Genomic DNA, 922,746 nt, shown 5'->3' on the forward strand with positions numbered 1-922,746 from the left:
GATACGAACGATCCGGACTATGATACCGAGTGGAACGGGGATATGCAGCAATGGAAAGCCGCAGGTCATTCGGTGGTGCACTATCGTACACTGAAGGCTCGCGAAATCTGGCATACCATTATTGAATCAGCCTGGAAATCGGCAGAGCCTGGTGTGGTATTCATGGAGTACTATAACCAGATGTCCAACAGCTGGTACTTCAATCCGATCATCTGTACTAATCCGTGCGGGGAACAAGGTTTGCCTGGCTGGGGTGTATGTAATCTGTCTGCGATCAATCTGTCCAAATTCTACGATGAAACAAATCATGATGTGGCATGGGATGAACTGGCAGAAACCACTCGTATCTCGGCTAGATTTTTGGACAATGTCATCGATGCAACACCATATCATTTTGAGGAAAATAGACTGAATCAGCAGCGTGAACGCCGGGTTGGGCTTGGCACGATGGGATTGGCAGAGCTGATGATTAAGCTGCGTATACGATATGGCAGTCCTGAATCCCTTGAATTTCTGGATAAACTGTATGGATTCATGGCAAAGGAGGCCTACCTGGCATCGGCAGAGATTGCAGCAGAGAAGGGAGCTTTCCCAGCTTTCGAAGCTGAACCGTACTTACAGAGTGGATTCATGAAAAACATGGTTGCGACGTACCCTGAAGTGGGAGAGGCCATTCGTAAACAGGGCATTCGAAATGTCACACTGATCACACAGGCGCCAACGGGAAGTACAGGTACGATGGTGGGCACATCAACAGGTATTGAGCCGTATTTCGCCTTCAAGTATTTCCGTCAAAGCCGTCTAGGTTATGATGAACAGTTCGTACCGATCGCACAAGATTGGCTGGATGAACATCCGGGTGAAGCTTTACCAGACTATTATGTGACGGCGATGGATTTGTCGGCTGAGAATCACATCCGAGTGCAGGCTGCGATTCAGCAATGGGTGGATAGTTCAATCTCGAAGACGGCCAACTGTCCGGCTGATTTTACAGTGGAGGATACGGCTGAGCTGTACGAACTGGCCTTCGACCTTGGCTGCAAGGGAGTAACGATATACCGCGACGGCAGCAGGGATGTGCAGGTGTTGTCCACGTTGAAGAAGGAAGAGACCAAGGCTGGAGATCAGAACACGGCGGAAGCTGAAGAGAAGACAGTCGTTTCTGCAATAGAAAACCCGAATAATGCGGAAGGGCAGGCAAGTGATGGAACTTCCAATAGCCAGGTTGGTGTTAGAACGCATTCTTCCGATCAAGTCCCTTCCTCTTCTACAGTGCTGGATAAACAATATAGAAGCCGTCCTCAGGTACTGCGTGGTGCGACATACAAAATCAATACGCCATTCGGGATGGCTTACATTACGATCAATGATCTGGAGGGAACGCCGGGTGAGATCTTCCTGAACGTGGGCAAAGCGGGATCGGACGTGTTTGCCATGGCTGAGGCACTCGGTCGAGTATGCTCTCTGTTCCTTCGATACGGAGATCATGGGCACAAGGTGGAACTGTTGATCAAACATCTCAAGGGAATCGGTGGTTCGGGAGCGATTGGCTTCGGAGCCAATAGGGTTGAATCGATTGCTGATGCAGTCGCCAAAGCATTGGAAAGTCATGTAGAGAGCAATGTGCAGGAGAATGAAACTGGAGCTTTACAAGAACAGAACCAAGATAAGAGCGCATATCCACAAGTGGAGGATCAGAAAACCTTTACCGAATCGAGAGATTTATGTCCTTCATGCGGCTCGGCATCCCTGATGAATGTGGAAGGATGCAAAACATGCAGCAGCTGTGGGTACAGTAAATGCAATTAAATATCTCTTGAAAAAAAGAGAAAAAGAAAGGCACTCCTGACTCCATTACGAAGTCAGGAATGCCTTTTTGTCATTTAGATAACTAACACCAATCTTGGCATCGATCTGCAAGTGATTGCAATTCATTAAATACAGCACCAGCATGGTAGCCGTCGCACACGGCGTGATGTAACTGAACGGATAAGGGAAGATAAACTTGATCATTTTGTTGAACATATTTTCCCATCGTGAAAATGGGCAATAAGTAAGTTCCCTCATTATAAATGTTCAGATTAAATCCCGTAAAGTTCACCCAGGGAATGCTGGAAACGGGAAATGTATTTGGTGGTTCATTGGGTTTGGCAACAAATTGTTTGTGATCTTTGTAATTCTTCATATCTTCCAGATAACGAATGTGGAATGTCTCGAAATCTTCATGGAATGCTGTCCAGATCGTTGAGAAACTTTTGTTGTCCTCATGAAAAATTGTATAACTCGGAGACATTTCGTCCCAGTAGCCCAATCTCCCCTCGGCATCAAAACAAGTTCGAAATTCCCTGTGTGCATTGACGACAGTAGAGATCATATGAATAAGAGCCGGATAGAACTTCAATCCTCTAAGCTTGAGTTTAGCAATCAATAGCGTGATATCCAGATTAGCAGTTATGCTGTAGGTACATCTGACCTGATTCAAGTAGTGGTCAAAGTATGGCTTTCGATCCCACTGATCTAACACGATTGAATTAAACATAAGTTATAACCTCCTAAATTTGAATAATGCCTTCATTTAGGAGGTATATTTGACTGATTTGACCATATCCTATCACATTCCCAGTATCGTATTTTAGAAATTGACCATCTCAGTATAACATGATACTGAATATGTCGCTTATAGCGAAATCCTCTGCAAAACGCTTTTTCAACCTGCTTCTTTACTTTATAATTAAAATTGTCTTTATAACGAAGAAGAGAGGGGATTAGATGCGTCAGCCGATAGAAGAACCCATATTTTATTCTTATCCTGGAATGGTAGCGGTGGTGACTTCACGTCATGAGGGAGTCCAGAATGTGATGGCGTCCGGATGGCATACATACATCGGATCATCACCAGGCGTATATGGCATCTCCCTTCGTAAGGAAACATACTCCTATGAACTCATCGAGAAGAGCGGCGTATTCGGTGTTCATTTCCTGCCAGGTCATCGATCGGAGTGGATTCAAGCTGCAGGAACGTTCAGTGGAAGAGATACGGATAAATTCTCAAGATTCGGCATTCCATATGAGGAAGGAATCAAGGTAAGTGTACCCATTTTGACAGACGCTTATTTTGCTTATGAATGCAAGGTTATGGACATTACGACATATGGTGACCATGAATGGATTGCAGGCGAAGTGTTGCAGCGATATCAGGATCAGAAGTACTTTCTGGAGAATGGAATGGTTGATCTGGAGAAGTTGCAAATCCCGATGTACACAGGGCGTTCAGCATACCGGATCATGGATGCGAGGACAGAAGAAAAGATTCACCCGTTCCACCTCTAGGGTCCTAGGCAAGAAGAAGCAATTATGAGCAAAACTTTCAATCCGGTCTGACATAGGTTTATAATGGATATTGGCTGCTGAGCAAGTCGGCAGCCTTTTGTTATGAATTCAATTGTTTCAATCGATGTGTGCGTGGGTATGCTGGTTTGCGCAAGTGGGACAGGTAATTTTAGCCACTCGATGAAAAGTACTATATTTAACGACAAAATTAGAGTATGATTTTACAGCTATATGAGCTGGCAGGAAAGGTTACATCGGTTTAATCGTTTGTAACTATTGCTGTAAAGTATGAGGCTTATTTCGGGCGTATAATGCTAAACGTGAACTCACGAATGAATATAAAGAATATTTTAATAATTAAACTTAATGGACAGGCAACTCGTCTTCTTTAAGATGATAGAATTCACACAGAATGTAGCATCATCGGATAGTGCTTCGAACAGAAGCTGTTCTTATGTTGTAAATGAAAGATGGAAGGTGCAATACGTATGTTAATGACAACCAGAACGATCAGGAGTTCCTTTATGCCCCCAACACCGATGTTGTTGACTCACAGTAACAAGGAGGGGCATGCATGTCACAATCGTTAAATCGTAAGAGACATATGAACGGACTTGACGGCTTGCGAGCCATCGCTGTACTTGCGGTAATCGCGTATCATCTGAATTTGGATTTTATTCCGGGCGGACTGCTCGGTGTAGGTATATTCTTTGTTCTCTCGGGATATTTAATTACCGATATTCTCGTGTCACAGTGGCAGGAACATGGACGCATTTCACTCGGTGATTTCTGGGTAAGACGGGTAAGGCGTTTGCTTCCAGGCATGCTGACCATGACAGCTGTGGTGATGATCTGGTTGGCCTGTACAGATCCATCCCGGCTTGCTGCGCTTCGTGGTGATATCGTTTCGGGTGTATTATACATAAGCAATTGGTGGTATATCTTTCACAACGTTTCCTATTTCGAAAGTTTTGGCCCTCCATCACCGTTTGGACATTTCTGGTCGCTGGCTGTGGAAGAGCAATTTTATCTTATATGGCCTCTTCTACTGATCGCAGCAATCATAGTGTTCAAAAGAAAGGGATGGCTGGTCGTTTTCATTGTTGTCGCAGCTGAATTGTCTGCTGGTGCAATGGCCATCATGTATAATCCAGATTTGGACCCGAGCCGTGTATATTATGGAACAGACACGCGGGCATTTGCACTGCTTGCTGGTGCTGCTCTTGCCGTGGTATGGCCTAGTCGTAAGCTGTCGAGCTCTCTGCCTGGAATGAATCGGCTTGTGCTCGATGTGTCGGGACTTGCTGCGCTTGCTTTATTAATCTACATGATGCTGAATAGCAGTGAATATGATCCGTTTCTGTATCAAGGGGGCATGGTGCTTCAGGCTATTGCAACAACGTTGCTGGTAGCGGTGTTGGCTCACCCATCGTCTTTCCTAGGACGTATCATTGGAGCGAAGCCACTACGCTGGATCGGAGAGCGATCCTACGGATTATATCTGTGGCATTATCCTGTCATTATTTTAACCAATCCCGCGGTGGATACGGGAGGAGCACATCCTGTACGAATCATTTTACAGGTTGCTGCAACGGTTGTACTGGCCTCATTGTCCCTTAAATATATTGAAAATCCGATTCGGTACAATGGATTCCGTGATTCTTGGTCCCGATTATGGGGAAGAGGGCGGTCATCAATCGGTATACGTAACGTATGGTGGAAGCGAGCAGGTCTGTTGATGACGATTCTGCTGTTGTCCTATACGGTATCTCAGATGATGGTCTCACATGCAGCGAACTCCGATTCCCATTCGGTATCGATGTCGAACACATTGAATGGAGAGAATTCCGTAGCGGAGGAACAGGGACAGGATGTGTTGCCAGCTATTACAGGAACGTCAGGCTCTGGCCAAAAGAACGATGCTCATACACATAAACCGGAAGCAGGAACGAAAGATGATCCGGGGAAAAATGAGAAGCCAACAGGAGAGTCTGCTCCAGACTCAAAACCTGACGACCAAGGCAATTCAGTGAATCCTGGCAAGGACGTTCAGTCTGAAGATAAGCCGGCTAATGACTCCGTGAATAACGAGAATGATGCACCAGATGACGCTGGAGCGAATCAATCCGATAATACAGATCATACGGATGATACACCTGATTCATCTCAGGACAATGAAGAAACGGCTCCTCCTGCCCATGATGGCAAGGTTCATTATACCGTCATTGGAGATTCGGTGATTCTGGATGCAAAACCGTATCTGGAGCAAAGTATATCGGGAGTGTATGTGGACGGACATGTTGGTCGTCAGATGTGGCAGGCAGGCGATGTATTGGAAGGTCTGAAGCAAAACAACCAAATGGGCAGCAAAGTGGTGCTGGAGCTCGGGACGAATGGTTCCTTTAACTCCAAAAACTTGAATGCTGTGCTTGATTATCTGAAAGATGAGGATCGGGTATATCTGGTTACTGTGCGCGTACCTCGTCCGTGGGAACGAACGGTGAACAGGGCGTTGAATGAGGCAGCATCCAAGTACAGCAATGTCTCGTTGATTGACTGGAACAGTGCAAGTGAGGGACATGACGAATATTTTGAAAAAGATGGTGTACATCTCACTACGCAAGGGTCCGAAGCTTTTGCAGAACTGGTGAAAAACAGTATCCAATAATACGCAATCCATGTTTAATACGATTTAGCACTTATTCATTATATATAGCCTGGGGTGAAGCTACCAACGGCTGCAACAAGAAAGAGCTCTCATTGTGAGGGCTCTTTTTTATATGTTATGAACAATAAGTCAGCAAAGTAAGTTCCAAACAGGGGAACCGATATTTTTCACCCCTGCATCCGTGGATCGTCACCTTACGGTATGATAGCGTTACCATTTACAATAAGTGTATTCAAATCGCCGAGGGGGAATATAGAGATGTTGAAAAAATGGCTTTCGGGTTTCCTGGCAATAACATTGTTCTCCATTATTCTGGCTGGCTGTGCTGGCGGGGACACTTCAGAAGGAGGCAGCGGCAATGACAAAGTAACCGTCACACTCTGGCACAACTGGACCGGACAGGATGCAAAGGCGGTTGCGATGCGCAAAATTATTGAAGATTTCCGCGCGGCGCATCCAGATATTGAAGTTGTGGATGAAGGCTTGCCAACAGATGGTCTCAAAACCCGGCTTCGTACGGTGGCAGCTGCCAACGAGATGCCAGACCTGTTCGTGATGTGGCCGGATGCCATGACTAAGGAATTTGTAAAAGGGGATCTGTTACAACCCATTAATACAGAGCTGGACGCAAAGCCGGAGTGGAAAGATAACTTTATCCCCAATGCATTGGACGGATACACCGTAGACGGGAATATCTACTCCGTGCCCATGAATCTGGCGCCGAGTTCCTTCATTTATTACAATGAAGCTTTGTTCAAACAGTACAACGTAAAAGTGCCTGAGACCTGGGCGGAACTGGAACAAGCGATTGCTACTTTTAATCAAAATAAAGTCATTCCCATGGCACTTGGCAACAAGGCCAACTGGGTAGCTCAATCAACGATATTCAGTACACTGGCTGATCGGATTACCGGCACAGACTGGTTCCTGAAAGCGACAGCACAAGAGGGTGCAAGCTTTACCGATCCACAATTTATTGAAGCCTTGAACAAGATGCAGGAGCTTGGCAACACCAAGGCATTCCAAGATGGATTCAATAGTATCGATGAGACACAAATGATGCAACTTTATTTCCAAGGTAAGGCAGCGATGGTCATGAACGGCGGATGGGCCTTGGCAAATCTGGTGAACAATGCACCTGAAGAGGTGCTGAACAACACACATATTACGATTCTTCCTCCAGTGGACGGAGGTCAGGGTGAACCAAGAACAACATCCGGTGTAGTAGGAACCGGGTTGGGTGTAAGTAAAAAGCTGAGCGGTGCACAAAAAGAGGCAGCGATGGAGCTGTTCTACGCGCTGGCAGGACCTGATGGTCAGAAGGCCACATTGGATAGCAGCACATTGGTGAGTTACAAGATTGATCTGGACAAAACCAAAGCACATCCATTGTTCGTAGAATTATATGATCTGATGCAGGAAGTGAAGATCACGCCAGTATACGATTCCAAGCTGGGGTCGGCAACGGTTGAGGTTATTAATAATGCATTGCAAGAGTTGCTTATGGGTGGCAAGGCCGAAGACATTGCGGCTAAAATTCAGGCGGCTCAAGCCAATGCAGTTAGTCAGTAAGCATTCGTTAAAACCCCTTCCCGGCAGGGGAGGGGTCTTAAGTATGAATGGGATAGTCAGTTGCAAGTTGGTAAAGGAATTTATCGAAGGGAAGTGAACAGATGAACGCACTGCGCAGTCGGCGTTTTATTATGCTGGGGTTGGCCCCGGCAGTCATCATTTATGCATTGTTTGTATTTGTACCGGTCGTGTGGTCGGCATACTACGGTTTCTTCAACTGGTCCGGCATCGGCGCATCCAAATATATTGGTGTGGATAATTACGTGGAGATCTGGCATGATCCTGTATTTTGGCGGGCGCTGAAAAATAACGTTATTTTTGTGTTGGCGTCGGTATTTGGACAGATTCCGTTAGCGCTTATGCTGGCGGTCATCTTACACAAAAGCAATCCATTACAGCGGTTTCTGCGCTCAGCCGTATTTCTGCCGATGGTGTTATCCACTGTAGTTATCGGTATGATCTGGCAGTATATCTATCATCCGCAGATCGGGATATTAAACTTTCTGCTGGACGCACTGGGGCTTGAAAGTTGGAAGCTGCAATGGCTTTCCGATGACAAGATTGCCATTTTCTCATTGGTACCGCCGCTGCTCTGGAGCTTTGTCGGGTTGTATCTAATTATCTTCATCTCGGCGTTGCAGAATATTCCCGGCGAGATTCATGATGCTGCCAAAATAGACGGGGCTTCAGGAATCCGGAAGCTGGTATCCGTCTCTCTGCCCATGATCTGGGGTACGGTTCAGGTAGCGATCATTCTATGTATTTCGGGTAGTCTGAAATCATTCGATCTGGTCTACATCATGACCAAGGGTGGTCCGGCACATGCGACGGAACTGCTTGCAACGTATATGTACAATTCCACCTTTACAACATACCGATATGGTTTTGGTAGTGCGATCTCAACAACCATCGTACTGATCTCCCTGCTGCTGATCGGAACAAGCCAGTGGTTAACCAGTCGCAAACGAAAAGAGAATCAATAGAGAGGAGGAGTTATTATGCGTGTGACACCTGTATCCATGCCATCACCACGAAGCAGCTCGGGCCATCCGATTCGCCGCCTACGTAGCGGAATTGTTTGGACGCTGCTAACGGTCTATGGTATTTTAACATTGTATCCGTTCTACTGGCTCGTGATTAGTGCATTCAAAACAAATGAAGATTTCTATAGCAGGCCCTTTGGACTGCCGGAAAACTGGAATGTTGCCAATTTCAGCAATGCATGGGAAAGCTCCAGGCTGGGGACCGCTTTTGGCAATTCACTAATCGTATCGGTGGGGTCACTTATTCTAACGCTGTTTATTGCAGCGCTGGCTTCATTCATCCTGGCCCGTTTCCAGTTTCGCTGGAAAGGCTTAATCATGACTTTCTTTGTTGTGGGCATGCTCATTCCGATCCATAGTACACTTGTGCCCTTATTTATTTTAATGAAACAGATGTCCTTGCTGAATACGTACTGGGCATTAATATTACCTTATACGGCTTTTGCATTGCCTACAGCTATTTTTGTGCTTACTGCTTATCTGACAAGTGTTCCACGTGATATTGAAGAGGCAGCTTTCATTGATGGAACAGGACTTTGGGGGCTGTTTACCCGGATCATGTTACCGATGTCCGTACCTGCGTTGTCTACGGTTACGATCCTAAGTTTCTTGCATGCGTGGAATGACTTTTCATTTGCGCTTGTATTCATCAACAAAACCGGATTGAAAACGTTACCGCTGGCCATTGCGAACTTTGCGGATGGGTATCAAACCGATTACGGCTTAACGCTAGCTGCCATGACACTGTCGGTCATTCCAACCATTATCTTGTATCTCGTATTCCAGGAACAAGTTATGAAAGGTATGACAGCAGGAGCTGTCAAAGGATAAGCGAAAGCGCATCCAGAGGAGGAGAAACGTTTGGCACGCTGGCTCACATCTTCGTTACAAAGGAAGCTATCGGTCGTCGTGACGGCTTCAATGATTGTGCCATTGCTGGCCTTGGGTCTGTTCGCCTTTCTGATCTCTTCCCGCATTACAGAGCAAAAAACAAAACTGTCCGGCATGGATACGCTGAAACAGGTGGAAGCGAATCTTCGTTATATGCTGCAAGATGCCGAGAACCTATCGATTTTCCTGATTGGAGAACGGGACATCCAGCAGTATCTTAGCCACAATGAAGATCATGAGCTGGACCGAGTGGATATCCTGGGCAGAATGACCAATCTGGCGGCTTCCAAGAAATATATCGCTAACATCGCTATATATCCGGGACGTTTTGATGCCACATTGTCAACCGCTACCTGGTATGAATCCAATGAATCCAACCTTTCGTATCCCTCTGTTCCAAGCGGTGAAGCAGTCAAACAATGGACGGGGGTATACCCGGTGCAGAATTACGCGGGTATTCAAAATGTGATCACATTGGTTCGGCCAATCCGCAGTATCCATGATTATCGACCCATCGGCTGGTTAGCCATTAGTCTGGATGAGAAGGCCATATCCAAGGGATGGGCCGCTCTGGGATTAGGCAGAGGGCAAGGCAGACTGGAGCTCATCGGCAGTTCTGGAGAGATTCTGTCTTCAATGGACAAATCCCGGCTTGGACTTAAGCTGGAGCAGGCCGAACCAGGAGTCACAACGTTAATTCAGGATGGCGGTAGCGGAACAACCACATATGGCAGTGGTGACGATAAACGGACATTGCTCTATTATCCGGAAGAACTGACCGGTTGGACGTTGGTTGGAACGGTTCCTTATGACCAGTACAAGTCCGAGAATCGGTACATTCTTATTCTGACCGGTTGCGCCGTTGCGATGTCTGCTGCGATCAGTGCTGGCTTGGTCTGGTTTACGGTTCGTCGTGTGACGAGGCCGCTTCGTGTACTTACCCGACATCTGTCCCGAATTGATCCGGAACGCCCGCTTCCTTTGTTTCGGTCTGAAAGTGATGACGAGATCGGTAGGCTTGGGGAGAGTTACAATCTGCTCGGTGCACATATTCAGTTATTGAAGGAAGAGGTTATTCGGGGTGAAGCTCGTAAAAAAGAAGCGGATCTTCGAGTGCTTCAGGCGCAGATTAACCCGCACTTTCTCTATAACACGCTCTCTTCAATTCATTGGATTGCCTTGATGTCTGAAGAGAAGCGGATCGCGGATATGGTTGAGGGCCTGAGTGATTTTCTACGTATCAGCTTGAATAATGGTCAGGATTACTGCCCTGTGGAACAAGAGATTGCTCATATTCGCCATTATGTGCGTGTGCAGTCAATTCGTTTCCCTGATCAATTCGTGTTGCATTATATCGTAGATCCAGCGCTTGAGAAGCGAATGATGCTGAAGCTGTTGCTGCAACCGCTCGTTGAGAATGCCATGATTCATGGCATTCAGCCCAAAACAGGCGTGGGCACCATCACCATAATGATTCGCAAGGACCCGGATAATGAACAGATGAATGTGCTGGTGCTGGATGATGGTGTCGGCATGGAGCCGGACAGGCTGGAACAATTAAGGATAAGCATTAGGGAATGGAAGGGAAAACAGCCGGAAAAACAGCTAAACCAAGGCGGTTATGGGCTCTGCAATGTGAATGAGAGACTGCTGCTCCATTATGGAGCGGATGCACAGCTTGAAGTAGACAGCAGGATTGGGGGAGGTACCCGGATTTCGTTTTCCATTCCAATCTTGGAGGGTTCGTCATGAGACTATTAATTGTTGATGATGAAGTGATTATCCGTACAGGGCTTGCCAGCGTTATCGCTTGGCATGAACTCGGAATTGAACTTCTTCAACCTGCTGCCTCGGCAGAGGAGGCGTTAACACGTTTGGCTGAGGAACGTCCACATATCCTGATGACCGATATTCGGATGACAGGCAGATCAGGGCTGGAACTGGCAGAAGAGGGCCTGCGATTGTTACCTGAGCTGGAGGTCATTATTTTGTCCGGATACGATGACTTTTCTTATGCCCAACAGGCGATTCGCCAAGGTGTTACAGATTATCTGCTCAAAACAAGTAAGCCGGAAGAGATCATCAAAACCGTATTACAGGCCAAACAGCGAATCTCGGAACGTTGGGCAGAGAAGTCCAGAGAGGGACAGCTTATGCGGGAGAATCGAGAGCGGTTATTTGCCGGGTGGATCATTGATGGTGACACCGCTTCGGGCCATTTTCCTTCATTCTTGCGATCTGATGTTGGAAAAGAGGCAGGGCTTGGTGGCCTTGATGATGAACAGATTCTCAGACAAGTCATTATTCTTCGAGCAGAGGGTTGGGATCGATCCTCGGATGCGCTATTACGATTTGCGGTGCAGAATACCCTGGAGGATATGTTACCTGGTGCCATTGCTCATGTAGAGAAACAGCAAATTATTTGTGTAGTTTCATGGCCGCCTGTGGAACATGAAACTACGTTCAGGCTGGAGAGTGCATTACGTCGGGTGGAGCAATTACTGAAGTGCACCCTGCGCGCAGCGGTAGGTCTGCCTGTGCGTGGATATGCAGATCTGCACGAAAGCTACAGTACTGCGTCAGCTGCATTCCGATATCGGGGTTTGGTGGATTATAAAGTATGGCATTATGAGCACGTTCAGGATCGCCAAGGTGGTAAAACTGTACTTATGCACGAAGAGGAGACCACACTTGGTACATTATTGCTGGATAATGATTCAGTCACGTTAACGACATGGACGCGGGAACTTGTGGCTAATTTGATTACAGAGCCGGAGGTCACACCAGAATCGTTCAATGCTTGTCTGCACTCAGCCGTCATTGTAGGTCATCGCTGGCTGACTCGCACAATGCGAGCCACAGGGCGTGAAGAACCCGCAAGGCTCGAGCCATGGTTGCCGGAACCGGATGCTGAAGCTGGTGACCTCGGGGATATGCTGTTCCATCATCTGTATGGTCTGATGCATATCTATCATAGCCGAATGGGTCAGGGACAGGCTGCTCATGTGCAGAAGGCTATCGGTTATATTGAATCTTCATTGGCGCAGGATATTAATCTGCAGCAGGTAGCTGGACATGTTCATTTGCATCCGGGTCACCTCAGTGAGCTGTTTAAAAAAGAAATGGGTGTGACCTTCGGTGATTTTGTCACCGATATGCGTATACGAAGAGCGATGGATATGCTGGCGGTGTCTCCAGCGAAGGTCAGTGAAGTCGCTGCCATCAGCGGCTACGAGGACGTGAAATATTTTAGCAGACTGTTCAAAAAACATACCGGCAAGACCCCGAGTGAATATCGAGAAGAGGCGTTGTCGTTCAAGCCTTCTGGAAGTTAGAAATGAGCAGATTAGGAAACATGTCTTGCCTTTCTGCAAACGTTTTCGATGTGGTATTACTCAGGGTTATTGGAGAGTGAGGGCGTACTGATGAAGACTTATAGTTCAAGTCAGGATTTATCGGGACAATGGAAGATACAGCATTTTGAAGTTGGAGAGAAGCGGGCAATGGATGTGGCAGCAGCTGCGCTGGATGACCGTTTCTGGATTGGGGCTGAAGTGCCTGGCGATGTACATGCTGCATTGGTTGAGCGCAGTATCATTGATCCGCCATATTACGGACATAATGATGCCAAAAGTCGCTGGATTGAGCAAAAGGAATGGTGGTACCGCTCCACATTCAATCTGGTGAGAGATGCAGAGACCGAGGAGCACTTTGAATTGGTGTTTGAAGGATTGGATACGTTTGCAACGGTATATGTGAATGGCCATGAAGTTGGAAAAACGGCAAATATGCTTATGTCACATACTTTTAACGTCACGTCTCTAGTACGCAGCGGCTGGAATGCGATTGCTGTCAAGTTTGATCCGCTTCATCTGCATCACCGGGACAAAGAAACCTTTGACTGGTCTTCGTACACGAAGGAACGGCCATGGTTGCGTAAAGCAGCGATGAACTTTGGCTGGGACTGGGGTCCACGTATGGTTACGGTGGGGATCTGGGGTGGGGTAAGACTGGAAAAACGAACAATCGCCAAGCTGGAAAGTGTGTATGCTCGAACGGAATCAGTCAGTACAGAGCTGGCTGTCTTACATGTCACGGCAGATGTGAAGTCGGTCTTGTCTTACCGTAGCAGACAGAAACGTGAGCAGGCTGTGGTTGCGACCTGTAATGTTCGTCTGTTGGATCGCAGCGGTATTGAGGTGGCAGGTGTCACTGAACTACCCGTAGAGGGTGGCAAAGCGGATACCACATTAAACGTTACGTCACCGCAGTTATGGTGGACTCATGATCTGGGTGAGCCGTATCTGTATACACTGGAGGTTACATTATACGCAGATGGCGTTGAGGTGGATCGTTATAGCGAGCCTTATGGGTTACGAACGATTGAGCTGGCTCTTCACAATGAACGGGGTGAAGATGCATTTGCTTTTATCCTGAACGGAGTCAAGATCTACGCCAAGGGAGCCAACTGGATTCCGGCTGATCATCTGATTGGCGCCATCCCGAACTCTCGATATCGTGAGCTTGTCGAGCTGTCGGTGGAAGGACATATGAACATGCTGCGTGTCTGGGCTGGTGGTATATATGAGAAGGATGTCTTCTACGATGAGTGTGATCGGCAAGGGGTGTTGGTGTGGCAGGATTTTGCATTTGCGAATGCATTGTTCCCGGATTTCAATCGTGATTTCATGGATAATGTACGGCAAGAGGTAGAAAACAATGTCCTGCGTCTGCGTAACCGTGCCTCGCTTGCCATCTGGTGTGGCAATAATGAAATAGACTGGCTCTATGATATGAAGTCTGCAAGTGGGGATATTACCAGTCCGTTCTATGGCGAACTTATCTATCATGAGCTGATCCCTGAAGTGTTAGATCGCTTGGATCTGTCCCGTCCGTACTGGCCTTCTTCGCCGTTTGGGGACAGCAACGGTCAGGACGCCAATGATCCCGATGTTGGGGATCGTCACAACTGGCAGGTATGGCATGGTTCGGTCTATCCAAGGAAGCATGGAGAGCCACCACTGCTGGACTACAGCATTGAAGGTGTAACGTTCAAAAATTATAAAAAGGATCATGCGTTGTTCAGCAGTGAATTTGGTATGCACGCCTCGGCCAATCGTTACACGTTGGAGAAAAATATGCCCTCAGGGCAGTTTTACTGGGGCAGTCCGGAGATGGCCTATCGCAACAAGGATACCAATCACCAGAAAGGCATTCTGTTGATGGAGGGTTACACAGGGATTCCGCAAAATATAGAAGAGTACATGAACTATTCCATGTTGACTCAAGCAGAAGGGTTGCGTTATGGGATAGAACATTTCCGGCGCATCAATCACCGTAACAGCGGTGCGCTTGTGTGGCAATTGAATGACAGTTGGCCAGGAACAAGCTGGTCCATGATTGATTATGAACTGCTGCCGAAGGCATCCTTTTATTACGGGAAAATATTCTTTCATCCTGTCCTGTTATCACTGGAGCATGAGCCCGGGGAGCCGCTTGCGTTGTGGGTCGTAAACGATACACGTGACGTCTTGAAAGGGGAGCTTCGACTCAATGTCTATGCATTAAATGGAGAGAAGATCTACTCCAGCTCACATGCTGTTGAAGTAACATCTCAAACCTCACTGTGTATTGCTGAATTAACTGAAGCAGAGGTGTTACAGGGCAGACGTGCGGAGGAAGTAATGGTTGAGCTGGTATCCGAAGGGTTCGCGGCGCCGAGCAATCGATACTTCTTGCGTGATCCTAAGGATGTGACGTTGCCAGAGTCGCAATTGAGCGTACATGTGAACGAAGAGGAACAGTCTGTAACGGTTACGGCCAGTGGAGCGATTGCACGATTGGTGAAGCTGGAGCTTCCCCTTGGGCGTGTCCGATTCAGTGACAATTATTTCGATCTGCTCCCCGGTGAAAGCCGAACAGTGAGACTACGTCACCCAGAGCAAACGTCTCTGCCACTGACAGAACTTCGGGTTAGTGCCATGAACGGCAGAGAAGGATAAAATAATAATAATAGACTTCAAATATTATTCGAGGTTCAAGGTGGTAATCCTGATCAGGGATGCCACCTTTTTTTGCTTTTGCAGCAGGTGAGTTCATGTCGTTGTGTCAGGTTACCCTGTCCTTAGTCCACAAGCGAAACTTCCAATCGGGTTCACATGTTGGCATATTAAGGTTAGAATGATGGAAAGCAATCGTTTTCAAAAGGAGGTAATTTTATGTCATTTGTCTTTTATCCGGAGATGGTTATATTCATTCTGATGTTGATCCTGCTGATTATTGGTATTGTATATATCGTTCGTAAAAGCAAACAAGTATTGCGCCGCTTAAACAATCTGGAGAAAGCAGTATATGAAAAAGATAACATTTCATCCTATCCGAAGGCCGTTGATACTGTACAAGAAGCACCCAGAGAAGACACGTTTGCTCCACGCAAACGAAAATGAAGAAGGATACGGAATTACATAATAAAGATAAACCAACAAGCCAAACAGCCGATTCTTCTCTATGATGAAGTGATAGGCTGTTTGGGCATATAGGCATTTTATCTGTATTAACTGGGTTTAGAGAAAGGATTCATAACGCTGTTGGAAAGAGGATTCCATCTCAACTTGTCGAGCAAGTTGCTGCTGCACCTTAGCACCGCGAATCGTCTGAAGTTCCTGAAGTTGTGCAGTGGAACTGAATTGATCTGCAGCCATTTGGACAAGTAATTCGGAGAGCACATCCGCATCTTCGAGCGCGGCATTAAGTCCAAACGCACCGGTTGGGGTCATGGTATGAGCGGCATCACCGATGAGTACAACATTGTCCTGTGCCCACGACTGGCAATAGCTGCTTTCAACAGATAACAGAACAAAATCACTCCAGCTCTGAATGTTGGCAGCTACAGAATCAGACAGGCAAGGAAAAGCAGATACAAGTTTATCTACAAAAGGAGCAATCGGCTGCTCTCGCAGCTTGGAGTAAGCTCCCTCGGGAATGTTCCATCCAATCTGAACATAACCGCCGAACTGTGAGAACAGTGCGAGCTGTTGACCATCCATGCTGGCCATCCGAACAGCGGGTTCCCAACCTACGGGTGCTGGAATGCGTGCCCAGAGCAGATCATACCCGTGCTTGCGAATCTCGGGGGTCAAACCGGAATGTTTGCGTACAGCAGAATATCTGCCATCAGCACCAACAATAACAGATGCTTGAATGGAGGCAGGAACGCCGTTCTGCCGAATGTTAATACCCACGACCTGGCCGTTTTTGTCTCGTAGCAAGCCAGTCATGATGGTATTAAACAGTACTTGTTCATTGGAGTTGTGCTGCTCAGCGTGCGACACGATGGCTTCCAGGAGATGATCTTGAGGTACATGAATACCAACATGAGATTCTCCATTGCCTGGTGATACCGTATGAATAATCTGCCCATTTTCCCAATACTGAATCTGTTCCAAGAGCAGCGCTCCGCGTTCCTGAATGAGGGAATAGAGGCCGTGTTTATTCAAAATGGCTTCGCCGTCCACATTGAGCAGCTCCCCGCGAAACGACTTGTGCAGGTGGGGCTGCCGCTCAATGAGCATCGTGGAGATTCCTTTTTGATTCAGTAAATAAGAAAGCAAAGCACCGCCAGGTCCAGCGCCGATGATACAAACATCTGTTTTGAGTTGAGATTGTATATTCTGATTCATGTGCATAAGTCCCTTACATTATAATGGTGACGCTTTATTTACTTTATAACAACAGATTTATTAAAATCATTAAGTAACTAAAAGTAACTTTAAAGATATAGGTTATTATAAACAAACCCGTTGCCATAATGCAATAGGTGAAACCGGAAATAAAACAAGAGTCTTGCAGTCAACGATAGGGTGTCGGATACAAGCGCATTTTTCACAAACATCATAGTGTAAATATGTTACAATATAAGGTAGGTTATGATGAAAGGCAGGAGGAACGTTTATGAGCCCGGATACGGAGCGAAACTCTCAATTGGCAAATGTAGATCAATTGTTGGAGGCCTTCTTCAGATATAAAAACAAAGTATTGGATCAGCAGCAGAAGACCGAAACCAACTGTAAACTGAATCCGACAAAAAGTCATATATTGGGCATGATTTTACGTGAAAAAAAATGTATGGCGGTTGATGTGGCCAGACAACTTAGTTTGTCTTCCGGCGCAACCACCATTGTACTGAATCAACTGGAGACGGAAGGGTTGATCCAGCGGGTGCGCAGTGAAGAAGATCGGAGGATTGTGTGGCTGTCCTTAACGGATGAAGGCGCGCAGCTAGCCAAGACACTTAATGCGAATCGCGGCCGAATGACGTGGGAATTGTTGCAAGCACTTTCCGAAGAGGAGCAACAGCAGATGTTTGGCATGCTGAAGAAAATTGAACTGAAACTGCTGGAGAACATGAAGTCATTTGAGCAGATCCACCGGTAGTCCATATATGACTTGATTCCTTGAAGACGTCAGTCCTCATGAGTTCGTCCCTAATTGCGGGGGGATGAACCTTGAAGACTGGCGTTTTTGAGCTGATCTACAAATGAAAGCGAACCACATGATCCGTTAAGCCTTCCTGGATCAAAACTTCTTTTTGTTTGCTGCCCATCAGGTCAAAGTGGGGAAATGGCTGCCGCCGATGAATGTATCGCGGGTCCAGCCCATGATCGTTGCACCAACGCTCGAGACGTTCCAGATCTGCGCAGCCCACTTTGGTGACACTGGTGATACCGGGGAATCGGTTGTCAATCCAGAAATGAGTGAGGTACGCAATCTCACCCCGAGCCACATGTTCCTTCCAAGCAGCAAGCTCTTGTCGTTTAATTCCAAATGCCATAGATGCAAGTTCCTTTCCAAACGGGTATTGTCCTGAGCATATTGTAACATCTTATATACAGAATCCATCAGAATTCTTTCATTCAGACTGGTCTGAGACGAGTTGAATGGGTATATGAATATGACAACATTTTTATAACAAAGCCTGGATTATGTTAAAATAAACCTATACAACAAAGGTTTCACCACTTCTATAGCGGAAAGGGATTGTCATCATGGAAATATTTATTGCCGTACTTGTGTTACTGGTCCTGATCGGTTTATCCAATATTTTAAACCGGTTTGTACCCTTTATTCCCATTCCGCTCATTCAAATCGTGCTTGGTGTAGCTATAGCTTTGCTTCCCGCAGGTGTTCACCTGCCGTTGAATCCGGAATTGTTCTTTGTACTGTTCATCGCACCTTTGTTATACAACGATGGTAAGCGAACACCAAGGAATGAATTATGGAATCTGCGTGCACCGATACTTCTGCTTGCGTTGGGACTTGTGTTCGTCACGGTGGTTGTGGCGGGATATGCCATTCACTGGCTGATTCCTTCGATTCCGTTACCTGCTGCTTTTGCTCTTGCAGCCATATTGTCCCCGACAGATGCAGTGGCCGTTGGCGCCATGGCTGGGCGGGTACATTTGCCCAAAGGTATACATAGGCTTCTTGAAGGTGAAGCATTAATGAATGATGCATCCGGCTTGGTCGCCTTCAAATTCGCCATTGCAGCCACGGTTACAGGTGTATTTTCCCTGGCGCAGGCAACCTTTAGTTTTATTCTGATTGCAATTGGCGGACTTCTCGTCGGGGCATTGTTATCTTTTCTGCTAATCAGGCTCGGGATGTGGATTCGCAGGCTGGGCATGGAAGATGTAACCATTCACATGCTGCTGCAAATCCTGACGCCATTTATCATCTATCTGGTGAGTGAAGAAATTGGGGTATCCGGTATTCTTGCGGTAGTGGCAGGTGGTATTATCCACGCCATTGAGCGTGACCGCGCTGAATCGGTTCAGTTAAAAATGCAGGTGGTATCTGCGAGCACATGGTCAGTCATTTTATTTATACTAAATGGTCTGGTGTTTGTTATTCTGGGTGTACAGGTCCCGGATGTGTTGAGTACCATTTTTGAAAATGTTTCGTTTAATAATCTGCAGGTGTTGGGATACGTGGGCTTGATCTCGGTGCTATTGCTGGTTCTGCGCTTTCTCTGGATCTATCTGTTCTGGCAAGGGAATGAATTGCTGCGTACCAAATCCTCAATTGGCCGACCCAGATTCAAGGATATTACGATCATTTCCCTCTCTGGGGTACGGGGGGCTGTAACATTGGCGGGTGCGTTCTCAATCCCTTATGTGCTTCAGGATGGATCACCTTTCCCTGAACGGGATCTGATTATTTTCCTGGCGGCAGGGGTTATCCTATTCTCCCTGATTGCGGCGAGCGTGTTTCTTCCGGTTCTGGCCAAGGACGATGGGAAATCCACAGAAGAAACACCGCAGAAGTCAGAACGAAAAGCACATGACATTATGCTCAATGCGGCAATACGAGCTGTCAAATCCGAAATGAACGATGAGAATAAAGCTGCTGCACTCGCAGTTGTCTCCGACTTGTCCAAGTACATCAGACAGGCCGCAGGTCAGCTTACCGCCGGTAAACGCAAAGATATTCAGAAACAAGAAACGGCGATTAACCTAATTGCCACCCGCGCGGAGCGTAAAGAAGTCGAAGTAATGCTGGACGAAAATGCAATTGCTTCTGATGCGGCCTTCAAATGTGACAGCTGGCTGGATCGCAAGGAAATGATGCTGGCGAATCGCGCAAACACTCAGTTCATGACCTCGATCAGCGAGATCGGGCGTGTGTTAGGGCATCTGTTCACCAACCGGTCCCAGAAGCCGAATCAACCATTCATGCTTGAAAATGCAGAACTGTTTCGTCAGGTAAAGCTGCGCACCTCTGAAGCGGCAATTAAGGCCATTCGTGCCCATATGAATGATGGGAATCGAGTTGTCGCACTGTCGATCATTGCTAAGTATGAGCGTGTAATTGCCAAATTGCGCACCTGGAACCAGGGTAAAACGGAAGATCCGTTTAATCAGGAGAAATTGGAGTTGCAGATGGTGGCGATTCAGGAACAGCGTAATACAGTGCAACAACTGTATGAAAACGGTGAAATCACCCGTGATGTGGCTGCGAAACTGCGCCGGTTTATTAACGACGTGGAAGCAACTGCGCTGAAAAACACCTAATCCGATGAATCCGATATTTTAAATATGCTAAACGGTTTGATATAATATGGGACAAGAAAGACGTTACAAGTAAATTGTACTTATTCGATCAGTGAAGGAGAGATGAGACATGGCAGAACAACAAATTCGGTTGGGCAAGACGGATCTGATCGTGAATCCCATTGGACTGGGTGCGAATGCAGTAGGCGGACATAATATCTATCCGGACATGCTGAATGATGAGACGGGTAAGGAAGTGGTTCGTACAGCTTTGAAACAAGGTATTAACTTTGTGGATACGGCGTACATCTATGGACCGGAGCATTCCGAACGACTGATTGGTGAAGTACTGAAGGAAACTGGTCAGCGGCAGAATACCATCATTGCAACCAAGGCAGCTCATAAATTTGTGGATGGCAAGATTGTCATAGATAACTCACCTGCTTTTCTGAAAACAGCCGTGGATGAGGCGTTGAAACGTCTGCAAACCGATTACATTGATCTGTTCTACATCCACTTTCCGGATGAACATACGCCTAAGGATGAAGCGGTAGATACGTTAAAACAATTAAAAGACGCTGGCAAAATTCGTGCCATTGGCGTATCTAATTTCTCCATTGATCAGTTGCGTGAAGCCAACAAGGACGGGCATGTAGACGTACTGCAATCTGAATATAATCTGTTCAAAAGAGATGCGGAGAAAGAGCTGTTGCCGTATACGGCTGAGCATAACATTTCTTTTGTTCCTTACTTCCCTCTGGCAGCGGGACTGCTGGGCGGGAAATATAATCGTGATACAACCTTTCAGGATGGACGGGCAAAGAACCCGCTGTTTACAGGTGAAGCTTTCATTGAAAATCTCGATAAAGTTGAGCAACTGCGCAGCATAGCACAATCCAAAGATGTTGAGGTTGCTCATCTGGTTTTGGCCTGGTACCTGACTCAGCCTTCGATTGATGCATTGATTCCGGGTGCCAAGCGACCGGAGCAGGTCATTAACAATCTGCAAACATTAAATGTGGAATTAACTGCTGAGGAAATTGCAGTCGTGGATCAGATCTTTCGTTAATGAGTTCGGGTGAATCGGGAAATGCTAACAGGGAGTTTACGTATGAAGACAAAGTGAGGACACCACATGAACCTGAAGGCAGCCCGAGTCATCGGAATGTTCACGCTAATTATTTTTCTGGGTAGCAGTTCTGCCTATGCGAAGCCTGTACAGAAGAACCGTCAGTATTATGAGGAACGAGGAGAGATTGTGTGGGAAGTTCCCACACAGGATAAACTCATCGCCCTTACCTTTGATGATGGACCAGATCCGATTCAGACTCCGCAGATCCTGGCTTTGTTACAGCAGTATCATGCTAAAGGAACTTTTTTTGTACTTGGCAAATGGGTAGATAAATTTCCTGAACTGATTAAGCAGGAACAGCTCGAAGGGCATGAAATAGCCAATCATACCTATGCGCACACGTATGCAGTTCGATCTACTAGTGCGGACAAGTACATGAAGGATATGAACGAAGCAGAAAGTTCAATCATTGAAGCAGGTGCGGAGCGTCCCCTGTTGTTCAGGCCACCGGGCGGTTATTACAATGACATGGTCATCCAGGCTGCCAAACAAAAAGGGTATACCATTGTACTCTGGTCTTGGCATCAGGATACACGGGACTGGGCTTCTCCGGGTGTATCGGCTATCGTTAAAAAAGTACTGAATAACGCACGAAATGGGGATATTGTACTCTTTCACGATAAGGTGGAAGGCAAGTCCCATACGGTAGCTGCACTCAAAACGATCCTGCCGAAGTTACAGCAGCAGGGGTACCAATTCGTTACGGTGTCTGAGCTACTTGCTGTAAAGGCACGGGAAGCTGCGAAGGATGGAACTTCGCCTTCGTCTATTTTGAAGCATGTGCAGCCCTAAACATGGCCAATCCAATTAGGAACCGTAGGTCTCAGATGAAGAGACCTGCGGTTTCTTTATCTTGGTCTTCATATCAAAACCATGGAATCAGGCGTAGGGGTTCTTGCCGTGTCCCTTTTGTTTTGAAACCAAAACGTCTACAATAGATGGAGCTTTGTGTTTAAGGGTTATATAGTATACAAGATATGAATTACGACATAGAGGAGAGTGAACATAATGAATGGACAACAACGTATAAATATTAAGCCAGGTCTGGAAGTGGACATTGTGCTGAAGCAGGATCAAGCTACAGGTAAGCTGACACGTGGCATTGTGAAGGATCTGTTAACCAAGTCACCTACGCATCCACACGGAATCAAAGTACGACTGACGAGTGGTCAAGTGGGACGAGTGAAACAGGTCATTACAGGAGGCTCAAACTAACTGTGGCCCAAGGTGGGGAGATGAGTACTACCGCAGAAGTGATGGCACATCTGGCTTCGGGTAATACACGTCAGCAGGACGCATATCTTGTGTTACAGAGCAGTGGATTGCTCGAGATATTAGCTGACTATCACCCATATCCAGCAGGAACGGTGCCAATTGATATTGATATTCCGGGCAGTGATCTGGATCTGCTGTGTTATGCAGAGGATCTGGATGTGTTTGAAGCCGAGATATACAATCGAATCGGAGCCATTGCTGAATTTCAATGTGTACGTGGTGGGGATCTTCCAGACCAACGGCCTTATGTGACTTGTAATTTGCAAGTGGGACATTGGCCTGTGGAGATTTTTGCCCAATCCGTGCCAGTTTACAGGCAGAATGCATACTTACATATGATCGTAGAGTGGAGATTGTTGCAACTGTGGGGAGACGCGGGACACCGTGAGATCCGCAGACTGAAACAGGCAGGGTGGAAGACGGAGCCTGCTTTTGCTTCTGTACTTGGATTACAGGGAGATCCATATGTGGACATGCTGCATCTGGCAGAGATGAAACGTGAAGATCTCTGGAACTGGGCCCGTTCACGCACGTCTTTTTAAAATGTCTATTTGAGATGAACTAATCATTTACACGATAACGGAGAGGACAGAAAAAACCTGAAAAAGCGAAGCGGTCGCCTAAGGCTTTCTGAAAGAAAGCTGCATCGGAAGCATACGCTATTACCGGATTTCCCCTTGGGAAAGGGGATCAAAAAAATCTGGGAATAACAGCGATTGGAAGGTGCTTCTGTCATCGTAGTGTCAGTGTAAATAACCTTTGGTCAGATCAGAAAGATGGCTACAATTGTTGTTACCGTGAGTCCCAGCAGTACAGGCTTCAGGTTGCGTCTTGCAAGTTCAAAAGGGCTGACTCCGCAGATTGCAGCAGCAGGAATCAATGCCCATGGAATCAAGGTTCCGCCACCTACCCATATGGCTGCAACCTGACCGAGTGCTGTCAGTACAGGTGCGGAATCTGCCGATCCTGCAAACATGGACGCAATCGAGCCAACCAGGGAAATCCCCGAGAACCCCGAACCATCCATTCCGGTCACTGCTCCGGTCACCGTCATTGTAATGGCGCCCACCGTATCATTCAATGGCACCAGTCCAGCAAGCGCAACCCCGAGATCATTCACGATTCCGTGTGAACCTTCAGGAAGAGGATTGTTGAACAACTCCGTAATCGCAGCATCCCCCAGATAAAAAAATGCGGCTATAGGAATAACCGGTCCAAACACCTTGAAACCAAACTGAAATCCTTCTATTAAATAATTGGTCGTTTCCTCTGGTCCGGCATGACGATGTGCGGCAAGGGTGACAGCGATCAATATGACCACAGCGGTACCACCAATCAGAGCTGTTGCGTCGCCGCCTTGCAACTTCAATACAAACATCAGAATCACATCAACTGCGAATAACAGAGGGATAAGCAGAGCGAACACCTTTTGCAGGCGGGGTGACATGGCTTGACGTTCAACAGGCAGATTGCCAGGTAGAGAAGTAGACACAGCCTCTGATGAGGAAGAATGTTCCATGCGCATGGTGCCTGATATATCGTTTGGGGAATGAGCAGGTGAGCCTGATTTCATCTCTTTGCGCAGCATCCAGAAGGCTGTAAGTGTAGATACGGTTCCCATGACAATAACCAAAGGAATGCTGGCCGTCATGACGTAAGGAACGGGTAGACCGGCTGCATCAGCCGTAAGTTTGGGAGCCCCCTGAATAATGTAATCTCCCGACAGTGCAATCCCATGTCCGAACAGGTTCATGGCAATAGCAGCTCCAATCGGAGGAAGACCTACACGCACGGCTACAGGAAGCAGTACTGCACCGACGAGTGCTACGGCCGGGGATGGCCAGAAAAATAGCGATACGACCAACATGATCAATCCGATACCCCAATATGCGACCTGAGGAGAACGGATAAACCGGGTGACAGGTGTTACCATGACCTCATTAATGCCGGTTCTGATCAGAACACGGCTCATCGCCACAATAATCGAGATGATGAAGATTGTACTTAACAATTCTTTTGTTGCATAGATAAAACTGCTGAAGATCCCAGCAACTGATCCGCTCAAGGTTTCGGTTGCCAGAAGTCCAATGGTCATAATACCCGCGACACAGATGATGGTGGTGTCCCTGCGCCGGATCATAACTGCGATGATCAAGACGATAAATGCAAGGTAGACATAGTGTAACGCAGTGAGTTGAATATTCATCGAACAGGCCTCCCTACATCCTGGTGACTAACCCGAGGAGTGATATATCGTATGCATGTCAAGATCGGGCGTTCGTGGAGTCCGGGGTTTGCCGCAGCATTTATTTTTAGGGAGAAGCATCTGAGCTATAAATGAAGGATTTATTTTACAACTGGAGAATTTATTACAACATGAAGCTTGTTACTCTTAAAATAGGAGCGGATGAAAGTCACCAGAATTGATATGTGAAGGTCACGGGACCCCATAGACAATGGCAAGCAGGGGTGATTACAATAAACATGCCATCATAAGGAAGAAAATAGAAAAATATGTTGAACTAAAAAGTGTGTGTTCAAAAAGTCTGGTTTTCAGTACCGAGAAGATGGAATGAAGTTAGAAATGGAGTAGCGGAGCGTAGGGAAACTACGTGAGCAACGGACATTTCGGCTGAATTTCATATTCGAAGCTGATGATGCCGCTAGGCATAATTCGTAATCAAAAGCGGACTTTTTAAACTACCTCTAAAAGGGCGGGAATCCATAATCCATGAATTTGATCCGTTCACTTCGTTTTAAATTTATAGTGGGTCTTACATTGATCATGCTGCCATTATTCATGCTGCTTTATTACAACAACGTCTACGCCATGAAAGTTGTACGTGACAAAGTATCCCTCACCAATATGAATCATCTCGCTAAGAGTGTGGAGCAGAATGAACGTGTATTACAGGAGACAAATCGGTATTTGTATAGTCTGGGCGAGCGGGACCCGGATATTATCTCTCTATTTTTTCTGAAATACGGCAGCGGTGATTATATCATTGCAAAGCAACGGATTATGAACAAATTCATGACAGATATCGGTTTTTATAATCTAATCGATTCTTTTTTTCTATATGATGCCGTGAATGATGATCTGCTGCTCGCCACTTCAGGCAATTATGATGTCAAAAAGTCGGTTGTGCAGGAGAGTATGCCAGTCCAGATGCAGCAATTGGAAGGGGATATCCAGAAGCCGGAATGGAGCATTGTGCGAGGCGGGACGTGGAATGCGCTGGTGAAAACAGTGCGAATCAACCAGCAGTTCTATGCAGGTGCACTTGTTGATATGAATGCACTGAATCATACACAACAATTCACTGAATCCGGAGATCGGGGAGGCGCAGTCATTGTTGGAACAGACGGTGGGGCACTATCGGATTCCACATTAAATACTGCACAGATTCAGCTGGCTGCAGCGCATCTTCCCGGCCTGAAGAATCCGTATCAGGTTATCTCTGAAGTTGTGAACAAGGGAGAAGCACGTCAATATTTGATGTTGGGTATTGCCTCGGCCATGTCCGAGATGAATTATATCGTGCTGCTGCCTGAGGAAGACATGATGCGTAACCTCCCGTTTTTCCAGCAGATCATTCGTCTGCTTCCCATTGGTGCGGCAGTAATTCTGGTTACTGCACTGATCTTTTTGCGACATCTGTTATTCCGCCCGATGAATGCGTTAATCCGAGGCATGAGAAGGGTGAGCCGTGGAGATCTCGATGTGAAGCTGGACCCGCCATCTTCTTCGGAGCTTGAATTTATGACACGAAGTTTCAATCAAATGACCAGTGAGATCAGGCATCTGAAGATTGATGTGTATGAGGAACAACTGCGGACGCGGGAGGCAGAGTTCAAACAACTGCAGATGCAGATCAATCCTCACTTTTACCTGAATTCACTCAATATTATTCATAGTCTGGCTTCCTTGCAAAAACATGAGTTGGTGCAGCAGATGGCTGGTCATCTGGCCGATTATTTTCGATTCAGTCTGCGTGCAGGCAAACGTGTTATTCGTCTGGATGAAGAGCTCGAGCACATTCGTCATTACTTGGAAATTCAAAAGCTGAGGTTTCCAAGCAGATTCGATTTTGAACTGGATGTTGAACCGAATTTGGGACATTATGTGATTCCGCCATTAACCATTCAGCCTTTTGTGGAGAATGCCATTATTCATGGATTTCAGCGCCGGACACAAGCCTTTGTCATTCGGATCGTGGCGCGCCTCGGTGAGAAGTCGTCCGGTCAGGACGATGGGACGGTGCTTCAACTGATGATTGTGGACAATGGTGTCGGATTTGAAGAGGAATTGTTGGGGCGGCTGCAACATGGACAATACGCTGAAGACCCGAGTGGACAGCATATCGGTATATGGAACGTGGCTCATCGGCTTTTAGTGAAATATGGTGATCAAGCCAGTTTGCAGTTTGGCAATGAGGTGGATCATGGCGCCAAAGTCATCATTGATTTACCCGCTCAGACCGAAGAGGAAGAAGGGGGAGCCTATGCGGAACCTGTTGATCGTGGATGATGAAGTGTATGCATTACAAGCAATGGTGGAAGGCGTCGATTGGCAAGCAGCAGGCATTGACCAGGTATACAGTGCTGGTGATGCCGAAGAGGCAAGAAAGATTTTAAAGGCTAATGCTATTGATATCATGATCTGTGATATCGAGATGCCTGGTGAAACAGGGCTTGACCTGCAAAGTTGGGTGTTAAAACATGATCCAGGCATACTGACCATTTTCCTGACAGGGCATGCTTTATTCGATTATGCTCAGACAGCCATTAAGCTAAGCAGCTTTGATTATGTGTTGAAGCCGGCTCCAGCGGATCAATTGATTAAGGTAGTAACTCAGGCAGTGGAGAAGATCAAGGATGGAGAGCAGCGTACCCGTACCAACGAAGTTTATGAGACCGTATACAAACGCTGGAAAACCCATAAACCGCTACTGACGGAACGCTTCTGGAAGGATGCCATCTCTCAGCGTATCACGTTAACCGAACAACGGTTGCAAGAGCTCGCAGAACTGTATGGTGCCGAGATTGATCCGCAGGCTCGTGTGTTACCCATTGTGATCTCGGTGGAGGAATGGGTGCGTGATTTTGATTTGCGTGACGAAGAGGTATTGGAATATGCTCTTCGTAATGCAGCCAAAGAGATGCTGCTAGGCGACAAGCCCGGTGAGGTGTTCCAGGATCAAAGTGGATTAAATATTGTGCTTGCTTACGAGCAAGATGGCATCATTCCGAGTGCGAGCGAAGTGGCACAACGTTGTCAGGGGTATATCCAGGAATGTGGTACGTATTTCTACTGTCGGTTGTCCTGTTATGTTGGTGCCCCGGTTGCTGTAACTGAGTTGCAAGGCATGTTAAATGAACTGATGGATATGGAACGGCGCAATATTAAGGAGCTTGAAGAAGTTTTTGTCTATGATGAGCGGGGAAGAGATCAGGAAGATCGCTTTTTGCCTATTCCATGGTTTTCGGAATTATCCATTCTTTTTGAGACGGGTAAAGTGGGGGATTTGCGAGAACGTGTGGATGAGATTTTTGAGTTGCTTGCTGCACAGGAGGGTTTGTCTCCTGAAATGCTTCATCTCTACTATCATGCCATGCTGCATGTGGTCTATCCGTTGCTTCATCAGAAAAACGTATCAATACGCAGTCTTTATCCGGGTGAACGGGAGCCGGAAGAGGGTATGGTGACAAGGTCGTTGCCGCAGTTGAAGCAGTGGACGTCTGATCTGATTGATCGTGTTATCCCAGTATTATATCCGGACGATCATAGCCCCATGACCATTGTGGATCAGTTGTGCGTTTATATTGAAACTCATATTGGTGAAGAACTTATGCGAGAGGAGCTTGCAGCTTTTGCCGGATTCAATCCCGCTTATCTATCACGTCTGTTTCGGAAAGAGAAGGGGATGTCCCTATCTGAGTTTATCCTGCAGGGCAGAGTAGCCAAAGCGAAGACATTGTTGTCCCAGTCCACCGTTAAAGTGACGGATATCGCTGGCAAGGTGGGGTACTACAATTACTCGCATTTCACCAAAATGTTCAAAAAGTGCACGGGTATAACGCCACAGGAGTTCCGAAAACAGTCACGTACCGTATAGTTCAGGGCGCAGCATGCTGCGCCTTTTGTTTTGTTTAATTTGGCACTAAAGTCATAATTTGATAAGTCAACAGGTCACCACAGCAGATAGAGGTCTTACTCGCCCCGCCGTATACTTGAACCACAGGAGCCGCAACGGAGCTTCATCCTGAGGAAGAATTCAAGAGGAGTGAGGGAGAACAAGTTATGAAGACACAACCCCAGGCGGGTAAGGGAGTACGGATATCGGATATACCGGGAGAAACAGTCCGAAAGCGCAAGTCTGTGTGGCACAATCTTGGCAAATTCAAGGTGCTGTATCTCATGTTCTTGCCAGGTGTCCTGTTTCTGCTGGTGAACAACTACATGCCGATGTTCGGCGTTCTGATCGCATTCAAAAATGTAAACTATGCTGATGGTATTTGGGGTAGCCCATGGAGTGGATGGGACAATTTTAAATATTTGTTCTCAACCAGTGATGCATGGGAAATTACCCGAAATACACTCGCGTATAACACGGTGTTCATTGCACTGAATCTCTTTGTAGGTGTCGGGCTTGCTATTCTGCTCAATGAAGTGAAGAACAAGGCGATGTCCAAGTTATATCAATCACTTATGTTATTACCGTATTTCCTGTCCATGATTGTGGTCAGTTATCTGGTACTGGCTTTCCTGGGCAAGGATTCAGGCTTCATGAACTCAACGATTCTGCAGATGTTCGGCGGTCAGCCGATCGACTGGTATTCAGAGCCGAAGTATTGGCCGTATATTTTGCCACTGGTGAACACATGGAAAAATATTGGATATTATGCCGTCATTTATCTGGCAGCTGTCGTGGGTATCGATGAAGAATATTATGAAGCAGCTGTGCTCGATGGAGCAACCAAGTGGCATCAGATACGCTTCATTACCATTCCGTTTCTCGTCCCATTAATCGTCATTATGACGTTATTGCAAATTGGCCGTATATTCTATGCAGACTTCAGTCTGTTCTATCAGGTTCCATTGGAATCGGGAGCGCTGTTCCCTGTAACGAATGTACTGGATACCTACGTATATCGTACGTTCCTTATCGGTGGAGATATCGGGATGTCATCAGCAGCCGGTCTATACCAAGCAATCGTTGGATTTGTGCTGGTTCTTGTATCCAATACCATCGTAAGGCGAATAGATAAAGATAATGCATTATTTTGAGAGGAGGCAAGTCAGCTGTGAAATCACGTGATCCACTAGCCGTATCAAAGCGTTCCGCATCCGTTATTCATGCGATGTTTCTATTCTATGCCATTGCCTGTATCGTGCCGATCCTGCTTGTCTTCGCCATCTCATTTTCGGACGAGACAACAGTCATTGCCAATGGATATAAGCTTATTCCAGAGAAGTTCAGCCTGACGGCTTATGAGTTTCTGTTCAGAGATATGGATCAGATCATTCACTCGTATGGTATATCCTTTATTGTTACTGTTGTAGGTACCATTACAAGTGTTGCGCTGACCGCATTGTACGCGTATCCGCTCTCACGGAGAGATTTGCCTTACCGGGGCTGGTTCGCCTTTTTCATCTTCTTCACAATGTTGTTCAATGGGGGTCTGGTACCTTGGTACCTGGTCTATGTCAACGTATTGGATCTGAAAAACTCCATACTGGCACTCATTATGCCGCTATTGCTATCTCCATTCTTTGTACTGGTCATGCGTACATTCTTCGCGAACTCCATTCCGGTGTCCATTCTGGAATCGGCTCGGATTGATGGTGCGGGAGAATTGAGAACGTTTGCACGTATCGTGCTTCCGCTCTCTCTTCCCGTAATGGCAACCGTCGCTTTGTTCAGTACACTGAATTACTGGAATGACTGGTACCTTAGCATGATTTTTATATCAGATAACCGGACGATCAGCCTTCAGTACCTTATGTACCGGACGCTGCTCGATATTCAATATTTAACAACCAACTCCAACGTCTCTTCACAGATTTCGTCGCAGGGTGGATTGCTGAATCTGCCTAACAAAACTCTGCAAATGGCGATGGCTGTAGTCGGTATTGGTCCAATTGTACTGGCATATCCGTTCTTCCAGCGTTATTTCATCAAAGGTCTTACGGTTGGCGCTGTGAAGGGATAACTCTGAACCGGTTAGCAGAGTGGGCAAGGTAAATGAAGATGGACTGAAAGGGCATATACAGAAGTAGTTATCGGTTTATTTGTGAATTGGGGAATTCGGTTGTATGGTTCAACACATGACAGGAGGGGTTCAATTGGTTAGATCATTAAAGGTATGGTCTCGCATGATGGCAACGGTTATGACGCTGAGCCTGGTGCTGGCAGCTTGCTCATCAGACAAGGGTGGAACGACAACACCTGCCGCAGAAGGCGGAGGAGCAAGTGAAGGTGGGGGCAAACCCTATGAAGTGACACTGTTCTACCCAGGGACACCACAGAAGGATGTCGCTCTGGTGGAAGCCGAGATTAACAAAAAGATGGAACCAAAGATCGGAGCCACGCTTAAGATCAATGCAATTGACTGGGGACAGTGGGATAACAAGCTGAATCTCATGATTTCTTCAGGTGAAAAATCAGACATTATCTTCACAGCAGCTTGGCAGAACTACACGGTGAATGTAGCTAAAGGCGCATTCTTGCCCTTGAATGATCTGCTTGATGCACATGGTCAGGATATTAAGAAAAACCTGGATCCTGCCTTTCTGGAAGGTTCCCAGGTGGACGGCGTGAATTACGGGGTTCCTACGAATAAGGAACTCGCTGCCACACGTGGTGTGTTGGTACGTAAAGATCTGGCTGACAAGTATAAGCTGGACCTGACAGCCGTAAAAACTTGGGCTGATCTGGAGCCTCTGCTCAAAACAATCAAGGAAAACGAGCCAGCCATCACACCATTCTATATGTCCAATACCAACGGTAACGGGCTGTTGGAGAATCTGGATTGGGATTATCTCGGTGATGCTTCCGTACCTGGAGTCATCTCCAAAACAGCAGGCGGAACAACGGTGCTGAATGAAGTGGAGACCCCTGAATTCAAAGAAGCGGCTGAACTCGCTCGCAAGTGGTATCAAGCGGGATATATCAACAGTGATGCTGCTACTTCCAATGTGTTCCCGAAAGACCAGGCGAAGGCTGGAAAAGCGTTTCTCTGGACAGATGGCATGAAGCCAGGCAAGGATAAAGAAGAAGAAGGGTATGTGGGTTTCCCACTCACTCAGATTGAGATGACACAGCCGACAATCACGACGGGTGATGCGTCTGGAGCGATGCTTGCAATCTCCCGTTCCTCCGAGCAACCGGAGAAAGCGATGCAGGTCATTAACCTGCTGCATTCCGACAAAGAAATTAACAACTTGCTGAACTTCGGAATTGAAGGTACTCATTATGTGAAAAAAGACGGACAGGATAATATCATTACTCTCCCTGAAGGCGTTGATGCCAACAGTCGTACCTATAACCCAGGTGCCCAATGGCAGCTTGGTAACCAGTTCCTGAACTTCCTATGGGATAATGAAGATCCGCAGAAGTGGGAAAAGTTCAAAGAATTTAACGCCAAAGGTGTGAAGTCTCCAGCACTGGGCTTTACATTCAACAGTCAATCTGTCAAAAATGAAATTGCTGCGGTCAACAACGTGAACAAACAGTTCAAGCCGGGTATGACATCGGGCGCCGTTGATCCAAATGAGATGATTCCGAAATATCTCGAGAAATTGAAAGCAGCAGGAATTGATAAAATTATTGCAGCCAAACAGGAACAACTTGATGCATTCCTTGCCCAGAAGTAAATGATTATCAGCTATGATAGAGAGACTTGTGTTCTACAAGCTCTTATCGGTGGCAAATAGGGAGGACGTTTTCGGTGAACAACCGAAGGCGTTCTTTTTATTGTTGTTTTTTTGATTTGGATTGTTAATCATAAATAGGAAAAATATGATATAATAAGGTGGTTGATTAGGGGGTGTTCGTGTGTCGAGAACCAGACTTGTGTTCTCAGGGGCTTTATTGCTATTTGCTATCATCTTTACATTTAACCATCACCTTGGTTTTTCTGTTGGAGATACCATGCTGTCAGCAATAGGTATATCACCGTATACTACGTCTTATTTAAGTGGTGTACATATCACACTTTTCCTGGGGATGGGAATCTTTGCTTGCGGCTTCTACCTTACACGCAAAGAAATCGGGAAATCGTTCCCCGGTCTTGCAAAAGGGTTATGGATCGTAGTTATCGCTATCGTTCTCAGTTATTCGTACATGACGGATAAATTCATGTATGTAGCCAAGTGGGGAGCTTCAGGCATTAATGCGGTATCCTATGTACAGAATGCAAGCTCTTGTACCTTTAACGTGCTGAAAACGGGTGAGACCCGAGCAACATGTGACCTGACACTCAAAAATTACGGCAGAGATTCCGTATCCGCCGTGTTATTGCCTGATCTCGCACGTAGTTATAAGTTTAAGGACGATCCACTATTGGAAGCCTTGCAGTCTGTCCAATTAAGGCCCGTACATGTTGAGATTGAACGCCATGGAACGTTTACAGGCAAGTTGGAGTTTTACGGGAAAGCGGAATCCCCTCTGTTCGTCAATGGGAAACTTATGGATATTGTACTGGATGTAGGCGTGGATGGAGCGAATACGGTATTTGATTATGATATTCCATAGTTGATATTTTCATAGAAAAAAAGAATAATTACATAAACAGAAGTGGAATAAGGTCTGAGTTGAATAGAACGATTTAAGATATATAATGAAATTAGATAGAGAGCTGGCTAATCGCCGGCTCTTTTTGTGCGTGGAAGTTGCATTTAGTGCAGAAATATTGGTTTTGTCTCCTTCCCCCTTGAATTGGTAACGCTTACGCTAGATAATGAATCGGTTTGTCTAAAAAAATAGTTTGTCTTTAGCGCTTACATCATTACAATTAATGTCACGACAAATTAAGACAAGGTGAGATGAAAAGATGTCATATCGGACAAACCTGTTTTCCAAAATGGTCATTCTTATTCTGATTATGCTGATTCCTGTAGTACTTCTGTACTGGTACTCCAATCACAAAACAACAGCTGTTCTCAGAGATGAGTTGAATCGATCGAATAGTAACCAGCTTGAATTTTTCCAAAATCAAGTGAACACACACATTGAACTGTTATCCTCATGGCCGAATCTGCTCATACATGATCCTGATATTGCCAGCTTTAAGAGAATCTATGCGGACAGTAACTACTTTGATCTGGATGCGATCAACCTGGTCAAACGTATTCAGAATAAGCTAAGTATTCAGGAAAGCTCATCCAATTGGGCCACAAAGTTATATCTGTACTCTCCTTCGCTGGGAAGGGTGGTTTCCGAAAGGGACGCACGTTCTTACGATAAACAAGCGCTAAGGCAGAATATCAGTTCCGGCTGGGATGTACGCAAAATTCAGGATGGGGAAGATGATCGGTTCATGTTTAGCTGGATTACGGTATCTCCGTACGGCATTAAAGACCCGGCTAATAATGCGGAAACGATTATTAAACTGGAATTTGATAGTGATAACATTCGGGATATGCTCGACAAATTCAAGGACGATGGCAGGCATGATCCCTTCTATTTCCGAGAAGAGTCGGGGGTTATCTATAACCGGACTTCAGATCGTTCATTAACGAATCAGTTGATGGAAGAACTGTCCGTCCATAAACTTCAGGACGTTGATAATCGTACAGTAGTGATCGGGAACGAGCCTTACATGGTCAATACCGTGAAATCCAGTACAACAGGCTGGTATTTGGTGGACTACATGCCCCTGTCAGATATTCTGAAGCCCATTCATCAATCCAATATGCTGTTTTATTCTTCCATGATTTGTTTGTTGTTAATGAGTTTTGGTGTGGCGTATTTGTTCTATGTACAGGTGCAGGTACCAGTAAAACAACTCATTCGCGGATTCCAGCGGTTGAAGCAGGAAGATTATTCCGTGAGGATTAAGCCAAAGGGCCGCAATGAATTCAGTTTCCTGTCTGAACGGTTCAACTTGATGGTGGAGCAGATCCAGCAGTTATTTGAACACGTTTATCTGGAACAGATTCATGTGCGTGAAGCCCGGTTGAAGCAGCTACAATCGCAGATTAACCCGCACTTTTTCTATAATTGTTTCTCCTTCATTACAAGTATGGCGAAGCTGAAGCGTATGGACGCGGTTGTAGCGATGTCGCATAACCTATCACGATATTATCGGTATACGACAAGACAGGAGCGGGACGTGGTACCGTTGACGGAAGAGATTGAATTTGTCAGCTGTTATCTGGAGATCCAACGGATGCGTATGGATCGGATTCATTACAAGATTGATCTGTCTGATGAGATGTTAAGACAGGAGGTACCGCCACTTATCGTGCAACCACTAGTGGAGAATGCGGTGATTCATGGTATCGAAGCGGACGCGGAAGCCGGAGAAATAAGAGTATCCGGGGAAAAACAGGGCGGTGTCATGGTTCTTGTGGTTGAAGATGATGGGCAAGGCATGACACAGGAGGCGCGTGAGACGCTTCTGAATAAGCTTAGGGGAACGATGGATCAGGAGATGGGCTGTGGCCTGTGGAATGTGAATCAGAGACTCCAGCTTCGATATGGGGAGCAGGCAGGGCTTGATATAACGGAATCGGAACTTGGTGGATTACGCGTTACGCTGTCGTGGCCTGCCGAGCAGCAGTTTCTTCTGGAGAATGAAGGATAAGCACTTGGAACGTGTAGCGCATGATGAACGATGGAATCCATTTGCAGAATGAACGAAATAGGGAGTGAATCACTTGATTGATATATTACTGGTAGATGATGAGACATACGTAACAGAAAGTCTGGAACTTACAATCCCCTGGGGAGAGCTTGGAGTAACCACTGTGCTTCGTGCCGCTTCGGGTAAAGAAGCGCTGGAAATTATGGAGGAAAATGCAGTGGATATCGTGGTGACCGATATTCGCATGCCTGGCATGTCCGGACTGGATCTGATTGCAGAGGTAAGCAAACGTTGGTCCCACATTCGCTGTATCTTGCTGACGGGTCACAGTGATTTTACTTATGCGAAGAAAGCGATTCAATTGCAGGCAGCGGATTATATCCTGAAACCTGTAAACGATGATGAATTTATGAGTTCCGTGTCGGCAGCCATCACATCTCTTCGCGATGAGTGGGATGAATTCGATAAATATCACCGGCTCTTATACAGTCGGAAGTCTGATTATAAAATTTTACGGGAAAATCTTATGCATGATCTGCTGTTGGGGCGTGAGATCACGGCGCGGGCACTTCGGGAACAACTGCAACAATATGAGATTCATATTGAGCCGGAACAATCGGCTGTGATGATGCTGATTCGCCTTACAGGACGCTTCTCATCAATGGACCAGCAGTCTTTGGATCTGATGGATTTTGCGGTAGGTAATATTGCAGAGGAAGTACTTGGAGAGCAATTTAACGTGTGGTTTGGCCGCGGACCCCATGAGTGTCTGGTAATGTTTTTGCAGAATCAAGAACAGATCGAAGCTCCGCAGATGAACTTGGAGACGTTGAGAATCTCAGCTGAAACTTTCCGTGAACATGTTATTCGATATTTGCAGGGAGACCTGTCCATGGTAGTTACACCGTCATTTCCCTTTAATGAATTGACAGTAGCTTATCGAAAAAGTTTGGGTTCGCTTGTCCTTTCAGGACCAGAAGAACACAAGATTATATATATGGACATGGATCAGGCACTCGGCAAAAGACCGGAGAATGATGCAACGCAGGCGCTCGAAGAGCTGTACAAACCACCTGTACTTCCACAATTGCTTGAGACCAAGCAATGGGAAGCGGCGGCGCGTAAGCTGAACACGGTTTTTGACGAGGCAGAACAGGTGCGATTGTCCAGAGAACACGTGTATGAGATGTATCTGTCGGTAACCAATGCATTTATGTATATCGCCCATAAACAGGGGCATCTGGTGCATGAGATTGATCATGCGGGATTTGATCTGCTCCTTGCGCATCAGTTGATTCAATCCCCCGAGAAGCTGCGGCGCTGGGCAACCGAGATGCTGGCGAAGCTTCAGGAAGAGTTGTCCGATCAGGAAGGTGTGCAGAGTCGCAGACATGTGATCAAGCAGGTTCAGGAGCTGGTGACAAGAGATACAGGACAGGATCTGTCGGTGAAGATGATTGCGGACAAGGTATATCTACACCCCGTATATCTATCAAAAATTTACAAGGCAGAGACAGGGGAAGGTCTTGGGGACTACATGATTCGTATGCGCATGGAACGTGCTCTGTATCTGCTTAAGAATAGCAACAAAAAAATATACGAGATTACAAGTGAGCTTGGCTATCAAAATCCGCAATATTTCAGCAAAATGTTCAAAAAACATTATGGTATGACACCAAATGAATTTCGGGATCAGGCATAATTACAACAACATTCCAGAATATAGGTTGGCAAAGGTGCAGAAATCTTGATTTCGTATCATAGGCTCAAAGGCCTGGTCAGCCTATAATGAAAGGGTAACCAAAACGATTTAAGGGGGAACAACATGAGAGCGCAATCAACGAAAAAGAGATTCTTGTCGCTTCTCGCTACAACGCTGTGTCTGACTGTCGTTCTTGCAGGATGTTCAGGCGGCAGTGGAGGCGGAGATAATGCAGCTTCAAACACAACAGGAACTGAAAACGAATACAAAGAGAAATACGATCCGCCAGTTACGATTACAACAGCCTGGGGAATTGATCCAGAGCTGAAATTCAAAAATGGCGAATCCATGGAAAATAACGTGGCAACCAAGTGGGCCAAAGATCAATTCGGTATTGAAATCAAATCGTTGTGGTCAGTAACAGACACAAATGGAGCATTTGCAACCAAGCTTCGTCTTGCCATGTCATCAGGACAGGAAATGCCTGATATTGTAAACGTGGGTGATAATCTGCTTGCTCAGGATCTGATTGATTCTGGGATGTATCAAGAAGTAGGTCCACTGTTCGATAAGTATGCTTCGGACACATGGAAAAAAGCAATTGAACAAGATCCAAACGTATGGAACCAATATAGCCGTGATGGCAAAAGAATGGGTATCCCTGTTTTGGACTACGCATACAACAATGATTACTTGCTCTGGATTCGCCAGGACTGGCTGGACAAGTTGAATCTGAAAGCACCAAAAACAATCGATGAGCTGGAAACCGTTATGGAAGCATTCAAAAACAATAACCCTGACGGATTGGCTCCTGATAAAGTCACTCCGCTCAGCATTGGATTCAAAACTTCCATGAATACATGGATGGGAGACCCATCTTGGATCTTCGGAGCATATGGAACATTGCCGTTCCAATGGAATCTGGGGGAAGATGGCAAGCTGGAGTATGGCTCCATCAATCCGGGTATGAAGCAAGGTCTGACCAAATTGAGCGAATGGCTCAAAAAAGGATATATCCCGCAGGAAGCAGCTCTATGGGATGAGAACAAAACAGCAGAACCAGCAGTTGCAGGAACTGCCGGCATTATTCCAGGACCTTACTGGATGAGTGGATGGCCACTTCTGGATACAGTGAAAAATGTACCGAGTGCCGTATGGAAACCGATTGAAATTCCGTCTGGTCCTGAAGGCAAAGCGATGCGTCACGGAACTCAGTTCGTTAATGGTGTTACGTTGATCAAAAAAGATATGGCACACCCAGAAGCATTCTTTACGTACCAGAACTACCTGTTTGACAATTATGCAGACCCAGCACCAGGTAGCCCTTATGATAACGGTCTGTTTGCAGGTTATGACTATCAATTGGATGCAAATGGAAAACAAATGCCGATTGACGAAATCGAAGGCGGATACGTGAACGTTGTACGTTATTTGCTTGTTCGTGACGGTGCTCGTATTCCAGATGCACAGATGAAAGCTCTGATGAACTTGGCCAATGGTAAAGAGCCTGAAACCAAGCTTGAAAAAGATGTTGCTGTCAACTACGGTAAAGAGACTCCAGCAGCAGCGAAAGTGTTGCTAAGCCAAGAAGAAATTTCCTTCAAGAACATGTTCACAGGTCCGACAACAAAGACGATGAAATCCAAGTTGGACTATCTGAACAAAATCGAGAATCAGGCATTTAACGAAATTATCTATGGCAAAAATCCGGTTGATGCGTTTGATACCTTTGTACAAACGTGGAAATCGGGTGGCGGTGACCAAATCACGCAAGAGGTTAACGAATGGTATGACAGTGTGAAAAAGTAGTTTTAAGCAGCGCTCAGACGACTAACGTCTGAGCGCTTTTTTTTGTTTATTCAAGCTAAGGCAAAGTGGTTGAATTTGTGCCATTTATATTGCTTTTATGTGCTGTTTGGACCCCGTAAAAGGTTGATATAATCGCATTATAAGCCACTCAGGGAGTACTTGAGTAGGAAGAAATACAGGGGGAGCAATCATGAGAACTTTGAAACGCACTTGGCCATTCCACGTTATGCTGTTGCCAGCCATTATCTTTCTGATTATCTTCAGTTATGTGCCTATGGGCGGGATCATTATGGCATTCCAGAACTACAAGCCATGGCTTGGGATTAGCGGTTCTGAATGGGTTGGGCTGGACAACTTTAGATATTTGTTTGAACGTGAAGACAGCTTACAGGTCATCTGGAACACATTGATTATTGCTGTACTTAAACTGATTTTTAATTTATTTGTGCCATTTGTTTTTGCCATTCTTTTGAATGAGGTTCGCAAGATGGCTATACAGCGAACGATTCAGACACTTGTCTATTTACCTCACTTCTTGTCCTGGGTCATTCTGGGCGGGATTTTGATAGATCTGTTGTCAACAGGCGGCTTGGTTAACCGGGTTCTGGGAACCTTCGGACTCGGGCCATATTTCTTCCTTGGAGACAACAGTTGGTTCCGATCTACGGTCATTCTGACAGATGTGTGGAAAGAATTTGGCTATAACATGATTGTCTTTCTGGCTGCCCTTGCCGGAATTAATCCAGCATTGTACGAAGCAGCGGAAATTGACGGAGCAGGACGCTGGAAACAGACACTGCACATTACAATCCCTTCGCTTGTGCCGATGCTGATGGTTGTAGGAACACTGGCGCTTGGTAACGTACTGAATGCCGGATTTGACCAGATATTCAACTTGTATAACCCGCTTGTATATCAAACGGGAGACATCATTGATACATTCGTATATCGTTCCGCAATGCAAAATGGTGAGATGGGCTTTGCAACCGCGATCGGATTATTCAAATCGGTCATTAGTATGATCTTGATTCTTGTATCGTACAGCTTAGCCAAAAAATACGCTGGATATCGCATATTCTAAACGAATGAACAGAGAAAGAAGGGACCACGATGTATCATAAATCATTGCCTTATCGCGTGTTTAATATAGTCAATACCTGCTTTCTGATTTTGGTCGCCATTATGTGTATCGTACCGATGATTCATGTACTGGCAGTATCCTTTAGTACAAAGGCTGCTGCCGACGCCAATCTGGTCAATCTCTGGCCCGTAGGTTTTTCACTTGAGGCATACAAAAAAACGATGAACAATCCAATTTTCTTGAATTCGCTCTGGATTTCACTTCTACGTACAGTGATTGGTACAGCCATTACGTTGCTGATTACTTTCCTGGCGGCGTACCCGTTGTCCAAAGAGAATAGTGAGTTCAAAGGCAGAACGATCTACTCCTGGATTTTTGTGTTCAGTATGATTTTCAACGGGGGACTGGTGCCATTCTACATGGTTATCCAGAAGATCGGGTTGATGGATTCCTTCTGGGTACTGGTACTCCCTGGGGCAGTTAACACATTCCTTGTCATTCTGATGCTGAACTTCTTCCGCGGTATTCCAAAAGAGCTGGAGGAAGCGGCACTGATGGATGGAGCTAACCATTTCAGAACATTGTTCAGTATCTTCCTTCCCATCTCGATGCCGTCCATTGCAACAATTGCATTGTTCAGTATGGTGTTCCACTGGAATTCCTGGTTTGATGGATTGCTCTACATGAATAACGCCAAGGATTACCCACTTGCTACATTTATGCAAACGGTAATTATTGGACGTGATATGAGTAGCATGAGCATGAATCCAAAAGAAATGGAAGCTCTCTCTCAAACGACAGTAAGGGCTGCTCAGATCTTCATCGGAAGTGCACCGATCTTGATTGTGTATCCGTTCCTGCAACGTTTCTTTGTCAAAGGTATGACGTTGGGCTCAGTTAAAGGCTGAGCCTGTACCCCAAATTAATGGAGGTTGATACAGTGAGCAACTTGACGGAAAAGACATTCATTCTGGGAATGGATGTGTCTTTTATGGATGAAATCGAACAGCATGGCGGGAGTTATAGTGATGTGGATGGCAAGGAACAAGACTTGCTGTCCATCCTGAAGATTAATGACGCTAACGCGATACGACTTCGAATCTGGAATGATCCTGTTGGTGGATTCTGCAATCTGGAGCGGACGGTGGAGGTAGCCAAACGGATCAAGGAACAGGGCTTGAAATTTTTGCTTGATTTCCATTATTCTGATCGCTGGGCTGACCCAGCCAATCAATGGAAGCCGAAAGCATGGGAGAATCTGACCTATGAAGAGCTTCAACGTGCGGTATGCATGTATACGGCTGACGTTCTGAGAACGTTGAAGGAACACGATGCGCTTCCAGACATGGTGCAGGTGGGCAACGAGATTACACCAGGCATGTTATGGAATGAGGGACGTGTCGGTGGAGAAGAGCATGATACGGATGAACAATGGGAGCGTTTTGCAGGCCTTGTGAAGTACGGAATTGCTGCGGTCAAATCCGTTGACGCGGATATTCAGATTATGATACATATTGACCGTGGTGGAGATAACGCCGAGAGCCGCAAGTTTTACGATCGCTTTGAAGCACTGGGTGTGGAGTTTGATATCATTGGTCTCTCGTATTATCCTTGGTGGCATGGCACACTTGATGCGTTACGTGATAATCTTCATGATCTGGCTGAGCGTTATGGCAAACCGATCAATGTAGTTGAAACCGCTTATCCATGGACGCTTGAGCAGCCGGAAGGCATTGAATGGATTTTGAATCAGGAAGATATGTTGTTACCAGGATACCCTGCAAGTGTAGAGGGACAGACCAAATATCTGAAGGATCTATTGCAGATTATCCGCGAAGTTCCTGGTGGTTTGGGGCATGGATTCTATTATTGGGAACCTGCCTGGATACCAAGTAAAGAAGAATGGTCCGTCGGTCATCCGAATAACTGGGGCAACCTCACCATGTTTGATTTTAAAGGTCGCAAGTTGGAATCGTTTACAGCACTTGCTGCTGTTGAAGAATCAGATGTCGTGACATACGTGTAATCTAGCGTAATACGTATCGTTCTGTAAAGTCGTTGTTATCGTATATAAACTAAAAAACAGTAATTAATTAATGCAAGGGAGTTGTCCTTATGACATACAAATTTCCACCTGTAAGTTCCAAAGCCCCGCACATGTTGCATGGTGCAGACTATAACCCGGAGCAATGGCTCCGCTATCCTGAAGTTCTGGAAGAAGATATTCGCTTGATGAAGCTTGCCAAGTGTAACGTGATGTCCATCGGTATCTTCTCATGGGTATCCCTTGAGCCGGAAGAGGGCGTATACACGTTTGAATGGCTGGATCAGGTGTTGGATCGTTTTGCAGCAAACGGCATCTATGCATTCCTCGCTACACCAAGTGGTGCCAGACCTGCCTGGATGTCCGCGAAGTACCCGGAAGTGCTCCGCGTATCCGAGAAGCGTGTCCGCAATCTGCATGGTTTCCGTCACAACCATTGTTATACTTCCCCGGTATACCGTGAGAAGGTTACTGCGATCAACACAAAACTGGCAGAACGTTATTCGGATCATCCGGCTGTAATCGGCTGGCATATCTCGAACGAGTTCGGCGGAGACTGTCATTGTGATTATTGTCAGGAAGCGTTCCGTGGTTGGGTTCAGAAGAAGTATAAAACACTCGATGAATTGAATCATTCGTGGTGGACGACATTCTGGAGCCATACGGTTACAGACTGGAGTCAAGTGGAATCTCCGGCTCCACACGGTGAGACACAGGTACACGCGATGAATCTGGACTGGCGCCGTTTCGTTACGGATCAGACAGCTGATTTTATCGTGCATGAAACAAAACCGTTGAAAGCTAAGAATCCCGATCTGCCAGTCACAACAAACCTGATGGAATTCTATGGCGGTCTGAACTATTGGAAGTTCGCTGATATTCTGGATTTCCTCTCTTGGGACAGTTATCCGACTTGGCATGATGCAGATGACGACGCGAAACAGGCATCCCGGATCGCCATGATGCATGATATCGTTCGTTCTATCAAAGGCGGTCAGCCGTTCTTGCTGATGGAGAGTACTCCAAGTTCGACGAATTGGCAAGATGTCAGCAAGCTGAAAAAACCGGGCATGCATCTGCTCTCTTCTCTTCAGGCTGTGGCACACGGTTCCGATAGTGTTCAGTACTTCCAGTGGAGAAAAAGCCGGGGGTCCAGTGAGAAACTTCATGGTGCGGTGGTAGACCACGTAGGAACGGAACACACTCGAGTGTTCCAAGATGTCACCGACGTAGGAACGGCTCTTGAAGGCATGGAAGCTATTGTAGGAACAGCGGTTCCGGCAGAAGTTGCAATCATTTTTGATTGGGAAAACCGCTGGGCCGTTAATGATTCCCAGGGTCCGCGTAATATCGGTGTGAAGTATGAGCAGACCGTGGAAGAGCATTACGAAGCGTTTTGGAAAAAGGGAGTCGCTGTAGACGTTATTGATATGGATGCAGATCTGTCCAAGTATAAGTTGCTGATTGCGCCAATGCTCTATCTGGTACGTGAAGGTGTTGGGGAACGTATTGAGAAGTTTGTAGAACAAGGTGGTACGTTTGTAGCAACTTACTGGTCTGGTATTGTTAACGAAAACGATCTGTGTTTCCTGGGTGGATTCCCAGGCCCGCTGCGTAAGACACTTGGCATCTGGTCCGAGGAAATTGACGGATTGCATGATCGTGATCTGAACGGAATCATTCCGGAGAAGGGCAATGAGCTTCAGCTCAATACAGCGTATGATGCAATTGAACTGTGTGATCTGATTCATCTGGAAGGCGCGAAGTCCCTAGCTACGTACCGTTCTGACTTCTATGCCGGACGCCCTGCATTGACGGTTAACCAGTTGGGTTCAGGGAAAGCATATTATGTAGCGACACGTCTGAAAGCACCATTCTATGATGATTTCTATGCGAAACTAATCGCTGACCTGAACATTGAGCGTGGACTTGAAACCGAGTTGCCTGCCGGAACAACGGCACATACGCGTACAGATGGTACAGCAGATTATGTGTTTGTACAGAACTACACGCCAGATGAGAAGCTGGTTGAACTAGATGGACAGTCCTATACCGATCTGCTCAGTGGTGATGCTGTGGAAGCAAGTCTCAGCTTGAAGCCATATGACATTTGTGTTCTGCGCAGACCGGCTGCCCGGAAATAATGTAGATTCTATATGTTACTAAATAAATGAAGTTAGTAATTAGAAGAGAGTGCCCTGAACGCCTGCATTGGTGTTCAGGGCATCTTTTTTATTTTATGCATTTGGGCTGTTGAACCACTTTTTCTGGACAAGATAAAGGATAAACGTGTCCGCGCAGCGAAGACAAACACGTAACATGTAACTCAAGACTTTCAGTCTGGGAGGAATGGAAATGAATCAAAGAAATTTGGATGGTAACAGCATTATTATTCGACTGGAAATGACAACTAAGGATATCAAGTTTGGCGAAGTGGCTTCGGCCATCTCGGAAGCTGGGGGAGACATCATTGCCATCGACGTGATTTCCACCAATCAGGATGTAAGCGTGCGCGACTTGACGGTCGCAGTTACGGATGCACAAGATAACAGTAAAATTATAGAAGGGGTGCGCCAGCTTAAAGGTGTGTCCATTATTAACGTATCGGATCGGACGTTCCTGCTTCATCTGGGCGGTAAGATCGAAGTAACACCAAAGACCCCGATTCAAAACCGGGAAGATCTGTCACGTGTGTACACTCCGGATGTGGCACGTGTATGTTCAGCCATTTCAGAAGAACCCGGCAAAGCCTTCTCATTGACAATTAAACGGAATACAGTGGCCGTCATATCTGATGGCAGTGCAGTACTTGGACTTGGTAACATTGGGCCTCGTGCAGCGATGCCTGTCATGGAAGGTAAAGCGATGTTATTCAAACAATTTGCAGGTGTGGATGCTTTCCCAATCTGCCTGGACACACAGGATACCGAGGAAATCATACGTACTGTGAAAGCGATATCACCTGGTTTTGGCGGCATTAATCTGGAGGATATCTCGTCACCGCGTTGTTTTGAAATTGAACGTCGTCTGAATGAGGAATTGGACATTCCTGTATTTCATGATGACCAGCATGGCACAGCCGTTGTGTTATATGCCGGTCTGATCAATGCGCTCAAACTGGTGGGCAAGTCCATTGAAGATGTGAAGATTGTGGTCTGTGGTATCGGTGCAGCAGGTGTAGCATGCAGTAACATATTATTGTCTGCGGGAGCCAGCCGGCTTATAGGTGTCGATCGTGAGGGTGCAATTGTGCGGACACAAACCTATGAGAATGAAGTCTGGAGTGATTATGCAGCGCGTACTAATCCCGAACTGGAGACTGGCTCGCTGCGTGATGTTATTCGTGGAGCCGATGTGTTCATTGGCCTGTCCCGCGGGAATCTGTTAACTCGCGAAGATGTGCAGACCATGGCAGAAGATCCAATCGTGTTTGCAATGGCAAACCCGGTACCTGAGATTATGCCTGCATTGGTGGAAGACATTGTAGCGGTAATGGCAACAGGACGATCCGATTATCCGAATCAGATCAACAACGTGTTATGTTTCCCGGGCATCTTCCGGGCAGTTCTGGATTGCCGAGCCACCGAAATTAATGAAGAAATGAAGCTGGCAGCCGCTCAAGCGATTGCTTCGGCCATTACGGACGAAGAGCGTACACGTTATTACATTATTCCGAGTGTGTTCAATGATAAAGTGGTCAAATCGATGCGCAGTCGCGTGATTGAAGCAGCTATTAAGACGGGTGTAGCTCGGCGTATTCCGCGTGAACAGGCACGTGAAGGCGGGGAATCGTAAGATGTCAGAGAACCCTCTTCAACCTGGCGGGAATCAGCAAGAATTAGGGCACATGCATAACATAGATGGAATAACGGCAGGAGAGGCTATTCTGCGCGCCGCCCGATCCTTTGTTCAAGGGGACTCATCCAAGCATAGTGATGGTCATGACTGGCCGCACATTGAACGGGTAACCGCACTTTCAGTTGAACTCGCTCACCGCATGGGTGCAGATCCATTTGTCTGCGAACTGGCCGCATTATTACATGATGTACCGGATGAGAAGCTGAATGAGAGCTTGGAAGACGGGATGGCCAAACTGAATGACTGGCTGGATACCCAGCCTCTTGACCCGGATATACGTAACAAGGTTGTGGGTATTATTAGTACCATCTCATATGCGGGAGGACAGCGTCCTGCGGTCCGTTCGCTTGAAGCACAGGTTGTTCAGGATGCGGATCGACTGGATGCACTGGGTGCGATTGGGATCGCGCGAACCTTTGCCTTTTCAGGCGCCAGAGGGCGCGAGATGTACGATCCGTCCCTTCCCCCACGGGAGCAGATGACCCGTGAGGAATATCGCAATGGGCGCAGCACAACGATAAATCACTTTTACGAGAAGTTGTTCAAGCTCAAGGATCTGATGAATACCTCCTATGGCAAGGAGCTGGCGGAACAGCGTCATGATTATATGGTGCAGTTTGTGGACCAGTTCAAAAGGGAGTGGGAGGGCACGGACCGTTAGAAAGGCATAATAAGCATGAGCATTCCACAGAGGTATCATAAGTAACAGAGGCGAATCTTTGAAGTGGCGAAAATCCATTTTGAAGATTTGCTTCTTTTTGGGTTAATAATGTGTATTAACATACATAAAGAAATCAATTTCATAATACCTCTGACTTATGACATGGCAACGGAAGACCTTACATGGTACAATAAATCGTTCTCCTGAATGAATTCAGGCAAAAAAAGAAATATGGGGTAATAATGAAAATGATCATCAAATGTAAAATTTCAGGTTCGGTAAAGAGGAGGGGTCACCACCATGTCGTTTGGTGCACGTGTACTTAAGACGGGGATCGCGGTCACGCTTGCCTTGTACCTAAGCAGCCTGTTCTTGAACCCGCAATCTCCCGTGCCTGCCGCAATCGCGGCTATATTCGCCATGCAGCCTTCCATCTATCGTTCCTGGAAATACTTCCTGGATCAATTGCAAACGACCACGCTGGGAGCTATTGTCGCTCTGGTGGGGGGCATGGTGTTGTCCAATGAGCCAATCGCCGTTGGATTAATTATTGTACTTGTCATCATGATTTGTCTTAAATTGAATATGGGTGAGACGGTTGGCCTTACACTTGTCACGGTTGTATCCATTATGGAAGCATCGGGTGATTGGCATTTTGCACTCAATCGTTTTCTGTTGACACTGGTTGGTATTGTATCGGCGTTTCTCATCAACATTACGGTATTTCCTCCTAAACCGAAGGTTCAGTTCGTGAAGCAGATCCATAGTGTATTCAGTGGTATGTCGTTGCTTCTGCGAACTTCGATCTCGGATGAGATCAAGGAAGTTGTATTCCGGGAGGAGAAAAGCAACCTGGGCGGTTCCATTAAGTCTCTGTCCGACAAGTATAACTTGTTCGAAGAGGAACAGAAAAAGATGAAACGTTCGAAATTCAGCGAAACTCGGCAGATGGTGGTCTACAAACAAATGCTGCTGAGTTTGCAAAAAGGGTATGAGGTGCTGGATTCGGTGGAACGCCACTATTTCCAGGCACCGCGGACAACGGCCATGGATCAGTTTTTTGACTCACATCTTGAACTGGTTATCAAATTCCATGAGCATGCACTGCTCAAGTTCGAGGATAAGCTGAAACCTAATGGGGAAGAGGCCGCACAGTTTGTATTGGATAATGACCATTTCATGGAGCAGACGATCACCCAGTTTGATATCGACAAGGAAGGGATGTTACGATTGTCGATCGTGGCTGCTGCGATTTATGATTACGGATATCAGTTGGAACGTCTAAATCGACTTGCCGAACATGTGCATAGCGCCAGTGAAGACAAAGAATCACAGGACAAAATTTTGAATTGGCTTAAGTGGCCTTAGGCATGATTCGTAATCAAAAGTAGACTTTTTGAACAACCTCTAAGTGCGAATTGCATACACGCTTCGCGATCATATACAATGGAACTACAACATTGCCCGGACCGTCGCGTCCGGGTTGTTTTGTCATACATACGGCTGAAGGGCATGAATGAATATTAACGAACCGAGGGATAGAGACATGATTATTAAGGAATTAGACGCTGAACTAATGGAATGGTTGAGTGGGACAAATCTGGAGCATAAACAGCATGAAGCCATGCAACTGCTAACCGTATCTGAGGATCAATGGCCGCATCAGGCGATGATCAGTATGGGGGAAGTGATTGCGATCAATCCGCATCAGCTTAGACTTGCTTTATGGCAAGGTACACAGACCAGTATGAACATGAGCAAAACAGGCAAGGCTACCTTGATTGCGGTTCAAGGACAGCGTTTGTTGCATATCCGTATAGAAGTAGAACGGCTGCCTGAGATTAAGGGGGCTGTTCATCCTAGGGATCGCTTTGAAGCACAAGTGCTCCATGTACGAGTGGATCACGCGCCATATGCGGAGATCACTTCAGGAATAACCTTTCAATTAAAAGATGAACTTGGAGCAATTACACGCTGGAAAGAGACGATTGAAGAATTACGAAAGTAGGCAGGAGTAGCTAGGTCAGTTGAGGACCCGGTAATTGGGTAATAATGAAGAAGAAAACAACAAAAAACGCCTCCGCTTGCATCGGGACGTTGTCACTGGTACAATAAAAAATGGTTTTCAGAAAATTAGAACTAATTAACATATAATTAAAATGTTTACTTTCTAATAATTATACCATTGCCTTTTCGGGCTTGTCAAATGGGATTTTGAGGACACAATCCGGGGAAAGAGGGGCTATTAACATATGAGTACTGAGCAGCAATGGAGTGAAGAACAACAACGGGTCAACATGGTGACCGATCAGATTGAACGCAAGATCACAACGTTAGAAGATGAAGTAGGTTCCTTCCGTGACGAAGTGGTAGGGATGAGAAAAGATTTCTGGGACGAAGTCACGATGAACTTCAGTGAAGCGGATGATGTCGGGGAGACTTCAACCAGCATGCGGCAGCAGTCACAGGTATTGTCCGATCGGGAGCGCAGCCATCTCAATACAGCAGCTGCGTTGGATAAAATGAAACGACTGCATCATTCACCGTATTTTGGGCGCATTGATTTTAAGGAAGACGGATATCCAAATGCAGAACGAATTTATCTCGGCATTGCATCGTTGCTGGATGAGAAGGAAGAATCTTTTCTGGTCTACGACTGGCGTGCGCCAATCTCCAACCTGTATTATGACGGAGCACCGGGTCCAATCACGTATCATACACCCAGTGGGGAGATCAGCGGTGATATAGAGATGAAGCGACAGTTTGTCATTCGGGACGGTCGTATCCGGTTTATGTTTGACACAGGGGTTACGATTGGTGATGAGTTGTTGCAGGCCGTGCTCAGTCGAACTTCGGATGCACAGATGAAGAGTATTGTAGCGACCATTCAGAAGGAGCAAAACCGGATTATCCGTAATGACCGGACACGTATGCTCATTGTGCAAGGCGCAGCCGGCAGTGGCAAAACATCCGCGGCGCTCCAGCGTGTGGCATATCTTCTCTATAAATACCGCGAGCATCTGCAAGCGGATCAGATGGTTCTTTTTTCACCGAATCCAATGTTCAACAGTTATGTCTCTACGGTACTGCCTGAGCTTGGGGAGGAAAACATGTTGCAAACGACCTTCCAGGAGTATCTGGAGCGCCGTTTGGGTCGTGAATATCAACTGGAAGATCCGTTTATTCAGCTCGAATATGTACTTACGGGGACGGAAGATCCTGATTACGATGTGCGCATGTCCAGCATTCGGTTCAAGTCATCCGAATCTTTCCTGAAAGTCATTACGCGTTACAAGGAAAGCATGTTGTCAGGTGGCATGAAATTCAAGCCAGTTCGCTTCCAGGGCCGAGCGATTGTCACGTCAGAGGCTATGGCTGAGAAATTCTACAGCTTCGAGTCATCCGTTAAGCTGGTGAGTCGACTGGAGATGTTACGGGACTGGATGCTGAAAGAACTGTCTGCCTTTGGTAAAGGTGAACTGGATGCGCCTTGGGTTGATCAGCAGCTTGATCTGATGGAGCCGGAGGATCTGCAACGTGCGTATCAACGGTTGAAGCGCAAGCAAAAAGGAAAGACCCATACGTTTAATGACTTTGAGCAGGAAAGAGAAATTCTGGCACGTATGGTGGTCAGTGACCGACTCAAACCGTTGCGGAAATGGATCAAGTCATTACGATTCGTTGATATAAGACAATTGTATGCACATCTGTTCAGCGATCAGGCTCAGATGGAGCGATTGCTGGGTGACGAAGCGCTCCCTGCTCAGTGGGATGAAATCTGTAAGATGACTTTACGCAGATTGAAGCTTCAGGAGTTGGCATATGAAGATATTACGCCATACTTGTACTTGCGTGAGCTTATGCTTGGATTCCATATTAACTCCAATATCCGCCATGTCATCATTGATGAAGCCCAAGATTATTCTGCGTTTCAGTTGGCATTCATGAAGAGATTGTTCCCACGGGCGAAAATAACAGCCCTTGGTGACTTTAATCAGGCCATCTATGCCCACTCTTCAGTGCTTAGTGGAACAGGACCTCTGACTAATCTGTACGGTCCAGACAATACAGAGGTCATTGAGCTGACGAGAAGTTATCGATCTACTCGGGAGATCGTGGAGTTTACCCGTGGCATGGTGCCTGGTGGGGAAGAGATTATTCCATTTAACCGTAGCGGTGAGAAGCCTAAAGTGATCGTTTCTTCTGATGCCGAGCGTCATATGAACGTCATCACGACAGACCTGCAGCACTTGATTAAGGAAGGATATGAATCAGTTGCAGTTATCTGCAAGACCGCCGAAGAGAGCAGAGACGTACATGCTGCATTGAGCAAGGCACTGCCCACAGCACCGAAGTTAATCAAAAAAACGACGCTGGCTTTTGAGCAGGGTGTTCATGTTATCCCGGCGTATCTGGCCAAAGGTGTGGAATTCGATGCTGTCCTGATCTATGACGGCTCTGTGGAGCAGTATGCCCAGGAGCATGAACGCAAATTGTTCTACACGGCCTGTACACGAGCGATGCATCTGTTGCATGTCTATTGTGTGGGCACACCGAGTCCGTTCATTACCGCCCAGTCGGAAGAATGGTATGATCTTGGCAAGGTGTCTGCTGCGCAAGTGGACTGACATAACACGTTCATGTGCTTGAAGAAGGCTTCCGTTCAATGGAACGGGAGTCTTTCTGTATATGATACATATATCGGGAAGAAGCTAGCTTAGCGAGGGAAGTATACATGATGAGGTTCCGGCCATATAGGTGATCGTATTAAATAAAAACGTATTGAATGAAAATACCTAACGTGAATTCGTAAGGATTGGGTCCCGTGGATAAATATGACTTGATAATTTGTATTCAAGCACAATGGATGTGATTTTTCTTTACACATGAGTTCCGGACTCATATAATCGTAACAATATATTTTTTTGGGATCGTTTATTAAAGGAGGCAACAATATGAACAAATCATCTTTTGAACGGCCACTGATGGCCGATTGTGTACCTGATCTGGTCGCTACAGCGCGGGGAGATTTGCCGGCGACTTTGGTCATTCGGGGAGGTACGCTGGTCAACGTGATATCGGGTGAGATTTTGCCGGAGATGTCCATAGCTGTACAGGGAGCACGAATCGCTTATGTTGGTAAAGATGTAAGCCACACCATTGGAGAACATACCCGGATTATTGAAGCAAACGGTAAGTATATTGCTCCTGGTTTGCTGGATGGACACTGCCATATTGAAAGTACACAGATGAAAGTAACCGAGTTTGCGAGAGCGGTCTTGCCTTCAGGCACAACCGGAGGTTTCTTTGACCCGCATGAGATCTCTAACGTGCTTGGTCTCAAAGGTCTGAGACTGATGCTGGATGAAGCGCGGACCACACCGATGGCTGCTTATATGCAGGTGGCTTCCTGTGTGCCTTCCACCCATCCAGGACTGGAGACAACAGGTGCTTATATCGGGCCTGAAGAGGTGGCAGAGGCTCTTTCCTGGGGTCCGGACATGATTGGTCTTGGTGAAGTGATGAACTTCCCTGGGGTAGTCTATGGGGACGAGACGATGATTGGTGAGATACAGGCGACCCTCCGAGCAGGTAAAGTGGCAGATGGTCATTTCACCTGGGCAGCAGATGACTGGCGTCTGCCAGCGTATGCAGCGAGTGGGGTTACAGGGGATCATGAATGTGTGACCAAGGAAGATGTGGTCGAACGTCTGCGACTCGGGATGTACGCGAAGATGCGCCAAGGTTCGGCATGGCATGATGTGGCTGAGACAATCAAAGCTTGTACTGAGCTTGGACTGGATACACGCCGGATGATGCTGGTGACCGATGACCGAAGCTCTGAATCCTTGCTTAAAGAAGGACATATGGATTTTGTTGTTCGTCTCGCAATCTCCCAAGGTGTGAAGCCGGTCACGGCTTTCCAGATGGCCACCATTAATACGGCTGAGCGTTTTGGTGTTGCGCGTGATATTGGTGCGGTTATTCCGGGCAATATAGCCGATATTATTCTACTGGACGGCCGATTGGCGGATGTACGCGTGGGCATGACAATTGCTGCCGGGCAAGTTGTAGCCGAGAATGGGAAAATGACGGCGGTCTGGGACAGCTTCACGTACCCGGAAGAAGCGCTGAACACGGTGAAGTTAGAAGCTAATATTCGGCCAGAAGATATGGAACTTGCTGCACCCATTACAGAGGGTATGATTGGTGCCAAAATTATTCATGTGACAGAGAACCATGTAGATACAAAGGAGAAACACCTGCCTGTCACGGTAGAGAATGGCAAGGTTGTGGTTTCAACTTCAGGGGAAGTATGCAAAATAGCGGTATTGGAGCGTCACAAACAAACCGGGAATCGGGCGGTAGCGCTAGTTGGAGGCATCGGCTTCACATCACCTGCAGCGATTGCGATGACGGTTGCGCATGATAGTCACAACCTGTTGATTATAGGCAATGATGATGCGCTGATGGCTGAAGCCGGTAACCGTGTCATTCGCATGCAAGGTGGGGTAGCCGTAGTAACGGCAGCAGGTGTAACCGAATTCCCGCTGCGGATTGCAGGTTTGATGTCAACTGAATCTTTTGAAGTCGTTGCAGCCCAATCGGCAGCAGTCAGTGAAGCTTTACAGTCCGCAGGATGTACATTGAATAATGCATTTATGACGCTTTCGTTGCTCGCGCTGGTTGTAATTCCAGAACTACGTTTGTCTGACAAGGGACTTGTGCGGATCTCGGCAGAAGGTATTGAACTGGTGTCCCTTTTCGATGAAGTGGTTGACAATACACCTGTAGCTCCATCGGGTAATGAATGAACTGAAACTTCGACTAGACATCATTAAATGGGTTTCAAATAAAGCCGCCTTAGGGCGGTTTTTTTGTACGTTGTGGGAGAAAACGCTTTCTAGGTCTTCTGGATCTTGGTGTACATATGGCAATAATGACTGAAGTCATGCTGAAATAAGGACTAATTTAGAAAATAGTGAATAATTGTGACTTTTGAACTATACATACAGAACTACGAATTCCCGAAATATAGTTATATGATTCTTTCGTCGTAAGTCTTAAAGATGATATTGCATATAGAAGCAATCCGAATTCGTCGTACCTAATAAATATCCATTAAATGAATATGAAACGACAGAATTTCATCCAGATTTGCACGTCAGAGCTGATAACTTCAGAGGGAGTGTACAAATATGAAAAGCAAAATGGGTTACCGTTTTATCGTATTACTGAGTTGTTTGATCCTGTGTGCGAGTACAGCCTGTTCTTCCAAAGCCATTGCGGATGGTTCAGTTGACAGTTATGCAACGATTCATGGAAAACTTGATGCACCGGTGAGAGCGACATGGGTGTGGGATACCACCCAGATCCGAAGTAATCCTCAAGAGGTGTTAAATTACGCTACAGCGAACAAGATCAATACGATCTATCTGCAGATGAACCGGGATATAAAAATTCCTGAATATAAAAGTTTTATTCGCCAAGCGAGAGCCAAAAACATTGCGGTTGACGTCATGGATGGAAGATCAGCGTGGGGATTGACGGAAAGCCGGGAGCAGATTGCATCTTTCCTGGACTGGATCGAGGCCTATCAGGCGCAGGCGTTGCCTAATGAGAAGTTTGCTGGTATCCATCTGGATATTGAGCCCCATGTGCATCCGCAGTGGAAAATCAATCAGGCCAGTGTAATTACCCAGTGGCAAGGAAATGTGGAGTACATTGTTGAGCGAGCATCACGGATGAAGATGCCGGTAGCGGCTGATCTGCCTTTCTGGCTCGATAACTACAAAATTCCGGGTTCCACGATGGCCGTAAGCAGTTGGATGATTCGCAAGTTTGATTCCATCACCATTATGGCTTACCGCGATACAGCTGCTGCAATCTATAGTGTAGCGAAGGATGAACTTGCAGAAGCAGCTCTGCTCGGCAAGACGATCTCGATCGCCGTGGAAACAAAGCAAAGCAAGGAAGGCGACTTCATTACTTTTTATGAAGAGGGATCTGCTTATATGGAAGCACAGTTGAAGTTGGTCGAAAAAATGGCTTCAGTACATGCATCCTTTAACGGTTTCTCCGTACATGAGTACACTTCATGGAAGACGCTGAAAAAGTGAGACACCAATAACTCCTTAGCGGAATGCTTGAAGTAGCAAATGAAATGAGTTCAAACGGAGAAAACGTGCCTCAGAACCGTATCTTGTTAGTTCTTGGGAATTGGAAGTGGATAAAGAAGGTGTTTGCAGCTGAGTAGCTGTGAGCACCTTCTTCTTTTACACCTGAACCAGGGCAGACTCCATTCCTACGTTCTCATAGAACATTTTGCGATACTGTGAAGGTGTGGTGGATTTATGTTTTTTAAATGTAGTGATGAAGTAGCTTAGATGCTCAAAACCCACATCCATGGCGATATCAACAATCTTGTGGTCCGTATTCTCAAGCTGAACACAGGCCTGTTGAACGCGGTAATAGTTAATGTAATCAACCGGGGTTTTCTGCACCATCTGTTTGAAGAAACGGCAGAAGTGCCCTTCACTCATATTGGCCTCATCGGCCAGTTCTTTCAGCTTTAATGGTTCAGGATACCGTTTGTGAATATAACTGAGCACGGATTTCAGGCGCTCTACCTTGTCATGACTCCCTGTAGCCACAGTGCCTTTGAGCGGAGCAGGTCTCATATGTTCGAACATTCGGGCAAATATGAGGTACAGGTGCGCTTTTGTTGACATTTCACACGTTTCGGTTCGGGTAGCGTGGTCCGCAAATATACGTTTCAGGAGATCCAGAATTTCTTGTCCCCAATCCTCATCTGCCTTGATATGACTGGGGGGAATCACCGTTTTGCGTACCAGTGGACCGATGAATTTCTCTTGGACCGTATCGAAGGTGCGGCTGCCGAGCAGCTCGGGATTAAATACAATGGAAGAGAATACGCAGGGAACATCGCCCTTCAGATACCCCGCATGAATCTCACCTCGGTTGATGAAAATGGCTTCTCCAGCTTGAACCTCAACAGTGTTCATATCGATCTGAAAGACGGCGCAGCCCTTGGTCACCATGGTGAACTCCATCTCATCATGCCAGTGGCAATCGAGAATGCTATCTCCGTTTAGTTGTTGAATATCCGGGTACACACTGACGGGATACATGGCATTGCCGTGAATCCGGTCTTCCCGTAATCGTTCACGTTCCATATCAGATTCTCCTTTTGTTACATTATTAATGTAATCGTTTCCATAGATTGGTGATGATGTTCAAGAATCGGATGTTTATTATCAAAATCGTGATATATTTGGTCAAAATAAGAGAAGAAATTCGTTATTAATATCAATATTATTATAATATAACCAAAGGGGGAAAGAAAACATGAAATTTACTGATGGATTCTGGATGACTCGTGAAGGGTACCAGATTCAAAACCCGACTGACATTCGTGATATTGTGCAAAAAGAGAATTCTGTGACCGTATATGCGGCAACTAAATATATTCGTACCAAAGGCGACACGTTGAACGGAACATTGCTGAAAGCAACGTACAGCTCACCAATGCCTAACGTTATTCGTGTAACCTTGAATCACCATAAGGGCGGCGTGAAAAAAGGGCCTGAATTTGAGCTTAACACACAAGAAGCCAACGTTGAGATCTCAAAAAATGAACAAGGGGCTGTTTTGAAAAGCGGCAATCTGGAAGTTCAAATCGACAAAACAAACGGTTGGGACATTAGCTTCCTGTATGGAGGAAAACGGATTACAGGTAGCGGTCAAAGAGCTGCTGGTTATATTACAGGTCCAAGCAAGGAAGCGTACTTCCGCGAGCAGCTGGATCTCGGTATTGGTGAATACGTTTACGGACTCGGTGAGCGCTTCACACCGTTTGTTAAGAATGGCCAAATTGTAGATACCTGGAATGAGGACGGGGGTACAAGCAGTGAGCAGTCCTATAAGAACATTCCGTTTTATTTGTCCAATAAAGGATATGGCGTATTTGTAAACCATCCTGAACGCGTATCATATGAGATTGCATCCGAGAATGTATCTAAAGTTCAGTTCAGCGTAGAAGGCGAGACGTTGGAGTACTTCATTATCGGCGGTGACAATCCGAAAGATGTACTTGATAATTATACGAAATTAACAGGAAAACCAGCGCTTCCACCGGCATGGACTTTTGGTTTGTGGCTGACAACTTCATTCACAACGGATTATGATGAAGCAACGGTTAACCATTTTGTAGATGGTATGGCTGAACGTGATCTTCCGCTGTCTGTATTCCATTTTGACTGCTTCTGGATGAAGGAATACCAATGGTCTGATTTCGTATGGGATGAAGCAATGTTCCCGGATCCGGAAGGCATGCTTGCACGTCTGAAAGAAAAGGGTCTTAAAATCTGTGCTTGGATCAATCCATATATTGCAGAAAAATCCTACTTGTTCGATGAAGGTATGGAGAACGGTTATCTGGTCAAAACAGCCGATGGCAGCGTATGGCAATGGGATATGTGGCAAGCAGGCATGGCTCTGGTGGATTTCACGAATCCGGATGCTGTGAATTGGTATAAGAGCAAGCTGGAAGTCCTGCTGGATCAAGGTGTAGATTCCTTCAAGACCGACTTCGGTGAAAGAATTCCAACGGATGTTGTATACTTTGATGGTTCTGATCCGGTTAAAATGCACAACTATTATACACAGCTCTATAACAAAGCTGTATTTGAATTGCTCGAAGAGAAGATTGGCAAAAACGAAGCTGCCCTGTTTGCACGCTCTGCAACAGCAGGTGGTCAACAGTTCCCGGTTCACTGGGGCGGTGACTGTTCTTCCACGTATGAATCCATGGCTGAATCGCTTCGCGGTGGTCTCTCACTGGGGCTTTCCGGTTTCGGATTCTGGAGCCATGATATCAGTGGTTTTGAAAGCACAGCGAGCCCTGACGTATACAAACGCTGGGTACAATTCGGACTGTTATCTTCACACAGCCGCTTGCACGGAAGCACTTCGTATCGTGTGCCTTGGTTGTTTGACGAGGAGTCCGTGGACGTTGTTCGTGACTTTACCAAACTCAAAATCAGCCTGATGCCGTACCTGTACAATTCTGCGGTAGAGTCAACGGTAAAAGGTATTCCGATGATGCGTGCTATGCTGCTGGACTTCCCAGAGGACCCAACAACATACAGCCTGGATACTCAATACATGTTTGGTGACTCGATTCTGGTGGCTCCAATCTTCAACAAGGAAGGTGATGTGCGTTATTACCTGCCTGAAGGAACTTGGACGAACTATCTGACAGGAGCGAAAGTACAAGGTGGACGCTGGATCAGTGAAAACCATGACTTCAAAACACTGCCAATGATGGTTAAACCAAATAGCTTGATCGCTGTGGGTGCGGTGGATAACAAACCGGATTACGACTTTGCGAATGATGTGTCCTTGCACTTGTTCGAACTGGCTGATGGTCAAACGGCTCAAGCTGTCGTTGTGAACCAAGCGGCAGAGCAGGAGCTGACAGTTAACGTTACACGTAATGGATCAGTGCTGGATGTTCGTGCTGAAGGTGCAGGTAAACCTTGGAACATCGTACTTCGCGGCATTGAAAGTGTATCCAGCGTTGAAGGTGGTTCCCAAGTGTCTGGTGCAAATGGTGTTGTCGTTACGGCAGCAACAGGCGCAAGCGCGCTTACAATCCAACTGTAAAATGATATAGTAAAAGAAAAGGACGGTGCCGAAAGGTGCCGTCTGTTTGTCTACGATGATAGGAGATTGAATGACATGAGTACCATGAATTCCGGTTTGCACTGCACGATATCAACAGAGGTGCTGCATCATCTGGTAGAACTTAATTTTGGAAGCGATACCAAAGTAAAGGCGTTTGGTCTCCTGCAAGGTGGACTTTTTAATACAACCTATCGGATTCACCTTGAACATACATCCTATACGGATGTGATTTTACGTTTGGCTCCAGAGCGGGGTGAGATGGCGGCTGGTTCTGCGAGTGATCCCCTATTTTCGTTTGAACGCACCATGATGGCGGCTGAACCGATTGTGTATGAATATTACCGTAAAGCAGGCATTCCTGCTCCAAACATTATCGCCTGTGATGATAGCGGATCCATCATTCCAAGAACGTACATGTTTATGGAGTTTATTCCGAGTAAGCAGCTGGATCACGCATCGATTTCAGACAGAGAAAAAGAGCGATTGTATCATCAGCTTGGCGCGTATACCGCCATCATGCATCAGATCCAGGGTGCATCGTTTGGCTGGCCGCAAGGAGATGGGACGATTAAAGGCTCGGATCAATGGTCCGAGGTGCTGCACTCTTTTGCAGAAGAAACGGCACTTAAAGCGGCACAAGCCGATTACATGTCAGGTGTGGGAGAAGAGATCGCTGCTATTTTCATCCAAAATAAAGACTTATTTGATCAAGTGACCCGTCCGGTACTCGTTCATAATGACCTGTGGGAAGCAAATGTACTTGTTCATGAGGAAAATGGTGAGCTGAACATTGCAGCCATCATTGACGGAGATCGTTCCATGTTTGCCGACAGGGAGTTTGAAGTCATATTGTCGTCAGAATCGGTGGCTTTTCATGAAGGATATAATCGTCCACTGGACTCATCCGCTGAAGGACAGGCACGCAGGCTTGCCTATCGAATACTGTCTTCATATTTTAATGCCTACGTTCATGAACATCAGGTCAATCAACCTGAAGATGGTCAGAAGTATCACCAGCGCACGCTGGATTTACTGGAGCATTGGAAGCAACTTGGACTTAACTAATTCGCAGGGGGAATGAAGGATGAAGGAGTATCATCAATACCCGATGTGGGATGCGTCACTTTCACTTGAGGAAAGGTTGGATGACCTGATTGCACGATTGACAACGGAGGAGAAGATCAGACTAATTCCTACACGCGAAGCAGCTGTGCCGAGACTGGGCATTCCAGCCTACAACGTTGGAGGCGAAGCTGCCCACGGGGTTGCATGGAAAGGGGAGGCAACCGTATTTCCGCAACCTCTTGGTCTATCAAGTACCTGGAATACGAGGCTTATGCGGGAGATTGGTTCCGTCATTGGTGATGAAGCGAGGGCATATCATCACCGTAATCCTGAGGTTCATGGGTTAACCTTGTGGGCACCAACGGTTGATCTGGAACGTGACCCACGCTGGGGCAGAACGGAAGAGGGGTATGGCGAGGACCCGGTCCTCACGGGAGAAATGTCGGCAGCTCTCGTCAAGGGGATGCAGGGCAATGATCCTTTTTATCTGAAAATGGTCGCTACATTAAAGCACTTTTTTGCCAATAATAATGAGAAAGATCGGCTGAATTGTTCATCCAGCATCGATCCGCGCAATCTGCGGGAATATTATTTAAAAGCATTTGAGACACCATTTGTGGAAGGCGGAGCCTTGTCCATGATGACAGCTTACAATTCCATTAATGGTACACCTGCCATTGAGAGTCCGTATGTGAATGATGTGGTTAAGGGCGAGTGGGCGATGCCAGGTTTTATTGTATGTGATGGAGGAGATCTGTCTCAGACGGTAGACTATCACGGTTATCATACCAGCCATGCTGAATCAGCAGCAGGTGCGTTGAAGGCAGGAGTGGATTGTCTTACGGATGAAGTTGATCTTGTCGTATCTGCTCTGGAGGCTGCTCTCGATCAGAATCTGTTGGAGATAGCTGATTTGGACCGAGCGATTCGTAACATCTTTGGTGTGCGGATGCGACTTGGACAACTAGATCGGTCTGGACTCAACCCCTATGCGTCTATTTCCGAGTCGGTATTATGTGCACCCGAGCACGCTAAACTCAGTTATCGTGCAGCTGCCGAATCCATTGTTTTACTCCAAAATGATGGATTGCTTCCGTTGCAGCCAGAGGCATCACAGAAGATCAGTGTCATTGGACCACTTGCCGATGTTGTCTATACCGATTGGTACAGTGGCACACTGCCTTATCGTGTATCCGTCCTTGATGGACTGCGTAATCGACTACCCCAAACAGACGTAACGTATACAGATGGGAATGACCGTATTCAGTTGAAGACAACAAACGGTCAGGTTATAACCTTGGGTGCGGAAGGTGCACTCGTCGCTGTACCAGAGGGCAATGCACCTACGGCCACCGAATTTATACATCAGGATTGGGGTTGGGGAAGTCATACGCTGAGAAGTGTGAACAATAACTGTTACGTTAGCTTAACCGAGCAAGGCATCTATCAGGCAAACGCACCGGAGATTGGTGGCTGGTTCGTGAAGGAAGTTGTTCGTATAGATCCTCTAACGGATGGAAGTAACACCTTGCGAACGTGGAACGGTACCCCTGTTGGACTGAGCGAATATCAGGGACAGTCTGCTGTATCACCACTCCGGCCACAAGGAGAACAAACTACAGCTACAGATACAAACCCGAATGATATTGGTGACTCTGGACACGCAAGTCAATCACCAGGCAATACACAGATACCTTCTGCATTCAATATTGATATTGTGACCAGCGGAATACAACAAGCCGTAGAAGCTGCACGTAGCAGTCAGGCATCTGTCGTTGTTGTTGGCAACAGCCCATATATCAACGGCAAAGAAGAAATTGACCGCCCAAGTCTGCTGCTTCCGCCGAGTCAGGTCGAGCTTGTCAAAGCTGTGTGTGAAGCCAATCCCAATACGGCGGTTGTGATTATGGGCAGTTATCCATTTGCTTTGCAGGAGTTGAAAGGTATTGCCCGCGCAATCGTGTATATGACACATGCAGGTCAGGAATTGGGGAACGCTCTTGCAGATGTGCTGTTAGGTCATTATGCCCCGGCAGGCAGATTAAACATGACATGGTATGAAGATGAATCACAGCTTCCTGACATGATGGATTATGACATTATTCAGAGTGGCATGACCTATATGTATCATGAAGGACCTGTTCAATATGCATTTGGTCATGGCCTGACGTATTCCGAATTCGAATACGAAGCGATTCGTGTAAGTCGCAGTGCTCCGGCGGAAGCCACCACCACAGATCAATTGAAGATTGAAGTGGAGGTACACAATACAGGTGAACGTGACAGTGATGAAGTTGTACAGATCTATGGATCTTCACATACCTCGCGTGTGAAACGCGCTCAGAAGCAACTGCTTGCTTTTCGTCGTATCCATCTGAAAGCAGGGACGCGTGTTACGATACGTTTCGAGATTCCTGTTCAGAAGCTGGCGCTATGGGATGTTACCCGAGATCGATACTGCCTGGAGACAGCGACCTGGGCCATTCTGGCAGGGCGTTCTTCCGCAGATATCCGCCAGTCGGCTGATATTGAGATTGAAGGTGAGACGATTCAGGACCGTCCTCTGCACTTACTTACCTTTGCCGAGAATTACGATGCTTGTGCAGGTGTTCTGTTGGATGAATGTCTGGAAGGACGTTCGGCAGTTCGGGCAATCACTCAGAAAGAACCCTTATATCGAGATGGTCAGTCATCCTGGATCGCTTTTCACCATAATGCTGTTCAGGAAGTAAAAGGATTTGAAGCCAGAGTGGCAGCTTTTGGGGAAGAGGGCAGACTGGAGATTCGTTCTGGAGGACTGGAGGGCGAACTGCTCGGTGTGTGTGAAGTATCTGGACCTGGAGGGAGTGTGAACGGGAAAGATATCAAGTGGACAACGGTCCAGTGTTCGCTTGAGGCGTCACATAAGGTGAATGAGCTATATATTATTTTCAAAGGTGGAGCAGCGTTACGGCACTTTAGATTGTTGTAGTTGTAGCATGTCCTGCATAATCAACCTCCGAAACAAGCACAATAATGCTGTTGTGTGTAGAATCTGTAAAGGTGGTTGTGGTATGAACGATAAAAAGTGGGACCTCGTCGCACTTGCTTCCATCCCTTTAATTATGACCTTGGGTAATTCCATGCTTATACCGATCCTGCCACAGATTGAACGTGAGTTGAAGGTATCTGCATTTAAGGTCAGTATGCTCATTACAGTCTACGCTGTAGTTGCCATCCTGCTTATTCCTCTTGCAGGGTACTTGTCGGATCGTTTTGGCAGAAAAGCAGTTATCATTCCCAGCCTCGTTATTGCAGCCGTCGGAGGTGCTGTCGCTGGTGTGGCAGCATGGATGCTGAACGGAAACATAGCCTACTGGACCATTCTGGGTGGCAGGTTATTGCAGGGAATAGGTGCTGCCGGCGCATTTCCTATCGTTATCCCGTTGGTTGGGGACATGTTCAATGATGAAAACGAAGTTAGCAAAAGCCTGGGTATCATTGAGACCTCAAATACGTTCGGTAAAGTCATAAGTCCGATTCTGGGTGCAGCGCTGGCGGTCTGGTTGTGGTATGCGCCATTCATGGCTATTCCTATACTTTGTGTGCTTTCGCTGGTTCTTGTTATTTTTCTGGTGAAGACTCCCCGGAAAAAAGAAAAGCCTCCCACCTTTCCTGAATTTGTGGCATCGATTCGTGACGTATTGAAAGAAAAGGGACGCTGGTTGTATGCGTTGTTTGCAATCGGCGGTATTTGCATGTTTGTCATCTTTGGTGTGTTATATTATCTATCCGAGACGCTGGAGAGCGAATTCGCCCTGAAAGGTGTTCTTAAAGGACTTGTCCTTGCGATTCCGCTGGCAGCGTTATGTCTGTCTTCTTTCCTGGCAGGGAAGTGGATTGGCAAGAACAAAACGCGGATGAAATGGCTTGGCTTCACAGGACTTGCGCTTCTGACGGTATCCCTTGGCGTTATAGGTTTATTCGATAATATCTATGTTGTAGTAGGTCTTTTCACATTGGGAAGTGCCGGAATAGGTGCCACGTTACCATGTCTGGATGCCTTGATTACAGAAGGCGTGGACAAAAAACAGCGGGGCACAATCACGGCTCTGTTCAGCAGCATGCGATTCATTGGGGTATCTCTCGGTCCACCTGTCGTTTCTTTGCTGATCGGTTCTCATCATTTTTTGCTTTTTGGTGTGCTCGCTGCGTCTGGCGCAGTGGGCGGATTGCTCACATTATTCGCAGTTAAGCCGGATAAGGGAGACCAACCTACTTCAGGAAGCAAGCAGAAACAGGATGAAACATCTATGGATGTGATCGAGACGAGTAGAGGGTATGCTTCCATAGGTCGCAAGAGAAGTCCATTTTAGATAGATGGTGCTGTATGCTACATTCATTTCCATGGTGTCTTCACTTTAACATTCAGATCTGTTCCAATAAAAAAACGCGTTTACGCCTAAGAAAGCGGATGAATTTGCTTTCTCGGTGTAAACGCGTTTTTATGTTCGGAATGACGTTAACCAATCATTCGTGTTTGCTTATATTCGACTGGCTAGTTTCGGTGTTGCCTGCTCCAGATTCTGAATTCTTGGATTGATCTTGAGGTGGTTCCGTTGCAGTGATATGAGTATGAGCGAGCAGAGCATGAGGTTCAATGGAGAAGCTGCCGCTTCGTTTTCCCTGAATCAGATATATAAGCAAGAACAGAATCATAAACATTACGGAATATCGATACATATCGGTGTAACTGGTTATGGCCGCAATGGCGCCAAGAAGAAGGGCGCCGGTTGCAATACCCAGATCCAGCGAGTTCAAAAACATACCGTTAGCCATACCCCGCTGAGTAGGAGATACAACTTGAATCATCCAGGTCTGCAGAGACGACTGCATGGAACCATAACCGATCCCGTAGATAAAGGCAGCAATGAACAGGACAGACATGGAGGTTGCATACGAGAGCAGAATGAGGCCGACAGCAACGAATATTGCCCCTGGAATGAGCAGTGCTTTTGGACCTTTATTGTCATAGATCCGCCCTGCAAATGGTCTAACCAATAACACGGCGAGTGCATTGAACAAAAAGAACAGCGCAGGATTGGCCAGATTGGCTTCCTTACCATACAAAACGATGAATCCGACAAGCCCACCATAGGTGATGGATAACAGGCAGTTCAGTACACTTGGCAGAATCAGCTTACGATTGAAAGGTGTCTTCTGTTTTGGATTGGACTCTGAAGCAATTGTTGTAGCTTGTGGCATGATATTTTCACTGTTATCGGTTCTGACTGCTTTTTTGCGTGTCAGCGAATAACTCAGTGGATAGATCACAGCGAGTACACCCGCAGTACATAACATCAAGGTTACAAATCCAGCACCCTGTAGCAGAGTGACCCCAATGATTGGCCCCATAGACATAGCCAGGCTAGTCGATAGACCAAAGTAACCCATACCTTCGCCCATTCGTTTGACGGGCACAATGTCCGAGGCCATCGTTGGAAAAGCGGTACTGCTCATACCAAACCCGATACCAAACAACATTCTCAGCAACAAGAGCACAGCTATACCGGCAGCAAAATAATAGCCGAGCGTTGCCAGCAGGGCTACGGACAGGCCGATATAGATCATGGCGTTACGAAGGCCCTTCTCCAGTGCTTTCGCGGAATAGAGACGGGCTGCAATGGCACTTAGTGCAAACAGACAGGTGAATAAACTTACTTCAAATGCATTGGCGTGAAATCGCTCCTGAACGTAGGACGGAAGCGGAGAGACGATCATGTGCAGTTGCAAGAACAACAAGAAGTTGCACAGCATCAGCAGTATAAAATCGGTGGTCCATAGTCTAACTTGTCGTGTAGATTGTTCTTTCATGATGATGTATTCCCCCTGAGTTGTGATTCATTACAAGTTGCGGTTAATGAGGGAAAGAGTATGTTTAAATGCTTCCATCTGGTCTTCAGATATACCTTCAGCAAGTTCTTTATTCATTTCTCTTTCAATCGGAACGAGGATATCAATTAACGCTTTGCCTTCCATGGTGAGATATAACAGGTAGGCTCTGCGATCCTGTTCGCTGGTCCGGCGTTCTACCCAACCTTTTTTCTCAAGCAGATCAATAATCCGCGCAGTGGTGGGTTGGTCTTTGAAGACACGTGCAGCGAGCTCCTTCTGATTCACACCTTCACCGCGGTCAACATTAAAGAGAACAGAAAATTGCTCTGTCGTAATATCATAAGGTTTGAATCGCGTCGCAAGTAAAGCTACAGCTTTACGATGTGTGAAACCCAGCATGAATCCAACAGATTGTTCCAGTGTATAGTCCATGTGATTGCTAGACCTCGCTTCCATAATAAAATGTCCCAATTAATTAGTTGTTATAACAACTATATGTCAAACAAGTATTTTTGTCAAAATGAAATATTCTCATATCGAACGTACGTGTGCGCTGTGCAATGATCTAAAAATACTGTTAGAATGGTAATGAAATCGCTTTTATAGAATCAATGTCTAGCGTGCTTGAAGAATGGAGAAAACCAAACCAATTTGCTCTAACTGATGTTGGAGATGAACAAGGAGAGCTGTGTATGCTAAAGAATATACCCGCAATAATACCTCCAGAGTTACTCAAAATCATGTCCGAAATGGGTCATGGAGACGAGTTGGTTCTGGCGGATGGCAATTTCCCCGCAGCCAGTCATGCCAAGCGACTGGTACGCTGTGATGCACTGGGAGTCGTTGAACTGCTGGATGCCATCCTGCAATTATATCCACTGGATACCTATGCTGAGCGTCCCGCTGCTGTCATGCAGGTTGTGAAAGGGGATCAGGTGATCCCGATCATATGGGAAGACTACCGCCGGTTGATTGAAGAATATGAAGGCATCACGGATGCTTTTGATCATGAAGAGCGATTTGATTTTTATAAACGTGCTTCGAATGCCTATGTGATTGTTGCAACTGGTGAGCGCGCGCAATATGCCAATCTGATTTTGAAAAAAGGCGTCATTTTCCCCGATGCTGATCCTGGTCAGGAACAGCAGAATGCTGAATCAAACTGAATAATTACGGCGACGGAGCAGTGGATGCTTTGGTCGCCTTTTTATTTTTACCAATACGAAGTCAATATAACAAAACGTACAGAATTGGTATGGACTTAATAGCAAGAAGCATACTGGAAGCGCTCATGAACGAATGTCAGCTCACTGCTCAAGATACTACAAATTTTGATGCAGATGATGAATGGGGAAATGGAAAGGACTGTTATACAATTGAAAGAAATACAAACGAAGAGACGATGGTCTCCATTCCAGAGGAGTTGAGTGAAATGCAGCACCCAATCAGACAAGCGGATCTTCCTGATTGTAACGAAGTGGGACTTTTGTTTAATGAGTACAGGATGTTCTACAACCAAAATGCTGACATTGAGGCAGCACGTCAGTATATTAGAGAACGAATGGAACGCCATGAATCGGTGATTTTGGTAGCAAAAAAGCCAATCTCGAATGACTTAATTTGCACCGGATTCGTTCAGCTGTATCCCAGTTTCAGTTCAGTATCGATGGGGCCTGTCTGGGTGCTAAATGATCTATATGTGCATCCGGATTATCGTCAGCAAGGCATTGCCAGGAAGCTCTTGCAAGCAGCCAAGCAATTGGCATCTGAGCGAGGGGTTCTTCGTATATCACTCTCAACTGAGTTAAGTAACAAACAAGCGCAAGCTTTATATGAATCCGAAGGATATGCACAGGATACCAAATTCATGTATTATGAACTTAATGTATAAGAGGTTGCTCAAAAAGACGCACTATATGAATGAATGGCACACTCGTGTCGTCGGCAACAAGGGAGGGGAGTCGCAACATGATGCAGTGGATTGCCATGATCACGATGTTAATTGATCATATAGGGGCTGTCTTTTTTCCACATATTATAGAACTGAGGATCATAGGTCGTATCGCTTTTCCAATCTATGCTTTTGCAGTGTATATCGGTTATAAACATACACGAGACGTACAAAAATACATATGGCGGCTGTTCTGGATCGCGATCATATCACAGGTGCCGTTCATGGCTGCGTTTAATCATTATTCTCTGAACGTGGTATGGACATTGTGGTCAGCCCTGTTGGTATTATTCGTTGTTGATAAATTGCCATCCAAACTACTGGGGATTCCGATTGTAATTGGAGCAGGTTGGTTCATGGAAATTAGCCATATGGATTACGGGATGTACGGATTGTTATTGGTTCTGTTATTCCGTTATTTCCAGGGTCCTGTACTTGTCGTGGCACATGTATTGTTAAATGCACTATATCTTCTGCTGCATAACAGCTCTGTGCAAATGTATAGTGTGCTCGCAACCGCCGGCATTGCTATTGCTCAGTATTACCAAGCGGGATTCCGTATGAAGGGGCCACGTTGGGTCTGGCGTTATTTCTATCCAGCGCATCTTGCCATCATTGCAATTATCCGATGGGTCTAAAAGAATGATCCAAAAATGCAAAGAAAAGAAGCCATCTTATCGTCAGTGAATGACGATAGATGGCTTCTTTTCGTGTGACCTTATTTATTAATAAATGCTGAGGATAGAGTGAACTTACTCCATTGCTGTAGAAGTGCCCTTATGGTCCCGAATTGCGGCGGGGAAGTACCCAATATGAACAGCGTAGTCTAACATGGCGGAGATGAAGCGATCATCTGTTCTCGCACATGAGATACCGGCTGGTTCCACATAAGCCGTTGTGACAGGGCAGGCATAGACATAAGCTGAATCCTTCGCACCGTCGCCTTCAAGCTGTGCAATAGCCAACTGAAGAGCCTCAGGCTCCTTGCTAATGCTCGCATCGAACAACCAACGTGTGTAATCCGCAAAAGGTAGCGTTTCGACTTCATAACCAACCCGATTCACAGAACGGATCAGCTCATCATAACGGATGGGCTCCGGATTACAGATGTGGAATACACGACCGGCTGTATCCTGACGTAAGGCCAGATGAACGATAGCTTCACTTGCATAGTTAATCGGTGTAAAATCAACCATCCAGTCAGCCGCAGGAGCCTTGCCGAGCAATAACATCGCTTTGATCATACGATAAAAGGCGTTGCTATCAATATTGGACTGAAAACGTCCAGTTTCGGAGTGGCAAGTGAGATTACCTGCACGATAGATGCTGACAGGTACCCCTTCCTCTGCCGCAATCATGAGCACTTTCTCGGCTTCAAGCTTGCTGTCCGAATACAGGTTGTCCACATGCAAGTCAGCCGGGAACCGATCATATTGCAGGGAAGATTCCCATTGTCCGCTGAGTGCCAGGTCTTCCGGAATACCCATCGTGGATACATGGTGGAAGGAAGCACCTGGTTTGCTGCGAATCAAGTCTAGCAATGCGACCGTTCCTTCCACGTTTGTTTTGGCGAACTGATCGGCATCGCCAAAATGACGTACGTCTGCAGCGCAGTGGATGACACGGTCAATTCGATCCTGAACATAAGCCGTTTGTTCAGTGGACAGACCGAGATTAGGTTGTTCGAGATCCCCTTCAATAATCTCCACGCGAGTGGAGAGTTGGTCAGTCAGTTGTTTGCCGAAATAACCTTCCAGCACGTTAGTCAAACGTTCCATTGCAGTTATTCCATTGGATGGTCGACGAACAAGGGCGTAGATTCGTGTACTGGAATTCAGAATTAACTGTTGCAGCACATGAGAGCCCAGATAACCAGTTGCTCCGGTCAGTAACACATGCTCAGGTTCACGAATGAGCGGGTACCCCAACTGGGATGTTAGCTCCACAGGATGTTCGGATAATTGTGTAATCATACCGTCGGTCACCACTGAATCCGTAACTTCTGCAGCACTGAGAGACAATACTTCCACACGACGAGCGAGAGCGCGGACTGTTTTCTCGGCAAAGAAGTCGGCAATTTTCAGCTGTGGATAATGTGGCTTCAGAATAACAAGTACATGAATGACCCGGAGTGAATCACCACCGATATTGAAGAAACTGTCTTCGACACCAAAGTCATCGTGCTGAAGGATTTCTTTCCATGCATCCAGGATAAGGGATTCCGTCTCCGTCTCAGGCATGACCCGATCAGGACGATCTTCATGTCGTTCAACATGAGGCAGGGATACCATCGCTTTGCGATTGATTTTTCCAGTCGGTGCAATCGGCATTTCATCCAGCTGACAGATCCACTTTGGTACAAAATAAGAAGGAAGTTTCTCCGTCAGTTCTGCCTTGATGTCCGAAACAGAGAGGGTACTGCCATCTTTCGATGTAAAGTAACCAACCAGCATATTTTGTCCATCGGATTCTTTCTTCGGAATGACAGCAACGTTCTGGATCTGATCAAGCCGTGCAAAGTGATCTTCAATCTCCCCAATCTCAATTCGGTGACCACGAATTTTTAGCTGAGAGTCACTGCGACCGACATATTCCAGCAACCCGGTATCCAGCAATTTGGCAATATCGCCAGACTTGTAGATTTTCTCACCCATCGCAAACGGGTTCTCAATGAATGCTTGCTCAGTACGTTCTGGCTGATTCAGATAACCTTTGGCCAGTGCAGGGGTAGCAATATATACCTCACCAGGTACACCTGCCGGACAGAGTTGTTGTTCTTCATTCACAATGTATACTTTGTAGTTATGAATCGGTTTACCGATAGGGATGTTCACCACATGTTCCGGAACCTGCTCACTGATGCGGTGAGTAGCTGTGGCTACTGTACATTCGGTAGGTCCGTACACATTAACAATATCAATCTGGTTTCCAAATTTGCGCTGGAAGGCACGAACCTGTTCTCCATATAACGCTTCTCCGGCTACAGTAATGATTCGGACTTTGGCCAGCTTGTGGAAACCTTCATCGGATAAGTAGGAAGCAAGCTGATTGAAGAAAATCGTAGGCAGTATCGTAATGATGTTTGTTCCTGTTCGTTCAATTGCACTTGCGAATTCTTCAACGGATACACGTTCTTCCGCAGACAACAGATATAATTCTGCTCCATAGAACAAGGCGCCAATGGTATCCCACACGGATGCATCAAAGCTGTATGTAGCAAACTGGGTTAATACATCACCTGGTTGAATGTCACAATCACGCTGAACCACACTGCCAAGATTGGTTACACCTCGGTGGGCAATCAGTGCACCTTTGGGCTTACCGGTCGACCCTGACGTGTAGATAATATACGCAAGATCGTCTGGCTGAATATCCAGATTGGGGTTACTTGCTGCAAATCCAGCTAAACGACCATCCACAGCGAGAATCTGACGGACCGTAGCTATACTGGAGAACAAGCTGGAAGCTTGGGCATAAGAAGCCTCCGTTGTCAGCACGAATGAGGACGCCGTATCTTCCACGATATAACTGTTACGTTCTTGTGGATGCTCAGGGTCGATCGGAACATATGCACCACCTGCCTTCAGAATACCAAGCAGGGAGATGATGGTCTCCAGACTTCGATCCATAAAGATACTGACGAATTCACCTTTCTGCAATCCATTGGATAACAGAACACGTGCAACCTGATTAGCTCGTTCATTCAATTCCCTGTACGTATAACTTTTGGATGGCGATGTTATCGCCGGTGAATCCGGATATGCCGCTGCCGTTGCTTCGAACCAGCCATGAACCGTCTGATTCTCTGGTTCGAGAACAGAAGTATCATTCATTTCACGGTAAAGCAATCGATCTGAGGCAGAAAGAATATCTACCGTACCGATTGCTTTCTCACCGTCACGCACAAGGGCGAGTAGAAGAGTCTGATAATATTCTGCATATCTCAGCACGGTAGACTCTTTCAACAGTGAACTATCATAGAACAGATCGAGGATGAGCATGTTCTGATCATCTCGAACGTTCCAGTTTAATATTTGAGGAGCTTGAGGCAACTGTACACTATTCAGCATAAAAAACGATTCAGGGTATCCACCGTTTTGCAACGTGTATTCAATCTTGAGCTGCTCTGACACCTGATGACATAGTTGGCTGAAGGTCAATTTTCCCTGAATCTGTAATGAAAGATAGGAAGCTGCCTGATCGGGGGAAAGTATACCTATGGCAAGTTCCTGTTCAGCTGACAATCGGAATAACAAGGCTGCATAAGCTGAGAGGAGTACCGGGTACACCATCTGTTCTCCATACTTCTGTTTAAGTTCACGGCTCAGAGAAGCATGTAATGTGATTTGAGCAGACTGATAAGAGAATGATTGTTGACGTCGCCCAAAATCCAGTGGAATCTGTAGAACTGGCAAGCTAGATTCCATGGAATGGGAAGAAGATGGTTGGTTTTCAATCACTTCAGTTATTCCTCCTTGGTTCAAACCGAATGTTTGTGGATTTGAATTATTGTTTGCTTACATTGAAATGAGAGATCAGTTCTTGGAGTTCCTCAGACATGCTGTTAAGGCGTGTGGAGGAGTCTACCAGTGTTATCAAAGATGCTTTTTGCTCATCAACAGATGAGGAAATTTGTTCACTGCTGTTTGCTGTCTTACTTACGCTTGAAGACAAGTCATCTGCTGTAGCGGTCATTTCCTCCGTACCCGCAGAGATTTCCTCCGTCGCGCTTGATACTTCCTGAATCTGATTAGATACTTTTTTCGCTGCTTCTAAAATATCTTCGAACAGTTGTCCTGTTTGATCGGCTACGCTGAGCCCTGTATCTACTTCTGACGTACCTTGTTCCATAGCACGTACAGCTTGTTTAATTCCAGCTTGAATCTCTTGGATCAATACGCCAACCTGGCTGGTTGCTTGTTCAGACTGCTCGGCAAGTTTGCGTACTTCACCTGCAACAACTGCAAATCCTCTTCCTTCTTCACCAACACGAGCTGCTTCAATGGATGCATTAAGAGCAAGCAAGTTGGTCTGGCTGGAGATTCCCGAGATGATATTGAGAATATCGCCGATTTCCTGTGAACGACTCTCCAGAACCTCAATGGCAGAAGCGGTATTCTTAACCGATTCCGTAATCAGATTCATCTGTTCAGATACCTGACGGACAACGCTGTTACCTTGTTGCGAACGACGTTCCATCTCATAGGCTTCATCCGCTACACTTGCCGAGCTGCTGGCAATCGTCTGGATTACGGTAGCCATCTCGGACATGGCACGCGCACTATCCCGGGTTGCCTGTTCCTGTGAACGAATGTTGGAAGTGATTTGAGTCACATTATTATTGATAGAATCTGCATTCTCACTGTTGCGCTCGGAAACTTCATATAGTTCTTTGGCAGACTGATTTACTTCTTGTGATGTGATTTGCACTTTAACGATAGTATCGTTAATTTTGCGAACCATGGTGTTGAACTTCTCGTTAACGAGTCCCAGATCGTCTTTGCCTGTCGGAATGTTGACATTCAAATTACCCCGACTGACGTCATCAATTCCTTTGATCAAGTGACGGATAGGGGAAAGTGTATTTTTAACTACAAGGTATTGGATAATCAGGAATAACAGCAAGAAGGCCACAAGGATGATAATTCCGTTTTTGAGCAAGGAGTTTAGTCCTGCGGGTACGGCTGATGCATCTGCATCAATGGCAAAATATGAGAAAATCTTACCGTTGCTGTCTTTGATTGGATATGCAATGGTTGTCCATGTTCCGAAATCATCGGAATAAAATGTTGTGAATGTTGGGCGATCCGTATTAAGCATTTCTTTCAGTGCATTGGCTACAACGACCGGTTGCTCATACATGTCACCAATATTTACGTTCTCACTTTGAAAAGCCTCTCTTAGGTTGGTCGGCATCGCTACAAGGGAAGTTAATCTCTTGTTATCGCCACCGAGCTCAACACCGAAGATGTAGGCTTGTGCAATGTTAGGATAATATTCTTGCATCTCATCGAAATACGCTCGTAATTTCGTTTGTGTTGCTCCATCATAACTACCTTCCGCAATAGCAGCTTGTACCTCGGCAGGATTGATATCTTCAGCCCACTTTTTGGTAATTTGTTCCACTTGTCCGTGCAGTTGATCAACAAGAACTGTTTTTTGAAAATAGTAACTGCTTGCGATAAGTGCTACCCCGATGATAATGATATTAGTAAATGAGAGTAACAAATTTTTGGAGAAAAACGACATGCTTTTCCAACTTAATGATTTCACTAAATTCCACTCCTGATCTTCTTTAAATTAAGAAACTTTAGGGTTGCTTTGGTACAGTGAACTTAGATCATTCCGTGATCCCCTCCAAAGGAAATTTATGCGACCATGGTCTTGGTTTATCAGTCGCTTTCGTAGAGACTTATGTACCGTATGAACCATAGGTGTCTAATTATTAAAACACATCTATAATTAATATGTCGTATAAAATGTCGTTAAATTGAATAGTATCGTTAAATTTTTTTTAATATTTTACGTATTTATGGACATATCAGATGTATTATAGGTATTTAGAACTGTTTATTTTAAAATTTCCCATTTTTTAGCTTCATTCTGTATTCTATAACATGGTGGGTAAAAATACATCCTTCAACTAAACAAAAATATGATGGAAAAGATGCAACAGAAGGCACGGATATACATCGGAAGCGGTTTTATCTATAATAACTACATATGCATTTCTCAAATTATGAGCAGCGGGGGTTTATAGATGAATCTTAAACAGATAGCAGCAGAGCGTGCGGCAGAATATGTTGAAGATGGAATGAAGGTTGGATTGGGTACAGGTTCAACAGCTTATTATGCCATCTGCCGGATCGGTGAGCGGGTACGTGATGGATTGAACATTCAAGCAGTTGCCACTTCAGAGGCTTCGGACAAGCTTGCCCGTGAATGGGGGATTCCCATCGTCCCATTTGACCAGATTGGACGTCTGGATCTGACCATTGATGGCGCTGATGAAGTAGATCCCGAATTTAACCTGATTAAAGGGGGCGGCGGGGCTCTTTTGCGTGAGAAAATCGTGGCAGCCAATAGTGACAAATTGATTATTGTAGCGGATGGCAGCAAAGCCGTGCAAAAGTTGGGGAAATTCCCGCTTCCAGTTGAGGTTGTTCCATTTGCTTCTGAGTGGACCTTCCAGGCGCTCGAAAAATTGGGGTGTCAACCGCAATGGCGGATGGATGGACAGCAACGTTATCTGACAGACAACGGAAACCTGATAGCAGATTGCCACTTGGAGGCGATTGATCACGCTGCGGACCTTAATGTTCAATTGAACATGTTACCAGGTGTTGTTGATAACGGACTATTTGTGGATATGGCTAGTACAGTCATTCTTGCCAATGCGGACGGAAGTATTGAAGAGCTTCATCGTTCTTAATATGGAAGAGGGTGCTTTTCATCGTATGAAAGAACTGCCAATCGTTGATGGTGAACTTGTACTCAGGTGTGTGGAGAAACAGGATCTGAAAGAACTCTATGAATTGATCTACAGTGATGACGTACCTGAATGGAAGCAATGGGATGCACCCTATTACCCACTTAAACACGAAAGTTATGAAAGTTTTGAACAAGGTATGCTCAAACCTATGGACGTAGATCCAGGCGATTCCAAACCCGTATCAATCCGTATTATTGAATCCGACAGACAAATTGTGGGTACAATCAGCTATTACATAGAAGATGAGTTATCCATGTGGCTGGAAATGGGGATTGTAATATACAGATCTGTCCAGTGGGGACGCGGGGTTGGCACACGCTCACTTGTTATGTGGTCAAGTCATTTGTTCGAACAGATGCCTTTGGTTCGGGTTGGATTGACTACTTGGTCTGGTAATGAACGTATGATGCGTGCGGCTGTGAAAGCCGGATTACAGGTGGAGGGACGAATGCGGAAGTGTCGTATCGTTCGCGGGCAGTACTATGATTCAATTCGTATGGGGATGCTCCGTGAGGAGTGGGAGCAGAAGCTGGCCCCTCATACGAGCCGAAATGTAAACAACTGATGGAGGATTATTGAAATGCTGAACACGGAGGACAACCGGGAACTGTCTTTACAATTATTCGTAGTTCTTGTTCGGGCCTACAATTCTGTGACCTCACGTTCCAATCGGGACATCCAGAGTCACGGACTGAATACGACAGAATTTGGTGTGCTTGATTTGTTATATCATAAGGGACCGCAGGCATTGCAAAAGATTGGTGAAAAGGTGTTAATGTCCAGTGGTAATATTACGTACGTTGTAGATAAGTTGCAAAATAAAAATCTGCTGTTTCGTCGACCATCCAAAGAAGATCGGCGTGTCATTTACGCTGAGTTAACCGAGGAAGGAAGAGAATTGTTCACACAGATATTTCCTCAACACCATCAGGTCATCATTGATGCTTTGGAAGGACTTGACCCTTCCGAGAAAGTGGATGCGATTAAGATGTTGAAGAAGCTGGGATTGGCGGCAGAAGGGAAAACTGACTTGCGTTCATAACGCAGGTCAGTTTTTTTTGTAGATCTCGAAAAGTACAGGCTTATACTGGCTGACTGACTTGCAAGGACCTACATAATATAGGAAGATTGTTCTATACATTCATCGTGTGTAAAACATGATCATCGAAAGTTCATGTATAATAGAACAGAACGATTAAGAGCGGAATGGATGGATTGGATCAAGTAGAAGAACCTATCCCGATTGCAAGTTAGCTAACATCGATCTCATTCTGGATTAGTCACGAATGATGATGGAGATGTGATGCGGGTAGAGGAGAGGTGCATCTATGAGTCATCAAGAAGCAGGAGAACGATTGCTCCAAGAATCTGCGAACTTAGCTGATAAAATAACGGAGAAACAGTATCTCAGACAGCCCGATTTACTTGAGCGATTTGGCGAGAATGGAAAAATGCGAACCAAACAGGATTCGGAGTATAGCTTGAACTATTTGGCAGAAAGTGCGCTCGTACAGAGTCCAGGCCTGTTTACTCATTATATTGCCTGGCTGAAAGTTCTACTTGAGGGTTATAAGGTATCACCAGAAGACCTGGAAATTAATCTCAATCTGATCAAAGAGACATTGGAAGAAGAATTTGACCATCCGTCAAAGGCACTTTTGCTCGAGTATCTGGAGATGGGAATATATAGAACAACACACATGGAGTCACAGGCGGGTTATATCAACGAATCCATGCCATATGGAGATGCCGCGCAATCGTACTTGCAGTGTTTGCTTGAGAATAAACGGAAAGAAGCCTTCGAGATCATTGAAGCCCAGTTAGAAGCTGGGGTGACGATTCGTGATATTTATCGATATATCTTTCAGCCCACCCAATATGAAATTGGACGATTGTGGCAATGCCATCGTATCAGTGTGGGGCAAGAACACTTTTGTACGGCAGCGACCCAGTCATTCATATCACGTCTCTATTCTCGCTGGTTGATTCATACAGGTCAGAATAAAAAACTAGTGGCTACCTGTGTAGGCAGTGAACAACATGAGATCGGACTGCGTATGCTCACAGATGTGTTTGAGATGGAAGGTTGGGATACGCACTATCTGGGAGCCAATGTTCCCAATGGAAGTGTAATAGAGGCTATAGAGCGGCATCAGGGCGATGTTGTTGCGATTTCAGTTACGATGACGTATCACCTTCATCTGGCCAAAGAGTTGATTCATCTGATCCGTCATCATCCGGCAACGGCACGTGTGAAGATTATGGTTGGGGGATATCCCTTTAATATTGATCAGGAGTTGTGGAAAACGATAGGAGCTGACGGTTATGCTCCAGGAGCCGATGAAGCGGTAGCGGTTGCAGAACAATTACTGGCTCAGCCAGCTACATGTAATCAGCTTGATATGGTTAGGGATTAAGAGAGGGATGATGTGATGTCTAATGAGAGTGGAGAGATACAGAGGCTACGCAGAACGATTAAGCAGTTATCGGATCAGATGATCCGGAGTAAAGAGCAAGAGGAACGGACACTTACGGAATTCTCGGATATGAATAATGAACTGGTGACACTCCAGCGTATGCTTGCAAAGAACAATAACAGTCTTGAAGCTGCACGTCAGCAAGCAGTAGATGCAGGTGATTCAAAAATCGCATTTATTGCAGGCATCAGTCATGATTTTCGTACACCATTAAATGGCATATTGGGGATGGCTGAGATGCTTAAGTTGTCTCCCTTGTCTGAAGAACAGGAGAATTCCGTTTCCGTTATACAAGATGCTGCCAAACTGCTGCTTAAGCTGATTCAGGATCTTCTGGATCTGTCCAAACTTGAGGCGGGTCAGATGCGACTTGAACTGGGAGAAGTGGATCTGCAAGAGACGATAAACTATATTGTTCGTTTGCTCGAACCCCAAGTCAGAAAGAACGGAAATCAGTTATCCATAGACTGTGACCCCAGAATCTCTACTCCTCTTGAAGGGGATCCAACGAGGATTACACAGATACTGATCAATCTAATTCAGAATGCGAACAAATTCACATCAGAAGGTACGGTGCGGATACGAGTTACCCTTATGGAAGATGATGAGAGCAAACAAATGATCCGATTTGAAGTCGAAGACACGGGGATTGGTATCTCGGAAGAAGATCAGAACCAGTTATTTCAACCCTACATGCAGACTGAACGAGGACGCTCAAGTGAGTATGGAGGAACGGGCCTTGGATTATCGATCTGCAGGTCGCTCGTTACACTGATGGAAGGTCAGATTGGAGTAGACAGTCAGGAGGGTGAAGGATCAACATTCTGGTTCGAACTTACACTTGGTAAGAAAGACGGTAACCAGTCCGCTAACCAGTCTGTTGCTTCCGCTCAAGAGCATCAGGGGCAGGACATGGATGATAAAGCTTCTTCTGTATCTGTATTGCTGGCTGATGATAATGTCATCAACCGACAGCTTGTTATGTTACAGCTCAAAAAACTGGGAATAACCCAAGTGGATGCTGTAGTGAATGGGGAAGAGGCGATAGCTGCTTTTCTCAGCAAAAAATACAGTTTGATTCTCATGGACTATATGATGCCATTGATGGACGGTTTGGAGGCAACACGCAAAATCCGCTCGATAGAAATGGATGAAATGCGCCATACCACACCCATTATTGCAATGACAGGTAATGTCATGCAGGGAGAGAAAGACAAGTGTATGGAAGCCGGGATGAATGACTTTATTGGCAAACCCTTCACGCTGGAAATTCTGAGTAAGATGATCGAGAAGTGGCAGCAATCCTCCGAACCGACAGAGGTACTAAATATGAACATCGTGCATGAGATTGCGGAATTAAACACCGATGGCGATCGTACCCTCCTCGGTATGTTGTTGGACATGTATCGTACCGAGACACCCGGCAAGATTGAGGTGCTGCGCAGACATATTGTGTCCGGCGACCATGTTGCTGCAACCGAGGTAGCCCATGATCTGAAATCAGGGAGTCTGAGTCTGGGGATTCGTTATTTATCAACTTTGTTTGCCCAGATAGAGCAGTTTGCGAAGGAAGGTCAATCACGGAAAGCAGAACCTTTGCTGGATGCTTTGTTACCTGCCTATCAAGCAGCATGTGAGTCACTTCAACGAGTAAGTAAAGATTGAACATATCTTAATAAGGAAAGAGGGTAGAACTCGTTCATGTTATTTTACGTACTTGCAGTACTGGTACTGATCGTTCTTGCTCTTTTGTGGGCAGGTGGGCTTTATTTTTTCAAAACGGCCATTCGCCGTACACCAAAAACGTTTTTGGTGGATAACCCAAATCTGATGCCTGAACCGGACAATGAAATCATCAGCAGTGCTTCCGATCTGAAGTGGCTTGATGGTCAGCCTACAGAAGAGATATCTCTTCAATCACATGATGGATTAAAACTGCACGGTACATGGCTCAGTTCCAATAAAGGGTCGGATCAGACGGTTATTCTGGCACATGGTTATTCGGGGAGAGGCAGAGAAATGGCTGGTTTTGCCCGATTCTATGCTGAAAAGCATGGGTATAACGTGTTAATGCCGGATGATCGAGGTCATGGACAGAGTGAAGGTGATATCATCGGTTTTGGCTGGTTAGATCGGAAGGATTATGTCCAGTGGACCAACTGGGTGCTTGAAAAAGTGGGTACACAAGGGGAAATCGTATTGCACGGCATATCCATGGGAGGAGCAACCGTACTGATGACAGGTGGTGAAGCTCTGCCGACTCAGGTTAAAGCGATTGTGTCTGATTGTGCGTATACATCCGTGGAAGAAGAACTGACGTTCCAGTTAAAGCAATTATACAAGCTACCTGCATTTCCGTTTATACCTGTCACAAGTCTGATCTCCCGGTGGAAAGCAGGGTATTCCTTCAGAGAGGCTTCGGCTCTCAAGCAACTTGCCAAAGTCAACGTTCCTGTGCTGTTCATCCACGGTGAGGCTGATACGTTTGTACCAACGGAAATGGTGTACAGGTTGTATGAAGCTTGCCCAACCAAAAAGGAATTGCTGACCGTCCCTCGTGCGGGTCATGGCACAGCGTTTCAAGTTGACCGCACCGGATATGAGGCGGCACTGGAATCCTTTATGAAAAAGAATCTGTCGCCTGCGTTTAATTGATTTTTTTGTGACAATCTGGGTATTAAGTAGAAGATGCAAATCATTTTCTAAACGATGGGGGTGCTTTGATGGGAAATGAACAATTTGAGGCTGCACGAAAAGCAGAGGCAGGTTATCACTCCAACTTCTATCAGAACAATGAATTATTCGCCTCTGGTACCTGGATGTCGAGGCCCATGCCTATGGTGATGGATATGCTGGAACGTTTACTTGCTCATAAGGAGGACTTGCGTGTCCTCGATCTGGGATGTGGAGTGGGAAGGCATACGATACCGATTGCACAGCGTCTTGCAAAAACGAACAGTGAAGTCATCGGTGTGGATTTGCTTGACGAGGCTATAGATGGACTTCGCAAGTATGCGAAAGAATATCAGGTTGATCATCTCGTGCAGGCAGTGAAAGCAGATGTTGAACATTATGCTGTTGAGAAGGATTATTTTGATTATATTGCTGCTTGCTCATGTCTGGAACATGTATCGAATAAGCAAGCTTTCATGGAAGCGCTAGAGCGATTACAAGCGGGAACTCGAACAGGGGGCATTCATTGTATTACGATGAGTACCAATGTGGAGGAAAAAGAAATAAATACAGGCCGTGAGATTGAGCCGTTAATTGAGCTGAACCTGCCCACAGCCGAGGCGATTGCTATACTGGAGAAGGCTTACAAAGGCTGGAATATTCTGCTTCAGGAACATGTCACACAGACGATTGAAGAGGAAAAGTATGATGAGCCAACACAATTCCGATGTGAACTGCTTCGTTTTGCTGTACAAAAGCAATAAACTCTCTGCCGGGACCTGACAATGGACCCGGCACTCTTAATGTGTGGTCTGAAGGGAGATCGTTAAGGATGAATACATATGTAATAGGGATGGATGGAGGAGGGAGCCACACGCGTGTGGCTGTCGCAGATCAGAACGGGAAGATTTTATCCTATGTGCAAAAGAGTGGTTGCAACCGTTATCACGATACCAATGCCGAGCAAAATGTGCTGGAAGCTATCGCCGAAGCGATAACTCAGGCTGGACTCCAATCAGATCAGATCGCCTCCATCCAGGCAGGAATGGCAGGTCTGAATCAGCCTGAAGATACGATTTGGGCGGAGGCATTACTCGCTCGTACGAGGATTACAGGCAGGATCAGTGCGGTAAACGATACGCACATCGCACATACAGCGGCCTTCGATGGTGAGCCAGGTATTGTCGCTATTGGAGGAACAGGATCTCTGATCCTTGGCAGAACCGAACAGGGAGCTTGGCTCCGCAACGATCAGTTCGGTCATTATGCGCCGACAGCAGCACGTTTTTTAGCTTACGACACGGTTCATTCCATCCTCGCAGGACGTTATGGGCCGCAGGACCAAGCTTGGATTGAGCAGGTGTTGAAATATTGGGATGTTGCCTCAATTCGAGAACTCGCTGCGCTGGGGATAGCCGGTTTTGCCGAAAATAAACAGGCGACCAACCGGAAATTTGGTCAGATGGCGTCTATGGTGACTGAAGCTGCTGATCGGAATATTCCCCTCGCAGTTAGGGTTTGCGGCTCGGCAGCCGATACGGCTGTTGTGGGCATCCTGATGCTGGCATCCTGTTTCGATCAGCCCACAGTGTCCATTACGCTTACCGGAAGTTGTCTGAGTTCACCATATATGGTGGAGGCTGTTCAGAAAGGACTGGATGCTGCCAATATGCGCGAAGGGAAAAAAATTCAATACATATCCAGTAACTTGCCGGCAGTTGGGGGCGCACTGCTGGATGCCTATCATTTGGCGCAGATCAACGTATCGGATAACATCTCAACTATGCTTCAATCGGAGCTGAATCGGCCACACGACTTGAACTTTTAGAGGCTAACGACTACAATACGATAACGGAAACAAGCAAGGTATAGGAGGAATCAAGGTGTTAATTAATCTGAAATCACGCATACAGGAGCCGGAAGTACAGGAACTATTGTCCTACTCGGTCTTTCCTGATCCGGATCACTTGAACCGTGCGTTGCAACAATATGTAGAGAAAGACGAATTGCAAATGGGCGGTTACGAAGATGAGGGACAATTGATCGGTCTGATTGGATATGAGAAGACAGGAACAAGTGAGGTTACCATTCATCATATCTCGGTTTTGCCTGAAAACCGCTTTAAAAATTATGGACGTGGTATGATCTCACAACTGTTAGCAACATACAATCCTGATAGACTGATTGCTGAGACCGAGCTGGAAGCCGTCGAGTTTTATCGGAATACGGGGTTTGTGGTATATAGTCTGGGTGAATTATACCCAGGTGTGGAGCGATTCCGTTGTGTGCTTGAAAAAGAGGAAGATACAGACGAAGAGTAGCACAAAGGCTTTTTATTACTTTAAGAAATATATGAATTATAATCATTACAGGATGTTGGATTTGGCAATGAGCTGAGTCGGACGTCCTGTTTTTTTGTCGTTTTCATCAAAAAAACAGGAAAAAAGTATTGCTTTATAAGATTGTTTCATTATAGAATAGTTTCACAGAAGAATAGTTCGTTAAGTGAACTATATTGCGAAAGGAGAATGATGAATGAGCACACCGGATGCTAAAAGTCTTATTAATCGCTATTTGGATGCATCTTTCCTGATGACTAAACGATTTGATACCAGAATACGTGAACGTGTAGGGCAGATTTTGACGATGGATCAGTTCTGTTCACTTCGACTCATTAATGAGAAGCAGTCTTGTACACCCTCTGATCTTGCAGAACTTCTGTGCATAGGCAAGAGCAGTATTACTGCTCTGGTCAACAAGCTGGTGGATCGGGATCTGGTCCATCGAGCCGGAGATGAACGTGACCGCCGGGTCGTATATTTGACGCTGACAGAGACCGGAAGTCAGGTGTACAGGGAGACAGAACAGGAAATACAGCAGATTCTGGAGCCGTATCTGGTTCATTTTACACCGGAAGAGGTTCGTAATTTCATTGAATCTTTTGAGAAGCTTGCAGCTTTGTTATCGCATGAAGGAGGACGGGAGAACGAATGAGAACGATATTGAAAGCACGATGGTGGTTGATGGGGTTATGGGTAGTTGTAGCTGCCGTATTGATGTTTACTGCCCCTAACATGAGTGAACTGATTCGGGAGAAAGGACAGATTTCGGTTCCTGAAGGATACTCGTCGACCAAGGCATCAGCGATTTTGGATGAAGTTGCAGCACAAAGAGGAGAACAGCAGGGCAGCCAGATTGCCCTTGTATTTTATAATCCCGATGGTCTGGGTACCACGGGAAAACAAGAGGCAGAGAAGGCTGTTAAGCAATTGGAGGCCGAAAAAGAGAAGCTCGGCATTCTGTCCATTCTGGAACCTTTCTCTCAGCCTGAATTGTCCGAGAAGATGATCTCGGCTGATGGCAAAACGATTCTAACGTCGCTATCCATTGATCAGGGAGATCGTACGGTCAAGGAAATGCGGGAAGACCTGAATGAAGCATTGAAGACCGTCAATGTGGAGCACTACATAACCGGTAAAGGTCTGATTGACGAGGATACCATTGAAAGTTCCCAAGAGGGGCTTAAGAAATCGGAATATATTACCGTTGTCTTTATTTTACTCATTCTGTTCCTGGTGTTCCGTTCGTTTGTAGCTCCGTTTGTACCGCTGCTGACGGTGGGCATCAGTTACATTGTATCGCAACAGATTGTTGCATTCCTGGTGGATGGTTTGGACTTCCCGATATCCACGTTTACACAGATCTTTATGGTCGCCGTCATGTTCGGGATTGGTACGGATTACTGCATCCTGCTGATTAGTCGGTTCAAGGAAGAACTGGCTCATCATGAGAATACGTGGGATGCCATCATTGCTACCTATCGTACTGCTGGTAAAACGGTACTCTTCTCAGCACTTGCCGTGCTGGTTGGATTCATTGCGATCGGCTTTGCCCAGTTTATCTTATACCGTTCTGCGGTTGCTGTAGCTGTTGGTATTGCAGTTATGATGCTTGCACTGGGAACTATTGTACCGTTCTTTATGGCAGTGCTTGGCAAAAAGATGTTCTGGCCATCCAAAGGTTCACTGGAACATGCCGAGAGCAAGATCTATGGTGCAGCTGGTCGCTTCTCGCTGAAACGTCCATGGGCTGCGTTGCTCATCATTGCAGCAGTATGTGTTCCTCTTCTGGCAACCTATGATGGCAAACTGTCGTTCAACAGTCTAGATGAGATTGGTGAGAAGTATGATTCAGTAAAAGCGTTCAACATTATCTCCGACAGCTTCGGTCCGGGCGAATCACTTCCAAGTCAGATCGTCATTCAGAACGATGAAGCGATGGATAATGCGAAGTATATGGCCGTAGCTGAGAAAATCAGCCGGGAAGTTGAGAAAGTACCCGGGATCTCCGGTGTCCGTAGTATGACACGACCTACGGGTGATGAGATCAAAGATTTTGAAGTTACACAGCAAGTGGGAACATTATCGGATGGACTGGGTGAAGGCAAGACGGGTCTCGACAAAATCCGTGATGGTCTGAGTGAAGCCAGCAGTCAGCTAAGTAAAAATGAACCACAATTAAAAGAAGCTGCCGCTGGAGCAGGGGAACTTACCAAAGGGACCTCCCAGTTGCAATCAGGTATCACGCAACTCAGCGAGGGACTTGGGCAGATTGAAAAAGGGATTCGAGATGGTTCTGCAGGTGCGGGTGATCTGAAAGCCGGACTTCAGCAAGCCAAAACGAGTGCAGATCAACTTGCACAAGCGAACAATCAGTTACTTGAAGCCTATCGTCAGGCGGGAGCTGGTGTCGCTGCACTCGGGGAAGGAACTCGTGAACTGGAGCAACAGCTGAGCGGGGTTTCAACGGCTTTGACCAGTCTCACGGAATCCTTCACAGCACTTGAAGAACGTTATCCTGAATTACAGCAAGATGCTGACTACCAGCGTATCAAAGGTACGATTGGTGAAACAGGTTCTGGTACAGCGCAGCTCGCCCAAGGTTTGGGGCAGATTCAGACCAAGCTGGGAGAAGCCGCTGCTGGAATTAATCAGGCCAATGAAGGTTTTGCCTCCGCAGCAGCCGGACAGAAGGCTCTTGCCGATGGTCTGAGCCAAATTGTGACGGGAATCGGTCAGTTGCAGTCCGGTCTCAACCAGGCTGCTGATGGTCAGGGTAAAGTGATCAGCGAAATCCCTTCCATCCAGGATGGTCTTGGTCAGCTTCAGGGTGGACAGGAGAAAATTCAGCAAGGTTTCTCAGATCTGAGTGGTCAGCTGACACAACTGACAGATGGACTGAACCAGAGTGTCGATGGCATCAAGCAAGTTTCGGGAGGATTGGATTCGGCACAAGATTATCTGACCGAGCTGCAGAATTCACCTGATTCGGATCTGGCAGGCTGGTACGTTCCTGAAGAAGCATTGAACAACAAAGACTTCAAACAGGTATTTGATACGTATCTGTCCAAAGATCGTAAAACGATGACGATTGACGTTATTTTCGCCGAGAATCCATACGGAACAGAAGCCATTGATCGTGTTCCTGACATTGAGGCGGCAGTACATCGTGCGGTACAAGGCAGTGCGCTTGAAAAAGCAGACATAGCTGTAGGTGGCGTTACGAGTACGTTTGCAGATTTGCAGGAAATCTCGAATAACGACTATACACGTACTGTAATACTGATGCTGGCGGGTACATTTATTATTCTGGTTGTGCTGCTTCGCTCGGTCATTATGCCACTGTATCTGATCGTTTCCTTATTACTGGCTTATTTCACATCGATGGCGGTAACTGAAGTAGTCTTTGTTAATATCCTTGGGTTCGCAGGCATCAGCTGGGTTACTCCATTCTTCGGATTTGTCATGCTGATTGCACTTGGTGTGGATTATAGCATCTTCCTGATGGACCGTTTCAATGAGAACAAAGGCATGAAAGTACAGGATGCCATGTTGTACGCGATGAAGAACATGGGAACTGTTATTTTATCTGCCGCGGTCATTCTGAGCGGTACATTTGCTGCCATGTATCCATCCGGTGTTCTCTCGATGATGCAGATTGCCACAGTAGTCCTTAGCGGACTGATCTTGTACTCTCTGCTGTTCCTGCCATTCTTCGTTCCAGTGATGGTGAAGATGTTTGGCCGGGCCAACTGGTGGCCATTCCCGAACAAGGAACAATCAGATTCCGTTGATTCGGATCGGACCATAGGCATGTAATGCATTGCAATAAATCAGGCTCTGCCGCGTTATGCGGCAGGGCTTTTTTCTTTTTTTACCTCTACAGAGAAGAAATATAGTTTTATGCAAAAGAAAGGTGCATGCCTAAGGACACCATCCCGCGCCTTGTCTTGCCACTCATCATAAGATATAGAGCAGTTCATTATGGTTCAGAGAAATCACAGCAGAGAGGGGCGACGGGATGGTATATCGATATGTGGCTATAGGCGATTCATTAACGGTAGGTACAGGAGCGTTGCTGGGCACCGGCTTTGTTCCTTTATATCGGCGAATGGCAGAAATGAATGTTCGTACGTTTGTATCCATGGAAAATATGGGCGTGAATGGACTGACGTCGGGGGAAATGTTGCAGATGATCTCTTCGCATCCCCGAGTGCGGCAATCACTCCGTGAAGCGAATATCATTACCATATCCATTGGCGGGAATGATCTGATTCGTACGTTTAAAGCAAGTAACGGCATTCCAAATGCCAGCAAAATGACACAGGTGCTCGGAGAAACCCGCAGTAATGTATCCCAGATCATGCGGCACATTCGGCAGTTAAAGGGAAACAGTGAGTATATGGTCCGATCCATCGGATTGTACAACCCGTATCCACAAGCGACGGAAGCTGCGTACTGGGTGCGCCAATATAATTCTTTTCTGAATGGAGCGGGATCAGGCAACTATGCGTGTGCTCAGGTCTATGACAGGTTCGAAGGTCGTGAGCGTGAACTGTTGTTCTGGGACAGAGTGCATCCCAATGCAAGAGGGTATCGTGTCATTGCGGAGCAGCTTAATCGAACGGGATATTATCCGTTCTCTTGATCACTTTGGAACAGAACTAGACCAAGCAATGGACTTCATTTAAGATAAATAGAAGACAGTTCCATTTTGTGAGATAAAGGGGTTAATTTTTGGTGCAAAACATCGATTCCGGTTCCCTCCATCCTTCAGAGCAGCAGCGTATATCCGAAGTGTTGGCCTTATACGGTTTCACATCGGATTGGAAAGGCGAGCGTGGAAAGGGTGGGATGAATAATTCTACTTACATGCTCCATGTAGACGGGACTAATTACGTCATGAGACAATATGAAACACATAATGATCCGATGAAAATCGCCTTTGAACACGAGGTGCTGGCAGCCCTCCAACGTTCGAACTTTAAGCTTGATACACCTTCACCTGTAAGGCGGTTATCTGGTGAGGGAGGTACATTCCTTCCTGTAAAAGATACCCTCACAGGTCATACCAAAATCGTGACTCTGTTTCATTATAGGGAAGGTGTCAATCCTATCTGGCATATACCAGATCAATTAATAGGGCTCGGTAAAGCGGCGGGGGCCCTGTCTTCTGTTATGGCTACGGTGGATATAACAATTGAACCTGTATACCCACCGTACTATCAAATTCAGGATGCGTATCCGCTCTGTTCACCAGAACGATTATTACAGTTATGCACATCGCCGCCGGAGCAATTGGCCGCATGTGCGAATGAGTTGAAGCAACTGAGAGATGCGCTGCCAGATCTGTTTGAAGCTCTGCGGGGAATGGAACATCTGCCTCATCAATTGGTTCATGGGGACATGAATGCCTCGAATGTATTGGCAGATCAGCAGGATGGTGAAATCTGTGCCATTTTGGATTTTGAATTTGCGACATGGGATTTGCGGGTAATGGAGCTGGCTGTTCCGATGTCTGACCTTCTTACCATGGACAAGAGTGAAGAATGGATGTGGCAGGCACAAGAGGGACTGATTAGGGGATTTCGGGAACATGTCAGCCTGGAGCGGGAAGAGTTGTTAGCCATACCTCAATTGATTCTGCTGCGTAGTCTGGATGTGGTCATGCATTTCATCAGCCGGATGTTTGAGGGTACAGATGAGCCGGAAGTGGCTGTGGATCAGATTGTGAAGCTCAAACAGCGGATTGACTGGATGCGTCTTCATGAAGAACAACTGCGTGAGATATTGGTATATTAATATCGCTGTGATGAATAAAGTGCACTGTTTCTGCTCATACGAGGGCAGAGATCAGTGCACTTTTATTGGTTAGAAAAGTGATATATGAAGATTACAGCGTATAGCGGATGACATTACTTACAAGCCACGTTTGCGGAACCAACTGCGGACAGCCCAGCGGCGCTCCTGACGTTTTTTGTATTTGGGTAACGAACGATAAACGTTCAACGATTGCTCGTATGCCTGCTTCGCGTCTGCATTACGTCCGAGGGAACGGTGAACCGAGCCGAGCAGATAATAAGCTTCACTGGAAGAGGAATGAATCTCCTGAAACTGATGCACATAATCCAGCGCTTTGTCCTCATGCTTATCTTTGAAGGCTCCAGCAAGGGTTAGGTACGGGCGTCCGTACTTGACTCTGGGGTTGATCTCAAGGGCTTGCAAAATATGACGTTCGCCTTTTTCGATGTTGCCCAAATGAAGCTCAGTTGTCCCCAATGCCTCCCAGTACTCAGCCGATTGTTCGTATGGGCGCTCCAGTTCAAGCAATAAGGCATGTGCCTCACTGTAACGCTTGCGCTCAATTAACAGGCGAGCCAGTTCCAGCTTGGAAGAAACTTCATTGGGACTCATGGCAAGCTGTTGCCGAAGCCGGGAGATGTTACGCATACGCTTGAGAGGTTTCGTGAAGCTTGGGAACACCCCAACGTAACGACGATCCAGAAAATACAGTATAACGAGTAAAATAAGGATGGCAATGAACGGATTACCTACAATCCGCCATAGAAGGCCAAAGATAAGAAATTTAATAAGCACAGGTTCAACTCCATTTATGATGTAATCGCGTTTCGTACACTTAAAATATATTTCGACTGATCCAGCGGGTCAACTCCTCTGCGTTTGCGAGCATGATTCACATCCGCAGGACAATCTTGGTATCCGGCAAACGAAGTCGTAAGCACCCCGCGGCCGCTTGTCTCGGAACGCAGTTTCACCGGATAATCCATTGAGGTGGCAAGAGGCATAACTCCTTCAATAATACAACGTCCGCTACCAATGACGGGGGCTTCGAAGGTTGCCCGCATATGTACCAGATCGCTAAGGGCCTTACCGCCGTATTCTTCCGGGACCGTCAGCCGGAACTGAAGAAGGGGTTCCAGCAACGTGGTACCTGTTCTCGACAATCCATCCATGATTCCCATAGGCGTGGCTACGACAAAATCCAGCGGATGTGTATGCCAGACATGATGTTCCCCTTCAACCAGCGTGATACGCAGATCAGTTACTTCCCAACCGAGCATACCTTGAGACAAGGCTTCCGGAATTCGTCGTTCAACTTCATTCTGATAACGTAGCAACAGATCATCTGTCCTTACGGTTGAGGTATAGACCAGACCGCTTCCGCGAGGCAAAGGTTCAATCTTGAAGCGGAGGATGGCCCAGCAGGGCTTAGGCATCGTATAGGCGATGTAACCTTCTCCGGCTGTACGGGGTGTCTCCTTATAGATGACGGATGGCGGATCAAACACGACATCCAATCCGAAACGACTCAGCAACAGGCTGGATAAAATCTCAAGCTGAATGGTTCCCATGACCTTGAGATGCAGTTCTCGTTCCTCCGGTAACCATTGCAGGTCGAGTAAGGGGTCTTCATCCGTCAATTCTTGCAATGCTGCGACAAGGTCGGGGTAACGTGCCGGGTCTTTGCCATGTACTTGTACGGTCAGCAAAGGTACAGCCATCTGTGGAAGAGGAGGTACACCCTCAGGATTGCCGATAATGTCACCCACATGTGTGTCACTCAGTCCGTACAGCACAGCAATCTGCCCCGCGTGAACGGCACCGGTATCCGCCCATTTCCTTCCATCCATGCGGCGAATCTGCGTCACTTTCTCTTCAAGCTCCCGCGTCGAATTATGGATGGTATCCCGATTGTGTAAGCTGCCACCATACATACGGACGTAAGCCGTGCGTCCCATCGTGCGATCACGTTCAATTTTGAACACAACACCGGATACGGGAGAGTCCACTGGTTGTGCAGGTGCAGGCAGAAATGCAAGGACCGCGTCCAGCAATGCCGTGACGCCAATTCCTTTGCCGGAAGCGCCATAACACACAGGGAACATCTTACCCTGATGCACATACCGCAGGAATGCTTCATTCAGATCCTTTTGCGATAACGGAGTCTCCTGAATGTAGGCTTCCATGACCTCTTCGTCCAGCTCGGCAAGTATCTCGACCAGACCTGGAATGGAAGGTGTGCCATCTGACAGAGAATCTTGATTCGGGTTCCAGAGGGAGTCGATGCCATGAAATGAATCTTCATGGATATGGCATGTTTGGATTTCGCATGCGAAAGGGGACAGGGTGGAACGAATCTGCTCCATTACCGCTGGGGCAGATGCGCCAATCCGATCCATTTTATTAATATAGATTATGGTTGGGATGCGAAGTGAACGAAGGGCATGCCAGATGGCTTCACTCTGGGACTGAATTCCTTCTACTGCCGACAGAATGAGAATAGCGCCATCCATTACCCGTAGCGTTTGCTCTACTTCGGAGCTAAAATCAATGTGACCAGGTGTATCAATGAGGTCAATGATGGTGTTCTTCCAGATCAGAGAGGTCATGGCCGCTTGAACGGATATGCCACGTTCTTTCTCAATGTCCAGGGAGTCTGTGGCTGTTGTTCCGTCATCTACACGTCCCGGACTGCGGACGACACCACTCTCAAATAACATATGCTCGGTTGTGGTTGTTTTCCCCGCATCCACATGGGCGAAGATGCCAATATTCCTGCGATTCAATTCGTTTAACATGGAATGCTAAGCTCCTCTGACAACGGAATGAAATGTTTCCGACAAGTAATAATCCAGATTATCATACCACATCTTCCATATGGAAGAATATGTGGATATATATGATTAGACCCAGGAACCTACGTCCAGTCTGGTTCTATTTTAACGAGAACTGTTCATGGTTCTGCGATAAGCTGCGGGCGTTGTGCCGGTTAATTTTTTGAATTGACGGTAAAAGTGGGGCAGGCTGTCGAACCCGCAAGCATCGGCAACGGCTGCCATCGTCTCATCACCTTGTACCAGATGCTCTTTCGCCATAATGACCCTTCGCGCTAATGCATAATCCGTTAGAGTCATACCCGTGTATCGTTTAAATGCACGACTGAAATGGGCAGGGGATACAGAGGCGTACTGTGCCAGTTCAGGGAGGGACAGGCCATTCCGAAGGTTATCGTCAATATGAGAGATCGTAGAAGAGAGCCATGAGGGACCCGGAGCGGATTTACCCGGATTCGCAGGTCCTGCAGCTTCCAGACGTTCCAGAAAAATAAGCAACAGTTGCAGCCTTAACAGGGCTGCATGTGCGCTTAGATGATGATCGAGCTGGAATTCGGTCTGAATATCATCAATAAGGGCGGCCACCTGTGATTGCTCCTCTGTGTTCAGATGCCTCTTATACACGCGTTGTTTACGACAACGTTCAAACAGGCTTAGCAAAGAAGAAGCAGCACCTCCGGCGGTGGATGCCAGCAATCCCGGGCTGAAGAACAATGCGGAAGATGTGACAGGATTGGCTGCATCCGGCAAGGCTCTATGAACCGTGCTGCCAGGAATGATGAACAGATCTCCTTCTTGCATATTCTCAAGTCCAGTATCAATAAAGATGCTTCCCTGTCCTCGATATACATAGATAATTTCATGCCAGTCGTGAAGGTGATCTGGCAATTCGTTCTGAGGGGATTTGGTGTCGCTGTACACCAGGCGGAACGGAATACCGGATTCTGCCTGAATAGTCGTACGAACAGGTGAACGTTCCATAGAGACTCCTTTCCAGACGATCGTCTTCAACGAGTTGTTAAGCCTGGTCATTAGAGAGTATATTTACCGCAATAAAAGCAATTTAATTTCCTTTTATTGATGATACAATGAATTTAAAGCGTTTACAATAAAAGGATGCAGAGCCTATGAGCTGCATTCCGACAGTACAAATAATCGATGAGGTGAGTGTCCATGTCGGCAAGCACAAAACGGCCAAGGTTGAAGCTGAATTTACTGGGGAGCGATGGTCAGCGCAAGTGCAAGGAGATTATGGAGCGTCCCGTGAAGGTTTTGCAGATTGGAGAAGGTAATTTCTTGCGGGGATTTGCAGACTGGATGCTTCATGAGAGTGCCAGACAAGGCAAATTCCATGGAAGTGTAGCTGTTACGCAACCACGACCGGGAGGCAAGGCCAAGCTGGAGCAGATTCGTGATCAGGACGGGTTATACACGATGATTACGCGAGGGCTGTCTCAAGGAAAGCCGGTTGAGCGGACAGAGTTGATCTCCATTTTCTCACAGTGTATCAATCCGTATGAGGAATGGGATGCCTTTCTGAACTTGGCGGAACTGCCATCACTTGAGTTCGTTATTTCCAATACAACCGAATCAGGATTGAAATATACGTATGCGGACTATATCGAGGGTGAACCCGTACAATCATTTCCGGGGAAATTAACGGTTTTTCTGCATCAGCGATATTTGAAATTTGATGGTGATCCATCCAGAGGTTTGATTCATCTGCCATGTGAGCTGCTTGAAGGCAATGGGGATGTGCTGCGCAGTTGTGTCCTCCGTCATAGTGAGGATTATGGGTATTCGGATGGCTTCCGTTCATGGATCGAGAACCATAATCACTTCTTGAACAATCTGGTAGACCGAATTGTCACAGGTGCGCCGACCCAGGAGGAAGCCGATTCCCTGACGAATCGTTGGGGTTATGAGGACCAGTTGATTAATACGGCAGAGCCATATCATTTCTGGGCCATTCAGGGTGATGAATCATTGGACAAAAAACTTCCTCTCAAGCAGGCAGGTCTCAATGTACATTGGGTGAAAGATCTGAAGCCTTTTCAGGTACGCAAGGTTCGTATTTTGAATGGGGCGCATACCTTAATGTCATCCCTCGGCATTCTGCAAGGCAAGCAGCATGTGAGAGAAACGATGGAAGATCCGTATTTTGACTCATGGATCAGGGAAGCTGTGCATCAGGAGATCGTCCCTGCTCTGGATATGCCCGATCATCAGCTGGACCAGTATGCAGAAGAAGTATTCGAACGGTTCATTAACCCGTATATTAATCACAAATTGCAAGATATTGCTTTGAATACGATCAGGAAATTCAAGGTTCGTGTGCTGCCGACACTTTTGTCTTATGAGCAAAATCAGGGAAGTTGGCCAGAACGTTTAATTCAAGGGTTTGCTGGATTATTGTGTCTCTACCGTCCGGTAAATACGCCAGAAGGTTACAAGGCACAACGACTGAATGGGGACGACATTCTGTTGCGGGATGACCCGGATGTCCTGGCTGCTTTGGCTGCACACTGGGAAGGTTATGACACGCTTAACAGGAATCAGAAGCAACTGGATAACCGGGTAGCGGCTGTGTTGTCGGATACCCTGATCTGGGGCGAAAATCTGGATGCAAGAGAAGGGCTGCGTGCAGCACTTGTTCGTGAAATCGGATTGTTGGAAGGTGAAGGGAAATGAACACAACAAGTACAATCAATGACTGGATTGCCATTCAACCGCAGGATGATGTTATTATAGCGCTTCGGGATTATGCCAAAGGAGAATGCATTACCCTGTCAGACGGTGTTTCCTTTACACTGCTCGATGACGTGCCGAAGGGGCATAAGATTGCTGTGCATACGCTGGCCCCAGGTGATGATGTGATGAAGTATGGTTTCTCCATCGGGATTGCCCAAGAGCAGATTGAGCAGGGAAGCTGGATTCATAGTCACAACCTGAAGACGGGGCTGCACGGATTGCTTGAATATGAATACCAACCGGGGGCCCAGGTTCAGACGGACATTCCACCGGAACATCTGCGCTCATTCGATGGATATTTACGTCCCAATGGTGAAGCAGGTATCCGTAATGAGATCTGGATTGTGAATACGGTTGGATGTATCAATAAAGTGTGTGAAGCATTGGCACGTATGGGTCAGTCCCAATTTGGAAGCCGGGTAGATGGTGTATTTCACTTTCCACATCCATTCGGGTGTTCACAGCTTGGCGATGATCTGAAGTATACACAACAGTTGCTGGCCTCCTTGGTGGAGCATCCGAACGCAGGAGGTGTGCTTGTCATCGGTCTGGGCTGTGAGAACAATCAGGTCGATGAATTCCGTGAGTGTATTGCTCCGGAATACCGCGGAAAAGTACGGTTTCTCAAAGCACAGGAAACGGATGACGAGCTTGAGGAAGGGCTTCGACTGATGGAAGAACTTGTGGAGATCGCTGAACATGAACAACGGCAGCCGCTTCCGCTCAGCAAACTCAAAATTGGTTTGAAGTGTGGCGGTTCCGATGGTTTATCTGGCATTACAGCCAATCCGCTGGTCGGTGCAGTTGCTGATATGCTGGTTGCTGCCGGGGGTACGGCTATTCTGACGGAAGTTCCGGAGATGTTTGGTGCGGAGACAATCTTAATGAACCGGGCTGCCAATGAGCAGGTATTTCATGATTTGGTGGACCTCGTGAACGGCTTCAAGCAATATTTTGTGAACCATGGCCAGAACATCTATGAGAATCCTTCCCCTGGTAATAAGGCTGGTGGCATCACAACGCTGGAGGAAAAGTCACTTGGATGTACGCAAAAGGGAGGACGTTCTTCCGTAGTTGACGTTCTACGCTATGGCAAACGTGTAACTCAAACCGGTCTGAACATTGTAGAAGCACCGGGGAATGACCTGGTATCTGTAACGGCACTGTCTGCAGCGGGTGCACATATTGTGCTCTTCACAACAGGGCGGGGGACTCCCTTCGGAGGTCCGGTACCTACCGTCAAGATTGCGACCCAATCCGATCTGGCTAATCGCAAAAAACACTGGATTGACTTCAACGCAGGCCAGTTGTTGGAGGGGCAGACGATGGATGAGGTCAAAGTACAGCTGTTCGGCCAGCTGATTGACATTGCTTCAGGACGGTCACATACACTCAGTGAGCAGCATGGATTCCGGGAGATTGCCATATTCAAGGATGGCGTGATTCTCTAAATTCATTCTGGCTGGATGTTGTTTATCGTCTACGATGCATTATAGGGTGAACCACAGCCAATTCCGGTTGAAATTTGCACTACAACCGGGATTGGCTTTATTTAGATTGCACGGATGCCAAGTGCTTTGAAGATGCTTGATAATGCGGCGGGTGAAGCATGTTGCTGTAGTTGCGCAGCCAACAGTTCACGCGCCTCTTCTACGCTGCCTTCGAATGGCTTAATGCCATGACGCTGCATCCAGTGATCTGCGGTCTCATATGCGGAGCTGTTCCATGCGACTTTGCCTTCGGCGAGTCCCTCTTTTTCTTTGGTTCCACTGATCACAATGGCTGCACAGCCCTGAAGGTCCAGAAGTCCACGGTCAAATGTTTTTTTGTCCTCTTTTGCCCCGAAATCAGCTTGTGATCGCAAGGCACGTCCATCGATGCCTTCCTGTTCTGCAACTAAGGCATGGAGTTTGAACGCTTCACGGGAGAGCAGACCCGCTTCATACTGTTCCTTGATGGTTTTGGAGTCGGCAAGCAGTCGGTGTACCCAAGGGAAGTACTCAGATGAGACAAGAAGCGCTTTCTTTTTAACAAATTTTCCATATGCAGCAATGCCCTCTTCAGCCAGGCGTGAACGCCATAACCAGGGATCGAGTTCATCATCCTTGTGCCAATGTTCTTTGGGGGTTAGCGATGACAGCGAAGGATAATCGGCAAATAGTGGTGCCAGAGGCAGCAGCCCTATAGACTGGATACGCTGTACTGCTTGTTCGTACGTTATAACGGCTTCATAAGTCATGATATCAGTAGGCTCCTTTTGTGTTTAGTCAAGCTACGACTTGGTTGAAGCAAGGTATCTCCGGCTCACTTCCTCGGCATGCTGACGAATCTCACTGCGAAGTTGGAGGGGTTCAATCACTTCAGCTTCACGTCCCAATCGGTAAAAGAATCGTACGGCCCAGTCCCATTCCCCTGGTGGACAAAGGAATGATAATTCCCAGAGGTCCGGGGCAATTTCAATCATCTTTTCACCAATATGCTCGTCCTGTTCAGCTTCAATCATTCCCCGGTAACTCAGTTGTGCCTTAACTAGTGTTGGCGGCTGTTCTGGAGGGATCGGCTTGCTCTGCTGTTGCTCCGCCTGTTCGTGAAACACCAGTGCATCCTGTGGTTCGATCGCCTTGACTTCGATAATTCGGTCAACCCGGAACAGACGTTGTTCACCATGTTCGATCGAATATGCTTCACAGTACCAGAAGCCGGAGGAAGCATATACCCGTGAGGGACAGATATGCAACCACCGCTGACGTGTTGCGGAGCGATATAACACACTAAGCCACCCGTGTTCGGGTATGCATGCCAGCAGTGCGTCCAGATGAGGAAGAATGTAATTGCGGTCTGGAATATGATGATGCAGCTGTTTGAGCATGGGATCAATTCGCGACATGATATCATCCGGAATGATGGCCTTAACTTTGTTCATCAGGGTCCAGCGTTTCTCATGAAAGGGTGTATCCGCGTAGCGACTTAGACCTTCAAGAGCGAATATGAGCGTCGCTGCTTCTACCGGGTCCAGCTGTAATGGGGGTAATACGTAACCCTCCATAAGTCTGAAACCGCCTCCCGGACCGGAAATGGCAATAATGGGCACATTCATCTCGGAGAGGGACTGAATATCCCGAAGAATCGTGCGACGGGAAACCTCAAATTTCTCGCCTAATGAGTGTGCCGTTTCGTGACCATGCTGTAATGCCATTACGATGGCAGCAAGCCGATTTGTTCTGTTCATGTCAGCCACTCCGTTTCGATCTGCGCCGCCGGAAAGTGATGTCGTAGTAATATTTCTATTGTAACAACGAATAAGTGACATCATGAGTGTCACCAATATTTCAACTGTTCATTATTTTATAATGGATCAGCATCAGGATTCACAAGCATGTTCCGGCAGGCTTTGTTAAAATGTGTTTCTCGTCCAATTCGCTTTGCATACTGATATTTCCTTCTATCAAAAAGACCACAGATCATGCCAAAAACCCGCATCCGGTGTAAACGGATACGGGAAGTAGCAGCTTTTGGCTTACAGAAGACGATAAAGGTCTGAAATCTATACCAATATGCTCGCTGAAGACAATAACAAGTATAAAAGGAATGAATATGTGACACTTTGTATCACGGGTATTTCCATCACATTGTTTCATTCCGAATGATTCCAATTAAGCGAAATCCCTTATTTCATTTCGAGCAATTGCACCCCACGGGCTTCAATCTCAACACTTCCCGAAAGCTCACGATTGGTGAGCAGATCATGTGCCTTAGCTGTTCCCAGATCATAGGATTGCGTGGTTGCGTTATGGTTCATGACAAACAGGTAGGGTTTGCCGTCTTTGGTTCGTGCGCTTACTTCAACACCTTCTGGTGTCTCGAGCAAGGACTCTACGTTCTTGGCTGCTGCAAGCTGTCCCAGCAAACCATCCAGGAAGCGCTCATCCGGGTCGGATGCAACGTACCAGGCGTCACCTTGACCAAAGGTATTACGTGTCACAACAGGCATGCCTTTATAAAAGTCGTCTCCATACTCCGCGATGACTTCGGCTCCTTCACTGTGCAGCAGGTCACACAACATGCCGCAGCCATACTCTCCTTCAAGATCTCCGTAGGCTTCTTTGAGGACTATGCTGTTCTTTTGCTCAGGCAGCAGGGCATCAATTTCTTCCACCCAGATTCCGAGCAGCTTACGTAACTCTCCCGGATATCCACCTGTAGTCACGAGATCGTTCTCGTTGACAATGCCGCTGAAGAAGGTTGTCAGGAATGTTCCGCCTGCTTCAACATACTTCTCCAGTTTGGCGGCAAACCCTGGTTTAACCATGTAAAGGACAGGCGCGAGAACGATGTCGTATTTGCTAATATCCGTATCCACACTGACGATATCTACCTGTATGTTGCGACGGAAGAAGGCTGCGTAGTATTTATGGATCTGATCCACATAGTTCAGGGCAACCGTAGGTCCGCTTGATTTTTCGATGGCCCACCAGTTATCCCAGTCGAACACAATCGCTACTTTGGATTCAACAGATGCATCCAGTGTGGTATCTCCAAGGATCTGCAATTCCTTGCCCAGCTCAGCGACTTCGCGGAATACACGTGTATTCTCGTGTCCAGCATGCTCAATAACTGCACCATGATACTTCTCACAGGCACCAATGGAGCGGCGAAGCTGGAAGAACATAATGGTATCGGCCCCGTGCGCAACAGATTGATAACTCCACAGACGCATGACACCTGGACGTTTCAGTGAGTTATATGGCTGCCAGTTCTGCTGACTTGGTGTTTGCTCCATAAGCATGAACGGTTGACCATCTTTCAGTCCGCGCATAAGGTCATGAGCCATTGCCGTGAAGCTGACGGGTGTTGCGAGACCGGGATAGCTGTCCCAGGATACAATATCCAAATATTTTGCCCATTTGAAATAATCCAATTGCTTGAAAAATCCCATCAGATTGGTAGTCACAACGGAGTCCGGAATGTGTTTTTTGATCGCATCGTACTCAAACCGATAACAGTCCAGCATGCTGTCTGAGTTGAAGCGGGAGTAGTCCAGCGAGATTCCTTGGAACGTTGAATTGTTGTTACCCCAATGTTCACTCAGGTTGCTCGGCAGTACAATCTCGTCCCAATCGTAGAAGGTATGCCCCCAGAAATTTGTGTTCCATGCTTTGTTGACCTGTTCCAGAGTCTGATAGCGTTCTTTCAGATATACGCGGAATGCTTTCTCACAGTTCTCACAGTAACACTCACCGCCATATTCATTGGAGATGTGCCATACGAGAACAGCGGGGTGATCCTTGTATCGTTCAGCCAGTTTATCTGCAATCTTCTCGGAATATTTGCGATAGGTCGGGCTGTTGGGACAGGAATTATGGCGCCCACCGAATTTGCGTTTGCGTCCATCGGCATCTACACGAAGCACGTCTGGATATTTCTTTGCCATCCAAGCCGGATGGGCAGCAGTGCTTGTTGCAAGGCATATATAGACACCATTTTCATATAAACGATTAATGAGTTGGTCGAGTTCTTCAAAACGGTAAGTAACTTCATCAGGCTGAATTAGTGCCCATGAAAATACGTTAATTGTGGCAATATCAATCCCTGCCAATTGGAACATGCGCAGGTCTTCAATGTGGGTTTCGTGGTCCCACTGTTCCGGGTTATAATCGCCGCCGTAGAACATTTTGGGTAGTTTGCTGCTAATCAATGTGTTCACCTCTTGTATAAGAATAATCCTATACTATATGATACATATGACTTTTAAAATATAATAAAAGTAATGACTGATATAAGAATACGGAAGTTTATTTCAGCTTATACCCAAGGAGGCATCCCATGTTTATCTCACCCCGACATCAACGATATTTCATGACATCACGTGATCAGCCGCTGCCCCTTTATATTGAGAGCCTAGGTTATAATGGCAATCAGGAGAAGGTGTCCAGACCTGTGGGGTATCCATGTTACCATTGGCTTCAGACAGTAAAGGGAGCCGGAGAATTCAAGTTTGCCGGGTCCACGGTCGTTCTAGGGGAAGCATCAGGTATTTTGTTACCGCCGAATGAACCGCATGAATATGTGCGCGCCCAAGGAGAGTGGGAGACACTTTACATTACATTTGGCGGTTCCCAGTGTCCGGCAATATTGGAGTCACTTAGTCTGGGTGAAGCGGCGTTCTATCAGTGGGAGCAGTGCAGCCCGTTCAACGATTACGGCCAGGAAGTGCTGGATTCGATAAGCAGTGATCAGGATTTGTCAGGACTCGAAGCGTCAGCGGATATATACCGATTTCTGATTTTGCTCAAAAAACATGGCATGACAGGCAATCGGTCTTCGATCTCACATGCCGTGGAGAGACTCGCTCCGCTCATTGCATTCATGGAACAGCAATATGCGAATCCCGAAATTGGGCTCGAACATATGGCTGTCGTAACGGGGATCTCATCCAGACATTTGAACACCTTGTTCAAGCAGTCCTTTGGCATGACGGCCTATAGTTATTTCATTCTGCTGCGTATTCGCAAAGCCAAGGAAATCATGACCGCAGACCATAGACCCACGATTAGGGAAACGGCAATTCGGGTTGGCTTTCGGGATTCAAGCCATTTTGTTGCTACCTTTCGCCGGATTGAGGGGGTCACCCCTGAACAGTTTCGTAATTTGTACTAACATGTACCCAAATGAACAAAAAGTGATGCCAGGAAGGTATTGATGCCTTAGGGGCATTACCGTTATGATGGTATCGATTCCTGAGATTCGAAAACGTTTAAACGGACCCATGGTTCCGTTCTACTTGGAGAGGATGAATGAAGATGACAACAACGATACCTTTATGGGATCATGCTGCACCTTATGCAGCCCAGGGCCATGAAGACGAAATGCCACATTTGATTCCATTTATTCAGCCCGGTTCCGAGAGCGCTGTCATTGTGTGTCCAGGAGGCGGCTATGGATTTTTGGCTGATCACGAAGGTGCTCCAATAGCCGAATTGTTGAACCGTGCAGGCATTAGTGCGTTTGTCCTGAAATATCGGGTGGCGCCTCACCAGCATCCTGCACCGATAACAGATGGTCAGCGTGCCATACGTTATGTTCGTGCTCATGCTGAGCGGTATGGCATCAACCCTGCCAAGATTGCAGTACTTGGTTTCTCCGCAGGCGGACATCTTACTGCAACACTGGGAACGCTGTATGACGAGGGACAACCGGATCATGAGGATCCGATTGAACGTCAAAGTTCACGCCCGGACCGAGTCATTCTCTGTTATCCGGTCATTACGATGGAGTCCTATGGACATGCCGGTTCCCGTGAGAATTTGCTTGGATCTGACGCGACTGCCGAGCAGATTAAGGCTTTTAGCGCGGAGCAGCAGGTGAGAGCGGATGCTCCTGAAGCGTTCATCTGGCACACCAGCGCTGACCAGGCAGTGCCTGTAGAGAATAGCTTGCGTTACGCACTTGCATTGGGCGAGCATGGCATTCCCTATGATTTGCACGTTTTTGAGAAAGGTTCACATGGTCTTGGATTGGCTGAGGACAACCATGCGATTCGGGTATGGTCGGATCTGTGTCTCACATGGCTCAAGAATCAAGGCTGGTAATCACTGAATGATAACAAGTTAACGGTCCTGACTAATCAATTATTCTTATATTAGCGCTTTAGAGCGAAGGAGAAAATGAAGATGAAATTGCAGAAAAATGACAAGCTTCTGTTTATCGGCGATTCGATTACGGATTGTGGTCGGCAGCATCCTGTAGGCGAAGGCAGTTCAGGTCTGGGCCATGGTTACGTAGCGCAAGTCTATGCGCTCTTGCGCTCCATCTACCCGGAATTGATGTTGCGTGTTCAGAATGTGGGTAATGGTGGAAATACGATTCGTGATCTGAAACAGCGCTGGGATCGTGATGTGCTGGACCTTAAACCGGACTGGTTGACGATCATGATCGGCATTAACGATGTATGGCGTCAGTTCGACAACCCATTGTCAACAGAATCACATGTGTTTCTTGAAGAATACGAATCGACATTGCGTGAACTGGTGGCTTCGGTTAGTCCCAACCTGAAAGGTCTGGTACTGATGACTCCTTATTATCTTGAGGCCAATCCGGAAGACCCGATGCGGGCAACGATGGATATCTACGGAGAAGCGGTACGCAGGGTAGCCAGTGAGTATGATGCAGTGTATGTGGATACACAGGCCGCATTTGCTCCATTTTGGGATCATTTCTATACGTCTGTGCTGACTTATGACCGGGTACATCCGGATGCAACGGGCCATATGGTACTGTCCAAAGCATTCTTGGATGCCATCGGATTCGATTGGTCAGGCGGCGTCAAATCTGAATAAGGACGTGATGGCATGAGCGACGTAACTGTAGCAGTACAAACCCCGGCATTACTGGGGGAAGGTCCAAGCTGGGATGCGGAGAACAATCGATTATTGTGGGTAGATATTGAAAGTTTTAAGGTGCATGTGTATGATCCGGCTACAGGGCAGGATCAGGCTTATGATGTCGGTGAACATGTCGGTGCTGTTGTTCCCTATCGTGGTGACGAAGTTTTGGTTGCTTTACGCAGTGGATTCTACACTTATAACTTGCTTACGGGTGCGCGTCATGCCATTGAGGACCCCGAACAAGATAAGGATACCAATCGTTTTAATGATGGCAAGTGTGATGCGCAGGGCCGCTTCTGGGCAGGTACGATGAGCATGAATAATGAGAGCAAAGCCGGATCACTGTATTGTTTGGAGCAAGGACACCCCGTTCGCACAATGGTACAAGGTGTATCTACATCCAACGGCTTGGGCTGGAGTCCGGATCGGCAGACCATGTATTACATTGATACCCCGACACGTTCTATTGACCGGTTTGATTTTGATCTGACGGCAGGTACGATACAAAATCGGACAAGTGTCATTCACATACCGGAGGAATTTGGTTTTCCGGATGGGATGACGGTTGATGCTGAGGGCATGCTGTGGGTTGCGCACTGGGGCGGAGGAAGAGTCACTCGCTGGAACCCGCATACATCAGAACTGTTGCAACAGATCGAGGTGCCAGCAGATCAGGTAACATCCTGCTGTTTTGGTGGACCGGATCTCGAAGAGTTATACATTACAACAGCACGCATTGGGATTAAGGAAGAACGTCTGAAAGAGACACCGGATGCGGGCTCACTTTTTGTCATCAAACCGGGAGTTAAAGGCCAGGAGACTCATCCCTATGGTAGCCAGCAATAAACAGGTGCCAATCATGTAGTTAACCTTTATCTGGTTTGCCAGGTAAGAAACGATTCCATTTTTTATTCATATATAAAATGTCGAAAGATGCTGTTCTAACAGCATCTTTTTTTGTTGTTTAAACGATTTTGAACACTGAAAATATTTTACAAAAAACGGAATTTCGACAGAGGGGTTTGGGGGTTGCCAGCGAATGTTATTTATTGAAAGTATTATCCAGATAACCGCGAATCAAGAACAATTATGTAAGCGCTTAACAAATGATTGGAAGGAGGTGAGGCTTCTTGTAACAAGAGATGCATTGATTCGTCTGGCACGCCATCATCAGCACGATGAGACAGCGGGGATAGACCGAAATGCAGTAACGAAGTAGAAGAGGAGGATAAGTTGATATGAGAACGTTTATGGGGAAATTGCGAATGATGAGCCTGACGGTTGCCGTAGTAACCGCTTCGCTGGGAGGACTTGCTGGAACGACAGCGGCGGCACCAAGTGAAGCCTATGAGTGGAAAAATGTAGTGACTGGTGCAGGTGGCGGATTTGTGCCGGGCATTATTTTCAACGAGTCGGAAAAGGATCTGATCTATGCCCGTACGGATATCGGGGGAGCCTATCGCTGGAATGCGGCCAACGAGAGTTGGATACCTCTAACGGATTTTGTCGGCTGGGATGACTGGAACAAGAATGGTGTGGACGCACTGGCTACGGACCCGGTTGATCCCGATCGGGTGTATATGGCCGTTGGGACGTATACGAATTCGTGGGACCAAAATAATGGTTCCATCTTGCGCTCTACGGACCGGGGAGATACATGGCAGACCACAACACTTCCGTTCAAAGTGGGCGGCAACATGCCGGGACGTTCAATGGGAGAACGCCTGACCGTGGACCCGAATGATAACAGTATTCTGTATTTCGGTGCACGAAGTGGTCATGGGTTATGGAAAAGTACCGATTACGGTGTGACCTGGAACGAAGTCACAAGTTTCCCGAACCCGGGAAATTATGTGCAAGATCCTTCGAATGAGTATACCAGTGACATCGTAGGTCTGGCATGGGTTACGTTTGACAAAACAACAGGTTCGGCAGGGCAGGCAACCCAGACAATCTATGTGGGTGTTGCGGATAAAGATCAAAGTGTATATCGCAGCACAAATGGTGGCCTGACTTGGTCAGCTGTTGCTGGTCAACCTACAGGTTATATCCCGCATCATGGTGTGCTCGATTCAGACGGAAGCCTCTATATTACGTACAGCGATGGTGTTGGACCCTATGATGGGGAAAAAGGTGATGTGTGGAAACTGAATACGTCGACAGGTGTCTGGACCAACATCAGCCCTGTTCCAAGCAGCAGCACGGATAATTATTTTGGATATGGCGGATTGGCTGTTGATGCACAGAATCCCGGTACATTGATGGTTGCGACATTGAATTCCTGGTGGCCGGATGCCACCTTGTTCCGCAGTACAGATGGCGGAGCGACGTGGACACGCATATGGGAATTTGAAGGATATCCGAACCGCAAGTTACGTTATACACAGGATATTTCGGCAGCGCCATGGCTCACATTTGGCACCAATCCTGCCCCACCCGAAACAACCCCAAAACTGGGCTGGATGATCGGTGATCTGGAGATTGATCCGTTTGATTCCGATCGCATGATGTATGGAACGGGTGCTACGATCTATGGAACGAAGAACCTGACAGACTGGGATGATGATAAGAAAATCAATATTTCAGTGATGGCAAAAGGGGTTGAGGAGATTGCCGTACTGGATCTGATCAGCCCGCCAAGTGGTGCACATTTGATAAGCGGAGTGGGAGATGTCTCGGGATTCCGTCATAACAATCTGGATCAGGCGCCAGCGACCATATTTACGAGCCCGAACTATTCTTCCACAGAAAGTCTGGATTTTGCAGAGTTGAGTCCAAATACGATGGTTCGCGTAGGTAAAGCAGATTATGCTGCTGATCCAAATGCAAAATCCATTGGTTTGTCCAGTGACGGAGGCACTACGTGGTATAAGGCCAATGCAGAACCTGCTGGCACAACTGGAGGGGGTACCGTAGCCATCTCTGCGAATGGTAACCGACTCGTATGGAGCACATCAGATAAAGGTGTACATTATTCGACTGGCGGCAATTCATGGACGGCAAGTACGGGCATACCTGCACAGGCAAAAGTGATTTCGGATCGTGTCAATCCAAACAAATTCTATGGATTTGCAGCGGGTAAAATCTATGTGAGTGTGAATGGTGGTGCTTCCTTCACGGCATCACCTGCGACCGGACTTCCGATGGAAGGAAATTCTGATCTGGATGCCGTTCCAGGTGTTGAAGGGGAACTCTGGTTTGCTGGTGGTAGTGAGGACGAAGGTCCTTACGGATTATGGCATTCCACGGATTCAGGAGCGACATTCACAAAGCTTGCCAATGTAGAGGAAGCAGACAGTATCGGATTTGGTAAAGCGGCTCCTGGTCAGAGCGTTGTGGCGTTATACACGGTTGCACAGATCGATGGAACACGTGGATTCTTTCGCTCCGATGACGGTGGTGCCAATTGGGTTCGTATCAACGATGATCAGCATCAGTATGCTCGTGTAACTACAATTACGGGTGATCCTCGTTTGTATGGAAGAGTATATCTCGGAACCAATGGCCGGGGAATTTTGTATGCTGACCGTGTTGGAGGTAACAATGGCGGAGGAGACGGCGGGGGTACTCCAGTGACCAACTCTGCGATTACACCGGTTACAGCCGAATTTGATCGCAAAGCAGGCAATCAGGTGAATATTCCAGTCACGTTAACACTTAACGGCAATACACTTACATCCATTCGCAACGGGAATGCAACGCTGGATTCAGGTACAGATTACACGTTGACAGGCAATGAGGTTGTATTAAGTAAAAACTACCTGGCTTCACTGCCAAATGGCACAGCGACGCTAACCTTTCAATTCAGCGCAGGCGCTCCTGCGACCTTGAATCTGCTCATTAAAGACACGACAGCTGCACCTGTTGGAACCATACGCATTGAGATGTTTAACAGCAACACTTCAGCGACGGGCAGCTCGATTAGTCCCAAATTCAAACTGACAAACACAGGTACTACAGCCTTGAATCTGTCTGATGTAAAGATCAGATACTACTACACGATAAACGGTGAACAGCCTCAGAACTTCTTCGCTGACTGGGCAACAGCTGGCAGTTCGAATGTAACAGGCACGTTCAGTGCGCTCAATCCAGTTCGGACTGGTGCTGACCACGTGCTTGAGATTGGATTCTCAGCTTCCGCTGGAACTCTGAATGCGGGACAAAGCACGGAAATCCACACTCGCATCTCCAAGAACAATTGGACCAACTATACGCAAACGGATGATTATTCTTTTGCAGGTAGTCAGACTTCCTATGCGGACTGGACCAAAGTTACCGGTTATGTCGCGGGAAGTCTCCAATGGGGAATTGAACCATAAGTGAGTGATTTAACGAAATAAAGGATTGAAATAGGGGTCCTGATTCGCCAAATGATCGAATGGCGAGTCGGGGCTTCTTATTTTGTCGAAATATAGTGTAAAATATAGATAGTTACCATTGCTTAAAGGATCGTTTTAGGATATAAAAAGATGTACAATCAATTTTAAATTAATGTAACCGCTAACACTGGAAAGTGTTTATAACCGATATATAATAGTTGGTATAGCCTGTACAGATATAGAGGAAAGATTAGACAAGGGGGTCGCGATCATGAACCGGTTGTGCAAGGTGCTGATTGTTGACGATGAGTTTCTGGTAAGGCAGGGCATAAAGCACCATATGAACTGGGAAGCGGAAGGATTTATCATTGTGGGAGAAGCTTCCAACGGTGAAGAAGGATTACAGCAAGTGAATCTGTTAAAACCGGATATTGTGATTACCGACATTGTCATGCCTGTCATGGATGGCGAAACGTTTGTCCGTACACTAAAAGCCAGTAATCCGCAGATTGAAGTTATTGTACTTAGCAGCTTCAGTGAATTCGAGTATGTACGTTCAACGCTTCAGCACGGGGCAGCCGATTATATACTGAAACCCAAGCTGGATACGAATGAATTATTGCAAGTCCTTCAACGCACAGCGGGTAAAATTCCCGAGCTACAGTTCGAACCTTCGCACGATGGCTGGAGGCTTGGGCAACTGATGGAGAAGATGCTGTCCGGATTTACACTGGATGAAGATAGCGAAATGCCGATGATTCGAGATACCTTTCCGTATGAATCCTTTCGCTTGCTGGTGTATAAACCCGTGGGTGCTGGAGGGAATCCACTGAAGATGGATCAGGAACAGATTGAATCCAAGCTCCGCAGTGATCTGCCTGAAGTAGAATGTGCAATGGTTCCCGCAGAGGGTACATTACCTGTGATGCTTCTTAATGTCGATCCTGCGAGAGATCAATGGATGCTTGAACGGATCAGACAGTTGGCCAGTGAAAATGCAGCAGGAGAAGGCAGTCCTGGTTGGGTGCTTAGTGAAAGCTTTACTTCATTTGAACAGATGGGTGTTGTTTACCGGGAACGCCTGGTTAAGCTGATTGAATATCGCTTCTATTATAAGGATCGACCAATCCTGGTGTATGGCGAACTGCCTCCAATGCATCCCGCAGGTTACCAGTTTAATGTGAATATGTTTTTGCAGCATGTGAAGCGTAACAGGGTCGAAGCGGCAAGGGACTATTTACAGGATCATGCGGCAACACTTGGACGGGATTATATTGCCGATGTGTTTGAGATCAAATCATTTCTCGGTAACTTGATCTTTAACGTGACCATTACCCTCGCGGATATGGATGTCCAATCTGCCGGGCTGGAAGAGAGCAAATATACGTATTTTAAAAATGTGGACGGGGCTTCGAGTCTGGACGAAGTTATGACTGTGCTTGACCAATTCATGACCGAAGTTCAGGAGTGCACCGTTGGTGCGGGTGGAAAACGAAGTGATCCCAACATGAAGATGCTGCTGGATTACATGCATGAGCACTTTGATCAGCCGCTCGGGCTTGCTGAAGTAGCCAAGCATTTTCATTTTAATCCATCGTATTTATCCAGTTATTTCTCATCGCACAAAAAAGAAGGATTTAATGAATACTTGAATAAAATTCGGATTGAAAAAGCCGAGGAACTGCTCCGATCCGATGATGTAACGATCTCTGAGATTAGCAGTATGGTAGGCTATTCCGATCATAGTTACTTTTGCAAAGTGTTCAAAAAATTCACCGGATTATCACCAAGCCGATACCGGCGCAAATTCTGGGCATAAAGTCAGAAGGATAAGATCATGAAGAAATGGATGAACCAATTATCTCGTCTCGGATTGTTTCCCAAGTTGTTTCTGGTTATGGTGGTCAGTATTGTCCTCGTTGCTGTACTCATTTTATGGACGACCATTCACATGTCAACCAATCTGTTTACTGAGACGTTCAGTATCACAAACTCCAAGGTGCTTAATCAGATCAAAACAAATTTTGAATCCTTTAATGAGGCCATTGCTGCCGTATCGAATAATGTGACGCAGAGTGGATCGATCCGAGGATTCCTGTCCGAAGGAGATGCCGATTCCCTCACGATGGCCAAATCCTTCTATAATATGAGGGAAACGATGGATCGAATTCAATCCATCACAGAATCCTACGAAGTAGGGATAACAATTATCGGGATTAATGGACGGAGCTATTCCACGAATCGTGCTCACCTTCAGTTGTCCGTGGATGAATTGAAGCAGGAGCCAATTACGATGGAAGCAGCTGAGACGCCGAGTCGTCTTATCTTTGATGTTTACCAAAACGAGGCGACGCTCGGGAGTCAGCAGATGATCTCTGCGACGAAGGCGTTGACGGACCGAACACGCAGCCGGATATACGGTACGCTCTATGTCACGATGAGAGAAGACCTATTCCGGCAATTTTACAGCAGCTTTACAAGTCGTGGCAATGATGTGGTCATTATGAATGAAAAAGGTGAGATTGTATCATCGAATCGTGAAGACTGGATCGGAACAACTCAGCTGGATTTGCTATCGTATGCCCGAGAAATGAACAACAACTCTCCGAGAAGTATTAATGCTCGTGTGATGGATCAGGATAGCGTTGTGTTATCCGAGTATCTACCGTTCTATCGGTTTTATATTGTCAATGTAGTGGATAAGGATCTGGCGATGGGTCAACTTATCGACATGAAGACGGTTGTCCTGATCTGTGCAGCTATCGTTGTGGGGGCACTCATCCTCGTGTTTCTCATCACCAGCCAGATTACCAAGTCACTGCGCAGACTTGTGAGGCAGATGTCCAACATTACAAAAAGTGATCTGGACAACTACATTCCGGTGAGTGGGAGCTACGAGAGCAGGCAGCTTGGCCATGCTTACAATTACATGCTTGATGAACTGCATGATTATGTGGATCAGTTAGTACAGACACAGCATGAACAACGTAACGCAGAGCTTGCGGCATTACAGAGTCAGATTAATCCTCACTTCTTGTACAATACACTTGCATCTGTCAAAGTTCTGGTGCAACAAGGCAACAAAGACAGGGCTGCGGAGACCATTAACGCATTAATTGGATTGCTGCAAAATACGATCAGTGATGTGAGTCAGACGGTTACAGTGGAGCAAGAAGTCGAGAACCTGAAAAATTATGTCTTCATTAATCACGTCAGATATGGTGGCCGGATTAAAGCTGCTTTCTACGTTGCTCCGGATTGTACACACTATCATGTACCCAAACTGGTGATCCAGCCGTTTATCGAGAATGCGTTTTTCCATGGATTTATCAAAAAAGAAACGGGTACGATTCATGTCATGGTTTCCAGAGCGGGAGAATCACTCATCTGTGAGATTATGGACAATGGTGATGGAATTGAAGGGCTTGTCATGGGAGAAACATTGCCCAATCCAAAAAACAATCGTCAACTATTCAGTGGTATCGGTATTCGCAATGTACATGACCGTATTGAGTTATTATATGGTTCACCTTACGGTGTCACGATTATGAGCAATGTCGGTGAAGGGACGAGAGTAACGGTTACATTGCCTTTAATCACGAGTTGAATCGAAACCCGATTCGATTGAATACACTTAAAATCGAGATCCCTCGCTTCTGTTTTCTACAGAGGCGGGGGATTTTCACGTGTCAGAGGTAAAGTGGGTGAAATCATTTTGTACTATTTCAAGATCAAGAAATTACAAAATCAAAAGAAATTACAAAAAACCAAATTTAATGCAAACGGTTTCTGTAAAGGTTTTCATTGTGGCAATAAGATGACAAATCCGTACAAAATTATTACTAACGAATGGAGATATGGGAATGATAAGATGAATACATCGAAAGCAACCGCTTTCAGAAAACGCAAACAAATTACACACAAAGAGGTCGAAGGGGAGTTGAATATTTTGAAAAAAATGTGGGTATTGATGCTCGTTACAGTACTGCTGTTGTCCGCATGTTCATCCGGTGGCGGAGGTAATTCCGCTAGTGGTGGTGACGAAAAAACAAACGAAATTACGGTCTGGGCTTGGGACAAAGCTTTTAACGTAGCTGCAATGGAAACAGCAAAAGAAGCATATCAAAAAGCAAATCCTGATGTGAAAATTAACATCATTGAATATGCTCAAGCTGATATCATTCAGAAACTGAACACAGGTCTTAACTCCGGAACTGCCAGCGGTCTTCCAAACGTAGTTCTGATTGAAGACTATCGTTCACAAAGCTTCCTGAATGCATATCCTGATGCGTTCAAAGATCTGTCTTCCAGTATCACGGCTTCCGATTTTGCAGATTACAAACTCGGACCAACAGCGTTTGATGGCAAACAATATGGAGTACCATTTGACTCCGGCGTTGCTGGTTTGTACTACAGAACAGATCTGCTGGAGCAAGCTGGCTACAAAGCAGCTGACCTGCAAGACATCACTTGGGATGACTACATCCAAATTGGTAAAGACGTAAAAGCTAAAACAGGTAAAGAGCTTCTTTCTCTTGACCCGAATGACCTTGGTTTGATTCGTATGATGATCCAAACTGCAGGTAAATGGTATTCCGCAGAAGATGGTAAAACACCTGACATTGCTAATAATGCTGCTCTGAAAGAAGCGTTTATTACTTACAAAGCAATGATGGATGCCAACATTGTTAAATTGCACTCTGACTGGAGTCAATTCGTTGCCAACGCCAATAACGGTAGCGTAGCAACAATTCCTACAGGTAACTGGTTCTCACCATCTGTACGTCAAGAAGCTTCCCAATCCGGTAAATGGGCTATAGCTCCAATGCCGAAAATGGCTGGTCAACCAAACTCTGTTCACGCATCCAACTTGGGTGGTAGCTCTTGGTATGTTATGAACAACGTTCCTGGTGCAGATCAAGCAGCTGATTTTGTAGCAAAAACATTTGGTTCTGACAAACAATTGTATCAAGATCTGTTGAACAACATCGGCGCAATTGGTACGTACAAACCAGCAGTTGATGGTGATGCGTATGCCAAAGCAGACGAGTACTTCGGCGGACAAAAAATCTTCACAGACTTTGCGAATTGGACGAAAGAAATTCCAAGCGTAAACTATGGTATCAACACATATGCCATTGAAGATATTCTGGTAGTAGAAATGCAAGCATTCCTGAACGGTAAATCAATCGATGACGTTCTGGCTGATGCACAAAAACAAGCTGAAGCACAATTAAACTAAGATACCCAAGGTAACTTATAGAACCCTAGGAAACATCGGAGCCGTCTCCCATGTCCGGCGCAAGTCGAACCGGATATGGCGAGAGGCTCCGTGGGTTCTACCCATGTTCCATGGAGAGAGAGGAGCCATACTGTGAAAGCCATGAATACAGGAGACAGTCTCCAAAAGAAAAATAATTTGACTGGATGGGCTTTTGTTTTGCTGGCTGTTGTCGGGATTGTTGCATTTTACTTCTACCCGATGATCCAAGCGCTGCTCTTATCGTTCAAGTCTGGTGTAGGAGCCAATCTTGAATTTTCGGGCCTTTCTAACTACAAAAGATTGTTAGTTGATACAACGTTCCGTACAGCATTATCGAATACATTTATCTACTTGATCATTCAAGTGCCTGTAATGATTATTCTCGGTTTGTTTATTTCCGTATTGCTGAATGACAGCACACTACGCTTCCGGAGCTTCTTCCGTACAGCGATTTTCTTGCCTTGTGTAACTTCATTGGTAGCGTACTCTGTTGTATTCAAATATTTGTTCGCACCAGATGGAATGGTGAATCAATTCCTTATGGGCTTGCACATTATTGGCGATCCAATTCAATGGATCACAGACCCGTTCTGGGCTAAAATTACGATCATAATCGCCGTTACTTGGCGTTGGACCGGATATAACATGATTTTCTATCTGTCATCCCTGCAAAACATCGATCAATCGATCTATGAAGCTGCAAGAATTGACGGAGCGAATGCTTTTACACAATTCTTCAAAATCACAGTACCTTTGCTCAAACCGATTATCCTCTTTACGTCAATCACATCAACGATTGGTACATTGCAAATCTTCGATGAGATCATGAATATTACCAAAGGTGGTCCAGGTAATGCGACCATGTCGATTTCACAATACATCTACAACCTTTCGTTCAAATATTCACCGGACTTCGGTTATGCAGCAACAGTATCGTATTCCATCGTAATCTTGATTATTGTATTGTCCATCATCCAGTTTAAAGTGGCAGGTGATAATAAAAATGGCTAAAGCTAAAGCAAAACGGATTTTCACGTATGTGTTCCTATCCATCGTCGCCTTTGTATCCATTTTCCCTTTCTTCTGGATGCTGGTCAGTTCAACAAATGCATCAGTCGATGTCACCAAGGGTAGACTGCTGCCGGGTTCAGCTTTCATTGATAACTTCAACAAACTGATTGATTCGACAAATCTGGTACAGGCTCTCGGAAACTCGGCGATTATCTCTGTAATCTCCACTGTCTTGGCACTGTTTATTGGTTCCATGGCAGGTTATGGCTTCGAGGTATATCGCACGAAGTCCCGTGATGTCGTGTTTAATATCCTGTTGTTGTCCATGATGATCCCGTTTGCAGCGATTATGGTACCATTGTATCGTATGTTCGCAACAATCTCGGGAGTTGCACCGGTTATCGGAATCAACACGATGGCAGCAGTGATCCTGCCAACCATCGCAACAGCGTTCCTGATCTTTTTCTTCCGTCAGAACACCAAAATGTTCCCGAAAGACTTGCTGGAAGCTGGACGTATTGATGGTTTGAGTGAACTCGGCATCTTCTTGAAGATCTATATGCCAACCATGAAAACAACATATGCAGCGGCAGCAATCATTACATTCATGAGTAGCTGGAACAACTATCTGTGGCCACTCATTGTATTGCAAACACCTGACCAACAAACGATTCCACTGTTGATCTCAAATTTGGGTGCTGGTTATTCTCCGGATTACGGAGTAATCATGACAGCAATCGTGATTGCAACACTGCCTACAGCAATCGTTTTCTTCATCATGCAGAAACATTTTGTTGCAGGTATGGTAGGTTCCGTGAAGTAATGAAAACAGCATAATCCGTGTAAATGACGGGTGCAGGAAAGAAGAGAGGGCGCTGTTATGGCGTACCTCTGTCTTTTTTGTTTATGTAAAGCAAAAGGAAACCCAGAGTAAACCTTGAATAAGTCAAACTATAACGTTTTAAAGGGAGAGAGAGCCGATGAAAGCAACAAAGGCAGATATCAACTGGTTGGGGGACGTAAGTGTATTTGAGGTGAACCGTCTTCATGCCTATTCCGATCACCGTTATTACCAAACAATGGACGAGGCTGTAGGTTCAGGCGCGATGTCCATGCGTTATGATCTGAATGGTACGTGGAAATTCAACTATGCAATTCGTCCGGACAGCCGTTCTGAGTTTTTCTATACATCCGATTTTTCCAGTGAAGGCTGGGATGATATTGAAGTTCCGGGGCATATCCAACTACAAGGATACGGACAGATTCAATATGTAAATACACAATATCCTTGGGATGGCCTCAACGAAATTCGTCCGCCGGCATTGCCGCAGGATAAAAATCCGGTTGGAAGTTACATTCGCACATTCCACCTGCCGACAGGTTGGGAGTCGAATCCGGTATATATTTCTTTCCAAGGTGTAGAGTCTGCATTCTATGTATGGCTTAATGGACAATTCGTAGGATACGGGGAAGACAGCTTTACGCCATCTGATTTTGACCTGACGCCATTCCTTCAGGATGGAGAAAACAAACTCGCTGTTGAGGTGTATCAACGCAGCACAGGCAGCTGGCTGGAAGACCAGGATTTCTGGCGTTTCTCTGGTATTTTCAGAGATGTGTATCTGTATACGGTCCCAACTGCACACGTTCGTGATGTTCATGTGCGCACAGATCTGGACAAGTCCTATACGAACGGTACACTTCAACTAGATTTGAAACTGGAAGGAAAAGCGGTTGCTGGAGCACGTGTAGAGGCTGAACTTCGTGATCGTGAAGGTAATACCGTTAAAACGTTTGAATCCAAGGTTAACGATGGACAAGTAAGTCTTCGTGAAGATATTGGTACAGTGAATCTGTGGAGCGCAGAGATTCCATACTTGTACCGTCTATATATTCGTGTATATGATGCTGCGGGTACACTGGTTGAGGTTGTTCCTCAAGCCGTTGGTTTCCGTACTTTTGAAATGATCGATAAAGTGATGCACATCAACGGTAAACGTATCGTATTCAAAGGTGTGAATCGCCATGAGTTCAACCCGCGTCGTGGACGTGCAGTTACGAAGGAAGATATGCTGTGGGATGTTCGTACGATCAAACAGAATAATATGAATGCTGTACGTACGTCACACTATCCAAACCAAAGTCTGTGGTATGAGCTGTGTGATGAATATGGATTGTATGTTATTGATGAGATGAACCTGGAGACACACGGATCTTGGCAGAAACTTGGTGCCGTTGAGCCTTCATGGGTTATTCCGGGTGACAAACCGGAATGGCATGATATCGTTATGGACCGCGCTGTATCCATGGTGGAGCGTGACAAAAACCATCCGTCCATTCTGATCTGGTCTTGTGGTAATGAATCACATGGTGGTGAAGTCATCTACAAAGTATCCCAATACTTCAAATCAGCTGATCCAACACGTCTGGTACATTACGAAGGTGTATTCCATGATCGCCGTTTCGATGAAACAAGTGATATGGAGACTCGCATGTATGCCAAACCGGCGGACATTGAGGAATTCCTGAATGCAAACCCGACGAAACCTTATATCAGCTGTGAGTACATGCATGCCATGGGTAACTCTATTGGCGGTATGCACAAGTATACGGAGTTGGAAGACAAATATCCGATGTATCAAGGTGGTTTCATCTGGGATTACATCGACCAATCCATTTATAAAAAAGATCGTTACGGCAAAGAGTTCCTCGCTTATGGCGGAGATTTCGGTGATCGTCCATCAGACTATTCGTTCTGTGGCAACGGTATTGTCCATGCTGACCGTAAAGTAACTGCAAAAATGCAGGAGGTCAAGTTCCTGTATCAGAACATCAAGCTGTTCCCGGATCGTGAAGGCGTCAAAATCGTGAATGGTAACCTGTTCGCAGATACGTCTGCGCTGGAACTGGTATACAGCCTGGAGCGCGAGGGACATGAAGTGCTGCGTGGAACATTGGAAGTGAACGTGGATGCGCAAAGCGAGACGGTAGTGAAACTTCCGCTGGGTGCAGAAGCTCTGGCGGGCGGCGAGTACGCTGTGAACACTGCATTTGTGTTAAAAGAAGCTACATTGTGGGCTGATAAAGGCGAAGAAGTGGCATTTGGACAGTTTATTTTCACACAGGATCAGGTAAATGATGCAGCCGAGACGGACCTGAACCTTGTAAGTGATGTACAAGTTATCGAAGGTGACGTTAACATCGGTGTTCGTGCTGGCAAGACACATGCGCTGTTCTCCAAACAGTTTGGGACACTGGTTTCCCTGAAATTGTCCGGTCGTGAGACGATTGCTGTACCACCTGCACCGCTCTTCTGGCGTGCAATGACGGATAATGACAAAGGTATGGCGATGGGCTTCGAACTGGGTGCCTGGTATGCAGCGAGCCTGATGCCACGTTCTGTAGAGTGGAAAGCGGAACAGAAACCGGATCAATACCGGATCGAGTTCACGTACAAGCTCAACATTTCGGAGGATGTACAAGTGAAAGTGGTATATACCGTTCATGCAGATGGAAGCGTACGTGTGCATAATACGTACAAAGGTACAGCCGGATTGCCAAACCTGCCAATCCATGCATTGTCCTTCAGAACATCACCTGACTTCGAAAACGTGGAATGGCTGGCGATGGGACCCGAAGAAAATTATGCAGACCGCGCATTTGGCGCACGTCTCGGTATCCACGGCAGCAAGGTAGCTGATACCATGGCTCCATATCTGGTACCACAGGAATCAGGCAACCGTACGGGCGTACGTTGGGCCAAATTGACAGACAACGCGGGACGTGGCTTCAAAATTGAAGCATCCGGAACTCCAGTCGAGCTGAATGTCTCACCATATACAGCATTTGAGCTGGAGAACGCACAACATGCGTACGAATTGCCCCCTGTGCACTATACTGTCGTGACTGTAGCAGGTAAACAAATGGGTGTTGGCGGTGATGATAGCTGGGGTGCTCCGGTTCATCCGGAATACCTGATCCCTTCGGACGGCGAACTAACATTTGAATTTGTCATTCGTGCACTGTAATTAAAAGACGTACAGAATAAAGAATGTATCCTATAAAGAACAGAGGTCTTCGCTCATCGAAGGCCTCTGTTTTGTTATGTCAACGAACAGCTTGAGAGGCTTTGTATGAAACCGTTCTCTCTCCAACCTCGTAATGTACGAGACAGGAAACATAAGAGGGGGGTTCAAGATGAGTAAAAAAGCAAAGACAGGTATATGGGTGACGGTGTTGGTCTTCTTGGGTATCATTGTTGGATGTTTCATATGGTATTTCAATACCGCTTCAGGTGAACGTGCACTCAAAACGATGAGATCCAATAACTCGGGTGGCCTGGAGAGGATTGTTAAAGTGTACAGCAATAATGGTGAATTGATTCAGACCTATGATGGCAAAATTGACGTGGAAGATACGGAATACGGCAATAAAGTATTATTTGATCTCAATGGGAAACGTGTTGTGATCTATAATGCAACGATTGTTGTTGAAGAGAAGTAAAGCAAAATTAAGGAAATGATATAAGGGTCGGGTGAGATTTTTTATGGTGGATATGTACCTCATAATCCTTGTTGCTATCTTGGGAATGATCCTGTTTTATAGTTTGATCGCTTATTTCTTAATTCGTTTCATTTCAAAAAAAGCGTTCAAGCTGACGTTAACCAAATATGAAATGATGGAGATTATGACTTGGCTCGCCTTGCTGTTTATTACCTTCATGATGATTAAGACAAGTTCAATAAATCTTCTCTTGCCGGTTGTTTTACTCCTCATTCCGTTGATCAATCTGCGACTTTCCAATCGGAAACATAGAGAGATGAACTAGTATAGCTTGCTAAGTTGGGGAAATACACAAGAAGGATAAACATTAGGAAAGGTTGACGAGTTTACATCACAAGTCAGCCTTTTTTAGTTTCATTACGAATGTTGAAAATGAACAAGGAGGAGTTTAGTGATGATTTTGGGCCGATCAACTGACACTTCAGCTTTAACGCAAGTTGCCAATCTTTCGGATGAGTTGCAGTCTGTTTTTGATCAAGCAGAAAGCAAATATCAAATAGTTAATATTGAACTATTCTTTGTTTTCAGGTGTCTCCCTGAAGAATACGATAGAAGATCCACCGTTAGGCATGTGAAGAAGGAAAATGTCATCTATTTTGATCTGGTGTTCAATGAGGATCGGTATAAGACATTAAGCAAAAGCAAACAACGGTATGCATTAAGCCATGAGTTTTATGCGTTTTTGAGTGAAAAGATCCAGAAATACAAGATTGAACATCTAAAAGTGAATGAGTTTATCGCAGATATGGGCATGTGGCTGAGGGAGATTGGATGGTTGCAGACCGAAGAGCAAGCCGAAATAAGTGAATTTGAAGAAAAGTATAACTAACAAAATAAAGTGATATAAACAACAAAAGTAGGCCCTCTTTCGAGGGCCTACTTTTCATGGGAGAGGAGAAACCGGACGAAGAGCTTATGGGGAAACGTAAGTCTTCTCCGCGGTTGTCTACGACACTTGTGATGTCGATAATTATAGAATCGCCCGATTGTTTCCTTTTTATACATATGCGTCAACAATTCGTCAACAATTTTCCAAGGGAAATGAAGACCGCACATTTTTCAAACTGAACCCGAGTGTGGTACGATAGTCGTATCAATAAACTTACATAGAGAAAAGGTGACTCGTCAAGTGAGAGTGGTATCTGGGAGTGCAAAAGGCAGGCCGCTGAAGGCTGTTCCTGGCACGGGTACGCGGCCAACCACCGACAAGGTGAAGGAAGCGTTATTTAGCATGGTTGGTCCTTATTTTGAGGGCGGCACAGCATTGGATCTGTTTGCAGGCAGTGGAGGTCTCGGTATTGAGGCGCTGAGCCGCGGCATGGACAAGGCTGTTTTTGTTGATTTGGAATCAAAAAGTATTGAAGTCATCCGCATGAATCTGAAGGCAACCAAGCTGGAAGACCAGGCGGCCGTATATCGTAATGATGCAGGTCGGGCATTGAAGGCACTCGCCAAGCGAGGCACAACGTTTGATCTGGTATTTCTCGACCCGCCATATCGCATGAAGAACGGGCACGAGTTGATGCTGACCATGCACGAATTGGAACTTCTGGAACCCGAAGCAACCATCGTGCTTGAATATGAATCCAAACATGATTACCCTGAGCAATTCGGCCCGTTTGAACAAACGCGCAAGGCTTTGTATGGGGAGACGGCAGTATCCATCTATTATTATGCGCCAGAAGCAGTTGAAGATGGAGAATCCATTACACCGGAAGAGGAGGCTCCTCATGACTGAAATGATACACCGACAGGAACGGATCGCCGTATATCCTGGAAGTTTTGATCCCGTAACGATGGGGCATCTGGATATTATCGCTAGAGCGTCGAAGCAATTTGATCGCGTCATTGTGGCTGTGTTGAACAATATGAGCAAAAATCCGCTGTTTACGGTGGAGGAACGCAAAGAACTCATTACAGAAGTAACCCGCCATCTACCGAATGTCGAAGTGGACAGTTTCCGCGATCTGACAGCCAATTATGTCCGGCAAAAGGAAGCTCAGGTCATCGTTCGTGGTATACGCTCGGTAACTGATTTTGAATACGAGTTGCAATTGGCATCGACCAACAGCAAGTTGAATCCGGATGCGGAAACGATATTTATGATGACAAATCCCAAGTATTCCTATTTAAGTTCCAGCATCGTCAAAGAAATCGCTCATTATCATGGAGATGTTACAGATCTTGTCTCACCTGAAGTGGAAGTTGCGCTCCGTCAGAAAATCAGCGAGAAAACCGGCGGTTAAACCAGAAGGTAAGACCCGATAGACTAACCATGACTGCAAGAAGTAACGCAAGACCCATGCATGCAGCAGGGAAGACGCTCCAAACGGTGTTGATCGTGTATGTGTTACCAGGACTATGTATGAGTAGCCAACCAAATGGTGTTGAGAGGTCCTGCTCTGCATTCGTCTGTAATGTGGTCCAGACTTCTGTGCTATAACGGCTGAACGGCATCCATAGGAACAGACTGATGAAAAAGGCAATTAATCCATGAGCCAGACGAACTCCGGCAAAATACAACATCGATTTGCTGCTTGGACCCGTTGTTTTCAGGACAGCAGAGACTTGCAGATGGGAGCATAAACCACCCCATCCCAGAACGGCTGCAAGTAGAGACATGAGCAGCGCGGGTGTAAGTGAGGTCTGGCTCAAATGATAGGTGCCCAGGTGAAGCTCAAAGAAGGCTGGCCACAGTGCAGCAGAGGACCCGGGAGTCAGATATAGGGAGACCAACCGGATAAATACGGCAAAACCGATCATGTATCCACCAGTCATCATCAAGGTCTGTACAGCTTGGGATACGGTGTCACCGAGCAGTTTGCCAAATCCTCTTCCATCACGACGATGGGCTTCTCTGGCTGCGATTATCATATCAGACCATACACTGCGTCGTTTGAACGTTGCGTGGTGGGGTGCAGATGAGCGACTTGTGGAACTTGCAGGACTTGCAGGCTGAGAATCAAGAGAGCTCTTATCTGCTTGTACGGCGGTCGAGCCAACCCTGTCTTTCTGGTTACCCGGTGCAGGCAGGAGACGCGTGGCAAGAATGGCAGCAATCCAGCCGCTGATCCAGTGGACCATGAGTAGAAAATATCCGGCCGCTGGCTGGTGGAGAAAAGCAGCACCAACGACCAGTATGATCATCATTGGATTGGCAAAATGAGATGCCGCCGCAAGGACAACCGCCTGCTTGGCGGTAATTTGTCTATCCTGAAATAAACGGGATACTGCATCTGCTCCTGCGGGGAATCCGCCGCACATGCCAACGGCAATCGCCAGACCTGCGTTGCCTGGAAGCCTAAACCAGCGTTGCATTAACGGTCCGAGCAAGGCGCCGATCGCGTGGGTGAATCCAAACGCAGTGAGCATTTGGGATAACATGAGGAACGGGAGCATGGCAGGGAAGATGATTTTCCACCATATATCCAGACCTTGAATAGAGGCATCAAACGCTTCTTTGGGGGAAGCAACTACTGCAATGACCAACATTAAAGCGCCGGTACTTAGGATTATCGTTCGTAACGGGCTGGAATCTCTAACCTCGCTCTGTAATGTCATCGTTTCACCTCATATCAGATAACGCCGATTTGGCATCTGAATCGTTATGGACGGCCGAATGACGCCCAAAGGGCGGTTCGGCCTTGACCGGACAGGCTATTGTATACAGCGGCCTATCCGGCCTGTACCATTGTATGCACAAGGACCAGAGTGTTAGACTTGAAAAAAATGATTAAACAAGATGAGCTGAGTATCTGCATGACAAAGAGCGTGAATTTAACCGACGAATGGAAGTGTTCACAAGGTGGAATTACGATTGCTGATTAGTGTAGAGTTCAGCTTATATAGAGATACAAAGAACGGAGGCTCATGCGATGAATCGGATTCGGAAATCTGGCGGATTCAGAGCTTCGATCTTTGTGATCGTGGTGGCTCTGGTCGTCTATGTTGCCGTGTACATGCCAACGCCGTATATCATATATATGCCTGGCAGTGCAGATGAAGTAAAACCAATGGTAACCGTTAAGGGTGGAGACCAGGAAGAACGCGGTGTGTTCATGATGACAACCGTGTCGGCAACATATGCCAATGTGTTTTTGCTAGGAACCTCTCTGTTCAATAAAAATGCTCAAGTGGATAAAAAGGAAGACCGATTGCGTGGCAAAAGCGAAGCGGAATACTCTGCCGAACAGGTGTGGTTCATGAGCGACTCACAATCCTCCGCAATGGAGGCTGCATATGAGCAGGCTGGTGTGACTTACTCTATTGTACCTGAACATATCTTTGTATTTGGACTGTCCGAAGATCCAAAACCGGAAGGAGATATTGCTCCGGGAGATATCATTCTGGGAGTGGACGGAACAGCTACGCCGGATAACACGGTGCTTTCTGCCCAGTTAAAAGATAAAAAGGTCGGAGATACAGTCGAAATGCAACTGGAGCGTGGTGGAGAGACCATTAGCCGGGACGTGAAGCTGATTCAGGTAAAAGACAGTAAAACGGGTGAAACTCGCCCGGGACTCGGCGTTATGATCGGTGCGGTTCAGAAGGTGAAAGCTGAAGATCCGGACAAACAGATCTCCTTTACCGATACCCAGGTTGGTGGTCCGTCTGCCGGATTGATGTTTACTTTGGAGATCTATAACCAGTTAACACCTGGAGATCTGACCAAAGGTCATCGAATTGCGGGTACAGGTACCATTACCAAGGACGGTGTGGTGGGTGCCATTGGTGGTGTAGTGCACAAGATTGTAGCTGCTGACCGGAAAGAAGCGGAGATCTTCTTTGTGCCGAAGGATAACTATAAGGAAGCAGCAGCCAAGGCTGAACAGATCGGCACCAAAATGAAACTTGTGCCTGTGAGAACGGTGGATGATGCGCTGGCTTATCTGAAAACCTTATCCGTGAAATCATAGATTATAATCGGGCGGGAAGAGATCGAGCCAACGTTGAAACGGATGGATAAGTACGGATGATATCGGAATAATTGATTACAGTGGAATGAAGTGTGATCAAGAGATTTGAGAAGATCAACAGACTCACTAGGCCCACAAGACTCAAAGGGATTAAAATAACTAAAAGAATTAAGAGAGCAAGAGAAGTTAATAAGGAAATCCCCTTGTTGCGAGGTGCCTGAGCGGCGCGCAGCAAGGGGATTTTTTAATTGTATAGTTGAGTAACGAATAGTGGACATCAATGATCTGTTTGATGATGGAATAAAAAGCTCCATAGAGATGAAGCCTTATGGTCAAAAGCGGATTACAGTCTCACCGGAGACTCATAATAATCACTGAACATCTTGCGTGTGTCCCTATGCTCGCAAGCGAGCCCATACGCAACCTGAGCTTGTATATCCAATTCCAGCTGGTTGTGTGTGAACGTCGACGGTTTCAGCACAACAGGCAGTGACGCGGTTTTCTTCATTTGTTTAAGCAGGCTCTGCCCTTGAGCATTAAATCCGAGGACTCGGAGATATCCGGGTCCGGCAGCCAATTGCTCTGGTGAACACTCGGCTTTGGTGTGATTCAGGAGCAGGTGGGCGAGCATACGCTGGAGTTTGGTGCGTGTGTATCGTTTGGTCTTCAGTGCATTCAGGAGTGCTTCGACTGAAGGCTCCGGGAGCTGAGCGAGTGCGCGGCTCAGCCGGTGTTCCAGGCCTTCCGTGACTTCGGCGATGCGTTCCAGCTCGGAGGCACGGCGGGTGGCCGCAAGGTGCAACAGCGGCTGCGCAAAGCGCTCCCAGTGTATGGGAGCGCGCCCTTCTTGCCATTCGCGATGCAGAATGGCAAGGGTCGCCGCCGGCACGTATGGCGCGGCGGCGTTGGGCCCGTCCGCCATCAGGAGGCGGCGGACGGCTGTGGCACTGGCGATCGCCCCCGGCCCGGGCGTCGCCTCATGATACGCGGCACCGGTACGCGCCGCCGTAAAGGGCTGGATCGCGCTGCCAAGTCGTTGCAGCGCGATCAGGTAGTGCAGCCCAAGCGAATTGTTGGGCTGCTCCAGCAGTGCAGCGGCGTCGTGAGCATCGACGCCGCCGGGCGCCAGCGCTGCCGCCGCGCCTGCGTACGCGGCGGGGTAGCTGGCGCCTTCCCGCAGGCGGCGCGCGATGTCCTCGCGCATCCCTGCGGGCTCTACAGCCAGCACGCGCGCAATGCGCTGCAGGCTGTCCAGGTCGCCGGACTCGCTGCCAAAGCACAGCGAGTCCACAATGCCGGTGCGGTGCAGCAGCGATACCGCACCGAAGGCAAACCATTCCGCCGGTTGTACCGCGTACGCAACCGGCAGTTCAAGCACGAGATCGGCGCCTGCGTGCAGCGCCATCTCGGTGCGTGCCCTTTTACCCACGATGGCGGGTTCGCCACGCTGGAGAAAAGGGCCGCTCATGACTGCAACAACGGCGTCTGCGCCGCTTAGCCGCCGAGCTTCTTGCAAATGATAAACATGCCCATTGTGCAAGGGGTTATATTCAACAATGACGCCTACGGCTTTCATGATTAGACGTACTCCTTTCAATTGGATAACCGAGTATGTATAACATCCATTCCATCATAGGGGATGTCATGTATTAGATCAAATCATGCACCAATTCAGACAAGAAAAAGGCACAAATCCAACATCAACGGATGTCAGACTGTGCCTGCAAATCTATTGTATATTACAACATTTTCGATAATTGGAGAACAACTTCTTCATCTTTAATAAGTCATCTTAATAAATCATCATAATAGGACGCTTCTCCATACACTTATATACATTAGGAAGAAGTTAGGCTAATCACATTTCGCAATCTCAGAACACCTAGACACTTTCCGGCGCGGGAGATAGACTTGCTTTCGGCCCAAAAAATTCATAATGAATGTTGTCCGCTGCCACACCAAGCGCCAAAAGCTCTGTATACACTACCCGCATGAACGAAACGGGTCCGCACAGATAATAGGTGGCATCCAGTTCATCAATCACTTGGCGAAGCCAGACCGCATCCATATAACCCTCCTTATGAAAATACTCATTTTCACGATCAGAATGCTCAGGTTGAGTATAACAATAATAAGCTTTAACGCCCTGATTACGTTTGGCCAGACTGTTCACATGATCACGGAACGCGTGCGATTGACCATTGGGAGTTGCATGCAAAAATGTAATGGTACGATTCTCATTCAAGTTAACCAGCGTATTTAACATGCTGATCATGGGCGTCAGACCGACACCGCCACTCAGGAGAACAACAGGTCGTTTATCGTCTGCATTCAGTGTGAAGTCGCCAGCAGGAGCGGATAGCTCCACCAGGCTGCCTTCTTCAATGTGATCGTGGAGATACGTGGATATAACTCCGTCAGGGCGCTCTAATACACCTCGCTCACGCTTAACGGAAATGCGATAGTAAGGTTTACCTGGGGTATCTGAAAGGCTATACTGACGAATCTGGGTAAATGACTGTGCCTCTGGCTGGATTTTGATACTGATGTATTGTCCCGGTTCATAGGTGGCGATAGGCTGACCATCGTCTGGAACGAGGTAAAAGGACGTGATGACTTCACTTTCCTGCACTTTCTTGGCAACCTTGAAGGTACGAAATCCTTCCCAGCCACCCCTCTGGTTTTCCGCTTCCCCATACATGTCCTGTTCGATCCCGATAAAGGCGCCTGCAATGACATTGTAGGCTTCGCCCCATGCCGTGATAATCTCATCCGTTGCCGCGTCTCCGAGTACATCTTTGATGGCTCGAAGCAGATAGGTGCCGAGAATCGCATATTGCTCGGGAACGATACCCAGGCTGCGATGTTTATGTGCAACTTGCCGGACGGCAGGCAAGATGGAGGACAAATTATCGATATGCAGGGCAGCGGTGTATACCATATTGGCGAGGGCAGCTTGCTGTCGTCCCTGTTTCTGATTTGCGTGATTAAAAATATTTAGCAGTTCCGGATGAGCTGCGAACATCGTTTCATAGAAATGGCGTGTGATCGCTTCGCCGTGGACTTCAAGTACGGGGACTGTAGACTTAATGACTCTAATGGTGTTCTCACTTAACATACATTTTCCCTCCCGATATGATATGAAATAGTTGGATAATAAACGGTTATGGAGCAGATCGTGCTTTGGTTTATAGCAAGTATAGGTAGGGGGCAAAAGGGTCTGTGTGATATAGATCACACTAAACGTTAACGAAATGTGACCGCAGTTTGCAAGGAACTGCAACTAAAATGACGACTTGTGATTTATCTTGAAGTGAGTCTATAATAGACCAGATGGAGTAAACGGTTCTGAGCCATTGGTTTTAAAAAGGGTGTAAAGTTAAAAGTGTTGACAAACGTCTTGAAAAATCGGTATAATGATTTTTGTTTGTTAAGTCAATTTCATAATACTTTTAACGGTGAATCGTCAGAATACATACAGTCAGGATATATTGCTTTACAAAAGCAGGCTTGACCTGTATAACTGTCGTGATACGTTTGACATTAATTATGAAATTGGTTTCGTTTGGAGTGATGGAAATGTTAATGCCATTTCGCAAAGTGGCTACCAGTGATGGTCCCCTGAAGTTTAACGAACAGTGGGATATCAAGGAACTGGTTTCTAACCGACAAGATATCACAGCCGTTACCCCGCTGACTGCGGACTTATCTGCAGAATTCAGAGAAGGTGACGTTGTGGATGTTCATGGCAAGCTGACAGTAGGAATGGACATGTTGTGCTCCCGTTGTCTTAAGCCGATCAATGAACATTTTCATATTGATTTTCATGAGCAATTCAAGCAGGGAAAACAGCCAGAGGAATTACACGAAGACGACGATACGCTCTATGTGGATGGGGATAGCGTTGATCTGAAAGGTTATGCCGAGGAAGCTTTTCTGCTGGATCTTCCGTTTATACCGCTATGTAGCGATACATGCAAAGGGTTATGCCCCAAGTGTGGCCATGAGCTGAACGAAGGTGACTGCGGTTGTGATAACCAGGTTATCGATCCGCGGCTTGCAGGGCTCAAGGATTTTTTTAAATGAGCATGATTGAAAATCGAACATTTTAAGACTACCTGCAAAGGTTGATTTTGATAAGGAGGTGGGAATAATGGCAGTACCTCAACGGAGAACGTCCAAGACGCGTCGCGACAAACGTCGCACTCACTTTAAATTGGCTGTACCGGGCATGGTGAAATGTGAACAATGTGGCGAACTTAAACTTAGTCACCACGTGTGCAAAGTGTGCGGAACGTACAAAGCAAGAGAGATCATCTCTCAATAATAGTTGGACATTAAGTAGCACTTCATTTCGATGAGGTGCTACTTTTTTTGGATTAGAGAGTGTAGGTAGAGTGAGCTAACTAGCATGAAATCCTTGCTCCACAAGGGTGAATTGTTTTTGTTAGGCTAGTCTTTCTTTTTGACACGGGATGAGATATACTATAGTTTAGTACCAGGTTCTAAGATTTGACGTTACATATAGATGAACCATAATCCGTTTGAGAACGACCCTGGTGACCAGGGATGCAACTATAGAAGCAACACGAAAGAATGGTTGAACTGGCCGGACGGGACGGTTCCGTAAACGATACAGCGGGGGGTGTCAGGCATCGAACGTGTACCGAAGAGACAGAGGCAACAGCAGTTAACCAAAATGATAGAAGAGAACCCGTTTGTGACGGATCAGGAACTTACACGCCAATTGAAGGTGAGTATTCAGACGATTCGTCTTGACAGGCTGGAACTTGGAATACCCGAACTTCGGGAGCGGATGAAACTGATGGCAGAGCTCTCGTATGATCAGGTGCGCTCGTTGCCCTTGCATGAGATAATCGGTGATATTGTGGATCTGCAACTGGATAAAAGCGGGATTTCCCTGTTTGAGATTAAGGAAGAACACGTGTTTTCCAGAACAGGCATTGCACGTGGACACTATGTCTTTGCGCAGGCTAACTCCTTGGCTGTAGCGATTATTAATGACGAGATCGCGTTGACTGCATCAGCAGACATTCGCTTTGTCCGTTCGGTTCATTTGGGAGAGAAATGTATTGCAAAGGCTTATGTGAGATCGATTCCGGGTCAAAAGGGCAAAGCCAAAGTGGAAGTATTCACTTATGTAGGTGAAGAAATGGTGTTTCAAGGCAACTTTGTAATCTACCATTCAGGTGGAGAAGACAGCGGAGAAGGAGGTCATTTGGAATGAAAATCGTCATTGATGCCATGGGAGGCGACAATGCACCTGCATCAACGGTAGAAGGTGCGATTGCCGCAGCCACGGAATGGGCGGATACACAGATCGTCCTGATCGGCGATGAAGCCAAGCTGGAGCCTCTTTTGAGTCAGTCAGGTGTGAGACCTGCCAATCTTACGGTCCGGCATGCTTCCGAAGTTATTGGTTCGGATGATGAACCCGTCAAAGCAGTGCGTCGCAAGAAGGATGCCTCCATGGTGGTCGCTGGCCGCATGCTGAAAGAGGGCGAAGCGGACGCGATGATCTCGGCGGGAAATACTGGAGCGTTGATGACAGCGGGTTTGCTTGTTGTAGGTCGCATGGAAGGCATCGAACGTCCGGCGCTAGCGCCTATGATTCCAACGATTGATGATGTAGGTGTGCTTGCGCTGGATCTTGGAGCGAATATGGATGCCAAACCGGAGCACCTTGCACAGTATGGCCTGATGGGCAGTTTGTATCGGCAAAAAGTACAGGGCATTGAGTCCCCGCGAGTGGGCTTGCTCAATGTAGGAACAGAGCCAGGCAAGGGAAATGAGTTAACCAAACATGCATACCCTTTATTGGAACAACTCCCAATTCGGTTTGTCGGTAATGTTGAGGCACGTGATGTGCTGACTGGTGCTTGTGATGTGCTTGTATGTGACGGTTTTGCAGGAAATATCCTGCTGAAGTCGCTGGAAGGCACAGCAGGTGCCATTTTCGCCTTGCTTAAGGAACAATTTTCATCTTCTCTCAAAAGTAAACTGGCTGCAGCTGTACTGATGCCTGAGCTGCGTGGGTTGAAACGAAAGCTGGATTATACGGAGCATGGCGGAGCGCCGCTCCTCGGTTTGAGCAGACTGGTTGTGAAAAGTCATGGATCTGCTGATGGCAATGCCATCAAAAATGCTGTGCGCCAAGCTCGGATTGCAGTGCAGAATCAGCTGGTAGAGAGCATATCTAAGGAAATTAGCGGGAAGTGAGTGACGATATGAATAATTTGCGCCCAGTAGGGGTTATTGGTACAGGGAAATATGTGCCTGAGAAAATTTTGACAAATAGCGATCTGGAGAAAATGGTCGATACCAATGACGAGTGGATCGTCAGTCGTACAGGAATCAAAGAGCGTCACATCGCTGCACCCGATCAGGCAACTTCTGACCTGGCATATGAAGCGGCTATCAAAGCCCTTGAATCTGCAGGCATGACAGGCAGTGATCTTGATCTGATCATTGTTGCAACCATTACTCCGGATTCTTCGTTCCCATCGACAGCCTGCATCTTGCAGGACAAATTGGGTGCAAAAGGTGCCGCGGCATTTGATCTGTCAGCTGCTTGTTCCGGATTTGTATACGGTTTGGCTAGTGCTACGAGCTTCATCCAAAGTGGTATGTACAACAATGCTCTTGTGATTGGTGCGGACTGCTTGTCTCGTATTACGGATTATACAGACCGTAACACTTGTGTCCTCTTTGGTGATGGAGCAGGGGCGGTAGTCGTTGGTGAAGTTCCGGAAGGTCGCGGATTCAAAGCGTTCGATCTCGGTGCCGAAGGTGCTGGCGGTAGTCTTCTTCAGATGGAAGGCGGCGGTTCCCGTCTGCCTGCTACTGCAGAGACCGTTGAAAATAAAAAACATTACATCAACATGAACGGTCGTGAAGTGTTTAAGTTTGCGGTACGTGTCATGGGGACGGCTACCATTGAGGTATTACGCAAGGCTGGTATGGAGCGTACGGATGTGGATCTGTTTGTTCCTCACCAAGCGAATATTCGGATTATCCAATCTGCGATGCAACGACTTGAACTTCCTGAAGAAAAGGTTGTAGTCAACGTGGATAAGTATGCAAACACATCTGCTGCTTCCATCCCGCTTGCTCTGGTAGAAGCAGCAGAGGAAGGTCGCATGAAAGCTGGAGATACCGTTCTGATGGTTGGATTCGGTGGCGGTTTGACATGGGGTGCATCGGTACTCGTTTGGTAAAATAGACATCTGGGAGATGAATGAGATGGGTAAAATAGCATTTGTATTTCCCGGACAGGGATCACAGGCTGTAGGCATGGCCAAGGACGCGTATGAGTCCGTGCCTGCGGCAACCGAGATTTTTCGCACAGCAGATGAAACATTGGGTTTCTCGCTGAGCAACCTTGTATTTGAAGGACCGGAGACCGAGTTGAAACAGACATCAAATACACAACCGGCTCTGTTGACAGCAAGTATTGCCTTGCTTGAAGCTTTCAAAGAAAAAGGAATTCAGCCTGACTATACGGCTGGACACAGTCTGGGAGAATACAGTGCACTGGTGGCAGCGGGCGTTCTTTCGTTTGCTGACGCAGTGAGCACTGTGCGGGCGCGTGGCCAGTATATGGAGCAGGCAGTACCGGGTGGACAAGGAGCGATGGCTGCTGTGCTCGGTGCGGATCGGGAAGCGCTGGGGGTGCTTTGCCGTGACGTATCTGAAAGTGGTCATGCGGTTGAACTTGCCAACATGAATTGTCCGGGACAAATCGTCATTTCTGGTGTAAAGGAAGGCGTAGCTGCAGTTGCGGAGCGAGTGAAAGAAGCAGGCGGTAAACGCGCTATTACACTTGAAGTAAGCGGTCCGTTCCACTCTTCATTGATGAAGGGTGCAGCTGAGAAGCTGGCAGAGAAACTGAAAACCGTTACGTTCTCACCGGCAGCGGTCCCTGTAGTCGCTAATGTGACTGCAAGACCTGCAGAGGATGGACAGGTTCAGGATTTGTTGACAGCTCAGGTCTATTCTCCTGTATTATGGGAAGACAGTGTGACATGGCTTATTGAGCAAGGCGTGGATACGTTCATCGAGATTGGATCTGGCAGTGTATTGACCGGTTTGATTAAAAAAACAGATAAAACCGTAAAACTGTACAATGTGAACAGTCTTGAAACGCTCGAAGCAACGGCAAGTGAATTAGAAGGAATTATATGAGTTAAACTAAACTTTTTACACGAGAACGGAGAGGACAGAAAAAACCTGAAGAAGCGGAGTGTTCGCCTAAAAGCTTTCTGAAAGAAAGCTACATCGGAAGCATACGCTATCACCGGATTTTCCCTTTAGAAAAGGGAATCAAAAAAAACTGGGGATAACAGCGATCGGAAGGTTATTCTGTCATCGGAGTGGCAAGTGTAAACATTCTTTGGTTGAACTGATATAGATTTGGGGAAAGGAGGAATGATTATGTCTAAACCATTAGAAGGTAAAAATGCACTCGTTACCGGGGCATCCCGGGGCATTGGGCGCAGTATTGCACTGGCACTTGCAGAAGCTGGAGCGAACGTAGCCGTGAATTATGCGGGTAGCCAAGCGGCAGCTGAGGAAGTTGCGGAAGCGATTCGTGCCAAAGGAGTCAAGGCGATTACACTTCAAGCCAATGTTGGTCTGATGGATGAAGCTGAACAAATGGTCAAAGCTACTCTCGAAGCATGGGGCAACGTTGATATTCTGGTGAACAATGCCGGTATTACCCGTGATAATCTGATCATGCGTATGAAAGAGGAAGAATTCGATCAGGTTATTGAAACCAATCTCAAAGGTGTGTTTAACTGCCTTAAGGCGGTTACACGTCCAATGATGAAACAACGGTCGGGAAGAATTATCAATATCTCCTCGGTTGTAGGTGTGCTCGGTAATGCTGGACAAGCGAACTATGTTGCTGCCAAAGCAGGAGTCATTGGCCTGACAAAGGCATCTGCTCGTGAACTGGCTTCTCGTGGAATCACAGTTAACTGTGTTGCACCAGGTTTCATTGAGACAGATATGACAAAAGAGTTGTCCCAGGAGCTGGTGGACGGTATGCTAAGTGGTATTCCGTTGTCCCGTTTGGGTCAGCCGGATGAAATCGCCGGTGTAGTCACGTTCCTGGCTTCACAGGCTTCATCTTATATGACAGGGCAGACGCTGCATGTTGATGGTGGCATGTACATGTAATTCTTCCCGGACTTGAACAATAGTCGGGGAACAGGCGCTGGACGATCCGAAATGCCGGAAAAAGGCCGGGTTCCCCGGCCGGGAGCCGCATATGTCTTCTATGGCATTTTGCCTGCGATTCTCGTATAATACCAAAGAAGGAGGTGAACCGGATGTCCGATGTATTGGAGCGTGTAAAACGCATCGTCGTCGACCGCTTGGGCGCAGACGAAGCTGAAGTTACACTTGAAGCATCTTTCAAAGAAGATTTGGGTGCTGATTCTTTGGATGTAGTGGAATTGGTCATGGAATTGGAAGATGAATTTGATTTGGAAATCTCTGATGAAGATGCAGAAAAAATCACGACCGTAGGTGAAGTTGTAAACTACATACAATCTCATACCTAAAGTCATTTTTAGTCCCGCACATGTTTTCGAACAGGCGGGACTTCTCATCATTCATTGGTTTTTCTCATTCCGCAAGCAGCTCTACTCAAGCAGGCCTATCTTGGTTGAATAGATGTCTGTTTGCGGATATTCCCACAAAATACTTGCGTAATGCAGTCGATATAGAGGTGACTCGGTTTGAAACAAAGAGTAGTAATTACCGGAATGGGCGTAATGACATCGCTCGGAAAAGATTTGGAAACGTTCTGGGGCAGTTTAATGGCAGGAAAGTCCGGAATTTCTCAGATTGAGGCGTTTGATGTTAGTGAGTACACGACACAGATAGCAGCCGAGATCAAGGATTTCAACCCGGAAGAATATATGGATCGCAAGGATGCTCGCAAAATGGACCGTTTTGTACAGTTCGCTGTGGCAGCCGGTTTCAAAGCCGTTGAAGACAGTGGTCTGAAAATTAACGAGAATATTGATGCAGAGCGTTTCGGTGTATCCATCGGATCAGGTATTGGTGGATTGGGTACGTGGGAGGACCAACATAATGCATTGTTGCAAAAAGGTCCAAAACGGGTAAGCCCATTCTTTATTCCCATGATGATCTCCAACATGGCTTCAGGCCAAATGTCCATTTCACTTGGCGCCAAAGGGCCTAACATTAACGTTGTTACCGCTTGTGCAACAGGTACACACTCTATTGGAGATTCCTTCAAGCTGATTGCCAATGGTGATGCAGATGCCATGATCTGTGGTGGTGCGGAAGCAACAATCAGACCAACGGGTCTTGCAGGGTTCTGTGCGATGCGCGCAATGTCTACACGTAATGATGATCCTGCGAAGTCAAGCCGTCCTTTTGATACAGAACGTGATGGTTTTGTTATGGGCGAAGGCGCTGGTGTTCTGATTCTGGAATCCCTGGAGCATGCTCAAAAACGTGGTGCACGCATTTATGGTGAAGTGATTGGTTACGGTCTGACAGGTGATGCACATCACATGACAGAACCAGATCCGGATGGAGCAGCACGTTGCATGAAGATGGCACTTCGTAATGCGGGTATTGAGCCTGAAGAAGTGGACTACATTAATGCACACGGAACTTCGACGCCTGTAGGAGACAGATCCGAAACGCTTGCGATCAAAAAGGCGTTTGGTGATCATGCGTACAAGCTCGCCGTGAGTTCCACTAAATCCATGACGGGCCACATGCTTGGCGCTGCTGGTGGTGTAGAAGCGGTCATCTGCGGATTGTCACTGACACATCAGACACTGGCTCCAACGATCAACCTGGAAAATCAGGACCCGGAATGTGATCTGGATTATGTACCAAATGTTCCACGTCAAACCAAAGTTAATATTGCCATGTCCAATTCATTTGGATTCGGCGGTCACAATGCCACCATTATTCTCAAAAAATTTGAAGCATAAGGGGCTAGTTCGTTTGAGTGAAGATCTGAAGCAGTTACAACATAAACTTCAAATCAAATTTGACAACAGGCAGCTTTTAAAACAAGCGTTTACCCATGCTTCTTATGTAAACGAACACCGGTTCAGTCAGCATCAGGACAACGAGCGTCTGGAGTTTCTGGGCGATGCGGTACTGGAACTGACTGTATCGGAATACTTGTATCATTTGTTTCCTAACCGTCCGGAAGGCGAATTAACTAAGCTGCGGGCATCCATTGTCTGTGAGCCTTCCCTCGTCAAATTTGCTGAAGCGTTGGGTTTTGGGCAGTATGTACTTCTTGGTAAAGGTGAGGAACTAACTGGAGGACGGACACGGCCGGCTCTGTTGGCGGATGTGTTTGAATCTTTCATTGGTGCATTGTATCTGGATCAGGGGCTTGCGCCTGTCCGGGCATTTCTCGACCAGCATGTCTTCCCATTAATTGTATTGGGCAGCAAGCTGCAAATGAGTGATTACAAAACGGAACTGCAGGAACTTACTCAGCATCACAATATGGGAGCTTTGGAATACCGTATCGTTGAGGAACGGGGACCTGCCCATGAACGTGAGTTTGTCTCGGAGGTCCATATGGGTCAAGAAAGGCTCGGCAGAGGTACAGGACGTTCCAAAAAGGAAGCGGAACAACAGGCTGCATCTGCAGCACTTGATCGACTGAAGCTTCCGGAAGCCGGAGCTTAACCGATAGCGCATAGACAAACGAAGAGCAAAGAGCAGCCCGCGGGTCCGCCCCGGCGGAAGTAATCGGCCGGACTGCTTTTTGCTCTTTTTTTTGTAAAGAGGTTCAGGAGAAGGTTACCTGATCGTTAACTAAATAAGTGAACTTTATTTTAGTTCAATTTATTTAGGCGCTTGAATGCAATACTTGAAATTTGCAAGAGGAGGTGACGAGAAACCCTATGTTTTTAAAACGGATCGAATTGGGTGGATTCAAGTCATTCGCCGACAAAACGGAGATGGAGTTCGTTCGTGGCATTACGGCTGTTGTAGGTCCGAACGGAAGTGGCAAGAGTAATATATCGGACGGAATTCGCTGGGTTCTGGGGGAACAAAGTGCCAAGTCGTTGCGTGGTGGCAAGATGGAAGATATCATCTTTGCAGGCAGTGACGCACGGAAAGCTGTTAATTTCGGTGAGGTGTCGCTAACGCTTGATAACGAGGATCACGCACTTGCATTGGATTTCGGTGAGGTGACGGTGACTCGTCGTGTACATCGCAGCGGAGATAGTGAATATTTTATCAACAAGCAATCTTGTCGTTTGAAGGATATCACGGAGTTGTTTATGGATACCGGCATTGGTAAGGAAGCCTACTCGATTATTGGACAGGGGCGAATCGAAGAGATTCTGAGTACCCGTTCAGAGGATCGCAGAGGTATCTTTGAAGAAGCTTCAGGTATCGTTAAATATAAATCCCGCAAGCGGGATGCGACGCGCAAACTGGATGAGACAGAGCAGAATTTGCTGCGTATTCATGATCTGGTGACTGAACTGGAAGATCAGATTGGACCGCTAAAAGAACAATCAGAAAAAGCGATCCACTATAAGGAACTTCGTTCTCAGCTCAAATCACAGGAAATTTCCATGTATGTGTACCAGATCGAACAGATTCATGCGTCCTGGAGTAAGGCGAATGAGCGCCTGCAATCGCTAAAACAGGAAGAGGTTGGACTCGCAGCGATTGTCTCTACCCATGATGCCAAGCTGGAAAATGATCGGAATGCGCTGCGTATCCTGGAAACAGAGACAGAGCAACTGCAAGCCGCTTTATTACAATTCAGTGAAGCGACAGAGAAAAGTGAAGGGCTTGGAGAATTGCTCAAGGAGCGCTCCCACCATCTGCAAACAAATCAGGAGCAGCTCAAAGTAACACTTGCTGCCAGTGAAGAGAGACATTCCGAACGGGAAACCGAGCTGCTTGCACTACGTGAGAAGTTTGGCAAGCTTGAGCATGAACTGAATGATGTGAGAAATCAGTTGTCCCAGGAAGAAGCCAAACTCATCGGTGTTACAGGTGGCATTAGTCAGCAGCAAGAGGAAAGCCTCAAAGGCAACTTGCTGGAACTGATGAATCAGATGGCCCAGACAAGAAATGAAATTCGTTACGTGGACCAGCAGAAAGAAACGCTGGAGCGCAGAATGAATCGCGCCGCTGAGGAATCAGGCAAATGGGAAGAGCAGAAAGAGACACTGGAAAGTCGTAAAGCGGACATTGAGAAAAAAGTTGTTCGCTTGGGCAAAGAAATCAGTGATCTACGTGGTGGTTACATTACGGAAAGTGAACGACTCCAGTCGCTGCAGAAGCTGCTCGAAGAAAGTCGGGGCACAGTTCGTAAATGGGAACAGAAGCGTGAAGCTCAGGTCTCCCGCCGCGATACGATGAAAGAGATGCAGGATGATTTTGACGGATTCATGCTGGGTGTCAAGGAAGTCCTCAAGGCTTCGCGTAAAGGTACGCTGAGCGGTGTTCATGGAGCTGTGGCTGAACTCGTCAAAGTTCCCGAGAAGATTGAACTTGCGGTAGAGACAGCGATGGGAGCATCCTTGCAACATGTGGTCATGGAAAATGAATCAGTTTCCAGACAGGCAATTGCTTTCCTGAAGCAACGCCAGTTGGGGCGTGCAACGTTCCTTCCTCTGGATGTCATTCGTCCTCGTGCCATTGGAGCGGCTGAACGTTCCATGATCGAAGGTATGGAAGGCTTTGTGGGGATCGGTGCTGATCTTGTACAATTCGAATCCAAGTACGCTTCAATCATTGGCAGTCTGTTAGGTAATGTTATTATTGCCGAAACGTTGGAGGTCGCCAATAAAATTGCGGCTCGCTGCCAGTATCGTTTCCGGGTAGTGACGCTTGAAGGTGACGTGGTTAATGCGGGGGGGTCCATGACAGGTGGTAGCCAGCACAAGAAAAATGTGAGTCTGCTTAGCCGGAAACGGCAGCTGGACCAGCTCGACCAGGATATTTTGGATACCGAAAATCAGATCGTGAAACTGCATCGCAGTGTGGATGATGTAAAAGTTCAACTGGAGCAGTGTCAGGACAAACTGGATGAACTTCGTCAGTCCGGTGACGACACCCGAAATGCAGAACAGCAGGCTTCGATGGAAATGAAGCAGGTAGAGCATGAGCTTCGCCACGTGCTTGAACAGGTTGCTGTTGCCGGTCAGGAGAAGAGCGGGTTCACCGAAGAGATCAAAGAGCTGGATACGGCTCGCATCGTTGCTGTGAAGAAGCTGGAGCAGCTTGAAGAGGAAGAAAAAGCGACTCATCGTGCCATTCATGCAGCTGAGTTTGCCCGGAAAGCCAATGAATCCGCGAAGGAAGAATTGCAGAGCCAACTGACCGAATTGAAAGTACGCGAAGGTAAGCTTGATCAGGAGCGATTCTCCAATGGGGAACAATTGCGGCGTTTGGAGCGGGAAGTAGAGTCGCTGGTCAAAGATCTGCGTCAGAATCGCACGTTGTTAGCTTCGATGGAAGCAGATCTCAAGAAAACCCAGACCGAGAGTGTCAAGCAGATTGAAGATCTGAACCAGTACAAGCTGAAAAAAGCGGAAGCTTCCCAGGAGCTGGACTTCAAACGTGCTGCCCGAAGTGAGTTGTCGAAAAAGCTTGAGCTTGCCGAGAGCGAAACGAAGGAACAGCGTACGCAGTTGAAAGCAGTGGAAGAGCAAATGCGACAGACGGAAATTTCCGTGAACCGGTTGGATGTTGAGCTGGAAAATATACTGCGGAAGCTGACGGATGAATACGAACTGGGCTATGAACTGGCCAAAGAGCGTTATCCTGTGCCGGAAGATGTGGAGCATACACAGGCAGAGGTACAGAAGCTGAAGCGCAGCATATCCGCCCTGGGTGATGTTAACCTGGGAGCGATTGAGGAGTTTCAGCGGGTCAATGAGCGATACGAGTTCCTGAGTGAACAGAAGAATGACCTGGTGGAAGCCAAAACAACGTTGTATCAGGTTATTCGGGAAATGGAAGACGAGATGGCGAAGCGATTCAAGATCACGTTTGATGCCATCCGCCGTGAGTTCGGTACCGTGTTTACCAAGCTGTTTGGCGGGGGACGAGCTGATCTTGTTCTGATGGACCCGGAGCGTTTGCTAGAAACGGGAATAGATATTGTGGCTCAGCCACCAGGCAAGAAACTGCAAAACCTGCAACTGTTATCTGGTGGGGAGCGGGCTTTGACGGCAATGGCTTTGTTATTTGCCATTCTGCATGTCAAACCTGTACCATTCTGCGTGCTGGATGAAGTTGAGGCAGCACTGGACGAAGCTAACGTGGTACGTTTTGCCCAGTACTTGCGTGAATTCTCCGAACAGACACAGTTCATCGTTGTTACCCATCGTAAAGGTACGATGGAAGAGGCTGATGTGCTGTATGGTGTTACGATGGAAGAGGGCGGAGTATCCAAGCTCGTTTCGGTTAAACTGGAAGATGAGGAAGCAGTAATTGCCTGATCTGATCCAGACCTGCGAGATAAATGAACTCATTGTAATTATTGAAAATCATTCAGATTGAGCATTTTTGCAAAGCGCTTAGATTATGTACACGATGGAGGGGCTTTATGAGTTTTTTTAAAAAGCTTAGAGACAGCATTGCAAGCAAAACGGAGTCGGTCACCAAACAGTTCAAGGATGGATTGGAAAAGACACGTAAAGGGTTAGTGGAAAAAGTGTCGGATCTCGTAATCCGCCGCAAAAAAATCGATGAAGAGTTCTATGAAGAACTGGAAGAGATTTTGATCGGAGCAGACGTTGGCGTGAATACAGTCATGAATCTGATCGAAGACCTGCGCGTTGAGGTGAAAAAACGCAAAATTGAGGACGCGGCTGAGTTGCAGCCTGTATTGTCCGAGAAACTGACGGATCTTCTTCGTGGTGAACAGAATAACGAACTGAAAATGAATCCGGATGGCATTACCGTTATTTTGTTCGTTGGTGTTAACGGTGTTGGTAAAACAACAACGATTGGCAAGCTGGCGCATCGATTTAAACAGCAAGGTAAAAAAGTCATCATGGCAGCTGGAGATACGTTCCGTGCCGGAGCCATCGAACAGCTGGAAGTATGGGGACAACGTGCCGGTGTCGATGTTATCAAACAGCAATCCGGTTCTGATCCAGCAGCGGTTATGTATGATGCGGTACAGGCAGCGAAACAACGGGGGGCGGATGTTCTCCTCTGTGATACAGCAGGTCGTCTGCAAAACAAATCGAACCTGATGGACGAGCTTAACAAGATATATCGTGTCATTCAGCGTGAAATTCCGGATGCTCCGCATGAAGTACTGATGGTACTGGATGCAACAACTGGTCAAAATGCTTTGAACCAAGCCAAACTTTTTGGTGAGAAAAGCGGCGTAACTGGACTCGTACTGACAAAACTGGATGGAACAGCCAAAGGGGGGATCGTTGTTGCGATCCGTCAGGAGCTGGACTTGCCAGTGAAACTCGTGGGACTGGGTGAGAAAATTGATGATCTACAGCCGTTTGATTCGGAGCAATTTGTGCATGCTTTGTTCGCCGGATTGATCCAGGAACAGCCAGCTGAGAGTGCTGAAGAAGAGGAAGCTAATTCCTAGAAGCATTAATTAATAGGTTGAATTTAATAGCGTTAACCGTAATTGCCAGTGATATACGTGATAAGTGTCACGTGTAATGTCACTGGCAATACGTGTATAATGAGAATAAAGCAGGCAATGCTAAAGGGTTAGAAAGGACGGTTGAAAATGGCCAATACTCATACCTATTCTCGCCGTGAAGAAGTCGCCAATGCGGTGACACATGGAATCGGCGCTGCACTCAGTGTAGCTGCACTGGTGATATTGATTGTATTTTCAAGTATGAAAGGCACAGCTTGGCATGTGGTCAGTTTCACGATCTACGGGATCACCATGCTGCTGCTCTATACGAGTTCTACACTCGTGCATGCATGGAAAGATGGAAAAGTGAAAGATTTATTTGAGATTTTCGACCATTCTTCCATTTATTTGTTTATTGCGGGATCGTACACTCCGCTTTTGTTTATTGCTGTTCGGGGTACACTTGGATGGACCCTGTTCGGTATAATCTGGGCAGTCGCATTATTCGGCGTGATCTTTAAGGCGTTTTTCACGAAAAAGTTTTTATTCATGTCGACGATTTTCTATATTGCGATGGGCTGGCTCATCGTTATTGCCTGGCAACCGCTTATGGATGCCATTCCTACAGGTGGAATTGTGTTGCTGGTTGCTGGAGGCCTGATGTATACACTGGGTACGCTTTTTTATATGTGGCGTGGATTTCCTTACCACCATGCGATTTGGCATCTCTTTGTGCTAGCAGGCAGTATTCTTCATTTCTTTATGGTACTGCTGTACCTGACACCACTTCGCTAGAACACCGTAAACGAATGCATCTCCACGAACTGAGAAGCATTCGTTTTTCTTCTACATAGAGGTGGATCGTAGAGATACAGACAGGATTCGCTTGTAATGAAAAAGAGTATAAACCACCCGTTAAACATCGAAATAACATATCATCAGAGCTGTTTTTATTGTGACAAGTATTTTTGCTTGACAACCTGATTTGTTTTAGGTATTATTAGGAACGTTGCAAGAGTGTAAAGTGTTTTTCCTTGACGAAGGGAGTGCCCCGATGTGAGTCAAGAAAATCGGCTTGAGAAGACAAACCGGATTAACTTGCTGTTTGCTTTTTATGAATTGTTACTTACCGAGAAACAGCAGACTTTTCTAAAGTATTACTTTCATGACGATTTCTCACTTGGTGAAATTGCAGCCGAGTTTGAGATCAGCCGCCAGGCGGTATACGAGCATATCAAGCGTGCCGAACAAGTGCTGGAAAATTACGAAAGCAAGCTGGGCTTGCTGGAAAAGCATGAACGGCGTAATCGCAATCTTGAAGATTTGCAAAATGCATTGGAACGCGCAGGCGTCTCCATTGATAACAACAAACAAATACACGATATCGTTGCTCAGCTTAGTGAATGAAAAATTGGCTGAGCGGAACGTGTCGGTCTTGAAAACAGTATTAAAGCTTAAGGAGGTGGGATCATGGCATTTGAAGGATTAACGACCCGATTACAGAATGTGTTCAGCAAGCTGCGCGGCAAAGGCAAGGTGTCTGATGAAGATGTAGCCGAGGCTATGCGCGAGGTACGTCTGGCATTGCTCGAAGCGGATGTAAACTTCAAAGTGGTCAAGGAATTCATCGCCAAGGTGAAAGAGAAGGCTGTTGGCAAAGAAGTGATGGAGAGCTTCACGCCAGGAATGGTCATCATCGACATCGTTAACAAGGAACTAACGGATTTGATGGGTGGAAGCCAGGCCAAACTGGCTAAAGCAAACAAACCGCCTACGGTGCTGATGATGGTTGGTTTGCAGGGTGCTGGTAAAACAACCACATCGGGTAAACTGGCTAAAATGCTGCAAAAGCAAAACAGCAGACCATTGCTTGTTGCAGGAGATATTTATCGTCCGGCAGCGATCAAACAGTTGCAAGTACTTGGCGAGCAGATCAAAGCGCCGGTATTCACACTGGGAGATCAGACAAGCCCTGTTGAGATCGCACGTCAAGGTCTTCAACACGCCAAAGATAACGGTAATGACTATGTTATTATCGATACAGCTGGACGTCTGCATGTTGATGAAGAGCTGATGGAAGAACTTCGCCAGATTCACAGCGTAGTGAATCCGGATGAAGTACTGCTTGTCGTAGACAGTATGACAGGTCAGGATGCGGTTAACGTAGCAGAACACTTTAACCAGCAGCTTAATCTGACCGGTGTTGTCCTGACAAAGCTGGATGGCGATACTCGTGGTGGTGCTGCGCTTTCCGTCAAAGCAGTTACGGGTTGTCCAATCAAGTTTGCTTCCCTTGGAGAGAAACTTGACGCTTTGGAGCCGTTCCACCCGGAACGTATGGCTTCACGGATCCTCGGTATGGGTGATATGTTATCTCTGATTGAGAAAGCACAATTAAACATTGATACCGATAAAGCCAAGGAAATGGAACGGAAGATGCGTAATGCAGAATTCACGTTTGAAGATTTCCTGGAGCAGATGGATCAGGTGAAAAAGCTGGGACCAATCGATCAGATCATGGATATGATCCCCGGCATGGGCAAGATGAAACAAGCCAAGGACCTGAAGGTTGATGATAAACAGATGGGCCGGATCGAAGCGATCGTTTACTCAATGACGACCGAAGAGAAACGCAACCCGGACATGATCAACCATAGCCGTCGGAAGCGTATTGCTACCGGAAGCGGAACATCTCTGGCTGAAGTAAATCGTCTGATCAAGCAATTTGATGAGATGCGCCGCATGATGAAACAGTTCTCGGATATGATGGGACCTAAAGGCGGTAAAAACAAAGCGATGAAGCAGCTTAAAGGTATGGGCAAAGGAATGAAGTTTCCTTTCCGTTGATTTAAGCGAAGCTGGATCATATACAGATTTCATTGAAGGAGGTGAATTTTCAAATGGCAGTTCGTATTCGTCTGAAACGTATGGGTGCTCACAAAGCTCCTTTCTACCGCGTAGTGGTATCGGATTCCCGTTCCCCACGTGACGGTCGTTTTATCGAGGAGATCGGTTACTACAACCCGGTTGAACAACCGGCTGTTGTTAAGATCGATGAAGATAAAGCATTGGCATGGCTTCAAAACGGTGCACAAGCATCTGACACTGTCCGCAACTTGCTTAGCAAAGCGGGCGTGATGAAGAAGTTCCACGAGTCTAAATTATCTAAATAAAGTGCTGATTCGGAGGGTCATCTATGGAAGAATTAGTAAGCATAATTGCTAAGGCTTTAGTCGATCATCCGGAAGATGTGGCGGTTCGGACGGTTGAGAAAGACCGGCTTGTCGTTTATGAGTTAACCGTTCATCCTGACGATGTCGGGAAGGTAATTGGTAAACAGGGACGAATCGCGAAATCACTTCGTACGGTCGTCACATCAGCAGCAGTTAAGATGGATAAACGGGTTACCGTTGATATCATATCTTAAAGATATACGAAAGGGGGTTAGGATGCATGTCCTAGCCCCTTTTCGTGCATGCTGAAACTTAAATAATATGATTGAAATAGCTCGTCAAGTATGATTATTTGCGGAAGTAGTGAAGGGTACGGAATCGATTCTGAAGAAGCGTCAGCGCTCGCCTTTATCACCGGATTTTCACCTTTAAAAATAATTAAAAAAATTAGGGGATAACAGCGATCCGAAGAACGATCCGTAACCGGAACGGTCGCATGGAGATCATCAAATATGAGTACCATATGAATGGATTTTAGGAGGAAATATGGCAGAGTTTATGAATGTAGGTAAAATCGTTAATACGCATGGAATTCGCGGTGAGGTGAGAATCATGCCTTTAACCGATTTCCCAGAAGTGCGTTTCGCGAAAAATGCAGAGTTGTTTTTCTTTACACCAGATAATCATCCAGTCATGGTTAACGTGGAATCTTCACGTTTGCATAAAAATATGTATATTCTTCGTCTGAAAGAGTACGGCAATATTAATGAAGTAGAGAAGTTTAAAGGCGGCATGGCCAAAGTGTTAAAAGAGAACCTGGCTGAGCTGGACGAAGGTGAATACTACTTCCATCAAATCGTTGGGTGTTCGGTCATCACCGAAGAGGGTGAAACGCTTGGAACCATCTCTGAAATTTTGACGCCGGGTGCCAATGATGTGTGGGTTGTCAAAACGCCAGCTGGTAAAGAAGTGCTGATTCCCGTTATTGATGATGTAGTACTTGATGTGGACATCGAACAGAAGCAAGTGAAGATTCACCTGATGGAAGGGCTGCTATAACATGAAAGTGGATGTATTAACACTATTCCCGGAGATGTTTGACGGTGTATTCGGAGCAAGCATTTTGGGTAAAGCCCAAACAAAGGGGCTGGTGTCCCTCGGTGCAACCAACTTCCGTAATTATGCGACCAATAAACATAATACAGTAGATGATGCCCCTTACGGCGGAGGTGGGGGCATGGTGCTGAAACCAGATCCAATCTTTGCTGCTGTAGAAGATGTTCTGGAGCAACGCGGAGAAGCCTCGGCAACGATGAAAGCTCCACGTATCATTCTAATGTGTCCGCAAGGTGAGACGTTTACACAGAAAAAAGCAGAAGAACTTGTGCAGGAAGATCATCTGATTTTTATATGTGGACATTATGAAGGTTACGATGAGCGTATTCGCGAATTTCTCGTGACGGATGAACTATCCATTGGTGATTACGTACTCACGGGTGGGGAGTTACCTGCTATGGTTGCGATCGACAGCATCGTACGTCTTATACCCGGAGTGCTTGGCAATGAGACAAGTGCGGTGACGGATTCATTCAGTACTGGACTCCTCGAATATCCACACTACACACGTCCACCCGAGTTTAGGGGCATGAAAGTACCGGATATGCTGTTGTCGGGACATCACCTTAACATTGAGGCATGGCGCAGAGAACAGTCGTTGCTTCGTACGCTGGAGCGCAGACCGGAGATGTTGGAAACGGCCGATTTGACGGATAAAGAGCGAGTTTGGCTGAAAAAGATGCGCTCAAACCGTGAAAATAGCACAGAGTAAGTATTTGTATCGTATAAACACGTAAATATTATTTTCCAGAGTTCGAAAGGGCCAACCTTGATACTAAAGGTTGGCTTTTTTTGTGTACATTGAAAAGAGAACTGGATTTTAATTAGTCTATTCTATAAAATACAAGTATAATTAATGAAACTAAGTTTCATTAAGTGAAACGAAAGGCGGTGTGAGAATGACTTACAACATTATTGGTCTTGATCATATTCAGCTCGCAGCACCAGAAGGTTGTGAAGCGGAGGCACGTCATTTTTTCAATAACGTGTTAGGCTGGACGGAGATTCCCAAACCTGAAATTCTGAGAAAACGGGGTGGTGTATGGTTCGAGTGTGGCAGACACCAAGTGCATATTGGGGTACAAAAAGATTTTATTCCCGCTACAAAAGCTCATCCGGCATTTCATGTACAACATTTGGATCAGTTACGTGATCATCTCATTCATAACCAAATTCATATTGTCGATGACGAAGCAAGAGCAGATGAAGGTGTGCGACGATTCTATATAAATGATCCTTTTGGCAATCGTCTTGAGTTTTTAGAGTGGGTTTAAATCATTCCTTTAAATTGGTTATTGTTGACCGAGGTACTTTTTTGCAGCTTTGAACATTTTTGCATGAGCACATAATAGGGTTGTAAAAATCAGGGGTTTTCTTTATGTTGAACTCAGCTGTAATGGAATGTTAACGATACGCTGAGGAGGAAGATGATGAGCAATCAGCCTTATGAAATCGCCAGAGTAGATATTAGCGAAGGCGGAGAACGCTGCAAAATGCTTTTGGGAGATCTTAATGGGGATGGCAGACTTGAAATGTTGCTGGTACAGGCAGATGGGGGTATAGACGATCGGTATGTCCCGCATCAGGTATGTTGTTTGACTGCGTTTGATCTGGAAGGAACATTACTATGGCAGGTCGGAACTCCTGATCCTGATGCAGGTGGTCCGGGTTCAGACTATCCCGCTCAGATCGCAGATTGGGATGGAGATGGAAATAATGAAGTATTGTGTGTCATTAACAAACAATTTCTCGTGTTGGATGGCCGGACCGGAGAGATCAAAGAAACACGTGATCTGCCAGGTGATGAAGCACATGACTGCATTATTCTCGCCAACCTGACTGGCAACCAGCAGAAAATGGACATTATACTGAAAGACCGCTATAAGACGTTATGGGCACTTGACCATGATTTTAATTTGTTGTGGAAGCATGAGGGAAACCCAGGACATTTTCCATGGGTATATGATATCGATGGAGATGGGAAAGATGAAGTGATGGCGGGGTATGACATGCTGGATCATGATGGGACGTTATTATGGTCTTGTCATAATCTCGAGGATCATGCTGACTGTATATGGTTTGGAGACGTTGACGGTGATGGGGAAGTTGAGGTTGTTATCGGTGGCAGTGTGACGGTCATGATGGACCGCTACGGTAATGAGAAGTGGCGTTATGAAGATTCGATTGAATCACAACATATTGCACTGGGCCATTTTTGTTCTGGAATGAAAGGTTTACAGATTGCAGGTCTGGACCGGATTGTCCGAGGGGATGAGAATGGTAAGGATGGAATGTTCATGCTCGATAGTACAGGGCAAGAAATTTGGAAAGAAAATCGCACGACTCGTGGCTGGTTAACCATTATAGAGCCTGTATGTAACTGGGATGAGGGTGGACTCGATTATATTTTGGCGTATCGCCGAGGTGGAGATGTATTGCCTTCTTTGGTAGATGGAGACATGAAAACGGTTACTGAATTCCCGAAAGAGGGATATGCGGTGCATGCAGACCTGGTTCAGACGGGGAAAGAACAGATCATCATCTATGACGCAGAGGAAGCAGTGATTTATTCCAGCTCTCCGATGACATTATCACTTACCGATGCAAAAAGAGCCAAGCCACAGCCCAAAAGGCTGTATAGCTCGACTCTGTATCCGGGCGGTGAAGTTAAAGTGTAGATTTTACTGGTCATTCTCCGATGCAAATGATTCGTTCTGCGGACTGGATTCGGGTTGAAGCAAGGTCGCCAAATCAGTACCTGTGGTGACCGTCAAGCGAGGCAGCTTCATGGGATGATCTCCTGGATGCACAAATCCAGACTTTACGGTAAAGGCCATGCGATATCCATGTTGTTGTAACTTGTAGATCATCTGTGTACTAGTATAACCAAAAGGATATGCCAGATAAGGTGTGTCTATTCCGGTTTGCTTCATACGCTGGATATCATCATCCAGAAGACTGGTGTCCAGACCGACAGGCACACTGTTACCACAGCGCATAAATCCCTTGTGATGCAGGTTATAGGTATGGCTGTTGAATTCAAATACGTCAGTTGCCGCCTGCATCTCTGGCTTGGAGATGAAACTGTTAATGGCGGGCTCAAATTCCGAAGGTTGCTCCTGAATTTTACTGCCTATGACAAACAGCGAGGCATGAAAATTATATTGCTGAAGCACAGGGTAAGCTAATGTATAATTGTTCTGGTATCCGTCATCAAAGGTAATTACAATGGACTTCTGTGGTAAGGATAACTTTCCATTAACATATTGTTCAAGCTGATCCAGTGTAATTGTTCGGTAGCCTTCATCATGCAGGTATTTCATATTTTGCTCAAAATCCTCCAGATTAATGATGGATTTATTATCTGTCTCATGATTATTCAATTTGGGCTCTATGTAATGATACATCAGCACAGGAACTTCTGTAGCAGTACCTTGTTCAATCTTGAAGTTAGAACGATCCAGCGCAGATTGGTTAGAGAAGTCAGTGTGTGACAGCTCGAATGCTTTACGTTTGACTATGTCCCAGGATGTGCAGGCTTTGTGTGACAGTGCATTCGTTGGATGAGTTACGGCATATGCATACAGTGTAATGGAGCATATGAGCATGGCGAGTAGGGCAAGTGTGATCTTTTTCCAATATTTCATGAGTCTTGGGGTTCTCCTTTTAAGGTGGTCATTAAGTTATATCATAGACGATATTTCTACACGGGAAGTTACAGTATTTTTTCCTGTATCAGCTTGACTTGCAGTTGAGAGCGTTGATTCACGGTCCAATGAGAGAATGTATTTTAGAATGAAGTCAACATGTGATGTATGAGTTTCAGAGCGGCAGATTGAACAATAGGCATTTGTTTAATTTCTCTTGTGTTTTGATATGCTGCGTGATACAATAAGTCTGTTATGTGGAATACGGCGGTCCTCTATGGATAATGAAGGAGACAAGGTGATCTCTGGAAGAAGTATGAACGCCTGTACGGAAGGAGGGAGTCATAGATGAATATCGTTCAAGCGATTACACAAGAACAACTTCGTAAGGATATTCCGAGTTTTCGTCCTGGTGACACTTTGAAAGTGCACGTTAAGGTAATCGAGGGAACTCGTGAGCGTATCCAATTGTTCGAAGGTGTTGTGATTAAACGCCGTGGTGGTGGAATCAGTGAGACTTTTACAGTTCGTAAAATTTCTTACGGTGTAGGTGTGGAAAGAGCTTTCCCGCTTCATTCCCCAAAAATCGATAGAATCGAAGTGGCTCGCCGTGGTAAAGTGCGTCGTGCGAAGCTTTATTATCTTCGTGAACTACGCGGTAAAGCAGCGAGAATTAAAGAAATTCGTTAATATAACGGATACCGGGAAGGGCTTGGAGACAAGCCCTTTTCGTTTTTGTCCGGGAAAAGTTGAACCGGAGGTACACTTCCGAGTAAAATGGTATGGCAACACATGCGGGGAATAGTCCGGGAGGCTTGTAAAATCAGTTATTGAAGTGCGTGTTCAAAAGACCGGTTTTTAGTACCGACTTTTTGAACAACCTCTTGAAGGCATTTGAATTGTGGATTAAATGTACTGTAATGCTTGGTGTAAGATTACATAACTGATGTGAATGTTTTGTATCCATCCATGGAGTTATTGGAACGATACAGAATGCTGGATGTGTGTACTGCTATAAACATGTACTGTGAAGAGAGGAAGATCTTGAATGGAACAAGAAGTTCAACATGACCGGGGCAATCCTGCCGAAGAGAAAAACAGTCGATCCAAAAAAGCCAAAAATGAAATTGTTGAATGGCTTAAAGCCATTGTTATCGCATTAGTTCTCGTCATTCTGATTCGGTGGTTGCTCTTCAAACCGTTTGTTGTGGACGGTCCGTCTATGCAGCCGAACTTTGAAACGGGTGAACGTGTGATCGTCAACGAGATCTTATATGATATCAGAGAACCGAAGCGCGGTGAAGTTATCGTCTTCCACGTACCATCCGAAGGTCGAGATTTCATTAAACGTGTTATTGCTGTTGAAGGTGATACAGTTGAGGTTCAGGACGATACCGTGATGGTTAACGGTAAAAAGGTTGATGAAACGTATATTCAAGGAGCCATTGATGCAGCTGAAGCAAATGGTGGAACCTATAACGTGAAGGATTTCCCGAATGAGCAGTTCCCTGATGGCAAAGTGCCGGCGGGTCATGTATTTGTTATGGGAGACAACCGTCCAAATAGTACAGACAGCCGTATGATCGGTTATGTTTCGTTAAAAGATATTATTGGTCGTGCAGATGTGATTTTCTGGCCGATCGGTGAGATTAAGTGGATCAACCACTGAAATTGAAGTAAATAATGAGGTGAAGACAAGGTGACGATACAATGGTTTCCAGGTCATATGACTCGAGCCAGACGCCAGATTCAGGATAAGTTAAAGCTCATCGACGTGGTCATCGAACTATTGGATGCCCGTCTGCCTGTCTCCAGTCGTAATCCGATGATTGACGAAATATTGCTGGATAAACCCCGGATGATTTTGTTGAACAAATCGGATTTGGCAGATGCCAAAGTGACGCAAGAATGGATTGAATATTTCAAAAAAGAAGGAATTACCGCTTTTCCTGTAGATGCTTCGACGGGAACCAATGTTAAAGATATTCCCGTGCAGGCCAAGCTTCTTCTTAAAGAAAAAATTGACCGTCAAATTGCTAAAGGGATTAATCCTCGTGCGGTTCGCGGGTTGATCGTAGGGATTCCCAATGTAGGTAAATCCACACTGATTAACCGACTGGCTGGACGGAGTATTGCGTTAACAGGAGATCGTCCTGGTGTGACGAAGGGGCAACAGTGGATCAAGGTAGGCAAAGAAATGGAGTTATTGGATACTCCGGGTATTCTGTGGCCTAAGTTCGAAGATCAAAATGTAGGTTATCGTCTTGCCGTAACAGGTGCAATCAAAGAGGAAATTCTGAATGCAGAGGATATTGCCTTTTTTGGAATCAGTTACCTGATGCGTTATTACTGGGATGCTTTGGAAGAGAGATACGGACTTCAGGAGTTCTCCAAGGATGCAGATGATTCAGACAGTGTTATTGCGATTATGGAACAAGTCGGCCGTGTCCGTGGATGTGTTGTAAGCGGTGGACGCATTGATCTGGAAAAGGCATCACGAGCATTTCTGCGTGAACTGCGCGCGGGTAAAATGGGACGTTTTTCTATGGAAGCTCCCTATTAAAAAATGGACTCTACACGATGAAGATCATTATCTTTATCTGTTCATTTCATATATACAAGTGCCGAAAGAAGCGGCCGTTACCGGATTACCCGGAGCGGTCGTTTTTTTGTATACAAACGCGGAAGTAGCGCTGGAACATATGTCGAAACGATAAAATGGAAGAGGATTGAAGAACAGTACGCTTTATGGAATTGGCTGGCCTATATATCAGGTGCGTCTAAATCGTGCTATGATGAATGGTGGTGCAATTTAGATTAGTCGAGGTCTGATATATTCAATTTAAACCATCAAATACCGATAAATGAAGACATCACTATCTTTATATTGTAAATCTCAAGGAAAAGTTTTGCTGAGAGTGACAGGTTGTACAGAACAAAAGACAGAGGATCTACGTCTATATTATAAAAAAGTTGTAAGTGATACGCATGCTGAAAAAGCGTGGGTAGAGGAGATGAGCGTTATGGTTGAAAATAATGAAGAGATCGGGTTGAATCTACTGGATACCCCGGTTGGACCGAAGAAGAAAAAAGAAGCCAGTGAACCTCGAGACCTGCTGATCTACGAGCGGGAGTATTGGGACAGTGGATTTGAACGTATTGCTGGTATTGATGAGGTAGGACGGGGATGCTTGTTTGGGGATGTTGTCGCAGCGGCGGTTATTTTACCGAAGGATCTCATTCTGGAAGGTGTGAATGACTCCAAGAAATTGACGGAGAAAAAACGTGATGCACTATATGACGTCATTATGGAAAAGGCGCTGGCGGTAGGTATCGGGTACGCGGATGCAGAGACGATTGATCGGCTTAATATCAAGCAGGCGGCGAGACTCGCGATGAAACGAGCTGTTGAAGCATTGGGAGAAACGCCTGATTATATGCTGGTGGATGCCGAGAAGGTGGATCTGAATGTACCTCAACTGTCCATTATTAAAGGTGACGCCAATAGTCAATCGATCGCAGCGGCATCGATTATTGCCAAGGTAACGCGAGATCGACTATGTAAGGAAGAATGGGATACGTTATATCCGGAATATGGTTTGTCGATACATAAAGGATATGCAACAAAAGTTCATCGGGAGCAAATTATGGCGTTGGGGGCAACCCCGATGCATCGGCGCAGTTTTCTGGGCAACCTGCTTGGAGAGCAGCAATCTTTGTTTTAACACAGGTTTGAAGGAAGGAGGGGGAGAGATTTGAATATCGGTTCCATGATTAAGGGGTTAATGGGAGATAGTAAGCCCGGCAATGCCAAACCGCTTGAATTAAAGGAAGGTCAGGTGGTTCGTGGCTCCGTCGTTAGTGTATCCGATGATGGAGGAGAAGCAGTTCTGCAGATTCAAGGTGTGCAGGTGCGCGCCAAGTTGGAGACTCCACTCCGTCCGGGTGAGACCACGTTGCTTCAAGTGCAACCTCCAGGTGAAAATGGCATTACGGTAATGAAACCTATGGCTGGAACACTTGCTGAGCTGCCACAAGCTTCGCTGAACAACCTGCTTAAGGATGTAGGACTGCCGGATACAAAAGGGAACCGGGAACTGTTACTTGCCATGCAGCGTAGCGGAGTGCCGCTCACGAAGGATAATGTGGCTATGGTCCAGAATATGATGACTGCCAAACCTGCACAGGTCCCTGTGGAAGAATGGGTGCAGGCGACAGGGATTGCTTTTCAACGTGGGCTTCCGGTTACGGCGGAAACAGTAAAAGGATTACACCAGACGGTGTTTGGCCCCCCTCTGCATCAGTTGTTAAGCGGGTTGGCTGATCAGTTGGAAACGATGCTGACACAAACAACAGGTAAACCGGTATTGCCTGGAGAACAATCTGCTACATTGAAACCAGCAGTCATGGCTGGTGTACCTGTAGTACCAAATGCATCACAGACGGAAGAAGGATTGGCTGCATCAGGCAATGGTCGTCAGGTGACTGTAACCGGAACACCTGCTTTGTCAACGCAACAAGGACAAGCGGCATTGGCAGGATCTATATCCATGACGGATGGTGGGGCAGAGGATGCAGGTACTGCGATGAAAGGAAACCAGCAGACCGTCGCAGGCGCAGGAAATGCTGAAGCTGGGGCCAAGGCAGTTGCCAGCAACGTTGAAACGGCTGGCAAAGGGGCTGCGGGTATTCCGTCTGGAACCGGAATACCTGGCGAGAGCCCGCGCGGGGCTGACGCGGGCCAAGCTGGGAGCCGCCCGGGTACACCAGGGGCGGCAGCTGAATCTGTGGCTGGCCGTGCAAGTGCAGGCCAGCCTGAAGCAGGCGCGGCCGGGCGGACTGACGGCCGCGCTGATACGCCTGCTGCTGCGGGGACTCCGTCCGCAGCAGGCCAGGCGGCGCCAGCAGCGCCTACGGCAGCGCAGCTGGCGCCCAAGCTGCTGGCGCTGCTGGACGCCCTGCGCAGCGCGTCCACTGCCGCACCGGCACAGCCTGGTGCGGCAGTACAGGCCGCCCCTGCATCGCAGGGCGGCCAGGCAACTGCGGCTGCCGGAGGCGTGCCACAGCCGTTGCCAGCCGGCGCTGATGCGCCGCCGGCTGGCGGTAGTGCCGCAGCACCTGCGGGAGCTGCGGCACTGCACGCGCCTGTCACCCACGAGGGGGACCCGTGGGTGGGGCGCGTGCTGAAGCTGCTCGGTGCGGAGCACGAGCAGCAGGCCGTTCACGGCGCGGCAGCGCAGCCGCGCGTGGGTGATGCGGCGAGTCCGGCGAATGCGGACACGCTGAAGGGCTTGCTGCTGCAGCTTGCCAGCAGCGAAGGTGCACCGGCGGGGCTTAAGGATGCCGCCGGACAAGCGGTGCAATATCTGACAGGTCAGCAGTTATTGCTGACGACAGATCGCAGTGCTACCTTTGCACAGATGCACTGGTTTATTCCGATCACTGGACCGGACGGGGAAGAAACGGCGTCTGTTCAGATTCAGTCACGTCGTGGACCACGTGGAGAGCTGGATGCGTCCAACTGCCGTCTATGGTTTGATCTGGACATGAAAAGTCTTGGGCCAACTCTGGTAGATGTACATGTGGTTAATAACATTGTCAGTCTGCGTGTATTAAATGATCGGGAAGGGATGGGGCCGCTTCTGGAGAGCGGACGAGAGGTAATCCATCAGGCATTGGACAAGTTGGGCTATCAACTGCTGACCTTCAAGGCGGAACCGTGGCCTGCGGGCCAGGAGCCGGGCGCGGAACGAAAAACGAGGGCCTCGGACTATAGTCCTGAACGATACAAAGGGGTGGACTTGAAGGTATGAAAGACGAGTCGTCACAACCGGACCTGCTCTCCAAAAAGGCGGTTGCCCTAAAATATGTTCCTGGAGAGAGCGAAGCACCTGTTGTTGTAGCCAAGGGGCGCGGCAAAGTGGCAGAAGCCATTTTGGATAAAGCCAGAGAAAACGGTGTGGCTGTTCAGGAGGATGCAGCACTTGTGGAGGTGCTCTCCAAGTTGGATCTGGATGAACAGATTCCGGCAGAACTGTATCAATTGGTTGCAGAGGTTCTAACCTACGTCTACCGTGCAGATCGACTGGCTTCAGGACGTGAGGAAGACGAGTCATGGTAGAACATAGATCAGGCAAGGAGCCGGGACTGAAGCTTACACGACAGCAGAAGGGTCGATTAGGTGAAGAGGCTGCCTGTCAATGGTTGCGAGAGAACGATTATCGGATCATTAGACAGAACTGGCGTTGCCGTAGCGGTGAGATTGACATCATTGCTTCCTACGAGGGCCTGATTGTCTTTGTAGAAGTAAGGAGCAGAAGTGGAGCCACTCAGTACGGTACACCTCAGGAATCGGTGGATATGCGTAAAATGCAGCAGGTGCGCTCAACCGCATCCGTGTATTTGCAAATGAAGGGAGAGACGGAACTTCAGATCCGTTTTGATGTAATTGCCGTAATGCTTGATCAAGCAGGAGAGACTGTCTCTGTGAATCATATTGTTAATGCTTTTTAAGAATTACACTAAAAAGTTATTGCTGTATTTATTGATACTAAATGTATCTTTTTAATGTGGGTTGGTCAGTTATTTCGAAGTACAAGTTTAATTATGTCTTATCTTTTCATTTGTTTTTGTTTTGAAATTAGTTAATATAATAAAGTCGTAGTTCCTCTTCATACAGGAGCTGCGGCTTTTTTTGTTTTAACTATGAAGTCACCAAACAGAGGATAGAGCATTGATAATAAAATCAGTGTATTTCATAAATTTATAGATACAAAATGTATCATTTGTAATAAACTAAGAAAGTTGAAATTTAAAGAGAGGTTGGTGGGATGTATGAAAGAGCTTCAGAATACTTCGAACAACACAGTAAAACAAGTATGGGAGTGCCCTCGGATGGAAGTGCTGGATATCAGCGAGACCATGAACGGTGGACAGGGGATTTGGCAATATGTTTGGGACGGAGAATTCTGGAAGCTTGAACTTATGGTCAGTTAATTTAAGAGGTTAAAGAGGAATGTTTGATCAATAAAATAAATGGTGAGGTGTAGTGAGAAGATGCAGACAAGTATCAAATGGATAATTCGACTAAGTACACTATCTTTATGTTTCATTTTGTTTGGAATCATGTATTCCGGAGTTTCTTATGCAGCCGATCCATCTAGCCAGGCAACTGTATCAGGTAAAGTTATTGATCGTCAGGGATTACCTGTCAAGGACGCTACTGTCAAGTATTGGCTTAATTATCGTGGGGATACGTCAGAGAAAAGCGTGAAGACGGATGGGAATGGGCGGTATAGTATTATAGAGTCCGTTGAAGACAATACGGACATTACTTTTGTAGTTGAAGCAGAGGGTTATGTGACGTACAGACACTATGGCTCCTACGGATTGTCCGGTGGAGAACAAATACAGCTAGATTTTCGTATTTATGAACCTTCCACAATTGTGGGAACAGTCAAAGATCAGGCAGGCAGACCTGTTCCAGATGCTCGTATAAAAGTAACAAGTGTCTTTGATCGTATAGTGAAAACTGATCAGCATGGTCGATATGTGGTTACAGGAATTGATTACGCCTATAATCCGAACACTGCAATATGGGTAGATGCCGATGATTATATGTTATATGAACAGGATCGCTTGAGTGTTCGGGAGGGAGGAACCTTGAGAGTGGATGTTGTTTTGGCAGAGGCGGCACACGTGCGGGGAAAAGTTGTAGATGAGTCGGGCAATCCAGTAAGTGGGGCTAAAGTTAATGCTGGAGGTTCGGCAACAACAGATGCTCAAGGCAACTATTTAATAAAGCGCGTACCAACAGGGGCTAAAACGATAACGGGAGAAGCAGCAGGATATTTAAAAACGAGCCTGAGCGTTACTCTTGTAAAAGGAGATCATAATACGTATAATATCGTACTTAAGAAAGATGCAGATATTACACCTCCAGTAACCAAGTACAGATTAGTTCCTATTACAGATACTGTGAACGGGAAAATATACATCAAAGGATTTACATTCAGACTTCAGGCAACAGATGAAGTCAAAGGTTCGGGCGTAAAAACAACGCAATATCGAATCAATGGGGCAGAATGGAAAAACTATGAAGGACCCGTCAAGTTTTATGCCCCTGATGTCAAGGTGGTAGAGTACTATAGTACAGATGTTGCAGGTAACCAGGAGAAGTACAACAAAATGGATTTTGTTAATGGCACATTTGAAGGGAATGGCACGTTTGAAGGGGCGAGTTACGACGATTGATTACTCGTTGATATGATATGTGAATAAATAACATGAGAATAAAAGACGGTTCTGACTTTATGATCCCTCGTGGTGAATCAAGATTCAGAGTCGTCTTTTCTGTTGTAATGACCCTAACGGTACTGACCGTTGCCTCCCCTTTGAATCTCGTGATCAGATGGGTGTATAATCAAGAAGGTAAACTGGTATTTTATTATGTCATAAAGAAATTATATTGAATGTACAAGGCCGCGAATCACTATTGCGGTTGCAAATGATTTTATAAACAGGAGGTACGGCCGATGAGTAAAGCTACGAAAACAACAAATGAAGTCAGAAATGCGATTCAAAACCGTCGTACGGTGAAAAAGTTTAAAAAAGAAGCTGTTCCTACACAGCAAATCATAGAATTGCTGGACACTGCAGTCTGGGCTCCTAACCATAAACTGCGTGAACCTTGGAGATTTTTGTTGTTTACCGGGAATGGACGGAAGAAACTGGCTGAGGCTATTGACGCAGAAATGGGAGAAGACAACAAATTCTCAGCCAATATTATGCAAGTTCCATCCGTCATGCTTGTCGTGCTGGAAGAAGATCCAAGACAGAATATCTGGGACGAAGACTTCGCTGCGGTCAGTGCATTGGTTCAGAACTTTATGCTTGCAGCCTGGAGTGAAGACATTGGAACGTTCTGGGTGACCAAGCCATTTTTGTACGCTCCCAAATTCCGCAAACCGCTGGGAATAGAGGCGGGAGAGAAGATTGTAGGTATGATTTATATGGGATATCCTGATGTTATTCCTTCTGCCAAAGAACGCACACCAGCCAAGGACAAACTCACTCTTTTTGAATAATAAATTATTGTAGTCCTTAGCTATATAAGATCCCCTTACGTTTACAGGGAAATCTACGTACAAGTACCTTTCTTCACAGAAGAGAAGGGCTTGTACGTTTTTTGTCATGTTGGCGTATCCGCATTGTAGAATCTGCATAAGAAATCCTTCTCGATCTTTCTCTGCTGTCTACATCTGCTGTCTACAGTTTCATGCCCATTTCACTGCCTTTGGGTAAATAGGCCTGTTCTTTCCTCCATACGCTTCTTAAAATAGCTTCAAAATAAATTAAGATCCAACTGACGATACTGGATGGCTTCAGCCACATGAGCTGTCACAATTTCACCTTCATGGTCCAGATCGGCAATAGTCTGTGTCATTTTGATAATTCGATCATGTGCACGCATGCTCAGGTTTAACGTTTGCAGCGTTTGCTCTAACAGTTGCTCTGCCTCTTGGGGGAGATGGATCGTTCGTCGCAAAAGCGTGCCCGAAAGCTGGCTATTCCAACGAACCGAACTTTTGGCATAACGTGTAGCCTGAATTTGATGAGCGTGGATCACTTTTGCCTGCATTTCTTCAGAGGAAGGGGAAGCAGCAGACTTGCGCCACTCGCCTGGTGGAGGAACCTCAACCTGAAGATCAATGCGGTCCAGCAGTGGTCCTGAAATTTTGGCTCGGTACGCGGCAACGCGGGCTGGACTACATATGCAGCGTTGCTCCTCCGAATGAGCGGACAAATATCCGCAGGGACAGGGATTCATGGAACATGCAAGCATGAACTGGGCCGGAAAGGTGAATGCAGCGCGAGCCCGACTAATTGTCACTGTGCGATCCTCTAACGGCTGCCTTAATACCTCCAGCACTTGGCGCTGGAATTCAGGTAATTCATCCAGAAACAATATGCCCCGGTGGGCAAGACTCACTTCACCCGGTTTTGGGATACCGCCGCCTCCAATCAGACCAGAGGTGGATATTGTATGGTGAGGCGAGCGAAAAGGTCTGTCTGCAATCAGGCCTTGAGGCGCTTCTTTCAACTTGCCTGCGGCACTTAATACTTTGGTAACTTCCAACGCTTCATCTTCTGACAAAGGTGGAAGGATGGTAGGCAAACGTTTGATTAACATCGTTTTGCCCGTGCCTGGCGGTCCAACGAGCAGTATATTATGCATGCCGGCTGCAGCAATCATAAGCGCGCGTTTTACATGGTGCTGCCCCAGAACATCACTATAGTCATCTGCCAGTAATGAAGACTGTCTCGTCTTTTTATCCATTATCTTCTGTGGCCTATCTGTTATAGGAGCAGCGAGGTGAGCATAATTTTTCAACACGACTGGTCCTGCATTTGAATTATTTAGTATTCCCACTGAACTAGCGGGTTGATCTGGATTTTTCGGAGCAATATCCTGTAAATGACGTATGCCAAACACCTGGATACCTCGAATCAGTGACGCTTCCTCCACGTTATCCAAAGGCAGGAGCACGGACGTAAAGCCTTGTCGTTTGGCCAGATCCACCATGGATAAAATGCCGGGCACGGACCTGATCGAACCGTCCAAGGCCAGTTCGCCAACCACTAATGTCCGTTCCTCGGGAGGAAGTACGAGCTGGCCGCTTGTCATAAGTAAACTAATAGCAATAGCTAGGTCAAAGGAAGATCCTTCTTTGCGCAGATCAGCGGGGGCCAGATTGATTGTGATCCGCTGTAACGGATACTGATATCCGCAGTTTTTGATCGCTGCACGAACACGTTCAACGGCCTCTCGAATGGCTGAGTCTGGTAACCCGATGATGGACGTCTGTGGCAGACCATTGGATAGATCGGTTTCCACCTCGATCAGAACGCCATCGATTCCGTACAAACACGCACTGTGTAATTTTCCGTACATGACAAAGAAACACCTCACTCGATTCTTGACTCCGCATAATACGGGCCAGTCTACGAATTAAGGTGCTTCCTCAGCTTCTACTAAGCATTTTATATAAAAGGAATCATGGAGTCAACCTGTCATTATCATTGCTGTAGTCATCTTTCCTGATCCCTGAATTTTATTTCTGGAAGGAAATCATTAAATAGCTTTGGCGAAAATGGTTACGTATAAATTTTCATTATGATTATTAAATTTGACCCGAGAAAGCGTGAATCTGTTCGCGTGACTTATCTATTATTGTTGTTAAATCATGGGGATGTACTGCTGATTATCTATCTGTGATTGTATTTTACACAATCTAATTTATCATAATTAAATTGAATAGTAAAATCATTTGTGCTCAATTATTCTGTTTTTTTGCTAATTTGTGATAAGATAGATTTATAGTTCCTTTTTATAAGGAATAGAATGCACAATAGGCAGGTGAGAAAGATATATGCAGACTGACAGTTTGAAGCTGGATAACCAATTATGCTTTGCCATATATGCTTGTTCACGTGAGATTACGAAGATGTACCAGCCTTATCTGGAGGTGCTCGGCGTAACGTATTCACAGTATCTGGTTCTGATGGTATTGTGGGAACGTGAAGAATGTACGGTTAAGGAGATCGGGGAGGCACTCTATCTCGATTCGGGAACGTTGACACCACTTCTCAAACGGTTGCAGTCAGCAGGACTTATTAATCGCGAACGGTCTGCTCAGGATGAACGAAAAGTATTAATTACATTAACCGACTCCGGCCGTGAGCTGCGGAACAAGGCATTGTCCATACCTGAATCCATTCAGGGAGATGCGTGTCTGAACAGTACAGAGTTTGAAGCTTTACTGGGTCAGTTCAAAGGGTTGCTGGAGAAAGTTCACCAAACCAACACTAACGCAGCCAAAAAATAAAATGTAGTTTTACATCAAGGAAACCTTAGCTTTTAGCTGAGGTTTTTTCCATTTATACCCAAGCATTCACAATATGGGATCATACTCATATCAAAATACTGTCTATTAACCATTAATTTTTTAAGGAAAGCGTTTTAAAAACGTGTTACAATGAATTGGGTTTAAGTGAAAATAGTCAACATTTGTCTTTTGTTAGTCTACCAACCCGCCTTGTTGCAGTCATGTTGATAGGAGGATTCGAGAATGAATATCCATGAATATCAAGGAAAAGAAGTACTGAAACAGTATGGAGTTACCGTTCCAAACGGAAAGGTTGCTTATACAGTCGATGAAGCGGTTGCGGCCGCAGAGGCACTGGGCAGTCCGGTGACTGTTGTTAAAGCGCAAATTCACGCAGGTGGCCGGGGTAAAGCCGGCGGCGTAAAAGTGGCGAAGAGTACGGATGAAGTTCGTGCCTATGCTTCCGAAATTCTGGGCAAAGTATTGGTAACACACCAGACTGGACCAGAAGGCAAAGAAGTGAAACGTCTTCTGATTGAAGAAGGATGCGATATCCGCAAAGAGTATTATGTTGGTGTTGTTGTGGACCGTGCCACAGGCCGTGTAGTTATGATGGCTTCCGAAGAAGGCGGTACTGAGATTGAAGAAGTAGCTGAAGCTACACCTGAGAAAATTTTCAAAGAAATTATTGACCCTGCCATTGGATTGCAAGTGTTCCAGGCCCGTAAACTGGCTTACAGCATTAAGATTCCGAATGAACTGGTGAACAAAGCTGTTAAGTTCATGCTTGCGCTGTACACTGCATTTGTCGAAAAAGATTGCTCTATTGCCGAGATCAATCCTCTCGTTGTTACCGGAGATGGAAACGTTATCGCGCTAGATGCGAAATTGAACTTTGACTCCAACGCCTTGTTCCGTCACAAAGACATTTTGGAACTGCGTGACCTGGATGAAGAGGATGAAAAAGAAATCGAAGCTTCCAAATACGACCTCAGCTACATAGCACTTGATGGCAACATCGGCTGTATGGTCAATGGTGCGGGACTTGCGATGGCAACGATGGACATTATCAAATACTACGGTGGAGACCCGGCCAACTTCCTTGACGTTGGGGGCGGTGCAACAACGGAGAAGGTGACTGAAGCATTTAAGATCATCTTGTCCGATGCCAAAGTAGCTGGGATCTTTGTTAACATTTTCGGTGGCATCATGCGCTGTGATGTTATCGCCAATGGTGTTGTTGAAGCCGCGAAGCAGCTTGGCCTGACCAAACCGCTGGTTGTTCGTCTTGAAGGAACTAACGTGGAGCTTGGCAAACGTATTCTGGGTGAATCTGGCCTGAATATCGTTCCTGCTGATTCCATGGCCGATGGTGCACAGAAAATTGTTGCCCTCGTAAAATAAGTTCATTCCTTAGTACCGGAGCTGTCCGGGAATTGAAAAATAACCGTAAGGATGTGAAGCAACGTGAGTATTTTGATCGATAAAAATACAAAAGTCATTACGCAAGGCATTACGGGTTCAACGGGAATGTTCCACACGAAGGGCGCATTGGACTACGGAACCCAGATGGTAGGCGGAGTTACACCGGGTAAAGGCGGAACTAATGTGGATATCACGTTGGAAGATGGTACAGTAGCTAGTCTGCCGGTGTTCAACACTGTGCAGGAAGCGAAGGAAGCTACAGGCGCAACAGCGAGCGTCATTTACGTTCCTCCTGCATTTGCAGCAGATTCCATTATGGAAGCTGTTGATGCTGAGCTGGACCTCGTAATCTGTATTACAGAAGGTATTCCGGTTCTTGACATGATCAAGGTTGACCGCTTCATGGAAGGTAAAAATACCGTCCTGATCGGACCAAACTGTCCAGGTGTCATTACACCAGGCGAATGTAAAATCGGTATCATGCCTGGTTATATCCATATGGCAGGGCACGTAGGCGTTGTTTCCCGTAGTGGAACACTTACCTATGAAGCCGTTCATCAACTGACGACACGTGGCATTGGACAATCTTCTGCTGTAGGAATCGGGGGAGACCCTGTAAAAGGTTCCGAGTTCATTGATATCCTCAAACGGTTCAATGAAGATCCACAGACTCATGCGGTCATCATGATTGGTGAGATTGGTGGTACAGCTGAAGAGGATGCTGCAGATTGGGTACGTGAAAACATGACCAAACCGGTTGTTGGCTTTATCGGTGGCGTAACAGCGCCTCCAGGCAAACGGATGGGCCATGCTGGCGCTATTATCTCTGGCGGCAAAGGTACAGCCAAAGAGAAAATTGCGAAGCTGGAATCATGTGGAATCAAAGTAGCACCAACTCCTGCTGAGATGGGTTCGACTTTGGTGAGTGTACTTGAGGAACGCGGTATCTTGAATTTGTGCACGACACATTAATTCTTTTTCGTTATAATAGAAGAAACGGCTCGGAAATGATCTATTTCTGGTAGACCGACTATTATGGTTACGGAAAAGGTAAGCAACCTTTTGTCCTTGAACAGGGCGAAGGGTTGCTTTTTTTGCGTTTTTTTACGGGAAAAGGGTGAGGAATTGTCTCTCATCTGCGTAAACGCTTGCATTCCGTGGTCACTTAACACACAATATGAGGGAAGATACTCTTCCCGCTCTGGGAGGTTTATGGTATGGAAGAACGATGGATCTTGTTTGGGTTACATGAGATGGAGGGTATTGGTAAAAAAACAATCTCGAAACTGATTCTGGGACAACATGAATTACCCGATCTATTGAATTATGGGGAAAGCGACTGGGTCGCAGCAGGCTTGCGCAAAGATCAGGCTGCACGTTTGACTAGCCAATTTACTATCGACTGGATTGAGAGTAAAAGAGAACACGTTTACAATCAGGGGATAGAGGTTATTACTTATCTGGATCAGAATTATCCCATATTAATGAAGGAAACCGTTCAGCCTCCCTGGGTAATGTATGCTCGAGGGGATGTTAGTTTGCTACACAATTCGTCTATTGCCATGGTGGGAACTCGTATGCCAACCGTGTATGGGCGCAAAGTTGGAGAAAAGCTGGCAGAGCAATTATGCAATGCAGGACTGACGATTGTAAGCGGGCTTGCCCGCGGTATTGATAGCGTGTGTCATGAGGCAGTACTACGTGCTAAAGGAAAAACGATTGCAGTATTCGGAACAGGGATTGATAATATATACCCACCCGAAAATACAAGCCTCGCCGAGCGAATCGCGGAGACGGGTCTGCTTTTGTCGGAATATCCACCAGGTACGAGAGCGCGCCAGGGATTATTTCCGGAACGGAATCGAATCATTGCCGGTCTGACACTGGGAACTTTGGTTGTTGAGGCTGACATTCGCAGTGGTTCACTCATTACAGCAGATGCTGCGCTTGAAGCAGGCAGGGATGTATTTGCAGTCCCTGGACCTATTACATCGCCGAAAAGTCGGGGAGCACACAATCTTATCCGTCAAGGGGCCAAATTGGTCACTTGTGCAGCAGATGTATTGGAAGAGTATCGATTGGGCTTGCCAAATGCAGAACAACTTCCTTACAATAGAGGACGTTCGACCGAAACAACCGAGCCTTCCGGGCGTGGGATATTCGCTGAGGTTAAGCTCTCTCCAGATGAACAACGCGTGATTTATCTGTTGGAACAGGGAGAACAATCATTGGATCAACTGGTTGAGCTGCTTGGTTGGGATTTTGGACATTTGCATTCAGTTCTGTTATCTTTAATCATAAAAAAGCAGATTAGCCAATTACCAGGCACTAAATACGCGAGGGTATGACGAAGCTACAACCTACGTAGTGCGTGGAAATATATAATTAGCAGAAGTTATTAACTATGCATAAGCTTACAGAAACAGTTTCATGACAGTTTCATGACTGAGAGGAGGATGAACCTATGGCGGATGCACTCGTAATCGTGGAGTCGCCCTCAAAGGCGAAGACGATAGGCAAATATTTAGGCAGCAAGTTCATCGTAAAAGCTTCGATGGGGCATGTTCGCGATTTGCCAAAGAGTCAGATCGGCGTTGAGGTAGAGAATGATTTTAATCCGAAATATATTACGATCCGCGGCAAAGGTTCAATTTTGAAAGAACTGAAGGATGCACGGAAGAAAGTGAAAAAAGTGTATCTCGCAGCTGACCCGGATCGCGAAGGTGAAGCTATCGCATGGCATTTGGCCCATGCCCTTGAACTGGACGATACGGCAGATTGCCGGGTTGTATTTAATGAAATTACAAAACAGGCGGTTAAAGATGCGTTCAAAACGCCGCGGAAAATCAATATGGATTTGGTTAACGCGCAGCAGGCAAGACGTATTCTGGATCGGCTCGTTGGATATAAAATTAGTCCGTTATTATGGAAGAAAGTGAAAAAAGGTTTGTCTGCAGGCCGGGTTCAGTCCGTGGCTGTTAAAATCATTTTAGATCGTGAAAATGAAATTGATGATTTTGAGCCGGAAGAATACTGGAGCATTACCGCCAAACTGACAGCAGACGGCAATCCGTTTGAAGCCAAGTTTCATAAACTGAACGGGGCCAAAACAGAGCTGGGCAGTGAAGCGGAAGTGCAAGCGATCCTGAAACAGATCGAAGGTGCAGACTTTACGATCAAGGAAGTTAAAGAGAAAGAACGGAGCCGTAACCCTTCCGCCCCGTTTACGACGAGTTCTTTGCAACAGGAAGCGGCTCGTAAATTGAATTTCAGAGCTTCCAAGACGATGTCGGTCGCCCAACAACTATATGAAGGTGTAGACCTTGGAAAAGAAGGCACAGTAGGTCTCATCACGTATATGCGTACGGACTCCACACGAATTGCGGCATCTGCACAAGAAGAAGCCAAAGAATATATCGTTGGTAAGTATGGTGAGCCATTTGCACCTGAGACTCCACGAAACTATTCCAAAAAAGCAGCTAATGCTCAGGATGCGCATGAAGCGATTCGTCCAACTTCAATTCTGCGTGATCCTGACTCAATCAAGTCATTCATGAGTCGCGATCAGTTCCGGTTGTATAAACTGGTATGGGAACGTTTTGTAGCGAGCCAGATGTCTTCGGCTATCCTGGATACACTCTCTGTAGATATTGCTGCGGGGGACACCATTTTCCGTGCAGCAGGTTCGAAGGTACGGTTCCAAGGTTTCATGAAGGTATATGTTGAAGGAAACGACGATGGTACCACCGATGAAGATCGTCTGCTGCCTCCGCTGAAAAGTGGAGATGTGCTTGAGAAGCAGGAGATTGAGCCAAAACAGCATTTTACACAACCGCCACCACGATATACGGAGGCAAGGTTGGTTAAGACGCTTGAGGAATTGGGTATAGGGCGTCCGAGTACATATGCGCCAACACTGGAGACCATTCAGAAGCGCGGATATGTTGCAATTGAGGAAAAGAAATTCATGCCGACCGAGCTGGGTGAACTGGTCATCGAACAGATGGAAGAGTTTTTCCCGGAAATCCTGAATGTAGAGTTCACCGCAAACATGGAAGGTGATCTTGACCATGTGGAGGAAGGTTCCGAGGATTGGGTCAAAGTACTTGCAGAATTCTATGAATCTTTTGAGAAACGCCTTGAGTTTGCGGAAGAAGAAATGAAAGAAATCGAGATTGAAGACGAAGTATCGGATGAGATCTGTGAGAAGTGCGGCAAACCGCTGGTTTATAAACTCGGACGTTTTGGCAAGTTTCTTGCGTGCTCTGGCTTCCCTGATTGCCGGAATACCAAACCGATTATCAAGGATATCGGCGTGACTTGTCCGAAATGTAAGGAAGGTCATGTTGTTGAGCGTCGTAGCAAAAAGGGACGTATTTTCTACGGTTGTGACAAATATCCTGAATGTGATTTTGTCTCATGGGACAGACCTTCAGCCAAACCATGTCCAAGTTGCGGATCGCTAATGATTGAAAAGCGGAACAAAAAGGGAGCACGATTGCAGTGTACTTCATGTGATCATCAGGAGCCGGTGGATGAACCGGATGACGAATCAGCAGATTAGTATATATGTGAATCAATTCAATTATAGTGAAATATGAAATTGCTTTATGGGGGTAAATGATTTTGACAAATGAACAACAAGTAACCGTTATTGGTGCCGGGCTGGCAGGAACAGAAGCGGCCTGGCAGATTGCAAGTCGCGGCGTACGCGTAAAATTATACGAGATGAGACCTGTTGTGAAAACGCCAGCTCATCATACGGATAAATTTGCAGAGCTGGTATGTAGCAACTCGCTGCGTGCGAATGGATTGACCAATGCAGTGGGTGTGTTAAAAGAAGAAATGAGAATGCTCAATTCTCTTGTATTGTCAGCAGCAGACAAACATGCAGTTCCTGCAGGTGGGGCACTTGCTGTGGACCGGGATGGATTTTCAGGTGAGATTACATCCACGTTGCACCAGCATCCGCTCATCGAAGTGGTGAATGAGGAACTAACTTCTCTGCCGGAAGATGGCATCGTTGTTGTTGCAACGGGGCCGCTGACTTCACCTGCATTGTCTGAGCAAATCAAGGCACTAATGGGTGAAGAGTATTTCTACTTCTATGATGCAGCTGCACCGATCATCGAAAAAGATTCAATTGATATGAATAAAGTGTATCTGGCTTCCCGTTATGATAAGGGTGAAGCGGCATATCTGAACTGTCCGATGACAGAAGAAGAGTTTGATGTCTTCTATGAAGCTCTCATTACTGCTGAAGTCGCTCAATTAAAAGAGTTTGAGAAAGAAATCTACTTTGAAGGCTGTATGCCAATCGAAGTGATGATGAAACGCGGAAAACAGACGGCTCTGTTTGGTCCAATGAAACCGGTAGGTCTGGTTAACCCTCATACAGGAGAGTTGCCACATGCGGTTGTTCAGCTTAGACAGGACAATGCAGCTGGAACCCTGTATAACTTGGTGGGCTTCCAGACGCATCTGAAATGGGGAGAACAGAAACGTGTCTTTTCCCTTATTCCTGGACTTGAAAATGCTGAGTTCGTTCGTTATGGCGTAATGCACCGTAATACATTTATTAACTCTCCTAAATTGCTTCTTCCGACGTATCAGTTTAAAGAGCGTCCAAACCTGTTCTTTGCAGGTCAGATGACGGGTGTAGAAGGATATGTGGAATCTGCTGCATCAGGGCTTATTGCCGGCATGAACGCAGCCAAAGCAGCACTTGGGCAGGAACTGGTAGTATTGCCGGTAGAAACAACACTTGGCAGTATGGCTCAGTATATTACAACGGCTGACTTCAAGCACTTCCAACCAATGAACGCAAACTTTGGTTTGTTGCCGAAGCTTGAAACGAAGATTCGTAACAAAAAGGAAAAAAATGAAGCTCTTGCACAGCGTGCCCTGGATGGCATCACCAGTTTTGCTGCGGCAGAAGGTCTAACTGTTCCGGAACGCGTATAAATTATTCGTGGGAGGATGCTGATATCATGGATATGTCATTTCATGCTACAACGATCTGTGCTGTTCGTCATAATGGTAAGGCTGCAATCGCAGGAGATGGTCAGGTGACCATGGGCCAAAGTGTTGTGATGAAGAATACAGCCAAGAAGGTAAGACGTTTGTACCGCGGACAGGTTGTTGCTGGCTTTGCTGGTTCTGTGGCGGATGCGATCACCCTGTTTGAGAAATTCGAAGGTAAGCTGGAGGAACACCATGGTAACTTGCAGCGTGCTGCTGTAGAGCTTGCCAAGGATTGGCGTCAGGATCGGATCTTGCGTAAGCTTGAGGCACTGTTGATTGTGATGGACAAATCAGGTATGCTGCTCATTTCAGGCGGCGGGGAGATTATCGAACCGGATGATGACGTTATTGCTATCGGATCAGGTGGCAACTTTGCCTTATCTGCTGCGCGTGCGTTGAAACGTCATGCAGTAAACCTGGAAGCGAAAGATATTGCGCGTGAATCACTTCAGATTGCCTCGGAGTTATGTGTATATACCAATAGTAATATTATTGTAGAAGAGTTATAAGCCAAAGAAATCTCCCGTAGTGGAGCATGATTCTGTAATCTGCTCCAGGACGTCTAGGGGATTCTTTGTCCTTGTTAGGAAAAATAATTCAACATACTGGTAGGAGGGAAGCAATATGAATACTCAAGCGTTAACACCGAGACAGATTGTTGCAGAGCTTGACAAGTATATTGTAGGTCAAAAGAAAGCTAAAAAATCGGTAGCCGTAGCCCTTCGTAATCGTTATCGGCGTAGCCTTTTGCCTGAGCACACCCAGGACGACATTGTGCCTAAAAACATCTTGATGATTGGACCTACCGGTGTGGGTAAAACGGAAATCGCCCGTCGCCTTGCTAAACTGGTAGGTGCGCCATTTGTGAAAGTGGAAGCTACCAAATTCACCGAAGTAGGTTACGTTGGTCGTGACGTTGAATCGATGGTGCGTGATCTGATTGAGACATCACTGCGGATGGTGAAGCTGGAGCGGACTGAAAAAGTGAAAGACAAAGCTGAAGAAGCTGCCAACGAACGAATTGTACATATTCTGGCTCCTTCACAGTCTAAGTCCAAGAATCAGCGTAATCCCTTTGAGATGATCTTTGGTAATAATGGCAACAACGTTCAGGAACAGGATGAGCCAGAACCGGATACTGGGGTTGCCGAACGCCGCCGTAAGATCAAGTTTGATCTGTTGTCCGGCAAGTTGGAGGATGACATCATTGAGATTGATGTTGAAGACACTGCGCCTAACATGATGGACATGTTTGCTGGACAAGGTAATGATCAGATGGGCATGAACATGCAGGAGATGTTTGGCAGCCTCTTACCTCGTCGTACGAAAAAGCGCAAGCTCGCCATCAAAGAAGCGCGCAAAGTGTTGACCCAGGAAGAAGCAGGCAAATTGATCGATATGGATGATGTTACCCAAGAATCAATTCGCCGGGCGGAGCAGACAGGTATCATTTTCATAGATGAAATTGACAAGGTCGCCAGTCAAGGGCGCGGTAGTGGTCCTGATGTATCCCGTGAGGGTGTGCAACGTGACATACTGCCTATCGTAGAGGGCTCTACAGTAATGACGAAATATGGCCCTGTCAAAACGGATTATATTCTGTTTATGGCAGCTGGCGCATTCCATGTCGCCAAACCCTCTGATTTGATTCCTGAGCTTCAGGGACGCTTCCCAATTCGTGTGGAACTAAGCAGTCTAACACTGGAGGAGTTTGTATCCATTCTGACTGAACCCCAAAATGCACTGACCAAGCAGTATGTTGATCTATTGCGCACAGAGAATATTGAGATTGAGTTCTCGGATGAGGCCATTCGCGAGATTGCCAAATTGGCCGAATCCGTCAATCAAAATACAGAAAATATAGGTGCACGTCGACTGCATACGATTCTTGAGAAGCTTTTGGAGGATTTATCCTTTGAGGCACCTGAGCTTACACTGGAACGTATGGTGATCACTCCGGAGTATGTCCGGGAGAAATTAAATGATATTGCGCTTGATCGTGATTTGAGTCAGTATATCCTGTAACATGGAATTAGCAATGTAGTTGTTAAAATGATGCTATAAATGAACGGTATGCAAGAAAGTAGAGAACATTTGTGTGATCCACAAAGGGAAGCAATCCTTTAGCGATCCACAAAGGCCCTCTTACTTGACGCATATCGTTTATTTTTGTTTCTAGCTAAAGGATTTCGATGTTACAACCGATAAAAGATGTGGGGTTGTTATACGGATCGACAAAACCTAGGACTTGTGCCGCATGTATATGGATTTAAAACCTATCGGAGTGGTAGTTGTTCTTCGTTTCCATAACCAATGATTCCCATTAAAAGAATTTTTCTTATTCCAAGTCTGGTCATCGGTTTAGTCGATGGATTGGTAAATGTTGCGTAAATGCGCAAAATGATGAATTGTAGAAAAGTTTGAAGCCACTAATTGTTTTCTTAAAATTAAAATATATAGACTCCACTTAATTGTTAAGAAAGTGTTGTGTAGGAAGGTCGAGTTTTCTTCATCATTGAAAGATAACTTGTCAATTGATTAATATATAGCTTTGTATGTATACCTATCATATTGTCCTTAAACCCTTAGTACAACGGCAAAAAATTCTAACATTATCAATTATGAAATATTCGGAAATATACATAATTACGGGCGTTGTAAGCTCATGTTGAGGCTTGAAAGTTTTTTTTAATTTTAAGAATGTTTAAGAACAATAAGGGAGAGTATTAACATACTTTTGTTTTGGGCCCGAACATTTACGAAAAAATTCATAATTTGCAGAAAATACACAAAAAGCCCCGTCTTTCAGAAAAGATAGGGCTTTTTTCTTATTGTAATAAATCCCAAACTCGAAGAAACTTATGTTATACGACAACATCAGAGTTAATTCTACTTAAGTCCTAGAAAACCGTGTAAAGACGAATGTTTTTGTCGAAAAAAACATAAGAATTTTCGAGGGAAAAGATTCAATCTTTTTCCATTACTTCTAAAGAGAGGAGGGGGATTGTGAATCTTTTAAACGATATCAGCTTTAAAAGATTGCAAGGTGCACTCGATGCGTCCAATATCAGACAACGAACGATTGCTGACAACATCGCGAACGCCGATACCCCGTATTTCAAGCGCTCGGACGTTTCTTTTGAAGAAATGTTGCAAGGGCAAATGAATGGAGATATGCCTGTTCTTAAAGGTAAAGTAACTGATGCAAGGCATTTTGTCATAGGTCCTTCCTCTTCCGTACCAACGCCAGTAGTTAATATGGACCAGTCAACCTCCATGAATAACAACGAAAACAATGTCGATATCGACAGAGAAATGAGTCTTCTGGCGGAGAATCAGTTGCGTTATAACGCTTATATTCAGCAAGTGAACGAACAAATTAAAATTATGCGTGTTGGCGTGGAAGGGAGATAACCTAAATTGAACATTAGTAATAGTTTTAGCATCAGTAGCTCAGCTCTGACAGCCCAACGGTTGCGGATGGACGTTATATCTTCCAACATTGCCAACGCAGAGACGACGCGCGCGAGCGTATCCAATGGTGAAGCAGTTCCTTACAAACGTAAAATGGTTGTGCTTGAGCCGAATAAAACGTCATTTGGTACGATGCTGCAAAATCAGATGAGAGGTAGCGGTTCAGGAGATGGCGTGAGAGTAACGGAGATTCGCGAGGATCAGTCACCTTTGAAGCCTGTATATGACCCTTCTCATCCGGATGCCAATGCAGAAGGATATGTATTTATGCCTAATGTGGATATTGCGAAAGAAATGGTTGACATGATCTCTGCTTCGCGTTCCTATGAAGCAAACGTAACAGCACTGAATTCAACCAAAGCGATGATCTCCAAAGCTTTGGAGATTGGAAGATAATCTGCTTTGAAATGAAAATAAGAAAAATACAAACCAGGGATGAAGGGGAGGGACATTAATGATTCAGAACAACATGTTTAGCACACAGGGGATACAACCGCTACAGATGAAGAGTGCAACCGAAAGTAAGCCTTCTACACCAGCCGAAACCATTCAGAGCTTCGGTACATACTTACAGAATGCATTAGGGTCCGTCGCAGCACAGGAGACTCAATCGCATGAAATGTCGAATCAATTTTTGGTCGGCAAAGCGAATGTGGATCAGGTGATGATTGCTTCAGAACAGGCCTTGTTAAGCCTACAACTCACAACTCAAGTCCGAAACAAAGTGGTCGAAGCATACCAAGAAGTTATGCGAACGCAGTTATAAAATAACCTACTTGCGCTTCGATAATAGCGCTGATCATTACAACAAAGCAGCTGCGATGCTGCTCCTGATCGTCAACCTATGAAACGGCTAGGGTTGAGTAAGGACAGACTAAGCAAAGTTTCGGATGGGGTGACAGAGTGAATGAGAGAATCGCCCAGTACAGGGATAAGGCATCCCAGTATTGGAATAGTTTTAGCAAAAAGCAAAAAGTATTATTTATATCCACCTTCCTGTTCCTGATTTTGGCTGCTGTTGTACTCACGATGCAATTGTCCAAAACGGAATATGAAGTTGCTTTTACAGATTTGAATGCAAGTGATTCAGCGGGCGTTATCAGTTATCTTGATTCATCTAGCATTCCATACAAATTGAGTTCAGATGGCAAGACCATATCCGTACCGAGTACAAGTGTTGCAATTGCAAAGGTGAATGTTGGATCTCAAGGGATTATTCAGAATGGTTCATTAGGATATAAGTCATTCGAGGAGTCATCATCCCCGATCGGGATGACGGATAAAGAGTTTGATGTAAAGTACAACAACGCTATAAACGGAGAAGTTGAACAGTTACTTCAGCGGATGCAAGGGATACAGGATGCTAAAGTACTCGTTAATATGCCGAAAGATAACATCTTTGCTGGTTTAGAAGAACAAGACAAAGCATCAGCATCGGTAGCTCTCCAATTCAAACCGGGTTATCACCCCAATCAGGCAGCGGTAGATGGCTACTTTAACTTGGTTAAGACTGCAATTCCTAATCTGCCTGTTGAGAACATCACGATTACGAACACAGATGAAGCAGAATTGATTCCAACTGCCCGAGGTGGCAGCGGCGGGTTGTCTTCCGAAGTCCAAGAGAACATGGCATTACAGAAAAAGTTTGAAAACGATGTCCGTAATAACGTAAAGCAATTCCTTTCCCAGATTGTAGGCGAAGACAAAGTTAATGTTTTGGTAGCCTCCAAGCTTAATTTTGACAAAGAAACACGTAAGGAAAATCTGGTCACACCTGTTGATGTAGATAATATGAAAGGCATCGAGATCAGTGTGCAGGAGATTCAAAAGAGCTACACTGGCGCAAGCAACCCAACAGGTGGAGTTGCTGGCACAGGACAAGAAGAAGTTCCGGGTTATCCATCATCTGATGCAGCCGGTAACTCTACCTCCGAAGAATCATCAAGCACTATAAACTACGATGTTAATCGAATCGCCAAGGATATTATTTCCAGTCCATATACTGTAAAAGACTTAACCATTAACGTTGCAGTTGAACCACCGAATGGAGAAACAGAATTACAGGGACCGGTTCAGGACGCAATTGAGAACATTTTGGTTAACATTGTTCGTGCTTCACTGGCAGACTCAGGCACTGTAATAAGTGACGCCGATCTGACAAAGAAAGTTTCAGTCATGTCACAAGGATTCCAGACTGCCTCTGCAGACAATACAGGTTTCCAGCTTTCCTCAACGATGATGTGGGGTGGAGGCGCACTCATAGCGGCATTGATCGCAGCGGTAGTTATTTTGTTAGTACGCCGTCGCCGCAAACAAAACGAAGTCGAAGAAGAAGAGATTCCTCTTCCAATAGCAACAGAGTTCCCGTCCATTACGCTGGACAGTGTAACGAACGAAAGTCAGGTGCGCAAACAATTGGAGAGTTTGGCCAAGAAAAAGCCAGACGAATTCGTCAATCTGCTGCGTACATGGCTGGCTGACGAATAGAGGTGAACGCATTGGCGAAGGCAAGCAGTCAAGGTTTGACTGGAAGACAAAAAGCAGCAATTTTGTTGATTACATTAGGTCCGGAAGTATCGGCTCAGATCTTCAAACATCTGCGTGATGAGGAGATTGAGCAACTTACGTTGGAAATTGCCAACGTGCGCAAGGTTGATTCTTCCGAAAAGGACATGATCATGGCCGAGTTTCACCAGATCTGTCTGGCGCAGGAATATATTTCTCAGGGCGGTATCAATTATGCGAGAGAAATCCTGGAGAAAGCTCTGGGTTCTTCAAAAGCACTTGAAGTCATTAACCGTTTGACAGCTACGCTGCAAGTCAGACCATTTGACTTTGCACGCAAAGCAGATCCGAACCAAATTTTGAACTTTATTCAGAATGAAAGCCCGCAAACGATTGCCCTGGTTCTGTCTTACCTGCAATTCGAACAGGCAGCAGCGATTCTATCATCCTTGCCACAAGAGAAACAGGCAGATGTCGCTCGCCGGGTGGCTGTTATGGATAGTACTTCGCCGGAAGTCATCTCTCAAGTGGAGCGGGTTCTGGAACAAAAACTTTCTTCTACCGTAACGCAGGATTACACGAATGCGGGTGGTATTGAATCGATCGTTCAGATTCTGAACGGAGTCGATCGTGGTACAGAGCGTACCATTTTGGACTCGCTTGAAATTCAGGATCCTGAGCTTGCGGAGGAAATCAAAAAACGCATGTTTGTATTCGAAGATATCGTCAATGTGGATGATCGTTCGATTCAGCGCATTATTCGGGATATCGACAACGCAGATTTGCAGCTGGCACTCAAAGTGGCAAGCGAAGAAGTTCGGGATGCCGTGTTCCGGAATATGTCGAAACGGATGTCCGAGACATTCAAAGAAGAGATGGAGTTCATGGGACCTGTGCGATTGCGTGATGTTGAGGAAGCTCAGACACGTATCGTAGGAACGATACGCAGATTGGAAGAAGCCGGTGAGATCATTATCGCACGCGGTGGAGGAGATGATATCATTGTCTAATTTGATTAAATCTTTCCAGTATGTACCCGTTGATGACCGCAAAAAACTTGAAAATCATCATCATTATGGTGGTACTGAGGAGTCTGAAACGGAATTATACGGTGACAGTGCTGAAGGTTCTGAAGCAGAAACGCTTCAAGCACGCGTGGACGAAGAAACACAACGTCTTACCGCAGAAATGCTGGAAGATGCCAAGGAGTTTGCAGAAAAGCAAGTACGTGAAGCTTCAGAAGAGGCAGAGCGCATGCTTCAAGAGGCCCGTGAACAGATCGACAGCTGGTGGCAGGAACAACGACAACAGGATGAACATCTGACTGAAGCGCTTCGTTCACAAGGTTTCCAACAGGGTTTTGAAGAAGGCAAAGTACAAGCTGAACTGGATCTCCAGGTGCAGATCGAAAAGATGATGATTGAAGCCCAGGAAGTGCTCAAGGAAGCTTATGTAGCTAAAGATCAGATTATTCAGGAAGCCGAACCGTTCCTCGTGGAGCTCGCTTGCGGGATCGCTGAGAAAGTCATTGATAAGCAACTTACCATTGAACCCGATCATACATTGGAACTGATTCGTCAGAGTTTGTCACGTAAACGGGAGCAGGGTTTGATCACACTCTGTGTGGCACCTGATCAGTTTACATTTGTACAGGCAGCTCGTGAAGAATTGTCTCTGTCCATTGACTCTCAAGCAGAATTGCAGATTTTGCCTGATTCAACGGTCAAAGATAAGGGATGTGTCATTCGTTCTTCGTTCGGAAGTGTAGATGCGAGAATTGATACACAGCTTGCTGAGATTAAAAAAGAACTGGTCCGCATAGCACTTGAGGATGAGGAGCGGAGAAATCAACATGAAGGTTCTTAGTTCACAGCGATATATGGAACATTTGCGCCAATTCGATCCTGTTCGTATTAACGGCAAAGTTACTCAGGTCATTGGTCTTATGGTGGAGTCAGAAGGGCCAGATGCAAGTATCGGTGACGTATGTTATATCTATCCTGGTAAATCGGCCAAGCCTCTTCAAGCCGAAGTTGTTGGGTTTCGAGATAACAAAGTGCTGCTTATGCCATTGGGTGAACTTCAATCCATCGGTCCTGGTTGCGATGTAGTAGGTACGGGTAAACCACTCGGCGTTCAGGTAGGCTCCGAATTGCTCGGTAAAGTATTGGACGGACTTGGACAACCGCTGGACGGTTCCCTCCTTCCATCAAGAATGCCAATGTACTCTACCTCCAATACGCCGGTCAATCCAATGGATCGTCCACGTGTACTTGAAACGATGGGTGTTGGTGTAAGAGCTATCGACGGATTGTTGACCGTAGGTAAGGGACAGCGTGTAGGTATTTTTGCCGGTTCTGGTGTTGGTAAGAGTACATTGATGGGCATGATTGCTCGTAATACAGCAGCAGATGTCAATGTCATCGCGCTTGTGGGTGAGCGTGGACGTGAGGTGCGCGACTTTATTGAACGGGATCTGGGTCCGGAAGGACTGGAACGCTCCGTAGTCATTGTTGCAACTTCAGATCAGCCTGCCCTGATTCGGATTAAGGGAGCAGTTATTGCGACCACTATTGCAGAGTATTTCCGAGATCGTGGAATGAACGTGATGCTCATGATGGATTCGGTAACCCGATATGCTATGGCACAAAGGGAAGTGGGTCTTGCCGTAGGTGAACCTCCGGCAATGAGAGGATATACGCCATCGGTTTTTGCAAGTTTGCCCAAACTGCTTGAACGGGCGGGTACAGGACCTACCGGTTCGATTACAGCCTTTTACACCGTTCTTGTCGATGGGGATGACATGAATGAACCAATCGCGGATGCGGTAAGGGGTATTCTGGATGGACACATTGTGTTAAATCGATCCATTGCAAATAAAGGTCATTTTCCGGCGATTGATGTGCTAGCCAGCATAAGTCGTGTTATGAAGGATATTGCTCCGGAAGAGCAGTTGGAAGCCGTTAATAATATGAAACGTTTGATGGCTGTGTACAAAGAATCGGAAGATCTGATCAATATTGGGGCTTACCAGCGGGGATCAAATGCAGCCATAGATGAATCGATAGATCAGATTGATAGTATATGGAACTTTACCAAGCAGAAAGTCGACGAGAAAGTCACCTTAAGTGAAGTACAGGAACGTTTGATTCTTGAATTTGCAAGGAGATGAATGGGTAAACGATGAAATTTCGATATCATTTCCAGAAAGTTGTTGACCTGAAGAGTAATGAAAAAACACAGGCAGAGTGGATGTTATCCACAGCGATCGGTAAACTTCAGACGGAGGAAGAACATCTGATACAACTTCTTAATGATAGAAGTAATCTGATCGGCATTATCCAATCTGCTACGGAAAATACAGCGTCTGTAAACAGTCTGCAGGAGATGCAGCGTTATGTACATCACCTTGACGAGTGCATTTCACGCAAAAACAGTGATGTTAAACATGCTCAGGTCAATGTGCAGCGGAATCAGACGTTTCTAAACGGTAAGATGATTGACGAAAAAGTATGGCTTGGAGCGAGAGACAAGGCCAAAATCAAATTTCAGCAGGAGATGCTCCTCCGGGAACAGAACGATCTGGACGAGATGGCTACTGTACGCTTCGCTGCCAAAGCCGGACGCGCGAATTGATGTGAGCCGGAAGCGAAGTTGTCTCGTGAAGGAGGAATGAACGATGGCTGTTAAAGATGATAGCGACATGGAAAAAGAGTCGGGAGGCGGTTGGGAGAAATTTCTCATGATTTCAATCCCGATTGTATTCACCGTAGTATTGCTAGGTGTATTACTTACGCTATTTAATGTAGATATTCGTAATAATTTGTTTGAATTCGCCAACAAGATACCTGTAGTCAAGGAATGGGTACCTGATCCGGTACTGGATCCGGAGAAAGAGAAGCTGGAGAAGAGTGAGCAGCAGGTTGAAAGTGCTGAAGCCACAATTGAAAAGCTTAAGTCCCAGGTAACTGCCAAAGAAACAGAGCTCAAGGCAGCACAGGAAGCAACAACAACCGAAGCGAAGAAGGCCACTGACCTTCAGAAGAAGTTGGATGATGCGGAAAAAGCGGCTGAAACGGCTACGGCAACAACGCCGGAAACGGAATCCGATTATCAAAAACAAATCAAAGATTTGGCTAAAATGTATGCTGACATGAGTCCAAGTAAAGCTGCACCTATTTTGCAAAATATGACGAATGAGGAAATGGTATTGTTGTTGAATGCCATGCAGTCATCCGCTCGGACCAAGGTGCTTGAAAAGATGGACCCGAAAACAGCAGCCGATGTCACCATGATGATGAAGGATGCCAAACCGTCCGGGGATCTGGCACTGGATGCGCTGCAATCCAGATTGAAGAAAGAAACCGCAGCAACTTCAACTGCATCCACAACGACAAGCAAAAACCTGGATAAAAACCAGCTTAGTCAAACATTTGCTTCGATGTCTGCTTCAAGTGGTGCCAAGCTATTATTGGAAACATACAAGTTAAGTCCTGACAAAACATTGACCATCCTGAATTCAGTAGATGATGCAACACGCTCTCAATTGCTTGAGAACATGTCTTCAGAGGACTCGGTTGAAACTGCAAAAATTTTGAACAGATTAATGGGCAACAAGTAGAACTGATTACACTGTATAACCGAGAGGAGGTGAAAAAAATGTCGATTGTATATCAAATGGCATCCACAGCATCTGCAAAAGCAACAGGAGCAGGTCAGACAACCGGAGCACAATCGAAAGGTTCAGCTGCAGGGGCTAGTGGTGAATTTCTCCAAACTCTTGCTCAGTCATTATCCGGAGGAAACACAGAAGGTGATAGTTCAAGCGCTACTGGAAGTTTAACAGCCAATCCGTTGGTGTTTTCCTTTGCTACAAGTGAAGAAGGAGAAGCGACATCAATCACGGATATACTGAATTCATTGTTCACGGACTTGGATTCGCTTGACGAAGCTTTGGAAAATGACCCAGCTCTACTTGCAGGTTTGCAAACGCTGATTCAACAGATGTATACACAATTAAGTAATCCTTCAGGTACTAATGCAGAGGGTTCCGACGAGTCTTCGAACGGAGCGGAAAGCGTAAAAACAGTACCCGCAATTGAACTGTCGCAGCATCCGGCAGCAGTACGTTTTGTTCTGCAAGATATGCTTACACAATTAGTAGCTGGAATGAATGATCCTGAGAGTAACGTTGCGAAGAACGCTCCTGAATTCAAACATTTGTTACAATCTCTGCAGAGTCAGCTTCAAGAGGCTGGAGTGGATACCACTAATAACAAAGGATGGACTGAACTGAAATCCATACTGGATACATTGACTGCAGTTAAGGATCAGACTGCACAGGTCGCTCCAAGTACTTCACTTCAAACATCCAAACAGGATTCGGTCGTACCACAAGTTCTTGTTGCGGCAGTGGCGAATTCTGGAACCCAGGTGAAAGCTGAGGCTGAGACAACATCTGTTTCAAATGCAGGTGGAGAAGTGGAACACTCAACCATCATTACTGCAGGAGAGCTCTCCTTGCGTTCATCAGGTACAACAGCAGGCAAACCGGCTGAACCTGTAATGCAAACATCACAGTTTGCCAAAGAAATGACACAGTTTGTTGTTAATAAGCTGGATATTGTCCAGCAAAAAGGATTTTCCGAGGCGACCATCTCACTTCGGCCTGAGCATCTAGGGAAGTTGGATGTTCAAATTACCTTGCAGAACGGGCAGTTGGTTGCACGGTTTATGACTGAGCATACGATGGCTAAAGACATGCTTGAACAACAAATGACGCAGCTGCGTTCTTCACTTCAAGCCCAGGGAATTCAAGTGGAACGACTTGAGGTTACACAGAACAGTTCAATCGGATCACAGATGTATCAGGACGGAGGCCGTCAGCCGGGAAGTAACTCTCAGCAACAACGCCGTTCGCGTGAGCGTGGAGAACAATCGGATGATGCTGTAGCTACAGCAGGGATTCAAGAAGAATTGCGTAACTGGCGTAGCGAGCAAGTCGAAGGAACTGAATTACAGAGAGATACGTTTAGTGCTAAGGCTTAAACAGAAATGAGGTGAGCAATATGGCTAATGAAATTGTTTCAATGAATAATACCTGGCCGAACTATTCGGCAGCTAATAAAGCAACCACAAGTGCTGCAACAAAAGAATTGGGTAAAGATCAGTTTCTAAAAATTCTGATTACCCAGCTGCAAAATCAAGACCCGATGCAGCCGATGGAGGATAAGGAATTTATCGCTCAAATGGCACAGTTCAGCTCAGTGGAACAACTGGTCAATATTTCTACCCAGCTTAAAACATTGAACCAGTCCCTTGGTGCTGTATCCGGTATGATTGGCATGGAGGTAAGTTGGCTTTCTTCTAATAAAGATGATAACGGAACTCTTCGTCAGGGTATTGTAGATTCCATCATTGTAAGAGATAGCGTTCAATACGCAAAAGTGGGCAACGACGAGATTAAGCTGGATGAGATCATTCAGGTGAATTATCCAAAACAGGCAGAAGAGAGTCAAACTCCGGTACAGAACGTTCAGGATGTAACCCCTGAAACGAACGAGAGCGAGGAAGTTGAATCATCCGCTGAAACGGGTGATACGGAAGATAGCGGGAAAACGATATGAGTGATCGCATAACGGTTGGACAATTATACGCAGGCCCGATTACACCGAATATGCTTCAAAGACCTAAAACGGGAGAAGCTTCGGCTATACCCGAAAAACCTTTTGCAAAAGTGCTGGAAGATAATCTTCTGAAATTGAGCAATCATGCTGCCAAACGTTTGCAACAACGTGGCATTGAACTCAAGACCGAGCAAATGGAACAGATTGGTTCTGCTTTGGACAAAGCTGCTGCCAAAGGAGCCAAAGAGTCATTGATTTTAATGCAGGATATGGCTTTTATCGTCAATGTCAAAAATCGTACTGTGGTTACAGCTATGGATAGTGAGAGCATGAAGGATAATGTGTTTACTCAGATTGATAGTGCCGTAATCATTTCTTGACCGGCTGGCCCTTCTCGGGAGCCGGAATGCCGCTGACCGACTGATGCGGTAACCAAATGAAGACTGGGAGGATTTTTAAAAATGTTGAAATCAATGTACTCAGGCGTTTCCGGGATGCGGGGTTTCCAAACCAAACTCGACGTAATTGGTAACAATATTGCGAACGTAAACACGGTTGGCTTCAAAGGCAGTCGGGTTATGTTCAAAGATATTATGAGCCAAACCACTTCAGGTGTGACTGCGCCTGGTGATGCAACCGGTGGTGTGAATGCAAAACAAATTGGTCTAGGTGTATCTGTAGGATCTATTGATACATTACATTTGGCTGGAAGTCCAATGACAACAAACAACCCAACAGATATGCGGATTAATGGAGATGGATTCTTCTTGGTACGTTTGAGTGAAGATCAGGAAGTACCTTACCTGACTCGTGCGGGGGATTTCCATGTGGATGCTGCACGTAACCTTTTGACATCCGATGGATTGTTTGTTCTGGATAACGGTGGTGGAAATATTACGATACCTGATGATGTTGTTTCCTTCACGATTGGTCAGGATGGTACGATCAATCAAACTATGGCGGATGGAACAGTTGAAGCGGGAGCACAACTTGGAATCGGAAAAGTGGTCAATCCGGAAGGTTTAGAGAAGATCGGCGGTAATCTATACCGTATGACAGCAAATGCCAATCCCGATGGTGAGCTTGAAATTTTGACAGCGAATGATGCCGAAAATGGAACTGGCTCTATTATCACAGGACAGCTCGAAATGTCTAATGTGGATCTGACAGGAGAGTTTACTGAGATGATCGTAGCTCAGCGTGGGTTCCAGGCAAACTCCCGGATTATTACAACGTCGGATGAAATACTTCAGGAAGTTGTTAACCTGAAACGTTAATAGCTGATTAATGAATTTTTAAAACGTGGGGGAGCTTGCTCCTCCCACTCTGATCAAGGGGGCTTAGCATGATTTCGGTTACGCGGTTAAATGGTTCTCCCATGTGGTTAAATGCGCTGATGGTTGAAATTGTTGAAGAAACGCCGGATACGTATATTACTCTGGTAACTGGAAAGAGACTGATTGTGCTTGAAAAAGCTGATGACGTTATTTCCAAGATTAAAGATTACAACCGTGAAATCGGGGTTCAGGCAGCCACTATTAAAGTGCAGCAAACGGAGGAATCCTGATGAAAAAAATGATGCCCTGGCTTGCAACAATGTTGCTGGCAATAACACTCATTGTGGTGGTTGTGTTTGTATTTATGCAAGGACAGAACGGGAATAAGGACGACACACATACGGCGGCAGCTTCAGAAGCCAAGAAGATGACTGCGGATGAGATTGTAGAGGTATCCTCTGAACTTGGAGAAATTAAAACCAATTTGGCTGATACGGATCATGTTGTAATTGTCAGCTTCTCTTTCAAGTTGACTGACAAAACTGCAAAAGAAGATTTTGAGAAAATCAAAGAAATTGTGGTAAAACCAATCATCATTCAGACGCTTGCAGATACGAAGTCTGAGGAACTGGCTACAGCGAAGGGCCGGATATTATTTAACGAGAAATTGACCGGTCTTATTAATGAAGCTTTACCAGAAGGTAATCTAAGTAGTACGAGCTTTTCATCTATTGTGATAGCAACGATGTAAATGAACAGAACATGCTGTAGACCTGTAAGGGGGTGAGAACATGGTGGATGTATTATCACAAAATGAGATTGACGCCCTATTAGCAGCCCTTTCTTCTGGTGAAATGGACGCAGAAGAATTGAAGAAGGAAGAAACTCAGAAGAAAATCAGATCGTACGATTTTAAGCGGGCAGTGCGTTTTTCCAAAGACCATATCAGAAGCTTGACTCGTATTCACGAAAACTTTGCACGCTTTCTCACCACTTATTTTTCAGCCCAACTGCGGACGTTCGTTCAAATCAATGTCGTTCAGGTCGAACAGTTGCCTTATGATGAGTTTATCCGTTCTATTCCTAAGATGACGATATTGAACATTTTTGAAGCGGAGCCACTACAGGGACGAATGGTGATGGAAGTCCATCCGAACGTGGGATATGCGATGTTGGATCGCCTGCTTGGTGGAACCGGGAGTGCTCCAACAAAGATTGCATCGATGACGGAGATTGAAACGACCATCATGGAACGAATATTCAGTCGTGCATTTGAAAGTTTGCAGGAAGCATGGAAGACCGTGTTGGATATTACCCCGAGGATGGAAGCACTCGAGACCAATCCGCAATTTATGCAGATTGTATCTCCCAATGAGACCATTGCTCTGATCTCGCTCAGTACCAAAATTGGTGACACGACAGGCATGATCAATCTATGTATACCGCATGTCGTTCTTGAACCTATTATGTCACGGTTGTCAACTCATCAGTGGTTTGTTTCGGAGAAGAAAACGAGAGCTCCGGAGGAGTATGATGCTCTAAAAGAGCGTGTGAACAAAGCCAAGTTACCAATCGTTGCGGAATTGGGAGAATCGAGAATTTCAATTGCAGAATTTCTGGGTCTGTCCGTTGGTGATGTCATTACGTTGAACAAACCAGTTGATGAGGGACTTTCCATTAAAGTGGGTGACAAACTGAAATACATGGGCAGTCCGGGGACAATCAAAGACCGTGTGGCTGTGCAAATAGACAAGATTGTCACCGAAGGAGTTGAAGAATTTGACGAGTAAGGATTATTTATCCCAAGAAGAAATCGATGCTTTGCTCAGGCAATCGGAATCGATAAACAGCTCGGAACCCGCTGAAAAGACGGTTGATGATTTTTTGACCGAGCTGGAGCAGGATGCCTTGGGGGAGATCGGTAACATTACATTTGGTAGCGCGGCAACAGCATTATCCACGCTATTAGGCCTCAAAGTAGATATTACAACACCTAAAGTTTCTATCATTAGTCGAACGCAGTTTGAAGAAGCTTTTCCTAAGCCGCATGTTGCCGTTCATGTCAATTACGTGGATGGATTCGAAGGCATTAACTCACTTGTTATCAAGAAGAGAGATGCTCAAGTCATCGCTGATTTGATGCTGGGTGGCGAAGGAAATCCGGTCGATGAAGAACTGAATGAAATCCATATTAGTGCGGTACAGGAAGCGATGAACCAGATGATGGGTTCCTCTGCAACCTCAATGTCCACGATTTTTAATCGTTTTGTGAATATTTCCCCTCCGGGAATCGATATTCTCAATCTGGAGAGTGGAGAGGGTGTAAGTAATCTTCCAGCAGATGAGACCCTCATTCAAGTTTCATTTCGTTTGTTGATCGGGGATCTGATCGATTCCAATCTGATGCAGTTGCTTCCAGTGCATTTTGCCAAAAACATGGTAGATATGCTGATTGGAGGCGCTCAGGAGTCAACTGCCAGCGCACCAGTGGCATCAACACCTGAACCTGCACCAGCAGCTGTACCAGCAACGCCACCACCGGTTGCGGAGCAGCCGCCCGTTCAACACCAGCAGCCCCCACAGGCTCCTCAGCAGCCTGTTCAGGACTATAACGGATATGGACAGGCACCGATGGGGATGCCGCAAGGAATGCCGCCACAGCAGCCTTATGGCATGCCCCCGCAGCAACCTTATGGTGCACCTCAACATTACGGTGGAATGCCAAATAGGAATGTTAACGTACAACCAGTTCAATTCGCCAATTTGCAAAATGGGGCGTATGGGCAGGTAGACGAAAACAATTTGAATTTATTGATGGACATTCCCCTTAAAGTCACCGTAGAATTAGGAAGGACCCAGAAGCAAATTAAAGATATTTTGGAACTGTCACAGGGTTCGATTGTCGAACTGGATAAGTTAGCCGGGGAACCTGTCGATATTTTGGTGAATAACAAACTGATCGCCAAGGGAGAAGTTGTTGTTATTGACGAAAACTTTGGTGTTCGTGTTATAGATATCGTTAGCCAATGGGACCGAATTCAGAAATTACAATAAGCACAATTTAGGGAGGACTTGAATCAAGATGGCAAACCGAATTTTAGTCGTAGACGACGCTGCATTTATGAGAATGATGATCCGGGACATTTTGTCCAAAAATGGATATGAGGTTGTTGGTGAGGCACAGGATGGCTCACAAGCAATTGAGAAATTTAAAGAGCTTCGTCCGGATCTGATCACAATGGATATTACGATGCCTGAGATGGATGGCATTGCAGCTTTGAAAGAAATCAAGAAGATTGATGCTAACGCTAAAGTAATTATGTGCTCCGCTATGGGTCAACAAGCGATGGTAATCGACGCTATTCAAGCAGGTGCTAAAGACTTTATTGTTAAACCGTTCCAATCTGATCGGGTTATTGAAGCGATTAGCAAGACACTGGGCGTTTAAGAGACATGATGATGGCTCAGGGTGATTTTCCAGAAACAGCTGGCGCGGGAGCCAATTATTATTTACAGCTTGTATGGGTGATTGTTGTCCTGGCCGTCATCCTGGTCCTTATTGTTTATCTGATCCGGTTCTTAAACAAACGGAATCAGCAAATGTTCCGGCACGGCACAATTCGTACTCTTGGCGGGGTTGGACTGGGACAAAACAAGTCGCTGCAAATTATAGAAATTGGTGGGAGTGTATATCTGCTTGGTGTAGGTGAAGACATCCAGTTGATAGATAAGGTTTCGGATCTGGAAGAGGCGCAAAGAATCATTGATTCCTTCGAACGAGATGCTGCTGCACAACAAGGGAATCTGTCACCTCTCATTGCCAAGCTCACAAAACGCTTCCGTAAAGATGAACCGCCGCGGGAAATGGAACTGGAGGACACAACTTCTTTTCACGAAATGTTTGAATCCAAACTTCGGCAGATGCCTAACCGTAAAGAGAAGATGGAGAAGCTCCTGGATAAAGACAATACTACAGATCGGTCGAGGGATTCATGAAGAAAAAGATTTGGTTAGCGTGTTGTTTGCTAGGACTTATCAGTCTAGCTTCTGTTACAGTTGCCTTTGCCGAGCCCATTCCGAATATTGATATTCAAATCGGAAACGGTGACGGAGGGACACCAAGCACAAGTTCACTGTCCATCATTCTGTTAATTACTGTGCTTAGCATTGCACCAGCAATGCTTGTACTTATGACCAGTTTTACTCGGATTGTGATTGTGCTCGGTTTTGTACGTACATCTTTGGGTACACAACAAATGCCACCCAATCAGGTTTTGGTTGGCTTGGCACTATTTCTGACACTTTTCATTATGTCGCCGACGTTGTCTTCCATCAATCAGGTAGCGCTTCAGCCCTATCTTCAGGGAGAACTTACACAAACCGAGGCACTTGAAAAAGCAGCGGACCCGATAAAGAAATTTATGTTTAGTCACACCAGAGAAAAAGATCTGTTACTGTTTATGAAGTACAATCAGACTGAACAACCAAAGACCTATCAGGATATCCCAATTACTGTTATGGTGCCGGCATATGTAATCAGTGAGTTGAAGACAGCATTCCAGATGGGGTTTATGATTTTTATTCCGTTTCTGGTTATAGATATTGTTGTCGCGAGTACACTCATGGCAATGGGGATGATGATGCTTCCGCCGGTCATGATCTCATTACCTTTCAAAATACTGCTCTTTGTTCTTGTCGACGGGTGGTATCTGGTTGTCAAGTCACTGTTATTGAGTTTTAACACTTGATCCGGAAAGTTAAAGGAGGACGGTCATGACTTCGGAATTTATTATCGGTCTGGCCGGGAAAGCGGTATACACGTCATTGCTGGCCAGCGCACCTATGCTTATACTAGCTCTGGTTGTAGGACTAGCAATCAGTATTTTTCAAGCGACAACTCAAATTCAGGAACAAACATTAGCTTTTGTGCCCAAGATTGTTGCCGTACTTCTGGCAGTACTTTTGTTTGGACCTTGGATCTTAAATATCTTGGTCGATTTTACGTTTAACATTCTCGATAATCTATACAGATACATAGGGTAGGCTTTAGCAGATGGAGACATTGTTGCAAAGTTTCCCTGTCGCTCTGCTTATGTTTTGTCGAATCGCATCATTTTTTGTAACTGCGCCAGTTTTTTCGGCTCGAAATGTGCCGGCTTCAGTTAAAATTGGTATCTCTGCATTTGTCACATTGTCTGTCTATCTGATTTATGGAATAGACCAGACCGTACCCACAGACCTGAGTTATGTCTTATTGATCATCAGAGAGATTTTAATTGGCCTGCTTTTAGGTTTTGTGGCTTACCTGTTGATGACAGCTGTTCAGACTGCGGGGACCTTTATCGATCTACAAATCGGTTTTGGTATGGCTAATGTATACGATCCAATGACAGGAGCTTCAGCGCCACTTACGGGGAACTTGAAGTATGCATTTGCTATGCTTCTGTTTCTGACGATGAATGGACACCATTATTTGCTGGATGCGATAGTTTACAGTTACCGGTGGGTACCATTATCGAATGTGTTTTTCCTACGGTTGGCAGATGGAAGTATTGCTGAATTTTTGATTCAGACCTTAGGTCAATCATTTATGCTGGCTTTTCAGATGTCGGCTCCGATTGTAGTTGCGTTATTTTTGACGGATGTTGGCTTGGGTTTTTTGGCCAAAACAGCTCCTCAATTTAATGTATTTGCAGTTGGGTTGCCGCTTAAGTTACTCGTTGGTCTTGCTATTTTGCTTTTGCTGGTTCCCAGTTTCTCCTTTGTATTTAGTCAGTTGTTCGAAGCGATATTCAGATCGATGGAAAAATTGCTTGGAACCATTGGACAAAGGCCCGGCTGAGTGAAACGGAGGAAAAGACACGGATGAAACTTCAACTCGACCTCCAGTTGTTTTCAGGGGAGAAGACGGAGAAAGCTACCCCGAAAAAGAGACAGGATACACGAAAAAAAGGACAGGTTGTCAAAAGCGCTGAACTATCTGGCGCATCCATTCTCCTAATCGCGTTTTTGATCATGATGGTATTCAGCAATTTCTATAAAGAACGTATAGTTCGTCTGTTTACAGATATCTTCATCAATCGATTGAGCATGGAAATCACCGGAGAGAATGTGATGGCGCTTATGATGCGCTATGGCATTGAAGTTTTGTTATTGATCGCTCCCGTTTTGCTGGGTGCGTTACTGGTTGCTTTGATCGTTAACTATATGCAAGTTGGTTTTCTTCTTATAGGGGAAGGTTTGAAGCCAAAACTTGAGAAATTGGACCCGATTAAAGGTTTCAAAAATATATTCTCTCTCCGCTCATTAGTGGAATTTGCTAAATCCATTTTGAAAATGTCGATTATCGGTTATCTCGTTTACAGTACAATTAAGGGCTACCAGTCAGATATTGCTTCACTTTCTCATTTTTCATTGGATGCTATTTTACATTTCGCTGCGTCGATCACTTTAAGTCTTGGTATCAAGATTGCAGTGGCATTAATGATACTTGCGATATTTGATTACATGTATCAGAAGTATGATCATGAGAAGAAGATCCGTATGTCCAAGCAAGACATTAAGGACGAGTACAAAAAAATGGAAGGTGATCCGCTGATCAAAGGCAAAATCCGGGAACGCCAGCGTCGTATGGCTATGCAGCGTATGATGCAGGAAGTGCCGAATGCGGATGTTATCATCACGAACCCGACCCACTTTGCGGTTGCGCTAAAGTATGAAGGTTCCGAGATGGAGGCACCGCAGATTATTGCCAAAGGTCAGGATTATGTCGCCTTGCGTATTAAGGAAATTGCCAAAGAAAACGGTGTTATTACGATGGAAAACAAGCCGTTAGCACGGGCGTTGTTCCAGAGAGCCGAGATTGGTGACGCCATACCGGCCGATTTGTTTCAAGCGGTAGCCGAAGTGCTGGCTTATGTATATAAACTAAAGGGCAGAACGAAATAAAAGGGGATCGGAGGCCGTACATTCATTGAAGATTAAAGATATAGCTGTCCTTGCGGGTATCATTGGCATTGTGTTGATGATGATTCTCCCGATCCCGACCTGGCTGTTGGACTTGTTGCTGGTCGTCAATATTTCAATTGCTCTGATGATACTACTTGTTGCCATGAACAGCAAAGAAGCGTTGCAGTTTTCTATTTTTCCAGCTTTGCTGTTGATCACTACACTATTCCGATTGGCACTGAACATTTCGACAACCAAGCTAATCCTTGGTGATGGGGATGCCGGAGCCGTAGTTGCTACCTTTGGTAGCTGGATTGCTGGAGGGCAAATTGCGATTGGATTTATCGTGTTTTTGATCCTCGTTGTCGTTCAGTTTATCGTTATTACAAAGGGGTCTGAGCGCGTAGCTGAAGTTGCTGCCCGATTCACACTTGATGCGATGCCTGGTAAACAAATGAGTATTGATGCGGATCTGAATGCGGGTCTGATCAACGAGCAACAAGCTCGTGAGCGTCGTTCCAAAATTGAACGTGAAGCTGATTTCTACGGAGCGATGGATGGAGCAAGTAAATTCGTAAAAGGTGACGCAATTGCAAGTATTATCATCCTCCTGATCAATCTCATTGGTGGATTTATAATCGGTATGACTGTGCATGGGATGGCTTTTGCAGATGCAATGTCAACGTACTCTGTACTGACTATCGGAGATGGATTGGTAAGCCAAATCCCTGCTCTGCTTATTTCCACAGCAGCAGGACTTATCGTCACCAGAGCTTCATCAGAAGGAAATTTGGCAGATGATATTACGGGGCAACTGTTTACATATCCAATACTAATTTATATCGTAGCTTTCGTTATTGCCATGCTCGGTTTCTTCACACCAATTCATGTTATTACTACGCTTCCGTTGGCAGGTGTGTTGGCATATGCCGCGTGGCGTATGCAGAATAATCTGAATTTGAAACAAGTAGCGGAAGAACAGTTGGAAGAAGAACAGCAGATTGAAGAGGTTAGAAGTCCTGAAAGTGTAATTAATCTGCTTCAGGTGGACCCTATTGAGTTTGAATTTGGTTATGGTTTAATACCACTTGCTGATAATCAGCAGGGTGGGGACTTATTGGATCGGATCATTATGATTCGGAGGCAGTGTGCTCTGGAACTGGGGTTAGTCGTTCCGGTCATACGGATTCGAGATAATATCCAGCTCAGACCCAATGAGTATGTTATCAAAATCAAGGGTAATGTGGTAGGCGGCGGAGAACTGTTGTTGAATCATTACCTTGCCATGAGTCCTGGCTATGATGAGGAATCTGTGACAGGTATTGAAACGACAGAACCTGCTTTTGGACTTCCGGCACTATGGATTGATGAAGTAACCAAAGACAGAGCCGAACTTGCAGGATATACGGTCGTTGATCCGCCTTCCGTTGTGGCTACACATCTGACGGAACTGATTAAGAAACATGCGCATGAGTTACTTGGAAGACAAGAAACAAAAGCACTTGTGGATAATCTCAGAGAGAACTATTCTGCCCTTGTGGATGAACTGATCCCTTCTCTACTTTCCATTGGTGATGTACAGAAAGTGCTTGCCAAGTTACTACGTGAGAAAATATCTATTCGGGATATGGTGACCATCTTCGAGACACTGGCTGACTATGGTACGTATACGAAGGATCCTGATGTGCTGACTGAATACGTCAGACAATCCCTCTCACGTCAGATTACTCAGCAGTTCTCACAGAAAGGTGAGACACTTCGCGTGATCACGGTTGGACCTGGTCTTGAGAAGAAAATTGCTGAAAGTGTGCAACAATCGGATCAAGGCAGTTATCTCGCGCTAGACCCTGTATCTACACAAAGTGTATATCAGAAGCTGAGTGAACAAGTGAATCGTTTGATTCAATCAGGTCAACAACCTGTTGTATTAACTTCTCCAACCATTCGGATGTATCTGCGTCAGGTTATTGAACGTACAATGCAGGACATTCCTGTGCTTTCCTACAGCGAGTTGGAGCCGAATGTTGAAATTCAAAGTATCGGGGTGGTGAACTTATGAGAGTAAAACAATACGTTGTTGAGACCATGCCCGAAGCTATGCTTCAAATTCGCAAAGACCTGGGAAGTGATGCCGTTATTCTGTCCACCAAAGAGATTAAGGTGGGCGGTGTGATGGGAATGTTCCGCAAAAAACGGATCGAAGTTGTAGCTGCAGTGGATAAGGAAGAAAACAAGCAAACAACAAAGCCAGTACAAAATCAATTCACACCTGTACCTCGTGCATTTGTACCTGAGGCTTATCGGCAAACAGCTCGTTCGTTTGTTGCGGCTTCTGATGAGTCGGCGACAACGAATACAGCTGATCAAAGTGTACAGGACCAATCTGCGGCTGCGTCGTCTGTGTTTGAATCGCGTAATATCGGTTCAAACATAGACAGCGGCTCAGGTTCTTCGAGCACGGATCATAAACCGCGACCGCAAGGGGCGGATTTTTCGGGTTCAACAACTGGTCCGAAGCCATCAGGTTCAGACCTGCAGCAGGATAAGTTGATGACTGAATTGCAGGATCTTAAACAGATGGTGACCAGGCTTTCAAAGCAAGGTACTTCTGCGGACCCTGTGCCAGAGGAACTGCATTTGATCCGAGAGCGTTTGACAGAACAAGATGTTTGGCCTGAAGTATGGGAATCCTGGTTTGATTCAATTCAAGCAAAATGGTCTGAGGATGGATTGAAAGAACAGGATGTAGAACAAGTGGTGAAGCTTGAGGTCATGCACTTTTTGGAGCAACGAATTGAAGAAGGCATTCTTCCTACCACGCGAATCGTCTATGTAGCTGGACCAACCGGTGTAGGGAAAACTACGACAATTGCAAAATTGGCTGCTGAACAAATGTTCAAAAAACAGCGTAAAGTTGGATTCATTACATCAGATACGTATCGGATCTCGGCGGTAGAACAGCTTAGAACGTACGCATCTATACTGAATGTTCCACTTGAGGTGGTGCAATCGCCCGGTGATACACAACGTGCCATTTCTCGATTAGAGAATTGTGATTTGATCTTTATGGATACAGCGGGTAGAAACTACAGAAATGAATTACTTGTTTCGGAACTGCAAAGTTTGCTTGCTCCTGTAGAGAATAGCGAAACCTTTCTGGTCATGAGTATGACTTCCAAAAGTGCTGATATGGTGCAGATCACGGAACATTTCAGTAAATATGGTCTGGATAAGGTGATTTTCACCAAAATGGATGAGACTGGGAGCTGCGGTCCGCTATTTAACTTGTTACACCGTTTTCCACTCAAGCTCGCATATGTGGCAAATGGACAAAATGTTCCGGACGATTTGTTGAAGCCGGATGCAGATTCGTTGTCTAAACAGTTGCTGGGAGAATGGTCACAATGAAGGATCAGGCAGCTGCACTTCGAAGTATGGTCTCCGCGCCATTGGAATTGGAAGGCATTGAGCGAGATATTCGATCCTCGAAAATCATTACTGTGGCCAGTGGTAAGGGAGGTGTTGGTAAATCCAATTTTACACTGAACTTTGCCTTGGCATTGCAGGCTTTGGGGCAAAAGGTACTTGTATTTGATGCCGATATTGGAATGGCTAATATTGATGTTCTTATGGGTACGTCTTCTTCCTATAATCTTTACCACCTATTGTACCGACAAAAATCCATAAGGGAAATCATACAACTGGGTGCCAGTGGCTTGCCTTACATTGCTGGAGGATCGGGCATGAAAGAGTTGTTCTCATTGTCTGATCGTGATCTCGAGTTCTTCGCCAGTCAAGTCGAGGATATTGCCCAGGAAATGGATTATGTCATCTTTGACACTGGGGCAGGACTCTCCAGAGAGAATATGAAGTTCATCGGTGCTGCCGATGAATGCCTGATTATAACCACACCTGAACCGACTTCAATAACCGATGCTTATGCTTTAGTCAAAGTTATGCACGGCCAGGAAAATGCTACGCCCTTTCGGATGATCGTTAACCGGGTGGAAGACGAACGAGAAGCGGAACGGGTGGCAGAAAAAATAGCTGGAGTGGCGAGGCGGTTTTTGCAGACGGATATTCCGCTGCTTGGGTATATTTCAGAAGACGCCCAGGTAGTCAAAGCGGTTAAAAGGCAAATGCCCTATAGTCTGGCGTATCCCAATGCCAAAGCCTCCAAAGATATAGAGAAACTTGCTCTTCGTTATCTGGCTGTACCTGCAACTCCGGGATCCGGAACCTTGACAGGAATCAGGGGATTTATGAATAAGTGGCTTAAACGGACAACATGATTTCTGAATAAAGGAAACAGGGGTGACACAACATGGCGGCGTATCAAGTATTGGTTGTCGATGATTCCGCTTTTATGCGTAAGATTGTTACGGATTTGATCCAAGCGGATCCGGAATTCAAGGTTACGGCAACGGCATCAAACGGTAGAGAAGCGATTCAAAAATCACTAGAATTGAAACCCGATATTATTACAATGGACGTTGAGATGCCCGAAATGAATGGGTTGGATGCATTAAAATCAATTATGAAGGAATCTTTCGTTCCTGTGATTATGCTCTCTGGTATCAATGAACAAGGCATGAAAGAAACCATTATGGCGCTTGAAGCTGGGGCATTTGACTTCATTCGCAAACCATCTATTTCACATGATCAGGATATTGCTCAAGTTGGTAAAGCCTTGGTTGAGCGCATGCGAGCTGCGATGAATGAGATCAAAAGAAAAGCTGATCGTGAGTTATCCATGAAAAATAGAGACATGTTGCTAGGAGCAGTTGCTCCCCCAACTCAGCCAGTGCAGAAAGAACTGCCGGCCAGGGATCGAGCGGAGCCTGTGAAAAAAACGATCGAACCTGTCGAGACGATTCAACGCTCTCTTCGAGAGCGGACTGAAGCCTTTCAGGCCAAAGCAAAGAAACCAATTCAACCATTGTCACCTTCAAAACCAGGTCGCGTAGAGAATAAACCGGAGCCTTTGCCAAAGGCTGAGCGTAATTTGGGGACGAAGGCAGAAAAAGCAGTGAGGTCAGCTAATCCAGTACAGACTCCAAAGGAAGTTCGACTACCTAATGCAGCTAGAGTGGCAGCTGATCAATTAGCGGCAACCTCTGCCTCTGCAAAAGCCAAGGATGTAATCAAGCCTAATCCTGTTCCCAAAGGTGGAGGGGGGCTGGAAGGACCATTCAACAAACTTGTGGCAATAGGTTGTTCTACGGGTGGACCGAGGGCTCTCAAGACATTGCTTGAGCAGTTGCCTGCTGATTTGCCTGCACCGGTCATTATTGTGCAGCATATGCCGCCCAATTTCACACGTTCTCTGGCTCAACGATTGAATACATTCAGTCCACTGCATGTGGTTGAAGCTGAAGAGGGCATGGTTCTGAAAAAAGGAACCGCCTATATAGCACCCGGCGGATTCCATGTGAAAGTTAACAAAACAGCAGACGGGAAGTTTATTGTGAAGTTGACTGAAGATCAACCAGTGAATGGACATAGACCTTCAGTGGATACGATGTTTGAGTCACTTCTGCCGTTTACATCTTTACAAAGGCATCTTGTTTTGCTAACGGGAATGGGAAGTGATGGAGCACGTATGATGAAGAGATTATACGAAGCTGGAGTTACATCAACCTTTGCCGAGAATGAAGAAACATGTGTTGTATATGGTATGCCGCGTTCTGCTGTAGAGCTGCAATGCGTTCGTCATCTTCTGCCATTGCAGGAGATTGCTTCTAAACTTGTTCAAGCAGTGAAATAACGGAGTGTAACTCACGGAGGAGGTGCCTCACAATGGACATGAACCAATATTTATCCATGTTTATTGATGAGTCTAATGATCATCTGCAATCGCTTAACGAAAACATGCTTCAACTTGAAGGCAATCCGGAAGACCTGGGCATAGTTCAGGTTATATTCCGCTCGGCTCATACCTTGAAGGGTATGGCAGCAACTATGGGCTTTGAAGATTTGGCATCACTGACACATAAAATGGAAAATGTGTTGGATCTGGTTCGTAATGAGAAGTTGAAAATGCAGGATTACATTTTTGATACCATGTTCAAGAGTCTGGACGCTTTGGAAACCATGGTTCAGGATATTACCGAAGGTGGACAAGGTAAAGCAGATGTGTCGTCAATCGTAGCTTCACTTCAAGCCATTGAAAATGGTGAAATGACAAACGGAAATGGACCTGCTACAGAAACAAACAAGCCGGCTAACGCTTCAATCTCTTCGGCTGTGGAGCTGGATGAATTCCAATATTCAGTTCTGGATCAGTCGATCGCCGAAGGTCATCGTGTGTTCTACGTGGATGTGCTTGTTAGTGAGCATAGCCAGTTAAAAGGTGTACGGGCTTATATGGTCTTTGATATGCTGGAACGTTCAGGTGAAGTCGTTAAGGCTTACCCATCCGTTCAGGATATTGAGCAGGAGAAGTTTGAGCGCAGTTTCTCGTTGTATTACATAACAACTAAAGAGGCGCACGAACTGGAAGAAGGCATCATGAGTATCTCTGAAATTGAAAGTGCGAAGCTCATTCAACTGGATCAGGAGACTCTTCAGCAGATGGCCAATCAGGTAGCAGCTACAGTTGAAGCGCCACCCGCACCAACAGCTGTAACTGAGGTTGCTTCGCCGGATAAGAATTCTGTAACCAAAGAAGAAGCGACAACGGCACCAGCAAAAACAGCTGCACCGAAGCAAGCTGCTGCACCTTCACGTACCATTCGTGTGGATATTGAACGTCTCGACGTATTGATGAACCTGTTCAGTGAATTGTTGATTGACCGTTCGCGTCTGGAGCAACTGGCCAGTGAAACAGGCAACAATGATTTATCCGATACAGTAGCTCATTTAAGTCGAGTTAGCACAGATTTGCAAAATATTGTACTGAAATTGCGGATGGTTCCGGTAGATACCGTATTCAATCGATTCCCGCGCATGATCCGTGATCTGGCTAAGACACTTGATAAAAAAATCGATCTGGTGATTACAGGTGCTGAGACGGAACTGGATCGTACGGTAATTGATGAGATTGGTGATCCGCTTGTGCATTTACTGCGTAACGCGGTTGACCATGGTGTGGAATCCATTGCAGAGCGTGTAGCTGCAGGTAAACCAGAGATGGGTATAGTAAACCTGCGTGCCTTCCACAGTGGAAATCACGTATTTATCGAGATTGAAGATGATGGTAAAGGTATCTATCGCGACAAGCTTTTGAAAACCGCGATCAAACGTGGTGTTGTAACCGAAGAACAAGGTGCCAAGATGAGTGACGATGAAGTGAATCAACTGTTGTTTGCACCTGGATTTAGTACTGCTGATATTATCTCGGATATCTCTGGCCGGGGTGTTGGCTTGGATGTAGTAAAATCGAAGATCACTTCGCTTGGCGGTAATGTAACGATTCATTCAACTCCAGGCAAAGGCACGAACTTCTCTGTTCAGCTTCCGTTGACTCTATCCATTATTGCTGCAATGCTTGTACGACTTGGTTCAGAGAAATACGCTGTTCCGTTGTCCTCCATTGTAGAGACGGCCATTGTACAACGTGAGCAAGTTCGTAATATTCACGGCAATAAAATGATCACGTTCCGTGAGTCACTGATTCCGTACCTGTCCTTGAGCGAAGTTTTCTCGGTACCGGATTTCAATGACGCTGATGAGCAAGAAACAGAAATAGTCGTGATTCGCAAAGGCGACCGTCTTGCAGCCGTAGCTGTTGAAGAATTTATTGGACAAAGTGAGATTGTTCTCAAATCAATGGGAACCTATCTTCCTGCTATTGAAGGAATCTCTGGAGCAACCATTCTCGGAGATGGACAAGTAGCCCTGATTCTTGATCCTAATGCATTTATTAAATAAGCATAGAGCTAAGTCTTACATTTAATAGGGAGGTTTTTTACATGGAAGAAGAGTTGAAAGTCATCGTCTTTAAATTGGGTTCCGAAGAGTATGGTATTGAGGTAGACAAGGTTCAGACGATTGAGCGTATGATGCCAATTACCCGTGTTCCCAAGACACTTTCCTTTGTAAAAGGAGTTATTAATCTACGCGGTGTTGTAATTCCGGTCATTGATCTACGCGGTCGTTTCTCCCTTCCGGAAACGGAATACACGGATCAGACTCGTATTGTTATCGTAGGTGTAGACGACATGCAAGTTGGCTTTATCGTAGATTCTGCCAATGATGTTATTGATATCAAGAGCAGTGCGATCGATAGCCCGCCAGAAGTGGTTGGTGGCGTCAAGGCGAGATACCTGCGAGGTGTTGCTAAATTGGAGGATTCACGCTTGTTGATTATGCTCAACCTAAACGAAGTATTAAATAAAAGCGAGATTGTACAGCTGGAAAGTGTTGAGGGCTAGTACCGTGGAGATGTTCAACCGATTTGAGGTATTCCAGATGGATGTGCTCAAAGAGGTCGGTAACATTGGAGCAGGCAACGCCGCAACGGCGTTGTCTCAACTCCTCAACAGACCGATTGACATGGGTGTACCTAAAGTACAAATGCTCCCTTTTGAAGAAGTTGCCGAAAAAGTGGGCGGAGATGAACGCATCGTGGTTACCGTGTTTCTTCGTGTAGAAGGCGAAGCACCGGGAAATCTTTTCTTTATGATGACACCAGAGGCTGCTAAAATGTTGTTGAACAGACTTGCCGGGTTCGATCTGAAAGAAGGGCTCGCTTTTACAGATATGGAACAATCAGCGCTTTCCGAGATTGGAAATATTTTAGCTGGATCCTATCTTTCTTCTTTGGCAGATTTTACGAAGTTGTCTATGTATCCAACTGTTCCTGGACTTGCCATCGACATGGCGGGTGCCATTCTAAGTTATGGCTTGCTGCAATTTGGCGAGATGGGTGACGCTGCATTGTTAATTGACACATCTTTCTTTGAAGGTGAAGATCAAGTGGAGGGTCAGTTTTTCCTCATTCCGGATCCACCATCCTTTGCAAAGATATTTGAATCGCTAGGGGTGCCACTGAGCCATGATTGAGGACAAAAGCGTCGTTAAAGTCGGTATGGCGGATTTAAACATCGCTCATCTTCCTGGTGTAATCCGTACGACTGGCTTGGGTTCGTGTGTGGGATTAACAATGTATGACCCACATTTGAAGCTGGCTGGAATGGCGCATGTCATGCTTCCTACTTCAGAGATCGCCCGTGAAGGGAAACTGAACACTGCGAAATATGCGGATACGGCGTTGCCTGAGCTTTTGGAAAAAATGATAAAACTAGGCGCTTCTCACTCACGTATTGTGTCTAAAATGGCCGGAGGCTCTCAGATGTTTGCCTTTGCTGGCGCTGGAGATACAATGCGCATTGGACCAAGGAATGCAGATTCATGTCGAGAATGGCTTCAAAAACTCAATATCCCTCTTCTAGCAGAAGATACGGGTGGGAATTATGGACGCACGATTGAGATGGATTGTGAAACTGGACTTTTGACTATTCGAAGTGTACAAATGGGTGTAAAGGAACTATAAGACTATGATAGGAAACTACCGCATTAATCTTGGAGCAGGCATCGTTGGGTTTATTCTTACTTTTTTTGTAGCATACAGCAGCAATGTGCTGATGACCAGTTTAATTCGCGGATTGATCGGATTCGTAGCCTGGTTTGTCCTTGCATATGGTTTACGCTGGGGATTGGGATTGCTGCTGAACCCTCGGATCGAGGGAAATGGGTATGGTTATGATTCACCAAATGCTCAAGATCAAAGAGGTTCACAGGTGGACATTAAAATCGAAGACGATGGACAAGAGCTGAATGATTTGCTCAAGAGTGGACAGAACGCTTCATCTGGGGACGATCTTCCGCCATCTGAGACGAAAGCTCCAACGGGATTCGCCCCTTTGGATCCGCCTAAACTTGTCCGGACCAAGGATCCGGAGGAATTGGCGCAGGCCGTTCGTCACCTGACAGACAAATAAGGAGGGTGAAAGCAATTGAACGAGCGTAAAGCTTCACATTTGAACCATTCTGATCTGTGGGAAAAGTGGAAAGAACATGGAGATCTTGAAGCCAAGAAAACTTTGATTGAAAAGTATCTTCACATTGTAAATTATGTATCCGGTCGACTGGCTGTTGGTTTGCCCAAAAATGTTCCCAAGGATGACTTGGAGAGCAATGGCGTTATGGGGTTAATTGATGCATTGGAGAAGTTCGACTATGAACGTGGTCTGCAATTTGAAACTTATGCATCATGGAGGGTCCGCGGAGCCATTCTTGACGGTTTGCGTCAAGGTGATTGGGTTCCGCGTTCTGTGCGGGAGAAGGCCAAACGAATCGAAGACGCCTATCAACAGCTGGAACAAAGTTATCTCAGGTCCGTTAGTGATGAGGAAATGAGCGAGTATCTGGACGTGTCCACTAAAGATTTTCAACATATGCTTCAGGAAGTGGCAGTCATGTCACTTTGCTCGTTGGAGGACCCAATTCGTGAGGAAGAGTCTGAGACTCGACTGTCTTTGATGGTGGATGAGAAAGCCAAAAATCCGGATTATAAAGTGAATGAGTTTTATTTGAAGGAAGCTTTGGTGCAAGGGCTTGACAAGTTGACGGTAAAAGAGAGAACGGTTGTTTCACTCTTGTATTACGAAGATCTTTCTCTTAGTGAAATTGCTGAGGTTATGTCTCTTTCTCCGTCTCGTATATCCCAGTTACATTCCAAGGCAATATTACGATTACGCGGCACGTTGGACAAACAGAAAGATTTGTTGATGCGTAAAGATTAATAGAGAGAAGTAATATCATTGGAGTTTGGGGAGTGGAAAGTCTAAAAGGGGGAAGAATTGCAGTGACACAGCGGACTGCTTTGGAACAATGTTTAAACATTGTTTTATCGGACGACAAATGCACAGCCTACCTTGAATTTTCCAAAGAGGAAGAAGGCTTTGCCTGCACGATCGATGAACTTGAACAATTTGTGGCGGACAAGGGCATCAAACAAGGTGTATCGCGAGAAGCATTGTTACTTTTTGTGAGTAACCCTGAAACCTATTTGAAAGATAAATACAAGATTGCAGAAGGTGTCGCTCCCATTCAAGGAACAGATGGCTTCATCAAGATTCTGGTTGGAATGGACGATACGAATGAACGACGACCACTGGAATCGGAAGATGGAACTGTCGATTACAAAGAAGTGACCCGGTTAAATAATGTCCGTAGTGGTCAGATCATTGCAGAGCGGATCGCTCCTTGCGATGGTATACCCGGCAGGGCAGTTACGGGTGAGGAAATTCCTTATCGTCCGGGAAAAGAAGCTCGGTTTAAAGTAGGGAAAAACGTTGTGATTAACCCGGATGGTTCTGCGATGTATGCTGCACTGGATGGGCTGGTTACCAAAACGGACGGTAACAAACTGAATGTGTTTCCGCTCTATGAAGTCAATGGTGACGTTGATTACAATAATGGTAATATCGACTTTGTAGGCACAGTTGTCATACGAGGCAATGTACTTACCGGATTTAAAGTAAAAGCAGCAGGTGACATTCGTGTCGTCGGAGGTGTCGAAGGAGCTGAACTGGAAGCAGGCGGCTCAATCGAAATTACCGGTGGTATTATTGGTTATAACAAAGGACTGGTACAAGCAGGCCATAATGTTAAATGTACTTTCATTCAAGAAGGCAACGTGGATGCCGGTGAAGATGTTCTGGTTTCCCAAAGTATTATGCATTCCAATATTCGTGCTGGCCATGGTGTCATCTGTGCGGGCACCAAAGGTCTTATCGTTGGTGGCTCGATCCAGGCTGGTCAGAACGTCTCAGCGCGTGTTGTGGGCAACAGCATGTCCACGGTCACTTCCATTGAAGTTGGTGTGCTGCCAAAGCTGCGTAACGAACTCAATGATTTGCGCAAGGAAGTCAGAGAGCAGATGGATTCCTTGGACAAAACGAAGAAAGCTTTGACATTGCTGGATCAATTAGCTGCCGCTGGACAACTAACTCCAGATAAGATGTCGATGCGAATCAAGCTGAATGCTACGCAGAAATCCGCTCTTCGTATAAGTGAAGAAACGAAAATGCGTATCTTTGAAATTGAGAAGGCACTTGAAGATACAAGTAAGGCTCGTGTTGATATTCTGAAGATGATTTATGGAGGCTCTAAAATAGTTATCGGCAGATACACGAAATTTATTAAAGATCCAGTGAGTCGAATTTCATTTTATTATCACGATGGTGATATTACGATGGTTCCATACGTTTAAGTACAGCATTCAGGCACAGGAAGAAATCCATTCGAAACCGTGAGGTGAGCGTATGAGTTTCAAAGCAGTGGAGTTGCAGATTGCGGTACCACGAACAAGTGAAGCGGGACGTTATCAAAGTGAAGCCCAGCAGCGACCGATTACGGATCAAAATCTTTTGGCAGAGCAAACGTCGAAAGAAGCAAATGAAGCAAGGCAACGAAGTGAAGCAATGGACGAAACTTCACAGACTTCGGTGCGTGATGGTCATACCCATGATGGGGATCAGCAGAGTGGTTCCGATGGACAGGAGACTTCTCAGGCTCAAGAAACTGTTAAACCTGCAGAGCACCCGTACAAAGGAAAACACATAGATCTGTCTTTATAATAAATGGTTGTTATGGACATGCAGTCTTTCGCACCGATGGTTGAATCAGAAGGAGAGAACCCAATTTGTCACCATGGATCATTATTGTCATATTAGGGGCTTGCGCCATCGCCTACGCTTATATTATGCCTCGTAAAAACAAGGCGCAAGAGTCCGGGCATCAACTGGTGCAGGAGATGGAATCTACGCTTGAACACTACATGACCGAGATCGAAAATGATAATGATGCTCTTATTCAACGTGTGGCTGAAATGAAGGGAGAAGCGACAGCAGCCGATCAACGCATGCAATTGCAACTTCAGGAATTACAGCAGCGGTTGGATCAGCTGGAGCAGAGCAAAAAAAACGAACCTGTCGCATCACCTGTGCCACACTCAGGTAGTGTACCGGTACAAGCTTCCGAAGGTTTGCAAGCACAAGCGCTTGTGAAAAGTGTACAAGCAGAGACTGCCCAGCAGGCGTTAGAAGCAGACGTACAGACCAGTGAAGTCGAATCTTTGCCACAACGTGAGTCGATTAAAGATCGATACGCAGAACTCTTTACTCTACATGCTGAAGGTAAGTCGATGGATGCCATATCCAAGCAGACAGGCATTCAGCGTGGTGAGGTACAGTTAATACTGCAATTGGCAGAACGGGAGGAAAGCTAAGTCATGGACAAGCGATCCTTATGGATTGGCCTGGGGAGCGGCATGATTATTGGTGCAGTTTTGCTTCAACTGGCCACAGTCGGACAAAATGCATTATCCGATAGTAATCTGGACCCCGAGCAGACTGCCAATATGACCAAAGAACAGCTTGAAACGGCCGCAAAAACCTTGGATATGAAGTTGGTCGGTTCTGAAGAGGAACTATACACAGAAGCAGAGTGGGTAGCAAAGAAAAAGCAGGAGAGCAGTGAGTTGCAGGGGAATACAGCAACGCCACCTGAGACAGTAACCTCTACGGAGACACCTGCAGAGCCTGAGAACCCACAAGAGCCTGCTGCAAGTGAAGTTGAAGGGCAGAAAGAGATAACTGAGCCGAAGACAACAGAACCTGTAACGCCGAGCAATCCGAAAGGCGCAACAGTATCATTCAAAGTACGTTCAGGCAATAGTCTGGCGATCGTTGCAGCAAATCTAAAAACCGCGGGAATCGTAGATGATGCTCAAGCATTCATAAAGGCTGGCAAAGCTGAGCGAATCAATACCAAAATCCAAGTGGGTACTTATGCGCTTGAAAAAGGTGAAAGTTTCAAATCCATTATCGCAAAAATTACAAAAGAACCGTCAAACTGAGCATGCTCGGACAGGGCGGTTTTTGCGTATTAAACGGTGCATTTTCAAAGCTTGATAATAATTAGTGTTGATTTACATATCAAGTTTAAAATGATTCGATACTAGCAAAAAGTAAAAAGTAGATTTTAGCTTCAAAGACTGTTGCATCAGACAATCAGTTGTGATATATTAGATAACGGTGTTAAAACACACGCATGTGCTAATTTTGTTGAGGGTGCTTTCCTTATGGAGAGTCTTGGCGAAAAATGATGCCGGCGGAGGACACAATAAAAACCATATTAGGAGGTGTGTGAAGATGGCAGTAATCTCCATGAAGCAGCTTCTCGAAGCTGGGGTACACTTCGGTCACCAAACTCGTCGTTGGAACCCAAAAATGGATCGTTATATCTTCACTGAAAGAAACGGAATTTACATCATCGATTTGCAAAAAACGGTGAAAAAAGTCGAAGAGGCTTACAACTTCGTTAAAGGAATCGCAGGAGAGAATGGTAAAATTCTTTTCGTGGGTACTAAGAAACAAGCTCAAGATTCCGTTAAAGAAGAAGCTGAACGTGCTGGTCAATTCTACATTAACCAACGCTGGCTCGGCGGTACCCTGACTAACTTCCAAACTATTCAAAAACGTATTGATCGTTTGAAACAGTTGGAAGCTTGGGAAGAAGACGGTACATTCGCTGTATTGCCTAAAAAAGAAGTTATCTTGCTTCGCAAAGAAAAAGATCGTCTGGAGAAATTCTTGGGCGGTATTAAAAATATGAAAGGCCTGCCAAGCGCCTTGTTCATCATCGATCCACGCAAAGAGCGTATCGCTGTTGCGGAAGCTCGCAAATTGGGTATCCCAATTGTTGGTATCGTTGATACTAACTGCGATCCGGACGAGATCGATTATGTTATCCCAGGTAATGACGACGCGATCCGCGCTGTTAAATTGCTGACAGGTAAAATGGCTGATGCTGTAATCGAAGCTAACCAAGGCGAAGAAACTTCCGCTTAATAGATTCGAACATATGTTATAAACTAAATGAAAAGGGTGGTTGGCAGGTGGATAACCTCTCACTGCCCTTTTTTTAGAGTGTACGTACAATACTTAATTTTGGAGGGAATTTATAATGGCAGTTAATGCGAGTGCAGTGAAAGAACTTCGCGAAAGAACGGGCGCTGGTATGCTCGATTGCAAAAAAGCACTGGAAGAAGCAAACGGTGATGTAACGAAAGCAGCTGAATTGTTGCGTGAGAAAGGTCTTTCTGCAGCAGCAAGCAAAGCAGGCCGTGCAGCAACCGAAGGTGTTGTTGAATCTTACATCCACGCTGGTGGACGTATTGGTGTCTTGGTTGAAGTTAACTGTGAAACAGACTTCGTTGGTAAAACGGATCAATTTAAGGATTTCGTTAAAGATGTAGCTATGCAAATCGCTGCAGCTAATCCTAAATTCGTTACACGCGAAGAAGTTCCTGCAGATGAGCTGGAAAAAGAAAAAGAAATCCTGAAAGCTCAAGCTCTTAACGAAGGCAAACCAGAGAAAATCATTGAAAAAATGGTTGAAGGCCGTATCGGTAAATACTACGAAGAGTACTGCCTGATGGAACAAACTTTCGTTAAAGATCCAGACAAAACGATCTCTCAATTGCTGAACGAAAAAATCAGCCAAATTGGTGAAAACATCTCCATCCGTCGTTTCGTTCGTTACGAACTGGGTGAAGGTCTTGAGAAAAAAGTAGACAACTTCGTAGAAGAAGTAATGTCCCAAGTAAACAAATAAGACGGTTCTTATAAACCGGCGAGCAGAATTGATTTTCGAAGATATAAGAATGATGAAACTTCGAAGCGTAAACTCCCTTATATCTCAGGAAAACAGTGCCTTACCGGTTAAACGTTTTTCCTAAAAGAGCGGAACACAACTGTGTTCCTTTCTTTTTAAGCAGGAGGCCATGCGCGAGAAGTTTTGTTGGTTGAACACCAAGCGTGTTCGATTCAAAGTGGAGGGTGAATAATTGGAACAGCCAGTATTTAAACGTGTTGTCTTAAAGGTCAGCGGAGAGTCTCTTTCCGGTCAAAACGGCTACGGTATTGATGCAGATACGATCTCGTCGATTGCCCAACAGGTAAAAGAGGTTGTTGCACTTGGTGTACAGGTTGCTATTGTATGTGGCGGCGGAAACATCTGGCGTGGAATTGCCGGTAGCGAAAACGGCATCGATCGTGCAACTGCCGATTATATGGGTATGCTGGCGACGGTAATGAACTCGCTGGCACTGCAGGATGCTTTGGAACAGATTGAAGTGCCTACGCGTGTACAGACATCTATTGCGATGCAACAGATTGCAGAGCCTTATATTCGTCGTAGAGCTATTCGCCATCTGGAGAAAGGCCGGGTCGTTATTTTTGCAGCAGGTACAGGTAACCCGTTCTTTTCCACGGATACAACAGCAGCACTGCGCGCAGCGGAGATTGAAGCAGAAGTTATCTTGATGGCCAAAAATAAAGTTGATGGTGTATACTCAGCAGATCCGTTTAAGGACAGCTCAGCTGTGAAATTTGATCAGTTGACTTACATGGATATTCTTAACAAAGACCTTGGTGTAATGGATTCGACGGCATCCTCGCTTTGTAAGGACAACAACATCCCGTTGATCGTATTTGCCATTACGGAACAAGGTAACATCAAACGTGTTGTTCTGGGCGAACGTATCGGAACAATCGTTAAAGGGAGTGTAGATTAATGCCACAAGCGGTTAAACAACACGCCGAAGAGCGTATGGAAAAAGCAATTCAAGCATTGCGTCGTGACCTGGCTACTTTGCGTGCAGGCCGCGCAACTCCAGCTCTTCTGGACCGAATTCAGGTAGAGTATTATGGAGCAATGACGCCATTGAATCAACTCGCTAATATCAGTACTCCGGATTCCCGTACACTGATGATTCAGCCTTGGGACAAATCTTCCATGGGTGACATCGAGCGTGCCATCATGAAATCGGATCTGGGTCTTACTCCAGCCAATGATGGTAGCATGATCCGTCTGTCTATTCCGGCATTGACGGAAGAACGTAGAGCGGAACTTGTTAAGCTGACGAAGAAGTTCGGTGAAGAAGGTAAAGTAGCGATTCGTAACATTCGCCGTGACGCGAATGATGACATCAAGAAAATGGAGAAGTCAGATATTTCCGAGGATGAATCCCGGAGACATCAGGACGATATCCAAAAATCGACCGACAAGTTTATTGCTGAAGTCGATAAGGTACTCGCTGCCAAAGAAAAAGAAATCATGGAAGTGTAAGACAAGCGCAGCCCCTCCAATACGGTGGGGTTTTGTCTCTTTTTCCAAGCTTCAGATAAAGAAACTTCAGGGATTTTGGAGGAACAGGAATGATCAAACGGGTTCGGTCGTGGTGGAATGGGGCTGACAAGCAGGAAACGCTGACTATATCCGAGGACAATATCCCGCAGCACGTCGCCATCATCATGGACGGCAATGGACGATGGGCCAAACGTTTGGGACTCCCGCGTATAGCCGGGCACCAAAATGGCATGAAGGCGGTCAAACGTGCGACCATCGCGGCGGATGAACTGGGCATCAAATATCTGACGATGTACGCTTTTTCGACAGAAAACTGGACGCGTCCAAAAGAAGAAGTGGATTTTCTGATGCGACTTCCGCAAGAATTTCTGGCCATAGAGCTGGATGAACTTATAGAAAAAAATGTGCGCATTCGCATGATGGGTCAAGAGGAACATTTACCTTCTCATACCATTAATGCCTTGCGGGAAGCCATTCGTCTTACGGAACATAATACAGGTCTCGTTTTGAACTTTGCAATGAACTATGGAAGTCGTCGTGAAATGACGGACTGTGTTAAACAGATCGCTCTGCAGGTGAAATCGGGGGAACTATCGGCAGAGGACATAACACCTGAACTCATTGATAGACATATGCTGACGGTTGACATGCCCGATCCGGATCTGCTGATCCGGACGAGCGGAGAGTTGAGATTAAGCAACTTTATGCTCTGGCAGCTTGCATATAGTGAATTATGGTTTACGGATATATACTGGCCCGAATTTGGCAAAAAGCATTTGCTTGAAGCAGTAGCCGAATATCAGCGCAGAACAAGGCGTTACGGCGGTTTGAAATAGATGGAGGATGAAGCCGTTGAAACAGCGATTAACGACAGGAATCATAGCAGGTGTGTTGTTTTTAGGTTTTTGCATGCTGGGCGGACCCTGGTACCATGGTTTGGTATTGCTTATGGCTCTCATCGGTTATTATGAATTTGTTAAAATGACCGGGGTGATGCCTTTTTCAGGTGTGGCCCTGATTGGATATGCTGGTGTTTTTGCCATTGTGTTTCCTTGGGAAATGCTTTGGGAGGCAAGACCGCTATCCTTATTTCAGGTCATCTGGATAGTGATGCTTGTACTGATGACAGCTTCGGTTGTCACCAAAAATAAGGTTCCCGTCAATACAGTGGCGATGCTTTTCCTTGGCGTGTTGTATATAGGGATCGGTTTCTATTACATTGCAGAATCCAGACATCTGCTTCATGGGTTGTTCTGGACATTCCTGTTGCTGGGCTCCATATGGGCCAGTGATGCAGGAGCTTATTTTGTAGGGAAACTAATTGGTAAAAACAAACTGTGGCCTTCCATCAGTCCAAACAAAACCGTGGAGGGTGCACTGGGTGGCATCGTGATTGCAATTGTTACTTCTGTTATTTTTGCATTAGTATCAGATGGTTTGCTTTCCTGGCAGAGAGCGATTGTGATCGGAATTGCCTGTGCAGTTGTAGGTCAGATGGGTGACTTGATCCAGTCTGCATACAAACGTGTATATAATATCAAGGATTCAGGCAGTCTTCTCCCAGGGCATGGAGGCATTCTTGATCGGTGCGACAGCTGGATTGTTGTTTTTCCATTCGTACATATACTAATGCTACTGCCCTACTAAAGAAGAACATGAGTCTGAGATAACAGCATTGTTCGCCGTAGGCATTGGATAATTTAAGATGAGGTGCAGCATGAAAAAAATTGCGATTCTTGGGTCAACCGGTTCCATTGGAACCCAGACACTGGATGTAGTTGACATGCATCCAGAACTCTTTCAAGTGGAGGGACTGGCTGCCGGAAGCAATACAGACCTGCTGATCGAACAAACCAAACGTTATCGACCGAAGAAAGTATCGGTGGGGTCCAAAGAATTGGCGGAGAAGGTAGCTCCACATTTGCCTGCAGGAACGCAACTATTTTATGGCACAGAAGGACTCGTAGAAGTTGCGGCAGGAACTGATGCGCATACGGTTGTTACAGCCGTGGTGGGGAGTGTTGGATTGGAGTCAACGCTTGCTGCCATAGACGCAGGCAAACAGATCGGGCTGGCGAACAAGGAGACATTGGTTACGGCGGGGCATATTGTTACTACAAGAGCGGCTGCCAAAGGAGTCTCTTTGCTGCCCATCGATAGTGAGCACTCTGCGATATACCAATGCTTGAATGGTGAAAACAGAGAACGCTTGGCAGGCATTACGCTCACCGCTTCAGGTGGATCATTCCGTGATCTTACCCGTGAACAGTTGAAGAGCGTGACTATAGAGGATGCGCTTAAACATCCGAATTGGTCAATGGGGTCCAAAATTACGATAGACTCGGCAACGATGGTTAACAAGGGTCTCGAGGTCATTGAAGCACATTGGTTATTTGGTCTTCGATATGATCAGATTAATGTATTGCTTCACCCAGAGAGTGTTATTCATTCATATGTGGAATTTGATGACACTAGCATCATCGCACAACTGGGGAATCCGGATATGCGAGTTCCAATTCAATATGCACTGACTTATCCTGACCGCTTGCCATCACCAGCACAGCGTCTGTCTCTTGCTCAAGCTGGGAAATTACATTTCCGTGAGATGGATATGGAACGGTTCCCGTGTTTAAGAATGGCGTATGAGTGTGGTAAAATGGGAGGAACCGCAACGACGGCGTTTAATGCAGCCAACGAGGTTGCTGTAGCCCGTTTCTTGCGTAAAGAGATTTCATTCCTTAAAATAGAAGATATTATTGCTTCTGTGCTGGAAGCACACCACAATGTGGACGAGCCTGATCTGCAGGAGATCGCGCGTTGTGATCAGGAGAGCCGTAAGCTTGCGGCCAGTCTGTAATCTCTTTTTTCATAACAAATTGGAAGAAGTGATTCTCTTGTGCGGCATCAGAGAATAATGATAATCTAGAGGGACAGACTGCGGTATGTGCCGTGAAGGAGGATGGATAGGGATTGGAAACCATACAAGTGGTATTTCTAACGGTGCTCATGTTCTTTGTCATCGTGACGGTTCATGAATGGGGGCATTATTATTTTGCCAAACGCGCCGGTATTCTTGTACGGGAGTTTGCGATCGGTTTTGGTCCCAAATTGTTCTCATATAAAAGAAACGAGACCCAGTTTACATTGCGTTTGTTGCCTTTTGGTGGATATGCACGGATGGCAGGGGAAGATCCGGAACTGGTAGAGATCCAGGAAGGACAGACCATCGCGGTAAGATCAGCGGATGACCAGGTGAAGATGATCTATCTGGATCAGTTGGATAACCGTAAAAATGTAATACGTGGTGAAGTCATCTCCATTGATATGGAGAACGCCCTGAAGCTTCAACTGGATGTAGATGGTGAGATTCAGGAGTATCGTATTCATCCTCAAGCAATGTTGGTAAGTCGTGGCAAACAAACGCAGATTGCACCGAAAGATCGTCAATTCGGCAGCAAAACCGTTGGACAGCGTGCATTGGCTATTTTTGCGGGCCCACTCATGAACTTTATCTTGGCCTTTGTGCTGTTTGCTGTATATGCGCAGATGGCAGGAGTTCCGGTAGAAAACCCAAAAAATCTTGAAATTGGTGAAGTGCTTGAAGGTGGGGCAGCCGATCAGGCGAACCTGCAAAAAGGCGATATTATTGAGACGATCAATGGTACTGTTATTGGTACAGATTCACAAAAAATGGTGTCGATGATTGCCGATTCCAAAGACAAGCCGATGGAATGGACGCTGCGCCGGGGTTCGGATACGTTTAATATAACGATTACTCCACGTGCTGTAGAAGGACAAGAGGGCGGTAAAGTGGGAATTGTACCTACGTTACCAACCCGATCTGTTGGATTTGTAGAGACATTTAAAGTCTCGGGCGTGGCCATGGTTGATACAACCAAAGTGATATTTGAAGGTTTTAAACATCTGATCAATCAATTCAACATGGATGATATTGGTGGTCCAGTTCGTACATTTGAAGTGACAGGGCAAATTGCTAAACAAGGGATTGAGCAGTTAACGAGATGGGCAGCGATTTTGAGTCTGTACCTTGGGATTTTCAACCTGCTACCAATACCTGCACTGGACGGCAGTCGTCTGGTATTTTTGGGAATTGAAGCGCTGCGCGGCAGACCTGTTGATCCCAATCGTGAAGGCATGGTGCATTTCATCGGATTTGCAATGTTGTTTGTGTTGATGCTGGCAGTAACTTACAATGATATATTACGTTTAATTAACGGATAATTACGGTTGGACTACGCTCTGGACATTCAGAGATAGTCGTTATGGGAGGACGCTGGAGTCTTATGTCAAAGGAAAATGATAAACAGTTCGTGACTGAAATCACACCACAGGGTGAGGATTTCTCACGCTGGTACATTGATGTTATCAAAAAAGCTGATCTCATGGACTATGCACCCGTACGCGGTTGTATTGTGTTCAAACCAGATGGCTTTGAAATCTGGGAACATATTAAGGATGAGTTGGATCGTCGTTTCCGGGAAACGGGTCATCGCAATGCGTACTTCCCGATGTTCATTCCTGAGAGCTTCTTTCAAAAGGAAAAAGAGCACGTGGAAGGTTTTAACCCTGAATTACCATGGGTTACGGAAGCTGGCGGAGAGAAGCTGGAAGAACGTCTGGCAATCCGTCCTACATCCGAAACGATTATTGGTCACATGTATTCCAAGTGGATTCAGTCTTATCGGGATCTTCCCGTACTGATTAACCAGTGGGCTAACGTAGTTCGTTGGGAAAAAAGAACGTTGCCTTTCCTTCGCACAAGTGAGTTCTTGTGGCAGGAAGGTCATACTGCGCATGAGACGGAAGAAGAAGCACGTGAAGAAACGATGAAAATGCTTGAGATTTATCGTGAAGTGGTTGAGGAATATTTGGCTATTCCTGTAATTGTGGGTCAGAAAACCAAATCCGAGAAGTTTGCGGGTGCGGTGGATACTTACTCGATCGAAGCCATGATGAAGGATGGACGTGCAGTACAAGCAGGTACATCTCACTACATGGGGACGAACTTTGCAAAAGCATTTGAAATCCAGTATCTTAGCCGGAATAATGTGCTGGAGCTGGCTTACACTACTTCATGGGGAGTAAGCACACGTTTGATCGGTGCATTAATTATGGTTCACGGAGATGACCGTGGTCTCGTACTTCCTCCTAAAGTCGCACCAACACAAGTGGTCATGATTCCAATTGGACCTCCGAAAACGCGTGATGCTGTTGTTGGGCGTGCGGATGAGTTGTTCACTGAGTTGAAAAAAGCTGGAGTCCGTGTGAAAATGGATGATCGCAGCGATGTTCGCCCAGGTTGGAAATTCAATGAATACGAGATGCGCGGTGTTCCGATTCGTCTGGAGATTGGTCCGCGTGATATGGAAAATGGCGTTTGTGTACTCGTATCACGGATCACAGGTGAGAAGAAAGTGGTAGAACAAGCGAACCTGGTAGAAGAAATCCAGGCTATGCTGACACAGATTCAGGTAGATATGTTAGAGCGTGCTCGCACATTTATGTCGGATAACTTCTACTCCGTGGATACACTCGATGAGATGAAAGAACTGATGGAAAATAAACGCGGGTTTACACTGGCCGGATGGTGCGGTTCAGAAGCTTGCGAAGATAAAGTAAGAGAAGTTACAGGTGCAACAAGCCGGAACATTCCGTTCCAGCCTGCGGAAGAAAAGCATACGTGCCTGGCTTGTGGTGAACAGGCAGAACACACGGTTGTGTTTGCAAGAGCATACTAAGTCAGGATCGCTTGACTATATACATTGAACTAAACATTTACATGAGAACGTAGAGAACAGAAATAACCTGAAGAAGCGGAGCGTTCGCCTTTATCCCCGGATTTTCCCCTTTCTAAAAGGGAATCAAAAAATCTGGGGATAACAGTGATCGGAAGGTTGTTCTGTTATCGGAGTGGTAAGTGTAAATATCTTTTTGTTCAATGTATATAATGGCACGTACGGACTGTAAGAGTAATGAATGGAGAGCTTCTGTCGGATAAAATGAGTCGGTGCGAGTTCGGATCGGTGACATTTTTGAATGCAGGGGCTTTTCATGCTTTAAGGGGGTACAAGGAGGAACACGATGAGCGGATTCGAGGAGAAGAGAAAACGGTTTGAGTTGTTGATGAAACAGGCAGAGCTTCCGGCTGGTCTGTTAGAGCCCTATTTTTTGGATGGATGGATTGAACAAGTAGAGACCAATCGAAGTAATCGGGAATGGAATATTCTGATTGCGAAGGATACGTTGGTACCTGCTCCAATCTATCGCACATTTTGCCTGCATATTCAAGAGAAGATGAATCATATCGCCAAAATTTCATTTGGCTTCAAATATACGGACAAGGTACAAAATGGTGATATTGTCAGCGAATATTGGAATCTGTTTTTGGAGTGGGTTACCCGTGAGATTCCGTCTGTAAATGGCTGGATGAACCGTACAACCTTTGAATGTGAAGAGGATCTCCTACAACTGACAATGAGTGATGCAACGTCGATGGAATTGGCTCGTAAGAAACAGATTGATCAAGCTATTACAAAATTCTATGAAAAATACTTTCATCTACCTCTTCGCATCAAGATGCAAGTGGGCGAAGTGGGAAGTAATAAAGAGGCCATGGAACAGTTCCAGGCCCAAAAACGTGTAGAAGAACTTGAGGTCATCGAGAAGATGATGAGTGAAGTGGACACAGAAATCCCGGTGGATGAGGAGCAGGGTGATCTGCGTTTGCAGATGGGTTACGACATCAAGGAGCCAGCAGTACCCATGCAGGAAATCCAGGATGAAGAGAAGAAAGTCACGCTTCAAGGTACGGTATTTGGTCTGGATCGTAAAGAACTACGAAACGGAAATACGTTGTTTACCTTCTACCTGACTGACTTCACGGACTCCATGCAAATGAAGATGTTTGCCAAAACAAAAGAGGATGTTAAAATTCTCAGTTTGTTGGCTAACGGTAAATGGGTAAAAGTGCGGGGTCGTGTAGAGTATGACCGGTTTATGCAAATTCCTGAACTCGCGATGATTCCATCGGATCTGATTGAAGTTAAAGCACCGCCGTCTCGTAAAGATAATGCACCAGAGAAGCGGGTGGAGTTCCATTTGCACTCTACGATGAGTACGATGGATGCTGTAACTTCAATTGACAAATACGTGAAAATGGCAGCGGAGTGGGGACATAAGGCGATTGCTGTCAGTGATCATGGTGGGGTGCAGGTATATCCCGAGGCTTCCAAGGCTGCTAAGAAAAACGGGATTAAAATGATCTACGGCCTTGAGGCGAATGTTGTGAATGACTCTGTTGCCGTTGTAATGGCTCCTCAGCCATTGGATCTGCAAACAGCGACATACATCGTATTTGATATCGAGACCACAGGTCTGTCGGTAACGCAGAACAAAATTATTGAGATTGCTGCCGTGAAGATGCAAGATGGTAAAGAAATTGACCGGTTTGCAACGTTTGTGAATCCGCATGAACGCATTCCCTACAACATTCAGCAGTTGACCAATATTAATGATGACATGGTAAAAGACGCACCTGAGCTGGAGCCTGTTATCCGTGATTTTGTGCAGTTTGCTGGTGATGGTGTGCTTGTTGCGCATAATGCACGTTTTGACATGGGCTTTATCCAGGCTTCCCTGAAGCAAATTGGATTGCCAGAGCTTCCTAACCCGGTCCTTGACACATTGGAACTGGCGAGATTGTTATTTCCCAAAAATAAGAACCACCGTCTGAATACGATGGCGGATAAATATAAGGTTGGACTCGAAAGCCATCACCGTGCCATTGATGATACGGTTGCACTCGCGGGTATACTGATCGGATTATTAAATGATGCTGCCCAGATGAAAGGTTTGACGAGGCTTGATCGCTTGAATGATTATGTAGGTGTCGACTTGTCGAATACAAGACCTTTCCATTGTGGAATCTATGCATTGAATGATGTCGGTAAGAAAAATCTATATAAGCTGGTATCTCTCTCTCATACGGAACATTTCAAGCGGGTACCGTGCATTCCCAAATCGAAACTGATTAATCTGCGTGAAGGCCTTGTTGTTATATCAGGCTGTGAAAAAGGTGAATTTTTCGAAGCGGTGCTTAACAAATCGCTCGAAGAAGCGGAAGAGATCGCTGAGTTCTATGACATACTGGAGATCCAACCACTTACAATGTATATGCATTTGGTGGATAAAGGGTTGGTGGCTACACCCGAAGAAATCAAAACAGCGATCCGTAAAGTCATTGATATAGGTGCAAAACTTAATAAACCGGTCATAGCCACAGGTAACGTGCACTATTTGGAACCGCGTGACAAGTTATATCGGGATATCACCATTCACGGAATTACAGGATTTAGTCCACTGAAAGATCAGCGTAAACCGGATGCACATTTTAGAACGACAGAGGAAATGCTGGAAGAGTTCCAGTTCCTGGGCCAAGATAAAGCTTACGAAGTCGTTGTTACAAATACGGTGGAGTTGTCTGATCGATTTGAGGAAATTAAGTTATTCCCGGACAAACTGTTTACTCCGATTCTGGAAGGTGCAGACGAAGAAATCCGTAATACCTGTTATAACACTGCCAAGTCCATCTATGGCGAGGAATTACCGGAAGTAATCGTGGCACGACTAGAGAAAGAGCTCATTCCAATTATTAAATACGGTTTTTCTGCCAACTATCTGATCTCGGAACGCTTGGTTAAAAAATCGAATCAGGATGGTTATCTCGTAGGTTCACGGGGATCGGTAGGCTCCTCTGTTGTTGCTACATTCCTGGGTATATCCGAGGTTAATCCACTACCTGCTCATTATATTTGTGTGAATTCAGAATGCAAACACAGCGAGTGGTTCCTGGACGGCAGTGTTCGGAGTGGATTTGACCTTCCGGAGAAAGAGTGTCCTGATTGTGGTGGAACACTTAAAGGAGAAGGCCAGGATATTCCGTTTGAGACCTTCCTTGGATTCAAAGGAGATAAAGTTCCCGATATTGACTTGAACTTCTCTGGTGATTATCAGCCTCATGCTCATAACTATACGAAAGTACTATTTAGTGAGAAGAGTGTTTTCCGTGCGGGGACCATTGGTACGGTGGCTGAGAAAACAGCATTTGGTTTTGCCAAGAAATATGAGGAAGAACATCACAAGAAATGGCGCGGAGCTGAATTGAATCGTTTGGCTTCGGGATGTACAGGGGTAAAACGGAGCACTGGACAGCACCCTGGCGGTATTGTCGTTGTACCTGATTATATTGAGGTCGAAGACGTTACACCTGTTCAGTTCCCAGCTGATGACGTTAATGCGGAGTGGAAAACAACACACTTTGATTATCATGCTTTTGAAGAAAACTTGCTGAAACTTGATATTCTGGGGCACGATGATCCGACTATGATGCGGATGTTACAGGATTTGACAGGAGTCGATCCAACGACCATTCCGATGAATGATCCCAAAGTCATGAGCATGTTTAACTCAACCGAAGCTCTGGGTGTTACACCAGAACAGATTAGGTCGCCAGTCGCGACGTTTGGTGTGCCAGAGATGGGCACGAAGTTTGTACGTCAGATGCTTGTTGAATCCCAGCCGACGTCTTTTGCCGATTTACTGCAAATTTCCGGATTGTCCCATGGTACTGGGGTATGGCTCGGTAACGCTCAGGATCTAATTAAGAACGGAACGTGTAACATTAAGACAGTAATTGGTTGTCGGGATGATATCATGTTGTTCCTGATCTATAAAACGGGAATGGACGCAAGTCTTGCCTTTAAGATTACCGAGAGTGTTCGTAAGGGACGGGGTCTGCCACAGGAATGGATTGACGAGATGAAGAATTGTAAAGTGCCTCAATGGTACATTGATTCGTGTCTGAAAATCCAGTACATGTTCCCGAAGGCTCACGCGGCCGCTTATGTTATTTCAGCAGTACGTACGGCGTTCTTCAAGCTTTATCATCCGATTGAATATTACGCAACTTACTTTACCGTTCGGGCGGATGAGATTGATATCGAATTGATGTGTCAGGGATATGACGCGATCTATCGCAAAATTACGGAAATTGAGCAATTAGGTTTCCAGGCACCTCCGAAAGAGAAAAACATGTTACCTGTTCTGGAAATGGGTCTGGAAATGGCAGCGCGCGGATTCTCGCTGAAATCCATTGACTTATACCGTTCGGAAGCGACAAAGTTTATCGTTGACGGAAAATCACTAATTCCTCCATTTTCGGCGTTGGCAGGAATCGGGGATAATGCTGCTCGCAATATTGCTGCAGCAAGAGATCATGGCGAGTTTCTATCGGTTGAGGACTTCCAGCAGAAGTCGAAAGCAAGTAAGACCATTGTTGAACTCCTGTCGAATATGGGATGTTTCCGTGGCTTGCCAGAAAGCAATCAGCTTTCCCTTTTCTAGGATTGAATTTGGATCTAAACAGAGCGATTGTTGGAGGAACGTAATTTTTCCTTCATTAGTAAGTAAACTGCCTGAACCATCGCTTACTTGTCACTATTACCAGACTATGTTATAATTTTTGAAGTGAACGAGATAGTACGAATTTCTAAAGAGTGGGGAAACCCACTCTTTAGTCTTTGGTATACAAGAATCTTGGGTATTGAATAATCTGCCAGTGCTTTTTTGCTGGTGTAACCTAAGTTGGAGGTTATTGGTTTTGAGCACAACGAACATTAAATCTACCGTGGAAGAAATGATCCAACCCTACTTGAACGAACAAGGCTTCGAGCTGGTTGACATCGAATACGTCAAAGAAGGCAGCAACTGGTTTTTACGGGTGTATGTCGACAAAGAGGGTGGCATCGACATCGACGATTGCGTCTTGATCAGCGAAAAGCTGAGCGCCAAGCTGGATGAGAACGATCCGATTCCAACCATCTATTTCCTTGAAGTGTCTTCTCCCGGTGCGGAGCGTCCACTGAAAAAACCTGAGGACGTTACCAAATCTGTAGGCAAAAATGTTTTTGTTACAACCTACGAGCCGGTGAACGGATTGAAGGAATTTGAAGGCAAGCTGCTTTCCTTTGATGACGGGGAACTCGTGATCGAAGCAGGCAAAAAACAGCATGCCATTTCTTATGATAAGGTTGCCAGTGCGCGCCTAGCTATTTTGTTTTAAGTGCCTTGTTCACTTTATTAATGAAAAAGACACATCTCACGATAACGGCAAGGTGCTCATGAGTTCAGAGCCTTTCGCCGTTTTACGTATGAGATGCCATGTTTGAAAGGGGGATCAACATTCATGAGTATGGATTTTATTGAAGCAATGAATGAATTGGAACGGGAAAAAGGGATCAGCAAGGATGTGCTGTTTGAAGCGATCGAGGCTGCACTAATTTCCAGCTACAAGCGGAATTTCAACACGGCCCAGAATGTGCGTGTTGACATGAACCGTAATACGGGAGTTATTCGGGTGTATGCCCGTAAATTGATCGTGGAAGAAGTCCTGGATTCACGTACCGAAATTTCATTGCCTGCTGCACGAGAAATCAACCCACACTTCCAGCTGGAAGATATTGCGGAGATTGAAGTTACGCCGCGTGATTTCGGACGTATCGCGGCACAAACTGCCAAACAGGTAGTGACCCAGCGGATTCGTGAAGCCGAACGCGGCCTGATCTACAACGCTTTCGTAGATAAGGAAGAAGATATCGTTACGGGAGTGGTGCAGCGTCAGGATTTGCGCAATATCTACATCGATCTGGGCAAAATCGAAGCGGCTTTACCGCTGACCGAATTGATGCCGAACGAGAAGTTTGTTCATGGTGACCGTATTAAGGCGTATATCACCAAGGTCGAGAATACGACCAAAGGGCCGCAAATCATTTTGTCCCGTACTCATCCGGGCCTCTTGAAACGTCTCTTTGAACTGGAAGTGCCTGAGATCTTTGACGGTGTAGTTGAAATTCGCTCCGTCGCTCGCGAAGCAGGGTTCCGCTCCAAGATTGCCGTACATTCCCGCAACGAGGAAGTTGATCCAGTTGGATCTTGTGTAGGTCCTAAGGGAATGCGCGTGCAGACCATTGTGGGTGAGCTGCGCGGTGAAAAAATCGACATCGTTCGTTTCTCCGATCAGGTAGACGAATATGTTGCTAATGCACTGAGTCCTTCCAAAGTATTGGAAGTTCATGTATTTGAGGAAGAAAAGATGGCTCGGGTTATCGTTCCGGACTATCAACTTTCGCTCGCAATTGGTATCAAAGGCCAAAATGCCAGATTGGCAGCCAAATTAACCGGCTGGAAAATCGACATTAAGAGCGAGAGCCAGGCGGAACAGGAATTCGGCAGAGAAAAAGATTCTTCTTCTGAAATGCATCAGGATTCCGTCTCCGTCGACTAAAGTAAAGTACGGGGGGCGCTGACGTATGAAACCAAAAAAAGTGCCGCTGCGCAAATGTGTGGCATGCCAGGAAATGATGCCCAAAAAGCAGCTGATTCGCATTGTTAAAACGCCAGAGGATGAAGTGCTGATCGATTTGACTGGCAAAAAATCCGGACGTGGTGCCTATTTATGCGGCAAAGAGTCTTGTTTTAAGCTCGCACTCAAAAACCGGGCTTTGGATCGGGCGTTAAAAGGCAAAGTCTCACCTGAAATTTACGAGCAATTAGCAGCTGACTTCATCGCGGTTGAGGATGAATTCAAAGCAGCACAGGAGCGTGAACATGACTAATATTAAAACGCTGTCTTATCTGGGACTCTCTATGCGTGCAGGTAAACTTGTAACAGGTGAAGAAATTGTACTTAAAGCGATCCGTTCTTCCGAAGCTAAAATGGTTATTGTTGCGGGTGACGCCTCAGCCAATACACAAAAGAAATTTCGCGATAAATGCGGAACTTATAAGGTTCCTCTGTTAATCGGATTTGACCGGGATAGTCTGGGTTCAAGTATCGGTAAAGACACGCGTGTTGTTCTTGCAGTAACGGATCGAGGGTTTGCAAAAATGATCTCCAAGCAAGTCGGTATAATGTCGGAGGTGGAGTATATTGAGTAAACAGGAAAACAAGGATAAATTGCGAGTTTATGAATATGCGAAGTCCCTTAATATGAGTAGTAAAGAAATTATAACCATTCTTAAAAAGCTGGAAATTCCCGTAAACAATCATATGAGTGTCATGGAGAATGGTTCAGTCGGTAAGGTGGAACAATTTTTTAAAGATATAAAATCCACTGCTGCTTCGAAACAAGGCAACGATGCAAAACCTGTTGCTACTTCGGCAGTGCGCAGTGACAAACCAGTGGACAGCAACAAGCCGGCCGGCGGAGTGAACACGCCGAAGAGCAGTAACCCATCCGGTAGTCCCGTACAAACAAAAATACAACAGGAAAAGCAGGTAGGTATGAACAATAGACCAAATTCCAACAATAACAATGGCACCCAAAGACCCAGCGGCCAAGACAGCCGCAACAGAACGAACTCTTCCCAAGGCACAAGCCAAGGAGGACAATCAACTAACCGTCCAAGACCAGCTCAAGGTGGACAAAGCAGTACTGCATCCCGTCCGCAAGGAACGGGTCAACGTCCGAATAACAGCGGTGGCGGTCAAGTAAGAACTTCAGGCCCTAACAGCGGTGGTAATACAGGTACTGCTGGCAACCGTAGCGGTGGCCAAGGTCAGAGCCAAGGACAAGGCCAACGCAGAAGCGGACCAGGTGGTACTACTGGCAGCAACAACAATAGTGGTAATCGTTCGAACAGCGGTGGACGTCGTTATGATGACAACCGTGGCGGCAACTTCCGTGGTAACCGTGGTGGCAAGAACAACCGCAACAGAAATCAACAACAGTACCAACAACGTGAGAAAATTGATAACACACCTAAGAAAATCATCGTTCGTGGTGATATGACCGTTGGTGAAACAGCGAAGTTGCTCCATAAGGATGCTTCCGAAGTTATCAAAAAGCTCATCGCTATGGGCGTTATGGCAACAATCAACCAAGAGCTTGATATCGAAACGATCCTTCTGCTTTCAGGTGAATTCGGTGTTGAGGTTGAAGTGAAGATTGTGCTTGAAGATGACCGTTTCGAAACACTGGAAGAGAATGATGATGCTGCTGACTTGCAAGCTCGTCCTCCAGTAGTTACAATCATGGGTCACGTTGACCATGGTAAAACAACTTTGCTGGATGCCATTCGTTCCACGAATGTAACAGGCGGCGAAGCAGGCGGAATCACGCAACATATTGGTGCATACCAAGTCGAAATCAACAACAAAAAAATTACGTTCCTGGATACTCCGGGTCATGAAGCGTTTACAGCAATGCGTGCACGTGGAGCACAGGTTACGGATATTACAATTATTGTCGTAGCTGCCGATGACGGTGTTATGCCACAAACAGTTGAGGCAATTAACCATGCCAAAGCTGCGGGGCTTCCAATTATCGTGGCTGTCAACAAAATTGACAAACCGGGCGCTGATCCGGATAAAGTAAAACAAGAATTGACTAACTATGAACTCGTTCCGGAAGAGTGGGGCGGAGATACCATCTTTGTTAACGTATCAGCGAAACAAAGAATGGGTCTGGAAGGTCTGCTTGAAATGATTCTGCTCGTTGCAGAAGTGAACGAATACAAAGCGAACCCGGACAAACGTGCCCGTGGTACAGTGATTGAAGCCGAGCTGGATAAAGGACGTGGCCCAGTTGCACGTATCCTCGTACAGCACGGTACATTGAAAGTCGGCGATGCTTTCGTAGCAGGTAACTGCTTCGGTCGTGTCCGTGCGATGGTCAATGACAAAGGTCGTCGTCTGAAAGAGGCTGGACCTTCAACACCTGTAGAAATCACAGGTTTGACTGAAGTTCCAGGTGCGGGAGATCCATTCATGGTGTTTGAAGATGAGCGCAAAGCGCGTTCCATCGCTGACAAACGTGCGATTACGCAACGTGAATCCGATCTGGGTACACATACTCGCGTAACGTTGGATGATCTGTTCCAGCACATCAAAGATGGCGAGATCAAAGATCTGAACGTAATCATCAAAGGTGACGTACAAGGTTCGGTTGAAGCATTGAAAGGTTCCCTTGCGAAGATCGAAGTTGAAGGTGTACGCGTGAAAATCATTCATAGCGGCGCTGGTGCAATCACTGAGTCCGACATCATTTTGGCAGCAGCATCCAATGCCATCGTGATTGGTTTCAACGTTCGTCCTGATAACCAGGCGAAAGCAACTGCAGATCAAGAGCAAGTAGACATTCGTCTGCATCGCGTAATCTACAGTGTTATCGAAGAAATTGAACAAGCGATGAAAGGTATGCTTGATCCGATCTACAAAGAAAAAGTTATCGGTCATGCTGAAGTTCGGAGCACGTTCTCCATCAGTAAAGTGGGCACCATCGCTGGTTGTATGGTTACCTCGGGTAAAATTACGCGTTCTGCGGAAGCACGCCTGATTCGTGATGGCATTGTCCTTTACGAAGGTAAGCTGGATTCCCTGAAACGTTATAAAGATGATGCCAAAGAAGTAGCACAAGGTTACGAGTGCGGTATCACACTGGATAAATATAATGATCTCAAAGAAGGCGACGTTATAGAAGCTTTCATTATGGAGACAGTACAACGATAAGCAAGGAAGCATGAGGTGAACAACGATGGCTAAGATTCGCACAGGTAGAGTGGGCGAGCAGATCAAGAAAGAAATCAGTCTGCTCATCCAGTCTGAACTGAAAGATCCACGTATCGGCTTTATTACGGTAACGGGAGTCGAAGTGACAGGAGACTTGTCGCAAGCCAAAGTTTATCTGAGTGTCTTCGGTGAACAGGAACAAAAAGATAACACGCTCAAAGCTCTGGCAAAAGCAAATGGATTTTTGCGTTCCGAGCTGGGTAAACGTATCCGGTTCCGGCATGTTCCCGAATTGATATTTAAGATTGATGAATCCATCGCTTATGGCAGCCGAATTGAGAAGCTGCTTGGCGATATTGGTTCCGACAAGAACGAATCCCAGTAACAGAATAGAGGAGACGGCAATGCACACTTATGAACAGGCGCTCCAGGCGGGAAAGCAATTTCTGCTGGAGCATGATGATTACCTGGTCGTGTCGCATGTACAGCCGGACGGTGACGCAGTCAGCTCGACGGTAACGGTGGGCTGGCTGCTGTCATGTCTGGGTAAGACATTCACGATGATTAATGAAGGCGAAATCCCCGGGCGCATGCAATTTTTGTGGGAAGCAGGCAACATTGTGAACATGACCGAACAACCACCGCAGCGAAAATACAAAGCTGTTATCTGTGTGGATTGTGCAGACTTTGCCAGAGTAGGTTTGACACGTCATTATTTCGAAGACGATGCTGTTATTTTGAATATTGATCATCACCCTACAAATGACGGTTATGGTACAGTCAACATCATTAAGTCAGATGCTGCTGCAACGGCTGAAATTTTGTTCGATTTTCTTAACCTGTTCCAAGTAACATGGGATAAAGATGTTGCGACGGCAGTTTATACAGGATTGCTTACGGATACAGGTGGCTTCCGCTATGCCAACACTAGCCCAAATGTAATGACAACGGCCTCCAGACTGCTTGAACACGGCGTGGATGGACCCTATCTCGCCCAGACATTGTTGGAGCAGGTGACTCTTCCGCAAGTTCGGATTTTGAATCAGGCACTATCAAGCCTGCAGATGACAGATGATGGAAAGATAGCCTGGGTTGTTATTACACCAGATGATATGGTGGCTTGTGGGGCAGCTAATGAAGATCTTGAAGGGGTAGTGAACTATCCGCGCAACATTCAGGGAGTGGAAGTTGGTATCTTTTTCAAAGTCATCAACGAGAATGCAGTCAAGGTTTCTTTGCGTTCAGCAGGTAAGATTGATGTTGCTGCACTAGCACAGACCTTTGGCGGAGGCGGGCATGTGCTCGCAGCCGGATGTCGTCTGGAAGGCAAACTTGATGATATTGTCGCAAAAGTACTGAAGCAGGTGAATTCACAATGGTAAAGCCATTTGAAGGTGTACTTCCGGTATATAAACCGGCGGGATTTACTTCTCATGATGTTGTAGCCAAAATGCGTCGCATTCTCAAAATGAAGCGCATTGGGCATACGGGCACACTTGACCCACAAGTTACAGGCGTTCTGCCGCTCTGTCTTGGACGGGCGACACGTGTGGTGGAGTACATGCAGGAGCTTCCGAAGGAATATCTTGCTACGCTCAGATTGGGACTCTCTACTGACACAGAGGATATGACAGGGGAAGTCATTGAGCGGGCTGAAACGACTGTGGAAGTAACACAGGAACAGGTTCAACAGGTGCTTGAACAGTTTCTGGGCACGATCTCTCAGGTACCACCCATGTATTCTGCGGTAAAGGTAGACGGTAAACGTCTTTATGAACTTGCTCGTGAAGGTAAGACGGTAGAGCGTAAGAGCCGTGAGGTCACAATCTATGAGCTCGAACTTACAGGGATTGAGACTCAGGGTGAGACCACCGATATATCCTTCCGGGCCTTGTGTTCAAAAGGTACCTATATTCGGACATTGTGTGTAGACATTGGCCGGCAACTCGGATATCCATCGACCATGGTTCAACTGGAGCGTACGATATCGGCAGGTATCTCTGCAGATCGTTGTCTTCGTATTGAAGAAGTGGAACAACTTATGGCTGACGGGACTTTGGCGGAGGCGCTGATTCCTGTTGACGAGGCTATTGCTTCAATTCCGGCCCACAAGGTTGGAGAAGAACAGGCCAAAGGAGCACTTCAAGGTCAGAAACTGTCTGCACGTCTTCTGGAACCGCCTGTAGAGCAACCTGGTTTATTGCGGTTGTATGCTCAGGATGGTACGTTTCTGGGGATATTTGAACGGGATGAACTAAAACCAACGGTGAGGGCAGTTAAAGTCTTTTTGCCGGAATAAAGAGGTCTCGGGCTTAGAGTTGTGGTGATGCTCAAGCTTGGCCTATCTAGTGAAATGCAGGTGAATGATTGTGAAAACCGTAATGCTAACCTATCCGCAGACGTTACATTCGACTGAGCTGAGCACACTGCCCCAAGTGCTTGCGATTGGTCAATTCGACGGACTGCATCTCGGACATGCAAGTGTCATTTTATCAGCTGTCCGCATTGCGCGGGAAACGGGCATGCAGGCAGCGGTCATGACCTTTCATCCACATCCGAAGGAAGTTATGCGCAAAGGGGATTACGAGGGTTATTTAACTCCCTTGAGAGATAAAGAAGACATCTTGGCAGGAATGGGCGTTGATGTACTGTATGTGGTGGAGTTCAATGAAGATTTCTCACGGTTGACGCCGCAACAATTTGTACACGACTTGTTGATTCCTCTTCAGACACGAACAGCGGTGGTGGGTTTTGACTTCCGTTTTGGTCACAAGGGTGCAGGAGATGAACAACTTCTTCGTACTTTGGGAGAAGGAGAGATGACGGTGGAAACCGTTCCTCCTTTCTTGTTAAATGGTGAAAAAGTGAGCAGTTCTCTCATTCGTGGCCTGTTGAAGCGTGGGGAGATGGATGAGGCCAGTCAGTGGCTTGGCCGACCTTACAGCATCAGAGGAACCGTCATTCACGGGGAGAAGCGTGGACGAACGATTGGATTTCCTACAGCCAACCTTGAACTCACGGATCATTACGTTACCCCGTCGAAGGGGGTTTACGCTGTTCGTGTGCAGTATGGCGAACAGGAACTGCATGGCGTAATGAATCTCGGTGTGAAACCTACGTTTCACGAAAGCGGGATGAAACCTACGTTTGAAGTGCACCTGCTTGATTTTGATGGACACTTGTATGACCAGGAACTAAAGGTTGAGCTCGTTCACTATATTCGTGCAGAACGAAAGTTTGACTCCATTGATGCATTGATTAGCCAGATTCGTGAAGATGCATTAACTGCCGGCCGCCTGTTATCTTAAAGGTTCTGGATTAAATGCATGTTTACATTTACTTTAACTAGGCAATTATGATATACTGTACTACGTTGTCGATTGAGACAACATTAACCTTGGCTTGGTTGCTTGCTCTCACCGGCGGTGACGAGGCTAATGGCGATTATATTGAAGGAGGTGAACAGGATGGCATTGACTCAAGAACGTAAACAACAACTGATCGACGAGCACAAAACTCACGAGTCCGATACAGGATCTCCAGAGGTGCAAGTTGCTATCCTTACGGAAAACATCAGAAGTTTGACAGACCACTTGCGTACGCATAAGAAAGACCACCACTCACGTCGTGGACTTTTGAAAATGGTAGGTCAACGTCGTAAGCTTTTGGCTTACGTGAAAAACAAAGATGTTAAACGTTACAGCGCACTGATCGAAAAACTCGGATTGCGTCGTTAATTATCGTACATGTTTTCAAAACCAACCTGGCTGTTATCCGTCATTCTTTTGTCTAAAAGGACAAGCGGAACTTACAGCCGGGTTGTTTTGTAGATGAACATGTTGCCATATATTTGTAGATGGGGCTCCGTGAGGAGCTTTTGTTGTGCAGATTAGCATGTTGCAAGATCTTACATAGCTAATGAATGCAGGACAAGCAGGAAATACTGTGAATATGCAGAATCCATTGAGTTAGGACGAATAAAAGGAGGAATTTCATGGAACAGCGTGTTGAAATGCAGCTTGGCGGAAGAAAGCTTACGTTTGAAACCGGGCGTTTGGCCAAGCAGGCTAATGCTGCCGTTAAGGTAACATACGGGGATACCGTGGTATTGTGTACCGTGACAGCATCAAGTGAGCCGAAAGATTTGGACTTTTTCCCATTAACGGTGAACTATGAAGAAAGATTGTACGCCGTAGGTAAAATTCCGGGTGGATTTATTAAACGTGAAGGCAGACCGAGTGAGAAAGCTATTCTTTCAAGCCGTCTGACAGACCGTCCAATTCGTCCATTGTTCCCGGAAGGTTTCCGGAATGATGTACAAGTTCTGAATATCGTTATGAGTGTGGACCAGGATTGCGAACCGCAAATCGCTGCAATGATTGGTACATCAGCAGCATTGAGCATTTCGGATGTCCCATTCAGCGGACCGATTGGTGGCGTGAAAGTTGGACGTATTGATGGCGAGTTCATCATTAACCCAACGATTGCACAGCTTGAAATCAGTGAACTTGAGTTGGTGGTTGCAGGAACCAAAGATGCCATCATGATGGTTGAGGCTGAAGCTAATGAATTACCGGAAGAAGTAATGCTTGAAGCAATCATGTTTGGACATGACGAGATCAAGAACATTGTGGCGGTAATCGAACAACTCGTGCAAGTTGCTGGTAAAGAAAAAATGGCTGTTAAGTTACATGCCGTTAATGCTGAAGTCAACAGCAGTGTGCGTGATTTCGCAAGTGCTCGTCTGGTTGAAGCCGTTAAAATTGCCGAGAAGCATGCTCGTCAAGATGCAATCGATCTAGTGAATGACGAAACGGTTGCTCACTTCGAAGAGAAATATATTGAAAGTCCTGAATTGCTCAAAGACGTGAAGGAAGTCTTGCACGATATCGTTAAAGAAGAAGTGCGCCGTCTGATCACGCATGATAAAGTTCGTCCGGACGGACGTGGACTTGCTGAGATTCGTCCAATTGAATGTGATACTTCCCTGCTGCCACGTACGCACGGTTCAGGTTTGTTCACACGTGGACAAACACAAGCACTTAGCATTTGTACCCTTGGTGCACTGGGCGACGTTCAGATTTTGGATGGAATCAGCCTTGAAGAAACGAAACGTTTCATGCATCACTATAATTTCCCACCATTCAGCGTAGGTGAAGCTCGTCCATTACGTGCTCCAGGCCGTCGCGAAATCGGACATGGTGCTCTGGGAGAGCGTGCGCTTTCCAAAGTCATCCCTTCCGAAACAGACTTCCCATACACGATTCGTCTCGTATCTGAAGTTCTGGAATCCAACGGTTCAACTTCCCAGGCAAGTATCTGTGCCAGCACACTAGCTATGATGGATGCAGGTGTCCCAATCAAAGCTCCAGTTGCGGGTGTAGCTATGGGTCTGATCAAAGATGGAGATCATGTATCCATTCTGAGTGATATTCAAGGTATGGAAGATCACCTCGGTGATATGGACTTCAAAGTAGCCGGAACACCTGAAGGTGTAACCGCGATTCAAATGGACATCAAAATTGATGGTATTGATCGTCAAATTTTGTCTGAAGCATTGGCTCAAGCCAAAGAAGGTCGTTTGCATATCTTGAGCAAAATGACTGAAGTGATGAATACTCCACGTGAGCAGTTATCACAATATGCCCCTAAAATTACAACGATGCATATCAATCCGGACAAAATCCGTGATGTGATCGGTGCAGGTGGTAAAATTATCAATAAAATCATCGAAGAAACCGGTGTTAAAATTGATATTGAACAGGATGGACGTGTCTTTATCGCTTCTTCCAACCAGGAGATGAATGATAAAGCCAAAGCGATCATCGAAGGTATTGTGCGCGAAGTATTGGTCGGCGAGATTTATGTCGGCAAAGTAAAACGCGTAGAGAAATTCGGTGCATTCGTTGAAGTACTTCCGAACAAAGAAGGTCTGGTACACATCTCGCAACTGTCAACTGAACGTGTTGCCAAAGTGGAAGATGTTGTAGCTATCGGTGATTCCATTACGGTAAAAGTAACGGAAATTGACCCACAAGGTCGAATCAACTTGTCCCGTAAAGCAGTTTTGACTGCTGAAGCTCCGGCTCAATCCTAGGATACCGAAGCGACAAGTTATAAATGGATAGATTGAATGAAGAGACAGAATGTGAATTTCTGGCTCTTTTTTTAACGTTTAAATACGTAAAGCAAGGATGAGACCATGGTTTAGCATTCATAATTTTGCCCTTGTCCTCATATGATGGGGACAAAGACGGCGGGAGGATGGAGCTGTGGGAAACCAATCCAAAAAGCTGGCGGCTGTTCTGGCGGGTGTGACTGCGGTCATATTGATCGGACAAGTTGGCAGTGTACGTACATACATTACGGAGATCCGTGATGGGCCAGGTACGCAAAATGCTTTTGACATGTTTAAGGAGGCAACTGGAGAAGATGCGCTGTTGTCTGCGATTCGGGATAAAGCGGCTGAAACGAAAATTGCTCCGGTGAATGCCAGAGTGGATCGGGTATGGAAAGCGATTCCTGGTTATAATGGCATGGAGATTGATGTGGAAGCGACATACCGTAAAGCGCTGAGTGGAACGTTAAATACCAAAATAGCGTATGTCTACCGTCAGATTGAGCCGGAGATTCAGCTTAAAGATTTGGGAGCACATCCGATCTATCGGGGGAATGCGAACAAACCGATGGTTTCTTTTATGATTAATGTCGCCTGGGGGAACGAATATATTAAACCGATGCTGGATACGCTGGATGCCGAGAAAGTGAAGGCTACTTTTTTTCTGGATGGAAGTTGGTTAAGCAAAAACGTTGAACTGGCCAAAGAAATTCAGAAGCGTGGGCATGAGATGTCCAATCATGCATATTCTCACCCTAATATGAGTCGATTGAGCGCAGAACGGGCTAAGCTGGAAATTAGCAAAACCCAGGATCTGCTCCATAAAACACTGGGTGTAGAGAATCGTTGGTTTGCTCCGCCTTCCGGTGACTTTAATCAGAAGACCGTTGACATTGCTTCATCCATGGGACTGCAAACCGTGTTATGGACAGTAGATACTGTGGATTGGCGTAAGCCAAGCCCGGATGCCGTTGTTGCCAAAATTGCTAAAAATACCGAGGCAGGCACGTTAATTCTAATGCACCCTACTGCTTCTTCTTCGGGAGCTTTAAAGGGCATGATTCAATCCATTCGGGCCAAAGGTCTCGTGCTCGGAACGGTAAGTGAGACGCTGTCTTCGGAACGTGTAAATACCTCTGCGGTTGAGTGAACGTTGTTTTTTTGTTAATATCAAACAGTTGGAACCAAATGTCGATTTCAATTTCAAGGTTGAGATCAAGGCAATTATAGAGATGTAGGAGGGCCAACCATGAAAAAAATTCAGCTGGGCAATGGCCTCAGAGTTGTCATGGAACAGATACCGACCTGCCGTTCTGTGTCTTTCGGAATATGGGTCAAGACAGGTTCGCGCAATGAGCAACCTGCAAGTAACGGAGTATCACATTTTATTGAACACATGTTATTCAAGGGAACAGATCGTTATGATGCCAAGGCGATTGCGGAGCAGTTCGATGCGATTGGTGGTAACGTGAATGCATTCACTTCCAAAGAATACACGTGTTATTATGCTAAAGTGTTGGATGAACATTTGCCGATTGCGGTTGATGTATTGTCTGATATGTTTTTCCGCTCCAAAATGGATGATAGTGAATTGATCAAGGAGAAAAATGTCATTCTGGAAGAAATCTCGATGTATGAAGATACGCCTGATGATATGGTTCATGATCTGATGGCCTTGGCCGCCTATGGTGAGCATCCACTCGCATACCCAATCCTGGGTACGGAAGAACGTCTCAAAGCGATGGATTCCAGTCATCTGCGTGCATATATGAAGGAGCACTACACGATTGAGAACACGGTCATTAGTATCGCGGGTAATATTGATGACAGTGTAATCGATCTGATGGAGAAACATTTTGGTGCTTTTGATGTAAATGGAGTAACGGAAGCAGTCACGATGCCAGCCTTCCAAAGCGGACAGCTCTTTCACAAAAAGAAAACGGAACAGAATCATATCTGTATCTCGTTCCCGGGCTGTAAAATCGGAGATCCGCTGCAATTCGCTATGGTTGTTCTGAACAACGCCATTGGTGGAGGCATGAGCTCCAGACTGTTCCAGGAAATTCGTGAGAAACGGGGTCTTGCGTACTCCGTGTATTCCTATCATAGCTCTCATGCGGACAGTGGACTTTTCACGATATACGCGGGTACAGCACCAAAACAGACCAAAGAAGTGCTCGATCTGACCAAAGAGGTTCTGCGCGACCTGGCTGTAAACGGCTTGTCCGAAGATGAACTTCGTAAAGGAAAAGAACAGCTGAAAGGTAGCTTGATTCTGAGCTTGGAAAGCACAGGCAGTCGCATGAATCGTCTGGGTAAAAACGAGCTCATGCTGGGCAGACACCATACGCTGGATGAGATGATCACCAAAATTGAGCAAGTTACCATGGACGATATTAATGCGGTACTTGATCTGATGTTTGCTGAACCTTTTGCACTTGCTATGGTTGGCGCTTCAGATAAAACGATCGCTGGATTGAGAAGGGATGATTTTGTTGCATTACGTTCAAATACAGAAACTGCCGGGCAATGAAGATATTAAACTGCCTCAAAAAATGTCGGAGCTGGCATCCGGCTTTGATGTAGTAGCTGCACTTCAGGAAGACGTTGTTTTGCAGCCGGGTCAGCGTACGCTGATTCCTACCGGACTTGCGATGGCAATGCCAGCTGGATTGGAAGCACAGATCCGTCCTCGGAGCGGACTGGCTTTCAAACATGGAATTACCTGCCTCAACACACCGGGTACCATTGATGCGGACTATCGCGGAGAAGTTAAAGTTCTGTTGATTAATCTGGGTCAGGAACCGTTCACGATTGTACGGGGAGAGCGCATCGCACAGATCGTCTTCCAGACCGTGCCTGCGGTTGAATTGACGGAAGTGAATGAGCTTTCGGAAACGGTACGCGGTGAAGGCGGATTCGGTCATACCGGGAAATAATCATCGTAAATATACCCATTCTTTAGAGTCGTCCCTACAGGGGCGGCTCTTTTTTACATTCGAGAAACGGACGGTGGAATGCAATTATTGTTTTCACCCCGCTGTGGGCCCCTGCATACGATAAGGCATACATGTGGTGAAAGGAGTGACGTCCCGATGCTGACCGGAGTCCGGATTGTAGTCCTGGGCGGAGATGCGCGGCAGCTTGAAGTCATTCAAAAGTGCGCTGAGCTGGATGCAACGGTAAGTGTGGTGGGTTTCGATAAAATAGAGCGTTCCATTTCAGGGATCGAGCACCAGGAACTGGAGGACGAAGTGTTTGCTTCCGCAGATGTACTGGTACTGCCTGTCGTCGGTTGCGATGACCAGGGAAAAGTAAGTACTTCATTCAGTGACACACCGATCTATTTGAAAAAGGAACATATTGCAGCATTACCGGAGCATTGTATTGTGTTCACAGGCATGGCAAAGCCGTTCTTGCGCGAACTTTGTCTTGAAAATGGGCTGCGACTTGTTGAAGTACTTGATCGTGATGATATTGCACTTTATAACTCTATTCCAACAGCTGAGGGAGCCATCGCCATAGCTATTCGGGAGACGGACTTCACAATCCATGGTTCGGAATGCATTGTGCTTGGCATTGGTCGAACAGGATTCACAATGGCCAAAACACTGCAGGGACTTGGAGCAAATGTACGGGTGGGAATCAGGCGGGAAGAGGATGCTGCCCGCGCTACAATAATGGGCTGGAAGCCTTTCATGACAACGGATTTGGCCGCTCAGACCGGGGAAGTTGACTTGCTTTTTAATACGATACCGACTATGATAATCACAGCACAAATCCTGTCCAGAATGCCGCAAAAGGCTGTCATTATCGACCTCGCATCCGCTCCTGGCGGCTGTGATTTCAGGTATGCCGACAAACGCGGTATCAAAGCGCTACTTGCGCCTGGCCTCCCCGGCATTGTTGCTCCCAAAACGGCTGGCGGCATTATTGCCGACGCGTTGATCCGTTTGCTTTTGGAAGAACAGAACGCACGGGAGGTTAAATCATGAACTGGCAGGGAAAAACGGTAGGTTATGCAATTACGGGTTCTCATTGTACGTTTGAAGAGGTTATGCCGGTAATTAGCCGCTTCGTAGCTGAAGGTGCCAACGTCATTCCGATTATTTCGAATTCGGTTCTGACGACAGATACACGCTTCGGTACGGCGCAGAATTGGCAAAAACAGTTGAAAGATATAACAGGTAATGATATCATTTCTACAATTGTTGAAGCGGAGCCATTAGGGCCTTCCAAGCTGCTTGATGTGCTGGTTATTGCTCCATGCACAGGAAATACAACAAGCAAGCTGGCTAATGCGATGACCGACAGTCCAGTGCTAATGGCAGCCAAAGCGCAAATGCGCAATCAGCGTCCGCTTGTGCTCGCGATTTCCACGAATGACGGTCTGGGCTTGAATGCTGCGAATATCGCCAAATTGCTCGTGGCCAAATACTTGTATTTTGTGCCATTTGGGCAGGACGATCCAGTGAAAAAACCAAACTCGTTAGTCGCCAAAATGGAATTGATTCCAGAGGCTTGCTGGAGTGCTCTTGAGGGCAAACAGTTGCAGCCGATGATTGTGGAGCGTTCTTCACAGGCTTGATGGAACAATGATTCGGTGACAACGTTTATGCGCTTGGAGAAATGAAGAAGGGTTCGAGAGACAAAGAAAATCATGGGGGACGATATGCTGGATTGAACAGCTACTCTGTCCACGTTCCTGTCTATAAGGCATTCCTGCTTGCGGGCAGTACAGGTTAAGCAAGCGGGAGAGGTCTATTGTGAATGTATGCGTCATGACCTCGATAACAACCGCGACCTTTGATTTTGCGATTGTCCCAGACAATTACAAAAAACAAGGAGCGGCATGGAATGCCGTATAAAATGCTGAAATTATCGCATCAGAACGCTCCCTAGAGTGATCCATTTGTTGATTTGACCCGTGTCCAGTCTTCTTGCGTACACAAATGGAGGAATAAAGATGCGTATCATGGTACAGAAATTCGGAGGCACGTCTCTCTCCACTGTTCAGGCGAGAGAGCATGTGCTCCGTCACGTTAAACGTGAACTTGAAGCAGGATTGAGTCTGGTCATCGTTGTGTCTGCAATGGGGCGCCGCGGCGAGCCATATGCGACTGATACGTTGCTGGACTGGGCTGCACAGAACGGAAACGCACTATCCGCACGTGAAAAGGATTTACTGCTGTGCTGTGGTGAAATCATATCTGCGACAACGTTGAGCAGTTTACTCGAACATGAAGGCATTCCAACTACAGTGCTGACCGGTGCACAAGCAGGTTTTGTGACGGACGACAATTTCGGGAATGCCCGGATATTGGATGTCCGTCCTGTTCGTGTGTTGGAGCAGCTTCAGCTTGGCCGTGTCGTTGTTGTAACCGGATTCCAGGGGCAGACAGAGAACGGAGACTTCACGACACTGGGTCGTGGGGGAAGTGATACGTCTGCTACAGCTCTCGGTGCAGCATTACGTGCTGAAATGGTGGATATCTACACAGATGTGAACGGGATACTCACCGCTGATCCGCGAATTGTTGAGGATGCACGTCCACTGACTGTTGTGAGTTATGCAGAGATCTGTAACATGGCCCACCACGGGGCCAAGGTAATCCATCCACGTGCGGTTGAGATTGCGATGCAATCCCAAATTCCAGTGCGGGTAAGATCTACTTTTGCAGACACGGAAGGAACGCTGGTTACGCATCCGGAAGGATTCCAGGATGTGCAGACAGGCATTGTTGACCGTTATGTAACAGGCATCGCCTACGTGAGCAATGTAACGCAAATTACGGTGGATGTGCCTGGTGGTGCAGATCGATTGCAACTAAAAGTGTTCAAAACCATGGCTGAGAATTCAATCAGCGTTGATTTTATTAATGTTACCCCCTCGGGAGTTGTCTATACGGTTTTTGACAGTGATTCCGAGAAAGCCATACAGGTATTGCAGGAGATAGGTCTCAAGCCACAAAGCCTGTCCGGTTGTGCCAAAGTGTCCGTCATTGGCGGAGGCATTAATGGTGTACCTGGAATTATGGCTCGAATCGTAGAGTCCTTGACACTGGCTGACATTCAGATCCTGCAATCAGCAGATTCGAATACAACGATCTGGGTACTCGTAAAAAAAGAAGATATGGTTCAGGCCCTGAGGGCACTTCACGCCTCATTCGAACTTCATTTGTAAATAACTGAAGTTAGAGGAGCCAAACCTGTTTTGAAGGAGGAATCGAATTGGACTTTGGAAGATTGATTACAGCAATGGTCACTCCGTTCAATGAACAAGGAGAGATTCATTGGGAGGAAACGGCACGTCTAATCGACTATCTGATTGTAGATCAAAAGTCGGAGACGCTTGTGGTTTCTGGAACAACAGGGGAGTCTCCAACACTTAGTGATACTGAGAAAGTTCAATTATTCGAATTTGCAGTGAAACATGCGGCCGGTCGGTGCAAAATTATAGCCGGAACGGGAAGCAATAACACAGCACATTCCATCCATTTGACACAGGAAGCTGAACGTGCCGGAGTGGATGGCATATTGTTGGTTGTTCCGTATTACAACAAACCTAGCCAAGAAGGTTTGTTTAAACATTTTGAAGCGATTGCAGGCTCCACCAAGCTGCCAATTATGCTCTATAACGTGCCTGGGCGCACAGTAACCAGCCTGTCAGCAGCGACAACGCTTCGTCTTGCGCAGATTCCTAACATCGTCGCTACGAAGGAATGTGCGTCTATGGAGCAGGTTACGCTGATTGCAGCAAGTGCTCCAGAAAATTTCAGAGTTTATTCCGGTGATGATGCTTCAGGCCTACCAGCGATTGCGGTTGGAGCACATGGAATTGTCAGCGTGGCCAGTCATGTCGTAGGGGCAGAAATGAAGAAAATGATTGACGCCTTCTATGGCGGAGCACCTCTTCAGGCTGCTCAGATTCATCAGCAGTTGTTCCCGGTGTTCAAAGGCCTGTTTGAGTGTCCACAGCCTCTACCGAACCCGGTAGCGGTGAAATATGCGCTGACATTACGTGGTCTAGACGTTGGGTCCGTACGTTTGCCCCTTATTCCGCCAACGGAAGAGGAGCAGGTTTATATCAAAGGTTTGCTTAATTTGTAATCATTTTGGTTGTATATGGACTAATTTATTAATCATGGGAATATCCTTCAGATCAGCAAAAGAACCGCTCCTCTTCGTAGAGGCTGCGGTTCTTTTTTTTACGAGTAATGTGAGGTTTCTTTTCCACTGCTAAGGGGAAACCTACAGCTTAACGAGAGAGTGACTTGTTTTTTTTGTTTTTAATCATGTATAATGATGTCAAGTGACTGGGTGCGGTATTTTTTTGAAATTGAAAGCGACATCGTTTCGTGGTGTAGCTTTGCGGTGAAAAAGGAAGGAACGGCTAAGAGGGAATTTCAAATCCAACTTGTTGGTTAAAGGGAATAACTTCGAAGAACTTCTTCCAAATATCGTGAATAAAGGTGTTCTTTTGCATTCATCCCGATAGGTGGGTATGTGATGTATGGACTACTTTTCTTAACTTACAATAAATAATAAGGTACGACGTCCAACTACCATAGGAGGTTTAGATTCATTTGTCTAAGAAAAATAATAACGATAAACTGATGATTTTTGCTTTGGGCGGCGTAGGCGAGATTGGTAAAAATATGTACGTCATCCAATACGCCAACGACATTGTAGTCGTAGATGCTGGTCTTAAATTCCCGGAAGAAGATATGCTTGGTATTGATATTGTCATCCCTGACATTTCTTACCTGACTGAGAACCGTGACAAAGTAAGAGGAATCATCCTTACTCACGGACATGAAGATCACATTGGTGGTCTGCCATATGTTCTCAAACATCTGAATGTTCCTGTATACGGAACAAGACTCACGCTTGGACTTGTAGAAAACAAGTTGAAAGAAGCGAATTTGCTGGGTGAAACAAAACGTATTCTGATTGATGCTGATTCCGAGATCCAACTTGGATCTGTTCTGAAAGCATCGTTCTTCGCTACTAACCATAGTATTCCGGATTCTGTTGGTGTATGTGTCGAAACACCGGAAGGTGCAGTTGTTCACACAGGTGACTTCAAATTCGACCATACTCCAGTCAATGGTCAATATGCAGATCTTCAGCGTATGGCACAGATCGGAACAAATGGCGTGTTAGCGCTATTGTCCGACAGTACAAACGCTGAGAAACCTGGATTCACACCATCGGAGAAAAATGTGGGGATCGTTCTGGAAGATATCTTCCGTAAAGCTAGCCAACGTGTTGTTGTAGCGACATTTGCTTCCAACGTACACCGTATCCAACAGGTGATTAATGCAGCAGAAGTGACTGGACGTAAAGTTGCAGTTATCGGACGCAGCATGGTGAACGTGGTGGGTATTGCTTCAGAACTGGGTTATCTTGAGATTCCGGATGGCATGATCATTGAGCCTGAAGAAGTAGGCAAGATGGCAGCTGATCGTGTCGTGATTCTCTGCACAGGAAGTCAAGGAGAGCCAATGTCAGCATTGACACGTATGGCTCGTTCCACACACCGTAAAGTGGACATCCTGCCAGGTGACACCGTCATTATCGCAGCAACACCGGTTCCAGGTAATGAAAAATATGTAGGCCGTACGATTGATGAACTGTTCCGTCTGGGTGCTAACGTGCATTACAGCGGTGCTAACAGTGGCGTCCACGTATCTGGTCACGGTAGCCAGGAAGAGCTGAAACTGATGCTCAACCTGATGAAACCGAAATTCTTCTTGCCGATTCACGGTGAATTCCGTATGCAGCGTCGCCACGCGGTTCTTGCTGAATCTGTAGGGGTAGAACCTGAGAACATTTTCATCACGGATATCGGTGAAGTGATTGAAATTCAAGGTGGAGCAGCACGTAGAGCAGGTAAAGTTACTGCAGGTAACGTGTTAATCGACGGTTTGGGTGTAGGCGATGTGGGTAACATTGTACTTCGTGACCGCAAATTGTTGTCACAAGATGGTATCCTTGTTGTTGTGGTAACACTGAGCAAACAGGATGGAAAAATTGTTTCCGGTCCTGACATCATCTCTCGCGGATTTGTGTATGTACGTGAATCGGAAGGACTACTGGATGAGGCCAACCGGATCGTTAGCAGCACATTGCAGAAGTTGATGAGTGAGAACGTTAACGAGTGGGCTTCACTCAAAACGAATGTTAAAGATGCACTGGGACGCTTCCTGTATGAGCAAACTCGTCGTAGACCGATGATTTTGCCAATCATTATGGAAGTTTAAAATAGGCTAAACAAAAACATATATTCAGGCACACAGTCGCCCCTTCTCTACGAGTAATATTGGACGGTTCCTCGTAGAGAAGGGGCTTTTTTTGCGTTTTCAGGAAGATCTGCAATAGGGCCAATATGTGAAGCAATTTGATGTAGCGGGTATAAGGCGGTTGGAAAAATCCCCATACTAAGGAAATACATTAAATGTTTCTGGAGAAGGGGATTATTGAAATGAATGAACGTATGAATGACAAGCAGGCGTCAAGATCCAATCAACCGGAAGTTGAAGCGCCGGAGATTCCGATTCAGGAGGACAAGGCCATCTCTCCCGTGACAGAGACTATTCAGCAATTTGGGCAGACACAGTCGCCTGCTGGTGAATCAAATATTTTCTGTATGACCATTATTGGACAGGTCGAAGGGCATTTGATTTTGCCACCACAAAATAAAACAACAAAGTATGAGCATATCATTCCACAGCTGGTGGCCGCTGAACAGAATCAGCGTATTGAAGGTATACTGATCATATTGAACACGGTAGGTGGAGATGTAGAGGCGGGTCTGGCCATTGCAGAGATGATTGCTTCTCTGAGCAAACCTACGGTGACTGTGGTCATTGGAGGCGGGCATAGCATAGGAGTACCGATTGCTGTAGCTTCAACATATTCCCTGATTGCGGGAAGTGCAACGATGACGATTCATCCGATTCGGATGAACGGCCTTGTCATTGGTGTACCTCAAACGTTTGAGTATATGGAGAAAATGCAGGAAAGGGTTGTTCGATTTGTGACTTCGCATTCGAATATCTCTGAAGAGATGTTCAAAGAATTGATGTTTAAGACCGGTGAGTTGAATCGGGACATCGGCACAGCTGTAGGAAGCGCAGATGCAGTGAAATATGGATTGATGGATGCAGTAGGTGGGATTGGACAGGCTATTGCTCAGTTAAATCAGCTCATAGGAGACAAGAGACAGACCCTGCAAGCGGGAGGTTATACCCAATGACATTATATACAGTGATGCCCCCGGAACAACTCTGGTCGGGAATGTGGAAAGAGGGCGAAGATACAAAGGAGATCAAGATGAATGGTTTATTGATGCAGGTGAGACCTGTTAATGACAATGAAGCCGTTATTGTACGTTTGCTGGATTGTCCACTTGAAGCCTATCTCAATCCTGCTAATATGCCCGGTTCGACCATTCCGCTTTCGGGTAACTTGGGATCAGCATAACGCGACGAATTCAGACAAATTGAGCATAAAAAGAACATATGTACGGATTATATTTGTATGGTATAATATTCTTCTGGGGGTGACCTGATTTTGGCCAGAAGAAAAAAGAGGAAAAAAAAGGGCGCTGGTTTTAGTGGCGTTTTAAAATATGAAATTTACGGGATTGTGCTTATTACCCTTGCTGTCATAGCATTATCGGGTGAAGCCACCGTTGGACGTTCGCTTTCCAAGATGTTCGGACTGATGCTTGGTAAGTTTTATTTTGCGATTCCACTTGTTGGTATTTATTATGGTCTCATGGTGATGATTCACCGGAAATGGCCGAGTGGCTGGACTACACGCAAAACAGGACTGGTATTGCTGGTCTTTGCCTTAACCCTGATGAGTACTGTCTCTGCAATGCACCAGAAGCTCATTCCGGTTGGTGCGCTTGAGCCTGGTGCTGTGATTACGCAGGTACATAATGATATGCAAACCGAGTTGCTAACCCCTGCTGCGCCAGGGGAGAGGGACTCCATGCTTAACAAGGATATCAGCGGTGGTTATCTCGGAGCTGGGCAATTTGCTCTTTTCCTGTGGCTGTTCGGCAGCCTTGGGGCGAGACTCATCATGATTGTCATGTTTATCATCAGTTTTATGCTGATTACGAGTCTATCTTATGTGGATTTGATTCGAATATTCCGTACAAAGATTTGGGATGCCGGGAGTTCGATGTACAAGAAGCTGGAGTCGAGGCCCTCTGCACGTTCTGCTTCAGCATCTGATGGAAGGAAGAAAGGTAACGCTCGTAAAGTGGTGCCTGTTCCTGTTGAAGATGACGAAGATGAGTATGAGGATGAATTAGAGGAACAGCATCTGCCAAAACGGAAATCGCCCATATTCTTCCAACTTTTTGGGAAATGGGGAGCTAATCGGGAACAGGCGACATCAGGACGTGAAATGGATGAGGTCGATTCGGCAGAAACAGAACAGATTGTGTACCGCGCCGAACAAGATCACAATGTAGATGCGTGGCAGGATGCGACCGAAGACGTAGCGAACAAATCAGCTTCATCACGTGTTCCTGTTCAGGCTAAACCTAACTCAGCGCCAATCATTCGAGACTTTTTCGAGCACGTTAGAGCAGAAGAGGCAAGCATTGAAGATGATCTGGACGATGCTTATCCTTTCCCGGATGATCTGGCCGATCCAAGCGTAGTACAACAGGGCGAGCATGCCATTAAAATAACGGATGAACTGGTAGAGACAGAGTGGTCTGCATCCGATGCGGGTACGAACGGGTTGAATGCTGTGGATGAGATTCAGAGTGGAGAAGAAGTCCCTAATGATGCCATGCAGGGAACAGATACTCCTACTCCTGAAGGGCAGGACACACAACCGGTGAAACCACCACCGCCACCTCCTAAGCCGTACAAGCTGCCATCATTCCGTCTCCTTGCCAAGCCAAACAATGGGGGCAAGGCGGGTGACCAGAAGGATTATATGCAGACAGCACGCAAGCTGGAAGCTACACTGGAGAGTTTTGGTGTTCGCGCCAAAGTGCTTGAAGTGGTCCGGGGCCCTGCCGTTACAAGGTATGAAATTCAGCCTGATATTGGTGTTAAGGTCAGCAGGATTGTCAGTCTGACTGATGATATCGCGTTGGCTCTGGCGGCAAAAGATATTCGGATGGAAGCGCCGATTCCCGGGAAGTCCGCTATAGGTATCGAAGTACCTAATGGCGAGGTATCGGTTGTAACGATGCGTGAGGTAATGGAAACAGCAACGTTCCAGGATGCAGAATCCAAAGTGACCATTGCATTTGGCCGAGATATCTCGGGACAGACAATCATTGGTAACTTGGCTCGGATGCCCCATTTGCTGGTCGCAGGTGCTACAGGTTCCGGTAAGTCGGTGTGTATTAACGGTATTATTACCAGCATATTGTATAAAGCCAAGCCGGATGAAGTGAAGTTCCTGATGGTTGATCCCAAGATGGTTGAGTTGAACGTATATAACGGAATTCCACATCTGATGGCGCCAGTAGTAACTGATCCTAAACGAGCGTCACTTGCTCTCAAAAAGATTGTGGTTGAGATGGAGAAACGATATGAACTGTTCTCCAAATCAGGCACGCGTAACGTCGAGGGTTACAATAATCTGATGAAAGATAATCCTGCGGCTGTTCTGCCTTATATCGTTGTCATTGTGGATGAGCTTGCAGATCTGATGATGGTTGCAGCCGGAGATGTGGAGGATGCCATTGCACGACTCGCTCAGATGGCTCGTGCAGCCGGAATCCATCTGATTATTGCCACACAACGTCCTTCGGTTGACGTTATTACCGGGGTAATCAAGGCTAACATTCCATCGCGGATTGCCTTCGGCGTATCCTCCCAAGTCGATTCCCGAACGATTCTGGATATGGGTGGGGCTGAAAAGCTGTTGGGTCGTGGAGACATGTTATTCATGCCAATGGGCGCATCAAAACCGGTTCGCGTACAAGGTGCATTTATGAGCGATGAAGAAGTCGAGAATATTGTGAATTACGTACGTGGTCAAGGTGAAGCTCAGTATGATGAGTCCCTTGTACCTGAAGTGGATGATTCCATTCAGGCAGCAGATGAAGTGCAGGATGAGTTATATGAGCAAGCTGTACAGATTATTTTGGAGGCAAAACAAGCTTCAGTCTCCTTGTTGCAACGTCGTATGCGGGTTGGCTACACACGTGCAGCGCGTTTAATTGACTCCATGGAAGCCCGGGGTGTAATCGGTCCTTACGAGGGCAGTAAACCAAGGGAAGTACTGGTTTCACTTGAACAGTATCAGCAGAATAAAATAAGCTCGTAGTGTAACATGTAACATGGTTACAACGAATCGTTTAAGCCCTCAACCTTATTGGTTGAGGGCTTTTTGCTTGCTCAGGAGACTGAAGTTTTGCCATCTACTCCAAAGATCGGATGATTTGGTGCATAGGAAACAAGCAGGCTTGTCATAATAACCTTAGCGATTCTGTTAATCCCACAAGAGAAAGGTAGAGCACAGTCGATGCGAAAAATGAACCTATGGCTTTTCACTGCTATTTTGCTGATATCCGCATTGGGAATTCGTTATTTGCTTCCTGGGAATACAGCAACTGAAAGTTCAGCCGAGCGTACACCACAGGTAGAAGAAAAGGCCTTGCCTACGTTTAGCAGCAATACAGTGAAATATGGAAGTTACGGTCAGGATGTATATGAGCTTCAGGGGCGTCTGAAGTATCTGGGATTTTACAATGGTAAAATCGACAGTAATTTTGGCAGCAGCACGCTGAAATCCGTCAAATGGTTTCAATCCGAGTTTGGCATGAAGGCAGATGGTGTGGTTGGAGCTGAGACCAAGCTCAAGCTGTACAATGCGTCAACCAAATGGTCCCCAACAGAGCCGCCACTACACAAGGAATCCTCAGGTGGGGGTGGAGGCAGCAACAATACGGCAGATAAAGAGCAAGACAATATGGGATCTGCCAATGCCCTTGGTCTCTCAGAGAATGAACTCAAGATTATGGCTAACGCAGTATATGGTGAAGCCCGGGGTGAACCGTTTGAAGGTCAAGTCGCAGTAGCAGCAGTAATTTTGAATCGCGTAAATTCACCTAGCTTTCCAAGTACGCCTTCTGGTGTGATTTTTCAACCAGGTGCATTTACGGCTGTAGCGGACGGACAGATCTATCTGGAACCAAACGCACAAGCCAAAAAGGCAGTTGAGCAGGCCCTGAATGGTTGGGATCCGTCCGGTGGATGTCTCTATTATTTTAACCCGAAGACAGCAACATCCAAATGGATCTGGACCCGCCCACAAGTGAAAACAATCGGACAGCATATCTTTTGTATGTGATGATGTTGGAAGCAACCAGAAGGCGTGACTTCGGTTGCTTCTTGCCTTTTGAATGGGTTAAAATGGTTGTTACGTTTAGCTTAATACGATTGCATGATAAATGACGCCGTAAAGGGGTTTTGACATTTGAATACATCAGGATTCGAACGAGGTAGCAAGAGAGAGTTTCGTATACATGTGCTTCCGACTAAACGTTTCAAAACGTTTGCTATATCGCTATATGCAGGAGTTCCCTTACGGGAAGATACAGTAACCAAAGTAGCGCTGACACCTTTTGTTCTGCGACGCGGCACGGAATCCTATCCGGAAACAACGCAATTTCGTGAGCAACTGGAGCATCTGTATGGAGCCGGTTTTGGTTTTGACGTCTATAAACGCGGGGATTACCAGATTGTACAGTTCCGAATGGATACCATTAATGATTCCTTTGTTGGAGGGGATGAGCAGCTACTGGATCGTTCATTTGCCTTCCTTGGAGAGGTTCTTACACGACCTGCACAGGAGAATGGACATTTCAGGACGTCTTATGTACAAGCAGAGCGAGAGACGGTTCGTAAAAAGCTGGAGTCCATCGTGAATGATAAAATGCGCTATGCCGCTGAACGCAGTATTGAGGAAATGTGCAAGAACGAGCCGTACCGTCTTCACCCACTGGGTGAGCGAAAGGATCTGCCCGGAATTGAGCCTGGCACACTGACTGCGTCTTATCACGAGTGGCTGCAGCAGGCGAGTATGGATCTATACGTGGTAGGGGATACGACACTGGAGGAGGTCGAGAACCTTGTTCAGCGTCATTTCAATGTAGATCGAACGTCCTCCTCTGATTACCAGACACAGGTAGCGGTTCGAGGAGATAAGGAAGTAGAGACCGTTGTTGAGCGACTGAATGTGAGTCAGGGAAAACTCAATATGGGACTCCGTACATCTATCACTTATGGAGATCCTCAGTATGCAGCAGCACTAATGTACAACGGGATTCTCGGTGGTTATCCTCATTCCAAACTGTTTGTCAATGTTCGTGAAAAAGAAAGCCTGGCGTATTACGCATCTTCGCGATATGACGGACATAAGGGCATTGCAACGATTCAATCCGGAATTGAAATCCCTAATTATGAGAAGGCCGTCACGATCATCAAGCAGCAGCTGGAAGAAATGAAAAGCGGTACAATCAGTGATCTGGAAATGTCCCAGACCAAAGCAATGATCCGTAACCTGCTTAAGGAAATGCAGGATTCTGCCTTTGAGATGATCGCTTATGACTTCAATCGACAGTTGTCTGGCAAAGAAAGAACGGCTGAAGAACTGTTGGCTCAAGTAGAACATATTAGCAAGGAAGATGTGCGTGAGGCGGCAGAACAATTCCGTCTGGATACGATTTATTTCTTGCGGGATGAGAAGGAGGAATAATCGGTGGAGAGCATTCGGTATGAGCATTTGCAGGAGACACTATATTACGAAGTAATGGATAACGGACTGCATATCTATATTTTGCCTAAACCGGGATTCCAGAAAACGTATGCTACGTTTGCAACCAAGTATGGATCGGTGGATAATCATTTTCAGGTTGAAGGGCAGGAAGAAGTGAAGGTCCCGGATGGGATTGCTCATTTCCTTGAGCATAAAATGTTTGAAGAACCAACAGGTGATATTTTTGCAACATTTGCGTCTCATGGTGCTTCAGCTAACGCGTTTACGAGCTTTGATCAGACGGTTTATTTGTTTTCAGCGACCGAACATGTGAATGAAAATATACAAACATTAGTCGACTTTGTGCAAAATCCTTACTTCACCGATCAAAACGTGGAAAAGGAAAAAGGCATTATTGGACAGGAAATTGACATGTATGCTGATAATCCGGATTGGCGTGTTTATTTTGGATTGATCGAAGCCATGTATCAGAAACATCCGGTGCATATCGATATTGCAGGAACGGTGGAATCCATCCGTACGATTACCAAAGAGATGTTGTATGAGTGTTATAACACCTTCTATCACCCGAGTAATATGCTCTTGTTTGTGGTGGGTGGTGTAGATCCACAGGAAGTCATTGATATGGTTCGATCGAACCAGGAGCAGAAGGATTATAAGCCACAGGGGAGCATTCAACGTTTCTTCGAACCGGAGCCTGAGCAGGTAGGAGAAGCCAGACGGGAATCAAAACTGGCTGTTTCACTGCCCAAATGTCTGTTTGGATTCAAGGAGACGGACGTTGGACTTACCGGGGAACAATTGTTACGGCGAGATATGACAACACAACTGATGATGGATCTTTTATTTGGCTCAAGCACACGTTTATTCCAGAAGCTCTACGATGAAGATCTGATCTCGGACAGCTTTGGACATGAGTATAACAGTTCGCCGCAATATGCGTTTTCAGCCATTGGTGGTGATACAAAAGACCCGGATCAACTGCTCGCGCGTATACGTGAAGAAGTGGATGCCATTGTAGAAAAAGGGTTCGAATCCACGGATTTTGAACGTGCACGCAAAAAGAAAATAGGCGGATATTTGCGTATGCTCAATTCTCCGGAGAACATTGCGCATGAATTTACACGTCAGCAATTCCGTGGCGGTGATTTTTTCAATATGCTCCCGCTCTATGAATCGATTACACTGGAAGATATAAATCTCAGACTGAGAGAGCATATTCGCTGGGATCAACTGGCTGTATCGCTAGTCGTGAGTCCTTGATATGGAGAGGGGAACAGGACAATTGAAGGCAATTGGGGAAATGACTGTACTGGTAACTGGTGCAAGCGGTGGTATTGGAGCGGCTATCGCAGAACGCTTCGCCAGAGTGGGAATGAATGTTGTTATACACTATATGAAATCGCATGAGGCAGCCAATGAAGCCGCCAGACGGTGTATGGAACAGGGCAGTGGAAAAATCATGACCGTGTCTGCGGATCTTCGCAGCCGGGAACAGATTGAGCGCATGCGTGAGAAGCTCGAGTCGCATAATCTCATGCCAGATATTCTTGTGAATAATGCAGGAATCTCGCACTACGGGATGTTGTCTGATGTTACAGAGGAGATCTGGGATGAAGTGATGGCGATTAACCTCAAAGGCACGTTTATGTGTACACAGGAAATGATGCCTCACATGATCTCCCAAAGGTATGGCCGAATCATTAATGTATCGTCGATCTGGGGACTGTCTGGTGCTTCTTGTGAGGTGCTGTATTCCACAACCAAAGGTGGGGTGAATGCATTCACCAAGGCGCTTGCGAAAGAACTCGCACCTTCCGGAGTAACCGTAAATGCCGTTGCTCCTGGCGCCGTTCAGACATCCATGCTGAACCATCTGGATCAGAGTGAACTGAAGATGCTGGAAGAGGAAATTCCAGCAGGAAGACTTGCTCAACCTGATGAAATCTCATCACTGGTTTATTTTCTGGCACTCCCTGAATCTGGTTATATCAATGGGCAGATTATCAGTCCGAATGGCGGTTGGTTAACGTAAAACAGCAAGAAAACTTGACTGGTTGTAGACGAAACAGGTGAAGATTGCCTAGAAGCAACCGTCTCTAGATTATTTTCAAATTGCTCGTATATAAAATGTCTCGAAAGCACATATTACAACTGTTGATTTTAAATCTCATGCGTCATCTAAGGAGGATTTATCATGTCAACAGAAAAAACAGTGCTCTCCAGTTTTGACACATGGAAGAAGTTCCTGGGTGACCGCGTACTGCAAGCAGAGAAGATGGGGATGAGTGAAGAAACCATCAACAAACTTGCGTATGAAATCGGCGATTTCCTCGATGAGAAAGTCGATCCGGCGAACCATTCCAACCGGGCATTGAAAGAGTTATGGGATGTCGGCGATGCAGATGAGCGTCGTACGATTGCGTGCCTGATGGTCAAATTGGCCAAACAAAACGCATAAGATCACAGATGAAGAGCTCCCGCAAGGGGGCTTTTCTCTAATGATTACAAACGGATTACAGAGCTGTTCTTGTAATTCATTTTCATTTTATATATCATTAACGTGACCCATTTTTAGAAGATGTCTCAGATTGTTGTCCAGTGGACACGTTCTGTTGCTGTCGAATAATGTGGAATAATGCATTACGGGGTGTTGAAATGGAATCTAAACAATGGTACATGGAATATAAAATACATAAGAACAGACCCGGTTTGTTAGGCGATATTGCCTCTATGCTGGGGATGCTTGAAGTGAATATATTGACCATTAACGGTGTTGAAGGCAAAACTCGAGGCATGCTGCTTGAATCGGATGATGATGAAAAAATCCGTTTGCTTGGTGAAATGCTTGGCAAAGTAAACAGCATCACCGTATCGGCTTTGCGTCAACCTAAATTGGTGGATATTTTGGCCGTGCGTCATGGCAGATACATTGACCGTGACTCGGATGATCGCAAGACATTTCGTTTCACACGAGATGAACTTGGGTTACTTGTGGACTTTTTGGGTGAAGTATTTAAGAGGGAAGGCAATCAGGTCATTGGTTTGCGCGGAATGCCTCGTGTTGGTAAAACGGAGTCCATTATTGCGGGTAGCGTATGTGCAATGAAGCGGTGGACGTTTGTGTCCTCCACACTTCTTCGTCAGACGATAAGGAGTCAAATGTCCGAAGACGAATTGAACCCGAACAATGTGTTCATTATCGACGGTATTGTTAGCACGATACGCTCCAGTGAGCGGCATTACAACCTGTTGCAGGATATTATGACCATGCCTAGCACCAAAGTTATTGAACATCCGGATATTTTTGTACAGGAATCCGAATATGATTTTAATGATTTTGATATTATTATTGAACTTCGCAACAATCCGAATGAAGAAATTATTTATGATACGTTTACGGCTAGCTACACCGACGAATTGTAAGGAACCGTACGGAATCATGAAATAGATTAGCAACAACTCAAGAGATAAACATAAGGAGGAGATGGCATGTCTGAACTGGGTCAGCAGTTAAGGGAGGCCCGGCTGCAAAAAGGGATGAGTCTTGACGATGTACAGGAAATGACAAAAATTCGCAAGAGGTATCTGGAGGCCATAGAAGCAGGAGACTATAAAGTGCTGCCGGGTAGCTTCTATGTGCGTGCTTTCATCAAAACCTATGCGGAGACCGTGGGACTGAACCCTGATGAGCTGCTGGAGGGACACAAAAAAGACGTACCCGCAGAAGAGGCGGAAGCAACGATGGAACCGGTTATACAGAAGCGTTCCAGCCGTCCGGTTGAGCGTAGTAATCGGTGGATGTCTGTCGCGCTGATGTGGACATTCCCTGTTTTGATTGTAGTACTGTTGTATGTATACGTGGTGTATAACAATGGTGATGAATCAGATAATCCGGGGCTTGATCAGGTCAAAATTACGGACAGTCAACAACAGCCTGAGGATAAACCGGATCAACCTGCCGACAACGGACAGGCATCTAATCCGCCTGCGACAGATTCAGGTACTGACGGTACTGGTGAGGGCGAAGCTGGCGGTAACGGCGGCGGTACAGACACGGAAGGACAGACGGACGGTCAAACTGATGGCCAAACGGACGGACAGACGGATGAAACTGAGGTAGAACCAACTGACAATTCACCGTCTAATGTGACTGTTGCGGAAGATGGGAAATCAGGAAATATTACGAACTTTAAAGTTAACGGTAGTGCAGGGCAACCTGTAACGGTCACGATCAAAGCAACAGGTCATAGCTGGCTGGAAGTGTACAAAGGCGAAAACTCCAGTGGAGAGAAGTTGGAGTATGGTAACACAGCCGAAGGTGACAGCTATACCTTTGAGTTGGATAGTGCAGGCATGTATATTAAGTCCGGTTACGCTGCAGCGACCACGATTGAGGTTGGCGGGCAAGTTGTAACGGATGGCAAGGCGACCAATCGGATCCGTTTGAAGCTTGGTGAAGACAGTAGCAGTAGTACTACTTCTTCTACAGGTGTTGAAAATGGATCAACGGACGGTACAGGGGGTACCACGGGTAGCGAATAACCGGGTCAACTGCAGGAGACAATAACCGTGTCTTAACTTGCAGTTAACTTTTGGTGAAGTGAGGTGGATGGCTGTGACAGTCAGCTGGATCGTAACAGGTTTAGGGATCATTGTCAGCCTCCTGGGTTATTACCTGACTCCAAGTGCTTGGGGTTACGGAATATTGGGTTTTGGACTTGCACATGTGCTTTTGGGTGTGCTTGATATGTTCAGACAGCCCAACCGCAGCCGCTATTAGGTTGGAAGCTGGACCAGCAAGCATTTTTGGCAGCCACTTGAAGTGGAAGCCAAAAATGCTTTTTTCTTTGTGTAAAACAGCTTGAAATTAGACTTTTGCTTAAGGTATCCTCTATAATGTTACAGAACATACGATTAACTGAAAGGGTGACTGGTTTGAGCTCAGAAAATTCATTTGATATCGTGTCCAAAATGGACTTGCAAGAACTGACAAATGCCGTTACACAAACCGAGAAGGAAATTGGCACTCGTTATGACTTCAAGGGCAGCAAGAGCAGCCTGAAACTGGATAAGGATGCGTTAACGATCGTATCTGATGATGAGACCAAACTCAAGGCTGTCATTGACGTGCTGCAATCCAAAATGGCGAAGCGTGGTCTACCATTGAAAAACATTGATTACGCAAAGGTAGAGCCAGCGTCTTCTGGTACAGTCCGCCAGCGTTTGAATTTTAAACAGGGGATTGATCAGGACATCGCCAAGAAAATCAATATCCTGATTCGGGATTCCAAGATGAAGGTGAAGAGCCAGATTCAGGGAGACCAACTCCGGGTAACTGGTAAGAGTAAAAATGATTTGCAAGCTGTTATGCAGTTGCTAAATGGTGCTAACCTGCCTCTGGATTTGCAATATACAAATTTCAAGTAATATGGCCTTTTTGTAGCAAAAGTGTTTTTTGACACGGTATTGGGCGTATATTATACTAAGTGTGCATTGCTGGCAGTCATGCATCAAGTCCAGTCCTCATCGTTTGCTGACTTTGTGAAAAGCAGTACATCTTCTGGAAGTCACCGGAACGTTTAAAGCGGTTTTGCTTTTGAGCGGTTGACTTTATTTTTTGCGTTTCTACATAGTGGGATCATGTTAATACGGATTGACATTGAAACTGTACATTTCATGTTCCGGATGATGATAACGGGATTATGATGATTGTTTGGAGTAATGGAGGATATGAGGGAGGGCGTCTTGTGAATTTACCCAACCGGATTACGCTTGCACGAATTTGCTTAATCCCTTTTTTGATGGTGTTCCTGCTTGTGGATTTCCCATTTTATCCAGAGCCGTTGCAGCTTGGAAGCTTTTCGCTTCCGTATAATCAACTGATTGCTGCTGTTATTTTTATCATCGCCGCAAGCACAGATGGAATTGACGGATACCTTGCGCGGAAAAATAACATGGTTACCAATCTGGGGAAACTGCTTGATCCGCTCGCAGACAAGCTGCTGGTTACTGCAGTTTTGATCTCGCTTGTGGAGATGGGCAAGCTGGATTCCTGGATTGCAGTTGTTATTATTAGTCGTGAATTCGCAGTTACCGGCTTGCGTCAAATTGCATTGCTGGATGGTTCGGTTGTTGCCGCTAGTGCTTGGGGCAAGCTGAAGACTGTAGTGCAGATTGTGGCGATTGTGCTGTTGCTGTTGAACAATTTCCCGTTTTCATACACGGGTATTCACGTCGATATTATCGCGGTATGGGCAGCAGCGCTTATTACCATCTGGTCGGGTATCGATTACTTTATCAAAAACAAAAATTTGCTTCATTTAACAAAAGCATAATGGTTTGTTCTTAAATGGGTAATCATGAAGGAAGCATTGGGTCAGGGGCAATAGGAGATTATCCTATTGCCCTTTGATCACTCACCACGTGTACAGGAGGATGCTCAATGAAGGCAGAAATCATTGCAGTTGGCACAGAGCTACTGCTTGGACAAATCGTCAATACCAATGCCAGATACCTATCCCGTGAATTGGCTGCGATGGGGATCGATGTATATTTCCAAACGGTGGTAGGGGATAACCTGAACCGACTTAGCGAAGCTATTCGCATTGCGCAGGGCCGTGCAGACGTTATTTTATTTTCCGGTGGCATCGGACCTACCCAAGATGATCTGACCAAGGATGCATTGGCAGCTGTTCTTAACCGGAAACTGCATACAGATCGAATGGCTATGGACAAAATTGAGAGCTTTTTCAGAGATCGTAATGTGGACATGACAGAAAATAACCGACGTCAGGCGATCGTTATTGATGGCGGAACACCTCTGGCCAATGAAACGGGCCTTGCGGCAGGAAATGCGATTTCTGATAATGACAAATATTATGTTGTGATGCCTGGACCACCTAAAGAGCTGATTCCAATGTTTGAACAGGAAGTCAAGCCCTGGCTGTTCCAGCATGTACTCACGGAAGAAATGCCGATCTATTCCCGAATGCTGAAATTCGCAGGTATTGGTGAATCTGCTCTGGAAGATCGACTATTGGATCTGATTGACGCGCAGACAGACCCTACGATTGCTCCTTACGCGAGTGAAGGCGAAGTTACGGTACGTGTCTCCACGAAGGCTGCGAGTGAGGGAGAGGCGAAGCTGAAGCTGGATGCGATGGAGGTTCAGATTCGTGAGCGTTTGACAGAACATCTCTACGCGAACGAGGATGTGCCTATAGAGTATACGATTGTAACCATGATGTCTGACATGGGGCTGACGCTTAGCGCTGCTGAGAGCTGTACAGGAGGGCTTGTCATGCAAAGTCTGACCTCTGTACCCGGAAGTGCCTCAATGCTCAAAGGTGGAATTGTTTGTTACTCCAATGAAATTAAAGAAAAGCTGCTGAATGTGCCTCATGATTATCTGGAAGGTGAAGATGCACCTGGGGCGGTAAGCCCAGAGGTTGCAAAAGTGCTTGCTGAGCAGATTCGCATGATTGGCGATGCTGATTTTGGCCTGGCTGTTACCGGTGTAGCTGGACCGGGATATTCGGAACGCAAGCCACCCGGACTTGTCTTCATCGCTCTTGCTGAACGTGGAAAAGAGACGGAAATTCATGAGCTGCGTATTAATGGTAATCGCGAGACGGTACGCATTCGTTCAGCGAAAGCAATCCTCTATCGCTTATGGCAAAAACTTGTGGCGATGGATTGATTAGTTAATCGCTTCGATTGCATTTACAGTTCCAAGCAAGTATAATTAAGGAAGACGGAAGAACCGTAGAATTAGGCTTTACAGCCTTGTTTACGGTTCTTTTTTCTGTTTAATGGAAAGTTTCCTTGAGGAAGAGGCGCCTCAGCCTTTACAAAAAAAACGAATGTATGTTCGAAAAAAAGCTTGGCAAACGTGTTAAAACAAGGTATCATTATCTTATAAACAGTAAAGGGTGTGAGCTTATTGTCAGACCGTCGTGCCGCGCTTGATATGGCGCTCCGTCAAATAGAGAAGCAATTTGGTAAAGGATCCATCATGAAACTGGGTGAGTCCACTCATATGAATGTGGAAATTATTCCCAGCGGTTCCTTGGCTTTGGATATTGCATTAGGAACAGGCGGCTTGCCTAAAGGCCGTATTGTTGAAATATATGGACCTGAATCCTCAGGTAAAACAACTGTCGCATTACATGCGATTGCTGAAGTACAACGTGTTGGTGGACAAGCAGCATTTATCGATGCCGAGCATGCTCTTGATCCTCAATATGCAAGCAAATTGGGTGTTAACATTGACGAATTGCTTCTATCTCAGCCAGATACGGGTGAGCAAGGGCTGGAAATTGCAGAAGCTCTTGTACGCAGTGGTGCAGTAGATATCGTCGTTATTGACTCTGTAGCCGCATTGGTTCCAAAAGCAGAGATTGAAGGCGAAATGGGAGATTCACACGTTGGTTTGCAAGCGCGTTTGATGTCTCAGGCGCTGCGTAAATTGTCTGGTGCAATCAGCAAATCCAAAACAATTGCAATCTTCATTAACCAGCTTCGTGAGAAAGTCGGCGTTATGTTTGGTAACCCGGAAACAACACCTGGTGGTCGTGCTCTGAAGTTTTATTCCACAGTACGTCTGGATGTGCGTCGTATTGAGAGTATCAAATCAGGCAATGACATGATTGGTAACCGTACTCGTATTAAAGTTGTGAAAAACAAAGTGGCACCTCCGTTTAAACAAGCGGAAGTGGATATCATGTATGGCGAGGGTATTTCGAGAGAAGGCAGTATCATTGACATTGGTACAGAGCTGGACATCGTTAATAAAAGTGGTGCATGGTACTCCTACGAAGGCGAGCGTTTAGGACAAGGCCGTGAGAACGCGAAGCAGTTCATGAAAGAGCATAAAGACATTGCTGAAATCATTGAACAAAAAATTCGGGTAGCTAGTAACTTGACTACCGCAGTCCCTGCGCCAACTAGTGAAGAGCAACAAAAAGAAGCAGAAGAAGAACAAGAATTGTTTGAAATCAACGAGTAATCTCTCAAATCCTCCCTTGTAGGGAGGGCCCTGAGGGTGTTTCCCACTGGACTCCGTAAACTTATCTGATTGAGCTTGGATCAATCTGGATAATGGATTGTAGTGGGGGAGTGCTCATGCTGTCCAACAGCCCCTGTCCCAATGGACAGGGGCTGTTGGCACGCTAACTGTGGAGTAAAGGCCGGGCAGAGTCCCCGGCCTTTTGTATTAGTGTTCTCTGTTTTATGTGAAGATGTGCTTGGCGTAGTCAAAATGAAAATGTTATGAAAGGGGAGACCTGAATGGATCAACATGACGAGGATTTATATGAAGAAGCAGAAGAGGACGGCCTATCCCAATTTCCGGATAACGAAGAACTTATTATTACACGTGTAGAACGAACGAAGAGCAGGCAAGCTCGTTATCGAATCACTTTTGGCATCCACTCCATTACGGTTCTTGAAGATGTGATGATTAAATACAGGATGACTCAAGGCAATACGTTTATGAAGAAGGACCTTGAAGAAATTGTTGTAGCTGATGAGCGACAGCGTACGTATTCACAGTCTCTGCGCTTTTTGGAACATAAGCCGCGAACACGCCATGAATTAAGTCAGAAACTTCGTCAGAAGGAGTTTGCTGCACCATTAATTGAAGAGACGCTGGATCGACTTGAACGGGAGAAGTTAGTGGATGACGATCTATTTGCAAAGGAATGGACAAGACAGCGTATGGAGGGCAAGCGGAAGGGAAAACTGTGGATAAGGCAAGAGCTGCGTCAAAAGGGCATTGCCAATGATCTCATCATTGAGGCACTAGAAGGTATTAGTACAGATGCGGAATTTGAGACTGCCTTGAGTGCCGGACGCAAAAAATGGAATCAGGTCAAAGGGGACGTTAAAGAGAAGAAAAATAAAACGCTTCCCTTCCTAATGAGACGTGGTTTTTCAATGGATATGGTGCGCCGTGTCGTGAATTGTTTAATTGAAGAAGATGAGGCTGGGGGCCCTGAAGATGACGAAGCGTTGTTATGGGATTAGCAGACTACAGTCTCTATACTGCATTCTCTTGACAATTTCTTTCGTCAAATACTAAAATGGACATGAGTCTGTAAGAAATGGACAACCCTTTTTCCTTCCAAAAAAGCGGTTTCGGTTTCTTAAGATTTATACCATTCTTAATTATGGGTTCGCTGGAAACAGTGAATAGTACGTGGAAACATGTACATGTGAAATGAAAATCGGCGGGGGATCGCCGTGAGTATTCGTTATTCCCAAACATATGTAAGGTTTGAAAACTGCAAATTGACCCAAGGAATGCCTTGGAGGAACCAACGAGGAGGTGAACAGTATGAATCCTGCAATCACGATCGCTCTCGTTGTGGCCGCGCTAATCATTGGGTTCGGAGTAGGGTATTTTATTCGCAAATCTCTTGCAGAGGCTAAAATCTCTAGTGCGGAACAAGCTGCCGTACAAATCGTGGAGAACGCGAAGAAAGAGGCAGAGGCACTGAAGAAAGAAACGGTGCTGGAAGCGAAGGATGAAATCCATCGCATTCGTGCTGAAGCTGAAAAAGACACTCGTGAACGTCGGAATGAAATTCAACGACAAGAAAGACGATTGTTGCAAAAAGAAGAGTCGCTGGATAAAAAATTGGAATCACTCGAACGTAAAGAAGAGCAAGTGGCTAACAAAGAGAAACGAATTGATGAGACTCAGCAGCAGATCGAAATGATTTACAAAAACCAGGTGACAGAGTTGGAACGTATATCCAACCTCACCATGGAAGACGCACGCAGTATCATACTGTCCAACGTAGAACAGGAAGTTCGTCATGAGACGGCTCAAATGATCAAGGACATTGAACAACAAGCGAAGGAAGAAGCGGACAAAAAGTCCCGCGAGATTATTACACTCGCCATCCAACGTTGTGCGGCTGACCACGTAGCGGAAACAACGGTTTCTGTTGTTACCCTGCCAAATGAAGAAATGAAAGGCCGGATTATCGGTCGTGAAGGACGTAACATCCGTGCGCTTGAAACCCTTACAGGGATTGACCTCATTATCGATGATACGCCAGAAGCTGTTATTCTGTCGGGCTTTGACCCGATTCGCCGTGAGATCGCCCGAACTGCCCTGGAGAAACTGGTGGCTGATGGACGTATTCACCCGGCACGGATTGAAGAGATGGTTGAGAAATCCCGCAAAGAAGTGGATGAGCGCATCCGTGAATACGGTGAGCAAGCTACCTTTGAAGTGGGCGTGCATGGTCTGCATCCGGATCTGATCAAAATTTTGGGCCGGTTGAAGTTCCGTACAAGTTACGGTCAAAACGTCTTGAAACATTCCATGGAAGTCGCTTATCTGGCTGGACTGATGGCTGGCGAACTCGGAGAAGACGTAACTCTGGCAAGACGTGCAGGTCTATTGCATGACATCGGTAAAGCGCTGGATCACGAAGTGGAAGGATCACACGTCGAAATTGGCGTGGAACTGGCGAAGAAATACAAAGAACATCCGGTTGTAATCAACAGTATCGCGTCCCATCACGGAGATTGCGAAGCGACTTCGGTCATTGCCATGTTGGTTGGCGCAGCAGATGCGCTATCCGCAGCAAGACCAGGCGCACGCCGCGAAACGCTGGAAACGTATATCAAACGACTGGAGAAGCTGGAAGAAATCTCAGAATCCTTCGAAGGTGTCGAGAAATCGTACGCCATTCAGGCCGGACGCGAAGTTCGCGTTATGGTACAGCCTGAGAAGATCGATGATGCTGAAGCCTTCCGCTTAGCCCGTGACATCACGAAGATGATTGAGAATGAACTCGACTATCCGGGTCACATCAAAGTCACCGTCATCCGGGAAACCCGTGCGGTTGAATACGCAAAATAGAGCATTACGGAAAAGTGGCCGCAGTATCGGGCCACTTTTCCTGTTGATAGCCTGTTAAATGGCAACTACACATCATGGAACATGAGATAGAGTCCTGCAAAGATTCAACATTTTAAGCAAGAGGACTTTGCAGGAATTGAGGAGGCAGTAATCAATGAAAGTTTTGTTTATTGGTGACATTGTAGGTAACGTGGGACGTAAGGCATTAAAGGAAAATTTACCGTACCTGAAATCGAAGTATAAGCCACATGTGGTGATTGTGAATGGTGAAAATGCGGCAGCAGGTCGCGGCATTACCGGTGCAATCGCAAATGAGTTTTTCAACTGGGGTGTACATGGTATTACACTTGGTAATCATACTTGGGACAATAAGGATATTTTTGATTTTATAGATGATGAGCCCCGCATGATTCGTCCAGCAAACTTTCCACCAGGTACACCAGGACGAGGATACACGGTTGTCAAAGGTGAAGGGAAAGAGCTAGCGATTGTCAATCTTCAAGGAAGAACGTTCCTGCCTGCTCTGGATTGTCCATTCCGTGTGGTTGATGAGATTGTAGACGAGCTACGCCAAGACCATAAATGTATTCTGGTCGATATGCATGCTGAAGCGACGTCAGAAAAGATTGCCATGGGATGGCATCTGGATGGACGTGCGTCTCTCGTTGTAGGTACACATACACATGTACAGAGTAACGATGATCGGATTTTGCCTGGAGGAACAGCTTACTTGACGGATGCAGGCATGGTAGGACCTCGTGACGGCATATTGGGTATGGAGCGTGAGGCTGTGTTGCGTAAGTTCTACACCCAGCTACCTGTACGTTTTGTTGTGGATGATGGCAAATGGCACTTCCATGGTGTTTTTGTTGAAATTGATGAAGCCACAGGTGCGGCAACACGCATCGAAAAAATTCGTCTGATGGAGGACGAGTGGCGCATGGAATAGGGGTATTGTCCCATTTTGCAGGGAAACCCGCCTAAAAAGAAGGAATTTTTTTGCCTCCCGCGAATAACATCTAGTAAGTGGAAACAAACTTTCAACATTCCCAGGGAGGTACTTACCATGGATGTATTAAAAGTTTCAGCAAAGTCCAATCCTAATTCTGTAGCCGGCGCTCTTGCAGGGGTTCTTCGTGAACGTGGAAATGCTGAACTGCAGGCAATTGGAGCGGGAGCACTGAACCAAGCCATTAAAGCGGTAGCGATAGCCCGGGGATTTGTAGCACCAAGCGGAGTTGACCTGATTTGTATTCCAGCTTTTACAGACATTGTGATCGACGGCGAGGACCGAACGGCCATTAAGCTGATTGTGGAGCCCAGATAATACATGCAGTATGCATTGAACCTGTTTACGATGTAGACAGGTTTTTTTGCGTTTTTTTGCAATAACATATTGAGGAGGGTTTAAGATGTCCATGTCTGATTGGCGAGTAGCTGATTTTCACTGTGATGCACTGAGCAAAATTTTGATGCAGCCTGCTCTTTCATTCCAAGATGCTCCACAACTGGATGTGAATTTGCAACGTTTGAAAGAGGGGAATGTAGGGTTACAGGCGTTCGCCATCTATTTACCCGAAGTGCTGGGCAGAGGCAAGTTTGAACATGTGATGGGGCAGTTGGAGATTTATCGTAGACGTGTAGAGAGAAGTCAGGAGCGGCTTGGTGGTACACAGACGTTGTTATGGCGTGAACAGGTGGCTCAGGTGGGGCAAACAGAGAGTCCGTGGGGATTAATCACACTGGAGGGTGTGGATGGCCTGGAGGGCAACCTGTTCTATCTGGAGTTATGTTATCAGATGGGCGTTCGAATTATTGGACTAACGTGGAATTATGCCAATTGGGCGGCTGACGGAGTAATGGAGAAGCGAGGAGCAGGTCTGACCGAGAAAGGGAAAGAACTGGTGCGCCAGTGTAATGAAATGGGAATGCTGTTAGATGTGTCACATTTGACGGAGAAAGGTTTCTGGGAGCTGACTGATTTGAGTAAACGTCCTTTTATCGCCTCCCACTCCAACAGTTATAGCGTATGTCCCCATGTGCGTAATCTGAAAGATGATCAGATTCAGGCCATCATTGCCCGGGAAGGGCGGATCGGACTGACGTTTGTGCCCTGGTTTGTAAAACAGGAGGGTGAGGTACGTATAGAAGATCTGTTGCCTCATATTGAGGAGATCTGTTCTCTGGGCGGGCAGAACCATCTGATGATGGGGTCTGATTTTGATGGGATCTCCACGTATATTCAGAGACTTGAACACTCAGGGCATTATCCGAGACTGACGGAAATCCTGCTCAAACATTATGATGAACATCTGGTTCGCGGCTGGTTGTGGGGGAATGCGATGAGTTATCTGGGGGAACACTTGCCAGAGAGCAATCCGAAGATAAAGGGGAATTCCATAAAGTAGTGAACTGGTGTGTGCGCTGAATGTGTTGAATTGAAACTAGTTTTCCAAATAAAGGACGGGAATGATGGTGAAATAAGTGTATTTCATGAATTTTCACCAGTTCGTTTTCATTTCACTCCAAAAAGGGGTATAATACCATTGGATTGTTAAGAGCCTGAGTACAGGCCATAGATAAACAAGGAGTGAATTTACAATGAGTAAAACAGTACCTGTGGGCGTATCTGCCCGTCACATTCATGTATCCCAAGAGCACGTTGAAATTTTGTTTGGCAAAGGTTATGAACTGACTGAATTTAAACCTCTGTCCCAGCCTGGCCAATACGCTGCTAACGAAACTGTAGCGGTAATTGGTTCGAAAGGACAGTTTGATAAAGTGCGTATCCTTGGACCTGTTCGCCCTGAAACGCAACTGGAGATCTCCATGACAGATTCATTTGCCATTGGTGTTAAAGCACCTGTACGTGAATCTGGAAGCATTGAAGGTACACCAGGAATCACAATTAAAGGTCCTGCTGGCGAAGTTACGATTGATAAAGGTGTTATCGTTGCTGCTCGTCACATTCACTTCCATACTTCTGATGCTGCTAAATGGGGTATCGAGGACAAACAAATGCTGAAAGTTCGCCTTGGCGGAGATCGCGGTCTTGTACTGGAAAATGTACTGGCTCGTGTATCCGATTCTTTCGCACTGGACATGCATATTGATACAGATGAAGCTAACGCTGCTGGCGCTCGTAATGGCGACACTGCTGAAATCATCGATTAATTACATGTAATAGCTTCAGCCGCCAATTGGGGCGGTCTGAATAACATATAAACCTGAGCACAGCCAACAGGGTACGGTTAATCCCACCCCTGATGGCAAGGCTCAGGTTTTTGTATTTTCAGAGTGTTCTTCTGAACATGGCATGTTACGGATTAGACGAAGGGACATGCGCTTTGGATGTGGAACTACAGCCCAATTCATGCTATAATTTGCTGTAATGCTCTTTTAGTGTTCCAAGCAAGAAATTCACCTGGAACAGGGATGAATGAACGATTTTTTATTAATAGAGGCTGTAAGGAGTGACCGAAGGAAATGGCTAAAGACTCAAAAAAGGATTACTCCCAATATTTTGATTTCTCCGATGCCAAAGTAATTTCGCAAGATGAATTCAGCAAAAAGATAAGAATCCGGGGCCGGGAGATTAACATCAAATCGGAACCCAATCATCGTCAGGAGAAACAGCGGGGCAAGGAAGACGTCCAGGTGCTTTACGAAAATGCCGTTCCCGATGAACTGAAAAACATAGGGAAAGGCAAACATTATATTGTATATACGTATGGATGTCAGATGAACGAGCATGACTCGGAAACCATCAAAGGACTGCTTGAGTCTATGGGATATCAGGCTACAGAGAATCGCAAAGAAGCTGATATTATTCTGCTCAATACGTGTGCCATACGGGAAAATGCGGAAGATAAAGTATTTGGTGAGCTGGGTCACCTGAAAACGCTAAAACTCGAACGTCCGGGATTATTACTTGGCGTATGCGGGTGTATGTCCCAAGAAGAAGGCGTCGTCAACCGAATCATGCAGAAGCATGGATTTGTGGATATGATCTTTGGTACACATAACGTGCATCGATTGCCACATCTAATTCAGGAAGCGCTGTTCAGCAAAGAAATGGTTGTTGAGGTGTGGTCCAAGGAAGGCGACATTATTGAGAACCTGCCGAAGAAACGTGAGGGTATGCGCGGCTGGGTGAACATTATGTATGGCTGCGACAAGTTCTGTACATATTGCATCGTTCCGTTTACGCGGGGCAAAGAACGCAGCCGTCGTCCGGAAGATGTTATTGCCGAAGTTCGGGATTTGGCACGACAAGGCTTTAAGGAGATCACGCTGCTTGGTCAAAATGTGAATGCGTACGGCAAGGATTTCACCGACCTGAACTACAGTTTTGGTGACTTGATGGATGCCATTCGCCAAATTGATATTCCGCGAGTAAGGTTTACAACCAGTCACCCACGTGACTTCGATGACCACTTGATTGAAGTGCTGGCCAAGGGCGGAAATCTAGTGGAGCACATTCATCTTCCGGTGCAATCTGGCAGTTCGGAAGTGCTCAAACGTATGAGCCGCAAGTACAGCCGGGAACACTATCTGAAACTGGCTGACAAAATTAAAAAGGCCATTCCAGAAGTCGTGTTAACAACGGATATTATTGTTGGTTTTCCGGGGGAAACGGAAGAACAGTTTGAAGATACACTTTCCCTTGTCCGTGAAGTAGGGTATGATTTTGCCTATACCTTTATTTATTCCCCACGGGAAGGTACACCGGCTGCGGTGATGGAAGACAACGTACCGATGGAAGTGAAGAAGGAACGTTTGAAGCGCTTGAACGAAACGATCAACGAATACAGCCACCGAAGCAATGAAGAGCAACGCGGCAAAATCGTTGAAGTGCTCGTTGAAGGCGAAAGCAAGCGGAATTCCGAAGTTCTTGCAGGACGTACGCGCAGCAACAAGCTGGTGCATTTTGAAGGACCCAAAGAATTGATCGGTACTTTCGTACAAGTGGAAATCACCGATCCGATGACTTTTTATATTCGGGGCAACCTGCTCTCCGAGCCGGTAGCTGCCAATCAGTAATACACACACCAATAAGATGAATGATTTTTGCACTTAGCGGGGTTACGCCGAGCGTAGCGAAGGTGACGGAATCGATTCTGTAGAAGCGAAGCGTTCGCCTTTGTCTCCGAATTTTAACCTTGAACAATCTCAATCGAAAAAATTCGGAGACAACAGCGATCAAAAGAACGATCCGACACCGTAGCGGTCACTCAGCAGTCAACTGAGCTAGGGCAACATGAATATTCATCTTATATCATCTCATAGAATGGAGCGATTTCAGTGGCGCAGGAAGAAGTGCAGTACAACCATTACGGAATGCCTACCTACGATACGCGCAATCTGGTCATACGCGACGACATTATGGGAAAAGCCAAAGAATTGGCTGATATGCTCGGAACGAGTGAGGAAGTTAGACAGTTTCAACAGGCTGAAACCAAAATTCGGGATCATGAGCGCATCCAGCAATTGATTGCAACGATCAAGAAGAAACAAAAAGAGATTGTTGCTTTTGAAAGCTTCAAAAATGTGGAGATGGTCAGCAAAATTGAACAGGAAATTGAAGATCTGCAAAGCGAACTGGACAGTATTCCATTGGTTACGGAATTCCAGCAGAGCCAGAGCGACATTAACTACTTGCTTCAACTAGTGATCTCTGTAATCCGGGATACGGTTTCTGAAAAAGTAAACGTGGAGGCTGGAACGGATTCACCTCCGACCAGTTGCGGTTAAATGACGGAAGGGTGCGGACGCTGTCCGCGCCTTTTTTGACATTACATAACCGTAAACGTGGAGTGGCTATCGCCAAGTACTCGGAATATAATTCCAAGCAAAGCTCCACGCTGTGGGGTTATTTTGTGTGGCGCAGCTGATTTTTAATGATAAAGGCACATGACATCAAGAGAGCTTGATACGTACAGTGAATAAAGGAGAAATGAATAATGAGTATTTTGGACAAAATGGTGGAAGACGGAGACGGACGATTCTGGGGATTTCTCGGCTGTCGTTATATTAAAGGAGACGGTAAAGAAGTACAGATCGCGTTGACAGCAGGCGAACATCATACGAACTCCATGGGGATTATTCATGGGGGTGTATTGACTTCACTGATGGATCAGGCGATGGGGATGGTCGCAACAGCAGCAATGGAAGTGGACGGCTGTGTGACAACGAATCTGAACGTGCATTTTCTTGCACCAATGAAACAAGGGGAGTTAACGGTGACAGCTACGGTACTGCATCAAGCAGGACGCAGTGTTACGACTCAATCGGAGGTTCGTGATGCATCGGGCACGTTGGGATGTATGGCAACGGCGACATTCCGCATAGCACGCCCGAGAACGTAACGCAAGAATCCTGCGGTTGACAAAAGATATTATTATGTCATAATGAAATTATCAAAATGAAAATAGTCGGTGGTGCCCATGAGCGAAAACTACGAACACTTTAATGCAGAGAGCGACGAACAAGCAGCACGTGCTTATAGTTCCAAAAAATATCGTACCCCCGATGGTGTTCCTGCGGATATCGTTATGTTCACCTTAACCAAGCGGGAGCGCAAGACGGTGACGAAGACACTTCCCATTCGGGAACTGAAAGTGATGCTGATCAAGCGCAAAGGCTGGCCTTTTGCAGGCAGATGGGCATTACCCGGTGGATTTTGTCAGGAAAATGAATCCATCTATGGTGCAGCTAAGCGTGAGCTGATGGAAGAGACAGGTGTAGACGGTGGACATCTGGAGTACTTGAATGTATACAGTCAGCCGGGTCGTGACCCGAGGGGCTGGATTATCTCTCACGCATTTTTTGCGCTTGTGGAAGAATGGATGCTGGATCAACGTCAAGCAGCAGATGATGCTGAGGATGTTGGATTGTTCACCATTCAGGAGGCGCTGCAAGAACTGGAACTGGCCTTTGATCACAGAACAATCATTGAAGATGCTTATCGACGTATTCAACAGCAGATGCTGGAAACGACGATTGCTCGTCAGTTCCTGCCACGTGATTTTACATTAAGTGAATTATATCAGGTTATTCAAAGTGTTGTACCGGATTTTGAAGAACCAAACTTCATTCGCAAGATTACGTCTACCCGCAGCCGTAAAGGCATTGTGGAAGAAGTAAGAGATGAAGAGGGGAACCTGGTGAGTTCCAATCAGTACTCGCAGCGACCGGCGCAGTTATATCGTTTTACAGAACTTGTACCACGCCTGTCCATCTATACGTAATAAGGTGTAGATGTGTCCACCTGATTGAATCAGGATCAACCATTTCTGGGCTAAGGGAGTGTTGACGATGAAAGCACTGATTGTCATTGATTTCACGAAGGATTTTGTGACAGGTTCTTTGCCTGTAGGTCAGCCGGCAGTAGAGATCGACGAGACGATTGCAGCTGTAACCGAGGCCTATTGTAAGAACAAACATGAGGTAATCATGGCTGTGGATCTGCACGAAGAGAATGATCCGTATCACCCGGAGACTGCACTTTTTCCACCTCATAACATCAGAAATACGGAGGGAAGACAGTTATATGGTCGTCTTGCCCAAGTGATGGAAGAACGGAAAACAGATATACAGTGGATGGATAAGACGAGATATAGTGCATTCTGTGGGACCGATCTGGAACTCAGACTGCGTGCACGTGGTATTACGGATATTGCACTGATTGGGGTATGCACGGATATTTGCATATTGCATACCGCAGTGGACGCTTACAATAAAGGTTTTCATATTACGGTATATGAAGATGCCGTTGCCAGCTTCAATGCGGCAGGGCATGAGTGGGCACTTGGACATTTTCGTTCCAGCCTTGGTGCTTCGGTGGTTAAGGCGAGCGAGACAGTCTTGGCTTAATTTACTCCATAGTCATGTTTGGTTGGCCTCATGTTAGGAACTGGATGAATGTGGTGAATGGTGTATAGAGTTTTTTACGGGAGACTTGTTTGTTTAATACGGATGAACAGAATCATGAAGAATAAGTCTCCATATGTTAACCCGTGTTCACAGATCAAATCTGGGGACACGAGCGGAAGTCAGAGAGGATGAGACAAATGCAGACAACTAGCCTGGCTTTACATACGGATAAATATCAGATCAATATGATGTACGCCCATTGGGTGAATGGTACTCACAAGCGGAAGGCGGTATTTGAAGCCTATTTCCGTAAGCTTCCTTTTGGCAACGGATATGCGGTATTTGCCGGATTGGAACGGATTGTGAACTATATCAGCCAGCTTCGGTTTACGATGGACGACATCAAATTTTTATCCAAACAAGAGGAAAATTACGATCCGGTCTTTCTGGAAGAATTGCTCCAGTTTTCATTTCAGGGGACGATTCATTCCATGAAGGAGGGTGCAATTGTTTTCCCTGACGAACCGCTCATTCGGGTAGAAGGCTCCATTATGGAGACACAATTGGTGGAGACGGCGATACTTAACTTCATGAATTATCAGACGTTGATTGCAACCAAGGCTTCGCGGATCAAACAGGTAGCGCAGCAGGATACGTTGCTCGAATTCGGCACACGGCGTGCACAGGAAGCGGATGCTGCCATCTGGGGCGCACGTGCCTCGTATGTAGCAGGGTTCCATGCAACGTCCAACATGCTGGCTGGAGAGCGCTTCGGAATCCCAACAGCAGGTACACATGCCCATTCCTGGGTACAGAGCTTTATGAGCGAACAGGAGGCGTTTGACGTGTATGCCAAAGTGTTGCCTGATCAGGTTACACTGCTGGTTGATACCTTTGACACGTTGAACAGTGGAGTACCTCACGCCATCAAGACAGCCAAGAAGTTGGAGAGCCAAGGCAAAAAGATGAATGCCATTCGTCTCGACAGTGGTGACCTAGCGTACTTGTCGATTCAGGCACGTCAGATGTTGGATGAGGCTGGTCTGGATTATGTGAAAATTGTAGCATCCAATGATCTGGATGAAAATACGATTTTCAACCTGAAGGCTCAAGGAGCACGGATTGATACTTGGGGTGTTGGTACACAGTTGATTACCGCTTCTGACCAGCCATCTTTGGGTGGAGTGTACAAATTGGTGGAGCGTGAAGTGGACGGTGCCATGCTGCCTACGATCAAAATATCTGCCAATCCTGAAAAGGTGTCCACTCCAGGTAAAAAGGAAGTGTTCCGGATCATTGATCCGAAACATGGCAAAGCGATTGCAGATTATATCTGCTATCCAGATGAAGAGCAGCCGCTACAGGGCGGACCGCTCAAGCTGTTCAACCCGCTACACCCTTACCTGAAAAAGACCGTTACCCGCTACGAAGCGATCAATATGCTGGAGCCGATCTTTGTGAACGGACGCAAAGTGTATGACCTGCCTAACCTGGATGAGATTCGGGCGTACCACCGGGAACAGATGAACCTCTTCTGGCCGGAATACCAACGGAAGCTCAACCCGGAGATCTATCGTGTGAACATCAGCCCTGCGGCATGGAATATGAAGCAGAAGCTCATTGCGGAACATGTGAAATCCACAGAGGAATGATCTACACATAAGAATTACAGAGAGGCATAACCAGTGAGAAATACTGGCTTATGCCTTTTTGATGCCTATAAAATATTTGCGTTTTTAGCGGAGCCTAACAATTCGATGACCGTAAGAAAAACTTCAGCTAAATGCGGTCTGTCTTCTATGAAAGTACCTCGATAGACTTTTTCTTATATGATCCCGATGAGATGGACCAGTGATGTAAGAAATCTCATGGACAGACTGCCGAGGTAGCAGGCTATACTGGAAATAGCCATGCCCAATTCAAGATGTAGGGGAAAAGCAGTAATTATTTCTCGGGAAAGCGCAGGAGCCGCCAAATTCTGCAACTATTGATTCAATCCCGCAGCTGTAGGGGATGAAAGTAAGAGGAGGTGCAGACATGAGATGGATATTAGGACTGGCCTGGATTGCTTTTATTGCCTATGCATTGTTGTTGGCACCGGGGCAGTCACCTGGAAGTGATCCGATATTCAAAGAACTGATCACAATGCAAAGCAAAGAGCCTTGGTTACTTACTGTGTTTTCGTGGTTGGGTATTTTCCCGGCAGTGTATGCCTGTATGCTTTTAAGAACATCTGTGAAAGAACGAGGTTGCCGTGTACAGGCTTGGCCTTTTGTTATACTTTCTTTTGGACTGGGTGCTTTTGCTCTGCTTCCTTATTATGCATGGTCATCATCCGCAAATAGAGCTTCGGGTTACGCAAGCTTGCACTTTGGTCGTCAGCGGAAGTCGGGAATTGGACGGGTAGCATCCCACAAGCTGACGCATGTTGTCCTTCTGCTGTTGACGCTGGGGACAGCATTCTATGCCGTGACGCAAGGTCATCCGGATGTATATATGGAAGCATTCAATCAATCTGCCTTTGTACATATCATGACGATTGATTTTGTACTGCTGACCTTACTTTCCATGATTGCGATATACAGGGATACTGAAGCGAGTCGACGTTCACCAGCTTGGGCAGTGACAGGCATTATCCCCATCGTGGGTCCACTAATCTATCTGTTGACGCTCAGGAGAGACAGAGTTTGATCAACAATATCTGAAGATCCAGAAGTAAAAGGTAGCCGTTAAGCCTGAATGCGAACAATTCATGTGCTTAATGGAAAAATATACAAAATTCAAAGAAGGAGTGGTTATCAATGAAAAATCAATTTAACGCATACGTTGTCCGTAAAGAAGAACAGGGCGGAGTGAACGCTGCTATAGAGCAACTGAAGAAGGAAGATCTGCCAAATGGAGATGTTACGGTAAAGGTGCAATATTCCAGTGTCAATTATAAAGACGGACTCGCGACCCTTGAGAAAGGCGGTGTCGTTCGTGAGTACCCGATGGTACCGGGAATTGATCTGGCTGGAACAGTAGAGGAGTCGGTCAGTGGACGTTTTGCACCAGGAGATCGGGTGATCAGTACAGGATTTGAACCTGGTGTATCCCATTGCGGAGGGTACAGCGAGTATGCTCGTCTGCGCAGTGAATGGCTGGTGCCTCTGCCAGCGGGTCTCAGTGAAAAAGAAGCCATGGCAATTGGAACCGCAGGATTTACGGCTGCACTTTCGGTAGATGCGCTGTTACAGGCTGGAGTGAAACCGGAGATGGGCAAGATTCTGGTTACGGGTGCAACAGGTGGCGTTGGAAGTATGGCAGTTGCGATTCTGGCGAAACTTGGCTTTGAAGTAACAGCCAGCACAGGCAAGAAGGATCAGGAGGAGTCATTGCTCCGAAACTTGGGTGCCTCAGAGGTTATTACTCGTGATGAAGCTGATGCTCCAGCCAAAGGAGCCATGGGGAAACAGCTATGGGCGGGAGTTGTTGATCCAACAGGAGGACCAGCTCTCGCGGAGCGATTAAAACAGATTCAATACGGAGGTGCGTTAGCGGTATCCGGGTTAACAGGCGGCACAGCTTTTGAATCTACGGTACTTCCGTTTATTTTGCGTGGCATCCAGCTTATTGGTATAGACTCTGTGTATTGTCCGATGGAACGTCGGGAACGATTGTGGAAACTGCTCGGCGGAGAATGGAAACCGGAGCGTGCGCTGGAACTGGGAATCCGCGAAATTTCTCTAGACCAGTTGCCTCATACGCTGGAGACGATACTCCAAGGTGGTGCAGTAGGTCGTACGGTGGTCAATACGATATCAGATCTACCATCCGCATAAGATTCTAAGTCCTTAGACATGCTAATTCTACCTGATTGGGTCACAGTACACGTGGCTGGAAAGGAAGGATTGGCATGTGGTTTGCTAGAAAAGGCCGAAGTCTGGCTGGAAGAACAATGAAGTTGGTACTTGTAAGTGGCGTGTTGATCACGAGTATCTGGTCACTGGTGGCTTGTTCGGCATCATCCATTGAACAGGAGCGGAAGGTCTACACCCGCGAAGCGACAGATGAAGGAAATATGAGGGCACAGAGTCAAGGACACGGATTAAACGGTGAATTGGTGAGTGAGATCAGTAAGAGTTTTGAAGCAAAAGGCATTCAGCTGATGAATAATATGTCTGCCGATGACGGCCATGGTGGGATCTCTTATATGTATTTGTTGAATGGAAGTGGCAGACATATCGTGAAAGCCCATATTTTCAGTGATGCGACAACCCGGGCTGCCAGCATGAAACAAATGTACAGTGAGAATCGTGATGAAGCTGTCTTGGAGAATGCGCTTGGCCGAACAACGATTCGTAGCAAAGGAAACGTCTCACTCGTGTATACGACTTCTGGTGGGGAAAAGGACGAGTATGAGCAGGACGTTATGCAGGTGTTCCAACATGTGCTGGAGCAACTAAGGTAGGAGAAGATGGGAGCACAGAAAACTTTCAATCCTTACCCTACAGCTGAAAATAAACCCGAAAAACCCGTCTGATCTTTCAGACGGGTTTATATATTTCACGCATGACATGCCGCAGCTCGGGCAAAATGAGTTTTTCCATAGCCAATTTGACGGCTCCTTTGGAACCCGGCATGGAGAATACGGCTGTGCGTCCGATCGTTCCAGCGACGGCTCTGCTCAGGATGGCAGCGGAACCGATATCTTCGGTGTAACTGAGAAAACGGAAGATCTCACCAAAGCCCGGGAGTTCCTTGTCGAGTAGTGAGGATACCGCTTCGTAGGTTGTATCTCGGGGTGCAATCCCTGTTCCGCCGCTAAGCAGCACGGCTTCGATATCATCACGAACGGCTGCATCTTGCAGGATGCTTCGAATGTTCTCCGTTTCATCTGGTGTGATGATGTATTCAACAATCTGATAACCCGCTTCATTCAGAAGCTGGTGCATGAGCTGGCCACTGGTGTCAGTGTCTTTAGTGCGTGTGTCCGATACTGTAACAATCATGCACGATACCGTGGTCGGAGCTTCCTGGCGATGTTGTTCCACTGAATTAGTCATGAAACTTCCTCCTTCAATCAACATGTCCTCATAGCATAGACCATCCGGTAGAATCAGGCAATGTACTGGGGAAGAGTTGAACATTATTGCACAACGAATGCGGGATGGTGTACACTCGCTAGATATAGATAGATCAGGTTACAAGAAGGACAATCAGAGAGGTGTATACGCATGAATGAAACGATTTTAAAAGAACAATCCATACCTGTATATATACTGTCAGGTTTTTTGGGGAGTGGCAAAACAACACTGCTTGTTCAGTTGATCAAACATTGGCAACAGCAGGGTTTGCGTCCCGCAGTGGTTATGAATGAGTTAGGCGAAGTTAATCTGGATGGTCAGATTGTGGATTCCACCGTTCCGATGACAGAGATGTTAGGTGGATGCATCTGTTGTACCGTACGTGGTGACTTGGGATTGCAACTTGCTGATCTTGTTCAAGAGGAATCACCGGATGTGATCATCATTGAAGCAACTGGTGCCGCGAACCCAATGGAGATTTTGGATGCGGTAACGGAGACCTCACTCTACATGCGACTGGAACTGAAAAGTCTCATTACCGTTGTGGATGCAGCACATCTATCTGGCCTATATCAGGAGCAGAAGGGGCAGACGTTCAAACTGATGCAGGAGCAGATTCGCTGTGCGTCTGTGCTTCTCTTGAATAAAACGGATCGGGTGAGTGCACAGGAACTGAAGGATCTGGAACAGCTTTTGGCAAAATGGAATGGCTTCGCACCTGTAATTCCTACGGTCAAGTGTGAGGTGGAGATGGATCTGTTGCTTCGCAGCGGGGCAGACGTACACGTGCGTGATTCAGCTTCTGAAGCAGGTAAGCCGGCTCGCCAAGAGTATCATGTGCATACGGAAACCTGTGGCACAGATGGATGCAGTCATGGACATGAACATACACATCATACAGTCCAAGGTGATGCTATGAATAATGACGCATCCTATAGCCATGTCCATGACCACGGTCACGAGCATGTTGCTCCTCATGCCTCACACGAACATGTCATGGTATATACGCATTATTTCAGTCATCCGGTGAATAGCGAGGCGTTTGAACAATTTGTATCTGCTTTGCCACGGGATGTGTATCGAGCAAAAGGCATTTTATCGTTTAGCGACACGGCGAGCCGCTTCTGGTTCCAGTATGCCTACCGTGAATCGGACTACATGAAGATCACACCTCAGGGAGATGTCCCTAATGTTGCTGTATTTATAGGTGAACATTTTGACCAAACTGTCATTCGTGACCAATTACTGGAATTGGAAGCGATAAAGTAGGTTAGATGATTCAATATTCCTCCGTACTGGGTATTAAGAAGCATAGCAAACTTTGCCTGGGAGGTAACTTTAAATGACACAACAACAATATCAACAATGTATCGATGCTTGCCTGGAGTGCATGAATGCTTGCAACGTATGTTACATATCGAGTCTGAAAGAATATGATCTGGCGATGCTGCGTGATTGTATTCGTTTGAATCGGGAATGTGCGGAGATTTGCAGTTTTGCTGCACAAGCGATGACACGTGGAAGTGATTTTATTGCTGAAATATGCGAATTGTGTGTGAAAGCTTGTGAAGCTTGCGCCGCAGAGTGTGGCAAACATCACCATGATCACTGCCAAGCATGTGCAGAGGCTTGCCGCAGATGTGCAGAAGCTTGCCGATTGATGGCAGCAGTAGCGTAATTATTAATTCACTGGAATATATAATTAAAAACGATAATGACCTTGGTCCCCTAAGGGAAGGTAGTGAACACAGGCATCTGAGACGATGTGCCTATGTGTTGCCTTTCAGTAGGGGATTTTAATGCAGGTTGCCAAGTCTGATCGTGGTATGTATAATGATGGCAATGAATTGAAACGAAGAATATCACTGATCGGGAGAGTAGCCAGATCCATACATGACAGCGAGCCGGGAGAGGTGGAAGCCGGTATGACATGACCTGAGTGAACCGCACCCGTGAGATGGTTATCCGAAAAGATGTACGTATCCCGATTGGGGATAGGCCATATCTGTCTGAGGGTACCCCGGCTTGCGACCGTTATACGCATCGAGCGGAACAGGTTCTACTGGTATGCATGTTGATGCATATTAAGAGTAGCTGTTCACCTAGAGTGGTACCGCGGGAACTGTTAAGTCAGCTCTCGTCTCTTATGTAGAGACGAGAGCTTTTTTGTGTTTATTTTCAGCTAATAATGAATGGATAAGGAGTGTTCGAAATGTTGATGAAGCAGGCTGCGGCCGATATTGCCCCTTTAACGGGATTGAATGAAGAAGAGGTTCTGAGATTACTGGAGGTCCCACCACAGGCCGAGATGGGTGATGCAGCATTCCCTTGTTTTGTATTAGCAAAGTCATTAAAAAAAGCACCGGCAGTCATTGCGACCGAGCTCGCAACGGGATTGCAGACCTCTGGAATTGAAGCAACTCCCGCTGGGCCGTATGTAAATATTCGTTTCAATCGGGGGAAGCTCGCGCCGAATCTGCTAAAAGAACTGGGAAATGCCGCATTTGGTAAGCTTCAGCTTGGTCAAGGTTCGCGTGTTGTAATTGATATGTCTTCCCCTAACATCGCTAAACCCTTCGGAATTGGACATTTGCGTTCTACTGTAATCGGTGCAGCATTGTATCGGTTGTACAACGAAGCCGGTTATACCTCTGTAAGTGTGAATCATCTGGGAGACTGGGGAACCCAGTTTGGCAAGCAGATTGCAGCGTACAAACGGTGGGGCAATGATGAAGCCTTGCAGGCAGACCCGATCCGTACGTCCCTGGAGCTGTATGTCCGCTTCCACGATGAGGCGGAGAACGATCCTTCTCTGGAGATTGAGGCACGGGATTGGTTCCGCAAGCTGGAGCAAGGGGATGAAGAAGCACAGCGGTTATGGGCGTTTTTTGTGGAAGTGAGCATGAAGGAATTCAACCGGATGTATGAACGTCTGAATGTACAGTTCGACCATACGCTGGGGGAAAGCTTTTACAATGACAAGATGGGCGCGGTGGTTGAAGAACTCAAGGCAAAAGGTTTACTTGAAGAGAGTGATGGAGCACTCGTGGTACGTCTGGAAGATGAGAACATGCCCCCGTGCCTGATTATCAAAAAAGACGGAACAACAATCTATCCTACACGGGATTTGGCTACGGCGGTTTATCGTCATGAGGTGATGAAGGCAGATCGGTTGTTATACGTGGTTGGAGGGGAGCAGAAGTTACATTTCCGGCAGGTATTTGCGGTCCTATCCCGGATGGGGCATGAATGGTCTGCGAAGTGTGAACATATCCCGTTTGGCTTAATGCGTTTTGAGGGACGGAAAATGTCTACCCGCCGCGGTAAAGTCGTCTTTTTGCAGGAAGTGTTGGATGAGGCAGTTGCTCGTGCCTTGCAAATTATTCAGGAGAAAAACCCGAATCTGGAGAACCCTCAGAAGGTGGCTGAGGCTGTTGGTGTCGGTGCCATTATCTTCGGTGATCTGCGTAATAATCGGTTAAATGATGTGGACTTCTCCCTGGAGGATGCGGTGAGTTTTGAAGGGGAGACCGGACCTTATGTGCAATATACCCATGCCCGGATTCAAAGTGTGCTTGCCAAGGCAGAAGAGGCGATCCGCGTGGAAAATGAAAACCCTCTGACTAACCTCAGCCTTGCGGATGGTGAGAATGAAACAGTGACTACTTCATTCATTATCGGAGATACCTCATGGGCATTGCTGAAACTGCTCGGTGAATATCCCGAGTATCTGGAAAAAGCAATTCATCGGAATGAGCCTTCAGTCATTGCCAAATATACAATAGATGTCGCTCAGGCGTTCAACCGCTTCTATCACGCCGAACGGATTGCGGATGCGTCATCTGATGTAAGATCCTTCCGGGCGGCATTGGCCAAACGGACTGCCGAACGACTCGCGTACAGTTTACATTTGCTAGGTGTGCAAGCTCCAGAACGGATGTGATCCCAGGTGATAAGGAGTATACGTGTACTTTTCAAGAAAGCCGATCAAGATGTACCAGACTCATCAGGTCGAGGTATGTTGCTTCAACAAGTGAGCAAGCGATTAGGCAGTACTCAGGTACTGAATCAAATTAATCTGGAAGTGAAACAGGGCGAATGTGCTGTGCTCATTGGCAGAAACGGCTCGGGCAAAAGCACGTTGCTACGTATGTTGGCAGGTATTTTGTTACCCGGTACAGGATCGATCCAGCGCACAATGAAGGGTTCTGGTGGGTATGCAGTAGATGGCCTGCCACGTTTACCCTTTACCTCTGGAGAGTACTTGTGGGATATGGGTCGTATTCGGGGCATTCGCCCCGAAGTACTGCGTGGGCGGATTAGAGAACTTAGTGAACTTTTATATCTGGATACCGCGATCGATCAGAAGTTATCCTTATTATCGAAGGGTACACTGCAAAAAGTAAATTTGATTCAGGCCCTGTTACCTGGACCGGGTGGTCTTTTGTTGTTGGATGAACCTTTATCAGGCTTGGATATTCCAGCTCAAGAGGCAGTTGTATCCTTATTGGGACAATGGAAGAATGAAGGGACATCCATTGTAACAGCTTGCCATGAACCGTTGCTTATTGAACGTTTGGCAGACCAGGTGATTGTGTTGAAGAAAGGCAGCGTGCTCCGCTACTGGAGTCGTGAAGATATACTTCAAGCTGGCGAACCCGTTGTACGTATTCAAAGTCTGACGGAAGCTGGGGAGGATCTGGCTAACGATCTATCCGTTGTACAACAACCGGGAGTACTGTCTTTAGTTCGTAATACAAGCTCGGAGAAATCAAATTCTTGGTTGTGGGATTGGAAAGTAGTTCAACAATCAACAGATGATGTCCTCAGAATGATTTTGGCATCCGGAGGTTCGGTTGTGTCTGTACAACAGGAAGAAAGTCAATTACATATGGAAAGTCTGCTGGGAGGACAACATCCAGCTGTATACACGAGTCGTGGAGATGTCACAGAATCTGTGGACTTAAGCTCTTCCATGGATGATGCGGGGGGAGAAGCCAAATGATCTATCTGACCCGATATTTGTTAAGGCATCACATTCGCTCGCAGAAATATTTTGCACCGGTTATCTTTTATATCATCGCCATGCTACTGATTTATTCCTACAAACCCAACCCTATTGCGGACAGTTACAGTGTTACGGCTATGCTGTCATTTCTGGCAGCTGCTTGGCTCGGAGTAATGGTGATGAATACCGAACCTGCGAAGCAGTATCAATTACTTGTCCTTCATACAGGAAGCAGGCGTAAGGTTGTAACAAGTCAACTCATCTGTGCCTGGATCATGCAATTCATGCTCACCGTAATCACTGTGCTGTATCCCGTGTTCGCAGGAATGTTCGAGAGACAACCGACAGGTGAGGAGTGGATGATGACTTGGTTAGGACATCTGGGGTTATCGCTACTGGGATTGGGCATCAGTGTATTTTTTCAAAAATCGTACATTCCCTTGCTTAGTCGAAGTATGCCTGCCCTCATTATTGTATTATTACTATCGTTTATCCAAGGTTCCTTAAGTGAACGTTTGCCTGAATCGTTAGAATGGCTTGGCCGCATTCTTCCGCCAGCTTTTTATCTGGTTCGTGAGATGATGTTATTTGATGAATCAAAGATGGACTCTTTTGTTTCGGTTATGCTGTGGACTGTGCTCTATGCATTAGGGTTACTAATCATTCATGTGTGGCTGTCCGGAAGAAGAGATCTGCGGAGTTAGAAGACGCGCTTCCCGATAACTTGAATGTTGCTCTTGGTTTGGTTAGGATAGAGGGACATGGAATGGTTAACATTGTACGGTTGAAGGGGGCGCTCGCATATGCAAAATACAGATATCCAGAATGGTGACATGCTGGACAGCGAACACTCCAGGGAATTGTTTGCCTATTACGGATTGGCAGTGTACTACGGGCAGGCGCTTGAACAGCAGCTGGTCAATCTGATTTTATTAATGAAAATGTCTCAGGGTAAAGCCGTGTCTGAAGAGGATCTGGAAGATCTGTACGAACGAAAGATGAGCAGTTCACTGGGGCAGCTCATTCACGAAGTGCGCCATCATTTTACATTCTCTGAGGAAGAGACTCGCCAGTTGAATGAGTTATGGCAGCAACGTAACCGTATCGTACATCATTATTTCAAGGAACGAATTCACGAGACATTCAGTCCGGAAGGACGCTCACGCATGATTAAGGAATTGGAGGATTTCAAAGACCGTGCACAGGAGTTGGAGATCCGTCTTCAGCAATATACGGGTGCCTGGATTGCAGAGCTTGGTCTGGATGCCGAATCCGCAGCAGCTCTGCAAACGCTGGAGCGGATGCATACCGAGAGTATGCAAGCAAGGGCTTTGGAAGAGGATGAATGACAAGAAAACGGATAACGAAACGCTGGATATTAATTACGGCTCTGGCTGTAGTATTAGTGGGAATCCTATGGACTGTGGTTACGGCAGTACGAATATCTGTATATACGGATGAGGATTCGTCCAGGATATCGGACGCAGCCATTATTCTGGGTGCAGCCGTGGAGGGGGATAACCCTTCACCTGTATTTCGCGAACGTATTGAACATGGGATTGAATTATACCGTCAGGGTACCGTTCGTAATTTGCTTTTCACAGGTGGCTCAAGTGGTGATGGAGAGCATACGGAAGCTGAAGTGGGTCAGAAGTATGCCATCGCACATGGCGTAGATCCTGCGGACATTCGCATAGAGACCACATCGAGAATTACCGAGGAGAATCTGATCAATTCAATTCCGATTGGTGAACAGGCCGGTTACCAAACCTATACGATTGTGAGTGATCCGTTACATATGAAACGGGCCATGAAGCTGGCCGCCGGACTGGGTATGGATGCCGTACCCTCTCCGACACGAACTACGGCGTATCGAACCTGGCGCAGCAAGTTTCCTTTTCTCGCAAGAGAGACCGTGATGTACATGGGATATACGATCAAAGGATGGATAGACAATCCGCAGCAGCCATGAGGTTGCACGCGGATTGTTTTTTTTGTCTGGAGGAAATAAACAGTATCGGAATTTGAATCCCGATGAAAATACAAAAAACCGATCTACATCGCAAACCCCTAAGGTAGCCGTGTAGATCGATTTTTGTGTTGCCGTCGAGTACATCATTTTTGATTGGTTACTTAAAGAACTTTCAGTTTTACTCTGTTATGCATTGCCTCCGGCAAAGGAGGTTGAGGTTGGAACGGAATCACCTGACGGATTCTCGAGAGTTGCGACGGCTGCTGCTTGCGCACCTTGTTGAAGCTGATACATCTTATAATAGCGGCCTTTAAGCTCCATCAGTTCATCATGTGCACCTTGCTCAACGATACGTCCACGATGCAAAACCAGAATCTGATCTGCCGAACGAATAGTGGAGAGACGGTGAGCAATGATGAAGGTGGTACGTCCTTTTTTGAGGACTTCGAGTGCGTTCTGAATCAAAGCTTCTGTTTCCGTATCAATATTGGCAGTTGCTTCATCCAGAATGAGGATGGCCGGATCAAACGCCAGTGCACGAGCAAAGGAGATCAACTGACGCTGTCCAGCAGACAATGTACTTCCTTTTTCGATGACGGGTTCGTCAAAGCCTTGAGGCAAATGAGCCAGTATGCGTTCAGCTCCTACATCACGCAGCGCCTGTTCAATCCGTTCACGGGAGATCTTTTCATCGCCTAGACTGACGTTGGAAGCAATGGTGCCTGTGAACAGATACGGGTCCTGTAATACAATCCCCATATGCTCGCGAATCCACTGTTTAGGCAGATCTTTGACGTTCTGACCGTCAATTGTGATCTTGCCTTTTTGCGGATCATAGAACCGGAATAACAGGTTAATGATTGAGCTTTTACCCGAACCGGTGTGACCGACCAGAGCGACCGTCTGACCTTGAGATGCTTTGAACGAGATATTGTTAAGCACGTAATCTTTTTTATAGGCAAAGGATACATCATCGAAGACAACATTCCCTTTGTATCTTGGCATGGAACCATCGGTTACAGCTTCTCCCTTTTCATCCATCAGCTCAAAGACGCGACCAGCAGATACAAGGGAGGAGTCCAGGTTGGCGAGTTGATTCACCATGCCGGTGATTGGCTGGAACAAGCGACCCAGAACATCAACGAAGGCATACAGAACACCCAGGGAGATAATACTTGTGCCATCCAGCACACTGGAACCGAAGTACCACAGGACCACCGCAAAGGCGATATTCCGTAATACGTTAACCAGGTTGTGTGAGGTGAAGGCATTCAGGTTGAGCATTTTGTTCTGGTGTTTCATATAGTCATCATTCAGATCTTCGAATTCTTGTTTGGTTTGTTTCTGATGGCGGAATACGCGGATAATGGACATCCCCTGAATGGACTCGTTAATGATGGCATTGATCTCACTCAGTCGTGATCGAATGATCGTGTTGTAACGAGTGGCGAATTTGCGATAGAGCACAATCCATGTAACGAGCATCGGCACAACGAATAATGAGATCAGACCCAGGCGGACATCAAGCAGGAAGAGTGCGACATACACACCCGTAATTGTGATGATACCTGAGAAAAAGTTCGAAAGAACGGCAACGAACAGATCCTTGACGGCTTCTGTATCGTTCGTGACCCGAGATACAACTTTACCTGCGGGCAGGTTATCAAAAAAGTGCACCGGCAGTCGCTGAATGTGGGCATACACATCGTTACGCAGTCTTTGAATGACCTTGTTGGCCGAGGACTGCAGCCAGAATGTTTTACCAAACTCCATAATGACCGAGATCACGAGGAAGATCATGTAATACACAATTAATTGATAGATGCTGGGCATCTCCGGTTTGTAAAAAGCAAACAGTTCACCAGCGGACAAGGGTACTGCCGCATATTGGCCTGTCACTTCACCTGCGCGTGTAACCGTGAGGGTTCCATCCGCATATGTGCGGTCCCCGTCAGGTGCATTGACCGGTTCATTTACAAAATAAAAACTTCTGCCGGCCTGTAATACCCGGACTTCGGAACCTTTGTTTTCATCCGGTTCGAACAAGCCTTCGCGTTTGTAGTTTTTACCGTTGTAAACTGCGGCTTCATCTGAAGCTGTCGTCTCATAGAAAGGCTGCTCAATCGCGAGCAAGTGATTGTCGATCATGGATTTGGCGATGAACGGCCCGGCAAGCTCGGCCGCAACACCAATGGTAAGCATAATTAATGCAGCGATAAATGTTCCTTTGGCTTTCAAGGCGTAATCAAGCAGCCTTTTGCCTGTATTAGACTTCAATGAATTGACCTCCTACGTGGACAGATTGGACTCGACCTGTTGCCGTTCATACTGTTCACGGTACCAGCCGTTCATGGCTAACAATTCCTGGTGAGTGCCTTCTTCCGTAATTTTCCCGTGCTCCAGTACGATGATTCGGTCAGCATGTTCAATAGCAGACAGGCGATGAGTCGAGATCAGCGTGGTTTTGCCCGAGCGTTTGTTCCGTATATTTTCAATGATTTTGGCTTCAGTACGTGCATCGACAGCAGATAAGGCATCATCAAGGATCAGAATATCAGGGTTAGCAATAAAGGCACGTGCCAGCGATACCCGCTGTTTCTGTCCACCGGACAGAGAGATTCCTTTTTCACCAACAAGTGTATCCAGTCCATCGGATAATGTTCCCAGATCCCCGTCAAAAGCGGCGGTACGAATGGCTTCCATGATGACTTCATCACTGGCCCCAGGTTTACCGAATTGAATGTTCTGACGAACTGATTTGGAGAACAGAACTTGTTCCTGTGGTACGTACCCGATCCAGCTGTGCAAGTCATCTTTGGCGATATCCTGAATCGGATGCCCCGAGATGCTTAATGTGCCCGAACCGGCAGGGTATTCATGAAGCAGTTGTTTGAGCAAAGTAGACTTACCGCTGCCCGTACGACCCACAACACCCAATGTTTGCCCCCGCCGCAGCGAAAAGCTGATATGACTGAGATTGTCGACAGTGGAACTTGGGTAACGGAATGTAACATCCTGCATCGCAATTTCTTCCGGATTCGTAACGTGAGCAGGTTGCTCCACATCTTGTACGGCAGGTTCTACCGATAAAGTCTCGTTGACCCGATCAAGCGAAGCGCTACCACGTTGCATCAGGTTAATTAATTCGCCGATAGCAAACATGGGCCAGATCATCATCCCCAGGTACATGTTGAACGATACGAGATCCCCCAGGGTAATTTCATTATGAAATACAAGATAAATGCCGTAGGCAAGTGCAATCACATAACTGAGTCCAACGAAGAGTCGGATGGTGGGTTCAAATAGGGCATCCATTCTGGCAACAGCCAGGTTTTTGCGATACACATCTTCGGTCACATCGGCGAACCGTTTCTCGTCCAGACGTTCCTGCACATAAGCACGCACGACACGAATCCCGGCGATGGATTCCAGCACCTGGTCGTTCATATCTCCGAATGCATCCTGTGCCAGGGTATAACGTTGATGTACAGCTTTACCATAGATCATCATGGCAATGGCGATAAAAGGTAATGGCAGGATTGCCGCCAAGGTCAGTTTCCAACTAACCAGGAAACCCATGGCGAACAATACGGTGGCCAGAAAGGCTGTAGAGTCTGTTAAGGTCAGCATGCCGAAGCCTGCTGTAGTAGCAATGGAACGAAGATCATTGGTGGCCCGAGCCATCAGATCTCCTGTTCTGTTTTTCTCAAAAAAGGGAGGAGTCATCCGTAACAAGTGGTCCATAAAGCGTGAACGAAGCAGCCGCTCCACCAGATTGGCACCACCAAACAGTTTGTGCATCCAAACGTATGTAACGAGATAGATAATGATGACTGTTCCCAGAATAAGCAAAATATAACGGGTAAGTGAGGTGCCGGTAATGGAACCGCGCACAATCTCGTCGATTGCATTGCCAAGAAGACGAGGGGGCAGCAGTTCGGCAATGCCCACCAGAATAAGCAAGATGACACCGGTCAGGTATCGTTTGCGTTCCAGCCGGAAGAACCAGGCCAGGTTTTTAAGTACAGAGAACAAGTGTTATCCCTTCCTTTCGATGTCCGAGAAATGCAGATTCCGTTCCTGTATGCCGAAATGTACCCACAAAAAAAGACATACCGCACGCAGGCGGTATGTCTTCATATGATCATACGGCAGCATGGCTCCGAGAACAGAGCCGCCACCATACATAAGTTCGATTGTGAGTAAACATCACAGAGGTTCTAATGAAAGAACGCCTTGTCATGCCGACTTATGAACGGAATAATGATTTCGGGTGTGCTCCGGTATTTAATTGTGTGCTGAATTGACCTATCATATCTTTGTTAAACACCGTAATCACCCTTTCTTTTTTGGAAATAAATACAATGTAGACCTCGTATGTTTGCATCTTAACACCAGCTTTTACAATCTGTCAAACATTTTTCACAACTTAATTTGTCTTCATATGCCCTCTCGGGTTTGTATTCAAGTCCCTGTCGAGATATGATGGAACATATATATACAGAAGGAGCTGACACCAAATGAGTACCATACATGTATCCGATCAAGCTGCTCGCTGGTACAAGGAAGAACTGAATTTGAACGAGGGAGACAGCATTCGATTTTTTGCCCGTTATAGCTCTGGCGGAGGTCTTCACCCTGGATTTTCGCTAGGTATTGCTGTGGAGAAACCAAGACATCCTGCGGATCAAACCGAAGTGTCGGGGATTCAATTCTTTATGGAAGATCACGATTATTGGTATCTGAAAGGGCACCAACTGCATGTGGATATCGTTGATGAAGGTCAGGATATCGAATATCGTTATACGGAAATCTAATTTTTGAAGTCTTGCTAAGCAATAGATGGATTACAGGTCGCCACCGGCTTCCGAGTAGGAGGAGGGGATAAGCAGTGAATCTGCCACCACGAGATTTGGCCCAGTATATCGCAAAACGCTCTCATATTGTTGTAAAAGCGGCGGTGCGGGCTGAGAACGAACAAGGTGAATTACTGCTGATTCAGCATGCGGGGCACGGTCATTGGCGGTTGCCAGCCGGTGAGATGCGCCCGGGGGAGGCCATTGAAGATGCTGCACATCGGGAGTTATGGGAAGAGACAGGTTGGACTGCTGATACCATGACTCTGGAAGGTCTGTATTCGGGGCCTGACCTGCGGTATCTGCATTCAAGCGGAGATGAAGAGTATTATGTCATTGCCCTGTTCCGGACAGTGATCATTCAGAATGACCTTGTGGAGTCGCGTGTAAATAGTGATGCGGGTCTGAAGTTTTTTGCTCTGGAGTCGTTACCACCTCTGAATGAGATTAGCCGAATTCTGTTAGCGCGGGATATTGCCGAATAAAATAAGTGTTAACGCAAAAAAATGACCTTGGCATCCACGTTAAAGTGGGTACTGAGGTCATTTTTTTGAAACTTACTTGCGTATTCATTGCGCCATTTATACTTGATCCAGTGGTTCATCATCCATCGCAAAATCAAAATCATCAATGTCAAATACCTGTACAGGTGATTCGGACTCAATTATGCGTGCGATCAGTTCAACCTGATCGGTGAGAATCGGGATACTCAGGCGATGAGATGTCAGCAGCAGTTCTGTTTCAATGGGATCGAAATACTCCCCGTACTGTGCCGTATCTATTGCATTGATAATGGCAACGGATACTTGGTCACCGAATAAAATGGAGGGGCTTTTGGCCCATGGAATAAGTAATGCACGCTCTATTTTTTTCTTATTCAGCGGTTCCTCGAAATAAGAAATCATTTCATTGATTTTGGATTTCACATGCTGATCATCTGCCGGGTTATCCATCATGGGATCAGGACTGGTCTGGAATTCATATAGCTCAAGGATGGTGGTATAAGGAACAATATATTCAACAGGCGCGGGCGGCGCTAGCAATTGACCGTAAATGGCCACCATCACGGCTTCTGTAATAAACTGACGTGACATGGTTCCTTAATCCTCCTGCGCCATTAATAGTTGCAAAGTGAATCTATACGTTTATGCAACAGCATAACCATAATAGTACGTGTTCAAATAGGACGGTTTTCAGTACCGAGAAGACATTTCGGCTGAATTCCATATTCGATGCTGAGGATGCCTCTAGCATCCTTCGTAATCAAAAGCGGACTTTTTGAACAACCTCTAATATGCATTATTCTGCTGTAGACTCGTGTACATGATTTGCATGAATAGAAGTATATCACACAACGGTGGGAAATACAGCCAATCTGCATAGCATGTCAGGTCACAACCCTCACAACTTGAATCAGGATTTGCCCAGTAACAATGATAAAATTCCCGCCGCAATCAATGGCCCCACAGGTACACCCTTGAACAGGGCAACGCCAAGTACCGTTCCGATTAACAGCCCTGCAACGACAGTTGGCTGTGTACCCATCAGCGTAGCACCACGTCCTCCGAGATATGCCACGAGTAATCCTACGCCAATGGCGAGCAGTGATTTCCAGTGCAGGAAAGACTCACCGATCGTCTGCAGACTCATCTTGCCACTGGCAAGAGGTGCCATCACGCCAATGGTCAGAATGATAATGCCCAGTGTAAGTCCGTATTTTTCAAGCCATGGAAATGCCTGATTCAGGTTCAGGACTCGTAGCAACAACAGAAATACCATCGCTACGGTCACAGGTGTGTTGCTGCTGATAATCCCGAGAGCCGCAAATACGAGCAACAGCAGGGAAGTCATATCCATGGTTTTCATTTCCCTTCAATCTGTCCACGTTGTTTGCTAACGATATGTTCCGCAATGTAACGTCCATGCCAGCGCCCGGATTCAATAAAGACTTCATTGGCATTACGACCCGAAGCGATGACTCCGCCCACATATACACCAGGTACGCTACTTTCCATCGTTTGTGCATCATATAGAGGTTTATCCATATCATCAGACATTTCCACACCTACCGATGTGAGTAGTTGACGATCTGGACGGAAACCGGTCATGGCCAGCACAAAGTCATTATCCAGTTCCCGAGTGGAACCATCCGTGTGTATCAGACGAATCGAATCATCCAGTATTTCATTCACGCGTGATTCCAGGTGCAGTGTGATACGACCTTTTGTCACCATGCTCTCGAATAACGGACGTACCCATGGTTTAATATGCTGGGACAGACCATTGCCGCGATAAACCATATCAATATGAGCTCCGACCCGAACCAATTCCATGGCCGCATCCACGGCGGAGTTGCTTCCGCCAATAATGGCGACACGTGTACGGGTATAAGGGTGGGCTTCCCGGAAGTAATGAGTTACTTTATCTTTATCTTCTCCAGGGATACCCAGATAGTTAGGATGGTCAAAATAACCGGTAGCCACAACTACATTGCGTCCAACATGTACGATGGCCTCCCCGCGGCGATTGAGCGTATGTACCTCAAACGTACCATCATCCTTGCGTTTAATTTCACGGGCTTCTTCATAGTTATGAACACGCAGACCAAAATGTTCGGCTACCCTGCGATAATAGGCAAGTGCTTCATAACGAAACGGTTTATCATTAGGTGTGCTGAACGGAACGTTTCCGATCTCAAGCAGCTCGGCTGTGCTGAAAAACTGCATATGGGTTGGATACAGATAAATAGATTGAACGATATTGTATTTCTCAACGATCACAGCGGACAGTCCCAGCCGCTCACATTCAATGGCAGCAGACAGACCGCATGGGCCTCCGCCAATAATAATGACATCTTCCATGTTCTTAATCCTCCTTATTTCAAGCAATATAATCCTACCGTAAATAACGAGCCAATGCCAGTTCAAGCGTGAGTTTAACTCAGACAAGTTTAATTGAATCCAAAGGAGTTGACGTAGAGAGAGGAAAAGATTAATATCAAATTAGATATTTATCTAATTGAAAGTGAGATGAACGATGATGCAGCTGGAGAAAATTGTGGCTTATCATAAAGCGTTGGCTGACCCGACCCGGCTCCGCATGCTGCTGTTGCTGGCACAGGGTGAACTGCACGGACAGGCACTTGCCGAACGGCTGAATCTGTCACAGCCAACCGTGACACATCATGCATCCAAGCTGAGAGAGGCGGCGCTGATTAAGGAACGACGGGAGAAAAATACAGTGTATTTCACACTCAATCCTTCGTTTATCCGCGAGAATGCACAGGCTTCGGTTGATTTTATTTTTAAGCGAGAGGAGGTTACGGATATGAGTGATGTGAACGAAACATTGAAAGCGTCGGTCATGAGAAATTTTTTCTCCAAAGATGGGCGACTGCGTCAGATTCCGGCTCAATACAAGAAAAAACTGATTGTACTTGGTCATCTGGTCGAGCAGCTTGAATTTGGTCGGAAGTATACGGAGAAAGAAATCAATACATTTATAAAACAATACCATGAAGACTTTGCCACGATTCGGCGGGAATTTATCATGCATCAGTTCATGTATCGGGAAGAGGAGATCTATGAATTGAATCCGAAGGAGATGTGGACACGCTGGGATCAGGTCAAATAAAGTAGACGGGTAAAAATAGTTTGGGCTTGACAACTGCAAAGCTCAGTGTGTAACATAATGGATAATTCTACAAGGGAGGCGATTGTTTATGACAAACTTAAATGCAGTATACGTTAATTTGAATATGAACAGCGTCTCCGGAACGGATCAAAGCATGTAATTTTGCGTTAGCTGGATAGCAGTATCCATTGTAACGTGAAGTATGACATGCTCAGATGAAGCCACGGGTGACGCACCCGTGGCTTTTTTGTTTGCCAATAAAAGGGTGTTCCTGAATTGTTTATTATCGGAGGGTTAAGTACTCTATCCGGTATATCTACGAGAAGGGATGATCTTTATTCAGCTAACTACTTATTGCCGCGGGTGTACTTCTACTCGTGGTTTTTTGTTTTGATCTGGACCGGAGATAATTGTTCACTCGGCTTGAATGAAGTAAACAAACTTATTTTGGGAGGAATTTTTATTTTAGATAATCATATTGAGAAGTACGGCTGGTCTGCAAAGTGGCAGAAACTGTGGCAAGAGACAGGAATGGAAGAGCAGGAGAAAAAGCCAGCCAGAATTATCGCAGACCATGGACATCTGCAACGTTTGGTTACAGAAGAGGGCGAATGCTGGGGAAGAATATCGGGCCGAATGCGTCATGATAGTCTGGAGACCAGCTTGGTACCAGCGGTTGGAGATTGGGTGGCGATTACAGGTCAGGCAGGTGAAGAAGCAATTATTCACAATCTGGTGCCACGTCAGAGCAGGGTATCAAGGCAGGCGGCAGGTCCAGTGACCAAGGAACAATTAATCGCCGCAAACGTAGATACACTGTTAATCGTGGCTGCACTTAATCATGATTTCAACCTTAGACGACTCGAAAGATACGTGATGATGGCTTGGAATGGTGGCGTAAGGCCGGTCATTGTCTTGAGCAAAAGTGATCTATGCAACAATGTGGAAGAACAGATCCGAAGTGTAGAAGGAATTGCTCCAGGCGTTGAAGTACTTGCAATATCTGCAGTGGAGGGGCAAGGAAAATCCTTACTGGAACGATATTTGCAGCCAGGGTTGACTGTTGCGCTCACAGGATCTTCTGGCAGTGGCAAGTCTACGCTGGTGAACTGGATGATGGGTGAGGATGTGCAGCTTACACAATCCGTCCGCGAGGGAGACAGCCGTGGGAGACATACGACAACACACCGGGAGATGTTTGTTCTTCCACAGGGAGCCGTATTGATCGATACTCCAGGAATGCGGGAGCTTAATCTCTGGGATGAAGGCAATGATGGGCTGTCGCAAGCGTTTGGAGAAATTGAGGAGCTTGCGGCCACGTGCAGATTTCTGGATTGCAGTCATACACGGGAAGCCGGATGTGCAGTGAAAGAGGCCATACAGGATGGTTCATTGGATGAAAAAAGACTGAATAATTATCTGAAAATGCAAAAGGAATTGCAATATCAGCAACGCAAGGAAGAAGTGGCATCGAGAAGACGTACCGCCTCCAGCAAACCGGCCAATAGTCGTAAACCCAAGCACTCCCGTAGTGTGAAAGAGTGGGAGGAAGCCTGAAATCAGGCGGGCATCATCCGGCACCTTGCATAAGATAGGTCAGGAGGGATGTCATTATGCCGGATTACAGGATTATTGTAGATCTGTCTGACCACATGTTATATCTTCTGGATGGCAATCAGGTGATTAAGGGATATCCCGTGGGTACTGGCAAGATGCTCACACAGACTCCAAACGGGGAGTTTACTATTATTAACAAACAATCCAATCCAGGTGGGCCATTTGGCGTGTTCTGGATGGGACTGTCTGCTCCCCATTATGGCATACATGGAACCAATGAGCCTTGGTCAATTGGCAAATCCGTCTCCCATGGTTGTATACGCATGTACAACTCGGATGTACTGGATCTGTCTTCCAAGGTATCTGTAGGCACGAGAGTAACGATCCGGCCGTAGGGCCGGATTTTACTTTATAAGAGGTAGTTCAATGGATCAATTTGGAATTATAGAAAGAAGAACATATAATATGGTAAAACTATGGAAGTTACGAGAGAAAGCGAGTGATAGCTATGCTGATCAGGCTGGCGCGTGAAGGAGATGCGCAAGGTATAGCCCATGTACATACAGAGAGTTGGAAGACAACGTATCGGGGAATTGTGCCCGACGATTTTTTGGATCATTTGACTATAGAATCAAGATTGTCTCAGTGGGAGAAGACCATTCGTTCTGACGAAAAGGATCAGATTCTGGTGGTAGCTGAACAAGATGATGGGAACATTGTCGGATTTGCGTGTGGGGGTAAGGAGCGTGAAGGCAAATTACCTTATGATGGAGAGTTGTACGCTATATATTTGCTGAAGGAAGTGCAACAAACGGGGATAGGTCAGCAACTGGCGACACATGTCGTTCATCATCTGCAGACCCACAATATGAAACGTTTGATCATATGGGCTTTGGAGCGTAATTCAGCTTGCCGCTTCTATGAAAAGATGGGAGGCACTCCAGTCCAGACACAGTCCCTCCGCATTGGTGGTCAAGATCTGATCGAAGTTGGCTACGGATGGGAAGACTTGAGCCTCTTTGGAGAGAAGAGCCTGCCCGGCTGTTGAAAGACGTCCAGATGCTGAGAGAATAGTGGGAGTTGTATTGTTTCCCTTAAGCTTAAAGAATGGAAGAGCCAATTCAGGTCTTCACGTTTGCGTAATTCTGAACAAGGTTAATGATGTAGTACACCGTTGTGCAGGTGTGACATTTAATCTTGATCAGGAGGCGTATTCACATGACTTTAATGGACACTGAACATACAACATGGACGAAACAATATATTAATGGCAGCTGGGTAGATGGCTCCGGTGAGAAAACAATGGAGAATATCAATCCTTATACGGGAGAAGTCATTGCTACATGGCGCTCTTCCAATAAGAAAGACATAGATCAGGCTTATGAGTCAGCTCAGAAAAATTCGATTGAATGGGCGAAGTCTTTGCCCGCTGCGAAAGAAGAGGTATTGCGTAAAGTTTCATCCCTGATGACAGAGCGAAAAGAGGAGATTATTCAGCTGCTGATCACGGAATCCGGGAGTACCCGAATCAAATCGGAGGCGGAGTTTGCAGCGGCTAAACGCATTGTGGATGAAGCATCATCTTTTCCTTATCGCATGAAGGGTGAGATTATTCCGTCCAATACTCCTGGCAAAGAGAACCGTGTGGTTCGCGAGCCGAAGGGAGTGATTGGTGTTATCGGGCCATGGAACTTCCCTTTGCATCTATGCCTTCGATCTGTAGCTCCAGCGATTGCCCTTGGTAATGGTGTGGTGATTAAACCAGCATCGGACACTCCAATTACGGCAGGTTGGCTCATTGCCGATTTGTTTGAACAAGCCGGTCTGCCTGAAGGCGTGTTGAATGTTGTTGCCGGAAGTGGCAGCGAGATCGGGGATTACTTTGTCGCTCATCCGGTTCCCAAAGTAATTTCATTTACGGGTTCCACAGAAGTTGGACAGGGGATCGGTAAACTGGCGGGTGAACATTTAAAAGAAACGGCACTCGAACTAGGCGGCAACAACGCCATGGTTGTGCTGGAAGATGCGGACATTGAACGTGCTGCCGAAGCCGCGGTCTTTGGCAAGTTTCTGCATCAGGGACAGATCTGCATGGCTTTGAATCGTATCATTGTGCATGCCGATATTTACGACAGATTCGTCGATTCATTTGTTGCCAAAACGAAGAATGTCCAGACAGGTGATCCGGCGGATGCCAAAACACTCGTGGGTCCTCTCATTCGGGAAAAAGAGGTAACACGATTGCTGGAGCTTGTGAACAAAGCCAAGGCCGAAGGTGCACGGTTATTGCTCGGGGGGACCAGTAAAGGCAGCGTGCTATCTCCTACTATACTTGCCGATGTTAAACCTGAACAAGATATCGTGCAGCAGGAATTATTCGGCCCCGTGGCAGTGATCATGAAGGCTCGAGATGAGCAGGAAGCTGTACGTTTGGCGAATGATACTCCTTATGGACTTAGTGGTTCCGTATTCACCAAAGATCTGAATCGGGGATATGAGGTTGCCCAGCGCATTGAATCTGGTATGGTGCATGTAAATGATCAGTCTGTGAACGATGAAGCACATGTGATGTTTGGCGGTGAAAAAGCTTCAGGGATTGGACGTTTCGGTGGGGATTGGGCCATTGAGAAGTTTACACGTACTCGCTGGATCAGCATTCAGCACCAATATCGGGAATATCCGGGAGTGAAATAAGTCGAAAAAGGGTGAACTGGCAGAGGCATTTATGGATGATTAGAATGGGCTGCAAAAAGATCGACAAATCATGCGAAAGTCCGTCTCCAGCTTGGTGGGACGGGCTTTTTGCACAATTTTACACCGCAGCAAAATACGGCTTAATATAAGAGCGGAAAAGCTGTTTGGGGCTGACGCTATCTGGTTATTTATGGATACACGGAAGAATCGATCCGTAAATCCAATGGCAAAGGGGCTTTAAATTCATGTCCATTGACCGCTTTATTCTGAGGAAACTGAATACCTGTCAGGAAGAACATACACGTGCCAATTTGGTTCGGCTGTTTGTCATTCGTATTCGTAAAGCCGAGATTGCGGAAGAACATGATGCCGCCTATGTCCTGAGCAAACTGCACTGAGTGATGGCTGATAATAATTGCGATCCGCTGTTAACGTGTATACAACTCAAAAAAGGAAGCTTGTCTATAACGACAGCTTCCTTTTTCATGTCTTGTAATGAATGTGTCTTGGGTGACTCCTTTTAATATAAGGATAAAGCAAGGGAGTCGTTTTCACTTCGACTGTGGAGAATGGCTTCTCCATTCACAATCTCAATACTAATTAAAGAATGCAGACATTTTTGAATGGCGCGTTTACCGTTGCTAATTTTATGCTCCAGAGCACTGCTAAGCAATCTTAATGTCTTCTGCATAGGTTGTTTGTTTTCTTGATTAAAATATACAGGGATTGATTTGTTTTGAAAGGTTATTAGGGTTCTCACTTGAAATCACCTCACGGTTGTTATTTCATACAGCTAATATTAAATACCAATGCTTAAAATTACCTTAAAATCAGCTTATGAAAACATAAAGGTGGGTAATGTTTGAAAAGTGTTCACAATTCAATTGTGGGCGAAGGAATAAAAGTCCTGAAAAACGAAACATAATTACCATTTAAATGGAACAAAAAATAAAAAGTTTCGTATCCTCGCAATATTTAAATGCATAACTGCCACGAAAGTTCTGAGTCGAATGTACGATATTTTAATATATACGTGGGTCATATGTAACAAAATTACAGGTGGTACATTGCAAACAGGGTGTTTATGTAAGAAAATAGGGTTGATATAACGATTCATTCTCTTTTTTTTGATTTAATCTGACATTAGGACAATTTACATATGAGACCATGGGAGGGATTCGGATGATTCTAACCGTGTATTCCGGCCGCGAGGAAGGAGAATGGTTCGACATCGATGTTCCGGACGAATGTACCATTGAACATTTGAAGACATTACTCGGCGTTCGCATTTTTGGACAGGCACCGGGAGACGGCATTCAGTACATCCTTGAAGCCAAGTTTCCGGAAGGTCTGTGGTTCTCTCCGCAGAACGCACAGCAGTTAATGGAAACAGGGCTGCGACAAGGCAGTTGCGTACGTGTCCAGCGGGCTTTTTCAACGACTTCGGAAGAAGCGCCTGTATATGGAAGACGTTCATTGTTTCAACAGGACAGCAACGAATAGGGCTTTTGAACGTATACATTCATTATTGAACGAACTAAAGGAGGTCTTCTCTTCGTGAATGTGTTATATCAGCGTTCTCCAAGAATGACACCGGTTCTCAAGGAAGAGAGACTCGAAATACTCAGGCCTCCAACAGAACCGAGCAAACCCACGTTTTCCATGATATCCATTATTGTGCCGATCATGATGACCATGGTCAGCATTGGTTTCTACGTATATATCAATATGACCGGCAAAATGGGCAACAGCAATTATATGATGTTTCAGATGATGACGGTCATGATGATGCTTACTTCTTACACCATTCCATTCTTCGTGTATCTGAGCAACAAGAAATCATATCGCAAAAAATTGGAAGAACGAAAAACAATGTATCTTGCCCAACTGGACAAACACCGGGAAGAACTGAAAGAAGCTCAGGCGGAGCAAGTGAAGAGCCTGTACGAAATTCATGGTGATCCGGGTGTGTGTCTTCAAGTGGTGAAGAACCGGAACAGTTCCTTGTGGGAACGTTCACCAGAGGATGATGATTTCCTTCAGGTTCGCATTGGTACGGGAGAGATTCCATTCCGCATCAAACTTCAGGTACCGCGGATTGATGGATACGAGAAGGACGAGCTGATTGAAGCGGCCCATGAACTTGCGGCTGAATTCCAGACGGTACCGGATGCTTCCATTACATTGCCTTTGTTCCAATCGAAGGTTATGGGACTTGTCGGTGATCGGGAGGAAGTGCTTGCTTCCCTGCGAGTCATCATCTCACAGCTGACGGTACGCCATTCCCCGGATGAATTGAAGCTTGCTGCTTTCTATGAAGAAAAGGACAGCAAGGAATGGGATTGGCTTCGCTGGATGCCCCATATCTGGGATGAAGACCAAGGACAACGCTATATGGCCGACAGGCACAGCGGTGCGCATCAATTAGCGGACAGCTTGTTTTCCGTGTTGAACCGGCGTCGTAACAATAAGGAAGACCGTTACAAGAAAAGCGTACAAACGCCATGTTACGTTGTAATTCTCTCCGATACGCAATTGATTGAAGAAGAACCGTTACTCCCCTTGCTGCTGGAATCGGCTCAGGAAATTGATGTATGCACTATCATACTGGCTAATCGCAAAGAGTCTCTACCGATGCATTGTCAGTTGATTATGGATGCCTCCAAGGGCAAAGGGGTGTATATCAAAAAAACGGAAGATGCAGATGTTATTCAACAAACGTACAAGCCTGATGTGATCTCGAAGGAGATGGCAGAGGCACTTTCCCGTTATATGTCACCGATCCGGTTAAAGCGGTCATCTGCTTCAGATATCCCACAAGTGCTTCCATTATTCGATATGCTGAGCACATCACGCGTGGAAGATTTGGATGTGGTGTCCAGATGGGGACAGACGAGATATCCTGATACGCTGCCTGTACCAATGGGTGTACGCGCTGGCGGCAAAAAAATTGCGATAAACCTGCATGACAAAATTGAACGTCAGGGTCATGGTCCCCATGGTCTGATTGCAGGTACAACCGGTTCAGGTAAAAGTGAAGTCATCCAGTCCATCGTAGCTTCACTCGCTGCTGAATTCCATCCACATGATCTGGCTTTCATGCTGATTGACTATAAAGGTGGCGGGATGTCCAATACATTTGTTGATCTGCCTCATGTGGTGGGGACGATCACCAATCTGGATGGAAATCTGATCGAGCGGGCAAATATCTCACTTCGGGCCGAACTGGTCAGAAGGCAAAAAATATTAAATGATGCGGGAAACCTCCAGCATATTGATGAATATTACAAGATTCTGCGTTCCAGACATGAACAGCCACTTCCACATCTGGTTATTATCATTGACGAGTTTGCTCAATTGAAGCGGGACCAGCCGGAGTTCATGGATGAATTGATCAGTATCGCGGCCATTGGCCGGACACTTGGGGTTCATCTAATTCTGGCAACCCAAAAGCCAGCTGGTGTTGTAGACGATAAAATATGGAGTAATTCGCGCTTCCGGATCTGCCTTCGCGTACAAAGTGAGGGAGATAGCAGGGACATGATCAAGATTCCAAATGCTGCCTGGATTACAAAGCCTGGTCGCGGATATTTCCAGGTTGGTAGTGATGAAGTGTTTGAAGAAATGCAATTTGCCTGGAGTGGTGCACCTTATAACCAGCAGGAGGATTCAACAACGGTATTACCTGTAATGGAGGTGCGCCTGAACGGTAAGCGGGAGCCTCTGTTAACCGGAGAGCGCAGAGCCGTTCTCAAAGGTGAAGATGTTCCGAAACAGCTTCAGGTATTTATTGATTATGTTGCGAAGTCTGCAGCGGATGCGGGTATCCGTCGTTTGCCAGGACCATGGTTGCCACCTCTACCAGAGACACTGGAATGGGAAGGTCTTCAGGAATGGCAGGAAGAAGAGAATCGGGATCTGCTGCTTGATGGCGGGGCGAGTGGTCTGAAACCACTGGTAGGTTTGCTGGATGATCTCCCGAATCAGCGCCAACAACCGCTTGCATTGCCTGTAGATCAAGGCCATCTGGTCGTGTACGGTATGCCAGGACTGGGCAAAACAACATTTGTTCAGACCTTGCTTATGTCTCTGGCCCGTTCCCACAGAACTGAGCCTTGGCATGGTTACATTATCGATATGGGCCGTATGATGAAGGACTTTGCAGCACTACCTCAGATCGGTGGCGTGATGATGGCTGAAGAGGAAGACCGGATCAAGCGGTTATTCCGCTATATTCTCAAGCTGTCAGCACAACGCAAAGATATCATCTCGGAGGCGGGTGTTAAAACGATTTCGGCGTACCGCCGGACAGCTCACGCGGCTGTACCGCAGGTTGTGGTCGTTATTGATGGTTATCTTTCATTCCGCAATGCCTATCCGGAAGAAAATGAACTTCTGGAGACGATCCTGCGTGAAGGCGGAAGTTTGGGTATTACCTTTGTGCTCACCGCCAATCGGGTAACCGATGTATTTGAAAAATTCAGAAGCAATATTCCCAATGCGGTTTCATTTGAGTTATCCGATCCAAGCGATTATTATTATGCCGTGGGAAGACCTTCCAAGGCACCAAGTCAACTTCCGCCAGGAAGAGGTCTGGTCAAAGGCCAAGTGCCTCCATTAATGTTCCAGGCGGCATTACCTTCTTCCGGGGCAGATGAGGGCAAGCGTTCATCGGCACTGCGCCGTACGATTGCTGAGATTCGCCAAGGCTGGACAGGGGAAGAAGCGCCGCAGATTGCTCCACTTCCGGAAGAGATCAAACTCAAGGATCTGCTCATTCGGACAGGGTCATATGGTCAGGCTTGGGATACATCGTCTGTAACTGTTCCAGTGGGACTGCTTACGGATGATCTGGAACCATTCCAGCTTAATCTGCGTGAAGGTCCGCATTTCATGGTAACAAGTCCGATGGAAGGCGGCAAAACAACATTTTTGTTGACATGGATGGTATCACTGGCTTATCATGCTTCTCCGGAAGCTGTGCAAATATACACAGTAGATATGCGTTATGGCTCAGGTGGGCTGGGGGAAATCAGCAGTTTGCCCCATGTCCGTGGACATGTATCGCGAGAAGAACAGCTTGCGCCTGTCATTCAACAGTTGTACGATGAAGTTCTGAAAAGAGGCGAGATTTCCGGTGGACCGGAACTTGTGCTCGTCATCGACGATGCGGACACCTTGTCCAAGCAGCTAAACGATTTTAATGTAAAAGATCAATTGGGAGCGATTGTTCGTCAAGGAAGGGATCGCGGTGTACACGTGATTCTATCCGGGGTTCCGGCAGACTTCCCAACCTTTGGTTCTGACTGGGTAACGGATGTGAAGGCTTCCCAGAGCGGAATGCTGTTCGGGACTTTAGACCCTAACGATCTCTCGTTCTTCCGTATACCTTATTCCGAATCTGGAGGTAGTTCAGGTGGGCTGAAGGTACTGCCTCCGGGTCAAGGTTATTATGTAAAACGTAAATATTCCAGGGTTAAAGGTGCAGTTCCATGTGATGACAGCTGGAAAATGACCGATTGGATTTCTGAAATTCGTGACCGATGGCATGTTGTAGTTTGAGGGGAGGTGGCTCATAATGTTGACGGTTCATGATTCTAAGCAAAAGGTAGTCACGTTGCAAACAAAGGAACTTTTTTTCCTGGCTGGTATTCTCGGTTCAGACCGACTGCTTGGTGTGGAAGATCCGTTTCGCGGCTATATGGCGGAGGATATCGCGATGGAGTGGGAGCGTGTCAAAACCTCCCTGCTTGACAAAGGATATCTGATTCGGGATCAGGATACCGATGAGCTGATCATGACACCGACCGTTTTCTCGAGGGTAGCCATTGCCGGATTGTCCGACAGAGCTTGTTGGATTCGCTACACGATCAACAGCAAGTCGTATGAGAGTTATATCCATTGCACGGATGAGCGGGTCGTTGAAGTTTCCCGTGTTGACGACGTACCGGACTCGTTCCGGCTCAGCGATCTGGGAAGTGTTCGTGAAGCCATTGATGTTCTGATAGAGCGGATGAAATGGAGCGGCCATTCTCCTGCGGAGAAACCGGCCCTAATGTGCTCCAAGAAAAAATTTTATGATGTCATGAATGAGCTCGAAAACAGCGGGGTACAGACCGTAGCAGAGGAACTTGAACAGGAGACAAGTGATCCTGAGGGCTCACTTGCACTGGCACGCTGTCTGGTGGGTAAGGAGTCAGACGGGGAGCTTAGGTTGCTCGTATGGAATGAAGATGGGTGGAAGTCGCAGTCCGCAGCGTTTGCTGCAAGTGCGGTATCCAACTGGTTGTTCCGGATGAGCACTGCGGCTTCAGATGATTGGCTAGTTGCAGCACTGACGACTAGAGAACAGTTTCACGAGATGCTGCTGGACTGGCTTAAACAGCCTGCAGGGGAAGAGGAAAGGTGATGGTAAATGCGCATTCGTGTGGAACCGGATGTGCTTCGGGCACTGAGCAAGCAGATTCAGTATGCAGCGGAGCAAATACAGCAAAAGATGACAGTGTTGGATCAGGCGATTCATTCGCTGGAGTGGGAGGTTGAATCCCGCGCAGCGGTGATGAATGAATGGAATCACAGTAAACGACTGGGCGAGGATGCGCTGCGTCGATTAATGGACTTAAGCGTACAGCTGGGACGCAAAGCGTTGTTATTCCAGCAGGCAGACATGGAGTATCGTTCCGTGCTGAGTCATGTGAACACAGCCTATGGTAATGCGGTCAATATGCTGAATGTTCTTCAGAACAATCGTACAGGAGAAATCATGCCTGCACATTCTGCAACTGTAGCTGTAGTATCCGATCCCCTTTCCGCAATGGCGGCCGTATATCGTGTACAGGATGCCGCTCCGCCTGATGGCTCCCCGGCTACATTAGTCCAGGCTATGCAGCCTGAGCCTGTAGCTTGGAGATTCACAGATCCTTCCTTTCGGGGAAGAAGAGGGACCGAGCCTGTGGTTTCCTGAACAGGGTGAATAAAAGTAACAGCAGAAAGTGAATCTTTTTTTGTAAATAGGCTGTTAGGAGAAGTTTCAAGTGCTGAAAATGGGGTAAATAGGATTAGGTCCTTCGGCTTTTGTCCGATCGATCCTGGTATAGTACAATTTGAACAAGTAAAAATTTAATTGCACAAACCAAGGAGGAATTTACCAATGGCAGGACGTATTTTAGTTACCCCAGAGCAGCTTGATCAGGTTTCCAACCAATTTAAACAAAGCGGTGAGCAAAGTCAGCAAATCGTATCTACATTGACTCAATCCATCACAAGCATGGAAGGACAATGGGAAGGTATGACAAAGCAACGCTTCTTCCAGGAGTTCCAAGAAGCTAGCAAACAAATGCAATCATTCGTTCAAACGCTGAACAGCATCAGCGCTGAACTTACAGCTATTGCTAACAAATTCCGTACAGCTGACCAAGCTCGTTAATCTGCTTTACATAGATCAGGCCGATGTGAAGTCTGAATTCGCCCTGAATTATAGGTGGATAGCAAGCTGAAGATGTACAACTACAGCAAAAACCGGGCGTTGTCACAACACCCGGTTTTTGCTGCAACTATGACACTAGGACAGAGAGAGGGATAAGCATGTCTTTTCAACCAAATCCCGGGGATGAAGTGGTGATTAACGACATTGCCTATACGATTGGGCAACATCCGGCTGCGCCGGGTCTGGCTTATGCCCAAGCCGGAAGGCAGGGGATTGTTTATCAGTTGTTACCCCGAAATGGTTCCCTTCATGGGGCCAAAGCACTAAAAGTCTTTTTTTCTAAATTCCGTATTCCGGCTATGGTATATCAGTCTGAGCATATGGAGTCTTATAGTGAACTGCCAGGTTTGCAGGTATGCAAGCGTGATGTGCTCACTCCGGAAAGAAACGGAGCGCTCATTGGAAAACATCCCGATCTGTTATATGCGGTGTTGATGCCATGGGTGCAAGGTCAGACCTGGTTCGATGTGATTAGTGATCAGAGACAGTTGACGGCTGAGGAAAGCCTGAAGCTGGCCAGAGCGCTTGCTGGAACGGGTTCGGCTATGGAACAACGTGGACTGGCTCATTGTGATATGTCCGCTCCCAATGTAATGATTCCGTTTTTTTCCGAAGTGGAGAACCTCAGGAAGACGTCTGCGGTAGAACTTGTGGATGTCGAGCAGATGTACGGTTCCAAGATGGATCGTCCGGATGCCCTGCTTGCCGGGTCGCCCGGTTATGCAGCCCATCGAACAGTGCACAGCGGTTTGTGGAGTTCATATGCTGACCGATTTGCCGGAGCTGTTATCATTGCTGAAATGTTAAGTTGGTCCGACCCTGTGATTGTAGAGAAAGCGTGGGGCGAAAGTTATTTTGACCAACATGAAATGCAAACGGTGAGTGAACGATATTATGCGATGCGGGAGTCCCTGGAGAAACGTTGGGGTTCCAAACTGTCCGATCTGTTCATTCGAGCTTGGGAAAGTCACGATCTGAGCAGCTGTCCGACGTTTGGCGAGTGGTATGTTGCATTGGCTGCGGTAGATGTGGATCAGGCCAATGCGGTTGCTGCTGCGACATCGGAAGAAGAAGCTGCCAATTCGTCCGAAGCTGACGAGAATCTGACAAAGAGCTCAGAACCAGTAAGTGAGCCAGTGAATACGCAAGATGGGAACATTTCTCAAACGCCGCACTCTCCCGATCAGGAAGCGGTTGTGAACCGTCTGTTCCTGCAAGCAAGAGCCCTGGAGGATGAAAATAAACCGGCTGCAGCACTGGAAGTGTACCGCTCGCTTTATCATTTTATTCCTCATAACAGCGCGATGCAGATGGAAGTTGAGGCTGCAATTAAGGAACTGGATGCCAAGCTTAATCCAAAAGAAGACACAGACAAACCTGTACCTGTGCCATTCTACAGATCCAAAAAGTTCATGATTTCCTCCGCTGTGCTTATTGTATTGCTGGCAGGTGGCGTGCCAACGGTCAAAATACTCGCCGATCAGGCAGAGGTGAAGCAGAAAGAACAGCAGGAAGCCACACGACTGGCAGATATCAAAGCTGCGGAAGAGGCTGAAGCTGCAAAGGCAGCTGCGCTCAAACAGCAGGAAGAGCAGGAGAAGCAAAAGGCCGCAGAGGCTGCAAAACTGGACGCAGAGGAAAAGAAAAAGCTTGCTGAAGCCAAGCAGAAGGAAGCGGAAGCAAAGAAAAAAGAAGAAGAACGCAAGGCGTTACAGGCCAGGTACGACAAACAGGCTAAATATGAGGCCTATTTGGTGAAGCAGGAACAGCAGAAAAAAGAAGCTGCCAAGAGAGCGCAGCAAGAGAAGTACGATAAACAGGCAAAATATGAAGCTTATCTGGTCTGGAAAAAAGAGAATGATGCCAAGCTTGCAAAACAGGAAGCGGAGCGTAAAGCGGCAGCTGAAGTTAAACGTCAACAGGAGATTGCTCAGAAAGCAGCTCTGAAGAAAAAACGTGCCCAGAATGTGGTCACGCTGATTGCTCATTACAATAAGACGTATAACGCGCAAAAAGGCAGAAAAATTGAAAATGCGGAATCGTATGCCCGTGATTTCAAAAATCTATATAATACCGATGCTGCTTATTTCAAAGGGGTCGGTAAAGTGGCCGCTCGAATGAGTGCCATTAACAAATTCCTGAGCAACACCAGTTATACGTTGCCCAACTTATAAAATAACACTTGAATGAATGACGGAGGTGACTCACCCTAGATGAACTACACGATTCAAGCATCACAGCGTACACCTGCACTTATCATATATTTAATTGATATTAGCGCCTCCATGAATATGGTTCTGGAAAATCGTCGACGGATTGACGTTGTCTATGATGCCTTATCTCTTGCGATCCGCCAAATGGTATTTCGCTCTACCAAGGGTAATCGTCTGACACCTCGCTATCGTATAGCCATATTGGCATACAGCGATGATGTATATGACTTGTTAAACGGTATCAAAGGAATTGACGAGATCGCTGCAGTTGGTTCTCTGCCTGACTTGACACCGAAACGGTTTTCGGATTCTGCGAAGGCTTTCTTGCAGGCTGAAAAGATTCTGCAGGCCGAAATTCCGAATATGCAGGATTGTCCTGCGCCACTTGTGTGCCATATGACCGATGGGGTAGCCACAGGTGAAGATCCCGAGCCCATTGCGAAAAGAATCATGGGCATGAGTGTACCTGATGGCAATGTGCTGGTAGAGAATATTTTTATATCGGATCATCTGCTGGAAGGGCCAATTGCTGAACCTAGAAGATGGAAGGGAATCTCTTCGGAAACGAATCTACAGGATGAGCATGGAGAGAAGCTGCGGAATATGTCATCCGTCCTGCCCGAAAGTTATCGGGAAATGCTTGTTGAAGCTGATTATCTGCTGGCACCCGGTGCACTCATGATGCTGCCAGGTACATGTGCAGAATTGGTATCAATCGGGTTCCAGATGTCCGCTGCTACGCCTGTGAGATAGGAGGGGAATCATGAGAGCGATGCGTTTGGCAACATTGTCTGCTGGAGATAAGGGGGGCCATGCCGAGCAACGGCATGGCAACTTTCGCTATGTGAGTGTACAGACGGGAGAACAGCCACTAACCCGCTATCAGGGCACAATTAAGTGCAGATATGGTTATGGCAGAGCGGCTGAGACGGTACATCAGGGAGATACCGGACAGGACTTTGCTGCGGTACGTATGAAAGGAAATGTCTGCAATTTTGTATTGTGTGATGGCGTAGGCATGAGTTACCTGGGCGATTTTGCAGCGCGTTTTCTGGGGAATGCTTTGCTGGATTGGTTGGAAACGACGCAGAATCCGACGGAGGATGCCGTGGAGCGTCTTCTTCATGACCTGACCCTTCCGGCATCCGAGCAACTGGAGAAATTACAGCCACTGGAAAGTTCCCCTTTGCTGCTGCGTGAAGTGTTGATGGAAAAGCGAAGTCGGGGCAGTCAAGCCATGTATGTATGTGGACGGATTGAGCTTACGGGAGGCGGTCGCAAAAGTCGGGTGTGGCTTGCGTGGCAAGGAGATTCGCGCATTCGTCTGTGGCGTAATGGCCAGGAACAGTCTGAATTATTTCAGACTCACTGCAAGACAAATGAGCGTTGGTCTACACTTGAAGGACCTGTTGGTGGTAAGCCGCACATCTACGAGATGAAAGGATCCGCAGGAGATTCACTACGTCTTCAGTTATATACGGATGGATTAAATGATCTGGATGCCATTCAAGCCTATGTCCCGGATGAACACATTCAGGTACTGCTGGATGCCACACATACCGGCGGTCTTGAAGATGATGCCGCTTTCATTGAGCTGGAATGGTGAGTGCCGGTTACAAAGTTGTGGACCGATCCTGATATTGCTGTGACGTTGGTGTAGATCAACGGTGAAAAAACTTGCTGGTGTTGATTTAAAAGACACTCTTTTTGGGTAATCTTGTGAAGAATTGATTTTAAGTGCGTGTTCAAAAAGGTCGGTTTTCAGTACCAAGAAGATGGGATAAAGCTAGAAATGGAGTAGCGGAGCGTAGATAGAGCTACGTGAGCAACGGACATTTCGGCTGAATTCCATATTCGATGCTGATGGTGCCGTTAGGCACCTTTCGTAATCAAAAGCGGACTTTTTGAACAACCTCTTTAACGATGAGCTTGAGCGTACATTCTTACATAATTGCTAATCAAAGGAGTGGAATGGATGATGACACAACATAATGGCAAGTCACGGTTTCAAGGCAAGGTTGCGATTATTACCGGAGCAGGCTCCGGTATCGGGAAGGCCACTGCGGTTAAGCTGGCTAAAGAGGGTGCACATGTTGCATTGTTTGATCTGGTGAATGATCGGATCTCAGAAACGGAAGCAGAGATTAATGCGCTGCACCCTGGTGCGGCAAGAGCATTTGATGTAGACATTTCCGACCCGGCACGTGTGGAAAAGGCTGTGCTGGAAACGGTTGAGTTATTCGGCGGTTTGGATATTGTTTTTGCCAATGCGGGCATTAACGGTGTATCGGCACCCATTGAGGAGATTCAGGTTGAAGATTGGCAACAGATTATTACAACCAACCTGAATGGTACATTTTTCACCATTAAATATGCATTGCCTCACGTGAAAAAACGGGGTGGCGGCAGTATTATCATTACGAGTTCCATCAACGGCAATCAACGCTTCTCAAGCTTTGGCATGTCGGCGTACAGCACGTCCAAGGCAGGGCAGGTTGCTTTTGCGAAGATGGCTGCGCTGGAGTTGGCGAAGTTCAAGATACGTGTAAACGTGATCTGCCCAGGAGCGATTGCGACAAATATCGATCAAAGTACGGTCAAAACGGATGATCTGCAACAGATCATTATTCCGATGGAGTTCCCGGAAGGACAGCAGCCACTTGCGGACGGGCCGGGTCAGCCGGAACATGTTGCCGATCTGGTAAGTTTCCTCGCATCTTCCGAATCCAGACATATTACCGGAGCAGAGATCGTTATTGATGGTGCCGAATCATTGCTCAGCTAAGTGAGCACTCCGGATAAATTTCATTTTTGCTTAGGCGTGTCTTAGGGTGTGTCTGCGATAGTCGTTCCTCTGGAACGGCTTTTTTTGTTATAATGCTAACATTCGAATAGAGATACTGAAGAGCAGTAGGGTACATTCATTAGGAGCGATCATATGCATATAGATTTACCGATACAAGAGATTATTCCTCAGTTAAGACAGTTATTTCGGGATCAAGATACAGGTGTGTTAATTGCAGAGCCAGGAGCGGGAAAAACGACTGTTGTACCGCTGGCTTTGCTGGAGGAGCCGTGGGTTGCGGGACGGAAAATCATAATGCTGGAACCCCGAAGGCTGGCTGCGCGTTCGGCTGCATCGAGACTGGCGGCTACACTAGGGGAAAAAGCGGGTCAGACAGTAGGATATCGTGTACGCATGGATACCAGGGTGAGTCAGGCGACGCGTATTGAAGTTGTGACGGAAGGGGTATTGACCCGGATGTTGCAGCAGGATCCGGGTCTTGAGGATACGGCGATGATTATATTTGATGAATTCCATGAGCGTCACCTACACGGGGATTTGGGCTTGGCTCTGGCATTGGAATCCCGAGCGATGTTACGTCCAGATCTGAAATTGCTGGTGATGTCGGCTACCCTTGATCCTGTTCCTGTCTGTGCATTGCTTGGCGAAGGTACAGGATCAATACATTGTCCGGGTCGCACGTTTCCGGTGGAAACACGATATGTGCCGAGACCAGCAGCCATGCCGCTGGAACAATTCACGGCTCAGACGGTGACGAGGGCATTAGCCGAACAGGAGGGGGACGTGCTTGTTTTCCTTCCTGGCGCAAGAGAGATACACCGTACAGAGCGAGAGTTATTAAACAGTTCTCTTCCTGCGCATGTGAAAGTTCATTCCCTGTATGGCAGTATGCCGGTGGAACAACAGGATGAGGCCATACGCCCGGCGGCTGAGGGCTCACGCAAAGTTGTGTTGTCCACCTCCATTGCGGAATCGAGTCTCACACTCGCTGGAGTTAAGATTGTGGTGGATGCGGGGCTGAGCCGAGCATCGGCATTCTCGCCGCGCACGGGCATGAGCCGGCTTGTTACCCTGCCAGTGTCCAAGGCGTCAGCCGACCAACGGCGGGGTCGTGCGGGGCGAATTGCCCCGGGGGTGTGTTACCGGCTATGGAGCGAAGAGGTTCATGGGGGGCTGCCTGAGGCAGCTCGCCCGGAGATCACCTCCGCGGATCTTGCGCCGCTGGCGCTGGAGCTTGCCGTCTGGGGTGTCCAGTCCCCAGCAGAGCTGCAATGGCTGGACACTCCGCCTGACGCCGCCTACGGCCAGGCACAGGCGCTGCTGCGCCAGCTGGGCGGCCTAGACGACGCAGGCCGCATCACGCCCTTCGGGCGGCGGATGAACACGCTTGGCGTGCATCCGCGACTGGCCAGCATGCTGCTCCGCGCGGCGGAGCTTGGGCTGGCCAGCTACGCCAGCATGCTGGCGGCACTGCTGCAGGAGCCTGCGGGCCTCCGCAGCAGTGCCAGTGCAGGCGCGGGCACGGACCTCCGCCCGCGCGTAGAGGCGCTGCTGACCGCGGACAGCAGCGGCATGCCGCAAGCGGCAGCAGCTGTCGCAGACGGCGCGGCCGTGCGGCGCATGCTCCAGGAGAGCCGCCAGCTACGCTCGGCGCTCGGCCCGGCGGCCGATCCGGTAAGGCCGGATGAGGACAGCTGCGGATTGCTGCTGTCCTTCGCCTATCCGGACCGGATCGGGCAACGCCGGGAGGACGGCCGCTATCTGCTGAGCAGCGGCCGCGGCGTACGGCTCGCAGCGACAGAATCGCTGAGCCGTTCAGCGTATCTGGTCGCAGCCGAGGCAGACGACCAGGGCGCAGATGCGCGCATCCTGCTGGCTGCGCCGTTGCAGGAGCAGACATTGTTGCAGGAAGGTCAGCACTTGCTGCACAATGAAGTACAAGTGGCATGGGATTCCAATACCCGCAGCGTGCGGGCACATAAGAGACTTCGTATTGGAGCCCTTGTGATTAAAGAGAGCAGTATTGCACAGCCGCCTGAAGATCAGGTGCTGGAAGCACTGTTAACCGGAATACGAATGGAAGGGCTGGATTGTCTGCCTTGGACAAAAACATCCAGACAACTTGCGGGCAGGCTACGTTTCCTGCATCTCCATCTACCTGAGTGGCCCGACCTGATCGAAGATGATCTGACCGAAGAGTTGGCAGAACATCTTACCCCTTATCTGACAGGCATGCGATCGGCAGCCGACCTGAAGAGATTGTCGATGCAGGATGTATTACTGGGTGGACTGAGCTGGACGCAACGACAACAACTGGACGATGAAGCTCCGACGCATATACAGGTGCCCAGTGGTTCACGTATTCCTGTGGACTACAGTCGTCCAGAGGCCCCTGCTCTGGCGGTAAGATTACAGGAGATGTTTGGACAACAGGAGACACCGCGTATAGCGGGTGGGCGAGTCCCGTTGACCATCCACCTATTATCACCGGCTCAGCGACCTGTACAGGTCACACGAGACTTGGCCAATTTCTGGCGAGAGACGTACTTTGACGTCAAAAAAGATCTGAAAGGTCGTTATCCGAAGCATTACTGGCCGGATAATCCACTTGAAGCGGTCGCCACAAATCGGGCTAAACCACGGGGGAAATAGATGAATAATTTCGTTTTTCAAATATCAACGATTTGGTTCCCAAAGGGCGCGTTATCAGGGTTAGGCTCTGCTGAACAACAGTCGGTTATGTAGCTGATCGAATCATTCTCTGCCTTAAAGAATCACCTTTAACTAGGACGTGTCTCAAAACTCGCTAACGTGCATCTTTTACTATCTTTTCGACCCATGTTACGTCACTTTGCCTTTTCGCTCCATGCTGCGTTACTTTCCCTTGACGTGCCCTTGCACGCCTGCTGAAAACTTCCGGCATGGAACGAGAATTTGGAAAAATCTTTTTTTAGAGGTTGAAGGCACACCCCAGAGCGTATCTTCAAACCTGCCGAAGCCGAAGTGTAACTGCATGTGCCTGGAGCTGAACATGGAGCAGAACCATGGAGCGGAGCGCTAACGAACCTGTGACGTCTTATTCAGCGATTTGAAGCGCCCGTAGTAATCTAAGGAATCTGAAACACCTTATATCTGAATAACCAGCTGTTTACAACGGGTTTGTCAGGTAATTTTGGTAAATAACGTGTCTTATGTTCCTTACAAACTTAAATGAAGACCTGAAGGCTAAATAAGACGTCCTCGGTTCCTTAGAAAATTGTCTGGACAATTCGCCAGGATCATCCAGCCTGTACTTTAAGATGATCTGGACGCCGACGTCCTTCCGCGTAAGAGTATGCCTGACAACGTATCACATGCCTGAGTTTGAATGCACAACCTGATGAGGATTAAAAAGGAATGAATCTCAGCAATTTTTTACTATCAACACATAGTATATTGACTTGCAAACGTTTAAAAGAAACTTAGGCGGGTAATAACATAGCGAACCACTCAATAATATGAGGAGGGATTCACTATGCAGAAGAAAATCGTAGGTGTGTTTAATACAGAACGTGAAGCATCGCAGGCTATCGAGGGTTTGAAAGCACAAGGATTCACTTCAGACGAAATCTCCGTTGTTACACAAGATCGGGATGAACTGAAGGCAATTCGGGAAGAGACAGGTACAAAAGCCCCTGAAGGTGTGGCTGCTGGTGCAGCAACAGGTGGTGTACTTGGTGGCGTGGCTGGTCTGCTTGCAGGTATCGGTGCACTGGCCATACCCGGCATAGGACCGATTCTGGCCGCAGGCCCTATCGCAGCAGCATTTACCGGTGCAGCCGTGGGTGCAGGAGCTGGCGGATTGGTGGGTGGTCTGGTCGGTCTCGGTATTCCGGAAGAGGATGCTAAACAGTATGAGGAGTATGTACAGAATGGCAAAATTCTGTTACTCGTAGATTCCACCGATCGGGACACCGATGTGTACGATGTGTTTAGCAGCAACAGCCAACTTAATCGGGACAGAGCGCAAGTTCATGGTTCAGATGTACCTGCTGAACGTCCGGATCTGGATATGGAAGAACACAGATTGGAAGCCCAAAACAAGGCAGCGCGATTCGGTAACAATACATTCCTGTAATCTTGCCGCTAATTTAATCGATATGAAATAAAACCCAATGACTTATTATCTGCAAAATGGAATGACATATATGATCCACCAGATGGTCATTAGCCGGTTTCCTTAAGGGAAGCCGGCTTTTGTCCCTGTGTTGCATATGGGTGCGTGTCAATAATGGCAGATGGTGTTTTTACCCAGTCAAGCAGGGAATAACAATACATATAACAGTACAGCCAAAGCGAGTCCAATCACCAGTAGCATCATGGTAAGAAACCGGATCAATCCGGTCGATGCCTGAAACTTCTGTTCATTGATTTGTGTACGCTTCCGATGATACGCTGTTGCCGAATACACAATGATGGATATGCCGCCAATCAGAGAAGTTATACCCGTAATAATCGCCGCAATATGTGCAAGCCGATCATACGCCGACGAATTGAAACCAAATCCGGCAGCAAGAAAGCCGATGCCCGCCATGGCAATACCGGTGCGTACCCAGGCCAGAAAAGTTCGCTCGTTAGCCAGATGTTGCTGGACATACTTGGAATCGGTAGTGGTTACGTCTTTGTCTATTAAAGAAATGTTAATCAACTCCGTTCATTAAATCTACGGCTTCATTGTACTTTGTTTTTATCGCAAAACCAAGAAAGGATGGCTGAATGTATGCCTCGCAAAGAACGAATTACAGAAATAGAGAGCTTAAGGGGGATTGCCTTTGCAGCGGTGGTTCTTCAGCATTCCATCGCACATTACTCTTTGGTCCCGGAGACGAGACTTGAGGATGGTGTGTTACTGGCGATACTGCTGATGCTCTCCAAATTTGCAGTTCCTTTATTCATATTCATAACAGGTATGGTGCTGTTTTATAACACGGGAGACAAGCTGCATTATGGCCAGTTCATGAGAAAAAGAGTAAACGACGTCATCGTGCCTTATCTGATCTGGTCACTCATTTATTTTACACTTGCACCGCGCGGCTGGACCGGATTTGGATGGAATGACATCCCGGACCTAGGCTTGAAGTTGATTACTGGCAAAACGACTTCACACTTTTGGTACATTATTATGCTGCTCCAGTTTTATCTGTTATTTCCGCTCTTCTTGCGTGCAATTCGTTATGTATATAACCGATATGAGGCCAAAGGGCGTATGATCGCATTATTGATTTCTGGTGTAGTGTATCTTGTACTTGCGGATCAATTAAGAAACATCGCCAAGTTCATGGAATGGCTGAATATCCCGGTGCTGACAGATGCTTTTACAACGTATGCAGACCGCAATTTCCTCTATTTCTTTATTTATTTTTTGCTTGGTGCAGCAGCGGGGTTATCCGTCCAGCATTGGAATGAATGGATTCATCGATTGCGCTGGATATACTGGACAGTGTTTATTGTTCTGGGTCTGCGGTTTACTTATTTATTAATGCTGGAGTTTCAGAAGCCGGAGGGAATCAAAATTACGTTCTATACGGTCAGCCTGATCCGCCCGGATATGGCACTCTTTCTGATAGCCTCTATTATGGTCATGTACCAGCTGGCCGGAAAACTTCATAACCTCTGGGCTACACGACTGCTGGGATGGATTGGTGGTGTATCGTATGGCGGTTATCTGATGCATATGTTGATGCTGCGGTACAGCTACATTCCGGATGAGTTGTTTTACGTTGCTATGGGCTTGAACCCTGTCGTTCGGATGATCATTACCTGGTTGGTCGCTCTTACATTATCCTGTGTGCTGACGTGGCTCATCTCGCGTATAAGCTGGGGCAAATGGGTTGTGGGAATCGTACCGAAGTCTGTTCGCGATAAATGAATCCATCAACATATGAAAAATTCATAATAGATCACAACAGCCGCACAGAAGTGTACGGGAGTACGAGAGTAAACGAACACAAGATACAGGAGCACAGGTAGTACAGCTTTTACAGCTTGTGCACAGTCTTTCTTATTATTAAAATTCGATCTCACGACTCCCAGAGCCCTGAAATAAACAACTTTTGAATCAATTTCATAACTCACTAAAAATGGATTTCTGTAACTGGATATAGACAAATTGAACCGTTTCGATCTATATCCAGCCTTGATTGAAGCAGCTAAAGGTATTATGAAATTGATTATTTTGAATAAAAATTAAAATTTCATTACATGAAAAATTCACAACAGAAAACCTTTTTCCGTGCTTCCCCCAGGCTAACGCGTATTCACACGATTTCTTGCTCGCCCTCTTTGAAGATGGATAAAAGGCAGACAAAGCGGAGAAAGATGGCAGAACCCGAACATAAGTTTTATAATACTAGATATATAGGTTCTGACAGGAGGGGAATGAACGTGGCTTTTATGATTGCACAGCGGGCATTTATCAAGCTGTATCTGATTACGATGGTTGAACAGCACAGGGGGTATGGTTACGAGATGCTGGAGGCGATGAAGCAGGAATTCAAAGACTACGGTTACGTACCACCCCAGAGCGAGGTATATCGGGCATTACATGAATTGGTACAACAGGGTGTATTTTATCGCACGAAGAAGCTGAAGGGTAACGATCCAAAGGTCGATTTTCAGGAAATCGTTTTATATCATTTCACGGATGATGGTGCGGAAAAAGCTGAGTTATACAAGAAACAGGTCAAAATGGACCTGGATCGTTGTCTCGGCATGTTACACAAGGCAGAAGAGGACAATTACGGTATGAAAGGAAGATGAGCATGAACAGACAGTTACAGTGGGGGGTACTCGGTACGTCAACCATTGCCAAAAATGCAATCATTCCGGCAATCCAGCAGTCTGAACGTGGTGAGGTGTTGGCGATTGCCAGCCGCAGCAAAGAAAAGGCGGAAACCCTTGCCGAAGAACTGGGCATTGCCAGATCGTATGGCAGTTATGAAGAGCTCATCGCTGATCCGGACATTGAAGCCGTCTATATTCCTTTGCCTAACCATATGCACAAAGAATGGACCATCAAAGCGGCACAAGCTGGCAAACACGTGTTGTGTGAGAAACCAGCTGCCCTGAATGCAGATGAATCAGCAGAAATGATTGAGGCCTGTGAGCAGCATGGTGTTCTTTTTGCAGAAGCAATTATGTATCGATATCATCCCAAGCACAGACGTGTGCAAGAGATTATAGCTAGTGGAGAGATTGGCATCGTCAGAGCCATCCATGGTAACTTTACCTGTAATACCGCTGATGACAAGGAAAATGTAAGGTTCAAAAGAGAGATGGGCGGCGGATCATTATTCGATCTTGGCGTGTATCCGATCTCGGCAGCCCGGATGTATCTGGGACAGGAACCGGAAGCGGTGACCGTACACGCTTTATTCTCGGACGAGCATGATGGAGTGGATATGATGGCGTCGGGACTGGTCGAATTTCCGAATTCGGTAGCCTTAACTTTTGACTGTGGCATGTGGGCTTCAGGTCGAGCGGAGATGGAGATTCTCGGGACGGAAGGGCGGATTGAACTGCCAAAAGTGTTTGGCTGGGAGAACAGTGATATTCCACCTCAGATTATTGTGCACACGGATTCGGTCAGCCGTGAGGAGCGTGTATCGGTGTCGAATTCCTATGTGCTTCAAGTAGAGACATTTGCAACGGCTGTGCTTGATGGAGCAGCTCTACCTTTCAGTCCGGAAAATACCATTCAAAACATGCGCGTGATTGATGCATGCCTGGAATCGGCTCGAACTCGTCAACGTGTGCAGCTGATCGATTAGATTAAGTCAAGTCAGTTTACACATACTAGTAAATGCAGACTCCATCTTCAGGGATGAGAGTCTTTTTTTTCTGTCTTAAAATGTTACAATTATAATATTTTACAATTTAAACGTCTGAATTTGATATTTCTACCAAATTGATGTGATATAAATAGTCATGAGATGACTTGTTTACTATAATCTAGCAGAACGCACAACTAGAGAGAGTTTCAGCTTGCAGGATGCATATCGTGACAACGTTCATCTACTTTGAAGGATCGGGAGGCCGGATTATGAAAAAGTTGATATCCACCGCATTACTGGCATTGTTGTTAACGTTTGTTTTCCTCACAGGTTCACAGTTCACTCCAGTCGGACAGCAGAAGGCGTCTGCTGCAACATGTACCATCATCAATACGTTTACGGGTGTAGCAAACTATTTGAGTGCAAACGGAACGTTGCCATGTAACTTTATTACCAAATCACAAGCAACAGGACTCGGCTGGGTAGCTTCACAAGGAAACTTGGCTGTAGTGGCTCCTGGGAAAAGCATCGGCGGAGACGTATTTGGCAATCGGGAGGGGCTTCTGCCTTTAGCAAGTGGACGTACATGGCGCGAAGCAGATATTAACTATACTTCCGGCTTCCGTAATTCGGATCGGATTGTGTATTCCAATGATGGACTCATCTACAAAACAACAGATCACTATGCATCATTTACACGCATGAAATAGAGGAAGGAGAAGTCATGAACACCGTGATTCTGGATGGAGAAGACTTTGCTAGTAGCGCTGAACTTCATCAGCAATTAAAGGAGAAGCTGAAACTGCCGGATTTTTATGGGGGTAATCTCGACGCTCTATGGGATTGCCTGACGGGTACGGTTGAACTTCCACTAGAGCTAAGATGGACCAACTACCGAATTAGCGAAGAACGACTGGGGAATGAAGCAGGCCGGGTACGTGATTTGATGTTAGAGGCACAGGCTGAACAGGCTGGATTTCAATTGCGTGTTGAGAAGTAGGCAGCAAATAAAGGCAGTTCAAATATAATCCGTCCAGCCGAGCAGACCACATGTGGTCTGTTTTTTTTGTGTTATAGGAGGTTGTTAAAAAGGTTGTTCAAAAAGTCTTTGTGTTGATTACGAACATTTGAAAGTAGAGCGAGAGTTTACTTTACTTACTTATCGTTAAAATTATTTTCACGAAGGTATTGATTTCTGCATAACTTACGTTAAAATAAAATTAACATGAAAAATATTTTAACGTTAGGGAGTGGAAAGTCATGAACGATAACACAGCAGTTGGCAAGCAAGGTATGGGTGAGTTAATACGAATCAGACCGTACATGCAATTTATGCTTAGTAAAGTTGTATCCCGATTTGGTGATTCGATTGATTCGATTGCTTACAGTTGGATGGTGTACATTCTGACCGGTTCGAAAGTGCTGATGGGCACGTTGCTGGCGGTGAATTTTTTGCCCAATATCCTCCTGGGTCTGTTCGCCGGGGCTTTGGTTGATCGCATGTCTCCCAAAAAAGTGATTGTGATTACGAATACTGGCCGCGGGTTGTTTGTGGGGATTACAGCTCTGCTGTTTGGATTGGGTCAACTTGAAGTCTGGCATCTGTTTGTCATTACAATTCTGAATTCTTTGCTGGAATGCTTCACTACTCCTGCGGAAGTGTCCAGTGTCCCCCGATTGCTTCCCCAATCGATGCTACTTTCGGGTAATGCCATGTCCTCTTCCGCAACCAGAGTGGCCGAACTCGCAGGACTTGCAGTGGCGGGTGCCCTTATTGCTACAATAGGCATTGCCTGGACGATCCTGATTGATGCTGGATTGTTTGCGCTAAGTGCTTTAATTATGAGCCGAGTCGGCTATCCTGAAACCTCAACATCTGCTAACAATGATAGTAGGACATCGATTGAAATAGATTCTCTTCCATCCGAAAAAAGTAGTATATTCTCCGAAATGGCAGAAGCTTTTCATTTTCTTCGTAAACATTCCTTATTGTTAATTGTCTCTATCCTGTTTGCCTTCATTAATTTCTGCCTGATGCCGTTTAATGTTCTCCGTACACCCTATGTCATTGAAACGCTGCATGCTGGCGCTGGGGGATTGAGTCTGCTCAGTGGGCTGATGGTGGGAGGCATGTTACTTAGCGGTGTATGGTTGACACAAAGGGGAGCGAAATATCGTAAAAGTGTGCTGGTCATCAGTGGTATTGTCATGTTGGGTCTCAGTTATGCGATGACGGCATTACCCGCTTATATGACTTCCTTCCAACTGCCGGTTGCAGCGGCCTTTTGTCTACTGATGGGTATGGGGATTCCGCTGGCTACAACACCGCTTGGTACCTATCTTATGGAAGTTACCCCTTCGGAGATGCTGGGCAGAGTGTATGCCCTTCAGACTATGCTTGTCTTGAGTGTTGCACCACTTGGGAGTCTGGTTTCGGGAGCACTTGCAGATTGGCTGACCATGCCGGTTCTGTTTATCGTTTTTGGTGTTATGCTGGCCATGTCAGCAGGTATGCTGTTATTTAGCAAAAGTTTTCGAAGTGCTCTGTGAAGATATTCAGAAGTGATCATTAGCCGATTTTCTGTATCAAGTCATTTCCGGCTCGTTTTGACCGAAGTCCTGACGCAGCGGTATAATAGAGACATCGATGGACAACAGGTACCCCGGAAATGAGGATACAGGGATGGAGCACAAGGTTCTTTCAACAATTGAAGAAATTAAAATTTACTCCGATCCGTATCGGATACAGATTATGAATATGTTTAACAAGCAGGGCAGACCATCCACGGTCAAAGAGATCGCCGACCAGATGGGTGAGGTGCCAGCCAAAGTTCACTATCATGTAAAAAAGCTGGAGAAAATCGGTCTACTGACGATTGTTTCCACGCGTGAAATTAATGGGATTATCGCAAAATACTACGAACCGTTTACCGGAGAGATCCATCTCCGTCACGAAGATGAAGACAAGGAAAACTCTCCATTGAAACAGGTGTTTCGGTCCGAGACGCTCAAATTATTAAATGAGATGTTTGAACAAAGTCGTCAGCGATTCATGTATCAGGCGGAAAATGAAGATCGGATGTTTCTCTCGGACATCACGCTGTATGCAACACGTGAGGAAGTAGAGCAGTTGTATAAAAACATCATAAAACTCTGTGAACCCTATACAACAAAAGAGAATCGGCAAGGGGAACATGAGGTTTTTCAGTTATTCTCTGCTCTCTCCAAACCTATAGTGAAAATACCTGCTTCTAAGACTAATGCAAAAGAGAAAAAGAAAGCTACGTCTGATAAGGACAAAGCAACTACGAAAAAGTCTCGATCTGTGTCTAAGCGACAGGAATCTGCATCATCTGGTAGTGAGTCGGAAGAATAAACGGATGGAATACATGGGTTCAGCCTTATCGCTGGAAGCAAGTAACCGCAAACGTGAGAGACTGCTATGGAGAAAACTAGAAAAAGCCGCCCAATGGCGGCTTTTTAATGCGTGATAAGGAAGGCTAATGGTGGAGCAGCCTATGAAATCCAATTCAATTTTGACGCTTACCGTTTCAGTTCATAACGAAGTTACATGTTCTCATCGTAGCCCTTCACGTCACGTTTGGCTGCGGTTGCGGGGGAATTAGATGTGCCATATTCTTCGACCGCTTCCCAGGCATCTGCGTTGTCGAACTTGCCGGCCCGCTGCTGTCTTCCTTCTCCAGCACCACTCGGAGGCATGGTCATTACTTCTTCTTCAACAGGCCGATCGTTGCTGATCTCCCTATTAGGCGTGTCGTCAATACAGTAAGCGGTGTAGGGGATAGCCTCAAGTCGTTCGAAGGGAATATCTTCGCCGCACGTTACACAGGTTCCATATGTACCTTGCTCCATACGTTCCAATGCGTCGTTCACTTGATTGAATTCGTCTGTTAATGTATCGTCAATCGCCAGATCACGGCTGCGTTCAAATGTTTCTGTACCGGCATCTGCCGGATGATTATCGTAGGAGGACAGCTCACCGGTTGAATCTTTCAGCGACTCGACTGGAGCACCGTCTTCCATGCTGGATTCAAAATGACGCTGCAAGTTTTCACGTTGCTCCAAAAGGGCGTTTTTCAGTATTTGATGTTGATCTTTAGTTAATGTACTCATAAGGACATGCTCCTTTCCCGTTGTGGGGTGTAGTGAGTCTTTACCCGAATTGGATGAAAAGCAATCATTTTCGCGAGGAATAGGGCTGTATCGTTTTATATCTGACGGATTATGTGTTATAAAAAATAGAGAGAGAAAATGCCGTATGTTATTCACAGGAAATAGAAACACGGCTTGGCTTATAATGGAGGTTGTCAATATGGATGAACATATGAAACGAAGATTGGATAAACAGAGACAATTGTTTAAACAATTGGGAGTGCAGCTAGATGCGTTATCGATACATGAAAAACAATTTAATTATAAACTTCGTGGTTATGATCCGGATGAGGTAGATGCTTATCTTGATCTGGTCATCAAAGATTACGAACGTTTCTATGCCAATATTGCAGATCTGATGGACAAATGGCAAGAACAGCAGTTAACGATCCGTGATCTCAAGTCGTCGGCGAAACCGGTGGAAGATCCGACCAAGATTGATCGCAAACAACTGGATGATATTGTAAAACAACTAGAATACAGTGTGCGACAGCTCAAGATCAGAGCACGTCCCGAAAAGGATCTGTTCTCTGAATAAGGTCAGCATGTCCTGGATTATATTAAATAAAGGTGGTTAATCATGAGTACTCATTTTTCGGTCAGTGTGCATTGTTTGTTGTTATTGTCACTCAGCGCGCCTGAACGAATCACGTCTGCACATATTGCAGGTAGCGTGAATACCAACCCTGTCGTCGTCAGACGTATTCTGGGCGGGCTGAAAAAGGCGGGACTAGTGAACTCCTCTCCTGGAACAAGAGGCTTCTATTTAGCTAAGCCATCAAGTGAAATCACATTAGATATGATCTATCAGGCTGCCAAGGACGAAGGTCCATTGTTCCCGATTCACGGCAATTGTAACCCGGATTGTGAAGTGGGCTTGCATATAGACAGCTTGCTGACCAATCTGTATCAGGTTGCCGAGGCGAAGGTGGAGCAGTTCTTTGCATCCATTACACTTGAAGATATGGAACGTTCCTGTACTCAGATGCAAGCTGTTCCATCACAGACAGAGTAGTTTGCAATAAAGACTTAAAGTGCATGTTCAAAAAGGGTGGTTTTCAGTACCGAGAAGATGGGATGAAGCTAGAAATGGAGTAGCGGAGCTTAGGAAACTACGTGAGCAACTACAATGTTTCCTAAGGAAACAACCTTCGTAAGCATATCCTTATTTCGGCTGAATTCCATATTCGATGCTGCGATGCCGTTAGGCATCCTTCGTAATCAAAAGCGGACTTTTTGAACGACCTCTTAAAGGAAAGGTGGGTTGTTATATGAAAATTGTAGTCATCTCTGACACGCATTGTTCACGTAAATCACAGAAATTACCGGTTAGGCTCCTTGATGTACTGCCGAGTGCCGATCTCATTCTTCATGCTGGTGACTGGTCGGATTGGAGCGTATACCCATTGCTTAGCGAGTATGCACCTGTTGAAGGCGTAGCTGGTAATACGGACCCGTCCGAAATCGCGGAAAAACTGGGGTATTCCCGTATTGTTGAAGTGGAAGGACTTCGTCTGGGGCTTGTGCACGGTCATCTGGGATCAAAGGGTACGGAGCAGAATGCAATTCATACCTTTGCAGGCCAGCATGTGGATGCTGTGATCTACGGACACTCACACATCCCGGTGATGCATACCGTCGATAACACGCTGGTATTTAATCCGGGGTCGCCTACGGATAAACGTTTTCAGAAGCAATACTCATTTGGCATCATGACAATAGATCAGGGGAAAATACAGGCTGAACACGTGTTCTTTGATCGGGATTAGAGAGATATACGCTGGTTGCAAGTTGGACGAGTACAAGAGCCAGAACCAACTACTGAAGTGGCGACTGGATAACTGATAGGGAACCTTTTCCTCAAATTTCATCTTATAGATAAAAAGATTATTGTACAAGGCATCTTTGAACAGAATAGAAATCTGTTCCAAGGATGTCTTTTTTGATTTGAGATCATATCATTCTCTTGGAAGTTATCTCTGAATGGGGAATGTGCTCTGTTCGTTATCTGTCATTCATCTGTTGCCGTTTTCCCCTATGGTGACATTCAGTGGAGTGATACAATGCCTTTACGACATGAAATGAATACGTTTACATAAGGAGATGGATCATGATGAAACTGTCTGTATTCACGGTGGCTACCCCTGATCTGAATGCAGAAGAACTGGCATCGGCTGCGGCAGCAGCGGGGATTGATGGAATTGAGTGGAGATTCCGTGGAATTCCTGAAGATGCAATGTCTGAAGAGCCTTCTTACTGGAGAAATAATCGATGTTCTGTAGATCCGAGCCACTGGGAGGAACAGGTTCCTGTTTTTCGTGAAGCGGCGGTAGGGCAAGGCAGGAAATCCATTGCACTTGTACCTTATCTGAACTGTGGAGATTTGTCTGCCGCCGAGCAGGCGTTTCAGGCTGCGGCTGGATTAGGAGCATCTATGATGCGTGTGGGTGTTCCAGGATATGATCGCAAAACCAGTTACCCTGAGTTGTATCGTAAAGCCGTGGATTACCTAAGTGAAGTACAGGATCTGGCCAAACAGTACAACATCAAGGCGATTGTAGAGACGCATCATCAGACGATTGCACCGACGGCATCACTGGCCTATCGGCTTGTGCAGTCGCTCGACCCGCAGCATGTAGGTGTACTCTACGATCCAGGCAATATGGTGCATGAAGGATATGAGAATCATCGGATGGGGCTTGAGTTGCTGGGTCCTTACCTGGCTCATGTACATGTAAAAAATGCCGGGTGGTTTGAAGCAGAAGGGAAAGAATCACAAAAGGCTAATGTGACTGAGAAGAGCAGCGGAGTGACTCTGAATACAGCCTGGAAATGTCACTGGACGCCGCTGACTGAAGGCATAGTCGATTGGGTACAGATGGTGCGGGATCTTCGTGCCGTCGGGTATGACGGATTTTATGGAATAGAGGACTTTAGTGGTGCCTTGGAATCCAAGGCGATGTTACAGCATTTTGCAGACGTTTTCGCCGAAATTGAGCGTCGTGTGGACGAGGAGGAGCAGTCATGAGTATCGTACGAGTAGCGGTTATTGGTATTGGAAACATGGGAGCAGCACATGCCAGAACGTTGGTGGCTGGAGAAGTACCCGGTGCGGAATTGGTCGCCGTATGTGATGTAAGAAGAGAGATGGAGAGCTGGGTATCCAGTCATCTTCCGGCAACGGTCACCTATTGGCAGGATGCTGAGCAGATGATGGCCTCGGGTACGATTGATGCAGTCATTATTGCAACGCCGCATTATGATCATCCGGAACAGGCCATTCAGGCTTTCCAGCATGGCTTGCATGTCATGATTGAGAAGCCGGCCGGTGTATATACGAAACAGGTACGCAAGATGAATGAAGCAGCCGCAGCCAGCGGTAAAGTCTTTTCCATGATGTATAACCAGCGGACCAACCCACTCTACATTAAACTAAGAGACTTAATTGCGTCGGGGGAACTGGGCGAGGTACGCCGTACCAATTGGATTATTACGAACTGGTACCGATCCCAAAGTTACTATGATTCCGGCGGCTGGCGTGCAACTTGGGCAGGAGAAGGTGGCGGTGTACTGATTAACCAGGACCCGCATCAACTGGATCTGTGGCAGTGGACAATTGGCATGATGCCGGTACGAATACGTGCTTTCTGTTCATTTGGCAAGTATCGGAACATTGAAGTGGAAGATGATGTAACCGCTTATGTGGAGTATGAAAATGGAGCAACTGGTGTTTTCGTAACGACTACTGGTGAAGCACCAGGTACGAACCGATTTGAGGTCAACGGAGACCGAGGTAAAATCGTGATCGAAGACGGAAAACTTACGTTCTGGCGACTTCGGGAATCTGAGCCTGAATTCAATCAGCGGTTTACCGGAGGTTTTGGACAGCCAGAATGCTGGAAATGCGAAATTCCGATTACAGGTGTGGAAACGGGGCATCCGGGTCTGATTCGCAATTGGGTAGATGCCATTCGTATAGGCGCACCACTTATTGCTCCCGGTGAGGATGGTATACACGGATTAACATTATCGAACGCTATGTTACTGTCCACCTGGACGGATAACTGGGTGGATCTGCCGATCGATGAGGATCTGTTCTACGAGCATCTGCAGGAACGCATTGCTGGATCAACGACGAAGAAAGACAAGGCATTCAGTGGCAGTCAACCTGCTGATTTGAGTCAGACATTTAAATGAAGACGATCTGTTATATAAGACGAGTTCATTGTAATCATAATTTTATAATAAGGATGGGATGACATGGCTAAAGACGGAATGTTTTATGCACCAAAAAGTGTCACAAAAGAGGTCGTATGTGGTCCGGGTGAGTTCACTATTGCTGCTGTTGCGCTGGATCATGGACACATCTACGGCATGGTTGGGGCATTGTTGGAGGCTGGAGCTACTCTCAAGTGGGTGTATGATCCGGACCCGGCGAAGGTAGAGGCATTTCGGAAGCAGTTTCCACAGGCTCAAGTCGCTGGATCAGAAGCCGAAGTGCTTGCAGATGATGAAGTGTTATTGGTGGCAAGTGCAGCAATCACTTCAGATCGTGCGCCGCTTGGCATGAGAGTTCTGGCCGCAGGCAAGGATTATTTTACAGACAAAGCCCCATTTACCACGCTGGAGCAATTAAAGCTTGCACGAGAAGAAGTGAAACGAACGGGCAAGAAGTACATGGTGTATTACAGTGAACGACTGCATGTAGAAAGTGCGATCTATGCGGGGCAGCTCATTGAACAAGGGGCAATCGGCAAAGTAGTGCAAGTTATGGGTACTGGCCCGCATCGCCTGAATGCCGGAGGAAGACCCGACTGGTTCTTCAAGCATGAGCAGTATGGCGGCATTCTCTGTGATATCGGGAGTCACCAGATCGAACAATTCCTGACGTTTGCCTCATGTACAGACGCGGAGGTAGGGTTCAGTCGTGTGCATAACTTCAATCACCCACAGTTCCCGGAACTGGAAGACTTCGGCGAAGCTTCGCTGATTGGTGATAACGGAGCTTCCGGTTACTTCCGAGTGGACTGGTTCACGCCGGATGGTCTGGGCACATGGGGCGATGGGCGTACCGTTATTCTGGGAACGGACGGTTATATCGAGTTGCGGAAGTATATCGACATCGCAAGGGAACCTCAGGGGGATCAGGTGTACTTGGTCAATCATGAAGGAGAGTACCGCTACAATGTAAAAGGCAAGGTGGGTTACCCGTTCTTCGGCCAACTCATTCGCGATTGTCTGGATCGCACCGAGACAGCCATGACGCAAGAACATGCATTCAAAGCGGCAGAACTCTGCCTGATTGCACAGCATAAAGCGATGAGCGAGCGTGTGGTTTGGAGTGGTGGAGCGAAGTAATGTTTTAGGTGAAGGAGCGCAAGGGGAGAGAAGTTTGATTACTGAAGTTTATCTGAGATTCTTCTATTATTGAGTGAGGAGAGAGCAGCCCAGGTGTGAACTGCATCCTACGTGTTAGTTAAGGCTAACATATGGGGCAGTTTACTCGGGCTGCTTTTCTGTGTTCGTGACTTCGCAGATGGATTATTATGGGTTATATTATATGTAGTTCGGATATTTGTTAAAAAGAGAGGTATTTACGAAGTTCGTATATATGATGTTATAGGAAATCAGTGTAAAACAAATATCCGATAATAAATAGAGATTGAGTAACTATTAATACTGGTTATCAAAATAACTAGTTGGAGGCTCGCCCATGGAAATTGCAAATGAAGTACTCGAAAGTATGTTGATTAAGTTTAACTCAGAGAGGAAATGGACTCTCCAAGCGATTGGACAATTGTCAGAGGAAGATCTAACATGGGTGCCTAACTCTGAAAGTAATAGTATTACTAATTTAGTTGCTCATATTCGAGGTTGTGTTCATTCCAGAATAGAAACAATCTTTTATGATATTCCAGATACTAGGGACAGAGACAAGGAGTTTGAACGTGGACTCCAATATTCTAAAGAGCAAGTTTACAACATGACAAAAGAAGCATTTGATATAATCATTCTCTATCTCGAACACCTCAAATCAAACCCTGAATTGTTGTTATCGCAACCGTTTATTAATCGTCCACCTCTTACATATAGCCAGGTAAATAATGAGACAACGGTTCTTAATCTAATGATAGCAATGATTAGAGAAATGCATTATCACACCGGACAAATAATATATGCAGCAAAGATTAAAAAGGGACAACTTGTATGGAATTATGAGTAATATAAAGGTGCCTGAATGTGAAAGTGTTTCGAAGAAGACACTGACATCCTATAACATCATATCTACGCTGCGGGCCGTTCGGCCCTTGGTTCGTAAGATGTAAGAAGCGAAGAAGTGGATTCAACTCACAACCCTGCGAGGCTAAGTCCTTCGGACCCGGCGCGTTCGCTCCTTAAGCCTCTCGGGTTCGTAGATACAGGAACGTTATAAGAAATTGGCGCAAGATATTAAGAACCGGGGTGATACCTATGAAGTTTATATTGATATTTGGCCCACAGGCCGTTGGAAAGATGACGGTTGGTCATGAATTAACGAAAATAACGGAATTGAAATTGTTTCACAATCACATGTCGATCGAGCTATTTCATCCCTTTTTTGGTTTTGGTAGTGAAACTTGGAGGTTATCAAGTATCGTAAGAAGAGAGCTTTTTGAATCGTTCGCAAGCAGCAACCAGTATGGACTTATTTTTACTTACCTCTGGGGGTTTGATCTTCAGAAGGACTGGGAATTCGTCAAGCAAACATGTAACTTGTTTGAATCGAAAGGGGCAGAAATTTATTTTGTTGAATTAGAGTCAAATATAGAAGAACGATTAAAACGAAATACAACGGCGTTTAGACTTGATCAAAAACCAACAAAAAGAAATATTGAATATTCTGAAATGGACTTAATCAAAACGATGGAAGAACATCGACTCAATTCTAAAGAGGGAGAAATTACTAGAGAGAACTATTTGAGAATCAATAATACAAATTTAAGTGCAGATGAAGTCGCAAGATTAATTAAAGATGAATTTAATTTATAGTACGTGTGAGTAATTCAAGAAGGCGCCAACATCTTATAACATAATATTCACACTGCGGGCATACGCCCTTGGTCCGGCAGGAGCCGGACACCCAGCATACGCTGGGTCGTGAATACAGGAACGTTATACGCAATCCCAAGACACAAATATAAAGGACCAAAAAATGAGAAAGACTATAAAGATTCTTGTAGGGTTAACAGCCGCAATAATAACAGTTGCGATCATTGGGTTCGTAAGAGGTGACGAAAATCAGTCACCATTAAGATATATAAAAATAGATAGTTACCATACTGAATTCAAGATCACCAAAAGCCATGAAGTGATTATAACCGAGGAAATCCATATTCAAAATCGCAGTAACGACTCACAAAAATTTAAAGTGATTGGGATCTATTCAGACGATTTTAATAATGGCTTACTGACAACAGAAAAACTGAATGGATATATAGGAAATCATAAACAAGAAATTTTAGAATTAGCTGCAAATCAAAAACGGATTTTTACAATTAATTTTACAGGAGAGAAGGGAGCAATAAATACGAAGCAAGATCGAAACCCGCCTAAAGAAATTGTATTTACAATCATAGAATAAATAATTCGGAAGAAAGCGGACTCGAAGAAGTAGGGGACAGCGTATAACATAATATTCACGCTGCGGACATACGTCCTTGGCCCGGCATTCGCCGGACACCCGACATGCGTCGGGTCGTGATACAGGAACGTTATGCGAAACCCTTGCAGAGTAAATCTGATTAAAGCCCAGTAATGGATGTGAAGAAATGGATTTTAAGCTTGTAACGTGTACACATATAGGTCTGTATGGACATGCCCTTACCAGAGGGGGAATTTATCAGGCAGTGGATGAAGAAACAGATCGATTTAGAATCATTGGAAACCATCATAAGAGAGTATGGATAGATAAATGTTATTTTTCAGAGGGGGAAGTCGAGGTTCCCATTTTAAGTAGCTGGAAGTTTGATGATCGATTAGAAGATTTTGATCTAATTGAAGTAACCCTAACCTTTAATAACGGAATGAAGAGATGGGGTCTAATTACAACACCGGAGAGGTTAGTCAAACACTTTGAACAATCTCATTTAGACCCACCAGGGTTTAATATTCAGCACTTAATCATTGTAAGAACGATGAATAATGAAGATATTGAACAAACTTTAAAACACTTAGATGAACATGGCGAGATTGAGAAAGCAACCCTATTTTTAGAATAGAAGATTCGAAGAAGACAAGGGCATCGCATAACAATATATTCAAGCTGCGGGCATATGCCCTTGGTCCGGCAGTGGGAATTCATAGAAGCGGACTCAGCCGGACACACTTGGCATTCGCCAAGCGTCGTGAATACAAGAACGTTATAGGAAATCTGCCAAAGTCCATACAAACATTTAGGAGAATTAAATGGAGCGTAAATACGAGGAAATCAGAGAGTACAACGAAGAGGAGATTAAAGAAATACTAGAACGACAGGTGTTTGAAGAGCTGATTTTGGTATCGCTATCGGTGGCAATGTATCATCCCAATTGGAGGGCTGCTCAGAATCTGTGTTTGAAATTAGCCGAACATTCTCATCCTCATGTTAGAGCAAATGCAATACTGGGATTAGCTCATGTTGCACGAACCAAAGGAGAGCTTAATAAAAGAATAGTAAAGCCAGTGATATTACAAGAATTGAAGAATAACGAAGAACATAGAGGGACAATTATAGATGCAATAAGTGACATAAATCATTTTTTAGAATGGAACTTGGCTAGAAAGCATGATTTGTAGGAGATTCATAGAAGTGGCTGACATCCTATAACATAATATTCACGCATCGGACATTCGTTCTTGGTCCGGCATTCACCAGACATCCAGCATACGCTGGGCCGTGAATACAGGAACGTTATACGACAGAATCAAAAACAATAGAAAAGAGGATCATATGATCCTCTAAATGCTAGAGCTTTGCAATTCACAAAAGAGTTGTAGAGCGTCTTTGAAACCTTGTATATAGATATTTCTTTCTAAGATGGATTGAAGAGAAATTTGAGCGTCTTCGTAAAGAAAAACCGTATGTTGAAGTTGATCAGGTAAAGCATCACGAAGTGTTTTAAAGTATTGATCTGCCTCCGTAGAAAGCTGATTGTATTGCGTATGAAATTCCACAAGCTCAGTATAGAGTAATTCTAAACGTATTCTTATTAGTAATTCTGTTAACGATTCTACTGTATTAATCATATGTTGTTCCTCCTTTAGTTAACTTTATAAAGTTATTACATAACCCCTTGAGGTTAATTACAAGGTGAATACTTGACTTTGTAGAGTTAAAAATTTGCTTTCTGTTGATGATTGCTAATATGAAAGATAAGATAGAATTATGGAGGGGAAAAGATGAACGTAATCAAATGCAATATACGAGAACTCATGGCAGAACATCGAATAGATGATATAACCGAATTAATGGTGAGATCAGGCTTAAGTCGTAACTCAATCAACAAGTTATATAGAGAGACGAATATAGAAACAACAAAATTAGAAACACTATTCAAGTTGTGTGATACGTTTAATTGTAAGTTGTCTGATTTGATCGAATATGTACCAGAAGAAAATAAATAGTGAGAGACGTTTCGAGAAGAGGTTTCGTCGTATAACATAATATTCGAGTAGCGGCTCCTAACGGGCCTTGGTCTGTGAGATGGATTTCGTAGAGGAATTTCTGCAGACAACCCCTGTGGGGTTCATGAATACAGAAACGTTATAGGAAACTTCTGCAAAAGCAAAAAATAAACACACTAAAGGAAGGTCACTATGACTAGATTATTTAACCTTCTAAAACCTTGGATCGAAGAACAAACTGATATCTATGTAAGTGAATTGTATAAAGAGTTATCAAGCTTCACCTTCTTAAGGATAAGAAAGTCAAAATTATCGCAAGAAGAATTGACTGCGATGAAGTTTTATTTCAATTACTAGAAGAACCTGAAAAGTATGCTCAAGTCCATCTGACTTGGGCTGGAAAAGCTGAATAAGATGTGAAATGGCCAAGGACAGAAATATATGATTCATTAGAAGAATGGATAAGTACAAGAATGATGATAGATAACAGTGAATATGAAGCTGACTAAGTAATGAAAATAATGAAAATATCATAAATGCGGAATCAAAGTAGCCAGAAGCATAATATAACATAATATCCAAGCTACTGGCCATACGGCCCTTGGTCCGGCAGGAGATGAGGACGAGGGAGCGAAATCAGCCGGACACATCCGACTATGTCGAACGTCATGAATACGAGAACGTTATATGTAATTGAGGCAAGTGAATATAATAATTTTCAGAACCTTAGCTTTATAAACATGGATGATCGTTCTCATCTTTAAATTAAGAGGGTGTGTATAATGAATGAAACAGGTGGAAGTTATGTGACATACACGAAACAACACGAAGAAATAGTTAACAGTGGTGCTATAGCCATTAATGAATTTTTGAATAATGCTAATTTTATTGAGAAACGGAGCTTGTTGTTTTGTTTAGATAGATATCTAGATCCTTACTATGGATATAACTTAACTTACTTCGATGAAATTATTATAGTATTGGAGATGCATTTGTTCATCGATCATAACAAGGAAGTTAAAGAAGATATTTTTCAACTAATTACTGAATATTCGAGGGATTCGTTGGATTATTTAGCAGACAATATAGAAGAAATTAATTCTGAACTACTTCCAGATGCGATTTATGCTTTAGGTTTAACCTTTAACAAGAAATATTTATCGTTATTAAATAATTATGAAAACCACAAAAACGAAAGGATACGAATAATAGCTAAAGAAGCTATTGAAACAATTAAATCTACAAATAGTGGGAGTATTACGTAGAAGGACCTGAATGTGTATAACAACGTATTTACGCGGCGCTCCTAACAGCCCTTGGTCTGCAGATTCTTTTCGAGGAAGTGGATTCAGCAGATAACCCCTTCGAGTTTCGTGAATACAGGAACTTTAGGTGAAAGATCGGCAGTACCTTAAAAACATAAAATGAAAGAGGAACAAGTATGACATTGATAGGACTTATAAGACATGGAGTAACAGATTGGAATTATGAATACAGGGCACAGGGACAAGTCGATATACCTTTGAATGATGAGGGACGAAGACAAGCTGAACTACTATCTAAGAGAATGGAGAACGAGGAGTGGGATTATATTTATTCAAGTGACTTATCAAGAGCACTCGAAACAGCAGAAATGATAGGAAGGATTAAGAATGTTGAAGTGATAACTGACCCACGATTAAGAGAAATGAACTGCGGTCTTATTGAGGGAACAACTGAACAAGATAGAGTTAGTAAGTGGGGATACGGATGGTCCAAACTAGATCTTGGTATAGAATCAAACGCTGAGATAATCACAAGAGGAATGGAATGCCTAATGGACATTTCTGAAAGACACCCCGACAAAAAAATATTGATAATAAGTCATGGAGCACTAATTGGACTGACTTTAAAGAAACTAATTCCGCACATTGATACAGAAGAACAACTCCATAATACATCGGTAACAATTTTAAATAAAGACCCATTCAGATGGGATTGTCAATTATATAATTGTATTTCTCACTTAAACGTTGAATAGTATGAAAGCAAATCCGAAGACGGTTAATCAATCATCATTGTATTCACGCAGCGGGGCTATCACCCGTTGGTTGACACATGTATAATTATGGAGGAAGCTCAGTCAACAAACGCCCAAGCCTAAGATAAGAGTTATCTAAGGATTGGGCGTTTCGTGAATATCAAAACGTTAGGTGGTATACCGGAAACCATCTCTTTAAGAGGGTGAAGCCATGCAACCGGTCGATCGAACCCAGACCCTTGAAGTGGAAGTGCTTGAGAACGAATATTGGGACGAACCGAATTTTTGCATCCTCATCAGTGACCCAAGTACATCAATTAAGGAAAAAACCTTTGCTCCGTTGTCATCAAGAGAAATACCAGAGAAGCGGATTCATAATAAAGTGCAAACTAAAGAATATTTCTATTATGCGAAAGAGAGGATCAAATGAATTATCATTTTGGTTTTTCATGGAAGGGTCTGATCATCTTTTTATTGCCAATGATACCAAATATATTTTATTTTTTAATTCCTGCGTCAGATATATCAGGAAACCATGCAAATAGCCATTTGATTTTAGATGTTTTGGAGCACGGAAGTCAGGCGATATTTTTCTTTCTTCTGATATTTGTTGTAAGAAAACAAGCATCTGAAATGAGGTGTCCGTATATAATTGGTATGGCAATAATGTTGATTTTTTATTATGGGCTATGGATATTGTATTTTACAGGCAACGCAAACTCGATTGTTTTTTTGGGGATGGCCGTTCTCCCGGTAGTATATTTTATATTAGCTGAGATTGGGCTTCAAAATTATCTGGCAATTATACCAACAGTACTTTTTGGTATTGTGCATGTCATTAATACATATTTGACTATTGCGAATTAAAGGGAGGACAACAATCCTTTTAAATTTTGATTGTGCGTTCAGCATGTATTCTATATCAAGGATTATGTCCCGAATTGTGAGGCGGAAACGGATTTGATAGGAGCAAAAGAGAGAACCAAAAGATAAAACACGTAAAGACATATTAAATACATAAAACACACAAGACATATAAGGATGTGGAATCGAAGAAAAAGGGGCAGCGTATAACCACGCATTTTTGCATCGTCGCTGATGCTCGTCGGTCTTCAAGAGGGATTTCGGAGAAGTGGAATCAGGAGACACATCTGTACCAACTAACTATATCGTGGCTGTCCCTTGGTGGGACGTCGTGGATACAGGAATGTTAGGTGAAACCGATGCATTTGCGATAAAGATAATAAAGGAAGTGAGTCATTTGGAGTATTCTGATTTGTTCAATGTAAAGAATATTTATCTCGATCAAATATATGAATCTGAGGAGAACACCCTTAGATTACTCTTCAGTCGAAGTAGAACTAGTGAGACTCCTGAAACGGTTACAATTGGGAAAATTGAAATTAAAGATACATATTCAATTGATGTAGATGAAACATTACCTTTATTACAGCTTGATTTTGAATTTTACATTGGATATTCAATTCGAAATGAAAGTTACACTTCATGGGATGATTATGAAGAATTTGAGGGTAAGATCTTTAGGATTTACAGTAAATCTAGATACTTGGACTTTATTAAAGTAGGAACATTTGCTTCTGAAGATTATCCAGGTCCATTCAAGCATTATGGCATCGCATGTCTTAACCATATCGTGGATGTTGTATCCGTTTCTGAACCAATTATTAAGGAGGTTCATCGAACTAAATAAAATTATTGAACACGGAAACGTTAGGTGAAATAAGACTTACAGATAAAGGAGAAAAATATGAGTGAGTTTACTGCGGGAAATCTCACAATTACGAAGTATTGTTGTTTACTCAAGAAGAGTCATACTCAACATAACATATATTCAAGCATCGGCTCTTTCGGAGCCTTGGGCTGGGGTGGATTTTGAAGAGGGATTTAACCAGACAACCCTTGGGGTTCATGAATGCAGGAACGTTAACTGAAATCATCCAGGAGTAATTGCATAAAGATATGCAAATTAAGGAAGGGGATAAATTGAATGATATTGAATTTGGAACTAGCGGATAGGTTAGAAAGATCTGAAATTAATTATATGGTTGATCGAATGACTGCAATTAGAGAACGAGAAGGAAATCCTGAGGGAATTGAAATTAAACGATTCGCAGAGAGTACGGCATTTTATAGTAAAACTATGCCCTGGGGTCTATTTAATAATGTAAAGGGCAGAATTTCCGAAAATGTCATTGAAGATATCTTAAACTTTTATAATGAGCGGGAGCGAAATTGTGAGATTCAAGTCATCCCCGGTAAGATAGATCAAAAAGTAATGAAAACGCTCCATAATAAAGGCTTTTATCAAACAGGATTTCATACAACGCTTTTTTGTGAACCTGGGAATCTAAACTCATATGATAATCAGAAGCTGGACATTCGTGAACTACACGAAGATGAGTTCGATACATATGCAGAAATTCATTGTTTAGGTACAGGATTATCTCTTGATGGGAAAGAACACGTAGCTGCAAATAACCGAGCATTGTTTTCCCGTCCGGGATGGCACTATTATCTGGGGTTGGATCAGGGGAAGCCAGTTGCAGTAGCTGTGATGTATATAGAGGACAATGTTGCTTCATTAACATTTGCGACAACACTGCCGGAATATCGAAATAAAGGATTTCAAACAAATCTATTACATAGACGAATTCATGATAGCTACAAAAATTGTAATCTTGTTGTTAGTCAGTGCTCATATGGCTCGCAAAGCCACCGGAATATGGAAAGAGTAGGTATGAGAATCGGATATACCCGGGCAACGTGGACTAGGGATTAATTGTGATAGGGAGATCAAGCCGGAATCGCCTAACATGATATTCAAGCAGCGGTCCTTCAGCCCTGGCCTGCGGATGGATTTCGAAGAGGGATTTCAGCAGAAAACCTCTGTGGGTTCATGAACACGGAAACAACTGAAATACCAGTAAAGATCGTTAAAGACCATTGAAATCTTTTATAACTAATATTAGTTGAGGTGAGAGACTTGAAATATTTTTATGGGTTGTTATCCATTCTGGGAATAATAATTCCTTACATGGAGTTTATTCCTTGGATTAGTGAGAACGGATTTAATCTGAAGACCCTATTATATGAAGCAACAATGAATCGAATTAGTGCATTTGCTTGGTTGGATATAATAATCTCAGCAGTTGTTTTAATTGGGTTTATTTTATATGAAGGAAAGCGAACTGGCGTAAAGCATAAGTGGATACCGATCATTGGAACATTAACAGTTGGAGTTTCATTTGGATTGCCTTTATTCTTATTATTGTGTGAAATTCAAATGGAAAAAATGAAAGATAGTTAATCATTTTACATTATAATTTACCTGTTTTCCAATAAGCAAATCGGAAGGAAGAATGGTTTTACGAGAAATCTGGAAAAACGTTGAACACATAAAAGGAGGAATTTCGATGCAATTTAAATTGTATACGGATGTGCATGAGTTTTACAGAGACACTTATGAAGTGCTGATGCGTCATGAGGCACAAAATATGATTCCTCTTGGTAATATCATAATCGGACATGAAGGAAAAGACAAAACAGATTGGCGTGACCCTGTAAATTGGCTTATGGTAACTATTTCGGATGCTACAGGCATACAACTTACCGCATTAATGACACCCCCACACAATGTTACACTTTATGCAACAGACAACGTAATTAACCCAGAGGCTATAAGCTGTTTGATAGAAGGGCTACAGGGCCATGAAATTCCAGGTGTGACAACTGAAAAAAACTTGGCAGAGTATTTTGCCAAAGAATACACCTTGCGCAAGGGAATCGCTTTTGAAACAACCATGAGCCAACGTATATATGAACTTACAGCAGTAAACCCATACATCCAAAAAATTGGTAGAGTTCGATTGCTAAATGAGAAAGATATTCACTTTTTCCCATACTGGGCTGAAGCATTTTCTGCAGCGGCGAGTTATGGCAGAACAGAAATGTCTATCCCGCAAGATCCAGAGCCTTACCTCTACAGAATAGCATCGAAAAAACTCTATATTTTAGAGGACGACAACGGGATCCCCGTTTCTTTGGCAGGATATACAAGGGAAATGGAGACGGCTATTGGTGTGGCATTCGTATATACCCCTCCATATGAGCGTAAAAAGGGTTACGCTACTTCAATTGTGGCGCAAATAAGCCAACTTGCATTGGATAAAAGATTTACTAAATGCGTCTTATATACAGACTTAGCAAATTCCACTTCAAATAAGATCTATCAAAAGATAGGCTATAAACCAATTTGTGATTCGCTTCAGCTCAAATTTGAATATTAGAACCTTGTGGATCCTTGGTCTAGCCAAAACCGAAGAAAATGAAGAACAAGTATAAAGAAGAAAGATAATAAAACTTAATTGAAGGTGATAATTATGAAAGAATGGGACTACAGAAAGCCTTGGTTTCATGGCTCGCCAATGCTCTTAAATGAACTACTAGTCGGAAGCACAATAACTCAGGATCGAGAGTTAGCAAGAATCTTTTCACACAAACCTTCAATTGTTGCTTTTGATGAGAATGGCACAAGACTTCATAATGGTAAGTTATGTGGATACATTTACGTAATAGATGAGGAAATTACAAGTGAGGATGTATACCCACATCCAGCAACTACAATGAATCCTGGTGAAGAATGGCTCATAAATAGAGGATTAAAAGTACGAAAGATAGATGAAACAAAAACAAGAGCGGAAGAACTACTTTCAGAGGAAGAGGAGGTAGAACTATTGAAAAAGCAATAAACATATAGCGAATGGCTTGTTCGTAGAAGATGGCGCTGTGTATAACATCATATTCACGCATCGTTACATCCGGCTCTCGGTCCGGAAGGGGGCATTTCGGGGAAGTGGGGACGCCGCGGACAACCCTGCACTAGCTAAGGTCCTTTGACCAGGGGCATTTGCCGTTTAAGCCAGTGAAAGTTTGTGAATCCAGGAACGTTAGCAGAATTCAGGGGAATGCCTAATTAAAATATAAAGATTAGATAAACTATTAGTTAAGGATGGGGATTTCAATGAGTAGATTGTTACTAACCTCATGTGGTTTTTATACTGATAATATTAAAAATCAATTTCTGGAGTTTATTGATGGAGAAATTTCTCAATTAAAGGTCTCCATTATTACAACAGCATCCCCTTCAAAAGAAACGAATAGATATGCACAAAGAGCATTGCAAGAGTTTAAGGACATGGGATTTCAGCATATCAATTTTGTAGATATTGAATTTGATGATCCGCAAATTCTCTTACATAAAGATGTTATATATATCAATGGTGGAAATCCATTTACATTATTGTATTACGCTAAGAAAAGTGGTGCTGATGAAATTATCAGAACACTGGCCGCACAGAATGTAATTATAGTTGGAGTAAGTGCAGGAACGTTATTACTGGGGCCGAATATTAACATTGTGGATTTCTTTACTCCACAGATGAACACAATGAATTTAACGGATCTTAAGGCATTAGGTGTAACCGACAAGCTTATTTTTCCTCACTATAATCGAGAGGATTTATTTAAAGATATTACTAATAAAACAATTGAAGAGAGAATAGTAGAGTTTGAATCCCATGAGAACTGTAAGGTGACAAGGCTTAAAGATGAAGAATATATCTCAATTTTAATAAACCAAGCACATTGAAAGTCGTAAATTCATTGAAAGTTGCTCGAAAACGTTATACGAAATTCCAAAAAGTGCGGAGGAAAATATGAAAGAAGACAACCATTCAATCAGTGTTCAGAATTATAAAGATTTTATTGATGGATTAGTCGAAATTCGGCCTGGAGTATTATCAAGATGGGTATTGTCTACTGGGTGGCCAAAGACAGAAGAGAATATAAAAGTTAATGCATTTATTGGTTCGCTGTCTGAAGAACAAAAACAATTACTTGCACAAATCATTCAACAATCACGAGATGGTGGTATACATGACGTTTTGGTTTACTTAAATGATGAAATAAACCTTAATGGAATGAAATTGATAAAAAATGACGTTGAATTAGCAAAGGAACCTTTTGATTCAGAGATGTATTTCGACTGGGTATGTAGAAGAGAAGGAGATCCTTGGCCGGATTCGGAGAAATAGTGACGCTTCGTATAACATTATATTCACGCTTCGGAAGCTGGCGCAGCCTTAAGTCGGTGAGTCGTCGTAAATACAACAACGTTAGCTGAAAGAAGTTCTTATTTTAGGAGGAGTCTATATGATATTAGAAAAAGTTATAAATAAAATTACCATACAAAGTGAATATAAGGATTTGGTTGATAAGTATGTGGATCATATCCTTAACGAATTCAAAGATAAGATTCATAGCATTTATATGTGTGGCTCGATTCCCAAAGGAACGGCTCAACCTTTTAAGTCAGATGCAGACTTTACTATTGTATGTGCAAATCCCCAAGACATTGATTACGAAAGATTGTCAAATATCAAAGACAGGCTTTTGGAAGAATATCCATTCGTCACTAAGATGGATACGATCATTTGCTCGATTGATGATGTATTAAGTAGACCGAACGATTGGGGTTTTTGGGTTAAGATCATTTGTGTTTGCATATATGGGGAGGATATTGGTGAGAAAGTAGCACCGATCATAATTTCTCCACAATTTATTTTAGACTTAAATATAGAGACCAAGGAAGAAGTAGATCGTGTACGGCGTTCACTTTCTACTGCTAGTGATCACTCAATGAAAACTAGATATATTAAAGGTTACTCTAAGAGATTAATTCGTGCATTATACTCTTTGGTTTTAGAAGATACAGGGGTATGGGAAGATGAAATCATTAAGATGAAGGATGCCATATTAAACTATTGCTCGATTGACGGCGCCTTAGTTGAGTATCTGTACGCTTGTTACTTGGATAGCGATGTATCTGTTGAAGAGTTTCTGGGAATTGCAGATCAAGTGTATCGCTATTTTGAGAATGCCTTAAATACAATAGCTGCTTCCAGAAATTCAATTGGCTAACAGCATATTGACGCTCGTAGTCACTCTGACAAGCGATCCAGCCCCTAAGCCCGTCGGGGACATCACTGGCAAGATTGAAAGGAGAAAACATGATACTTGGGTTGTATGAAGCACATTTACCAGTGAGTAACTTACATCAATCGATCGAATTTTATTCTAAATTAGGATTAGAGCTGGCCTGGAGAGATGAAGATACAGCGTTCTTCTGGATTGAAAAAGAAAAGAGTTGGGTCGGTCTATGGCAAGGCGAAGAGTATCTCACTTCTTATCATCCATCATTAAGGCATATAGCATTTCGAGTTAGTTATGAAGATCTTAGAGACAGTGTGAAATGGCTTCAAACTATTGAAATAGAGCCTGTCCCATTTGGAAAAAGAGATTCAATAAATCCATTTGTAAGGCCTAATCAGGGGAATGCTTCAGTCTACTTCGATGATCCAGATGGAAATAGTTTAGAATTAATGTGTTTTGTAAGTGTCCCTGAAAACTTAAAGAATATATCCAATAAATTATCAATTGAGGAATGGGAAGATCTTTTGAAAGTTAAGAACTAAGAATGTATTCGGATATCAAAAAGAAGTATCAGCATCAGATAACATAATATTCACGCTGCGGCTCCTTCGGAGTCTTGGTCTGCCAGATGAAAGCGTTTCAGAAGACGCATTCAACTACGTTGAACGTATGAATACAGAAACGTTAGGCGAAATAATTGCTAGTGGAAGGAGATTTAAATGCATATTAGAGGAGTAATTCTTGAGGGGGACTCAAATGCCGGGAAGACTTCAGTATTAAAAGCAATTAAACGATATCAATCACAAGGAGATTCATCAGAACGGAGCGTAGTTATTCTTGGAGAACATTATTCTCAAATTTTGAATAATAAACATGGAGAATATGTGAGTCTAACGAGAGAAGAACACATTGAGTTACTTAAAGAGAGAGTTGAAATGCTAAAGAAACTTAACGATTGGGCAATTCAACTAGGTCCTGCATCTAGAGGATCAAGGGGACTATTTTATGTTCTGGAGAGGTTTCACTTAAATCATCGAGCTGCATTTGCAGATTCGGATTTGGATGAGATAAATAAAATAGAAGAACAGCTTGAGTCTTTAAACGCCAGGTGTATTTTGCTCACAATCTCGCCCGAAGTTGTAGAAGAAAGAATTAAAAGTAGACAACCTGAAGAATGGATCTATAAAACAGAAGAAGAAGTAAGATCGTCGGTAAGTGAATTATTAAAAATCCAAAATGTTTTAAGACATCAAGCTCAAATTTCAAGAGTGCCAACAATCGAAATCAATACAGACGGTAAGGATTGGGATGCGTATGTAAAGGTAATTATGGAGGGGAACGACATTGCCTAACCGATTGTTCAAGCATTGTCGCTATTGCCCCGCACAAAACGTAAAACTAAACCAGAAGGAGTAATCATTTGATTATTATGATTAATGGGTCATTTGGATCCGGGAAGACCTCGACTTCTCAAAAGCTGCAGCCTCTAATACCTAACAGTATGATTTATGATCCGGAAGAAATTGGATATATGTTGAGAAAAATCTTAACAGAAGAGATCTACTTTGAAGAGGAACGAACGGATGATTTTCAGGATATAGCACTATGGAGAATACTTGTAGTACAGACAGCTCAAGAATTAATGAATAGGTATAAGAAACATCTTATTGTTCCAATGACCATTTATAAGTCCGAAAATTTCAATTACATATTAAATGGATTTAGAAGTATCGATCGAGATACTTTTCATTTTTGCCTCTTAGCATCTGAAGAGACGATCAAAAAACGAATTGAAAAACGTGGAGACAAATTTGATTTTTGGTATCAGGAGCAAACAAATGCGGGTGTACTTGCATTCAAAGATATTAAATTTCAAGAACATATTGACACAGATAATAAAGAAACAGAAGAAGTTATAAGAATTATTTTAAGAAAGATTTCTAAAATCAATTTGTAAGTAATCAACGAAATGACTGACTCCACATAACACAATGTTCATGCATCGGGCTACCCTTGCTTCGGCAGAAGTTAGAGGTGAATTAAAAGAGATAAATTCAACAGAAGAAATTGGAATTGGAATGATCCGAACACATGAAATTCAAAAGAAATCAGTTAAAATCAAAATTAATATGAGGTGCGTAATGGATCCTAAGATTATTCAAACCGCAAAAGAGATAGCAATAAGAGTTATTCGAGAAGCAGGTCTAATCTCTAAGGAGAAGTTTGATAACTTTGTTGAACTGAGATCTACAGACTCATCCGTCCGACTAGCCGCATCGCGGTCGCTCCAATTGATCGCTTAAGTCGGTGGGAGGGTCATGGATACAAGAACGTTAGCTGAAATTGATGTAGTATAAAAAATACAAGTCGGAGGAACATTATGTCATTTAAAGATGCATTTATTACTTTTCCTAAGCTTGAAACTGAAAGATTTATATTGAGAGAATTACGTTCTGAGGATGCGAAGGAATATTACAGTTATTTCTCGGATTATGAAGTAACAAAATATTGGGGATATTCAGGGTCCAAAAATATTGAGACCGCTGCAAAGACAATTACAAGATTTGAAAACGCATTCGCTAGAAAAGAAATGATAACTTGGGGAATCGCCACCAAAGATGATGATAAAATTATTGGAACATGTATATTGAACGATTTCGTTAGAGCATCCATGGCTAATGTATCCTACAACCTGTCCAGAGAGTATTGGAGTAAAGGAATAATGACTGAAGTGCTCAGAACCATTATTCCGTATGCATTTAATGTACTTGATATGAATCGGATACAAGCTAAAGTAATGCCTGAAAATAATGCATCTGTACAACTTTTATTAAAGGTGGGATTTGTGCAAGAGGGGCTGCTTCGGGATTTTATATTTGGTGAGACACTTACAGATACTTTGATATTCTCGATTCTAAAGAAAGATTTTATTGAAAGTTCCCCAGGGTGAATTCAATGGTGCCATCAACATCAGCTAGCAAAGTGTTCGAACATCGGGCATCCGCCCTCGGTCCCAAAAGTAGATTCGGAGAAATGGTCTGGGACACATTCTTTAAATAATCATTGTGGGTTAATTCGGACTAATCAGCGACAGCCCAGCGAGGTTAAATCCGTCGGACCCGGTGCGATATATCTTACGCCTCTCAGGTTCGTAGATACAGGAATGTTATCGGAAATATTCGTAAATTTTTATTTTTTGGGAGGGCATCTCAAGGATGAGTGAAAAAACAATAATTATTGAAGATTACAACAATGAATGGCCTGAAATGTTTTCTAATCTAAAATCCATCATAGAACATAGACTCGGGGATCTAGTACTTAGAATTGAGCACGTTGGTAGTACCGCAGTACCGGGACTAGTGGCAAAACCTATTTTAGATATTGATGTAGTAATTGATTCTATGGACTTGCTTCCAGATGTAATTCAAGGATTAGAAAGTTTAGGTTACTATCATGAAGGGAATTTGGGTGTTGAGAACAGAGAAGCTTTTGCAAGAAAAGATGAAAATGTTCCTTATAGTATAGTAAAAGTACAGAAACCTGAACATCATTTATATGTTTGTAATAAAGAGAGCAAAGAGTTATTAAGACATATATCCTTCAGAGATGCATTAATTAGCAGTCCCGAATTTGTAGTCGAATATGCCAATCTAAAGAAAGAACTTGCTATTAAATATAGAGAAAATCGTCAGTCTTATACGGATGGGAAGACCGAATTTGTAAATAAAGTACTTAATGAATATGGAAAGAACTTGTAGGTTGCTCAATGGGACTAAAACATCCGATAGCAAATTAACCATGCTGCAGGGGCTAATGCCCCTTGGTCAGTTAGAGATATTTCGCGGAACTCGTATCAGACAGACAACTCCTACGATGCTAGGTCTTCGACCCAGTCGCTGGTGCTCTTTAACCTCTCGGGTTTGTGAATAAAACAACGTTATCGAAAATCTCACAAAGGATATGAAAACGTGAATACTAAAGATTTTAGAAAGGTAATTAGGGTGTATTTTGCTCCAAAACTACATGAGGTTGGGTTTATGGGAACCGATCATCATTTTGTTAAGACAACTGATAATCACTTTATTTACACTCTGGTGATTCAGGCAGATAAATCCGGTGGATCTTGTGTTATGGAGATGGGGGTACATCTAGATTTTCTCCCGAATTCTATTGGTGAATTTAAGTCTTCGAATGAAATCACGACCTATGATTGTGAATTCAGAAAACGTCTTGATAAAAAAGCAAATTGGTTTAAGAGATTTTTTACAGTGGAGCGTGAAAGATGGTTTCAATACGGAGAAACAGACGAGGATGCAATAGTTACTATAGATGAAATGACACAGTTATTTTTGGATCAAGGAATGAGTTATTTTTCGCAATTTAATGATCCTAGGATGATTACATCAATTTCATTGGCCGAGATAATAGCTAGATCTAAGAAGATTAAAGATTTTGGAGCTCCACTTGATTCAAGGTTGGTTTTGTTAATTGCACGAACGCATAAATTTCTAGGTAGTGATAGGGACGCGAAAGATTATGCTCAATGGGGATTAAATAATATTGGGGAAGCAAAAGGACTTATTAAGGACTTTGAGGCCATAGGTCTAGGGAGTTTCTAACATCATATCCGTGTTTCGGCGCCTAAAGGCTCCTCGGTCTGCCGAAGGGAAATAGCAGGGAAGTGTATCCAGCGGACACATTCGTACCGATTAACCGCATCGCGGTCGCTCCAATTGGTCGCGTGCATACAGTAACGTTATCTGCAATTACTGGGAATACATTCAGAACAATATAAAAGCTATTGTGAAAGGAACTTTAAAGAAGTGAACCCATTCCCCAAAGACTATGAATTAGTCGAATTATTCGAGTCAGAACCTAAAATTTTTGATGAAGAAGTGCCATGGTATTATAATAATTTGTTCTTTTCACTGAAAAGGAATGATGTTACTCTAGTATGTTTGCTTCAGCCAGCTTATGGAACTTTATCGTTACATCTTAAGGTGAATAATAGCTCTATTTATGATCTTAGTTTTGAAAATGTGGTTGGAATGGAAATAGAAAAATCTAATACAAAGGAAATATTAAAGATTATACTAAATGATGAAGACACTATAAAAACCTTATTATTAGAAACCAAGCCCAATATCTACTTGATGTCTACAACGGATAAGAACTTTAGAATGTAACTCGATGATGTCAACAACAGCAGGAAATATTGTTTTCACCCATCGGACCTATGCGTTCCTTGGGTCGCCAGAAGGTAAGGAACCAGGAAGCGGTGTCAGGTGATCAACCTTGCACTGGCTAAGTGGCGAAGCAACTCGGTCTGCCGACCTTAAGGCGTTGAGGCGTCGTGAATGCACGAACGTTATGCGAAAGGCCAGAAGAACGTACAAACCATGAGAATCAAAGGATGAAAGAAATGAGTAAGAAGACATATCTTGTGAAAATAGCTTATCTAATTGACTTAACTGACGAAGAATATAAAGAAATCGATGGAGACTTGACTCCTGTACTAGAAAATGAAATTACAATAAGGAGGGATTTGAAATTACATTGGGAGAGCAGTTCCTCTGTATATCTCGATCCAGAAGCAATGAATTGCGGAAGGTGCGCAAAATGTAATTCATGGGCAACTGATAGAGAAAAACCAAATCATATTGATGAACTCAATAACGGAGCTGTTGTTGAAGGGCAATTACTTTGTGATGAATGTTTGCCAGAGGAGCATAGATGGGCCTTCTAAAAATGGATAATGGTTAGTAATTCGCAGAAGTCTGATCCATCTCACTCTTCGAGTCATTCGAAGCTCGGTCCGGCCAAAGTAAGATGAGGATTCGGAGAAGTATTTGGTAGCTGCAGGGAAGTAGAATTAGCCGTACACATCCGCACCGACTAAGCGCATCACGCCCAGCGACTTCGTCTCTATAAGTTGGTGGGACGTTGTGAATACAAGAACTTTATCAAAAAACCCTGTTAAGAACTGTGTTAAAGAACAGAATCAAATACAAAAAAATTTCAGACTTGCGTCATCGTAATTCAAAGACAGTTTATACAGAGGAGTGGGATTCATGATTAAAAAATCGGAGGAATTTTTAAAGATGATGTTAAATTTCTTCCCTTCCACTAGTACTGATTATAAAAAATCAATTGAGAATCACGGTATGGTATTAGAAACTGTCATAATTGAGGGAATATTCATGCCGGAGATTATTAAGTTATTAAGCGAGAATAGAAATAACAAGCTTCTAGAAAGTATTTTTGATTATTTTGAAGAAGTATCTAATTGCAAACATGATTACTTAATTAATAGCATTTTTTCAGTTACAGTATTGGAAGTATTGGGTAACGACGAAAAGATCCTTCGGGCTGCACAAGAGTATATGGGACCTAAAACCATGCAACTTCAATTAGAGGCTGATAGAGGATTAGGTAGGATTAGATAGAAGCTGATCAACGTGGTGGGACATCGTGGATATAAGAAAGGTTACCCAATACTCCCAATTCAAACAACAAGCATAGGAGGAATATTATGACAATCATTTTCAAAGAAGTAAAAGACATTGATACACAAGCAATTCAAGAACTGTTTCACTCGGTTGACTGGAAATCAGGAGATTTCCCAGAAGATCTTAGACAAGCAATAAACAACTCGCATACGGTTATTACTGCATGGGATGATACCAAATTAGTTGGCTTAATAAATGCATTGTCTGACGGCGTGATGACAGTATATTTTCATTACATGTTAGTACACAAAGAATATCAATCATTAGGAATTGGAAAGAGAATGATGGAACAAATGCTTAGTCGATATTCTAATATCAAAACAAAAGTGCTTATATCCTATGATAGTGCAGAAAAATTCTATGGATTATTTGGATTTAAACCAGAAGAAGGAACTAAAGCCATGTTTATTTCAGATATGGTATAGCATTGAAGTAAAGATTCCGATCAGACGAGAATTGATTATAGATGGAGTTGTTTTTGAGAAGGTCGCTATATAAAACTTCAATTCGGATATGAAGGGATACCAGATGATAAGTTATAAACCATTTCAAAAATTATTGATTGACAGGGAGATGAAAAAGCAGGATTTATTGAAAATGACGGGGATTTCATCGGCAACAATGGCAAAACTTAATACGAATGAGTATGTATCTTTAGAAGTAATTGATAAATTATGTACGGCATTGGGATGTCAGCCTGGAGATCTATTGGAGCACATAGCAGATCAATGATGGGATGATAACATCTGCTGGTTACTCAAAGTTGAGATTCCGTCGTATAACATAATATTCAAGCAGCGGCTCCTAATGGAGTCTTGGTCTGCTGGATGGATTTCGAAGTTGATATTATGGTAGACACCTCCGAGTTTGTTGAACTGCATAAAAACAGGAAGGTGATTAGAAATCACTGCAATAAATTAAAGAGGAGAAACTAATTATGTCTAGACCTTTAAGAATTCATATTATAGGTTCAACTGGTAGCGGAAAAACATATCTTGGTCAAGTTTTATCAGAGAAGTTAAATATTAAATTCTACGAACTAGATACAGTCATGTGGAGCAGTAGAGTGGAGTTTTCAGGAAAAAATCCTCCAGACGTGAGAGATAAATTACTACATAAAATAATTGATAATGATAGTTGGATTGTAGAGGGAGTATATTATAAATGGCTTTCTGATAGCTTTTCAAGAGCAGATGTAATTTATTACCTAGATACTAATGTGTTGATTCGACATTTTAGAATTATCATGAGATTTGTTAAACAAAGAATAGGCTCCGAAAGATCTATATACAAGCAAACATTAAGAGGACTAATTGAAATGCTTATCTGGAATCATAAATTTAATAGTACAAATCGGAAAGAGATCTGTAGTTTCTTGTCCCCTTATAAAGACAAAGTGATAATCTTAAAAACCAACAGGCAAATGATTAGTTTGCTCAATGAAGGCAGTGAAATACCATAACTCAGCATTCACACACCCAGCATACGCTGGGTCTTATATACAGAAAAGTATGTGAAATCGACGAAATTATTTAACGAGGGTGAAGAATGAAGATAATAAGAGATCGGGAAGAACTTGAAGGAACTGGTTATATTGAAGTTTTACCCGGGAAGTACCTTGGGCATTGTTGGAATGAAAACTCAATTTACTTTGATGAAGAAGTATTCGGCTGTATAGAGAAAACAATAGAAAGTATATTTTCTGGATATGATCATTATACGTTCAATGAAATACATCGAAAAACGTGGGAGGTAATCCTTGAGGATTTGAAAACGTTCGCTAATCTCCTTGATGAAAAAGTAACAATGGAATTAATAAATGAAAATGTGTATTTCTTCTTTGGCAGTTCTAAAGATGAGTTTCAACAAGATTTTCTCAATAGTGTTCAGAGACTTCGTGAATTAATTATAGAGTTTGTTGTATGGATTAAAGAGCAATTAACAACTCAAGATTATGTTTCAGTTCTAGGGATTTAGCTATAGCTATTCGAGGAAGAGTGGTTATTTAAACCAACATAGGAGGAATTAGAATGAAATTTATCGTTTCTGCAAGTGTAATCGTTCTCAATGAACATAATGAGATTTTACTCATGAAAGGTCGAAGAGGTTGGGAAATGCCTCAAGGTTGTGTTGAAGAAGGAGAGACTATTAGGCAGGCAGCAGTTCGAGAAGTGAAAGAGGAAACTGGGATTGACATTGAATTAATTAAATTTTGTGGATTGTATCAGAACATAACGCGAGGCGTATGCAACAATATATTTACTGGAAAACCGATTGGTGGATCTTTGACTACCAGTGATGAAAGTGAAGAAGTGGGCTACTTTACTTTAGAAGAAGCTGGGCAAATGATAACATGGGGAAATTTCTATGACAGAATTCATAATGCATTAGATGAGAAAAGCCATCCTTTTTTGATTGAATTTTCAGAATAAGGTCACTCATTATGATAGACCCCACCTTAAAGTCGTTCCTATCTTAGTTGGTGATGTTTTAGACAAACACCATTCGACCCAAGATAGGGACGCTTTTTTTTGCTTTTACACTTCGCAAATGGAACATTGTGGGTTATATTGGATATGATTTGGTTCTATAGTAGAGAAATGGAGAGGTGGTCAACCTTGGATGAAAATATACGCTTTCCGATAGGACACTTTGAGCCAAATCTTAAATTCTCTAATGAGAACCGAATCCAGATGATTGATCAAATTCACGGAATTACGAAGACTTTAAGAGAGCTTACACAACATCTCAGTGACGATCAACTTTGTACTCCTTATCGTAATGGCGGTTGGACAATCACAGAAATTGTGCACCACCTGGCGGACAATGACATGAACGCTTATATCAAATTTAAGAGAGCGTTGACTGAAGATGAACCGATGGCAAGCTCATATCGAGAAGATTTATGGGCATCATTACATGATTAAAGGAATACGACCATCGAAGATTCAATTTTGCTGATGGAGATACTGCACAAGCGATTTCTCACGTTGCTGCATGGTTTACATCCCGATCAGTTTAGACGAACACTCCGAAAAGAATTGTTAGGTGCAATTACACTGGATATCGCGATTCAAAGATTTGTATGGCACGGGCAGCATCATATTGCTCAAATTAAATTTTGTATAACATCGCAGAGGTGGTAGGGTTTATACACATCTCAAGTGTGGAGTTTAACAATGGGGAATTGTGAGTTGAATTTCTGAGGAGCCTTGGTCTGTTGCTATCATTTACCGGTGATATGTATGTAAACGAATTCAGAACTAGATTAGGGGGATGCGGATGTTGATTGAAGACGAAAAAGTATACCCTGACTGTTCAGTTGAAATAAGAACGGTAGACGTTGGCGGTTTAACAAAAACACAGCTTATACAGAAACTGTACCAACACTCTATTTTATTGAATAAATATGGAGAACAGTTGTTAAATGATGAGAGATTTGTAGTTTCCGGTACAAAGCAAAGCTTGCAAACGGTTGAGTTGACCGTCAGACAACTTGGATTTTCAAATGGTGCTACGACTTTTCAGCTCTTTCGAAGAGCAAATGATCTTAGGTTGGAATGTTGTCCGGTTGAGTTAGGACCTTATCTAAGAATGCAATATTTGGATCAGCCTGAGATATGTTCTACCAATATTTCAGAGGGTAAGAAAGCTCCGTCCGGCTCCATTACGATAGCATCTGAAGCCCTTACGGAGGATAATGAATTTCCAAAAGGTTTTTATCTCAGACGAATAAACGATAAGTTATGGTTACGAGGATATCTTGCCGACCATTTGCATATTTGGAGTGCTCATGATCGCTTTATCTTCTGTAGGGCTCAGTTTTCTATTGTATGAAGATCAGAAAGGTATTTTTGAAAACAAAGGAGTGAAGATCAATGGATATCAAAAACAAAAGCGGAGATGTGCTTGGAAAAATTCAAATTGAATCCTTACGCGATAATGCGATTGACCGAATCGTTATTAACTTAAAGCCTGGTGACGGGAAGGCGATTTACACCGCAGATGTTATAGAAAATCAATTCACGCAACAGACCAATTATGCACCCATTCCATGGGAGGACGGTTTGGAACGATTGCATCGGCATTACTCTCCATGGCAGCCGAAATTTCCGATTGATTCTGATATAGATGCCATTCATGTATTTTATGGATTTGATAATTTAACTCCGCAAGAAATCGATGAAATGATTGAAGAAAGTAACAGGTCAGGCAGAAATGTAGTGATACGAGACCTGAAGCCCAATAAGAAGGTTGTGGGCATCAGCATTACGTATAAAGAATACGGTGGTTATAAACTTAATATTTTCGGGACAACAAAGAGCCGGATCGCATTGCCTGATCATGGTGGTACTACGGTTAAGGAAACAGCCATACGTGGCGTCCAAGCATTTTATATTTTCGATAATGAAACTTCCCAATTGATATGGATCGAAGAGGATGTGCATGGGAAGGCGCTGCAATACGAGATCATTGGCAGAAACATGTCAGAAGATCTTGTGATGAAGATTGCGAAGTCAATGAACGGATAAATTTTATATTATAACTGTTCTAAAAGGAGTTTCTATGAATCGGACGATAATGATTAGCGATATTCATGGCTGTATTGATCCATTTAATCAGTTATTGCATGATATCAATTACATTCCCAAAAATGATGAACTAATTCTGCTTGGAGACTACGTAGATCGAGGTCCCAACAGCAAAGAGGTCGTTAATAAGGTGATTAAATTAGTGAATGAACATCGTGCGATTGCATTAAGAGGTAATCACGACCAACGGTTAGTTGATTTTGTGAATGAGGGAAGTTCTATAATTAAAGCGAAGTTTATTGAACACGGCGGTATTCAAACACTTCAGAGTTATTGTAATATTGACGGCGAAATTTCTGATGAAATGTTGGACCAAGCAAGAGAGAGAATAAAAATGGATTACGGTCATCATATTGATTTTTTGAGTACATTACCTCTGTTCCACGAGGATAAAACTCATATTTACGTTCATGCCGGATTAAACCCTGATTACATAGAATGGTGGAAACAACCAGATCATGATTTTATGTATATCAAAGATAAATTTATTCATCATACGTTCACCAATCTACAAAAAAAGATCGTCTTTGGACATACAACTACGATAGACATTCATGGATCTGCGGATGTTTGGTTTGGTGAAGATAAAATAGGAATTGATGGTGGATGTGCCTATGGAATGCAACTGAATGGCTTGATTTACCAAAATGGTTCTTACGTAACTTTTGATTCAAAGTTTAATCTGAGTGAGGTGCAACGATGAGTTACAAAACTATTCTCATAGACCAATTAAATGCCTGTTATCATGACAAGAGCTGGTTTATACCGCTTCATGATATTTTGACAGACCTCAATGCGGCGGAGGCCGCTTATGTAAAGAATGAGGGGGAGCATTCCATTTGGGCGATTGTCAATCATCTTATTTTCTGGAATGAGAAGTGGCTTGAGAGATATATTGCCGAACAGGTCGACGGGCAGCATTCAGTGAATAATGAGGATACATTCGACATAGATCTGTCTAACTTGAATGATGTGGAGTGGGGCAAGACATTACATAGACTAAAAACCGTCTTTGGTGATTGGAACAGGGCACTTGAAGATAGCGAAGAACATAAATTGACCCGTGAAATCCCTTCCTATTTCAACGCGCCATGGTGGGGAGTTGTATCAAATCTATGTATTCATAATGCCTATCATATTGGCCAGATCATGCTGCTCAAAAAATCAATGAAACACACGTAGTACATGCTGTATTACATTTATAAAATTACACTTAAGCAAAGGAAGATGAACATCATGGAAAAAGGCAAAATTATATTTTTGAACGGTGTAACCAGCTCTGGTAAAACTTCAATTGTAGAGGCGATGCAATCATACGATGATCCGTTTTTCTATGTTGTGGCTAATGATTTATTTGAAAATACGATTGGTGATAAACATCTTCAGACGGATTACTGGAAGTATCTGAGTGAAGCGATTGTAATGATGTATCATACGGCAAAAGTATTTTCAGACCATGGAAAGCATGTTCTGATCGATGGCATTCTTGTGGAAAGACCAGAGCTCGTGCCGCATTATGAACAAGTCAAACAGATTTTTGAAGGGTATCCACTGGATATCGTTGAGTTATATTGCCCCCTCGACATCTGCCGTCAGAGGAACATTGAACGTGGGGATAGAAGAGAAGAGCAATCGGATGAGCAGCATCAAATCATGGCTTCCGACATTCAGTATAGTTTCTCGGTGGATACGAGTGTACATACACCTGAAGAATGTGCCGAGATGATTATTGGAGCACTGCTCTAAACACAATGCTATGGGAGTTGGTGACCATTCGTTCCGCATACTGGAGGTATTTTCTATATGTTGTTGAGCATAAATTGAACGTGCTGATCGAATGTTGGCAAGAAGGTCTGTATGTGCAAGGTCTAATTCATGATATATCCAAGTTCTTTCCGCAAGAATTTATTCCCTATGCAATTCATTTTTATTCAGAACAAAAGAATGAAGAAACCCATCTAAGATGGAAGAACGCATGGTTACATCACCAGAATCATAATAAACATCATTGGGAGTATTGGATTGTAAACAGAACTACAAAAGAAGCTTTGCCTATGCCAAAAAAATATTTTATAGAAATGGTATGTGATTGGAGGTCTTTTTCAAGAAAATGGGGACGTAAAGTGAAAGATTCTAATCTGGTAGAACGAATGATAAACTCGGAAGATGTTATTCTGCATCCAATGACGAGAGAAGCGCTTATGCAGTACTTATTAGAGAGGTGAATAATGATGACCCAAAATGATATGCGGTTTTTGGAATTGGCCATAGGAGAGCGGGCTGCCGTAAAACGAAAAATGCTGAAAGAATGGAATGTTAGACTGGGAATTATCAATACAGCATGGGATGAAAAGTTCATATGATAACAGCTGGAATTACAAAAAGTACGCTCATTAATGATTTAAGAGGCTTAGGTGTTAAGAAGGGCATGACGATAATCGTTCATTCCTCCTTCAAAGCAATAGGTAAGGTTATAGGTGGCCCGGTAAGTGTTATTTTAGCTCTGGAAGAAGCCGTTGCAACCAATGGAACCATTGTCATGCCCACTCAAACAGAACATCTTTGTGAACCTTCAGAGCATGACGCGAACCTGTCCTCAGAGGAAATTGAGTTCATCAAAGACAATATGCCTATTTATTATCCTGATTTAACCCCAACCTCGTATATGGGCATCATTCCTGAGGTGTTTCGGAAGCAAGATGGTGTGTTTCGAAGCTCACATCCGCACATGTCTTTTGCTGCCTGGGGGAAAGAGGCCAAACGGATAATAGAAGATCACAACTTGCATTATGCATTAAATGAGAAATCTCCGTTAGGAAAAATCTATGATTTGAGTGGATACATTCTGTTACTTGGTGCGCCTACAAATAGTAACACCTCCTTGCACCTGGCCGAATATAAACAGCAGAATTCATTTGTTAAGCCAAAAGTTTGGGGAGTAAAAATGCTGTTGGATGGACTTGAGAAATGGACTACATACGATGATATTAACAATGAATCGGATGATTTTGAATTGATTTTTAATGAGTTTAAGATCCAGACTAACGCTGTTACCGAAGGAATGGTAGGGGAAGCTGTGAGTTATCTGATACCCCAAAGAGAGATGGTTGATTATTCTTTGGGATGGATGAATAGGAACAGAAGAGAACATATAGAGCAGTGAATCATCTCAAAAAGAAAGAAGGGGAAATGTAATCATGACCAAAGAGATTGAACATTTGCTTCAAACTTTTGAAGAATGGGCTTGGTTTGTCAAGACGATGAATCATCTTGAAGAGAAGACCTGGAATTCCAGCATGGAAGAAGGGAAATGGACGATAAAATCCACCGTCAGTCATATCATGTTATGGGACCGATATTTTTACAAGGAAGCGATTGAGAAGATTGCTCTGAAGCAGCCAATTACGTTGAAACATATGAATTTTGAAGAGTTTAATCGCAAAGCTATTGAATTTGGTAACCGCACAGAGACGTCCGAAATCGTAAACAAGGCTATCACGTACCGCCATAAAATTATGAATGACATTCGAGGGTTATCGGAGGAACAGCTTCATCAGACGTATTTGGACGCAGAGAGGAACGTATTTTATATTCCCCAATACCTTAAAGATTTTATATGGCATGACCAGCATCATATGGAACCGTTGAAGAAATATCTTGCCAACCTTGAAGCGTAAAGGGGTTAGTAGGCAGGGGGCGACACGGAATAGAGCATGTTGCTTGCTTTGATAATACGTATTCCAAATTAGGGAGGGATTGTAGTGAGTACTCATAAGATTGAATTAACTCAGGAAAATCTTATTGGTTCATTTACAAATGAGGTAACCCCCATTTTGAGCGTGAAATCTGGTGATTCCATTCGTTTTCAGACGCTGGATGCGGGCTGGGGCACGGGTGTGAGTTATGCAGAACGCATGAAACCTTTTGATCGACAAGGTGAAAAAGATGGAGGTCATGCCTTAATCGGTCCGATCTATATCGATGAGGCGAAGCAAGGACAGACGTTGGAGATTGTTTTCAATGAGATCGTGCCCGGGAGTTACGGGTTTACTTCCGCTGGCGGATATCCGAACTGGCAGAACCAGAAGTTACATCTAACAGAGGTTGAAGAACTATCGCTGAACTGGACACTTGATCGCCGAACGATGAGTGGAAGCTGTGAAGTAAAAGGAAAGTCCTTCACTGTATCTCTCTCGCCGTTTATGGGTGTAGTGGGCATGCCGCCAGAGTCAGGTGGGATTCATACGACTTGGCCACCTCGCTATTGTGGAGGGAACATCGACTGCAAGGAACTGGTGCAGGGAAGTAAATTATACTTACCTATCCCCGTAGACGGAGGTTATCTCGTTATTGGTGATGGTCATGCACGGCAGGGAGACGGTGAAGTCAGCTGTCAGGCCATTGAATGTCCAATGGAGCTTGTCGATATCACGATCAACGTGATTGATGATATGATTTTGACCAATCCTCGAGCACATACGCCGTCAGGCTGGCTTACCTTCGGTTTTCATGAAGATTTGAATGAGGCTACCGTTCAAGCATTAGACGGCATGTTAAATCTGATGGGTGAGTTGTACGGACTAGATCGAGTGGAAGCGATTGCACTTGGAAGCGCGGTAATTGACCTGCGTATCACCCAAATTGTGAATGGAGTGAAGGGTGTGCATGCTGTCCTTCCACATGATGCTTTTAAGTAACTTGAGGCCTGTTATACGTCGTATTAGATGAACTTTGGGGGTCGATAAAATGAAAGGCAGGCCACAGATCGTTTTAGATATCGCAGGTGTTTTGTTAAGTAATATGTCGCTGACGTGCTGGAAAGATATGATTCAGGAAACCAACCTATCCGCAGAATCTTTGAAAGTACATTTTGCAGGAATCAAACGAAAGCTCTGGACAGGAATGATGAGGGAAGAAGAGTTCTGGCAATCGTTGAAGGAGATGTATCCCGAATTATCAATAAGCCGAGCGAAAGACATCTTATACAATTCAATTGTTCCCTTACCAGCCGCTCAATACCTTGAGCGATGGAGTGAGTCCGCCGATATCCATCTGCTCAGCAATCATTGTAAGGAATGGATTGAGCCGAATCTGAGCCGTTTAAGCTCATTTACCAAAAGTGTAACCATCTCTAATCAAGTGGGTTTATGCAAACCTGAGATTGAGATATACCAACGGGTCGAAACCTTCCTGGCAGCTGGAGAAGAGGTTCTATTTATAGATGATCAGGAGAAGAATATGCATTCTGCTAGTCTACTCGGTTGGAAGACTTTACTGGCTGACGAAGAAGGAGATTGGGTTAATGAAGTTGAGTCATTGCTAATTTAGACGGTACATAACCGCTAAACTCCAAATTGCTTGAGATGATGATCTAAATGTTTGTATATGCCTTTACCCCATTGCTCGGCTGTTAATTTTCCGAAGAAGGGATGGGGGTGGCGGGAGAATTTTTCTGAAGCACCTTGTTGAAAGATATTAATCTGCTGCTTAAGCTTTTCTTTTTCTGCCATAAACTGTCGTTGGTCATCAATAATGATTGTCGGGATCGTAGACATATTATGGGGCAAGGGCTTGTCATTATAGAACATTGGTTTTGCGAACCGTCCTATAAGTCTCCCAAGTAATCCTCTAGGTGGAAAAGCATTTCCTAAGGGGATATCATGAAATGCTGAACAGTGAGCCAGCATCTGAGAGACCTGCATCGTGCCCCATTTAGGGATGTGATTTTCACTAAGTTGATCCATGCGCTCTGTAATTTCAGCAGCATTTATCGTATCAAATATACTTTTCACAAGAACACCCCAGTCCTCTAGAATATAAAATTTGAACTTAAACGATCCTCATTCTCTTATTGAAAGGTTTATCCTCTTACTATCAAGAATAATAAGATATGGTAAGTTTAGTCAATGTATTATGGGAAAATCATAATTGAAATGGGGGCTACTGAAATGGAAAATAAGGAAACGTTTAATCTCGTAACACATGAATATGAACGATATAGACCCGTCTATCCGAGTGAAATGTTTGATGATATTTTTACATACCTGAATCTTAATAAAGAGGATTCCATTCTAGAGATTGGCTGCGGAACGGGGCAGGCCACTGGCGGATTGGTGAGCAAGGATTATACTAACATCACGTGTATTGAATTAGGCAGCAACTTGGCACAGTTCACCGCAGACAAATTCAAGTCATATCCATCGATTCAAGTAATCAACACTTCCTTTGAGAACTGGAATAACGAAGGAAAGCGATTTCAATTGGTTGTGTCCGGAACGGCCTTTCACTTCATTGATCCAGAGGTTGGTTACCGCCGAGCTTGGGAATTGCTAGAGAATATAGGCGGCATTGGACTTTTCTGGACAGTTCATGTGCCGGTCTATGACCAGCTGCACAATGAAATTCGTTCACACTACATAGCATTAGCCCCTCATCTGGATGATTCTCACTATCCTTCGCCAGATGAAGTTATCCAGGAGCGTAAAGAAATAACAGAAAAATCCGGCTTGTTCACGGATATTGAGGTTAAGGAGTATAACTGGATACAGACTTGCTCTAGCGAAGAATATGTCGCTTTATTAAATACAAATTCGAAGCATCAACAGCTGGCTGAGGATGTTCGGCGCTCACTTCTGGAGCGAGTCAAAGATTCCATAGAGATTGCAGGTGGAACGATAGAGAAACAACATAAGGTTGCTCTTTTTCTAGGGAAGAAAAAGGTCTAAGAATATATGTTTTCATTAATCTACTTAAGAACAGGAGGGAATATATGAGTGATCCGCGTTCAACATACAGTATCCAAACGGCAGTTTTAAGTTTACAAGAGGAATTAGAGAGGTTAAAGATGCAAGCGGTAATGGGGTGGCCCAAAGAGTTCCGAAATCTAGAATGGTATGGTTTGAAAAATGGAATGCGTGTATTGGAGGTCGGAAGCGGACCGGGTTACATTACAGAGCAACTATTGAACAGTCTGCCAGAAAGCGAGCTTACCTCGCTTGAGATTGATCATTCACTGCAAGCACAAGCCAAAGAACGGCTGAAAGATATTCCTTCCACGCGATTACAATTTGTAGAATCTTCCATCTACCAGATGGATCTGCCTGATGATTCTTTTGATTTTGTCGTGGCAAGACTTATCTTTCTTCATTTGAACAATCCTGACGAAGCTGCACAAGAGATATATCGTGTACTGAAGCCTGGCGGCCGTCTTGCCATTATTGATGTGGATGACGGCGTTTTTGGAGCGGTGAATCCTGATGTTCCTGCTTTGCATACGGTATTAATGAAAATTTCGGACTATGTGGCACAACACGGCGGTAATCGCTTAATTGGCAGAAGTCTGCCGCGTCTCCTTTCTGGGAACGGATACATCGATGTTGACATTGATTCTGTCCTTCAACATAGTGATCTATTAGGCATTGAAGGGTTTAAGCAGCAGTTTAATCTTAATCGTTTTGTACATTTTGCTGAAAAAGGTGTGATCAGTTCGGAGGAATTTGCTCAGCTGCAACAAGCTTCTGAAGCGATAAATCATTCGCCGGAAGCCTATGCCATGATGAATTTCATTACAGCTTGCGGCACGAAGCCATTGACATAGCTGGGTTGAAACTAATTAGGGACGGAGGATGGGGATGAATATCGTTCAATCTTTTCAGGAATTAGTAGTTCGAGGGGATCATCAGGGTATGATTGAGTTACTGAAAAACTATGAACAATCCAGACCATTATCTGTTAATGAACAGGGCTGGGTCTACTGGAATGTTTCAGATGGTTATGCCTTGTTAAGAGAGCCGGAACCGCTTTATACCAATCACCGGGAATTCTTCGAATGGGGGAAAGAAAATCTCGCTCCGGAGCAGTTACACTGGATCGTTTCGGATTCAACACAAGCGTTGTCATTATCTCTGGGGAACTACTTTGATCATTGGATGGATTGGTACCAATATGCTTGTGATCATGCCCCGAAGGTGGATACCAACCGAGGTGTTCGATTCGAGAGCCATCGAGCTTTGGGTGGTTCGCTTTGGGTTTTGGAGAGATACAGTGAAATGGACAGTGTGCTTGAAAATATGAACCAGCTTATACAAGAAGATGAGACATGGTCCAATATTCTTTTTGCCCGGATTACATACAACAAACAGCGTCTGGCCTATCTGTATCATGCCGGGGATTTTGCTGGAGTCGAAGCTCTTGTAAACGAAACGATGGACTTGATTGATGAAATCAATGATGGAGCAATGCCTATTTCAAGAAAAGATGAAGTGGTCGGTAGCTGGGAGGATATTAATGTCTCTAGAAATTCGCAGAGAGATATCAACATTGCGTTGAACAATTTGGCCTGTATTTTAACGGATATTGAAAGGTATGAGGAAAGTGTGAAATTGTTTATGCAGATACAGGAACGTGGTCACCACATGAATTCATATGGTTTTTCCAAATGGATATATTCGATATGGAAGACAAGAGGGACTGAGGCAGTTAAAGATGCATTAGCAGTTAATGCATCTTATGAAATAGCTGACCTTGTGACACATACTCCTGAACTATTAGAGATCAAAGGTTTAGCATAAATTAACTGAAGTTGGGAGAAGTTTGCACAACAACGTGAAAGGAGTGATGTCATATGAGAAACAATACGAATCTGAGTAGAAGAAATAAAGTTGCCAGAGGTGTGTTTGTCTAGCGCAGAGGACCCAAGGAAGGGTTCAGAGGGATTCCTCTGTGTAATCTTCACGAGGAGGAATTTCAATTTATGATTCATTTAAAACGTGTGTCGGTGGATAACTGGTATGCATGTACTCAACTGAATGTAACGGAAGAACAGAAAAAAAGTTTTCCCGCGCCGGTTGTATATTGGATTGCTGAATCCAAGGTGGTGACCGATTTTCGACCCATGGCCATCTATTATGATTCGGATCTGGTTGGTTTTGCTGTGTACTCAGATCAGCCGGATCATGAGGATAACTACTGGCTCCTTGCTCTAATGGTAGATACAAAATATCAGGGCAGAGGTTATGGAAGAGAAGCGCTTAGGAAGTTGATTGATCTAATGAAAGAATCGCTGAACTGCAAACGCATCATGATTGGACATAGGCCGGAAAATAGTATCGCCGGGAATTTGTATGAATCACTTGGTTTTCAGAGAGTAAGTGAAGGGCTGATTGATGGCGAGTTTATTCGGCTTCTAAGATGCAAGTAGTGCCAAAACACACGCAATTTGGATTGTAAAGGAGGTAGCTTGTCTTTGAAGCATGTACACATTATTTTCTCATTACTCTTTATCATGTTAGGCATTGTGATTATTACGATCTCTAAAATGATTGAAGAGGTGATTCCCAAACTAGGGTATGCAGCATTCCAGTCAGCAGCAGCTGGCAGTTATACTCCGAGTGATTATCAAGTGAATTTTGAACTGAATTATTGGATAGGTGCGATATGCATTTTGGGTGGAGTTATCTGTTTATTAGCCAGAATGAATTGGGTTCAGAACTCCATCCGTGAAATGAATATAAGAAACAAAGCGTTTGATGAAACTCATAATTATGACGACACAAGAGAACTGAAATAGGTTATGATATGACATAAAAAAAGAAAGGGCAGATTGATATGATTACATTCCAATACTTTGAACCGGAAGATTTTGAACAACTAATCGAGTGGAGTGGGGATGAAGCATTTCTGCTCCAGTGGGCCGGCCCTCAGTTCCACTATCCACTTTCCAGAGAACAGCTATCGGATTATTTGCATGGTGCGAATGATAAAAACACTTCAAATAAGTTCATTTATAAAGTGATGGATGAATCGACCCAGGAGATTGTAGGCCATATTGCTCTTGGCGGTATCGATCGATATAATCGTTCAGGGCGTATCGGTAAGGTGCTTCTTGGCAAGCCATATCAGGGTAAAGGCTATGGAAAGCAAATGATCGATGAGGCACTTCGAATTGGATTTGAAGAGGAGAAGTTACACCGGATCAGTCTGGGCGTATTTGATTTTAATGTCTCAGCCATCCGATGTTATGAAAAAGCGGGCTTTGTACAAGAAGGACTTATTCGTGATGCGAGAAGATATGAAGATACCTTCTGGAATCTTATTGAGATGAGCATTCTAGAAAACGAATGGAAAAAATAACTTCTCAAAAGGGATCATATACTTGAAAGGAGGTTCTCCCACTCGTCATGCTGAGCATACTGAAAAAGCTGACTTTTTGGTTTGTTATTTTCTCGCTAACCGTATGTTTCATTAATCTATCAGGAAATGATGATAAGAATATTCTGATTTACCTAACGAATCCTATAAATCCATTGCTGAATGACTGGTTGACCAAAATAAATACAAATCCAGAGACGAACTCATTGTTCAGGCCGTTAATATACTTGTTACATTTGATTTTTTGGGGCGGAGTGGGGTTCATCCTGGATCGGCTCATTATGAAGCTTAAACGTAAAGGGTAGATATGAGCAACTCTCAGAAAAAGGTCATCTTTCATGAGAAACCCTTCGATAAACGGATGTAATAACTACGTGTACGAAAATTTAAAAGGGGATGTCCTCCTGTCATCAGAATGACAGGAGGACATCCCCTTAATTAATTGCTTCCTGGTTTATTTCAATGATCCCCGTATCAATAAATTCCTTCACAGGCACACTGTCGCTAGCGAGTAACAGGGTCTCCATCATTTTGGCACCCCAGACTCCTTCATTCTGAGAAATGACAGCAGACAATTGACCGTTGAGCAACCCGTTTTCACTAGTCGGGCTATCACCGAACGCGATTAAATGCCGGTTAAGGCCTTTTGCTTTCCAGATCAGGGTAGAAGCAGAGACAGAAACAAAATCGAGCCCGATAATCGCATTGAAGTGAGGGTGAGCTTGAATCATGTTCTCCATATCGGACATGGCTTGATCTTCATTCCCTTGATGATAACGAACTTCCAAGATTTCGATGTCTGTTTCACTGCGGATATAATCAATGAATCCATTAAGCCGCTGCTGCAAACCTTGCATCTCCTCCAAACCATTCTCGACAAGAATCATGCCTTGATTATGCAGAAGTCTTGTAGTTGTCATCGCGAATTGCTGGCCGGTACGATAGTTATCGGCGCCCACATAAGCGATTCGGTGACTGGATGGAACATCTGACTCAAATGTAATGACCGGAATACCCGCAGCTTGGGCTGCATCAATAACGGGGGTAAGTGCAGCAGCATCCACAGGCGATATAGCGATTCCGTCCACATGCTGTTTGATCATATTCTCCATGATACGGATCTGCTGTTCGGTGTTGGCTTCATCAGGTGCGTTTACAATTAACGTGATATTGTGTTTCCCTGCATACTCCGTTGCATCCTTCGTGATCATCTCATAGGTTGGATACGTCATTGGATAAATAATACCGAAAGTTTTGCTCGCTGTAGATTTCTCTACAGGTGAAGTCGCAGGAAGTGTTGCAGCCATCTGCTGTGGGCGAATGTGTGCCGAACCGGATGAAACGGTCATCGGGAACAGCAGTATTAGTGTAAGTAAAAGTGCAAATCTGGCTTTATTCATACATCGGCTCTTTTCTCATGTCTGATGATCTGGCCTGCGATTCCTCGGTTCCTTGAGTGCGGTATTCTCTTGGCGTAAAACCTGTTGTTTTCTTGAATATATTAGAAAAATAGTGAGAATCGTTGTAACCAACTTTGTAAGCAATCTCAAAGGTTTTGTTGTTGGTTGTTTTCAGCAGCTCTTTGGCTTTACCGATTCGAATCTGGGTTAGATACTCCGTTATCGTTTGACCAGTTTCTTGACTGAAAATCTTGCTTAAATGACTTGGACTGATTCTGACGTGTGCAGAAATCATCTTCAACGAGACCTGTTCGTTATTGTATTCACGGGATACATAAGCTTTCACCTGATCAATGACATCACTGTATTTTCCGGAGCATGCTGCTCTTCTCTGCCATAACAAGTTAAGCAGGGAGCACAGATATTGGGTGCAATCCTCCCAGCACGTAATCTTCCGAATCGTCTGTTGTAGGGAAGTAATGTTCTCATCCGAATGGTCACTCATGCGGAACAACTGATTCGCGAGCCGAAACGACTCCAGCGTAAGATCATTCAACAGATAGAAGCCATACGAGGAGGACTTCCAGTCGAAGGACTGTAATGGAGCGGCAAACTCCTGCACAAAATGGTCAAGCTGATTGGGGCTGCCGATTTTGAGAAATTCAAGAAACGAATTCCTGTCGAGAAAAAGAGTCGTTTGCTCATCCAGGTTAATGTCATGTAGAGAAGCTCTGTTCTGAAGGGTGAGTCGATTAATATATTTATCCTCCTCCGCTTCCAGATACGAGACATGAATTCCTTGCAGCCGCTCCTGTTGACTGCCAATGCCCAGAATAATATTACATTTGAACGTATGCTCAAGCTCCATACGAACCCGCCCGCGAAGCTGCTCCAGATATACGGATATGCTGTCATCGGAGTGATACTTGAGCAGAAGCACCAACTCGGTCCGGCTTCGAATATAAGGAAGAAGTTCAACGTGGGGATCACGAGTTTCCTCCAGTAAGGGAAGCAGCTTCTTCATCAGGGATTCCGGGTCCCGGGAGTCATCTGTTAATCGAACGTCGATAATGACAATTGTATAATACCGGGCCGAGAGTGGAAGTGAGAGTAGTTTGGCTGATTCAATCGCATCGGTTGTACCGATGAGTCCTCCGCACAGATCGGCCAGCAGTTTTTCTTTGGTGATCGTTCGGTTTGTCATGCGTTGATGTTCTTCATCCATTTGTTTGCTGACCTTATGAAGCATTTGGATTAGCTCTGCTGCACTAATGGGCTTTAGACAGTACTCGGTCACACCAAGTCGGATAGCCTCCTGGGCATAACTGAATTCATCATGACCGCTCATGATAATGATTTTGATATCAGGTTGTTGAGTGCGAACGATGGAGGTCAGTTCCAATCCGTTCATAAATGGCATTTTGATATCCGTAATCAGAATATCCGGAGCCCATTCATGAATTAGTGGTAATGCAAGCTCGCCGTCGGGTGCATCCCCGCAATAGTGAAAACCTTCCTTTTCCCAATCGATGCAGCTCCGTATATTCTCCCGAATTCCAATTTCGTCATCCACAATCATCACCTTTTTCAACGGTTAACCTCCTTGCTTTTGGGGATACGAATCATAAATGTGCTGCCTTCCATATAGGTACTTTTCATTTCAACGCCATAAGCTGGTCCAAAATAGAGTCGAATCCGGTGATGTACATTGAGCAGACCGAATCCGCCTTCCTGCTCGTCATCTTGGGGTGAACGGGAACCGGCCGGCTTCTCCAGCTCTTCACGTAATTGTGCCAATCGATCCGCAGACATGCCAATTCCGTTGTCCTGTACGGTGAGAATGATGCTATTGTCCTCTACATATCCGTGTATGGATATTAGCCCTTGACCGCGTTTGTTCTTGATCCCATGGTAGAGCGCGTTTTCAATCAGGGGCTGTAGCGTCATTTTCAAAATGGGATAATCCTGAAGCTCACGATCAACGCTGATCTCGTAGGTGAGAATATCGTGGTACCTCATCTGTTGAATAACCAAGTAACTCCGCGCATGTTCAAGCTCGGTTTGAATGGATACCCAGTCGAATCCTTTATTCAGACTCAAACGAAAGAACTTCGAGAGGGCCTGCACAAGTTTGATTACATTTTCTTTTTTCTCTGCTTCAGCCATCCATAGGATGGATTCCAACGTGTTATAGAGGAAATGAGGGTTGATCTGAGCTTGCAGCGTACGTAGTTCAGCTATTTTCACCTGTTCATTCTCTCGAATGCTCTTTTCAATTAGTGTTTTGAGCTTATCCAGCATCACGTTGAAGCTTTTGCCCAGATCAGCAATTTCGTCCGAGCCGTGTGGTGTGACTTTGGCTTCCAAGTAACCGTTTGCAGCTTTACGCATCTTGTTCATCAGAATCCGGATGGGAAGAATCAGTCGATTATTCAGGAAAAAATATAACGATATCGCAAAGAAAGCACTTAACAAAACCGTAATGATGATCAATTGGCGAATGCTATTGGCCTCTGCAATGATTTCCTGATAAGGAGCTACCCCGATCATTTTCCATCCGGTCTGTTTTGAGGTGCTGTATACAACAAACTGGGGCTTGGATCCTGCAGACAGGATAAAGCTGTCGTGCTGTAGATGTAAAGGGACCGATCGGATCTGATCCATCATGGTTATGGATGCCGGGGTGACATCCGGCCTGAAGAGTGTATTTCCGTATTGATCACTAATATAGAAAAAACCGGAATCCTTAATGGGGGTATTCGTCAAAAAATCATCAATGAACGAATCATTCAAATCAATCACTATGAACCCGATGACCTCATGTGTAATTCGCTCTTTGACCGTGGTTATAATTGAAAGCGCATTCTGTTTAGGGTAAGCAAACCCATCCAGCCTGTTATATTCCGCATAGGCTGCAGAATGAGGGATGCGCAGAATGGCATCCGGATACTGTATCAGATACTTGAAGTACGGGTTACGCAGCGGATTTCGTTCCAGCTTGAACACGCCTTTTCGTTCACTTATGCCTTTTCCATAGAAATTCACGAACGAGATATTAAGTACCTTGTCATACTTGTAGGTTTCCCGATAAAGATTGTATGTCTGAAGGATGGCTTTGGCTTCCGGGTAGGACTCCGATTGAGAATACAGGTATTGAAGCACTTGCGGGTTCTTGCCCAGTTCGAGCAGCCGTTCCGTATCCTCAAACAAGATGTCAATGTTCCTGGCAAGCTGGTCGGCAACCAGCTGTGTCGAGGCCTTATTATGATTGGATACGACCGTATAGGATTTGTGGTAAGAAATCAATCCAACCACGATCAGTGGCACTGAACTGAGGATGATAAACATGCTGAGTAATTTAAGCCTGAGGCTTGAAGCAATCCATTGAATGAGTTTCAACGTATTCCACTCCATCTGAAGGGATCAAAAATGTATCATTAGTATAACATGATTTTCTAATATATAAGAGAATCGCTAAATACTACACGATTAAACAAAGAAATTACACTTTTTAGACTCCATTTTTTGAAATTACTAAATTATTACATAAATAAAGTATGAGACTCCATATAAGCTCGGAATGAAAGCGTTCTATAATGTGGTCACACCATAAGGTGAAACGAAAAAAGGGAGGATCACAACATGCGAACCAAAAAAAAGTGGGGACTTGCCATAACATTGGCTATGGTGATGCTGGTCAGCACGGCATGTAGCAGTACCAATGGAGGAGCAGGCTCGGATAATGAAACTTCAACGAGTGGGAATGGCAGTACACCTGCCAGCACCAAAACAATTACGCTTGGTTTTTCGCAGGTTGGTGCAGAGAGTGGCTGGCGTTCGGCGAATACCAAGTCGATTCAGGATTCAGCCAAAGAAGCAGGTTATGATTTGAAATTCTCCGATGCGCAGCAGAAGCAGGAAAATCAAATTAAAGCTTTGCGATCCTTCATACAGCAGAAGGTGACGGTGATTGCTTTTTCCCCTGTTGTAGAATCCGGTTGGGATACCGTATTGAAGGAAGCGAAGGATGCAGGCATTCCCGTAATTTTGACGGACCGTGCTGTGGATTCGCCGGATAAAACCCTCTACAAAACCTTTATTGGCTCCGACTTTGTAGAAGAAGGACGCAAAGCAGGTCAGTGGCTTAGTGACCAATACAAAGACACACAAGACGAGATCAATATCGTTGAGTTGCAGGGTACAACAGGCTCCGCACCAGCGAATGACCGTCAAGAGGGCTTTATGGAATTGATTGCTTCCAATTCGAAGCTTAAAGTGATTGCTTCACAATCAGGTGACTTTACACGTGCCAAAGGCAAAGAAGTCATGCAAGCTTTTCTCAAAGCACATAAAAAAATAGATGTTCTCTATGCACATAATGACGATATGGCACTTGGTGCAATTCAGGCCATTGAAGCGGCAGGATTGAAACCAGGCGTAGATATTACCATTATCTCTGTGGATGCCGTGAAGGATGGTATGCAGGCTGCTGCTGATGGCAAAATCAACTTTATCGTTGAATGTAATCCGTTGTTAGGACCTCAATTAATGGAAGCGGTTCAATCGGTAGTGGACGGGAAAGACATCGAACCCCGAATCGTTACGGATGAGACGACCTTCACATCGGAGCAAGCCAAAGAAGCATTGCCAACACGCGAATATTAAAAGCAGATTCGTATAACACCGAAAAGTCATTTTTCGACCAGGCTGTCGCTAAATGACTTTTTTCCATAACAAAGGAGAGGGTTATATGGCCGAGCAAGCACCCATTTTGCAAATGACAGGCATCACCAAACAATTTCCCGGGGTTAAAGCGCTATCCAGCGTCAGCTTTCGCTTGTTTCCGGGCGAGATTCATGCCTTGATGGGTGAGAATGGAGCGGGGAAGTCGACGCTTATTAAAGTTCTGACTGGCGTTTATTCCATTGATGAAGGAACGGTAACCATGGATAACCGGCATCTTTCGATCTCCGGTCCGCTTGAAGCGCAAAAGGCGGGAATCAGTACCGTTTATCAAGAGGTCAATCTTTGTCCGAACTTAACGGTCGCTGAGAATATTTTCATCGGGCGGGAGCCGATGCGATTTGGCAAAATCAATTGGAAGCAAATGAACAAAGATGCGGAGAACATTCTGCGAGACAGATTACATCTGTCCATCGACGTTAAGGCTCCTTTACAGACCTACTCGGTCGCGATGCAACAACTGATTGCAATTGCAAGAGCACTCAGCATCTCGGCAAAAGTGCTCATATTGGATGAACCCACATCCAGTCTGGACAAAAACGAGGTTCAGCAACTGTTTCGTATTATGCACAAATTAAAGAGTGAAGGTCTCGCAATTCTTTTTGTTACTCATTTTCTTGATCAGGTATACGAAATGTCGGATCGTCTAACGGTGCTCCGTAACGGGGAATTGGAAGGAGAGTACATAGCCGCAGAACTTCCACGCATGGAACTGGTGCTCAAGATGATCGGCAAGGAGCTTGAGGTGCTTGAGGAGCTTCCGAAGGAAGCAGATGCTGCCCAGGCGGAGTCGGGAGAAATGTTAATTACCGCTAAGGCACTTGGACGCAAAGGAGCAATTGAGCCATTTGATCTGGACATTCGCAAAGGAGAAGTCGTTGGCTTGGCTGGATTATTGGGGTCTGGTCGTACTGAGATTGCTCGCCTTTTCTTTGGTGCAGATCGTTCAGATGAAGGCAAGCTGCTCGTTGTAGGTACAGGAAGTACGGTCAAGTCTCCGCGTCATGCAATTGATCAGAATATTGCTTTTTGCTCCGAGAACCGTAAAACCGAAGGCATAATCGATGATTTGACCATTCGGGAGAACATTATTCTGGCTTTACAAGCGACACGAGGCTGGTCCAAACCAATCTCACGCAAGAAACAGGATGAGATCGCCGAAAAGTACATCAACCTGTTAAATATCCATCCGAAAAACCCGGAGCATTTAATTAAAAATCTGAGCGGCGGTAATCAGCAAAAGGTGTTGCTTGCACGGTGGCTGCTGATGAACCCCGATCTGTTGATTCTCGATGAACCTACACGTGGAATTGATATCGGTGCCAAGACTGAAATACAGAAGCTGGTGCTCTCTCTGTCGAAGCAGGGCATGGCCGTGCTGTTCATTTCGTCCGAGCTGGAAGAAGTGATTCGTGTCAGCCACCGGATTGCCGTAATCCGGGACCGCAAAAAAGTGCAAGAACTTAGCGGGGATCAGATCCATCAACAGCAAATCATGAAAGCAATGGCAGGAGGTTAAAGAGATGGCGGGCAAGATGCGTAAACATCATTTGTTTTGGCCGTTATGTATGCTTGGTTTACTTTTAATCTTTAATTTGCTGTACTCTCCGGATTTCTTCTCCCTCGTCATGCGTGAAGGGAATCTGTATGGCAGCTTGATTGATATTCTCAATTTTGGAGCGCCCTTAATTCTGGTATCGATCGGTATGACACTGGTGATTGCGACCGGAGGTATCGATTTGTCCGTGGGCTCCATTGTAGCGATCTCCGGTGCCGTGGCTTGTATGAGCATCAGCAGAGGAGTGGATCAGAATTCGCTCGGGCTTATGTTGGGTGCACTTGGATTATCTATAGGTCTCTCACTGATCTTGGGCATATGGAATGGGGCGCTGGTTTCGGTCGCCCGAATCCAACCCATTATTGCAACGCTTATTCTGATGGTAGCTGGACGTGGGATTGCGCAATTGATTACGAGTGGACAGATTATTACTGTATCCAACGCAAACTATGCCTATATCGGGGCAGGTTCGCTTGCAGCATTGCCTTTTTCCATCTTCATCGTATTAACTGTGCTGCTTGTTGCCTCACTGTTGACGAGAAAAACGGCACTGGGACTGTTTATCGAATCGGTCGGAAGTAACGCAAACGCGAGCCAACTGGCAGGTATTCGTTCAAAAACGGTTATTCTCACGGTATATGTCTTCTGTGGTCTGTGTGCCGGCATTGCCGGGCTTATTCTCAGCTCAAATGTATCCAGTGCGGATGGAAACAACGCAGGTCTGTGGTATGAACTTGATGCCATTCTTGCTGTAGTCATCGGGGGGACTTCGCTCAATGGTGGTCGTTTCTATCTAATGGGTACTGTCGTTGGAGCACTCATTATCCAAACCTTAACAACGACGATCTATATGATTGGAGTCCCGCCAGAAGTTACGTTGGTTGTCAAAGCCTTTGTTGTACTGGCCGTATGTTTGATTCAATCCGATTCATTCCGCAATTCTATGGTGATCCGTTGGAAAAAACGGAAGTTTCCAGCCGAACAGGGGGTTAACCGCCATGTTTCTTAATCGTAAGTATCTCCCGGTCTTTGTCACCTTCGGTTTGCTGGCCGTGATGTTTGCCATAGGCTCTTTCCGGTATACGGGGTTCTTTTCCACACAGGTACTGCTTAATCTTCTCATTGATAACGCATTTCTGATTATCACGGCGATTGGCATGACTTTTGTGATTGTATCGGGAGGAATCGACCTGTCGGTAGGTTCTGTCATTGCGCTGACGACCATCATTAGCGCAAGTCTGGTCGAGAAGCAAGGGTGGTCGCCTGCGATCGTTATACCGATGGTGCTTGTCATGGGTGCGCTCTTTGGCACAGTCATGGGGGCGATCATCCACTATTTTAAAATTCAGCCTTTCATCGTGACACTGGCAGGCATGTTTTTGGCGCGGGGGCTGTGTTATGTCATCAGTCTCGACACCATTACCATTACGAATCCATTTTACACACAGGTTGCGCAGGCGAAGATTTCCCTGCCAGGGGGCAGCTTTGTCTCCATTAATGTGATTATTGCTCTGGTCATTGTACTACTCGCGATCTACCTGGCACATTACACCCGGTTTGGGCGCAACGTTTACGCCATCGGCGGAAGCGAGCAATCCGCGTTGCTCATGGGACTGCCGGTTGCACGTACCAAAATCCTGGTGTACACGTTCAGCGGTTTGTGTTCCGCGCTTGCCGGTGTTGTCTTTACCTTCTATATGTTATCCGGTTATGGATTACACGCCATGGGTCTTGAACTCGATACCATCGCGGCTGTTGTGATCGGAGGCACCTTGTTAACAGGTGGTGTAGGGTATGTGGCGGGAACCTTTATTGGTGTATTGATCCAGGGGGCTATCCAAACTATAATTAGCTTCGAAGGTACGCTCAGCTCATGGTGGACCAAGATTGTGATTGGCCTGATGCTGTTTGTTTTTATTTTGTTCCAGCGACTTCTTAGCGGGCGGCGAGTATCCTCGAAATCACTGCATTAAGTTGATCGAATTAAATGATATTGAATACGGATACCGACACAATGATATAACAATATGCGCTCTGCATTGCTGAATGCTGAGCGTAACATGGAGATGGGGGATACGTGAGTGAGAAGACATGTGAACTGGTTGTGTTTGTTCATTCTACTGCTGCTTGTCGGCTGCACAACCCCTGAGTCTGAATCTGTTCCTCCTCCCATCTCGTCTAACAACTTAGAAACTCTTCCCTCCGTTGAGGAATGGATGGAATCAGCGGTAGCAAGGGATACCTCTACGAAACCGATTGTCTTGGGTTTTTCACAACTGGGCAGAGAGAGTGCCTGGCGTCTGGCAAACTCCACGTCTATTCGGAATGCTGCGGCTGAATCGGGAATCTCCCTTGTAATAAAAAATGCAGAACAGTCTCAGACGAAACAGTTCGAGGCTGTTCGGTCGTTCATCAGGCAAAAGGTGGATGTCATTGCCATTGCACCGGTCGTAGAATCGGGCTGGGATGGTATTCTTCAGGAGGCCAGGGATGCAGGTATACCCGTAATTATCGTAGACCGGTCAGTTGATGTCAAAGACACTTCACTTTTTGTGACAACGATTGGATCGGACTTTTATGAGGAAGGTGTGAAGGCCGGGAAGTACATTCAGGATCGGATGCGAAATCATCCGGGTTTGATACGGATTGCCGAACTGCAAGGCACAAGTGGTTCTACACCCTCTATCCAGCGTGGCGAGGGCTTTAGAAGCATTTTCGAAACCAGAGCAGATATCATCTTCTCACAAAGTGCTCCTGCCGATTTTACGGAGGACAATGGCAAACAAGTGATGAAAGAATTCCTTCAGGTCCCGGAAGACAAACGGCCGCAGGTTCTTTTTGCCCATAATGATGAAATGGCGTTTGGCGCCATACAAGCGATAGAAGAAGTTGGGCTGAAGCCGGGAGAAGACATTATCATTGTTTCGGTGGACGGCTCCCGCAAAGCACTTGAAATTCTGGCGAGTGGGAAAATCAACGCTGTGGTGGAATGTAATCCGCTGCTTGGTCCTCAGCTTATGCAGGCTACAAAAGAAATTATTGCAGGGCGTACACTCCCGAAGCGCATGGTGCCCCCGGAAGACATTTTTACACAGGAAAGTGCTAAACGGGAGATGTACAACAGGCGATTCTAGAATACGTGAATAAATAGAACATTTTGGATAAAATTCAATTTACTTTAAATAAAGTTATCGTTTATACTGAACTCACCTTGAACTAAAGCTCTTATCTATGAGAAAGGGCGTAGCGGATTACGTGCATATGAAAGCGCTTTTTTTTCGAGGGTGAAAGTTTGATAAAGAGAGGGAGTGTAGAAGGTAGTATGCTGTGAATATATTATGAGGAGGTAATTTTATGTTTAAAGTAAAGCTAGCAAAGGCGGTAATATCTCTCGCACTTTTTGGTACCTTGTTTTCTATCCCGGCGGTGCCCGATGCTCGTGCTGCAGATGCAAGTTGTCCGAATGGTTATGTAGGTCTGACGTTTGATGATGGCCCATCTGGAAATACAACAAACATGCTTAACGCGTTGAAGCAAGCTGGTTTACGGGCAACGATGTTCAATGTTGGACAAAATGCACAAAATAATCAATCTCTGGTTTCTGCACAAGTAGCAGCTGGTATGTGGATTGGCAATCATTCCTATACACATCCGAATATGACTACATTAAACAGCGCTCAGATGTCGTCAGAGATTACACGGACACAGCAGACAATCCAGTCCATTACCGGAAGTTCACCTAAACTGTTCAGACCTCCTTACGGTGCGACAAATGCGACCTTGAAATCCGTTGTGAGCCAAAACGGCCTGAAGGAAATACTGTGGAACGTAGATTCTCAAGACTGGAATGGCGCCAGCGCGAACCAGATTGTAGCAGCAGTGAACACGATGAAAAGTGGTGACGTCATTCTAATGCATGATCAGTACCAGACGACACTTCAAGCCATTCCACAGATTGCACAAAATCTGAAGAATCGTGGCCTTTGCTCCGGCATGATCTCATCAACGACCGGTCGGGCAGTTGCACCCGATAGTAGCACTACGAATCCGCCAAGTAACGGAACAAAAGTGGAAGCTGAGAATATGACCAAAGGTGGGCAATACACCGGCAATATCAGTTCTCCTTTCAATGGCGTGGTCCTTTATGCTAACAATGATTTGGTTAAATATACTCAGAATTTTGCAACGAGCACTCACAATTTTTCACTTCGTGGAGCTTCAAACAATGCCAACATGGCGAGAGTTGATTTGAAGATTGGCGGACAGACGAAGGGAACCTTTTACTTTGGCGGGAGCTCTCCAGCGGTCTATACCCTGAATAATATCAGCCACGGAACGGGAAATCAGGTCATTGAGTTGGTTGTAACAGCCGATGACGGTACATGGGATATATACATCGATTACTTGGAAATACATTAACAAGCTCAAGGTTAATTGAAAAACAATTCACTATAATGAAATCCCGTTGGGTTAATCCAATGGGATTTCATCATGTTTTTGGCCATTTTGTAACACAAAAGTGGAGGGAAAACATTTATAATGGATGAAATTGAGGATAGGAAAAATTTGGTGTGTATTGAAACCATTTATGGAATAGGAGTGGATTGATCAAATGATCATTATGATTAACGGAGCGTTTGGTTCGGGGAAAACTTCTGCAGCAGAAGCACTTCAACTTTTGATTGCAAACAGTATGATATACGATCCTGAAGAAATAGGTTATATGCTGAGAAAACTTCTTCCGGAGAATTGTAGAGAGGAGAGGGAACGTACGGATGATTTTCAAGATATCGATCTATGGAAAATTCTAACCGTAAAGACAGCTAAAGAAGTAAAGCAGAAATACAACAGACACTTAATTGTCCCCATGACCATCTATAAAGAGGAAAACTTTAATTACATTTATAACGGGTTAAAAGAGATTGATCAGAACATTTATCATTTTTGCTTAACGGCTACAGAAGAGACGATTTATCATCGTTTGGCTAAACGCGGAGATGAATATGGAGGCTGTCAATATCAACAAGCACCAAAGTGTGTTGAAGCTTTCAAGGATGAACAATTTCAAACTCGGATTATTACCGATCATTTGGAGACTAGTGAAATCATAGAACTCATTTTGAAGAAGGTTCTATCCAAATAATTATCTTTTTTATTAAGGAGGATTTTAGGATGATGATTGTACATGTACTCTCAAGAAAAGATTGGGAAGCCGCGTTGATCAATGGGGTATATAGAGCAGCATCTTTAGAAAAGGAAGGTTTTATTCATTGCTCACCTGTGGATAAGATCGTAGCTGTGGCTAATTATAATTACCATGGGACAAAGGGGTTAGTATTACTTTGCTTGGATGCATCTAAAATAAAATCAGAAGTTATATGGGAAGATCTGTATAATGAAGGCAGGGAATATCCTCATATTTACGGTGAGTTAAATCTTGACGCTGTAACTCATACATATGATTTTGAGCCTAATGAAGAAGGGAGATTTTCGCTACCTCCTGATTTAGAGAACATGCAGTGATGTCAGATTTCTTGGATAGACGCTGGTTTCGTTGAAGAAATTGAACAGAAGAGGATGGAACCTAATTGACGACTGTGACTTTTGAAGAGGTAACCGAACAGCACCTCCCTGAAATTAGAGAGATTTATAACTATTATGTAATGAATACAACGATTTCGTTTCATACGGAGGAATTAAATCTTGATCAGATTAAATCCTCTGTAATGAACAAAGATACACGGTATAAAACTTATGTAATGCTTGAAAACAACCAAATGATGGGCTATGTTCTGATCACCCAATATAAGAGTAAACAGGCATATGACATTTGTGGTGAAGTCACCATATATCTAAAGCACGATATTTTGGGAAAAGGCTTGGGGAAACAAGCACTAGGTTTCATTGAGAAGGTTGCAAAAGAACAAGGATTCCATACCTTAATTGCGACAATTTGCATGGAGAATACAAGAAGTAAATCATTATTTGAGAGAAATGGTTATGAACAATGTGCTCTGTTTAAAGAGATTGGATATAAATTCGATAGAAAACTGGATATTGGAAGTTTCCAAAAGATATTGTAAGGAGAATAAGAAATGAGTAAAAACCTATATATTATATCTGGCCCCCCTGGAGTAGGGAAATCTACAACTTCCAAGCTGCTGGTTCAGACTTTAGATAAAAGTGCCTACATTTCTGGAGATGCGGTTAGTCATTTTCCGGTCAAAGGGAGAGGTAAACCCTGGCTTGATAAGGATACAAACGACTTAACTTGGAAAAATATATCTAGCCTAGTGAAAAACTTATTGGATTATAAATACGATGTAGTGCTGGACTATGTGGCCTTTCCGGAAGACATGGATGGGTTAATGACAGAATTGGCAGACTATCATGTTCGCATAATCTATGTTGTATTAATGGTTGATCGTCAAACCATTATTCGTAGAGACCGTCTAAGAGCAGAAGAATATCAAATGAAAGAAAGAAGTACAATTCTGCTGGATGAGTTTGAAAATCATCCGGATCTCAGAGTAGATAACAAGCTGTATACTAGTCATTTTACAGAAGCACAATTACCTGGAATAGTAAGCGAAATTATAAAAAATGAGAAATATCGATTGAAATAACTGTACTGTTATTATGCTTCGAATTGAAAAAATGCACGAACGTTGAATAACCAATAAGAGGTAGAAAAAATCATTAGATGTTATTAAGAATGGTGCAGAAGAAAAAAGATTAGCTGGGAGGATTAACGATGTCTCGTATTTATGGAGAAAGAATTGTGTTAAGAGAATACCAGGATTCTGATGTGGATTACATCAAACAATGGGTGAATGATCCGGAAATTACAGGGACTTTATCAGATAATTTTTTGTATCCTCATTCGAGTTATGAGACGGAATCCTTTTTCAGAACAATGGTTGAAGGCAAGTCTTCAAATAAAAGTTTTATTATCGGGTTAAAGGATTCGCTAGATTATATAGGCCAGATCGATTTGTACAAAATTGATTATAAAAACCGCTTTGCATGTTTAGCAATTGTAATAGGGAGAAAAGAATTTTTAGGTAAAGGTTATGGGACTGAAGCAATCCGTGTACTACAGAAGTTTGTCTTCGAAGAGCTGAATTTAAACAGATTAGAACTTGAAGTGTACGAGTATAATGAGATTGCTTACAAATGTTATTTAAAATGTGGCTTTAAAGAAGAAGGAAGATACAGAAAGAAGATATATAAAAAAGGGAAATACTGGGATAGTGTTTGCATGAGTATCTTGAAAACTGAATATGAGCAGTCATAGTCTCCAGAGGCATAAAATTGGAATGTCAAACTCAATAGCTTTGTTCAGTTGTATTCTTTATTAATTTCGATTGCGTTTTCCAAAAATCAAAAGATTAATGTACTAATATATATGCATAAAAAGGGTGAGCAGATGAACAGAGGAATACGTTTTGAAATACCAAATGCCTATGGTCGTTTTCTTGGGGAGATTTTAAAACCAATGGAAGTATCTAATTTTAATTGGTTTATTGGTGAGGAGGAGTCCTACTTCGTTGTTGATGATACGTTAGGGGGTGATCTTTTTCCGGAGATGATTATTGGTATGAATGGAGAAGAATTACAGAAGCTTATTGATAACAACGAGTATTATTTAATATTTGCGAATTTAAAAGCATTTTCAAAAGGCACACAAATAACAGATGTAATCACCTATGAAGATTATGTGGAGAGTGAGTGTCAGATGGTTCTTCTTGTAATCGATAGTACCTACGTCACAGTTTATTGTAAAGATTTAGAAAAAGTCGAGGAATTATATAATCATATAAATAGACAGGGATTTGAATCTCTCGAATATTTAACGGATGAGAATGATACGAGGACAATACTATCGGTCTGGTGATAAAGGGGCTTGGGATTAACTGCTAAGGTTTGATAGACCATCCCATGCATACGTTGATATGCGTTAACTTAGCGATGAGTTTAGGTGTTAGGTGTTAACGCTAACGAACCTGACACGTCTTGTTCAGGAATTTGAAACGTCCTCCGAAATCTAAGGAATCTGAGACACGCTATATCAGAAAAAATAGCCTTTTGTAGTGTTTTTATCAGATGATTTTGGGAAATAAGATGTCTCATGTTGCTAACAATTTTAAAAGAGGACGGGAAGGCCGAATAAGATGTCCTGTGTTCCTTAGAAAATCGCCTGAGTTGGAAGACACACTCTAGTTCGTTTCCCCATGATATTTGAGCATTTATGAATACGATTACATCTTTATGAATAAAAAAGGAGCTGAGAGAAAGATGGAGACAGAACGACTTATATTTCGGAAATATACCAAAAATGATTTCGATTTACTTTTTGAGATGACACGCGAGCCGAATATGATGAAATTTATAAGACATGGCGGACCCTGGACGAAGGAAGAAACCATGCAAAGCCTGGAAAAGTTCATCAACTGGAATAAAGACGATAAGGGGTTGTTCCTCGCATTCAACAAAGAGGATAACAAGTTAATTGGAACCTCTGGACTGATTCCTCAAATCATTGAAGGCACTGATGAGCTTGAAGTTGGTTACTGGGTTATCGAGCAATACTGGGAAATGGGTTACGGATATGAACAAGCAAAAGCGTGGAAAGAGTATGGCATGGATCACTTGAAGAAGAAAAGATTAATATCTTTAATTCAACATGGCAATGTGGGTTCTATGAAAGTCGCGCAAAAGAATGGCATGAAACACGAGAAGGACGTAGACATCATTGGGAAAAATGTAGCAGTGTACTCGATTGAGGTGAAGTGAATATGACTCTATTTCCTGAACTAGAAACCAAAAGATTGCTGTTAAGAGAGAGTAAACAGAGTGATTCGCAAGACATATTTCAATATTTTTCTTCGGATGAAGTTACAAGATTCTACGATGTAGAAAGTTTTACGAATACCAAACAAGCAGAAGAACTCATACAAAGATGGACTGAACGATTCGAAAATGGTCAGGTCATCCGCTGGGGAATTGCTTTGAAATCGGACAACAGAGTTATTGGAACATGCGGATTTCATGGTTGGATGAAACAACATCATAAAGCTGTGATGGGATATGAGTTAGCACCGGAGTTTTGGCGACAGGGTTATATGACCGAGGTAACTCAGAAAATCGTTGAATATGGATTCAAGAACCTTGAATTAAATAGAATTGAAGCATTTGTAGAGCCAGAGAACGCGGGATCAAGAAAGTTGCTTGAGAAAATTGGTTTCAGTGAAGAAGGCATATTGAAAGAACATTATTATTGGAAAGATCGATTTGTTGATAATGTCATCTATGCATTTTTGAAGAAAGATTATAAGCCCAACGTATTAAGCTAACAGACTGATGAACAAAAACGACAGGTTGCCAGTAGAGTGTATGAGAATTCGTATTATTGGATCTTGCGGTAGTGGGAAATCAACATTAGCCAAAGAATTATCGGATAAATACGGTATTCCTTCCTATGAATTAGACAATCTCATATGGGACAGAAGCGCCGAAAATCTGAGATATCCTGAAAGTGTTAGGGATGAATCAGTCCAGTCTATTGTCAGTTCAGAAGCTTGGATCATAGAAGGAGTACAGTGCAAAGATTGGACAATAGCGTCCATCCAGGAAGCGGATTTGATTTTTGTATTAGCTCCAAATGTTTTCATTAGAGATTATCGAATTATAAAGAGGTTTGTATTGTCCAGAATGGGCTTGCAACCTTGGAATTACAAGCAGTCATTCAAGAACTTATGCAAAATGATTGTGAAATGGAACCATCAATATAATATAGAAGAAGTTATATGTTCAATTAATGAAAACCATAAGACTGCAACAATCACGAAGAATACAAAACAAGTGATACAGTTGATTGAACATCATTTGAAAGTGGTTGTAAGTGAGAGTGAAAAGAACCTTAGAGGTAATCAAAGATTATCGAAAGAGGAGATACAGTGGTGAATATAAAAATTCAACTAGTCACACGAGAGAATTGGGAAGAAGCTCTGAAGATCTCTTTGTATGAACACCAAGCGTCATTAGTTCCATCCGTTGTTGAGGGGATCGCTTACGCCTATATAAAACCGTGGGATGAAGCATTTGATCCTTACGTACTTGAGATCGATGGGAAGGTATTTGGTTTCTTTTATCTGAGTTATACGCCAGATAGTACAGATAATTACTGGATTGGTGGTTTTCAAATCGATAAATCCTATCAAGGTAAAGGAATGGGAAGGCTCGCTATAAGAGCCATTCTAGATTTCATTACGAAACAGCATCCGTTGTGCAAGGTTATTTCATTAACGGTTGAACGGAATAATGAAATAGCACAGAACTTGTATAAGAGCATGTTGTTTATCAGTGAGAATAGAACCAATTCAGATGATGAAGTGATCTACAGGTTGGAAATAAAATAAGAAATTTGAATAGTGTAAAGATTACATGTGATGATTTTCTAAATGAGGTGACTTAAACATTGAATAGTAAGAATCATAAGGATGAATTACAAATCGTATTTGATGATCATGAAGAAGACTACAAAAAAGTTTGTAATAACTTATATAACTATAACGTCTCTGAAACAAATGGATTATTAAAGAAGCCTGGAAAGACTATCAATCTTTTTTTACGGGACAAGACAGGTAAGGCAGTTGGTGGGATCTTCTGTGCTACATATTGTGAAACATTATATATTGATAATTTTTGGATAGATGAGGAACACAGAAAGAAAGGATATGGGAAGTCTTTAATCATGCAAGCAGAAAGCATGGCTTCTGAATTAGGATGTAAGCTTGCACACACAAGCACATTTTCATATCAATCACCAAAATTTTATCAAAAAATGGGCTATGAAGTGTTTGGATTAATTGACGAGTATCCTGATGGAATCATTCAATATTTTATGAAAAAAAGATTATAAGACGAGTACCTAACATAGTATTGGGTTTAACGAAAGATGAATTTTATGGAGAAACAAAAGGATGGCGGAAAGTATGCGAGCCACAAGGGAGGGTTACATATCACTGAATTTAATGATCTCGAAAGAGAGATAAAAAGAAATAAAGCGGAGAGCTGCATCATATACCGAGAAAGCGCAATTCAATATGAATTTTATCGGAATCGAAAAACGAAAGAAAAACAACATAAAGTGAATTCAATTACAAAAAGTGTGCTCTCCGCATTGGTGGGAATCGCTATACAACAAGGTTACATTGAGAATGAGGATATTCCAATTGTAAATTATTTTAACGATCTGGATGATAGCAAAATGGGGATTACGATTAAGCATCTGTTAACGATGTCTTCGGGCTTGCACTTTCCAGGGAATGAAGCGATGATTCCATCTAGGAATTGGACGAAATTTGTTCTTGAACAACCTGTTGAATTCGAACCTGGAACCCAAATGAAATATAGTTGCGGGAGTTCGCATATACTTAGCGCCATATTGCAAAAAGCTACTCATATGAACACTTCGGAATTTGCAAAAAAGAACTTATTTGCACCTCTAGGTATTAACGATTTTCATTGGTATCAGGATACACAAGGGATTGCCATAGGTGGTTTTGGTTTGCGAATGAAGATCGAAGATATGTTGAAGTTTGGGGTGTTATACGCTCAGAATGGGAAGTGGAATTCTAAACAACTCATCTCTGCTGACTGGATTGCTAGAAGTGTAAGTCCTTCTCTTACTTCCGAACCCTTATATAGCTTTCACTGGCGCATAATGAAAAGCATCAAGGAAGAAGACGCTGAAAATAAAACGTTTTATGCTATGGGTATGGGCGGTGGACGAGGGCAATATATCTTTGTTAACCAAAAGCGAGGATTGGTTGCGGTATTCACAACGATTATATCCGATGATAGCTTGTTACCACTTCAATGGTTTAACAATTATATATTGTAAGAATAGTTGTTTATGGGAGAGATAACATGAGCCACTGGTTTGATCTAGATGAACTTGATCCAGAGTTAATCAAATTTGCAGTTATGATCGCGAAATACAATAATAAATTCATCATTATAAAAAATAGGAAAAGAGGAGGTTGGGAGATCCCAGGAGGCAACAAAGAAATAGGGGAAACACTTTTACACACGGCAAGTCGAGAACTCTATGAAGAGACAGGTGCAGTACACTTCGAATTAACACCTTATGGAGTATATGAATGGAATGGGAGCTTTGGTATGGTCTCTTATGCTGAGGTTAAATGGCTGGAGAGCTTACCGGAGTCTGAAATTGATGAAATAAAGCTTGTGGATGTATTACCTGAAGGTATGAATTTCGGAGATATGTTTTATCATTTCTCGGATAGATGGGATGGACTTGAGAACCATAAACTTAAGAAATACACTATCGAAATAAATCATTTGAATGAGTTACCTGAAATTAAAATAAGCTAGTTTTAGTTGGAGGAGCTCTGTTTTGAAACTAAAGGAGATGAAAAGAACTAGTGAATAAGAATAAGGGACTCATCATGTCACTATTACTTTTATTGATTTTAATTTTGCTATGGAATTCCTTTCGAACTTCAATTTTTGAAGCAGTTACTGTTCAAAAGATTAGTGAAAATGAAATGACTGTAATTAATTTTAATAATCTTGAAAGAACAATAGCCGTTCCGATGGATATGTCAAAACTAATTGAAGAGAACAAGGAATACACTATTTTGTACGATAAAAGAGTTTTTGATAAATACAGACTTCGATCTATAAAGCCATAGGATCTTAGAAATAACATGAGGAAGGAGAGATGGCAACAATCATGATAACGTATAGAACGTTGACCCTTGATGATGTGAATCAGCTGCAGGAAATAGATCGCTCGGAACATATTGATCTCATTTATGAAATGAAAGAGAACCGATTGGTTGAGCTTGAACAAAATCATGAGTGCTCCAACTGGGATGAGATGCTTCTAAAAGAGATTCAAAATCGATATGTGTACGAATTAGAACAAGGTGGCATGGCATATGGAGCGTTTGCTGACGATCAATTAATCGGATTTGGAGTGCTGGCACATCAATATAGAGGAAAAGAACGAAATCAATTACAAGTTGACTTGATGTATGTCTCACACGGGTACAGAAGACAAGGTATTGGAAAACGTATTCTAAACGAGTTAGGTGAAGAGGCTAAGAAACGTGGTGCACAGTATCTGTATATCTCCTCCACAGAGACGAAATCAGCGGTATCCTTTTATAAAAGTCAGGGCAGTCAGATTGCAAGCGAGATTGATCAAGAACTTTATGACAAAGAGCCTAACGATATACATATGATAAAGGAGCTGGGCACATGACAACGGTTGGGATACTCGGAACCATTCATAATCCAGAACTCAGGGAGCGATATCATTGTTCCCTTTCTCTTTACAAGAATGTGATAACTGAGTTTAAACCAGATCTCATTTGTGGTGAAGTTCATCCGCAGAGTTGGTTGAGGTACCTGAAGGACAAACATGATAGAGGATACTGGGGAGAACCAGCTAGTGAGTATTGGGAATTGGTCTTCCCTTTATGCGAGAAGCATAACATCCCATTTGTCCCTATTGATTGGTTTGAATTGGATGTGTGGAATGCTTTTGATCCATTCAACGGTTATTCGGGCGAGGAACGCCAAGAACTTGAACAACTGGACGATCATTGGTTTGCGGAGCAAATGGAGACGTATCGGTTTGGCGAGATTCCTTTTAATTCAAAGGAGTTCGACCGCGTAACCAGACAAAAATATGAATGGTTGCATGAGGTAAATCCGAAGGCACAGAACTTTCGCTGGGTGGTCCGTAATCAGATTATGGTTCAAAGAGTCAGAAATACAATTGAAGCTCATCCAGGAAAACGAATCCTCTGTATCGTAGGAGCCGATCACAATTACATATTCCAAGAAGAGCTGGTGAAAGAACCCGTTGAATTGCTGTATCCGTTACGATAAATGAACCGTTGGTAGAATTACAAATGAAACTTATTATTTAAGGAGCATTACATGCGAAACAAAATACGTAAAACACTCAAATACAGCATTTTCAGTATTATGTTAATGATTATAGTAGCACTGATATTTCCCACATGGACACCCAAAATTAAAGGTGAAAACAGCATCAGCATGTTAGAGCAGGTCGAAATTAACGGTACAGGACATGAAGTCATGATCAGGGGTGTTGACCGGAGTAATCCGATCCTGATTTTTGTGCATGGCGGGCCGGGATGCTCGGAGATTCCGTACGTAAGGAAGTATCAGAAAGAGCTTGAGCAACACTTCACAGTGGTGCATTACGATCAACGTGGGAGTGGGAAGTCCTATCACTTTTTTGAGGATTACTCGAATCTGACAACAGAGGTATTAGTAGATGATTTGTTAGCGTTAAGGGATTATGTATCTAAGGAGTTAAATCAAGAGAAGGTTATATTAATTGGTCATTCATTTGGTACATATATCGGTTTGAAAGCTGCGGCTAAAGCACCCACTCAGTTTCACGCTTATATAGGCATTGGACAGATGGCTAATACACTTCAGAGCGAACTGGAAAGTTTGGAGTACACGTACGAGCAAGCAAAACAAGCCGGCAATGAAGATGATGTTAAAAAACTGGAGCTAATTCGCAGCTCGATCGAGCAAGGAAAGGAACTTACGCCTAGAATTTTGTTGCAAAAGTACGGTGGTGCAGCCAGACTCATCAACGAGAATAGAGATTATATTTCAGGATTCCTTTTAAATCCCGAATATAATGGGCTGGATATGATTCGCTTTTATACAGGGATGTTCAGTTCACAAGACATCTTACTGAAGGAAGCATTTGATCAAAATTTACCTGATATTGTTGATCATCTGGAGATTCCTACCTATTTTGTAACGGGTAAATATGATTATATGACTACTGCGAATGCAGCACGTGATTATTTTGATGTATTGGATGCACCGATCAAAGACTTCATTGTATTCAACGAGTCAGCGCATTACCCACAGTTTGAGGAGAAAGAAAAATTCGTAAAGTGGTTAAATGAGCTATTTTAATATGCATTGAGAGGAGCAAGATCATATTGTTAAGTGAATTCATTGAGCTTGAAGAAGAGAGTGATGAAAGTTACCGATGTTACACTCTGCAAAATACAGTGCAAATATTCAAACATTGCATACAGGATGAGGATTTAAATGACGTTCGAATATATGTGTCCACTAATACATTGTTAGATTCAATGGTTAATAAAATAGAAGACTACATTAAGTGGTTTTCTATTTGTGAGACTGTCTTTCGAGAATATTATGAGAATGAACTTCAGGAAAAGGTACATCAGAATTGGTTTAATGAGATTGAAGTCTATTGTGTGGATATCACATTTAACGGTATAACCGACTACGGCGCAACAATATCTTGCGGAGATCATATTTTGCGCGATCACATCATGATGATTGATTTTGATAGAGAACAAATTCAAGCAATCCACTTAAACGGATAGATGGATTATTTTGTAGTAAATAGTCACAAAAAACAATAAAGATATCGCTTTATTTTCCATAAATGTGTTATTATGTTGGTGTCGGGCGAAAAATTCATTTGTTTGATCGATAGGGAGAGGAGGCACGTATTCTCGAATCATTCAATCTGTATGGATAGATTAACTGCACTGCTTGTTAAAATAATAGAATAAGCGGAGGTATGGGTATGTTCAAAAAATGGAAGAGATTTGGCGTCAGCAGCTTGGCGCTTGTGTTAGTGGCTGCCGTAGCCTTTACCGGATGGAGCCCTAAAGCATCAGCAGCAGACGCTTCGCAAGTGGTGGCTGAGATGGGTGCAGGATGGAATCTCGGCAATCAGCTGGAAGCAGCGGTGAACGGTACACCAAATGAGACAGCTTGGGGTAATCCTACAATAACTCCAGAGTTAATCAAAAAGGTAAAAGCGGCAGGATTCAAATCCATTCGTATTCCCGTTTCCTATTTGAACAACATTGGAAGCGCTCCCAATTATACAATCAATGCGGCATGGCTGAATCGAATTCAGCAAGTCGTGGACTACGCGTACAATGAAGGTCTGTATGTTATTATCAACATCCATGGCGATGGGTATAATTCCGTCCAGGGTGGATGGCTGCTCGTGAATGGTGGCAATCAGACTGCCATTAAGGAAAAGTACAAAAAGGTGTGGCAGCAGATTGCCACCAAGTTCAGCAACTACAATGATCGTCTTATTTTCGAATCCATGAACGAAGTATTCGATGGTAACTATGGCAATCCAAACTCGGCGTATTACGCCAACCTGAATGCCTACAATCAAATCTTCGTGGATACGGTTCGTCAGACTGGAGGTAACAACAATGCCAGATGGTTGTTGATTCCAGGATGGAATACCAATATTGACTACACTGTTGGTAACTATGGCTTCTCTCTTCCGACAGATAATTACAGATCCTCGGCTATTCCTAGTTCGCAGAAGAGAATCATGATCTCGGCCCACTATTACTCTCCGTGGGATTTTGCAGGTGAGGAAAACGGCAATATCACACAGTGGGGTGCAACTTCTACGAATCCTGCCAAGAAGTCTACTTGGGGACAAGAGGATTATCTTGAATCGCAGTTTAAGTCCATGTACGACAAATTTGTAACTCAGGGCTATCCTGTAGTGATTGGTGAGTTCGGTTCCATTGATAAAACGTCCTACGATTCCAGCAACAATGTATATCGTGCTGCATACGCAAAAGCAGTTACCGCAAAAGCTAAAAAATACAAAATGGTTCCTGTTTATTGGGATAACGGGCATAACGGTCAACATGGATTCGCATTGTTTAACCGTTCGAATAATACCGTGACGCAGCAAAATATCATTAATGCGATCATGCAAGGTATGCAATAATTTACCATATGGCTGTATTCATACAAACGGCGTGTTCCTCCAAAAGGGACATGCCGTTTTTTGTGTTACCCGAGAGGGTTTGAACAACATTTACCAATGCATTTTACATAAGCCACATACAGAGTTCATTAAATGCCACAATAGCTTTTATATACTTAATTTGCTTGATATAGCGAACTAAAAGGACTAGGTGGTAGACAGAATGTTAAAAAAACGTGATTTGCAGGAATGCCATTCACTGTACAGCTTAATGATGGACCCCGCAGTTTCTCCTTACGTTCGTTATCAATGCCAATCGTATGAAGAATATCTATTCCTCACGAAACAATTGATGGCTGAAGAAGAACAAAAAACGGTGATTTCCCGAACGATTCTGAATGAAACAGGTCTGCCTATTGGAACCATTGATCTATATCATATCGAGCATCAAACCGGTTTTTTAGCCACATGGATTGGATCACCGTTTTTTGGAAATGGGTATAGCCAAAGAGCCAAATCAGCCTTCTTTGTTGAATTGTTTCTGGAACATGGGATTGAGACGGTATTTATGAAGATACGCAAGCAAAATATAAGATCCAGAAAAGCCGTACAAAAACTGCCTTATGTAAAATTAGCCAATGATGTGTATCCAGATGTATATCAACGGATTAATATGACTGAACAGATGTATGATCTGTATCATGTTGAACGGGCAGCCTTTTTCGAAAATAGTATGGATCTGCACCAAGTGGTAGCCACGTAACTTATTCAGAGAGCGTCAACAGCGGCGTCAGAGATGACGGCGCTATTTGCTATGATGAGATTGAAAATGGAACATATTTGGACATAAATGCAGGAATATGGAATAGAGAATCGAAAGTCACATAAGTAGATAAAGCGTATGCAGTATTGTGTACGGTTAATGTAGGAGGCATGAAATGAATAATATCAACAAGATTTTGGGTGTAGTCCTCATGCTTGGCAGTGTGTTTATTTCGACAATGGAGAGAATCTCAATACGAGTATCTGTCGCTATAGTAGAAGCAGGATATGCGTCAGGAGGGACTAACGTGCCTCAATTCGCTCAGATGAACGAGCATCCAACAGGTTTACTCGTATACTTCATGTTTTTTGTTGGATTCATACTATTGGTCGCGGGATTCCCAGGGAGTTATAAGAAAAATCGTAATCATGGGCTTAACAAGGAAGTTTAGCTTGAGGAGGGATGAAGGTGGCCAAAAGGGAGGAAGTGTTATCGGGAGGTAATGTGAATCAGGTTGTCCGAATAGATGAGACGGTTCGCCGGCATACGAAACCAAATCCATATGTGGTTGAACTGCTTTTACATCTCGAAAAAGTTGGTTATGATCATGCCCCTCGATTTCTGGGAATAGATGAACAGGGGCGAGAAATACTTTCTTACCTTGAAGGCATCGTTCCAGGCAATGATTATCCTAATCTAGAAGAGTATATGTGGTCAGACGAATCTTTGATTGAAGTCGCGAGACTGTTGAGAAGTTACCATGATGCGACCGTTGGATTTACAACAACATCAATATCAACGAACAGATATCCAGGCATAACAGAAGATGAAGTTGTATGTCATAACGATTTTGCGCCGTATAATGTGGTGTACAAGGATGGCCGTCCTCAAGGCATTATTGATTTTGATATGGCGGGTCCGGGTCCGCGTATGTGGGATATCGCCTATGTCTTGTATACATCCGTTCCACTCGCAGATTTCTCACCAGATATGGATGGAAAGGGTGTAATGCCATACGCTAGCCAGGCGCACGGAACTATTCGAAAAGAACGGATTGCCTTATTTATGGCTACGTACGGGCTGAGTGTTCCAGCAGATTTGAAGGATTGGGTCATATCCCGTATCCGTTTCATGTGTAAAACACTGACTGATCGTGCGGCTGATGGAGATGTCGCTTTTGTGAAGATGGTCGAAGAGGGTCATCTGGCCCACTATGAGAAAGAAGTCATTTTTCTTGAAAACCATTGGGATGAATGGGTTTGAGAGGTAATGCTAATGGACCGCGTGATAGCCTAAGGGCTGGACAGCGGTTTTTTTGTTTCCATCTTTCGAATCCCTATGAATTCCTTTCTATTCATTTTCAACAATTGTGATCAACAATACAGCAATATAGTTCAGATTAGATCGAAATAACTGTGATACAATTCATTGTAAAGCGCTATCATTGTAAATTATTAAACTATATTGCTTTTTATATTCTGGGAAGGGAGATCTTTACTGATGCTAACCATACACACCCCGACGAATATTGCTTTGCAGGAAAATGAAGTTTATGTGCGATCAGAAGCAGATAATTTTCAGGATGAATGGCCTGTTCATACGCATAATGGGTATGAGATACATTATTTTATTCAAGGAGATGCAACCTTTCTAATCGGTGACCGAATATATAAGCCGCTGCCTGGAGATATGTTTATATTCAGAGGCGGTGTGCCCCACCGAATCAATCCTTCAAGAGAAATCGTGTACAAGCGAAGTTTTGTCAATTTTACGGAATTATTGCTTTTGGACATGCTTGCTGTCAGTCAGTTGGAGAATCTGATGTCCATATTCCGTCATCCCAATGGGTTATTGGTGCATTGGCCTCCGGAGGAGCGTGAGCATATCACAGCTATATTTAAGGGAATCAAGGAGGAGATGGGGGCAGGAAATACAGGGTACAAAACAATGGTCAAATTAAGTCTTACCCAATTGCTACTGCGGATTTACCGGAAAACAACCAGTGAGCAATCCGCCAATCCTATCTTATGTTCTTCCCAGAAGCAGACAAGCGTGAGCCGGGTTCTTCATTATTTAAACCAGAACTACACGGAGAATGTTTCGTTGGATGAACTGTCCAAAACACTCCATTTGAATAAGTACTACATTTGTCACTCTTTCAAAGAGACGACGGGATATACCATAAGCAATTATGTTATACGGAAAAGAGTTGCAGAGGCCAAAAAATTGTTGCTGTCTACGGATGCACCGATTTTATCCATATCTGAGACGCTAGGTTTTAACACACCTGTATATTTTAGCAGGGCCTTTAAACAATATGTGGGTGTATCACCACAGTTATTCCGTAAAAGTGAATTGCTCAACGAAGCCAAAATTCATTAGACCCTTCCAAGGAGATGTTGATATGACAAGAAGAACAGCATTTAAGCTCACCACTAGCATGGTATTGGTCATGTTACTCATCGTATTAACTGCTTGCGGAAATTCGGGTACCAATGCTAATTCAAAACAAACAACTCTGGATTTCCTGTGGTTCTCTGACGGAAAAGAAGGAGAAGTCATCAAGGAAATCATTAAAGAGTATGAGCAAACCAATACCAAGGTTAAAATCAACCTGATTGAAGTTGGCTTCAAGGATATCCAAACCAAATTAAAAACAATGTTATCCGGTGGAAAGCCACCTGCCCTGAGCCGGGTCACGGATACCGGATCATTTGCTAATCAGGCGGTTGATCTGACACCCTACGTGGACAATGCGGATCAATTCAAGGATCAATTTATTGACTCACTTAAACCTTATTATGTTATTAATGACAAGCTGGTAGCGGCGCCTATGGATGTTACAGCGAATGGGCTTATTTATAACAAAACCTTATTTGATAAAGCGGGCGTCAAAGTACCGACCTCTCCTGACCAGGTATGGACGTGGGATGAATACACAGCTGCGTTAAAGCAGGTTATGGACAAAGGCGGAGCACGTTATGGCATGGTATGGGATGTCACACCGCATAGATGGTCCACTCTTTTGTATCAGAATGGCGGAAGCATCTTAACGGAGGATGGCACTGCGGCAGCGATTAACAATGAAGCCGGAATCCGTAGCATGGAGCAGTTCAAGCAGCTTCATCAAGAAGGGATCATGCCCGAATCCGTATGGCTCGGAGGGGAAAATCCGAACAACCTGTTCCGTTCCGGGACGGTGGCTACCCACTGGGCTGGCAACTGGATGATCAGCAATTACAAGGATATCACCGATTTTGAATGGGGAGTCACCTATATGCCAAAAGGAACACAACGTTCTTCAGTACCAGGCGGGAAGTTTCTGATGGCTTTCAAAGGCAGCGGATATGAGCAGGAGGCAGCAGAATTTATTGAATACTTAACGTCCAAAGAAGTGAATTCAAAATATAACCAGGAATCATTGTTTATGAGTCCGCGGAAGGACAGCTCTGTATTGAATTATGAATTCGGCAAGGAGATGTTTGAAATTTTCGCGGATGAGCTGAAGAACAGTTCGCCTCTTGCAGCTAATGACTGGTCCAGACAGACCATTATATCCAAAATTTCAACGGACCTGAAAAATAATATTGTTGAGTTTCTATCCGATAAGGCAACTCCGCAGGAGGCTTTGGATCGAACAGCCAAGCTGATTAACGAGGCTATTGGCAGTCAATAAACGTAAAGTCATTTGGATAATTTGCATAACGGGGGCTTATCGATACCTGTAAAGCCTCCCTCTCGAATAACGATAAGGAAGGGGCAAGCAGATGAGTGAAGAACAACGATTAAACAGGAATACGCTGGCAAAACAGAACAGGAAGCTCGTTATTGCTCCTTATCTGTTTATACTTCCCAACCTCCTGATCTTTGGAACTTTTATCGTATTTCCCTCTTTATTGGGCCTCTATTATTCCTTCCATGTCTATGATGGATTGAACCCGATGAAGTTCAACGGGCTGGACAATTATATCAAAATTATAGGAGATCGGGAATTTTGGTCGACCATCGGACGAACGGGGATTTATGCAGCAATTGTTGTCCCTCTAATATATGCAGCAGCGTTAGGCATTGCTTTGCTACTTGCACGCGAGATTAGAATGCGCGGGTTCTTCAGGGCCGTATTTTACTGGCCGACCATGATTTCTTACATTATCGTAGGATTGACCTGGAAGTGGATTTTCGGAGATTCATTTGGCATCTTGAATCATCTGTTAACCGTGGTTGGTGTGGAACCTGTCGGCTTTTTAACCTCTTCCTTTTGGGCAAATACGGCTGTAATCATCGCGACAGTATGGTCACGTGCAGGCTTTTTCATGGTCATTTTTATCGCGGGTTTGCAGGCTATACCTACGGATTATTATGAGGCTGCCCGCTTGGACGGGGCAACGGGAATGAAGGTGTTTCGCTATATCACGCTTCCGTTGTTGAAGCCCACAAGCTTGCTTGTTGTTATGCTGACTCTGATTGACGCGTTCAAAGCATTTCCACTTATGTTTGCGCTTACAGGTGGTGGTCCGGGCAAAGATACCACCTATATTGTTCAATATATTTATGAGATTGGCTTTAACAGACAGGAGCTTGGTCTGGCCAGTGCCATGTCGGTGATACTGTTTATCCTTATTGGTGGATTCTCGGCTCTGCAATTCCGTCTATCGAAAGGAGGGGCTACGTAATGGTAATGAAGCCTATGGTCAAAATCTTCATCTACAGTCTATTAAGTGTTGCCGCAGTGGTGTGGCTCCTGCCTGTCCTGTGGGTCGTGATATCTGCTTTGAAAACGAATAGCGATCTGTACAGCTTCCCTCCAAAGCTATGGCCGCAGCCAATCACCTTCGAGCATTTCAAGGAGGCATTCAGTAAAGGCGATTTTGGCTTGTATTTTATGAATAGTACGATCGTAACTGTAAGCTCAACGCTGCTACTGTTATTGATTAACTCCATGGCAGGTTTTGCATTGGCGAAATATCGCTTCCGCGGAAGCGCGATCATATTAATCGCTTTTGTCTCAACACTCATGATTCCGATTGAGGTAATTATGATCCCCATATTCAAGGTGCTGAGCGCACTGGGGCTGTATAATAGCCTGCTCGCAATTATTATCCCGCCAGCAGCAACCCCAACAGGTGTATTCCTTATGCGGCAGTATTTGTTGTCCGTACCGGACGAGCTGTTGGAAGCTGCCCGGATGGATGGAGCGGGCGAATGGAAAATTTACTGGAGCATTATTCTTCCGATAGCGAAGCCAATTCTTGCGGTGCTCGCAATCTTCTCCTTCATGTGGAGATGGGATGATTTTGTATGGCCATTAATTGCGATTAGTGATCCATCGAAATATACGATCCAGCTTGCACTCTCTAATTTTATTGGTGAATACAACGTGGATTGGGGAAGTTTGCTTGCGATGTCCGTCATCACAATGCTTCCGGTACTCATTGTTTTTATGGTTTTCCAGCGATATTTTGTCAGCGGTATGATTACTTCAGGAATGAAAGGATGAGTTGAATGTCAGATACCACCCGAAGTGGGATGGATACATTGAATTATAAACCTATGAAATTAGGTCACAATCAGGTCATTAATCATTGGATGATCAGCGGCATATATACGAAGCCTGTTGCCTTTGTTCCAACAACGATGGAGGGAGATATTAATGATTGGTTAATCGACGGTTTTGCCATTCATGAGAATCCATGCAGAAAGGAATTTGTAGAACATAGGAGAACGCAGCCTCTGAATCGATTTTTTGATCAATGGAGCGAGTTTCCTAGCCCGGGAGACGACTTCGTTGGAGAAGAGAACGGAATGCCTTGGGCACTGTATTCTCCTTGGAATAATCCACGGGTGGAGCAATCAGGATTTTGGTTTGTGCCAACACATCTGCGCAGTTACGCGGCGACAAGACTCATTTCTCCGACTGCTCATACCGCCTCTTTGCGAATTAAGACCTATGGCAGTCTGACGTTGTGGGTGAATGGGGAAATGGTAACGGACTTTGCACCACTCACGCGTAACAAGGAACAGGAAATCGTTATTAAAGCTGAACTAGTAGCTGGAATCAATGAGATCTATGCCTGCTGGGAGGATCTTGCTGAGCGGGATACGATGTATGCTTTTGCGGTGGAATATCTGGGAGACGAGGAATTGGTGATTTCCCTGCCTATTGCTCCTCATTTGGCGGAGCCCGTGAAATCGGCAGAGCAAGCCCTCGAACAGGCTTATTTTCCTTCGGATCTCTTCAGAGGTGAGCAGATTAAGCTCAAGCTGCCGCTTCCCTTACCGGACATCGTTAGAGAGGTTGATATTCAGTATGGCAATTTTTTTGACGGCACCGAAAATAAGACGATACACATCGCCGAACAGGAAACGGACCTGGTCCTGGCACATACGAATCAACTTGGTCATCATTACGTATACTTCACGCTGGCTATTTCAGTTTCAAATGTTGTACTAACCAAGAAATTTGGCTGCCAATCCTATGATACGAGCTATGATGAGGCAGCTCAGCAAGCTGCGGATATTGAAGCCCGCAAATCCTTGGCTCTGCGATGCATTGCCGAGAAGGGCAGTCCCAATATTCATAAGGCCATTGCCATGCTCAAAACAGGAGGTAATCTGCAAGAAGCGGAGAACATTTTGCTTGAGGGTGTGGAAGGGATCGAGCAACGGAAGGATTGCAGTGACTTCTATCTGGTGGGACTGTTCCGTCTTTGGAGAGATGAGCGAAATAGCGGTCTGTTTAGTGAATCGTTCTGGGATCGGGTAAAAGCAAGCATTCTGGGCTATCGGTATTGGATAGATGAACCTGGCGATGATGTAATGTGGTTCTTCAGTGAGAACCATGCCTTGTTGTTCCATACCAATGAACTGTTAGCCGGACAGCTGTTTGGGGATGAAATGTTCAGCAACAGTGGTGAATCCGGTGAAGTACACCGTCAAAAAGCAGAGCAGAGGCTTGCATTATGGTTTGAGCGCTTTTTGGATGAAGGATTGGCAGAATGGAATTCAAGTGCATACATTCCGATTGATGCGGTTGGGCTATTGCATATCTATGAATTTGCCCATAATGAACAGCTCAGACAGCAAGCCAAAAAGGCAATGGACCTGTTATTCTATTATATTACCGTTCAGATGCATCAAGGAGTCTTGTCCACAACGTTTGGGCGCAGCTATGAGAAGGAACTGCTGGGTGGTTATGCAGCGGGAACAACTTCAATGTGCTGGATCGCTTATGGCGTTGGCAATGTAAACAATTATTCAATAAGCAATGTTGCCTTGAGTTTATCGGATTACAGCCCTCCAGCAGCATATCAGGAGCATCTGTTGCTTGGAGACAATCAGCAGTTGGTGTTCGCTAATCAGCAGGGCAAGGGAGGTTACGCCAAGCTCTATCATTGTCGGACCAGGGAATACTCCTTATCCTCGATCATTCGCTTTCGTCCAGGCAAGCCAGGTTATCAGGAGCATGTCCAGCATTTATCTCTGTCACCTGAGGCGCTGATCTGGGTGAATCATCCGGCAGAAATATACAAGCATGGGGATGGTCGACCTTGCTTCTGGGCTGGGAATGGGATATTGCCCGATGTTGTTCAGCATGAGGGGATTGCTTTGATGATGTTTGATATTCCTGCGGATCACAACTCTGACTGGACACATGCTTATTTTCCTACTCACTCCTTCACGGAATGGGTAAGGCATGAGAACTGGCACTTTGCCCGTTTGGATAAGGGTTATGCAGCTATATATGCGTCCAACGGGATGAGTATGGAGAGCAACGGGGTGACAAGAGAGCGTGAGCTTATTTCCCCTGGCTTGCGCAACGCCTGGATTATAAGAGCAGGAAGCGAACAGCAATTCGGGTCATTTGACGCTTTTATCAAGCAAGTTCGTTCTGCAAGCCCGCAATTCGATAATCAAGCTTTAACTCTCACTCTAACAGACCCGGTATATGGTCCAATTCAATGGGGAATGAACAAGCCTTTTCTTATTAAAGAAGAGGAAATTATACACGAAGGTTATGGAGTGAAGGGACAACTGAAGTTACTGGACATGGAGCGCTGAATCGTGTGCAAGAAACCAAGGGAGTGATAACCAACATGCTGAATCAAATGGTGCTGCAGGAGAGAATAAGCAAGGTATCCCAAGCGATGGAGTCTATGAAAAACACAAGCATCAATGAACAGTTTCCCATCGGACTAATCGACATACATCTATGGGAATGGCCGCAAGGTGTTGGTCTGTATGGCTTGCTTCAACTCCATGAGGCAACGAAAGATCCTAAAGTGCTGGAATTTCTGGAATCATGGTACAATGCAAGGCTGATGGAAGGGTTACCGGAAAAAAATGTGAACACCTGTGCTCCGCTCCTTACTTTGATCTCACTATGCGAGCTGACCGGAAACAGGGAGTACGAACAGGTCTGTGAGGAATGGAGCAGCTGGATCATGGATGGACTGCTGCGAACCGGAGATGGTGCGTTTCAGCATATGATTACGGGAGACGCCAATGATGGTCAAATTCTGATTGATACCCTGTTTATGACGGTGTTATTTTTGGCCAAGGCAGGGGTATACTTCAAGAAACCCGACATGGTGGAAGAAGCCAAACGACAGTTCCTTGTGCATATCAAATATCTATATAACAAGAAAACCGGATTGTTCTATCATGGCTGGGATTTCAATGAAAATCATAACTATGGTGCTGTTCATTGGGGAAGGGGCAATGCATGGTATACGGCGGGAGTTATGGATTTCCTGAATATCATTCCGATCGAAGACGGGCTGAAGGCCTATCTGTTGGATACAGCAACCGCTCAAGTCAGAGCACTGAGCAAGCTTCAGGGTGAGGATGGCATGTGGCATACTGTGCTGGATGATCCAACCTCATACAAAGAAACCTCGGCAACAGCAGCGATTGGATACGGCATTCTCAAGGGAATCCGGTATGGATACCTGGATGAATCCTATCGCCATAATGGCTTGAGTGCGCTTGAAGCGGTGTTGAAACAAATTGATGATCACGGAGTTGTACAGCAGGTGTCCTATGGTACTCCTGTGGGGCAGGATGCTCAGTTTTATAAAGATATAGCGATCAGTCCGATGGGTTATGGACAAGCACTTACGTTGTTTATCCTGATTGAGGGCTTGCGGGTCCCAACCGCCGAATAGAAGAAGGCAGACTTGTACGGAGGATGGGGGATACAGTTTCCTGTATCCTCCTTTTTGTTTTAGTAAGCTCGAATCTCGATTAATTCGGCATATCTGCTGCCATTTGTGGTATCAATTATGATTCTCAGAGCCTGAGCTGAAACAGGGACATCCAGGGAATGAATAACTTTTCTTTTATGGTTTTCTTGAACACTTGCGACTTGTGTCCATTCGCCAGCTGGAGTCAGTACATCCACGCGATAATCACGCACCAACTCAGGCATCACACGGAATGTTGTGTGATGGTGATGCAAATTAACCAGGTCCTCGTTCACATCATCATTAAACGTCAAGTGCAGTTCAGCCAAGGTTTGTGGTTCTTCCCATGTCAGTTGCACCCATTCCGGATTTCCAGACTGCATTGGCTGCGACATCCACTGCTGTGGCCCACCGTAAGGGCGATGATAACCGTTGATCGTGTTGTCCGATGAATAGGCCGAAGTCTCAGAGAGGGTACGACAGCAGAAGGGCTGACGCGCCAACCCCTGCATGGACCATAATACAACAGGCTGATCCGTGGCGTGATCCTCCAGATTTTTGGACACATGGTTCTCTTCTGTTCTGAAGAAGATCAGCACCCCGCTATGTGCTTCAATCGAATGGTAGACAGAGACCGCTTTATTGGAGCGGATGATAATAAAAGCATTCTGCGGTTCTTCCGGTCGCCATTCGAGCGGAAGCTTCACCCACTGCGCAGTTCCTGTTGTAACGTTAACAGTCGCCGTCACTTGTAACGAATGCGGGACGTAGTTCTCCTTACGCCCCGTATCCCACAGCTCTACCGTCAGCGCGGTATCGCTGGATGCATCCAGCAGCAGCTCCAGGCCGCTGAGCACTGGATGCACAGGCAGCAGCAGGGCAACATCCGTACCCAGCGGGTACGTCTCGCCAGGCTGCTCAAGAGCAATGCCCGTCAGCGTGCTGGAGGCTGTAGCCTTGGCACGCCGGGCCAGATCCAGCTCATCGTGGCTGCGCACCCCGATGATGGAAGCGTCCTGCCGCAGCAATGTCTGCTGCAGCAACGCCAGATGCCTCGCGTGCAGCTCGCGCGGCGACACCCCCATGGACGCGCAGAGCGCCGCGCCCGTACCCGCGGCTTCGCCGATGACCGCGCATGTGGCCATGACGCGCGTTGTGCCGAAGGCGACATGTGATGCACTGATGTCGCGCCCGGCCATGAGCATATTCCGCACATTTGCGGAATACAACGAGCGGAACGGCACGTGATATACGCCATCGGCATGCATATGCTTCGAGCCGCTCGCTTCGGCATACATGCCCTGCGGGGGATGCAGGTCAATGGACCATCCGCCAAAGGCAACGGCATCCGGGAATTCCCGCTGGCTGATAATATCGTTCTGGGTGAGCACATAGTCACCCGTGAAGCGGCGGTACTCCCTTTTGCCAGGCAGCGAACCGATCCACTCCAGCGTCATATGATCTGCATCAAACTTGCCGGAATTCTTGATATAGTCCCAGATCCCGTAGATTACGGACCACAGCTCATCACGGATCAGCTCATTGTCATGAACGGTGTCATGTTCACCGCCCCATTCAATCCACCAATAATGACAACCGGAATCCCCGCTGCGAATGACCCGGCGAATCGGAATGCTGGTCTGTGTAATATCCTTGGCAAAAGAAGGCGGGATATAACGGACAGGCGCACCCGTATCCTTGGTATAAAAGAGGAGTGTACTGCCCAACGTGATCTGATCAGCCACCTCCGGTGCCCACTCTTCGCCATATTCGCTGCGTGCTTCCCGGCCGAGTGCAAACTTGGCACCTGCCAGAAAGCCAACCAATCCATCACCCGTACAGTCCAGATAGATCTGACTTTCGAATCGGATTTTGCGCTCAGAACCCATCATCCATCCGGTAACGGAGGTGATCATGCGTTCATCTCCATCCCCAGTGGCCTCGACTTCATGTACATCCGTGTTCAGGTACAGGCTGATGTTGGATTCAGCTCGAACGGCTTCCAGAATGATCAAGTCCCAAAGATAAGGATTGCCCTCTGGATTACGATACTGATTCTCTACAAACAGTTCCCCCATGATGCCTGTCTCGCGGGCATAGCGGTTGATCCCATGGGCGGTAGCGCCGCAGACCCATACGCGTACTTCACTGCTGGAATTGCCGCCGAGCACAGGACGATTCTGCACCAGAGCGACCTGTTGGCCCAGCCGGGCAGCAGATATGGCAGCGCATACGCCAGCAAGCCCACCCCCGATGACGGTGATATCTGGTTTAACGAGTTCGTGCTTCATATGAACACCTCTCTCATTGAATATGGATGAGCCTAAGCTCAGATTTCATATTTCATATCTATAATTTCATATTAGTTCTATATATTTACTTTTCAAATACACTATATTATCATCGAGCATATACTTTATTTCATAACAAAGGCAGGTGTGTCATGGACCTCCTTAATCACATCTACTGGAAGAAGAAAGCTGAATTTGCTCTGGCAGAAGATATCTACGACGCTTGGGTGGTCTTTGCCGTTGAAGAGGGCGTATTTCGTTACGAGATTGATGGGCTGAGCGGAGAGGCGGGTTTTGCTGATCTGGTGTTATGTCCGCCCCACGTTCCTTTTCGCAGAGAGACGGTAACCCCGCTGACATTTCACTATATGCTGTTCCGTTGTAACTCCGCAGAGGGTGAGAGTCTCCTGCCGCCAATCGGAAGATCCCTCATTAATGATACGAAGCGTCTGGCTTCAACATATGCCTACCTGCGTCTGGCGAGCGAGGACAACGATGAGGCTACAACAGGATGGAAAACCCATCTGATGATGGACTTGTGGCGGCTGTATCAATGGGAGCGCAGACAGAGCAGGCTAATGGAAACGAAGTTCACGGAGGATGCTCTCATGGCTGAAGCGGCAGTGTTGTTGGAGGAGTGGGCAGGAGAGGCGGTCAGTCTCCGAATGTTGGCCGAACATTTGGCTTTGAGTCCTGTCCAGCTCACCCGAAGGTTCCGGGAAGCCTTTCAAGAAACACCATCTGATTATCTGAAAGCGATTCGTCTCAAAAAAGCAAAAGCCTTGCTGGCAGATAGCCGTCTGACCCTTACGCAGATCGCCGAGAGATGTGGATATGAGAACGGATTTTATCTGAGCCGTGTATTTTCGTCCACCATAGGAATCAGTCCCTCGGAGTATCGGAGACGACATCAAGTATGAGGTAAAGGGTCTCGTCCATCTAGCCATCCATCCATTCACTCACTCATTCACTCATTCACTCATTCATTCATTCATTCATTTCTTTCCTACACGAATAGAACATATCTGTGTAGTTCACATGGATGTAGGCAACGAATATCACAAATCCATGCAAATCATTCGACTCCGGCTGTGAATGGCAGGTAGGTGCTATAATGGGGTCATTAATTGTAGGGGAGCGAGCACTAAGGAATGAAGAAGCCAAATTGGAAAAGTTGGTTGCCACAGCGGCTTAGATACCGCCTGTTCGGTGCGTTTGTGGTGTTGATTCTCTTGCCGTTCAGTGCATTGAATGTCTACAATTATCAGCAAATTGAATCGCTGGTCGAGCAGAAAATCAGTGAGCAGAGTCATGAGCAGCTAGTCCAGATGTACAGCTCTCTGGAGGACCAGATGAGCATTGCCTTCAAAACGCTCATTTTTCTGGAACAGGATTCTGCGGTAAGAAGTGTGCTAACCTCCCCGAACAGTCGCACGCCGCTTGAGAACAAGTCGTTGGTGGAAGAAAAGTTCAAAATGATCAACAACAGTTTTTTTCTATATAATCCTTCGGTGTACTTTACCTTGCTGGATTTTTATGATAGCGTTTACACTTCGTATTTGCCCAAAAAAGCACTGACTTATGGCCCCTATCTGGAGCAATTCCGCGAACGTCTGGGGGAAATAACCATTCCAAAAGGCGGTGCGGATTCACACTCGCTTCAACCGGAAGAACTCTTCTATCGCTGGGATGCACGGGATTCCAACCCTGTGCTTAGAGAGTTATCCTCCAGCCCATATCTGTTGTCACTGTATGCTTACATGAAAGATAGCGGCGGCAAGCGATACGGGCTGGCACGAATTAGTATCGATTATTCCTACTGGTTCCAGACCATGCTGAAGGATTCACAGAGTAACCAGGAGTATTACCTTATCACAGGTAGTGGAGAGACCATAGCCAGTTCATCCAAAACAGCGGCGCTTTCCCCGGAAGTTACGCGTGAAATAGCTCTTCATCCGGCACAGGCTTATCTGACCGATCCAGCCTCGGATACGCTGATTAACTACGTGTACATCGAATCACTGGATTGGTATATGGTAAATCGTATTCCCCTTTCCATCCTGTTTACAGAGATATCCGAGCTTAAACAGCGTTACTTTCTGACCTTTTTTGGTTTCACAGGAGCATTTGTAGTGATGGCTTTTATGATCTCGGCAACGTTCACGCGCCCTCTGTCACACTTACAGAATAAGATGAAGGAGGTTGTTCGCAAAAACCTCAAGATTCGTATTCCCGAAGGCCGCAGCCGTGGGGAAGTACTGGAACTGACACGCACGTTTAATACGATGCTGGATGACGCCAATCAGATGATCAACCGACTCAAGGCGGAGGAACGCCAGAAGGAAGCGGTACATTTTCATATGCTCCTGGCCCAGATGAATCCGCACTTTCTCCTGAATACATTGAATACAATGAAATGGAGTGCGATACGCAGCGGGAATGAGGAGATCTCCGAGATGTGTGTTTCCTTGGGCAAATTACTGGAGGTCAGCCTGAATTCACAGGTCGAATTGGTATACCTGAAGGATGAGATCGAGTTGGTTCAAGCCTACCTTCATATTCAGCGGATTCGTTACCGCGATAGCTTTGAGGTGACTTGTGAATTTGACGATAAACTGGAATATGCGTTGGTGCCCAAACTGAGCTTGCAGCCACTGGTGGAGAATGCCATTCATCACGGTGTCGGGCCACTGGAGCAACTTGGTCAGATTTGCATTGGAATTTATAAGCAAGACACAGGAATGCTGATGCTGGAGGTGGCAGACAACGGAATTGGAATGGAGGAATCCCGGCGTTTGCAGATGACCCGCACACGTCCGGGGATCGGCCTGTCTAACCTTAAGGAACGATTGCGATTATTGTTCAAAGGCCAAAGTGAACTTGAAGTGATTGATACCAAGCCGGGGACATTAGTGAGGTTCAGCATTCCTTTTTTATTGTCGACGCCTTATGTACAGAAGCGGTCTGACTAGACGACTGGAGAGGGGAATCTGGCATGTGGAAAGTATTACTTGTAGAGGATGAGGTATTTGTACGAGAGTCGGTGAGAGAGATTATTTCCTGGGAAGAGCTGGGCTTCACGGTCATCGGAGAATCCGGTAACGGGACCGAAGCGCTGGCGATGATTATAAAGGATACACCCGATCTGGTGCTGACCGATATTGTCATGCCAGGTATGGATGGTCTGGAATTACTCAAACAGACCCGTCAGGCCGGGTTAAAAACCAAGTTTGTCATGCTCACTTGTATGGGGGAGTTCGAATATGTACGCCGGGCAATGGAATACGGGGCTTCCAATTATATTTTGAAACTGTCCATGAGTGTGAATTCACTGCGTGATACACTCCGTAAAGTAAGTGCGGAACTGGGAGCTTCAACTGAAGCCCGGACAGAGACAGATCATCATGAAGTGCCACCTTCCACACCGGTTCTCACATCAACGGCTGCTTTGCCTAATTCTCTTACGGTCTCTTCTGCGACTCCGTCTGATACGGATCTTCCATTTATACCTGTTCGTGAGCCGGTTGTGAAGCATCCGGAGATTAGCAAAATAATTGAGTACATCGGACATCATTACGACCAGGACATTACCGTCAAATCCATGTCACGATATGTGATGATGGGCGAGAATTATGTGAGTGCTCTGTTTAAAAAGAAAACCGGCCATACTCTGATTCACTATTTGCATGGGGTACGGATGGAGAAAGCGGCTGAATACTTGCGCGAGACGGACCTTCCTGTACAGGAGATTGGTTACCGGGTAGGGTTCGGAAGTGATAATTATTTCATTAAAATATTCAAGCGTTGGACCGGTTGCACGCCCAGCCAGTATCGCCATCGTTCGTGACTCACAGGATGAGTAGAAGGAATATGTGTACCGAGTGCTCAGGCAAGCACAAGTAAATCCGTATTTTTGTTCAATCCGAATCATGGATATGTATCTTATGAACCCAGCAAGGTCCCTGCTACGATGTAACGGAAGGTACACTTCAATTCAGGGAGGTCATGTGACCAGATGAGAATCAAAAAAGGATTAACGGGATTAATCGTAGGTGCGCTGATGCTGGGCTTGCTTGCCGGCTGTGTTGGTAAAAATGAGACGAACGGTGGGGACAACGGAGGTGGAGCGGCCGCGGGAAAAGTGAAACTCACCATGTGGGGCGCGGTGCCGCCCGAGAATGGTCCGAAGGAAGTCGTGGATACCTGGAATGCGGAGCATCCTGATATTCAGGTGGAATATGTGCGGTTTGTGAATGATGATGATGGCAACCTGAAGCTGGATACGGCGCTGTCCACCGGGCAGAACGTTGACTTATATGTCAATTACACTCTCACGAACCTCGATAAACGCATCAAAGGCGGGACAGCACTGGACCTGGGAGAGTTCACCGATTACAACATTGATGAGAAAATGGGTGAAGATGCGGCTTCCTGGAAAGTGGACGGCAAATATTACGGGATGCCAACCAAGAAAAATGCTGCCTTCTTCGCTTTAAATATGAAAGCGCTTGATCAAGCGGGGCTGAGCGTACCAACAGCCTGGACTTGGGATGAAGCCCGTGAATATGCACTCAAACTGAAGACCGCTGGCTTCAAGTACGGATTGGTGCAGCATACCGCTTCCTATGTAGACCCGCTCGATTCCGTTCTGGTGAAGAACGGCTATGTTAAGGCGGACGGTACTTCCAACCTCGATGATCCACTCGTTACCAAATGGCTGGAGACGTTGAACGGAATGATGAAGGAAGATGCAACTACGCCACCACTTGGTGAGCAGCTGACTTCCAAAATGCCGGTGGAGAACATGTTCCTTGCCGGTGAGTCTGCCATGATTAATATCGGCGAATGGCTGATCCGCACATCAAACAATATGACTGAGTTCCCGCGGGATTGGAAAATCGCCTTTGCCCCTGTACCGAGACTGGTTGCAGAGGAAGCGGATATGGTGAAGAGCGGGGGACTTGGTGACTTTATCGCGATCAATTCCAAGTCGAAAAACAAAGAAGCCGCATGGGAGTTCCTGAAATGGTACGCCGATGGGGGAATGATGCCGATGGCTGCGGGTGGACGTTTGCCTTCCTCGAATGCGGTTGATCAACAGACTGCCATTGATCATCTTCTGGGCGATTATGCCGATTCTTATGACAAAGAGTCACTGGAATTTGTGTTGTATGGTGACGACACAACTACGTTTGTCCGCAGCATTGCACAAGAGGTGGTCGATCTGCGTGCACAGGAGTATGAAAAGTTCTTCCTTGGTAACCAGACTGCCGAAGTTACGGTTCAGAACATGGTTAAACGCCATAATGATTGGCTGAAGCAGAATCAATAAAATGCAAAAGCAATGAGTCCAAAGACCGTCCCCAATGGGACGGTTTTTTCTATATAAGCAATAGAACAATAGAGCATTAGATGTATGGCATTAGCTAGGGCTTTCCGGGCTAAAGGAAATAGAACAATTCCATGTTGTTTCCCTCCCGAAAGGCACTGCCGAAATACATATATCTGTGATATCAGGTACAGGGTTATGTTCCTTAAATGTTAGAGGACATCTTGTTATGCTTAATTCCAGAACAGATGTTAAGGAGTGGGGAGCATATGCATAAATCCTGGATGAAACGGCAGAGCAGGCTCGGGTATCTGTTTATTGGGCCCAATATGCTTGGCGTGCTGTTGTTTTTTATTATACCGGCTGTCTATTCGTTTTATCTCATGTTCACTGATTACAAATTCATGAGCCCGGAGACGAATTTCGTCGGGCTGGACAATATCCGCCGGATGTTGAATGATGATCTGTTTGGGGTGGCCCTGCGAAATACATTTGTATTTCTGTTAGCGGTTCCAGTATCGATGGGTTTGGCATTTATCGTGGCGGTGGCGCTGAACAAGTCGGTGTATTGGCAAAAAACTCTGCGTGCTCTCTATTTCATGCCCTACATCACCAGCGGTGTTGCCATCGCCTTTGTCTGGATGCTGCTGTTCCAGCCAACATCGGGGCCCATTAATGGCTTCTTGCGGGGAATCGGTATTACGAACCCACCCGGCTGGTTATCAACAACCGAATGGTCCATGTATGCGATTGATATCATCTGGATCTGGTTCATGTTGGGTTACAACATGATTATTTATCTGGCCGCTTTGCAGGAAATTCCGGAGGAATTGGTTGAGGCTGCACGGATAGATGGAGCCCGCCCCTGGCAGACGATACGCCAAGTGATCTGGCCGCTTGTGAGCCCAACGACCTTTTTACTGCTGATCACAGGGCTGATTATGACCATCAAAAACTTTGGTATCATTCAAGCGATTACCCAGGGTGGGCCGGGAAACAGTACAACCGTGCTGTCGCTGTTTATCTACCAGAATGCCTTCCGCTACTACGAGATGGGATACGCTGCTGCCATTAGCTGGGCACTCTTTGCCATCATTATGATCTTCACTGTATTGCAGTGGCTTGGTCAGAAACGTTGGGTTCACTACTAGGAGAGGAGGGATCGTTATGGAGAAACAAATTGTCACGAATGCGAAGCCCACAGCTCCACATTCACCTAAAGTTAAAGTCCGCATGGAGTCCTTGACGCAAATTCGGAGAATCATATTGACACTTCTGATGTCCGGGTTTGCCCTGCTGATGATTATGCCGTTTATCTGGATGATCAGCACGTCGTTCAAATCTCCCGCGGACGTATTCACCTATCCCATCCAGTGGATACCCTCCAGCCTGAACTGGGAGCATCATATTAAGGTCTGGAGTGGGGCGGATACCTTTGCGACGTATTATCTGAACTCGTTGAAAATATCGCTAATTAGCACGGTCGGAGCTGTTTTTCTCTCAGCTTTTGCAGCCTATGGCTTTGCACGGATTCAATTCAAAGGTCGGGAGACACTGTTCCTGATCTATCTCTCGATGATGATGGTGCCACCGCAGGTGCTCTTTGTACCAAAGTTTCTGATGTTTGAGTGGGTTGGCATATATAATACGCATTGGGCCTTAATCCTGCCTGGAATGTTCACGATTTTTGGGGTGTTTATGTTGCGGCAATTCTTCCTGTCCGTGCCTTCAGAAATCTCGGAAGCTGCGTTCATCGACGGTGCTGGACACTTGCGTATATTCTTCAGGCTGATTCTGCCCTTGGCGAAACCTGCGCTGGCTACGCTGGCGATCATCGATTTCTCCTGGCACTGGAATGATTATGAGAATGCGCTCGTGTTCCTGATCGACAAAGACCTGTATACCGTGCCACTCGGACTGCAGAACTTTATTCTGGAGAACAATGTGGATTACAACGGCATGATGGCCGCTGCCACGGCAGGTATTATTCCGATGATCATCGTTTTTCTGGTGGGACAGCATTATATTATCCAGGGCGTGGCCGGAAGTGCCGTGAAGGGTTGAAGCTGCGATCTTACAATCCCATAATATAACCCTTTTGCTGAACGAAGAGATTTTCGCGGCAGAAGGGTTTTCTGTTGAAAGGGAGAATTAATCCATGATCTGAGTTTATCAATTGGAGGAGATTCTCATGGAAATGAAAGTGATCACATTGCCCGCTTTTTGCGTTGTAGGATATTCAATCGTAGCTACGTTAGAAGAGTTCGAATCGGGTCTGGGCAAGAGCCGCTATCATAAGCTTGTTGAGAGAAAAGATGAATTTCAACATCGAAAAAATGACAACGTCATGTTGATGCAGATTTACCCGGTGAACGAGGATTTCAACGCAAAGACAGATAAGTTTACACATCTAATAGGATATGAAGTAATTAGTTCGGAGAATGTTCCTTCAGAGATGATAAGTCATGAGATCCCTGACAGTCAGTATGTGACGTGCACGCATCGAGGGATTGAGTCAGAGATTGGTGATACATATGATTATATATATGGACAGTGGTTTGGTGAGACGGGACATGAACCCAAAGATTATGATTTTGAAATTTGGGATGAGCGTTATCAACCGGAAAGTCCCAATAATGAGATTGATATATATGTAGCTTTGCAATCGTAAATCTCGGCAATCTTTCCGCAATACAATAGTTCAAACTTCGTATATAATTAACAATGACATATGATGCTGTATGACTACATAATTATCGCGAGGTGCACTAGACTTATGCCAACCATCTACGACTTTACCGTAACCAGAACCAGTGGAGAGCGTTTCCCGCTCTATCAATATGAAGGAAAACCTGTGCTCATCGTAAACACGGCAAGTAAATGTAAATATACGCACCAGTTTGATGACATGCAGAAGCTGTATGACCAGTACAAGGATCAAGGGCTTCAGATTATTGGTTTCCCTTGCAACCAGTTTGCGGAGCAGGAGCCTGGAAGCAGTTCGGAAGCGGAATCGTTCTGCCAGATTAACTATGGTGTGAAATTTCCGATGTTCTCCAAACTGGATGTGAATGGAGAAGCGGCACACCCGCTCTACGACTTTTTGAAAAGATCAGGGCCTTTTGCTGGCTTTGATGAAACAGATATACAGGCCAAATTATTGAAATTAATGGTGGCTGAGAAGGCACCAGAATGGTTACACGGCGATGCAATCAAATGGAATTTCACGAAATTCCTGATTGATGCAGAGGGGCGTGTGGTCAGACGCTTCGAACCTATCGACTCCATCGACGAGATTCAAGAGAGTATTAAACAGCTTCTATAATTTCACTTTCATATATCCTACAGGGGCATGACACAAATCGTTTCCCTCTTCCGAACAGGAGGTGCATGAATGTGCCGAGCATGATGCAATTTAGTGCTTCACTGGAGTACAGTTACCGATCCACCAGCACGTTTAACCCAGGCAAGTCAGATGGATTCCATTCCCATCCACATTATGAGATTTATTATTTTCATGATGGAGAATGTACCTATATCATAGGAGACCGGGTATATAACCTTGAGCCGGGTGATCTGGTGTTGATGCATGGCTTGACTCTTCATCGACCACATCCGAAACCAGGCAGTGCTTATGAGCGAAGCACACTGCATTTTGATCCGTCTGCCATTCGCAGCAGCTTGCATCCGGACCGTATGGCTGAGGTCCTGAGACCATTTGAAGAACTCAGAAATTGCCGGGTTAATCTGAAGGGAGATAGCCGCTCTGAATTCGAAGCGCTATTGCATGATCTTCATCGTCTGTCTCAAAGTCAGAGCAATTTCAGGCAAGAGCGAATGAATGTCAGACTGTGTGATCTGTTGTATTTTGTAGCAGAGATCTGCCAGGGTGATGTCGAAGAACAACTTCCCTCATCGGAGAGGGAGCGGCATGTGCAGCATATCATTCGTTATGTGGATACCCATTATATGAAGGACATTGGTCTGGATGATTTGGCACTGGAATTACATCTGTCCAAGCCTTATCTGGCGGGCATGTTCAAGGAAATGACAGGTTTGACGATATTCAAATACCTGTATGACCGCCGTATCAATCAGGCGAAGCTTTTGTTTCAGTTTCAGCCTGAGATCACCGTGACAGAAGCAAGTCGATTGTCCGGTTTCAAACGCCTTTCGCATTTTAGTCGGATGTTCAAACAAAGTGTGGGATGTTCGCCTGATCTGTACCGTACCCAATTGCATCGCCAATCATAGAAGCCCTCTGTAAGCTGACCAGCTTGTCTGGTTGGCTTTTTTTGTTGATTTTCATTCGAGGAATGCATATCACTGTGTTTAGAGGACACGCAGAACAGGTAAAGAAAGGTAATGAACCCAGAGGAGGCGATTATGAATGAAACAGCGCACACCGGATCAGAATAACAGCGATACCCATCAGGAACAGTCCCATGACAATCCTGAACAATATAAGACAGAGCACGAAAGTCAGCTTGACCGACATGAAGAAGAACAGACTGTAGATCCAATTCCGATGGAAGATCTGAATATGGAAGCTCAGGAAGAGAAGAATAAAGATCAGACAAAAAGCAACTCGTCTACTGAAGAGAAATACCGGGCAGATTATCGCAAAAAGACGGGAGAAGGATAATTCCAATTGCTGTTTTGGGCAAACTTGTTGAAATGTTTTCGGTGAATGTATATTTAGTGAAAATAAATTAGTTTGTTGACTAATGTACGTTACTATATTATAGTTACTATGTTGGCAATTGAAAAAAAAATTTTGGGAGGCGAATAAGAATGACAACTTTTTTTGATGCGTTGAAAAACAGAAGATCTTATTATGGAATCAGCAAGGAATCTACAATTTCAGATGCTAAAATCCAGGAAATCGTAGAAGAAGCGGTGAAATATACACCAACTTCCTTCAACTCACAAACATCCCGTGCCGTTGTATTGCTCGGTGAACAACATGATAAATTGTGGAATCACACAGAAGAAATTTTGCGTGAAGTCGTAGGCAATGAAGAAGCCTTCAAATCCACAGCAGAGAAAATGACTGGATTCCGCAGCGGATATGGTACAGTTCTCTTCTTCGAAGATAACAATGCGATCGCACAGCTTCAACAAAATTTTGCAGCTTATGCAGATAACTTCCCAATCTGGGCTAACCAATCCAACGGCATGTTGCAACTGGTAATCTGGACTGCTCTGGAACAAGAAGGTCTGGGTGCATCTTTGCAGCACTACAACCCGTTGATTGACGAGAAAGTGAAGCAAGAATGGAACATTCCTGAGAACTGGAGATTGATCGCTCAGATGCCATTTGGTAAACCAACGGCAGCACCGGGTGAGAAAGAATTCCAACCCATTGAAGAGCGCGTAAAAGTACACAAGTAAATCAATTTCATAATACCTTTAGCTGCTTCAATCAAGGCTAGATATAGATCAAAACGTTTCAATTTGTCTATATCTAGTTACATAAATTCATTTTAATGAGTTATGAAATTGATTTAAGTAAGCTTCGCATTTCCCAACATTTAACCACATACGGCCTCGCTTCAATTTGATACGATGATAGTTGATCGTAATCCAATGAAGCGAGGCTTTTTGATGTGAATAATAGATTAAAAGACATAACGAACCAACGGATATGGAAAATGGCTTTATGCGGTTTATTAACACTTGGATCGGTGGCTGGATACGGCTCTACCGTTCAGGCTGCAACCGTGCAGCAACAGTTTCAGGATACGCGTACCAGTTATGCGAAGGATGCCATTACACATCTGGTGGACAAAGGCATTGCTGCCGGTACGTCAGAGACTACATTTGAACCGAAGAAAGCCGTTACTCGTGCAGAGTTTGCGACGTTTGCGGTGAGATTGCTAGGTTTGAAGCCCGTTAAAAATAATATTAATCCCTACCAGGATATAAGCATGAATGCTTGGTATTACGGCAACGTTGCCGCCATGACCAATCTTTTTATTCTGGAGGGTAAGGGTCAGGGGACGTTCCAGCCTAATGCTTCCATTACGCGCGAAGAAGCGGCCGCCCTTCTTGTTCGAATGTTGAAACAACAACCCGTAGAGACATCACTCTTATCTTCAACCTATTTTGACGCAGATGATATTTCGGACTGGGCACGCCCTTATGTGCAGACGGTATATCAGCTTGGACTGATGAAGGGAAGCGGAGGCGTGTTCCGACCACATGATCAGGTAACGCGCGAAGAAGCAGCCGTAATGCTCGATGCCATTTTACAAAAGAAAACATGGTCTGAGCAGTTACAACGTGGGGATGAACTTGGCGTTCAGTTGGGCTGGCAATACAACTCCACTACAGCTGAATTCAAGAAGCAAGTGGAACAATCTGAAGTGAATACGCTTGTCCCGCGCTGGTTTTTCCTGAACAGCAGTATGAAAGTAACAGATCACGCGGACCCTGCATTGATCTCTTGGGCATCCGCCACAGACAGGCAGTTATGGCCATTGCTTGGGAATCGTTCCGATTCGGCACTTACCCATCAGATGTTATCAAGCTCAGCCAACCGAGCGGCAGTGATCTCACAGGTAGCCGCTTATGTCAAAACCTATAAACTGGACGGCATTAATGTGGACTTCGAGAATGTTGATCCTGCGGATCGTGAAGGGTTGACGGCATTTGTGACCTCTTTGACGGCTACGTTGCACGCACTTGGTGCTGTGGTGTCCGTGGACGTTTCGCCAGACCTGGGTACTGATTGGACGGATGCATTTGATTATGCCAAACTGGGCGCTGTATCGGATTATATGGTGCTGATGGGATACGAGGAACACTGGAACGGTGATCCGAAAGCAGGATCAGTGGCGTCTCTTCCATGGGTGGAAAAGGCTTTGGATACCATGCTCTCCGAGGTCGTACGTGCCAAAACAATTTTGGCCCTTCCATTGTATACACGAGACTGGTCTTCCGTGAATCCGGCAACCAGCTCTTGGGACATTACACTGTCAGAACAGGGAACGCGTGCGCATACCACGGGATCTGTAAGACGGTGGGATGCAAGTCTGGTTCAATATATTATTGGGTACAACAGTAATGGTAAGCCAAGATATATATGGGCAGAGGATAGTCGTTCGTTATCAGCCAAAGTGTTAATGAGTGAGCAACGGCAAATCGCTGGACTGGCTTATTGGTATATGGGCGGCGAAACAGCCGATGTATGGAACGCCATTTCGAATGCTTCGCGATTTGAATCGTATAACTTCTAAATATTCATGAATCTGATAGACTCAAGCGGACCGGGATACAGCCGGATGGTTTGGGTCTGTTTGTTTTGGTATAAGATAAGCAATATGAGGAATCGTTTAAGCTTGGCTGAACGGTTTAATGTATATAAGGACAAAATATAGATATATTGAACTAAACATTTACACAAAACGGAGAGGACAGAAAGAGCCTGAAGAAGCGAAGCGTTCGCCTTTATCCCCGGATTTACCCTTTGTAAAAGGTATTAAAAAAATCTGGGGATAACAGCGATCGGAAGGTTGTTCTGTCATCGGAGTGACCAGTGTAAATATTTGTTAGTTCAATGTATATAGTTCAGGAGGAGAAGGAGCATGCGAGAGGTTGATTGCATAATTGTAGGTGGAGGGCTCGCAGGGCTTCAGGCAGCCATTCAGCTTGGACGTTATTCAGCTCATCAGGTGTTGGTAATCGACGCGGGAGAAGGCAGATCGACGTTGTGCCGGACTTATCATAATATCCTCGGTTTCCCCGATGGGGTATCCGGTGAAGAGCTCAGAGCCCGAGGCAGGATGCAGGCAGAGCGGACGGGTGTATCTTTTGAGAAAGACCGTATTGTTAAAGCGGGCCGTCATGGAGAGAAGATTCAATTGTTCGGTACTTCAGGCGCTGAATATAGGAGCAAAACCGTGTTATTGGCAACAGGGCTTTCAGATAGAGTGCCGGATATTCCAGGATTAACCCCTACGCTGGGCCGAACAGTCTATGTCTGCCCTGATTGCGATGGTTATGAGATTCAGGATCAACGTACGGTACTATTGGGATCTGGCGAAGCAGGTGCCAATATGGCGATGATTTTAATTCAGCGTACGAATGATCTGTTATATATCAATCATGAGCAGGCTCCCATATCTGCAGAGCTTCATCGCAGCATGAAAGAGGCGGGCGTTCGTTATCTGGAAGCGGCTGTTCAGGAAGTGCAACAGATTGAGGATGGCCATATCACCGGTGTTCTGACCGAAGATGGACAGATTTTTGAGTCGGAGCGTGGGTTTATCGCATTTGGAGGCAATCGTGTACACTATGAACTGGCGGAGCAACTGGGAGCTGTAATCGCAGATAATAAACATGTGGAAGCTGATCCGCGCAGCTTGCAGGCAGCGAATAATGTATGGATAGCCGGGGATTTAGGACTGCACGCAGAACAAGCAACCGTTGCAATGGGTGAAGGTTCCATTGCCGCGATCTGGATTCATAAAGCGTTACAGCAGATGACAAAGGATTCACGTTGAATTTCACCTCCAGCTATGAGGTTGATTATTCCATTATTCATTACCAAAAAGTCCTCCCAAGCCATACATGTGGCAGGAGGACTTTTTGAGCTGTCTTTTGTTAGGAAGAAAAAGATTACGCTTATTTGTCTGATGAATCCTTTGACTTGGAAGAGGACGTCTTGTCCTTCGATTCATGGGAGAAATCTTTGCGAATGTTGTCCACGATATCACCAACCACGCCTTCGATCATATCGGTTGGTCCGGGGTTATTTTTGTCTGGATGGATAACGGTATTCACTCCTGGTTCAAGTTCATCGTTTGTCTTCTCATGTTTGGTTTTATCACGCATGGGAAATCCCTCCTGGTTCGATATTGTATAAGGTGTTCATTAACATATCCAAACACCGTTACGTATATGTAAACGATTAACCGCTGTAGTTCTTTTGAAACGCGTACTTGTTCATATATAGAAGATATATACAGAATTGAACGTACTGATTAAACTTCTGCAATACGTTTATATTATAGATAACCAATGAGTATTAAGTTTAAAGCTTAAAACCAATAAACAACTATTATACAGGAGGTTATTCAGATGAATGAACAAAATCATGTAATCCATAAAGATGGCCAAGTTTCAACTGACAAGGTGGACAATGCAATCGAGAAGATTGCGCCGGAAGAAAGAGAACAGATTTTACAGAACTTTGATGCGTTCAAAGAATACCTGGGTAAGCGAATTGCCATGGGAGAATCGATTGGACTAAGTGAGGAGCAGATGGCTAAAATTGCCGAGAAAGTAGCGGATCATCTGGCAGCTCGGGAGGAACCCCGTAATCGTGAAGAAAAACTGCTGCAGGAGCTGTGGAATGTCGGCAAGGAAGAGGAACGTCACATGCTGGCTCACATGCTCGTTCGATTGGCACAAAGTTCCACACCCAATCATTAAGATTAGTAAGTTAATAACCCCTGAATGGCGATGCCTTCAGGGGTTATTGCCGTTTACGGAGACTACAGACAGGAGTGATGACGCACATTGTAACTATTTTTAATCTGGCTGATACTTTTATAATCCCTGTTCCAAGTATGATAGGAAAAGAAAGAACGTTGGAATCGATAGTTCACATGAGCGTTTGAGAATCAAGACTTCCGGTTAAGGAATAGTAACGTTCATATTAAGGAGAGATGTTACCTATGAAGAACGCGACAAAACAATGGAAACTAGGAATGATCGGTGCAGTTGTTGCTTTACTTGGTATGATTGTGCTGACTACATATTTACTTACCCCTGCGAATGCTCAAAGTAGTACGGACGCTCAACAACCTTCTGCGAAAGAAGCTCAAGTTGCAAACTCCGAGATGTTTACAGCCTATGTTGAAGGTATGCATATAGAAGACGGCAAATTGTTTATGACAGTGGACAAGATTGGCTGGTATCAGGGTGAAGAAGCCGATGCGATTTTTGCACAGCGCAATCCGGAAGCTGGTATAGACGGTGCTCCAGATGGTTACTATATTGTCAACGATAGCAAAGAGCAGGAACAAGTTGAGGTTAGTGCCAATGCTGAAGTGTTGATGCAGTTGTATGATCGGGATGGTACGATGCAGGGCGCAGACATTCAGTGGAATGAACCTGTGACATTATCCAAGTTCGAATCATTGTATGAGAATACCCGTATTCTTGATCTGTCCGTATTCCCGTATCATCTGACGGTGCAGGACGGAAAAGTTACTAAAATTGTGCAACAATACATCCCATAAAATAAGATGAAATTCATCATTCAAGCATTCCTCCTGTTCATTGAACGGTGAGGGATGCTTTTTGGTTATGACAAATTCATGAAAGCGATTGTAATTAATGGTAGGTACATGTATCATTATTGGAATGGCGTTTTTACATAGTTCAGGAGGAGCCTCATGCTTAAAGACATGATTGCATTAACTAAGCCCGGACTTCTAAGGTTAAATGTGTTTGCGGTGGCGGTAGGATTCTGGGTAGCTTCAAAATGGGATATCAACTGGTTATCTCTGCTCATGGTCGTGATTGGATCAACCTTGGTTATTGCTTCAGCTTGTGTAATCAACAATTATTGGGATCGTGAATTGGACCAAAAGATGGAGCGCACCAAAAAAAGGATGGATTACATCAACCATCTGAAGCCAGGGTTTGTACTTGGCTATGGCATTATCCTTGGTGTTGTGGGACTAGCAGTACTGTATCTCCTGGTGAATCCGTTATCAGGCTGGATGGCACTGCTTGGGTGGTTCGCTTACATCGTGATTTACACGATGTGGTTGAAACGCAGTTCGACGTGGAGCACGTCGCTGGGTGGAATTGCCGGAGCGATGCCGCCTGTCATCGGTTATACGTCTGTAACCAATGAGATTGATGCCGGAGCCTGGTTGCTGTTCGCGCTTTTGTTCCTCTGGCAACCACCACATTTCTGGTCATTGGGTATTCGCCGGGTAGAGGAGTATCGTGCTGCGGGCTTCCCGTTATTGCCAGTGGTTAAAGGGGTGAAACGCACCAAGTTTCAGATGATTCCTTATGTTTTTCTGCTGCTTCCTGCTGTATTTCTGTTGTATTATTACGACTACGTTGGTCTGGTATTTCTGATTGTATCTCTGGTCGGTGGACTGATCTGGTTCGTGCATACACTTAGCGGACTGAAGACTCAGGATGATGAGAAATGGGCAAAAGTGAACTTTCTGATCTCGGTGAACTATCTCATGCTTGTATTTATTGTCATGGTAGCGAATACGACATGGTCTTAATTAAGTGATGAACAGATCATTTTCAGAGAGATTTCAGCTTAAGCTAGCTGGCTGCATCGAATGAAAAAGCACACGATGGAATAGCGTTTGGACAACCTTGAGTTGTTACAACATATTCTCCAGTGTGCTTTTTTGGTATAATAAAACAATTGAATCATATATGTGGAAATTATAATGCAAGATGGGAAGTGACATCATGAGTGATTTGGAACAGGTCGTACGATGGAGACAAGAAGGAAAGGTGCAGGAAGCGATTGAACTTTTGCAAGAGATTACAGTCCAGGAACCCGAGAATGCGAATGTTTGGTATCAGCTGGCTTGGGCACATGATTCGCTTGGATTGGAGCGGGAGGCTGTCCCGCATTATGAGAAGGCACTGAGTCTTGGACTTTCTGGCGAGGACAGAGCAGGTGCAATACTTGGACTAGGCAGTACATATCGAACGCTTGGACAGTATGAGCAGGCAAAGGCTTGGTTTGAAACGGGCATGAAAGAATTCCCGGCGTACCGGGAATTTGAAGTTTTCTATGCCATGGTGCTCTATAATCTGGGTGAACATGCAGAAGCGATGCAAAGACTGCTCGTACAACTTGCGGATACATCAAGTGACAAGAGAATCAATGACTATAACAGAGCAATCCGTTACTACGCAGATCAGCTCGATCGGGTGTGGGAATAGACCGATTATGCAGAAAAGGGGAGATGGATAATGAACTCCAATCAAGATCTGAAACAGGTAAATGAAAGGTTAGATCAAATTGAGCAGAAGCTGGATAGCCTGGGACGCAACCAGCAGAACAAACGCTCACCTGGCAAGCGCTTCCTGATCGGTTTGGGTATCACAATTGCTGTTATATTTGTACTGCTGCTGACTCTTGGTGTTATCCAATTTGTGAGTACCGGATAGGAGGAATGGATCATACCAACAAAGGTAGTGATTCTCCGAATTTACTTACATAGCCTGGCTGAGCCACTGTTGCACCTCTTCAATGAAACGCCGCGTAGCTGGCGATAGATTAACCAAAGACGGGCAGGCCATGCCAATCGTGCGATAAGGATCTCCAGTGAGTGGCACGAGCGCGAGCGAATCAGTATGATTTTGAAGTACCATTTCCGGCAACAAGCTGATACCCAGACCATTACGGACCATCGCCATGATGGCTTGATCTTCTGCGACTTCATAGACGACATTGAGCTTGGCTGCATGCTGCCGGATCAGCCGTTCAATCTCGTTGTCTCCGCCCCATTTGGGCAGAATAAAGGGTTGCTCCAGCAGAATATCAAACGAAACAGATTCCTCTGAGGCAAGAGGATGGTCCAGAGGCAGGATGCACATCATCCTGTCTTTTTGCAATGGGATCGTCTCAAAAGGTGATGAATCGCCGAGGGACAGAAATCCGAGATCGATGGCACCTCCAGCCAGCCAGCCCTCGATCTCAGCATAATCGCCCTCCCACAGCTTGATCTCAATTCCTGGATGACGCAGGCGAAATTGTTTCAGGATGCCTGGCAACCATTGTGTGGAGACACTGGCGAAGGTGCCAATACGCACCGTACCAATCTCCGCGCCGCGAATGAGGGAGATTTCCTGGTTCATCAGTTCCGTCCAGCGCAGAATCTCACGTGTGTATCCTAGAATACGTTCGCCTTCAGCGGTAACCCGCACCCCGGAGCGGCCGCGATGGAGCAGTGAAAAACCACATTCTGTCTCCAGACTGGCGATGGCATGGCTGACGGCGGATTGGGTGATGTTTAATGCTTCTGCTGCTTTGGTGAGACTGCCATATTCCAAAACGGTATTCAATATTTCGTATTTGATCAGTGACATGAACGGTTCCGTTCCTTCCCTCATTTAATGTATGAGTTTATTTCATATAATACATTATAAATATTCATTTTAATAATGCAAAGAGATCGTTTATACTTGCCAAGGCGAGTTAGTTTGACGCACGATCACACAGCTCAGAATACATAGAATGAAGGTTGAAGCAAGATGAATGGTGTACATGTTAATCAAGGTCAGGCAACAAGAAGAGCGGACATACAGATGCTGCTCGCAACGGTTATATGGGGATCATCCTACCTGTTTATGAAATCGGGCCTGGAGTCCATGCAAGAATTGAATCTGGTCGCATTTCGTTTTGGAATTGCCTTTATTGCGGCAGGACTTCTTTTTCATCGGCGGTTGTTTAACATGGATCGCAGAACACTTGTGGCAGGAGCTATTATGGGGACAGCTTTATTCGCTGCATTTGTATTCATCACCTATGGTGTGCAACGAACAACGACATCCCAAGCGGGATTCCTAATAAGTTTGGCGGTTATTTTTGTACCGATCCTGACGACCATCCAGCATCGTCGTATGCCGGACAAAAGATTGACGCTCAGTATCCTGGTTGCAGTTACCGGGCTTGGCTTGCTGACGCTTCAGCATCAGCTTAGTCTGCACACGGGGGATATTCTCTGCATACTAGCAGCACTTGTGTATGCCATCTATATAATGATTGCTGGCAAGTTCACACCGAAGCATGATCCATTAACATTGGGGACAGTTCAATTAGGTGTTGCAGCGATGTGGGGAATTGCAGCTACATTTATGCTGGAAACGCCACGTATGCCCGCTACGGCTGAATCCTGGGCAGCGATTCTCGGCTTAGGTGTTTTGTGTAGCGGCTTGGGGTATATTCTGCAGACACTCGCGCAACGTCATGCCTCTCCTACAAGAACAAGTCTGATTTTTTCACTCGAACCACTGTTTGCAGCAGCATTTGCATTTACCTTTCAAGGGGAATCGCTAACGTTGCAAGGATATGCAGGAGCAGCTTTGATGTTGGTCGGTGTTCTGATCACAGAGATCAAACTTCCACAGCCTATCTTCTGGCGCAGAAAACGCCCGGTTTTACAGTCGGAACTTGGGGATCAGGGAGCACCAGGCGTATAATTGGCGGACAAAGGGTCCTTTCGTCATCTTCTATGGAAGGTGGGGAGAGGGCCTTTTTTGGTTATGTCATACACCTTGTGTAACAGATAAACAACTACCTAACAAAAACAGAATAACATAACCTTGTTTTGTTGAATTTTGTTTTTTATGCTACACTGAATGGAAAATTAGGAAAAACGGGTGAGTAGGATGGCCAAAAGAGTAACGATGCAGCAAATTGCGGATGCTGCGGGGGTGTCCAAATTCGCAGTCTCCCGTGCGCTGACAGGCAAGCCTGGTGTGAGTGAGCATACACGCGAGATGATTGTCAGAACGGCGGGGCAGCTTGGGTATTTCAGAACTGAGCCTAAGCGTTATCCGGGGGAGACACAGATATCAGCGGAGATGAAGCCAGAAGTGGAGCGACAAGGTACGATATTAATTTTGTTTCCCAACATTCGTTCTCAGAATCGAGCTTCCTTATACTGGGGGCCTGTGTTTGATGGCATTTCTGAGAGGTTGAATGAGAAGGGGATGGATATTTTAACGCTGACAGAACCCTCTTCAGATCGGATGTTCTCGGTCCTTAATCCCGGAGCAATCAGCGGAGTTATTACCGTGGGCACCATCTCGACATCGGTATTGCTGGAGATTTACAGACTGCGTATTCCGCTTGTCATGGTGGACCATGAAGACCCTGCCATATACGCAGACTCGGTTTTTACGGACAATATGAAATGTATGAAAGAACTGGTTCTCATGCTCATTGGAAAAGGGTATAGAAGGTTCCAGTTTGCCGGGCAACTGCCCGATGCAGCAAGTTTTAGAGAACGCTGGCTTGGATATCGTACGGTGCTGGAAGAGAAGCAGTTGGAGGGGGAACAACAAGACGGCTTGCTGGGACCAGAGTATGATCAGATCCGGAGATCCATTGCTGAAATGGAGCTGGAGGATATCCCTGAAGTTATCGTGTGTGCAAATGACCATACAGCTGTCAATGTCATTCAGGCACTCCAAAGTCGAGGCATTCAGGTGCCCGAACGTTGTGCCGTAACCGGATTTGACAATACGCAGACGGATGAACCCATTCTTGCTTCGGTACATATTAACAAAGAGAATCTGGGAACGAGAGCAGTAGACCAGCTATTATGGCGGATCAAACACCTGGATGAACCTTATGAACGCAAGCTGATCTATTCGGAATTAATTATTCGTGATGAATATAACGCCAGTATACTGTAATGGGATATGAATTTACGGGCTCATTTTAACAATGATCATACGGGTAAATGAAATCAGGTGAAAGACATGGAGAGGTTAGAGCTTCATGTCTTTTTGTTATGCAGAGATTGTTTAACAAATTAAATCACAAAACAGATTGACTATAAGAAGCATATCGTGTTAATTTTGTTTTGTAAGTTATTTGTTTTTATAATAACAAAACCTAACAAAATAGTATTTACCAACTCTAACAACAATGGAGGCTGTCATGAGCACAATACAATCACATGTTTTTCAGAATTGGACGTTCAAGGCTTGCGAAGATCAAGAGTGGATGCCGGCTCAGGTGCCCGGCTGTGTGCATACAGATTTGCTGAAGCTGGGCAAGATTCCAGATCCTTTTTATGGAACAAACGAGAAGGAAGTACAATGGATTGATAAGATAGATTGGGAATATCAGACAGAATTTGATGTTGCCGAAGCGTTGTTCGCTCAGGAACATCTGGAACTGGTGTTTGATGGTCTGGATACATATGCGGATGTGTATGTGAATGATGTGCATGTGTTATCAGCAGATAATATGTTCCGGGTATGGAAGGCGGATGTGAAGTCCGTATTAAAGGGGAACGGTAATATTCTCCGAATACGTTTTCGGTCACCGATTCAGGAAGATCTGCCTAAGCTGGAGAAGCTCGGATATGCATTACCTGCATCGAATGATCAGTCCGATGTTGGCGGACTTGGCGATAAAAGAGTAAGTATTTTTGCACGTAAAGCCCCGTATCACTATGGTTGGGACTGGGGTCCGCGTTTTGTAACCAGTGGGATCTGGCGTGAAGCACGTCTTGAAGGTTGGACACAGGTACGAATCAATGATGTGTATATCCAGCAAAATGAAGTAAGCGCTACCTCAGCTTCATTAACGGCTGTTGTGGAAGTCGAGACATCCCAAGCGGTAGATACGATTATTCGTATCGGCGCAGATGGACAGAGATGGGAAAGATCCGTATCGCTACAACCAGGAACTAAGACTGTGGAGATTCCAATCTCCATTGACGAACCGAAACTGTGGTGGAGCCGTGGGCTTGGTGATCCGCATATGTACACCTTCCTTACCGAAGTGCTTCAAGGTGAGCGAGCTGTGGCTGAATCTACAGTGAAGACTGGGCTTCGTTCCATTCGGCTGGTACGTGACAAAGATGAAGCGGGAGCATCCTTTTATTTTGAACTAAACGGTGTTGCGGTCTTTGCCAAAGGGGCCAATCACATTCCAAATGATAGCTTCATCACCGAAATTACTCGTGAACGTTATCGACATGAGATCGTATCCGCAGCCGAGTCTAATATGAATATGCTGCGCGTGTGGGGTGGCGGAATCTATGAGCAGGATGTGTTCTACGAACTATGTGATGAATATGGAATCCTGGTATGGCAAGACTTCATGTTTGCATGCAGCATGTATCCGGGAGACGAAGCGTTCCTGAGCAGTGTAAGACATGAAGCCATTGATAATGTGAAACGTCTGCGCAACCATCCAAGTATTGCACTCTGGTGTGGGAACAACGAGATTGATTCGGCGTGGGCGCACTATGTTGAGAATGGTGGCTGGGGTTGGAAAAAGGAATTTACTGCCGAGCAGCGTGAAAGCATCTGGGCCGATTACGAAGCCATCTTCCATGATCTGCTGCCAGAAGTCGTTGAAGCGTATGCTCCAGGTGTGGATTACTGGCCTTCCTCACCACTGGTATCACTGACAGGGGATGAGACGCAACATGCGCACCCATCCACAGCTGAAGGGGATATCCACTACTGGGGCGTGTGGCACAATGTAGAACCATTCGAGAACTACAACGTGCATGTGGGTCGTTTCATGAGTGAATACGGATTCCAGTCTTTTCCGGAGTACAAGTCAGTACGCACTTACGCAGAAGAAGAGGATCTGGCTCTGGAATCGGAAGTCATGCTGGCTCATCAGAAGAATGGGGCAGGCAATCGTCTGATCAAACAGTACATGGATATGTACATGCATGAATCGAAGGACTTCCCATCGTTCCTGTATATGAGCCAGGTGCTTCAGGCGGAAGCGATGAAGACAGCCATTGAAGCGCACCGTCGCCGCAAACCATTCTGCATGGGCACACTTTACTGGCAAATGAATGATTGCTGGCCGGTAGCTTCATGGGCAGGTATGGACTACCTTGGTCGCTGGAAAGCATTGCAATATTATGCGAAACGCAGCTTCAGCGATGTGTTGGTATCGGTAGATGGAACCAAAGAAGATACAACAGATATATATATCATCTCGGATCAATTACAACCTGTAAAAGGGCAGTTACAGATTCGTTTGCTCGGGTTCGATGGAACGGTGCATCGTGATGAAACACATGACGTGACCCTGGCACCTAATACAGGTGAACGAGTGCTGTCATTACGTAACGCGGAGTGGCTTGAAGGTCATGATACAGCTAACACGCTGCTGCGCCTGGATCTGAAACAGGAAGGTGCGGCGAATATCGTACAGGAACACTATTTTGTACCGTCCAAAGACCTTGCTCTGCAGCCTGCAAACATCAATGTAAGCGGGGGAGCGGATGAGAACGGCGTTCATCTGGTACTGGAAAGTGACGTGCTTGCTAAACAGGTATGGCTATCTTCGGATGTGGAGGGTGTCTTCTCGGATAACTTCTTCGACTTGATTCCTGGCATTCCGGTGAAGGTGCAGTTCACTTCCAGAGAGGGATTGCAGTCTAATGATGTGATATCAAATCCGGGACCGATCGAGGTTCGATCCATGATTGATTTTATTCGTTTGACCTAGAAGACACGGTTGGAGTCTCTCGTAAGAGAGATTTCAACCGTTTTTTTATTGAGACCTGACCTCATTTATATATCGTAATGGTTTCGTAATACTTCGCTTAGAGAATCGTAAGCAATCTTGCTTATTGTAATCCATGTAAGTAATAAACGAATGGAGAGTGATAAGAATGATGAAAACAAATAAGAGCAAAAAAGCGATGGTAGCAGCGGTATTGATGATGTCTATGGCCTTTTCTGGATTGGCAAGTGCTGCAGATATGAAAACGATTAAAAAGGATGGCATGGAGCTTGTTCAATTGAGACAGGCAGCCAAAATGTATGATTACAGCATTATGTGGGACAGCAAGGACAGATCTGTAACTTTGATGTATATGGGCAAAATGGACGACAAGATGATGAAAGACGACAACATGATGGAAGACGACATGATGATGAAAGATGACAACATGATGGAAGAAACGATGATGCCTGCGGGGAAAACGATTAAGTTGTGGATTGGATCGAAAAAAATCATGGTAGACGGTATGCAAGTTAACTTGAAATCGATGCCTGTCATCCATGAAGGGAATTCTTATGCGGCTGAATCTGTAATTAAACAGTACATGATGCCAGTCATGGGAATGAAGTAATTTAAGGGCTAAGCATCGCCATCACCATATGATATGATTGGCTCAAATGTATTTTCTGGAATATGGGGTGGGTTCGTTTGAATGAATGTGTACTGGTTGCTGATGATGATACAAATATTACCGACGTTTGTCGCAGGTATCTGGAACGGGAAGGTTATCTCGTCGTGACGGCCAAGGATGGTTTGGAGGCTATAGAGCTGTGGCACAGCCAAACGCCAAGCTTGATCGTGCTCGACCTGATGATGCCACATAAGAATGGCTGGGAAGTTTGCAACGAGATTCGGCAAACTGAGGATGTGCCCATTGTAATGCTGACGGCCCGGGGTGAGGAACAGGATCGTCTGATGGGACTGACGATGGGGGCGGATGATTATCTGACCAAACCTTTTAGTCCGAGAGAACTTGTTTTGCGTGTGAAGGCAATCCTGCGGAGAATGCGAATTGCGCAGGCATCACCTGTTACAACATCTGAATATACGATCAATTATGAAGGGCTTACCATTGATTTTACCAAGCGTGAAGTGCACATCAGCGGGCAGGCCATTGAATTGACAGTTACAGAGTTTGAGATGTTGTATTTGCTGGCAAGTCACCCGGGTCAGGTGTTCTCCCGTAACCAGATGTTAAGCAAGATTTGGGATTTTAGCTATGAGGGAGATACAACAACGGTGACTGTACATGTTCGGAGATTACGAGAGAAGATCGAACAGAATCCTTCTGATCCAAAATATATTAAAACAGTTTGGGGTATAGGCTACAAGTTTGCGGGTGGCAGTTCATGAAACTTCGCACGTACTTGGTATTGTCCAGTCTCACAGGCATTGGCGTATTATTAATTTGTTTGTTCATCAGTTATTCCAAAATGCTGCTTACGATCGAACAATTGTATTGGTTATCGGCTATAACGGCAGGGGTAGGCTTACTTTCGTTTATTCTTCAATATCTGCTGACTAAGCCATTAGAGAAATCAATTGCGCGAATTACACAGCAGACAATACGCATTGCTGAAGGGGATTTCCATACGGAAGTCCCTCTCATCGGTACGCAGGAATTTAAGCTCCTGGCACAGCAATTTAATGAAATGAGTTCCAAGCTGAAGGAAAGCTTTGATCATCTGCATCACTCAGAAACCGCGAGACGAGAGTTGATCGCCAATGTTTCCCATGATTTACGGACTCCATTGGCATCCATTCAGTCATTCGTCGAAGCGTTGGAGGATGATGTCATTCAGGATAAAGAAACCTTTCAACGTTACCTGAACACGATACGACTTGAAACGAAGCGTTTGGGAGGGCTTATTCAAGATTTGTTCGAATTATCCAGCCTGGAAGCGAAAGGGGATGTATTTGACCCTCAGCCTTGTCACGTCGATGAGTTGCTGCTCAGTACGTTGGAGAGTTTTTCGTTTCATCTCGCTGAGAAAACGCTGAACGTTGAAATCGATTTGCCCGATAAATTACCAGCCGCGGTCATGATGCCTGCACAAATGAAGCGGGTCCTTTCCAATTTGCTGCAAAATGCCATTCAATACTCTCCTGTTGAAGGAAAAATCATTTTGGCTGCCGAAGAGAAGGGGCCGTTTATACGAATTTCAGTTACGGATGAAGGGGAAGGCATTGAAGCGGAGGAAACTTCGCGGATATTTGAACGTTTTTATCGAATTGACAAATCCCGTAGCAAGAGTAATGGTGGGGCCGGGCTTGGCCTTGCCATCGCTCAATCGATTGTGGAACTCCATGGTGGCGAGATCGGGGTTCAGAGTACAAAAGGAGAAGGAAGCTGCTTCTGGTTCACGCTTCCGATCTACGTCAGTCGTTAACCTTGGTTAATCAAACGTAGTATTTATTCAGGTGGTGAATGACTTGACCAGTGATTTGGTTTTTCTTTTCGGGGTTTTTGGTGCAGGATTGTTATCGTTTTTTGCGCCATGTATTCTGCCGCTGATCCCGGTATATGTGTCTTATCTATCCGGAAGCATGGTCAACGGTACGAATCAGCAGCAGCCTGACACCAATTCGGTTCGGTTGCGGTCCACACTTGTTTTGCGGACATTTTTATTTGTTCTTGGGCTGTCCCTGGTATTTGTTTTACTCGGTTTTGGTTCTGGCATCGTTGGTAATTTGATCTCAAGTCCTGTGTTTATTGCGATCTGCGGAGCCATCGTAGTGCTTTTCGGGATTTATCAAACCGGGTTGATCCGACTATCCTGGCTGGAACGGGAGAGAAAGCTGTCAAACGATCATGCCAGACGAGGAGGGTATGTCGGAGCGTTCCTGCTGGGTCTGACGTTTAGTTTTGGCTGGACGCCTTGTATTGGGCCCGTGCTGGCGGCCATTCTTGGTATCGCCGCAGGTGAAGGCTCTCCACTGTATGGTGGGTTTCTCATGTTCCTGTATACCCTTGGGTTAGCGATTCCTTTTCTGATTCTGTCCGTTTTTTCGGAATATGTTATGAAGCGGATACGTCGTTTATACAGGTACATGGGTGTCATCAAAATAACCTCCGGCTGTATTCTTATTGTAATGGGACTATTGTTAATGACAGACCGACTAAACAGCTTGGTGACCTGGTTTCAATAATCATTGGAGGAATTTGGTATGAAGATGGCACGGAAATGGATGGTAACTGTAATCGTATTTGCTGGAGTCCTGTTGATCTTGAGCGCATGTGGATCACAGCAAACTGAATCAAAACAAACGGGGTCAACATCAACCCCAGCATCAACATCTGATATGAGTTCGTCAACCATGATGAACAAGGGAGAGACGGCTCCTGAATTTTCATTGCTTGATCTGAAAGGAAACACGGTTGGACTTTCTGATGTTCAAGGCAAGAAAGTGTATGTGAAATATTGGGCTTCCTGGTGTTCCATCTGCCTTGCGGGTTTGGAAGACCTGAACAATCTGGCTGGTCAAAACAATGATTTTCAAGTTATTACGATTGTGACGCCGGACTACAAAGGAGAGAAATCCTCCCAAGCGTTTACCGAATGGTTTGACCAACAGCCATATGATAACATAACTGTTCTTTTGGATGAGAAAGGTGTATGGGCCAAGGAATTTGGTGTAAGAGCATATCCTAGTTCCTTTTATATTGGCTCTGATGGTATTTTAGCGAAATCGCAGCCAGGGCATGCATCCAATGAACAGATCATGGAATCATTACAAGAGATTTTGTGAGAAGGGAGGAAGTGTCATGAAAAGGACGCTGCTTGGCCTGTGCCTCCTTGTTATAGCGATAGTTGTGTCTGCTTGTGGAAACAGGGCTGAGAGCCATTCAGCTGCATCTTCATCTTCGATATCCACTCAACCTGTCAAGGCATCGAGTGTCTCCGAGGAAAACCTGAGTAACCTGTACTTGGCAGGAGGCTGTTTCTGGGGTGTGGAGGCATATATGGCTCGTATTCCGGGGGTTCAGGATGTGACTTCCGGTTATGCCAACGGGGAAGGAGAGAATCCAACCTATGAGGATGTTATTCGCGGGGACCAAGGGTTTGCGGAGACTGTTCATGTAAAATATGATCCGCAGCAAGTATCTTTGCAGAAATTGCTTGAATCTTATTTTCGAGTTATTGATCCTACCAGCTTGAATAAGCAGGGCAATGATCGTGGCATTCAGTATCGGACTGGAATCTATTATACGTTGCCTGAAGATGCCAAAATCATTGAGCAAGCTGTAGAGGCAGAGCAAGAAAAATATGACCAACCCATCGTAACGGAAGTAATGCCTCTGCAGAATTATTATTTGGCGGAGGAGTACCATCAGGATTATTTGGAAAAAAATCCGAACGGATATTGTCACATTGATATGACTGTCCTGGATGACCTGGAGATTGGAATTGATCCCGCTCAATATCCACGTCCAACAGATGAACAATTAAAGGAACGATTAACAGACGAACAGTATGCGGTTGCGGTAAACAATGATACGGAGCATGCGTTCAGTAACGAATATTGGGATAATGAGGAGCCCGGTCTGTATGTGGATATTGCAACGGGAGAGCCGTTATTCACCAGTCGAGATAAGTATGATTCCGGTTGCGGGTGGCCGAGTTTTACAAAACCGATTGTACCTGAGGTTGTTACCTATACAACGGATACGAGCTTTGGTATGGATCGCACGGAGGTACGAAGCCGGGCAGGTGACATCCACCTCGGTCATGTGTTCGATGATGGTCCCGAAGATCGCGGCGGCAAACGTTACTGTATTAACAGTGCATCGATCCGGTTTATTCCGTTAGACAAGATGGAGGAAGAAAGATACGGGTATTTACTGTCATTTATCGAGTAGAGAAGGGCAGCTGACTTTATCAAAACATAATAAGGCCATAATTTTAGAACGGTTGAGATCTCTCTATGAGGGATTTCGACCGTTTTTTATTTTGCGGCATCTAACAAAAACGAAGGTAGGCTTCAAAGATGGTTGCATCATTGCTATAATTGATAATCATTATCAATTATGGGTGGGTTTTTAGTCACAATGCCAGGGTATTGTGCATGTTTGATTGCTTAGGAGAGGGAGTTTATATGGGAATTCAGAATGACATCAAGCTGTGGGATCAGGTACAGGTTCGCGTGCTTGATGTGCGTCTTATATCACTCGTAACACACGAGTTCATACGCAATTATGTGTTACCGACGAGTGCATTTGTGTATGTTCGAGGCAGGGGGCAGGTCTGGCTGGATGAAGAGGTGTGGACTACAAGCCAGTTCTTGCTGCTGCATGGGGGGAAAGGAAGACGTCTGACACTTGAAGCGACAGGGGTTATGGAGGTACATCTGATTTTGTACAAATCAACCTTGCCCTCCAATGTGCTTGTGGAGTACCGAATGATGTTGAACCAGCGTAATCCGTTTGAAGAGTCCTGGGCGACAGTGCCGGATCATACACTTGAGTTACGTGAGCTTGTGCGGAATATACATGAATGCTGGTCAGGGCAGGAGCAAGTGGGCAAAATTCAGGTCAAAGTGTATTTTTTTCAACTGGTACAACTTGTATTGTTACAGCGGAGTCGCATGTTTAACGAAGTTCAACAGCCTTCGCTTACCGATCAGGTTTTGCGATATCTCAAAGCTCATTACCGGGAATCCATCTCACTTGATTCGCTTGCCCAGTCCTTGAGTTACAGTCCGCAATATTTATCACGTAAATTCAAGGAACAGACGGGATGTACACCGACAGAATATGTGATTCGGTTACGAATGAGTGAGGCAAGGAGTCTGCTTGCGTCCACAGAAGCTTCATTACAGGAGATTGCCGCGTATGTGGGTTATATGGACCCGTTTTATTTCAATCGTATATTCAAAAAAGAGACCGGTATCACACCGAGGCAATATCGGTTGAAGCAGCAGGATAACTCGAAATCAGTTTCAAAAAGTACATTAAATGCAACAAATCAATCCATTGTAACAGGAGGGGATGAACGTTATCCTTTAATTGATGATGATAATCATTATCAATATGAGGGAGATGAGGAAATCAACATGTTTAACCATTTTAAATCAGCGATCATGTCGCTTGCGCTTGTACTCACATTGAGTGCTTGTGGAACAGCCCAGCAGGGGGCAGAAACATCCGAAGTTGCTGCTGAACCCGAACAACCGGCAGTCGTGGAAACCCAAATGGTAAATACGACCTTTGGTGAGGTAGAGATTCCTGCACATCCGGAGCGAGTTGCTGCCATTGATTATCTGGGAACGGTGCTTGCTCTTGGTGTCAAACCGATAGGTGGAGGCCAATTTCTGATGAACAGTCCTTATCTTGAAGGTCACATGGATGGTCTTGAAACGATAGGGGATTCCGTTGAACAATTGATGGAACTGGAACCTGATCTCATTATTACATTGAATCCGGACAAGGCTGCTTATGAGAAATACAGCAAGATTGCTCCAACCGTTTCGATCGCATCCATCACATTCCCGACACTGAAAGATGAAGTGAACTATTTCGGTAAAGTCCTTGGCAAAGAAGCGGAAGCAGAGAAGTGGCTGGCTGATTTTGATGAGGAGATTGCCAAAATCAAGCAGGAGGTGCAGAGCGTTGTTCCAGCTGACGCTACATTCTCCGTTATGCAGGAATATGATCGCCAAGTCTTCATATTTGGCAATCAGTCGGGCCGGGGAGGGCGTAACATCTACGAATTGCTTGGATTGCAAGCGCCAAAGAACATTCCATCCGAGTTGATGCAGGGCGCCTACCATGAATTCTCCATAGAATTGCTTTCGAAGTATGCCGGAGATTACATTGTGCTGACCAGCAAGTCTCAGCTAAAAGATCTTCAGGCAGATCCGATCTGGGGTTCATTGCCTGCTATCAAAAATGGAAAAGTGTACATATGGACGGAAGAACAATCCTGGTTCCGTGACCCTATTGCCTTGTTGAAACAGACACAGGATCTGGCTGAATGGATTATTGGACTTAATACACCGTCTAAGTAAGGAACTTCAAAAAAACCGTGCCGCCCATTTTGCTGAGCAGCACGGTTTTTTATATTCTTATGTAGGACTGAACAGTAGAGGGGATTAGCTGTCTGTACGGAGATGAAGTAGCAGTGTGAATACCGTATAAGAGTTTATTCGCTCTTTTGTTCGTTCTGAATTTCTTGCAGATCCTCCAGCTGGAGTGTAAGGTCGTTCTCGGGGTTTGCACTCACAATGACTTCTGACTGTGATTGTTGCTGACCTGGCTGATTCGACTTGGCGGCAGGTTTAATCACGTAGAGACTTTGAACGGAGTTGAGCAGGCTGGCAGGGGTGTCTTCATACGTTTCCAGGAAGAGTACATAGTCTTTGGTAGGAATCAGCTTGAGGTTGTCATCATTAATAATCTCGGTGTTGCCTAGTTGTCCGCCAAGTTGCTTCACTTCAAGTTTTTCCCCGGCAGTGTAACCGCCTTTATAGGATTCAGCGACCTGAATCGTGTGGATCGTATAGATTTTGTCAAAAGAAGATGGCTCTCCGCCCGGATCGGACGCGGGGGTTAACTCGTTTTCATTAGCAGCATCAGTAACTTGTGCGATATCGTTTAAAGCTTCCACACGAGTCTCAACAACACTGCCTTTCACAATCGTATTTGCTCTCTCGGACAGGTCGCCAATGCTGGCATAACTCGGGTAATCTTCAGAAGCAATAATGGTCATGGGTGCATCGGATGTGGACGCGGTAGGTGTAACAGAAGAACATCCAACAGCAGATAAAATGGAAATGGAAGAGAGAAGCAGCGTTAATACTCGATTTTTGTTCATGGATAGGGATCCTCCTTGGATTTTTGGGATAAGTTCGTAGCGGATTAGTACTTGGATCTTACGTTATTGATATCAAAAGTTTGGGGTTGGGTCATGGAATTGCGGTTGCGGGAGTAAGACATAATGGAAGGACTGCTTGTTGTTGGGTTGTCACCGAGCCAGATGGAGTGACCGAGTTCGTGGACAAATACGCTTTGAATGAAGTTGGATAAGTTGGTTGCGTCAGGGGTGATTGTGGATGCATTGAGTTCGATGCGGAAGCTTACGACTTGACTGCCGGATACGGAGGCGTAGTTGACACCATATGCTGTATTATTGAAGTTTCCTGCGGTGATGGTGTTTGGGGAGTTACTTGTTTTGGTGAATTTAACTTTGGCACCTGCATTGTTCCAGTTGGTAAGGGAAGCGTCCATGGGAGTCTGCCATGAGGAGGCGTAATTATACGTACGAATGGGAATGGTGGTGCTGGGATAACCGTAGGTCAGAAAGGTTGCCGCATAGATGGTACTGCCAAACATCGCAATCGCTGAGAACAACATGATGCTCATTAAAAACTTCCTTTTCATACTTAAAACCTCCAATAAATGTATTTTATTCTCTATTATAGTAACAAGTAATATTTGAGTTGAAATGAGTCCGAGGTCGTTGTTTTTGTCGTGAAAAACATGAAATATATCTAGATCAGACCCTAATGGTGTCAAAATAAGTCATTTTCTGTTCGATATGCATGCATAATTTCCCTGAAATAACAGACAATACGTACAACTTCTCACAGGGAAAGGTAGTGCTTGAGCATGTGCAACCGTTTTTCATTGGCAGCCGATTTGGACCAAGTCAGAGATCATTTCAAAATTCAGCGAGTGATGTATTATTACAAAAACCGATACAATATCAGCCCAACCCAGCATACGCCGATTATTTTGCATCAGGATGGTGAGCGTGTATTGGATGAGTTCCGGTGGGGGTTCATTCCATTCTGGGGTCGTGATGCTGTTAACGCGAATCTCATGACGGTACATGAGAATCCTTCCTATTACAAACTGGTAGAGACCAAGCGCTGCGTCATTCCCTGCAATGGATTATATTACTGGCGGCAAGAGGGCAAAAAAAGTTATGCAGTTCGTGTTGTCATGCCGGATCGCGGTCTGTTCGGCATTGCTGGGTTATACGAGGTGTGGAGAGATACGCGGAAAGAGCCGCTTCGGACCTGCACGATGCTTATGACAGGCGCGAACATGGTTACACGTGAATTTGGCAGTAAAATGCCGGCGATCCTCTCCGAAGAAGAGATCAACACTTGGCTTGATCCGGCTAATACACGAGTGACACAATTGCTACCGCTATTGAAATCTTATAACAGTACAGAGATGAATCTGTATCCAGTCACCCCAATGGTCGCCAACGATGAACACGATTGTTACGAATGCGTGGAAGAGATGGATCAGAAGCTGGCTTACGTTCGGAGTTTCTGAATTTCCTTTGGATGATGTGAAGAAGATGAAGAGGGCTGAGAGTCTGGAGACACTCTGCTCTTTTTTTCTTTCAGAAAATGAAAAGTTGCAATTGCAGTGAAACGTAACTATAATCATTACAGTAAGTGAACGCATATATTCATATATCTATTAAAAGAGATATTTATAATCAGGAGGGAACCACGAATGAATCCAAAGTTTAACCAGATGTTTGAACAAGTTTCACTGCCGACTGGTATTACACTGAAAAACCGTATCGTGCTCGCTCCCATGACTCATATGTCCTCGAATGCTGATGGTACGATATCTGACGCTGAACTTGCTTATTATGCACGTCGCACAGGCGGTGCTGGCATGTCGATTACGGCTGTAGGGCATGTAACAGAGTATGGCATTGGTTTCCCGGCTCAGTTTGGCGTATATGATGACCGCTTCATTCCTGGTCTAAAGAAACTGGCTGACACCATGAAACAACAAGGCTCCGTTGCCGTATTGCAAATTTTCCATGCGGGCCGTCTGACACCTGAACAAGCTGTACCTGCGGGTCAAGTGGTTGCTCCTAGTGCGGTTGCGAGTGAGCGTCCAGGATCACCTGAACCAAGAGAGTTGACGGATGCCGAGATTACTTCCATTATCAAAGACTTTGGTGAAGCGACACGTCGTGCAATCGAAGCCGGATTTGATGGTGTTGAGATTCACGGTGCTAATGGTTATCTGATCCAGCAATTCTTCTCCCCGCATTCCAACCGACGTGAAGATCGTTGGGGCGGAAGTGTAGAGAAACGTCTGACATTCCCGCTTGCTGTAGTGGATGAGATTCAGAAAGTTGTTGCCGAACATACCAAACTGCCGTTCATCATTGGATACCGTTTCTCCCCGGAGGAACCGGAAACACCGGGACTCACAATGGAAGATACGTATGCACTGGTGGATGCGCTTAAAGATAAAAACCTGGATTACCTGCACGTTTCCCTGAACGAATTCTGGTCCAAGCCAAGACGTGGCGAAGCAGATACACGTTCTAGAATGGAATTCATCCTGGATCGTGTGAACGGCAAATTGCCTGTAATTGGCGTAGGTTCAATTCATACGGCTGATCAGGCTGCTGAGGCACTTCAAACGGGAGTACCACTACTTGCCATTGGACGTGAGCTGATTATTGAACCGGATTGGGTTGAGAAAATCGAGAGCGGACGTGAAGAAGACATCGAGACGATTCTGACCAAATCCGATCAGGAACGTCTGGTTATCCCTGACGGATTGTGGAATGCAATCATCCACACGCCAGGCTGGTTCCCTATGGCAGAAGATAAATAACATACACTTCAGAACTGGAATGGAGGGGGCGAAAGCTCCCTCTTTTTGCACATGGTCCAGATTCTTCTTGTCATCGCTCTGTGGTATGATGGATGAACAGGATCAACTGGATAATCAACGGTTTGGAGTGAAGGAATATGCTCGTAGCTGAACGGTATGAGAAAATAGTGGAATGGGTGGATACGCAAGGTAGCATGCGTGTGACCGAACTTAGTGAGCGCTGCGGGGTGACGGAGGAGACGATTCGCCGTGATCTGGACAAGCTCGAACAGGCGGGCAGGCTCAGAAGGTCCCATGGCGGGGCGGTCAGCGTAAAATACAAGGAAGAGTTACAGTCGGAGATTCCGTATCCGGAACGGGCTGTAGCCCATGCCGAAGAGAAGCGCAGAATTGCAAGCGAAGCGGTGAAAATGGTGGAATCCGGCGACCGGATCGCTCTTGATGCAAGTACAACGGCGTGGTATATGGCGGCAGGATTGCCAAACATTCCACTGACGGTATTAACCAACTCGATTAAAGTCGCCGCAGAGCTGAGTAACAAGGAGCAGATTCGTGTGATTGCCACAGGTGGGCAACTGGCTTCGAAGTCACTGTCTTTTGTAGGACCGCTGGCGGAACGTTCGCTTGATGCCTATCATGTGGATAAAGTATTCCTGTCTTGTAAAGGTGTGCATCTGACCAAAGGTATCAGTGAATCCAATGAATTACAGGCTTTGGTGAAGCAGAAAATGATCCATATTGCGGATGAGGTCATTTTACTTGCAGATTCCAGCAAATTTAACATACAGGCGTTTACCAGAGTTGCTGAGATGAGCAGTGTGGGCAAAGTGATTACAGATCAGGGCGTAGATGAAGAGCACGTTAGCGCATTGATTGAGCAGAATATTACGTGTATACGTGTGTAAACAAGAAAGGAATGAATGTCATGAAACATCCTTTTCATCTGAAAGCGGTATGGAATGGTGGGCGTAACAGTGAGGGAACAATCGATGCAGGTGGGTTAAAAACGGTCATATCGATTCCGCAGGAGATGGGCGGACCCGGTACGGGAACTAACCCGGACGAGATGCTGCTGGGTGCAGCCTCCACCTGTTACCTGATCACGCTGGCAGCGATGCTGGAGCGTTCGGATATTACGCCAGATGAATTAACGCTTGAATCGGAAGCAACGGTAGATGTTACAAATAACGTATTTACGTACGAACGGATCGTACATAGACCCCGGATTGTGCTCAGCGCAGATGCTTCAGAGGCGGATCTGACCAAGGCTGAGCGCTTGGCGCATAAGGCTGAATCCTCCTGTATGATCTCCCGAGCGGTGGCAGGTAATGTCCAGATGGAGACACAGCCGGTCATTGTTACTACAGGAGCTAACGCGGTGTGATATACTGAAGAATAGACAATTCTAGTTGTCATTTGTGTAAAATAAGGAGTAATTCGGTATGAACACACAGAAGCGCAAGACTAACCGCTGGGTACGTTTAACACGTGCTATGAAGCTGAATTTTCTCAAATTGTTACGTGCTCCCGGAGGTGCCCATAAAGTATCTACCGGATTTGCCATAGGGTTCGGACTGGAATTAATCGTGATCTCGACCGCTTCCCTGATATATCTCGTATTTTATCCGATTGTGCGACTGTCTGGGGGTTCGATGCCAGCAGCGATTGTTGGTAATGTGATCGGGAAACTTACGTTTTTACCTATTATCCTGATGCCACTCGCCAAACAAATTGGCTCATGGATACTGCCTGCTCACAGCATGGGACAGGGACTGGTACACGAGAGTGCATTCATGGAGCTGTTTCGTGGGAACTGGTCGGCCGTGAGTGAATTGTTGCTTGGTGGACTGGATATTCTGGCAGGCATGTCCGTGTTTGGTGTCATTCTGGGTGTGATTTCGTACTTTGTCGTGAAATTCTTCTACGTCAGAGCGCTCAACCGGCGTTATGAACGCCGGCTGGAGAAACGCCGACAAGCGGATATTGCTTCGGTATCACCTCCGGTATTAATTAGGAAGCCATCACAATCATAATGGGCAGCATCAACATGGATGCAGCGGTGGTCCACAGAATGCAGCGGGATACAAACTGCGGAGAAGCATTGAACTGTTCAGCCAAAATAACGGCGTTCACTGCGGTCGGCATCGATGCGAGGATCAGCAGCACACTGAACAACGTGCCTTCGACCTGAAGCGCGGTCAGTATCAGCCAGGACAGGATCGGCGCAGCTGCGAGACGGACTACAAGCCCGGTCCAGAAAGCTCGGCGTACATTGGGCAGCCAAGGTGCCGTTGCACCTTTTGGTCTGAGCATCTGTGCTCCCAGAATGGCGAGAACGACAGGAGAGTAGCCCGCAGCCAGCATGGAAATCCCTCCATCCAGCGCTTCAGGCAGGCTCAGATTGGACGCACGCAGCGCAATGGCGATGCCAGCAGCATAGATGGATGGCATGCGGAAAACGGACAGAATCGCATCTTTCACCGTGAATTCGGATCGCGCGGCAAAAAAGATACCTACCGTATTAACAATGATCATCTGTCCAATGACGTAGACGGAAGCCTTGTCCAGTCCAAGCTGACCAAAGGCAAGCAGTACAAGCGGGAGCCCGTAATTCACGCAGTTCGTAAACGTGGAGACGAGGGTGAGGCCCGCTTTTTCGCTTGCACCCAGACGGAAAACCCGGCTTAACAGCTCGGCGAGTGCCCACAGAGCAATCAGATTAATAATAGAGAACCAGAACGTGCTGGTGACGTCCGTCCAGGTAATCTCGGCATGCAGCAATGTATTGAAGATGAGTGCAGGGCTCAAAATATAAAGGGAAAAGGTCGAGAGCGACCGGGTATCCCAATTTTTGAAGCGTTTTAACAGAATTCCTCCAATCACGGGAAGTGATATCGGCAGGAACACATGGTATAAGGTGAGTAAAAATGAGTGAAGCAATGCAATTCAGTCCCTTCTGGATGAAAAACCTATCTTATCATAGCAGAAGATGCACCTCATATGAATGGATTTCAGTATGATCATGTGTAGTAATCGCCTTGCTTAACTAAGGATTTCCCTGATGTGCAGCGACAGCGGATTGCTATTTTGATATGGCAGATTTATTATAGGAGAGGTGCAACAAGATTACATACACATAGAGGAGGAAACTGTAATGAGTGAATCAAAACGCTTGCTCGTACTTGCTGGCTCTTACGCCGAAGCGGAAAATGAGGGCATTTATGCATATGAATTGAATGAGGATACAGGCAGCTTGTCCAAGCTTGACGGCATCGCGGGCGTGAAAAACCCAACGTTTGTCAACGTGGATGCTGAAGGAAACAAACTGTATGCGATTGGTGAAACAGCGTCAGCTGAAGGCAACAAAATGTCTGAAGCTGTAGCTCTGAGCATTGATCCTTCTACAGGAAAATTAACGTTGCTGAACCGGAATGACTCCATTTCAGCACCACCATGTCATATCCAGCGTGATCCTTCCGGCAAATACTTGATTCTCTCCAGCTACCACGGTGGTCTGGTAGGTCTGCAAGCCTTGACGGATAACGGTGAAGTTGGAGCGCTTCTGGACGAGAAGAAACATGAAGGACAAGGTGCGCATCCTGAGCGTCAGGACAAGCCACATGTTCACTCCGCATTCTTCAGCCCGGATGGTAAATACATGATCGTACAGGATCTGGGCGCAGATAACATCGCGATCTATTCCATTGATGCAGACAAAAATGAACTTGTGCTGCACAGTGAAACCAAAACGCATCCGGGAGCTGGCCCACGACACTTGGCGTTCCACCCGAATGGTCAATTCGCATATGTCATCAATGAAGTGGATTCTTCCATTACTTCGTTCAAATATGATGCAGCAGCGGGCACGTTGACTGAATTGTCTACAGTATCTACACTGCCTGATGGATATGATGGCAAAGAGAATACAACAGCTGAAATCACTGTTTCCAATGATGGACGTTATGTATATGGTTCTAACCGTGGACATGACAGCATCGTTGTATTTGCAGTAGATGCAGACAAAGGTCACCTGACACTGGTTGAGCATGTATCTGCTGAAGGTGAGCACCCGCGTCACTTTGCTCTGACACCTAACGGCAAATTGCTGATCGCAGCTAACCGCGATACAAACAACCTCGTGACATTCACGGTAGATCAGGAGAGCGGACGTTTGAAATACACAGGTCACAGCACAGGTGTATCCAAGCCGGTATGCGTGAAACCAGTATATCTGTAAAATGATAAATTTCTAAACCAGCCCTGGCTGGATTGAAAATGATAAAGATAACGACCCTGCCATGTGGCGGGGTCTTTTATATTGAATATCTAATGGGATGATTAGGCTGTTGTTCTGCTTAAGCGTGCGGATTGGAACACAGGATTAATCCTATATTAGATTCACCTAACAACGAATAATTATCAATAGTATCGCCCAGGTAACTACCCCACTTCAAAGTGCGTACTTCCTGAATGGATAGTCAGGGTCTACAATGAGTGAGTAGCCAAAACAAACACTGCATGCATCTGAACAGACAAATAGGTGCAAGCTAAATATCTAATTATTATTTTTACAGGAACGACTCATACTTGAACAACAAAGGAGAAATAAATGATGAAATTGCAATTGGCGCTCGACTTGGTAAATATCCCTGAAGGTATCGCACTGGTTAAAGAGGTTGAACAATATATTGATATCGTTGAGATTGGTACTCCAATCGTAATTAATGAAGGTTTACACGCCGTAAAAGCGATGAAAGAAGCATTCCCTAATCTGCAAGTTCTTGCAGACCTTAAAATCATGGACGCTGGTGGTTATGAAATCATGAAAGCAGCTGAAGCTGGTGCGGATCTGATCACTGTGCTTGGGGCAACCAATGACAGCACGATCAAAGGTGCAGTAGCAGAAGCGAAGAAACAAAACAAACAAGTTCTTGTGGACATGATCAACGTGCCTAACCTTGAACAACGTGCTCGTGAAATTGATGCGCTTGGCGTAGATTACATCTGTGTACACACAGGTTATGACCTGCAAGCTGAAGGACAAAGCCCGTTCGAAGATCTGCAAACGATCAAAGCTGCTGTGAAAAACGCTAAAACGGCTGTCGCTGGTGGAATCAAGCTGGAAACATTGCCAGAAGTAATCAAAGCACAACCGGATCTGGTTATTGTAGGCGGCGGTATCACAGGACAAGCAGACAAAGCCGCAGTTGCAGCTGAAATGCAACGTCTCGTTAAACAAGGGTAAGCAGATGAGCAAAACACAGTACGCAGCTGACATCTTGAAGGAGCTGGAACGTACGCTAAGCCAGATCGACGATGCAGAGATGCAAGCGATGGCTGAACACATTCTGGCTGCGGAACAGATTTTTGTGGCTGGAGCAGGTCGGTCAGGACTTATGGGAAAGGCTTTTGCCATGAGACTGATGCAGATGGGGCTTCGTGTATATGTGGTGGGTGAGACCGTTACACCTGGGATCAGCTCGAAGGACTTTCTCTTGTTATGCTCAGGCTCAGGAGAAACAGGCAGTCTGGTAGCGATGGCTCAGAAAGCTAGTAAGGCAGGTGCACCTGTCGGTCTGATTACGATCAAGCCAGAGTCCACGATTGGACAATTGGCAACTACGGTAGTACGTCTTCCGGCTTCAGCCAAAGAGGACACAGCAACTTCCGGAGCGGATGTAACCATTCAGCCGATGGGCTCGTTGTTCGAACAAGGACTGTTAATCGGCATGGATGCTCTCATCCTTACGATGATGGAAATGAAGGGTATGACCGGAGCGGATATGTTTGGCCGCCACGCGAACCTGGAATAGTGAATAGATGAAAGACCGGAATCCTTTGATTATGAAGGGTTCTGGTCTTTTCTGCGATACATAATCATTCATCTGTATAGGTTTTATCCGTGATTTACAGTTAAACTTTGCATCCCGACCAGGCTGTAGTAGAATTAATAGATAGCTGTATCGAATGAATGTACTTATTACATCATGCATGGAGCGGAAAGCTTACCTCGTGAGAAGTGTCCCCGCGATATGTGTAATATACGCGATATAAGATTGAAGATGAGGGGGCTCGGAGCCATGGCGTCCGAAGTGAAGGAACGGATTAATCTAAAAGAAATCAACTGTGAGAAGGAATTGACCCTTGCTGTGATCGGTGGCAAGTGGAAACTGATTATTTTGTGGCACTTGGGCCTGGAAGGCACCAAACGTTTCAGTGAGCTGAAACGCCTAATCCCTCATATTACCCAGAAGATGCTGACCAACCAGCTTCGTGAGCTGGAGGAAGACAAACTGATTGAACGCAAGGTGTATGCAGAGGTACCACCTCGGGTGGAATATACGTTGACAGATCACGGTCAAAGCCTGATGCCCGTCCTGCACGCGATGTATAACTGGGGTAAAAACTATGGTGAAAATGTAATCTGGAAAGAAAGCTAATTAAGTAATATTCAGAATGACCGCTAGGTAAATGGATACTTCCATAAACCAGCGGTTTTTTAGTTACTTTTAAATTTTGGACAGTGGATCAATAGTTTACTCCAAACGCAGCGGGCAGAAATAGACTTAAGAAGCGAAGCGTTCGCCTTTATCAACGGATTTTCACCTTTAAAAAAGAGAATCAAAAAATCCGGGGATAACAGCGATCGAAAGGCTATTCTGCCAGCGGAGTAATAAGGAGTAATCATTGTCATGTATAGATGCGCGGAATATGATACGATGAGAGATATTGGAAATGCAAGGAGGATGACATATACAGATGGAAAAAATACGTACACGTGCTGAGGTAAACCCAGAAACCACTTGGGATCTGAGAGACTTGTTTGTAACCGATGTAGAGTGGGAGCAGGAGCTTCGATCACTTCCTCAGGCTGCTGCCCAGATCGCAACGTTCAAAGGACGTCTTGGCGAAGGCGCTGAACAATTGCTGGCTTGTCTGGATGCGCGCGAAGCTTTGCAGGAGCGGATCGCCAAGACGGCTTCTTATGCCCGCTTGAAGCAGTCAGAGGACAGCACCAATCCAGTGAATATTGAGAATTCAGCTAAAGCAGGAGATATCCTATCAAATCTGTCGTCATCCTTGTCTTTTGTCAATTCGGAGATCGTTGATCTGCCGGAGGGGACCGTTGAACGTTACCTTGAAGAACTTCCGGGATTGGAGCCGTATGCGCGCAGTTTGGAGCGTTTGATTCGAGAAAAAGAACATCGGCTCACGCCAGAGACCGAGAAGGTACTTGCCTCACTTGGAGAGGTGCTGGATTCGCCATACCGTATCTATCTGCGCGGTAAACTGGCAGACATGACGTTTGACGATGCTCTTGATGGAGAGGACAATAATCGTCCACTGTCCTGGTCATTCTATGAAAATAATTATGAGATGTCGTCCGATACAAAGCTGCGCCGTTCTGCTTATACTGCATTCAGCTCGACATTAAATGATTACAAAAATACGTTCGCAGAAGGTTATGCAACCGAAGTGAAGAAACAGGTTGTTTTATCCAGGCTGCGTGGTTACGACGATGTTACAGATATGCTTCTCAGCCCACAGCAAGTGAGCAAAGAGATGTACAATAATATTCTGGATATTATCCAGCAGGAACTCGCACCTCATATGCGCAGACTGGCGGCTCTCAAGAAACGTGAGCTGGGTCTGGACAAGCTAATGTTCTGTGATCTGAAGGCGCCGCTTGATCCTGAATTCAGCCCTGCCATTACATATGATGAGGCGTGCACACTCATTCGAGAAGCACTTGATGTGCTTGGGCCGGAGTACGGCGAGATCGTAGAGCGCGCATTCAGTGATCGCTGGGTGGATTACGCAGATAATGCAGGCAAATCCACAGGGGCATTTTGCTCCTCTATATATGGTTCACACTCCTATATCTTAATTTCATGGGCAAACAATATGCGTGGAGCATTTACACTTGCCCATGAAGTGGGGCATGCAGGCCACTTCATGCTTGCGGGACGTTACCAACGGCTAACGAATACACGGCCATCTCTTTATTTCATTGAGGCACCATCGACCATGAATGAAATGCTGCTGGCCGATCATCTATTGAAGCGTTCCGATAATCCGAGAATGCGTCGCTGGGTCATTTTGCAACTGTTGAACACGTATTACCATAACTTCGTTACACATCTGCTGGAAGGTGAATTACAGCGCAGGGTGTATGCACGCGCAACCAATGATGAGCCCATTACGGCGAAGACGTTATGTCAGCTCAAAGGAGACATCCTTTCCGAATTCTGGGGACCTGATCTGGTAATTGATGAAGGGGCCAAGCTGACGTGGATGAGACAGCCTCATTATTATATGGGACTATATCCGTATACCTATGCGGCAGGTCTGACGGCTTCCACCGCGGCTGCACAGCAGATTCGGGAAGAAGGACAGCCTGCGGTAGATCGCTGGCTTGATGCACTCAAAGCTGGTGGAAGTCTCACCCCACAGGAGTTAATGAAGCTTGCGGGTGTGGATATGTCCGGACCTGAGCCGATTCGCTCTGCGGTTGCTTATGTCGGCAGTCTGGTCGACGAACTTGAACGTCTGTATTCCTGATCTGGTTCATATAGTATACGGACAAGGCAGAACGGGTTGTCTGCATGCACCGCCTTCCTTGCGTGGGGGCGGTGCATCTTATTTTGCAAGGGGAAAGGAACGATGATGAATGGCGTTAACGAGCGTGTCCTCATCGATGGGCCAATTAAGCGTGGACGGCTTTGGTGTGTTTGACGACATGAATGGAGTACCAGGTTTTGAAGGCAATCAGGGTGGTTTTTTTTCGGGATTCAATGAGTTTGCTACAATGAGTGCATTTGCTTCGATTTTCATTGGCGGCATATTTCTCATCATTGCGGGAGTTATTGTTTTTGTTATTATTTCAGGCATACGCTCAGGGATGTCAAATAACGCAGCAGCCTTGTTAACCCTGCACTCAACGGTGGTGGCCAAACGAACGGAAGTCTCAGGTGGCAGCGGCGATAGCAGTGCGACGACCCGGTATTATGTTACATTTGAATTCGACAATGGGGAGCGCACTGAACTGATTGTTGGCGGAAACCATTATGGCATGATGGTGGAAAATGATCGAGGGATGCTGACGTATCAGGGGACACGATTCAAGCATTTTGAGAGAGAGGTACAGCCCCAGTCGAGGGTAAGCAAAGGTCAATTTTATACGTAAAAAAAGAACTGCGGCTCCTCCCAGGTGGGAGAGAGTCGTTTTTGGTATACACAAAAGAAAGAAAAACCGAAGGGTATTCAAACGCTTACAATGGTGATATACTCGTAAAATAAAGTAAAACAGTATTAAACAAAAACAAACAAACAAAAAATACAGAATAAAGTACAGGGTTACGGACTGAATCAAGAGATACCGTTTGGAAAATAGGATGGGTTCGAAAGGTTGGTGAAGCGCGGTGAGTGTGCTGGCTTATGATTTGGGCGCTGGTAGCGGGAGAGCGCTACTGGGACATCTGAATGATCGAGGGATCGAAACGAGCGAAATTCATCGGTTCAAGAATGAACCGGTGAAGGTAGGCGAGCGGATGCACTGGGATATTCTGCGATTACATCATGAATTGTTGCAAGGGCTTACTCTTGTAAAACAGCAGGGGGAAAAGCCGGAGAGCCTGGGGATCGATTCCTGGGGCGTTGATTTTGGTTTGCTTGGCAGTAATGGTGAGTTGCTGGGTAACCCGTATCATTACCGTGATACACAGTTTAACGGCATGATGGATCAGGTACGCCAAGAGCTGAGCTCCCAGCGAATCTTCGAACGTACAGGGATTCAGTTTCTTAGCTTTAATACCTTGTATCAATTGGCAACGCTTCAACGCAGCGGTTCCCCGTTACTTCAGGAAGCAGAGCGTTTTCTCATGATTCCGGATTTGCTACGTTATTTCCTGACAGGGGAAGCGGTGAATGAGTTCACGAATGCAACCACAACACAATTATACAATCCATCAGCGGGGCAGTGGGATAGTGAGTTGCTGGCGCATATTCGTATTTCGGAGAAACTGTTTGGTGAAGCCGTGCTGCCAGGTACCCGTGTTGGACAATTGCGAAGCAGTATCTGTAACGATCTGGGATTGTCCCCGATCCCCGTGATCGCTGTTGCGGAGCATGATACGGGTTCAGCCGTTGTGGCTGTTCCTGCAACGGAACGTTCATTTGCTTATCTGAGCTGTGGAACCTGGTCCCTGATGGGTACGGAGATAGATCATCCTGCGATAAGTAGCCAAAGTCTGGCTTTGAACTTCACGAACGAAGGCGGGGCGGGGGGAACATTCCGTCTGCTGAAGAACATCATGGGACTATGGATTTTGCAGGAAAGTATGCGGGAGTGGGATCGTCAGGGGCAGGGAATTAGCTACGATGCGTTGTTGGCGCAGGCGGAACAGGCAGCTCCATTTGCCAGTTTGTTTGATCCGGATGATGAACTGTTCATGCCAGCAGGAGATATGACGACCCGAATACGTCAGTATTGCCGTGATACAGGGCAAGTGGTACCAGAGGATCAGGGGGCTATTGCCCGGGCAATTCTGGAGAGTCTGGCATTGAAGTATAGAAGAGTTCTGGAATGGACGGAGCAATTGTCGGGTCAGACGTTCAACGGATTGCATATGGTCGGTGGAGGCATCCAGAACCGCCTGTTATGTCAGTGGACTGCAAATTCCATTGGCAAGCCGGTATGGGCAGGGCCAGCAGAGGGAAGTGCCATCGGGAATATGGCTGTGCAATGGATGGCAAGCGGAGCTTTTAAGGATATCTGGGAAGCCCGTAAGGCCATTCGTGATTCATTTCCGGTAACTGCGTATGAGCCGCAGGACAGGTCAATCTGGGAAGATGCTTACGGCAGATTTCTGCGTGTGACGGCTTCATCTAATTCACAAGCGGGGAGTGAGGTGTAACATGCTGGCAGCCGAGCGGTATGACCGGATTGTGGAGATGGTGAACGTAAAGGGCAGTATGCGTGTATCCGAGCTTAGTGAGCGCTGCCGGGTGACGGAGGAAACCATCCGGCGGGATCTGGATCGCCTGGAACAGGCAGGACGACTACGCCGATCTCACGGTGGTGCAGTGAGTGTAAAGGAAGATCAACCGGAGATCCCTTACCGGATCAGGGAGACAACCCATGCGGAAGAGAAAAAGCGGATTGCACAAGCGGCTCTGGCGATGATTAATCCGGGTGATCGCATTCTGTTGGATGCCAGCACAACGGCAGGTTACATGGCAGCGAATATGCAGGATTTTCCGCTAACGGTCTTAACCAACTCGATCCAAATCGCCACTGAACTCAGTAGCCGTGACAAGGTTGAGGTCATCTCAACAGGGGGCCAGTTGGCATCGCGCTCGTTGTCTTTTGTTGGGCCACTCGCGGAGCGTTCTCTGGAAACGTATCACGTGGATAAAATGTTCATGTCGTGCAAAGGTGTACATCTCGAAGGTGGCGGAATCAGTGAATCCAATGAACTTCAAGCAAGGCTGAAGCAGAAGATGGTTGGCATATCCGATCAGGTCATCTTACTTGCAGATGCCAGTAAATTTGGTGTCCGTGCTTTTGCCCGAGTATCCGGGTTAAATGCAGTCCATACGATCGTTACCGATCAGCCAATGGAGGCTGAACAGACAGAACGTTTGAGCGGATACGATATTGGTATCATCACGGTTTAATCTTTCAGATTTAATCTATATAAATTGAACTAAACATTTACACGAAACGGAGAGGACAGAAATAACTTGAAGAAGCGAAGCTATAAGCTTTCTGAAAGAAAGCTGCATCGGAAGCATATACTGCGCCTTTATCCCCGGATTTTACCCTTTAAAAAGTAAATTAAAAAATCTGGGGATAACAGCGATCGGAAGGTTATTCTGTCATCGGAGTGTCCAGTGTAAATATTCTTAGTCAATTCATCTACTAAACAGTTAATAGGAGCGTGTAATTATGAAGGTCTCCTTATTCATTACCTGCCTCAGCGATGCCATCTATCCCCGAGTGGGGGGAGCCATGGTCAGATTGCTCGCCGCTCATGGCGTTCGGCTGGATTTTCCGCCGATTCAGACCTGCTGCGGTCAGCCATCCTACAATAGCGGGTACTGGGACGAGACTCGGGTAGCGGCCAAGACAATTCTTGAAGCGTTTGACGATAGTGATTTTGTAGTCTGTCCATCCGGATCGTGTACGTATATGATTCATCATTATCCCGAACTGTTCGCAGATGAACCAGTCTGGCTGGAGAAGGCAAAACGATTGGAAGCCAAAGCTTATGAGTTTACTCAATTCCTTGTTCAGGTACTCGGGATAACCGATCTGGGCGCACATTTTCCGCACAAAGTAACCTATCATCCATCCTGCCACGGCAGCCGTCTGCTGGGTGTGAAGGATGAGCCGATGGCGCTACTGTCCCAAGTAAAAGGTCTGGAATTGGTTCCACTTCCATTTGCTGAGGATTGCTGTGGGTTCGGGGGTACGTTTGCCATTAAAATGTCCGATATTTCAGGAGCGATGGTGACGGAGAAGGTCGATCATGTCAAAGAGACACAAGCCGAAGTGCTGGTTGGGCTGGACATGGCCTGTCTGATGAATATTGCAGGTAATCTGCGTTATCGGAATGAACCGGTGCGTGTGATGCATTTGGCGGAGCTACTGTATGAGGGGGTGCAAACAGGATGAGCCAACCGGGAGTGATGGATACTACGGTCAAAGAACGTGCCGGACTGGCCTTGAATGATGATTTTCTGCGTAAAGCGGTCAAATTTACGACAGAACGATTGCGTAACGGGAAGAAATCTGCCTCAGAAGAACATGGAAATTGGGATGAATGGCGGGAGCGTGGCCGTCAGATTCGTCTGCATACGATTGCGCATCTGGATTATTATCTGAATGAATTTGTGAATAACGCCCGTGCGAACGGGGTTCATATTCATTTTGCAGATACATCGGTGGAAGCAGCGGCGATTGCATTGGATATTGCGGCGCACAAACAAGCTTCTACGGTAGTGAAATCCAAATCGATGGTGTCGGAGGAAGTACATCTGAATCATGTGCTGGAGTCGGCGGGCATTGAAGCCATTGAGACTGATTTGGGTGAATACATTATTCAGCTGGCAGGCGAAGCCCCGTCTCATATTGTCATTCCAGCGATCCATAAGAACCGCTATCAGATTGCAGAGTTGTTATCGAAGGAAGCGGGTGAAATTCTGGAGCCGGACACAACGGTACTTGCCGGATTTGTTCGTAAAAAGCTGCGCGAGAAATTCCTGGAAGCAGATATCGGCATGACCGGCTGCAATTTTGCGATTGCAGAGACAGGTTCCATGGTTTTGTTCGAAAATGAAGGCAATGCCCGTATGGTATCCACTGTTCCGAAAACGCAGATTACACTGATGGGCATGGAGCGGATCATCCCGTCGTGGACGGATCTGGAGGTCATGGCAACCTTGTTGCCACGCTCCGCAACAGGTCAGAAACTAACAATGTACATGTCAGGCATCACAGGTCCTCGCCGTACGGCGGATGCGGATGGGCCAGATGAAATGCACATTATTATCGTGGACAATGGTCGATCACTTCAACTCGGTGATCCTGAATTCCAGGAGTTGCTGAATTGTATTCGCTGTGGTGCTTGTCTGAATGCTTGCCCGGTATATCGTCATATTGGAGGTCATGCCTACGGCGGAACATACAGTGGTCCGATTGGCGCGGTACTGACACCTGCACTCAATGGCAACATTGATGAATGGAACGATATTGCGGGTGCTTCAAGTCTGTGCGGAGCCTGTTATGAAGCATGTCCAGTTAAAATTCCATTGCATGATATGCTCGTTTATCTACGCAGGCGTAAAGTGGAAGACGGACATGGAAACAAAATGGAAAGCATGGGCATGAAGGGATTTGCCGCCGTTGTATCCAATTCCAAACGTTTCAGTGCGGCCATACGTCTGGGACAGATCGGGCAGAAGGCAGTTGTACGCAACAACGGCATTTCACTCAAGCTGGGTCCTCTCAAAGGCTGGAACAATTATCGGGTTGCCCCAAGTCTCGCCAAGAAATCCTTCCGGCAACAATGGAACAAGCTGGATCAGGAACTGAACCAAGAGCAACCGGCCATGGATTCTTCCGTTCGCAGTCGCATGGAGCAGATTATTCGTGAACGAGAAGAAGGGGAGGGTACTAAGCATGGTCACTGAACATCAGCAATGGCTCGCGCAATTGGAGAAGAAGTCCATGGAGAAACAGGAGCAGTTCATGAATGACATTGCTTCGAAATTGAGAAGACCAAGGCAACGACATGCGCCGACCCAACCCTTTCGGGGAGCACCCGACTTTTGGACTGGGCTGGAATGGGATGAAGAGAAGCGTATTCAAGCATTTACAGATAACTTTGTGAGTGTAGGCGCACACATTGCCCGGGTTCAAAACATGGAAGAAGTGTCCCGATTTATTGCCACCAAATCTCATGAGCTGAGTGCCAAATATATCATTCGCCAAAATGAACAGGCGTTACAAGATCTTGGATTGGAAGAGCAGCTTCCGGATGTGCAGATTTCAGTGTGGAATAGTCAGGCGGATGAGAACTGGAAGGCTCGGGCAGCTGAGGCGGATATCGGTGTGGTCATGGCAGATTATGCGACAGCATACACAGGCTCGGTCACTGTACTTTCTTCACCGGAAAAAGGTCGTTCAGTGAGTCTGTTGCCTACGGTACTCATCATCATTATTCCAGTAGATCGACTGTACACCAGACTGGGTGAGACGCTGGATCGATTTGACGAAGCGGGAAGAGAAAACCTTCCAGCAGGCATCCACTTTATTTCAGGGCCAAGCCGATCTTCCGATATTGAAAATGATTTAACCATTGGGGTACACGGACCAGGCATTGTATATGGTTTAATTATGGGTTAACGGTGTGTTGAACGTGATGGCGCATCATGATTTTGATAACTGTCCTAGATGCAGAATTCGTCTGCTGAGGGCAGTTTTTTATTTTGTCTATTATAGTCAGAAACTATTAAGATTATATTAATTATATATTTAACCTATTAATAATAGAGGTGTATAATCCATCTCAAGATAGAATTCATATGAGATACAAAAGAGAAAGAGGAGGATGAATACAGATGAGTATATTTTCTTACCAAGTTCCGTTTATGGGTGGCCACGAAGGTGATTTTTCTGCTTTTAAAGGGAAAGTTCTGCTTATTGTGAATACAGCAAGTCGGTGTAGCTACTCCCGGCAATTCAGTGAACTTCAGCAGATGTATAAGAAATATGGTGAACAGGGGCTGGAGATTCTGGCGTTTCCATGCAACCAGTTTAACGAGAAAGAACCTGGCAGTAGCGTTGAGATTGCCGAGTATTGTAGAAGTCAGTTTCAGATATCCTTTCCGATCCTCGAGAAGGTTGAGGTTGTGGGGCAATCGATGCATCCTTTGTTCCGTTATCTGATTGAAGAAGCGCCGTTTGAAGGCTATGATCTGGACACGAAGGAAGGACAGTGGATGGACACTTTTGTGAAGGAGAAGCATCCAGAACTGTATCAAGGAGACGGGATCAAATGGAATTTCACCAAATTCCTGATTGACCGCAGTGGGAACGTCCATGGCCGTTATGAAACGACAGTTGCTCCATTAGAGATGGAGTCGGCTATTCAGATTCTGTTAAAGAAATTATAAGTATACCTAAATCCCTGTCCTGAGGTCCTATGACTTTGGGACTGTTGAAGATTAGAACTGGAAATGTTAGGGTAAAAGAAGATAACGAAGTCCTCCATTTTTTTTAATCAAAAATGACCAATATACCATTTCGGTCAGTTAGTTCTTTGATGGTTTTATCGTTATCTGGATGAAATATGAAAATGTGCAAAAAATAACTTGAATCTGTTGATCTGAAGAGTAAGTGTAATCGCGTCTGTAAATCAAGTCATTATTTTTAGTTGTAGAACTCTTAACTTGGAAAGAAGGAGTGAGCGTCATGCCACCAATTTCAGTGCCTCAACCAAAAACATTTGGTCCACTGGGCAATTTGCCGCAATTGAACTTTGAAGAACCAGTGCAATCCTTGGTGAAACTGGCTGAAGAATATGGACCGATCTTTCGTATGGAGTACCCTGGGCGAAGTGAATTGTATATTTCCGGTCACGAGCTGGTCGCTGAGGTAACGGATGAATCCAAATTCGACAAACGGGTGTGGGCACCCCTTGCGAAGGTTCGTGCTTTTGCAGGAGATGGACTCTTTACGAGTTGGACCGAAGAACCGAATTGGAAAAAAGCCCACAACGTACTGCTGCCAAGTTTCAGTCAACGTGCGATGCAGGGATATCACAACAAAATGATTGATCTGGCTGTGCAGCTGGTTCAGAAATGGTCACGATTGAATCCGGATGAGACGGTTAACGTTCCGGATGATATGACACGTCTTACGCTTGACACAATTGGCTTGTGTGGGTTCAACTATCGGTTTAACAGCTTCTACCGGGAGGAACCACATCCATTCATTACGAGCATGGTTCGGGCGTTGGATGAATCCATGAGTTCATTGCAGCGACTGCGTCTGCAAGACAAGCTGATGATCACCAAAAAGAAACAGTTTGAACAGGATATCCGTTCGATGTTCTCGTTGGTAGATCACATTATTGCCGAACGCAAAGAGAAACCGCAGGAAGGCGCAGATGATCTGTTGTCCCACATGCTCAGCGGCAAAGACCCGGAGACAGGAGAAACGCTGGATGATGAGAACATCCGTTATCAGATTATTACATTCCTGATCGCTGGACATGAGACCACAAGTGGACTGTTATCCTTCGCTGTTTATTATCTGATGAAGAATCCGGATACGCTGGCTAAAGCCCAAGCTGAGGTGGATCAGATACTGAAAGATCCGGTTCCCACGTACAACCAGGTTCGCAATCTGAAGTACGTTCGTATGGTTTTGAATGAAGCATTGCGGTTATGGCCGACGGCCCCGGCATTTTCTCTGTATGCAAAAGAGGACACCGTACTTGCGGGTCAATATCCTTTGCAAAAAGGAGACAGCGTCAGTGTGCTTATTCCCAAGTTGCATCGTGACCGCGAAGCCTGGGGAGATGACGTAGAGGAATTCCGCCCGGAACGGTTCGAAGATCCGAGCAAAGTGCCGCATGATGCCTATAAACCTTTTGGTAACGGTCAACGGGCCTGTATTGGTCAGCAGTTTGCACTTCAGGAAGCAACACTGGTGCTGGGTATGGTATTGAAGCATTTTGACTTCATAGATCATTCTGATTATCAGTTAAAAGTGAAAGAAACGCTGACGCTCAAACCGGATAACTTCACAATTCGTGTACGTGCGCGTGGCGGGCAGCCAGTCATGTCCGTTCCGGGTGTAGCGGTAGAAGAACCAAAGCCAGTTGCCAAAAGAACGGAGCCGGATGCAGCCAATGCTCACCACACACCGATGCTTGTTCTATACGGTTCCAATCTGGGTACCGCTGAAGGCATTGCGCGTGAAATTGCGGATACCGCCAGATATCAGGGTTTCCGGAGTGAGGTCGCTGCGCTGGATGATCGTGTTGGCAAACTGCCAAAGGAAGGTGCCGTCATTATTGTCAGTGCATCCTATAACGGTCAGCCGCCAAGTAATGCCAAGATGTTTGTCGAGTGGATCGAACATGCAGATGCGAATGAATTCAAAGGTGTGCGTTTCGCCGTTCTTGGATGTGGTGACCACAACTGGGCCAGCACCTATCAGCGTATTCCGCGTTTAATAGATGAACAGTTATCTTCCAGAGGAGCAGAGCGGTTATCACCGCTGGGTGAGTCAGATGCTAGCGGAGATTTCGAGAAACAGGTGGGGGATTGGACAGAGCAATTATGGCCAGATCTCGCACGAACGATGGGACTGAAACTGAACACAAGCTCCAATAGCGAACGCAGTTCACTATCTGTACAGTTTGTCAGTGGGCTCGCCGTAACACCGCTTGCGGATACGTATGATGCCCATGTGGCAGAAGTACTTGAGAACAGGGAGCTTCACGACGCGGGCAGTGAACGAAGCACACGTCACCTGGAGATCAAATTGCCTGAAGGCATAACCTACAAGGAAGGGGATCACCTGGGTATTCTGCCGCAGAACCCACCGGAGCTGGTGGAACGTGTATTGCGTCGTTATGGATTCACGGGAACGGAGCATCTTGTTCTGGATGCATCCGGTCGCAGTGCCGCGCATCTGCCGCTGCATCAACCGGTGAACCTGTATGATCTGCTTAGTCATAGCGTCGAGCTTCAGGAAGCGGCAACTCGTGCGCAACTGAGAGAAATGGCAGCATACACCGTATGTCCACCGCATAAGAAGGAACTTGAAGCGCTGCTAGATGAATCTGTGTATATGGACGAAGTGCGGAACAAACGGATTTCCATGCTGGATTATCTGGTGAAATATGAGGCATGTGAACTGCCGTTTGAGCGTTTCCTTGAATTACTGCCTTCACTGAAAGCCAGATATTATTCGATCTCCAGTTCACCACGTGTTCAACCCGATCAAGCGAGTATTACGGTGAGTGTTGTGCGTGCCCCAGCATGGAGTGGGCAGGGAGAATACAAAGGCATTGCGTCCAACTATCTGGCTAACCTGAAAGCGGGTGACGAGATCGTCATGTTCACGCGGACACCGGAATCGGGTTTCCAACTGCCGGAGGATCCACAGGTTCCCGTCATTATGGTAGGGCCGGGTACGGGTGTTGCTCCATTCCGAGGTTTCTTGCAGGCAAGGCACGTATTGAAGGAACAAGGTCAAGAGGTTGGCGAAGCCCACCTGTACTTTGGATGCCGGAATCCCGAGCATGATTATCTGTACAAAAATGAATTGGAAGCAGCCCAGCAAGAAGGGCTTGTGAAGCTTCATACGGCCTTCTCCCGTGTAGACGGGGAGGAGAAATGTTATGTACAGCATCTGATGAGAGACGATGCTCGTTACCTGATTCCTTTGTTTGAAGAGGGTGCACATCTGTATATCTGCGGTGATGGCAGCAAGATGGCACCTGATGTGGAAGCTACACTCCAGCAGGCATACGCTGATATTCATGGCAAGTCCGCGAAGGAAGCAGAAGATTGGCTTAATCAGCTTCAGCAGGAAGGTCGTTATGCCAAGGATGTATGGACAGGCATCTGATATAGACATGTGAAGGGTCAGCTTGATCCGTAACTGGCTGAGCGGTGAGATACAGAAGCAGTTCTGTTCTCACCGCTTTTTGACATAAAATGATTCTTCAGCAGATAAGTGGTTGCATGGGTTATAATTATATATTGGAAGGGAGCACCCGTATGCAGACATTCGGGAACCATTGTATGGCTTGCGAAAAGAACCAGCTTTACTTCCGCCTACAAGGCCGTTTCAGGTTTTTTCTTCCGGTGGTTGGCCGATAGATTGACTCGACGCTGGAGAGAGGAAATAATATACGGGAAGGGACTCTGCCTTTTCCCTGGAGTTCAAGATAATCCAGTCCCACACCCACAAGTCTGATATTGTTAAATGCATTCCTGGAAGGGAAAGTCGTGCGGATTCCCACTCTCACGCCTCGCCGTGTTCGAGGAATATCGAATACCCGAATGGAATTCAGACTAAGTGGAATGAATAATTGACGGTTTACTTTGATAAACTGCCTTGGATAGACACGACGAATACGTCCCGGTTCCAACCCGGAGAGTGGAGTATTCAGTTCTGCAAGGTGCCCCTGGAGTTCTGCCAGGCGCTGCTGAAGTGTTTTTCCGGTATGGAGATGCTGCCAGCTCATAAGTATTCCTCCGTTCGCCATTTGTACCTAGTATATGAAGGCACGGGGTCGGAAGGTGTACGTTTGATAGCCCATGTTCGCTAAGGCTAACGGGGTTTCTTTTATAATAGAGGAGTGATTCAAATGATCGTAGAAATGTATAAAGACCTCATTAAGGATGAGCGTGGCAATTATTATCTGGCAGTACAGATGGATGGCAATGAGCTTACACTCGTTAATGCATTCGTTGAAGCTGCATTCACGCCTGAACTGATCTACAATGAAGAGTTCCGTGCCAAACATAAAGAGATGGAAGGCGGGTTTGTAGGCAAAATTGCGATGGACCTGCTAAGGCACGATGTGGTCATGGGGATGAAGCAAATCGACCGCAAACTGTTGAACTTGTCGGATGTGGAACAGCATTTCACGGTAAATTATATTGATACGATTGAATTTTATCGTCACCCGGCGTGGAACCGGAAGGTGTAAGGTGAAACTCATCTCCTCTGTAACCAGAGAGAGAATGATTTCCGCAGTGGTAGTCAATTTCTATCTTGTGTCCTTTTGAATAAGAAATAAAGAAATATAAACGCGCAAAAGGGAAAAGCGCAAGTGCAGGGAAGTATACCTCGGCAACTTGCGCTTTTTGCATACAAACAATTAACGATACGTAGGATGGATGATGCCAATATCGCGTTCAGTTTTCAAACTTCCATCAGCGTAACGCTGCATTTCATTTCCTTTGATCTGAATCGGGATACACTCCCCTTGATAGTAAAGCTCCCCCTCGACGGTGCGAACGCTCATTCCAATAACGCCTTCTAGATGTCCGCTATGATCCGTTACAAGCCGAATCCCTGACGGGCCGTCCAGATAAACCTTGCCTTCTAGATATACCGTCATGCGATCAGGCGTGTTGACCAATTCATATCCTACTCCGTTGACTTTTCGGCTATAAGCCGTGTTGCCAGATACGATCTCACCATGATCCATGTCGATGGGGAGCAGTCCGGTAAACCAGAGCTGATTCGATCCAACAGGCATAATTCCGCATAATCGCTCCACATAATCGAGGAGACAGAGGATGGAGGGTGAGTACGTCTCGGTAAAACCTTGTTCTCCGGTCCACGGGCTTAGTACCTGACCAAATCGCTTATCTTTGGATAGAGCGGACAAGATAGGCTGCATTACCCAGGTTAGCTCCACATATCGATGATGATACTCGAATGCGTGTGGCGCCCGAATCAGACTCAGGAAATTGGTTGCCCCTCCCCAGCTGTTATAGGAGGAAAAGGGATCAAATCTGGGATCATCCATTGAAATCGATGTAAACGGGTATTTAGCGAAAAACTTGCTTGTATTCAACAGGTACCGACGCAGCATATTATCGAACAATTCACGGTTGCCCACCTCACAGGCCATTACGCGGAGCAGCACATCGGATTGGACTCTGACCAATTCGTCATTGCGATCCCGATCATAGAAGAACATATCCTGTTCGTCGTAACAATAACGGAAGAGACTTTCCAGGCTGGACTCGGCTTTTGCTTTCCAATCCGTTCCTGATTCCCCCAGCTCCTCAGCTATGCGGGACAGATACATGCGCTGACAATAGATATTGGCGGTCAGATCCGGTGCCAGAAAAGGCAGAATCGGAGAATCCGGATGATAGGCAGAAGCATCATTCATATAAGGTGTATCCGGAACATGCCAGAATCGCGGGGATAAGTCATGTCCGGTGTCAAACGTACTGAAGGCCTCTACACAGCCAGTTCCTCGGGTATCACGGTTGCGTGCAATCCACTCATCGTAACGAACCATAGCCTTATACATCGTGTTCAGGAAAGGCGACTGCTTCCCATGATTGCCATGAAGCTGATAGTGGTTCCATACACTGCGTGCCAGCGGAGTGACCAACTGGATTTGCCGGAAAGAGGGTCCGTTTGCCGTGAGTTTATACGGGAGCAATCCATCTGCTCTTTGCTGCTTGGCAAATGAGAGGTACGTTGTTTCGGACACGGAAGGCAGCAGGCGAGACAGCAGCTGCGCATTGATGGTACCTGTGCTCTCTAACCAACATCCCAGATAGATGCCACCTTCTTGTAAAATAGGGTCGTTGTCTCCCATGGGCAGGATACAAGCAAGCAAATTCTCCACCGCTGCATAATACGTAGCTTCCAGTTGTCCGCCCGATGCCGCAAACCGGATACCCGACGCATGCCATTCTTGTAATAACTGCTGATCTTCCGGTTTAACTGGCTGAACTTGATCCATCATCGAAATGTTGCGCAGCCGATTTAGTATCTCTTCTGTCATATGTTCCTCCTCACAGCGTCTGCTTATTGATTCGATTCAAAGATTCGAACGGTCCCGTTATAGAAGTCCGAGTCAACTTGCGTGCAGATTAATGTTAAAAATATAAAAAAGACTGCGAAATATGCGCAGCCTTTAAATGAAATTATTAATGTAGTGCAGACCTGAGAGACTTAGAAACGAACCAGATTATTGACGTTGACAGGCAAGCCTGTGGCGATGGCGCGATTGGCCGCAATACCCGTCAAAATGGATCTGGCACCGTCCACATGGTTAGCAGCGCGATGATACGGATCTTCAACAGGCTCTCCAAACAGATCATTCAGCAGAACCGGGTCACCTCCGCCATGTCCACCTGCTTTCTCTTCCACTTCAACCTCATATGGCGCATCAAACATTGGAAGAACCCGCAATGTTTTACCGATCAATGCACCTTCCTTACTTTTATCACCCAATGAATTGACATAGGATTGCTCCACAATGTTCATTTCAATCCGGCCTTTGGTGCCATTAATGGCAATGCGGTAACCTTCCCATGGCTGGTAGGCAACGAGGGAGTAGGTCAGAATGGCTTTGTTCCGATACTTCACAAGAACACCCATCGTATCCTCAATGTTGATGCCATCCCCAAATACACTCTGATCCCGCTGATAACCATCTTCTGATTCGGCATCCAGATACATGGACTTCATATGAGCATCCGAATCCAAATGCAGTGCAAAAGGGTCATCCTTTGCGATCGGGTTGCCGGTTGCCCGGTTGTAGAACTGCGTTACACCGCGTTCTTCTGCGTTTTCTCTGCCGTAATACATCAGATCACCAAATGCGAACACGGTATCCGGTTGCGAGCCAATCCAGAAATTCACCAAGTCGAAGTGATGCGTGGATTTGTGAACGAGCAGTCCGCCGCTATTACGCTTGTCCCGATGCCAGCGGCGGAAATAATCCGCGCCATGGCGGGTATTCAGCAACCATTCGAAGTGAACGGAAGTAACTTTCCCGATAGTGTCATTCAAAATAAGTTCCCGAATCTTAGTATGGTGCGGTGCATAACGGTAGTTAAAGGTTACTCTGACGTTCTGGCCAGTCCGCTTGACGGCATCCAGAATCTCCTGACATTTCTCCTCATCGATGGTCATCGGTTTTTCGGTGACAACGTCACAACCCAGTTCCATCGCACGAATGATGTACTTGTGATGGGTGCGGTCAACACTCGTTACGATGACATAGTCAGGCTTCTTGTTTTCAATCATCTGATCAAATTGATCTGCAGTATAGGTGGGTACCTCGGGATAATTGTACTTTTCCTTTAACAGTTGATTCGCGTAGTTCATACGGACTTGATTTATATCGCAAAAGCCGACAAGCTCGGATGTATCCCTGTAATCCCGGGTCAAAGCACCATAAAAAAATTCGGCGCGGCCGCCAGTTCCGACTAATACATAACGTTTCTTGTTACTCATGTCTATCGCCTCCTTGAATATAGCTCTAGACTATAACAAGGGAGTACTTCTTTCGCCGCATTTTATGCGTAACCGCTTTCAAATGCCGCATATTTTGCTATAATTTATGGAAAGGAGAGAGGCCGACATGACAGAACCTTTCAGTGCAGATTTTCATGATCCCACGGATTTACTACATATCGAATATGATCGTCGCATTGGATATTTCTCGATGACGGATGACCACCTGCATGATCATTATGAGTTGTATTACCTGTTGTCTGGCGAGCGTATCTATTTCATTAAGGACCGGACCTACCGGGTAAAGGCTGGTGATCTGGTGTTTGTTGACCGAAATACGGTTCATAAAACATTGGAGAGTGGCATGCCTGACCATGAGCGGATGGTGCTGTATTTGAAGCCTGAGCTTTTTGCAGCCATGGCAATTTCAATGGAGTTAGTTGAAGCCTTGAAGGAGCCCTTCAGCTGGGAGATTCCCATTGTAAGGTTTCCTTCACAGGTCACGGAGGTTCTAGAGCGGATGGTTAGCGAAATGGTGGATGAAATGCTTTGTCCTCAACCTGGAAGCAACCTGCTGCTTCGTCACCGGGCTATTGAATTGTTGCTGCATGCCTATCGTAATCAACACCTGGGCAGGTTAAGCTCCGATGATCGTGAGCCGGTTCTTCATCCCAAGACACAAGCAGTTGTACGTTACCTGAATGAGAACTATCAGAAACCACTGACATTACCGGAGGTGGCGGGCATGTTTCGTATTAGTCCGCATTATCTGAGTCGATTGTTCAAACAAACGACGGGCTTTACCTTCAGTGATTATCTGAACCTGTTACGGGTGAAGGAAGCACAGCGTTTGCTGCGAGAAAGTGAGGAATCCATTACGGATATCGCCTGGCTTGCAGGATTCAGTAACTTCTCTCATTTTGGCAAGATGTTTAAGCGTACCGTTCAAGTATCACCAAGAATCTATAGGCAGGAATACAAGGAATCGGGTTCCGTGAGGACCGTAAATGAGGGAGAGAATGGACGATGATTGAAGCGAGATTAAATGAACTGGGGATCATTTTGCCACAGGCCAGCGCGCCCGCAGCGAAATATGCCAATGCCGTTATAGTTAATGGAATCATGTACGTATCGGGGAAAGGACCGGATACCTCCGAACGTGGCAAACTGGGATCAGACTTCACAACAGAGCAGGGATATGATTTTGCCCGGAACGCTGGACTGGAGGTGCTTGCTGTCGTTCAAGATGTGTTGGGTTCACTGGATCGGGTGAAGAGAGTGGTTAAAGTGCAGGGCTTTATCAATGCGTCCGCTTCATATCAGGAACATCATAAGGTGCTGAATGGGTTCTCGGATCTGATGATGGAGGTATTCGGGGAACAGGGAATCCACGCACGTTCAGTATTCGGTGCAGTATCCGTAAGGGATAATTTGCCGCTGATCATTGATTCTATTTTTCAGGTAGAGGAGTAGGTATAACGATGACAGAATCGTCTTCATTTAATCCGATCATGTTAACGATACCCGAGAGCTTCCATACGGAACGCCTCACGATTCGAGCACCGCAGTGGGGGGATGGCCAGGCCATGAATGAAGCGGTTCGTGAAAGTGTGGAGCAACTGCGGTTGTGGTTGCCTTTTGCCGAGAAAATCCCTTCATTGGAAGAGTCTGAAGTGACTGTTCGCAAAGCAAGGCTTAAATATCTTGAGCGTACCGACATGATGTTACATTTGCGTGATAGACATACGGATGAATTCGTAGGCAGCAGCGGGTTACATCGCATCGACTGGAATGCACGCTGTTTTGAGATCGGTTACTGGATTCGCACATCGCGAGCTGGTGAGGGGTTGATGACAGAAGCGGTGAGAGGCATTGAGCAATTTGCCATTACTCATCTGGAGGCGAATCGGCTGGAGATCCGCTGTGATGCCCGCAATGTGCGAAGTGCCAAAGTAGCCGAACGAGCGGGTTATACGCTGGAAGGTATACTGCGCAAGATGCGGCGGAACAGTACAGGTACGCTGGTTGATTGTATGGTTTTCTCCAAAGTCAGAGGCAGTGAGTTCCATTAAAGGGAGGATAGATATGGAGCGAATTGGTCAGGGAAGAACTGCGGAAATCTATGCGTATTCGAACGAGCACATTATGAAGTTATATCGAATGGATTTTCCACTCGAAGCAGTTCAAAATGAATTTAGAATAAGTGAGTTGGCATACAAAAAAGGACTCCCCGTCCCACAGGCAGTATCCTTGATGGAACATACTACATCGCGAGCAGGGATTGTTTTTGAACGACTTCAGGGGACTACCCTGTTAACACTTATCATTCAGCAACCGGAGTTGCTGGAGCAGCTGGCGATTAAAATGGCTGACTGCCATTACAGACTTCATTGTGAGCGAGATGATGAAGGGACACTTCCCTTACAGAAGCAGATTTTATCGCGAGCGATTCGCAATGTTCGATTATTGTCGGAGGACGATCAAGCGCGAGTCCTTTCTTACTTAACAACATTGCCTGATCAACAGCAGATCTGTCATGGCGATTTTCACCCTGATAATGTTATGCTCAGTGAGGCCGGCGATCAATACTGGGTCATCGATTGGATGACTGGTATGTCCGGTGATCCTGCGGGTGATGTGGCTCGAAGCTGGGTAATATTAATGAGCGGCACATTACCGGAAGATACAGATCCTGCTATACGAATGGGTTTTGAAACGGCTCGTGAATCGCTGGTCCAATATTACATCCATCATTATATGCAACTTTCCGGGATTACACGTGAAGCAATAGAGTCCTGGATGCTGCCAGTTGCTGCCGCTCGTCTTGACGAGGATTTGCCCGCTCAAGAGGTGGAACAGCTGCTCAAGTTTGTTCAGGATCGAATTCGTCGGTTATAAAAGTTGAATTACATATTATTTACACTAACACTACGATGACAGAATAACCTTTCAATCGCTGTTATCCCCAGATTTTTTTGATTCCCTTTTCCGAAGGGGAAAATCCGGGGATAAAGGCGAGCGCTTCGCTTTTTCAGGTTTTTTCTGTCCTCTCCGTTATCGTGTTAATAATTAGTTCAACTTTTATAGACGAATCCAATGATTTTATATATATAAGGGTAGAGAAAGAGGGGACTTATTCATGCTGCATTCATTAAAGGCCATACAATTATACAAGTCAGGAAACACGCCGGAAGACCAGCAGCAATGGCTGCAACTGCTGGCAGCAGCGGAGAAGCCCCATATTAACCTCGAACGCATTCATTCCATTGCCGAACTTGAGGGAACAAATCCAGTACTGGATTACACCGAGCGTACACTTCACGTACTGGAGGAGCTTCAGGTTTCTTTTTGGGTGCGAGAAATTCTGGAGGACGTATTAATCTGGTCAGAGACGGCGAAGGCCGGATCTCGGGAGCAGCGGCGGGTATGGCAAAAGCAGGGCGTTAACCTGTTTGTACATAATGTGGGGTCCGCTCAGTTATATGATCTATACGCAGGGGCAGAGCACCTGGATAATGACATCGGTAAGACCAAGGAGACGAGTATATATCAACCTGCTTCTCCGAGTGGTGCTCAAAGTAACAATGCGGATATAAGCGAGCATGATGCGCTGAATACACATACTCCAAGGCATGAGATTATACGTACTCTAGTTGCTACACATGGACTTATTGGTCAATACATACGCGGTGAGATTCCATTTGCCGAGAATGCTCCGCTTCACGCCTTGATCGTCAAAGGATGGCTTACTACAGATGAACTGCACACCATACTGATGGCATTAAATGAATGCATTATTGCTGGCGTTGATCCAGCGTTATGGGTTCAGGTTCAGGCTGAGGTACAGCGAATTGTAGGCTGGATTATCGCTGGACCGGATCATGAGGACTGGAGCGTGAAGGAACGGTTATCCCGCTTAAGAAGTTCATCCATTCGGCAGGGAGAAGCTATGGATAAGGCTTACGCCAAGCTCCAAACGGAACTGGATGTAGAACAGGCGCTGGCTCCGCTGGCTCATCGTACTCTGTGGTATGTGGAGTCTGCCATGCAGGATTTTTCGTTGCAGGAGATGGTAAAAGTGTTCCTGTTGACACTTCACAGCGAGAGCATGCATCCAACATCCATGGAGAGTCGATCTGAAATCGTTCGCCATATCAGCTTCGAACCATTGATGAATACGATGTATTACGACTACAAAGGCGTCAAGAAGCTCAATATTTACAAGAAACGAATGATTGAAAAATATTTGGAACAGTATACATGGGAACAGATTACGGCAGGGGAGCAGATCGTCTATCCCCATCTAACCCATCGCATTGAACGTCATACGGATCTGCCCGATACACTGTTTGTGACCTTCGAATTTTCCCCAGCGGCTGAGAAGCTGATTGCATTCTGTATTGAAGCGGAAAAGTCACCATTATACGAGAAGGCTGTACTGCTGTTATTTGACCTGTTCGGATTACGCCGGGATGCGTATGATCGTTTCCACAACGAAGAGACGTATTTGTCCGATATGAACAGCTCCGGTGATTACAAAAAAGTACTGCTCGACTATATCGTTGGTAACCGAGTACTTGATATCGGTCCAGGTGGAGGAATTCTGCTGGATCTGATTGAGCAGGAAAAACCTGAAGTGGAGCCGATAGGTATCGATATCTCAGCCAATGTCATTGAAGCGCTGGAACGCAAAAAACAACGTGAGGGACATCGCTGGCAAGTGATGAAGGGCGATGCCCTGCAACTGGAGCAATATGTGCAGCCGGGCACTGTGGATACGGTTATTTTTTCATCCATTCTGCATGAACTATATTCATATATTGAACTGGACGGTCGAAGATTTAATTCTGATACGGTTGTAGCAGCGCTGAGAAGTTCATTCCGTGTGCTGTCACCTGGAGGAAGAATTCTGATTCGGGATGGCATCATGAGTGAGCCGGAGGCACAGAAGCGCCGGATTCGTTTTCTGGAACCGGATGGGATGCGCTGGCTGGAGCGGTATGCAGAGGATTTTCAGGGACGTGCAATTCAATATGAGCGGGTCTCAGACAATGAGGTCGTATTGCCGATCAACGATGCAATGGAGTTTCTCTACACCTATACGTGGGGCGAAGAGGCATACGTCCATGAAATTCAGGAGCAGTTCGGTATATTCACGCCAACAGCCTATGAGAACTGTATTCGAGAAGCGCTGGGTGAACAAGCCGACATTATTACGTTACGACATTTCCTTCAGGAGGGTTACACGGAAGCACTTGGAGAACGAATGATCTTCATGAAGGAAAATGGTGAGCCTGCGCCTTTGCCAGACAGTACCTGCCTGATTGTCATTGAGAAGAAAAAAGGGTTGGCGGATGAATGATGAGTGAGGCCAGTACGTTTTTGTATTTTGTCAGACATGCGGAGTCTCGATATGTTGAAGGACAGGAACGCGAGCGTGGACTGACAGAGCAAGGTCATCAAGATGCGGGAACGGTTGCCAGTCTGCTCCATGGGGAGCAGATTCAACTGTTTTATTCTAGCCCCTACAGGCGAGCGGTAGATACGATTCAGATTCTGGCAGATTGGTCAGATGGAATTGTGGTGACAGAGGAAGATTTGCGTGAACGCCAGTTGTCGAGTTCAGATGTGAAGCATGCTAATTTTCGTGAAGCCAAGCAGCAGTTGTACCGTGATCCTACGTATGCGTATTCAGGTGGGGAGTCTGGTGCACAGGCTCGCTCAAGGGCAGTAGCGGTAATCGAGAAAATTTTGGATAAACATGTGGGTCACAAGGTAGTCATCGGAACCCATGGAGATGTAATGACACTTATTTTACAACACTATGATTCTTCCTACGGGTATGACTTTTGGGAAAGTACTACGATGCCGGATATTTTTAAGTTGCGGTTTGATGGAACGCGCAAGTTGGTCCAGGTCACCCGATTGTGGGAGTGACAGAGTTATATATGAGAAATGCATTTGCCAGAATGATAGTGGAGAGGAGTGAGTTGGACGGATGAAAATTACGCTTTTGCCTGATACATACTTTATTGAAAATCTAAGCGTATCTTCATTACAGGATAGAATGTACTGCATATTTGATCTCGAAGGGACAGGCATTAATCCTGTGGTGGAGAGTGTGACTCAATTTGGTGCGATGCATTACCAGAGAGGTCAACAATGCAAGACAACATTTTCTTCACTTGCACGTGCGAACAAACCTATACCAGAACCTGTGGCCAAATTAACAGGCATTTCGAATGAGGATATGTTGGAAGCTCCGTCGTTCGTAGAAGCATTTCAGAATTTTCAGAAATTTATCGGTGATAACGTTCTTGTGACACAAGCCGGATATGAATATGACTTGCCCATCTTGAAGCGGCATTGTGATGAGTATGGTCTCCCGATGTTGACTAACCCGGTGCTGGATACAAAAGCGATGTTTACCTATATTCATCCTGAGATTACCGAGGTCGTCTCAACGGATTTTCTGATTCGGTATTACGATCTGAATACAGATGGAATTCACAGGCACAATGCTTTGGCAGATTGTAGTGTGATCGCTGATATCTTTGAATGTATTCTTAGCGAATATGAGAAACTTCAATTGAATCATTTTACTGCCGACCCCAAGCAGATGATGAAACGTTTCGTTATACCAGAGATGTATCTGACATGATAAGGAACTGGAGGAGAGATCAATGAGCAGAACGGATGTGGAGAAGCTACTGTTGGATCTTAACGAGGGACGGATTCTGACCCAGCAGACATTCGAAGGACTGGATGTGGAAGTTTACCTGGACGAAAGGGATGCCTCTGTATTTGCTGACGAGTGGATGCAAGCTTTTGAACGATGGGCTCGAGTTACAGCGGTGGCTGAAGAAGAGGTGCTGCGCGCATGCAGGGAACAGGCGTTCAAACAGACCTTGGCTCTTACCGGCGAACCTGAGTTAGCGGGGTATGTGAGTGATGATATGGGTTTAATTGGTGCTGCATTGTTACAGGGTACGGCGAACGATTTCTTTGTGGATCAGCTGTTGGAAAGTTATCGTCAAGGCAGGTTGCCCCTGTGATAAGCGGGGGAGGACCAACAGGGTTGTTTTCGTTTGTATAAAAAAACAACATCAAATGTACATTGTGAGTCGGCTGAAGCATGAGTTACAATTCACCTAAGCAATAAATGAGAATGATAATCATTATATGTGAAACATTCTCACGGTTACATCAACAGATCACATAGGGGTGAAGGGTAACATGGTAGGTTTAGTTAAAGGTTTCAAAGGATGGGCGATTACATTACTGCTCATGGGTCTGGTTATTTCAGGATGTAGTACAAATACCGCAACGAATGCGGAACAGACTCCTGCAACTGAAAGTGCAGCTTCTGGAGAAAATACTACTGGAACCGAGACACAGCCTGCGACACGAGTTGTACAGGATGAATTTGGAGATGTGACGATTCCGGTTCAACCACAGCGGATTGCTGGAATATATGTGGAAGATTATCTGAAGGCGCTCGATATTACACCTGTAGTGCAGTGGTATAATCCACTGTGGGGCGTGCAGGATTATTTAGAACTGGATGTTCCGAAATTTGATACTACAGGCAGTATTGAGGCTTTGTTGGAATATAATCCGGATCTTATTATTGTAGATGGTGGAGCGGATGCGGAGAAATATGAGATGTATTCCAAGGTGGCACCGACGTATCGTTTGCCTGAGAGCGTGTTGCAGGATTCGAATCAAATTTTGAAAACCATTGCCGATGTTGTGGGTAAACCGGAAAAGGGTGAAGAAGTTGCTGGGGCATTCGGAGCCAAGGTTGCAGATGCTAAGGCGAAGTTGCAGGAAGCGGTTGGAGACGAGACCGTCGCAGTTGTCCGATTGAATGTTAACGATGACACACTGGCGTTGTTCGGTGTGAAGAATCGGTTCACCGGATTTATTTATTCCGAGCTTGGTCTAACACCTCATCCTCTGGTTAGCAAGATGGAGGAATACCAGGAGATTCTGTCTGAAGAGGCCGTACCGCAACTTGATGCGGATCATCTTATTATTTTCCCTTCCAATGGAGAATGGTCTTCTCCTGAGAACAAGGAAGCCTTGAAGGTACTTGACAGCAAATTGTGGAAATCTCTTCCGGCCGTTAAGAACAATCAGGTTTACATCATGGAAAGAGCACATTGGCAATCAGGTGCGATTACAGCGAATTCGATGAAAATTGATGATCTGTTGGAAAAAATGACTCCATAAGTATTATCCCATAAGAAAGTTCTTCAGCCAGGGTTGAAGAGCTTTCTTTTTTCGTATACACTGTTTTAAATGATAACAATTCTCAGTTAAGGAAGATGAACATGTGCCCCACGATAATACAATGGATTCCCAAGCCCTGGCTATGCACGCTTCAGCATATGGAATACGTAGATCACAACACATCACATATTGATAAACGTTTGCTATACAGAATATCGTCTTCCCACTCTCTATTCGTTGTTACGTCTGGGAAGGGTTCAATGCTTTACTCAGATCGGGAAGTTCATTTGGAAAAAGGAATGATTATGTTTGTTCCGGCTGGAACATCCGTTAAAATAGAAGGTTCTCCTGGGACAGGAAGTGAATTGCAATACTATAAGCTTGATCTAATGGTGGCTGAGTTAAGCGAAGAGAATTCGAACGCTTTGTCTAGAAGAAACACGGAAGAGCAGCAAGAACTTCCCGAAAGTACAGATTCTCCGACAATACTACCTCTTATGCAGCTCAGTTACAGTCCGTGGAGTTCCTGTCTCGAAGCCTTGGAACAAATACTGCGTCAACAGATCACCTGCGATTGGCTAGAGCAATGGGAGCTACAGCTTCGTTTCCATGAGTGGTTCCGTGCTTTGCTTCGCCAGAGTAATCCTGAAACAGAAGCACCCGATGAGCGTGCACGTCTTCAAAATTCAATTCGCTATATTGGCGACCACTATGATCAGACCATAACCGTGGATGAGCTCGCTGCAGATATTGGTCTTACCAGAGCAAGCTATACTCGGCAATTCAAAAAAATTACAGGCAAGCTTCCGCTTGATTATGTGAATACGGTTCGGTTGGAGCGCTCGAAACAACTATTGCAGCTCACGGATGACCGTATCCATGAAATTGCACAAAATGTGGGGTTCAGCAGTGAGTATTATTTTGGTCGCCGTTTCAAGCAATATGCTGGTATTTCACCTGGATTGTACCGCCGTCATCACCGTCAAGAGGTTCGTGTCTTTGCTCCGTATCTGGAAGACTTTGTGTTGGCTCTAGGCGTAAAACCCGTATTGCAATGTTCACATCATTCCTGGGGCAGACAGCAATATTTGGGGTTGGATGATGTACCCGAATTTGATGTGAGCCAGCTGGATGCGCAATTTAATCTGGGCCATGTACCTGATTTTATCATGCTGGATAAGGGATATGATCGATGGAATCTGGACCGCTTTGAGCATGTGGCACCCACATTTTACGTCGATCATCTGGGAGAAGATTGGCGCTCCATTTTGAAATCGACAGCCGATGTATTGGGGAAGGTAAATCGGGTTCAAGATGTAATTGGTGCGTATGAAGACAAGGCATTGGAAGCCAAAGGTCGACTAGCACGTTATATGCGAGGTCAGACAGTAGCGTTTTTGCGCATATCCGCGTCTGACATTACTCTCTATGGGGATCAGCAGGGTTACGTGGGTCCTGTACTTTATCAGGATCTTGGATTGACTCCGCACTCCCGTTTGCAGCAATGGACAAGACACGAACGCAGGGTCTTCATTGGATTGGAGCAGTTAAGTCAGCTTAATGCGGATCACTTGTTGATTACATTTGACACTGGAAATTCTGCTAAACCTGGAGATGAGCGCGAACTGCTTGAAAGGGACGAATGGAAGCGCCTGCCTGCGGTGAAGAGTGGTAATGTGTATGAAGTGGATTTTATGTCGTGGATGAACTACGGTGTGATCTCCCATGGGAAGAAGATTGAGGATATATTGCGGTTTATGGCTTGATAATGAATGGGAGCTAAAACTAACTTCAAACAAGCTGGTTTCAATAATTAAATTAAAATCGAAGAAAATGAAAAAAATACTCTATTAATCGGATTTACTGTATGATATAGGAAAAATGAATTGGAGAATAGACATCCTATGCATAAAAAAATCTGGGCCTCGCTTTTAGTAATAGCTGTTATTGGGATGATTCCTGTTACAGCAATATCGACGACTGCGGTCGCCGAATCGCATGAAATTTCGGGTGAAGATCTTCCTGAAAGCTTAAGATATGATTCTAACCATCCAGATATAATTTATGTGAAGGATTGTGGGGTCTTCGAGAAAGTGGATTCGAGTTTAGTAGATTACGGCGAAGAAGAAGTTGTGTTCGATGATATGCAAAAGGTAACAGATAAGACAAATGTAATTGTTGCTTATGATGCAACTTACATCAAAAAAGGTGAATGGGAATAGCTAATTCATTAGATTTACAATCTGGAAGCGCAAGGAGAGATTTATTCTTCTTGGGCTTTTTTATATCCAATAAAAAAATAAAATTTCAAGAATTTAGCTGAATTTTATAGATGAGCAAGTTTATGTTTAGACACATAAACATATATACACTAAAGTGTGCTTGTACATAAACACTTTAGGAGGATTCATGTGAAAACAACATTTTTTAAGAATATTAGTTTATTTATTGGAGCAATTGTTTTGCTGTTTGTACTTGTACCCAATCAAACTGTGAAAGCTGCGGTAGATTACAGTGGTGGACTGCTTGATGGGAAGAGGTTCTATAACAGTGGAGGATTTACTGAAGGAAATTTAATAGGTACAGAAGCTACTGACAATAATGAGGGAACATTTTTTTCTGTTGATAAGAGTACTCCGGGACCTACAGGAACCTTAGATCATATCTATTATGATTTCGAATCTCCACAGACTGTTATATCTTATCGTTTGAAAGCAGAAAGAAATACAAATATCGTAATTGAACTGTTAGATAGTAAAGGACAGTACGTTAGATATTTTACAGTTAGTACGACCGATGGTTCTTTAGTAACTTTACCTGAGATTGCATCGGGTGTAAGTAAAATTAGTCTAGTTAACACAAACGCCAGTGCACCGTTAAAAGTTTTTGAATTTAATGCATATACTTCTGAACCAGAGCAACCAACCACACCAGAACCTGAAGAACCTACAACTCCGGAACAACCAGAGCAACCATCCACCAACCGTGCTATCTTTGTCGTCACCATGACAACGGGTTTGGAGAAAGAATTCGACCTAAGCATGAAAGAAGTAAATGATTTCATCACCTGGTATGAAGCCAAGCAAGCGGGAAGCGGAAAAGCTTCGTATGCCATCGATAAACACGACAACAACAAAGGGCCATTTAAGAGTCGGAAGGATTATATCCTGTTTGATCGGGTGCTGACGTTTGAGGTAAGTGAATACTAAAAATGTGAAGTTCCTTCAGCTTAGCTGAAGGGGCTTCTTTTTTGTTCACTACGATGAATTAGCGATCTAAATCCATTGACATGTGTTGAGTGTGGCGACGAAGACCTAGCGTTACGAGTAGATAAATACAGGTTAGGACAGCCGATACGGCACTGCTGATCCAGATTCGTTCAAGCCCCGAAAAAGAGGAAAACAGCTGCAGCAAAAATTGAGCGATCCATCCCCCCATTGTGATAAGAGGAAGTGTAATGCCGTGTATACGCTTGTGAATTAAAGTCAGTAGCAGCATGGGACCAAGCATGCATGCATGCAATGATCCGAACAAATACAGGATTTGAATTGGCGTCATCGACACGGAAAGGGAAATGATGGTTGCTATAAACATGGCCATGCAAATGATGATGTTCCGGGTACGTTTTTCACCGGAGTTGGCAAGGTTGAATTGTTCCATACATAATTTCAGAACGGCTTGAAACCGGCTCATATAGGACACCGTGAACATCAGGATTAGACATATAATCAACATCCCAAACAAAACGGGTGAATGGGTTATGGACAATAGCGGATAGATCAGAGACGGTATATTGGCCAGCCCGCCAGAATGAATGGAGACCATCACGAGCAGTAGAAAAGCCATCAGCACGGTCGCATACATCATGCCGGACATCATAAATGCTGGCACAATTTTGGATCGTTCGATGTGAAATAGACGCTGCCAAGTAGCTGGATCAGCAATAACCTGTCCCAGACCAACCAATACACCAGTTGCGATAAAAAGCAGGGCAGAATGGTTGTCGATCACAAGCATATAAGGATGATAGAGACGAATTCCTGAGTAAACCGGGTCAACACCTTGCCGGATAAAATAAAACAAAGGAAACATGATGGCAACGCTGAAAGTCAGAATGACTTGGGGAATAGCCAATGCATAGAGTGTCTGTAATCCAATAAAACCTGCAAGTAAAGAGCAGATGACGATAAAAGCCGTTCGCCCAGCAACTTCGGGAAGACCAAATAATTGATGGAAGAAGAATCCGGACACCATTCCTTGCAGGAGCACCGTTTCCAGAATTAGTATCGCAAATAATCCTGTCATCAAACGAGCCCCTGAAGGTGTCAGTTTGGCTGTCAGCCATTGACTCAGTGTTAATGCATCACCGGAGTGGCTTCTCACATATTTGCCCAGCCATCCAAATAACATCAGCGCGAGGGCTGTCGCGAGAGAGTACCCCAAAGTGCCGTACAAGCCATAACGCATCAATGCTTCAGGTGAATCTACAATGTTGAGCCCGGTGAGCCATCGCCCAAGTAGCGCAATCGCTCCAAGTCCAATCCCCAGTTTGACAGGTGCCGCCAAATTGTCGCGGAAATGATTGTAGCGCATCTTAACTCCTCTTCTCACGGAACTTTTTGGGTGGCATCCCCACATGTTTATGGAATTGTGTGCAGAAGTAGTGCTGGCTGTTAAAGCCACATCGTTCAGCAACGTCTGCAATATTCAAATCTGAATGACGGTGAAGAAGTTGTTTGGCGTACTCCATTCGTAATTGATTCAGATATTCAGAGAAAGAGATACCTACTTCTTCATGGAAGAGTCGGCTCAGATAGGTTGGATTCATGTGAACAGCTGAGGCGAGCCCGGAGAGATTGATTTTTCCTGAAAACTGTTTTTGCATAATCTGGAGTGCTTCCTGAATGACTTTGGACTGCACGGCTGGTGAGTCATTGTGATCAAACTCATGTAATACTTCGAGCAATTCCTGTTCAATGACGGGTTTGGTGATGTAATCCATAACTTTCAGCTTGATCGATTGACGAGCGTATTGAAAGTTGTGGTGTGCAGAGATCATGATAATATGAATTTCGGGGTGAAGACGGCGCAGGTCCTCGGCAACGAGCAGACCGGATTTGCCAGGGAGATTAATATCGAGCAGGGCGAGTTGAATCTGTACTTCTTGTCCAATCGATGTGGCTTGTGTTCCATCGGCAGCTTTGTAGAGACGCCAGAAAGGAAATTGAGGCTGAATTAGAAATTCCAGCTGCTCCAGTTCCAGAGGCTCGTCATCAACCAGCAATACATTCATGATGAAGTCCCCCTATTCGTGATGTATCGTTCTCCGTTATTAATGAGCTTTCAATATCTCTTCTTGGGTATAAGGCCAACTGACCTCAACGACAGCTCCTCCTTGGTGTCCCGCTGTTAAGCGGAGAGAACTCTCCTCACCAAAAAAGATATACAGTCGCTTTCTGATATTTTCCAGTCCATGTCCTTGAATCACTTCATCTGAGGATGTTGGTGTGAGACCCACACCGTTATCGATAACGGTAAGCAACACTTGCTTTTGATTTCGAAGACAACGGATGGTTAACTCGACAGGGCCCATTTTGGGTTCAAGTCCATGTTTGAACGCATTTTCTACAATCGTTTGAAGCACAAAGGGAGGGATGAAAGCATCAAGCACATTCTCATCGTAATCCGTGACAAGTCGCAAGCGTTCACCAAACCGCAGATGCTGAATCTCCAGATAATGACCGGTATAACGAATTTCCTCTTCCAGACGAATCATGGGCTCATCGGTATTGTACTTGAATTTGAGGAATTTGGAGAAAACCTCAAGCGCACCAACAACCTGTTCGGTACGACGTAGTCTGGCCAGACTGAGAATAACGTTGAGGGTGTTAAACATAAAGTGAGGTTGAATCTGTTGACTAAGCTGTACATACAGTGATTTTTGGAACTCTTTCTCCAGCTCGATCTGCCTTGTTTGCATCCGAAGCAAGTCCAGCTGTTTCTCGAAAAAAAACAAAATCAATAGAGCAATCGCCCCCACAATGGGAGCGATTATGAAGATTAGGATGATGAGAGTAAATTGATCAAGATTAATCATGATGGTCCTCCATGCTACATGCTAACATTGGGTGTCTATTGAATCTGATAGAGCCATCCGTAAATCATAAATTATAAAAATATGAAGTTGAAAGAGAAATGTATTGTCATATTAATGTATTTTGGTAAGTGATTCAATAGAAGGAAAGCAATTTGTAAATGGTGCCCAAAAAGGATGCATGATTTTAGGAAATCAGATGGCAGGCAGCCTGATGTCCCTCATGAATGGTGCGTAGTTCGGGAACTTCAGAAGAGCAGCGATCCACTGCAAATGGACAACGTGTATGGAACCGGCATCCACTAGGTGGATGGATGGGAGAAGGGACATCACCGGTTAACTGAATACGCTCTTTTGGCTGATTACGTTTCGTCGATGGAATGGAACTCAGCAGTGCACGTGTATACGGATGTTGCGGGCGATCAAACAGTGATTTTTTATCAGCGATCTCGACGATTGTACCCAAGTACATCACGATCACACGATCAGAGATGTGACGGACCACACCAAGATCATGGGAAATAAACAGATATGTCAGTTGATGTTGTTTCTGAAGTTTTTTAAGCAAATTAATAATCTGAGCCTGAATGGATACATCCAGCGCGGAGACGGCTTCGTCACAGATAATTAATCGAGGCTCCAGTGCAAGTGCTCGAGCGATTCCAATCCGTTGGCGCTGCCCACCGCTAAATTCATGAGGTAAACGATCAATATGCTCCGGACGCAAACCAACATTGTCCATCAGTTCACGGATACGGTCATCTTGTTTGCCGCGAGGGACTACTTTCTGTATTTCCAGTGCTTCCTTCAAAATCTGCCGTACAGTCTGGCGAGGGTTTAAAGAGGCGAAGGGATCTTGAAAAATAATCTGCATATCCTTGCGCATTCGCTTTAACTCAGCTTTATTTAACTCTAGAATGTTTTTGCCCTGAAAATAAATCTCTCCACTCGTAGGGTCATCGAGTCGCAGGATGGAACGTCCTGTTGTTGATTTGCCACAACCTGACTCCCCTACAATGCTGAGCGTTTCACCTGCATAGATTTGAAAACTGATGTCATCCACAGCTTTGACATGGTGAACCACTCTGCCGAGCAGGCCTCCTCGAATCGGAAAGTATTGTTTCAAATGCCTGATATCAGCAAGGACATCAGAGCTCGAAAGTGCCGCAGATTTCATGTCTGTTGCGGACAATGGGGGGTTCACATGGATGCTTGTCATATCACTTTGCTCCCTTCCTGATTCGAGATGTGCGGTTGGCCGCTTACATCACAGTCACTCCATTGATCGTCATACATCCAACAGCGTACCGATTCTTCATCAGAACTTTTCAACAGCTCAGGCTGCGCCATAGAACAGATATCTTTGCGGAAAGCACATCTGGGGGCGAATCGGCACCCTGAAGGCAGATCATAAGGACTCGGAACAGTTCCCGGGATGGCTAACAACTCTTCCTGGTCCTCATCGATCCTTGGCAGTGACTGAAGCAGTCCCTGGGTGTATGGATGTTTGGGGTTATCAAATATGGAATCCACAGAGGCGTATTCAACAATCTGTCCTGCATATAGAACAGCCACGCGGTCACAGGTTTCTGCAACAACACCCAAATCATGTGTGATCAGGATGATGGACATGCCCATACGCTGCTGGAGTTGCTTCATCAGATCAAGAATCTGAGATTGTACAGTTACATCCAGCGCTGTCGTGGGTTCGTCTGCGATTAACAGATCAGGTTGACAAGCCATAGCCATTGCAATCATGACGCGTTGACGCATGCCGCCACTAAGTCGGAAGGGTTCCTGATGCGCGCGTTCTTCAGGGGAAGGTATTCCTACCATGCGCAACAGTTCAACAGCCTTTGCCCAAGCTTCCTTCCGTCCCAGGTTCTCATGCAGCCTGAACACCTCAGCAACTTGTTCTCCGACTGTATAAACAGGGTTCAGCGAGGTCATTGGTTCTTGAAAAATCATGGATATCTCTTTGCCGCGAATGCACCGCATCTGTTCTTCAGACTTGGTCAGCAGATCCTCATTCTTGAACAAAATCTGACCTCCGACCGTTCGTCCCGGCCGACTTAGAAGCTGCATGATGGAGAGAGATGTCATGCTTTTTCCACAACCGGATTCTCCAACCAGACCTAGTGTTTCACCGCGATGTACACTGAAATCAATGCCATCCACAGCTTTGCTAATTCCTTCGTCTGTAAAAAAGTATGTTTGCAGTCCTTGTACTTCCAGCAACTTCTCCTGCGTTACCATAGCCATGCGATTTTCTCCTCCTTAATCCATCTCAATTCTTTTGTTGAAGTACCGGTATAACAGATCCACACCCAGATTCACGAAAACAAAAATGACAGAAGCAACAAGTACGCCTCCTTGTACGACAGGGAGGTCCCTCATACGAATGGCATCAACGATCAATCGGCCCAGACCATTGATAGCAAAAACAGATTCAACCAGAACCGTCCCGCCAAGCAGTGTTCCAAATTGCAATCCGATGACAGTGATTACGGGAATAAGCGCGTTTTTGAGGGCGTGTTTGTATACAATGAGTCTATTTTTCAGACCTTTTGCCCGTGCGGTACGGATGTAGTCCTGATGAATGACATCTAGCATACTGGAACGGGTCATTCGGGCAACGATGGCGGCTCCCGAAGCACCAAGCGTGATAGCAGGTAAGATGACATGTTCCAGGCTTCCCCAGCCGGTAACGGGTAAGAGATGATATTTGACGGAGAAAAAGGAGATTAACATCATGCCCAGCCAGAAGCTGGGGAGTGAGATGCCCAGCAGGGCAACCAGCATAATCAGGCGATCGGCTGTACTATGCTGGCGGGTGGCGGATACAATTCCCGCTATCATACCAAGTACAATCGTGATGACAATACTGGCCAGTGCCAATTGAATGGTGGTGGGCAGGCGAAGCATAATTTCGTCCATTACCGGATGGTCTGAGCGATATGAGGTTCCCAGATCTCCGCGAAACACATCGAGTACATACTGGATGTATTGCAGCGGAAGAGGTCGATCAAGTCCCAGATCATGGCGGATGGCTTGTACCGTTTCTTCAGATGCCCCGTCTCCGGCGATGAGAACGGCAGGGTCTCCGGGGACCATTTGCATAATGAGAAAGACAACCAGAATGACGCCAAATATAACGGGAACGGTCTGAATGAGGCGTCGCACAATGTAAGTCAGCATATAGGATGTTCTCTTCCTTTCATGAGCAAAGTTATTTTAATTTGGGGTCAAGTGCATCACGTAGACCATCACCAAACAGATTGAAGCCAATTACAAGTGTGGAGATGGCGAGGCCGGGGAAAAGAGCCAAGTATGGGGCACTGAACATGTAATCACGTCCACTGCTTAACAGGGCGCCCCATTCTGCGGAAGGAGGCTGAGCACCCAGACCTAGAAAGGAAAGACCTGCTGCGGACAGAATGGCAGTTGCGAGGCGCAACGTAATCTGCACGATTATAGGCGACATAATATTGGGCAATATGTGCACGAGAATGATTCGCAGATCACTTCCGCCAAGCGTGCGTATGGAATCAATGTATTCGAGCTTCCGGACCGTCAGTGTTGAGCCTCTTACAATTCGTGCAAACATGGGAATGGAGAAGACACCAACAGCAATCATGACATTGATCAGGCTTGCTCCCAGTGCACTGACGATAGCCAAAGCGAGCAAAATACCCGGGAAGGCCAGAAGGATATCCATGATTCTCATAATAATGGCATCCATCCAACCGCCGTAGTAACCAGCTATCAGTCCCAGGAGCACACCGAAGATTGCACCAATACTTACAGCAGCAATACCGATTAATAGGGATAAACGTGTTCCGTAGATGATGCGGCTAAGCAGGTCGCGACCCTTATCATCCGTACCCATCCAGTGATCCCAGGAGGGGAGAAGTAATTTGTCAGGCAGATGGATGTTATAAGGATCGTATGGAGCAATCCACGGGGCAAAAAGAGCAACAATAATATAGAAGAGAACAATGAGGCCTCCGGCAGAGGCTAGTTTGTTTGCTGCCATACGGGTAAGAAACTTACGTAGTTGACCAGGTCTTATTACCGTGTGTGGAGCAGCAGGTGTGATCGCAGATTGATTCATAGGAGCCTCCCTTATCGCTTGATATGTTAATAAAACTAACACACAATAGTGAAAAATAAAGGATTTTTACACATGAAGTAAAAATAACGAAAATTTAAGTAAAGATCATGTAAATAAACATGACAATTAATCGCTAGAATGGAATTCAAGGCAGGATTGATAGCCTCCAACTCCAAAACAAAGAATTAAGAAGGGGGAGATGCGAATTGGACTACATGAATTCAACAGACTACTGGCTGCTTAATGTTCAGATTGAACGCCGCTATGTCTATGACGGGGATGCTGTACGGGGTACGGAAACAGAACTTAGTCATGTACAGATTAGAGAAGGGGTGATTGTGCAAGTCATTGCGGCTGACAGGATGAATTCGGTCAACATGGACGGAGAACAGATTCTGGCGGAGCCTGCGTATGATGGCAGAGGAATGTTGATGTTACCTTCATTTACTGAGAAGCATGTTCATCTGGATAAAACGTTGCTGGGCGAACCTTGGCAAGCGGTTATACCCGCCAGCGGGGTGGCCGGCAGATGTGAAATCGAAAAAAGGCTTCTTCCGCAGCTTGTCACACCGCCGTTGCAAAGGGCTGAACTTCTGCTTCAACGTCTGATTGAAGCAGGTTCTACTCATATACGGACCCATATCGATGTGTATCCTGAAGCAGGAACGAAACAACTGGAACCCGTATTGAACTTGTTCCATTCTTATCGTCATCAGATTACACATGAGGTTGTGGCGTTCCCCCAGCATGGTTTATTGCGCTCGGGCAGTAAAGCATTGGTTCGTGAGGCGCTTCAGCAAGGGGCTCATCTGGTCGGCGGGGTTGATCCTGCAACAATGGACACAGATCTGGAGGCGAGTTTGCAGCTGATGGTGGAGCTTGCAGTTGAAGCGGGTGCAGGTATTGACCTGCATCTCCATGATCCGGATTATTTGGGCACCTATACAATGAAGAGATTGGCAAGGTTGACTGTGGAAGCAGGACTGCAGGGAAATGTATCGATCAGTCATGCATTTGCACTTGGTGAAGTCAGTGAGGCAGAAGCGCGATCTACAGCAGATCTGTTGGCAGAGGCGGGAATAACCATCATAACCAGTGCGCCTCATGGTCGAACACTGCCACCTGTGCCTCTGCTGTGGGAGCATGGAGTGAATGTGGAAGCAGGGTGTGACAACATTTATGATACGTGGCAACCCTTCGGAAACGGGGACATTCTGGAACGTGCTTCGAGACTCGCAGAACGGTTTGCCTGGATTGATGAGCGTTCGTTAGCCCGGTCGCTGAGACTGATCACGGGAGGCAGAGAAACACTGGATGCTCAAGGTGAACGGGTGTGGCCTGTTCCGGGTGATTCGGCAGATTGGGTATTGGTCGATGCAAGCTGTGCAGCGGAAGCTGTAGCCCGCAGAGCACCAAGAAAAGCAGTTTTCTCCAAAGGACATCTCATCTGGGATGATCAGACGGGACACCGAATGGTGCATGAGTAAGCCTGTCTGACAAACTTACGGAAGTTCATTGGATTCAAATCATGTGACGAAGAAGGAGATGAGGGGCATTATACAGCATCAGCATACACCGTATTGGTTACGTAATGTGCGTTTGGAACAAGGGTATCGTTATGAGAATGATCATATAACCGGGACCATAAGTGAATTGTTTGATCTATGGATCGAACATGGAAAAATCATGCGAATCGTTAAAACGGAAAATCGTAATATTTCAGATTCGTTAACAGTTACTACAGAATTGATGAAAGGAGAAGAAGCGGAGTTGGCCAAGCCATGCTCAGATCGGGATGCGGGAGGGATGCTGCTTTTACCCGGGTTCCGCGAAATGCATATTCACATTGATAAAACATATTACGGTGGACCTTGGATCGCGCCGACGCCGCCTGAAGGAATTTTCAAAAGAATTGCAGAGGAGCGTGAACTATTGCCACGGCAATTGCCGCATGCGCAGGAGAGGGCTGTGAAAGTATTGTCTCTTCTGCAATCCAGCGGGGTTACGCATGTGCAAACCCACTGCAATATTGATCCCCAGATTGGGCTTGCCAATCTTGAAGCAACCGTGTCAGCAGCGGCTCAATTTAGCCAGAGTCTCACATGTGAGATCGTGGCGTTTCCACAACATGGTCTTCTACGCAGTGGCGTTGTTGCAGAAATGAAAGAGGCACTGCGACGGGGTGCACGCTGGGTAGGCGGGGTGGACCCCGCAACGGTGGATAATGATATTGAAAAATCACTCTTTACCATCATGGACCTGGCTGTGGAAGCCAATGCAGGAGTGGATATTCATATTCATGATCCGGGTCATTTGGGCACATTTACGATGAATCGTCTTGCAGCGATGACGGAGCAGGCCGGTTGGCAGGGACGAGTGAATGTGAGCCATGCACTGGGTTTTGCAGACGTTCCAGAAGCGATGCAGGTGCAACTGGCTGAACGGTTTGCGGAACTGGATATCTCGATAACGTCAACTGTACCGCTTAACCGCTGGGTGCCCTACTCTCTTCTGAAGAAATACGGAGTTCGAGTTGAATTGGGTGAAGATACCATCACGGATCACTGGGGACCTTTCGGCCGTGGTGACATATTGGAACGAGCCGGACGGTTGGCTGAGCGTGAGCGATGGAGTTCAGAACGGGGATTAGCCGAGACAATGGGATATATTACAGGGGGAATCACCCCGTTAGATGAACAGGGTAATGTTCAATGGCCTCTCATTGGTGATCCAGCGACAGCGGTTCTTGTACAGGCATCCTGCTCGGCTGAAGCGATCGCAAGGCGTTCAGCACGAGGTGCATTCATATATCAGGGAAATCTTGTTAACGTGTAACATTCAGACATATTACATCATTCAATCCAATCCAATTCAATTCATAACGGAAGTAGGAGATTTATATGAAAAAAAGAGGGTTTGTCGGAAGCATGCTGGCATTGTCCATGACACTTGTAATTAGTGCCTGTTCATCGGGAGGAACATCTACAGCAGGTGGTGAAGCGGTCTCTCCGGGAGAACGCCAATCGGGAGGTACACTGGTCATAGCGAGACAGAGTGATGCAAATAATCTGGACCCTCAGTACAGTTCCCAGATTAATTCGATGGCGGTATACCATCATAAAATAACAGAAGGACTTGTCTTGATGGACAAGAACAGCAAGTATCAACCATTGCTGGCTACGGAATGGACGCAACGGAATGATACAACATGGGAGTTCAAATTGCGTGAGGGAGTGTCTTTCCATGATGGGACACCTTTTAATGCAGAGGCTGTGCAAAAAACGTTTGAACGTATTCCGACTACACCCAAAGCAGGCATGTTCTCCATGATCAAGGAAGTGAAGGCGGTGGACGAGCATACGATTCAGTTTATCCTGAATTATCCTTACGCTCCAATCATGTCGTTGCTTGCCAGTGCGGAAGGAAATATACTTAGCCCGGCTTCCATAGAATCGGCTGGAACAGATATGGTGAAGGAGCCTAGTGGAACAGGACCGTTTGTATTTGAATCATGGACACCAGGAGACAAAATCGTGCTTGCTAAAAATGAAAATTATTGGGGTGACAAACCAAACATCGATAAAGTGGAATTTAAAACCGTCCCGGAAGATACGACTCGCTTGGCGATGGTTGAGACAGGAGAGGCTCAGGTAGCAGAACAGGTTCCCTCCACGGAGATTGCACGGATTGAAGCATCTTCAACCATGAAACTGGGGCGCTACGAGGCTTTTTCTACGGACCATATAGGGTTTAATACAAGCAAAGAGCCATTTAACAATCCGTTGGTTCGCCAGGCTGTAGCTTACGCGGTGGACAAGGAATCTATCGTCAGCGGCGTGTACAACAATATTGGCAAGGTAACGGACTCCACACTCGGAACCACGATGATCGGGTACAGTTCCAATGTGAAGGGGTACAGTTATGATCTGAACAAGGCTAAGTCCTTGCTTGCTGAGGCTGGGTATCCGGAGGGGTTCTCGGCCACGCTATATACCAGTGATAACAAAACAAGAGTGAACGTAGCAGAGGTATTACAGTCTCAGTTGAAAGGTATCGGAATTAACCTTGAGGTGAAAGTGCTGGAGTTTGGAGCTTACATTGATGCAGCTGCCAAAGGGGAAACCGAAATGTTCCTGAGTGGATGGGGGAATGCAACAGGCGATGCGGATTATAACCAGTTCAACCTGTTTCACAGCACCTCCAAAGGAGTCCCTGGTAATCATTCTTTCTATAATAATCCGGAAGTGGATCAATTCATTGAAGATGCCCGGAAAGAAACGGACCCCGATAAACGCACAGCCATTTATGAAAAAGTCATTCAACTTGAGCTGAACGATGTTCCCATTCTACCGTTCCGTAATGGGGAGAATCTGGCAGCCCTCTCCAAAGATGTGGATGGGGTATGGATTAGTCCATCCGGTTTTATTGAGATCAACAGCGCAAGCTTTCTGAAATAACGGACGGAGGAGTGGTCAACATGATCCGCCAACTCATTCAAAATTGCCGGATTCCCGGGAGTCATGGACTACATGATATCGTATTACATGGTACAACCATTGAAAAGATCCTGCCGTCTTCGGACGGTGGGGGTTCTTCCATGAGTGACATGACAGGTATGATCCATGGAGAACTTGAAGAAAATCATGGGCAGTATGGATTTATATTTGATGCTAAGGGTGGTCTCGTCCTGCCAGGGTTAATTGAACCACACATCCATCTGGAAAAGGCGCTTTTACTTGATCGCATGCCTGGTGATGCTGCCTCATTGCAGGAAGCAATCTCGATGACAGCTGCGCTTAAGGCAGGGTTCACGGAGCCCGATATGATCCAAAGATCCATAGAAGTGATCCGAAAACTATCCAGTTACGGCGTAACCAGACTCCGTTGTCATGTTGAAGTGGACCCCATGCTGGGACTACGGGCTATGAACAGTGCGTTGACCGTGAAAGAAAAAATGGAGGACATGATGGGGATCCAGATTGTGGTCTTTCCGCAAGAAGGGATTATTAGTGCCCCAGGTACCGCAGATCTTATGGAAGAGGCAGTAAGGATGGGAGCCGACGTCATTGGTGGAATTACTTATGTTGATCCCATACTGGATGATCATCTGAATTTTGCGTTTGAACTGGCTGCACGGTACAATCGCCCCCTTGATTTCCATGCTGATTTCTCATTAAATGCTGAAGATGAAGCTATACTTCACATAGCGAATAAGACCTTGGATTATGGGTTTCAGGGCAGAGTTTCCGCTGGTCATGTAACTTCGCTTGCGGCTATGCCACGGGAAAAGGTGAAGTTATGTGCCAGAAAGATTGCAGAAGCGGATCTTCATCTCATGACCCTTCCTGCAACAGATCTGTACCTGAATGGCCGAGCGGATAACGACAACACCCGCAGAGGCATAACGCCGGTTGGTTTGTTGCGTGAGGAGGGGGTGAACGTGATTTACGGCGCCAACAATATTCAAAATGCCTTTACACCGTTTGGTAATGGTAATCCGTTTGATATCGCTTTGTTGCTTGCCCATACGGCTTACATGGGGAGTGAAGCGGATACCGATACATTGGTGGAGATGGCAACACTAGGTGCAGCACGGGCACTCGGAATAGAAAATTACGGTCTCCGATCTGGAGCACAAGCCGATCTGGTCATATTTCCAGTGCAATCCAGGCGTGAACTGATTATTGAACGACCGCGACCTGTTGGTGTATGGAAGAATGGTCGCCTTCTGACTACAAAAGTGGAGGATGGAGAATGTTATGAAATTAGCTATCGATAATGTACTTTTGCCAACGGGAACACACACGTTGGTTATTGAAGAGGGGAAAATTACACAGGTCGTGGCAGAATCCACGGATCAGGATCAAATCATACATGCTCGCCAGAGCGATGCCGATTCATGGAACGCTGCCGGGCTTGTGTACCTTCCGGCACTTGCAGACATGCATTGCCATCTGGATAAACATCATATCGGTGAACGCTGGATTCCCCTGAAGCCGTTCCAGACATTGGAGTCTCATCTTGCTTATGAAAAAAAACTGCTAGGTGGATTGACTCAAACGGTGGGAGAACGGGCGAAAGTTCTTGCTGAACAAATGATAGATTACGGTACAACGCGCATTCGTACACATGTTGATGTGGATCCTGAGGTGGGTCTCCGAAATCTGGAGGCCATACTGCGAGTTCGAGATGAGCTTTGTGATTACATGGACATTGAGATTGTGGCATTTCCTCAGCAAGGGCTCATTCGTTCATCTTCTGAACAGATCGTGAAGGAGGCGCTGGCACTGGGGGCCGATCTGGTTGGTGGTGTCGACCCGGCAGGTCTGGATGGGGATATGGAACGCAGTTTACAGATGATGTTTGATATCGCTACAACTGCAGATAAGGGGATCGATTTTCATCTTCATGATGGAGGTGAAACCGGTTTAGCCACCTTATGGCGATTTGCTGAACTGACAATGGAGGCAGGACTTCAGCATCGAACAGCGGTTAGCCATGCCTATTGCTTGGGGGAGCAAACGGAATCCGACGTACAGCCTACCCTTGATGTGTTAAAACAAGCCGGAGTAACACTTGTATCTAGTGTACCTATAGATCGTCCAATGCCGCGAGGAAGCCAGGTTCTCGATACAGGTGTTAACTTTATGCTTGGTTCCGATAACATCCGTGATGCATGGTCACCATTTGGCAACGGCGATATGTTGCAGCGAGCTTCCCGAATGGCTGAACGTGAAAATTGGGTCAGTGATGACAGGTTGTTAGGCACCTATTCGTGGGTGAGTAATGGCAAGTTAACCCCAAGCGTTGGTGATCCGGCTGACTTCATGTTAGTACGGGCATTGAACGCCCAACACGCTCTAGCTTCTGTACCTGCGCGCACGGCGGTATTCAAAAAGGGCAAACGTATACGTTAAGATAGAAAATACGTTTTACATTCCGAACACAAATGTCGAAGCAAATGTCCTTGACTGCCTCATTGCAACATACCATTAACTAAAGGGTAATTCGAATGGTTGGGTTGCCTTTGAAGCATAGCCATGTAATGGCAGATGGGAGCGCTGTAATGACGAAACGGGTAGTTCTGTTGGAAGAAGGTACGGCAGAGATGAAAGGGCTGATGGGTAGTAAAGGGGCTGGACTTGCAGTGTTGCTTCAGGCAGGTTGGCCCGTTCCGGCCGGGTTCATTGTAACAAGGGAAGGCTGTCGCGCGTTCTGTACCCGTCTTGGACATCTTTCCACAGAAGAAGTTCAAGAGATTGGCAGCGCAGTTCGGCACTTGGAAGGACAAACAGGAAAATTTTTCGGCGATGCTTTAGCACCGCTGCTGCTTGCCGTGAGGTCAAGTGAAGCGAGTTCCCATGATATGGAATCTCCTGCTTTGCTTCATGTGGGACTGAATGATGTGACGGTTGAGGGGCTCGCCAGGCAAACCAATGATCGACAGTATGCTCTTAATTGTTATCGAATTTTATTACAGGATTATGGTCAGCTAGTACATGGCATCCCGTACACCCTATTTGAAGAGAAATTGGGTGACCTTTCGATCCTCGATGAAGCGAAACTGGAATTCGCCATCGCAGAATATAAGCAATTAATAGAAGACATAGGACTTCATCCTTTCCCTCAAGACGTCCAATTACAATTAAAAGAAGCCATTCGTGCGGTTTCTCATACACAACGTGCATCTCGACTCAACTCACAACAAGAACCTGGTCTCCAATCTACTCGACACTCAGGGGATCATCAAGGAGCTCCGGCTCTTATTCAGGTGATGGTTAATGGTGAGCAAGGTGAACGCAGCGGCAGCGGCACGGTATATTCCCGTCATCCGGGTACGGGCGAAAGAGGCATGACAGGCGAGTACTCTGCATCTGCTTTCTCCCAATCTCAGGATGAAGGACTGGATCAGTTGCGGAGAGAAGAACCTGGATTATATGGTCTTCTGTTGGATGCTTGCAGTTATCTGGAGCGCTATATGGGGAAAGTTCAAAAAATCCAATTCATTATCGATTCAGGGGAGCTGTATCTTCTGTATGTCAGTCCAGCGTGCTTGAGTGCTAAGGCCGCCTTGCAGAGTACTATTGATTTTGTGCATGAAGGGGTAATCACCAAAGCGGATGCGCTGTTACGTATCGAGCCGTGGCATGTGACGGAGATGTTGAAAGGGTTCTCAAGTGGTACACCGGAACTACAGCTTCTGCTCGAATGGTCTGATGAAATAAAGGAACTGACGATACTGTCCAATATAGATCATCCGCAGGATGCCATGACATCACGGCTACTAGGGGCTGAGGGAATAGGTCTGTGCAGGACGGAGAACATGCTGTTATCACCTGCGCGGTTACCTTTTGTACAAAAAATGATCCTGGCAGACAGTGAATCCGAACGCAGGCGTGGTTTGGAGCGTCTGTTGCCGATGCAGCAGTTTGATTTTGAACAGATATTCGAAGCGATGGATGGATACCCGGTAACGATACGTTTGCTCGATTCGCCGTTGCATGAACTGCTACCGGATCTGGAAGTGTTGGAGAAACGACGTGAGTGGTTACAAGCAGAGGAGTGGCAGGAGCAAAAAGACCATCAGATTGAACTGGAGGAACTGGAACGTGTAATTCACAGAGTCAGTGAATTGCATGAACATAATCCGACATTGGGGCAACAGGCTTGTCGGCTGAGTACGGTGTTCCCGGAGATCGTTGATATGCAGCTTGAAGCGATTTTCCGCGCAGCGGTGAAAGGCATCCGGCAAGGCTGGTGGGTACGTCCCGAGATTATGATCCCGCAGATCGGTCATGTGCATGAACTTCAGGTGATGAGAGATCTGGTGGATCATGTGGCTGACCAAGTGCTTGGTGAGGAGAAGCGGCATTGTCTCTATAGAGTGGGGGCGATGATCGAAGCTCCGAGAGCGGCGCTGACGGCGACTCACATTGCTCGCCAGGCTGACTTTTTCTCGTTTGGCACGGATGAGCTGACAGAGATGACATTTGGATATAGTCGCCATGAAGCTGAGAAGCGATTCATTCAACTGGATACGGACTCTCGTACGGTAACGAATAATCCATTTTATGTGCTGGACATTGAGGGAGTCGGACAACTGATTGAGATGGCGGTAGTCCAAGGTCGAATTCGAAAACCTCATCTGAAGACAGGGATCTGCGGAGAAAATGTTGTAGATCTGGAGTCGATTACGTTCTGCCACCGCATTGGTCTGGATTACGTAAGCTGTTTGCCTGCACAGATCCCTTATGCACGAATTGCTGCTGCACAAGCAACCATTAAGGAACAGAGAGAGGGCGCGAACACTCAGAATGCAGATATATCCACAATTGCGTAACACTCACCCCGTCCTACACGGAACTTCCATGGAATAGCAACCAGAAAACTGTTATACTGAAATATGCGTTTTGTAAAATGAACGTAAAATTTCAGGGTAAGGGTTGAAAGCGACCATGTATAATTCCAAAAATGAACGAACTTCATCACGGACCTTATTTGCCGTGTTATTCATTCTTATGCTGCTGAAGTTATCACTGCTGCGGTATTTCTTTTTCCAGGGTCTGTCCGGCATCGGTCTGTTAACTGACGCATTAGGCGCACTAACTGTGGTATGCCTGCTGGATCTGATCGTGCCCAAAGGCTGGAAGCGAGCAGTATACGGAGGATTCAATATTCTGTTTTCTCTGGTGCTGTTCGCGGCTACGCTGTATAACGTTCATTTCAGTTCGGTACCCACCTATACCGCGCTTAGTGAACTAGGGCAAGTTGCCCAAGTACGGGGAAGTATCGGACCACTGGTACGACCGGAGCACTTTCTGTTTTTTGCAGACATCGTACTGGCATTGCCAATATGGTTGATTATGCGCAGACGTGCTGGCGGTCGTAACCACAACAGTTACCGCGATAGCGGTTTGACGTTTGGTAGAATTCGCAGACGTTACTGGGGCAAGCTCGGCGTTGCGCTTACGGCTGCATTCTGCATCGTGCTGTCTGGCAGTTTTATTGTCAAAGGTGAAACGATTGATAATGAGCTGGTGCGGGCTGAAAATCTCGGTTTCCTGAACTATCAGGTATCGTCTGCCATTCTGACGAGCAAAGAAAATGAGGCCATTGCGAATGGCAACATTAACGAAACAATTGCCAAGATCAATAAGTTGGTTAGCCAGTATCCGTATCAGGATAAACCAAGTGACGGGACAGCCGTGAAAGCCAAATATTTTGGTCAGGCCAAAGGCAGCAATCTGATCGTACTGCAACTGGAGTCCTTTCAGAATTTCCCGATTAATGCTTCATTAGACGGTCAGGAGTTAACACCGGTACTGAATGATCTGGCCAAAGAAAGCTATTATTTCTCTCATTTTTTCCAACAGATCGGACAGGGAAACACATCAGACGCGGAGTTCATGTCGAACACCTCTATCTATCCAACCGGAGTTGTTCCCATGTCAGCAGGGTATAGTGACCGTGAACTGCCGAGTCTTCCCAAATTATTGGGGAAAGAGGGATATGAGTCAGAGACGTACCACGTCAATGACGTCACCTTCTGGAACCGAAACAAAATGTATCCGGCACTCGGATTCACTCGTTACTTCGACAAGCCCAGCTTCGAGAACGACAGATTCAATGACTTTGGACCATCGGATGAAGAGTTGTACCGTGTAGGTGTGGAAAAAATGACTGCGCATCAGGCTGCGAATCAGCCGTTCTATGCTCAGTTCATTACGGCATCGAGCCACTCGCCGTTTACGGTTCCCGCTGATCGTGCACGCATCACGATTCCTGCGACTATTACGAACAAACTGCTTCACGATTATCTGCAAGCGATCAATTATACGGACTATGCCATCGGTCAACTCATTAATGAGTTGAAGGCGAACGGATTATGGGATAACACAACGTTAGTGCTCTACGGAGACCACTTTGGTCTGCCTGCTGACGAAGAGATTACACAGCAGATTCAGGCCAATCTGGGCGTCCCGTATGACGGTAAAGTAAGTCGATTCAACATCCCGTTAATGATTCATACGCCGAAACAGACCAAAGGACAAGTGATTGAGCAGCCAGGCGGTCAGTTGGATATGTTGCCAACGATCATGAACCTGATGGGAGTTTCGCTCCAGGATGAGAAATTCACTGCCTTCGGACATGATCTGCTCAACATGGACCATAATGCCTTCGGTATCCGGTATTACTTGCCAACGGGTTCATTTGTCAACAATGACATCATGTTTATCCCGGGTGCGGGCTTTGACGATGGAACAGCCTATTCGCTGAACACATATGAACCGGTAACGGATTTGGAACCCTATCGTGCCGACTATGAACATGTGCTCAGCCTGATGAAACTGTCTGACGAGTATGTGAAATTGTTACCGAAACGTGCGCCATAAATCAATTTTCTCTTCAATTAGGTTAGATCAGAACGTCACCAGTTCAAAAGCTGGTGGCGTTTTTTTGCATGTTTCTTGTGCAAGTGTGGTAATAAAGAGAATAACTAAAGTTTGAAACTGTAATAATTAATGTTACAATGTAATGAGCAAGAATGAAGTGAGCAAGAGCGCGTAATATTCGCAGAACTCATATTCACAGTACTTATGAACCCAACCGACGAGAGGATTGAATATATATGAAACTGAGTGTACTCGAACATGGACATATCAATGAAGGACGCAGTGTACAGGATACGCTGCAGGAAACGGTGAAACTCGCACAACATGCGGATCAATTGGGGTACTCCCGTTTCTGGATGTCGGAGCATCACGGGAGTGGTGCGCTGTCATTCTCCAGTCCTGAAGTTATGATTGCACATGTGGCTGCACATACGGATCGGATTCGCGTAGGTTCCGGTGGCGTTATGCTGCCTCATTATAGTGCCTATAAGGTTGCGGAGAATTTCCGTCTGCTGGAAGCTTTGCATCCGGGGCGGATTGACCTGGGGATTGGCAGAGCACCAGGCGGCATGCCGATTGCCAGCAGAGCTCTGAATGAAGGGAAATCATCGAATGTACAATTCTTTCCTCAACAGATCGCGGATCTGGGCGGATATTTCCACGAGCAGTTGCCCGAGGATCATCGGTTTGCATCTCTGGTAGCCGGACCATCGGTTCCAACGGTACCAGAAGTGTGGTTGCTGGGTTCCAGCTCCGAAGGTGCGAGAATTGCTGCAGCGCAAGGGACATCGTATGCGTTTGCCCAATTCTTCGGAACACCAGGCGGCGAAGAAGCGATGAAACATTACCGCAGACATTTCAAGCCGTCCATCCTGAATGACAAACCACATTCAATGATTGCTGTCTCGGCATTCTGCGCGGAGACAGAGGAGGAAGCCGCTGAACTGGCGCGCAGCAATGAACTTTTCTTCCTGCGCCTCGGACGAGGTCTTGAACAAAGTTCCTTCCCATCCCTGGAGACGGTGAACAACTATCCATTCACAGCGATGGAGATGGAACAGATCCGTCAACGTCGTTCTTTTTCCATTGTGGGTACACCAGATCAGGTGAAAGATAAAATTACCGCAATGGCTGAACGCCATGAAGCAGATGAAGTCATTATTGCATCAGCGGTCCATTCGTTTGAAGCACGTCTACGTTCATTCGGCCTGATTGCAGAAGCCTTTGGACTCAAGCAGGACTAATAGTGAGCAAGCGGGAATAACTACTCTGAACAGACTGGAATCTTGCTCATGAAAGGTTCCAGTTATACTCTTGCGTGATCAGGGAGAGGAGAGATTCACATGCGCAGATGTGTCATTAGTGATATTCATGGCTGTTACGATGAATTTAATGCACTGCTTAAGCTTGCAGATTATAATCCTTTGCAAGATGAATTGATTTTGCTGGGTGATTATGTGGATCGCGGTCCAAGCAGTAGACAGGTCATCGAACAGATTATGCAGCTTCAGCAACAGCACCATATTATTGTGATCAAAGGCAATCACGATGCCATGATGGTCAAGGCGCTAACCCAGGATGTTGAGCAGTATGATCAACACTGGATTCGTAACGGTGGATTACAAACGATGGCAAGTTATCTGGATCTGGAGCTTACTTATGATGAGCAGCAGATAGATTGGGAAGCTTATGCTGAAGCCAAACAGTGGATACGTACACACTATGAACACCATCTTCGTTTTCTGGAACAGCTTCCGCTGGTGTACGAGATTCCGGGTTATATTTTTGTGCATGCCGGGATCAACCCGGACATTGAGGATTGGAGAAGCCAGTCCGAGCGGGACTTTATTTGGATTCGTGAACCATTCTATTCCAGACCAACGACGATTAGAGAAACGATCGTATTTGGACACACACCCGTGAAACATTTGCATGATGAGACAGGCATTTGGTTTGACCCGAGCGGAGACAAAATTGGCATTGACGGTGGTTGTGCCTACGGAGCGCAATTGAACCTGCTGGAGATTAGCGAAGACGGCAGTCTACAGACCTTTTTTGTACGACAAGGGCAGAGCGCGGAAGAGCCTGAGATTTAATGTTTTCGTTGCGTATCAGGGTTTCGTATGCTAATTTTATAAGGTTGTACGATGAATAAATACGATACATATCATATCGACTTGAGGGTAATGAACCAAGTTTGGTTATTTTCCAAAATGACTTACCTGAGAATGATTTGCAATCAATTCGCTGTAAAAGGATTGGAATTAAGCCTTATTAGCGCTATAATCATTAGGGTATGATTAAAATATGACATGTATTATTCTAAATGAGAATTGACGGAGGGCTATAAATATGGAGAAAGCGTTAATCTTCGGTCACAAAAATCCCGACACGGATACGATCTGTTCGGCAATCGCCTATGCGGATCTGAAAACCAAATTGGGTCAGGACGTTGAAGCTGTGCGTCTCGGCGAAGTCAATGGTGAAACCCAGTTCGCACTGGATCAATTCAAAATCGCAGCACCGCGTCTGATTAAAACAGCTGCAAATGAAGTAAATAAAGTCATTCTGGTTGACCACAACGAGCGTCAGCAAAGTGTAAGCGATATTGAGGAAGTGACTGTCGTTGAAGTTATTGACCATCACCGTATTGCTAACTTTGAGACAAGCGGACCTCTGTATTTCCGTGCAGAGCCTGTAGGTTGTACAGCAACTATTTTGAATAAAATGTACAAAGAAAATGGTATCGAAGTGAGTGCGCCGATTGCTGGTCTGATGCTGTCTGCCATTATCTCCGATTCCCTGTTGTTCAAATCCCCGACTTGCACAGAGCAAGACGTAGCCGCTGCGCGTGAACTGGCTGCCATTGCTGGTGTAGATGCAGACAGCTATGGTCTGGACATGCTGAAAGCCGGCGCGGATCTGAGCCAAAAAACAATTGCTGAACTAATCTCCCTGGATGCAAAAGAATTCGTAATGGGTCAATCCAAAGTGGAAATTGCACAGGTTAATGCCGTTGACGTGAATGATGTTCTCGTGAAGCAACCTGAGCTTGAAGCAGCTATTGAAGCGATTATTTCGAGTAAAGGTCTCGACCTGTTTGTATTTGTCGTAACAGACATTCTGAATAACGATTCCGTAGCTTTGGCATATGGTACATCCACTAAAGCAGTGGAGAAAGCCTACAATGTGACGCTGTCTGATAGCAGAGCTATCTTGAAAGGCGTAGTATCACGCAAATCACAAATCGTACCGGTTCTGACGGAAGCATTCAACACGCTGTAAATCAGACGGATTAGCGTATTCATACGCTGATATGTATTACAAATAACTAGCAACACCATCCTAGCCTGCTCTGATCCGTAAATGGTCAGGACAGGCTTTTGATGTAGAGGAGGAAGAATCATGATCAAAAATGAAAAGATCAAAGCAGCCGAAGTGCAGCTGACCGGCCTGAATGGTGAAGATCTGGGTGTGATGTCCACGCAGGAAGCACTTCAACTTGCGAAGCAGCATAAAGTAGATCTGGTGTGCTTGTCCTTGATGACGAGTCCACCGCCTTGCAAGCTGATTGCAGCTGGAGCGGCCAAAGCAGAAGCGCAGCAGGCGAAGAAAAAAGCGAGTAAATCTCCCGATAAACGTAAAGTAAAGGAAATTCGCTTGAACCTTGGTATGGAGGATCATGACCGGGATACGAAGCAGTCTCAGGCGGAACGCATCCTGAAGAAGGGTGATTCGGTAAAACTCGTCATCCAGGTGCACGGAGCCAAAGAAGGAGTTGCAGGGAAAGAATGGGCAGAGCAACTGAGTAAATCGCTGGCTGAATTCGGTAGCAAAACAACGGGGGTTCAGGTAAGTGGTAAACAGGTTGTTGTGCAACTGGACCCGATTGCTTAAACTGCCAGGAGCGATCTTTGATGTAGCATAAAGGTATGCTAATGTCGATACAGTAATGATCTTTTGGATGTAAAGAAAGCCCAATGAAGTGGCAGGTTAACTGCTGCTGTATTGGGCTTGTTTGTCATCACTTGGATTGAGGTATTGTTTGCAATTTAATGCAAAAGCCGTTTCCGTTTCAGTAGTTCAGCTGCGTAAATAACGGCTGCCACCAAGTCGTACATATAACTGTCCGGGTAAAACAGGCGTAGAACCAGCAGCAATATTATTCTGGCTGTTTTTGGCGAATCGGGATAAATAAAAGAAGTCCGGATAGATAACCATATCCATTAAGTAGGCGGAGACCCGGCTACCTGGAATGCGGAACTGATTCAGGGTACGTATAATTTCTTCGCCGCGTGCAATACCAATGCCATGACCATAATACCAGTTCTCGCGCAGCATGATCGTATTCTCTCCCTGCCATTCGGGGGTTTCGGGAGAAACATCCGGATTTTTGAAATACAGTACATCTCCTGGCAGGGCGGTTTCACTACCGTTTTTTTCGGTCAATCGCAGGTCACTGTCATAATGCCAGTCAAAGAGTAACAGATCTCGAAACAGGGAATTAAAGGCGTCTTCGCGAATGCTTCCCAGCACGCCACCATACAGCACAATTACGGTAGCCGTTGCACATTCAAAGGCATATAAGTGTCCATTCCTCCAGATATCCCGGATGCCGTCTGCGGGGGTCACGTTTGATCTTAGCTCAAACCCACCTTCCGTATTACGATTCCAGTAGGCAGGATTACATCTGGATTTTTCAAAGGATGCAAAACTCACACCGCTTCGATCCAATCCTTCCGCTGCATCCACGAGAGAGCCCCGTAAGTCCCACTCAAAACGAAGATGATCCATGGATTGGTACACATACCTTGTAGGACGATTCTGGAGTTGCTGTAACCAATACCATTCAAAATCAGACCATTCCGAGCGGTTCAGTTCGATGGGTTGATTTGCGACAATGATCATAATCCTTAACCTCCATTCCTATTCAAACATTCAACATTGTATAATCGGGAGAGCACGAGTATTGTGTAGTATATGACGTGATGTGTTCGAATTGGTATGTACACAATGAAAGTCGTCAGCATCCAAAATTAAAAATGTCGATTCATTTAGGGATTTTATCCGATCTCGTTTATCAATCATGGCATTTGGGGTAGTACTCTATAGATGAAGTTATGTTCAGGTCGATCTATTCATACGGAATACATTCAGATTCTCATAAAGGAGGACATGTAATGTCGAAATCCATTACAGAGAGCCGATCTCTGTTCGAACAATTGTATACGCACGCACCAATCGGCATTGCTGTCGCATCGCATGTAAATGGACGGTGGTTGCAGCTTAATCCTGCATTTTGCGAGATGCTTGCATACAGTGAAGATGAACTGATCGATACTTCGGTCATACATATGATCTACGAAGAAGATCTGCACATGGAGAAATTCCGCAGCAAGTTCTGGGCAATGACTCATGAAACAAGTTCGATGTACGAGACGGAGGTTCGTCTGAAACGAAAGGACGGTTCGTTATTATGGGCAACCATTAGAGCTTGCATCGTGAGGGATGAAACGAATGGTGAACCCTTGTATCTGCTCGTACAAGCTGCTGATATTACGAAACAAAAAGATGCAGAGCAAATCCTCATTGTGCAACGTAAACAATTGGAAGAGAGCAGTCGCATCTCTCGCCTGCTGGCGGAGTCTTCACTAGACCTGATCGCAATACATGACGCTGATTCTAGTCGTACATTTAAATATGTATCGAATGCATGTAAAAGCATGTTGGGCTATGAGTTGGAAGAAGTTGTAGGTAAGCCGGGAACATTTGTTATCTATCCAGAGGATGTGCCTTTGGTTGAAGCGTACGTGGAAGAGCAGAGAAAGGGTCTGGCTCCCAAACGGCTCAGTTATCGCCTGCTGCATAAGGATGGATCTACGGTATGGGCAGATACGATTACACACTATGTATATGACGAATCAGGTGAGTTGATGGAGATGGTCGCCGTAACCCGGGATATGACAGCCAGCCAGCAACAACAGTTAAGCATGCAGGAGTACAGATCGTTATTTGACTGTAATCCCCTAGGTGTGGCTTCTCTGGACCTGGAAGGCAATCTGCTGAAAGCCAATACGGGTCAGGAACAGTTGACAGGACACACCAAGGAGGAGCTGCTGAGTCGGCCTTTTGATCACCTCATTGATCCTGTAGATCTGGAGAAGACTCGATATCATTTTGAGGAAACGGTGAAGGGCAATGCACAGAGCTACGAGATAGGCTTAATTCACAAAAATGGGCAGCGAATTGAAACAAATGTGATTAATGTTCCTATTATACTTGAGGACAAAGTTGTTGGGGTCTACGGAATTACCAGTGACATTACAGAGTCCAAACGTTACGTCGAGGAGATCGAGAATCTTAGTTATGAACGGGCATTGATTTTGAATGGCATGTCTGAGGGTGTTATTGGACTGGACCTGGATGGGAATCTGAACTTTGCCAATCCAGCCGCCGCGGAGATCATGAACTTCTGTCCAAGTGAAATGAATGGCAAACCATTAGAGCAGTTGATGATCCAAATGCAGAGCGAAGGCATTCCCTACCCATCCAAGGATACACCAATTCTACAGGCTGTTCGTGAGGGACGAGGTCTGCCACGTACCGAATCCGTATTCTGGAGACAGGATGGGTCCAGTTTCCTGGCGGAGTTCCAATTGAAGCCAATTATGGATCAGGGTAGAACCCGCGGGGCAGTGTTGGTTTTCCGTGATATGACATCTGTTAAGGACATCATACGTGCCAAGGAAGCAGCAGAGCATGCAGACCGAGCAAAGTCTGAGTTTCTCGCTATCATGAGTCATGAGCTTCGTACGCCATTAAACGGCATCATGGGCATGGCACATCTCTTAATGGAAACCGAGCTGGATGATGAACAGAAAGGTTTTGCGGAAATCATGATTGATAGCGGCGAATCCCTTTTGTACATTTTGAACGAAATTTTGGATTTCAGCAAAATTGAAGCAGGCAAAATGGATCTTGAGCGCGCACCTGTAGATATTAAGGCGATGCTGGGTGGGGTTATGGAGCTATTTGCACTGAAGGCATCAGAGAAAAATATTGAACTCTATTGTGAAGTGTCGGATCGTATTCCTGAACGTATTCGAGGGGATGAGACACGAATCCGGCAGATTTTGATTAATCTGGTGGGTAATGCCGTTAAATTTACAGAGCAGGGCCGTATTATGGTGAGCGTAGGTGCTGATTTCTCAGATGAGCATGGTCAGGATAACCTGATGTTGACCTTTAAGGTGAGAGATACGGGAATTGGCATTCCAATAGAAAAGCAGCATCAGTTGTTCCAATCCTTCTCACAGCTTGATCCGGCCATCAATCGCAAGTTTGGCGGGACAGGTCTGGGGCTTGCGATCAGCAAAAAACTGGTGGAATTAATGGGCGGAGCGATTGGCGTACAGAGTGAGATCGGTGAGGGGGCAGAATTCCAGTTCACCCTCGTAGTGGAGCGGTGGTTAGAGGAAAGTAATGACCCGATTGAAATCACTGCGAATGAGGAACTGCAATTGGATCGAGCTAGTCTTGCCCATGACATCAAAATTTTGATTGCTGAGGATCAAGCGGTCAACAGTCATCTGTTGGAGGAGATGCTGCGCAAGTTTGGCGGAGTATGTGATATCGTTGAGAATGGTGCACAGGCCGTCGATTCATTGAACAAGATTCAATATGACCTGGTGTTTATGGATATTCAAATGCCAGTTATGGATGGGATTGAAGCGACCTGCCAAATCAGACAGACCCACCCGGAAATACCGGTTATTGCAGCGATTACAGCTTTTGCGGGCGCCGGTGACCGTGAGGAGTGTCTGAAATGTGGGATGCAGGATTTTATCAGCAAACCGTTTCATTCCACGGAGATTAGCCGCGTACTGAATACATGGGTTCCATATATCCGCTCTCAAAGGGTAACGTAACGGAAAAATAACCTGCGCCTTGATATTCAAGGTACAGGTTATTCTGTCATTTACTCAAATTAGTAGGCACCTGATAACTAAACTCAGGACCAGCCTCCGATTAACCCGGAGAGGGTTACGCATTCGTCATCTTCCAAATCTGCAATCAGAGTGAGTTCTTCGTTGTCTTGTGGATCAACGGAGAATAATTCACGGCGTCCGTCCTCATGCACAATAATGACTAACTGATGGCCGCCCTTTGTATCAAACTGGTACTTAACTCCGATACCAGGTAGTGGGCATTCGCGGATATTCATGAAACCTGTCACCTCTTTAGCTTTGCTTAATAAAAAATTAACCGTTCACACAGTACGGATGTATTCTACTATCCATAACACCGTTTGGCAAGTCACAAATAAAATTGGTGTGAAGGAATTAATTTTTTCCGCGATGTGATCTTGCACTATGGCGCTGTCTGGCCCGTCTGCGACGAACAAAAAACCAAATGAGCAGAGCAGCGATTAATAATAGGCCAATGACTGCAATTATGATGATATTCCGGATATTGGGAACCTGTACAGTCAGATCCAGTTTATTCATCTGGAGGGGTGAAACGTGCCAAATGAGCGTTTTTCCGCCATCCTCCACCTGATCTGCATTGGAATCGGCTGCCTTGATGGGTAAAGACAACTTAAAGTCAAAGTTAACATCTTTTAACAAGAGGTTTTTAAGAAAGCTAGGCACCTTGTTAATCTGATTTTTGATCTCACCATCGGGCATGGACTCCATGAGATCGGCTTCTGCTGTAATGTGCATTTTGGAAGTGAAGAAGCCGGGTGAAGTTGATTGTTCAACCTTGATCCCTTGTGGTAACTTGGACGTATCAAAGCTGGTTTTATTGCTTTTTTCATAATGGGTGGTCGCTGTGAGTTGCTTCTGATCTCCCTGTTCCGAAACCTCTGCCTGAAAGTTATTTCGATTCAATGCATCTGCGATCAGAGGCATGAGATTGTCTTGTCCAATTTTTCCAAGAGCAGAGTTCTTTACGTTGAGATTGAGATCCAGATCCGTTGATCCATCCATATTCACCGTAAGATGGGCTTCTCCATCAGCACAGGCGGATAAAATACATAACATAAGGGCTAATAAAACAGTAAGAAATAACTGACGTAAGGGGATGCGAGTTGACATGTCTTTCAACCTTTCTGAGTAAAAATCCAAATTCCATTTCATAGAAGTATAGTATACACCGTAAGCATGGCGGATGAAACTTTGAACCGTGCAGTGAGGTACGTATGATTTAGTGTGATCGAGGAAATAATCCATTTATTAAAATTAAAGATTTCGTATTTTTGTCAATGTTCGGTCAATTCAAACGGCGTTTCACCGTGTACACTAGTAGTAGTGTGATGAATATACGGAAGCAGGGAGGTTACATTCATGACATATATCATTATTATGGCCGTTATTATGGTCGTGGGCATGGTCGGAATGGGCTGGTTCTATCAGATTATGGATAAAGACCAAAGCTAGTATTTTTCATGTGAAAAGAAGAGACAACCTATAAGCTGGCTTCGCTAACGCGAGGCGGGCTTATTTGTGTGGGGAAAATTTTGAGGCACTGACCTTACATAAGCACGTAATATATGTAACCATTCATGTTGTACAATTTGACCGATGGACAAATATTTTTCGTAATTATGGGATTTTTTAGCTGCTCTTTTGTATAATAGGGGGTAGTTTAACTCGGGATACTCCCGAAATTCTGCCAAACAGGAAAGGGTGTACATAAATGAAATTTAGTGAGTATACGTATACACGTCCGAATCTGGAACATATCAAGACATCTTTCCGTGAGCTGTTGAGCGGTTTTGAAGCTGCGGCAACGGTTGAAGAACAGAGCGGATTCATGGATCAGATTAACGCGCTGCGCAGTGATTTTGAGACGCAAGCCCAATTGGTCTACATCCGTCATTCCATTGATACCAATGATGAGTTTTACAAGGCGGAGAACGAATTTCTGGATGAGAATGCTCCAATTGTGCAGGAATATATTACGGATTTTTACCGTGCACTTGTTAACTCCAAATTCCGCAATGAGTTGGAACAAAAATGGGGTTCACAGCTGTTCCAGCTGGCGGATCTTTCACTGAAAACTTTCAGCCCGGAAATTATTGAAGAACTCCAGAAGGAGAACAAACTTTCCACAGAATACAATCAATTGATCGCATCGGCCAAAATTCCGTTCGAAGGTGAAGAGCGCACGTTGCCACAGCTTCATCCATTTGAACTGTCCACGGATCGCTCCATGCGGGAGCGTGCTTCGGAAGCCAGATACACTTTCATGGCTGAACATGAAGCTGAATTCGATCGCATTTATGATGAACTGGTTAAAGTGCGTACACAGATCGCGAAGAAACTGGGTTATCCAAGCTATGTGGAACTCGGCTATGATCGCATGAACCGCACGGATTACAACGCAGAGATGGTTGCTAACTTCCGGGCACAAGTTCGTGATTATATCGTACCTGTGGCGACCAAGCTCAGAGAGCGCCAGCGTAATCGGATTGATGTGGATACGCTGTATTATTATGATCAGGGCTTCAGCTTCAAGACGGGTAACCCGACACCGAAGGGTGACGCAGACTGGATTATTGAACATGGTAAAAAAATGTACGCTGAATTATCACCAGAGACGGATGCATTTTTCCAGATGATGACTGAAAACGAGCTTATGGATCTGGTAAGCAAAAAAGGTAAACAGGGCGGCGGATATTGTACGTTCCTGAACGATTACAAAGTGCCGTTTATCTTCTCCAACTTCAACGGTACCTCCGGTGATATTGATGTATTGACACATGAAGCAGGTCATGCTTTCCAGGTGTATGAGAGCCGTGATTTTGCAGTGCCTGAATACAATTGGCCAACGTATGAATCGGCTGAGATTCATTCCATGAGCATGGAGTTCTTCACATGGCCGTGGATGCAGTTGTTCTTCAAGGAAGATACGGACAAGTACAAGTTTGATCACTTGTCTTCCGGTCTGTTGTTCATTCCGTATGGCGTAGCCGTGGATGAATTCCAGCATTTTGTATACGCGAATCCGGAAGCTACACCAGCGGAACGGAAGCAGGCATGGCGCAACATTGAGAAGACCTATCTGCCACACATCAATTACAAAGATAATGCTTATCTGGAGCAAGGTGGTTTCTGGCATAAGCAGGGTCACATTTTCTCATCGCCATTCTATTACATTGACTATACGTTGGCACAGATCTGTGCATTCCAGTTCTGGAAACGCAGCAACGAGGACATGAAGTCTGCATGGGCCGATTATCTGACATTGTGCAAAGCGGGAGGAAGCCTATCCTTCACCGGATTGGTTGAATTGGCTGGATTGAACTCTCCATTCGAGGATGGCTGTGTGTCCTCCGTAATTGGCGATATTGAGGCATGGCTTGACGGTGTGAACGATAAGGCGCTGTAAGCCTTCGTACGTATGCTTTTAGTGAAAGTACCTTAGGTAAGGTGTAAGTAGTGGATAATGCTTTAAGATAGATAAGTAAGACGGCTTGGAGACCTGCGGGTGTCTGGGTCGTCTTTTTTATTACGGGAAAAAATCGACATTAAGTGTAACATTTATCGGACTCATTGTGATTTATTTCACTATATCTGAAAACGGATTCAGTTACAATGGAGAAAGTAAATCAGGGGTTACAGGAGGCTGGTTCAAATGGCAACACATGCATATTATGTTCCGCCCGTGAACTTGATGGGTAGAGGCTGTTTACAGGAAGCAGGTCAGATGATTGAACAGATGGGTATCCGCAAGGCGCTGGTTGTAAGTGATCGCCAATTGATAACTTCAGGCGTTGCTGAACAGGTACTGTCTACATTACGAAAAGCTGGGTTAGACTATGTTGTATATGATGAGGTTCAGCCTAATCCAACATGTCAGAATGTACATGACGGACTTCGAGTATTCCAGGATCATGGTTGTGACGCCATTATATCGATAGGTGGAGGTTCACCGCAGGATGCTGCCAAAGGGATTGGCATTGTAGCTACGAACGGTGGGCATATCCGTGAATATGAAGGATTGCATCAATCGAAACATAAGTCCGTGCCACTTGTGGCTTTTAACACAACGGCTGGCACATCGAGCGAGGTGACAATTAACTACGTGATTACAGATGAGGAACGTAAAGTGAAGATGGTGATGGTGGACCGCAATAGTCTGGTCTCCCTGTCGGTTAATGATCCGGAGCTGATGCTCAGCAAACCTGCAAGTCTCACAGCGGCCACAGGAATGGATGCGTTGACACATGCCGTAGAAGCGATGGTTACACCGGGTGGATTTACAGTGACAAGTGCGACAGCTGCAGCAGCTGTTGAACTGATCTTTGAATATTTGCCAAGAGCCGTGAGAGACGGCAGTGATCTGGAAGCACGGGAACATATGACGTACGCGTGTTTCCTTGGTGGAATTGCTTTTAATAATGCAGGATTAGGTTATGTCCATGCGATGGCGCATCAACTGGGTGGCGTATATGATCTGCCGCACGGTGTCTGTAACGCAATGTTACTCCCCTATGTGGAAGAGTTGAACGCCAAGCATGTACCCGGCAAATTCCGTCATATTGCTAAGGCAATTGGTATGGATGTGAAGGATAGAAGTGATGAGGAGTGTTCGGATTATGTCATTGAGGCCATACGCCAGCTATCGAAGGAAGTCGGGATCCCTGAGAAACTGTCTGAACTGGGTGTAAAAGATCCCGATGTGGAACTGCTTGCCGATAACGCGATGAAAGATGCCTGTGCACCAGGCAACCCATATCAACCGTCCAAGGATGAAGTGATGGAGCTGTTCCGTAAAATTATATAAGTGCGAACGTATCGAGTCGGAGGGAATCCGGCTCTTTTTTGTTTTTCAAATCTCGGATATTGTATATATGCCTTTGGGCATCTTCACAAATGGAGTTCAATGCGTAATAATGTAGGTCGGGCCATTGGCAACATATGACATCGACATCAGGAGGCATCATGAAACTTAGTACAAGTAACCTAAACAGCTATATTAAGCAGTATGAGACTTATTTAAGCGTAGAGCGAAACCTATCCCTTAAATCCATTAAAGCCTATCTGTCTGATCTCAACAGACTTGTAGAATGGCTGGATACTAAACATATCCATGATGTAACCAGAGAAAATTTACGAATGTATCTGGAACAATTAAACAGTGAACACACACTTAAAGACTCGACCATTAAAAGAAAGTACATATGCTTCAAAGCATTTTTTAATTATTTGGTTCAAAACGGTGATATAAGCGAGTCCCCAATTATTGGTTTCGGAAAAAAATTCAAAACAGCAAGACGTATTCCAAAGACACTTTCTGTTAATGAGGTTGAAAAGTTATTAAATGCACCACAAGAGCACATGAAACAATTACACACGAGTTTTAGAAGAAGAATCAACCTTCGCAACGATGCTATTATTGAACTGCTCTATGTTATTGGAATTCGTATTGGAGAACTAGTGAATATTGATATGGAGCACATCGATCTCGAAGAGAAAACCGTGTTGATTTTTGGAAAAGGTCGTAAGGAGCGATTGCTCTACATCTCAAGTAGCGAGGTTATCCATAAAATTAAAACATGGTTGCATGCCCGAGAACATTTCGACCCCCAATCTGATGCCTTGTTCCTCAATAAATACGGTGATCGACTCTCCATTTACTCCATAGAGGATATTTATTCTAAATACAGGGACTTATCTAAGGTTAGCAAAAAATCAACTCCGCACTATCTCAGGCACAGCTTTGCTACACACCTTCTGAACAATGGTGCAGATTTACGATCAGTCCAGGAAATTCTCGGACATACCAATGTAAGCACGACCCAAATATACACAGAAGTGTCTGTTGAACGGAAGAAAGATGTGCTGTCGAGATTTAATCCGAGAAATAATCTAAAAGTGTAGAGAAAGACCTCCAAATAACTATAAATTATTTGGAGGTCTTGTAATGAAATTGCCGTTATATCATGATACAAATATTGAACCACTTTTACATAAAATTAATAGTGAAACATGTTTCTTATCCAATTGGAATAAAGAAAACAAGAGTCTAAACTTTCCCCCTGAAATCATTAAAAATGCTGTGAACAGCAGTCTTGATCAAAGTCAAAATAATTACTTTTTTTTAGATGAGTTACAGGAAGCAAAGAAATGGTTTATCCACGAGGCTTTAGACAATACCAATGTTAATTCAAATAATTTCGACTTCTCAATATCTTCAAATGGAACTTCGAGTGCATATTTATTAATTAATCTATTTCATATGAAAAAGAAACTGAAGGCATTGTTAATTACACCAATTTATTTTACTTATATAAAAGTTTTGCAAGATTTAAAAGTTGATACATATTATATTGAGGTTTTGGAGGAAGGAAAAGTAACCATAAATTTGCATAAATTAGAAGACATCATTATTGAATATGGAATTAATTTACTAATAATGAATGATCCTTTATTGGGAAGCGGTATTAAAATTACAAAAGAAATGTATATTGATATTGTTAACATTTGCAAAAAGCATGATGTTACATTGTTCATTGATTTTATGTATGGCGGTATGGAGTGGAATTTGAGAAATTTAAATGTTATAGATGAATTTTTACTTAGTTTATTCGATATATATCCAGAAATTATTATCATTGAATCCATATCTAAGAGACTGTTCTTAAATGGAATCAAGAATTGTTTAGTTTATGGTAGTAAAGAAAATATAAGCCTATTTGAAAGAGTTTCCGTTCATTCCCTTGGTTCTTTAGTCTACTCACAGGTCACGCTATTTAAACAACTTTATGATAGCAACAATAGATCCACAGTATTAAATACAATTAAAAGTAATATTTTATTTGCAATGAATAATTTTGAGTTGATTAAAACATTATTAATGGACACGGAATATGTTATTAGTGCTTGTGAAAGTGGATACTTCTGTTTAATAGGGGTACCTTATAGCGAAATAGGTAATAGAAACAACATGGATATTGCTAGCAAGTTAATAGAGAATATTAACATACTAACAATACCCCATGATAGATATCTCTTTGAGAGTCAAACCCATTATTATTTCAGAGTCAATCTTTCGATTGAACAGTCTATACTAATACCTGCTTTAAGAAAAATTGTAGAGTTCTATAGTAGATCTAAAACTCCTTATGCACCAATATCTATTTGATTAACTATTTCTTTGAAAGCTTCAGTCACAATAATATTATCAAATGTTGGATTTGTCAGGCCTGATTTTTCAGAGGTGTCTAAAATTAAGTTGAATTGTTCTAAAGATTTGGGTATGTTTTCAGGGTCTATACGAATATTGTCAAGCAACACTCCTAAAATTTTTAATTTTTTTCGTTTTAAGGAAAAATCAAAGAAAGTTTTGGAGTAGTCATTTAACATTTTTGGCATCATTAACGCTACTATACCAACAACTGCAAAAGTTAAAATCCATGAGCCTTTTTCTTTTTGTATTAATTTATAATTTTTATCTAATCCCAGTTTCAAATGAAGGTCATCCAATAGGTCACTGGTTAATTTTAGAGCTTCCTGATAATCATCTGTTTTGCATCTGAACGTTACAAAAAGAGTTTCTCCTGCAGCACTCTCAATGAAACTGTCATCATAATTAAAAGTATTCATTATCATTTCGATTTTTTTATGCATGGAAATATACACAAGCTGCTCTTCAAACGGGAATGCTGTCCAATCAAAATCATCTAAAATATTTAATACCTTGGAGACAAGCTTGTAGGGTAATTGATTATTTAAGATATAGAATGTAAACATGTCAAATAAATTGGTCATTTCTAATTTGCGAGTTGTATTATTTATTTTTGATAATTCACTTAATGCATTATTGATTTGATCAGGGACTCCTTCAAAATTTCTAAACAAGAATATATTTGCATTTATAAATTCAGAAAATCTTTGTTGCGTTAATAATGAAACGATATATTCTGAGAAGTTATCAACATTCATTTTCACGGTGTTTCCTCTGTAAAGCACATCGAGTCTCGAAATATCTGTCTTATAAAATAAATAACCGAAAATATAACTTTTTCCTAAACTCACATTTTCTAAAACACATGATTTAAAAATAAAATTTTCAGCATGCATTGTGGCCAAATCGGTATTATAGATTTCGCATCCATTAAACTCCAATTTTTCAGTTGTAGAACGTTCAAAATCACAATTTCTCATAGTGCAATTTATAAACTTACAATTTTTCATGTTTACTAAAAATTTTTCATCTTCAAAAGTGCAGTTTTCAAAAGTACATTCTTGTATCGACGTGTTTGCATAATTATTCAGAGTGAAATTACATTCATTAAAGTAACAATTTTTAATTTCAGAGGCTGCAATATCAACCTCAGTGAATAAACATTTTTCAAATATCGCTGAAATAAAATCTGCACGATCAAAATTATTCTCATAAAAAGATACATTTACAAATCTTGAGCCTCTAAAATCACTTCTGAAAAATGAGATTTTAGGCAGTTCATTAATAAAATCTAACTTTTCAAACAATGTATATGTTAGATCTTCCTTTTCACGTGACAAACTTCCGTTATCAGTAAACCTGTTATACTTAATAATACCACTCATAGAGACCTCCAAATAATTTATAGTTATTAGTATGTAACTCCTTGATAGACTGCATGCTTAAGCAAATTCAAACACTACTTTCATACTACATCTATTTCTATTCGACACATTTCTATATATTCCTCTAAAAATTTACAAATAAATTGCCGTTTTCTGATTCGTAAGACCTGCATTTTTGATTTTATAGGTTTATGGGTCTAGTAGTGTCACAGTTTTACCATGAATTTTCCAAAAGGAGTTTGATTCCCTTTTATCGAATACAATATAGATAACAGCGGCACGAGAAAGGGTAATTTCACCCAAAACTTGTTGTCGATGTTTTCCAGTAAGATTCCCCAGTCCGTTTCGTGTTTAATGTTAAATAGGAGTAGTCTATTTCATTGGCACGAGCTACACCTGAAGTTCTGCATCTAACATTCACCTCTGTAAGACAGTCAAGGCAATTCTACACCAGCATCATCTCTATTTCAGGTTTTACAATCCAAGAAGTTCAACTGCAACAAGATTCACCGGTTACACATCTGTACAGCATGCTCCTAATCAAGACAACAGTGTCCACACAACAGAATATCGATTATGGGCTCTGAAATGAATCAGAACGAATGCACGTGGAGGAGGCTGTAATGATGGCGAAAAAAGAAGTTGTAGCGATGCTACTTGCCGGAGGGCAAGGTAAAAGGTTAAAAGGATTGACCAAATCACTGGCTAAACCAGCTGTATATTTTGGCGGCACGTACCGAATCATTGATTTTCCGCTGAGTAACTGCTCTAATTCTGGTATTGATACAGTGGGTGTATTGACTCAATATGAACCACTTGTCTTACATTCCTATATTGGCATTGGCAGCGACTGGGATCTGGATCGAAAAAACGGCGGGGTATATGTACTTCCTCCACATGAACGTGAAGACGGAAGCAGCTGGTACCGTGGCACAGCAGATGCCATCTTCCGTAACCTGAACTTTATTGAACAATTCGATCCTGAGCATGTGCTCATTCTGTCAGGGGATCATATCTATAAGATGGACTACGAAAAAATGCTCCAGTATCACAAAGATAAAGATGCGGATTGCACCATATCGGTCATTGATGTCTCATTGGAAGAAGCCAGCCGTTTCGGGGTGCTGAACACTAACGATGACTATAGCATCTATGAATTTGAAGAAAAACCTCCTGAGCCCAAGAGCACACTCGCTTCCATGGGTATCTATCTCTTCAAGTGGGATGTACTGAAACGTTTCCTGATCCAGGATGAACAACAGGCATCCACCTCCTATGATTTTGGTAAAGATATTATTCCTTTGTTACTTAAAAACGAAAAATCCTTATATGCTTATCCATTCGAAGGGTATTGGAAAGACGTTGGTACCATTCGCAGTCTGTGGGAATCCAATATGGACCTGTTGGACGAAGACACACCGTTTAATCTGAATGATCCGGACTGGCGTATTTTCACACGTAATCCGAACCAACCTGCACAATATATCTCGCCATCGGCCAAGGTGCGGAATTGTATTATTAGTGAAGGCAGTGTGGTGCATGGCGAGGTCAATCATTCTGTTCTGTTCTACGGGATTGAAGTTGGTGAGAACAGTGCTGTCATCGATTCGGTAATCATGCCACGAGTGAAAATCGGGCAAAATGTACGCATTTACCGAGCTATTATCGCAGAAGGATTGGTTATTCCTGATGGAACACAGATTTCGCCTGCACCGGGAGATGAGAGTGATATATTGCTCGTGGATCAGGAAGAACTGGAACGTCAGCTTCGCCAAGGAATAACTAGCAAGGCCTAATTGAAGTTAAAAGGACGGTGCATGCGATGAAACAATTGATCGGAGTTATTAACCTTGACCATGAACTTGAAGAATTGAAGGAATTGACGTATTTTCGCTGCGGAGCCGCGGTGCCTTATGCCGGGCGTTACCGTCTGATCGATTTTGTTTTATCCAATATGATGAATGCAGGCATTGAGAGTATAGGTGTATTTGTACGGCGAAAATATCGCTCGTTGATGGACCATCTTGGTGATGGTAAGCCTTGGGATTTGGATCGCAAGCATGGGGGCATGTTTATTTTGCCACCAGACTGGAATGATCCAACAGATACATCACAAGGGGACTTGCAGCATTTCCACAACAATTTGGACTTTTTCCACAGAGGGGCAGGGCAATATGTTGTGCATGCGGGCAGTCGCCATGTGACCAAAGCAGATCTCCAGGATGTCTACAGGTATCACATCAGTAAAGGAGCGGACGTTACACTGGTTTGCAAAAAAGTAGATCAGCTGCTACCTGAGCATGATGCCTGTGTCAAAGTTGAACATGACGGGGACGGTAACGTGGTGGACATTCACCAAAGTGCTAATCACCCGAATATATATACAGAAATTTTCATCATGGAAAAAGAATTGTTCCTGCGCCAGGTGCAACGCTGCATTGATCATGGCGAGAGCCATTTCTTCCGGGATGTGATTCAAAAAAATCCGGATGGATTGAATATCGCTGCGTATGCATATGATGGCTATCACGCAGTCATCAATTCCATTGACAGTTATTATCGCAACAGTATGGATCTGCTGAACACAGGGCAATATGAACAACTGTTCAAGGAAGATCCGATTCAGACGAAAATTAAATACGAAGCGCCTGCCAAATACCTGGATACCGCCGATGTTAAACATTCACTTCTCGCGAATGGCTGCATCGTAGGGGGAGAGGTGGAGGACAGCATTCTGTTCCGTGGTGTACAGGTGGCCAAGGGTGCCAAAATAAAAGGTTCCATCATCATGCAGAAATGTTACATTGGTGAGGGTACCGTACTTGAGAACGTCATTCTCGATAAAGACGTGAAGCTGACCGGAGGACAGACGCTGATCGGTGCCCCGTCGAATCCATACATTTTAGCAAAAAGCACTATTATCTAATCCCCACACGTAACCGATATCTTCTATAAATATATATAAAATAAAAATCCTGTAGGATGGATTTAAGATTCATACACTTTCGACGCATCGGGTACTACTGCTAGAGCTTTTCATACGTGCAGACGTAGTGGAGGGGACGAAATCGATTCTGAAGCGTAGCGTTCGCCTAAAAGCTTTCTGCAAGAAAGCTGCTTCGAAAGCATATGCTGGCTTCAAATTTTACCCTTGATTATATAAATTCAACTTAAACATTTACACAAAATGGAGAGGACAGAAATGACCTGAAGAAGCGTAGCGCTCGCCTTTATCCTCGGATTTTCCCATTTTAAAAAGGAATCAAAAAAATCTGGGGATAACAGCGATCGGAAGGTTATTCTGTCATCGAAGTGGCCAGTGTAAATATAATTTAGTTCAATTTGTATGAACCGCCACCATCCTACAGGATTTCCCCGGGAGGAACCTACTTTTGTTTGACAACAAGGAAACGTTCAAGAGTATATTTACACGGAATCTGGTCAGCAAATTGGGCAAACCGATTGAAGAAGCAACACAGGAAGACGTGTACCACGTACTGGGAAGCATGATTCGCGAATATGCAGGCCAGGATTGGGCAGCGTCGAATCAGGGGTTTAAGCAGCGCCAGGATAAACAGGTCTATTATTTCTCGCTGGAATTCCTGATTGGACGTCTGCTCGGCAACAATCTGCTGAATGTGAATGAATTGGAATTGGTCCGCGACAGTCTCGCTGATCTGGGTTTCTCCTTGGAAGAGGTGGAAGAACAGGAGGCGGATGCAGGACTTGGTAACGGAGGTCTGGGACGACTCGCTGCCTGTTTCCTGGATTCACTCGCATCACTCGGATATGCAGGACATGGTTGCGGGATTCGATATAAATACGGGTTGTTTGAGCAAAAAATCATCAATGGTAATCAGGTAGAGTTACCCGACAATTGGCTGGATAAGGGCAATGAATGGGAAGTCCGCCGTCCAGACAAAAAGGTGGAAGTCCAGTTCTGGGGCCGGGTAGAAGCTCACGAACAGGATGGAGAATATCAGTTTGTTACAAAAGATGCCGAATCGGTCGTAGCCATTCCCTATGACGTGCCTGTCATCGGTTATGGTCAAACCCATGTGAATACATTGCGTCTCTGGAGTGCCGAGCCAAAGCGCGAGACTTCACTCGACACCCCTTCGAATTACTACGGTTATCTGGATTATAGCCGATCGGTTGAATCAATCTCGGAATTCCTGTATCCGGATGATTCCCAGTATGAAGGAAAGCTGCTGCGCTTGAAGCAGCAATACTTCATGTGTTCAGCAGGTGTACAGAGCGCCTTGCGTACGTTCAACAAGCTGGAGTTACCGTATGATCGTTTGCCTGATAAAGTGGCCTTCCACATTAATGACACGCATCCAACCTTGGTTATTCCAGAACTGATGCGCATCCTGATTGATGTGAAAGGTTATGGCTGGGATGAAGCATGGGATATCACAACCCGCACAGTATCGTATACCAATCATACAACGCTTAGTGAGGCGCTTGAGAAATGGCCTGTATCCATGATCAGCAGGCTGCTGCCACGAATCTACATGATCATTGAAGAGATCAACAAACGCTTCTGTGGCATGCTGCTGGACCGATATCCGGGAGATCAGGATCGCATAGGGCATCTGGCGATTGTTGCAAACGATCAGGTACGGATGGCGCATTTGGCGATTGTAGGCAGTCATAGCGTGAATGGTGTTGCTGCATTGCATACCGAGATTTTGAAAGAGCGTGAGATGGCTCCGTTCTATGAGCTGTATCCAGAGCGTTTCAATAACAAAACCAATGGTATAACCCATCGCCGCTGGCTGATGCATGCCAATCCGAAACTGTCGGATCTGATTACGGATACAATCGGTAACGAATGGATAACAGAGCCGGGCAAGCTGGACCAGTTGGCAGGCTTTGCGGATAATACATCATTCCAAGAGCAGTTCCGTTCAATTAAGCGGCATAACAAAGGGCGGCTTGCTGCGTATATTCTGGACCATACCGGGACAGCAGTGAATCCGGATTCCATCTTTGATGTACAGGTGAAGAGGCTACACGGGTACAAACGTCAACTGTTAAACATTCTGCATGTGATGCATCTGTATAACCGGCTTAAGAATGATGCTTCGTTTGATATGGTACCACGTACGTTCATCTTTGGTGCCAAGGCAGCGCCGAGTTATTATTTTGCCAAGAAAATTATTAAGCTGATCAACACCGTGGCTGACACAGTGAATCGGGATGCGGCCGTGAATGACCGCTTGAAGGTATTTTTCCTCGAGAACTATTCCGTCTCTCTTGCTGAGAAAATCATTCCCGCTGCGGATGTTAGTGAACAGATCTCAACCGCAGGCAAGGAAGCTTCCGGTACGGGCAACATGAAATTTATGATGAACGGTGCTTTAACGATTGGCACGATGGATGGAGCCAACGTGGAGATGGCGGAGCAGGTCGGAGAAGAAAATATGTTCATTTATGGTCTGCGTGCAGATGAAGTGCTTGAATATTATCGTTCTGGAAGCTATCGTCCGAATGAAATTGTGCAGCATGATGAACGCATTCGCGAGGTTGTGGAGCAATTAGTACATCCAGGTGCATTCTGTTATCGTGATGGGGAGTTCTGGGATATTTATGACTCCTTGCTGGCTCATGGTGACGAATACTTTGTATTGCGTGATTTTGCTGCTTATGCAGATGCGCATGCTGCCATTGACCAGGCGTATCGGGATATTCCGGGCTGGACTCGGAAAGCGATATTGAACACGGCTCATTCCGGCATATTCTCCAGTGATCGTACCATTAGTGAGTATGCTACAGATATCTGGGGTATTCATCCCGTGTCCGGGAACTGGAAAGGTTAAGAATAGATTGTTAGACAAACATGTCCCCTTGTTCACAAGAGCCATCTCTGCTGGTTAATTAACCAGTGTAGAGAGCATCTCCTTGTAGAACAAGGGGATTTTTGGCATACAGTGAATCATAGTGTCATTCAACATGAAGAGAAGCGCAACTCACGTATCTTTCATCATATAAGTTCGCACACAAAATCAAAAAAATGATCTGGATCTCAGTCATACTACATAAGAAATCGTTTGATATTTCGAATTAGATAGGGGAGCCGTCACTATGGATCATTACACACGAATTCAGCTTGCTATTGAGTATCTGGAACAGCATTTGCAAGATGAGTTTAATATCAGAGAGACGTCTGCTGCTGCGAGCTTTTCGGCGTTTCATTTTCAGCGTTTATTCCAGGCGATCACCGGATTAACGGTACTGGAATATGTGCGCAGACGCAGATTAACGGAAGCTGCAGGGATGCTGCGGGACACGTCGGAAGGCATATTGGACATTGCGATGAGCTTCGGCTATCAATCTCAAGAGGCATTTACCCGTGCATTTTCAGCCTACTTTGGAATGACACCCGCTAAGCTGCGCAAGCTGGAAGCGGATCAGATGTCTCTTTTGAAAATGCAACAGAGCATTGATTTTAATGATTATCGAACTTCGCTTGGTGGAACATTCCACATGAACACACCTCGTCTGGTCACACGGGAACCGAACTGGATTCTCGGCTATGAATATAAGAGCAATCTGAATGACAATCAGCATTATGCTGAAATACCCAGATTTTATCATGATTTTGGGTTGGAACAGAGGTTCATGGTTATCCCGGAGAGGATACGCCCTGATATGGCTTATGGTGTGGCCTGTCATTTTGAAGAGGATGGAGCATTTTCTTTTATTGTGGGTGAAGAAAGCAGTGGAGCATCTCAGGTACTTGAACCCGGTTTTACCTCGATTGAAATCCCGGGTGGCTTGTATGCAGAATTCACCGTGGAAGGCTCCGGGCAGGATATTCGGAAAATGATCTATGGCAGCTGGTTGCCGCAGTCGAATTATGAACGGAGGGAAGGACCAGACTTTGAAGTGACGGATGTATGGAAATCGACCCCTGAACAATTGGACATAAAGATCTATATCCCGTTAAAATAGACCTACCGCTTTGCGGAAATCAAGGTCGGAGGACGGGATGAATGAGCGAAAAGTCATGGCTCCACTCTAAGTGGATGTTATTCATTGTTGCTTGCATGGCAGTGCTTTACATACTGATTATGGGCAATTTACTGTTTGTCAGTGGACGAACGCCAGGTATTTATTATCAATATAATCTCGTGCCCTTTGAGACCATTCGCCCACTTCTATTGGAGAGGGAGAGGTACCATACAGAGGCCTGGGTCAAGAATTTGTTTGGCAATATCGTATTGTTCATTCCGCTGGGCGTCTGGATTCCATGGTTGTTTCGGAGGTGCCGTACGTTCCTTACCTTTACATCTACAGTTGTATTGCTTCTGTTGTGTGTTGAGGTCACACAATTGATTACACGTGTAGGTTCGTTTGATGTGGATGACATTATTCTGAACACGATCGGTGCCTGGATCGGATATGCCGGATTTAAGTTAATCGTATGTTCATTAAGAAGGACTCGGAATTGAACCGCAGATCGCGGTCCATGACCGGGTCTTTTTGCATAAGATACCTTTCAAATGTTTACAAGGGAATCATTTCGGATAAAACATATTAACGGCTTAATACAGTGAGCAGAGATTATATATATAAATTGAACTAAACATTTACACGAAACGGAGAGGACAGAAATAACCTGAGGAAGCGAAAGCGTTCGCCTTTATCCGCGGATTTTCCCCTTATAAGGGGAATTCATAAAATCTGGGGATAACAGCGATCGGAAGGTTGTTCTGTCATCGGAGTGTCTAGTGTAAATATTCTTTAGTTCAATTTATATAGTACACAATGATGAGAGCGAGGTGGGCGATATCGTTTGGTGGAAAGAGAGTGTGGTATACCAGATTTACCCGAGCAGCTTTAAAGATTCGGACGGAGATGGATATGGCGACTTGCAGGGGATCTATGAGAAGCTCGATTATTTGGAGAATTTAGGCGTAGATGTGATCTGGCTCTGTCCCATTTACGATTCACCAGGACATGATAACGGATATGATATCCGGGATTACTACGGCATTTTACGCAAGTATGGCACGATGGAGGATTTTGATCGCTTATTGGCAGAGGCACACAAACGTGGTCTCAAGATCATGATGGACCTGGTGCTGAATCATACGTCAGATGAACATGCGTGGTTTGCTGAATCGCGTTCATCAAAGATGAACCCGAAGCGGGATTATTATATTTGGCGTTCAGGTAAAAATGGGCAGGTTCCGAATAATTGGGAGTCCTATTTTGGAGGTTCAGTGTGGAAGCATGATCCCGAGACAAATGAATATTATCTGCATCTGTATTCCGAACAGCAACCGGATCTTAACTGGAACAATGAACAGATGGCAGAAGAGATGTATGAGATGGTGCATTGGTGGCTGGAAAAAGGGGTCGACGGATTCCGTTTTGATGCAGTGGCGCATATCGCCAAGGCAGAGGGTCTGCCAAGTGCCCACAATCCGAATAATCTGCCAGTGGTTCCAGCGTATCAGCTCTTTTCCAACCTGGAACAGGTACACTCCATCCTAAAGAGACTGAATAACATGATCCTGAAACCTTATGGACCCATGACGGTTGGCGAGACTTCGGGACTTGGGCCTGAGCAGGCGCTGGCTTATGTGGGAACGGATCGTGACGAGCTTAATATGGTATTCCAGTTTGAGCATATGTTCGTCGATGCCAAATCTTCCGGCATTGGTAAGTGGAACTATAAGGAATGGAAATTGACAGATCTCAAAGAAATCATGAGCCGGTGGCAAACGGTTTTGCATGGTAGAGGCTGGAACGCCAATTACATGGGCAATCATGATCAGCCCCGCCCGGTTTCCCGTTTTGGTGATGATGGTAAATATCGGGTGCGTTCCGCTCAAATGTTGGCGACATGGATGCTTACTCTTGAAGGAACGCCATACATCTATCAGGGAGAAGAGATTGGCATGACCAATGTCGCATTCCCGGACATCGAACAATACCGGGACATCGAGACCAAAAATTATTACAATCATTACATTAGTCAAGGTAAGTCGAAGCATGAAGTCATGCAGGCGATCTGGCTGAAGAGTCGTGATAATGCCCGCACGCCGATGCAATGGGATGATACGGAACACGCAGGGTTTACCAAGGGTCAGCCATGGATACAGGTGAATGATAATTATTCCGAGATTAATGTAGCCGATGCCGAAAGTGATCCGCAATCCATTTTGCATTATTACCGTAAGCTAATTGCGATTCGCAAACAGCATAAAGTGCTTATCTATGGTGCGTATGAACTGCTGCTACCGGATGATCCGGATATCTATGCCTATACACGAACGCTGGATGATGAGCAGATGTTGGTCATTCTGAATTTTCGTGGGCATGAGCCTGAGATGCACTGGCCAGAAGGCTGGAATGCTGAGAAAGCCAAACTGATCATCAGCAATGTAAGCAGACGTTATTCTACCGATGAAGGTGCCATCCAGCTTCAGCCGTATGAAGCAAGGGTGTATCGTAAGCAACGGTGACACGGAGGCTATCGTAATTTTGCGTTGGTGAAGAGGTATGATTTATAATAAATAGTGGTTTCAAAATAATCAAAACATATGTCGGGAGGAATCCAAGTTGTTGAATATTACGTTCCACGGTCACTCCAGTGTACAGCTGGGCACAGAAGAGAAGTCTCTGATCATTGATCCCTTCCTGCGTGGCAACGAGCTTGCTGTCACGAAGCCTGAAGATATTAAGACAGATGTTGTGTTGCTGACACATGCACATATGGATCACATCCTCGATGCTGAACCTATTGCCAAAGCGAATAACGCCAAAGTTGTCGCTATTGTGGAATTGGCTACATATATGTCCTGGAAAGGTCTGGACACGCTCGGCATGAACATGGGCGGAACGGTGGATCTTGGCTTTGCTCAAGCCAAAATGATTCAGGCGTTCCATACTTCCGGCATTGTGCTGGAAGAAGAACAACGGATCATGTATGCAGGTTTGCCTGCTGGATTTATCATTACTATTGGTGGCAAAACGATTTTGCATGCCGGAGACACAAGTCTCTTCGGGGATATGAAAATGATTGGTGATCGCCATAATATTGATGTAGCTTTCTTGCCGATTGGTGGACATTTCACCATGGGACCTGAGGATGCGCTACAGGCGGCGGAATGGTTCAATGCCAAACTGACGATTCCTGTCCATTATGATACATTCCCGGTGATTCGTCAGGATGCAGAACACTTCGTGCAACAATTGGCTGCCAAAGGGTTGGAAGGCCGTGTGCTGGCCCCGGGAGAATCTATTACCCTGTGATGCACATTTAACCCCTGTTCAATAATAAATGGATTTATGGATAAAGACGAATATCACGTCAAGATAACTGACGCGATATTCGTCTTTTTTCGGTTTCAGGTTCAATTTTCACCAATAGAGTTGGTACAAATGACAAAAACATTGAAATTCCATTGTTGAACTCCGGTTTAGAATGATATAAAAAGTTACACGGAAACCAAACGGAAATCCGAATTGACCGCAAACAGGGGGAGCGTTCATGTCATTTATGAAATCATTATTTTTTCAAATTATTGTAGCGGTAATCATCGGGATTGGCGTAGGCATCCTGTGGCCGGATCTGGGTAGCTTGTTGCAACCACTCGGAACAGGTTTCATCAAATTGATCAAGATGATCATTGCACCATTGATTTTCATGGTGATTGTGACAGGCATTGCCAAGATCGGTGATCTGAAGTCGGTAGGTCGCATTGGACTGAAAGCCATCGTGTGGTTCGAGATTGCAACTACAGTGGCGCTGGTACTTGGATTAGGGACAGCCAATCTGCTTCGCCCAGGTGCCGGAATGAATGTGGACCCTTCAACTATAGATGCAAGTAGCATTGAAGCGAAAACCAATGGTTCCGAGTTGCCACATACGGTAGATTTTATCATGAATATTATTCCGACAAGTGTTGTGGATGCTTTTGCACAGAATGCGCTACTGCAAGTACTGCTCGTAGCCTGTCTGTTCGGGGTTGCACTGGCAGCAACAGAGAGTAAAGCGAAAGAAAATGTACTGACGCTGATTGAGAACCTGCTCGGAATTGTGTTCCGTATCATTGGTTATATCATGAAACTCGCGCCAATTGGTGCATTTGGAGCCATGGCTTACACGGTAGGTGCCTATGGGGCATCCACATTGTCTTCCTTTGGTCTGCTGATTCTGGCCTGCTACGGGGCAGCGCTGTTGTTTCTGGTCATGCTGGCATTGGCTGCCTGGTGGATTACCGGGCTGAATTTCCTGCAATTTGTGAAGTATACCCGTTCTGAAGTGATGCTGGCGATTGGAACCGGATCATCAGAAGTGGTGATGCCACGCATGATGGACAAACTAACCAAGGCGGGTTGTGATCGTGCGGTTGTGGGGCTTGTGGTACCGACAGGGTACTCGTTTAATCTGGATGGCGCTTCAATCTATTTATCGTTGGCCACGGTTTTTGTTGCTCAGGCCGTAGGCATTGAACTGACATTGATGCAGCAAATTACGATTTTGCTGGTGTTGATGTTAAGTTCCAAAGGCATGGCAGGAGTACCTGGCTCCGCATTCCTGGCCCTGTCCGCAACGGCAGTGGCTGTCAATGCTTTTCCGGTAGCAGCGGTTGCTCTGCTGCTTGGTGCAGATCGATTCATGGATACAATGCGTGTATTCACAAACCTGATGGGCAACTGTGTCGCAGCATTTGTGGTTGCAAAATGGGAAGGTCTGCTGGATCAAAAGCGAATGCGTGCCGTACTCTCTGGTGAGATCAGTGCTGCTGAATTGGAAAGGGAAGAGCAAGCTGCACTATCTCTATTGAAGTTGAATATGCAGGAAAAACAAGGGAAAGCCGTAGTTTCACCGGAGATGTCGTAAGAGGCGTGGCTCCGCTGTGGTGATGAAGTCAAATGACAGTTACTTTATAATAACAATCCATTACAACAGTAAAAAAAACAGCAAAATACATTTAAAAAGTTCAACCAAGTTCAACCCAATTAGACCGTCTGTTGCCCACTCCAATCGTGGGAAGAACAGACGGTTTCTTGTTGTCCCAATACAGATATCATGGAGTTTGCGAACGCAGGTTCCAAAATAAATGTTACAGAGGAAAGATTTATGGGGAATGTGTAGAAGAGGCGAAGAATATACATAGTATAGTTTCAACTTGTATATACATGTTTACTTATGTAATATAGATATGAAGTTAACCGAGAACATCACATAAGAGCATTACAATTTATTGGAGGCGTTAACATGAGTTCTAATAACACAACTCCGTCATCTTGGTGGAAGACATCAACGGTGTATCAGGTATATCCGAAGAGTTTTAATGATACAACCGGATCGGGTACGGGAGATATTCGTGGATTAACCGAGAAGCTTGATTATTTGCAGCATCTGGGTATCGATATTGTATGGTTGCAGCCGGTATATGTATCCCCACAGCATGATAATGGATATGACGTAGCGGACTATTACCGGATTAATCCGGATTATGGGACGATGGAGGATTTTGACGAACTGCTGAAAGGTCTGAAGGCTCGTGATATGAAACTGATGATTGATATCGTAGTGAATCACTCCTCGACTGATCATGAGTGGTTCCAGCAATCCCGTTCTTCCCAGGATAATCCGTACCGGGATTATTATATTTGGAAAGATCCTGCCCCGGATGGTGGTGTGCCGAACAACTGGCAATCCAAGTTCGGTGGACCTGCTTGGCAGTTCGATGAACAGACGGGACAATATTTCCTGACTTTATTTGATAAAACGCAGGCGGATCTGAACTGGGAGAATGAAGAAGTACGCCAAGCTGTACGGGATATGATCAAGTTCTGGGCCGAAAAGGGTGTAGATGGTTTCCGTATGGACGTGATTAACCTGATCTCCAAAGATCAGCGTTTCCCGGATGACGATGGCAGCGTGTCACCGGGTGATGGGCGCAAATATTACACGGATGGACCGCGTGTCCATGAGTACATCACCGAGATGTACGATGAAGTATTCGGGCCTCACAACATGGTGACGGTAGGGGAAATGTCCTCTACAACACTGGAACATTGCATCCAATATTCGAACCCGGCTTCCCGGGAGTTTTCGATGACGTTTAACTTCCACCACCTGAAAGTGGATTATCCGAATGGTCAGAAATGGGAACTGATGCCGTATGATTTCGAAGCGATGAAGCAGCTCTTCAGTGAGTGGCAGACAGGCATGCAGGCCGGTGGAGGTTGGAACGCGCTGTTCCTTAATAACCATGATCAGCCGCGGGCACTATCCCGATTCGCCGATGATGGTGATTATCGTGCCGAGAGTGCCAAGATGCTTGCAACAACGATACACGGAATGCAAGGTACACCTTATGTCTACCAGGGTGAAGAGATTGGAATGCCGAATCCAGTCTGGAATGACGTTAGTGAGTTCCGCGATATCGAATCAACGAACATGTACCGCCTGCTTCAGGAAGAACGAGGCAAATCCGCTGAAGAAGCTTTCAACATCGTAAAAGAGCGTTCCCGGGACAACTCCCGCACACCGATGCAGTGGGATGGCAGTAAGAACGCCGGATTTACTACCGGAACACCTTGGCTGAAAGTAGATGAAAGGTATCCGTCCATTCACGTGGAACAGCAACTGGCTGATCCGGATTCAATCTACTACCATTACCGCAAATTGATTGCCCTGCGTAAAAAGGTTAACGTGCTGATCGACGGTCTGTATGAACGATTGGACGATGCACACCCGGATGTATTCGCGTACGCACGGACCAATGGAAATGAAACACTGATTGTTGTATCCAACTTCAGTAAACGAGACGTCACGTTCTCGCTTCCGGAAGCGGTCTGGAATGATCACATTGCAGGCAAATCAGCAGAGTTACTCATAGGAAATACGGAGGCAGCCCCTGCGCTGACGCAGGAAATCTCTCTCAGTCCGTATGCATCCTATATGTGGCTTGTACCACAACAGGACTAATCACATTTTATAAATAGGAAGTGACACTATGGCAATTGATAAAAAACAGGTTGAGGAGATCGTCCGGGCAGTTGGTGGCAAAGAGAATATTGAAGCTGCAACACACTGTGTTACACGACTCCGGTTTGCCTTGTACGATGAGAGTAAAGTGGATACTGAAAGTCTGGATCAGAATGATCTGGTCAAAGGACAGTTCTCTTCCCAAGGACAATTCCAGGTCGTTATTGGGCCTGGTCTGGTGGATAAAGTCTATGATGAGATGATTCAGATTACCGGGGGAGATCGTTCTTCCAAAGATGATGTGAAGGCGGTTGCTGGTAAAAAGCAAAATCCAATCCAGCGAGCGATTAAAACACTCTCGGATATTTTCATTCCAATCTTGCCTGCAATCATTACGGCAGGTCTATTGCTCGGGATTAACAATATTCTGACAGGTCCAGGCATTTTCTTTGATGGAAAATCACTGGTGGATGTCTATCCAGCCTGGAAGGATCTTGCGTCCATTATTAATACGATCGCAAGTACAGCCTTCACGTTCCTGCCGGCTCTAATTGGTTGGGCAGCTGTAAAAAGGTTCGGCGGTAGTCCGCTGCTCGGGATCGTGCTGGGTCTCATTCTGGTACATCCCGATCTGCTGAGTGCATATGGTTATGCTGATGCCGTGAATAATGGCACGGTGCCAACATGGAATCTGTTCGGTTGGGAGATTGAGAAGATCGGTTATCAAGGGCAGGTTCTGCCAGTACTGGTATCGGCCTATCTGCTTGCAAAGATGGAAATTTTCCTGAACAAAAGGGTACATGATTCGATCAAACTGCTGGTCGTTGCACCAGTTACATTGCTGATTACCGGCTTCCTGGCATTTACGATTATTGGACCGGTTACATTTGCTATTGCGAATGCAATTACATCTGGCTTGATCTATGTATACGATTCCTACGCTGCGCTTGGCGGTCTGATCTACGGTGGTCTGTACGCTTTGCTTGTTATCACCGGTATGCATCACACATTTCTCGCGGTGGATGTTCAGCTCATTGGTAGTCAGGGCGGTACATTCCTGTGGCCGATGCTGGCATTGTCCAATATTGCACAAGGTTCAGCGGCACTTGCGATGATGCTTGTCTTGCGTGAGAAGAAAATGAGAGGACTTGCGGCAACGTCCTCGGTGTCAGCCTTCCTCGGGGTAACCGAGCCGGCGATCTTCGGAGTGAATATCCGTTACCGTTATCCGTTTATCTTTGGTATGATCGGTTCCGCGATTGGTGGTGTGTTGCTGACGATGAATAATGTTCAGGCAACCTCCATCGGTGTAGGTGGCGTACCGGGATTCCTTTCGATTTTCCCTAACAAGTGGGGTGTCTTCTTCATCGGCATGGCGATTGTCCTGGTTGTACCATTTGTACTGACTGTCCTTTTTGGCAGAGCCAAACTGAGAAAAGAAGATCGTAGTGCAAGCAATCAAACCGTTAATGATCCTAAAGCGTCTACATCGCAGTCTGCTTCAGGTGTTACTTCTTCAACTGCAAAAACAGTTCCAAACCAGCGCACACGTAGTGCAGCTCAAGTAGGGGACGAAGCCGTGAATACACTGGAAATCATGGCGCCATTAACAGGCCAGGCCGTATCGCTGGAGCAAGTACCTGATCCGGCTTTTGCCGAGAAACAGATGGGTGAGGGTGTAGCGATTGAACCTTCCGGCAACGTTGTTGTTGCCCCGTTTGATGCTCAAGTCGCTCATGTGATCAAGAGTAAACATGCTGTGATTCTTGAACACGCGAGTGGATTACAGGTTCTGATCCATGTCGGGATCAATACGGTATCCCTCAAAGGTGAAGGCTTCAACATGCATGTCGAAGCTGGCGAGCATGTAAAGGCTGGACAAAAGCTGTTGGAGTTTGATCGTAAGGTAATTGAAGATGCGGGATACCCGCTGATTACACCGATTATCATTCCAGATGGTCAGGATATGGTTGAACGGGTGGAAGTCACCACAGGTGATGTTACATCTAATCAAAATGGTGTGCTGAAGGTTCATCTGAAAGGTTAATTGAATACAACAACAAGAAGGGGCTGCGTGATGCGCAGCTCCTTTTTTTTTAGCGTGCCCAGAGGCACGCATTATCTAGTTGGTGAAAGCCAATCAAAGGAGGGGCCAAGCTACCTTTGTAGGTAGGACGTTTGTACATGGCGAGATCTGCGTGTAAAAGGGCATCGACAAAAGTATCGGTCAGAGACCAGGTGAGCAACAACCCAGGCCGCAATGAGTTTTTTTGTTTTTAATGGGAATTTGTGTACTTTTAATGAGAATAAAACTGCAACTGCAAATAGATGGGGAGAAAGGGAGGCTTGTTTGTATTATTACCTAATGAATATGTTTAAGATAGCTAGTTGAAAATTACCAGTTCTCATATGAAATTGTGTAAATCATTCAATATGTACCTATATATTAAATGATTTACACATCACAATTAAAACTATATAGAACAATATTTATATATTTATAGAACATTAATGGGTTATTTTCGACATAAAAAGACAAGAAAATACAAAATAAGCCTATTTATTATTTGAGATGAATAAACGATAATGATAAAGCTAATTAGCAACTATTATATATGAAAAAGAGTGAGGCTTATAGGTGTGAGGTGGAGTCTATTTTTAAAAGAGGAATTAAATAAAAACAGAAGGGTGAATTATTAGAAAAATGATAAGTAGAACATTAACTGTGTTATTAATTTTATTAAGTTTATTTTTAGGAACAATTATCCCTGAAAGAGTAGCAGCAAAAGAAGAAAACGAGAAAAGTGAAGTCATAAATCAAATTAATCAGATTTATATCGGGTTTCGAAGTTTTCATATTTTAGGAAGAGACGGTTCGATATGGTCAGCAGGTTTAAACACATATGGAGGATTGGGGTGGAGTGGAAAAAGAGATAAGGGGGAAATAAAAACCATACCTTCAGCTAAAACTATAGTAGGTATTTCAGCAAATATTTCAGAAACCTATGGAATTAACAAAGAAGGGGCTCTATTAAGTTGGAGATATGGTAATCAAACCGAGGTCCTTAAATCAGATAAGAAAGTGAAAGCTCTTGTAACAGGAACGAATTATTGGGTAGCTTTAACAGAAGAAGGAATAGTCTGGGCAGGGGGAGGATTAGAAGTAGGTGACAACAAATATCTTTCTAAACCAATGCCAATCGCAGGTTTGGAGGACGTTGTTGAGATTGCCAGTACTTCTATGTCTGGCACAGTCTTTGCACTAAAGAAAGATGGATCGGTATGGGGAATAGGATCTAACAATAATTATCAACTTGGTAGAAGTGGGGTTAAGTCGCAGGTCCCTACAAGAATAAATTTTCCAGTAAAAGTTAAACACATTTATCAAAGTAATGGGGATCCAAATGCGTATGGTGCCGCTATTGATGAGAATAACTCTGTTTGGTGGTGGGGAAAAAATTATCCTTCTAAAGTTAGAGCAACAATTTATGGGGAACCAGTGTTAGATGAAGGTGTTAAAGATGTAAAACAGCTTGCCTTAGGTAAGGACCATGTTCTGGCTTTAAAAAATGATGGTACGGTGCTCGCGTGGGGACAAAACTCGTGGGGACAACTTGGGAACGGGACAAATATTGAAAGTCCATCTCCTAAAGAAATTCCTGAATTAAGAGATATTTACAGTATTGGTGCTGGACTTCTTAATAGCGCAGCTGTAAGTAATTCCTCTGAAGTCTACATTTGGGGAGATTTTTATGAGTTCGGTTCAATAAAGAGCCCTAAACTCATAACTATTAATGATCAACCTAGTGAGGCATTACCAGTTGAGAAGCCTCTCAATCTAAAGCTAAAGGTTACAAGTGCTAATTCAGTACAGTTATCATGGGAGCATGAACGCCAGAATGACTGGGATAGGTATGATATTTATCAGAACAATCAAATGATTCAAACGACAAAAGATAAGACTATAACTATCGGAAATCTAGACCCTAATAAAGAATACAATTTTTATGTCACAACAAAAGGCATATTAGGTCAAGAATCCGAAGCAAGTAACACGGTAAAAAAGAGAGGGATTGAAAAGTATACTTACGTCTATAATTCTTCAGGTCAACTCACGAGTATCTTGTATGAATCGGGCAAAAAAATAAGTTATGAATACGACAAAAATGGAAATCTCAAAAAGACAACAGTAGTCAATCCATAGAATGTAAGCACATTGTAGCCACTAATTATTGAACGGAGCGAAATTTAGTTGAAACATTCTAAAATGAAGAAGTTTATGAATATTATCCTTATCTTTTCAGTAGTGCTAGGTCTTTTCGGAAACTGGATACCAGCGACTACATATGCTGAAGAGCAAAATGAGCAAGATGTTTCTACAGGCCTTAATCCTTCTCCGATGGAGTCTCTTTCTCTGATTGCAGAGCAGTTTGACAGGACAGAAGGTTTTATCCAGGGATACCTGGATCAGGGTTATACGTTGAATGAAGTCATTAGTGCTCTATATAAAGCTAGAGACGAACAGATTGGATTCGAAGAAGCCTTGCAGGCAGTACGCCCACAGGAAGTTAATGAATCCTCTATGGTCACGAGTGACGTTTATTCGGACCCTGTTGTAGAGGAAGACGCACCAATCACGGGTGTGGAAGCCGATCAATCCAGCATTATGCAGCGGTATGAAACGTTCGCGGTGGAAGAGGAACTGACTGCCCCGCCAGATACAGACCTTGAGAAAGAAAACGAACTGAAAGAAGAGGAAGAAAAAAGCGCTGAGGATGAGGAAAAAGAACAGGTTGATCCAGATGATCAATCGGAAGGTGAAAAAGAGTCTGAAGGAACTGAAGAAACAGCACCACCGACAGAAACTACAACTGATGATGAAAACGCACCTCAAACGAATCAGGATGTAGGTCAAGAACCGACAGCACCTTCTTCAAGCGAGAACACTTCTACCCTTGAAGGAAAGCCGGCTGCTGAGACCAAGGAAACACCATCATCACAAGGAGGTGCAGTAAGCACATCTCCTACGTCGATGGAACCGAAATCAGAATCGAAGAATATCTCAGAAAAATCTTCAAAATCTGTGCCTGAAAAGGGACAGGTTAAGGAGAACAATGATGCTTCAATTACAAATAAAAAGCAATCCGAGTCATCAGCACAATCGAAGCAAAAATCAAAATCAGATGTAAAACCACTTGCAGGACAAACGAGTGTCCCAGATCCAGGGAAACATATCGCTGAAAAAGCACCAGTCTATAGTAAAAAGTCGTTTAACGAGGCTCCTTATACCGTGGGTGAAAACGGAGAAACCATTTCAACGATGAGTGGTGGCCTTATGTTGGAGCATGTCGATGCGTCTTTGCCTGGACGTGCAGGGATGTCCTTTTCATTGGAAAGGCAATATAACTCGAATTCAGCCCAGTTTTATGATCCGGCCGTGGGAACGAATACATATGAGTATCCGGTCTACAATTATTTTCTCACCTACCAGGCAGTGAAGAAAAAAATCATTACCAAATATCATGTTAAATATAAACTTAACAAGTGGGTTCAGGAAGACTACAATGGCGATGGTCTCAAAGATAATGACACGATTGTAGTGGAAACGCCGACTATCCTGCAAGGTACATATACGACCGAAGCCGATGCTCGGAAAGCGGCAAGTACTCAAATCGCATTTTGGAATCCATCGGAAAGCCGTACCGAGCAACAAACCCTTAGTGGAGGTCTGAGTAGTCTACCTTCGAGTATAAGTTACAATCAGGGTGGATTTAGCGGTACTCTAAACAAATCAGGCAGTGCTCAGGTAATTTCTGGCCAATATCAACCTGCACGTACAATTACTGCTCCAACGCAGACTTGCACGAACTCCATTCCAGGAAAATATGACTCCAAAGGTGTCTGGACTCAGACAGGTTCAGGTAGCCCATGTCCAGATACGAAAACAGCGACCGTCGAGGGCAAAACAATTACGCTTACCCGTTCCTCGGTAACGGCTACGAAAGCTTGTCCATCACCAGATAAATCGGTAGCGAACTATGTGTGTACTAAAACATGGGAAGCACGTTATAACGGGTCTGTATCCGTTCCAGAATCAGACACCCGAGTATATTCTCAATCTTATGTCGGAAGTGTCGTTAAGCCTGGGCAATACTCTCAACAACGTTATGATTCTTGGATTGCAGGTAAGGCTCCATATCAGTATCGTTATGCTTATTCCGTGCGAGAGCAGCCTTGGGTAGAGCAGGAAGTAACAGAAGGTCAGGCTGAAGCGATAACGTTATACACGGATGGTACACCCGATTGGTCAGCAGTTAACGATTTGAAAAATAACGTAAATAGTAATGCTGGAATAGGGATCTCTACTTCAATGGATAGTAGTTACAACTATTATCTGGCTTCTAGTCCATCTGCTGAGATACGAGCTTATCAAGTAGGTAGTAACTTCGATGTCACATACTACAACAAAACGGTTCCTGCCGCTGCGGACAAACGAGCACCACTTGGTAAAGGATGGTCTTGGAAACTACCTTACATTGAAACAGAGAATAGCAAGTCGTATATGGTCATGGCAGATGGTGGCCGCTATGAAATTGCAGGTAATATGCTTAAAGGGTATGACTGGGAAGGCATTGTAGTAAATCCAGATACCACGGTAACGGTAAATGGAGAAAACTCATCTCTCGTCATGACTTCCTCAGATGGATTAACCAAGCAATATTTTTCAGCGGATGGACGTCTACTCCAGATTTCCGATGGACAGAAAAATGATGTTCAATTTCTCTATGAAAATAACTCGGTGTATAACAGCAAATTGTTAACCCAAGTGAGGGACGCTATAGGTAATACGATTCGTATCAGTTATACGTCTTCATCTGTAACAATAGTACAGGGAAATCGTACAGTCACATACAACAAACAGACGAAAAATGGTATAGAATTGCTTGATTCTGTCATTGATCCGCTAGGACGAAAAACGACGTATTCTTACAAACTGGCTGATGCCAAGTTTAACCTGCCTGGATTTAGCCCTGAACGTGCAGCCCTAAATCCTTATGCCTTGCTTACATCTGTACAACACAACACGGGTGCCAAAACGTTCTATGAATATGAGAACGGAGCGGTTAAACGATACATTGGAGAAGATTCTTTCAATGATGCCTATCGTGTGCTTTCTCGTAAAGATCAGATCACGTATGAAAATGGATCAACAGAGGACTACAACCGTCAGACGTATAGCTACACCTCAGATATAGGGGCAACCTTTTCAAAGGACACAACCTTTGCTGTCTCTGTGAGTAATGGATTAACCAACACACAATACAACTACCGTAAAGATTTTATTAACAATGACACACCAGCCCAGTTCTATCTGGACGGAAGCATTGTTAGTGCAGAGGGTAAGACACAAACAACAACGAATACCTATGGTAAAACCGTCAAAGGACGTGGTTATGCTGCACCAACACCAACGGTAACTACCGTAACGGATAACCAGGCGAAAGATGTATTAACAACGACCTTACAGTTGGATGACTATGGTAATATCACTTCGGTGACGGATGCAACAGGACGTACTACCACCAGTACGTATGATGATACAAGACACTGGGTAACGAGTGTAACTGACATGGTGGATGCGACCAATAAGAAATATACGGTACTTACACGGGATAATGTCGGTAATATTAAGCAGATCGTGAATCGTAAAGACAGTGCCACGGGTGAACTGTTGACACAGGCTGAATACACCTATGATGCCTATGGTAACCTGTTAACTCAAAGGGTATCGGACGGTAAACAGGAACGAAATGCTACACTCGAATATGATGGTCGTTATCAAAATGCATTTCCAACGCGTCTAAGCATGTCAGTGACCAATGTGGACGGGGAAACCTCACCTATAAGTACATCATCGGAATATGATATGTCTACAGGTGACTTAATCTCCTCTACAGATGCAGAGCAACGTACTACCAAGTATCGTGTGGATGCGATTGGTCGTACCATTGAGGTAACACAAACGGATGGAACAAAGCTCCGTGCGGACTACGATGATATCAATAATATGATCAAAGTGACGGATGAGTCTGGTCAGCAACGGTTACAGAAGTGGAATTCACTGGGGCAGGCCATCGAGAATGGTTATTTCTCAGGAAACAACTATGTAGTCTCTCAACGTACCGGATATGATCCCTATGGACGGGCTGCCTGGACAGACGATGCACTGGGGGACCGCACGCGCAATACGTACGATAACTGGAACCGTGTGGTGACGAATACCGGACCCGACGGTACGTCCATATCCATGAAATACGATGATGTAGCTCGCACAGCAACAAGCACGGATGCCGAAGGATACATGCAAATTGCTACTTATGATAAGTGGGGCAAAGGCATCAAAACCGAGGAAAAAACGCAGCTGGATCAGGTTCTCCGAACACTGCAGAAAAATAAATACGATACCATTAGCGGTCAAGCGCTGGAGCAAACAGATGGCAATGGGAACGTGACTGCGTTCAGTTACGATGTCATGGGCCAGCTCCGCCAAGTGACGAGCGCCAATGGAGAACAGACACAATACAGCTACGACCTAGCTGGTAATCTGCTCAAGACGATTGACCCAGCGGGTAATATTAAAGAGAACACGTATGATCAGTTGAATCGACGCATCCAGACGAAGGACAAGTCGGGCAATAGCACGAAAAGCTACTATACACTTGGCGGTAACCTTACGAAATATGTGGATCGTAATGGAAATGTGTTTACGTATGAGTATGACCAGCGTGGCAACCTTATCCGTAAAGTGAGCTCGGACGAAACGATTAGCTATGCTGTCGATGCCGTAGGGAAACGTACCAGCATGACAGACCGTACAGGTACGACGGGCTATAAATATGATCCAGCGACAGAGCATTTGACAAAAATGACCTATCCGGATGGAATAACCACCGAGTTCACTTATGATCTCAGTGGAAACCGTACCGAGATGAAAGGGCCATTTGGCAATACAGTTTACTATACGTATGATTCGATGAACCGCATGACATCGGTCGGTACGGTGAAAGACTCACCGGATGCACAGTACGTCTATTATCTGAACGGATTGTTTAAGACGTCCCAGTCTCAAAATGGTGTGAATGATCGCAATACGTATAACGGTCTGGATCTGGTAGCTCTGGAGCAAGTGCGGGATCAAGCTACACTGAGCGTGTACAACTACAGTTATGATAGCAACAAAAATATAACGAAGCGTGTGCAGCAGGGTGTGCAGGATGACTTTACGTATGATCAACTGGATCGCATTACCACGGCAAGTGGTAATAACGAGCGGTACACCTATGATAAACAAGGCAACCGTCTGACGATGCAATCCGACAAAGAAGTTAACGCGGTGACCAGCCAGTATGAGTACGATACTCGAGATCGTTTGACTCAAGTCACCACAGATACGGCAAAAGTGGGATATCAGTACAACGGTGACAATCTGCTTGTCGAGCGTACAGAGAATGGTGTCACTACGCGTTACTATTATGATGATGGCGCTCAGATTATTGCAGAAGCGGAAGTACGCAACGATACGCCAGAATTGAAAGCGAACTATATTCGCGGTGCCAAGCTGGAAGCGATCGCCTATGCAGATGGCAGCAAAGCGTATGTTCAGACCAACGGGCACGGAGATATTACCGAGCTGCGGGATGTCAATGGCGCATTACTGAACAAGTATCAGTATGACGTGTGGGGCAATCTGGAATCGAAAGAGGAAAAGGTTCACAATCCTTTCCTGTATTCTGGCGAGCTATGGGATGATACCACTCAGTTACAGTATTTACGAGCGCGATGGTATGATCCAGATACAGGTAGATTTATTAATGAGGATACGTTTGAGGGCGAATTGGATGATCCGTTGAGTTTGAATTTGTATGCGTATGTGAAGAACAATCCGTTATCATATGTGGATCCAAGTGGTCATATGGCAGAGCCTTCCTACGCTACAGAGCTCAGATATCTGCTGAAGGAAGCTAGAATCAATATTTCATTATTTAGCCTGCATAAGAATACCATTCGAGATCGTTATAACTTTGATTCGTTTCTTAGCAGAAATCAATTTAATTACTTGTATGACATGGCATTGGGCAAGAGCACTTATTCTAAATCTGCGGGTAGTATTAGCTGGGCCACTGAACAGTTAGTAGATGAATTGATTAAAGGGAAAGCAGCAGAATATGTTGCAATACTTGCAATGGGTACTGCTACAGGTACGGCTTCTAAGAGCAGTGGGAAAACTACCGGTAAAACGAAAGCTCCTGCATCAAAAGGTTGCAATTGCTTTGTTGCCGGGACTAAGGTTCAAACTAATGACGGGGAGAAAAACATCGAAGATATTGAAGTCGGAGATCAGGTTCTCGCCAAGTCCGAATATGATTCAAACGGAGAGTTGGCCTACAAAGAAGTAACTGCTTTATATCGCAACCAACGTGATGATATTATTAAATTGCATGTTGGAGAACAAGTCATTGAGACGACCAATAATCACCCGTTTTTTGTTGAGTATAAGGGATGGGTCTTCGCTGATAAACTTCAATCAGGCGATAAACTCCAAAAGGCGGACAGAAGTACCCTGACGATTGACAAAGTGGAGTTTGTTAAACTTGAGGAAAAAGTTACGGTTTATAACTTTACGGTTGCGGATTTTCATACGTATTATGTAACAGATTTGGGCATTTGGGTGCATAATACGGGATGCTTTATAGGTGGATATATCGATTTCAGAGATGCTCCTTCTCATGTGAGATCTACTATAAACACTATCAAGAATACTGGTAACGCCCCTCAAGGTTATGTAGGGGGACGCACCTTTAATAATAGGGGCAACAATGGGGAGACTAAGCTTCCTACTGAAAATACCTATAAAGAGTATGATGTGCATCCTTATCGACAAGGAGTAAACAGGGGAAGTGAAAGACTTGTTATTGCTAATGATGGAACGGTTTATTACACAACAAATCATTATAGAACCTATGTCAAAATAAAATAACAGGAGAGTATATGATAACCAATACATTTGATGTTGTTTTAGGAAATCCTCAGTTTTATATTAGTAATGGCGACATTTCTAGTTTCACGGACTTTCAATGGCAGTTGAATAAGTCACAATCAAAGAAGGTAATATCCAAGATGATCAGAGGTCAAAAATGTGTCACAGTTGAAAAACTATTCGATGAATTTGCAGCTGTTTTGCAATTCCCCTCTTATTTTGGGGAGAATTGGAATGCATTTGAAGAATGTTTAAATGACTTAACATGGTTACAAGCAGATGCGTATGTCTTATGTATAAGCAATGTTGAGAACATTTTAAGATTACCAAATGCTGATTTAAAGGAATTCATAGGCATTTTGGTAAGTTCCGTTAGAGAGTGGGAAGAGGGCAGAGACTTTGGTCTAATTCAGACAGAGCCTACCCCATTCAATATTGTTTTTCAATGTACAAAAAATACGGAACAAGTTTTAAATATGAAACTGAATGACCTTGGTATGACATTGGAAAAAATATAAATTAGTAAGTGTTAAATGACCTTGGGGATGTTATTCTCCAAGGTTTTTTTACCCCAACCCAGTGCCGAATGTATCGGGCGATGCAGGGGCATGCAGGATGAATTTACGTATGAAAACTAGATCGGTCCATGTCTGTATTCCAATGAGCTATTGGATGATACCCTATCGTTGCAGTATTTGCGGGCCAGATGGTAAAATCCCACCACAGGAAGGTTTATTAACGAGGATAAGTTTGAGGGTGAGTTGGACGATCCGCTGAGTTTGAACTTGTATGCGTATGTGATGATCTAAAAAAATCATCGAGATATGTCCCGAATAGCATATATTATGGATGGAATCTAAGCAGGATGCTGACGATAACCCTTATTATCTTACGACGATTTTAAAAAGTATTTTAATTGAGAATTTCAAAATTAATTTAAGAAAGGAAAATTGTCGATGGAAATAAAAAAATGTTACCTAAGGACAAAACTGATTTCGAATCTGTGGATAAGCTTAGTAACAACGAATTAGAAGAGATACTACCAGAACTGTTCGAGTGGTTACAAGACGGAAATTGGCCGATTTCTGGATCTGTAGAAAATTTACTTCTGAGGTTCGGAGAAGAATTGATTCCCCAATATTAAAAATGTGTTCAAAACAAGAGATCCACAGTGGGAATACTTTATGTTAAGTGGTTTAATTAGTAGGTTACCCTCTAATTATTTAGTGATGTTGAAGTATGAATTGGAATTGATATTGAAGAATCCTACAAAATACGAAATCCTTGAGGAGTTAGATGATGTCATATTACCACTGCTTGAAAAAATAAAAAAAACAAGAAAATTGAGAATTTGCACATGAAAAATTCGCCAAATTCTCATTGAAGAGACTTCTTTACCAATTCTGAAAAGATACTAAACTACAAACTGCTTCCGGAACTCTACCGGGGGCAGTTTATTTAATGTGCTTCTGGAATGGCAATGAAAAAGGGGTGGCAGCCTAATAAAGACTTGCTAGTACAGAGCAAAGGTCCCAAACGACCTATAATTTGTCATGTCATCTAGCAGAAAGATGAACGCAATGTTATTGCTATTATTCGCAGAGTATTAACAGGTGTGGAGTAAAAAGCTTGTAACTAGATTAATTTTTTTTTTTGAGTTAAACAAGTAGTAAGTACATGTCAGGGGAGGGGACATGTTGCATTATTACCCTATGAATGATGTGGTGAGAGAACAAAGTGTAAATCACCGGTATCCTTACACAATCATCGTTAATTTGTTTACTCGTAAGGTTGGTAAAGAAGAATACATAGAAATTTTAGGGTTAATTCTGACATCAAGTTGATGAAGATAATTATCACAACGGGCAGCCAATGTTGTCTATGGATTTATTGAAACACAACCTGAATTTACAGAGTGTGAACAGGTTCAAATTGCTGGAATTACTTTTGCGAGCGCTTATGATTAGATTGATGTTATTTTTAGCTATATTATTAATTTGTGGATCAGGTAGTACCCATTAAATCTGGTGATGTTGTGCAAGTTCGAGAAGCAGCTCGCGATCCATTCCCAGCAGGAACGCCAACATCTTATGATTACTAATTTGGATTGATAAAATAAAGAGGGTGTTTAGAATAGACAAACCCCAATCGTTATATATTAGATTGGGGTTGTTTTTTTAGGTGAATTGTTTGAAAGAGATCCCTTCAAAAGGTAATGTACTTGGATTTATTCAAAGTCCATTAATCTTCTGCCAGATCTTATGTAATCCCTCTGCAATGGGTCTTATCACTTTATTACTGTGGAGATATCCGTTGTGACAAAGGGGAGTCCATCGGTCGATTATAGTCCCCACATTCACATCACGGTCTTCCTTAACGATTTTATCGTATTCAGGATGTATGCTTTTCAATGGAAATCCAAGGACATCGTCTTTATCATAAAAGTTGATCCATTCCCCAGCTATATTCGGATGCATGGTTAAAAAATCCTTGCTTGGTACTTGGATTGGATGATCAAAGGAAGTATAACGCAGACTCCATAAAGGGAGGGTAGTTCCACAAGTATAGAAAAGCGATAAGGTTTCTCCTCGTTCTAAAGGGGAACTAGGATCAATTATTTTTGTTTTTTCCTTAGCGTTTTGCAGATCGTAAAAGTAATTACTAGCGATCACGCTACCTAAACTATGTGAAACCACACAGAGAGGAGTATCCGGCCCAACTTCGATACTTATGCGATTCAGTTGCTTGCTTATCGTATGATGCACAGCGTCGTAGTTTTGTTCTCCACCGTCCCTTAAAGGCTGGTATGCAACAGCATCTGCCAAATAATGAATCATGAATTCTCTAAGTTCTTCGTATCGGAGATTATATGGTGCTCCTACTAACTTCCTTTTTAACTCTTCCTCGCGCTCAGCAAAAACAGATGCCCACCACACCGGTCTAATTTCTATACATAACTCAGGAATTTTCATTCCACTAACTGTAGTAAAGGTCTTATGTAGATTATCACTGAATATTGTTGCGAAATCCTCATGTTGTTTACCTAAGCCGTGTATAACAATGACTGCTATCTTTTGTGACATATACATACATCTCCTTGTTTTCAGCATTTTAAACAAAAAAAGACCCAATTATGTAATTTAAGTTGGATCTCTTTATATTTACCTTTTGTGATAATTATTATGTACTACTCAGATGCACGCATTATCTAGTTGGTGAAAGTCCAATCAAAGGAGGGGCCAAGCCACCTTTGTAGCCAGGACGCTTGCACATGGCGAGATATGTGTGTAAAAGCGCATCGACAAAAGAATCGGTCAGATCCCGGGCGAGCGACAACCAAGGCCGTAACATCAAGTGAATCCTGCCACGTCGTCAAAAGGGCCCTACGAAGGGGAAAAGAGGGAGCCGAGTCTTGTGACAATGGACGAAGGCCGAGGAAGCTGTGCAGAACTTGGGACAACAGCGAAGAACCCTCCGGCGTAAAGGGAATGGCATGGATCGAAAGATAATGCATTGAAACCGATTAACCCTGTGCTATACGAAGAAGAGATAGCACAGGAGCTGAATTCAAGTATATTGCCAATATGTATGGACTAAAAACGTTATTGTGATCCGCATGCCGATGAATGACAAACATCGAAAAGCCGTACGAGGGAAAACCTCACGTACGGTTTGATGAGGAGGGGCTGGTTTGAATCCAACCCTTTACTCTAGTGAGATCGTTATTTTCATGACGATCATGGTAAACTGTATATAAAATGGAAGAATCACATTTTTAAAATAATGGTGGTTGGAAAGGTTTTTCTGACAAAGCAAGCTTCAGGCATGTTCGAGTCGTGGCGTTCATATGGTGGAGAAAGAGATCCTAGTCAATCGATGAGGAGGAGAGCCATGACACGTATTGCGGTGATGGTCATTCATGGGCTGGGTATGCGGAAGGAAGGGTATGCGGACAAGCTGATTGCTTGTTTGCATAAGGAATTGGACAAGGTAATGGTCTTGCCTGGAGTCTCTAAACAGATGCTGGATATCGAACCTGTATATTGGGCGGATGTATTTGAGGAGCGGGAAGAGGCGCTCTTTCAACAGCTCGTCAGCTCTCCGGGATTGAACTTTCAGGCGTTGCGCCGATTTGTCATCCATTACCTGGCTGATGCGGTTGCTTATCAACCGGTGGAGAATCAAGGCCATAACTACGATGCCGTACATCGAACGTTGAATCAGGCGATGCATACCCTTGCACAGCGTAATGGACCAGAAGCTCCACTCTGTGTGGTTGCCCACAGTCTGGGTGCCGTAATCGCAAGTAACTTCTTCTACGATCTGCAATATCCGTCCAGTCGTGTTCTTGAGATTGTGGATGTGAACTCCGCTCTGGAGCGGGGGGACACGTTGACCAATTTTTACTCGTTTGGTACAACACTGCCCTTATGGAGCTTGCGTTACCATGACTTTAGTTGCCCAATTCAAGTGCCTTCTTCCCATGTGAATCAGTATTATGCAGGGCTGGAAGGGGAATGGGTGAACTTCTACGATCGGGATGATATTCTCGGTTATCCGTTACGCCCCATTGATCCCGCTTATGAGAAAGCGGTCAAAGAAGACATTGAAGTGAACTCTGGCGGCATGGCTATGAGTTGGAATCCGCTAAGTCATGGGGGGTATTTTTCGAATCGAAGCATGAATCGCAGAATCGCGCAGGGACTGGCTCGAACCTGGACCTGGATAAATCGCTCATAATATCAGAGGTAGTTCAAAAAGTCCGCTTTTGATTACGAAGGATGCCTAATGGCATCATCAGCATCGAATATGGAATTCATCCCATTTTCTTGGTACTGAAAACCGATCTTTTTGAACATGTATTGTAAGTACTATAGTTATTGAAATCAGGAGGGAATATGTATGGAATGCAGGACAGGCTGTGCCGCATGTTGTATCGCGATTTCCATATCATCACCGATACCGGGCATGGCCCATGGCAAGCCGGCAGGTGTACGTTGTGTGCAGCTTACGGATGATAATCGCTGCGGAATTTTTGGCCAAAAAGATCGTCCTGCAGTATGCAGCGGATTGCAAGCTGAGGAAGAGATGTGTGGTAGCACCGATCAGGAAGCATTTGATATTCTAACCTGGTTAGAGCAAGAAACTGCACCGAAGGTAATATGAGTAGGTTGTTTTAATGAATTGGGATAATTATACTTAATATGGAAGAAGGTTGATTAGAGAGAGGAGACGCGAATACAATGGGGTTTGTTAAACGTTTTGTATTGGTTGTTGTGAATATGATCGGAGAGTTATGGATGGGATTTTACCGACGTAACTCGGATTATTATGACCATCAGACTTCGGAGTCCAAAAGTAAGATTGGCTATTATGTATTTATTATTGGGGCAACAGTGGTTACGGTAGGCATTGTGGGCTGGATGTACAACCGAATATATTCATAAGTAGTCATTATGCTTAAAATTGAATGAGGCCAAATGCTAAAGTAGAGTCTGTACAAATATAAGAGAGTATCCGCAGGATGTGACATCAAATGGATACTCTCTTTGGCATGGGATCAGACAAGATATGATCATTAAAGATAGGGCTTAGCTTTCTTTCCCTTTAGCATATTTACAAGAATCATCTTTAGTACGGAAGAGACGATGAAGAAAATAAACAGAATCCGAAACAATTGATACCCGGATACAACCGAAAGATCGGCATTCACTTCATGTGCCATGATACTCATCTGATCCATCCCGCCAGGGGCCATACTGAGTAGTGAGGTTGCCGCAGAGAGGGAGAACACATTCATTAACAGATAACTTAATCCAAGTGCACCAACAATGAGCAGTACACTACTCATCACCGCTAGCGTGACTGTCTGTGTCTTGCGTTGCAACTGTTCCGGCTTGAGCATCAGTCCAACGTGACTGCCAATCATCAATTGCGATACGTTTAAGAGGGAGGTTGGCAGACTGGGTGTGTGCAGCGTTGTGCTTAATTGAACGACACACATGACAATCATGGGACCCAACATAAAGGCCGTCGGAAATCGGAGTTTGCGTGCAACCCATGCACCCGCTACACAGAGCGGAGCATAGAGAAGAATCTCAGGGAAAAGGGTACCCCATGTTGCTACGTCAATGAAAGGCTGATCTGTTCCACCACCTGCAGTACCTCCAATCCAAGGACTGAATAGCAGGAACGGAACACAGAAGACAATCATGATCAGCCGAGTCACCTGCAAAAAAGTAACCAGCGTCAGATTGATGGATTTCATCTCTTCTGCAAGGGACACCATCTGGGATAGTCCTCCTGGAATGCTGCCAACCAGCAGGGAGGGAAAGTCAAAGTCGGTTACCTTCGAAGCGATGTAGGCTGTAAGGACACACAATCCGATTAACAACAAGGTCATCAGAAGCATCATGGGAAGTTGTTGCAAAATGCCGTGCAGTGCCTCTTCTGTTAAGGTGAGTCCAATCGAATAACCAACAATGAGAATGCCATAGTCCCGGATGGAGGCAGGCCACATAAGCGGCCATTTGGCAACTTGGGAACCAAGCAGCATAAATACCATTGGCCCGAGCAACCACGGGATCGGTGTATGAATGACTGTGAACAGCAATCCGCCAAGAACAGAGACACCCAGACTAAGAAAAAACCGAAAGACAACGTGGGAACCGAGCTTATGCATCAGTTCCATCCGTTTAGCCTACCGGTTGAATGAGGTGGTATGAGATTCAGGTATACATTCAGGTTTAATGAAAGATTCATGTTCATGTGTGATCACTCCTGATGATGAGATACGTTGCGTTATCTGCGGAACAACCAGGCTACTTCTGTTCAACTCATTAAGATCCTGCGAGAGCCGTAGCGGAAGGTTTGGGTTCTCTGAACATTACAAAGTACATCAGTGATGAAATAACGTATAGACAGCCTGTGATGCTGAATGTGATTGCATAACCCCAATACGTTCCGTACGTGGTGACCAGATAGGATTGGACAGGTCCCATGGTAGCCCAACCAATCATGAACGAGGTCTGCATCAGTGAATTGGCAATGCCGCGGCGTTTGTCAGAGATCCGATCCACCAGTATGGCTGAATGAATGGGATTGGCTGCGTTCATCAATGCTTGTCTGAATAAGAAACTGAGCGAAGCAATGAACAACAGATTGGTGAAGCCTGTTAATAGAAGGAAGGGCAGCGACATGACCTGGAAAATGACAACGGCTCTTACGCTTCCGACCTTTGCCGCCAGGGTAGGACCAATCAGCATGGATACAATCGTCATAATCTGACCAAGTGCAATCAGTAAGCTCATACCGCTCAGAGAAACCGAGAACCGATTGGTGAAATACAGATTCAGATACGGTACAACCAGTCCAGAACCTAATCCAATTAACAACTGAGTCACTATAAACTGACCAATCAGTCGGGAATCTTTTTTCTTGGTGATCGAATCGTCGTTGCTTGGGTTATTTGTTGAACTTTCTTTTAGATCCGCATTGGGTTGAAGAACGGGTTGCGCCGGAATTGTTGTCTGCGGAGCAGCCTTGCCTTCGGTTACAAATAACAGTGGAATAAATGCAGCCAGTGTTGCTGCACCACCGACAAATAAAACCGTCTGCAATCCGGTTACTTTGGCGAGTCCTGCCGTATGTAACAAATCTGCGAATACGCCGCCACCCAGGCTACCAAGCACCTGGGAAGCGAGCACAAGGGATGAATAATAACTGAACATTTTCAGCCGCTGGCTTTTCTTGACGTTTTCCGCCAGATAAGGAATGGCCAGTACTTGGAACACCCCAGCGAAAAGGCCAGAGAATACCGCGAACCAGATCAGTCCTGTAGCCGAATAATCGAAGGAGCGTCCGATCAGAAAGATTCCGCTGAATAACGCCCCGGTAATGAGTAATCGCTTGCGGCTGAACAGATCACCGCATAGACCGATAGGAACAAACATAATGGCTGTTGCGAGTGATTGAATACTTACAATCTGGCCGTTCATTGTATCATTATAGCCCAGACCCTGAATGTACAGATTGTACAAGACAGAGAACATGCCATTTCCGATCTGATACAGAATGCTAGCCAGGAAAAACAGTTGAATATTGCGGGACCAGCCGCGAATTTCATCATGAATATGTTGTAAAACTCTCAAGTGGTTCCCCCCAGTCTGCCTGTGCAGTGATTCCAGTTTAACAGGAAAGGGGGATTTGCGGAAGAATTGACCACTGTTTATTTTGGTTCAGGGGCATCAATCACACGAGCAATGACGAATCCATCGTAACCTTTGCTACCGACCGTTTGCAGTGCTGTAGCTTCAAGTCGAGGGTGATCCGCGATCAACTGCAGGAATGATCGAACGCCCTGAACTCTGGGGTCTGTGCTGTCTGTGCGGATCACTTCACCGTCCCTGACGATATTATCACCAATAATAAGACTCCCCGGCCGAGTCAGTCGCAGGGCCCATCTCAGATAATCGGGATTACTCGGTTTGTCAGCATCGATGAAGATCATATCAAACGGTTCCCTGTATTCTTCCTGAACATCGGGAAGGGTGGTTAGGGCAGGACCAACTCTCAGGTCAACCTTGTGCATCAGTCCTGCTCGTGTGAGATTGGCTCGCGCCAAGTCCGCATGGTGTGGTTCGGATTCCAGTGAGACGATGCGTCCGTGTTCAGGCAGTGCTCTTGCCATCCAGATGGTACTGTACCCACCCAATGTGCCGATTTCAAGTACACGGGATGCGCCTTGGATTTGCAGCAGGAGTTGAAGTAACTTTCCTTGATTTGGTGTTACGTCATGAGCCGGGAGTCCAGCTTCGGCATTGCTTTGCAGTGTATGTTCCAGCAGGGAATCGGATGGAATCAGCAGATCGTTCATGTAGTCGTCGACTTGACTCCAGGTATGCTGTAGGTCGGGCGTATTAATATTTTTCATCTTCATATGTTCCTTTCTTTGTTTCGTGTATTGGATTTCATAATTCAACTATAGCTGGATTGGATATATAAATAAAATATATATTATGTATGTTAATATAACTTTAGATTATGTATTTGACGTGGAAGAGGTGTAACACATGAATCTGCATGGATTACGATTATTTCATGCCATCGTGAGATATGGCGGGGTCACTCGTGCCGCAGAGGAACTAAATATTAGTCAACCTGCGGTATCTTCCCAGGTGAAGAAGTTTGAACGTGAATTGGGAATCCAGCTTTTTGTTTCGGAGGGAAGAAGACTGGTGCTTACGGATGCGGGGGTACAGTTAACCGGTTATGCGGAACGCCTGTTTATGCTGGAGCAGGATGTCGAGAATTTTGTGCAGGATTTTCGGGAGGGCAAGAAAGGACTAATCCGTCTTACCGCAACCTACTTGCCTTCAAATTTTCTGTTGCCGGGCTGGATTGCGCGGTTTAAGCAAATGCACGAGGATGTGGAGATTGTTGTGAGCACAACCAACACCCGGATGGCTTTTGACCAGTTACTTCGTTATGAGGCAGAGATTGCAGTGTATGGTGGAAGTGGCATTACACATGCGGGTGTCCAATGGGACGAATTGTTTGACGATGAGATGTGGTTTGTTGTGCACCCTGACCATCCGTATGCAGGCAAAGAAATCGAGCTGCATGAGATGGTGGCAGAGCCGTTCATCATGCGTGAAGAAGGAAGTGCCACACGTGAGCGACTCGTTTCCCTATGCACAACAAATAACCTGGCCGCTCCCCGCATTGCGCTTCAGTTCAACGGGCTGAATGAAACGATTAGTGCGGTGAAGGCAGGTTATGGAGCCAACTTTATATCTTCTTTGGTTGTGAAGGAAGATGTGCAGCAAGGCAAGCTGGCACGTGTGTTCGTTCGAGGTGTGCAGCTGAGAAATACGGTTGCCGTATGTACACGAGCAGGGGAAGTGTTGTCGCCTGCTGCACAACATCTGGTCAAGCTGATCCGCCAAGAAGCTGCTTTGATGAAATAAATAGCGTGATTATACTTAAAATAACTTAAAGTCCATGTTCAAAAAGACCAGTTATCAGTATCCTAAAGTGGATTTTTGAACAGTCTCTTGAAAATGAATAGGTTGCTTCTCCAACTATTAACTTTCGCTTTGTTGTGAAGTTCCCCATGCATGTAATCGGGCGTATAGGGTTACGCCGCCAATGATCAGGACAGGAATCCAGACTGCAATCATGGGCAAACGGTGGAATAACAATGCGGCTGCAATGACGCCGATCAAATAGATGACAACAGCACCTGCACGAAGGTAGGCGTCTATGGACAAGGCTTTGGCTAACGATCGGATATTGGCGTGTCGCAGCTTTTTGAGAATGCTTACGGTATCCTCAACCACAGCAGCCAAATTATTGGTGAGCACGGTTGTTGAGATGCCAGCGATTCCAATTCGGCGTGCCGCAGTTGTTTGCATCCCCATTGCAACGGCTAGGATGACAATTAACAGATAAGACAGTTGCTCTGAAAATGGACTAATCATGGTGATCGCGAACAGCAGGAGTAATATGCTTTCAACAGTGAACACGGCTGTGACCCCGGAAGACCAGCCATTTTTGGTCTGCACAGGTCCAACCATATGTGCTGCAATGGCATTGCCAGCAATAAAACCAACGAGAGCAAGCAATGACCGCAGCACAACAAATTCCTGAGCACGGGCAATGGCAATACCCAATAAAACAATATTTCCCGTCATATTGGCTGTAAGCACATGCCCGAGTCCCAGATATCCGATCAGATCCACCATTCCGGCAGTCATGCAGAGAAGCAGCATGGCGTATTTTTGGAGGGTGCTTTGATTCATTCTATCCGTCCTTTCAGAAAAACGTAGCCCCTCCAGTATACAGCCATAACGCATGATTCTTCAAAATAAAATTCATAGTGAAAGACTTAAGGTGCAGCGAGCCAATCAAACATATTGTTCACCGCTGACTCATGTATTTTCTCGTGAAAATGATGATCCTGCCCGCCATAAGCGTGAAATGTGACGTCTGCACCTCGGCGCTTAAGCCAGTGATACATTCGGGTTCCGTGACTGTAATTCACCTGTGTATCTGATGTACCATGCATGATTAGCACGGGACAAGATAATTTGTTTGCTTTTGACAAGGGAGAGCGGGCGAGATAAGCTTCCGGAACTGCGCGTGGGGAACCTCCCAGCACCCGTTTCAATGTGCGCCTCAGGTCGGTTCGCTCTTGGTAAGTGCGTTCCACATCGGCGACACCGCTCCAAAGAATTAACTTATGTACTTTGTCCGGTCCCTCATTGTAGGCAGTTGCGGTATGTACAGCATTAATGGCTCCACGGGAGAACCCCATTAACGATATCCGAGTTGGGTCGACAAAGGGTAAACGCTGTATCAACCGGTAAGCGGCATGCACATCTTCGGCATCTTTCCCGCCATACTCGTCACGGCCCTCACCTCCTTCGTTGCCACGATAGGATGGGGCGAACACGATATAACCTTTATGTACAAATTGCTCAAGCCAAACGGTATTTACCCCGCCATAGCTGCCAAGTCCGCCGCGGCAATAGATCAAAACCGGCCACTGTTCCGGTAAGTTATCCGTATCATGTATTGTTGCAGCAGGGTAATGGCTGGCGAGCGGTTGCAGATGAAGATGTAGAGACTTATGTATGGAAGCGAAGCCTGGGAAGGAAGAGGAGACAGAGCCGGGATGAGAAGTTTCATATGTCGTGATATCAGGTAATGAACAACCTTGTGGCAGGTATAAATAAGCTTTAACTCGAAGTGTATCGGATGAATACGTCACTTGATAGAGCAGTAAAATCCACCTCTTTTATTAATATTTGCGTGCCAAATGACAGGGATGCTTCTATATCATGCGCGTAAAATAAGTTCCCATACCTTCCAGGCTGAATCACCAGCCCAAATGTGAGAAATTCGTTTATTGGCTCCATATGATTTATAATGGTTCAGGAGACCTGTGGATTGACCGCTTGTTCTCATATTCATAAAACTAATTTTAGTGTGCAGAAAGAAAGGGAGAAAGCCATGATGAACGCTCCACATCCAATTGATCAATTCAAGAAATTCAAATATGAAATTACCAGATTTATGATGATCTATAAATTTGCTCTGGATCAAATGGAGACCAAGATTGAAGTCCTGAAGGAAGAATTCCAGTCTTTGCATGATTACAGTCCAATTGAGCATACAAAGTCCAGACTGAAATCTCCTGAGAGCATTATGAACAAGATGTTCCGCAAAAATCATGAGTTAACATTTGAGAGCATCAAGCAAAATATCAAGGATATCGCCGGGGTACGGATTACATGTTCCTTTATCTCGGATATCTATCGAATTAAGGATATGCTGTGCAACCAGAGTGATCTGCGTGTACTGGAGGTCAAAGACTACATCGAGAATCCAAAGCCAAACGGCTACCAAAGCCTTCACCTTCTGGTGGAAGTGCCTGTGTACATGTCCAATGGTGAGGAACGAGCATGTGTGGAGATCCAGATCCGTACAATAGCGATGGATTTCTGGGCGAGTCTGGAGCATAAGATTTTTTATAAATACAATAAGGATGTTCCCGAGCATTTGACGAGAGAGTTAAAGAGTGCGGCAGATTCGGCAAATGCGCTGGATCAACAGATGGAGCGACTTCACCGGGAAATTCAGGAGATTAAGGACGCCGATAATGAGCGGGATGAAGAAGAACTGCGCCGTATTATTATTAACAATCAGCAGTTCACACTGCCGTCCAATTTGCTCAAGCTGTTGGGTAGCGGGGAGTAGTATTTGATGAAAAGTACAACAGCTTCATTGAACACAAACTCCACATCTCGTGTACGGATGGCTTTAATTCTGGGGACACTGTCGGCCTTTGGGCCGTTGTCCCTGGATATGTATTTACCCGCATTGCCCACGCTGGCTGATGAGTTTGGTTCATCTACTTCGTATGCTCAACTCAGTCTGACGGCGTGTATGATTGGACTTGCGGTTGGACAGTTGCTTGCCGGACCTCTAAGTGATGTACGTGGTCGGCGAACACCGCTCATTGCAGGGCTTGTGCTCTATACTATCGCCTCCATACTTTGCCTGGTCAGCCCGACGATGGGCTCTTTTGTTGTGCTGCGGTTCATTCAGGGGGTAGCCGGAGCGGCAGGGATCGTCATCTCGCGCGCAATCGTCAGAGACGTATATTCGGGCCCGGAACTGACACGGTTCTTCTCCCTGTTAATGCTGATTAACGGCGTAGCCCCGATTGCTGCACCAATCATTGGTGGACAATTGTTGACGTATACGTCGTGGCGCGGCGTATTTATTTTGCTTAGCCTCATCGGTATACTGACGTTGTTGGCTGTCATTTTTGGTCTTGGAGAGACATTGCCTTCCAACCGCAGATCAAGCGGGGGATTGAAGCAGACATTAATTACGTTTCGCCAAATCGCAGGGGATCGTCAGTTTATGGGTTATGCGTTAACCCAAGGGTTTGTAGCTGCTGGCATGTTTGCGTACATATCCGGTTCGCCGTTTGTGCTTCAGAAGATATACGGGGTATCCCCGCAAATGTTTAGTGTGTGCTTCGCCATAAACGGGCTGGGAATTATTCTGGCCAGTCAGATTGCCGGCAGACTTGCAGGTAAGGTATCTGAAACCCGGCTGTTAATTGCGGGGCTGCTAACCGCGGCGCTCGGAGGAACTTCACTGCTCATCGCCATTCTGGCTGGAGGTAATCTAATTTCTGTACTGATTCCTTTATTTCTGGTGGTATCCAGTGTTGGGTTGGTCAATACCGCGTCCTTTGCCTTGGCGATGGCTAATCAGGAGAAATCGGCAGGCAGTGCGTCTGCGCTTATTGGTGTGATGACGTTCCTGTTCGGAGGTATTGTTGCTCCCCTCGTAGGTCTCGGGGGAGAAGGCACAGCTGTGCCAATGGGAATCGTTATCGCGTGTGCGGATCTTGGTGCCTTGGTGATTTATTTCCTAATGGTCAGTAGAGGCAGGAAGCGCCAGAATGATTAAGTGTTGGGTTAAAGGTACTGATTCTGTACACCTTGCGTTTGTGGAGTCTTAGTAATGTAAAGGTACATCTGGATAAAAGAACGAACAAGAGCCTCACTTGGAAGGAATTATGCTTCCAAGTGGGGCTCTTGCTGTAGGTAAGGACAGGTTTAGCAGAGCGCAAACAAAATTTGTGTATTGGACAGTATACCTGGCGTGAGGAATGGATAGAAGTACCCCACCACAAAACCAAACAGATTAATCGCAGGCCACATCAGGTAGACATCATTGTATGTGAAGACAAGGGACCATCGGTTGTAGCAAAAGTTGGGCAGTGCACGTTCTTCGTTCTCTCGTGGTGCCGCTGCACCAGTCTGTGCAAATTGCACCGCTTGAGTGAGACTTTGCGGCTGTTGCTGGATGAAGAGCGGGAGCAGACCCGGGCTGCTTTTGATCAGGTTATACAGAAAAAGCATTTCTGCCGGAGGCTGACCTACCGGACGAGGATAGGCACTAAGCAGGGTGGGCAGATTGCCTTGAGTCAGTTGCGCAGGTACGCCCGGTGCTGTACCTGGGATTGTACCTGGAATGCTTCCGGGGATATATGGACCGGGCCCTCCGCCTGGAATGTAGGGAGGATAGGAGCCTTGACCGCCAGGTATACCAGGAAACGTCGGACCACTTGGTGTGCCGCCACCTCCTGGGAACAATGGAGGTAATTGAAATGAACGGTCTTCTCCATAACTTAGATAAGGGTTATATTCGTAATACATGTACAGAACATCCTTCCTGTCGTCGTATTCTGCATTCAGCATATGGCGGCATCCGCCTATATGTGAGTGCCACCAAGAAGATTTTATATGATCTATATAGTTGAACTAATCATTTACACCAAACGGAGAGGATAGAAAATACCTGAAAAAAAGCGAAGCGGTCGCCTAAAAGCTTTCTGAAAGGAAGCTGCATCGGAAGCATACGCTATCCCCGGATTTTTTCCCTTTAGAGAAAGAGGAATCTATAAAATCTGGGGACAACAGCGATTGGAAGGTTGTTCTATCATCGTAGTGTCAGTGTAAATAAATTTTAGTTCAGCTGTATAGCGCAGAATATAATCGAATTGACAACTGAACTGATAACAATTATCATTGTCAATGGAATCGGACAAATGTACATACGGATATTATATGTATCAATAATAGTATCAATATTTTTGAACGTAGATATCTGTCATAATGACGCCTAATGAGGTGTTCATATTGAAAGGGGTTAATACAGTGTTTAAGAGAAATAGAAAGATGATCATGCTTCTAATTACGGTGATGGTCATGTCCATCTGGTTGGCCGCGTGTGGAGCGAAGCCTGCAGAGAACGGAGCAGCAGGAGAGAACGATACAACAACGGAGGCAGAGACGCAAACAGAAGCCGCTACAGAGCGCACATTAACAGATGCAATGGGACACGAAGTAACAATTCCCGCAAATCCGGAGCGCATTATCGCTTCTTATCTGGAAGACAATCTGGTAACACTAGGTGTTAAGCCAGTTGCCCAATGGTCCGTAGCCAACGGAATTCAGGAATATTTACAAAAAGATCTGAATGGTATCCCCACGATTGCTTTCGATCTGCCTTTTGAAGCGGTAACAAGTTTTAATCCGGATCTGATTATTATCGGTTCCGAAAGTGTAGTTGAAGGTGAGAAGTACGAACAGTACAGTAAGATTGCACCGACGTACGTACTCGGTGATGAGATCAATAGCGACTGGCGCAAAACGCAGCTGAAAATCGGTGAAATTTTGAATAAGAGTGCGGAAGCTCAAAAAGCGCTGGATGATTACGAAGTTAAAGCTACAGAAATCAAGGAAAAGATCAACACCGTTACAGGGGGAACGAAATCGGCAGCGGCGATTTGGTTGGTTAGCGGCAAGTTCTTCATCGTAAGTGACAATGTATCGAGTGGAGAAGTAATGTACAAAGAACTGGGACTTGTAGAGCCTGAAGTTGTAAAAGAAATCTCTGCCAATGCGACAGGTAACTGGTCTTCCATCTCTATGGAGAAGCTGGCTGAAATGGATGTAGACTACTTGTTCTTTGTGAATAGTGATGAAGGTACAGGGTCAGAAGCACTGAAAGATCCGGTATGGCAAAGTATCCCGGCTGTGAAAAATGGTAATCTGTTCGAGTTTACCCGTTCCAGCAGCTGGCTGTATAGTGGTGTTCAAGCGAACCTTCAAATTATGGAAGACATTCAAAAGAGCATTGCTAAATAAGAAATGGTCAAATGTATAACATGTTTGAACTCCTTGGTGCAATGGACACCAGGGAGTTTTTTTGTTAATACAGCATTTTAGGATATATAATAAAGAAGTTAGTTTATTGTATTGTCATGAAGTAGAGTGGTCATATACTTTGTGGCAGGGAAGGAGATATTACATATGTATACATTGGATCCACGTGAAATAACGGGAAGAGACAACTATAAACTGATGAGTGGTTCGGTGGTGCCGCGTCCAATAGCTTTTGTGACGACACGTTCAGATGAGCATGGTGTGATCAATGCAGCGCCTTTTAGTTTCTTTAATGTGGTTAGTTCGGACCCACCGCTGTTATCCATATCCATTGCACGTAAAGACGGTAACATGAAAGATACTGCACGTAATGTGCTTGCTCATCAAGAACTGGTCGTGCATATATGTGATGAAGCAATCATAACAGAAGTGAATGAGACAGCAGCTATCCTGGAACCCCACGAAAGTGAGCTTGAGCGGACGAAACTGACTACAGTGCCAAGTACAAAGGTCACCATCCCAGGAATAAAAGAAGCACTTATTCGGATGGAGTGTGAGCTGTATCAGCACATTCCCATCACGAACGATGAGGGAAAACCGGTTAGTGACCTGCTACTGGTACGCATTGTGCAGTATCATTTCAGCGAACAAGTCTATAATCCAGACAAAGGCTATATCCTCATGGATCATTTGAAACCAGTCAGTCGACTGGCGGGTAATGATTATGCCAAACTTGGGGAGAGATTTACTATAATTCGGCCTGAGTAGTTCTGACAGATCCAATATGTAATATAGGAACGGGTTTAATCCGGTAGCAAAGGCGGACAGCACGTGCGAAACTCGCATATGTTGTTCGCCTTTGCTTGTTAATATGAACATAAACAGGACAGGTAGTGAATAGACTTGTACTATATCCTGCACACATGTCATATGAACCTATTTTATATATAGGTTGTTTAAAAAGCCTACTTTTGAACACGTACTATAAGGGGGTTAAGCCGATGAACCAGCTTGAGGCAACTACTGGGGCAAGTATTATGGGAATAGGAACGGCGTGGCCTGCCCACCGTATTGAGCAAAAGGATGTGTCTGCCCGTCTCGCGCAAGCGCTGGAACATGAGCCAGATGCGAGAAGGTGGGCCAAACGAATCTTTAATCAGTGCGGTGTGGAGACTCGGTATACATGTGAACCGAATCTGCTTGAGCCTGTTGATTCTTGCCGATATTTACCCTTTACCAATGCGGACGAGGTTCCGACTACATCCGAACGTATGGGCAAATACAAAGCTGCTGCTGTTCCACTTGGTCTCGAGGCGGCAGGACAGGCTCTTCAGGATGCAGACGTATTCTCTACGGAACTTACACATCTCATTACGGTGAGTTGCACGGGGCAATTCCTGCCCGGACTTGATGTTCGGCTGATCCAACAGCTTGACCTGTCACCGCAGATCAACCGGATTCCACTGGTGTTTCAAGGATGTGCAGCCGGTCTGAAGGCGATCCAACTGGCGAATTCCATTGTAACGGCAGATCAGAAGGCTACGGTTCTTATCGTGTGTGTGGAACTATGTACACTTCACTTTCAGCCATCTGCCAAACGGGACGACCTGTATGCCGCATCGTTCTTCGGAGACGGCGCCTCTGCCTGTGTTATTGGTGCGTCCGGAACAGAACGCAATGAATGTTTTCGACTGGGTCGTGGGCACTCAACGCTCCTCCCGGATTGTGCAGAAGAAATGATCTGGGAAGTGGGCAATACAGGCTTTGATCTCTACCTGTCACCACAGATTCCGAAGCTGCTTGGTTTACATCTCGGTCCAGAGGTAGAACGGTTGCTGGAGGGGAGAGCTTTACCGGAAATATGGGCGATCCATCCGGGAGGCAGAGGCATCGTGGATGCCGTGCAGAAGCTGTATCAGTTGACAGATGAGCAGGTCTCCTACAGCCGAAACATCCTGCGGGATTATGGCAACCTGTCGTCCGTGACGATTCTTTTTGTTCTTCAAGCCATCCGCGAGGATTACAGACAGAAGGAAGAGCATTCCAGTGGGATAGCGCTGGCCTTTGGCCCGGGACTGACAGCAGAGTTACTTCCTTTTACATACATCCCTGCCCCCATAGCAAACAGAACACCTGTGAATCATGGCATCCAATAGTTCGCGAACCCGAGTGAAGGAGATATGCACGGCAAGTGAATGATTGTGCTTAGATCTTACCGATGAACATAATCGAATGACTAATCTGATCGCAGAGGAGCTTAGGTATGGGTTATCGCAGACTTGCTGCCTTCATCAGCCGATATCCGAGGTTCATTATTCTCTGCTGGGTATTTATCATCGGGATGTCAGCGGTCTGGGCGTGGAAGTTACCTGACATAGTTCAGGATCACGGATTAAAACGGGTTCACGGGGATGCGCAAGCAGTTGATGCTGTTCTGGAGGACGAATTCGGTTCTCCTACTGATCCGGTTATTCTGGTTTTTGAGAAAAAGGAAAATACCTCGCCGTTACAGTTCCGGCAGTGGATCAAGGATCAATTGACACAGGTTCAAGTATTGCCTGCGGTAACCTCTATCACGTCCCCTTTGGATGTTAGCGAAAGAGTGACGATGCAAGACCAAAGGGCATATGCTCTTGTGAAAATGGATGTGCCCGCGCATCAGATGGGTCCCCCACTGGAGCAGTTGCGTGCCGTGTTGGCAACAGACGGTCCAGGTACGGTGCAATTGACGGGAAAGGCAGTCGTGCAGCAGGATGTAAATCATCTGAGCTTTCGTGATCTGGAACGTGCAGAAATGGTCGGCCTGCCGATTGCCCTGATCGTTTTGTGTTTTGCATTCAGGGGGCTATATGCCGCGTTGATTGCTGTTATGATGGGCATCAGTGCTGTGATTACCGCTATGGGAGTCACGTCACTCCTTGGTTATCATCTGGAATTGTCCAATTTTATCATTAATGTGATTCCCATGGTGGGCATGGCACTCAGTATAGACTTTGCCCTGATCATCCTGAGCAGGTACAGGGAAGAACTTCAGCGGGTCTACGAAGATGAAGGCAAAGCTAACGTTACGGGCAGCAGCCTGGATATGCAAAGCGAGGTTTTGCGGAGCGAGATTCTTCAGCGAACATTGCGTACAGCAGGCAGAGCAGTGTTATTCTCGGCAGCTTGTGTGCTCCTTGGGCTGCTGGGTTTGCTCTGGATCAGACTGCCAATGTTTCTGAGTGTCTCCTTGGGGGCCATTATTGTTCTGCTCCTATCGCTATTGTTAAATGTTACGCTGCTGCCAGCTCTACTGTCACTGTCTGCGGATCGGGTCTTCAAGCGAAAGTTAGTCCATTCGTTACCCAGACGCTCGGTCTGGCATAGATGGTCAGCAATGGTCATGAAACGACCAGTCAGTATGGCCATTGGAGGTACGGTTGTGCTGCTCCTGTGTGTTTATCCAGTCACCAGACTGGAACTGTCCGTTCCGGATGCCTCATCACTGCCAGAGAGAATGGAGTCCCGTCAGGCAGCAGAGCAGTTGCAACATGATTTTGGTCAAAAAAATACCTCCACCATCGAGATCGTGATTGGCGGACAACAGGAACTGTTGACTGACTTACACTGGCAGATGGCCCACAACAAAGCCCGTCAATTACTGCAGGACTCAGACGTATTGAGCATTGTTTCACCATGGGGTCTATTACAGCCGAATCAAAATGGCGCGCAAAGCCTCTTTCGAATTCCGCCGTCGTCGCTCACTCCTTCCATAGAAGGCAAGGAGTCAACAAGGACGGCATGGCTGCGTTCAACTGTCTCTGATCATTCCATACGATTGGTAGCCACCGTACACGGGGAGCCCGGGTCGGAGCAGGTCGCAGATTGGCTGGAACGAATGAGGAATAGCGATTATACGCTTGGTTCCAACAACGTAAAACTACGTTATGGTGGGGAAGCTGCCAAGCAGTATGAAATAATGCAGGAAGTCACAAGTCAACTGCCCAAAGTGCTGGTATTTGTAGTGGTCACCAATTATCTTGTGTTACTGGCGGCATTCCGATCGATGCTTATTCCAATCAAGGCAATTCTGATGAATCTTCTCAGCTTAGCCGCTTCATTTGGCATATTGGTGTGGGTGTTCAATGAAGGACATCTAGGTATGGAGCCGTCAGCCATTGCCATTATGATTCCTGTATTTATTGCAGGATTGGTCTTTGGCATATCCATGGATTATGGTGTGTTTATGCTGAGCCGTATTCAGGAGGTGTATAGACGAACCGGAAACAGTGATGTGGCTGTCCAACAGGGATTGGCTTCTACGGGTCGTCTGGTTACCTCCGCCGCGGCAATACTGCTTGCGGTGACCGTGCCGTTTGCTTTTGCCGAAGTCGCAGGTGTGAGGCAGTTAGGGATCGGAATCACGGCAGCGGTGTTGATTGACGTTACGTTGATCCGGCTAATACTGGTACCTGCATTGATGAAATTAATGGGCGGGTGGAACTGGTGGCTGCCAGGTCAGATGAAATGAAGGGTATTTCCGTAACCTGTCTTCAGGTTGGAGATATCCTTTTTGGCTAGAAATCGTGTGATTCTATTCAAAACAGGCAAACATGTTCAATTCATGGCTGACTTAGATGTTCTATAATGGATGGGATTAATTCCATATAACAGTCTTTTATCTACGTTAACCTATGAAAAACAGGAGGGACACAGGCCCATGTCTGATATTGAAGCCTATCTACAACAACAAACGAATCTCCGTGGTCGTTCCGCGTATCACGCAGATCAACCCCTGGAGTTATGGCGCAGTCAGTTACGTACACGTGTCAAAGAACGGTTGGGCGGTTTTCCCACGATGGCGGCCGCAATGAATCCTGTCTTACTGGAGCGCATTAGATGTGACGGATATATTCGGGAGCGGATTGAAATCACGACCTATGCAGGACTTCGTATGCCTGTATATTTATTAATTCCAGGTGATGGAAGCATTATCGAAAACAAGAGACCTGCTATCATTGCTTGTCATGGGCATGGCTACGGTAGCCGAGAGATATCGGGCATGGAACCGGATGGGTCGCCACGGACAGGAGAGCCCGGATTACACAAGGACTTTGCAGTAGCTCTTGTGAAGCGTGGTTATGTGGTTGCGGCTCCAGAGCTGCTCGGATTTGGTGATCGAAGACTAGAAGAGGACCGCGATGCGCCACCAGGGGTAAGTTCCTGTACAAAGATTGCTGCGCATCTGCTCATGGTGGGGAAGACCCTCGCCGGTCATAGGGTGTATGAAACAACACGAGTACTGGATTATATATCGACACGACCTGAAGTGGATTCCGAGCGAATTGGAAGCATGGGTATCTCGGGCGGTGGGCTGGTGACCGCATTTACAGCGGCGTTGGATGAACGGTTCCGTGCAGCTGTAGTAAGTGGTTATGCAAATACATTCCAGGGCAGCATATTGGATCGGAACCATTGTCTGGACAACTATGTGCCAGGTATCCTGCGTGAAGCGGAGTTGCCGGATCTCATCGGCCTGATTGTGCCTAGGCCACTTTTTATTGAAGCTGGAAGTGATGATCAGGTGTTCCCCATCCATGCAGCGAGAGAGGCGTATGCCCGTTTGACACACATATATGAGCAGGCGGGAGCATCAGAATCACTGGATGCGGATTTCTTTACAGGTGGACATGAGATTAGCGGAGCGAAGGCTTATGACTGGCTTGATCAAGTTCTGTGAAGCTGAGGCTTAAAAAAACTGAAAAAGCGAAGCTACAAGCTTTCTGCAAGAAAGCTACTTCGGAAGCATACGCTATCACCGGATTTTCCCTTGAGAAAAGGGAATCGAAAAATCTGGGGATAACAGCGATTGGAAGGTTATTCTGTCTTCGTAGTATATTCGAGAGGAGAATTCAGTGATGAAATGGTCAACATCGGTAAAGTTTTTGCTATGTCTTGTTCTGTTTGCAAGTACAATGGGCATCGGTCTAGGAAGCAGTGGAGGGCAAGTCGCCGAAGCGGCAACGGACAATTACAGATTTGATTTTGGTTCGGGTGTTGTTGAGAGCGGTTACACAGGTGTGTCCGCAGGAGATGCCTATACATCTACGAAAGGTTATGGCTTCAACACACCTGCACAGATGAGGAATGTGTCTGCCTCAGGAAGCGGAGTGATGAGCGACGCTGTCCAGTTTCTGACTTACGGGACTAAGAGCACCAATACCTTCAATGTGAATCTGTCCAATGGACTATATGAAGTTAAAGTGGTCCTGGGCAATACAGCCAGAGCGAGTGTAGCGGCAGAAGGTGTATACCAGATCATCAATATGACAGGCAATGGGGCAACGGACCAATTTCAAATTCCGGTGACTGACGGGCAATTAAACCTGCTGGTTACGGAAGGAAAGACAGGCACCGCCTTCACACTTAGTGCACTCGAAATCCGGAAGTTATCCAATCAGACCGTTACCAACCGCACAATCTACATTGGTGGGGATTCAACAGTCTGTAATTACTATCCACTGGGTAGCAGTGTACAAGGAGGTTGGGGACAGTTGTTTCCGTCCTATGTGAACAATTCCACCTTCCAGGTTCGCAATATGGCGGCAAGTGGTCAGTTTGCGAGAGGATTCCGCGATGATGGTCAGATGGAAGCGATTCTCAAGTATATCAAGCCGGGAGATTATTTTATTTTGCAATTCGGAATTAACGACACCAATGCCAAGAACAATACAACAGAGGCGCAGTTCAAGGAGATTATGCGGGATATGGTGCGTCAGGCAAAGAACAAAGGAGCAACGGTCATTCTCTCTACGCCTCAAGGCCGGGCAACGGACTTTAATTCAGCCAATGTGCATCAAGCGGAGAACCGCTGGTACAATCAATCCACCCGTGCACTAGCTCAGGAAGAGGGAGTCACCCTGGTTGAACTGAATAAGCTCAGTTCTGCCTATTTCACGTCCATTGGTCCAGCGGCAACACTTGGTCTATATATGACGGGGGATAGTCTGCATCCGAATCGTCAAGGGGCTGCTGAGCTTGCACGTATTGTGGCTGCGGATCTGAGAAGACAGGGACTGAATGGTTTCTGACTATACTACTTAATCTGTCTGTATAATCAGTGTTTGATATGATCCGTGTATGAAAATAAAAAATACCCCCAGGACGTACCGCAAAATGAGCGGTTGATCCCTTGGGGGTATTCGTTATGCCTAGGCTGGGGATTACTCCATCATATCCTTGGCTTCATGGTTCACTTTTTTTCCTTTTAACAAGGGTTCCAATTCATCTTGCACGCTCTGCTCCCACAGTGGTACATCTGTGCGATAGGCGGCCCGTCCGTTCAGATGTCCGGCCACCGGAGCCGTGATGAATACAAACAGGATACCAAGCAACAAGCGGGCACTGATATAGTTATCGAAGTACCAGAAGTAGAAAAATGTAGCGCTTAATACACAGAATACTCCAAGTGTCATACTTTTGGTTGCGGCATGGGCTCTCAGATATACATCAGGCAGACGAATAAGACCGAATGCACTGAGTGCACTGAGTAGTGCACCGAGCAGTACGAGTAGACCTATAGCGGTTTCAGTGGTTACTTTAACGATCTCCATCATTTTTGAATACCGCCCCCCGTTCGATATAACGTGCAAATGCCACTGTACTTAGAAAGGCCAGAATACCAATCAGCAAGATGATATCCAGATAGGCTTGGGTTTGCAGCATCATCGACAGAACGGCAACGATGGCAATTACATTGATACCGATGGTATCCAGTGCCGTGATCCGATCAGCCATGGATGGTCCCCGCAGCACCCTGTACAAGCAACCCAGAATGGCTAAGGAGAGAATGAGCAATGAGATGAACAACAGTGAGGATAACATTAACGCGTCACCTCCATAATTGCTTTTTCGAATGTATTTTGGATATCATCTCTCATTTTCTGTTCATCCTTGATATCCAGTGCGTGAATAAACAGTTTGCGTTGATTACCCGAGATCTCAAGCGGAAGAGAACCTGGTGTCAATGAGATGAGTAAGCAGAGCAGAGTAACCTCCCAATCCGAGGACAATTGAGTTTTATACGTAAAAATACCGGGCCTTATATCGAGCTTGGGCTTGATAATCTGGCGTATAACCTCAATGCTGGCTCGCACCAGTTCCTTGAACAGCAGTGTAATCAGTTTGAAGATGGCCCAGACCCGCACAATATAGAAGCGCTGGGGGAAGAATCTGCGCATTCCCCCGATGAGAAGCAGTCCAAGCAGGTAACCTATGAGAAAACCAACACCATTCCAGGCATTGTTCAGAAACATCCATACAAAAGCAATGATAAGATTCAGTACAATCTGAAAGGCCATAGACATCTACTCCTTCAATACGGCATCAATATAAATATTGGGATGCAGTAGAATATCGCCGGCGCGGGAGGTCAATTGGAACATGCCTTCAGCCCCCACACCCATTACAATGATGAATACAAACAGAATTCCGGCAGGAATCAGCAGGCCGTTCACCGCGTAAGGGCGCCTTGTAACCCCGGCAGGCGGTTCGCCCCAGAACGCTTGTATGAAGATGCGTAGTACCGAATATAACATCAACAAGCTCGAAAGCACCGCAATGCCGGTAAGACCATACAAGCCTGCCTGCAAGCCTCCTTCAAAGAGAAGCAACTTCCCTGGAAAACCACTGAATGGCGGCAAACCTGCCAAAGCAAGTGCGCTAATGAAGAACATCCAGCCGAGCAGCGGATAGCGATGGATTAGCCCACCCATGTTATCGAGTTTTGATGTTCCGGCAACAGCGATCAAGGCACCGCCGAGCAGGAAGAGCAATGTTTTGATCAACATATCATGCAGCATATAGAAGAGCAGCCCCTCCAGTGCAGGACGACTGGCCGAAGCCATACCAAAAGCGACAAAACCTACACCTGCGACCACGTTGTAAATGAGAATTTTGTTCACATCGCGGTATGAGATCGCACCAATGACACCAAGGACCATCGTTGCACCAGCCATCCATCCGATCAGTGTATGGAAGAAATCAGGATCATGATAGAAGATCAGTGTGAATGTTCGCACAATTGCGTACAAGCCAACTTTGGTAAGCAATCCTGCGAACAATGCAGTGACGACAGCAGGTGGTGCCGCATAAGAGCCCGACAGCCAGAAGAACAGGAACAGTCCGGCCTTGATGCTAAATACGATTAGGAAGAGTACGGCAATTAAGGTAATGACCCCGCTCTGTCCCACTTCAGCAATTTTTACGGACAAGTCTGCCATGTTCAATGTGCCAGTAATAGAGTAGAGGAAGCCGATGGAAGCGACAAACAGTGCTGAAGAAACGATGTTAATCAAGACATATTTGATCGTTTCACGTAATTGTCTTTCCGTACCTCCCAATACGATCAGTGCATAGGAAGAGATGAGCATCAGTTCAAAGCTGACAAACAAATTGAACAAATCTCCGGTTAGAAATGATCCATTAACTCCCGCAATCAGGAAATGAAAGAACGGATAGAAGTGGTGCTCTTCCCGCTCCTTGTTCACACTGCGGAAAGCATACAGTAGACACGCCAGTGCAATGATGGAAGCGGCTACGACAAGTAGCGCCGACACCATATCCGCAACAAGCACAATACCATAGGGAGGTGCCCACCCACCCATATTAAGCGTTAGAACTCCAGTCTGTGCTACCCGCGTAATAAGTATCGTTGACACCGCTGCTGTAAACAAAAGTCCAATGACACTAATGATCCGCTGGATATTTGTTTTTCGGAAAAATAGCAGAGCCAGAACACCTGTAATCAAAGGCAACAGAATCGGCAGAACGACGAGATTATTCATATGGGCGCCCCCTTACTTCTTCCATATCGTCTGTTTTTAACTTCAGATAAGAACGATAGGAGAGAACAAAGAAGAACGCAGTGAGGCCAAAATTAATAACAATTGAAGTTAGTATCAAAGCCTGAGGAAGTGGATCGACATAACGTTCAGCCATCTCCCCAAGCAGTGGTGGTGCCCCAGTTTTGAGACGTGACATGGTGATCAAGAGCAGATGCACGCCATGGGTTAGTATGGACATGCCAAGTACGATGCGGAGCAGGCTCCGCGACAAGATTAAAAAGACGGCAACCGCAAACAGAATGCCAACGGCTACACACATCAATATTTCCATATCAGCGATCCTCCCCGATCTGTAGAATGATGGTCATGGTGACACCCAGGACAGCGAGATACACGCCAAGATCAAACAGCATGGCCGTGGCGAGTTCTGTCTCTCCCAGCAAAGGAAGTTCGAAATAGCCGAAGGTTTGACTTAGGAACGGGACTCCGAATATAAATGAACCCGCACCCGTAAGTAACGCTATACCCAATCCGATCCCTGTGAGAACACGGAAGTCAACGGGTAACGCTTTGCGTATTGTATCAGTAGTGAATGCCAGGGCAATCAATACGAGCGCTGCCGCTGTTACCAAGCCGCCGATGAAACCTCCGCCCGGATTGTGGTGACCTGCAAAGAAGAGATGCATGGCAAACGTCAGAATGATGAACACAACGACCTTGGTGGTCGTTTGCAGCAATACATCATTACTCTGCAAGGGGACAGTATCCCACGAGGATGAGCTGCGTTCCCGGTTACCATATTTTTTCGTATTGTCTGTTTCATCATCCAGATCGGGCTCGGAATCCTGACTTTCGTCCTTCTTACGGAACTTCAAGCGGGCTCCGAGATCCTTCGCTTCGAGGTTCAGATTAATCATGGAGTAGATGGACAATGAAGCAACCCCAAGCACCATAATCTCCAATAACGTATCGAAGCCTCGGAAATCCACCAATAACACGTTCACGACATTTTTACCACCGGCCGAATCATAGGCTTCCTGAAGGAAGAAAGTAGAAATGCTGTCGAGTGATGCTGTTCCGCTTGCAGCCAGTGCCACAAAAGTCATCACGATTCCGACTGCAATCGCTACAATCATATTCACCGTGAGATAACTGCGGCTTGATTTGCCACGTTGAAGCTCAGGCAGATGGTAGAAGCAGAGCAGGAACAACGCAACGGATACCGTCTCAACAATCATCTGTGTCAACGCCAGATCCGGCGCCCGGAAGAGTACAAACAGCAGGGTTACGAGGTAACCAACCGCTCCGGTCATAATGACTGCCGACAATCTGTTCTTGGCAAAAGGAATCGAAACTGCAGCGCCGATGAGCGTGACTAGCAGTACCACCTCATAGAATGAGTAAGGTGCATTGCCCTGCAGATTCCAGGTTATATTTTCTCCTGAACGGAAGAAGGCATAGACCAGCAACGCGACCGTGAATGAGAAAATGTAAACGAGATAATTACGAACCGAGCCATTCATATAGGCTTCCGTCCATTTGCGTGCATAATGCTGAAGATTATCCAGCACGACATGGTACATATTGTTAATTGTTAATCCTTGTGGATAATGCTCATAAATATTCCTCCATCGTGGCAACAGCTTGTAGAGAGTGATTCCGAGAATCACAACTCCGATCGTCATAATCAGTTCCGGAGTCCATCCATGCCACAGAGAGAAATGTACATCGAAGCGCTCATTCCCATTCAAGAGGGATGGAAGCACAGCGGCCATGGCCGGTTCAATCAGTGATCCGGCCAGCAGATTCGGGAAGAGTCCGAATACGATGACAAGAACACCTAGAACAACAGGCGGAATGAGCATGCCAGCGGGCGCTTCGTGTAGCTTCTCGGCAGGGATTTCGCTTTGGCTACGACCGAGGAATGTTTTGAACACGATAATAAGCGCATAGATCAGGGTAAACACACTTGCAAGCCAAGCGAATACCGGCAATAGAACACTCCAGGACCCAAGTCCAAAGATTCGCAGATGCGTGACTTCTACCATCGCCTGGAAGAATAACTCCTTGCTCAGGAATCCGTTGAACGGCGGAATACCCGCCATGGCAAGTGAACCAATCAATGCCACGGTGAATGTAATTGGCATGAATGAAGCAAGTCCACCGAGCTTGCGAATGTCACGTGTACCCGTTTCATGATCGACAATGCCTACGACCATGAACAGAGCGGCCTTGAAGGTCGCATGATTAAACAGGTGAAGCAGCGCAGCGGTTATTGCCACGGTATACATCGCAGAGGATTCGCCATATCCGAAGTAGAGAGCAGCAGATCCAACCCCTAACAGGGACATGATCAGACCAAGTTGAGAGATGGTCGAATAGGCGAGAATCGCTTTGAGATCGTTTTTTTTCACCGCCAGGAATGATCCATAACACAAAGTTAGAAGACCAACGCCAGTAACCAGCCAGAACCAGAGTCCCTCTCCACCGAAGATTGGTGTGAATCGGGCCACAACGTACAGTCCGGCCTTGACCATGGTGGCTGAGTGAAGATAGGCACTAACAGGTGTGGGAGCTTCCATGGCATCCGGCAACCAGATGTGGAACGGGAATTGAGCTGACTTGGTGAAAGCTCCAATCAGGATCAAGATAAGTGCGGGTAGAAATAGTGCGCTTTCCTGAAACTGACCCAATCCTGCAATGGTTGCACGAATACTGAATGTTCCGGTAATGAGATACATCATCATGAATCCGGTAAGCATGGCGAAACCGCCAAATACCGTAATCAGGAATGATTTTTGTGCACCTGAAGTCGAGGCTTTACGTTTGTAATGAAATGCAATCAACAGGAATGACGTAATACTGGTCAATTCCCAGAATCCGTAGAGCACGATCATATTATCAGACAGCACTACGCCCAACATGGCTCCCATGAACATCAACAGATACAGGTAGAAACGGTTCAGCGCTTCTTTCATATCCATGTAGAAGATGGAGTAGAGAACAACGAGGACACCGATTCCGGTGATTAGCAGTGTCAGCATGAGGCTCAGACCGTCCAGATACAGGTTAAATCCAATGTCCAGTGAAGGAATCCATGGGATATTTCCAGATACGGTATTGCGCTGTGACACAGCGGGTATGAGACTCGCAAAGTATACAAATAATAGTGCCGGAACAAGGAGAACCGGCCATCCCAAATGTAATTTACGGAAGAAACGATGCAGCATGGCAAGAAGAATGCCAGCGGCAAAAGGCAGAATAACAGCAACATGAAGCAGGCTCAACATTACACCCCCAATGTTTAGTATTTCGATTATTCTCTCTGTGACATACAGGCGCATGATCCTTTGAAGGATATGCTTGCTCTCTATATTCATAACCCAAGTATGTATATACAGAATCGTGTCTATTCTTTGAATGGAAGAAACACGGTGAAAATTTCAGTATAATATTGTATGGGTATGTATAATAAATAAACACACAAGTTCCGATAAATATGAAAACGATTAGGTGACATTCCGTGTACTCTTTACAGCATAGTTATGTTGAAAAGCAAGATGGTTTCACCGTGTAATGGAGGAAGTAATGTCATTCAAAATTAGAACTGTGCTTACAGTCATCTTCGCTGTGTTATCCCTGCTGGTTACTCTGACGATTGGGTCTATTTTTAGCCAAAAGTCATTTGTTGCTGTAGAGACTGAGATTGGTCACTCGCTTACAGGCACGGCCTCACAGGCTTCGGACAAGCTGGATCGATTCATGTCCGCTCGCGCGGGTGAACTGGACCTGCTGGGCCGGATGGTTTCGTTGGAAGATGGATTCCAACCTGATGAGATTCAGATGCTGCTGGATCAGTTACAAGATAGCTTTCCCTCTTTTTCATGGGTTGGATTCATGAACCCAGAAGGAAAAGTGTTAGCTGCCACGGATGGTATCTTGCTTGGGGAAAATTTATCGGAGCGACCTGTGTATCAGGAGGGAATCAAGGGTAAATTCATTGGAGATGTGCATAATGCAGTACTTCTTGCCAAGCTGCTTCCGAATCCAACGGGAGAGCCGTTGCAATTTGTCGATATCAGTTTTCCGCTGAAGGATAGCAAAGGACATATTCAAGGTGTGCTCGCTGCACATTTAAGCTGGGAATGGGCGAAGGAAGTGGAGGAATCCGTTCTTGCCCCATTGAAAAGGGAAGAAAAAGACATTGAGTTCTTTATCGTGAGCAAAAAGGAACATACAGTGCTGCTGGGGCCGAAGGAATGGGTTGGTAAACCGTTGGTATTGCCCGGCATCGAAGAGGCCCAGCGCAACAAAAGCAGTTGGTCCATTGAAAAGTGGCCTGACGGTAATTAATATGTGACAGGGTTTGCCTACAGCCAGGGTCATCTGGATTACCCCGGATTAGGCTGGACCGTAGTCATTCGTCAAGTCAAGTCTTCTGCTTTTGCTTCTGTGTTTGACCTGATGTGGTTTAATGTGTGGTCTGGACTCGCCGTTACCGTGCTGTTTGCACTGATTGGCTGGTTTGTCTCACGTCTGATCTCTTCCCCACTAGTGCGTCTTACCAGAGTAGCCAATCGACTGCGTGCAGGGGAAGAGCTTGAGATTCCTGCGAATAAGGGGATAAAGGAGATTGAAGTGTTGTCCCGTTCGCTTCGGGATATGCTGACCTCTCTTATGAATAAAAACTCAGAGCTCGTCGTGATGCAGAATCTGGCGCATTTTGATCAGTTGACTAGTCTGCCGAATCGCACTGCTCTTGAAGTGTATTTGGAGGAGTCTCTGGAGACCGAAAGTGAAAATCACACGCTGACTTTTCTCTATCTGGATCTCGATGGATTCAAACGGGTCAACGATACACTTGGACATCAGACTGGAGATGTGCTGCTACAGAAAGTGGCCCAGCGACTGTCGGCTCTTGGTCAGGAGAAGGGTATAACAGTCCGATTGGGCGGAGATGAATTCCTGATTGTACTTCAGTCTGTTGGAAGTCATCCGAGGGAAGAAGCCATGGCTTATGCAGAAGCCATCATTCAAAGTCTGAACAAGCCGTTTATTATCGAATACGAGCGAATTCGAATTGGATGTAGCATTGGAGGTGCTGAATATCCAACCAACAGCGACAACCCAAGTGAGATTATTCGGATGGCGGACGAAGCTTTGTATGAGTCCAAACGTGCAGGCAAGAACAGAATGACATTTTATTCCGAGTTGAAACAGGATCGTTAGCGTATAATAACAATAGCTGGGTTATCCCAATTACCTTTGTGCGAATGTGCGTATAGACAAGGAGGGGTGAAATGTCTGGAAATCATACATCTGTACCTTATGGTTATGAGCCACCTGCGGCCAGCCGTAAAGGCACACTGACTTTTTATGACTCGTTTGAACATGTGACGGATGAGCAACTCGAGCGCGCTTCTGCAACGGTGGATACCCGTTCATTCATACAGCTTGTGCTGTATCCTTTACATGAGAGCACGTTTAAACGAATGAGCAAGGATACAATACAGGCATATTACAAAAGAGAAGACCGCCTGCATGATTGGCGGCGGGAACATCCAGCTTCACGTATACGTGTGGAGGGGCTTGAGGGCAAAAGAAAGAAATATACACCTGTGGATAGCGCGTTGCGCCATATCACTGCGGAATATCCAGCCCCTCACTTTCTATATTTGACGATAGAGATGGCGAATATGTTTGCTTCATTTGATTCCTTCAAGGATTGGATCAAAGAGCTGCGTCTCATCATTGACGGATCGTCCGAATACCTGCATCCCAGGCTGGAGCAAAATCGTCATCGCTGGGAATGGGCGGAATGATGTACAGACATAGTTGCAGGTATGGATTTAGAGAGAAGATCGGCTAATTAATCATAAGCAAACCCAAAAAAAAGTTGTGTTGTACAAACCGGAATTCCGGTGTACAGCACAACTTTTTTATTTATATTTTCTCTACGAAGGAGACGGAGTCAGATCAAGTGATGTTACGGTTTTATTTTTACCTGTTCGTTTGGCGGCATACAGACAGGCATCCACTTCCTCGAACAATTTGTCTTTGCTTAGATTAGGACTGTAGCTTTTGAGACCGATACTCACCGTGATTGAAGCTCCTTCAAGTTCCAGATGGCCCATCAGGGCAATCTTCTGACGAATCTGTTCCACCAAGGCATAGGCCTGCTTGAAAGATTGCTCAAACATCAATATGGCGAACTCTTCGCCCCCGTACCGTGCTGCAATATCACTTGAGGTAATCGTTTCCTGAATGATCAGGGACACTTTCTCCAGAATGATATCTCCAACCCGATGACCATACGTATCATTAATGGATTTGAAGTCATCAATATCGATCAGGGCCAGATGCAGACTCAAGCCACTGTTGGCATACTCAAATGCTTTTTCGTAATAATCCTTGAATGAGCTTTGATTATAAAGGTTCGTTAAACCGTCAGTTTTGGACTGTTTGGTCATAATGGCATTTCGCACAATAAGGTCCTGCTTGGCAACCATACTGGCCTGAAGATCTTCCAAAACTTCAACGCCGCTGGTTACGATAACCTGTGCTACATATGTACCAAGGATTAGAAAAGCCGGAATGGATACCATGTCAAATGAAGACAGGTACAACCGGTAGGCCGGATCGAACAAAACCAGAAAGTAACCAGTCATCTGCATCAGAAAGACAGTCCAGACTCTCTTTTTACTGAAGAACAGCACCGAAGCAAAGATGGGCAACAGACAGATTGCTAATATAATCCGAATGTCATAATTGACATGAATAATCGTCCAGGCGATAACCGTGCTGGCTATAGACATGGTGTAAAAGGAATATGAACTGAAGCGCCGATCAACCCAACTTGCGAACAAAATGCATGAACTGCTGACGGCCGTAGGCCAGAACAGGACATTCATCAAGAAATCTGTAGGTGTGCGATCATACTTCAGAAACAGGAAACAGCCAATCTGAATGGCGAAATGTGCAATGATAACAACCCAGTAGGCATGGAGCATTTTTTGAATCCATTTGGAATGTTTGAACTCGTACTCTGTTGGAATATGGCTATTGTGCGTATGGAAACCTTTCATATATCACCGCTGACTGCATCATAATGGTACGACAGAATTACTCTCGTATATGATGATTATAAATCACAATGAACAAAACGCAAATGTATTTAACTGTTATGTGAGAACAAAACTCACAGAAGTTTCGAGTTGTCACAAACTTTTTATGGAGGACAAACAAAACTCAATGATACACTCATAGACTATATACATGGCTCCGTTCCATATGTAGGAAATCATTGATGAAGGGGAGGTGATCTTCATTCCTCTTGTCGTTCGTTCAACCGTTAATGCTACGGGAGCAATTACATTTACAGGAAATACGCTTGGACTGAGTCGTTCGGAAACAGCGGGGGTACCCGGAACACAGGACAGTATTGGAGGTTTTATCACAACCAACACCAGCCTCCAGTACGGCACCTATCCACTGGGAACGACAAGCCTGTATCAGAGCAACAGTTCAGCAGCCATTCTTACGCTGCCGGCTGGAAGTACCGTTCTGTATGCAGAATTGATCTGGGGCGGCAGTTACATCAATGGTACAGTCAATCTGAGTGCTGCCATCAACAATCCGGTTACGTTTATTACACCGGCAGGGACTTCCAGTGTTACCCCCGATCCACTTACCTACAATCAATTTGATCTTGGGGGCGGTGCTGCTGGCTATGTACGTTCTGCCAATGTGACGACACTTGTACAAAATGGGGGAGCAGGTACATATATCACCGGAGCAGTAGTAGGGACTATTGTTATTACAAATGATTCCACGGCAAATCATGCGGGATGGACACTTGGAGTCATTTATCAGAATCCCAATCTGCCTTTTCGCAACATGTCTTTGCGTGCAGGAGGCGTACTCGTTCAATCCACTTCACCACCTGTCGTTACCACATTGACTGGATTTGCAACGCCCCTTTCCGGTGTACTGGGAGGAAGAATACTGTTCAGTGCGCAGGAGGGCGACGCGAACCGGACCGGTGACCAGGCATTATTTGGGCCAACCTCAGCTACATCGGTTGCTTTGTCCGGGCCCAATAATCTAGCTGCGAACTTTTTTGCTTCTCAGATTAACGGAGATACCGGAGCGCTTAATACAACAGGAACGTTTGGGACACGAAATCAGATCAACGGGGCTCCAGGCACCAATATTATCGGTGGACGTCAAGGCTGGGATATTACCAATGTGGATGTTTCAGCAAGATTGATCAATAACCAGTCATCTGCGGTGTTGACATTAACCACCTCGGGGGATGCCTACATTGTCAACGCCAATGCAATTCAAGTTGATATTAATGCGCCCAAGATCACATTGGCTAAGGCAACGGTCGCCGCCGGTGCAGTTGCCGGGGATAGTATTTTATATTCGGTTACCGTTACCAATGCAGGCACTGCGAGTGCGGCCAGTGTTGTTTTATCCGATTCACTTCCTGCAGGTCTTACCTTTATTCCAGGCAGTGTCACTGTTGCAGGTGTATCCCGTCCAACACTTGATGTGACGGCAGGCATTCCGCTGGGTTCGTTAACTTTATCCAGCAGTGTCGTTGTAACCTATCGAGCACTCATCGGTCAGGATGCAAGCATCCTGCAACTGGTGAATTCGGCCAATGCAGCCTTTACCTTTCAAAGCGTAGCAGGGGGGCCGGTCATTACCGGAGTTATTCCGTCCAATAACTCCACCCTTCCTGTTTATTCGCCAAACCTGTCCATTGTGAAATCGGCGAGTACCACCAATGCCACGGTGGGTGACCTGGTAACTTATACACTCCAAGTGAACAACGGAGGGAATGTTGCTGCCAACGTTACATTGAGGGATAACATTCCAAGTGGTAGCTCATATGTAGCAGGCAGCTTTCGTCTGAATGGAAATGTGATTGCTGGCGCCAATCCGGTTACCGGCGTTAATCTGGGGAGCCTTGCGGCAGGAAGTGCCAATACCGTGACCTTTCAGGTACTTGTAACAAGCTTGCCGACACCGCCGACTCTTGTGGATCAAGCTACGGCTTCTTATTCCTTCAATTCACCTGATGGTCGGACGATCACGGGAAACATCGCCTCGAATACTTTAACAATCCCGGTAACCTTGCCAAATGTGACCACGGTAAAATCAGCATCAGTCACCGATGTTGCTGTCGGGGAGACCTTCACGTACACCGTAGTTACTACCAACAGCGGTATTCAGGTGATTAACAATGTGGTACTTACAGATGCGCTCCCTGCTGGAATAACTTTTGTTCCCGGCAGTGCAACCGTAAGGGGAACTGTCGTACCGTCTGCGAATCCGAGCAGTGGTATCTCTATTGGGACATTGGCGGCCGGAAGTTCTGCGACGGTGACGTTTCAGGTGAATGTGCAGTCCCAGCCTGCTTCGGGTTCGTTAGTCAACCGAGCGGTAGTATCGTATAGCTCAGGTGCGTTCACGGGTATTTCCAACTCCAATTCCATTACAACCCCTGTATACCAAGCTGTTGTTGGTATCAACAAGTCGGCAAGCCAAACCAATGCGACACTGGGGGATCAGATTGCATACACACTTGTGGTCACGAACAGTGGAAACATAGCGACTCAAGTGAATGTGACCGATACGATTCCAGCGGGGCTGACGTTTGTCCCGGATTCGGTAACTGTGAATGGTACTGCACGTCCTGGAACAAGCCCATTAACTGGAATAACACTGGGCAGCCTCCTGCCGGGAGTTACGGCTACGGTGGTGTTTCGCGCTACACTCACAACACTTCCGACTCCCCCGACACTGGAGAATCAAGGGACTGCAAGTTATACGTACCAGCTTCCAAGTGGACGGAATCTCTCCGGCAGCAGCTTATCCAATATCGTTCGTATATCTGCATCGGCTCCCAATATTTCTATTAGTAAAACAGTAAACACACCAGATGCGACAGTAGGAGATGTGCTTACGTATACCGTTGTTGCAACAAACGCAGGAATTAGTGCAGTACAAAATTTGGTGATTTCAGATGCACCATCCGGCTCTGAATTTGTTCCGGGTAGTGTCACGATCAATGGATCTGCTGTTACAAGCGCAAGCCCCGTTGCGGGAATCGCAGTGGGGACATTGAATAGCTCAAGCAGTGTAACTGTGACCTATCAGACCCGAGTGAATTCTGTTCCATCCACGGGTTTGGTTAGTAACCGGGCCAATGCAGCATTTACATCAGGCAGTTTTAATGGTGTTTCTTCTTCCATATCGGTAAATACCCCCATATTTCTGCCAGTAATCCAAGTGGTGAAGTCAGCAAGTACAACAAGTTTGACGGTAGGCGATACGTTTAATTACACCATCCAAATTAACAATACAGGTAATATAGCTGCAACGGTTACCTTGACAGATCCCATTCCAGCAGGAGCAGTATTCAGCACAAATAGTGTCATTATTAATGGCGTACCAACACCTGGGGTCAGCCCGGAGTCGGGTATCAGTCTAGGAGAGATTGCTGCGGGCTCAGGTGCAACGGTCACCTTTGTTGCGACGGTTACCAGTTTGCCAGATGCAAGGCAGTTAATTAATCAGGCGGTTGCTTCGTTTGCCTACACACTCCCAAGTGGGAGAACGATTGCCGGTCTCTCGTCATCAAACACCATCACTATTCCAGTGTCTCTGCCAAATGTTACGATTGTCAACAGTGACAATGTAGAGTACGGCGTAGTCGGGGATGTCATTCGATACACATCTGTTATTCGTAATAACGGCACAGTAGCCGTTAATAATGTGGTATATGTCAATCCTCTTCCTTCGAATACCCCATTTGTACCCGGAAGTGTCATTGTGAACGGGACTTCGTTCCCGCTCTCCAATCCGACCGCCGGCATTCCAATCGGTACGTTGGCTCCAGGAGCCGAGGTTACCGTAACTTTTGAGGTGACGATTACCATGCCGATTCCTTCGCAGATTAACAATCAGTCGACGGTCAGCTTCACATCCGGTTCATTTTCAGGGTCATCATCGTCCAATACGACTCAGACTCCGGTCATACAACCGCAGATTTCACTTGTCAAAACGGCAAATACCGTCAATGCAACCGTAGGTGATACGGTTGTATACACGGTAACGGTTAGCAACACAGGCAATCTGGAGGCAAATGTTACAGTGACAGATACCATTCCAGCTGCGACTACTTTAGTACCCAACAGTGTGGTTGTATCCGGTGTGCCACAGCCTGGATCGACGCCAGCAGCAGGCATTCCGGTAGGCATTGTAGCCGCGGGAGCGACGGCTGTTGTCACGTTTGCCGTTGTTGTGGATTCACTTCCATCTCCACAGCAGCTTAGCAATTTTGCTACATCATCCTTTACATTTACACCTCCAGATGGGCGGACGTTGACTGGCTCAGCCACATCGAATACACTCACGTTTCCAGTCTCATCACCAAACGTCGCTGTTGTCAAAAGCACAGCTTCCACTGCGGCTACGGTAGGCGATACAGTGACCTATTCCATTTTGGTGACCAACAGCGGAATTGCACCGGTGAACAATATTCAGTTTTCAGACCCGATTCCAGCTGGAGCCTCCTTTGTTACAGGGAGTGTCACAGTGAATGGGGTTGCGCAACCCGGAGCCAATCCGGCAGGTGGGGTACCCCTTGGTACATTGGGGCCCGGAACGTCCGCGACGGTCACATTCAGTATCCGTGTCGACGCGATCCCGCCAAGTGATCAGTTGAGCAATCGCTCTACGGTCAGTTTTACCTCAGGTACATTCTCAAGCACAACCTTTTCAAATACCGTGGTCACTCCGGTGTACCAGCCTATTCTTTCAGCACAAAAAACAGCCAGTACACAAAATGCTACCGTTGGGGATACAGTCAGTTACACGATAAGCGTGAACAATCAGGGAAACTTTGGAGCCCAGATTAACCTGACAGATAACCTTCCAGCCGGAACCAGCCTTGTTCCAAATAGCGTTATTGTGAACGGTCAACCGCTACCAGCAGGAAGTCCAGCAACGGGCATCCCCGCAGGCAATGTGGCTCCCGGAGCTACGACCACCATTACCTTTTCAGTGGTTGTTGATACGCTACCAAGTCCGCAACAACTGGTGAATCAGGCTTCCGTAGCTCTATCATATACATTGCCGGATGGGCGGAACATCACGGAGTCTGTTCTATCCAATGTGTTGACCATTATCGTATCGGCACCGGATGTCGATGTCGTCAAATCCACAACTTCAACGGCGGTATCCGTTGGTGATATCGTAACGTATAGCATCGCTGTAACCAATAACGGAATTGCAACGGTGAACAATGTGGTTTTCACGGATGCAGTGCCGACAAGTACCGTTCTTGCGCCAACCGGCGTGTTTGTCGATGGTGTTCTGCGCCCTGGTGCCAATCCTTCTACGGGAATAACGCTTGGTTCCATCGCACCTGGCGTTACGGTAACCGTTGTATTTAGTGTGCAGGTTACGGCGCTCCCGGCAAGTGCAGTGTTAAACAATCAGTCCACGGTCAGCTTTACATCAGGGGCTTTCTCAGCGACCACATTCTCCAATACGGTTACAACTCCGGTCTTTCAACCTATTCTGGCGGCAGTCAAAACGGGAGATCAGACGATAGCAACGGTAGGGGATACCGTTGTGTACAGCATCGCCATTTCCAATACCGGGAACTATGGGGCATCGGTCACGTTAACGGATACGATTCCGGCAGGAACAGAGTTTGTTCCAAATAGCGTTATTATTAACGGGGCTTCTGCACCAGGTGCAGATCCAGCTTCGGGTATTCCGCTTGGTGTCGTTTCCACAACAACTCTAGTTACCTTCTCCGTTGTGATTGTGACGTTACCTTTGAGCCAGTCCATTACCAATCAGGCTTCTGCGACATTTTCGTATACATTACCTGATGGAAGAACACTTGGAGGCACGATTACGTCCAACGCACTCAACATTCAAGTATCTGCTCCGAACGTGAGTGTAGTTAAGACGGCTTCGGTAGTTGATGCCGTGGTAGGCGACACGATTGTGTATGAAATGGTTGTGACCAATGAAGGAATTGACCCGGTAAACAACATTGTGATCACCGATCCGATCAACCCAGCCACTACATTTGTTACAGGCAGTGTTCTGTTGGACGGCGTCCCACGTGCTTTGGCCAACCCTGCGCTGGGCATAGCCCTTGGTAGTTTAGCACCTGGAGCATCGATAGCGGTATCGTATGCAGTTCGGGTCAATACACTGCCAACACCACCACAAGTGAGCAGTCAGTCTTCCGTAAGTTTCACATCGGGTGTTTTCTCGGGAGCAGCGTATTCCAATACGGTTGTAACACCAATCTATCAGCCGATTATTGCCGTAACCAAAACAGGGAGCACTTCCAATGCAACGATTGGTGATACCATCACCTATTCTTTTGCCATTAACAATAGCGGGAATCTTGATGCAAGTTTGACATTAACGGACAATATACCGAATGGAGCCGTACTACTTCCCAATAGTGTTCTGATTGATGGTGTTCCACAGCCAGGTGCCAATCCGGAGACGGGTATCGTTGTGGGTGCCATACCGTCCGGAGGTACGGTTATTGTAACGGTTACCCTCGAAGTGACTGTAGATACGTTGCCGCAGGATCAGCAACTGGTTAACCAGGCGGTGGCCAATTATACATTTAGTCCACCCGATGGCCGTGTGTTGACGGGGACAGTATCTTCCAACATTCTGGTGATTCCTGTATCTGCACCAAATGTGGCTGTTGTCAAAAGTACAAGTGCGATTGATGCCGTTGTCGGCGATGTGATTACCTATACGATTGTCGTAACCAACAGCGGTATCGTGGCAATCAACAATGTGGTCATGGTTGACCCGGTACCTGTCGGTACAGTATTTGTGCCAGGAAGTGTTACGGTGGATGGTGTGCCAAGACCAACAGGGAATCCGAATACAGGCATCACGCTTGGTTCGATTGCTGCGGGTGCTTCCGTTACGGTTACATTCAGAGTAGAGGTTGTGGTGATATGAGCCAATCTTCCGGTCCGTTGTCCCACTGGCTAAAGAATCAGTCCCTGGTTCGATTCAGCTCGGGTGCGACTGACCTGGAACAGGTATCCTATTCGAATACGGTTGTAACACCGTGGATCGGCCCCAGGCTTGAAGTCAGAAAAGTCTGCAATGTCATGGAGGCTGCCTTGGGGCAGTCTCTTATCTACCGTGTTGAAATTGTTAACACCGGAAATCTTACGGCCCTAGTGTACCTATTGGATCAGCTATCTGCAGAGACGGCACTGCTTCCCAACAGTGTATTACGTGATGGTATTCCGTTACCGGGAGCATCACCGGAGAGAGGATTGCCTCCAGCCGAAATCGAGCCCGGAGCCACGTTGCGATACCACTTCCAAGTTGTAATCTTGCGTTTACCTGAGACACTGAAGCTGTTGAATCAGGCACAGGTTAACTATGAGTTTTTGACACCGGAAGGCAGAACGGTTACAGGTATGGAACAATCCAATATCGTGGAGGTCAATCTGGTCTCATCCCGGCTGGAGATCTCCTTGCAGGCGGATCACATCTATACCTTCTCAGGGGATATTGTCATGTACACCGTCATCGTGAGCAATCCTGGTTTTATTGCGGCCACGAATGCCCGAGTAACGATTTCTTTGCCACAGGGTATTGTTTTTATACCTGCGAGTGTCATCGTAGATGAGACGTTTGCGCCACAAGTAACGCCTGATACGGGCATACAACTTGGAGAGATTTTGCCCGGAAGCTCAATTAGGATACAATATCGGGTTCAGGTTATGGGGGGAAGCGATGCAAACGGAATATCAAGTGTAGCCGTACTGGCGTATATTTCGGCAGGACAGCAGGAGACGGTCTACTCCAATCAGGTTACCCTGGAAGTGATAGAGCCCCAGGTCTCTGTGGTGAAAAGTGTGCTCCCGGTAACGGCCACATTGGGTGATGCCGTCCAATATAATATTACCGTCTCCAATGCAAGCAGTTATGCGGTGGATGGAACTCTCCTGGATGTACTACCCACAGGTGTGACATTTGTTGAAGGCAGTCTGCGCTGGAATGGGGTTAAACGTCCCGGAACCAATCTGGTTAAAGGGCTTAATCTGGGGACGCTGACAGCCCGTTCGGTTTTGAATATTCAGTTCGAAGCGAAACTTCCAGATCGAGATGAAACGATGCCTGAGGACTACAGGTATGTGAATCATGCTAGCCTGATGTATACATTTCGATTGCCGGATTCACGGTCAGTGCAGCGGATGATTACATCCAATGAAGCTGTGGTCGAATTAAAAGCGCCGATAATTCAGGCTTATGTTCAAGTGACACCCACATTGGTCGAGCAGGGAGGTACCGTCACTTTTCAGGTACGTGTGGGGAATACGGGCAATTTGCCGGCACGTGTACAACTTGGGAGCATTTTACCTGAGGGTGCCAGATGGCTTGGGCAAGCTACGGGTGAGATCCAATTGAGCATATCAGAGTATTCTACACCACGGGTTCTGCATGTGGGCGTGATTGAGCCTGGAACGGAAAAAAACATCTCGTATGTAGCGCAGTTAGCTTCTGAGAAGGCGGGGACGCTGCAAGGAGACTTGATTGCCATGTACACGTATGAATGGAATGGACAAAAACGGGCTGGAGAAACCCGATCGAATGAGTACAGCATCATTGTGGAGTATGGAGAAGAATAGGAGGTATCACGGTTAACGGTAAATTGCCTGAGGAATTTGCTCATTCTGGATGCCATGAGATTACACGAACGTAAATGAATGGTATACTAATTGAATATGAACTCGGCAATCAACCCGTGGAATCGGGACGTCGGAGTAGAGGAGGCAGCCACATTGGCAAAAGCAAAAGTAGCAAAAAGACCTACACGGGATGAGTTTGAACTTGAAGAGTTGGGAAACCAGCTGGTTGAAGCCTTTCGGGAACGTTCGGAAGTACTGTTGACGGTATGGGGCAAGGAAGATCAGGTGCAAGGAGTCATCGTCAAAATGGACTCCCGTACACGACTTGTGCATGTAGAGTATACCGAAGAAGAGTTCACAGCGAAGGTACCTTTTCTGGATATCATGCGTGTGCAATCTCCCCGGTACTGAACGAAAAAAACAGCAATCTGAATAATTAGGGCATCCGCCCTGTCAAAGTCGTTCTTCCTGCATAAGATAACCCATACCTGTTGCAGAGGAGGTACGGTCAATGAGCGAAGTATTAGGTGGAGAAACAAGAGGCTACGGATACGGAGGTTTCACTTCTGTAGGTGCCATTCTGGTTCTGTTCATCCTGTTGGTTATCATCTCCAAAGCGTTCTTGGTATAATTGCATATCTCTAAGAATGAAAGAAGCTCTGCCATCGCGGCAGAGCTTTTTTTGTTCGTTCAGTCATTGGCGAATTTTGTAGAAAATCGGTGTAAGTCCTGCTTACGTTATGTTAGAATGTAACCATCCCTAGAGAAAGAAAGAGGTGTTTTGATTATGAGCCATGCGTTAACAGAGTCTTTAAATGAACAGATGAATTTTGAGTTTTATTCCGCTCATGTATATCTGGCTATGGCAGCCTATTGTTCCAGCAAAAGTCTGGATGGATTTGCGAACTTCTTCATCGTGCAAGCGGAAGAAGAGCGATTCCATGGCATGAAAATATACAAATTCCTGAATGATCGTGGACAACGTGCCACACTTACGGCTTTGCCAGAACCGAAGAATGAATATGCTTCGATGCTGGATGTATTTGAGCATGGTTATGCTCATGAACAGCAAAACACGAAAAAATTCTACAATCTGGCTGACATCGCTCTGAATGAACGTGAACATGCAACGATGTATTTCCTGAAATGGTTCATTGATGAGCAGGTTGAAGAGGAAGCTTTGTTTGACAATATTATTCAGAAGCTTCGCCGCATTGAAAAAGACAGCAATGCCTTCTACATGCTGGATGCCGAGTTTGGCAAACGTTCGTTCACTGCTCCAACTGAATAAATTGCACGTAGGGAGTCGAGAAGATTCCAGCGTCAAAACACCATGTACATACAGCATGAGGTAATGATCCTGAAAGCAATGGGGGCAATCCCCTTGCAAGGGATGATGGTTTGATGCCATATGCTGATTGAAGACAAAGAAGCCTGCACTTGTGCAGGTTTTTTTGCATGCAACGATATTTAATGATTGTATAGATTTGTTTGAATTGGAGTAAAAGTCTATCAAAATTCTGAATGTGGGTAATAGAGGATATGTCACAATTGATCTATCCTGACGGGATCTTTTTTTACTTAAATCTATCAAATTCGTATTAAATTTTAGGTTTATCTGACAAAAGTGTAACTCTACCGTAGCCTTTGAAGCGAGAACAGGAGTCACTATCTTTGATAGTATTAGGATTAATCGCCAAGGGATGAAGGTAGAAAAACATGGACACCCGGGGAAATATAACACACAAGGGAGATTTTTAATTATGTTACATATTCGCAAATCTATCATGCTCACACTTGCTATTTTACTAATCATTCCACTACTATTGCCGCAGTCGGTATCTGCCAAATCAGCTGCATCCAAGGGTGGTGCAAGCAAAGCAAATTCCAAAATCATATATCTGACGTTTGATGATGGGCCAACCGCTCATACGGGTCAGTTACTGGATATTCTGGATCAGTATAATGCAAAGGCAACGTTTTTTATGCTGGGTCCTCAAATGGAGAAATTTCAGAAGGCTACCAAACGAATCGTAGCTGACGGGCATGGATTGGGTCTGCATGGTGTGACTCACGTTCCAAGCAAATTCTATAAATCTGCATATAGCGGATTGAAAGAGATGCAACAGGCCAATGTAAGTCTGAATAAGGTTGCCGGAGTTAAAACAAGTCTCGTTCGGACGCCATATGGTAGTAAACCATATCTCAAACCGGCATTCCGTGATGTACTGCTGGGCCAGGGTGGATTCCATCTATGGGATTGGAATGTGGATTCGGAAGACTGGAAATATCAGAAAGATCACCAGAAAGTCTATAACAGTGTAATGAAGCAGATCCACAATGTGCAAAAGAGCGGAACAACGCCAGTTGTGCTTATGCACGACCAGGAAGCAACGCTGAAAGTATTACCGCAAGTGTTGAAAACATTGAAGGCAGAAGGGTATCGTTTTGAAGTATTAAGCAAAAAAGTTCAGCCGGTTAATTTCTGGAACGACAAGCGTTAATCTTTTTAATTTTTAGATTGGCTACAACGAAGGAGATACACATCATGAAGAAACAACCATTATGGATCACGATTCCAGTAACGACAGCCGTTTTACTTGCTCTGGCAGGATGTGGCGGACCGGATTCAAATGCAGCATCATCAGAGAACAGTTCTTCACCAACGACAACAGTAGGTGAGCAGACCAATACCGGAAGTGGTGGTGCTGATTTCTCTAATGAAAATGAAACAGGAACCAAAGAGAATACGGGCACAACAGATAATGAACACACATCAGGATCGAAGGCAAATGACAACCAAATTGCCACTGGTCAATCAGGTGTGAATGATGTGATCAAACAAGTTCGCAACCAGTTGAAGATGAAGGATGCAGCGTTACCCACTTCATTTTCATTGGACAAGGGTACATCTTTGGGGGCGGCAATACTGTCCAATACTGCGGATGCATTTAAGGTGAATTTCTACGCTACTACTCAGTCTGTTGCCATTAATGATCAATCTTTAACTGCATCCGACAGTAAGATACCTGTACTGGCTTCCTATGAAGTGAAGACCTATAAGGACCCGGATCAGCCAGAAATATTCCCTGAGACGGACCTGAAAGATATTCCAGCAGATATGGCTGTGGATCTGGGATATGGAATCAAAGGTATGAGTGAAGGTGCCGCAGGCAGTCAATATCTGACTTGGCAAGAAGGAAGATGGACGCTGGAAATTCGTTCGGTATCCGAAGATGAAATGAATAATCCGGGCATAGCGAAGAAAATGGTGGAGTACCTGGAGTCACATACGTTGCCTGTACCCAAAGATAAAGGGTATATCAAGGTTGAATATCCAAGTGGTGGACAGTCTGTTCATGTAACGATCTCATGGCAGGACGGTAACCAAATTCATCAGCTTAAGACTGATCAAGTGCCATTAGAAGCTCTTGGTATGGTTGTATCTGTGAAATAAATCTTGATTGAGTGTTTTACGGATATTCTGCAGTGTAGAAGAGATGAGTGTTGGATTGTTACGATACACATAAAAAAGCTTGGCCCAGGAAGAAATTGTTGGGCCAAGCTTTTTATTTTGAGCATGTTATCGCAGCTTGTGCAGCCGGGGGACATGCTTATTTTTGTTTCAATGGGTTAAAGCGGTGCTTTCATTTGAACCACCCTTTTTCCTTGGAGCGAGTGATGGCCTCAATCCGGTTACTGGCATTTAACTTGTTGAGAATAATGGAGATGTAGTTACGCACCGTGCCCGTTGTGATGAACAGATGCCCGGCGATTTCCTTGGTGTTTTTCCCATCTGCCATAAGGCCTAGTACGGCATTCTCCCGTTCTGTCAGGGGATTTTCTTCTACATAAGCTTCATCTACCAAGTCGGGAGCGAAGATGCGTCTGCCATTCATAACTTGGCGGATCGACTCGGCAAGTTCTTCAATTGGACTGTCTTTGAGCAGGTAACCACGGACACCGCCCTTTAGGGCACGTTCGAAATATCCGGTCCGGGCAAAAGTGGTCAGGATAATGACCTTACAGCTCATTCCTTTGAGTTCTTCTGCGGCTTCAAGGCCGCTTTTTACGGGCATTTCTATATCCATCAGACAGATGTCTGGTGCAAGCTCCTGGACAAGGGCAAGGGCTTCCTGGCCGTTGCTGGCACGTCCGACAACTTCCATATCTTCCTCCAGATTGAGGAGGGAGGACAAGGCGCCAAGCATCATGCGCTGATCTTCCGCGATTACAATTCTAATCATGATTCTGCCTCCTTTATCGGTTTGCGGACGAGTTTGGGAACATGAATAATGATCGCTGTACCCGGGATGTCTGTTGCAGAGCGAATATCCAGACAACCGTTCACAAATTCAAGTCGTTCCTTCATGCCCAAAATTCCTGTTCCGCGCCGATCCTGTTTGCGAGTTCGTTCTATTCCAACACCGTTATCTTGTATGGTTAACACATTATCCGCCAGTGTTTCCTTAATGGTGATGGTACATGTTGTTGCCTGACTGTGTTTGACGACATTGGTGACAGCTTCTTTCAAGCACATACCGAGCACATTTTCATTTAATTGTGACGTATCCTGTAACTTCGGATTGCCTTCCAGCTCAAATTCAATCGAAGCGGCCTTCAGAATCTGTTCCGCCCGGAACAGTTCATCAACCAATTGTGTACCACGCATGGTGGTGACCATTTCCCGGACTTCCTTCAGAGCTGTACTTGCCGTTTGTCTGAGGTCGTTCAACTCGATCTCAGCCTGATCGGGATTATTGCGGAGCAGCCGTCGCGCCAGATCGGTTTTCAGACCGATCAGAGAGAGCTTCTGTCCAAGTGTATCGTGCAGGTCACGAGCGATACGCTGGCGCTCTTCCATTTTTACGAGATCATCAAGTCGCTTGTTCGCATTCTCCAATTGGCCTTCCAATTGTTCAGTCTTGTTTTTGTTATACGTACTGATTGGGAGCAGGATGGAGGCCATTAAGCTGATGAATACAAACGGGAGTTGGCTCACCAACAGAGAACTCTGATTAATGAAACCGTAATTAATGGTTACGAAACTGGCTCCCAAATTCACCGAGTATAGGGTGAAGAAACCGGCTTTATTTTTAATATTCCCAATAAAAAAAGCAAGAAACAATGAGAAGTAGGCATAATCATAGGCAATCGTCATCGTAATGGATATGGCAATGAGCAATCCAATCCACATGTATACCTGCCAGCCCTTGGTGATGAAGGCGAGCAGATAACAGACGAAGAAAACGAGAATGATAATAATGCCTGTTACCATCGTCCATAATTTGGAATATTGTGAAATGTAATAGAAGGGCAGGATGAAAAAGACGAGCCATACATAAGGGTTCAACCCTGTATTTTTATAAAAAATCTGCATCCACTTTTGAATGTAATTCTCCTCCTTGCACTTGTACTCAACTTTAGCATGACTGTAGCATGACTATGGCTTGAACACAAGAAAACGAATCCGACAGAGTTAAGGCTTCTCTGTCAGACCCGCTGGATTGGTTACTCGGATAGGCGGTTGAACATACGGCTTGCGGGATAAGCTTTTGAGCTGTCTAAAGCTAATAAACTGTTTAGAATCTTCATCCCACAGACGGAAGCGCAGGGCAACCAGACTGGAACGTAGTGTAATAGTCGTAGCTTTTTGCAAGGGTGGTGTTGCGTTATGTGCTTCTTCCAAGAAATAGTTAGGTACACGCGGGCTCAAGTGATGCACATGGTGAAACCCGATATTACCACTGATCCATTGCAATAATTTTGGCAATTTGTAATAAGAACTGCCTTCAACAGCTGCTTTTACATAACTCCATTCATCTTCATGTTCAAAATACGTCTCTTCGAACTGATGTTGCACGTAGAACAGCCAGATACCAAAGAAACCGGAGAAGAAGAAGATAGGTGCCTGCACCATTACAAAAGCCTGCCATCCGACTAACCAGGACATGAATGCATAGAGCACTACGATCAACGCGGTAGTCAGATGTGTGTTGATGCGTTCTTTACGTCTTGCACCTTTACGGTTAAAACGGTAAGCCAACAGAAACACGTAAATAGGTCCGATACAAAACAATACAAACGGGTTACGATAAATCCGATAGAAGAGGCGTCCCCAAGGAGAAGCTGCTTTGTATTCGTCAACCGTCATAACCCAGATATCACCTACACCACGTTTGTCAAGATTGCTGCTTGTCGCGTGATGGATAGAGTGCTCGTTTTTCCACTGCTGATAAGGTGTCACTGTTAATACACCCGTAATGGTACCGAGAATATCATTGGCGCGTTTGCTCTTGAAGAATGAACCATGACAGCAGTCATGGAAAATAATAAAGGTCCGAAGTACAAATCCGGATGCCACCAAGGCAATAGGGAAAGTCAGCCAGTAGGAAACCGATAAGCTAAAGTAAGCAGCTGCCCATAACAAGAAAAGCGGGAGCAATGTATTGATTAACTGACGGATACTTAATCTGAGATCATTTTTTTCGTAAGGGGTAACTTCTTTTTTTAAGGCCATTTCTTTTGATCTGTTCATAAAATTGTGTCCTCCTTCAATCGTTATAACTGTAATCAGCTACAACTTGACGTTTCCCGCTAAGCTTTCCTGTAGGAAGCGTTTTTATCATTGTAAAACAATCCGATCATGACAGTAAGTCATAAACGTCAGCCTTCTGTAATGATGAATATCAATGATGGACCATGACATTTGTCATGGGTGCATGGTACTCAATAGCTCTGCAGAAGACAGAAGAGCAGGTTTTTCAAATTCCTTTGCACAAATTACGCAACAATTTGTATTATGTATACAAATTTTGTTGAGAGCATGGTAAAATCTATCTTTGAGTGGTTATGACAACTTATGAGACGGGTCGATTAGGTTGATTTCTGATGGATTGGATGGAATGCATAATGAAGAAACGAATTACGGATATCCTATTTATTATGGCAGGTGCATTTCTGTTTGCACTGGCGGTGAACCTGTTTGTCATCCCGAACGATTTGGCTGAAGGCGGCGTCACGGGTATCACGATTATTTTGTATTACCTGTTTGAATGGTCCCCTGGACTGATGAACTTGATCCTGAACGGTATTTTGTTAATTGTGGGATACCGGTTTCTTGATAAAACAACTACGGTGTATACGATTATTGCGGTTGTATTCAACTCGTTGTTCCTGCATCTGACGGAGAGTTGGACGATTGCATCGGATGAACTCTGGATCAATACCATCTTTGCAGGAGTATTTGCCGGTCTTGGTATTGGCTTAATTGTTAGAGTGGGAGGCACAACGGCGGGAACAGTGATCCTGGCCCGACTTGCCAACAAATATCTGGATTGGAATATCAGTTACGGACTTCTGTTCTTCGATCTGATTGTGGCTTTCTCCTCATACTTCATCATTGGACCTCAAGGATTAATGTGTACAATTGTCTTGCTGTTTGTCGGAACCAAAACAATGGAGTTCATTATTGAAGGACTCAATCCGAAAAAAGCAGTCATGATTATCTCTTCCAAACAGGATGAAATCGCGAAGCAAGTTATTGAGAAGATGGATCGCGGAGTAACCGTCCTGTCTGGTCATGGCTATTACACGAAAAATAAGAAAGAAATTTTATACATTGTGATTAGTAAGCAGGAAGTTTCCATGCTGAAGAAGATTGTACGAGCGGAAGATGAGATTGCTTTTATCACCATTCATGACGTGCGTGATGTATTCGGTGAAGGATTTATTGAACTCTCCAAAACTTAATGAATATGTATATAAGGAAGAAAGGAGTTGCGGTGAAATATCACCGCAACTTTTTTGATAGGTTAATGGTATCCGGTATTAATCTAGTTCAAATAGAAAGAACCCTTCTCTATAGAGAAGGGCAAAAGAATATTAATAATGTTTTCTTTTTTTGACTGGACAATATTCAACAGTGACACAACAATGTTTTTTACACTTTGTAGGGACATATTTGATTTTGGTAACACAAGTTTTCGTAATTTTTTTGTAAAAACACTTTGGTCTTGGATGATGACATTTATGATGTTTTCTATACATATTAAAACCTCCCTGATCGTGATAAGGTATTCTATGACCGCGTCACTGTTTCGGAAATGTATAAACGTCTATTATTGTATAATAATTCCTTTATTAGGCTTTTGTGTTACAGGTGAAGGTTGGTTCTTTCTAGTAAGAGAGTGCAATGACAAAAAGCTGTACACCGACCAAGCACGATGATATATTGAATTTAATCAATTTGTTAATAAACCTAACTAACTAAGCATTTAACATAATTTCCAAGAGCGTTTTACAATCAGCAAGATATAGATCGAAACGGTGTTATTCGTCTATATTTTGTACCCGAGAGCGACTTTAATCGAATTATGAAAAATGCTAACTATTAGAGGAGGCGATAACATGGCTGGCACACCGCAGTATATCCGCAATCTGAATGAAAATCTCATTATGGATGCCCTGATAACTCAGGGAACGATGTCGAGAGCGGATATCAGCCGTCAGACCGGACTTAGTAAACCAACGGTGTCTTTGGCGATCGAACATCTGATTGACCGTAATCTGGTGAGGGAAATGGGGAGAGCTGACAACGCTCAGGGTCGCAAAGCAACCCTCATTCGTTTCAATGAAACGGCTTATTATGTCTGTGGGATAGATATCGGCGCAACACGTATTCGGATTGCATTATCCGATCTGAATGGAGAGATCATTGCCTATCGAACATATCCTATGGTTGTTCAAAAAGCTCATGAGCCAGCAGAAGCGACGATGTTGGAGCTTCTTCGAAGCCATATGAACGAATTGCTTGATAAGAATCATCTGAATTGGGATCAGATTCAATGCATCGGGTTCGGTATACCAGGCGTAGTGCTGCCTGATTCAGGGCGTATCCATCGTATTGTGGACCCGTTAGCGGGTCTGGAAGAAGCTTTCTCTCTAGAGTCGTTGTCAGGAGCTTTTCCCTGTGAAGTAATTCTGGAAAATGATGTGAATCTAGCGGCGCTTGGGGAGTATCGGAGTGGTGCAGCAGCAGGGTATCCCTTGTTTGTTTTTTTCTCGATTGGTACAGGGACGGGTGCTGGCATCATGGTACATGGCCAACTGCTTCGAGGTTTAGGTGGCTTAACTGGCGAGATCGCAGAGATGCTGGTGGACGATGGTCGACGTCTGGAGGAAGTGCTGTCCGCTGATGGTCTGATGCAACTGGCGAACCTTCATCTTAATTCGCATGATGAACTATTGGAAGTTGCTGATTCGGATTCGGATGTGGATGCGGATGTAAAAGGACATGTAGTTACAGATGATCTTCACAGACACCTGACTCCCGAGAAGTTATTTGAAGCTGCACGTCGTGGAGAAGTAGAGGCGTTAGAGATTTTAAAGCAATACAGCCAGAAGATTGCTTCAGCTCTGCGGCAGATTAGCGTTGTGCTTGCTCCAGATCTCATTGTGCTTGGCGGAGGCGTAGGAGGAAACGGTGATGTGTTATTGCCTTTACTGAGGCAGATTATATCTGAGCAATTCCCGGTGCAACCACAGTTAATCTGTTCCAAGCTTGGTGAGCAGGCTGTTGTCACTGGCGCGGTACAGGTAGCCATACAACAAACGATGCTGAACCTTCAGCAGGAAGCCATGGAATAAGAGATTGGATATACAACATGTGAGGAGGGGAAAGGGATGACAGAATCCGTGAAAAACGTAAGTAATGATGATCAGTCCAATCAGGATGGTACGGTTGGAGGTGATCGATCCGGCTGGATTGCAGGTATTGACATTGGAGGCACCAAAACATTAATGCTCTTGTCATCACAACAGGCTGGAAGTGAAGTTCATGAACGTATCTTGCCTACGCTTGCAAGTGATCAGCCGGATGAGTTCTTCCGATGGTTATTCGCTGAATTGGAAACGTTCTGCGGCGAAGTTGGATGCAGTCTGAATCAACTTAACGGTGCAGGCTTGGGATTCCCTGGTGTGATTCTGCAGGAGGAGGGGATACTGCGAAATGCTCCAGCTTTTCAGTGGCCTGAGCTAGATATTCGCCCTGTGATTGCGCAGTATTACAGCGGGAATATCATGTTGGACAATGATGTGAATCTGGCCGCAATGGGAGAATATGATCGAGGGGCAGCGCAGGGACATCAACACTGTGTGATGGTCACGGTTGGAACAGGCATTGGAGCTGCTCTTATCCTGAACGGACAACTCTACAGCGGCCAGAATGGAGCAGCAGGTGAGATTGGGCATTTCATTGCAGGAGACGAAGGGCTTCATGCCGGTTACGTTGCTGATGCGGATTCCTTTGGCGTATTTGAGCAAGTGACTTCAGGTACGGGGATTACCGAACAGGCGAGGCGTTATTTTGCTGCTGGAAAGGGGAGTTCCTTATCCCTGATTATGAGTCTGGCAGGAGGGGAAGTGGAACAGATTGAAGCCAGACATGTATTCAGAGCAGCCGAATCAGGTGATGTTGCTGCACTTGAGATTCTGGAACTGCCTATGCGTTATATGGCTAGAGGTCTGGCGAATATTACGGCTTTACTCAATCCTTCCATTATAGTGATCGGTGGTGGCGTGGCTGCATCCAACCCATCCTATTATCTAAATGAAGTGCGCACGCGCCTCCAACGTTACACCGTTCTGCCTACACTTTTAGCTGTAGCTGAACTGGGGAACAAAGCAGGAGCAATCGGGGCATTGGCTGCAATCAAATCGAGTCTGACACGCGCATAAAAATAGAGAATAGGCGAAGCAACTACAGAAATAAAGGATGGAGATCCGGATGAGAAGTAGACATATGAAGGCTTACACAGAGAAAACAAAAGCCGATTCCAATGATGCAAAACGTGTTTTACTCCAATTACAGGGCCTATATCTGTTTATGGGGCTTGCCGGGGGGATGTTTAACCCGTACATTAATCCCATATTGGTAGCACAAGGGTTTTCAAGTAAAGAAACCGGATTTATTATGGCGTTTGGCACACTTGTATCCATTATTCTTCAACCTATATGGGGAATTCTGGTAGATAAGTTTAAAAAGACACGGTTCGTACTGGTCATAAGCCTGCTTGTTCCTGCATCGTTAGCGTACTTCTACAATATTCAAGTGTACTTTATATTAATATTGATTTATACTTTATGCACTATATTCCAAGTGACTCAAATACCCGTTGCTGACTCCTATGCGGTTACAGCCGCGAGAGCCGCAAACACCTCATATGGCATGATCCGACTCTTCGGCAGCATAGGAACGGGAGTTGGTGGATTTGCCGCAGGGATGTATCTCTCCCAGTTTTCCATTCACATGTTATGGCTGCCATTTCTCCTGTTTAACATTCTGAGCGCTATACTGGCAAGTACACTTCCCCGGCAGACGAGTATCTCCTCGTCCTCGGTAACCTTCTCCGTAGGTTTGGCAAGATTGCTCCGAAACCGGACATTCCTTCTATTTCTAACAGGTTGTTTCCTGGTTAACCAAACGCTCACTGCGTTTAACTCCTTTTTTGTTATTTCATTTCAGATGGCTGGCGGTTCTGTGACCATGACGGGTACAGCACTGTTGCTGGCGTCGATTACCAATGTTCCATCCATGTTGGCAGCAGCATTCATACTCCGAAAATGGGGACATGAACGGACGATGCTGCTTGCAGCCGGGGCGTATATGTTACGTTGGGGGATACAATGGCTATGGCCGACACCTGAGGTCATGATTGGCGTTCAGGTGCTGCATGGGTTATCCTTCGGATTCTTTTATATCGCAGCAGTGGAATATGTGGCATCGGTTACGGGACGGGAAATGCAGGCCACAGGACAAAGTTTATTTAACATGGTGTTTGCTGGACTGGGCGGAATTGTTGGTAATATGCTTAACGGATATTTACTCGATTCCGGCGGTCCATCACTGATGTATCTGGCTTGCACGATCAGTGCGGCACTAGGATCAGTGATTCTGTATATCGTCAGCAGGCAGGCCAAAGAACAGAGAAGAGCATACTCGTTAGAATAGAGATGGAAGGAGCTGGAGCCTATGAAAGTAAATCTGAAGCGGAATTGGCACACCAAGTTGATGTATTCGTATTTTCCTATTTTTCTGCTTACGATTTCCATTCTGATCTTTCTCTCCTTCCTGATTGTCAACGAACTCTCACGTAACGAAACGCAAAAAGCCGACATGATCTCCACCCGCTATATCGTGGATACACTGGAGCGATCGCTAAGCGACATTGAACTTCGCTTGCTTGAAGACATTGGTGCGAACAAAACATATAGTCGCTTTCTGGAAGCTGGACAGGGACAATTATCGAGTCAATTCATCTATGATGCAGCAAGTGGGCTGGGACGTATGCTGGATCAGCAGGATATGATTCAATCCATTTATCTCTATCGCATGTCCGATTCCCAGATTCTTACGCCCAGAGGCATGATGCGTTTGGAAGATTTTGAAGATCGTGCCTATATTGAGCAAGCCTTGAAAGATCGGGAGAATCTCGGTTGGAACTTGCCACGTGATTATAAGGAACGTTCCTTCGACGTACCTTCACAGGTAATTAGCATGAATAAGTGGCTTCCTTTGCCGTGGGGCGGGGAAGGACTGCTCGTCATTACCATCCGCATGTATGCAGTAGAACGGCAGATTGATAACATGACCAATGAAAAGTTATCTGTTCTTCAGGTTCGGGACATGAGCGACAATCTGATCTATACCGCGCATCAAATGGACCCTTCTGCAGGTGAAATCCTTAATCGTGTGACTGCGGACAAGCTTGGTCTGGTCTTTGAGAGCGGCATTCAATCCGGACAGCTGTATTCATGGGTATCACTCGTCTCTTATGTGTGGATCGGTATTGGATTATTAACGATTGTTGGTGCAGTGGCGGGACTAATCTACATTACGCGCAGAAATACGCGGCCCATCCAGCTCATCATGAATCGAATTCAGGCGTTACAGCCACGTGCCGAGGAGGATGAAGCAACTCCATCCGTCAAAGATGAACTGGCACTTATCGACCGTGCGCTGGAACATCTGATTGCTCAAACGGTTGACTATGAGAAACAACATCATGAAAACTTGCTGATTCATCGCAGACAGTTGCTTGTTGATCTGATGGAAGGAGAGCGAATGGATTCGTTCCGTCAGCGACTTCGCCATCTGCAACCGCTAGAGGAACGATTCATGGAACCGAAGAGTGTTGCTGTCCTCATTGCGGAGATGAATGGTGACGATCTCTCGACCAATCAGAATATTCTGAAGATTGCGCTCATGAACGTAGTGGAAGAACTTGTGCAGAATGAGACCCAGTTCGGCGGTTGGGCTGAATGGTTTGGGAACCGCAGGCTTATTGTGGTGATTGCGTCGGATGAGCAGGAAGGACTGGACCGTGAATTGCTTATGGATCTGGCTAAGCAGATGCATATGTGGATTGCGGAAAACTTCCGCCTCCGGTTTACGTTCGGGATCGGACGAACCGTATCGGGCTGGGAGGAGATTACTCGTTCCTATGCGAGTGCAGATGCGGGTTTGCAGCATAGACTTACCCTGGGTAAAGATGCCATCGTTCTCAGTGAGCAACTGCCGGATCGTATTGAGCTGCAATCGTACAAGTATTTGCAGATGCTCGCAGACTTTGTCCGTGAATTCAGACTAACCGGTGATGGTTGGCGGACGCAGCTGGACCAGATGTTTGTTGCGTTCAGCGAAGATCAGATTACAGATAACGATATTCGCATGTTGCTGCAGGCGTTAATCCAGATGTTGTCCCGTGAATTCGGGGAGCTGTCTGAGCGGTTGCAAAGCCAATTTGCCGAGGAAATCCTGACTCGTCTTCGCAGTGATATCCAGCAGGTGGATACACTGGAGGGGATTCAAGAGATTTTGCAGGAGTGGCTTAAAGAGGTCTATCGCAATTATGTGTCTGTGAATGAAACGAAAAGTCATCGTGCGATGATCAACGAGCTGCGAATTTATATCGAAGAGCATTTTGATGATCCGGATCTGTCGCTAAAACATCTGAGTGATCGGTTCCAGATCTCGGGTAAATATGCGAGTTATTTGTTCAAGGAAGAGTTTGAGATGAAGTTTGTTGATTTTCTGGTGAAATTGAGGGTCGAAAAGGCCTGCCGTCTGTTGTCTGCATCTGATATGGCTGTTCAGGATATTGCTCTGCAAGTGGGTTATGCCAATGCCATCTCCTTTGGCAGAGTATTTAAACGGATTATGGGCGTGACACCAGGAGACTACCGCAAGCAGAGTGGAAAACAAGGAGATCAATAACGGTATTGCACGTGTTAGAACATCCGAGTATCGGGTGAAATCCAATAACCTTAGAGATATCAATGAAATCTCCTGAATGAGGCAATAAGGTTTTTCCCTTATCGTCCTTTGCAGGAGATTTTTTGGATGTTCAACAACGATCTTAGGCCAGTGTAGCTGGTATGTTGTTAAGGAATTTTACGAATGTCCTATACTAGCATTATGACAATTCATAGATTAATAGGGCAGGAGTTGAAGATGGTGTACAAATATGGACAGCAAGTGTGGGGATCGGTAGATATCAGTAAACGGGTTACCATTACAGCAAGCAACAACACATTTACATTTCATGTAGATGACTCGTCATATACGATAACTATACCTGTTGGTACCTACACGACAAGTCAACAAAGGCATGAATCCGAACTTATTCAAGCCATTTCGAAGGCAGGGACATCTCAGAACATTCCAGTACGATTTATTTTGGGCGGAATGCATTATGATGAGAAGTATAATGTGTTGATTTTGGAACATACGGACACGATCAACGAACATGTCATCGATCAATTTGCGGGAAATGCCATCGATACGTTGTTTGGTCAAATGAAATTTAATCTTCCCCCAAGGAATTAGTGCGTCGAATCGTTCTACACGTGTTGCTAAACAAGGAGATCACATAAGATGTGGTCTCTTTTTCATTTTTTGAAGAGAGATTTAATGGAAAAAAGATTATTGCAAGCTGGGTGATACCAGATTGTCTATGAGAAACCAAAATGAATACAACACAATATGTTATTATAGTTAACATTAAAGGTGTGAAAATTGTATATTGTCAGGAAATATGTTTATATATCGCGGTATTTAACTTAAAAAACGTGAATTTTACATTTTGAAAATAGTTTATTGTCTAAATATCAGATCATATGTAATGATTAGTGACATTCACAGGTGCAACAAAATGGGCTGAACAAAGTGGAGTGGCAATCATGTGAATTCATTCAGAGAGTGTGCGAAAGGGGAAAGGTCAAATGAGATTATTTCAAAGACGTAAGGCAGGCAAGGCAAGTTCAATCCTCGCAGTGGTAACAGCATTCACTCTATTATTATCCGCATGTTCATCAGGAAGCGAATCTGCATCTTCATCAGGAGAGTCGGGTTCGGGGGAAAAAACGACTTTGAAAGTAGAAATCTTCGACCGCGGAAATACTCCGGCGGGCTACACCATTTCGGACAGTTATCTGACTCGCTTCATACAAGAGAAGTTTGGTGATCCAAACAACATTGATGTTCAGTTTGTTCCGGTACCACGTTCGGAGGAAGTACAGAAACTTAACGTTCTGATGGCGAGTGGATCTGAAGTACCTGATATCGTATTTACCTACGACTCGGGAACATTCAATCGGTATGCAGAGCAAGGAGGTCTGACCGAACTTACGGATCTGATCAATCAAAGCGGTCCTAACCTGAAGAAGTTCCTGGGAGATGAAACGCTGGCCTACGGTCAATACGATGGACAACAGTTTGCGGTTCCAGGTAAACGTCTTGTTCTAGGCAAGTACGCATCCTATGTTCGTCAGGACTGGCTGGATGCGCTCGGATTGCCTTCCCCTGAGACAGCTGAGGAGCTGCATACAACATTGAAGGCCTTTAAGGAAAAAGATCCGGGTAAGGTTGGCACAGGACTTATCCCAATGGGGATGTCGATTGCCTCGGCTCAATATGAACCCCTGATCTGGTCATTCATTGAACCGCTAACGGAAGAACAAAAATATACATTAACGCAGCAACTGGGTTCCAATGACTATCCAACGTTGTTGCCTGGTTTCAAGGACGCTCTGAAATATATGAACACACTTTATAATGAAGGATTAATGAGCAAGGACTTTGGACTCGACAAAGACAAGAAAAAGCTGTGGGAAGATGTATCTAACGGCAAAGTTGGATTCTACACCGAGGATGCGGGGGAGATTTACATCTCCGGTACGTACAAAAACTTGCAAACCAATCAACCGGATGCAGTGATGACACCGATTGATGCATTCAAAAACTCCGAAGGCAAATTCGCCAAACCGGCATATACACCCAATGCGATGTATGTCATGATCCCGAAATCGAGCAAAAATGCGGAAGCAGCGATGAAGTATCTGGATTGGATGGCTTCGGGCAACAACCTGTTCGACCTGCAATTCGGTGTTGAAAATGAGAACTATGAGCTCGTGGATGGTGTACCACTGATCAAAGATGATGCTTCACCTGAAATCGCAGGTCGTATCTATAATTCCGGTGACATTGCCATTATCGTTAATGGTAAATACGTTGGGGATGACAAGAAAAATGAAGAGGCTTATGTCGTACAGGTAGAGTCGAAGTATCGGGATGACATGCGCAAGTCGGTAGCAATTTCCAACACGGACACGATTCAACCGGTACGTTTCTCCAAACCGATTGATGCAGAAGCACGTTACGGTAACGGCTTGAAAGACAAATTCATGGAGTTCTTCGTGAAAACAACCATTTCCAAACCCGCTGATTTTGAAGCCACGTATGACAGCATGATGAAAGACTACATGGCAAGCGGTGGTCAAGCAATCCTGGATGAACGTACAGAAGCTTACAAAGCGATGAAATAAGTAGAGTAGAGATCACATCTAATGTGTATGACAACAAAGAACAGGGATTTCATTAGGGCGATGGTAACATCGCCTTGATGAAGAATCCTGAATGACATGGGGGGAAGGTTTATGAAAACAAGCATCTATTTCCGCAGAAACTGGCAACTATATGCGTTGCTCCTACTGCCCATGATCTACTTCATTATTTTCAAGTATGGGCCAATGTATGGCGTGCAGATTGCGTTCAAGGACTTTAACTTCTTTCAAGGGATCTCCGGTAGTGAGTGGATTGGCTTGGATGCATTCAGAGAAGTGTTTCAAAATCAGGGATTTTACACGGCATTACGCAACACGTTAGTGCTTAACATGCTGGATCTGCTGGTGTCCTTCCCGGCGCCGCTTATATTGGCCATCTTATTGTTCGAGCTTAAAAAGGCTTGGTTCAAAAAACTGGCACAAACTTTACTGTACATTCCTCACTTTATTTCGTGGGTCATTATTGGAGGGATCGTACTTCAGGTATTCGGTACACAATCGGGTTTCATTAACAATATCTTGATGAGCATGGGATTTGATCCATTACCTTTCCTTTCAGACAAAAACTATTGGCTCTTTACGTATCTTGCGGTAGGTGTGTGGCAGAGTGCAGGCTGGGGTACGATTCTGTATCTGGCATCTCTGACAGGGATTAACCGTGAGCTGTATGAAGCGGCAGAAGTGGATGGAGCAAGTCGGCTACGCAGAATCTGGCACATCTCCTTGCCAGGCATCAAAACAACGATTGTTACCTTATTGATCATCAATGTCGGCAACATGATCTCTATCGGCTTCGACCGACCATTTATTATCGGTAACGTGGCTGTACGTGAATACTCGGATGTGCTCAGCACGTTTGTCTATCGTGTCGGTTTACAATCCGGTCAGGTCACGCTAGCAACGGCTGTAGGTTTGTTCCAGGCTTTAGTTGGACTTGTCTTCATACTCGGAGCGAACTATACGTCCAAGAAATTAACCGATGAGAGCATTATGTAGTGGATTGAATCACATATGATCTGTAAGGAGTGAGTGAGATGTCTGAAAACACGGCGAATCGAATATTCAACACGGTAAACGTCATTCTTATTATCATTACGATGGTGCTGTGTCTTGCACCATTCATTCATATTATTGCGATCTCGCTCAGCTCAAACCGGGCGATCGGTTCAGGAGAAGTTTCCTTTTTCCCCAAAGAATTGTCCTTTGAGGCGTATACCAAAGTATTTGCAGATGGATCGATGATTCGTTCCCTCATCTATACCATTTGGCTGACCGTCCTGAGTACGGTACTAAGCATGGTGATGACCATTGCAGCGGCATATCCACTGGCGAAGAGTAATCTGAAAGGGCGAAAGTGGTTCATGCTTGTCATTGTCGTGACGATGTTCTTCAGTGGCGGTATTATTCCCGAGTACATTCTGATCAAAAATCTGCATCTACTTGATAGCACATGGGGACTTATTCTGCCTGGATTGATTAGTCCGTTTTATATGATTATCCTCATTACCTTCTTCAGAGGTATTCCCGAAAGTCTGGAAGAAGCAGCAGGTATTGATGGAAGCAGCCACTTCGGAACACTTATGCGCATTATTTTGCCGCTAGCCCTTCCGGTTATGGCAACACTGAGCCTGTTCTACGCGGTAGGACGGTGGAATGGTTTCCAGGATGCACTCATGTATATTACCAAGCCTGAGCTATACCCTCTACAATTGAAGTTGTATCAGATGATTCAGCAAAACCAGATTACAGAATTGATGCAGAACGAAGGCATTGGTGCCGTTCAGGTCCTGCCTGAGAGTCTGAAAGCAGCTAGTGTTATATTCTCCACGTTACCGATCCTGCTTGTGTATCCGTGGTTGCAGCGGTACTTTATCAGTGGCGTAATGGTAGGTGCTGTAAAAGGTTAATAGAGGTTGTTCAAAAAGTTCACTTTTGATTACGAATGATGCCTAGTGGCATCATCAGCTTCTTGGTACTGAAAACTGATCTTTTTGAACACGCACCTATAGTCTCGGGAGGGCGCATGACATGACACAACGAATGGTAGAAAAGATGTCGAAAGAGCAGCAGTATCTTGTAAACCAGACCATGACGATGATGGATAGCTTCTATGATAAGGAACTGGATCTGCTTCGGAGTTTTGAAGAAGAGGATTCATCGCAGCACAGCACACGAGCCAGTGCACATTATGCGCTTGGGTTGTTGATTCGAAATGAGCCTGGTGATGTGGAACGCGCGATACAAGTGTTCCACAAGGTGCTCGATGTTCAATATGACGCTCCGGATGAGATCTATCACGGAACCTTCGCGACCCGGCCAACTGATGTGCATCCACCAGCGGGTCACTATGCTTGGAAATCTTTTGCGCCAGGCACGGCCTATTTCCTGGAACGCACCTTTGAGAAGGTGTCTGCGCAGTTTATCCATAAACTACAGGAAGATGGATCTCTGCTCACAGAGGCGGCAGATTCCAAACAACTGAAACGCCTTTTTCATTCGGCAGTGAATCAGATTCTGCCACCGGTCTGGATCAGCTATGATCCCAACTGGCGCGAGTTTATCGCTTGTGTCTGTGTGGTCGTAACTGCTGAATTCGCTGAACTTATACCGGAGACACTCATGAAACGGATGGACCATGCCATGGCATTGGCTGTTCAAGGGTCAATAGAACGCAGGTTATCTGACGTAATCCCCATGAACACCAATATTGAGTTAATGCATATTTTCATTACCCACTACTACGGCCATCGCTTGAACCGAACAGAATGGATTCAGCATTCGGATGAACAGGCGGAGGGATTGATGAAGGAGTTTGAACAGTACGACGGGACATTCGCTGAATTCAATACAACAACGTATTACGGGGTGGATCTCTCCGTGCTTGGTATGTATCGAAAGTACGGAGTCACCAAACGTTTACTTGAAATTGGACACCGAATTGAACATGGGCTGTGGAATAACATTGCGCTATATTATAATGCCAACCTCGAAAATCTCTCCGGCCCATTCTCTCGGGCGTACGACATGGAGATGCGAGAGCATAGTTCAATCGGTGTATTTATCTATCTCTTGCTTGGAGAAGGGTATGAATATCTGGCAGGAATCAACTGTGAGTCAGGCCATGATCCACTGATTGCGCTCCTTGGGGTAGATGTGCCCGCGGAAGCCGTGCCGTATTTCAAGGCTCATCAAGAGGATCGGCTTGTGCAGAAACAGTTCATGGAACTGTGTGAGCGCAATGATCCAACGTCCAATCGGAATCTATGTACGGCCAAAGCCTGGATTGGTGAGGACCGGATGATTGGTGCCATGTCGGGAAGTGTGAATACCAACGGCCAGATGCATCCAGCCACGATCCACTGGCAGACAGAGATGGGGGAGCGTTATTATCTTCGCTTGATCCGCCGTGAGGTAGGCGAGGGGTGGAACAGTCATCTGCGCGGAGTGACGTTTGACGTGGATCTCACGCCAGATTCGTTAACCATTGATGTGGAGCTGGATACGGCGGAAGAGATCGATGTTTATTTTGAAATCAGAGGGCCATCCCTTCGTCAGCAGGACATTACACCAGCGTTATGGCAGTTCCCTGGACTTACGTGTATCGTGAAGGCTGAAGCGCCTGAACCATCCGTATTAATGTACGTGAATCATGCGGAGATCATCTATCGTTATGTGCCTGGGAAAACTGCGAACAAGATGAGATTTGAATTGACTCTCCGTGAAGACAACGGTATGAGGAATAAATAGGTATATAAGATGAACTGAACATTTACACGAGAACGAAGAGTGCAGAACGGATCTGAAGAAGCGGAGCGTTCGCCTGAAAGCTTTCTGCAAGAAAGCTGCATCGGAAGCATAAGCTATCACCGGATTTTTCCCTTTGGAGAAGGGGATCAAAAAAATCTGGGGATAACAGCGATCGGAAGATGGTACTGCAATTGGAGTGATCTAGTGTAAAGTTTATTCGTTCAACTTATATAGATAGAGATAAATGGAATATGAATGGGCGATAGAATGATAGACAGGAGGACCAATCATGTATACGGACAAACAGGAATATTCGTTTTCAACATGTTGGAATATCAAACGTCATACGACCGGACAAGGCATGATTGAAGAAATCAAGTCTCTTGGGTTCAGACAGGTGGAATTGAATTACAACGTTACGGAAGAGATGCTGCAGACGATAGAACCGATGATTGAACGGGGAGAGATCGGTGTATCCAGTGTGCATAATACATTCCCGCATGTGGCTGATCCAGATTACGGGACGGATTCCGTCCTGCTCGGATTCGATGATGAACCGCGCCGCAAGCGGGCGATTGAACTGTTACTTCGCTCAGCCGAGTACGCACATCGTTATGGGGCCAAGGCTGTTGTTGTACATCCGGGTGAGGTTCCGTTTGAATACAATATAGATGAAGCGTTGAAAAAGATATACCACGATCAAGGACCGGATTCATCGGCATATCAATCTTTATGGCAAGAGATGTTGGAGAAGCGGGAAGATGGCAGCGCACATTACCTGAGCCGGATTCAGGAGAGTCTGGAAAAGGTATGTGACTTGTCTGAGCAGCGAGGATACGGGGTGAATTTCGGTATTGAGACCCGTTCACGCTGTTATCAGATGCCGACTTTGCACGAAGCAGGAACGATTATTGGACAAATGAAGGGCGCGCCGCTTGGTCTTTGGTACGATATTGGTCACGGTATGATGATGGATCGAATGGGGCTGTACGATAATGTACGTGAGGCTAACGCGTTGATTGATCACGTGGTTGGCGTGCATATTCATGAAACCGTAGGGTTGGCAGATCATTGGTGTCCATACATCCATAGTAAAGACATGACCTTTTTTGATTCATTTTTGGATATTATCGACCGTTCTCCGGTGAAAGTATATGAGTTAAAAGCCGCGTGTACACCGGACGAGATCGATGAGAGTCACGGAATAATCACGGCCCGTATTGCTGAACGTCATGCTGCGCGTCAGCGCGGATAGGCAGATTGGTCTATTTTATGCTAAGTGCATGGATAGGTGAATGGTAGGGTGACGGAGGAATGTGAAGTATTCTTCTCGGCAGATATCTGACGTCTAATTGGAGTAGAAGGTATCGTCTATCCCATGTTGTGCGGGGATGTTTAATGGAAAAAGGGATCGGTTTCATCGGCCTGCTAGGCTTGGTGAGACGGATCCCTTTTTTGATTTTGTTAGATATGTGTATATGTGATCGGTGTACAGCTTTCATTCAGATCACATTTGAATAGCATTCAAAAGCATTTTGGCGCACAATTGGCTTCATCGCTAGGCACTCTTTGGAAAACTAACGAACCTGACGCACCTTATTCCAAGCATATGGGTCTGATTGAAATCGTAAGGAATCTGAGACACCTTATCACTTCGTGTATAGCCCATTTTTGCCCATTTTCACTTGTCTGCTCCAGTTTAACATTACTGAGGTTCGTTAGAATTTTCATGTTAGTCTAAACCAATTAATAAGGTGCCTAAGATTCGTTAGAGTGTTCGAAGTGAGTCAGAATTTGGAGAGAGAAGCGTTTATTCTACCTATCACCAAGGTAAGATTGGGCCTGTGATTCTTTTTACTCGTACATCCGTCGTTCAAGTTCAGCATAGGCAATCGCAGGATCATCACTGGAATTATCAATATAAGCGACGGATGAAGCAGGGAGGGGCCAGGCTATTTCTTTACGGACGAGAGAAGCTGTGAAGGCATTCCAGTTGGCTAACTTCCATTCATCTAGTGGGGATTGTCTCGCTGTGATCCGTTTGTGATACAATGCTTCATTCTCAAGATAAATATAGGCAACCCGCACATCCGTATCTTTCAGAGAACGTCCAATCCGTGCGAGTTCCTGCTCGATCCAGTCAGAGGTACCGATTTCCTTGGTAAATGGCCCCACAACGATTGTATCGATACCCAACTGAACGTTATCCAGAGCAGCATCCATCGTAATGCGGTACCCAAGATCACGGCACAACCTTTTGTATTCAGGCGAATCTCGGTCAGATGGGTCAAGTCCCTGAAGGGTCATGATTGCCTCAGCCGCAGGACGAAGCAGAATATCCATATCGAAGAAAGCAGCTTTATGTTTACGGGAAAGGGTTTTGGCAAGTGTGGTCTTGCCACTTCCGGCCCCGCCGAGAAAGAAAATTAGTTTGCTCATGAATGTAATGCCTCCTTAATTGTATTGAAAAAATAGTATCTGTAATTAAAAAATACACGAATATATAGATTCATCATTAGAGTTCATGAATGAAAGGACTTGTTTATTTTAACATAAATAAAGAAGCTTGTTGGCTAGACAGAAGAGGAAGGATAAGGTAATATCATACCTAGTTGTTCTATGCATAGGTTTCCGATGTATATGAAAAGGAAGGAGTGAGCGCGTTGCAGGTTAACAAACAAATGATTAAAGGCAGTACCGAGACATTGATTCTGACCTTGCTTCAGGAACGACCGTTGTACGGTTATGAATTAATTAAGGAACTACATCGTCAATCTGAGGGTGTGTTTAATCTGAAAGAGGGCACGTTATATCCTATTTTGCATGCTATGGAGATTGAAGGTTGGGTAGAGTCGTACTGGATGGAGGTCGAAGGCCGTAAACGGAAATATTATTCGATTCGTGACAAGGGGATGGAGGCCTTACAAAGTAAAAAAGCAGAGTGGAATTTGTTCCGTCGAGCTGTGGATCGGGTGCTTGGGGAAGGAGGCCTGACATGACGAATCGACATGAGCGAATTCAGCATTATCTTGATCACATGTGTGTTCAGGTTAAAGCTCGCGAAGTACATAATGACTTGCGTGATGAGTTGGGAAACCACATGGAAGAGATGATTTTGGATAAAGAACAAGAAGGTTATACAGAGGAAGAAGCAATTACATATGCCATTGAACAGATGGGTGATCCCGCTGTCGTAGGAAAGAGTATGCACCGATTGCATCGCCATCGTATGCATTGGGGCTGTTAACGGGAATTGCCAGTTTGCTAATAATAAGCCTGCTGCTGATGTGGATTTATACGACAAATATTTCAGATGAAAACTATCAGTTGATATATATAAGTCATTTGATGTATACCATTTTTGGTTTAATACTGATGGTGTTTTTGATGTATTTTGATTATCAAAAATGGAAAAAAGCTGCCTGGTGGATCTATATTTTGTTAAGTGGTATGTTGTGGATTAATCCGCTGGTATCACCGTTTGATTACGGTGTACAACGGTTTTGGAGCATATTCGGTTTTACAATTGATCTTACAACGACATCGATGTGGGTGTTGCCTCTCGCCATAGGTGCAATTATGCTGGATAAGTTGAGCACCAAGTGTGATGTACAATCCGTCTCAACATATATGCTTCTTGTGGCTTTGCCGTCTTATAGCCTATTTCAAGCTTCAGATTGGGTACGATTGTTTCTGTTCGGAACGGCAACGCTAATCATGCTTGCCTGGATTACACGAAAATGGCTCTATACTTTCATCGGAGCTACAATAACCGGAAGTGTTATTATGTTGCAGTTGTTTTTGACAGGTGAATACAAGCGCTTTGAGAGACTCTCTGTCGTTTTGAATCTTCAGAATGATCTGCTGGGGAACTTCGAGTATAACCGTTCAATTATAAGTATCCTTCAGTCCGCCGGATGGTGGGGCAACGGTTTTGACATAACCTTTGGAATTTCCCAAAGGTTTTATATGGACTATCCCGGTGTGATGCTTATTGATGTGTTTGGCTGGTCAGCAGGTATTTTGCTATTGCTTGGAATCGTATGGTTTATTGCCAGTATGTTAAAGACGTTGCCGTGTATTAGGGATGATTTTGGTCGAATGATTATTTTCAGTATTACAATCACGTTCGCTTTGCAAATGTTATATTCTCTTGCGATGACTACCGGGAAGGTTCCGATTGTCAGTGTCAACTTTCCTTTTATCGGGCGCGGCATTCATATAATATTAGAATACGCCATGATGGGTTTACTGCTTGGAGTATATCGACGTAAAGATACTATTTCATTGAGAAGCAAACAGGGAGAGCCGATCACGACCATGTCAAAATAAAAAAAAGATACGTGATCGGATGGTATAAGTCATATAATACGATGTTAATCAGACTGATGTGCTCGTGCGTCAGAAGGAAACCAGATATGACGCAGGTTCACCCATCCCTGGCTATTGAAAGATAGACCACGCACAGAAGGCAGATAAGCGGTTTCTACTGGTTTCTCGGATAAATGGAACAGTAAATTTTGGTCAACCAAAAATTGCTCAATTCGGTCTAATTCAGAAGTTCGATCTGCTGCGATGGGAGAGGCGACGATGGTTTGCAAAATCTTATGAATCGCTATGCGAGCAGAATCTTCCAAATGCTCAGACAACGTGGAGTAGAGATCATACCTGCGCAGTTCTTCATCCCTGTCCCGAATGAGAGAGAAGAGAATCAGATCAGATTCCAGCCGGAGATTTCCTTTGAACTGCTCCATCGTAGCGGTACGGACGGTACAGGAGAAACCGCACTGCTCCAGTATGGACGCCAGATGTTTAGCATCCCTGCGATATTGTGGAATGGTTGCAATGTGCAGGGAGATGGGACTGGAGGATACGGAACTTATCGATATATCGCTAAATCCCTCCGAGTGGGCCTGGACTTTCTTGGTATTCACCGTACTAAAATCAGGCACAACAACCTCAGAGTCATCTACATGTCCGTCATCTCTATACATTCCAGCAAGGCATAACTGAAGGTGTGCTCTTACTGCCGGATCGTTTAACGGTCCGGTTTTTTGTGTATTACACGTGAGTAATTTATGAACCATCACACCTGCACTAATCTGTGTCCAGTCTGCACCCGCAGACAAAGACGGATTATGAACTAGATGAAAGAACGGAGTTTCGATATCTTGGCTATCGTCCATTTTTGCCGAGGCACTCCACGGAATTTGCAGGATATCTACCCGGTCCATATGTGCTCTACCCTGAAAATACGAGGAAAAGGCTTCAAGTCTGCACAAGTGATCATCCCAGGCAGTGACCTTGAACGGCCCCGTCCCAACAGGTTTTTGCATCCCAGGCAGATCACCCGAATGCTTTATCTTATGTTCGTTTGTTCCTGGTGAGGGTACAATCGCCGCACGACTTGTTGTCAGGAAGGACAAAAACAATTCATGAGGACCTTTCAACTGGAAACACACGGTTAAGGAATCGACCGTTTCAATAGAGAGAATCTGTTTACTTACATCACGGTACAGTGTCCGGCGATCTGTAGATTGCAGCCGTTCAAACGTATGTACAATATCATGGGACGTCAACAACTGACCATCGTGAAAAGTAATACCTTTCCGCAAATAAAAGATCCATGTCTTTCGGTCTGCACTGACATCCCAGGTATGAGCGAGACATGGGAGAATCTCTCCCTGTTCACCCCGCTGAACCAACCCGTCAAAGACATGGCTAGTAACAAAGGATTCAGCTAATAGATTAATGTAAAGCGGATCAAGCGCATGAAGCTGTTGGCGGAGGGGCAACCGAAGTGTATCAATCTGCTCATTATTGGTGCCGGCTTCCGTATGATGTCCTGAATATCCAAGCAACCACTGGTTTAGATGATCCTGCATGATTGTTGAACTGGAGAATGCGCTCACCTGCTCGGCAGCTTGCTGCAACTCCCGGCGATTCATGGCCTGCATCATATATTCTGCGGCGATTTGATCAGCCGGAACAAGCAAAGTCAGTGAAGAACGCCGACCACGGCCACGCTGGGAAACCCAACGAATCCAATCAAGGGCAACCATCTTTTTGACAATCGTTAACGTATTGCGGTGTGTACAATTTAGCAACTCAGCGAGATCGGCGAGTGTAAGTTCATGTTCTGTATGGTGACCGTAATGACGATGCAACAGCAGATATTGCTGATGTAATTTCAAGTGTTGATTCCCTCCTGGAGGTGAACTCTGACGTATTCCTCTAAAATAAGAAGTTTTGTCGATTATAATTTCTATTTATATTCCTATTTTATCATCTAGAATATAGCATAGAAAGGTTAATGGAGGTTTTTCCCATGATTGATAAAATAATGGCTTCACCGCAACGCGCTCTAATCACGCTACTGTCTGCATGGATGCTGGCGATCATTCACCAGTATTTATTCTATGGTAATGAGATTGGCGTATCGTATCCTATCTTTGTAATTCTCTTTTATGTGTTCATGTATCTGTTTGCACGGGACCGCATGAGGTCTTTCAAGTTCATTGATGCTTTTGTGGCGGCTGTAGTGCTATTGTTGTCGCTAACGTTCCTGTTATACGACAATGAACTGCTGTATGTTCTTAATTTTCTGGTTGTACCCGGCGTAGTTATCTTACATATGACGTATCTGATGGGCAGAAAACAGAAGCAGTGGTGGGAGATTGGTTTGATTGGTACGGCTATTGACCACTTGCTGCCTCAAGCCATACGTCATTGGGGGACGGTTGCTGCCATTGCTGTGAGAGCAGGAGGACGTGGCATCGGCAAATCACAGAAAACAGTTGTTTTTAAAGTACTCATTGGTCTTGTGGCGTCCTTGCCTATCCTCATTGTAGTCGTTGCATTACTGTCCTCTGCTGACGGGGTCTTTGATCAGTATTTAGCCGGTTTTCCGGAGTGGCTGAATCAGCTGGCTTTTACTCCAGGGATACCGAGAATCATCTGGATTGTCATCGCAGGTGTATTGCTGTTCGGTTATGTATGGGGATTCTTACAGCCAATGCAATATGAGGCAGAGAAGAGAGAGAACGCACATTGGAAAAATGGAGCTGCATCCACGGTTGATAAGCGTGACCACACCTATATATTCTCTCCAGTGGACCCGGCCACTGAAGGTAAGGTTACGAATAAGATTACACCCGAGCCCGAACGCACTCCAGTTCAGCGGGAACCATTCAGATTGGACCCCATCATTGTAGGGACGATGCTGGTTGTCATTAACTGTGTGTACGTTTTGTTTGTACTTGTACAGTTTTCGTATCTGTTTGGTGCAGGAGAGGGGCATCTTCCGGTAGATCTGTCTTACGCAGACTATGCGAGAAGTGGATTCGCAGAGTTAATTCTCGTCACAGGTATTAACTTCTTTATTCTTATTGTTGCTTTGCAGTATACCCGTTCGAGTCGCAAAGCGGGTTCCATCGTGCATCAGGTATTGCTCCTGATTCTGGTCAGTTGTTCAGCAATTATGTTGTATTCCGCGTTTATGCGCCTAAATCTTTATGAGCAGGCATATGGATATACGTACATCCGCTTCCTGGTACACGCATTTATGATCTTCCTTGCACTCCTGTTGCTGATTGCTGGCCTTCGTATACGGTACACGTCAATACCGCTGATTCGCTGGTATATTGTGCTGGCGCTCACAGCTTATGTTGCAGTCAACTATGTGGGCATGGATAAACGGATTGCCGAGCTGAATATTGAACGTTATCATCAGACTGGCAATATTGATGCAACCTATCTGGCGAGTCTATCGGCAGATGCAGTTCCGTTACTTCGAGAGTTTGCTCAGGAGGAGTATCCGGATCTCAAGAGGGAAATGCTGGAACGTCAAGCATATCTGGATATGGATACATCAGATCGCTCATGGCCTTCTTATAACGTGGCAAGACACCGAGCTGAGCAAGAGTTGTCCAAATTGAGAACGGAATAGCTGAAGTGTATTTGTTTTCCCATACGGATTTATGCAAAAACAATATGTAAGTGTTATAATATAAAAACTAACCTATAAAGGGGGTGAATCCCTTGTTTGAACTGCAGGAGTTATTACCATATTTATTCTCGATTGGACTCATCTTCACCGTCAGTTATGCCTATATTGCCCATCTTCACTGTGGCATGACGGAGTACTGGGTGGAAGGTGGCGCCGGTGGTGGACTTGAACCTGTACTTCCCGCCCTGTGTTTGGACAGACAGCATAGACAGGAAGACTGGAGTCGCATGATTAGACGAAGAGAAGCGCCCGATGAAGATGAACCAGATTGTCATTCCTCGTTGAACGATTGGTCAACAAATCAACGAGGAGGATATATATGGAACATAAGACTAACAAGGGATTCACTTTTACTTCGGGCAAGGGACGGATCTATGGCCTGATTGTCATTTTGTTTGCAGTCATGCTGCTTGCCGGATGCAGCAACAACGTGTCGGAGATTACTTCATCGACACCGGGATTTTTTAATCACTACATTGTATTTCCACTCTCGTATCTGATACAGCACATTGCCACGATATTTAACGGAAGCTACGGGGTCGCGATTATCGTGATTACGCTTGTCATTCGTCTAGCACTATTGCCATTGATGATGCGTCAAGCCAAGTCCCAGCAGGGAACACGAGTCATCATGAACGCCATGAAACCCGAGATGGATGCGCTCAAGAAAAAATATGAGGGCAAAAATGACCCTGCTGATAAGCAAAAGCTGTCTCAGGAAACGATGGAGCTGTACAAGAAACATAAGTTCAATCCGCTGAATATTGGTTGCTTGCCAATGCTCATCCAGTTGCCTATACTTTCAGGTATTTACACAGCCATCCGACTTACACCGGAGTTGTCCTCTCACTCGTTCCTGTGGTTCAAACTGGGAGCGCCGGACTACGTACTCGCTGTGGTGGTCGCGGTCATATATCTGATTCAAGCCAAGGTATCACAAGCCAATATGGCGCCTGAGCAGCGAAAACAGTTCGCCATTATGGGATATCTCTCCCCATTGATGATGGCATTCTTTTCTCTTACAGCTCCGGCAGCGATGCCGCTCTACTGGACGGTTGGGGGTTCATTCCTGGTACTACAGACGTTATTATTCCGTAAAATGTACCCGGTGGAACATCCACAGGAGCCAGTGGTTGTGGAAATGAGTAAGAAAAAGAATAAAAAATCTACCTCATCCAAACCTTCTCGGAAACCTGCAAATTCTTAATAAACTTGGTCCCAGTTGGCTGCGGAAACATGGTGATTACGGAACAGTGTTGAACACGAAAAACATAATGAAGAAGCCTGATCCATATGGATCAGGCTTTTTTTGTACTCTCAGGTGTTCCTTTTTTTGTTTTTTTTACGAAAACGGATGAAAAGCATAACGTCTACTGCCTGTTCCCCAATATCACTTAATGATGATATACTTACCTGATCAGATATGATATTGATAATCAATATCAATTATTGAGTGATGTATACATTGGAAAAAGTGAAACGAGGAGCGCGGATAGATGCAAGAGGAAGAAGCAAGACAGGGATTTACACCGGAGATGATTGATATGATGGCCAGTATCTGGACACGTTCGATCATTACATTAATAGATGTACGCTTTCAGAATGTAGCGTCACAATACCCGTTGGAGCAATATAAAATGCCTAGTAGCATGTTTATCTATGCATATGGGGGAGAAGCGCAAATCCAACTGAATGAAACCACATTTGCAATGGAACGTTTTGGCTTAGTTCACGGTGGGAAGGGGAGCCTGCTCAGTATTACGCCTAAAGAGGAGATTGTGAATACCTTTATGGTTTTCTATAGAGCAGAATCACCTCTCTTTTTCAAGAAACATCTGCAGCAATTACTGGAGCAAGTCAATCCATTTGTTCAACAGTTTGGTTATACGCCAAGTAATCCCATCTTGCTACGCGATTGGTTCCAACGGATGATGAATGGCTGGAAACGTGGCAAAGCGATGGATCAGCTACAGGCCAAAAGTTTTCTATATCAATTGATTCATGAGGTGTATAGGGATTTGGAGGGTGGTGAGATTCGGTATCTCCAGCCAGATCCAGCCTGTTCTGCCAAGATATATCTCGATAAACATTACAGGGAGCCGATTATGTTTCAACAAATTGCCGATATGTTTGGGATCAGTGGTGGACAATTGACGCGGTTGTTTAAAAAAAGGGAAGGGATGAACTTACAGGAGTATCTCATTCAGAGGAGGATTGAAGCTGCCTGTCATGACTTGAAACATACAGAAGCGACAGTTAAAGAAATCGCAACAGGAGCTGGCTTCGCAGATGAGAAAAACCTGTTCCGAATGTTTAATAAGCATTATAAGATGACACCAAGTGATTATCGGAAAATAAACGCACTATCCATGCAGGTTGATGGTATTGATAATGATTCTCATCTCCCTTACGATGAGAGGGAACTAGCGAGTCTAGTCAAGTCTTATAGAGATGGGGAATCAACGATGTTTGGATCATTAAGAAGTAAAGAAATGATTTTGGCGGCGGCGATAAGCATGATGCTCTTATTGACAGCATGTACGTCAGGGACGCCAGCGAATAATGGGGGAAAGGCGAATACAACACCTGCACAGACACAGCAGACGACACAACAGGAAGGGTCGGAGACAAAAGCTTCGGAAGCAGTCTCGCAGACCAGAACGATAACCACAGTTAAGGGTGATGTTGAGGTACCTAACAACCCTCAGCGAGTTGTAGTCGATTATTTGGTTGGTGATGTGGTAGCCCTAGGTGTAACTCCTTTAGGTGTGGCTAGAGCTGCACGGGGAGAGACAGAGCCTGTTTATGCTAACCAGATTACAGACTCCATAAAAGTAGCCATGGAGCCGGAAGATATCATGACGCTTGAGCCTGATCTTATCATTTTGGCATGGAGTGATGAGTCGTATGATGATTTATCCAAAATTGCCCCGACCATTTATGTTCCCTATGGTGATATGACTACAGAAGAGCGGATACAATTTATTAGCGATGTTTTGAACAAACAGGAAGAGGCTAAGGATGTTTTGAATGCTTATACCGGAAAAATTGAAGAAGCAAAGCTAGCTTTTCAGAATGCGGGCCTATCCGATGTAACGATTACGGTTGGAGAATTCAGTGATAAAAGTAACTACATAGCTGGAGCCAAGCATGCCGTTGGCGAGCTTGTTTACGATGAACTTCAATTGCAGGCACCTTCAAAAGTCCAAACGGATATTATCGACGCAGATAAATATTGGGGCGATGTCTCCATGGAAGTATTACCCGCTTACTCTGGGGATTATATGATCTTCTTAGGAGATGGAAACGTTGCTTCTGATAATGCTGTGTGGAATGCCATACCTGCTGTGCAACATGATCGGATCGTAAAGGTGAATTCTTCGCTATCTTGGTCCACCGACGTAATGACTTCCAGTGCATTGATTGATTATATTGTTAGTCAATTGCTGGCATTAGCTAAATAAGAGTTAGAACGAAATTTTAATTGAACACTCCAAATTTTCAAACATGACCAATCGAATATATGGACGTTCATATCCATATTCGTTTGGATTGTCAATAGGTGATGAAAGGGAAACGAGATGAAAAGCAAGCCTGAACAAAAACGCCGTGGGGCGATGAACTTTACCATGTACATGGTAGTAGGGCTTGGATTAACGGTTCTCATGTCGGCGGCATCGATTATGTTTGGTGCTGCTGATATGAGGTTAGCAACGGTATGGGAGGCTATTTTCCGATTTGATCCAATGCGCACTGAACATCAAATTATTCAAACCATGCGTCTTCCGCGTACCGTAGCCGATTTGATCGTTGGGTGCAGCCTTGCTGTATGTGGCGCTATCATGCAGGGGACAACGCGCAATCCGCTGGCCGACTCCGGGCTCATGGGGATTAGCTCTGGCGCAGCATTTGCAATTGCACTTTGCCTGGCCTTTCTGCCGGGTTATTCGTATTGGCAGATGATGTTGTTCGCTTGTATGGGAGCAGCGATCGCCACCGGTATGACTTACTTTACCGCGTCACTGGGCAATCGCGGAATGACTCCACAGCGGCTTGTACTGGCAGGTCTGTCTATTTCAATGTTGTTTGGCGCACTCAGTCAGTACTTGGCAATCAATTATGATTTGGGGCGAGCATTGACATTCTGGACGGCGGGTAGTACAGCGGGTGTCAAATGGGGAGAATTGCTGATTATCTCACCGCTCTTTGTTGGTGGTATACTGCTGGCACTGGCCTTATCCCCTTCCGTTACATTGCTCAGTTTGGGAGATGATGTGGCAAGTGGACTCGGCATTCGTAGCGGACTGGTCAAGATTTTGTCGACAATTATTGTACTCGTGCTGACTGGATTGGCTGTTGTTGTGGTTGGCCCGGTCGGTTTTGTGGGTCTGATTACACCGCATATTGTGCGATATATGGTAGGTGTCGACTATCGATACATTATTCCGGCAGCGGCAATATATGGTGCGTTGCTGACCGTATCGGCCGATTTGGCTGGACGTTTGATCAATAAACCGTTCGAAACGCCGATTGCCATTATATTTTCTATCATTGGTGTGCCGTATTTTCTCTTCTTGGCTCGAAGACAAAGGAGGGAATACGAATGACCAAGCGGCATTATACGATGAAACGAGGCATTATCATCAATGTAGTGCTTATGGTGCTCATCCTTGTGTTTGCGATTATTAGCATGAATTCTGGCAAAATGAATCTTTCACCGCTAGAAGTGCTGAACGTTCTCGTGGGAAACGGTACCGATAGGCAAAATCTGATTGTGTTTGATTTTCGTTTGCCACGAATTGTCCTTTCGATCTTGGTAGGTCTGGGAATGGGAGCGGCGGGGGTCGTGATGCAGAGTTTGCTGCGCAATGACATGGCTAGTCCGGGAACACTGGGAATTAGTTCGGGATCGGGCTTGTTTGTCCTGTTCTTTGTTGTATTCATTGCACCAACAGGGAAGAGTTCCTTCATTGCTCTGCCTCTGTTGGCTTTTGTTGGCGGACTATTGGCGGCGGGATTGATCTTCTTATTATCGTATCGCCGTGGACGAGATATCTCACCAATCGGTTTAATCTTGACCGGGGTCGCGCTAGGAAGCGGGTATGGGGCGCTGACGACTTTCTTGACACTCAAGCTGGATGATTCGCAGATGAACTTCATGCTGTATTGGCTCGCGGGGAGCCTATGGGGCGATGATTGGGGCTATATTTCCATACTGACACCATGGGTCTTGATCTTACTCGGCTATATTTTTTACAAGGCTCGCATACTGAATGCCCTCCATCTGGGCAATCAGACAGCACAGGGGCTTGGTGTTTCCGTGAAGTGGCAGTTCTTGGGGTTGTCAATCGCTGCTGTTGCTTTATCCTCTGGCAGTGTAGCTGTGGGGGGAAGCTTCTTTTTTGTTGGCTTGATCGCTCCGCATATGGCCAGAAAACTGGTCGGTCCCGATCACAAATTACTCATTCCGGCTGCCAGCTTGGCCGGGGGTCTAGTCGTGGTGGTGGCTGACACGATTACGCGCACCATTAGCCTCGTAGGAGATGTGCCGACAGGAATCGTAATTACAGTCATTAGTGTTCCGTATTTTCTTTATTTACTAGCAAAAGCCAAATAACACAATTAATGATATAGTCAGAATTTTTTGTGGAAAACGGCTTGGCAGGACTGTGCGCTGCATTTTAAAGCAGAATGAACGATATCAAAAGTTCAAACATCGAAGTTACCCTGTGTTACCGTTATGATTCTTAATCAATAGCATATAGAAAAAGATGCCATTACGAGGATATCGTATTGGCATCTTTTGATTTTTTCTCATTTGATAGTCAAGTGGATTACTGGGAAATTACTCAGGATTTATATGGCAGGCTCTTCCGACAGCTGAAAACGGGAAACGAAATACCAGATGAGCTCGCGACGTGAGGATACCTTGGTTTTGGCGAAAATGGATTTTAAATGATCCTGAACCGTGTATACAGAAATATGCATCGCAGCAGCAATTTCCTTGGACGAATAACTGCGGAGCACATATCCGAGCAGTTCCCGCTCTCGACTGGATAATCCGTGGCTTTCGGCGAGCAAGGGCAGCAAATCCTGTGGCATCGCCTGCTCCAAACGGATAGCAATCTGATCCGGTCCCGTAAGCTGTTGCATGAGACTGGCATGAAGTATGAGGTAACGCCCATCCGGAAGTTGGATGCAAACTTTGGAGGGTGAGTCGGTTGCAATCTGAATACCCTCGACCAGTTCTGCCCGATTCTTGCGCTGCAAGTGGGAACTCACTGCACGTACCGGACGGGGCAGAACATCCGGCCCTACATGTTCCAGCGTGCGTAATTGGGACAGCCAATATTGAGCTGGGGCGTTCAGCGATAAGAGCTGGAACGTGTCCGAGGTGATCAAAATTCCGGGTTCCTCGGGACTGCCACTCGTGATCTCATCCACAAGTGTCAGACTTGTGGACCGCAGCATCAATGCAATAGAAGCGGTCCAGGACTGAATCATCAACCGCTCCTCCTCTGTAAAGACAGTACTTTCAGTCTTGCGGTACAGCGTCAGGTATCCCCAACAAGCGTCTCCACTGACCAATACAGCACGCAATTCATCACCAAACCCCGCTGGCTGAAGAATTTTGATATAACGTGGGCTTAGTGCAAGCTGTGAGTTCATGGACGTATGAAGTGTAGCTGTATGCTCACCGCTGCGAATTAATTCAGCGTATTTATGTATATCTTCTTCCATGTATTCATTAATGAATAACCGATCATGAATGGCCTCAATGCCATCTTCTGTCACAGCTCCTGTGGAGAGAAGAGTCAGAGGATCAACGGTAGTGAAACAGTATGCATCGTAAGGTATAACCGTATGGATCTGCTTGAGAACAGCTTCCCGATAGGTATGTGAGGTCCAGGTTCCTTTTTCAAGAGAAGTGATAAGTCTGTGGTTCCGATCAATACGTGATGTCAACAAGATTACTCCTCTCTCTGTGCGCATATCCCAATGTTCTGGGATTGTAGGCTCGCCGTATCCTTCTATAATGAAATTAGACGAACAACGAGTCAAGTCTAACTTCAATTCAAGAGGAGTGCGGTGTCCATGAATCACAATCCATCACCGATGAGCTGGGAAACAGCAGATGTTCATCGTTACGAACAATCGATAGCCCTGAAAATTCCGGGTTATTCTCATATGCATGATCTAATGGAACGGCTGCTTTCAGCATCTTTTGCGGATAACAACGATATTCATATCCTTGTTGCCGGAGCGGGAGGGGGAAAAGAGATTGCTCTGCTCGGATCACGTCATGCCGGTTGGACATTTACTGGAGTAGATCCATCACAGCCCATGCTGCAACTTGCTGAGAAACGAGTCACGGAAGCAGGCATCGGTTCCAGAGTGAAACTGCAACCTGTCACGGTTGAAGAATTGCCGGAGGATATCGTATATGATGGGGCGACAAGCATGCTCATGTTGCATTTCCTTCAGGGGATGGAGGCCAAGAGAACGTTTCTGACCAGCCTCGCAGCGAGACTTAAACCGGGTGCACCACTGATCATTGCGGCTGTAAATGCCGATCTTGATTCACCTGCATATCCAGTGATGATGCAAGCTTGGAAGGATCACATGTTGAGTGCAGGTGTTCTTCCTGAAGAGTGGGAGCGTTTTGCTGCTTCCCTGGGTCGTGAATCCGATCCCATATGCTCTGAAGAGATGACTCAGCTACTGACCGAATGCGGTTTCTCACATATTACACGTTACTTCGGGGCGTTCTGGGTGGAGGGGTATTATGCAATTCGAAACTAACGTGAAACCTATGAAAGATCAGATCTGGGTGGTTGGCGGTTATGGTCAAGTGGGGCAGATGATATGTACTCAACTGGGGAAATTGTTCCCGGGTAAAGTATGGGCTGCGGGTACGCGTATGAACCGTGCGGAAGAATTCAGCAGGTCTACAGGTGGAGCTGTACTACCGCTTCAACTGGATGTAACACGACCTGTAGAACCATCCATGTTAAGGCCTGTGAAGCTGGTTATCATGTGTGTTGACCAGAGCGATCCCCGGTTTGTTGAAGCCTGTGCACAAGCCGGAATCGACTATATTGATATTTCTGCAAAATATGATTTTCTCGCTCAGGTTGAACAGCTGCACACCAAAATGCAACGTTCCAAATCAACCGCGATCCTCAGCGTCGGACTATCACCGGGAGTGACTAATCTGCTTGTACGTGAAGCAACCATGCATATGGATCAGGTGGAAGAAGCGGATATTACCGTGATGCTGGGACTTGGCGAGAAACATGGGAAAGCTGCCGTGGAGTGGACCGTTGATCAGATGAATGCCACCTACCAAGTGATGCAAAAGGGCAAACCTGCTGAGGTCCAAAGTTTCGGAGATGGCAAATTAATTGATTTTGGAGCAAAACTGGGGCAGCGGAAGGCGTATCGATTTAACTTTTCGGATCAGCATGTGGTTGCTCGAACGTTACGTATTCCAACCGTATCTACCAGACTCTGTCTGGACTCCCGCTGGATCACAAGATCCATGGCAATCTCCAAACGTGCAGGGTTGTTCTCGTTGCTGCGTATCCCGTCTATTCGGAATGGAACGGTTAAGGCATTTGGTCTTATTCCCGGAGGAGAGCCAATGTATGCGGTCAAGGTTGATGCCGTAGGATGGGAAAATGGTGAACAAATCCGCGTTGAACAACTACTGGTCGGCGCTAAGGAAGCAGATGCAACAGCAGCGGTAGCTGCAGCCGTAGCAGAACGTGTGTACAAAACAGCATTGCCACATGGTGTATTTCATATTGAACAGGTTCTTTCTTTGCAGGACATTCAGGATGCACTTCATACACCATTGAAGGTGACGACGAAGATCACCTAATTTCATATTCTTTTGTTGGTGCCCTCCGATCTGCTATGATGTAACAATAATCACGGCATGAATGGAGGGAGATCATGAACTGCGTTGCTGTATTACCTTATTACAAAGTACAGAGAGAAGTGACGGGTCTCGCCCAAGAGATTGAGATGAATGCCCGTTCCATGATTCTGTATTCAGATAAAATCGTAACCAAATACCGCGAGTTCAACATTACGGAAGTGTTTGACATGTCTTTTCGCCGTATGGGTGATGAAGGTGGATTTTTCTATCTGCACACAAGCACAGGAGTATATCCATATATGGTCGAAATCGACCCCAAACCCTTTATACAAAGTTTCAGAAAGATGACGATTCACAAATTAAAATGACTTGACCTTGCCGTTACGTGAAGGCTTACCCTCGAATATGGAAAGAACCACAACCAATTCAGAGGAGCTGTGAATGTAATGAGTATACTGATTCAGCAAGCTACGATCCTAACGATGAATGATGCCGATGCCCCCTTCACGGGGGATATTCGTGTTGAGGGTGATCGAATTACACAGATTGCTGACCACATTGTGCCTCAACCGCAAGATGAGATTATCGATGGACGCAATAAGATCGCCATGCCAGGACTGATTAATGCCCACCAACATACACCGATGAGTCTGCTCCGGGGATTCTCGGATGATCTGAAGCTGATGGACTGGCTCGAACGCAAAATGTTGCCTGCCGAAGCGAGGATGAACCCTGAAGACATCTATTGGGGGGCCAAGTTATCCATCGCCGAGATGATCCGTTCGGGTACCACTGCGTTTGCGGATATGTATATCCATATGAATGAGATTGCAGAAGCGGTTAAGCAAACGGGTATGCGGGCATCGCTTACACGTGGGATGGTATTCATGGAGGATGATGGGGGACGCAGGTTGCAGGAGGCGATCGATCTTGTACAACGCTGGTCTGGAGCGGCCGATGGGCGGATTACAACGATGTATGGACCCCACTCACCCTATACATGTCCTGTAGAGCCGCTTCGTGAAGTCATTGCTCTGGCTGTCACGGAGGATATTCCTCTGCATATTCATCTGGCTGAGACAAAGGAAGAAGTTGTGAAGATTCGTGAGCGTTATGGTATGACACCGACAGAGTATCTGGAAGAGGCGGGGACGTTCGAACAGGCACATGTACTGCTTGCGCACGGTGTACACCTCAATCGCAGGGACATCGGCAGATTGAAGGGCATGCGCGGCGGTGTAGCACACAATCCGGTCAGCAATCTGAAGCTGGGATGTGGAATTGCACCAATTACCGAGATGTTGGCCCAGGGAATTAACGTGGGCATCGGAACGGATGGAGCGGGAAGTGCCACAACCGTAGATATGTTCGAGGAGATCAAAGCTGCCACCTGGCTGCAAAAGCTGGACTATGGCGATCCCACTCGCTTGCCAGCCAAGGATGTACTAAGCATGGCTACACGTGGAAGTGCTAGTCTGCTTGGTCTACAGGATGAAGTAGGTATGCTTGAGGTGGGGCACAAAGCGGATCTGATCCTGATTGATCTGGCGAAACCACATCTTCAACCGGTACATGAGGTAGAATCGTTACTGGCTTACAGCGTAAATGGAGCGGACGTGGACACCACGATAGTGAATGGTCAGATTCTCATGCGAGGCAGAAAACTGCTGACGATTGATGAGGATGAACTTTACCGCGAGGTGAAGGTTAGAGCCAAAAGGATTGTTGAGGGAATTTAATTTTAGGTGAATATGATCCAAACTGGAAAATGATTTATGTTCAAAACGCTATGGAGGCTTACTCCATGGCGTTTTTTGTCGAATTGATACTGGGAATAGTTCCATGGTCCTGTTCAGAATCGGTTCAGAATGACTCGTTATACTGAGCATGTAGTTGTTCAAATTTGAGATGTACACGAGGAGGAACATGAATTGAAGGGGAAACAAAACAAAAAACGGCTTAAGCCAATATTGAAAAAAAGCATGTTGACTGCGCTCGGATTGGGCATTGCATTGCCTATAGGTGGAACGCTCCCGCAGGCTAACGCAGGAGCCATTGGTCCGGAAATAACCATTTCACGACCTGTTCTTAACGATGGAATTAACTGGTTAAGTTATTCATCAGAACAAAATGATCCTTCTTTTGTGCCCGATGTACCTATTGAGGTAACCAGCAACAATACAGTCAGAATAAATCTAAGTACACATTTTCGCTCTGATGAGTATAGTACGCTTACAGCCAGCTCAAGTGATATCAGTATAGCTGAGGCGTATGTAGAAACGAGTCAAGATGAGAATATGACAACGCCTGCCAGTACATTGGTGGTTATTCCTCGCCAAAGCGGCAAAATCAACATCGAATTGAAAGCGAATTATATGATCTCTGGTGAACCAGAGACTGTTACGGATAACATTGAACTTTACATTAGTAAAAAAGGGGATGTAAATGCAGACGGTAAAGTGAATTCTCTGGATGCAGCAGACCTGTTCGATTATCTGCGCAACATGGTAACTCGCCGCGGATTTAGCTATGTAGAGATGAACCGAATGGACGTGGATCGTAATGCGGAACCTGCGTTAGGCGACATGAGTGCTTTATTACAAGGATATAAAGGCAAAACACTAGGCGGAAAAAACAATGACTATGTGTTGACCTTCCAACAAGTGGACGATGCGCCGTATGTGCTGAATGGTGAATTGAAGGATTACATGGAGAACTCAATTGCCACAGATTACTATTTAATGGATATTGATTATGATGATTATCTTAATACTCCTTCTTATCAGTGGTACCGCGCAACAGACCCTTCAGGAGAAGATAGAGTGCTGATAGAAGGAGAAACAGCAGAACAGTATACCGTTAAAGATGAGGACGAAGGTTATTATCTTGTGCTCGAAGTTATTACTCAGTCCACTTCGAACGCAAATACGGAGCCTAGACGAACATACATTGTTGGAAAAGAAAAAATACAACGCCCGGATTAATTCGGATTTTCTAATTTGGATAACGAATAACATCACTTTTTCTATCTTTACCATACATTCTATCAATTGATACAGACATGGAGGCAAATACATGTTTCAACCGAAAAAGAAACGTCCAAGAATCAGAAGAACAATGTCAGGTCTTATCGCACTGACGTTACTCTCGTCACTCGTATTACCTAGTGTAGCAGGAGCAGAGCCAGTGGAACCATCACAGGTGCAGTTTGCAAATGTTAGTGTACAGGCAGGGCAGACGGTTCATGTTCCTGTTGCATTGAAAAAATCCCATTTCGGGGTGAAAGCTTATAATATGCAGATTGATTATGATACGTCTGCATTGGAAATTGTTCGGATCACACCTAAATCTGTCAACGTCATGAGCACATCCCCAAATGAAGAGGGTGTAGCAGACTTCCAGCACGAAATTAATAATGCGGAAGGCTGGGTACGGATCATCTGGGTTGATTTTACTGGGGGTAACCATTCAATTGTAGATGAAACCCAATTATTTGATATGGAAATCAAAGCCAAAAGCAATGCGACGCCTGGAACGAAACAGCTATCTGTAGATCAAACCGATTCAGAACATTGGCATTTCACGAATGTAGAGCACGAGAACTACACCGAATTGTCCGGTGGAACAATCACAATTACAGCAGCAAACTCAGGTGGTGGCAACTCGGGTTCTCCAGGTTCCTCTTCGGGAGGAGGATCAACGGTAACGTCACCAGTCGTTACCCCAGTTCCATCCACTCCAGCGGTAACCAAAGGTGTAGACATCTATGTGAACGGACAGAAACAGGAACAATCTGCGACGGCTACCACATCAACGGTAAACAATCTGGTTACCACCACGGTTCATGTGGATAATGACAAAGTCATTAATCAGATTGGAAGTGGACTAAGAACACTTCTGCTGCCGATTACAGGTACAGGTAAGGGCGCGGTCGTTGGTGAACTGAACGGCAAGCTGATCAAAACGATGGAAGGAAGTAATGCCGAAGTTGTCATTCAGACGGACAATGGTACATACACCCTCCCAGCTAATCAGATTCAGGTAGATCAGATTCTGAACCAATTCGGAAGCACGGTTCCATTGGAAGATATCACAATCCAAATTGCTATTGTGCCTAGTGCTACATCCAAACAAACAGCTATTCAGGCGGCAGCGGACAAACTGAAGAACACTACAGTGATCGCAGCTCCGGTTGATTTTGAAGTGAAAGCGATTTGGAATGGGCAGCAGGTTAATGTAGATCGTTTCAACTCTTATGTAGAGCGCTCCATCACATTGCCAGAGGGTGTCGATGGTTCAAAGATCACGACAGGAGTTGTACTTCAGCCAGATGGCAGCCTTCTGCATGTACCGACCAAGGTTATCAAAGGTAACGTGCAAGATTCTGCTATTATTAACAGCTTGACGAACAGTACTTACGCCCTGATCTATCATCCGGCAACATTCAGCGATGTAACAAGTCACTGGAGTCGTGATGACGTACAGGATCTGGCATCCCGTCTGATCGTACAAGGTACCGGTGAGAACGTGTTTGCGCCAGACCGGAGTATTACACGAGCAGAGTTTACGGCTGTTCTGTTAAGAGGTTTGGGACTGCACGCACCGCGCAGTACAGAAGCGGCATCGTTCACAGATGTGAAGACTGGCAGCTGGTATGAGGATGAGGTTCAGACGGCTGTATCCTACGGCCTAATCTCAGGTTATGCTGACGACAGCTTCCGTCCGAACAGCGAAATTACTCGTGCTGAAGCGCTGACCATTGTGTCACGTGCGATGAAACTGGTCGGTCTGGCACAGGCCGATGCTTCTGAGACAACAAGTCTGCTGAGCGCATACAGCGATAGCGCTAAAGTACAAGCATGGGCAGCAGAGCCGGTTGCATCGGCAATAAAACAAGAGCTGGTACAAGGTGCGGATGGCAAACTGATGTCAGATGCAGACATTAGTCGTGCACAATCTGCGGCCATTGTGAAAAGGCTGCTGGCAAAAGCCGGATTAATCTAAACTTTATAAGTTGAACTAAAGATTATTTACACTGACACTACGATGACAGAATAACCTTCCAATCGCTGTTATCCCCAGATTTTTTGATTCCCTTTTCCAAAGGGGAAAATCCGGGGATAAAGGCGAACGCTTCGCTTTTTCAGGTTTTTTCTGTCCTCTCCGTTATGTGTAAATGATTAGTTTAACTTATATTATCAAATGCAGTATCGAAATAAGACAACCCGAGTCCTTATATCTAAGGATTCGGGTTGTTTTGCACCTACACTTACTTGAAATGATTTATTTCAAGCAAGCTGTAGGTGTTTTTTTTGCATATCGTTTTTCTCGAACCTCTTATAGATGCAATGGTCCAGTTCATTATCAGTTCATACTGATTTGTTACGATATGAACATCAAATAGATAGATATTGTGCATGATCAGGAGAGGAAGAGATCCATATGAAAATACTAGAAGTTAAAAATGTGAAGAAATCATACACCTTATATGGAAAAGAAAGAGTTCCGGTACTCCACGGTTTGAACCTGAGTTTTGAGACAGGGGAATTTGTCTCGATCCTTGGCGAATCTGGCTGCGGTAAGTCAACACTGATGAATATCATCGGTGGCATGGACTCCGACTATGAAGGGGACGTCGTTGTTCGTGGCAAGAACTTAAGTGCCATGACAGAGAAGGAAATGGATGATTATCGGAAGAATAATATCGGCTTTGTCTTTCAAAATTTCAATCTGATCCCGCATTTGTCAGTCCTAGAAAATGTGACGATTGCAATGCAAATGACGGATACAAACGAGAAGGATCGCAACCAACGTGCTGTTGATATTTTGACAGAGGTTGGACTGAAAGATCATCTGAACAAACGTCCCAACCAGTTATCCGGGGGGCAGAAGCAACGGGTTTCCATCGCACGGGCTTTGTCCAACAATCCCGATATTATTTTGGCTGATGAACCGACGGGTGCTCTGGATAGGGAAAATGGAGATCAAATCCTCGCTTTGCTGGACAGTATAGCCAAAAAGGGAATGCTGGTGATTGCCGTAACTCACTCGCAGAAAGTCGCTGACTCCGGTACACGTATTGTGAAGGTTGAAGAGGGGCGAATTAGTGACGATATTTACCTGAAAGATCCTTCTACCGCTGTTTACGAGAGTGGTCAGGATTCTTCCCGGAGCCTGAGCTTGCTTGCTTCATTCAAGATGGCGCTTAAAAATATGAAACTCAACGGCAAGCGTAATGTACTGGTAGCATTGGGGGGATCTATAGGTATATTAAGTGTACTCCTGATGCTCTCCTTGGGGAATGGTATAACGACGTATATGAATGACGAAATCAATTCAAGTATGGACCCTTTGCTCGTGGATATAACAAAGCCGAGTGAAGAAGCCAAGGATATGCAAGGCCCCGAGGCTTTGATGGCTGCGGGTGAACCGTTCACCGAAGCTGATATCGAGACGATCCGAAGTTTCCCTAATGTAGATCACGTAGAGACAATTACGACCATTACAGGCCAATCGACTATGGTGAATGAAAAACAAAGTGTGGGACTCACGCAATTAACAACGTTAACGGATGCTTTTGATCCAGCATTGATAACAACGGGTGTTCTGCCGGTAGAAAATGAGATGTTGTTACCCCTCGATACGGCGAAACAATTAAGCGGAAATGATCAAGCTGAAACCATGATCGGCAAGTCTGTGTTTCTATATATCAACGAGATGGATGGCAATAATAAACCGGTAACTTTGGAGAAAGAAGTAACGATCTCAGGTATCTATGAAGCCGCAGATCAACGATCTCCAATGCAACAATCCCCGGGATACATTTCATCAGGGACGCTAGAGCAGATGTATACGGACAAAGGAATAACAATCGGACCGATTCAGGTTAACGCCTATGCAACCGATATGAAATATGTAAATGATATCAATGAAGCTGCTGTTGATGCTGGCTTCGCAGGCTCCCAGATGGCCAAAGTTATGGAGAATATCACGACATATGTAAGTATGGCTTCCATTGTGCTCGCGGGTATTGCAGGCATTTCGTTGATCGTATCTGGTATTATGATATTGGTTGTACTCTATATTAGTGTCGTGGAACGGACAAAAGAGATCGGCATTCTTCGGGCCATTGGAGCTAGAAAGAAAGATATCAAGCGAATATTCTTCTCCGAATCTGCCTTATTAGGCGTATTTAGTGGTATTATTGCGGTGGTCTTTGCAGTGATCATTAGTTATGTATTAAATATTCTACTGGATAATGCGTTTGGAGCCAAACTCATTAATCTCTCGGGATATTATATCTTGTTTGGTATTGTGGTAAGTACAGGAATTAGTATCGTGGCCGGTTTGATGCCATCATCAAAAGCGGCGAAGCTGGACCCGATGGAATCGTTGCGATACGAATAAAACCAATTGCGGAAAGGATAATGGCTACATGAACACAATTCTGGTGGTGGACGATGATTCCCATATCCGCAAATTAATCCGAATCTATCTTGAAAAAAATCAATTCTCCGTGCTGGAAGCACCAGACGGTCAAGAGGCGTTAGATATCCTCTCGCATACGAAAGTTGATCTGGCGATTGTGGATGTGATGATGCCGCGAATAGACGGTATTGAACTGACGGAAGATATTCGCTCTTATCTGGATATTCCAATCCTGATGGTGACTGCCAAGGGAGAATCCAAGGACAAAGTCAGAGGATTTAATGCCGGGTCAGACGATTACCTGGTTAAACCGTTTGATCCTGTGGAGTTAATCTTGCGTGTAAAATCGTTACTGAAACGATATAACAAAAGTTCATCAAACATGATTCAGATCAGCGGTGTAACAATTGATTTGGGCAATCTGATGGTCATTGCGGACGGACAAACTATCGAATTGAAAAAGAAGGAATGTGAATTGTTATTTTCTCTGGCGAGTTCGCCAGGGAAAATATTCACACGTACACAGCTTATAGATGATATATGGGGTATCGATTACGAAGGAGATGAGCGCACGGTTGATGTACATATCAAACGGTTAAGGGAACGGCTTGAACCTGTACCTGAGCTAGTGATCTCAACGATAAGAGGACTTGGATATCGTCTGGAGCGGGCATGAAAATGTTTAGGAAAAGCCTGCGACTTCGCATCGTAGCTACGTTTATCGGGATTGTTCTGGTGAGTTTGATTCTCTCCTTTATGTTAAATAACGGGTCCCAGGAGAAGACACCTAATCGGTTTATGGTTACTTTTGCTGAAGATCTCGCTACACTGATTAACCTGATTGATGATCCGGAAAAAGTGAAATCAAGCTTGGATATTTTTGCTCGCTACGGCTTGAATATCACTCCTGTGAATGAACAAAGTGAAGTGTTATCTTCCTTGCCAGAGGACAAAGTTCATTCGTTATTTGAGGAAGGTACAACCGATGCAATGTTTATATCCAGTAAAGATGGAATTGCGACCATAGGTGTTCCCGGAACAACCGAGGGGATCGGCACATTTCTGATTCAAAGCGATTTCTCGTCTCTTTTTCATACATTGCGAAACACGCTCTTAACCTCACTGTTAACGGTTCTGGTGATTGGTAGTTTATTAATCCTGTTCATGTCCGGGTACATTGTGAAACCGATTAAGAGATTAACGGTTGCAGCGAAGGAGATGTCATCAGGTGATCTGTCGGTCCGCTTGAAACATAATAATCAGGATGAGTTTGGCGAACTGATGGAGAGCTTTAATCATATGGCGAGTGAGTTGCAAAAAATCGATTCGGTTCGTGATGACTTTGTCAGCAACGTCTCTCATGAAATGCAGTCTCCGCTCACTTCAATCAGGGGATTTACCAGAGCACTACAAGATGGTGTTATTCCATTAGAAGAGCAGAAAGAGCATTTGGATATTATCTATGAGGAAACGCTGCGCTTATCGAGGCTCAGTGATAATCTGCTTCGGCTAGCCTCGCTGGATTCAGAGCATCATCCGGTTCATTTCACCACGTTCCAGGTAGATGAACAATTAAGAAGGGCGATTTTACTGGCAGAGCCGCAGTGGGCGCAGAAGGATATCCAGATCGAGTTGGACTTGTTGCCCTGCGAAATCACAGTGGACAAAGATTTGTTTGATCAGGTCTGGCAGAATTTAATAAACAATGCGATCAAATACACCAATCCTAAAGGTACCATTCAAGTCGAAATTGAGACGTCATCTTCATTTGTGAAGGTATTGATTAGAGATTCAGGACAAGGCATTCCTCAGGAAGCTCTCCCGTATATCTTTGATCGATTCTACATGGTAGACAAAGCGCGGAGCAGCTCGCTTCGAGGGAATGGATTAGGGTTGTCTATTGTCATTAAAATCTTGAAATTGCATCAATGTACAATTGATGTAGAGAGCGAAGTCGGTAAAGGCACACAGTTTATTGTCACGATCCCCAGATCAACCATTACACCTTAAGGCAAGCCAGAACAGAGAGAGCAGCAATATGGTAACAATCGGTTCCTGTGCGTTCAGGATTCAGATTGCTGCCATATTGCTTTTTTTATATCTGTATTCGCGACAAAATTTCACATATAGTTTTGTTTAGCAGTGGATCATTTGATAAAATAGAAGAGACGTTATGTGAATCTATGAACTTAATTAATTTAATCATACAGAGAATGGAGCCATCCAATGAAATATCGCAATATGGAAGATTGTATTAACGATCTGGAGCAGCATGGTCATTTGATTCGGGTCAAAGAAGAGGTTGATCCTCATCTGGAGATGGCAGCGATCCATATGAAAGTGCACGAGGCTAAAGGCCCGGCGTTATTATTCGAAAATGTAAAAGGTTCAAAGTTCCAGGCCGTATCCAATCTGTTCGGCACGGTGGAACGAAGCAAATTTATGTTCCGCGGTACGCTGGAAGGTGTACAACGGGTCATGGCTGTTCGTGACGATCCCATGAAGGCGCTTAAAACGCCATTTCAGCATGTCCAAACAGGTCTTGCTGCGTGGCAGGCGCTGCCAAAACAGAAATCTATAAGCCTGCCGGTGTCCGCGCAAGAGATTCAAATCTCGGATCTGCCGCTCATCAAACACTGGCCTATGGACGGTGGGGCATTTGTAACGTTGCCACAGGTGTATTCCGAAGATCCAGATAAGCCAGGCATCATGAATTCGAACTTGGGGATGTACCGGGTTCAACTGGATGGCAATAATTTTGAAATGAACAAGGAAATAGGATTACACTATCAGATTCATCGCGGAATTGGTATACATCAAGCCAAAGCTGTCAAAAAGGGAGAACCGCTTAAAGTGAGTATTTTCATTGGTGGTCCACCTGCACATACACTTTCAGCGGTTATGCCTTTGCCTGAAGGACTAAGTGAGATGACATTTGCCGGTTTGCTCGCTGGACGTCGCTTCCGGTACAGTTACAAGGACGGATATTGCATCAGTAATGATGCTGATTTTGTCATCACAGGTGATATCTACCCAGGCGAGACAAAACCCGAAGGTCCGTTCGGAGATCATCTGGGTTATTACAGTCTGACGCATGAATTCCCGCTAATGCGTGTGCATAAAGTTTATGCCAAACTTAATGCCATCTGGCCGTTTACGGTTGTTGGTCGTCCACCGCAAGAGGATACGGCGTTTGGCGATTTGATTCATGAGATTACTGGAGACGCGATCAAACAGGAGATTCCAGGCGTCAAAGAAGTGCATGCGGTCGATGCGGCAGGGGTCCATCCATTACTGTTTGCAATCGGCAGTGAACGTTACACGCCTTACCAGGCGGTGAAGCAACCGACAGAGTTGCTCACGATTGCCAATCGCATTTTGGGTACGGGTCAGCTCAGTTTAGCGAAGTACCTGTTCATTACTGCTGAGGATCAGCAACCTCTGGATACCCACAAGGAAGTTGAATTCCTGACCTATATCTTGGAGCGTATGAATATGCAGCGGGATATTCATTTCCACACCCATACAACAATTGATACACTGGATTATTCGGGTACAGGGCTGAACAGCGGCAGCAAGGTCGTTTTTGCAGCGTATGGCGACAAGGTTCGAGAGTTGTGCACGGAAGTTCCGGAGTCTTTGAAAAACATTCGCGGTTATGAGAATCCGCAGCTCATCATGCCGGGTATCGTTTCGATCCAGACATCGGCCTTCACGAGTTATGCGGATACAGCACAAGAGATGCAAGCATTCACGTCTCTATTGAAAGAACAGGGAGGTCTGGACTCGTGTCCGCTGATCATTCTATGTGACGACAGTTCATTCCTGAGTGCTAACCTCAGCAACTTCTTATGGGCCACCTTTACTCGCAGCAACCCTTCACATGACATGTACGGGGTTAATAGCGGATATGACCACAAGCATTGGGGGTGTGATCAGGTGATTATTGATGCGCGTACCAAACCTCACCAGGCACCGCCGCTGATTCCCGATGCTTCGGTGGAGAAGAGCATTGAACGTTTATTTGTTAAAGGGGCAAGTCTGGCTTCGATCAAAATCTAATGTGAGATGTCTTGAAGAAGTTCAAACGGAGCGTTTGAACTTCTTTGGCTTACTCTGATACGGGGATGGATACAAAAGTGTGTAAAAGTTTAAAACCGGGACTAATTTGGATATTGGGGTGAGGATAAAGTCTTATACGTTCGTATTTACCTTTTCGATTAAGGTCGTTTGAACTATGTATGAAATGAAGAATTATAACGATATAAAGAGTATAGGTATTTTTGTGGCCCCGTTCCGTTGGGTGCTGTTACTATAATGAATTGTTCAGGGGGAATACCGATTTGAGAATCCATATTATGAACCTGCAAGACGGAGACCGTCTAACTGCGGATACATTCAGCGATGCAGGATTACACGTTCTCGGGAAGGGAACTGTGATCAAAGGTGAGGATATCTCCTTGCTTATGCAGCACCGTGTAGATTATGTAGATATTGAATCACGCGAAGAGGAAATCACTGAAGCAGAATTTTTTGCTGCAGCCGCCAAGCATGCTTCGGGGTTAAATACAAGCACGAAGGAAGAGCCGCCTGAAGAAGAGATGAAGTCCCAATTTATTCAGACTGTACATAATTATCAAAATGCTTTTCTCGAAGCTCTGACCGTTGGCAAGTTCAACGCCACCATGGTGGATGATGCACTGCAACCGATGGTTGAGGGGCTGGATGAGCAGAAAGATGTCGTTCATCTCCTGATGATGCTGGAGCGGGATGATGTCAATAACTATACACATTCAATCCAGGTAGGATTGTTGTCCTTCTACCTTGCGAATTGGCTTGGGTATTCTCAGAAGGAGAGTTATCAGATTAGTCGCGGTGGTTATCTGCATGACATTGGAAAGTGCAAAGTATCCCACCGGATTCGGAACAAAACAGAACCGTTGACGGCGGACGAGCAGCTTGAAATGCAGCGTCACACCATATATGGCCATGAAATCATCAAAAATTCGATGACGGATGAAGCGACAGCACTGGTTGCTCTGCAACATCACGAGCGGGAAGATGGATCGGGTTATCCGATGCAACTTGAGAAAAGTGAAATTCATCCATATACCCAGATTGTATCTGTAGCTGATATCTATATAGGCATGAGATCCGGGAACCACGGAGGCAGCAATCCAAATCTGATCAACAACCTTAGAGATATCTATGGAATGGGATTTGGTAAACTGAATGAAAAACCGGTTCAGGCATTGATGCAGCATTTGCTTCCTAATTTCATCGGAAAACAGGTACTGCTCAGCAATGGAGAAAAAGGTGTAATTGTTATGAACAATACGTCTGATATTTTCAAACCGCTCATCAAAGTGGAGTCTGAAGAATATCGCGATCTCTCCAAAGAGCGTACGCTTGCCATTGATGAATTGCTTATTTAATCTGAATATGATCTGTATTCCTTACTTATATTGAGAACGGGCCTCCTGTACTAAGACAGGGGACCCGTTTTTTGTTATATCATCCACGATGTGTTGTTCGACCAAGGAAGCAAGCGTATACTTGCAAAGACCTTATTTTTCCTGCCAAGGAGCGATTGCCATGATTGCAGTGACAACCGAGATTACGATACATGCCTCGATTGAACGATGCTTTGACTATGCCCGGGATATTGATGTACATACTCAGACCGTCTGGCAACATACGAGAGAGCGAGCAGTCGCAGGAGTAACCACAGGAAGAATTGGAGCAGGGGATACAGTTACATTTCAGGCTACTCATTTTGGTGTCAGACAGAAGCTGAAGTCCCGAATTGTGCAGTTTGAACGACCGTTTCTATTTGTGGATCAAATGGAGAAAGGGGCTTTCAAGAGCATGCGACATGAACATCATTTCAGTGTAATTGGGGATCAGATGACTTGCATGAGAGACACACTTCGATTCGAAGCTCCACTTGGATTGCTGGGATGGGCAACCGAGCGACTTGTGCTGAAGAGGTACATGCAGGCATTTCTAGAGGATCGTAATCGTAAGCTCAAAGATATGCTTGAGCAGTAGTCATTATTGAAGGGATAGAGGAGAGAAGACGTTTGATGGATAATGAATATTTTGTAGGTTGGGGCACCCTTGCATTGATTAATGCCGGACTGGCACAGGGAAAAAACAGAAGTGGTCGGAACTGGTTTCTGATTTCCCTGTTATTTGGTCCGTTGGCAACCCTATTTATTGTGGTGTGGAATAAACTGGACTAATTCAACGATCGAGATTCCGATGCATATAACGATCGATCATCCAGAACAGAAGTGCGGCTGCACTAACACCCGCGCCTAACCAGCAAACGGCTGTCCAGCCCGCCCATGCATACACTTGGGTAGAAACGATGGAGCCGGTTGCACTGCCGATGGAATAAAAGATCATATAAGCTGCCGTCAGGCGACTCTGTGCTTCGGGGCGAACTTCGTAGATCAGGCTCTGGTTGGTAACATGTACGGCCTGCACGGCGAGATCGAGCAGGATAACGCCCAGGATCAGAAACCAGAGAGAATGATGGACATAACCGATGGGTAGCCAGGACAAGAGCAGAATGACAAGGGCGATACCGGTTGTTTTCTGCCCAAGGCCCCGGTCTGCAAGTTTACCTGCACGGGCAGCAGCCAATGCTCCCGCCGCTCCTGCGAGACCGAATGCACCTATGACCGTATGAGACAGGGACAGTGGAGGGCTACTTAGTGGCAGAACCATAGAAGTCCACAAGATGCTGAAGGCTGTAAAAATCAGCATGGCCAGTACACCTCGTACTCGTAACACACGCAACTCACGGTACAATTGCAAGACGGATCCGAGTAATTGGATATAGCTTTGTTTTACTTGTGGTGATTGTTGCCTTGGGAGAACAAAAAATAAGGCGGCAATTCCGAGTAATGTAAGGCTGGCAGAGAAGAGATATACCGATCTCCACCCGAGCCAATCGTTCAGCGTACCAGCAACCGTTCGGGCAAGTAAAATGCCAATGACGATTCCGCTGGTTACCTGACCGACAATGCGACCACGTTCGGAAGGGGCTGCCAAGTGTGCAGCAAAGGCAACGAGCGTTTGCGTAATGACGGCTAATAAACCAACGACAGCCATGCCCGTGAATAAAAGTGAGCTGGATTGTGCGGTTCCTACGAGAACCAGTGCAAGCACGGATAAGAGCATTTGATTGATGATCAACTTGCGACGATTTAAGAGATCCCCAAGCGGAACAAGAAGGAACAGCCCCAAGGCATAACATATTTGAGTCACTGTGATGACAATCCCTATGGATGATGGAGAGAGGCTGAATTCTTGAGCGATGGAGTCCAGCAAAGGCTGAGCATAATAAATATTGGCGACCGCAAGTCCGCTGCACACGGCAAAGAGTAGAGCAACTAACCGTGACATGGCAGGACGATCCTTAGTGGATAATTGTGCATCTGGAGAAGAAGTTTGCATGAGTCGTTGTCACCTTTCTATTATGTACTGATCGGTATGTTATGTTTCGGGATAACCATACTTTATTTGCGTGAATTCTGTCAACAGAGAATTGGATAAGATTTTCAACTTGGTTAAAACACTTTAGGGAGGAGTTTATTTAATTTTCAATCATTTTAAGTGAGTGATCTTTGACTTATCCATTGGTATGAAGTTAAAATATATAAACATACTGATCGATACATAAAGAGGTGAATTGTATGGTTAGACAACGGGAATTTGATACGGATAAAGCACTCGATGCAGCGATGCATACGTTTTGGGACAAGGGATTTGAAGCGGCATCTTTAAATGACTTGACGACCGCAATGGGCATACAACGTCCCAGTCTGTATGCTGCTTTTGGCGATAAAAAGGAATTATTCGAAACAGCACTTCGCAGGTATACCACTCAGCATGCGGCTCAAGTCAGAGCCAGACTTCAACAGGGCTCCTCCGTGCGAGAAGCCTTTCGTGGATTGTTTGAACATATTGGAGCAGAGGGGAGTGTGACCGAGCCTAGTCACGGCTGTTTTTGCATTAATACGATGGTTGAGCTGGCTCCACATGATCCCAAATTCGCTGTCCTTACACGGGAGCATCAGATGTACCTTGGTGTTCTTTTCAAGGAAACGATAGAACGAGGGCAACAGAGCGGGGAGTTGTCTACTGACATGAACGCGAGTGCGGTCGCACAGTCTCTGGTAGTATCCATGATCGGACTGACTGTACTGATGAAATCAGGACCGGACCGCTTGTTTGTAGAGCAAAGCATCCAGGTTACGCTGTCTTTGTTACAGTAATCGGAATAGTACTTTTGAAAGTGATGCGGAGTTGCTACAATATATATAAATTGAACATAACATTTATACAAAACGGAGAGGACAGAACTAAGCTGAGGAAGCGGAGCGTTCGCCTAAAAGCTTTCTGGAAGAAAGCTACATCGGAAGCATAAGCTTATCCCCAGATTTTTCCTTTATAAAAAGGAATCGAAGAAAATCTGGGGATAACAGCGATCAGAAGGTTGTTCTGTCATTGGAGTGACTAGTGTAAATATTCTTTAGTTTAATTTATATAGACAAGAATTGAGCAGATATAGGAGGAGATCAGAAATGAATACAAAGTTGCGCTGTGCCGTTTTGGATGACTATCAGAATGTTGCGCTGACGTCGGCGGACTGGAGTCCGTTGATGGATCAGGTAGAGATTCAGACATTCAACAACTATATGGGCTCGGAAGAAAAAGTCATTCAGGAATTGCGGGATTTCGATATTGTGGTTCTGATGCGGGAACGTACACCGTTTCCGGAGAAGGTCATTTCTCAGCTCCCTAAGCTAAAACTTCTGATTACAAGTGGTATGCGCAACGCGTCGATAGATCTCAAGGCTGCAGAGAAGAACGGGATTATTGTGTGTGGAACCGAGGGAAGCTCTAATCCGCCGACGGAGCTTACATGGGCACTGATTTTGGGGCTGTCCAGACAACTGGTTACGGAAAATAATGCACTTCGCTCCAATCGAAACTGGCAGAGCACAGTAGGATTGGATTTGCATGGGAGAACACTTGGATTGCTCGGTTTGGGCAAGATAGGCACTCGCATGGCTGAGATCGCACAAGCATTTGGTATGAATGTGATGGCCTGGAGTGAGAATCTAACACAAGAGAAGGCCGAAAAACATGGTGTGATCTGGGCCGAGACCAAGGAGCAACTGCTTGCACAGAGCGACATCGTATCCATACATCTAGTATTAAGTGATCGTACGCGGAATCTGATCGGACAAGCCGAGTTTCAACTAATGAAATCGAGTGCGATACTCATCAATACGTCGCGAGCGGGCATTGTCGATCAGGAAGCTATGGTGGAGGCATTGCAGAGTGGTGTGATTGCTGGTGCAGGTCTGGATGTATATGTGCAGGAACCGCTGCCAGTTAACCATGTGATGCGAACATTACCCAACGTCCTGGCAACCCCGCATCTGGGTTATGTGACTCGTGGCAATTATGAGATCTATTATAATCATACCGTAGAGAATATAGCGATGTTCCTGAAGGGAACTCCAATCAGGCAACTGTTTTCTTAGAATGAACATTACTGGCACAAAAGCCAATCGGCTGGGTAGCACGATCGGCTTTTGTGCGTCATAAAGACGCAGCTTTAGATATATGGAATCATAGACAAAAAAAGGTGTTGCCAGGAAAGAGTTAGACCTGAGCAACACCTTTTTTTGTCTATCTGTGTAGCAAAACAAAGGGATAGCCGTAAAATATATTTTATCTTACTGGCACATCCCACTCACCAAATTTAACTGTGTGGTCCTCGCTGGGAAGAATGAATCATGGCGACGCTTGATTCACGAACGATTAAGCGTGGTTCAAATTGGATGTGTTCGTAATCGGTCGTATTCATCTCCCGAATTCGTTTTAACAACAGCTCGGTAGCAAGTCTGGCGACTTCTTCGCCCATAATGGACACGGAACTAATCTGAGGAGACGTGACGGTCGTCCATTGATTGTTATCCACACCCACAACAGCCACATCTTCCGGTACACGGACCCCTAACTCCTTGAACCGATTAACCAATCCGATGGCAACCATATCATTAATGGCATAGACGGCATCTGGCATATGCGTAAGTCCATAGAAATAATCTGCAGCATTGGCACCTGTATTTAATGAAAAGTCCTCACCAAAATAGACGAGCGAGATGTCCACGTGACCTACGGCTTGCTCATACGCACGAAAGCGTTCTTCAATAATGTCCTTCGGTGCTCCTGCATAAGCGATTCGAGTCCGGCCGATTTTGAACAGATGCTCCATCACCAATTTGCCTTCGGGTTGAGAAAGAGAGACGATATCTGCCTTCATACCCGGTTCCAGTTTTTTGCCGTAATTAATCATGGAGATAGGGAGCGGCGTTTTATCAATCAGTCCGGGTAACGTTTTGGGGTACGCTAGAGGCATGAAGATCAGTCCGTCCACATGCAATTTTTTTACATTACGAATGGTTTCCAGCTCGGTTCTGGCATTGCCTGCCGTATTGATCTGCACGACATGGTACCCGTGCTGCTTCGCCGTTTGCTCTACAGACCAGGAGATTTCCGGAATGATGGCGTTACGAATGTCGGGTACCACGAGCGCGATCTGGTGCGTTTGCCGGATTTTTAGACTCTGTGCTGAGGTGTTGGGTACAAACCCCAGTTCTTCAATGGCCTGCATCACTTTATCTCGTGTTTTACTGCTGATGCCTTCTGAATTGTTGATGGCCCGGGATACGGTAGCTATGCCCACGCCGGCACGCTCTGCAACATCCTTGATCGTAAGTTTCTGTTCTTTCTTCAATGTACGGTTACCTCACTTTATCGGAAACGATTCCGAATTATTAGGAATATGTATGTGCTTCACGATAGTTATATAACCTGATTATAACATTTGAACAATGAAGTATCCCGTGAAAGGGCCAGATTTATGGCGAGGCCTGATTAAATTTCAATGGGTCTACAATAATATTTGCCATAATATATGTTAATAACAAGGATTACATCGTTTGTAATACCACTAAGATCACTTGAATTAAAGTATAAGCATTCTAAAATGAACTCGATATGATCACGAAATAGACATATTAATGGAGAAATATGTTTGACAGCGTATCTAAAATGTGACATATTTAATTTACGGAAACGTTTCCGATTATATCACAAATTATGATCTGGGAGATGAAATGAATGAAAGCATTACGTTGGCATGGAGTCAAAGATTTACGTCTCGAAAATATTAATGAACCTCAGCCTGAAGAAGGAAAGGTCAAAATAAAAGTGGAATGGTGCGGTATCTGCGGCAGTGATTTGCACGAGTACACAGCAGGTCCAATCTTCATTCCAGCTCAAGCACCGCATCCGTTAACAGGGGAACAAGCACCTATAGTTATGGGGCATGAATTCTCAGGACAGGTGGTTGAAGTAGGGGAAGGTGTTACACGTTTCAAGGCAGGCGATCGTGTTGTGGTAGAACCCATCTATGCATGTGGACACTGCGAAGCTTGTAAACAGGGCAGATACAATCTGTGCGATCAGATGGGTTTCCTTGGACTCGCCGGAGGCGGAGGAGGATTCTCCGAGTATGTAACTGCTGCAGAAAACATGGTACATGCCATTCCGGATTCAATCTCGTATGAGCAAGGTGCGTTGGTTGAACCTTCAGCTGTAGCACTTCACGCTGTGCGCCAAAGCAAGCTGAAAGTGGGAGATACGGCAGCCGTGTTTGGCGCAGGCCCAATCGGACTACTGGTCATCGAAGCGCTTAAAGCTTCGGGAGCGTCGGATATTTATGTGGTGGAGTTATCGGATGAACGGAAAGCAAAAGCCGAAGAACTTGGTGCCATTGTGATTGATCCAGTGCAGTTTAATGTAGTGGAAGAGATCCACCAACGTACACAAGGTGGCGTTAACGTAGCCTATGAAGTAACCGGTGTTCCACGTGTTCTGCAACAAGCCATCGATTCGACACGTATTGGTGGAGAGTTGATGATCGTCAGTATTTTTGAACAGGAAGCACCGATCCACCCGAACTCAATTGTCATGAAAGAACGTACAGTTAATGGCATTATTGGTTATCGCGATGTGTTCCCGGCGGTTATCAGTCTGATGGATAAAGGTTTCTTCCCGGCTGACAAGCTGGTGACCAAACGAATTTCGTTGGATGAAGTGGTAGAGCATGGATTTGAAGCACTGTTGAAAGAGAAAAATCAGGTTAAGATTTTGGTAAAAGCTGAATAGAAATCACAGACAGTAAGAACAAGTAGACAGCACATCAACAGATGTGATTGTCTACTTTTTTTGTATAAATAGGGCGGAATTTGTTGCATGTGCGGGTGGTTTTACATAGTATAAAAAGATACAATTTGTATCATCTTGGTGTGAAGGTAATGATGATGAAAAAATGAAGGAGGAAGCGGACATGCAGAGACATACGAAATGGACAGCCGTAATTTTGACCATTGTCGCAGGAATGAGCTGGATGCTTATGGGGAACTCCAAGCCGAAAAACACCACGTCAACGAGTCAACCCCCTGCGACGGAACGTGGGCTTGCCAAGGTGTCGAATGTACCGATCAGTTCAGCCGATGTAACATCGAAGATCGAACTGTTAGGCAGACCTTTTACCAAAACACCATATGCTAATAACGTCTGGGACATGCAACTGTACAACGGCAAAATATATTTGGGCCACGGGAACAGTAGTAATCTGGGTGTAGCGCCGAATTCAGGTCCTATTCCAGTCATTTATTATGATACAGCAAATGCGAAATTCAAGACCCAGTCGGTAACCAACAGCAATCCGAGTATTATGCCATTGACGAAGATGTATGTGGATGAGGAACAGATTGACATTTACAGAGTGCTGAACGACAAGTTATATATCCCTGGCAATGATTCGGATAGTGAGAAGTGGGAACTGGGCAACTTCTATCGTTTGGATGGAGAGGTGTGGACCAAATATCGTAATCTTCCACTTGGTGTACACGTATACGATTTGGCTTCTTATCAGGGCAAGATGTTTGCCGCGCTGGGCACGGAGTCCAAACCAACCATATTAATCTCTCATGATGAAGGTGAAACTTGGCAGAAATATGCGACGATTAATACGTTTGGTTTCCGGGCCTATACCATGTTCCATCTTAATGGAAAATTATATGCATCTGGCATGATGTATCCTGCCAATAAAATATGGAATGACAAAACTTATATCCTGGAGATTAATGAAAAGCTTGAGAAACGGGATGTTGTCATCTATGGCAGCAAAATGCTGCCTGGGCTAACCTATCAAACGGGCACGATTCCTTATAATAAGATAGGAAAAAATGTTAACTTTAATAACAAGTTGCTCTATATAGCGGGAGGCGTGTTCAATGATGGGCAGCTGCTGCCCAAATCCTTAAATGTCATGACCGACATTAATCAGGCAAGGCGAGTTAATCTCCCAGATGCCAATGCGCTTCCTACGGATGTGCTGTTACGGGACGGCAAGGTATATGTGCTTACGTACACGCGCCAAAGTGCCAATCTGTATATCAATCGGGTCTACCAATCAACGGATCTGACCACATGGAATGAGATTTTACGTTTTAACCAGGACACGTATGCCAAGTCTTTCGAAGAGAACGAGGGTGACTTCTACTTTGGTCTGGGTACCGATCCGGATGTGTTATCAACTTCATCAGGGAAATTGCTTCGAGTGAATCGGAGTGATATCCCCGTGAATGCTAATTAAATTGGAAGGAAGATTATGGATTATATACTATGCTACATCCACATTATTGGTGACCGGGAAAATACCTGTTGTATCGTAGATCGCAGGACGGATTGCTGTGGTAGTGTGTTCAAACAGAGGCTGCCACAAGGTAGCTCTCTTTTTTTGTTCATAATATGAACATTACTGCCTAACTTCGAAAATTTGAAAATAAAATTAAGAAACTATAAAATGGATAGAGAAATAATCCTAAACCAGTCAACTGGATTACACGTGTTACAATATACAAAAGTATGTCGCATTTCATGTGGATGCGGAGTTCCACACTTCCAATTGCAAAGGAGCAATGTACTATGAATGTACCTTCAGCATTATTCAAACCTTTCACCTCGGACAAGCTAACATTGTCTAATCGAATCGTTATGGCACCCATGACTCGCGGATTCTCACCAGAGGGTGTACCTGGACCAGAAGTTGCTGAATACTATCGTCGCAGAGCAGCAGGTGGAGTGGGGCTCATCATAACGGAAGGTACAGGCATTAATCATCCATCTTCGGTTAGTGGAGCGAGTATTCCATTATTCCATGGTGAAGATTCGTTGCAAGGATGGGCTAATGTAGTGAAAGCAGTACATGAAGCGGGTGGCAAAATCATGCCACAATTGTGGCATGTGGGTACAGCACGTCGTTCCGGTGACTTGCCTAACGCAGAGGCTGATCCTGTAAGTCCGTCAGGGGTTAGCATGGCAGGTGAACCATCACGTGAACCCTTGACGGAAGAGGAGATTCAAGATCTTGTACAGGCATTTGCCCAAGCGGCAGCGGATGCACAGCGAATCGGTTTTGACGGAATTGAACTGCACGGAGCCCATGGATACCTGATTGACCAATTCTTCTGGGAGCAGACGAATCGACGGACCGACCAATATGGTGGTGATTTGGTACGTCGAACCCAATTTGCGGTTGAAGTGATTGAAGCTTGTCGTGCGGCGGTTGGTCCTGATTTCCCAATTGTGCTCCGGTTCTCCCAATGGAAGATGGGGAATTATGAGGCACGTCTGGTGGAGACGCCAGAACAATTGGAGCAATTCCTGGCCCCGCTCAGTGCTGCTGGCGTGGATATATTCCATTGTTCTACACGCCGGTTCTGGTTACCGGAATTCGAAGGATCTGAGCTGAATCTTGCGGGTTGGACACAGAAAATCACTGGCAAACCAGCCATTTCGGTTGGATCGGTAGGACTTGAAGCTGAATTTGTGGACAGAGCAACCGAGAATCAGGGAACAGGGGATGCCCATTTGGATCTATTAAATGAGAAGCTGGAGAACAATGAATTTGACCTGATCGCCTTGGGTCGTGTTCTGCTTAGTGATCCCGAATGGCCTGCCAAAGTTCGTGAAGGTCGCATATCCGAAATCATTCCTTTTACAACGGAAGTGTTGCAAACACTCCATTAATAGAAGCCTAAGAACGTTTGGTGAAAGGTGAACCAACGCTGAACGGCAACGATTTACAACGAAAAGTAAATACGAAAAAATAGGCCGCCTTTGGGCGGCTTTTTAAATTACCTATACTAATAATTTCAACATATGAAAAATTCACAATAGTGAACATTTCCTGCACCGTTACTCCTTTTTACTCTCCACATACATCGCACACGCGCCTAGTCACAACACCATTAAGTTCCACATCTCAGGTTCCAGTGCAACCACTTTTTTTGCCACTTAAGTGTCTGAACAACGATTCGATCTTCAGAAGCGCTCATTTTGAAAATCATTCACCTTGTGATAAGGTTAGGCCTGAACCTTTAGATTACCAAGATGACATTACATAAGGAGGATGAATATCCTTGCACAACTATAGGTACAACTCGAACAATAAATGGAGAAAACCACTGCATATGATGTGTCTTCTGCTGGGAGTAGTCCTGCTTTTATCGGCATGTGGCCAAGCACAGAAACCTTCCTCCGCAACAGACTCGAATACCGGCTCGAACGCTGGCTCTAACTCAGGGCAATCCTCCTCATCGCCGGAGCAGAATACCGCTCCACCGCAGGAAGAAGTACCAGAGGAACCGCAAGAAGAAGTCGATCCGGTGCAGGAGCAGCTTAGTTCATTAACGTTAGAAGAGAAGATTGGACAGATGATACTGGCCGGTGTTCAAGGGACAACGTTGGATGATCAAGCCAAACAGATGATCACCGATCAAAAGGTAGGGGGGATTATTTTCTATGCCAACAATGTATCAACACTCGAGGGAACAGCCAAGTTTGTGAAGTCCATCAAGGAAGCGAATCAGTCCAACCCGGTACCGATCTTCATGAGTGTGGATCAGGAGGGCGGCAAAGTCAGTCGTATGCCGGAGACGGTGGAATCCATTCCTTCCAGTAGAAAAGTAGGCCAGACGAACGATAGCGCGCTCGCTGAAACGATGGGGGAATTGCTGGCGAGACAGGTTCAACTTGCAGGTTTTAATGTGGACTTTGCTCCTGTGCTGGATGTCAACAGTAACCCGAAGAACCCGGTCATTGGAGATCGTTCATTCGGCAGCTCGGCAGAACTGGTGTCACGTATGGGGATTGCTGAGATGAAAGGTCTACGAAGTGAAGGCATTATTCCGGTAGTGAAACATTTCCCAGGGCATGGGGATACGTCCGTGGACTCCCATCTTGACCTTCCTGTCGTGAACAAAACGGAAAAACAACTGGCTGAGCTGGAATGGATTCCGTTCCAGGCCGCGGTGAAGGAACAAGTTGAAGCAGTCATGGTTGCACACATTTTGTTCCCGAAGCTTGATCCGGATCATCCGGCTTCCTTATCGGATGTCATTATTGGTGAACATTTGCGCGGCAAATTTAAGTATGACGGTGTCGTCATCACAGATGACCTGAGTATGGGAGCAATAGCGAAGAACTTCAAGTTGGATGAAGCTGCCCTAGCAACGGTTAAAGCAGGAAGTGACATTCTCTTGGTAGCTCATAGTTATGAAAGTGCCAAGATGATTTTTGACACGCTAATGAGTGCAGTGAAGTCAGGTAAAATCTCCGAATCCCGAATTGATGAAAGTGTATATCGTATCCTGGCATTGAAGCAACAATACAAGTTATCGGATGATCAGAAAGCTTCCGGAGACCTGAAGCAATTGAATGCAGATATTGTGGATTGGCGTAAGGAAATCGATGCTCGATAATAAATCCTGTGTTATGATTTTGCCAGAGGTGAGATCCAATAATGTATACCATTATGATAATAGAGGACGATCCCAAGATTGCGGGATTATTGAAATCACATATTGAACGCTACGGGGACCGGGCCGTTCTGGTTGAGGATTTTGAGATGATTGTGCAACAGTTTGAGCAGGTACAGCCACATGTGGTACTTCTGGATATCAATTTGCCCAGTTACGATGGTTTCTATTGGTGCCGCCAGATTCGTACGCTGTCCACATGCCCAATTTTGTTTATCTCCGCGCGGAGTGGAAAGATGGATCAGGTCATGGCACTGGAGAACGGAGCGGATGATTATATCACGAAGCCATTTGAGCATGAGATTGTGATAGCAAAAATTCGAAGTCAGCTGCGCAGGGTATATGGGGACTATGCTGCACGTGACGAAGAGCGCAAGGTGGAACTGGACGGCTTGGTTGTGTATCTGGAAAGACTGGAGATTCAACTTGGTGATCGCAAAGTGCAGCTGACGAAGAAGGAAACGATCCTGCTGGAAACGTTACTGCGCCGCAGTCCAAAGCTGGTAAGCAGAGAGACAATCCTGGAGAAACTGTGGGATGACTCTTTTGTAGATGACAATACGCTCAGCGTAAACGTTACCCGGGTACGTAAGCGATTGGCTGAGCTTGGCATTACGGATGCACTGGAAACGGTCAGAGGTTCGGGTTATCGACTGAACAATAACTGGAAGGCCGCTTCGCCATCATGAGATTGTTTATACGTGAACATCTCGCTTTAACTTGCTGGGTTGTTGCTATCTTATTGACCGTTGTTGCGGTTTTCTGGTACGACGGTTACAACGATTGGATCACGGCTGCTTATGCCGTAACGCTGGGATTATTTTTGTACATCGGTTATTTGGTGTATCGTTATTATTCACATCGTTCTTTTTATGCCCGGATGTCTCGATCGATGGATTCACTGAAGGAATTTGTACCACTGAACGAAACAAGTCCATTATCACTGGCGCTGGAGAAGCTACTGGATTCACAATACGGCCAGTATCACACACATCTGCATCGGTTGGAACAGCGACAGCAAGAATATCTGACATTCATGAACCAGTGGGTCCATCAGATGAAGACACCGTTATCCGTCATTGAGTTGACCGTGGAAGATCAGGAGGATGATGATCCTCGGCTCATAAGCATTCGGGAGGAAGCGGACCAGATGAGGCGAGGTTTGGAGACTGTGCTGTATGTGGCCCGGTTGGATACCTTCGAGCAAGATTTCAGTGTGGAACCTGTGATACTGAAGACCGCTGGGGAAGAAGCGATACATGAACTCAAGCGATTCTTTATTCGCAATCACGTCTATCCAGAGATGCATATCGATTCTGCGCTGGTTGTGCAATCCGATGCCAAGTGGATTCGGTTTGTATTGGTACAGTTACTGTCGAACGCAATCAAATACTCTGCGGGCAGCGGGCAAAAGATCTATGTGCGTGCGTATGAAGCCGAACGCTCCATCATGCTGGAAGTGCAGGATCAGGGTATCGGGATTCCGAAGTCTGATTTAAATCGGGTATTCCAACCTTTCTTCACCGGGGAGAACGGGCGGCATTTCAAAGAGTCCACAGGCATGGGGTTGTATATTGCAAAAGAAGTGGTGACGCGAATGAACCATCGGATTGATCTTGAATCCGTGTACGGCGAAGGAACGACTGTCCGAATTACATTCAACTCCTGAAGTGACAGGTTGAAGATAATTGGGACATGAGGTGTGTATTTTATTAAAGAAGTGTGAGTAGAGTATGAATTACAGTGTCAGTGTAAGTATAGACGTCTATTGCCTGATCCGGGCGAAGGCGTCTTTTTGATTTTCATGATGCAACCTTACAACATTGTCATGTTGATGAAAGGTTAAACCATAGGAGAATGGCCGAAACTTCGATAGACTATAGTCAGAAGATCAGATGAAAGGCCACGCACAATACACATGCACACAGCATGAAAGTAACTTAATTTTGAATTCATACATCACTAAGGAGTTGTAACCATGGAGATTTGTTCTGTGAAACAGATCAGTAAAATCTACAAAGGCATCGTATCTTATGAAGCGTTATCAGGTATTGACCTCAGTATTCAGGAAGGTGAGTTTGTTGGCATTATGGGACCATCAGGTAGTGGCAAAACAACACTGCTGAACATGATCTCAACCATTGATCATCCAACATCAGGCGAACTGCGGATTGCAGGGAAGAATCCGTTTGAATTGAATCAGGACGAACTCGCGCTGTTCCGGCGTAAAGAGCTTGGATTTGTTTTTCAATCGTTCAATCTGTTAAATACACTGACAGTTAAGGAAAACATTGTGCTGCCACTGACTCTTGACGGTGTTTCGCTAGCAGAGATGAACACTCGTGTTGAACAGCTGGCAAGCAAGTTGGGGATCGAGGGTATTCTGAACAAACGGACATATGAGATATCAGGAGGACAGGCACAGCGTACGGCCATTGCCAGAGCGCTGATCCATTCCCCGAAGTTGATTCTGGCAGATGAGCCAACAGGCAACCTGGATTCGAAGGCGGCAAGAGATGTCATGGAGATTCTAGAAACTCGCAATCAGGAGGATCAGGCTACGATGCTGCTGGTCACTCATGATGCAGTAGCTGCAAGTTATTGCAGTCGGGTTGTCTTTATCAAGGATGGCAAACTCTACAACGAAATTCACTACGGCGATAATCGTGCAGCCTTTTACCAGAAGATTATTAATGTATTATCCCTAATTGGAGGGTCAGGACATGAATTTTCGCCAGTTCGCCATTAATAACGTTGTTCGTAATAAACGAATTTATCTGGCTCATTTTCTGAGCAGTACGTTTTCCGTCATGATCTTTTTTACTTATGCATTGCTATTGTTCCATCCCGATTTGAAAGCGGGGTTAAAGGGATCAAGTGGTACGGTTACTTTGCTTGCGAATCAGGGGTTTATGATTGCGGAGATCATTATATTCATCTTTTCGTTCCTGTTCCTGCTCTACTCGGTAGGTTCATTTCTAAAGACGCGTAAGAAGGAATTTGGTATCTTCCTGATTCTTGGCATGACACGCAAACAGATGAATCGGCTTCTGTTTATGGAGAATATGAGTATTGGATTAGCTTCGATCATTACGGGCATCGGACTCGGGCTCATTTTCGGCAAATTGATTCTGCTCATCTGTGGCTCCATGCTGGCTGTTGAGAACAGTCTTCGGTTCTATTTTCCGCTGAAAGGCATCGCCTTGACGGTTGGAGCATTTCTGCTATTGTTCGTTGTCATCGCGATGTCGTCATCCTTGCTCATACGGAAAGGTTCTCTCATTGACCTTGTGAAATCAGAGGAAAAACCGAAACCAGAGCCCAAGGCATCACGCTTCCTCGCCTTGCTGTCGGTACTGTTCATTGGCGGGGGCTATGCAGGAGTATTCACTTTTGTATGGGTAAGCTTCTCTTTTCCGTTATTACTTGCAAGTGTCGTGGTTGTTATAGTAGGTACTTACTTTCTGTTCACACAGCTCAGTGTATACATCATTCGGGCACTGAAAAGAAATCCAAGGTTGTTTTTCCGTAAAACCAATCTGCTCTTCCTATCTGAACTTACCTATCGAATGAAAGATAACGCCATCATGTTTTTCATGGTAAGTATCATCTCGGCTTCTTCATTTACGGGAATTGGCACCATGCTTGCTATTGCTGACCCGGGGTTGTCGTCCATGTCGAATCCGTACGCATTCAGTTATATGAATAACTGGTATACTCCAAACTCCGAGCGACATATTCGGCAGATTGAAGAAACGTTGATTGATAATCAAGTTCCCTACGTGAAGGGCAGTTATGCTCCTATAGGTGAAAATAATAATGGGAATATTATCAAACTGAGTGATTATAACCGTCTTGCGAAGGCACTGGGGTATGAAGAACGTACGTTGAAACAAATCGATGAGTCATTTATGACACCAAGCAATTTGGCGATGCGCAAGGAGTACCGTGAACAGGTTGAAAAAGGAGCCTCGGGAGGAAAGATCAATCTGGAGGTTGATAATCAGCACATACCTGTCCAGCTATCGACACCTGGTACCGATATTGTGATTCCTTTTCAATATGAAATTTATCTCTACGTCGTAACCGACGAATTGTTTAATAAGATGAGACCTGCGTACAACGAGGAAGTTGGCATGCCTGAAGGTTTCTATTCGAGTCGAACGATACAATTTATCGTGAAAGATTGGATGGGTACACGCAGCTTTGCTCCTGAATTGATCAAATCCATTCAAGATGATCATTCCGAAAAAGGTTATTACGAGGTCAGCGCGCTTGTGGTGGATTGGCTTAATTCCAAGCAGACCAATGGCATCATTCTAATTTTGAGCGGCCTGATCGGCATTGTTTTCTTCACCTTTGCAGCAAGTTTCACGTATTTCAGACTTTACGCAGATCTAGAACGGGATGAAGCGCAGTATCGCATGATTGGCAAAATGGGACTGAGTCGTCCCGAACTCCGTAAGATCGTAACAAGGCAGCTATTGCTTATGTTCTTCCTGCCGATTCTGGTGGCGGTCATCCACAGTTCGGTTGCCTTTGTGGCGTTGCAGCAACTGGTTGATTTCTCGGTCTTTGGATACAGCCTGCGCATCTTCTTGGTGTTTGCTTCCATGCAGATTTTGTATTTTGCACTCGTTCGCTGGCGGTATCTGCGTCACATGTATTCCAAATTAGTATAAAATAGCATGGCCCAACAGACACCGGACTCTTCGCTCGGTGTCTGTTGACTTTTCTATCTCTGGCACAGTACTATTTTGTTAGATACAGAATGTATCATTACATAGTTTCTCAAGCAGTTAGAAGGATGGAGTTACAGAAATGTCAGGCCGGTGCCTGAGAGGGAGGACATATCATGAGTATCACGATGTCTCGTGGACAAGCTTACATTCAGCGTCTGAATGATGAGCGGAATGTATGGCTGGACGGAGAGCGTATCCAGGTAACTGGGCATCAGGCCTTTCAGGGAACACTTCAAACCATAGAAGGATTGTTCAATCTGGTGGATGACCCGGAGACAAGGGAAACCGTGGCCTATTGGGACGAACAGACGGGAAGTTACGTGCATCGCTCTTTTCTTGTGCCTCGTTCACTTCCTGACGTGAACAGCAGGGCGGATGCTTTTCGGCTGTGGGCCGATCGGACGTATGGGGTGATGAGCCGATTGTCTGATTATGCCCGATCCAGGCTGACCGGTTGGTATGCAACACGACATGAGATGACAGCGCATGACCCGGCATTTGCAGACAAAATATCGGATTATTTTGCACAAGCCAAACGAAAAGATGCATTCCTGACCATTGTCCAGCGGGACCCACAGATTAATCGTTCCTTGCCTGTTGGAGAAGATGAGGATGCCATGCTGCGAATTGTCAAAAGGAATACAGAGGGCGTTGTGATCCGCGGGGCCAAAATGGTGGCAACAGCAGCGCCTTATGCCGATGATATCATTGCTTATCCCGTTCAACGAATTCCAGGCCACCTGCCAGAGCTGGCCCATATGGTAATTGTAGCCGCGGACAGTCCGGGCTTACACATGATGTGTCGAGAATCTTTTGTGGCAAAAGATACAGATCAATCACATCCACTCAGTGCGCAGTACGATGAGATGGATGCCGTGTTATTTTTTGACGATGTATTTGTGCCCTGGGAACGTGTATTGCTGCACAATAACCCTGAAGCCGTATGGCAGATTCGCTGTAATACAGCTTCGGCCAGTCTGGCCTACCATCAGAGTGTCATTCGATTACACTCGAAACTGGAGTTTATTACAGCCGTGACTTCAGCTATTGCCAAGGAGATCGGGGTGGACTCCTTCCTGAATGTACAGGAACAACTCGGAGAGCTGATCAGTCAGATGCAGACCATTGAGGGACTGATTATTGCTGCTGAAGCACAGTCCAAGCCGGACGCATTTGGCAACTGGTTGCCGGAATTCAAATATATTGAAACCGCACGTAATCTGGGCAAACACTATTATCCCCGCGCGGTGGAGATTTTGAAGACCATTGCTGCGGGCGGTCTGATGCAGATTCCTTCTGGTACGTTTGAGATGAATGAAAAGATGGGTTCCATGATAGGCAAATATCTTGGTGGAGTAACGATGCAAGCTGCGGAGAAGATTCGACTCTTTCAACTCGCATGGGAGCTGACCGGAAGTCCACTTGGAGCAAGGCATGATCTATATGAACGTTTCTACGCGGGTGATCCCGTGCGCAACCGGGCGAGCCAATATGTGCAGTATGACAAGGAACGTTTATTGGGGAAAGTTGAGCAGTGGCTTCGTTCGCTTAAGGATTGATCTGATAATCTAATACAAATGGTCCGAATGAAGATTGAAAAGCCTGAATGGAGAATGAAAAGCTTGAATGTAGGCTGAAAACAGCCCTATTTTAGTTGATGCCTTGGCTTGCGCCAGGGCTCTATTTCTATTTATTTAGATTATCTTTAGAAATGATTTAGGTTGAATTAAGAGACGTAGTATATAGTAATAATGTAGAGATAGGCATAGAGTATAGGAAATGAGAGGAATAACATGAGATACACCGTATTAATTGCAGATGACGAACCAGAGATTGTTGAACTGCTTCAACTCTATCTGGAGAAGGACTATACCATTAAAACTGCGGTGAATGGAGCCGAGGCATTACAATGCATACGTTCAACACAGATCGATCTGGTCATACTGGACATCATGATGCCTGTAATGGATGGATTGCAGTTGATCAAACAGATCAGGGCTACACATCACATGCCTGTACTGTTCCTGTCCGCCAAAAGTCAGGATCACGATAAAATCCTTGGACTCGGACTTGGGGCAGACGATTATATAGCGAAGCCGTTCAACCCGCTTGAGATTGTCGCCAGAGTAGAGGCGTTGCTCAGAAGAGTCAATCAATTTGATGCAGCGGAGATCCCCGCAGAAAAAGATCAAAATCTGGTATTAGGTGATCTGACCCTGGATCGATCCCAATGTATCCTTTTTCGTTCAGGAAGTCCTGTAACATTGACCTCTACAGAGTATAAAATCATGGAATTGTTGCTCGATCAACCTGGCCGAGTGTTCACCCGTAAAAAAATATACGAAGCGGTCTGGGGCGATTATTATGCGCACGAGGACAGTACTATCATGGTACATATCAGCAACATTCGGGAGAAGATCGAGCGTGACTCCAGACAACCGGAATATCTCAAAACGATAAGGGGACTGGGATACAAAATTGAAGCGCCCATGGAAAGCTAGAGAAAAGCGACTGTTGCAGACATCCCTGACACTGGACTTCTTGCTGTTCAACTTCTTTTTGCTATTACTGGTATTGATTGTGTACCTTATGGTTTCGCTTGATGTCGTGGATTTTCGCATTTCGGATCAGGTGGTTGATCCGGATCTGAATGTTGAAGCCCACGTATATGTGGAAGAGCTGGAGAATGAATTTTACTCCGGTGGTGGTTCGGTGGCGAAAGGCAAAGACACAGAGATTCAACGTCTCAAGGACAGCGGTGGCTGGATTGAAATTCTGGATGCGAATCGCAATGTCATTCGTCATGTGGGAGACAAGCAAGATTCGTTCACCCATTACAGTGAAGCTGATCTGTATGCTGGACTGGAGAACCGAAGCGACCAGCCGTACTATTACTCCATCACTCCATTTTCGACAGAAGGAGCGGCAACGTATGTGTTGCTGAAGATCCCGCGTGATCTGGTCAGCGTGCGAATTAACGATAATCAGTTGATTACCAATCTGAAACATCCATTATCCTTTTACATTATGATTGGCATCGGTTTGGTTTTATTGTTGATCTTTGTCTATAGCTATTGGGTCGCACGGAGAATCAAAAAACCACTCAGTATCCTCTCCTCGGGTCTTACGCAGATGATACAAGGAAATTATAGTACACGAATGTCGATCTCAGCCGAGAGGGAATTTGTCCAGATTGGTGAGACCTTTAACTACATGGCGGATGTCATTGAGAACACCTCTGCGGAGAAACGTTACGCCGAAGAGAGCAAACAGCGACTAATTGTAGATTTATCACATGATCTGAAGACACCGATAACATCTATACAGGGATATGCGCAGGCATTGGTGGAAGGACGTGGGGAGGACAAGGACAGGCAGCAAAGATATCTGGGATATATCTATAACAAGTCCGTTCAAGTTGCACGCATGATACAGAATATGCTGGAGCTGCTCAAGGTGGATTCGCCCGATTTTCGCATGCATATTCAGAGAAGAGAAATTGGAGAATTCGTGCGCGAGATTATGGCAGATACCTATGGGGAGATTGAACAGAAACAGTTTGTCCTCCATGTACTTGTTCCTGATCAGGAGATCTACGCGAGGTATGATCCGGAGCTGTTATCCAGAGTCATTCAGAATCTGATCACCAATGCTCTGTCTTATAATCCACTCGGGACAGAACTGCGCGTCGAACTCATTCCGCTTCATACCCATGTGGTGATAGAGGTGGCAGATAACGGAGTGGGCATACCTCAAGAACTATGGTCAACGATCTTTGACCCGTTTGTACGAGGGGATGAGGCGCGGACAGCGACCGGAGGCACCGGACTTGGTTTGTCCATCGCACGACGTAATACGGAGAAAATGGGTGGACGGCTGATCCTTTCCCGGCGTGGGCGAGAGACCACCGTGTTTACCATTGAGATTCCAAATTAAATAAGAGAAGAAATGTCCATGTGGAGGGAAATATTTTGTTCAAAGTAAATACGTTTGTCCGGTTCAGTATTGCACTGGCGCTGATATTGGTTAATATCTATTTATTATCACGTGTAAGCTTCATCTTTCAGCCGCTCGTCACCATGATTACGGTCATTACCGTGCCGATGATGTTGTCGGTGTTCTTTTATTATCTGCTCAGACCGCTTGTGAATTATATGGAGAAAAAGAAAATAAATCGCACGCTAAGTATTTTGCTAATCTATCTGGTTATTGCTATTCTGGGAGTGTTCTTCATCATTGGTTTATGGCCATCGTTACGTGAGCAACTGATCAATCTGGTTGATAACGCACCAAGTCTAATTAATTCATTAAGTGACCAGCTGAGAGAGCTGGAGCAAAATGGTGCCATTCAGGCCTTGTTCCCTGAGGGCTCGACACCGTTCTCCCAGATCACGGAGTATATTAACAAAGGATTTAACTTTGTAACGAACTATGTAAGTGGATTTTTCTCGCTTGTTTCCAGTTTTGCGATTATCTTGTTTACATTACCCATCCTTTTGTTCTATATGCTGTTACAAGGCGAGAAATTTGGTCGTAAACTGGCACATATCGCTCCAAAACGTTTCCAAAATGACAGCCGTGAAGTCGTAATTGAGATTGATCAGGCGCTGAGTGGTTTTATTGTGGGAAGAGTTTTGGTGAATCTGGCACTGGGTGTACTGATGTATATCGGTTTCCTGATCATTGGACTGCCGTACGCATTACTGCTCACGGTAATCGCGGTCATCATGAACTTTGTTCCATTTATCGGAGCGATTGTGTCGTCCGTACCTATTGTGATCATGGGTCTCGTGGTATCACCATCGGTTGCCATCTGGTCCCTGATTATTATTCTTGTCGCTCAGCAGATTCAGGACAACCTGGTTGCACCTTACGTATTCGGCAAAAAACTGGATATTCACCCGCTCACGACCATCATTCTGGTGTTGGGTGCAGGCGACCTGGGTGGGATTATTGCCATCCTGATTATTATCCCGGTTTATATGATCGTTAAAATTCTTTTGGTTCGAATCTATAACATGTTCTTCAAGGACAAATGGCAGAATGCTTAGAATTTAAATTATTCGAAGGAGTGGAGCACATGTCTGAAATTATCGAAAAACAATACAATGAACCTGAATATATCGCACCTCAATCTGTTCAAATGGGTACCATTCATATCTCGAACGATGTGTTGTCCAAGATCGTGGGGATGGCCGCTCAATCAACGGCTGGCGTATCCTCCATGTCCGTTGGACTGACTGAAGGGATTGCCAAGAGTATCAGCGGCAAGAGTCTGCAAAAAGGGATTGACGTACACGTCAAAGACGATCAGGCAACCATCCAGCTGCGCATCAACATTCAATATGGCAACAAGATGCACGAGGTTTGCCGTGAACTTCAACATAATGTTCAACAGGCTGTAGAACAATTAGCCGGCGTTATGGTCAATGAAATCAAAGTGCAGGTTGTTGGTATATCCATGCCGGAGACGGTATAACCAATTGGCACAAACAGCACCTTCCCAATTAACAACTTAACTGGGAGGGTGCTGTTTTATGTTTACGGTAGTAGGTGGGCGCTTCACCCATCACTTTTTTGAACATTTTGGAGAAAAGCAATTGATCCGTATAGCCCACAGAACGGGCAATATCACCAATGGTCAGACCGGGATCAAGGGTCAATTCGGCTGCCCTACGCATCCGATAATGGACCAGATACGACTGAATACTGCTTCCCATCTGGTCCTTGAACAGAGAGCACAGATAACTGCGCTGCAAACCGACATGGGCCGCGATGGACTGAACGGTAATGGCATTGGCATAGTTCATTTCAATGAAGTCCATTACCTGCGTAACGTACGTTTCCTTCGAATAATCCGGCATGGGTTGAAGATGCTCTGAATTAGCCTGATCAATTAAAATAGAGAAAAATTGATACAGCAAACCAGTCATGCTAATCTCCCAGCCTTTGTGGGTATTGCGAGAATTGATCATTCGGTGCAGGCAGAATCGCATCTCGTCATCCTCATTACCCAGCTCAAAAATCGGGTGATGCTCTGACAGACATGCTTGCTGTAAAAAGGAAGAACTATTGCTGCCTTGAAAAGCAACCCAGCTGTATTCCCATGGATCATCCTGATCTGCTTCGTAATGCACGACGGAATGTGGAACGATCAGAAATCCCTGTCCTTTGTGCAGGGTATACGTTTTGCCACCGACTTCGAAGGTGCCTTTGCCATTCAAAATATAATGAATTTTATAATAGTCTCTCATGGCAGGGCCAAAGTGGTGACCTGGTGTACAGGCTTCGGTTCCATAATGAAGAAGCTGAAGCTCCTGAAAATGATTGTTCTTGAACATATACGTAATCAAGGGTATTCACTCCTGTGTGATTTCGTCTCATCTTGCATTTTAACATATTAATTCGTGTGAAAGATGAATAATTAAACATCAGTATATATAGATAACAATCATTTTTCCATATGTTCAAAGTGAAATGCCATATCGTTTTGATAGAAAAATGTCTAAGATGAAAAGGAATTCAACAAACCTTACAGGAAAGTGAGAATAACGATGCCCTATACTGCGAGTGAACAACGATATGATGAGATGAAATATGTACGTTCCGGCAAATCCGGAATCAGACTGCCGCAAATTGCGCTGGGTTTATGGCAGAACTTTGGTGGCAACCGTACATTGGATATTCAGGAAGAAATGATTTTACGTGCCTTTGACCTCGGAATTAACCATTTCGATCTGGCGAATAACTATGGTCCACCTCCAGGATCAGCGGAAGAGAACTTTGGTGTGATTTACAAAAAACATCTTCGTCCTTACCGGGATGAACTGCTTATCTCATCGAAGGCAGGCTACCATATGTGGAGTGGACCATATGGCGAGTGGGGTTCCCGCAAAAACCTGATTGCCAGTCTGGATCAAAGTCTTGGTCGGATGGGGCTGGATTATGTGGACATTTTCTATCATCACCGTCCAGATCCGGATACGCCGTTGGAAGAAACGATGACGGCATTGGATCATATCGTGCGGCAAGGTAAAGCTCTGTATGTGGGCTTGTCCAATTATAATGCAGAACAGACACAAGAAGCGGTAACCATTCTGCGTCGTCTGGGTACGCCATGTCTGGTTCATCAACCAAACTACTCGATGCTGAATCGCTGGATTGAAGACGGTCTGCAAGACGTACTGGATGAGCAAGGCGTAGGTTCCATTGCGTTCTGTCCACTCGGCCGCGGTCAGTTGACGAATAAATATATCGACAAGATCAAGGAAGAACGAGCCAATCCAACAGGCAATTTGAAAAAAGAAGCTTACACAGACGAACGGATTGCCAAGTTTGATGCGCTTCAGGCGGTTGCGGAGCGAAGAGGTCAAACGATCTCTCAACTGGCTCTGAACTGGATTTTGCGTGAGAACCGTGTAACCTCTGCACTGATTGGTGCAAGCCGAGTGTCCCAGATTGAAGAAAATGTAGCTGCGCTCAGCGCACCTGACCTGACAACGGAAGAGTTGAATGAGATCGAAAGCATTTTGGACGGAATGGGTAATTATCCGTGGTAACATACACAGTATAGCTGTGTGAAAATTATAGTTAGGTAAAACTAATGTAATATAAATGAAGAATGAAATGGCGCCTATCTGATCAATCAGGAAGGCGCCATTTTGTATATGTCATTTTCTTTATAGGATAAGATCTATTATAATAGTTCATTAATTGACCTATGTTTATTTTTTCAGAATGAACCTAGTTCATAGCACCTGGTCCTAGGATTTAGGGTATAATATATAGAAGCTATACATTTGAACTACGAAGGAGAGGCTCCATTTGAACTTTGAACAGTGGATTTCGCCTGAAAGCTATAACCTGACATCCGAGATGGAGAATCATCCATCAGACCGGATTGCACTTAGATGGCTCAGCGATCAACGAGAATTGGAAGAGATCACGTATGGTGATTTGTTCAAGCAGGCGAATCGTCTTGCTGGTGGCTTGCGTGAACTTGGACTGGAGAAAGGTGACCGGGTGTTGGTCATGGTACCACGCCGTATTATTGCCTACGTCATTTATATTGCTTGTCTGAAATTGGGGATTGCCGTTATTCCTTCCTCCGAGATGTTACGGGCAAAAGATCTGGAGTATCGTCTGCGTCACTCTGAGGCGCGGGCTGTTATTGTATGGTCCGAGACGACCTCGGAAGTGGAAAAGATGGACGCGGATCTTCCATCACTGGCACATCGCATCGTAGCATCACCGAATGGTGAAGTTGGCGTACCTGCCGAAGGTTGGGTCAATGTGCATGAGTTAATGCAGAATCAACCCGATGAGATGGCTGCGGTGGAAACACACCGTGATGATACAGCTATTCTTGCTTATACTTCGGGCACAACAGGTAATCCCAAAGGAGTTGTACATAGCCACGGTTGGGGATATGCCCACCTGCGGATCGCTTCTTCATTATGGCTGGATATTCAACCTTCAGATACCGTATGGGCAACGGCTGCACCTGGCTGGCAAAAATGGATCTGGAGCCCGTTCCTGTCGGTACTCGGAAGAGGCGCGACTGGACTGGTCTACAACGGATCATTCCAGCCCAAGCGTTACCTGGAACTGATGCAGGAACATCAGATTAATGTCCTTTGCTGTACACCAACGGAATATCGGTTGATGGCCAAAGCCGATGATCTTGGACATTATGACCTGTCCCATCTGCGCAGTGCCGTGTCAGCGGGTGAACCGCTCAATCAGGAAGTCATTGAAATCTTCCAACGTCATTTCGATTTGACCATTCGAGACGGATATGGACAGACCGAGAGCACATTGTTAATCGGCAGTCTCAAAGACGCTCCGGTACGCATTGGCTCCATGGGTCAGTCGATTACACCTGGGTTGATTGAAATCATTAACGAAGACGGACAGCCTGTTCCTGCGGGTGAAGTCGGAGATATCGCGGTACACAAAGAGATGCCAGCTTTGTTCCGGTCTTATTATCAGGATGAGGGACGGAAGGAAGCGAGTCAGCGTGGCGATTATTTTGTAACAGGGGACCGTGCACGCAAAGACGAAGAAGGATACTTCTGGTTTGAAGGACGCAGTGATGACATCATCATCAGTTCGGGCTACACGATTGGACCATTCGAGGTGGAAGAAGCACTCATGAAACATGCCAGTGTGAAGGAATGCGCGGTGGTTGCAAGTCCGGATGAGATCCGTGGGAATGTGGTGAAAGCATTTGTCGTACTGCGAGATGATTCACTGGCTTCACCAGAACTGATGCGTGAATTGCAGCACCACGTCAAGGAAATCACAGCACCTTATAAATATCCACGTAAGATCGAATTTGTTACGGATCTGCCGAAGACAAACTCAGGCAAAATCCGCCGGATCGAGTTGCGCGAACAAGAAAAACGTAATGGTTAAATGAGATTAGGTAACGAATGATTGAAAAATAATAGCATAAGTAGTGAAAGAGAAGGAATCGATTCTGAAGAAGCGATAGCGTTCGTATTTGTCTCCTAATTTTAACCTTTGAAAATACGATGAAGAAAATTTAGAGACAACGACGATCTAAAGAACGATCCTTCGCTGTAACGGCCACTCAGCAGATTCCGAGTCATCTTAAAATTTGAAACAGGAGTGAACACAACCATGAGTCAATTTGAACAAACCTTTGAAAAGTCATTGGAACAATACGCAGAACTGGTTGTCAAAGTTGGCGTGAATATTCAAAAAGGACAGGATCTGCTCGTCACTGCACCCATCGAAACGCTTGAATTCACACGTCTGATTGTGCAAAAAGCCTATGCGGCTGGTGCAAACTATGTACAAGTGGACTTTGATGACGACAACATTACCCGCAGTCGTTTTGAACATGGCTCCAATGACAGCTTTGACTACTATCCAGCCTGGAAGGCGGATATGATGGAGAAGTTTGCAGAAGCAGGCGGCGCTACCCTGACGATCAAAGTTCCAGATCCTGAACTGTATAACGGAATTGACTCCGACAGCGTGTCCCGGGCAACCAAAGCGGCTGCTCAGGCACGTAAAGGGTACTCAAAATACACACGTAATCATGAAATTAGCTGGTGTCTGATCAAGGCACCGACCAAGGCTTGGGCGAACAAAGTGTTTGCCGACATCCCGGAAGAAGACCGAATCAACGTGATGTGGGAAACCATCTTCAAAATGAACCGTGTCGATGGCGGAGACGCTGTACAAAATTGGAGAGAACATCTGGATACCCTGAATACCATGAGTGATCTCCTGAACAAAAAGAACTATAAGAGCCTGCATTACCGTGCGCCAGGTACAGACTTGAAAATTGAATTGGTCCACAACCACATCTGGGGTGGCGGTGGTAGCGAAAATAAACAAGGTGTATACACGGTCGCCAATATGCCGACTGAAGAAGTATTCACCATGCCTAAGCGCAGCGGAGTGAATGGATATGTTAGCAGCACCATGCCTTTGAACCTGAACGGGCAACTGGTAGACCAGATGAGAATCACATTCAAGGATGGACAGGTTGTAGCGTTTACGGCAGCATCCGGTGAAGAGCATTTGAAGAACCTGTTTGCCACCGATGAAGGAGCACGTTATCTGGGTGAGGTCGCACTCGTACCACATGACTCTCCGATCTCCAACCTGAATCGCATTTTCTATAATACAGGTATTGATGAAAATGCATCTTGCCACTTGGCTGTGGGAAGTGCGTATCCATTCAACATGAAAGATGGCACAACGATGTCGAACGAAGAGTTGCTGAAGCATGAGTGCAATGTGAGTTTGACACACGTCGATTTCATGATCGGTTCCGCAGAGCTGGATATCGATGGTGAGTTACAGGACGGCACAATCGAGCCGGTATTCCGTAAAGGCAACTGGGCATTTTAATTTCTAATCTAGTTATATAAGTTGAACTAAAGATTATTTACACTGGCACTACGATGACAGAATAACCTTCCAATCGCTGTTATCCCCAGATTTTTTTGATTCCCTTCTCTCAAGGGAAAAATCCGGGGATAAAGGCGACCGCTTCGCTTTTTCAGGTTTTTTCTGTCCTCTCCGTTATCGTGTAAATGATTAGTTTAACTTAAATAGTAAAAGTAATAGTATTGAACAAGAAAGTGACTTCAACCTGAAGTCACTTTTTTCGTTTCCTCGTAACGTGGATTACACACGTCTTACAGGCACACAGATTTCGCACCAATGCTGATGGAGCAGTTCCCAACGATATCGTTCTATAACCGGCTTGTTGTCCATCTGATAACCACTTGTTTGTAAATGAGGGATGATCATATTCCATGCTTGCTGAATAGCTTCTGCCGTGTGCTTTACTATACAGATGAGATAATCTCCGCCTGATAGCTCGCCAAACTCAATAGAATCATCTTTCAGACGTTCAGATTCAGTGATAACAATACAGGCATCATATCTGCAGTTCTGAGGAGGTGTGCTCGCCGGGTCATCCTGGGGAATACCGAGTAGAATTGCTGCTTCATTAACCAGTTGATTTTTGTCTGCCCATTGTTTCAGCGTATTCATCGCTTGAGCATTGGCTGGACCGTAAGGACCCACTTGTCGAACATAGGCAAGACGATATGACGGGAGGTTTTCGATATACATTTGCATGGAATTCTTCCTCTCAATATGGTTTCTCTTACAAGTTGGATGCTAACATGGTATAAAAGAATTTGCTTAGGTTATTGTTGAATCTCGGCGACGAAACTCATAGAATAGGGATAATATGTTGGAAGACTGTTCCAATTGAGCAAAACGAGAGGGGGAGGTGTTAGACATGGATATTACTTATGCCTTCACGGATGAACATTTCAGGCAAGTTGTGTTGGATCGTTTTTGTAATCAGCGGGATTTCATTCAGGAGAGTGACGTTTGTGAGGTTGAGACATTGCAACTTTCCAATCACAATATTAGCAGTCTTGACGGAATCGAGTATTTCAGGGATCTTCAAGAGTTGGATTGTACCTATAATCAATTGAGAAGTTTGGATCTAGCTCAGAACCACAAGCTGAGGACATTACGTTGCAGAGAGAATCAACTTCTTACACTGGACCTCAGTTCTAATTCGGATTTGCAAGTGCTGGATTGCAGTTTTAATCGACTTCGCAAATTGGATCTTTCTCATAATCCCAAACTTGTAACGGTGGAGTGTCATTGGAATATGTTATCTGAGCTGGCTTCGGAGCCCCTTGAGCAGTTGGAGGAACTTAGTTGCAGTTATAACGCTCTTTTCTCACTTGAACTTGAACACAATAACCAACTGCGGCGACTTGATTGCGCCAACAATTACATGTTGGAACTTGATGTAACTGGTTGTCCCAACTTGCTTGAACTTCGTTGTAACCACAACCATATTAAACAGTTGGATCTTCGTTCGAATTTGGTTTTGGAGAGTGTCCGGTGTTTTAACAACCATATTAGCAAGCTGGATATTCGCCATAACGTGCAACTGAAAGAGCTGTACTGTTCAGAGAACAAGTTGGCCGAGTTAGATTATAGCCTTAATCCCAAGCTGGAAAGATTGCAGTATGCAGACAATCTAATATTTGAATCCAATCATGAAGTTCCGGGTATGGGGGTGTTTCAGTATGACGTCTCGATGTCCAACTATCAGATGAGCTTACTTATTCAGGATAAAGAACTGGTAGTCACTGCACAGGTTTCAACCAAGACAGAGATGGAAATATTGTCCCCATATATGAAAGAGACGTGGAAACGGTGGGACATGCTTGGTGAACAGGCGCTTAAAACCATTGCCGAGGCTCATCCGGACGAGGATATCAATGCATTGATTTTGGCTGATGCAGAATTTCAGGGAGATCAATACCTTCGATTGGGTTATGATGCGGGGGATACACCAGCTGGTCGACTGTACATATATGCCGAGTTTGACGATGAATTTCAAATGTTGGATATGTTGATCTATGAAACGTACTAAAGCCACGAGATCGTGGCTTTTTTGCTGTGTTAATTTGTTATATTATATGTTACTCAGCGTGCATTTTGTTGAAGCTAACATATTCGTTAATTGGTTTACGGTAACCGCGCGGGCGCTGTTTGGCTTCCGACTTTTTGCCGATGGTGATCAGCATAACCGGTACATAATGGTTAGGGATTTCCAAACTCTTTTGCAGTTCTTCGGAGTCAAAGCCAATCATTGGACAAGTGTCCCAACCGCGATCCTGAGCGATCAGCATCAATTGCATGGCAGACAGGCTGGCATTGCGAATCGCATCCTCACGTTGGAAGAATCTGCCCCGAGATTCGTAAAATTCAGTGACACTTTGGGATTCCTGCTCGTATTGGAACGGAGTAAAAGCGCCCAGGTTCAGCAAGCCTTCGTTAATGGTGCGGATATGATGATGTGCGTTAACATCGCCCAAAACCACGATGACCGCAGAAGCTGTTTTTACTTTATATTGCTGGGAAGCTTCATAGACTTTCTCTTTCTGTTCCTCATCTTTAATCACAAGATAGTGCGTGTGTTGCAGGTTAAAGGCAGATGGTGCAAATTTGTTCAGGGCAAACATCTCTTGTAGTTCCGAATCTGAAATTTCAATTCCTTCTTCAAAAATAACGGCCGATCTACGGTTTTTGACTAGATTCTCCAACTCACTCATGGTGGTTTCCCTCGCTTATGTATAATTTATAAACTGACTATAACACACTTAGTTACTTTATGTAAGTATTATTTTTGAATAAGACAAGGATTGTCTGCCATACGCTAAAATAAAACACTAGAGGTGATTCATGAAAGCATTGATCGCAAGGTATATGGGAGGACATGACCCTCATGAATTTCGGGTATATGTGATCCAATCTTCGACGTTAAAACGTTTTGTAGTTGTGGAGATTATTCTAGGCCCTATCGTGTACAATGTCGCACTTTATTTGTGCCATAATGCAATACTTGCTGGCGTAGGCTCTTGGGCTGGAACAGAAGGTCTGAAGAGACTACCACTGGTCTTTAGAAAAATCGTTGGGACATGATGAGGGGTGTAAATGAAAGATTGAAGCAGAAGAGGGCCAGTTGCGGCCCCATCTTCTCCTTCAGTCATGTTATCTATAGTCACGCTTCTTTTATCTGATCGGATAACTGACTAAACTTGGGTTCAAACCTGCCTTATTTGGCACGTTCCAAATACTGCTCCAGCGTAAGTTTCTGGTTGGTAATCTCACCAGCAATATATACTCCGACATATCGTACATGCCATGGCTCATAGGAGTAACCGGTCAATTTCTCCTGATCTTTGCCATAACGGATGATGAATCCGTACTTGTGGGCATTGGCTTTCAGCCATTTGCCTTCTTTGGTGTTGCCGAAGCTTTGCTGAAGATCATAACCAGCCGAAGCGCTGGAGATATCCATGGCTAGACCAGTCTGATGTTCGCTTTGTCCTGGCCGAGCACTTGTTTTATTGGCAACAGCTTCACCTTTGATACTGGCATTACGGTCAAAGATCGATTTCTGGGTCGCATAAGAGCGATAGCCAGACACCGCTTTGATATCGATGCCGTCTTTTTTGGCAGCCGCAAATAATTTTTCAATCGCGGTTGCAGCCACTTTACGCATTTGTTTCTTCGGACTGGAGCCTGAGAAGCTAAAAGGAATATTAGGTACAACCAAATCTTGAGGTGCATAAGTTGAAGGCAGATTTCTCTTTTTATTGACAAGTACAACTGTACTGGACACATTGGTCACGGTTGCCACATTTTTAATCGTTTTGATCGTACGACCAGGTGCATTATCATGCAGAAATTGAGTGAAGCTGGAGCTTGCCGCAGACGCGATGGGATTCAGGCTTGAAGTGATAGGAAACGTAGTAAAAGCAGAACCTGCTACAACAGAGCCTACGAGAATTGTAGATATGATGGATTTACGAGTAAAAGATTTCATGATGTGTGTTCCTCCTCGGATTATATGAATCTATATACCGAGTATACTAGAGGATTATATCCATAGGTTCTCCAATTGTTTCCGAGTTGTAAACAAAGTTTGCTATATTAGTTGAACCAAAGATTTTTACACTGGACACTTCGATGACAGAACAACCTTCCTAGCGCTGTTATCCCAAGATTTTCCCCTTAATAAGGGGAAAATCTTGGGATAGCGTATGCTTACGAAGCAGCTTTCTTTCAGAAAGCTTTTAGGCGAACACTTCGTTTCTTCAGGTTCTTTCTGTCCTCTCCGTTTCGTGTAAATGTTTAGTTCATCTTTTATAGAGTCTTTTTTGCAACTCTGATAGAGGCATATAAGGAAAAGAACGTTAAAAAAGCCGTTGCATTAGATGCAACGGCTTTTGATGTGAAGAAAGATAATGCTAGATTACTTCAAGTAAGCTGGAGACTGTATTACAACATGCAGGCGTCAGATCCACCGGAGCTTCCCACAGTTACGGCACGCGTGTCACGAACACGAACATTGCCGCTGAGCACACCGGAATCACTGCTTAATTTGAAAGAAGGATAATTTTCTTCCGTATCCAGCTTCATATGTTGTTCTAGGTTCAGCTGCTGCTTCGGATCAACATAGAACGGAACTAGATTGGTTTCAATCTGCGCGTCGAGAGCCGCAAGTTCATCAACAATGATAATAGCGATAACTCCGTTACATCCGCAACCTTCCAAGTCATAGATCACTTTGAAATATCCGGGTTGGTCATTCAGACTTTCCGTCAATCGTTTTGCAGCCAAATCTGTAATTTGAATATACATATAGGTACACTCCTTTATAAATGAAAAAAGTGGTGAAAGGATAATACATACTCTCAATGACTACCAATATTATACCACTATCGACATAGATCAACGCATTATTTTTTAGTGAACAGATAGCTGTAGTGAAAATGATTGAAGCAACATCATTATCCGGAGCAGTGATTATACGAACACACTTTTGGGGAAATAGATGAAGATGAATGTTAGGGCGTGTCTGAAACACGCCCTATAAAGGGGCGAAGAGAGCGAATGATTCAGTTCGAAAATGTATCGAAACAATATCCTGATGGAACAACGGCTTTACGTCAGGTTAACCTCAACATTAACAAGGGAGAACTGTTTGTCATGATTGGTCCGAGTGGATGTGGCAAAACCACCATGCTCAAAATGATCAATCGCCTGATTGAGCGAACAGATGGAACAGTGCGCATTAATGAACGCCCAATCGATGAATACAACATTCACGAATTGCGCTGGAATATCGGATATGTACTGCAACAGATTGCACTATTCCCGCATATGACAATTGCCGAAAATATTGCGGTTGTTCCTGAACTGCGAAGATGGAAGTCAGATCAAATCAAGAAGCGTGTACATACGTTACTGGACATGGTGGGTTTGCACGGAGATACGTACAGTGAGCGTAAACCGTCCGAGTTATCTGGAGGACAACAGCAGAGAATTGGTGTGTTGCGTGCACTCGCTGCCGATCCCGAGATAGTTTTGATGGATGAACCGTTCAGTGCACTCGATCCAATGAGTCGGGAGAAATTGCAGGACGATATTCTGGATATCCAACGTCAGATGAAAAAAACAATTGTGTTTGTCACCCATGATATTCAGGAAGCGATGAAGCTGGGGGATCGCATCTGCATCATGAAGGATGGACAGGTTTTGCAGGTGGGTACCCCGGAAGAACTTATCCAACAGCCAGCTAATGATTTCGTACGTGAATTTGTTGGAAGTCCTAACGCCGATACGATTTCACAATCTGATTTTGATCTCGAATCCATCATGTCACCACTCTCACCGGGTCATGTGCCAAAATCAGCCAAAACCGCCGTTCCTGTATCCATTACGTTAACGGAGTTAGTTGATATCATGGCTACCCATGACCATCTGCTGGTTGAACGTAACCGCCAGATTATTGGCGAGATCAGTCGAGTTGATCTGATGAAATACTGGTCTGGTCAGTTACAGGAACGAGGTGAAGGACATGAGTAGATTCACGGAGGTGTTCAGTGAGCGGAAAGGTCAGTTGTTGTCTGCTCTGCTGGAACATATTCAGATCTCATTTATCGCATTGTTCTTTGCTGTCCTCATCGCTATTCCGCTAGGTATATACCTGACACGCAAACCAAGAGTGGCTGAACCCATTATCGGGGTTACGGCTGTGTTGCAGACGATACCTTCCTTGGCGCTTCTCGGATTGCTCATCCCGTTATTCGGTATAGGCACACTTCCTGCAATTATTGCATTGGTGGTGTATGCGTTGCTTCCCGTACTTCGCAATACATACACAGGCATATCCGAAGTTGATCCTTCCATGGTGGAAGCAGCTAATGCGATGGGCATGAATAGTTGGCAACGTCTAATCAAAGTGGAACTGCCACTGGCGATGCCTGTCATTATGGCCGGAATTCGGACCGCGATGGTCCTGATTGTAGGAACGGCGACACTTGCTGCTTTGATTGGCGCAGGAGGTTTGGGTGCATTAATCTTGCTGGGCATTGATCGGAACGATACGGCACTGATCATCCTTGGAGCCATTCCGGCCGCATTGCTGGCTATTTTATTTGATGTACTATTGCGTCAGTTCCAGCGGTTATCCTTCAAGAAAACACTGGTCACCCTTGGTTCGCTGGCAATAATCGCGATACTTGTAATCACAATTCCCTTCTTGGCACGTGGAGGGCAGAAGGATCTCGTGATTGCTGGCAAACTGGGAGCTGAACCCGAAATTCTCATTAATATGTACAAATTGCTAATCGAAAAAGATACAGACCTGACCGTTGAACTAAAACCCGGATTAGGCAAAACGCCATTCCTTTTCAATGCACTCAACTCAGGTGATATTGACATCTATCCCGAATTCACCGGGACAGCGATCTCCGAGTTCATGAAGGAAACGGCAGTGAGTACCGATCGGACTGAGGTGTACGAACAGGCAAGAGACGGAATGCTGAGCCAGTTCAACATGGTGCTGCTGAAACCTATGGATTATAACAATACGTATACGTTGGCCGTTCCAAAGAGCATCGCAGATCAATACAATCTCAAGACTATTTCGGATCTCAAGCCAGTGGAACAGCAGATGAAGGCAGGATTCACCCTGGAATTCTCGGATCGGGAAGACGGTTACCTAGGCATTCAGAAGAAGTATGGGATTGAATTTCCGAACGTTGCGACAATGGAACCGAAGCTTCGCTATGGTGCTGTTCAACGTGGCGATATCAATCTCGTAGATGCCTACTCCACAGATAGTGAGTTGAGACAATATGAACTCGTTGTGCTGGAGGATGATCAGGAATTGTTCCCACCGTATCAAGGCGCGCCGATGCTTCGTCAAGAAACGGCAGATCAATATCCACAACTGGTTGAGGTGCTGAATCAGCTTGCTGGCAAAATTACGGATGACGAGATGCGTCAGATGAACTATGACGTGAACGTGGATGGAGCGAATCCCGAGCAGGTGGCTAGGGAGTACCTTAAACAGGCTGGGTTGCTTTAACGTTGTGTATCCCAACAATAGATGTAACAAAAGGAAGAGGAGGAACCATGATGACACAAGAAACGTATGACTTGATTGCAATTGGAACAGGAAGCGCGGCAAGCTCTGTAATCACCCGTTGCGCTGAAGCTGGCTGGAAAATCGCTGTAATTGATGAACGTGAGTTCGGCGGAACGTGTGCACTGCGCGGCTGTGATCCCAAGAAAGTGCTGGCTGGAGCGGCGGAGCTGATTGACTGGAATGAACGGATGCAAGGGAAAGGAATTCAGGGACAGGCGACCATCAACTGGTCTGAACTTATGGCCTTTAAACGTACCTTTACCGAGAGCATACCTAGAGCAAGCGAGGATAAATTCAAACAGGCAGGAATGGACACATTCCATGGTAAAGCTTCATTTGTCGATGAAGACCACATTCAAGTGGGAGAAGAAGTGCTCCATGGCAAACACATCCTGATTGCTACTGGTGCAAGACCTGCGCCACTTGAGATTGAGGGCTCAGAGCATCTTATATATAGTGATGACTTTCTGGATCTGGAACAGCTGCCGGATCGATTAGTTTTGGTAGGCGGTGGATACATTGCATTTGAGTTTGCGCATATTGCGGCCAGAGCCGGGACGGAAGTCCACATCCTGCATCGGAGTGAACAGCCTCTGAAATCGTTTGATGCGGAGCTGGTAGAATCTTTGTTGCAAAGATCAAAAGAGATCGGCATCCATGTTCACTTGAACGCGGAGGTGAAGTCCATACGGCAAGAGGGGAACTCATATGTCGTTCATGGCACACGCAATGGTGCAGATCACCAGTGGCAGTGTGGACTTGTCGTTCATGGAGCTGGGCGTATTCCTAATGTGGATGGGCTGGAATTGGAGAAAGCCAACGTCAGCTACAGCAAAAAGGGTATTACGGTGAACGAGTACTTGCAAAGCGAAAGCAATCCACGAGTGTATGCTGCTGGTGATGTAACCGATACAAAAGGGTTGCCCTTGACCCCGTTAGCAGGTCAGGAATCCCGGGCTGTATCGTTCAATTTGTTGGAGGGGAATCAAAACCAACCTAATTATAAAGTGATGCCTTCCATTGTGTTTACTGTCCCTGCCCTTGGAGCTGTAGGTATGAGCACGGAACAAGCCAAGAAAGAGGGCTACGAGGTGCAGGTAAATGATATGTCGAAATGGTATACTTACAAGCGAACTCATGAAAAATTTGCCATGGCCAAAGTGGTGATCGACAAATCAACCGGACGTATTCTGGGTGCGCATGTGCTCGGGAGCAAAACAGAAGAATTGATCAACCTTTTTGCAATGGCGATTCAGTTCAATCTGACTATCGATCAGTTAAACACCATGAATTTTGCATATCCTACTGCTGCATCGGACCTGGGTTCTTTAATTTAGAAGTGGTGATGAACTCCCCTTTGGGACGGAAGGAAGGATGAAAACAACGATGTCATCGGATTTTATTGGGCTTCATGAAGGCAAGTGGACTAAGGAACCCGTTGCTGCACGGATGGACGGGGATCGTTTCATTGTGGAAGCTCGGGAAGGCAGTGACTTCTGGGAGAACACATTCTACGGGTTCTGTCATCGGGATGGACATGCCATGCTTGCTCCATGGGACGGAACGGAAGCGATTGAGGTATCGTTTGATCTAAGCTCATTCACCGAATTATATGATCAGGCGGGATTAATGTTATGGTATGGAGAAGACCAATGGATCAAGGCCGGAGTTGAGGTCAATGATGGCGTGGCACATGTTGGAGCCGTCGTGACGGATACGTATTCGGATTGGTCACTCTCTCCTGTGCCAGAGTGGGGTGGACGAATCGTAACAATCAGAGCCTCCTACAGTAATGAGGCTGTTGTCATTCGTGCTCGCACAGATGAGCATCCTTGGCGTACGATTCGGGTTGCACGGTTTGCCTATCCAACGAACAAACACGCAGGTCCATTTTTGTGTTCACCGAAGCGTGCAGGCTTCGAGGTAGCCTTTACCAAGTGGAGATCCACGACACCCGATCAAGACTTGCATACAGATCCGCCGATTACGGATTAAAAAAAGTTAAGATGCAGGATAAACCATGAAACATGAACAGGTGTATCTGGCTTAGAAAGCAAGACAACACGAATAAGCAAGTCTTCCATTCATGGAGGACTTGCTTATTTTTGTGTTTAAACTTTGGACCATGGAGAGTACTCCAGGTACTCATTTGATCATTCACCGGGGTCAGTGAGTTCTTTTCGCACATACAACAGAGTGCTTGCAAACTTTACTTGAGTTTAACGTTTATTTACTCGTGTCCGTATCCAGGGACTGGGGTTCGGTCTCTTTTTCACCCTCATCATCATTGGACTTATTGAACTCAAGCATACGCTCCTCGTAATCATCCAGGAACCATAACGGGTCCATGCTGTCTTCCTCACCGTTATAATTGATCACGATTTCTTCGCCAGCTTTGATGTCTGTATAAGCGTAGAAGTCAAAGGTGTGGTTATCAAAATTGATATCATAGGTAGCGTTAGGTTCATAGGAGTGGTTAATCAGACTGCCGTAACCGAGCAGAATTGCGGTATGATTCGCCCCGTATTCGAACACGTAATCTTCCAAAATCGTTTTTTCGACATGCTCATGATCTTCATTTGGGTAAGGCACAACGGGTGCCTGATGGATAAGCGTTCCTTTGGCAATATCAACGGTAGCAAATACCCCGCGGTTAAACTCACTACCATCACCCAACTTGGATTGTTTCACTTCAATCATATTGTTCACCTGATGCTCTTCGAAGAGCTCCGTTCTATATAGTAGTAATTCGTTAAGGCAAAATTTTACCCCATACTTTCATATAAGGCAAATTTCAGACAAAAAGGTGCAATATTTTTGAATATGGCGTTGAGTTGTGCAGGATATAACGCTTATAATATACAAAGAATTAAGTCTATATAGAAAAGGTGTCATGAATGAGCATATTAAATGTAGAAAAATTAAGTCACGGTTTTGGTGACCGTGCTATCTTTAACGACGTTTCATTCCGCCTGTTGAAGGGCGAACATATTGGTCTGATCGGGGCCAATGGTGAAGGTAAATCCACCTTCATGAACATTATTACAGGAAAACTTCAGCCGGATGAAGGCAAGGTGGAGTGGTCCAAACGGATGCGTGTTGGTTATCTGGACCAGCATGCTGTATTGAATAAAGGCCAATCGATCCGTGACGTACTTCGCGGCGCGTTCCAGTATTTGTTCGACATGGAACAGGAAATGAATGATATGTATGGCAAAATGGGCGATGTTACCCCGGAGGAACTTGAACAACTTCTTGAAGATGTGGGTACGATTCAGGATACATTGACAAACCAGGATTTCTACATGATCGATGCCAAAGTGGATGAAACCGCACGTGGTCTGGGTCTGACGGATATCGGTCTGGATAAAGACGTCAATGACCTGAGTGGTGGACAGCGTACCAAAGTACTGCTTGCCAAGCTGCTGCTGGAAAAACCCGATATTTTGCTCCTCGATGAGCCTACGAACTATTTGGATGAATTGCATATCGAATGGCTGAAACGTTATTTGCAGGAATATGAGAATGCATTTATCCTCATTTCTCACGATATTCCGTTCCTGAACAGTGTAATCAACTTGATCTATCACATGGAGAACCAGAATCTAACTCGTTATGTTGGCGATTATGATCATTTCCAGGAAGTGCATGAGATGAGAAAACAGCAGCTGGAATCGGCGTACAAGCGCCAACAACAAGAGATTGCTGACCTCAAGGATTTTGTAGCGCGTAACAAAGCAAGTGTAGCTACACGTAATATGGCGATGTCCAGACAGAAGAAACTCGACAAGATGGATGTCATTGAGATCGCCAAGGAGAAACCGAAACCGCAGTTCAACTTCCGTGATGCAAGAACATCCGGCAAGCTCATTTTCGAAACCAAAGGTCTTGTAATTGGATACAACGAACCGTTGTCCAGACCACTGGATCTGCGTATGGAGCGTGGGCAGAAGATCGCCCTTGTTGGTGCGAACGGAATCGGTAAAACAACCCTGATGCGCAGTATTCTGGGTGAAATTCAAGCTCTGGAAGGAACCGTTCAACGCGGTGAACATCTGGAGATTGGTTACTTCCAGCAAGAGATGAAGGATGCCAACTACAATACGTGTATTGAAGAGATCTGGCAGGAGTTCCCTTCCTATACCCAATTCGAGGTGCGTGCTGCACTTGCAAAATGTGGTTTGACTACAAAACACATTGAGAGCAAGGTAGCTGTACTAAGTGGTGGCGAGAAAGCCAAAGTGCGTCTCTGTAAGCTAATCAATAATGAAACCAACCTGCTTGTGCTCGATGAGCCGACGAACCATCTGGACGTTGATGCCAAGGAAGAGTTGAAACGTGCGCTCAAGGCTTACAAAGGCAGTATTCTTCTAATCTCCCACGAACCGGAATTCTACCGCGATGTAGTTACGGAGACTTGGAACTGTGAGTCGTGGACAACAAAAGTATTCTAAACAGAGGTTGTTCAAAAAGTCCGCTTTTGATTACGAATCACGCTTCGAGCTTGCGAATAAGCTCGAAGCGTGAGAAAAGGCGCGAATTTTGCTTGCAAAACAGGCAGAACTCGCGCCTTTTTTGCGTGGTTTTAACGAAAAATGTTTGAGCCCAATTCACAGTTGACAGCTGGAATAAGGCAATAATATAATTCAAGAAAGCGATTACATTTATATATTAAAAACCTGTTTCACTGCATAGGGGCAAGTAAGAAACGGTATTCCGTATGGGTATCATTGCACTTAGAAGGGAGACGGGTCTTTTTTTGCGCTCCAATGAAACCGGTTTCATTAAAATAAGGAGGTGGAGCACGCTTTGTACTGACCGCCGGCTGCTGAGGATAGCCTGAACAACAACACCGTGCCTTCATGAACCATGCTTTCATCTTTCACGCCAAAGGAGAGAATGAACATTGGATAAACTCAGGAAACCCATGATATTTATGTTATCTGCAACACTTGTGCTGTCTTCGGGACCGTTGATGCTGCCTAGTAAGGCGTATGCCGATCTGAACAGTATACCCGCCACGTTGTTGCAGGACGATTTTTCGGATGGGAATTTCACGGAATCACCCGCATGGAACGTAAGCACAGGCAACTGGGAAGTATTCGCTGACCCGACAGATGCGTCCAACTTCACGCTTTTCCAGAGCGATACCAATGAAGGCATCATCTCTACTGGAGACTCCATGTCGGACATGACCGTGTCCATGCGCTTTTATACGGGAGCTGGTCAGGGGTATCCGGGAATATTGCCGCGGTTTCAGGATAAGAGCAACTTTTACTATTTTCAAATGCAGGTCCCCAATAATAAACTCGTTTTCTCCAAACGTGTGAACGGAACAGATACTACTTTGAAAACGGTGGACTATGCGTTTGCCAAAAATACATGGTACACACTCAAAGTAGTGTTATCAGGTACGACCATTCGCGGGTATATCGTGGAAAACGGCTCCGATCGGTTGGTATTTGATCTGGTCGATCCTACATACGGGTCAGGTACCGTGGGCATTCGGAATAAGTGGCAGTCGGTACATGCAGATGACGTGATCATTGCCGAGCAACCGCTTGGGAACGATGTTCAGCTCTCCATCGCTGAGCAGACGGCGTCTTCGGTTTCATTGCAATGGTCTGAAATCGCGAGTGCATCAACCTACCGCTTGTACCGTTCCTCTACGCCTGAAGGCGGTTATTCTCTGGTAACCAATACCGGGACTTTGGGACACACGGATGAAGGATTGAGCGGGGATACGGTGTATTATTACAAGCTGGCTTATGAATACGGAGGCCTAACCGAATCATTATGGACTGCTCCGCTGGAAGTTCGGACGACTGCGGCGGCACCACAGGCTCCTGGCGAATTAAAGGCCGAAGCACTCAACGCAACGAGCGTGAAGCTATCTTGGTCCGCCGTGGACAAGTCAACGGGTTATCGCGTGGTTCGGGCCGAAGCTGGCAGTGACCAGTATGAGCAGATATACGAAGGGAAAGGGCTCATATTCACGGATATTGCACTTGAGCCGGGCACCCGCTACAGCTATCGTGTGACGGCCTTTAATGCAGCTGGTGAGTCAGCATTCTCCGTTGCAGAAGCTACTACGTACTCCATTGACTCTCCTGCAGAGTTTGCTGCCACAGCTGTGACGGATACTTCAATCTCTCTGGGGTGGAATGCCCTTGCTGGATCTGATGTAACGTATACACTCTCGAGGTCTACCAGTGCTACGGGTACGTATCAGCAGGTCTATAGTGGCAATGAAAACACGTTTAACGATAGCGGTCTGACGATGGGCACAGGATATTTTTACATCATCCAGGCGACCGTGGACGGCGTAACTTCTCCAGCATCCGCACCGTTGGGTGTTGCCACAGTTCGCACAAGCATTACACCAGGGCAATTGTGGCCAGATCTGGACGGGAAACCGATTGATGCGCATGGGGCTGGGTTTTTCTATGATGAACAGACGGAGACCTATTACTGGTATGGCGAATATCATAAGGGCGGCTGGCCAGCTGTTGGTGTGCGTGTGTATTCATCGAAGGATCTGATGAACTGGACTGACGAGGGCATGGCTCTGACGACGCTTCAATCGATGGATGATTTTAACAATGACCCACTGATTTCCGAATTGTATGCAGGACGCGAAGACAAGGTGGATATCTGGGCAGATATTCGCAAAGGACGGATCATTGAACGACCAAAGGTCATCTACAACGACAAAACGAAGAAATACGTGATGTGGGCCCACATGGATGGAGACAAGGACCCTTATAACGATAATGCGAACTACGGTAAGGCGAGAGCCGGTTATGCGATCAGCGACTCTCCAACAGGGCCTTTTGTGTATCAGAAGAGTTACCGGATGGACAGAGCTCCGGAAGGGGAGAAAGATTATTTCCCAAGCGACCGGGGTATGGCACGTGACATGACGTTGTTTAAGGATGATGACGGTACCGGTTATCTGATCTACTCCAGTGAGGAAAACCTGACGCTCTATATCTCCAAACTGAATGAAGACTATAGTGACGTAACAGGGTGGCATAAGGAAGGACGAACGGATGACAAAGGCAATCCGGTACGAGATTCCACCTATCAGGCGGAATACGGCGTAGATTACGTGCGTGTGTTCCCGGGAGGGCAACGTGAAGCACCGGCGATGTTCAAGTATCAGGGGAAATATTATATTTTGACTTCCGGAGCTTCCGGCTGGGCCCCTAACGAAAACAAAGTGACGGTTGCGGACAACATCTTTGGCCCATGGTCAACGCAGACCAATCCGTTCGTGCGTACGTTGCCAACAGATCCCGATCCAGGCAAGGCATTTGGCACACAGACCACTTCCGTCATTCCGGTCGATCCTGAAAAAGGCAAGTTCATTTACGTGGGGGATACGTGGAATGGTGGCAACTTCTCGAATGATGCTGCAAAATACGTGTTCTTGCCAATTGAGTTTGGAATAGGCTCGGATATCGCGATCAAGTGGTATAACAGCTGGACACCTGATCTGCTGAATTCGATGGGAAAGGTAGATATTGCTGATCCGTTGCCAGAAGCCGTGGCGCTAGGCAAAGTACCATCCCTGCCAACAACATTGAATGTGCGCGAGGGTGGAGCACTGGTATCAACGCCAGCAGTATGGACGATTGATAACCGGGCCATGACGGCAGAAGATTTTGCTAAGCCAGGACCGCTTACGTTGCAGGTAACGACACCGGAATATAACAACAAAAAGCAGGTGGTTCGTGTAAACGTCATTCCAGAGAATGCACTATATTTTGTGAATAGCGGAGGTTACGAAACGGCTGATTACAATCTCATGGGTGCCTATATGAAAGGAACACTTGCCAACCCGGGAACGGCGGACCAGATGTACGCTCCGGCAGAGGGTCGCAATTGGGGGTATACCAGCGCAGATGCACTGTCATCCGGTTCAAATGGCGGAGATATATTCTCGACCGTACGTTATCTGAACGGTGGCAATGTCAGCAATTCACCTAAAGGCACGGACTTAACCTATAGATTTGATGTGCCAAACGGGACATACGATGTGTACGCCGGATTCAACGATCCGTGGACCAATACATCGCGCAGAGCAAATTTCATCATCAATGGCACCAATACCGGTGCAGTTACTTTTACGCCTGCCAGTGTTAGAGCCCACAAAGGCATCAGCGTGTCGGACAACAAGCTAGAGTTGACCGTGCGTAATACGGCATCGGAGGACCCGATGATTAGTTGGATTATGATCGTTAAACCTGACGCTGTACCACCTGCAAATGATAGTGCTGGCCTTAATGCTGATGCGTTGGATTCAACAAGCGCAACGCTTCACTGGGATGCTCATCTTGGTGCAGCAAGCTACAAGCTCTACCGCTCAGATCGTGAGCAAGGTGAGTACAAGGTGGTCTATAGCGGCAATGGACGGGAGTACACGGACAGTGAACTGAACCCCGGCACGGAATATTATTACAAAGTGGAAGCTTTTGATGCGACGGGGCAATCCGTGAGAGGTGTATCTTCCGCTTATCAGGTGCATACGGCTCAGCAGAGCGCTGTCGATGTAGCTACAAGCATTACAGCATTGGAACAGCCTTCCGCAGGTGCAAAAAAACTGAAGATACCATCCGTGCCACAAGGTTTCACGGTGAAGATCGCTTCCAGTTCGGTACCGTCCGTCATTCAAACCGATGGAACGATTATCCCACCATCTAAGGAAACAACAGTAACATTGGAGTTGGAAATTACTCGAACTTCTGACGATAGTAGAGCCCTGACTGTACCGTTGACGGTGAAGGTGCTCGCATCTGTTCCTTCCCCTGGAGGTACGGACCCTGGTTCGGGCGGTAATCCAGGCGGCAATTCCGGTGGGAATTCAGGAAATGGTCCTGGTTCAGGCAACAATGGTGGACAATCAGGAAGTGGAAGTCCAAGTGCAGAGAATGCTGCACCACAGCCTAAACCTGAGAAAGACCGTTCAGTTCTGGAATTGCTGGGACAGTCTGACCAGAAGGGTGTAGTGCAGTCCAACGTAGATGTTTCAACGATTAAAGAGGCTTTTCAAGTTGCACCCTCAACAGATGCTGGTCAGCGCTTGGTTGAACTTCGGCTGAAGCCGGTTTCGGGAGCAACGGCATATGAAGTATCTCTGCCTGCCTCTGCGTTAATAGATCAGGGTGAGTCACATGTGTTCAACATTGTTACAGAGCTGGGGATGTTGGAGCTTCCTGCGACACTGTTAACGCAGGATATCGTTGGTGATGGGGTTGCATCAATCCGATTGGTCAGAACGGAGTTACCAAAAACAGTCGCAGATCAGCTTGGCACGAAATATGGAGTCCAGCTTGAACTTCAAATGGATGGTCAACCATGGCCATCGGAAAGCGAGTTGATAGTTCGTCTGCCTTACCAATCATCACAAAATGCTCAGCAAAATCGGATTGTAGCATTTGCCATTGGTGCGAACGGTGTGGCAACCCCGTTGCCGCAAAGTTACTACGATCCAAAAAGCGGACGGCTTGTATTTTCCGTAACATCACTCACAGGAAATTATGCTGTTGTGCCTGTAGAGCAGACATTCGCAGACCTTGCAGAAGTGCAGTGGGCCAAGAAAGCAATGGAGGCTTTGGCTGTCAGAGGTGTAATTGATGCAGAGTTAAGCGGTGATTCCACGCAGTTACATCCAAAACAGGAGATGACCCGCGGCCAATACATGCAATGGTTGATGACTGCGCTGGGTTTGAATGTTTCTTCCGGGAATGCGTTTTCTGATGTAAACGAAAAGGCTCCGTACTACGAAGCAGTTACAGCTGCGCGTTCGCTAGGTATCACCAGTGGTACCGGTGACGGGCGCTTCTTGCCAGAGTCCACGATCACTCGTCAAGAGATGATGACGTTGACAGTGAGGGCACTTGCGGCTGCTGGACTGGTTGACTCCGAGACGGCTGCAACAGATAACCTTACTCGTTTCCGCGACGTTTCCGAAATTCGCTCCTATGCCAGGGATAGTGTGGCATTACTTGTGGATCTGGGCATCGCCCACGGGTACAACGGTGAGGTGAAACCTCTTGCCGAAGCGACCCGAGCCGAATCGGCTACGTTGTTATATGCGATGATGAGCAAACTGGTATGGAAGAAATGATGATACACCAGAATCGTAGCGTGTGAAAAAGAAGGCTTACTTTGACCTCGGACACAGGTTGGAGTAAGCCTTCTTCATTGTACGCCAGCCATGGGCGAAAAGTCATTTACACAACGAACGAGTATATTCATGTCGTTTTACAGTTGTTATCTGTGATTTAAATGAATGTTATCTGTAATTTTTGCGAATTGTTAATTGTAATGTTTGCCGATTTGGTATGCTTGCTCCAGCAAGCTTTCGATATGTTCTTTGGATTCTGAAATGGTTTCATAGAGGAATTCAACTCGGGATGCCTGCATTCTTGCATAACCCGCGATCCCATTATTCAGATAATTGGAAATCATGTTGTAATAGTCGTATTTATGGAACGAAGCCTCTGTCCCCCCAGCTAGTGCAATCCACAGTGCCTTTTTGGAGTTTGCCTTGTTCAGCAGCCCCATGTTCCATACCTTGTCCAGATAAGCTTTGAGCATGGAGGGAACGTTGTACCACCAGATCGGGAAAACAAATACAATGGCATCAGCCGCAAGCACACGATCCAGCTCTTTGCGAATCACAGGGGCATGCTGTTTATCGGGATTTTGCCAGTCTCTCTCATCTTCTACACGATATAGGGGATCGAATCCGTCATGATATAGATCGAGGATATCGATTTCATGGGAATTCTCCTGCATACCTTCTATAAAACGATTCATCACGGCAAATGTTAGGGAATCTTGTCTTGGGTGAGTAACGACCAGTTTAACTTTCATGTAGGAGTAACCATCCTTTTTTCTTTTTATTTTGGTTAAACATTCTGACCAATGTTATTATAAGTTTCATGACATCTCCTTGAGAAGTACGCACCTGAGAGTGCTGTAGATACTTTGGGGTTCTTCGGTTACTTTTAATAACGGATATACATATATGTGAATTATGGGGGAGTACAAATGGAACAAGAAATGAAAAAATATGAGAGTGGTGTGCAGGCGATGCTGGAACTGGTCGGTGGAAAATGGAGGATTCTTATTCTGCATCAGCTGATATCAGGTAAAAAACGAACAAGCGAACTTCGCAGAGCCATTCCTGGCATTACCCAGAAGGTCCTAACCCAACAGCTGCGTGAACTGGAAAAGAATGAAATCATCCATCGGATCATTCATCCTCAGATTCCGCCCAAGGTAGAGTATGAGCTGACAGAGTACGGCTTGACACTACAGGACATCATTGACCGCATATGTCTGTGGGGAGAGAATCACTTGGACAGAGTATACGGAGATAAAAGCAGAGTCCTAGGAGATCATTTTAGTGACTATATTCCACTTTCAACTTCAACTTGAGCTGGCCGCCAAATTAAAATTAAAACAAAACCGTCCATGTTTTGAAAAGGAGGTTTTTTGTTGTTTTTTGTCCTTTATCAGCGAAACTGATAAATGCTATAAAATCATTGAAATTGACCCTCAACACCCGGTGTGTTAGGTTTTAGAGAGAAGAAATTAAATTAATGTGATGATTTTAGTCGGAATTAAAATCGAAGCAATGCGCGAGGTGGCAAACAGTGGAACTTCAAGTGACAAACAGCCCTTTTAATCAAGAACAAGTTGAACTGCTTAATCGTCTTATTCCTACATTGACCGATGGACAACGTACTTGGTTGAGCGGATATATTGCAGCAATTCAGGCAAGCGCGACAATAGCGGCTCCAGCTAACCTGGTACAGGCTGCACCCACTACAGGTATTGCACCTGTCAGTGCTCCGCCCGTATCACGGGAAGTTACCGTGCTCTTCGGTTCACAAACCGGGAATTCCAGTGGCCTATCGAAAAAGCTGGCCAAGAAACTTGAAGAGCAGGGTCTTCAGGTAACGTTGTCATCGATGGGAGATTTCAAACCGAACGGACTCAAGAAAATTGAAAATCTTCTCATCATCGTCAGTACGCATGGCGAAGGCGAACCACCAGATAATGCGATTCCGCTGCATGAATTCCTGAACAGCAAACGGGCTCCGAAGCTTGAAGGACTTCGTTACTCGGTGTTGGCTCTGGGAGATACCTCCTATGAGTTCTTTTGTCAGACAGGTAAGGACTTCGATAAACGATTGCAGGAATTGGGTGGTACAGCCCTTGTACCACGTGTGGACTGTGATGTTGATTTTGATGAAGCAGCTGCGGAGTGGATGAATGAAGTACTGGCATCCTTAAGCAGTACATCTGCTGGTGCGAGTACGGTAACCACTGAGGCTGTCACAGCTGCGGTGAGCGGCGGGGAATCCGAATATGATCGCACGAACCCATTCAAAGCTGAAGTGTTGGAGAATCTCAATCTGAATGGCAGAGGATCGGACCGTGAAACACGCCATATTGAGTTGTCTTTGGAAGGCTCCAGCCTGGATTACGAGCCTGGTGACAGCCTTGGGGTATTCCCTGAGAATCACCCGCGCCTTGTTGATGAATTGATTGCAGCCATGGGATGGAATGCCGATGAGCGCGTGACCGTAAATAAAAATGGGGATCAGGCATCTGTGCACGAAGCGTTGCTGCGTTATTTTGAAATTACAGCGGTGACGAAACCGGTGGTAGAACAACTTGCGAAACTGAATCCTGGGAGTGGCCTGACAGCGTTACTCGCAGATGATTCCGAATTCCGCACGGTCATGAATAGCTGTGATCTGCTGGATCTGGTTCAGGACTATAATCTGAAAGGGATTCCTGCATCAGAATTCGTAGCTGTTCTTCGCAAAATTCCGGCACGTCTGTACTCCATAGCGAGTAGTTCGAAGTCTTTCCCGGATGAAGTTCATCTTACCGTTCGTACGGTACGTTATGAAGCGCGTGGCAGAGAACGTTACGGTGTATGCTCGGTACATCTGGCTGAACGAATCGAAGCTGGGAACACCCTGCCTGTATATATACAGCATAACCCGAATTTCAAGCTTCCTGAGAATCCGGATACACCGATTATCATGGTTGGCCCAGGTACAGGTGTAGCGCCATTCAGATCTTTCCTTGGTGAGCGTGAAGAAACAGGAGCAGAGGGCAAGACATGGCTGTTCTACGGAGATCAGCATTTCTCCACCGATTTCTTGTACCAGACGGAATGGCAACGTTGGCTCAAAGATGGTGTACTCACGAAGATGGATGTAGCCTTCTCACGTGATACGGAACAGAAAGTGTATGTACAACATCGTATGCTGGAACACAGCAAAGAACTGTACCAATGGCTTCAGGAAGGTGCAAGCGTATATATCTGTGGCGACGAGAAAAAAATGGCACATGATGTGCATGCTGCGCTCACCACGATTCTTGAACAAGAAGGCGGTTTATCGCCTGAGCAGGCATCGGAATATCTGACACGGTTGCAGCAGGAGAAACGTTATCAGCGGGACGTCTATTAATAACCGGCCCAGCCGGATTGCACCATCCCGCAGAGACGAGAGGAGAAAGCAGCATGGTTTATAATAACTTACTTAACCCACAGCGCACGAATAGTGATGTGGAAGATATAAAGATCAAAAGTGATTACTTGCGCGGAAGTCTGACCGAAACGTTGGCTGATCGTATCACGGGGGCTATTCCAGAGGACGACAACCGTCTGATGAAACACCACGGCAGTTATATGCAGGATGACCGTGACCTGCGCAATGAGCGTCACAAATCCAAGCTGGAGCCTGCATACCAATTCATGTTGCGTGTGCGTGCTTCCGGTGGGATTGTAACCCCGGAGCAGTGGTTGATGATGGACAGAGTGGCACATAAATATGCAAATGAGACGATTCGTCTGACCACACGTCAGTCTTTCCAACTGCATGGTGTACTGAAGTGGGATCTTAAGAACACCATTCGCGAAGTGAACGATTCGTTGCTAAGCACACTGGCTGCATGTGGTGACGTAAACCGTAACGTGATGTGTAACCCGAATCCGAATCAATCTGATGTGCATGCTGAAGTGTATGAGTGGGCATGTCAGGTGAGCAATCATCTGGACCCTCGTACGCGGGCTTATCATGAGCTATGGCTGGACGGCGAGAAAGTGATTGATTCTCAGGACTCCGACGAAGAAGTTGAACCAATCTATGGCAAAGTGTATTTGCCACGGAAGTTCAAGATCGGTATTGCTGTACCGCCTTCCAATGATGTGGATGTCTATTCACAGGATCTTGGCTTTATTGCTATTGTGGAGAACGGTAAGCTGCAAGGCTTCAACGTTTCCGTTGGCGGCGGTATGGGGATGTCTCATGGTGACGCCAAAACCTATCCTCAGGTGTCCAAAGTCATTGGTTTCTGTACGCCGGAGCAAATGATTGATGTTGCAGAGAAAACAGTTATGATTCAACGTGATTATGGAGATCGTGCAGTTCGTAAACATGCTCGTTTCAAATATACGCTGGATGATCGTGGTGTGGAGTGGTTTGTCGAAGAGCTGACCACCCGTCTGGGATGGAAACTGGATGCGGCACGTCCGTATCATTTCGAGACAAACGGAGATCGATATGGTTGGGTAAAAGGTAATAATGGCAGATGGCACTACACGCTGTTCATTCAGAATGGCCGGGTAAAAGATGTAGACGGCTATCCGCTCATGACGGGTCTACGTGAAATTGCCAAAGTGCATACGGGTGATTTCCGTCTGACTGCCAATCAAAATCTGATCATCGGTAATATCAGCAGCCAGAAGAAGAAAAAGATTGAAGCACTTATTCAGCAGTATAACCTGACTGATGGAGCACATTACTCTGCCCTGCGCAGAAGTTCTATGGCTTGTGTTGCGCTTCCAACCTGCGGTCTTGCGATGGCTGAGTCCGAACGTTACTTGCCGTCCCTGATCGATAAACTGGAGCCTGTACTTGACGAAGCCGGGCTGAGAGACGAAGAGATTGTCATTCGGATGACGGGTTGCCCGAACGGATGTGCAAGACCAATGCTGGCGGAGATTTCATTTATCGGTAAAGCACCAGGGAAATACAATATGTATCTTGGTGGCAGCTTCACCGGACATCGTCTGAATAAGCTGTACAAAGAAAACATTGGGGAAGCCGAGATTCTGGACACGTTGACTCCAATGGTGAACCAATATGCCAAAGAGCGCTATGAAGGTGAACATTTCGGAGACTTTGTCATTCGTGCGGGCTATGTTCCTGAAGTGTTGGATGGTCGACAATTCCACGCTTAATTGACCGGGTCAGATGAACGAAGTTAGGACAGATTTAGGGACGGAAGCATTCCTTATGGGGTGCTTCTTGTTTGTTATATATGGAGTGAATAGAGGTAACGTTAGTTGCTGCTGAGAGATTTATGAGAGGATAAACTGAGGCTAATCTTCAAATGGAGATGGATAATCACCGCAGTTACTCCCATATTTTCGTGGGTATTAACTTGTTGAAGTACGCTCAACAAGATATAATGGCATAGTAGAAAGCAGATTACATGTTGAAAGTGAGCGGAAACGATATGGGTCGTAAGTGGAATAATATCAAGGAAAAGAAAGCTTCAAAAGATGCAAACACGAGCCGGGTCTACGCTAAATTCGGGGTTGAGATCTATGTAGCTGCCAAGAAGGGCGAACCGGACCCGGAAGCGAACCGTGCACTGAAAGTCGTGCTGGAACGTGCCAAAACGTATAATGTACCCAAAGCCATTATTGATCGTGCGATGGAAAAAGCTAAAGGCAGCGGGGATGAGAACTATGAAGAGCTGCGTTATGAAGGCTTCGGACCAAACGGTGCGATGGTCATCGTTGATGCACTTACCAACAACGTAAATCGTACAGCGCCGGAAGTGCGCTCTGCGTTTAACAAAAACGCTGGTAACATGGGTGTCAGCGGTTCTGTTGCTTACATGTTTGATCCAACAGCGGTTATCGGTATAGAAGGCAAAAACTCCGAGGAAGTACTGGAACTTTTGCTTGAAGCAGATGTAGATGTACGTGATATCGTGGACGAAGACGACGCTGTGATTGTATATGCAGAACCGGATCAATTCCACGCTGTACAAGAAGCATTCAAAGCTGCTGGTATTACTGAGTTCACGGTAGCCGAGCTGACGATGCTGGCTCAAAACCATATTGAACTTCCAGAGGATGCACAAGCTCAGTTCGAGAAACTGATCGATGCGCTTGAGGATCTTGAAGATGTTCAGCAGGTCTACCATAACGTAGAGTTCGTGTAAGAGAACGAGGCGATACGTGGTTTGATTGCATCATTGTAGCCTTGTCAGGGTAGGACAAATATTAAGAATTCATCATTTTTATAGCTCAGCGAGGGTATACCTGTTAGCGCTTGGTGATTTTTATGATGATATACGTTTTCCTATCTAAGATGTCTAAGGGCAGTATTAAAACTCACTTTTTGTATGGGAAAATCCATATAAAGAGTGAGTTTTTTTATGTTATTTGAGATTAGGAGATCAAGGACCATAGTATCCCCACTATAAAAGGATATAGAAATAACAATAGGGTATTTCTGAATTATTTATGTAATGAATTTTCAGTTGTTGAAATAGAAGAAATCAACACCTCTCACATCAAAGCATATCTTATGAACTTGGAATTGAAAGGGCTATCTGAGACCTACATTAATGGAATACAAAAAAAATATCCGTTCATTTTTAAAATTCATTGTGGAAGAAGGGGATATCGCTGAAAAGAGAAATCCAGTGCTAGGTTTGAAATGGATGAGAGAACCTAAAGTTCTTATAAAAACTTTCGACGATGATGAAGTGAAACGACTAATCAATGCATTCAGATAAATGAAAATATAAACAAACAAATGAAAAAAAAGAGGATACACTGAAGAATGAATTGAATCAACAGTAAACGAACCTCACGAAATTAGTGAGGCTAAAACAAGGCGAATGGTAAAGAAGCAGCATGTTTTAACGAAGATGGAAGTTATGTTACTGTTGAGGATGAATCAGGTTTAATTATTCAAGTAAGTAACAGAAACGATCCAGATTGGGAACCGGATAGTACAATAAAAATCCTTACTCACCAAGAAAGGAGAAAAAATGAGTCTTTCAAAGAAGAACATTATAGACAAAGCAACAATACGTGGTGGTCTGTATTTATATAGCTTTTCGGATGCGATTGATCTAATTACTTACTGTAAGGATAATAACTTGAGCATCTTAGGAATCGATGCTTTTATAATCTCCAAGGATAAAACACAACCAGTAAGTGAGCATAGTGTTGACTATTCTGCTTCTCAGCAAAAAGGGAATTGGGACAGGGCTATTACATTTATCCAGAGTAAATCGAGTTTGAATCATATGTATGAAGTTATTTACTCATAGGAAAGAGATACATTTATTGAAGAACGAACATACTCCGTTCTGGACTTGATGGCATATAAAGCTATGGTCCAATGCGTTACTAAATATTCAGAGAAGAATCCTTCTGCTAGTTTTGAACAGTTTTAGAGTTTGTGAAACTTTCGGACTCATGTACTCCAATTGACTCTAACTCATGGAAAGAGTGGAAGAACAATCTTGTTAGATAGTCTTATAATTTACTTTGTGCAAAAAACACTATTAGCACTGAGCTATTAGTGTTTTTTGTGTCTCATTATTTTTCTCATTGGATGAATTAAGCATTTCATACTGTTCCTGAAAGTGCTTAGTGATGGCTTCTTTTCTAATTTGATCGAATGTGTTACCCTTTGTTTGTTCTTGTATACCACCATGTATAGGTCCTAATGATCCGACCACATCCAATAGACTTTTCTTCTTAGATGCATTCTTGTTTTCGGTCATTAACGATCATTCCTTTATTCTGTTAAAACAGTACATCCTAAATGTGTTTTTTGGTGATCACTTGCCAAACTTTTAATCCTAGTGAATAAGCAATGAGAATCATAGTCTGATTCCATTGAATCTTGTATTCCTTTTTATCTATTGTAGCCTCTGTAAGTATATTCGTGATTTTATCAGCTGTTAATGGTGTATTCAATTTCTCAAATCGATTTAGGTGCATATAATGTTCTTCATTCTCTTCCCCATTGTAATCATCAATTTCAACAATACCTGTAGCTATCCCTCTTGCAATTATCCCTACACCACTACTATAGAGATAAACAATATCGTTTGCTTCGATTGTGTCGATATAATGCTTCCAAGGGCTATAGTAAGCGGCACATTTCATCTTACTAATCATGTCATTTTCAGCTTGGGGGTTGTTTGATTTATTTGTATTAATAATATACACCTTTGGCATGTTCTCATTCCTTTTCACAATAGTAACTATAATTATATACAGTTTTAACCATAAATGATACGATAGGTAAAGGATTTCATAAAAAAGTGGAGGTGTATTTATATGGCTGGAGCACCTGAATGGACAAATTCTGAAAATTTAGCTATTTACATGTTTTTGGAGAAATATCCTCACAAATCAAGCGAAGAAATAGCTGAGGAGATTTTCAATAACAGTTTACAGTTTACTAAAAAATCACTTCTTCATACATAGAAATAACGTGAATACAATTAAGCGGCATGTAGACTTGCTACGAAAGCCTGAGCATCAGGGTAGGCTCTTTGTACCAGATTATAAAAATCTTGAAGAAGAATAGAAGATTATCAATTTACATAAAGTTGACCAAAGATTGATGCAGTGCTAATTGTACTGTATCTTTATATTACACAAATGATTAAATATAGTACGACAAAGAATGTTGTATAATCTCAATTTCATCTTGTGTATTTAGTATAGTGCTGCCACTGTTTATGTTGTTGTGATTTAAGGGTGAATTTCAAGTGATTAGGAGCTAATATTAAATGATTCCACAAAACATAGTTAAACAAAATATTTTAGATGCTATAGCTGCAATACATAAAGAGGGTGTACCAAAAGAGAGAGAATCAACTAAATATCATTTAAGGTATAATGGTGGGCTGTATCCACCGAAATATGTAATAAGTGTTGCAAATAGGTTTGCTAATGGACATGCTTTAAGTCGTGATAGGTTTAATGGGGGAGCAGAAACTAACAACTTTCTTAAGCGATTAGGGTTTGAAGTTATAGAAGAAACTTTAGCTACAAAAAATGAAATGCAAATGTCAGAAGAACAAACATTTATAGTGGGAGAGTATTATTCGCGGAATGATATATATCAGAAATTAAATGTTCCAAAAGCTAAACAAAAAGGCCATTGGAATACTGGATATACTCAATATGAGAAGGATTCTTTCATCTTTGCAAATGTGGGAACCGCAGGGCGAACTGGACATGACCATCCAAATCGGTTTGATGGAAATGATCTTATTTGGTATGGGAGAAATAAAAGTACATTAACACAGAGTTCTATACAATCTCTAATCAATCCAGAGAGGCGCACATATATATTCGCGAGAGAGGACAGTAATGATCCTAAATTTTTGTTTTTAGGAAATGGAAGAGCAAAAAAATATTTTGATACAAGTCCAGTTAAAATAATATGGTCTTTTGATAATGAAAGTGAAAATCATCCAGAAATTCTTGCAGAAGAAGTCAATGAACTCGAGATATATACTGAAGGTTCTGTGAAGAAAGTATCAGTAAATGTATACGAGAGAAATCCAATAGCTAGGAAGAAGTGTATAGAACATTATGGATTATGCTGTCAAGTATGTGGATTTAACTTTGTTAACATTTACGGAATTATCGGTGAGAATTTTATCCATGTTCATCATTTGAAGCCTTTGCATGAGATTAATGAAAAATATGAAATTGATCCAGTGGGGGACTTACGTCCTGTATGTCCGAACTGCCACGCTATGTTACATAAACGTAAACCGGCATATTCCATTGAAGAACTAAAACGGATTATTAAAGATAAAGATATGCCTCATTGATGTTGTCTCTTATGTTTATAACTACATATAAGAGGATAAACATGTAATCTGTTATAGTGAAAAGTACTCATAATTTGGTATGATAAACGAATACAATTTCATACAAAAAGTGAGACAATTATAAGCACGCTGTACAAGAAGCATTCAAAGCTGCTGGTATTACTGAGTTCACAGTAGCCGAGCTGACGATGCTGGCGCAAAACCATATTGAACTTCCAGAGGATGCACAAGCTCAGTTCGAGAAACTGATCGATGCGCTTGAGGACCTTGAAGATGTTCAGCAGGTCTACCATAACGTAGAGTTCGTGTAAGAGAACGAGGCGATACGTGGTTTGATTGCATAAAAAGAGTGTCCGACCAATCTGCGGGATTGGACAGACACTCTTTTTTGTTCGTTTATGAGTCAGACTGCAACGTTCCAGGGGACTGCTCTGATTTTTCCGATTTACCCCCACCGAACTTGAATAACACAATTCCACCAACAATGACAAGTACACCGATCAGCTGATTCCACGAAAAAGGAATCTGCTCCAGACCTAGCCATCCCATGGAATCAAACAATAGAGCAAAGCTTAGTTGGGATGTCAGCACGATCGAGATGGCATACGTGGGACCAAGCAGCTTCATGCCTTGCACGAGACAGAAGACCACGCCAACGCCGATGGCTCCACTGAGCCAATACCAGGGTTGCATATGCTGAAAGCTGAATGTATTTTTGCCCTCCACTAGCAGAGAGATGAGGAACGAAGCAATGAATCCGGTGAAAAGCACCATCGTTGTTGTGGACCATGAACCGGTGCGTTCATTAACTTTGCTATTAAAAATCGTTTGCAGACTGACAAGTGCACCTGCCAGTAGCGCAAGCGAAATACCTGTGATTAACATGGTTGTCGAACTCCTTATTCATAAATGTTGTGACCTGCTATTTCACGTAGACCCGCCCGGTCCTTGATCATAATCAATCCCTGATGTCGTTCAATTAACCCGTCTGCACAGAGCTTCTGGATGACCCGGTTTAGGTGTCGGTAACTGGTGCCGATCAGATTCGCGATGTCGGTCAGATTGAACGCATCCAGCTCTTCATGAACGACGTTACCCGCTTCTTCTGTTGAGATGGAGAGCAGGTAGCTGACTAGACGAACCTCAACGGGATACATCAGGTTGAAATTGGAAAAGTTCGAGTCAATGTAGAATTTGTGAGAGATGATTTTGAGCAAAAATTTAAGTAAAGGTGCATAATCGCTGGCAAGCTCAGCGAGCCATTGATAATGAATGCGAAGCATCACCACAGGTGACACGGCCTGAACCGTATTAACAATATCGCTTTCACGGACATACTCTATGTCACCGACAACTTCAAGCGGTGTTTTGAAACAAAGCACCAGCGTTTTGTCCTGTGCGGAGGTGGTGAAAATCTTGATTTTACCTTCGACTAGCACGTACAAATATTCGGAAGTTTCCCCTTCACGACAGATCAGTTCACACTTCTCAAAGTGGCATAACGTCATATGTGTACGCAGGGGCTCGTGAAATACAGTTTCGAGTTGATATTGCTTCAGATATTGTATTAATTGTTGCTCGTTATGGATTTCTTGCACGCTGTTGTTCCCCCCCCCCGACGATATGTTCCAATCCTTCTTCAAAAACTATAGTTTCATAATAATGACACCAGTCACCATTAAGGCAATGCCCAAAAATTGCGGCAGTTTCATCTTTTGTTTTACCACGCCGAACCATCCGTTGCTATCCACCAGAAAAGTCAGGAACAGCTGCGCAATGAGCAAGGCCGAGATCGTGAATGTAACCCCAATTTGCTGAATTGCTGTCACTTCGCTGAAAATAATGACGGCACCAAAAGCACCTCCAGCCAGGTACATAGGTTTTACTTGTTTGAGTCCTTGAAGGTTGGTGTCTCTAACAAACATCAGGATCAGCGCCGCTAAGATGAATCCTGTCAGTTGTGTAATCGTAGCGGCCTGCCATGTGCCCATGTCGGTGCTAATCCGAGTATTGGCAACACCTTGGAGCGTGATACACGCGCCGCCCAGTAGTGCAAAAATAATTCCTCTCATATGTACGCTCCTTATTTAATCACTTCGACTTCTATTATTAAATGACAAATTAACTCTGAACGCCAAGGACAAATGTCCTGAGCTTTGAAGTCACAGCATCTAGAGTACAATAAAGAACCCCGAAAATCCAGATGGGGTATAAAGAGAGATGCGTGGCATATGTGCTCAGTACTCAATTTTTATCATAATCTAACGAACCAGTGACACCTTATTGTACTGATTCGATTGAATTGAGAAATCTAAGGAATCTTAGCAACGTTAAATGGGCTATGTTGGGTAGAAAGTGGCTATAAAACAGGGGGAATGGAGGAATAGGGTGTCTACGATTCGTTATTTTAAATAATCTGCAAATATTTGCTAAATAGAATGTGTCAGGTTCGTTAGCTATCCAAGAAATGAAACGAGAGTCTGCCCAGCGTCCCCGGAGCATAGTAAGTATCCAAAACTCCGGGGTAGGATAGGTAATGAGATTAGAACCAATCAGCTAGATCCTCTCGGTACACATCAAATTCATATCATTAGATCACAGTATACAAAGGCTTCTCGCCTACAAAACGAACAGACAATTCGGGAAAACGTTCTGCCAACCTGTCTGCTAATAGCTTCATTCCCGGAGCCTCGCTCTCTGCATGCCCCATCATGATCAGTGCCTTGGATTTGCCCTGTTGCACAGCATCACGGATATATTCCGGTGTCTCCCATTCGAATCCTTCTCCAGCAATGATGAGGTCCACTTGCTCGTTCTGAATCAAGGGAATCGTCACATGTCCATTACCACGAAAACCTACCAGTACCGCTGCGCGTTTACAGACTATTTCCGCATTGCCTGCAACGCGTACATAATCAATCCCCAGGCAACTTTTCACATGGTGAGCAATAGCTTCAACGGTGCTTCCTTCCGGAAAAGAAAGAATGTCTGCTTCCGCTATTCGTTGTTCCACATAAGAGGACCACCCCAAGGCCTGAATCAGTCCTTCGGTAATGCCATCCGGTTGGAAGCGGTGGATGATATCATGACATCTATAGATGGAAATGCCTGCTTCGTCAATCAGCTTTCTTTTGTCCATATAAACCGAATCATTTGCAAGCCAATCCGTATGACTGTGATGGTTATAGAACGGAGATTCATGCGCAATAATTAAGTTAGCACCTTGCTGTATGGCTTGTTCAATCACATATTGTGTGGGCATAAAAGCGATGATAATACCTGTGACCTTACGATCAAGTGAGCCGGTAATGAGCTGATCCACCGTGTTTTCCGGCAGTGCAATGTTATCTAAGAGATGAAGTACAACGTCTTGAATTGTAAGATCCATAGAATACATTCCTCCAATAATAGGATATAAAAATAGTGTACCATGTTGACATCTGAAATCTACTGCCTTCCAGATTATAGGGGTCAGTTTTATGGTTTTCGGTTAATACTAAAACATACAGATTACAGTCAGTTAAGATAACAACCAAGAAAAGTGTTAACTATGTACAGATGTTGGATTCATATAGTTTTCTCAAACAAGAATAAGTATACTTACATAGAGTCTTTTTTGCATTAAATGGAGCTGTTTGTAACAAACACGGTTTCTATTTCAATATATACTGAGATTCGATTGAGGATAAGCACTCATATGCAACAACAGAACAGATTGTGAAAGGGGATAACTACGATGACAGCAACAACTATTATGGAACGTCTGAAGAGCGAGACAGCTCATTACCACAGACAAGTAGAACAGAACCCTTATGCAAAAGCCATTATGAATCAAACTGTGACTATAGAAGAATATAAAACATATTTAGAAAAGTTTTATGGATTCCTCAAACCGCTGGAGGATCAGGCTGTACAGCAGCCTTTCTGGGGAAGTACGGGATTGGATATCGAGATTAGAGGCAAGGCTGGACTACTGGAGAAAGATCTGCGCAATCTTGGTGCAAGTGAAGAAGAGATTACTCAACTTCCGCTCTGTAAAGAACTGCCGGATATTTCAACACCTGCCCGTTTGTTCGGATATCTGTATGTAATTGAGGGGTCCACGAACGGTGGACAGATCATGACCAAACGTTTGTCGCAGTTCCTGCCCATTGAAGCGGATCGTGGATTGGAATATTTCAATGCCTACGGCTCAGAGACAAGAACAAGATGGAGCGAGTTTACGGGGTTGCTACAGCAGTCCATCAGCACGCCAGAAGATCATGACAACATGGTACACAGTGCATCGGAGACGTTCCGCCTGCTGGATCAGTGGATTAATACGGACAAGGACAAGTAACATGCCGGTTCACCACCCCGAACGCCTGTAGGGCAGACTTTTTTCATATATTAAAAGGTATCTATATAAGTTGAACTTATACATTTACACCTAACGGAGAGGACAGAAAAAACCTGAAAAAGCGAAGCGTGCGCCTTTATAACCGGATTTTTCCCTTTAGAAAAGGGAATCGATAAAATCTGGGGATAACAGCGATTGGAAGGTTATTCTGTCATCGTAGTGCAATGTAAATAATCATTAGTTCAACTTATATACCATCATGAGAGGGGATTTTCCTGGCCATGGCCGAACCGAAATCCAAGAAAGAACAAAACTTGTTGAACCGTACATTGCTTCATCAGGGAACATACACAAATGATCCGATAGATCTGAATAACTGTGATAAAGAACCAATTCATATCCCCGGCTTTATTCAACCTCATGGTGTTCTTTTGGCCATCAATACCAGTCATACGCCAACCATTGTTCAGTGTAGCCAAAATACGGAGGACCATCTGGGTATTGCCTATGAAGACGTTCTGGGCATGCCTTTGGAAAATCTGATTGGCGAGGAAGATGTACACAAACTGTTGGCTAGCAGCTTCAATGCAGCTGTAACCTCTGATTTGCATTACATGGATCTGACCATTAAGGTATCCGGTGAAGACCGGATCTTTTCTTCTGTTCTTCATGAAAGCGAAGGGCTGCTTATTCTGGAGATTGAGCCTTTTTATGAAAAAGAGGACATGGAGACTACCGACTTTGAGTGGATATCCCGTTTTTTTGGTCGGATCAAAAGTACAGATAGTCGCGTGGAAGCAAGTCAGATTGCGGCTGAACAGGTGAAGGAAATGCTCGGTTATGACCGAGTCATGATTTATGAGTTTGACGAGCAATGGAATGGTAAAGTAATTGCTGAAGCGCGTGAACAAGAACTGGAACCATTCCTTGGACACCACTATCCGGCTTCGGATATTCCAAAACAGGCTCGGGAATTGTATCTTCGCAATTGGCTGCGAACCATTGTGAATGTGAATTATAAACCCGTCGAGATTGTGCCTATGCTACAACCACTCACAGGCAAACCGCTAAATTTGAGTCTTTCGGTCCTGCGCAGCGTATCTCCTCTTCATATCGAATATTTGCATAATATGGGTGTAGGTGCGACTGTAACGATCTCTCTCATTCATAACAATCAACTGTGGGGACTCATCACATGCCATCATTATTCGGCCAGATATGTACCCCATCGCGTACGGAATCTGTGCAATTTTCTGGGCGCATTCTTCTCGAATGAATTGTTCCAGCGTCAGCAACTCGATGATTATCAAGCAGAGATTCAATCACGTGAAGCCGCTTCACGAATTGCCAACATTTTTATTGGAAATACAAGTCCTGCCCGAGTTCTAGAGGAATTACAGGGAGAAGAAGAGACAGTGTTAAACCTGATGGATGCTGCCGGAGCGGCGATCTGTTACCAGGACAAGCTGTTGTTGTATGGTGAAACGCCAAACAGCGGACAGATTCGTGAACTGGCAGGTTGGCTTGCAGGAAAGTCCGAGGATTATAGTTATTACACGTCGAAACTGAGTTCAGAGTATGAAACATCCAAAGCTTATCAGGATAAGGCTTCCGGGGTTATTTATGTTGCCATTTCGCCTGGACAGCATAACTACATGCTCTGGTTCCGACCTGAGGTCGTCCAGGTTGTCGATTGGGCGGGTGACCCAGCCAAAGCGGTGCTCAAGACGGATGATGGCATGCGTCTGTCCCCTCGTAAATCATTCGAAAAGTGGCGTGAGGTTGTAAAATCAACTTCGTATCCATGGACATCCAAAGAGCTGAGCGTGTTACCTTTACTCAAAACCATTGTACGTCGGCAGACAGAAAACCAGTTGGTTCAGGCTGAAGAACAGGCGCTGCAAAATGCTCGTATTTTGCGACAAAATGAACAGCGTTATTTGCAGTTAATGGATTACTCGCCCGTAGCATTCTTTACTTTGACTGACGGTCAGATTATCTACTGTAATACGAAGGCTGCCGAGCTGCTCGGGTTCGAGAGTTCCAAAAACCTGATGGGCAAGGACTTCAGGGCGTTTGTACCAGAGCAAACGAGAGTGACGTTACAACAGAATTTTGAGGAATTAAAGCACAATAACACAAGTTTGATTACCAGCCAGTCATATTTCACCACAGCAGCAGGTACCTCATTGTTGCTTGAAATTACACTTGCTTCTGTTACGCACGCGGGTAAACCTTCTGTGATGGTTCTGTTGCATAGCGGCGCGTCCCACCATGAACAGGACAATTACACTGAAACGACGAGCCAGCTTCAGAACTATCTAACGACAGATCCGTTAACGGATATGCCAATTCAGACGGTGTTCAAGTCACAGCTTCAGGATGACTGGGATGACTGTTTACAGGAAAAATGCAGTCTGGGACTGCTCATTATAGATATTGATGATTTCCGTTCGTATAATGCTGCATATGGCCTTCAAGGAGGTGATCTGTGTCTGCAATGGATCGGTGAGGTGCTTACGGTGGTTAGCGAACAGCATCATGCCTTGATCTCTCGTCTTCGTGGAGGCACATTCATGTTAAAATTGAAGAGCACAACGTCTGATTATGCAGGAGAACTTGCTGAAGAGATTAGACAGCACGTGCTGGCTCTCCAGATTCAAAGGGAATCATCCGGTCCGAGTGGAATCGTCACAGTTAGTGTCGGTGGTGCAGTAATGGTGCCAGATGAGCATTCCAATGCATCCGATCTGATCGAAAAAGCGAGTCGAGCGCTGGCTCAAGCGAAAAGTGAAGGCAAAAATCGCGCAATTGTCGTGTGATTACGCCTGTGCAACGTTCGATTTGAAACGATACAATCATTATTTGAAAAAGTTAAATAGACATGATGAAAAGAGGGCAGAAATGCCTTCTTTTTTGTCTCCAGGAATGTCTAAATTTCGTCACCGCAGACACAGGACAAGTGATATAATGATCCCTATGGATACACTTGTTCGTATTCTGTCTTGGAGGAGGGTGAGATAACGTTCTATGAAAGACAACTCAAGACAATTGGAATTTATGGAGATAAATCTGAGTGAAGAACCTGAAACAGCAGCAGTTCCGGTTCCCGATCGTTCAACCATTGTGCAGTCTGCACATGATACAATGCAGCATCGTGGAGGCATATTGTCCTCAGAGAAACGTTTTGTAGAGGAAGCAAAGCAGTGGGCAGATATGGAGGGGGATGTATCCCCGTGGGTTCCCTTTATGAGTTACTGGCCAACGTACGGCGTGATGAACGAAGCCCAGCGCAAGTGGTATATGTTTTGGAGGAAGGAAGTACGTCAGGGGAGATACCCGGATACCGATCTGTCCTATCTATTTGTTCATATCTACGAGTTAATTAACGGCATTGGCTGGCAGAATCCTCAGGATGGTTATGATCAATTGAAGCAGCTATGGGTGAACTACCGTGAACGGTTGCCCCAATTAAATATATATATGCAAGAGTGGATGGTCGATTATGTGCTGGTCCATCAGATGGAGATGTCCTTATCCGAGGTCATGGTCTTTTCGGGCGGATACCTGCCAGCTGAGATGCTGGATAGGGAACTGCAACGTATTTTACAGGATAATGTATCGGATATATCGCTGAATATGCTGCAAAGATACTATGATTACGATATTACGCTCAGTAAATTCTACAGAGATGGCGGCAAAGAAGTGATGGAGCAGTACATCCCGCGGGTCATGGCCTTGGTTGATTCGTACCTGGAACGTACGCGACAAGTTGGACTGTTGCCTGAGTGTGATCCTAACGATGAACGCACGATGGAGCGCATTCTGTTTCGCAAAGCAGTCTATGATGATTCGATCTATGGAAGATCGGTATCGTTCAGATATATGCCCATAGGTGAACATGCTGAATTTGTGCAGATGGTTACGCGGATCTATCGATGTACTGAAAATAAACTTCGTGAACTGCTCGGATTCAGAGGCAGATTGCGAGGACAGACTCTTGAACCCGAACTTGCAAATCTGATTGAACGTTACCTGGACAAAGCATATGCGATCGAGCAGGCGGAGTCTGTGGAACAACCGATGATTCGTATCGATACAGAGAAATTGGCATCTTTACAGCAGGAAAGTGAGTACGTGCGATTGGCGCTTACAATTGAGGATGATCACTCATCTGAAGTGAAGGATGAAGAGGATAACAACGCAAATGTTACAAGTAATCCATTCGATGTACTGGAAGCAAGGAATGAGATCACTCCAACTGAAGGTTCCATGGAGTCGGAGCCATCTGCAGTAGAGATTGCAACAGGAGCGGAAGTAGAATCGATTGAGTTGCAGTGGGACGAGTCTGCTGAGGCTGATCTGGATGAAGAATGGCTGCTCTTTGCCAATGAACTCTCCCCTCAGCAGGTGCAAACGATTCATGTCCTACTTGGCGCAAGTCCAGATACGGAGCTGATGCGTCTGGCTGAGCAATATGGAACGATGCCTACGCTTCTGCTGGATGAAATTAATGATGTGGCTATGGAAACGATCGGTGATCTTCTGATTGATGGTGATCGGATTGTTCCTGATTATATAGATGTGTTCGAACATGTGAAGAGGTGATACGCAGTGACAGAACTTAAAATACCAAAGCGGCTGACCACCGCGCTTGTAAATTCATTGACAGCTGGTGTTGTCCCGCGCATAGGACTGGAGCAGATTGCTGTTGGTCGGAAACCGGAAGTGGAAGCCATCTTGCGGGATATGGATAATATCGCCGAGGGAGGCGCAGCGTTTAAACTCATTACGGGTCGTTACGGCAGCGGTAAAAGCTTTCTTTTGCAAATGATTCGTAACTATGCGATGGATCGTGACTTCGTTGTTGCGGATGCGGATCTGTCACCTGAGCGTCGACTGGTGGGAACCAAAGGGCAGGGACTTGCGACATATCGCGAACTGATGACTCGTCTGTCTACACGCACACGCCCGGATGGGGGAGCGTTGGAGCCGATTTTGCAAAAATGGATCGCAGGGTTGCAACAGTCCACGATGAAGAGTCAGAACCTGCGCCCGGATGATCCCGCTCTGCCGCTGGAAGTAGAGAAGCAGATCTATGCGGTGACGGGGGAGATGCAGAATCTGGTTCACGGCTTTGATTTTGCCAAAGTACTGGCGTCGTACTGGAACGGGTATAAGCTGGCTGATGATGATCGCAAACAGGCGGCCCTTCGCTGGCTTCGAGGAGAATTTGCAACCAAAACGGAAGCGAAAAAAGAACTCGCTGTTGGGGTCATTATTGACGATGATAACTGGTATGACTACTTCAAATTGTGGTCTGAATTCACAGCGCGCATTGGCTACAAAGGATTGCTGTTGTTCATTGATGAAGCGGTGAATCTGTACAAAATTACAAACAGTGTCTCCCGCCAAAGCAACTATGAGAAATTGCTGACCATGTTCAATGATACGATGCAGGGCAAGGCAGAGCACCTGGGCATATTTGTAGGAGGTACACCGCAATTTGTGGAGGATGAACGGCGCGGATTATACAGCTATGAAGCGCTTCGCTCCAGGCTTATTGATGGTCGTTATGCAGCCAAAGCATATGCGAATTACACAGGTCCGATCCTGAAGCTGGCGATGTTATCGCATGAAGAGATTCTGATTTTACTTCAGAAGCTGCGGCAGATTCATGCCCTGCATTTTGGATACAGCGCAAGTCTGACGGATGAACAATTGGTTGATTTTATGCAAACGGCGGTGAACCGGCTGGGTGCGGATGAATTGCTGACCACGCGTGAAGTGGTACGAGACTTTATGGATGTTCTGCATACGTTACACCAGAATCCTGAAGTGACTTATACTCAATTACTTGGCGAGCGGGTTGCCAAACCTCAGGAAACGGGTAAAGGGGCAGATGCTTCCGCAAATACAGATGATCTGGACGACTTTCTGGCGGAGTTTGAATTATGAGTGATAATCCGTTCTATCGGCTGGCGCCGTTTGTTCAGGAATTTATATATAAAAAAAGATGGGAATCGCTTCGTCCTGCCCAGATTGAGGCCTGCAATATCTGTTTTCATACCCCGCATCATATGCTGATTGCGGCGGGAACAGCCTCCGGCAAGACGGAGGCGGCTTTTTTTCCTGCATTGACCGAGCTGTATGAACGGCCTTCCAAATCGGTTGGCATTTTGTACATTGGACCTCTGAAAGCCCTGATTAACGATCAATTCGAACGTCTTAAGGATCTGTTATCCGAAGGAAATATTCCGGTTTGGCATTGGCACGGGGACGTACCTCAGGCGGAGAAAACAAAACTGATGAAAAATCCGTCCGGTGTGCTCCAGATAACGCCAGAATCGCTGGAAGGTCTGCTCATGAATCGACCGAATGCAATCCCGGCGCTGTTTCATGACTTGCGATATGTCATCATCGATGAGGTGCATGCTTTCATGGGAGCGGATCGGGGCATTCAAGTACTCAGCGAACTTGCCAGAATCGAGCGTATGGCTGGCTGCGCACCGCGAAGAGTGGGCTTGTCCGCTACACTTAGTGACTATGATGCGGCTACATCTTGGCTTGCTGCCGGAACGCAGCAGGGGGTGGATGTGGTCTCTTCACCGGGGGGCCGCAAGCTGCGACTGCGGGTGGAACATTTCTCTTTTCCAGATGCACAGGACGAGGAGCAGGCGGAGCAGCTTCATAACGCACGTAAAGCCTACTACGACTTCATCTATGAGAGCACACATCGTAAAAAGGCGCTGATCTTCACCAACAGCCGAACGGATGCTGAAGTCACCATTCTTGAGATGCGGCGAGTCGCGGCTCGCAGGCAAGAGCGTGATGTGTTCCATGTGCATCATGGAAGTATCTCGGCCATGCTGAGGGAAGAGACGGAAGCTGCCCTACGCACTGGGTCGGGGCCCGCAGTTGCTGCGGCAACGGTCACGCTTGAACTGGGCATCGATCTGGGCGAACTGGAACGTGTGGTTCAGCTCGGTGCACCGTATAGTGCGTCCAGCTTTGTACAGCGTCTGGGACGTTCAGGGAGACGAGAGGACATGGCTTCGGAGATGCTTTTTGTATGTCCGGAGGAAGAGGACGAGGAAGCGCAATTGCCAGCACGTATGCCGTGGACGTTGATGCGTGCGATTGCTGTCATTGAACTGTATGTAAAAACGAAGTGGGTCGAGCCGCTTGAAGCCCGCAAAATGCCCATAGGTGTGCTCTATCATCAGACGATGAGCATGTTGAAAAGTATGGGGGAGGCGGAGCCGAGAGATCTTGCTGAAGCCATCCTTTCGCTGGCCCCATTTGCGTTGATCAGACCTGATCAATATCAGGTATTCCTGAATTACCTCATTGAGACGGATCATCTGCAATGGACAGAGGATCGAACATTGATCATCGGTCTGACAGGTGAGAAAATTGTGAATAATTATCGCTTCTACGCCGTGTTTAAAGACGATGAGGAACATAAAGTATTAAACGGCTCAGAAGAGATTGGTTCAATTACAACCGTGCCCCCACCTGGCTATTGCTTCTCGCTCGCAGGAAAACTGTGGAAAGTGGAAGAGGTCGATCACAAGCACAAGGCTGTGTATGTGAAGTCTGCAAAAGGTAAGGTAGATACGTTATGGCTTGGAGCGGGAGGAGATATTCATACGTCGGTAGTACAGAAAATGCGTGAAGTGTTGTCCGACTCGACCATCTATCCCTATCTGTCACCACAAGCCGTCAATCGACTTGAACGGGCGCGCCGCCTAGCTCGTGAAAGCGGACTGTTGAAGCAAGTCGTGATTCCGGCAGGGGGAGATTCGATGTACGTTCTTCCTTGGGTGGGAAGTAAATCATTCCGTACATTAGAGCGCCTGATGAAGCATAATCTGTCCAAGAAACTTGCCTTGCGTTCGGTTGTGCCCATGGAGCCATATTATTTTGTAGTGTCCGGCAAGGTCGACGAACGAACATTGTTAGCCGAGATCATGAGTGAGTGTCGAACGGCTGAAGACGCATCTGCGTTACTGGCTGAAGATGAAGCGCCTTATCTGGGCAAGTATGATGAATTTGTCGCGCCGCCTTTGATCCGTGAGGCTTTTGCCGTGGATGGGCTGGATCTGGATGGTTTGAAGGCAGGTTTACAGCAAACATTGGAGTGGGACTCTTCAGGCTCCAATCGGACATGACGTTTTTGCGTAATTATAGTGTGTGAAGAATGGTACAGCAATTGAAGCGACTCGGTGTAATAATTTAGTTCAACTTTTTATACGGAATAGGGTTGACACCATCTCACCTCCCATGTAATATATGAAAAGTCGTCACACACGAATTACATCAAATTGCATATATCATTTCGTATAACCTCGCAGGCCGAAAGTGTACACAGGGCGAGGGTCTCTACGGGAAGCCTATACTTCCTAACTACGATGCCAAGGAATCAATGTATTCCTTGCTCGTAGTTAGGATTTTTTGCATTTAGATGGTGTCTGTGACCTTGGCATGAACCAACATGCGGGCGTATTTTTCTTATCATCAGGAGGTTTATTCACAATGAAATATTATCTGTCCGTTCTCGCGGGAGCGATGAGCTATGGCATATTATCCACAATTGTGGTTCTGGCGTACGGCGAAGGATATAAACTTGGTGAGGTTGTGGGAACACAGTTGATCACGGGTTTTCTTCTATCCTGGATGCTGGCGCTATACACAAGATTTAGAACCAAACGCAAGTCACAGGCAAATGGCAAAGCATCAGGAGCTGTGGCACAGGTATTCAAACGCTTGACGTGGAAACAACGTCTGTTATTGATGGCTGCCGGAACACCAACGGTAATTACAGGTCTCGTGTATTATCAGTCTTTACGTTATATCCCGGCTTCACTTGCCATAATCCTGTTGTTCCAGTTCACATGGATTAGCGTATTGATTCAGGCAATTAGCAAACGTCAACGTCCAGACAAAGTCACGTTCCTGACGTTGATCATTCTGTTTGGTGGAACCTTGCTGGCAGCGGGTTTCCTGGAACAAGGATTGGGTGAGTTCAACGGTCTGGGTATTGCTCTTGGACTAATGGCAGCCGTAAGTTATTCCCTGTTTGTCTTGTTCAGCGGTAAAGCGGTTCCTTCAGCGCATCCAGCCTTCCGCAGTGCGTGGATGGTTACAGGCGGATTGATCCTCCTGTGCATTTTGTTCCCGCCGACATTCCTCTTTAACGGATTGATCTGGAGCCAGTTGCTTGTATTTGGATTGCTGCTTGGATTCTTCGGGGCCTTCATTCCACCAGTATTGTTCGCTATCGGCGTTCCGCATATTGGTGGTGACATGGCCGGAATATTGGGTGCAGTGGAGCTTCCAATTGCAGTATTGTTATCCTCAATCGTGCTCCATGAGCATGTCAGCGGATTGCAATGGTTCGGGGTTATCATTGTGCTCATTGGTGTAGCCCTGCCAGAGTTGTATAAATTACGCATGAGACGAAGTCGCAGTCGCAGTAAACCGATCTATTCCTGAGTTATACGAAAAGGGATATTGGGAAGCCTTAACGGGAATAACCGTAGTAAAGCCTGAGAAATCAGGCTTTTTTTAATGAAATATTCTAGATAAATTCAACTAAACATTTACACGAAACGGAGAGGACAGAAATAACCTGAGGAAGCGAAGCGTGCGCCTTTATTCCCGGATTTTACCCTTTGAAAAGGAAATCAAAAAATCTGGGGATAACAGCGATCGGAAGGTTGTTCTGTCATCGGAGTGTCCAGTGTAAATATTCACTAGTTCAATTTATATGGCTCAACCGCAATAGCCCAGAGGGGTCATTTTCATTGTCATGCGAATCAGGTATGCTTAAAGAATACATCCGTCTGTTGATTGAATATTGATGGGACATCGAATGAGGAGTGTTTATATGAAAAGCTGGTTTGGAAAAACATGGCCTTGGTTAACGCTGGGCCTGACCGTTGTTGTACTGCTTGGATCATTTTTGGTTTATTTTATGGGCAAAGACTTATCCCCCGGATCAGGAAGTGCTGTAACTGCACAAGCTGAGACAGCGGAGGATTTGAAGGGATATGAAGTCATTGATGTGGACGTAAGTAACGATGGTTTTGGACCAGACGTTATCGAGGTGAAAGCTGGCGTACCGACTAAAATCAACTTTATTCTGACCCGCTCGGTGACACATGTCAAATCAGTCGGATCACAAAAGCTTGGCATGGATCTATACATGCAAAAGGGACCTAATTATTATACGGTCGACAAAGATCTGCCCAAGGGAGAATACGAGATTCACTGCGGTATGTATATGATATACGCAACGATTAAGGTCGTATAAGCAGAAGGAGCATGGTTTCGGGTCACCGAGCTTTGCTCCTTTTTTTGGTGCGTGATATCATGAGAAAGTGGGTAAAATCGATCAGGAGGTGGCGAAAATGAAAGCGCTATTTATTGGAGGGACAGGCACCATCAGTACGGCCATTACCGAGATGCTTGCACAGCAAGGCTGTGAACTGTATTTGATTAATCGTGGCAATCATAACCATGACTTACCTAAGGAAGTCAACGTACTTCAAGCGGATATTAATGACGAGCCACGTGTAGCGGAACTGATAGCTGATCTGGAATTTGATGTTGTGGCAGATTTTATCGCTTTTGTACCGTCTCAACTGGAGAGAGATTACCGTTTGTTCAAGGATAAAACAAAGCAATTTATATTTATAAGTTCAGCATCAGCGTATCAGACTCCCCTGGCTGATTACCGGATCACGGAAGGTACGCCCTTATCAAATCCATACTGGGAGTATTCTCGCAACAAGATTGCCTGTGAAGACTATCTGATGAAACAATATCGCGAGCACGGATTCCCTGTGACCATCGTGCGTCCGAGCCATACGTATGGCGACAAATCGGTACCTCTCGGTGTTCATGGTGCTCAAGGCAGCTGGCAGGTTCTCAAGCGTATACGTGAAGGCAAACCCGTTATCATCCATGGAGATGGTACCTCACTGTGGACCATTACGCACAATACTGATTTTGCCAAAGGGTTTATCGGGCTTATGGGTAATATCCATGCCATTGGTGAATCGGTACATATCACCTCGGACGAATCCGTCACTTGGAATCAGATTCATGAGATTATAGCCGGCGTGTTGGGCGTTAAGCTTCATGCGGTACATGTACCCTCCGAGTTCTTGGCAGCATGCAGTGATCAGGATCTTCGCGGCGGTTTGCTTGGGGACAAAGCCAATACCGTTGTGTTTGATAACAGTAAGCTGAAACGGCTTGTTCCGGAATTTGTAGCAACGACAAGAGCTGATCAGGGCATTCGACGTACGATTGAGCACATTCTGGCGCATCCTGAATTACAGACCGAAGATCCGGAATTTGATGTATGGTGTGACAAGGTCGTTGGTGCACTGGACGAAGCGTTATTAAAGATCAGAGATGAGAAATGAGAAGTAAGGCGTTCATGATCAAGTGTTTACATTCATGCGCTTAATCGTTATAATCAAGAAAAAATAACACTTGTTAGGGGAGGCACCCCAACTTAGGATATCGTTCCTTTGTTGGGGTGCCTCCTTTTTTTGTGTGCCAAAAAGGAGAGTAGACGTTGAAGAAATCAGGAAAACGTGTGAAGAAACAAGCCGAACAGTTAACCAAGGTGGTACTGGCATTTGCGTTATTATCACCTCAAGCCCTGTTGCTTGAATGGGGTGCAGCCACGATAATGGCTGAAACGGTTGAAACAATCGGGATTGTATCCGATACGTCCAGCATGAAGGCGGTACAGTCTTCCAAGGTGAAAGTGGAGATGAACAGTGACGGTAAATACAGAATTGTATTACTACCAAACACAAATGTATTTTACGGTGGCGATACAGGGAATGTATCCACCATTATCGACCATAACGGATCTCCCGTGAACTTCAAAACATTGCCGCTGAATTATTACCGAATTAACAATAATGTGATTGAAATGTCCCGGCAAAAGGACAATGTGGAATATATTTTGCGTGTATCTATCGTTAATGCTACCTCACAAGGTGGGTACATGAAGGTTGAACTGGAAGCTATCAACCGTAGCGGAACGGCACTGAATTTGGGTGGAACATTTTATTGGGATACGATGGTGAATGGCAATGATGCATCTCCGTTTGAAGTCATCGAGAATGGATGGCGCAATTACAGCGGCGGTGTTCAGGTCACGGCTTTTTATGCCAATACGTACAATGTTGTGAATGCAGATCGCATATATATGGGCCAGTACAGCAGTCCAGACAGCGCCCAACTCACAGGAGGGTCTTCACCTTCAGCGTTCACTCCAGGCCAGACCGTTACGGCGAGTGATACAGCTGCACAATTTTGGTGGGACGCCAAGACAACAGCGAATCTGGCTTCACGTAAATTTTCAACCATTGTGGGGATTGGTCCCAAAAATGCTCCACCTTCATTTACCTTAACAGCACCCTCTTCGGGTCAAACCTATTACAAAGGCGAGCAACTTCAGATCTCTGGTACAACGCGAGATACGGATGTAGGCGATCTGTTGACCGTGAAATGGTCCATAGATGGTGGGTCCGAGAACATTCTGACCCAGATGACCGCAACGGGTTCTAATCAGTCTTTCAACACCAATTACACATTGCCTGACACCCTGCCAGATGGTACACACACGTTGCAAGTATGGGTCATGGATGACAAAGGTGGGGTGTCCTCAGCAGGCACCGTTAACTTTACGGTAAGAAGTTTTGTTGTGCCCGGAACGCCGACATATACATTGGTTAATTCTAATAACATGATGGTGAATTGGGATAAGAAGGCGAATGATGCATCCGTTACGTATGAGCTGAAGAATATGACGACGAATCAGATCGTGGATACAGGTACATCAAACAGTCGGCAGGTGAATGGGTTCACTCCGAATACCAGTTATTCTTTTGCTGTACGTGCCAAAAATTCAAGTGGTTCCTTCACGGGGTACTCTAGTCCATCCACCAAATATACATTGGCCAATCCACCCGCTGCTGCGGCTGTGAACCAATCAGGAAACTCCGTTACAGCGAGTTGGAGTAATAATAGAAATCCTGCAGGCACCCATTACAAAACGGAAATACGCAGTCCAAGTGGGCAAGTACTCGCAACGGGAACAACAACTTCCACACGTACAGCGTTTGCCCTGACCGGACTCGCGGACGGAAAATATGAAGTATTTGTGGCGGCACTGAATGGAGAAGGGATACAGACCCCATTTATATCCTCTGGAGAGATGATGAAAGATACGACGGGTCCAACTGCTCCGTCTGTTACAGTCACTCCATCCTCATGGACCAAGGAAGATGTTCTAGTTACGGTTGAAGAGGGAAAAGATGCATTGAGCGGAACTCAAAAGACTGAAGTTAAAGTCGGTCCTGCAGGAGAATGGCGTGAATACAATGCTCCGTTTACCGTAAACAGCGAAGGCAACACAACTGTTATGGCACGCAGTATTGATGCGTTTGGTAATACGGGACAAGAAACGGCTGTGACAGCCAGGGTAGATCGGACGGCACCAACACCACCTGTTATCTCGTTGAATCCGCCCGAATGGACAAAAGCGGCAGTAATTGTGACATTAACGGAGGGTATCGACGAAGCAAGTGGCATTGGTCTGACACAGTATAAGCTGGGAAGTGAGGGAGAATGGATCGACTACAGGACCCCTTTTACACTCAGTAAAGAAGGAATAACGGAGATTTATGCACGAAGTGTCGATCGGGCGTCCAATGTCAGTGCTTCCACTTCGGCAACAGCCAGAATCGACAAGACTGGGCCTGAGCAACCAACGATTACGCTAAGTGAAGAGGATTGGACGAATCAGGATGTAACTTTTGCAATAAACAGTGGTGAAGATACGGGCAGTGGGCTTGCCAAGAGTCAATATCGACTTAACAAAGAAGGTCCCTGGATCGATTACACGGGCGAAGTGACGGTTACCGATGAGGGAGAAACGATCGTATATGCACGCTCACTTGACCGTGTGGGCAATGTAAGCACGCCCGCTCAGGCTACGGTTCGAATCGACACGACTGCTCCAACCGAGCCGGTAATTCGTTTGAGTTCTTCTGGATGGAGTAAAGAACATGTGCAATTCACGATCACTGGTAGTGTGGATGAACGAGCGATATTCTATGAATACAGCATGAATGATGCCCCGTATATGACAGGAAATACAGGTACAGTTAGTACAAACGGCGCTACCACCATTCTGGCGCGAGCAAGGGATGCCGTTGGTAATGTGAGCAAGGAAGTCAGTCGAATCGCCTATGTGGATCAGATGGCTCCAACGATTACATTTGCACCAAACGGACATGGCTGGACGGACACGGACATATCCACTACCATCCAGTATGCAGATGCCCACTCAGGCATTGAGGAACTGGAACGATTCTATCAAGTTACGAACAGTGCAGAATTACCGGAGCATTGGCTTGAAGCTCGCTCTGACGAGCATAGAATATCCATCGAATCGGAAGGCATATGGTACATCCATGCGAAAACCATGGACAGAGCAGGGAATACATATGAGACAACATCATCACCTTACCATATTCAACGCAAGCCAGAGCAACCGAGTCATGTGAGAATGACAAAGATCGCTGAGACATCAGCTGAACTTACAGTGGATTTGCCAACAGGGGAAAGGTATACCAATGGATATCAGTATGAGATAACGAATAAAACGACAGGACAGTCATGGACACTGGACTACCCTAACCACAGTATAATCGATCACTCTCTAAGCGGTGGTCAAGTCTATGAATATGAAGTTAGAGTGAGGAACCATACCGGTGTAAGTGATGCAGTAAGCGCTCAAGTATTAACGATCCCGGCAGCTCCCGAAACGTTGCATGTTCGAAAAGTAGATTCCCAGCCGCATTTGGCCGAAATTCAATTTGATTCAGTACAGGGAGCAGATGCTTACCGCATCATTGCTGCAACTGCGGACGGTGTCACCGTGTTTGACCAGACGGTATCTGATCCGAGTAGCCTTCCCTACGTCAGCAACCTCGTTCCAGGTACCATTCATAACATTTCGGTTACGGCAATGAATGAAAGTGGAGCAGGTGGTAGCAGTAGGACCGGATTCCTCACACTGCCGGCAATGCCCGGTGAGTTTATGGCCGTTCAAATTCAGGAGCATGATATTTCATTAGAATGGCAGACAGTGACTTCTGCAACGTATTATGGTCTTTCACGTGATGGAACAGCCATATATGAAGGAGAGCAGACGGAGTATCTGGACTCGGGTCTGGATAGCGGAACGGAGTACAGCTATACGTTAATTGCCGGAAATGAGACAGGACCAGGGCCGTTGGCAGGATTACCTTTGCTCAAGACTTTACCTGGGCAAGTGTCCGGCTTACAGGTATCCGATGCTTCCACAGCGAGCCTTCGTCTGAATTGGGAAGCAGTACGAGGAGCCGATCGTTATGAGTTATGGTTGAATGGAGAGAAGTCGGGAACGGTTTCTGCTGGAACCCAAGAATGGGTCTTTGCGGGACTGAGTTCAGGAACATCTTATCAACTGGATGTACAAGCAGTGAATGGAAGTGGACAGGGGATACGCAGTTTGGTATCAGGAACAACACTACCGGAGAGCCCGTCGGGACTTCACGTTGTTCAAGTAACTGAACAGGGAGCAATCTTGAGCTGGGAGCCTGTCGTTGGGGCAACGAAATATCGGGTGGTCATCGATGGACAGAGCCATGAGATATCAGATACACAACTCGCAGTTCACCATCTGTCAAACAGTCGTGAGTATACCTATGAAGTACAGGCGGGCAATGCTGCCGGGTACGGTGCATCCACCAGTAGTACAATTCTTACGCTACCTAGCAGGCCGGAAGGACTAAATGTCACATCGACTGATGAGACAAGTATGGGACTTGCATGGCAAGCTGTAGATACGGCGAATCTCTATATTGTGAAAATCAATGGAACAGAAGTGGGCAGAACATCAGAACAGGCCTACAAGGTTGAGGGATTATTGCCAGGTACAGAGTACGCTTTGCAAGTTCAGGCTACGAATGCTTCTGGTCCAGGTGAGACAGCGCAGCTCATCCGATTGTCCAAACCTGTTTCTCCTGCCGAAGTACTTGTTGATCCAGGAGTACATCATGCAAAAGTTTCCTGGTCTCTCGTGGAAGGTGCCGCTGAATATGTGATTGAGCAGAATGGTAAGGAGATCTATAGAGGAATGGAGAATGAAGCAACGATTACAGGGCTCCAGGATGGGACGTGGCATCACTATCAACTATGGGCGATCAACAGACAGGAGACTCGTTCTGAAGCGACGGAAGTATCCCTGCTTACTTTGCCTCAGAAACCCGATAAGGTTCCAGTATATGATGTGGCAAAAAACAGCCTAGGTCTGGATTTCAGTAACACTGGTGTCCAAGGGGCAGATCATTATGTCATTGAACGGGATGGAAGAGAGATCGCTCAGATGGATTCAAGTGAAACCCAATTCGTAGACAAGCATCTGTCGCCAGGAACGAAATATACTTATGTGATTCGGGCAGTCAATGCGAGTGGAACGAGTGCGCCGCTTACTTTCGGTATAATGACTCAAACTTTGCCATTGGTTGCAGAAGATATCACAGTGAAAGCAGGAACACATCAGGTGGATCTGGCTTGGGATGTTGTTCAGGGAGCTGTTGCATATGAGATTCGCAATCGGGTAACGGGAGATGTACAGAGTGTGTCTGAACCGTCTGTACATCTCAATAGCATGCTGGATGGCACAGCGTATGAATTCGAACTCGTTGCGATTAATGTAGATGGTCATCGGTCAGAGTCTATTCAGATTCAAGTTTTAACGAAACCCATATCACCTCAGACGGCAGGTATAACCCACATCACAGATCAGACTGCGGTACTGGACCTGACTGGAAGCTCCACACGGGGAGCAGAGCAATTCATCATTATGCGGGATGGTGTTGAAGTCGCTAAGGTTCCAGCAGATCAAACTTCATTTGAAGATCATGGACTGACACCAGGAGAGCATTACACGTATACCATCAAAACATCCAATGCAACGGGGGAGAGTGATTCCGGTTTCGAAGTTCACTTACGAACGTTGCCAGCGACCATTCATGAACCTTTACATGCAAGCAAGATTGGAGAAAAGGGGGGATTGATCTCTTGGCCAAAGGTGCAAGGTGCGGAGGGATATACCATACGTATCGGAGATCAGATGTTCACCACTATAGAAGAAGGGGATATCACAGAGGTGAAATTAACTCATTTGGAGAGTGCAACCCGATATGATCAGGTACAGATTATTCCTTATAATACGGCTGGTTCAGGAAGCCCAATGACCGTGACTCCTTTTTACACCTTGCCTCATGTGGATTCACTGGAAATGAAGATATACCCCGAGACAGATCACGCCAAACTGGAATGGGACTTCCCATTTGGGAACGAAACATTTGTTGTATTGCTGGATGGTACAGAAGTATACCGAGGCAAACAAAAAGAGTTTATTATTGATCAACTGGATGCAGGTAAGCAGTACCCGATTCAAATCTACACAGAGAATGATCAGGGAGATACATCGGAGAAGCTCATGTATTCTGTCCTGACCAAGCCAGCAGCTCCGGTCAAAGTGGAGTATCATTCGGCGAAGGACCACATTCGTCTTATATTGGAACAGAGCCGGGTCGAAGGTGCCGAGCAGTTCATCATTGAGCGTGACGGTGTGGAGGTTGCTCGTGTTCCTGCAGATGAACTGTTCTATGACGACAAGGGACTTGAACCGGGCGTGAACTATACCTATACAGTGAAGACCATGAATGCGTCGGGCAGTAGTGATGGTGGTTATTACCTTCATGCAATGACTTTGCCCGGTAGTGCTGCTTCACCTCCTGTAGTAGAGGGACGTTCCATGTATGGTGCAGACATCGTATGGGAACTGATTCCCGGTGCTGCGGGTTATCGAATCTATCGAAATGAAGAGCTTGTGGGAACAACAACGGAGACATCCATACATGTGTCTGAATTAATCAGTGCAGAGCGTTATACTGACTTTGCAATCATTCCATTTAATGAGGCAGGGGAGGGTGAGTCACTCCAGGTTCCGGAATTCGAGACGTTGCCTTCCGAGGAACTGACAGTAGCAGCCATAGCGCAAGGTACGAATACGATTAAGCTAACTTGGGAACTGGATTCAATGAATGAGGTGATTGTGATCACCCATAAAGATCGTGAGATCTATCGTGGCACCGAGCGTAGTCATGTATGGTCAGGGCTGAATGCCGAGCAGCATTATGAGGTGGAAGTATGGACGGAGAATTCAGCAGGTGAGAAAAGTGAAAGCAAACGGGCCGCAGCCATGACTTTTCCGTATCCACCATCCGCTTGGAGCGGTAGTGGTACAGCTTCAAATCCAGCAGGTACTTCGGTAAAAGCCGATGAGGTGAGTCCACAACCTGAACCTTCTGATGAGCAACCTGAGTTACCTGCGAAAAAAAATATCAAATTTATTGATATCAGCCAAACATTCAATAAAGACCAGATCACCTGGCTGGCGGAACAAAATATCATTCAAGGTGTAAGTGAAACTCGCTTCGAACCACGCCGTCCGATCACGCGTGCAGAGTTCACCGCATTGATCGTGCGTTTGATGGGGGTGGACACAATGGTTAATGAACACCATGGATTTCAGGATGTAAACGATGATGATTGGTTCGCTCCTGAGATTAAGGCAGCCGTTCATCATGAGATGGTTCAAGGGATGGGGAACGGCAAATTCGCTCCGTATGCACTGGTAACACGTGAACAGGCATCTAAGATTATAGCAAATGTTGTTCGTAAAATCAGACCGGAACCGCTTACTTCCCCAAGAGCGTTTACCGACCAGACTGATGTATCATATTGGGCCCAAGAAGAAGTGCAGGAACTTGCGGGTTTGTACATGATTACCGGATATGAAGATGGCAGCTTCCGTCCCATGCAGCATTTGAGCAGATCCGAAGCTGCAGCGCTGATCTTCCGCTTAAATAAGCTGATTCAAGTCATGGATGAGAACCGTACAGATCAAGTGAAGAAAGCGTCAGCGTTTGATCGTCATATCTAAATTGAATTGATTCTTACATGTGATACTGCAAGCATCGCTAGTAACGACATTACCGCTTGATTGGTTTTTAATGCTATAATGGTTGCCAATATGATAAAAAAAGGGTAATGAACAATGGTGATGAATAATGAATAATAAATTTATCCGGATATATGAAGATATTGCAGATCGTATTCGGACCGGAGAGATTGAGGCAGGGACGCTGCTTCAATCGGAACTGGATCTATCGGAAAGTTATCAAACGTCTCGAGAGACTATTCGCAAAGCATTGAAAATGTTGTACGAAGAAGGTTACATTCAGAAGATCCAAGGCAAGGGCTCGATTGTACTGGACATACGCAAGATCGATTTTCCCATCTCAGGTCTAGTTAGCTTCAAGGAATTAGCCAAAAAAATGGGACATCGCGCTCAAACGTATGTGAAGGTTTTCGAGGAGCAACAAGTGGATCAGGCGTTGCATAAGAATATTAACTTTGGTCTGAATGAACAGGTCTGGGCGATCAGACGTGTGCGCAAAGTGGATGGAGAGCATGTCATACTGGACAAAGATTACATTAGCCAGCGGCTTGTTCCTGGGCTCAGTAAAGAGATCTGTAATGATTCCATCTATGAGTACATTGAGCAAGAGCTGGGGCTTTCCATTTCGTTTGCCAAAAAAGAGATTTTGGTGGAAGAACCCACCGCTGAGGACAGGGAACTGCTTGATCTTGAAGGGTTCCATAATGTGGTTGTGGTGAGGAGCCAAGTGTACCTGGAGGATGCCAGTCAATTTCAGTATACGGAATCGAGGCATCGACCGGACAAGTTCAGATTTGTGGATTTTGCGCGTCGCAGATAAGTTAATCAAGAACGATCAGAGAGTACCTTTCACTGCATTATTCAGTGGATAGGTACTCTCTTTGGTTATATGGGAATCCGAAGATCGTCCATCAAGAACCGCTTAATGTCAATGTTCTTCCTGCATGTCGGAGCGTATGATCACAATATATACGAGGCCGAGGAGTGAGCGAATTGAATCACGTGACAGCGACATCAAATGTTCGCATATGGGAAGAAACCAGAGATATTCCAACCTATGGTACAGGTAAACCGGACAAAAATCCGATGTTTCTTGAAAAGAGAATCTACCAGGGAAGTTCGGGTAAGGTGTACCCGCATCCCGTAATCGACAGCATTGAAGATGATGCCAAAATGAAATCTTATCGATTAGTTATTCTCGAAAATGAATATGTACGTATTGAGATGATGCCCGAACTGGGTGGACGGATCTATCGTGCGCTGGATCTGACCAACAACTACGATTTTGTATATTATAACCGGGTGATTAAACCTGCACTTGTGGGTCTGGCAGGGCCATGGATTTCCGGAGGAATTGAATTCAACTGGCCACAGCATCATCGGCCCAACACGTTTGGTCCAGTCGACTATACATTTAGCAGTAATGAAGATGGAAGCGCTACCGTGTGGGTGGGTGAGATTGATCGCATGTATGGTACCAAAATGACCGCTGGCTTCACATTACATCCCGGCAAAGCCTATCTTGAAATCCATGCCGAGGTATACAATCGCACCAGCGCACCTCAAACTTTTCTATGGTGGGCCAACCCGGCTGTAGCTGTCAACGATCATACGCAATCCGTGTTTCCACCTGATGTAACAGCTGTGCTGGACCACGGAAAACGTGACGTATCCCGCTTTCCCATCGCAACCGGCACCTATTACAAGATGGACTATTCCGAAGGTGTGGATATCTCGCGATACAAAAACATACCGGTTCCAACATCCTATATGGCGTATAAGTCGGATTATAATTTTGTAGGGGGTTATGATCACGGGGTTCAGGCAGGTTTGTTGCATGTGGCTAATCATCATTTTTCTCCGGGCAAGAAGCAATGGACCTGGGGGAATGGGGAATTCGGGCAAGCCTGGGATCGACAGTTAACGGACGAGAATGGACCTTATATTGAATTAATGACCGGGATCTATACCGATAATCAGCCTGATTTTACGTGGCTACAGCCCTATGAAGCCAAATCATTTTCGCAGTATTTTATGCCGTATAAAGGTATTGGTATGGTCAAAAATGCATCGATTGATGCAGCGGTTAATCTGGAAAAGGATGAAACGACCGGAATGGTAACCGTGATGGTATATGCGACGTCGGTTTTTGAACAAGTGACCGTTGAAGTGATAGGTCCAACCACGGTATATCTCCATGAGAGATGTAATATCTCACCTACGGAACTATATAAATATTCGTTCCCGTGGAGCGGACAAGATGAATGGCATCAGTTGAAGTTAAGTGTTCGAAGTGCGGAAGGAAGAGTACTCGTGGCCTATCAGCCTGAACGTTCTGAGATTCAGGAAGTTCCAGATCCGGCCACACCACTCCCGTTACCATCCGAGATTCGTACGAATGAACAACTATATCTGGCTGGTCTTCATTTGGAGCAATATCGGCATGCCACGTATGAACCGGAACCTTATTATCTGGAAGGGTTGAAGCGTGATGCAACGGATATTCGTCTAAACATAGCGTATGGCACATTGCTGCTACGCAGAGGGTTGTTACAAGATGCTGAGAAGCATTTCAGACAGGCCGTTCAATCGCTGACGTGGAAAAATACGAATCCATATGATAGTGAAGCATTTTACCAACTCGGTCTGAGTTTGAAACTACAGGGGAAACAGGCAGAAGCCTACGCAGCACTGTATAAAGCCGTATGGTCTGCACAGTATCAGGATACGGGGTATTGTATGCTTGCTCAGATCGATACGGCGTTACATCGAGACCTCGAAGCATTGGATCACATCGAACGTTCGCTGATTCGTAACACCAGAAATTATAAGGCTCGACATCTGAAGGTGGCTTTGCTGCGTAGATTGGGTCAAGATAAGCAAGCAATCCAATATGCGCGTGAGACGTTGGCACTGGACCCGGTTGAATTTGGAGCCGCACATGAATTAGTCCTGATCTACAGCGGAGCAACTGCACCTTCAGAGAGAGAACAAGCGGGGCAAACACGTGAGCATTTCCATCGTCTGATGCGAGGAGACGTTTATAATTATCTGAATCTAGCCGCAGATTACGCGGATTGTGGATTGTGGGAAGAAGCACTGACGGTACTCTCGTATGTTGAATCCAAAAATTCACAGCCTTATCCTATGGTTGGTTATGCTCAGGCCTACTTGTATCGTCAGCTGGGGGATGTGGAGCAGGCCCGGGAATGTCAAAAGCAGGGGGAAGCTGCTCCAACGGATTATTGTTTTCCTAATACGTTATTTGAATTCATGGTGCTTCAGGATGCATTGGCAGTGGATTCGAATGATGCGCGTGCTCACTATTACCTGGGAAATTGGTTATATGATCATAAACGCTACGAGGAAGCAATCACCCATTGGGAAACTTCACGCGAGGTGAATGCTGCATATTCGACTGTACATCGGAATCTGGGACTGGCTTATTATAACAAGCTGAATCGCCCTGATCTTGCACTGGCATCATTAGAGGAGGCTTTCCGGTTGGATTCACAGGATGCCCGAATCTTCTACGAGTTGGATCAATTGCACAAGAAGATAGGGTATTCCTGCGAGCATCGAATCAAATTGCTGGAACAACATATGGAGTTGATTCACCACCGTGATGATCTGTATATCGAGTGGGTGACTTTATTGAATATGCAAGGTAGTCATCAAGAAGCATGGAATGCCCTTCAGACCCGGCGGTTTCATCCATGGGAGGGTGGAGAAGGCAAGGTAACAGGACAATATGTTACGGCACTGACGGAACTGGCAAAGCGAAATCTGGAGAAACAACAACCTGAACTAGCATTGGAGCTGTTGAAGAAGGCTTTGGTTTACCCGGAGAACTTAGGTGAAGGTAAATTGGAGGGAGCCGGAGATAACCCCGTTTACTTTTATCTTGGCTGTGCCTACCAGCAACTGAAGAATAATCACGCTGCAGAGGAGAATTTCCACAGAGCCTCAATCGGTCTGAACGAACCGACAAGCGCAATGTTTTATAATGATCAACCGCCGGAATCGATCTATTATCAGGGACTGGCCTGGCAGAAGCTTGGCAATGTGAAGGAAGCAAACCGACGCTTTAACAAACTCATTGACTATGCGGAAAGACATATGCATTATCACATCCGAATGGATTATTTTGCGGTATCTCTGCCCGATTTTCTAGTATTCGACGACGATCTAGATCAGCGAAATGAAGAACATTGCCGATATATGCGGGCATTGGGTCTTCTGGGGCTGGGTCGGACGAACGAAGCAAAGGATGAGTTGGAGCGAGTGCTGAAGAAGAACCCGAATCATCAAGGGGCAATCGTCCATCGATAATTGATATTCTATTCATCAACCATATCCCATTTATATCGAAGGAGTTATATATTCCATGAACGATAGTGTAGCAGGAAGTTATATTCGCTTTACATTGGACGCGGAAGATAAGGACATTCGTGCGGGGCGTATGACTGGCAGTGGCGGCAAAAGCCCACGAGGGGAATCGTATGATTTTACCAACTATTATATGACTCGTAATGCTAAACCCCATATTCCCGTGGTAGGTGAGTTTCATTTCTCCAGATTCGCTTATTTGCAGTGGGAAGAAGAATTACTGAAGATGAAGGCAGGCGGGGTGAACATCGTCGCTTCTTATGTCTTCTGGAATTTTCATGAGGAGCAGGAAGGCGAGTTTAATTGGTCAGGAAACCTGAACTTGCGGCACTTTGTGGATCTATGCGGCAAACATCAGCTACCACTGATTGTGCGAATTGGTCCATTCTGTCATGGGGAAGTTCGTAATGGTGGGATGCCAGATTGGTTATTCAGTTATCCATTTGAAGTGAGATCGAATGATGAAGGGTATTTGTATTATGCCAAGAGATTATATCGTGAGATTGCCCGTCAGCTCAACGGCTGTTTTTATCAGGAGGGTGGCCCTGTTATCGGGGTACAGTTGGAAAATGAGTATATGCACGCTGGCGCACCCATGGATGCCTGGGGGTATACCCGCGAAAAATACGTTACCTCCGGCCGGGATGGACGAGAACATCTGCAGATGCTTCGCCATATTGCCGAAGAAGTCGGTATGAAGCCGATGTTCTATACTGCCACGGCCTGGGGCAATGCTGCGGTGCCTGAAGAAGGAACATTACCGATGCTAGCGGGGTATGCGTACACACCATGGATTCCCAATCAGCCTCCAAGCCGGGAGTATCTGTTCCGGGATCTGCATATGAATCCTGTGGAAGAAGTGGATTATGACAGTCTGGAGTATCCTGCTGCGTATTGCGAGCTTGCTGGTGGCATGCAGGTCAGTTATCACGCTCGTCCGGTTGTTGATGCAGACAGTGTTGAGGCGATGACCATTGTGAAACTTGCGAACGGCAGCAATCTGGTTGGGTATTATATGTATCACGGGGGGACCAATCCAATAGGCAAAAATTCATATATGAACGAGCAGGCATTGCCTAAAATGACGTATGATTATCAATCGCCACTCGGGGAATTTGGACGTGTTGGTGAATCGTATGACCGCATTCGTACCTTGTCCATGTTCCTGGAAGCATATGGTGAGTTGCTTGCACCAATGGGCTGTGTTGTACCGGATGGTCAACATGCGATAACACCGGAGAACACGATGGATCTGCGTTGGTCTGTTCGCCAACAAGAAGGCTTAGGATTCCTGTTCATGAATAATTATCAGGATCATGTGGCGATGCCTGATCGAGATATACAATTGGAACTGCATACCAGCAAAGGGACTGCTTCCTATCCAAGAGAAGGAACGATCCAGCTGAAATCCGGCATGGCGGCCATTCTGCCTTTCCATATGAATCTGAATGGAATGAAGATCATTAGTGCTACCGTTCAGCCACTGACCCGATTTATGGTAAATCAGGAGCTTACGGTTGTCTTTTATGCCCATGAAGGTATGGCGCCTGAGTATGTTATGGATGCATCATCTGTTACAAATGTGGATATGCCCGAAGGCACTGTTTCAGAGCAGGGGAATGAAGTTGTGATACATCCGATTGCCGGCAAGGACCATCATCTGCGAATCACAACATCGGACGGTATAGTCATACGAATCATTACATTGACCCGTGAAGAGGCATTACATGCCTACCGTTTCCGTGTGGGCGGAGAAGAAAGACTTGTAATTAGCAGCAGTCATCTGTATGTACAGAATGAGATGCTCCTATGTACATCTGTAGAGCAACCAGAGATGGAGGTATCCTTTTATCCGGCTCCAGAGCATGTTTCAGCTTCGAAATATGCTGTGTCATCCCAGTCGAAGCAGGGAATATTCGGTACGTACACATTCCAAGTTTCGCCTTACGAGCCTGCTGTAGAGGTTGATTACCCCAAAGAGTATGCAGCAACACTGAGATTGGACACAGCATGGCCGGAACAAGTAGATGACGTGTGGATTGAGATTGATTATGAAGGAGATGTTGCAGCAGCACATATCCATCATCAGATGTTAACAGATCATATTCACTATGGGCATAGCTGGATGCTTGGTTTGAAGCAATCCCGTCATTTGCTTGCTGATCACGCGCTTCGTCTGTCTGTAACTCCAATTCGAAAAGGGACGACTGAGAGTTATGTGAATCAGGCTTATGTGGAGCGGTTTGAGGGCGTGGAGATCGGGAAGTTTAATGAGATTCGGGTGAGACCACAGTACCGGGTTGGGGTGGTATTGGCGGGAGTTAGGGAAGACACTTAGACTAAATCAGGGATTAAACAACAGATAAATAACAGATAAACAAGATTTAAACAAGAGTTAACTTTCGTTAATAATACAGAGGGTTCTTTCTCCGAACGATTGTGAGGGGAGAGAGCCTTTTTTGCTGTGTTATGTAAAAACAAATGATTCCTAATCATGGTAAAAAGATCTTGACTGGTAAGCGTTTTCAATTTATTATAACTTCATAACCTTAACGATAAAGTTCATTTAAACTAAATAACGCAACTTAGATAAAGTTAATTGTTATTTATTTAATAACCAAAAAACTTCTATTACCAACGATTTTAGTTAACTTCTTGCCTAGAGCAAGGTTAATTGAAATAAAAAAAAATACAGGAGGTTCCAAACGAATGGTTAATCTGAAAAAGTGTACAATCTTCACGGTTATTGCTGCTCTCATGTTCATGGTATTGGGGAGTGCAGCCCCAAAAGCATCTGCTGCCACAGGATTTTATGTAAGCGGAAACAAGTTATATGATTCCACAGGAAAGCCTTTTGTCATGAGAGGTGTTAATCACGGACATTCCTGGTTCAAGAATGATTTGAATACCGCTATCCCTGCCATCGCCAAAACAGGTGCCAATACGGTACGCATTGTTCTTTCGAATGGTAGCCTGTACACCAAAGATGATCTGAACGCTGTTAAAAATATTATTAATGTGGTTAACCAAAATAAAATGATAGCTGTACTCGAGGTGCATGACGCCACAGGGAAAGATGATTATAATTCGTTGGATGCGGCAGTGAACTACTGGATTAGTATTAAGGAAGCTTTGATTGGCAAAGAAGATCGGGTAATCGTCAACATCGCCAATGAATGGTATGGTACGTGGAATGGAAGTGCGTGGGCTGATGGTTACAAAAAAGCCATTCCGAAACTAAGAAATGCAGGAATCAAAAATACGCTAATTGTGGATGCAGCTGGATGGGGACAATTCCCTCAATCCATCGTGGATTATGGACAAAGTGTATTTGCAGCCGATTCACAGAAAAATACCGTCTTCTCCATTCATATGTATGAGTATGCTGGCAAAGATGCTGCAACCGTCAAAGCCAATATGGAGAATGTGTTGAACAAAGGCTTGGCCCTGATCATTGGTGAATTCGGGGGATATCACACAAACGGTGATGTGGACGAGTATGCCATCATGAGATATGGTCAGGAAAAAGGGGTAGGCTGGCTTGCCTGGTCTTGGTACGGAAACAGTTCAGGTCTGGACTATCTAGACATGGCCACAGGTCCAAACGGAAGTTTAACGAGCTTTGGCAACACCGTAGTTAATGATACCTATGGTATTAAAAACACTTCCCAAAAAGCGGGGATTTTCTAATCCGCCAATGAAACAGGAACACTCTGACGTTCACGTCAGGGTGTTTTTTTAATAAAATGGCTTTATCTATGATGACTTTTGAATATTTCCGTTTGGTTTTAAAATATTTTGTTTTCAAAATAAAACAAAGATGTTAAACTCGGATTAGGAATAAAACAAACATTATCGGAGGTAAACAAATGGTACAGAGTTTATGGAATGCATCGCAGGCATCTGAGAAAACAACAGGACTTGAGCAGTTGGTTTACCGATCCAATCTGATTGGATCTGATCGCAGTGTATGCAACATCTACGGTGGTAATACGTCTACCAAAACGACAGTGAAGGATTTTCGGGGTCGTGATGTAGAAGTAATGTATGTGAAGGGAAGCGGCTCTGATCTGGGTTCCATGGAAGCTAAACATTTTACCGGACTTGGGCTCGAAGACATTCGACCATTAATTGAACGTGAATCCATGTCGGATGAAGAGATGGTTGAATATCTGGGACATTGCATGATTGATGCCAAGCACCCGCGCGCCTCTATCGAGACTCTTCTGCACGCGTTCCTTCCATACAAACATGTCGATCATACGCACCCGGATGCGATTATCAGCTTGTGCTGTGCACATAACGGCAAGGAGTTGGCGAGAGAGATCTACGGTGATCGTTTTGTATGGGTGCCTTACGTACGCCCTGGGTTTACGTTATCTAAAATGATTGCTGAAAGCGTATTCTCGAATCCCAATGCCGAACTCGTACTGATGGAAAAACACGGACTTGTCACTTGGGGAGAAACATCCGAGGAATGTTACGCTCAAACGATCAAGATTATCAATGAAGCGGAAGCATTCATTGAAGCACGGGTGGACGAAGGAAGTTTGTTCGGTGGTGTGAAACACCCGGCACTCGCCGCTGATGTTCGTCGTCAGATCGTATCACGCGTGATGCCAACGATTCGTGGAGCGGTATCGGATAGCAAAAAAATGATTTTGTCCTTTGACGATCAAGAGGACGTACTTGCTTTTGTGGGCGGAGCAGATTCCCCGGAATTGTCTCAGGTGGGCGCAGCTTGCCCGGATCATCTGGTACATACCAAAGTGGTACCTTTGTTCATCGATTGGACACCGGATGCGGAAGATATTGAAGGTTTAAAAGCCAAACTGGTAGAAGGTGTGGCTGCCTACAAAGAGCAATATCAGCAGTATTTTGAGAGCAACAAAAACGAAGGTGATGTCATGTTTGAAGCGGCACCACGCGTTATCCTCATTCCAGGTGTGGGCATGATCAACACAGGCAAGAGCTGGGCGCTTTCCCAAGTAAGCGGAGCGTTGTATCACAGAGCCATTGCCGTTATGCGTGGAGCTACTAGCCTGGGTCAATTCGTATCGCTCAGTGCAAACGAATCTTACAATGTGGAGTACTGGCCGCTGGAGTTGTACAAATTGTCTCTGGCTCCGGCAGAAACCGAATTCTCCCGTAAAGTGGCGTTTATCACAGGTGGAGCAGGCGGGATCGGAAGTGAAACAGCACGCAGATTGGTATCTGAAGGCGCACATGTGGTGCTTGCTGATCTCAACCTGGAGGGCGCACAGAAAGTAGCACAGGAAATTAATGATCAGTACGGTGCGAATCGTGCTTATGCGCTGAAAATGGACGTAACCGATGAGGAAGCCGTTCAATCTGCGTATGCAGATGTTGCTGTGCAATATGGCGGAGTGGATATCATCGTAAACAATGCAGGATTGGCCACATCCAGCCCATTTGACGAAACGTCCCTGAAAGAATGGAACCTAAACATGAATGTACTGGGCACAGGGTATTTCCTCGTGGCTCGTGAAGCATTCAAGCTGATGAAACAGCAGGGTATTGGGGGAAGCATGGTATTTATCGGGTCCAAGAACTCGGTGTATGCAGGTAAAAGTGCTTCTGCTTACAGCTCAGCGAAAGCGCTGGAAGCACATCTGGCACGTTGTATTGCAGCAGAAGGCGGAGAGTATGGCATTCGTGTCAACACGATTCTTCCAGATGCCATTCTACAGGGTTCAGCGATCTGGAACGGTTCCTGGAGAAACGAACGTGCAGCGGCATATGGGATTGAACCGGATCAATTGGAAGAGTATTATCGCAAACGGACGACATTGCTCGTGAATATCTATCCAAGAGATATTGCAGAAGGAATTGCATTCTTTGCTTCTTCGAAATCCGAAAAAACAACCGGTTGCATGATGACCATTGATGGCGGTGTACCGGCAGCATTTACACGTTAAATTAGGAGGGTTCTTGCGGATGGATAACCAAGTCAAGCAAGCGTATGAAGCAGCCAAGGCATTGTATGCCCAGCACGGAATTGATACGGACGAGGTACTGAACAAACTCGCGGAGATCAAAGTATCCGTACACTGCTGGCAAGGCGATGATGTCAAGGGTTTTCTGAATAAAGATGGAGAGTTAACAGGTGGTATTTCGGTTACAGGTCAATATCCGGGGGCTGCGACCACACCTGCAGAACTTCGTAACGATCTGGAGCAAGCTTTTGCTCTGATTCCCGGCAAACATAAGGTCAATCTGCACGCGATTTACACAGATACAGACGAGCAGGTTGAGCTGGATCAGATTGAGCCAAAGCATTATGAGAACTGGGTGAAATGGGCCAAAGAACAAGGACTTGGTCTGGACTTCAACCCAACATGTTTTTCCCATGAAAAATCAAGTGACGGGTTCACGCTCAGTCATCCAGACCCTGAGATTCGCAAGTTCTGGATTGATCACTGCAAGGCGTCCCGCCGGATTGGTGCTTACTTTGGGGAACAGCTTGGTCAGACTTGTGTAACCAATGTATGGGTACCGGACGGATTCAAGGATAATCCGGTTGATCGGTTGACACCACGCAAACGTCTCAAAGAATCGCTGGATGAAGTATTCGGCGAACCACTTAACCCGGAGCACAACCTGGACGCGGTAGAGAGTAAGTTGTTTGGTCTGGGTTCGGAAGCATATGTGGTGGGTTCTCATGAATTTTATATGGGTTACGGTTTGCAAAATGATACGTTAATCTGCCTGGATGCGGGTCACTTCCATCCAACAGAGGTTATTTCCAATAAACTGTCGTCCTTGTCTTTGTTTACAAGTGGCATTCTGCTTCACGTAAGCCGCCCGATGCGTTGGGATAGTGACCATGTGGTAATTATGGACGATGAGTTGCTGGAGATTGCCCGTGAACTGGTTCGACATGATTTGCTTGCGACCACACATATTGGACTGGATTTCTTTGATGCAAGTATTAACCGTGTAGCCGCATGGGTTGTGGGGACTCGCAACACGATCAAAGCCCTTCTCCGAGCGATGCTCGAACCAGTGGATGCCTTGAAACAAGCCGAATTGGAAGGGGATTACACGTTGCGCCTTGCCTTAACGGAAGAGTTCAAATCCTATCCGTTTGGCGCGATCTGGGACTACTATTGTGCTCAGCAAGGCGTTCCAGTTCGTGAAAAGTGGATTACCGATATTAAAACCTACGAACAAGACGTATTACTACAGCGTGATAAATCATTGGTGTAATCGTATTTATTTTTCGTATAAACCACTGTGGAATGAATATTCCATGGTGGTTTTTTTGGCATAATCACGCTGAAATGCATAACTGAGGCGATTGCTTCCATACTAGGAATATAGATCCGTATCGTATACGATTGCCACGCAGAGGAGGAATAACAGAGTTGAATCTAGCCCACAACAAACTGTATATCGCTGCACTTGGCGGCGTGAATGAAATAGGGAAGAATATGTATTTCATCCAGTACAATCAGGACATCATCGTGATTGACTGTGGTTCGAAGTTTCCCGATGAGACATTGCCTGGTATTGATCTGATCATTCCAGATGTAACGTATCTGCTGGAGAACCTGGATAAAGTCAGGGGTCTTGTAGTTACCCATGGACATGAAGATCACATTGGTGGGATTCCCTATTTGTTAAAACAAATGAACATCCCGGTGTATGCATCCAGGCTCACTCGTGGGCTGATCGAACTTAAACTGAAAGAGCACGGGTTGCTGCGCAAGGCCGACTTGCATACGATCGATGCTCATTCCAGCATTACGCTGGGAGGGATCGAGGTTTCCTTTTTCGCAACCAGTCATAGTATACCGGATTGTCTTGGTATCTTTTTTCAGACCCCAGCAGGCAATGTTGTGCATACCGGAGATTTCAAGTTTGATATGTCGCCTGTACATGGACCTTTCCCAGATCTGCACCGCATGGCCGAGATTGGCAAACAGGGTGTCCATATTTTGCTCTCCGAGAGTACGAATGCAGAAAGACCCGGATTTACACCTTCCGAGCGTGTTGTGGGAGACCACATTCTGGATGCCTTTATTCGTGCCAAACAAAAAGTATTTATCTCCACCTTTGCGTCGAATGTCAGCAGGGTACAGCAGATTGTGAATGCAGCATTTGAGACGGGGCGCAAACTGGCACTGTTGGGCAGAAGTATGGTGAATGTGGTATCGGTGGCCAGTGAATTGGGGTATTTGCAAGTTCCTGACGGATTGCTGATTGAAGCTATCGATTCGGATCAGTTTCCACCGGAACAAGTCGTTGTATTATGTACCGGTAGCCAGGGAGAAACAATGGCAGCATTGTCACGTTTGGCTTCCGGTAAACATCCTCATGTAAGAATTAACGCCGGGGACACGGTTATTATTGCTGCCGGAGCTATTCCAGGGAATGAGAGGAATCTTGCACATGTTATTGATAACCTGTATGTTCTCGGAGCACGTGTGATATATGGTTCAAGTGGTGCAGCAGGAATGCATGTATCCGGACACGGCAGTCAGGAAGAACTCAAACTGATGTTAACCCTGATGAAGCCGGATTATCTGATTCCGATCCACGGTGAGTTCCGCATGTTGTATCAACACAGACTGCTTGCCGAGTCCGTAGGTATAGAGCGTGATCATGTGTTTATCGTGAATAATGGGGATATGGTCCAGTACAAAGACGGCACTGCTTCGCTAGGTCCCAAGATTGCATCAGGAAACAGTCTCGTAGATGGTCTGATCATGGGTGATGTTGGCAATATTGTACTGCGTGACCGCAGGCAACTGTCTTCCGATGGTATGTTGGTGATTGTGACTACACTAAGCAAAACGGAAAAACAGATGGTCACGTCACCCGAAATTATCTCCAGAGGGTTCGTGTTCGTCAAGGATTCGGAAGAATTCATGCATGAGATTCATGAGCTGGTTCTGAACCGGATGGGTGAGTTAACCGGTGCTGGCGTGAATCAGTGGAATGTGATCAAAAGAAAGCTGAAAGACGAGATCGGTCACTACATTTACGCTCAAACCAAAAGAAGACCTATGATCTTGCCTATTATTATTGAAGTCTGAGGCCGAACGGAATAGGGAGCGTTCTTGTGCTAGTGGCCTGTGCAAACGTGTATATGAAAGTTGAAAAGCCTGATGAATGTCGGATCATACATCTGTATGAACGCCACATTGATATCGGGCTTTTGTTATTACATCGGGAATGAGAAAGTACAATAGATGTGCGATAAATGGAATTGAATCAAATTCGCCATGGGTTTGCGATTCGAAGTATAATATAAGGTAAACTATATGAATTGAACTAAATATTCACACGAGAACGTAGAGGACAGAAAGAACCTAAAGAAGCGGAGCGTTCGCCTTTATCTCCGGATGTTTACCTTTGAAAAAGTAAATCAAAACATCTGGGGATAACAGCGATCGGAAGGTTGTTCTGTCATCGGAGTGGTAAGTGTGAATATTCTTGAGTTCAATTTATATAGCTAATAGAAATAAGAGGAGTCTTTATGAATAAAACGATTTCTGATATCGCTCAGATGGCAGGTGTGGCAAAAAGCACGGTCTCTCGCTACCTGAATGGCGGATCTGTTAGTGAGGATACACGCCAGAAGATTGAGCGTATTATCAAACAATACAATTATGTTCCTAATACATTTGCACAGAGTCTGAAGGCTAAGAAGACCAGTATTATCGGTACGGTTGTGCCACGTCTTGATTCTTTTGCAACATCCCAGACATTGATCGGAATTGATGAAGAACTGCGGAGTAATCAGTATCAGATGCTGATCGCAAATACGAGTCAGGACATGCAACGCGAGATTGATGCCATCTATGATTTTGCACGACAGAAGGTATCGGGTATTATTCTGCTGGCTGCTGAAGTGACTGAAGCACATCTGAAGGCCGTTGAGGATATACGGATTCCGGTGTTATTGGTGGGGCAGCAGCATGAGCAGCTGCACAGTCTGGTTCACAATGATGACCAGGCAGGTTATGAGATGGGCAGATATGTCGTAGAACAGGGTCACCGCAAGATCGTGTATATGGGAGTTAGCGAGAAGGATCGGGCGGTAGGGATCTACCGTAAACAAGGGTTCCAGCGAGCAATCACCGAGTGTGGTGGATGTGAAGTGAAGTATTATGAGACAAGCTTTAAGATGTCGGAAGCCATTGTTACCGCTGAAGCCATACTGAAAGAAATCACACCAACAATCATTGTAGGGGCCACGGATAATATCGCACTGGGTGTGATGAAGATTGCGTTCTCCAATAAAATCCGCATTCCGCAAGATTTGTCCGTTACCGGATTTGGCGGATATGATATTACGGAGATGATTCACCCCACGCTGACGACAGTGAAATATCATTATTTGCAGGCGGGCAAAGTAGCGGCGAATCACATTATTCGTCTGGTCAAAGGCGAGTCGGTGGAGGAACGAACAACATTGGACGTAGAACTAATTCCTCGAGAAAGCGTTGACAAATTATAAAAACATCCTTTATGATAATTCCATCGAACCGGTTCCAATGTAAATATCCAATACGGATATGCGAACACGGGCAGGCATCAATGCCATATGGAATTATTTTTTTGCGTCGAATGGAACCGGTTCCTACATTTTGAATGGAGAACAGCTATGAAAATGACTAGAGAGCAACGCTACAGACGAATTGAGCAAGCGCAGCCTGAAGAGATTGCGAAGCTTGAAGCACAGATATCTGTATGTCCTTGGCGACAGAGTTACCATATTCAGCCTGTAACAGGTCTGCTTAATGATCCTAACGGCTTTGCATATTATCGAGGCTATTATCATCTGTTCTATCAGTGGTTTCCACTTGGAACAGAACATGGCATGAAATACTGGTATCATACCCGCTCGAAGAATCTGGTGAACTGGGAAAATGTCGGGATTGGAATCGAACCGGATAGCTGGTATGACTCACACGGAGCTTATTCCGGTAGTGCGATTGAAAAAGACGGCAAGCTGCACTTGCTGTACACGGGCAATACGAGGGATGAGGCTTGGGTCAGACATCCGTATCAGTGCTTGGCAGTTATGGATGAAAGCGGTTCAGTAAGCAAACTGAATGATCCCGTGATCTCGTCTGTGCCAGCCGGATACACGGAACACTTTAGAGATCCCAAGGTGTGGCAACAAGGAGATACGTATTATTGTGTCATTGGTGCACAGAGAACAGACGAGACGGGATGTACGGTGCTGTATCGCTCAATTGATCTGAAAAACTGGGAGTTTCTCGGTGAGATTCGTACACAATTAACATCCTTCGGCTACATGTGGGAGTGCCCGGATTATATGGAGATAGACGGGCAAGGGGTGTTTGTCTTTTCCCCGCAAGGCTTAGATGCAGCGGGAGATCTTTATCAGAATATTTTTCAGTCCGGTTATCTGATTGGTGAGCCGCTTAATCTCCAGACGAGAGAGTTCACACATGGTGAATTTCAGGAGTTGGATCGTGGATTCGATTTCTATGCTCCGCAAACCATGCAGGGTCCGGACGGAAGACGTATTCTGGTTGGTTGGATGGGACTTCCCAATCTGGCGTATCCGACAGACGATAACGGTTGGGCTCATTGCTTGACCATTCCTCGGCAGTTGTCACTCCGAGACGGGAAGTTAATTCAACAACCGGTTGCAGAGATGGTCCAATTACGTCAGCAAGAGGAAGGGACTCATATTCGCGCAACGATTGACAATGAGAGCCGATCCTTCACTGGTTTTGAGGGGACTGTCTATGAGCTGATATGTGAGATAGGCCATGTAGAAGCAGAGATTGTCGGCATCGAATTCCGAGCAAGTGAAACGGAGAAAACGGTTCTTCTGTATGATCGGATTCAGCAGAAAGTTGTCTTGGATCGGACGATGTCTGGTGCCAAGCTGGCAGAGCAGAATGGCGTTGTACGGCGGTGTACGCTTACTGCGGATGTGATTAAATTCCAACTGTTCGTGGATTCATCTTCGGTCGAGATTTTTGTGAACGATGGAGAAGAGGTCTTTACCAGCCGGATTTTCCCAAGTCGGGACAGCGTGGACATTCGTTTCTTTGCACACGGCGGCAAGGCAGATTTTGAAGCAACAAAATGGGATTATTAAGTATTACGTGAGAGGAATGAGATAACATGTCGGAGAATCAACGGATTGCCCAGGAAGTCATTCATGCCATCGGGGGCAAAGAGAATATCGCATCATTTGCACATTGTGCAACACGTCTTCGCATCATGGTGAAAGATAAAGAAAAGATTGATCAGAAAACGGTCGAGAACATCGAGAAGGTGAAAGGCGCCTTTTTCAACTCAGGTCAATATCAGATTATCTTTGGTACGGGAACAGTGAATCGAATCTTTGAAGAGGTTGAGAAGCTGGGAATCGAAGGAACATCCAAGGATGATGTAAAGAGTCAGGGTAAAAAAGAAGGAAATGCTTTTCAACGGGCTATCCGCACGTTTGGTGATGTATTTGTACCCATCATTCCCGTTCTGGTAGCTACAGGACTGTTCATGGGATTGCGCGGATTACTTACCCAGAATGAAATTCTGGCGTTATTGGGTGCAACACCGGATGATATCTCGGCCAATTTCCTGTTGTTCACTCAAATCCTGACGGATACGGCATTTGCATTTCTGCCTGCACTTGTAGCGTGGTCCGCATTCCGCGTATTTGGCGGAAGTCCGGTACTTGGTATCGTACTGGGGCTAATGCTGGTCAATCCCGCATTACCCAATGCTTACGCGGTAGCAGATGGATCAGCACAGCCGCTGCATATGTTCGGTTTCATACCTGTCGTGGGTTATCAAGGATCAGTTCTGCCTGCGTTCTTTGTAGGTTTGATTGGAGCCAAGTTTGAAAAGGTATTAAGAAGACGGGTACCCGAGGCGCTGGATTTAATTCTGACTCCTTTTATTACGTTAACGGTTATGATTACGCTCGGACTTTTCGCCATTGGTCCTGTATTCCATTCCCTGGAAGAGTGGGTGCTGCATGGAACAACTGCCGTATTGGATCTTCCGTTTGGCATCGCAGGTATTATCATTGGATTCTTCCATCAGATTATTGTCGTTACCGGTGTGCATCACATCTTTAATTTCCTGGAGATTCAACTACTGGAGAAAACGGGATTTAATCCGTTCAACGCCATCATTACCTGTGCCATGGCAGCACAAGGAGCGGCTTGTCTCGCAGTCGGTCTGAAGACCAAAAATATGAAACTCAAAGCACTCGCATTACCTTCTTCCTTGTCCGCATTTCTGGGCATTACCGAACCAGCCATCTTTGGAGTTAACTTGCGTTATATGAAACCATTTATTATGGGACTGGTTGGTGGTGGTGTGGGTGGTTTCATCGCTTCCCTGTTCCATCTGCAAGGTACAGGCATGGCTGTAACGGTTATTCCCGGTACACTGCTCTATCTGAACAGCCAACTGCCGTTGTATATCTTGTCCAACGTAGTTGCCATGGCGATTGCATTTGCACTTACCTGGTTCTTTGGATATAAGGATCAACCGATTGCAGAAGAATCGGTGAGCCATGACAACAGTGGAGTAACATCAGGTGAAGTTAATGCAGTGGATTCTAATCCGCGTATTAATTCAGTTACCGATGCTGTTACAAGTAATCGTCCTAAGGTAGATTTTCTCGAAATCGCTTCGCCAATGAACGGTACCGTCGTTGCTCTGGAGCAGGTTCCTGACCCGGCGTTCTCGGAAAAACACATGGGTGAGGGCATTGCCATCGAGCCATCAGAAGGTAAGGTGTATGCACCGTTTGACGGTGTCATCGCACATGTCATGAACAAGAGTAAACATGCGGTGATTCTGGAGCATGAAACAGGTGTACAGATGCTGGTTCATATCGGAATTAATACGGTTGGACTAAAAGGAAACGGTTTTACCGCACATGTGAATAGCGGAGATCATGTAACTGCAGGACAATTGTTGATTGAATTTGACATGGATGTCATTCAGGCTGCGGGTCTGCCAGTGATTACACCTGTGTTGATCCCAAGTGGAAACGAAGCGATAGCAACTGTTACAGCGACGTCAACAGGTCATGTTCAAGCTAATGGGGAAGCAGTACTGGTCGTAAAATTTACTGAACCACAATAGTGGCACGTTATAAGGGAAATGGTAGAGTTGTAACTCTCCCGTTTCCCTTTTTTGTGTACAATCGTATGAAATCAAAGAGATAGATCATCAATAAATTAATTGAACAAAGTGTTCTAGCACAAAAGGTAACACCAGTGTACGATTATCCAATCGACGCCCTATGAAAAACAAACGTCAATCGTTATCTTACAGACCAGCGTGACGTTTCAGTCGCTCGGCAATCTGCATTAGATCTTCCGCGGATATTCCTGGCGCAAATTCTTCCGGCAGATCAGGTAGCTCAGGCACTGGCCCTCCATAACCTGGCAAGCCGGCAAAAGCCTCCAGTTTACCACCATCGGTTGGATGTACTCCTTTCCAGATCTGGGCAATGCCCTGATAATCCTTGTCACTAAACGTGTACAGTCTGCGGTGCTCGCCCATGGCTTCCCATTTTCTTGTCGTTTCAAAAGCTTTGTTATCCAGTCGAGGAATAGGGAACATCTTCGTTACATCCACACCCGTTGCAATTTCCAATGCCTTGGCATACGCAAGGACGTGCACACCCCCACGTACAAGCAGATAACCAGTCATTTCTCGGGCTGTCTTGTTATCCGTCATTTCGTAGACTCTCATTTTGTGAGTTCTGGCTCCGCATTCAAGAAAGAAATTATGCAACAGATCGAAGATCAGATTGCCACTGCTCACGACATACGAACCATTCCAGGGTCTTCCCATGGAGTCGTAAGGGAGCGCTGTCTGAGCCGATTCAATAAAATGTGAAGTCATCCGTGCGTCTTTGCCTACACGTAGCGGGGTAGAGTCCGGAGCGCCTGGTGATGTCGAACCTTCAAGCATGAGGTTAATCGTATTGGCGACAAGTTCGACATGGCCGAATTCCTCCGCGGTAATACTTGCAACAATGTCATAAAAAGGACGCAGCTTGGATCTGCCTCTGAAATTGAATGACTGAAACATATAGTTATTTAATGTTGACATTTCCCCGAACTTACCACCAAGCAACTCCTGAACTGCACTAGCTCCATTAGGGTCAGGATTACTGGATATGGGTAGTTCGATAGCAAGACGGTCTACACGTTTAAACATGACATTTCCCCCTCAATCCTAGTTAGTGTAAAGGTATGAAGGGGCACTTGTACGTTATTCGATCAATTGTGAAACAAAAACAAAACGTTCTGCCAGAGCTTAAAGCTCTGAACAGAACGTTAGATGAGTTCTTATTTGGAAGCTACGCCAACAATGCTGGTTCCATTTTTCGTGATTTTGTACGTCAGCACATCTCCGTTCCAGAAATGGAATTTAAGCGTGACTTCACCATCATTGGTTTCATTGAAGAAGTTAGGTTTCAGCTCAATCACATTACCTTCGTAATCTGGGCTAAATGTGTAGGAGAATTCTTTGAACGAAGTCCAGTTCTGTGGACCGGCGTTCTCTCCGTTTGCATATGTTGCTTCCATCGTGGCCAGCTGATTGCCGTTAAACGTAGTCGGAATGGCAAAGGCACTGGTTGTACCTGTTGCATCGTTCAACTTAGGTGTGTCATATTTAATGATATTGAAATTCCAGTCAGCACCTTGGTTGAATCCAGCTGTTAGTGTGGCAGTTACGCCCAAGTCACCAGAGGCTGTCAATTTGGTTAACAGATTGGATTTTAACGTAAGTACATCTTTTTTGATCGTATAGTCTTTACCTCTGACAAGAGGCGTATTGCCATTTTTCAAGGAATTGAATTTGTTCCCATTCAGATTGAGTTTTACTTTCTTATCTTGAATAGCTTCATTTTGTTTAAGATATACGAGGTCCGTTTCGGCTGTGGATGAGCGACCTGTCCAACTGGCTTTCATGGTATCAAATAATTCCTGATCAGACCAAGTAAAGCTTGTGCGTCCGAAGTGTTGTCCGTTATCCCACAACATCGTTGTCATCTGTTTTTGACGCAGATATTGTCCAACAAATTCGAAGAATTTCAGCTTTTCGCCTTGCTCAATGACACCTGTGTGCTGGTCAAAACCAAGCAAGCCATACTCACCAACGATAACCGGAATGCCTTTCGCTGTAAAAGCATTGTATACCCGATCGAATGTGTCGGTAACGTCCTTCTGTACTTCCTCGTTATACTTGGTGTAACCTGCGATGTTCACACTGAATGGCCAGAACCCGTAGTAGTGAACGGTTGCAATAATATTGCTGTCATTCAATTTTTGAATGGTCTTATTCAGTTCATCCAGATCAGGTTGAGCGGAAGAAGTATGCATCGTTGGAAGCACAAGTGGACGTGTCTCGTTGTTTCCATCCGAAGTTCTTACGATCTTGTGAAAAGAAGTATTCAACTCGTCCAGCATGCGGTATCCAATCGCTGCATCTGTTGTGCCGCCTTCAGAGAAACGTGGTTCGTTAACACTTTCGAACATGAGTTTATCGGATGCATCTTTGAATTTGTCCGCAATCTGAGTCCAAGCAGCGTTATAACGTGCAAGCACGTTGTCATGGTCTTTCTCCATGTAACTGATCCAGCGCCAGGAATCATGGTGAAGATTGATCATGACATAGAGATCGGCATCAAGCGCCCAGTTTACCACTTCTTGAACCCGGTTCATGTAAGCGGAATCAATTATGTAGTCGGGTGCGTCACCGATGTGGGCTTCCCAGGTCACAGGAATACGGATACTGTTGTAGCCCTCAGCTGCGATCGATTGAATTAGTTCCTTTGTAATGCGCGGGTTGCCCCAGGCTGTCTCATCCTCACCAACGGCGTCCAGAGAGTTACCCAGATTCCAGCCAGGCTCCATGGCGTTTACGTAGGTCTGCATTTTGCTTGGAGCGGGTGATGCACTGGCCTGTTCGCTGTTGTCAGTTGCAGCTGAAGCCATAGCGGAGGAGAATAGAGATAGAATCATGGCAGTCACAAGCGTAAGAGAAAGGACTGATTTGCGGTTTTTTTTCATTAATATAGTCTCCTTCGAATAGAGAATGGTTGAACGTGAATAGCGGTTAAGCAGGGTGAAAATAGAGCTCAACGCAAACAAAAATTCACTTGTTTAATACTGGAATCACCACCGATTTATGCTTTGAAAGCGTTTTCGTAATTTACTATATCATGATTTAATATTGGACAATACCTGCACAATTGGCATAAAAATCATGTAAAAATCAGTGATTTTGTCATATGAATAGATTGTGTAGTGAGCGTTTATTTCATTGGAAATGAAAACCATATGGTTGCTTTTAATGATAATTAGATTTATATACCCTGGGAGGGATCTAATATGAAGCTGGATGCACATCAACATTTCTGGGAATACAATGTCGCCGAGTACGGATGGATTGGCGAAGAGATGAAAACCATTCGTCAATCTTTTCTTCCGGAAGATCTTGAACCTTTATTGGTCCAATCAGGACTGGATGGATGTATTGCGGTACAAGCCAGACAATCACTGACAGAAACCGAGTGGCTTCTGCAGCTGGCAGATCGGCATGAATGTATCAAAGGTGTTGTCGGATGGGTGGATCTTTGTTCGGATGAAGTTCGGAATCAGCTTGAACTGTTCGCGTCCAATCCATATCTGAAGGGCGTACGTCATGTCATACAAGATGAACCTGATCTGGATTATGTATTAAGAGAAGACTTTCAGCGCGGTATTGCATTGCTAAAAGAGTATGATTTGGCCTATGATCTGTTGGTATCCAAGGAGCAACTGCCTTATGCCGTTGAATTGGTTAAGACGTTTCCTGAGCAGCGATTTGTCCTTGATCATCTAGCCAAACCCGACATAAAATCAGGTATAATCTCACCCTGGAAAGAAGCACTTGAGTCAATGGCCGCACAACCTAATGCGTACTGTAAACTTTCAGGGATGGTGACGGAAGCAGATTGGGCAAATTGGACTCCAAAGGACTTTACAGCCTATCTGAATATCGCCATAGAAGCCTTTGGTGCGGAACGGTTAATGTTCGGGTCCGACTGGCCCGTGAGCAACGTTTCAGCTACGTATTCTGAAGTATACGATCTCATTATGAGTCATATTAATGCCCTACCTATATCAGATCAGCAGATGATTTTTGGCGGCACATGTGCTGCGTTCTATCAAATATCGTAGCGGGCAATCCGAAGCTAAACCGGTTTCAAGAAGTTGACAACTGTTCTGATTCTTGCTAAAGTTTTATCCAATCCGCATAATCATGATCTGGGAATGTTACCGATATGGGCATAACCTGAGCTGGCTTGTTTACACGTAATCGTGTACCCAGGCTGGTTCGGGTTTTTTCTATTTAAGTTGAACAAACGATTTTACACGGGGCGACTGCGCGGCCAGAACAATCTTCCAATCGTCGTTATCCCCAGATTTTTCGAATCCCTTTTTAAAGGGGAAATCCGGTGATAAAGGCGAGTTTATGCTTACGAAGTAGCTTTCCATTGAAAGCTTTTAGCTTCGCTTCTCCAGATTTTTTCTGTCCTCTTAGTTTATGTGTAATTGTGTGGTTCAACTTAAATATTTTGTCTCTATAATTTTCTCGTGATTTGAGCGGATAACTGAACTACATACTTGGAAGGAGAATGATGATGACGAATTTTAAATTTCCTGAAGATTTTCTATGGGGTGGAGCCATTGCTGCGAATCAGGCGGAGGGCGCGTATCTGGAAGACGGCAAAGGACTGAGTATCGTTGACTTGCTGCCAACAGGAGAGAACCGTAGAAGTATTATGAAAGGTCATGTTCCGGCTTTTACGCCGCTTGCTACCGAGTTCTATCCTTCACACGAAGCGATTGACTTCTATCACCGTTACCCTGAAGACATTGCTTTATTTGCCGAAATGGGGTTCAAAGCACTGCGTGTCTCCATTGCCTGGGCACGGATTTTCCCAACAGGAGAAGATGCACAGCCAAATGAAGCCGGATTGCAATTTTATGATAACCTGTTTGATGAATTGTTGAAAAACGGCATTGAACCTGTGGTTACATTGGCTCACTTCGATGTGCCTGTATACCTGATCGAGAAGTATGGCAGCTGGAGAAGTCGTGAACTGGTGACGCTATTCGAAACTTACGCTACAACGGTATTCACTCGATACAAAGACAAGGTGAAATACTGGATGACATTTAATGAGATCAACATGCTGTTACATCTTCCGTTCCTTGGGGCGGGGCTGGCGTTCAATGAAGGGGATAACATCAAGGAAATTCAATATCAGGCTGCTCACCATCAACTGGTTGCAAGTGCATTGGCAGTCAAGGCATGTCATGAGATTATTCCTGGTGCCATGATTGGGTGCATGCTCGCCGCAGGAAGCTTCTATCCGTATACTTGTAATCCGGAAGATGTGTTCCAGGGCATGGAAAAAGATAGAGAGTCCTATTTCTTCATTGATGTGCAGTCACGTGGGGAATATCCGGGTTACGCCAAACGTTTCTTCAAAGATCACGGGTTGAACATTGTTATGCAGCCGGGTGATGCGGAAATCTTGAAGAATCATACCGTAGATTATATCGGGTTCAGCTATTATTCAAGTCGTACAACCAGTACCGATCCGGAAGTTACCAAAAATATGACCAGCGGTAATGTATTTGGCTCGGTAGCCAATCCATATCTGGCGAAATCCGAGTGGGGCTGGACGATTGATCCCAAAGGATTCCGTATTACTGCCAATCAACTACATGATCGTTATCAGAAGCCGCTGTTTGTTGTTGAGAATGGATTTGGTGCCAATGACGTGGTTACACGGGAAGGTGAAGTGGATGATGCATACCGGATTGATTACTTGAAACGGCATGTAGCTGAAATGGGTGAGGCTATTCAGGATGGGGTGAACATCATTGGTTACACCAGCTGGGGACCTATTGATATTGTGAGTGCTTCCTCAGGTGAGATGAGAAAACGTTATGGCTACATTTACGTGGATCGTAATAATGAAGGTCAAGGTGAGCTGACACGGCTGAAGAAGAAGAGTTTTGAGTGGTACAAAAATGTGATCGAATCCAACGGAACAAACTTGGGTGAGGAGTAGTTTATATTTTTCTGAATTAAAATGGTCTTGTACGGCAATAAAACATCGGAAGTTTCATCTATATAAATTGAACTAAACATTTACACAAAACGGAGAGGACAGAAAAAAGCTGGGGATAACAGTGATCGGAAGGTTGTTCTGTCATCGGAGTAGCAAGTGTAAATATTCTCTAGTTCAATTTATATAACCATGGGACTTCCGATTGTCCCCACCTTGAAAGCGTTGACATATAGTCAGGTTCGCGCTATACTTGACGCAATTATATCGTTTCTGGGATTGTTACTACTCGAAGTAGGCAAAACCTAAGCACCGAAAAAAGCAGACCACCATGTCTTGTTTATTTTGTGATGCTTCAGGTTTTTTTTGTATGCCCAAAAGACGATGTATAACTGCCAAGAGAGTGGAACGTGACGGGGGGATTGAAGTGAAAATAGCAAAGGTTATCAACAATAACGTCATTAGCATCTATCAGGCGGATGGAGCAGAGCTTGTGGTGATGGGACGTGGGATTGCCTTTAAGAAAAAGCCGGGGGATAAAGTAGACGAGACCCGCATCCAGAAAGTATTTGCATTGAAAAACAAACAGACGTCCGATAATTTCAAAATGCTGCTGCGCGAAGTTCCGATGGAACTGATTGAAATTGTGGAAGAGATCATCACGTATGCGCGTGAGAATCTGGGCCGAAAGCTGAATGAGAACATCTATGTATCCCTTACGGATCATATTAACTTCGCCATCGAACGTTATCGGGAAGGCGTGGAGATCAAGAACGCATTAATGTGGGAGATCAAACAGTTGTACAAGCCCGAATTCGAACTGGGCCTGAAGACGCTGGAACAGATCAATACCCGCATGAATATTGAGCTTCCGCCCGATGAAGCCGCTTTTATTGCCCTTCATATTGTCAACGCAGAGATGAACGAAGAAGTTATCACAACGATGAATATTACGAAGTTTATCCAGCAGATTATTAATATAGCGAAATATCATTTCAAAATGGAATTTGATGAGGACTCCCTCAGTTATTTTCGCTTTATCACACATCTGAAGTTCTTCTCCCAGCGTGTGCTCAGCGGTACGCATTACGACAACAACTATGATCATTTCTATGACATGATTAAGGAGAAGCATCCTGATGCGGCAGCATGTACGGAGAAAATTGAGATGTTTGTCAAAAAAGAGTACAACCATGAGCTGACCAATGAAGAAAAATTGTATCTGACGGTTCATATCGAACGAGTGGTTAATCGATAATATTTAAATGTTGACAAAAATGGTTTTATTATAATAATATGTGATTAACAGGAATTGAATACGATTTAACTGGGATTGTTACTGGTTATGCAGGCAAAACCTAAGTCATGAGAAGGTCAGGACCATTGTGTCCCCTTGCTCAAGGCTTAGGTTTTTTGCGTGCAAAAAAATCGGTAAAGGGCCTGTTTGAGAAAAAGTGGGGGTGCAGATCATGAGTCAAGAGAAACTGGCCAAAGAGATTGTAGAACTGGTCGGCGGTGAGAAAAATGTGGAATCGCTGGTTCATTGTGCAACACGGTTACGGTTTGTATTGAAGGACGATGCCAAGGCAGACAAAGCCAAACTAGAGAAAACAGAAGGCATCATCGCAGTCAAAGAAAATGGAGGACAGTTCCAGGTTGTTGTTGGTAACAAGGTGCCTGAAGTCTATAGTGCCATTGGACAGATCAGTAACATTCTGGACGATTCGTCAGATAAAGAAAAACCTCGCAAAGCAGCCAAAGGGCTCGGGGGGATTATCGATATCATATCCAGCATCTTTGCGCCACTTCTGGGTGTTATGGCGGGAGCCGGTATTCTAAAAGGGTTATTGTTGATTGCGAGCAATATTGGATGGCTGGAAACGACAGAAACAACATATACAATCCTGTATGCAGCAGCAGATAGTCTCTTCTACTTCCTGCCTCTGTTGTTAGCGGTTACAACAGCACGTAAATTCCAGGGAAATATGTTTGTAGCGATGACGATTGCAGGAGCACTGATCTATCCATCCATCGTCACGTTAAAATCAGAGGGAACACCTACGGATTTCTTGGGTATCCCTGTCATATTGATGAACTATTCATCGACGGTTATTCCTATCATTTTAGCTGTCATTGTCATGAGCAAGTTGGAGAAGTTCTTTAATAAGTCACTTCACGATAGTGTGAAAAACTTTGTTACGCCATTGTTTTTGCTAGTGATTATGGTACCACTGACACTGTTGGTATTCGGACCATTTGGTGTCTACGTTGGTAATGCAATTGCAGCTGGACTCGTTGCCGCATTTGGATTCAGTCCATTGCTCGCAGGAGCCGTTATGGGTGCAAGCTGGCAGCTGCTCGTTATCTTCGGAATACACTGGGGTCTTATTCCGGTATTTATCAACAACGTTGCAGTGTATGGACAGGATGGGGTTAAACCAGCTGCGACAGCTTCAATCTTTGCTCAAACGGGTGCTGCTTTTGGGGTTATGCTGAAAACCAAGAACAAAAAACTGAAAACATTAGCGGGATCATCCACATTGACGGCTTTGTTCGGTATTACTGAACCGGCCATCTATGGGGTAACATTACCACTGAAACGTCCATTCATTGCAGGAGTTATCGGTGGTGCAGTTGGTGGAGCTATCATTGGTCAAGCGGGCACATTGGCATTTGCATCCGGTGCACCGGGACTGCTGACCTTGCCAATCTTCTACGGGCCAGGTGGACAAGGCTTCCCTGGATTGATTCTGGGTATCGTAGTATCCTTTGTTGTTTCGGCTGTACTGACGTACATCATGGGCTTCAAAGATCCGGTTGAAGAAGAAACAATAACTGAATCTACGTCATCCGCCCAGCAACCTGCCCGTACAATGAATGCTTCAGACGAAGTTGTATTCAGCCCAATCGAAGGAACGATTGTGGAATTGTCGGAAGTTCCAGATCCGGCCTTTGCATCAGGAGCAATGGGTAAAGGGATTGCGATTGAGCCAGCTGTGGGCAGAGTCGTAGCGCCTTTTGATGGTACAGTTACCGTTGCATTTAAGAAAAAACATGCCTTGGCTGTAGTATCAGACACCGGTGCTGAAATATTGGTTCACGTGGGAGTTGATACTGTTAAATTGGATGGGCAGCATTTTGTTTCCCATATCAAAGAAGGCGATCGGGTCCAAGCGGGAGATCTGTTGCTTGAGTTCGATATTGCACAGATTAAGGCCGCTGGTTATCACACGGTAACGCCAATTATAGTAACCAACTCAGCCAACTACGAAGAAGTGATTCCACAGGCTACAGGTCAGGTTAGTAGCCAAGAGCTTCTATTAAAATTAAGTAGCGGTAATGGCCAGGAACAAAAGTAGATTGATGTACTAATCTGATGGTGCCGTGTTTTCATCGTTCCGTTGACATGGTGGAATTGGAAAATTATAATTAGAATTGTACATCTATACAAGATAATGAAAGGTGGATTATTGAACATGACACATGCGATGAGACTGCGTTTCCTTCCTTTGAATCGGTAATTGAATACGTTCAAAGGCTCTGACCATTGGTTCAGAGTAAACGGGACCAGTCTGTCATTTTCAATCATCCTGACCTTAAAATAAGTGTTATACTCGCTTTCCCGTTTACGTTGAATCACAGGCCGTGGCCTGTGATTCTTTGTTTTTTCTTCTGATTATCTTAATCAGGTAAATAATTAAGTTAAAGGCGCTCAATACAGACTACTGGAGGTAACCGCCATGATGACGTTACTGTTCTATTGATACGAGCTGGCACGATCAGCTCGTATCGATAGAAGCTTGCTTCGCTATCGATACGAAATAAATCTTATTTCGGAGGTAGCGAATATGGAAAAGATATGTTTTGAATTAGAACAGGTTGAGATGACCTATATGGATAAAGTAATCCTGAACATTGAGCGACTGGCTGTGCATCAACTGGATCGCATTGGTGTAGTGGGTGGTAATGGTCAGGGTAAAAGTACACTGTTGAAAATCATTGCGGGGCAGATCCAGCCAACAGCCGGAAAGGTAAAACGTTTTGCAGAGTTTGGTTATTTGGAACAAGTGGAACCACCCCAGTCTAACGAAAGTATTGAAGTTGACGGGGCTTTACTCAGTAAATTAGCCATACCTCAACACGATCAACCATGGAGTGGCGGAGAACAGACCCGTCTAAAACTGGCTCAAATGTTCACTCATTATCATGAAGTACTGTTACTGGATGAACCAACAACACACCTGGATCAAGAGGGCATTACATTTTTGCTGGATGAATTGCGTTATTACTATGGGGCAATCGTACTGATCAGTCATGATCGTGCGGTTCTGGATGAACTGGTGACCACGATCTGGGAAATCCATCAAGGTGAGGTTCGCGTATATTCCGGCAACTATAGTGATTATCAGGCACAGAAGAGGCTGGAGCGTGAACAGCAAAACCAGGCCCATGAACAGTTCTCGAAGGAGAAAAGACGATTGGAGCTGGCCGCCAGGGAAAAGATGAAGAAAGCCGAGAAAATAACGCAGGCCGGAAGCATGTCCAAAAAAGAATCCAAGGCAAAAACAAACCGTATGGTTGAAACAAAATCCAAAGGCACCAGTCAAAAAGCGGTGCACCGCGCAGCCAAAGCGATTGAACAGCGGATGCAACAACTTCACGAGGTAGAAGCAGTGCAAGAGGATCGGCCTATGATCTTCCGTCAGCCAAAGACACTGGAGCTGCACAACCGATTTCCGATTATGGCAGATCGCCTTAAACTTGAAGTGGAAGGTAACGTATTGCTGGAGGATGTGAGTTTTCAGGTTCCATTAAAACAAAAAATAGCGATAACCGGAGCCAATGGCTGTGGGAAAAGTACATTGCTTAACCATGTTTTCCATGTCGGAGATCAGATCATAATGTCTCCAAAAGCAAAGCTCGGTTATTTTCAGCAAATGAGCTATCGTTTCACGACAAAAGAGACCGTATTACAATTCCTGAAGAATCGTTCGGAATATGAGGAATCAGAGCTGAGAAGTGCATTGCATGCAATGCAGTTTACAGGGAATGACTTGCTCAAGAATGTTGGGACATTAAGTGGAGGGGAAGCGATTCGTCTTCAATTATGTCACTTGTTTCTTGGACAATATAACATTCTATTGTTGGATGAACCGACAAATTTTCTTGATATGCATGCATTGGAAGCGTTGGAGCGTTTTATTAAGGCATATGAAGGAACGATTCTGTATGTATCTCATGATCAGAGGTTTATTGAAAATACAGCGGATCAACAATTTCAGATTACAGAGCGTCAATTAATTCAGGTGAATATATAAGTTGAACTAAAGAAGATTTACACGGATCACTCCGATGACAGAACAATCTTAGAGGAAAAGAAGTAACGAAAACCGCCAAAGTGATTTTGGCGGTTTCGTCGTTTTCAAAGATAGGCAGATTAGTTACCTTATGTAGCTTCTATTAAGAATCCGCTTTTATAACCGTGGAATGCATGTTACCTGTGAGGCGTTGAGGTGGGAAAACCATGCGCACGGGCGCAATGATGATGGCAGCAAATACAGCTTTGATCAGATCACCAATAATGTAAGGATAGAATCCTTGAATCATGGCCTCGGGTAAGGACATTTTGTATGCATAGGCAAGCCAAGGGACACCCGATATATACAAGAGCAGTGAGCCAAATAGTTCAAATACAACAAAAGCGAGAATGAATCCTGTTACACCTTTGATGTTGATTCGTGCAAGCAGCAGTCCAATCAATAATGCGGAGATCGGCCACATCATCACATATCCTCCGGTAGGTCCAAGCAGTACTGCAAGTCCTCCGGTCCCGTGTAGCAAGGGGAATCCAAGAGCGGTGAGCAGAACAACGATCGTGACACTTAGAAAACCATAGAGTGGACCAAGTAATCCTCCGGCCAGCATGACAGCCAAAGTTTGTAATGTTATCGGTACAGGGGAGAAGCCAATGGGAATACTTATGTAACCAAAAAGTACTAAAATTGCGGCCATAAGTGCGCTGAATACAATGCCTCGCAAAGATAATTTCATGTTTGAACAATCCTCTCCATTTTGGTAATATGATTGTTAACCAATTATATAAATGTGGTTAACGATTAGGATCGTACCACATAACAATAGAAAGGGAAAGGACTAATTTACGATGCAAGGCAACCTGCCTATAATTACATTAGAAGATGTTCGAGTGCATTATGCTTCCGAAGGTAGTCAGGTGAGGAAAGCGCTGGATGGGGTTTCGCTTACGCTGCACCAAGGCGAATGGATTAGTATAGTAGGGGCGAATGGTAGTGGAAAAAGCACACTTGCTGGACTACTGATCGGTTTCATTCCACTATCGGGAGGCGTACGGGATATCTCGGATGAACTTACCGTTCGGGGGGTATTACAGCAACCTGATGCACAGGTACTGGGTGATACCATTGAAGAGGAATTTCATTATGCATTGTCACCATTAATGAATACTGTAGAAGAACAATTGGAGCAGAGGCAGGACGCATTACATACCGTAGGACTTCAATATCCCCCGGATATGGCCATCTCACAGTTATCGGGTGGACAGAAACAACTGCTTAACATTGCGGTAGCACTCGCGGCCAAACCGGATATATTGATTCTGGATGAGCCAACAGCCATGCTTGATCCAGGAGCAAGAGACCGCATCGAGGCCATCGTTCAGAAGATTACCCAGCGGGGGACAACGGTGATCTGGATTACGCACCATCTGGAGGAAGCAACCCTGTGTGATCGAATCATTGCTATGGAGAGGGGACGTTGTGTGTACAACGGGGAGCCGGAGTCCTTTTACTATGAAACAGAGCTGAATGAGAAGGCTACTCGGGAAAATGTACAGCTATCTCCCTGTGAACGGTTAGGATTGGACTCCCCTTTTACTGTAAAAACTGCGTTATTGCTCAAGCAAAAAGGTATGATGCCAGAAGCCATGCCACTGCGACCTGAGCAACTGGCCAAGGAGGTCGCACGTTGGAGATTGAGCTAAGCAATATACGTATAGGAGCATCGGAATCGAGTAAACGTGCTCTGCTTGAAGATGTGACAGTGCAATTGAACAGCGGGGAAATCACGTTGTTGCTGGGCTGTACGGGTTCAGGAAAAACGACTCTACTACAGACGTTGGCTGGTCTGAGACCTCCCGATGCAGGAAGTATCACATTGGATGGCACACCTTTCTGGAAAGAAGGAAAAGTGCCGCAGTCGATTTTATTGCAAATGGGACTATTGTTTCAATTTCCGGAACAACAACTGTTTGCGCGAAGTATTCAGCGTGAATTCACATATTCTCTGCGTCCCTATCGACTTTCAGAGAAACAGCAACAAGAGCAGATTACAAAAGCACTGAACCAATGGGACCCGCCAGTTTCCTCGGAGTTGGACCGACGTTTTCATCTGGACAGGTCGCCATTTGCTCTAAGTGGGGGAGAGAAGCGCAGGCTTGGACTTGCTCTCGGAAGTGTGACCAATCCACACTGGCTTCTGCTGGATGAGCCAAGCGCCGGGTTGGAAGCGCAAAGTGTCGGGCTTTTGCTGGATGTATTGGCGCAACATCGTCTGGCAGGTGGTGGGGGCGTGGTAGCAACCCATGATCTGGATACATTCTTGCCTTGTGCGGATCGAGTATTGTTGTTGCAGGAAGGCCGTCTAATCGCCGATCTTACGCCGATAGAACTTCACAAAAGACCTGAACTGCTGGAGCAGACAGGGATCGGACTGCCACCATCGATGAGACTGGCACAGCAGTTAAGAGCAGCGGGTCTTCAGCTGCCTTTAACCGCGATGACGCCAGAAGAGATGGCTGACTGCATTGTTCAGTCTACGTTAATTGAGGTGGGGATTCAGAACGAGTCGATAGAAACATCAGGGACGGTAATGATGGAAGTCAAGAGCGATGCAATGAAGGATGAAAAAGAAGCACTGATGCTGTCGTCCATTAAAACGGAAGATGATCCGAAGCTTCTTCCGAACACATTGACTCATTCAGGCGGATTATATGGCGTTATGGACCCGCGTTTGAAATGGATTTTGTATATTTTGCTGGTCACCGCAGCTATGCTTCAACAGCGATGGCTGGGATTGACGTTAACACTGGTGCCGGTAGTAGCAGCACTTGCCGTGCTCCCGCGTCAGACTTTGGCTGGATGTATGAAGTTAATGAAGCCATTATTATTCTTTTTCATCATATCATCGGCGTTATCTGGGACAACTCTTTCAACAGAGGGAGGAGGTCTGCACTTTGGCTTTTCCCTGATGCAGGCGGAGGGCACTTTGCTGAATGTGTATCGTTTGTTTATCGTCACATTGGCAAGCCTTTGGTTTTCGTTGACGACACCTTATGGGCGAATGGTAGAAGGGCTTAACTGGGTACTCGGTATCGGTAAAAAAATCAGGCTGCCCGTAGCTTCGTTTGCACTTGCTGTATCGTTAATCTTTCGGTTTATCCCGATGATCTGGAGTGAGTGGCAGCGATTCTCACTGATCGTGCGGGCACGTGGAAAGGCAGCTTTAAGACCAAATACCGTTCGAATTCGTGACCTGGGTCCGATGGTGATTCCCTTGTTGATGGCACTGTTCCAACGTGCAGAGGATATGACCATTGCGATGGAAATGCGTAAAGTTAGAGAGCACTCTACGCTCGGAGGACGTTCATCGTTATTGGTATGGTCCAAACGCGATACCTGGATTAGCATGGCTGGCCTCATTGCTTTTGTACTTTTAATATGGATTCGCTAACTGTGATGGCGATAATGATCGTGATGGATCCGGTAATGGATCAAAACCTAAACGCAGTGTTTTCCAAAGGTCATGCATAAATGCGTTTGTCCTCGCTCACAATAAGTGGACGTTGGTCATCTGAAGTGGATCAGGAGGGATAAACGATGAAAGATAAGTTTTTGCGTGAAGATCGGCAAGAATATACCGATGTGTCTACGGTGGAGTCGCAGCGAAACGATATCACACTCGAAGAATTCCCGGAGGGTCCTTACGGTTCATCTCTGTTATCCGAGTCTCTTGGGAAAAGTTCTCCGTGGCGGGTGGACCAGCGGTCTGCACATCGTTTTGATTATGAAAATCATGAGCTTCACGAGGGAGACGTACGGGATTATCCAGGTCAGGATGTTTTTGACGAAACGGTTCCGGATAACGTATCCAAGCCTCAATATACGGAAGAATCGTAATGAGATTTTGATATAAAATAGAGCGTAGCCTCCAACAGGTTTTTCCTGTTCGGGGGTTATTTTCGTTGTGTTTAATGAAAACAAATCTCCTCCAATTCCACAATATGGGTTATTATATTTATAAATCGAAGTAAAAATTTGGTTGAATATGCGGGGGGACTTGGAATGAGAGAGATCGATTATAGTCAGTATTTCTGGCAGGATGATAAGATCAGACTACGTGCTTTGCGTGAAGAAGATTGGGAGGATCATTATTATAACCGCTTTGATACACCTGCCCGTCGGTTATTGGAGTGTGCAGTAGAGTTGCCGCCAACCCATGTTGAAGCGAAGAGTTTCACGGAAAACTTCTCTGATTTTTCTTTAACCAAAGGAAGGATCATGTTTACAATTGTAAATATGGATGGTGAAAATGTCGGAGGTGTGAATCTGAACAGCATTGATGAAAGGAACGGTACCTTTAGCATTGGCATTCAAATTGACAGGGATCATCGAGGAAAAGGATACGGAACCAGAGCCGTTCGAATCTTGCTGAACTATGCCTTCTTCGAGCGCAGGCTCAACAAATTTAATGATTATGTACTCCAAGGAAATGAACCTTCCGTAGCAATGATGAGAAAACTTGGATGTGTTCAGGAAGGTGTGCGTCGCCAGGTGATCTATATGGATGGAAAATACCAAGATCTGATCCTCTTTGGATTGACCAAAGATGAGTTTATGGAAAAAGAGGGGCTTGTTTGAAGTAAAGCTAATAAGCTGAAATTAAGTGTGTAGTAGGAGGAACTATGAACCAACCCATACTAACCGATGAATTAATCATCAATTGCAAGGATATTTATTTACGTGAGTATCGACTCGAGGATTTGAAGAAACTGCAAGAAATTACGTGGCAACCTGAGGTGTATGAATTCCTACCTGGATGGAACGCTACGATTGAAGATAGGACCCTGTGGCTCACCGAATATGAAATCCCTGAGAATCAGCGTTTTAAACAAGCTGTAGTGGCGGGAGGGGATATCGGAGAGTTATGTTTACGTATGGCTATCGTACTCAAAGAAAATGATGAGTTTATCGGATGGTGCTGCTCAGGGATCAAGGACGAACTGCCAGCACCCAATCGGGAGATTATGTACGGTATTTCGAAGCATTTCAGAAATCGTGGTTACACAACGCAGGCGCTCAAAGGAATGACAGATTATTTATTTGAATATACAAACGTGGAAGTATTAAATGCCATCGCTTTGACTACCAATCAAGCATCCAATAAGGTGATACAGAAATGTAATTTTGAACGGTTAAATTTGATCGAGATCGAGAATGAATCCTATAACCATTATCAACTGTGTAAGGGCAAAGGTCATTTTTGATTGAACGTTTATCCTCATTGAAAATAGCTATAATATGAAAATTTCGGATCAGGTTAGACAGTTATTGCTGGCTGCCTGATTTTTTCTGTCATTCAATTTATAGGACAAGGATTGTATTAATAATTTTCTCCGCGATAATAGCGCTCCAGTTTGTTATCCAAATGAACAAGCTGCGCTTTTTTCTCCTCGATATCATTCAGCAACTTTTGCTTTTGATCCTCAATCAGTTTGGTTCTTTCCTTCAGCGTGGAGGTTCCTTCATTGACCTGATCATAATACTTTTTGATGTCTTCCACACTCATCCCGGTTTCACGAAGACATTTGATAAAAACCAGCCAGTTCAGATCCTCCTCCAAATAAAGACGGTTATTCTGCTCATTTCGTGCAGCAGGTTTCAGCAGTCCTTTTCTTTCATAAAAGCGGATCGCTCCAATGGAGATCTCAACTTTTTTCGCTACTTCTCCAATCGTTAACATGATAATTCCCCCTTTTATAAAAATAATTTGACCTACACTAAGTGTAGCATAGTAACTTAAACATTGTTAAATATAAATCAAATTATGGAAAGAAGGATTCGCATGAAAAAAACTGTTTTTGTAACCGGAGCAAATAAAGGAATTGGATATGAAATCGTCAAGCAGTTGGGTGAAGCGGGCTGGAAAGTTATTCTTGGCGCTCGTAGTGTCGAACGGGGGGAAGTAGCTGTTTCCGAGTTAACTTCCAGAGGATTAGACGTAGAATTTGTACAGATCGACATGAACGACTTGAAGAGCATCGAGCAGGCAGCCGAAACAATTCATAAGACTTATCCCGAGATAAACCTTCTGATCAATAACGCGGGTATGCCTGGTGCTTTCTCTCATTCCTTCACGGATACAAAAGAGGAAGATCTGCGGAATGCCTTCGAAGTGAACTTTTTCGGCACCTTCCGTTTGAATCAGCGATTGTTCCCGTTAATCAAAGATAATGAAGGCACAATCATTAATGTATCAACCGACATGGCTTCTCTGGACCATATGCAAAATGCGGAATTTACTTTAAACGCCTTCGACTATAATTCATCCAAAACGGCCAACAGTACAATGACACTTTCGATGGCTTATGAAGTGAAAAACAGCAGGGCACAAGTCTTTGCAGTAACGCCCGGATTTACATCAACAGATCTTAATGGCAATGCCGAAGGCGGTAAATCAAAAGAAGCCGGCGCTGCGATTATCGTGCGCTATGCGACGGATGGCAAACGCCATAACGGAGAATTCCTAGATGAGAATGGCGTGTACCCTTGGTAATCCACCGTTCATACTGGATAATCTTGTCCGACGGATGATAGCGCAATGTTAGATGAAGTTTTTGCTTGGTTCCGTTACTTAGATATCAAGGAATATGAGAATACAACGTCGAATAAAAAAATAAGTTAGTTTTATCTTGTTTATATGCTGTAAATGAAACAAACACCAAACGTAGACGAACATCTTTCTTGTACTAAGTTAACGGAGCATGTACTATAAATCGTATTTCTAACAAGCGTATCAATCGGAGGTATATATTTAATGGAGGTTTCATTATACAAAGCAGATTTAAAAGATGCAGTGACTGTTCATGAAATGAAAATCAAAGCATTTATGCCTTTGTTGGAAAAATATCAGGATTTTGAAACAAGCCCCGCCAATGAAACCGTAGAAAGAATTATTACTCAAATCAATCAATCTTTTACAGATTATTTCATAATTTATCATCTTGAGGTTGCTGTTGGTGGAATTAGAGTCGTGAAAAAAGATAATCAGATCTATAGTATTAGCCCAATTTTTATACTGCCAGAACATCAAGGAAAAGGAATTGCTCAAAGGGTCTTTACAATGGTTGAGCAGATATATGAGGATGCAAAGTTATGGAAATTGGGTACCATCTTACAAGAAAAAGGAAACTGTTATTTGTATGAAAAGATAGGCTACAAAAAAACGGGTGTAACAAAAGCAATTAACGACGAAATGACAATGGTATTTTATGAAAAGCATTTATAAGCATCATATCCTTGAATATGACGTCTCAGATTCGTAAGCCTGAAAGCCCGAAACCAATTGGGTTACTACTCTACACTCTATCAATCGGATACAAAAAGAATCCCCCTTTCATTCCTCAACCGAAATGAGAGGGGGATTCGTCATGCAATAAAAAGCCGGAATTAAAATGAAAGTAAAGCAGCGTTTGGAGAACTTGACTAGAGCTTGTGTAATGATCAAGTAGATCTTACGTAAAGCTGCGTATAGCCAACTTATAGCCTACTTGGAGGCTATGCTCAGCCTAGACATCAGCCTTATACAACGGCATTAATATCATAAATTCAGTTCCCAAGCCTACCTGACTTTGTACGGTAATTTTCCCACCATACGACTCCACAATCGAGCGGGTAATGGCTAGACCGAGACCCGCGCCACCTTGTTTGCGCGAACGAGAACTGCTTGTGCGGTAAAATCGCTCAAAGATATGCGGCAGATGTTCAGGTTCAATGCCTGTACCGTTATCTTTCACTGATAATTCAGCCTTATGGTGCGTGGCATACAACGTTATGGAGATGGCTCCATGCTCAAGATCGGTGTGCTGCACCGCATTATGGAACAGATTCAGCACAACCTGTTTCAGCTTGTAAGGGTCAGCCAGTACATACACTTCAGCCGTCAGGTCAAGGTGAATGGATCTTTGCTGAGCCATCATGGCGAGTTGTGGTTGCATTTCGAGCAGCAGACTGTCTAGCTGAATGACCTCCCGCTCCTGCTTTGGAGCCTGATCCAGCTTGGTTAGTAACAGCAAATCTTCAACCAGCTTGTTAATTCGTGCGGATTCGCCGTGCATGCTGTCCAGCGCTTTATACAATTGATCTTGATTGGTCGCTGCACCCCGCTGTAGAACTTCAATGAAGCCGTGTATGGAGGTAAGCGGGGTACGAAGTTCATGGGAAGCATCAGACAAGAAACGCTGCATCTGCTCTTTCGATTCCCGCTCCGCTTCAAACGAATTCTCCAACCTTTCAAGCATGCCATTAAATGAAACGGCGAGCTGATCCACTTCTTCTTGTCCCTGAACGACGGGAAGGCGTTCTGCGAGGCTGCCTGCGTCGATCTGCTGTACTTTATTCACCATATTGGACAGGGGAACCAGCGTCCGGCGTAATACCTTAGTGTATAGAACAAGACCGGCTACCATGGCCAACAGCGATAACATGAGGAATATCAGAAGCTGTTTAATAATCAAGTCTCTAAGTGGCTTCGTAGCCGTGCCCATCTGGACCATCGGTAAGCCTCGATTGCGTGGACCGGGTGAGGCGAATACAATCAATTGCTCATTGCCTTGGGTATCCGTAACGATCCGGTAGGGAATATGTTTTTGTTCTTTCAACTCATCTGTAATGTTCTGATATTCAGCGGTTGATAGTTGAGGGGCTTTCAGGCCATCTTCTCCAAAAACATCCTCGAACGTACCTTGGTTGTCAAACAGGGCCAGTGAACGGTCCGGAATAAACAGCACCCGATTGCCAGACCCGTTTCCTGCCTGTCCACCAAAAGGATTGTTGGATGAGCCACTACGTGACTGGATTCCGAGCCAAACCGGGGGCATGGACATAAGCTGTTCTTCCATGGTTTTTGCCTGATTCCGGTAGAGAAAGCTTTCCATGATCCAGAATTGCAGAATACCGATTAACAATAGTAACCCAGCAAGCACGAACAGGGAACGTGAGAGCAATTGAGAACGCAGTGAATGAGGCCAGATCCATTGGTGAAGACGTCTTAAACGAAGTTTATTTTTCTTAGGCAGCGAGTTCATCAGAGATCCACCCTGTACCCGACACCCCGAAGCGTGCGAATGAGTTTATGCTCTTTATCCCCGAGTTTGTCGCGCAAGGAGCGAACATATACCTCCACAATATTTTCTTCCCCACCAAAATCATATCCCCACACCCGGCTCAGAATGGTCGCTTTGCTAAGTACAATCCCATGATTAAGCACAATAAATTTTAACAGTTCGTATTCGGTAGGAGATAATTCCAGAACCTGATTCTGATAGGTGATTTCTTTGCGCTGATCATCAATTCGGAAGGGACCGTGGGTGACGGCTCCTATTAATAAAGGAAATTGATTCCGCAGTCTGGCCTGAATCCGGGCGAGCAGCTCGTCGAAGGCAAAGGGTTTGACCATGTAATCGTCAGCACCTAACCAAAGGCCCTTAACCCGATTCTCGACTTCGTCCTTCGCTGTCAGCATAATTACGCCAACCTCGGTACCGGTCTTACGCAGACGCTCGACCACTTCGAATCCATCCATCTCTGGCATCATGACATCCAGAATAGCCATATGGGGCTTGAATTCAAGCGCCAACTCAAGCGCAGCCGCTCCATCTGGTGCGGTGCGCACATCGAAGCCCTCATTGCTTAATCCAAGCTCCAGAAATTGTAAAATATGCGGTTCATCATCTGCCAATAGTATTTTAATTCCGCTGCTAAGCTTCATAAATGCGGGGTTCCTCCTTGCTTGCTTCCATCTATAGCTCTCCCTTAATTGAGAGGGACTGTATGTTGTATTATCGCTTGCCAAACTGAAATTTAGCTGAAAGGATTGTGAATTATCCTCAGACAACATTCAGCGGGCACTCATCCCAGTTTTATTTTGGCATGTCACAATACTAGACATGAAGAACTTTGAAGGAGTGATTAACATTGAATAACACCAAAAGAAGGATGGATCTTGTCCTTCTGCCGATTGTATTACTGGCGGCATTTCTGAATGGGTACGGTATCTGGAACGATCAATATGCCAATTCCTATTATACGACTGCCGTTGGGAGTATGCTCAGCAACTTCCACAACTTTTTCTATGCTTCACTCGACTCGGCAGGCTCGGTCACTGTAGATAAACCACCTGTTGTCTTCTGGATCCAGACGGCCTTTGCCTATGTCTTTGGATTGCACGGATGGAGCGTTATTTTGCCGCAGGTATTAGCGGGAATCGGTTCGGTGCTCCTGATCTATTTCATGGTGAAACCTACATATGGTCTTGCAGCAGCACGAATCTCGGCACTTGCGATGGCAACTGTGCCTGTCGTGGCGGCAGTCAGCCGGACCAACAATATTGACAGCATGCTGGTGTTTACACTATTGCTGGGTTCATGGTTTTTGTTCAAAGGCAGCAAACAAGGCAGTACTTGGCGCATTCTGGTTGCCTTTGGGTTAATAGGCGTAGCTTTTAATATGAAAATGCTTCAAGCCTACATGGTACTCCCGGCTTTTTACTTGTTCTATCTGCTTGCATTTCAGGCGAAATGGAGAAGGAAGATCATCCTGCTGATCGGCAGCACAGCGGTTCTGGCGGTCGTTTCCTTATCCTGGGCGGTCACTGTGGATTCTATACCCGAAGACGAGCGGCCTTATATCGGCAGCAGTGAAACTAACTCGGTCATGGAACTCGCTTTTGGATACAATGGTCTGGCTCGCCTAACGGGTCAGCAGAATACCGCAGGTAACGCAGGTATGCCAAATGGTATGGGACAGGGAAATAATCGTGGCAATCGAGGAGACTTGTCTTCAGGCCCTAATCAGACAGGCAGTGGTGTTCCTGGCGCTGGGCAAGATGTCAATGCACAGGATAGCGATAATATGAATGGTTCGAATGGCTTGAACACCACGGGCGGCATGAATGGGCCGAATGGCAATTTCCCAAACGGGCAGATGCCAAATGATATGGAAATGCCGAACGGAAGAAATTTCGGCGGAGGCATGGGCGGAATGTTTGGAACAGGGGAAAAAGGTCCTCTGCGTCTGTTCCAGACTGAACTATCAGGTCAAGCTAGCTGGCTTCTGCCAGTTGTGCTGCTTGGATGCATTGCTATATTTGCAGGATTAAGACGGAGAAATATAACCAACAAGCACAAGGAGGCCTTGTTCTGGCTGGCATGGCTGCTTCCTGTTGCTGCTTTTTTCAGTGTGGCAGGTTTCTTCCATCAATATTATCTGATTATGCTTGCACCTCCAATAGCGGCGCTGACTGGTGCAGGATTTGTAGCGATGTGGAAGTCATATCGTGATCGCGTTGGATGGCAGGCATGGCTGCTTCCGGTGTCCGTGCTGCTGACGACTCTGTTTGGCTGGTATATCATGCAGGTGTATAACGAGACGATTGGTGCAGGCTGGTCCATTAGTGAATTGATCGCAGGCATTCTGGTTACGGTCATCCTGATCGTTATGCTTCATCGCACACATCAACGGAAACAGGGCTTCATTATCGCGGGATTCATGGTGATGCTGATCGGTCCAATCTACTGGGCATTCACCCCTATTACTTATGGTGGTAACAGCATGATCCCGGCAGCAGGGCCCACCGGTTCCAATGGTATGTTTGGTGGAGCAGGAATGGGCATGCCGATGGGTAACGGTGCAGGAGACACAGAAATGCCTGCAATGGGTGGCCGTGGCGGAATGGGTAACCGTAACGAAGAAGTGGATACAGTCACACTGAATTATCTGAAAGAGCACAATACAGGCGAAACGTATCTCTTTGCCACTACGGACTATAATCAGGCAGCACCTTATATCATCGATGAAAGAGCAGCGGTCATTACACTTGGAGGTTTCTCCGGCTCAGACCCGGTATACACAACAGAAAAACTTGAGCAACTCGTTAAGAGCGGGCAAGTGAAATACTTCATGGTTGGTGGCATGGGTGGCCGCGGAGGGAACTCGGATATTAGCGATTGGATCAAAGAGCACGGAACCGAGATTCCAACGTCAGAATGGAAGACAGGCACGGACAGCGGATCCATGGATAACGGTGACACGGAGAATGAAGCTGGACTTGGATTCGGATTCGGGTTCGGATTCGGCGGACAGACCACCTTGTACGAAGTGAAATTATAGCTATATAAATTGAACTTATCATTTACACGATAACGGAGAGGATAGAAAAAACCTGAAAAAGCGAAGCGTTCGCCTACATGCTTTCTGCAAGAAAGCTACATCGGAAGCATACGCTATCCCCGGATTTTACCTTTATAAAAGGAATCAAAAAAATCTGGAGATAACAGCGATTGGAGGGTTGTTCTGTCATCGAAGTGTGCAGTGTAAATATTCTTTATTTCAATTTGTAAAGAGTGAAAATCTCGGACGAAGTCCATTGGAAAAGGGAGGGGACAAACATGGCTCACGCGTACCGATACAGCATTATTATTCCCATGTACAACGAGGAAGCGGTGATCGAGGAGACTTATCGGCGTCTGAAGAAGGTCATGGGCAGCACGGGAGAGAGCTATGAACTGTTGTTTGTCAATGATGGAAGCGTGGATCGAAGTGCACAGATGATACGTGATTACGCCCGTTGGGACGAGAGTGTGAAGCTGATCGATTTTGCCCGTAACTTCGGACATCAGATTGCGATAACAGCGGGTATGGATTATGCAGTGGGGGATGCGGTGGTTATTATTGATGCGGATCTGCAGGACCCTCCCGAACTGATACTGGATATGATCGCCAAATGGAAAGAGGGTTACGAAGTCGTATATGCCCGTCGCACCAGAAGAAGCGGGGAAACTCGCTTCAAAAAATGGTCGGCAAGTCTGTTCTATCGTGTACTTCGTGCCTCAACGGATACGGATATCCCGGTAGACACCGGAGATTTTCGCCTGATTGACCGCAAAGTATGTGATGAGATGAAACGTCTTCCGGAGAAAAATCGGTTTGTGCGCGGGTTGGTCAGTTGGGTCGGATTTCGTCAGACTGCGATTGAATATGAACGTGATGAACGTCTCGCAGGCGAAACAAAATATCCGCTGAAACGCATGCTGAAGCTAAGCCTGGATGGCATTACTTCATTTTCGCATAAACCGCTCAAGCTCGCAGGTTATGTAGGTGCGATCCTGTCGGTAGGTGGATTCATCTACATGTTAACCGTTATTGGTTCGGCCATATTTACAGACTCAACGATTAAGGGATGGCCATCTATTGTGAGTATCATGCTGATGTTTAACGGATTCATACTGATCATGCTGGGCATTCTGGGCGAGTACGTTGGCCGAATCTATGATGAGACCAAGGCACGTCCGCTATACATTGTGAGAGATGTGGTTCAGGCCGAGGGCCAGCAAGCGCAATCCCGATTGACAGCCCGAGTTGCTCATCATGACTAAGCGTCTAGTTACACTCTTCAAGTTCGGTATTGTGGGTGTTGCGAATACGGCAGTGGATGCGGTGATATTTGCTTTGCTTGCAGTGATCGGTGTACCGGTTCTGATGGCTCAAGTAATCTCGTACAGCTGCGGTGTTGCGAACAGTTATTGGTTGAACGGCAGGTGGACTTTTCGAGATGCGGTACGAGGGGGTGGCGATAGAACAAAACTTATTCGTTTTCTAATCACCAATCTCATTGTTCTCGCGTTATCCGCCCTCATTCTGATGACTTTGCACGATATGCTGGGTTGGAGTCTCGTGATGAGTAAGATCGTGGCGACCTTGATGGGGATGGTTCTGAACTATATGGCCAGCAGATATTGGGTGTTTCGTATCGCTACTTAACTGCCCACAGCGTGCAATATTGGTTATAAGAAGCAAATGAAAGGAGTGTATGATGAAATGCGAATTAAAAAAGCAGTTATTCCGGCAGCAGGTCTCGGAACCCGTTTCCTGCCAGCAACCAAAGCACAGCCCAAAGAGATGTTACCGATTGTAGACAAACCGGCCATCCAATACATTGTTGAAGAAGCAGTACAATCAGGCATTGAGAATATCCTCATTGTGACCGGACGCAACAAAAAATCCATAGAAGACCATTTTGATAAATCGGTTGAACTTGAACACTCTTTGTATGCCAAGGGCAAACAGTCTTTACTGGAAGAAGTGCAGGCGATCAGCGAGATGGCAAATATTCATTTTATTCGTCAAAAAGAACCGCTAGGTCTGGGGCATGCCATTGGGTGTGCACGGCAATTTGTAGGCGATGATGCCTTCGCTGTACTGCTCGGAGATGATATTATGGTGTCTGAACCGCCTGCACTTGCACAGATGGTCCATCTTTATGAAAAGACAGGCAACCAGATCATCGGTGTCCGTCAAGTAGACGCGGCAAATGTGAGCAAATATGGCATCATTGATTCGAATGGTGCAGAGGACCGGGTTCACCGAGTCACCAATCTGGTCGAAAAACCATCCCTTGCAGAAGCACCATCCCGGACAGCCGTAATGGGACGATACATTCTGAAACCTTCCATCTTTCCTATTCTGGATCAGATCGAGAGAGGGGCTGGAGGGGAATATCAGTTAACGGATGCCTTGAAAGAAGTGAGTCAGGTGGAGGAACTGTTGGCCCTTGAACTGCAGGGGCGCCGCTACGATATTGGTGATCAATTCGGATATATTCAGGCGATCTTGGAGATCGGACTAATGCGCAAGGAATTACAGCCCATGCTGACCCCCTATCTTCAGAAGCTTGCAACCCAGTGGGCCTAGAAATTGATATGTAGCAGAGGTTTATATCTGCTGTAGGACGGTGCCTCCTCCGTGCCATGGTTCTGTCTAGACTCCAGCATTGTACATTGCTTCCTGTAACGCTACAATGAGCAAGAAGTTTAAGTTGCTCTTTAAGGGGTGAGGAATCATGAATGAATCTATCATCAGAGACCTTATTAAGTATATGGACGTAGAGGACAACGCCGCCATTCAGTATATTCAGACTGAGCATCGGATGAAACTGGGCCTCTTTTGGGGGATACAGGAAGGCAGCCGAGTTCTGGAAATCGGGTGTGGTCAGGGAGATACAACGGCCGTACTTGCACATCTGGTGGGGGAGCACGGGTACGTTCATGGTGTAGATATTGCACCAGAGGATTATGGTGCACCGCTGACCGTAGGCGAAGCGGCAGCCAAGCTGCGGAGATCTCCGCTGGGTAACCGAATTCGAATGGATTATGATTACGACATTTTAAGTGATCAAGCCCAATTCTCCGAGAATGAGTTTGATGTGATTGTGCTATCCCATTGTTCTTGGTACCTGAAATCGTTTGACGAACTCGCCCAGATTCTTAGCAAGGTTAGGACGTGGGGACATCAGTTATGTTTCGCAGAATGGGATGCGCGAGTTACAGATGTGAGCCAGCTCTCACATTGGTTATCCGTTCTGATTCAGTCTCAGGTTGAATGTTACAAGGAGAACAGCTTCTCCAATGTGCGCACGCTTTTTACACCGGAGGATATCCAAGAGCTTGTGTCTGCGGCAGGCTGGACGATTAAGGAAGAGGCTTCGATCCATTCTCCTGAGTTGCAGGACGGTCGCTGGGAAACCGAAATGACACTGGCAGAAGCGCCTGTGGAACTGCAAATGCTTCCGATCCCGGACAAAGTGAAAACACTTCTTCTTTCCGAACTGAAATTACTTAAGACACATCATGTCTCGGGGCCTGGGAGTCCACTAGGAACGTATGCCATGGTTGCCAAAAAGCAGTAAGGAAATAACATATAAATTCCATGATCTAAAAAAATGTGTTTACTTCATCACAGTAATTTTGATATTATAATCGCAATATCAAATGCGACGAAGAGACGAGTAGATAAAAATCATTCTTTCAAAGAGAGCTCCGGCAGCTGAAAAGGAGTAAAGAACTTTTTATTGAATAAAGACTCAGAGCAGCACATCGGAACTTAGCGTTAAGGGATGGTGTGACAGGAGCTCCTGTTACAGAGCTAGAGTATGAACGGTCTACAGCTAGCAACATGGTTGTAAACCTTTACTTGAAGAGGCGGATATGGTGACATATTGGCGAATCTGGGTGGTACCACGAGAGTTCAATCTCGTCCCTGAGACTATTGTCTTGGGGATGGGATTTTTTGGTTTTTTCAGGGCTGTGACTACACGCTTTGGAATTGCCTGAATAGTGTTAATTAGGAAGTCAAATTTCATAATACGTTTTTAGTGAGTTATGAAATTGATCAAAGAGAAGAATCACTTAAACCGAAAGGAAATGATGATTGAATGTCAGCAAAATTGAAAGTTGGTATCGTCGGAGGAACGGGAATGGTGGGTCAGCGTTTTGTGGACCTGCTCGATCAACATCCATGGTTTGAAGTAACAGCTATTTCTGCAAGCGCCAATTCGGCAGGTAAAACATATGAAGAATCCGTACAAGGCAGATGGAAACTCGCAGTTCCTATTCCGGAAGCTGTGAAGAAAATCGTTGTTCAGGATGCTTCCCAGGTCGAAGCTTTTGCCAGCCAGGTTGATTTTATTTTCTGCGCGGTTGATATGAAAAAGAATGAGATTCAAGCGCTCGAAGAGGCTTATGCTAAAACAGGAACACCTGTCGTGTCCAACAACTCCGCTCACCGCTGGACGGCAGATGTACCAATGGTTATTCCTGAGATTAACCCGGGACATCTCGATGTGATTGAAGCTCAACGCAAACGTCTGGGTACGAAAACCGGATTCATTGCCGTAAAACCAAACTGCTCCATTCAGAGCTATGTGCCAGCACTGCACGCCTTGCGTGAGTTCAACCCGACTCAGGTTGTCGCTTCCACGTATCAAGCAATCTCGGGAGCAGGTAAAAACTTTACGGACTGGCCGGATATGCTCGATAATGTCATTCCATACATCGGTGGCGAAGAAGAGAAGAGTGAGCAGGAACCACTCCGGATCTGGGGTAGTGTTGAGAACAATCAGATCGTCAAAGCTTCTGCTCCATTAATTACAACACAATGTATTCGTGTACCGGTAACGGATGGACATCTGGCTACTGTGTTTGTAAACTTCGAGAAAAAACCAAGCAAAGACGAAATTCTGGAGCGTTGGTTGCAGTTCAAAGGTCGTCCGCAGGAACTGGCTCTGCCAAGTGCACCAAAACAGTTCATTACGTATTTCGAAGAAGAGAACAGACCACAGACAAAACTGGATCGTGACATAGAACGCGGCATGGGTGTCTCCACAGGCCGACTGCGCGAAGACTCACTCTATGACTACAAATTCGTTGGATTGTCCCACAACACGCTCCGAGGAGCGGCAGGTGGTGCGGTTCTGATCGCAGAACTGCTTAAAGCCGAAGGATATATTCAACCGAAATAATTGTAAAGGCATCATGAGCAACAACAGATTTCTGAACAGGATATTTCATGAAAAACCATCACTTGTTGATGGTTTTTTTGTTCCAGCAGAGGGTTGTAGTGGCGAAAAACGCCGACAATGTTGTCGGCGTTTTTTACTCAGGCTCATTTAGGTATACATAATGTAAGAAGTAGCCTATATGTTTAGAACATACGTGAGCTATATCATGTGAAGTTTAGGATACTATGCTAGTTTGCTGCTTCATAGCAGCTGCTGGGCACTGAGCCGAAACCTCAGCTTCAGGAAAATTTCAGGAATACGTGACCACTTGCGATTCATAATTGAACCATAGGAGGAATTGAATATGCAAACTGTAACCTTGAACAATGGAGTGAAAATGCCGATTATTGGCTTTGGTGTCTACCAGGTTCCCGATGCTGATGAATGTGAGAACACGGTATATGAGGCGCTGAAGGCCGGTTACCGCCTAATTGATACCGCTGCCGGTTACCTAAACGAAGAAGCGGTTGGACGTGCAATTAAACGCAGTGGCATAGCGCGGGAAGAACTTTTCATCACGACAAAGCTTTGGATTCAGGATGCAGGATACGAAAGTGCCAAGCGGGCGTTTGCCAAATCGTTAAGTAAGCTGCAGCTCGATTATCTGGATATGTACCTTATTCACATGCCGTTTGGTGATTACTACGGCGCATGGCGTGCGATGGAAGAACTATACCGTGAGGGCAAGATCAGAGCTATCGGTGTCAGTAACTTCCTACCTGACCGCCTGATGGACCTCATCGTCCACAACGAAGTTGTGCCTGTCATCAATCAGATCGAAACGCATCCGTTTCAACAGCAGGTCAACAGCGCTGTTTTCATGAAAGAACAGGGGATACAGCACCAGTCATGGTCCCCGTTCGCCGAAGGTCGCAACAATTTGTTCAGCAACGAAGTCTTGGTTTCCATTGCCGAGAAACATAACAAATCCGTCGCCCAGGTTGTACTGCGCTGGCTTGTGCAGCGGGATGTTGTTGTTATTCCAAAATCAGTACGCAAAGAGCGGCTTATCGAGAACTTCGATATTTTCGACTTTGTACTAAGCCCGGAAGAGATTGCAACCATTTCCACACTGGATACCAAGGAAAGTCTATTCATGAAGATTGATAATCCTGAAGTTGCCAAGATGCTGGGCAATATGAAAGTGGATTTGTAGCCAAGAACTGATTGCTAGGTTTACGAAACGTAGCATTATCGTAGCACTTGAAGTAATAAAAGCAATCCAATGCAAAACGCCGACAATCCTGTCGGCGTTTTTTTCATCCAATATTTTGTTAGGCAGCGGATGTCTTATCCGACTTTTGCAGAAGTTGCGATCGACGACCGAGCAGATAACCTGTTAATGAAGCGAGCATCTGCTGGAATACCATGCCTAGCACGACCGGGACAGCAACAGGTGGCGGAAAATAAGAAACAGCCAGTACTGCGCCAGCACTGATATTACGCATACCTCCATTGAACACCAGAGCGACCTGATCGGCCTCATTCCAGCCCAGCAATCGGGCGATGAAGTAACTTAGCGCATAACCGAATGATGCCAGGAAAATAATGATGACCGCAAGTCCAGTGAGCTTCCAGTTGAAGTCAGCCAAGTAGGGCGCAACGACAGATCCGTTAATTGCAACAACTGATGCCATAAACAATTTGGATAGCGGATTCAATCTCGGTCCCCAGACCGGGACAATGGCGCCTTTGGTCCACTCATTCAGAAGCATACCCACCAGCGATGGCACAACAATCATCCAGAACAGACTGCTCATCATGGCTGCCGTATCCAATGTGACACTGGTGCCGATTAACAGAGATAACACTCCGGGTACAACGAAAGGCGCAAGCATGGTATCAATCAGGATGATAGATAGCGTAAGTGCAATATTGCCCCGATAGATGCTGACCCAGATGAAGCTGCTTATTCCTGTTGGAATTACGGCTGCCAGAACAAGGCCCGTTATGGTGTACGCATCTGTAGGGAAGACCAGATGGCCCATACCGAGTGCAATTAGAGGCATCGCCAAATGCAAAATAAACAGACATACAAACAGGGGAAACGGCTTCTTCAGCACGTTCACAAAATCCCGTATCCCAAGACTGATACTTCCAGCGAACGTCATGAATGCAAAAAGCCAAGGGGATAAAAAGGTATAAGAAGAAAGAAAACTCCCGCATAACACGCCAACAATAATGCTGATTGGGGTAATCAGTGGCATGATGCGGTTCAAGCGTTGGTTCAAGGCTTGAAGCATAATCATGACATCCCTTTACCGTGTGATTTTACTATTATACATCTTAATAACGTTGGCTGCAGACCCATTTGCAAAGAAGCAGTCTGAACAGGTATCATGGACTTGGAACAAGGATTCCGATTAGAGAAGGGGAGATGATCATGTTCATAAGAAAAAGAAAGCACACGTTAATGATGACAGGCCTTATTGCATCAAGTATTCTGCTGATTTCAGCCTGTTCTGTCGTGGAACAAGCCAATCAAAGTCTAAATTATGTGAGTGGGGCTACTGATTATATAGAACAGGTATCAAACGCCGGGGCTGATCTGCAAGAGCTCGCATCGAGTGCGGTGAATAATCCGGAGATTACAACGCAGATTCAGGAGAAAATCGATCTGATCCAAGCAGAAGCAAGTGAATTTTCTCAGTTGACTGCTCCTGCAATAGGAGAGAGCATTCATGAGAATCTGGTTAGTTACAATACTCAATTAACGGAAGTCGTGGGCAATTTCGAGAATACAATTGCAGAGCAAGGTTTTACGGCAGAAAATTGGGAGAAGACAGGCATTCCTGAACTGATCACGAACATCAATAATTTGAAAGATCCGCTAAGCGGACTTCAGGGTGAATAAGTTGAATTGATCTTAGCACCTTAAGACAATCAGTTTGTAATCGAATACTTGAGAAGGGCGAGATATCGGAATGATTGAATTACCGTTATGCTCGCTTTTTTTATTTTCCGAAAACTCATGCATATTTAATATTACAGGAGCTAGACTATATCATGTAAATAGGAGATGTATATGACATTTATCTCTTAATTAATGTGAAGATGATCTATGGTTTGACAAGGTTGTGACAGAGGCGTATGATGAATTTATAAGTTAATAAAATATAGTTACTTACTATAAGTATATAACTGCAACTAAAACTATTTTGCCAAAGGAGAACTGAGTCATGACGGAGCACAATGGAAAAGTAATCATCATTACAGGTGGAGCTAGTGGTATTGGTAAAGAAACAGCACTTCAACTTTCGGATCAAGGTGCGACTATTGTTGTCGCTGACTATAACGAAGACGGAGCGAAGAAGATTGCGGCAGAGATTGAAGCAGCAGGCGGAACAGCGGGCGCATACAAAGTGGATGTATCCAAAGGGGACGAGATCAAAGCCCTGATCGACTGGACCGTAGAGCAATATGGTACGTTAAGCGGTATTTTCAATAACGCAGGCATTGGACTTGTGAAACCATTTCTGGAGATGGACCCGGAATCCTATCACAGAGTCATTGATGTAGATCAGCACAGTGTATATTATGGCATGTATTATGGCGCGAAAAAAATGGTTGAATTAAATGTACAAGGCACCATTGTTAATACCGCTTCGATCTATGGAAGTGTTGCTGCAGTAGGCAGCTTCAACTACAATGCAGCCAAAGCTGCTGTTGTCATGATGTCCAAATCCGGTGCACTGGAACTTGCTGAGCATGGAATTCGTGTAGTTGGTGTAGCACCTGGCTTTATTGAAACACCGATTCTGGGTGATGACAAAGCCATGAAGGATGCGCTTGCTACTCAACATATGCGTGGAGAGCTTATTCAACCGGAGAAAGTAGCCAGTGTGGTTACATTCCTGTTCAGTGATGCAGCAAGTGCAGTGAACGGGACAACCGTAGCCGTAGATGATGGATTCCTCAGCTTCAAAACCAAATAAAATAAAGTAAGCAACCCTTTTAAGATGAAGGCAACTCATCTCAAAAAACAGAAAAAAACGGTGCAGAACGATTTATTCGTTTTGCACCGTTTTTGTATTTTCATTATAAAGTAATCATGGCATATGAGATGGAAATAAGTTTGTCGAATCATCCCGAAATTTCAGAGATCGTGATACAATTAACAAGGTTATAGCTTTTTATCATTTTGTGGTGTCATAGACAATTCGAACGCCGAGAGAGCCATAACTCTCTTCTTTGTAATGACATTGAGAACAAGTTTTGGTCGAGCACAACGCATCGTTATGAACTTGTAATTTTTCGTTGCACTGTGGACATTTATTTTCAAAAAGAGTCTTCAACACGTTAAACATGCTTAATCACTCATTTCGGATTAATTTACTTGGTTTTTATTATAACGGATTATATTCACCTTGTATAGCACTTTTGAGTGGTATCGAGATGAGATTTATATTGCACGAAAGGAAGCGCATAACCGATGGATTTTCTGCTTTTTGTCATCATGTTTATACTGGGTCTGGTCGGTTCATTCTTCTCCGGTTTGTTGGGTATTGGTGGGGCCATTATCAATTATCCGCTACTGTTATATGTTCCATCCTGGATGGGACTGGAGCCATTCTCAGCACATCAGGTATCTTCGATTAGTATGTTTCAAGTGTTTTTCGCTTCACTTGCCGGTGTGATTGCATTCCGCAGAAAAGTAAAAACGGGTAGAAGTGGTGGGGCGATCGTTCACCGCGGATTGGTGTTGTACATGGGCTCCAGCATTCTTGCTGGCAGTCTGATCGGCGGCTTCATATCCGGTCATCTGGACGGAACAGTTATTAATCTGATCTATGGCATTCTGGCGATCATGGCAATTGTTCTCATGCTGATTCCCGGAAAGGGAAAGCTTGATACCTCAGCTCCTTTGGTGTTTAACCGATGGATTGCAGCAGGCACTGCTTTTGCAGTAGGTATTGTATCAGGAATTGTTGGTGCGGGTGGTGCCTTTATCCTTATTCCCATCATGCTGACAATTCTCAACATCCCCGTACGAACGACGATTGCTTCTTCACTGGCAATTGTATTTATCTCCGCCATTGGCGGCGTTATAGGTAAAATTGCGGGCGGGGACATTCCGCTAGAACCCATTATATACACGGTGATCGGAAGTCTGCTAGGCGCATCCCTTGGTTCAAGGGTTAGTTCGATGATCAATGTGAGGGTACTTCGATATGCATTAATCGTACTTATCGCCATCACAGCGGTCAAAGTCTGGTCATCCATTCTGTAAAATCACGTATATGGGAATGAACAATGACGATTTCGTAACCAAACGGTTGAATCGCCGTATATAGGTTATGAACATGAGCTGAAGCGTTGGATACACGATCAAATGAGTTCAGTTTTCGTCCATGGAGCACCTCATCTCCTTTCATGGATACATGTTTAACATTAATAGAAGTTGAGGTATCCACCCTATGAATAACGTACTTACAGAACAGGCTGATGCAGGATATCGGCTAGCTGAGCAGAAAGCATCTCAGTATTTTACTTCTCTTAGGCAGCAACTTATGGATAATACGTATACGACAGCACTTACCCAAGATATTCATGTATGGCAAAAGAAACATATTCATCGTTTTGCCTGGCTTTCTCTTTTATCACCTAGCAAAAGAAAACCGGATCCCCGGGATGTTCATAGATATATCCACTGGCTGAATACTACAGGAAAACTGGATGATTACCTGGATCGGAGTATCTCCTATATTTATATGCGGGATCTGGGGCAAGCCCTTGATTCTTCGGGTACGCAGGCCCGAATTCAGAACGTTGTCCAGAATACTAAAAAATACTTTATGGGCTCAGCTACTGGGCGAAAAGGGCAACCTGATTATATCAGTCTGGCTGCGTTGTACCGGTGGGGACAGAAGGAGCACATTGAAACGGCTGTCATCTGGGTGATGAACAAATTAAAGAATGTAGCATCCAACATCCCGAAGGAGCTGGATGCAGAGCAGGCGCAGCGGAAGCTCATCAAGATCATTCTTGGTGTGGTCCTTCATGTGGACGATGAGATGAATGAGCAGACACCACCTGAAGAACGTGCCCGGAGATTTGATACGGCGATTCGACTGGGTTATTCGTACGGTTTGACGTATCCATTTGTGGATGACTTGCTGGATTCACAGGCTTTGACTGTTCAGGAAAAAGAACAGTATTCCCTGATGATACGCGATGCACTTCTTACAGGGGTTGTACCTGATCTGGGGGAGTGGAAAGGCAGCAATCTTGAAGTGATTGAATATGTACATTCCGAACTTCGGGAAGCATTTGAGTACATCAAGAACTACCAGCATCCAGAGAAACAGCGTACGTTCTTAGAGCAATCCTATGTGTTCTTTCAGTCTCAGGAGATTGATCGCAACAAGAAATTAGCCAATGCGAATTATACTAATGAAGAATTGTACATTCCGATTATTATCAAATCTTCTTCTTCCCGATTAATCGTCCGGTCTGTTCTCAGTGCACCGGTGGATGAAGGATTTGATCTGCGGACGTTCTATTACGGGATATATAATCAGCTGGCTGATGATTTTGCCGATATGTTTGACGATATGGAAGAAGGGGCAGTGACTCCGTATACGTACTATTTGAAGTATCGAGATTTGCGTCCCGACTTGATTAATCCATATGAATTGTATTGGGCAGTCATCTCTCATCTAATCCATGATGTATATAACTCGGATGCCAAGACCCGCGAGGTCATACTGGATCGTGCGATCAACGGTCTGAAGCGTTGTAAAGAACGGTTGGGGCAGCAAAAATATGATGAAGTGATGACGATCTTTGCCTCTGGGCAGCCTGAATTCAATCAACTGGTTCAACAGATGGTGCGAAAAGCAGATGACGTTGATTTCCTTGATAAATTATTACGGGATCAGGTTGTGCTTCAATTGAAAAATGACAAGCAGGAAAAAGAGGAGTTCAAACAGACCATTCGAACGGTTCGCGAACAGATTAATGTGGAGTTGCAGATTGCAAAGCCCGGTGGACTGCATGAGATGAAAGAAACGTTAATCGATGCAGCCAATTATAGTTTGCAGGGAGACGGAAAGAGGCTACGCCCCATATTAACTTGGGTTATGGGTGTGAGCGAGTATGGTCTACCTGAATCATCTATTGTTCCGCTGCTAAGATCATTGGAGTACATGCATACCGCTTCCTTGATCTTTGATGATCTGCCTACGCAGGATAATGCTTCGACAAGACGTGGACGTTCCACGCTGCACCAGGTACACAATAGCGCCACAGCAGAGCTTACCGGTCTGTTTCTCATTCAGAAGGCGATTGGAGAACAATCTTCATTGAATCGCTTTGATGCGGCAACCGTGCTCACGCTCATTCAGTATTCGGCTGAAAAAGCAGAGGATATGTGTATGGGGCAGGCCATGGATCTGAACTCCAAAGGCAAGGAATTAACACTTGAACAGTTGAACATGATCTGTTTTTACAAAACAGGCATTGCCTTCGAAGCTGCACTGGTTATGCCAGCCATACTTGCCCAAGTGAAGGAACCGGAGTTGGCTATGCTGAAAAAGTTCGCTTATCATGCAGGTATCGCCTTCCAGATCAAGGACGACTTGCTGGATTTCGAGGGAAATCACCTCATTCTTGGGAAACCTGCAGGTCAGGATGAGCGGAACAACAATTCAACCTTTGTGTCTATTCTTGGTGATGAAGGCGCGAAGAAAGCGATGTGGGAGCATTATTGTCTTGCTACAGATGCATTGAACGAGATGCCGAAACCTATTCCTTTTTTGAGACATTTATTGGATTATCTTATTGGTCGCGAGCGCTAACCCATTTTTCTAATGATTCCATGATGCATATAACTTATTATGATATATAACGACAAAGGTCAGGACTCCATATGAATGGATTCCAGGCCTTGTTTGGTTTTAAAGACACAAATCTCTTAGAAATATTTGTTTCAACAGCTGAAATTCTGGGTATTAAGCAGGTACTGTTGTTTTAAAACTGACTAATTTTTATAGAACATCTTATATCAGTAAAAACGTTAGATTTCGACAAACTATACATGGAGTCTATGCCAAAAGGAGAACTTACAATGCAGGTTCAAAAGGTCGATCATCATGAATTGTTCGAGCAGATCTATAATCAAGCGCCTATTGGGATTGCACTCGTTGCTCCAACAGGGCAATGGATGAAAGTGAACCCTGCTTTTTGCTGTATGCTAGGTTATACAAGTGATGAACTAATGGATCTCACGTATCAGGATATTACACATCCGGATGATTCGATACAAGATATGATCTGTAGTTATGAGCTATTTGAAGGTAAATCAAAAGAAAATCAATACGAAAAACGTTACATTAATAAAAATGGTGACATCTTATGGTGTTCAATACATGTTTCCTTGGTTCGAAGCGAAATTACGGATGAACCTCTTTATTCCGTTTGCCATATTGTTGATATTTCCAATCGTAAACTGTCCGAACAAAAACTTCTGCATAGTGAAGAAGTGTTCAAACTTATTACGGATCATGCTCAGGAGATCATCTATATTGCCGATTTAGAGGGAGTTTGTCGGTTCTGCTCACCGTCAGTCCAACAAATATTGGGTTATTCCCCGGAAGAAGTCATTGGCCAAAACAATAATGCTTCCTTTCACCCACAAGATCTGGAACGGATCTCACAGATGGATTTGACTAAAGGTAATCTGTTGAATATTAGAGTCCGTCATAAAGATGGGCATTATCTTTGGTTTGAAACCACATACAAGGTATTTGGTGATGCGGAGCGTGGACAGCAGATTCTTACGATTGGACGAGATATATCAGAGCGAAAAAAACAAAAGGATATCAGTGCAGAGGCTGAACGTATTGCCTTAATTGGTAGTTGGGAATGGGACATGGTCAAAGACCATATTACATTTTCAGATCAGATCTTTGAGATTTTTGAACTTGAACGCACCTGCAAACCATATCGTATAAGTGATGTTTTTGATGTTATGGATTCCGAAGATATAGCCTCTTTACAAAAACATATTACAGGGGTAAAACAAGGTGAACCGCTCGATTTTGAATACAAACATATCAGCTCTGATGGACATGAGAAGTATCTTCACTTGCGCGGATTGATTACGCTTGATGAGCATCGTCAGCCAGTCCAGCTAAACGGAACACTACAGGATATCACTGAACGCAAACGCATCGAATTTAAATTGCAGGAATCTGTGGAGCGATACACTTCGCTTAAGAAATACAATCATGACGCCATTATCTCGTTTAACATGGATGGTAATATTATGAATGCAAATCCAGTAGCGGTGAAAATGACGGGCTGTCCCGTGGCTGAAATGATCGGTACAAGCATAAGCAGATTTATCGGAGCCAGTAATCTGGGTCTGATTCTGGGCAGTAATTATGAACTGGCTGAAAAGGAGATCAACGCTGTTTGGCACACGGATGGATCTGAGACAGAAGTCTTGGCTACGCTTGCTCCAATCATTGTTAATAAGTCCAATGTCGGGTTTTACCTGATTGCGAAGGATATTACGGAACAGAAAAAACTGCTTGTAGCCAAAGAAACGGCGGAGAGAATGAATAAGGCCAAAAGTGAATTTTTGGCGATGATGAGTCATGAAATCCGCACACCTATGAACGGTGTAATTGGGATGACGGATTTGCTTCTGGATACTCCTGGACTTAGCGGGGAACAAAAGGAATATATCGAAATCATCCAGAAGAGTGGAGATTCCTTGTTGGCCATCATTAATGATATTCTTGATTTTTCCAAAATCGAGTCAGGCAAAACCGATCTGGTAGAAGATCCTTTTGATCTCGTAGAGATCGTGACCGAGACGGTGCAAATCGTAAAACCACTGGCTCGTGAAAAGAAGCTGGATGTTCGTATGTGTGTAGAAGATGTTATTCCAACTCCGGTGTATGGTGATGCTTATCGTCTTAAACAGGTACTTACCAATATCATCGGCAACGCAGTCAAATTCACTTCACAAGGCGGCGTGGAAGTTAAAGTGGGAGTTAAGGAGCAGTGCAGCAATAACGTGCAGCTTTATTTTCAGGTAAAGGATTCGGGCATTGGCATTCCGGCTCAGAGGAAACAACAATTATTTGAACCTTTCTACCAGCTGGAGAATTTTATGACCCGCAAACCTCAAGGTACCGGTCTTGGCCTTGCCATTAGCAAGAAACTGGTGGAGCTTATGCACGGAAAGATCTGGATCGAGGAATCGGATGAACCGGGTACAATATTTATATTTACCGCCCAATTTAAATTAAATAACGGTGAAGAGAGCAACAGGTTAGATGAACAGCAGAAGAAGAGCAGAACATCAGCCTTGCGAATATTAATCGCAGAAGACAATGAAGTGAATCAGCTCGTCCTTAGCAGAATCGTTGAGAAAAAAGGGCACTTTGTGGATCATGTGGCAGACGGTGTTGAGGCAGTCGAAGCGGTCAAACACAATTCGTATGATATTGTCTTCATGGATGTGCATATGCCAAGACTGAATGGCTTCGAAGCGACAAAAGTGATTAAAAATTCTTTGCACCCCGAGAGTTGTCCATACATTATTGCGGTAACTGCAAATGCGTTAAGAGGAGACATGGATAAATGTTTGAAGGCAGGCATGGATGCGTATGTCAGCAAACCGATTAAAATTGAGTCCATTATGCAAGTGTTGGAGACCTATTACATTAAAAATAATCTCTAAATATTCATCTCTGATTGCACTAAAAATGGATCGGCAATAGAGCCGCTAGCTTATCGTCAATAGGCTACCGGCTTTTTTGCTGTTCCATTACGTGGTCCACTCCTGTATGCCGCAGATGCGACTGTGCACAAATCCCTAAGGATTTTTGATCCATAATTTCGAGATGTCCATATATCCGAATTCTGCTACCTGCATGCCGAAGATGCTCTGATCCAGTTCAGCCTGCTTGTTCATGTGACAGCCATGCAAGATCCAGCAGTGATCACGTAGCAAGGCTTCAGCTTCATCCAGGAGCGCAGTACGTTCTGCCCGATGAAGCTTAGCGAAATGATCCAGTTTGTCATCCAGTAGAGACTGGAATGCAGGAGACATACACATATGAAAATGGTTGGACAGGTTTTTGAAAAAATGAATCATGCCGTACTGCCAATCTTCCTCCAGTATCTCTTCAGCGAGGATCAATTGTGCGTTCGTGGTTTCCTCTGAGTTGAAATAATCCACAACGGCTTGCATGCTGATGTTCAGACCGATGGACGCTGCACGGCACTGAAACCACTCTGCAACATCTGTATCCTTATTATGCTTATACGATAATGTTACCGTCTCACCCTGGTACCCACAGTTATGCAGCAGTTCAAGAGCATGCTCAAGAGAGGCAGCGGACCAGTCTTGGGCTGCACTTCTCCAGGGCAGAAAGCTGCTGGCTGGTGTGATCCGATTCCCACCGAGATCTCGGACAAGCGCGACCGAATCATAGACGATACGCAGAGCATGTCGAAATAGGGGATGATGATGGATGCCTTCCTTGTGAAAATTGAACAGCATATACTGACAACCAAGCGCCGGGTAATTGATACTGTTCGTCTGATCACAGCCTGTTGTGACACTCAATCGATCTGTACCCGGTAGCTCATAATAGCGATCATTCGGACTCAGGTCAGGCACAAACCAGAAATGGACTTGATCCAGATGTGGCCTGATTCCGTAGTACGCATCAAAAGCGGTAAGCTCCAGCACATCTTCATTCAGCTCAGAGATCTGAAAAGGACCGGTACCAATTAAGGTATTGGCTACATTGTAATCGTAGGGCAGGATCGTCATCCGAATACAACTGAACAGATGCAAGAAGAACCGATTAGGACGATGTAGAACAAACTTGATGCAGTAATCACCAGCGACTTCCGCACGTTCAATATCCCGATACAACCAGATGGACGGACTATGCACATCAATCAATCGTTGTAACGTCGCTTGAACATCCCGGGACGTCATGACACGTCCGTTGTGGAAACGTACACCTTTTCGGAGATAGAAGGTCCATAGGCGATGATCCTCGCTGCACTCCCACATGTGAGCCAGTGCTGGCAGGAAAGATTCTGTCTTGGCATCATAAGTGATTAATGTATTACAGACCTGGCTCAGCAGATAGGTTTCAAATGCAGTATAAACAAAGGCCGGGTCCAGATCACCTAACTGGCGTGACCTCATGATGCGCAGGATATCCTGACCTGAGGAAGTTTCATCGTGGCTGTGAAATCCCATCTGTTGATGGAGGGAGAGCATGAGCTGTTCTCGCAGTGAATCATGCATCTGAACGTTTCCGATGAGTTCAATGGCGTCTTTCATTTTGCCTTTACCCAAAAGTTCGGTAAAACTCGCTTCCAGCGCCTCATTCATGCTGCGCAGCATCGTTAGCTTCGAATGATGTCCACGACCACGTCCCGGTTGCCAATGGATGAAGCCCTGCTCCTCCAATTTTCTAAGAATGAATTTCACATTACGAGGAGTGCAGCAAAGGGCAGCGGACAGGCTATCGATGGTTACCGCTACAGGTTCATGGAGCTTAAATGAAAGCTGTTCGGCCCCGGCGAGCCTTATAAAGTGTGTATGTAGGGTATCCATGGTCATGACTCCTCTATTAAAGGTGAAAAGTGTGATCATATGTTTACACTTTTACTTCCCCCTTTTATCCTTACAATTATACATTAGAAGAGGTACTTCGAAAAGTCCGCTTTTGAAGCATTAGAAAGAATAGGAGAAGTTCGCATGAAGCAATATTTAAGGCAAATTCACCCCTTGGCATGGACCATCATTATCGGAACCATGTTTGGACGTCTTGTAACGTCAATGAGTATCCCGTTTCTATCCATCTATCTGACACGTGTACTAGAAGCTACACCGACCCAGACCGGTATTACTGTGGCCGTTAGCTCGCTGGCAGGTGTAATGGTCAGCTTTTATGGAGGTTATATTTCGGACCGGATCGGGCGCAAAATCGTGATGTTAATCTCGGTATTTAGTTGGGCAGGTGTATTTTTCATTTTTTCAGCAGCAGAGCATCTATGGGTGTTCTTTGTTGCCAATACGTTAAACGGATTATGCCGCGCAGTATTTGAGCCCACCTCCAGAGCACTGTTATCGGATATTACTTCTCCAGAGAACAAATTGCTGGTGTTCAACCTCAGATATGCTGCAATTAATCTCGGTGTGGTCTTTGGGCCAATTATCGGATTTCAGCTGGGATCATCTGAATCAACGTTTCCGTTTATGATTTCCGGCTTGGTATACATAGCCTATGGACTTGTATTATTTCTACAATTCAAGCTACAGCATGCCAATCTGCCAGAGCGTCATCAGGCAACCGCACCACGTTTGCGTGAAGCACTTATGACCACCGGCCGCGACCGGGTGTTTTTGCCAGTATTAATCGGTACCACATTTTGTGTTCTGGGTTACGGGCACTTTAGTTCTACGTTGGCACAGTACTTGGCGAGGAGCCCGATCTTTGAAAATGGAAGCCAGATGTTCTCGTACATGCTGTCCCTGAATGCCGTGACGGTACTGATTATTCAGTATCCTCTTGTGCGAACCTTCCGAAACTTCCCACCGCTTGTTCCTCTCATTGTGGGTAACCTGCTGGTTGCAACCAGTCTGATGATGGTCGGAATCGCTGAAGGTGTACTCATGATGATGATGAGTGTCATACTATTTACCATTGGGGAAGTGCTGTTGTTCACGATGATGGATATGCTCATCGACCGGATTGCAAAGCCGGAATGGAAAGGGACGTATTTCGGTACCATCGGCTTCAATAATATCGGTAGTGTCATTGCTCCTGTCATGGGAGGGTTGTTGCTAAGTCAATTTGGAGCGGAGAATGGGCTGGCCGTTTTTGTACCTATTGCGCTGACGACTGCACTGGGAGTACCTTTTCTTCTTATCGCACATAGACGTCTTGTTGTTAGAGAGAAGCAAACGGAGTCCACATCATTAAGTATGTAGCAGGAATTGAAAAGATTAATGACATGAATTAAATAACAATTCAGTTAAAATTATCTTGACGGATGTTATTCTAGCGCATACAATAAACAACAAATATGTGAAACGGGTGGGATGATGATTATGTTTATGCCTATACAGATTTCGAATCGATAACTGAATACGCATGAGCATAGTGACATTAATCCAATTATTTTGCAATGATCGCGTTGGGACAGTCATGTTTGTGCACCCCTGTCGTGGACGCTCATCATTATTGCGATGCAGAGGAGATACGGGAAATGCTTTGCATTTCATCCGGTCTCTTTTGGTTACAAGCTGTAGATGAACATTAGTTCATCTATGGCTTTTTTGCATGCATTCCATCAATCCGTTCACATGGAAAGGAGAGTTTGGAGCGTTATTTTATAAAAAACTAACTTGTTAAAAAGGAGAGTGTACAATGGTCAACTTACGTTCTACATATCAATTATGGGCGAGAAATCCCGATTTTAATGTCATTATGTATGACTCATCCTAGTGGGGATAACAGCGACCAAAAGGTTATTCTGTCATCGTAGTTTCAGTGTAAAGTTCTTTAGTTCACTTTATATAAATAAACCAATAAAGAGGTGGGACCTGTGCCCAAAACAGAGAAAAGCTCCATGTCATGGCTGCTGCGCTATCTAAAACCAGTCAAAGGACGGCTGGCCTTACTTTTAATCATGTTGCTCACATCAACGGGGCTTCAGCTCTTGAATCCACAGATCATCAAACGATTTATCGATACAGCAGCAAGTGGAGGAGTCCTCACCAATCTTGTTCAACTCGCAGGGATATTTCTGGTTGTTGCCGTGTTTAATCAACTCATCACGGTAGCGGTAAGTTATTTGGGGAATGATGTGGCCTGGCGGGCCACGAATCAACTGCGCGGAGATCTGCTGAAGCACTGTCTGCGTCTCGATATGCGTTTTCATAATGAGAAAACACCTGGTGAGATGATTGAACGTGTGGATGGTGACGTAACGAGCATCTCCAATTTTTTCGCGATGTTCATTGTGCAAGTGATCGGTAGTTTTGTACTGCTGGCCGGAATTCTCGGGTTCATGTTCAGCGTTAATGTGCCTATTGCTGCGGTTATGACCGTGTTCACATTATTATCGATCCTGTTCATGGTCTTCATCCGAAATCTGGGCGTGGACTCTTCCAAAAAAGAACGGGCGGCAAGTGCCTCTCTGTTCGGATTAATTGAAGAACGCATTGCGGGGATTGAAGATGTGCAAGCAAATGGTCATGTGCCCTATGTGATGAACCGCTTTTACCGCACGATGCGCACGGTATTCCGTAAGGGGAGAAAAGCCTGGCTGCTACGGGTTATTCCGTGGAATACCACAGTAGTTCTGTTCGCTCTGGCGGTCACTGCGGTGCTTTTGTTGGGTGTGCATTACTATATGGAAGGTCTAATTAGTATCGGAACATTATTTCTGATCTACCAATATACGCAGATGCTGAATGATCCGATTGAGATGCTTGGAGATCAGGTGCAGGAGTTCCAAAAAGCAAAATCAGGCATGCTGCGCTCCAGAGAGCTGTTGTCCATGCACAGTGTGATTGAAGAGGGCAAAGAGGAGCAATTGCCGGAAGGACCGCTTGGGTTGGAATTCAGTCAGGTGCACTTCAGTTATAACCAGGATAAACCGGTATTGCAGGACATTACTTTTGCCATTAAGCCTGGTGAACGTCTGGGAATCATCGGTCGCACAGGTAGCGGCAAATCGAGTCTTAGTCGTGTTCTTCTCCGGCTATACAATCTGGATCGGGGGACGATCCGTGTAGGTGGAACGGATATCACAAAGCTTTCATTACAAGCGCTCTATCGCCGGGTGGGTATGGTGACACAGGACGTGCAGTTGTTTGATGGCACACTGCGTGACAATCTGACCCTGTTCAATGGGGATGTATCGGATTATATGATCAAGGAGACGACGGATCGCCTTGGACTTAGCCAATGGATTAATTCACAACCAGAAGGACTTGATACGTATCTGGCTGCAGGTGGAGCTTCATTGTCGGCAGGGGAAGCACAGTTATTTGCCTTAACCCGCGTATTCCTGACCGAACCAAGTCTGGTTATTCTGGATGAGCCTTCGTCACGTCTGGATGCCGCGACCGAAGGTATGCTGCAATCTGCAATTGATCAGTTAATGAAACAATCCACCGGAGTCATTATTGCTCACCGATTGGCTACGCTGGAGAAAGTTGACCGGATTATGGTGCTCGGTGATGGGAAGGTACTGGAGTTTGGAGCGAGAGAAGAACTTGCCAGTAACCCGGCATCTCACTATGCCAGACTGCTCATTACAGGCCGAGAGGAGGAATTGGCATGACTGTAGCAGGATTTATAGGCCGTTTGTTTCGATTCAGGCCTTTGTTATTTGTAATCAACGGATTGTTATGGTGTATATTTCATTCCTTGCCGCTAGCCATTGGTATTGGAATGCAATGGTTTTTTGATCGCACAACAGTGGGGTCAAATGACTACATGTGGCTTGCTGTGCCGCTTATCTTCATTGCTTTGGTCCGAATGGCACGGGTGGGCACATTTTTTGTAGCCTTCTATGCATGGGTTACGTATCTGTATCATGTTCAGGCGATTTTGCGAACCAACATGCTCGCAGCGATCATGCGCTGGCCGGGACGTAATCTTCCGGCTTCACCAGGGGAAGCGATGAGTCGCTTTCGGGATGATGTGGATGAAGTCGTCGAGTATGTAGAATCATGGGTAGATTTCTGGGGACGGCTCGTATTTGCCGTTGTATCCATCGTCATTATGGCGAACATTAATTGGCAGATCACATTGGTTGCCGTGCTGCCATTGGTGGTCGTTACCTTACTTAACAACCTGTCCGGAAATCGGGCTCGGAAGTATGCACAGGTTAATCGTGAAGCGACTGGGCGAATTACCAGTTTTATTGCGGAAACGTTTGGAGCAGTGCAAGCCCTGAAACTGGGTCAGGCCGAAGAGAATGTCTCTTCACGTTTCAACCAGTTGAATGAAGATCGTCGTCAGGCTTCACTTCGAGACAATCTGTTCAAGCAGTGGATGAGATCAATGAATCAGCATGTGCTAAGTATCTGTACAGGACTGATTCTACTGATGTGTGCAGCTGAGATGAAAGCAGGGAACTTTACCGTAGGTGATTTTGCCTTATTCACCAGTTATCTGGCCAATATCGGATTTAGCATTTCACTGTTTGGTTATATGGTGTTTCAGCACAAAAGGCTTAAGGTATCCTATGATCGTATGCGTAAGCTATTCCGCCCAGGGGAAGAAGACCAGATCATGGATTCGAGAGAAATCTACCTGTATGAAGATCCCCCGGAGCTTGTAAGTAAACAGAGGGACCCTAAGGAGAAGTTGCAATCTCTTGAGGTGAATAAGCTGACTTATCAATATCCGAATTCTACAAATGGCATAGAAGAGATCAGCTTCCGTCTGAAACGCGGACAATTTCTTGTTATTACGGGACGGATCGGATCAGGTAAATCAACGCTGGTACGAACACTTCTTGGACTGTTACCCAAGCAAAAAGGGGACATTCACTGGAATGGAGCAGCTGTTGATCCAGCCACATTCCTGATGCCGCCTAGAGCCGCGTATACTCCACAAGTGCCTAGACTGTTTAGTGATACGTTGAAAGAAAATATCGTCCAGGGCAAACAGGGTAACACCGAGCAAGCCCTTGAAAAAGCCATTCGTCTGGCTGTAATGGAGAAGGATATCAAACATCTGGATCAGGGGCTTGAGACCCCGGTTGGTCCAAGAGGGGTGATGCTGTCAGGCGGGCAGATTCAGCGCGCGGCCACAGGACGCATGTTAATGACGGAAGCGGACCTGTTTATCTTTGATGACCTGTCCAGTGCACTGGATGTGGAGACAGAACAACAAGTATGGGAAGGGCTGTTCCAAGAGCCGGATGTCACTTGCATTGCAGTTTCTCACCGCAGGGCAGCACTTTCCAAAGCAGATCATATTATTGTTATGAAAAATGGACGCATTGAAGCCGAGGGAAGCTTAGCCGAATTGCTTGCCACCAATGAAGAGATGCAGCTGCTGTGGCAAGGGGAGCAAACTCCCGCCAAAGTTGGATAGCTTTACAATTTTGAAAAGATAATAAAAAGCAAAAAAGCCTTACAGGCGACTCCTTGCAAGAGTACAGTCTGTAAGGCTTTTTATCGTTATAACGAGTGGAAAGATGGAATATTTTTATCTCATCATTTGAGCGATCAAGGAATACGCAATGATGACCAGGAAGATAATAGTGATATGGTTAATGGAGAAGATAAACATCCGTTTGGACCATTTCTCTGTTTCTTTCTTATCAAAGGTAGCCACACTAAGAATGAGCCAGGCCAAGCTAACCAGAAATGCCACAATAGCGACAAATGGACTCATTGGCCAGAATAAAAAGCTGGAGATCAGTAACAGTACCAGATACACATTTGTCTGAATGTATGTTCGTCTGATGCCTTTAACAACGGGTAGCATGGGAACACCAGCAGCTTTGTATTCGTCAAAACGACGAATCGCAATCCCGTAAAAGTGAGGCATTTGCCATAAGAGCATCGTAACAACCAATGCCCAGATCTCGAAATGACCCAGTTCCGGTGAAATGGCTGCCCAACCGATGAGTGGAGGCACAGCACCCGAAAGACTTCCCACTTCCGTATTGTAGATCGTTGTACGTTTGGTCCACATCGTGTAAGGGAACACATACAGCAACAGACCCAAAATACCGAATACAGCAGCGGATGGGGAAGCGATGTACAACATGATGCCCCCGATGATGGTGATTGCAATACCGAGAATCAGACCCGACTTGGTATCTACACGTCCCGTAACGGTAGGACGTTTCTTCGTACGTTCCATGATCGCATCGATATCACGATCATACAAGTTGTTAAACACCCCTGCAGCTCCAATAATGAGAGAAGATCCAATAAAAGAAAGGATGATTGGTACAATATTAGCTAAGATTGAAGCATCAAATACATATAAAGCCAAACTTAAACCCGCAAACATGGCGATCAGGTTGGACTTGATGATTCCGATTTTGATTGTATCAAAGAATACTTTCGGAATCGAGCTATACTCCAGGCTGATATTGGTCTGTGAACCATTATTCAATGTTTTCAAGAACTCACTTCCTATATCTATACTTATATATTATGTCGCTATTATACCATTCAATACACTATGTGATTTAATTAACGTTTTAGTATTTAAAATAATGTCATTTGATTGTGAACAATTTAAAAACAAGGTTGTTTTTAATTGTTAAATAATTATTTCTGTGTTACAGGAGAGAATCGAAAAATCCGGAGATAACAGCGATGTGAAGTTTGTTCTGTCATTATAGTGTAAGTGTAAATGTTCTTTTGTTCAACTCACACAGGCTGGATTGAAAAAGATAGATAAAGATATATGTTGCAAAAAGGTTAGGATTTGTTTATTGTAGATATAAGATATCTTTAATGGTCTTTTTAGAAATAGTTCTAGTAATCTCCGAATTATCTTCTTTAAGAGAAAGCGGAGGTTATTTTTAAAACATAATTAGAGATATTAAATGTCTGGAAAGGGTGAAAAATATGAGTAATATGAATCAACTCTTGGATGTACTTATTATTGGTGGAGGACCAGCGGGGCTTAATGCGGCGCTTGTACTCGGCAGGGCACGTAAGAACGTCGTGGTCATTGATGATGAGACACCACGTAACTGGGTTACAAGGGAGACTCATGGGTTTGTGACAAGAGATGGGGCAAGTCCACGTGAATTCCGGAAAGCTGCCAAAGAACAGATTGAAGCGTATCCCTCAGTCCAATTTGCATCCGATACGGCAACAGCGATAACAGGTAGCGACGGTGATTTTGTAGTTAAGACTACTCAAGGGGTAAACTATCGCACGAAAAAGATTTTGTTTGCGGTAGGCAAGAAAGACCTTCCCTTGGATATTAACGGATTAACAGAAGTTTACGGTAAAAGTGCGTTTGTGTGTCCATATTGTGATGGATGGGAGTTAAGAGACCAAGCGCTGGTCATCATCGTTAGTGGAGATAAGGCATTACATATGGCAAAAGTCATATCCGGCTGGACAGAACGTTATACGATCTGTACGAATGGATCAGATTCCTTAACCGATGAGCAGCGTGAAGAGCTGAAGCGGCATAATGTTACTGTATTCAATGCACCGATTCAATCCATTGACTCTGAAGAAGGGATGGTAAAACAAGTTATACTGAATGACGGTACAGCGATTGCATGCACAGGAGTTTTCTTCCAACCCAAACTGTTCACCGGATCAGAACTGCCGAGAGCCATCGGTTGTGAAATTACAGAGTCGGGAACGGTTATCGTTGATGCTTCCGGCAAAACATCCGTATCGGGTGTATACAGTGCTGGTGATGCAGCTTCCGAGATGTATCAGGCAATCACGGCTGCGTCTCTGGGGGCATTGTCTGCGGTAAGCATTAATAATGAATTGAATTTCGAGAAGTGGGATGAGCCAAGTCATCATTAGAATAAATGAATAAGTGAATAGAACCATGGCGTCATAGGTTCATAAATTAGGGGATTGCATATGCAATCCTCTATTTGTTGTTATCAACTTAAACGTTGAACGATTCAATAGAAAGTAATTCAGCTGGAAGAAAATTTGATATTAAATCAATTATGGTTTATTGTATTATCAAATGATACATATTACTCTCAATTATATAATCATCAAAGGAGAGATCACTTATGAATGAAAGCAGAACAGCCATCATATGGCTAACGAATACTTTGCTCCACGGCGTACAGTTAAGAGGTGATCATCATGAGTGATGCAACTTATATTCCACAACCCAAAATGTATGGACCACTTGGCAATCTGCCCTTGATTGATAAAAATAAACCAACGTTGTCGCTAGGTGTTCTGGCTGAACAGCATGGACCGATATATCGACTTACCGTTCCCGGTTATTCCGGTTTAATCGTATCTGGACCAGATCTTGTCGCTGAGTTATGTGATGTGTCCCGTTTTGACAAATATGTATACAATGAACTCGAAAATGTACGTGCCTTTGGAGGCGATGGTTTATTTACAAGCAGAACATCGGAGCCCAACTGGAAAAAGGCCCATAACATTCTGCTTCCCACCTTCAGCAAACAGGCCATGAAAGGTTATCATCCCATGATGGTTGATATTGCCGAACAGTTGATCAACAAGTGGGCGCGCCTCAATTCCAACGATACGATTGATGTTGCGGATGATATGACACGCCTTACGTTGGATACCATTGGACTATGTGGATTCAATTATCGGTTTAACAGCTTTTACAGACAGGACCACAGTCCTTTTATTGAAAGCATGGTTAGGGCGCTGAATGAAGCGATGCAGAAGAGTTCACGTTTGAAAATTCAGAACCTGCTTATGGTCAAAACCAAACGACAGTTCCAAGAGGATATTCAGACGATGTTCTCTCTGGTAGATCAGATTATAGAGGAACGTAAAGCGAGTTCAGCACCCGAAGAGGTCGACTTGCTCGCACGTATGCTGAATGGCAAAGATCCGGAGACAGGAGAGATGCTGGATGATGAGAACATCCGATATCAGATTATTACGTTTCTCATTGCCGGACATGAAACAACGAGTGGTTTGTTATCTTTTGCTCTTTACTTTCTACTGAAAAATCCGGAATCTCTTCAAAAGGCGTATGACGAGGTGGATCAGATATTGGTCAGTGACTCACCACAGTACGAGGAAATTCTTCAGCTTTCCTACATTCGCATGATTCTCAGTGAATCGCTACGTTTATGGCCAACCGCTCCGGGATTTGACGTATATGCAAAAGAAGACACGGTTATAGGTGGCAGATATCCCTTGAAGAAAGGGGAAAGTTGCAGTATTCTTCTGCCCCAGCTCCACCGTGACAGAGAGGCCTGGGGAGAGGATGCGGAGCTTTTCCGTCCGGAGCGATTTGAAGATACGGCGAAAGTGCCTCATCATGCGTATAAACCTTTTGGTAATGGGGAGAGAGCGTGTATCGGCATGCAGTTTGCTTTATATGAAGCAACACTTGTGCTTGGCATGGTCCTCAAACATTTTGAGCTGATCGATTACAACAATTATGAATTGGATGTTAAACAGACGCTGACGTTGAAGCCGGGAGACTTCAGAATCCAGGTGAAAGCGCGCGAAGTGTCACAAAAGATGAATAAGTCTACCAGATCTATGGAAGAGAAACCTGCTCCTGATGTTCATAAAGACGTAGCAAGTTCCAGTCAAATGGGAGATACCCTGGCCGGTGAAGCAGATGGTAACCCTTCGCTCCTGGTGTTATATGGTTCCAATCTCGGAACGGCAGAAGGCATTGCCAGAGAGCTTGTGGTGAAAGGTCGTTCGTATGGAATCCCAAGCGAAGCAGCCACTCTGAATGAGTGGATGGGCCGCTTACCTCGTCAGGGTGTCGTTCTCATCGTCACTGCTTCGTATAATGGTAAACCTCCGCAAAATGCTACGGCATTTGTAGACTGGTTGAATGGTGCGGGGGCAGAGGAAGCAAGGGATGTGAACTATGCCGTTCTGGGCTGTGGAGATCGGAGTTGGTCCGGGACGTATCAGAGTATTCCTCGATTGATAGATGAGAAGCTTGAAGGATTGGGAGGTAAAAGACTGTTATCCCGCGGTGAAGCCGATGCCGGAGGTGATATGGAGAAACAAGTTGAGACGTGGCAGCATATGTTGTGGCCGCAGGTGTTGAATGCTCTGGGGATCAACGCGGAAGTAGTGAAGCCAACCCTACCAAGCACAAGCAGACTTCAAATGGAGATTGTCCATGAGAAAGCAGAGATGCCACTTGCACAAACTTATGATGCCAGCTATGCCACGGTTGTAGTCAATAAAGAGCTTCAGGCGCTGGGAAGTGGAAGAAGCACGCGTCACATCGAAGTGTTACTGCCTGAAGGCATGAGTTATAGAGAAGGCGACCATCTCGGCGTGTTGCCTAGCAACCAGAAGCAGAATGTGGATCGGATACTCAGTCGGTTCTCACTAAGTAGGGATATTCAGATCCAATTAACTTCGGACGTCAGCCACCTTACACATCTTCCATTGAACCGTCCCGTCGAGCTACATGAGTTGCTCACTCACTGTGTGGAATTGCAGACACCAGTTACCAGAACACAGTTGCAGGAGTTAGCTAATCATACGGTATGTCCACCTCATAAGCGTGAACTGGAAGGCATGTTGGATGAAAACAGCTACAAGAATTATATTCTTGCCAATCGAATCACCATGTTGGACCTGCTAGAAAAGTATGAGGCGTGTGAACTGCCATTCGAAAGGTTCCTTGAACTATTGCCTCCACTCAAGCCCAGATATTATTCAATATCCAGTTCGCCAAGCCTGAATTCAGAGCAAGCGAGCATAACCGTATCGGTAGTAAGAGAGCCTGCATGGAGTGGCAAAGGCGAATACCAGGGAGTTGCTTCATCGTACCTTGCCGGTTGTCCATCCGGAGAACGTATTCTGATGTTTGTGCGTACGCCGGAATCCGAATTTTATTTGCCGAAAGAGGCTGACGTACCGATGATCATGGTGGGACCGGGGACGGGGGTTGCACCGTTCAGAGGTTTCCTCCAGGCGAGAGCTGTCATGAAACAGAGAGGTTTGCCACTGAGTGAGGCGCATTTGTTCTTTGGGTGCAGGAATGATTCAGATTTCATATATCGTCAGGAGCTTGAGCAATACGAAAGGGAAGGGATCGTTAAGCTACACACTGCTTTTTCTCGTGCAGAAGGCAAGCCCAAAACGTATGTACAGCATCTGATGAAGGAAGATTCCGAAAAGTTAATTCACATGCTGATGAACAAAGGAAAACTCTACGTATGCGGGGATGGAAGCCTGATGGCTCCTGCGGTAGAAGAGACTTTGCAGCAAGCATATCAGGAGGTGCATGGAGCAACGATGCAGCTAGCGAAAAACTGGCTCATTCAGCTTCAGGCCGAAGGACGCTACGTGCAAGACGTGTGGGCAGGTAATAAACGAACAGTTGAAACTCCTAAAGCTGTGCATGAGGAAGTACATTAAGACGGAGATGACTCCAATATCTACTAATATACAGTTCTTAATATATTCAAGCTAACAAACAGCCGCTTAATCTGGAGCTTTGTCTCCAAATTAGCGGCTGTTATGATGATCTCACCATGAGCCGTCGCTCGGTTCATTTTCTCACTCCTGAACTGTTAGCGTTTACATTAAAATTTGAAATAAAAATGATTGACAGTCCTTATCTTAACGAGTTTAATTATATAGACCGATTGTTATAATTATTTGAAGGAAGTGGCTTTCGTTGAGTGAAAAGTCTAATGCTAGAGAGTCTATTGTCAGCACAGCAGCGAGACTGTTTTTTTCACAAGGATATCATGCGACCGGTCTGAATCAGATCATCAAAGAGAGTAGTACGCCGAAAGGGTCGTTGTATCATTATTTCCCGCATGGCAAGGAAGAGCTTGCGCACGAGTGTATTCAAAAAGCCAATGAACATATCCTGCAGACATTTGAGAAAACATTTGCAGCCCACGACAATACGGGGGATGCCATTCAGAGATTTATTCATGATTTGGCTCATGAAACAGAAGCAGCCGGGTTTACCGGATTTCTGCCATTCAGCTTCTGGGCAGCTGTGGAGACATCGTGTATTAGTCAGCAGTTGCGTATTGCATGTCAGGGTGTATTTGCAGATTGGCAGGATGTCATTAAGAAACATCTGATTCTGGATGGTGTTGGTGAAGAGAAGGCGCGGGAGACGGCACTTCTGATCATTTCTTTGATGGAGGGAGCACTGATTATCAGCCTGACGAATCAGGATAAACAGCCTCTGCTGACGGCTGCTGAGTATTTGTCGGTTGTGACGAAGAACGCCAAACAGATTCAATAATTTATACCAAGAGACAGAGAAAAAGAAAGTTCGATACGTTTGAGGAGGATGGGATCGTGGAGGTTTCCATGAAGGCTGATTCTGCACAGAATCAACAAGAAACAAAGCAATACAAGGTATTTCCGATTTTGTTCGCGATGCTGCTGAGCGGCTTTATTGGTCTGTTTGGAGAAACGGCATTAAACGTGGCATTGACGCCACTTATGGCTCTACTGGAAGTAGGTCCTACAACGATTCAATGGTTAACTACAGGTTACTTGCTTGTGTTGGGAATCCTGGTACCAGTATCCGGCATGCTGTTGCAGTGGTTTACCACAAGACAGCTGTTTACAACATCTTTGATTTTCTCGATTGCAGGAACATTTGTTGCTGCACTGGCACCTAGCTTCGAAATTCTGTTGGTGGCACGGGTACTACAGGCGATAGGTACAGCTCTGTTGTTGCCACTGATGTTTAACACCATATTGGTTATTTTCCCGATTGAAAAACGTGGCGCGGCCATGGGATTGATCGGTTTGGTTATCATGTTTGCACCAGCAAGCGGTCCGAGTATCTCCGGTCTGATTCTGGCTAATCTGAGCTGGCATTGGATCTTCTGGATCTCCTTGCCGTTCTTCCTGATCTCACTGGTATGCGGTTTGTTGTTCTTGCCTAATATTTCGAAATTGACCAAGCCCAAAATTGACGTACTGTCCATTATCCTTTCTACCCTTGGTTTTGGTGGTATCGTATACGGCTTCAGTAGCGCAGGGGGACACGGGGAAACTGGCGGAGGCTGGACAAGTCCGGTCGTTGTTGCCACTCTCGTTATTGGTGTGTTGTCCTTGCTATTATTCAGTATCCGTCAGTTGAGAATGAAACAGCCAATGATGGATTTGCGGGCGTTCAAATATCCGATGTTTACGATTGGCTTGATCCTGATATTCATCTGTATGATGATGATGCTGTCATCCATGCTGATCCTGCCAATGTATCTGCAACAAGGTATGGCGGTTACCGCGTTAACTGCCGGACTGGTTCTATTGCCGGGCAGTTTGCTGAATGGTTTACTGTCTCCGGTTATGGGTCGACTATTTGACAAGTTCGGTCCAAAGTGGCTTGTGATTATTGGTCTGGCTATCGTAACGATTGTACTCTTCATGTACACTGGAATTACACCTACAACAACACTGGCGAAAATCATTACGCTGCATGTGTTCATGATGGTCGGAATCTCGATGATTATGATGCCTGCACAGACGAATGGTCTGAACCAATTGCCCCGTGAGTATTATCCTCACGGTACTGCCATCATGAATACGTTGCAACAGGTATCCGGAGCGATCGGTACGGCTGTTGCGGTAAGTATACTGAGCGCAGGACAATCCCGCTTTTTGAGCGGAGTGGCGAATCCGGAAAGTCCAGAAAATCAACTGGCAGGTTTCACGTCAGGTGTACAGAATGCGTTTGTGTTCGCATTAGTTCTGTCGATTATCGGTCTGATTGCTTCACTCTTCGTGAAACGGGTCAAAGTAGGATCAACGCCAGGACAACAAGGTCCTATGCATTAATTCATTAAGTAACAATAATAATTAGATATTGTATAAGAGCGATGTGTTCCTTAACTCTAAGGGCGCATCGCTTTTTTTTGCACATCTATCTTTTTTCGGTGTTGACGTGAAACGGGTTACAGCCATTAGAGTAAAAATGTAGCCGGAATACGGCGATTAAAAGAATGAATTTGAGAGCAAATACTTCATGTTCCGGCAAAATTGTATATGTTCATACTAATATAAAAGGGTAATATAGAATGTATTAGTACAATTTTTAACCAATTCGAAAACGGTTTATATTTTATTTTCACTCAAGGAGACATCGTTATGATTATCATCAATCCCATTAGCAATAACATTGAAAAGATGCTGTTGCACTACGAAAAAAACGGCCATCTCACACTACAGGCTTCGCTTATTAGTAATAGCTCCGTTGTATATAAATTGCAAAACTATTGTCTCAAGGTATATGCTTCACGTGCAAGATTGGATGGGGAGTTAGAAAGTGAGGCACTTAGGGCACTGCAGAGTAATTCTTATGCACCTAAATTGTATGCGTATTCACCAGGTGAGTACACCCTGACAGAGTGGATTGAAGCATTCAAACTGAAAGAGTACCGTGTGACATATGGACATATTCCTCCCAACTTGATATACGATATGCTTACGACGGAACTTCAGCAGATTCATGCTGGATATTGGGACTGGGATGTCATCCGATATGAGAATTTGCTATGGACGGAGACAGGTGATGTGAAAAGAACAGACTTTTGGTTGTGTGAACCTGTGAACTCCAGACGTGAGAGCTTATATAACCAGATCATTCGAAGAATTGATAACATCTACAATGGCGATCGTACCGAAATGGAGGCGATGGAACAGTACTTTTATCGTCACCATTTGACTGCATTAGAGATCGAACAAGCTTTCAGCGATTTCAGGTCTCAACGGCCAAGACTGGCGATAGCACAATAAATCTCATACTTAAAACCCCAAAGATATTAGAGATACCTTTGGGGTTTCTTTCATGATGTAACATAGCCTTACTTTAGCAGAGTGTACGTTAATTCTTCACCAGGGCCAATATTTCATCCGCAACGAGGTCAGGGCGATATTGATGGATGTAATGATCGGTATCTTTAATGGTTACCTGTTTTGAATCATCTGACCAAGATTTGAATTCTAATTGTGATTTATCCCATTCGGGTTCACTTGCACCGAGGTAATCAGCCGTCAGTATGGTGAGTGGAAACGGTAAGGTTTGCTTGTGATCTACGACCACTTTGGCATTGGCAGCTATTTCACGTAATTCATCCAACGTATTAACATTACCGTAGTTGTGCAACAGCGCAGTTGTATCCAGTTTTTTCAGATCTTCGGGTACAAGTTTCAGTTCATTACGATTGGCATTGGAAGTTTCGACAACCAAGTCAGATTGCATGGAGAGACGGAATAGTCCGGTTTGGATACGGAATTTATTCGCAAAACCACCAATTGTGTCTGCCAAAGAGTCATCGTCATTTGAATAATATTCGGGGCTTCCGCCATCAATCATGACGATACCCTTGACGAGATCCGGGTATTTTTGTGCGAAACGGATGGTCTCCAGCGAGCCGAGTGAATGTCCAACCAATACATAAGGTGGCTTCTGTCCAGATACCTGCAACAACTCGTGTAATTCTTCAGCTACGGTATCGACATCACGTTTCTTATCGGTCTGATCACTGTATCCATAGCCAAATCGATCATATACAGCGAATTTTGTGTTTGGAGCAAGCTTTTCATATAATGGATAATAATCTACATAGGGATTAGCGGTCCCCCAGCCAGAGGCGAGTACAACCGTTACATCGCCTTCTCCGCCAGTATATAGATGCATATTGTCTCCATGTACGTTGTAGAGCTTTCCAGGAGGTACGAGCATTTTTACATCCTGCCTTACCCCTATTTGTTGGTAGATCACGCCTGTACCCAGAAGCAACAGAATTACCGCGAGGTCAAATATCAAAAACTTAACTAATCTTTTACGCCATTTCTTCATGTTCTCTCACATACTCTCCATGTATTTTCTCTATCATATATGCCCAATCTTATAGGAGAGAAAACAGAGTCTTAATTCTATCTTAATTCAGTTTATTTCTGATCAAGGGAGAAGGGCGTGTTCTAGTGAAAATTGTATATCAACGGCCAATGAATTAATATATAGCTACGATATAAGTTGAACTAAAGAATATTTACACTGCTCACTCCGATGACAGAATAACCTTCCGATCGCTGTTATCCCCAGATTTTTTTAATTCACTTTTATAACGGTGAAAATCTGGTGATAAAGGCGAGTTTATGCTTACGAAGCAGCTTTCCCCAGAAAGCTTTTAGCTCCGCTTCTTCAGGTTATTTCTGTCCTCTACGTTCTAGTGTTAATGGTTAGTTCAACTGATATAGTTGAATATATCTCATCCAAATATTGAATCACAGATTGATTATATAGAACAGAAGGTATGTATAATGACAAAATACGAAAATCAGCTCCCGACATCAGCAGGCATGAACTTCAAGTCCCTGATCAGCATATTGAGAGATTCCATGCGTGGCAATGCAGAGCGGAGGCCATCGGGCACGATGCCAATGGAGATATGTGAACCCGCTGAAACCTTCAGTGCGTCGGATAATCCACAGGTTACATGGTTCGGACATTCGGCTTTTTTGCTTGAAATTGAAGGGCACAGGTTGCTTTTTGATCCGATGCTGGGCAATCGTCCATCCCCTGTATCCTGGGTGGGTACCAAACGTTACAGCACGAATCTACCGATACAACCGGAGGATTTCCCAGCTCTGGATGCAATCATTATATCGCATGACCATTATGATCATCTGGATTATAACTCCATCCGCAGATTAAAGGATAAAACAAAGCGATTTATCGTACCGCTTGGGGTACGTCGACGGCTAATTCAACTGGGTGTGCCTTCGGAACAGATTACCGAGCATAACTGGTGGGAAGAGTTATCGTTCAAAGGTCTAACATTTGCTTGTACGCCAGCAAGACATTTTTCGGGCAGAGGATTATTCGACCGTAATTCTACCTTATGGTGTTCGTGGGTTATCGCTGGACAACATACAAAGGTGTTCTTTAGTGGTGACAGCGGATACGGTCCTCATTTCAAGGAAATTGGCAGTAAATACGGTCCATTTGACCTCACCTTGATGGAATGTGGGCAATATGACGAGCGGTGGTCCAACATTCACATGATGCCGGAAGAAACGGTGCAAGCACACTTGGATGTAAAGGGGAAGTTGCTTATCCCGATTCATTGGGCCGCATTTACGCTGGCCTATCATGCCTGGAATGAACCAGTCGAACGAATTACGAAGGCTGCACATGCCTTGCAAGTTAAGATTGCAACACCCAAAATCGGCGAAAAGGTTGTGCTTCATACGGAGGATTACCCTACACATCCATGGTGGAGACCGGAATTGGGATGAAAAAATAAAAGCGTTCAGCTCATTGAATGAGTGGACGCTTTTTCTATTACATTTTACATCAGGATTGATAGTGCACTGTAAATTAACAACATACCCATTACGATATTAACAGGACGCTCGTATTTTAATAGAAAGCTCTGGAATAACATGCCACCGAACGCCCATGTCATATTGGCACTAATGCCGATGAAGGTGAGCAGTAAGGAAAATACGATTAATTGAACATGGGACTGCCCAAGAGGCAGAACAAAAACGGATATGGCAGTAAGCCCATACAGAATGACTTTGGGATTGATAAATTGCAGGGTGAACCCGAATAGAAATGAATAATGATTGACCTTGTTTTCTTGTGCATCTGCAGGTTTACTTCGCATGATTTTGAACGCCAGATAGAGCATGTACACACATCCTAACACGTTTAAGACGGGTGTGATCCTGGGAATATATTGATGAAGAATAAGGTTGAAATAACTGGACAGAAACATAATTAGCAGGCAGCCGGCTGCAACTCCACTAATAAACGGAAGGGTCTTGCGAAACCCTTGATTTTTTGCATGCGTCATGGAAATGATGTTGTTGGGTCCGGGTGTAAATGAAGCGATGATTGCATAGGTCACTAAAGGTATAATGTTCATGGTTCCTCCACGTTTTCTTAGTTGTGTGATATAATGATATGAAATGTACGTTATAGCGTACGGTCTTCATTATTGTACAACATGTGCGTTATATAGCACAACATAATTATAAAATGAGGAGGATGGATTTTGAAAAACATTAATAGTATTCTTGCTCAGAACCTGAAACAGCTTAGGGAACAAAGAAAGCTTAGTCTGGACAAGGTCGCCGAAATGTCTGGTATTAGCAAGACCATGCTTGGTCAGATTGAACGTGGCGAATCCAATCCCTCCATTGCAACCGTATGGAAGATTGCTAATGGCCTGAAAACCTCCTTCACTGCTTTGATTCACGAGCCGAAGTCAGATACGACCGTTGTAACGGGCGATGATATTCAAGTATTGATGGAGGATGAGGGAAGGGTTCGGATTTATCCGCATTTTCCTTTTGAAGAGGGTCGTCGTTTTGAAATATATATGATGGAGATGGACCCAAAGTCTGAGTTGAAAGCTGAACCGCATATCGAAGGTACAGAAGAATTTATTACTGTTTTTGAAGGGGAAGTTACGATACGGGTAGGGACGGAAGAATATACGGTGAACCAAGGGGAGTCAATTCGTTTTGGAGCGGACAAGCCTCATGCCTATGTTAACTCCGGTGCTAAGGAGAGCAAATTCAACATGGTCATCCATTATTCGAAATGACAATAAAGCAGCCTGATGTAATGAACTGCAACACCGCTGTTAGTTGTCTCTAACAAATGGGGTGCAGTTCGATACATTAGCTGCTTTATTGATGTGTGCACTATGGAGTCCAACCGCTTGCGATTGGGGACTCTAAGTTAAGGCTTTTCTTTGGCTTGACGCTGGATTTCCTTGGCTGTTAATGCTTTATCATACACTCTTACGTTATCCAGACTGCCTTTGTAGAACGGATCAGCCGCATAACGACTCTTGCCCACATAAGCTTCCGTTACCAGCAGATCTTTCGGGTTAAAAGTAATTTCAGAGCTGCTTGCAACCGATGTACCATTCACATATAGAGTACCCACATCACCCTGAAGGGTTACAGCCACATGAACCCACGCTTTGGAAGGCAGTGGATTTGCTGCAATCAGGTTCTGATCTCGACCCTCATTATGAATGGTGAATTGTAGCGCTCCATTATGCTGGGAGGGAGTAAGGAACATATGCCTGGTCAAACCATTTCCAAAGTCGAAAATACGCTGCCAGGACGCGCCGCCGTCCCAATTGACCCAAGCGCTAAACGTGAAATCCGTTGTATCTGTAAGGAGTCCAGGTAACTGTATGAAACTGTCTGTCCCATTAAATGTGGCAGCCTGATTTTTGCCACCGGCAGCAGAACTGACCACGTTAAAGGCTTGTCCATGATATCCGTTTTTACTGGAATCCTGTGCGACTTTGGCAAGTTTTTTGTGTTCAAAAGTATACTCCCCGAGCAACGGGCTTACCGCTTGCTGTGGAATGATAACGTTAAACGTTTTGGAGCTTACCGCAGTTCCTTTACGAATCGTGGCGGTTAATTTCACTTTGGCATCACCCTTACCGGCGCGTGGTCGCTGTACTACACCTGTAGTGGATAGAGCCGAAGTATTGGAGCTTTTCCACGTAATCTCTGCATCACTTGTTCCCTTGGTAGGCAGAGACAGATTAAAGAACACATGATCCGTATTGCTAATGCTCAGATCCTTTTTCACCGCATCTACAATGTCCTGATCACTCCGTTCAACACCTTGAGTTCCCCAGATGGCAATCCCGGAGGAGGAGAGGGCGCTAAAGGTCAGAACCGTACTTTGAGATTCCGAATTCCATTCATGTGTGAAAACGCCTTTGTACAAAACGTTATTCGAAGTGATCTGAACCTTGTTGTCTGCACCAAGACTCCACGTTCCTGTCACGGCACCATGAATCTGCCCATCTGCCGTGAACTGAACGGTCTGGGATGGCTTGATGTCCGCCGTGATGTCCTTACCATGATTCACCCATTGGTACTGACCGGCGATCTCCTGAGTTGTCAGTTGAGTGGTATCTTCTCCCAAAGCCGCATAGCGATATGGAGAAACAACGGGCCAACCATCTGCATTCATATGCATCTCATGTACGCGAACTTCATGCTCTTCGCCACGCCCTGGAAAGCGGGTATGGAAGATGAGAAATTGTTTGCCAGTCTCCGGATCAACATAAGCAGAGTTATGCCCAGGCGATACATAGCCGCTACCTAGGCCTGTGCCCGGATCACCGATCTGTCTCTCGAACAGAAAGTTACCCATCAATTTGACTCCAAAAGGCTCAATAGAACGATCATCAAACAATGGTTTATTCTTGTCCGCTTTAACGTTGATCATATCGTTTCCTTCCGCATCGAGGAAAGGTCCATCCGGTGTTTGGGAGCGAGCAACACGAATGTTGTATCCTCCCTCAGCACCTAGTCCACCGTAAGACAGGTACAGATAATAATAATCGGTTTCGGGACTGTAGAGCATATAAGGTGCTTCAATACGACTATGATTGCCTCCGGTCAGCTTTTTGCCATAACCTTGATTTGGCAGTGGTTTACCTGTCGTTGCATCCATCTCCAGAATGAAAATCCCTCCGGAATATGAGCCATACACCATCCATAACTTGCCGTTTTTATCATAAAAGACATCAGGATCGACCACATTGGGATGAATCGTTGCATCGTAAATGGTACCATCCTCACTGATCTGATCCCACATGCCGGATTTCAACAGAATGCCTTGATCCTTATAAGGCCCTTCGATATTGTCTGCGACAGCAATGCCGAGCGCTGATCGCGGGGAGTCCCCTTTACAAGCATTGTAGTACATATAAAATTTGCCGTCCGCGAGTTGAATGACATCTGCTGCCCATAACGTATCCGTCTGCGCCCACTCCAACGCTTCAGCGAATTCCTTGGTTACATTGGGGACAACAGGATTGTTATCTGTAACGCCGGAGGCGACGAGATCCCAGTTCAAAAAGTCTTTGGACTTAGCTACTTGCAGGTGTGAACCAAAAATATAAAACGTATCATCCACCTTAATGACGGAAGGGTCATGCACAGAAACATTTTTGAATGATGGAGCAGGAGTTGCGATAGTTGTGGTGAAAGTCTGCGAGTTACCCACGGGTGCCTCTGAACCATTTGCGAACACCGAGACCGGTGCCAAAGTTGTTGCAGTAAGTAATGTGGTGCTTAGTACAGAAATGTTAAGTACGCGTACCCAATAACGTTTCATACGTTTCCCCTTTCCTATTTCCCGGAATGAAAAATAACCCGATACTTGGCAACACACGATATAAGGTTCGGCAGACCTCCTTTGGGTATTTCATTATATCAAGCGCTTTCATTTGTTATATTATCAATTGGTTTATATGTTTGTAAACCATAAATGTGATGTTTATAAGACTAAAATGAATAAATAAAGAGAGACGGAAAGAGCTCATAAACCTTCTAAGATTCAAATAAACCAGTCATCTTTCTCAAATTTAGGATTGAAATTAGGTTATGTGATGGGATATTATTACGTTTAGATTAGGTGTTTAAATATTTATCAATCATTTTAAACTTATACGAATTAAAGGTGAGTATTCTTTAACGACAATTCCCAACTACATAGGAGGTAAGATCATGACCACATATCAAAATCAGTTGATTGCACAATACAAGTTTGAAGATACCGTTCAGATCGGGAAGGACAGCTCGGGTAAGGGACATGATGGTATAGCCAAAGGTGAGATTCGACCTGTGATATCCGAGTTGAAAGGCAGAACGGCGGTGACTTTCAACGGGGGAGCGAATGGAACCTCTTATATGCAATTACCCTCGAATCTGCTTCAGGATGTAAGCGATAACACTGGAGTTACTATTGCCACTTGGGTATTTCTCGGCAAAGGGTCCAATGTGTGGGAACGCATTTTTGACTTTGGCAAAGGCGAGAAGGGGCCGTATATGTTTCTGACGCGTCAGCTTCTGGGTACGTTATATGCCGGCGATAATCTGGTTGTACACCCAAGTCGAGGAGTTGCAAGTGGAGAATGGCTGCATATTGCACTCTCTGTGGCTGGCAGCCAAGGGGGAACGTTGAGCAGTGCGGGTCCGATTGTATATGTGAATGGGGAGAAGGCAGCAGATGGTTCGATCAGTCAGACGTCGAGCGGCAATTATGCCAAACTGCGAGAATGGTTTGATTCTTTCACCAATCCTGAGAATTATAGCCAGAATTATATTGCACGTTCCCAGTATGCAGCGGATGTGGATTTTGCAGGTTCGTTATCCGACTTTCGGATCTATGGGTCAGCGCTCACCATGGATGAAGTCATTGAAGTGATGTGTGAGTCACTGACAGATGAAGCGATTGTGAAGCTTGCGGCGGACAAGTACTTGTCCTTCCCCAACCGAATCATCACCAAGGATGTGTCACTGCCGGCAGACTTGCTGGGTGGTAAAGTGTCTGTTGAATGGAGTTCCAGTAAGCCGGAAGTTCTGTCTGAGAACGGAGAGGTTCAGGCAATCACATCGGCACAGGAGGTTACGCTCCGTGCGCTTCTGAACAGAGGTGATCGTAAGCTGAGCCAAAGCTTTGACGTGTCTGTTGTGCCAGCCCATCTTCCGCCTTATACGGTCACCATCCATGGAGATCAGAAGGTGGCTGACATCAGTGAAGTCATGTATGGGCTTTTTTACGAGGATATTAACAACGCGGCAGATGGTGGAATCTATGCCGAGCTTGTTCAGAATCGATCATTTGAATCTTTTGCATTTGATACGTACTCACATGATTCTGGAGAATGTGGTTGTTCGACAGGTCGAAATCGTGAACCTTTGTTTGCCTGGTCAGGCGACACCGAGAAAATGCTCGTGCAGCATACGGATGGACTGAACGTTCACTTTAACGTGGAAGACCCTGAAATAAATGCTTATTATGTAACGGTTCAGGATGGGGCAACGATTCGAAATCGTGGATTCTCAGATTCCAACCAGCATTGTGCCATGTCCATCAAGCAGGGTGAATCATATGACTTTACCGTATGGGCAAAAGCAGAATCGGCAGGAACGATCACTGTTCAATTGCAGGATGGAAGCGACACTTCCATCAGTGATTCGGTAACACTGCATGTTGAAGGTGGGAAAAAATGGAAGAAATACGGTTTGCTTCTGACCGGAACGGAGACTGTACTTGGTCAACTTGCCCTTACGTTTGCAGGTAACATCTCCGTTGATATGGTGTCCTTGGTCCCTCAGAATGTATGGGGAGCTGATCCGACAGAAGAGGGGATATCGGCTACAGCACATGCCAACTACACAGGTAATCCGAACTATCGATTGAGAAAAGATCTAATCCAAGCACTCGCAGATCTGCATCCGAAGTTCTTACGTTTTCCGGGAGGATGTATCTCGGAGGGATCTTTCATCTGGGATAACGTATATGACTGGAAGGATTCTGTGGGTCCGGTTGAGCTCCGCAAAGAGAATTATAATGTTTGGGGTTACATGATGACGATGGGGCTTGGTTATATGGAGTACTTCCAACTGGCGGAAGATCTGAATGCCGCTCCAGTTCCAGTCATGGCTTGCGGTGTGTTATGTCAGGCACGATCGGATTATGCTCACCCTGCGGGCGGTGCTTTAAGGGATTATTATATCAGCAACTTTACAGATTTGATTGACTTTGCGCTCAGTACAGACTTTGAACACAACGAATGGGCGGCGGTACGAAGCCAGATGGGACACCCTGAACCGTTTGATCTTCGTTATCTGGGCGTAGGCAATGAGAACTGGGGCACTGAATTTTTTGCCAACTTCGAAGTATTCAAACGTTCAATAGATGAGTACATGAAACAGAACTATCCTAATCATGAGCTGCACATTATCTCGACGGTTGGTGCTCAGGCAGATGATGATGCGTACCAGGAAGGATGGAAATTCCTCAGCGGGAACCTCACCGGGTCAGCTCAGGTTGCTTTTGCAGATGGTACTGAGGTGATTGAGGAGACCGTAACTTGGTATGAAAATCAGGACAATTACATGGACACCATCGCAGATGAGCACTACTACCGCTCCAATGAATATTTGATGAATAACGTAGATCGGTACAACTACTATGACCGGGCTTATCTTGAAGACGGAAGTATCGATTGGAAAGAAACATCCAAAGTATTTGTTGGAGAATATGCTTCCACGGACAAAAACACGCTGGCAGGAGCAGTCGCAGAAGCTGCGATCATGACTGGATTTGAAAATAATGCGGACGTTGTTCGTTTGGCTGCCTATGCGCCATTGTTCAACAAAGTACTAACGGACGGTACCTACCGCTGGACCCCAGACTGCATCTGGTTTGATGATGAAACCGTGTGGTATACACCGAATTATTATGTACAGCAGCTTTTTGCAAAATATGTAGGGGACCAGGTACTTGAGACTTCGTTCTCGACATATAGCAAAGGCAAACCGCTGAATCTCATTCCACGTGGCGGCATCGAGATTGCAACAGGTCATGCAGACATCGTGGTGAAACGAGTCACGGTCACGTCCAATGAGGATGGCACCGTACTGCTAGATGAAGATTTCAGGGAACGCACGGAGCCTAGTGAGGCATGGAGACAGATTCCCGGATCGGAAGGATACACGTTAACCGCAGGAAGAGGGCTCATCTTGAACGCACAAGTAAGTGGATTAAATGGAGTGTACCTGCTGAATGACGAATGGACCAATTACCAAGTTCACGTTGAGGCTGAAAGAATTTCAGGTGAGGATGGTTTTTACATCGGTGTGGGACTGACGGATATCTCACCGGAGAACAAGGATGTCATCGAGTACGCAATCAGTTACGGGGGAAATGCCACGGGAGTGAAGGTGTACAAACAAGGGATCGAAGGTTACACATTAGGAGATTATTCATCGAGTTCAGCAGCAGGTAACCTAAGAGCGGCCAACTATGAACCACTCGAGAATGGGACCGATTATACGATTACGGTTAGCTATGGTGGGGACACAGGAAAGAATCTGATCTGCTCCTATACAGATGGTCACAATACCAGCAAAGTTCTGGATTACAAGCTGGAAGCTTACAACCGGGAAGTATTCCACTCTGTTACGAAGGACGCAGGGCATGTGTATGTGAAACTGGTCAATGCAGATGGTGTGGATAAATCAACCCGGATTTGCCTTCAGGATCTGAAGGTTAATGCTGCAGCCAGACTGATCACGCTTACTGGAGAAGATCATTTGGTGCATATTCCAAATGTGAATCAGAAGAATGATGAGAAAGTGATTCCCCAAGAACAGGAGATAAAGCTGATGGGTGAATCAGCGACCGTTTGTTTGCCCGCTCATTCGGTAAATGTACTTATTATGAATCTTCTGTAAGAAAAATTATAAATAACCCCCCCTTGAAGCAGACGTCTATCGTTTGCTTAAGGGGGCGTTTTGCTAGGAAACTTGGTTGTGAAATAACAAGCAATCACTGTTCCGTAATAGGATTAACATGTCCTTAATCCATATGTTAACCAATGAGGACATGATCCTCTGCATAACCGATTTTGGATGTGCGTTTCTTCTGCGCTAACGCAAAAGCCAGAGTTAGTGGTCCCAATCGTCCTGCAAACATAGTAATGGTGACTATAATTTTACCAGCAACACTCAACTCACTTGTAAGACCCATCGATAGTCCTGTGGTGCTAAAAGCCGAAGTGGCTTCAAACAGAACATCCAGAAAATGATTTTCAAGAATGCCTTCGGATATGGATAACAAAATGGAGATTCCAAGTACAAAGGCGAGGGCACTTAAGACAACAGCGAGTGCGCGCATCACTGTTTCTTCTGCAATTTTACGTTCAAAAGCATGAATTTGCCCACCGCCCCGAAATGTTTGAATCGTCGCAAGAACAAGGACCACAAAAGTATTGATTTTAATTCCTCCACCTGTTCCGCCGGAAGAAGCCCCAATGAACATCAGGATAATAATGAAAAATTGGGATGTGGCCAACATACTCCCAATGTCAATGGTGTTGAATCCGGAGCTTCGAGGGGCAGTACCCTGAAATAGAGCAGCCCATATGCGTTCACCGAAAGATAAATCAGCGAACGTAGAAGGATTCCAACTCTCGATTAAAAAGATGGTAATGAATCCAAACAAGTATAGAGAAAAACTGCCGATTAATACAATCTTTGAATGCAGAGAGAGTTTTCTCCATGAACGCTTGCGGAATATATCTACAACTACAATGTAACCTAAGCCGCCAATGATAAAGAGCGTAATCACTGTAAGATTAACAACCGGGTCACCAACAAATGGAGTAAGGCTATCAGTCCAAAGAGAGAAACCCGCATTATTAAAGGCAGAGATGGAATGGAACATGGCATAATATAAAGCTTGTCCCCATCCCAAATCGCTTTGCCAGCGTAATGTAAGAACCACTGTAGCCAGAGCTTCAAAAGCAAATGCTATAAGCACAATATACATGGATAACTTAACCAGACCTTGAGCAGAGGATGTATTGGTGGCTTGTTGAATAAGGAGCCTCTGTTTCAAGCCAATCCGTTTCCCCAGAATAATGGCTACCATTACACCTAGTGTCATGAAACCCAATCCGCCAACCTGAATTAAAATCATGATAATGATCTGTCCAAATGTAGAAAAGACTGTCCCTGTATCCAGAACAATCAGCCCGTTTACACATATCGCAGAGGTTGCTGTGAACAAGGCATCAAGTAAACCAATAGATGTCCCGGTACTAGAAGATAGAGGCAGTGCAAGCAATAAGGCCCCGATCCAGATGAGTGCGAAGAAGATGATCATGATAAGTTGAGGAGGGCTCATATTATTTTTCAACTTGTTCACAATGGATTCAATGTTCGTCAGGGCCGAAGTTTTCAGTACACGTTTATTTCTTTGGTTCATAATCACTCTCCAAATTCCGAATGTCATCGTTACTGCCTATTAACAGGAGCATATCTCCCGCACGGACTATGTCTTCAGCCAGGGGTGAGATATTCAGGTTATTCCCCGTTTTGATGGCGATAACCGTACATCCATATTCAGCCCGAATGTTAAGTTGCAGCAATGTCTTCTGATTCATACTTACGGGAGCTTTGATCTCGACCAAATTATAATCCGAAGATAATTCAATGGAATCAATAATGTTGTCTGAGCTAAGCTGATTCCCCAGTCTCGTGGCCATATCACGTTCTGGGTAAACAATTTGATCGGCACCAATCTTGCTAAGGACACTACCGTGGTTGTCATTTTTGGCCTTGGCTGTTACCTTGGGAACATTAAGTTCTTTCAATAATAGAGTGGTCAGTATACTTGCTTGCAGATCTTCACCGATCGCAACAATGGCGTGAGAAAAGTTGCTTGCCCCAAGCTCAATAAGGACCGATTTGTCAGTACAGTCTGCCTGAACGGCATGGGTAGCTATTGTTGAAATTTCCTGAACAAGAGTTTCACTCTTGTCTACAGCGAGCACTTCGTGTCCATTTTTAATGAGTGTGTGTGTCAAGCTTGATCCGAAACGCCCAAGGCCAAGAACCATAAACTGTTTTTTCATAATATCCCTCATTGTAATCAGAATAGATAATGGTTTCTTCTATAAATTAATAGGTAAATATTACATTACGTACACAGGATTGTAAGGTTTCATATCATAGTAGAGACCTTGGTCGAATATAACCCCAAACCGTTATGTGTATGCATATCTCCAAAAGAGTTCATTTTAATAGCTTTGAAATAGAATTGCAACTGATTCATTTCTTTTTGGGGATAAGCTGTTGAACGGTCTAAGTGGGTAACAAGTCCCTAAATTATACCAATAAAGACTAAACTGTTTAATTCAAAAAGATGAAAAAAGGTGCTCTCTTAAAGGGAGCACCTTTTTTCCGGGTCTGATTATCTGCGTTTCAATAACAGAACTCCACTGATTGCTGACGTTTTCTGACGGTACACCACTTTGAATCCAATATCATTGTCCAACAAACAGTTTAATGCATTAATCAGTAATGCACCGGGAACCAGTGTGAATGTACACGGAGCTGTGTTGCCAATCACACGTACACTTTGGATTCTGCGCGCAGAACCAGGGACGAGCGGATTTCTTGACCAATAGATTAACACCAGATCCGGTTGTCGAACAGCATTGACAGGAGCCATACTAATCATCTCTTTTCTATTAAAGGTTCTTAATAGTAGATGAAAAGTAGAGGAAAGGGTGTTAGACGGAAGTCATGCTGTTCAATAAATAGACTCTACTTATTCGTAGAGTGCTGTTTCGATGGCAACGTATCCCCTGGCGTTCCCTTGCCGTTGTTTTTATTGTGACGCGCTTTTTCGGCATTTTCGTTAACTTTCTTCACAAAATCTTGAGTGCTTTCCATTGATATTACAGCTCCTTCCACAAGCAAAATGTGTATTCCCGATTGTTAATATAACCACTGGAAAGTGATTTTATTTTGGTGACATCGCTAAATTTAATTTGGATTCCACATTCCTAGGTTAGTTGGGACATACTGGACATGGGAAGTGTAGCCGTCTAAACTAGATAGACCAGACATAATAAGAAGGGATGCGCCGATCCAAACCATGTTGCAGAAATTCGGTTTTACACAATATGAAAGTCAGGTATACGAGGCTATATTCGCGCAGGATGAACCGCTTGATGCCACGTCGATTGTTAATTACTCCAACGTTCCCAAAGCCAAAATCTATGAAGTGCTCAATCGGCTGATCGATAAGGGAACGGTGCTGACAACGATGGATGGGAAGAAAAAACTTTATATGGCTGTGGATCTTCAGTCCATTATTCATAAGATCAAGGCTGATTTTGAGAAAGATATTGAGGAACTGAAAAGTTACAAAATCAAACGTACATTCACGGATGAACATATCTGGACGTTAAAAGATGAGTCATCCATCGCATCGAACATTGAACAACTTATCGAGGAAGCGGAATCTTCAATTCTTTTTCTGGCATGGAATGAGCGAATGGAGAAATATCGTGAACTGCTGGAGCAGAAGGAAAAGCAGGGAGTATACGTTGAAGTGTTAGCCGTTGGGGGCATGGAGACCTCCTTAAACCGGATATACTCGTTGATTCCTTTACTTGACGCGCCGGAGCCATCACAACTGCTCATTGTAGATCATTCTTATCTGTTGTTTGCCGGTGTGGAGCACGATTCATGGCGAGCCATCAAGACGATGTCCAAACCGATTGTTAAGGCAATGACTGATTATTTCTACCATGATGTTGCCCTTACTCAAATTACCAAAAAATACGGTGACCAACTGTTACAGGATGCTGAAATCGAGCGATTGCTCACCAGATTGATTTATTAAAACTATTCTCTTGGAGGATAGTTTTTTTGTTTGAAAACAATCATGAAAATAACTATTGAAACTTTCATTCTTATGGGTTACTATCGTAGTTGTAACTTTTGAGGAGGATTCAAAAATGAATAAGAAAGTATATGTGCTTGCTATCGCAGCATTTGTGGTCGGAACCGTTGAACTGATTTTGGGCGGAATTCTGGACCTGATTGCTACGGATCTTCATCTTTCCCTGGCAAAAGCCGGGTATTTAATCTCTATTTTCTCACTTGTCTATGCGTTGTCTGCACCGATTTTATTAAATATGACGGCCAGATTCGAGCGTAAAAAAGTATATATGTGTACGCTGTTTGTATTTCTGATCAGTAATCTGATCTCTGCGTTCAGTACCAGCTTTTATATGCTGATGGCGGGCAGAGCACTCGGAGCAGCAACGGGTTCACTTATTTTTGTGCTCTCCCTAACCCTTGCAGCGCGCATTGTGGAACCACAGTATAAAGGACGCGCCGTGGGGACTATTACCATGGGAGGCAGTGCATCACTTATCCTGGGTGTACCCCTTGGTATCTTTGTAGGCAACTTGGCTGGCTGGCGTGAAGTGTTTATGTTGATTGCTATACTGACCGCAGTGGTTATGGTAGCGATCTGGATTGCGATGGATCGAGTGCAACCGATTCCCGCTGTATCCCTGAAAAAACAGCTTACGGCTCTGTGGAATCCAAAAATGTTGGCAATTCATGCTACGACTTTGCTTGTTCTCGCGGGTCATTTGACGTTATATGCATATTTCACACCATTTCTGCAAGAAACGCTGGGTGCCAGCGCGACGATGGTTACCTTTATCTATATGATGTTTGGGATCGCCGCTGTTGCAGGTGGAGGCATTGGGGGCATGTTATCTGATCGTCTGCATCCTGCTAAAGCCATTGTCATTGTGCTGATTCCCTTTATCGTGAGTATGGCTGTCATTCCGTTCAGTGTGGGCTTGCCTTTGATTGTCTTCTTGATATTATTAAGCATCTGGAGTGCATTGAGCTGGACGGTTACGCCTGTACAGAATAGTCTTATTATCAAAACTTCGCCGGAAACAGCTGAAACACTCATCAGCACTAATTCAGGTATTGCCCATGCAGGTATTGCACTCGGTACCTATATTGGCGGCATGGTGATTGATCACTCATCGATTCTGAACACCGGATGGGTTGGTTCTGTTCTGATTTTGCTTGGTTTGGTGTCTGCCATCTATGCCATTAGCGTTAAGGAAAAAACCGTTCAGGCGGTTGCTTAGAATAAAGAAATTAGACAAAAACTTGAACCTCTGCATTCCCATAGACAATGGGGTGTAGAGGTTTTTTTGCTATCTTACGAGAGTAAGCGAGAGTAGAATAAACTACTTTTCATATAGACTGAAACTTGCTTTATTCATCGTAATCTATATAATTAAAAGAGTTTTAAAAAGTGTCATCTAATGTCGAACTGGATGATATACACAGAGGGGGCAATGATCATGATCACAAAGACGGAAAAACAAAAAATGCTGGATGGCGAGCTGTACATGGCTTCGGATCTTCAATTGTCTGAGGACAGAGAGTATGCAAGGAAAATGACGCGGACGTTCAATCAAACGACGGAAACGGACGGTGAGCTTCGCACCAAGTTATTGAAGGAACTGTTGGGATCTACAGGTGAAAACCTGGGCATGGAACCTAATATTCATGTGGATTATGGATATAACATTCATGTAGGCAATCATTTTTATACCAATTTTAACTGTACGATATTAGATGTGTGTGAAGTACGTATTGGAGACCATTGTTTAATGGGGCCTGATGTACATATCTATACGGCTACTCATCCACTCCATCCGCATGAACGTAATACGGGTGCAGAATACGGCAAGCCAGTCACGATTGGCAATAACGTATGGATTGGTGGTAGAGCCGTTATTAATCCGGGGGTTACCATTGGAGATAATGTGGTCATTGCTTCCGGGTCTGTCGTTACAAAGGATGTTCCGGATAATATGATCGTGGGCGGTAATCCTGCTAGAATTATTAGAGAGATTGAGCTTTAACATATTTATAGATAGAAGATGGGAAGTGCTTACGAAATGATGACTGAAAAAGAAAAATCTCAATTAGGGCTCTTGTATAACGCCAATTATGATCAAGAGTTAATTGAAGAGCGTTTACATGCCAAAGGGCTTTGTTACGATTATAACCAGCTTCATCCAGCCAAGATCAACGAAAGAGAAGCGTTAATCAAGAAACTGCTGGGGAAAACGACGGATCGTTTCCTGATTGAACAGCCATTTGTATGTGATTATGGTTATAATATTGAAATTGGTGAGAACTTCTATAGCAATCATAATATTGTCATGCTGGATGGGGGAAAAATCAGTTTTGGAGATAACGTTTTTGTTGCTCCCAATTGCGGATTTTATACAGCAGGCCACCCTTATGATGTTGAGCAGCGCAATGAAGGTCTGGAGATCGTTGGACCCATCACGGTGGGTAATAATGTGTGGATTGGTGGCGGTGTGACAGTCCTTGCTGGTGTGACGATTGGAGATAATACGATCATCGGCGCAGGGAGCGTAGTGACCAAGAGTATACCGTCTGGTGTGATTGCTGCGGGTAATCCTTGCAGGGTCATTCGCAAGATAACAGAAGAAGACAAATCAAAGTACAGCAGGGATGTAGTGAAGAACATCTAGTGAAGAATAAATAGTGAACAACGTGATAGTCGCTAATGATAATGCCCGATGTGTATCATCGGGTGTTTCTTTTTGAAAATAAAAATAAAATCCCCCAGACAGAAAACATGCCAAGGTATCATATAACCGACACTTTTTCATGTGATATGTCTGGGGGATAGAAGAATGTATCTGTTACATTTGCTTAAAAAACCTTAACGCTGCAAACTTTTCCCGTTACTGCTGATCACTTCTTTGTACCAATGGAAGGATTTCTTGCGATAACGTTCGAGTGTTCCTGATCCATCGTCATGACGATCCACATAGATATAACCATAACGTTTTTTCAACTGGGCAGAAGACGCACTGACCACATCAATACAACCCCATGATGTATAACCCATAACTTCAACGCCATCTTCAATAGCTTCACCAACTTGAACCAGATGATCATTCAGATACTGGATTCGGTAGTCGTCTTCAACTGTTTTCTCGCCGTCAGCACCCGTGATCAATTCATCAACAGCACCAAGACCATTTTCTACAATAAACAGTGGTTTTTGATAACGGTCATAGAACATGTTAAGCACATAACGCAATCCTTGCGGGTCAATCTGCCATCCCCATTCACTTGCTGGCAGATAAGGGTTAGGTACACCCCCAAGCAGGTTACCTTCACCTGCGATTTGTTTCTCCGGGTCTGCCGTCTGACAGATACTCATGTAATAACTGAAAGAGATAAAGTCTACCGTATTCAGCAACATTTCCTCGTCGCCAGCTTCCATCTGAATCTCGATTCCATTCTCCCGGAAATAACGTTTCATATAACCAGGGTAGCGACCTCTTACATGCACATCACCGAAGAAATAGTTGCTATGTTCGAATTCCATGACTTTAATCATATCGTCTGGATTCGGTGTCAGTGGGTAGGTAGGCATACTGAGCATCATACAACCAATCTGTGCCGTAGGAATGATCTCATGACAGAGCTTCACAGCGGAAGCACTGGCTACAAACTCATGATGGATCGCCTGATAGAGATCTTGCTTGCTAAGCTTTTCCTTCGGCGTATAGATGCCACCGCTCATGAATGGTGCTTCGAGAATGGAATTGATTTCGTTAAAAGTAAGCCAGTATTTTACTTTGTTTTTGTAACGGTTGAAGACAGTGGTTACATAACGCTCGTAGAATCCAACCATTTTCCGGTTAACCCAGCCGTCGTATTCTTTGGACAAGTGAAGAGGTGTCTCATAGTGGGATAACGTTACGAGTGGTTCGATCCCGTATTTGTGACACTCGTCAAACAGATCGTCGTAGAATTGCAGTCCTTCTTCATTTGGTTCCAGCTCGTCCCCTTTTGGGAAAATACGGGACCAGGCGATGGAAGTACGGAATACCTTGAAGCCCATCTCGGCAAACAGTTTCACATCTTCCTTGTAGCGATGATACAGATCGATACCGATCAGTTTCATGTTATCTTCGGTTGGTTCTTCGGTGACTGGCCCCATGATGCCTTTGGGAGCTACATCCTGAGTAGATAATCCTTTGCCGCCTTGATTGTATGCACCTTCAGCCTGGTTGGCTGCAATTGCGCCACCCCACAAGAAATTTTCCGGGAATTGATAGGTTTGATTTTGAGAGTTGCTCATGTGTATCGCTCCATTCATCAAATATTTTAAGATGATTCAGTTATGACATAAAAAAAGCTTAAACGTTGTAACGGGTTACACGTCAAGTTTTACTTTTGACCCCAATCTAAGGCATACTATTATTCTAAATAAGTTCAACTAAAATTTACACGAAAACGGAGAGGACAGAAATAACCAGAAGAAGCGAAGCGGTCGCCTGAAAGCTTTCTGAAAGAAAGCTACATCGGAAGCATACGCTATCCCCGGATTTTCCCGTTTAGATATGGGAGTCAAAAAATCTGGGGATAACAGCGATCGGAAGGTTGTTCTGTCATCGAAGTGCCAGTGTAAATAATCTTAGTTGAACTTATACAGTTAGTTAGCAAGAAGGGAGTCTCCGATGTCCAAGTTTGATGAAATTATGAAGCGGTCCGGTTACTCAAAAGCAACTGTGTCACGCGTTATTAATCATTCTCCGCATGTTAGTGATGAAGCAAGACAGATCATAACGGATATTATGAAACAGTTGAATTATATTCCCAACCGGAATGCGATATCGTTATCTACGGGACAAACAAAGCAGATTGGAATTGTGACCTCTACCACAGGTGAGATCATTCTTACATTCATGAATCAATTCATTGATACAGCCATGGATTTTGGGTTTCAGACGATTATCTATACATCCCGTGGAGATCCAGAGATTGAATTGCAGGCGTTCGAAGATCTGCGCAGTAAACGAGTTGATGGTCTAGTTATTATTGCTTGTGTCAATGATCCTCGGAAATTAAAAGCTTATATGGAGTATGGGCCCATTGTCTCCTGGCAGCGAATGGGGAACGACGAGATTCCGTCTGTTGCGATGGATCAGGCAGAAGGGTATAAGTTAGCTCTGGAGCATCTGGTATCAAGAGGATACACCCGAATTGCGAATGCATTTGGCAGGGCTGAAAGTTTGAATACCCAGAGCCGCCGTAAAGCCTATGAATCTTTCATGAAGAGCAGAGGGTTGCATGTGTGGACTGAAGCATATCAATATTCCGTATTCAGCTCCTCCGACGGCGAAGAAGCGATGCGAAGAATGGCTGAGGGACCAGAACTTCCACAGGCCGTATTATGTTCGAATGATTATGCAGCCATCGGTATTCTGAGTGAAGCACGCAGACGAAATATTCAGGTACCGGAACAACTTGCCATTGTGGGGTTTGATGATATCGAGCTTTCCCGTGTTCTTGGAATCACGACCATACACAATCCGATTGCGGAGCAAGCCACCCAGGCTTTCCATCACTTGTGGGCTGTATTGGGTAAAACAGAGTTGAAGACAGAGCAGCTGACATACCAGCTGATTGAGCGTGAGACAACTTGAATCCATAAGACCTGATGTGGAAATCTGGTTTTATGGATTCAATAATTATTCAAATTTGAAGCATCTTCGAATCGGACACATACGTTATACTGAATATGAGCTTCAGAACGACATATTTGTACGGAGATGTGGCGTGAGGTTTTTGTATCATGTTACAAGTTACATATTTCACAAATGATCTGCGGGAAAGGTGAGAATGAACTTTATGAAGACAGTGACAGGCCGATTCAGAATTGCGGGCATATGGGAGGGCGTATCCTTACTTCTGTTGATTTTTATTGCTATGCCTCTGAAATATTTTGCAGATATCTCTTCCGCTGTAGCCGTAATGGGCATGATTCATGGTATTTTGTTTCCTTTGTACCTAATTGCGCTAGTTCACTTGGCTTTGGTCAAGAAGTGGAAGATAACGCGCTGGCTGATGGGTGGACTGGCCGGTCTACTGCCGTTTGGAACTTTTGTATTTGAATCTTATCTTCGGAAGAGAGATTGGAAATAAAAATCAATAAGAATAAATGAAAGCAGGCGACTAATTCAGATGTTATCCGAATTGTCGCCTGTTACTTTCTGTACAAGTACTACTTTACTGTACCTTGTTGACGATCGGACAATAAGCTGACTCCAATATCGCCAGAGGCATTCGATACAGGTGCATATGCCGAGAAGGAAGTAACAACTACCAGCGCAGTGAACAGAAACAAGAATGATTTTTTCATACCATAACCTCTTTCATATGGGGATATATTCCATTTGATTCTAACGCATATAGGCTATACTTGAAAAGAAAAAGTTTAAATGAGCAAGCTATTGAATGACTGAAAGGGTTGAGCTTCAATGAAAGATATTCATGAGTTAACTTCCATAGAAATGGTTGAAGAAACTATTCAACAACATGAATTGGTTTTTTTGTATGTATCTCGGCCAGAGTGCAGTGTATGTCACGCTTTACTTCCCAAGATCAGGGTGTTGCTTGAACCTTACCCATCAATATACCTGGGTCACATTAATGCTAATGAAGTGGAAGAGGTTGCGTCCAAGTTTCTTATTTTTACCGTTCCAACAATGATCATGCTTGTGGAGCAGAAGGAATATATTCGAGCGGATCGTTTTGTGCGCTTGGAACGTCTGGAAGAGCAGCTGCAACAGATTCACTCCATGTATATCCAGGATGAGGAATAGAAAGCAAAGTTACAGGAACAGCGGCTCATACATGAGCCGTTTTTTTTCACCCGCAGTGGCATATAGCTATATATAAAGTACATGATGTCTGAACTCGCAAATTAAAGTGTTGCCATGAAAACGGTTTTATGATAATTTAAACATTATAAAAACGTTTTTATAGTAAAGGGACAAAACTTATGGCAAAGATAACGATTAAAGATGTAGCAAGGGAAGCGGGCGTATCCATATCTACAGTCTCCAACGCCTTGAATGGTGTGGATGTCTTGAACCCGGAGACAAAATCACATGTTCTTAAGGTGGCAGAGCGTTTAAACTATGTGCCTAACCTGAATGGTAAGCTATTGAAGTCCGGTCAAACCAAAATGCTTGGTTTTTTCACTACAAGTGTATCGGGTCCGTATTTCTATAAGCTGGTTGAGTCAATGTCTCGCGAATGTGATCGTCTTGGGTATGGGCTGAATGTATTTGTGACCAAGGATAAACACGTTATTATGAGTAATATTCTGGGTCGGCGGGTGGATGGTGTCATTATCTACGAAGAGCTTCGGATCGACGAGCAAGATATTATCGCCATGGAGAAAGACAAGATCAAGGCGGTTTTTCTGGATCGGGTCTATCAGAGCGCTACGATGGGAAGTGTCATTTTTGACTCGTATGTGGCGGCTTATGAAGCAACCAAGTATTTAATTGGGCTGGGGCACAAAAAAATTGCTTATATTTCGGGTGTGGACACGATGTTTGACAGTGTGCAGCGTAGAGACGGCTATTTGGCCGCCTTGCGTGAATACCAGCTACCAATCGATGAAGATTACATTATACAAGGGTATTTTGAGGAGGAGAGCACGTATAGTGCGATAAAATCTTTTCTTCATTTGCACCCCGGCAAGCGGCCAGATGCATTTCTTGCGGGGAATGACTTGAGTGCAATTGGCTGTATGCATGCGTTGAAGTCTGAGGGCTTTGAAGTGCCTCAAGATGTTAGTGTCGTGGGTTTTGACGATATTGATATTGCACAGTATTTTTCTCCACCGCTCACAACGGTAAGAAATCAAATTGCAAGACAGGGTATCCTGGCAATCAACCAATTGGTGGGGATGATCAAGGAGAAAGAACAAGGGGCTGCGCAAAAATTGGCGGGTGAGCTGGTGGTGAGAGGTTCAAGCCATGTGAAGATCGACCGGAAAGACTACCGTACATAAGTTGATTCAGCGTCTTCTCCGGTCTTTTTTTACATAAATAAAAACAAAGGGGTTTTTTATGCCGAAAAATAAAAACGTTTTTATAAACATTCATACATGATGGAGGGGAGTAAAAAAACGTGGATAAATTAGCCGTAGAACCATCAACCGGTAAACATACGATCAATCCCAACGGAAAGAAGCCCATCGGGCAACGAATCAAAGAATTCGTCGTGGATTATCGAAGACAATGGGAGATTCAATCGATGATTATCCCGGGCATTATCTTTATGATTATTTTCTGTTACATCCCGATTTACGGTTTGACAATTGCCTTCAAAAATTACACAGTCATTGATACACTGGCTACCGCTCCATGGGTAGGACTCGATAATTTCAGAATCATTTTATCAGACAAATACTTCTGGGATGCAGTCGTGAATACGCTGGGGATCAGTTTCTTGAAATTAGGTATCGGGTTTGTCATTCCGATCATTCTCGCGATCATGATCTACGAGTTAAACAGCGGACGATTCAAGAAGTTTGTGCAAACGGTTTCATATTTACCTCACTTTTTGTCCTGGATTGTACTTGGGGGAATGCTGATCACCTGGTTTTCAACAACGGGCTTATTTAATCAATTATTGCTTAGTCTGGGAGTGATCTCGCAACCGCAGAACATTTTGCTGGATGCAGGCAAGTATTGGTGGATTGCTACCTTATCGGATATTTGGAAAGAGGCAGGTTGGGGAACGATTCTGTATCTGGCGATCATGGCAAAGATTGATCCAACGTATTATGAAGCTGCCAAAATCGATGGTGCAAGCCGTCTCAGACAGATCTGGAATATCACACTGCCTAACATGAGATCAATTATCAGCTTAAATTTGATTCTAACTGTAAGCGGTTTATTAGGGTCGAATCTGGATCAGACCTTGGTTCTCATGAACTCCCAAAACCGCGACAAAGCGGAAGTCATCAATTCGTACGTCTATCGTATGGGGATGTCTCAGGGTGACTTTTCATATGCAACGGCCGTTGGCTTGGGTGTCTCAATCATCTCTGTCATTCTACTCGTCACGGCAAACAAAATCACAAGCAAATTAAACGATAATCAATCTGTGTTGTAGAAGGAGGCATCCCGCGTGAATGGAAAGGTGGCAAAAGAAGATCTCGATAGTCGGATCTTTGATACGTTAAACATGATTTTGCTAATCATCTGTACGATCGTTATTCTGGTTCCACTCTGGAATGTCATCATCTCTTCCTTTAGTTCAGGCAAGGCACTGGCGGAAGGTGGATTCATCTTCTGGTCACCGGAATTCTCGCTGGAGAATTACAGAGCTGTATTCAATGATCAGGGCATCTGGCAGGCATTCTTCATATCAGTTTCCAAAACAACGATTGGCGTTGTTACACATGTGTTCTTCTGTGCCATGGTTGGTTACGGTCTGAGCAAAAAGTACATAAGAGGCCGTAAATTATACGTTGCCATGGGGGTCATTACGATGTTCTTCTCGGGCGGCATGATCCCAACATACCTGTTAATCAAATCACTTGGCCTGCTTAACAGCTTCTGGGTGTACATTATTCCGGCGTTGTTCAGCTTCTATGATGTCGTGATTCTGATGAATTTCTTCCGGAATGTCCCGGATTCGTTGGAAGAATCGGCCAAGATTGACGGCGCAGGGGATTGGCATATTTTCCTGAAAATCTTCATTCCACTCTCCATGCCTGCCATGGCGACAATTGCGCTATTTAATGGGGTGGGGCAATGGAACGACTTCATGACAACCAAGTTATACATTACCGATCAGTCACTATATCCACTTCAGATGATGCTGTATGAGATTATCGTTCAGTCCCAGACACAATCCATGCAAAATGTCGGGGGTTCCGCTGTGATTGAAACAACAACTAAAGGCGTACAGTTAGCCACGATTGTCATTACAACACTCCCTATTGTGCTGATCTATCCCATCGTTCAGAGATACTTTATCTCGGGAATGATGCTGGGTGCGGTCAAGGAATAGGAGCAACAAACACCCCATTTTGAGGAGGAGCAAAACATGTTGAAGTTGAACAAGGCATCAGGCAAAAAAGGGATTAAATTGCTCGTAACACTACTCACAGCCGTACTTATGATTACAGGTTGCAGCGGTGGATCTGGGGGCTCCAGTGAAGGAAACTGGGTGTCCATTGAAGATCGTTATACGGTTGACCCGGAAAAGCCGGCTTGGCAGTTGGATAAAAAGGAAGAGGCTACCGACCTGACATGGTACGTCAATGCGGACTGGTGGAACACTGATTTTGGCAAGGACATTGTTACCAAGAAAATCAAAGAGGATCTGAACATCAATATTAAATTCATCACGGGTGATGATACCAAGTTAAATACCTTTTTCGCAGGTGGAGATATGCCTGACTTGCTGACCGTATTTGACTCCAATTCTCCTGTGGTACAAAAAGCTGCAACCTGGGCTATGCCGCTGAATGATCTGGCGGAGAAATACGATCCTTACTTCAATAAAGTTGCGGCTGCCGATACATTGAACTGGTTCCAATTGGCGGATGGTAAAACCTATGGTTACCCGAACTATTCCAATACGCAAGAGGATTATGATAGCGGTAACATTCCTGCCAAAACGGCATTTATCATTCGGAAAGATGTGTACGAAGCTTTGGGTAGTCCGGTCATTGGAACACCAGAAGAATTCAAGAGTGTGATGAAACGAATTAAGCAAGAGTTCCCTGCGCTGATTCCGCTTGGATTCAACTCCATTGGTGAAGGAACAGGTTCACTCGGGGATACGTTGCAAGATTTCATCGGTGTTCCGCTGGAAACTGAATCAGGAGAATTCTATGATCGTAATCTGGATGAAGATTACCTCACGTGGTTGAAAACATTGAACACCGTGTACAGAGACGGCAATATCAGTGATGACAGTTTTGCCGATGATGGAACCGCTTTTGAGGAAAAAGTGAAGTCCGGTAAATATGCGACCATGCTGCTTGACGGTACACCTCAACAAGGAGGAAACCTGCAAATCTACATGAGTGCCAATCCAGGCAAAGAATATGTTGCTATCGATGGACCACAGAGCACCAAAGGCAATGCACCAACATTGAATCAATCCGGAATAACCGGGTGGATGATCAATTTCATCTCCAAGGATTGTAAAGATCCGGCCAAGGCCATTCAGATTTTCACATACTTATTAAGTGAAGAAGGCCAGACACTTATGAATTACGGGATCGAGGGGGAAACCTACCAAACCAAAGCCGACGGTAGTGTAGAATTGCTGCCAGCGGTGAAAGACCTGCAACTCAATAACGCGGATCAATTCAAAAAGGATTATCGGATGGGTGAATTTATGTTCTTCGGTCATGACCGCCACAAAGCACTCAGTGCAGATGCTTTTCCGGAAGCGATTAAACAGATGCAAGAGTGGGGCAAAGGCAAGCTGAAACCACACTTCATTCTGGAGAATATTAGCCCGGATCAAGGTACACCTGAAGCTCGTGCGTTGTCAGCAATCAATACGAAGTGGAATACAACGCTGGTCAGTATGGTACGGTCCAAGGATGATGCCTCGTATGACAATGCACTGGCTTCTTACAAGTCATTTTTAGGTGAGAACCGTTGGGAAGAGATTGTGAAGGTACGCAGTGAAAAGATGAAACTGAACAAAGAGAAACTAGGCATTCAATAATAGAAATACAAAGGAGAATCCTATGACTACATTCAAAATGCACAAATCCACGGGTGAAGAAGAGTTATTTGCATCTCTATCCCAGGAGCAATTGAAACCACTGGATGCTGATAAGGAGACAACGACGATCCATCTGGATAATCAGCTAACGTATCAGGAGATGGACGGATTTGGTGCTTCTTTTACCGATTCATCTGCCTATTTGATCAACCAAATCTTGAGTGAGGAGCAGCGTGATGAGGTCATGACCCGGCTGTTCCATCCAGAGAAAGGGATTGGGCTGTCGGTCATCCGTAATCCGATGGGCGCTTCGGATTATGCGAGAACGATATACAGTTATAACGATATGCCAGAACAGCAGACAGACCCGGAATTAACCCAATTCAGCATTGCATATGATGAAGGTGACGTTATTCCTTTAACGCAAAAGGCGTTGGCATTGAATCCTGAACTGAAGCTGTTTGCTTCACCATGGAGTGCACCGGGATGGATGAAAACGAGCGGCTCAATGATTACCGGACAATTGAAGGCTGAATGGTATCCCGTATATGCTGAATATTTTGTGAAATACATTCAAGCTTATACAGAGCATGGATTACCGATCCATGCCATCACACCACAGAATGAGGCACTCTATGAACCCGGGCACTATCCGGGTATGTTGATGCCAGCCGAAGCCCAAGCAGATTTTATCAAAAACCATCTCAAACCAGCCTTTGTGCAAAACGATATTCAAACCAAGATTCTCTGTTACGATCACAACTGGGATCAACCTGACTATCCCCTGACCGTACTTGAACAAGCGGGAGAGGAAGTGGATGGCGTAGCCTGGCATTGGTACGGGGGCGATGCTTCTGCTCAAACGAAGGTTTATGAAGCTTTTGCAGGCAAAGAAGTACACTTCACTGAAGGTTCGGGTGGAGAGTGGATTCCGCCATTTGAGCAAGCTTTCTCGAATGTGATACGAACAGGAATTCAGATTCTTCGTAATTACAGCAAGTCTTTTGTACTTTGGAATATGGCGCTTGATGAGAACAACGGGCCGACCGTTCCTGGATTTGGCCGCAGTACGTGTCGTGGGATCGTACAGGTGAATCAGCAAACAAAGGAGCTTACGTATACACTTGATTATTATGCTCTGGCTCATTTCAGTGCTGTGATCCGTCCGAAGGCTGTGCGGATCGAATCAACATCCAGTGATGATGGAATTTGTTCTGTGGCTTTTAAAAATGCCGATGGTTCCGTAGCTTTAGTCCTCTTCAATGATGGGGAGGAGACGGGCAACATACAGGTTAAGCTGCGCGATGATGTATTGATGAAGTTCCAGCTGGAAAGCAAGAGTGTCTTGTCCGTATTAATCACAGATTTATAAATGGATGAGTTGTACCAGGCTTCATCAGAAAAGAAACCAAAAGAAGCGATATCCGGAGTGTACACGGATATCGCTTCTTTTGGTGAGATTCATCTGATTCAGGGCTATATTATACGGGTTGAATGGCGAGATGGGGTGTCCCACTACTTTCATCAACGAACAGTATATATTGGTTGCCAGCAGTCCCTGTTAAGACCAGACCGGGTTGACCTGCAACACCAGGATTGTAATATCTGAGTTGTTGCAAAACGGGTAGGGAGATTGGAAGAGTAGGTTGATTAAGTGCCATTAATTGTGTAGCGGCCTTGACGCTATCTCCAGCTTCAATCACTCCGCCTACACCCAAATGGTTGACAATCGAAGAGCTGGCGTTGATTTGAAGGCTGCCTGCTACGGTCTGACTACCATTGACCTGTAGATCGACACCAACGGTTTGATTACCGTTAACTTGCAGATTTTGATTTATCGTCTGATTGCCGGTGACAAGGATACTATCAAATGTTGGCAAAGATATCATCTCCTATACAGTTATTCATATATTCTATGAGGACAAGATCTGGAATGACCCGGGTGGCCACACATTATATGTCTGGGATAAAGCCTCTTTTGTAAAAGGGAGTCAGCGAAAAGCTCAATACAAGAAACCACCCCACTATTTCGTGCATATTGTAGGCAGAGAATGTTTTCGCATGGAACAGGAGGGTTTGTTATCCGAAAGAAGTCAAGTACGCAGGTTAAGTCCACGAAAAAGAGACGTTCAGTTCATGATGCGAACCGGTTATTCCTGAGACAGATGAATGTGGTTCTGAACAGGAAACTCAAATCCATGCGTAAACATATGGAAGTACAACAATTGGAACTGAATCAGCAATGGCTGAACATGATGCAGGTGGGAAGCATACCTACCCGAGAAGTGCCAAAAGTGATCTATAAGGAGTTAAATGTGCTTCTTATTACTCCTTGTAATGACCGAGCAATGTCATCCCATTGCGTCCTGATTGAACAGAGTCTGAAACATCTCGTGAGAAATGTGAATGAGATTAAATATATCGAATCCGTGTCAGCCTGTTTGTCTTCCTATGAAGTTGACCTGATTATGGTCATCGGAAGCGAAGAAAACTTGCCGGATGAGAATATCACAGCATTAAGGACATCAACCGTGAAGAAGGCAATCTGGTTGTCTGTCGATCAACATGGGAATCAAAGCGAAACTATCCTACCGATTTTTGATCATGTGTTTACACAACATTCAACGCAAATAACCGATGATCAGCAGCATATGGGAAGCACTGGTAGTCATGAACTGTTCATGCCGCCTGATCCACATCTATTCTGTCCGCAAGCTGTTCCCCCGGAGTATGAATCGGATGTTTATATCATCGGGGATGCAGAACCGGATGGCATCGTCACCGCTATTGCCAAATCAGGTCTTATGGATAACAAAAAGGTTCGGGTGGATGGAAAGGGTTGGGCACAGATCGGGGATTTCAAGCCTGTTCATACGAATGAAGCTCGTCAGATGTTATATAACGGAAGCAAACTGGTTATTCATAGTGGGGAATCAATCAAAAACGTGATGGAAATTGCCGCATGTGGGACGTTTCAGCTCATAGGACCATCTGTGAATCAGAGCAACGGGATTGACCTTAGTAACTTTCAACAATACACCTCCTGTGAAGAACTCACTCAGAAGTTTGAACATTACTGGCAGAGTGTTGATGCAAGGAGACTGGCCGCTAGCCATGCTCTGGCATACATGAAATATAATCAATCCCATCTACAAAAAACATTGCGACTGCTGGATATCATTTTCATATAAATCATCCCAAAAATCACAGGAGCGTAGGCTGCATCATGTTGCTGCATTGGAGGAGTTCTGATTGAAGGTAATTGCTCTGCATCTGCCCCAATTTCACCGGATTGAGGAGAACGACCGATGGTGGGGGGACGGTTTTACTGAATGGACGAATGTAAAAAAAGCCACGTCTTTATATTCGGGTCACCATCAGCCTAACCAGCCATTTCAGGGGAAATATTATGATCTTTCCGATCCAGATGTACGAAAGTGGCAAGCAGAAACAGCCAAACAGCATGGCGTTTACGGATTTTGTTATTATCATTATTGGTTCAAAGGCAAACGTTTATTGGAAAAACCGGTTAATGAAATATTGAATAGTGGGGAGCCTGATTTTCCCTTTTGTTTGTCTTGGGCCAATGAGACATGGACAAGAAAATGGGATGGGCAGGAATCCGATATTCTCATGGCCCAGAATTATGGGGATCGAGAGGATTGGGAAGAACATTTTAATTATTTGGTAAAGGTATTTAAGGACAAACGATATATTCGAGTGGAAGGTAAGCCATTATTTCTGATCTATCGACCAGCCAGTATTCCGCAATGTGAGGAAATGATTCAGTTTTGGCGTGAATTGGCTTTGAAGCATGGCTTGAAAGGGATCCATTTTGTGCAGACCATTGGTGGATTCCCTACATTTAATCGTCAGGTCTTTGATGCGAGTATGGAATTTGAACCGCATTATACGTTTGCACATGGACATATGAATGGAATCTGGATCGAAATGAACATCAAGGGACAGCAACATATTGCTGTGAATTACGATAAGGTATGGTCCTCCATTCTCGAACGAACACCACACCGTAACGGAGAAATTGTCTATCCAGGTGCTTTTGTCAATTGGGATAATACACCGCGGAGAGGCGTTGACGGACAGAGTACGCTCGGTTCTACTCCAGAGAAGTTTGGGCTGTATCTATCAAGGCAGATGGAGAGAGCGAGGACGCTGTACAAAAGTGAATATCTTTTTGTTAATGCCTGGAACGAGTGGGCGGAAGGGGCATATCTTGAGCCGGATCAAAACTATGGTTATGCTTATTTGAGAGAACTCAAAAAAGTAACTCAGCATGAATCGAACAGAAACAAGTCTATAGGAGGGAGTTCCGAATGAGGGAACACTCTCTTTGCTTTGAGCTTATTTATAGACCATGTTTCGTTGTAAGTACCGTTTTTTGTTTGCGGTATTCCGTTGGAGTTAACCCTGTATGCTTTTTGAATTGTCTGGAGAAATAATACAAATCACTGAAACCGAGATGCTCCGCGATGGCAGTTATTGTGTTCGGGGTGCAGGCCAGCAACTCCTTGGCCTTATCGATTTTTTTGCCAGTAATATAGAGGATCGGAGGAACACCGATCTGCTGCTTGAAGAATCGAATGAAATAATTAGGATGCATGTAGGCGATCTGGGCCAGATCCTGAACTGAAATATTCTCTTCAATGTTGGAATCAATATATGCCAGAATGGTGGACAGTTTCTCCATGACAGGAACGTTAATAAAAGAGATCTGATCCAGATCCAGATTCATTAGATAGTGGGATAGTAACTCGGTCAGTTTGCTCTTGGCCATCATATGGGCATAGACTTCATCGGATTTTGCATATGTAAGGATACTGCTGAAGATTGTTTGAATCAACTCAGGTTGATCTATCGTACAGATGTGTGGGAATTTCAGAATTTGGAACAAATTGATTCCCCCAACCTTTGCGCTAAAGTGACACCAATATTTGAGAAAAGGACTTTCATTAATGGCAGAGTATGACTGTTTTATCCCCTCTGGCATTAAAATAAGCTGATTAGGCGCAGGATAATACTCCTCATCCCCAATTTTGAGCCAACCTTCACCTTCGCATATGAAATAAAACTTGCTGTAATCGGGCGTGTAATCTAGATCCCGCCAATCCGTATCGCACCGATTGTAATTGACCATGAATAATTCGACTTGGAGATTGGACAGGTAGTTCGTAAGCAAAGTTTGGTGATTCATACTTTTCATCTCCATACAAGGTTATTATTGTCCATCTAAAAGTTAGTGTTCTGCATGTCTATCCTTCGGCCTTAGCACTACAATACAACTACAGACAATAACAGAAGGGATGAGAACATCTCATGGACAAAAACGAATATTTGCAACATATCGAAGCGACGATTGAGAGCGGTAAATTCAAGGACAACTGGAGTTCGCTTAGCGCCTTTCAAGTACCCGAATGGTACCCAAAAGCGAAATTCGGCATATTCATTCACTGGGGGCTATATTCTGTACCGGCCTATGATAGCGAATGGTATTCGCGAAATATGTACATACAAGGCACCAAAGCTTATGAACATCACCTTGAGGTGTATGGGCCTCATAAAGACTTTGGATATAAAGACTTCATTCCGATGTTTCAAGCAGAGAAGTTCAATGCAGATGAATGGGCAACGTTATTCAAACAGGCTGGAGCCAGATATGTTATGCCTGTGGCTGAGCACCATGATGGTTTTCAGATGTACAAAAGCTCTATCTCTCACTATAACACATATGAAATGGGCCCCAAACGGGATCTTCTGGGCGAGATGAAGGTTGCATACGAGAAGCAGGGGCTGACCTTATGTGTGTCGTCTCACCGCGCTGAGCACTGGTTCTTCATGTCTCACGGGAAGGAGTTTGATTCAGATATTAAGGAACCCCTGGAGCGTGGGGATTTCTATTGGCCTGCCATGCCTGAACCCAAGGATCACTTTGACTTGTATGACTCACCTCCAACCGAGGAGTATCTGGAGGACTGGTTGATTCGCTGCTGTGAACTGGTCGATCAATATCAGCCAAAGGTCTTCTATTTCGATTGGTGGATTCAAACGGTTGCGTTCAAACCCTATCTTAAAAAATTTGCTGCTTATTATTATAACAAAGGCGAAGAATGGGGCGTGCCTGTAGCTATCAATTATAAACATGAGGCCTACATGTTTGGTAGTGCCGTTCCGGATGTGGAGCGGGGACAGTTCGCTGAGCTTAAGCCCTATTTTTGGCAAACGGATACAGCTGTCGCTAAAAACTCATGGTGTTACACGGAAAATAATAACTATAAAACGGCTGAGGAGATCATTCGGGATCTTGTCGATATTGTAAGCAAAAACGGAAATTTGCTGCTGAACATTGGACCCAAAGCAGACGGCAGCATACCGGAAGAGGATCGCGACATTTTGCTGAACATCGGCAAGTGGCTGGAAGTGAATGGGGAAGCGATCTATGACACGTCATTCTGGCGCACGTTTGGCGAGGGTCCGACAGAGGTGAAGGAAGGGCAATTCACCGATGGGGATACGAAGATATTCACGAGTGAAGATATACGGTTTACGTTAAAAGATAGCAGTCTGTATGCCACGGTACTTGCCTATCCAGATAACGGGGTGATTCACATTAAATCCCTGAAGAAAGATTCTCATCATTATCAAGGCGTTATTCAAGACATTCAGGTACTTGGTTACGAGGAAAAACCGCAATGGGAGAGAACAGCTGACGCACTGACGATCACAACGACAACTGTGAAAAGTAATGCGCCTATTGTTTTCAAAATTAAATTGGACTAATCTACAAAGATAAATTAAATACTGTAAATATAAAAAGGGCGCATCCAGGAGTATTGTACTCATCGGATAGCGCTCTTTTGGTTGGGCTATACATAGGGCTGACTTCCACGCAAAATCATCTCCATGATAATGGAGGCTGCTCCAAGCTGAAAACGGTAATGCAGAAATTTACCTATATAATAATCACGAAATTCTCTCTTGCTAATATACTGATATCATCAAACCAGTGATGTTCGCCTGTAATGGAATGATTGAGACTCACTAAGGAGGATTTGCAAAAAAGATGAAACCAAAGAAACGCATCAGATATGGTTGGAGCGGATTTAAGAAAAGAAAAGCTGAGGACTGTGACCATCCCCAAGAGCAGCACAAAGAACACCACCACGAGCACCATCATAACCACCACAATCATCACCACAATAACCACCATCCTAAGTGTTTTGACAAAGAAGCCGAATTGCTTCTCAAATTAATTGGTGAGTTGAAAGGAGCAATTGTACAGGTTTTTGCCAATCCCACGCCTCACAATGTTTCACTTCTGATTGAGGTACTGCGTAAATTACTGGCTCTGGTTCATTGCTCGGATTTGAAAAAGGGGACCAAGGCAGATCTCGAAGCGATCTTGGAGCTTACCATTGTATCTGCAGAGGCCGTTCCATTTTCTCCAATCAGTGTGGGAACCAATTTGCAGCAATTGCTGGATGTGCTCCTATCTGTCATTTTACAGGGGAATATCGATTCGGCTGAGAAAGATCAACTGGTCATTTTGATCCGGGCGACCGAATTGGCTATCACAACAGGGCTTAGAAACATAGGGAGTCAAGGTCCGGCAGGACCTGCAGGACCAGCGGGTCCTCAGGGCGTACCTGGTCCACAAGGCCCGGCAGGCGCTGCTGGTTCTCAGGGTGGTGTAGGTCCAGCTGGTACACCGGGAGCTGCTGGTGCCCAGGGACCAGCAGGTGGGACAGGTGTTACTGGAGCAACGGGTGCGGCAGGCCCAGCAGGTGGCGCAACAGGAGCTACAGGTGCAACGGGGAGTACAGGAGCTGTTGGGGCAGCTGGCGTTACAGGAGCAACAGGTGATCCTGGCGTAGCAGGAGCCACCGGAGTCACCGGGGCTACTGGGGCTACCGGGGCAGCTGGACTTGCGGGAATCACCGGGGCTACCGGCGCAACTGGGATTGCGGGAGTAACTGGCAGCACTGGTGTTACTGGGGCTACGGGTTCTGGGGCCATCATACCGTTTGCTTCTGGCGGACCTGCCATATTAACAACGATCCTTGGTGGACTGGTCGGAACGACAAGCCTTATCGGTTTCGGCAGCTCGGCAACAGGAGTCAGCATTCTGGGTGGCACAATTGATTTAACGGGAACGATTGTCGGACCACTCATTAACTTTGCGTTCTCTGTTCCACGAGATGGCGTTATAACTTCCATTGCTGCCTATTTTAGTACAACAGCAGCCTTGGCCTTGGTCGGTTCAACGGTGACCATCACTGCGCAATTATTCAGTTCACCTACTCCTGATAATGCATTTACTGCGGTTCCGGGGGCGGTCGTTACACTGGCACCTCCACTCACCGGTATTATTGCATTGGGTAGTATCTCCAATGGCATAACCACCGGATTGACTATACCTGTGACCGCACAGACACGTCTTCTGCTTGTATTCTCCGCAACGGCAACTGGACTTAGTCTTGTGAATACCGTTGTTGGCTATGCAAGTGGCGGCGTGAACATTACATGATGAGATATAAATTTTGATATGAACGACATGAGAGTTCTCATGTCGTTCTTTTTCTTGGTTTGAAATTTTGAGCATCAGGTCTTGGTTATATAGAACTACTAAAACCTATTATTCATCAAAAACATGCAGGAATACGAAAAATAAGCTGAAATGTGTAAGCGACATGAGACACATAAAAGCATTAAATAGACTTATTTTCTATATTTTTCAATAAAGTGCTTGTATATATCGAATAATGATTTTATACTATACCAATAAAATCCAATTAAATTCCTAATCGACTATTATATGTAATTAAAATGTTTAACTACTCACTCGAATCACGATCGAAAGTCATATTGACCACTCCTTAGCAAGCGTTCTGCTAACGCTCCAGATTACCCTTCCACATGAATGCTTATCGACATTCACTCTCATTGCATTATTCAAACACCCAAACTATTCACTCACATGGTTTAATCCGATTCATTCAATCTCCTAAACTTCCAAGTCAAAAATCATAGACTGATCTGTTATCTCTTCTGACTCATATTGTTCCCTAACCAGACCTGTAAAGGAGGTGAGGCTTTATGTGAAATCCAGGGTATCTATTTCGTCCGCAATAAAGGTTATTTTACCGTTTTATTCTGCAGAGAAGGGCATATGTACCAGACTAAATTAAAAAACCGGGTAAAAGGAGTGGAAAAGTTTGATAAAGATTAATCGGTTACGCAAGCCCATCTCCATGGGGCTCTCGCTTCTCCTTGCATTTTCGATCATTCATCCGGTTTCAGCTGAAAACTCCACATCATCCAAATTGGATATGAAATCTGGACTTGCCAATGTTTCGGAGTCCAAAGTAAACGCCAAGTTGACCAAAGAATTCGAAGGTAGTGAATATGTTACCTATCTGGTGAAAATGAAGGAACAGGTGGATACAGCAGCAGTCTCCAAACAGGCCCTTGAAAAGGCGACCATCGCCAAACAAACGGCTTCAGCCACAAAGCTGTCCGTTCGGAATTCGGTCGTCAGCTCTCTGCGAGAAACAGCCTCACGTACGCAATATCCATTGGAAACTTATCTGGAAAAGGAAGTTGACCTGGGCAAGGTCAAAGAATATAAAAGCTATTTTATCGTCAATTCACTGGCAGTAACGAGTACCAAAGAAGTCATGGAACAGATTGCGCTGCTGCCTGAGGTAGAGAAGATTCTACCGAATGAGACCCGATACTTACAGAAAGCCGAAGTGAGTAAAGAACCAGCGAATGTGGCATCAGGCAAAGATGCTGTCCAAACGCCAACTAAAGACTCTTCAGTCGGAGTCAAAGACAAAGAGCCTGCTACAAAGGACAAGCTTGCGACAGAGAACGTGGAATGGAACCTGGATTACATCAATGCGCCAGCCGTGTGGGATCGGGGCATCGATGGAACAGGTATTGTTGTTGCCAATCTGGACAGTGGTGTGGACTATACCCACCCTGCGCTTCGCAGCAAATGGCGGGGACTGGATGCATCGGGTAATATCGTTGATCCCGAACTGAGCTGGTATGATCCGCACAGTAATGCTTCACTTCCTGCGGACGGAGACGGGCATGGTACACACACGATGGGTACGATGGTTGGCTCCGAAGCAGATGGTACCAACCAGATCGGGGTTGCTCCCGGTGCGAAGTGGATTGGTGTGCGGATATTCAATCCGGAAACAACGGATGCCATTATTCTGGATGGCGGACAATGGTTGATTGCTCCGGTGGATGCGGAAGGCAATCTGCATCCTGAACTTGCACCGGATGTTGTCAACAATTCATGGGGCGGAGGTGCAGGACTGGATGAATGGTTCCGTCCTATGGTCCAAGCTTGGCGTGATGCGCAGATCTTTCCCGAGTTCTCCGCAGGAAATGTGAGATTGGGTAACCCGGGAGGACCTGGTTCTGTTGCTAACCCGGCCAACTATCCTGAAAGTTTTGCTACAGGAGCAACCGATATCAACGGAAACCTGGCTTCATTCTCCTTGCTGGGCCCATCCCCGTATGGTGAGATCAAACCGGAAGTATCTGCCCCTGGTGTGAATATCCGCTCAGCAGTTCCGGGCGGTGTATATGAGGGAGGGTGGAACGGAACATCCATGGCAGGCCCGCATACAACTGCGCTTGCTGCACTTCTTCTTCAAGCCAATCATTCCCTTACAGTGGATCAGCTGGAGCAGATCATTACAGATACAGCCACGCCGAGAACAGATAGTCAATATCCGACATCTCCTAATAACGGCTATGGTCACGGCATTATTAATGCCCTTGATGCTGTGGGTTCTGTACTCGAAGGAATCGGCACAGTATCCGGCAGAGTGGTTACAGCCGGAGATGATCTGGAAGAGCCGGTACTGGCACACACCCCTGTTAATTCTGCCTTTACAGGCATCGATATACCATTAACCGCTCATGTGACAGATAACGTCGCGGTAGTCTCCGTCGAGGCTTTTGCCAAAACGACAGGTACCAACCAGTACGTCTATCTGCCGATGAATCGGATTGCTGGAGATAACAAAGATGGTACGTATACAGCGACCATTCCGGCATTTCTCATTGAGCCACAAGGTGTGGAGTATTATATCCGCGTTAACGACTACGGCAACAACGGCTTCGAAAGTCAGGTATATAAAGTGGCTGTATCCAATGGTGTTCAGCCAGGATATCTTCAGGATTTTGAAGAAGATCAGCTGGGCTTCACGACAGGCGGAACCGGAAGTACTTGGGTATGGGGAGCACCAACCAGTGGTCCTGGAAGTGCATACTCCGGTGACAAGGTGATTGCAACCAATCTGCAAGGGACTTATGTGGCGAATAGCAATGCATATCTGCTTGCGCCACCAATTGATCTCACCGAGAGTCCAGAAGGCGCGTTATTATCTTTCAAACACTGGTATGATCTGGAGAATAACATCGACTTTGGCAAGGTATATATCGCTTCCGAGGACAGCGACTATGTGTTCGAAGAGTTGTTAAGCTTCACGGGTACAGGTGGGAACTGGAAGAAACAATATGTGGACCTTCGCGAATACGCGGGACAGCAGGTATTTATCAAATTCAATTTGACCAGTGATAACTCGGTGCAAAAGGCTGGTTGGTACATTGATGATTTCGCAGTTGAAGAATTGGATGATCTTGCACCAGGAGCTCCAGCGGGATTAACTGCAAACGCTGATATTCTGGGCAACGTAGCCTTGAGCTGGACTGGTCCGAGCGATGAGGATCTCGAATCCTATATCGTATATCGCTCCACAACCGCAGGTGCAGGTTATGAATCCATTGGAACTGCAACAGGAACAACGTTTACGGATACGGCTACAGTTACGGATTCGACCTATTACTATACCGTTGCCGCACTTGATTATAGTGGTAATGAAAGTGACAAATCGAACGAGGTCTCCATTACAGTGGAGGTGCCTCAGGATCTCTACATTGATCATTTCGATGGTAGTGATGATAATGGCTGGACTCATTCAGGAACCAAAGATGAGTGGGAACGTGGCATTCCGGTAACGGGACCTGCAAGCGCCGTTTCTCCACCGAATGTCTGGGCGACTGATCTCGACAATACGTACGAGAATGGCTCCAACTATTCACTCGTATCTCCAGTTGTTGATTTGACGGATGTATCCGAAGGAACACTTACGTTTAATCATTGGTACGAGATTGAGAGTGGATACGACTACGGTTATGTGGAAGTTACCAAGGATGGTGGAACGACATGGTCAGAACTGGGCAAATTCTCACATAGTACAAACGGTAAACAATGGACACCGGTATTTTATGACCTGGATGCACTTACCGGCAATGAAGTGCAATTCCGGTTCCGTCTGACCTCAGACAACAGTGTTGTGAAGACAGGTTGGTTCATTGATGATTTCCGTGTACTGGGAGTTCCTGCGGAGACGGTAACGGAGGACAGTGCGGTTGTGCTTAACAGCGACAAACCAAAACCGTCCTATGATAACCCATGGTACAAAATTTCGCGGACAGACAAAGCGGAATTTAACAAAACGAAACAGCAATTACCGGAAGTTGAAAAACCAGGTACAGGTTCGGTTAATCCACAAAGCCTGCCTGCAAGTGCAACGGTTACCGTATTGGAAACCGGACGTTCGGTGAAGACAGATTCAGCTACAGGGAAGTATAGCTTCACACACGTAGCAGGTGATTACACGTTAAAAGCTGAGGCATATGGATATTATCCTCGAACTCAGCAGGTAACGATCACCGATGGCAGTGGTGCCAAAGCCAACTTTAATCTGGAGGCAATCCCGCATGGGCAGATTGAAGGTGTAGTCACAGATGAGCGGACAGGACAACCACTGGCTGATGCTTCCGTTCTCGTGGTGGAAGATGCCAATGTAGGTGAAATTCGCACAGGTTCAGATGGCAGCTTCAATATTCAGGTATTGGAAGGAAGTTATACCCTGTCCATCCGGGCTGCTGATTATTACAGTAAGACCGTTACTGTTACTGTCCCTGGTAATGGTACGGCTGAGGCAAATGTTGCCTTGAAACCATTCATCGGTTTCCCTGGGGAAATTGCTTATGATGATGGAACAGCAGAGAACGCACGAGCTTTTAACGCTGCGGATAACGCTTGGGCGGTTCGAATGACACCAGAGCTGGAGACCGCTCAACTGACAGGTGCATCGTTCCGATTCTGGAACAGCGAATGGCCTGTACCTGGAGGTACAGCGTTCCAATATGCCGTCTATGATGCTTCGGGTACTGGCGGCGCTCCGGGACGACAACTGGCTGGACCATTTGACGGTACTGCACTTCGTAACGATCAATGGACAACCGTTGAATTCCCGGAACCGGTCATTGTAACGGGCGACTTCTATATCGTGTATGTTCAGAGTGTAGCTGGAACTGGTGCTCCGGGACTGGCTACTGATGAGAATGGTACGAATGCAGGTCGAAGCTGGCAGCGAGTAGGTGGCGCATGGAGCACTTCACCTGCAGAAGAAGGTAACTACATGATTCGTGCAGTTGTGAGATATCCGGTAAATGCACCGGTGCTCACAGCCCCTGCGAACACGTATACGAATCAGTCAACCTTCACCGTGTCGGGAACGTCTCCAGCATCCGGCGCCCAGATCAAGTTTTACAACGGCAAGGATCTGGCAGGTACAACAACGGTAGCAAATGGGAAGTTTTCATATGGTGTGAAACTCCGTTCTGGCATTAATGCGATTACTGCTGAGGCAGTGGTAGACGGTAAAACAACCGACCGATCACTCCCTGTTGTCATTATTCTGGATCAGACCAAACCGCAGTTGACAATTGTTACCCCAGCTCAAGGGGATCGCATCAATGCAGAAGTTGTTCACGTAACGGGTAATGTCGTTGAACAATTCCTCGATAAGGTAACCGTTAACGGACAAACCGTACAAGTGGGTAAAGACAGAAGTTTCAGTCACCGTGTATTGGTCAATGAAGGCGAGAACACAATTACCATCACGGCAACCGATATCGCTGGCAACAAAACAACCGTAACACGCACCGTTTATGTGGAGACGGTGTTGCCAGAACTTACGAATATTACTCCGGCTGAGGATGTGCGAATCACATCAGGGGAGAGTGTTACCGTTTCATTTGACAGTAAACCTGGTCTGCAAGCATCTTTCCGTATTCAGTTACCTTTGAATCTGAATGCCCAAGGGGCAGGAGAGATTCCATTGGTGGAGACTGAACCTGGTCGTTACACGGGTACGTACACAACACCTGCATCCCTTGTTCTTGAGGGGGGAGTCATTGTGATTCGCGCTCAGGATGCAGCAGGCAACAAAGTAGAGGCTGAAGCAGCTGGACGATTGTTCGTCAGCGCAGCACAAGAACAATCAGTTCCAGAACCAGATTCGAGCTCTGAAGAAACTGGAACGGAAGTGAGTCCACCTTCCGCTGAGGGTCTGCAACCTTAATTATGAAAAGTGTGACATGGATGATAACTGCATATTGACCATCTAAGCAAGAAGCCGATAAGCCAAGGGTATCAGGGCTTGTCGGCTTTTTGTTGTATCAATTCATATCTGACGCCTAAGATTACTCGGTTATCAAACCATTTATCCCTGATACACAGCGAAGTTTGATATGCGACCTAAATGCATCAAAGACGTATAATATCCCTTAAGTCACTATTAGATGGATAGGGAGATGAACGATGAGAACACAAGTGAGAATATTTGAAAATACAAGTACTGTAGAGTTGGAGAAAGAAATGAATGAATTTTTAAATGGGATCAATACTGTGAATGTAGTGGATATCAAGTATTCTGAAGTATCCGTTACTAACGGAGGTTACGTTATAAATCATTACTCGGCTATGGTTATCTACGCCAAATAAATTTAATAATGAACTTTTGGAAATGAAGCATCCATTGGGATGCTTTTTCTTTTGCTCTCATAGGACACAAGGTGAGCCGTCTCTTTCTTCACATTAATGATATAACATGATATATTAGGATGTAGAACATGAGAAGTGTGGGTATTTATGGAGGTGCTTGTATTGGGGAAAGATTCGGCATCCAAGCCGATGTATGAACAGATCTTTGAATCTTTGCGGGAACGGATACAGCTTCATCAATATCATGTGGGTGAACGTGTTCCTTCGGAGAAGGAGTTATGTGATGAATTCGGAGTTAGCCGGATTACAACTAAAAAGGCGCTTGAGATGCTGGCGAGTGAACAATTAATTGTTCGTCAGCCAGGACGGGGTTCTTTTGTAGCCGATACAGCAGATGTGTTACAGGAAAGACCTAACAGACTTGCTCCGCGTGCTGCGGTTAAAGATCCAGAGAAGAAGCTGCTCATTGGTCTTGTCATTACTAACTTCAGTGATATGTATGGTACAGAACTACTATATGGGATGGAAGAAGCTTCGCGAGAGCATGATTGTTTTCTTGTAGTTAGACGATCCTTCGGAATTCCTGAGCAGGAGGAACAGAGCATTCAGGAACTGCTGGAACTGGGTGTGGATGGATTGATTATTTTCCCGGCACAGGGTGAATATTTCAGCGATGAGATTTTAAAACTGGTCGTTAATAAATTCCCGTTTGTCCTGATTGACCGGTACTTGAAAGGCATTCCGGCTTCTTCTGTCAGTACGGATAATGTAGGCGCGGCGCGAGAAGGGATGAATTATTTGTTCGATCTCGGTCACCGACATATCGCTTTTCTGACGCAGCCTCCGGCGAACACTACACCGATTGAAGAACGAATTGAAGGAATCATTGAGGCTCATCATGATCAAGGGGTGCTGGTGAACAAGGAACTGTGGTTAGAATCTTTTCTTTCGACACTGCCAAGTGTGCTTGATCCTCAAGTCGAGGTCCGTGATGTGGAGACATTGGTGGAACATTTACAGAAATACCCCCAGATTACTGCACTCTTTGCTGCGGAGTATCATATTGCTTTACTTGCAGAACAGGCAGCGGATCGGCTTGGTCTGAGAATCCCGGAAGATATGTCCATCATTTGTTTTGACAGTCCAAACGCAGCCGAAGGAAGCCGTATAACACATATGAGACAAAGCCAGTTTGATATGGGAAAACAGGCATTCGAGATGGTGCTTCAAAGTATGCAGAACAACGAAATGGCAGTGAACAGAGTTATTTTGCCTGCCCGCTTGGTGAAGGGCAAATCAACGAGTATGGTGAAACAAAAGGGTTAATTTTAACGGCTTTATAATTATTGTGTTTAAAGAGGGACTTCGTGGAAACGAGGTCTCTTTTTGTTGTGGATAAAAAGGGGAACATTACCTTAATTGGTATAATATTTAGTGCGGTGAACTAAAATAACATGCTAATATACAAATAAATATATTGACATAACATTATATTCGTTTTAGGATGATGAAAGCGGTTAACAAACTGGATTACATAAGGAGGACAACATGCTGACACCCAGAGATGATCAAGAAATTTCTCCCTCGATATACGACATGATTGATCGGGTTAACAAACGTATGCCGGATTATCCGGAACTTAACCAAATGTTCAAAAACTGTTTTACCAATACAATGGCGACCACAATTCAGCGCAAAGAAGATGGGACAACTTTTGTGATTACGGGAGATATCCCTGCCATGTGGTTACGTGATTCTGCCGCTCAGGTCAGACCTTATCTGGTTCTGGCTTCAGAGGATGAAGATATCGCCGACATGATCGCTGGACTGGTTGAACGTCAACTGAATTATATTCTGCTGGACCCTTATGCAAACGCTTTTAATGAGACGGAGAGTGGGAAAGGACATCAGGAAGATCTGACGCAGATGAATGATTGGATCTGGGAACGGAAGTATGAGATCGACTCACTGGCTTATCCGATTCAGCTCAGTTATCTCCTGTGGAAGAACACGGGGAGAACAACTCAATTCAATGATACGTTCCGTAAAGCAGCCCAGATCATCATGCAGTTATGGCAAGTGGAACAGCATCATGAGACGAAATCACCCTACACGTTCCAACGTCTGGATGCTCCTGAAACCGATACGCTCAGCCGAGAGGGACGAGGTACTGAAACAGCCTACACCGGCATGACTTGGTCGGGATTCCGTCCCAGCGACGATCGCTGTGAATATGGTTATCTGATTCCATCCAATATGTTCGCCGTTGTGGCGCTTCGATATCTGCAGGAAATTGCTGAAGCGGTGTTCGAGGATGAAACGCTGGCAGCGACTGCTAAGCAGTTGGAGGAACAGATCAACAATGGTATTCAAGATTATGGCACGGTTGAACATCCGGAATATGGAACCATATTTGCATACGAAACGGATGGGAAAGGCAATCACAATCTGATGGATGATGCCAATGTGCCAAGCCTGCTGTCTTTACCTTATCTCGGATATGTGGAGGAGAACGACGAGGTGTATCAGAATACACGCCGTTTCATTCTATCCTCGCACAACCCGTATTTTTATGAGGGAACAGCAGCGGCGGGAATCGGTAGTCCGCATACACCAGAAGGGTACATCTGGCATATCGCGTTATCGATGCAGGGGCTGACTACAGAGGATCGCAATGAAAAACTACGATTGCTTCAGCTTATCCATAAGACGGATGCGGATACCGGACTGACCCATGAAGGCTTTTCGGCCAACGATCCACGTGAATATACACGTCCATGGTTTTCATGGTCCAACATGCTCTTTAGTGAACTGATTATGGATTATTGCGGATTCCGCGTACAGAAATAGGATAGGAAAGCAAGAGAGAACCTGCGAGTACATCATAACGTTCGGAGTTCGTTGAATTCCGACAAGAGGAGATCGAACCATGAGAAAAATATCATTGAAAATGCCGGTAGCAGCAGTTATGACATCCTTGCTTATTCTAACTACGGCCTGTTCGGGTGGAAGTTCCAGCACAGGCACAACCAGTGATGGCAAGAAGGAAGTAACCGTATCGTTCCGTTCTTCAGGATCTGAAGATACACTTACGAAATTCTTCCAATCAGGTTTGGTGGATCAATTTGAGAAAGAAAACCCTGATATCAAAATCAACATTGCGCCTGTATTGGCAAGTGAGGGTGATTATACGTCCAAAATGGTTTTACAGATGAAATCGCCTGACACGGCGCCAGATGTTATTGCCGAAGATACATCCATCATCAAATCCGATGCTGCTGCGGGATATCTGGAGCCGTTGGATACACAGGTTCAGGGATGGTCCGATTGGAAAGAACACATCATCGACAACTTGAAGGCAGGGGTTACCGGAGAAGACGGCAAGGTGTACGGCGTTCCAGCTACCTCGGATACACGCGGAATCTGGTACAACAAGGAACTGTTTCAACAGGCGGGACTTGAAGTTCCATTCAAACCTGCAAGCTGGGCAGAAGTACTCGAAGCAGCACGCACCATCAAGCAAAAACTGCCAGGTGTGACACCGCTTAATATGATCGTGGGCAAAGCAAACGGTGAAGGTGTCACCATGCAAACGCTGGAAATGCTGCTCTATGGTACGGCGGATACGCTGTACGACGACACCACCAAGAAATGGGTCGTTAACAGCCCGGGCCTTCTGGATTCTTTCAAATTCATAGATCAAGTGTTTAACACGGATAAAACAGGTCCGACCATGCAGGTAGCCTTGAATGGACAAGCTGGCAGTATTGCATTCCAGCAACAGTTCCCACAAGACAAACTGGCGATGGCTGTAGATGGTAGCTGGGCAGGTTCGACATGGGCCGAGAACGGTGCTGCTCCAATTGCCAACGTCGAAGAGAAAATAGGCTTTGCACCATTCCCAACACAAAATGGGGAAGAGCCTGGAGCAACTACGATGTCCGGAGGGTGGGCTTGGTCTGTTCCTGCACAAGCGAAGAACAAGGAAGAGGCTTGGAAATTTATCGAGTTCCTGATGAATAAGGAAAATGCGACTGCTCGTGTTGTAGCGGAAGGCAGCCTCAGTCCGCGTAATGATTCCACTGAAGTTGAAGGTTATACGGATCGTCCATATACCAAAGAAGCACAGGAACTCTTGAATGTGGCCCACTTCCGTCCAGCTAACGATCAATATGCAGCGGTATCCGCACAATTGCAAAGCATTGTTGAGAGTATTGCCTCTGGCAAGCTGACGCCGGAACAGGGAATTACGCAATTGAAGGACAACGTATCCCGTTCCCTTGGCGCGGACAGCATCGAAGAGAAATAAGGTTATCGATATATTCGGAGGGGGAGGCACAATCTCCCCTTTTTCCGGTTCGAATGGAGAGTGACTTATGAAAAGGAAAGCACCAGGTTCATTTCTGTTTCTTATGCCTTCCGTACTGTTATTACTTGTGTTTTTCATTGTTCCCATCATTCTGACGATCTGCTTTGCCTTTACGAACATGGCTCTGACTGGGGCGGCAGCCAAGAGTTTGGAGTTTGTTGGATTCCAGAATTTCATTAATATGTTCCATGATCCGGACTTCCGCATTAGTGTGTGGCGTACGCTGGTCTTTCTCATCTTCTCCGCAGTGATTGGTCAGGTATTGCTTGGGTTCATTCTGGCTCTTCTAATGAAGGAGAAAAATGTGACGTTCCGCCGGGTCATTGGTATCATCGTCATTGCCGGTTGGGTGACACCCGAGATTGTTGTGGCATTCTGTATGGTGGCCTTTTTCAGTGACAATGGTTCATTGAATCAGATCCTCGGCTGGTTTGGGGCAAATCCAGTCTCCTGGTTGTTCAGTTTCCCTATGGTGAGTGTCATTATCGCAAATATCTGGCACGGAACGGCCTTTTCGATGATGGTCTATCAGTCGGCACTGGATGATATCCCGAAGGAAGTTGAAGAAGCTGCAATTATTGACAGTGCCACCGGGTTCCAGATTGTCAGACACATTACGATTCCAATGGTAAAAGGGTCCATCGTGACCAACATGATGTTGGTCACCCTACAGACACTGGGTGTGTTCACGCTGATCTATACGATGACCGGTGGTGGCCCGGGTACTTCAACACAAACCTTGCCGATCTTCATGTATAACCAGGCCTTTGTGAACTATCAGTTCGGATACGGCACAGCCATATCTCTGGTTCTGTTGTTCATCGGTATTATCGCCAGCCTGTTCTACATGCGATCCATGAAAGTGAAAGTGTAACCATGAAGGAGGTTCGATCCCTATGGTCAAACATGGGCTTCAACGCAAAATCCAGTACGGGATTTTAGTTTTTCTAGGGCTCTGTTTTTTATTGCCGCTGCTCTGGATCATTTTGGCTTCATTTGACCCGAACGCGCAACAGGGCATCAAAATGCCCAGTACCTGGACCATTCAAAATTTCAAGGATGTACTCGGGGATTCGAGCAATCTTCGTTCATTCGGTGTGGGCCTGATTCTGTCGGGAGGGCAAGCGATATTGGTTGTTCTGGTATCTGTTCTTGCTGCGTATCCTTTATCCCGTTATGAAATGAGATTCAAAAAAAGCTTCTTGTTGTCCATTCTGTTCATGACAGCTCTTCCGATTACTGCCGTGATGGTTCCGGTATTTCAGATGTTTCTGTTCTTCAAAATGCAAAACAGCATCATTGCCACGATGCTGTTCTTGACCGCATCCTCACTTCCGTACGGCATCTGGATGATGAAAAACTTCATGGATTCGGTGCCGATTGATCTGGAAGAATCGGCATGGATTGACGGTGCGTCCGTATGGAACGGCTTGAGACGAATCGTGGCTCCGCTGATGTTGCCCGGTATTGCAACAATAGCGATATTTACCTTTTCGGGGAGTTGGGGTAACTTCTTCGTGCCATACATCCTGCTCCAGACACCGGAGAAACTGCCGGCATCGGTCACGATCTATCAATTCTTCGGCAGCCACGGCATGGTTGAATACGGCAGATTGGCTGCATTCTCACTACTTTATACGATGCCTTCAGTTGTGTTATATATCTTCTCCCAGCGTTACATGTCCAAGGGCTTCAGCATGGGTGGGGCAACTAAAGGCTAATGACAGGAGGTACGCAACATGACAACCAAAAAGACGGCACATCTCATCTCGCATACCCATTGGGATCGCGAATGGTATATGCCTTATGAGCATCATCATGTACTGCTCATTGAACTGGTGGATAAACTGCTGGACACGTTTGATCAGGACCTGGAATATCGCTATTTCCATCTGGATGGGCAGACGATTATTCGCGAAGATTATTTGCAGGTTCGGCCCGAACAACAGGAGAGACTTGACCGTTATATTCGTGAAGGACGTATTCATTTTGGCCCATGGTATGTGTTACAGGATGAGTTTCTGACCAGCAGCGAGGCCAACTTGCGTAATCTGCTCATCGGTCATCGTGATGCTCGACCTTTAGGTGTGATATCCAAGACGGGATACTTCCCAGACTCATTCGGAAATATGGGACAGGCACCGCAGATTCTGCAACAGGCGGACATTCATAACGCGATTTTTGGGCGTGGGGTAAAGCCTACGGGATTCAATAATGCGGTGGTTGATGCAGACAGTTACGAATCTCCATATTCCGAGATGATCTGGCGTTCGCCGGATGGTTCGGAAGTACTCGGCATTTTGTTCGCGAATTGGTACTGTAATGGGATGGAAGTTCCGGTTGATTCAGAGAAAGCCCGAGCGTATTGGGATAAAAATCTGGAAGATGCCGAGAAGTTTGCCTCGACCCCACATCTGTTGTTCATGAATGGTTGTGATCACCAGCCGATCCAGACGGACCTGCCCGAGGCATTACGTACGGCAGCGGCTTTGTATCCTGATGTGGAATTTATCCACTCCAATTTTGACGATTACATTGAGGCGGTTACGAAGGATGTCCCTGAGCATCTGGCGACCATTGAGGGCGAGCTTCGCAGTCAGCACACGGATGGTTGGGGAACACTGGTGAATACGGCATCCGCACGAGTTTATCTGAAACAGATGAATCAGCTGGGGCAGACGTTGCTTGAAAAAGTAGCCGAACCACTGGCCGCCATGGCGCATATGGCCGGGGTGAAAGATTATCCGCACCATCTGTTGACACATGCATGGAAGATGCTGATGCAGAACCACCCACATGATAGCATCTGCGGATGCAGTGTCGATGAGGTTCATCGTGAGATGGTGACCCGCTTTGCCAAGAGCAGACAACTTGCAGAGAAATTGGTTTCCCAGAGCGCGCAGGCGATTGCTGAGTCCATTCGTGTGCAACCTGCTGAGGCTTGGGGAGAGGAAGCGGTGCTGTTCACCGTGTTCAACACGAGTGGGTGGAATCGAAATGGAATCATTGAGATGGATCTGATTGTGGACAAAGCATTTTTCCCGGAAGGTCCTAACCCTCAGGCACTTGCGCAGAAGGTGGAAAAAGATGCACTACCAGTGTATCAGCTGGTCGATTCGGATGGACAAGTGTATTCGGCAGAAATTAACGATCTGGGTGCACATTTTGGCTATGAACTTCCGAAGGATCGCTTCCGACAACCTTATATGGCTCGTAAAGTAAGAGTGACTTTCCAGGCGGTGGATGTACCTTCGCTGGGATATAAGACTTATGCTCTCATTCCAGTAGAGAAGCAAGCAGAGAATGTTGAGATTGTAGAAGTGCCCGATACGAGCGAACTCATCCAGGTGCAGGGAATGATGATGGAGAACGGTCAATTGCGAGTGACGGTTGAAGAGAATGGTACGGCTACAATTGAAGATAAGGTCTCCGGTGCTGTATACAGGGGATTAAATTCATATGAGAATACCGGTGATATCGGCAATGAATATGTCTACCGTCAACCGGAGGGAGAGACGACACTGACCACGGAGCATCTGAAGGCGGACCTGCGGATTGTGGAGCAGTCTCCGTATCGGGCAGTTATGCAAAGTGTATTACGCTGGGATATTCCTGCTGGAGCAGATGAACTGTTCGAGCTGGAGAAGCGCCAAATGGTTCCTTTTACAGAACGGAAGGCACAGCGAGTCGAGAACACTGTTCCCTTGGTGATTACGACAACGTATACGTTGGAAGCGGGCAGTAATATGGTCAAGGTAAAGTCTGACTTTAACAATCAGGCCAAGGATCATCGGTTGCGCGCACTCTTTCCATCAGGACTGCTGACAGAGGATCATTATGCGGATTCCATTTTTGAAATCGCCAAACGTTCCAATACACCGGCCAAAGAATGGGTGAATCCGAGTAATGCGCAGCATCAGCAAGCGTTTGTACATGTGACCGATCGTGATCATGGCTTGATGATTGCAAACAAAGGGCTGAATGAATACGAGGTTTTACAGCATGAAGAGGGCAGTACGATTGCGGTTACGCTGCTACGTGCCTCTTCGGAACTGGGAGATTGGGGTGTGTTTGAAACACCGGAAGCCCAATGTCTGGGACATCAGAGTGTGGAATATGCGATTATTCCATTTGCGGGCGATGCCGCACAGTCAGGTGCATGTGCATCCGCATATATGTATCCGATTCCGTGGACGACTGTACAGCTAGGGGCATTAGCACGCACGTTTGAGCGAGAAGGTCATGCCGGAGCTGATGGGCACAAGGTGGAGCTGCCTCTGTCGAAGCAATGGCTGGCGTGGAATGCACAAGGTTCGTCACTGGCCTTCTCCACATTGAAGATTGCAGAGGAAACTGGAGATTTAATTGCTCGCTGGTATAATTTGAACTCCGAACCGGTTGAGTTAAACGTACAAACTGGATTCGAATGTGCCTCCGTCTATGAGAGCGATGTGCTGGAACGGGTTAAGGGCACGTTGGAGGGGCACAGCCAGACGGTATCGGGGTACAAAATAGTTACACAAGGGTATGCGTTACGTTGAGTTGATTTTGAACATCATAACTATAGAAACCTTCTGTTCACGTTATTATGTACAGGGGGTTTTTGTTAGTCAAAACATTGACTTATTGAAGGGTGCTATAGCGGCGTTATTACTCGTTCTAAGTTCTTTTTATCCAATAAAATAATTAATTTCCAATATAGAAAAATGTGGTATTATTGTGCTAGTTTGTTGTAATGGAGGTAGAGCTAATGATCTATATTTTATTTGTATTATTCGTAGTAGTAGTAGTTGTACTTAGCCTTTGGATTCTGAGTTTGACACGTAAACACAAGAGATCAGGGGGATTCACTGAGGAGAATTACGACTTAAAAGCCATTACTATCGCTGATATAGACAGGATGGAGGATGGCTCTGGCTTCGAGATGTACTTGTACAGATTGTTAATTGAGTTGGGCTATTCCGGGGTCTATAAAACGTTAGGAAGTCGCGATTTTGGGGCTGACGTAGTTTTCACTGATCGGGAAGGTGTTAGAAATGTCATTCAAGTAAAACGATACTCAATAGAGTATCCAGTCGGCATCAGCGCTGTACAAGAGGTGTTTTCTTGCATGAGATATTACAAGGCTAAGAAAGCAATCGTAATTACTTCATCCCACTTCACAGAGTCGTGTGAGACATTAGCTGGTATTAACTTTGTAAAGTTGATTGATCGAACTGACTTAATTCATGTGATTGAGGCTTTTAGAGACGGTGATATAATTGAGGCGCGTAACATCATTGAAGCGGAACCGAGGATGATACTTGAATCCTGGTCAGAAGCGAATAGCAATACGCTACATGAGGTTCGAAAAGATTACAAGGCAGAAAAGTATGTAAAAAAAGTGATGAGTAAGTGAACATATGAACTAATCAATAGATTTTGTGTTGAATGATTAACAAACGAGCGTCCTATTTAAAATGAATGATTTTGGTGGCTTTTCATACATAATATTTAATTCTGTATTTATTCAGGGATGGAGATGGGTGACACATTCAGGTTCACTAAGTGTGATCTATTTGTGGGAAGAGGGGGTTCATTTTAGTGAGGAAATTAAGCTGGGTTACTTTATTTTTAGTGCTTTTGTTGTACTTTATTTCGATGTGTTCACTATATTCTCATATGAATAATAAATGGCTAGTTAGTCCTCCTAACTATGTAATTCTAATTCTTTCTATTTTAGGACTGGCTCTAGCCATACTTGGTTTTAAAGATACATCGAACAAGTCTACGAAGGTAAGAAGTTGGATCTCAACGGTTCTATCCTTAGCATTGATCTTCATCCTTTTGGGTGCTTTGTCATTTACATCGATATTTTCTGGGTACAAACAATTACTTACGACTACACATTCACCAGATAAGCACTATACAATAAGTTTCTATAAAACTGACGCTGGAGCCATGGGATCGTTTGGCGTTATGGGGGAATTGAAAGGCCCGCTTTGGTTTAAAAGAGTATTTTATTATGAGGGAAAGACGGATCAGGTAGACTTGGAATGGGTTGATAACCATACCATTTCAATTAATGATCAAAAAGTTAATTTATTAAACGGTGAAACTGTACGCCGTAGCCCTTAATTTTCTAAGATTTTTTTCTTAACTGATATCTAAAGTGAAATTCTTTTGCGGAGTTTCGCTTTTTTTGCGTTTCGAGAAAAAATGGATAGAAGAGAAGTGATCGTCATCAAGAATCCTTTGAAGTATTTTTATTAATGAATAGAAGAAGTTTAACATGTCGCAATTTTATACATTTATTGTCGTGAGTTTCTATTAAAAATAGATTAAGTCTGTGATAACTTATAGATAAATGTCAGAATATTATATAGTATGGAGGTAAGACAACAGTGACCATTCGAATTGGGAAAATTAGCTTGTGGCATGTTCACGCATGGGATTACATCAAGCAGGCACAGGAACATGAGGATACAGTCATCGCGGCTGTGTGGGATGAGGATGCCAAGCGTGGTCAGGAAGCGGCTGAACGCTTAAACGTACCATTTTATGCTTCACTTGAAGATATGCTCGCCAAGGACGACATCGATGCCGTTATTGTAGATGCGCCAACCCGCATTCATGAAGAAGTGATCACCGCTGCTGCAAAAGCAGGTAAACACATCTTCACGGAGAAGGTTATTGCCTCGACACAGGCGGAATCCAACAGAATCCTTAATGAGGTAAAGGCAAACAAAGTCAAAATGACGGTATCCTTACCTCGTCTGAATGCAGGGTATACGCTAACGATTCAGGATGTACTTAACCAAGGATTACTTGGCAAAGTGACTTATGTTAGAGCGCGTTTATCGCATGATGGAGCGATTTCGAACTGGTTGCCTGAACACTTCTATGATCTGAAGGATTGTCAGGGCGGTGCGCTGATTGATCTGGGTTGTCATCCAATGTATCTCGCCAAACTGTTTCTGGGTCAGGAAGTAACTGCGGTTAACGCCAACTTCGGATATATTACAGGCAAAGAAGTGGAAGATAATGCCGTTGCAACCTTGTTTACGGATTCTGGAGCAGTCGGCGTTGTTGAAGCTGGTTTTGTGAACAGCCATTCTCCATTTACGATTGAGGTTCATGGTACGGAAGGTACACTTCTGTACGGAACACCCGAAGAAAAGTTATTGATTCGAACGAAAGCCGCACAAGGACAATATGATGACTGGACTGAACTTCCTTTGGCAGACCAAAGAGAAAGCGTATTCAATCAATGGGTTGCACATATACAGAATGATACGGATGCAACTGAAAACGTGCAGATCGCTGTGGAGTTGACCCGTTTGATGGAAGCTGCGAATCTTTCAGCTAAGGAAGGGCGCAGAATTACTCTGAAAGAGTTGAAGGGTTAGTTTTTATTAAGGAGGTGTGCAATCTTGAGCCTGTATCCTTATGAGAAAATGCTTGAACGGCAGGATCTCCTGGAGAGATTGGATATTTCAATGGTTTGGGGACATTATGAGATTCGCGTGATGCGATTTCATCTGACTTCTTTTCCAGCGGGCCGAGTTGTGGATTTCCATAATCATGCGGAGTTTGAGTTTCATTTTATCCCAAGAGGTAAAGGCAAAGTTATTCTGGATGATCAGACACATGCACTCTCGGAAGGTATGCTTTATTTGACTGGACCGGGTGTCGTTCATTTTCAGGAGGCTGATGCTAAAGAGGACATGGATGAACTATGTCTTCATGTGGATATCGTTCACAAGCCAAGAGAACATGTCGATCCCTGGGAAGCAGCAGAATCCGAGGAAACGATGGAAAAGCTGAGAACGCTTCCGCTTACTCCGGTGAATGATTATCATCGGGCGATGCATTGTTTTTTGGAAGCCTATGAAGCATGTGATCAGAAATTGTTAGGTTATTATACATCGATCAAGCAACTGGTTATCAGCATATTACTCAAAACTGTGCGAGCATACGACACCGGGGGAGATCGTCCGGAAGCCCCTGTCCGGGATATGTCGGTATATCGCTATGAGTATGCAGTGCAGTATATGGAAGCGAATCACCCTACCGTGGTCACGCTGGAGCATGTGGCAGAGAAACTTCATATCAGCAGCAGACAATTGCAACGAATCTTCTACCAAGTACAGCCGGAGATGCCGTTCAGCCGTGTACTGGAGGATATTCGTCTGCGCGCCGTGTGCCGCAATCTGGAAGAAAGTAACGCATCCATTGAACAGATCGCTCTTGCTTCAGGATTCAATAATGCCAACTATTTGCATGCTGTATTTCGCAAACGGCTGGGGATGACCCCGTCGGCTTTTCGTAAAATGAAACAACCAATACTTAAGTGAGGGTGAATATATATGAGTAAAGTATATCGTATCGGAATTATTGGCTGTGGCGGAATCGCGAATGGCAAACATCTGCCGAGTCTGAGTAAACTGGATAATGTTGAACTGGTGGCTTTCTGCGATATCGTTCAGGAACGTGCGGATGAAGCCAAACAGAAATATGGCACTACTGAAGCCGAAGTCTACACGGATTATCAGGAATTGCTCAAGGATGAGTCTTTGGATATTGTGCATGTGCTTACACCGAATATTTCTCATGCCGAGATTTCTATTGCTGCTCTGGAGGCAGGCAAACACGTGATGTGTGAAAAGCCAATGGCGAAGACATCTGCTGAAGCACAGCTCATGCTGGAAGCGGCAGAACGTACCGGCAAAAAACTGACCATCGGATATAACAATCGTTTCAGAGAAGACAGTCAGTATTTGAAGAAGGTGTGCGAAGCTGGTGATCTGGGTAATATTTATTTTGCCAAAGCACATGCGATCAGACGTAGAGCAGTACCAACATGGGGTGTTTTCCTGGATGAAGAGAAGCAAGGTGGCGGTCCACTGATTGATATTGGTACGCACGCACTTGATCTGACGCTCTGGATGATGGATAACTATCAACCAAAAGTTGTGCTGGGTACGACCTATCATGAGCTTTCGCAACGTGAAAATGCGGCCAATGCCTGGGGCCCGTGGGACCCAAAACAATTCTCTGTAGAGGACTCGGCCTTCGGCATGATTGTGATGGAGAATGGCGCAACGATTATGCTGGAATCCAGTTGGGCACTGAACTCACTGGATGTGGATGAGGCGAAATGTAGCTTGAGTGGCAGCGAAGCGGGTGCGGATATGAAGAACGGACTGCGCTTCAATGGCGAGAAATTCAGCCGTCTATACACGAATGAGATTGAACTGAGTGCAGGCGGGGTAGCTTTCTACGATGGTAAGAGCGAGAGCGCACCGGATGTTGAGATGAGAAAGTGGATTGAAGCGATTGAGAACGATCAGGAGCCGGTGGTCACACCGAAACAAGCACTGGTTGTATCTCAGATCCTGGAAGCACTTTATGAATCTGCTCGTACAGGCAAGGCTGTGTACTTGAATAACGGTAATGAAGCATAGAACAGACATAAAACAATAGATTACAAAACCCTTTGTCCTGTTATTTTGTGGGCAGAGGGTTTTTGGTGTTTTGATCACTAGCTATTGGTCCATACCAGACTCTATTTCGGCACATATGATGAGAGAAAAATAAGCTGAAAAGAGGGTATGTCGTGACTAAACACAAAACGAGTCATGGTGTTTCCATTGTGGTATGTACCAATCGGCCGCAATTTTTTGAAAACATTCTGCAAAATTACAGTCGGCAGCATTTCAAAAGCAAAGAACTGATCATTGTTCTGAATCATGACCGTATGAATCTGGCATTATACCAAAACCGGGTTCGGAATCTTGCCAATGTTCATGTATATCAAGTTCCTGAGAGCATTTCGCTAGGACAAAGCTTGAACGCTGGCATGACAAGGGCTCGCTTTTCGTTGATTGCGAAATTTGATGATGATGACTACTATTCGCCGTATTATTTGACAGAGCAGGTGAGAGAACTTAGACGGACCAAAAGTGATATTGTGGGCAAACATTCGTGCCTGGTCTACTTGGGTGCGTCCAAGACACTGTTGGTCAGATCTCCGGCTGAAAAAAATAAACCGGTTGAATTTGTACAAGGGGGCACTATTTTATTCAAAAGAGAGATCTTGAAAAAAGTCCGCTTCACGGACCGTTCCATAGGGGAAGATGTAACCTTCCTGAGACAATGCAGGAAAAGAGGATTCAAAGCGTACGCGACCTCTCCTTATAATTATGTCTATCACCGCAGACAGAACAAAAAGAGTCATACCTGGAGAGTGGATGACAGCTTTTACCTGGAGGGAAGCAAAAAACTTGCGGTTACAGAGGATTTCAGACCCTTTGCTAATAAAAAGTTATAGAGGACAGAGTTAGATATATTAAACTAAACATTTACACAAAACGGAGAGGACAGAAATAACCTGAAGAAGCGGAGCGTTCGCCTTTATCTCCGGATTTACCCCTTTCAAAAAGGGATTCAAAGAAATCCGGGGATAACAGCGATCGGAAGGTTATTCTGTCATCGTAGTGGCTCGTGTAAATAACGAAGGGAAGATGCATCTGCTGCATGTAGATGCGTCTTTTTTGTGCCAAAATGCTTCAATTTGGAGGTGGTGAGAAAAAAATATGAATTTACTTGAAAAAAAGTATTGCATATAAGTTTAGTCGGAATTATATTAATGGTATAAGGTCTAGACCATATACAGATCGGAGTGTTTAGATGTCGAGTACGTTTTCATTTCGTTTTGAGAAAGTATCCACCAAAAAGGTCAGTGAATTCATTAGAGAACAACTGGAAGAAGCCATTATTCTGAAAGAATTGATGAGTGAAGAACAACTTCCAGCCGAGCGAGATCTGGCAGAGATTTTTAATGTAAGCCGCATTACGGTTCGTGAGGCACTCTCTTCACTGGAAGAGAAAGGTTTGATTGAGAAAAGGGTGGGTGCCAAAGGTGGAACGTTTGTACTGCCTCTGACAGCCAATTCGCATAAACGGACCAGAGAAGAAATTAAACGGGATTGGTCACAGATGCTGAAGGTGTTTGAATATCGAACCATCATCGAACCGGAGGGAGCTTTTCTCGCTGCTGAGCGGATCACCGCAGGCGAACTGGAGCTGCTTGAGGGTTACATGGAACAAAGTATAGAGCCAGACTGTACAAGGGAATGGTTCAGGGCGCTGGATGTAAAATTTCATCTGACCATCGCCAAGGCTTCGGGGAATCCATACTGCGAGAGAGCCGTCAGACAGATCCGGACGAAAATTAATCCGGCGCTCGACTTGATGCCTTATGATGACCGGATACGTACCGTCAATCACGGTGTACATATGGAGATTCTTGAAGCATTGAAAGCCCATGATAGCATCAAGTCTAAGGAGACGATGAAAAGGCATATCGAATTCTCGGCGGATGCAATCTATGCCCGTTTGGTTTCTGAATCAGATGAAAATGAAGGGAATGACAGCGAATGAATCGTTCAGAACTAATACAGCTGGCTCAGCCACTACAAGCCCAGTTAAGTGCTTGGCGCAGAGATTTACATCAGCATCCGGAAATCGGCTATGAGGAGCATCGCACATCCGCTATCGTAGCCGAGCATCTGGAAAGACTGGGGCTGGAAGTTACACGCAATGTCGGAAAGACCGGGGTTACAGGCCTGCTTCGCGGAGAGACCGATGGACCAACCTTCGCCTTGCGCGCAGACATGGATGCTCTGCCAATCCAGGATCAGAAAGCGGTGGAATACCGCTCGCAAGTGGAGGGCAAAGCCCATCTATGTGGACATGACGCTCACACCTCCATCCTGATGGGAGCCGCCCAATTGCTTACTGGCCTTGGAAGACCGAAATCAGGCAACATCAAATTCATTTTCCAGCCAGCGGAAGAAGGACTCGCAGGAGCAAGAGCCATGATCCAGGACGGTGTTCTAGAGAATCCGAAGGTTGATGCCATCGCAGGGTTACACATGACCCCTGGACAGGACACGGGAACCTTGGGTGTAAGTCAGGGCGTTGCATTTGCATCAGCTGATCCCTTGATTATCAAGGTGTTTGGCAAGGGTGGCCACGCAGCTCGTCCGCATGAGGGCATTGACGCGATCGCGGTATCCGCTCAGGTCATCACCGCATTGCAAAATATCGTCAGTCGCATGGTCGATCCACTTGAACCCGCTGTAGTCACCATTGGCAAAATCACCGGAGGTTATATGGGAACAGCCATCGCCCCGGAAGTTGAGATGATCGGTACGGTTCGTACACTCTCACCTGCCATTCGTGAGCGGATGCCAGCTTTGATCGAGCAGGTTGTCAAAGGGGTCTGCGAATCTTTTGGAGCAGGATACGAAGTCGTCTACGGTGATGGATACCCTGTTGTCGTGAATGATCTCGGCATGGTTGACCTGCTGACAGAGACCTGTGATCAGGTTAACGCGCAGAAGGGATGGAGCTATATCAAACCTTCCACAGGGGGCGAGGATTTCGCGTTTTATTGTGAACGGGTTCCGGGTGTGTTTTTCAGACTAGGATCTGGGAATGATGAGGAACGTACTCGCTATCCACTCCACCATCCCATGTTTGATCTTGATGAGACAGCGATGCCTTATGGTGTGGGCATGTTGTCCGCAGTAGCACTTGAATTTTTGGCACGGAATACAACTTCTGAGGGGGAGCAATCACAATGAAAAAAAGACAATGGACAGGCTTATGGATCACGTTACTGGCAATCGTAATGGTACTCAGCGCCTGCGGAGGAAAAACGACAAGCACAGATGACAATGCCGCAACAGAAGGAACAGGTAGTGGAAGCGCAAGTACAACACTGACCGTTGCTGCGGCAACCGATATCGAGAGTTTCGATCCGCACAACAACAACAATACCTCTAGTGAGGCCGTTCTGGTCAACGTTTTTGATTATCTGATCAAAAATGACAGTGAACAGAAAAAAGTTGCGGGACTTGCGACATCATGGGATCAAGTCGATGATACAACGTGGAGATTTAAGCTGCGTGAAGGTGTTACCTTCCACAATGGCGATCCATTCACTTCAGCAGATGTAAAATACACGCTGGAGCGCGTAGCCAAGGACGAGACACTGAAACAAAACAGTTATTTCAAAAATATCGTAGAGGTTAAAGCTGTTGATGACTATACCGTAGATATTATCACGGATGGTCCAGATCCGTTGCTCCTGAATCGTCTGTCCAAAATGGGAGCAGGCATTCTGCCAGCAAAATATATTGCGGATAAAGGATTCGATGCTTTCCTGAAACAACCAGTAGGCACAGGCCCTTATAAATTCAGTAAATGGACCAAAGATGATCGTGTGGAACTGGTGAAAAACGAGAACTACTTCGACGGTGAACCAAAATGGAATGAAGTGGTGTTCCGCGTTATTCCTGAAGCCTCCACACGTGTATCCGAATTGCTTGCTGGTGGTGTAGATGTGGCGTCTTCCATTCCGTCCACTGACATTGCTCGGATCGAAGGCGAAGCAGACAAGAAGATTGTCAAAGCACCAATCCAACGTGTGCTTCAGTTGATCTTCCGTCAGACAGAAGGCAGCATCACGGCTGATCCGAAAGTACGTGAAGCGATTGACCTGGCTATCGACAAACAAGGAATCGTGGACAGCATTGCCGGCGGAGCAGGTATCGTAACCCGAACATCCGTAACACCAGGCAACTTCGGTGCTGATCCTTCATTGTACAAAACGTCACTTTATGATCAAGCAAAAGCAAAACAGTTGCTGCAAGAAGCTGGATATGCTGAAGGTGAAGCCGAGATGACCATCTCCGTTTCCGCACAGTACAAAGAACAAGCTGAAGTTGTTGCAGCGATGCTGGAACAAGCCGGATTCAAAATCAACCTGGATGTCCTGGAAGCAAGTGCATTCAGTGAACGTTACAGCTCCAAATCATTCAAAGAAATCTTCATGATTGGTATTGGTAACTCCTTGTTCGATGCTTCGAACAACTACAATCGTTATATGTTGGAAGAAGCAAAAGGCGAGTCGGATTACAACAATCCTGAAGTAGAGAAACTGCTTCAATCGGCATTGGTGAACATGGACCCTGCGTCTCGTGAGAAAGAGTATCAGCAAGTACAACAGATATTCTCTGAAGAACGCCCAGCGGTATATCTGTACCAAATGGAAGGTGTCTACGGAACAAATGCTAAAGTGAACTTCGCGCCGCGCAGTGACGAGATGTTCTATGCTGACGAGATTACACCTGTTGCACAGTAACATCGGGTATAATAACCGGTCATTGAAAAGATAAGGCCGTGAACGGCAGGGACTGGATAACCATGTTCCTGCCGTTCTTTTTCTTAACAAGGGAGGTGAACAAGGAGTGGGCAAATACGTACTTAAGTCACTACTACAGATCATTCCGGTGCTGTTCATTGTTTCATTAATTGTGTTCATTTTGGTTCGAGTTACCGGTGATCCGGTTGCGCTAATGTTGCCTGAAACGGCTACCGCTGAAGATCGTGCTGTCTTGACGCAGGCACTTGGTTTGGACCAGCCTTTATATACGCAATACGTGAAGTTTCTGGGCAGTGCAATACAGGGAGACTTTGGTCAATCTTTTCGCTACAATCAGCCTGCATTAGAGCTTGTGCTGGAGAGATTGCCTGCCAGTTTTGAACTGGCCGTAGCCGCGATGTTTTTTGCTGTACTTATGGCTGTACCACTTGGCGTCATTTCAGCTGTCAAACGCAATACGTTTACCGATCTCATTATTTCAGGAATATCCGTCATTGGTAAGGCGATGCCAAACTTCTGGATGGGGATTATGCTTATCCTCTTGTTCTCCGTCATGCTGGGCGTATTGCCGGTATCCGGTCGCGGAGGATTGTCACATCTGATCTTGCCGGCATTTACACTTGGCGTTGGACTGGCTGCGCAGATGACCCGACTGATTCGCTCCAGCATGCTGGAGATTCTCAACCAGGACTATATTCGAACAGCCCGCAGCAAAGGGCTAGGCCGAATGGTTGTCATTGTAAAACATGCGTTTCGGAATGGACTAATTCCGGTCGTGACGATTATGAGTTTGCAGTTTACAAGTCTGATCGGGGGAACCTTGATTACGGAAACGGTATTCTCCTGGCCTGGACTGGGTCAATTGCTGGTCGTTGCAGTCAACACACATGATATGGCGATTGTACAGGCCGCGGTGTTTGTCATTGCCTTTATCGTTGTAGTAATTAACATCTTGACGGATGTAGCTTACAGGCTACTCGATCCGCGCATCAAATACGACTAGAAGGAGGTGCAATCATATGACAGGTAGCAATGAAATGCCAATTCCGGGTACAGAACAGGAACAAGACAATGGGCGTGCACCAACGGGATTTCGTTATATCTGGCAACAACTGATCATCAGCAAGACCGGAATGTTTGGTGCTGTGCTTGTATTGTTGGTTGTGTTAATTGCCATAGGTGCACCTCTATTGACGAGTCATGATCCGGCAGCGGTGAATCCGCTAAACCGACTAAAACCACCAGCATGGCTTGAGGGTGGAACGGCCGAATACTGGCTGGGTACCGATAATCTCGGCAGAGACATGTGGAGCCGTATTGTATACGGTGCCCGGGTTTCCTTAATCGTGGGTATGGGTGCCGTGATTGTGTCAGGAATCATTGGCGCGATTCTGGGGCTGGTATCCGGATTCTACGGGAAATGGCTGGATGCCGTCATCATGCGTGTAGGTGATGCATTCATGGCGATTCCAACCATCCTGTTCATGCTTGTTGTGATGGCGATTGTTGGCCCGGGTATTACAACGCTGATTTTTGTCATCGGGGTGACGAACTGGGTTCCATTCACCCGTGTGGTAAGAAGTGAAGTACTAAGTATCAAAGAGCGTGATTTTGTTCATGCGGCCAGATCGATTGGCGCGAAGAATGGAAGATTGATTCTCAAACACATTCTGCCGAATATTCTTTCATCCTTTATCGTCATCTGCGGTATGAATGTGGGCACGACCATTATTATGGAAGCTTCACTCAGTTTCCTGGGTCTGGGTATCAAACCACCCGATGTATCCTGGGGAGGTATGCTCAGTGATGGCAGACAATACGTTGCAACAAGCTGGTGGGTCGCTACATTCCCGGGACTAGCCATTACATTTACCGTACTCGGTGTTATTTTCCTTGGAGATTGGCTGCGTGATGTGCTTGATCCACGTACGGAGACAACCCATAAATAAACGGAGAAGGGAGCCATCATTATGAATCAAAGACCAATTATGCCGGAGGATCTGAGTCACTATCGTTGGATCAGTCAGCCGGTGATCAGTCCTAACGGACAAGTGGCTTATGTGGAACAGACCATAGATCAGGATAAAAACGAATATAATACACAAATTCGAGGGATTTCCCTCGATGGTGATGAAGATATTGCACTTTCGGATGGAACAAAAGATTCCTCACCTGCTTGGTCGCCGGATGGCACACAGCTCACATTCATTCGCTCTGTGGATGGTGGCAAAGGACTATGGACGCTCCATTCAGATCAAAAAGAGCCTGTCATGCTGATATCTCCCGCACGTAAAATTTCAAGTTATATCTGGTCACCGAACGGGCAGTACATTGCGTTTACCAGCAAAGTACAACCGGAGGACCAACAGAAGAAGAAAGCTGACGACCAACAGGAGCCACCTGCGCCTGTGCTGCGAGGTAAGGTCTTTGAGCGTACAACGCCGAAGGCGGAAGGGGCTGGCTGGTGGGATGGTCAATACAGCCATTTATTTGTATATGGGATCAAAAGCGGGGAGATCACACAGGTGACTTCCGGGCTATGGAATATCAGTGCTCCGGCGTGGTCGCCAGATAGTCAGCAGCTTTCTTTCATATCCAAGCAAGTGGAAGATAAAGAGCTTGATGCAGATCTGCTGTACTTTACGGATATATACAGCGTTCAATTGGGAGAAAGTGATCTCTTCAAAGTGACGGATTCCAGTCTGGCGATAAGCCAGTTCTCCTATTCATCTGATGGGCAGCAGCTGATCCTGATCGCCAGTGATCGTGAGTATGGAAGTGGGAGCCACAACAGCTTATACGCTGTCCCCGTTCAGCGGGGTGTACCCAGGATAATTGCACCTCAACTAGATATGCAGATTGGTAACGCAGCACTGGGGGATATGAAGTCGGCAGGTGCGTCTCCTTCTCCAATCTCGGATATCCATCATCCGGAACGTGGTGTATATGTACTCGGAACGCATAACGGGAATGTGGACGTGTACCGCATTCAAGATGATGGGAATTGTCAATCTGTGACAGGCGCTGGTGAAAAGGATGTGTATCAGTATACCTTAACACCAGACGGTTCGTCGCTGGTAATCGCTGCGTTGACTGCGGAACACCCTGGAGAGTTATATCGCGTGGATATCGACAGTGGAGAAAGGTCCAGACTCACCCGGCGAAATGATGAATTCATGGCTGAATTGGCTGTAAATGTGCCAGTTCGTGTAGAGTTTACATCCTCCGATGGATGGCCGCTTCAAGGTTGGTTAGCCACACCGGCAATACGTGATTCCAATGTGAAACTGCCACTGATTATGCAGATTCATGGCGGACCTCACGCGATGTATACGGGAACATACAGTCATGAGATGCAGACACTCGTTGCACAAGGATACGCTGTGTTGTGGGTTAATCCGCGGGGAAGTATGGGATACGGTCAGGAGTTTGCCAGAGCTTGCCGTGGCGACTTTGCCGGAGGGGATTACCGGGATCTGATGGAAGCTGTTGATTATGCCCTGTCTACATACGATTTCCTTGATGCATCACGTCTGGGTGTGGCAGGTGGCAGTTATGGTGGAGTGATGACCAACTGGATTGTAGCGCATACCCACCGCTTCAAGGCGGCTGTAACTCAGCGATGCATCTCCAACTGGTTGTCCATGTATGGAACGAGTGATATCGGAATTTCCTATGTCGAGGGAGTCATTGGTGGTAATCCGGCGGAAAACGCTGAATTCCTGTGGTCCCGCTCACCTCTTGCCCATGCACATCACATTGAGACTCCACTTCTGATTATGCATGGAGAGCAGGATTATCGGACACCGATTGCGCAAGCGGAGGAATTATATACCACACTAAAACGATACGGCAAAAAGACCAAACTGATTCGTTATCCAGGTTCCAACCACAGTTTGCTCAAAAGCGGTAAACCTTCACTTCGGATCGATAGCTTCGAACAGGTGAATGCCTGGTTCAATCAGTACCTCGGGAATGATGAGGAGGGCGAGCAATGAGCCGAACTCAGCTGTCCATTCCTGTAGGGCTTCTTGTAGAGAATGTTCTGACAAGTGGGGAATCAAAAGAAGTGATTATTGAATGTTTACAACGTCGAGACTATTCCCGGTTGTTGCCTCTGGTTAAGGAATCCGCGATGGATTTTGATGAAAGACTACAGACAGCAGCTGATATCGGAGACGATTGGGAAAAGGCGATACGTCAAGGTTATGAGTTCAAGTTTTTGCATATTAACGGGTTGAAACGATTGCTCGATTTCCGGTTTGACCGTAAGGTGGATCGGGACTATGTTCAAGATGAACTGTCACTGAAGCATATTCAACTGACCGCAGAAGAGATTGAATTGCTACAATCGTTAATTGGCAGGCAGTGGATCGTGCAACTAGAAGAAACAGAGGCAGCAGAAGAAGGCAGCAAAGAGAGTGGGTTATCCTCCCGCATTCCTGCCCATATTCAATTGAAGTTCCCTTAATATGGACCAAGAAGAAGCCGCGATGATCGCGGTTTTTTTGCTATGTACAGGTAGAAATGAGGATGACTGAATTCAAAAGTTGAAATCGGACCCTGTATGATTTATATTTATATTAAATGATATTATTATCTATCAAAAATGCAGGTATAAAAAGGAGGACATGGGATGTCCATTCAAAATGTTTTGGGAAAAATTCAAATATCGGATGATGTGATCTCCAAAATTGTCGGCAAGATCGCGAATACTACCAGTGAGATTTCCTCCATGTCGACAGGACTTGTAGAAGGCATCACCAAAAAGTGGAGCGGCAAAAGTCTGCAAAATGGCATAGATATCCGCAAGGTAGAATCAAGACTGGAGATAAACTTAAAGGTTGTCGTTTGTTATGGAACAAAAGTGCATGAAGTCTGCAGGGAATTGCAAAACAATGTGAGACTGCATGTTGAACAGCTGACTGGATTAACCATTGATACGGTGAATGTGATCGTTGAGGGGTTATCATTCAACCAACCTGCTGCCAAGCTTTAATCCAATTTTAGCTACCTAGAGGAGTGACAGCGATGAATAAGATTTCCATAAAAAAAGCCAGTCCACAATCATTAGTCGGCGGGCAACTAAATCAGATGGCACTTGAATATATGGCCTATTCGCTTGCAGGTACCAAGGATAAAGGCATTATAGAGAAAACCTTTAACAAGTTATGGCGTTCGAATCAGAACCGATTCAGTCACCAATATGCTTATGAAGCCAAAATGGGTAACCAAACGCTGGGCATGATCATGTGTTATCCGACCACTGTAATGAAAAAACTTGCTTTGCCAACGTTCTCCAAACTGTTTGAACTTCGTAAATGGAGCCTAATTAAGTATAATCTCCAACACTGGAAAGAGTTCTACTCCATGGTGACATTAGAAGAAGCGAAGAACGACGAGTACCACATCGGAACATTGGCTACGTTGCCTGAAAGCAGAGGTCTTGGTGTAGGGACACAGCTCATTCAATTTGCAGAGGAGCAAGCTGTAACACAAGGACTGTGCAAATCTTCGCTTACGGTTAAAAAGGAAAATCTACTAGCTATTAAACTGTATGAACGTTTGGGGTATCAGAGAGTAGGGGAAATCAATAAACCTTCGCTATCCCTGTACCGAATGTCCAAAATACTGGTGTAGTGCATTCTAATACGAATAGGAAAAAGCAGCTAACTGGAGAGTTTCACATAAATAAGCCCACATTGGAACAGTTAAAAGTGTGTGCTTGAGGGGCGCTTTATGCGTCCCTTTTTAAGTTTTCAAATTTTTCTCACAAAAAAAGTAACTTGACTCTTGTATGGGTTTAAGCAGGTACTTGACAGGGGTGTGGTATAGTATAAAAAGTTCTTTTAATGAAGAAAGACGGAGAAATATACAATGTGGGGTGTAACCAGTGTATCAATATAAGGATCAGGAATATGAAGCAGTACATTTTGAGGGACGTGATCTGCGCTATGGAGAACTCATAAGTTGTGTTTTCAAGCAGTGTACATTTATGAACGCTTCTATGGAAGAGATTGAGACAAGTAACTGCCGTTTTATCGAGTGTGACTTCAAAGGGGCTTCCATGAATGGTTCGATTCATACGGAATCAGCTTTTGAAAACTGCACCTTTGGTGGTGCGAATCTATTTGCTTCCAAATTCAGTTCTTGCAAGATGACGGGATCGGACTTTTCAGGTGCGCAAATGGATGGGATTACACTAAGCCACGGCGATTGGTCTTACACGAATCTTAGACATACGCGTTTGGGTAAACAGGATCTGCGAGGAATTCGTTTCTTTGAGGCTGACTTTACGGACACGGATTTCACCAAAGCAGATCTGAGAGACTGTGATCTTACCCGAGTTGTATTAAGCAGAGCTAAGCTGCAAGGGGCGGATCTAAGAGGGGCTAATCTGGAAGGCATCGATCTGAAATCACTGGATATCAAAGGTGTACGTTTGGATCGCGAACAAGCCGTTCTGTTTGTACGCTCGTATGGTGCGAAAGTAGACTAAGTTGAGTTGAACATACACAGCATGAAGCCGCCCTTAAGGCGGCTTTTTTGAGTTTGAAGCTTTCCGATTCAGAGAGAATAGGCAGGAAAAAGAGATCTAAACAAGAAGTAGTTAACATAAGTTTCAACTAAAAGGAGGTTATCATGTCCGTCACATTAATTATTTTTGTTGCTGTTATTGTCTTTGGGCTTACAACAGGCACGATCACTACGATTATTGCATTTAAACTGTTACGTAACAATAAAGAGAAACATCACCTTCGCAAGAGCATTCTGATGGACGGAATTCCAACAGAAGCAATAATTCATGATATTGTACAGACATCATCCAGTAGGGATGGAAGGCCTGGCGTGCGATTGGATTTGACTGTAACCCAAGTTGACGGCCGCACCTTCCCAACAATTGTAGAGACTTATATTCCAATCACACATATTCCCCATTTTCAGAAAGGAAATGTCATTAATGTAAGATACATTGCGATGGGGAATGAACGAAAAGTTGAGGTAGAGGATGCCTACCTTCCGTGAGACAATCATGACGAGTACATCATGAAGATTTGCGTAATGGTAAGTAAGGTTGATTACACAAGCAAAAAACAGAATGGCTTGATTTAGGAGGATTTTTCTGAAATTAATTAAAACATATGATGTGGATCTAAGTGAAGCCTGGTCGACTCTTCTTCAAGAATTACTTGTTACCAGTTTTCCAGATGTTTATCCAAAAGACAGATTGTTCTTTAAGCAAATACCACATGGCAGAGTGTTGGCATTTACTCCTGATAACCAACTAGTTGGACAAGTGGGACTGGATTACAGGATGATGAATTTAAATGGAACACCCATAAGAGTGCTGGGGATAATCGATTTGTGTGTTTCTCCGGCTATTCGCTCTCAAGGAATCGCTTCTTTGTTAATATCCGAAGTGGAAAGGTTGGCCAAAGGACGTGTTGATTTTGTCCTTTTATTTGCGGATCATGAGGGATTGTATAGCAAAAATGGATTTAAAACGGTAAGCAACACATGTAAGTGGTTGAAAATTGATCATGAAACCTTAACCACAATTGGAGTTGGAACTCAAAAGGTAGAGGGGTTAATGATTAAAGAAGTGGGAAGCTTGCCATGGGGTGAAGGGGAACTCGACTTTTTAGGATATTTATATTAATCCCTACACGCCAATATGGGAGAAGGGTGCCTTGACCCATGTTGTATTCCATGTTAAGTTTTCTGTATTCAAATTGTGAGCTTGTAAAGGGGTGGTAAAGTGATGACTGAATTAGAGGTTGTGGATGTTTATGTGGACCTGTCAACGAACATGAACAGTGGCATGGTTCACAATATTACTAATCAGAATCCGACACTTTGTCCTCCTATGCATAGATCTACTTGGCGCTGAATGATTTATCGCCAGGTTTCTTTATTGTATAAGCGAATCTAAATTCTGATTATGTTCAAATATTAAAGTGAGGGAAACCATGCCATGTTCGATGGTGAAATCCCGTCAGTTTACTTTTATATTTCACATAAGAAGGATGATCTTTATGTCTTTAATTAACGTTACCAACCTGACCTTTGCCTATGATGGCAGTTACGATAATATATTTGAAAATGTTAGTTTTCAGTTGGACTCCGATTGGAAACTGGGTTTTACCGGAAGGAACGGCAGAGGCAAAACAACCTTCCTCCACTTGTTGCTCGGCAAATATGAATATAGTGGGCATATCTCTGCGAATGTTAGCTTTGAATACTTTCCTTACCAGGTAGAGAATAAGGGAGCCTTGACCGTCGATGTCATCGGCGAGATTCATCCTGAATATCTACAATGGCAAGTTGTGCGTGAGTTTAACCTGTTGAAAGTGTCAGAAGATGTGTTGTATCGGCCTTTTGATACGTTATCCAACGGAGAACAAACAAAGGTGATGCTGGCTGCTTTGTTCCTGAAGGATAATCGGTTTCTGCTCATTGATGAACCTACCAATCATCTTGATCTTCATGCGAGACAAATTGTAGGTGATTATCTCCGCAGCAAGAGTGGATTTATTTTGGTATCTCACGATCGATCCTTTCTGGATCACAGCGTGGACCATATCCTTTCCATCAATAAGAGTAACATCGAGATTCAGAAAGGCAATTTTTCCGCTTGGTGGGAAAATAAAAGAAGGCAAGATCAGTTTGAACTTGCGAGTAATGAGAAATTAATAAAGGATATCAAACGTTTATCCGATTCAGCCAAACGGACCGGTGGATGGTCACATGAAGTTGAAAAAACCAAAAATGGTACGAGAAATTCCGGTTCCAAGGTGGATAAAGGATATATTGGGCACAAGGCTGCCAAACTGATGAAACGTTCCAAAAATATCGAACAAAGGCAGCAATCTGCAATTCAGGAGAAGTCCAAACTTCTCAAAAATATCGAGAGTGCAGAACGTCTACAGATTCATCAGCTGGATTTTCACAAGCATGAACTTGTTGAATTGGACCATGTGTCGATCTCATACGGCTCCAATACGGTGTGTAAGGATGTCAGTATCACGGTTGAACAAGGGGATCGTATATCCCTATACGGTAAAAATGGATCTGGAAAATCAAGCATTCTTAAACTGATCTGCGGTGAAGATATTGCTTATACAGGTCTTTTCCGAAAGGATCATCAGCTTAAAATCTCGTATGTGTCGCAGGACACGTCCGATCTCGGAGGGCATTTATCTGAGTATGCGGCCATACAGGGGATTGATGAGAGCCTGTTTAAATCGATACTTCGAAAGTTGGATTTTTCCAGACTGCAATTGGAGAAAGATATCTCAACGTTTAGTGCAGGTCAAAAAAAGAAAGTGCTCATTGCCAAAAGTCTTAGTGAGAAAGCACATCTGCATATTTGGGATGAACCACTCAACTTTGTAGATGTCATTTCACGTATGCAGATCGAAGACTTATTGTTGGAATACTCGCCAACCCTACTTTTTGTAGAGCATGATCGTGAATTTTGTACAAATATTGCAACGAGAATCATCGAACTGTAAGTAACGGGAAAGATAACGATGCTAAGAGCCGCCGAATGGCGGCTTTTAGTTTTACTCGTGAGGAAGTATGCTATAATTTTATAGTCTAATCCAATCATATGATGGATGATCAGATCAATTGTTGAACTATACTCGCCAAGAGGTGTAATACAATGAAAAAAGAAATGACTACAATCAAACAAACCAGGCTTCATTCCATTTTGGACGAGGCCACCAAGTTGCTGATTGAAAAACCGAATGCTTCCATGAATGAAATTGCAGAATCTGCAAAAATCGGGATTGCGACGTTGCATCGATACGTGGAAAGCCGCGAACAGCTCATGGTTCATCTGGGATTACGCGCAATCGAGGTGGTCAGTGAGACCATGAAAGAAATTCAACTGGATGAAGAGCAATGTGAAAAATACATACCTGAGCTGATCGAGGCGCTTATTCCATTAGGCGACAAAATTTATTTTCTGGCTCATGACACCACCATTAACTATAATCCCGAGATTGAGGGAGCAGATCTGAAACTGAGAGAACCTGTATTGCACGCGGTCGGTCTGTTACAACAGAAAGGTTATTTCCGCTCCGATCTCGATAAAACCTGGATTGTCGATGTGCTGTATTCCATCATGTTCCTGACGTGGCAACAAGTTGTGAGTGGTCATATCGCGAGAAAAGCAGCCCCTGCGCTTGTGGTGGATACGTTTTATCATGGATTTAAGCAGCGTTAGGTCAGGGCCTATCCAACGAAAAATATAGATTTTAATACGAAAGCACCTCCAAAGAATCAACCGTATCGTATGATACGCAGACTCTTTAGGGGTGTTTTTTGCATTCACAACAGCGTTTCTCAGTGTGCAAGCTGCAAAGACTTGATTTTCTCACATATTCAAATATTAATAGAGTTCAGAATTTAAGATTTTCAGTTTACAAAAAATGATATAAATTTCTAGTAGATTCAAATCATTACCAAATAAATACAAAATATTCAAACGAGGAGGCCGGACTGAACTACCTGCAATTATGCATTTCAAAATCAGCTCAAGTACTCATTCCATCAACCCAAATCAGGAGGGATTCCATGCTTTACACCATTATTGTGCCAGTCAACCAGGACTATAACATTTTGAACCTGTTCACAGATTCGTTGCTCCGGACGGTAAGTCCATCCACTCAGATTATTTTCATCAACGATGGTTCCGGCTCAGCAGTCTTTCAACATCTGGATAAACTGAAGCAAGAAGTAAGAGAAGGTGTGACCATCGAGATTCTTCAGCATGATTTTCCACTCGGTTGCGCCGTGTCGATTAATAGCGCACTGAGTCTAGCCAAGGGAGAGTACATTTTCTTCCTGGATTCGGACACCATTCTTCAACCGAACTGGCAACCGATGATGAAAGAGACACTGGATAGCGATATTACGATTGGCATGATTGGAGGGGTTCTGTTGTATCCGCAAACCGGAGGCGTGCAGCACTGCGGCATTGCTTTTGCGGACACCATTGGACGACACCTGTTCCTGAACGCATCTCCTGATGATATCCCGAAAGAAACCTTCTCTGTTCAACTGGTGGTGTTCGCCATGTTTGGCATGAAGCGGGAGGTGTATGAGACCATCGGCAACCTCGATGAGAAGTTCTTTAATGGGTACGAGGACTTTGATTATCAGATGCGGGCACGAGCTGCGGGATACGATACGGTCATTAACCCGAATATTCAGGCGTATCACTGGGAACGCAGCAGCGGCATTCACCGCAACTTCAACCGCAAGAACAATCTGGCACGCTTCTGGAAAAAGTGGGGCGGTCAAATCGAGGCTGATGTGTGGCCATTCGTTTTCAGTCATCTGAAAGCACAGCTGGAAAGCCAAGGGGAATACCAGCATCTGCCGATTGTTGGGATTGACCTTGCCGAGGTTCGAAGTGATGCCGATACATTCTGGACCAAGCTGGAGGAAGCTGAATTTGCAAATGTAGCCGAAGTACGTGACTATTCAAACCGCTTCAATTCCAATGGAGCCATCTGGCTGCCACAGGTACTGGGCAAGGAACTGATTCATAGTGAGAACCGGTTACTGTTTTTGGTAGACAATTTTGCCCGTTTGCTGGAGAACCGCTACTGGATTGAGATGAGACATGCTCATCGAGCCAAGGATCTGATCATTGACCTGTATGGCAATGTGATCACAATGGATCGCATCTACGATGGATGCTGGCCTGGAACCAAAGTTCGGTAATTCACTCACAACGAAAATAAACAGGGAGGTACTTAAGGTGAAAGAAAAAGAGAGCACGCTCGATCGTGCCGTAAGATTTACCCGGAATCTGGAGTGGTTGGAACAAGTCGAAAAGGTAATTCCGAGCGGATGCAGCACTTTAGCCAAAGCACCTGAACGTTTATTTCCCGGGCATACACCCGTATGTTGTGCAGAGGCTTACAAATCCCGATTTACAGATATCGACGGGAATGAATGGCTGGATTGCGAGATGGCCATGGGTACGGCGTCTTGGGGCCATGCGAGGCATGAAGTCCAACTAACCGTCATTCACCAGCTGAAAAAAGGGACAAGCTTTTCTCTGCCTGCCGACATTGAGCTTGAATGCGCCGAGTTGATTTTGGAGCGGTTCGAGGGTCGTTATCCATCGCTTCGCTTTACCAAGAGTGGGGCCGATGCAGTGAGTGGAGCTGTACGTCTGGCTCGTGCTGCAAGTGGTAAGAGCAAGGTTATTGCGACGGCTTATCATGGGTGGCACGATTGGTCTGCCTACGGCTATTATGGTGGCCAGACGAAAGAACGTGGCATCCCGGTGGATATCGAGCGTTCAACGATCTGGGTCAACAAACCTACCGCGGAGCGAATTGAAGCCCAGATTACCTCATCTCCCGAGGATATCGCATGTATTGTTTTATGTCCCAACGAGTGGAAAAGGGATGCGCTCGAGGAAGTCGTAAACCTATGCCGGTCTCTGGACATCATTATCATATTTGATGAGGTCACTTCCGGTATTCGAATGGGCAAGCAGGCTACAGCAGGAGAATATGACATCTGGCCTGATCTGCTCTGTATCTCTAAAGGTATGGCCAACGGTTTACCGCTCGCAGCGGTTTTGGGGCCTGAGCACTTGATGTCTCTGTCGGGACAGGTCCGATTCAGTAATGCCCATTCCAGCGAAACAACAGCACTCGCGGCAGCCATTGCCTGTGAACGATTAATGAAAAATGCGAAAGTATGGCCGACCTGGCGTGAACCGGCAACCCGGATCATGGATCGTCTGGAATCTGAACTTGTTTTACTCGGATTGACGGATCAATTGGAAGTGAGAGGGACGTATGCAAGCTTCTGCATTCAATCCTTGGCTGAAGATAACTTCCAAACAGACCCTTTCCGCGAGTTTATGGTGAAGAGAATGGCTCACTTCGGCATTTTCACCAAGGGTTACTTTATTTTCTCCGATGCCCATACACGGGAAGAATTGTTGTGGGTCGAGGAAGCGCTGTTGCAGATCCTGTCAGACTGGAAAGAGATTCAGAAGCAGGAACATCTTCATGCGATGCAACTTTCGAAAACGTTTGAAGCTTAATCCATAGATCATAATTGAAAATCGACTAGGAGGAATTATTCAATGAAAGCACTCGTATATCAGGATCTAAAACAGGTGACTTACCAGGAGATTGAGGAGCCAACCATTCAAAAGCCAAACCAGGTAAAAATTAAAATCTATGGTTCCGGCATCTGCGGGACAGATCTGAATATTGTCAAAGGTAAAGTGCCGGCGAATAAAGGAACGATCATTGGTCATGAAGGCGTAGGCACAGTGGTTGAGGTGGGCGACGACGTTCGTGGTTTCAAGATCGGTGATCGGGTATTGGTTGATCCCACGCAATCTTGCGGTACCTGCTCATACTGCCGTGAGGGTCTGTTCATCTACTGCGAGAATTTTGATGATTATCAAGTAGGGATGACGACACACGGAACCTTTGCTGAATATTTTGTTGGGGACGAAAAGTATATCTATGCCATCCCGGATTCCATGAGTTGGGAAACGGCCATGATGATCGAACCACTGGGATGTGTACTTCAGACGTTCATGAAAGCAGGGACTAAGCCAAGTGACTCCGTACTGGTCCTCGGTTCGGGTGCAATCGGTTCCCTGTGTCAGCTTGTTAGCAAACGATTGGCAAGGCTTACTGTAGGCACGGAAGTTGATCCATACCGCAAAGAGTTCGCTTCAGGGATCGCGGATCATGTGTTCTATCCTCAGGATCTGACACTGGATAAAGTTTACGAGATCAATAATAACAAAAAGTTTGATATTGTAGTGGATGCGGTGGGGAACCAGCTTCATGTAGGGTTTGAGCTGATTGCCAAAGGCGGCAAAATTATTCCTATGGGATATGACGACAGCTATGAGGTAACGTTCAAATCAACAGCCGTCATTAATGATGGCATTAGTATCATCGGTGCAGTTGCTAATCACTCGATGATCAGTACGGCACTGAAATTTGCCCAAAGTATCCCCGAACTGGAACAGATGGTTACAGCCAAGGAACTGCTGAGTGATTATGAACAGGCCTTTAATGGAACGATTGGTTATGACATGCATACTGGAGAGAAATTGCCGATGAATTCGGTCAAAACAGCTCTTATCCTATAAGAGGTACTATAAGCATGTAGACATTGGCTGGTTCACCGCTGCGAAAAGTTGGAATTCGCAGCGGTGAAAACCGCAGAAGGAAGGGATATCGATTGAAATTGCTTCAAGATTTGCCGAAGAATCCACGCTACTCCATTTTACTCGAACCGGTATGGGCCATTCCGGGCACGATCGTTCTCTTCTACGCTCCTTTATATATGAAGGAAGCCGGACTTTCGGACATTGAAATCGGTTTAATCAATTCGGTGAATCTTTATTTTGCCTTTATCTTTCAATTGTTTGCGGGTTCCATCACAAATAAGCTGGGACGGAAACGAACAACGCTGATCTTTGATCTGCTTGCCTGGAGTGTTCCGATGTTCATCTGGGCTTTCTCCCAGAACTTCTGGCTGTTTCTAATCGCCTACTTGCTGAACGCAACCTCCAAGTTTGTAACGGTCGCTTTTAACTGTCTGATCATAGAGGATGTGGAGGAACACAAACGATCCAAAGTGTTTGCCATTCTCAACATGATTATTACAGGGGCTGGGGTTCTTACGCCGATTGCCGGAGTTGTCATTGCTGATTTTGGTATTGTACCAACACTGGCCAGCATTTACTTTGTCGGGGGCATCCTCATGACCGCCATGTTTTTCATTCGTAACCGATACACGGATGAGACCGAGGTCGGCAAGGAACTTATGGGATTGCATAGTAAAACCCGCGTGCTTCAAAGTTTGGGTTCCAGTCTGCGCCTGTTCGGCAAATCGTTCTACAAACGGAGACTTTTTCCGATTATTCTGATCACGGTGTTGTCCAATCTGATTTTGCAGCTGAACTTCTTTCAGGTCATTTTCTTCAAGGAACAGTTGAAATTTGATGATCGTGTCATTTCGTTTATCCCAGTAGTGACTGCGGTAACCGTCATGCTGCTCTATCTGGTCATCATTCCGCGACTGAAACGGCGTTCGGAAGAAAAGTATGTTGGTTTTTCCATCGTGCTTAGCACGGCTGGAGCCATTCTGTTTCTATTGATCCCTGTGGGGAATATAGGCATGCTGTTTCTCACGCTAATCGTGCTCGCTGCGGGTAACTTCATTTTGCAGACGTACCGGGATTCCCTGCTGATGAACCGATTGGGGACGCATGAGAAAGCCGACATGTTCTCGGCTGTGCAGACGGTCATGACGCTGACAGCCATTCCATCGGGATACCTGACGGGTTTGCTCTACCATCACAATCCAACACTGTTGTTCAGTGTCATTCTTGGTCTATATATCGTACTCATGGTCATCATGTTTTTCCTGCCAGATCCGCAAAAGCACTCCCAAGTGCTAGAACCTTACAAAAATATGTAGAAAAAGGGGTTTACTGTATTTGGAGCGAATATGTAGTACAGAAAAAAACTAGAACTACCTCAGAACATATTTTAACTTGGGAGGCTGCTAACAAATGACTAACGTAATGACAACAGAAGCACGAAAGCAATGGAGCTGGATGAACGAGCCCGAAAGCTGGTCCTTTACAGATCAGGGAGGTGTGCTGGTGGAAGCGAAGGCGGACACCGACTTTTTCCAGGACCCTGCGGGCAAGCACATTCGTGCAACAGCACCATTTCTGTCCATGCCTGTACCTGAGGACTTCGAAATCACAACCCAATTAACCGTTGATATGAAAAATCAATATGATTCCGGATGTCTGATGGTGATGGCGGATGATCTTAACTGGTGCAAAATTTGTTTTGAGTATGATGGAAAAGTGCCTACCATCGTGTCGGTGGTGACACGTGATGGTTCATCCGATGATTGCAATTCGGTGGAAGTCTCCGTACCTAATCCCTATCTGCGTATACGCAAAGTAGAGGGCTGCATATCATTCTTTTATTCACCCGATGGGGATGAGTGGAAACTAATTCGTTATTTCGGCATGCCGACACAAGGGGAACTTCGAGCTGGATTAGTTGTACAATCGCCGACTGGAACGGGCTGTACGTGTCACTTTTTATCCGTGAACGTTACTCATCCGGACTTGACCGCACGTTTCTAATCCGCTTCCCCGGCCGATCATTGGAGGGAGAACAGGTTCATGGTAAAAGCATTTATATTTGATTTTGATGGACTCATTGTCGATACAGAGACACCTTGGTACTATGCATTTCGCGATATTTATGAAGAGCACGGAGTGGAACTTGGTCTGGAGCTATGGTCGAAAAATGTGGGGACATCCTTTGAGGAGTTTCATCCATTTCTATATCTGGAGCAGGCGCTCCAAAAAAAGATAGATCATGATCATATCAAACTTCTCTCTGAACAGAAATACGAAGTCTATTTGGGACAGGCTGCCATTCTTCCGGGGGTGTATGAATTGCTTCAGTCTGCGAGGGAGAAGGGGATTCAGCTTGCGGTTGCTTCCAGCTCCACACGGGACTGGGTGCATGGTTACTTGCAGAAGTTAGGCATTTTCGATTATTTTACAGTTGTTCATACATCTGAGGATGTGAAGCGAGTGAAACCGGACCCTGAACTGTACCTTCTTGCTCTCCAGAGTCTTGGGATCGAGGCTTCCGAAGCGATTGTGTTCGAAGATTCACCTAATGGCTTGAAGGCAGCCAATGCAGCAGGTATTCGTTGTATCATCGTGCCTAACGAGGTAACGCGTGGTCTGGAATTCGCCATGCATGAACTTCGGTTATCCTCGCTGGCCGAGATTGATATGGAGGCGCTTTAATCCAGATACTGCTTGCGTAGCTCGATAGGGGAGATCCCTTCGTATTTTTTGAACACTGACCCAAAGTAACTGGCACTGTTGAAACCAACGGCTTTGGCTATTTCATGAGCGGTTGTAGCGTCATTTTCGATGAGCATTTCCTTGGCTTTCAACAACCGATATCTCATGAGATACTCCAGTGGAGTCATTTGAAATTCTTTTTTGAATATCCGATTCAGGTGCTGCTCGGTAACATCCATCTGCTCAGCCAACATGGGGAGAGAAATATCCTGATGATAATTTTGTTTGATAAAAGTAATGAGTTCATCCAATCTTAATCGGGCATCAGAACGTTCGTAAGCACTATAGCGTTCACCTTCAATGGTTAATCTGACCAAAAGCATGTACAGTAATGCGGATACGTGCCAGATCTGATCCTTGTGCCGGGACTGCAGCGCCAACGTAATTTCACGCAACAGGATATGAAGCATTCCATCCGGCTTGAAGGCGCGCAGCTCCCCGATCTGCAAGGTATGCAAGAACCGTGGCAACAAATAGCCATTGAAAGACAGACAATCAAATCGTAATGAATCACTCAGATTGTGGTAACGGTAGGTTACCTCCGGAAACAAAATAAGAGCGGTCCCTTTTTTGATCGAAAATTCATGATTCTTTGCTGCGATTCGCCCTGTTCCTCCGATGCACTGTACAATGCTGTAATCCCGTGAATGGTCGCTCCAATTCATCAATTCATCAACGGTCAACTGGTTTTGCCCTGTAATCATGAGCGGCATATCGGTATCCAGCGGATTCCCCATGCTAGGTTTCGGCATCGTCGTGTTATTCCTCTTTTCGTTAAAGGATCATGTGCGTAAGTGGCGTGGTTACAGAGTTAAAAGAAACCTAGAAAGAATTATATTACATAAATGGAATAATTTTAATTGAATGACGGGTAATATATAAAACGTTTTCATATAAATGTTTCAACAATTATTTCTTGGATGAATGAGTATGAACAGTGGTCTGATCAGCCTCTATATGGACCTTAAAGTACGCCTGCCTTGCCAACAGAATGCGAAACGTTATACGCTATAACGAATGAGTGATTAAAGAAAGGAATGCAAACATGAAGAAAGTCATCGTAGTCGGATCGGGTATTCTGGGGGCATCAACAGCCTATCAATTAGCCAAACATGGCGCAGAGGTCATCATCATAGACCGAAAAGATATAGGACAGGCAACGGATGCAGCTGCTGGTATCATCTGTCCATGGCTGTCACAGCGACGTAATCAGGACTGGTATCAGCTCGCCAAGGCTGGTGCGCGGTTCTATCCTGGCATCATAGCGGAGCTTGAGGGTGAAGGAGAAACGGAAACCGGATATGCTCAAGTGGGTGCGCTCAGTATTCATACGGACGTGGACAAAATCAACAAGATGGAAGGGCGGGCCCATCTTCGCAAAGCAGATGCACCGGAGATTGGCGACATCACACCTCTGGATGTAAAAGAAACCCATGAACGTTTTCCATTGCTGGATGAACGTTATCAGTCGGTACATATCAGCGGTGCTGCACGTATAGATGGAAGGGCGCTGCGTGATGCCTTAATCCGGTCTGCACAGCGAAATGGAGCGGAAGTGATTCACGGAGACGCCACGCTTCAATTCGAAGCAAATCGGGTCGTTGGTGTGAGTGTTAATGATCGGAGTTTCCTGGCAGATGAAGTCGTTGTCTGTGCAGGTGCATGGGCCAACGAACTGCTGAAGCCGCTCGGGTTACACTTTAAAGTGCATTATCAAAAGGCACAAATTATGCATCTACATGTCACGGATGGGGAGGATACAGGCCGCTGGCCTGTGATCATGCCACCTTCTGACCAATATCTCTTGGCCTTTGATCAACAGAAGATTGTGATTGGAGCCACTCATGAAAATGATGTGGAGGGTTATGATACAAGAGTAACTGCAGGAGGCATGCAGGAAGTTTTGAATAAAGGTCTGGAACTGGCGCCGGGGCTAGCCAATAGCACATTCCAGGAAGTAAGAGTTGGGTTCCGTCCGTTCACGCCAGGCTTTCTGCCAGTAATGGGGGCTGTCCCAGGCTGGGAAGGTCTGATTACCGCGAATGGACTTGGAGCCTCTGGATTGACCATGGGTCCTTTTATCGGGAGTCAACTGGCGAAACTAGCTCTCGGCATGGAACTGGATATCGATATTGAGCCCTATGCTGTTGGCAAAGCAATGGATGAAATTAAAAGAGGTGAGTCATGACATATTCACAACGTTTATCCGATGGAGCGAATTCGTCCGACATCATATATCTGGAACATCAGATCGGTACGACTAAAGAAGAACTGCGCATAGCTTTAGAGAAACAAGAAACATACAAAAGCGAATTGTCGGAATTGTCGTCATCACCAATCGGTAAAGCATCGAAAGAGGGTTCGGACGAGCAAGTCTTAATGGAGAAGGCACGCCAAACGCAGAACTTGATTGAAACCTTGTCTGCACAGCTGGATCAGCTACAGGAAGCATTGGCGAAACTAGGGGATTGATCGGTTCGTATCGCTGATCTCTCTGAAACACCGACAAAAATAATATACGATACGTATAAAACGAAAACCCCTTATATTAAGGGGTTTTTCTGATTTAGTTCAAATGGTTTATATCAATAAATGAACGTATGGTATAAAATGGAATCAGGTGCTGAACTGTCAATTCAGGTACCCATGTAACCAATCACGAAACTATGCTGAGAGGTGGATTCCAAATGTATAAAGAAGTGATACGCGTTGAGGACATCACGGGGTTTCAGTCCAGATCTGAAGAGTTTTTCCCACTTCACTGGTTTCGAAAAATGCTGTCCGAGCATCCTGTGTACTATCACGAAGATACAGACACCTGGAATGTGTTCAGATACGATGACGTGAAGCAGGTCCTCAGTAATCATGAGTATTTTTCAGCCGAAGGAACCCGGACGACCATTGCCGTTGGAGCGAAAAACAATGAAGGCACACCCCCAGACAAATTAAACATATCAAGTATCGATCCTCCCCGTCATCAAAAAAGTCGTTCGTTGTTATCTGCTGCTTTTACACCGCGTAGTCTGAAGAACTGGGAGCCACGCATTCGCAACATTGCAGAGCAGCTGGTAGCAGATATTGAGCCGAATACGACCATTGATATTGTTCAAGCGTTGGCTGCTCCGCTGCCTTCGATGGTTATGGCTGATCTGCTCGGCATCCCTCTCACAGACAGTCATCGCTTCAAGAACTGGGTAGATATTCTGTTTCAACCTACCAATCCGAAGACTGCTGAAGAGAGTGAACTGAAAAAACAAACTGCAGCGCAAGAGTACTATCAATTTCTGTATCCTGTTGTAGTTCATAAACGGTCCCATCCTGGTCAGGATATCATTACGGATCTGTTGAACGTTGATGTTGAGGGGGAGAAGTTCACGGAGGATGAGGTTGTTCGCACGACCATGCTTCTGCTCGGAGCTGGTATTGAGACAACAAGCCATATGGTTTCAAATACGTTCTATTCCTTCCTGTACGATGACCCGAGTCTGTATGGCCAACTAAGACAGAATCCCGAGTTGGTTCCGCTCGCAGTGGAAGAAATGCTTCGTTATCGGTTCCACAATGCCAAGCGACATCGGACAGTGAAGCAGGATAACCAACTCCTCGGAGTAGACTTGAAAAAAGGGGATGTCGTCATCTCCTGGATGAGTGCAGCCAATATGGACGAGCAGATGTTTGAAGACCCGTTTGAGCTAAACATTCATCGTCGGAATAACAAAAAACACCTTACCTTTGGTAATGGCCCACACTTTTGTCTAGGTGCCCCATTGGCAAGAATGGAACTAAGCATCGCCTTGACAGCATTTGTGGAGAAGATTGCTCGGATTGAACCGGCGGAGTCCTTTGATCTGGAGAGTAATCTGGCCACTTCAGCTCCGGGACAGTCGTTAACCCATCTGCCAGTGAAGATCGTTGCGGAGTGAGAAGGAATCATACGGGATACAACCTAAAAAGCGGCAGATCAGACGTAAACGTCTTGATCTGCCGCTTTGTTATGCAAGCAATTATGAGGCTGGACACCTTAATTTGAGTTCATAGAAACTTTTTGTCTTACCACCTGTTTGATTTCTTCCTCTTTGGCTTGTTTGGTACGTTTGATAAAGAAGGAAAGAACCAATCCCACAACAGCGATACCGATGATAACAACATAAGCATCATTGATACCCTGGATCATGGATTCTGTAGCAAGCTGTTTTTGACTGAGACCATTGGCTGCACCAGTCGCCATCATATCCTGTACGTGTGCCGTTGTACGGGAGGTCATGACACTCACGAGCAATGAAGTACCCACAGCGCCAGCTACTTGTCTGACGGTGTTGGAGATAGCTGTGCCGTGTGCACCAAGTCTTGGTGGCAGTTGGTTAAGCCCCGCAGTCTGAATCGGCATCATGAGCAGAGCCATACCAATTCGGCGGCCAGTTGACATTAATACCAGGTAACCATAGCTGGTTGAATCCGTTAAGTCGATGAAACCAATTGTCGTCACTATGGTGATCACCATCCCGATAACAGCCAGCCATTTTGCTCCAAATCGGTCAAACAATTTTCCGGCTACAGGCATCAGGAAGCCCATGACAAGAGCACCCGGGAGCAGTAATAATCCGGACTCCAGTGCAGTGTAACCACGTGCGTTCTGGAGGTACAAGGGAAGCAACATCATGTCAGCATACATGATCATCGTAATTGCGATACTAATGACCGTGGTCAGGGAGAACATGTTGTATTTGAAAGCCCGCAGATCAAGCAGCGGAGTATCTGAAACGAGCTGCCGCCATGTGAATAGTGCAAGAGCAACTATACCAGCAGCGATACAGATAAGTACTTCTGCACTTGACCATCCCAGACTTCCTGCTCTGCTGAAGCCATACAGCAATGCGCCGAATCCGATGGTGGACAGTACCACACTGATGGTGTCGAACTTCGTACTAACTCGTTCGGATACATTCTTCAGGTATACAAACGCAAAGGCAATGACAATAAGAGTTAAGGGTATCATGCCGTAGAACATCGTTTGCCAAGAGTAGTTCTCCAGAATATAACCGGCAAGTGTAGGCCCAATTGCAGGGGCGAAAATGATCGCAAAACCAACCATACCCATGGCTGATCCTCGTTTTTCAGGAGCAAACAAGGTCAAAATAACGTTCATCAAGAGCGGCATGATAATGCCCGCGCCCGCTGCCTGAATCATGCGTCCTGTCAGCAATGTGCCGAAGTTGGTTGCAAGGGCGGATACGATGGTACCAATCAGGAAAATAAACATTGAAGCTTGGAATAATTGCTTGGTTGAAAAGCGTTGCATGAAGTAAGCCGTAATGGGGATAAGTACCCCGTTCACCAGCATATAACCTGTCGTTAACCATTGTGCTGTTGCGGCGGAGATGTTAAAATCACCCATCAGTTCAGGTGTAGCGACACTCATGATCGTTTGATTCAACGTTGCAAGGAAGGCTCCCAAAATCATGATAAACAGGATGGGGCCTTTCTTTACGGATAATTCTTCTTGTACTCTAGCCTGACTCAATCCTTTTCATCCTTTCAATCCACGCGTGACTAAATTTACAACGTGTTGTATAGTTTACATTGTATTTATTGAATTATATACATATTCGGACAGATTACAATTTACGTTATGATGTGTTTTCGTTGTTTATTTTACAGAAATTATGAGTTTGTTGTCTAAATCAAAAATAAACGACTGATCGTTTAAAATTGTAATGTTCAAAATTTGAAGGAGGGATACACGTGAAAGACGAGAAGAAATCAGCCGTGGACCCAAGAATATTGCGAACACGTCAGTTAATTCGAGGTGCATTTGTTGAATTGCTGCAGGAAATGGATATTGAGAAGTTGTCAGTCAACAAAATTGCCGAACGAGCGACGATTAATCGGGTAACCTTCTACCTGCACTATCGAGATATTACGGATATGATGGAGAAGATGGCCGACGAGATGATTGAGCATATTGAACGGATCGTGGATGAATATGCCCCTCATTTTGAGAAGCATAGGACGGAAGAGGCTTGGCCTGTTTTGGTCAAGTTACTGGAGCATTTTGCAGAGAACGCCTCGTTTTATAAGGTCGTACTTGCTACAAAGCGCACACCGATTTTTACCGAACGACTGCTCAAATTGTTGAGTACGCTGGTCAAAGCCAAAATTGATCGGGTGGAGATGGAGGATGAACTCGAAGAATCTGGTATTCATAAGGAGATTGCAATCTGGTACGGTTCTTCCGCCCTGATCGGCACCATTGTCGCCTGGCTGCGCAACGACATGCCGTATTCCCCGCATTTTCTGGCGAAACAATTCTCTTTGATTCGCTCGTACTCGTATAATGAACTGATATAATCAAAGTAGAATCCACTGATGGCAAATGGGGAGATATGACAGGAAAATTGTAGCCCATTTCACCTAACGTAATAGAGGAGGAATAATGTAATGAAATATAGTGCAGAACGTATCTATGTGAGATTTTGGAATGTGGAAGATGCCGCTTTGCTTCTGGATCTACAGATTCGTAACCGTGCGGAAATTGAGAAAATCTCAGCGAGTAATCGGGATGAGTCTTTCTACAGCTTGGAAGGGCAAAGGTCACTTATTGAGAGCTGGAACAAGAAGAGAGAAGACGGAAATCGCTATTCTTTTGGTATTTTTCTACATACAACGGATGAACTCGTCGGTGAAATTTCTTTGTTCGAGATCATATTGGATTCTACCCCAAAATGGATCGTTGGTTATGTGACGGATATTCTACATCAAGGAAAAGGGTATATGAGCGAAGCCCTGCAATGTGTGCTGGAGTTTGCCAAACACGAAACTGAAATTACTCGAATCGAAGCTGGCGCTGTACCAGAAAACACAGGCTCTATCCGTGTCCTTCAAAAGGCAGGATTCAAGGAGAATGGGTCACAGCCTGTGCCAATCCAAGGAACGTTGAAAGAGCATACGATGTTTGCTGTAGATATACTATAAGCACGAGGTTTTACTATTTATTATATAAGTTGAACTATATATTTCAACGTAACGGAGAGGACAGAAAAACCTATGGCTACTATACTCGTTGCTGACGACGATGCGAATATTCGCGAACTCGTTTGTTTATTTCTAAAAAACGATGGATTCACAACGGTGGAAGCTGCGGACGGTAAGGAAGCTCTCACCGTGTATGGCGAAACTCCAGTGGATCTGGTTGTGCTTGATATTATGATGCCTGTTATGGACGGTTGGGCACTGTGCAAGGAACTCCGAAGAGCCAATCCCGACCTCCCGCTACTCATGTTGACTGCGAGAGGAGAGACTTGGGAGAAGGTGAAAGGATTCGAACTGGGAACGGATGATTATTTGACCAAACCGTTTGATCCATTGGAGCTTACCGCTCGTGTCCGAGCATTGCTGAAACGATACAAAATTGGCTCCACACACACAATCCAGTTTGGCAACGTCATCTTGGACCGTCAGACGTATAAGGTGATGAGAGGCACGGAGTCGCTTACGTTACCACTTAAGGAGTTCGAATTACTGTATAAGCTTGCTGGAACACCAGGACAAGTCTATACACGTGAGCAATTAATCGATCAGATATGGGGTATTGATTACGCCGGAGATGATCGAACGATAGACGTACATATTAAGCGCCTGCGCGAACGATTCGCAACTACACCTGATTTTCGAATTGAAACGGTGCGTGGGCTAGGATACAGACTTGAGGTCTACGAATGATCCGATCCATATATATTCGTGTGGTCCTGACCTTTCTGGGGTCTGTCATCGCTGGTACGGTCATTTCATTTTTTGTGTCTACCTGGATATTTGAGGACAAATTGAACCAAAACGCTCAAATTAACTTGCGTAATTTTGGCCAAGACGTTGTGCAGATCTATAAGACCCTCCCAGTACGTGAGGCGGACTTGTACGTAAGTGGAATGAAGCAGCTCAATTCCTATCATATCCGAATTTACGAAGCTTCCGGTCAGTTCGAGTCTTACGGAAAACTTAACGGACATAAGTCTGCTGCTGTGACGAGTGAGCAACTAAAGAAAGTATTAGCTGGGGGCGTTGTTCAAGATACGAGGGATGGGATCGCTACGGTGATTTTAGGGTTGCCTTTGAAAACGGAGATGGGAACCAAAGCGATGTTTTTGGAAACACTCTCACCTCCCTCAGCCACGTTTGTGGTCAAGTGGGGCTTGATCTTTGCAATCAGTTCGTTGATGACAGGAAGTTTGTTAATCCTGGTTGCTTCTGTATATCTGGTGAGACCGATTAAGAAGTTGACCCAAGCAACCAAACGAATTGCAGCTGGAGATTTCAACGTCAAGTTGAACATTAAGCAAACGACTGAGATTGGTACGTTGGCCCGCAGCTTTGAAGAAATGATGCATGATCTGAAGCAGTTGGAGCAGATGCGCAGGGAATTTGTTACCAATGTTTCGCATGAGGTTCAGTCTCCACTCACCTCGATATCCGGTTACGCTTCGGCACTGAAGCAAGTAAACCTCTCAGAACAAGAACGGAACCGTTATCTGGATATTATCATCTCTGAAGCGAAACGAATGTCCAAAATGAGCGATAGCCTGCTCAAGCTGAGTTTGCTTGAATCGCAGTCACAGCAACTACGGCTCACCACATTAAGCCTTGATGAACAGATCCGGCGGGTCATCGTGGCACTTCAGCCGCAATGGTCTGCGCGCAACATTCATTTCGAGCTTGATTTGGAGAACGTGAAGGTAACGGCTGATCACGACCAGTTAAATCAGGTATGGACAAACATCATAGGAAATAGCATCAAGTTTTCCAAGGATGGCGGTATGATTAAAGTCCGTATCGAAGAGGATTTCAAAAATGTGACTGTTCGAATATCCGACACGGGCATTGGAATTCCCCTGGAAGACCAGAAGCGTATATTCGACCGCTTTTTCAAGGCAGATCGTTCCCACAGTCGTAAATACGACGGGAGTGGTATGGGACTAGCAATCGTTAAACAGATCGTATCGCTTCATCAGGGTGACATCCGAGTGGAAAGTGAACCTGGTCAAGGCACAACCTTTATGATCACGTTGCCCATCCATCCACCAACCGATAGTTAGATTCACAGGATAGGTGAATGAATTAGAATATCCATCGGAGTATCTAGACCGAATTATCATGTCATGTGTAACATGCAAGCTTCCTTGTATGTTACACATGGCATTTTTTTGCTTGTTCATACTCCGTTCATATTATGGTCATGGGGAGTACATCTTCGTTGGTTAGGCTTTTATTAGCAGCCTGTTAGGCCAATATACAGATGAGGATAGGAGCAGATGAATGTGAATCAACAAGCAGAGAAAGAAGTACAAAGTAAAAGCAAAATAAAGAAAGTGTTAAACATCTTGTTTAAAGTGTTTGCCGCAATCGTTATAGTAATCCTACTTTTTGTAGCTACCGTATATACCGTTAATAAAATCAGTAGTTATTCGGAGCAAAAAAGAATGGAGCCGTATGGTCAACATGTATCCGTAGACGGGAAAAATATGAATGTATTCATTCAAGGCGAAGGCGAGGAAACGATTGTACTTCTGCCGGGTTTTGGAACAGCGTCACCTGCACTTGATTTTAAGCCACTCATTTCAGAATTATCCCCTTATTATAAAGTCGTTGTGGTTGAACCTTTTGGTTATGGATTGAGTGATCAGACTGAAAAGGAACGCAGTACAGCAAATATCGTCAGTGAAATCCACGAAGCGTTACAGAGTCTACATATTGACCGTTATATCTTGATGGGTCATTCCATTTCGGGGATCTATAGTCTGGATTATGTGAACAAATATGCAGATGAAGTAAGTACATATGTCGGGCTGGACACCAGTGTTCCAGCAATTAGTGAACAGAAGGTTGAAGCATCAGAAATCGTACCGATTACATGGTACCGTAACTTGGGTTTCCCACGTTTGCAATTGAAAATGAGTGATGATCCATATGCTGGGCTACCGTATGATGAACAAACCAAAGAACAATTGAACATTTTGATACAAAAGAACATGTTTAATTCAACTCAATTAAACGAGATTGTAAGCATGTATTCCAATTTTAAAGCAGCTGAACAGTTAACGTTGCCTGTTAATCTCCCGGTTCTTTTCTTTGTTCAAAAGAATCATCCGGCAGCGGAGAATTGGGTTCCTGAACATGAGAAGTTAATAGAGAATTCTGTGCGTGGTGAAGTGATGCTACTCGAAGCAAATCATTATTTATACCGTTCCCATGCCAAAGAAATCGCTGAAAAATTCAGGAGTTTTATGACGCAGCAATAAATATTGATTGGCTTATTCATATTCAGTTCATATTGGCGTCACGGAGAGTACATTTTCATTGGATAAGATTTCATTAGCAGCAAAGAAGACAACCGAACAAACAGTTCAAGACAGGAGAAGATCAGAGTGACACTACCAGAAGGAAAAAAAGCCAAGAACAGAACCAGGGTCAAGAAGGTACGAAATATTATACTTAAAGTACTGGGCGCAATCTTAATTGCCATTATTCTATTTTTAGGTATTGTTTATATCACCAATGTGATTAGTAGTAATTCAGAGGCGAAAAAGATAGAGCCCTACGGTCAGCATGTATCTGTAGACGGGAAAAATATGAATGTGCTCATTCAAGGTGAAGGCAAGGAAACGATTGTGCTTCTGCCCGGTTATGGAACAGCAACACCAGCGCTTGATTTCAAGCTGCTTATTGATGAATTATCTCCATATTACAAAGTGGTTGCTGTTGAGCCATTCGGTTATGGATTAAGTGATGAAACTGAAAAAGAAAGAACCACAGAGAATATCGTAAGTGAAATTCATGAAGCTCTGCAACAACTTGATATTCATCAGTACATGCTTATGGGTCACTCTATTGCAGGCATTTACGGCATTGATTATGTGAACAAATATCCGGGTGAGGTGACTGCTTTTGTTGGTATCGACAGTAGTGTTTCCACCCAACCTAGTATTACAGATGCGAAGTTCCCATTAAAAACGTTTGCGCTTCTCAGAAATACAGGTCTCTTAAGATTAATGATGAAAGTGAATGCAGACCCCTATGAGGGACTGGCATTTGACGATCACACAGTTGAGCAGATGAAAATGATCTCGAATAAAAACATGTATAATCCCACGTCATTAAATGAGATGGGTCATATTTATTCCAATTTCAAAGGTGCTCAAGGTTTAACCTTCCCTAAAGACCTTCCACTTCTTCTCTTTGTACAAGCAAATAATGAAGGTGTTGAAGGATGGATTCCGTTGCATGAAGGGCAGATCAAAGATTCCGTACATGGGAAAGTCATCACTATGGATGGTTCACATTATTTACATCATACTCAATTCAAAAAAATTGCTGAAGATGTAAGAGCATTTATGAACGAAGCAAAATAAATATGGTTTCGGCCGTTGCCGTGCTGAGAGAGAGGAATTTAAATGAGATTATTTGAGATACTGTTAGTTCTATCCTGTTTTGCTTTACTCGTAGACCTACTATTTATTAAAAGAAGTGCAAAGAAAACAGGCTTGGGTGTGGGGATAGGAAGTAGCGTTATACTCGTAGTTCAATTGTTAGTTGAGGGATACAGATGGCAGTTGCTTTTGGTATATATCATGACGGCTCTATTCATAATTATTGTTTTACTCAGACATTCCGAAAAGATGATGAATCTAAAAATAGGGAAGTTCTTGAAATATAGTTTATCTTCCCTAATTGTCATTCTGCTGGTTGTTTCTACTGCCTTGTCTGTATACTTACCTGTCTTTAATTTGCCGAAGCCGGATGGTCCAGAGAAAGTGGGAACTCAAACATTTCATTTAACGGACCAGAACAGAGACGAAAGCTTCACTGAAGATCAAAGCGATAAGAGGGAACTAATGGTTCAAGTTTGGTACCCTACTGAAAATAAGAATAATATCAAGCGTGACACGCTGTTTCCAAAAGATAAAGAGAGGTTCAATAAGTATATTCAGAGCTTCTCTAATTCTTTAAAACTGCCTGAATTTGTGCTCGACTATTGGAAGTATAGTCAAACCAACTCTTATGAAAATAGTGAAATATTATCTTCTACAAGTCCTTATCCCGTGATACTGCTATCTCATGGTATGGGAACCAGTAGAGTTCTACATGCATCACAGGCCGAGAATCTGGCCAGTCATGGGTTTATCGTGGTCACCATCGATCATACGTATAGCACCTTTGCTACCCTTTTTCCAGATGGCCGTGTAACGGATTATAAAAAAAGTACGACTACACTAGAGGAACGTACAAAAACAGGGAATATATGGACGGAAGACGTGGAGTTTGTAATCGATCAAATCGAAAAGCTGAATTCAGGTGCAATCGAAAGTCAATTTAAAGGGAAGATCGATTTAAATAACATAGGCGCAATGGGGCATTCTTTTGGGGGTGCAACCGCGTTTAATGCAACTTATCTAGATCAGAGAATCAAGGCCGGGGTTAATATGGATGGGTCACTATATGAAGTGGAAAATAGAGATGATATAAACAAGCCGTTTATGTTCATCCGATCGGGAAGTTTTGAAGACTGGTTAGCCAATTTTGAAGTGGATAGAAATTCGGATGATGAAGTAACTAAATTTCTTTCAGATGAGCTACACATTATGAAAAATGTTATCAATCATGGGGGAAATGTGATTTATGTAGAAGGAACCCAGCACTTTAATTTCACAGATCTTCAATTCTATTCGGAGCTGGTTAAACTGTCCGGAATAACAGGAGACATTAATGGTAAAAGAGGATCAAACATCGTGAATAAATATGTACTCGATTTCTTTAACAAGCAACTGAAAGAAACGGGTGGAGATCTGATTCAGGGACCGAGCGACAAGTATCCGGAGGTGAAATTTGTAAACCCAGAAGAACTCTAATACCAAAACATATAAAATTCAGGAGATGATGTGAATGGGACGACAAAAGGGAAAACGAACTTCAATCACCGCCTTAACTCTGGTGTTAACGATGTTGGCTCCAATGTCAGTCATGGCCGCATCAGCTACAAGTAACAGCAACGATCTAACGTATGAACCAACCAAGAAAATAGTGGCGGAGAAAGCCAAGTTGCTCACGGAGACGTACGGTACGACAAGTGTGCAATATGCATTAATTGATAGTGGGGAGATTGTGGTATCTGGTCAGACAGGCAAGAACGATCTAAAGGACAAGGTGCCTCTGACGCCGGATACGATCTATGGTATAGGTTCAACGAGTAAAATGTTCCTCACAGCTTCTGTTATGAAGTTAGTTGACAAAGGCAAGATTGATTTGGATCTGCCTGTTGTGAACTATATACCGGATTTTCAGATGAAAGATCATCGCTACAAACAAATCACACCACGCATGCTGTTGAATCATTCTTCCGGTCTGCTGGGCAGCACTGGCAGTAACGCCACATTGTACGGGGATAATGATACGTACTCACATGATACGTTTCTCGAGCAATTGGCGAGTCAAAACCTGAAGGCCGATCCCGGCGCATTCTCCGTGTATAGTAACGATGGGTTTACGTTATCCGAGATTATGGTTGAACGTGTTAGCGGCATGAGTTTTACAGCTTTCATACACCACTATTTTACGGAACCTTTGGACATGCAACATACCAAAACACCACAGGATGTCGTTGACCCGGCAGCAATGGCGGGAATCTATTCTCCTGTGTATGAGGGACAGCTTCCACAAGAGAATTATAATATCATCGCTACTGGAGGCATTTATTCGACCGCTGAAGATCTAGTGAAATTTTCACAAATCTTCACGGGAGAAGTCGATGGCATTCTATCCAGTAAGTCGGTAGAAGCCATGGCGCAAGAAGAATACAAAAGAGGCATGTGGCCGGAGGATAGCGATACGTCTATATCTTACGGGTTAGGGTGGGATAGTGTGAACCTGTTCCCATTCAGTGAATATGGCATCAAGGCCTTGACGAAAGGTGGAGATACGATATCGTATCATTCATCATTAATCGTCCTGCCGGAATATAATCTGGCTGCGGCCGTTACCTCATCAGGGGGAACGAGTGCCAGAGATCAGTTCATTGCAAGTGAATTATTACTAAGCGCACTTGAGGAAAAGGGTATTATTACGGAACGAAAGCCCGAAAAATCATTTGGCGTGCCAGTGAAGGCTGTTATACCTGAAGAAATATCCACGTATGCGGGTATATACGGTACTAATAATTCGGTTAAGAAGATCGAAATTAATGCTGGAAAAATGAATGTATCGGCGCTAACAGCTCCAAATAACCCGGCTCAAGTATACACATATACAGCGGATGGTACGTTTGTTAACGATGAAGGCACAGAAAAGTTGAAATTTGTTAAGGAGAAGAATGGAAGGACTTATCTGTGGTATCGATCTTATATATCCTTGCCAGGACTTGGACAATTGGCTTTCTCCGAATATAAAATGGAGAAGCTGGAAGCCAATGAATTATCCCAGGATATTACGGACTCATGGGAGCAGCGTGAAGGTAAAAAATATTACCTGGTGAATGAGAAATATACATCAACGGTTTATCTCCATTCGGCACCAATTCTCCCTATTCATTTGGACAAAGAGACCCCGGGATATATATCCAATACTAAGATTATTGGAGCAAACGAAGCAGTCACTGAGCTGCAAATCCCTGGCCTGGCTGGACGTGATACAAAGGAGATTTATTTTGCTAAAAAGAACGGAGTAGAGTACATTACAGCCGTTGGTAGCATATACGCCAGTGAGGAAATGGTACAACCACTCTATTCGGGTAAACAATCTCTAGCAACAATTCAAGCAGACGGATATGCCAGATGGTTTTCGATACCAGCAACGGTGAAAGGAAAAGTCATGACGGTTAAAATGCCTGCAACTGGCGCCTTTGCCGTATATGATCAAAAGGGTATTTGTATTAATCACACCGTAGTCAGCGGTCAGAATGAGGTTGTTTTACCAGAAAACGGCCGCATTGTATTTGCAGGTGACGTGGATTCCACTTTCGAAATTTCATTGAAAAAGTAAAATGAATGTATTTAAAAAACATACCAAAGCCTTCTCCATGACGTGGGGAAGGTTTTGGTATGTCAATGTAGGGAATATTTAATTTTCCGAATTCAGGACGGTATCAGTTCTCCGCCGAGGCTTTTGCCTGCTTGATGCGAAAGGAAATCGTAAAGCTCAAGAGAACGAGAATTAATTGAAGAGATAGAGCCAATATAATCCCCGTCAACAACCCCAAATTTAGTGACTGACTAACGGCAATAAGGGCTCCTCCGACGCCGATGCTTACCCCTGGGCTAAATGCATCTGTAAACTGAAGGCTGGCGGAGATCTCACCTTCTTCACCTGTTTTTGTATTCTGTAGTGCAATCGCTCCAGTCGTAGGATGTGCCAAACCGATGCCGAATCCAGTGAAAAGCTGTGAAATCACTGCAAATACGATCCCTCCTTCGGGGAGGCCAACAGCGAGAATGACCGCAGCAACACCAATGATCATAAATCCAATACCAATGGTTACCCGTTTTTTTCGGCCCATCCCATGATCTTTAGCATCAAACCTGGACTGAAGCCAGGCAGCCGCTGACCAGCTTAATGCACCAGCGGCTACAATTAATCCCGCCATATCCGCAGGAAGCTTTTTCACATCTGTCAAAGCGAGGACAACATAACTCTCGGTCGCATTATAACTAGCAACAAAGAATCCTCTTGAAGCAATTGTGGCCGGTAAACCTCTTCTGGCACTTAAGGTGCCCTCGGGCAGCAGCTTTCGCAAAGGCTGAATCATGATAAGCAATCCTGCTACGGAAAGCACAATTCCTTTCCAATCGGTTATATAGCCTAGCCCAGCCAGCAACATTCCCGTTCCGATAGTCAGTAATACTGCAAAACCTTCTTTTTGGTTATTCTCGGAAGGTTTATTCACTCTAACTGTAAATTTGCGGAAAGCGGGAAGCGTCAGCATGACAGCCAAACCAATGAAGGGAAGCACGAGCCAAAAAACAACTCTCCAGGAGATATGCTCCGCTATAAGCCCAGCAATATAAGGGCCTATTAGTGCAGGTAGAATGTATGCGCCGGAAAACAAAGCAAGTATTTTCGTTCTCAGCTTATCAGGATAACCTAAAGTAATGCTGTAATATACACACGTAATGATACCGCCTCCACCAAACCCTTGAAATACTCTCCCTATAATTAGAGTAATCATGTTCACCGAAGTAGCCGCAATTACGATGCCGATCACAAAAAAAAGTATCGATATGCCAAACGATGCAAATACGCCGTTTTTGTTGATCCGCGCTCCAATGATCATTGTTCCAAGGATTTGTGCCAAAAGAAAAGAGCTGAATATCCAACCGTACAAATGGAGCCCATTTAATTTTTGAGCCAGGCTTGGAGCAATCGTAACAACTGCTAAACCTTCAAACGCGACGGTAGTGACAGCAAGAATGATCCCAATGGTCAATGCTCTGTACTTGGCGTCGAAAACACCTGTTTCTTTTGCTGTTATTTCCATCTTTAAAATCTCCTTTAGAATAAATTTTAATAGTCTCGACCATAGTTGCTGCAGCAAGTATATGACAAAAAAAGTTATCCCCCCTTTAAAGTGGAGAGGACTCCTCTTTGGACTATAGATCTTTTACGTTGTTATACATTACAGTAAGAATCCTTCTAAACATCTCAACCTCCTCCTTGGATAACCCCTGGATCGTTTTATTATATGCATCCATGGAAGGAGCAAGAATTTCATCTTTCATATCTCGTCCTTTAGGAGTTAAATAAACACGTAAAGATCTTCTATCCGTTTCATGAATCACACGATAAATAAATTCTTTCTTTTCGAGCTTAAACAGCATCCGTGCAACATTCGTTTGGTCCTTATGAAGTCTCTCGGCAAGTTCTTTTTGAGTAATGCCTTCTTTTTCCCATAGTACGATTAGTATTTCCCACTGATCCACTGTGATGTCAAACGGATTGACTACCTTTTGATAGTAATTATTCAGTTTAAGTGCCGCGCGCTGTACATTAACACCGATATATTTTTCTAATTCCAAGGTTTTCCTCCTAAATAACCGTCATGATTATAGTTGCTGTGACCATTATAATTCTACCTCTTTTTGGTGTCAATTAATAGAAGTGTTCATGGAAAAGTGCCCGATCCAAAGAGATCACTTCTTTTTCCGTTGGATTGATGTATGGCGTAAAGTTTACGTTGTTTCAAGTGAATATAAAGGTTGACATCTTTTGGGATTTCGCATACATTCGTATACATGAATGCGTTGTATACATATGTATACACGTAATGGGGGTGGCAAAAATGAGAGATCGTGATCTGAATGAAATCGATGGAAGTGTACGTCAAGGTGAGCGTCCGAAACGTGATATGATTGACAGCGAGCAACGTGGAGAGCGTTCCAGACGTGGCAGAGGGCATGGAGAACATCAGGGAAAACGGGGCCATGGTGCGCAAACATTCCGCCGCGGCCGGATTCTTGTATTTCTGGAGCAGATGCAGAATCGAAGAACAACGCTCGCCAGACAACTTGGCCAGGAGGAGTATGAACATATTCGCCCAATGATCAGTGGGGAGTTGAAAGCTATTGATCAGGTCATCGACGAGTATATCCATCTGTTCGAGCTGCAAAATGAAGATGTAAACCCCAATAAGGATCTGGAGAGTGAGAGTGAATAAGTATGATTCGTCGTTTTTTTTCGTATTATCGTCCTTATAAAAAACTGTTTTTGATTGATTTTGGATGCGCTGTACTCGCAGGTCTTCTGGAGTTGGCTTTCCCCCTTGCCGTCAGCAAATTCATTAATGAATTGTTGCCAGGTCAGGATTGGCCTCTCATTTTGCTTGCCTGTGTTGTGCTGTTATCCATCTATGCACTTAATACTGTATTGAACTATGTCGTTACATATTGGGGACATATGCTGGGCATTAACATTGAGACCAACATGCGTGAGAAAATGTTCGCTCACTTGCAGAAGTTGTCCTTCCGGTTCTTTGATAATCGTAAAACAGGCCACTTAATTGGTCATCTTACGAATGATCTGAATGATATAGGCGAGGTTGCTCACCATGGACCTGAAGATGTATTCATCGCAGTAATGACATTGATCGGATCGTTCTGGCTGATGGCTAACATTAATCTTGAGCTTGCGCTGCTTACCTTTATCATTATCCCAATTATGGCTTGGGTCATTATCGTATTTGGTGGTCGCATGACAAAGACGTATCGGCGACTTTTCGGAGACGTCGGCAATTTCAATGCGCGTATTGAAGACAACGTTGGTGGCATGCGTGTTGTGCAATCGTTCGCCAACGAAGAACATGAGAAAGAACTTTTTGCGGTGGATAATCAGAATTTCCGTAAAACCAAACTGCTTGCCTACAAAACGATGGCGAAAAGTATCTCGGTCAGTTATATGATGATGCGACTGGTTACTGTCTTTGTCATGATCAGCGGGGCTTGGTTTTATATCGATGGCAGAATCAATATGGGTGACTTTATGGCCTTCCTGCTTCTGTCTAATATCTTCTTCCGTCCGATTGAGAAAATCAATGCCGTCATAGAAAGTTATCCAAAGGGCATCGCTGGTTTCAAACGTTATCTGGAGATCATTGATACAGAACCTGAAATTGCGGATAGCAAAAACGCCGTTGAGTTCGAAAGTGTTAAGGGTGATATTCGCTTCGAGAACGTCTCGTTCGGATATGAATCCAGTCGGCGTATTCTGAGTGATATCAGTCTGTCTGTTCGACCAGGGGAAACCGTTGCTTTTGTTGGTCCTTCGGGTGCAGGCAAGACGACGATCTGCAGCCTGTTGCCCCGATTCTATGAGGTAGAAGAGGGACGTATCACTGTGGATGGCGTCGACATTCGTAACGTTAAGCTTCAATCGTTGCGTAAGCATATCGGAATCGTTCAACAGGATGTATTTTTGTTCTCGGGTACCATTAAGGAGAATATTGCTTATGGTGATCTCAGTGCAACGGATGAACAAATCTGGGATGCCGCCCGTCGTGCCTCATTGGAGGAACTGATCCTCACGTTGCCTGATGGCATGGATACCATTATTGGTGAACGTGGTGTTAAACTCTCGGGAGGACAAAAACAGCGTTTGTCCATCGCACGTATGTTTTTGAAAAACCCGCCCATTCTTATTCTGGATGAGGCAACCTCTGCGCTGGATACGGAAACGGAAGCACTGATCCAGCAATCACTCGCTGAATTGTCGGTGGGCAGAACAACACTTGTGATTGCACACAGACTGACAACTATCAAGAATGCAGATCGAATCATCGTAGTAAACACAGATGGTATCGCTGAGCAGGGCAACCATGAGGAATTGGTCGCCGCTGGAGGGATATACAGCCGTCTTCATCAGGTGCAATATAGTCACTCTTAATCCATATAAATTGAATTTACACTAGCCACTCCGATGACAGAACAACCTTCCGATCGCTGTTATCCCCAGATTTTTTTATTCCTCTTATCTAAAGGGGAAATCCGGGGATAAAGGCGAACGCTCCGCTTCTTCAGGTTCTTTCTGTCCTCTCCGTTTTGTGTAAATGTTTAGTCAATTTATATAGAAACTTAAGCAGTTGACTAAGTATCTGGATAAAGTACTAAAACAAGTAAACCTTGCCGCGCATATGCGCGGCTTTTTTTATTGATTGGATATTAAAAATGAAGTTATCAAATGCTATGTAAAAGATAATGTTGACAACGTCCACTAACGTGATTATTATAATGTTGACAATGTCCACTAAAAAGGAGGGTTTGACATCGACTCTCAGTACATAAATCCAGATATACTGGCTGACATGCGACGTTTTAACCGTTTTTATACCAACATACTTGGTGTACTCGACAAGCATATTCTCGGAACAGGGTATTCCTTTGCTGAAGTACGGGTCATTATTGAGATTGGGATTCGGGGAGAGAGCATTGCGAACAATCTGGTAGATACTCTGACCATTGATCGCAGTTACATGAGCCGAATTGTGAACAAGCTGTCCAAGGAAGGACTGCTGGTGAAAGTGGATTCTGCTGCCGACAGCCGGGTCAGTCTGATTCGTCTGACAGCCAAGGGTGAGGAACTGTATGCCCAATTGAATGATCGATCCGATCAACAGATCCTGAAGCTGATGCAAGAATTGAATGAAGAAGAGATTCAAGAGGTATACACCTCCATGATGAACATACAAGAGAAGTTGAACAAGAAGGCAGGAGAGACAACACGATGATACGATTTGAATGTGATTATAACGAAGGTGCGCATGAACGAATTTTACAAAAACTGATGGAAACCAATATGGAACAGACGAGCGGGTATGGCACGGATGAGCATTGTGAACGGGCAAGAATGCTTATTCGTCAGGCCTGTGACAATGAGCAAGCTGATGTTCATTTCCTGGTTGGTGGTACACAGACGAATACAACGGTGATTGCGTCCATTTTGCGTCCATATCAAGGTGTGATTGCTGCGACCTCGGGACACATTGCGGTTCATGAAACTGGAGCTATTGAAGCTACGGGACATAAGGTACTCACGGTTCCAAGCGAGGACGGAAAGATCACGCCTGAGCAGGTTAGAGCAGTCTATGATGCGCACATGAATGAGTCGTCACCGGAACATTGTGTGCAGCCAGGCATGGTCTACATATCTCAGCCAACCGAGAACGGAACGATGTACAGCAAGGCAGAATTGCAAGCATTGCATACAGTGAGCAGAGCATGTGGTCTTCCGTTTTTCGTGGATGGAGCACGTCTTGGATATGCACTCGCTTCACGCGATTGCGATATGACACTTGCTGACCTTGCGCGCTTGTGTGATGTGTTTTACATCGGGGGAACCAAGATTGGCGCATTGATGGGAGAGGCGGTTGTTATCCTGAATGATGCGCTTAAACCGGATTTTCGTTATATGATCAAACAAAAAGGTGGCCTGCTTGCCAAAGGCAGATTGCTGGGTATCCAATTCGAAACGTTGTTCGAAGATGGTCTGTACCTCGATATTTCCCGTCATGCGGTAGATATGGCCTTGAGAATTCACGACTCACTTGAACAGCACGGGGTACGTTTCCTGTACGACTCACCAACCAACCAGCAGTTTCCGATTCTGCCTGATCGTTTGCTTGAGAAATTACGCAGCGGTTATACCTTCTCCTTCTGGGAAAAAGTTGACGCTACACACAGTGCGGTGCGATTCTGTACCAGCTGGGCAACTCGTCAGGAGAATGTGGATGCACTGACTCGTGAAATCACTCAATTATTGCACGAAGAGACCCACGTGCCAGAACGGGTCGAAGCATTGGTCTGATCTTGTTCAAAAATGAAGGAGAACAGCCCGATTTCCTACTCATAAATACGAGTATTTTGAATAAATCCAAAAGCAATTACGCAGAATTCTGATACTGAAAAAAGGACAACTCATTGTGGTTGTCCTTTTTTGGTTTGCCTTTTGTGTGATAGTTGTGAGATAAAGAGGTGCATACTCGGTTACTCACTCAAGCCATGTCATATTTCTCTTTCAGCCGTCGGATATCGGCTCTTGGCGGCGCACCGAACATGCGTGCATATTCGCGGCTAAATTGAGAAGCGCTCTCGTAACCAACCCGGAACGCTACATCTGCCGCGTCAGCAGATTCGGCCATCAGAAGTCGCCGTGCTTCCTGTAATCTTAATTGTTTCTGGAATTGTAATGGACTCATGGCTGTGATCTCTTTGAAGTGACGATGGAATGAAGAGACGCTCATGCTGGCGGTCTCAGCCAGATCTTCAATGCGAAATGGCTGTTCCCAATGATGAACGATGTACTCAATCGCTTCTCTGATCCGATAAGTGCTGCTACCTTCAACCGCAATCTGCGCCAGTTCTCCTCCGTAAGGCCCTTGAAGGAGGCGGAACAGGATTTCTTTAACGTACAACGGAGCCAGAAACGGAATCTCTCCCGGCGTATCCAGCAATCGAACAAGTCGGATTACAGCGTCCTGAATGGACGATTCCATCTGACCTACAAACATGGCTCGTCTGGCGTTTTCGTTGAATGTTACCTTGATATTGCATTCGTTAAGTACTTCGAGAATTTGGTTCGGTGTGAATTCGAGCTTGAGACTTAAGTAGGGTGCATCAGCGGATGCCTTGATAATCTGCCCGATGACCGGGAGATTCATGGAAGCAATCAGGTAATTGGAAGGTCCGTATTCATAACGCTCCTGTGCGAGCAATACTTCTTTCAGCCCTTGAACAATTACACAAAATGAAGGTTTATATACTCTGTATGCCGGTTCACTAATCTTGGAATGGTGATAGACAAACAGGGAAGGGATCGCCGTTTCCATTGCACCGTTATGATTGGAATGGCGTTCGATCAGGTCACTCAATTCCTGTTTTGGTTGAAATAATTCTTCGGTCATACGTATCCTCCTCACGGATTTAACCTACTCAGATTATAAAGCTTACCGTATAGAAGCAAAAGAGGGCCTGAGAGGATCAGGCAATCAATTAAGACGATTGATATACCGCTTGCAGTCCATGACTCGGCATACTAAGAGTATGTTAACAGAGCCAAGCGATTAAAGTTTATTCGAAAAGTTGGGTGAACAAGGTGATGAAGTGGTTATCAAACCATGTGAGGCAAATTTTGATTGACAGGCTCGAATCACAGATTAAGTATGAAGAAAATTCCGTACATCGAGAGATATACTTCACATGCTGGTTAGAGCTAGTTACCGAAGAGGTCGAGACAAAATCAGTTAACAGAACAAATTCAAGGAGGGTGTGAAATATGGATTATGTGAAATTAGGACGTACCGGTCTGGAGGTCTCCAGATTATGTCTAGGTTGCATGAGTTACGGTGTACCGGAACGCGGAATGGCTCCTTGGTCCCTGAATGAAGAGCAGAGTCGACCGTTCATACAGAAAGAATTGGATGCTGGTATTAATTTCTTCGATACTGCCAATATCTATTCGGATGGAACCAGTGAGGAAATTGTTGGACGTGCGTTGAAGGATTTTGCCCGTCGGGATGAGATTGTTCTGGCGACCAAAATTCACCATCTGGAGGATGCAATAGCAGCCCTTACGGTGAAGCTGACTGTGGAAGAGATCGGTTTTCTAGAAGAAGCGTATGTACCGCATCCGGTAACAGGCAATCTCAGTTGATCCGAATTCTTAATGTTAAAGTCGCCATTCGGCGGCTTTTTTTATAGTTATCTGATGAGTGAATTGACAGTTCTTATATATTAAGGTTATTATAGATACATTAGATCCTTAATTGAGAAGGAGATTATAATCTATGAATAACGGACATTCATCCGGTCAAACGAACGAATCATCGAGTGGTCATTCCGCTCCTTTTGCTACGTTACAGGAAACACCTATCTTATCCTTGCTCCAGCCATCCCAAGGTGAACGTATTCTTGATGTGGGTTGTGGCAATGGGGATCTCACAGCCAAAATTGCAGCCGCAGGAGCGCTGACAACAGGTATAGATTTTTCAGAAGAGACGATTAGGCAAGCTAAACAGAAATACCCTGATATGAATATTCAAGTCGAAAATGCTTGTCATTATCGGACAGAAGAAACGTTTGATGCGGTCTTCTCTCATGCCGTTCTGCATTGGATAAAGGATGCTCCAGCTGTAGTACAATCCATACAGTTAGCGCTCAAGACGGGAGGACGATTCGTGGCTGAGTTTGCTGGAAGTGGCAACACGGCTATATTAATATCAGCGGTACGAGAAGAATTGGATGCCCGTGGATATGAATGGGAAGGACGGAATCCATGGTATCACCCGACGATTGGCGAATATGCTAATCTACTGGAACAGAACGGATTTCGAGTTCGTCTGGCCCAGCACGTGGACCAATTTACCCCGTTCAAGCCAGGTGCCAGAAAGTGGTTGACCAGCTTCGCGGAGTATTTATTCAGTGGTATCACAGCTGCGGAACAGGATGTTATTATGGAAGCAGTTGAGAAAAAAGTACAGCCACAACTGATGCGGGATGGACAATGGTATTTGGACAGAAGCCGACTGCGAGTCGTAGCTATTAAGGAATAGGGGAATGCGGTATGAAAGTGGACAAACCCAAGCTTCAGGAGCAGTTGCTCGAACCGGAAACGATTGTATTTCTCGAATCCAAAGTGGAGTACAAACACAAACTGATCGAGAGCATTACATTAGATCAACAGGAAGCGAGTAAGGTTTCCTTTGAAAATGTTGTATTTAGACATGTGACAATCTCGGAGTCTGCCTTGGAACAATTTGAATTCACCGATGTCCGGTTCGAACACTGCGATTTCTCCAATGTCAATCTCTCTGGTGCCTTCATGCACCGGATCGAATGGCATAACTGCAAGTTTGTCGGAACTGATTTTTCCAATAGCCGATTGCAAAATGTCAATTTCCTTCATGGTCTAGGCGACTATAGCAATTTCCGTTTTGCCCATCTGAAACAGGTCTCTTTCTCGGAATGTACCTTGATTGGTGCGGACTTTGCCTATCTGGCACTGCAAAAAATGGAGTTCAGTCAATGTAACATCGACCAAGCTTCCTTAACGGGGACCAAAATGAAAGATTTGGATCTTAGCGATTGCGAATTTGACTCCTTGGTGTTGACCATGGAAGATCTCAACGGTTGTGTGATTTCACCACATCAAGCCGCCACATTTGTAGGATTAATGGGTTTGATTATCAAATAAATGGTATGATCACATTTACGGGGTTGCCAAGATAGCGGAAGTGTGTATAATTGGAGTCACATTAGAATAAAAACAGGTTTTCTAGGGTTCCGCGGCGGATGTGTCGGTCTGGTCCGAGAGAAAACCCGCAACCTGTTGGTTGTGCCACGGAGGGATAAAAGCCTGGGAGATGAACTGCTACATGCAGTTTGTTTCCCGGGCTTTTTTTGTTTTTTCGCTAATGAATCCTTACAGGCTGTACAAAAAATGTAGTAGAGAAGGAGTGTTACAGGAATGAATAAAACGTGGATGTCGGTTGTGATTGCTGCTTTCTTTGAAGTGGGTTGGGTCATTGGATTGAAACATGCGAGTGGTCTGCTGGAATGGGGCCTCACCCTGGTTGCGATTATGATCAGTTTCAGCTTAATGATTGCAGCTTCGCGGACACTGCCTGTGGGAACCGTGTATGCAGTATTTGTTGGCCTGGGTACCGCTGGCACGGTACTTGCAGAGATTGTTCTGTTTAATGCACATGTCCAAACCGGAAAAATGGTACTCATTGGTCTACTTTTACTCGGCGTAATTGGTCTTAAAATGCTGAGCAAAGAGAAGAATAAGGAGGTGCAACTATAATGAACTGGGTATTTCTTATCTTGGCAGGTGTATTTGAGATGATCGGAGTGCTTATGATAAACAAGTTGCACAAAGACCGTAATCTCATTTCACTGGTTCTATTGGTAGCCGGGTTTGGATTGAGCTTCCTGTTCCTGTCCCTTGCGATGGAAACTCTTCCGATGGGGACAGCATATGCGGTATGGACGGGAATCGGAGCCTCCGGCGGTGCTATTCTTGGCATGTTATTTTACGGAGAACCTCGAAATGCCCTAAGAATTCTGTTTATCGCTATGGTGCTTGGATCGGCAGTCGGTCTTAAATTGGTCAGTTAAACAAAGTGATATTAAAAAGATAATGTACAGATTACGTTTTTAATGGTATCCTTATACGTTACGTGTGAAATAAAAGATGCGTCTTATTGATAGATGTGCGTAAATGAAGGAGACAACATGACATTTAAGGACTTAAATATTATCCCCTCTATTATGGAAGGGTTAAGCAAAGCAAACTATACTAATCCTACCCCTATACAGGAACAGGCCATACCAGCTGTATTAGCTGGCAGAGATCTGCTGGGATGTGCACAGACAGGAACAGGCAAGACGGCAGCATTTTCGGTGCCGATCATTCAATTATTAAGCGAAAGATCCAAAGGACCCAAGTCCACACGACATATTCGCTCATTAATTTTGACACCAACACGAGAACTGGCTATTCAGATCGCGGATAACATCAAGGTATATAGCCGGTATACGGACATTCGTTGTACGGCAATTGTTGGCGGCGTTTCGCAAAAAGTACAAGAGCGTGCGTTGAATCAAGGTGCAGATATTATTATCGCAACACCTGGTAGATTGAACGATCTGATTAATCAGAAACGTATTGATCTGAAGATGGTTGAGATTCTCGTTCTGGATGAAGCAGACCGGATGTTGGACATGGGCTTCATTCATGATGTGAAAAGAATCATTGCCAAAATGCCGAACAAAAAGCAGACGCTGTTCTTCTCAGCTACAATGCCTCCTGAAATCACCAAAATGGTTAAAACCCTGCTGGTTGATCCAGTCAAAGTAGAAATCACACCGGTATCTTCAACGGTAGACCGTATTGAGCAATCTATATATTTGCTGGAGAACGGTAAAAAGCAACATATGTTGAACCAAATTTTGGAGGATAAATCCATCGTCACGGCATTGGTGTTCACACGCACGAAGCGCGGCGCTGACCGGGTTACACGTGATTTGGCCAAAGTGAATGTTACGGCACAGGCTATTCACGGCAACAAGTCTCAGAACGAGAGACAACGGGCACTGAACAACTTCAAGAGTGGTGCAACACGTGTATTAGTTGCGACGGATATCGCGGCAAGAGGAATTGACGTGGAGGAACTGTCACATGTCATTAACTTTAACCTGCCTAACATTCCGGAAACGTATGTTCACCGTATTGGCCGTACAGGTCGAGCTGGCAAAAGCGGAATGGCAATTTCGTTCTGTGAAAAGGATGAACTTCCATTCCTGAAGGATATCGAAAAAGTAATCAAAAAGACGATTCCTGAAGTGAAAGGTCATCCGTATCCAATGACAGGTGTACCTGTGTTTGATAAAACCAGCAAAGCATCAGGTAGTAAACCTTCGTTCAACAAATCGGCTTCAGGCAAACCGGCGAAGTCCAAAGCTAACCCGGCACGCAAGCCCAAATCCGAATGGTTTGCCAAGAGTGGTAAATCAAACAGTAGTCGTTCAAACGACGGTAGACCGAATAGCAGTAGATCAAACAGCAGTAGCAGTAAATCAAGCCCTGGCTCATTCAGCCGCAGCAGCAAAACTAGGAATGATAGAGCCAATTAAGAGTTGAATAAATCCAGATAAAACCTTCTCCATTCATGTGGAGGAGGTTTTATTATGTGCTTTTATATGCAACGAGCTTATTTACATACGAACTTACATTCGGTATCATTATATCGTCCACTGGTGAAAGGGAGGTAGTGACTTGAAGGATACGATGATTGAATACAGTTTGAAGAAGAAAGGCGCGACCAAGGATTATCCATTTGGTCCTGATCCAGTCGCGATTAAGGTTGCGGGTAAGATGTTCGCGCTTATTTTTGAAAACAAAGAAAAGCACTGTCGCTTAAACTTAAAATGTGATCCCATTATTGCAGAGAACCTGAGAGAGCAGCATGAAGCCGTTCGACCAGGATATCATATGAATAAAAAACACTGGAATACCATTACACTGGATGGTTCCTTGTCAGATGAGGATATCTACGTCATGATCGATCACTCGTATGATATGGTTGTCAAATCCCTTCCGAAAAGCGCTCGGGAATCTCTGGCCGAATAGTGAAGCATTTCTATTTGAGTTAACACCAATTTAACTCATGTTACTCGTCATTCATCAGGTCAGTGACCTGGAGTTTCTCATATGTCTCGGCTAATGTCTGTCTATTCGTCGTGTATTCGATTTTATAGATACAGGAGTAGATGACGTTTAACACATATTCAAAAGCAATCTGGGAAGAAAAAGATCCAATCTTGGCAAGCTTCACTTCATCATCGGGAACTCGTATACAGATGGTGCTGAGCTTTGCCAGTTCACTCTGACTGGTTGCCGTAATGGTGATAAAAGGGATACTCTCGCGCTTAAAATGATGGGCCGCTGTAATATAACTCTGAGATTTTCCATGATAGGTTAGGAAAATGGCACAATCTTTTGTCGTCAGATTGACGGTATGGTGCGCCCATTCAGAAAGCTCGGTGGCAATGACTACATATTTGTTGATTTTGAACAATTTATTTTGAAAACTTTTCGCCCGGATCTGTGAATCGCCCAAGGCATAGATGAATATTCGGTCAGCCTGATCCAGTAATTGTGCTGTACGTGTCAGCAATTCGTCGTCCATATAAGCTACATTCTTTTCGATGGTTTCCTTCATTAACTCGGCAATTTCTTTTGCCACCTGAAGCGAAGACTCACCCAGACTGAACGGATAATTAGGGTCCACATTGGATATGTTCTGGGCGGAGTCCTGCTCAAATTCCCGGGCAAGTCGAATCATGAATTCTTTGAAGCCAGTGAGTTCAAGTTTGTGAATGAGTCGGTTAATTGCCGAATGTGAGGTATAGGTGACTTTCGCGAGTTCTTGCACATTGAAGTGTAGAATACGGTCCTTATGTGTCAATATATAAGAAGCGATGCTTTTTTCATTCGGTGTAAAGTTATACATGTCGGATAATTGAGTTAGTATTTTCAATAAATTCACCCCAAATAAGTTGAATAACGTCGATTAACGGGCGTTCATTAAACATTTTGTTTATAGACAGACCGTTAAGGATACATAAATATGGTCGATTGTACCGTTATGGCGGCAAAGCCTTTAAACAGGGCTGTCTTCTTTTATAATAAATGAAAAAGAGCTTTGGGGGGAATGATTATGTTAACCATCGGATACATTGGTAATGGCAAAAGCACGAATCGATACCATCTTCCGTTTTCATTGAATCGGGATCATCTGAACGTAAAGACCATATACGCACGCAATCTGGATAAAACCGAGTGGGATCGTATACCTGACGTAAACTACACGGATGATGTCTCCACGTTGATGAATGATGAGGACATTCAATTGGTGGTGGTCTGCACACACACGGAGTCCCATTATTCATACGCGAAAATGGCACTTGATCACGGAAAACATGTGCTTGTGGAGAAACCGTTCATGTTAACACAGGCCGAGGCCATATCCATCTTCCAATACGCCAAAGAGAAAAATCTGGTGATCCAATGTTATCAGAACAGACGTTATGATTCGGACTTCCTTACAACGAAGAAAGTAATTGAATCAGGCAAGTTGGGGGATCTGTTGGAAGTAGAGATGCACTACGATTACTATCGCCCGGAAATTCCGAACAACACCTCCCATTTTTCCAAATATAACAGCTATCTATACGGGCATGGGGTGCATACCATCGACCAGGTGTTGTCCTACTTTGGCAAGCCGGATACCATCCATTCCGATGTGCGTCAACTGCTTGGTGAGGGAAGAATGAACGATTACTTTGACCTGGACTTTTATTATTCCACCCTCAAGGTATCCGTCAAATCAAGCTTTTTCCGCTTGAAGCCCCGTCCAAGCTTTGTGGTATATGGCAAGAAGGGGATGTTTGTGAAACAAACGGAGGATCGTCAGGAGGAACATCTGAAATTGTTTTATCTGCCAAAGGGACATGCTGATTTTGGCGTGGATCTCCCACAGCACTATGGCGTCTTGACCTATCTGGATGATGAAGGAGTCTATCACGAGGAAAAAGTGGTTTCGGAGATTGGCGACTACGCCCGAGTGTATGACGATATCTATCAAGCCATTGTACATGGCAAGGATAAGGTCATCAAAGATGAAGAAACGATTATCGCGATGGGGATTCTGGAACAAGGTATAGCCGCATGCAAATAAACAAATAAGCATTTGAGCTTACGAATATAGATCAGTTTCGAAGAAAAGGTAAGTAAAGATGAGCGACAAAAAGCCACCTTCTGGTGGCTTTTGTCATTCAATTTATTTCATTTTGAGTTTTGGAATGCATCTGGACTTGTGAGGTATTAAGTTAAATCTACAACCACTTTAACCGTTCCTTTGGCCTGAATGGCTGTATTAAAGGCTTCCTGGATATCATCCAGTTTGTATACCTGTGTTACAAGAGTAGATAATTCAGGATGGAAGTGGGTCAGATGTTCCACAACCTTACTGAAATCCTCGTGCGTGTATCCACTGGAACCTTTCACTTGCACTTCTTTGGACATCACCTGTTGCAGGCTGATGGGCACCTCGGTTTTATATACGGCAATAATGGAGATTCTGGCCTGCGGTTTGACAATCTTCATGATCTTCTCGAACAACACGGGAGCACCAGCCGCATCGATAAATACATCGACATTAGGCACCTCAACGCCGTATACATTAACGGTGCCGTAGTGTGCAGCCAGTCCCTCTTCAAGTGTAGTAGCCGAGGTATTCACGGTCAGAGCACCGAGTCCTGCAGCTTTGGCGAGACGCCATTCGTCGATATCGACAACACATACCTGTTTCATACCCTCAGCAATCAGACTTGCAGCAGCCAGCAGGCCAATCGGACCCGCACCCATGACGACAATCCGATCTTCAGGCTTCGGATCTGCACTGAAAGCCCCATGTCGTCCTACACTCATGGGTTCAATCAATGAGGCTACTTCTGCCGGAACACTTGGATCTATTACATATAAGTTATAATCAAGCTGGGCTTCTTCTACCAGAACGTACTGGGAGAATCCGGAGCATTCCAGCGATTTGCGTCGTCCGACTTTTTTGGAGGTAATGGGATTAATGCCTACACGCATTCCGATGTGGATCTCCGAAGCAACGTCAGAGCCGATCTCAACAACTTCACCAACCATCTCATGTCCAAATTCAGAGCCCAGGCTGATGCCCATATCTCCTTGACCCACTTTAACAATATTAATATCGGTTCCGCAGATTCCACCGCGCAGATTTCGAACCAGAACATCGGTTGGACCGACAACCGGCATTGGTTTTTCTTCCACACGAATATCATTTTTACCATAATAAATAGCTGCTTTCATCATGATTCACTCCTTATGACTGATTATCATTCACTGCTTGAGCGACTGAGTACGTTTATCATGATGCAGCGATGTTTCCGTGTTGTTTGAATATTGTTTATGAGATATTAATTTAACAGATGGATAGATAGACGGTTTAAACAATTTTTTAACATCTGGACATTATAATGATGACATGCAGCACGAGAGGATGATTAGATGATCAAAATACTTGTGGTAGAGGACGATATTAAACTGAATCGTATTATCTGTACATATCTAACCAATAACGGTTATCACGCTATCGGATGTTTTAATCCGCGAGAGGCGTATGATTTGATGTATAACGACATGTACGATCTTCTGATTTCCGATGTCATGATGCCAGAGATCGACGGATTTGAGTTTGCAGAGACGGTGAGACAGATTAATAAAACCATTCCCATTCTTTTTGTTACAGCACGTGACGATATTTCCTCGAAACAAAAAGGGTATCAGGCTGGGATCGATGATTATATGGTCAAACCAGTGGATCTGGACGAGCTCGTCCTGCGTGTAGGTGCGCTGTTGCGGCGGGCCAATATTGCCCATGAGAAGAAGCTGAGTGTAGGAAGTCTGTTGATGGATGCAAATGATATGACAACAACGGTGAATGGAGAAGAAATTTCCGTAACGGTGCGAGAATTCAATATCCTTTACAAACTGCTCTCCTATCCCAAACATACCTTTTCCCGTGCACAGCTGATGGACGAGTTCTGGGGCATAGACAGTCAGACCAGCCTGCGTGCAGTGGACGTCTACATTGTGAAACTTCGGGACAAGTTCTCCGTGTGTGAGGATTTTAAAATCGTAACGGTTCATGGACTTGGCTACAAGGCCGTATTGCAATGAGCAAGACACAGATCACGGACGTGCGAATTAAAAAGCCACTACTATCATGGAAAGAGTTTCTCGGTACGTATCTCTTGTTATCTACATTGACCGCAGGACAAGCTCTCATCTATAACGCCTATCTGCCCGTGGGTTATGTCCCATGGCCCTACATTTTCGGTATCTCGGGATACTGGGTCATCGTCAGTCTTATTTTTTGCCTGGTGACAGCAAGGCAGAAGTATAATGCCTTCGATAAGCCGATGCGCAAGCTCAGTGAGGCTGCGAAGCAGGTAGCGGAAGGTGATTTCTCCGTATATCTGGAACCGATTCACCGAGCGGATAAGCAGAACTACGTGGATGTGATGTTTGAGGATTTTAATAAAATGGTAGAAGAACTGAACAGTATTGAAACGTTGAAAAATGATTTCATCTCCAATGTATCTCACGAGATTAAGACCCCGTTATCGGTCATCCACGGGTATGCCATGGCGTTGCAACAGGATGATATACGCCCAGAGCTCCGAAAAGAGTACACAGAAACCATCATTTCTTCCACGAACAAACTCGCGACCCTCGTCGTTAATATCCTGAAGCTGAACAAATTGGAGAATCAGGAGATTACCCCTGTTGCCGAGCCTTATGATCTGTGCAGGCAGCTTGCCGAATGTGCTCTATATTTTGAACAGACATGGGAAGAAAAAGATATTGAATTCATGGTGGATATCGAAGATCGTGCAATCATTCATGCGGAAGAGAGCATGCTGGAGATCGTATGGCATAACCTCTTCTCCAATGCGCTCAAATTCACATCTCCCGGAGGAAAGATCACCCTCAAGCAGACGTCGGATGAAGACTCCATTACAGTCATGGTATCCGACACAGGTTGTGGTATGAATGAAGAAACGATGAAACATATCTTCGATAAATTCTTTCAAGGGGACCCCTCCCATCACGGAGAAGGGAATGGCCTTGGCCTCGCTCTTTCCTTGCGTGTCATCGAGTTGGTAGGGGGTGTTATTTCAGTGGAGAGCAAACCGCAGAAGGGCACAACCTTCACCGTTAAGCTAAAAGTGGGAGAGTAACATATAGCCTAGTTACGTGAGCTTAAATAGCTAAGCCTGAATTCGAAACCATCGAATTCAGGCTTTTATTCATATTTCGTAAACATTTCATAAGCAACTTATAAACATTTGGCCGGTACGATAGGAACATCCAATGAGGGATATCAGGAAAACAATTGAGGAGTGATGCCAAGCATGAATGAGATGATCAGAACTGAACATAGCTTCGTCGGCTATGAATATAAAGACGTCATTGTGAAGCAAGATGTTGAATCATTGTATACGGACGGATATGCTCACTTTGGATGGATTCTGGAAGCTACTTCAACACCATTTCAAAACGTGGGTTCTGTCACGATGAAGTTTAAGCGGGATCGCAAGATTCGCAACAAAGCGGAGTTGACCCGCCTGCAAAGACAGTTCGAATCCTGTGTTACCGAGATAGCAACATTGGAACGATCCAAGATCATGGGAGCTTCTGCCGTTGCTTATTTTATCGGAATTGTCGGCACAGCATGTATGGCTGGTTCGGTGTTTGCATATCAGGCTAACATGCTGCCTCTTACCATTACTCTGGCGATCCCTGGTTTCGCAGGCTGGATTATTCCGTATTTCAGCTATAGCGGGCTTCGCAAGAAAAAGTCCGACAAGGTCACGCCGTACATTGACAAGAAATATGACGAAATATACGAGGTATGTGAAAAGGCGAATGGTCTGCTCGCCAAGTAGTATGAATATCTTATGAAAATGAAGACATACTTGAAGTCCATGTGGGTCCGTTATCTTGGAAATAAGCAAGACCGGACGGCCATGATTAACGCTGCATTCCTTGTTATCAATGCTTTGATCGGAATAGGTAAGTTAATTCTGGGGATATATCTCCTTTCCGGATGGTTCGTCACGAATGCTGTATATTATCTGATTCTGTGTGTAGCCAAAGGGCAGGTGCTTCAACAATATAAAGTTGCCAAAAGGATGGAGTCTCCCCAAGAAAGATATGCATTGGAGCTTACGGTCTATAAGCGCGGAGGTCTTTTCCTTTGCTTTCTGGGTGTATCCTATTTGATAGTCTGCCTGCGAATGTATCTGATCGGCGATGCCTTTATCTATAGCGGCATCATTGTGTATATCGTAGCTACAGTCGCTTTTACCAAGCTGGCTTTTGCTGTGTACGGTACTTGGGCTAACCGTCATCTCCATAATCCGATCATATCTACATTGAAAATGATTAACTTCACCGATGCCATGGTGTCCATCGTTGTGACACAAGCAACACTGCTTACCATGCAATCCTCACCGCTTGCATTAAAGACCAGCAGCTTGTTTGGCATGGGGTGCAGCGCTTTATTTTGTCTGATGGGAGTCTGGATGATGTTCCACAAGAAAAAGGAGTCCAATATGGAGCAGGGGAGTGCAACACACGAACAGTGAGATGAAAGAGGGGGGATTAGCATGGAATGGTGTTATGTACTCCTGCTCAATATCATTTTGATTATGACCAAAATCATCGCAGAGCAGTTCACAAGTCGTTGAGGGGGAATTACCATGCAAGTCATGGACAACAGCTTTTTTAGAAACAACACTTCCAAAGTTAATAAAATTATCGCCAGGATTCTATGGCTAACGCTGCTCGCTTTCTGCTTTTTCATCCGTAGTAAGCAGGTAGAACTTGCAGTTGTATTCTCGCTGTTTGTTGAGCTTTCCATTGCATCATTTTTGATGTATCGTAAGAAAAAAACGATCATGATCATGGTTGTGCTGATGATCGCGATTCTGACTGCAACCACTCAATATATCCAATCTCCGGGAGCAGGCATGCTCATCGTGGTTGTGCTCTGCGTTATCTCACTTTATCTGAACCGTGTTTTATTGTATGGATTCGGTGCAATGTATAATATTGCTTATATCGTGATCTATTACGCGGACCATCAGCAATACGATACGACCTTTTACATGACCATAGGGTTCATTGAACTGACCATTGTTGCTCTGTATTTTGTATGTAAACGAGGAAGGGACTTGATTCAGGTCGCACTCGACAAAGAAGCAGAAGCCAGAGATCTTGTGAAGGCACTTGATAATATGGTGAAGGTGATTCGAGAGAACACATCTACTCTAAATACCGATATTGCCAGTTGTAATGATGATATCCGTAATCTGAAGCAGATGAGCGACACTGTAACATTGAACATTCAGGAAGTGACCGAGGGCATTCGTGATCAATCAGGCAGTATTTCACATATCAGCGAAATGGTGAACACGGCAGATGCACAGATGGTGGAGATCAATCAGATGTCACATCACCTTGCCCAAATCTCGTCCGATAACGGACAAGTTGTTCGTCAAAGTTCGGATCGAATTGTGCAAATGGGCAAGCAGATGAACATGATTAACGGAGCGGTAACCGATTCGATGACGACAGTCCAGGAATTGAACCAAAGTATGGATGATGTGAATACCTTCCTATCGGCCATTAACCAGATCTCGGATCAGACCCATCTCCTGGCATTGAATGCTAACATCGAAGCATCAAGAGCAGGGGAAGCTGGAGTTGGCTTTGCCGTCGTAGCTCATGAAGTCAAGAAGCTTGCACAGGAAAGCTCCGATACGGTCAAACAAATTAATGAGATCATTCATAATATCAAAAGAAAGACACAGCTCGTGGTGGAGAAGGCCGCCATAGGCAATGCTGCCGTAAAAGAAGGAGAAGCGATCACTGAACAGGTACTTGAGAGTTTCGACCACATCAGGTCCACATTCGAACATGTTGATCAATACATAGCTAAGGAATTGGGCATGACGGATCAGATGAGCCTGATCTTTACTCAAGTACGAACGCAAGTGGATCATATTTCCGATATTTCGCAAGAACATGCAGTCGCAACGGAAGGTGTACTAGCAACGACGCAAGAGCAGGAAAATAACATTGATGTTATCTACGAATTTATTAGCAGAATTAATCATTCAAGTCTGCGGTTGCAGGAACTCATTGGTAATCATAATAAGGAGTGATATCTATGGATCAACAACAACAACAACAACTGGAAATGGTACAACGTATGCGTCAAAATGTCGTCGGTACAGGTGCAGCTCTTCAACCCAGTTCCACGTATGCTGTCACAGTAAAAGAAGTCATGATTCCTACGACCAAAGGTGATACACGTGTACTTGTGTATACACCGGATAGGGACCATTCCGCGCCTCTGCCGGTCTTCTTTAATATGCATGGGGGTGGCTTCATCTTTGGACAAGCAGAGATGGATGATCCATGGTGTCGCTTGATTGCTGATCGATCTGATTGTGTGGTCGTTAATATCGATTACAGTCTTGCACCAGAGCACAAGTTCCCAACGGCGGTCCATGAATGTTACGACGTTGTACAGTGGGTCCACGCCAACCCGCAATCCTTCTCGGTTAACCCGTCTCTATTCGCTATTGGGGGACATAGCGCTGGTGGTAATCTTGCTGCAGCAGTGTGTTTACTGAATCAGCAACGAGGTAGCGAGCTGCCAATTGTTCTGCAAATTATGGATTATGCCGTGTTGGATGTGGCTACAGATCCGGCCGAGAAACCGAGTTTTGCAGAAGCCATTCCAGCCGATATCGCCAGAACGTTCAATGCCATGTACCTTGATACGCCAGAAGATGCGCAAGACCCGTTGGCTTCACCTGTGCTCGCAACATCAGTAGAGGGACTTCCAGAAGCATTGATTATTACCGCGGAGAAAGATTCACTGGCCCAAGAAGCAAGAACATATGCAGCAAGGCTGGAAGCAAGCGGTGTGAAGGTGACACTTAAGGAGTACGAGGGAGCCGCTCATGGATTTACGCATTCTGGGGATCTCCAGATGGCTGAGGATGCCTGGTACCGAATGAGTGACAAGATCAGAGAAGCATTTTCCAAATAACGTGTATCAGAATGACGCTTAGTAGGAATCTGGTACCCTTGAAGTCGCCTAATGGCGGCTTTTTTCGTTCATTGGTGTAATTGCTTCAATGGCTTGGCGAAACCAAGCTTCTGAGCTTGCGGATGTGTTAATAAACTAGATTAGGAGCCTTATTGAGATTATAACGATATCGTTAAGGGTAAGAGTTGTTAAATTAGAGGAAATAATGACCAATACCAGGAGGTTTATTATGAACCAATATAACAGTCCATCCGATATCGCGATTCTTGGCATGGGGACGGCTCTACCTGCTCACCCCGTAGCGCAGTCAGATATTGCAGAATTAATCGCTTCTTCTCTTCAGGATCGGCCAGATTTGGCCCGTTTTGCCAAGCGAATATTCAAGTCCTGTGGTGTTGAAACACGATATACCGTGGAACCGAGCTATCTGGGTTCACTGGAAGAATGCCGTTATCTGCCCTCTGGTGAGCGATCAGACATCCCGACAACCGAAGAACGAATGAATACATACAAGCGAGAGGCGCTTCCACTCGGGATTGAGGCGGCAGAGAAAGCCCTGGAAGATTCAGGCGTATCTCCAAAGAGCATCACACATATCATCACGGTAAGCTGCACCGGTCAGTATCTGCCGGGTCTTGATGTTATGCTCATTCGTCATTTGGGTTTGTCTGCCCGAGTTAATCGACTGCCGCTGATCTTTCAGGGTTGTGCCGCAGGGTTGAAAGCCATTCAGATGGCACGAGATGTCGTGCAGGGAGCTCCCGGATCACAGGTCCTTGTGGTCAGTGTAGAGTTATGCACCATTCATTTTCAGCCCGTACAAGATCGGGAAGCGCTGTTTGCAGCTTCATTCTTCGGAGACGCTGCTTCTTCTTGTGTAGTGGGTACACCAGAATCTCAGCACAAGAATGTTTTGAGTCTGGGAACGGGTTATTCTGTGCTTCTTCCGGATTCGACTGAAGATATGACCTGGGAGGTGGGGAATCTGGGGTATGATTTGTATCTATCCCCACGCATTCCGAAGCTGTTAGGTGTTCATCTGGAAGAGGAACTGCGTCTCTTATTGCAAAGTGAACAGCTTCCTGAACTATGGGCCATTCATCCGGGAGGACGTGGGATTGTGGACTCTGTGCAGAATGTAATGAAGCTGCGAGACGAGCAAACGAAGTATAGCAGGGATGTCCTCAGAACGTATGGTAACTTATCTTCCAATACCATTCTGTTTGTACTGAACGCGATGCGTGAGGACATGAAGGCACAGGGTCAATCCTCTACGGATGGTGTAGCCATGGCATTTGGACCGGGACTCACCGCAGAGTTGATGAAATTCACTTATGTACCCTCATTATCTTCAGTGATGGAGGAGCATGATCATGTCCTTTTTTAGAACATTGTCCATTCGAGCCAAGGAAGATGAACTGATGGATGACTTCTCTCTGGGAGGGGAGGAGCTGCGTGAAGCGCTTAGACATCTGAGACGTCTTAACAAAATATTTGCAGCACCTGGCCCAACTCTGGCTGGTGTAGAGAAGTTATGGAACTCTGTCGGCAGGCCGGATAAGCTGACTCTGCTGGATGTGGGGGCAGGTTCAGGAGATGTGAACCAGAAACTACTGCAATGGGCAGATCGTCAGGGTGTTCAGCTGGAAATTACGTTGGTTGATCTGACGGAAGAAGCATGTGAGGAAGCGAGACAACTATTTCGTGACGAACCCCGAGTTCGGGTACAGCGTGCCGATCTTACACAACTGCCGGATGCTTCCGCAGATATCGTGACAGGCTCCCAGTTTGTACATCATTTTGACGGAGATCAGCTGGTCGATATGGTTTCTCATATGCTAAGAGCATCCAGATACGGTGTCGTTATTAATGATATTCACCGCCACCCCGTATCCTATAAGGCGGTCTGGATTACTACACGGATGATCTCGCGCAATCGTTATATTCGTCATGATGGGCCTCTTTCCGTAGCCAAAGGTTTTACAGGGAGGGATTGGAAGGAACTTAAACAACGGCTCAATCATGATACGATGACCTATGAATGGAAGCCCTTATTCCGTTATTCTGTTGTAATTCCCACGAAAGGCAGGTGATCTTACGTGTCGAAATCGATAGATGTGATTGTCATCGGAGCCGGAATTGCCGGCAGTACATGTGCAATGCAACTGGCAGGAAAAGGACATCGGACCCTTTTGCTGGATCGCCAGGAGTTCCCGCGGCACAAAACCTGCGGTGAGTTCATGTCACCCGAAACCAAGGAGATGTTAGAGGTTCTGGACATTCACCTTCTGGACCATTCGAAGAAACCCAGCACCATGGATCATGCCAAAATCGTAATGCCACAAGGCGGAGTGATCGAAGCACCGCTGCCGGGATTCGCATATGGCATAAGTCGATATGAGCTGGACCAGATTTTGCATCAGAAGGCTCAGGAGGCCGGAGCTCAGATTGTGACCAAAGCGACGATAACGAGCATTGAGCAGCTTGAAGATGCCAGTTATGATGTTCAGGTGAAACAGGGAGATGAGCAGATCAGCTACAGAGCCAAAGCCGTCATCGGAGCACATGGGACCAAGAAACCGCGTGGGATGGCTTCCGCACCTGATCTGCGGGATCAAACCGTATATGTTGGTATTAAATCCCACTTCAGCGGTATCCAGATTCCAGCACGGGTAGAGTTATATTTTTGCGAGGGAGGTTATGTGGGGATTTCCCCTATTGAGGACGGCAATGTGAATGTCGCTGCATTGTTGACACTGGATACCGTCCAGGGAAGTGGCAAGTCTGTCAACGATATTTTACAGGCGGCATCCCTGACAAACGTGAGTTTGGCAGCCCGTTTAGCCGAAGGAAAACCTGTAGATGGAACGCAAGTGTCGATTGCGCCGCTGCATCTATCCAATGTTCCTGAACCATGGTCCCAATATCCGCATATTGGGGATGCCATGCTGATGATACCGCCTTTATGTGGAGACGGGATGTCCATTGCCCTTCGCTCCTCACTCCTGTGTGCAAGGTGGACTGACAAGTACCTGCAAGGCGACATTGAACATGCCGATTGGCAGAGTAATTACACGCTGGAAGCAAGCCGGGAATTCACCCAATTGCTCAGACGCGCAAGGAGAATTCAAAAGCTGGCTTTTGCCAGAACCAATAAATTCTATCCTGGTCTGGCTCGGATGATTCCCGGTCTAGCCGCTTATGTTGTGAAGGCCACACGGTTATCCGAGATGAACGCAGCGCGCTAACAGCTGAAAGTTTGCGCAATACTTATGCAAAGAGGTTGCTGATGGCGGCCTCTTTTTTGGTGTATAAACATTAATTTTGTGGAGACAGTTTGGAAATTCGGGAAATGCTCGTATAATAGAATCTAATGTAATGATAGAGAGTTAATTCAGATGAAATGTCGGGAGGCACTATTTAAGATGAACTATTCATTTTCCAATCGTATCGCAGCACTGCAACCATCCATTATTCGTGAGATTCTGAAGGCTTCTTCAGGACAAAATGTGATTCCATTCTCCGCGGGAAATCCTGCTCCGGAAACCTTTCCTATTGAGGCGATTCGCACATTCACTCAATCCATTCTGGAACATGACCCGGTCACAGCTCTGCAATATGGGATTACGGAAGGATATGTTCCCCTCAGGGAAGCATTGACTCAACATTTGAAGACAGGTTTTGATACAGGTAAACCATCCGATCAATTGTTCATCGTATCTGGAGCACAGCAGGGGATTGAACTGGCCTGTAAAGTGTTCTGTAATGAAGGGGACACGATCATCTGTGAGAGCCCGAGCTTTATCGGTTCCCTGAACTCCTTCCGGGCATCCGGTGCAAAGCTTGCTGGCGTTCCGATGGAGATGGACGGTATGGATATCGAGAAGCTGGAACAGGCGCTGCAAACGGAGCCTAATGTGAAACTGATCTACGTGATCCCGAGTTTTCAGAATCCGACTGGTGTAACAACGAGTCTTGCAAAACGTAAGGCCATATACGAGCTGGCCAAGAAGTATGGCGTTATGATTTTGGAAGATAACCCGTACGGAGAACTTCGATTCAATGGAGATGATGTGCCAACGATCAAGTCTATGGATGATGAGGGTCTGGTCATCTATGTTGGATCATTCTCTAAAATTCTGTCGGCGGGACTGCGTGTTGGTTTTGTACAAGCACCACATGAAGTCGTGGAGAAGATGGTTGTCGCGAAACAGGGAGAAGACGTACATACGGCTATGCTTCCACAGATTCTGGCATACAAGTTCATGACAGAGTATGACTACGCGGGGCATATTAACAGCATTCGTGAGGTATATCGGAGAAAGGCAACATTGATGATGGACAAGCTGCAAGAGCATATGGGTGAGTCCATTACCTATACCCAACCGGATGGTGGACTGTTCCTCTGGTGTGATCTGCCAGCACATGTGCCAATGCTTGATTATGCCAAGACAGCGGCAGCTCAAGGGGTTGCGGTTGTACCGGGAAATGCATTCCTGGTGAACGAACAAGACCCTTGTAATGCCATTAGGCTTAATTTCTCAACCCCGTCAGACGAACAGATTGTCAAGGGCGTAGAGATTTTGGGGCAGGTATTGAAAGGTTATAACGCTTAAAAATGCTTCGATGTGATATATCTACGAAAAGCCGCCAATTGGCGGCTTTTTTGGGCTTTTTCTCGTCCTTAATTATCGATTAATGCACTTAATTCTGCCTGAAATACCTTTTGATTCTTCTGATTGAATGTACTCAGCAGCACCGTAACAATCCCATTTCCTTTTCGTCTGGGAGTCAGTCCAATGACTTCTGCAATGACATGAAGTTCATCATCCGGAAAGACAGGTTTCAGGAATTGAATGTTATTCATTCCGGTGCCTGCCACGACATGCTCTCCATAGACCCCGACCTCAATCCATAATTTAAAGGAGATATTCATTGTTTGCATGCCAGAAGCAATTAAACTGCCGAATCGACCTTGCTTGGCCTTTTCCTCATCCAAATGCATGTACTGTGGATCATAGATTTTGGCAAACTCAATAATATCGCTTTTGGATAATGCCAAGGATTTTGTTTCGTAGCGCTGACCTATTACATATTCACTAAATCTCATGAAGGCACCTCGGTTTCTTTAATATGTTTTTTCGTAGTTGATGGTTTGCTAAGAGACATGACTGGACTGACGTGTTAAAATGCTAGTGAACTATCCCGTGTGTATTGCTGTGTTACTGCCATAATTAACTAAACAGATGAAACTGTCTTTGAGGAGTATATATGATGACAACGATTAAAGATGTAGCCAAGATGGCTGGTGTGGCCAGTTCGACCGTATCTTGCGTACTCAACGATAAAGGGAATGTAAGTGAGCCGACAAGACTCCGAGTGCTTGAGGCAGCGAGTCAACTCAATTACGTTAAGCATGGTCCTGCATCGGAATTAAAACGAAATAGTACACAAACCATTGGTGTTATTGTCCATGACATGTCCAGTCCATACTTCTCGGATTTGGTGAATGGAATAGAAACCGTCGTCATGAGTCATGGATACGATATGATCGTATGTAGTTCGTTGGGTGGAGAGAAATCAACAGCTCATCGTTATATTCGAGAAAGAAGAATTGACGGAGCTATTGTTATCGCTCAGAATATTCAAGATCAGTTGCTGATTGAAGCATCTGAAGCAGGGTTTCCGATTGTCGTCATGGATCGGGATCTGGATGCTCAACATATTGTAAAGGTTTTGATGAGTGATACGCAAGGTGGTTACTTGGCTACCCGTTATCTGATCGATAAAGGGCATCGGACAATAGCTTATATTAGTGGCCCGTCACAATCGGAATGTAATCTCCATCGTTATCAAGGTTATTTGAAAGCCTTGAAGGAGGCAGGCATTGAAGAGAACCCCGAATGGAAAATTGGCGGACAATACATGAAGCAAGATGGGTACAATGCAGCCAAGAAACTGCTTGAAGGAGAGCTGCCATCCGCTGTGTTTTTTGCAAATGACGAAATGGCAATCGGCGGCTTGGAAGCTTTCAGGGAGCATGATATCTCAATACCTGAACAGTTATCCGTAATTGGGTTTGACAATATACCTGCATCTCAGTACATGAATCCACCTCTAACCACATTTCGTCAGCCGAAGAGGGATGCAGGCCAGCTTGCAGGTCATGTTCTCTTCCAACTGCTGAACGGAGAGATCGTAGAGACGTTATATACACTGGACATCCAATGCGTGGAACGTGATTCTGTTCGGCTCCTCAACCTGAGTTGAGGAGTTTTTTTTGCATTCTATAGAATTTTAAATACTTAAAAAGAAAGGAGAGTAGCCATTTATGCATAATATAAAGACGAGGAGTGTTTTTTGTTGGAAATAATTGGAGGTTGATACGATGGGCGTACCCACTTTTTTGGAGACAGGCCATATGCAAGAAGGTTTTCCCATTCGGGTAATTCATACAGGAAATCAGTTCAATTATGCTGCACACTGGCATGATGAGGTTGAACTGGTTCTCGTCAATGGAAAGAGCGCCAAAATTGGCGTGAACGACCACGTGTGTGAGTTGGAAAAAGGGGATGTGCTGCTGATCAAACCAGGGGATGTTCACTGCTTCTTGCCGGGAACCGAACATTTGACCATTATTTTGTTCCGACTCGAATTGTTAACGGGAAGTTTCACAACCGAAGCCGAAATTCAGGATCTCGGACAACTTTTCAACAAAACAACAGTTATTCCCTCGAATACGGGAAGTCAGAGCAATCTGACTCAATATATAGATGACATCATTACCGAGAAGAAAAATCAGAAGCCGGGATACCGATGGTTAATGGTATCCAGGTTGTATGATCTCATCATACTTTTATTACGTACCAAAGTACCGGTTACCACCGATGAATCTTCATCTTCAGGATGGGCATGTACTTCTTCCAAAAAATTTGAATTCCTTGAATCGGTCTGTGAATACCTGGAGGAGCACTATGCTGAGCCCATTAAGCTGGAACAGGTGGCGGAACATATTAAATTCAGCAAGTTCCATGTCTGCAAGCTGTTCAAAGAGATCAAGGGAGTAACACTGATGGAATACTTGAATCATTTTCGAATTATCAAATCCGAGTGGGCTTTATTGTTCCGTCAGGATACGATTCTGGAGATTGCGATCGGACATGGATTTAACAATGTTAACTCCTATAATCGTCTTTTCAAAAAATATAATGACTGCACACCCTCCGAATTTCGTAAGAAACATCGTACAAATATCACAAAATATGGAGGGTAATGCACAATATTTGTGGAGAAAGCCCTCTCCAAAATCAATATACTCTAATAAATTGTAAGCGTTTCCTTTTTGAAGGAGGGGGCCTATGAAGAAGTGGTTTAAGCCAACTATTGTATTTGTATGTGCAGCGATGTTGTTAGCTGGTTGTCAGTTCAGTCCATCAAATCAAACCAAACAACAGGAGATTACCGTGTGGAGTTTTACGGATGAAGCAGGGTACGCCATCGAGAAATTCGAACAGAAATATCCTGACATCAAAGTGAACTTTGTCAACATCCCCGGTAATTTCTATATTACCAAGCTGAAATCTGCGCTACAGACAACCTCGAAGGCTCCAGATGTATTTATGATTGAAAATGCGAATATTCGAGAACTGATTGACGTTCCATATCTGGAGAATCTATCCGCTTCGCCGTATAACGCCAATGAACTTATTCAGGAACAATATGCTTTTGTACAGGCCAATGAAAAGGATAGTGCAGGAAATGTCAGGGCAATAGGTTATCAGGGAACACCAGGGGGCATCTACTATCGTCGGGATTTGGCGAAGAAATATCTGGGCACCGATGATCCTGAGAAGGTGGGTTCACAGATCGATACATGGGAGAAGATCTTCGAGATTGGAGAGAAGGTACAGCAACTTAGCGGGAATAAAGTACATGCATTGGCAAATTGGAATGCTATATCGAATTCATATGATGGGATTCCTTGGGTGAAGGACGGCAAGCTCGTCATCGATCCAACTTACTTGGAAGTGCTCGATCTTGTACGTGAAGCACGTGAGCGGAATGTACTTGCCGAGTATGAAGATGGAAGTGCCGGTTACGCTGCATCCATGCAAAAAGGAGAGGTCATGTTTTATCCCGGGGCAACCTGGGCACTGCAATACACGTTCAAGGCAAACGCCCCGGATACCGAAGGCATGTGGGGCTTGGCTCAGGGACCGTCAGCGTTTAGTGCAGGCGGAACGTATATAGCGATGTATAGTAAAAGTGACAAAAAGGATCTGGCCTGGAAGTTTATTGAGTTTTATAATTTTGACCACGACTTTCTGTCCGAGTTAGCGAAAGAGCAGGATTATTTCACCAGTAACATGGTTGTGAATGATGAACTTGCCCCGTCTCTCTCATCGTCCTATCTAGGAGGACAGAAGCATTTCGAGTTTTTCTCGGAGGCTGCAAAACGGGTACCAGTATACGAACGCACCAAATATGATGCCACGATTAACAATGATATCTACAAGATTGTACTCCAGTTATATCTCAACAAGGACATTCAGACCAAGGAAGAAGTCGTAAAGCGAATCAAACGTGATGTCACCTTGAGATTTCCGGAGCTGGAAGTGGATTAGCTTAGGACGTGTCTCAAAACTCGCTGAAGTGCATCTTTTACCGCCTTTTCGCCCCATGCTGTGTCACTTTCCCTTGACGTGCCCCGGCACGCCTGCGGAAAACTTCCTTGCTTGGAACGAAAATTCGGCAAAATCTGCTTCCTTCGGAGTTTTCAGACACGCCCTAGAAGTAAGCGAATGAATATACACATCCGATGATAACTGGGGGGATAGAACATGTTTGCCAAAACGATTCGCAAGGACCATTACGGCTACTACTTCATTGCTCCGTTTTTTATTATTTTCACCACTTTTGGGCTGTATCCCATTTTATATTCCCTCTACATCAGTTTCACCAACTTTGATGGGATCACGACACCTGATTTTGTAGGGATCGGTAACTACGTTGCCGTATTACAAGACCCGTTGTTCTACAAAACCTTGTTTAATACGTTATTCATCTGGGGCGTATCTGTAGTTCCGCAGCTCACAATCTCACTTGTGTTGGCTTTTATCTTGAATGATAAGCTGCTCAAAGGACGGGACTTTTTCAGAGCCGTATACTTTTTTCCCAACATCGTTACGGCGGCATCACTTGGACTACTTGTCAGCTTGATTTTTGACTGGCAGTCTGGCGGACTAAATCATTTTTTGGTGCAGACCGGCATAATACAAGATCCAATTAACTGGAAAAATGATCCCTGGTTTATGCGTCTGATTGTATCATCCATTTTGTTTTTTCAATACTTTGGCTATTCCATGGTCATCTACTTAGCTGGTCTTCAGGGCATTGATCCTTCTCTGCTGGAGGCTGCCCAGATGGATGGCGCGAAAAAGAAACATATTTTCATCCATATTATCGTGCCGATGCTCCGTCCAATTATTTTGTTTCAGATGATTACATCCATTATTGGGGGCATCCAGATATTCGATCAGCCATTTACACTGACCAATGGAAATGGCGGTCCTGACCGGGCAGCCATGACCAGTATTATGTATCTCTATAATGTAGCATTTCAGAGCACGCGTTTTGGTTACGGCGCTGCCATAGCATTTTGCCTGTTCATCATTATCATATTGTTGTCTGTTGCATCCTTCATCATGACCAAGCGCAAGAGCCGTTCATAGGGAGGGGAGTTCTTCATGCAAACTGCGAAATCAATGGAACAACCAAATGCAGCGATTCAGCATTATGCCAGCACAAGGCGACTGACGGTTGGCAAGATCATCATCTATTTGTTACTGGTCGGTCTAGCCGTGCTTTGTATTATTCCATTCTATCTGATGCTCATCTATTCAACACATAATAATGCAACGATTGCTTCGACGTTTACATTTCTCCCGGGCTCATTCTTGGTTGATAACTATATGAACATGGTATCCAAAATTAACATATGGCGTGGGTTTGCCAACAGCATATTTATTGCCGGAACATCAACCGTATTATCTCTGTATATTGGGGCCTTAACTGCGTATGGATTTGCCAAATTTAAATTCAAAGGACGAAACGGGTTGTTCCTGTTTCTGTTAGCAACCATGATGGTACCGGGTCAACTGGCTCTTATTGGTGTATATCGACTATTCAGCATGATGGGCCTTCTGGATAGTTATGCCGCCATTATTTTGCCTGCTGCGGCTAACGCGTTTAATGTATTTTTTATCAAGCAGTTCATGGAGAGCAGCATCCCGGATGAGATTATTGAATCTGCGCGGGTGGACAGTGCCGGTGAGTTCCGGACGTTCAATCAGATTGTACTGCCTATTCTGGGACCGGCGATCGCCGCCCTTGGCATATTCACGTTTATCGGATCTTGGAATAATTTCCTGACACCGCTGGTGTTATTTTTCTCCCTGGATAAATATCCGCTTCCAGTATTGGTTGCGCTAGTGCAGGGGTACTATGGGATGGATTATGGGCTCTTGTATTTGGGTGTAGCGATCTCAATCCTGCCTATTATTATTGTATTCTCTGTATTTTCCAAACAGATTATTGGGAGTGTTGCTTTGGGTGCTGTGAAAGGATAGTGATCAATAGAAAATAGGGAATTGCAAAGAGCAAGATCAACGAATTCATAGGAATGAATAGCGTTTTATATCATCAGAGTCGCTCATGAGGGCGGCTTTTTTGGCATTCTATATTTTGCGTATATATCCCATCTGATAAGTAAAGGATACCTTTAACTGAGAATATCTGGACGGAGCGTTTACGGAAAGGGGAGGCGTCATGGACACATCAGCGATAACACAACAGGACCTGCCATTAACCGGACAACTTGTTATTGATCAAGAAATGTTACGCTCCGTTTTTGCGGGTTGCTCGGACGTTGTATTTCATACATTCCAAACCGCGTGTCTTACATCAGCGTTATGCGTATATTGTGTTGGTGTATGCGATACGGAGCGGCTGGAACGACAGGTACTAACACCCCTTCAGGAAACGGGGATCGAAGCTGCGCAAGTTCCCCTAGCTTCTGTTAAGCAAGTTGAAACGACTACTCAGGCAGTACAGGCCATATTTGAGGGGGAGGCCCTGTTACTGCTGGACGGTTCAATAGGCGGAACAACATACCCTTTATACCAAGCTGCAAATCGTTCAACAGAAGAACCGTTAGCTGAATCGACCGTGCGTGGTGCACGGGATGGGTTCACAGAGTCGTTGACCATGAATATGTCTTTACTGCGCAAACGTCTCAAGACACCTGCATTGAAGATTCATACACGTAACATGGGAGATCGTACAAACACCAGTATTTCACTTGTATACATGGAGGGGATTATTGACCCCAAACTTGTTAAGGAAGTGGAGACACGACTTGGCGATTTAAAGCTCCGAGACGTACTGGAGAGTCAGTACATTGAAGAAGGCATTGTCGATCAGCGATATTCACCATTTCCACAGATGATTGCCACAGAGCGCCCGGATGTTGTCGTATCCAACTTGCTGGAAGGTCGTTTTGCTATTCTCGTTGACGGAACACCGTTTACCCTTATCGCGCCAGTGACCATTTTTTCCATGTTACAATCCCCCGAAGATTATTATCAAAATGTGTTCATGAGTGTTTTTGTACGCTGGCTGCGATACATTTTTTTTGTTTTATCCATGCTGCTTCCATCGGCTTATGTAGCGATTACGACGTTTCATCAGGAGATGATTCCTACCGTATTGCTTCTCAGTATTGCTCGGGCGAGAGAAGAGATCCCTTTTCCAGCACTGGTGGAAGCGCTCATTATGGAAATTGCCTTTGAAGCATTACGTGAGGCTGGCGTCCGATTGCCCAAGCAGGTCGGATCAGCGGTCAGTATCGTGGGAGCCTTAATTATTGGGCAAGCGGCGACGAGTGCCGGAATTGTCTCAGCCCCCATGATTATCATTGTCGCGATTACCGGTATCGCTTCTTTCATGATACCTCGCTATGCTGCCAGCATCGCGACCCGTCTACTACGTTTTCCCATGATGTTTCTGGCGGGAACGCTGGGACTCACGGGTGTCATGCTGGGAGTCATCTTGGTTGTCATTCATCTAAGCAGTCTTCGTTCATTTGGAACACCTTATCTCTCACCGGTAGCACCTACGATGGCTAAGGAACTTAAGGATGTATGGTGGCGTCCATCCCCAAGGAACAAACCACACTAGAACAATCTACATTCAAGCAAACAAGGGAGCGGGATTACATATGTTGACTGACAAAGGGAAAATATCGGTGACTCAATTGGCATTTATGGTCTTTCCCGCCATTCTCGCGACGGCTATCCTGTCTGTGCCTGGAATTACAATGCACTATGCAGGACATGACATGTGGATGACTCCAATTATAGGTTCTATTGTTGGATTGGCTGCCATTGGTATTTCCGTTGGACTTGATCGTCTGTACCCTGGAAAAACACTCATTCAATCCAGTGTATTGATTATTGGTCGGATTCCGGGCAAGTTATTCGGTCTGATATATATCGCTTTCTTGCCCCACCTGACGGGCTTGATTATTCGGGAATACGGTGAATTCATTGTCAATAATGCACTTCCGCGTACACCTTTGTTTGTTGTGATGGGTACGATGGTTGTTGTATGTGCGATTAATGTCAGACTCGGGATTGAAGTTGTCGGACGAACCGCTCAGGTGTTTGTTACCCTGCTGATCGTTCTGCTGGCTTTGATCTTTATATTGTTGATTGGTGAACTGAATCCTGCCGAGCTGTTTCCTTTTATGGAGAAGGGTCCAATTCCCATTATAACGGGGGCGGCTGCACCTGCTGCATGGTTTAGTGAATATATCGTGTTGGCTTTTCTGCTACCTTATGTGAATGAAAAAAAACGAATAACCCGGGTCATGCTGGGTTCCCTTGTGTTTACAACAACTGCAATGACAGTTACCAATCTGTTTTGCCTGTTTTTAATTGGTGATTTGACGGATACATTTGTATTTCCGGTCATGATCGCAGCAAGATACATAACCATTGCGGACTTTTTGCAACATATCGAATCCCTTATTATTGCCATCTGGATTTTCGGTATTTTCGTTAAAATCTCCGTTTTTCTATATATCTTTGCTACATCAACCGCGGAATGGTTTGGTTTGCGGGACTACAAACCTGTGGTTGGTCCACTTTCGTTCCTGTGCATGGTATTTGCTTACTGGGTTGTGTCGGGTGGATCCGGTATTTCCAGTTTGGTTAGCGCTTCAGCCAACTTGTATACGATCAGCATTTTATTAATCCTTCCGGCTATGATCTACGGTGTCGCATGGCTGAAAAAAGGGTGGGCACATTTTCGGAAGAATCGAGCGAACACCTGATTGATGGGGGAGGAGCACTTGCGAATATATAGAGTACTACTAATGCCAATATTGTGTTGTGTGCTTTTGAGTGGATGCTGGGATCGTATCGAGATTAACGATTTGGCTATCGTGCTGGCTACAGGGATAGATTATGAAGATGGCAAAGTACAATTGACTTCACAGATTTTCATTCCGCGAAAGGCGAGTGCAGGAGATAGCAGTGGGAGTGGAGGCAGTCCAAGTGGGGTAACAATGATTCGAACAGCGGAAGGACGTACAATTGCCGAGGCATTGAATCGGTTACAACGTAAAGTTCCCCGGAATATGTTCTGGGGCCACTGCGAAGTCATAATCATTAGTGAGCAAGCCGGCAAACGTGGTATTCGCGAGTACATCGATTTCTTCCTGCGTTACCCTCAGTTCAGGGAGCATGCATATGTCTTTTCCAGCGAAAAGGCTGCGAAAGATATCCTTGCATTACTTGATCCACTGGAGCGAAGTTCTGCTGAATCGTTGCGTGAGATGGCCAATTTGAAGTTAGGTACACGTGTTACTGCCCTTGAACTGGCTAAATCTATTGAAGGTCCGAGCAGTTCCGCCATTTTGTCTCGCATGTTAATCTTACCCCCGGAGCCCGATCAGGATAAACTGACAACTACGCCATATGTGAAAGGTCTGAGTATGTATAAGAAGGATCGTTATGTCAAGACGGTCAAAGAACCACTAAGCGTAGGTGTATTACTACTTGCAAAAGAACTGAACAACATTATCATGCCTGTTGAGTTTGAGCCGTTAAAGGGTTCTTTCTCGATAAGACTCATTGAAAATAAAACCTCCTTGAAGCCGCGAATCGTAAACCAACAGTGGAGTATGAAGGTCGATATCCAGACCAGGGGAGAAGTGGTATTAAATACGACAGATGCCAATCTGACTGATCCTGCTGTATTAACTAAACTGGAAAAGGAATGGTCGGCTAAGCTCACATCTTTGGCTCATGATGCTTTAGATATGTCCCAGAAAGAGCTGCGCTCCGACTTCTTCAAATTCGCAGTTGAATTCCGCAGATATTATCCGAATCAATGGAAAGCGCAGGAGAAGAACTGGGAAGCCATCTATCCTGATTTGGACGTGCAAGTCAACGTAGATGCACATGTAGTACGTACCGGAAAATCAACAGGACCACAGGGGATACCTAATGAGGACGAAAGTTGAACAGAATCGGCTCCTGTACAAGCCTGAGAAGAGAGGTGATTGCATGAAACTAGGCTCAATCCTTGGTATTTTGATGCTGGCGACTGCGATAGTGTATGGAGAGTGGAAGAGCAGCAAAGAGAAGCGAGCCAGAATAGTGAGCGCGGGATTTACTGCAGTGGCAGCAGTAATTGGGATCATTCTTCTCTTTCAGCCCCGTTTGCCTGGTCCTACCCAGTTTGTGAAGCTTGTATTTGGAAGTGTGGATAAATTTATGAAGTGAGATGATGGGAAAAAGAAGGGCCAAGCTCTGAGTACCAGACGCGTGGTCCTTCTTTTATTAAGTGAACTGCATCCAGTCAGAATTTTACTCTTTGATTACAGAAGCATTCACGGCATCTTCCATTTTCGTATTGTAGGAACGGAACAGACCCAGACGCCAGAATGCGGCTCCTTTGAGGTCATAACGTTTGGCGAGACCCAGCTTATCATCAACAGAGGACGGCGTTTCACTGCTTAGACTGATACCGAGCAGAAGTTTGCTCTTCGGGACACCGGCCTGTATGGCTAATTGAATTGCCTGATCTACAAGACTATTTGGCTCAGGTACCTGAGATTTGGTGCCAACCGGATTATACTGATAGGCCATAATAATAAGATCATCTGCAATAGAGGCAAGTGTCTTGTAATCATAACCTTTATAAGCACTATTTAGCGGCGGTACCGCCAGAGATAAAGCTGTGTCCTGTGGCAAGGAACTCTTTAGTTGCTTCACGTAAACATTGAGCAGCTTCTGTTGTTCTGCCGCATCCAGCTTAAAGCCCAGTCCTTCAAAGTCCAGAACAACTCCGCCAAAACCATGCTCTGCGACAGCAACAGTTATACCTTCAATCGATTTCTGCCGCAGACTGCTGTCGCTCAGAACTTTGGTCAGTTCGCCGTTTCCATCCAAGGCATATACCATGAGCTGCGGTTGGATCTTCTGATCTGCTGCGTCAGCAACGATGGACTGCGGTGTAATATCACCAGCAGCAGCAGGGAGACGGTATTCATCCCCTTGGAGCGTAAACTGACCTTCACGATCAATGCGGCTCCAGCCAAAGGCTACGGAATTCATGGAAGTAATAAGGTCCTTTTCTTGAAAGGACTGCAACGCATAGAAGGCTCTCAAGTGCATCTCGCGTTGTGGGGAGACAAGGGAGACCGTCTTCGTTGCCTGATTCCAGCTTACTTGTACACCGAATTGGTTACTGAACGAACTTAGTGGGATAAGTACGCGTCCCTCCCGTTGAACGGGTGCTGCAGCAAGTGTAACTTTTTTTCCATTTACGGTCGCTATGGTACTGCCAACTTGTAATAGTACCTCGGTAGTTTGTCCTTTCACAGTGTTCGTCGCTTTTACAGTCTGTGATTTGCTGTTCCAGGTAATATCAATACCTAGGGCTTCCCCGACCGTCCGGAACGGAACGTAAGTAACACCTTTATCAATACGTGGAGCTGCATCAAATTTCAGGGGAATATCATCCAAGTGTACTGAAATGGCCGGGGCAGCATAGGCTCCACCGAGATTGGAAGTACTTCCAAGGATAGAGAGAGCAATTACAGTAACCGCGGCGATTTTTCCTACACGTTTAATAAGCATCGTATGTCTCCTCCAACTTTGTACATAATAATAGAATCATGTTTTATAACAATATCTAGTAATCTAGCATATGTATCATAACAAAATTTTCATATCGTTCCAATATAAGAGTCTGGAATATAGTCACATATACCATATTGCTGTTTAATAGATTCTTCCCGACCATAGTGAAATTAAATTAAACTCTGTTGAGCGAATGATAAGAAGTCCAAACACAATAGTACGCTACGAATATACTATCCTATCCCAACATTAGGAGGTAGATTGATGAGCACATTTCTGGATGCAAGAACATCTCAAAATGCCAGTTTGGCCAACTCAATAGCTATTCCAATATTAGTCCTGAACACTCCACAGCTCTTTGGACAAATCGGTCTGCAAACTGCCGGAGCAGGAGCAAATCCCAGAGTTCAATTTAAAGGGACGGTTTCTGTACAATTACCTTTAGCTCTTGCGGGAATAACGATTACCGTTGTAAGAGGTACCTTAGCAACGGACCCGGTTATTTATTCTGCTACATCCACATTTGATTTAAGTGTACTGGCACCACAAGTAATCACATTCTCGGGTAATGATTTTAATCCACCGATTTTACCACAATTAACCTACACAGCTTTTGTAAGCTCCAACTTGCTGGGAACAATCCGTGTTGGTCCTGAGAATTTCGATGGATTTGTTGTTTCTGATTAATAGCTCTCTCTAAAAATAGTTATGTTAATCCTATAAATAACCCCATACCTCTAATCTTATGGGCAACCGATTAGAGGTATGGGGTTATACGTATTTTTTAATCTGAAACGACATACCCGTCGAAACTCTCGGGCCCCACGCGTGCAGTCCCGAGCAGGTTTGTGCTGATAAATGCGGTGTACGTTAATTGGGGCATGAGCGGTGGGTTATAGTCAGTGGCAGAGAAGACAATCACTTCAGGGTTAAGCAGACCACTCAGACCATATGTGTGGTCTCCGGAGTATACGATTGGATCGGTTGCGATTGTTCCTCTTACAACAGTAATTCTCACTATAAAAAGTGCACGCGGCAATTGAACCGTGATGGTTCCTTTTAATGAAACTCTTAGATTGGTTCCGGCTCCAGCGGTTATGAGACCAATCTGGCCGAATAATTGGGGCGTTAAAATCACTGGAATCGGTATGGAGATGGAATTAAACAAGGCGGCATTTTGGGATGTCCGTGCATCTAGAAATTGCGTCAATGAATATACCTCCTATCTTACTCAGATAGAATAATATATTCATTATTCAGATATTCGCATGGACGGTGGGTGCAGTGCTGGAAATATTAAAGACAAACTGACTGCCCAAATCACTGGAATCTTTAAGCCATACAACGCCACCCATTAATTCTGCGAGTTGTTTACAGATGGACAGGCCCAGCCCCGCTCCGCCATACTTTCCTGAATTACCATGAATCTGGGAGTAGGATTTGAACAAGAGATCCTGGCGATCCTGCGGGATGCCGATGCCCGTATCCTTTATTTCGTAGGATGCATGGAGAGTACCTTCTGTATCAGCAGATACCTCAGTAGAGATACATACTTCACCTTTCTCCGTAAATTTAAGCGCATTCCCAACAAGATTAATGAGAATCTGACGAACTTTGTGTTGATCGCCCATAAGCATCAGATGATCATTAATATTATATTCTGCGTACAACTTAATTCCTTTTTTCTGTGCTTCAGAAGAGAATAATTGTAATACATGTTCTACTGTTTCAGTGACACTATAGGGTTTGATCTCCAGAGAGATCGCACCAGCTTCTGCTTTGGAGTAGTCCAGAATTTGATCCATCATCGACAGAAGGCTGGCACCACTTGACTCAATGACATTAACATATAACGATTGATCTTCACTCAGCCTGGTCGATTGCAACAGATTGGCCATGGCAAGAACACCATTCATTGGCGTCCGGATTTCGTGGCTGAGAACGGCGAGCAGATTTTTCTTTTCTTCAAGCACTTTTGCAGCGGTCTCTTCCGCCTGTTTTAACTGTTGCAGAGTTGTTTCCATCTCAAGAAGACTCGTGAAAAATGAAGATAAGGAGAGAAGCAGATCCACGTCCTTTTGTTGATAGGAATAGAAATCCTGATCAAATGAGCAAAGGGAGCCGTAAATTTCTCCGTTCTCATTATGTATAGGCACACCGACAAATGAGCAGCCACCTACGAATTCGGTTGCGTCCATATGTCTGGTTAATGGATGAGTCAGATTATTATTGATCACCAACGGACCTTGGGTATGTTCTGTCACAAGTGCACAGTATGACTCGGCGTTATCAACGACCAGCCCTTCACCCAGGATTAGTTTGTCGCGATTATATACGTTCAGAACTTTGGTGGATAGATGATCCAACTGGGCAATACAAAACGTATTTGCAGGAATTAATCTGCTTGCCGTGTCCATAACGTTAGCAGCCGAATCATATAATTTATGTGAGACAATGGATAGTACATCAATGAATTCTGTTTTCAACATATTGATTTGACTCCTCCTGATTGTAGAAATTCGTTGTGCACTGTATTCAGTATATATGAATTCGAAGAATCGATCATGTATGGTTTTGACAGTGGAAGACGGAAATGAGAAAATATAATGCTGTGCAACATGTATATATTAATAAAGTTTTGGAGGCAAATCAATGAATCAACGTTTTCGAATTACCCGATCCATGCAAGATAGTAATGCCGAACAATCCATTTCGCTGGAAGAGTGCAAACTTTACTTTGAATCCCAACCCGATTTTACCTATTCACCGGTTCTTAACATTGTAGGAGCTGAAAGCACCATGACCATCGAGGGGGACTTTTTTATGTGGGACCTTGAGGGTGCACAGATTGCTTTTCGTTTGTACATGGGGGATCTGTATGTAGCTATTTCTAACGAAGCTATTGTACCCAAAATGATTGAGATTGCAACGGAACTACGTGCAGATATCGTTGAAGGATAAGAAGTAGAGAACTAGAGTTTGATAAAGTTGTAATCATGTTAGTTGTAGTATGCTTTAGACATTCTTGTAAAAATGAGACTAAAGATTCATTTATATTCCATATGTTAGATTGTAATATATGGAATATAAAACATTTTACAGGAGAGTGAATGAAGTGAAAAAGACCAAATTAATACTTGCTGTATTCATGAGTATGATCCTTGCCTTATCAATAACTGGAATAGGATCGAGTTCAAAGGCTTCTGCAGCTACGGCGCGTACACCTATTGTATTGGTACATGGATTGACCGGTTCAGATAGCAATTTTACAGCAATTGAGAGTTATTTGCGTAGCCAAGGGTGGACAAGAGACGAATTATTTGCGATTGACCTTCCTAGCAAACAAGGAAATCAGCTGTTGAACTCCGCAGCAATTAGTCGATTCGTAGATGATGTTCTAAACCAAACGGGTCACACGAAAGTGAATATTATAGCTCATAGCATGGGTGGAGCTAATAGTCTCTATTACATACTTAACCGTGGAGGCGCTTCCAAAGTGGATAAGTTGATTACCCTTGGCGGGGCTAATCGATTGACCACAACGACAGCTCCAAGTGGAATAAAGGTGACTTCGATCTATTCCACCAGTGACACGATTGTGTCCCCGGTACTTTCCCGGTTGAACGGGGCGAACAACGTTTCGGTTTCCCTCGTATCCCATATCGGTCTGCTGTTTAACTCACGGGTGAATGCCCTGATCAAAACTGCGTTGAACGAGTAGTTGACATTGTAAAAATGGCAAACAAATGTACATTTTTTCATAATATATTAAATGATTGACTTGAACACGACTGACCATTCATGGTTAGTCGTGTTTTCGTATTACCTGGAAATGGCTTGCTGAGGTAAGATTCAAAAATAGGTGCATCCATTCTATAATTAGAAATCAGAATAAAAATGGAGCAAGTTAAAGGAGTCTGTATACGTGCAACCTCAACCGAATGATCGAATTAAGGTTCATCCAGGCTTTTGGGCTGGATTACATCAATTAGGGATTGATGCTGACGACATCGCTCGTACAGCACAACTATCTCTTGAGACAATAAATAAACCTGTAGTAACCCAATCTCAGTACTTTGCAATCTGGCAGGCCTACTCTGATCTCATTGGGGACACTGCCGAGGGCATCGTCAAACTTGCAACCGGATATGAGATATCGAAGTATCCTCCGCCTGTTCTGGCGATGTACCATGCTCGTGATTATCGTGATGCGTTGAATCGAATGGCCCGTTACAAGCAAATGTGTCCTCCCGAAAGTTTGCAGATTACCGAAGCAGGGGAGGAATGTATCATTGAACTCGAATGGTTACATAAGGGTCAACAAGGTCCGCCATTACTGGTCGGTATTACGCTGGCATTTCTAATCGAACTTGGACGGAGGGGCACAGGACAGCCTGTCACTGCAAAACGGGTTGAGCTCTCCCAACCGATGGGTGACGTAGCCACCCTTGAGGCTTACTTCGGCTGTCGAGTCGATACGAATTCCAACTCTAATCGGCTGACGATAGAACGGAAAGATCTGAGTCTTCCCTTTCTATCGTATAACGAGGAGTTACTTGAGATTCTGACCCCGGCTCTGGATCGGTCGCTGGACGAACAAGAGAGCAATCGTTCCGTTACTGAAGTAGTCAAATGGATCATGAAACGCAGCCTCACAGGAAAGCGCCCTGACATCCAGACGGTCGCCAAAGAGCTTCGTATGAGTGATCGTACCTTGCAGCGGCGACTGACGGAAGAGAACACAAACTTCAAGCAATTATTAACCGAAGCCAGACGTGAGCAAGCCCGGGAGTACTTGGCAGATCCTTCGCTCGATATCAAAGAAGTGGCATTTCTGGTTGGATATGAAGACCAGAATTCGTTCTATCGTGCTTTCAAGACCTGGGAAGGGGATACACCTTCAAATTGGCGTGTAAGGCAATAACTCTGGCGCAAAATGCTAGTTACTAGGTCCTTCAGACTGCGTAATATTATACCTATCCGGTGCGTGAAGCTATTGGCAATGTCCAGAAGAAGAAGCCGGATAGTTGTAATCATGAAGGAGAAATGCAGGATGGATATGGGACTAAAAGAGAAAACAGCCTTAGTTACAGGATCAACAAAAGGGATCGGCAAAGCGATTGCTATAGAACTCGCTCGAGAAGGTGTTCATGTTCTGATTAATGGACGTAATGATGAAGAGGTAGAACAAACCGTTCGCGAAATCAAGTCCACTTTTCCGGAAACCTCTCCGCAAAAGGCTACCGCTGATCTTGTGGATCTGGCGCAACGCCAAGCTTTATTCGAGAAATTTCCTGAAGTTGATATATTAATCAATAGTATGGGGATATATGAAATCATGAGTTATGAAGACGTGAACGATGAAGTGTGGGAGAAATATTTCCGTATTAATGTACTCGCTGCCAATGGCTTGTCTCAATTTTATTTACCTAAAATGGTGAAGAACAATGACGGGCGTATTATTTTCATCGCAAGTGAAGAAGCCCTTATGCCTTCAGGTCAGATGCCCCAGTATTGCATGACCAAGTCAATGCTGCTGTCATTATCCAAAAGTTTGTCCAAACTGACAGCAGGGACCGAGGTTACGATCAATACAATCCTGCCAGGTCCAACACTGTCCGAAAACGTACAAAAAATCATTGAGGGCATATACCCTAATGAGGCACTGACTTTCGAGGAAAAAGAGAAAGACTTTATGAAGAGTAATCTGCCACAGTCCGAATTACAGCGATTCATCAAGCCAAGTGAAATAGGCAGACTCGCTGCATTTGTATGCAGCCCATATGCTTCAGCCTTCAGAGGTTCTCCCATCCGGATGGACGGGGGCATGGTTCCCACCATATTTTAAAATTGTTCAGGATACAGGATATGTATCCATAAGATGTCGCCAGCATTGGCGACTTTTTTTATTTGTAAATGACCTATGCGAAGGGCGTCAATCGAGTTTATAATACAGGTATGATTTCCGAAAACGATTTCTGTTTATTGGAAGCGATTACTTTTAACGATTATATGAATCTAAAAGGGGACACTATCATGATAGCTGCAATAAATCTGGAAGGTATATGGAAACTTCAACTCGATGAACATAAGGTGGAACGTGGTCTGAATTTCTCAGACGTTATTACATTGCCAAATACTACATCTCATGCGGCCAAGGGCAAGAAAAACGAGAAGGTGTTAATCGGTGCGCTGACGGATGAGTACTTATTTGAGGGTTATGCCTGGTTTTCACGAGAGATTGAAATTCCCGAACACTTGGCTGGAAAATGTTGCTTCTTGCATCTGGAACGAACACGAGTAACCACAGCTTGGATCGATGGGGTGGAGTACGGAATACAAAATAGTCTGAACACACCTCACCGTTACGAGATTGAGGCAGGGCTAACCGCTGGGATTCATACAATTACGATTCGTGTGGACAATACCAATTATCCAACCAAAGGGGGTCACCTTACATCCGAAGACACACAGACGAATTGGAACGGGATCACCGGGAAATTGGAACTTCAATTTTTCGAGCGTGTTTTCCTGGAGAATGTTCAAGTTTACCCCGTTCTGGCAACAAGATCTTTCGACATTAAGGCAGCACTTGTCGGTGAACTGCAAGGAGTACGAATCGTGGTATCAGCTGTTGCTGTCAGTGCAGATCCAGTTCATACGACGGAGGAACAGATATTCACCCCGGATTCGCAAGAGATCCAGCTGACGTATAAGATTGGCGAAGATGCCATGTTATGGAGTGATGATGAACCTAACCTGTACCAACTTCATATTCATCTGCAAGATCAGGATGGCGAAGTGCTGGATTCCACCGAAGTATGGACGGGATTACGGGAATTCCGGGCTGCCGGAGACAAATTCACCATTAATGGTCGCAAAACGTTTCTTCGAGGCAAACATGATGGTCTGATCTTTCCGCTCACGGGATACGCGCCAACAGATGTGGATGAATGGGTTCGTATTCTCGCTATCTCCAAATCCTACGGCATCAATCACTACCGTTTCCATACCTGTTGTCCTCCGGAGGCTGCTTTTGTTGCAGCGGATCTGCTCGGCATCTACATGGAGCCTGAGCTTCCGTTCTGGGGAACCATTACGGATGAATCATCGGATGGGCATAATCAAGCAGAGCAGGATTACTTGATTAGCGAAGGATTTGCGATGCTGCGAGCTTTTGGTAATCATCCTTCGTTTGTCATGATGTCCATGGGGAATGAACTATGGGGAAGCAAGGACAGATTGAATTCGATCCTGAAGGCATACAAAGCATATGATCATCGTCATCTATACACCGAAGGTTCCAATAACTTTCAGTTTGTTCCGGACATTCTGGAAGAAAGTGAATTCTTCTGCGGGGTTCGTTTCTCCAAAGAGCGCCTGTTCAGAGGTTCATATGCGATGTGTGATGCTCCGCTCGGTCACGTGCAGACCGACCTGCCAAATACATTGAAAGATTACGATTCAAACATTGTACCTGAGCAAGGCAGCGATGCTGACCCTTCTGGTCAGACTGGGGACAAAGAGATTCAGATTCAGTATGGGACAGGTTCCAAAACAGTGCAGGCCGAAGCTGGAAGTGACCAACTTGTCTCACACGTACCAATCATCTCGCATGAAATTGGACAGTACGCCACGTTTCCCAATTTCGAGGAGATCAACAAGTACACGGGCTCTCTCAAAGCAAAGAACTTCGAAGTGTTTCGTGAGCGTCTGGAAGCCAAAGGACTGGGCCATCTGGCAGAAGCCTATTTCAGAGCTTCTGGTAAGCTTGCGGTTGCCTGTTACAAGGAAGAACTGGAAGCGGCTTTTCGTTCCCAGCAACTAGCCGGGTTCCAGCTGCTGGATCTCCAGGATTTCAGTGGTCAGGGAACAGCGCTGGTGGGTGTACTGGACGCATTCATGGATTCCAAAGGCATGATTACACCTGAGGAGTGGAGAACGTTTTGTTCCGACGCTGTGTTGTTGGCGAGATTCCCCAAATATAATTATCAAGCGGGTGAATTGTTCGAAGCACGCATTGAACTAAGTTACTTCCGCAGACAGGCATTGGACGGACGTCATCTGAAGTGGGAGCTACATGGTGAGGATTCCACCCTTACAGAAGGGAAAGCAGACCTGCCAGCGACCCATGGAGAACATTATGTGAATGTCGCGGATCTCAGCATTCGCATTCCTGAATTCTCCAATATGACCAAAGTGGAGCTGAGACTGTCTATTCCAGGCACAGATATCCATAAATCTTACGACCTGTGGATATACCCAAGTCAACAGGGAGTGGATCTGAACGCTTTGAATCTATTTACCGAACTCTCGGACCAGGCGCTGGCGTTGCTAGAGCAGGGAGAGGATATCATGCTTTTCCCAAATCCCAATCAGCTTCAACACGCGATCCAAGGTTTCTATAGCACCGATTTCTGGTCTTACCCTATGTTCCGATCCATCTCGGAGAATATGAAAAGAGAAGTTCCTGTGGGCACAATGGGCTTGTTAATTCAACAGGATCATCCGGCCTTCGAACATTTTGTCACGGAAGATTACTCGACCTATCCATGGTGGAATATCGTATCCAACTCGTCATCGATCATCTTGGATGAGTTGGATAAAGACTTGAATCCGATCGTGCAGACCATTGACAATTTTGAGCGAAACCACAAGCTCGGCCTGTTGATGGAGTGTCGGGTCCGGAAGGGGAGAGTGCTGATGGGAGCGCTGAATCTGGAGCGTCTGATGACTACATTGGAGGGCAAACAGTTGTTATACAGCTTCCAGCGTTATGTACAGAGTTCCGCTTACCAGCCAGTTGCACGTCTGGAAGTAGAGGAACTTCGCAAGTTGTTAACTAAGATATAGGGAGAAGAAGTGTCAAATTTCCCTTAATTATGCCAATGAGCCCCTTCCGCGAATGGAAGGGGCTATAAGACACGCAGATTGAATCGGTTCATTTTCCCATTAAGCTTTAGATGAACCTGCACTTTTTAGGATTACATTCCAATCTTCTTCTTCAAAAAGTATGTTGTCTTTATCCTCTGTTACTCCGATCCGGACCTCAAGGATCACCATCCTGGTTTCAGCCAGAATAGAAAAGAGACTCTCCTTGGTAATCGCAAACTGATTGCCCATACTCACTTGCATGACCTTTCCGTTGACAAGCACTTGCCCACTGCCTGCAAGCACGGTCCATGCTCTACACCCAGTTCTATGCCAGTTCAACCCGATATGTTTGCCCGGTAGAACCGTTATGTTTAATGTGGTTACTGTTCTATTCTCATCTTCTAACGTACTTTCAATGACACGATAATTGCCCCAGGTTGCTTCACCATACATCGGTTTTAATGGTAAGTTACCCAATTGCGCTTTAATTTCATTTGAATTATTTTTGTTGGCAATGAGAATGCCATCCGGACTTGCGGCAGCGATAATACCTGGCACGCCAATGACTTGGATGGGGTAGGGAAGCTCGTTAATAATATAGGAATCGGAGGAAGAACCCGAGATTTCACCGTGTCCGATTACATGGGTATCTAACTGTGCGCACAGCGTATCCCAGCTTCCGATATCCTGCCATACTCCCTTATAAGGCAGGACTACGGCCCGCTGCGCCTTTTCTGCAACATGCTTGTCAAAACTGCGTTCAGGCAACGCTTCATACAGGGACAACAATTGATCATAATGAACCGGAAGCCCCATTTTTTTAATATGGGATATCATAAACGCGACGGTGAACGCGTACACACCGCAGTTCCATAGTGCCCCACGTTGTAGCAGCGTTTCAGCAATGGAGGCTTCGGGTTTTTCTATAAATTGTGTTATGGCCGCATAAGCATTACGTTCTTCCCCACCCGGCATGATGTATCCATACTGTTCTGAAGCATGTGTAGGCCTTGTCCCAATTAAAGCGATATCGGCTTGAGAATGTTTCAATATATCCGGCAGTAATTGGAAGTTGCTGAAAAAATCTTCACCTGCGAACACATCAGCTGGCGCGATACAGATCACATCGTCATCTTTGGCCATGCGGAAGGATTGCAGATATAACGTTGCTAAGGCCGCCGCAGTAAAAGTGCCTCGTTTATAAGGTTCCCCAATGACTGGTATTTTGCCTTGAGTATGTCGTGCCGTAATATTAGCCTGATCCTGATGTGAAATAATGAGCGTTGAATCCGTTAGGGATGAACTGTCAAGCTGGCGGCATACTCTGCTGATCATGGATTCCCTACCTCCAACGGGTGATGGAAGTATATCTATGAACAGCTTGGAGCGAAGCTCATTGGATAACGGCCAGAGCCTTTTGCCAGAGCCGCCGCACAGCAGTACGATATGCATGGGCTTCCTCCTTAAGCTCATGGAGCTTTACTATAAATTTTCCGTTTATGAAAGGAAAGAGAACGATATTTAAGAGCCAGCTTGCGGATTTGTTGCTCTTTTAACGAAGAAGCGTTCACATTCAGACTTTTATTCTTGGAACTTCTAAGGACCATGCTGCCTGGGTTTTTCGTATACATAAAATTGGCATACGTTTCATACTCGGAGAAACCAAACTGCTTTTTCTTATTGATATTGGAGATGACCGCTTTGTACCATGGCAGTTTATGAACCGATTCAATTTTCTGTTTTAAGGCAGCGAGTTTTGATTTATCGAACAGCATATAATGGGTGACAAAAGAGCGGGGGCGCGGAGCTTTCATGCCTAACAACTTGCGGTAGGTATTGAAATATTCCGGCTGGCTCCAGTCACGGCAGTAAAATACTGTTTTGCCTTCTACAAGAAATGAATGAGGTTTAATCAGTACGGTATCTGCATCCATGACTAGAAAGTACTTTGCCTTCACAATGGAATCTCCGTTCATTTTGAGCAACTGCTGATATAACCAGCCTGACCGATTCCATCGGGAGGACTGGTAGTGTATGTCGTTTTTGGTTATAGGCAGGACGGATCGCTCATTAACAAAAATGCAGTTTTTGAGGGTACAAAGTTTTCTGATTTTGGTGCTTACCGGAGAAACAATATATATGCTTCCAATGGGATGTTTTACATAACGGCGAATGTTATCAATGACGAGGGGAAGGGTAGCCAAATCTTTCTCGATCGCTGGTATCAGAACATCAATCTTAGGCGCATTATTCAACCGGATTTCAGGCAAGACGGACATTTACTCATCTCCTTGCACAAATCGTGATGACTCATTATATGGTATGTGTGCAAAAGTGTTTTGGTCAGGGCATGTGCAAATATACATTTTTACGAATAGGGGCTTTTGTTGAGGGTTCATTTATCGGTATTACATATAATGCTTGCAGGATCTTGATCAAACAGCGGGCTATTATGCGGTTGCTGAAGGGAGAGTTTACGACATGGGAGTTGATAAATTGCAGCCGTTAAGAAGCAAGTGGTTAAAAACAAAATTGATCATTAATAATGAATTAATTAAACCGTTTATCCCCGACACACAGAAATATAACAAAACGAATCTGAAATCCATGATCAGCAAATATGAAATGGTCTATGTCAAACCCGAGAGAGGTACTTTCGGGATGGGTGTTATTAAGGCCGAGATGGACAGTCATCAACATTTTGTCTATCAGATAGAGCAAAAACGCCTGACGTTTGACAGCTTTGAATCGTTTTATAGCAGTCTGACTCGTCTTGTGAATAAAAGAAGTTATCTGATTCAGAGAGGAATCCATCTGCTTAAGCACAATAACAGACGTTTTGACATCCGAGTCATGATACAGCTAAGCCCGACCAAACATTGGGAAGCTACCGGAATCATCGGCAGACTGGGTCATCCTAAGAAAATCGTAACCAATTATCATAGTGGTGGTACACCGATGGATATTCACAAGCTGCTACAATCCCATGCATCCACAAAACGCAGGAATGAACTGGTTCAGGAGATGAATGAGCTTAGCCTGCGCATAGCTCGTCATATGAAAAAAAAGTACCCGTATCTAAAGCAAATCGGTGTAGATATCGGCCTTGACCACAGTCTGAAACCCTGGATTATTGAAGTGAATGTCAAACCTGACCCATATATATTCAATCAATTAAAGGACAAGACGATGTATCGCAAGGTAATACGATATTACCGCCATGCTATGCCCAAAAAAACAGAATAACAGACCGGACTTTTCATAGGAATGGCTGGAAAGGTTTCAAGCTCAAGAGTCGCCAATGTGGCGACTTTTTTTGTTGATCTGCGTTTTAGGGTCGGAATATTGCATTTCATCCCAATTCGACTCCGAAACCTATGCTAAAATAGTATATTCGAGAATGAAATTCAGAGTCGATGTCGATGAAAGGCGGATGTTCCCCATGTTCAATATTGCAATCTGTGATGATGAGGAGCAGCAACGAGAACGTGTGAAATCCATGCTGGTCTCCTTATCTCTAAAAACCAATTTTGATTTTAAAATTAGCCTATTCACATCTGGTGAACAACTGCTCTCACACTACAGAGAGGTTGGGGATACATTCAATATCCTCATCTTGGATGTGGAGATGGGCGGAATGAACGGGATTCAGACCGCTAAAGAGATCAGAAACATGAAGTTTCTGGATGTACAGATTATGTTTCTGACGAGTTACCCGGAATATATGGTGGAGAGCTTTGATGTCATCACCTTTCAATATCTGATCAAGCCCATCCAGCCGCAAGTTTTCGAGGAAAAGATGATTAAGCTGTGTCAGTATTTTCAGGCATTGGACAAAAAGTATGTACTAATCAAATCAGACTATGATGAACTGCTGCTGAAATATGATGATATTCTCTGGATTGAGGTCGTCAAAAGTTTAACAATCAAGAACAAGTTGAATTTTGTGACACAGGAAAATGTACATGAGACCAAAGGCATTTTATCCAGCTATGCTACTGGTTTGAAAGACCATGGTTTCTTACAGATTCATCGCTCGATTATTATCAACCTGATGCATGTTCAGAAGTTTTCCGGTACCCAAGTCGTTATGTTAAATGGAACCGAATTGCCTATAGGCCGATCCAAGGTCAAAGAAGTCAAGGATGCCTACACCAAATACATGATTATGAGGATTCAGTGATATGGATGTATATATGATCCTTTCCATCATCTTTGTCACCTTACTTATGGCATTTCAGGCGAATTTTTATTTTGATTCTGTGCTGGGTAAGTCCAAGCGGAAGCCACAGAGAGTTTTCTATTTCATCGTATTTTTGATGCTGGGTTATTTTTATTTGGCATCTTCCTTCTCCGATCTCGTTTCCACTGCAGTTGCTCTGCTATTAATCTTCAGTCTGGCACAGTCCTATGAAGTGGAGTTCAAAATCAAGCTTGTTTTCACCATCCTGTATGGGGTCTTGATTACTATGGCGAATACGATAGCGGTATATATTCTCGGAGTTGTGGAATCGACAGATTTCATTTCATGGGAACAGTTCAACGGAGATAACCACTGGATTCTCTCCAAGGTGATGTTACTGGGTTGTAGCATCATGTTCATTGTTATTCAAGTTGTCCGTCTAGTCGCCAAACGTAGAAGTTTTGCCGTGCACTATCGTTATTATTTGCTGTTTCTCATCGTGCCGATCATTACGATCTATCAGATCAATGTGGCCTCCATCTATAGTGAAAAAAACATATTTTACGTCTTTTCTGTATTAGGCTCTCTTTTTCTCAACGTGTTCATTGTTTATGTATTCGATAATATGGTGGAAAAGGTACAGCTCACGCATGAAAATAACCAGTTACAGCGTCAGATGGACTACCAGGATGCCAACTATGAGAAGACCGTTCACAGTTTCAAGAACATTAAATCCATCATCCATGATATCAATCAGCAATTTCTGTATATTGATGAATGCATCCAACGTAACGAACTGACGGCGGCAGGGGATCATATCAAGTCTACATTAAATACCATTGAAGGTGCGTATCAGCGGGTGAATTCCGGCAATCTGGTCATTGATGCTCTTGTTACGAATACCCTGGCTATGGGACAGGCAAATGGAATCAAAATCGACACCAAAATCCAGCTCCACTCGCAACATATCCAGATCGATCGCTATGATCTGTGTGTGGTGCTGGGTAACATGCTCGATAACGCGATTGAAGCCTCCAAGAAGGTTAGACAAGCGGAGGATCGATATGTCCTCATTGCCATTCACTCGACGTCATCTGCACTCGTCATCCAAATTATGAATCATGTTGAGCAACCGATAGTTGACTTGAAAAGTGAAAAGCCTAATCCGGAGTACCATGGCATCGGTCTAACCAATATATCGCGAATGTGCGAGAAATATGGTGGACATATGAGTATTGAGCATCAGCATCGGAAGTTTAACAACATGGTCGTACTTCCGTTCCACACCGACAATCCCTGAACCTGCCGTTCAGGGGTTGTTTTTTTCCATTCAGGGTCCGTTTGCGTTCGAACAGTCTCTTCCCGGATATGATGAATTCATTCATAAGAACATTTGAGGGAGGACATGGGATGAAAAAATTAATTAGTCTTTTATGTACAGCGGTGCTTGTCATTACACCGCTGACAGATGTCAGCGCAGAGGCGAATAACAGCAGTACGATTGAGGCACGGGCGGAGCAAATCGCCACGCAGATGGTGCAAAACTACGGTGTCACCAGTGTGCAATATGCGATCATGGATGAAGGAGAATTCATTTTATCAGATAGTGTAGGACTGCACGACAAGGCATCACAGAAGCCAGTAGACGAGGATAGCATGTATGGCATAGGTTCGGTTAGTAAAATGGTTGTTACGGCAGCCGCCATGAAGCTGGTTGATTCCGGAAAAATAGATCTGGATGAGCCGCTTACTTCGTATATTAAGGACTTTAAGATGGCAGATGCGCGATATACGCAAATCACACCGCGCATGTTGATGAATCATTCATCTGGTCTTTACGGAACACATTATGGAAACAGCATGTTGTTTGACGATAATGACAGCCGCAATCATGATGAACTATTGCTCAAACTTCAGTCCGAAAAACTGAAATCCAAACCTGGCGAATACTCCGTCTACGCCAATGACGGTTTTCAATTGCTTGAAATCCTGGTTGAACGGGTGAGTGGGTTAAGCTACAGCGAATATATCGCCAAGTACATCAGCGAGCCGTTGAAGTTGGAATCAACGAAGACACCACTAGATTCCTTTGACAGAGCGCAATTATCCGAAACCTATTGGCCTACACTTGAGATGACGATGCCTACCGAAAATGCAAACATTATCGGCACAGGCGGGGTGTACTCTACCGCAGAAGAATTGAGTCAATTCGGAGAGGTTTTAATGGGGAACCGACCCGATATTCTGTCCGAATCTGCTGTGAAGGCCATGCAATCTCATGAATATCGGAAGGGCATATGGGTATCTGATGAGCAAAATACGATCAATTATGGCTTGGGGTGGGATTCGGTTGAGCTTGCACCTTTCAGCGATTATGGGGTTACCGCGCTTGCCAAAGGCGGGGATACCATGTTGTACCATGCCGTGTTAATCACTATACCTGAACATGATATTTCAATGGCGGTCCTATCCTCTGGCGGATCTTCCGTCTACAATCAGATGTTTGCCAGCAAAGTGCTGCTGGACGTTCTGGAGGATCAGGGCATCATCAACGATGTTCAGCCTGATCAGACATTCTCACCACCTGTCAAAGTGAAGATGCCAACAGAATTAAGCGCGTACTCCGGTCTCTATGGTAAGGTAGGAGAGACATTGGATATAAAGATCAATGATGGTGAGATGCAACTGCCTGCCTTGCTGGGAGGAATTATTCCTGAGCAGAACTATGTCTACACAGGTGACGAACATTTTACAAGTGCGGATGGCAGTGTAAAAGCTAGCTTTGTGAAGGAACGTAATGAAAAGGTGTATGTTAAAGTTCAGGCGATTATAACGTTACCCGGCATAGGTCAGACGGTGATGAACACGTATGATTATCAAAAACTGGATCATAATGCGCTTGACGCAACAACCAAAGAGAAATGGACAGCTCGTGACGGCTCGAAATATTACGCGTTGGATGAAAAAATAACGTCGATCTTCTATCTGCTTCCATCGATGCTGATCAAGAACCTGTCTGTTGATGCCCAAAATGGCTATGCTAATGGCACACAAATCATGGATGCAAACAACGCAGATAATATCGCCGAGATTCCTGTAATGAACGGAAGAGACGCGTTTGATCTGCAATTTTACACAAAGAATGGCGCCGAGATTTTGATCCAGGATGGGCAAGAATACATTGCCGAGGATGCGATTACTCCAATCTTTGGTGGGAAAAAAGGAATTACAACTATTCCGGCAAACGGTCAAGCGCGGTGGTATGCGATCGACGCCCGATCGGGTAACAAATCCATCAAGGTGGATTCTCCGAAGACCGGAGGTTATGCAGTGTATAATGATAAAGGTGAAATGGTTGACTTCTCTGTAGCAACTAAACAGGAATCGACGAAGCTCCCGAAAAGTGGTTTTATCGTTTTTGGTGGGGATGCCGGTGATGTATTCCAGATTGAATTAAAGTAAAGCAGGGACTGCGTTACAAAATTGTCGTGCGCAACTTGTCACATAAATAATGTCGTATTCAGGAAGTCGCCTTATGGCGGCTTTTTGACTTTTTATTAGAATAATTTAACAATTTGGTAACTATTCGGCCTCACTGCTCGTTATATTTATGTAGTTATATATCAGGCTCATTTTTAACAGGAGGAATTATTATCTATGATCAATAGACATAAACGTCAAACGACTAAGCAATGGAAAAGAAGAGCAGGCAGACCCATCGTTGCAGGTCTTACTGCCGGAATGTTGATGGTTCATGGAGTCATCGGCGTGTTGCCATCTCAGGCACATGCTGAAGCATCGGATGTATCCATCCGTAACTGGTATTCCTATCAGCGAATCACTGTACCTGAACTGAAACCTTCTTGGACAGCAAAAGTAGATAACTATTTGAGTATGAACGAGACGTACATCGGAGCTAATGCCATTGCAGAAGAAGGCAAAGTATTTACGTTTGCTGGATCAAAGTTGATTGCACTTGATGCGACAACAGGTAAACGGCTGTGGACTTACGGCAAAGAACTGACACCTTATATTACCTATCAAGGCGGCGTCCTCTACGGACTGACCAGTGATCACAAGCCATATGCCTTGAATGCAAAAACAGGCAAAGCAAAATGGCAGTCAGGAACATCCACATGGATTGATACGGTTCAACGTACGGAAGCTCTGATTCCAACAGCGGATACCCTCTATGTTATTAAAGGAAGTACAACGTTTGCACTGGATATCCAGTCAGGCAAACTGCGCTGGAAGGCAGATGAGCCATTAGGCGAAGGTCATGGTACTGAATATCTTGAAGAGTCTAATGGTATTGTACTGAGAACCTTTTTTGTCCAAGGGGCACTTACATCCGTTCAACTTAATGCATATGACAAGAAAACGGGCAAGAAGCTTTGGGGGCATTTTGGTCAGGGGGAAGCTATTCAGATCAAAGACGGTCTTGTGTATTCGGTGGATTTTTATTCTCCAATGTTGGAAGATGACGAGTCTTCACCTGAACGCAAATGGAAAGTCAATGCGTACAACCTGAAGACCGGTGTGTTGAAAGGAAGTCAGGAGTATAGGTGGACCATGCCTGGTGACCCACCGTATACGAATGGTAGAGGAGGTATACTTGTCTATAAAGACAAACTGTACATTTCGCAGGGGGACAACATAGCGGAGTATTCGTTGAATACGACCAAGTTGGAAACTACGCCAATTCGAACGTTTCACCAACCTTACGGGGACAAAATGGAGTTACTTGGCATTGTACAGGAACGGCTGGTGTACAAAAACCTCGAGACAGGTGAACTTAAAGGCATTAAGCTGGCTAATGGTCAGGAGGTGCAGTGGCATGGTGATGCCCCGGTTTCTCAGATTGATGTTTACGGTAAAGGAATGTATCGAGCGCAACGTAACGGCACCCTGCTTGCCATCAACATGATGACGGGTCAGCCAGCTTTTCGAGTCTCTACCGGGGGAGACCTGCATAATAAGACATTGAAGACAAATGGAATGATCATCATCCAAGCCGAAGGCAAACTTCTCGGCGTTAAGCTGCCAGCATCGCTGAAATAATCGATTCAGAATAAAATCATGGGGAGAAGACCGGATCAGGGCATAACTCGCTTCTAATCCGGTCTTTTTTATTTTTGTGCGTAAAACACTGCAAAGTCCAAGTATTTGTACATGCAGTCTGCCACGCCAAACCCAGCTTCCTCCAACCACATCAATTGATCCTCCAGCGTGGCATTGATATCCACCTTGCGTCTTTCGATCGAAGCCGAGATGGCTTCCTCAGACAAACCACTTTGATGTATCGTTTCTAACCAGCGCTGGCGGTAATAGGTGTCCGTATCGGGGGTTCTTCCCTGAACTTGATCTGCGTTGATGAAACATCCACCTGGTTCTAACAACTTGTGTACAGAGTCAAACACCTTTTTCTTGTCAGCGTGGGGCAGATGGTGAATAGACAGGGAGGAAATAATCATATCGTAGGAACTGGTGAAATCGTACTTGGAGTAATCCCCGATCACATACTGTACTTGGTTTGCATCAGCAAATCTTCGACGTGCTGCTTCAAGCATTTGATCACTAATATCGATCAGGGTTAATCGTGCGTTGGGATACTTTTGCAGGACCAATCCGGAGAGCAGTCCCGTTCCTGCACCCAGATCAAGAATACGCGGAGAATCGAGCGGGCTTTCCATTAGATCCAGAGCTATTCCATAAAAATCATCAAAACAAGGGATAAGCTGCTTTCGCTGCACATCATAATCTTGGGCTACCTTATCAAACAGCTGCTTTACTGAGAATTCCATGTGCTTATCACTCCTTGAGGTTTTCTCCATATTTTACAAACTGGAAGGGATCAAGGGAAATACTGATTATGGATAAACTCATAGGTTGGGCCTATAGGTTTCGAGTTTCTGCCATGGGTAATAACATGTAAGCGCAGAATATAGACAGGGAGGAATGAACCTGATGTTTCAACCACGTTCTATTATGATGAGTATCTCGTTAATCGTTATAGTTCTAACACTTGCAGCTTGCTCTGGTAGTAATCAACCTTTGCCTAGCCCTCAACCATCAATGCTAGTAGGTGAAACAGAAGACGCGATTGAAACAGAGCGTCCACAGACCGAAAGTTTTGAAATGTTGACCGCAAATGGCAATCAATCACTAGAAGCGACCTTGCAACAAGGAGAAGGATTTTCCTTGTACGTATTTGAGAAATTCACATTTGATGCTGTTAAAGGCCGTCTGTCACTGACTAGTAACGCTGACTATTATGTGGATATTGAACCACTGCCTTCGGAGTATAATCTGGCAGAACTGGAGACAGCGGGTAAAGAAGAATTAGAAAAAGCCGGAAAGGTATCCGATTATAGTGGAGAACTGGTAGAACACCCCCTTGGTTATGCCGAGCTCTATCTTCAGGCCTCTGGTGAAAAAGGCATTAGCGATTATATGGTCTGGAAATCAGAAGAAGGGGATGCATTTCTATTCCGTCTTCATAATCCAAAAGGAGAAGAGGCTTCTGATTTCGCCAGTCCGGTCCTTGTTTCGTTATCCACCGTTCAGGGTGATTCGTAACTTAGATGACTATAAATTTTTCAACGAAAGTCGCCAATTGGCGGCTTTTTTACTTATGCAGATTGCACGGAAAAGTTGCGAGACGATGTATTCACTTCCATTTGACTTAGAGTACGCTCTAGGGTGTAGACTTTGAAGAAGAAAAAGAAATATTGCCAAGGAGATGAACAGAATGACACAGGAAAATAATATTAGAACTTTACAACATAAAATGGACTCTGGATTCAATCATAACAGTACAGCGGAGGATGTATTGAGAGATCTGGACTTGTCAGGACAGCTTGCTATTGTAACGGGTGGATATTCGGGTCTTGGGTTGGAGACGACACGTGCGCTTGTTAATGCGGGAGCCCGTGTAGTGGTGACTGCACGTCGTCCAGCGGTTGCGAAGGAAGCACTTTCTGGTCTGGAAGGTGTTGAAATAGATGCATTGGACCTTGCTGATTTATCCAGCGTTCGTGCTTTTGCCGAGCGGTTTCTGGCGAGTGATCGGAACATTGACATGCTGATTCTTAATGCGGGCATCATGGCTTGCCCGGAGACGCGGGTTGGTCCTGGCTGGGAAGCTCAATTTGCAACAAATCATCTGGGCCACTTTGCCCTGACTAATCTGTTATGGCCAGCACTCGCTAGTCAGGGGGGAGCACGTGTTGTTTCCTTGGCATCAGCGGGACATCATTTCTCACCTATTCGTTGGGATGACATCCAATTTGAACATGGCTATGAGAAATTCCCTGCCTATGGACAGTCCAAAACAGCAACGATTTTATTCAGCGTTGAGCTGGATCGTCGAGGTGCAGAGCACGGAGTACGGGCTTTCTCAGTTCATCCAGGCGGAATTATGACACCACTACAGCGTCATATGCCAAAAGAGGAAATGATTGCGCTGGGCTGGATTGATGAATCTGGACAAGTGGCCAACCCTGCGTTCAAAACACCTGAGCAGGGGGCAGCGACGCAAGTCTGGGCAGCAACTTCACCTCAGCTTGAGGGAAAAGGCGGTGTCTACTGCGAGGATTGTGACATCAGTGAATTGGCTCCAGAGGATGGAGGTTTCTATGGGGTCAAGAAGTATGCTATCGACCCCGAGCAAGCTATTCGTTTATGGGAGCTATCGGCCAAGCTGACTCAAACAGACATAGTACTCTCATAATCATGTAGTTTTCTTGTCCACGAGATAACGGTAGTTGCATGAGAAACGCCTTGCGGTATTCATCCGGCCTAGATGCTGGTTCCGCAAGGTGTATTTTTTATTTATTTTTTTGAAAGAGAATATTTAGTTTCATGAAAAACTTTCATATATCTTTAAGTTGAAATTAATCGTACCCTCATCTATTTCATGCTTAATAGAGAATAAGCTACGATACATTACATCATACATAAGGAGAAACGCCTATGAAATTCAAGAAAAAAATCGGTACGGTCAGGAACCGTCTGGTAGCATCATTTTTAATCGTATTGTTGCTTCCCAGTCTGGTTATCGGAGGATTCGCCTATTTTACCGCTAAACAGCAAGTAGATACACAACTAGCCAACATGGCCAACACCGACATATCGCTCGTTAGCAGCATGGTCAACCAATACATACAAGCTAAACAATCAGATGTGGGTCTCTTAGCCGAATCCATTACATCTACAACTCCTGAAGCCGCATTAAAAGCCTACACCAATAACCATTCGGAGGTCGAATCAGCTATTTTTGTAAACAGCGACGGACAGCATGTGTACGCTTCTTCCAGTCAGAGCAAGCCGGGCAACGATAAACCTCTGGAGAGCGAATTCTATACAAAGGCGATGGCTGATCCAGGACAGGTTGTTCTGACGGAGCCGTTCACTTCGGAACAGTCGGGTAACACGGTATTGACCTTAGCGAAAGCGTCTCGTGACAGCAAGTCAGTCGTCGCTGTAACCCTTGATTTAAGCACTCTGCAAGAGATTGTAGGCCAGATCAAAATTGGAGATAACGGCTTTGTCGTCATTTTTGGCGCGAATGGCTCTATGATCGTAACTCCGCCATGGGGAACTGAAAGTTCTCAGGGTGAGGATGCGGCAAATGGTAGTGCAACACCGCTCAACTCTTCTTCCGATGCAGAACAAGACACCGCTCAAGGTGATGGAGGACCCGGGACAACGATGTTTGAGGGCGACTCCGGCCAAATTGCGCAAAGCTCTCCTGAAGGAGAGACACGTCAGCTCGTCTATATTACCAATCAGCTTACGGGCTGGAAAATCGCAGGAGATCGCTCACCGATCGAGATCGTGCAAGCAGCCAAACCCATTTGGAACAATACATTAATGGTCATCTCCGTGTTTGCCCTGCTAGGGATAGGGATGACAATCCTGATCGTGCGTTCGATCACCAAACCGCTCAAAACATTAAATGATGTATCTGAGGAAGTAAGTAGGGGAGATTTGACCCAAAGTGCAGCCATTCATTCAAATGATGAACTCGGTCAGCTGGGGGATGCCTTCAACCTTATGGTCGGTTCCCTGAATTCCATTGTATCCGAGGTGAAGAATTCATCTAATCAACTGGTCACTGCTTCGGAACAGTTATCCGCTAATGCGGGTCAAAGTGCTACAGCAACAGGACATATCGCTGAAACGATTGAACAGATGGCGGAAGGCGCTGACAGACAGGTGGCGCTGGTTGAAGCGAGTCTGCGTACTATTCATCATGTGGCGGAACAAATCGGTCATATCGCCAATAATGCCTCAGCGACAGCTTTAGCTACAGAACATGTAACGGAGAAATCAAAAGAGGGTGGGCAGGCCATCAATGGCGCAGTGATACAAATGGGAACCATACACTATTCCGTCAATCGTGTGTCGAATGGCATTAACCATTTGGTTCAGACTTCGTTGGAGATCGGGCAAATGATCAAGGTGATCTCAGATATCTCCCGTCAGACCAATTTACTGGCTTTGAATGCTTCCATTGAAGCTGCACGGGCAGGAGAACACGGCAAAGGTTTTGCTGTTGTAGCCAGAGAAGTAGGTGCACTCGCGGAGCAAGCTGCTGATTCTGCGAAGCAAGTCACCACACTAATTGGCAGCATTAACGAAGGAATCCAGCATGCGGATCAATTCATGGTTGAGGCGATTGGTGAAGTTTCCAAAGGGATGACCGTGATGAATACGGCGGGCCAGCTCTTTGAAGAAATTACCTTGTCCGTGGATATGGTGAACAGCAAAGCCAGCGAAGTATCCACCATGGCCGATGATATCGTTCAAGAGACCTCCCATGTGATGGCGAAAATCGAGGACATTTCTCATGTCTCGCGGGAAACGGCGGAAGGAGCGCAAACGGTATCTGCGGCAACAGAGCAACAACTTGCTTCAATGCAAGAGATTAGCTCATCTTCATCTTATCTGGCTCGCATGGCATCACGTCTTCAGGAACTCACGGAAAGGTTCAAAATCTAAAGAGAGTGCGATTAATTATTGTGAAAACAACATAATTTCAAACAAAATCTCCTATTTAGCATATAATAAAGAAGGAGCATCTCATTTTCGCGATGGTGCAATCATTTCTTTATGAATTCAGGGAGAGAAAATCATGAATATTTTTGAGCATCAGATACCTTTGGAAAAAGTGAAATTCAATGAACCGTTAAAAAATCACACGTTTATAAAAATTGGTGGTAACGCAGATATTCTCATCCATCCAACAACGATAGACGAAATCACAAAAATCGTAGAAATTGCCAACTTACATCAGTTACCTCTGACGGTCATTGGAAAAGGCTCAAACGTCATCATTAAAGACGGGGGCATCCGGGGAGTAACGATTTCTCTTAGCCACTTCGATCAAATTAAAGTGAGTGAGGACAGCATGATTGCGCAAAGCGGCGTTGATATCATTGATGTATCCAGACTTGCTTTGGAGCATAGCTTGACCGGTTTGGAGTTTGCTTGCGGTATTCCCGGCAGCACGGGGGGCGCACTTTACATGAATGCGGGTGCTTATGGCGGTCAGATCGCAGATGTTGTTGAACGTGCGACTGTGATCACCAAAGACGGCGCAGTGTTGGAGATCCCGCGAGAAGAGATGAAGTTTGGTTATCGAAATAGTCTCTTCAAAATGGATCACTATATCATACTGGAGGCCGAATTCGGGCTCAAAAAAGGAAACAAGGATGAAATTGCAAGCAAAATGAAGGAATTAACGTTCCTGAGAGAATCCAAGCAGCCGCTGGAGTACCCTTCTTGTGGAAGTGTATTTAAACGACCCGAAGGACATTTTGCCGGTAAACTGATTCAGGATTGTAACTTGCAGGGTACTCGCATCGGAGGTGCTGAAATCTCCATGAAGCATGCAGGTTTTATCGTAAATGTGGATCACGCTACTGCCCAGGATTATATGGATCTGATCCAATTTATTCAGAAGAAAGTCTATGATACGTTCCAAGTTGAATTGGAAACCGAAGTAATCTTTCTGGGAGAATAGCTTCGATGAATGACTTGAAAGGTCGCCCTTGGCGGCCTTTTTTGATTGTACGAATTATACTCAAACAAGAACTAATATGCTAATTATGGTAATATCAGAGTGATTGTGTTTAATATTTCATCGTCATCATAAGGAGTGTGCATGGAGATAATCAAGCGTAACAGGAGAATTTTGCTAATCACTGCAATGGTAATTTTACTATCGCCCCTGTCAATCTTGGCATATATGTATATGAATGAACGAGCTGGCGGGCTAGCCGATCAACGGATATCCAAAGTTTGGGGGTTGAATGAACCTATACGTATTCCTATAGCGAACAGTCCTCAAGGGGCCGTTCAAGAATTTAGAGGTGAGTTTTATACCTCCCAATTCATTCATCAGGAGGCTTTAGACGGTGGCATGATTTTGTTCACACAAAAAAAGGATCGGGAAAACAACAGTAATCTTCAGATGGAGTATACCCGCAAGAACATTTTCGGATGGAAATGGGTATGGGGTGGAGGATATTCCATTAATGAATCAGTTGAATCCAAGTCTGCGTTGCATTATATGAGCATACCGAAACTGGAAAAAGTCTCGGCCCCGTTTCCCATGCTGTTTGGTGACATCATAGACTCCACTATCAAACGTGTAACTGTTGAAATCAAAGAAACGGGTAAACCCGACACATTCGATGTGAAGCTGGTTGAGGCAGGTGAGAACCAACGAATCTGGTACGTATTCCTGCCTTCATCAGCTACTCTTCCTTATACCATCAAAGCATACGATGAAAAGGAGAACCTCTTAATCAACAAAGACATTGAAGAGGCAGACGGCTTTGGCTCATTATTTGTTGGAGAATAGTTACAGATAGAACCACGCAAAAAAACAGCCGCATTCGAAGACTTATTTTCCAGTCTAAGCGTGCTGCTGTTTTTATGGTTAGGGAAGTATTGGTCAGATGGAATTTGGATCATCAGCAGTACGATTGGCTTTGACATATTTGAGCTGTGCAACGATGATGACGCTGATGATGACCAGCAGGAACCACGAACTGATCTTACTAAAGCTAACCAGTTGCCATGCATCATGCTGATCTGGATATTTCCAGGCATTGAAGAATGTAGCGATATTCTCGGCAGTCCAGATGAAGAAACCAACAATGATAAAAGCCAGCGATAACGGCATTCGATAGGTCGTTGCTCGTACCCGGTAGATAATCCAGGTTTTCCAGAAGACAATAAATACAAGCGCCGTCAGCCACCAGCGAAAATCGGGAATGAAATGATGGGTGAAAAAGTTGATATAGATGGCTGCTCCGAGCAGCATGGAAGGTGCAAAGCCAGGCCATCCGGTCATGTCCATTCGCAATCTTCGCCATACTTGACACATAAAACTGGCTACACTTGCATACATGAATCCACTATAAAGAGGGACACCCAGGATTTTGGTGTAAGCTGGCTCAGGGTAAGACCAGGATCCCATCCATACTTTATAAATCTCCAGCACCAGGCCAATAATGTGAAATACACAGATGACCTTGATTTCATCTCGGGTTTCCAAGCCGCTTCGATACATCAGGTACTGCACAGCAAGCAATACGAGCAGAATGGCATCATATCGATAAAGGAAAGGAATCGGGATTACGCTGGATAGGGCCAATGTTCCAAAGATCGCTACAGGAAATATGCAGCTCATCGCCTGATGATAGCCAAAATGAAGTAGCTGTATTAGAGGTTTCAATTCAAGTTTAACTCCTTTCCAAACACGTTGGAGCAAGATTAATTAAGATTTAAGGATGTTCATCATAGACCGTTTTTTGGCCTACACTCCATAATATAGATCGGATCCATGAATAAAAAGAGAAAAAAACGCGCAAATCTGTTCTTGTTTTCTAAGTTGAATCATCATAAGAACGCTCTATGAGAGGAGTGTTGGTCATTCCGTGTATATTCTCTCGTGGTTATGTTAAAATGAAATTCGTACAATTACATTAGACAAGGAGGCCGCTATGCAGCCGATACAACCTCAAGATATTCAGCTCCAGATCGATCAACTTGCGGATCAGGACTTATACGTACACCTCGAACTCACGTCTGGAGCGTATGCGCATCACTATGACAGTTCGAAGCACCCAGCGTCGGCATTCATTACCAATGCGGCCATACGATATACACAGGGGTCCATTTCAGGTACGGGTCCATACCGGGTTGGTCTGAAAACCACTCAGGGTTGGCTATATGCCGAGGGCCTTACACATATTGATGAGCAGGAACAAGAAAGACTGATTCTCGCCGGTCACGACACCCAAGGTAAACTAGTTGTGGCGTTACAATTAAGCCGAGAGATGTTCTGATGAAAGCGGAGGATTGAATAACCATGAATACTATACACAATGAGCATGAACGAATCTTGGTGGTGTATCCACATCCGGATGATGAAGCTTTCTCCGTGTCCGGAACATTAGCCAAGTACATAGAAGGCGGCTCTCACGTTACCTATGCTTGTCTAACACTGGGCGAGATGGGACGCAACATGGGAATACCTCCTTTTGCTAACCGCGTCACATTGCCTAAGATCCGTAAACAAGAGCTGATTGAAGCGTCGGCAGCCATTGGAATTCAGGACTTAAGAATGCTTGGTTTTCATGATAAAATGATTGAATTCGAAGACCCGCAACTGCTCGACGATAGCATCATGGCACTAATTAAGGAACTGAATCCATCCCTTGTGATTACCTTCTATCCGGGGTTCAGTGTACATCCCGATCATGATGCGACGGGAGAAGCCGTCATTCGCACGATAAGTCGTCTTCCTGTGGGAGAGCGTCCGTTGGTTCATTGCGTGGCATTTGCCCACAACCAGGAACAATTCATTGGTAAAGCGGATGTCATCGTTGATGTAACCGGATTTTTGAAACAAAAAATGGCGTCGATTCGGGCCCACCGTTCACAGTTTCAGGCAGCGGAGCTTGTCGGAGATCGAGAGTTGAACCAAGAAGAGATCCAGGCCCGTTTTGGTAAAGAAACATTTTGGACCTACCCATTTGAATAATAGGATCACTTAGAAGTCGCCAATATGGCGGCTTTTTTTGTTTTACATCACAATATCGACACAAAAATGTAGCGTCTATAGCCTAATTGAGCTATATGGAATAAATATCATTTTAAGTACACTGTGATCAGGATTGTGATAACGCTTCATTTATTGCGTTGCTGCATTGGATGAGGAACATGGAGCGTTGATTCTGAGTGGAACGGAGGGATGGTGTGTACAACCAAAGCAGTGTTGGGATTGACGTAAGAACTGTTGAACACAAGGCTACAGCAATAAACAGCTGTAACATTGAGCCACTAGTGCGCGGGATGAATCATGGGTAATCTTGGGGACAGCTTAGGCGCATTTGACTGTTGGAAGAAGAGTACAGTCCGGGGATTGATTTTTCTAATTGGAATGATGATTGTCCTATTGTCTTTCCCTCATGGTAGCGCATTGGCTGGATCTGGAAAGGGTAATCTCATTCCACTCCAGCCAATAATAGACCGTTCTTCACCTGGAGAAGTCATTGAACTTGCATCCGGTCGTTATTCTGGACCCGTGACGATTGACAAGAATATCACCATTCAGGGTGATCCTACGGTCATAGTTGTTAATGCGGAAGCCACCTCTACGATAATGATTCGCTCGGATGGGGTGAAATTGAGCGGTTTTACAATTGAACATGATACGAATGAACAGACTGCAGCCATTCAGATTGAAGGGAAAGACAGTGAGATCACGGATCTGCATATTCAGACCCAGGGGTACGGGATGATCATCCGAAATTCGAGTCATGCAACGATTCAGCGGAACAACATTACTTGGATGGGGGCTGATTCTGCTTCCAGTAGCCAGAAGGGCAATGGCATTGATCTGTACAACTCCCATGATAGCTACATTGAAGCCAATGAGATCACCGGCATGAGGGATGGAATCTATCTGGAGAACAGTCGCAAGTCTATCGTGCAAAATAACAGGCTGTTACATACAAGGTATGGCATCCACTGTATGTACATTGACGGCTCTTCTGTCATGGATAATACCGGAGAAGAGAACATGACAGGTGCCATGATTATGGGCGTCAAGAATACGGTAATCTCGGGCAATTCTTTTCGCAAACAGAGTACTAATGTTCATTCCCAAGGCATTCTGTTGTATGACGTGCATCAATCCTCAATTCATAACAATGTGGTGGAGGGTAATCGTGTCGGCATGAATATTGCAGAGTCATCGGGCAATGAAATCCGTGGCAATGCGGTGCTTCGGAATTTTGTTGGCATCCAGCTTGTTCTGGCAGAAGCTAATGAGCTTACAGGTAACCAATTGGTATCCAATGTTATTGAAGCTTCAGCGCTGGATAGCCCGAATAATACCATGATGGAGAATTACTGGGACTCCTTTCAGGGACTCGATCTGAATCAGGATGGGATCAGTGAAATATCCTATGCCATCAATCCTTTTTATGAGCAACTGGTCAGTCGAAATTCAGCGTATCAGCTCTTTTTTCAATCACCGGGTATGGTCTTTCTGAGTGACTTATTTACAGAGGGCAGAGAACAATGGACTACCGACGATTCGCCACGAATGAGCATGGATACGGGATCTGATCTGAACATGTCAGTGGAAAGGGCAGCAGGTTCCAATGTGGTGTGGATGCTCGGGTTAGTTCTGTTGGATATGGCAACTTTTATAATCATCTATATGGGGGTATTACGAAAATGAACAAAAGTTTGAACAGAAGATGGTCCATGGTTATGATACTTATGTTTGGCATGGTATTGTTAACCGCTTGCGGAACAAAATACGCAGCATTGCCGATCAATGAAGACGTGGATATCTGTGCGATCTGTAAAATGCAGGTGAAGGACGATGCATATGCAACACAGCTCACTACGAAAGACGGCCAAAATTACAAGTTCGATGACATCGGCTGCATGAACCAGTGGAAAACAGAAAATGGCACAGATAACATCGGTATGGACTATGTACGTGATTATAATGACAAGGAATGGATTGAATACAGTAAAGCCACGTATGTGTACGACGCTTCATTGCGTACGCCTATGGCTTATGGAATTCTTAACTTTAAGGACAAGCCTTCGGCTGAAGCTTTCATTGCAGAGCAAGGTGTCGGAACCATTATGACCGCTGAGGATCTTGCCTCCCATGACTGGAAACAGAACACAGAGAATATGGACATGATGGGTGAACATGGGCATGAAGAGCACGGACATGGTGAAGAAGGAGACGGTAATGAGATGCATGAGGAAGGTGAGATGAAAGAAGAGTCAGGCCACTAGGAATGACAATAGAAAATGGTGATCAATGATGTCAGATATGATACAGATTGCAAGAAGAGAAGTGAAAATGGGATTTCGCAATCCTTGGGCATATTCGTTTCTGATTCTTTTTTGCACATTTAGCTTTAGTTTGTTACTTCTAAATTCACAGAATCTGGTTGAAGGATATTCGGGAACCACAGGTTCGATGTTAAATCTCATTCTCTACCTTTTGCCATTAATGACGCTATTCCTCGGTTCCTTTTCATTAACATCGGAAAAGGAAGACGGTAGCTGGCAGCTGCTATCCACGTATCCCATTGGCACGATGTCTTTTATTGTGGGCAAGTATCTTGGGCTGTCGATTATTTTGATCACCATTGTTGCGTTTGGATACGGCCTGATGGGGGTCATTAGCGGAGTAATCGGAAATCCACTGGATGCCGTGACATATCTTCTCTTTCTGGCATTTTCTTGTGGACTGGTGTTGTTATTCCTGACGCTGGCTCTATTTATCGGTTCGTTGTCGCGCAATCGGTGGCAGGCGTTAACCATATCCGTGACCGTATGGTTCTTCGCTGTCATTGGATGGCCGACGTTATTGCTCTCTGTGCTGGGATTAATGCCTTATCTGTGGGTCAAACCGCTACTGATTATACTAACACTTATCAATCCGGCCGAGCTGGTACGTTTGTATGTCGTGATCAAACTGGGAGGCGGCTCCATTCTGGGACCAGAATATTATCGATGGGTGGAGTGGGTGCAGCAACCAAGTGGCAGTTGGATCTTCATCGGGATATGCCTGTTCTGGATCACCTGCTCTGTCCTGGCGGTATACGCGATCTGGGAGAGGGGGCGTTCTCATGGATAAAGTGGGGCTCGAAGTGATAGGGTTGTGCAAATCCATTAAAAAGCAACCGATTGTTGAGGATATCTCCTTTCACATGAATTCTGGCCAAGTGCTTGCCCTCTGTGGAGGGAATGGCGCAGGGAAAAGCACGGTTCTGCGTATGATCGCAGGAATTCTTCGGCCTACCTCCGGCGAGGTTGTGGTGAACAATGTGCGATGGTTGAAGGAGCGCAAGCGTTATTCAGAGCAGATTGGATATATGCCGGACGATTATCAATTTAATCAAGGACTGAGTGCGGAGGAAATGCTTCTGTTCTGGGCTTCTCTGAGGAAAGTTCCCAAGGAGAGAGTACAGGAAGTACTGACCATGGTAGGTTTGGAGGATCAAAAAAAAAACCGGGTTACGACCTTCTCCAAAGGCATGCGCCAACGTGTGTTATTCGCCCAGGCTGTGCTGTCGAAACCTCCACTGCTCATCATGGATGAGCCAACAAATGGATTGGACCCATTCTGGATGCAGGAATTAACTCAGCTGCTCAAGGGAATCAAACAGGATGGTCACATGGTCGTGTTCTCTACCCATCAGCTGGAAATCGCAGAAGATATTGCGGATCAGGTGATATTCATGAACCATGGACGTAATGTTGGAGAGGGCTCCACTCACGACTTTTGTGATCAATTCGGTTCGCTCCATGCAGCATTTCATCAAAGTCTTGGTTTAAAGTGAAGGTGAGTTTATTGAAGAGGAAGAGTTTTAAAAGTAGACGTACACTTACAATTTTGATTGGTGTGATCGCATTGTTAGCAGGTACAAGGGCCATTTTCGAAAATGTATCGACACCCGAATCTCATAGAGGTAACGCCATTGAAGCTGGTGCCGTGGCTCCTGAGTTCACAGCGGTTAATTCAGCAGGAGAACAAGTCAAGCTATCGGATTATCGGGGCAAAGCCGTCATGATTAACTTTTGGGCTTCATGGTGCACACCCTGTGTAAGGGAGATGCCACTCGTTCACCAGATTGCTCAGGACTATCAGAACGACGTGGAAACCCTGTTTGTTAACGTGGGGGAATCGAAGGGCACGATTCGTGAGTTCATGGATAAGCAGGCGTTCAATTTTCCGGTGATCATTGATGTGACGGGCAATATATCAGGTATGTACCGTATTACAGGTTTGCCCGCAACAATGGTCATTGATAGGGATGGGGAGTTCCGTCACATACTGCTCGGTGAACTGACCGAAGATACACCATTGCA

800 protein-coding genes, 3 pseudogenes, 2 riboswitches and 1 other annotated feature (2 of these 806 only partly in view) are annotated in these 922,746 nt (G+C 45.2%); of the genes and pseudogenes, 679 read left to right on the top strand and 124 right to left on the bottom strand.

Going from position 1 to position 922,746, the window contains the following annotated elements; all coding sequences use genetic code 11:
* Positions 1-1,809, top strand: partial view of an adenosylcobalamin-dependent ribonucleoside-diphosphate reductase gene (locus V6669_RS10625; protein ID WP_338593677.1) — the 3' portion only. 831 nt of this gene lie to the left of the window's left edge; only the last 1,809 of its 2,640 coding nucleotides appear in the window; its start codon lies beyond the left edge, outside the window; the stop codon is at positions 1,807-1,809.
* A gap of 82 nt (positions 1,810-1,891) precedes the next feature.
* Here the strand turns inward: V6669_RS10625 and catA are convergent, their stop codons facing one another.
* The gene (gene catA / locus V6669_RS10630; protein ID WP_338593678.1) at positions 1,892-2,539 is read right to left on the bottom strand and encodes a type A chloramphenicol O-acetyltransferase; all 648 of its coding nucleotides are present in this window, start codon (positions 2,537-2,539) and stop codon (positions 1,892-1,894) included.
* A gap of 230 nt (positions 2,540-2,769) precedes the next feature.
* Here catA and V6669_RS10635 point away from each other — a divergent pair, with 230 nt between their 5' ends.
* The 9 genes from V6669_RS10635 (at position 2,770) to V6669_RS10675 (ending at position 15,950) form a co-directional block, all read left to right on the top strand.
* Positions 2,770-3,330, top strand: coding sequence for a flavin reductase family protein (locus tag V6669_RS10635; protein ID WP_338593679.1), 561 nt, complete (start codon positions 2,770-2,772; stop codon positions 3,328-3,330).
* A 574-nt stretch (positions 3,331-3,904) separates the two neighbouring features.
* A complete protein-coding gene (locus V6669_RS10640; RefSeq protein WP_338593680.1) occupies positions 3,905-5,998 on the top strand; it encodes an acyltransferase family protein in 2,094 nt (697 codons plus the stop codon).
* Between the two features lie 258 nt (positions 5,999-6,256).
* Positions 6,257-7,570: an extracellular solute-binding protein gene (locus V6669_RS10645; protein ID WP_338593681.1), complete on the top strand. Its 1,314-nt coding sequence runs from the start codon at positions 6,257-6,259 to the stop codon at positions 7,568-7,570.
* Positions 7,571-7,671: 101 nt separating this feature from the next.
* Positions 7,672-8,553 carry a sugar ABC transporter permease gene (locus tag V6669_RS10650; protein WP_091032136.1) on the top strand — a complete coding sequence of 294 codons (882 nt, stop codon included), beginning with the start codon at positions 7,672-7,674 and terminating at the stop codon, positions 8,551-8,553.
* 36 nt (positions 8,554-8,589) lie between these two features.
* Positions 8,590-9,444 carry a carbohydrate ABC transporter permease gene (locus V6669_RS10655; RefSeq protein WP_165790059.1) on the top strand — a complete coding sequence of 285 codons (855 nt, stop codon included), beginning with the start codon at positions 8,590-8,592 and terminating at the stop codon, positions 9,442-9,444.
* Between the two features lie 30 nt (positions 9,445-9,474).
* On the top strand, positions 9,475-11,256 hold the full coding sequence (locus V6669_RS10660; protein ID WP_338593683.1) for a sensor histidine kinase: 1,782 nt from the start codon (positions 9,475-9,477) through the stop codon (positions 11,254-11,256).
* Positions 11,253-12,839, top strand: a complete 1,587-nt coding sequence (locus V6669_RS10665) for a helix-turn-helix domain-containing protein (protein WP_338593684.1) — start codon at positions 11,253-11,255, stop codon at positions 12,837-12,839. The genes V6669_RS10660 and V6669_RS10665 overlap by 4 nt, the downstream gene beginning before the upstream one ends.
* Before the next feature lie 90 nt (positions 12,840-12,929).
* Positions 12,930-15,506: a glycoside hydrolase family 2 protein gene (locus tag V6669_RS10670; RefSeq protein ID WP_338593685.1), complete on the top strand. Its 2,577-nt coding sequence runs from the start codon at positions 12,930-12,932 to the stop codon at positions 15,504-15,506.
* Between the two features lie 216 nt (positions 15,507-15,722).
* Positions 15,723-15,950: a hypothetical protein gene (locus V6669_RS10675; protein WP_338593686.1), complete on the top strand. Its 228-nt coding sequence runs from the start codon at positions 15,723-15,725 to the stop codon at positions 15,948-15,950.
* A 117-nt stretch (positions 15,951-16,067) separates the two neighbouring features.
* On the opposite strand, the gene V6669_RS10680 is transcribed toward V6669_RS10675, so the two are convergent.
* Positions 16,068-17,183 (bottom strand): FAD-dependent monooxygenase, encoded by a 1,116-nt coding sequence (locus tag V6669_RS10680; RefSeq protein WP_338593689.1) that lies wholly within the window; start codon positions 17,181-17,183, stop codon positions 16,068-16,070.
* A gap of 271 nt (positions 17,184-17,454) precedes the next feature.
* Here V6669_RS10680 and V6669_RS10685 point away from each other — a divergent pair, with 271 nt between their 5' ends.
* The gene (locus V6669_RS10685; protein WP_091032120.1) at positions 17,455-17,937 is read left to right on the top strand and encodes a MarR family transcriptional regulator; all 483 of its coding nucleotides are present in this window, start codon (positions 17,455-17,457) and stop codon (positions 17,935-17,937) included.
* Between the two features lie 97 nt (positions 17,938-18,034).
* Here the strand turns inward: V6669_RS10685 and V6669_RS10690 are convergent, their stop codons facing one another.
* Positions 18,035-18,334, bottom strand: coding sequence for a hypothetical protein (locus V6669_RS10690; protein WP_338593695.1), 300 nt, complete (start codon positions 18,332-18,334; stop codon positions 18,035-18,037).
* 214 nt (positions 18,335-18,548) lie between these two features.
* Here V6669_RS10690 and V6669_RS10695 point away from each other — a divergent pair, with 214 nt between their 5' ends.
* The 5 genes from V6669_RS10695 (at position 18,549) to V6669_RS10715 (ending at position 23,501) form a co-directional block, all read left to right on the top strand.
* A complete protein-coding gene (locus V6669_RS10695; protein WP_338593698.1) occupies positions 18,549-20,573 on the top strand; it encodes a Na+/H+ antiporter in 2,025 nt (674 codons plus the stop codon).
* A 109-nt stretch (positions 20,574-20,682) separates the two neighbouring features.
* On the top strand, positions 20,683-21,621 hold the full coding sequence (locus V6669_RS10700) for an aldo/keto reductase (protein ID WP_100529333.1): 939 nt from the start codon (positions 20,683-20,685) through the stop codon (positions 21,619-21,621).
* A gap of 66 nt (positions 21,622-21,687) precedes the next feature.
* Positions 21,688-22,476, top strand: a complete 789-nt coding sequence (locus V6669_RS10705) for a polysaccharide deacetylase family protein (RefSeq protein WP_338593703.1) — start codon at positions 21,688-21,690, stop codon at positions 22,474-22,476.
* 216 nt (positions 22,477-22,692) lie between these two features.
* Positions 22,693-22,899 (top strand): YwbE family protein, encoded by a 207-nt coding sequence (locus tag V6669_RS10710; RefSeq protein ID WP_338593705.1) that lies wholly within the window; start codon positions 22,693-22,695, stop codon positions 22,897-22,899.
* Positions 22,900-22,919: 20 nt separating this feature from the next.
* Positions 22,920-23,501, top strand: a complete 582-nt coding sequence (locus V6669_RS10715; protein WP_338593706.1) for a DUF4269 domain-containing protein — start codon at positions 22,920-22,922, stop codon at positions 23,499-23,501.
* Between the two features lie 221 nt (positions 23,502-23,722).
* On the opposite strand, the gene V6669_RS10720 is transcribed toward V6669_RS10715, so the two are convergent.
* On the bottom strand, positions 23,723-25,165 hold the full coding sequence (locus tag V6669_RS10720) for a hypothetical protein (RefSeq protein WP_338593708.1): 1,443 nt from the start codon (positions 25,163-25,165) through the stop codon (positions 23,723-23,725).
* A 525-nt stretch (positions 25,166-25,690) separates the two neighbouring features.
* Between V6669_RS10720 and V6669_RS10725 the strand changes: the two genes are divergently transcribed.
* The 20 genes from V6669_RS10725 (at position 25,691) to V6669_RS10820 (ending at position 55,047) form a co-directional block, all read left to right on the top strand.
* A complete protein-coding gene (locus tag V6669_RS10725; RefSeq protein ID WP_338593709.1) occupies positions 25,691-27,490 on the top strand; it encodes a sensor histidine kinase in 1,800 nt (599 codons plus the stop codon).
* Positions 27,465-29,078 carry a helix-turn-helix domain-containing protein gene (locus V6669_RS10730; RefSeq protein WP_338593710.1) on the top strand — a complete coding sequence of 538 codons (1,614 nt, stop codon included), beginning with the start codon at positions 27,465-27,467 and terminating at the stop codon, positions 29,076-29,078. Before V6669_RS10725 ends, V6669_RS10730 begins: the two co-directional genes overlap by 26 nt.
* Before the next feature lie 185 nt (positions 29,079-29,263).
* The gene (locus V6669_RS10735; RefSeq protein ID WP_338593711.1) at positions 29,264-30,250 is read left to right on the top strand and encodes an ABC transporter permease subunit; all 987 of its coding nucleotides are present in this window, start codon (positions 29,264-29,266) and stop codon (positions 30,248-30,250) included.
* A gap of 17 nt (positions 30,251-30,267) precedes the next feature.
* Positions 30,268-31,176 carry a carbohydrate ABC transporter permease gene (locus V6669_RS10740; RefSeq protein WP_338593712.1) on the top strand — a complete coding sequence of 303 codons (909 nt, stop codon included), beginning with the start codon at positions 30,268-30,270 and terminating at the stop codon, positions 31,174-31,176.
* Positions 31,177-31,309: 133 nt separating this feature from the next.
* Positions 31,310-32,839 (top strand): ABC transporter substrate-binding protein, encoded by a 1,530-nt coding sequence (locus tag V6669_RS10745; RefSeq protein ID WP_338593713.1) that lies wholly within the window; start codon positions 31,310-31,312, stop codon positions 32,837-32,839.
* A gap of 181 nt (positions 32,840-33,020) precedes the next feature.
* The gene (locus V6669_RS10750; protein ID WP_338593714.1) at positions 33,021-33,719 is read left to right on the top strand and encodes a hypothetical protein; all 699 of its coding nucleotides are present in this window, start codon (positions 33,021-33,023) and stop codon (positions 33,717-33,719) included.
* Between the two features lie 298 nt (positions 33,720-34,017).
* Positions 34,018-35,772 (top strand): sensor histidine kinase, encoded by a 1,755-nt coding sequence (locus tag V6669_RS10755; RefSeq protein ID WP_338593716.1) that lies wholly within the window; start codon positions 34,018-34,020, stop codon positions 35,770-35,772.
* Positions 35,773-35,845: 73 nt separating this feature from the next.
* Positions 35,846-37,474 (top strand): response regulator, encoded by a 1,629-nt coding sequence (locus V6669_RS10760; RefSeq protein WP_338593717.1) that lies wholly within the window; start codon positions 35,846-35,848, stop codon positions 37,472-37,474.
* 123 nt (positions 37,475-37,597) lie between these two features.
* Entirely contained in the window at positions 37,598-39,283 is a 1,686-nt protein-coding gene (locus tag V6669_RS10765; RefSeq protein ID WP_338593718.1) for a sugar ABC transporter, read from the top strand.
* 190 nt (positions 39,284-39,473) lie between these two features.
* A complete protein-coding gene (locus V6669_RS10770; RefSeq protein ID WP_074094500.1) occupies positions 39,474-40,364 on the top strand; it encodes an ABC transporter permease subunit in 891 nt (296 codons plus the stop codon).
* Positions 40,365-40,393: 29 nt separating this feature from the next.
* The gene (locus V6669_RS10775) at positions 40,394-41,272 is read left to right on the top strand and encodes a carbohydrate ABC transporter permease (protein WP_076326910.1); all 879 of its coding nucleotides are present in this window, start codon (positions 40,394-40,396) and stop codon (positions 41,270-41,272) included.
* A gap of 32 nt (positions 41,273-41,304) precedes the next feature.
* The gene (locus V6669_RS10780) at positions 41,305-42,390 is read left to right on the top strand and encodes an arabinogalactan endo-1,4-beta-galactosidase (RefSeq protein WP_338593720.1); all 1,086 of its coding nucleotides are present in this window, start codon (positions 41,305-41,307) and stop codon (positions 42,388-42,390) included.
* An 89-nt stretch (positions 42,391-42,479) separates the two neighbouring features.
* On the top strand, positions 42,480-44,552 hold the full coding sequence (locus V6669_RS10785) for a beta-galactosidase (protein ID WP_338593722.1): 2,073 nt from the start codon (positions 42,480-42,482) through the stop codon (positions 44,550-44,552).
* Positions 44,553-44,763: 211 nt separating this feature from the next.
* Entirely contained in the window at positions 44,764-46,203 is a 1,440-nt protein-coding gene (locus tag V6669_RS10790) for an NAD-dependent malic enzyme (RefSeq protein ID WP_124113995.1), read from the top strand.
* A 1-nt stretch (position 46,204) separates the two neighbouring features.
* A complete protein-coding gene (locus V6669_RS10795; protein ID WP_338593724.1) occupies positions 46,205-46,927 on the top strand; it encodes an HD domain-containing protein in 723 nt (240 codons plus the stop codon).
* Positions 46,928-47,227: 300 nt separating this feature from the next.
* Positions 47,228-48,295, top strand: a complete 1,068-nt coding sequence (locus V6669_RS10800; RefSeq protein ID WP_338593726.1) for an aromatic acid exporter family protein — start codon at positions 47,228-47,230, stop codon at positions 48,293-48,295.
* Between the two features lie 148 nt (positions 48,296-48,443).
* Positions 48,444-48,935 (top strand): pyridoxamine 5'-phosphate oxidase family protein, encoded by a 492-nt coding sequence (locus V6669_RS10805; protein WP_338593728.1) that lies wholly within the window; start codon positions 48,444-48,446, stop codon positions 48,933-48,935.
* A 244-nt stretch (positions 48,936-49,179) separates the two neighbouring features.
* A complete protein-coding gene (gene helD / locus V6669_RS10810; RefSeq protein ID WP_338593729.1) occupies positions 49,180-51,555 on the top strand; it encodes an RNA polymerase recycling motor HelD in 2,376 nt (791 codons plus the stop codon).
* Between the two features lie 327 nt (positions 51,556-51,882).
* The gene (locus V6669_RS10815; protein WP_338593731.1) at positions 51,883-53,742 is read left to right on the top strand and encodes an adenine deaminase C-terminal domain-containing protein; all 1,860 of its coding nucleotides are present in this window, start codon (positions 51,883-51,885) and stop codon (positions 53,740-53,742) included.
* A gap of 384 nt (positions 53,743-54,126) precedes the next feature.
* On the top strand, positions 54,127-55,047 hold the full coding sequence (locus V6669_RS10820; protein ID WP_338593733.1) for a hypothetical protein: 921 nt from the start codon (positions 54,127-54,129) through the stop codon (positions 55,045-55,047).
* Between the two features lie 156 nt (positions 55,048-55,203).
* Here V6669_RS10820 and V6669_RS10825 read toward each other — a convergent pair whose 3' ends face one another.
* Positions 55,204-56,124, bottom strand: a complete 921-nt coding sequence (locus V6669_RS10825) for an AraC family transcriptional regulator (RefSeq protein ID WP_338593735.1) — start codon at positions 56,122-56,124, stop codon at positions 55,204-55,206.
* A 172-nt stretch (positions 56,125-56,296) separates the two neighbouring features.
* Here V6669_RS10825 and yicI point away from each other — a divergent pair, with 172 nt between their 5' ends.
* From yicI to V6669_RS10845, 4 genes are all read left to right on the top strand, one after another.
* Positions 56,297-58,615 carry an alpha-xylosidase gene (yicI, locus tag V6669_RS10830; protein WP_338593737.1) on the top strand — a complete coding sequence of 773 codons (2,319 nt, stop codon included), beginning with the start codon at positions 56,297-56,299 and terminating at the stop codon, positions 58,613-58,615.
* 75 nt (positions 58,616-58,690) lie between these two features.
* On the top strand, positions 58,691-59,701 hold the full coding sequence (locus V6669_RS10835) for an aminoglycoside phosphotransferase family protein (RefSeq protein WP_338593738.1): 1,011 nt from the start codon (positions 58,691-58,693) through the stop codon (positions 59,699-59,701).
* Positions 59,702-59,720: 19 nt separating this feature from the next.
* Entirely contained in the window at positions 59,721-62,672 is a 2,952-nt protein-coding gene (locus V6669_RS10840) for a glycoside hydrolase family 3 C-terminal domain-containing protein (RefSeq protein ID WP_338593739.1), read from the top strand.
* 82 nt (positions 62,673-62,754) lie between these two features.
* Positions 62,755-64,056, top strand: coding sequence for an MFS transporter (locus V6669_RS10845; protein ID WP_338593740.1), 1,302 nt, complete (start codon positions 62,755-62,757; stop codon positions 64,054-64,056).
* Between the two features lie 154 nt (positions 64,057-64,210).
* Here V6669_RS10845 and V6669_RS10850 read toward each other — a convergent pair whose 3' ends face one another.
* Both V6669_RS10850 and V6669_RS10855 read right to left on the bottom strand, forming a co-directional pair.
* Positions 64,211-65,554 (bottom strand): MFS transporter, encoded by a 1,344-nt coding sequence (locus V6669_RS10850; RefSeq protein ID WP_338593741.1) that lies wholly within the window; start codon positions 65,552-65,554, stop codon positions 64,211-64,213.
* 30 nt (positions 65,555-65,584) lie between these two features.
* Complete coding sequence (locus V6669_RS10855) at positions 65,585-66,031, bottom strand: MarR family transcriptional regulator (RefSeq protein ID WP_338593743.1); 447 nt, start codon at positions 66,029-66,031, stop codon at positions 65,585-65,587.
* Positions 66,032-66,267: 236 nt separating this feature from the next.
* Between V6669_RS10855 and V6669_RS10860 the strand changes: the two genes are divergently transcribed.
* From V6669_RS10860 to V6669_RS10870, 3 genes are all read left to right on the top strand, one after another.
* A complete protein-coding gene (locus tag V6669_RS10860) occupies positions 66,268-66,741 on the top strand; it encodes an RbsD/FucU domain-containing protein (protein ID WP_036609525.1) in 474 nt (157 codons plus the stop codon).
* Positions 66,742-66,761: 20 nt separating this feature from the next.
* A complete protein-coding gene (locus V6669_RS10865) occupies positions 66,762-67,466 on the top strand; it encodes a GNAT family N-acetyltransferase (RefSeq protein ID WP_338593745.1) in 705 nt (234 codons plus the stop codon).
* Between the two features lie 77 nt (positions 67,467-67,543).
* Positions 67,544-68,164 carry a TraX family protein gene (locus V6669_RS10870; protein ID WP_338593746.1) on the top strand — a complete coding sequence of 207 codons (621 nt, stop codon included), beginning with the start codon at positions 67,544-67,546 and terminating at the stop codon, positions 68,162-68,164.
* A 114-nt stretch (positions 68,165-68,278) separates the two neighbouring features.
* On the opposite strand, the gene V6669_RS10875 is transcribed toward V6669_RS10870, so the two are convergent.
* Both V6669_RS10875 and V6669_RS10880 read right to left on the bottom strand, forming a co-directional pair.
* On the bottom strand, positions 68,279-71,986 hold the full coding sequence (locus V6669_RS10875) for an amino acid adenylation domain-containing protein (protein WP_338593748.1): 3,708 nt from the start codon (positions 71,984-71,986) through the stop codon (positions 68,279-68,281).
* 46 nt (positions 71,987-72,032) lie between these two features.
* Positions 72,033-73,775, bottom strand: coding sequence for a methyl-accepting chemotaxis protein (locus V6669_RS10880; RefSeq protein ID WP_091034997.1), 1,743 nt, complete (start codon positions 73,773-73,775; stop codon positions 72,033-72,035).
* Positions 73,776-74,286: 511 nt separating this feature from the next.
* On the opposite strand from V6669_RS10880, the gene rpiA reads away from it, so the two are divergent.
* From rpiA to V6669_RS10945, 13 genes are all read left to right on the top strand, one after another.
* Complete coding sequence (gene rpiA, locus V6669_RS10885) at positions 74,287-74,958, top strand: ribose-5-phosphate isomerase RpiA (RefSeq protein WP_047842431.1); 672 nt, start codon at positions 74,287-74,289, stop codon at positions 74,956-74,958.
* 25 nt (positions 74,959-74,983) lie between these two features.
* On the top strand, positions 74,984-75,583 hold the full coding sequence (locus V6669_RS10890) for a GNAT family protein (RefSeq protein WP_338593751.1): 600 nt from the start codon (positions 74,984-74,986) through the stop codon (positions 75,581-75,583).
* Between the two features lie 15 nt (positions 75,584-75,598).
* Positions 75,599-76,060, top strand: a complete 462-nt coding sequence (locus V6669_RS10895) for a MarR family transcriptional regulator (protein WP_017689273.1) — start codon at positions 75,599-75,601, stop codon at positions 76,058-76,060.
* Positions 76,061-76,346: 286 nt separating this feature from the next.
* On the top strand, positions 76,347-77,435 hold the full coding sequence (locus tag V6669_RS10900) for a cobalamin-dependent protein (RefSeq protein ID WP_338593752.1): 1,089 nt from the start codon (positions 76,347-76,349) through the stop codon (positions 77,433-77,435).
* 15 nt (positions 77,436-77,450) lie between these two features.
* Positions 77,451-79,160, top strand: a complete 1,710-nt coding sequence (locus V6669_RS10905) for an ATP-binding protein (RefSeq protein ID WP_338593753.1) — start codon at positions 77,451-77,453, stop codon at positions 79,158-79,160.
* A 36-nt stretch (positions 79,161-79,196) separates the two neighbouring features.
* Positions 79,197-80,150: an alpha/beta hydrolase gene (locus V6669_RS10910; protein WP_338593754.1), complete on the top strand. Its 954-nt coding sequence runs from the start codon at positions 79,197-79,199 to the stop codon at positions 80,148-80,150.
* Positions 80,151-80,218: 68 nt separating this feature from the next.
* Positions 80,219-80,932, top strand: a complete 714-nt coding sequence (locus tag V6669_RS10915; RefSeq protein WP_338593755.1) for a class I SAM-dependent methyltransferase — start codon at positions 80,219-80,221, stop codon at positions 80,930-80,932.
* A 68-nt stretch (positions 80,933-81,000) separates the two neighbouring features.
* Entirely contained in the window at positions 81,001-81,996 is a 996-nt protein-coding gene (locus V6669_RS10920; RefSeq protein ID WP_338593756.1) for a BadF/BadG/BcrA/BcrD ATPase family protein, read from the top strand.
* A gap of 55 nt (positions 81,997-82,051) precedes the next feature.
* Positions 82,052-82,489, top strand: a complete 438-nt coding sequence (locus tag V6669_RS10925; protein WP_036609514.1) for a GNAT family N-acetyltransferase — start codon at positions 82,052-82,054, stop codon at positions 82,487-82,489.
* 214 nt (positions 82,490-82,703) lie between these two features.
* The gene (locus tag V6669_RS10930) at positions 82,704-83,162 is read left to right on the top strand and encodes a MarR family transcriptional regulator (RefSeq protein WP_338593757.1); all 459 of its coding nucleotides are present in this window, start codon (positions 82,704-82,706) and stop codon (positions 83,160-83,162) included.
* Positions 83,159-86,326, top strand: a complete 3,168-nt coding sequence (locus tag V6669_RS10935) for an MMPL family transporter (protein ID WP_338593758.1) — start codon at positions 83,159-83,161, stop codon at positions 86,324-86,326. The genes V6669_RS10930 and V6669_RS10935 overlap by 4 nt, the downstream gene beginning before the upstream one ends.
* A 202-nt stretch (positions 86,327-86,528) precedes the next feature.
* A complete protein-coding gene (locus V6669_RS10940; protein ID WP_338593759.1) occupies positions 86,529-87,155 on the top strand; it encodes a GDSL-type esterase/lipase family protein in 627 nt (208 codons plus the stop codon).
* A gap of 92 nt (positions 87,156-87,247) precedes the next feature.
* Entirely contained in the window at positions 87,248-88,309 is a 1,062-nt protein-coding gene (locus tag V6669_RS10945) for a phosphotransferase (protein ID WP_338593760.1), read from the top strand.
* 117 nt (positions 88,310-88,426) lie between these two features.
* Here the strand turns inward: V6669_RS10945 and V6669_RS10950 are convergent, their stop codons facing one another.
* The 3 genes from V6669_RS10950 to V6669_RS10960 all read right to left on the bottom strand — a co-directional run bounded on the left by V6669_RS10950 (position 88,427) and on the right by V6669_RS10960 (position 92,124).
* Positions 88,427-89,104, bottom strand: a complete 678-nt coding sequence (locus V6669_RS10950) for a tetratricopeptide repeat protein (RefSeq protein ID WP_338593762.1) — start codon at positions 89,102-89,104, stop codon at positions 88,427-88,429.
* Between the two features lie 14 nt (positions 89,105-89,118).
* Complete coding sequence (locus tag V6669_RS10955) at positions 89,119-91,107, bottom strand: translation factor GTPase family protein (protein WP_338593764.1); 1,989 nt, start codon at positions 91,105-91,107, stop codon at positions 89,119-89,121.
* Between the two features lie 141 nt (positions 91,108-91,248).
* A complete protein-coding gene (locus V6669_RS10960; protein WP_338593765.1) occupies positions 91,249-92,124 on the bottom strand; it encodes an AraC family transcriptional regulator in 876 nt (291 codons plus the stop codon).
* 192 nt (positions 92,125-92,316) lie between these two features.
* On the opposite strand from V6669_RS10960, the gene V6669_RS10965 reads away from it, so the two are divergent.
* Positions 92,317-93,834, top strand: coding sequence for a tagaturonate reductase (locus tag V6669_RS10965; protein ID WP_338593766.1), 1,518 nt, complete (start codon positions 92,317-92,319; stop codon positions 93,832-93,834).
* Positions 93,831-95,345 carry an altronate dehydratase family protein gene (locus V6669_RS10970; RefSeq protein WP_338593767.1) on the top strand — a complete coding sequence of 505 codons (1,515 nt, stop codon included), beginning with the start codon at positions 93,831-93,833 and terminating at the stop codon, positions 95,343-95,345. Before V6669_RS10965 ends, V6669_RS10970 begins: the two co-directional genes overlap by 4 nt.
* 101 nt (positions 95,346-95,446) lie before the next feature.
* Here the strand turns inward: V6669_RS10970 and V6669_RS10975 are convergent, their stop codons facing one another.
* From V6669_RS10975 to V6669_RS10985, 3 genes are all read right to left on the bottom strand, one after another.
* Complete coding sequence (locus V6669_RS10975) at positions 95,447-96,133, bottom strand: hypothetical protein (protein ID WP_338593768.1); 687 nt, start codon at positions 96,131-96,133, stop codon at positions 95,447-95,449.
* A gap of 33 nt (positions 96,134-96,166) precedes the next feature.
* On the bottom strand, positions 96,167-97,123 hold the full coding sequence (locus tag V6669_RS10980) for a WYL domain-containing protein (protein WP_338593769.1): 957 nt from the start codon (positions 97,121-97,123) through the stop codon (positions 96,167-96,169).
* A gap of 438 nt (positions 97,124-97,561) precedes the next feature.
* Positions 97,562-99,589, bottom strand: coding sequence for a beta-galactosidase (locus V6669_RS10985; RefSeq protein ID WP_338593770.1), 2,028 nt, complete (start codon positions 99,587-99,589; stop codon positions 97,562-97,564).
* Between the two features lie 128 nt (positions 99,590-99,717).
* Here V6669_RS10985 and V6669_RS10990 point away from each other — a divergent pair, with 128 nt between their 5' ends.
* The 16 genes from V6669_RS10990 (at position 99,718) to coaD (ending at position 119,680) form a co-directional block, all read left to right on the top strand.
* Positions 99,718-100,551 carry an AraC family transcriptional regulator gene (locus tag V6669_RS10990; RefSeq protein WP_338593771.1) on the top strand — a complete coding sequence of 278 codons (834 nt, stop codon included), beginning with the start codon at positions 99,718-99,720 and terminating at the stop codon, positions 100,549-100,551.
* A gap of 143 nt (positions 100,552-100,694) precedes the next feature.
* Positions 100,695-101,483 (top strand): alpha/beta hydrolase, encoded by a 789-nt coding sequence (locus V6669_RS10995; RefSeq protein WP_091031985.1) that lies wholly within the window; start codon positions 100,695-100,697, stop codon positions 101,481-101,483.
* A gap of 81 nt (positions 101,484-101,564) precedes the next feature.
* Positions 101,565-102,230: an SGNH/GDSL hydrolase family protein gene (locus V6669_RS11000; RefSeq protein ID WP_338593773.1), complete on the top strand. Its 666-nt coding sequence runs from the start codon at positions 101,565-101,567 to the stop codon at positions 102,228-102,230.
* Between the two features lie 12 nt (positions 102,231-102,242).
* Complete coding sequence (locus V6669_RS11005) at positions 102,243-103,124, top strand: SMP-30/gluconolactonase/LRE family protein (protein ID WP_338593775.1); 882 nt, start codon at positions 102,243-102,245, stop codon at positions 103,122-103,124.
* A 193-nt stretch (positions 103,125-103,317) separates the two neighbouring features.
* Positions 103,318-103,497, top strand: a complete 180-nt coding sequence (locus V6669_RS11010) for a hypothetical protein (protein WP_338593777.1) — start codon at positions 103,318-103,320, stop codon at positions 103,495-103,497.
* Between the two features lie 49 nt (positions 103,498-103,546).
* Positions 103,547-106,597, top strand: a complete 3,051-nt coding sequence (locus V6669_RS11015; protein WP_338594899.1) for a X2-like carbohydrate binding domain-containing protein — start codon at positions 103,547-103,549, stop codon at positions 106,595-106,597.
* A 271-nt stretch (positions 106,598-106,868) separates the two neighbouring features.
* Entirely contained in the window at positions 106,869-108,416 is a 1,548-nt protein-coding gene (locus V6669_RS11020) for a response regulator transcription factor (protein ID WP_338593778.1), read from the top strand.
* 18 nt (positions 108,417-108,434) lie between these two features.
* Complete coding sequence (locus tag V6669_RS11025; RefSeq protein ID WP_338593779.1) at positions 108,435-110,204, top strand: sensor histidine kinase; 1,770 nt, start codon at positions 108,435-108,437, stop codon at positions 110,202-110,204.
* A gap of 351 nt (positions 110,205-110,555) precedes the next feature.
* Positions 110,556-111,839 (top strand): extracellular solute-binding protein, encoded by a 1,284-nt coding sequence (locus tag V6669_RS11030; protein WP_338594901.1) that lies wholly within the window; start codon positions 110,556-110,558, stop codon positions 111,837-111,839.
* A 141-nt stretch (positions 111,840-111,980) separates the two neighbouring features.
* Positions 111,981-112,871 (top strand): sugar ABC transporter permease, encoded by an 891-nt coding sequence (locus tag V6669_RS11035; RefSeq protein WP_036610887.1) that lies wholly within the window; start codon positions 111,981-111,983, stop codon positions 112,869-112,871.
* Positions 112,864-113,694, top strand: a complete 831-nt coding sequence (locus tag V6669_RS11040) for a carbohydrate ABC transporter permease (RefSeq protein WP_062833750.1) — start codon at positions 112,864-112,866, stop codon at positions 113,692-113,694. The genes V6669_RS11035 and V6669_RS11040 overlap by 8 nt, the downstream gene beginning before the upstream one ends.
* Before the next feature lie 157 nt (positions 113,695-113,851).
* The gene (locus V6669_RS11045; protein ID WP_338593781.1) at positions 113,852-116,899 is read left to right on the top strand and encodes a glycoside hydrolase family 2 TIM barrel-domain containing protein; all 3,048 of its coding nucleotides are present in this window, start codon (positions 113,852-113,854) and stop codon (positions 116,897-116,899) included.
* A gap of 169 nt (positions 116,900-117,068) precedes the next feature.
* A complete protein-coding gene (locus tag V6669_RS11050) occupies positions 117,069-117,374 on the top strand; it encodes a hypothetical protein (protein ID WP_127543817.1) in 306 nt (101 codons plus the stop codon).
* Between the two features lie 454 nt (positions 117,375-117,828).
* The gene (locus tag V6669_RS11055) at positions 117,829-118,263 is read left to right on the top strand and encodes a hypothetical protein (RefSeq protein WP_338593783.1); all 435 of its coding nucleotides are present in this window, start codon (positions 117,829-117,831) and stop codon (positions 118,261-118,263) included.
* Positions 118,264-118,563: 300 nt separating this feature from the next.
* The gene (rsmD, locus tag V6669_RS11060; RefSeq protein ID WP_036609474.1) at positions 118,564-119,172 is read left to right on the top strand and encodes a 16S rRNA (guanine(966)-N(2))-methyltransferase RsmD; all 609 of its coding nucleotides are present in this window, start codon (positions 118,564-118,566) and stop codon (positions 119,170-119,172) included.
* A 1-nt stretch (position 119,173) separates the two neighbouring features.
* On the top strand, positions 119,174-119,680 hold the full coding sequence (gene coaD, locus V6669_RS11065) for a pantetheine-phosphate adenylyltransferase (protein WP_169479115.1): 507 nt from the start codon (positions 119,174-119,176) through the stop codon (positions 119,678-119,680).
* Here the strand turns inward: coaD and V6669_RS11070 are convergent.
* Complete coding sequence (locus V6669_RS11070; protein ID WP_338593784.1) at positions 119,658-120,995, bottom strand: nucleoside recognition domain-containing protein; 1,338 nt, start codon at positions 120,993-120,995, stop codon at positions 119,658-119,660. The genes coaD and V6669_RS11070 overlap by 23 nt on opposite strands.
* 314 nt (positions 120,996-121,309) lie before the next feature.
* Between V6669_RS11070 and V6669_RS11075 the strand changes: the two genes are divergently transcribed.
* Positions 121,310-122,350 carry a SepM family pheromone-processing serine protease gene (locus V6669_RS11075; protein WP_338593785.1) on the top strand — a complete coding sequence of 347 codons (1,041 nt, stop codon included), beginning with the start codon at positions 121,310-121,312 and terminating at the stop codon, positions 122,348-122,350.
* A 343-nt stretch (positions 122,351-122,693) separates the two neighbouring features.
* On the opposite strand, the gene V6669_RS11080 is transcribed toward V6669_RS11075, so the two are convergent.
* On the bottom strand, positions 122,694-123,926 hold the full coding sequence (locus V6669_RS11080; RefSeq protein ID WP_091031958.1) for a nucleotidyltransferase: 1,233 nt from the start codon (positions 123,924-123,926) through the stop codon (positions 122,694-122,696).
* Between the two features lie 306 nt (positions 123,927-124,232).
* Positions 124,233-125,468: an NO-inducible flavohemoprotein gene (gene hmpA / locus V6669_RS11085; RefSeq protein ID WP_338593787.1), complete on the bottom strand. Its 1,236-nt coding sequence runs from the start codon at positions 125,466-125,468 to the stop codon at positions 124,233-124,235.
* A 461-nt stretch (positions 125,469-125,929) separates the two neighbouring features.
* On the opposite strand from hmpA, the gene V6669_RS11090 reads away from it, so the two are divergent.
* The 21 genes from V6669_RS11090 (at position 125,930) to V6669_RS11190 (ending at position 145,950) form a co-directional block, all read left to right on the top strand.
* Complete coding sequence (locus tag V6669_RS11090) at positions 125,930-126,436, top strand: DUF177 domain-containing protein (protein WP_338593788.1); 507 nt, start codon at positions 125,930-125,932, stop codon at positions 126,434-126,436.
* Between the two features lie 67 nt (positions 126,437-126,503).
* Complete coding sequence (gene rpmF, locus V6669_RS11095) at positions 126,504-126,677, top strand: 50S ribosomal protein L32 (protein WP_017689233.1); 174 nt, start codon at positions 126,504-126,506, stop codon at positions 126,675-126,677.
* 372 nt (positions 126,678-127,049) lie between these two features.
* A complete protein-coding gene (fapR, locus tag V6669_RS11100; RefSeq protein ID WP_047842457.1) occupies positions 127,050-127,598 on the top strand; it encodes a transcription factor FapR in 549 nt (182 codons plus the stop codon).
* Complete coding sequence (gene plsX / locus V6669_RS11105; protein WP_017689231.1) at positions 127,595-128,590, top strand: phosphate acyltransferase PlsX; 996 nt, start codon at positions 127,595-127,597, stop codon at positions 128,588-128,590. The genes fapR and plsX overlap by 4 nt, the downstream gene beginning before the upstream one ends.
* 8 nt (positions 128,591-128,598) lie before the next feature.
* Entirely contained in the window at positions 128,599-129,588 is a 990-nt protein-coding gene (locus tag V6669_RS11110; protein WP_338593790.1) for a beta-ketoacyl-ACP synthase III, read from the top strand.
* 25 nt (positions 129,589-129,613) lie between these two features.
* Positions 129,614-130,555, top strand: coding sequence for an ACP S-malonyltransferase (fabD, locus tag V6669_RS11115; protein ID WP_315936350.1), 942 nt, complete (start codon positions 129,614-129,616; stop codon positions 130,553-130,555).
* Positions 130,556-130,804: 249 nt separating this feature from the next.
* The gene (gene fabG, locus V6669_RS11120) at positions 130,805-131,554 is read left to right on the top strand and encodes a 3-oxoacyl-[acyl-carrier-protein] reductase (protein ID WP_017689228.1); all 750 of its coding nucleotides are present in this window, start codon (positions 130,805-130,807) and stop codon (positions 131,552-131,554) included.
* A 152-nt stretch (positions 131,555-131,706) separates the two neighbouring features.
* Entirely contained in the window at positions 131,707-131,940 is a 234-nt protein-coding gene (gene acpP, locus V6669_RS11125; protein WP_024630176.1) for an acyl carrier protein, read from the top strand.
* 177 nt (positions 131,941-132,117) lie between these two features.
* On the top strand, positions 132,118-133,356 hold the full coding sequence (fabF, locus tag V6669_RS11130) for a beta-ketoacyl-ACP synthase II (RefSeq protein WP_062833763.1): 1,239 nt from the start codon (positions 132,118-132,120) through the stop codon (positions 133,354-133,356).
* A gap of 13 nt (positions 133,357-133,369) precedes the next feature.
* The gene (gene rnc, locus V6669_RS11135; RefSeq protein ID WP_338593791.1) at positions 133,370-134,074 is read left to right on the top strand and encodes a ribonuclease III; all 705 of its coding nucleotides are present in this window, start codon (positions 133,370-133,372) and stop codon (positions 134,072-134,074) included.
* Between the two features lie 218 nt (positions 134,075-134,292).
* Positions 134,293-137,862 (top strand): chromosome segregation protein SMC, encoded by a 3,570-nt coding sequence (smc, locus tag V6669_RS11140; protein ID WP_338593792.1) that lies wholly within the window; start codon positions 134,293-134,295, stop codon positions 137,860-137,862.
* 107 nt (positions 137,863-137,969) lie between these two features.
* The gene (gene ftsY / locus V6669_RS11145) at positions 137,970-138,983 is read left to right on the top strand and encodes a signal recognition particle-docking protein FtsY (RefSeq protein ID WP_091031943.1); all 1,014 of its coding nucleotides are present in this window, start codon (positions 137,970-137,972) and stop codon (positions 138,981-138,983) included.
* A 147-nt stretch (positions 138,984-139,130) separates the two neighbouring features.
* Positions 139,131-139,778 carry a hemolysin III family protein gene (locus V6669_RS11150; protein ID WP_338593793.1) on the top strand — a complete coding sequence of 216 codons (648 nt, stop codon included), beginning with the start codon at positions 139,131-139,133 and terminating at the stop codon, positions 139,776-139,778.
* Positions 139,779-140,039: 261 nt separating this feature from the next.
* Positions 140,040-140,390 (top strand): YlxM family DNA-binding protein, encoded by a 351-nt coding sequence (ylxM, locus tag V6669_RS11155; protein WP_017689221.1) that lies wholly within the window; start codon positions 140,040-140,042, stop codon positions 140,388-140,390.
* Positions 140,391-140,453: 63 nt separating this feature from the next.
* A complete protein-coding gene (gene ffh, locus V6669_RS11160; RefSeq protein WP_062833767.1) occupies positions 140,454-141,830 on the top strand; it encodes a signal recognition particle protein in 1,377 nt (458 codons plus the stop codon).
* A gap of 53 nt (positions 141,831-141,883) precedes the next feature.
* Positions 141,884-142,156, top strand: a complete 273-nt coding sequence (gene rpsP, locus V6669_RS11165; RefSeq protein WP_017689219.1) for a 30S ribosomal protein S16 — start codon at positions 141,884-141,886, stop codon at positions 142,154-142,156.
* Positions 142,157-142,179: 23 nt separating this feature from the next.
* Positions 142,180-142,410, top strand: coding sequence for a KH domain-containing protein (locus V6669_RS11170; RefSeq protein ID WP_024630185.1), 231 nt, complete (start codon positions 142,180-142,182; stop codon positions 142,408-142,410).
* A gap of 292 nt (positions 142,411-142,702) precedes the next feature.
* Positions 142,703-143,215, top strand: a complete 513-nt coding sequence (gene rimM / locus V6669_RS11175) for a ribosome maturation factor RimM (RefSeq protein ID WP_091031941.1) — start codon at positions 142,703-142,705, stop codon at positions 143,213-143,215.
* Between the two features lies 1 nt (position 143,216).
* Complete coding sequence (gene trmD, locus V6669_RS11180; protein ID WP_289391992.1) at positions 143,217-143,984, top strand: tRNA (guanosine(37)-N1)-methyltransferase TrmD; 768 nt, start codon at positions 143,217-143,219, stop codon at positions 143,982-143,984.
* A 187-nt stretch (positions 143,985-144,171) separates the two neighbouring features.
* Entirely contained in the window at positions 144,172-144,546 is a 375-nt protein-coding gene (locus V6669_RS11185) for a VOC family protein (RefSeq protein WP_289391993.1), read from the top strand.
* A gap of 156 nt (positions 144,547-144,702) precedes the next feature.
* The gene (locus tag V6669_RS11190; protein ID WP_338594904.1) at positions 144,703-145,950 is read left to right on the top strand and encodes a hypothetical protein; all 1,248 of its coding nucleotides are present in this window, start codon (positions 144,703-144,705) and stop codon (positions 145,948-145,950) included.
* Between the two features lie 3 nt (positions 145,951-145,953).
* Here the strand turns inward: V6669_RS11190 and V6669_RS11195 are convergent, their stop codons facing one another.
* Positions 145,954-146,919: a polysaccharide deacetylase family protein gene (locus V6669_RS11195; RefSeq protein ID WP_338593796.1), complete on the bottom strand. Its 966-nt coding sequence runs from the start codon at positions 146,917-146,919 to the stop codon at positions 145,954-145,956.
* Positions 146,920-147,267: 348 nt separating this feature from the next.
* Between V6669_RS11195 and rplS the strand changes: the two genes are divergently transcribed.
* The 10 genes from rplS to V6669_RS11245 all read left to right on the top strand — a co-directional run bounded on the left by rplS (position 147,268) and on the right by V6669_RS11245 (position 156,005).
* Positions 147,268-147,609: a 50S ribosomal protein L19 gene (gene rplS / locus V6669_RS11200; RefSeq protein WP_024630190.1), complete on the top strand. Its 342-nt coding sequence runs from the start codon at positions 147,268-147,270 to the stop codon at positions 147,607-147,609.
* 358 nt (positions 147,610-147,967) lie between these two features.
* Entirely contained in the window at positions 147,968-148,588 is a 621-nt protein-coding gene (gene lepB / locus V6669_RS11205) for a signal peptidase I (RefSeq protein ID WP_017689211.1), read from the top strand.
* 30 nt (positions 148,589-148,618) lie between these two features.
* Entirely contained in the window at positions 148,619-149,482 is an 864-nt protein-coding gene (gene ylqF / locus V6669_RS11210; RefSeq protein WP_062833774.1) for a ribosome biogenesis GTPase YlqF, read from the top strand.
* A gap of 460 nt (positions 149,483-149,942) precedes the next feature.
* Entirely contained in the window at positions 149,943-150,644 is a 702-nt protein-coding gene (locus tag V6669_RS11215; RefSeq protein ID WP_289391997.1) for a ribonuclease HII, read from the top strand.
* Positions 150,645-150,674: 30 nt separating this feature from the next.
* Complete coding sequence (locus V6669_RS11220) at positions 150,675-152,732, top strand: DNA ligase (protein WP_338593797.1); 2,058 nt, start codon at positions 150,675-150,677, stop codon at positions 152,730-152,732.
* Entirely contained in the window at positions 152,729-153,040 is a 312-nt protein-coding gene (locus V6669_RS11225) for an EscU/YscU/HrcU family type III secretion system export apparatus switch protein (protein ID WP_289392000.1), read from the top strand. Before V6669_RS11220 ends, V6669_RS11225 begins: the two co-directional genes overlap by 4 nt.
* Positions 153,034-153,432: a YraN family protein gene (locus V6669_RS11230; RefSeq protein ID WP_289392001.1), complete on the top strand. Its 399-nt coding sequence runs from the start codon at positions 153,034-153,036 to the stop codon at positions 153,430-153,432. The genes V6669_RS11225 and V6669_RS11230 overlap by 7 nt, the downstream gene beginning before the upstream one ends.
* 321 nt (positions 153,433-153,753) lie before the next feature.
* On the top strand, positions 153,754-153,915 hold the full coding sequence (locus V6669_RS11235) for a paeninodin family lasso peptide (protein ID WP_139331839.1): 162 nt from the start codon (positions 153,754-153,756) through the stop codon (positions 153,913-153,915).
* Between the two features lie 60 nt (positions 153,916-153,975).
* Positions 153,976-155,172, top strand: a complete 1,197-nt coding sequence (locus V6669_RS11240) for a carboxypeptidase-like regulatory domain-containing protein (RefSeq protein WP_338593798.1) — start codon at positions 153,976-153,978, stop codon at positions 155,170-155,172.
* Positions 155,173-155,453: 281 nt separating this feature from the next.
* The gene (locus tag V6669_RS11245) at positions 155,454-156,005 is read left to right on the top strand and encodes a nitroreductase (protein ID WP_074094554.1); all 552 of its coding nucleotides are present in this window, start codon (positions 155,454-155,456) and stop codon (positions 156,003-156,005) included.
* Positions 156,006-156,262: 257 nt separating this feature from the next.
* Here the strand turns inward: V6669_RS11245 and V6669_RS11250 are convergent, their stop codons facing one another.
* Positions 156,263-157,873, bottom strand: a complete 1,611-nt coding sequence (locus V6669_RS11250) for a YifB family Mg chelatase-like AAA ATPase (RefSeq protein ID WP_338593799.1) — start codon at positions 157,871-157,873, stop codon at positions 156,263-156,265.
* Between the two features lie 478 nt (positions 157,874-158,351).
* Between V6669_RS11250 and V6669_RS11255 the strand changes: the two genes are divergently transcribed.
* The 104 genes from V6669_RS11255 to V6669_RS11770 all read left to right on the top strand — a co-directional run bounded on the left by V6669_RS11255 (position 158,352) and on the right by V6669_RS11770 (position 265,930).
* The gene (locus V6669_RS11255) at positions 158,352-158,807 is read left to right on the top strand and encodes a MarR family transcriptional regulator (RefSeq protein WP_076208912.1); all 456 of its coding nucleotides are present in this window, start codon (positions 158,352-158,354) and stop codon (positions 158,805-158,807) included.
* Positions 158,808-159,050: 243 nt separating this feature from the next.
* Positions 159,051-160,211 (top strand): ADP-forming succinate--CoA ligase subunit beta, encoded by a 1,161-nt coding sequence (gene sucC / locus V6669_RS11260; protein ID WP_036609384.1) that lies wholly within the window; start codon positions 159,051-159,053, stop codon positions 160,209-160,211.
* A gap of 63 nt (positions 160,212-160,274) precedes the next feature.
* Positions 160,275-161,204, top strand: coding sequence for a succinate--CoA ligase subunit alpha (gene sucD, locus V6669_RS11265; RefSeq protein ID WP_036609382.1), 930 nt, complete (start codon positions 160,275-160,277; stop codon positions 161,202-161,204).
* A gap of 245 nt (positions 161,205-161,449) precedes the next feature.
* Entirely contained in the window at positions 161,450-162,580 is a 1,131-nt protein-coding gene (gene dprA / locus V6669_RS11270; RefSeq protein WP_338593801.1) for a DNA-processing protein DprA, read from the top strand.
* A 116-nt stretch (positions 162,581-162,696) separates the two neighbouring features.
* Positions 162,697-164,796 carry a type I DNA topoisomerase gene (topA, locus tag V6669_RS11275; RefSeq protein ID WP_124114065.1) on the top strand — a complete coding sequence of 700 codons (2,100 nt, stop codon included), beginning with the start codon at positions 162,697-162,699 and terminating at the stop codon, positions 164,794-164,796.
* A 62-nt stretch (positions 164,797-164,858) separates the two neighbouring features.
* A complete protein-coding gene (trmFO, locus tag V6669_RS11280; protein WP_036609377.1) occupies positions 164,859-166,196 on the top strand; it encodes an FADH(2)-oxidizing methylenetetrahydrofolate--tRNA-(uracil(54)-C(5))-methyltransferase TrmFO in 1,338 nt (445 codons plus the stop codon).
* Positions 166,197-166,222: 26 nt separating this feature from the next.
* Positions 166,223-166,765 (top strand): ATP-dependent protease subunit HslV, encoded by a 543-nt coding sequence (gene hslV / locus V6669_RS11285; RefSeq protein ID WP_076208907.1) that lies wholly within the window; start codon positions 166,223-166,225, stop codon positions 166,763-166,765.
* Positions 166,766-166,880: 115 nt separating this feature from the next.
* Positions 166,881-168,281, top strand: coding sequence for an ATP-dependent protease ATPase subunit HslU (hslU, locus tag V6669_RS11290; protein WP_338593802.1), 1,401 nt, complete (start codon positions 166,881-166,883; stop codon positions 168,279-168,281).
* Between the two features lie 981 nt (positions 168,282-169,262).
* On the top strand, positions 169,263-169,670 hold the full coding sequence (gene flgB, locus V6669_RS11295; RefSeq protein WP_036670359.1) for a flagellar basal body rod protein FlgB: 408 nt from the start codon (positions 169,263-169,265) through the stop codon (positions 169,668-169,670).
* Positions 169,671-169,676: 6 nt separating this feature from the next.
* Complete coding sequence (gene flgC / locus V6669_RS11300; RefSeq protein ID WP_017689191.1) at positions 169,677-170,126, top strand: flagellar basal body rod protein FlgC; 450 nt, start codon at positions 169,677-169,679, stop codon at positions 170,124-170,126.
* Positions 170,127-170,184: 58 nt separating this feature from the next.
* Positions 170,185-170,496: a flagellar hook-basal body complex protein FliE gene (fliE, locus tag V6669_RS11305; RefSeq protein ID WP_338593804.1), complete on the top strand. Its 312-nt coding sequence runs from the start codon at positions 170,185-170,187 to the stop codon at positions 170,494-170,496.
* Positions 170,497-170,633: 137 nt separating this feature from the next.
* Positions 170,634-172,217, top strand: a complete 1,584-nt coding sequence (gene fliF / locus V6669_RS11310) for a flagellar basal-body MS-ring/collar protein FliF (RefSeq protein WP_249911092.1) — start codon at positions 170,634-170,636, stop codon at positions 172,215-172,217.
* An 11-nt stretch (positions 172,218-172,228) separates the two neighbouring features.
* Positions 172,229-173,245: a flagellar motor switch protein FliG gene (fliG, locus tag V6669_RS11315; protein ID WP_047842476.1), complete on the top strand. Its 1,017-nt coding sequence runs from the start codon at positions 172,229-172,231 to the stop codon at positions 173,243-173,245.
* Positions 173,238-174,101: a FliH/SctL family protein gene (locus V6669_RS11320; protein ID WP_091031907.1), complete on the top strand. Its 864-nt coding sequence runs from the start codon at positions 173,238-173,240 to the stop codon at positions 174,099-174,101. Before fliG ends, V6669_RS11320 begins: the two co-directional genes overlap by 8 nt.
* On the top strand, positions 174,088-175,407 hold the full coding sequence (gene fliI / locus V6669_RS11325) for a flagellar protein export ATPase FliI (protein WP_036609365.1): 1,320 nt from the start codon (positions 174,088-174,090) through the stop codon (positions 175,405-175,407). The genes V6669_RS11320 and fliI overlap by 14 nt, the downstream gene beginning before the upstream one ends.
* A gap of 11 nt (positions 175,408-175,418) precedes the next feature.
* Positions 175,419-175,871, top strand: a complete 453-nt coding sequence (fliJ, locus tag V6669_RS11330) for a flagellar export protein FliJ (RefSeq protein WP_091031905.1) — start codon at positions 175,419-175,421, stop codon at positions 175,869-175,871.
* A 43-nt stretch (positions 175,872-175,914) separates the two neighbouring features.
* The gene (locus V6669_RS11335) at positions 175,915-176,856 is read left to right on the top strand and encodes a DUF4088 family protein (protein ID WP_338593807.1); all 942 of its coding nucleotides are present in this window, start codon (positions 175,915-175,917) and stop codon (positions 176,854-176,856) included.
* A gap of 38 nt (positions 176,857-176,894) precedes the next feature.
* On the top strand, positions 176,895-178,283 hold the full coding sequence (locus V6669_RS11340) for a flagellar hook-length control protein FliK (protein ID WP_338593809.1): 1,389 nt from the start codon (positions 176,895-176,897) through the stop codon (positions 178,281-178,283).
* A 20-nt stretch (positions 178,284-178,303) separates the two neighbouring features.
* Positions 178,304-178,861: a flagellar hook capping FlgD N-terminal domain-containing protein gene (locus V6669_RS11345; RefSeq protein ID WP_338593811.1), complete on the top strand. Its 558-nt coding sequence runs from the start codon at positions 178,304-178,306 to the stop codon at positions 178,859-178,861.
* A complete protein-coding gene (locus tag V6669_RS11350) occupies positions 178,858-179,241 on the top strand; it encodes a TIGR02530 family flagellar biosynthesis protein (protein ID WP_338593813.1) in 384 nt (127 codons plus the stop codon). Before V6669_RS11345 ends, V6669_RS11350 begins: the two co-directional genes overlap by 4 nt.
* 81 nt (positions 179,242-179,322) lie before the next feature.
* Complete coding sequence (gene flgG / locus V6669_RS11355) at positions 179,323-180,138, top strand: flagellar basal body rod protein FlgG (protein WP_074094563.1); 816 nt, start codon at positions 179,323-179,325, stop codon at positions 180,136-180,138.
* A 68-nt stretch (positions 180,139-180,206) separates the two neighbouring features.
* Positions 180,207-180,428: a flagellar FlbD family protein gene (locus V6669_RS11360; protein WP_076208897.1), complete on the top strand. Its 222-nt coding sequence runs from the start codon at positions 180,207-180,209 to the stop codon at positions 180,426-180,428.
* Positions 180,428-180,889 carry a flagellar basal body-associated FliL family protein gene (locus V6669_RS11365; RefSeq protein WP_310334365.1) on the top strand — a complete coding sequence of 154 codons (462 nt, stop codon included), beginning with the start codon at positions 180,428-180,430 and terminating at the stop codon, positions 180,887-180,889. Before V6669_RS11360 ends, V6669_RS11365 begins: the two co-directional genes overlap by 1 nt.
* Positions 180,890-180,929: 40 nt before the next feature.
* Positions 180,930-181,928: a flagellar motor switch protein FliM gene (fliM, locus tag V6669_RS11370; protein ID WP_017689177.1), complete on the top strand. Its 999-nt coding sequence runs from the start codon at positions 180,930-180,932 to the stop codon at positions 181,926-181,928.
* Positions 181,918-183,192 carry a flagellar motor switch phosphatase FliY gene (gene fliY / locus V6669_RS11375; protein WP_091031895.1) on the top strand — a complete coding sequence of 425 codons (1,275 nt, stop codon included), beginning with the start codon at positions 181,918-181,920 and terminating at the stop codon, positions 183,190-183,192. The genes fliM and fliY overlap by 11 nt, the downstream gene beginning before the upstream one ends.
* A 28-nt stretch (positions 183,193-183,220) precedes the next feature.
* The gene (locus V6669_RS11380; RefSeq protein WP_017689175.1) at positions 183,221-183,586 is read left to right on the top strand and encodes a response regulator; all 366 of its coding nucleotides are present in this window, start codon (positions 183,221-183,223) and stop codon (positions 183,584-183,586) included.
* An 11-nt stretch (positions 183,587-183,597) separates the two neighbouring features.
* Positions 183,598-184,134, top strand: a complete 537-nt coding sequence (locus tag V6669_RS11385; protein ID WP_338594905.1) for a flagellar biosynthetic protein FliO — start codon at positions 183,598-183,600, stop codon at positions 184,132-184,134.
* A complete protein-coding gene (gene fliP / locus V6669_RS11390; RefSeq protein WP_133384323.1) occupies positions 184,131-184,886 on the top strand; it encodes a flagellar type III secretion system pore protein FliP in 756 nt (251 codons plus the stop codon). The genes V6669_RS11385 and fliP overlap by 4 nt, the downstream gene beginning before the upstream one ends.
* A gap of 25 nt (positions 184,887-184,911) precedes the next feature.
* Complete coding sequence (gene fliQ, locus V6669_RS11395) at positions 184,912-185,181, top strand: flagellar biosynthesis protein FliQ (RefSeq protein ID WP_047842485.1); 270 nt, start codon at positions 184,912-184,914, stop codon at positions 185,179-185,181.
* A gap of 10 nt (positions 185,182-185,191) precedes the next feature.
* The gene (gene fliR, locus V6669_RS11400; RefSeq protein WP_338593817.1) at positions 185,192-185,980 is read left to right on the top strand and encodes a flagellar biosynthetic protein FliR; all 789 of its coding nucleotides are present in this window, start codon (positions 185,192-185,194) and stop codon (positions 185,978-185,980) included.
* Between the two features lie 23 nt (positions 185,981-186,003).
* A complete protein-coding gene (gene flhB / locus V6669_RS11405; RefSeq protein ID WP_338593818.1) occupies positions 186,004-187,086 on the top strand; it encodes a flagellar biosynthesis protein FlhB in 1,083 nt (360 codons plus the stop codon).
* Positions 187,087-187,111: 25 nt separating this feature from the next.
* A complete protein-coding gene (gene flhA / locus V6669_RS11410; protein WP_017689169.1) occupies positions 187,112-189,145 on the top strand; it encodes a flagellar biosynthesis protein FlhA in 2,034 nt (677 codons plus the stop codon).
* Complete coding sequence (gene flhF, locus V6669_RS11415) at positions 189,142-190,494, top strand: flagellar biosynthesis protein FlhF (RefSeq protein WP_338593819.1); 1,353 nt, start codon at positions 189,142-189,144, stop codon at positions 190,492-190,494. Before flhA ends, flhF begins: the two co-directional genes overlap by 4 nt.
* Positions 190,491-191,378 (top strand): MinD/ParA family protein, encoded by an 888-nt coding sequence (locus V6669_RS11420; protein ID WP_017689167.1) that lies wholly within the window; start codon positions 190,491-190,493, stop codon positions 191,376-191,378. The genes flhF and V6669_RS11420 overlap by 4 nt, the downstream gene beginning before the upstream one ends.
* Before the next feature lie 32 nt (positions 191,379-191,410).
* Positions 191,411-192,853 carry a chemotaxis-specific protein-glutamate methyltransferase CheB gene (gene cheB / locus V6669_RS11425; protein ID WP_338593820.1) on the top strand — a complete coding sequence of 481 codons (1,443 nt, stop codon included), beginning with the start codon at positions 191,411-191,413 and terminating at the stop codon, positions 192,851-192,853.
* A 32-nt stretch (positions 192,854-192,885) separates the two neighbouring features.
* Positions 192,886-194,958: a chemotaxis protein CheA gene (locus tag V6669_RS11430; RefSeq protein WP_338593822.1), complete on the top strand. Its 2,073-nt coding sequence runs from the start codon at positions 192,886-192,888 to the stop codon at positions 194,956-194,958.
* A gap of 41 nt (positions 194,959-194,999) precedes the next feature.
* Complete coding sequence (locus V6669_RS11435) at positions 195,000-195,461, top strand: chemotaxis protein CheW (RefSeq protein ID WP_036609340.1); 462 nt, start codon at positions 195,000-195,002, stop codon at positions 195,459-195,461.
* A gap of 10 nt (positions 195,462-195,471) precedes the next feature.
* Positions 195,472-196,092: a chemotaxis protein CheC gene (locus V6669_RS11440; RefSeq protein ID WP_338594906.1), complete on the top strand. Its 621-nt coding sequence runs from the start codon at positions 195,472-195,474 to the stop codon at positions 196,090-196,092.
* A complete protein-coding gene (locus tag V6669_RS11445; RefSeq protein WP_017689162.1) occupies positions 196,085-196,582 on the top strand; it encodes a chemotaxis protein CheD in 498 nt (165 codons plus the stop codon). Before V6669_RS11440 ends, V6669_RS11445 begins: the two co-directional genes overlap by 8 nt.
* 4 nt (positions 196,583-196,586) lie before the next feature.
* Positions 196,587-197,030, top strand: coding sequence for a hypothetical protein (locus tag V6669_RS11450; protein ID WP_338593824.1), 444 nt, complete (start codon positions 196,587-196,589; stop codon positions 197,028-197,030).
* Between the two features lie 15 nt (positions 197,031-197,045).
* Entirely contained in the window at positions 197,046-197,834 is a 789-nt protein-coding gene (locus tag V6669_RS11455) for a FliA/WhiG family RNA polymerase sigma factor (protein ID WP_017689160.1), read from the top strand.
* Between the two features lie 62 nt (positions 197,835-197,896).
* On the top strand, positions 197,897-199,306 hold the full coding sequence (locus tag V6669_RS11460) for a FapA family protein (protein WP_338593825.1): 1,410 nt from the start codon (positions 197,897-197,899) through the stop codon (positions 199,304-199,306).
* A 52-nt stretch (positions 199,307-199,358) separates the two neighbouring features.
* Positions 199,359-199,673, top strand: coding sequence for a hypothetical protein (locus V6669_RS11465; RefSeq protein ID WP_338593826.1), 315 nt, complete (start codon positions 199,359-199,361; stop codon positions 199,671-199,673).
* Between the two features lie 65 nt (positions 199,674-199,738).
* Positions 199,739-200,323 carry a hypothetical protein gene (locus tag V6669_RS11470; protein ID WP_338593827.1) on the top strand — a complete coding sequence of 195 codons (585 nt, stop codon included), beginning with the start codon at positions 199,739-199,741 and terminating at the stop codon, positions 200,321-200,323.
* 3 nt (positions 200,324-200,326) lie between these two features.
* A complete protein-coding gene (locus tag V6669_RS11475; protein ID WP_338593828.1) occupies positions 200,327-200,953 on the top strand; it encodes a hypothetical protein in 627 nt (208 codons plus the stop codon).
* Positions 200,954-201,248: 295 nt separating this feature from the next.
* On the top strand, positions 201,249-201,947 hold the full coding sequence (rpsB, locus tag V6669_RS11480) for a 30S ribosomal protein S2 (protein ID WP_017689155.1): 699 nt from the start codon (positions 201,249-201,251) through the stop codon (positions 201,945-201,947).
* A gap of 115 nt (positions 201,948-202,062) precedes the next feature.
* Positions 202,063-202,713 carry a translation elongation factor Ts gene (gene tsf, locus V6669_RS11485; RefSeq protein WP_124114084.1) on the top strand — a complete coding sequence of 217 codons (651 nt, stop codon included), beginning with the start codon at positions 202,063-202,065 and terminating at the stop codon, positions 202,711-202,713.
* Between the two features lie 232 nt (positions 202,714-202,945).
* Positions 202,946-203,674, top strand: coding sequence for a UMP kinase (pyrH, locus tag V6669_RS11490; protein WP_338593831.1), 729 nt, complete (start codon positions 202,946-202,948; stop codon positions 203,672-203,674).
* Positions 203,674-204,228, top strand: a complete 555-nt coding sequence (gene frr, locus V6669_RS11495) for a ribosome recycling factor (protein ID WP_017689152.1) — start codon at positions 203,674-203,676, stop codon at positions 204,226-204,228. Before pyrH ends, frr begins: the two co-directional genes overlap by 1 nt.
* A gap of 89 nt (positions 204,229-204,317) precedes the next feature.
* Positions 204,318-205,085: an isoprenyl transferase gene (locus V6669_RS11500; RefSeq protein WP_017689151.1), complete on the top strand. Its 768-nt coding sequence runs from the start codon at positions 204,318-204,320 to the stop codon at positions 205,083-205,085.
* Positions 205,086-205,101: 16 nt separating this feature from the next.
* Positions 205,102-205,896: a phosphatidate cytidylyltransferase gene (locus tag V6669_RS11505; protein WP_338593833.1), complete on the top strand. Its 795-nt coding sequence runs from the start codon at positions 205,102-205,104 to the stop codon at positions 205,894-205,896.
* A 70-nt stretch (positions 205,897-205,966) separates the two neighbouring features.
* The gene (locus V6669_RS11510) at positions 205,967-207,106 is read left to right on the top strand and encodes a 1-deoxy-D-xylulose-5-phosphate reductoisomerase (RefSeq protein WP_338593834.1); all 1,140 of its coding nucleotides are present in this window, start codon (positions 205,967-205,969) and stop codon (positions 207,104-207,106) included.
* A gap of 113 nt (positions 207,107-207,219) precedes the next feature.
* A complete protein-coding gene (rseP, locus tag V6669_RS11515) occupies positions 207,220-208,491 on the top strand; it encodes an RIP metalloprotease RseP (protein ID WP_091031857.1) in 1,272 nt (423 codons plus the stop codon).
* Positions 208,492-208,553: 62 nt separating this feature from the next.
* Positions 208,554-210,008 carry a proline--tRNA ligase gene (gene proS, locus V6669_RS11520; RefSeq protein WP_091031854.1) on the top strand — a complete coding sequence of 485 codons (1,455 nt, stop codon included), beginning with the start codon at positions 208,554-208,556 and terminating at the stop codon, positions 210,006-210,008.
* 343 nt (positions 210,009-210,351) lie between these two features.
* Positions 210,352-214,671, top strand: a complete 4,320-nt coding sequence (locus tag V6669_RS11525; protein WP_338593836.1) for a PolC-type DNA polymerase III — start codon at positions 210,352-210,354, stop codon at positions 214,669-214,671.
* A gap of 256 nt (positions 214,672-214,927) precedes the next feature.
* Positions 214,928-215,389 (top strand): ribosome maturation factor RimP, encoded by a 462-nt coding sequence (rimP, locus tag V6669_RS11530; protein WP_091017262.1) that lies wholly within the window; start codon positions 214,928-214,930, stop codon positions 215,387-215,389.
* Positions 215,390-215,512: 123 nt separating this feature from the next.
* Positions 215,513-216,610, top strand: a complete 1,098-nt coding sequence (gene nusA / locus V6669_RS11535) for a transcription termination factor NusA (protein ID WP_062833827.1) — start codon at positions 215,513-215,515, stop codon at positions 216,608-216,610.
* A gap of 25 nt (positions 216,611-216,635) precedes the next feature.
* Positions 216,636-216,941 (top strand): YlxR family protein, encoded by a 306-nt coding sequence (locus V6669_RS11540; RefSeq protein ID WP_017689143.1) that lies wholly within the window; start codon positions 216,636-216,638, stop codon positions 216,939-216,941.
* Positions 216,934-217,263, top strand: coding sequence for a ribosomal L7Ae/L30e/S12e/Gadd45 family protein (locus V6669_RS11545; protein ID WP_017689142.1), 330 nt, complete (start codon positions 216,934-216,936; stop codon positions 217,261-217,263). Before V6669_RS11540 ends, V6669_RS11545 begins: the two co-directional genes overlap by 8 nt.
* Positions 217,256-219,835, top strand: a complete 2,580-nt coding sequence (gene infB, locus V6669_RS11550; RefSeq protein WP_338593838.1) for a translation initiation factor IF-2 — start codon at positions 217,256-217,258, stop codon at positions 219,833-219,835. Before V6669_RS11545 ends, infB begins: the two co-directional genes overlap by 8 nt.
* A 25-nt stretch (positions 219,836-219,860) precedes the next feature.
* On the top strand, positions 219,861-220,220 hold the full coding sequence (rbfA, locus tag V6669_RS11555; RefSeq protein WP_017689140.1) for a 30S ribosome-binding factor RbfA: 360 nt from the start codon (positions 219,861-219,863) through the stop codon (positions 220,218-220,220).
* Positions 220,221-220,239: 19 nt separating this feature from the next.
* Positions 220,240-221,217 carry a bifunctional oligoribonuclease/PAP phosphatase NrnA gene (locus V6669_RS11560; RefSeq protein WP_091031847.1) on the top strand — a complete coding sequence of 326 codons (978 nt, stop codon included), beginning with the start codon at positions 220,240-220,242 and terminating at the stop codon, positions 221,215-221,217.
* A complete protein-coding gene (gene truB, locus V6669_RS11565) occupies positions 221,211-222,134 on the top strand; it encodes a tRNA pseudouridine(55) synthase TruB (RefSeq protein ID WP_076318528.1) in 924 nt (307 codons plus the stop codon). Before V6669_RS11560 ends, truB begins: the two co-directional genes overlap by 7 nt.
* 82 nt (positions 222,135-222,216) lie before the next feature.
* Complete coding sequence (locus V6669_RS11570) at positions 222,217-223,143, top strand: bifunctional riboflavin kinase/FAD synthetase (protein WP_091017762.1); 927 nt, start codon at positions 222,217-222,219, stop codon at positions 223,141-223,143.
* Between the two features lie 159 nt (positions 223,144-223,302).
* On the top strand, positions 223,303-223,572 hold the full coding sequence (gene rpsO / locus V6669_RS11575; RefSeq protein ID WP_056700672.1) for a 30S ribosomal protein S15: 270 nt from the start codon (positions 223,303-223,305) through the stop codon (positions 223,570-223,572).
* 257 nt (positions 223,573-223,829) lie between these two features.
* Positions 223,830-225,932 carry a polyribonucleotide nucleotidyltransferase gene (pnp, locus tag V6669_RS11580; RefSeq protein WP_249911080.1) on the top strand — a complete coding sequence of 701 codons (2,103 nt, stop codon included), beginning with the start codon at positions 223,830-223,832 and terminating at the stop codon, positions 225,930-225,932.
* Positions 225,933-226,107: 175 nt separating this feature from the next.
* The gene (locus V6669_RS11585; RefSeq protein WP_338593841.1) at positions 226,108-227,103 is read left to right on the top strand and encodes a polysaccharide deacetylase family protein; all 996 of its coding nucleotides are present in this window, start codon (positions 226,108-226,110) and stop codon (positions 227,101-227,103) included.
* 99 nt (positions 227,104-227,202) lie between these two features.
* Complete coding sequence (locus V6669_RS11590) at positions 227,203-228,486, top strand: pitrilysin family protein (RefSeq protein ID WP_338593842.1); 1,284 nt, start codon at positions 227,203-227,205, stop codon at positions 228,484-228,486.
* Positions 228,446-228,892, top strand: a complete 447-nt coding sequence (gene dut / locus V6669_RS11595) for a dUTP diphosphatase (RefSeq protein WP_017689132.1) — start codon at positions 228,446-228,448, stop codon at positions 228,890-228,892. The genes V6669_RS11590 and dut overlap by 41 nt, the downstream gene beginning before the upstream one ends.
* 156 nt (positions 228,893-229,048) lie before the next feature.
* Positions 229,049-229,948, top strand: coding sequence for a dipicolinate synthase subunit DpsA (dpsA, locus tag V6669_RS11600; protein WP_338593844.1), 900 nt, complete (start codon positions 229,049-229,051; stop codon positions 229,946-229,948).
* Complete coding sequence (locus V6669_RS11605) at positions 229,945-230,541, top strand: dipicolinate synthase subunit B (RefSeq protein WP_062833836.1); 597 nt, start codon at positions 229,945-229,947, stop codon at positions 230,539-230,541. The genes dpsA and V6669_RS11605 overlap by 4 nt, the downstream gene beginning before the upstream one ends.
* Before the next feature lie 378 nt (positions 230,542-230,919).
* Entirely contained in the window at positions 230,920-232,137 is a 1,218-nt protein-coding gene (gene dapG / locus V6669_RS11610; RefSeq protein ID WP_017689129.1) for an aspartate kinase, read from the top strand.
* A gap of 47 nt (positions 232,138-232,184) precedes the next feature.
* Positions 232,185-233,063, top strand: a complete 879-nt coding sequence (gene dapA, locus V6669_RS11615; protein WP_124114093.1) for a 4-hydroxy-tetrahydrodipicolinate synthase — start codon at positions 232,185-232,187, stop codon at positions 233,061-233,063.
* Between the two features lie 476 nt (positions 233,064-233,539).
* The gene (locus V6669_RS11620) at positions 233,540-235,219 is read left to right on the top strand and encodes a ribonuclease J (RefSeq protein ID WP_076208870.1); all 1,680 of its coding nucleotides are present in this window, start codon (positions 233,540-233,542) and stop codon (positions 235,217-235,219) included.
* Between the two features lie 221 nt (positions 235,220-235,440).
* The gene (locus V6669_RS11625) at positions 235,441-236,214 is read left to right on the top strand and encodes an ATP-dependent Clp protease proteolytic subunit (RefSeq protein ID WP_338593847.1); all 774 of its coding nucleotides are present in this window, start codon (positions 235,441-235,443) and stop codon (positions 236,212-236,214) included.
* Positions 236,211-236,441, top strand: a complete 231-nt coding sequence (locus tag V6669_RS11630) for a YlzJ-like family protein (RefSeq protein WP_036670404.1) — start codon at positions 236,211-236,213, stop codon at positions 236,439-236,441. Before V6669_RS11625 ends, V6669_RS11630 begins: the two co-directional genes overlap by 4 nt.
* 90 nt (positions 236,442-236,531) lie before the next feature.
* Complete coding sequence (locus V6669_RS11635; protein WP_338593849.1) at positions 236,532-239,270, top strand: DNA translocase FtsK; 2,739 nt, start codon at positions 236,532-236,534, stop codon at positions 239,268-239,270.
* Positions 239,271-239,468: 198 nt separating this feature from the next.
* On the top strand, positions 239,469-240,296 hold the full coding sequence (sleB, locus tag V6669_RS11640) for a spore cortex-lytic enzyme (RefSeq protein WP_047842506.1): 828 nt from the start codon (positions 239,469-239,471) through the stop codon (positions 240,294-240,296).
* Positions 240,297-240,422: 126 nt separating this feature from the next.
* Positions 240,423-241,703, top strand: a complete 1,281-nt coding sequence (locus V6669_RS11645; protein WP_338593851.1) for a pitrilysin family protein — start codon at positions 240,423-240,425, stop codon at positions 241,701-241,703.
* Between the two features lie 3 nt (positions 241,704-241,706).
* Positions 241,707-242,987, top strand: coding sequence for a pitrilysin family protein (locus V6669_RS11650; protein WP_338593853.1), 1,281 nt, complete (start codon positions 241,707-241,709; stop codon positions 242,985-242,987).
* 1 nt (position 242,988) lies between these two features.
* The gene (fabG, locus tag V6669_RS11655; protein ID WP_026081137.1) at positions 242,989-243,759 is read left to right on the top strand and encodes a 3-oxoacyl-ACP reductase FabG; all 771 of its coding nucleotides are present in this window, start codon (positions 242,989-242,991) and stop codon (positions 243,757-243,759) included.
* 162 nt (positions 243,760-243,921) lie between these two features.
* Positions 243,922-244,185, top strand: a complete 264-nt coding sequence (locus V6669_RS11660) for a DUF3243 domain-containing protein (RefSeq protein WP_017689119.1) — start codon at positions 243,922-243,924, stop codon at positions 244,183-244,185.
* Between the two features lie 197 nt (positions 244,186-244,382).
* Positions 244,383-245,150: a DUF3388 domain-containing protein gene (locus tag V6669_RS11665; protein WP_024630282.1), complete on the top strand. Its 768-nt coding sequence runs from the start codon at positions 244,383-244,385 to the stop codon at positions 245,148-245,150.
* A 66-nt stretch (positions 245,151-245,216) separates the two neighbouring features.
* Positions 245,217-246,269 (top strand): RodZ domain-containing protein, encoded by a 1,053-nt coding sequence (locus tag V6669_RS11670; RefSeq protein ID WP_338593855.1) that lies wholly within the window; start codon positions 245,217-245,219, stop codon positions 246,267-246,269.
* Between the two features lie 67 nt (positions 246,270-246,336).
* A complete protein-coding gene (locus tag V6669_RS11675) occupies positions 246,337-246,507 on the top strand; it encodes a hypothetical protein (protein ID WP_017689116.1) in 171 nt (56 codons plus the stop codon).
* Positions 246,508-246,662: 155 nt separating this feature from the next.
* A complete protein-coding gene (locus V6669_RS11680; protein WP_017689115.1) occupies positions 246,663-247,154 on the top strand; it encodes a YajQ family cyclic di-GMP-binding protein in 492 nt (163 codons plus the stop codon).
* A 320-nt stretch (positions 247,155-247,474) separates the two neighbouring features.
* The gene (gene pgsA, locus V6669_RS11685; protein ID WP_062833849.1) at positions 247,475-248,062 is read left to right on the top strand and encodes a CDP-diacylglycerol--glycerol-3-phosphate 3-phosphatidyltransferase; all 588 of its coding nucleotides are present in this window, start codon (positions 247,475-247,477) and stop codon (positions 248,060-248,062) included.
* Positions 248,063-248,169: 107 nt separating this feature from the next.
* On the top strand, positions 248,170-249,426 hold the full coding sequence (locus tag V6669_RS11690; RefSeq protein ID WP_091017238.1) for a competence/damage-inducible protein A: 1,257 nt from the start codon (positions 248,170-248,172) through the stop codon (positions 249,424-249,426).
* Between the two features lie 243 nt (positions 249,427-249,669).
* Entirely contained in the window at positions 249,670-250,734 is a 1,065-nt protein-coding gene (recA, locus tag V6669_RS11695) for a recombinase RecA (RefSeq protein ID WP_062833851.1), read from the top strand.
* A 281-nt stretch (positions 250,735-251,015) separates the two neighbouring features.
* On the top strand, positions 251,016-251,753 hold the full coding sequence (locus tag V6669_RS11700; RefSeq protein ID WP_338593859.1) for a regulatory protein RecX: 738 nt from the start codon (positions 251,016-251,018) through the stop codon (positions 251,751-251,753).
* A gap of 310 nt (positions 251,754-252,063) precedes the next feature.
* Positions 252,064-253,605 carry a ribonuclease Y gene (rny, locus tag V6669_RS11705; RefSeq protein ID WP_036609258.1) on the top strand — a complete coding sequence of 514 codons (1,542 nt, stop codon included), beginning with the start codon at positions 252,064-252,066 and terminating at the stop codon, positions 253,603-253,605.
* A gap of 154 nt (positions 253,606-253,759) precedes the next feature.
* Positions 253,760-254,554 carry a TIGR00282 family metallophosphoesterase gene (locus tag V6669_RS11710; protein ID WP_338593862.1) on the top strand — a complete coding sequence of 265 codons (795 nt, stop codon included), beginning with the start codon at positions 253,760-253,762 and terminating at the stop codon, positions 254,552-254,554.
* Between the two features lie 117 nt (positions 254,555-254,671).
* Positions 254,672-254,932, top strand: coding sequence for a stage V sporulation protein S (locus tag V6669_RS11715; protein ID WP_007430104.1), 261 nt, complete (start codon positions 254,672-254,674; stop codon positions 254,930-254,932).
* 91 nt (positions 254,933-255,023) lie between these two features.
* Positions 255,024-256,013 (top strand): dipeptidase, encoded by a 990-nt coding sequence (locus V6669_RS11720; protein WP_338594908.1) that lies wholly within the window; start codon positions 255,024-255,026, stop codon positions 256,011-256,013.
* Between the two features lie 193 nt (positions 256,014-256,206).
* Positions 256,207-256,779: a phosphate propanoyltransferase gene (locus V6669_RS11725; RefSeq protein ID WP_017689107.1), complete on the top strand. Its 573-nt coding sequence runs from the start codon at positions 256,207-256,209 to the stop codon at positions 256,777-256,779.
* 312 nt (positions 256,780-257,091) lie between these two features.
* Complete coding sequence (miaB, locus tag V6669_RS11730) at positions 257,092-258,648, top strand: tRNA (N6-isopentenyl adenosine(37)-C2)-methylthiotransferase MiaB (protein ID WP_338593863.1); 1,557 nt, start codon at positions 257,092-257,094, stop codon at positions 258,646-258,648.
* A gap of 261 nt (positions 258,649-258,909) precedes the next feature.
* Positions 258,910-259,359, top strand: coding sequence for a YlbF family regulator (locus V6669_RS11735; RefSeq protein WP_036609251.1), 450 nt, complete (start codon positions 258,910-258,912; stop codon positions 259,357-259,359).
* 209 nt (positions 259,360-259,568) lie between these two features.
* The gene (locus V6669_RS11740; protein ID WP_036609249.1) at positions 259,569-259,973 is read left to right on the top strand and encodes a PaaI family thioesterase; all 405 of its coding nucleotides are present in this window, start codon (positions 259,569-259,571) and stop codon (positions 259,971-259,973) included.
* Between the two features lie 78 nt (positions 259,974-260,051).
* Positions 260,052-260,855: an NUDIX domain-containing protein gene (locus V6669_RS11745; RefSeq protein WP_062833857.1), complete on the top strand. Its 804-nt coding sequence runs from the start codon at positions 260,052-260,054 to the stop codon at positions 260,853-260,855.
* Positions 260,856-260,922: 67 nt separating this feature from the next.
* The gene (locus V6669_RS11750) at positions 260,923-261,480 is read left to right on the top strand and encodes an isochorismatase family cysteine hydrolase (protein WP_338593867.1); all 558 of its coding nucleotides are present in this window, start codon (positions 260,923-260,925) and stop codon (positions 261,478-261,480) included.
* A gap of 197 nt (positions 261,481-261,677) precedes the next feature.
* Positions 261,678-263,132 carry a nicotinate phosphoribosyltransferase gene (locus V6669_RS11755; protein WP_338593868.1) on the top strand — a complete coding sequence of 485 codons (1,455 nt, stop codon included), beginning with the start codon at positions 261,678-261,680 and terminating at the stop codon, positions 263,130-263,132.
* A gap of 385 nt (positions 263,133-263,517) precedes the next feature.
* The gene (locus V6669_RS11760; protein WP_338593870.1) at positions 263,518-264,171 is read left to right on the top strand and encodes a hypothetical protein; all 654 of its coding nucleotides are present in this window, start codon (positions 263,518-263,520) and stop codon (positions 264,169-264,171) included.
* Positions 264,172-264,281: 110 nt separating this feature from the next.
* Positions 264,282-265,301: an oxidoreductase gene (locus V6669_RS11765; protein WP_338593872.1), complete on the top strand. Its 1,020-nt coding sequence runs from the start codon at positions 264,282-264,284 to the stop codon at positions 265,299-265,301.
* A 74-nt stretch (positions 265,302-265,375) separates the two neighbouring features.
* Positions 265,376-265,930, top strand: coding sequence for a hypothetical protein (locus V6669_RS11770; RefSeq protein WP_338593874.1), 555 nt, complete (start codon positions 265,376-265,378; stop codon positions 265,928-265,930).
* 76 nt (positions 265,931-266,006) lie between these two features.
* On the opposite strand, the gene V6669_RS11775 is transcribed toward V6669_RS11770, so the two are convergent.
* On the bottom strand, positions 266,007-266,525 hold the full coding sequence (locus tag V6669_RS11775) for a MogA/MoaB family molybdenum cofactor biosynthesis protein (RefSeq protein WP_047842524.1): 519 nt from the start codon (positions 266,523-266,525) through the stop codon (positions 266,007-266,009).
* Between the two features lie 171 nt (positions 266,526-266,696).
* Here V6669_RS11775 and V6669_RS11780 point away from each other — a divergent pair, with 171 nt between their 5' ends.
* The 8 genes from V6669_RS11780 (at position 266,697) to V6669_RS11815 (ending at position 273,526) form a co-directional block, all read left to right on the top strand.
* The gene (locus tag V6669_RS11780; RefSeq protein ID WP_338593876.1) at positions 266,697-267,815 is read left to right on the top strand and encodes a GTP-binding protein; all 1,119 of its coding nucleotides are present in this window, start codon (positions 266,697-266,699) and stop codon (positions 267,813-267,815) included.
* A gap of 73 nt (positions 267,816-267,888) precedes the next feature.
* On the top strand, positions 267,889-268,224 hold the full coding sequence (locus V6669_RS11785; RefSeq protein ID WP_036609230.1) for a four-helix bundle copper-binding protein: 336 nt from the start codon (positions 267,889-267,891) through the stop codon (positions 268,222-268,224).
* Positions 268,225-268,345: 121 nt separating this feature from the next.
* On the top strand, positions 268,346-268,480 hold the full coding sequence (locus V6669_RS11790) for a hypothetical protein (protein WP_338593878.1): 135 nt from the start codon (positions 268,346-268,348) through the stop codon (positions 268,478-268,480).
* Between the two features lie 278 nt (positions 268,481-268,758).
* Entirely contained in the window at positions 268,759-270,489 is a 1,731-nt protein-coding gene (gene argS / locus V6669_RS11795) for an arginine--tRNA ligase (protein WP_338593880.1), read from the top strand.
* Between the two features lie 6 nt (positions 270,490-270,495).
* Positions 270,496-271,551, top strand: coding sequence for an ATP-binding cassette domain-containing protein (locus V6669_RS11800; protein ID WP_338593881.1), 1,056 nt, complete (start codon positions 270,496-270,498; stop codon positions 271,549-271,551).
* Positions 271,548-272,258, top strand: coding sequence for a hypothetical protein (locus V6669_RS11805; protein WP_338593882.1), 711 nt, complete (start codon positions 271,548-271,550; stop codon positions 272,256-272,258). The genes V6669_RS11800 and V6669_RS11805 overlap by 4 nt, the downstream gene beginning before the upstream one ends.
* 99 nt (positions 272,259-272,357) lie before the next feature.
* Positions 272,358-272,903 carry a hypothetical protein gene (locus V6669_RS11810; RefSeq protein WP_053061520.1) on the top strand — a complete coding sequence of 182 codons (546 nt, stop codon included), beginning with the start codon at positions 272,358-272,360 and terminating at the stop codon, positions 272,901-272,903.
* Entirely contained in the window at positions 272,900-273,526 is a 627-nt protein-coding gene (locus tag V6669_RS11815) for a YdcF family protein (protein WP_338593886.1), read from the top strand. Before V6669_RS11810 ends, V6669_RS11815 begins: the two co-directional genes overlap by 4 nt.
* Positions 273,527-273,712: 186 nt before the next feature.
* Here V6669_RS11815 and V6669_RS11820 read toward each other — a convergent pair whose 3' ends face one another.
* Both V6669_RS11820 and V6669_RS11825 read right to left on the bottom strand, forming a co-directional pair.
* A complete protein-coding gene (locus V6669_RS11820) occupies positions 273,713-275,803 on the bottom strand; it encodes an ABC transporter ATP-binding protein (RefSeq protein ID WP_338593887.1) in 2,091 nt (696 codons plus the stop codon).
* A gap of 12 nt (positions 275,804-275,815) precedes the next feature.
* Positions 275,816-277,561: an ABC transporter transmembrane domain-containing protein gene (locus tag V6669_RS11825; RefSeq protein ID WP_091031779.1), complete on the bottom strand. Its 1,746-nt coding sequence runs from the start codon at positions 277,559-277,561 to the stop codon at positions 275,816-275,818.
* A 485-nt stretch (positions 277,562-278,046) separates the two neighbouring features.
* Between V6669_RS11825 and V6669_RS11830 the strand changes: the two genes are divergently transcribed.
* Both V6669_RS11830 and V6669_RS11835 read left to right on the top strand, forming a co-directional pair.
* Entirely contained in the window at positions 278,047-278,343 is a 297-nt protein-coding gene (locus tag V6669_RS11830) for a HesB/YadR/YfhF family protein (RefSeq protein WP_017689086.1), read from the top strand.
* 74 nt (positions 278,344-278,417) lie between these two features.
* The gene (locus tag V6669_RS11835) at positions 278,418-278,867 is read left to right on the top strand and encodes an NUDIX domain-containing protein (protein WP_338593888.1); all 450 of its coding nucleotides are present in this window, start codon (positions 278,418-278,420) and stop codon (positions 278,865-278,867) included.
* A 96-nt stretch (positions 278,868-278,963) separates the two neighbouring features.
* Here V6669_RS11835 and V6669_RS11840 read toward each other — a convergent pair whose 3' ends face one another.
* From V6669_RS11840 to V6669_RS11850, 3 genes are all read right to left on the bottom strand, one after another.
* On the bottom strand, positions 278,964-279,476 hold the full coding sequence (locus tag V6669_RS11840; RefSeq protein WP_338593889.1) for an ADP-heptose synthase: 513 nt from the start codon (positions 279,474-279,476) through the stop codon (positions 278,964-278,966).
* A 319-nt stretch (positions 279,477-279,795) separates the two neighbouring features.
* On the bottom strand, positions 279,796-280,239 hold the full coding sequence (locus V6669_RS11845) for a DUF441 domain-containing protein (protein WP_036609212.1): 444 nt from the start codon (positions 280,237-280,239) through the stop codon (positions 279,796-279,798).
* 5 nt (positions 280,240-280,244) lie between these two features.
* Positions 280,245-281,243, bottom strand: a complete 999-nt coding sequence (locus V6669_RS11850; RefSeq protein ID WP_338593890.1) for a YpdA family putative bacillithiol disulfide reductase — start codon at positions 281,241-281,243, stop codon at positions 280,245-280,247.
* Positions 281,244-281,421: 178 nt separating this feature from the next.
* On the opposite strand from V6669_RS11850, the gene V6669_RS11855 reads away from it, so the two are divergent.
* The 6 genes from V6669_RS11855 (at position 281,422) to V6669_RS11880 (ending at position 286,664) form a co-directional block, all read left to right on the top strand.
* Positions 281,422-282,015 (top strand): metalloregulator ArsR/SmtB family transcription factor, encoded by a 594-nt coding sequence (locus tag V6669_RS11855; RefSeq protein WP_091034982.1) that lies wholly within the window; start codon positions 281,422-281,424, stop codon positions 282,013-282,015.
* 276 nt (positions 282,016-282,291) lie between these two features.
* Positions 282,292-283,572: a ribosome small subunit-dependent GTPase A gene (gene rsgA, locus V6669_RS11860; protein ID WP_338593892.1), complete on the top strand. Its 1,281-nt coding sequence runs from the start codon at positions 282,292-282,294 to the stop codon at positions 283,570-283,572.
* A gap of 56 nt (positions 283,573-283,628) precedes the next feature.
* Entirely contained in the window at positions 283,629-283,967 is a 339-nt protein-coding gene (locus V6669_RS11865) for a L,D-transpeptidase (protein WP_036609207.1), read from the top strand.
* Positions 283,968-284,080: 113 nt separating this feature from the next.
* Positions 284,081-284,620: a GNAT family N-acetyltransferase gene (locus tag V6669_RS11870; RefSeq protein WP_338594909.1), complete on the top strand. Its 540-nt coding sequence runs from the start codon at positions 284,081-284,083 to the stop codon at positions 284,618-284,620.
* A 170-nt stretch (positions 284,621-284,790) separates the two neighbouring features.
* Positions 284,791-286,266, top strand: a complete 1,476-nt coding sequence (locus tag V6669_RS11875; protein WP_338593894.1) for an aldehyde dehydrogenase family protein — start codon at positions 284,791-284,793, stop codon at positions 286,264-286,266.
* 245 nt (positions 286,267-286,511) lie between these two features.
* Positions 286,512-286,664, top strand: coding sequence for a hypothetical protein (locus tag V6669_RS11880; protein ID WP_164783094.1), 153 nt, complete (start codon positions 286,512-286,514; stop codon positions 286,662-286,664).
* A 122-nt stretch (positions 286,665-286,786) separates the two neighbouring features.
* Here the strand turns inward: V6669_RS11880 and V6669_RS11885 are convergent, their stop codons facing one another.
* Complete coding sequence (locus tag V6669_RS11885; RefSeq protein ID WP_074094612.1) at positions 286,787-287,026, bottom strand: hypothetical protein; 240 nt, start codon at positions 287,024-287,026, stop codon at positions 286,787-286,789.
* Positions 287,027-287,448: 422 nt separating this feature from the next.
* Between V6669_RS11885 and V6669_RS11890 the strand changes: the two genes are divergently transcribed.
* From V6669_RS11890 to V6669_RS11940, 11 genes are all read left to right on the top strand, one after another.
* Positions 287,449-287,769 carry a hypothetical protein gene (locus tag V6669_RS11890; RefSeq protein ID WP_074094613.1) on the top strand — a complete coding sequence of 107 codons (321 nt, stop codon included), beginning with the start codon at positions 287,449-287,451 and terminating at the stop codon, positions 287,767-287,769.
* Between the two features lie 54 nt (positions 287,770-287,823).
* A complete protein-coding gene (gene essC, locus V6669_RS11895) occupies positions 287,824-291,828 on the top strand; it encodes a type VII secretion protein EssC (protein WP_338593896.1) in 4,005 nt (1,334 codons plus the stop codon).
* Positions 291,829-291,844: 16 nt separating this feature from the next.
* Positions 291,845-292,675, top strand: a complete 831-nt coding sequence (locus V6669_RS11900; RefSeq protein ID WP_074094615.1) for a hypothetical protein — start codon at positions 291,845-291,847, stop codon at positions 292,673-292,675.
* 6 nt (positions 292,676-292,681) lie between these two features.
* Entirely contained in the window at positions 292,682-293,230 is a 549-nt protein-coding gene (locus V6669_RS11905; RefSeq protein WP_017689072.1) for a WXG100 family type VII secretion target, read from the top strand.
* A gap of 186 nt (positions 293,231-293,416) precedes the next feature.
* The gene (locus V6669_RS11910) at positions 293,417-293,692 is read left to right on the top strand and encodes a WXG100 family type VII secretion target (protein WP_017689071.1); all 276 of its coding nucleotides are present in this window, start codon (positions 293,417-293,419) and stop codon (positions 293,690-293,692) included.
* A gap of 158 nt (positions 293,693-293,850) precedes the next feature.
* Positions 293,851-295,926, top strand: coding sequence for a hypothetical protein (locus V6669_RS11915; RefSeq protein WP_338593900.1), 2,076 nt, complete (start codon positions 293,851-293,853; stop codon positions 295,924-295,926).
* A 39-nt stretch (positions 295,927-295,965) separates the two neighbouring features.
* Positions 295,966-296,718 carry a vWA domain-containing protein gene (locus V6669_RS11920; protein ID WP_076330724.1) on the top strand — a complete coding sequence of 251 codons (753 nt, stop codon included), beginning with the start codon at positions 295,966-295,968 and terminating at the stop codon, positions 296,716-296,718.
* A 10-nt stretch (positions 296,719-296,728) separates the two neighbouring features.
* Complete coding sequence (locus tag V6669_RS11925; RefSeq protein WP_338593902.1) at positions 296,729-297,571, top strand: protein phosphatase 2C domain-containing protein; 843 nt, start codon at positions 296,729-296,731, stop codon at positions 297,569-297,571.
* A 372-nt stretch (positions 297,572-297,943) separates the two neighbouring features.
* Positions 297,944-298,750 (top strand): SDR family NAD(P)-dependent oxidoreductase, encoded by an 807-nt coding sequence (locus V6669_RS11930; protein ID WP_017689067.1) that lies wholly within the window; start codon positions 297,944-297,946, stop codon positions 298,748-298,750.
* A 153-nt stretch (positions 298,751-298,903) separates the two neighbouring features.
* Positions 298,904-301,423, top strand: coding sequence for an ATP-dependent helicase HrpB (gene hrpB, locus V6669_RS11935; protein WP_338593904.1), 2,520 nt, complete (start codon positions 298,904-298,906; stop codon positions 301,421-301,423).
* Between the two features lie 862 nt (positions 301,424-302,285).
* On the top strand, positions 302,286-302,888 hold the full coding sequence (locus V6669_RS11940) for a general stress protein (protein WP_338593905.1): 603 nt from the start codon (positions 302,286-302,288) through the stop codon (positions 302,886-302,888).
* Positions 302,889-303,065: 177 nt separating this feature from the next.
* Here the strand turns inward: V6669_RS11940 and V6669_RS11945 are convergent, their stop codons facing one another.
* Complete coding sequence (locus tag V6669_RS11945; protein ID WP_338593906.1) at positions 303,066-303,458, bottom strand: DUF202 domain-containing protein; 393 nt, start codon at positions 303,456-303,458, stop codon at positions 303,066-303,068.
* Positions 303,459-303,530: 72 nt separating this feature from the next.
* On the opposite strand from V6669_RS11945, the gene V6669_RS11950 reads away from it, so the two are divergent.
* The 7 genes from V6669_RS11950 (at position 303,531) to V6669_RS11980 (ending at position 309,958) form a co-directional block, all read left to right on the top strand.
* A complete protein-coding gene (locus V6669_RS11950; RefSeq protein WP_338593907.1) occupies positions 303,531-304,679 on the top strand; it encodes an acyltransferase in 1,149 nt (382 codons plus the stop codon).
* A gap of 515 nt (positions 304,680-305,194) precedes the next feature.
* Positions 305,195-305,569 (top strand): helix-turn-helix transcriptional regulator, encoded by a 375-nt coding sequence (locus V6669_RS11955; protein ID WP_338593909.1) that lies wholly within the window; start codon positions 305,195-305,197, stop codon positions 305,567-305,569.
* A gap of 2 nt (positions 305,570-305,571) precedes the next feature.
* Positions 305,572-306,579, top strand: coding sequence for a Gfo/Idh/MocA family oxidoreductase (locus tag V6669_RS11960; protein ID WP_338593910.1), 1,008 nt, complete (start codon positions 305,572-305,574; stop codon positions 306,577-306,579).
* Between the two features lie 272 nt (positions 306,580-306,851).
* The gene (locus V6669_RS11965; protein WP_338593911.1) at positions 306,852-307,292 is read left to right on the top strand and encodes a ribonuclease; all 441 of its coding nucleotides are present in this window, start codon (positions 306,852-306,854) and stop codon (positions 307,290-307,292) included.
* Positions 307,293-307,306: 14 nt separating this feature from the next.
* A complete protein-coding gene (locus tag V6669_RS11970; RefSeq protein WP_338593912.1) occupies positions 307,307-307,582 on the top strand; it encodes a barstar family protein in 276 nt (91 codons plus the stop codon).
* A 260-nt stretch (positions 307,583-307,842) separates the two neighbouring features.
* Entirely contained in the window at positions 307,843-309,132 is a 1,290-nt protein-coding gene (locus tag V6669_RS11975; protein WP_338593913.1) for an MFS transporter, read from the top strand.
* A 133-nt stretch (positions 309,133-309,265) separates the two neighbouring features.
* Positions 309,266-309,958 carry a helix-turn-helix domain-containing protein gene (locus V6669_RS11980; RefSeq protein ID WP_338593915.1) on the top strand — a complete coding sequence of 231 codons (693 nt, stop codon included), beginning with the start codon at positions 309,266-309,268 and terminating at the stop codon, positions 309,956-309,958.
* A gap of 191 nt (positions 309,959-310,149) precedes the next feature.
* Here the strand turns inward: V6669_RS11980 and V6669_RS11985 are convergent, their stop codons facing one another.
* The gene (locus tag V6669_RS11985; RefSeq protein WP_036609176.1) at positions 310,150-310,716 is read right to left on the bottom strand and encodes a TraR/DksA C4-type zinc finger protein; all 567 of its coding nucleotides are present in this window, start codon (positions 310,714-310,716) and stop codon (positions 310,150-310,152) included.
* Positions 310,717-310,915: 199 nt separating this feature from the next.
* On the opposite strand from V6669_RS11985, the gene V6669_RS11990 reads away from it, so the two are divergent.
* The 11 genes from V6669_RS11990 to V6669_RS12040 all read left to right on the top strand — a co-directional run bounded on the left by V6669_RS11990 (position 310,916) and on the right by V6669_RS12040 (position 319,569).
* Positions 310,916-311,293, top strand: a complete 378-nt coding sequence (locus V6669_RS11990) for a DivIVA domain-containing protein (RefSeq protein WP_017689054.1) — start codon at positions 310,916-310,918, stop codon at positions 311,291-311,293.
* Between the two features lie 42 nt (positions 311,294-311,335).
* On the top strand, positions 311,336-311,770 hold the full coding sequence (locus V6669_RS11995; RefSeq protein ID WP_338593919.1) for an Rrf2 family transcriptional regulator: 435 nt from the start codon (positions 311,336-311,338) through the stop codon (positions 311,768-311,770).
* A 256-nt stretch (positions 311,771-312,026) separates the two neighbouring features.
* Complete coding sequence (locus V6669_RS12000; protein WP_315936264.1) at positions 312,027-312,524, top strand: metallophosphoesterase; 498 nt, start codon at positions 312,027-312,029, stop codon at positions 312,522-312,524.
* A gap of 344 nt (positions 312,525-312,868) precedes the next feature.
* Positions 312,869-313,783, top strand: a complete 915-nt coding sequence (locus V6669_RS12005) for a sugar phosphate isomerase/epimerase family protein (RefSeq protein ID WP_338594910.1) — start codon at positions 312,869-312,871, stop codon at positions 313,781-313,783.
* Positions 313,780-314,952, top strand: a complete 1,173-nt coding sequence (locus tag V6669_RS12010; RefSeq protein WP_338593920.1) for a Gfo/Idh/MocA family oxidoreductase — start codon at positions 313,780-313,782, stop codon at positions 314,950-314,952. The genes V6669_RS12005 and V6669_RS12010 overlap by 4 nt, the downstream gene beginning before the upstream one ends.
* Positions 314,953-315,015: 63 nt before the next feature.
* Positions 315,016-316,113: a Gfo/Idh/MocA family oxidoreductase gene (locus V6669_RS12015; RefSeq protein ID WP_338593922.1), complete on the top strand. Its 1,098-nt coding sequence runs from the start codon at positions 315,016-315,018 to the stop codon at positions 316,111-316,113.
* A gap of 355 nt (positions 316,114-316,468) precedes the next feature.
* On the top strand, positions 316,469-316,978 hold the full coding sequence (locus tag V6669_RS12020; RefSeq protein WP_338593924.1) for a DinB family protein: 510 nt from the start codon (positions 316,469-316,471) through the stop codon (positions 316,976-316,978).
* Between the two features lie 248 nt (positions 316,979-317,226).
* Positions 317,227-317,784 carry a shikimate kinase gene (locus V6669_RS12025; RefSeq protein ID WP_338593926.1) on the top strand — a complete coding sequence of 186 codons (558 nt, stop codon included), beginning with the start codon at positions 317,227-317,229 and terminating at the stop codon, positions 317,782-317,784.
* Positions 317,785-317,947: 163 nt separating this feature from the next.
* Positions 317,948-318,376 carry a hypothetical protein gene (locus V6669_RS12030; RefSeq protein WP_338593928.1) on the top strand — a complete coding sequence of 143 codons (429 nt, stop codon included), beginning with the start codon at positions 317,948-317,950 and terminating at the stop codon, positions 318,374-318,376.
* A gap of 187 nt (positions 318,377-318,563) precedes the next feature.
* Positions 318,564-319,013 carry a hypothetical protein gene (locus V6669_RS12035; RefSeq protein WP_338593930.1) on the top strand — a complete coding sequence of 150 codons (450 nt, stop codon included), beginning with the start codon at positions 318,564-318,566 and terminating at the stop codon, positions 319,011-319,013.
* Between the two features lie 187 nt (positions 319,014-319,200).
* Complete coding sequence (locus tag V6669_RS12040) at positions 319,201-319,569, top strand: hypothetical protein (RefSeq protein ID WP_338593931.1); 369 nt, start codon at positions 319,201-319,203, stop codon at positions 319,567-319,569.
* Positions 319,570-319,731: 162 nt separating this feature from the next.
* On the opposite strand, the gene V6669_RS12045 is transcribed toward V6669_RS12040, so the two are convergent.
* Entirely contained in the window at positions 319,732-320,019 is a 288-nt protein-coding gene (locus tag V6669_RS12045; RefSeq protein WP_338593933.1) for a DUF6809 family protein, read from the bottom strand.
* 153 nt (positions 320,020-320,172) lie between these two features.
* On the opposite strand from V6669_RS12045, the gene V6669_RS12050 reads away from it, so the two are divergent.
* From V6669_RS12050 to V6669_RS12235, 38 genes and pseudogenes are all read left to right on the top strand, one after another.
* Complete coding sequence (locus V6669_RS12050; RefSeq protein ID WP_018883096.1) at positions 320,173-320,397, top strand: helix-turn-helix transcriptional regulator; 225 nt, start codon at positions 320,173-320,175, stop codon at positions 320,395-320,397.
* Positions 320,398-321,179: 782 nt separating this feature from the next.
* Positions 321,180-321,662, top strand: coding sequence for a hypothetical protein (locus tag V6669_RS12055; RefSeq protein WP_338593937.1), 483 nt, complete (start codon positions 321,180-321,182; stop codon positions 321,660-321,662).
* 176 nt (positions 321,663-321,838) lie between these two features.
* Positions 321,839-322,417 carry a histidine phosphatase family protein gene (locus V6669_RS12060; RefSeq protein WP_338593938.1) on the top strand — a complete coding sequence of 193 codons (579 nt, stop codon included), beginning with the start codon at positions 321,839-321,841 and terminating at the stop codon, positions 322,415-322,417.
* Between the two features lie 211 nt (positions 322,418-322,628).
* Positions 322,629-322,847: a hypothetical protein gene (locus V6669_RS12065; RefSeq protein ID WP_338593940.1), complete on the top strand. Its 219-nt coding sequence runs from the start codon at positions 322,629-322,631 to the stop codon at positions 322,845-322,847.
* The gene (locus tag V6669_RS12070) at positions 322,844-323,284 is read left to right on the top strand and encodes a hypothetical protein (protein WP_338593941.1); all 441 of its coding nucleotides are present in this window, start codon (positions 322,844-322,846) and stop codon (positions 323,282-323,284) included. The genes V6669_RS12065 and V6669_RS12070 overlap by 4 nt, the downstream gene beginning before the upstream one ends.
* A 394-nt stretch (positions 323,285-323,678) precedes the next feature.
* A complete protein-coding gene (locus V6669_RS12075; RefSeq protein ID WP_338594911.1) occupies positions 323,679-324,128 on the top strand; it encodes a hypothetical protein in 450 nt (149 codons plus the stop codon).
* A gap of 297 nt (positions 324,129-324,425) precedes the next feature.
* On the top strand, positions 324,426-325,217 hold the full coding sequence (locus tag V6669_RS12080) for a GNAT family N-acetyltransferase (protein ID WP_338593942.1): 792 nt from the start codon (positions 324,426-324,428) through the stop codon (positions 325,215-325,217).
* 204 nt (positions 325,218-325,421) lie between these two features.
* Positions 325,422-325,745 carry a DUF2834 domain-containing protein gene (locus V6669_RS12085; RefSeq protein WP_338593944.1) on the top strand — a complete coding sequence of 108 codons (324 nt, stop codon included), beginning with the start codon at positions 325,422-325,424 and terminating at the stop codon, positions 325,743-325,745.
* Between the two features lie 106 nt (positions 325,746-325,851).
* Positions 325,852-326,724 (top strand): GNAT family N-acetyltransferase, encoded by an 873-nt coding sequence (locus tag V6669_RS12090; protein ID WP_338593946.1) that lies wholly within the window; start codon positions 325,852-325,854, stop codon positions 326,722-326,724.
* A 93-nt stretch (positions 326,725-326,817) separates the two neighbouring features.
* Entirely contained in the window at positions 326,818-327,186 is a 369-nt protein-coding gene (locus V6669_RS12095) for a hypothetical protein (protein ID WP_338593948.1), read from the top strand.
* Between the two features lie 272 nt (positions 327,187-327,458).
* On the top strand, positions 327,459-328,085 hold the full coding sequence (locus V6669_RS12100; RefSeq protein WP_338593950.1) for a Type 1 glutamine amidotransferase-like domain-containing protein: 627 nt from the start codon (positions 327,459-327,461) through the stop codon (positions 328,083-328,085).
* A gap of 67 nt (positions 328,086-328,152) precedes the next feature.
* On the top strand, positions 328,153-328,530 hold the full coding sequence (locus tag V6669_RS12105) for a DUF6547 family protein (protein WP_338593952.1): 378 nt from the start codon (positions 328,153-328,155) through the stop codon (positions 328,528-328,530).
* Positions 328,531-328,648: 118 nt separating this feature from the next.
* The gene (locus tag V6669_RS12110) at positions 328,649-329,416 is read left to right on the top strand and encodes a nucleotidyltransferase domain-containing protein (protein WP_338593953.1); all 768 of its coding nucleotides are present in this window, start codon (positions 328,649-328,651) and stop codon (positions 329,414-329,416) included.
* 89 nt (positions 329,417-329,505) lie between these two features.
* Entirely contained in the window at positions 329,506-329,970 is a 465-nt protein-coding gene (locus V6669_RS12115; RefSeq protein WP_338593955.1) for a VOC family protein, read from the top strand.
* 177 nt (positions 329,971-330,147) lie between these two features.
* Positions 330,148-330,780 (top strand): hypothetical protein, encoded by a 633-nt coding sequence (locus V6669_RS12120; protein ID WP_338593958.1) that lies wholly within the window; start codon positions 330,148-330,150, stop codon positions 330,778-330,780.
* Positions 330,781-330,857: 77 nt separating this feature from the next.
* On the top strand, positions 330,858-331,385 hold the full coding sequence (locus V6669_RS12125; RefSeq protein WP_338594913.1) for an AAA family ATPase: 528 nt from the start codon (positions 330,858-330,860) through the stop codon (positions 331,383-331,385).
* A gap of 423 nt (positions 331,386-331,808) precedes the next feature.
* A complete protein-coding gene (locus V6669_RS12130; protein WP_338593959.1) occupies positions 331,809-332,378 on the top strand; it encodes a GNAT family protein in 570 nt (189 codons plus the stop codon).
* Positions 332,379-332,643: 265 nt separating this feature from the next.
* The gene (locus V6669_RS12135) at positions 332,644-333,186 is read left to right on the top strand and encodes a GrpB family protein (RefSeq protein ID WP_338593961.1); all 543 of its coding nucleotides are present in this window, start codon (positions 332,644-332,646) and stop codon (positions 333,184-333,186) included.
* A 210-nt stretch (positions 333,187-333,396) separates the two neighbouring features.
* Complete coding sequence (locus V6669_RS12140; protein ID WP_338593963.1) at positions 333,397-334,047, top strand: DUF4304 domain-containing protein; 651 nt, start codon at positions 333,397-333,399, stop codon at positions 334,045-334,047.
* Between the two features lie 204 nt (positions 334,048-334,251).
* Positions 334,252-334,614 carry a hypothetical protein gene (locus tag V6669_RS12145; protein WP_338593965.1) on the top strand — a complete coding sequence of 121 codons (363 nt, stop codon included), beginning with the start codon at positions 334,252-334,254 and terminating at the stop codon, positions 334,612-334,614.
* A 236-nt stretch (positions 334,615-334,850) separates the two neighbouring features.
* Positions 334,851-335,174 (top strand): hypothetical protein, encoded by a 324-nt coding sequence (locus tag V6669_RS12150; RefSeq protein ID WP_338593966.1) that lies wholly within the window; start codon positions 334,851-334,853, stop codon positions 335,172-335,174.
* 325 nt (positions 335,175-335,499) lie between these two features.
* Positions 335,500-335,874, top strand: a complete 375-nt coding sequence (locus tag V6669_RS12155) for a resolvase (RefSeq protein WP_338593967.1) — start codon at positions 335,500-335,502, stop codon at positions 335,872-335,874.
* 86 nt (positions 335,875-335,960) lie between these two features.
* Positions 335,961-336,362, top strand: a complete 402-nt coding sequence (locus tag V6669_RS12160) for a GNAT family N-acetyltransferase (protein ID WP_338593969.1) — start codon at positions 335,961-335,963, stop codon at positions 336,360-336,362.
* Between the two features lie 103 nt (positions 336,363-336,465).
* On the top strand, positions 336,466-336,669 hold the full coding sequence (locus tag V6669_RS12165) for a helix-turn-helix transcriptional regulator (RefSeq protein ID WP_315936224.1): 204 nt from the start codon (positions 336,466-336,468) through the stop codon (positions 336,667-336,669).
* Positions 336,670-336,874: 205 nt separating this feature from the next.
* The gene (locus V6669_RS12170) at positions 336,875-337,399 is read left to right on the top strand and encodes a DNA topology modulation protein FlaR (RefSeq protein WP_338593971.1); all 525 of its coding nucleotides are present in this window, start codon (positions 336,875-336,877) and stop codon (positions 337,397-337,399) included.
* 86 nt (positions 337,400-337,485) lie between these two features.
* Entirely contained in the window at positions 337,486-337,914 is a 429-nt protein-coding gene (locus V6669_RS12175; RefSeq protein WP_338593973.1) for a hypothetical protein, read from the top strand.
* A gap of 53 nt (positions 337,915-337,967) precedes the next feature.
* Positions 337,968-338,369: an NUDIX hydrolase gene (locus V6669_RS12180; protein ID WP_338593975.1), complete on the top strand. Its 402-nt coding sequence runs from the start codon at positions 337,968-337,970 to the stop codon at positions 338,367-338,369.
* Between the two features lie 261 nt (positions 338,370-338,630).
* Positions 338,631-339,083: pseudogene (locus V6669_RS12185) on the top strand (DinB family protein).
* Positions 339,084-339,219: 136 nt separating this feature from the next.
* Positions 339,220-339,774: a helicase gene (locus V6669_RS12190; RefSeq protein ID WP_338593976.1), complete on the top strand. Its 555-nt coding sequence runs from the start codon at positions 339,220-339,222 to the stop codon at positions 339,772-339,774.
* Between the two features lie 41 nt (positions 339,775-339,815).
* A complete protein-coding gene (locus V6669_RS12195; RefSeq protein WP_338593978.1) occupies positions 339,816-340,469 on the top strand; it encodes a DUF4367 domain-containing protein in 654 nt (217 codons plus the stop codon).
* A gap of 34 nt (positions 340,470-340,503) precedes the next feature.
* A complete protein-coding gene (locus tag V6669_RS12200; RefSeq protein WP_338593980.1) occupies positions 340,504-341,232 on the top strand; it encodes a metallophosphoesterase family protein in 729 nt (242 codons plus the stop codon).
* Positions 341,229-341,711: a DinB family protein gene (locus V6669_RS12205; RefSeq protein ID WP_338593982.1), complete on the top strand. Its 483-nt coding sequence runs from the start codon at positions 341,229-341,231 to the stop codon at positions 341,709-341,711. Before V6669_RS12200 ends, V6669_RS12205 begins: the two co-directional genes overlap by 4 nt.
* A gap of 54 nt (positions 341,712-341,765) precedes the next feature.
* Positions 341,766-342,275, top strand: coding sequence for an AAA family ATPase (locus tag V6669_RS12210; protein ID WP_338593983.1), 510 nt, complete (start codon positions 341,766-341,768; stop codon positions 342,273-342,275).
* 5 nt (positions 342,276-342,280) lie between these two features.
* A complete protein-coding gene (locus V6669_RS12215) occupies positions 342,281-342,754 on the top strand; it encodes a DUF5662 family protein (RefSeq protein ID WP_338594915.1) in 474 nt (157 codons plus the stop codon).
* A gap of 134 nt (positions 342,755-342,888) precedes the next feature.
* Complete coding sequence (locus V6669_RS12220) at positions 342,889-343,692, top strand: AAC(3) family N-acetyltransferase (protein ID WP_338593985.1); 804 nt, start codon at positions 342,889-342,891, stop codon at positions 343,690-343,692.
* A gap of 34 nt (positions 343,693-343,726) precedes the next feature.
* Positions 343,727-344,206, top strand: a complete 480-nt coding sequence (locus V6669_RS12225; RefSeq protein ID WP_338593987.1) for a DinB family protein — start codon at positions 343,727-343,729, stop codon at positions 344,204-344,206.
* 84 nt (positions 344,207-344,290) lie between these two features.
* Entirely contained in the window at positions 344,291-345,226 is a 936-nt protein-coding gene (locus tag V6669_RS12230) for an acetamidase/formamidase family protein (protein WP_338593989.1), read from the top strand.
* A 49-nt stretch (positions 345,227-345,275) separates the two neighbouring features.
* The gene (locus tag V6669_RS12235; protein ID WP_338593990.1) at positions 345,276-345,857 is read left to right on the top strand and encodes an HAD-IA family hydrolase; all 582 of its coding nucleotides are present in this window, start codon (positions 345,276-345,278) and stop codon (positions 345,855-345,857) included.
* Positions 345,858-345,871: 14 nt separating this feature from the next.
* Here V6669_RS12235 and V6669_RS12240 read toward each other — a convergent pair whose 3' ends face one another.
* Entirely contained in the window at positions 345,872-346,321 is a 450-nt protein-coding gene (locus V6669_RS12240; protein WP_338593991.1) for a DUF1569 domain-containing protein, read from the bottom strand.
* Positions 346,322-346,477: 156 nt separating this feature from the next.
* Between V6669_RS12240 and V6669_RS12245 the strand changes: the two genes are divergently transcribed.
* The 6 genes from V6669_RS12245 (at position 346,478) to V6669_RS12270 (ending at position 350,660) form a co-directional block, all read left to right on the top strand.
* Positions 346,478-347,254 carry a class I SAM-dependent methyltransferase gene (locus V6669_RS12245; RefSeq protein WP_338593992.1) on the top strand — a complete coding sequence of 259 codons (777 nt, stop codon included), beginning with the start codon at positions 346,478-346,480 and terminating at the stop codon, positions 347,252-347,254.
* A gap of 44 nt (positions 347,255-347,298) precedes the next feature.
* On the top strand, positions 347,299-348,126 hold the full coding sequence (locus V6669_RS12250; RefSeq protein WP_338593994.1) for a methyltransferase domain-containing protein: 828 nt from the start codon (positions 347,299-347,301) through the stop codon (positions 348,124-348,126).
* A 34-nt stretch (positions 348,127-348,160) separates the two neighbouring features.
* Positions 348,161-349,099: a hypothetical protein gene (locus tag V6669_RS12255; protein ID WP_338593996.1), complete on the top strand. Its 939-nt coding sequence runs from the start codon at positions 348,161-348,163 to the stop codon at positions 349,097-349,099.
* A 182-nt stretch (positions 349,100-349,281) separates the two neighbouring features.
* Positions 349,282-349,728, top strand: coding sequence for a GNAT family N-acetyltransferase (locus tag V6669_RS12260; protein WP_338593997.1), 447 nt, complete (start codon positions 349,282-349,284; stop codon positions 349,726-349,728).
* A 45-nt stretch (positions 349,729-349,773) separates the two neighbouring features.
* Entirely contained in the window at positions 349,774-350,097 is a 324-nt protein-coding gene (locus V6669_RS12265) for a hypothetical protein (protein WP_338593999.1), read from the top strand.
* Between the two features lie 38 nt (positions 350,098-350,135).
* Positions 350,136-350,660: a GNAT family protein gene (locus V6669_RS12270; RefSeq protein WP_338594000.1), complete on the top strand. Its 525-nt coding sequence runs from the start codon at positions 350,136-350,138 to the stop codon at positions 350,658-350,660.
* 452 nt (positions 350,661-351,112) lie between these two features.
* Here V6669_RS12270 and V6669_RS12275 read toward each other — a convergent pair whose 3' ends face one another.
* The 3 genes from V6669_RS12275 to V6669_RS12285 are packed head-to-tail and all read right to left on the bottom strand — an operon-like array spanning position 351,113 to position 355,477.
* Positions 351,113-352,078 carry a substrate-binding domain-containing protein gene (locus tag V6669_RS12275; RefSeq protein WP_338594002.1) on the bottom strand — a complete coding sequence of 322 codons (966 nt, stop codon included), beginning with the start codon at positions 352,076-352,078 and terminating at the stop codon, positions 351,113-351,115.
* Positions 352,071-353,660 (bottom strand): response regulator, encoded by a 1,590-nt coding sequence (locus V6669_RS12280; RefSeq protein WP_338594917.1) that lies wholly within the window; start codon positions 353,658-353,660, stop codon positions 352,071-352,073. The genes V6669_RS12275 and V6669_RS12280 overlap by 8 nt, the downstream gene beginning before the upstream one ends.
* Before the next feature lie 5 nt (positions 353,661-353,665).
* A complete protein-coding gene (locus V6669_RS12285) occupies positions 353,666-355,477 on the bottom strand; it encodes a sensor histidine kinase (protein ID WP_338594004.1) in 1,812 nt (603 codons plus the stop codon).
* Between the two features lie 243 nt (positions 355,478-355,720).
* Here V6669_RS12285 and V6669_RS12290 point away from each other — a divergent pair, with 243 nt between their 5' ends.
* From V6669_RS12290 to V6669_RS12450, 33 genes are all read left to right on the top strand, one after another.
* The gene (locus V6669_RS12290; protein WP_338594005.1) at positions 355,721-356,743 is read left to right on the top strand and encodes an ABC transporter substrate-binding protein; all 1,023 of its coding nucleotides are present in this window, start codon (positions 355,721-355,723) and stop codon (positions 356,741-356,743) included.
* Positions 356,744-356,828: 85 nt separating this feature from the next.
* Positions 356,829-358,340, top strand: coding sequence for a sugar ABC transporter ATP-binding protein (locus V6669_RS12295; protein WP_338594007.1), 1,512 nt, complete (start codon positions 356,829-356,831; stop codon positions 358,338-358,340).
* Between the two features lie 4 nt (positions 358,341-358,344).
* Positions 358,345-359,388 carry an ABC transporter permease gene (locus tag V6669_RS12300; RefSeq protein WP_081745908.1) on the top strand — a complete coding sequence of 348 codons (1,044 nt, stop codon included), beginning with the start codon at positions 358,345-358,347 and terminating at the stop codon, positions 359,386-359,388.
* Positions 359,378-360,352, top strand: a complete 975-nt coding sequence (gene yjfF / locus V6669_RS12305; RefSeq protein WP_017689006.1) for a galactofuranose ABC transporter, permease protein YjfF — start codon at positions 359,378-359,380, stop codon at positions 360,350-360,352. The genes V6669_RS12300 and yjfF overlap by 11 nt, the downstream gene beginning before the upstream one ends.
* A gap of 108 nt (positions 360,353-360,460) precedes the next feature.
* Complete coding sequence (locus V6669_RS12310) at positions 360,461-361,513, top strand: ABC transporter substrate-binding protein (RefSeq protein WP_076249728.1); 1,053 nt, start codon at positions 360,461-360,463, stop codon at positions 361,511-361,513.
* A gap of 220 nt (positions 361,514-361,733) precedes the next feature.
* The gene (locus tag V6669_RS12315) at positions 361,734-362,798 is read left to right on the top strand and encodes a polysaccharide deacetylase family protein (protein ID WP_338594011.1); all 1,065 of its coding nucleotides are present in this window, start codon (positions 361,734-361,736) and stop codon (positions 362,796-362,798) included.
* A gap of 193 nt (positions 362,799-362,991) precedes the next feature.
* Positions 362,992-363,522, top strand: coding sequence for an AAA family ATPase (locus V6669_RS12320; RefSeq protein ID WP_338594012.1), 531 nt, complete (start codon positions 362,992-362,994; stop codon positions 363,520-363,522).
* A 29-nt stretch (positions 363,523-363,551) separates the two neighbouring features.
* Complete coding sequence (locus V6669_RS12325) at positions 363,552-363,902, top strand: DUF952 domain-containing protein (RefSeq protein ID WP_338594013.1); 351 nt, start codon at positions 363,552-363,554, stop codon at positions 363,900-363,902.
* 74 nt (positions 363,903-363,976) lie between these two features.
* Positions 363,977-364,462: an N-acetyltransferase family protein gene (locus V6669_RS12330; RefSeq protein ID WP_338594919.1), complete on the top strand. Its 486-nt coding sequence runs from the start codon at positions 363,977-363,979 to the stop codon at positions 364,460-364,462.
* 12 nt (positions 364,463-364,474) lie between these two features.
* On the top strand, positions 364,475-365,005 hold the full coding sequence (locus V6669_RS12335) for an AAA family ATPase (protein ID WP_338594015.1): 531 nt from the start codon (positions 364,475-364,477) through the stop codon (positions 365,003-365,005).
* A gap of 128 nt (positions 365,006-365,133) precedes the next feature.
* The gene (locus tag V6669_RS12340) at positions 365,134-365,676 is read left to right on the top strand and encodes a GNAT family protein (protein ID WP_338594016.1); all 543 of its coding nucleotides are present in this window, start codon (positions 365,134-365,136) and stop codon (positions 365,674-365,676) included.
* 132 nt (positions 365,677-365,808) lie between these two features.
* Positions 365,809-366,276, top strand: a complete 468-nt coding sequence (locus tag V6669_RS12345; RefSeq protein ID WP_338594017.1) for a DUF2691 family protein — start codon at positions 365,809-365,811, stop codon at positions 366,274-366,276.
* 401 nt (positions 366,277-366,677) lie between these two features.
* A complete protein-coding gene (locus V6669_RS12350; protein ID WP_338594019.1) occupies positions 366,678-367,175 on the top strand; it encodes a GNAT family N-acetyltransferase in 498 nt (165 codons plus the stop codon).
* Positions 367,176-367,177: 2 nt separating this feature from the next.
* Positions 367,178-367,735, top strand: a complete 558-nt coding sequence (locus tag V6669_RS12355) for a GNAT family protein (RefSeq protein ID WP_338594020.1) — start codon at positions 367,178-367,180, stop codon at positions 367,733-367,735.
* Between the two features lie 40 nt (positions 367,736-367,775).
* Entirely contained in the window at positions 367,776-368,345 is a 570-nt protein-coding gene (locus V6669_RS12360; RefSeq protein WP_338594022.1) for a hypothetical protein, read from the top strand.
* A complete protein-coding gene (locus V6669_RS12365; protein ID WP_338594024.1) occupies positions 368,342-368,800 on the top strand; it encodes a GNAT family N-acetyltransferase in 459 nt (152 codons plus the stop codon). Before V6669_RS12360 ends, V6669_RS12365 begins: the two co-directional genes overlap by 4 nt.
* Positions 368,801-368,859: 59 nt before the next feature.
* Positions 368,860-369,303: a GNAT family N-acetyltransferase gene (locus V6669_RS12370; protein WP_289392134.1), complete on the top strand. Its 444-nt coding sequence runs from the start codon at positions 368,860-368,862 to the stop codon at positions 369,301-369,303.
* A 45-nt stretch (positions 369,304-369,348) separates the two neighbouring features.
* Entirely contained in the window at positions 369,349-370,287 is a 939-nt protein-coding gene (locus V6669_RS12375; RefSeq protein ID WP_338594029.1) for a serine hydrolase, read from the top strand.
* A 26-nt stretch (positions 370,288-370,313) separates the two neighbouring features.
* Positions 370,314-370,781, top strand: coding sequence for an NUDIX domain-containing protein (locus tag V6669_RS12380; RefSeq protein WP_338594032.1), 468 nt, complete (start codon positions 370,314-370,316; stop codon positions 370,779-370,781).
* A 349-nt stretch (positions 370,782-371,130) separates the two neighbouring features.
* Complete coding sequence (locus V6669_RS12385) at positions 371,131-371,676, top strand: GNAT family N-acetyltransferase (protein WP_338594035.1); 546 nt, start codon at positions 371,131-371,133, stop codon at positions 371,674-371,676.
* Positions 371,673-372,308, top strand: a complete 636-nt coding sequence (locus tag V6669_RS12390; protein WP_338594037.1) for a hypothetical protein — start codon at positions 371,673-371,675, stop codon at positions 372,306-372,308. The genes V6669_RS12385 and V6669_RS12390 overlap by 4 nt, the downstream gene beginning before the upstream one ends.
* Before the next feature lie 51 nt (positions 372,309-372,359).
* On the top strand, positions 372,360-373,388 hold the full coding sequence (locus V6669_RS12395) for an alpha/beta hydrolase (protein WP_338594038.1): 1,029 nt from the start codon (positions 372,360-372,362) through the stop codon (positions 373,386-373,388).
* A gap of 26 nt (positions 373,389-373,414) precedes the next feature.
* On the top strand, positions 373,415-373,831 hold the full coding sequence (locus V6669_RS12400) for a hypothetical protein (RefSeq protein WP_338594040.1): 417 nt from the start codon (positions 373,415-373,417) through the stop codon (positions 373,829-373,831).
* Positions 373,832-374,037: 206 nt separating this feature from the next.
* Complete coding sequence (locus tag V6669_RS12405; RefSeq protein WP_338594042.1) at positions 374,038-375,225, top strand: glycoside hydrolase family 5 protein; 1,188 nt, start codon at positions 374,038-374,040, stop codon at positions 375,223-375,225.
* 202 nt (positions 375,226-375,427) lie between these two features.
* The gene (locus V6669_RS12410; RefSeq protein WP_338594043.1) at positions 375,428-375,967 is read left to right on the top strand and encodes a GNAT family protein; all 540 of its coding nucleotides are present in this window, start codon (positions 375,428-375,430) and stop codon (positions 375,965-375,967) included.
* A 175-nt stretch (positions 375,968-376,142) separates the two neighbouring features.
* The gene (locus V6669_RS12415; protein WP_338594045.1) at positions 376,143-376,418 is read left to right on the top strand and encodes a hypothetical protein; all 276 of its coding nucleotides are present in this window, start codon (positions 376,143-376,145) and stop codon (positions 376,416-376,418) included.
* An 11-nt stretch (positions 376,419-376,429) separates the two neighbouring features.
* Positions 376,430-377,230, top strand: a complete 801-nt coding sequence (locus V6669_RS12420; RefSeq protein WP_338594046.1) for a phosphotransferase — start codon at positions 376,430-376,432, stop codon at positions 377,228-377,230.
* A 237-nt stretch (positions 377,231-377,467) separates the two neighbouring features.
* On the top strand, positions 377,468-378,349 hold the full coding sequence (locus V6669_RS12425; protein WP_091031576.1) for an AraC family transcriptional regulator: 882 nt from the start codon (positions 377,468-377,470) through the stop codon (positions 378,347-378,349).
* A 22-nt stretch (positions 378,350-378,371) separates the two neighbouring features.
* Positions 378,372-379,643 (top strand): sugar ABC transporter substrate-binding protein, encoded by a 1,272-nt coding sequence (locus tag V6669_RS12430; protein WP_338594048.1) that lies wholly within the window; start codon positions 378,372-378,374, stop codon positions 379,641-379,643.
* 91 nt (positions 379,644-379,734) lie between these two features.
* Positions 379,735-380,640 (top strand): sugar ABC transporter permease, encoded by a 906-nt coding sequence (locus V6669_RS12435; RefSeq protein WP_338594050.1) that lies wholly within the window; start codon positions 379,735-379,737, stop codon positions 380,638-380,640.
* Positions 380,640-381,464 carry a carbohydrate ABC transporter permease gene (locus V6669_RS12440; protein ID WP_017688979.1) on the top strand — a complete coding sequence of 275 codons (825 nt, stop codon included), beginning with the start codon at positions 380,640-380,642 and terminating at the stop codon, positions 381,462-381,464. The genes V6669_RS12435 and V6669_RS12440 overlap by 1 nt, the downstream gene beginning before the upstream one ends.
* Before the next feature lie 5 nt (positions 381,465-381,469).
* Positions 381,470-384,025 (top strand): hypothetical protein, encoded by a 2,556-nt coding sequence (locus V6669_RS12445; RefSeq protein ID WP_338594052.1) that lies wholly within the window; start codon positions 381,470-381,472, stop codon positions 384,023-384,025.
* A 35-nt stretch (positions 384,026-384,060) separates the two neighbouring features.
* Positions 384,061-385,131 carry a glycoside hydrolase family 88 protein gene (locus V6669_RS12450; protein ID WP_338594054.1) on the top strand — a complete coding sequence of 357 codons (1,071 nt, stop codon included), beginning with the start codon at positions 384,061-384,063 and terminating at the stop codon, positions 385,129-385,131.
* 59 nt (positions 385,132-385,190) lie between these two features.
* On the opposite strand, the gene V6669_RS12455 is transcribed toward V6669_RS12450, so the two are convergent.
* Positions 385,191-387,440 carry an FAD-dependent oxidoreductase gene (locus V6669_RS12455; protein WP_338594055.1) on the bottom strand — a complete coding sequence of 750 codons (2,250 nt, stop codon included), beginning with the start codon at positions 387,438-387,440 and terminating at the stop codon, positions 385,191-385,193.
* A 152-nt stretch (positions 387,441-387,592) separates the two neighbouring features.
* On the opposite strand from V6669_RS12455, the gene V6669_RS12460 reads away from it, so the two are divergent.
* From V6669_RS12460 to V6669_RS12520, 13 genes are all read left to right on the top strand, one after another.
* Positions 387,593-388,360 carry a helix-turn-helix transcriptional regulator gene (locus tag V6669_RS12460; protein WP_338594057.1) on the top strand — a complete coding sequence of 256 codons (768 nt, stop codon included), beginning with the start codon at positions 387,593-387,595 and terminating at the stop codon, positions 388,358-388,360.
* A gap of 231 nt (positions 388,361-388,591) precedes the next feature.
* Positions 388,592-390,412, top strand: coding sequence for a histidine kinase (locus tag V6669_RS12465; RefSeq protein WP_338594060.1), 1,821 nt, complete (start codon positions 388,592-388,594; stop codon positions 390,410-390,412).
* A gap of 23 nt (positions 390,413-390,435) precedes the next feature.
* The gene (locus V6669_RS12470; RefSeq protein ID WP_338594062.1) at positions 390,436-391,287 is read left to right on the top strand and encodes a helix-turn-helix domain-containing protein; all 852 of its coding nucleotides are present in this window, start codon (positions 390,436-390,438) and stop codon (positions 391,285-391,287) included.
* Between the two features lie 168 nt (positions 391,288-391,455).
* A complete protein-coding gene (locus tag V6669_RS12475; protein ID WP_338594063.1) occupies positions 391,456-392,772 on the top strand; it encodes an ABC transporter substrate-binding protein in 1,317 nt (438 codons plus the stop codon).
* Between the two features lie 266 nt (positions 392,773-393,038).
* The gene (locus V6669_RS12480; RefSeq protein ID WP_338594065.1) at positions 393,039-393,920 is read left to right on the top strand and encodes a sugar ABC transporter permease; all 882 of its coding nucleotides are present in this window, start codon (positions 393,039-393,041) and stop codon (positions 393,918-393,920) included.
* Positions 393,921-393,936: 16 nt separating this feature from the next.
* A complete protein-coding gene (locus V6669_RS12485) occupies positions 393,937-394,833 on the top strand; it encodes a carbohydrate ABC transporter permease (protein ID WP_338594066.1) in 897 nt (298 codons plus the stop codon).
* A gap of 127 nt (positions 394,834-394,960) precedes the next feature.
* The gene (locus V6669_RS12490; RefSeq protein ID WP_338594067.1) at positions 394,961-395,440 is read left to right on the top strand and encodes a GyrI-like domain-containing protein; all 480 of its coding nucleotides are present in this window, start codon (positions 394,961-394,963) and stop codon (positions 395,438-395,440) included.
* Between the two features lie 105 nt (positions 395,441-395,545).
* The gene (locus V6669_RS12495; RefSeq protein ID WP_076216217.1) at positions 395,546-396,094 is read left to right on the top strand and encodes a glutathione peroxidase; all 549 of its coding nucleotides are present in this window, start codon (positions 395,546-395,548) and stop codon (positions 396,092-396,094) included.
* Between the two features lie 65 nt (positions 396,095-396,159).
* Complete coding sequence (locus V6669_RS12500) at positions 396,160-397,023, top strand: AraC family transcriptional regulator (RefSeq protein ID WP_338594071.1); 864 nt, start codon at positions 396,160-396,162, stop codon at positions 397,021-397,023.
* A gap of 136 nt (positions 397,024-397,159) precedes the next feature.
* Positions 397,160-397,414, top strand: a complete 255-nt coding sequence (locus V6669_RS12505) for a hypothetical protein (protein ID WP_338594073.1) — start codon at positions 397,160-397,162, stop codon at positions 397,412-397,414.
* Positions 397,415-397,563: 149 nt separating this feature from the next.
* Positions 397,564-398,163 (top strand): nitroreductase family protein, encoded by a 600-nt coding sequence (locus V6669_RS12510; protein ID WP_036670536.1) that lies wholly within the window; start codon positions 397,564-397,566, stop codon positions 398,161-398,163.
* Positions 398,164-398,378: 215 nt separating this feature from the next.
* Positions 398,379-400,010: an S-layer homology domain-containing protein gene (locus V6669_RS12515; protein ID WP_338594075.1), complete on the top strand. Its 1,632-nt coding sequence runs from the start codon at positions 398,379-398,381 to the stop codon at positions 400,008-400,010.
* 348 nt (positions 400,011-400,358) lie between these two features.
* A complete protein-coding gene (locus V6669_RS12520) occupies positions 400,359-401,276 on the top strand; it encodes an NAD(P)/FAD-dependent oxidoreductase (RefSeq protein ID WP_338594078.1) in 918 nt (305 codons plus the stop codon).
* A 121-nt stretch (positions 401,277-401,397) separates the two neighbouring features.
* Here the strand turns inward: V6669_RS12520 and V6669_RS12525 are convergent, their stop codons facing one another.
* Entirely contained in the window at positions 401,398-401,607 is a 210-nt protein-coding gene (locus tag V6669_RS12525; protein ID WP_091031540.1) for a hypothetical protein, read from the bottom strand.
* Between the two features lie 246 nt (positions 401,608-401,853).
* Here V6669_RS12525 and V6669_RS12530 point away from each other — a divergent pair, with 246 nt between their 5' ends.
* From V6669_RS12530 to V6669_RS12550, 5 genes are all read left to right on the top strand, one after another.
* Positions 401,854-402,207, top strand: a complete 354-nt coding sequence (locus V6669_RS12530) for a DUF3243 domain-containing protein (protein ID WP_338594080.1) — start codon at positions 401,854-401,856, stop codon at positions 402,205-402,207.
* A gap of 245 nt (positions 402,208-402,452) precedes the next feature.
* Entirely contained in the window at positions 402,453-403,019 is a 567-nt protein-coding gene (locus tag V6669_RS12535) for a hypothetical protein (RefSeq protein ID WP_338594081.1), read from the top strand.
* Between the two features lie 156 nt (positions 403,020-403,175).
* Positions 403,176-404,033, top strand: coding sequence for a heme o synthase (gene cyoE / locus V6669_RS12540; RefSeq protein WP_338594082.1), 858 nt, complete (start codon positions 403,176-403,178; stop codon positions 404,031-404,033).
* A gap of 196 nt (positions 404,034-404,229) precedes the next feature.
* Positions 404,230-404,712, top strand: coding sequence for a tetratricopeptide repeat protein (locus tag V6669_RS12545; RefSeq protein WP_338594083.1), 483 nt, complete (start codon positions 404,230-404,232; stop codon positions 404,710-404,712).
* A 30-nt stretch (positions 404,713-404,742) separates the two neighbouring features.
* Positions 404,743-404,940 (top strand): hypothetical protein, encoded by a 198-nt coding sequence (locus V6669_RS12550; RefSeq protein WP_338594085.1) that lies wholly within the window; start codon positions 404,743-404,745, stop codon positions 404,938-404,940.
* A 45-nt stretch (positions 404,941-404,985) separates the two neighbouring features.
* Here V6669_RS12550 and V6669_RS12555 read toward each other — a convergent pair whose 3' ends face one another.
* The gene (locus V6669_RS12555) at positions 404,986-405,885 is read right to left on the bottom strand and encodes a LysR family transcriptional regulator (RefSeq protein ID WP_338594086.1); all 900 of its coding nucleotides are present in this window, start codon (positions 405,883-405,885) and stop codon (positions 404,986-404,988) included.
* 141 nt (positions 405,886-406,026) lie between these two features.
* On the opposite strand from V6669_RS12555, the gene V6669_RS12560 reads away from it, so the two are divergent.
* The 10 genes from V6669_RS12560 to V6669_RS12605 all read left to right on the top strand — a co-directional run bounded on the left by V6669_RS12560 (position 406,027) and on the right by V6669_RS12605 (position 418,057).
* Positions 406,027-406,974: a DMT family transporter gene (locus V6669_RS12560; RefSeq protein ID WP_338594087.1), complete on the top strand. Its 948-nt coding sequence runs from the start codon at positions 406,027-406,029 to the stop codon at positions 406,972-406,974.
* Positions 406,975-407,163: 189 nt separating this feature from the next.
* Entirely contained in the window at positions 407,164-408,195 is a 1,032-nt protein-coding gene (locus tag V6669_RS12565; RefSeq protein WP_338594088.1) for a LacI family DNA-binding transcriptional regulator, read from the top strand.
* Between the two features lie 247 nt (positions 408,196-408,442).
* Positions 408,443-410,992, top strand: coding sequence for a glycoside hydrolase family 2 protein (locus tag V6669_RS12570; protein WP_338594090.1), 2,550 nt, complete (start codon positions 408,443-408,445; stop codon positions 410,990-410,992).
* A gap of 166 nt (positions 410,993-411,158) precedes the next feature.
* Positions 411,159-411,620, top strand: a complete 462-nt coding sequence (locus V6669_RS12575; protein ID WP_338594091.1) for a stalk domain-containing protein — start codon at positions 411,159-411,161, stop codon at positions 411,618-411,620.
* A gap of 77 nt (positions 411,621-411,697) precedes the next feature.
* Positions 411,698-412,402 (top strand): response regulator transcription factor, encoded by a 705-nt coding sequence (locus V6669_RS12580; RefSeq protein WP_017688950.1) that lies wholly within the window; start codon positions 411,698-411,700, stop codon positions 412,400-412,402.
* Entirely contained in the window at positions 412,399-413,439 is a 1,041-nt protein-coding gene (locus V6669_RS12585) for an ATP-binding protein (protein WP_338594093.1), read from the top strand. Before V6669_RS12580 ends, V6669_RS12585 begins: the two co-directional genes overlap by 4 nt.
* A gap of 34 nt (positions 413,440-413,473) precedes the next feature.
* Positions 413,474-414,199 carry a cytochrome c biogenesis protein CcdA gene (locus tag V6669_RS12590; RefSeq protein ID WP_338594921.1) on the top strand — a complete coding sequence of 242 codons (726 nt, stop codon included), beginning with the start codon at positions 413,474-413,476 and terminating at the stop codon, positions 414,197-414,199.
* Between the two features lie 18 nt (positions 414,200-414,217).
* Entirely contained in the window at positions 414,218-414,799 is a 582-nt protein-coding gene (locus V6669_RS12595) for a redoxin family protein (RefSeq protein ID WP_338594096.1), read from the top strand.
* 16 nt (positions 414,800-414,815) lie between these two features.
* Complete coding sequence (gene msrB / locus V6669_RS12600; protein WP_338594098.1) at positions 414,816-415,910, top strand: peptide-methionine (R)-S-oxide reductase MsrB; 1,095 nt, start codon at positions 414,816-414,818, stop codon at positions 415,908-415,910.
* A 236-nt stretch (positions 415,911-416,146) separates the two neighbouring features.
* Entirely contained in the window at positions 416,147-418,057 is a 1,911-nt protein-coding gene (locus V6669_RS12605) for an AraC family transcriptional regulator (protein WP_338594100.1), read from the top strand.
* A gap of 134 nt (positions 418,058-418,191) precedes the next feature.
* Here the strand turns inward: V6669_RS12605 and V6669_RS12610 are convergent, their stop codons facing one another.
* The gene (locus tag V6669_RS12610) at positions 418,192-418,863 is read right to left on the bottom strand and encodes a hypothetical protein (protein ID WP_036670558.1); all 672 of its coding nucleotides are present in this window, start codon (positions 418,861-418,863) and stop codon (positions 418,192-418,194) included.
* Between the two features lie 44 nt (positions 418,864-418,907).
* On the bottom strand, positions 418,908-419,429 hold the full coding sequence (locus V6669_RS12615) for a hypothetical protein (protein ID WP_051449705.1): 522 nt from the start codon (positions 419,427-419,429) through the stop codon (positions 418,908-418,910).
* Between the two features lie 228 nt (positions 419,430-419,657).
* On the opposite strand from V6669_RS12615, the gene V6669_RS12620 reads away from it, so the two are divergent.
* From V6669_RS12620 to V6669_RS12640, 5 genes are all read left to right on the top strand, one after another.
* Positions 419,658-420,335 (top strand): SOS response-associated peptidase, encoded by a 678-nt coding sequence (locus tag V6669_RS12620; RefSeq protein ID WP_036670560.1) that lies wholly within the window; start codon positions 419,658-419,660, stop codon positions 420,333-420,335.
* Positions 420,336-420,521: 186 nt separating this feature from the next.
* The gene (locus V6669_RS12625; protein WP_133384443.1) at positions 420,522-421,652 is read left to right on the top strand and encodes an NADH-dependent flavin oxidoreductase; all 1,131 of its coding nucleotides are present in this window, start codon (positions 420,522-420,524) and stop codon (positions 421,650-421,652) included.
* A 137-nt stretch (positions 421,653-421,789) separates the two neighbouring features.
* Positions 421,790-422,557, top strand: coding sequence for a DeoR/GlpR family DNA-binding transcription regulator (locus tag V6669_RS12630; protein ID WP_338594103.1), 768 nt, complete (start codon positions 421,790-421,792; stop codon positions 422,555-422,557).
* Positions 422,558-422,577: 20 nt separating this feature from the next.
* Entirely contained in the window at positions 422,578-423,036 is a 459-nt protein-coding gene (locus tag V6669_RS12635; RefSeq protein ID WP_338594104.1) for an OsmC family protein, read from the top strand.
* Positions 423,037-423,094: 58 nt separating this feature from the next.
* Positions 423,095-423,685, top strand: coding sequence for a DUF2062 domain-containing protein (locus V6669_RS12640; protein ID WP_017688937.1), 591 nt, complete (start codon positions 423,095-423,097; stop codon positions 423,683-423,685).
* Here V6669_RS12640 and V6669_RS12645 read toward each other — a convergent pair.
* Positions 423,663-424,592 carry an AEC family transporter gene (locus V6669_RS12645; protein WP_133384446.1) on the bottom strand — a complete coding sequence of 310 codons (930 nt, stop codon included), beginning with the start codon at positions 424,590-424,592 and terminating at the stop codon, positions 423,663-423,665. The genes V6669_RS12640 and V6669_RS12645 overlap by 23 nt on opposite strands.
* A 214-nt stretch (positions 424,593-424,806) precedes the next feature.
* Between V6669_RS12645 and V6669_RS12650 the strand changes: the two genes are divergently transcribed.
* From V6669_RS12650 to V6669_RS12710, 13 genes are all read left to right on the top strand, one after another.
* Positions 424,807-425,889: a lactonase family protein gene (locus tag V6669_RS12650; protein ID WP_338594105.1), complete on the top strand. Its 1,083-nt coding sequence runs from the start codon at positions 424,807-424,809 to the stop codon at positions 425,887-425,889.
* A 375-nt stretch (positions 425,890-426,264) separates the two neighbouring features.
* A complete protein-coding gene (gene hxlA, locus V6669_RS12655) occupies positions 426,265-426,897 on the top strand; it encodes a 3-hexulose-6-phosphate synthase (protein ID WP_036670570.1) in 633 nt (210 codons plus the stop codon).
* A 4-nt stretch (positions 426,898-426,901) separates the two neighbouring features.
* Complete coding sequence (hxlB, locus tag V6669_RS12660; protein ID WP_338594106.1) at positions 426,902-427,465, top strand: 6-phospho-3-hexuloisomerase; 564 nt, start codon at positions 426,902-426,904, stop codon at positions 427,463-427,465.
* Positions 427,466-427,732: 267 nt separating this feature from the next.
* On the top strand, positions 427,733-428,092 hold the full coding sequence (locus V6669_RS12665) for a helix-turn-helix domain-containing protein (protein WP_036608849.1): 360 nt from the start codon (positions 427,733-427,735) through the stop codon (positions 428,090-428,092).
* A 319-nt stretch (positions 428,093-428,411) separates the two neighbouring features.
* A complete protein-coding gene (gene pepF, locus V6669_RS12670) occupies positions 428,412-430,214 on the top strand; it encodes an oligoendopeptidase F (RefSeq protein ID WP_338594109.1) in 1,803 nt (600 codons plus the stop codon).
* 109 nt (positions 430,215-430,323) lie between these two features.
* The gene (locus V6669_RS12675) at positions 430,324-430,839 is read left to right on the top strand and encodes a DUF2500 domain-containing protein (RefSeq protein WP_338594111.1); all 516 of its coding nucleotides are present in this window, start codon (positions 430,324-430,326) and stop codon (positions 430,837-430,839) included.
* A gap of 235 nt (positions 430,840-431,074) precedes the next feature.
* A complete protein-coding gene (locus V6669_RS12680) occupies positions 431,075-432,568 on the top strand; it encodes a rhamnulokinase family protein (protein WP_338594112.1) in 1,494 nt (497 codons plus the stop codon).
* Position 432,569: 1 nt separating this feature from the next.
* The gene (locus V6669_RS12685) at positions 432,570-433,331 is read left to right on the top strand and encodes a DeoR/GlpR family DNA-binding transcription regulator (protein ID WP_338594113.1); all 762 of its coding nucleotides are present in this window, start codon (positions 432,570-432,572) and stop codon (positions 433,329-433,331) included.
* 271 nt (positions 433,332-433,602) lie between these two features.
* Positions 433,603-434,331: a (Fe-S)-binding protein gene (locus V6669_RS12690; RefSeq protein ID WP_338594114.1), complete on the top strand. Its 729-nt coding sequence runs from the start codon at positions 433,603-433,605 to the stop codon at positions 434,329-434,331.
* Positions 434,328-435,848, top strand: a complete 1,521-nt coding sequence (locus V6669_RS12695; protein ID WP_338594116.1) for a LutB/LldF family L-lactate oxidation iron-sulfur protein — start codon at positions 434,328-434,330, stop codon at positions 435,846-435,848. Before V6669_RS12690 ends, V6669_RS12695 begins: the two co-directional genes overlap by 4 nt.
* Positions 435,838-436,563, top strand: coding sequence for an LUD domain-containing protein (locus V6669_RS12700; RefSeq protein ID WP_133384452.1), 726 nt, complete (start codon positions 435,838-435,840; stop codon positions 436,561-436,563). Before V6669_RS12695 ends, V6669_RS12700 begins: the two co-directional genes overlap by 11 nt.
* A 215-nt stretch (positions 436,564-436,778) precedes the next feature.
* Complete coding sequence (locus tag V6669_RS12705) at positions 436,779-437,333, top strand: glutathione peroxidase (RefSeq protein WP_338594118.1); 555 nt, start codon at positions 436,779-436,781, stop codon at positions 437,331-437,333.
* A gap of 298 nt (positions 437,334-437,631) precedes the next feature.
* Positions 437,632-440,805 carry a bifunctional cytochrome P450/NADPH--P450 reductase gene (locus V6669_RS12710; protein WP_338594119.1) on the top strand — a complete coding sequence of 1,058 codons (3,174 nt, stop codon included), beginning with the start codon at positions 437,632-437,634 and terminating at the stop codon, positions 440,803-440,805.
* A gap of 199 nt (positions 440,806-441,004) precedes the next feature.
* On the opposite strand, the gene V6669_RS12715 is transcribed toward V6669_RS12710, so the two are convergent.
* Positions 441,005-441,427: a hypothetical protein gene (locus tag V6669_RS12715; protein WP_036608832.1), complete on the bottom strand. Its 423-nt coding sequence runs from the start codon at positions 441,425-441,427 to the stop codon at positions 441,005-441,007.
* A gap of 123 nt (positions 441,428-441,550) precedes the next feature.
* Here V6669_RS12715 and V6669_RS12720 point away from each other — a divergent pair, with 123 nt between their 5' ends.
* On the top strand, positions 441,551-441,895 hold the full coding sequence (locus V6669_RS12720) for a hypothetical protein (RefSeq protein ID WP_074094737.1): 345 nt from the start codon (positions 441,551-441,553) through the stop codon (positions 441,893-441,895).
* Positions 441,896-442,066: 171 nt separating this feature from the next.
* On the opposite strand, the gene V6669_RS12725 is transcribed toward V6669_RS12720, so the two are convergent.
* Both V6669_RS12725 and V6669_RS12730 read right to left on the bottom strand, forming a co-directional pair.
* Positions 442,067-443,722 (bottom strand): hypothetical protein, encoded by a 1,656-nt coding sequence (locus V6669_RS12725; RefSeq protein ID WP_338594121.1) that lies wholly within the window; start codon positions 443,720-443,722, stop codon positions 442,067-442,069.
* A gap of 170 nt (positions 443,723-443,892) precedes the next feature.
* The gene (locus tag V6669_RS12730) at positions 443,893-445,182 is read right to left on the bottom strand and encodes a Gfo/Idh/MocA family oxidoreductase (RefSeq protein WP_338594122.1); all 1,290 of its coding nucleotides are present in this window, start codon (positions 445,180-445,182) and stop codon (positions 443,893-443,895) included.
* 127 nt (positions 445,183-445,309) lie between these two features.
* On the opposite strand from V6669_RS12730, the gene V6669_RS12735 reads away from it, so the two are divergent.
* The 12 genes from V6669_RS12735 (at position 445,310) to V6669_RS12790 (ending at position 456,626) form a co-directional block, all read left to right on the top strand.
* Positions 445,310-446,212, top strand: coding sequence for an AraC family transcriptional regulator (locus tag V6669_RS12735; protein ID WP_338594125.1), 903 nt, complete (start codon positions 445,310-445,312; stop codon positions 446,210-446,212).
* Positions 446,209-446,655: a RidA family protein gene (locus tag V6669_RS12740; protein WP_338594126.1), complete on the top strand. Its 447-nt coding sequence runs from the start codon at positions 446,209-446,211 to the stop codon at positions 446,653-446,655. Before V6669_RS12735 ends, V6669_RS12740 begins: the two co-directional genes overlap by 4 nt.
* Positions 446,656-446,663: 8 nt before the next feature.
* Positions 446,664-447,254 carry a GNAT family N-acetyltransferase gene (locus tag V6669_RS12745; protein ID WP_338594127.1) on the top strand — a complete coding sequence of 197 codons (591 nt, stop codon included), beginning with the start codon at positions 446,664-446,666 and terminating at the stop codon, positions 447,252-447,254.
* A 13-nt stretch (positions 447,255-447,267) separates the two neighbouring features.
* Positions 447,268-448,080, top strand: a complete 813-nt coding sequence (locus V6669_RS12750) for an aminoglycoside phosphotransferase family protein (RefSeq protein ID WP_338594128.1) — start codon at positions 447,268-447,270, stop codon at positions 448,078-448,080.
* Between the two features lie 241 nt (positions 448,081-448,321).
* Complete coding sequence (locus tag V6669_RS12755; RefSeq protein WP_338594129.1) at positions 448,322-450,544, top strand: class I SAM-dependent methyltransferase; 2,223 nt, start codon at positions 448,322-448,324, stop codon at positions 450,542-450,544.
* A complete protein-coding gene (locus V6669_RS12760; RefSeq protein WP_338594131.1) occupies positions 450,541-451,119 on the top strand; it encodes a histidine phosphatase family protein in 579 nt (192 codons plus the stop codon). The genes V6669_RS12755 and V6669_RS12760 overlap by 4 nt, the downstream gene beginning before the upstream one ends.
* A gap of 61 nt (positions 451,120-451,180) precedes the next feature.
* Positions 451,181-451,843, top strand: a complete 663-nt coding sequence (locus V6669_RS12765) for a 3'-5' exonuclease (RefSeq protein ID WP_338594132.1) — start codon at positions 451,181-451,183, stop codon at positions 451,841-451,843.
* Between the two features lie 22 nt (positions 451,844-451,865).
* Complete coding sequence (locus V6669_RS12770) at positions 451,866-452,237, top strand: hypothetical protein (protein ID WP_338594134.1); 372 nt, start codon at positions 451,866-451,868, stop codon at positions 452,235-452,237.
* A 181-nt stretch (positions 452,238-452,418) separates the two neighbouring features.
* Entirely contained in the window at positions 452,419-453,417 is a 999-nt protein-coding gene (locus tag V6669_RS12775) for an ABC transporter substrate-binding protein (protein WP_338594136.1), read from the top strand.
* Between the two features lie 260 nt (positions 453,418-453,677).
* Positions 453,678-455,183, top strand: a complete 1,506-nt coding sequence (locus V6669_RS12780) for an AraC family transcriptional regulator (protein WP_338594138.1) — start codon at positions 453,678-453,680, stop codon at positions 455,181-455,183.
* Between the two features lie 138 nt (positions 455,184-455,321).
* Entirely contained in the window at positions 455,322-455,639 is a 318-nt protein-coding gene (locus V6669_RS12785; RefSeq protein WP_338594139.1) for a hypothetical protein, read from the top strand.
* 189 nt (positions 455,640-455,828) lie between these two features.
* The gene (locus V6669_RS12790; RefSeq protein ID WP_338594140.1) at positions 455,829-456,626 is read left to right on the top strand and encodes a hypothetical protein; all 798 of its coding nucleotides are present in this window, start codon (positions 455,829-455,831) and stop codon (positions 456,624-456,626) included.
* A gap of 58 nt (positions 456,627-456,684) precedes the next feature.
* Here the strand turns inward: V6669_RS12790 and V6669_RS12795 are convergent, their stop codons facing one another.
* From V6669_RS12795 to V6669_RS12825, 7 genes are all read right to left on the bottom strand, one after another.
* On the bottom strand, positions 456,685-458,010 hold the full coding sequence (locus tag V6669_RS12795; RefSeq protein WP_338594142.1) for a hypothetical protein: 1,326 nt from the start codon (positions 458,008-458,010) through the stop codon (positions 456,685-456,687).
* Between the two features lies 1 nt (position 458,011).
* Positions 458,012-458,710 (bottom strand): helix-turn-helix domain-containing protein, encoded by a 699-nt coding sequence (locus tag V6669_RS12800; RefSeq protein ID WP_315936121.1) that lies wholly within the window; start codon positions 458,708-458,710, stop codon positions 458,012-458,014.
* Between the two features lie 39 nt (positions 458,711-458,749).
* Positions 458,750-459,514, bottom strand: a complete 765-nt coding sequence (locus tag V6669_RS12805) for a histidine kinase (RefSeq protein ID WP_338594144.1) — start codon at positions 459,512-459,514, stop codon at positions 458,750-458,752.
* A gap of 184 nt (positions 459,515-459,698) precedes the next feature.
* Entirely contained in the window at positions 459,699-460,688 is a 990-nt protein-coding gene (locus V6669_RS12810; protein WP_338594923.1) for a dipeptide ABC transporter ATP-binding protein, read from the bottom strand.
* 38 nt (positions 460,689-460,726) lie between these two features.
* Entirely contained in the window at positions 460,727-461,767 is a 1,041-nt protein-coding gene (locus V6669_RS12815) for an ABC transporter ATP-binding protein (RefSeq protein ID WP_338594924.1), read from the bottom strand.
* A 21-nt stretch (positions 461,768-461,788) separates the two neighbouring features.
* Positions 461,789-462,709, bottom strand: coding sequence for a nickel ABC transporter permease (nikB, locus tag V6669_RS12820; RefSeq protein ID WP_253434434.1), 921 nt, complete (start codon positions 462,707-462,709; stop codon positions 461,789-461,791).
* A 31-nt stretch (positions 462,710-462,740) separates the two neighbouring features.
* Positions 462,741-463,625: an ABC transporter permease subunit gene (locus V6669_RS12825; protein WP_074094755.1), complete on the bottom strand. Its 885-nt coding sequence runs from the start codon at positions 463,623-463,625 to the stop codon at positions 462,741-462,743.
* 215 nt (positions 463,626-463,840) lie between these two features.
* On the opposite strand from V6669_RS12825, the gene V6669_RS12830 reads away from it, so the two are divergent.
* The 11 genes from V6669_RS12830 (at position 463,841) to infC (ending at position 478,915) form a co-directional block, all read left to right on the top strand.
* Positions 463,841-465,112 carry an amidohydrolase gene (locus V6669_RS12830; protein WP_338594926.1) on the top strand — a complete coding sequence of 424 codons (1,272 nt, stop codon included), beginning with the start codon at positions 463,841-463,843 and terminating at the stop codon, positions 465,110-465,112.
* Between the two features lie 58 nt (positions 465,113-465,170).
* Entirely contained in the window at positions 465,171-466,460 is a 1,290-nt protein-coding gene (locus V6669_RS12835) for an amidohydrolase (RefSeq protein ID WP_338594927.1), read from the top strand.
* A 65-nt stretch (positions 466,461-466,525) separates the two neighbouring features.
* The gene (locus V6669_RS12840; RefSeq protein WP_338594147.1) at positions 466,526-468,082 is read left to right on the top strand and encodes a glutathione ABC transporter substrate-binding protein; all 1,557 of its coding nucleotides are present in this window, start codon (positions 466,526-466,528) and stop codon (positions 468,080-468,082) included.
* Between the two features lie 20 nt (positions 468,083-468,102).
* Positions 468,103-469,404, top strand: a complete 1,302-nt coding sequence (locus V6669_RS12845) for an amidohydrolase family protein (RefSeq protein WP_338594148.1) — start codon at positions 468,103-468,105, stop codon at positions 469,402-469,404.
* Entirely contained in the window at positions 469,385-470,542 is a 1,158-nt protein-coding gene (locus tag V6669_RS12850) for an amidohydrolase family protein (RefSeq protein ID WP_338594149.1), read from the top strand. Before V6669_RS12845 ends, V6669_RS12850 begins: the two co-directional genes overlap by 20 nt.
* A gap of 149 nt (positions 470,543-470,691) precedes the next feature.
* Complete coding sequence (locus tag V6669_RS12855; RefSeq protein WP_338594150.1) at positions 470,692-472,965, top strand: putative PEP-binding protein; 2,274 nt, start codon at positions 470,692-470,694, stop codon at positions 472,963-472,965.
* A 115-nt stretch (positions 472,966-473,080) separates the two neighbouring features.
* A complete protein-coding gene (locus tag V6669_RS12860) occupies positions 473,081-475,018 on the top strand; it encodes an LTA synthase family protein (RefSeq protein WP_338594152.1) in 1,938 nt (645 codons plus the stop codon).
* 236 nt (positions 475,019-475,254) lie between these two features.
* Complete coding sequence (locus V6669_RS12865; protein WP_338594154.1) at positions 475,255-476,262, top strand: LLM class flavin-dependent oxidoreductase; 1,008 nt, start codon at positions 475,255-475,257, stop codon at positions 476,260-476,262.
* A 99-nt stretch (positions 476,263-476,361) separates the two neighbouring features.
* Positions 476,362-477,114 (top strand): metallophosphoesterase family protein, encoded by a 753-nt coding sequence (locus V6669_RS12870; RefSeq protein WP_338594155.1) that lies wholly within the window; start codon positions 476,362-476,364, stop codon positions 477,112-477,114.
* A gap of 256 nt (positions 477,115-477,370) precedes the next feature.
* Positions 477,371-478,303: a manganese-dependent inorganic pyrophosphatase gene (locus tag V6669_RS12875; protein ID WP_036670609.1), complete on the top strand. Its 933-nt coding sequence runs from the start codon at positions 477,371-477,373 to the stop codon at positions 478,301-478,303.
* Between the two features lie 120 nt (positions 478,304-478,423).
* Entirely contained in the window at positions 478,424-478,915 is a 492-nt protein-coding gene (infC, locus tag V6669_RS12880) for a translation initiation factor IF-3 (protein WP_133384465.1), read from the top strand.
* A gap of 186 nt (positions 478,916-479,101) precedes the next feature.
* On the opposite strand, the gene V6669_RS12885 is transcribed toward infC, so the two are convergent.
* Entirely contained in the window at positions 479,102-479,926 is an 825-nt protein-coding gene (locus tag V6669_RS12885) for a protein-glutamine gamma-glutamyltransferase (RefSeq protein WP_338594159.1), read from the bottom strand.
* Positions 479,927-480,198: 272 nt separating this feature from the next.
* Here V6669_RS12885 and V6669_RS12890 point away from each other — a divergent pair, with 272 nt between their 5' ends.
* Positions 480,199-482,946, top strand: a complete 2,748-nt coding sequence (locus V6669_RS12890; RefSeq protein WP_338594160.1) for a PAS domain S-box protein — start codon at positions 480,199-480,201, stop codon at positions 482,944-482,946.
* A gap of 83 nt (positions 482,947-483,029) precedes the next feature.
* On the opposite strand, the gene V6669_RS12895 is transcribed toward V6669_RS12890, so the two are convergent.
* Both V6669_RS12895 and V6669_RS12900 read right to left on the bottom strand, forming a co-directional pair.
* Positions 483,030-483,242, bottom strand: coding sequence for a hypothetical protein (locus V6669_RS12895; protein WP_017688899.1), 213 nt, complete (start codon positions 483,240-483,242; stop codon positions 483,030-483,032).
* Between the two features lie 118 nt (positions 483,243-483,360).
* Complete coding sequence (locus V6669_RS12900; protein ID WP_338594164.1) at positions 483,361-484,116, bottom strand: hypothetical protein; 756 nt, start codon at positions 484,114-484,116, stop codon at positions 483,361-483,363.
* Between the two features lie 601 nt (positions 484,117-484,717).
* On the opposite strand from V6669_RS12900, the gene V6669_RS12905 reads away from it, so the two are divergent.
* The 4 genes from V6669_RS12905 (at position 484,718) to V6669_RS12920 (ending at position 490,171) form a co-directional block, all read left to right on the top strand.
* Positions 484,718-486,412 carry a M3 family oligoendopeptidase gene (locus V6669_RS12905; protein ID WP_338594166.1) on the top strand — a complete coding sequence of 565 codons (1,695 nt, stop codon included), beginning with the start codon at positions 484,718-484,720 and terminating at the stop codon, positions 486,410-486,412.
* A 246-nt stretch (positions 486,413-486,658) separates the two neighbouring features.
* On the top strand, positions 486,659-487,810 hold the full coding sequence (locus V6669_RS12910; protein ID WP_338594168.1) for an iron-containing alcohol dehydrogenase: 1,152 nt from the start codon (positions 486,659-486,661) through the stop codon (positions 487,808-487,810).
* Positions 487,811-487,968: 158 nt separating this feature from the next.
* Positions 487,969-488,907: a tyrosine-type recombinase/integrase gene (locus V6669_RS12915; protein ID WP_338594169.1), complete on the top strand. Its 939-nt coding sequence runs from the start codon at positions 487,969-487,971 to the stop codon at positions 488,905-488,907.
* A 43-nt stretch (positions 488,908-488,950) separates the two neighbouring features.
* Positions 488,951-490,171: an aminotransferase class I/II-fold pyridoxal phosphate-dependent enzyme gene (locus tag V6669_RS12920; protein WP_338594170.1), complete on the top strand. Its 1,221-nt coding sequence runs from the start codon at positions 488,951-488,953 to the stop codon at positions 490,169-490,171.
* Here V6669_RS12920 and V6669_RS12925 read toward each other — a convergent pair.
* Entirely contained in the window at positions 490,150-491,598 is a 1,449-nt protein-coding gene (locus V6669_RS12925) for a pentapeptide repeat-containing protein (protein WP_338594172.1), read from the bottom strand. The genes V6669_RS12920 and V6669_RS12925 overlap by 22 nt on opposite strands.
* 380 nt (positions 491,599-491,978) lie before the next feature.
* Between V6669_RS12925 and V6669_RS12930 the strand changes: the two genes are divergently transcribed.
* The 14 genes from V6669_RS12930 to V6669_RS12995 all read left to right on the top strand — a co-directional run bounded on the left by V6669_RS12930 (position 491,979) and on the right by V6669_RS12995 (position 517,120).
* Complete coding sequence (locus tag V6669_RS12930; protein ID WP_338594174.1) at positions 491,979-492,185, top strand: hypothetical protein; 207 nt, start codon at positions 491,979-491,981, stop codon at positions 492,183-492,185.
* A gap of 39 nt (positions 492,186-492,224) precedes the next feature.
* Positions 492,225-493,394: a glucose-1-phosphate adenylyltransferase gene (locus tag V6669_RS12935; protein ID WP_338594928.1), complete on the top strand. Its 1,170-nt coding sequence runs from the start codon at positions 492,225-492,227 to the stop codon at positions 493,392-493,394.
* A gap of 26 nt (positions 493,395-493,420) precedes the next feature.
* Positions 493,421-494,524 carry a glucose-1-phosphate adenylyltransferase subunit GlgD gene (gene glgD, locus V6669_RS12940; RefSeq protein WP_338594175.1) on the top strand — a complete coding sequence of 368 codons (1,104 nt, stop codon included), beginning with the start codon at positions 493,421-493,423 and terminating at the stop codon, positions 494,522-494,524.
* A gap of 466 nt (positions 494,525-494,990) precedes the next feature.
* The gene (locus tag V6669_RS12945) at positions 494,991-497,423 is read left to right on the top strand and encodes a glycogen/starch/alpha-glucan phosphorylase (RefSeq protein WP_338594176.1); all 2,433 of its coding nucleotides are present in this window, start codon (positions 494,991-494,993) and stop codon (positions 497,421-497,423) included.
* A gap of 265 nt (positions 497,424-497,688) precedes the next feature.
* Entirely contained in the window at positions 497,689-498,558 is an 870-nt protein-coding gene (locus V6669_RS12950) for an AraC family transcriptional regulator (protein ID WP_338594177.1), read from the top strand.
* A 41-nt stretch (positions 498,559-498,599) separates the two neighbouring features.
* Complete coding sequence (locus tag V6669_RS12955; RefSeq protein ID WP_338594179.1) at positions 498,600-499,058, top strand: VanZ family protein; 459 nt, start codon at positions 498,600-498,602, stop codon at positions 499,056-499,058.
* Between the two features lie 330 nt (positions 499,059-499,388).
* Positions 499,389-501,080 carry an alpha-glucosidase gene (locus tag V6669_RS12960; RefSeq protein WP_338594180.1) on the top strand — a complete coding sequence of 564 codons (1,692 nt, stop codon included), beginning with the start codon at positions 499,389-499,391 and terminating at the stop codon, positions 501,078-501,080.
* A gap of 97 nt (positions 501,081-501,177) precedes the next feature.
* Positions 501,178-501,870 (top strand): metal-dependent hydrolase, encoded by a 693-nt coding sequence (locus tag V6669_RS12965; RefSeq protein ID WP_338594181.1) that lies wholly within the window; start codon positions 501,178-501,180, stop codon positions 501,868-501,870.
* Between the two features lie 238 nt (positions 501,871-502,108).
* Positions 502,109-503,464 carry a C4-dicarboxylate transporter DctA gene (gene dctA, locus V6669_RS12970; protein WP_338594183.1) on the top strand — a complete coding sequence of 452 codons (1,356 nt, stop codon included), beginning with the start codon at positions 502,109-502,111 and terminating at the stop codon, positions 503,462-503,464.
* Positions 503,465-503,842: 378 nt separating this feature from the next.
* The gene (gene treC / locus V6669_RS12975) at positions 503,843-505,564 is read left to right on the top strand and encodes an alpha,alpha-phosphotrehalase (protein WP_338594185.1); all 1,722 of its coding nucleotides are present in this window, start codon (positions 503,843-503,845) and stop codon (positions 505,562-505,564) included.
* Positions 505,565-505,592: 28 nt separating this feature from the next.
* Positions 505,593-507,611, top strand: coding sequence for a PTS system trehalose-specific EIIBC component (gene treP / locus V6669_RS12980; protein ID WP_338594187.1), 2,019 nt, complete (start codon positions 505,593-505,595; stop codon positions 507,609-507,611).
* A gap of 657 nt (positions 507,612-508,268) precedes the next feature.
* Complete coding sequence (locus V6669_RS12985; RefSeq protein ID WP_338594189.1) at positions 508,269-509,768, top strand: fibronectin type III domain-containing protein; 1,500 nt, start codon at positions 508,269-508,271, stop codon at positions 509,766-509,768.
* Positions 509,769-509,816: 48 nt separating this feature from the next.
* A complete protein-coding gene (locus V6669_RS12990) occupies positions 509,817-516,602 on the top strand; it encodes a polymorphic toxin-type HINT domain-containing protein (RefSeq protein ID WP_338594191.1) in 6,786 nt (2,261 codons plus the stop codon).
* 11 nt (positions 516,603-516,613) lie between these two features.
* Positions 516,614-517,120 (top strand): barstar family protein, encoded by a 507-nt coding sequence (locus tag V6669_RS12995; protein WP_338594193.1) that lies wholly within the window; start codon positions 516,614-516,616, stop codon positions 517,118-517,120.
* Between the two features lie 1,713 nt (positions 517,121-518,833).
* Here the strand turns inward: V6669_RS12995 and V6669_RS13000 are convergent.
* Positions 518,834-519,685, bottom strand: coding sequence for a chemotaxis protein (locus V6669_RS13000; RefSeq protein WP_338594194.1), 852 nt, complete (start codon positions 519,683-519,685; stop codon positions 518,834-518,836).
* Between the two features lie 808 nt (positions 519,686-520,493).
* Between V6669_RS13000 and V6669_RS13005 the strand changes: the two genes are divergently transcribed.
* From V6669_RS13005 to V6669_RS13015, 3 genes are all read left to right on the top strand, one after another.
* Entirely contained in the window at positions 520,494-521,342 is an 849-nt protein-coding gene (locus V6669_RS13005; protein WP_338594196.1) for a chemotaxis protein, read from the top strand.
* Between the two features lie 162 nt (positions 521,343-521,504).
* Positions 521,505-521,768, top strand: coding sequence for a YkgJ family cysteine cluster protein (locus V6669_RS13010; protein ID WP_017688873.1), 264 nt, complete (start codon positions 521,505-521,507; stop codon positions 521,766-521,768).
* A gap of 77 nt (positions 521,769-521,845) precedes the next feature.
* Positions 521,846-522,049, top strand: a complete 204-nt coding sequence (locus tag V6669_RS13015) for a hypothetical protein (RefSeq protein WP_338594198.1) — start codon at positions 521,846-521,848, stop codon at positions 522,047-522,049.
* A 131-nt stretch (positions 522,050-522,180) separates the two neighbouring features.
* Here V6669_RS13015 and V6669_RS13020 read toward each other — a convergent pair whose 3' ends face one another.
* The 3 genes from V6669_RS13020 to V6669_RS13030 all read right to left on the bottom strand — a co-directional run bounded on the left by V6669_RS13020 (position 522,181) and on the right by V6669_RS13030 (position 525,540).
* Positions 522,181-523,293 carry an AbrB family transcriptional regulator gene (locus tag V6669_RS13020; RefSeq protein ID WP_338594200.1) on the bottom strand — a complete coding sequence of 371 codons (1,113 nt, stop codon included), beginning with the start codon at positions 523,291-523,293 and terminating at the stop codon, positions 522,181-522,183.
* A gap of 148 nt (positions 523,294-523,441) precedes the next feature.
* Positions 523,442-524,752, bottom strand: coding sequence for an MFS transporter (locus tag V6669_RS13025; protein WP_338594202.1), 1,311 nt, complete (start codon positions 524,750-524,752; stop codon positions 523,442-523,444).
* Positions 524,753-524,829: 77 nt separating this feature from the next.
* On the bottom strand, positions 524,830-525,540 hold the full coding sequence (locus V6669_RS13030) for an O-methyltransferase (protein WP_338594203.1): 711 nt from the start codon (positions 525,538-525,540) through the stop codon (positions 524,830-524,832).
* Between the two features lie 133 nt (positions 525,541-525,673).
* Between V6669_RS13030 and V6669_RS13035 the strand changes: the two genes are divergently transcribed.
* Positions 525,674-526,570, top strand: a complete 897-nt coding sequence (locus V6669_RS13035; protein ID WP_338594205.1) for a LysR family transcriptional regulator — start codon at positions 525,674-525,676, stop codon at positions 526,568-526,570.
* Positions 526,571-526,687: 117 nt separating this feature from the next.
* Here V6669_RS13035 and V6669_RS13040 read toward each other — a convergent pair whose 3' ends face one another.
* Both V6669_RS13040 and V6669_RS13045 read right to left on the bottom strand, forming a co-directional pair.
* Positions 526,688-527,404 (bottom strand): YoaK family protein, encoded by a 717-nt coding sequence (locus V6669_RS13040; RefSeq protein WP_338594207.1) that lies wholly within the window; start codon positions 527,402-527,404, stop codon positions 526,688-526,690.
* 86 nt (positions 527,405-527,490) lie between these two features.
* Positions 527,491-528,375, bottom strand: a complete 885-nt coding sequence (locus V6669_RS13045) for a prolyl oligopeptidase family serine peptidase (protein WP_338594209.1) — start codon at positions 528,373-528,375, stop codon at positions 527,491-527,493.
* Positions 528,376-528,620: 245 nt separating this feature from the next.
* Here V6669_RS13045 and V6669_RS13050 point away from each other — a divergent pair, with 245 nt between their 5' ends.
* Positions 528,621-529,364 (top strand): GTP pyrophosphokinase family protein, encoded by a 744-nt coding sequence (locus V6669_RS13050; RefSeq protein WP_036608962.1) that lies wholly within the window; start codon positions 528,621-528,623, stop codon positions 529,362-529,364.
* Between the two features lie 6 nt (positions 529,365-529,370).
* The gene (locus V6669_RS13055; protein WP_338594210.1) at positions 529,371-530,594 is read left to right on the top strand and encodes a multidrug effflux MFS transporter; all 1,224 of its coding nucleotides are present in this window, start codon (positions 529,371-529,373) and stop codon (positions 530,592-530,594) included.
* Positions 530,595-530,743: 149 nt separating this feature from the next.
* Here the strand turns inward: V6669_RS13055 and V6669_RS13060 are convergent, their stop codons facing one another.
* A complete protein-coding gene (locus V6669_RS13060) occupies positions 530,744-531,388 on the bottom strand; it encodes a hypothetical protein (protein WP_338594211.1) in 645 nt (214 codons plus the stop codon).
* Between the two features lie 459 nt (positions 531,389-531,847).
* Between V6669_RS13060 and V6669_RS13065 the strand changes: the two genes are divergently transcribed.
* The 6 genes from V6669_RS13065 (at position 531,848) to V6669_RS13090 (ending at position 539,928) form a co-directional block, all read left to right on the top strand.
* Positions 531,848-532,840 (top strand): iron-hydroxamate ABC transporter substrate-binding protein, encoded by a 993-nt coding sequence (locus V6669_RS13065; protein WP_338594212.1) that lies wholly within the window; start codon positions 531,848-531,850, stop codon positions 532,838-532,840.
* A gap of 165 nt (positions 532,841-533,005) precedes the next feature.
* Positions 533,006-533,626, top strand: coding sequence for a flavin reductase family protein (locus tag V6669_RS13070; RefSeq protein WP_338594213.1), 621 nt, complete (start codon positions 533,006-533,008; stop codon positions 533,624-533,626).
* Between the two features lie 233 nt (positions 533,627-533,859).
* Positions 533,860-535,014, top strand: coding sequence for a type III polyketide synthase (locus V6669_RS13075; RefSeq protein WP_338594215.1), 1,155 nt, complete (start codon positions 533,860-533,862; stop codon positions 535,012-535,014).
* Between the two features lie 107 nt (positions 535,015-535,121).
* Positions 535,122-537,368, top strand: a complete 2,247-nt coding sequence (locus V6669_RS13080) for an MMPL family transporter (RefSeq protein WP_338594218.1) — start codon at positions 535,122-535,124, stop codon at positions 537,366-537,368.
* A 189-nt stretch (positions 537,369-537,557) separates the two neighbouring features.
* Positions 537,558-538,577: an alpha/beta hydrolase family protein gene (locus tag V6669_RS13085; RefSeq protein WP_338594219.1), complete on the top strand. Its 1,020-nt coding sequence runs from the start codon at positions 537,558-537,560 to the stop codon at positions 538,575-538,577.
* 235 nt (positions 538,578-538,812) lie between these two features.
* Positions 538,813-539,928: a GDSL-type esterase/lipase family protein gene (locus tag V6669_RS13090; protein ID WP_338594929.1), complete on the top strand. Its 1,116-nt coding sequence runs from the start codon at positions 538,813-538,815 to the stop codon at positions 539,926-539,928.
* Positions 539,929-540,060: 132 nt separating this feature from the next.
* Here V6669_RS13090 and mnhG read toward each other — a convergent pair whose 3' ends face one another.
* Genes mnhG through V6669_RS13120 form a run of 6 tightly spaced genes read right to left on the bottom strand, consistent with a single transcriptional unit; the run spans position 540,061 to position 545,969 of the window.
* Complete coding sequence (gene mnhG / locus V6669_RS13095) at positions 540,061-540,453, bottom strand: monovalent cation/H(+) antiporter subunit G (RefSeq protein WP_074094788.1); 393 nt, start codon at positions 540,451-540,453, stop codon at positions 540,061-540,063.
* Positions 540,437-540,721: a Na(+)/H(+) antiporter subunit F1 gene (locus tag V6669_RS13100; RefSeq protein ID WP_017688855.1), complete on the bottom strand. Its 285-nt coding sequence runs from the start codon at positions 540,719-540,721 to the stop codon at positions 540,437-540,439. The genes mnhG and V6669_RS13100 overlap by 17 nt, the downstream gene beginning before the upstream one ends.
* Positions 540,721-541,197 (bottom strand): Na+/H+ antiporter subunit E, encoded by a 477-nt coding sequence (locus tag V6669_RS13105; protein WP_036608718.1) that lies wholly within the window; start codon positions 541,195-541,197, stop codon positions 540,721-540,723. The genes V6669_RS13100 and V6669_RS13105 overlap by 1 nt, the downstream gene beginning before the upstream one ends.
* A gap of 6 nt (positions 541,198-541,203) precedes the next feature.
* Entirely contained in the window at positions 541,204-542,682 is a 1,479-nt protein-coding gene (locus V6669_RS13110; protein ID WP_074094789.1) for a Na+/H+ antiporter subunit D, read from the bottom strand.
* On the bottom strand, positions 542,675-543,013 hold the full coding sequence (locus V6669_RS13115; protein WP_036670645.1) for a Na(+)/H(+) antiporter subunit C: 339 nt from the start codon (positions 543,011-543,013) through the stop codon (positions 542,675-542,677). Before V6669_RS13115 ends, V6669_RS13110 begins: the two co-directional genes overlap by 8 nt.
* Position 543,014: 1 nt before the next feature.
* A complete protein-coding gene (locus V6669_RS13120; RefSeq protein ID WP_338594930.1) occupies positions 543,015-545,969 on the bottom strand; it encodes a Na+/H+ antiporter subunit A in 2,955 nt (984 codons plus the stop codon).
* A 301-nt stretch (positions 545,970-546,270) separates the two neighbouring features.
* On the opposite strand from V6669_RS13120, the gene V6669_RS13125 reads away from it, so the two are divergent.
* The 3 genes from V6669_RS13125 (at position 546,271) to V6669_RS13135 (ending at position 548,504) form a co-directional block, all read left to right on the top strand.
* A complete protein-coding gene (locus V6669_RS13125; protein ID WP_338594224.1) occupies positions 546,271-547,035 on the top strand; it encodes a hypothetical protein in 765 nt (254 codons plus the stop codon).
* A gap of 3 nt (positions 547,036-547,038) precedes the next feature.
* Positions 547,039-547,911: a diguanylate cyclase gene (locus V6669_RS13130; protein WP_338594226.1), complete on the top strand. Its 873-nt coding sequence runs from the start codon at positions 547,039-547,041 to the stop codon at positions 547,909-547,911.
* A gap of 71 nt (positions 547,912-547,982) precedes the next feature.
* The gene (locus tag V6669_RS13135) at positions 547,983-548,504 is read left to right on the top strand and encodes a hypothetical protein (RefSeq protein WP_338594228.1); all 522 of its coding nucleotides are present in this window, start codon (positions 547,983-547,985) and stop codon (positions 548,502-548,504) included.
* Between the two features lie 132 nt (positions 548,505-548,636).
* Here the strand turns inward: V6669_RS13135 and V6669_RS13140 are convergent, their stop codons facing one another.
* Positions 548,637-549,767: a GGDEF domain-containing protein gene (locus V6669_RS13140; RefSeq protein ID WP_338594230.1), complete on the bottom strand. Its 1,131-nt coding sequence runs from the start codon at positions 549,765-549,767 to the stop codon at positions 548,637-548,639.
* A gap of 232 nt (positions 549,768-549,999) precedes the next feature.
* Here V6669_RS13140 and V6669_RS13145 point away from each other — a divergent pair, with 232 nt between their 5' ends.
* From V6669_RS13145 to V6669_RS13175, 7 genes are all read left to right on the top strand, one after another.
* Positions 550,000-556,710 (top strand): hypothetical protein, encoded by a 6,711-nt coding sequence (locus V6669_RS13145; protein ID WP_338594232.1) that lies wholly within the window; start codon positions 550,000-550,002, stop codon positions 556,708-556,710.
* On the top strand, positions 556,707-558,398 hold the full coding sequence (locus V6669_RS13150; RefSeq protein WP_338594233.1) for a DUF11 domain-containing protein: 1,692 nt from the start codon (positions 556,707-556,709) through the stop codon (positions 558,396-558,398). The genes V6669_RS13145 and V6669_RS13150 overlap by 4 nt, the downstream gene beginning before the upstream one ends.
* Positions 558,399-558,551: 153 nt before the next feature.
* On the top strand, positions 558,552-558,809 hold the full coding sequence (locus V6669_RS13155) for a YolD-like family protein (RefSeq protein ID WP_036608707.1): 258 nt from the start codon (positions 558,552-558,554) through the stop codon (positions 558,807-558,809).
* A 100-nt stretch (positions 558,810-558,909) separates the two neighbouring features.
* Positions 558,910-559,029: a hypothetical protein gene (locus V6669_RS13160; RefSeq protein ID WP_017688846.1), complete on the top strand. Its 120-nt coding sequence runs from the start codon at positions 558,910-558,912 to the stop codon at positions 559,027-559,029.
* Positions 559,030-559,185: 156 nt separating this feature from the next.
* Complete coding sequence (locus tag V6669_RS13165) at positions 559,186-559,689, top strand: ferritin (RefSeq protein ID WP_338594239.1); 504 nt, start codon at positions 559,186-559,188, stop codon at positions 559,687-559,689.
* A 472-nt stretch (positions 559,690-560,161) separates the two neighbouring features.
* A complete protein-coding gene (locus V6669_RS13170) occupies positions 560,162-560,902 on the top strand; it encodes a polysaccharide deacetylase family protein (RefSeq protein WP_338594241.1) in 741 nt (246 codons plus the stop codon).
* Between the two features lie 44 nt (positions 560,903-560,946).
* Positions 560,947-561,855, top strand: a complete 909-nt coding sequence (locus tag V6669_RS13175; protein WP_338594242.1) for a hypothetical protein — start codon at positions 560,947-560,949, stop codon at positions 561,853-561,855.
* A 190-nt stretch (positions 561,856-562,045) separates the two neighbouring features.
* Here the strand turns inward: V6669_RS13175 and V6669_RS13180 are convergent, their stop codons facing one another.
* From V6669_RS13180 to V6669_RS13190, 3 genes are all read right to left on the bottom strand, one after another.
* Entirely contained in the window at positions 562,046-562,645 is a 600-nt protein-coding gene (locus V6669_RS13180; RefSeq protein ID WP_036608692.1) for a response regulator transcription factor, read from the bottom strand.
* Positions 562,642-563,790 carry a sensor histidine kinase gene (locus tag V6669_RS13185; protein WP_338594931.1) on the bottom strand — a complete coding sequence of 383 codons (1,149 nt, stop codon included), beginning with the start codon at positions 563,788-563,790 and terminating at the stop codon, positions 562,642-562,644. The genes V6669_RS13180 and V6669_RS13185 overlap by 4 nt, the downstream gene beginning before the upstream one ends.
* An 87-nt stretch (positions 563,791-563,877) precedes the next feature.
* Positions 563,878-564,936, bottom strand: coding sequence for a fatty acid desaturase (locus V6669_RS13190; protein WP_315939636.1), 1,059 nt, complete (start codon positions 564,934-564,936; stop codon positions 563,878-563,880).
* 374 nt (positions 564,937-565,310) lie between these two features.
* On the opposite strand from V6669_RS13190, the gene V6669_RS13195 reads away from it, so the two are divergent.
* From V6669_RS13195 to V6669_RS13245, 11 genes are all read left to right on the top strand, one after another.
* On the top strand, positions 565,311-566,150 hold the full coding sequence (locus V6669_RS13195) for a YitT family protein (RefSeq protein WP_062834072.1): 840 nt from the start codon (positions 565,311-565,313) through the stop codon (positions 566,148-566,150).
* Positions 566,151-566,807: 657 nt separating this feature from the next.
* Positions 566,808-568,046 (top strand): ROK family protein, encoded by a 1,239-nt coding sequence (locus tag V6669_RS13200; protein ID WP_338594244.1) that lies wholly within the window; start codon positions 566,808-566,810, stop codon positions 568,044-568,046.
* 36 nt (positions 568,047-568,082) lie between these two features.
* Positions 568,083-569,135 carry an ROK family protein gene (locus V6669_RS13205; RefSeq protein WP_338594246.1) on the top strand — a complete coding sequence of 351 codons (1,053 nt, stop codon included), beginning with the start codon at positions 568,083-568,085 and terminating at the stop codon, positions 569,133-569,135.
* Positions 569,136-569,184: 49 nt separating this feature from the next.
* Entirely contained in the window at positions 569,185-570,408 is a 1,224-nt protein-coding gene (locus V6669_RS13210; protein WP_240661826.1) for an MFS transporter, read from the top strand.
* Positions 570,409-570,429: 21 nt separating this feature from the next.
* On the top strand, positions 570,430-572,673 hold the full coding sequence (locus V6669_RS13215; RefSeq protein ID WP_338594247.1) for a helix-turn-helix domain-containing protein: 2,244 nt from the start codon (positions 570,430-570,432) through the stop codon (positions 572,671-572,673).
* 183 nt (positions 572,674-572,856) lie between these two features.
* Positions 572,857-573,285 carry a hypothetical protein gene (locus V6669_RS13220; RefSeq protein WP_338594248.1) on the top strand — a complete coding sequence of 143 codons (429 nt, stop codon included), beginning with the start codon at positions 572,857-572,859 and terminating at the stop codon, positions 573,283-573,285.
* A gap of 395 nt (positions 573,286-573,680) precedes the next feature.
* Positions 573,681-575,282, top strand: coding sequence for an extracellular solute-binding protein (locus V6669_RS13225; RefSeq protein WP_338594250.1), 1,602 nt, complete (start codon positions 573,681-573,683; stop codon positions 575,280-575,282).
* Positions 575,283-575,393: 111 nt separating this feature from the next.
* Positions 575,394-576,296, top strand: a complete 903-nt coding sequence (locus V6669_RS13230; RefSeq protein ID WP_062834078.1) for an ABC transporter permease subunit — start codon at positions 575,394-575,396, stop codon at positions 576,294-576,296.
* Between the two features lie 38 nt (positions 576,297-576,334).
* A complete protein-coding gene (locus tag V6669_RS13235) occupies positions 576,335-577,207 on the top strand; it encodes a carbohydrate ABC transporter permease (RefSeq protein WP_338594252.1) in 873 nt (290 codons plus the stop codon).
* Between the two features lie 121 nt (positions 577,208-577,328).
* Positions 577,329-579,047: a hypothetical protein gene (locus V6669_RS13240; protein WP_338594253.1), complete on the top strand. Its 1,719-nt coding sequence runs from the start codon at positions 577,329-577,331 to the stop codon at positions 579,045-579,047.
* A gap of 289 nt (positions 579,048-579,336) precedes the next feature.
* Positions 579,337-580,302 (top strand): TIM barrel protein, encoded by a 966-nt coding sequence (locus V6669_RS13245; RefSeq protein ID WP_338594255.1) that lies wholly within the window; start codon positions 579,337-579,339, stop codon positions 580,300-580,302.
* A gap of 599 nt (positions 580,303-580,901) precedes the next feature.
* Here the strand turns inward: V6669_RS13245 and V6669_RS13250 are convergent.
* The gene (locus tag V6669_RS13250; protein WP_338594257.1) at positions 580,902-581,486 is read right to left on the bottom strand and encodes an AAA family ATPase; all 585 of its coding nucleotides are present in this window, start codon (positions 581,484-581,486) and stop codon (positions 580,902-580,904) included.
* A 224-nt stretch (positions 581,487-581,710) separates the two neighbouring features.
* On the opposite strand from V6669_RS13250, the gene V6669_RS13255 reads away from it, so the two are divergent.
* From V6669_RS13255 to V6669_RS13265, 3 genes are read left to right on the top strand one after another with little or no spacing between them, the layout of a single operon-like run.
* The gene (locus V6669_RS13255; protein WP_017688825.1) at positions 581,711-582,046 is read left to right on the top strand and encodes a helix-turn-helix transcriptional regulator; all 336 of its coding nucleotides are present in this window, start codon (positions 581,711-581,713) and stop codon (positions 582,044-582,046) included.
* Positions 582,043-582,294 carry a permease prefix domain 1-containing protein gene (locus V6669_RS13260; RefSeq protein WP_338594259.1) on the top strand — a complete coding sequence of 84 codons (252 nt, stop codon included), beginning with the start codon at positions 582,043-582,045 and terminating at the stop codon, positions 582,292-582,294. Before V6669_RS13255 ends, V6669_RS13260 begins: the two co-directional genes overlap by 4 nt.
* Before the next feature lie 14 nt (positions 582,295-582,308).
* Complete coding sequence (locus V6669_RS13265; RefSeq protein WP_338594933.1) at positions 582,309-583,379, top strand: FtsW/RodA/SpoVE family cell cycle protein; 1,071 nt, start codon at positions 582,309-582,311, stop codon at positions 583,377-583,379.
* 44 nt (positions 583,380-583,423) lie between these two features.
* Here the strand turns inward: V6669_RS13265 and V6669_RS13270 are convergent, their stop codons facing one another.
* Positions 583,424-585,241 (bottom strand): ABC transporter substrate-binding protein, encoded by a 1,818-nt coding sequence (locus V6669_RS13270; protein WP_338594260.1) that lies wholly within the window; start codon positions 585,239-585,241, stop codon positions 583,424-583,426.
* A gap of 134 nt (positions 585,242-585,375) precedes the next feature.
* Between V6669_RS13270 and V6669_RS13275 the strand changes: the two genes are divergently transcribed.
* The 6 genes from V6669_RS13275 to V6669_RS13300 all read left to right on the top strand — a co-directional run bounded on the left by V6669_RS13275 (position 585,376) and on the right by V6669_RS13300 (position 592,672).
* Complete coding sequence (locus V6669_RS13275) at positions 585,376-586,995, top strand: DUF4173 domain-containing protein (protein ID WP_338594261.1); 1,620 nt, start codon at positions 585,376-585,378, stop codon at positions 586,993-586,995.
* Between the two features lie 92 nt (positions 586,996-587,087).
* Positions 587,088-587,438: a hypothetical protein gene (locus tag V6669_RS13280; protein WP_256704410.1), complete on the top strand. Its 351-nt coding sequence runs from the start codon at positions 587,088-587,090 to the stop codon at positions 587,436-587,438.
* Positions 587,375-588,262, top strand: coding sequence for a membrane protein insertase YidC (yidC, locus tag V6669_RS13285; RefSeq protein WP_338594262.1), 888 nt, complete (start codon positions 587,375-587,377; stop codon positions 588,260-588,262). Before V6669_RS13280 ends, yidC begins: the two co-directional genes overlap by 64 nt.
* Positions 588,263-588,551: 289 nt before the next feature.
* Positions 588,552-590,519: an AraC family transcriptional regulator gene (locus tag V6669_RS13290; protein WP_338594264.1), complete on the top strand. Its 1,968-nt coding sequence runs from the start codon at positions 588,552-588,554 to the stop codon at positions 590,517-590,519.
* A 117-nt stretch (positions 590,520-590,636) separates the two neighbouring features.
* The gene (locus V6669_RS13295; RefSeq protein WP_338594265.1) at positions 590,637-591,662 is read left to right on the top strand and encodes an iron ABC transporter permease; all 1,026 of its coding nucleotides are present in this window, start codon (positions 590,637-590,639) and stop codon (positions 591,660-591,662) included.
* The gene (locus V6669_RS13300) at positions 591,659-592,672 is read left to right on the top strand and encodes an iron ABC transporter permease (RefSeq protein WP_338594267.1); all 1,014 of its coding nucleotides are present in this window, start codon (positions 591,659-591,661) and stop codon (positions 592,670-592,672) included. The genes V6669_RS13295 and V6669_RS13300 overlap by 4 nt, the downstream gene beginning before the upstream one ends.
* Positions 592,673-592,911: 239 nt before the next feature.
* Here V6669_RS13300 and V6669_RS13305 read toward each other — a convergent pair whose 3' ends face one another.
* Positions 592,912-594,024 (bottom strand): LuxR C-terminal-related transcriptional regulator, encoded by a 1,113-nt coding sequence (locus V6669_RS13305; protein WP_338594268.1) that lies wholly within the window; start codon positions 594,022-594,024, stop codon positions 592,912-592,914.
* A gap of 126 nt (positions 594,025-594,150) precedes the next feature.
* Between V6669_RS13305 and V6669_RS13310 the strand changes: the two genes are divergently transcribed.
* The 13 genes from V6669_RS13310 to V6669_RS13370 all read left to right on the top strand — a co-directional run bounded on the left by V6669_RS13310 (position 594,151) and on the right by V6669_RS13370 (position 609,612).
* Positions 594,151-594,858, top strand: a complete 708-nt coding sequence (locus V6669_RS13310; RefSeq protein WP_338594270.1) for a class I SAM-dependent methyltransferase — start codon at positions 594,151-594,153, stop codon at positions 594,856-594,858.
* Complete coding sequence (locus V6669_RS13315) at positions 594,842-595,939, top strand: saccharopine dehydrogenase NADP-binding domain-containing protein (protein WP_338594271.1); 1,098 nt, start codon at positions 594,842-594,844, stop codon at positions 595,937-595,939. The genes V6669_RS13310 and V6669_RS13315 overlap by 17 nt, the downstream gene beginning before the upstream one ends.
* Positions 595,940-596,013: 74 nt before the next feature.
* Positions 596,014-596,307 carry a hypothetical protein gene (locus tag V6669_RS13320; RefSeq protein ID WP_338594273.1) on the top strand — a complete coding sequence of 98 codons (294 nt, stop codon included), beginning with the start codon at positions 596,014-596,016 and terminating at the stop codon, positions 596,305-596,307.
* A 78-nt stretch (positions 596,308-596,385) separates the two neighbouring features.
* Complete coding sequence (locus V6669_RS13325; RefSeq protein ID WP_338594275.1) at positions 596,386-597,678, top strand: amidohydrolase; 1,293 nt, start codon at positions 596,386-596,388, stop codon at positions 597,676-597,678.
* 192 nt (positions 597,679-597,870) lie between these two features.
* Positions 597,871-598,923 (top strand): dockerin type I domain-containing protein, encoded by a 1,053-nt coding sequence (locus V6669_RS13330; protein ID WP_338594277.1) that lies wholly within the window; start codon positions 597,871-597,873, stop codon positions 598,921-598,923.
* Positions 598,924-599,014: 91 nt separating this feature from the next.
* Positions 599,015-600,943 carry an S-layer homology domain-containing protein gene (locus V6669_RS13335; protein WP_338594279.1) on the top strand — a complete coding sequence of 643 codons (1,929 nt, stop codon included), beginning with the start codon at positions 599,015-599,017 and terminating at the stop codon, positions 600,941-600,943.
* 438 nt (positions 600,944-601,381) lie between these two features.
* On the top strand, positions 601,382-603,346 hold the full coding sequence (locus V6669_RS13340; protein ID WP_338594281.1) for an ATP-binding cassette domain-containing protein: 1,965 nt from the start codon (positions 601,382-601,384) through the stop codon (positions 603,344-603,346).
* Positions 603,347-603,374: 28 nt separating this feature from the next.
* Positions 603,375-604,043 (top strand): response regulator transcription factor, encoded by a 669-nt coding sequence (locus tag V6669_RS13345; protein WP_076327861.1) that lies wholly within the window; start codon positions 603,375-603,377, stop codon positions 604,041-604,043.
* Positions 604,044-604,045: 2 nt separating this feature from the next.
* Complete coding sequence (locus V6669_RS13350; RefSeq protein WP_338594283.1) at positions 604,046-605,377, top strand: HAMP domain-containing sensor histidine kinase; 1,332 nt, start codon at positions 604,046-604,048, stop codon at positions 605,375-605,377.
* Positions 605,378-605,593: 216 nt separating this feature from the next.
* Complete coding sequence (locus V6669_RS13355; protein WP_338594285.1) at positions 605,594-607,429, top strand: UbiD family decarboxylase; 1,836 nt, start codon at positions 605,594-605,596, stop codon at positions 607,427-607,429.
* A 281-nt stretch (positions 607,430-607,710) separates the two neighbouring features.
* Positions 607,711-608,802 (top strand): HD domain-containing phosphohydrolase, encoded by a 1,092-nt coding sequence (locus V6669_RS13360; RefSeq protein WP_338594287.1) that lies wholly within the window; start codon positions 607,711-607,713, stop codon positions 608,800-608,802.
* Between the two features lie 160 nt (positions 608,803-608,962).
* Entirely contained in the window at positions 608,963-609,418 is a 456-nt protein-coding gene (locus V6669_RS13365; RefSeq protein ID WP_338594288.1) for an SRPBCC family protein, read from the top strand.
* A gap of 32 nt (positions 609,419-609,450) precedes the next feature.
* A complete protein-coding gene (locus tag V6669_RS13370; RefSeq protein ID WP_155985038.1) occupies positions 609,451-609,612 on the top strand; it encodes a hypothetical protein in 162 nt (53 codons plus the stop codon).
* A gap of 1 nt (position 609,613) precedes the next feature.
* On the opposite strand, the gene V6669_RS13375 is transcribed toward V6669_RS13370, so the two are convergent.
* Positions 609,614-610,834, bottom strand: a complete 1,221-nt coding sequence (locus V6669_RS13375) for an MFS transporter (protein WP_338594289.1) — start codon at positions 610,832-610,834, stop codon at positions 609,614-609,616.
* Positions 610,835-611,073: 239 nt separating this feature from the next.
* On the opposite strand from V6669_RS13375, the gene V6669_RS13380 reads away from it, so the two are divergent.
* Together V6669_RS13380 and V6669_RS13385 are read left to right on the top strand one after the other, a co-directional pair.
* Complete coding sequence (locus tag V6669_RS13380) at positions 611,074-611,655, top strand: TetR/AcrR family transcriptional regulator (protein ID WP_017688803.1); 582 nt, start codon at positions 611,074-611,076, stop codon at positions 611,653-611,655.
* Positions 611,656-611,964: 309 nt separating this feature from the next.
* Positions 611,965-612,933: a D-2-hydroxyacid dehydrogenase family protein gene (locus V6669_RS13385; RefSeq protein WP_338594290.1), complete on the top strand. Its 969-nt coding sequence runs from the start codon at positions 611,965-611,967 to the stop codon at positions 612,931-612,933.
* Between the two features lie 221 nt (positions 612,934-613,154).
* Here the strand turns inward: V6669_RS13385 and V6669_RS13390 are convergent, their stop codons facing one another.
* A complete protein-coding gene (locus tag V6669_RS13390) occupies positions 613,155-614,192 on the bottom strand; it encodes a LacI family DNA-binding transcriptional regulator (protein ID WP_338594291.1) in 1,038 nt (345 codons plus the stop codon).
* A 386-nt stretch (positions 614,193-614,578) separates the two neighbouring features.
* Between V6669_RS13390 and V6669_RS13395 the strand changes: the two genes are divergently transcribed.
* The 13 genes from V6669_RS13395 (at position 614,579) to V6669_RS13455 (ending at position 630,570) form a co-directional block, all read left to right on the top strand.
* The gene (locus tag V6669_RS13395) at positions 614,579-615,628 is read left to right on the top strand and encodes a 2,3-butanediol dehydrogenase (RefSeq protein ID WP_338594292.1); all 1,050 of its coding nucleotides are present in this window, start codon (positions 614,579-614,581) and stop codon (positions 615,626-615,628) included.
* Between the two features lie 181 nt (positions 615,629-615,809).
* The gene (locus tag V6669_RS13400) at positions 615,810-617,123 is read left to right on the top strand and encodes a hypothetical protein (RefSeq protein WP_338594293.1); all 1,314 of its coding nucleotides are present in this window, start codon (positions 615,810-615,812) and stop codon (positions 617,121-617,123) included.
* Positions 617,124-617,455: 332 nt separating this feature from the next.
* Complete coding sequence (locus tag V6669_RS13405) at positions 617,456-618,559, top strand: NADH:flavin oxidoreductase (RefSeq protein ID WP_338594294.1); 1,104 nt, start codon at positions 617,456-617,458, stop codon at positions 618,557-618,559.
* A gap of 392 nt (positions 618,560-618,951) precedes the next feature.
* Entirely contained in the window at positions 618,952-620,292 is a 1,341-nt protein-coding gene (nagZ, locus tag V6669_RS13410; RefSeq protein WP_338594295.1) for a beta-N-acetylhexosaminidase, read from the top strand.
* A 41-nt stretch (positions 620,293-620,333) separates the two neighbouring features.
* Positions 620,334-621,038, top strand: a complete 705-nt coding sequence (locus V6669_RS13415) for a response regulator transcription factor (RefSeq protein ID WP_338594296.1) — start codon at positions 620,334-620,336, stop codon at positions 621,036-621,038.
* Complete coding sequence (locus V6669_RS13420; RefSeq protein ID WP_338594298.1) at positions 621,035-622,018, top strand: sensor histidine kinase; 984 nt, start codon at positions 621,035-621,037, stop codon at positions 622,016-622,018. Before V6669_RS13415 ends, V6669_RS13420 begins: the two co-directional genes overlap by 4 nt.
* 309 nt (positions 622,019-622,327) lie before the next feature.
* Positions 622,328-623,098 (top strand): ABC transporter ATP-binding protein, encoded by a 771-nt coding sequence (locus V6669_RS13425; RefSeq protein WP_338594299.1) that lies wholly within the window; start codon positions 622,328-622,330, stop codon positions 623,096-623,098.
* Positions 623,073-625,031, top strand: coding sequence for an ABC transporter permease (locus V6669_RS13430; RefSeq protein WP_338594301.1), 1,959 nt, complete (start codon positions 623,073-623,075; stop codon positions 625,029-625,031). The genes V6669_RS13425 and V6669_RS13430 overlap by 26 nt, the downstream gene beginning before the upstream one ends.
* Before the next feature lie 173 nt (positions 625,032-625,204).
* Entirely contained in the window at positions 625,205-626,650 is a 1,446-nt protein-coding gene (locus V6669_RS13435; RefSeq protein ID WP_338594302.1) for a 4-hydroxyphenylacetate 3-hydroxylase N-terminal domain-containing protein, read from the top strand.
* A gap of 234 nt (positions 626,651-626,884) precedes the next feature.
* Positions 626,885-627,592, top strand: coding sequence for a response regulator transcription factor (locus V6669_RS13440; protein WP_338594304.1), 708 nt, complete (start codon positions 626,885-626,887; stop codon positions 627,590-627,592).
* Positions 627,570-629,027: a HAMP domain-containing sensor histidine kinase gene (locus V6669_RS13445; protein ID WP_338594306.1), complete on the top strand. Its 1,458-nt coding sequence runs from the start codon at positions 627,570-627,572 to the stop codon at positions 629,025-629,027. The genes V6669_RS13440 and V6669_RS13445 overlap by 23 nt, the downstream gene beginning before the upstream one ends.
* Before the next feature lie 35 nt (positions 629,028-629,062).
* A complete protein-coding gene (locus V6669_RS13450) occupies positions 629,063-630,142 on the top strand; it encodes an AI-2E family transporter (RefSeq protein WP_338594307.1) in 1,080 nt (359 codons plus the stop codon).
* A gap of 29 nt (positions 630,143-630,171) precedes the next feature.
* On the top strand, positions 630,172-630,570 hold the full coding sequence (locus V6669_RS13455) for an Asp23/Gls24 family envelope stress response protein (RefSeq protein ID WP_074094839.1): 399 nt from the start codon (positions 630,172-630,174) through the stop codon (positions 630,568-630,570).
* A gap of 28 nt (positions 630,571-630,598) precedes the next feature.
* Here the strand turns inward: V6669_RS13455 and V6669_RS13460 are convergent, their stop codons facing one another.
* Entirely contained in the window at positions 630,599-631,444 is an 846-nt protein-coding gene (locus V6669_RS13460; RefSeq protein ID WP_338594309.1) for an AraC family transcriptional regulator, read from the bottom strand.
* A 201-nt stretch (positions 631,445-631,645) separates the two neighbouring features.
* Between V6669_RS13460 and V6669_RS13465 the strand changes: the two genes are divergently transcribed.
* From V6669_RS13465 to V6669_RS13475, 3 genes are all read left to right on the top strand, one after another.
* Complete coding sequence (locus tag V6669_RS13465; protein WP_338594311.1) at positions 631,646-632,650, top strand: aldo/keto reductase; 1,005 nt, start codon at positions 631,646-631,648, stop codon at positions 632,648-632,650.
* A 316-nt stretch (positions 632,651-632,966) separates the two neighbouring features.
* Complete coding sequence (locus tag V6669_RS13470) at positions 632,967-634,508, top strand: acyl--CoA ligase (RefSeq protein WP_338594935.1); 1,542 nt, start codon at positions 632,967-632,969, stop codon at positions 634,506-634,508.
* A 228-nt stretch (positions 634,509-634,736) separates the two neighbouring features.
* Complete coding sequence (locus V6669_RS13475) at positions 634,737-635,981, top strand: aminopeptidase (protein WP_145147292.1); 1,245 nt, start codon at positions 634,737-634,739, stop codon at positions 635,979-635,981.
* 279 nt (positions 635,982-636,260) lie between these two features.
* On the opposite strand, the gene V6669_RS13480 is transcribed toward V6669_RS13475, so the two are convergent.
* Positions 636,261-636,719, bottom strand: coding sequence for a GyrI-like domain-containing protein (locus V6669_RS13480; RefSeq protein WP_338594313.1), 459 nt, complete (start codon positions 636,717-636,719; stop codon positions 636,261-636,263).
* Between the two features lie 166 nt (positions 636,720-636,885).
* Here V6669_RS13480 and V6669_RS13485 point away from each other — a divergent pair, with 166 nt between their 5' ends.
* On the top strand, positions 636,886-638,046 hold the full coding sequence (locus V6669_RS13485; protein WP_338594314.1) for a leucine-rich repeat domain-containing protein: 1,161 nt from the start codon (positions 636,886-636,888) through the stop codon (positions 638,044-638,046).
* A 49-nt stretch (positions 638,047-638,095) separates the two neighbouring features.
* Here V6669_RS13485 and V6669_RS13490 read toward each other — a convergent pair whose 3' ends face one another.
* From V6669_RS13490 to V6669_RS13500, 3 genes are all read right to left on the bottom strand, one after another.
* On the bottom strand, positions 638,096-638,728 hold the full coding sequence (locus V6669_RS13490; protein ID WP_338594315.1) for a nitroreductase family protein: 633 nt from the start codon (positions 638,726-638,728) through the stop codon (positions 638,096-638,098).
* A gap of 503 nt (positions 638,729-639,231) precedes the next feature.
* Entirely contained in the window at positions 639,232-640,005 is a 774-nt protein-coding gene (locus tag V6669_RS13495; protein ID WP_338594317.1) for a M15 family metallopeptidase, read from the bottom strand.
* A gap of 455 nt (positions 640,006-640,460) precedes the next feature.
* Positions 640,461-640,823, bottom strand: a complete 363-nt coding sequence (locus tag V6669_RS13500) for an iron-sulfur cluster biosynthesis family protein (RefSeq protein ID WP_338594318.1) — start codon at positions 640,821-640,823, stop codon at positions 640,461-640,463.
* 252 nt (positions 640,824-641,075) lie between these two features.
* On the opposite strand from V6669_RS13500, the gene V6669_RS13505 reads away from it, so the two are divergent.
* Genes V6669_RS13505 through V6669_RS13520 form a run of 4 tightly spaced genes read left to right on the top strand, consistent with a single transcriptional unit; the run spans position 641,076 to position 645,612 of the window.
* A complete protein-coding gene (locus V6669_RS13505) occupies positions 641,076-642,050 on the top strand; it encodes an ABC transporter ATP-binding protein (RefSeq protein ID WP_338594320.1) in 975 nt (324 codons plus the stop codon).
* A complete protein-coding gene (gene opuFB, locus V6669_RS13510; RefSeq protein ID WP_338594322.1) occupies positions 642,043-643,557 on the top strand; it encodes an osmoprotectant update ABC transporter permease/substrate-binding subunit OpuFB in 1,515 nt (504 codons plus the stop codon). The genes V6669_RS13505 and opuFB overlap by 8 nt, the downstream gene beginning before the upstream one ends.
* Positions 643,558-643,607: 50 nt before the next feature.
* Positions 643,608-644,954, top strand: a complete 1,347-nt coding sequence (locus tag V6669_RS13515) for an NAD(P)/FAD-dependent oxidoreductase (protein ID WP_338594936.1) — start codon at positions 643,608-643,610, stop codon at positions 644,952-644,954.
* A 37-nt stretch (positions 644,955-644,991) separates the two neighbouring features.
* Positions 644,992-645,612, top strand: a complete 621-nt coding sequence (locus tag V6669_RS13520; protein WP_338594324.1) for a DUF1349 domain-containing protein — start codon at positions 644,992-644,994, stop codon at positions 645,610-645,612.
* A 231-nt stretch (positions 645,613-645,843) separates the two neighbouring features.
* Here the strand turns inward: V6669_RS13520 and V6669_RS13525 are convergent, their stop codons facing one another.
* Entirely contained in the window at positions 645,844-646,317 is a 474-nt protein-coding gene (locus V6669_RS13525; RefSeq protein ID WP_338594325.1) for an SET domain-containing protein, read from the bottom strand.
* Between the two features lie 197 nt (positions 646,318-646,514).
* Between V6669_RS13525 and V6669_RS13530 the strand changes: the two genes are divergently transcribed.
* Both V6669_RS13530 and V6669_RS13535 read left to right on the top strand, forming a co-directional pair.
* A complete protein-coding gene (locus tag V6669_RS13530) occupies positions 646,515-648,071 on the top strand; it encodes an ABC-F family ATP-binding cassette domain-containing protein (RefSeq protein WP_017688769.1) in 1,557 nt (518 codons plus the stop codon).
* A gap of 452 nt (positions 648,072-648,523) precedes the next feature.
* Positions 648,524-653,749, top strand: coding sequence for an S-layer homology domain-containing protein (locus V6669_RS13535; RefSeq protein ID WP_338594327.1), 5,226 nt, complete (start codon positions 648,524-648,526; stop codon positions 653,747-653,749).
* A 191-nt stretch (positions 653,750-653,940) separates the two neighbouring features.
* On the opposite strand, the gene V6669_RS13540 is transcribed toward V6669_RS13535, so the two are convergent.
* Positions 653,941-654,501, bottom strand: coding sequence for an NAD(P)H oxidoreductase (locus V6669_RS13540; RefSeq protein WP_338594328.1), 561 nt, complete (start codon positions 654,499-654,501; stop codon positions 653,941-653,943).
* Positions 654,502-654,678: 177 nt separating this feature from the next.
* Here V6669_RS13540 and V6669_RS13545 point away from each other — a divergent pair, with 177 nt between their 5' ends.
* The 6 genes from V6669_RS13545 (at position 654,679) to V6669_RS13570 (ending at position 661,014) form a co-directional block, all read left to right on the top strand.
* Positions 654,679-655,068: a winged helix-turn-helix transcriptional regulator gene (locus tag V6669_RS13545; protein ID WP_280523071.1), complete on the top strand. Its 390-nt coding sequence runs from the start codon at positions 654,679-654,681 to the stop codon at positions 655,066-655,068.
* Between the two features lie 218 nt (positions 655,069-655,286).
* Positions 655,287-657,122, top strand: a complete 1,836-nt coding sequence (locus tag V6669_RS13550; protein WP_338594331.1) for an assimilatory sulfite reductase (NADPH) flavoprotein subunit — start codon at positions 655,287-655,289, stop codon at positions 657,120-657,122.
* A gap of 53 nt (positions 657,123-657,175) precedes the next feature.
* A complete protein-coding gene (gene cysI, locus V6669_RS13555; protein ID WP_338594332.1) occupies positions 657,176-658,897 on the top strand; it encodes an assimilatory sulfite reductase (NADPH) hemoprotein subunit in 1,722 nt (573 codons plus the stop codon).
* Positions 658,898-659,175: 278 nt separating this feature from the next.
* Positions 659,176-659,892, top strand: a complete 717-nt coding sequence (locus V6669_RS13560) for a YebC/PmpR family DNA-binding transcriptional regulator (protein WP_036608916.1) — start codon at positions 659,176-659,178, stop codon at positions 659,890-659,892.
* A 408-nt stretch (positions 659,893-660,300) separates the two neighbouring features.
* Positions 660,301-660,471, top strand: coding sequence for a hypothetical protein (locus V6669_RS13565; protein WP_338594333.1), 171 nt, complete (start codon positions 660,301-660,303; stop codon positions 660,469-660,471).
* A 258-nt stretch (positions 660,472-660,729) separates the two neighbouring features.
* Positions 660,730-661,014, top strand: a complete 285-nt coding sequence (locus tag V6669_RS13570; RefSeq protein WP_338594335.1) for a hypothetical protein — start codon at positions 660,730-660,732, stop codon at positions 661,012-661,014.
* Between the two features lie 237 nt (positions 661,015-661,251).
* Here the strand turns inward: V6669_RS13570 and V6669_RS13575 are convergent, their stop codons facing one another.
* Positions 661,252-661,473, bottom strand: coding sequence for a hypothetical protein (locus V6669_RS13575; protein WP_338594336.1), 222 nt, complete (start codon positions 661,471-661,473; stop codon positions 661,252-661,254).
* A 37-nt stretch (positions 661,474-661,510) separates the two neighbouring features.
* On the bottom strand, positions 661,511-661,933 hold the full coding sequence (locus V6669_RS13580) for a hypothetical protein (RefSeq protein WP_338594338.1): 423 nt from the start codon (positions 661,931-661,933) through the stop codon (positions 661,511-661,513).
* Positions 661,934-662,035: 102 nt separating this feature from the next.
* On the opposite strand from V6669_RS13580, the gene V6669_RS13585 reads away from it, so the two are divergent.
* The 3 genes and pseudogenes from V6669_RS13585 to V6669_RS13595 all read left to right on the top strand — a co-directional run.
* Positions 662,036-662,185, top strand: coding sequence for a hypothetical protein (locus V6669_RS13585; RefSeq protein WP_338594339.1), 150 nt, complete (start codon positions 662,036-662,038; stop codon positions 662,183-662,185).
* Between the two features lie 308 nt (positions 662,186-662,493).
* Positions 662,494-663,549: a DUF3427 domain-containing protein gene (locus V6669_RS13590; RefSeq protein WP_338594341.1), complete on the top strand. Its 1,056-nt coding sequence runs from the start codon at positions 662,494-662,496 to the stop codon at positions 663,547-663,549.
* Between the two features lie 125 nt (positions 663,550-663,674).
* A pseudogene (locus V6669_RS13595) lies at positions 663,675-663,860 on the top strand (YebC/PmpR family DNA-binding transcriptional regulator); the annotation flags it as partial.
* Between the two features lie 85 nt (positions 663,861-663,945).
* Here V6669_RS13595 and V6669_RS13600 read toward each other — a convergent pair.
* From V6669_RS13600 to V6669_RS13615, 4 genes are all read right to left on the bottom strand, one after another.
* Positions 663,946-664,434, bottom strand: coding sequence for a DMT family transporter (locus tag V6669_RS13600; RefSeq protein WP_338594342.1), 489 nt, complete (start codon positions 664,432-664,434; stop codon positions 663,946-663,948).
* 14 nt (positions 664,435-664,448) lie between these two features.
* The gene (locus V6669_RS13605) at positions 664,449-665,147 is read right to left on the bottom strand and encodes a cyclic nucleotide-binding domain-containing protein (RefSeq protein WP_047842749.1); all 699 of its coding nucleotides are present in this window, start codon (positions 665,145-665,147) and stop codon (positions 664,449-664,451) included.
* Between the two features lie 48 nt (positions 665,148-665,195).
* The gene (locus V6669_RS13610; protein WP_036608521.1) at positions 665,196-665,621 is read right to left on the bottom strand and encodes a DMT family transporter; all 426 of its coding nucleotides are present in this window, start codon (positions 665,619-665,621) and stop codon (positions 665,196-665,198) included.
* A 518-nt stretch (positions 665,622-666,139) separates the two neighbouring features.
* Positions 666,140-666,937 (bottom strand): Nif3-like dinuclear metal center hexameric protein, encoded by a 798-nt coding sequence (locus V6669_RS13615; RefSeq protein WP_338594344.1) that lies wholly within the window; start codon positions 666,935-666,937, stop codon positions 666,140-666,142.
* A 348-nt stretch (positions 666,938-667,285) separates the two neighbouring features.
* Between V6669_RS13615 and V6669_RS13620 the strand changes: the two genes are divergently transcribed.
* The 19 genes from V6669_RS13620 to V6669_RS13710 all read left to right on the top strand — a co-directional run bounded on the left by V6669_RS13620 (position 667,286) and on the right by V6669_RS13710 (position 705,515).
* Positions 667,286-667,888: a biliverdin-producing heme oxygenase gene (locus V6669_RS13620; RefSeq protein WP_338594345.1), complete on the top strand. Its 603-nt coding sequence runs from the start codon at positions 667,286-667,288 to the stop codon at positions 667,886-667,888.
* Positions 667,889-668,169: 281 nt separating this feature from the next.
* The gene (locus V6669_RS13625; protein ID WP_338594347.1) at positions 668,170-670,710 is read left to right on the top strand and encodes a diguanylate cyclase; all 2,541 of its coding nucleotides are present in this window, start codon (positions 668,170-668,172) and stop codon (positions 670,708-670,710) included.
* A 208-nt stretch (positions 670,711-670,918) separates the two neighbouring features.
* Positions 670,919-672,496 carry a TerB N-terminal domain-containing protein gene (locus tag V6669_RS13630; protein WP_338594349.1) on the top strand — a complete coding sequence of 526 codons (1,578 nt, stop codon included), beginning with the start codon at positions 670,919-670,921 and terminating at the stop codon, positions 672,494-672,496.
* 6 nt (positions 672,497-672,502) lie between these two features.
* Entirely contained in the window at positions 672,503-673,846 is a 1,344-nt protein-coding gene (locus V6669_RS13635) for an ATP-binding protein (protein ID WP_338594351.1), read from the top strand.
* On the top strand, positions 673,843-676,062 hold the full coding sequence (locus V6669_RS13640) for a DEAD/DEAH box helicase (protein ID WP_338594352.1): 2,220 nt from the start codon (positions 673,843-673,845) through the stop codon (positions 676,060-676,062). Before V6669_RS13635 ends, V6669_RS13640 begins: the two co-directional genes overlap by 4 nt.
* A 147-nt stretch (positions 676,063-676,209) precedes the next feature.
* Positions 676,210-676,320: riboswitch (purine riboswitch) on the top strand.
* 106 nt (positions 676,321-676,426) lie between these two features.
* A complete protein-coding gene (locus tag V6669_RS13645; protein WP_264933780.1) occupies positions 676,427-677,386 on the top strand; it encodes a DMT family transporter in 960 nt (319 codons plus the stop codon).
* A 394-nt stretch (positions 677,387-677,780) separates the two neighbouring features.
* Positions 677,781-678,206, top strand: coding sequence for a cupredoxin domain-containing protein (locus V6669_RS13650; protein WP_165980157.1), 426 nt, complete (start codon positions 677,781-677,783; stop codon positions 678,204-678,206).
* 97 nt (positions 678,207-678,303) lie between these two features.
* Positions 678,304-679,326: an SDR family oxidoreductase gene (locus V6669_RS13655; RefSeq protein ID WP_338594358.1), complete on the top strand. Its 1,023-nt coding sequence runs from the start codon at positions 678,304-678,306 to the stop codon at positions 679,324-679,326.
* A gap of 155 nt (positions 679,327-679,481) precedes the next feature.
* Entirely contained in the window at positions 679,482-686,987 is a 7,506-nt protein-coding gene (locus V6669_RS13660) for a fibronectin type III domain-containing protein (protein WP_338594359.1), read from the top strand.
* 127 nt (positions 686,988-687,114) lie between these two features.
* Complete coding sequence (treR, locus tag V6669_RS13665) at positions 687,115-687,825, top strand: trehalose operon repressor (protein ID WP_091031114.1); 711 nt, start codon at positions 687,115-687,117, stop codon at positions 687,823-687,825.
* 173 nt (positions 687,826-687,998) lie between these two features.
* Positions 687,999-691,337 carry a DUF5107 domain-containing protein gene (locus V6669_RS13670; protein ID WP_338594363.1) on the top strand — a complete coding sequence of 1,113 codons (3,339 nt, stop codon included), beginning with the start codon at positions 687,999-688,001 and terminating at the stop codon, positions 691,335-691,337.
* Positions 691,338-691,392: 55 nt separating this feature from the next.
* Positions 691,393-693,732: a beta-galactosidase gene (locus tag V6669_RS13675; RefSeq protein WP_338594364.1), complete on the top strand. Its 2,340-nt coding sequence runs from the start codon at positions 691,393-691,395 to the stop codon at positions 693,730-693,732.
* A 371-nt stretch (positions 693,733-694,103) separates the two neighbouring features.
* On the top strand, positions 694,104-695,084 hold the full coding sequence (locus tag V6669_RS13680) for a glycoside hydrolase family 5 protein (protein WP_338594365.1): 981 nt from the start codon (positions 694,104-694,106) through the stop codon (positions 695,082-695,084).
* 179 nt (positions 695,085-695,263) lie between these two features.
* Complete coding sequence (locus V6669_RS13685) at positions 695,264-697,333, top strand: bifunctional aldolase/short-chain dehydrogenase (RefSeq protein ID WP_101313985.1); 2,070 nt, start codon at positions 695,264-695,266, stop codon at positions 697,331-697,333.
* A gap of 19 nt (positions 697,334-697,352) precedes the next feature.
* Positions 697,353-698,624 carry an L-rhamnose isomerase gene (gene rhaA, locus V6669_RS13690; protein ID WP_101313986.1) on the top strand — a complete coding sequence of 424 codons (1,272 nt, stop codon included), beginning with the start codon at positions 697,353-697,355 and terminating at the stop codon, positions 698,622-698,624.
* 158 nt (positions 698,625-698,782) lie between these two features.
* Positions 698,783-700,456: a ribonuclease J gene (locus tag V6669_RS13695; protein ID WP_338594367.1), complete on the top strand. Its 1,674-nt coding sequence runs from the start codon at positions 698,783-698,785 to the stop codon at positions 700,454-700,456.
* A gap of 443 nt (positions 700,457-700,899) precedes the next feature.
* Positions 700,900-701,883 carry a LacI family DNA-binding transcriptional regulator gene (locus V6669_RS13700; RefSeq protein WP_338594369.1) on the top strand — a complete coding sequence of 328 codons (984 nt, stop codon included), beginning with the start codon at positions 700,900-700,902 and terminating at the stop codon, positions 701,881-701,883.
* Positions 701,884-702,030: 147 nt separating this feature from the next.
* Positions 702,031-703,506 (top strand): sucrose-6-phosphate hydrolase, encoded by a 1,476-nt coding sequence (locus V6669_RS13705; RefSeq protein WP_338594371.1) that lies wholly within the window; start codon positions 702,031-702,033, stop codon positions 703,504-703,506.
* Between the two features lie 26 nt (positions 703,507-703,532).
* Positions 703,533-705,515, top strand: a complete 1,983-nt coding sequence (locus tag V6669_RS13710; RefSeq protein ID WP_338594372.1) for a sucrose-specific PTS transporter subunit IIBC — start codon at positions 703,533-703,535, stop codon at positions 705,513-705,515.
* Between the two features lie 186 nt (positions 705,516-705,701).
* On the opposite strand, the gene V6669_RS13715 is transcribed toward V6669_RS13710, so the two are convergent.
* Positions 705,702-706,601: a manganese catalase family protein gene (locus V6669_RS13715; protein WP_338594374.1), complete on the bottom strand. Its 900-nt coding sequence runs from the start codon at positions 706,599-706,601 to the stop codon at positions 705,702-705,704.
* A gap of 131 nt (positions 706,602-706,732) precedes the next feature.
* Positions 706,733-708,460 (bottom strand): cellulase family glycosylhydrolase, encoded by a 1,728-nt coding sequence (locus V6669_RS13720; protein ID WP_338594375.1) that lies wholly within the window; start codon positions 708,458-708,460, stop codon positions 706,733-706,735.
* A 321-nt stretch (positions 708,461-708,781) separates the two neighbouring features.
* On the opposite strand from V6669_RS13720, the gene V6669_RS13725 reads away from it, so the two are divergent.
* The 5 genes from V6669_RS13725 (at position 708,782) to abc-f (V6669_RS13745) (ending at position 716,834) form a co-directional block, all read left to right on the top strand.
* A complete protein-coding gene (locus tag V6669_RS13725) occupies positions 708,782-709,612 on the top strand; it encodes an amidohydrolase family protein (protein WP_338594377.1) in 831 nt (276 codons plus the stop codon).
* A gap of 464 nt (positions 709,613-710,076) precedes the next feature.
* Positions 710,077-711,519 (top strand): 6-phospho-beta-glucosidase, encoded by a 1,443-nt coding sequence (locus tag V6669_RS13730; protein WP_338594939.1) that lies wholly within the window; start codon positions 710,077-710,079, stop codon positions 711,517-711,519.
* A 424-nt stretch (positions 711,520-711,943) separates the two neighbouring features.
* Positions 711,944-712,774 (top strand): PRD domain-containing protein, encoded by an 831-nt coding sequence (locus tag V6669_RS13735; RefSeq protein WP_338594379.1) that lies wholly within the window; start codon positions 711,944-711,946, stop codon positions 712,772-712,774.
* 211 nt (positions 712,775-712,985) lie between these two features.
* The gene (locus tag V6669_RS13740) at positions 712,986-714,875 is read left to right on the top strand and encodes a beta-glucoside-specific PTS transporter subunit IIABC (protein WP_338594382.1); all 1,890 of its coding nucleotides are present in this window, start codon (positions 712,986-712,988) and stop codon (positions 714,873-714,875) included.
* 489 nt (positions 714,876-715,364) lie between these two features.
* Positions 715,365-716,834, top strand: a complete 1,470-nt coding sequence (gene abc-f, locus V6669_RS13745; RefSeq protein ID WP_338594383.1) for an ABC-F type ribosomal protection protein — start codon at positions 715,365-715,367, stop codon at positions 716,832-716,834.
* Positions 716,835-716,976: 142 nt separating this feature from the next.
* Here abc-f (V6669_RS13745) and V6669_RS13750 read toward each other — a convergent pair whose 3' ends face one another.
* Positions 716,977-717,567, bottom strand: a complete 591-nt coding sequence (locus tag V6669_RS13750) for a biotin transporter BioY (protein WP_338594385.1) — start codon at positions 717,565-717,567, stop codon at positions 716,977-716,979.
* A gap of 112 nt (positions 717,568-717,679) precedes the next feature.
* On the opposite strand from V6669_RS13750, the gene V6669_RS13755 reads away from it, so the two are divergent.
* The 5 genes from V6669_RS13755 (at position 717,680) to V6669_RS13775 (ending at position 722,095) form a co-directional block, all read left to right on the top strand.
* Complete coding sequence (locus tag V6669_RS13755) at positions 717,680-718,534, top strand: ATP-binding cassette domain-containing protein (protein ID WP_338594387.1); 855 nt, start codon at positions 717,680-717,682, stop codon at positions 718,532-718,534.
* Positions 718,519-720,282, top strand: a complete 1,764-nt coding sequence (locus V6669_RS13760) for an ATP-binding cassette domain-containing protein (protein WP_338594389.1) — start codon at positions 718,519-718,521, stop codon at positions 720,280-720,282. The genes V6669_RS13755 and V6669_RS13760 overlap by 16 nt, the downstream gene beginning before the upstream one ends.
* A gap of 146 nt (positions 720,283-720,428) precedes the next feature.
* Complete coding sequence (locus V6669_RS13765) at positions 720,429-720,728, top strand: hypothetical protein (RefSeq protein WP_338594391.1); 300 nt, start codon at positions 720,429-720,431, stop codon at positions 720,726-720,728.
* Positions 720,729-720,893: 165 nt separating this feature from the next.
* Positions 720,894-721,469, top strand: coding sequence for a GNAT family protein (locus V6669_RS13770; protein WP_338594392.1), 576 nt, complete (start codon positions 720,894-720,896; stop codon positions 721,467-721,469).
* Positions 721,470-721,513: 44 nt separating this feature from the next.
* A complete protein-coding gene (locus V6669_RS13775) occupies positions 721,514-722,095 on the top strand; it encodes a GNAT family N-acetyltransferase (RefSeq protein ID WP_100528944.1) in 582 nt (193 codons plus the stop codon).
* 116 nt (positions 722,096-722,211) lie between these two features.
* On the opposite strand, the gene V6669_RS13780 is transcribed toward V6669_RS13775, so the two are convergent.
* Positions 722,212-722,571 (bottom strand): MerR family transcriptional regulator, encoded by a 360-nt coding sequence (locus V6669_RS13780; protein WP_091031062.1) that lies wholly within the window; start codon positions 722,569-722,571, stop codon positions 722,212-722,214.
* 102 nt (positions 722,572-722,673) lie between these two features.
* Here V6669_RS13780 and V6669_RS13785 point away from each other — a divergent pair, with 102 nt between their 5' ends.
* Together V6669_RS13785 and V6669_RS13790 are read left to right on the top strand one after the other, a co-directional pair.
* A complete protein-coding gene (locus V6669_RS13785; RefSeq protein WP_338594396.1) occupies positions 722,674-723,384 on the top strand; it encodes an SDR family NAD(P)-dependent oxidoreductase in 711 nt (236 codons plus the stop codon).
* Between the two features lie 261 nt (positions 723,385-723,645).
* On the top strand, positions 723,646-724,116 hold the full coding sequence (locus V6669_RS13790; protein WP_338594397.1) for a GNAT family N-acetyltransferase: 471 nt from the start codon (positions 723,646-723,648) through the stop codon (positions 724,114-724,116).
* Between the two features lie 280 nt (positions 724,117-724,396).
* Here the strand turns inward: V6669_RS13790 and V6669_RS13795 are convergent, their stop codons facing one another.
* A complete protein-coding gene (locus V6669_RS13795) occupies positions 724,397-725,914 on the bottom strand; it encodes an ATP-binding protein (RefSeq protein ID WP_338594400.1) in 1,518 nt (505 codons plus the stop codon).
* Positions 725,914-726,597, bottom strand: coding sequence for a response regulator transcription factor (locus tag V6669_RS13800; RefSeq protein WP_036608910.1), 684 nt, complete (start codon positions 726,595-726,597; stop codon positions 725,914-725,916). The genes V6669_RS13795 and V6669_RS13800 overlap by 1 nt, the downstream gene beginning before the upstream one ends.
* A gap of 206 nt (positions 726,598-726,803) precedes the next feature.
* On the opposite strand from V6669_RS13800, the gene V6669_RS13805 reads away from it, so the two are divergent.
* The 7 genes from V6669_RS13805 to V6669_RS13835 all read left to right on the top strand — a co-directional run bounded on the left by V6669_RS13805 (position 726,804) and on the right by V6669_RS13835 (position 735,376).
* Positions 726,804-728,996: a glycosyltransferase family 39 protein gene (locus V6669_RS13805; RefSeq protein WP_338594403.1), complete on the top strand. Its 2,193-nt coding sequence runs from the start codon at positions 726,804-726,806 to the stop codon at positions 728,994-728,996.
* 278 nt (positions 728,997-729,274) lie between these two features.
* Positions 729,275-730,261: a glycosyltransferase family 2 protein gene (locus V6669_RS13810; protein ID WP_036608414.1), complete on the top strand. Its 987-nt coding sequence runs from the start codon at positions 729,275-729,277 to the stop codon at positions 730,259-730,261.
* Positions 730,254-730,646 (top strand): GtrA family protein, encoded by a 393-nt coding sequence (locus V6669_RS13815; protein WP_338594406.1) that lies wholly within the window; start codon positions 730,254-730,256, stop codon positions 730,644-730,646. Before V6669_RS13810 ends, V6669_RS13815 begins: the two co-directional genes overlap by 8 nt.
* Positions 730,647-730,703: 57 nt before the next feature.
* The gene (gene galU, locus V6669_RS13820) at positions 730,704-731,576 is read left to right on the top strand and encodes a UTP--glucose-1-phosphate uridylyltransferase GalU (RefSeq protein ID WP_036608409.1); all 873 of its coding nucleotides are present in this window, start codon (positions 730,704-730,706) and stop codon (positions 731,574-731,576) included.
* 148 nt (positions 731,577-731,724) lie between these two features.
* Positions 731,725-732,570: a class I SAM-dependent methyltransferase gene (locus V6669_RS13825; protein ID WP_338594408.1), complete on the top strand. Its 846-nt coding sequence runs from the start codon at positions 731,725-731,727 to the stop codon at positions 732,568-732,570.
* A 78-nt stretch (positions 732,571-732,648) separates the two neighbouring features.
* Positions 732,649-732,925, top strand: a binding site (T-box leader).
* Between the two features lie 170 nt (positions 732,926-733,095).
* Positions 733,096-734,181, top strand: coding sequence for an aspartate-semialdehyde dehydrogenase (asd, locus tag V6669_RS13830; protein ID WP_278295384.1), 1,086 nt, complete (start codon positions 733,096-733,098; stop codon positions 734,179-734,181).
* Between the two features lie 343 nt (positions 734,182-734,524).
* A complete protein-coding gene (locus V6669_RS13835; RefSeq protein WP_338594409.1) occupies positions 734,525-735,376 on the top strand; it encodes an aldo/keto reductase in 852 nt (283 codons plus the stop codon).
* Positions 735,377-735,494: 118 nt separating this feature from the next.
* On the opposite strand, the gene V6669_RS13840 is transcribed toward V6669_RS13835, so the two are convergent.
* Positions 735,495-736,463 (bottom strand): bile acid:sodium symporter family protein, encoded by a 969-nt coding sequence (locus V6669_RS13840; RefSeq protein WP_338594411.1) that lies wholly within the window; start codon positions 736,461-736,463, stop codon positions 735,495-735,497.
* A gap of 140 nt (positions 736,464-736,603) precedes the next feature.
* Between V6669_RS13840 and V6669_RS13845 the strand changes: the two genes are divergently transcribed.
* The 5 genes from V6669_RS13845 to V6669_RS13865 all read left to right on the top strand — a co-directional run bounded on the left by V6669_RS13845 (position 736,604) and on the right by V6669_RS13865 (position 744,916).
* Positions 736,604-737,074: a DUF6376 family protein gene (locus V6669_RS13845; protein WP_162158960.1), complete on the top strand. Its 471-nt coding sequence runs from the start codon at positions 736,604-736,606 to the stop codon at positions 737,072-737,074.
* A 325-nt stretch (positions 737,075-737,399) separates the two neighbouring features.
* Positions 737,400-738,155 (top strand): SDR family NAD(P)-dependent oxidoreductase, encoded by a 756-nt coding sequence (locus V6669_RS13850; protein WP_338594414.1) that lies wholly within the window; start codon positions 737,400-737,402, stop codon positions 738,153-738,155.
* Between the two features lie 497 nt (positions 738,156-738,652).
* On the top strand, positions 738,653-739,450 hold the full coding sequence (locus V6669_RS13855; protein ID WP_338594415.1) for a sulfite exporter TauE/SafE family protein: 798 nt from the start codon (positions 738,653-738,655) through the stop codon (positions 739,448-739,450).
* A gap of 187 nt (positions 739,451-739,637) precedes the next feature.
* Complete coding sequence (locus V6669_RS13860; RefSeq protein WP_338594417.1) at positions 739,638-742,019, top strand: polyprenyl synthetase family protein; 2,382 nt, start codon at positions 739,638-739,640, stop codon at positions 742,017-742,019.
* Positions 742,020-742,288: 269 nt separating this feature from the next.
* Entirely contained in the window at positions 742,289-744,916 is a 2,628-nt protein-coding gene (locus V6669_RS13865) for a PAS domain S-box protein (protein ID WP_338594419.1), read from the top strand.
* Between the two features lie 135 nt (positions 744,917-745,051).
* Here the strand turns inward: V6669_RS13865 and V6669_RS13870 are convergent, their stop codons facing one another.
* On the bottom strand, positions 745,052-746,818 hold the full coding sequence (locus V6669_RS13870) for an ABC transporter substrate-binding protein (RefSeq protein ID WP_338594420.1): 1,767 nt from the start codon (positions 746,816-746,818) through the stop codon (positions 745,052-745,054).
* Between the two features lie 144 nt (positions 746,819-746,962).
* Between V6669_RS13870 and V6669_RS13875 the strand changes: the two genes are divergently transcribed.
* The 3 genes from V6669_RS13875 (at position 746,963) to V6669_RS13885 (ending at position 752,327) form a co-directional block, all read left to right on the top strand.
* Positions 746,963-748,198 (top strand): MFS transporter, encoded by a 1,236-nt coding sequence (locus tag V6669_RS13875; RefSeq protein ID WP_338594421.1) that lies wholly within the window; start codon positions 746,963-746,965, stop codon positions 748,196-748,198.
* A 617-nt stretch (positions 748,199-748,815) separates the two neighbouring features.
* Positions 748,816-750,561, top strand: a complete 1,746-nt coding sequence (locus V6669_RS13880) for an ABC transporter ATP-binding protein (protein WP_338594422.1) — start codon at positions 748,816-748,818, stop codon at positions 750,559-750,561.
* Positions 750,558-752,327 (top strand): ABC transporter ATP-binding protein, encoded by a 1,770-nt coding sequence (locus V6669_RS13885; protein ID WP_338594424.1) that lies wholly within the window; start codon positions 750,558-750,560, stop codon positions 752,325-752,327. The genes V6669_RS13880 and V6669_RS13885 overlap by 4 nt, the downstream gene beginning before the upstream one ends.
* A gap of 114 nt (positions 752,328-752,441) precedes the next feature.
* On the opposite strand, the gene cyoE (V6669_RS13890) is transcribed toward V6669_RS13885, so the two are convergent.
* A complete protein-coding gene (gene cyoE, locus V6669_RS13890) occupies positions 752,442-753,371 on the bottom strand; it encodes a heme o synthase (protein ID WP_036608378.1) in 930 nt (309 codons plus the stop codon).
* A 461-nt stretch (positions 753,372-753,832) separates the two neighbouring features.
* Here cyoE (V6669_RS13890) and V6669_RS13895 point away from each other — a divergent pair, with 461 nt between their 5' ends.
* From V6669_RS13895 to V6669_RS13915, 5 genes are all read left to right on the top strand, one after another.
* Positions 753,833-754,753: an NAD(P)/FAD-dependent oxidoreductase gene (locus tag V6669_RS13895; protein WP_338594941.1), complete on the top strand. Its 921-nt coding sequence runs from the start codon at positions 753,833-753,835 to the stop codon at positions 754,751-754,753.
* A 297-nt stretch (positions 754,754-755,050) separates the two neighbouring features.
* The gene (locus tag V6669_RS13900; protein ID WP_338594426.1) at positions 755,051-758,305 is read left to right on the top strand and encodes a cytochrome P450; all 3,255 of its coding nucleotides are present in this window, start codon (positions 755,051-755,053) and stop codon (positions 758,303-758,305) included.
* A gap of 262 nt (positions 758,306-758,567) precedes the next feature.
* Complete coding sequence (locus V6669_RS13905) at positions 758,568-759,155, top strand: TetR/AcrR family transcriptional regulator (protein WP_036608373.1); 588 nt, start codon at positions 758,568-758,570, stop codon at positions 759,153-759,155.
* Between the two features lie 68 nt (positions 759,156-759,223).
* The gene (locus V6669_RS13910) at positions 759,224-760,705 is read left to right on the top strand and encodes a DHA2 family efflux MFS transporter permease subunit (protein WP_338594942.1); all 1,482 of its coding nucleotides are present in this window, start codon (positions 759,224-759,226) and stop codon (positions 760,703-760,705) included.
* Positions 760,706-761,014: 309 nt separating this feature from the next.
* Entirely contained in the window at positions 761,015-761,662 is a 648-nt protein-coding gene (locus tag V6669_RS13915; protein ID WP_338594428.1) for a hypothetical protein, read from the top strand.
* A gap of 88 nt (positions 761,663-761,750) precedes the next feature.
* On the opposite strand, the gene V6669_RS13920 is transcribed toward V6669_RS13915, so the two are convergent.
* Complete coding sequence (locus tag V6669_RS13920; protein ID WP_338594429.1) at positions 761,751-762,728, bottom strand: alpha/beta hydrolase; 978 nt, start codon at positions 762,726-762,728, stop codon at positions 761,751-761,753.
* Between the two features lie 464 nt (positions 762,729-763,192).
* Here V6669_RS13920 and V6669_RS13925 point away from each other — a divergent pair, with 464 nt between their 5' ends.
* Positions 763,193-764,170 carry an MBL fold metallo-hydrolase gene (locus V6669_RS13925; RefSeq protein ID WP_338594431.1) on the top strand — a complete coding sequence of 326 codons (978 nt, stop codon included), beginning with the start codon at positions 763,193-763,195 and terminating at the stop codon, positions 764,168-764,170.
* A 53-nt stretch (positions 764,171-764,223) separates the two neighbouring features.
* On the opposite strand, the gene V6669_RS13930 is transcribed toward V6669_RS13925, so the two are convergent.
* Positions 764,224-764,805 carry a LysE family transporter gene (locus V6669_RS13930; protein ID WP_338594432.1) on the bottom strand — a complete coding sequence of 194 codons (582 nt, stop codon included), beginning with the start codon at positions 764,803-764,805 and terminating at the stop codon, positions 764,224-764,226.
* A gap of 129 nt (positions 764,806-764,934) precedes the next feature.
* Here V6669_RS13930 and V6669_RS13935 point away from each other — a divergent pair, with 129 nt between their 5' ends.
* The gene (locus tag V6669_RS13935) at positions 764,935-765,489 is read left to right on the top strand and encodes an XRE family transcriptional regulator (RefSeq protein WP_338594434.1); all 555 of its coding nucleotides are present in this window, start codon (positions 764,935-764,937) and stop codon (positions 765,487-765,489) included.
* Positions 765,490-765,626: 137 nt separating this feature from the next.
* Here V6669_RS13935 and V6669_RS13940 read toward each other — a convergent pair whose 3' ends face one another.
* Positions 765,627-768,044, bottom strand: coding sequence for a family 43 glycosylhydrolase (locus tag V6669_RS13940; protein ID WP_338594437.1), 2,418 nt, complete (start codon positions 768,042-768,044; stop codon positions 765,627-765,629).
* A 392-nt stretch (positions 768,045-768,436) separates the two neighbouring features.
* On the opposite strand from V6669_RS13940, the gene V6669_RS13945 reads away from it, so the two are divergent.
* Positions 768,437-772,174, top strand: coding sequence for an alpha-L-arabinofuranosidase C-terminal domain-containing protein (locus V6669_RS13945; RefSeq protein ID WP_338594438.1), 3,738 nt, complete (start codon positions 768,437-768,439; stop codon positions 772,172-772,174).
* Between the two features lie 136 nt (positions 772,175-772,310).
* Here V6669_RS13945 and V6669_RS13950 read toward each other — a convergent pair whose 3' ends face one another.
* The 4 genes from V6669_RS13950 to V6669_RS13965 all read right to left on the bottom strand — a co-directional run bounded on the left by V6669_RS13950 (position 772,311) and on the right by V6669_RS13965 (position 775,180).
* Positions 772,311-773,708: a TrkH family potassium uptake protein gene (locus V6669_RS13950; protein ID WP_338594439.1), complete on the bottom strand. Its 1,398-nt coding sequence runs from the start codon at positions 773,706-773,708 to the stop codon at positions 772,311-772,313.
* Positions 773,692-774,357, bottom strand: coding sequence for a TrkA family potassium uptake protein (locus V6669_RS13955; protein WP_338594440.1), 666 nt, complete (start codon positions 774,355-774,357; stop codon positions 773,692-773,694). The genes V6669_RS13950 and V6669_RS13955 overlap by 17 nt, the downstream gene beginning before the upstream one ends.
* A gap of 338 nt (positions 774,358-774,695) precedes the next feature.
* The gene (locus V6669_RS13960) at positions 774,696-774,956 is read right to left on the bottom strand and encodes a hypothetical protein (RefSeq protein WP_338594441.1); all 261 of its coding nucleotides are present in this window, start codon (positions 774,954-774,956) and stop codon (positions 774,696-774,698) included.
* A 95-nt stretch (positions 774,957-775,051) separates the two neighbouring features.
* Positions 775,052-775,180: a DUF4023 family protein gene (locus V6669_RS13965; protein ID WP_338594442.1), complete on the bottom strand. Its 129-nt coding sequence runs from the start codon at positions 775,178-775,180 to the stop codon at positions 775,052-775,054.
* Between the two features lie 205 nt (positions 775,181-775,385).
* Between V6669_RS13965 and V6669_RS13970 the strand changes: the two genes are divergently transcribed.
* From V6669_RS13970 to V6669_RS13985, 4 genes are all read left to right on the top strand, one after another.
* Entirely contained in the window at positions 775,386-776,138 is a 753-nt protein-coding gene (locus V6669_RS13970) for a helix-turn-helix domain-containing protein (RefSeq protein ID WP_338594443.1), read from the top strand.
* A gap of 115 nt (positions 776,139-776,253) precedes the next feature.
* Positions 776,254-777,417: an MFS transporter gene (locus V6669_RS13975; protein ID WP_338594446.1), complete on the top strand. Its 1,164-nt coding sequence runs from the start codon at positions 776,254-776,256 to the stop codon at positions 777,415-777,417.
* A gap of 219 nt (positions 777,418-777,636) precedes the next feature.
* Positions 777,637-778,203: a sugar O-acetyltransferase gene (locus V6669_RS13980; protein WP_338594448.1), complete on the top strand. Its 567-nt coding sequence runs from the start codon at positions 777,637-777,639 to the stop codon at positions 778,201-778,203.
* 39 nt (positions 778,204-778,242) lie between these two features.
* The gene (locus V6669_RS13985) at positions 778,243-778,845 is read left to right on the top strand and encodes a sugar O-acetyltransferase (protein ID WP_338594944.1); all 603 of its coding nucleotides are present in this window, start codon (positions 778,243-778,245) and stop codon (positions 778,843-778,845) included.
* A gap of 194 nt (positions 778,846-779,039) precedes the next feature.
* Here V6669_RS13985 and V6669_RS13990 read toward each other — a convergent pair whose 3' ends face one another.
* Positions 779,040-780,473, bottom strand: coding sequence for a glycoside hydrolase family 1 protein (locus V6669_RS13990; RefSeq protein WP_338594450.1), 1,434 nt, complete (start codon positions 780,471-780,473; stop codon positions 779,040-779,042).
* Positions 780,474-780,852: 379 nt separating this feature from the next.
* On the opposite strand from V6669_RS13990, the gene V6669_RS13995 reads away from it, so the two are divergent.
* Both V6669_RS13995 and V6669_RS14000 read left to right on the top strand, forming a co-directional pair.
* Positions 780,853-781,821 carry a LacI family DNA-binding transcriptional regulator gene (locus V6669_RS13995; RefSeq protein ID WP_338594452.1) on the top strand — a complete coding sequence of 323 codons (969 nt, stop codon included), beginning with the start codon at positions 780,853-780,855 and terminating at the stop codon, positions 781,819-781,821.
* Between the two features lie 205 nt (positions 781,822-782,026).
* Entirely contained in the window at positions 782,027-782,320 is a 294-nt protein-coding gene (locus V6669_RS14000; RefSeq protein ID WP_036608336.1) for a DUF3817 domain-containing protein, read from the top strand.
* Positions 782,321-782,399: 79 nt separating this feature from the next.
* On the opposite strand, the gene V6669_RS14005 is transcribed toward V6669_RS14000, so the two are convergent.
* A complete protein-coding gene (locus V6669_RS14005; protein ID WP_167350856.1) occupies positions 782,400-782,537 on the bottom strand; it encodes a hypothetical protein in 138 nt (45 codons plus the stop codon).
* A 118-nt stretch (positions 782,538-782,655) separates the two neighbouring features.
* Between V6669_RS14005 and V6669_RS14010 the strand changes: the two genes are divergently transcribed.
* From V6669_RS14010 to V6669_RS14035, 6 genes are all read left to right on the top strand, one after another.
* Entirely contained in the window at positions 782,656-783,000 is a 345-nt protein-coding gene (locus tag V6669_RS14010) for a thioredoxin family protein (protein ID WP_338594455.1), read from the top strand.
* 179 nt (positions 783,001-783,179) lie between these two features.
* Complete coding sequence (locus V6669_RS14015; RefSeq protein ID WP_338594457.1) at positions 783,180-784,202, top strand: LacI family DNA-binding transcriptional regulator; 1,023 nt, start codon at positions 783,180-783,182, stop codon at positions 784,200-784,202.
* A 119-nt stretch (positions 784,203-784,321) separates the two neighbouring features.
* On the top strand, positions 784,322-785,311 hold the full coding sequence (locus tag V6669_RS14020; RefSeq protein WP_338594459.1) for an ABC transporter permease subunit: 990 nt from the start codon (positions 784,322-784,324) through the stop codon (positions 785,309-785,311).
* 15 nt (positions 785,312-785,326) lie between these two features.
* The gene (locus tag V6669_RS14025; RefSeq protein ID WP_017688674.1) at positions 785,327-786,214 is read left to right on the top strand and encodes a carbohydrate ABC transporter permease; all 888 of its coding nucleotides are present in this window, start codon (positions 785,327-785,329) and stop codon (positions 786,212-786,214) included.
* Positions 786,215-786,250: 36 nt separating this feature from the next.
* Entirely contained in the window at positions 786,251-787,894 is a 1,644-nt protein-coding gene (locus V6669_RS14030; RefSeq protein ID WP_338594460.1) for a sugar ABC transporter substrate-binding protein, read from the top strand.
* A 22-nt stretch (positions 787,895-787,916) separates the two neighbouring features.
* Complete coding sequence (locus tag V6669_RS14035; RefSeq protein WP_338594463.1) at positions 787,917-789,266, top strand: glycoside hydrolase family 30 beta sandwich domain-containing protein; 1,350 nt, start codon at positions 787,917-787,919, stop codon at positions 789,264-789,266.
* Positions 789,267-789,375: 109 nt separating this feature from the next.
* Here the strand turns inward: V6669_RS14035 and V6669_RS14040 are convergent, their stop codons facing one another.
* On the bottom strand, positions 789,376-789,783 hold the full coding sequence (locus tag V6669_RS14040) for a hypothetical protein (RefSeq protein ID WP_338594465.1): 408 nt from the start codon (positions 789,781-789,783) through the stop codon (positions 789,376-789,378).
* 309 nt (positions 789,784-790,092) lie between these two features.
* Here V6669_RS14040 and V6669_RS14045 point away from each other — a divergent pair, with 309 nt between their 5' ends.
* Together V6669_RS14045 and V6669_RS14050 are read left to right on the top strand one after the other, a co-directional pair.
* Positions 790,093-791,085: a hypothetical protein gene (locus V6669_RS14045; RefSeq protein ID WP_338594466.1), complete on the top strand. Its 993-nt coding sequence runs from the start codon at positions 790,093-790,095 to the stop codon at positions 791,083-791,085.
* Between the two features lie 61 nt (positions 791,086-791,146).
* Entirely contained in the window at positions 791,147-792,232 is a 1,086-nt protein-coding gene (locus V6669_RS14050; protein WP_338594468.1) for a glycoside hydrolase family 99-like domain-containing protein, read from the top strand.
* A gap of 28 nt (positions 792,233-792,260) precedes the next feature.
* Here the strand turns inward: V6669_RS14050 and V6669_RS14055 are convergent, their stop codons facing one another.
* Positions 792,261-793,106, bottom strand: coding sequence for an AraC family transcriptional regulator (locus V6669_RS14055; protein WP_338594470.1), 846 nt, complete (start codon positions 793,104-793,106; stop codon positions 792,261-792,263).
* A gap of 122 nt (positions 793,107-793,228) precedes the next feature.
* Between V6669_RS14055 and V6669_RS14060 the strand changes: the two genes are divergently transcribed.
* The 36 genes from V6669_RS14060 (at position 793,229) to V6669_RS14235 (ending at position 838,241) form a co-directional block, all read left to right on the top strand.
* Positions 793,229-794,689, top strand: coding sequence for an alpha-L-fucosidase (locus V6669_RS14060; RefSeq protein ID WP_338594472.1), 1,461 nt, complete (start codon positions 793,229-793,231; stop codon positions 794,687-794,689).
* 283 nt (positions 794,690-794,972) lie between these two features.
* Positions 794,973-796,436: an exosporium glycoprotein BclB-related protein gene (locus tag V6669_RS14065; RefSeq protein WP_338594473.1), complete on the top strand. Its 1,464-nt coding sequence runs from the start codon at positions 794,973-794,975 to the stop codon at positions 796,434-796,436.
* Between the two features lie 688 nt (positions 796,437-797,124).
* Positions 797,125-802,371: a S8 family serine peptidase gene (locus tag V6669_RS14070; RefSeq protein ID WP_338594475.1), complete on the top strand. Its 5,247-nt coding sequence runs from the start codon at positions 797,125-797,127 to the stop codon at positions 802,369-802,371.
* 239 nt (positions 802,372-802,610) lie between these two features.
* Positions 802,611-802,793, top strand: coding sequence for a sporulation protein Cse60 (locus tag V6669_RS14075; protein WP_133384634.1), 183 nt, complete (start codon positions 802,611-802,613; stop codon positions 802,791-802,793).
* 153 nt (positions 802,794-802,946) lie between these two features.
* Positions 802,947-804,119, top strand: a complete 1,173-nt coding sequence (locus tag V6669_RS14080) for a GntR family transcriptional regulator (RefSeq protein ID WP_338594945.1) — start codon at positions 802,947-802,949, stop codon at positions 804,117-804,119.
* 222 nt (positions 804,120-804,341) lie between these two features.
* Positions 804,342-805,643 carry a glycoside hydrolase family 125 protein gene (locus V6669_RS14085; protein ID WP_338594476.1) on the top strand — a complete coding sequence of 434 codons (1,302 nt, stop codon included), beginning with the start codon at positions 804,342-804,344 and terminating at the stop codon, positions 805,641-805,643.
* A 79-nt stretch (positions 805,644-805,722) separates the two neighbouring features.
* Positions 805,723-807,102 (top strand): extracellular solute-binding protein, encoded by a 1,380-nt coding sequence (locus tag V6669_RS14090; RefSeq protein WP_338594478.1) that lies wholly within the window; start codon positions 805,723-805,725, stop codon positions 807,100-807,102.
* 67 nt (positions 807,103-807,169) lie between these two features.
* Complete coding sequence (locus V6669_RS14095; RefSeq protein WP_036608294.1) at positions 807,170-808,036, top strand: sugar ABC transporter permease; 867 nt, start codon at positions 807,170-807,172, stop codon at positions 808,034-808,036.
* Positions 808,037-808,058: 22 nt separating this feature from the next.
* On the top strand, positions 808,059-808,883 hold the full coding sequence (locus V6669_RS14100; RefSeq protein ID WP_076211825.1) for a carbohydrate ABC transporter permease: 825 nt from the start codon (positions 808,059-808,061) through the stop codon (positions 808,881-808,883).
* Between the two features lie 18 nt (positions 808,884-808,901).
* Positions 808,902-811,703 (top strand): alpha-mannosidase, encoded by a 2,802-nt coding sequence (locus V6669_RS14105; protein ID WP_338594481.1) that lies wholly within the window; start codon positions 808,902-808,904, stop codon positions 811,701-811,703.
* 209 nt (positions 811,704-811,912) lie between these two features.
* The gene (locus V6669_RS14110; protein WP_338594482.1) at positions 811,913-812,560 is read left to right on the top strand and encodes a restriction endonuclease; all 648 of its coding nucleotides are present in this window, start codon (positions 811,913-811,915) and stop codon (positions 812,558-812,560) included.
* Positions 812,561-812,745: 185 nt separating this feature from the next.
* Positions 812,746-813,279: a DUF5412 family protein gene (locus tag V6669_RS14115; protein WP_338594484.1), complete on the top strand. Its 534-nt coding sequence runs from the start codon at positions 812,746-812,748 to the stop codon at positions 813,277-813,279.
* A 266-nt stretch (positions 813,280-813,545) separates the two neighbouring features.
* Positions 813,546-814,550 carry a Gfo/Idh/MocA family oxidoreductase gene (locus tag V6669_RS14120; protein WP_338594485.1) on the top strand — a complete coding sequence of 335 codons (1,005 nt, stop codon included), beginning with the start codon at positions 813,546-813,548 and terminating at the stop codon, positions 814,548-814,550.
* Positions 814,551-814,574: 24 nt separating this feature from the next.
* Complete coding sequence (locus V6669_RS14125) at positions 814,575-815,498, top strand: AraC family transcriptional regulator (RefSeq protein WP_338594486.1); 924 nt, start codon at positions 814,575-814,577, stop codon at positions 815,496-815,498.
* A 12-nt stretch (positions 815,499-815,510) separates the two neighbouring features.
* A complete protein-coding gene (locus V6669_RS14130) occupies positions 815,511-816,608 on the top strand; it encodes a Gfo/Idh/MocA family oxidoreductase (protein ID WP_338594487.1) in 1,098 nt (365 codons plus the stop codon).
* A 152-nt stretch (positions 816,609-816,760) separates the two neighbouring features.
* The gene (locus V6669_RS14135) at positions 816,761-817,474 is read left to right on the top strand and encodes a glycosyltransferase family A protein (RefSeq protein WP_338594488.1); all 714 of its coding nucleotides are present in this window, start codon (positions 816,761-816,763) and stop codon (positions 817,472-817,474) included.
* A 359-nt stretch (positions 817,475-817,833) separates the two neighbouring features.
* Entirely contained in the window at positions 817,834-818,586 is a 753-nt protein-coding gene (locus tag V6669_RS14140; protein WP_091030905.1) for an FCD domain-containing protein, read from the top strand.
* Entirely contained in the window at positions 818,583-819,794 is a 1,212-nt protein-coding gene (locus tag V6669_RS14145) for a M20 family metallopeptidase (protein ID WP_338594489.1), read from the top strand. The genes V6669_RS14140 and V6669_RS14145 overlap by 4 nt, the downstream gene beginning before the upstream one ends.
* Positions 819,791-821,356: an ABC transporter substrate-binding protein gene (locus tag V6669_RS14150; RefSeq protein WP_338594491.1), complete on the top strand. Its 1,566-nt coding sequence runs from the start codon at positions 819,791-819,793 to the stop codon at positions 821,354-821,356. The genes V6669_RS14145 and V6669_RS14150 overlap by 4 nt, the downstream gene beginning before the upstream one ends.
* Positions 821,357-821,462: 106 nt before the next feature.
* On the top strand, positions 821,463-822,380 hold the full coding sequence (locus V6669_RS14155) for an ABC transporter permease (RefSeq protein ID WP_017688654.1): 918 nt from the start codon (positions 821,463-821,465) through the stop codon (positions 822,378-822,380).
* Positions 822,381-822,396: 16 nt separating this feature from the next.
* The gene (locus V6669_RS14160) at positions 822,397-823,326 is read left to right on the top strand and encodes an ABC transporter permease (RefSeq protein WP_091030896.1); all 930 of its coding nucleotides are present in this window, start codon (positions 822,397-822,399) and stop codon (positions 823,324-823,326) included.
* A gap of 21 nt (positions 823,327-823,347) precedes the next feature.
* The gene (locus tag V6669_RS14165) at positions 823,348-825,375 is read left to right on the top strand and encodes a S9 family peptidase (RefSeq protein WP_338594493.1); all 2,028 of its coding nucleotides are present in this window, start codon (positions 823,348-823,350) and stop codon (positions 825,373-825,375) included.
* Positions 825,372-825,848 (top strand): hypothetical protein, encoded by a 477-nt coding sequence (locus V6669_RS14170; RefSeq protein ID WP_338594494.1) that lies wholly within the window; start codon positions 825,372-825,374, stop codon positions 825,846-825,848. Before V6669_RS14165 ends, V6669_RS14170 begins: the two co-directional genes overlap by 4 nt.
* 165 nt (positions 825,849-826,013) lie before the next feature.
* Positions 826,014-826,376, top strand: a complete 363-nt coding sequence (locus V6669_RS14175) for an Asp23/Gls24 family envelope stress response protein (RefSeq protein WP_338594495.1) — start codon at positions 826,014-826,016, stop codon at positions 826,374-826,376.
* A gap of 32 nt (positions 826,377-826,408) precedes the next feature.
* A complete protein-coding gene (locus tag V6669_RS14180) occupies positions 826,409-827,017 on the top strand; it encodes an N-acetyltransferase (protein WP_338594497.1) in 609 nt (202 codons plus the stop codon).
* A gap of 253 nt (positions 827,018-827,270) precedes the next feature.
* The gene (locus V6669_RS14185) at positions 827,271-827,876 is read left to right on the top strand and encodes a pentapeptide repeat-containing protein (protein WP_036608249.1); all 606 of its coding nucleotides are present in this window, start codon (positions 827,271-827,273) and stop codon (positions 827,874-827,876) included.
* Between the two features lie 143 nt (positions 827,877-828,019).
* A complete protein-coding gene (locus tag V6669_RS14190) occupies positions 828,020-828,403 on the top strand; it encodes a hypothetical protein (protein WP_338594499.1) in 384 nt (127 codons plus the stop codon).
* A 121-nt stretch (positions 828,404-828,524) separates the two neighbouring features.
* Positions 828,525-829,037 carry a GNAT family N-acetyltransferase gene (locus V6669_RS14195; RefSeq protein ID WP_338594500.1) on the top strand — a complete coding sequence of 171 codons (513 nt, stop codon included), beginning with the start codon at positions 828,525-828,527 and terminating at the stop codon, positions 829,035-829,037.
* A 376-nt stretch (positions 829,038-829,413) separates the two neighbouring features.
* Positions 829,414-830,892 carry an ABC-F type ribosomal protection protein gene (abc-f, locus tag V6669_RS14200; RefSeq protein WP_338594502.1) on the top strand — a complete coding sequence of 493 codons (1,479 nt, stop codon included), beginning with the start codon at positions 829,414-829,416 and terminating at the stop codon, positions 830,890-830,892.
* Positions 830,893-831,044: 152 nt separating this feature from the next.
* Complete coding sequence (locus tag V6669_RS14205; RefSeq protein ID WP_338594503.1) at positions 831,045-831,611, top strand: helix-turn-helix domain-containing protein; 567 nt, start codon at positions 831,045-831,047, stop codon at positions 831,609-831,611.
* Positions 831,612-831,961: 350 nt separating this feature from the next.
* The gene (locus V6669_RS14210) at positions 831,962-833,116 is read left to right on the top strand and encodes a glycosyltransferase (protein WP_150367354.1); all 1,155 of its coding nucleotides are present in this window, start codon (positions 831,962-831,964) and stop codon (positions 833,114-833,116) included.
* A gap of 37 nt (positions 833,117-833,153) precedes the next feature.
* On the top strand, positions 833,154-834,461 hold the full coding sequence (locus V6669_RS14215; protein ID WP_338594507.1) for an aminotransferase class III-fold pyridoxal phosphate-dependent enzyme: 1,308 nt from the start codon (positions 833,154-833,156) through the stop codon (positions 834,459-834,461).
* A 42-nt stretch (positions 834,462-834,503) separates the two neighbouring features.
* The gene (locus V6669_RS14220; RefSeq protein ID WP_036608226.1) at positions 834,504-835,535 is read left to right on the top strand and encodes an alcohol dehydrogenase catalytic domain-containing protein; all 1,032 of its coding nucleotides are present in this window, start codon (positions 834,504-834,506) and stop codon (positions 835,533-835,535) included.
* A gap of 92 nt (positions 835,536-835,627) precedes the next feature.
* Complete coding sequence (locus V6669_RS14225; protein ID WP_091030860.1) at positions 835,628-836,872, top strand: MFS transporter; 1,245 nt, start codon at positions 835,628-835,630, stop codon at positions 836,870-836,872.
* A gap of 94 nt (positions 836,873-836,966) precedes the next feature.
* Positions 836,967-837,560: a DUF1349 domain-containing protein gene (locus V6669_RS14230; RefSeq protein ID WP_338594509.1), complete on the top strand. Its 594-nt coding sequence runs from the start codon at positions 836,967-836,969 to the stop codon at positions 837,558-837,560.
* 39 nt (positions 837,561-837,599) lie between these two features.
* A complete protein-coding gene (locus tag V6669_RS14235; RefSeq protein WP_127548321.1) occupies positions 837,600-838,241 on the top strand; it encodes an HAD family hydrolase in 642 nt (213 codons plus the stop codon).
* Here the strand turns inward: V6669_RS14235 and V6669_RS14240 are convergent.
* Positions 838,238-839,053, bottom strand: a complete 816-nt coding sequence (locus tag V6669_RS14240) for an AraC family transcriptional regulator (RefSeq protein WP_338594512.1) — start codon at positions 839,051-839,053, stop codon at positions 838,238-838,240. The two genes, V6669_RS14235 and V6669_RS14240, sit on opposite strands and share 4 nt — an antisense overlap.
* A 293-nt stretch (positions 839,054-839,346) precedes the next feature.
* On the opposite strand from V6669_RS14240, the gene V6669_RS14245 reads away from it, so the two are divergent.
* From V6669_RS14245 to V6669_RS14255, 3 genes are all read left to right on the top strand, one after another.
* On the top strand, positions 839,347-840,489 hold the full coding sequence (locus V6669_RS14245) for an FAD-binding oxidoreductase (RefSeq protein ID WP_338594514.1): 1,143 nt from the start codon (positions 839,347-839,349) through the stop codon (positions 840,487-840,489).
* Entirely contained in the window at positions 840,486-840,773 is a 288-nt protein-coding gene (locus V6669_RS14250; RefSeq protein ID WP_338594516.1) for a hypothetical protein, read from the top strand. Before V6669_RS14245 ends, V6669_RS14250 begins: the two co-directional genes overlap by 4 nt.
* A gap of 215 nt (positions 840,774-840,988) precedes the next feature.
* Positions 840,989-842,224: a cytochrome P450 gene (locus tag V6669_RS14255; RefSeq protein WP_338594517.1), complete on the top strand. Its 1,236-nt coding sequence runs from the start codon at positions 840,989-840,991 to the stop codon at positions 842,222-842,224.
* A 98-nt stretch (positions 842,225-842,322) separates the two neighbouring features.
* On the opposite strand, the gene V6669_RS14260 is transcribed toward V6669_RS14255, so the two are convergent.
* Complete coding sequence (locus V6669_RS14260) at positions 842,323-843,762, bottom strand: DHA2 family efflux MFS transporter permease subunit (protein ID WP_338594946.1); 1,440 nt, start codon at positions 843,760-843,762, stop codon at positions 842,323-842,325.
* A gap of 281 nt (positions 843,763-844,043) precedes the next feature.
* Here V6669_RS14260 and V6669_RS14265 point away from each other — a divergent pair, with 281 nt between their 5' ends.
* The 8 genes from V6669_RS14265 (at position 844,044) to V6669_RS14300 (ending at position 853,322) form a co-directional block, all read left to right on the top strand.
* Positions 844,044-844,649 carry a TetR/AcrR family transcriptional regulator C-terminal domain-containing protein gene (locus V6669_RS14265; protein ID WP_338594519.1) on the top strand — a complete coding sequence of 202 codons (606 nt, stop codon included), beginning with the start codon at positions 844,044-844,046 and terminating at the stop codon, positions 844,647-844,649.
* A gap of 90 nt (positions 844,650-844,739) precedes the next feature.
* Positions 844,740-845,273 (top strand): GNAT family N-acetyltransferase, encoded by a 534-nt coding sequence (locus tag V6669_RS14270; protein ID WP_338594521.1) that lies wholly within the window; start codon positions 844,740-844,742, stop codon positions 845,271-845,273.
* A gap of 72 nt (positions 845,274-845,345) precedes the next feature.
* Positions 845,346-846,020 (top strand): response regulator transcription factor, encoded by a 675-nt coding sequence (locus V6669_RS14275; protein WP_076211879.1) that lies wholly within the window; start codon positions 845,346-845,348, stop codon positions 846,018-846,020.
* On the top strand, positions 846,017-847,387 hold the full coding sequence (locus V6669_RS14280; protein ID WP_338594523.1) for a HAMP domain-containing sensor histidine kinase: 1,371 nt from the start codon (positions 846,017-846,019) through the stop codon (positions 847,385-847,387). Before V6669_RS14275 ends, V6669_RS14280 begins: the two co-directional genes overlap by 4 nt.
* Before the next feature lie 216 nt (positions 847,388-847,603).
* A complete protein-coding gene (locus tag V6669_RS14285; RefSeq protein WP_338594524.1) occupies positions 847,604-848,590 on the top strand; it encodes an alpha/beta hydrolase in 987 nt (328 codons plus the stop codon).
* 126 nt (positions 848,591-848,716) lie between these two features.
* Positions 848,717-849,700 (top strand): alpha/beta hydrolase, encoded by a 984-nt coding sequence (locus V6669_RS14290; protein WP_338594527.1) that lies wholly within the window; start codon positions 848,717-848,719, stop codon positions 849,698-849,700.
* Between the two features lie 42 nt (positions 849,701-849,742).
* Positions 849,743-851,197, top strand: a complete 1,455-nt coding sequence (locus tag V6669_RS14295) for an alpha/beta fold hydrolase (RefSeq protein ID WP_338594529.1) — start codon at positions 849,743-849,745, stop codon at positions 851,195-851,197.
* Between the two features lie 34 nt (positions 851,198-851,231).
* Positions 851,232-853,322 carry a serine hydrolase domain-containing protein gene (locus V6669_RS14300; protein WP_338594531.1) on the top strand — a complete coding sequence of 697 codons (2,091 nt, stop codon included), beginning with the start codon at positions 851,232-851,234 and terminating at the stop codon, positions 853,320-853,322.
* 103 nt (positions 853,323-853,425) lie between these two features.
* Here the strand turns inward: V6669_RS14300 and V6669_RS14305 are convergent, their stop codons facing one another.
* Together V6669_RS14305 and V6669_RS14310 are read right to left on the bottom strand one after the other, a co-directional pair.
* Positions 853,426-854,814 (bottom strand): MFS transporter, encoded by a 1,389-nt coding sequence (locus tag V6669_RS14305; protein WP_338594533.1) that lies wholly within the window; start codon positions 854,812-854,814, stop codon positions 853,426-853,428.
* Positions 854,815-854,926: 112 nt separating this feature from the next.
* Positions 854,927-855,352, bottom strand: a complete 426-nt coding sequence (locus tag V6669_RS14310; RefSeq protein ID WP_074094962.1) for a MarR family transcriptional regulator — start codon at positions 855,350-855,352, stop codon at positions 854,927-854,929.
* Between the two features lie 263 nt (positions 855,353-855,615).
* Here V6669_RS14310 and V6669_RS14315 point away from each other — a divergent pair, with 263 nt between their 5' ends.
* The 4 genes from V6669_RS14315 to V6669_RS14330 all read left to right on the top strand — a co-directional run bounded on the left by V6669_RS14315 (position 855,616) and on the right by V6669_RS14330 (position 859,628).
* The gene (locus tag V6669_RS14315; RefSeq protein ID WP_338594536.1) at positions 855,616-855,990 is read left to right on the top strand and encodes a hypothetical protein; all 375 of its coding nucleotides are present in this window, start codon (positions 855,616-855,618) and stop codon (positions 855,988-855,990) included.
* Between the two features lie 2 nt (positions 855,991-855,992).
* Entirely contained in the window at positions 855,993-857,711 is a 1,719-nt protein-coding gene (locus tag V6669_RS14320; protein WP_315935280.1) for an ABC transporter ATP-binding protein, read from the top strand.
* A gap of 418 nt (positions 857,712-858,129) precedes the next feature.
* Positions 858,130-858,552 (top strand): MarR family winged helix-turn-helix transcriptional regulator, encoded by a 423-nt coding sequence (locus tag V6669_RS14325; RefSeq protein WP_036670809.1) that lies wholly within the window; start codon positions 858,130-858,132, stop codon positions 858,550-858,552.
* On the top strand, positions 858,549-859,628 hold the full coding sequence (locus V6669_RS14330; protein ID WP_338594541.1) for a low specificity L-threonine aldolase: 1,080 nt from the start codon (positions 858,549-858,551) through the stop codon (positions 859,626-859,628). Before V6669_RS14325 ends, V6669_RS14330 begins: the two co-directional genes overlap by 4 nt.
* Before the next feature lie 187 nt (positions 859,629-859,815).
* Here V6669_RS14330 and V6669_RS14335 read toward each other — a convergent pair whose 3' ends face one another.
* Positions 859,816-860,724, bottom strand: coding sequence for an AraC family transcriptional regulator (locus tag V6669_RS14335; RefSeq protein WP_338594542.1), 909 nt, complete (start codon positions 860,722-860,724; stop codon positions 859,816-859,818).
* A gap of 371 nt (positions 860,725-861,095) precedes the next feature.
* On the opposite strand from V6669_RS14335, the pseudogene V6669_RS14340 reads away from it, so the two are divergent.
* The 7 genes and pseudogenes from V6669_RS14340 to V6669_RS14370 all read left to right on the top strand — a co-directional run.
* Positions 861,096-861,365: pseudogene (locus V6669_RS14340) on the top strand (aldo/keto reductase); the annotation flags it as partial.
* A 241-nt stretch (positions 861,366-861,606) separates the two neighbouring features.
* Positions 861,607-862,371 (top strand): methyltransferase domain-containing protein, encoded by a 765-nt coding sequence (locus tag V6669_RS14345; RefSeq protein WP_338594543.1) that lies wholly within the window; start codon positions 861,607-861,609, stop codon positions 862,369-862,371.
* Positions 862,372-862,382: 11 nt separating this feature from the next.
* Positions 862,383-863,012, top strand: a complete 630-nt coding sequence (locus tag V6669_RS14350; RefSeq protein ID WP_338594544.1) for a pentapeptide repeat-containing protein — start codon at positions 862,383-862,385, stop codon at positions 863,010-863,012.
* A 70-nt stretch (positions 863,013-863,082) separates the two neighbouring features.
* Positions 863,083-863,183: riboswitch (guanidine-I (ykkC/yxkD leader) on the top strand.
* A 102-nt stretch (positions 863,184-863,285) separates the two neighbouring features.
* Complete coding sequence (locus tag V6669_RS14355) at positions 863,286-863,624, top strand: SMR family transporter (protein ID WP_338594545.1); 339 nt, start codon at positions 863,286-863,288, stop codon at positions 863,622-863,624.
* The gene (locus tag V6669_RS14360) at positions 863,624-863,938 is read left to right on the top strand and encodes a multidrug efflux SMR transporter (protein ID WP_338594547.1); all 315 of its coding nucleotides are present in this window, start codon (positions 863,624-863,626) and stop codon (positions 863,936-863,938) included. Before V6669_RS14355 ends, V6669_RS14360 begins: the two co-directional genes overlap by 1 nt.
* Positions 863,939-864,055: 117 nt before the next feature.
* Positions 864,056-865,456, top strand: coding sequence for a DEAD/DEAH box helicase (locus tag V6669_RS14365; protein ID WP_338594549.1), 1,401 nt, complete (start codon positions 864,056-864,058; stop codon positions 865,454-865,456).
* Between the two features lie 142 nt (positions 865,457-865,598).
* The gene (locus tag V6669_RS14370) at positions 865,599-865,952 is read left to right on the top strand and encodes an MmcQ/YjbR family DNA-binding protein (protein ID WP_338594550.1); all 354 of its coding nucleotides are present in this window, start codon (positions 865,599-865,601) and stop codon (positions 865,950-865,952) included.
* A 40-nt stretch (positions 865,953-865,992) separates the two neighbouring features.
* Here the strand turns inward: V6669_RS14370 and V6669_RS14375 are convergent, their stop codons facing one another.
* Positions 865,993-866,862, bottom strand: a complete 870-nt coding sequence (locus V6669_RS14375) for a MurR/RpiR family transcriptional regulator (protein ID WP_338594552.1) — start codon at positions 866,860-866,862, stop codon at positions 865,993-865,995.
* Positions 866,863-867,042: 180 nt separating this feature from the next.
* Here V6669_RS14375 and V6669_RS14380 point away from each other — a divergent pair, with 180 nt between their 5' ends.
* Positions 867,043-868,062: a Gfo/Idh/MocA family oxidoreductase gene (locus V6669_RS14380; RefSeq protein WP_338594553.1), complete on the top strand. Its 1,020-nt coding sequence runs from the start codon at positions 867,043-867,045 to the stop codon at positions 868,060-868,062.
* A 146-nt stretch (positions 868,063-868,208) separates the two neighbouring features.
* Here V6669_RS14380 and V6669_RS14385 read toward each other — a convergent pair whose 3' ends face one another.
* The gene (locus V6669_RS14385) at positions 868,209-869,228 is read right to left on the bottom strand and encodes a zinc-binding dehydrogenase (protein WP_338594555.1); all 1,020 of its coding nucleotides are present in this window, start codon (positions 869,226-869,228) and stop codon (positions 868,209-868,211) included.
* Positions 869,229-869,423: 195 nt separating this feature from the next.
* Between V6669_RS14385 and V6669_RS14390 the strand changes: the two genes are divergently transcribed.
* From V6669_RS14390 to V6669_RS14435, 10 genes are all read left to right on the top strand, one after another.
* Positions 869,424-870,095 carry a response regulator transcription factor gene (locus V6669_RS14390; RefSeq protein WP_338594556.1) on the top strand — a complete coding sequence of 224 codons (672 nt, stop codon included), beginning with the start codon at positions 869,424-869,426 and terminating at the stop codon, positions 870,093-870,095.
* The gene (locus tag V6669_RS14395; protein ID WP_338594557.1) at positions 870,092-871,159 is read left to right on the top strand and encodes a HAMP domain-containing sensor histidine kinase; all 1,068 of its coding nucleotides are present in this window, start codon (positions 870,092-870,094) and stop codon (positions 871,157-871,159) included. The genes V6669_RS14390 and V6669_RS14395 overlap by 4 nt, the downstream gene beginning before the upstream one ends.
* A gap of 174 nt (positions 871,160-871,333) precedes the next feature.
* Entirely contained in the window at positions 871,334-871,867 is a 534-nt protein-coding gene (locus V6669_RS14400; protein WP_338594558.1) for a hypothetical protein, read from the top strand.
* Positions 871,868-871,879: 12 nt separating this feature from the next.
* Positions 871,880-872,569 carry a hypothetical protein gene (locus tag V6669_RS14405; protein WP_338594559.1) on the top strand — a complete coding sequence of 230 codons (690 nt, stop codon included), beginning with the start codon at positions 871,880-871,882 and terminating at the stop codon, positions 872,567-872,569.
* Positions 872,570-872,683: 114 nt separating this feature from the next.
* Positions 872,684-874,150: a methyl-accepting chemotaxis protein gene (locus V6669_RS14410; protein ID WP_338594560.1), complete on the top strand. Its 1,467-nt coding sequence runs from the start codon at positions 872,684-872,686 to the stop codon at positions 874,148-874,150.
* A gap of 5 nt (positions 874,151-874,155) precedes the next feature.
* Positions 874,156-875,046, top strand: a complete 891-nt coding sequence (locus V6669_RS14415) for an alpha/beta hydrolase (protein ID WP_338594561.1) — start codon at positions 874,156-874,158, stop codon at positions 875,044-875,046.
* Between the two features lie 229 nt (positions 875,047-875,275).
* On the top strand, positions 875,276-876,433 hold the full coding sequence (locus V6669_RS14420; protein ID WP_338594562.1) for a type III polyketide synthase: 1,158 nt from the start codon (positions 875,276-875,278) through the stop codon (positions 876,431-876,433).
* Positions 876,420-877,139 (top strand): methyltransferase domain-containing protein, encoded by a 720-nt coding sequence (locus tag V6669_RS14425; protein ID WP_047842870.1) that lies wholly within the window; start codon positions 876,420-876,422, stop codon positions 877,137-877,139. The genes V6669_RS14420 and V6669_RS14425 overlap by 14 nt, the downstream gene beginning before the upstream one ends.
* Before the next feature lie 6 nt (positions 877,140-877,145).
* Complete coding sequence (locus V6669_RS14430) at positions 877,146-878,294, top strand: FAD-dependent oxidoreductase (protein ID WP_338594564.1); 1,149 nt, start codon at positions 877,146-877,148, stop codon at positions 878,292-878,294.
* Between the two features lie 177 nt (positions 878,295-878,471).
* Positions 878,472-879,662 carry a PLP-dependent aminotransferase family protein gene (locus tag V6669_RS14435; protein ID WP_047842872.1) on the top strand — a complete coding sequence of 397 codons (1,191 nt, stop codon included), beginning with the start codon at positions 878,472-878,474 and terminating at the stop codon, positions 879,660-879,662.
* 68 nt (positions 879,663-879,730) lie between these two features.
* Here the strand turns inward: V6669_RS14435 and V6669_RS14440 are convergent, their stop codons facing one another.
* Positions 879,731-880,156, bottom strand: coding sequence for a MaoC family dehydratase (locus tag V6669_RS14440; RefSeq protein WP_338594566.1), 426 nt, complete (start codon positions 880,154-880,156; stop codon positions 879,731-879,733).
* A 161-nt stretch (positions 880,157-880,317) separates the two neighbouring features.
* Between V6669_RS14440 and V6669_RS14445 the strand changes: the two genes are divergently transcribed.
* From V6669_RS14445 to V6669_RS14485, 9 genes are all read left to right on the top strand, one after another.
* Positions 880,318-881,316 carry a LacI family DNA-binding transcriptional regulator gene (locus V6669_RS14445; protein ID WP_338594567.1) on the top strand — a complete coding sequence of 333 codons (999 nt, stop codon included), beginning with the start codon at positions 880,318-880,320 and terminating at the stop codon, positions 881,314-881,316.
* 118 nt (positions 881,317-881,434) lie between these two features.
* Positions 881,435-882,319 carry an AraC family transcriptional regulator gene (locus tag V6669_RS14450; protein WP_338594568.1) on the top strand — a complete coding sequence of 295 codons (885 nt, stop codon included), beginning with the start codon at positions 881,435-881,437 and terminating at the stop codon, positions 882,317-882,319.
* Positions 882,320-882,404: 85 nt separating this feature from the next.
* Positions 882,405-883,670, top strand: coding sequence for an extracellular solute-binding protein (locus V6669_RS14455; protein ID WP_338594569.1), 1,266 nt, complete (start codon positions 882,405-882,407; stop codon positions 883,668-883,670).
* Positions 883,671-883,886: 216 nt separating this feature from the next.
* Positions 883,887-884,777 carry a sugar ABC transporter permease gene (locus V6669_RS14460; RefSeq protein WP_036608160.1) on the top strand — a complete coding sequence of 297 codons (891 nt, stop codon included), beginning with the start codon at positions 883,887-883,889 and terminating at the stop codon, positions 884,775-884,777.
* A gap of 15 nt (positions 884,778-884,792) precedes the next feature.
* Positions 884,793-885,674 (top strand): carbohydrate ABC transporter permease, encoded by an 882-nt coding sequence (locus V6669_RS14465; RefSeq protein WP_338594572.1) that lies wholly within the window; start codon positions 884,793-884,795, stop codon positions 885,672-885,674.
* Between the two features lie 199 nt (positions 885,675-885,873).
* Positions 885,874-887,283: a spore germination protein gene (locus V6669_RS14470; RefSeq protein ID WP_338594573.1), complete on the top strand. Its 1,410-nt coding sequence runs from the start codon at positions 885,874-885,876 to the stop codon at positions 887,281-887,283.
* Positions 887,284-887,323: 40 nt separating this feature from the next.
* Entirely contained in the window at positions 887,324-888,439 is a 1,116-nt protein-coding gene (locus V6669_RS14475) for an endospore germination permease (RefSeq protein WP_338594574.1), read from the top strand.
* An 18-nt stretch (positions 888,440-888,457) separates the two neighbouring features.
* Positions 888,458-889,633: a Ger(x)C family spore germination protein gene (locus V6669_RS14480; RefSeq protein ID WP_338594575.1), complete on the top strand. Its 1,176-nt coding sequence runs from the start codon at positions 888,458-888,460 to the stop codon at positions 889,631-889,633.
* Positions 889,634-889,676: 43 nt separating this feature from the next.
* Entirely contained in the window at positions 889,677-889,895 is a 219-nt protein-coding gene (locus tag V6669_RS14485) for a hypothetical protein (RefSeq protein ID WP_338594577.1), read from the top strand.
* A gap of 84 nt (positions 889,896-889,979) precedes the next feature.
* Here the strand turns inward: V6669_RS14485 and V6669_RS14490 are convergent, their stop codons facing one another.
* Entirely contained in the window at positions 889,980-891,254 is a 1,275-nt protein-coding gene (locus V6669_RS14490; protein WP_338594578.1) for a stalk domain-containing protein, read from the bottom strand.
* A 267-nt stretch (positions 891,255-891,521) separates the two neighbouring features.
* Between V6669_RS14490 and V6669_RS14495 the strand changes: the two genes are divergently transcribed.
* Positions 891,522-891,944: a hypothetical protein gene (locus V6669_RS14495; protein WP_338594579.1), complete on the top strand. Its 423-nt coding sequence runs from the start codon at positions 891,522-891,524 to the stop codon at positions 891,942-891,944.
* A gap of 97 nt (positions 891,945-892,041) precedes the next feature.
* On the opposite strand, the gene V6669_RS14500 is transcribed toward V6669_RS14495, so the two are convergent.
* Positions 892,042-892,467 carry a hypothetical protein gene (locus V6669_RS14500; protein ID WP_338594582.1) on the bottom strand — a complete coding sequence of 142 codons (426 nt, stop codon included), beginning with the start codon at positions 892,465-892,467 and terminating at the stop codon, positions 892,042-892,044.
* A gap of 46 nt (positions 892,468-892,513) precedes the next feature.
* Positions 892,514-893,746 (bottom strand): GAF domain-containing protein, encoded by a 1,233-nt coding sequence (locus tag V6669_RS14505; protein ID WP_133384686.1) that lies wholly within the window; start codon positions 893,744-893,746, stop codon positions 892,514-892,516.
* A 163-nt stretch (positions 893,747-893,909) separates the two neighbouring features.
* Here V6669_RS14505 and V6669_RS14510 point away from each other — a divergent pair, with 163 nt between their 5' ends.
* The 5 genes from V6669_RS14510 (at position 893,910) to V6669_RS14530 (ending at position 900,110) form a co-directional block, all read left to right on the top strand.
* The gene (locus V6669_RS14510) at positions 893,910-894,218 is read left to right on the top strand and encodes a hypothetical protein (RefSeq protein ID WP_211083220.1); all 309 of its coding nucleotides are present in this window, start codon (positions 893,910-893,912) and stop codon (positions 894,216-894,218) included.
* A 187-nt stretch (positions 894,219-894,405) separates the two neighbouring features.
* Positions 894,406-894,978, top strand: a complete 573-nt coding sequence (locus V6669_RS14515) for an alpha/beta fold hydrolase (protein ID WP_249911798.1) — start codon at positions 894,406-894,408, stop codon at positions 894,976-894,978.
* A gap of 204 nt (positions 894,979-895,182) precedes the next feature.
* Positions 895,183-896,181, top strand: coding sequence for a helix-turn-helix domain-containing protein (locus V6669_RS14520; protein ID WP_338594586.1), 999 nt, complete (start codon positions 895,183-895,185; stop codon positions 896,179-896,181).
* 129 nt (positions 896,182-896,310) lie between these two features.
* Entirely contained in the window at positions 896,311-897,105 is a 795-nt protein-coding gene (locus tag V6669_RS14525) for an SDR family NAD(P)-dependent oxidoreductase (protein WP_338594588.1), read from the top strand.
* A gap of 188 nt (positions 897,106-897,293) precedes the next feature.
* Entirely contained in the window at positions 897,294-900,110 is a 2,817-nt protein-coding gene (locus V6669_RS14530) for a glycoside hydrolase family 2 TIM barrel-domain containing protein (protein WP_338594589.1), read from the top strand.
* A gap of 99 nt (positions 900,111-900,209) precedes the next feature.
* On the opposite strand, the gene V6669_RS14535 is transcribed toward V6669_RS14530, so the two are convergent.
* Together V6669_RS14535 and V6669_RS14540 are read right to left on the bottom strand one after the other, a co-directional pair.
* Positions 900,210-901,583 carry a sugar phosphate nucleotidyltransferase gene (locus V6669_RS14535; protein WP_338594590.1) on the bottom strand — a complete coding sequence of 458 codons (1,374 nt, stop codon included), beginning with the start codon at positions 901,581-901,583 and terminating at the stop codon, positions 900,210-900,212.
* A 17-nt stretch (positions 901,584-901,600) separates the two neighbouring features.
* A complete protein-coding gene (locus V6669_RS14540; RefSeq protein WP_338594592.1) occupies positions 901,601-902,410 on the bottom strand; it encodes a DUF6492 family protein in 810 nt (269 codons plus the stop codon).
* A 202-nt stretch (positions 902,411-902,612) separates the two neighbouring features.
* On the opposite strand from V6669_RS14540, the gene V6669_RS14545 reads away from it, so the two are divergent.
* From V6669_RS14545 to V6669_RS14565, 5 genes are all read left to right on the top strand, one after another.
* Complete coding sequence (locus tag V6669_RS14545; protein ID WP_338594594.1) at positions 902,613-903,377, top strand: YheC/YheD family protein; 765 nt, start codon at positions 902,613-902,615, stop codon at positions 903,375-903,377.
* Between the two features lie 196 nt (positions 903,378-903,573).
* Complete coding sequence (locus V6669_RS14550) at positions 903,574-904,314, top strand: LytTR family DNA-binding domain-containing protein (RefSeq protein WP_338594595.1); 741 nt, start codon at positions 903,574-903,576, stop codon at positions 904,312-904,314.
* A gap of 1 nt (position 904,315) precedes the next feature.
* Complete coding sequence (locus V6669_RS14555) at positions 904,316-905,614, top strand: GHKL domain-containing protein (protein WP_338594597.1); 1,299 nt, start codon at positions 904,316-904,318, stop codon at positions 905,612-905,614.
* Between the two features lie 110 nt (positions 905,615-905,724).
* Positions 905,725-907,776: a serine hydrolase domain-containing protein gene (locus V6669_RS14560; RefSeq protein WP_338594599.1), complete on the top strand. Its 2,052-nt coding sequence runs from the start codon at positions 905,725-905,727 to the stop codon at positions 907,774-907,776.
* A gap of 195 nt (positions 907,777-907,971) precedes the next feature.
* Complete coding sequence (locus tag V6669_RS14565; protein WP_338594601.1) at positions 907,972-909,375, top strand: PQQ-binding-like beta-propeller repeat protein; 1,404 nt, start codon at positions 907,972-907,974, stop codon at positions 909,373-909,375.
* Positions 909,376-909,443: 68 nt separating this feature from the next.
* Here V6669_RS14565 and V6669_RS14570 read toward each other — a convergent pair whose 3' ends face one another.
* Positions 909,444-910,118 carry a methyltransferase domain-containing protein gene (locus V6669_RS14570; protein WP_338594603.1) on the bottom strand — a complete coding sequence of 225 codons (675 nt, stop codon included), beginning with the start codon at positions 910,116-910,118 and terminating at the stop codon, positions 909,444-909,446.
* A 163-nt stretch (positions 910,119-910,281) separates the two neighbouring features.
* Here V6669_RS14570 and V6669_RS14575 point away from each other — a divergent pair, with 163 nt between their 5' ends.
* From V6669_RS14575 to V6669_RS14595, 5 genes are all read left to right on the top strand, one after another.
* Complete coding sequence (locus tag V6669_RS14575) at positions 910,282-910,893, top strand: hypothetical protein (protein WP_338594605.1); 612 nt, start codon at positions 910,282-910,284, stop codon at positions 910,891-910,893.
* Between the two features lie 172 nt (positions 910,894-911,065).
* Entirely contained in the window at positions 911,066-912,046 is a 981-nt protein-coding gene (locus V6669_RS14580) for an SDR family NAD(P)-dependent oxidoreductase (protein WP_338594607.1), read from the top strand.
* A 242-nt stretch (positions 912,047-912,288) separates the two neighbouring features.
* Positions 912,289-914,319, top strand: a complete 2,031-nt coding sequence (locus V6669_RS14585; RefSeq protein WP_338594609.1) for a methyl-accepting chemotaxis protein — start codon at positions 912,289-912,291, stop codon at positions 914,317-914,319.
* A gap of 133 nt (positions 914,320-914,452) precedes the next feature.
* On the top strand, positions 914,453-915,343 hold the full coding sequence (gene murB, locus V6669_RS14590) for a UDP-N-acetylmuramate dehydrogenase (protein ID WP_338594610.1): 891 nt from the start codon (positions 914,453-914,455) through the stop codon (positions 915,341-915,343).
* 405 nt (positions 915,344-915,748) lie between these two features.
* Positions 915,749-916,186, top strand: coding sequence for a hypothetical protein (locus V6669_RS14595; RefSeq protein WP_338594611.1), 438 nt, complete (start codon positions 915,749-915,751; stop codon positions 916,184-916,186).
* Positions 916,187-916,279: 93 nt separating this feature from the next.
* Here V6669_RS14595 and V6669_RS14600 read toward each other — a convergent pair whose 3' ends face one another.
* On the bottom strand, positions 916,280-917,065 hold the full coding sequence (locus V6669_RS14600) for a DUF817 domain-containing protein (RefSeq protein ID WP_338594613.1): 786 nt from the start codon (positions 917,063-917,065) through the stop codon (positions 916,280-916,282).
* Between the two features lie 268 nt (positions 917,066-917,333).
* Between V6669_RS14600 and V6669_RS14605 the strand changes: the two genes are divergently transcribed.
* The 7 genes from V6669_RS14605 to V6669_RS14635 all read left to right on the top strand — a co-directional run.
* Positions 917,334-917,678, top strand: a complete 345-nt coding sequence (locus tag V6669_RS14605) for a YojF family protein (RefSeq protein ID WP_338594615.1) — start codon at positions 917,334-917,336, stop codon at positions 917,676-917,678.
* A gap of 23 nt (positions 917,679-917,701) precedes the next feature.
* Positions 917,702-918,376: a bacillithiol biosynthesis deacetylase BshB2 gene (bshB2, locus tag V6669_RS14610; protein ID WP_338594617.1), complete on the top strand. Its 675-nt coding sequence runs from the start codon at positions 917,702-917,704 to the stop codon at positions 918,374-918,376.
* A gap of 318 nt (positions 918,377-918,694) precedes the next feature.
* On the top strand, positions 918,695-920,083 hold the full coding sequence (locus V6669_RS14615; protein ID WP_338594619.1) for a NosD domain-containing protein: 1,389 nt from the start codon (positions 918,695-918,697) through the stop codon (positions 920,081-920,083).
* Complete coding sequence (locus V6669_RS14620; RefSeq protein ID WP_338594621.1) at positions 920,080-920,661, top strand: nitrous oxide reductase accessory protein NosL; 582 nt, start codon at positions 920,080-920,082, stop codon at positions 920,659-920,661. Before V6669_RS14615 ends, V6669_RS14620 begins: the two co-directional genes overlap by 4 nt.
* 28 nt (positions 920,662-920,689) lie before the next feature.
* Positions 920,690-921,511 (top strand): ABC transporter permease, encoded by an 822-nt coding sequence (locus V6669_RS14625; RefSeq protein WP_338594948.1) that lies wholly within the window; start codon positions 920,690-920,692, stop codon positions 921,509-921,511.
* A complete protein-coding gene (gene ccmA, locus V6669_RS14630) occupies positions 921,504-922,217 on the top strand; it encodes a heme ABC exporter ATP-binding protein CcmA (protein WP_338594622.1) in 714 nt (237 codons plus the stop codon). Before V6669_RS14625 ends, ccmA begins: the two co-directional genes overlap by 8 nt.
* A 2-nt stretch (positions 922,218-922,219) precedes the next feature.
* A protein-coding gene (locus V6669_RS14635; RefSeq protein WP_338594624.1) for a redoxin domain-containing protein crosses the window boundary here: on the top strand, positions 922,220-922,746 show its 5' portion. Its footprint extends 25 nt past the window's final position; 527 of the gene's 552 nt are visible here — the first part of the coding sequence; its start codon is at positions 922,220-922,222; the stop codon falls past the right edge of the window.

This window comes from Paenibacillus sp. Y5S-9, assembly GCF_036894235.1.
Taxonomy (GTDB): domain Bacteria; phylum Bacillota; class Bacilli; order Paenibacillales; family Paenibacillaceae; genus Paenibacillus.

What these genes read in the sequence shown, in the direction of transcription:
- proS (WP_091031854.1), top strand. Translation starts at nt 208,554, where the DNA reads ATGTCAAAGGAAAATGATAAACAGTTCGTGACTGAAATCACACCACAG.
- V6669_RS13465 (WP_338594311.1), top strand. Translation starts at nt 631,646, where the DNA reads ATGCCCTATACTGCGAGTGAACAACGATATGATGAGATGAAATATGTA.
- V6669_RS11880 (WP_164783094.1), top strand. Translation starts at nt 286,512, where the DNA reads ATGTCCATTGACCGCTTTATTCTGAGGAAACTGAATACCTGTCAGGAA.
- V6669_RS14175 (WP_338594495.1), top strand. Translation starts at nt 826,014, where the DNA reads ATGTCCATTCAAAATGTTTTGGGAAAAATTCAAATATCGGATGATGTG.
- V6669_RS12175 (WP_338593973.1), top strand. Translation starts at nt 337,486, where the DNA reads ATGAAGATAATAAGAGATCGGGAAGAACTTGAAGGAACTGGTTATATT.
- V6669_RS12750 (WP_338594128.1), top strand. Translation starts at nt 447,268, where the DNA reads ATGGAGCGAATTGGTCAGGGAAGAACTGCGGAAATCTATGCGTATTCG.
- V6669_RS11440 (WP_338594906.1), top strand. Translation starts at nt 195,472, where the DNA reads ATGTTCAACCGATTTGAGGTATTCCAGATGGATGTGCTCAAAGAGGTC.
- V6669_RS12915 (WP_338594169.1), top strand. Translation starts at nt 487,969, where the DNA reads ATGAAACTTAGTACAAGTAACCTAAACAGCTATATTAAGCAGTATGAG.
- V6669_RS12320 (WP_338594012.1), top strand. Translation starts at nt 362,992, where the DNA reads ATGATCATTATGATTAACGGAGCGTTTGGTTCGGGGAAAACTTCTGCA.
- rpsP (WP_017689219.1), top strand. Translation starts at nt 141,884, where the DNA reads ATGGCAGTTCGTATTCGTCTGAAACGTATGGGTGCTCACAAAGCTCCT.
- V6669_RS12800 (WP_315936121.1), bottom strand. Translation starts at nt 458,710, where the DNA reads ATGAATGTATTGCTGGTTGATGACGAGCCTCTGGAACTGGAGCAGCTG.
- V6669_RS14505 (WP_133384686.1), bottom strand. Translation starts at nt 893,746, where the DNA reads ATGTTGAAAACAGAATTCATTGATGTACTATCCATTGTCTCACATAAA.
- V6669_RS12410 (WP_338594043.1), top strand. Translation starts at nt 375,428, where the DNA reads ATGTTAAAAAAACGTGATTTGCAGGAATGCCATTCACTGTACAGCTTA.
- V6669_RS14075 (WP_133384634.1), top strand. Translation starts at nt 802,611, where the DNA reads ATGAGAACACAAGTGAGAATATTTGAAAATACAAGTACTGTAGAGTTG.
- V6669_RS12155 (WP_338593967.1), top strand. Translation starts at nt 335,500, where the DNA reads ATGATTAAAAAATCGGAGGAATTTTTAAAGATGATGTTAAATTTCTTC.
- V6669_RS11445 (WP_017689162.1), top strand. Translation starts at nt 196,085, where the DNA reads ATGATTGAGGACAAAAGCGTCGTTAAAGTCGGTATGGCGGATTTAAAC.
- V6669_RS12570 (WP_338594090.1), top strand. Translation starts at nt 408,443, where the DNA reads ATGAGCACAATACAATCACATGTTTTTCAGAATTGGACGTTCAAGGCT.
- V6669_RS10900 (WP_338593752.1), top strand. Translation starts at nt 76,347, where the DNA reads ATGAGTCATCAAGAAGCAGGAGAACGATTGCTCCAAGAATCTGCGAAC.
- V6669_RS12640 (WP_017688937.1), top strand. Translation starts at nt 423,095, where the DNA reads ATGAACACACAGAAGCGCAAGACTAACCGCTGGGTACGTTTAACACGT.
- V6669_RS12850 (WP_338594149.1), top strand. Translation starts at nt 469,385, where the DNA reads ATGAAATTAGCTATCGATAATGTACTTTTGCCAACGGGAACACACACG.
- V6669_RS11830 (WP_017689086.1), top strand. Translation starts at nt 278,047, where the DNA reads ATGAGTACCATACATGTATCCGATCAAGCTGCTCGCTGGTACAAGGAA.
- V6669_RS10880 (WP_091034997.1), bottom strand. Translation starts at nt 73,775, where the DNA reads ATGTCGTTTTTCTCCAAAAATTTGTTACTCTCATTTACTAATATCATT.
- V6669_RS14330 (WP_338594541.1), top strand. Translation starts at nt 858,549, where the DNA reads ATGATACGATTTGAATGTGATTATAACGAAGGTGCGCATGAACGAATT.
- V6669_RS11015 (WP_338594899.1), top strand. Translation starts at nt 103,547, where the DNA reads ATGAGCCTGACGGTTGCCGTAGTAACCGCTTCGCTGGGAGGACTTGCT.
- V6669_RS11965 (WP_338593911.1), top strand. Translation starts at nt 306,852, where the DNA reads ATGAAAAAGTTGATATCCACCGCATTACTGGCATTGTTGTTAACGTTT.
- V6669_RS11855 (WP_091034982.1), top strand. Translation starts at nt 281,422, where the DNA reads ATGCAGCTGGAGAAAATTGTGGCTTATCATAAAGCGTTGGCTGACCCG.
- V6669_RS12390 (WP_338594037.1), top strand. Translation starts at nt 371,673, where the DNA reads ATGACAACGGTTGGGATACTCGGAACCATTCATAATCCAGAACTCAGG.
- V6669_RS12475 (WP_338594063.1), top strand. Translation starts at nt 391,456, where the DNA reads ATGAGAATCAAAAAAGGATTAACGGGATTAATCGTAGGTGCGCTGATG.
- V6669_RS11250 (WP_338593799.1), bottom strand. Translation starts at nt 157,873, where the DNA reads ATGTACGGAAAATTACACAGTGCGTGTTTGTACGGAATCGATGGCGTT.
- smc (WP_338593792.1), top strand. Translation starts at nt 134,293, where the DNA reads ATGTTTTTAAAACGGATCGAATTGGGTGGATTCAAGTCATTCGCCGAC.
- V6669_RS13800 (WP_036608910.1), bottom strand. Translation starts at nt 726,597, where the DNA reads ATGAAGCTTAGCAGCGGAATTAAAATACTATTGGCAGATGATGAACCG.
- V6669_RS12460 (WP_338594057.1), top strand. Translation starts at nt 387,593, where the DNA reads ATGGACCTCCTTAATCACATCTACTGGAAGAAGAAAGCTGAATTTGCT.
- V6669_RS14110 (WP_338594482.1), top strand. Translation starts at nt 811,913, where the DNA reads ATGATCTATATTTTATTTGTATTATTCGTAGTAGTAGTAGTTGTACTT.
- V6669_RS11810 (WP_053061520.1), top strand. Translation starts at nt 272,358, where the DNA reads ATGCAAAATACAGATATCCAGAATGGTGACATGCTGGACAGCGAACAC.
- V6669_RS12495 (WP_076216217.1), top strand. Translation starts at nt 395,546, where the DNA reads ATGCCAACCATCTACGACTTTACCGTAACCAGAACCAGTGGAGAGCGT.
- V6669_RS12935 (WP_338594928.1), top strand. Translation starts at nt 492,225, where the DNA reads ATGGCGAAAAAAGAAGTTGTAGCGATGCTACTTGCCGGAGGGCAAGGT.
- V6669_RS14230 (WP_338594509.1), top strand. Translation starts at nt 836,967, where the DNA reads ATGACTAACGTAATGACAACAGAAGCACGAAAGCAATGGAGCTGGATG.
- V6669_RS11700 (WP_338593859.1), top strand. Translation starts at nt 251,016, where the DNA reads ATGGATCAACATGACGAGGATTTATATGAAGAAGCAGAAGAGGACGGC.
- V6669_RS11435 (WP_036609340.1), top strand. Translation starts at nt 195,000, where the DNA reads ATGGAAGAAGAGTTGAAAGTCATCGTCTTTAAATTGGGTTCCGAAGAG.
- V6669_RS12715 (WP_036608832.1), bottom strand. Translation starts at nt 441,427, where the DNA reads ATGAGCTGGCAGCATCTCCATACCGGAAAAACACTTCAGCAGCGCCTG.
- V6669_RS13485 (WP_338594314.1), top strand. Translation starts at nt 636,886, where the DNA reads ATGGATATTACTTATGCCTTCACGGATGAACATTTCAGGCAAGTTGTG.
- V6669_RS13710 (WP_338594372.1), top strand. Translation starts at nt 703,533, where the DNA reads ATGTCGGAGAATCAACGGATTGCCCAGGAAGTCATTCATGCCATCGGG.
- V6669_RS14160 (WP_091030896.1), top strand. Translation starts at nt 822,397, where the DNA reads ATGACAGGTAGCAATGAAATGCCAATTCCGGGTACAGAACAGGAACAA.
- V6669_RS13355 (WP_338594285.1), top strand. Translation starts at nt 605,594, where the DNA reads ATGAAATATCGCAATATGGAAGATTGTATTAACGATCTGGAGCAGCAT.
- V6669_RS14580 (WP_338594607.1), top strand. Translation starts at nt 911,066, where the DNA reads ATGACACAGGAAAATAATATTAGAACTTTACAACATAAAATGGACTCT.
- V6669_RS13975 (WP_338594446.1), top strand. Translation starts at nt 776,254, where the DNA reads ATGAATAAGAAAGTATATGTGCTTGCTATCGCAGCATTTGTGGTCGGA.
- V6669_RS10855 (WP_338593743.1), bottom strand. Translation starts at nt 66,031, where the DNA reads ATGGAAGCGAGGTCTAGCAATCACATGGACTATACACTGGAACAATCT.
- V6669_RS13630 (WP_338594349.1), top strand. Translation starts at nt 670,919, where the DNA reads ATGAAAGACAACTCAAGACAATTGGAATTTATGGAGATAAATCTGAGT.
- V6669_RS12355 (WP_338594020.1), top strand. Translation starts at nt 367,178, where the DNA reads ATGACTCTATTTCCTGAACTAGAAACCAAAAGATTGCTGTTAAGAGAG.
- V6669_RS14030 (WP_338594460.1), top strand. Translation starts at nt 786,251, where the DNA reads ATGTTGAAGTTGAACAAGGCATCAGGCAAAAAAGGGATTAAATTGCTC.
- V6669_RS13680 (WP_338594365.1), top strand. Translation starts at nt 694,104, where the DNA reads ATGGTTAATCTGAAAAAGTGTACAATCTTCACGGTTATTGCTGCTCTC.
- V6669_RS10905 (WP_338593753.1), top strand. Translation starts at nt 77,451, where the DNA reads ATGTCTAATGAGAGTGGAGAGATACAGAGGCTACGCAGAACGATTAAG.
- V6669_RS11630 (WP_036670404.1), top strand. Translation starts at nt 236,211, where the DNA reads ATGACATTATATACAGTGATGCCCCCGGAACAACTCTGGTCGGGAATG.
- V6669_RS12500 (WP_338594071.1), top strand. Translation starts at nt 396,160, where the DNA reads ATGAATGTGCCGAGCATGATGCAATTTAGTGCTTCACTGGAGTACAGT.
- V6669_RS13335 (WP_338594279.1), top strand. Translation starts at nt 599,015, where the DNA reads ATGTTTCAACCGAAAAAGAAACGTCCAAGAATCAGAAGAACAATGTCA.
- V6669_RS13500 (WP_338594318.1), bottom strand. Translation starts at nt 640,823, where the DNA reads ATGTATATTCAAATTACAGATTTGGCTGCAAAACGATTGACGGAAAGT.
- fliJ (WP_091031905.1), top strand. Translation starts at nt 175,419, where the DNA reads ATGAAATTTCGATATCATTTCCAGAAAGTTGTTGACCTGAAGAGTAAT.
- V6669_RS11920 (WP_076330724.1), top strand. Translation starts at nt 295,966, where the DNA reads ATGAACTACACGATTCAAGCATCACAGCGTACACCTGCACTTATCATA.
- V6669_RS13655 (WP_338594358.1), top strand. Translation starts at nt 678,304, where the DNA reads ATGAAAGCGCTATTTATTGGAGGGACAGGCACCATCAGTACGGCCATT.
- V6669_RS14245 (WP_338594514.1), top strand. Translation starts at nt 839,347, where the DNA reads ATGAAGAAAGTCATCGTAGTCGGATCGGGTATTCTGGGGGCATCAACA.
- V6669_RS12255 (WP_338593996.1), top strand. Translation starts at nt 348,161, where the DNA reads ATGAATATCGTTCAATCTTTTCAGGAATTAGTAGTTCGAGGGGATCAT.
- V6669_RS12350 (WP_338594019.1), top strand. Translation starts at nt 366,678, where the DNA reads ATGGAGACAGAACGACTTATATTTCGGAAATATACCAAAAATGATTTC.
- infC (WP_133384465.1), top strand. Translation starts at nt 478,424, where the DNA reads ATGATCAAAAATGAAAAGATCAAAGCAGCCGAAGTGCAGCTGACCGGC.
- V6669_RS14040 (WP_338594465.1), bottom strand. Translation starts at nt 789,783, where the DNA reads ATGATATCTTTGCCAACATTTGATAGTATCCTTGTCACCGGCAATCAG.
- V6669_RS14365 (WP_338594549.1), top strand. Translation starts at nt 864,056, where the DNA reads ATGACATTTAAGGACTTAAATATTATCCCCTCTATTATGGAAGGGTTA.
- V6669_RS11605 (WP_062833836.1), top strand. Translation starts at nt 229,945, where the DNA reads ATGAACTGGCAGGGAAAAACGGTAGGTTATGCAATTACGGGTTCTCAT.
- truB (WP_076318528.1), top strand. Translation starts at nt 221,211, where the DNA reads ATGGTAAAGCCATTTGAAGGTGTACTTCCGGTATATAAACCGGCGGGA.
- V6669_RS14260 (WP_338594946.1), bottom strand. Translation starts at nt 843,762, where the DNA reads ATGATTTTGGGAGCCTTCCTTGCAACGTTGAATCAAACGATCATGAGT.
- V6669_RS10800 (WP_338593726.1), top strand. Translation starts at nt 47,228, where the DNA reads ATGTCGTTTGGTGCACGTGTACTTAAGACGGGGATCGCGGTCACGCTT.
- coaD (WP_169479115.1), top strand. Translation starts at nt 119,174, where the DNA reads ATGATACACCGACAGGAACGGATCGCCGTATATCCTGGAAGTTTTGAT.
- V6669_RS12005 (WP_338594910.1), top strand. Translation starts at nt 312,869, where the DNA reads ATGAAACTGTCTGTATTCACGGTGGCTACCCCTGATCTGAATGCAGAA.
- rplS (WP_024630190.1), top strand. Translation starts at nt 147,268, where the DNA reads ATGAATATCGTTCAAGCGATTACACAAGAACAACTTCGTAAGGATATT.
- V6669_RS13480 (WP_338594313.1), bottom strand. Translation starts at nt 636,719, where the DNA reads ATGCAAATGTATATCGAAAACCTCCCGTCATATCGTCTTGCCTATGTT.
- V6669_RS13685 (WP_101313985.1), top strand. Translation starts at nt 695,264, where the DNA reads ATGGTACAGAGTTTATGGAATGCATCGCAGGCATCTGAGAAAACAACA.
- rpiA (WP_047842431.1), top strand. Translation starts at nt 74,287, where the DNA reads ATGAATCTTAAACAGATAGCAGCAGAGCGTGCGGCAGAATATGTTGAA.
- V6669_RS11335 (WP_338593807.1), top strand. Translation starts at nt 175,915, where the DNA reads ATGGCTGTTAAAGATGATAGCGACATGGAAAAAGAGTCGGGAGGCGGT.
- V6669_RS13040 (WP_338594207.1), bottom strand. Translation starts at nt 527,404, where the DNA reads ATGAATCAAAGCACCCTCCAAAAATACGCCATGCTGCTTCTCTGCATG.
- V6669_RS13580 (WP_338594338.1), bottom strand. Translation starts at nt 661,933, where the DNA reads ATGCCAAAGGTGTATATTATTAATACAAATAAATCAAACAACCCCCAA.
- V6669_RS14380 (WP_338594553.1), top strand. Translation starts at nt 867,043, where the DNA reads ATGTTAACCATCGGATACATTGGTAATGGCAAAAGCACGAATCGATAC.
- V6669_RS13850 (WP_338594414.1), top strand. Translation starts at nt 737,400, where the DNA reads ATGACGGAGCACAATGGAAAAGTAATCATCATTACAGGTGGAGCTAGT.
- V6669_RS14510 (WP_211083220.1), top strand. Translation starts at nt 893,910, where the DNA reads ATGAATCAACGTTTTCGAATTACCCGATCCATGCAAGATAGTAATGCC.
- V6669_RS13090 (WP_338594929.1), top strand. Translation starts at nt 538,813, where the DNA reads ATGGGCATCGGTCTAGGAAGCAGTGGAGGGCAAGTCGCCGAAGCGGCA.
- V6669_RS12490 (WP_338594067.1), top strand. Translation starts at nt 394,961, where the DNA reads ATGGAAATGAAAGTGATCACATTGCCCGCTTTTTGCGTTGTAGGATAT.
- V6669_RS10735 (WP_338593711.1), top strand. Translation starts at nt 29,264, where the DNA reads ATGAAGACACAACCCCAGGCGGGTAAGGGAGTACGGATATCGGATATA.
- V6669_RS13600 (WP_338594342.1), bottom strand. Translation starts at nt 664,434, where the DNA reads ATGTTAATCACAGGTATTTCGCTTGCGCTACTGGCAGGTGCACTTGTC.
- V6669_RS11690 (WP_091017238.1), top strand. Translation starts at nt 248,170, where the DNA reads ATGAAGGCAGAAATCATTGCAGTTGGCACAGAGCTACTGCTTGGACAA.
- V6669_RS11000 (WP_338593773.1), top strand. Translation starts at nt 101,565, where the DNA reads ATGAAATTGCAGAAAAATGACAAGCTTCTGTTTATCGGCGATTCGATT.
- V6669_RS11150 (WP_338593793.1), top strand. Translation starts at nt 139,131, where the DNA reads ATGGCCAATACTCATACCTATTCTCGCCGTGAAGAAGTCGCCAATGCG.
- V6669_RS12830 (WP_338594926.1), top strand. Translation starts at nt 463,841, where the DNA reads ATGAATTCAACAGACTACTGGCTGCTTAATGTTCAGATTGAACGCCGC.
- V6669_RS14180 (WP_338594497.1), top strand. Translation starts at nt 826,409, where the DNA reads ATGAATAAGATTTCCATAAAAAAAGCCAGTCCACAATCATTAGTCGGC.
- V6669_RS10770 (WP_074094500.1), top strand. Translation starts at nt 39,474, where the DNA reads ATGAGAACTTTGAAACGCACTTGGCCATTCCACGTTATGCTGTTGCCA.
- V6669_RS11420 (WP_017689167.1), top strand. Translation starts at nt 190,491, where the DNA reads ATGAAGGATCAGGCAGCTGCACTTCGAAGTATGGTCTCCGCGCCATTG.
- V6669_RS11780 (WP_338593876.1), top strand. Translation starts at nt 266,697, where the DNA reads ATGAATGAAACGATTTTAAAAGAACAATCCATACCTGTATATATACTG.
- V6669_RS13615 (WP_338594344.1), bottom strand. Translation starts at nt 666,937, where the DNA reads ATGGATCTTACAATTCAAGACGTTGTACTTCATCTCTTAGATAACATT.
- V6669_RS13340 (WP_338594281.1), top strand. Translation starts at nt 601,382, where the DNA reads ATGAAAATACTAGAAGTTAAAAATGTGAAGAAATCATACACCTTATAT.
- V6669_RS12560 (WP_338594087.1), top strand. Translation starts at nt 406,027, where the DNA reads ATGAATGGTGTACATGTTAATCAAGGTCAGGCAACAAGAAGAGCGGAC.
- V6669_RS11790 (WP_338593878.1), top strand. Translation starts at nt 268,346, where the DNA reads ATGCAGGTTGCCAAGTCTGATCGTGGTATGTATAATGATGGCAATGAA.
- V6669_RS12905 (WP_338594166.1), top strand. Translation starts at nt 484,718, where the DNA reads ATGAAATTTAGTGAGTATACGTATACACGTCCGAATCTGGAACATATC.
- V6669_RS13795 (WP_338594400.1), bottom strand. Translation starts at nt 725,914, where the DNA reads ATGAACTCGCTGCCTAAGAAAAATAAACTTCGTTTAAGACGTCTTCAC.
- V6669_RS13165 (WP_338594239.1), top strand. Translation starts at nt 559,186, where the DNA reads ATGAGCCATGCGTTAACAGAGTCTTTAAATGAACAGATGAATTTTGAG.
- V6669_RS12705 (WP_338594118.1), top strand. Translation starts at nt 436,779, where the DNA reads ATGAGTATATTTTCTTACCAAGTTCCGTTTATGGGTGGCCACGAAGGT.
- V6669_RS13415 (WP_338594296.1), top strand. Translation starts at nt 620,334, where the DNA reads ATGTATACCATTATGATAATAGAGGACGATCCCAAGATTGCGGGATTA.
- V6669_RS12385 (WP_338594035.1), top strand. Translation starts at nt 371,131, where the DNA reads ATGGCAACAATCATGATAACGTATAGAACGTTGACCCTTGATGATGTG.
- V6669_RS12210 (WP_338593983.1), top strand. Translation starts at nt 341,766, where the DNA reads ATGGAAAAAGGCAAAATTATATTTTTGAACGGTGTAACCAGCTCTGGT.
- V6669_RS13900 (WP_338594426.1), top strand. Translation starts at nt 755,051, where the DNA reads ATGAGTGATGCAACTTATATTCCACAACCCAAAATGTATGGACCACTT.
- V6669_RS13610 (WP_036608521.1), bottom strand. Translation starts at nt 665,621, where the DNA reads ATGAGAGGAATTATTTTTGCACTACTGGGCGGCGCGTGTATCACGCTC.
- hxlA (WP_036670570.1), top strand. Translation starts at nt 426,265, where the DNA reads ATGAAATTGCAATTGGCGCTCGACTTGGTAAATATCCCTGAAGGTATC.
- V6669_RS10805 (WP_338593728.1), top strand. Translation starts at nt 48,444, where the DNA reads ATGAATATTAACGAACCGAGGGATAGAGACATGATTATTAAGGAATTA.
- V6669_RS12275 (WP_338594002.1), bottom strand. Translation starts at nt 352,078, where the DNA reads ATGAATAAAGCCAGATTTGCACTTTTACTTACACTAATACTGCTGTTC.
- V6669_RS13075 (WP_338594215.1), top strand. Translation starts at nt 533,860, where the DNA reads ATGAACCAGCTTGAGGCAACTACTGGGGCAAGTATTATGGGAATAGGA.
- V6669_RS12190 (WP_338593976.1), top strand. Translation starts at nt 339,220, where the DNA reads ATGTTGATTGAAGACGAAAAAGTATACCCTGACTGTTCAGTTGAAATA.
- V6669_RS13300 (WP_338594267.1), top strand. Translation starts at nt 591,659, where the DNA reads ATGACCAAGCGGCATTATACGATGAAACGAGGCATTATCATCAATGTA.
- V6669_RS14525 (WP_338594588.1), top strand. Translation starts at nt 896,311, where the DNA reads ATGGATATGGGACTAAAAGAGAAAACAGCCTTAGTTACAGGATCAACA.
- V6669_RS13525 (WP_338594325.1), bottom strand. Translation starts at nt 646,317, where the DNA reads ATGATTGAAGTGAAACAATCCAAGTTGGGTGATGGTAGTGAGTTTAAC.
- V6669_RS13405 (WP_338594294.1), top strand. Translation starts at nt 617,456, where the DNA reads ATGAATGTACCTTCAGCATTATTCAAACCTTTCACCTCGGACAAGCTA.
- V6669_RS12895 (WP_017688899.1), bottom strand. Translation starts at nt 483,242, where the DNA reads ATGAATATCCGCGAATGCCCACTACCTGGTATCGGAGTTAAGTACCAG.
- V6669_RS14470 (WP_338594573.1), top strand. Translation starts at nt 885,874, where the DNA reads ATGGACACATCAGCGATAACACAACAGGACCTGCCATTAACCGGACAA.
- V6669_RS13875 (WP_338594421.1), top strand. Translation starts at nt 746,963, where the DNA reads ATGAAGCAATATTTAAGGCAAATTCACCCCTTGGCATGGACCATCATT.
- fapR (WP_047842457.1), top strand. Translation starts at nt 127,050, where the DNA reads ATGATAGAAGAGAACCCGTTTGTGACGGATCAGGAACTTACACGCCAA.
- V6669_RS12215 (WP_338594915.1), top strand. Translation starts at nt 342,281, where the DNA reads ATGCTATGGGAGTTGGTGACCATTCGTTCCGCATACTGGAGGTATTTT.
- V6669_RS13590 (WP_338594341.1), top strand. Translation starts at nt 662,494, where the DNA reads ATGATTCCACAAAACATAGTTAAACAAAATATTTTAGATGCTATAGCT.
- fliM (WP_017689177.1), top strand. Translation starts at nt 180,930, where the DNA reads ATGGTGGATGTATTATCACAAAATGAGATTGACGCCCTATTAGCAGCC.
- V6669_RS11350 (WP_338593813.1), top strand. Translation starts at nt 178,858, where the DNA reads ATGAGTGATCGCATAACGGTTGGACAATTATACGCAGGCCCGATTACA.
- V6669_RS11090 (WP_338593788.1), top strand. Translation starts at nt 125,930, where the DNA reads ATGTTAATGCCATTTCGCAAAGTGGCTACCAGTGATGGTCCCCTGAAG.
- V6669_RS12470 (WP_338594062.1), top strand. Translation starts at nt 390,436, where the DNA reads ATGTGGAAAGTATTACTTGTAGAGGATGAGGTATTTGTACGAGAGTCG.
- V6669_RS12040 (WP_338593931.1), top strand. Translation starts at nt 319,201, where the DNA reads ATGGAGCGTAAATACGAGGAAATCAGAGAGTACAACGAAGAGGAGATT.
- V6669_RS11055 (WP_338593783.1), top strand. Translation starts at nt 117,829, where the DNA reads ATGATTTTGGGCCGATCAACTGACACTTCAGCTTTAACGCAAGTTGCC.
- V6669_RS12575 (WP_338594091.1), top strand. Translation starts at nt 411,159, where the DNA reads ATGATGAAAACAAATAAGAGCAAAAAAGCGATGGTAGCAGCGGTATTG.
- V6669_RS10915 (WP_338593755.1), top strand. Translation starts at nt 80,219, where the DNA reads ATGGGAAATGAACAATTTGAGGCTGCACGAAAAGCAGAGGCAGGTTAT.
- pepF (WP_338594109.1), top strand. Translation starts at nt 428,412, where the DNA reads ATGGAAAAAATACGTACACGTGCTGAGGTAAACCCAGAAACCACTTGG.
- V6669_RS14515 (WP_249911798.1), top strand. Translation starts at nt 894,406, where the DNA reads ATGAGTATGATCCTTGCCTTATCAATAACTGGAATAGGATCGAGTTCA.
- V6669_RS12550 (WP_338594085.1), top strand. Translation starts at nt 404,743, where the DNA reads ATGAACTCCAATCAAGATCTGAAACAGGTAAATGAAAGGTTAGATCAA.
- V6669_RS10980 (WP_338593769.1), bottom strand. Translation starts at nt 97,123, where the DNA reads ATGAACAGAACAAATCGGCTTGCTGCCATCGTAATGGCATTACAGCAT.
- V6669_RS13990 (WP_338594450.1), bottom strand. Translation starts at nt 780,473, where the DNA reads ATGAGCAACTCTCAAAATCAAACCTATCAATTCCCGGAAAATTTCTTG.
- V6669_RS11195 (WP_338593796.1), bottom strand. Translation starts at nt 146,919, where the DNA reads ATGAAATATTGGAAAAAGATCACACTTGCCCTACTCGCCATGCTCATA.
- V6669_RS10670 (WP_338593685.1), top strand. Translation starts at nt 12,930, where the DNA reads ATGAAGACTTATAGTTCAAGTCAGGATTTATCGGGACAATGGAAGATA.
- hslU (WP_338593802.1), top strand. Translation starts at nt 166,881, where the DNA reads ATGAATACTCAAGCGTTAACACCGAGACAGATTGTTGCAGAGCTTGAC.
- V6669_RS14400 (WP_338594558.1), top strand. Translation starts at nt 871,334, where the DNA reads ATGAATGAGATGATCAGAACTGAACATAGCTTCGTCGGCTATGAATAT.
- V6669_RS14315 (WP_338594536.1), top strand. Translation starts at nt 855,616, where the DNA reads ATGAGAGATCGTGATCTGAATGAAATCGATGGAAGTGTACGTCAAGGT.
- V6669_RS13245 (WP_338594255.1), top strand. Translation starts at nt 579,337, where the DNA reads ATGTATACGGACAAACAGGAATATTCGTTTTCAACATGTTGGAATATC.
- V6669_RS11850 (WP_338593890.1), bottom strand. Translation starts at nt 281,243, where the DNA reads ATGGAAGATGTCATTATTATTGGCGGAGGCCCATGCGGTCTGTCTGCT.
- V6669_RS13505 (WP_338594320.1), top strand. Translation starts at nt 641,076, where the DNA reads ATGATTCAGTTCGAAAATGTATCGAAACAATATCCTGATGGAACAACG.
- V6669_RS14435 (WP_047842872.1), top strand. Translation starts at nt 878,472, where the DNA reads ATGAACTATTCATTTTCCAATCGTATCGCAGCACTGCAACCATCCATT.
- V6669_RS11240 (WP_338593798.1), top strand. Translation starts at nt 153,976, where the DNA reads ATGCAGACAAGTATCAAATGGATAATTCGACTAAGTACACTATCTTTA.
- V6669_RS13055 (WP_338594210.1), top strand. Translation starts at nt 529,371, where the DNA reads ATGAAAAGTACAACAGCTTCATTGAACACAAACTCCACATCTCGTGTA.
- rhaA (WP_101313986.1), top strand. Translation starts at nt 697,353, where the DNA reads ATGGATAACCAAGTCAAGCAAGCGTATGAAGCAGCCAAGGCATTGTAT.
- treR (WP_091031114.1), top strand. Translation starts at nt 687,115, where the DNA reads ATGAATAATAAATTTATCCGGATATATGAAGATATTGCAGATCGTATT.
- V6669_RS13140 (WP_338594230.1), bottom strand. Translation starts at nt 549,767, where the DNA reads ATGAAAGGTTTCCATACGCACAATAGCCATATTCCAACAGAGTACGAG.
- V6669_RS12160 (WP_338593969.1), top strand. Translation starts at nt 335,961, where the DNA reads ATGACAATCATTTTCAAAGAAGTAAAAGACATTGATACACAAGCAATT.
- V6669_RS13955 (WP_338594440.1), bottom strand. Translation starts at nt 774,357, where the DNA reads ATGAAAAAACAGTTTATGGTTCTTGGCCTTGGGCGTTTCGGATCAAGC.
- V6669_RS11985 (WP_036609176.1), bottom strand. Translation starts at nt 310,716, where the DNA reads ATGAGTACATTAACTAAAGATCAACATCAAATACTGAAAAACGCCCTT.
- V6669_RS11905 (WP_017689072.1), top strand. Translation starts at nt 292,682, where the DNA reads ATGCGCATTCGTGTGGAACCGGATGTGCTTCGGGCACTGAGCAAGCAG.
- V6669_RS13895 (WP_338594941.1), top strand. Translation starts at nt 753,833, where the DNA reads ATGAATCAACTCTTGGATGTACTTATTATTGGTGGAGGACCAGCGGGG.
- nikB (WP_253434434.1), bottom strand. Translation starts at nt 462,709, where the DNA reads ATGCTGACTTACATTGTGCGACGCCTCATTCAGACCGTTCCCGTTATA.
- V6669_RS12755 (WP_338594129.1), top strand. Translation starts at nt 448,322, where the DNA reads ATGCTGCATTCATTAAAGGCCATACAATTATACAAGTCAGGAAACACG.
- V6669_RS12110 (WP_338593953.1), top strand. Translation starts at nt 328,649, where the DNA reads ATGATATTAGAAAAAGTTATAAATAAAATTACCATACAAAGTGAATAT.
- V6669_RS11450 (WP_338593824.1), top strand. Translation starts at nt 196,587, where the DNA reads ATGATAGGAAACTACCGCATTAATCTTGGAGCAGGCATCGTTGGGTTT.
- V6669_RS11925 (WP_338593902.1), top strand. Translation starts at nt 296,729, where the DNA reads ATGAGAGCGATGCGTTTGGCAACATTGTCTGCTGGAGATAAGGGGGGC.
- V6669_RS10850 (WP_338593741.1), bottom strand. Translation starts at nt 65,554, where the DNA reads ATGAAAGAACAATCTACACGACAAGTTAGACTATGGACCACCGATTTT.
- V6669_RS12025 (WP_338593926.1), top strand. Translation starts at nt 317,227, where the DNA reads ATGAAGTTTATATTGATATTTGGCCCACAGGCCGTTGGAAAGATGACG.
- fabG (WP_017689228.1), top strand. Translation starts at nt 130,805, where the DNA reads ATGTCTAAACCATTAGAAGGTAAAAATGCACTCGTTACCGGGGCATCC.
- V6669_RS12700 (WP_133384452.1), top strand. Translation starts at nt 435,838, where the DNA reads ATGGTCACTGAACATCAGCAATGGCTCGCGCAATTGGAGAAGAAGTCC.
- V6669_RS11590 (WP_338593842.1), top strand. Translation starts at nt 227,203, where the DNA reads ATGAAAAAAATTCAGCTGGGCAATGGCCTCAGAGTTGTCATGGAACAG.
- V6669_RS12720 (WP_074094737.1), top strand. Translation starts at nt 441,551, where the DNA reads ATGATCGTAGAAATGTATAAAGACCTCATTAAGGATGAGCGTGGCAAT.
- V6669_RS12045 (WP_338593933.1), bottom strand. Translation starts at nt 320,019, where the DNA reads ATGATTAATACAGTAGAATCGTTAACAGAATTACTAATAAGAATACGT.
- V6669_RS14355 (WP_338594545.1), top strand. Translation starts at nt 863,286, where the DNA reads ATGAATAAAACGTGGATGTCGGTTGTGATTGCTGCTTTCTTTGAAGTG.
- V6669_RS12770 (WP_338594134.1), top strand. Translation starts at nt 451,866, where the DNA reads ATGAGCAGAACGGATGTGGAGAAGCTACTGTTGGATCTTAACGAGGGA.
- V6669_RS14145 (WP_338594489.1), top strand. Translation starts at nt 818,583, where the DNA reads ATGAATCGTTCAGAACTAATACAGCTGGCTCAGCCACTACAAGCCCAG.
- V6669_RS12920 (WP_338594170.1), top strand. Translation starts at nt 488,951, where the DNA reads ATGAAATTGCCGTTATATCATGATACAAATATTGAACCACTTTTACAT.
- V6669_RS11360 (WP_076208897.1), top strand. Translation starts at nt 180,207, where the DNA reads ATGATTTCGGTTACGCGGTTAAATGGTTCTCCCATGTGGTTAAATGCG.
- V6669_RS13840 (WP_338594411.1), bottom strand. Translation starts at nt 736,463, where the DNA reads ATGCTTCAAGCCTTGAACCAACGCTTGAACCGCATCATGCCACTGATT.
- V6669_RS12270 (WP_338594000.1), top strand. Translation starts at nt 350,136, where the DNA reads ATGATTACATTCCAATACTTTGAACCGGAAGATTTTGAACAACTAATC.
- V6669_RS12795 (WP_338594142.1), bottom strand. Translation starts at nt 458,010, where the DNA reads ATGCGCTACAATCATTTCCGCGACAATTTGGCGGCACCTGTCAAACTG.
- V6669_RS12205 (WP_338593982.1), top strand. Translation starts at nt 341,229, where the DNA reads ATGAGTTACAAAACTATTCTCATAGACCAATTAAATGCCTGTTATCAT.
- V6669_RS12445 (WP_338594052.1), top strand. Translation starts at nt 381,470, where the DNA reads ATGTCAGATACCACCCGAAGTGGGATGGATACATTGAATTATAAACCT.
- V6669_RS13645 (WP_264933780.1), top strand. Translation starts at nt 676,427, where the DNA reads ATGAAATATTATCTGTCCGTTCTCGCGGGAGCGATGAGCTATGGCATA.
- V6669_RS11975 (WP_338593913.1), top strand. Translation starts at nt 307,843, where the DNA reads ATGAACGATAACACAGCAGTTGGCAAGCAAGGTATGGGTGAGTTAATA.
- V6669_RS13125 (WP_338594224.1), top strand. Translation starts at nt 546,271, where the DNA reads ATGTCATTCAAAATTAGAACTGTGCTTACAGTCATCTTCGCTGTGTTA.
- V6669_RS13135 (WP_338594228.1), top strand. Translation starts at nt 547,983, where the DNA reads ATGTCTGGAAATCATACATCTGTACCTTATGGTTATGAGCCACCTGCG.
- V6669_RS14530 (WP_338594589.1), top strand. Translation starts at nt 897,294, where the DNA reads ATGATAGCTGCAATAAATCTGGAAGGTATATGGAAACTTCAACTCGAT.
- V6669_RS13545 (WP_280523071.1), top strand. Translation starts at nt 654,679, where the DNA reads ATGGAACAAGAAATGAAAAAATATGAGAGTGGTGTGCAGGCGATGCTG.
- V6669_RS11545 (WP_017689142.1), top strand. Translation starts at nt 216,934, where the DNA reads ATGACTAATATTAAAACGCTGTCTTATCTGGGACTCTCTATGCGTGCA.
- V6669_RS14285 (WP_338594524.1), top strand. Translation starts at nt 847,604, where the DNA reads ATGAATGTGAATCAACAAGCAGAGAAAGAAGTACAAAGTAAAAGCAAA.
- flhB (WP_338593818.1), top strand. Translation starts at nt 186,004, where the DNA reads ATGAAACTTCAACTCGACCTCCAGTTGTTTTCAGGGGAGAAGACGGAG.
- V6669_RS11365 (WP_310334365.1), top strand. Translation starts at nt 180,428, where the DNA reads ATGAAAAAAATGATGCCCTGGCTTGCAACAATGTTGCTGGCAATAACA.
- V6669_RS13920 (WP_338594429.1), bottom strand. Translation starts at nt 762,728, where the DNA reads ATGAAGAAATGGCGTAAAAGATTAGTTAAGTTTTTGATATTTGACCTC.
- V6669_RS10765 (WP_338593718.1), top strand. Translation starts at nt 37,598, where the DNA reads ATGAGAGCGCAATCAACGAAAAAGAGATTCTTGTCGCTTCTCGCTACA.
- V6669_RS10785 (WP_338593722.1), top strand. Translation starts at nt 42,480, where the DNA reads ATGACATACAAATTTCCACCTGTAAGTTCCAAAGCCCCGCACATGTTG.
- V6669_RS14170 (WP_338594494.1), top strand. Translation starts at nt 825,372, where the DNA reads ATGAGCCGAACTCAGCTGTCCATTCCTGTAGGGCTTCTTGTAGAGAAT.
- V6669_RS11625 (WP_338593847.1), top strand. Translation starts at nt 235,441, where the DNA reads ATGAATGAACGTATGAATGACAAGCAGGCGTCAAGATCCAATCAACCG.
- V6669_RS13770 (WP_338594392.1), top strand. Translation starts at nt 720,894, where the DNA reads ATGAGAGAGATCGATTATAGTCAGTATTTCTGGCAGGATGATAAGATC.
- galU (WP_036608409.1), top strand. Translation starts at nt 730,704, where the DNA reads ATGCGAATTAAAAAAGCAGTTATTCCGGCAGCAGGTCTCGGAACCCGT.
- sleB (WP_047842506.1), top strand. Translation starts at nt 239,469, where the DNA reads ATGCGAAAAATGAACCTATGGCTTTTCACTGCTATTTTGCTGATATCC.
- dctA (WP_338594183.1), top strand. Translation starts at nt 502,109, where the DNA reads ATGTCATTTATGAAATCATTATTTTTTCAAATTATTGTAGCGGTAATC.
- V6669_RS12115 (WP_338593955.1), top strand. Translation starts at nt 329,506, where the DNA reads ATGATACTTGGGTTGTATGAAGCACATTTACCAGTGAGTAACTTACAT.
- V6669_RS13515 (WP_338594936.1), top strand. Translation starts at nt 643,608, where the DNA reads ATGACACAAGAAACGTATGACTTGATTGCAATTGGAACAGGAAGCGCG.
- V6669_RS12620 (WP_036670560.1), top strand. Translation starts at nt 419,658, where the DNA reads ATGTGCAACCGTTTTTCATTGGCAGCCGATTTGGACCAAGTCAGAGAT.
- V6669_RS11805 (WP_338593882.1), top strand. Translation starts at nt 271,548, where the DNA reads ATGATCTATCTGACCCGATATTTGTTAAGGCATCACATTCGCTCGCAG.
- V6669_RS13315 (WP_338594271.1), top strand. Translation starts at nt 594,842, where the DNA reads ATGCAATTCGAAACTAACGTGAAACCTATGAAAGATCAGATCTGGGTG.
- V6669_RS13475 (WP_145147292.1), top strand. Translation starts at nt 634,737, where the DNA reads ATGAGTCAATTTGAACAAACCTTTGAAAAGTCATTGGAACAATACGCA.
- V6669_RS10930 (WP_338593757.1), top strand. Translation starts at nt 82,704, where the DNA reads ATGAGCACACCGGATGCTAAAAGTCTTATTAATCGCTATTTGGATGCA.
- V6669_RS12360 (WP_338594022.1), top strand. Translation starts at nt 367,776, where the DNA reads ATGAGAATTCGTATTATTGGATCTTGCGGTAGTGGGAAATCAACATTA.
- fabD (WP_315936350.1), top strand. Translation starts at nt 129,614, where the DNA reads ATGGGTAAAATAGCATTTGTATTTCCCGGACAGGGATCACAGGCTGTA.
- V6669_RS14615 (WP_338594619.1), top strand. Translation starts at nt 918,695, where the DNA reads ATGGGTAATCTTGGGGACAGCTTAGGCGCATTTGACTGTTGGAAGAAG.
- V6669_RS14555 (WP_338594597.1), top strand. Translation starts at nt 904,316, where the DNA reads ATGGATGTATATATGATCCTTTCCATCATCTTTGTCACCTTACTTATG.
- V6669_RS14010 (WP_338594455.1), top strand. Translation starts at nt 782,656, where the DNA reads ATGAAAGATATTCATGAGTTAACTTCCATAGAAATGGTTGAAGAAACT.
- V6669_RS12995 (WP_338594193.1), top strand. Translation starts at nt 516,614, where the DNA reads ATGATAACCAATACATTTGATGTTGTTTTAGGAAATCCTCAGTTTTAT.
- V6669_RS13375 (WP_338594289.1), bottom strand. Translation starts at nt 610,834, where the DNA reads ATGCAAACTTCTTCTCCAGATGCACAATTATCCACTAAGGATCGTCCT.
- V6669_RS12825 (WP_074094755.1), bottom strand. Translation starts at nt 463,625, where the DNA reads ATGAATCAATCTGCGATCACACCTGCTGCTCCACACACGGTAATAAGA.
- V6669_RS11875 (WP_338593894.1), top strand. Translation starts at nt 284,791, where the DNA reads ATGACTTTAATGGACACTGAACATACAACATGGACGAAACAATATATT.
- V6669_RS10705 (WP_338593703.1), top strand. Translation starts at nt 21,688, where the DNA reads ATGAACCTGAAGGCAGCCCGAGTCATCGGAATGTTCACGCTAATTATT.
- V6669_RS13650 (WP_165980157.1), top strand. Translation starts at nt 677,781, where the DNA reads ATGAAAAGCTGGTTTGGAAAAACATGGCCTTGGTTAACGCTGGGCCTG.
- V6669_RS13845 (WP_162158960.1), top strand. Translation starts at nt 736,604, where the DNA reads ATGTTCATAAGAAAAAGAAAGCACACGTTAATGATGACAGGCCTTATT.
- V6669_RS14585 (WP_338594609.1), top strand. Translation starts at nt 912,289, where the DNA reads ATGAAATTCAAGAAAAAAATCGGTACGGTCAGGAACCGTCTGGTAGCA.
- dprA (WP_338593801.1), top strand. Translation starts at nt 161,450, where the DNA reads ATGGAAGAACGATGGATCTTGTTTGGGTTACATGAGATGGAGGGTATT.
- V6669_RS12665 (WP_036608849.1), top strand. Translation starts at nt 427,733, where the DNA reads ATGGCGTCCGAAGTGAAGGAACGGATTAATCTAAAAGAAATCAACTGT.
- V6669_RS13210 (WP_240661826.1), top strand. Translation starts at nt 569,185, where the DNA reads ATGAGAAGTAGACATATGAAGGCTTACACAGAGAAAACAAAAGCCGAT.
- V6669_RS12555 (WP_338594086.1), bottom strand. Translation starts at nt 405,885, where the DNA reads ATGAGGGAAGGAACGGAACCGTTCATGTCACTGATCAAATACGAAATA.
- V6669_RS11255 (WP_076208912.1), top strand. Translation starts at nt 158,352, where the DNA reads ATGCAGACTGACAGTTTGAAGCTGGATAACCAATTATGCTTTGCCATA.
- V6669_RS13965 (WP_338594442.1), bottom strand. Translation starts at nt 775,180, where the DNA reads ATGGAAAGCACTCAAGATTTTGTGAAGAAAGTTAACGAAAATGCCGAA.
- V6669_RS13625 (WP_338594347.1), top strand. Translation starts at nt 668,170, where the DNA reads ATGGCCGAACCGAAATCCAAGAAAGAACAAAACTTGTTGAACCGTACA.
- V6669_RS12035 (WP_338593930.1), top strand. Translation starts at nt 318,564, where the DNA reads ATGGATTTTAAGCTTGTAACGTGTACACATATAGGTCTGTATGGACAT.
- V6669_RS14255 (WP_338594517.1), top strand. Translation starts at nt 840,989, where the DNA reads ATGTATAAAGAAGTGATACGCGTTGAGGACATCACGGGGTTTCAGTCC.
- V6669_RS14385 (WP_338594555.1), bottom strand. Translation starts at nt 869,228, where the DNA reads ATGATGAAAGCAGCTATTTATTATGGTAAAAATGATATTCGTGTGGAA.
- V6669_RS13020 (WP_338594200.1), bottom strand. Translation starts at nt 523,293, where the DNA reads ATGGAACTGATGCATAAGCTCGGTTCCCACGTTGTCTTTCGGTTTTTT.
- V6669_RS12835 (WP_338594927.1), top strand. Translation starts at nt 465,171, where the DNA reads ATGAGGGGCATTATACAGCATCAGCATACACCGTATTGGTTACGTAAT.
- V6669_RS13925 (WP_338594431.1), top strand. Translation starts at nt 763,193, where the DNA reads ATGACAAAATACGAAAATCAGCTCCCGACATCAGCAGGCATGAACTTC.
- V6669_RS12335 (WP_338594015.1), top strand. Translation starts at nt 364,475, where the DNA reads ATGAGTAAAAACCTATATATTATATCTGGCCCCCCTGGAGTAGGGAAA.
- V6669_RS13395 (WP_338594292.1), top strand. Translation starts at nt 614,579, where the DNA reads ATGAAAGCATTACGTTGGCATGGAGTCAAAGATTTACGTCTCGAAAAT.
- V6669_RS13010 (WP_017688873.1), top strand. Translation starts at nt 521,505, where the DNA reads ATGGAATGCAGGACAGGCTGTGCCGCATGTTGTATCGCGATTTCCATA.
- V6669_RS13780 (WP_091031062.1), bottom strand. Translation starts at nt 722,571, where the DNA reads ATGTTAACGATTGGAGAAGTAGCGAAAAAAGTTGAGATCTCCATTGGA.
- V6669_RS12130 (WP_338593959.1), top strand. Translation starts at nt 331,809, where the DNA reads ATGTCATTTAAAGATGCATTTATTACTTTTCCTAAGCTTGAAACTGAA.
- V6669_RS11070 (WP_338593784.1), bottom strand. Translation starts at nt 120,995, where the DNA reads ATGACATTACAGAGCGAGGTTAGAGATTCCAGCCCGTTACGAACGATA.
- V6669_RS11665 (WP_024630282.1), top strand. Translation starts at nt 244,383, where the DNA reads ATGGAATCTAAACAATGGTACATGGAATATAAAATACATAAGAACAGA.
- V6669_RS12090 (WP_338593946.1), top strand. Translation starts at nt 325,852, where the DNA reads ATGCAATTTAAATTGTATACGGATGTGCATGAGTTTTACAGAGACACT.
- V6669_RS13675 (WP_338594364.1), top strand. Translation starts at nt 691,393, where the DNA reads ATGAACGATAGTGTAGCAGGAAGTTATATTCGCTTTACATTGGACGCG.
- V6669_RS14570 (WP_338594603.1), bottom strand. Translation starts at nt 910,118, where the DNA reads ATGGAATTCTCAGTAAAGCAGCTGTTTGATAAGGTAGCCCAAGATTAT.
- V6669_RS13985 (WP_338594944.1), top strand. Translation starts at nt 778,243, where the DNA reads ATGACTGAAAAAGAAAAATCTCAATTAGGGCTCTTGTATAACGCCAAT.
- V6669_RS12565 (WP_338594088.1), top strand. Translation starts at nt 407,164, where the DNA reads ATGGCCAAAAGAGTAACGATGCAGCAAATTGCGGATGCTGCGGGGGTG.
- V6669_RS12395 (WP_338594038.1), top strand. Translation starts at nt 372,360, where the DNA reads ATGCGAAACAAAATACGTAAAACACTCAAATACAGCATTTTCAGTATT.
- V6669_RS12710 (WP_338594119.1), top strand. Translation starts at nt 437,632, where the DNA reads ATGCCACCAATTTCAGTGCCTCAACCAAAAACATTTGGTCCACTGGGC.
- V6669_RS12650 (WP_338594105.1), top strand. Translation starts at nt 424,807, where the DNA reads ATGAGTGAATCAAAACGCTTGCTCGTACTTGCTGGCTCTTACGCCGAA.
- V6669_RS13790 (WP_338594397.1), top strand. Translation starts at nt 723,646, where the DNA reads ATGGAGGTTTCATTATACAAAGCAGATTTAAAAGATGCAGTGACTGTT.
- V6669_RS13260 (WP_338594259.1), top strand. Translation starts at nt 582,043, where the DNA reads ATGACGAATCGACATGAGCGAATTCAGCATTATCTTGATCACATGTGT.
- V6669_RS13080 (WP_338594218.1), top strand. Translation starts at nt 535,122, where the DNA reads ATGGGTTATCGCAGACTTGCTGCCTTCATCAGCCGATATCCGAGGTTC.
- V6669_RS12450 (WP_338594054.1), top strand. Translation starts at nt 384,061, where the DNA reads ATGCTGAATCAAATGGTGCTGCAGGAGAGAATAAGCAAGGTATCCCAA.
- cheB (WP_338593820.1), top strand. Translation starts at nt 191,411, where the DNA reads ATGGCGGCGTATCAAGTATTGGTTGTCGATGATTCCGCTTTTATGCGT.
- V6669_RS12910 (WP_338594168.1), top strand. Translation starts at nt 486,659, where the DNA reads ATGGCAACACATGCATATTATGTTCCGCCCGTGAACTTGATGGGTAGA.
- V6669_RS10695 (WP_338593698.1), top strand. Translation starts at nt 18,549, where the DNA reads ATGGAAATATTTATTGCCGTACTTGTGTTACTGGTCCTGATCGGTTTA.
- frr (WP_017689152.1), top strand. Translation starts at nt 203,674, where the DNA reads ATGCCACAAGCGGTTAAACAACACGCCGAAGAGCGTATGGAAAAAGCA.
- V6669_RS13620 (WP_338594345.1), top strand. Translation starts at nt 667,286, where the DNA reads ATGACAGCAACAACTATTATGGAACGTCTGAAGAGCGAGACAGCTCAT.
- V6669_RS11525 (WP_338593836.1), top strand. Translation starts at nt 210,352, where the DNA reads ATGAGCGGATTCGAGGAGAAGAGAAAACGGTTTGAGTTGTTGATGAAA.
- helD (WP_338593729.1), top strand. Translation starts at nt 49,180, where the DNA reads ATGAGTACTGAGCAGCAATGGAGTGAAGAACAACAACGGGTCAACATG.
- V6669_RS13540 (WP_338594328.1), bottom strand. Translation starts at nt 654,501, where the DNA reads ATGAAAGTTAAACTGGTCGTTACTCACCCAAGACAAGATTCCCTAACA.
- V6669_RS10955 (WP_338593764.1), bottom strand. Translation starts at nt 91,107, where the DNA reads ATGTTAAACGAATTGAATCGCAGGAATATTGGCATCTTCGCCCATGTG.
- bshB2 (WP_338594617.1), top strand. Translation starts at nt 917,702, where the DNA reads ATGAATACTATACACAATGAGCATGAACGAATCTTGGTGGTGTATCCA.
- V6669_RS13430 (WP_338594301.1), top strand. Translation starts at nt 623,073, where the DNA reads ATGAATTTTCGCCAGTTCGCCATTAATAACGTTGTTCGTAATAAACGA.
- V6669_RS10940 (WP_338593759.1), top strand. Translation starts at nt 86,529, where the DNA reads ATGGTATATCGATATGTGGCTATAGGCGATTCATTAACGGTAGGTACA.
- treC (WP_338594185.1), top strand. Translation starts at nt 503,843, where the DNA reads ATGAGTTCTAATAACACAACTCCGTCATCTTGGTGGAAGACATCAACG.
- V6669_RS13250 (WP_338594257.1), bottom strand. Translation starts at nt 581,486, where the DNA reads ATGAGCAAACTAATTTTCTTTCTCGGCGGGGCCGGAAGTGGCAAGACC.
- V6669_RS11980 (WP_338593915.1), top strand. Translation starts at nt 309,266, where the DNA reads ATGGAGCACAAGGTTCTTTCAACAATTGAAGAAATTAAAATTTACTCC.
- V6669_RS12065 (WP_338593940.1), top strand. Translation starts at nt 322,629, where the DNA reads ATGCAACCGGTCGATCGAACCCAGACCCTTGAAGTGGAAGTGCTTGAG.
- V6669_RS13960 (WP_338594441.1), bottom strand. Translation starts at nt 774,956, where the DNA reads ATGGCTCCTGTCAATGCTGTTCGACAACCGGATCTGGTGTTAATCTAT.
- V6669_RS12455 (WP_338594055.1), bottom strand. Translation starts at nt 387,440, where the DNA reads ATGAAGCACGAACTCGTTAAACCAGATATCACCGTCATCGGGGGTGGG.
- V6669_RS10790 (WP_124113995.1), top strand. Translation starts at nt 44,764, where the DNA reads ATGAATCAAAGAAATTTGGATGGTAACAGCATTATTATTCGACTGGAA.
- tsf (WP_124114084.1), top strand. Translation starts at nt 202,063, where the DNA reads ATGGCAGTTAATGCGAGTGCAGTGAAAGAACTTCGCGAAAGAACGGGC.
- V6669_RS13365 (WP_338594288.1), top strand. Translation starts at nt 608,963, where the DNA reads ATGATTGCAGTGACAACCGAGATTACGATACATGCCTCGATTGAACGA.
- V6669_RS12220 (WP_338593985.1), top strand. Translation starts at nt 342,889, where the DNA reads ATGATAACAGCTGGAATTACAAAAAGTACGCTCATTAATGATTTAAGA.
- V6669_RS14540 (WP_338594592.1), bottom strand. Translation starts at nt 902,410, where the DNA reads ATGTCCGTCTTGCCTGAAATCCGGTTGAATAATGCGCCTAAGATTGAT.
- V6669_RS10635 (WP_338593679.1), top strand. Translation starts at nt 2,770, where the DNA reads ATGCGTCAGCCGATAGAAGAACCCATATTTTATTCTTATCCTGGAATG.
- V6669_RS14250 (WP_338594516.1), top strand. Translation starts at nt 840,486, where the DNA reads ATGACATATTCACAACGTTTATCCGATGGAGCGAATTCGTCCGACATC.
- V6669_RS12925 (WP_338594172.1), bottom strand. Translation starts at nt 491,598, where the DNA reads ATGAGTGGTATTATTAAGTATAACAGGTTTACTGATAACGGAAGTTTG.
- V6669_RS12420 (WP_338594046.1), top strand. Translation starts at nt 376,430, where the DNA reads ATGAAGGTGGCCAAAAGGGAGGAAGTGTTATCGGGAGGTAATGTGAAT.
- V6669_RS11785 (WP_036609230.1), top strand. Translation starts at nt 267,889, where the DNA reads ATGACACAACAACAATATCAACAATGTATCGATGCTTGCCTGGAGTGC.
- V6669_RS12695 (WP_338594116.1), top strand. Translation starts at nt 434,328, where the DNA reads ATGAGCCAACCGGGAGTGATGGATACTACGGTCAAAGAACGTGCCGGA.
- V6669_RS12380 (WP_338594032.1), top strand. Translation starts at nt 370,314, where the DNA reads ATGAGCCACTGGTTTGATCTAGATGAACTTGATCCAGAGTTAATCAAA.
- V6669_RS11035 (WP_036610887.1), top strand. Translation starts at nt 111,981, where the DNA reads ATGAATACAGGAGACAGTCTCCAAAAGAAAAATAATTTGACTGGATGG.
- V6669_RS12780 (WP_338594138.1), top strand. Translation starts at nt 453,678, where the DNA reads ATGCTTTACTCAGATCGGGAAGTTCATTTGGAAAAAGGAATGATTATG.
- V6669_RS13980 (WP_338594448.1), top strand. Translation starts at nt 777,637, where the DNA reads ATGATCACAAAGACGGAAAAACAAAAAATGCTGGATGGCGAGCTGTAC.
- V6669_RS13190 (WP_315939636.1), bottom strand. Translation starts at nt 564,936, where the DNA reads ATGAACAGATCAAAAGAAATGGCCTTAAAAAAAGAAGTTACCCCTTAC.
- V6669_RS14550 (WP_338594595.1), top strand. Translation starts at nt 903,574, where the DNA reads ATGTTCAATATTGCAATCTGTGATGATGAGGAGCAGCAACGAGAACGT.
- V6669_RS14335 (WP_338594542.1), bottom strand. Translation starts at nt 860,724, where the DNA reads ATGACCGAAGAATTATTTCAACCAAAACAGGAATTGAGTGACCTGATC.
- V6669_RS12150 (WP_338593966.1), top strand. Translation starts at nt 334,851, where the DNA reads ATGAGTAAGAAGACATATCTTGTGAAAATAGCTTATCTAATTGACTTA.
- catA (WP_338593678.1), bottom strand. Translation starts at nt 2,539, where the DNA reads ATGTTTAATTCAATCGTGTTAGATCAGTGGGATCGAAAGCCATACTTT.
- V6669_RS12675 (WP_338594111.1), top strand. Translation starts at nt 430,324, where the DNA reads ATGGCGTTAACGAGCGTGTCCTCATCGATGGGCCAATTAAGCGTGGAC.
- hxlB (WP_338594106.1), top strand. Translation starts at nt 426,902, where the DNA reads ATGAGCAAAACACAGTACGCAGCTGACATCTTGAAGGAGCTGGAACGT.
- V6669_RS12015 (WP_338593922.1), top strand. Translation starts at nt 315,016, where the DNA reads ATGGCTAAAGACGGAATGTTTTATGCACCAAAAAGTGTCACAAAAGAG.
- V6669_RS14565 (WP_338594601.1), top strand. Translation starts at nt 907,972, where the DNA reads ATGATCAATAGACATAAACGTCAAACGACTAAGCAATGGAAAAGAAGA.
- V6669_RS13995 (WP_338594452.1), top strand. Translation starts at nt 780,853, where the DNA reads ATGTCCAAGTTTGATGAAATTATGAAGCGGTCCGGTTACTCAAAAGCA.
- V6669_RS14535 (WP_338594590.1), bottom strand. Translation starts at nt 901,583, where the DNA reads ATGCATATCGTACTGCTGTGCGGCGGCTCTGGCAAAAGGCTCTGGCCG.
- V6669_RS12070 (WP_338593941.1), top strand. Translation starts at nt 322,844, where the DNA reads ATGAATTATCATTTTGGTTTTTCATGGAAGGGTCTGATCATCTTTTTA.
- V6669_RS11075 (WP_338593785.1), top strand. Translation starts at nt 121,310, where the DNA reads ATGAATCGGATTCGGAAATCTGGCGGATTCAGAGCTTCGATCTTTGTG.
- V6669_RS12860 (WP_338594152.1), top strand. Translation starts at nt 473,081, where the DNA reads ATGTATAATTCCAAAAATGAACGAACTTCATCACGGACCTTATTTGCC.
- V6669_RS10775 (WP_076326910.1), top strand. Translation starts at nt 40,394, where the DNA reads ATGTATCATAAATCATTGCCTTATCGCGTGTTTAATATAGTCAATACC.
- V6669_RS12430 (WP_338594048.1), top strand. Translation starts at nt 378,372, where the DNA reads ATGACAAGAAGAACAGCATTTAAGCTCACCACTAGCATGGTATTGGTC.
- V6669_RS13860 (WP_338594417.1), top strand. Translation starts at nt 739,638, where the DNA reads ATGAATAACGTACTTACAGAACAGGCTGATGCAGGATATCGGCTAGCT.
- V6669_RS11845 (WP_036609212.1), bottom strand. Translation starts at nt 280,239, where the DNA reads ATGGATATGACTTCCCTGCTGTTGCTCGTATTTGCGGCTCTCGGGATT.
- rbfA (WP_017689140.1), top strand. Translation starts at nt 219,861, where the DNA reads ATGGCTAAGATTCGCACAGGTAGAGTGGGCGAGCAGATCAAGAAAGAA.
- opuFB (WP_338594322.1), top strand. Translation starts at nt 642,043, where the DNA reads ATGAGTAGATTCACGGAGGTGTTCAGTGAGCGGAAAGGTCAGTTGTTG.
- V6669_RS12875 (WP_036670609.1), top strand. Translation starts at nt 477,371, where the DNA reads ATGGAGAAAGCGTTAATCTTCGGTCACAAAAATCCCGACACGGATACG.
- V6669_RS13235 (WP_338594252.1), top strand. Translation starts at nt 576,335, where the DNA reads ATGTCTGAAAACACGGCGAATCGAATATTCAACACGGTAAACGTCATT.
- fliI (WP_036609365.1), top strand. Translation starts at nt 174,088, where the DNA reads ATGAAGGTTCTTAGTTCACAGCGATATATGGAACATTTGCGCCAATTC.
- V6669_RS12585 (WP_338594093.1), top strand. Translation starts at nt 412,399, where the DNA reads ATGAAACTTCGCACGTACTTGGTATTGTCCAGTCTCACAGGCATTGGC.
- V6669_RS11660 (WP_017689119.1), top strand. Translation starts at nt 243,922, where the DNA reads ATGTCAACAGAAAAAACAGTGCTCTCCAGTTTTGACACATGGAAGAAG.
- V6669_RS11500 (WP_017689151.1), top strand. Translation starts at nt 204,318, where the DNA reads ATGATCAAACGGGTTCGGTCGTGGTGGAATGGGGCTGACAAGCAGGAA.
- V6669_RS10640 (WP_338593680.1), top strand. Translation starts at nt 3,905, where the DNA reads ATGTCACAATCGTTAAATCGTAAGAGACATATGAACGGACTTGACGGC.
- V6669_RS13200 (WP_338594244.1), top strand. Translation starts at nt 566,808, where the DNA reads ATGGCTGGCACACCGCAGTATATCCGCAATCTGAATGAAAATCTCATT.
- trmD (WP_289391992.1), top strand. Translation starts at nt 143,217, where the DNA reads ATGAAAGTGGATGTATTAACACTATTCCCGGAGATGTTTGACGGTGTA.
- V6669_RS14095 (WP_036608294.1), top strand. Translation starts at nt 807,170, where the DNA reads ATGAAAAGGAAAGCACCAGGTTCATTTCTGTTTCTTATGCCTTCCGTA.
- V6669_RS12615 (WP_051449705.1), bottom strand. Translation starts at nt 419,429, where the DNA reads ATGAAAAGGAAGTTTTTAATGAGCATCATGTTGTTCTCAGCGATTGCG.
- V6669_RS13755 (WP_338594387.1), top strand. Translation starts at nt 717,680, where the DNA reads ATGCAAGGCAACCTGCCTATAATTACATTAGAAGATGTTCGAGTGCAT.
- V6669_RS11340 (WP_338593809.1), top strand. Translation starts at nt 176,895, where the DNA reads ATGTCGATTGTATATCAAATGGCATCCACAGCATCTGCAAAAGCAACA.
- V6669_RS13015 (WP_338594198.1), top strand. Translation starts at nt 521,846, where the DNA reads ATGGGGTTTGTTAAACGTTTTGTATTGGTTGTTGTGAATATGATCGGA.
- nusA (WP_062833827.1), top strand. Translation starts at nt 215,513, where the DNA reads ATGAGTATGGATTTTATTGAAGCAATGAATGAATTGGAACGGGAAAAA.
- V6669_RS13240 (WP_338594253.1), top strand. Translation starts at nt 577,329, where the DNA reads ATGACACAACGAATGGTAGAAAAGATGTCGAAAGAGCAGCAGTATCTT.
- V6669_RS14275 (WP_076211879.1), top strand. Translation starts at nt 845,346, where the DNA reads ATGGCTACTATACTCGTTGCTGACGACGATGCGAATATTCGCGAACTC.
- V6669_RS13870 (WP_338594420.1), bottom strand. Translation starts at nt 746,818, where the DNA reads ATGGATACCCTACATACACACTTTATAAGGCTCGCCGGGGCCGAACAG.
- murB (WP_338594610.1), top strand. Translation starts at nt 914,453, where the DNA reads ATGAATATTTTTGAGCATCAGATACCTTTGGAAAAAGTGAAATTCAAT.
- V6669_RS12610 (WP_036670558.1), bottom strand. Translation starts at nt 418,863, where the DNA reads ATGAACAAAAATCGAGTATTAACGCTGCTTCTCTCTTCCATTTCCATT.
- V6669_RS12060 (WP_338593938.1), top strand. Translation starts at nt 321,839, where the DNA reads ATGACATTGATAGGACTTATAAGACATGGAGTAACAGATTGGAATTAT.
- V6669_RS14035 (WP_338594463.1), top strand. Translation starts at nt 787,917, where the DNA reads ATGACTACATTCAAAATGCACAAATCCACGGGTGAAGAAGAGTTATTT.
- V6669_RS11040 (WP_062833750.1), top strand. Translation starts at nt 112,864, where the DNA reads ATGGCTAAAGCTAAAGCAAAACGGATTTTCACGTATGTGTTCCTATCC.
- cysI (WP_338594332.1), top strand. Translation starts at nt 657,176, where the DNA reads ATGGTTTATAATAACTTACTTAACCCACAGCGCACGAATAGTGATGTG.
- V6669_RS12690 (WP_338594114.1), top strand. Translation starts at nt 433,603, where the DNA reads ATGAAGGTCTCCTTATTCATTACCTGCCTCAGCGATGCCATCTATCCC.
- V6669_RS13350 (WP_338594283.1), top strand. Translation starts at nt 604,046, where the DNA reads ATGTTTAGGAAAAGCCTGCGACTTCGCATCGTAGCTACGTTTATCGGG.
- V6669_RS13275 (WP_338594261.1), top strand. Translation starts at nt 585,376, where the DNA reads ATGATTGATAAAATAATGGCTTCACCGCAACGCGCTCTAATCACGCTA.
- V6669_RS11990 (WP_017689054.1), top strand. Translation starts at nt 310,916, where the DNA reads ATGGATGAACATATGAAACGAAGATTGGATAAACAGAGACAATTGTTT.
- V6669_RS13000 (WP_338594194.1), bottom strand. Translation starts at nt 519,685, where the DNA reads ATGTCACAAAAGATAGCAGTCATTGTTATACACGGCTTAGGTAAACAA.
- V6669_RS11725 (WP_017689107.1), top strand. Translation starts at nt 256,207, where the DNA reads ATGAGTAAAACAGTACCTGTGGGCGTATCTGCCCGTCACATTCATGTA.
- yidC (WP_338594262.1), top strand. Translation starts at nt 587,375, where the DNA reads ATGGAACATAAGACTAACAAGGGATTCACTTTTACTTCGGGCAAGGGA.
- V6669_RS12805 (WP_338594144.1), bottom strand. Translation starts at nt 459,514, where the DNA reads ATGATTAATCTTGATCAATTTACTCTCATCATCCTAATCTTCATAATC.
- V6669_RS14305 (WP_338594533.1), bottom strand. Translation starts at nt 854,814, where the DNA reads ATGGAAATAACAGCAAAAGAAACAGGTGTTTTCGACGCCAAGTACAGA.
- V6669_RS12950 (WP_338594177.1), top strand. Translation starts at nt 497,689, where the DNA reads ATGGATCATTACACACGAATTCAGCTTGCTATTGAGTATCTGGAACAG.
- V6669_RS12250 (WP_338593994.1), top strand. Translation starts at nt 347,299, where the DNA reads ATGAGTGATCCGCGTTCAACATACAGTATCCAAACGGCAGTTTTAAGT.
- V6669_RS12260 (WP_338593997.1), top strand. Translation starts at nt 349,282, where the DNA reads ATGATTCATTTAAAACGTGTGTCGGTGGATAACTGGTATGCATGTACT.
- V6669_RS12375 (WP_338594029.1), top strand. Translation starts at nt 369,349, where the DNA reads ATGGAGAAACAAAAGGATGGCGGAAAGTATGCGAGCCACAAGGGAGGG.
- V6669_RS10725 (WP_338593709.1), top strand. Translation starts at nt 25,691, where the DNA reads ATGAATTTGATCCGTTCACTTCGTTTTAAATTTATAGTGGGTCTTACA.
- V6669_RS13205 (WP_338594246.1), top strand. Translation starts at nt 568,083, where the DNA reads ATGACAGAATCCGTGAAAAACGTAAGTAATGATGATCAGTCCAATCAG.
- pnp (WP_249911080.1), top strand. Translation starts at nt 223,830, where the DNA reads ATGGAACAGCGTGTTGAAATGCAGCTTGGCGGAAGAAAGCTTACGTTT.
- V6669_RS13765 (WP_338594391.1), top strand. Translation starts at nt 720,429, where the DNA reads ATGAAAGATAAGTTTTTGCGTGAAGATCGGCAAGAATATACCGATGTG.
- V6669_RS12785 (WP_338594139.1), top strand. Translation starts at nt 455,322, where the DNA reads ATGCATAAAAAAATCTGGGCCTCGCTTTTAGTAATAGCTGTTATTGGG.
- V6669_RS13110 (WP_074094789.1), bottom strand. Translation starts at nt 542,682, where the DNA reads ATGAATAATCTCGTCGTTCTGCCGATTCTGTTGCCTTTGATTACAGGT.
- V6669_RS14440 (WP_338594566.1), bottom strand. Translation starts at nt 880,156, where the DNA reads ATGAGATTTAGTGAATATGTAATAGGTCAGCGCTACGAAACAAAATCC.
- V6669_RS13725 (WP_338594377.1), top strand. Translation starts at nt 708,782, where the DNA reads ATGAAGCTGGATGCACATCAACATTTCTGGGAATACAATGTCGCCGAG.
- V6669_RS14415 (WP_338594561.1), top strand. Translation starts at nt 874,156, where the DNA reads ATGGATCAACAACAACAACAACAACTGGAAATGGTACAACGTATGCGT.
- V6669_RS13310 (WP_338594270.1), top strand. Translation starts at nt 594,151, where the DNA reads ATGAATCACAATCCATCACCGATGAGCTGGGAAACAGCAGATGTTCAT.
- V6669_RS13230 (WP_062834078.1), top strand. Translation starts at nt 575,394, where the DNA reads ATGAAAACAAGCATCTATTTCCGCAGAAACTGGCAACTATATGCGTTG.
- V6669_RS12125 (WP_338594913.1), top strand. Translation starts at nt 330,858, where the DNA reads ATGATTAATGGGTCATTTGGATCCGGGAAGACCTCGACTTCTCAAAAG.
- fliQ (WP_047842485.1), top strand. Translation starts at nt 184,912, where the DNA reads ATGACTTCGGAATTTATTATCGGTCTGGCCGGGAAAGCGGTATACACG.
- V6669_RS11030 (WP_338594901.1), top strand. Translation starts at nt 110,556, where the DNA reads ATGTGGGTATTGATGCTCGTTACAGTACTGCTGTTGTCCGCATGTTCA.
- V6669_RS12685 (WP_338594113.1), top strand. Translation starts at nt 432,570, where the DNA reads ATGCTGGCAGCCGAGCGGTATGACCGGATTGTGGAGATGGTGAACGTA.
- V6669_RS11005 (WP_338593775.1), top strand. Translation starts at nt 102,243, where the DNA reads ATGAGCGACGTAACTGTAGCAGTACAAACCCCGGCATTACTGGGGGAA.
- sucC (WP_036609384.1), top strand. Translation starts at nt 159,051, where the DNA reads ATGAATATCCATGAATATCAAGGAAAAGAAGTACTGAAACAGTATGGA.
- dapG (WP_017689129.1), top strand. Translation starts at nt 230,920, where the DNA reads ATGCGTATCATGGTACAGAAATTCGGAGGCACGTCTCTCTCCACTGTT.
- V6669_RS10820 (WP_338593733.1), top strand. Translation starts at nt 54,127, where the DNA reads ATGAAAAGCAAAATGGGTTACCGTTTTATCGTATTACTGAGTTGTTTG.
- V6669_RS11910 (WP_017689071.1), top strand. Translation starts at nt 293,417, where the DNA reads ATGGCAGGACGTATTTTAGTTACCCCAGAGCAGCTTGATCAGGTTTCC.
- V6669_RS11230 (WP_289392001.1), top strand. Translation starts at nt 153,034, where the DNA reads ATGGTAGAACATAGATCAGGCAAGGAGCCGGGACTGAAGCTTACACGA.
- V6669_RS11560 (WP_091031847.1), top strand. Translation starts at nt 220,240, where the DNA reads ATGCACACTTATGAACAGGCGCTCCAGGCGGGAAAGCAATTTCTGCTG.
- V6669_RS11050 (WP_127543817.1), top strand. Translation starts at nt 117,069, where the DNA reads ATGAGTAAAAAAGCAAAGACAGGTATATGGGTGACGGTGTTGGTCTTC.
- V6669_RS13940 (WP_338594437.1), bottom strand. Translation starts at nt 768,044, where the DNA reads ATGAAACGTTATTGGGTACGCGTACTTAACATTTCTGTACTAAGCACC.
- V6669_RS13470 (WP_338594935.1), top strand. Translation starts at nt 632,967, where the DNA reads ATGGAGAATCATCCATCAGACCGGATTGCACTTAGATGGCTCAGCGAT.
- V6669_RS12845 (WP_338594148.1), top strand. Translation starts at nt 468,103, where the DNA reads ATGATCCGCCAACTCATTCAAAATTGCCGGATTCCCGGGAGTCATGGA.
- V6669_RS11570 (WP_091017762.1), top strand. Translation starts at nt 222,217, where the DNA reads ATGCTAACCTATCCGCAGACGTTACATTCGACTGAGCTGAGCACACTG.
- V6669_RS11950 (WP_338593907.1), top strand. Translation starts at nt 303,531, where the DNA reads ATGCCTCGCAAAGAACGAATTACAGAAATAGAGAGCTTAAGGGGGATT.
- V6669_RS12840 (WP_338594147.1), top strand. Translation starts at nt 466,526, where the DNA reads ATGAAAAAAAGAGGGTTTGTCGGAAGCATGCTGGCATTGTCCATGACA.
- V6669_RS12530 (WP_338594080.1), top strand. Translation starts at nt 401,854, where the DNA reads ATGAATGAACAAAATCATGTAATCCATAAAGATGGCCAAGTTTCAACT.
- argS (WP_338593880.1), top strand. Translation starts at nt 268,759, where the DNA reads ATGTTGATGAAGCAGGCTGCGGCCGATATTGCCCCTTTAACGGGATTG.
- V6669_RS12170 (WP_338593971.1), top strand. Translation starts at nt 336,875, where the DNA reads ATGTCTAGACCTTTAAGAATTCATATTATAGGTTCAACTGGTAGCGGA.
- V6669_RS14045 (WP_338594466.1), top strand. Translation starts at nt 790,093, where the DNA reads ATGCGTAAACATATGGAAGTACAACAATTGGAACTGAATCAGCAATGG.
- V6669_RS12120 (WP_338593958.1), top strand. Translation starts at nt 330,148, where the DNA reads ATGCATATTAGAGGAGTAATTCTTGAGGGGGACTCAAATGCCGGGAAG.
- V6669_RS14205 (WP_338594503.1), top strand. Translation starts at nt 831,045, where the DNA reads ATGAAAAAAGAAATGACTACAATCAAACAAACCAGGCTTCATTCCATT.
- V6669_RS10665 (WP_338593684.1), top strand. Translation starts at nt 11,253, where the DNA reads ATGAGACTATTAATTGTTGATGATGAAGTGATTATCCGTACAGGGCTT.
- V6669_RS14150 (WP_338594491.1), top strand. Translation starts at nt 819,791, where the DNA reads ATGAAAAAAAGACAATGGACAGGCTTATGGATCACGTTACTGGCAATC.
- V6669_RS12195 (WP_338593978.1), top strand. Translation starts at nt 339,816, where the DNA reads ATGGATATCAAAAACAAAAGCGGAGATGTGCTTGGAAAAATTCAAATT.
- V6669_RS12890 (WP_338594160.1), top strand. Translation starts at nt 480,199, where the DNA reads ATGTCGAAATCCATTACAGAGAGCCGATCTCTGTTCGAACAATTGTAT.
- V6669_RS13060 (WP_338594211.1), bottom strand. Translation starts at nt 531,388, where the DNA reads ATGCTGAATGCAGAATACGACGACAGGAAGGATGTTCTGTACATGTAT.
- V6669_RS13400 (WP_338594293.1), top strand. Translation starts at nt 615,810, where the DNA reads ATGCAGAGACATACGAAATGGACAGCCGTAATTTTGACCATTGTCGCA.
- V6669_RS13705 (WP_338594371.1), top strand. Translation starts at nt 702,031, where the DNA reads ATGAAAATGACTAGAGAGCAACGCTACAGACGAATTGAGCAAGCGCAG.
- V6669_RS14575 (WP_338594605.1), top strand. Translation starts at nt 910,282, where the DNA reads ATGTTTCAACCACGTTCTATTATGATGAGTATCTCGTTAATCGTTATA.
- V6669_RS14000 (WP_036608336.1), top strand. Translation starts at nt 782,027, where the DNA reads ATGAAGACAGTGACAGGCCGATTCAGAATTGCGGGCATATGGGAGGGC.
- V6669_RS14130 (WP_338594487.1), top strand. Translation starts at nt 815,511, where the DNA reads ATGAGTAAAGTATATCGTATCGGAATTATTGGCTGTGGCGGAATCGCG.
- V6669_RS11045 (WP_338593781.1), top strand. Translation starts at nt 113,852, where the DNA reads ATGAAAGCAACAAAGGCAGATATCAACTGGTTGGGGGACGTAAGTGTA.
- V6669_RS14395 (WP_338594557.1), top strand. Translation starts at nt 870,092, where the DNA reads ATGAGCAAGACACAGATCACGGACGTGCGAATTAAAAAGCCACTACTA.
- V6669_RS13945 (WP_338594438.1), top strand. Translation starts at nt 768,437, where the DNA reads ATGACCACATATCAAAATCAGTTGATTGCACAATACAAGTTTGAAGAT.
- V6669_RS13050 (WP_036608962.1), top strand. Translation starts at nt 528,621, where the DNA reads ATGAACGCTCCACATCCAATTGATCAATTCAAGAAATTCAAATATGAA.
- V6669_RS13865 (WP_338594419.1), top strand. Translation starts at nt 742,289, where the DNA reads ATGCAGGTTCAAAAGGTCGATCATCATGAATTGTTCGAGCAGATCTAT.
- V6669_RS13815 (WP_338594406.1), top strand. Translation starts at nt 730,254, where the DNA reads ATGACTAAGCGTCTAGTTACACTCTTCAAGTTCGGTATTGTGGGTGTT.
- V6669_RS11475 (WP_338593828.1), top strand. Translation starts at nt 200,327, where the DNA reads ATGGACAAGCGATCCTTATGGATTGGCCTGGGGAGCGGCATGATTATT.
- V6669_RS12735 (WP_338594125.1), top strand. Translation starts at nt 445,310, where the DNA reads ATGACAGAACCTTTCAGTGCAGATTTTCATGATCCCACGGATTTACTA.
- V6669_RS13195 (WP_062834072.1), top strand. Translation starts at nt 565,311, where the DNA reads ATGAAGAAACGAATTACGGATATCCTATTTATTATGGCAGGTGCATTT.
- V6669_RS11025 (WP_338593779.1), top strand. Translation starts at nt 108,435, where the DNA reads ATGAAGAAATGGATGAACCAATTATCTCGTCTCGGATTGTTTCCCAAG.
- V6669_RS13180 (WP_036608692.1), bottom strand. Translation starts at nt 562,645, where the DNA reads ATGATTAGAATTGTAATCGCGGAAGATCAGCGCATGATGCTTGGCGCC.
- V6669_RS11865 (WP_036609207.1), top strand. Translation starts at nt 283,629, where the DNA reads ATGCCGGATTACAGGATTATTGTAGATCTGTCTGACCACATGTTATAT.
- V6669_RS12855 (WP_338594150.1), top strand. Translation starts at nt 470,692, where the DNA reads ATGACGAAACGGGTAGTTCTGTTGGAAGAAGGTACGGCAGAGATGAAA.
- V6669_RS11770 (WP_338593874.1), top strand. Translation starts at nt 265,376, where the DNA reads ATGTGGTTTGCTAGAAAAGGCCGAAGTCTGGCTGGAAGAACAATGAAG.
- V6669_RS12810 (WP_338594923.1), bottom strand. Translation starts at nt 460,688, where the DNA reads ATGAAATCTGCGGCACTTTCGAGCTCTGATGTCCTTGCTGATATCAGG.
- V6669_RS13640 (WP_338594352.1), top strand. Translation starts at nt 673,843, where the DNA reads ATGAGTGATAATCCGTTCTATCGGCTGGCGCCGTTTGTTCAGGAATTT.
- V6669_RS12595 (WP_338594096.1), top strand. Translation starts at nt 414,218, where the DNA reads ATGAAGATGGCACGGAAATGGATGGTAACTGTAATCGTATTTGCTGGA.
- V6669_RS14620 (WP_338594621.1), top strand. Translation starts at nt 920,080, where the DNA reads ATGAACAAAAGTTTGAACAGAAGATGGTCCATGGTTATGATACTTATG.
- V6669_RS11675 (WP_017689116.1), top strand. Translation starts at nt 246,337, where the DNA reads ATGGCTGTGACAGTCAGCTGGATCGTAACAGGTTTAGGGATCATTGTC.
- V6669_RS13105 (WP_036608718.1), bottom strand. Translation starts at nt 541,197, where the DNA reads ATGGCCTTTCAGATTGTACTGAATCTTATCATTGCTTTTGTATGGATG.
- V6669_RS13290 (WP_338594264.1), top strand. Translation starts at nt 588,552, where the DNA reads ATGCAAGAGGAAGAAGCAAGACAGGGATTTACACCGGAGATGATTGAT.
- V6669_RS11915 (WP_338593900.1), top strand. Translation starts at nt 293,851, where the DNA reads ATGTCTTTTCAACCAAATCCCGGGGATGAAGTGGTGATTAACGACATT.
- V6669_RS10715 (WP_338593706.1), top strand. Translation starts at nt 22,920, where the DNA reads ATGAGTACTACCGCAGAAGTGATGGCACATCTGGCTTCGGGTAATACA.
- rimM (WP_091031941.1), top strand. Translation starts at nt 142,703, where the DNA reads ATGGCAGAGTTTATGAATGTAGGTAAAATCGTTAATACGCATGGAATT.
- V6669_RS13385 (WP_338594290.1), top strand. Translation starts at nt 611,965, where the DNA reads ATGAATACAAAGTTGCGCTGTGCCGTTTTGGATGACTATCAGAATGTT.
- V6669_RS13835 (WP_338594409.1), top strand. Translation starts at nt 734,525, where the DNA reads ATGCAAACTGTAACCTTGAACAATGGAGTGAAAATGCCGATTATTGGC.
- V6669_RS14325 (WP_036670809.1), top strand. Translation starts at nt 858,130, where the DNA reads ATGCGACGTTTTAACCGTTTTTATACCAACATACTTGGTGTACTCGAC.
- V6669_RS14485 (WP_338594577.1), top strand. Translation starts at nt 889,677, where the DNA reads ATGAAACTAGGCTCAATCCTTGGTATTTTGATGCTGGCGACTGCGATA.
- V6669_RS14490 (WP_338594578.1), bottom strand. Translation starts at nt 891,254, where the DNA reads ATGCTTATTAAACGTGTAGGAAAAATCGCCGCGGTTACTGTAATTGCT.
- V6669_RS13585 (WP_338594339.1), top strand. Translation starts at nt 662,036, where the DNA reads ATGGCTGGAGCACCTGAATGGACAAATTCTGAAAATTTAGCTATTTAC.
- V6669_RS10890 (WP_338593751.1), top strand. Translation starts at nt 74,984, where the DNA reads ATGAAAGAACTGCCAATCGTTGATGGTGAACTTGTACTCAGGTGTGTG.
- V6669_RS12000 (WP_315936264.1), top strand. Translation starts at nt 312,027, where the DNA reads ATGAAAATTGTAGTCATCTCTGACACGCATTGTTCACGTAAATCACAG.
- V6669_RS11215 (WP_289391997.1), top strand. Translation starts at nt 149,943, where the DNA reads ATGGTTGAAAATAATGAAGAGATCGGGTTGAATCTACTGGATACCCCG.
- V6669_RS12520 (WP_338594078.1), top strand. Translation starts at nt 400,359, where the DNA reads ATGCGAGAGGTTGATTGCATAATTGTAGGTGGAGGGCTCGCAGGGCTT.
- V6669_RS12815 (WP_338594924.1), bottom strand. Translation starts at nt 461,767, where the DNA reads ATGGTAACGCAGGAGAAGTTGCTGGAAGTACAAGGACTGCAAACATAC.
- V6669_RS14140 (WP_091030905.1), top strand. Translation starts at nt 817,834, where the DNA reads ATGTCGAGTACGTTTTCATTTCGTTTTGAGAAAGTATCCACCAAAAAG.
- V6669_RS14465 (WP_338594572.1), top strand. Translation starts at nt 884,793, where the DNA reads ATGCAAACTGCGAAATCAATGGAACAACCAAATGCAGCGATTCAGCAT.
- V6669_RS14005 (WP_167350856.1), bottom strand. Translation starts at nt 782,537, where the DNA reads ATGAAAAAATCATTCTTGTTTCTGTTCACTGCGCTGGTAGTTGTTACT.
- V6669_RS13810 (WP_036608414.1), top strand. Translation starts at nt 729,275, where the DNA reads ATGGCTCACGCGTACCGATACAGCATTATTATTCCCATGTACAACGAG.
- V6669_RS10995 (WP_091031985.1), top strand. Translation starts at nt 100,695, where the DNA reads ATGACAACAACGATACCTTTATGGGATCATGCTGCACCTTATGCAGCC.
- V6669_RS11995 (WP_338593919.1), top strand. Translation starts at nt 311,336, where the DNA reads ATGAGTACTCATTTTTCGGTCAGTGTGCATTGTTTGTTGTTATTGTCA.
- V6669_RS13565 (WP_338594333.1), top strand. Translation starts at nt 660,301, where the DNA reads ATGGAATACAAAAAAAATATCCGTTCATTTTTAAAATTCATTGTGGAA.
- V6669_RS14350 (WP_338594544.1), top strand. Translation starts at nt 862,383, where the DNA reads ATGAAAGTGGACAAACCCAAGCTTCAGGAGCAGTTGCTCGAACCGGAA.
- yicI (WP_338593737.1), top strand. Translation starts at nt 56,297, where the DNA reads ATGAAATTTACTGATGGATTCTGGATGACTCGTGAAGGGTACCAGATT.
- V6669_RS10700 (WP_100529333.1), top strand. Translation starts at nt 20,683, where the DNA reads ATGGCAGAACAACAAATTCGGTTGGGCAAGACGGATCTGATCGTGAAT.
- V6669_RS12200 (WP_338593980.1), top strand. Translation starts at nt 340,504, where the DNA reads ATGAATCGGACGATAATGATTAGCGATATTCATGGCTGTATTGATCCA.
- V6669_RS12020 (WP_338593924.1), top strand. Translation starts at nt 316,469, where the DNA reads ATGGAAATTGCAAATGAAGTACTCGAAAGTATGTTGATTAAGTTTAAC.
- V6669_RS14090 (WP_338594478.1), top strand. Translation starts at nt 805,723, where the DNA reads ATGAGAAAAATATCATTGAAAATGCCGGTAGCAGCAGTTATGACATCC.
- V6669_RS12105 (WP_338593952.1), top strand. Translation starts at nt 328,153, where the DNA reads ATGAAAGAAGACAACCATTCAATCAGTGTTCAGAATTATAAAGATTTT.
- acpP (WP_024630176.1), top strand. Translation starts at nt 131,707, where the DNA reads ATGTCCGATGTATTGGAGCGTGTAAAACGCATCGTCGTCGACCGCTTG.
- V6669_RS14545 (WP_338594594.1), top strand. Translation starts at nt 902,613, where the DNA reads ATGGGAGTTGATAAATTGCAGCCGTTAAGAAGCAAGTGGTTAAAAACA.
- V6669_RS12775 (WP_338594136.1), top strand. Translation starts at nt 452,419, where the DNA reads ATGGTAGGTTTAGTTAAAGGTTTCAAAGGATGGGCGATTACATTACTG.
- V6669_RS11185 (WP_289391993.1), top strand. Translation starts at nt 144,172, where the DNA reads ATGACTTACAACATTATTGGTCTTGATCATATTCAGCTCGCAGCACCA.
- V6669_RS11465 (WP_338593826.1), top strand. Translation starts at nt 199,359, where the DNA reads ATGAGTTTCAAAGCAGTGGAGTTGCAGATTGCGGTACCACGAACAAGT.
- V6669_RS13325 (WP_338594275.1), top strand. Translation starts at nt 596,386, where the DNA reads ATGAGTATACTGATTCAGCAAGCTACGATCCTAACGATGAATGATGCC.
- V6669_RS12760 (WP_338594131.1), top strand. Translation starts at nt 450,541, where the DNA reads ATGATGAGTGAGGCCAGTACGTTTTTGTATTTTGTCAGACATGCGGAG.
- V6669_RS14190 (WP_338594499.1), top strand. Translation starts at nt 828,020, where the DNA reads ATGTCCGTCACATTAATTATTTTTGTTGCTGTTATTGTCTTTGGGCTT.
- V6669_RS10675 (WP_338593686.1), top strand. Translation starts at nt 15,723, where the DNA reads ATGTCATTTGTCTTTTATCCGGAGATGGTTATATTCATTCTGATGTTG.
- V6669_RS10755 (WP_338593716.1), top strand. Translation starts at nt 34,018, where the DNA reads ATGTCATATCGGACAAACCTGTTTTCCAAAATGGTCATTCTTATTCTG.
- V6669_RS14320 (WP_315935280.1), top strand. Translation starts at nt 855,993, where the DNA reads ATGATTCGTCGTTTTTTTTCGTATTATCGTCCTTATAAAAAACTGTTT.
- V6669_RS12080 (WP_338593942.1), top strand. Translation starts at nt 324,426, where the DNA reads ATGATATTGAATTTGGAACTAGCGGATAGGTTAGAAAGATCTGAAATT.
- asd (WP_278295384.1), top strand. Translation starts at nt 733,096, where the DNA reads ATGTCAGCAAAATTGAAAGTTGGTATCGTCGGAGGAACGGGAATGGTG.
- rpsB (WP_017689155.1), top strand. Translation starts at nt 201,249, where the DNA reads ATGGCAGTAATCTCCATGAAGCAGCTTCTCGAAGCTGGGGTACACTTC.
- V6669_RS12505 (WP_338594073.1), top strand. Translation starts at nt 397,160, where the DNA reads ATGAAACAGCGCACACCGGATCAGAATAACAGCGATACCCATCAGGAA.
- V6669_RS10870 (WP_338593746.1), top strand. Translation starts at nt 67,544, where the DNA reads ATGATGCAGTGGATTGCCATGATCACGATGTTAATTGATCATATAGGG.
- V6669_RS13425 (WP_338594299.1), top strand. Translation starts at nt 622,328, where the DNA reads ATGGAGATTTGTTCTGTGAAACAGATCAGTAAAATCTACAAAGGCATC.
- V6669_RS13100 (WP_017688855.1), bottom strand. Translation starts at nt 540,721, where the DNA reads ATGTTATCCTCACTGTTGTTCATCTCATTGCTCATTCTCTCCTTAGCC.
- V6669_RS11540 (WP_017689143.1), top strand. Translation starts at nt 216,636, where the DNA reads ATGAAACCAAAAAAAGTGCCGCTGCGCAAATGTGTGGCATGCCAGGAA.
- V6669_RS12635 (WP_338594104.1), top strand. Translation starts at nt 422,578, where the DNA reads ATGAAACATCCTTTTCATCTGAAAGCGGTATGGAATGGTGGGCGTAAC.
- V6669_RS13915 (WP_338594428.1), top strand. Translation starts at nt 761,015, where the DNA reads ATGATTATCATCAATCCCATTAGCAATAACATTGAAAAGATGCTGTTG.
- V6669_RS13005 (WP_338594196.1), top strand. Translation starts at nt 520,494, where the DNA reads ATGACACGTATTGCGGTGATGGTCATTCATGGGCTGGGTATGCGGAAG.
- V6669_RS14065 (WP_338594473.1), top strand. Translation starts at nt 794,973, where the DNA reads ATGAAACCAAAGAAACGCATCAGATATGGTTGGAGCGGATTTAAGAAA.
- V6669_RS12885 (WP_338594159.1), bottom strand. Translation starts at nt 479,926, where the DNA reads ATGATCATTGTCGCAAATCAACCCATCGAACTGAACCGCTCGGAATGG.
- V6669_RS11740 (WP_036609249.1), top strand. Translation starts at nt 259,569, where the DNA reads ATGAGTATTTTGGACAAAATGGTGGAAGACGGAGACGGACGATTCTGG.
- fabG (WP_026081137.1), top strand. Translation starts at nt 242,989, where the DNA reads ATGGAGAGGGGAACAGGACAATTGAAGGCAATTGGGGAAATGACTGTA.
- fliP (WP_133384323.1), top strand. Translation starts at nt 184,131, where the DNA reads ATGAAGAAAAAGATTTGGTTAGCGTGTTGTTTGCTAGGACTTATCAGT.
- V6669_RS12030 (WP_338593928.1), top strand. Translation starts at nt 317,948, where the DNA reads ATGAGAAAGACTATAAAGATTCTTGTAGGGTTAACAGCCGCAATAATA.
- V6669_RS14405 (WP_338594559.1), top strand. Translation starts at nt 871,880, where the DNA reads ATGAAAATGAAGACATACTTGAAGTCCATGTGGGTCCGTTATCTTGGA.
- V6669_RS12465 (WP_338594060.1), top strand. Translation starts at nt 388,592, where the DNA reads ATGAAGAAGCCAAATTGGAAAAGTTGGTTGCCACAGCGGCTTAGATAC.
- V6669_RS12525 (WP_091031540.1), bottom strand. Translation starts at nt 401,607, where the DNA reads ATGCGTGATAAAACCAAACATGAGAAGACAAACGATGAACTTGAACCA.
- V6669_RS12480 (WP_338594065.1), top strand. Translation starts at nt 393,039, where the DNA reads ATGCATAAATCCTGGATGAAACGGCAGAGCAGGCTCGGGTATCTGTTT.
- flhF (WP_338593819.1), top strand. Translation starts at nt 189,142, where the DNA reads ATGAGAGTAAAACAATACGTTGTTGAGACCATGCCCGAAGCTATGCTT.
- V6669_RS11940 (WP_338593905.1), top strand. Translation starts at nt 302,286, where the DNA reads ATGCAGAAGAAAATCGTAGGTGTGTTTAATACAGAACGTGAAGCATCG.
- V6669_RS10835 (WP_338593738.1), top strand. Translation starts at nt 58,691, where the DNA reads ATGAGTACCATGAATTCCGGTTTGCACTGCACGATATCAACAGAGGTG.
- V6669_RS10730 (WP_338593710.1), top strand. Translation starts at nt 27,465, where the DNA reads ATGCGGAACCTGTTGATCGTGGATGATGAAGTGTATGCATTACAAGCA.
- V6669_RS12315 (WP_338594011.1), top strand. Translation starts at nt 361,734, where the DNA reads ATGTTTAAAGTAAAGCTAGCAAAGGCGGTAATATCTCTCGCACTTTTT.
- flgG (WP_074094563.1), top strand. Translation starts at nt 179,323, where the DNA reads ATGTTGAAATCAATGTACTCAGGCGTTTCCGGGATGCGGGGTTTCCAA.
- V6669_RS13930 (WP_338594432.1), bottom strand. Translation starts at nt 764,805, where the DNA reads ATGAACATTATACCTTTAGTGACCTATGCAATCATCGCTTCATTTACA.
- V6669_RS11960 (WP_338593910.1), top strand. Translation starts at nt 305,572, where the DNA reads ATGAACAGACAGTTACAGTGGGGGGTACTCGGTACGTCAACCATTGCC.
- V6669_RS13345 (WP_076327861.1), top strand. Translation starts at nt 603,375, where the DNA reads ATGAACACAATTCTGGTGGTGGACGATGATTCCCATATCCGCAAATTA.
- V6669_RS12900 (WP_338594164.1), bottom strand. Translation starts at nt 484,116, where the DNA reads ATGTCAACTCGCATCCCCTTACGTCAGTTATTTCTTACTGTTTTATTA.
- V6669_RS13160 (WP_017688846.1), top strand. Translation starts at nt 558,910, where the DNA reads ATGAGCGAAGTATTAGGTGGAGAAACAAGAGGCTACGGATACGGAGGT.
- V6669_RS14605 (WP_338594615.1), top strand. Translation starts at nt 917,334, where the DNA reads ATGCAGCCGATACAACCTCAAGATATTCAGCTCCAGATCGATCAACTT.
- V6669_RS13570 (WP_338594335.1), top strand. Translation starts at nt 660,730, where the DNA reads ATGAGTCTTTCAAAGAAGAACATTATAGACAAAGCAACAATACGTGGT.
- V6669_RS14060 (WP_338594472.1), top strand. Translation starts at nt 793,229, where the DNA reads ATGGACAAAAACGAATATTTGCAACATATCGAAGCGACGATTGAGAGC.
- V6669_RS12290 (WP_338594005.1), top strand. Translation starts at nt 355,721, where the DNA reads ATGCGAACCAAAAAAAAGTGGGGACTTGCCATAACATTGGCTATGGTG.
- V6669_RS11010 (WP_338593777.1), top strand. Translation starts at nt 103,318, where the DNA reads ATGTTATTTATTGAAAGTATTATCCAGATAACCGCGAATCAAGAACAA.
- V6669_RS13575 (WP_338594336.1), bottom strand. Translation starts at nt 661,473, where the DNA reads ATGACCGAAAACAAGAATGCATCTAAGAAGAAAAGTCTATTGGATGTG.
- cyoE (WP_338594082.1), top strand. Translation starts at nt 403,176, where the DNA reads ATGCTTAAAGACATGATTGCATTAACTAAGCCCGGACTTCTAAGGTTA.
- V6669_RS13150 (WP_338594233.1), top strand. Translation starts at nt 556,707, where the DNA reads ATGAGCCAATCTTCCGGTCCGTTGTCCCACTGGCTAAAGAATCAGTCC.
- V6669_RS12235 (WP_338593990.1), top strand. Translation starts at nt 345,276, where the DNA reads ATGAAAGGCAGGCCACAGATCGTTTTAGATATCGCAGGTGTTTTGTTA.
- V6669_RS10990 (WP_338593771.1), top strand. Translation starts at nt 99,718, where the DNA reads ATGTTTATCTCACCCCGACATCAACGATATTTCATGACATCACGTGAT.
- V6669_RS13775 (WP_100528944.1), top strand. Translation starts at nt 721,514, where the DNA reads ATGAACCAACCCATACTAACCGATGAATTAATCATCAATTGCAAGGAT.
- V6669_RS13170 (WP_338594241.1), top strand. Translation starts at nt 560,162, where the DNA reads ATGTTACATATTCGCAAATCTATCATGCTCACACTTGCTATTTTACTA.
- fliR (WP_338593817.1), top strand. Translation starts at nt 185,192, where the DNA reads ATGGAGACATTGTTGCAAAGTTTCCCTGTCGCTCTGCTTATGTTTTGT.
- V6669_RS10970 (WP_338593767.1), top strand. Translation starts at nt 93,831, where the DNA reads ATGAACACAACAAGTACAATCAATGACTGGATTGCCATTCAACCGCAG.
- V6669_RS10920 (WP_338593756.1), top strand. Translation starts at nt 81,001, where the DNA reads ATGAATACATATGTAATAGGGATGGATGGAGGAGGGAGCCACACGCGT.
- abc-f (WP_338594383.1), top strand. Translation starts at nt 715,365, where the DNA reads ATGGAAAAGATATGTTTTGAATTAGAACAGGTTGAGATGACCTATATG.
- V6669_RS10845 (WP_338593740.1), top strand. Translation starts at nt 62,755, where the DNA reads ATGAACGATAAAAAGTGGGACCTCGTCGCACTTGCTTCCATCCCTTTA.
- V6669_RS10825 (WP_338593735.1), bottom strand. Translation starts at nt 56,124, where the DNA reads ATGGAACGTGAACGATTACGGGAAGACCGGATTCACGGCAATGCCATG.
- V6669_RS11720 (WP_338594908.1), top strand. Translation starts at nt 255,024, where the DNA reads ATGTCTGATTGGCGAGTAGCTGATTTTCACTGTGATGCACTGAGCAAA.
- V6669_RS11245 (WP_074094554.1), top strand. Translation starts at nt 155,454, where the DNA reads ATGAGTAAAGCTACGAAAACAACAAATGAAGTCAGAAATGCGATTCAA.
- V6669_RS12740 (WP_338594126.1), top strand. Translation starts at nt 446,209, where the DNA reads ATGATTGAAGCGAGATTAAATGAACTGGGGATCATTTTGCCACAGGCC.
- V6669_RS11235 (WP_139331839.1), top strand. Translation starts at nt 153,754, where the DNA reads ATGAAAGAGCTTCAGAATACTTCGAACAACACAGTAAAACAAGTATGG.
- V6669_RS14220 (WP_036608226.1), top strand. Translation starts at nt 834,504, where the DNA reads ATGAAAGCACTCGTATATCAGGATCTAAAACAGGTGACTTACCAGGAG.
- V6669_RS12425 (WP_091031576.1), top strand. Translation starts at nt 377,468, where the DNA reads ATGCTAACCATACACACCCCGACGAATATTGCTTTGCAGGAAAATGAA.
- V6669_RS14360 (WP_338594547.1), top strand. Translation starts at nt 863,624, where the DNA reads ATGAACTGGGTATTTCTTATCTTGGCAGGTGTATTTGAGATGATCGGA.
- V6669_RS10680 (WP_338593689.1), bottom strand. Translation starts at nt 17,183, where the DNA reads ATGAATCAGAATATACAATCTCAACTCAAAACAGATGTTTGTATCATC.
- V6669_RS11750 (WP_338593867.1), top strand. Translation starts at nt 260,923, where the DNA reads ATGAAAGCACTGATTGTCATTGATTTCACGAAGGATTTTGTGACAGGT.
- V6669_RS11190 (WP_338594904.1), top strand. Translation starts at nt 144,703, where the DNA reads ATGAGCAATCAGCCTTATGAAATCGCCAGAGTAGATATTAGCGAAGGC.
- V6669_RS10935 (WP_338593758.1), top strand. Translation starts at nt 83,159, where the DNA reads ATGAGAACGATATTGAAAGCACGATGGTGGTTGATGGGGTTATGGGTA.
- V6669_RS12165 (WP_315936224.1), top strand. Translation starts at nt 336,466, where the DNA reads ATGATAAGTTATAAACCATTTCAAAAATTATTGATTGACAGGGAGATG.
- V6669_RS14300 (WP_338594531.1), top strand. Translation starts at nt 851,232, where the DNA reads ATGGGACGACAAAAGGGAAAACGAACTTCAATCACCGCCTTAACTCTG.
- V6669_RS11900 (WP_074094615.1), top strand. Translation starts at nt 291,845, where the DNA reads ATGTTGACGGTTCATGATTCTAAGCAAAAGGTAGTCACGTTGCAAACA.
- V6669_RS11510 (WP_338593834.1), top strand. Translation starts at nt 205,967, where the DNA reads ATGAAAAAAATTGCGATTCTTGGGTCAACCGGTTCCATTGGAACCCAG.
- V6669_RS14560 (WP_338594599.1), top strand. Translation starts at nt 905,725, where the DNA reads ATGAAAAAATTAATTAGTCTTTTATGTACAGCGGTGCTTGTCATTACA.
- V6669_RS14445 (WP_338594567.1), top strand. Translation starts at nt 880,318, where the DNA reads ATGATGACAACGATTAAAGATGTAGCCAAGATGGCTGGTGTGGCCAGT.
- V6669_RS13495 (WP_338594317.1), bottom strand. Translation starts at nt 640,005, where the DNA reads ATGAAATCTTTTACTCGTAAATCCATCATATCTACAATTCTCGTAGGC.
- V6669_RS12245 (WP_338593992.1), top strand. Translation starts at nt 346,478, where the DNA reads ATGGAAAATAAGGAAACGTTTAATCTCGTAACACATGAATATGAACGA.
- rpsO (WP_056700672.1), top strand. Translation starts at nt 223,303, where the DNA reads ATGGCATTGACTCAAGAACGTAAACAACAACTGATCGACGAGCACAAA.
- V6669_RS11765 (WP_338593872.1), top strand. Translation starts at nt 264,282, where the DNA reads ATGAAAAATCAATTTAACGCATACGTTGTCCGTAAAGAAGAACAGGGC.
- V6669_RS12955 (WP_338594179.1), top strand. Translation starts at nt 498,600, where the DNA reads ATGAGCGAAAAGTCATGGCTCCACTCTAAGTGGATGTTATTCATTGTT.
- V6669_RS14420 (WP_338594562.1), top strand. Translation starts at nt 875,276, where the DNA reads ATGAACCAATATAACAGTCCATCCGATATCGCGATTCTTGGCATGGGG.
- plsX (WP_017689231.1), top strand. Translation starts at nt 127,595, where the DNA reads ATGAAAATCGTCATTGATGCCATGGGAGGCGACAATGCACCTGCATCA.
- V6669_RS11755 (WP_338593868.1), top strand. Translation starts at nt 261,678, where the DNA reads ATGCAGACAACTAGCCTGGCTTTACATACGGATAAATATCAGATCAAT.
- V6669_RS13520 (WP_338594324.1), top strand. Translation starts at nt 644,992, where the DNA reads ATGAAAACAACGATGTCATCGGATTTTATTGGGCTTCATGAAGGCAAG.
- V6669_RS13740 (WP_338594382.1), top strand. Translation starts at nt 712,986, where the DNA reads ATGAGTCAAGAGAAACTGGCCAAAGAGATTGTAGAACTGGTCGGCGGT.
- V6669_RS13530 (WP_017688769.1), top strand. Translation starts at nt 646,515, where the DNA reads ATGAGCATATTAAATGTAGAAAAATTAAGTCACGGTTTTGGTGACCGT.
- V6669_RS14015 (WP_338594457.1), top strand. Translation starts at nt 783,180, where the DNA reads ATGGCAAAGATAACGATTAAAGATGTAGCAAGGGAAGCGGGCGTATCC.
- V6669_RS14455 (WP_338594569.1), top strand. Translation starts at nt 882,405, where the DNA reads ATGAAGAAGTGGTTTAAGCCAACTATTGTATTTGTATGTGCAGCGATG.
- V6669_RS12535 (WP_338594081.1), top strand. Translation starts at nt 402,453, where the DNA reads ATGAAGAACGCGACAAAACAATGGAAACTAGGAATGATCGGTGCAGTT.
- V6669_RS14410 (WP_338594560.1), top strand. Translation starts at nt 872,684, where the DNA reads ATGCAAGTCATGGACAACAGCTTTTTTAGAAACAACACTTCCAAAGTT.
- V6669_RS11890 (WP_074094613.1), top strand. Translation starts at nt 287,449, where the DNA reads ATGATTCTAACCGTGTATTCCGGCCGCGAGGAAGGAGAATGGTTCGAC.
- msrB (WP_338594098.1), top strand. Translation starts at nt 414,816, where the DNA reads ATGAAAAGGACGCTGCTTGGCCTGTGCCTCCTTGTTATAGCGATAGTT.
- V6669_RS13950 (WP_338594439.1), bottom strand. Translation starts at nt 773,708, where the DNA reads ATGAACCAAAGAAATAAACGTGTACTGAAAACTTCGGCCCTGACGAAC.
- V6669_RS12340 (WP_338594016.1), top strand. Translation starts at nt 365,134, where the DNA reads ATGTCTCGTATTTATGGAGAAAGAATTGTGTTAAGAGAATACCAGGAT.
- V6669_RS12440 (WP_017688979.1), top strand. Translation starts at nt 380,640, where the DNA reads ATGGTAATGAAGCCTATGGTCAAAATCTTCATCTACAGTCTATTAAGT.
- V6669_RS14165 (WP_338594493.1), top strand. Translation starts at nt 823,348, where the DNA reads ATGAATCAAAGACCAATTATGCCGGAGGATCTGAGTCACTATCGTTGG.
- V6669_RS14100 (WP_076211825.1), top strand. Translation starts at nt 808,059, where the DNA reads ATGGTCAAACATGGGCTTCAACGCAAAATCCAGTACGGGATTTTAGTT.
- V6669_RS12870 (WP_338594155.1), top strand. Translation starts at nt 476,362, where the DNA reads ATGCGCAGATGTGTCATTAGTGATATTCATGGCTGTTACGATGAATTT.
- V6669_RS14055 (WP_338594470.1), bottom strand. Translation starts at nt 793,106, where the DNA reads ATGAATCACCAAACTTTGCTTACGAACTACCTGTCCAATCTCCAAGTC.
- V6669_RS10815 (WP_338593731.1), top strand. Translation starts at nt 51,883, where the DNA reads ATGAACAAATCATCTTTTGAACGGCCACTGATGGCCGATTGTGTACCT.
- V6669_RS13420 (WP_338594298.1), top strand. Translation starts at nt 621,035, where the DNA reads ATGAGATTGTTTATACGTGAACATCTCGCTTTAACTTGCTGGGTTGTT.
- hslV (WP_076208907.1), top strand. Translation starts at nt 166,223, where the DNA reads ATGGATATGTCATTTCATGCTACAACGATCTGTGCTGTTCGTCATAAT.
- V6669_RS11225 (WP_289392000.1), top strand. Translation starts at nt 152,729, where the DNA reads ATGAAAGACGAGTCGTCACAACCGGACCTGCTCTCCAAAAAGGCGGTT.
- V6669_RS10645 (WP_338593681.1), top strand. Translation starts at nt 6,257, where the DNA reads ATGTTGAAAAAATGGCTTTCGGGTTTCCTGGCAATAACATTGTTCTCC.
- V6669_RS12730 (WP_338594122.1), bottom strand. Translation starts at nt 445,182, where the DNA reads ATGAGTAACAAGAAACGTTATGTATTAGTCGGAACTGGCGGCCGCGCC.
- V6669_RS12135 (WP_338593961.1), top strand. Translation starts at nt 332,644, where the DNA reads ATGAGTGAAAAAACAATAATTATTGAAGATTACAACAATGAATGGCCT.
- V6669_RS11745 (WP_062833857.1), top strand. Translation starts at nt 260,052, where the DNA reads ATGAGCGAAAACTACGAACACTTTAATGCAGAGAGCGACGAACAAGCA.
- V6669_RS13785 (WP_338594396.1), top strand. Translation starts at nt 722,674, where the DNA reads ATGAAAAAAACTGTTTTTGTAACCGGAGCAAATAAAGGAATTGGATAT.
- V6669_RS13175 (WP_338594242.1), top strand. Translation starts at nt 560,947, where the DNA reads ATGAAGAAACAACCATTATGGATCACGATTCCAGTAACGACAGCCGTT.
- V6669_RS14495 (WP_338594579.1), top strand. Translation starts at nt 891,522, where the DNA reads ATGAGCACATTTCTGGATGCAAGAACATCTCAAAATGCCAGTTTGGCC.
- V6669_RS13910 (WP_338594942.1), top strand. Translation starts at nt 759,224, where the DNA reads ATGAAGGCTGATTCTGCACAGAATCAACAAGAAACAAAGCAATACAAG.
- V6669_RS10720 (WP_338593708.1), bottom strand. Translation starts at nt 25,165, where the DNA reads ATGAATATTCAACTCACTGCGTTACACTATGTCTACCTTGCATTTATC.
- V6669_RS11380 (WP_017689175.1), top strand. Translation starts at nt 183,221, where the DNA reads ATGGCAAACCGAATTTTAGTCGTAGACGACGCTGCATTTATGAGAATG.
- V6669_RS11080 (WP_091031958.1), bottom strand. Translation starts at nt 123,926, where the DNA reads ATGAAAGCCGTAGGCGTCATTGTTGAATATAACCCCTTGCACAATGGG.
- V6669_RS12055 (WP_338593937.1), top strand. Translation starts at nt 321,180, where the DNA reads ATGAATGAAACAGGTGGAAGTTATGTGACATACACGAAACAACACGAA.
- ccmA (WP_338594622.1), top strand. Translation starts at nt 921,504, where the DNA reads ATGGATAAAGTGGGGCTCGAAGTGATAGGGTTGTGCAAATCCATTAAA.
- hrpB (WP_338593904.1), top strand. Translation starts at nt 298,904, where the DNA reads ATGCATATAGATTTACCGATACAAGAGATTATTCCTCAGTTAAGACAG.
- V6669_RS11430 (WP_338593822.1), top strand. Translation starts at nt 192,886, where the DNA reads ATGGACATGAACCAATATTTATCCATGTTTATTGATGAGTCTAATGAT.
- V6669_RS12095 (WP_338593948.1), top strand. Translation starts at nt 326,818, where the DNA reads ATGAAAGAATGGGACTACAGAAAGCCTTGGTTTCATGGCTCGCCAATG.
- V6669_RS11870 (WP_338594909.1), top strand. Translation starts at nt 284,081, where the DNA reads ATGCTGATCAGGCTGGCGCGTGAAGGAGATGCGCAAGGTATAGCCCAT.
- V6669_RS13435 (WP_338594302.1), top strand. Translation starts at nt 625,205, where the DNA reads ATGAGTATCACGATGTCTCGTGGACAAGCTTACATTCAGCGTCTGAAT.
- V6669_RS10840 (WP_338593739.1), top strand. Translation starts at nt 59,721, where the DNA reads ATGAAGGAGTATCATCAATACCCGATGTGGGATGCGTCACTTTCACTT.
- V6669_RS12435 (WP_338594050.1), top strand. Translation starts at nt 379,735, where the DNA reads ATGAGTGAAGAACAACGATTAAACAGGAATACGCTGGCAAAACAGAAC.
- topA (WP_124114065.1), top strand. Translation starts at nt 162,697, where the DNA reads ATGGCGGATGCACTCGTAATCGTGGAGTCGCCCTCAAAGGCGAAGACG.
- V6669_RS14475 (WP_338594574.1), top strand. Translation starts at nt 887,324, where the DNA reads ATGTTGACTGACAAAGGGAAAATATCGGTGACTCAATTGGCATTTATG.
- V6669_RS12545 (WP_338594083.1), top strand. Translation starts at nt 404,230, where the DNA reads ATGAGTGATTTGGAACAGGTCGTACGATGGAGACAAGAAGGAAAGGTG.
- V6669_RS11170 (WP_024630185.1), top strand. Translation starts at nt 142,180, where the DNA reads ATGGAAGAATTAGTAAGCATAATTGCTAAGGCTTTAGTCGATCATCCG.
- V6669_RS13455 (WP_074094839.1), top strand. Translation starts at nt 630,172, where the DNA reads ATGTCTGAAATTATCGAAAAACAATACAATGAACCTGAATATATCGCA.
- V6669_RS12405 (WP_338594042.1), top strand. Translation starts at nt 374,038, where the DNA reads ATGTTCAAAAAATGGAAGAGATTTGGCGTCAGCAGCTTGGCGCTTGTG.
- V6669_RS10685 (WP_091032120.1), top strand. Translation starts at nt 17,455, where the DNA reads ATGAGCCCGGATACGGAGCGAAACTCTCAATTGGCAAATGTAGATCAA.
- V6669_RS12225 (WP_338593987.1), top strand. Translation starts at nt 343,727, where the DNA reads ATGACCAAAGAGATTGAACATTTGCTTCAAACTTTTGAAGAATGGGCT.
- V6669_RS11670 (WP_338593855.1), top strand. Translation starts at nt 245,217, where the DNA reads ATGTCTGAACTGGGTCAGCAGTTAAGGGAGGCCCGGCTGCAAAAAGGG.
- V6669_RS13490 (WP_338594315.1), bottom strand. Translation starts at nt 638,728, where the DNA reads ATGAGTGAGTTGGAGAATCTAGTCAAAAACCGTAGATCGGCCGTTATT.
- V6669_RS13750 (WP_338594385.1), bottom strand. Translation starts at nt 717,567, where the DNA reads ATGAAATTATCTTTGCGAGGCATTGTATTCAGCGCACTTATGGCCGCA.
- V6669_RS13825 (WP_338594408.1), top strand. Translation starts at nt 731,725, where the DNA reads ATGAATGAATCTATCATCAGAGACCTTATTAAGTATATGGACGTAGAG.
- V6669_RS12745 (WP_338594127.1), top strand. Translation starts at nt 446,664, where the DNA reads ATGACAGAATCGTCTTCATTTAATCCGATCATGTTAACGATACCCGAG.
- V6669_RS13885 (WP_338594424.1), top strand. Translation starts at nt 750,558, where the DNA reads ATGACTGTAGCAGGATTTATAGGCCGTTTGTTTCGATTCAGGCCTTTG.
- V6669_RS10795 (WP_338593724.1), top strand. Translation starts at nt 46,205, where the DNA reads ATGTCAGAGAACCCTCTTCAACCTGGCGGGAATCAGCAAGAATTAGGG.
- V6669_RS14280 (WP_338594523.1), top strand. Translation starts at nt 846,017, where the DNA reads ATGATCCGATCCATATATATTCGTGTGGTCCTGACCTTTCTGGGGTCT.
- V6669_RS12725 (WP_338594121.1), bottom strand. Translation starts at nt 443,722, where the DNA reads ATGACAGAAGAGATACTAAATCGGCTGCGCAACATTTCGATGATGGAT.
- V6669_RS10975 (WP_338593768.1), bottom strand. Translation starts at nt 96,133, where the DNA reads ATGACTTATGAAGCCGTTATAACGTACGAACAAGCAGTACAGCGTATC.
- V6669_RS12985 (WP_338594189.1), top strand. Translation starts at nt 508,269, where the DNA reads ATGATAAGTAGAACATTAACTGTGTTATTAATTTTATTAAGTTTATTT.
- miaB (WP_338593863.1), top strand. Translation starts at nt 257,092, where the DNA reads ATGGCTAAAGACTCAAAAAAGGATTACTCCCAATATTTTGATTTCTCC.
- V6669_RS14295 (WP_338594529.1), top strand. Translation starts at nt 849,743, where the DNA reads ATGAGATTATTTGAGATACTGTTAGTTCTATCCTGTTTTGCTTTACTC.
- V6669_RS14345 (WP_338594543.1), top strand. Translation starts at nt 861,607, where the DNA reads ATGAATAACGGACATTCATCCGGTCAAACGAACGAATCATCGAGTGGT.
- V6669_RS12300 (WP_081745908.1), top strand. Translation starts at nt 358,345, where the DNA reads ATGGCGGGCAAGATGCGTAAACATCATTTGTTTTGGCCGTTATGTATG.
- V6669_RS14240 (WP_338594512.1), bottom strand. Translation starts at nt 839,053, where the DNA reads ATGCCGAAACCTAGCATGGGGAATCCGCTGGATACCGATATGCCGCTC.
- V6669_RS12010 (WP_338593920.1), top strand. Translation starts at nt 313,780, where the DNA reads ATGAGTATCGTACGAGTAGCGGTTATTGGTATTGGAAACATGGGAGCA.
- V6669_RS12865 (WP_338594154.1), top strand. Translation starts at nt 475,255, where the DNA reads ATGAAACTGAGTGTACTCGAACATGGACATATCAATGAAGGACGCAGT.
- glgD (WP_338594175.1), top strand. Translation starts at nt 493,421, where the DNA reads ATGAAACAATTGATCGGAGTTATTAACCTTGACCATGAACTTGAAGAA.
- treP (WP_338594187.1), top strand. Translation starts at nt 505,593, where the DNA reads ATGGCAATTGATAAAAAACAGGTTGAGGAGATCGTCCGGGCAGTTGGT.
- V6669_RS11840 (WP_338593889.1), bottom strand. Translation starts at nt 279,476, where the DNA reads ATGTCACGTCAGTTTATTACAGAAGCCGTGATGGTGGCCATTTACGGT.
- V6669_RS13115 (WP_036670645.1), bottom strand. Translation starts at nt 543,013, where the DNA reads ATGGAAATATTGATGTGTGTAGCCGTTGGCATTCTGTTTGCGGTTGCC.
- rny (WP_036609258.1), top strand. Translation starts at nt 252,064, where the DNA reads ATGAATCCTGCAATCACGATCGCTCTCGTTGTGGCCGCGCTAATCATT.
- V6669_RS13560 (WP_036608916.1), top strand. Translation starts at nt 659,176, where the DNA reads ATGGGTCGTAAGTGGAATAATATCAAGGAAAAGAAAGCTTCAAAAGAT.
- V6669_RS10650 (WP_091032136.1), top strand. Translation starts at nt 7,672, where the DNA reads ATGAACGCACTGCGCAGTCGGCGTTTTATTATGCTGGGGTTGGCCCCG.
- V6669_RS11710 (WP_338593862.1), top strand. Translation starts at nt 253,760, where the DNA reads ATGAAAGTTTTGTTTATTGGTGACATTGTAGGTAACGTGGGACGTAAG.
- V6669_RS13070 (WP_338594213.1), top strand. Translation starts at nt 533,006, where the DNA reads ATGTATACATTGGATCCACGTGAAATAACGGGAAGAGACAACTATAAA.
- V6669_RS10860 (WP_036609525.1), top strand. Translation starts at nt 66,268, where the DNA reads ATGCTAAAGAATATACCCGCAATAATACCTCCAGAGTTACTCAAAATC.
- V6669_RS14425 (WP_047842870.1), top strand. Translation starts at nt 876,420, where the DNA reads ATGTCCTTTTTTAGAACATTGTCCATTCGAGCCAAGGAAGATGAACTG.
- V6669_RS13035 (WP_338594205.1), top strand. Translation starts at nt 525,674, where the DNA reads ATGAATCTGCATGGATTACGATTATTTCATGCCATCGTGAGATATGGC.
- V6669_RS12765 (WP_338594132.1), top strand. Translation starts at nt 451,181, where the DNA reads ATGAAAATTACGCTTTTGCCTGATACATACTTTATTGAAAATCTAAGC.
- V6669_RS10690 (WP_338593695.1), bottom strand. Translation starts at nt 18,334, where the DNA reads ATGGCATTTGGAATTAAACGACAAGAGCTTGCTGCTTGGAAGGAACAT.
- V6669_RS14210 (WP_150367354.1), top strand. Translation starts at nt 831,962, where the DNA reads ATGCTTTACACCATTATTGTGCCAGTCAACCAGGACTATAACATTTTG.
- V6669_RS12415 (WP_338594045.1), top strand. Translation starts at nt 376,143, where the DNA reads ATGAATAATATCAACAAGATTTTGGGTGTAGTCCTCATGCTTGGCAGT.
- V6669_RS13320 (WP_338594273.1), top strand. Translation starts at nt 596,014, where the DNA reads ATGAACTGCGTTGCTGTATTACCTTATTACAAAGTACAGAGAGAAGTG.
- V6669_RS10710 (WP_338593705.1), top strand. Translation starts at nt 22,693, where the DNA reads ATGAATGGACAACAACGTATAAATATTAAGCCAGGTCTGGAAGTGGAC.
- V6669_RS13700 (WP_338594369.1), top strand. Translation starts at nt 700,900, where the DNA reads ATGAATAAAACGATTTCTGATATCGCTCAGATGGCAGGTGTGGCAAAA.
- V6669_RS11385 (WP_338594905.1), top strand. Translation starts at nt 183,598, where the DNA reads ATGGCTCAGGGTGATTTTCCAGAAACAGCTGGCGCGGGAGCCAATTAT.
- V6669_RS14270 (WP_338594521.1), top strand. Translation starts at nt 844,740, where the DNA reads ATGAAATATAGTGCAGAACGTATCTATGTGAGATTTTGGAATGTGGAA.
- V6669_RS12345 (WP_338594017.1), top strand. Translation starts at nt 365,809, where the DNA reads ATGAACAGAGGAATACGTTTTGAAATACCAAATGCCTATGGTCGTTTT.
- rpmF (WP_017689233.1), top strand. Translation starts at nt 126,504, where the DNA reads ATGGCAGTACCTCAACGGAGAACGTCCAAGACGCGTCGCGACAAACGT.
- V6669_RS13215 (WP_338594247.1), top strand. Translation starts at nt 570,430, where the DNA reads ATGAAAGTAAATCTGAAGCGGAATTGGCACACCAAGTTGATGTATTCG.
- V6669_RS12295 (WP_338594007.1), top strand. Translation starts at nt 356,829, where the DNA reads ATGGCCGAGCAAGCACCCATTTTGCAAATGACAGGCATCACCAAACAA.
- ffh (WP_062833767.1), top strand. Translation starts at nt 140,454, where the DNA reads ATGGCATTTGAAGGATTAACGACCCGATTACAGAATGTGTTCAGCAAG.
- mnhG (WP_074094788.1), bottom strand. Translation starts at nt 540,453, where the DNA reads ATGATGGAGATCGTTAAAGTAACCACTGAAACCGCTATAGGTCTACTC.
- V6669_RS13970 (WP_338594443.1), top strand. Translation starts at nt 775,386, where the DNA reads ATGTTGCAGAAATTCGGTTTTACACAATATGAAAGTCAGGTATACGAG.
- V6669_RS10960 (WP_338593765.1), bottom strand. Translation starts at nt 92,124, where the DNA reads ATGGAACGTTCACCTGTTCGTACGACTATTCAGGCAGAATCCGGTATT.
- V6669_RS13295 (WP_338594265.1), top strand. Translation starts at nt 590,637, where the DNA reads ATGAAAAGCAAGCCTGAACAAAAACGCCGTGGGGCGATGAACTTTACC.
- V6669_RS13715 (WP_338594374.1), bottom strand. Translation starts at nt 706,601, where the DNA reads ATGTTTAAACGTGTAGACCGTCTTGCTATCGAACTACCCATATCCAGT.
- yjfF (WP_017689006.1), top strand. Translation starts at nt 359,378, where the DNA reads ATGTTTCTTAATCGTAAGTATCTCCCGGTCTTTGTCACCTTCGGTTTG.
- fliE (WP_338593804.1), top strand. Translation starts at nt 170,185, where the DNA reads ATGATTCAGAACAACATGTTTAGCACACAGGGGATACAACCGCTACAG.
- V6669_RS12050 (WP_018883096.1), top strand. Translation starts at nt 320,173, where the DNA reads ATGAACGTAATCAAATGCAATATACGAGAACTCATGGCAGAACATCGA.
- V6669_RS11345 (WP_338593811.1), top strand. Translation starts at nt 178,304, where the DNA reads ATGGCTAATGAAATTGTTTCAATGAATAATACCTGGCCGAACTATTCG.
- V6669_RS11715 (WP_007430104.1), top strand. Translation starts at nt 254,672, where the DNA reads ATGGATGTATTAAAAGTTTCAGCAAAGTCCAATCCTAATTCTGTAGCC.
- V6669_RS12630 (WP_338594103.1), top strand. Translation starts at nt 421,790, where the DNA reads ATGCTCGTAGCTGAACGGTATGAGAAAATAGTGGAATGGGTGGATACG.
- V6669_RS11760 (WP_338593870.1), top strand. Translation starts at nt 263,518, where the DNA reads ATGAGATGGATATTAGGACTGGCCTGGATTGCTTTTATTGCCTATGCA.
- V6669_RS12625 (WP_133384443.1), top strand. Translation starts at nt 420,522, where the DNA reads ATGAATCCAAAGTTTAACCAGATGTTTGAACAAGTTTCACTGCCGACT.
- V6669_RS13380 (WP_017688803.1), top strand. Translation starts at nt 611,074, where the DNA reads ATGGTTAGACAACGGGAATTTGATACGGATAAAGCACTCGATGCAGCG.
- V6669_RS13855 (WP_338594415.1), top strand. Translation starts at nt 738,653, where the DNA reads ATGGATTTTCTGCTTTTTGTCATCATGTTTATACTGGGTCTGGTCGGT.
- V6669_RS13220 (WP_338594248.1), top strand. Translation starts at nt 572,857, where the DNA reads ATGTCCTATACTAGCATTATGACAATTCATAGATTAATAGGGCAGGAG.
- V6669_RS10910 (WP_338593754.1), top strand. Translation starts at nt 79,197, where the DNA reads ATGTTATTTTACGTACTTGCAGTACTGGTACTGATCGTTCTTGCTCTT.
- V6669_RS11110 (WP_338593790.1), top strand. Translation starts at nt 128,599, where the DNA reads ATGAATAATTTGCGCCCAGTAGGGGTTATTGGTACAGGGAAATATGTG.
- lepB (WP_017689211.1), top strand. Translation starts at nt 147,968, where the DNA reads ATGGAACAAGAAGTTCAACATGACCGGGGCAATCCTGCCGAAGAGAAA.
- V6669_RS10965 (WP_338593766.1), top strand. Translation starts at nt 92,317, where the DNA reads ATGTCGGCAAGCACAAAACGGCCAAGGTTGAAGCTGAATTTACTGGGG.
- V6669_RS13030 (WP_338594203.1), bottom strand. Translation starts at nt 525,540, where the DNA reads ATGAAGATGAAAAATATTAATACGCCCGACCTACAGCATACCTGGAGT.
- V6669_RS12325 (WP_338594013.1), top strand. Translation starts at nt 363,552, where the DNA reads ATGATGATTGTACATGTACTCTCAAGAAAAGATTGGGAAGCCGCGTTG.
- ftsY (WP_091031943.1), top strand. Translation starts at nt 137,970, where the DNA reads ATGAGTTTTTTTAAAAAGCTTAGAGACAGCATTGCAAGCAAAACGGAG.
- V6669_RS14390 (WP_338594556.1), top strand. Translation starts at nt 869,424, where the DNA reads ATGATCAAAATACTTGTGGTAGAGGACGATATTAAACTGAATCGTATT.
- V6669_RS11815 (WP_338593886.1), top strand. Translation starts at nt 272,900, where the DNA reads ATGACAAGAAAACGGATAACGAAACGCTGGATATTAATTACGGCTCTG.
- V6669_RS13440 (WP_338594304.1), top strand. Translation starts at nt 626,885, where the DNA reads ATGAGATACACCGTATTAATTGCAGATGACGAACCAGAGATTGTTGAA.
- V6669_RS13085 (WP_338594219.1), top strand. Translation starts at nt 537,558, where the DNA reads ATGTCTGATATTGAAGCCTATCTACAACAACAAACGAATCTCCGTGGT.
- V6669_RS14105 (WP_338594481.1), top strand. Translation starts at nt 808,902, where the DNA reads ATGACAACCAAAAAGACGGCACATCTCATCTCGCATACCCATTGGGAT.
- V6669_RS12605 (WP_338594100.1), top strand. Translation starts at nt 416,147, where the DNA reads ATGGGAATTCAGAATGACATCAAGCTGTGGGATCAGGTACAGGTTCGC.
- V6669_RS11930 (WP_017689067.1), top strand. Translation starts at nt 297,944, where the DNA reads ATGACACAACATAATGGCAAGTCACGGTTTCAAGGCAAGGTTGCGATT.
- dpsA (WP_338593844.1), top strand. Translation starts at nt 229,049, where the DNA reads ATGCTGACCGGAGTCCGGATTGTAGTCCTGGGCGGAGATGCGCGGCAG.
- V6669_RS14625 (WP_338594948.1), top strand. Translation starts at nt 920,690, where the DNA reads ATGTCAGATATGATACAGATTGCAAGAAGAGAAGTGAAAATGGGATTT.
- V6669_RS14450 (WP_338594568.1), top strand. Translation starts at nt 881,435, where the DNA reads ATGGGCGTACCCACTTTTTTGGAGACAGGCCATATGCAAGAAGGTTTT.
- V6669_RS12485 (WP_338594066.1), top strand. Translation starts at nt 393,937, where the DNA reads ATGGAGAAACAAATTGTCACGAATGCGAAGCCCACAGCTCCACATTCA.
- V6669_RS10655 (WP_165790059.1), top strand. Translation starts at nt 8,590, where the DNA reads ATGCCATCACCACGAAGCAGCTCGGGCCATCCGATTCGCCGCCTACGT.
- V6669_RS13730 (WP_338594939.1), top strand. Translation starts at nt 710,077, where the DNA reads ATGACGAATTTTAAATTTCCTGAAGATTTTCTATGGGGTGGAGCCATT.
- hmpA (WP_338593787.1), bottom strand. Translation starts at nt 125,468, where the DNA reads ATGTTAAGTGAGAACACCATTAGAGTCATTAAGTCTACAGTCCCCGTA.
- V6669_RS13225 (WP_338594250.1), top strand. Translation starts at nt 573,681, where the DNA reads ATGAGATTATTTCAAAGACGTAAGGCAGGCAAGGCAAGTTCAATCCTC.
- V6669_RS12180 (WP_338593975.1), top strand. Translation starts at nt 337,968, where the DNA reads ATGAAATTTATCGTTTCTGCAAGTGTAATCGTTCTCAATGAACATAAT.
- V6669_RS12100 (WP_338593950.1), top strand. Translation starts at nt 327,459, where the DNA reads ATGAGTAGATTGTTACTAACCTCATGTGGTTTTTATACTGATAATATT.
- V6669_RS12510 (WP_036670536.1), top strand. Translation starts at nt 397,564, where the DNA reads ATGACAACTTTTTTTGATGCGTTGAAAAACAGAAGATCTTATTATGGA.
- V6669_RS10895 (WP_017689273.1), top strand. Translation starts at nt 75,599, where the DNA reads ATGCTGAACACGGAGGACAACCGGGAACTGTCTTTACAATTATTCGTA.
- V6669_RS11020 (WP_338593778.1), top strand. Translation starts at nt 106,869, where the DNA reads ATGAACCGGTTGTGCAAGGTGCTGATTGTTGACGATGAGTTTCTGGTA.
- V6669_RS13720 (WP_338594375.1), bottom strand. Translation starts at nt 708,460, where the DNA reads ATGAAAAAAAACCGCAAATCAGTCCTTTCTCTTACGCTTGTGACTGCC.
- V6669_RS14460 (WP_036608160.1), top strand. Translation starts at nt 883,887, where the DNA reads ATGTTTGCCAAAACGATTCGCAAGGACCATTACGGCTACTACTTCATT.
- abc-f (WP_338594502.1), top strand. Translation starts at nt 829,414, where the DNA reads ATGTCTTTAATTAACGTTACCAACCTGACCTTTGCCTATGATGGCAGT.
- V6669_RS14235 (WP_127548321.1), top strand. Translation starts at nt 837,600, where the DNA reads ATGGTAAAAGCATTTATATTTGATTTTGATGGACTCATTGTCGATACA.
- V6669_RS14085 (WP_338594476.1), top strand. Translation starts at nt 804,342, where the DNA reads ATGCTGACACCCAGAGATGATCAAGAAATTTCTCCCTCGATATACGAC.
- V6669_RS11775 (WP_047842524.1), bottom strand. Translation starts at nt 266,525, where the DNA reads ATGACTAATTCAGTGGAACAACATCGCCAGGAAGCTCCGACCACGGTA.
- V6669_RS11970 (WP_338593912.1), top strand. Translation starts at nt 307,307, where the DNA reads ATGAACACCGTGATTCTGGATGGAGAAGACTTTGCTAGTAGCGCTGAA.